Source organism: Burkholderia cenocepacia (assembly GCF_014211915.1).
Classification (GTDB): domain Bacteria; phylum Pseudomonadota; class Gammaproteobacteria; order Burkholderiales; family Burkholderiaceae; genus Burkholderia; species Burkholderia orbicola.
Genome location: NZ_CP060039.1, coordinates 57224 through 979969, shown reverse-complemented (window position 1 = coordinate 979969; position 922746 = coordinate 57224). Strand labels below are relative to the sequence as shown.

General features: G+C 66.6%; 832 protein-coding genes, 13 tRNA genes, 6 rRNA genes, 21 pseudogenes and 4 riboswitches (2 of these 876 only partly in view). Of the genes and pseudogenes, 398 read left to right on the top strand and 474 right to left on the bottom strand.

The features are described from left to right. The 3 genes from SY91_RS04610 to SY91_RS04600 all read right to left on the bottom strand — a co-directional run. A protein-coding gene (locus tag SY91_RS04610; protein WP_043887252.1) for a methyltransferase crosses the window boundary here: on the bottom strand, positions 1-878 show its 5' portion. It extends 256 nt beyond the left edge of the window; only the first 878 of its 1134 coding nucleotides appear in the window; the start codon lies at positions 876-878; the stop codon falls past the left edge of the window. Between the two features lie 136 nt (positions 879-1014). Continuing rightward, on the bottom strand, positions 1015-1347 hold the full coding sequence (locus SY91_RS04605) for a YegP family protein (protein WP_011546557.1): 333 nt from the start codon (positions 1345-1347) through the stop codon (positions 1015-1017). A gap of 157 nt (positions 1348-1504) precedes the next feature. Continuing rightward, on the bottom strand, positions 1505-1999 hold the full coding sequence (locus SY91_RS04600; protein ID WP_023475746.1) for an LEA type 2 family protein: 495 nt from the start codon (positions 1997-1999) through the stop codon (positions 1505-1507). A 642-nt stretch (positions 2000-2641) separates the two neighbouring features. Here SY91_RS04600 and SY91_RS04595 point away from each other — a divergent pair. Beyond that, positions 2642-4810: a M1 family metallopeptidase gene (locus SY91_RS04595; RefSeq protein ID WP_023475745.1), complete on the top strand. Its 2169-nt coding sequence runs from the start codon at positions 2642-2644 to the stop codon at positions 4808-4810. Positions 4811-4932: 122 nt separating this feature from the next. Here SY91_RS04595 and SY91_RS04590 read toward each other — a convergent pair whose 3' ends face one another. Then, on the bottom strand, positions 4933-5853 hold the full coding sequence (locus SY91_RS04590; RefSeq protein WP_023475744.1) for a LysR family transcriptional regulator: 921 nt from the start codon (positions 5851-5853) through the stop codon (positions 4933-4935). Positions 5854-6016: 163 nt separating this feature from the next. Between SY91_RS04590 and SY91_RS04585 the strand changes: the two genes are divergently transcribed. Next, a complete protein-coding gene (locus SY91_RS04585; protein WP_043887256.1) occupies positions 6017-6994 on the top strand; it encodes a zinc-binding alcohol dehydrogenase family protein in 978 nt (325 codons plus the stop codon). A 27-nt stretch (positions 6995-7021) separates the two neighbouring features. Continuing rightward, positions 7022-7168 (top strand): annotated as a pseudogene (locus SY91_RS04580) (DUF1427 family protein); the annotation flags it as partial. A 30-nt stretch (positions 7169-7198) separates the two neighbouring features. Here SY91_RS04580 and SY91_RS04575 read toward each other — a convergent pair. Both SY91_RS04575 and SY91_RS04570 read right to left on the bottom strand, forming a co-directional pair. Further along, positions 7199-8227 carry a transporter gene (locus tag SY91_RS04575; protein ID WP_043887255.1) on the bottom strand — a complete coding sequence of 343 codons (1029 nt, stop codon included), beginning with the start codon at positions 8225-8227 and terminating at the stop codon, positions 7199-7201. Between the two features lie 211 nt (positions 8228-8438). Next, positions 8439-9431, bottom strand: coding sequence for a phage tail protein (locus SY91_RS04570; RefSeq protein WP_185921095.1), 993 nt, complete (start codon positions 9429-9431; stop codon positions 8439-8441). A 121-nt stretch (positions 9432-9552) separates the two neighbouring features. Here SY91_RS04570 and SY91_RS04565 point away from each other — a divergent pair, with 121 nt between their 5' ends. The 4 genes from SY91_RS04565 to SY91_RS04550 all read left to right on the top strand — a co-directional run bounded on the left by SY91_RS04565 (position 9553) and on the right by SY91_RS04550 (position 16586). Continuing rightward, positions 9553-10398, top strand: a complete 846-nt coding sequence (locus SY91_RS04565; protein ID WP_011546566.1) for a M15 family metallopeptidase — start codon at positions 9553-9555, stop codon at positions 10396-10398. Positions 10399-10700: 302 nt separating this feature from the next. Then, entirely contained in the window at positions 10701-14645 is a 3945-nt protein-coding gene (gene tssM / locus SY91_RS04560; RefSeq protein WP_185921094.1) for a type VI secretion system membrane subunit TssM, read from the top strand. Beyond that, complete coding sequence (gene tagF / locus SY91_RS04555; protein WP_006477085.1) at positions 14642-15631, top strand: type VI secretion system-associated protein TagF; 990 nt, start codon at positions 14642-14644, stop codon at positions 15629-15631. The genes tssM and tagF overlap by 4 nt, the downstream gene beginning before the upstream one ends. A gap of 4 nt (positions 15632-15635) precedes the next feature. Further along, positions 15636-16586, top strand: coding sequence for an OmpA family protein (locus SY91_RS04550; RefSeq protein WP_023476226.1), 951 nt, complete (start codon positions 15636-15638; stop codon positions 16584-16586). A 226-nt stretch (positions 16587-16812) separates the two neighbouring features. On the opposite strand, the gene SY91_RS04545 is transcribed toward SY91_RS04550, so the two are convergent. From SY91_RS04545 to SY91_RS04485, 13 genes are all read right to left on the bottom strand, one after another. Continuing rightward, the gene (locus SY91_RS04545) at positions 16813-17511 is read right to left on the bottom strand and encodes a hypothetical protein (protein ID WP_260632417.1); all 699 of its coding nucleotides are present in this window, start codon (positions 17509-17511) and stop codon (positions 16813-16815) included. Positions 17512-17588: 77 nt separating this feature from the next. After that, a complete protein-coding gene (locus SY91_RS04540; RefSeq protein ID WP_023476225.1) occupies positions 17589-18365 on the bottom strand; it encodes a hypothetical protein in 777 nt (258 codons plus the stop codon). 879 nt (positions 18366-19244) lie between these two features. Further along, a complete protein-coding gene (locus SY91_RS04535) occupies positions 19245-20741 on the bottom strand; it encodes a hypothetical protein (RefSeq protein ID WP_023476224.1) in 1497 nt (498 codons plus the stop codon). Positions 20742-20743: 2 nt separating this feature from the next. After that, positions 20744-23425 (bottom strand): type VI secretion system Vgr family protein, encoded by a 2682-nt coding sequence (locus SY91_RS04530; RefSeq protein WP_023476223.1) that lies wholly within the window; start codon positions 23423-23425, stop codon positions 20744-20746. Between the two features lie 66 nt (positions 23426-23491). Next, positions 23492-24613, bottom strand: a complete 1122-nt coding sequence (gene tssA / locus SY91_RS04525) for a type VI secretion system protein TssA (RefSeq protein WP_023476222.1) — start codon at positions 24611-24613, stop codon at positions 23492-23494. A 44-nt stretch (positions 24614-24657) separates the two neighbouring features. Further along, positions 24658-27327: a type VI secretion system ATPase TssH gene (tssH, locus tag SY91_RS04520; RefSeq protein ID WP_023476221.1), complete on the bottom strand. Its 2670-nt coding sequence runs from the start codon at positions 27325-27327 to the stop codon at positions 24658-24660. Positions 27328-27368: 41 nt separating this feature from the next. Then, a complete protein-coding gene (tssG, locus tag SY91_RS04515; protein WP_011694123.1) occupies positions 27369-28469 on the bottom strand; it encodes a type VI secretion system baseplate subunit TssG in 1101 nt (366 codons plus the stop codon). Continuing rightward, entirely contained in the window at positions 28433-30268 is a 1836-nt protein-coding gene (gene tssF, locus SY91_RS04510; RefSeq protein ID WP_023476220.1) for a type VI secretion system baseplate subunit TssF, read from the bottom strand. The genes tssG and tssF overlap by 37 nt, the downstream gene beginning before the upstream one ends. Before the next feature lie 76 nt (positions 30269-30344). Next, positions 30345-30830, bottom strand: a complete 486-nt coding sequence (tssE, locus tag SY91_RS04505; protein ID WP_006477092.1) for a type VI secretion system baseplate subunit TssE — start codon at positions 30828-30830, stop codon at positions 30345-30347. Positions 30831-30892: 62 nt separating this feature from the next. Further along, complete coding sequence (locus SY91_RS04500) at positions 30893-31396, bottom strand: Hcp family type VI secretion system effector (RefSeq protein ID WP_006477093.1); 504 nt, start codon at positions 31394-31396, stop codon at positions 30893-30895. A gap of 70 nt (positions 31397-31466) precedes the next feature. Continuing rightward, entirely contained in the window at positions 31467-32957 is a 1491-nt protein-coding gene (gene tssC / locus SY91_RS04495; RefSeq protein WP_006477094.1) for a type VI secretion system contractile sheath large subunit, read from the bottom strand. A 15-nt stretch (positions 32958-32972) separates the two neighbouring features. Beyond that, positions 32973-33488: a type VI secretion system contractile sheath small subunit gene (tssB, locus tag SY91_RS04490; RefSeq protein ID WP_023476219.1), complete on the bottom strand. Its 516-nt coding sequence runs from the start codon at positions 33486-33488 to the stop codon at positions 32973-32975. Positions 33489-33534: 46 nt separating this feature from the next. Next, positions 33535-34170 (bottom strand): tetratricopeptide repeat protein, encoded by a 636-nt coding sequence (locus SY91_RS04485; RefSeq protein ID WP_011546581.1) that lies wholly within the window; start codon positions 34168-34170, stop codon positions 33535-33537. Positions 34171-34541: 371 nt separating this feature from the next. Here SY91_RS04485 and tssJ point away from each other — a divergent pair, with 371 nt between their 5' ends. The 3 genes from tssJ (at position 34542) to icmH (ending at position 37381) form a co-directional block, all read left to right on the top strand. Further along, positions 34542-35153, top strand: coding sequence for a type VI secretion system lipoprotein TssJ (gene tssJ / locus SY91_RS04480; protein ID WP_006477097.1), 612 nt, complete (start codon positions 34542-34544; stop codon positions 35151-35153). A gap of 102 nt (positions 35154-35255) precedes the next feature. Further along, complete coding sequence (tssK, locus tag SY91_RS04475; RefSeq protein WP_006477098.1) at positions 35256-36602, top strand: type VI secretion system baseplate subunit TssK; 1347 nt, start codon at positions 35256-35258, stop codon at positions 36600-36602. Then, on the top strand, positions 36599-37381 hold the full coding sequence (gene icmH, locus SY91_RS04470) for a type IVB secretion system protein IcmH/DotU (protein WP_023476215.1): 783 nt from the start codon (positions 36599-36601) through the stop codon (positions 37379-37381). Before tssK ends, icmH begins: the two co-directional genes overlap by 4 nt. Before the next feature lie 87 nt (positions 37382-37468). Here the strand turns inward: icmH and SY91_RS04465 are convergent, their stop codons facing one another. From SY91_RS04465 to tssI, 8 genes and pseudogenes are all read right to left on the bottom strand, one after another. Next, entirely contained in the window at positions 37469-37786 is a 318-nt protein-coding gene (locus SY91_RS04465) for a hypothetical protein (RefSeq protein ID WP_023476214.1), read from the bottom strand. A gap of 226 nt (positions 37787-38012) precedes the next feature. Further along, positions 38013-38255: pseudogene (locus tag SY91_RS34935) on the bottom strand (type IV secretion protein Rhs); the annotation flags it as partial. Between the two features lie 133 nt (positions 38256-38388). After that, complete coding sequence (locus tag SY91_RS04455; protein ID WP_143279879.1) at positions 38389-38757, bottom strand: hypothetical protein; 369 nt, start codon at positions 38755-38757, stop codon at positions 38389-38391. Between the two features lie 509 nt (positions 38758-39266). Further along, positions 39267-39394, bottom strand: a pseudogene (locus tag SY91_RS34930) (RHS repeat-associated core domain-containing protein); the annotation flags it as partial. A gap of 99 nt (positions 39395-39493) precedes the next feature. Next, complete coding sequence (locus tag SY91_RS04445) at positions 39494-39886, bottom strand: Imm50 family immunity protein (RefSeq protein WP_185921093.1); 393 nt, start codon at positions 39884-39886, stop codon at positions 39494-39496. Between the two features lie 210 nt (positions 39887-40096). Next, positions 40097-40432, bottom strand: a complete 336-nt coding sequence (locus SY91_RS04440; protein WP_185921092.1) for a hypothetical protein — start codon at positions 40430-40432, stop codon at positions 40097-40099. Next, positions 40422-45106 (bottom strand): annotated as a pseudogene (locus SY91_RS04430) (RHS repeat-associated core domain-containing protein). Before SY91_RS04430 ends, SY91_RS04440 begins: the two are co-directional and overlap by 11 nt. Positions 45107-45157: 51 nt before the next feature. Then, complete coding sequence (gene tssI / locus SY91_RS04425; protein WP_185921091.1) at positions 45158-48349, bottom strand: type VI secretion system Vgr family protein; 3192 nt, start codon at positions 48347-48349, stop codon at positions 45158-45160. A 363-nt stretch (positions 48350-48712) separates the two neighbouring features. On the opposite strand from tssI, the gene SY91_RS04420 reads away from it, so the two are divergent. Further along, positions 48713-49513, top strand: coding sequence for a transporter substrate-binding domain-containing protein (locus tag SY91_RS04420; protein ID WP_011546588.1), 801 nt, complete (start codon positions 48713-48715; stop codon positions 49511-49513). A gap of 109 nt (positions 49514-49622) precedes the next feature. On the opposite strand, the gene SY91_RS04415 is transcribed toward SY91_RS04420, so the two are convergent. Continuing rightward, on the bottom strand, positions 49623-49826 hold the full coding sequence (locus SY91_RS04415; RefSeq protein ID WP_006477106.1) for a hypothetical protein: 204 nt from the start codon (positions 49824-49826) through the stop codon (positions 49623-49625). A gap of 1107 nt (positions 49827-50933) precedes the next feature. Beyond that, positions 50934-51500, bottom strand: a complete 567-nt coding sequence (locus tag SY91_RS04410; RefSeq protein ID WP_185921090.1) for a hypothetical protein — start codon at positions 51498-51500, stop codon at positions 50934-50936. 158 nt (positions 51501-51658) lie between these two features. On the opposite strand from SY91_RS04410, the gene SY91_RS04405 reads away from it, so the two are divergent. The 12 genes from SY91_RS04405 to SY91_RS04350 all read left to right on the top strand — a co-directional run bounded on the left by SY91_RS04405 (position 51659) and on the right by SY91_RS04350 (position 61813). Further along, positions 51659-51976 (top strand): hypothetical protein, encoded by a 318-nt coding sequence (locus SY91_RS04405; protein ID WP_023476208.1) that lies wholly within the window; start codon positions 51659-51661, stop codon positions 51974-51976. A gap of 345 nt (positions 51977-52321) precedes the next feature. Beyond that, the gene (locus SY91_RS04400) at positions 52322-52555 is read left to right on the top strand and encodes a major capsid protein (RefSeq protein WP_023476207.1); all 234 of its coding nucleotides are present in this window, start codon (positions 52322-52324) and stop codon (positions 52553-52555) included. A gap of 152 nt (positions 52556-52707) precedes the next feature. Continuing rightward, a complete protein-coding gene (locus tag SY91_RS04395; RefSeq protein ID WP_023476206.1) occupies positions 52708-54261 on the top strand; it encodes a hypothetical protein in 1554 nt (517 codons plus the stop codon). Between the two features lie 9 nt (positions 54262-54270). Next, positions 54271-54564: a DUF2523 family protein gene (locus SY91_RS04390; protein ID WP_023476205.1), complete on the top strand. Its 294-nt coding sequence runs from the start codon at positions 54271-54273 to the stop codon at positions 54562-54564. Between the two features lie 4 nt (positions 54565-54568). Beyond that, positions 54569-55675: a zonular occludens toxin domain-containing protein gene (locus SY91_RS04385; protein ID WP_023476204.1), complete on the top strand. Its 1107-nt coding sequence runs from the start codon at positions 54569-54571 to the stop codon at positions 55673-55675. Beyond that, positions 55672-57024, top strand: coding sequence for a type II secretion system protein GspD (locus tag SY91_RS04380; RefSeq protein WP_043887538.1), 1353 nt, complete (start codon positions 55672-55674; stop codon positions 57022-57024). Before SY91_RS04385 ends, SY91_RS04380 begins: the two co-directional genes overlap by 4 nt. A 401-nt stretch (positions 57025-57425) precedes the next feature. Then, positions 57426-58205 carry a hypothetical protein gene (locus SY91_RS04375; protein WP_185921137.1) on the top strand — a complete coding sequence of 260 codons (780 nt, stop codon included), beginning with the start codon at positions 57426-57428 and terminating at the stop codon, positions 58203-58205. Continuing rightward, complete coding sequence (locus SY91_RS04370; RefSeq protein WP_313771508.1) at positions 58111-58431, top strand: DUF4224 domain-containing protein; 321 nt, start codon at positions 58111-58113, stop codon at positions 58429-58431. Before SY91_RS04375 ends, SY91_RS04370 begins: the two co-directional genes overlap by 95 nt. 3 nt (positions 58432-58434) lie before the next feature. Then, the gene (locus SY91_RS04365) at positions 58435-59454 is read left to right on the top strand and encodes a tyrosine-type recombinase/integrase (RefSeq protein WP_185921089.1); all 1020 of its coding nucleotides are present in this window, start codon (positions 58435-58437) and stop codon (positions 59452-59454) included. Positions 59455-59667: 213 nt separating this feature from the next. Then, positions 59668-60750, top strand: coding sequence for a hypothetical protein (locus SY91_RS04360; RefSeq protein WP_043887536.1), 1083 nt, complete (start codon positions 59668-59670; stop codon positions 60748-60750). Between the two features lie 5 nt (positions 60751-60755). Further along, complete coding sequence (locus SY91_RS04355) at positions 60756-61172, top strand: hypothetical protein (protein WP_185921088.1); 417 nt, start codon at positions 60756-60758, stop codon at positions 61170-61172. Beyond that, a complete protein-coding gene (locus SY91_RS04350; RefSeq protein WP_043887533.1) occupies positions 61169-61813 on the top strand; it encodes a hypothetical protein in 645 nt (214 codons plus the stop codon). The genes SY91_RS04355 and SY91_RS04350 overlap by 4 nt, the downstream gene beginning before the upstream one ends. Before the next feature lie 118 nt (positions 61814-61931). Here the strand turns inward: SY91_RS04350 and SY91_RS04345 are convergent. From SY91_RS04345 to SY91_RS04315, 7 genes are all read right to left on the bottom strand, one after another. Beyond that, positions 61932-62007 (bottom strand) — tRNA-Thr (locus SY91_RS04345). 18 nt (positions 62008-62025) lie between these two features. Continuing rightward, positions 62026-62547: a ClpXP protease specificity-enhancing factor gene (locus SY91_RS04340; protein ID WP_011546600.1), complete on the bottom strand. Its 522-nt coding sequence runs from the start codon at positions 62545-62547 to the stop codon at positions 62026-62028. Between the two features lie 71 nt (positions 62548-62618). Then, entirely contained in the window at positions 62619-63230 is a 612-nt protein-coding gene (locus SY91_RS04335; protein WP_006400565.1) for a glutathione S-transferase N-terminal domain-containing protein, read from the bottom strand. 94 nt (positions 63231-63324) lie between these two features. After that, positions 63325-64083, bottom strand: a complete 759-nt coding sequence (locus tag SY91_RS04330; protein WP_006477108.1) for a cytochrome c1 — start codon at positions 64081-64083, stop codon at positions 63325-63327. Between the two features lie 21 nt (positions 64084-64104). Then, entirely contained in the window at positions 64105-65487 is a 1383-nt protein-coding gene (locus SY91_RS04325; protein ID WP_012327783.1) for a cytochrome b, read from the bottom strand. Beyond that, a complete protein-coding gene (gene petA, locus SY91_RS04320; RefSeq protein WP_006491868.1) occupies positions 65487-66107 on the bottom strand; it encodes a ubiquinol-cytochrome c reductase iron-sulfur subunit in 621 nt (206 codons plus the stop codon). The genes SY91_RS04325 and petA overlap by 1 nt, the downstream gene beginning before the upstream one ends. Before the next feature lie 218 nt (positions 66108-66325). Next, positions 66326-67072, bottom strand: coding sequence for a Nif3-like dinuclear metal center hexameric protein (locus SY91_RS04315; protein WP_006477111.1), 747 nt, complete (start codon positions 67070-67072; stop codon positions 66326-66328). 21 nt (positions 67073-67093) lie between these two features. Between SY91_RS04315 and SY91_RS04310 the strand changes: the two genes are divergently transcribed. Then, positions 67094-68299, top strand: coding sequence for a Do family serine endopeptidase (locus SY91_RS04310; RefSeq protein ID WP_023476201.1), 1206 nt, complete (start codon positions 67094-67096; stop codon positions 68297-68299). A 202-nt stretch (positions 68300-68501) separates the two neighbouring features. On the opposite strand, the gene tatC is transcribed toward SY91_RS04310, so the two are convergent. The 29 genes from tatC to SY91_RS04165 form a co-directional block, all read right to left on the bottom strand. Beyond that, positions 68502-69290: a twin-arginine translocase subunit TatC gene (gene tatC / locus SY91_RS04305; RefSeq protein WP_023476200.1), complete on the bottom strand. Its 789-nt coding sequence runs from the start codon at positions 69288-69290 to the stop codon at positions 68502-68504. Between the two features lie 41 nt (positions 69291-69331). Then, on the bottom strand, positions 69332-69871 hold the full coding sequence (gene tatB / locus SY91_RS04300; RefSeq protein ID WP_023476199.1) for a Sec-independent protein translocase protein TatB: 540 nt from the start codon (positions 69869-69871) through the stop codon (positions 69332-69334). 26 nt (positions 69872-69897) lie between these two features. After that, positions 69898-70128, bottom strand: coding sequence for a Sec-independent protein translocase subunit TatA (tatA, locus tag SY91_RS04295; protein WP_006477115.1), 231 nt, complete (start codon positions 70126-70128; stop codon positions 69898-69900). Positions 70129-70221: 93 nt separating this feature from the next. After that, positions 70222-70587 (bottom strand): histidine triad nucleotide-binding protein, encoded by a 366-nt coding sequence (locus SY91_RS04290; protein WP_011546602.1) that lies wholly within the window; start codon positions 70585-70587, stop codon positions 70222-70224. A 31-nt stretch (positions 70588-70618) separates the two neighbouring features. After that, positions 70619-71011, bottom strand: a complete 393-nt coding sequence (locus SY91_RS04285) for a DUF4870 family protein (protein ID WP_023476198.1) — start codon at positions 71009-71011, stop codon at positions 70619-70621. 70 nt (positions 71012-71081) lie between these two features. Further along, on the bottom strand, positions 71082-71447 hold the full coding sequence (locus SY91_RS04280; protein WP_006485344.1) for a phosphoribosyl-ATP diphosphatase: 366 nt from the start codon (positions 71445-71447) through the stop codon (positions 71082-71084). Beyond that, on the bottom strand, positions 71444-71860 hold the full coding sequence (hisI, locus tag SY91_RS04275; protein ID WP_011546604.1) for a phosphoribosyl-AMP cyclohydrolase: 417 nt from the start codon (positions 71858-71860) through the stop codon (positions 71444-71446). Before hisI ends, SY91_RS04280 begins: the two co-directional genes overlap by 4 nt. Beyond that, the gene (gene hisF, locus SY91_RS04270) at positions 71860-72633 is read right to left on the bottom strand and encodes an imidazole glycerol phosphate synthase subunit HisF (RefSeq protein WP_006751800.1); all 774 of its coding nucleotides are present in this window, start codon (positions 72631-72633) and stop codon (positions 71860-71862) included. The genes hisI and hisF overlap by 1 nt, the downstream gene beginning before the upstream one ends. A 106-nt stretch (positions 72634-72739) precedes the next feature. After that, positions 72740-73495 (bottom strand): 1-(5-phosphoribosyl)-5-[(5-phosphoribosylamino)methylideneamino]imidazole-4-carboxamide isomerase, encoded by a 756-nt coding sequence (gene hisA / locus SY91_RS04265; RefSeq protein ID WP_006477123.1) that lies wholly within the window; start codon positions 73493-73495, stop codon positions 72740-72742. A gap of 163 nt (positions 73496-73658) precedes the next feature. After that, positions 73659-74300 (bottom strand): imidazole glycerol phosphate synthase subunit HisH, encoded by a 642-nt coding sequence (gene hisH, locus SY91_RS04260; protein ID WP_012327782.1) that lies wholly within the window; start codon positions 74298-74300, stop codon positions 73659-73661. Further along, positions 74297-74917, bottom strand: coding sequence for a YchE family NAAT transporter (locus tag SY91_RS04255; RefSeq protein WP_006485349.1), 621 nt, complete (start codon positions 74915-74917; stop codon positions 74297-74299). Before SY91_RS04255 ends, hisH begins: the two co-directional genes overlap by 4 nt. 60 nt (positions 74918-74977) lie before the next feature. Beyond that, positions 74978-75565: an imidazoleglycerol-phosphate dehydratase HisB gene (hisB, locus tag SY91_RS04250; RefSeq protein WP_011546606.1), complete on the bottom strand. Its 588-nt coding sequence runs from the start codon at positions 75563-75565 to the stop codon at positions 74978-74980. A gap of 65 nt (positions 75566-75630) precedes the next feature. Continuing rightward, positions 75631-76704 carry a histidinol-phosphate transaminase gene (gene hisC / locus SY91_RS04245; RefSeq protein WP_023476195.1) on the bottom strand — a complete coding sequence of 358 codons (1074 nt, stop codon included), beginning with the start codon at positions 76702-76704 and terminating at the stop codon, positions 75631-75633. Positions 76705-76847: 143 nt separating this feature from the next. Further along, positions 76848-78164 (bottom strand): histidinol dehydrogenase, encoded by a 1317-nt coding sequence (gene hisD / locus SY91_RS04240; protein ID WP_023476194.1) that lies wholly within the window; start codon positions 78162-78164, stop codon positions 76848-76850. A gap of 24 nt (positions 78165-78188) precedes the next feature. After that, on the bottom strand, positions 78189-78842 hold the full coding sequence (hisG, locus tag SY91_RS04235) for an ATP phosphoribosyltransferase (RefSeq protein ID WP_006477129.1): 654 nt from the start codon (positions 78840-78842) through the stop codon (positions 78189-78191). Further along, positions 78839-80188: a UDP-N-acetylglucosamine 1-carboxyvinyltransferase gene (gene murA / locus SY91_RS04230; RefSeq protein WP_006477130.1), complete on the bottom strand. Its 1350-nt coding sequence runs from the start codon at positions 80186-80188 to the stop codon at positions 78839-78841. The genes hisG and murA overlap by 4 nt, the downstream gene beginning before the upstream one ends. A 14-nt stretch (positions 80189-80202) precedes the next feature. Further along, a complete protein-coding gene (locus tag SY91_RS04225) occupies positions 80203-80442 on the bottom strand; it encodes a BolA family protein (RefSeq protein ID WP_006477131.1) in 240 nt (79 codons plus the stop codon). 55 nt (positions 80443-80497) lie between these two features. Beyond that, on the bottom strand, positions 80498-81319 hold the full coding sequence (locus SY91_RS04220; RefSeq protein WP_011546608.1) for an ABC transporter permease: 822 nt from the start codon (positions 81317-81319) through the stop codon (positions 80498-80500). Beyond that, on the bottom strand, positions 81316-82242 hold the full coding sequence (locus SY91_RS04215; protein ID WP_023476192.1) for an ABC transporter ATP-binding protein: 927 nt from the start codon (positions 82240-82242) through the stop codon (positions 81316-81318). The genes SY91_RS04220 and SY91_RS04215 overlap by 4 nt, the downstream gene beginning before the upstream one ends. A gap of 192 nt (positions 82243-82434) precedes the next feature. Beyond that, positions 82435-82710, bottom strand: a complete 276-nt coding sequence (locus tag SY91_RS04210) for a lipid asymmetry maintenance protein MlaB (protein WP_023476191.1) — start codon at positions 82708-82710, stop codon at positions 82435-82437. Further along, on the bottom strand, positions 82707-83336 hold the full coding sequence (locus SY91_RS04205; RefSeq protein WP_027809257.1) for a phospholipid-binding protein MlaC: 630 nt from the start codon (positions 83334-83336) through the stop codon (positions 82707-82709). Before SY91_RS04205 ends, SY91_RS04210 begins: the two co-directional genes overlap by 4 nt. 111 nt (positions 83337-83447) lie before the next feature. Then, on the bottom strand, positions 83448-84410 hold the full coding sequence (locus SY91_RS04200; RefSeq protein WP_185921136.1) for a VacJ family lipoprotein: 963 nt from the start codon (positions 84408-84410) through the stop codon (positions 83448-83450). Between the two features lie 31 nt (positions 84411-84441). Next, the gene (gene mlaD, locus SY91_RS04195; protein ID WP_006477136.1) at positions 84442-85011 is read right to left on the bottom strand and encodes an outer membrane lipid asymmetry maintenance protein MlaD; all 570 of its coding nucleotides are present in this window, start codon (positions 85009-85011) and stop codon (positions 84442-84444) included. 24 nt (positions 85012-85035) lie between these two features. Next, the gene (gene mlaE / locus SY91_RS04190; protein WP_023478119.1) at positions 85036-85803 is read right to left on the bottom strand and encodes a lipid asymmetry maintenance ABC transporter permease subunit MlaE; all 768 of its coding nucleotides are present in this window, start codon (positions 85801-85803) and stop codon (positions 85036-85038) included. Further along, positions 85800-86621 (bottom strand): ABC transporter ATP-binding protein, encoded by an 822-nt coding sequence (locus SY91_RS04185; protein WP_006477138.1) that lies wholly within the window; start codon positions 86619-86621, stop codon positions 85800-85802. Before SY91_RS04185 ends, mlaE begins: the two co-directional genes overlap by 4 nt. An 84-nt stretch (positions 86622-86705) precedes the next feature. Further along, entirely contained in the window at positions 86706-87833 is a 1128-nt protein-coding gene (gene thiE, locus SY91_RS04180) for a thiamine phosphate synthase (protein WP_185921087.1), read from the bottom strand. Beyond that, the gene (locus SY91_RS04175; RefSeq protein ID WP_011546614.1) at positions 87830-88645 is read right to left on the bottom strand and encodes a thiazole synthase; all 816 of its coding nucleotides are present in this window, start codon (positions 88643-88645) and stop codon (positions 87830-87832) included. The genes thiE and SY91_RS04175 overlap by 4 nt, the downstream gene beginning before the upstream one ends. A 38-nt stretch (positions 88646-88683) precedes the next feature. Next, entirely contained in the window at positions 88684-88881 is a 198-nt protein-coding gene (gene thiS, locus SY91_RS04170) for a sulfur carrier protein ThiS (RefSeq protein ID WP_023478158.1), read from the bottom strand. A 32-nt stretch (positions 88882-88913) separates the two neighbouring features. Continuing rightward, the gene (locus tag SY91_RS04165; protein ID WP_124478115.1) at positions 88914-90050 is read right to left on the bottom strand and encodes an FAD-dependent oxidoreductase; all 1137 of its coding nucleotides are present in this window, start codon (positions 90048-90050) and stop codon (positions 88914-88916) included. A gap of 225 nt (positions 90051-90275) precedes the next feature. After that, a riboswitch (TPP riboswitch) is annotated at positions 90276-90399 on the bottom strand. 270 nt (positions 90400-90669) lie between these two features. Here SY91_RS04165 and SY91_RS04160 point away from each other — a divergent pair. From SY91_RS04160 to SY91_RS04145, 4 genes are all read left to right on the top strand, one after another. Further along, positions 90670-92439 carry an ABC transporter ATP-binding protein/permease gene (locus SY91_RS04160; protein ID WP_124478117.1) on the top strand — a complete coding sequence of 590 codons (1770 nt, stop codon included), beginning with the start codon at positions 90670-90672 and terminating at the stop codon, positions 92437-92439. Further along, on the top strand, positions 92436-93212 hold the full coding sequence (locus SY91_RS04155; protein WP_124478118.1) for an SDR family NAD(P)-dependent oxidoreductase: 777 nt from the start codon (positions 92436-92438) through the stop codon (positions 93210-93212). Before SY91_RS04160 ends, SY91_RS04155 begins: the two co-directional genes overlap by 4 nt. A gap of 128 nt (positions 93213-93340) precedes the next feature. Continuing rightward, entirely contained in the window at positions 93341-94603 is a 1263-nt protein-coding gene (locus SY91_RS04150) for an MFS transporter (protein WP_011546618.1), read from the top strand. 25 nt (positions 94604-94628) lie between these two features. Next, on the top strand, positions 94629-95930 hold the full coding sequence (locus tag SY91_RS04145; protein ID WP_124478119.1) for a D-amino acid dehydrogenase: 1302 nt from the start codon (positions 94629-94631) through the stop codon (positions 95928-95930). A 73-nt stretch (positions 95931-96003) separates the two neighbouring features. Here the strand turns inward: SY91_RS04145 and thpR are convergent, their stop codons facing one another. From thpR to SY91_RS04120, 5 genes are all read right to left on the bottom strand, one after another. Further along, entirely contained in the window at positions 96004-96588 is a 585-nt protein-coding gene (gene thpR / locus SY91_RS04140) for an RNA 2',3'-cyclic phosphodiesterase (protein WP_027812631.1), read from the bottom strand. After that, positions 96585-98078, bottom strand: a complete 1494-nt coding sequence (locus tag SY91_RS04135) for an alanine/glycine:cation symporter family protein (protein ID WP_124592258.1) — start codon at positions 98076-98078, stop codon at positions 96585-96587. Before SY91_RS04135 ends, thpR begins: the two co-directional genes overlap by 4 nt. 351 nt (positions 98079-98429) lie before the next feature. After that, positions 98430-99896, bottom strand: a complete 1467-nt coding sequence (locus tag SY91_RS04130) for a glutamate synthase subunit beta (RefSeq protein WP_011546622.1) — start codon at positions 99894-99896, stop codon at positions 98430-98432. Between the two features lie 85 nt (positions 99897-99981). Beyond that, entirely contained in the window at positions 99982-104685 is a 4704-nt protein-coding gene (locus tag SY91_RS04125) for a glutamate synthase-related protein (RefSeq protein ID WP_124478122.1), read from the bottom strand. Positions 104686-104973: 288 nt separating this feature from the next. Next, on the bottom strand, positions 104974-105687 hold the full coding sequence (locus SY91_RS04120) for a transposase (RefSeq protein WP_027783329.1): 714 nt from the start codon (positions 105685-105687) through the stop codon (positions 104974-104976). 193 nt (positions 105688-105880) lie between these two features. On the opposite strand from SY91_RS04120, the gene SY91_RS04115 reads away from it, so the two are divergent. Beyond that, the gene (locus tag SY91_RS04115) at positions 105881-106612 is read left to right on the top strand and encodes an OmpW/AlkL family protein (protein ID WP_011546624.1); all 732 of its coding nucleotides are present in this window, start codon (positions 105881-105883) and stop codon (positions 106610-106612) included. Positions 106613-106790: 178 nt separating this feature from the next. Here the strand turns inward: SY91_RS04115 and ugpQ are convergent, their stop codons facing one another. The 12 genes and pseudogenes from ugpQ to SY91_RS04055 all read right to left on the bottom strand — a co-directional run bounded on the left by ugpQ (position 106791) and on the right by SY91_RS04055 (position 118928). After that, positions 106791-107561 (bottom strand): glycerophosphodiester phosphodiesterase, encoded by a 771-nt coding sequence (gene ugpQ / locus SY91_RS04110; RefSeq protein ID WP_006477153.1) that lies wholly within the window; start codon positions 107559-107561, stop codon positions 106791-106793. Between the two features lie 28 nt (positions 107562-107589). Then, positions 107590-108674: pseudogene (locus SY91_RS04105) on the bottom strand (sn-glycerol-3-phosphate import ATP-binding protein UgpC). 29 nt (positions 108675-108703) lie between these two features. Beyond that, positions 108704-109549: a sn-glycerol-3-phosphate ABC transporter permease UgpE gene (gene ugpE, locus SY91_RS04100; RefSeq protein ID WP_185921086.1), complete on the bottom strand. Its 846-nt coding sequence runs from the start codon at positions 109547-109549 to the stop codon at positions 108704-108706. Next, positions 109546-110430: a sn-glycerol-3-phosphate ABC transporter permease UgpA gene (ugpA, locus tag SY91_RS04095; protein WP_185921085.1), complete on the bottom strand. Its 885-nt coding sequence runs from the start codon at positions 110428-110430 to the stop codon at positions 109546-109548. The genes ugpE and ugpA overlap by 4 nt, the downstream gene beginning before the upstream one ends. 96 nt (positions 110431-110526) lie before the next feature. Further along, positions 110527-111861 (bottom strand): sn-glycerol-3-phosphate ABC transporter substrate-binding protein UgpB, encoded by a 1335-nt coding sequence (gene ugpB / locus SY91_RS04090; RefSeq protein ID WP_027809242.1) that lies wholly within the window; start codon positions 111859-111861, stop codon positions 110527-110529. A gap of 88 nt (positions 111862-111949) precedes the next feature. After that, positions 111950-113158 (bottom strand): deoxyguanosinetriphosphate triphosphohydrolase, encoded by a 1209-nt coding sequence (locus tag SY91_RS04085; RefSeq protein WP_124478125.1) that lies wholly within the window; start codon positions 113156-113158, stop codon positions 111950-111952. Positions 113159-113199: 41 nt separating this feature from the next. Then, positions 113200-114279: a 3-dehydroquinate synthase gene (gene aroB, locus SY91_RS04080; RefSeq protein WP_006477158.1), complete on the bottom strand. Its 1080-nt coding sequence runs from the start codon at positions 114277-114279 to the stop codon at positions 113200-113202. Next, on the bottom strand, positions 114276-114830 hold the full coding sequence (aroK, locus tag SY91_RS04075) for a shikimate kinase AroK (protein WP_027809241.1): 555 nt from the start codon (positions 114828-114830) through the stop codon (positions 114276-114278). Before aroK ends, aroB begins: the two co-directional genes overlap by 4 nt. 40 nt (positions 114831-114870) lie before the next feature. Further along, positions 114871-116501 (bottom strand): annotated as a pseudogene (locus tag SY91_RS04070) (type IV pilus secretin PilQ). Further along, the gene (locus SY91_RS04065; protein ID WP_185921084.1) at positions 116498-117364 is read right to left on the bottom strand and encodes a pilus assembly protein; all 867 of its coding nucleotides are present in this window, start codon (positions 117362-117364) and stop codon (positions 116498-116500) included. Before SY91_RS04065 ends, SY91_RS04070 begins: the two are co-directional and overlap by 4 nt. Further along, positions 117361-118005 carry a fimbrial protein gene (locus SY91_RS04060; RefSeq protein WP_124478128.1) on the bottom strand — a complete coding sequence of 215 codons (645 nt, stop codon included), beginning with the start codon at positions 118003-118005 and terminating at the stop codon, positions 117361-117363. Before SY91_RS04060 ends, SY91_RS04065 begins: the two co-directional genes overlap by 4 nt. After that, complete coding sequence (locus tag SY91_RS04055) at positions 118005-118928, bottom strand: competence protein ComA (protein WP_124478129.1); 924 nt, start codon at positions 118926-118928, stop codon at positions 118005-118007. The genes SY91_RS04060 and SY91_RS04055 overlap by 1 nt, the downstream gene beginning before the upstream one ends. Before the next feature lie 220 nt (positions 118929-119148). Here SY91_RS04055 and SY91_RS04050 point away from each other — a divergent pair, with 220 nt between their 5' ends. Then, positions 119149-121542: a penicillin-binding protein 1A gene (locus SY91_RS04050; protein ID WP_027809236.1), complete on the top strand. Its 2394-nt coding sequence runs from the start codon at positions 119149-119151 to the stop codon at positions 121540-121542. Positions 121543-121623: 81 nt separating this feature from the next. On the opposite strand, the gene cyaY is transcribed toward SY91_RS04050, so the two are convergent. Then, entirely contained in the window at positions 121624-121950 is a 327-nt protein-coding gene (gene cyaY / locus SY91_RS04045) for an iron donor protein CyaY (protein WP_006477165.1), read from the bottom strand. A gap of 36 nt (positions 121951-121986) precedes the next feature. On the opposite strand from cyaY, the gene lptM reads away from it, so the two are divergent. Beyond that, positions 121987-122265 (top strand): LPS translocon maturation chaperone LptM, encoded by a 279-nt coding sequence (gene lptM / locus SY91_RS04040; protein ID WP_185921083.1) that lies wholly within the window; start codon positions 121987-121989, stop codon positions 122263-122265. Positions 122266-122359: 94 nt separating this feature from the next. Here lptM and msrQ read toward each other — a convergent pair whose 3' ends face one another. The 5 genes from msrQ to SY91_RS04015 all read right to left on the bottom strand — a co-directional run bounded on the left by msrQ (position 122360) and on the right by SY91_RS04015 (position 128504). Beyond that, the gene (gene msrQ / locus SY91_RS04035) at positions 122360-123046 is read right to left on the bottom strand and encodes a protein-methionine-sulfoxide reductase heme-binding subunit MsrQ (protein WP_124478369.1); all 687 of its coding nucleotides are present in this window, start codon (positions 123044-123046) and stop codon (positions 122360-122362) included. A 20-nt stretch (positions 123047-123066) separates the two neighbouring features. Further along, positions 123067-124062, bottom strand: coding sequence for a protein-methionine-sulfoxide reductase catalytic subunit MsrP (msrP, locus tag SY91_RS04030; RefSeq protein ID WP_185921082.1), 996 nt, complete (start codon positions 124060-124062; stop codon positions 123067-123069). A gap of 159 nt (positions 124063-124221) precedes the next feature. After that, positions 124222-125412 (bottom strand): c-type cytochrome biogenesis protein CcsB, encoded by a 1191-nt coding sequence (gene ccsB / locus SY91_RS04025; RefSeq protein WP_124478371.1) that lies wholly within the window; start codon positions 125410-125412, stop codon positions 124222-124224. Between the two features lie 4 nt (positions 125413-125416). Then, entirely contained in the window at positions 125417-127630 is a 2214-nt protein-coding gene (locus tag SY91_RS04020) for a cytochrome c biogenesis protein ResB (protein WP_124478373.1), read from the bottom strand. A gap of 220 nt (positions 127631-127850) precedes the next feature. Continuing rightward, positions 127851-128504 carry a c-type cytochrome gene (locus tag SY91_RS04015; RefSeq protein WP_011546640.1) on the bottom strand — a complete coding sequence of 218 codons (654 nt, stop codon included), beginning with the start codon at positions 128502-128504 and terminating at the stop codon, positions 127851-127853. A 214-nt stretch (positions 128505-128718) separates the two neighbouring features. Between SY91_RS04015 and yihA the strand changes: the two genes are divergently transcribed. Continuing rightward, complete coding sequence (yihA, locus tag SY91_RS04010) at positions 128719-129378, top strand: ribosome biogenesis GTP-binding protein YihA/YsxC (RefSeq protein ID WP_006477171.1); 660 nt, start codon at positions 128719-128721, stop codon at positions 129376-129378. A 252-nt stretch (positions 129379-129630) separates the two neighbouring features. Continuing rightward, positions 129631-130629, top strand: coding sequence for a porphobilinogen synthase (hemB, locus tag SY91_RS04005; protein WP_185921081.1), 999 nt, complete (start codon positions 129631-129633; stop codon positions 130627-130629). A gap of 129 nt (positions 130630-130758) precedes the next feature. Here the strand turns inward: hemB and dsbD are convergent, their stop codons facing one another. From dsbD to SY91_RS03730, 55 genes are all read right to left on the bottom strand, one after another. Beyond that, positions 130759-132606: a protein-disulfide reductase DsbD gene (dsbD, locus tag SY91_RS04000; RefSeq protein ID WP_124478382.1), complete on the bottom strand. Its 1848-nt coding sequence runs from the start codon at positions 132604-132606 to the stop codon at positions 130759-130761. Beyond that, entirely contained in the window at positions 132599-132925 is a 327-nt protein-coding gene (gene cutA / locus SY91_RS03995) for a divalent-cation tolerance protein CutA (protein ID WP_027805216.1), read from the bottom strand. The genes dsbD and cutA overlap by 8 nt, the downstream gene beginning before the upstream one ends. Positions 132926-133127: 202 nt before the next feature. Continuing rightward, positions 133128-133523, bottom strand: coding sequence for a 50S ribosomal protein L17 (gene rplQ, locus SY91_RS03990; RefSeq protein ID WP_006477175.1), 396 nt, complete (start codon positions 133521-133523; stop codon positions 133128-133130). Positions 133524-133672: 149 nt separating this feature from the next. Further along, on the bottom strand, positions 133673-134650 hold the full coding sequence (locus tag SY91_RS03985; RefSeq protein WP_006477176.1) for a DNA-directed RNA polymerase subunit alpha: 978 nt from the start codon (positions 134648-134650) through the stop codon (positions 133673-133675). 124 nt (positions 134651-134774) lie between these two features. Then, positions 134775-135398 carry a 30S ribosomal protein S4 gene (gene rpsD, locus SY91_RS03980; RefSeq protein WP_006477177.1) on the bottom strand — a complete coding sequence of 208 codons (624 nt, stop codon included), beginning with the start codon at positions 135396-135398 and terminating at the stop codon, positions 134775-134777. Positions 135399-135552: 154 nt separating this feature from the next. After that, positions 135553-135954, bottom strand: coding sequence for a 30S ribosomal protein S11 (gene rpsK / locus SY91_RS03975; RefSeq protein WP_004197937.1), 402 nt, complete (start codon positions 135952-135954; stop codon positions 135553-135555). Between the two features lie 28 nt (positions 135955-135982). Next, complete coding sequence (gene rpsM, locus SY91_RS03970; protein WP_006477178.1) at positions 135983-136348, bottom strand: 30S ribosomal protein S13; 366 nt, start codon at positions 136346-136348, stop codon at positions 135983-135985. Between the two features lie 38 nt (positions 136349-136386). Further along, positions 136387-136503: a 50S ribosomal protein L36 gene (rpmJ, locus tag SY91_RS03965; protein WP_004199844.1), complete on the bottom strand. Its 117-nt coding sequence runs from the start codon at positions 136501-136503 to the stop codon at positions 136387-136389. 20 nt (positions 136504-136523) lie between these two features. Next, complete coding sequence (gene infA / locus SY91_RS03960) at positions 136524-136742, bottom strand: translation initiation factor IF-1 (RefSeq protein ID WP_004521905.1); 219 nt, start codon at positions 136740-136742, stop codon at positions 136524-136526. Between the two features lie 7 nt (positions 136743-136749). After that, complete coding sequence (secY, locus tag SY91_RS03955) at positions 136750-138099, bottom strand: preprotein translocase subunit SecY (protein ID WP_006482915.1); 1350 nt, start codon at positions 138097-138099, stop codon at positions 136750-136752. A 42-nt stretch (positions 138100-138141) separates the two neighbouring features. Continuing rightward, positions 138142-138576, bottom strand: a complete 435-nt coding sequence (gene rplO, locus SY91_RS03950) for a 50S ribosomal protein L15 (RefSeq protein WP_006477180.1) — start codon at positions 138574-138576, stop codon at positions 138142-138144. A gap of 26 nt (positions 138577-138602) precedes the next feature. Continuing rightward, entirely contained in the window at positions 138603-138785 is a 183-nt protein-coding gene (gene rpmD, locus SY91_RS03945) for a 50S ribosomal protein L30 (RefSeq protein WP_006400644.1), read from the bottom strand. 15 nt (positions 138786-138800) lie between these two features. After that, positions 138801-139319 carry a 30S ribosomal protein S5 gene (rpsE, locus tag SY91_RS03940; RefSeq protein ID WP_006752931.1) on the bottom strand — a complete coding sequence of 173 codons (519 nt, stop codon included), beginning with the start codon at positions 139317-139319 and terminating at the stop codon, positions 138801-138803. A gap of 14 nt (positions 139320-139333) precedes the next feature. Then, positions 139334-139699: a 50S ribosomal protein L18 gene (rplR, locus tag SY91_RS03935; RefSeq protein ID WP_006477183.1), complete on the bottom strand. Its 366-nt coding sequence runs from the start codon at positions 139697-139699 to the stop codon at positions 139334-139336. A gap of 12 nt (positions 139700-139711) precedes the next feature. Next, positions 139712-140242, bottom strand: coding sequence for a 50S ribosomal protein L6 (gene rplF / locus SY91_RS03930; RefSeq protein ID WP_006477184.1), 531 nt, complete (start codon positions 140240-140242; stop codon positions 139712-139714). 18 nt (positions 140243-140260) lie between these two features. After that, a complete protein-coding gene (rpsH, locus tag SY91_RS03925; RefSeq protein WP_006477185.1) occupies positions 140261-140656 on the bottom strand; it encodes a 30S ribosomal protein S8 in 396 nt (131 codons plus the stop codon). Between the two features lie 14 nt (positions 140657-140670). Then, positions 140671-140976 (bottom strand): 30S ribosomal protein S14, encoded by a 306-nt coding sequence (gene rpsN / locus SY91_RS03920; protein WP_006482884.1) that lies wholly within the window; start codon positions 140974-140976, stop codon positions 140671-140673. A gap of 7 nt (positions 140977-140983) precedes the next feature. Next, positions 140984-141523 (bottom strand): 50S ribosomal protein L5, encoded by a 540-nt coding sequence (gene rplE, locus SY91_RS03915; RefSeq protein ID WP_006477186.1) that lies wholly within the window; start codon positions 141521-141523, stop codon positions 140984-140986. 16 nt (positions 141524-141539) lie between these two features. Further along, complete coding sequence (rplX, locus tag SY91_RS03910) at positions 141540-141848, bottom strand: 50S ribosomal protein L24 (RefSeq protein ID WP_006477187.1); 309 nt, start codon at positions 141846-141848, stop codon at positions 141540-141542. A 9-nt stretch (positions 141849-141857) separates the two neighbouring features. Beyond that, the gene (gene rplN, locus SY91_RS03905; protein ID WP_006482918.1) at positions 141858-142226 is read right to left on the bottom strand and encodes a 50S ribosomal protein L14; all 369 of its coding nucleotides are present in this window, start codon (positions 142224-142226) and stop codon (positions 141858-141860) included. Between the two features lie 309 nt (positions 142227-142535). Further along, positions 142536-142808 carry a 30S ribosomal protein S17 gene (gene rpsQ / locus SY91_RS03900; protein ID WP_006477189.1) on the bottom strand — a complete coding sequence of 91 codons (273 nt, stop codon included), beginning with the start codon at positions 142806-142808 and terminating at the stop codon, positions 142536-142538. After that, positions 142805-142999, bottom strand: coding sequence for a 50S ribosomal protein L29 (gene rpmC / locus SY91_RS03895; RefSeq protein ID WP_006400652.1), 195 nt, complete (start codon positions 142997-142999; stop codon positions 142805-142807). Before rpmC ends, rpsQ begins: the two co-directional genes overlap by 4 nt. Before the next feature lie 9 nt (positions 143000-143008). Then, positions 143009-143425: a 50S ribosomal protein L16 gene (rplP, locus tag SY91_RS03890; RefSeq protein ID WP_006482873.1), complete on the bottom strand. Its 417-nt coding sequence runs from the start codon at positions 143423-143425 to the stop codon at positions 143009-143011. 2 nt (positions 143426-143427) lie between these two features. Continuing rightward, on the bottom strand, positions 143428-144228 hold the full coding sequence (gene rpsC / locus SY91_RS03885; RefSeq protein ID WP_006482899.1) for a 30S ribosomal protein S3: 801 nt from the start codon (positions 144226-144228) through the stop codon (positions 143428-143430). An 11-nt stretch (positions 144229-144239) separates the two neighbouring features. Beyond that, positions 144240-144569 carry a 50S ribosomal protein L22 gene (rplV, locus tag SY91_RS03880; protein ID WP_004199272.1) on the bottom strand — a complete coding sequence of 110 codons (330 nt, stop codon included), beginning with the start codon at positions 144567-144569 and terminating at the stop codon, positions 144240-144242. A gap of 12 nt (positions 144570-144581) precedes the next feature. Further along, on the bottom strand, positions 144582-144857 hold the full coding sequence (rpsS, locus tag SY91_RS03875) for a 30S ribosomal protein S19 (protein ID WP_004199273.1): 276 nt from the start codon (positions 144855-144857) through the stop codon (positions 144582-144584). Between the two features lie 10 nt (positions 144858-144867). After that, the gene (gene rplB / locus SY91_RS03870; protein WP_124478385.1) at positions 144868-145695 is read right to left on the bottom strand and encodes a 50S ribosomal protein L2; all 828 of its coding nucleotides are present in this window, start codon (positions 145693-145695) and stop codon (positions 144868-144870) included. A 2-nt stretch (positions 145696-145697) separates the two neighbouring features. Beyond that, positions 145698-146012 (bottom strand): 50S ribosomal protein L23, encoded by a 315-nt coding sequence (rplW, locus tag SY91_RS03865; RefSeq protein WP_004199275.1) that lies wholly within the window; start codon positions 146010-146012, stop codon positions 145698-145700. Next, positions 146009-146629: a 50S ribosomal protein L4 gene (rplD, locus tag SY91_RS03860; RefSeq protein WP_006477192.1), complete on the bottom strand. Its 621-nt coding sequence runs from the start codon at positions 146627-146629 to the stop codon at positions 146009-146011. The genes rplW and rplD overlap by 4 nt, the downstream gene beginning before the upstream one ends. Further along, the gene (rplC, locus tag SY91_RS03855; protein ID WP_006482922.1) at positions 146629-147279 is read right to left on the bottom strand and encodes a 50S ribosomal protein L3; all 651 of its coding nucleotides are present in this window, start codon (positions 147277-147279) and stop codon (positions 146629-146631) included. The genes rplD and rplC overlap by 1 nt, the downstream gene beginning before the upstream one ends. Positions 147280-147457: 178 nt before the next feature. Further along, complete coding sequence (rpsJ, locus tag SY91_RS03850) at positions 147458-147769, bottom strand: 30S ribosomal protein S10 (RefSeq protein ID WP_004199280.1); 312 nt, start codon at positions 147767-147769, stop codon at positions 147458-147460. A gap of 287 nt (positions 147770-148056) precedes the next feature. Continuing rightward, entirely contained in the window at positions 148057-149247 is a 1191-nt protein-coding gene (tuf, locus tag SY91_RS03845) for an elongation factor Tu (RefSeq protein WP_011350666.1), read from the bottom strand. A 41-nt stretch (positions 149248-149288) separates the two neighbouring features. Next, positions 149289-151391, bottom strand: a complete 2103-nt coding sequence (fusA, locus tag SY91_RS03840; RefSeq protein ID WP_006482929.1) for an elongation factor G — start codon at positions 151389-151391, stop codon at positions 149289-149291. A gap of 123 nt (positions 151392-151514) precedes the next feature. Then, positions 151515-151985, bottom strand: a complete 471-nt coding sequence (gene rpsG, locus SY91_RS03835) for a 30S ribosomal protein S7 (RefSeq protein ID WP_006477195.1) — start codon at positions 151983-151985, stop codon at positions 151515-151517. 172 nt (positions 151986-152157) lie between these two features. After that, positions 152158-152538, bottom strand: coding sequence for a 30S ribosomal protein S12 (gene rpsL, locus SY91_RS03830; RefSeq protein WP_006400662.1), 381 nt, complete (start codon positions 152536-152538; stop codon positions 152158-152160). A gap of 226 nt (positions 152539-152764) precedes the next feature. Continuing rightward, positions 152765-154612, bottom strand: a complete 1848-nt coding sequence (gene recQ, locus SY91_RS03825; RefSeq protein WP_006477197.1) for a DNA helicase RecQ — start codon at positions 154610-154612, stop codon at positions 152765-152767. A gap of 277 nt (positions 154613-154889) precedes the next feature. Beyond that, entirely contained in the window at positions 154890-159131 is a 4242-nt protein-coding gene (gene rpoC / locus SY91_RS03820; protein ID WP_011546645.1) for a DNA-directed RNA polymerase subunit beta', read from the bottom strand. Between the two features lie 21 nt (positions 159132-159152). Further along, the gene (gene rpoB / locus SY91_RS03815) at positions 159153-163259 is read right to left on the bottom strand and encodes a DNA-directed RNA polymerase subunit beta (protein ID WP_011546646.1); all 4107 of its coding nucleotides are present in this window, start codon (positions 163257-163259) and stop codon (positions 159153-159155) included. Between the two features lie 381 nt (positions 163260-163640). Further along, positions 163641-164015 (bottom strand): 50S ribosomal protein L7/L12, encoded by a 375-nt coding sequence (gene rplL, locus SY91_RS03810; RefSeq protein WP_006482911.1) that lies wholly within the window; start codon positions 164013-164015, stop codon positions 163641-163643. A gap of 63 nt (positions 164016-164078) precedes the next feature. Continuing rightward, positions 164079-164576 carry a 50S ribosomal protein L10 gene (rplJ, locus tag SY91_RS03805; RefSeq protein WP_124478495.1) on the bottom strand — a complete coding sequence of 166 codons (498 nt, stop codon included), beginning with the start codon at positions 164574-164576 and terminating at the stop codon, positions 164079-164081. 308 nt (positions 164577-164884) lie between these two features. After that, positions 164885-165583: a 50S ribosomal protein L1 gene (rplA, locus tag SY91_RS03800; protein ID WP_006482906.1), complete on the bottom strand. Its 699-nt coding sequence runs from the start codon at positions 165581-165583 to the stop codon at positions 164885-164887. Further along, positions 165584-166015, bottom strand: a complete 432-nt coding sequence (gene rplK / locus SY91_RS03795; RefSeq protein WP_006477201.1) for a 50S ribosomal protein L11 — start codon at positions 166013-166015, stop codon at positions 165584-165586. Positions 166016-166155: 140 nt separating this feature from the next. After that, on the bottom strand, positions 166156-166713 hold the full coding sequence (nusG, locus tag SY91_RS03790; RefSeq protein ID WP_006400672.1) for a transcription termination/antitermination protein NusG: 558 nt from the start codon (positions 166711-166713) through the stop codon (positions 166156-166158). Position 166714: 1 nt separating this feature from the next. Further along, positions 166715-167095: a preprotein translocase subunit SecE gene (gene secE / locus SY91_RS03785; RefSeq protein ID WP_006477202.1), complete on the bottom strand. Its 381-nt coding sequence runs from the start codon at positions 167093-167095 to the stop codon at positions 166715-166717. 42 nt (positions 167096-167137) lie between these two features. Then, positions 167138-167213, bottom strand: a tRNA-Trp gene (locus tag SY91_RS03780). Between the two features lie 59 nt (positions 167214-167272). After that, positions 167273-168463, bottom strand: coding sequence for an elongation factor Tu (tuf, locus tag SY91_RS03775; protein ID WP_011350666.1), 1191 nt, complete (start codon positions 168461-168463; stop codon positions 167273-167275). A gap of 66 nt (positions 168464-168529) precedes the next feature. Then, a tRNA-Thr gene (locus tag SY91_RS03770) sits at positions 168530-168604 on the bottom strand. Between the two features lie 22 nt (positions 168605-168626). After that, positions 168627-168700 (bottom strand) — tRNA-Gly (locus SY91_RS03765). Positions 168701-168743: 43 nt separating this feature from the next. Next, positions 168744-168829: transfer RNA gene (locus SY91_RS03760), tRNA-Tyr, on the bottom strand. A gap of 2093 nt (positions 168830-170922) precedes the next feature. Further along, positions 170923-171035: ribosomal RNA gene (gene rrf, locus SY91_RS03755) — 5S ribosomal RNA — on the bottom strand. A gap of 155 nt (positions 171036-171190) precedes the next feature. After that, positions 171191-174070, bottom strand: a 23S ribosomal RNA gene (locus SY91_RS03750). A 289-nt stretch (positions 174071-174359) separates the two neighbouring features. Beyond that, positions 174360-174435: transfer RNA gene (locus tag SY91_RS03745), tRNA-Ala, on the bottom strand. Positions 174436-174476: 41 nt separating this feature from the next. Continuing rightward, a tRNA-Ile gene (locus SY91_RS03740) sits at positions 174477-174553 on the bottom strand. 62 nt (positions 174554-174615) lie between these two features. Beyond that, positions 174616-176148 (bottom strand): 16S ribosomal RNA (locus SY91_RS03735). Positions 176149-176714: 566 nt separating this feature from the next. Beyond that, positions 176715-177980 (bottom strand): SGNH/GDSL hydrolase family protein, encoded by a 1266-nt coding sequence (locus SY91_RS03730; protein WP_023476809.1) that lies wholly within the window; start codon positions 177978-177980, stop codon positions 176715-176717. Between the two features lie 206 nt (positions 177981-178186). Here SY91_RS03730 and paaA point away from each other — a divergent pair, with 206 nt between their 5' ends. The 8 genes from paaA to SY91_RS03690 all read left to right on the top strand — a co-directional run bounded on the left by paaA (position 178187) and on the right by SY91_RS03690 (position 184454). Beyond that, entirely contained in the window at positions 178187-179185 is a 999-nt protein-coding gene (gene paaA / locus SY91_RS03725; RefSeq protein ID WP_006477414.1) for a 1,2-phenylacetyl-CoA epoxidase subunit PaaA, read from the top strand. A gap of 36 nt (positions 179186-179221) precedes the next feature. Next, entirely contained in the window at positions 179222-179506 is a 285-nt protein-coding gene (gene paaB, locus SY91_RS03720; protein WP_006482881.1) for a 1,2-phenylacetyl-CoA epoxidase subunit PaaB, read from the top strand. Between the two features lie 10 nt (positions 179507-179516). Next, positions 179517-180320, top strand: a complete 804-nt coding sequence (gene paaC / locus SY91_RS03715; protein ID WP_023476808.1) for a 1,2-phenylacetyl-CoA epoxidase subunit PaaC — start codon at positions 179517-179519, stop codon at positions 180318-180320. A 25-nt stretch (positions 180321-180345) separates the two neighbouring features. Further along, on the top strand, positions 180346-180909 hold the full coding sequence (paaD, locus tag SY91_RS03710; RefSeq protein WP_023476807.1) for a 1,2-phenylacetyl-CoA epoxidase subunit PaaD: 564 nt from the start codon (positions 180346-180348) through the stop codon (positions 180907-180909). 2 nt (positions 180910-180911) lie between these two features. Further along, positions 180912-182000 carry a 1,2-phenylacetyl-CoA epoxidase subunit PaaE gene (gene paaE, locus SY91_RS03705; RefSeq protein ID WP_023476806.1) on the top strand — a complete coding sequence of 363 codons (1089 nt, stop codon included), beginning with the start codon at positions 180912-180914 and terminating at the stop codon, positions 181998-182000. Positions 182001-182129: 129 nt separating this feature from the next. Then, the gene (locus SY91_RS03700) at positions 182130-182951 is read left to right on the top strand and encodes a DUF1835 domain-containing protein (RefSeq protein ID WP_043887835.1); all 822 of its coding nucleotides are present in this window, start codon (positions 182130-182132) and stop codon (positions 182949-182951) included. A gap of 16 nt (positions 182952-182967) precedes the next feature. Next, positions 182968-183573 carry a TetR/AcrR family transcriptional regulator gene (locus SY91_RS03695; RefSeq protein ID WP_006482923.1) on the top strand — a complete coding sequence of 202 codons (606 nt, stop codon included), beginning with the start codon at positions 182968-182970 and terminating at the stop codon, positions 183571-183573. 233 nt (positions 183574-183806) lie between these two features. Further along, positions 183807-184454 carry a GNAT family N-acetyltransferase gene (locus tag SY91_RS03690; protein WP_023476804.1) on the top strand — a complete coding sequence of 216 codons (648 nt, stop codon included), beginning with the start codon at positions 183807-183809 and terminating at the stop codon, positions 184452-184454. Positions 184455-184527: 73 nt separating this feature from the next. Here SY91_RS03690 and SY91_RS03685 read toward each other — a convergent pair whose 3' ends face one another. Further along, entirely contained in the window at positions 184528-185052 is a 525-nt protein-coding gene (locus SY91_RS03685; protein ID WP_011546655.1) for an Lrp/AsnC family transcriptional regulator, read from the bottom strand. A gap of 214 nt (positions 185053-185266) precedes the next feature. On the opposite strand from SY91_RS03685, the gene hppD reads away from it, so the two are divergent. Continuing rightward, positions 185267-186364 carry a 4-hydroxyphenylpyruvate dioxygenase gene (gene hppD, locus SY91_RS03680; protein ID WP_006477405.1) on the top strand — a complete coding sequence of 366 codons (1098 nt, stop codon included), beginning with the start codon at positions 185267-185269 and terminating at the stop codon, positions 186362-186364. 136 nt (positions 186365-186500) lie between these two features. Here the strand turns inward: hppD and SY91_RS03675 are convergent, their stop codons facing one another. After that, positions 186501-186695 (bottom strand): hypothetical protein, encoded by a 195-nt coding sequence (locus tag SY91_RS03675; protein WP_023476803.1) that lies wholly within the window; start codon positions 186693-186695, stop codon positions 186501-186503. 330 nt (positions 186696-187025) lie between these two features. On the opposite strand from SY91_RS03675, the gene SY91_RS03670 reads away from it, so the two are divergent. After that, positions 187026-190616, top strand: a complete 3591-nt coding sequence (locus SY91_RS03670) for an indolepyruvate ferredoxin oxidoreductase family protein (RefSeq protein ID WP_185921080.1) — start codon at positions 187026-187028, stop codon at positions 190614-190616. 149 nt (positions 190617-190765) lie between these two features. Here the strand turns inward: SY91_RS03670 and SY91_RS03665 are convergent, their stop codons facing one another. After that, positions 190766-193036, bottom strand: coding sequence for an NADP-dependent malic enzyme (locus SY91_RS03665; protein WP_185921079.1), 2271 nt, complete (start codon positions 193034-193036; stop codon positions 190766-190768). 459 nt (positions 193037-193495) lie between these two features. On the opposite strand from SY91_RS03665, the gene SY91_RS03660 reads away from it, so the two are divergent. The 7 genes and pseudogenes from SY91_RS03660 to SY91_RS03630 all read left to right on the top strand — a co-directional run bounded on the left by SY91_RS03660 (position 193496) and on the right by SY91_RS03630 (position 201040). Continuing rightward, entirely contained in the window at positions 193496-194182 is a 687-nt protein-coding gene (locus SY91_RS03660) for an orotate phosphoribosyltransferase (protein WP_011546659.1), read from the top strand. Positions 194183-194422: 240 nt separating this feature from the next. Further along, complete coding sequence (locus SY91_RS03655; RefSeq protein WP_124476690.1) at positions 194423-195019, top strand: YbhB/YbcL family Raf kinase inhibitor-like protein; 597 nt, start codon at positions 194423-194425, stop codon at positions 195017-195019. A gap of 211 nt (positions 195020-195230) precedes the next feature. After that, complete coding sequence (locus SY91_RS03650; RefSeq protein ID WP_012327743.1) at positions 195231-195803, top strand: flavodoxin family protein; 573 nt, start codon at positions 195231-195233, stop codon at positions 195801-195803. Positions 195804-195992: 189 nt separating this feature from the next. Beyond that, positions 195993-196943 (top strand): N-acetyl-gamma-glutamyl-phosphate reductase, encoded by a 951-nt coding sequence (gene argC / locus SY91_RS03645; protein WP_124592179.1) that lies wholly within the window; start codon positions 195993-195995, stop codon positions 196941-196943. A gap of 434 nt (positions 196944-197377) precedes the next feature. Continuing rightward, a pseudogene (locus tag SY91_RS03640) lies at positions 197378-198798 on the top strand (DUF2957 domain-containing protein). Positions 198799-198946: 148 nt separating this feature from the next. Beyond that, positions 198947-200188: a DUF2957 domain-containing protein gene (locus SY91_RS03635; protein ID WP_011694100.1), complete on the top strand. Its 1242-nt coding sequence runs from the start codon at positions 198947-198949 to the stop codon at positions 200186-200188. 18 nt (positions 200189-200206) lie between these two features. After that, positions 200207-201040 carry an OmpW/AlkL family protein gene (locus SY91_RS03630; RefSeq protein ID WP_027808338.1) on the top strand — a complete coding sequence of 278 codons (834 nt, stop codon included), beginning with the start codon at positions 200207-200209 and terminating at the stop codon, positions 201038-201040. Positions 201041-201223: 183 nt separating this feature from the next. Here SY91_RS03630 and SY91_RS03625 read toward each other — a convergent pair whose 3' ends face one another. Next, positions 201224-202153: a LysR family transcriptional regulator gene (locus tag SY91_RS03625; protein WP_069232074.1), complete on the bottom strand. Its 930-nt coding sequence runs from the start codon at positions 202151-202153 to the stop codon at positions 201224-201226. 94 nt (positions 202154-202247) lie between these two features. Between SY91_RS03625 and SY91_RS03620 the strand changes: the two genes are divergently transcribed. Further along, on the top strand, positions 202248-203531 hold the full coding sequence (locus SY91_RS03620; protein ID WP_185921077.1) for an MFS transporter: 1284 nt from the start codon (positions 202248-202250) through the stop codon (positions 203529-203531). 121 nt (positions 203532-203652) lie between these two features. Here SY91_RS03620 and SY91_RS03615 read toward each other — a convergent pair whose 3' ends face one another. Next, a complete protein-coding gene (locus SY91_RS03615; RefSeq protein ID WP_023477918.1) occupies positions 203653-204288 on the bottom strand; it encodes a LysE family translocator in 636 nt (211 codons plus the stop codon). A gap of 84 nt (positions 204289-204372) precedes the next feature. Next, a complete protein-coding gene (locus SY91_RS03610) occupies positions 204373-205242 on the bottom strand; it encodes an NAD(P)-dependent oxidoreductase (protein WP_011546669.1) in 870 nt (289 codons plus the stop codon). A 96-nt stretch (positions 205243-205338) separates the two neighbouring features. On the opposite strand from SY91_RS03610, the gene SY91_RS03605 reads away from it, so the two are divergent. Then, a complete protein-coding gene (locus tag SY91_RS03605) occupies positions 205339-206118 on the top strand; it encodes a Mut7-C RNAse domain-containing protein (RefSeq protein ID WP_023477919.1) in 780 nt (259 codons plus the stop codon). A gap of 80 nt (positions 206119-206198) precedes the next feature. Here the strand turns inward: SY91_RS03605 and SY91_RS03600 are convergent, their stop codons facing one another. Continuing rightward, on the bottom strand, positions 206199-206432 hold the full coding sequence (locus SY91_RS03600; RefSeq protein WP_023477920.1) for a hypothetical protein: 234 nt from the start codon (positions 206430-206432) through the stop codon (positions 206199-206201). A gap of 357 nt (positions 206433-206789) precedes the next feature. On the opposite strand from SY91_RS03600, the gene SY91_RS03595 reads away from it, so the two are divergent. Genes SY91_RS03595 through SY91_RS03580 form a run of 4 tightly spaced genes read left to right on the top strand, consistent with a single transcriptional unit; the run spans position 206790 to position 211054 of the window. After that, positions 206790-207995 carry an efflux RND transporter periplasmic adaptor subunit gene (locus SY91_RS03595; RefSeq protein WP_023477921.1) on the top strand — a complete coding sequence of 402 codons (1206 nt, stop codon included), beginning with the start codon at positions 206790-206792 and terminating at the stop codon, positions 207993-207995. Positions 207996-208000: 5 nt separating this feature from the next. Then, on the top strand, positions 208001-208699 hold the full coding sequence (locus SY91_RS03590; RefSeq protein WP_023477922.1) for an ABC transporter ATP-binding protein: 699 nt from the start codon (positions 208001-208003) through the stop codon (positions 208697-208699). A 21-nt stretch (positions 208700-208720) separates the two neighbouring features. Then, positions 208721-209875, top strand: a complete 1155-nt coding sequence (locus SY91_RS03585; RefSeq protein WP_023477923.1) for an ABC transporter permease — start codon at positions 208721-208723, stop codon at positions 209873-209875. Positions 209876-209887: 12 nt separating this feature from the next. After that, a complete protein-coding gene (locus tag SY91_RS03580) occupies positions 209888-211054 on the top strand; it encodes an ABC transporter permease (protein WP_023477924.1) in 1167 nt (388 codons plus the stop codon). Positions 211055-211067: 13 nt separating this feature from the next. On the opposite strand, the gene SY91_RS03575 is transcribed toward SY91_RS03580, so the two are convergent. The 3 genes from SY91_RS03575 to SY91_RS03565 form a co-directional block, all read right to left on the bottom strand. Next, positions 211068-212405, bottom strand: coding sequence for a carotenoid oxygenase family protein (locus tag SY91_RS03575; protein ID WP_023477925.1), 1338 nt, complete (start codon positions 212403-212405; stop codon positions 211068-211070). A 15-nt stretch (positions 212406-212420) separates the two neighbouring features. Further along, positions 212421-213053, bottom strand: a complete 633-nt coding sequence (locus SY91_RS03570; RefSeq protein ID WP_023477926.1) for a DUF2239 family protein — start codon at positions 213051-213053, stop codon at positions 212421-212423. Positions 213054-213178: 125 nt separating this feature from the next. After that, positions 213179-213910, bottom strand: coding sequence for a glutathione S-transferase family protein (locus SY91_RS03565; RefSeq protein WP_023477927.1), 732 nt, complete (start codon positions 213908-213910; stop codon positions 213179-213181). 40 nt (positions 213911-213950) lie between these two features. Between SY91_RS03565 and SY91_RS03560 the strand changes: the two genes are divergently transcribed. From SY91_RS03560 to SY91_RS03550, 3 genes are all read left to right on the top strand, one after another. After that, the gene (locus SY91_RS03560; protein ID WP_185921076.1) at positions 213951-214946 is read left to right on the top strand and encodes a LysR substrate-binding domain-containing protein; all 996 of its coding nucleotides are present in this window, start codon (positions 213951-213953) and stop codon (positions 214944-214946) included. A 209-nt stretch (positions 214947-215155) separates the two neighbouring features. After that, positions 215156-216496, top strand: a complete 1341-nt coding sequence (locus SY91_RS03555) for an MFS transporter (protein WP_124484482.1) — start codon at positions 215156-215158, stop codon at positions 216494-216496. Positions 216497-216558: 62 nt separating this feature from the next. Further along, positions 216559-217956, top strand: coding sequence for an enolase C-terminal domain-like protein (locus SY91_RS03550; protein ID WP_185921075.1), 1398 nt, complete (start codon positions 216559-216561; stop codon positions 217954-217956). 503 nt (positions 217957-218459) lie between these two features. On the opposite strand, the gene SY91_RS03545 is transcribed toward SY91_RS03550, so the two are convergent. From SY91_RS03545 to SY91_RS03525, 5 genes are all read right to left on the bottom strand, one after another. Then, positions 218460-218535 (bottom strand) — tRNA-Ala (locus tag SY91_RS03545). A gap of 67 nt (positions 218536-218602) precedes the next feature. Beyond that, complete coding sequence (locus SY91_RS03540; protein WP_124476703.1) at positions 218603-218956, bottom strand: c-type cytochrome; 354 nt, start codon at positions 218954-218956, stop codon at positions 218603-218605. Further along, the gene (locus SY91_RS03535) at positions 218953-219753 is read right to left on the bottom strand and encodes a BON domain-containing protein (RefSeq protein WP_012327725.1); all 801 of its coding nucleotides are present in this window, start codon (positions 219751-219753) and stop codon (positions 218953-218955) included. Before SY91_RS03535 ends, SY91_RS03540 begins: the two co-directional genes overlap by 4 nt. Before the next feature lie 17 nt (positions 219754-219770). Continuing rightward, positions 219771-220355, bottom strand: coding sequence for an SIS domain-containing protein (locus SY91_RS03530; RefSeq protein ID WP_027805499.1), 585 nt, complete (start codon positions 220353-220355; stop codon positions 219771-219773). A gap of 136 nt (positions 220356-220491) precedes the next feature. Further along, complete coding sequence (locus tag SY91_RS03525; protein WP_175769575.1) at positions 220492-220920, bottom strand: YraN family protein; 429 nt, start codon at positions 220918-220920, stop codon at positions 220492-220494. 46 nt (positions 220921-220966) lie between these two features. Between SY91_RS03525 and rsmI the strand changes: the two genes are divergently transcribed. Next, entirely contained in the window at positions 220967-221854 is an 888-nt protein-coding gene (rsmI, locus tag SY91_RS03520) for a 16S rRNA (cytidine(1402)-2'-O)-methyltransferase (RefSeq protein WP_185921074.1), read from the top strand. A gap of 90 nt (positions 221855-221944) precedes the next feature. Here the strand turns inward: rsmI and SY91_RS03515 are convergent, their stop codons facing one another. Further along, positions 221945-222556 carry a septal ring lytic transglycosylase RlpA family protein gene (locus SY91_RS03515; RefSeq protein WP_012327720.1) on the bottom strand — a complete coding sequence of 204 codons (612 nt, stop codon included), beginning with the start codon at positions 222554-222556 and terminating at the stop codon, positions 221945-221947. Positions 222557-223211: 655 nt separating this feature from the next. Here SY91_RS03515 and SY91_RS03510 point away from each other — a divergent pair. The 3 genes from SY91_RS03510 to SY91_RS03500 all read left to right on the top strand — a co-directional run bounded on the left by SY91_RS03510 (position 223212) and on the right by SY91_RS03500 (position 225062). Next, a complete protein-coding gene (locus tag SY91_RS03510; RefSeq protein WP_012327719.1) occupies positions 223212-223856 on the top strand; it encodes an MBL fold metallo-hydrolase in 645 nt (214 codons plus the stop codon). Beyond that, entirely contained in the window at positions 223853-224512 is a 660-nt protein-coding gene (locus tag SY91_RS03505) for an exonuclease (protein WP_069618683.1), read from the top strand. Before SY91_RS03510 ends, SY91_RS03505 begins: the two co-directional genes overlap by 4 nt. 79 nt (positions 224513-224591) lie before the next feature. Further along, on the top strand, positions 224592-225062 hold the full coding sequence (locus SY91_RS03500; protein ID WP_006477376.1) for an Lrp/AsnC family transcriptional regulator: 471 nt from the start codon (positions 224592-224594) through the stop codon (positions 225060-225062). A 70-nt stretch (positions 225063-225132) separates the two neighbouring features. On the opposite strand, the gene SY91_RS03495 is transcribed toward SY91_RS03500, so the two are convergent. The 3 genes from SY91_RS03495 to SY91_RS03485 form a co-directional block, all read right to left on the bottom strand. Beyond that, complete coding sequence (locus tag SY91_RS03495; protein WP_185921073.1) at positions 225133-226290, bottom strand: cation diffusion facilitator family transporter; 1158 nt, start codon at positions 226288-226290, stop codon at positions 225133-225135. 243 nt (positions 226291-226533) lie between these two features. Then, positions 226534-226827: an H-NS family nucleoid-associated regulatory protein gene (locus tag SY91_RS03490; protein WP_006491875.1), complete on the bottom strand. Its 294-nt coding sequence runs from the start codon at positions 226825-226827 to the stop codon at positions 226534-226536. A 357-nt stretch (positions 226828-227184) separates the two neighbouring features. Then, positions 227185-227844: a HugZ family protein gene (locus SY91_RS03485; RefSeq protein WP_124476709.1), complete on the bottom strand. Its 660-nt coding sequence runs from the start codon at positions 227842-227844 to the stop codon at positions 227185-227187. Between the two features lie 187 nt (positions 227845-228031). Between SY91_RS03485 and SY91_RS03480 the strand changes: the two genes are divergently transcribed. Beyond that, positions 228032-229249: an MFS transporter gene (locus SY91_RS03480; RefSeq protein ID WP_124476710.1), complete on the top strand. Its 1218-nt coding sequence runs from the start codon at positions 228032-228034 to the stop codon at positions 229247-229249. Between the two features lie 100 nt (positions 229250-229349). Here SY91_RS03480 and SY91_RS03475 read toward each other — a convergent pair whose 3' ends face one another. Together SY91_RS03475 and SY91_RS03470 are read right to left on the bottom strand one after the other, a co-directional pair. Next, positions 229350-230492, bottom strand: coding sequence for a branched-chain amino acid ABC transporter substrate-binding protein (locus tag SY91_RS03475; protein WP_012327715.1), 1143 nt, complete (start codon positions 230490-230492; stop codon positions 229350-229352). A gap of 436 nt (positions 230493-230928) precedes the next feature. Beyond that, on the bottom strand, positions 230929-232011 hold the full coding sequence (locus SY91_RS03470) for a nitronate monooxygenase family protein (protein ID WP_185921072.1): 1083 nt from the start codon (positions 232009-232011) through the stop codon (positions 230929-230931). Between the two features lie 222 nt (positions 232012-232233). On the opposite strand from SY91_RS03470, the gene SY91_RS03465 reads away from it, so the two are divergent. Together SY91_RS03465 and SY91_RS03460 are read left to right on the top strand one after the other, a co-directional pair. Continuing rightward, the gene (locus SY91_RS03465; RefSeq protein ID WP_011546698.1) at positions 232234-232926 is read left to right on the top strand and encodes a dienelactone hydrolase family protein; all 693 of its coding nucleotides are present in this window, start codon (positions 232234-232236) and stop codon (positions 232924-232926) included. Positions 232927-233007: 81 nt separating this feature from the next. Continuing rightward, positions 233008-234486 carry an amidase gene (locus SY91_RS03460; RefSeq protein ID WP_124476785.1) on the top strand — a complete coding sequence of 493 codons (1479 nt, stop codon included), beginning with the start codon at positions 233008-233010 and terminating at the stop codon, positions 234484-234486. A gap of 102 nt (positions 234487-234588) precedes the next feature. On the opposite strand, the gene metF is transcribed toward SY91_RS03460, so the two are convergent. From metF to flhD, 24 genes are all read right to left on the bottom strand, one after another. Next, positions 234589-235419: a methylenetetrahydrofolate reductase [NAD(P)H] gene (metF, locus tag SY91_RS03455; RefSeq protein ID WP_124476712.1), complete on the bottom strand. Its 831-nt coding sequence runs from the start codon at positions 235417-235419 to the stop codon at positions 234589-234591. A gap of 34 nt (positions 235420-235453) precedes the next feature. Continuing rightward, positions 235454-235807, bottom strand: coding sequence for a phage holin family protein (locus SY91_RS03450; RefSeq protein ID WP_006477367.1), 354 nt, complete (start codon positions 235805-235807; stop codon positions 235454-235456). A 99-nt stretch (positions 235808-235906) separates the two neighbouring features. After that, on the bottom strand, positions 235907-237325 hold the full coding sequence (gene ahcY / locus SY91_RS03445) for an adenosylhomocysteinase (protein WP_012327710.1): 1419 nt from the start codon (positions 237323-237325) through the stop codon (positions 235907-235909). 32 nt (positions 237326-237357) lie between these two features. Next, a riboswitch (S-adenosyl-L-homocysteine riboswitch) is annotated at positions 237358-237475 on the bottom strand. A 114-nt stretch (positions 237476-237589) separates the two neighbouring features. Beyond that, positions 237590-238321 (bottom strand): RNA polymerase sigma factor FliA, encoded by a 732-nt coding sequence (locus SY91_RS03440; RefSeq protein WP_011546702.1) that lies wholly within the window; start codon positions 238319-238321, stop codon positions 237590-237592. A 25-nt stretch (positions 238322-238346) separates the two neighbouring features. Then, on the bottom strand, positions 238347-239165 hold the full coding sequence (locus SY91_RS03435) for a flagellar biosynthesis protein FlhG (protein ID WP_011546703.1): 819 nt from the start codon (positions 239163-239165) through the stop codon (positions 238347-238349). Then, on the bottom strand, positions 239158-240906 hold the full coding sequence (flhF, locus tag SY91_RS03430; RefSeq protein WP_185921071.1) for a flagellar biosynthesis protein FlhF: 1749 nt from the start codon (positions 240904-240906) through the stop codon (positions 239158-239160). The genes SY91_RS03435 and flhF overlap by 8 nt, the downstream gene beginning before the upstream one ends. Then, positions 240903-243005: a flagellar biosynthesis protein FlhA gene (flhA, locus tag SY91_RS03425; protein ID WP_006477362.1), complete on the bottom strand. Its 2103-nt coding sequence runs from the start codon at positions 243003-243005 to the stop codon at positions 240903-240905. Before flhA ends, flhF begins: the two co-directional genes overlap by 4 nt. Then, positions 243002-244201: a flagellar biosynthesis protein FlhB gene (flhB, locus tag SY91_RS03420; protein WP_023477957.1), complete on the bottom strand. Its 1200-nt coding sequence runs from the start codon at positions 244199-244201 to the stop codon at positions 243002-243004. The genes flhA and flhB overlap by 4 nt, the downstream gene beginning before the upstream one ends. A gap of 395 nt (positions 244202-244596) precedes the next feature. After that, the gene (locus SY91_RS03415; protein ID WP_011546706.1) at positions 244597-245094 is read right to left on the bottom strand and encodes a VOC family protein; all 498 of its coding nucleotides are present in this window, start codon (positions 245092-245094) and stop codon (positions 244597-244599) included. A 163-nt stretch (positions 245095-245257) separates the two neighbouring features. Further along, positions 245258-246502 (bottom strand): DUF3443 family protein, encoded by a 1245-nt coding sequence (locus tag SY91_RS03410; RefSeq protein ID WP_023477956.1) that lies wholly within the window; start codon positions 246500-246502, stop codon positions 245258-245260. A gap of 16 nt (positions 246503-246518) precedes the next feature. Further along, positions 246519-247022, bottom strand: coding sequence for a DUF2844 domain-containing protein (locus SY91_RS03405; protein ID WP_011546708.1), 504 nt, complete (start codon positions 247020-247022; stop codon positions 246519-246521). Between the two features lie 272 nt (positions 247023-247294). Beyond that, entirely contained in the window at positions 247295-248026 is a 732-nt protein-coding gene (gene cheZ / locus SY91_RS03400; RefSeq protein WP_006477357.1) for a protein phosphatase CheZ, read from the bottom strand. Positions 248027-248028: 2 nt separating this feature from the next. Further along, entirely contained in the window at positions 248029-248424 is a 396-nt protein-coding gene (cheY, locus tag SY91_RS03395) for a chemotaxis response regulator CheY (protein ID WP_006754880.1), read from the bottom strand. A 67-nt stretch (positions 248425-248491) separates the two neighbouring features. Next, entirely contained in the window at positions 248492-249583 is a 1092-nt protein-coding gene (locus SY91_RS03390) for a chemotaxis response regulator protein-glutamate methylesterase (RefSeq protein WP_027810841.1), read from the bottom strand. Continuing rightward, a complete protein-coding gene (cheD, locus tag SY91_RS03385; RefSeq protein ID WP_023477954.1) occupies positions 249580-250323 on the bottom strand; it encodes a chemoreceptor glutamine deamidase CheD in 744 nt (247 codons plus the stop codon). The genes SY91_RS03390 and cheD overlap by 4 nt, the downstream gene beginning before the upstream one ends. Further along, a complete protein-coding gene (locus tag SY91_RS03380) occupies positions 250320-251264 on the bottom strand; it encodes a CheR family methyltransferase (protein ID WP_023477953.1) in 945 nt (314 codons plus the stop codon). The genes cheD and SY91_RS03380 overlap by 4 nt, the downstream gene beginning before the upstream one ends. 3 nt (positions 251265-251267) lie before the next feature. Then, positions 251268-253253 carry a methyl-accepting chemotaxis protein gene (locus tag SY91_RS03375; RefSeq protein WP_185921070.1) on the bottom strand — a complete coding sequence of 662 codons (1986 nt, stop codon included), beginning with the start codon at positions 253251-253253 and terminating at the stop codon, positions 251268-251270. Between the two features lie 37 nt (positions 253254-253290). Then, positions 253291-253806 carry a chemotaxis protein CheW gene (gene cheW / locus SY91_RS03370; RefSeq protein WP_012327702.1) on the bottom strand — a complete coding sequence of 172 codons (516 nt, stop codon included), beginning with the start codon at positions 253804-253806 and terminating at the stop codon, positions 253291-253293. A gap of 48 nt (positions 253807-253854) precedes the next feature. Beyond that, positions 253855-256119 carry a chemotaxis protein CheA gene (cheA, locus tag SY91_RS03365; RefSeq protein WP_185921069.1) on the bottom strand — a complete coding sequence of 755 codons (2265 nt, stop codon included), beginning with the start codon at positions 256117-256119 and terminating at the stop codon, positions 253855-253857. 33 nt (positions 256120-256152) lie between these two features. After that, entirely contained in the window at positions 256153-256530 is a 378-nt protein-coding gene (locus SY91_RS03360) for a response regulator (RefSeq protein ID WP_006477352.1), read from the bottom strand. A gap of 16 nt (positions 256531-256546) precedes the next feature. Continuing rightward, positions 256547-257566 (bottom strand): flagellar motor protein MotB, encoded by a 1020-nt coding sequence (motB, locus tag SY91_RS03355; RefSeq protein WP_011546714.1) that lies wholly within the window; start codon positions 257564-257566, stop codon positions 256547-256549. 13 nt (positions 257567-257579) lie between these two features. Next, entirely contained in the window at positions 257580-258440 is an 861-nt protein-coding gene (gene motA / locus SY91_RS03350; protein WP_006477350.1) for a flagellar motor stator protein MotA, read from the bottom strand. A gap of 192 nt (positions 258441-258632) precedes the next feature. After that, positions 258633-259187, bottom strand: a complete 555-nt coding sequence (gene flhC, locus SY91_RS03345; RefSeq protein WP_006493184.1) for a flagellar transcriptional regulator FlhC — start codon at positions 259185-259187, stop codon at positions 258633-258635. Positions 259188-259279: 92 nt separating this feature from the next. After that, the gene (gene flhD, locus SY91_RS03340; RefSeq protein WP_260632414.1) at positions 259280-259600 is read right to left on the bottom strand and encodes a flagellar transcriptional regulator FlhD; all 321 of its coding nucleotides are present in this window, start codon (positions 259598-259600) and stop codon (positions 259280-259282) included. A 661-nt stretch (positions 259601-260261) separates the two neighbouring features. On the opposite strand from flhD, the gene SY91_RS03335 reads away from it, so the two are divergent. After that, on the top strand, positions 260262-261326 hold the full coding sequence (locus SY91_RS03335; protein ID WP_011546717.1) for a glycosyltransferase family 4 protein: 1065 nt from the start codon (positions 260262-260264) through the stop codon (positions 261324-261326). A gap of 111 nt (positions 261327-261437) precedes the next feature. On the opposite strand, the gene SY91_RS03330 is transcribed toward SY91_RS03335, so the two are convergent. After that, a complete protein-coding gene (locus tag SY91_RS03330) occupies positions 261438-261734 on the bottom strand; it encodes an H-NS histone family protein (RefSeq protein WP_006489320.1) in 297 nt (98 codons plus the stop codon). Between the two features lie 298 nt (positions 261735-262032). On the opposite strand from SY91_RS03330, the gene aqpZ reads away from it, so the two are divergent. Next, positions 262033-262776 (top strand): aquaporin Z, encoded by a 744-nt coding sequence (gene aqpZ / locus SY91_RS03325; protein WP_006477345.1) that lies wholly within the window; start codon positions 262033-262035, stop codon positions 262774-262776. A gap of 131 nt (positions 262777-262907) precedes the next feature. Here aqpZ and SY91_RS03320 read toward each other — a convergent pair whose 3' ends face one another. Both SY91_RS03320 and SY91_RS03315 read right to left on the bottom strand, forming a co-directional pair. Continuing rightward, positions 262908-263732, bottom strand: coding sequence for a Cof-type HAD-IIB family hydrolase (locus SY91_RS03320; protein ID WP_011546718.1), 825 nt, complete (start codon positions 263730-263732; stop codon positions 262908-262910). Positions 263733-263887: 155 nt separating this feature from the next. Next, positions 263888-264769, bottom strand: coding sequence for a BadF/BadG/BcrA/BcrD ATPase family protein (locus tag SY91_RS03315; protein WP_185921067.1), 882 nt, complete (start codon positions 264767-264769; stop codon positions 263888-263890). 142 nt (positions 264770-264911) lie between these two features. On the opposite strand from SY91_RS03315, the gene SY91_RS03310 reads away from it, so the two are divergent. Continuing rightward, positions 264912-265514 (top strand): DNA-3-methyladenine glycosylase I, encoded by a 603-nt coding sequence (locus SY91_RS03310; RefSeq protein WP_006477342.1) that lies wholly within the window; start codon positions 264912-264914, stop codon positions 265512-265514. A gap of 133 nt (positions 265515-265647) precedes the next feature. Here SY91_RS03310 and SY91_RS03305 read toward each other — a convergent pair. Beyond that, positions 265648-266885 (bottom strand): annotated as a pseudogene (locus tag SY91_RS03305) (PepSY-associated TM helix domain-containing protein). 229 nt (positions 266886-267114) lie between these two features. Here SY91_RS03305 and SY91_RS03300 point away from each other — a divergent pair. Then, a complete protein-coding gene (locus SY91_RS03300; RefSeq protein ID WP_185921066.1) occupies positions 267115-269238 on the top strand; it encodes a TonB-dependent siderophore receptor in 2124 nt (707 codons plus the stop codon). Positions 269239-269402: 164 nt separating this feature from the next. Here the strand turns inward: SY91_RS03300 and rpsU are convergent, their stop codons facing one another. Further along, a complete protein-coding gene (gene rpsU, locus SY91_RS03295; protein WP_006401410.1) occupies positions 269403-269615 on the bottom strand; it encodes a 30S ribosomal protein S21 in 213 nt (70 codons plus the stop codon). Between the two features lie 530 nt (positions 269616-270145). Here rpsU and SY91_RS03290 point away from each other — a divergent pair. From SY91_RS03290 to SY91_RS03245, 10 genes are all read left to right on the top strand, one after another. Beyond that, a complete protein-coding gene (locus SY91_RS03290) occupies positions 270146-271303 on the top strand; it encodes a flagellin (protein WP_006496250.1) in 1158 nt (385 codons plus the stop codon). Between the two features lie 132 nt (positions 271304-271435). Beyond that, positions 271436-272944: a flagellar filament capping protein FliD gene (gene fliD / locus SY91_RS03285; RefSeq protein WP_124476724.1), complete on the top strand. Its 1509-nt coding sequence runs from the start codon at positions 271436-271438 to the stop codon at positions 272942-272944. A gap of 25 nt (positions 272945-272969) precedes the next feature. Further along, positions 272970-273269, top strand: a complete 300-nt coding sequence (locus SY91_RS03280) for a flagellar protein FliT (protein WP_124476725.1) — start codon at positions 272970-272972, stop codon at positions 273267-273269. A gap of 260 nt (positions 273270-273529) precedes the next feature. Then, positions 273530-275866, top strand: a complete 2337-nt coding sequence (locus SY91_RS03275; RefSeq protein WP_185921065.1) for a tetratricopeptide repeat protein — start codon at positions 273530-273532, stop codon at positions 275864-275866. A gap of 27 nt (positions 275867-275893) precedes the next feature. Next, positions 275894-277039: a dTDP-4-amino-4,6-dideoxy-D-glucose aminotransferase VioA gene (gene vioA / locus SY91_RS03270; protein ID WP_185921064.1), complete on the top strand. Its 1146-nt coding sequence runs from the start codon at positions 275894-275896 to the stop codon at positions 277037-277039. A 2-nt stretch (positions 277040-277041) separates the two neighbouring features. Then, positions 277042-277743 carry a WbqC family protein gene (locus SY91_RS03265; RefSeq protein WP_185921063.1) on the top strand — a complete coding sequence of 234 codons (702 nt, stop codon included), beginning with the start codon at positions 277042-277044 and terminating at the stop codon, positions 277741-277743. Beyond that, on the top strand, positions 277740-278711 hold the full coding sequence (locus SY91_RS03260) for a hypothetical protein (protein ID WP_185921062.1): 972 nt from the start codon (positions 277740-277742) through the stop codon (positions 278709-278711). Before SY91_RS03265 ends, SY91_RS03260 begins: the two co-directional genes overlap by 4 nt. Next, a complete protein-coding gene (locus SY91_RS03255; RefSeq protein ID WP_124678275.1) occupies positions 278708-279238 on the top strand; it encodes a GNAT family N-acetyltransferase in 531 nt (176 codons plus the stop codon). Before SY91_RS03260 ends, SY91_RS03255 begins: the two co-directional genes overlap by 4 nt. A 24-nt stretch (positions 279239-279262) precedes the next feature. Then, complete coding sequence (locus tag SY91_RS03250) at positions 279263-280048, top strand: phytanoyl-CoA dioxygenase family protein (protein ID WP_234620223.1); 786 nt, start codon at positions 279263-279265, stop codon at positions 280046-280048. 4 nt (positions 280049-280052) lie between these two features. After that, complete coding sequence (locus tag SY91_RS03245) at positions 280053-280784, top strand: class I SAM-dependent methyltransferase (RefSeq protein WP_124678276.1); 732 nt, start codon at positions 280053-280055, stop codon at positions 280782-280784. Positions 280785-280875: 91 nt separating this feature from the next. On the opposite strand, the gene SY91_RS03240 is transcribed toward SY91_RS03245, so the two are convergent. From SY91_RS03240 to SY91_RS03230, 3 genes and pseudogenes are all read right to left on the bottom strand, one after another. Beyond that, positions 280876-282822, bottom strand: coding sequence for a tetratricopeptide repeat protein (locus SY91_RS03240; RefSeq protein WP_185921061.1), 1947 nt, complete (start codon positions 282820-282822; stop codon positions 280876-280878). Positions 282823-283075: 253 nt separating this feature from the next. Further along, positions 283076-284677, bottom strand: a pseudogene (locus SY91_RS03235) (TIGR04222 domain-containing membrane protein); the annotation flags it as partial. 202 nt (positions 284678-284879) lie between these two features. After that, positions 284880-284955 (bottom strand) — tRNA-Arg (locus SY91_RS03230). Between the two features lie 251 nt (positions 284956-285206). On the opposite strand from SY91_RS03230, the pseudogene SY91_RS03225 reads away from it, so the two are divergent. After that, positions 285207-286093, top strand: a pseudogene (locus SY91_RS03225) (c-type cytochrome). A gap of 109 nt (positions 286094-286202) precedes the next feature. Here the strand turns inward: SY91_RS03225 and SY91_RS03220 are convergent. Next, positions 286203-288290 carry a UvrD-helicase domain-containing protein gene (locus SY91_RS03220; RefSeq protein ID WP_012327640.1) on the bottom strand — a complete coding sequence of 696 codons (2088 nt, stop codon included), beginning with the start codon at positions 288288-288290 and terminating at the stop codon, positions 286203-286205. Positions 288291-288602: 312 nt separating this feature from the next. On the opposite strand from SY91_RS03220, the gene SY91_RS03215 reads away from it, so the two are divergent. From SY91_RS03215 to SY91_RS03180, 8 genes are all read left to right on the top strand, one after another. Beyond that, positions 288603-289310 carry an SGNH/GDSL hydrolase family protein gene (locus SY91_RS03215; RefSeq protein ID WP_124476732.1) on the top strand — a complete coding sequence of 236 codons (708 nt, stop codon included), beginning with the start codon at positions 288603-288605 and terminating at the stop codon, positions 289308-289310. A gap of 380 nt (positions 289311-289690) precedes the next feature. Continuing rightward, the gene (locus SY91_RS03210) at positions 289691-290743 is read left to right on the top strand and encodes an oxidoreductase (RefSeq protein WP_185921060.1); all 1053 of its coding nucleotides are present in this window, start codon (positions 289691-289693) and stop codon (positions 290741-290743) included. Positions 290744-290956: 213 nt separating this feature from the next. After that, positions 290957-291322 carry a hypothetical protein gene (locus tag SY91_RS03205; RefSeq protein ID WP_012327637.1) on the top strand — a complete coding sequence of 122 codons (366 nt, stop codon included), beginning with the start codon at positions 290957-290959 and terminating at the stop codon, positions 291320-291322. Positions 291323-291440: 118 nt separating this feature from the next. Next, positions 291441-291544, top strand: a riboswitch (glycine riboswitch). A gap of 34 nt (positions 291545-291578) precedes the next feature. Continuing rightward, a riboswitch (glycine riboswitch) is annotated at positions 291579-291712 on the top strand. An 83-nt stretch (positions 291713-291795) separates the two neighbouring features. After that, positions 291796-292914 (top strand): glycine cleavage system aminomethyltransferase GcvT, encoded by a 1119-nt coding sequence (gene gcvT, locus SY91_RS03200; protein ID WP_175834294.1) that lies wholly within the window; start codon positions 291796-291798, stop codon positions 292912-292914. 127 nt (positions 292915-293041) lie between these two features. Next, positions 293042-293422 carry a glycine cleavage system protein GcvH gene (gcvH, locus tag SY91_RS03195; RefSeq protein WP_185921059.1) on the top strand — a complete coding sequence of 127 codons (381 nt, stop codon included), beginning with the start codon at positions 293042-293044 and terminating at the stop codon, positions 293420-293422. Positions 293423-293480: 58 nt separating this feature from the next. Beyond that, positions 293481-296408, top strand: a complete 2928-nt coding sequence (gene gcvP, locus SY91_RS03190; protein WP_027807899.1) for an aminomethyl-transferring glycine dehydrogenase — start codon at positions 293481-293483, stop codon at positions 296406-296408. A 154-nt stretch (positions 296409-296562) separates the two neighbouring features. Beyond that, on the top strand, positions 296563-297705 hold the full coding sequence (locus SY91_RS03185; RefSeq protein WP_027807898.1) for an alginate lyase family protein: 1143 nt from the start codon (positions 296563-296565) through the stop codon (positions 297703-297705). A gap of 30 nt (positions 297706-297735) precedes the next feature. Beyond that, positions 297736-299124 (top strand): L-serine ammonia-lyase, encoded by a 1389-nt coding sequence (locus tag SY91_RS03180; RefSeq protein ID WP_059503223.1) that lies wholly within the window; start codon positions 297736-297738, stop codon positions 299122-299124. 59 nt (positions 299125-299183) lie between these two features. Here SY91_RS03180 and SY91_RS03175 read toward each other — a convergent pair whose 3' ends face one another. The 3 genes from SY91_RS03175 to SY91_RS03165 all read right to left on the bottom strand — a co-directional run bounded on the left by SY91_RS03175 (position 299184) and on the right by SY91_RS03165 (position 300346). Continuing rightward, the gene (locus SY91_RS03175; protein ID WP_185921134.1) at positions 299184-299420 is read right to left on the bottom strand and encodes an antitoxin; all 237 of its coding nucleotides are present in this window, start codon (positions 299418-299420) and stop codon (positions 299184-299186) included. 183 nt (positions 299421-299603) lie between these two features. After that, positions 299604-299888, bottom strand: a complete 285-nt coding sequence (locus tag SY91_RS03170; protein ID WP_124476735.1) for a type II toxin-antitoxin system RelE/ParE family toxin — start codon at positions 299886-299888, stop codon at positions 299604-299606. Further along, a complete protein-coding gene (locus SY91_RS03165; protein ID WP_185921058.1) occupies positions 299885-300346 on the bottom strand; it encodes a hypothetical protein in 462 nt (153 codons plus the stop codon). The genes SY91_RS03170 and SY91_RS03165 overlap by 4 nt, the downstream gene beginning before the upstream one ends. Before the next feature lie 277 nt (positions 300347-300623). On the opposite strand from SY91_RS03165, the pseudogene SY91_RS03160 reads away from it, so the two are divergent. Further along, positions 300624-302326: pseudogene (locus SY91_RS03160) on the top strand (thiamine pyrophosphate-binding protein). Then, positions 302323-303417: an ADP-heptose--LPS heptosyltransferase gene (locus tag SY91_RS03155; protein ID WP_185921057.1), complete on the top strand. Its 1095-nt coding sequence runs from the start codon at positions 302323-302325 to the stop codon at positions 303415-303417. Before SY91_RS03160 ends, SY91_RS03155 begins: the two are co-directional and overlap by 4 nt. A gap of 234 nt (positions 303418-303651) precedes the next feature. Here the strand turns inward: SY91_RS03155 and SY91_RS03150 are convergent, their stop codons facing one another. The 3 genes from SY91_RS03150 to SY91_RS03140 form a co-directional block, all read right to left on the bottom strand. Continuing rightward, positions 303652-304668: a helix-turn-helix domain-containing protein gene (locus SY91_RS03150; protein ID WP_027807895.1), complete on the bottom strand. Its 1017-nt coding sequence runs from the start codon at positions 304666-304668 to the stop codon at positions 303652-303654. A 220-nt stretch (positions 304669-304888) separates the two neighbouring features. Further along, the gene (locus SY91_RS03145) at positions 304889-305437 is read right to left on the bottom strand and encodes a hypothetical protein (RefSeq protein ID WP_185921056.1); all 549 of its coding nucleotides are present in this window, start codon (positions 305435-305437) and stop codon (positions 304889-304891) included. Positions 305438-305616: 179 nt separating this feature from the next. Further along, entirely contained in the window at positions 305617-307143 is a 1527-nt protein-coding gene (locus tag SY91_RS03140) for an aldehyde dehydrogenase family protein (RefSeq protein WP_011694006.1), read from the bottom strand. 331 nt (positions 307144-307474) lie between these two features. Between SY91_RS03140 and SY91_RS03135 the strand changes: the two genes are divergently transcribed. After that, the gene (locus SY91_RS03135; protein WP_124476740.1) at positions 307475-307903 is read left to right on the top strand and encodes a pyridoxamine 5'-phosphate oxidase family protein; all 429 of its coding nucleotides are present in this window, start codon (positions 307475-307477) and stop codon (positions 307901-307903) included. Positions 307904-308093: 190 nt separating this feature from the next. On the opposite strand, the gene SY91_RS03130 is transcribed toward SY91_RS03135, so the two are convergent. Beyond that, positions 308094-309719 carry an MFS transporter gene (locus SY91_RS03130; RefSeq protein WP_185921054.1) on the bottom strand — a complete coding sequence of 542 codons (1626 nt, stop codon included), beginning with the start codon at positions 309717-309719 and terminating at the stop codon, positions 308094-308096. Positions 309720-309883: 164 nt separating this feature from the next. Here SY91_RS03130 and SY91_RS03125 point away from each other — a divergent pair, with 164 nt between their 5' ends. Further along, complete coding sequence (locus SY91_RS03125; RefSeq protein WP_023477992.1) at positions 309884-310768, top strand: LysR family transcriptional regulator; 885 nt, start codon at positions 309884-309886, stop codon at positions 310766-310768. Here the strand turns inward: SY91_RS03125 and eutC are convergent. The 4 genes from eutC to SY91_RS03105 all read right to left on the bottom strand — a co-directional run bounded on the left by eutC (position 310761) and on the right by SY91_RS03105 (position 316148). After that, positions 310761-311558, bottom strand: a complete 798-nt coding sequence (gene eutC, locus SY91_RS03120; RefSeq protein ID WP_023477993.1) for an ethanolamine ammonia-lyase subunit EutC — start codon at positions 311556-311558, stop codon at positions 310761-310763. The genes SY91_RS03125 and eutC overlap by 8 nt on opposite strands. Next, the gene (locus SY91_RS03115; RefSeq protein ID WP_023477994.1) at positions 311555-312952 is read right to left on the bottom strand and encodes an ethanolamine ammonia-lyase subunit EutB; all 1398 of its coding nucleotides are present in this window, start codon (positions 312950-312952) and stop codon (positions 311555-311557) included. Before SY91_RS03115 ends, eutC begins: the two co-directional genes overlap by 4 nt. A 100-nt stretch (positions 312953-313052) precedes the next feature. Then, the gene (gene eat, locus SY91_RS03110) at positions 313053-314465 is read right to left on the bottom strand and encodes an ethanolamine permease (RefSeq protein WP_023477995.1); all 1413 of its coding nucleotides are present in this window, start codon (positions 314463-314465) and stop codon (positions 313053-313055) included. A gap of 219 nt (positions 314466-314684) precedes the next feature. Then, positions 314685-316148 carry a mechanosensitive ion channel gene (locus SY91_RS03105; protein WP_043888647.1) on the bottom strand — a complete coding sequence of 488 codons (1464 nt, stop codon included), beginning with the start codon at positions 316146-316148 and terminating at the stop codon, positions 314685-314687. A gap of 275 nt (positions 316149-316423) precedes the next feature. On the opposite strand from SY91_RS03105, the gene SY91_RS03100 reads away from it, so the two are divergent. Continuing rightward, complete coding sequence (locus SY91_RS03100; protein ID WP_023477997.1) at positions 316424-317305, top strand: GyrI-like domain-containing protein; 882 nt, start codon at positions 316424-316426, stop codon at positions 317303-317305. A 158-nt stretch (positions 317306-317463) separates the two neighbouring features. Here SY91_RS03100 and SY91_RS03095 read toward each other — a convergent pair whose 3' ends face one another. Then, on the bottom strand, positions 317464-317871 hold the full coding sequence (locus SY91_RS03095) for a zinc ribbon domain-containing protein (protein WP_185921053.1): 408 nt from the start codon (positions 317869-317871) through the stop codon (positions 317464-317466). 10 nt (positions 317872-317881) lie between these two features. After that, positions 317882-320428: a heavy metal translocating P-type ATPase gene (locus tag SY91_RS03090; RefSeq protein ID WP_185921052.1), complete on the bottom strand. Its 2547-nt coding sequence runs from the start codon at positions 320426-320428 to the stop codon at positions 317882-317884. Between the two features lie 81 nt (positions 320429-320509). On the opposite strand from SY91_RS03090, the gene cadR reads away from it, so the two are divergent. Both cadR and SY91_RS03080 read left to right on the top strand, forming a co-directional pair. Further along, complete coding sequence (gene cadR / locus SY91_RS03085; RefSeq protein WP_006477300.1) at positions 320510-320941, top strand: Cd(II)/Pb(II)-responsive transcriptional regulator; 432 nt, start codon at positions 320510-320512, stop codon at positions 320939-320941. Between the two features lie 68 nt (positions 320942-321009). Beyond that, positions 321010-321582, top strand: a complete 573-nt coding sequence (locus SY91_RS03080; RefSeq protein ID WP_043888593.1) for a PadR family transcriptional regulator — start codon at positions 321010-321012, stop codon at positions 321580-321582. Positions 321583-321627: 45 nt separating this feature from the next. Here SY91_RS03080 and SY91_RS03075 read toward each other — a convergent pair whose 3' ends face one another. From SY91_RS03075 to SY91_RS03060, 4 genes are all read right to left on the bottom strand, one after another. After that, complete coding sequence (locus SY91_RS03075; protein WP_023477862.1) at positions 321628-323058, bottom strand: FAD-binding oxidoreductase; 1431 nt, start codon at positions 323056-323058, stop codon at positions 321628-321630. A gap of 15 nt (positions 323059-323073) precedes the next feature. Beyond that, on the bottom strand, positions 323074-323862 hold the full coding sequence (locus tag SY91_RS03070) for an ABC transporter substrate-binding protein (protein WP_006488477.1): 789 nt from the start codon (positions 323860-323862) through the stop codon (positions 323074-323076). Positions 323863-323910: 48 nt separating this feature from the next. After that, positions 323911-325065, bottom strand: a complete 1155-nt coding sequence (locus SY91_RS03065; protein ID WP_023477863.1) for a pyridoxal phosphate-dependent aminotransferase — start codon at positions 325063-325065, stop codon at positions 323911-323913. A 206-nt stretch (positions 325066-325271) separates the two neighbouring features. Then, the gene (locus SY91_RS03060; RefSeq protein ID WP_023477864.1) at positions 325272-325940 is read right to left on the bottom strand and encodes a TetR/AcrR family transcriptional regulator; all 669 of its coding nucleotides are present in this window, start codon (positions 325938-325940) and stop codon (positions 325272-325274) included. A 120-nt stretch (positions 325941-326060) separates the two neighbouring features. Here SY91_RS03060 and SY91_RS03055 point away from each other — a divergent pair, with 120 nt between their 5' ends. From SY91_RS03055 to SY91_RS03025, 7 genes and pseudogenes are all read left to right on the top strand, one after another. Continuing rightward, complete coding sequence (locus SY91_RS03055; protein ID WP_023477865.1) at positions 326061-327713, top strand: acyl-CoA dehydrogenase family protein; 1653 nt, start codon at positions 326061-326063, stop codon at positions 327711-327713. 50 nt (positions 327714-327763) lie between these two features. After that, a pseudogene (locus tag SY91_RS03050) lies at positions 327764-329272 on the top strand (class I adenylate-forming enzyme family protein); the annotation flags it as partial. A 171-nt stretch (positions 329273-329443) separates the two neighbouring features. After that, on the top strand, positions 329444-330103 hold the full coding sequence (locus tag SY91_RS03045) for a PAAR domain-containing protein (protein ID WP_023477867.1): 660 nt from the start codon (positions 329444-329446) through the stop codon (positions 330101-330103). 10 nt (positions 330104-330113) lie between these two features. After that, positions 330114-330659, top strand: coding sequence for a hypothetical protein (locus tag SY91_RS03040; protein WP_185921051.1), 546 nt, complete (start codon positions 330114-330116; stop codon positions 330657-330659). A 4-nt stretch (positions 330660-330663) separates the two neighbouring features. Further along, positions 330664-331389 carry a M35 family metallo-endopeptidase gene (locus SY91_RS03035; protein WP_185921050.1) on the top strand — a complete coding sequence of 242 codons (726 nt, stop codon included), beginning with the start codon at positions 330664-330666 and terminating at the stop codon, positions 331387-331389. Between the two features lie 4 nt (positions 331390-331393). After that, complete coding sequence (locus tag SY91_RS03030; protein ID WP_124592183.1) at positions 331394-331873, top strand: hypothetical protein; 480 nt, start codon at positions 331394-331396, stop codon at positions 331871-331873. Beyond that, the gene (locus SY91_RS03025) at positions 331870-332277 is read left to right on the top strand and encodes a hypothetical protein (RefSeq protein WP_124476755.1); all 408 of its coding nucleotides are present in this window, start codon (positions 331870-331872) and stop codon (positions 332275-332277) included. Before SY91_RS03030 ends, SY91_RS03025 begins: the two co-directional genes overlap by 4 nt. 228 nt (positions 332278-332505) lie before the next feature. On the opposite strand, the gene SY91_RS03020 is transcribed toward SY91_RS03025, so the two are convergent. The 4 genes from SY91_RS03020 to hemE all read right to left on the bottom strand — a co-directional run bounded on the left by SY91_RS03020 (position 332506) and on the right by hemE (position 341896). Beyond that, positions 332506-333645 carry a branched-chain amino acid ABC transporter substrate-binding protein gene (locus tag SY91_RS03020; RefSeq protein WP_011546793.1) on the bottom strand — a complete coding sequence of 380 codons (1140 nt, stop codon included), beginning with the start codon at positions 333643-333645 and terminating at the stop codon, positions 332506-332508. Between the two features lie 84 nt (positions 333646-333729). Continuing rightward, entirely contained in the window at positions 333730-337662 is a 3933-nt protein-coding gene (gene putA / locus SY91_RS03015) for a trifunctional transcriptional regulator/proline dehydrogenase/L-glutamate gamma-semialdehyde dehydrogenase (RefSeq protein ID WP_185921049.1), read from the bottom strand. A gap of 426 nt (positions 337663-338088) precedes the next feature. Next, a complete protein-coding gene (locus SY91_RS03010) occupies positions 338089-340350 on the bottom strand; it encodes a primosomal protein N' (RefSeq protein WP_185921048.1) in 2262 nt (753 codons plus the stop codon). A gap of 451 nt (positions 340351-340801) precedes the next feature. Continuing rightward, positions 340802-341896 (bottom strand): uroporphyrinogen decarboxylase, encoded by a 1095-nt coding sequence (gene hemE / locus SY91_RS03005; protein ID WP_310639149.1) that lies wholly within the window; start codon positions 341894-341896, stop codon positions 340802-340804. 145 nt (positions 341897-342041) lie between these two features. Here hemE and SY91_RS03000 point away from each other — a divergent pair, with 145 nt between their 5' ends. Beyond that, entirely contained in the window at positions 342042-342854 is an 813-nt protein-coding gene (locus tag SY91_RS03000; RefSeq protein WP_012327606.1) for a transporter substrate-binding domain-containing protein, read from the top strand. Positions 342855-342880: 26 nt separating this feature from the next. Then, entirely contained in the window at positions 342881-343258 is a 378-nt protein-coding gene (locus tag SY91_RS02995) for a hypothetical protein (RefSeq protein ID WP_185642875.1), read from the top strand. Positions 343259-343552: 294 nt separating this feature from the next. Here the strand turns inward: SY91_RS02995 and SY91_RS02990 are convergent, their stop codons facing one another. The 26 genes and pseudogenes from SY91_RS02990 to SY91_RS02865 form a co-directional block, all read right to left on the bottom strand. After that, entirely contained in the window at positions 343553-345280 is a 1728-nt protein-coding gene (locus tag SY91_RS02990; RefSeq protein WP_023476543.1) for an AMP-binding protein, read from the bottom strand. 263 nt (positions 345281-345543) lie between these two features. After that, a complete protein-coding gene (locus tag SY91_RS02985; RefSeq protein ID WP_006477288.1) occupies positions 345544-345969 on the bottom strand; it encodes a F0F1 ATP synthase subunit epsilon in 426 nt (141 codons plus the stop codon). Between the two features lie 120 nt (positions 345970-346089). Beyond that, complete coding sequence (atpD, locus tag SY91_RS02980; protein WP_006477287.1) at positions 346090-347484, bottom strand: F0F1 ATP synthase subunit beta; 1395 nt, start codon at positions 347482-347484, stop codon at positions 346090-346092. A gap of 66 nt (positions 347485-347550) precedes the next feature. Further along, positions 347551-348426, bottom strand: a complete 876-nt coding sequence (gene atpG / locus SY91_RS02975) for a F0F1 ATP synthase subunit gamma (RefSeq protein ID WP_006482709.1) — start codon at positions 348424-348426, stop codon at positions 347551-347553. Positions 348427-348545: 119 nt separating this feature from the next. Next, on the bottom strand, positions 348546-350087 hold the full coding sequence (atpA, locus tag SY91_RS02970; protein ID WP_006477285.1) for a F0F1 ATP synthase subunit alpha: 1542 nt from the start codon (positions 350085-350087) through the stop codon (positions 348546-348548). 44 nt (positions 350088-350131) lie between these two features. Next, on the bottom strand, positions 350132-350671 hold the full coding sequence (locus tag SY91_RS02965; RefSeq protein ID WP_006477284.1) for a F0F1 ATP synthase subunit delta: 540 nt from the start codon (positions 350669-350671) through the stop codon (positions 350132-350134). A 2-nt stretch (positions 350672-350673) separates the two neighbouring features. Then, entirely contained in the window at positions 350674-351144 is a 471-nt protein-coding gene (locus SY91_RS02960; RefSeq protein WP_006477283.1) for a F0F1 ATP synthase subunit B, read from the bottom strand. Between the two features lie 129 nt (positions 351145-351273). Continuing rightward, the gene (atpE, locus tag SY91_RS02955; RefSeq protein ID WP_006482730.1) at positions 351274-351543 is read right to left on the bottom strand and encodes a F0F1 ATP synthase subunit C; all 270 of its coding nucleotides are present in this window, start codon (positions 351541-351543) and stop codon (positions 351274-351276) included. Between the two features lie 75 nt (positions 351544-351618). Next, positions 351619-352470, bottom strand: a complete 852-nt coding sequence (atpB, locus tag SY91_RS02950; RefSeq protein ID WP_006477281.1) for a F0F1 ATP synthase subunit A — start codon at positions 352468-352470, stop codon at positions 351619-351621. A gap of 110 nt (positions 352471-352580) precedes the next feature. Then, on the bottom strand, positions 352581-353105 hold the full coding sequence (locus SY91_RS02945; protein WP_006477280.1) for an ATP synthase subunit I: 525 nt from the start codon (positions 353103-353105) through the stop codon (positions 352581-352583). A 566-nt stretch (positions 353106-353671) separates the two neighbouring features. Continuing rightward, a complete protein-coding gene (locus SY91_RS02940) occupies positions 353672-354802 on the bottom strand; it encodes an SLC13 family permease (RefSeq protein WP_023476545.1) in 1131 nt (376 codons plus the stop codon). A gap of 10 nt (positions 354803-354812) precedes the next feature. Continuing rightward, positions 354813-355706, bottom strand: coding sequence for a ParB/RepB/Spo0J family partition protein (locus SY91_RS02935; RefSeq protein ID WP_006482728.1), 894 nt, complete (start codon positions 355704-355706; stop codon positions 354813-354815). Between the two features lie 31 nt (positions 355707-355737). Further along, positions 355738-356517 (bottom strand): ParA family protein, encoded by a 780-nt coding sequence (locus tag SY91_RS02930; RefSeq protein WP_023476546.1) that lies wholly within the window; start codon positions 356515-356517, stop codon positions 355738-355740. Between the two features lie 51 nt (positions 356518-356568). After that, on the bottom strand, positions 356569-357255 hold the full coding sequence (gene rsmG, locus SY91_RS02925; RefSeq protein ID WP_027808854.1) for a 16S rRNA (guanine(527)-N(7))-methyltransferase RsmG: 687 nt from the start codon (positions 357253-357255) through the stop codon (positions 356569-356571). Beyond that, a complete protein-coding gene (mnmG, locus tag SY91_RS02920) occupies positions 357252-359222 on the bottom strand; it encodes a tRNA uridine-5-carboxymethylaminomethyl(34) synthesis enzyme MnmG (RefSeq protein ID WP_023476548.1) in 1971 nt (656 codons plus the stop codon). The genes rsmG and mnmG overlap by 4 nt, the downstream gene beginning before the upstream one ends. A gap of 534 nt (positions 359223-359756) precedes the next feature. Beyond that, a complete protein-coding gene (locus tag SY91_RS02915) occupies positions 359757-360512 on the bottom strand; it encodes an ABC transporter ATP-binding protein (RefSeq protein WP_012327602.1) in 756 nt (251 codons plus the stop codon). Beyond that, positions 360512-362296, bottom strand: coding sequence for an ABC transporter permease subunit (locus tag SY91_RS02910; RefSeq protein ID WP_023476549.1), 1785 nt, complete (start codon positions 362294-362296; stop codon positions 360512-360514). Before SY91_RS02910 ends, SY91_RS02915 begins: the two co-directional genes overlap by 1 nt. Before the next feature lie 4 nt (positions 362297-362300). After that, on the bottom strand, positions 362301-363356 hold the full coding sequence (locus SY91_RS02905; protein WP_023476550.1) for a branched-chain amino acid ABC transporter permease: 1056 nt from the start codon (positions 363354-363356) through the stop codon (positions 362301-362303). A 200-nt stretch (positions 363357-363556) separates the two neighbouring features. Continuing rightward, positions 363557-364714: an ABC transporter substrate-binding protein gene (locus SY91_RS02900; RefSeq protein ID WP_011546810.1), complete on the bottom strand. Its 1158-nt coding sequence runs from the start codon at positions 364712-364714 to the stop codon at positions 363557-363559. A gap of 155 nt (positions 364715-364869) precedes the next feature. Continuing rightward, complete coding sequence (locus SY91_RS02895) at positions 364870-365211, bottom strand: hypothetical protein (protein WP_185921047.1); 342 nt, start codon at positions 365209-365211, stop codon at positions 364870-364872. A 570-nt stretch (positions 365212-365781) separates the two neighbouring features. Then, positions 365782-366759 carry a branched-chain amino acid ABC transporter permease gene (locus tag SY91_RS02890; RefSeq protein ID WP_023476551.1) on the bottom strand — a complete coding sequence of 326 codons (978 nt, stop codon included), beginning with the start codon at positions 366757-366759 and terminating at the stop codon, positions 365782-365784. Further along, positions 366759-367643 (bottom strand): branched-chain amino acid ABC transporter permease, encoded by an 885-nt coding sequence (locus SY91_RS02885; protein WP_012327599.1) that lies wholly within the window; start codon positions 367641-367643, stop codon positions 366759-366761. Before SY91_RS02885 ends, SY91_RS02890 begins: the two co-directional genes overlap by 1 nt. Positions 367644-367771: 128 nt before the next feature. Then, on the bottom strand, positions 367772-368971 hold the full coding sequence (locus SY91_RS02880) for an ABC transporter substrate-binding protein (protein ID WP_023476552.1): 1200 nt from the start codon (positions 368969-368971) through the stop codon (positions 367772-367774). Between the two features lie 77 nt (positions 368972-369048). After that, a complete protein-coding gene (locus SY91_RS02875; RefSeq protein ID WP_006477267.1) occupies positions 369049-369804 on the bottom strand; it encodes an ABC transporter ATP-binding protein in 756 nt (251 codons plus the stop codon). Between the two features lie 7 nt (positions 369805-369811). Further along, positions 369812-370579, bottom strand: a pseudogene (locus SY91_RS02870) (ABC transporter ATP-binding protein); the annotation flags it as partial. A 432-nt stretch (positions 370580-371011) separates the two neighbouring features. Beyond that, a complete protein-coding gene (locus tag SY91_RS02865) occupies positions 371012-372697 on the bottom strand; it encodes a GMC family oxidoreductase (RefSeq protein WP_023476554.1) in 1686 nt (561 codons plus the stop codon). A gap of 282 nt (positions 372698-372979) precedes the next feature. Between SY91_RS02865 and SY91_RS02860 the strand changes: the two genes are divergently transcribed. Both SY91_RS02860 and SY91_RS02855 read left to right on the top strand, forming a co-directional pair. Beyond that, a complete protein-coding gene (locus SY91_RS02860) occupies positions 372980-373879 on the top strand; it encodes a LysR family transcriptional regulator (protein ID WP_043887667.1) in 900 nt (299 codons plus the stop codon). Between the two features lie 203 nt (positions 373880-374082). Further along, positions 374083-374616: a class IV adenylate cyclase gene (locus SY91_RS02855; RefSeq protein ID WP_011546816.1), complete on the top strand. Its 534-nt coding sequence runs from the start codon at positions 374083-374085 to the stop codon at positions 374614-374616. A 66-nt stretch (positions 374617-374682) separates the two neighbouring features. Here SY91_RS02855 and SY91_RS02850 read toward each other — a convergent pair whose 3' ends face one another. After that, complete coding sequence (locus SY91_RS02850) at positions 374683-375168, bottom strand: Lrp/AsnC family transcriptional regulator (protein ID WP_006408082.1); 486 nt, start codon at positions 375166-375168, stop codon at positions 374683-374685. A gap of 138 nt (positions 375169-375306) precedes the next feature. Here SY91_RS02850 and phhA point away from each other — a divergent pair, with 138 nt between their 5' ends. Both phhA and SY91_RS02840 read left to right on the top strand, forming a co-directional pair. After that, on the top strand, positions 375307-376200 hold the full coding sequence (gene phhA / locus SY91_RS02845) for a phenylalanine 4-monooxygenase (protein ID WP_043887694.1): 894 nt from the start codon (positions 375307-375309) through the stop codon (positions 376198-376200). Positions 376201-376262: 62 nt separating this feature from the next. Next, complete coding sequence (locus tag SY91_RS02840; protein WP_260432953.1) at positions 376263-376640, top strand: 4a-hydroxytetrahydrobiopterin dehydratase; 378 nt, start codon at positions 376263-376265, stop codon at positions 376638-376640. A 99-nt stretch (positions 376641-376739) separates the two neighbouring features. On the opposite strand, the gene SY91_RS02835 is transcribed toward SY91_RS02840, so the two are convergent. Continuing rightward, positions 376740-376970: a DUF3717 domain-containing protein gene (locus SY91_RS02835; RefSeq protein WP_006401493.1), complete on the bottom strand. Its 231-nt coding sequence runs from the start codon at positions 376968-376970 to the stop codon at positions 376740-376742. Positions 376971-377092: 122 nt separating this feature from the next. On the opposite strand from SY91_RS02835, the gene SY91_RS02830 reads away from it, so the two are divergent. Next, positions 377093-377785 carry a response regulator transcription factor gene (locus tag SY91_RS02830; RefSeq protein ID WP_006401494.1) on the top strand — a complete coding sequence of 231 codons (693 nt, stop codon included), beginning with the start codon at positions 377093-377095 and terminating at the stop codon, positions 377783-377785. A 121-nt stretch (positions 377786-377906) separates the two neighbouring features. After that, on the top strand, positions 377907-379391 hold the full coding sequence (locus SY91_RS02825) for a sensor histidine kinase (RefSeq protein ID WP_043887671.1): 1485 nt from the start codon (positions 377907-377909) through the stop codon (positions 379389-379391). Positions 379392-379544: 153 nt separating this feature from the next. Here the strand turns inward: SY91_RS02825 and SY91_RS02820 are convergent, their stop codons facing one another. From SY91_RS02820 to mnmC, 7 genes are all read right to left on the bottom strand, one after another. After that, on the bottom strand, positions 379545-380075 hold the full coding sequence (locus SY91_RS02820) for an SET domain-containing protein (protein WP_011546821.1): 531 nt from the start codon (positions 380073-380075) through the stop codon (positions 379545-379547). A 177-nt stretch (positions 380076-380252) separates the two neighbouring features. Then, the gene (locus SY91_RS02815) at positions 380253-381365 is read right to left on the bottom strand and encodes an NADH:flavin oxidoreductase/NADH oxidase (RefSeq protein ID WP_023476559.1); all 1113 of its coding nucleotides are present in this window, start codon (positions 381363-381365) and stop codon (positions 380253-380255) included. Between the two features lie 228 nt (positions 381366-381593). Continuing rightward, on the bottom strand, positions 381594-382304 hold the full coding sequence (locus SY91_RS02810) for a glutamine amidotransferase (RefSeq protein ID WP_043887696.1): 711 nt from the start codon (positions 382302-382304) through the stop codon (positions 381594-381596). 28 nt (positions 382305-382332) lie between these two features. After that, on the bottom strand, positions 382333-382971 hold the full coding sequence (locus SY91_RS02805; protein WP_043887672.1) for a MarR family winged helix-turn-helix transcriptional regulator: 639 nt from the start codon (positions 382969-382971) through the stop codon (positions 382333-382335). Positions 382972-383475: 504 nt separating this feature from the next. Next, positions 383476-384591, bottom strand: a complete 1116-nt coding sequence (locus SY91_RS02800) for a YbdK family carboxylate-amine ligase (protein WP_006490006.1) — start codon at positions 384589-384591, stop codon at positions 383476-383478. A 14-nt stretch (positions 384592-384605) separates the two neighbouring features. Beyond that, positions 384606-385820, bottom strand: a complete 1215-nt coding sequence (locus tag SY91_RS02795; protein WP_012327590.1) for a cation:proton antiporter — start codon at positions 385818-385820, stop codon at positions 384606-384608. A gap of 670 nt (positions 385821-386490) precedes the next feature. After that, positions 386491-388422: a bifunctional tRNA (5-methylaminomethyl-2-thiouridine)(34)-methyltransferase MnmD/FAD-dependent 5-carboxymethylaminomethyl-2-thiouridine(34) oxidoreductase MnmC gene (gene mnmC, locus SY91_RS02790; protein ID WP_023476563.1), complete on the bottom strand. Its 1932-nt coding sequence runs from the start codon at positions 388420-388422 to the stop codon at positions 386491-386493. 388 nt (positions 388423-388810) lie between these two features. Between mnmC and SY91_RS02785 the strand changes: the two genes are divergently transcribed. Further along, the gene (locus SY91_RS02785; RefSeq protein ID WP_006401505.1) at positions 388811-389089 is read left to right on the top strand and encodes an HU family DNA-binding protein; all 279 of its coding nucleotides are present in this window, start codon (positions 388811-388813) and stop codon (positions 389087-389089) included. A 128-nt stretch (positions 389090-389217) separates the two neighbouring features. Here SY91_RS02785 and SY91_RS02780 read toward each other — a convergent pair whose 3' ends face one another. Together SY91_RS02780 and SY91_RS02775 are read right to left on the bottom strand one after the other, a co-directional pair. Beyond that, a complete protein-coding gene (locus SY91_RS02780) occupies positions 389218-390528 on the bottom strand; it encodes a GTP-binding protein (RefSeq protein WP_043887677.1) in 1311 nt (436 codons plus the stop codon). Between the two features lie 153 nt (positions 390529-390681). Next, positions 390682-391167: a lytic transglycosylase domain-containing protein gene (locus tag SY91_RS02775; RefSeq protein WP_023476565.1), complete on the bottom strand. Its 486-nt coding sequence runs from the start codon at positions 391165-391167 to the stop codon at positions 390682-390684. Positions 391168-391535: 368 nt separating this feature from the next. Between SY91_RS02775 and gspD the strand changes: the two genes are divergently transcribed. Genes gspD through gspF form a run of 3 tightly spaced genes read left to right on the top strand, consistent with a single transcriptional unit; the run spans position 391536 to position 396578 of the window. Beyond that, the gene (gspD, locus tag SY91_RS02770; protein ID WP_124476769.1) at positions 391536-393860 is read left to right on the top strand and encodes a type II secretion system secretin GspD; all 2325 of its coding nucleotides are present in this window, start codon (positions 391536-391538) and stop codon (positions 393858-393860) included. Positions 393861-393865: 5 nt separating this feature from the next. After that, positions 393866-395356, top strand: coding sequence for a type II secretion system ATPase GspE (gspE, locus tag SY91_RS02765; protein ID WP_012492991.1), 1491 nt, complete (start codon positions 393866-393868; stop codon positions 395354-395356). Positions 395357-395360: 4 nt separating this feature from the next. Further along, entirely contained in the window at positions 395361-396578 is a 1218-nt protein-coding gene (gene gspF, locus SY91_RS02760; protein ID WP_006491634.1) for a type II secretion system inner membrane protein GspF, read from the top strand. 37 nt (positions 396579-396615) lie between these two features. Here gspF and SY91_RS02755 read toward each other — a convergent pair whose 3' ends face one another. Continuing rightward, positions 396616-397026 (bottom strand): type II secretion system protein N, encoded by a 411-nt coding sequence (locus tag SY91_RS02755; protein ID WP_011544450.1) that lies wholly within the window; start codon positions 397024-397026, stop codon positions 396616-396618. A gap of 175 nt (positions 397027-397201) precedes the next feature. On the opposite strand from SY91_RS02755, the gene gspG reads away from it, so the two are divergent. The 8 genes from gspG to SY91_RS02715 are packed head-to-tail and all read left to right on the top strand — an operon-like array spanning position 397202 to position 403180. After that, positions 397202-397654, top strand: coding sequence for a type II secretion system major pseudopilin GspG (gene gspG, locus SY91_RS02750; RefSeq protein ID WP_006477246.1), 453 nt, complete (start codon positions 397202-397204; stop codon positions 397652-397654). 39 nt (positions 397655-397693) lie between these two features. Further along, positions 397694-398263 (top strand): GspH/FimT family pseudopilin, encoded by a 570-nt coding sequence (locus SY91_RS02745; RefSeq protein ID WP_043887683.1) that lies wholly within the window; start codon positions 397694-397696, stop codon positions 398261-398263. Further along, a complete protein-coding gene (gene gspI / locus SY91_RS02740) occupies positions 398260-398667 on the top strand; it encodes a type II secretion system minor pseudopilin GspI (RefSeq protein WP_006477244.1) in 408 nt (135 codons plus the stop codon). The genes SY91_RS02745 and gspI overlap by 4 nt, the downstream gene beginning before the upstream one ends. Then, positions 398645-399343 carry a type II secretion system protein J gene (locus tag SY91_RS02735; protein ID WP_080289761.1) on the top strand — a complete coding sequence of 233 codons (699 nt, stop codon included), beginning with the start codon at positions 398645-398647 and terminating at the stop codon, positions 399341-399343. Before gspI ends, SY91_RS02735 begins: the two co-directional genes overlap by 23 nt. A gap of 2 nt (positions 399344-399345) precedes the next feature. Then, positions 399346-400455 (top strand): type II secretion system minor pseudopilin GspK, encoded by a 1110-nt coding sequence (gene gspK / locus SY91_RS02730; RefSeq protein WP_023476570.1) that lies wholly within the window; start codon positions 399346-399348, stop codon positions 400453-400455. Between the two features lie 26 nt (positions 400456-400481). Further along, complete coding sequence (gene gspL, locus SY91_RS02725; protein WP_185921045.1) at positions 400482-401852, top strand: type II secretion system protein GspL; 1371 nt, start codon at positions 400482-400484, stop codon at positions 401850-401852. Continuing rightward, a complete protein-coding gene (gene gspM, locus SY91_RS02720; RefSeq protein ID WP_023477383.1) occupies positions 401849-402355 on the top strand; it encodes a type II secretion system protein GspM in 507 nt (168 codons plus the stop codon). The genes gspL and gspM overlap by 4 nt, the downstream gene beginning before the upstream one ends. A gap of 36 nt (positions 402356-402391) precedes the next feature. After that, entirely contained in the window at positions 402392-403180 is a 789-nt protein-coding gene (locus SY91_RS02715) for a type II secretion system protein N (protein WP_023477384.1), read from the top strand. 31 nt (positions 403181-403211) lie between these two features. Here SY91_RS02715 and SY91_RS02710 read toward each other — a convergent pair whose 3' ends face one another. Beyond that, positions 403212-404783, bottom strand: a complete 1572-nt coding sequence (locus SY91_RS02710) for an efflux transporter outer membrane subunit (protein WP_023477385.1) — start codon at positions 404781-404783, stop codon at positions 403212-403214. 284 nt (positions 404784-405067) lie between these two features. After that, complete coding sequence (locus SY91_RS02705) at positions 405068-405355, bottom strand: multidrug ABC transporter ATPase (RefSeq protein ID WP_011544459.1); 288 nt, start codon at positions 405353-405355, stop codon at positions 405068-405070. 174 nt (positions 405356-405529) lie between these two features. Between SY91_RS02705 and SY91_RS02700 the strand changes: the two genes are divergently transcribed. From SY91_RS02700 to SY91_RS02685, 4 genes are all read left to right on the top strand, one after another. Then, positions 405530-406018 carry a MarR family winged helix-turn-helix transcriptional regulator gene (locus SY91_RS02700; protein WP_023477387.1) on the top strand — a complete coding sequence of 163 codons (489 nt, stop codon included), beginning with the start codon at positions 405530-405532 and terminating at the stop codon, positions 406016-406018. A 176-nt stretch (positions 406019-406194) separates the two neighbouring features. After that, positions 406195-407757 carry a DHA2 family efflux MFS transporter permease subunit gene (locus tag SY91_RS02695; RefSeq protein ID WP_185921044.1) on the top strand — a complete coding sequence of 521 codons (1563 nt, stop codon included), beginning with the start codon at positions 406195-406197 and terminating at the stop codon, positions 407755-407757. 109 nt (positions 407758-407866) lie between these two features. Further along, on the top strand, positions 407867-408115 hold the full coding sequence (locus tag SY91_RS02690; RefSeq protein WP_023477389.1) for a type II toxin-antitoxin system Phd/YefM family antitoxin: 249 nt from the start codon (positions 407867-407869) through the stop codon (positions 408113-408115). Next, positions 408112-408498: a type II toxin-antitoxin system VapC family toxin gene (locus SY91_RS02685; RefSeq protein WP_023477390.1), complete on the top strand. Its 387-nt coding sequence runs from the start codon at positions 408112-408114 to the stop codon at positions 408496-408498. The genes SY91_RS02690 and SY91_RS02685 overlap by 4 nt, the downstream gene beginning before the upstream one ends. Positions 408499-408524: 26 nt before the next feature. Here the strand turns inward: SY91_RS02685 and SY91_RS02680 are convergent, their stop codons facing one another. Beyond that, positions 408525-409451 (bottom strand): LysR family transcriptional regulator, encoded by a 927-nt coding sequence (locus SY91_RS02680; RefSeq protein ID WP_006477236.1) that lies wholly within the window; start codon positions 409449-409451, stop codon positions 408525-408527. A gap of 141 nt (positions 409452-409592) precedes the next feature. Between SY91_RS02680 and SY91_RS02675 the strand changes: the two genes are divergently transcribed. The 11 genes from SY91_RS02675 (at position 409593) to SY91_RS02625 (ending at position 420904) form a co-directional block, all read left to right on the top strand. Continuing rightward, positions 409593-410066, top strand: coding sequence for a CidA/LrgA family protein (locus tag SY91_RS02675; RefSeq protein WP_012327575.1), 474 nt, complete (start codon positions 409593-409595; stop codon positions 410064-410066). A 13-nt stretch (positions 410067-410079) separates the two neighbouring features. Further along, positions 410080-410802, top strand: a complete 723-nt coding sequence (locus SY91_RS02670) for an LrgB family protein (protein ID WP_006477234.1) — start codon at positions 410080-410082, stop codon at positions 410800-410802. Between the two features lie 234 nt (positions 410803-411036). Further along, positions 411037-411537, top strand: coding sequence for a flagellar basal body-associated protein FliL (gene fliL / locus SY91_RS02665; protein ID WP_023477391.1), 501 nt, complete (start codon positions 411037-411039; stop codon positions 411535-411537). A gap of 22 nt (positions 411538-411559) precedes the next feature. Continuing rightward, on the top strand, positions 411560-412558 hold the full coding sequence (fliM, locus tag SY91_RS02660) for a flagellar motor switch protein FliM (RefSeq protein ID WP_006477232.1): 999 nt from the start codon (positions 411560-411562) through the stop codon (positions 412556-412558). Beyond that, entirely contained in the window at positions 412551-413039 is a 489-nt protein-coding gene (gene fliN, locus SY91_RS02655) for a flagellar motor switch protein FliN (protein ID WP_011544466.1), read from the top strand. The genes fliM and fliN overlap by 8 nt, the downstream gene beginning before the upstream one ends. After that, a complete protein-coding gene (gene fliO / locus SY91_RS02650; protein WP_023477392.1) occupies positions 413036-413611 on the top strand; it encodes a flagellar biosynthetic protein FliO in 576 nt (191 codons plus the stop codon). The genes fliN and fliO overlap by 4 nt, the downstream gene beginning before the upstream one ends. 36 nt (positions 413612-413647) lie before the next feature. Continuing rightward, positions 413648-414409 (top strand): flagellar type III secretion system pore protein FliP, encoded by a 762-nt coding sequence (gene fliP / locus SY91_RS02645; protein WP_006491273.1) that lies wholly within the window; start codon positions 413648-413650, stop codon positions 414407-414409. A gap of 19 nt (positions 414410-414428) precedes the next feature. Continuing rightward, positions 414429-414701: a flagellar biosynthesis protein FliQ gene (fliQ, locus tag SY91_RS02640; protein WP_006401718.1), complete on the top strand. Its 273-nt coding sequence runs from the start codon at positions 414429-414431 to the stop codon at positions 414699-414701. A gap of 24 nt (positions 414702-414725) precedes the next feature. Beyond that, positions 414726-415508: a flagellar biosynthetic protein FliR gene (fliR, locus tag SY91_RS02635; protein ID WP_023477393.1), complete on the top strand. Its 783-nt coding sequence runs from the start codon at positions 414726-414728 to the stop codon at positions 415506-415508. A 351-nt stretch (positions 415509-415859) separates the two neighbouring features. Next, positions 415860-417878 (top strand): site-specific DNA-methyltransferase, encoded by a 2019-nt coding sequence (locus SY91_RS02630; protein WP_011544473.1) that lies wholly within the window; start codon positions 415860-415862, stop codon positions 417876-417878. Beyond that, positions 417878-420904 (top strand): type III restriction-modification system endonuclease, encoded by a 3027-nt coding sequence (locus tag SY91_RS02625; RefSeq protein WP_023477395.1) that lies wholly within the window; start codon positions 417878-417880, stop codon positions 420902-420904. Before SY91_RS02630 ends, SY91_RS02625 begins: the two co-directional genes overlap by 1 nt. 264 nt (positions 420905-421168) lie before the next feature. Here SY91_RS02625 and SY91_RS02620 read toward each other — a convergent pair whose 3' ends face one another. The 5 genes from SY91_RS02620 to egtB all read right to left on the bottom strand — a co-directional run bounded on the left by SY91_RS02620 (position 421169) and on the right by egtB (position 424852). Next, on the bottom strand, positions 421169-421537 hold the full coding sequence (locus tag SY91_RS02620; RefSeq protein ID WP_023477397.1) for a hypothetical protein: 369 nt from the start codon (positions 421535-421537) through the stop codon (positions 421169-421171). A 187-nt stretch (positions 421538-421724) separates the two neighbouring features. Then, complete coding sequence (locus SY91_RS02615; protein WP_023477399.1) at positions 421725-421979, bottom strand: hypothetical protein; 255 nt, start codon at positions 421977-421979, stop codon at positions 421725-421727. A gap of 53 nt (positions 421980-422032) precedes the next feature. Continuing rightward, a complete protein-coding gene (locus tag SY91_RS02610; RefSeq protein ID WP_006477218.1) occupies positions 422033-422335 on the bottom strand; it encodes a hypothetical protein in 303 nt (100 codons plus the stop codon). A gap of 293 nt (positions 422336-422628) precedes the next feature. Beyond that, positions 422629-423642, bottom strand: coding sequence for an L-histidine N(alpha)-methyltransferase (gene egtD / locus SY91_RS02605; protein ID WP_023477400.1), 1014 nt, complete (start codon positions 423640-423642; stop codon positions 422629-422631). Beyond that, positions 423626-424852: an ergothioneine biosynthesis protein EgtB gene (gene egtB, locus SY91_RS02600; RefSeq protein ID WP_043888415.1), complete on the bottom strand. Its 1227-nt coding sequence runs from the start codon at positions 424850-424852 to the stop codon at positions 423626-423628. The genes egtD and egtB overlap by 17 nt, the downstream gene beginning before the upstream one ends. A 578-nt stretch (positions 424853-425430) precedes the next feature. Between egtB and SY91_RS02595 the strand changes: the two genes are divergently transcribed. Both SY91_RS02595 and SY91_RS02590 read left to right on the top strand, forming a co-directional pair. Next, positions 425431-425907 (top strand): carboxymuconolactone decarboxylase family protein, encoded by a 477-nt coding sequence (locus SY91_RS02595; RefSeq protein WP_023477403.1) that lies wholly within the window; start codon positions 425431-425433, stop codon positions 425905-425907. Continuing rightward, the gene (locus SY91_RS02590; protein WP_023477404.1) at positions 425907-426788 is read left to right on the top strand and encodes a sigma-70 family RNA polymerase sigma factor; all 882 of its coding nucleotides are present in this window, start codon (positions 425907-425909) and stop codon (positions 426786-426788) included. The genes SY91_RS02595 and SY91_RS02590 overlap by 1 nt, the downstream gene beginning before the upstream one ends. A 90-nt stretch (positions 426789-426878) precedes the next feature. Here the strand turns inward: SY91_RS02590 and SY91_RS02585 are convergent, their stop codons facing one another. Then, a complete protein-coding gene (locus SY91_RS02585; protein ID WP_023477405.1) occupies positions 426879-427394 on the bottom strand; it encodes a DUF2628 domain-containing protein in 516 nt (171 codons plus the stop codon). Between the two features lie 320 nt (positions 427395-427714). Continuing rightward, a tRNA-Val gene (locus SY91_RS02580) sits at positions 427715-427791 on the bottom strand. 588 nt (positions 427792-428379) lie between these two features. Between SY91_RS02580 and SY91_RS02575 the strand changes: the two genes are divergently transcribed. The 3 genes from SY91_RS02575 to SY91_RS02565 all read left to right on the top strand — a co-directional run bounded on the left by SY91_RS02575 (position 428380) and on the right by SY91_RS02565 (position 429575). Beyond that, positions 428380-428640, top strand: a complete 261-nt coding sequence (locus SY91_RS02575) for a hypothetical protein (protein WP_023477406.1) — start codon at positions 428380-428382, stop codon at positions 428638-428640. 31 nt (positions 428641-428671) lie between these two features. Further along, the gene (locus SY91_RS02570; RefSeq protein ID WP_043888422.1) at positions 428672-428998 is read left to right on the top strand and encodes a hypothetical protein; all 327 of its coding nucleotides are present in this window, start codon (positions 428672-428674) and stop codon (positions 428996-428998) included. A 274-nt stretch (positions 428999-429272) separates the two neighbouring features. Further along, positions 429273-429575 carry a hypothetical protein gene (locus tag SY91_RS02565; protein ID WP_023477407.1) on the top strand — a complete coding sequence of 101 codons (303 nt, stop codon included), beginning with the start codon at positions 429273-429275 and terminating at the stop codon, positions 429573-429575. 502 nt (positions 429576-430077) lie between these two features. Here SY91_RS02565 and SY91_RS02560 read toward each other — a convergent pair. Together SY91_RS02560 and SY91_RS02555 are read right to left on the bottom strand one after the other, a co-directional pair. Next, a complete protein-coding gene (locus SY91_RS02560; protein WP_043888417.1) occupies positions 430078-430836 on the bottom strand; it encodes an anti-sigma factor family protein in 759 nt (252 codons plus the stop codon). After that, a complete protein-coding gene (locus tag SY91_RS02555) occupies positions 430833-431354 on the bottom strand; it encodes a sigma-70 family RNA polymerase sigma factor (protein ID WP_043888418.1) in 522 nt (173 codons plus the stop codon). Before SY91_RS02555 ends, SY91_RS02560 begins: the two co-directional genes overlap by 4 nt. A gap of 158 nt (positions 431355-431512) precedes the next feature. On the opposite strand from SY91_RS02555, the gene SY91_RS02550 reads away from it, so the two are divergent. The 9 genes from SY91_RS02550 to SY91_RS02510 all read left to right on the top strand — a co-directional run bounded on the left by SY91_RS02550 (position 431513) and on the right by SY91_RS02510 (position 444395). Continuing rightward, positions 431513-432598, top strand: coding sequence for a catalase family peroxidase (locus tag SY91_RS02550; RefSeq protein ID WP_027812172.1), 1086 nt, complete (start codon positions 431513-431515; stop codon positions 432596-432598). Next, positions 432598-433128, top strand: coding sequence for a cytochrome b (locus SY91_RS02545; RefSeq protein WP_023477409.1), 531 nt, complete (start codon positions 432598-432600; stop codon positions 433126-433128). The genes SY91_RS02550 and SY91_RS02545 overlap by 1 nt, the downstream gene beginning before the upstream one ends. 580 nt (positions 433129-433708) lie before the next feature. Then, positions 433709-435241: ribosomal RNA gene (locus SY91_RS02540) — 16S ribosomal RNA — on the top strand. Positions 435242-435644: 403 nt separating this feature from the next. Further along, positions 435645-438524, top strand: a 23S ribosomal RNA gene (locus tag SY91_RS02535). Between the two features lie 155 nt (positions 438525-438679). Then, positions 438680-438792 (top strand): 5S ribosomal RNA (rrf, locus tag SY91_RS02530). A 337-nt stretch (positions 438793-439129) separates the two neighbouring features. After that, entirely contained in the window at positions 439130-439480 is a 351-nt protein-coding gene (locus tag SY91_RS02525; protein WP_043888685.1) for a nucleotide pyrophosphohydrolase, read from the top strand. A gap of 4 nt (positions 439481-439484) precedes the next feature. Then, positions 439485-440135: an HNH endonuclease signature motif containing protein gene (locus SY91_RS02520; RefSeq protein WP_185921043.1), complete on the top strand. Its 651-nt coding sequence runs from the start codon at positions 439485-439487 to the stop codon at positions 440133-440135. A gap of 269 nt (positions 440136-440404) precedes the next feature. Then, positions 440405-443374, top strand: a complete 2970-nt coding sequence (locus SY91_RS02515) for a type I restriction endonuclease subunit R (RefSeq protein WP_043888687.1) — start codon at positions 440405-440407, stop codon at positions 443372-443374. Next, positions 443364-444395 (top strand): restriction endonuclease subunit S, encoded by a 1032-nt coding sequence (locus SY91_RS02510; protein WP_185921042.1) that lies wholly within the window; start codon positions 443364-443366, stop codon positions 444393-444395. Before SY91_RS02515 ends, SY91_RS02510 begins: the two co-directional genes overlap by 11 nt. Here SY91_RS02510 and tnpC read toward each other — a convergent pair. The 3 genes from tnpC to tnpA are packed head-to-tail and all read right to left on the bottom strand — an operon-like array spanning position 444350 to position 446750. Next, on the bottom strand, positions 444350-445906 hold the full coding sequence (gene tnpC / locus SY91_RS02505) for an IS66 family transposase (protein WP_011695107.1): 1557 nt from the start codon (positions 445904-445906) through the stop codon (positions 444350-444352). The genes SY91_RS02510 and tnpC overlap by 46 nt on opposite strands. 33 nt (positions 445907-445939) lie before the next feature. Next, complete coding sequence (gene tnpB, locus SY91_RS02500; RefSeq protein WP_011695106.1) at positions 445940-446290, bottom strand: IS66 family insertion sequence element accessory protein TnpB; 351 nt, start codon at positions 446288-446290, stop codon at positions 445940-445942. Next, positions 446271-446750, bottom strand: coding sequence for an IS66-like element accessory protein TnpA (gene tnpA / locus SY91_RS02495; protein WP_011695105.1), 480 nt, complete (start codon positions 446748-446750; stop codon positions 446271-446273). Before tnpA ends, tnpB begins: the two co-directional genes overlap by 20 nt. A 51-nt stretch (positions 446751-446801) precedes the next feature. Here tnpA and SY91_RS02490 point away from each other — a divergent pair, with 51 nt between their 5' ends. The 3 genes from SY91_RS02490 to SY91_RS02480 are packed head-to-tail and all read left to right on the top strand — an operon-like array spanning position 446802 to position 449883. Continuing rightward, the gene (locus SY91_RS02490; protein WP_260632413.1) at positions 446802-447176 is read left to right on the top strand and encodes a restriction endonuclease subunit S; all 375 of its coding nucleotides are present in this window, start codon (positions 446802-446804) and stop codon (positions 447174-447176) included. Then, the gene (locus SY91_RS02485) at positions 447173-448273 is read left to right on the top strand and encodes an AAA family ATPase (protein WP_023478000.1); all 1101 of its coding nucleotides are present in this window, start codon (positions 447173-447175) and stop codon (positions 448271-448273) included. The genes SY91_RS02490 and SY91_RS02485 overlap by 4 nt, the downstream gene beginning before the upstream one ends. Next, positions 448270-449883, top strand: a complete 1614-nt coding sequence (locus tag SY91_RS02480; RefSeq protein WP_023478001.1) for a type I restriction-modification system subunit M — start codon at positions 448270-448272, stop codon at positions 449881-449883. The genes SY91_RS02485 and SY91_RS02480 overlap by 4 nt, the downstream gene beginning before the upstream one ends. 172 nt (positions 449884-450055) lie before the next feature. Here the strand turns inward: SY91_RS02480 and gyrB are convergent, their stop codons facing one another. From gyrB to dnaA, 3 genes and pseudogenes are all read right to left on the bottom strand, one after another. After that, on the bottom strand, positions 450056-452530 hold the full coding sequence (gyrB, locus tag SY91_RS02475) for a DNA topoisomerase (ATP-hydrolyzing) subunit B (RefSeq protein WP_023478002.1): 2475 nt from the start codon (positions 452528-452530) through the stop codon (positions 450056-450058). Positions 452531-452723: 193 nt separating this feature from the next. Beyond that, complete coding sequence (dnaN, locus tag SY91_RS02470) at positions 452724-453830, bottom strand: DNA polymerase III subunit beta (protein ID WP_006490996.1); 1107 nt, start codon at positions 453828-453830, stop codon at positions 452724-452726. 170 nt (positions 453831-454000) lie between these two features. After that, positions 454001-455577, bottom strand: a pseudogene (gene dnaA / locus SY91_RS02465) (chromosomal replication initiator protein DnaA). A 421-nt stretch (positions 455578-455998) separates the two neighbouring features. Here dnaA and rpmH point away from each other — a divergent pair. From rpmH to yidC, 4 genes are all read left to right on the top strand, one after another. Further along, a complete protein-coding gene (gene rpmH / locus SY91_RS02460; protein ID WP_004198824.1) occupies positions 455999-456133 on the top strand; it encodes a 50S ribosomal protein L34 in 135 nt (44 codons plus the stop codon). A 15-nt stretch (positions 456134-456148) separates the two neighbouring features. After that, the gene (gene rnpA / locus SY91_RS02455; protein ID WP_006489941.1) at positions 456149-456610 is read left to right on the top strand and encodes a ribonuclease P protein component; all 462 of its coding nucleotides are present in this window, start codon (positions 456149-456151) and stop codon (positions 456608-456610) included. A 76-nt stretch (positions 456611-456686) separates the two neighbouring features. Continuing rightward, positions 456687-456953, top strand: coding sequence for a membrane protein insertion efficiency factor YidD (gene yidD / locus SY91_RS02450; RefSeq protein WP_006489939.1), 267 nt, complete (start codon positions 456687-456689; stop codon positions 456951-456953). An 8-nt stretch (positions 456954-456961) separates the two neighbouring features. Then, positions 456962-458620 (top strand): membrane protein insertase YidC, encoded by a 1659-nt coding sequence (gene yidC / locus SY91_RS02445; RefSeq protein WP_023476458.1) that lies wholly within the window; start codon positions 456962-456964, stop codon positions 458618-458620. A gap of 135 nt (positions 458621-458755) precedes the next feature. On the opposite strand, the gene SY91_RS02440 is transcribed toward yidC, so the two are convergent. After that, positions 458756-459190, bottom strand: a complete 435-nt coding sequence (locus SY91_RS02440) for a transcriptional regulator (RefSeq protein ID WP_006489946.1) — start codon at positions 459188-459190, stop codon at positions 458756-458758. Between the two features lie 336 nt (positions 459191-459526). Between SY91_RS02440 and mnmE the strand changes: the two genes are divergently transcribed. After that, a complete protein-coding gene (mnmE, locus tag SY91_RS02435; RefSeq protein ID WP_006489926.1) occupies positions 459527-460921 on the top strand; it encodes a tRNA uridine-5-carboxymethylaminomethyl(34) synthesis GTPase MnmE in 1395 nt (464 codons plus the stop codon). A gap of 101 nt (positions 460922-461022) precedes the next feature. On the opposite strand, the gene SY91_RS02430 is transcribed toward mnmE, so the two are convergent. The 6 genes from SY91_RS02430 to SY91_RS02410 form a co-directional block, all read right to left on the bottom strand. Then, positions 461023-461397 carry a hypothetical protein gene (locus tag SY91_RS02430; protein WP_124477151.1) on the bottom strand — a complete coding sequence of 125 codons (375 nt, stop codon included), beginning with the start codon at positions 461395-461397 and terminating at the stop codon, positions 461023-461025. A 19-nt stretch (positions 461398-461416) separates the two neighbouring features. Further along, positions 461417-462634: a DUF6402 family protein gene (locus tag SY91_RS02425; RefSeq protein ID WP_185921041.1), complete on the bottom strand. Its 1218-nt coding sequence runs from the start codon at positions 462632-462634 to the stop codon at positions 461417-461419. A gap of 646 nt (positions 462635-463280) precedes the next feature. Then, positions 463281-463406, bottom strand: a complete 126-nt coding sequence (locus SY91_RS34925; RefSeq protein ID WP_256097665.1) for a hypothetical protein — start codon at positions 463404-463406, stop codon at positions 463281-463283. 150 nt (positions 463407-463556) lie between these two features. Beyond that, positions 463557-464915, bottom strand: coding sequence for a GGDEF domain-containing protein (locus tag SY91_RS02420; RefSeq protein ID WP_023476457.1), 1359 nt, complete (start codon positions 464913-464915; stop codon positions 463557-463559). Between the two features lie 110 nt (positions 464916-465025). After that, positions 465026-465274, bottom strand: a complete 249-nt coding sequence (locus SY91_RS02415) for a DUF2795 domain-containing protein (RefSeq protein ID WP_006477421.1) — start codon at positions 465272-465274, stop codon at positions 465026-465028. Positions 465275-465389: 115 nt separating this feature from the next. Next, positions 465390-465560: a hypothetical protein gene (locus SY91_RS02410; protein WP_006489933.1), complete on the bottom strand. Its 171-nt coding sequence runs from the start codon at positions 465558-465560 to the stop codon at positions 465390-465392. A gap of 151 nt (positions 465561-465711) precedes the next feature. On the opposite strand from SY91_RS02410, the gene speG reads away from it, so the two are divergent. The 3 genes from speG (at position 465712) to SY91_RS02395 (ending at position 467849) form a co-directional block, all read left to right on the top strand. Next, the gene (speG, locus tag SY91_RS02405; RefSeq protein ID WP_011546509.1) at positions 465712-466254 is read left to right on the top strand and encodes a spermidine N1-acetyltransferase; all 543 of its coding nucleotides are present in this window, start codon (positions 465712-465714) and stop codon (positions 466252-466254) included. 503 nt (positions 466255-466757) lie between these two features. Then, the gene (sap1, locus tag SY91_RS02400; RefSeq protein ID WP_006477424.1) at positions 466758-467105 is read left to right on the top strand and encodes a surface attachment protein Sap1; all 348 of its coding nucleotides are present in this window, start codon (positions 466758-466760) and stop codon (positions 467103-467105) included. Positions 467106-467294: 189 nt separating this feature from the next. Then, on the top strand, positions 467295-467849 hold the full coding sequence (locus SY91_RS02395) for a YaeQ family protein (RefSeq protein WP_006477425.1): 555 nt from the start codon (positions 467295-467297) through the stop codon (positions 467847-467849). Positions 467850-467890: 41 nt separating this feature from the next. Here SY91_RS02395 and SY91_RS02390 read toward each other — a convergent pair whose 3' ends face one another. Beyond that, positions 467891-468304 (bottom strand): VOC family protein, encoded by a 414-nt coding sequence (locus SY91_RS02390; RefSeq protein WP_006498690.1) that lies wholly within the window; start codon positions 468302-468304, stop codon positions 467891-467893. Positions 468305-468734: 430 nt separating this feature from the next. Here SY91_RS02390 and ada point away from each other — a divergent pair, with 430 nt between their 5' ends. From ada to gshA (SY91_RS02375), 3 genes are all read left to right on the top strand, one after another. Then, a complete protein-coding gene (gene ada, locus SY91_RS02385) occupies positions 468735-469826 on the top strand; it encodes a bifunctional DNA-binding transcriptional regulator/O6-methylguanine-DNA methyltransferase Ada (RefSeq protein ID WP_023476455.1) in 1092 nt (363 codons plus the stop codon). After that, positions 469823-470782 (top strand): DNA-3-methyladenine glycosylase family protein, encoded by a 960-nt coding sequence (locus SY91_RS02380; RefSeq protein ID WP_023476454.1) that lies wholly within the window; start codon positions 469823-469825, stop codon positions 470780-470782. The genes ada and SY91_RS02380 overlap by 4 nt, the downstream gene beginning before the upstream one ends. Positions 470783-471248: 466 nt before the next feature. Then, positions 471249-472862 (top strand): glutamate--cysteine ligase, encoded by a 1614-nt coding sequence (gshA, locus tag SY91_RS02375; RefSeq protein ID WP_023476453.1) that lies wholly within the window; start codon positions 471249-471251, stop codon positions 472860-472862. A 75-nt stretch (positions 472863-472937) separates the two neighbouring features. On the opposite strand, the gene SY91_RS02370 is transcribed toward gshA (SY91_RS02375), so the two are convergent. Continuing rightward, a complete protein-coding gene (locus SY91_RS02370; RefSeq protein WP_023476452.1) occupies positions 472938-473255 on the bottom strand; it encodes a DUF4148 domain-containing protein in 318 nt (105 codons plus the stop codon). Positions 473256-473725: 470 nt separating this feature from the next. On the opposite strand from SY91_RS02370, the gene SY91_RS02365 reads away from it, so the two are divergent. Next, positions 473726-475366 (top strand): L-lactate permease, encoded by a 1641-nt coding sequence (locus SY91_RS02365; protein WP_023476451.1) that lies wholly within the window; start codon positions 473726-473728, stop codon positions 475364-475366. Between the two features lie 99 nt (positions 475367-475465). Here the strand turns inward: SY91_RS02365 and SY91_RS02360 are convergent, their stop codons facing one another. After that, positions 475466-476401, bottom strand: coding sequence for a LysR family transcriptional regulator (locus SY91_RS02360; RefSeq protein ID WP_023476450.1), 936 nt, complete (start codon positions 476399-476401; stop codon positions 475466-475468). Positions 476402-476627: 226 nt separating this feature from the next. On the opposite strand from SY91_RS02360, the gene SY91_RS02355 reads away from it, so the two are divergent. Both SY91_RS02355 and SY91_RS02350 read left to right on the top strand, forming a co-directional pair. Next, a complete protein-coding gene (locus tag SY91_RS02355) occupies positions 476628-478799 on the top strand; it encodes a phosphocholine-specific phospholipase C (protein ID WP_043887629.1) in 2172 nt (723 codons plus the stop codon). Between the two features lie 199 nt (positions 478800-478998). Next, positions 478999-479727, top strand: a complete 729-nt coding sequence (locus SY91_RS02350) for a phosphonate utilization associated transcriptional regulator (protein WP_023476448.1) — start codon at positions 478999-479001, stop codon at positions 479725-479727. Between the two features lie 92 nt (positions 479728-479819). Here the strand turns inward: SY91_RS02350 and SY91_RS02345 are convergent, their stop codons facing one another. The 5 genes from SY91_RS02345 to SY91_RS02325 form a co-directional block, all read right to left on the bottom strand. Then, positions 479820-481208 (bottom strand): FAD-dependent oxidoreductase, encoded by a 1389-nt coding sequence (locus SY91_RS02345; RefSeq protein WP_023476447.1) that lies wholly within the window; start codon positions 481206-481208, stop codon positions 479820-479822. A gap of 95 nt (positions 481209-481303) precedes the next feature. Beyond that, complete coding sequence (locus tag SY91_RS02340) at positions 481304-482434, bottom strand: 2-aminoethylphosphonate--pyruvate transaminase (protein WP_023476446.1); 1131 nt, start codon at positions 482432-482434, stop codon at positions 481304-481306. 47 nt (positions 482435-482481) lie between these two features. After that, entirely contained in the window at positions 482482-484209 is a 1728-nt protein-coding gene (locus SY91_RS02335) for a putative 2-aminoethylphosphonate ABC transporter permease subunit (protein WP_023476445.1), read from the bottom strand. After that, on the bottom strand, positions 484206-485297 hold the full coding sequence (locus tag SY91_RS02330; RefSeq protein ID WP_023476444.1) for a putative 2-aminoethylphosphonate ABC transporter ATP-binding protein: 1092 nt from the start codon (positions 485295-485297) through the stop codon (positions 484206-484208). The genes SY91_RS02335 and SY91_RS02330 overlap by 4 nt, the downstream gene beginning before the upstream one ends. Positions 485298-485394: 97 nt before the next feature. Continuing rightward, positions 485395-486450 (bottom strand): putative 2-aminoethylphosphonate ABC transporter substrate-binding protein, encoded by a 1056-nt coding sequence (locus tag SY91_RS02325; RefSeq protein WP_023476443.1) that lies wholly within the window; start codon positions 486448-486450, stop codon positions 485395-485397. 218 nt (positions 486451-486668) lie between these two features. Between SY91_RS02325 and phnA the strand changes: the two genes are divergently transcribed. The 5 genes from phnA to SY91_RS02300 all read left to right on the top strand — a co-directional run bounded on the left by phnA (position 486669) and on the right by SY91_RS02300 (position 491802). Next, positions 486669-487907: a phosphonoacetate hydrolase gene (gene phnA, locus SY91_RS02320; RefSeq protein ID WP_023476442.1), complete on the top strand. Its 1239-nt coding sequence runs from the start codon at positions 486669-486671 to the stop codon at positions 487905-487907. A gap of 27 nt (positions 487908-487934) precedes the next feature. Further along, the gene (phnY, locus tag SY91_RS02315) at positions 487935-489389 is read left to right on the top strand and encodes a phosphonoacetaldehyde dehydrogenase (RefSeq protein WP_023476441.1); all 1455 of its coding nucleotides are present in this window, start codon (positions 487935-487937) and stop codon (positions 489387-489389) included. A 180-nt stretch (positions 489390-489569) separates the two neighbouring features. Next, positions 489570-490352 (top strand): amino acid ABC transporter substrate-binding protein, encoded by a 783-nt coding sequence (locus tag SY91_RS02310; protein ID WP_023476440.1) that lies wholly within the window; start codon positions 489570-489572, stop codon positions 490350-490352. Between the two features lie 14 nt (positions 490353-490366). Then, positions 490367-491047 (top strand): amino acid ABC transporter permease, encoded by a 681-nt coding sequence (locus SY91_RS02305; protein WP_023476439.1) that lies wholly within the window; start codon positions 490367-490369, stop codon positions 491045-491047. Next, positions 491044-491802 (top strand): amino acid ABC transporter ATP-binding protein, encoded by a 759-nt coding sequence (locus tag SY91_RS02300; RefSeq protein WP_006485792.1) that lies wholly within the window; start codon positions 491044-491046, stop codon positions 491800-491802. The genes SY91_RS02305 and SY91_RS02300 overlap by 4 nt, the downstream gene beginning before the upstream one ends. Before the next feature lie 29 nt (positions 491803-491831). Here the strand turns inward: SY91_RS02300 and SY91_RS02295 are convergent, their stop codons facing one another. Continuing rightward, positions 491832-492647, bottom strand: a complete 816-nt coding sequence (locus tag SY91_RS02295; RefSeq protein ID WP_023476438.1) for an alpha/beta fold hydrolase — start codon at positions 492645-492647, stop codon at positions 491832-491834. An 81-nt stretch (positions 492648-492728) separates the two neighbouring features. Between SY91_RS02295 and SY91_RS02290 the strand changes: the two genes are divergently transcribed. Further along, on the top strand, positions 492729-493343 hold the full coding sequence (locus SY91_RS02290; RefSeq protein WP_023476437.1) for a CGNR zinc finger domain-containing protein: 615 nt from the start codon (positions 492729-492731) through the stop codon (positions 493341-493343). Between the two features lie 36 nt (positions 493344-493379). On the opposite strand, the gene SY91_RS02285 is transcribed toward SY91_RS02290, so the two are convergent. Together SY91_RS02285 and SY91_RS02280 are read right to left on the bottom strand one after the other, a co-directional pair. Further along, positions 493380-494426, bottom strand: coding sequence for a DUF3592 domain-containing protein (locus SY91_RS02285; RefSeq protein ID WP_043887628.1), 1047 nt, complete (start codon positions 494424-494426; stop codon positions 493380-493382). A gap of 190 nt (positions 494427-494616) precedes the next feature. Next, positions 494617-494692: transfer RNA gene (locus tag SY91_RS02280), tRNA-Lys, on the bottom strand. 189 nt (positions 494693-494881) lie between these two features. Between SY91_RS02280 and SY91_RS02275 the strand changes: the two genes are divergently transcribed. Then, positions 494882-495286 carry a PaaI family thioesterase gene (locus SY91_RS02275; protein WP_006477449.1) on the top strand — a complete coding sequence of 135 codons (405 nt, stop codon included), beginning with the start codon at positions 494882-494884 and terminating at the stop codon, positions 495284-495286. 8 nt (positions 495287-495294) lie between these two features. After that, the gene (locus SY91_RS02270; protein WP_023476435.1) at positions 495295-496161 is read left to right on the top strand and encodes a patatin-like phospholipase family protein; all 867 of its coding nucleotides are present in this window, start codon (positions 495295-495297) and stop codon (positions 496159-496161) included. A 46-nt stretch (positions 496162-496207) separates the two neighbouring features. On the opposite strand, the gene SY91_RS02265 is transcribed toward SY91_RS02270, so the two are convergent. Further along, positions 496208-497221: a D-2-hydroxyacid dehydrogenase family protein gene (locus tag SY91_RS02265; protein WP_011546490.1), complete on the bottom strand. Its 1014-nt coding sequence runs from the start codon at positions 497219-497221 to the stop codon at positions 496208-496210. A gap of 429 nt (positions 497222-497650) precedes the next feature. On the opposite strand from SY91_RS02265, the gene SY91_RS02260 reads away from it, so the two are divergent. Then, positions 497651-498700 carry a LysR family transcriptional regulator gene (locus tag SY91_RS02260; RefSeq protein WP_006485796.1) on the top strand — a complete coding sequence of 350 codons (1050 nt, stop codon included), beginning with the start codon at positions 497651-497653 and terminating at the stop codon, positions 498698-498700. A gap of 131 nt (positions 498701-498831) precedes the next feature. Here the strand turns inward: SY91_RS02260 and SY91_RS02255 are convergent, their stop codons facing one another. The 3 genes from SY91_RS02255 to dprA form a co-directional block, all read right to left on the bottom strand. Then, positions 498832-501429: a DNA topoisomerase III gene (locus SY91_RS02255; protein ID WP_011546488.1), complete on the bottom strand. Its 2598-nt coding sequence runs from the start codon at positions 501427-501429 to the stop codon at positions 498832-498834. Between the two features lie 193 nt (positions 501430-501622). Next, positions 501623-502003 (bottom strand): thioredoxin family protein, encoded by a 381-nt coding sequence (locus tag SY91_RS02250; protein WP_006477457.1) that lies wholly within the window; start codon positions 502001-502003, stop codon positions 501623-501625. A 36-nt stretch (positions 502004-502039) separates the two neighbouring features. Beyond that, on the bottom strand, positions 502040-503353 hold the full coding sequence (gene dprA / locus SY91_RS02245; RefSeq protein WP_185921040.1) for a DNA-processing protein DprA: 1314 nt from the start codon (positions 503351-503353) through the stop codon (positions 502040-502042). Positions 503354-503538: 185 nt separating this feature from the next. On the opposite strand from dprA, the gene def reads away from it, so the two are divergent. From def to SY91_RS02175, 14 genes and pseudogenes are all read left to right on the top strand, one after another. Beyond that, on the top strand, positions 503539-504042 hold the full coding sequence (gene def / locus SY91_RS02240; protein ID WP_006485794.1) for a peptide deformylase: 504 nt from the start codon (positions 503539-503541) through the stop codon (positions 504040-504042). 34 nt (positions 504043-504076) lie between these two features. After that, positions 504077-505069 (top strand): methionyl-tRNA formyltransferase, encoded by a 993-nt coding sequence (gene fmt, locus SY91_RS02235; RefSeq protein WP_023476432.1) that lies wholly within the window; start codon positions 504077-504079, stop codon positions 505067-505069. Between the two features lie 119 nt (positions 505070-505188). Continuing rightward, complete coding sequence (locus SY91_RS02230) at positions 505189-505830, top strand: LysE family translocator (RefSeq protein WP_023476431.1); 642 nt, start codon at positions 505189-505191, stop codon at positions 505828-505830. Positions 505831-505930: 100 nt separating this feature from the next. Beyond that, positions 505931-506788 (top strand): zinc metalloprotease HtpX, encoded by an 858-nt coding sequence (htpX, locus tag SY91_RS02225; RefSeq protein WP_023476430.1) that lies wholly within the window; start codon positions 505931-505933, stop codon positions 506786-506788. Positions 506789-507020: 232 nt separating this feature from the next. Beyond that, positions 507021-508411: pseudogene (gene rsmB / locus SY91_RS02220) on the top strand (16S rRNA (cytosine(967)-C(5))-methyltransferase RsmB). Then, positions 508408-508998, top strand: a complete 591-nt coding sequence (locus tag SY91_RS02215) for a DUF4390 domain-containing protein (RefSeq protein ID WP_006477467.1) — start codon at positions 508408-508410, stop codon at positions 508996-508998. The pseudogene rsmB and the gene SY91_RS02215 overlap by 4 nt, the downstream one beginning before the upstream one ends. Beyond that, on the top strand, positions 508988-511402 hold the full coding sequence (gene esaS, locus SY91_RS02210) for a sensor histidine kinase EsaS (protein WP_011546482.1): 2415 nt from the start codon (positions 508988-508990) through the stop codon (positions 511400-511402). The genes SY91_RS02215 and esaS overlap by 11 nt, the downstream gene beginning before the upstream one ends. Further along, on the top strand, positions 511403-512104 hold the full coding sequence (gene esaR, locus SY91_RS02205) for a response regulator transcription factor EsaR (RefSeq protein ID WP_012329434.1): 702 nt from the start codon (positions 511403-511405) through the stop codon (positions 512102-512104). A 60-nt stretch (positions 512105-512164) separates the two neighbouring features. After that, positions 512165-512240: transfer RNA gene (locus tag SY91_RS02200), tRNA-Phe, on the top strand. Between the two features lie 351 nt (positions 512241-512591). Next, the gene (gene queC / locus SY91_RS02195; protein WP_006482568.1) at positions 512592-513326 is read left to right on the top strand and encodes a 7-cyano-7-deazaguanine synthase QueC; all 735 of its coding nucleotides are present in this window, start codon (positions 512592-512594) and stop codon (positions 513324-513326) included. Between the two features lie 76 nt (positions 513327-513402). Then, positions 513403-514035, top strand: a complete 633-nt coding sequence (gene queE, locus SY91_RS02190; protein WP_011546480.1) for a 7-carboxy-7-deazaguanine synthase — start codon at positions 513403-513405, stop codon at positions 514033-514035. A gap of 18 nt (positions 514036-514053) precedes the next feature. After that, positions 514054-514506: a 6-carboxytetrahydropterin synthase QueD gene (gene queD / locus SY91_RS02185; RefSeq protein WP_006477472.1), complete on the top strand. Its 453-nt coding sequence runs from the start codon at positions 514054-514056 to the stop codon at positions 514504-514506. Positions 514507-514844: 338 nt separating this feature from the next. Then, positions 514845-515630 (top strand): HpcH/HpaI aldolase family protein, encoded by a 786-nt coding sequence (locus tag SY91_RS02180; protein ID WP_023476428.1) that lies wholly within the window; start codon positions 514845-514847, stop codon positions 515628-515630. Further along, entirely contained in the window at positions 515627-516379 is a 753-nt protein-coding gene (locus SY91_RS02175) for a tetratricopeptide repeat protein (protein WP_023476427.1), read from the top strand. The genes SY91_RS02180 and SY91_RS02175 overlap by 4 nt, the downstream gene beginning before the upstream one ends. Before the next feature lie 75 nt (positions 516380-516454). Here SY91_RS02175 and rodA read toward each other — a convergent pair whose 3' ends face one another. From rodA to SY91_RS02150, 5 genes are all read right to left on the bottom strand, one after another. After that, the gene (gene rodA, locus SY91_RS02170; RefSeq protein WP_011546477.1) at positions 516455-517603 is read right to left on the bottom strand and encodes a rod shape-determining protein RodA; all 1149 of its coding nucleotides are present in this window, start codon (positions 517601-517603) and stop codon (positions 516455-516457) included. An 11-nt stretch (positions 517604-517614) separates the two neighbouring features. Continuing rightward, positions 517615-519915 carry a penicillin-binding protein 2 gene (gene mrdA, locus SY91_RS02165; RefSeq protein WP_185921039.1) on the bottom strand — a complete coding sequence of 767 codons (2301 nt, stop codon included), beginning with the start codon at positions 519913-519915 and terminating at the stop codon, positions 517615-517617. Between the two features lie 101 nt (positions 519916-520016). After that, on the bottom strand, positions 520017-520529 hold the full coding sequence (gene mreD / locus SY91_RS02160) for a rod shape-determining protein MreD (RefSeq protein ID WP_006477476.1): 513 nt from the start codon (positions 520527-520529) through the stop codon (positions 520017-520019). Beyond that, on the bottom strand, positions 520526-521584 hold the full coding sequence (gene mreC, locus SY91_RS02155; RefSeq protein ID WP_023477663.1) for a rod shape-determining protein MreC: 1059 nt from the start codon (positions 521582-521584) through the stop codon (positions 520526-520528). The genes mreD and mreC overlap by 4 nt, the downstream gene beginning before the upstream one ends. Positions 521585-521722: 138 nt before the next feature. Next, positions 521723-522766: a rod shape-determining protein gene (locus SY91_RS02150; protein WP_004189550.1), complete on the bottom strand. Its 1044-nt coding sequence runs from the start codon at positions 522764-522766 to the stop codon at positions 521723-521725. 366 nt (positions 522767-523132) lie between these two features. On the opposite strand from SY91_RS02150, the gene gatC reads away from it, so the two are divergent. The 8 genes from gatC (at position 523133) to SY91_RS02110 (ending at position 530734) form a co-directional block, all read left to right on the top strand. Continuing rightward, entirely contained in the window at positions 523133-523432 is a 300-nt protein-coding gene (gene gatC, locus SY91_RS02145; protein WP_006477478.1) for an Asp-tRNA(Asn)/Glu-tRNA(Gln) amidotransferase subunit GatC, read from the top strand. A gap of 69 nt (positions 523433-523501) precedes the next feature. Beyond that, the gene (gatA, locus tag SY91_RS02140) at positions 523502-524992 is read left to right on the top strand and encodes an Asp-tRNA(Asn)/Glu-tRNA(Gln) amidotransferase subunit GatA (protein ID WP_023477664.1); all 1491 of its coding nucleotides are present in this window, start codon (positions 523502-523504) and stop codon (positions 524990-524992) included. Between the two features lie 4 nt (positions 524993-524996). Then, complete coding sequence (gene gatB / locus SY91_RS02135) at positions 524997-526472, top strand: Asp-tRNA(Asn)/Glu-tRNA(Gln) amidotransferase subunit GatB (protein ID WP_023477665.1); 1476 nt, start codon at positions 524997-524999, stop codon at positions 526470-526472. Between the two features lie 118 nt (positions 526473-526590). Then, positions 526591-527430, top strand: a complete 840-nt coding sequence (locus SY91_RS02130; RefSeq protein WP_023477666.1) for a polyphosphate kinase 2 family protein — start codon at positions 526591-526593, stop codon at positions 527428-527430. A gap of 41 nt (positions 527431-527471) precedes the next feature. Beyond that, on the top strand, positions 527472-528245 hold the full coding sequence (locus SY91_RS02125) for an exodeoxyribonuclease III (RefSeq protein WP_006477482.1): 774 nt from the start codon (positions 527472-527474) through the stop codon (positions 528243-528245). 481 nt (positions 528246-528726) lie between these two features. Beyond that, positions 528727-529404, top strand: a complete 678-nt coding sequence (locus SY91_RS02120) for a PAAR domain-containing protein (RefSeq protein ID WP_226241698.1) — start codon at positions 528727-528729, stop codon at positions 529402-529404. Beyond that, entirely contained in the window at positions 529401-530015 is a 615-nt protein-coding gene (locus tag SY91_RS02115) for a hypothetical protein (protein ID WP_124477173.1), read from the top strand. The genes SY91_RS02120 and SY91_RS02115 overlap by 4 nt, the downstream gene beginning before the upstream one ends. After that, a complete protein-coding gene (locus SY91_RS02110) occupies positions 530012-530734 on the top strand; it encodes a hypothetical protein (protein WP_043888532.1) in 723 nt (240 codons plus the stop codon). Before SY91_RS02115 ends, SY91_RS02110 begins: the two co-directional genes overlap by 4 nt. Positions 530735-530834: 100 nt before the next feature. Here SY91_RS02110 and SY91_RS02105 read toward each other — a convergent pair whose 3' ends face one another. After that, positions 530835-531887, bottom strand: coding sequence for an NAD(P)-dependent alcohol dehydrogenase (locus tag SY91_RS02105; RefSeq protein ID WP_023477668.1), 1053 nt, complete (start codon positions 531885-531887; stop codon positions 530835-530837). A 225-nt stretch (positions 531888-532112) separates the two neighbouring features. Between SY91_RS02105 and SY91_RS02100 the strand changes: the two genes are divergently transcribed. Beyond that, the gene (locus tag SY91_RS02100) at positions 532113-533057 is read left to right on the top strand and encodes an AraC family transcriptional regulator (protein ID WP_043888530.1); all 945 of its coding nucleotides are present in this window, start codon (positions 532113-532115) and stop codon (positions 533055-533057) included. A 23-nt stretch (positions 533058-533080) separates the two neighbouring features. Here the strand turns inward: SY91_RS02100 and SY91_RS02095 are convergent, their stop codons facing one another. The 7 genes from SY91_RS02095 to argB form a co-directional block, all read right to left on the bottom strand. Further along, the gene (locus SY91_RS02095; RefSeq protein ID WP_023477669.1) at positions 533081-534133 is read right to left on the bottom strand and encodes a M48 family metallopeptidase; all 1053 of its coding nucleotides are present in this window, start codon (positions 534131-534133) and stop codon (positions 533081-533083) included. Further along, entirely contained in the window at positions 534123-535544 is a 1422-nt protein-coding gene (locus tag SY91_RS02090; protein WP_023477670.1) for an AmpG family muropeptide MFS transporter, read from the bottom strand. Before SY91_RS02090 ends, SY91_RS02095 begins: the two co-directional genes overlap by 11 nt. 116 nt (positions 535545-535660) lie before the next feature. Then, positions 535661-536269: a methionine biosynthesis protein MetW gene (gene metW / locus SY91_RS02085; RefSeq protein ID WP_006755281.1), complete on the bottom strand. Its 609-nt coding sequence runs from the start codon at positions 536267-536269 to the stop codon at positions 535661-535663. Next, on the bottom strand, positions 536266-537411 hold the full coding sequence (locus SY91_RS02080; RefSeq protein WP_006477489.1) for a homoserine O-acetyltransferase: 1146 nt from the start codon (positions 537409-537411) through the stop codon (positions 536266-536268). The genes metW and SY91_RS02080 overlap by 4 nt, the downstream gene beginning before the upstream one ends. Before the next feature lie 266 nt (positions 537412-537677). After that, positions 537678-538343 carry a nucleoid occlusion factor SlmA gene (gene slmA, locus SY91_RS02075; RefSeq protein WP_043888531.1) on the bottom strand — a complete coding sequence of 222 codons (666 nt, stop codon included), beginning with the start codon at positions 538341-538343 and terminating at the stop codon, positions 537678-537680. Next, a complete protein-coding gene (locus SY91_RS02070; RefSeq protein WP_023477673.1) occupies positions 538310-539101 on the bottom strand; it encodes a pyrimidine 5'-nucleotidase in 792 nt (263 codons plus the stop codon). Before SY91_RS02070 ends, slmA begins: the two co-directional genes overlap by 34 nt. Beyond that, complete coding sequence (gene argB, locus SY91_RS02065) at positions 539098-539997, bottom strand: acetylglutamate kinase (protein WP_006490510.1); 900 nt, start codon at positions 539995-539997, stop codon at positions 539098-539100. Before argB ends, SY91_RS02070 begins: the two co-directional genes overlap by 4 nt. Before the next feature lie 293 nt (positions 539998-540290). Here argB and SY91_RS02060 point away from each other — a divergent pair, with 293 nt between their 5' ends. The 3 genes from SY91_RS02060 (at position 540291) to SY91_RS02050 (ending at position 542582) form a co-directional block, all read left to right on the top strand. Next, positions 540291-540515 (top strand): cysteine-rich CWC family protein, encoded by a 225-nt coding sequence (locus SY91_RS02060; RefSeq protein WP_023478191.1) that lies wholly within the window; start codon positions 540291-540293, stop codon positions 540513-540515. A gap of 80 nt (positions 540516-540595) precedes the next feature. Then, complete coding sequence (locus SY91_RS02055) at positions 540596-542026, top strand: ATP-binding protein (protein ID WP_124477178.1); 1431 nt, start codon at positions 540596-540598, stop codon at positions 542024-542026. 13 nt (positions 542027-542039) lie between these two features. After that, entirely contained in the window at positions 542040-542582 is a 543-nt protein-coding gene (locus SY91_RS02050; protein WP_011546464.1) for a response regulator transcription factor, read from the top strand. Positions 542583-542649: 67 nt separating this feature from the next. On the opposite strand, the gene hslU is transcribed toward SY91_RS02050, so the two are convergent. The 8 genes from hslU to dapF form a co-directional block, all read right to left on the bottom strand. Then, positions 542650-543993: an ATP-dependent protease ATPase subunit HslU gene (gene hslU / locus SY91_RS02045; RefSeq protein ID WP_006477496.1), complete on the bottom strand. Its 1344-nt coding sequence runs from the start codon at positions 543991-543993 to the stop codon at positions 542650-542652. A gap of 10 nt (positions 543994-544003) precedes the next feature. Continuing rightward, entirely contained in the window at positions 544004-544540 is a 537-nt protein-coding gene (hslV, locus tag SY91_RS02040; RefSeq protein WP_023477631.1) for an ATP-dependent protease subunit HslV, read from the bottom strand. A gap of 236 nt (positions 544541-544776) precedes the next feature. Further along, positions 544777-545193 carry an RNA polymerase-binding protein DksA gene (dksA, locus tag SY91_RS02035; RefSeq protein WP_006477498.1) on the bottom strand — a complete coding sequence of 139 codons (417 nt, stop codon included), beginning with the start codon at positions 545191-545193 and terminating at the stop codon, positions 544777-544779. A gap of 496 nt (positions 545194-545689) precedes the next feature. After that, positions 545690-546772 (bottom strand): CobW family GTP-binding protein, encoded by a 1083-nt coding sequence (locus SY91_RS02030; protein ID WP_023477633.1) that lies wholly within the window; start codon positions 546770-546772, stop codon positions 545690-545692. A gap of 191 nt (positions 546773-546963) precedes the next feature. Continuing rightward, positions 546964-548178, bottom strand: a complete 1215-nt coding sequence (locus SY91_RS02025; RefSeq protein WP_011546461.1) for a class I SAM-dependent rRNA methyltransferase — start codon at positions 548176-548178, stop codon at positions 546964-546966. 76 nt (positions 548179-548254) lie between these two features. Further along, on the bottom strand, positions 548255-549175 hold the full coding sequence (gene xerC / locus SY91_RS02020; protein WP_023477636.1) for a tyrosine recombinase XerC: 921 nt from the start codon (positions 549173-549175) through the stop codon (positions 548255-548257). 13 nt (positions 549176-549188) lie between these two features. Then, complete coding sequence (locus SY91_RS02015; RefSeq protein ID WP_023477637.1) at positions 549189-549914, bottom strand: DUF484 family protein; 726 nt, start codon at positions 549912-549914, stop codon at positions 549189-549191. 37 nt (positions 549915-549951) lie between these two features. Then, positions 549952-550821 (bottom strand): diaminopimelate epimerase, encoded by an 870-nt coding sequence (gene dapF, locus SY91_RS02010; protein WP_023477638.1) that lies wholly within the window; start codon positions 550819-550821, stop codon positions 549952-549954. Positions 550822-551232: 411 nt separating this feature from the next. Here dapF and SY91_RS02005 point away from each other — a divergent pair, with 411 nt between their 5' ends. Both SY91_RS02005 and SY91_RS02000 read left to right on the top strand, forming a co-directional pair. After that, a complete protein-coding gene (locus tag SY91_RS02005) occupies positions 551233-551511 on the top strand; it encodes a type II toxin-antitoxin system RelE/ParE family toxin (RefSeq protein ID WP_023477640.1) in 279 nt (92 codons plus the stop codon). 13 nt (positions 551512-551524) lie between these two features. Next, on the top strand, positions 551525-551827 hold the full coding sequence (locus SY91_RS02000) for a HigA family addiction module antitoxin (protein ID WP_012329419.1): 303 nt from the start codon (positions 551525-551527) through the stop codon (positions 551825-551827). Between the two features lie 28 nt (positions 551828-551855). On the opposite strand, the gene lpxL is transcribed toward SY91_RS02000, so the two are convergent. Then, positions 551856-552740 (bottom strand): lauroyl acyltransferase LpxL, encoded by an 885-nt coding sequence (gene lpxL, locus SY91_RS01995; protein WP_006477506.1) that lies wholly within the window; start codon positions 552738-552740, stop codon positions 551856-551858. A gap of 265 nt (positions 552741-553005) precedes the next feature. On the opposite strand from lpxL, the gene metK reads away from it, so the two are divergent. Beyond that, entirely contained in the window at positions 553006-554193 is a 1188-nt protein-coding gene (gene metK, locus SY91_RS01990) for a methionine adenosyltransferase (RefSeq protein ID WP_011546455.1), read from the top strand. 110 nt (positions 554194-554303) lie between these two features. Here the strand turns inward: metK and SY91_RS01985 are convergent, their stop codons facing one another. Next, a complete protein-coding gene (locus SY91_RS01985; protein WP_006477508.1) occupies positions 554304-554645 on the bottom strand; it encodes a hypothetical protein in 342 nt (113 codons plus the stop codon). A gap of 352 nt (positions 554646-554997) precedes the next feature. On the opposite strand from SY91_RS01985, the gene SY91_RS01980 reads away from it, so the two are divergent. Continuing rightward, the gene (locus SY91_RS01980) at positions 554998-555771 is read left to right on the top strand and encodes a phytanoyl-CoA dioxygenase family protein (protein ID WP_011694438.1); all 774 of its coding nucleotides are present in this window, start codon (positions 554998-555000) and stop codon (positions 555769-555771) included. A gap of 203 nt (positions 555772-555974) precedes the next feature. Here the strand turns inward: SY91_RS01980 and SY91_RS01975 are convergent, their stop codons facing one another. Beyond that, positions 555975-556181, bottom strand: a complete 207-nt coding sequence (locus SY91_RS01975; RefSeq protein ID WP_006477510.1) for a DUF3185 family protein — start codon at positions 556179-556181, stop codon at positions 555975-555977. Positions 556182-556374: 193 nt separating this feature from the next. Between SY91_RS01975 and mgrA the strand changes: the two genes are divergently transcribed. Further along, the gene (mgrA, locus tag SY91_RS01970; RefSeq protein WP_011546453.1) at positions 556375-557418 is read left to right on the top strand and encodes an L-glyceraldehyde 3-phosphate reductase; all 1044 of its coding nucleotides are present in this window, start codon (positions 556375-556377) and stop codon (positions 557416-557418) included. 106 nt (positions 557419-557524) lie between these two features. Here mgrA and SY91_RS01965 read toward each other — a convergent pair whose 3' ends face one another. Beyond that, positions 557525-557710 carry a hypothetical protein gene (locus SY91_RS01965; protein WP_006482800.1) on the bottom strand — a complete coding sequence of 62 codons (186 nt, stop codon included), beginning with the start codon at positions 557708-557710 and terminating at the stop codon, positions 557525-557527. Positions 557711-558064: 354 nt separating this feature from the next. Then, positions 558065-558952 carry a DMT family transporter gene (locus SY91_RS01960; RefSeq protein WP_043888522.1) on the bottom strand — a complete coding sequence of 296 codons (888 nt, stop codon included), beginning with the start codon at positions 558950-558952 and terminating at the stop codon, positions 558065-558067. 805 nt (positions 558953-559757) lie between these two features. On the opposite strand from SY91_RS01960, the gene SY91_RS01955 reads away from it, so the two are divergent. Beyond that, positions 559758-559970, top strand: coding sequence for a hypothetical protein (locus tag SY91_RS01955; RefSeq protein WP_006477514.1), 213 nt, complete (start codon positions 559758-559760; stop codon positions 559968-559970). A gap of 47 nt (positions 559971-560017) precedes the next feature. Continuing rightward, positions 560018-561040, top strand: a complete 1023-nt coding sequence (locus SY91_RS01950; protein WP_027812642.1) for a serine/threonine protein kinase — start codon at positions 560018-560020, stop codon at positions 561038-561040. 75 nt (positions 561041-561115) lie between these two features. Here SY91_RS01950 and SY91_RS01945 read toward each other — a convergent pair whose 3' ends face one another. Further along, complete coding sequence (locus tag SY91_RS01945) at positions 561116-562558, bottom strand: coniferyl aldehyde dehydrogenase (protein WP_006477516.1); 1443 nt, start codon at positions 562556-562558, stop codon at positions 561116-561118. Positions 562559-563283: 725 nt separating this feature from the next. On the opposite strand from SY91_RS01945, the gene SY91_RS01940 reads away from it, so the two are divergent. Continuing rightward, entirely contained in the window at positions 563284-564924 is a 1641-nt protein-coding gene (locus tag SY91_RS01940; protein ID WP_023477645.1) for a GMC family oxidoreductase, read from the top strand. A gap of 34 nt (positions 564925-564958) precedes the next feature. On the opposite strand, the gene SY91_RS01935 is transcribed toward SY91_RS01940, so the two are convergent. The 6 genes from SY91_RS01935 to fliF are packed head-to-tail and all read right to left on the bottom strand — an operon-like array spanning position 564959 to position 571787. Beyond that, entirely contained in the window at positions 564959-566329 is a 1371-nt protein-coding gene (locus SY91_RS01935; RefSeq protein WP_185921038.1) for a flagellar hook-length control protein FliK, read from the bottom strand. Between the two features lie 31 nt (positions 566330-566360). Beyond that, positions 566361-566819, bottom strand: coding sequence for a flagellar export protein FliJ (gene fliJ / locus SY91_RS01930; RefSeq protein ID WP_027806593.1), 459 nt, complete (start codon positions 566817-566819; stop codon positions 566361-566363). Positions 566820-566824: 5 nt separating this feature from the next. Further along, positions 566825-568330 carry a flagellar protein export ATPase FliI gene (fliI, locus tag SY91_RS01925; RefSeq protein ID WP_409557527.1) on the bottom strand — a complete coding sequence of 502 codons (1506 nt, stop codon included), beginning with the start codon at positions 568328-568330 and terminating at the stop codon, positions 566825-566827. Between the two features lie 32 nt (positions 568331-568362). Continuing rightward, a complete protein-coding gene (gene fliH / locus SY91_RS01920; RefSeq protein WP_027806595.1) occupies positions 568363-569046 on the bottom strand; it encodes a flagellar assembly protein FliH in 684 nt (227 codons plus the stop codon). Further along, positions 569039-570034 (bottom strand): flagellar motor switch protein FliG, encoded by a 996-nt coding sequence (gene fliG / locus SY91_RS01915; protein WP_011546444.1) that lies wholly within the window; start codon positions 570032-570034, stop codon positions 569039-569041. Before fliG ends, fliH begins: the two co-directional genes overlap by 8 nt. Further along, entirely contained in the window at positions 570024-571787 is a 1764-nt protein-coding gene (gene fliF / locus SY91_RS01910) for a flagellar basal-body MS-ring/collar protein FliF (RefSeq protein ID WP_124477188.1), read from the bottom strand. Before fliF ends, fliG begins: the two co-directional genes overlap by 11 nt. A gap of 248 nt (positions 571788-572035) precedes the next feature. Between fliF and fliE the strand changes: the two genes are divergently transcribed. From fliE to SY91_RS01880, 6 genes are all read left to right on the top strand, one after another. Continuing rightward, on the top strand, positions 572036-572380 hold the full coding sequence (gene fliE, locus SY91_RS01905; protein WP_006486991.1) for a flagellar hook-basal body complex protein FliE: 345 nt from the start codon (positions 572036-572038) through the stop codon (positions 572378-572380). 203 nt (positions 572381-572583) lie between these two features. Further along, positions 572584-573018: a flagellar export chaperone FliS gene (gene fliS / locus SY91_RS01900; RefSeq protein ID WP_006477524.1), complete on the top strand. Its 435-nt coding sequence runs from the start codon at positions 572584-572586 to the stop codon at positions 573016-573018. Further along, on the top strand, positions 573015-573347 hold the full coding sequence (locus tag SY91_RS01895; protein ID WP_011546441.1) for a flagellar protein FliT: 333 nt from the start codon (positions 573015-573017) through the stop codon (positions 573345-573347). Before fliS ends, SY91_RS01895 begins: the two co-directional genes overlap by 4 nt. Before the next feature lie 171 nt (positions 573348-573518). Then, positions 573519-574883, top strand: a complete 1365-nt coding sequence (locus SY91_RS01890) for a flagellar hook-length control protein FliK (RefSeq protein WP_185921036.1) — start codon at positions 573519-573521, stop codon at positions 574881-574883. Beyond that, positions 574880-575197 (top strand): EscU/YscU/HrcU family type III secretion system export apparatus switch protein, encoded by a 318-nt coding sequence (locus tag SY91_RS01885; protein ID WP_006477526.1) that lies wholly within the window; start codon positions 574880-574882, stop codon positions 575195-575197. Before SY91_RS01890 ends, SY91_RS01885 begins: the two co-directional genes overlap by 4 nt. A 268-nt stretch (positions 575198-575465) precedes the next feature. Then, positions 575466-576200 (top strand): PepSY-associated TM helix domain-containing protein, encoded by a 735-nt coding sequence (locus SY91_RS01880; RefSeq protein WP_023477939.1) that lies wholly within the window; start codon positions 575466-575468, stop codon positions 576198-576200. Positions 576201-576259: 59 nt separating this feature from the next. Here the strand turns inward: SY91_RS01880 and SY91_RS01875 are convergent, their stop codons facing one another. The 8 genes from SY91_RS01875 to SY91_RS01840 all read right to left on the bottom strand — a co-directional run bounded on the left by SY91_RS01875 (position 576260) and on the right by SY91_RS01840 (position 584335). Continuing rightward, positions 576260-577285 carry an XdhC family protein gene (locus tag SY91_RS01875; RefSeq protein ID WP_012329405.1) on the bottom strand — a complete coding sequence of 342 codons (1026 nt, stop codon included), beginning with the start codon at positions 577283-577285 and terminating at the stop codon, positions 576260-576262. A gap of 252 nt (positions 577286-577537) precedes the next feature. Beyond that, positions 577538-578944 carry an amino acid permease gene (locus tag SY91_RS01870; RefSeq protein ID WP_023477937.1) on the bottom strand — a complete coding sequence of 469 codons (1407 nt, stop codon included), beginning with the start codon at positions 578942-578944 and terminating at the stop codon, positions 577538-577540. Positions 578945-579176: 232 nt separating this feature from the next. Continuing rightward, positions 579177-579833, bottom strand: coding sequence for a response regulator transcription factor RqpR (gene rqpR, locus SY91_RS01865; protein WP_006477530.1), 657 nt, complete (start codon positions 579831-579833; stop codon positions 579177-579179). 7 nt (positions 579834-579840) lie between these two features. After that, a complete protein-coding gene (gene rqpS / locus SY91_RS01860) occupies positions 579841-580656 on the bottom strand; it encodes a quorum system sensor histidine kinase RqpS (protein WP_043888620.1) in 816 nt (271 codons plus the stop codon). Between the two features lie 415 nt (positions 580657-581071). Then, positions 581072-581842: a ferredoxin--NADP reductase gene (locus tag SY91_RS01855; RefSeq protein WP_006477532.1), complete on the bottom strand. Its 771-nt coding sequence runs from the start codon at positions 581840-581842 to the stop codon at positions 581072-581074. Between the two features lie 308 nt (positions 581843-582150). Further along, positions 582151-582966 (bottom strand): endonuclease/exonuclease/phosphatase family protein, encoded by an 816-nt coding sequence (locus SY91_RS01850; protein WP_006477533.1) that lies wholly within the window; start codon positions 582964-582966, stop codon positions 582151-582153. Between the two features lie 5 nt (positions 582967-582971). Further along, positions 582972-583460 (bottom strand): hypothetical protein, encoded by a 489-nt coding sequence (locus tag SY91_RS01845; protein ID WP_023477935.1) that lies wholly within the window; start codon positions 583458-583460, stop codon positions 582972-582974. A 146-nt stretch (positions 583461-583606) separates the two neighbouring features. Beyond that, positions 583607-584335, bottom strand: coding sequence for a nitroreductase (locus SY91_RS01840; protein ID WP_034174348.1), 729 nt, complete (start codon positions 584333-584335; stop codon positions 583607-583609). A 252-nt stretch (positions 584336-584587) separates the two neighbouring features. On the opposite strand from SY91_RS01840, the gene SY91_RS01835 reads away from it, so the two are divergent. The 10 genes from SY91_RS01835 to SY91_RS01790 all read left to right on the top strand — a co-directional run bounded on the left by SY91_RS01835 (position 584588) and on the right by SY91_RS01790 (position 596262). Next, complete coding sequence (locus SY91_RS01835; RefSeq protein ID WP_012329401.1) at positions 584588-585568, top strand: AAA family ATPase; 981 nt, start codon at positions 584588-584590, stop codon at positions 585566-585568. A gap of 179 nt (positions 585569-585747) precedes the next feature. Next, a complete protein-coding gene (locus SY91_RS01830; RefSeq protein WP_124477191.1) occupies positions 585748-586857 on the top strand; it encodes an NAD(P)/FAD-dependent oxidoreductase in 1110 nt (369 codons plus the stop codon). Between the two features lie 439 nt (positions 586858-587296). After that, positions 587297-587608 (top strand): high-potential iron-sulfur protein, encoded by a 312-nt coding sequence (locus SY91_RS01825; protein ID WP_006477538.1) that lies wholly within the window; start codon positions 587297-587299, stop codon positions 587606-587608. A gap of 190 nt (positions 587609-587798) precedes the next feature. Further along, positions 587799-589106, top strand: coding sequence for an MFS transporter (locus tag SY91_RS01820; RefSeq protein WP_023476352.1), 1308 nt, complete (start codon positions 587799-587801; stop codon positions 589104-589106). A 324-nt stretch (positions 589107-589430) separates the two neighbouring features. Then, a complete protein-coding gene (locus SY91_RS01815) occupies positions 589431-591059 on the top strand; it encodes an ABC transporter substrate-binding protein (protein WP_006477540.1) in 1629 nt (542 codons plus the stop codon). Positions 591060-591177: 118 nt separating this feature from the next. Further along, positions 591178-592188 carry an ABC transporter permease subunit gene (locus tag SY91_RS01810; protein ID WP_011546430.1) on the top strand — a complete coding sequence of 337 codons (1011 nt, stop codon included), beginning with the start codon at positions 591178-591180 and terminating at the stop codon, positions 592186-592188. Positions 592189-592192: 4 nt separating this feature from the next. Continuing rightward, a complete protein-coding gene (locus SY91_RS01805; RefSeq protein ID WP_006489141.1) occupies positions 592193-593110 on the top strand; it encodes an ABC transporter permease subunit in 918 nt (305 codons plus the stop codon). Positions 593111-593112: 2 nt separating this feature from the next. Then, a complete protein-coding gene (locus tag SY91_RS01800; RefSeq protein WP_023476351.1) occupies positions 593113-594111 on the top strand; it encodes an ABC transporter ATP-binding protein in 999 nt (332 codons plus the stop codon). Then, positions 594108-595124, top strand: coding sequence for a peptide ABC transporter ATP-binding protein (locus tag SY91_RS01795; RefSeq protein WP_006477544.1), 1017 nt, complete (start codon positions 594108-594110; stop codon positions 595122-595124). The genes SY91_RS01800 and SY91_RS01795 overlap by 4 nt, the downstream gene beginning before the upstream one ends. After that, entirely contained in the window at positions 595117-596262 is a 1146-nt protein-coding gene (locus tag SY91_RS01790) for a TraB/GumN family protein (protein WP_006477545.1), read from the top strand. Before SY91_RS01795 ends, SY91_RS01790 begins: the two co-directional genes overlap by 8 nt. A 558-nt stretch (positions 596263-596820) precedes the next feature. Here the strand turns inward: SY91_RS01790 and pxpA are convergent. Genes pxpA through pxpB form a run of 3 tightly spaced genes read right to left on the bottom strand, consistent with a single transcriptional unit; the run spans position 596821 to position 599362 of the window. Beyond that, positions 596821-597585, bottom strand: a complete 765-nt coding sequence (gene pxpA, locus SY91_RS01785; RefSeq protein WP_006483671.1) for a 5-oxoprolinase subunit PxpA — start codon at positions 597583-597585, stop codon at positions 596821-596823. A 56-nt stretch (positions 597586-597641) separates the two neighbouring features. Next, on the bottom strand, positions 597642-598709 hold the full coding sequence (locus SY91_RS01780; RefSeq protein WP_011546428.1) for a biotin-dependent carboxyltransferase family protein: 1068 nt from the start codon (positions 598707-598709) through the stop codon (positions 597642-597644). Then, on the bottom strand, positions 598706-599362 hold the full coding sequence (gene pxpB, locus SY91_RS01775; protein ID WP_006477548.1) for a 5-oxoprolinase subunit PxpB: 657 nt from the start codon (positions 599360-599362) through the stop codon (positions 598706-598708). The genes SY91_RS01780 and pxpB overlap by 4 nt, the downstream gene beginning before the upstream one ends. Before the next feature lie 149 nt (positions 599363-599511). On the opposite strand from pxpB, the gene SY91_RS01770 reads away from it, so the two are divergent. After that, complete coding sequence (locus SY91_RS01770; RefSeq protein WP_006483173.1) at positions 599512-600024, top strand: winged helix DNA-binding protein; 513 nt, start codon at positions 599512-599514, stop codon at positions 600022-600024. Positions 600025-600076: 52 nt separating this feature from the next. Here SY91_RS01770 and SY91_RS01765 read toward each other — a convergent pair whose 3' ends face one another. Next, positions 600077-600685, bottom strand: coding sequence for a 5-formyltetrahydrofolate cyclo-ligase (locus SY91_RS01765; protein WP_043887608.1), 609 nt, complete (start codon positions 600683-600685; stop codon positions 600077-600079). Positions 600686-600693: 8 nt separating this feature from the next. Between SY91_RS01765 and SY91_RS01760 the strand changes: the two genes are divergently transcribed. The 4 genes from SY91_RS01760 (at position 600694) to SY91_RS01745 (ending at position 605606) form a co-directional block, all read left to right on the top strand. After that, positions 600694-602646 carry a lytic transglycosylase domain-containing protein gene (locus SY91_RS01760; protein ID WP_023476348.1) on the top strand — a complete coding sequence of 651 codons (1953 nt, stop codon included), beginning with the start codon at positions 600694-600696 and terminating at the stop codon, positions 602644-602646. 50 nt (positions 602647-602696) lie between these two features. Then, positions 602697-603656 carry a complex I NDUFA9 subunit family protein gene (locus SY91_RS01755; RefSeq protein WP_043887607.1) on the top strand — a complete coding sequence of 320 codons (960 nt, stop codon included), beginning with the start codon at positions 602697-602699 and terminating at the stop codon, positions 603654-603656. A 64-nt stretch (positions 603657-603720) separates the two neighbouring features. After that, on the top strand, positions 603721-604368 hold the full coding sequence (locus tag SY91_RS01750; RefSeq protein ID WP_043887606.1) for a glutathione S-transferase family protein: 648 nt from the start codon (positions 603721-603723) through the stop codon (positions 604366-604368). Then, on the top strand, positions 604365-605606 hold the full coding sequence (locus SY91_RS01745; protein ID WP_023476347.1) for a multifunctional CCA addition/repair protein: 1242 nt from the start codon (positions 604365-604367) through the stop codon (positions 605604-605606). The genes SY91_RS01750 and SY91_RS01745 overlap by 4 nt, the downstream gene beginning before the upstream one ends. Positions 605607-605687: 81 nt before the next feature. On the opposite strand, the gene SY91_RS01740 is transcribed toward SY91_RS01745, so the two are convergent. Beyond that, a complete protein-coding gene (locus SY91_RS01740; RefSeq protein ID WP_043887605.1) occupies positions 605688-606467 on the bottom strand; it encodes a helix-turn-helix domain-containing protein in 780 nt (259 codons plus the stop codon). 376 nt (positions 606468-606843) lie between these two features. On the opposite strand from SY91_RS01740, the gene SY91_RS01735 reads away from it, so the two are divergent. After that, entirely contained in the window at positions 606844-608694 is a 1851-nt protein-coding gene (locus SY91_RS01735; protein ID WP_023476344.1) for a M24 family metallopeptidase, read from the top strand. A 58-nt stretch (positions 608695-608752) separates the two neighbouring features. On the opposite strand, the gene SY91_RS01730 is transcribed toward SY91_RS01735, so the two are convergent. From SY91_RS01730 to flgA, 3 genes are all read right to left on the bottom strand, one after another. After that, complete coding sequence (locus SY91_RS01730) at positions 608753-609193, bottom strand: flagella synthesis protein FlgN (RefSeq protein WP_006477557.1); 441 nt, start codon at positions 609191-609193, stop codon at positions 608753-608755. Between the two features lie 76 nt (positions 609194-609269). Next, positions 609270-609599 carry a flagellar biosynthesis anti-sigma factor FlgM gene (gene flgM / locus SY91_RS01725; RefSeq protein ID WP_023476342.1) on the bottom strand — a complete coding sequence of 110 codons (330 nt, stop codon included), beginning with the start codon at positions 609597-609599 and terminating at the stop codon, positions 609270-609272. Positions 609600-609716: 117 nt separating this feature from the next. After that, entirely contained in the window at positions 609717-610955 is a 1239-nt protein-coding gene (gene flgA / locus SY91_RS01720; protein ID WP_185921035.1) for a flagellar basal body P-ring formation chaperone FlgA, read from the bottom strand. 204 nt (positions 610956-611159) lie between these two features. On the opposite strand from flgA, the gene flgB reads away from it, so the two are divergent. The 13 genes from flgB (at position 611160) to SY91_RS01655 (ending at position 624612) form a co-directional block, all read left to right on the top strand. Continuing rightward, positions 611160-611648, top strand: a complete 489-nt coding sequence (gene flgB / locus SY91_RS01715) for a flagellar basal body rod protein FlgB (RefSeq protein WP_185921034.1) — start codon at positions 611160-611162, stop codon at positions 611646-611648. A 51-nt stretch (positions 611649-611699) separates the two neighbouring features. Continuing rightward, positions 611700-612125: a flagellar basal body rod protein FlgC gene (gene flgC, locus SY91_RS01710; protein ID WP_006485701.1), complete on the top strand. Its 426-nt coding sequence runs from the start codon at positions 611700-611702 to the stop codon at positions 612123-612125. Positions 612126-612184: 59 nt separating this feature from the next. Further along, positions 612185-612931 (top strand): flagellar hook assembly protein FlgD, encoded by a 747-nt coding sequence (gene flgD, locus SY91_RS01705; protein WP_006477561.1) that lies wholly within the window; start codon positions 612185-612187, stop codon positions 612929-612931. A 27-nt stretch (positions 612932-612958) separates the two neighbouring features. Further along, positions 612959-614200: a flagellar hook protein FlgE gene (gene flgE / locus SY91_RS01700; protein WP_124478198.1), complete on the top strand. Its 1242-nt coding sequence runs from the start codon at positions 612959-612961 to the stop codon at positions 614198-614200. A 19-nt stretch (positions 614201-614219) separates the two neighbouring features. Then, positions 614220-614978 carry a flagellar basal-body rod protein FlgF gene (gene flgF / locus SY91_RS01695; RefSeq protein ID WP_006477563.1) on the top strand — a complete coding sequence of 253 codons (759 nt, stop codon included), beginning with the start codon at positions 614220-614222 and terminating at the stop codon, positions 614976-614978. A 34-nt stretch (positions 614979-615012) separates the two neighbouring features. Further along, positions 615013-615801, top strand: a complete 789-nt coding sequence (flgG, locus tag SY91_RS01690) for a flagellar basal-body rod protein FlgG (protein WP_006477564.1) — start codon at positions 615013-615015, stop codon at positions 615799-615801. A 20-nt stretch (positions 615802-615821) separates the two neighbouring features. Beyond that, complete coding sequence (gene flgH / locus SY91_RS01685) at positions 615822-616511, top strand: flagellar basal body L-ring protein FlgH (protein ID WP_006495504.1); 690 nt, start codon at positions 615822-615824, stop codon at positions 616509-616511. 5 nt (positions 616512-616516) lie between these two features. Beyond that, positions 616517-617701, top strand: coding sequence for a flagellar basal body P-ring protein FlgI (locus SY91_RS01680; RefSeq protein WP_124478199.1), 1185 nt, complete (start codon positions 616517-616519; stop codon positions 617699-617701). Next, positions 617702-618685, top strand: coding sequence for a flagellar assembly peptidoglycan hydrolase FlgJ (flgJ, locus tag SY91_RS01675; protein ID WP_053524192.1), 984 nt, complete (start codon positions 617702-617704; stop codon positions 618683-618685). Positions 618686-618905: 220 nt separating this feature from the next. Further along, positions 618906-619661: a flagellar brake protein gene (locus SY91_RS01670; protein WP_006477567.1), complete on the top strand. Its 756-nt coding sequence runs from the start codon at positions 618906-618908 to the stop codon at positions 619659-619661. Positions 619662-619854: 193 nt separating this feature from the next. Continuing rightward, complete coding sequence (flgK, locus tag SY91_RS01665) at positions 619855-621786, top strand: flagellar hook-associated protein FlgK (protein WP_185921033.1); 1932 nt, start codon at positions 619855-619857, stop codon at positions 621784-621786. Positions 621787-621803: 17 nt separating this feature from the next. Then, positions 621804-623039, top strand: coding sequence for a flagellar hook-associated protein FlgL (gene flgL, locus SY91_RS01660; RefSeq protein ID WP_185921032.1), 1236 nt, complete (start codon positions 621804-621806; stop codon positions 623037-623039). Between the two features lie 265 nt (positions 623040-623304). Beyond that, positions 623305-624612 (top strand): solute carrier family 23 protein, encoded by a 1308-nt coding sequence (locus SY91_RS01655; protein ID WP_012329386.1) that lies wholly within the window; start codon positions 623305-623307, stop codon positions 624610-624612. 40 nt (positions 624613-624652) lie between these two features. Here the strand turns inward: SY91_RS01655 and SY91_RS01650 are convergent, their stop codons facing one another. Beyond that, positions 624653-625537 carry a transcriptional regulator GcvA gene (locus SY91_RS01650; RefSeq protein WP_185921031.1) on the bottom strand — a complete coding sequence of 295 codons (885 nt, stop codon included), beginning with the start codon at positions 625535-625537 and terminating at the stop codon, positions 624653-624655. A gap of 96 nt (positions 625538-625633) precedes the next feature. Between SY91_RS01650 and SY91_RS01645 the strand changes: the two genes are divergently transcribed. The 6 genes from SY91_RS01645 (at position 625634) to gor (ending at position 631323) form a co-directional block, all read left to right on the top strand. Further along, positions 625634-626305, top strand: coding sequence for a chromate transporter (locus SY91_RS01645; RefSeq protein WP_185921030.1), 672 nt, complete (start codon positions 625634-625636; stop codon positions 626303-626305). Beyond that, entirely contained in the window at positions 626302-626829 is a 528-nt protein-coding gene (locus tag SY91_RS01640) for a chromate transporter (RefSeq protein ID WP_006477572.1), read from the top strand. Before SY91_RS01645 ends, SY91_RS01640 begins: the two co-directional genes overlap by 4 nt. Positions 626830-626887: 58 nt before the next feature. Then, entirely contained in the window at positions 626888-627634 is a 747-nt protein-coding gene (locus SY91_RS01635) for a YoaK family protein (RefSeq protein ID WP_185921029.1), read from the top strand. A 361-nt stretch (positions 627635-627995) separates the two neighbouring features. After that, positions 627996-629117, top strand: coding sequence for a porin (locus SY91_RS01630; protein ID WP_011546404.1), 1122 nt, complete (start codon positions 627996-627998; stop codon positions 629115-629117). Positions 629118-629502: 385 nt separating this feature from the next. Beyond that, on the top strand, positions 629503-629727 hold the full coding sequence (locus SY91_RS01625; protein ID WP_124592304.1) for a hypothetical protein: 225 nt from the start codon (positions 629503-629505) through the stop codon (positions 629725-629727). Positions 629728-629967: 240 nt separating this feature from the next. After that, positions 629968-631323 carry a glutathione-disulfide reductase gene (gene gor, locus SY91_RS01620; protein WP_185921028.1) on the top strand — a complete coding sequence of 452 codons (1356 nt, stop codon included), beginning with the start codon at positions 629968-629970 and terminating at the stop codon, positions 631321-631323. Between the two features lie 333 nt (positions 631324-631656). Here gor and SY91_RS01615 read toward each other — a convergent pair whose 3' ends face one another. From SY91_RS01615 to SY91_RS34920, 11 genes are all read right to left on the bottom strand, one after another. Then, on the bottom strand, positions 631657-632958 hold the full coding sequence (locus SY91_RS01615) for an NAD(P)/FAD-dependent oxidoreductase (RefSeq protein ID WP_185921027.1): 1302 nt from the start codon (positions 632956-632958) through the stop codon (positions 631657-631659). Between the two features lie 25 nt (positions 632959-632983). After that, positions 632984-634288 carry an FAD-binding oxidoreductase gene (locus SY91_RS01610; protein ID WP_185921026.1) on the bottom strand — a complete coding sequence of 435 codons (1305 nt, stop codon included), beginning with the start codon at positions 634286-634288 and terminating at the stop codon, positions 632984-632986. A gap of 98 nt (positions 634289-634386) precedes the next feature. Then, positions 634387-635979 carry a DUF3138 family protein gene (locus tag SY91_RS01605; RefSeq protein ID WP_185921025.1) on the bottom strand — a complete coding sequence of 531 codons (1593 nt, stop codon included), beginning with the start codon at positions 635977-635979 and terminating at the stop codon, positions 634387-634389. A gap of 115 nt (positions 635980-636094) precedes the next feature. Continuing rightward, on the bottom strand, positions 636095-636934 hold the full coding sequence (locus tag SY91_RS01600) for an ABC transporter permease subunit (protein ID WP_054928132.1): 840 nt from the start codon (positions 636932-636934) through the stop codon (positions 636095-636097). Then, complete coding sequence (locus tag SY91_RS01595; protein ID WP_185921024.1) at positions 636931-637917, bottom strand: ABC transporter permease subunit; 987 nt, start codon at positions 637915-637917, stop codon at positions 636931-636933. The genes SY91_RS01600 and SY91_RS01595 overlap by 4 nt, the downstream gene beginning before the upstream one ends. A gap of 10 nt (positions 637918-637927) precedes the next feature. Continuing rightward, positions 637928-639082: an ABC transporter ATP-binding protein gene (locus SY91_RS01590; RefSeq protein WP_011546395.1), complete on the bottom strand. Its 1155-nt coding sequence runs from the start codon at positions 639080-639082 to the stop codon at positions 637928-637930. Between the two features lie 188 nt (positions 639083-639270). Next, complete coding sequence (locus tag SY91_RS01585) at positions 639271-640386, bottom strand: polyamine ABC transporter substrate-binding protein (RefSeq protein ID WP_124478218.1); 1116 nt, start codon at positions 640384-640386, stop codon at positions 639271-639273. A 62-nt stretch (positions 640387-640448) separates the two neighbouring features. Then, positions 640449-641891, bottom strand: coding sequence for an aspartate aminotransferase family protein (locus SY91_RS01580; protein ID WP_185921023.1), 1443 nt, complete (start codon positions 641889-641891; stop codon positions 640449-640451). A 34-nt stretch (positions 641892-641925) separates the two neighbouring features. After that, positions 641926-643263 carry a glutamine synthetase family protein gene (locus SY91_RS01575; protein ID WP_124592256.1) on the bottom strand — a complete coding sequence of 446 codons (1338 nt, stop codon included), beginning with the start codon at positions 643261-643263 and terminating at the stop codon, positions 641926-641928. 28 nt (positions 643264-643291) lie between these two features. After that, on the bottom strand, positions 643292-644077 hold the full coding sequence (locus SY91_RS01570; RefSeq protein WP_124478533.1) for a gamma-glutamyl-gamma-aminobutyrate hydrolase family protein: 786 nt from the start codon (positions 644075-644077) through the stop codon (positions 643292-643294). Positions 644078-644359: 282 nt separating this feature from the next. Then, complete coding sequence (locus SY91_RS34920; protein WP_006488040.1) at positions 644360-644542, bottom strand: hypothetical protein; 183 nt, start codon at positions 644540-644542, stop codon at positions 644360-644362. A 454-nt stretch (positions 644543-644996) separates the two neighbouring features. Here SY91_RS34920 and SY91_RS01565 point away from each other — a divergent pair, with 454 nt between their 5' ends. After that, the gene (locus SY91_RS01565; RefSeq protein WP_011546390.1) at positions 644997-645548 is read left to right on the top strand and encodes a cupin domain-containing protein; all 552 of its coding nucleotides are present in this window, start codon (positions 644997-644999) and stop codon (positions 645546-645548) included. Positions 645549-645636: 88 nt separating this feature from the next. Further along, a complete protein-coding gene (locus SY91_RS01560; RefSeq protein ID WP_185921022.1) occupies positions 645637-647127 on the top strand; it encodes an aldehyde dehydrogenase in 1491 nt (496 codons plus the stop codon). 69 nt (positions 647128-647196) lie between these two features. On the opposite strand, the gene SY91_RS01555 is transcribed toward SY91_RS01560, so the two are convergent. Continuing rightward, positions 647197-647397, bottom strand: a complete 201-nt coding sequence (locus SY91_RS01555) for a heavy-metal-associated domain-containing protein (protein ID WP_006477591.1) — start codon at positions 647395-647397, stop codon at positions 647197-647199. Between the two features lie 340 nt (positions 647398-647737). Here SY91_RS01555 and SY91_RS01550 point away from each other — a divergent pair, with 340 nt between their 5' ends. Both SY91_RS01550 and SY91_RS01545 read left to right on the top strand, forming a co-directional pair. Then, on the top strand, positions 647738-648070 hold the full coding sequence (locus SY91_RS01550) for a cupredoxin domain-containing protein (RefSeq protein ID WP_006477592.1): 333 nt from the start codon (positions 647738-647740) through the stop codon (positions 648068-648070). Between the two features lie 11 nt (positions 648071-648081). Next, positions 648082-648918 (top strand): FTR1 family protein, encoded by an 837-nt coding sequence (locus SY91_RS01545; protein WP_185921021.1) that lies wholly within the window; start codon positions 648082-648084, stop codon positions 648916-648918. Between the two features lie 89 nt (positions 648919-649007). Here SY91_RS01545 and SY91_RS01540 read toward each other — a convergent pair whose 3' ends face one another. The 9 genes from SY91_RS01540 to SY91_RS01500 all read right to left on the bottom strand — a co-directional run bounded on the left by SY91_RS01540 (position 649008) and on the right by SY91_RS01500 (position 656154). Next, positions 649008-649226 carry a hypothetical protein gene (locus tag SY91_RS01540; protein WP_006477594.1) on the bottom strand — a complete coding sequence of 73 codons (219 nt, stop codon included), beginning with the start codon at positions 649224-649226 and terminating at the stop codon, positions 649008-649010. Further along, the gene (locus tag SY91_RS01535; protein ID WP_034174361.1) at positions 649226-649693 is read right to left on the bottom strand and encodes a hypothetical protein; all 468 of its coding nucleotides are present in this window, start codon (positions 649691-649693) and stop codon (positions 649226-649228) included. The genes SY91_RS01540 and SY91_RS01535 overlap by 1 nt, the downstream gene beginning before the upstream one ends. A 68-nt stretch (positions 649694-649761) precedes the next feature. Further along, the gene (locus tag SY91_RS01530) at positions 649762-650082 is read right to left on the bottom strand and encodes a helix-turn-helix domain-containing protein (protein ID WP_006477596.1); all 321 of its coding nucleotides are present in this window, start codon (positions 650080-650082) and stop codon (positions 649762-649764) included. Further along, on the bottom strand, positions 650075-650440 hold the full coding sequence (locus SY91_RS01525) for a type II toxin-antitoxin system RelE/ParE family toxin (RefSeq protein WP_185921020.1): 366 nt from the start codon (positions 650438-650440) through the stop codon (positions 650075-650077). Before SY91_RS01525 ends, SY91_RS01530 begins: the two co-directional genes overlap by 8 nt. A 130-nt stretch (positions 650441-650570) precedes the next feature. Further along, positions 650571-652388 (bottom strand): glutamine--fructose-6-phosphate transaminase (isomerizing), encoded by a 1818-nt coding sequence (glmS, locus tag SY91_RS01520; RefSeq protein WP_185921019.1) that lies wholly within the window; start codon positions 652386-652388, stop codon positions 650571-650573. A 54-nt stretch (positions 652389-652442) separates the two neighbouring features. Then, positions 652443-653804, bottom strand: coding sequence for a bifunctional UDP-N-acetylglucosamine diphosphorylase/glucosamine-1-phosphate N-acetyltransferase GlmU (gene glmU / locus SY91_RS01515; protein ID WP_006477599.1), 1362 nt, complete (start codon positions 653802-653804; stop codon positions 652443-652445). 134 nt (positions 653805-653938) lie between these two features. After that, the gene (ttcA, locus tag SY91_RS01510; protein WP_006477600.1) at positions 653939-654934 is read right to left on the bottom strand and encodes a tRNA 2-thiocytidine(32) synthetase TtcA; all 996 of its coding nucleotides are present in this window, start codon (positions 654932-654934) and stop codon (positions 653939-653941) included. Further along, on the bottom strand, positions 654931-655335 hold the full coding sequence (locus tag SY91_RS01505) for a dihydroneopterin aldolase (RefSeq protein ID WP_012329363.1): 405 nt from the start codon (positions 655333-655335) through the stop codon (positions 654931-654933). Before SY91_RS01505 ends, ttcA begins: the two co-directional genes overlap by 4 nt. A 75-nt stretch (positions 655336-655410) precedes the next feature. Next, entirely contained in the window at positions 655411-656154 is a 744-nt protein-coding gene (locus SY91_RS01500) for an SDR family oxidoreductase (RefSeq protein WP_108725742.1), read from the bottom strand. A gap of 13 nt (positions 656155-656167) precedes the next feature. On the opposite strand from SY91_RS01500, the gene SY91_RS01495 reads away from it, so the two are divergent. Together SY91_RS01495 and SY91_RS01490 are read left to right on the top strand one after the other, a co-directional pair. Next, the gene (locus SY91_RS01495; RefSeq protein ID WP_043888636.1) at positions 656168-657358 is read left to right on the top strand and encodes a class I SAM-dependent methyltransferase; all 1191 of its coding nucleotides are present in this window, start codon (positions 656168-656170) and stop codon (positions 657356-657358) included. A gap of 32 nt (positions 657359-657390) precedes the next feature. After that, a complete protein-coding gene (locus tag SY91_RS01490) occupies positions 657391-657585 on the top strand; it encodes a DUF2905 domain-containing protein (RefSeq protein ID WP_011546377.1) in 195 nt (64 codons plus the stop codon). A gap of 49 nt (positions 657586-657634) precedes the next feature. Here SY91_RS01490 and SY91_RS01485 read toward each other — a convergent pair whose 3' ends face one another. The 6 genes from SY91_RS01485 to SY91_RS01460 all read right to left on the bottom strand — a co-directional run bounded on the left by SY91_RS01485 (position 657635) and on the right by SY91_RS01460 (position 664665). Then, positions 657635-657856 carry a hypothetical protein gene (locus tag SY91_RS01485; protein WP_006484657.1) on the bottom strand — a complete coding sequence of 74 codons (222 nt, stop codon included), beginning with the start codon at positions 657854-657856 and terminating at the stop codon, positions 657635-657637. A gap of 123 nt (positions 657857-657979) precedes the next feature. Continuing rightward, a complete protein-coding gene (locus tag SY91_RS01480) occupies positions 657980-658888 on the bottom strand; it encodes a carbohydrate kinase family protein (protein WP_023477976.1) in 909 nt (302 codons plus the stop codon). After that, positions 658885-660165, bottom strand: coding sequence for an AGE family epimerase/isomerase (locus tag SY91_RS01475; protein ID WP_027809428.1), 1281 nt, complete (start codon positions 660163-660165; stop codon positions 658885-658887). Before SY91_RS01475 ends, SY91_RS01480 begins: the two co-directional genes overlap by 4 nt. Next, positions 660162-661181, bottom strand: coding sequence for a LacI family DNA-binding transcriptional regulator (locus SY91_RS01470; RefSeq protein ID WP_011546374.1), 1020 nt, complete (start codon positions 661179-661181; stop codon positions 660162-660164). The genes SY91_RS01475 and SY91_RS01470 overlap by 4 nt, the downstream gene beginning before the upstream one ends. A gap of 388 nt (positions 661182-661569) precedes the next feature. Then, a complete protein-coding gene (locus SY91_RS01465) occupies positions 661570-663411 on the bottom strand; it encodes an EAL domain-containing protein (protein ID WP_023477979.1) in 1842 nt (613 codons plus the stop codon). A 222-nt stretch (positions 663412-663633) separates the two neighbouring features. Next, the gene (locus SY91_RS01460; RefSeq protein WP_023477980.1) at positions 663634-664665 is read right to left on the bottom strand and encodes a bile acid:sodium symporter family protein; all 1032 of its coding nucleotides are present in this window, start codon (positions 664663-664665) and stop codon (positions 663634-663636) included. A 346-nt stretch (positions 664666-665011) separates the two neighbouring features. Between SY91_RS01460 and SY91_RS01455 the strand changes: the two genes are divergently transcribed. The 3 genes from SY91_RS01455 to SY91_RS01445 all read left to right on the top strand — a co-directional run bounded on the left by SY91_RS01455 (position 665012) and on the right by SY91_RS01445 (position 668081). Beyond that, positions 665012-665503, top strand: a complete 492-nt coding sequence (locus tag SY91_RS01455; RefSeq protein WP_077220139.1) for a peptide-binding protein — start codon at positions 665012-665014, stop codon at positions 665501-665503. A 344-nt stretch (positions 665504-665847) separates the two neighbouring features. After that, on the top strand, positions 665848-666924 hold the full coding sequence (locus SY91_RS01450) for a porin (RefSeq protein ID WP_011546370.1): 1077 nt from the start codon (positions 665848-665850) through the stop codon (positions 666922-666924). A 194-nt stretch (positions 666925-667118) separates the two neighbouring features. Further along, positions 667119-668081 carry a LysR family transcriptional regulator gene (locus SY91_RS01445; protein WP_023477739.1) on the top strand — a complete coding sequence of 321 codons (963 nt, stop codon included), beginning with the start codon at positions 667119-667121 and terminating at the stop codon, positions 668079-668081. A gap of 123 nt (positions 668082-668204) precedes the next feature. Here the strand turns inward: SY91_RS01445 and SY91_RS01440 are convergent, their stop codons facing one another. Next, the gene (locus SY91_RS01440; protein ID WP_023477738.1) at positions 668205-669164 is read right to left on the bottom strand and encodes an NAD(P)H-dependent flavin oxidoreductase; all 960 of its coding nucleotides are present in this window, start codon (positions 669162-669164) and stop codon (positions 668205-668207) included. Positions 669165-669413: 249 nt separating this feature from the next. Here SY91_RS01440 and SY91_RS01435 point away from each other — a divergent pair, with 249 nt between their 5' ends. Further along, positions 669414-670310, top strand: coding sequence for an alpha/beta fold hydrolase (locus SY91_RS01435; RefSeq protein ID WP_011546367.1), 897 nt, complete (start codon positions 669414-669416; stop codon positions 670308-670310). 64 nt (positions 670311-670374) lie between these two features. On the opposite strand, the gene SY91_RS01430 is transcribed toward SY91_RS01435, so the two are convergent. Then, on the bottom strand, positions 670375-670866 hold the full coding sequence (locus tag SY91_RS01430; RefSeq protein ID WP_023477737.1) for an Lrp/AsnC family transcriptional regulator: 492 nt from the start codon (positions 670864-670866) through the stop codon (positions 670375-670377). Positions 670867-670978: 112 nt separating this feature from the next. On the opposite strand from SY91_RS01430, the gene SY91_RS01425 reads away from it, so the two are divergent. Beyond that, the gene (locus SY91_RS01425; protein WP_023477736.1) at positions 670979-671881 is read left to right on the top strand and encodes a DMT family transporter; all 903 of its coding nucleotides are present in this window, start codon (positions 670979-670981) and stop codon (positions 671879-671881) included. Positions 671882-672135: 254 nt separating this feature from the next. On the opposite strand, the gene SY91_RS01420 is transcribed toward SY91_RS01425, so the two are convergent. The 4 genes from SY91_RS01420 to SY91_RS01405 are packed head-to-tail and all read right to left on the bottom strand — an operon-like array spanning position 672136 to position 674775. Continuing rightward, entirely contained in the window at positions 672136-672342 is a 207-nt protein-coding gene (locus SY91_RS01420; RefSeq protein WP_023477735.1) for a DUF1289 domain-containing protein, read from the bottom strand. After that, positions 672339-672845, bottom strand: a complete 507-nt coding sequence (locus tag SY91_RS01415) for a YbaK/EbsC family protein (protein WP_023477734.1) — start codon at positions 672843-672845, stop codon at positions 672339-672341. Before SY91_RS01415 ends, SY91_RS01420 begins: the two co-directional genes overlap by 4 nt. A 26-nt stretch (positions 672846-672871) precedes the next feature. After that, positions 672872-673804 (bottom strand): hydroxymethylglutaryl-CoA lyase, encoded by a 933-nt coding sequence (locus tag SY91_RS01410; protein ID WP_006477623.1) that lies wholly within the window; start codon positions 673802-673804, stop codon positions 672872-672874. Between the two features lie 29 nt (positions 673805-673833). Continuing rightward, a complete protein-coding gene (locus tag SY91_RS01405) occupies positions 673834-674775 on the bottom strand; it encodes a 2-hydroxyacid dehydrogenase (RefSeq protein WP_023477733.1) in 942 nt (313 codons plus the stop codon). Between the two features lie 336 nt (positions 674776-675111). Between SY91_RS01405 and SY91_RS01400 the strand changes: the two genes are divergently transcribed. Further along, positions 675112-675735, top strand: coding sequence for an RBBP9/YdeN family alpha/beta hydrolase (locus SY91_RS01400; protein ID WP_012329348.1), 624 nt, complete (start codon positions 675112-675114; stop codon positions 675733-675735). A 273-nt stretch (positions 675736-676008) separates the two neighbouring features. Here SY91_RS01400 and SY91_RS01395 read toward each other — a convergent pair whose 3' ends face one another. Beyond that, positions 676009-676293 (bottom strand): hypothetical protein, encoded by a 285-nt coding sequence (locus SY91_RS01395; protein ID WP_043888551.1) that lies wholly within the window; start codon positions 676291-676293, stop codon positions 676009-676011. 553 nt (positions 676294-676846) lie between these two features. On the opposite strand from SY91_RS01395, the gene SY91_RS01390 reads away from it, so the two are divergent. Genes SY91_RS01390 through SY91_RS01380 form a run of 3 tightly spaced genes read left to right on the top strand, consistent with a single transcriptional unit; the run spans position 676847 to position 680847 of the window. Then, positions 676847-677605 (top strand): (2Fe-2S)-binding protein, encoded by a 759-nt coding sequence (locus SY91_RS01390; RefSeq protein WP_043888550.1) that lies wholly within the window; start codon positions 676847-676849, stop codon positions 677603-677605. Positions 677606-677623: 18 nt separating this feature from the next. After that, positions 677624-678625: an FAD binding domain-containing protein gene (locus tag SY91_RS01385; RefSeq protein ID WP_023477730.1), complete on the top strand. Its 1002-nt coding sequence runs from the start codon at positions 677624-677626 to the stop codon at positions 678623-678625. Next, positions 678622-680847 (top strand): xanthine dehydrogenase family protein molybdopterin-binding subunit, encoded by a 2226-nt coding sequence (locus SY91_RS01380; protein ID WP_023477729.1) that lies wholly within the window; start codon positions 678622-678624, stop codon positions 680845-680847. The genes SY91_RS01385 and SY91_RS01380 overlap by 4 nt, the downstream gene beginning before the upstream one ends. Before the next feature lie 21 nt (positions 680848-680868). Here the strand turns inward: SY91_RS01380 and SY91_RS01375 are convergent, their stop codons facing one another. Continuing rightward, complete coding sequence (locus SY91_RS01375; RefSeq protein ID WP_023477728.1) at positions 680869-681789, bottom strand: LysR substrate-binding domain-containing protein; 921 nt, start codon at positions 681787-681789, stop codon at positions 680869-680871. A 111-nt stretch (positions 681790-681900) separates the two neighbouring features. Here SY91_RS01375 and SY91_RS01370 point away from each other — a divergent pair, with 111 nt between their 5' ends. Continuing rightward, positions 681901-682539, top strand: a complete 639-nt coding sequence (locus SY91_RS01370) for a glutathione S-transferase family protein (protein ID WP_023477727.1) — start codon at positions 681901-681903, stop codon at positions 682537-682539. A 75-nt stretch (positions 682540-682614) separates the two neighbouring features. On the opposite strand, the gene SY91_RS01365 is transcribed toward SY91_RS01370, so the two are convergent. Beyond that, a complete protein-coding gene (locus SY91_RS01365) occupies positions 682615-683898 on the bottom strand; it encodes an MFS transporter (protein WP_185921018.1) in 1284 nt (427 codons plus the stop codon). A gap of 106 nt (positions 683899-684004) precedes the next feature. On the opposite strand from SY91_RS01365, the gene SY91_RS01360 reads away from it, so the two are divergent. From SY91_RS01360 to SY91_RS01350, 3 genes are all read left to right on the top strand, one after another. Then, positions 684005-685054: a LysR substrate-binding domain-containing protein gene (locus tag SY91_RS01360; RefSeq protein ID WP_043888609.1), complete on the top strand. Its 1050-nt coding sequence runs from the start codon at positions 684005-684007 to the stop codon at positions 685052-685054. Between the two features lie 93 nt (positions 685055-685147). Then, the gene (locus SY91_RS01355) at positions 685148-685387 is read left to right on the top strand and encodes a type II toxin-antitoxin system Phd/YefM family antitoxin (RefSeq protein ID WP_011546353.1); all 240 of its coding nucleotides are present in this window, start codon (positions 685148-685150) and stop codon (positions 685385-685387) included. After that, positions 685387-685767 (top strand): type II toxin-antitoxin system VapC family toxin, encoded by a 381-nt coding sequence (locus SY91_RS01350; RefSeq protein WP_023477905.1) that lies wholly within the window; start codon positions 685387-685389, stop codon positions 685765-685767. The genes SY91_RS01355 and SY91_RS01350 overlap by 1 nt, the downstream gene beginning before the upstream one ends. Before the next feature lie 21 nt (positions 685768-685788). Here the strand turns inward: SY91_RS01350 and dapA are convergent, their stop codons facing one another. Further along, the gene (dapA, locus tag SY91_RS01345) at positions 685789-686682 is read right to left on the bottom strand and encodes a 4-hydroxy-tetrahydrodipicolinate synthase (protein ID WP_023477904.1); all 894 of its coding nucleotides are present in this window, start codon (positions 686680-686682) and stop codon (positions 685789-685791) included. A gap of 451 nt (positions 686683-687133) precedes the next feature. Between dapA and SY91_RS01335 the strand changes: the two genes are divergently transcribed. Continuing rightward, entirely contained in the window at positions 687134-688153 is a 1020-nt protein-coding gene (locus SY91_RS01335) for a sulfate ABC transporter substrate-binding protein (protein WP_006484066.1), read from the top strand. 164 nt (positions 688154-688317) lie between these two features. Then, complete coding sequence (locus tag SY91_RS01330) at positions 688318-689286, top strand: ion channel (protein WP_011546349.1); 969 nt, start codon at positions 688318-688320, stop codon at positions 689284-689286. A 32-nt stretch (positions 689287-689318) separates the two neighbouring features. Here the strand turns inward: SY91_RS01330 and SY91_RS01325 are convergent, their stop codons facing one another. Beyond that, the gene (locus tag SY91_RS01325; protein ID WP_006477638.1) at positions 689319-689933 is read right to left on the bottom strand and encodes a glutathione S-transferase family protein; all 615 of its coding nucleotides are present in this window, start codon (positions 689931-689933) and stop codon (positions 689319-689321) included. 406 nt (positions 689934-690339) lie between these two features. Between SY91_RS01325 and SY91_RS01320 the strand changes: the two genes are divergently transcribed. Together SY91_RS01320 and SY91_RS01315 are read left to right on the top strand one after the other, a co-directional pair. Beyond that, entirely contained in the window at positions 690340-690897 is a 558-nt protein-coding gene (locus SY91_RS01320; RefSeq protein ID WP_023477903.1) for a DapH/DapD/GlmU-related protein, read from the top strand. A 1881-nt stretch (positions 690898-692778) separates the two neighbouring features. Further along, positions 692779-696351: an indolepyruvate ferredoxin oxidoreductase family protein gene (locus SY91_RS01315; RefSeq protein WP_185921017.1), complete on the top strand. Its 3573-nt coding sequence runs from the start codon at positions 692779-692781 to the stop codon at positions 696349-696351. Positions 696352-696447: 96 nt separating this feature from the next. Here the strand turns inward: SY91_RS01315 and SY91_RS01310 are convergent, their stop codons facing one another. Further along, on the bottom strand, positions 696448-698115 hold the full coding sequence (locus SY91_RS01310) for a Na+/H+ antiporter (RefSeq protein ID WP_011694427.1): 1668 nt from the start codon (positions 698113-698115) through the stop codon (positions 696448-696450). 306 nt (positions 698116-698421) lie between these two features. Here SY91_RS01310 and SY91_RS01305 point away from each other — a divergent pair, with 306 nt between their 5' ends. From SY91_RS01305 to SY91_RS01290, 4 genes are all read left to right on the top strand, one after another. After that, positions 698422-699708 (top strand): EAL domain-containing protein, encoded by a 1287-nt coding sequence (locus SY91_RS01305; protein ID WP_006477642.1) that lies wholly within the window; start codon positions 698422-698424, stop codon positions 699706-699708. Positions 699709-699864: 156 nt separating this feature from the next. Next, complete coding sequence (locus tag SY91_RS01300) at positions 699865-700251, top strand: hypothetical protein (protein WP_023476799.1); 387 nt, start codon at positions 699865-699867, stop codon at positions 700249-700251. Then, positions 700248-700652 carry a hypothetical protein gene (locus SY91_RS01295; protein WP_023476798.1) on the top strand — a complete coding sequence of 135 codons (405 nt, stop codon included), beginning with the start codon at positions 700248-700250 and terminating at the stop codon, positions 700650-700652. Before SY91_RS01300 ends, SY91_RS01295 begins: the two co-directional genes overlap by 4 nt. 109 nt (positions 700653-700761) lie before the next feature. Beyond that, positions 700762-701487, top strand: coding sequence for a copper homeostasis protein CutC (locus SY91_RS01290; RefSeq protein ID WP_023476797.1), 726 nt, complete (start codon positions 700762-700764; stop codon positions 701485-701487). A gap of 156 nt (positions 701488-701643) precedes the next feature. On the opposite strand, the gene bioB is transcribed toward SY91_RS01290, so the two are convergent. The 9 genes from bioB to aceK all read right to left on the bottom strand — a co-directional run bounded on the left by bioB (position 701644) and on the right by aceK (position 711782). Continuing rightward, positions 701644-702663: a biotin synthase BioB gene (gene bioB / locus SY91_RS01285; RefSeq protein ID WP_006477646.1), complete on the bottom strand. Its 1020-nt coding sequence runs from the start codon at positions 702661-702663 to the stop codon at positions 701644-701646. A 41-nt stretch (positions 702664-702704) separates the two neighbouring features. Then, a complete protein-coding gene (gene bioD / locus SY91_RS01280; protein WP_023476795.1) occupies positions 702705-703424 on the bottom strand; it encodes a dethiobiotin synthase in 720 nt (239 codons plus the stop codon). Further along, entirely contained in the window at positions 703421-704641 is a 1221-nt protein-coding gene (gene bioF, locus SY91_RS01275) for an 8-amino-7-oxononanoate synthase (protein WP_023476794.1), read from the bottom strand. Before bioF ends, bioD begins: the two co-directional genes overlap by 4 nt. Further along, positions 704638-705984, bottom strand: a complete 1347-nt coding sequence (bioA, locus tag SY91_RS01270) for an adenosylmethionine--8-amino-7-oxononanoate transaminase (protein WP_185921016.1) — start codon at positions 705982-705984, stop codon at positions 704638-704640. Before bioA ends, bioF begins: the two co-directional genes overlap by 4 nt. A gap of 512 nt (positions 705985-706496) precedes the next feature. After that, positions 706497-707768, bottom strand: coding sequence for a dienelactone hydrolase family protein (locus SY91_RS01265; RefSeq protein ID WP_023476792.1), 1272 nt, complete (start codon positions 707766-707768; stop codon positions 706497-706499). A gap of 106 nt (positions 707769-707874) precedes the next feature. Next, positions 707875-708309: a YchJ family protein gene (locus SY91_RS01260; RefSeq protein WP_023476791.1), complete on the bottom strand. Its 435-nt coding sequence runs from the start codon at positions 708307-708309 to the stop codon at positions 707875-707877. Between the two features lie 42 nt (positions 708310-708351). Further along, the gene (locus tag SY91_RS01255) at positions 708352-709029 is read right to left on the bottom strand and encodes an SDR family oxidoreductase (RefSeq protein WP_011546335.1); all 678 of its coding nucleotides are present in this window, start codon (positions 709027-709029) and stop codon (positions 708352-708354) included. A gap of 111 nt (positions 709030-709140) precedes the next feature. Next, positions 709141-709908 carry a carbonate dehydratase gene (gene can, locus SY91_RS01250; protein ID WP_006477653.1) on the bottom strand — a complete coding sequence of 256 codons (768 nt, stop codon included), beginning with the start codon at positions 709906-709908 and terminating at the stop codon, positions 709141-709143. 56 nt (positions 709909-709964) lie between these two features. Next, positions 709965-711782 (bottom strand): bifunctional isocitrate dehydrogenase kinase/phosphatase, encoded by a 1818-nt coding sequence (gene aceK, locus SY91_RS01245; protein WP_023476790.1) that lies wholly within the window; start codon positions 711780-711782, stop codon positions 709965-709967. Between the two features lie 302 nt (positions 711783-712084). On the opposite strand from aceK, the gene SY91_RS01240 reads away from it, so the two are divergent. Further along, positions 712085-713164 (top strand): MBL fold metallo-hydrolase, encoded by a 1080-nt coding sequence (locus SY91_RS01240; protein ID WP_006477655.1) that lies wholly within the window; start codon positions 712085-712087, stop codon positions 713162-713164. A 16-nt stretch (positions 713165-713180) separates the two neighbouring features. Here the strand turns inward: SY91_RS01240 and SY91_RS01235 are convergent, their stop codons facing one another. From SY91_RS01235 to argS, 7 genes are all read right to left on the bottom strand, one after another. Further along, positions 713181-714836: an ABC-F family ATP-binding cassette domain-containing protein gene (locus SY91_RS01235; RefSeq protein WP_023476788.1), complete on the bottom strand. Its 1656-nt coding sequence runs from the start codon at positions 714834-714836 to the stop codon at positions 713181-713183. Between the two features lie 192 nt (positions 714837-715028). Then, a complete protein-coding gene (locus SY91_RS01230) occupies positions 715029-716633 on the bottom strand; it encodes an ABC transporter substrate-binding protein (RefSeq protein ID WP_023476787.1) in 1605 nt (534 codons plus the stop codon). Positions 716634-716779: 146 nt separating this feature from the next. Continuing rightward, the gene (locus SY91_RS01225; protein WP_023476786.1) at positions 716780-717985 is read right to left on the bottom strand and encodes an RNA-guided endonuclease InsQ/TnpB family protein; all 1206 of its coding nucleotides are present in this window, start codon (positions 717983-717985) and stop codon (positions 716780-716782) included. A 239-nt stretch (positions 717986-718224) separates the two neighbouring features. Continuing rightward, a complete protein-coding gene (locus SY91_RS01220) occupies positions 718225-718998 on the bottom strand; it encodes an SDR family oxidoreductase (protein WP_011546330.1) in 774 nt (257 codons plus the stop codon). 19 nt (positions 718999-719017) lie between these two features. Beyond that, on the bottom strand, positions 719018-719656 hold the full coding sequence (locus tag SY91_RS01215; RefSeq protein ID WP_012329316.1) for a thiol:disulfide interchange protein DsbA/DsbL: 639 nt from the start codon (positions 719654-719656) through the stop codon (positions 719018-719020). Between the two features lie 70 nt (positions 719657-719726). Then, positions 719727-720623, bottom strand: coding sequence for an SPOR domain-containing protein (locus tag SY91_RS01210; RefSeq protein WP_027809035.1), 897 nt, complete (start codon positions 720621-720623; stop codon positions 719727-719729). A 135-nt stretch (positions 720624-720758) separates the two neighbouring features. Beyond that, positions 720759-722540: an arginine--tRNA ligase gene (argS, locus tag SY91_RS01205; protein WP_006477662.1), complete on the bottom strand. Its 1782-nt coding sequence runs from the start codon at positions 722538-722540 to the stop codon at positions 720759-720761. A gap of 200 nt (positions 722541-722740) precedes the next feature. Here argS and SY91_RS01200 point away from each other — a divergent pair, with 200 nt between their 5' ends. Then, positions 722741-723064 (top strand): DUF1840 domain-containing protein, encoded by a 324-nt coding sequence (locus SY91_RS01200; protein ID WP_006489103.1) that lies wholly within the window; start codon positions 722741-722743, stop codon positions 723062-723064. 314 nt (positions 723065-723378) lie between these two features. Here SY91_RS01200 and SY91_RS01195 read toward each other — a convergent pair whose 3' ends face one another. From SY91_RS01195 to SY91_RS01170, 6 genes are all read right to left on the bottom strand, one after another. Further along, positions 723379-723966, bottom strand: a complete 588-nt coding sequence (locus SY91_RS01195; RefSeq protein WP_023476784.1) for a hypothetical protein — start codon at positions 723964-723966, stop codon at positions 723379-723381. Positions 723967-724153: 187 nt separating this feature from the next. Then, positions 724154-726871: a methionine synthase gene (gene metH / locus SY91_RS01190; protein WP_006477665.1), complete on the bottom strand. Its 2718-nt coding sequence runs from the start codon at positions 726869-726871 to the stop codon at positions 724154-724156. A gap of 40 nt (positions 726872-726911) precedes the next feature. After that, entirely contained in the window at positions 726912-727979 is a 1068-nt protein-coding gene (locus SY91_RS01185; protein WP_006477666.1) for a homocysteine S-methyltransferase family protein, read from the bottom strand. 202 nt (positions 727980-728181) lie between these two features. After that, the gene (locus tag SY91_RS01180; RefSeq protein WP_006477667.1) at positions 728182-728439 is read right to left on the bottom strand and encodes a DUF3567 domain-containing protein; all 258 of its coding nucleotides are present in this window, start codon (positions 728437-728439) and stop codon (positions 728182-728184) included. Positions 728440-728696: 257 nt separating this feature from the next. After that, positions 728697-729944 (bottom strand): DUF3108 domain-containing protein, encoded by a 1248-nt coding sequence (locus SY91_RS01175; RefSeq protein ID WP_043887823.1) that lies wholly within the window; start codon positions 729942-729944, stop codon positions 728697-728699. A gap of 113 nt (positions 729945-730057) precedes the next feature. Then, positions 730058-730924: an IclR family transcriptional regulator gene (locus SY91_RS01170; RefSeq protein WP_011546324.1), complete on the bottom strand. Its 867-nt coding sequence runs from the start codon at positions 730922-730924 to the stop codon at positions 730058-730060. Between the two features lie 129 nt (positions 730925-731053). Between SY91_RS01170 and SY91_RS01165 the strand changes: the two genes are divergently transcribed. The 6 genes from SY91_RS01165 (at position 731054) to rfaE2 (ending at position 737056) form a co-directional block, all read left to right on the top strand. After that, a complete protein-coding gene (locus SY91_RS01165) occupies positions 731054-732046 on the top strand; it encodes a fumarylacetoacetate hydrolase family protein (protein ID WP_023476781.1) in 993 nt (330 codons plus the stop codon). 130 nt (positions 732047-732176) lie between these two features. Further along, positions 732177-733004, top strand: coding sequence for an enoyl-CoA hydratase/isomerase family protein (locus tag SY91_RS01160; protein WP_023476780.1), 828 nt, complete (start codon positions 732177-732179; stop codon positions 733002-733004). 81 nt (positions 733005-733085) lie between these two features. Further along, positions 733086-733811: a PhaM family polyhydroxyalkanoate granule multifunctional regulatory protein gene (locus SY91_RS01155; RefSeq protein WP_185921015.1), complete on the top strand. Its 726-nt coding sequence runs from the start codon at positions 733086-733088 to the stop codon at positions 733809-733811. A 24-nt stretch (positions 733812-733835) separates the two neighbouring features. Beyond that, complete coding sequence (locus SY91_RS01150) at positions 733836-735062, top strand: patatin-like phospholipase family protein (RefSeq protein ID WP_185921014.1); 1227 nt, start codon at positions 733836-733838, stop codon at positions 735060-735062. A gap of 466 nt (positions 735063-735528) precedes the next feature. Further along, entirely contained in the window at positions 735529-736407 is an 879-nt protein-coding gene (locus SY91_RS01145; protein ID WP_006477673.1) for a diiron oxygenase, read from the top strand. A 163-nt stretch (positions 736408-736570) separates the two neighbouring features. Beyond that, complete coding sequence (gene rfaE2, locus SY91_RS01140; RefSeq protein ID WP_006497810.1) at positions 736571-737056, top strand: D-glycero-beta-D-manno-heptose 1-phosphate adenylyltransferase; 486 nt, start codon at positions 736571-736573, stop codon at positions 737054-737056. Between the two features lie 16 nt (positions 737057-737072). Here rfaE2 and SY91_RS01135 read toward each other — a convergent pair whose 3' ends face one another. The 6 genes from SY91_RS01135 to SY91_RS01115 all read right to left on the bottom strand — a co-directional run bounded on the left by SY91_RS01135 (position 737073) and on the right by SY91_RS01115 (position 742442). Further along, a complete protein-coding gene (locus tag SY91_RS01135) occupies positions 737073-737315 on the bottom strand; it encodes a hypothetical protein (protein WP_023477829.1) in 243 nt (80 codons plus the stop codon). A gap of 206 nt (positions 737316-737521) precedes the next feature. Then, positions 737522-738322: a type III pantothenate kinase gene (locus tag SY91_RS01130; RefSeq protein ID WP_023477827.1), complete on the bottom strand. Its 801-nt coding sequence runs from the start codon at positions 738320-738322 to the stop codon at positions 737522-737524. Further along, a complete protein-coding gene (locus SY91_RS01125; RefSeq protein WP_006477677.1) occupies positions 738319-739239 on the bottom strand; it encodes a biotin--[acetyl-CoA-carboxylase] ligase in 921 nt (306 codons plus the stop codon). Before SY91_RS01125 ends, SY91_RS01130 begins: the two co-directional genes overlap by 4 nt. A 90-nt stretch (positions 739240-739329) precedes the next feature. After that, positions 739330-739464, bottom strand: coding sequence for a hypothetical protein (locus tag SY91_RS34915; protein WP_023477826.1), 135 nt, complete (start codon positions 739462-739464; stop codon positions 739330-739332). Positions 739465-739518: 54 nt separating this feature from the next. Further along, positions 739519-740364: a tetratricopeptide repeat protein gene (locus SY91_RS01120; protein ID WP_124592234.1), complete on the bottom strand. Its 846-nt coding sequence runs from the start codon at positions 740362-740364 to the stop codon at positions 739519-739521. 8 nt (positions 740365-740372) lie between these two features. Further along, positions 740373-742442, bottom strand: coding sequence for a bifunctional 2',3'-cyclic-nucleotide 2'-phosphodiesterase/3'-nucleotidase (locus SY91_RS01115; RefSeq protein ID WP_043888728.1), 2070 nt, complete (start codon positions 742440-742442; stop codon positions 740373-740375). Between the two features lie 301 nt (positions 742443-742743). Between SY91_RS01115 and SY91_RS01110 the strand changes: the two genes are divergently transcribed. The 10 genes from SY91_RS01110 to SY91_RS01065 all read left to right on the top strand — a co-directional run bounded on the left by SY91_RS01110 (position 742744) and on the right by SY91_RS01065 (position 751907). Continuing rightward, on the top strand, positions 742744-743868 hold the full coding sequence (locus tag SY91_RS01110) for an MlaE family ABC transporter permease (RefSeq protein ID WP_023478106.1): 1125 nt from the start codon (positions 742744-742746) through the stop codon (positions 743866-743868). Next, entirely contained in the window at positions 743865-744779 is a 915-nt protein-coding gene (locus SY91_RS01105; RefSeq protein WP_023478105.1) for an ABC transporter ATP-binding protein, read from the top strand. Before SY91_RS01110 ends, SY91_RS01105 begins: the two co-directional genes overlap by 4 nt. Positions 744780-744796: 17 nt before the next feature. Then, positions 744797-745726: an MlaD family protein gene (locus tag SY91_RS01100; protein ID WP_006477682.1), complete on the top strand. Its 930-nt coding sequence runs from the start codon at positions 744797-744799 to the stop codon at positions 745724-745726. Between the two features lie 105 nt (positions 745727-745831). Further along, positions 745832-746455 carry an ABC-type transport auxiliary lipoprotein family protein gene (locus SY91_RS01095; protein WP_023478104.1) on the top strand — a complete coding sequence of 208 codons (624 nt, stop codon included), beginning with the start codon at positions 745832-745834 and terminating at the stop codon, positions 746453-746455. A 31-nt stretch (positions 746456-746486) separates the two neighbouring features. After that, entirely contained in the window at positions 746487-747638 is a 1152-nt protein-coding gene (locus SY91_RS01090) for a VanZ family protein (RefSeq protein WP_011546310.1), read from the top strand. Positions 747639-747791: 153 nt separating this feature from the next. Beyond that, complete coding sequence (locus SY91_RS01085) at positions 747792-748109, top strand: (2Fe-2S) ferredoxin domain-containing protein (protein WP_011694422.1); 318 nt, start codon at positions 747792-747794, stop codon at positions 748107-748109. Positions 748110-748122: 13 nt separating this feature from the next. After that, positions 748123-748767 (top strand): alpha/beta hydrolase, encoded by a 645-nt coding sequence (locus SY91_RS01080; protein WP_006477686.1) that lies wholly within the window; start codon positions 748123-748125, stop codon positions 748765-748767. A gap of 546 nt (positions 748768-749313) precedes the next feature. Continuing rightward, entirely contained in the window at positions 749314-750624 is a 1311-nt protein-coding gene (locus SY91_RS01075; RefSeq protein WP_006477687.1) for a D-alanyl-D-alanine carboxypeptidase family protein, read from the top strand. A 48-nt stretch (positions 750625-750672) separates the two neighbouring features. Further along, positions 750673-751599, top strand: coding sequence for a D-amino acid aminotransferase (locus tag SY91_RS01070; RefSeq protein WP_011546306.1), 927 nt, complete (start codon positions 750673-750675; stop codon positions 751597-751599). Next, on the top strand, positions 751599-751907 hold the full coding sequence (locus tag SY91_RS01065) for a YbeD family protein (RefSeq protein WP_011546305.1): 309 nt from the start codon (positions 751599-751601) through the stop codon (positions 751905-751907). Before SY91_RS01070 ends, SY91_RS01065 begins: the two co-directional genes overlap by 1 nt. A gap of 22 nt (positions 751908-751929) precedes the next feature. On the opposite strand, the gene SY91_RS01060 is transcribed toward SY91_RS01065, so the two are convergent. Further along, complete coding sequence (locus SY91_RS01060) at positions 751930-752919, bottom strand: transcriptional regulator GcvA (RefSeq protein WP_006485238.1); 990 nt, start codon at positions 752917-752919, stop codon at positions 751930-751932. A gap of 102 nt (positions 752920-753021) precedes the next feature. Here SY91_RS01060 and SY91_RS01055 point away from each other — a divergent pair, with 102 nt between their 5' ends. The 6 genes from SY91_RS01055 to SY91_RS01030 all read left to right on the top strand — a co-directional run bounded on the left by SY91_RS01055 (position 753022) and on the right by SY91_RS01030 (position 758263). Further along, positions 753022-753348 (top strand): DUF2917 domain-containing protein, encoded by a 327-nt coding sequence (locus tag SY91_RS01055; protein ID WP_023477807.1) that lies wholly within the window; start codon positions 753022-753024, stop codon positions 753346-753348. Positions 753349-753432: 84 nt separating this feature from the next. After that, positions 753433-754197, top strand: coding sequence for a lipoyl(octanoyl) transferase LipB (gene lipB, locus SY91_RS01050; protein WP_006477692.1), 765 nt, complete (start codon positions 753433-753435; stop codon positions 754195-754197). Then, positions 754190-755182, top strand: coding sequence for a lipoyl synthase (gene lipA / locus SY91_RS01045; RefSeq protein ID WP_006477693.1), 993 nt, complete (start codon positions 754190-754192; stop codon positions 755180-755182). The genes lipB and lipA overlap by 8 nt, the downstream gene beginning before the upstream one ends. Positions 755183-755443: 261 nt before the next feature. Beyond that, on the top strand, positions 755444-756460 hold the full coding sequence (tauA, locus tag SY91_RS01040) for a taurine ABC transporter substrate-binding protein (RefSeq protein WP_043888574.1): 1017 nt from the start codon (positions 755444-755446) through the stop codon (positions 756458-756460). 40 nt (positions 756461-756500) lie between these two features. Continuing rightward, positions 756501-757298, top strand: coding sequence for a taurine ABC transporter ATP-binding protein (locus SY91_RS01035; protein WP_034174371.1), 798 nt, complete (start codon positions 756501-756503; stop codon positions 757296-757298). Then, the gene (locus SY91_RS01030) at positions 757298-758263 is read left to right on the top strand and encodes an ABC transporter permease subunit (RefSeq protein ID WP_023477806.1); all 966 of its coding nucleotides are present in this window, start codon (positions 757298-757300) and stop codon (positions 758261-758263) included. The genes SY91_RS01035 and SY91_RS01030 overlap by 1 nt, the downstream gene beginning before the upstream one ends. A 118-nt stretch (positions 758264-758381) precedes the next feature. Here SY91_RS01030 and SY91_RS01025 read toward each other — a convergent pair whose 3' ends face one another. From SY91_RS01025 to SY91_RS01015, 3 genes are all read right to left on the bottom strand, one after another. Beyond that, complete coding sequence (locus SY91_RS01025; RefSeq protein ID WP_260632412.1) at positions 758382-760286, bottom strand: YadA family autotransporter adhesin; 1905 nt, start codon at positions 760284-760286, stop codon at positions 758382-758384. A 286-nt stretch (positions 760287-760572) separates the two neighbouring features. Then, the gene (ggt, locus tag SY91_RS01020) at positions 760573-762447 is read right to left on the bottom strand and encodes a gamma-glutamyltransferase (RefSeq protein WP_023477803.1); all 1875 of its coding nucleotides are present in this window, start codon (positions 762445-762447) and stop codon (positions 760573-760575) included. Between the two features lie 95 nt (positions 762448-762542). Beyond that, positions 762543-763505 (bottom strand): LysR family transcriptional regulator, encoded by a 963-nt coding sequence (locus SY91_RS01015; RefSeq protein WP_023477802.1) that lies wholly within the window; start codon positions 763503-763505, stop codon positions 762543-762545. A 179-nt stretch (positions 763506-763684) separates the two neighbouring features. Between SY91_RS01015 and SY91_RS01010 the strand changes: the two genes are divergently transcribed. The 9 genes and pseudogenes from SY91_RS01010 (at position 763685) to SY91_RS00970 (ending at position 776742) form a co-directional block, all read left to right on the top strand. Continuing rightward, positions 763685-765811, top strand: coding sequence for a 3-hydroxyacyl-CoA dehydrogenase NAD-binding domain-containing protein (locus tag SY91_RS01010; RefSeq protein WP_185921013.1), 2127 nt, complete (start codon positions 763685-763687; stop codon positions 765809-765811). A 29-nt stretch (positions 765812-765840) separates the two neighbouring features. Continuing rightward, positions 765841-767049 carry an acyl-CoA dehydrogenase family protein gene (locus SY91_RS01005; RefSeq protein WP_006477700.1) on the top strand — a complete coding sequence of 403 codons (1209 nt, stop codon included), beginning with the start codon at positions 765841-765843 and terminating at the stop codon, positions 767047-767049. Positions 767050-767063: 14 nt separating this feature from the next. Beyond that, positions 767064-768209, top strand: a complete 1146-nt coding sequence (locus tag SY91_RS01000; RefSeq protein WP_185921012.1) for an acyl-CoA dehydrogenase family protein — start codon at positions 767064-767066, stop codon at positions 768207-768209. 30 nt (positions 768210-768239) lie between these two features. Beyond that, on the top strand, positions 768240-769445 hold the full coding sequence (locus SY91_RS00995) for a CaiB/BaiF CoA transferase family protein (protein ID WP_185921011.1): 1206 nt from the start codon (positions 768240-768242) through the stop codon (positions 769443-769445). 196 nt (positions 769446-769641) lie between these two features. Continuing rightward, the gene (locus tag SY91_RS00990; protein WP_185921010.1) at positions 769642-769947 is read left to right on the top strand and encodes a DUF485 domain-containing protein; all 306 of its coding nucleotides are present in this window, start codon (positions 769642-769644) and stop codon (positions 769945-769947) included. Between the two features lie 11 nt (positions 769948-769958). Then, a complete protein-coding gene (locus SY91_RS00985) occupies positions 769959-771644 on the top strand; it encodes a cation acetate symporter (protein WP_034174375.1) in 1686 nt (561 codons plus the stop codon). Positions 771645-771996: 352 nt separating this feature from the next. Beyond that, on the top strand, positions 771997-773289 hold the full coding sequence (locus SY91_RS00980) for a dicarboxylate/amino acid:cation symporter (protein ID WP_006477705.1): 1293 nt from the start codon (positions 771997-771999) through the stop codon (positions 773287-773289). 4 nt (positions 773290-773293) lie between these two features. Next, a pseudogene (locus tag SY91_RS00975) lies at positions 773294-775302 on the top strand (ATP-binding protein). An 87-nt stretch (positions 775303-775389) separates the two neighbouring features. Then, on the top strand, positions 775390-776742 hold the full coding sequence (locus SY91_RS00970; RefSeq protein WP_175809959.1) for a sigma-54-dependent transcriptional regulator: 1353 nt from the start codon (positions 775390-775392) through the stop codon (positions 776740-776742). A 98-nt stretch (positions 776743-776840) separates the two neighbouring features. Here SY91_RS00970 and SY91_RS00965 read toward each other — a convergent pair whose 3' ends face one another. Next, positions 776841-777377 (bottom strand): peroxiredoxin family protein, encoded by a 537-nt coding sequence (locus SY91_RS00965; protein WP_006477707.1) that lies wholly within the window; start codon positions 777375-777377, stop codon positions 776841-776843. Between the two features lie 157 nt (positions 777378-777534). Between SY91_RS00965 and SY91_RS00960 the strand changes: the two genes are divergently transcribed. Next, the gene (locus SY91_RS00960; protein WP_185921009.1) at positions 777535-778107 is read left to right on the top strand and encodes a hypothetical protein; all 573 of its coding nucleotides are present in this window, start codon (positions 777535-777537) and stop codon (positions 778105-778107) included. A 333-nt stretch (positions 778108-778440) separates the two neighbouring features. On the opposite strand, the gene SY91_RS00955 is transcribed toward SY91_RS00960, so the two are convergent. Both SY91_RS00955 and SY91_RS00950 read right to left on the bottom strand, forming a co-directional pair. After that, positions 778441-780045: a YifB family Mg chelatase-like AAA ATPase gene (locus SY91_RS00955; RefSeq protein ID WP_124477334.1), complete on the bottom strand. Its 1605-nt coding sequence runs from the start codon at positions 780043-780045 to the stop codon at positions 778441-778443. A 243-nt stretch (positions 780046-780288) separates the two neighbouring features. Next, entirely contained in the window at positions 780289-780540 is a 252-nt protein-coding gene (locus tag SY91_RS00950; protein WP_006489451.1) for an accessory factor UbiK family protein, read from the bottom strand. 355 nt (positions 780541-780895) lie between these two features. Between SY91_RS00950 and SY91_RS00945 the strand changes: the two genes are divergently transcribed. The 7 genes from SY91_RS00945 (at position 780896) to ptsP (SY91_RS00915) (ending at position 788317) form a co-directional block, all read left to right on the top strand. Further along, the gene (locus SY91_RS00945) at positions 780896-781234 is read left to right on the top strand and encodes a P-II family nitrogen regulator (RefSeq protein WP_006398175.1); all 339 of its coding nucleotides are present in this window, start codon (positions 780896-780898) and stop codon (positions 781232-781234) included. Between the two features lie 37 nt (positions 781235-781271). Beyond that, a complete protein-coding gene (locus SY91_RS00940; RefSeq protein ID WP_006477712.1) occupies positions 781272-782774 on the top strand; it encodes an ammonium transporter in 1503 nt (500 codons plus the stop codon). Positions 782775-783017: 243 nt separating this feature from the next. After that, complete coding sequence (gshA, locus tag SY91_RS00935) at positions 783018-784307, top strand: glutamate--cysteine ligase (protein WP_006477713.1); 1290 nt, start codon at positions 783018-783020, stop codon at positions 784305-784307. Between the two features lie 27 nt (positions 784308-784334). Beyond that, entirely contained in the window at positions 784335-785291 is a 957-nt protein-coding gene (gene gshB / locus SY91_RS00930; protein ID WP_006477714.1) for a glutathione synthase, read from the top strand. A gap of 237 nt (positions 785292-785528) precedes the next feature. Then, positions 785529-785999, top strand: a complete 471-nt coding sequence (locus SY91_RS00925) for a PTS sugar transporter subunit IIA (protein WP_006477715.1) — start codon at positions 785529-785531, stop codon at positions 785997-785999. 74 nt (positions 786000-786073) lie between these two features. After that, complete coding sequence (locus SY91_RS00920) at positions 786074-786343, top strand: HPr family phosphocarrier protein (protein ID WP_006477716.1); 270 nt, start codon at positions 786074-786076, stop codon at positions 786341-786343. Positions 786344-786544: 201 nt separating this feature from the next. Continuing rightward, positions 786545-788317, top strand: a complete 1773-nt coding sequence (ptsP, locus tag SY91_RS00915; RefSeq protein ID WP_027807186.1) for a phosphoenolpyruvate--protein phosphotransferase — start codon at positions 786545-786547, stop codon at positions 788315-788317. 67 nt (positions 788318-788384) lie between these two features. Here the strand turns inward: ptsP (SY91_RS00915) and SY91_RS00910 are convergent, their stop codons facing one another. From SY91_RS00910 to gpmA, 3 genes are all read right to left on the bottom strand, one after another. Next, entirely contained in the window at positions 788385-789137 is a 753-nt protein-coding gene (locus SY91_RS00910; protein WP_006487067.1) for a HesA/MoeB/ThiF family protein, read from the bottom strand. 103 nt (positions 789138-789240) lie between these two features. Next, complete coding sequence (locus SY91_RS00905; protein WP_011546283.1) at positions 789241-790788, bottom strand: S41 family peptidase; 1548 nt, start codon at positions 790786-790788, stop codon at positions 789241-789243. 232 nt (positions 790789-791020) lie between these two features. Continuing rightward, positions 791021-791767 carry a 2,3-diphosphoglycerate-dependent phosphoglycerate mutase gene (gene gpmA / locus SY91_RS00900; protein ID WP_012329275.1) on the bottom strand — a complete coding sequence of 249 codons (747 nt, stop codon included), beginning with the start codon at positions 791765-791767 and terminating at the stop codon, positions 791021-791023. A 135-nt stretch (positions 791768-791902) separates the two neighbouring features. Between gpmA and SY91_RS00895 the strand changes: the two genes are divergently transcribed. The 5 genes from SY91_RS00895 to SY91_RS00875 all read left to right on the top strand — a co-directional run bounded on the left by SY91_RS00895 (position 791903) and on the right by SY91_RS00875 (position 794826). Beyond that, positions 791903-792325 carry a rhodanese-like domain-containing protein gene (locus SY91_RS00895; protein WP_006481558.1) on the top strand — a complete coding sequence of 141 codons (423 nt, stop codon included), beginning with the start codon at positions 791903-791905 and terminating at the stop codon, positions 792323-792325. Further along, positions 792322-792582, top strand: a complete 261-nt coding sequence (gene grxC, locus SY91_RS00890) for a glutaredoxin 3 (RefSeq protein WP_006477722.1) — start codon at positions 792322-792324, stop codon at positions 792580-792582. Before SY91_RS00895 ends, grxC begins: the two co-directional genes overlap by 4 nt. Before the next feature lie 107 nt (positions 792583-792689). Further along, positions 792690-793184, top strand: coding sequence for a protein-export chaperone SecB (gene secB / locus SY91_RS00885; RefSeq protein ID WP_006477723.1), 495 nt, complete (start codon positions 792690-792692; stop codon positions 793182-793184). 26 nt (positions 793185-793210) lie between these two features. After that, entirely contained in the window at positions 793211-794209 is a 999-nt protein-coding gene (locus tag SY91_RS00880; RefSeq protein ID WP_034174378.1) for an NAD(P)H-dependent glycerol-3-phosphate dehydrogenase, read from the top strand. Between the two features lie 92 nt (positions 794210-794301). Next, positions 794302-794826 carry an O-acetyl-ADP-ribose deacetylase gene (locus tag SY91_RS00875; RefSeq protein WP_027807188.1) on the top strand — a complete coding sequence of 175 codons (525 nt, stop codon included), beginning with the start codon at positions 794302-794304 and terminating at the stop codon, positions 794824-794826. A gap of 31 nt (positions 794827-794857) precedes the next feature. Here the strand turns inward: SY91_RS00875 and trmL are convergent, their stop codons facing one another. After that, positions 794858-795328, bottom strand: coding sequence for a tRNA (uridine(34)/cytosine(34)/5-carboxymethylaminomethyluridine(34)-2'-O)-methyltransferase TrmL (gene trmL / locus SY91_RS00870; protein ID WP_006477726.1), 471 nt, complete (start codon positions 795326-795328; stop codon positions 794858-794860). A gap of 99 nt (positions 795329-795427) precedes the next feature. Continuing rightward, positions 795428-796225, bottom strand: a complete 798-nt coding sequence (locus tag SY91_RS00865; protein WP_185921008.1) for a ComF family protein — start codon at positions 796223-796225, stop codon at positions 795428-795430. Between the two features lie 81 nt (positions 796226-796306). Between SY91_RS00865 and SY91_RS00860 the strand changes: the two genes are divergently transcribed. The 8 genes from SY91_RS00860 to SY91_RS00825 all read left to right on the top strand — a co-directional run bounded on the left by SY91_RS00860 (position 796307) and on the right by SY91_RS00825 (position 803388). Then, positions 796307-797272: a methyltransferase domain-containing protein gene (locus tag SY91_RS00860; protein WP_034174379.1), complete on the top strand. Its 966-nt coding sequence runs from the start codon at positions 796307-796309 to the stop codon at positions 797270-797272. Between the two features lie 195 nt (positions 797273-797467). Beyond that, positions 797468-797992, top strand: coding sequence for a DUF2244 domain-containing protein (locus tag SY91_RS00855; protein ID WP_185921007.1), 525 nt, complete (start codon positions 797468-797470; stop codon positions 797990-797992). Positions 797993-798048: 56 nt separating this feature from the next. Beyond that, positions 798049-799647: a cytochrome c oxidase subunit II gene (coxB, locus tag SY91_RS00850; protein WP_006477730.1), complete on the top strand. Its 1599-nt coding sequence runs from the start codon at positions 798049-798051 to the stop codon at positions 799645-799647. A gap of 43 nt (positions 799648-799690) precedes the next feature. Continuing rightward, positions 799691-801298, top strand: coding sequence for a cytochrome c oxidase subunit I (gene ctaD / locus SY91_RS00845; RefSeq protein ID WP_006477731.1), 1608 nt, complete (start codon positions 799691-799693; stop codon positions 801296-801298). Between the two features lie 80 nt (positions 801299-801378). Then, the gene (locus SY91_RS00840) at positions 801379-801519 is read left to right on the top strand and encodes a cytochrome oxidase small assembly protein (RefSeq protein ID WP_034174380.1); all 141 of its coding nucleotides are present in this window, start codon (positions 801379-801381) and stop codon (positions 801517-801519) included. A 35-nt stretch (positions 801520-801554) separates the two neighbouring features. Next, a complete protein-coding gene (locus SY91_RS00835) occupies positions 801555-802163 on the top strand; it encodes a cytochrome c oxidase assembly protein (protein WP_006477732.1) in 609 nt (202 codons plus the stop codon). 16 nt (positions 802164-802179) lie between these two features. Then, entirely contained in the window at positions 802180-802380 is a 201-nt protein-coding gene (locus SY91_RS00830; RefSeq protein WP_006477733.1) for a DUF2970 domain-containing protein, read from the top strand. A gap of 150 nt (positions 802381-802530) precedes the next feature. After that, positions 802531-803388: a cytochrome c oxidase subunit 3 gene (locus SY91_RS00825; protein ID WP_006477734.1), complete on the top strand. Its 858-nt coding sequence runs from the start codon at positions 802531-802533 to the stop codon at positions 803386-803388. Between the two features lie 174 nt (positions 803389-803562). Here the strand turns inward: SY91_RS00825 and SY91_RS00820 are convergent, their stop codons facing one another. Beyond that, the gene (locus tag SY91_RS00820) at positions 803563-803772 is read right to left on the bottom strand and encodes a twin transmembrane helix small protein (RefSeq protein WP_006477735.1); all 210 of its coding nucleotides are present in this window, start codon (positions 803770-803772) and stop codon (positions 803563-803565) included. A gap of 84 nt (positions 803773-803856) precedes the next feature. On the opposite strand from SY91_RS00820, the gene SY91_RS00815 reads away from it, so the two are divergent. From SY91_RS00815 to SY91_RS00795, 5 genes are read left to right on the top strand one after another with little or no spacing between them, the layout of a single operon-like run. Beyond that, positions 803857-804567 carry an SURF1 family protein gene (locus SY91_RS00815; RefSeq protein ID WP_034174656.1) on the top strand — a complete coding sequence of 237 codons (711 nt, stop codon included), beginning with the start codon at positions 803857-803859 and terminating at the stop codon, positions 804565-804567. Positions 804568-804627: 60 nt separating this feature from the next. Then, entirely contained in the window at positions 804628-805254 is a 627-nt protein-coding gene (locus tag SY91_RS00810; protein ID WP_006477737.1) for an SCO family protein, read from the top strand. Positions 805255-805279: 25 nt separating this feature from the next. After that, positions 805280-806392 (top strand): COX15/CtaA family protein, encoded by a 1113-nt coding sequence (locus SY91_RS00805; RefSeq protein WP_105798384.1) that lies wholly within the window; start codon positions 805280-805282, stop codon positions 806390-806392. A gap of 8 nt (positions 806393-806400) precedes the next feature. After that, positions 806401-807303, top strand: a complete 903-nt coding sequence (gene cyoE / locus SY91_RS00800; RefSeq protein ID WP_006477738.1) for a heme o synthase — start codon at positions 806401-806403, stop codon at positions 807301-807303. Between the two features lie 18 nt (positions 807304-807321). Further along, the gene (locus SY91_RS00795; protein ID WP_050014818.1) at positions 807322-807939 is read left to right on the top strand and encodes an SCO family protein; all 618 of its coding nucleotides are present in this window, start codon (positions 807322-807324) and stop codon (positions 807937-807939) included. 164 nt (positions 807940-808103) lie between these two features. Here the strand turns inward: SY91_RS00795 and SY91_RS00790 are convergent, their stop codons facing one another. After that, positions 808104-808394, bottom strand: coding sequence for a YciI family protein (locus SY91_RS00790; RefSeq protein ID WP_006477740.1), 291 nt, complete (start codon positions 808392-808394; stop codon positions 808104-808106). Between the two features lie 227 nt (positions 808395-808621). Here SY91_RS00790 and SY91_RS00785 point away from each other — a divergent pair, with 227 nt between their 5' ends. Further along, complete coding sequence (locus SY91_RS00785; protein ID WP_124477327.1) at positions 808622-810259, top strand: methyl-accepting chemotaxis protein; 1638 nt, start codon at positions 808622-808624, stop codon at positions 810257-810259. Between the two features lie 211 nt (positions 810260-810470). Continuing rightward, the gene (locus SY91_RS00780) at positions 810471-811286 is read left to right on the top strand and encodes a MetQ/NlpA family ABC transporter substrate-binding protein (protein ID WP_006477742.1); all 816 of its coding nucleotides are present in this window, start codon (positions 810471-810473) and stop codon (positions 811284-811286) included. Between the two features lie 79 nt (positions 811287-811365). Here the strand turns inward: SY91_RS00780 and SY91_RS00775 are convergent, their stop codons facing one another. Then, positions 811366-811674, bottom strand: a complete 309-nt coding sequence (locus SY91_RS00775; RefSeq protein WP_124479370.1) for a VF_A0006 family four-cysteine protein — start codon at positions 811672-811674, stop codon at positions 811366-811368. A 333-nt stretch (positions 811675-812007) separates the two neighbouring features. Between SY91_RS00775 and SY91_RS00770 the strand changes: the two genes are divergently transcribed. From SY91_RS00770 to nagE, 11 genes and pseudogenes are all read left to right on the top strand, one after another. Beyond that, positions 812008-812973 (top strand): ABC transporter substrate-binding protein, encoded by a 966-nt coding sequence (locus SY91_RS00770; protein WP_124477326.1) that lies wholly within the window; start codon positions 812008-812010, stop codon positions 812971-812973. Positions 812974-813111: 138 nt separating this feature from the next. Beyond that, complete coding sequence (locus SY91_RS00765) at positions 813112-814008, top strand: ABC transporter permease (RefSeq protein ID WP_011546267.1); 897 nt, start codon at positions 813112-813114, stop codon at positions 814006-814008. 1 nt (position 814009) lies between these two features. Further along, positions 814010-814804, top strand: a complete 795-nt coding sequence (locus SY91_RS00760; protein ID WP_124477325.1) for an ABC transporter ATP-binding protein — start codon at positions 814010-814012, stop codon at positions 814802-814804. A gap of 148 nt (positions 814805-814952) precedes the next feature. Then, positions 814953-815660, top strand: a complete 708-nt coding sequence (gene imuA / locus SY91_RS00755) for a translesion DNA synthesis-associated protein ImuA (RefSeq protein WP_185921006.1) — start codon at positions 814953-814955, stop codon at positions 815658-815660. After that, positions 815593-817088: pseudogene (locus tag SY91_RS00750) on the top strand (Y-family DNA polymerase). Before imuA ends, SY91_RS00750 begins: the two are co-directional and overlap by 68 nt. 6 nt (positions 817089-817094) lie before the next feature. Next, a complete protein-coding gene (locus SY91_RS00745) occupies positions 817095-820310 on the top strand; it encodes an error-prone DNA polymerase (RefSeq protein WP_124477322.1) in 3216 nt (1071 codons plus the stop codon). A 333-nt stretch (positions 820311-820643) separates the two neighbouring features. Beyond that, positions 820644-821378 (top strand): GntR family transcriptional regulator, encoded by a 735-nt coding sequence (locus SY91_RS00740; protein ID WP_077180249.1) that lies wholly within the window; start codon positions 820644-820646, stop codon positions 821376-821378. A 122-nt stretch (positions 821379-821500) separates the two neighbouring features. Then, a complete protein-coding gene (gene nagA / locus SY91_RS00735; protein ID WP_023474814.1) occupies positions 821501-822604 on the top strand; it encodes an N-acetylglucosamine-6-phosphate deacetylase in 1104 nt (367 codons plus the stop codon). Beyond that, complete coding sequence (locus SY91_RS00730) at positions 822597-823628, top strand: SIS domain-containing protein (protein ID WP_043886517.1); 1032 nt, start codon at positions 822597-822599, stop codon at positions 823626-823628. The genes nagA and SY91_RS00730 overlap by 8 nt, the downstream gene beginning before the upstream one ends. Positions 823629-823643: 15 nt before the next feature. Next, positions 823644-826226: a phosphoenolpyruvate--protein phosphotransferase gene (gene ptsP, locus SY91_RS00725; protein WP_043886519.1), complete on the top strand. Its 2583-nt coding sequence runs from the start codon at positions 823644-823646 to the stop codon at positions 826224-826226. Between the two features lie 87 nt (positions 826227-826313). Beyond that, positions 826314-828082, top strand: a pseudogene (nagE, locus tag SY91_RS00720) (N-acetylglucosamine-specific PTS transporter subunit IIBC). Positions 828083-828264: 182 nt separating this feature from the next. Here nagE and SY91_RS00715 read toward each other — a convergent pair. From SY91_RS00715 to rpoH, 6 genes and pseudogenes are all read right to left on the bottom strand, one after another. Continuing rightward, positions 828265-830752: pseudogene (locus SY91_RS00715) on the bottom strand (family 20 glycosylhydrolase). Positions 830753-831333: 581 nt separating this feature from the next. Continuing rightward, the gene (cydX, locus tag SY91_RS00710) at positions 831334-831456 is read right to left on the bottom strand and encodes a cytochrome bd-I oxidase subunit CydX (RefSeq protein ID WP_006477761.1); all 123 of its coding nucleotides are present in this window, start codon (positions 831454-831456) and stop codon (positions 831334-831336) included. Positions 831457-831518: 62 nt separating this feature from the next. Further along, positions 831519-832655 (bottom strand): cytochrome d ubiquinol oxidase subunit II, encoded by a 1137-nt coding sequence (gene cydB / locus SY91_RS00705; protein ID WP_006477762.1) that lies wholly within the window; start codon positions 832653-832655, stop codon positions 831519-831521. A 31-nt stretch (positions 832656-832686) separates the two neighbouring features. Further along, positions 832687-834267 (bottom strand): cytochrome ubiquinol oxidase subunit I, encoded by a 1581-nt coding sequence (locus SY91_RS00700; protein ID WP_006477763.1) that lies wholly within the window; start codon positions 834265-834267, stop codon positions 832687-832689. After that, positions 834257-834538: a cytochrome oxidase putative small subunit CydP gene (gene cydP / locus SY91_RS00695; protein WP_027806881.1), complete on the bottom strand. Its 282-nt coding sequence runs from the start codon at positions 834536-834538 to the stop codon at positions 834257-834259. The genes SY91_RS00700 and cydP overlap by 11 nt, the downstream gene beginning before the upstream one ends. Positions 834539-834898: 360 nt before the next feature. Then, positions 834899-835834, bottom strand: coding sequence for an RNA polymerase sigma factor RpoH (gene rpoH / locus SY91_RS00690; protein ID WP_006477765.1), 936 nt, complete (start codon positions 835832-835834; stop codon positions 834899-834901). Positions 835835-836195: 361 nt separating this feature from the next. On the opposite strand from rpoH, the gene pagL reads away from it, so the two are divergent. Together pagL and SY91_RS00680 are read left to right on the top strand one after the other, a co-directional pair. After that, positions 836196-836765, top strand: a complete 570-nt coding sequence (pagL, locus tag SY91_RS00685) for a lipid A 3-O-deacylase PagL (RefSeq protein ID WP_006477766.1) — start codon at positions 836196-836198, stop codon at positions 836763-836765. A 45-nt stretch (positions 836766-836810) separates the two neighbouring features. Next, a complete protein-coding gene (locus SY91_RS00680; protein ID WP_006477767.1) occupies positions 836811-837194 on the top strand; it encodes a nuclear transport factor 2 family protein in 384 nt (127 codons plus the stop codon). A gap of 143 nt (positions 837195-837337) precedes the next feature. Here the strand turns inward: SY91_RS00680 and leuA are convergent, their stop codons facing one another. Both leuA and ybiB read right to left on the bottom strand, forming a co-directional pair. Further along, entirely contained in the window at positions 837338-838984 is a 1647-nt protein-coding gene (leuA, locus tag SY91_RS00675; protein ID WP_185921005.1) for a 2-isopropylmalate synthase, read from the bottom strand. A gap of 377 nt (positions 838985-839361) precedes the next feature. Beyond that, a complete protein-coding gene (gene ybiB, locus SY91_RS00670) occupies positions 839362-840336 on the bottom strand; it encodes a DNA-binding protein YbiB (protein ID WP_011546254.1) in 975 nt (324 codons plus the stop codon). 179 nt (positions 840337-840515) lie between these two features. On the opposite strand from ybiB, the gene maiA reads away from it, so the two are divergent. Then, positions 840516-841160: a maleylacetoacetate isomerase gene (gene maiA / locus SY91_RS00665; protein ID WP_124477318.1), complete on the top strand. Its 645-nt coding sequence runs from the start codon at positions 840516-840518 to the stop codon at positions 841158-841160. Positions 841161-841255: 95 nt separating this feature from the next. On the opposite strand, the gene ftsY is transcribed toward maiA, so the two are convergent. Next, positions 841256-842413 (bottom strand): signal recognition particle-docking protein FtsY, encoded by a 1158-nt coding sequence (gene ftsY / locus SY91_RS00660; protein WP_124477317.1) that lies wholly within the window; start codon positions 842411-842413, stop codon positions 841256-841258. Between the two features lie 216 nt (positions 842414-842629). On the opposite strand from ftsY, the gene rsmD reads away from it, so the two are divergent. The 3 genes from rsmD to SY91_RS00645 all read left to right on the top strand — a co-directional run bounded on the left by rsmD (position 842630) and on the right by SY91_RS00645 (position 844178). Continuing rightward, positions 842630-843244: a 16S rRNA (guanine(966)-N(2))-methyltransferase RsmD gene (rsmD, locus tag SY91_RS00655; RefSeq protein ID WP_012329248.1), complete on the top strand. Its 615-nt coding sequence runs from the start codon at positions 842630-842632 to the stop codon at positions 843242-843244. Between the two features lie 111 nt (positions 843245-843355). Continuing rightward, positions 843356-843853 (top strand): pantetheine-phosphate adenylyltransferase, encoded by a 498-nt coding sequence (gene coaD, locus SY91_RS00650; protein ID WP_006477773.1) that lies wholly within the window; start codon positions 843356-843358, stop codon positions 843851-843853. Between the two features lie 58 nt (positions 843854-843911). Beyond that, positions 843912-844178, top strand: a complete 267-nt coding sequence (locus SY91_RS00645; protein ID WP_006477774.1) for a YfhL family 4Fe-4S dicluster ferredoxin — start codon at positions 843912-843914, stop codon at positions 844176-844178. A gap of 90 nt (positions 844179-844268) precedes the next feature. Here the strand turns inward: SY91_RS00645 and hisC (SY91_RS00640) are convergent, their stop codons facing one another. The 8 genes from hisC (SY91_RS00640) to SY91_RS00605 form a co-directional block, all read right to left on the bottom strand. Continuing rightward, on the bottom strand, positions 844269-845336 hold the full coding sequence (hisC, locus tag SY91_RS00640) for a histidinol-phosphate transaminase (RefSeq protein WP_185921004.1): 1068 nt from the start codon (positions 845334-845336) through the stop codon (positions 844269-844271). Positions 845337-845452: 116 nt separating this feature from the next. Continuing rightward, positions 845453-846052 (bottom strand): aminoacyl-tRNA hydrolase, encoded by a 600-nt coding sequence (gene pth / locus SY91_RS00635; protein WP_185921003.1) that lies wholly within the window; start codon positions 846050-846052, stop codon positions 845453-845455. Positions 846053-846172: 120 nt separating this feature from the next. Continuing rightward, positions 846173-846778, bottom strand: coding sequence for a 50S ribosomal protein L25/general stress protein Ctc (locus tag SY91_RS00630; protein ID WP_011546248.1), 606 nt, complete (start codon positions 846776-846778; stop codon positions 846173-846175). Positions 846779-846936: 158 nt separating this feature from the next. After that, complete coding sequence (locus tag SY91_RS00625) at positions 846937-847899, bottom strand: ribose-phosphate pyrophosphokinase (protein WP_006477778.1); 963 nt, start codon at positions 847897-847899, stop codon at positions 846937-846939. A gap of 44 nt (positions 847900-847943) precedes the next feature. Then, positions 847944-848020, bottom strand: a tRNA-Gln gene (locus SY91_RS00620). Between the two features lie 55 nt (positions 848021-848075). Further along, entirely contained in the window at positions 848076-848957 is an 882-nt protein-coding gene (gene ispE, locus SY91_RS00615; protein WP_077218591.1) for a 4-(cytidine 5'-diphospho)-2-C-methyl-D-erythritol kinase, read from the bottom strand. Positions 848958-848984: 27 nt separating this feature from the next. Next, positions 848985-849605, bottom strand: a complete 621-nt coding sequence (lolB, locus tag SY91_RS00610) for a lipoprotein insertase outer membrane protein LolB (RefSeq protein WP_105798431.1) — start codon at positions 849603-849605, stop codon at positions 848985-848987. After that, positions 849605-851428, bottom strand: coding sequence for a tetratricopeptide repeat protein (locus SY91_RS00605; RefSeq protein WP_011546244.1), 1824 nt, complete (start codon positions 851426-851428; stop codon positions 849605-849607). Before SY91_RS00605 ends, lolB begins: the two co-directional genes overlap by 1 nt. A gap of 247 nt (positions 851429-851675) precedes the next feature. Between SY91_RS00605 and mutM the strand changes: the two genes are divergently transcribed. Next, positions 851676-852503 (top strand): bifunctional DNA-formamidopyrimidine glycosylase/DNA-(apurinic or apyrimidinic site) lyase, encoded by an 828-nt coding sequence (gene mutM, locus SY91_RS00600; RefSeq protein ID WP_034174398.1) that lies wholly within the window; start codon positions 851676-851678, stop codon positions 852501-852503. Between the two features lie 24 nt (positions 852504-852527). Further along, positions 852528-853634 carry an A/G-specific adenine glycosylase gene (mutY, locus tag SY91_RS00595; RefSeq protein ID WP_185921002.1) on the top strand — a complete coding sequence of 369 codons (1107 nt, stop codon included), beginning with the start codon at positions 852528-852530 and terminating at the stop codon, positions 853632-853634. A gap of 119 nt (positions 853635-853753) precedes the next feature. Here mutY and SY91_RS00590 read toward each other — a convergent pair whose 3' ends face one another. The 11 genes from SY91_RS00590 to kdsD all read right to left on the bottom strand — a co-directional run bounded on the left by SY91_RS00590 (position 853754) and on the right by kdsD (position 862994). After that, positions 853754-854389 carry an LON peptidase substrate-binding domain-containing protein gene (locus SY91_RS00590; RefSeq protein WP_011546241.1) on the bottom strand — a complete coding sequence of 212 codons (636 nt, stop codon included), beginning with the start codon at positions 854387-854389 and terminating at the stop codon, positions 853754-853756. A 27-nt stretch (positions 854390-854416) separates the two neighbouring features. Further along, positions 854417-855325, bottom strand: a complete 909-nt coding sequence (rapZ, locus tag SY91_RS00585) for an RNase adapter RapZ (protein ID WP_124477314.1) — start codon at positions 855323-855325, stop codon at positions 854417-854419. 74 nt (positions 855326-855399) lie between these two features. Beyond that, the gene (hprK, locus tag SY91_RS00580) at positions 855400-856368 is read right to left on the bottom strand and encodes an HPr(Ser) kinase/phosphatase (protein WP_006483133.1); all 969 of its coding nucleotides are present in this window, start codon (positions 856366-856368) and stop codon (positions 855400-855402) included. A gap of 129 nt (positions 856369-856497) precedes the next feature. After that, complete coding sequence (locus SY91_RS00575) at positions 856498-857010, bottom strand: PTS sugar transporter subunit IIA (RefSeq protein WP_027806888.1); 513 nt, start codon at positions 857008-857010, stop codon at positions 856498-856500. A 194-nt stretch (positions 857011-857204) separates the two neighbouring features. Then, complete coding sequence (gene hpf, locus SY91_RS00570; protein WP_006477786.1) at positions 857205-857564, bottom strand: ribosome hibernation-promoting factor, HPF/YfiA family; 360 nt, start codon at positions 857562-857564, stop codon at positions 857205-857207. A gap of 158 nt (positions 857565-857722) precedes the next feature. After that, on the bottom strand, positions 857723-859228 hold the full coding sequence (locus SY91_RS00565) for an RNA polymerase factor sigma-54 (RefSeq protein WP_034174400.1): 1506 nt from the start codon (positions 859226-859228) through the stop codon (positions 857723-857725). A gap of 172 nt (positions 859229-859400) precedes the next feature. Beyond that, positions 859401-860177: an LPS export ABC transporter ATP-binding protein gene (gene lptB / locus SY91_RS00560; RefSeq protein ID WP_006477788.1), complete on the bottom strand. Its 777-nt coding sequence runs from the start codon at positions 860175-860177 to the stop codon at positions 859401-859403. Beyond that, entirely contained in the window at positions 860174-860836 is a 663-nt protein-coding gene (gene lptA, locus SY91_RS00555) for a lipopolysaccharide transport periplasmic protein LptA (RefSeq protein WP_185921001.1), read from the bottom strand. Before lptA ends, lptB begins: the two co-directional genes overlap by 4 nt. A gap of 20 nt (positions 860837-860856) precedes the next feature. After that, positions 860857-861471: an LPS export ABC transporter periplasmic protein LptC gene (gene lptC, locus SY91_RS00550; RefSeq protein WP_006477790.1), complete on the bottom strand. Its 615-nt coding sequence runs from the start codon at positions 861469-861471 to the stop codon at positions 860857-860859. 3 nt (positions 861472-861474) lie between these two features. Further along, positions 861475-862011, bottom strand: coding sequence for a KdsC family phosphatase (locus SY91_RS00545; RefSeq protein ID WP_006477791.1), 537 nt, complete (start codon positions 862009-862011; stop codon positions 861475-861477). Next, on the bottom strand, positions 862011-862994 hold the full coding sequence (gene kdsD / locus SY91_RS00540) for an arabinose 5-phosphate isomerase KdsD (protein ID WP_006483136.1): 984 nt from the start codon (positions 862992-862994) through the stop codon (positions 862011-862013). Before kdsD ends, SY91_RS00545 begins: the two co-directional genes overlap by 1 nt. 125 nt (positions 862995-863119) lie before the next feature. Between kdsD and SY91_RS00535 the strand changes: the two genes are divergently transcribed. The 5 genes from SY91_RS00535 (at position 863120) to purU (ending at position 868301) form a co-directional block, all read left to right on the top strand. Beyond that, positions 863120-865126, top strand: coding sequence for a monovalent cation:proton antiporter family protein (locus SY91_RS00535; RefSeq protein WP_034174401.1), 2007 nt, complete (start codon positions 863120-863122; stop codon positions 865124-865126). A 77-nt stretch (positions 865127-865203) separates the two neighbouring features. After that, positions 865204-865770: an adenine phosphoribosyltransferase gene (locus tag SY91_RS00530; RefSeq protein WP_185921000.1), complete on the top strand. Its 567-nt coding sequence runs from the start codon at positions 865204-865206 to the stop codon at positions 865768-865770. A gap of 86 nt (positions 865771-865856) precedes the next feature. Beyond that, the gene (locus SY91_RS00525; RefSeq protein WP_006483140.1) at positions 865857-866471 is read left to right on the top strand and encodes a LysE family translocator; all 615 of its coding nucleotides are present in this window, start codon (positions 865857-865859) and stop codon (positions 866469-866471) included. Positions 866472-866476: 5 nt separating this feature from the next. Beyond that, a complete protein-coding gene (locus SY91_RS00520) occupies positions 866477-867343 on the top strand; it encodes an NUDIX hydrolase family protein (RefSeq protein WP_185920999.1) in 867 nt (288 codons plus the stop codon). A gap of 73 nt (positions 867344-867416) precedes the next feature. Next, positions 867417-868301, top strand: a complete 885-nt coding sequence (purU, locus tag SY91_RS00515) for a formyltetrahydrofolate deformylase (RefSeq protein WP_006483149.1) — start codon at positions 867417-867419, stop codon at positions 868299-868301. Positions 868302-868394: 93 nt separating this feature from the next. Here purU and SY91_RS00510 read toward each other — a convergent pair whose 3' ends face one another. Both SY91_RS00510 and uvrA read right to left on the bottom strand, forming a co-directional pair. Next, positions 868395-869477, bottom strand: coding sequence for an AI-2E family transporter (locus tag SY91_RS00510; RefSeq protein WP_006477797.1), 1083 nt, complete (start codon positions 869475-869477; stop codon positions 868395-868397). Positions 869478-869716: 239 nt separating this feature from the next. Further along, complete coding sequence (gene uvrA / locus SY91_RS00505; RefSeq protein ID WP_006477798.1) at positions 869717-872602, bottom strand: excinuclease ABC subunit UvrA; 2886 nt, start codon at positions 872600-872602, stop codon at positions 869717-869719. A 263-nt stretch (positions 872603-872865) separates the two neighbouring features. Here uvrA and SY91_RS00500 point away from each other — a divergent pair, with 263 nt between their 5' ends. The 9 genes from SY91_RS00500 to SY91_RS00460 all read left to right on the top strand — a co-directional run bounded on the left by SY91_RS00500 (position 872866) and on the right by SY91_RS00460 (position 880721). Beyond that, positions 872866-874053 (top strand): MFS transporter, encoded by a 1188-nt coding sequence (locus SY91_RS00500; protein ID WP_006477799.1) that lies wholly within the window; start codon positions 872866-872868, stop codon positions 874051-874053. A gap of 103 nt (positions 874054-874156) precedes the next feature. After that, complete coding sequence (locus tag SY91_RS00495) at positions 874157-874717, top strand: single-stranded DNA-binding protein (RefSeq protein WP_185920998.1); 561 nt, start codon at positions 874157-874159, stop codon at positions 874715-874717. Between the two features lie 122 nt (positions 874718-874839). After that, positions 874840-875370, top strand: coding sequence for a G/U mismatch-specific DNA glycosylase (gene mug / locus SY91_RS00490; RefSeq protein WP_023478109.1), 531 nt, complete (start codon positions 874840-874842; stop codon positions 875368-875370). Next, the gene (locus tag SY91_RS00485) at positions 875357-875980 is read left to right on the top strand and encodes a DNA-3-methyladenine glycosylase (protein WP_023478108.1); all 624 of its coding nucleotides are present in this window, start codon (positions 875357-875359) and stop codon (positions 875978-875980) included. The genes mug and SY91_RS00485 overlap by 14 nt, the downstream gene beginning before the upstream one ends. A 113-nt stretch (positions 875981-876093) precedes the next feature. After that, a complete protein-coding gene (locus SY91_RS00480; RefSeq protein ID WP_023478107.1) occupies positions 876094-876858 on the top strand; it encodes a ParA family protein in 765 nt (254 codons plus the stop codon). A gap of 500 nt (positions 876859-877358) precedes the next feature. Beyond that, positions 877359-877943 carry a TIGR01841 family phasin gene (gene phaP, locus SY91_RS00475; protein WP_011694404.1) on the top strand — a complete coding sequence of 195 codons (585 nt, stop codon included), beginning with the start codon at positions 877359-877361 and terminating at the stop codon, positions 877941-877943. A 319-nt stretch (positions 877944-878262) separates the two neighbouring features. Beyond that, positions 878263-879444: an acetyl-CoA C-acetyltransferase gene (locus tag SY91_RS00470; RefSeq protein WP_185920997.1), complete on the top strand. Its 1182-nt coding sequence runs from the start codon at positions 878263-878265 to the stop codon at positions 879442-879444. A gap of 218 nt (positions 879445-879662) precedes the next feature. After that, entirely contained in the window at positions 879663-880406 is a 744-nt protein-coding gene (gene phbB, locus SY91_RS00465; RefSeq protein ID WP_034174402.1) for an acetoacetyl-CoA reductase, read from the top strand. 108 nt (positions 880407-880514) lie between these two features. Next, positions 880515-880721, top strand: coding sequence for a hypothetical protein (locus SY91_RS00460; RefSeq protein WP_006477807.1), 207 nt, complete (start codon positions 880515-880517; stop codon positions 880719-880721). Between the two features lie 101 nt (positions 880722-880822). Here SY91_RS00460 and SY91_RS00455 read toward each other — a convergent pair whose 3' ends face one another. The 10 genes from SY91_RS00455 to SY91_RS00410 all read right to left on the bottom strand — a co-directional run bounded on the left by SY91_RS00455 (position 880823) and on the right by SY91_RS00410 (position 891225). Continuing rightward, positions 880823-881152, bottom strand: a complete 330-nt coding sequence (locus SY91_RS00455; protein WP_006477808.1) for a hypothetical protein — start codon at positions 881150-881152, stop codon at positions 880823-880825. Further along, on the bottom strand, positions 881149-881652 hold the full coding sequence (locus SY91_RS00450; protein WP_023478193.1) for a hotdog family protein: 504 nt from the start codon (positions 881650-881652) through the stop codon (positions 881149-881151). Before SY91_RS00450 ends, SY91_RS00455 begins: the two co-directional genes overlap by 4 nt. Then, positions 881649-882467 (bottom strand): beta-ketoacyl synthase chain length factor, encoded by an 819-nt coding sequence (locus SY91_RS00445; protein ID WP_185920996.1) that lies wholly within the window; start codon positions 882465-882467, stop codon positions 881649-881651. Before SY91_RS00445 ends, SY91_RS00450 begins: the two co-directional genes overlap by 4 nt. A gap of 8 nt (positions 882468-882475) precedes the next feature. Next, entirely contained in the window at positions 882476-883699 is a 1224-nt protein-coding gene (locus SY91_RS00440; protein WP_105797750.1) for a beta-ketoacyl-[acyl-carrier-protein] synthase family protein, read from the bottom strand. A gap of 63 nt (positions 883700-883762) precedes the next feature. Continuing rightward, on the bottom strand, positions 883763-884647 hold the full coding sequence (locus SY91_RS00435; RefSeq protein WP_185920995.1) for a polysaccharide deacetylase family protein: 885 nt from the start codon (positions 884645-884647) through the stop codon (positions 883763-883765). Further along, a complete protein-coding gene (locus tag SY91_RS00430; protein ID WP_185920994.1) occupies positions 884644-887121 on the bottom strand; it encodes an MMPL family transporter in 2478 nt (825 codons plus the stop codon). The genes SY91_RS00435 and SY91_RS00430 overlap by 4 nt, the downstream gene beginning before the upstream one ends. Next, the gene (locus SY91_RS00425) at positions 887121-887762 is read right to left on the bottom strand and encodes an outer membrane lipoprotein carrier protein LolA (protein ID WP_023478062.1); all 642 of its coding nucleotides are present in this window, start codon (positions 887760-887762) and stop codon (positions 887121-887123) included. Before SY91_RS00425 ends, SY91_RS00430 begins: the two co-directional genes overlap by 1 nt. Next, on the bottom strand, positions 887759-888742 hold the full coding sequence (locus SY91_RS00420) for a Lysophospholipid acyltransferase (RefSeq protein WP_023478063.1): 984 nt from the start codon (positions 888740-888742) through the stop codon (positions 887759-887761). Before SY91_RS00420 ends, SY91_RS00425 begins: the two co-directional genes overlap by 4 nt. Further along, positions 888739-890511 (bottom strand): acyl-CoA synthetase family protein, encoded by a 1773-nt coding sequence (locus SY91_RS00415; protein WP_023478064.1) that lies wholly within the window; start codon positions 890509-890511, stop codon positions 888739-888741. The genes SY91_RS00420 and SY91_RS00415 overlap by 4 nt, the downstream gene beginning before the upstream one ends. A gap of 60 nt (positions 890512-890571) precedes the next feature. After that, entirely contained in the window at positions 890572-891225 is a 654-nt protein-coding gene (locus tag SY91_RS00410) for a hypothetical protein (protein WP_124592172.1), read from the bottom strand. A gap of 546 nt (positions 891226-891771) precedes the next feature. Between SY91_RS00410 and SY91_RS00405 the strand changes: the two genes are divergently transcribed. The 8 genes and pseudogenes from SY91_RS00405 (at position 891772) to SY91_RS00365 (ending at position 899371) form a co-directional block, all read left to right on the top strand. After that, positions 891772-892056, top strand: a complete 285-nt coding sequence (locus SY91_RS00405) for a phosphopantetheine-binding protein (protein ID WP_011546210.1) — start codon at positions 891772-891774, stop codon at positions 892054-892056. Positions 892057-892125: 69 nt separating this feature from the next. Further along, entirely contained in the window at positions 892126-892842 is a 717-nt protein-coding gene (gene fabG, locus SY91_RS00400) for a 3-oxoacyl-ACP reductase FabG (protein ID WP_023477289.1), read from the top strand. An 88-nt stretch (positions 892843-892930) separates the two neighbouring features. Then, a complete protein-coding gene (locus SY91_RS00395; RefSeq protein ID WP_043888290.1) occupies positions 892931-894184 on the top strand; it encodes an endoribonuclease L-PSP in 1254 nt (417 codons plus the stop codon). 125 nt (positions 894185-894309) lie between these two features. Further along, a complete protein-coding gene (locus SY91_RS00390; protein ID WP_043888279.1) occupies positions 894310-895092 on the top strand; it encodes a glycosyltransferase family 2 protein in 783 nt (260 codons plus the stop codon). A 203-nt stretch (positions 895093-895295) separates the two neighbouring features. Then, the gene (locus tag SY91_RS00385) at positions 895296-896057 is read left to right on the top strand and encodes a M48 family metalloprotease (RefSeq protein ID WP_006477817.1); all 762 of its coding nucleotides are present in this window, start codon (positions 895296-895298) and stop codon (positions 896055-896057) included. Positions 896058-896173: 116 nt separating this feature from the next. After that, positions 896174-896479: pseudogene (locus SY91_RS34910) on the top strand (FCD domain-containing protein); the annotation flags it as partial. Positions 896480-896719: 240 nt separating this feature from the next. Further along, positions 896720-898342 carry a phospholipase D family protein gene (locus tag SY91_RS00370; protein ID WP_023477293.1) on the top strand — a complete coding sequence of 541 codons (1623 nt, stop codon included), beginning with the start codon at positions 896720-896722 and terminating at the stop codon, positions 898340-898342. 255 nt (positions 898343-898597) lie between these two features. Next, positions 898598-899371, top strand: coding sequence for a class II aldolase/adducin family protein (locus tag SY91_RS00365; protein WP_023477294.1), 774 nt, complete (start codon positions 898598-898600; stop codon positions 899369-899371). Positions 899372-899402: 31 nt separating this feature from the next. Here SY91_RS00365 and SY91_RS00360 read toward each other — a convergent pair whose 3' ends face one another. Further along, entirely contained in the window at positions 899403-900404 is a 1002-nt protein-coding gene (locus tag SY91_RS00360; RefSeq protein WP_023477295.1) for a hypothetical protein, read from the bottom strand. 498 nt (positions 900405-900902) lie between these two features. On the opposite strand from SY91_RS00360, the gene SY91_RS00355 reads away from it, so the two are divergent. Continuing rightward, positions 900903-901337, top strand: a complete 435-nt coding sequence (locus tag SY91_RS00355; RefSeq protein ID WP_006477821.1) for a CHRD domain-containing protein — start codon at positions 900903-900905, stop codon at positions 901335-901337. An 89-nt stretch (positions 901338-901426) separates the two neighbouring features. Further along, positions 901427-902388 (top strand): annotated as a pseudogene (locus SY91_RS00350) (alpha/beta hydrolase). On the opposite strand, the gene SY91_RS00345 reads toward SY91_RS00350, so the two are convergent. After that, on the bottom strand, positions 902358-903200 hold the full coding sequence (locus SY91_RS00345; protein ID WP_006477823.1) for an EcsC family protein: 843 nt from the start codon (positions 903198-903200) through the stop codon (positions 902358-902360). The pseudogene SY91_RS00350 and the gene SY91_RS00345 overlap by 31 nt on opposite strands. A gap of 107 nt (positions 903201-903307) precedes the next feature. Here SY91_RS00345 and SY91_RS00340 point away from each other — a divergent pair, with 107 nt between their 5' ends. Then, positions 903308-904903: an MDR family MFS transporter gene (locus SY91_RS00340; RefSeq protein WP_006477824.1), complete on the top strand. Its 1596-nt coding sequence runs from the start codon at positions 903308-903310 to the stop codon at positions 904901-904903. A gap of 54 nt (positions 904904-904957) precedes the next feature. Further along, positions 904958-905404 (top strand): MarR family winged helix-turn-helix transcriptional regulator, encoded by a 447-nt coding sequence (locus SY91_RS00335; protein WP_006477825.1) that lies wholly within the window; start codon positions 904958-904960, stop codon positions 905402-905404. Positions 905405-905472: 68 nt separating this feature from the next. Here the strand turns inward: SY91_RS00335 and SY91_RS00330 are convergent, their stop codons facing one another. Both SY91_RS00330 and SY91_RS00325 read right to left on the bottom strand, forming a co-directional pair. Next, positions 905473-906054, bottom strand: a complete 582-nt coding sequence (locus SY91_RS00330) for a DJ-1/PfpI family protein (protein WP_006477826.1) — start codon at positions 906052-906054, stop codon at positions 905473-905475. A gap of 164 nt (positions 906055-906218) precedes the next feature. After that, positions 906219-907499 carry an amino acid deaminase gene (locus SY91_RS00325; protein WP_023477298.1) on the bottom strand — a complete coding sequence of 427 codons (1281 nt, stop codon included), beginning with the start codon at positions 907497-907499 and terminating at the stop codon, positions 906219-906221. Between the two features lie 119 nt (positions 907500-907618). Between SY91_RS00325 and SY91_RS00320 the strand changes: the two genes are divergently transcribed. The 5 genes from SY91_RS00320 to SY91_RS00300 all read left to right on the top strand — a co-directional run bounded on the left by SY91_RS00320 (position 907619) and on the right by SY91_RS00300 (position 911546). Further along, positions 907619-908557 carry a MurR/RpiR family transcriptional regulator gene (locus SY91_RS00320; protein ID WP_023477299.1) on the top strand — a complete coding sequence of 313 codons (939 nt, stop codon included), beginning with the start codon at positions 907619-907621 and terminating at the stop codon, positions 908555-908557. Between the two features lie 2 nt (positions 908558-908559). Next, a complete protein-coding gene (locus SY91_RS00315) occupies positions 908560-910041 on the top strand; it encodes an N-acyl-D-amino-acid deacylase family protein (RefSeq protein ID WP_006477829.1) in 1482 nt (493 codons plus the stop codon). A gap of 78 nt (positions 910042-910119) precedes the next feature. Continuing rightward, positions 910120-910506: a RidA family protein gene (locus tag SY91_RS00310; RefSeq protein WP_006477830.1), complete on the top strand. Its 387-nt coding sequence runs from the start codon at positions 910120-910122 to the stop codon at positions 910504-910506. 252 nt (positions 910507-910758) lie between these two features. Beyond that, complete coding sequence (locus SY91_RS00305; RefSeq protein WP_043888283.1) at positions 910759-911193, top strand: STM2901 family protein; 435 nt, start codon at positions 910759-910761, stop codon at positions 911191-911193. After that, complete coding sequence (locus tag SY91_RS00300; RefSeq protein WP_043888285.1) at positions 911193-911546, top strand: DUF1493 family protein; 354 nt, start codon at positions 911193-911195, stop codon at positions 911544-911546. The genes SY91_RS00305 and SY91_RS00300 overlap by 1 nt, the downstream gene beginning before the upstream one ends. 65 nt (positions 911547-911611) lie before the next feature. Here SY91_RS00300 and queF read toward each other — a convergent pair whose 3' ends face one another. Then, the gene (gene queF / locus SY91_RS00295) at positions 911612-912442 is read right to left on the bottom strand and encodes an NADPH-dependent 7-cyano-7-deazaguanine reductase QueF (RefSeq protein ID WP_023477301.1); all 831 of its coding nucleotides are present in this window, start codon (positions 912440-912442) and stop codon (positions 911612-911614) included. 12 nt (positions 912443-912454) lie between these two features. Further along, positions 912455-913978 (bottom strand): threonine ammonia-lyase, biosynthetic, encoded by a 1524-nt coding sequence (ilvA, locus tag SY91_RS00290; RefSeq protein WP_006477833.1) that lies wholly within the window; start codon positions 913976-913978, stop codon positions 912455-912457. A 598-nt stretch (positions 913979-914576) separates the two neighbouring features. On the opposite strand from ilvA, the gene SY91_RS00285 reads away from it, so the two are divergent. The 7 genes from SY91_RS00285 to ubiB form a co-directional block, all read left to right on the top strand. Further along, positions 914577-918602, top strand: a complete 4026-nt coding sequence (locus tag SY91_RS00285) for a DUF3683 domain-containing protein (protein ID WP_006477834.1) — start codon at positions 914577-914579, stop codon at positions 918600-918602. An 84-nt stretch (positions 918603-918686) separates the two neighbouring features. Beyond that, complete coding sequence (locus SY91_RS00280) at positions 918687-919130, top strand: HIT family protein (RefSeq protein WP_023477302.1); 444 nt, start codon at positions 918687-918689, stop codon at positions 919128-919130. After that, the gene (locus SY91_RS00275) at positions 919127-919540 is read left to right on the top strand and encodes a gamma-butyrobetaine hydroxylase-like domain-containing protein (protein ID WP_006487879.1); all 414 of its coding nucleotides are present in this window, start codon (positions 919127-919129) and stop codon (positions 919538-919540) included. The genes SY91_RS00280 and SY91_RS00275 overlap by 4 nt, the downstream gene beginning before the upstream one ends. A gap of 52 nt (positions 919541-919592) precedes the next feature. Continuing rightward, positions 919593-920324, top strand: a complete 732-nt coding sequence (ubiE, locus tag SY91_RS00270; protein ID WP_006477837.1) for a bifunctional demethylmenaquinone methyltransferase/2-methoxy-6-polyprenyl-1,4-benzoquinol methylase UbiE — start codon at positions 919593-919595, stop codon at positions 920322-920324. Positions 920325-920365: 41 nt separating this feature from the next. Next, positions 920366-921397 (top strand): Tim44 domain-containing protein, encoded by a 1032-nt coding sequence (locus tag SY91_RS00265; protein WP_006477838.1) that lies wholly within the window; start codon positions 920366-920368, stop codon positions 921395-921397. Between the two features lie 164 nt (positions 921398-921561). Next, positions 921562-922188, top strand: a complete 627-nt coding sequence (locus SY91_RS00260; protein ID WP_006477839.1) for an SCP2 domain-containing protein — start codon at positions 921562-921564, stop codon at positions 922186-922188. Between the two features lie 12 nt (positions 922189-922200). Further along, a protein-coding gene (ubiB, locus tag SY91_RS00255; RefSeq protein WP_006487907.1) for a ubiquinone biosynthesis regulatory protein kinase UbiB crosses the window boundary here: on the top strand, positions 922201-922746 show its 5' end (the start). The gene runs 1032 nt beyond the window's last position; the window shows 546 of its 1578 coding nt (coding positions 1-546); its start codon is at positions 922201-922203; its stop codon lies off the right edge, out of view.

Sequence of the window (922746 nt, the reverse complement as noted above, 5' to 3'; positions counted from 1 at the left end):
CGCAGCATGCGGCTGTCGGGATCGTAGACCGCGTATTCGATCGGCGCGCTCGGCCGGGCCGGCACCCACGGCGGATTGCAGACCACGAGCGGCGCCCGGCCGGCCGGAAACAGATCGGCCTCGACGATCTCGACCTGGCCGGCATGACCGAGCCGCGCGACGTTCTCGCGCGCACAGGCGAGCGCACGCGGGTCCTGGTCGGTCGCGACGATGCGCTCGACGCCGCGCGACGCGAGCACCGCCGCGAGCACGCCGGTGCCCGTGCCGATATCGAACGCGAGCGACGTCGCCGGCAGCGGCGCACGCGCGACGAGCTCCACGTATTCGCCGCGCACCGGCGAGAACACGCCGTAGTGCGGATGGATCGGCGCGCCGCCGAGCGCAGGGATCGGCACGCCCTTCTTGCGCCACTCATGCGCGCCGACGAGACCGAGCAGTTCGCGCAGCGACACGACCGACGGCGCGCCGCCGGGGCCGTACGCCTCCTCGCAGGCCGCACGCACATCAGGCGCGCGGCGCAGCGGGATCGTGTAATCGGCGTCGAGCGGGATCAGCAGCATGCCGAGCGTGCGGGCGCGCTGCGATTGCGCGAGACGATGCAGGTTGAATGCTTCGACGCCGGCCGCGGCTTTCGCCTTCTTCGGCTTGCGTTCGACACGGCGCGCCATCGCCTGCACGAGCTGGCGCGCATTCTGGAAGTCGCCCTGCCAGACGAGCGCGGTGCCCTCGCACGCGAGGCGGTAGGCCGCGTCGGCGGTGAGGCGGTCGTCGGCGGGCACCGCGCGCTTCGGCGGTTGCACGCCGGCTTCGGAGCGCCAGCGCACGGCATGATCGACGCCGTCGGCGTCGGTCCAGTGGAAAACGGGGGAATCGGTCACGCGAACTCGGTTACGGTTGACTTCAGCGGCGGCGAGAATTCGCCGCGCGGACCACACCATACCGCGCTTTGCCCGACCCGGCAAAACGGGCGCCGCGACGGCCGCCCGAGAGCGTTCGCCGCGGCGCAATCGTCGATCAGCCGAGATCGACGGTTTCCGCGATGGGCGCATCGCGCTTGACGGCCGCGATGCCGTTCTCGCGGCCTTGCACGGTTTTGTACGTCTCGCTCGTGCCGATGATCTGGTGGTTGGCTGCCTTCAGATTGAACATCGGTTCACCGTTGTGCGCGAGCTTGCGCTCGTAGCGCTCGTCCAGCGGCGCGTTTTCCCGCACGGACGCGATCCCGTTCCTCGCGCCGCTTTTCTCCTCGTACCGCTCGCTCGCGAGAATGATCTCGCCGTTCGCCGACTTCAGGTGGAAGTAGTACTGGCCGTTCACGGCCTTCTTGAGCTCGAATTTTGCCGCCATGGATTTCCCCTAAAAGAACGTCCCACCCTCGGACATCGACAAGTGTATAAGGGCGCGCGCGGACCAAAATCGAGATTCCACAGAGATAAGCATTAAAGACTGTCAAATAGTGAATTTTCAGACACATTTGACCGACGTTGAATTCAGACCGAACGACCTACCCGCCCCACCCCGGCATGGTCGGCAGGCGCAGTGTGCCCGCATCGTTGAAGTGCACGGTGCCCAGCACGCTGCCGGCGAGCCGGCCGCGCAGCGCGTACGGCAGTTCGCCGTTCGCGGCCGCGCCGGGCAGGTTCCACGCCTGCCGCGCGGCCGCGAAGGCCGACACCGAAACCGGCACGTCGAGCACGGCTTCGCCAAACCGCGGCACGGTGCCCGCCCGATCGCTGACGCCGCTCGCGAACGGCGTGCCGTTCAGGTCGAGCGCGACCGAGATGCCGTCGTAGTCGATCGGCGCATCGTTCGGATTCTGCACGCGCAACTTCAGGCTGAAGCGCATCTCGAGGCCCTGCCCGACGAGCGGGTCGAGCCCGGCGACCGACACGCGCACCGGCTCGCGCGTGAACCCTGCACAACCGCCGAGCAGGAACACGGCCGCGAACAGCAGCAACACGGCGCGCAGCGGCGCGATATGGAACAGGGCTCGTGGCATGGGACAGTCTCCTCGCGGCAATCGGTGAACGGGTCGTCGATGCATTGTACCGACCATGCCAACCGCCACCGGGTTTCGTAGTTTTTGCAGCACCGCAAGATCGTTAATAGATTAAAACTACGAAATTACCGGCCAAACGGAAAGCGCATTAATGACTTTCAGCATTCAATGAAGCGCCCGGAATTCAATAGATGCTCTTTCTAAATTTTTCGTTTCCTTTACCCAAAACCATCAAGTATATTTACGCATCCTTGGAGCAAGCCGACAAACCTTGAAGCCGCATGACGGCGAATTTACGGGACGGCGACACGCTGTCCTTCCGTCCTGCGGACTGGCCCGGCCAGCCCCGTAGGTCGTCGGTTCAAAGGGATTGCGCGCCCGCGTCGGGCGTGCGGCCCCGTGTCGTGCGCGCGAAATCAATTCAGTACAACACGCGCCCGGCCATTTTGAACCGGCCAGTTAACCGACATCCGGAAATTCAGAGGGGGCAGTAAACCATGATTACCTTTACGTAGTCGGCCGCCGTCTTTTCGAATAATCCGTCATTGGCATTTTTTCGCTGTTGATTAAACGGCGAGGGGATTGCTTTTGCCGGCGCTTTCGCAGCACTGAACGATTCTTTCAACAATCGAGGTTTCAGTCATGTCGATTCATATTCGCAAGATGCGTTATCTGCCGCTCGTCGCCGCACTCGCGCTCGCCGGGTGCGGCGGCGACGACGGCGGTGCGGGCTCCGCTTCCGCGCTCAGCTCCGCCGGCGCGCCGCATACCAGCTCGTCGCCCGCCGTCACCGCGCCGCCGAGCGCATCGAACGTCGACAAGAGCGTCTCGCCTGTCGAATTGCCGGACACCGTGGTGCCCGTGAACTACCGGCTGTGGTTCCGCCCGAACGACGCGCTGAACGCGTTCGACGGCCGCGCCGACGTCGAAATCAAGGTGCTGAAGCCGGTCAACAACATCGTGATCGCCGGCCACCGGATCAAGTTCACCAACGGCCGCATCACGCTGCAGCCGGGCAACATCCAGCTGATCGCGACGCCGCAGGACAAGGGCGACTTCTATCAGCTGCGCCCCGTCGCCGGCACGATCGCGCCGGGCAACTATTCGCTGCACATGGAGTGGTCGGGCATCATCAACTTCAAGTCGTACGACGATCCGGCCACGCAGACGGGCGGCAGCTGCGGCGACGATCCGTATCCGGGCTGCTCGGCCGCGGAAGGCGTGTTCCGCGTCGACCTGAAGGGCACCGACGGCAAGACGAGCGGCGCGATCCTGACGCAGGGCGAAACCAACCTGTCGCGCCAGTGGTTCCCCGGCTGGGACGAGCCGGCGTTCCGCCCGACCTATGAAGTGACGGCCGAAGTGCCGCAAAGCTGGCGCGTCGTGTCGAACGCGGCCGAGAAGCCGTCGACCAACGTCGGCGGCGGCTACAAGCTCGTGCAGTTCGAGAAGACCCCGCCGATGCCGTCGTACCTGCTGTTCTTCGGCGGCGGCCTGTTCGACACCTACGAGGACGACTTCACGAGCCCGCTGCCGGGCGGCAAGGGCGGCCTGCACCTGCGCGTGTTCACGCCGCCGGGCATGAGCGAGTGGGCGAAGCCGGCGATGGACCGCACCAAGCAGGCGCTCGACTACTATTACCGCTACACGGGCATCCCGCTGCCGCTCACGAAGTTCGACACGGTGGCCGCGAACGATGCGTTCAAGGAGCAGAAGGACCTGAACTTCGGCGGGATGGAGAACTGGGGCTCGATCCTCGAGTTCGCCGACGACATCCTGCCGCAGCCGGGCCAGCCGATGTCGCACTACGGCAACGAAGTGCTGACGCACGAAGTGGCGCACCAGTGGTTCGGCGATCTCGTGACGACCGACTGGTGGGACAACGTGTGGCTCAACGAATCGTTCGCGACGTTCTTCGAGACGAAGACGACGATCCAGTTCTTCCCCAACGAGTTCAGCTGGCTCGACCAGGTGAAGAACAAGTATCGCGTGATCAATCGCGACATCGGCCCGAACGCGTTCCCGGTCGCGCCGAACTTCAACGACTGGGCGTCGAACGACTTCGTGCTGAGCGCCAGCGCGTTCACGTACGACAAGGGCGGCCACGTGCTGAAGACGCTCGAGAACTATCTCGGCGAGCAGACGCTGCGTAAGGGCCTGCAGCAGTACCTGGTCGACTACTCGTTCGGCAACGGGACGCCGAAGCGTCTGTGGGATGCGCTGTCGAAGGAAAGCGGCCAGGCGGTCGGCCCGATCGGCGACAGCTACGTGCGTCAGACCGGCGTGCCGCTGATCTCGCTCGACACGCAGTGCGACCTGACGAAGAACCAGACGGTCGTCACGCTGAAACAGCAGCCGTTCCCGAACAAGAACGCGTATCCGGGCCTGCAGTGGACGGTGCCGATCACGCTCGCGTACGGTCAGGGTCTCGCGAAACGCACGACGCTCGCGCTGAAGGATACGCAGGCGCAGACGCGGATCGAAGGCTGCACGGGCGTGGTCGCCGATCCGAGTGGTCTCGACTACTACGTCGTGAACTACAGCGACACGGCCTGGAGCGGGCTGCTCACGCAGGTGAACAACTCGACCGATCCGGTGCTGCTGGCGAACCTGAAGAGCGAAGCGGCGCTGCTCGTCGCGAACAACCTCGCGCCGGCCTCGCGCTCGACGTCGATCGGTTCGGTCGCTTCGCCGGCCGCGATGAAGCTGCGCCAGACGCCGACCTTCGGCGGCATCGAAGCGGTGACGAAGGAACGTCCGGCACGGCAATACCAGGGCCTCTTCAAGCCGCGCAAGGTAGTGACGCAGTAACGGTGCGCGTCCGGCCGGTACCGCGCGCCCCGCGGCGCCGGCCGGCGTACCGGTTTCTCCGACCTGTTGACGGGCCTCGCATGCGAGGCCCTTTTTTCATGGGGCGCGGCGTTCGTTCGCCGTCACGCCCACGCGGCGTCCCACGCCGGCTGCGCGAACCACGTGGCGAGGAACGCGACGAGCCGCGACGTGCGCGCACTGCCGCGCGCCTGCTGGCGCAGCACGTGAATCGTCGCCTGCTCGGGCGCCGCCGCGTACTGCGGCAGCAGCGCGCGCAACCGTCCGTCGCGCAGCGCGTCCGCCGCGAGCCAGGTCGGCAGGTGCGCGAGACCGAGCCCGTCGATGGCCGCCTCGAGCAACGCTTCCGAATGATTGCTGCGAAACCGCGGTTGCGCCGGCACGTGACGGCGCTCGCCGAAGCGCCACGCGCCGGGCGGCGGCGCGCCATGCCACGCGAGACAGTCGTGGCTGGCGAGCGCGTCGGGCGATGCGGGTTCGCCGCACCGTGTGAGATAGGCCGCGCTCGCACACAGCACGCGCCGCTGCGGCGCCAGCACCGTCGCGACGAAACGCGTGTCCTCGAGTGGGCCGATGCGCACCGCGAGATCGACGTCGGAGCCGAGCCGCGCGCCCTGCAGGTCGACCATGCTGTCGGTCAGCACGAGGTCGACCTGCAGCGCCGGATAGCGCTGCATGAACGCGGCCAGCGCGGCCATCAGGTGCCGCCTGCCGAAGGGCGCCGGACAGTCGACGCGCAGCAGCCCGCCCGGTTCGTCGTGCTGGCTGTGCAGGTCTTCCTGCAATCCGCGCAGCTCGGCCAGCATCCGGGTCGCGCGCCCGTACAGCAGTTGCCCGGCCTCGGTCGGCCGCAGCGCGTGCGTGGTGCGATGCAGGAGACGGATGCCGAGCTGCGTCTCGAGCCGGTCGATGCGCCGCGTGACCGACGACGCGGCGACGCCGAGCCGGCGCGCGGCCGCCGAGAAGCTCTGCTGGTCGACCACGTCGACGAACAGCGCGAGGTGCGGGGAAAGGAAGTCGTCCATTCGTGAGCCTGCGAATTTGGCTATGCGGAAAACGCAAAGCAATCATCCGCCTTTGCACGTTTCCGCGTCAAACCGGGCCCACTAGACTGCATTCACCGGTTTCATCCGCCGCACGCGCCGTGCCCGCCGGGCCGGGCGGCCGGCATCGTTCATGGAGATCATCATGCGCAGCATCCGCTTCGACACCCCCGCCGCCGACATCGAGTCGCTCGACGCGCGCGTCCGGGACATCGCCCCACCCGTACCGGCCGACGGCCAGATGCTGATCGAGGTGCGCGCGGCCGGCGTGAACCCGAGCGACGTGAAGGCCGCGCTCGGCCGCATGCCGCATGCGGTATGGCCGCGCACGCCGGGGCGCGACTGGGCCGGCATCGTGCGCAGCGGCCCCGACAACTGGATCGGCGCGCCGGTGTGGGGCTCGGGCGGCGATCTCGGCGTCGGGCGCGACGGTTCGCATGCGGAATGGCTCGTGCTGGACGCCGCGCACGTGCGCCGCAAGCCGGGCGTGCTGACGCTCGAGGAGGCGGCCGGCGTGGGCGTGCCGTTCGTCACCGCATACGAGGGCCTGCGCCGGGCCGGCATGCCGACGGCCGACGACGTCGTGCTCGTGTTCGGCGCGAACGGCAAGGTCGGCCAGGCCGCGATCCAGCTCGCCACCGCGCGCGGCGCGACCGTGATCGGCGTCGAGCGCGGGCCCGGCGACTATCGCGGCCATGCGTCGGGCGACGTCCCCATGATCGACGCACCGAGCCGGACGGTGGCCGACGCGGTACGCGAATTGACCGGCGGCCACGGCGCGGACATCGTCTACAACACGGTCGGCAGCCCGTATTTCGAAGCGGCGAACGCGTCGATGGCGATCGGCGCGCGGCAGATTTTCATCTCGACGATCGAGCGCAGCGCGCCATTCGACATCTTCGCGTTCTATCGCGGCCAGCACACGTTCGTGGGCATCGATTCGCTGCAGCTCGGCCCGGCCGCGGTCGCGCAGATCCTCGACACGCTCGCGCCCGGCTTCGGCAACGGGACGCTGCGCCCGTTCCCGATCGGCGACGACTACGTGTACCCGCTCGAGCGTGCGCACGACGCGTATCGCGCGGTGCTGGCCGGTGCGCGCGAGCGCGTCATCCTCAAGCCCTGACACCGAACCCCACGGGAGACCGCCATGATGGATTACGTGACCTCGCTCGCGGTGGGCGTCGGCGTCGGTGTGTTGTACGCGCTGCTGCACGTGCGCTCGCCGGCCCCGCCGCTCGTTGCGCTCGTCGGCCTGCTCGGGATGGTGATCGGGGAACGCGCGATCGCGCTGCTGCGTTGATGCGTTGATGCGTCGCCCGATGGCGCGCTAGCGATCGTCGCGGCGCCGGAACGCCCACCACGCGGCCAGCGCGGTGAAGCCGGCAACCAGCAGCACCATCAGCCAGAAGCCGTGCTTGTTCTCCGAGAACGGCACGCCGCCGACGTTCATCCCGAAGAAGCCGGCGACGATGTTGATCGGCAGCGCGATCACGGTGACGAGCGTCAGCGTGAACAGCGTCCGGTTGTTCTGCTCGTCGAGGCGCGAACCGATCTCTTCCTGCAGCAGCTTGATGCGCTCGTTGAGCCCCGCCAGATCGGCGAGCACCAGCGAGAACTCTTCGGTCGACTCGCGCAGCTCCTGCACGTCTTCCGTATGCAGCCACGCGGGCGGCTTCGCGAGCAGGCGGAAGATCGAACCGGGTTCGGGCGCGAGCATGCGCTGCAGGCGCGTCAGCGTGCGGCGCATCGCGCCGAGCTCGATGCGGCTCGACGTGAGCCGCTGCGACAGGAAGCGATCCTCGATGCGGTCGACGTCGACGCTCGTGCGCCGCATGATCTGGATCAGCAGGTCGGCCTGGTCGCGCAGCAGGTGCACGAGCAGCTCCGCGGGCGAGCGGAACTGCTCGCCGTCGCGCACGCACGCGCGCAGCGTGTCGACCGAGCGCAGCGGCTTGAGCCGCGCGGTCACCATGATGCGCCGCTCGACGTGGACGAACAGCGTCGCGATCTCCGACGGCGTGAGCTCGAGGTTGAACATCACGTCGTTGACGATCGCGCGCAACGCGCCGTCTTCCTGCTCGATGCGCGTCGAGCGCGAGCCTTCGTGCAGGAATTCGAAGAAGCTGTCGGGCAACCCGAGATGCGTGCGCATCCAGCGCTCGCTCGCGCCGTGCGCCAGATTGAAATGCAGCCAGACGAAATCGCCCGATGCGGCCGCGCCGTGCTCGCGGCAGGTGCGCAGCCATGCGGCGGCCGCGTCGGCATCGAGCATCGCGCCGGCGCTGCCCGGATCGAAGCGGAATCCGCACACCATGCCGGACGTGTCGGCGCCGTAAGTCTGTACGATCAGGTCCATCGTGTCGAAGGTGGTGCGGCGCGCGGCGCGCCGCACATCGCGGGTCGCGGGCCCGCGCCGGGAAAAGAAAGGAGACGTATGCCCGACGGGCGTGACGCGCTCGTGACAGTGTCACACGGCATCATACCGGCAGCTTCTCCTGCCCCAAAAACAACGCGCCGCCCACTGGGCGGCGCTGACCGGAAAGACCTCGTGACGCGCGCGGCATGCGTTACTGCCGCGTCTCCGACTGCGCGGCGCTCGGGCACGCAGGGTCCTTGCCCCAGTGACCGTCGCACACGCGCCAGCGGCACAGCTGATCCTCGAAGAAACCGCGCTCCGAACACGCCTTCACGCGCGACGCCAGCGAGCCGCCGGTCGTTGCCGACGCCTTGGTCGGCACGGCCTGCGCCTTCTCGGCGGCGAGTTTCTTGTCGGCCGGCTTCGTGCGCGCGACGAGCGCGGCAAGCAGATCGGCATCCGGATCGTCCTTCCCGGCCGCCTTCGCGGTTCGGGTCGGCGTCGCTTCGCGGCGCTTCTTCGCCTGCGCGAGCTCGGCCTGCTGTTCCTTGCGATGCTTGCGGGCTTCGGCCTTCGTATCGGCCTTCGCCTCGGTTTTCGTGTCGGTCTTGCCGTGAGCGGCGACCTTCGTGCTCTTCGACGCGTCGGCCTTCGCCGTCTTGGTCGTCGCCGCTGCGGCCGCCGCGGTTGCGGCGACGCCAGCCGCCGCCGCCGTGCCCGAGCCATCGTCGGCGCCGTTGGCGAGCGCGCGCGACAGCCGGCTGTTGTCCGCCGCGGAGGCGGCGGAAGCCGATGCGGATGCAACGGTCTGGGACGCCGAGTCGTCGTTGACGATCGTGGCCGGTTGCGCGGCCGATGCGGCGGACGCGCCGTTCTGCGCGACCTGCACGGCGGCGCCGCTGGCCGGCGCGGCCTTGTCCGGCGCAGCCGCCGCGGGTGCCGTCGCGGCCGCCACCGCGACGTGCGGTTCGCCCGACGACTGCTGCATGCGCCATGCGCCCCAGCCGCCGACGGCCACGACCAACGCCACCACGGCGGCGATCGGCGCCTTCAGCGAACGGCGCGGCGGCTCGGCGGGCGGCGTGACACGCCCTTCCAGATCCGCGAGAATGCGCGACTGCCGAGGTCCTCCCTCGCCTGCCGGTTTAGTATCGGACAGCAGGCTGGGCGGAGTTTTCGAATTTGAATTTTCCGGCGCACTCATTCAGCGTCTCATTGAATCCTGGTTTAATTCACCGCGATAATATAGCCCGGCCTCTCGAAGCAGCCTGATTCTAAGAGCAAGCATTGCAAAACACAATCAATTCCAATTTCCGGGGATTTCTTTGATTGCCGTCGCACTCGTCGCCTATTTCACCCTCGCCGTCGCCGTTGCGGCACTGTTGCTTTTACCGGGTATCCGCGCGACCGTTTTCGAATCCGTGGCCCAGTTTCACGGCCGTCTGACGCGCCGTGCGAACGAGCGCGCCGCACGCACGCGCAGTCAAATTGTTAAATCGGCAACCGTGACGCGCGGCGCATTAAGCGACGTGCAAAATTTACTGGTTCGGCGGCGCTTGATGATTATGGTGTCGGCAGGTATTCTTGCGACGCCGCCATTGGTGGCCATTGCGTTACGCGGTCGGCAATTATTTCAGTACGACGACACGGCGCGCGTGCCCGACGAGAAGATCGCCGCGCTGTTGCAGGGCGAACAACTCGTGCCGCCGCCGCCGTTGCCGCCGGAAGTCTTTGCCACGAAGGAAGTCGAACAGATCCGCCCGGCGCTCAAGGATGCAAGCCGCGACTGGAACCTGCTGGACCCGGATTTCCGTACGCGTTTGCTGCTGGTCTACAAGATCATGCACGAACAACATGGCTATGAAATGGCGCTGCTGGAAGGCTACCGGAGCCCGGAACGACAGAACCGGCTCGCGCAGATGGGCACGAACGTGACCAATGCGGCGGCCTTCCAGAGTTATCACCAGTTCGGGTTGGCGGCCGACAACGCATTCCTGCGCGACGGCAAACTGGTCATTTCCGAGAAAGATCCGTGGGCGATGCGCGGCTACCAGTTGTACGGCCAGGTCGCCGAGCAAGTCGGCCTGACCTGGGGCGGCCGATGGAAAATGATGGATCTCGGGCACGTGGAATACCATAAACCCGGTTTTAAACTGGGACGCGGCAGCTAGTCAGGGCTGCCGGACAAGAAATAATGAGGGCGGCATGGGGCTTTTTAATCACCCGGCAGGAAACGATTTGGGCGGCGCAAACAATCGGGCATTCCGGTGCGCGATTTTTTCCGGCCGCCGCTTCCGTTTTAAATCTCACAGCGTCCTTTCGTTAATGCGCGCGCCTTCTCCGATGCCGCGAGCGCATTGATGCCAGCCTCCTTCACCCCGTTTGACAGCATGGCGACACATCGCGGCGCCACCCTTGCCGCTCGACGCGCCTGCGTCGCCTCACCGAATCGCACCGGAACCCTGAACGTCCTATGCAACGCATCCTCAACGTGCTGACTCATCCGCGTACGCTCTCGATCGTCGGGATCGTCGCGCTAGCGGCCATTCTGTTCATCGTCGCCGACATGCTGCAACTGCCGCTCCTGTGGGCGGCGCTCGCGTTCGCGGCGGTCCTCGCGCTGTGGCTCGTGGTCGCGCTGTGGCGCCGCTGGCGCGTGAAGCGCGCGAACCAGCAGCTCGGCCAGGTGCTGGAAGAACAGGCGGAAACCGGCAAGATCGCCGCACCGGCCGCCGCCGCGCTCGCGCCGGACGCGAAGACGGCCGACCTCGACGTGCTGCGCACGCGCCTGTCGGATGCGGTGAAGACGATCAAGACGTCGAAGATCGGCCAGGTGTCGGGCGGCTCCGCGCTGTACGAACTGCCGTGGTACATCGTGATCGGCAACCCGGCAGCGGGCAAGAGCAGCGCCGTGCTCAATTCCGGCCTGCAGTTCCCGTTCGCGGACAAGAACAGCGCCGTGATCCACGGCATCGGCGGCACGCGTAACTGCGACTGGTTCTTCACGACCGAAGGGATCCTGCTCGACACGGCCGGCCGCTATTCGGTGCACGAGGAAGACCGCAGCGAGTGGCTCGGCTTCCTCGGGCTGCTCAAGCGCTACCGTCCGAAGGCGCCAATCAACGGCATCATCGTCACGGCCAGCATCGCCGAACTCACCGGCAATCGCCCCGAATTCGCGATCAACCTCGCGAAGAACCTCCGTCAGCGCGTTCAGGAGCTGACCGAAAAGCTGGAAGTGTTCGCGCCGGTCTACGTGATGTTCACGAAGGCCGACCTGATCACCGGCTTCACCGAATTCTTCAGCAGCAGCGACAAGCACGAGTACGACCGCGTGTGGGGCGCCACCCTGCCCTACGAGCCCGACGACAAGCGCGACGTCGTCGCGCAGTTCGACACGCACTTCGAGGAACTCTACGAAGGGCTGAAGGAAATCAGCGTCGCGCAGCTGTCGCTGTCGCGCGGCAACCAGCTGTCGCCGGGCCAGTTGAGCTTTCCGCTCGAATTCTCGACGATCAAGCCGTCGCTGCGCGCGTTCCTCGCGACGCTGTTCGAGAACAACCCGTTCCAGTACAAGCCGATCTTCCGCGGCTTCTACTTCACGAGCGCACTGCAGGAAGGCGAAACCAACAGCGCGGCCGCGCAGCGCATCGCGCACCGCTTCGGCCTCGACGGCAGCGCGCTGCCGAAACCGCACAGCGCGTTCTCGAAAAACGGCTTCTTCCTGCGCGACCTGTTCTCGAAGGTGATCTTCGCGGACCGCCAGACGGTGCGCCAGTTCGCGAGCCCGACCAAGACGCGGCTGCGCTACGCGACCTTCTTCGGCTTCGTCGCGGCGCTCGCGCTCGCGCTGGGCGGCTGGACCTGGTCGACCATCGGCAACCAGCAGCTCGTAGCGAACGTGCAGGCCGACCTCGACAACGTCACGCGCCTGCAGCAGGGCCGCAACGACCTGCAGTCGCGCCTGCAGGCGATGGACATCATCGAGGACCGGATCGAGCAGCTCGAACAGTTCCGCCGCGACAAGCCGCTGTCGGTGTCGCTCGGCCTGTACCAGGGCGACCGTCTCGAGCAGCACCTGCTGACCGAGTACTACAACGGCGTGCGCCAGATCCTGCTGGCCCCGGTGTCGCAGAACCTCGCGTCGTTCATGAAGGACGTGAACGCGCACCCCGAGCAGCTCGTGCCGATGACGCGCCCGCCCGAATCGGGCGCCGTGCAGGGCGGCACGCTGCCGGTCTCGACGAACGCGGCAGGCGCCGCGCCGCAAGCCGGCGCCGTGCTGGCCGCATCCGGCACCGCGCCGGCCGCCGCCCCGCAACAGGCGGCCGCGCCGCAGGGCGGCCTCTACAGCGACGCGTCGCCGACCAACGTGCAGGACGCATACAACGCGCTGAAGACCTACCTGATGCTGTCCGACAAGCGTCACGTCGAACAGGCGCACCTGACCGACCAGCTCGCCCGCTTCTGGCGCGGCTGGCTCGAGACGAATCGCGGCAACATGCCGCGCGACGAGATGATCCGGAGCGCCGAGCGCATGATCTCGTTCTACCTGTCGCGCGTGAACGACGACGACTGGCCGATGATCGACGCGAACCTCGCGCTCGTCGACCAGACCCGAGAGAACCTGCGCCGCGTCGTGCGCGGCATGCCGGCCCGCCAGCGCGTCTACGAGGAAATCAAGGCCCGCGCGTCGACCCGCTTCGCGCCGATGACCATCGCGCGCATCGTCGGCGACGGCAACCAGGGGCTCGTGGCAGGCAGCTACGCGATTCCGGGCACGTTCACGCGCGAAGCGTGGTTCGACTACGTGCAGCCGGCGATCCGCGATGCGGCGACCAAGGAGCTGCAGGCGAAGGACTGGGTGCTCAACACGTCGACGCAGGATGACCTGACGCTCGAGGGCAGCCCCGAGCAGATCCAGAAGACGCTCGTCGGCATGTACAAGACCGAGTACGCGCAGCACTGGCAGAAGTTCATGCAGGGCATCGCGGTACAGGGCTTCACCAGCTTCGGCCAGGCCGTCGACGGGATGAACCGTTTGGGCGACCCGCAGGATTCGCCGATCCGCAAGATCCTCGAGACCGCGTACGACCAGACGTCGTGGGACAACCCGTCGCTCGCGAACGTGACGATCAAGAAGGCGCAGACGGGCGTCGTGAACTGGGTCAAGCAACTGTTCACGCGCTCGCAGGCCGGCCAGATGGCGGCAGCCAACATCGACATCAACGGCAATCCGGCCGAGGTGCCGATGGGCCCGATCGGCCAGGAATTCGTCGGGCTCGCGCGGATCGTCGCGACGCATGACGGCACGTCGATGCTGAAGGGCTACATGGAGTCGCTGTCGAAGGTCCGCACCCGCTTCAACGTGATCAAGAACCAGGGCGACCCGGGGCCGGGCGCGCGCCAGCTGATGCAGCAGACGCTCGACGGCAACGGTTCGGAACTCGCCGATTCGCTCAAGCTCGTCGACGAGCAGATGCTGACGGGCCTGACCGATTCGCAACGCAAGTCGCTGCGCCCGCTGCTGGTGCGGCCGCTGATGCAGGCGTTCGCGGTCGTGATCCAGCCGGCCAGCGCCGAAGTCAACAAGGTGTGGAACGCGCAGGTCTACCAGCCGTTCCAGAGCTCGCTCGCGACCAAGTACCCGTTCGCGGCGAACGCGAAGGTCGAGGCCGGCGCCGGCGAGATCGCGCAGGTGTTCGGCCCGGACGGCTCGATCGCGAAGTTCGTCGGCACGACGCTCGGGCCGCTCGCGGTGCGCCGCGGCGACACGCTCGCCGCCCGCACGTGGGGCGACATGGGCATCGGGCTCACGCCGGACTTCACGAACGGCTTCGCACGCTGGGTCGCGCCGCTCGCGGGCGGCGCCGCCGGCAGCGCGGCCGCGTCGGCCGAACCGCAGACCGTGTTCCAGATCCTGCCGCAACCGAGCACGGGCACGACGGAATACACGATCGCGATCGACGGCCAGCAGTTGCGCTACCGCAACACGCCGCCGCAGTGGACCAACTTCGTGTGGCCGAACCCGCAGGGCGCGCCGGGCGCGACGCTGTCCGCGACGACCTTCGACGGCCGCACGGTGCAGCTCGTCAACGAGCCGGGCCGCTACGGTCTCGAGAAGCTGATCAACTCGGCGCAGCGCAAGCGCCGTCCGGACGGCACCTTCGACCTGACGTGGGCACAGGGCAGCGTGAACGTGTCGGTGACGATGCGCATCATCAGCACGTCGCAGCCGTCGGCCGGTGGCGGCGACCAGCCGCAGCAGCAGAGCCTGCGCGGCCTGCAGCTGCCGTCGTCGGTCGCCGACGCGAGCGCGGGCGCCGCGCAGAATGCGACGCAAGCCGGCGCCGGCACGCCGGGCGCCGCGCCGGCCGTCGCGGCCGCCAACGCAACGAATGCACAGAGGGCGCAATGACGCAAACCGTACAGGCGCAAATCGCCTACTTCGGCAAGATTCCGTCGCGCGGCGACTTCGTGAAGAGCGCGCACAATCCGCAACTGCTGCAGACGCTCGATCGCTGGATCGCGCAGGCGCTCGAGCTGCTCGCGGAAGATCCGCGCTGGAAGATCGTCTACGAGGATGCGAAGCCGATGCATTTCGCGTTCCTCGGCTCGCGCAGCAAGCTCGCGATTGCGGGCCACATGGTCGCGAGCCACGACGTGTCGATGCGCCGCTTCCCGTTCCTCGGCGCGACCGCGCTCGAGGTCGACCGGCCGCTCGCGTTCCTCGCGCGCAGCCCGCTCGCGTTCGCGCGGCTGTGGTCGCGCGTCGCCGCGCAGATCCCGCCGCTGCTCGGCAAGGACGAGCCGCCCGGCGCGCTGCAGGCGCTCGGCGACACGCAGGTGCCGATCGACATCGGCGGCCCCGGCACGTCGCATGACGGCACCTTCAACGATTTCGTCGAACACCAGACGCTGTACGGCCTGCAGGAGATGCTGCTCGAAAGCGGTCATCCGGTGCGGCTGCGCGGCGCGATGCTCGCGCTCGGCTCGCTGCTGCGCCCGGTGATGCAGAGCGGCTCGTCGCACATCGAACGCGGCCTCACGCTGCCGCTGCCGGTCGACCCGTTCTACCGCAGCCTCGTCGCCGCGTTCTGGCTCGAACTGATCGCGCCGTTCGTCGCGCAGGCCGACTTCGAGCTTGCGATCTTCATCGGCACGATCGCCGAACGCGAACGGCTCGTCATCGGCTTCAACGGCGCGTCGGCGAAGACGCTGCTGAGCGTCGTCGACCCGCAGACCTACGCCGCCCACAACATCGACATCGACGATCCCGAGTGGATCGACGCCCATGCGCAAAACGATCACCAGATCAGCAAGCTCGTCAGCTACCTCGAACAACCGCAACTCTCGCTGCGCGTCGCCATCGACGCGTTCCGCGAAGCGTTCATCGGAGGCTGACGGCATGCATCGCACGATTCAGGTCCGGCGCGCGCGCCTGTCGGCCGCCGTCTCGCCCGCCCTCGCCGCGCTGTTCGCGGCCGGCCTCGTCGCGAGCGGCGCGGCCTTCGCGCAGAACACGGGCGCGACCGTCACGCCGGTCGGCAACGGCACGGTCGCGACGACCGCGCTGCAGCAGGCGAACCCGAACGCCGGCGGCGCGTCCGGCACGGTGGTGCACGGCACCGCCGGCACGATCGCGCCGCCGCCCGCGAACGCGACGCCCGGCCAGGTGGTGGTCGGCGGCAAGGTGCCCGACGAGGCGACCAAGGCCGCCGTGCTGCAGAAGCTGCGCGACACCTACGGCGCGACGAACGTCGTCGACCAGGTCGAGGTGGGCGACGTCGCGACGCCGCCGAACTGGAGCGCGAACGTGCAGAAGCTGCTCGGCGCGCAGCTCAAGCAGATCAGCAAGGGGCAGTTGAAGATCAACGGCACGCAGATCGAGATGAAGGGCGAGGTGCACAACGAGGCGCAGCGCCAGCAGCTCGCGAGCGACATGGCGAACACGCTGAACCCGACGTACACGATCAAGAACGGGCTGCGCGTGTCGGCGTCCGAACAGGGCGTGCTCGACCAGACGCTCGCGAACCGGACGATCGAGTTCGAGACCGGCAGCGCGACGCTGACGCCGCAGGGCAAGCTGATCCTCGACCAGATGGCGGCCGCGCTGGCGAAGATGCAGAACCGCACGGTCGACATCATCGGCCACACCGACAACTCGGGGAACCGGACGTCGAACATCGCGCTGAGCCAGGCGCGCGCGGATGCGGTGAAGGGGTATCTGATCACGAAGAGCATTCCGCCGCAGCAGATGACGACGACGGGGGTGGGCCCGGATCAGCCTATTGCGCCGAATGATACGGCGGATGGGCGGGCCAGGAATCGGCGGATCGAGTTCCGGGTGGGGCAGTGACCGGGGCGACGGCCCTCTTACACGGGCCGTGCGCCGATTCCAGCGCGCCCGAGACGCGATCGATCCGATTCTCTGGCGAGAGGGCGGACACTTTGTGGCCAACCTCGCTCGTCGGAGACGATACGTTCGACGTCACGCGACATTCGTCCGCAAGAAAATGCGGCCTATCCGGTCACCAATACACGTTTGCCACGCTCCTTCTCGATCCGCGTGGGCAAAGCGACCATCAATACGTAGTTGCGCACGAGCAAGCTGACAACAACAACGCCAGCGGCATGCTCATTACGGCCAAAAACAGTAGCACGCCGTTTGCCCCGAAACTCGATGAAAGCAGGCGACTCAGTATCAGGTAAAGCGGCGCCAGTCCGAACACGATATGTCGGCCAAATTTCGGGATGGCGGAAGGCTCCTTGTGGTGCCGCTCGAACTCCGTTACTCCGCGCTGAACGTCATAAATGACGACCTCCCCGCGATCGTCTAATACGTTGCCGACAAAGGGCGTTGCCTCGATCGTATGACGCACGCTCCGGTACGCTATTGCCGCCCAGAAAATGTTAAGTACGATGCCGCCGATCAATCCCGGCCACCGCGCCAGGTCGGGTATAGGCGCAAAGATGAAGAAGCAGAAATATCCGAATATGCCGAAAAAGTAGTACGTCGCGAACGTGCCCAGCGACATGACGAGTCCGTAAGCGAACAACTCGTTCGTACCGCGATATCTCACATAGACGAGCAGGAGTCCCGTGCAGCAACCTAATGCAACCAGAACGCCGATCCTCCAGGGCCAGGTCGACATTGACAATTCGTCCGTATAGGCGGCATACGATATCCCTGCGCCCAGCAACGGTAACACCAAGCACAGCGGGACGGCTTTCCTCACCATCTCGAACACGTGATCAGGCCGGAGTCGATCAACACTCTTCATACATACGCCGCGACGTCACTGACCGCCCCGCGCTTTCGTATCACCTGGTTTGATTGCCGTTGCGGCGCTCACCCGCGCTAGAACGATGCGTCACGCGCCATCAGCACAGGCTTTCGGTATTTTCGCTCCATCGCGTGCGGCAACTGGATCATCGTCACCCCGACCCGGATCATGACGCCGATTAACCAGAGCGACGCGGGGAAAGTGATTGCTGCAACAAAGAACAGTACGCCGCCTGTCCCAAAGTACATCGACAGCAACCGACTGAGCACCAAAAAGAATGGCGCAAGCGCCATGACAATCCATGAGTGCCATTTGACGAACGGGCTACGCTCTGCATATGCGGCGTCGAGAGTCTCGAAGAAGTCCTTCCGGCAGACGATCGCTCCGTCATCGATGTCAAACGCCCTGCCCTCGAAATCTGAATGTGCGATATGACGCGTCAGTGCGAGGTAGGAATACACGGTCCAGTAGACGCTCAGCCCGCCTCCGATCGCCAATCCGGCAACCCGTGCAAAAACTGGCATCGGCGCGAAAATGAAGTAGTAGAAGTAAAAGGCGATCCCGATCAACGCATAGGCCGACAGCAAACTGACCAACCTGAGCCACCCATAGACGATGAATTTGTTTGTGCGTCGGCACACGAGCCAGCAAATCACCGGCGTCGCCACGCACGCCACGGCAATTGCTACGCTGATTTGGCCGGGAAGACTAGAAACGCCGTAATCGAATTTGTAAGCGGTAAACGCGAGCGCAATCGCTAACGCGTTCAGCAGAATCCCGGCCCATACGGTCTGCGCAATGACCGGTGACAGCGACTTCCCCGCGCCGCGGGCGACAGCCTCGTTCGTCATGGCACGGCTCCAAACATCGGCGAGTACGGGTTGTAGTCCTTGGGCATGTATTTTTCGTAGCCGACCATGACACTCACGAACTAATAACAACCTTCCTTCCCGTCTTTTTTTCGAGCTTCAATGGCAAGTACACCCGAAAAAAAATCGACCGCACACAGGCATTCCCCAAAATCCAGATAGACATCGGAAAGCCAATAATCGACAAAATTACGCACAATACATGAGGACCAACGCTTTCACCAAAAATATGATTTGCACTCAACCCAAATGCCGCAGCAAAGGGTGAGGCATAACCGATCATTGCAAGCAACGAGCCTTTAAGAGGATTTCTTGAAGTTAATTTGTCAATATACCCCCCAAGGAATTCCTAAATACAAAGCCCTCACTACTTTCGTAATAAATCGTGCCGACAATCGATTCACTCTTCACAGCCCGACTAAAATCCAACCAGACTTTGAGCGAGTGCCAACCAATAATTAAAAAACAAGCCACAATTACCAGAGACCTCAACATCACCGGCATCACATATGATACATAGAACAACCACACCAATGAGATCATCAACCACGGAACCATAGCAAATAGAGAAACAACACCCTCGACCCAAAGCCTACGAGATCGTCGATTTGCGATGTAATGGATGAACAAAACAGCCGACACACACAGCTGGACAATCACAACTGACTTCCATAACGACCCCGACATCACGCCCATTTGAGAAAACACATAATAGATTCCAGCCACAAGCAAACCAATAGCCAACTCTATTACGGCTAACTTCCCATGAAAATCTATCGGAGAACCGTCATCGACGGCCCCCTCATCAACATTTGACTCGATCATTGCCAGACCAAAACTCGCAAAAAATTCAATTAACGATTAGGGAAGCAACAGCCATTGCGACCCGGAATAATAATTGCCGTAGTCCTTTGGAAGCTTTTCCTCGAGCACTCTGCCCGCCCTGCGTACCATACCATCGATTTCGTCCACGATAGACTTCGGATTATGAAATAGCAGTTTTACGAATTTCTTCCCACTGGCATCGAACAAGTAATCGACAAGCAAGCCTACGCCCAAAATTAGAACAAAACCCCCGATTGCCAAAGCACCAACAGTGACGCCTGTTGCAGCGGCCATAGCGACTATACCGGCATTGATCAGGCTTATCGCAGCACCAACCAATGCTGACTTGAAAGCATCCACCAACAATATTGCCATTAAGTCTCGAAAGTCCTGATTCGAGTCCGAAAACCATACAAACGCATCGATTCCCGCCCCAATAAAGAATGCGATCAGTGCATTGCCGGAAAACGATTCCTTGGCCGCATTCCACGCCGCAGCCCCTACTGAGGACAACGATCCGGCCCCGCCGGCAATCATTGCCAACTTCGTGCCGGGCCGCACTTCCCGTGCATAGCCAACCAGAAGAAACCCCAGAGTCTTCCAATCTTCGGGAACGGTAGAGAACGCGAGCACCGTCTCACCGCCCCGCTTGATTAAAAAGAAGGATCTCTTGAAAAAATCTCTTGCCCATGGCTCGTTTCCGTACCATGCATCCCTCACATAGGCTCCAATACTCCCAGCCTGTGCCAGAATCCAATTCCTCGATATAACATCGTGAGGATTGCCCTTGAATTCGTAAGGTTTATCGCCTTCCTTGAAGAATTTGGTGGCCCAACCTGGCTCATCCACCCCAGCATTCCGCTTTATCGAGAATAGATGAACTGAATATTTTATTTCTCGCCCATCTGCGGAAACATTTAATGCCTCGCCTCGGACAACATTGCCAGCACCCGAGATCGTCGTTTTCGACCGGAACGGACTATCACTCAGCAGACTGGATACATCATCTTTGGGTTGCGCCCGGCGGGCCCGTTCGAGAGCGGACATCAGGGATGGCGCCGCGACCGCATTGCCGAGGACTCCGGCGTCCGAAATCCGAATCAAGTCCTTAGCCCACTCCTTGTCGTTGTGGAGCATGATCAGGACCGGCGCCGGCTTATCCTTTGGGTCATCGGTGCAGCCTTTTGTGCAGTCCATTTTGGCAATCGGATAGTGCCCAAGCACCTTATCGCCCTGCTTCAAAATTAGGCTCCCCTCGAACGTACGTCCGAGCCAGATGTGGCATAGCTGCCCATCGTTGAACGTGGTCTTGCCGACATTCGCCTTCTGCCTGGTGTCATAAAAGCGCCCAGTGGGTCGATCAGGATGCGTCGTCGTGACGGTGTACGTCGCACCCGACTGAAGCTTGACGTCGAACACCACGTCCCGGTGTTTGCGCAACAACACAGTCAACTCCGTCTCGGCCGCGCACTTGACCGGCTCCCCCGGCAGATCGATACAAACTTGATGTTGAACAAGCGCCTTGCCACCCATGTTCACTCTCCCATCCGCTTGACCTGACTGGCCACGAACTCGTCAAAATCGATGTTCTTCAATTCCGCCTTGCCTTCCGCGTCTAGCGCGACGCTATGCTCGGTCCCGTCCTCGGTCGTGAACTTGATCGGCTCCCCATGCGGCACGTTGCCATCGGCATCCACGTAGCGAATCCGCATATCCGCCTTCTTGCCTTCCGCCTTGAACGTCTTGTGCATGCTCGTCGGCCCGCTGAACGCGTGCTGCCCGCCCTTCACGTCGATCTTGCCCGGCGCATGAATCTCGATGTTGCCACCCTTGATTCGGACATACGCACCGCCCGACGTCAGCAGAATCTCCTCCTTCGCGACGCCTTCGATCGTTGCCGTCGCAGACAGGAGTTTCACCGTCTTCTGCGCGATCATTTCGACATTGTCGTTCTGCGCCTGGATCTCCACCGCCCCTTTACCGGCGAACAACTTCATCCCGGCGTTCTGCGCGAACAGGCTGATGCGATCCCGGATGCCGGCGATCAGCGATTTCCCACTGGTCACGAACGTGCTTTGCCCGCTGACGATATTGGTCTGCTGCTCGCTCGCCAGATGCACCGACTGCTGCGAAGCCATCCCGATCCCCGCCGGGCTCGCGAACAGCATCACGGGTTCCTTGAACGCATTGGCATTCCCCGTTCCGCCGCCGGCCGTCCTGCCGCCCCCCGAGGCCGCCCCTGCCACGCTGTTCTGCGTCGCATCGGCGAACTGCTTCAGCGCATCGCGACCGGTACCGAGGCTCTCCGCCTGATGCATCTCGCCGACCTGCGACATCGACTCGATCAACCCGCCCGCACTGCCAAGCTGCTGCTTTGCCTCGCTCGCGTCGAGCGGCTGGCTGTTCGCCTGCTGCGGATGCGTCGTCACGTACAAGCCCTGGCCCGCACGCAGCGCGCCGTACGCATCCGTGCGCAGATCGAAACCCGAGCCGAGATACGCACCGCGCGTGTTGCCGTTCTGCTCGATCAGATAGCCGAGATGAAGCAGCGAATTCGCGCTGCTGCTGAACAGGCGCGCGCGGTTCTGCCCAGTCGCGTCGTCGAGCACCATCTCGTTGTGCCCCGACCCCGCATACTCCTTCGACCGGAAGCCCGACAGGAGCCCGTCGCTATGCCATTGCGGCTTGGCCGCCCCGTTGTAGACACGATGCATGACGATCGGCCGATCGCAGTCGCCGCCGATGTAGCCGATCAGCACTTCCTCGCCGACGCGCGGAATATGCACCGCGCCGTAACCGCCGCCGGTATCCGACTGCACGACGCGCATCCAGCACGATGCCGTCTCGCGGCCTTCGCTCTGCCGGTCCCACACGAACATGACCTTGATCCGGTTCAGCGCGTCGGTATAGACCTCCTCCCCCTTCGGACCGACCACGACGGCCGTCTCGAGCGGCATCGCGGGCTTCCGGTGCTCGAACGGGCTGCGATACGGCACGCTCGCGCGCTGCGCCTCGACCTCGACGAGATAGAAGCCGGCGGAGCCGTCGTCATGCCCGACCTCGAACGCAACCCCTTTCCCGTGCCCGGCCTTCACCTGCGCCAGCGGGTCCTGCAGGCTATGCGGGAAACTTGCTTCGTGGTCGGAGGCCGGCAGATTGTTCTCGATGTAACGCGTGACGCCGATGGCCGCGAACTCGCGGTCGTTCGCCGCATCGCGATCGTGCTCCGGATGGTCGACGAGAGTGAAACGCCGGCCGGCGTCGATCGAACGCACGCCGCCCACGCCGAAGAAACGCTTCGCACGCGACTCCCATTCCTCGAGGCGAATCTTCGACAGGTGTTCGCCGCGGTCCTGCGCCGGATACGTGTAAGCGCCGGTGTATTCGTAAATTTCCGCCTGATCGGGCAGCTCGCCCTGCCCGCTTTTCGTCGGCAGCGACGTGCCGTTCGGATTGCCCGCCGACGACGGCGACTTGTAGTCGAAGGTGCGCGTCGTATGCAGCGTGCTTTGCAAGGTCCGCGACGCGGTCCATTGCGTGAAACCGGCGGTTTCGGTGCCGCTGCCCGAGCGATCGAATCTGACGGTATTCGGCGACAGCGCGTCGACGGTATGCAGGTCGTCGGTGATGACGAACGTGTGCGCCTTCCCGTCTTCACTGTGCCGCCAGAAACCGAACAGCCCTTCGTCCTCCATCAGCCGATGCACGAAGTTCCAGTCGGTTTCGCTCTGGCGGCAGTACGAACGGGACGGCAGCGGCTTCGACAGCGCGAACCGGTATTGGCCCCGGGCCTGCGGATGCCTGTCGAACACGTCGGCGAGGATCGCGTCGACCGGCTGGTCCTGCCAGTACCGCATGTCGCTACGGAACTTGAGGAAGTGCATCCACGACGCGAAGCGCAGCTGGTAACTCGACAGGCCGCCGTCGGCACCGAGCCGCCGCGCCGTGTGGATATAGCCGTTGATCGGCTGATACGACCTGTCCGCCTGCTGAATCCACAGCGTGATCGGCTGCGCGATCAGCGTCTTGAGCTCGACGTCGCTCGCGGTGGACACCAGATCGAGCGTTACGCTGAAATCACGGCCGAGCTCCGAGCGGGTTACGGCGCGACGCGGCACGAGCGCATTGTTCGGCAGCGACGGGATGTCCGTCTTCAGCAGCCGATCCTGCTGGATCAGGCCGCCACGAATCGCCTGGGCCAGTTCGGTCACGTTCATGCGTCACCTTCTTCTTGTTCATCGCGAGCCCGCCGGGCCCGCGCTCTCAGGTCAAAAAACGATCGTTCACGCCTGCTCGTCGGGCCTCACCCCCAGCAGCTCGCGAATGTGCGACAGCGAGCCGTCGTCCTTCACGACGCTCTCGAGCCACTTGTGCAGCGGCATGTCGGCCCACTCGGCCGCCTTGTCGGCGAGATACGCGACCGGGCTGTGCGGCTCGGTCTGACGGAAATAGCGCGCCACCGCGCGCAACTGGTCGACGGCCTGCGCGCGGTTCTGGATGCCGGCGATCATCTGCGTCACCGGCGGACGCGAAGCGGTCTGCTGCTGCACGTGAGTCTCCTCGGTCTGGATCGGCTGGCCGAACACCGGCTCGATGCGTTCGGGCTGGGCCTGCGGCGCCGCCTGCGCGTGCGGCGCGCTGCCCGTATAGCCCTGTTCGCGCGCAAAGCGCTCGGCGAGCCGGTACACGGTCTCGAACGCGTCACGCGCCTGCCGGAAGCTCGGCGCCGAATCGCCCGCGCGCTCGACGAGCCGCTCCTCGAACGCATCGAGCGCGAATTCGAACGCCTTCAGGTTCGCCAGCAGCGCCGTGTAGAACGCGATCGACGTCACGCGTCGCGACGCGTCGATCTGGTCGATCGACGGCTTGCCGTGCGCGATGTCGTCCGCGTGTTCGGGATCGCGCTTGATCGACTGCGCGACGTGCTGCGCGACTTCCCAATCGAGCGTGCTGAACGCATTCGATGCGCCGTCCGTCAGCGGCACCGCGCGCAGCAGCTCGGCCGTGCGGCCGGACAGCCACGCGACGTTGCCGAGCCGGTGCTCGATGTCGTCGTCCTCGGGCAGCGGGTGGAAGGTGTCCCAGAAGTCGCGGCACAGGCCTTCGAGCAGCGCATAGCCTTCGGTGAGGCCCGTGATGCCGTCCTCGAGCGCGAGCGCCTCGGTCAGCCACACGGCGAGCCGCAGGTCCTTGGTGCGCGTGCGCAGCAGCTCGCCCGCATGGTCAACGACGAAGCCCCAGTCGGCCTCCTTGATCTCGGTTACCCATTCGCCCTGGTCGAGCGTCGGGTCGTCGTAGCGCCGCGCGTCCTGGATCGCGTCGAATTCGTTCGAAAACAGCAGGTCGTCGCCGCTGGGCGACGCATCGCTGATCGGCGTCAGCAGCTCGGGGAGATTGATCGGCATGGTTCAGTGAATCCGTTGATGTATCAGATGTCGCGTGCGGGGGCTCATTCGACGGTGTACGCGAATTCGCCGGCCTCGTCCGCGCGCACCGCGATGCGCGCGATCGCCACGCCGTCGGCGATCCGGCCGAGCACGTGGCCCGCGATCTCCGGCAGCAGCGTGCCGTTCAGGATGTGGTCGACGTTGCGGGCGCCCGAGTCGACCTCGGTGCAGCGCGCGAGCACCGCATCGACGAGCGACTCGTCCCACTCGAACGCGGCCTTGTGGTTCGCCTCGATCCGGCGGCGGATGCGTTCGAGCTTCAGCTCGATGATCTCGGCCAGCACGTCGTCGGAAATCGGGTAATACGGCACGACTTTCATCCGGCCGAGGAACGCCGGCTTGAAGGTCTTGTACAGCTGCGGGCGCAACGCCTCGGCAAGCGCGTCCGGATCGGGCAGCTCCTCGGCCGGCTTGTTCAGGCAGGCCTGCATCACCGCGGCCGAGCCGACGTTCGACGTCAGGATGATCAGCGTGTTGCGGAAGTCGATCTCGCGCCCTTCCGCATCGTCCATCGTGCCCTTGTCGAACACCTGGAAGAACATCTCGAGCACGTCCGGGTGCGCCTTCTCGACCTCGTCGAGCAGCACGACGGAATACGGGTTGCGGCGCACGGCCTCGGTCAGCACGCCGCCTTCGCCGTAACCGACGTAGCCCGGCGGCGAACCCTTCAGGCCCGACACGCTGTGCGCTTCCTGGTACTCGCTCATGTTGATCGTGACCATCTTGCGCTCGCCGCCGTACAGGATGTCGGCCAGCGCCAGCGCCGTCTCGGTCTTGCCGACGCCCGACGGCCCGACGAACATGAACACGCCGCGCGGCTTGTTCGGGTCCTCGAGGTTCGCGGTCGCGGTGCGCACGCGCTGCGCGATCGCCTCCAGCGCATGGTCCTGGCCGATCACGCGCGCGGTCAGCAGCGGCTGCAGGTTCAGCACGGTGTCGATTTCGTCCTTCACCATCCGGCCGAGCGGAATGCCCGTCCACGCGGCGACGATCTCGGCGACGACGTGACCGTCGACCTGCAGCGGCACCATCGGCTCGCCGCCCTGCAGCGCGTGCAGCGCCGCGACGCGTTCGGCGAGCTTCTCGCGGGTGGCCTGCACGTCGACCGGCTGGCCGCCTTCCGACGGGCCGCGTGCCTTGTCAAGCGCGTCGCGCAGCTCGGTGATCTCGGCGACGATCACGCGCTCGGCCTCGTAGCGTTCCTCGTCCTTCGCCAGTTGTTCGAGCGCCGTGTCGCGCGCGCCGCGCAGCTCGCCGAGCCGCTCGTCGTGCGCCGCACCGCCCGCCGCCTCGCGCTCCAGCGACGCGATTTCCGCATCGATGCGCTCGATGCGCTTCTTCGTATCGTCGATCGCGGCCGGCGTCGCGCTGTGCGCGAGCGCGACTTTCGCGCACGCGGTGTCGAGCACGCTGATCGCCTTGTCCGGCAGCTGGCGGCCGCTGATGTAGCGATGCGACAGGCGCACGGCCTCGGTGATCGCATCGTCGAGAATCCGCACGTTGAAGTGCTTCTCCATCAGGCCCGACATCCCGCGCAGCATCGCGGCGGCCAGCGGCTCGCTCGGCTCCTCGACCTTCACGACCTGGAAGCGTCGCGCGAGCGCCGCATCCTTCTCGAAGTACTTCTTGTATTCGCTCCACGTCGTCGCGGCGATCGTGCGCAGTTCGCCGCGCGCGAGCGCCGGCTTCAGCAGGTTCGCCGCGTCGTTCTGGCCGGCCTGGCCGCCCGCGCCGATGATCGTGTGCGCCTCGTCGATGAACAGGATGATCGGGTGCGCGCTCTTCTTCACCTCGTCGATCACGCTCTTCAGCCGGTTCTCGAACTCGCCCTTGACGCTCGCGCCGGCCTGCAGCAGCCCCATGTCGAGCACGTGCAGCGCGACACCGCGCAACGGCGGCGGCACGTCGTCGGCCGCGATCCGCAGCGCGAGCCCTTCGACGACCGCCGTTTTGCCGACGCCGGCCTCGCCGGTCATGATCGGGTTGTTCTGGCGGCGGCGCATCAGGATGTCGATCGCCTGGCGGATCTCCGCCTCGCGGCCGATCACCGGGTCGATCTTGCCGTCGCGCGCACGCTGCGTGAGGTTGGTCGTATAGGTGTCGAGCGCGGGCGTCTTCGACGGGCCGGTCGCAGGCGCAAAGCCGTCGGCGGCCGGCGCGACGTCGCTGCCTTCGTCGTCCGCCTGGCGCGGCTCGGCTTCGCTCGAACCGGCCATGATTTCGTCGAACTTGTGCTTCAGGTCCGTCACGTTCATTTCCGCGAAGCGCGACGACATCCGTTGCGCGAACTGCGCGAGATCCGGCGCGGTCAGCAGCGCGAGCAGCAGGTGCCCGGAACGGATGCGGCCGAGCTGTGAATCGAGCGACGCGATCAGCCACGCCTGCTCGAACAGCGCGATCAGGTGCACGGAGAACACCGGCGTGCGCGTGTTGCCGGTCTTCAGGCGCGTGAGCTCGCGTTCGAGATCGGCGTGCAGCGCATGCGGATCGACGCGGCTCGCGCGCAAGGCGAGCGGCAGGTCGCCCGTCGCTTCGTCGAGCAACGCGAGGAACAGATGCTCCAGATCGACCTCGTAGTGGCCGCGCGCCAGGCACGCGCTCGCCGCACGCTCGGTCGCGTGGCGGCACAGCGGGTTCAGTTTCGTGATCAGGGTCTTCAGAGGCGTGCTCATGGCGTCGATCTCAGGTTCGATTGCGTGTTGTTGTTAGGGTCTCAGTGAATCACGTGCAGTTCGTAGCGGGCGTCCGAGCGATCCTCCAGTGCGTCGCGCGTGCACAGGAACGCATCCCAGCCGAGCCGCGAGCCCGCGCCGAGCACGCTCGCGCCGACCTCGGTGCGCTTGAGCACGAGCTTCACCTCGTACTCGAGCGTGACGCCGGCGAGCAGCGTCAGCATCCGCTCGAGCGCGACGGCGTGCGCGCCGCCCGGCAGGAACGCCTCGTAGTCGCGCTTGGACAGCGGGCCGACGACGATCCGCGCGCGCATGTCGCGCTGCCACACGCGCTCGCCGACGAGCGCCGTCGCGCCGAGCACCGCGTTGACTTCGCCGAGCACGCTCAGCTGATCGGGCGGCACGTCGTACCACTTGCCGACGAACTGGTCGATCTTCACCGGCACGCGGAAGTAATCGGACAGCGTGCGCTGCAGGTAGGCGGCCGACATCGGCCGGTGCCGCGCCGCGAGCGCGTAGCCGGCCACGGCTTCGTCGAGCACGCCGCCCGGGCCGGCCGCGAGGCTGTCGCGCACCTCGTCGCTCGGCACGCCCGCGATCGCGAGCAACAGCGGCAGGTAGCGCTCGTCGCGGTCGAGCTCGTAATGGAACGGCAGCCGGTATTTCTTCCACGCCGCATAGAACAGCGCGGTCGCGCGATTCGAGAACACGTCGAAAAACGCGCGCGCCGCATGGTCGCGCCGCAGGTGCTCGCGCGCGACGATCTGCTCGGTGTAGTGCAGCGGCAGCGCGCCCTGCCCGCCGAGCAGCCCGAAGAACGCGGGCGTCAGCTCGACGCGGCCGAGCTCACCGGCGGCCAGCGCGGTGCCGCGCTCGTCGTCCGAGTTCAGCGGCGCGCCGTCGTCGTCGAACGAACGCGCGCCTTCGATCTCGCTCGGCGGGAAGCCGAGCGACAGCGTGTTGCGGAATGCGATGTGCTGCGCGACCACGTCGCCCTGCCGCCACGCGCCGGGCGCATCCGACGCCTGCCGCGCGAACAGCCCTTCGAGCACCCGCACCGCCTGGAAGAACTCGAAGCGGTGCGGCTCGTCGAGCAGCGCGTCGACTACGCCAGGATCGATTCGCCGGTTCGGGGCTTGCATCGGATGATCTCCTCGCCGGTGCGCTTCGACACGACGACCAATTGAACGAAACTGTTGAGGTGGACGTACAGCCCGAAGAAGCTGTCGAGCACGCGCACGAACGACGCAAGGCTCGCGCCGACGAAGTGCTCCTCGTCGATCGTCAGCCGGATCTCGATGCCGCGCACGAAGGTCGCGAACGGCTTGCCGGGCAGCCACTGCACGGCGCCGCGCTGCTCGACGCCGGCCAGGCCGTCGATCTGGCGCATCGACACGGCCGTGCGCCGCAGGTCGTACAGCGTCAGCATCTCCTTCAGCGGCGCGAGGCCGTGCGCGACGAGCGACACGTGGTTGAGCGCGAGGTGCGACACGAGCCGCCAGTGCGCGGCGCGGCCGCGCTCGAAGCGCACGCTCTGCGTCGGGCGGCGCAGCAGCGAGATGCCGCTCGTCTGCGCCCCGCCTTCCTGGAACAGGTCGCCGCCGTCGAGGCCGAACGCCAGCATCGAAGGCAGGTCGCGGTTCGTGCAGGTGAGGTCGAGGCTCAGCGTGTCGGTCTGCGGCGACGTCGGCTCGAAGTCGATGTCGACGATCGAGATCTCGGTTTCATAGCCGGGGCTCTTCTGCGCGACCCAGTCGTTGCGGCGCGCGAACCAGTAATGGCCGATGCGCGCCGATTCGCCGTGATGCAGCGAATAGAACGGCCGGAATTCGATCACCGATTCCTCGTGCGCCTGCTGCCGGACGAGCTTCACCGAGTCGATCGAGTACACCTCGTACGCGAACGCACGCCGCGCCTCGGCGATCACCGGATACGACACCGCGCGGTGCGTGATGCGGATCGGCTCGCCGTGCTGGCGGAACAGGTTGACGATCGGCGTGCAGAACAGCCGGAAATGGCTCGCCGTCAGCAATTCGAGCAGGCGCGCGATATGCGAATCGCTGCGCACGTCCTGCAGCACCAGATGCAGCGTCGCGCGCTGGCAGCGGCCCGACGCGCGTGCGATCGCCGCGAGGTCGAAGTCGACGAAATCGAACTTGTCGGGAAACGCGAAGTATTCGGTGAGCAGCCGGTACGCGGGATGCGATTTCGCCGGATAGTCGATCAGCGCGTCGTCCTCGGCGAAGCCGGCCTGCGCGATCGGCAGCTTGCGCAGCGCTGTCCAGCGGCCGTTGCGTTCGGGCTCGACGTACGCGCCGAGCACGTTGACGAACAGGCAGTCGGTCAGCGCGGCGACGAACGACTGCTCGCCGTGCAGATGCGCGCGCAGCGTCGACAGCTTCAGCGCGCCGAGATCGAGCTGCGCGGCGAGCGATTCGAATGTGATCGAGATCACGCCCGTCGCGTTCGACGGCAGCACCGTCGCGCTCGGCGCGAGCGCGACCGGCGTATAGCGCGCCTCCGAGATGCGGATCGGCGCAAGCGTCACGTCGTAGGCGGTACGGAACCGGCATTGCACGCCGCGGATCGGACGGCTTTTCAGCTCGGTGCCGCGATCGATCACGACCGGTTCGGTCTGCTGGCCGGGCGAAGCCGGCGTGAACTGCGCGATCGAGCACGACGGGAACGGCCGCAGGTAGTGCGGATACAGCACTTCCAGCAGCGCTTCGGTGAATTCCGGGTAATCGTCGTCGAGCTTCTTGTTGATGCGCGCGCCGAGCAGCGCGAACGACTCGATCATCCGCTCGACGTGCGGATCCTCGCAATGCTCGCCGGACAGCGCGAGCCGCGCGGCGATCTTCGGATAGCGTTCGGCGAAATCTCGCGAATAGCGCCGCAAAAACGATAATTCGCGTTCGTAATACGGCAGCAATTCTTCCATCGACGACCCCGAACCTCAATATTTCCTGCCGGACCTGATTGACCACCGGGCGGTCCGGCCCGCTCGGCGGCTTGATTTACTGCATGCGTGCCGCGCGTGCGCGCGTGACCGAATACTGCAGCGTCGACGGTTGCAGCATCGCGTCGAAACTGACCGGCTCCTCGGCCGGGTGCACGACGAGCAGCGCCTGGATCGCGAAGTAGAGCGCGTTGGTGGCCTGCTCGTTCAGCTCGAACGTCACCTGCACCTGCTGCAGGCGCGGCTCGTGGCGCGCGATGGCCTGCTGGATCGACTTGCAGATGAATGCGCGGTCGTAGTGGCTCGCGAGGCTCAGCCCCGCGAAATCGTTCAGCCCGTAGGTCAGCACCGACTTCTGGCATTCCGGCAGCGCCGCCAGCTCGTTCTCGGTGTGCGCGATACGGGTGTTGAGGATCGCCTCGACGTCGCGGGCGACCGTGTTCTTGAGCTCGTCCAGCGACAATTGCCGCATCGCAGCCGAGGCCGGCAGATGCGGTTCGTCGTCGAACAGCTTGTCGAGAAAACTGGGTTCGAATCGTTTCATCGGCCGGTGTTGACAGCAAAAACGACAACGGGACGCGACGCGCCCCGTTGCCGCAACCGACCTTAGACCGCGTAGGTCTTGTCGTTCTTCGTCAGACTCCAGGCGCCTTGCGTGTTGCCGCCCTGGTTGCCGCCGATCTTCTGCTGGGTTTGCTTCCACTGCACGGCTGCGTACTTCAGCGAGAACGTCTCGAGCGGCAGACCTTCCTCGCGAACGCTCGGCGCGATGCTCGAGATGATCACGTACTTGAGCTTGACTTCCAGATACTGCACGCGCTTGCCTTCACCGTCCGCGCGCGAGAAATGGACCGTCACTTCGTCGAACGTGGTACCGCCCGAAGCGTGCTGATACAGCAGCGGGCTCGACGAATCGATTTCCTTCGTGAAGATCATGTCGCCGTGCTCGCAACGCGTCATCGTGTGACCGCCAGCGGTCGATGCGGTTGCCGAACGCGGCTGAACGATCGAGTGATCCCACGATTTCAGTTCGATCCAGCCTTGGTGGTCTTTATCCGCGGACTCGCCCTTCACCGCGGGACTACCAAACTGCAAGTGCATATGTAACATGGCCCTTCGACTCCCCAAAGAGGTGGTTTTAACGTCCTACCCAGGCGGCCCGCCCGGGCGATTTACTCGCTTATGAATTTGCCGGTTTGGGCAGATCAGCGACAAGTCGCAGAGAAATCGAGAGTTCGTCGAGCTGAAAGTGCGGGCGCAGGAACGCGACCGAACGATACGAGCCCGGCTTGCCCGGAATCTCCGACACTTGTATGGATGCCTCGCGCAGCGGAAATTGCGCTTTCTGTTCCTGCGAGGCGTTGTCGTCGAGCAGGACGTACTGCGAAATCCACCGGTTGAGGAAAGTCTCCACGTTCTGCGCCGATGCGAAGCTGCCGATCTTGTCCCGCATCATCGCCTTCAGGTAGTGCGCGACGCGCGATACCGAGAAGATGTACTGAAGCTGGGCGGACAGGACGGCGTTCGCGTTCGCGCTGTCGGTGCTGTATTTCTTGGGCTTCTGCACCGACTGCGCAGCGAAGAACGCGGCGTAATCTGAGTTCTTGCAATGGACGAGCGGGATGAAGCCGAGATCGCTCAGCTCCTTCTCGCGGCGATCGGTGATCGCGATTTCGGTCGGGCACTTCAGCGCGACTTCACCGTCGTCGGTCTTGAACGTGTGGGTCGGCAGATCCTCGACGAGGCCGCCGCCTTCGACGCCGCGGATCGCCGCGCACCAGCCGAAGTCGTCGAACGCGGCCGTCAGGCGGGCCGCGAAGGCCCATGCCGCGTTGCACCACAGGTACTTGTCGTGATCGGTGCCGTCGACGTCCTCGACGAAGTTGAAGTTCTCCGCGGTCTGGCCGTCCTTCGGATTGAACGGCAGGCGGCCGAGAAAGCGCGGCAGCGTCAGGCCGACGTAGCGCGAATCCTCGGCGTCGCGGAACGACTTCCACTTCGCGTATTCGACGGTGTCGAACACCTTGCCGAGATCGCGCGGCTTGCCGAGGTCGGAGAACGACTCGAGGCCGAGCAGCTCCGGCGACGCCGACGCGATGAATGGCGCATGTGCGGCCGCCGCAACGTGCGACATCTGCTCGATGAAGTACATGTCTTCCGGCTGGCGCGAGATCTCGTAATCGCCGATCAGCGCACCGAACGGCGAGCCGCCGAACGTGCCGAATTCCTCTTCGTAGACCTTCTTGAACAGCGCGCTCTGGTCGAACTCGCTCGCGCCCTTGAAATCACGCACGAGATCGCGCTTCGGCGCATGCAGCGCCTTGATCTTGATCGTCTGGCCCGTGTTGCTTTCCTTGACCAGATAATCCATCCCGCGCCACGTGCTTTCGAGGCGCTGGAATTCCGGCGCGTGCATCACGGCGGAAAGCTGCGTGGAAATCAGGCGGTCGAGCTCCGCGACGCGCGCGTCGATCGTGGCCGACAGGTTGTCCGACACGATCACCGTGCCGTCGAGCACCTGGTGCACGAGTTCGCCGATCAGGTCCTTCGCACGCGCATGCTCGGAATCGGATTTCGCGACCTTGCTCTTCTCGACGATGTCGTCGAGCAGCGAAGTCCCGGCGGCGTATTCCGCGCCGCTCGCTTGGGCCGCAGCCGTTTGCTGGTTCATCTCAACACTCCGTCGTCATTCGCCGTCTTTGTCGCCGCCGGTGCCCTTCGCGAGCTCCTGCAGCTGCTGCGTGTTCTTCAGCACCTCGGACAGCAGATCCTCGAGCTTGTCGTTGCCGGCGAGCTTGTTGCGCAGGTCGGCGAGCTTCGAGCGCGCCTCGAGCAGGCGGCGCAGCGGCTCGATCTGTTCGACGACTTCGTCCGGGCTGAAATCCGACAGCGAGCGGAACTTCAGGTCGACCGCGAACTTGCCGCCTTCCGGGCTCAGGCGGTTTTCCACCTGGAACGCGGCGCGCGGCTCGATCGCCTTCATCACGTCGTCGAAATTATCGCGGTCGATGTTGACGAATTTACGATCGCGCAGCTTCGGCTGCTCGATTTCGGACTGGCCCGCCAGATCGCCGACGACCCCGACGACGAACGGCAGCTCCTTCACCTCGATCGCATCGCCCTTCTCGACCTCGTAGGTCAGCTGGACGCGCGGCGGCCGTATTTTCTGCAAGCTTTTCTGAATGCTTTCTTTCTTGGCCATCTCGACGGCTCCCAGGTTAGTTGTGGTTATCGCGTCAGTTGCGGTTTCAGTTGCGCAGTGCGCCGAACGGGTCCGCGCTGCCCTTTTGCGCCACGGGCGGCGTCGGCGCGCTCGGTGCGGCCGGCGCAGCCGCATCGGCAGCCGGTGCGGCCCCGCCCTTCGGGCGATGGACGACGCGGCGCGGCGGACGCGGTTTCACGGTCTTGGTTTCCGGCGGAAACAGCGCCGATTCGCCGAGCGTATCGCGCAGTTGCTTCGCGAGCGCCTGCGCGTCGGACTTCGCATCGCCCGCGAGCGATGCGTCCTGGCGCAGCTCGCCGAGCGACTGCGTCGCGATCCGCAGGCCGGCGACGGCCAGCACGCTCTTCGCCTGACGATCGGTCGCGTCGCGCTGCAGCGCTTCCTGGGCGGCGACGATCGCCTGCCCGTAATGGTTTTGCGCGAACTGGATTTGCGCGATGCGCGACCACGGTTCCTCGCGCGTCGGATCCGACTTCGCGAGCTGCTGGTACAGGCCGAGCGCCTTGTCCTGGTCCCCCGCCTTCGCGACGGCGTCCGCATCGGCCAGCGACTTGTTGAACACTTCCGCAGTCGGCGGCGCGGGAGGCTGGCTCGCACAGCCGGCGATCACGCCGCAAGCCACCACTACCCCAGACAGTTTTGCGAACAGACGGTCTTTCATCGTTATATCCACCGGCGCGTGAGTTTTAAATCGTTGAGAATCTGGTTCTTTTGCTTTGCAAGAAGCGCGCGGGTATAGTACCGATCAATTTTTCATAATTCAATCGTCGTGTGAAGAGTAATTCCTTTTAAAACCGGGCGCTACCCCCTCGAATGGCCGATCGCTGCGGGCTCGCCGCGGTTTTTCCTCGGGTCGGATGCGCAAGTTTTACTGGTCGCACGACGCGCCGCCCGGACGGCGGAAAAAATTTCCGGGCGCTCGCCTGACGCGGGCGTGCTTAATAGTTGAACGGTGCAATGTCGGGGAGGCGCAGCGGACGCGGCAATACCCGGCAGTTTTGACAGGGATAAAGGCGGCACGCCGGAAAAACGATGAGATCGTCCATGATTCGCTACGCGCTGCCGCTGGTTGCCTGCGCCCTTCTGGCCGGATGCGCGGCCGCCCCGCTGCTCGGCTCGGCCGCGAGCGCCGTGATGTCCGCGGCCGGTATCGGCAAGCCCGAGGTGCCCGACGCGCAGAAGCCGCCGCGCAACATCGGGCTCACGCTGGCCGCCGCGCCGAACCTGAATGCCGCGACCGACCACAAGCCGCTCGCGCTCGTCGTCCGGCTTTATGCGCTGAAGGACCCGACCTCGTTCCAGCAGGCGCCGTTCGACGCATTTACCGATCCGACCAAGGAAAAAGCCGCACTCGGCGCCGATCTGCTGAATGTGCGCGAAATCACGCTGATTCCGGGCCAGCGCTATACGGCAACCGAGAAGGTATCGCGCGAGGCCCAGGCATTCGGCATCGTCGCGCTGTTCCGCGATCCCGCACTGCAACGATGGAAACTGACATTCGATCCGGCGAAATCGGAGAAATCCGGCATAATCATCGGCCTGCATAATTGCGCGATGACGGTCACCGACGGCACGGTCATCGCACCGCAACAAGGTGCGCCTTCGCAACCGCTGAATTTGCTGTCTTCGGTCTCTTGCGGTTAAACATGACGCACGGATGTCAATTAACAAGAGTTAACACTTGGCGATTTAATTCGGGCACGAACAAATCGATTACATCGCAACGCCACATTAACCGGATTTGACATGAGTTATTCGGCCAAGGTGCTGTGGGGGGAAGGGCTGTTCCTCCGGCCTCAACACTTTCAACGGCAGGACGCGTACCACGAGGCGCGCCTGTTCGAGTCCATCCAGGCGATCCAGCCGTACAACTGGGGCGTGCGCTCGGTGCGCATCGACCGCGACGCGCTCGGCAGCAACGTGCTGCGGGTCGCCGAGCTCGCGCTCGTGTTCCCGGACGGCGCGCTGTATGCCGCGCCGCAGGCAGACGATCTGCCGCCGCCGATCGCGCTGGATACGTTGCCCGACGGCATCAACGAATTCGTGTTCTATCTCGCGCTGCACCCGTTGCGCGAGAACGGCACCAACTACAGCGACGATCCGGCCGCCGGCTTCATGACGCGGTTCGTCAGCGAGCAGACGAGCGTCGCCGACAACTTCACCGACGCCGCCGAAGCCGACATCACGTTCCTGAAGACGCAGGTCAAGCTGATCGCGCACAGCGAGCCGCGCGACCAGCTGCTGTCGGTGCCGCTCGTACGCGTGCGCCGCACCGCGACGTCCGGCTTCGAGATCGACGACAGCTTCGTGCCACCGTGCCTCGCGATCGAAGCGTCGCCGATCCTGCACCAGCGGCTGCGCCAGCTGGTCGACGCGCTGCAGGCCAAGGTGAACGCGCTGTACGGCTTCCACCGCGAGCCGTCGAAGAACATCATCGAATTCCGCTCGGGCGACATCGCGTCGTTCTGGCTGCTGCATACGGCGAATGCCGCATTCGCGACGCTCGCGCACCTGCACCAGCACGCGGCGCTGCATCCGGAGCGGCTGTTCCAGGAACTGCTGCGCCTCGCGGGCCAGCTGATGACGTTCTCGAAGGGCTATACGCTCGCCGACCTGCCCGTGTACCGCCACGACGATCCGGGCCCGAGCTTCGCGCGCCTCGACCTGATGCTGCGCGAACTGCTCGACACCGTGATCTCGACGCGCTATTTCGCGATCACGCTCGACGAGGTGCGCCCGTCGTTCCACCTTGGCCGCCTCGATTCCGGCAAGATCGACGACAAGACCGAGTTTTACCTCGCGGTATCCGCGGACATGCCGAGCGTCGAGCTCGTCGATGCGGTGCCGGCCCGCTTCAAGGTCGGCGCGCCCGACGACGTCGACAAGCTTGTGCTGTCGGCGATGCCCGGCGTGCGGCTGTCGTACACGCCGCAGGTGCCGCCCGCGATTCCGGTGCGCCCCGGCGCGTGCTACTTCGCGCTCGATTCACGCAGCCCGCTGTACGAGCGCATGCTGCAGGCCCAGTCCGCGATGATCTACGCGCCGACTGGCATCAATGACCTGAAGTTCGAACTGATCGCGGTCACATCATGAGCTACGCGCCTTCCCTGTTCGGCGACAACGTGCCGCCGCCCCTGCATAGCCCGGCATCGACGGACTCCGCGTTCCAGGCCCGCTCGCTGCTCGATCTGCTGTACGACGGGTTCTTCATGCTGTTCCTGCTCAAGAACAAGCGGGAGCCGGACAGCGCCAGCGAGTTCAGCACGCGAATCCAGGAATTCCTGTCGGATTTCGAGCGCGGCGCGAAGAAGCTGAATATCGCCGCCGAGGATGTGTACGGCGCGAAGTTCGCGTTCTGCGCGGCCATCGACGAAATGGTGCTGTCGTCGCAGTTCAAGATCCGCGCGGATTGGGAACGCCGGCCGCTGCAGCTCGTGCTGTTCGGCGAGCAACTCGCGGGCGAGAAGTTCTTCCAGTATCTCGAGGAATGTCGTGCGCAGGGTGCGGCGCGATTGCAGTCGCTCGAGGTGTTTCATATGTGCCTGCTGCTCGGGTTCCAGGGCAAGTATCTGCTCGAGGGGCCGGAGAAGCTCGCGTATCTCACCGCGCGGCTTGGGGACGAGATCGCGCATATGAAGGGCAAGCGCGCGCCGTTCGCGCCGCATTGGCCGCTGCCGGATCAGATCGCGCACCGGTTGAAGCGGGAGGTGCCGGTTTGGGCGATCGGGACCGTGTTTGCGCTCGTTGCGTTGCTTGGGTATCTCGGGCTCAATACCTATCTCAAGGACAAGACGCTGCAGGCGTTGGCGCCGTATTCGCAGGTGATCAAGGTCGGGCCGGAATCGGCTAATTTGACGATTTCGTTGCCGTAAGAGGTGCGTGTTTTTTCGAATGCCGCTTCATGGAAAAAGGACCGCACTGGCGGTCCTTTTTCGCTGTGGCGTGGGGCGCGTGCCTCGTCAGAGCAGAATGAACTCGTCGTTGTCGACGTAGAACACGAACGCGTCGAACAATTGCGCGACGGTCGGTTCGTCGACCTGGTCATGCGCGTTGATCACGATGTCCTCGATCGTCGCGCTGTTCAGCGTGACGCGCCAGCCGGGTTGTGGGGCGGCGGCGGGCGGCGTGTCGACTTCGGTGTTGTCAGCGTCTTCGGTGAATACGCCCTCTGTATCTAGCGCCCACGGCGTTGGTGGCAGGCAAAGCCATCCGGAAAAGTCGCCAGGATGTTCAAGAATGTGCTGCAGCGACGCGGTGGTCGCGGGGGTGGTCGACATGGGTATTGCGGTTGAACGGGGTGAACGCGTTGCGGGGATAGGTCACGGTGGCAAGCCGTGATTATGCCGAATCCGGCCACCACCGGGCCTTATTGCTTTCCGCCGTCCGGACTCAGCAACACCCCGGCGATTTGTTGCCGGCACCCTTCTGTTCGGTGGCGATGCACAGAATTATTCCGGAAGCTGGCTCTGTCGTCTGACTGAGCACGTCATAGAAATATCGCTACTCGGCAAGCAGCGCAGGTGACGTCGATCGCTGAATCGTCTGCTGCAACACGCGTCCGGCCCGATCGTACTGCCCATCCTTGCTCGGCAGCACGCGCACCGTCTCGCGATGAAGATCGTCACGCTCGAACTGAACGTGCTCCTCGCCGTCGAGCAGCATCCCGTGCACATGCCCCGAGCCATACATCAACCAATCGACCGCATGCCCGTCCGGCCGAACGATACGCCGCCGATTGCCGAGTTCGTATTGATAAGCCGCCCCCCGCTCGGATCATAGATTACGACAGCTATATCGAGGCCGCGCCTTTGCTAAGCAAGTATGTCAACACCGTTTACTGCTTCAGCTGACTTAATCCGCAGCGCTCGCGCTCGCAAGTTTACTTTCTTAGAATAAAAAAGGTATCTACGACCTTTCCCGTCGATTTCAGGTTACTTAGCTGCACGAATTCCGGAATTGAAAAACTTCCTCTCAACCTCAACTCTTCCAATTTATGCCTAGCATACTCACGCGCTTCCGCGGACAGAACAATCTCCGCCCCATGTTTTTTATTTTTAAACCCATCATCCACCCCTTCTACAAACGTATAGCGCACAATCCCGCCGCTCGATCTATCATTCGCGACTATTTCAAATTTCTTACCGCCCCTAAGGTCACCGATGGCACCGAGAAACACCTCACCTTCTTTCGAATCGAAGATGAATGAGATTCCACCAAATTCTCGCAACACCTCCAGCATCATCGACACCCCTTATTCCCAATATCAAGCGGAACGTGCACGTTCTTTGTAACAACATGATTTTCATTACCTGTCGGCCGCAGGAACTCGAAGTGGGCATGAGGAGTATCCGGCGCGGTGGAACTACCCATTCCGTGACCGCCATTATAGGCTGATGGCGTCACTCGCATCTGACGCCTTCCCTCCAAACTCCGCCATTTTCCGGGCTCAACTTTCACCAAACCACCATCTAAAACTTCGTTCTCCCCTCCTTCAGCCCGCTCCTACAAATGATGCGCCGCCATTCGGACATTTTGTGTCAACTTATTAGATTTATCGTTTCCGAGCAGATCTGCGCCCCAAAAACCCGATACGTATTCGAGTCCGAGTGGATCATTCCAATCAATCGGGATAGAGGCATAAATCTGTAAATTCCCTCCACCTGCCAACCTGTTACCCGGTGCCAGATTCGGTTGGGGACTAAGGTTACCGTGTTGATCTGCGTCGTTGACGCAGTACCCACCAGGCCGGCGGCATGCCCAGCCAAGTGGGTCAATCCACCTTATCGGATTCGGAACGTATTGATAGGCGTTGATCCGCCAGCCAATCCGAGCGGATCCTTGGACACGAAGCGCCCCGAACTCGGATCGTAGTACCGATGCCGGTTTAGTGCAGGCCCGTCTAATTGCGTCGGTACTTGTGCCAGCTATAACACGTAGCCAAATCGCCGCCGCGAGTCGATCACACTTCCGTGTCCGACCGATCGCTACTCTTCATCGAAATATACAGTTGGCCCAATCAGTGAGACAAACTGACAACGAAAATCGATATTCACCGATTCACCGGAAATTTTTACTTCGTATCCATCAGAAAGCTTACCGATACCGAGGCTTGATATATTTCTCACCCCCCATCCAGACAAGCTCAGCCCATCGATTGATGCGCAATAAATTCCCACTCGACATTTATTGAAACCCTTCCACTTCTCGGGCGGCCGATCAGGAATTTGCCCTATTAAATCAAAATTTGCAACGAGCACCCTCCCATCTCTCTTCAGAGAAATATCAAATAAATCAATTTCCTCGGTCGTCGGGCTATAACTGAAAACTCGGCGCAACAACTCTGCACCGGCAAGATCCGTGAGATTTACGACGTTCACCTTCACCCTTCAAATGGATAATGTGCCTTCGCCTGACTCCGCCGGAGGTTTGAATTTGACCTATATTATTAGGCATTTTTACCTCTACCCATTCGATCTAAATTTTTAATATGCTCGATCACTGCTCGTTACAGTGTCGATGGCGTTTTTCCACAGTGCCAGATTGCCGTCGCCAAATTAACAAAGGGCTGCAACGCAACCCTTTTTCTGTTAACGCATATAGACCGTCTTCAAAAGCTCTTCTTTTTCAATCTCGTACACATATGTTACTCCACGCCCATTCTTATATACCCCCTGATCCGCAATCTCAAAGGGCACACCATTAACCTCATATGCCGGAAGAGGAACAAATGAGACAGCAACCAAACTCTCATTTTTTCCAAAGTCGATCGAAACTTTGTAAAAATTTAAAGACCATTGACCTTTTGATAATTTCTTAAATTCATCCAAAGCCAGACCAAATATCTTGAAGCAATTACCTTTGAACGAGTAGTCACTTGGATATTTATTCACCAACTCCATAACATCCTCTTGGCTATAGCTCACGCGCGCCTCCCATGACTGTATAAACCTTGATCTTGCCGCTTGGCGTACCTAAATATGAACGATGACACTTGTTCTTAAGTGTGGCAAGAGCAGTAATCTCCTTGTCTCTCCTTGAGAAATCATCGCTATTGAAACTATCCCTGCTTGGATCTGATGTCCTGACAATTTCTCCATTCGCCCCCAGCACCGAATAATCTCCATGCGTATGATAGTCGCCTACGATGGTTGCACCCTTCGGTATTTGTGGCAGCGCCAACGCAGGGATGAAAGTTCTGCCCGTGCCAGGTACAGGGATCGTCGCGAAGTACTGACCGCCTTTTTCATAGACTAATCCGCCGAATTCTTTGTTGGTACGGATCGACTTACCCATGACTGATTCAAGCGCGCTGCGTGCAGCAGCATCGGCACATCCCCCGCTATGAGGCGTTCGAGCTAGTCCGAGCGGATCAGTCCAATGAATAGGGTTATTGGCGTACTGGAATAGATTGATGCCACCCGTAAGGCCAATCGGATCGTTGCTTATGAACCGTCCGCTATCCGGATCGTAATGCCGATGCCGGTTGTAATGCAGCCCCGTTTCGTCATCAAAATGCTGCCCCTGGAATCGCAGCAAACTTCTCGCCACAATCCCTGCCGCCTTCGACGCCCGCGCAATCACCTCCCGCGCTTCGCCCCAAGCCTTGTACGACGCTTCCCAGACCACATCGCCATCATCGTCCGTTAGAAGCTGCGGCGTACCGATCTGATCACAGTGGTAATAGAACACCACCGCATCACCCCGCCGCTCCGGCACCTTCTGCAGCGGGTCTTCCTCGGGCACATAGCGGTCGGTACTCGTCCATACCGGCGTCTCGATCCCCTCAACCGGCCCCGCCACATACTGCGCCAGCGGCACGAACGTCCCCGGCTCGTAGAGATAATGCGTGCCGCGCTCGCCATCACTCTCATACGCCAGCGCGTCACCATCCCATCCGAACACCGTCCGCTCGCCGTTCACCTCCTTCGCAATACGACGACCGAACGCGTCATAGAAATACCGCGCCTGACTCTGCCGCGCCGTCTCGGCAACCCGCGCGGACAGCAAGCGATTGAATTCATCCCACTCGTATTCCTGCTCACCCGCCGGCGTACGCTTGCGCACCAGATTCCCGCGCGCGTCGTACTCGAAGTGCATCCCCGCATACGCCTTCAGCAGGTTCCCGAGCACCTTCGGCACCTCGACCGGCAACGTGCTTTCCGGCCGCACCGGGCTCGGACGCGATGCAGGCGTCTCGGCAGTTCGCACCGGCTCGATGATGTTGCTCGCCGGATCGAACGCGAACCGCTCCTTCGCGACGGGACTGATCGCCTCGATCAAACGCCCGACAGGATCGTATCGATAGTCGGTCCCGCCCTTGCGACTGTCCTCGATCCGCGACAACTGCCCCACCGCGTCATAGCGATAGCGCCGCTCGGCAAGCGGCGCGGGCGACGTTGACCGCTGGATCGTCTGCTGCAGCACGCGCCCTGCCGGATCGTAGTGCGTGCGCTGCCCGACCTTGCTCGACAGCACACGCACCGTCTCGCGATGCAAGTCATCGCGCTCGAACTGCACACGCTCCTCGCCGTCGAGCAGCATCCCGTGCACATGCCCCGAGCCATACATCAACCAGTCGACCGCATGCCCGTCCGGCCGAACGGTACGCCGCCGATTGCCGAGTTCGTCGTATTCGTGATGCCACACGTAGCTGCGCCGGTCGCCGAACAGAACGTAGGCGTGATGTTCACGCACCAGATTGCCGACCGGATCGAAGAAGAACTGCACGCGACTGTACCGATTCACCGCGTCGATCAACCTGCCGCTCGGATCGTAGGCAAACCGTTCCTCGCTGTCCCCGCGACGCGCTTCAGCAGCCGGCCGTTCGCGTCGACGTCGACCGACGTCACGCAACCCGCTTCATCGATCGAAACGAGACTGCCGCTGTCCGGATCGTACTGATAACGCGTCGACTTGCCGTCGAAGGCGATTTCCTCGATCAGCCGCCCTGCCGGATCGTAGCGGAACTGGTACGTCGCAAAGTTGGCATCGGTCAGCGCGGTCAGGCGCCCGAGACGATCGTAGCGATACGCGATCGTCTGCCCGAGCGCGTCCGCGCGGCTCGCGATACGGCCAACGGCATCGTAGCCATATCGCGTCGACCGATTGAGTTGATCCGTATGCCCGAGCAATCGACCTTCAGCGTCGTACTGCACGTGTTCGATGCCGGCCGGCGAACGAATCTCCGTCAACTGGCCGTTCGGGCCATATGCATAAGCAACGACGCCCCCGGACGCATCCTTTGTCTCGATCGCACGCCCGATATCGTCATAGCGCCACGCCGTCTTCTTTCCGGAACAGTCCGTGTAGCCGGTCAATTGCCCGGCGGCGTTGTATTCGAGCGCCTTCGATCCGCCCTTGGCATCGGTGATCTGTGTCGGCAGCCCCTTGTCGTTATACCTGTACTTCGTCGAGTGCTCGAGCGGATCGATTTCCTCGACGAGATTGCCCGCATCGTCGTACTTGCGCTGCCAGACATGCCCATTCGGATCGACGAGCCGGATCATCTGGTCCTTGTCGTCGTATGCCATCTCGACAATGCTGCCGTCAGCGCGCTCGTGCCATGTCCGGTTACCGCGCGCGTCGTAACGCATCTGCTCGACGCTGCCGTCCGGCAGAATGTGCAACGTCAGATTGTTGTGCTCGTCGCGGCGGAACCACTCCTCATTCCCATCCGGATAGGCGATCCGATAAACGTAGCCCTTGATGTTGAAGTAATAACGCGTCGTCTGACCGAGCGCATCGGTCACGTAGGTCAATCGGATGTTCGGATGCCACGCAAGACGGATATCGAGGCTGCCATCGTCCGCGTACTCGCGCACGCATTTCGCATTCGCGTTGTCGTCAGCGTCCACGCCGTCCCACTCAAGCGACATCCCGCGGCCGGTGCGATCGGTATAGCGCGTGACGAGATGTCGGTCGTACTGGTAGTTCCACGCGTTGCCGTGCCGATCGGTTGCGCGTATCAGATCGGCCGCTTCGTCATAGGCGTAGCTCGCGAGCGTGCGACGCTTACCGTCTTCGAGCACCTGTTCGATCAGTACGATCCGGCCGTGCTTGTCGTGCTCGAACGACAGCACGTTACCGCTCGCATCAATCAGGCGCGCCACGTGGTCGCGCGCATCGTAGTCGAGCGTGATCGTGTTACCCGCGCGATCTTTCTGCATCGCCAGCCTGAACGCGTTGCCACGCCGTTCATACACATGCAATTCGTCATGGCCGTACGCAATCGTCACCCACGTATCGTCGAGTCGCGACAGCGTCAGGTTTTCCGAGAGATCGTCATGCACGCTTCCGGCTGCGAGCGCGCGATATTCAATGCTGCGCCCGCTGGCATCACGGTAGAACCATGTGTCGCCTTCTATATCGATGCGCGTCGTGTACGGCGTAATCCATCGCGCGCCGAGTTCTCCGGTGTCGTATGCGGACAGACGTGACCGATAAGTACGCGCCCAGACAAGCGGCAATGCGCCGGGCAGTTCAAAGTCCGTATGCGTGAACGTCTCATCGCCGAAAGCAAAATCGATCGATCCGGTCGACGCGCCGACCCCGCAACCTTTGCAGGGGCTCTGGCCAGGCCCCTCCGGATGCGCATGCTGCTCGACCGCACCCACCGGCTCCTGCGGGCGATCATGATGTGCCCTTCCCTTGCCGCCGGTCGGCACGTCGGCGGTCTTTTCACGAAGCTTGCCGCCCGCCCGCACCCGTGCCACGGCCTCGATCACTTGCGCGATCAGCCAGAGCATCTTGCCTTCTTCGCTGCCATTCAGATCACGGATGGCCTTCGCGACTTTCGGCGCTTCAGTCTTCAGGAAGGCGACGATATCGCGAAACGGTTGGAGCCACGAATCCGGCGCCAGCTTCGCGGCGGTCCCGACCGTCGCGTTTCCGGCTTCCTTGCCCAACGCGATCGAACCTTCGTAACCGTACTCGAACGCATCGACCAAGAGCTTCGGGTTGTACCAGGATCGCTCGCCCATCTTCCGCGCGATCTGCTGCGTACGTCGCACGTTCGCACTACTGTCGAAAATCTGCCCTTTGAGGGCAAGCTCGAGTCCGCTGGCAATACCGACCATCAATTCCTGCGCCTTGGCCGCGCAGTCATTCAGCAGATCGACAAGGACTTCCTGCAACGTCTTCAGGAAGTTCTCGATTTCCGTCGCGGCCGCGGCGTTGACGTGTGCAACGAGCACGCCAATGATCGCCGCCCCGAGATTGCCGCGAGACACCAGCAACTGATTGCGCACAAGCGCCAACAGCGGCCGCGCCGACAGTCGGAACGACGCCAGCGGCGGCGGAACCGGAATGACCCCGATCAGGTTGATCGCGAGTCCAAGGTAATCGAGCAGGTCGGCATGACGCTTCTCGACGATCGTCACGATGTCGCACACGGCATCGTAGAACGCCATCAGGTTGCCGATGATCGGCACCGCACTCGCGACGGTTTTGAGGTCCTCGAACGAAATGTGATTGCCGCTGATCTTGAGCAACCACTTATTGAAACGGTCGCCCCCCGCCGCCACGTCTTTCGGTGAAATATCGCTGAGCCAGGAAACAGCCTGTTCCTTCTCTGCACCGGGTGGAAGTTGTTGTGCCATGTCGTTGTTCGTTCAATTCGTTTTTTTCAAGACGGCTGACGAGCCGCCCTCTCAGGATTTCAACGGTCCGCCAAACCCGCTTGTCGGCAGCTTCATGCCCGTCACGCCCGCGGCCGACGCCACGGTCGTGGCGCCCTTGCCCGCGATACCGGCCACGCCAGGCAATGCACCGGGCAACGCGCCCTGCAACGCCCCGGACGCCGCATTCGCAGCCGGCGCGGCCAGCGCGGCAAGCCCGCCCTGACGAGCGGCCTGGACCATCCCGGCCACCTGCTTCGCCGCACCGCTCAGGCTCGAGGCGGTCTGCAACGCGGACGCCACGCCGGCGCCACCCAACGCGGTCGCAGCAGCCGGCAATGCGGCGCTCGCGAGCCCGCCGAGGGCCGCACCTGCGCCGCCGCCGCTCACCAGCCCCATCGCCGCGGTCGTCGCGGCCGGCGCCATCCCTTGCAGCTGACTCGCGAGCTGTCCGCTCGCCGCGGCCTGCGCAGCCTCGGGCGACGGTTGCACGGGCTCCGCCGGCCACTTCGCCTGCTTGAAATAGTTCGCCGGCTGATCCGACTCGCGCGGGTCTTTCCCGAATTCGACGCGCACTGCCCCCGGCGGCAAGCCGCTCACGACCGTATAGCCGCTGTTGTCGAGTGCGCCTTTCTTCAGCACGGCGCCGTTCACGTCCTTCACCGTGAACAGGCCGCCCTTCACCGCCTCGCCGTTCACGTACTTGTGAAACAGTTCGAGCTGCCCCGGCTGATCCGGCCGCGGGCTCGGCAGCGGATACCCCATGCTCGCCGGCCCCGCGAACGTATGCGACGCCCCCTTCACATCGACCGCGCCCGGCGTATGAATCTCGATGTCGCCGTCCTTGATGCGGATATATCCGCCACCACTCGTCAGCAGAATCCCCTGATCGGCCGCGATCTCGATCCGGTCCGTCGCCGACACCACTCTCACCGCCTTCTGCGCGGTCACCTCGATGTTGTCCGACTGCGCCTGGATCTCGACCTTGCCCTTGCCCGCGAACAGCTTCATCCCCGCGTTCTGCACGAACAGGCTCAGCTTCTGCCCGATGCTGCCGATCAGCGACTTGCCCGCGGCCACGTGCACGCTCTGACCGCTCGCCACGTTCACGTGATCGTTCGCGACCATATGCACCGACTGCTGCGTCGACATCCCGATTCCCGACGGGCTGCCGAACAGCATCACCGGTTCCTTGAACGCGTTCGCGTTACCGGTGCCGCCGCCCGCCGTGCGGCCGCCCGCCGCGCTGCCCGACTGGCTGTCCTGCGTCGCGTCCGTGAACGCGCGCATCGTGTCCTGCGCGTCCTTCAGGCTCTCCGCCTGATGCTGCTCGCTCACGCCCGACATCGCCTCGACCAGGCTCTCGCCCGCCACGAGCTGCTGCTGCGCCTCCTTCACGTCGAGCGGCTGGCTGTTCGCCGCCTTCGGGTGCGTCGTCACGTACAGGCCCTGGCTCGCCCGCACCGCGCCATACGCATCCGAGCGCAGATCGAAACCGCTGCCCAGATACGACCCGCGCGCATTGCCGTTCTGGTCGATGATGTAGCCCAGATGCAGCAGGCTGTTCGCGCTGCTGCTCATCAGTTGCACGCGGTTCTGCCCAGTCGCGTCGTCCATCACGAGCTGGTTGTAGCCGCCGCCCGAATACTCCTTCGATCGATAGCCGGACAGAATCCCGTCGCTATGCCACTGCGGCTGGTTCGCGCCGTTGTACACGCGCCCCACGGCCAGCGGCCGGTCGCAGTCGCCGCCGACGTAGTCGATCAGCACTTCCTCGCCGATGCGCGGCACGTGCACACCGCCGTAGCCGCCGCCCGTATCCGACTGCACGACGCGCACCCAGCACGACGCGTTCTCGTTGCCCGGGTTCAGGCGATCCCACACGAACTGCACGCGAATCCGGTTCAGCTCGTCGGTATAAACCTCCTCGCCCTGCGGCCCGACGACGATCGCCGTCTCGAGGTGCATCTCCGGCTTGCGATGCTCGAACGGGCTGCGATACGGCACGTTCACGCGCTGCGCTTCGACCTCGACGAGATAGAAGCCGACCGAGCCGTCGTCGTGCGGCACGCGAAACGCGGGGTCGGCACCGTAGCCCTCCTGCGCTTGCGTCAACGCGTCGCGCAGGCTGTACGGAAAATCCGCGCTGCCGTTCGAAACGGGCAGGTTGTTCTCGATCCACCATTCGACGCCGATCGCCGCGAATTCGCGCTGGTCGGCCGGATCGCGATCGTGTTCGGGATGATCCGCCAGCGTGAAGCGCCGGCCGGCATCGATCGCACGCACGCCGCCCGCGCCGTGGAAGCGCTTCGCCTCCGACTCCCACTGCTCCATCCGGATCTTCGTCAGATGATCGCCGCGTGTCTGGTCCAGATACGTGTACGCACCGGTGTATTCGTAGACTTCGAGCTGATCGGGCAATTCGCCCTGACCGGCCATCGTCGGCAACGACGTGCCTTTCGGATTCGACGGCTGCGCGGGATTCTTGTAGTCGAACGTGCGCGTCGATCGCGTGACGCTCTGCAGCGTGCGCGTGCCCGACCATTGCGTGAACGCATCGGCTTCGCTCGCCGCCCCGCCACGATAGAAGCGCACGGTCTGCGGCGACAGCGGCGCGAACGTCTGCAGGTTGTCGGTCACCACGAGCGTGTGCGACTTGCCGTCGTCGGCCTGCTGCCACGCGCAGTAGAGCCCTTCGTCCTCCATCAGCCGATGCACGAAATGCCAGTCGATATCGTGCTGTCGCGTGTACGAGCGGTTCGGCAACGGCTTCGACAGCGCAAAGCGGAAATGGCCTTTCGCCTGCGGATGCTGGTTCAGCACGTCGCTGATGATCTGGTCGACGGTCGTATCGTTCCAGATCCGCTGGTCGCGACGGAACTTCAGGAAATGGGTGAAATCGGCGAACGTGAGCTGATAGGTCGTGAGCCCGCCGTCGGCGCCCAGACGACGCGCGGTGTGCACGTAGCCATTCACGGGCCGATAGCTGCGATCGCCTTGCTGAATCCACAACGTGACCGGCTGCGCGATCAGCTTTTTAAGCTCCAGATCGCTATCGGTCGACAGCACGTCGAGCGTGAACTCGTACGCGCGCCCGATCCGCGAACGGCCAACTGCCCGTTGCACGGTCAGGACGTTGCTCCCCAATGGCGTATCGAGCTTCAACAACCGGTCCTGCTGAAGCAACCCGCCGCGCAATGCGGCGATTGTGTTCTGCATGTTCATGGCTACGGCCTTTTCTTCTTTTGACGCGCCCTCGGATGGCGCAGCTTCATTTCGCTTGCGCGATTTTACAGGCAAAACTTTGCACGAATCCCTCCAAAGTAGCCTGATTCAAAAGCACATTTTCAAACGCGCCCGGAAGCTTGATGGACAGCCCTTACCGACTGACCGCTCGCCGAAGCAGGCCCGCGCCACGGCGATGCTCTGCTCCGGGCCATGAAATCGATTGCAATCAGGGCCAATTCGACTTCCGGCGCGGCGCGGTTGCGAGTAGTGTCTACGTGCCCGTATGCCGGTCCCCCCGGGTCCGACCGGGGCCCGGCGCTCACATCACGACATCACGACACTGAACCCTGGAGATCTGCGATGAAACGTTCGAAGTTCCTGCTGTCGGGCCTGCTGCTCGCGTCGGCCCTCGGCTTCACGGCCGTCGCCGCGCACGCGGACGACCTGCTCGATTCCGTGAAGAAGGCCGGCGTGCTGCGCGTCGGCCTCGAAGGCACCTATCCGCCGTTCAACTCGCGCGGCACGTCCGGCCAGCTCGAGGGCTTCGACGTCGACGTCGCGAACGCGGTCGCCGGCAAGCTCGGCGTGAAGACGCAGTTCATCCCGACCGAATGGAGCGGCATCATCGCCGGGCTGCAGGCCGGCAAGTTCGACGTGATCGTCAACCAGGTCACGATCACGCCGCAGCGCAAGGAGGCGCTCGACTTCAGCGAGCCGTACACGTACTCGGCCGCGCAGCTGATCCAGCGCAAGGACGACACGCGCAACTTCAAGTCGCTCGACGACTTCAAGGGCAAGAAGCTCGGCGTGACGCTCGGCACCAACTACGATCAGATGGCGCGCACCGTGCCGGGCATCGAGGTGCAGACGTATCCGGGCGCGCCGGAGAAGCTGCGCGACCTCGCCGCGGGCCGGATCGAGGCGACGCTCGACGACCGCCTGATGCTGCCGTACATGATCAAGACGTCGAACCTGCCGCTGCGCGCGGGGGCGGTGCTGAACGGCGGCAAGCAGGAAATGGCGATCCCGTTCCGCAAGGGCAATCCGAAGTTCGAGAAGGCGATCAACGACGCACTCGAGTCGCTGCGCAAGGACGGCACGCTGAAGAAGATCTCGACGCACTGGTTCGGCAGCGACGTGACGGTGCCGGTCGCGCAGTAAGCGGTTCGGCGCGTGTTCAATGCGTCACGTTTTCGCTGCGGCGAAGGCGTGACGCGCAGCTGCGGCGTTCTCCTCGCCTTCTTCCCTTCTTCCCCTTTTCCTTTTTCCGTCAGGCCGCCTCGTCGAAGCGGGAAAGCAGCATCTGGCCGATCGGTGTCAGCGCCGGGCGCGCCGCTACCTCATTCACGCGGACCTGCGTGTCGTCGACCAGCCGCTTTTCCACGAGCACGGCAAAGGCCGGGTTCGCGAGGTCGACACTGTCAGGCGCACGTGCAATGCGCAGCAGCATCGAGAATTCATGCGGGCTCAGCATGGTTCGTGTCTCCTGACCGTACGCGATGCAGTTTGATCGGCGTCGATCGCGTTTTCGAATGGAATGGATGCGAGGCAGCAGCCAATGCGCTGGCGGGAGCGAGATCCCGGGTGAGCCTGCGCGACGCGGACACGGCGTCGGACGCGGTCACGTACACCCCGATCGCGACAATGCTGCCGCGGCGGAAGCGTGCAACGTTAGCGGCGCAGCGTGACGCGGGTGTGACGAGAAAAGGGGGATGACGATGGTGCTCGCGCCATCGCGGCACGCGGCTCCATGAACGAAAAAAGGGTTACGGAAAACTCCGTAACCCTTTTTCGGATTTGGTGCCGGCTGCAGGACTCGAACCCGCCACCTGATGATTACAAAGCTCCACCAAATATACAATAAATCAGTCACTTATCTAATTTTTCGATCTACAAAGACGCTGCAACAACCGCCTGCGAAAGCGCGTCCTGGCCCGATCTAATTTTGGATTGTAGAACGCAAGGCCTAGTCCTCCCCCGTGGCCCATTTCCTGCACGCCTCGGCGTGACCGGCAAACTCATCTCCCCGCTCTGCCAAGGCGAGCGCCCATGCAGCCACTTCGTCCCGTGATGGGATCATGCTCGACGGGCACTCATACAAGAAGAACGCGAGCATCGCATCCACCGTCTTCGAGTCGCCTTCAGAAATAAAGCTCGGGAGAGGGACTGTACTCATGATGTAGTTCCTGCGTGTGGGTCAGGCATTACTACCGCACTGACGCGCATGCAGCAAGTGCGACTCGGCGCTTGGGGTTATTTGGTCGCGCGTCGCCTCTGATCGCCACCGTCAACGCCGCTGTTCCGTGAGGTTATTTGGTCGCGCCCCCGGGTAAGGCTTTTTGACTGTCGCCAATCGATGCGAGGTCTGGGGTTATTTGGTCGCCCAGGCACATGCCCCTGGCAGCGCTCACCGGTCTGTCACACGCGAGGTTATCTGGTCGCACGCCAGGCAGCGGGGTTAGATGCCCCGCCAATAGGTCATTGTGAGGTTATTTGGTCGCGCGGTAGCCGAAGCACCCTGGTTTGGCGTAGCGTCGGACCCGGTGAGGTTATTTGGTCGCGCTTCGGGCGACGCATTGGTTCAGATGTCGATGTCGGGCGGCATCGGATCGAATGCTTCCATCGAGGCAGCCTGCAACATCGCTTCAGCACGAATCTGCTCGGCATAGTCGAGCAGTGGCTGCAACATGTCCAACGCATAGCCCGCGCCGTTGTGCTTTCGGTGGAACTCAGCAAGAGCAAGCGCATGCTGCACGATCGAATCGCTCTGCTCGAAAATCGGATCGATGGTGAGCTGTGTATCCTCGATCGCGACGAGCCGGATCTTTCGCTGAAGTACCGACGCCATCTCCGCAGATAGCAATCCCGCTCGCACTGCAACTCGAATCTTCTGCTCGATGGTGGGCAGCGGCCATGCCCTGTCGCCTCGGCGATATGCGTTCCACGTTCTGCCCGTGGGTTCGGTGATACCGAGTAGACGCTCGATTTCCTTTGCGCTGACCTTCCCCATCCGCACGATTACCGGCTCGCGCTGAGAGTCCTTTGCGGCTGCTTGCGTGAGGCAATGCGCCTCGACTGCGCAGACGAACTGTTGGGTCAATTCGGCCTGTGCGCCAAGTGCTTCGGCTACTTTTTTCGGTCGTCCCATAGGTATCAAAAAACCTCTATTGAGTATTTTGCGACCCATTATAAGCCGTCACTTCTGCAATATGTGCGCACTCGCACTGTTCTACAAACATTAACCAACAGGCAATTTTTGCGAGTGAAAACCAACTGAATTGTTGAACCAAAATCGGGAGAAACACGATGACGTCGAAGCAAAAGCTGACCATCTTGGCTATCAACGAACGCAGCGGCACGTCTGCAAAAACCGGGCGTCCGTGGGTGATTCGCGAGGCGCAATCAATCCTCGAACAATCCTCGTCGGACGGAACCAACATCGTGGTCGGGGTTATCAACCTGCCCCAGAGCCTCGCAGACACCCAACCGGGTGATTACCTCGCCGAATTTGCGCTGGCCCAAGGGAACGGACAGGACGCCGGACGCCTTGTGCCGCGGATCGTGTCGCTGGTTCCGTACGGCCCGGCGCGAGCGCAGCCGAAGCCCGATGCGAAGTCGGCATAACGATTATGCCGGCCGGCTCGACCCAGGGCATTCTCGTTTGCATCCCGCTGTCGCCAGGTGATCAGTCAAGCGAGATAGATCAACAGCTATGCCCATCCGCTGGCGGGCAAGCGTTCCGAGTTCAACAACAGCAAGCTTACGTGCTCTCGCCGGATAGTGCGGGGTACATAAACTCGATAGCGCAGCCGTTCGATTACACCGTAGCGGCTGGCTTTTGGGGGGTGGCGTTCACGACCATTGTTGGTTTGTGGTTGGTAAGCCACGGAGCAGGCGCAATCGTCAATTTTCTTCGGCGCGCCTGAATTCAATATCGCGGGTGAGACCGCTCTTTTAAGGAAAGCAAACATGAAAGCAAAGTTCCAACGGCTGTTGAAATTCACCGCGTGCTCTGCTGCGGCGTGCGCCGGTGCGACACAAGCCCAAGCGGCCACGACCAGCCCCGACTTCTCGACCCTGACGAGCGGAATCGACTTCTCGACCGTCACGACCGGCGTGCTCGCGGTCGCGGCCACCCTGATCACGGTGTATATCGCCATCAAGGGCGCGAAGATCCTGATTGGCATGGTCCGAGGCGCATAAGTCTCAGGTTGCACGGCCACGTATCGCGGGGGCTGCGGCCCCCGTTTTCACTGAGGCGGTTTCATGGATACGAATAGTGCTTGGTATCTGGTCATGTTTGTGTTCGGAATGATCTGCGCATGGGCCGTAGTTGTAGGACTTAAGGAGTCTTGATGCGTGTCAGGGATGCGGTTCTATTCGTTACGCTGAGCTGCATGTTCGGCTCGCACGTTGTACATGCGCAGGCACTACTTGCGCCGGTCGAGAACCTTGTCATCAATCGAGCAGAGGCGGCCATCATCTCGCGCGTAGCGATTGCACGCGGGTTCGCGGCAAACGATCCGCGCATCGCGGCAACGCTGGCCGGCATGGGGCAGGTCTCGACGGCGCTTAATGTTGTGAGTACGGGGGCTGCTGTGGGTCTAGGGTTCGCGGGTGCACCGGTGTGGCTGACAATCGCGGCGGGGGTAGGCATCCTTGCTGCGGGATCGGCGTTGTATGCGGGCAGCGTGTCGCTGTCTCGCTCATTTGATGGTAAGACGATCACGGCCCAGCAGCCGCTCCCGCAAGGCGTGGGGACGGGGTACATGGGCACGCCTGCGCCCGCTCCCGGGGCGGGAAACATGGTGAATCCATGGACGTGGGCCGCGTCGATGGGCATTCCGGTGTATCACACGTCTTCGTGTATGCCCGGTAACCCATGTTCGGCGCTTCCGGCTGCACCGACGAGCGGGCAAAAGAACTTCGATTGGGTCGTCGGCGATATGGAGATGATCCCAAACACGCTCACCCAGGTTCAGCAATTCCAGCAGTATATGGCCACGTACGGCGCCCAAAGCGGGATGTCTACACCGCCGAATGGTGCGGATCAGATTATTAGTGTGAATGTGTTCTGGCAGCCAAACGTAGACGGCACGCAACAAACCCTGACGCAAACGACGACGTACAACCATTGTGGTTCATGGGATAGCAACGGCAATTGCATTTACTCGATGCAGTCCAGTACACAACCGCTGACGAACTGGACGATCGGGCCGGGCGTGAAGCCGATCAGCGGCAACGACCTGTCTCAGATCTACCCGAATCTGTCGCCGTCCTCGGTTGCCCAGCCACTCGATGCCAATACGCTCGCGCGGCTCACGAATCAGACGTGGCAGCAGGCTGCGAATCAGCCTGGTTATCAAGGTTTGCCGTACTCGGTGACGCAGCCGCTTACGGCGAACGATGTCCTGCCTTGGGCGGAGGCTAATCCAACCGCCGTGCCAAACATCGGCGACCTGTTCCGCCCTGCGACTGATCCGGGTGTTTCGACCGTGACTATTAGCCCGACCGTGCAGCCAGCAGATGCCTCTGCGCCCAATCCGGGGAGCAGTCCGAGCGTGGGTAACGGGACTAACGTCAATGTGGTCAACACACCGAACGTCAACGTGGTCAATAAGGTTTCCGTGGATCTTGGCGCTGATCCGGGCGCGCAATCGCCGACGCTGGAGTCCACACCGACCATTTCGATGATCCTTTCGCCGCTCTTGAACCTGCTGCCCGACCTGAAACAGTGGGCGGTGCCTGCGCACAATGCGGTCTGTCCAGAGCCGTCGTTTACGGTACTGGGACATTCGTTCACGCTGTCGGCGCAGTGCAATCTGGCGGAATCGAATCGCACGGCGATGTATACGGCGTTTGCCGCGATGTTCACGCTGGCTGCGCTGTTTATCGTGCTGCGCGCGTAAGGAGGCGGCATGTTTGCGATTCTGGTATCAGCGGCCAACGTCGCGCTCGGTTTCCTGCTGCGTTCGGTGATCGCGAAGTTCTTCCTGTATTTCGCGTTGTATTTCTTTGTGACCGAGACGGTGTCGCTGTTGCAGTCGGCGAATGTGCTGCCGTCAGCAGCGTCGCTTGCGGGCGCGTTCGGCTCGATCGGCAACGACGTTTGGTATTTCCTTGACCTGTGCGCGTTCAGCTACGGCGCACCTCTGATTGTGTCGGCATACGTGACGCGATTCATCATCCGCCGTTTGCCGATCATCGGGTGACACGATGGCGATCAATGCGTATTGCGGCGTGATGGGCTCGGGCAAGTCGTATGAGGTCGTGCAGGGTCCGCTGCTCGATGCGATCGCCAGCGGGCGTCGGGTCGTGACCAACGTGGACGGCATCAACGAGGAGCGCATTCATGAGTTCCTGGTCAACAAGGGGCGCGGTGATGGCTCGCATTTTGGTGCAGTGGTGCACGTGCGCACCGATGACATCAGCGAGCCAGCGTTTTTTCCGGTCGAGCAGGAGTCAGCGGAGGGGGCGACCGTCACGCCGGGTTTTGTGCAGCCTGGCGATCTGCTGGTGGTCGATGAGGCGTGGAAGCTGTGGGCGTCGGACAAGAAGATCTCCGAGGAGCACATGGCGTTCTTCCGCATGCACCGGCACTTCACGCATCCGGCTACCGGCGTTGCCTGTGACGTGGTGTTGATGGTGCAGGACATTGGCGACCTGCATCGCAAAGTAAAGCCGGTCGTGGAACTGTCGTTCCGCATGCACAAGCTCAAATCACTCGGGCTATCGTCCGGCTATCGCGTCGAGCAGTACGAGGGCTGGAAGCAGAACAGCAAGACGCGCGTCGGCACCTACGTGCGCAAGTACAGTAAGGAGATTTTCCCGCTGTACAAAAGTTATGCGGGCGTGGGCGGCAAGGAGGCAGTGGTCGACAAGCGGCAGAACGTACTGCGCAATAAGCGGTTGTGGCTAATCGTTGGCGTGATGCTGGTGATGCCGATTGTGTCGGTGCGGTTCCTGTGGTCGTTCTTCCATCGGGCCGCTCATGGCACGACGGCAGCAGTGCCCGTCTCGGCTTCGATAACCAGTGCTGCCGTGTCGCATGCGTCGTCTGGTGTCTCTGGCGGCGGCTCCAAGCCGTCGTTTTCGGATCACTGGCGAATCGTTGGCGGCTATACCGCACCGGGGCGGTCGTGGGTCGTGCTGGCTGATGGTGCGGGACGCCTGCGGATGGAAAGCCCATCAATGTTCCAAAACACCGGCGTGGTGCGGGTTGGCACGGTCGATGGCGAGCAGGTCTCGACATTTTCCGGGGCGAGGCCAACGGCTGGCGGGGGTGAAGCGGTGCCAAGCAGTCTTGGTGGAGTGACGAAATGAGGTGGGCTGCGGTTATTGCGCTGGTGTCGTGCGCAGCCGGGGCGGCTGAGTCGCCTGCGCCCTCCTCGACGCCGAATCTGCCGCCGCTTCCGCCGTCGCTGTCTGTGCCGTCGCCTGGCGGGGTGTCGTCGGATCTCCCGGCCGCGCCTCCGCTTGTGCCGCTGAAGATGGGCAACGCGAAGTCGGTGGATCTTCGCTTCGTGAACGTCGCGCAGGTAGTCGACCTGGTGTATGCGGACATGCTCCAGTCGCAGTACGTGATTGCTCCCGAGGTGCTGGCTGACACGCGAACGGTATCGTTCCGGTTCGACCGAACCAAGGGCGACATTCGCGAAGTGTTGGGCGATTTTCTGGCGTCCCTCGGGTTCGGGGTCGTGACGAAGAACGGTGTCGATTACGTATTCAAGCGCAAAGACGACGAGCAGAAGGAGCCGGATAAGCAAGTATACGTGTACGTGCCGAAGTACCGGACAGCGGACTATCTTGCGCGGCTCGTACAACCACTCTTTAACGGGCAGTTCACGATGAACCGGACGGTTGCCGCGAGTGCGGCTGCGCGCTCGCATTCGGACGCACCGCCTACGTCAGCGGCGGCGATGGTGGATCAGTCGTCGGACACGATGGTGTTCCTCGGTTCGGCCAAGGAGATCGCGACACTAAAGTCGGTACTGCCGCAGGTGGACACGAAGACGGGCGAAGTAGCGATCCGGGCATGGGTGTACGAGGTCTCGACGGAGAACGATCGCACGAACGGCTTTCAGCTTGCGGCGAGCATTCTGGGTGGACGGTTCGGCATCTCGCTCGGTGCGGGTACGGTGGACCAGAATGCGAACGCGCTGCGGCTGCATACGGGGTTCCTTGACGCGGCGATCGCGGCACTCGACTCGGACAGCCGCTTTCACGTGGTCACATCGCCGAACCTGCGAGTCGCGTCGGGCAAGCATGGACGGCTGAACGTCGGTCAGTCGGTACCGGTGATCGGCTCGGTGTCGTATCCGACTTCGAGCGGTGCGCCGGTGCAATCAGTGACGTACGAGGATGCTGGGGTGATCTTCGACGTGGTGCCGACCGTAAAGGACAGCGTCATTGACACCGATGTCACGCTCGAGATTTCGGACTTTCAGAAGACCAGTACCGGCGTCAACAATTCGCCGACGAAGAACACACGTAAGTCCGAAACCAGCATGACGCTTCAGGACGGCGAGGTCGTGGTGATGGGCGGACTAAGCCAGGGCAAGGACTCGACCGTGAGCAGCGGCATTCGCTGGCTGCCGTCGTTCATGGATGGGCGCATCGTGTCGGCTTCGCGCTCCGACATTGTGCTGGTGTTGCAGGTCTCGCGTATCTAAGCACGCCCGAGATCTGACATGCACGTATCGGAGCGGTGATGGCCTGCGCCTGTGTCAAGGCTCGGCGTAGCCGACCGCGTAGCGGCGCGGCCTTTACACGGGCTACACCACCCGACACTTCTGAATGGGTTGTGACGGCCAAGGGACGGCGCAACCCATGCAGAACAATGTGCGGCGTATAGCGGCAGACGGTGCTTCGTGCGGCCGCCTGCCCGCAGCGATAAGCGAGGACAGCCGGGCGCGCGAAGCGCGCCTAGATTTATATCAGGGACACTCAACGTACAAGGGACATAAGTAGCAGGGCGAAGAGAGATAGAGACACACGGACGTTGAAAAAGAAAAAGCCCCGGCCGCTGCAACGGTTCGGGGCTCGTACAACAGCATTACAAGGACAAGTTGCAATGCACGACGAGAGTATAGGAGATTTCTCGGCGTTTCGCCGGGAATGGGTGGTTCGTGGGCGCAATTTCGGCGATGGGCAGGTCGAGGTTACGGCAACACGGTTTGATCGATACATGGGCGCGCAACGGCTCAGCGCTCTCCCACGCGCCAAGCGCGGTGAATCTGAGAACACAGAACAAAACCTCATGGATGCCGCGAAGCGCGCAAAGCAGCAAGTGCGCCTTCGCTGCAAGGCGATTGGTGCGGATCGGATGATTACGCTGACCTACAGAGAGAACATGGTGGATAAGGCGAGACTGAAGAAGGATTTCGACGCACTGCGGAGACGACTTGGGAAGGTCCAGAATTTTCAGTACGTCGCGGTGGCCGAACGTCAGAAGCGCGGCGCGTGGCACCTGCATGTCGCAGTGAAAGGACGACAGAACTATCGAGTATTGCGATCGATATGGAGAAGCATCGTCGGAGAAAACAACGGAAACATCGACGTGCGGAATCCATTCAGAGAGAAAGGCCTCCGGCACAAGCTAGCGTCGTATCTCAGTAAATACATCACCAAGGACTTCGCGGAACACACACTTAACGAGAAGCGTTACTGGACGAGTCGTGGTGTGGAAGTACCGTCATTGCATCCGATTGCTCATCTGATTTGCAACGACGGCGTCGGAGCAATCAAGACTGCATTCGATGCAGCAAGCAAAGTTGGGGCAACGCTCGATCGATGCCAGACGTACTGGAACGAAGAACTTGGTTGCTTCTGGTTATCAACAAGGGAGGCTTAAAGTGACAGACATGTTCTTGTCTCCAATAGAATTAGCACTGCTTACTGGTAGAAAGGTCAAGTCCAAGCAAGTGGAAGCTCTTCGTCGAATGGGCGTACCTTTTTTCGTCAATGCTTGCGGACGCGCTGTTGTCGCTCGGTCAGCTATAGAGGGACGCGCGAGCGTGCCAGGCCGATCAGACGGTGGTACTCGCTCAGGTTGGCGTCCTGCGGTTCTCGGAGGATGATCAGTGGGACGCAAGCCAACAAAGAATCTGCATTTGCCACCGCGGATGCGGGTCAAGAAGACATCGCGCGGTAAGACGTACTATTACTACGATATGGGCGGCAAACCACGCCGATGGCAGGCGCTTGGTGGCGATTTCGTCGACGCACTACGTCTGTACGCCGACCTGGAGCAAGGTAACCGGACTGCACAGGCGCTGATCACGTTTCGGCATGCAGCTGATCGCTATCTGACCGACGTGCTACCGAACAAAGCGGCCGAAACACAACGAACCAATTTACTGCAGTTAGAGAAACTGTACTTGTTTTTCGACTCCCCTCCCGCGCCTCTGGACGAAATCAAACCAATTCATATTCGGAAATACCTTGACTGGCGAAAAGCGTCCCCTGTCTCAGCCAATCGCGAGATCGCATTGTTCTCGCACATCTTCAACAAGGCTAGAGAATGGGGTGCGACCGATCGTCCAAACCCGTGCGCCGGGGTTCGAAAACATCGTGAAACCGGTCGCGACGTCTATGTCGGCGATGGCTTGTACAAAGCAGTCTGGGAGAAGGCCGACTTACCGTTGCGCGAAGCAATGGATTTAGCATACCTGACGGGGCAGCGGCCCGCCGACGTTTTGAAAATGGACGAACGTGACATTCGCGATGGAGTTGTCTGGATTCGACAAAACAAGACAGGAGCTCGGTTACGTATTGAAGTGGTCGGCGAACTCGCAAAGTTACTTGGCGAGCTTTCCCTAAGAAAGACCGCGCACAATCCACGGTCAACTCGGTTGATCGTCGACGAACACGGCAAGCCTTTGGGGCGAGCGGCACTACGGTTCAGATTTGACCGCGCACGTGACGCCGCAGGAATCGAGAAAAATGATTTCCAGTTTCGCGACCTGCGAGCCAAAGCGGCAACCGACAAAGAATCATCTGACGATTTGAGGTCAGCTCAAGCTCTGCTGGGCCACGGCAATGTTTCAATGACGGAGCATTACGTTCGCAAGCGTGGAAAGAAGGTGACACCGACACGCTGATATTTTCTTTTTTGTCTCCTTGATTCAGCGCCAGTAAAACAGCTTTGCAAACACATATTTTTTTGCCGCCTGATACAATCGCGAGCACCTGGAACCAACGTTGCCTACTTGCTTGGGTTGTGCGTTGATACTGGCTTGGTTTCCAAAGCAACCGCACTCTTGCCTCTCAGAGTGCGTCAGAAATATTTCACACGCTGAACAACAATACAAAACATGAGCAAAGATACGGAAACAGTCGAGCTGCTTATCTCAAATTTGAGAAAGGCAACAAAGTTCGGGTATGTTAGGGCCGTTGTCGAGGGCGGCGGTGGGATCCCGAACCGTAGTTGGGATCTCTTCCGAAGAGACGTGCTTGCCGGCGTCGTCGGGTTGCCGTTGGCAAAACTCAATCCTCTGCTGAGTGGACTGTATGCGGATCAGTTGGTCGGTGGTGAACGCTACATTCGCGTTCACCAGCCAGCCAAAGCCGATCGCGAAGTACTTTGGAACTTGGTGAGCAAGGCGAAGCCTGCGAAAACCACAGCTTCGCAACGGTTCCCCTATTTCCTGTCCGATTCGGAGCTCGCAGACATCCCCACTCGACCTACTTTCACGGGACGGTCAGAGCTCGACGATGGGTCTATCGCGTTGACTTTTCTGTCCGGCCGGTACATCGATGAGCGTATCAAGTACAGGCAGGACGAAGTTTCGGAGGCCGTTCAAAAGGCGTTTGCCGGGTTCGACGAATTCATCGTCGTTCGCAAGATCTTCAAGCAGTGCGCAGATGCGGTCGTGGTCTCGCCGAATGGCAAGAGAGTGGAGCTTCGGCTCGATGTACCGAGCACAAACAACATCGAATTCGGCGAAATCTGCGCCCAACAGCTCACAAACGAGTTTAACGCCCTCGTTCATGGACCAGGCGGCGCTCCGTTGCTAGGCAATCGGGTCAATTTTTTTCCCGCGATCCATAGCCTATACTCCGATGCGAAGGCTGGCCGTGTTGTCGAGCTTGGCTTCGAGACCCCGACGAACTCGGTCAAGACCGAGCGTATGCGCGATCGAGATTCGGACTTGCGGAAAGAGCTGTTTCACAAGGGCGGCAAAGTTGCGGTCCCGAACATCACGCCGTTCAAGATATCTGTTAAGTTCGGCGACTCAACTAAGAAGTTCGGCGAGATCTTGCCTACGCTGTCGCTGCCCGGAAACTTCCGGGAGCTTTCAAAGCCGAAAGGTGAACTGTACCTTGCGGTCGTGGACGGTTGCCTGACAGAAGACTTGTTCCGACAAACCATCGACACACTGCTCAACCATTGCTGACCATCATGCGAATCGACGAGGCGCTAGATCGCGTTAAGGACGTCTGGCAGGACCGCCCTGAGGGCGTTCTGTGCGGCGCGCTCGTCGATTTTCTCGCGCATCGAGCTCGGGAGACGAATCGGATTTCGTTTGGGCTGATCCAACAGATGGCTGAGAAGCGTTCGATTGCAGACCAAACCGTTGTGGCTGGAGTTGTCCAGTATCTGATTGGTCACGATCTGCACCTGCTCGACCCGGTCTATGAGTACATAGACGAGGACGACCAGGTATTCGAACTACCCAACTCAGAAATTAAGTACACACTTAATAACGGAGAATTCTTCCATCCCATGACCGGTGAGCCAGACAAGGATTTCGAAACTCGAATTTTCCTTTCCTTTGCTCCGTCTGACCTTGCAAAGGAGCTCACGGCACCGGTATGAGCGACAACGAACTTGCAGGGGGGCAGCGCGTGGATGTGCGTACTGCCAGAGCACTCTTGCGCCTCGCGTCCTATGGAGATCGCGCTCTAGAGCGGGCGGCGGCGGATACTTACGCCGAGTTCGTTTCGGTGTTGCATGACGATCTCGATGAGATCTTCGGCCGGCTCGAAGACAATAAGAGCCACTATTGCGAGGCGAGCGAAGACGCGATCACCATTGCAATCGTGGGCCAACTCAAGACGGTTGGGTACATTGCGAACCACGATCCAGACAATGGCGGTCACTGCGACGTTGTAGTTGAAAGTCGCTGGAAACCGAACTTCAAGTGGTTGGGCGAAGCCAAGATCGACAATGGCCCTGCTTACCTTTGGGGAGGATGGTTACAACTCACTGAACGCTACAGCAACGCCCGCCCCGAAAATAATAAGGGCGGGATTTTGGTCTACGTCCAGTCGAAGAATGCAGTTGATCGCATGAATTCGTGGTCAGAGCACCTCCATCAGAACGGTATTGGTGCTGCATTCGAGTGGTCAGGAATACGTCAACGGTTGGCGTTCGCGACCGATATCCAACACGACTCAGGACAGAACTATGGCGTCCGACACATGGCTCTGAACGTCTACCACAAGCCCACAAAGTAAGGTTGGTGACCACGTAGCGTACGACTCCCCGTCCCCGTGACCGCCAACGTTTGTAGAACAGCGCGAACTTTGTAGAACAAAAAAAAGCGGGCCCCATCTCTGGGACCCGCTTCGGTATTGGTGCCGGCTGCAGGACTCGAACCCGCCACCTGATGATTACAAATCAACTGCTCTACCAGATGAGCTAAGCCGGCGTAGCGCGAGATTCTACCTCATTTCACGATCTTGAGGCGAGGTCTGCTGCCGCCTTTCGAGCCGTCGCCGTCGGTTTTCGGCGGTTCGTCGGCCCCTTCGGACGGCTCCTCGTTCGCGCCGCTGTCGGCGACCGGCGCCAACGGCGATACCGACTCGTCGCGCTGCGCGTCGTCGGCCGGCGCGGCGTCATCATCGAACGCGCCCGAATCCTCGCCTTCGCCCGCGACCGCATCGACCTGGAACGCCATGCCCTGCCCGTTCTCGCGCGCATAGATCGCGAGCACGTTGGCCACCGGAATCTCGATCTTGTGCGCCTTCCCGGAGAACCGGGCCGTGAACTCGATCCACTCGTTGCCCATCTGCAACTGGCTCGTCGCCTCGAAGCTGATGTTGAGCACGATCTCGCCGTCACGCACGAACTGACGCGGCACGCGCGTCGAGTTGTCGACCCTCACCGCGATATGCGGCGTGTAACCGTTATCGGTGCACCACTCGTACAACGCGCGCAGCAGATAAGGCTTCGTTGAAATCTCTTGCATCACAATCCTCGAACCCGGAGCGGGCGCGCGGCACGCCGCGCCACCCGCTCCGTCATGCCTTCATTGCAACATTAACGACGCATGACCTTTTCGGACGGCGTCAGTGCTTCGATGTAGGCCGGACGGCTGAAGATCCGTTCGGCGTACTTCATCAGCGGCGCGGCGTTCTTCGACAGCTCGATGCCGTAGTGATCCAGGCGCCACAGCAGCGGTGCGATCGCGACGTCGAGCATCGAGAACTCTTCGCCGAGCATGTACTTGTTCTTCACGAAGATCGGCGCGAGCTGCGTCAGGCGATCGCGGATCGCGAGGCGTGCCTTCTCGTGATTCTTCTCCGCCGCCTTGCCCTTCTCGTTCTCGAGGGTGCTGACGTGGACGAACAGTTCCTTCTCGAAGTTGAGCAGGAACAGGCGCGCACGGGCGCGCTGCACCGGGTCGGCCGGCATCAGTTGCGGATGCGGGAAGCGCTCGTCGATGTACTCGTTGATGATGTTCGATTCGTACAGGATCAGGTCGCGCTCGACCAGGATCGGCACCTGACCGTACGGGTTCATCACCGAAATGTCTTCCGGCTTGTTGAACAGGTCGACGTCGCGGATTTCGAAGTCCATGCCCTTCTCGAACAGCACCAGCCGGCAACGCTGGGAGAACGGGCAAGTTGTGCCGGAATACAGAACCATCATATTTGCGTTTCCTCAAAAAAGCCGAGGGCCGGCACGCGGCGAAACCCCTTTCACGGGTTCCGCCTTGCGCCGGCCCCACGCCGGTCAGGCGTGTTTACTTGATATCTTTCCAGTACGCGGCATTCAGCCGCCAGGCCAGGAAAGTCAGGACACCGAGAAAGATCAGCACCCACACGCCGAGGCGCTTGCGGGTCTGCTGGGCCGGCTCGGACATCCACGTCATATAGGCCACCAGGTCGGCCACCGCAGCATCGTAGTCGGGCGACGAAAGCGTGCCCGGCGTGACCTGCTGGAAGCCGACGAGCACGTGGGCCTTCTCGCCCGTCTCCTCGTCCGTCTTGTCTTCGAATTTGGCTACGCGCTGCCCCTGCAGCTGCCACAACACATGGGGCATGCCGACGTTCTCGAACACCGCGTTGTTCCAGCCGGTCGGCCGCGTATCGTCGCGGTAGAAGCTCCGCAGATACGTGTACAGCCAGTCACGGCCGCGCGCACGCTCCTCGACCGACAGGTCGGGCGGCGTGGTGCCGAGCCAGTTCTTCGCGTCGTCGGGCCGCATCGCGACGGACATCGTGTTCCCGACCTTGTCGGTCGTGAACAGGAGATTCGTTTCGATCTCCTTCTGGGATATGCCCAGATCCGTCAGACGGTTGTAGCGCATCAGGTTCGCGCTGTGGCAGTTCAGGCAATAGTTTACAAACAATTGCGCGCCGTGCTGAAGCGAAACGAGATTTTCCGTGTTATCGGGCGCCCGGTCGAGCGGAAAATTACCCTCCGCCCGCACGGCCGGCGCCGCCAGCAGCGCACAGGCGGTCGCCCCGATCAACGCGAGTGTCGAAAGCAGTTTCTTCATGTCGTTCTCTCCTCGCTCACATTAATGGGGCTTGAAGCGCACCCGTTCCGGCGGCTGCTTGAACGTGCCAAGCGGCGTCCAGACGGGCATGCCGAGGAAGAACGCGAAGTAGATCAGCGCGCAGGCCTGCGCGATCAGCGTCGCCGCCGGCGACGGCGGCCGCGTGCCGAGGAACGCGAGGGTCAGGAACGCCGCGACGAAGATCCCGAGGAACACCTTGTGGAACAGCGGCCGGTAGCGGATCGACTTCACCGGGCTGCGGTCGAGCCACGGCAGGAAGAACAGTGAGATCACCGCCGAGCCCATCACGACGACGCCCCAGAACTTCGACTCCGTCAGGTACATGAACACGACGATCGCGGCGGCCAGCACCGGCAGCCCGACCTTCCACTTGCCGCGCGCACGGATCAGCGCGAGCACGCCGAGCAGTGCAATCACGATCATCAGCACGATCTTGAACGGATCGGTGGTCGCCCGCAGCATCGCGTAGAACGCGGTGAAGTACCAGACCGGCGCAATCTCGGGCGGCGTCTGCAGCGGGTTCGCCGGGACGAAGTTGTTCGCCTCGAGGAAGTAGCCGCCCATCTCCGGCGAGAAGAACACGATCAGCGCGAACACCATCAGGAACACGCACACGCCGAGGAAATCGTGCACCGAGTAGTACGGGTGGAACGGGATGCCGTCGAGCGGGATGCCGTTCTCGTCCTTCTTCGCCTTGATCTCGATGCCGTCCGGGTTGTTCGACCCGACTTCGTGCAGGGCCACGAGGTGCGCGACGACGAGGCCGACCAGCACGAGCGGAATCGCGATCACGTGGAACGCGAAGAAGCGGTTCAGCGTGACGTCGGACACGACGTAGTCGCCGCGAATCCACAGCGACAGGTCCGGCCCGACGAACGGGATCGCCGAGAACAGGTTCACGATCACCTGCGCACCCCAGAACGACATCTGGCCCCACGGCAGCAGGTAGCCGAAGAATGCCTCGGCCATCAGGCACAGGAAGATCGCGCAGCCGAAGATCCAGACGAGCTCGCGCGGCTTGCGGTACGACCCGTACAGCAGCCCGCGGAACATGTGGAGGTACACGACCACGAAGAACATCGATGCACCGGTCGAGTGCATGTAGCGGATCAGCCAGCCCCACGGCACCTCGCGCATGATGTACTCGACCGACGCGAACGCGAGCGTCGAGTCGGGCTTGTAGTTCATCGTCAGGAAGATGCCCGTGACGATCTGGTTGACGAGCACCAGCAGCGCGAGGGAGCCGAAGAAGTACCAGAAGTTGAAGTTCTTCGGCGCGTAGTACTCGGATACGTGCTTCTTCCAGGTGGACGTGAGCGGGAAGCGCTGGTCGATCCAGCCGGTGAAACCTGTAGTGGAGACTTCCTTGTTGTCGGCGGCCATCACGCTTCTCCTTTCTCGTCCTTGCCGATCACGAGGGTCGTCGCCGACGTGAACATGTAGGGCGGGATGTCGAGATTCTGAGGCGCCGGCTTGTTCTTGAACACGCGGCCGGCGAGGTCGTAGGTCGAACCGTGGCACGGGCACAGGAAACCGCCCGGCCAGTCGTCCGGCAGGTTCGGCTGCGGACCCGGCGTGAAGCGTTGGCTAGGCGTGCAGCCGAGGTGCGTACACACGGCCATCACGACGAGAATGTTCTTGCGATCGGCCCGCGACCGATATTCGTTGGCGCAATACGCGGGCAACGGCATCGAATACGGGGATTTCGTGGCCGGATCGGCCACTTCCTTGTCGGCCTTGACCACGTCGGCCAGCATCGAATCGGTGCGATTCAGGATCCAGACGGGTTTGCCGCGCCACGGCACGGTGACCATTTCGCCGGGCTTCAGGCCGCTGATGTCGACCTCGACCGGTGCCCCGGCCGCTTTCGCTTTCGCGGACGGCGCAAGCGACGCCGCGAAAGGTATGACGGTGGCTACGCCTCCCACGCCACCTGCTACGGATGTCGCAATCAGCCAGGTACGGCGGCCGCTGTCGACGCGTTTCTCTTCCTTGTCTCGCATCACACGCCCCACTTCTGAGTTGGATTTTCCGTCACGACTTTCCATTCCGCCGCTAGTTTGCTCGAATGGAGTCGTCATTTACAAGGCCCGGAGATGAAAATCCCTTCGAAGTGTTTGATAGTTAAGGGTTATCCCCCACTACCGGAGCGATTAAATCATTTCGCTTTTAAGCGGATGCTACATTGTGAAATTTCGGTGCGCCGCCGCAAATCCGTCGCTCAGACCGGATTATGAATATCGATAAACAGGTGTTCGAGATCGAATTCTTCCGACAAGTGGCGCCCAAGTGCCTGGATTCCGTAACGCTCGGTCGCATGGTGCCCTGCCGCAACGAACGCGACACCGCTCTCCGCCGCCGCGTGCGTGGTCGACTCGGACACCTCGCCGGTCAGGAATACGTCCGCGCCGGCGTCGATCGCCGCGTCGAAATAGCTCTGCGCGGCGCCCGTGCACCATGCGATGCGGCGCAGTTGCGTGTCCGGCTCGCCGAGCACGAGCGGCGTGCGGCCGAGCGTGCGCTCGACCTTCGCGACGAAGTGCTCGAGCGTGACGGGCATCGGCAGCGTCGCCATCCAGCCGAGATCGCCTTCGCCGAACCGCTGGTCGCCGATCAGGCCGAGCTTTTCGCCGAGCTGCGCGTTGTTGCCGAACTCGGGATGCGCATCGAGCGGCAGGTGGAACGCGAACAGGTTCAGGTCGTTCGCGAGCAGCAGCTTCAGGCGCTGGTACTTGCGGCCGGTGATCTGCGGCGCCTCGTTGCGCCAGAAATAGCCGTGGTGGACGAGCACCGCATCCGCTCCCCATTCGAGCGCGGCTTCGAGGAACGCGACCGACGCCGTCACGCCGGTGGCGATCTTCTCGATCTTGCGGCGTCCTTCGACCTGGAGGCCGTTCGGGCAATAGTCCTTGAAGCGCGCGGTTTCAAGGGTATTGTTCAAGTACAATTCAAGTTCGATCCGATCCATATAAACCTCTAATCCATTCAGATGCTTAGACGCTTCTGGCTGTTCTTCGCGCAGGCGGTGACCGTACTGCTCGCGCTGATGTTCATCGTCGTGACGCTCAAGCCGCAATGGCTGCAACGGCAAGGACAGCTCGGCAAGCAGCTCGCCACGCCGATCGTCGCGCTGCGGGAAGTCGCGCCGGGCATCGGCGGCGCACCGGCGACCACGTCGTACGCCGAAGCCGCGCAGAAGGCGATGCCGGCCGTCGTCAACGTGTTCTCCAGCAAGGACGGCTCGTTGCCGCCCGATCCGCGCGCGAAAGATCCGCTGTTCCGCTACTTCTTCGGCGACCGCAACGCCCGCAAGCAGCAGGACGAGCCGGCCGCCAACCTCGGCTCGGGCGTTATCGTGAGCCCTGAAGGTTACATTCTAACGAACCAGCACGTCGTGGATGGCGCCGACCAGATCGAAGTCGCGCTCGCCGACGGCCGCACGGCCACCGCGAAGGTGATCGGCAGCGATCCCGAAACCGATCTCGCGGTGCTGAAGATCAACATGACGAACCTGCCGACGATCACGCTCGGCCGCTCCGACCAGTCGCGCGTCGGCGACGTCGTGCTCGCGATCGGCAATCCGTTCGGCGTCGGCCAAACGGTCACGATGGGCATCATCAGCGCGCTCGGCCGCAACCACCTCGGCATCAACACGTTCGAGAACTTCATCCAGACCGACGCGCCGATCAACCCCGGCAACTCCGGCGGCGCGCTGGTCGACGTGAACGGCAACCTGCTCGGCATCAACACGGCGATCTACTCGCGCTCGGGCGGCTCGCTCGGCATCGGTTTCGCGATTCCCGTCTCGACCGCCCGCACGGTGCTCGAAAGCATCATCACGACGGGCTCGGTCACGCGCGGCTGGATCGGCGTCGAGCCGCAGGACGTCACGCCGGAAATCGCCGAGTCGTTCGGGCTGCAGCAGAAATCGGGCGCGATCGTCGCGGGCGTGCTGCAGGGCGGCCCGGCCGACAAGGCCGGCATCAAGCCGGGCGACATCCTGGTGAGCGTGAACGGCGACGAAATCACCGACACGACGAAGCTGCTGAACACCGTCGCGCAGATCAAGCCGGGCACGCCGACCAAGGTGCACGTCGTACGCAAGGGCAAGCAGTTCGACGTGAACGTCGTGATCGGCAAGCGCCCGCCGCCGCCGAAGCAGGCGCTCGACGACCAGGACAACGATAGCGAATGAGGGTCGGCGGCCGGTGCGCCGCCTGCCGGTCGCGATGCGAGGCAACGCGACGCGGAAATGAAAAAGGGCAGCCATCGGCTGCCCTTTTGCTTTGCGTCTGACGATTCGTCGTTGGCGGGAAGGTGGTTTTCTCACGCGCCGGCTGATGGACAAAACCGGGCCACTGCAGCCGGGGCCGGAAAGCCGCCGGCGCCGCGAGCCGTCAGCTCGCCGCTTCGCCGTTCCCCGCCTCGCCCTCTTCGGCCGGCTTCTTCGGCACGAAGAACCGCGCGGCCAGCAGCCCGATCTCGAACAGCACGACGAGCGGCAGCGCCAGCATCAGTTGCGAGAACACGTCCGGCGGCGTGACGACCGCCGCGACCACGAATGCGCCGACGATCACGTACGGCCGCATCTCCTTCAGCTTCTTCAGGGACAGCACGCCCATCCGGACGAGCAGCACGACGACGATCGGCACCTCGAACGTGACCCCGAACGCAATGAACATCCCCAGCACGAAGCTCAGGTAGTTGTCGATGTCGGTCGTCATCTCGGCCCCGAGCGGCGCGTTGTAGTGCGCCATCACGCGGAAGATCGTCGGGAACACGAGGAAATACGCGAACGCCATCCCGCACAGGAACAGGAAGTAGCTGCTGCCGACGAGCGGCGCGACGAGCTTCTTCTCGTGCTGGTACAGTCCCGGCGCGACGAACGCCCAGATCTGGTACAGCACGATCGGCAGCGCGATCACGAGCGCGACGAGCATCGTCACCTTCATCGGCACGAAGAACGAGCCGGTGACGTCGGTGACGATCATCTTGCCGTCTTTCGGCAGGTTGTCCATCAGCGGCCGCGCGAGCAGCTTGAAGATGTCCGGCGCCCAGTAGACGAGCCCCAGGAACACGACGATCACGGCCAGCCCCGCGCGAATGATGCGATCGCGAAGCTCGACGAGATGGGAAATGAAGGTTTCTTCCGGGGCGTCGCCCGGGTTCTGCTGGGGGTCGCTCACACCGGCCCTCGGTAGGATTGACGAGCGAGCATGCGCTCGACTCAGAAGAAGCGCGTCGGCCGGCGCAGGCTGGCCGGCTGATGGCGCGCGACACGCGCGGCACCCGACTGCACGTGCGTGCGGCGGGTCGTCGCGCGCTTGTACCAGACAGGCGTCGCCGCCTGCTTGATGCGCCAGTTGCGACGCTTCGGCGCAAGCGCGGCCGAACTGCCGCGCCACGACGGCGCCGCGGGCGTATCGGAACCCGGGAAACCGACGGAACCGGCGTCGCCGGCAGCCCCGTCAAGACCGCCGACCGCGGAATGCCACGTGTCGTTCAGTTCCTTCTCGTGCTCGCGCAGGTTGTCGTGAATCGTCGTCTCGACATTGCGCGCGGCCGATTCGAAATCGGTCTTCATCGTCCGCAGCGCGTCGAGTTCGATTTCGCGCGAGACCTCGGCCTTCACGTCGTTGATGTACCGCTGCGCGCGGCCGAACAGCGCGCCTGCCGTGCGCGCGACGCGCGGCAGGCGCTCGGGGCCGAGCACCACGAGCGCGACGACGCCGATCAGCGCCATCTTCGAAAGACCGAGATCCAGCATCGCGAATGCCTGTCAGCGTGCCGGCGTTACGCCTTGTTCGAATCGGAACGCGTCGTTTCCTTCGCGTTGACGTCGACCGCGCCCGAACGCGGCAGTTGCTGCGCATCCGCCGGCGTTTCGCCTTCCTTCATGCCGTCCTTGAAACCCTTCACGGCGCTGCCGAGGTCGTTGCCGATGTTGCGCAGCTTCTTCGTACCGAAAACCAGCGCGACGATCAGCAGCACGATCAGCCAGTGCCAAATGCTCAATCCACCCATGATGAAACCTCTCCTCAACCACGCCGCGGAGCGGCGCAAATCGCCGGCGACGCGCCGGCTTCGACTATCGATGCGGGGAAACGCCCCGCTGCGTCAACCCATCCGCTGCCACGGGCGCGGGCCGGCCAGGATATGCGCGTGCAGGTGGTAGACCTCCTGCCCGCCGCCCGGGCCCGTGTTGATCACCGTGCGAAAACCGGTTTCGCCGCCCGTATACGCAACGCCGAGCTGGTCGGCCAGACGCGCGACGAGCAGCATCAGCCGGCCGAGCATCGGCGCATCGGCCTCGCTCGCCGCCGACAGCGTCGGCAGGTGCCGGCGCGGAATCACCAGCACGTGCGTGTCGGCCGCCGGGCGGATGTCGCGGAACGCGACGAATTCGTCGTCCTCGTGCACCTTCGTGCTCGGGATCTCGCCTGCCGCGATCTTGCAGAACAGGCAATTCGGATCGTGACTCATGTTGCTCCTGCGAAACGCCCGCGCGCGCCGGTCAGAACCACGCCTGCGGATCGAGCGTCTTGTTGTCGTTCAGGTACAGCCAACCCTTGATGATACGGTACAGCGTCCAAATCCACGTGACAAACATAACGACGAACCCGATCGCGACGAACATCAGCGCGAACCCGATCACATAAGCGATCAGCGCGCGCCAGAACGTGCGGATCTGCCACTCGAAGTGATCGGCGTACGGCGTGCCGGCCACGTCGCCGCGCTTCACGTAGTTGATGATGATCGCGATGATGCCCGTGACGCCGCCCGTCAGCCAGTGAATCGCATAGAGGCCGTACAGCACGTGGGTCAGCGTGCGCAGCCCGCTCAGGCGTTCGGCCTCCGCTGCCCCCGACACCGCCGGCGTCGGGAACTGGTTCGACGTATCGTTCATGATGCTACCCCCGTTGGATGACAATTCTTACAGCTTACCGCACTGTTGCCACCGCGGCGGGGCCTGCGTGTCACCCGCCGTTTTCCTCACGCTCGCGGCGCTTGCGCAGCGCTTTTTCCTCGATGCCCGACAAGCCTTCGCGACGCTCGAGTTCGGCGATCACGTCGGCCGGGCTCAGGTCGAAATGCGACAGCATCACGAGGCAGTGGAACCACAGGTCGGCCACCTCGCCGACCAGCGCGGTCGGCGCGCCGCCCTGGCGCACGTCCTTCGCGGCCAGCACGACTTCCGTCGCCTCTTCGCCGATCTTCTTCAGCACCGCGTCGTCGCCCTTGTGGAACAGGCGCGACACGTACGATTGATCGGGATCGCCGCCCTTGCGGCTGTCGATCACCGCCGCGAGGCGCAGCAGCGTGTCTTCGGTCGATTGCGTCATTTGTAGATGTGTTCGGGGTCTTTCAGCACCGGCTCGACCGCGACCCAGTCGCCGCCATCCACCGTACCTTCGAATTTCTGGAAGAAGCACGAATGCCGGCCGGTGTGGCATGCGATGCCCGACACCTGCTCGACCTTCAGCAGCACGACGTCCTCGTCGCAATCGAGCCGCACTTCGTGCACGTGCTGCACGTGGCCCGACTCCTCGCCCTTGAACCACAGGCGCTTGCGCGAACGCGAATAGTAGACCGCGCGCTGCGTCTCGATCGTCTTCGCGAGCGCCTCGCGGTTCATCCACGCGAACATCAGCACGTCGTTCGTCGACGCTTCCTGCGCGATCACCGGCACGAGGCCGTTGTCGTCCCAGCGGACCTTGTCGAGCCACGCGGGCAGGGATTTCGTTTCGGTATTCATCACAGTCTCACCGGGATGCCCTGGTCGGACATGAAGCGCTTCGCCTCGCCGACCGTGTGCTCGCCGTAGTGGAAGATGCTGGCGGCCAGCACCGCGTCGGCGCGGCCGTCCTTGATGCCGTCGGCCAGATGCTGCAGCGAACCGACGCCGCCCGACGCGATCACCGGCACCGGCACCGCGTCCGACACGCCGCGCGTGAGCGCGAGGTCGAAGCCCGACTTCGTGCCGTCGCGGTCCATGCTCGTGAGCAGGATCTCGCCGGCGCCGAGCTCGGCCATCTTGCGCGCCCACTCGATCGCGTCGAGGCCCGTGTTCTTGCGGCCGCCATGCGTGAAGACTTCCCAGCGCGGCGTCTCGCCGTCGGCCGACACGCGCTTCGCGTCGATCGCGACGACGATGCACTGCGAGCCGTACTTGTCGGCCGCGTCGCGGACGAGCTGCGGGTTCGCGACCGCCGACGAATTCATGCTGACCTTGTCCGCGCCCGCGTTCAGCAGGCGCCGCACGTCCTCGACGGCGCGCACGCCGCCGCCGACGGTCAGCGGAATGAACACCTGCGACGCGACGGCTTCGATGATCGGCAGGATCAGGTCGCGCTGGTCGGACGTCGCGGTGATGTCGAGGAAGGTCAGTTCGTCGGCACCCTGGTCGTCGTAGCGGCGGGCGATTTCGACGGGGTCGCCGGCATCGCGCAGCTCGACGAAATTGACGCCCTTGACGACACGCCCGGCGGTCACGTCCAGGCAGGGGATGATGCGTTTAGCTAGAGCCATGATGTTGCGCCAAATGCCGCGCTGGGACGGCCGGTTGCGGAAGCCTCGCGCGAGGCTTCCGAGCGGGGCCGCCTGCGGGCGGCCCCGGCGAACGGGACGACCGCGGTTACGCGTTGTCGAGTTCGCCGTTCAGTTCGTCCGCGCGCTTTTGCGCGGCCGCGAAATCGAGATCGCCGGAGTAGATCGCACGGCCGCAGATCACGCCCTCGACGCCGTGCTCTTCCACTTCGCACAGGCTCTCGATGTCCGTGAGGTTCGACAGGCCGCCGCTGGCGATCACCGGGATGCCGACCGCCTGCGCGAGTTTCACGGTCGCGTCGATGTTGATGCCCTGCAGCATCCCGTCGCGGCCGATGTCGGTGTAGACGATCGATTCGACGCCGTAGTCCTCGAACTTCTTCGCGAGATCGATCACCTCGTGGCCGGTCAGCTTGCTCCAGCCGTCGGTCGCGACCTTGCCGTCCTTCGCGTCCAGCCCGACGATGATGCTGCCGGAGAATGCGGTGCACGCGTCCTGCAGGAAGCCCGGGTTCTTCACGGCGGCGGTGCCGATGATCACGTAGGACAGGCCGGCGTCGAGATACTTCTCGATCGTCTCGAGGCTGCGGATGCCGCCGCCGAGCTGGACGGGAATTTCGTCGCCGACTTCGTCGAGGATCGCTTCGATCGCCTCGAGATTCTTCGGCTTGCCGGCGAATGCGCCGTTCAGGTCGACGAGATGGAGCCGCCGGGCGCCGAGATCGACCCACTTGCGGGCCATCGCCGCCGGGTCCTCGGAAAAAATCGTGGCCTGGTCCATATCGCCCTGTTTGAGGCGCACACACTGACCGTCTTTGAGGTCGATGGCCGGAATCAGCAACATAGCAATCGGGTGTCGTCGTGGAAAAAGAAAAGAATCCGGCGCGTACCGGCCAAACCGGTGCCGCGCCGTCTCGCTAGTTTAGTACAACTCTTTCGGCGCTTAAGCGCGAGAGCCCCGCACGACAGGCGCTTGCACGCCGTCGACTGTGGCTCCCGCACCACGTTTACGGTTTCCAGTGTACGAAGTTGCGATACAGACGCAACCCGACCTCCGCGCTTTTCTCGGGGTGGAATTGGGTCGCGAAGAGATTGTCCCGCGCGACCGCGGACGTAAACGGCGCGCCGTACGCCGTTTCGCCGACCGTGTGTGCCGGGTTGTCCGGGCTCACGTAATAGCTGTGCACGAAGTAGAAATACGCGTCGTCGGGCACGCCGTCCCACAGCGGGTGCGGCTGCGCCTGGCGCACGCGGTTCCAGCCCATCTGCGGCACCTTGAAGCGCGAGCCGTCGTCCTGCACGCGGCCGTCGAGCGCGAAGCGCACGACCTTGCCGGGCAGCAGGCCGAGGCCCTTCGTGTCGCCTTCCGCGCTCCAGTCGAACAGCATCTGCTCGCCGACGCACACGCCGAGCAGCGGCTTCGTGCGCGACGCCTCGATCACGGCCTCCTGCAGGCCCGATTCGCCGAGACAGCGCATGCAGTCGGGCATCGCGCCCTGGCCGGGCAGCACGACACGGTCGGCCGCGCGAATCGCGGCCGGCGTGTCGACAATCGCCACGTCGGCGGCCGGTTCGGCCTTCTTGAGCGCCTGCGCGACCGAGCGCAGGTTGCCCATCCCATAATCCACAATCGCAATCGAAGTTTTCATCTCAGTGCAGGCAGTAGCGCCCTCAGTCCATTGACGATGAATTCCACCGCCAGCGCCGACAGCATCAGACCCATCAGCCGCGTGGCGATGTTGATGCCGGTGCGGCCGATCCAGTTCGCGATCGGCTCGGCGAGCCGCATCGCGACGAAACACAGAAAAGCCAGGACCGCGCCGATCGCGACCAGCCCGGCCCGTTCATACCAGTGATGCGCGTTCGCCGCATAGATGATCACCGTGCTGATCGAGCCGGGGCCCGTGAGCAGCGGAATCGCCAGCGGCACGACCGCGATGTTGTCCTTCAGCTCGGCTTCGTGGCGCTCCTCCGGCGTCGATCGCGTGTTGCCGATCTGCGCATTCAGCATGTTGATCGCCATCAGCAGCATGATGATCCCGCCGCCCACTTCGAGCGACCCGACCGAAATGCCGAAGAAGTTGATGATCTGCTGTCCGAGCAGCGCGGTCACCGTCATCACGCAGAACACCGACACCGATGCGATCCGGATCGTGCGCCGCCGCTCGTCGTCCGTCTGCTGCGCCGTCAGGCTCAGGAAAAACGGCACCGCGCCGACCGGGTTGATCAGCGCGAGCAGCGAAATGAACGATTTGAGCAGATCCATCGCACGCCGGCGCGCCGCGCCGAAGCCGTGAGGTCGTCCTTGGCGTCGTCCGTTCGGAAGTTAGAGGCTGCCTTTGGTCGACGGAATCTGCCCCGCCGCCCGCTCGTCGAGCTCCACCGCCGCGCGCAGCGCCCGGCCGAAGGCCTTGAACACCGTCTCGAGCTGATGGTGCGCGTTGATCCCGCGCAGGTTGTCGATGTGCAGCGTGACGCCCGCGTGGTTCACGAACCCGCGGAAGAATTCGATCGACAGGTCGACGTCGAACGTGCCGATCCGCGCGCGCGTGAACGGCACGTGGAATTCGAGGCCCGGCCGGCCGGAGAAATCGATCACGACGCGCGACAGCGCCTCGTCGAGCGGCACGTACGAATGGCCGTAGCGGCGGATGCCCTTGCGGTCGCCGATCGCCTTCGCGACGGCCTGACCGAGCGTGATGCCGACATCCTCGACCGTGTGGTGATCGTCGATATGCGTGTCGCCATGCGCTTCGACCTCGAGATCGACCAGACCGTGTCGCGCGATCTGGTCGAGCATATGGTCGAGAAACGGCACGCCGGTGGCCAGCTTCTGCCGGCCGGTGCCGTCGAGATCGAGCTTCACACGGATCTGCGTTTCGCTGGTATTGCGAACGACTTCCGCCACACGCATGGCAATTCCTTGATTGAGTCTGATGTAAATGGGGATTGATCGTCGCGCGCCGCCGCGCCCTGGGCTCAACCGGGCAGCGCGAGTTTCAAGGCGGCCAGCAGGTGGGCGTTTTCGTCGGGAGAACCGACGGTCAGCCGCACGCATTCGGCCAGTAATGGATGCATTTTACTCACGTTTTTGACCAGCACCCGCTCGGTGAGCAGCGCATCGAACACGGCGGCCGCGTCCGGCACGCGCACCAGCAGGAAATTGCCGGCGCTCGGGAACACCGTCGCGCCCGGCAGCGCGGCCACCGCCTGCGCGAGGCGGGTACGTTCCGCGCGCAATTCGGCCGCCTGCGCGTCGAGCACGTCGAGGTGGTCGAGCAGGAAATCGGCGGTCGCCTGGGTCAGCACGTTGATGTTGTACGGCGGGCGCACCTTGTCGAACTCGTTCAGCCACGCCGGCAAGCCGACGAGGTAGCCGAGGCGGATACCCGCGAGGCCGAGCTTCGACACCGTGCGCATCACGACGACGTTGTCGAACTCGGCGGCGCGCGGCAACCACGAACGCTCGGCGAACGGCTGATACGCCTCGTCGATCACGATCAGGCTGTGCCGGGCGGCCGCGACGATCCGCTCGACGTCGGCATCGTCGTACAGCGTGCCGGTCGGGTTGTTCGGGTACGCGAGATAGACGATCGCCGGCCGGTGCTCGGCGATCGCCGCGAGCATCGCGTCGACGTCGAGCGTCAGGTCGGCCTTCAGCGGCACGCCGACGAATTCGAGCTGCGCGAACTTCGCCGAAAGTTCGTACATCACGAAGCCCGGCACCGGTGCGAGCACCTTCGCGCCCGGCTGCGCGCACGCGACCGAGATCATGCTGATGATTTCGTCGGAACCGTTGCCGAGCAGCACGTCGCAGCCGGCCGGCACGCGCATCGCGTGGCGCAGCTTGTCGAGCAGCGCGGCCGGGCGCGGCGCCGGGTAGCGGTTCAGCGCGACCTGCGCGAGCCGCTCGCCGAGCGCCGCGGCGAGCGGCGCGGGCAGCGGGTACGGGTTCTCCATCGCGTCGAGCTTCACGAACCCGCTCGCGTCCGGCACCGGATAGCTGGTCATCGCGAGCACGTCGCGGCGGATGATGTCTTGTGGCGTCGTCATGGTCTCAAGCCGGCGTGCGTCGCGCTGGCGTCAAATGGGTCGGCAAGGCGGCGGCTGCCGCCCTGCGCTCGTCTCCTGCCCCGCTCCGGGTGCCGCCGGCGCCGGCGCCTCGGCGCCTGCCCGGCCCCGCGCACGATGCGCGGTCAGCCCTTCATCCGGAACTCGGCACTCCTTGCGTGCGCCTGCAGCCCTTCGCCGTAGGCGAGCTCGGATGCGATCTCGCCGAGCGTCTGCGCGCCTTCCGCGCTGACCTCGATCAGGCTCGAGCGCTTGATGAAGTCGTACACGCCGAGCGGCGACGAGAAGCGCGCGGTGCGCGACGTCGGCAGCACGTGGTTCGGGCCCGCGCAGTAGTCGCCGAGGCTCTCGCTCGTGTAGCGGCCGAGGAAGATCGCGCCCGCGTGGCGGATCTGCTGGCCCCATTGCTGCGGCTCCAGCGCCGAGATTTCGAGGTGTTCCGGCGCGATGTCGTTCGCGATCCGGCATGCCTCGGCCATGTCGCGCACCTTGATCAGCGCGCCGCGGCCTTCGAGCGACGCGCGGATCACGTCCTGGCGCGGCATCGTCGGCAGCAGCTCGCCGATCGCCTTCTCGACGCGATCGAGGAATGCAGCGTCCGGGCACAGCAGGATCGACTGCGCGAGTTCGTCGTGCTCGGCCTGCGAGAACAGGTCCATCGCGACCCAGTTCGGATCGGTCGTCCCGTCGCACAGCACCAGGATTTCCGACGGCCCGGCGATCATGTCGATGCCGACCGTGCCGAACACGCGGCGCTTCGCCGACGCGACGTACGCGTTGCCGGGGCCGCAGATCTTGTCGACGGGCGGCACCGTCTCGGTGCCGTACGCGAGCGCGCCGACCGCCTGCGCGCCGCCGATCGTGAACACGCGATCGACGCCGCCGAGCAGCGCCGCCGCCAGCACGAGGTCGTTCTTCACGCCGTCCGGCGTCGGCACGACCATCACGATCTCGCCAACGCCCGCGACGCGCGCCGGAATCGCATTCATCAGCACCGACGACGGATACGCGGCCTTGCCGCCTGGCACGTACAGGCCGACGCGGTCGAGCGGCGTGACCTTCTGGCCGAGCACCGTGCCGTCGCTTTCCGTGTACTGCCAGCTATGCGTGCCGCATTCGATCTTCTGCTTCTCGTGGTATGCGCGCACCCGCGCCGCGGCCGCTTCCAGCGCTGCGCGCGCTTTCGGCGCGAGGCCGTCGAGCGCCGTCTGCAGCGCGTCCTGCGGCAGTTCGAGCGCGGCGACGCTGTTCGCGCTCAGCCGGTCGAAACGGTTCGTGTACTCGAGCACCGCGGCGTCGCCGCGCGACTTCACGTCGGCGAGGATCTTCGCGACCGATTGCTCGATCGCTTCGTCTTCGCTCGCCTCGAACGCGAGCACGGCGCGCAGCGCGGCGCCGAAGCCTTCGTTCGTCGAATCGAGCTTGCGGATGGTGATGGACATGAGAGTTCCGTTACGGTGATGCGCTCAACCGCCATTCTGCGACGCGCGTTCGAACGCGTCGAGGATCGGCTTGAGCGCCGCGCGCTTCAGTTTCAGCGCGGCCTGGTTCACGACGAGGCGCGACGAGATCGCCATGATCTCCTCGACCTCGACCAGATTGTTCGCCTTCAGCGTGCCGCCCGAGCTGACGAGGTCGACGATCGCGTCGGCCAGCCCGACCAGCGGCGCGAGCTCCATCGAGCCGTACAGCTTGATCAGGTCGACGTGCACGCCCTTCGCGGCAAAGTGTTCGCGCGCCGTTTCGACGTATTTCGTCGCGACCCGCAGGCGCGCGCCCTGGCGCACCGCATTCGCGTAGTCGAAACCGGCCGGCACGGCCACCGACATCCGGCAGCGCGCAATGTTCAGATCGATCGGCTGGTACAGGCCCGAGCCGCCGTGCTCGACCAGCACGTCCTTGCCGGCCACGCCGAAATCGGCCGCGCCGTATTCGACGTAGGTCGGCACGTCGCTCGCACGCACGATGATCACGCGCAGGTTCGGATCGGTCGTCGGCAGGATCAGCTTGCGCGACGTTTCCGGGTCCTCGGCCACCTGCACGCCGGCGGCGGCCAGCAGCGGCAGGGTTTCCTCGAAAATCCGGCCCTTCGACAGGGCGAGGGTCAGCGGCGCGGTCATGCTTGGCTCCCGGAAAGGCGGCGCACGTTCGCGCCGACGGCGGTCAGTTTGGCTTCCATGCGGTCGTAGCCGCGGTCCAGGTGATAGATGCGGTCGACGAGCGTTTCGCCGTCGGCGCGCAGCCCGGCGATCACGAGGCTCGCCGACGCACGCAGGTCGGTCGCCATCACGTTCGCGCCGGACAGCTTGTCGACGCCGGTCACGAGCGCCGTGTTGCCGTCGATCGTGATGTTCGCGCCGAGCCGGTTCAGCTCCTGCACATGCATGAAGCGGTTCTCGAAAATGGTTTCGACGACCTGCGCGGTGCCCGTCGCGACCGTATTGAGGGCCATGAACTGCGCCTGCATGTCGGTCGGGAACGCCGGATATTCCGACGTGCGGATCGTCACCGCCGACGGGCGGCGGTCCATCTTCACGCGCAGCCAGCTGTCGCCTTCCTCGATCGACACGCCCGCTTCGCGCAGCTTGTCGATCACCGCGTCGAGGATGTGCGGGCGCACGCCCGTCAGCATCACGTCGCCGCCGGCCGCCGCGACCGCGCACAGGAACGTGCCGGCTTCGATCCGGTCGGGGATCACCGAATGACGCGCGCCGTGCAGCCGCTCGACGCCCTGGATCACGAGGCGATCAGTGCCGATGCCGTCGATTTTCGCGCCCATCGCGACCAGCAAGTGTGCGAGATCGCTCACTTCCGGCTCGCGCGCGGCGTTTTCGATCACCGTCTCGCCGTCGGCGAGCGTCGCGGCCATCAGCAGGTTTTCGGTCCCCGTCACCGTGATCATGTCGGTCACGATGCGTGCGCCTTTCAGGCGCTTCGCGCGCGCTTCGATGAAGCCGTGCTCGATGCTGATCTCCGCGCCCATCGCCTGCAGGCCCTTGATGTGCTGGTCGACCGGCCGTGCGCCGATCGCGCAGCCGCCCGGCAGCGATACCTTCGCCTCGCCGAAGCGCGCGAGCAGCGGCCCGAGCACGAGGATCGACGCGCGCATCGTCTTCACGAGCTCGTACGGCGCGACGAGGTTGTCGACGCGCGACGCGTCGAGCTGCACGCGGCAGCCGTCGGTCTCGCTCTTCACGCCCATCTGGTTCAGCACCTTCAGCGTCGTGCGCACGTCCTTCAGGTTCGGCACGTTGTCGAGATCGACCGGATCGGCGGTGAGCAGCCCCGCGCACAGGATCGGCAGCGCGGCGTTCTTCGCGCCCGACACGACGATCTCGCCCGACAGGCGGTTGCCGCCTTCGATCGCGAGTTTGTCCATCCCCTGTCCCTGCGATTCCCCGTTGGCGGCCGGGTGTGCCGTGGCGACGCTCTGGACGGCGTCGCGCTCGTTGACGGTGACTTGCACTCAGTGATTTCCGTTTATGCGTTCTGCCATTCGGCGGGCGTCAGCGTCTTCATGCTGAGCGCGTGAATTTCCTGCTTCATGCGATCGCCGAGCGCCGCATAGACGAGCTGGTGCCGCTGGATCGGCCGCTTGCCTTCGAAGGCCGCCGACACGATCGTCGCGAAGAAATGCTGGCCGTCGCCTTCGACTTCCAGATGCGTGCAGGCGAGACCGCCGGCGATGTATTGCTTGACCTGTTCGGGAGTCGGCAACATGGTGTAAGGCTCCTGTCGGCGCGCGCCGCCCCGGGGCGGCCGCGGCCTGTCGATATCAATGACGCAGTTTGTAGCCGGTCGCGAGCAGCCGCATCGCGATCAGCGCGAGCAGCACGAAGAAACCGGTGACGATCGCGAGGCTCGCGAACGGGTTGATGTCGGACGCGCCGAAGAACCCGAAACGGAAGCCGTCGATCATGTAGAAAAACGGGTTGAGACGCGACACTTCGCGCCACACGGGCGGCAGCGAATGCGTCGAATAGAACACGCCGGACAGGAACGTCAGCGGCATGATCAGGAAGTTCTGGAACGCGGCGAGCTGGTCGAACTTCTCGGCCCAGATCCCGGCGATCAGGCCGAGCGTGCCGAGGATCGCCGAGCCGAGCAGCGCGAACGCAATGATGAACAGCGGCGCCGCGAAGTGCATCGGGATAAACCAGATCGTCACGACGAACACGCCGGTGCCGACCGCGAGCCCGCGCACGACGGATGCGAGCACGTACGCGCCGAAGATGTCGCGGTACGACAGCGGCGGCAGCAGCATGAACACGAGGTTACCGGTGATCTTCGACTGGATCAGCGACGACGAGCTGTTCGCGAACGCGTTCTGCAGCACGCTCATCATCACGAGGCCCGGCACGAGAAAGCTCACGTACTCGACGCCCGGATAGACCTCGACGCGGCCCGACAGCGCGTGGCCGAAGATCGTCAGATACAGCAGCGCCGTGACGATCGGCGCGAGCACCGTCTGGAACGACACCTTCCAGAAACGCAGCAGTTCCTTGTAGAACAGCGTGCGAAACCCGCTTCCCGGCACGGGCCGGGCCGTCCCCTCGGACGTCAGCGAACGCAGTTCGCGTGGGGAGTGTTGATTCATGCCAGACCCTCGATCACCTCGGCCCCGTTCATCACCTGGACGAACACATCCTCGAGGTCGGCCTTGCGGACCTCGATCTCGTCGAACGTGCAGCCGGCCGCGCGGCATTGCGCGAGGATGCGTTCGACCTCGTCGTAGCTCGCGAGGCGCAGCAGGTGTTCGCCCGGCGCGCGCGCGGCCGGGTCGGTTTCCAGCCCGCGCAGCTCGGCCGGCAGCGCGCCGGTCGCGAGCCGCAGGTACAGCTGCAGGCCCGCGAAGCGGCGCAGCAGCGCGTCGGTGCGGTCGAGCGCGACGACTTCACCGCGGCGCAGCATCGCGATGCGGTCGCACAGCGACTCGGCTTCCTCGAGGTAATGGGTGGTCAGCACGATCGTGTGACCCTCGCGGTTCAGGCGCGAGATGAATTTCCACAGCGTCTGGCGCAATTCGACGTCGACGCCGGCGGTCGGCTCGTCGAGCACGATCACGGGCGGCCGGTGCACGAGCGCCTGCGCGACGAGCACGCGGCGCTTCATCCCGCCCGACAGCGCGCGCATGTTCGCGTCGGCTTTCTCGGTGAGATCGAGATTGGCCATCACTTCATCGATCCAGTCGTCGTTGCGGTGCAGCCCGAAATAGCCGGACTGGATGCGCAGCGTCTCGCGCACGGTGAAGAACGGGTCGAAAACGAGTTCCTGCGGCACGACGCCGAGGGCGCGGCGCGCGTTGCGGAAGTCCTGGACGACGTCGTGACCGCGCACCGAGATGCTGCCTTCGTCGGCCCGGGCGAGCCCGGCGAGGATACTGATGAGCGTGGTCTTGCCTGCGCCGTTGGGGCCGAGTAGACCGAAAAACTCGCCTTCCTCGACCGACAGGCTGACGCCCTTGAGCGCCTGAAGCGACTTGTAGCGCTTCTTGACGTGACGGATTTCTATGGCTGACATGACTGTGCGCGACGCAAGGGCCGCGACGCCTATTCTGTGCTTGCTGCGAAAGAAAATGGGGGCCGGACGCCGATTGGCTGCCCCGCAAAACGCTTGATTATAGGGCAAACCGGCTGGTGGAGCCGGCGCCGACGGCGCGCGGCCTGAAGCGTGCGCGCGCCGGCTGGCGCGGCAGGCTTCGGTCGGACAGGGTCAATGTCGCCCGGTGCCTTCGATGAGTGCGTCGACGCCGTAGGCGCGCGCGAGGCTGGCGAGCTTCGGAGGGAGATTGAGGATGTCGAGGGCTGTGCCGCGCGCTTTGGCGGCACGTTGCCATGCGAGCAGCACGGCGAGCGCGGACGAGTCGAACTGCGTCAGCGCCGCGCAATCGACGGCGGTCGCGCCGGCGCCGATGCGCGCAAGACCGTCCGCGAGCACGGACTTCGCGCTCGCAACGGTCAGCGAGGAGCCGGCTTCGAAGCCGCTCACGACGCCTGCTTGCCCGCAGCAAGCTCCTGGTTGCGCTGCGTCAGGAACTTGATCAGGCCGTCCACGCCGCTTTGCTGGATCTTCTCGTTGAACTGCTGCTGGTACGTCTGGATCAGCCATGCGCCGAGCACGTTCAGGTCATACACCTTCCAGCCGTTCGCCGTCTTGTACAGGCGGTAGTCGATCTGGACCGGCTGACCGTTGTTCAGCGCAACCGTCTTCACGACGACGTCGGTATCGGCCGGATCGGCGCGGAACGGCGGGTACTGGATCTGCTGGTCCGGCTTCAGCTGCGCGAGCGCGCCCGAATACGTGCGGATCAGCAGCAGCTTGAACTGCTCCTGAACCTGCTGCTGCTGCTCGGCCGTCGCCGTGCGCCAATTGCGACCCATCGCGAGCTGCGTGGTGCGGCGGAAATCGGTGTACGGCAGGATGTCCTTGTTGACGATCGAGATGATGCGGTTGGTGTCGCCCTGCTTGATCGTCTGCTGCTTGACTTCGTCGAGCACCTGCTGGGTCGCCGTCTTGATCAGCGCTTGCGGGTTCGACTGGTCGACTTGCGCGTGAGCTGCGCTGCCGAACGAGAACAGCGCCGCGAAAACGGGGATCAGGAACAGTTTTTTCATCATAGTGGCCTGCATGAATGAGTCGATGCGAAGGTTGGAGCAGGTAGCTTACGCGCAAGTTCGCCTACGCTACTGACTGAATCGTTTCCGGCTGTAACGAATGTAAGTCCGTCAGTGCAGCCGGATGCTCGGGAACCGGAACCCGCCCGGCGACGGCGGCGCCACCTGCATCGCCGGCACGTTCGTTTCGCTGGCCGGGTTCGGCGCTTCGGCCGAGCCCGAGGCCGGCGCAGCCACCGCCGCGCCCGATGCGGGCGCCGGCGCCGCGCCGCCCACCGCTGCCGCGCCCGCCGTTCCGGCCGCGCCGGCTGCCGCCGGTGCCGCGCCGTCTTCCGGCAGATCGTACTTCGGCAGCGCGTCGTTGCTCGACGTCGCGGCGGCCTCGCCGCGCGCGTTGCTGATCAGCATCTGGCGACGCTGCAGGTACGCGTTGCGGACGAACGAATACTTGTCGAGCGCCGCGGCATCCAGCACGTCGCCCGCGCCGAGCAGGTTCGCGCGCGTGTTGACCAGGTTCACGCCGAACAGGCCCCAGCTCAGGCCGTCCGGCTTCACGTAGGTGAGCGGGTTGCCGACGTAGTCGACACCGAGGCCGGCCGTGTCGCGCAGCGTGCTCGGGCCGAGCAGCGGCAGCACGAGATACGGGCCCGACGGCACGCCGTAGCGGCCCATCGTGATCCCGAAGTCGGCCGTGTGCTTCGGCAGCTTCGCGATCGTCGCGACGTCGAACAGGCCGCCGACGCCGAACACCGTGTTGATCACGACGCGCATGATGTCGCCGACGCCGTCCGCGATCCGCAGCTGAACGATGTTGTTCGCCGCGATGTAGACGTCGCCGATGTTCGAGAAGAAGTTCGTCACGCTGTCGCGCACCGGCTGCGGCACCACGTACTGGTAACCCTTCGCGACCGGCTTCAGCGCGTACGTATCGACCGTGTCGTTGAACTTGTACATCGACCGGTTGAAGCCTTCGAGCGGATCGCCCTTGGTCGGCGTCTGCACGGTCGCGCAGCCGCTCAACGCGGCGACTGCCGCCATCGCCAGCGCGGCGTGCCTGATGCGGATCGTGTGCATGGTCATTACCCTCTTGTTTTCTCTCGTGTGGTTATTGAGCCGCCGAGCCGGACGCGCCGGACACCGCCGACGCCGGTACCGCCACCGGTGCCGGCGCGGCCGGAACGGCCGACGCCCCTGCTGCCGGCTTCGCGCCGCCCGCATCCGCGGCCTTGCTGTACAGGAACTGGCCGATCAGGTTCTCGAGCACGATCGCCGACTGCGTCATCGTGATCGTATCGCCGGACTTCAGCATTTCGGTGTCGCCGCCCGGATCGAGGCCGATATATTGCTCGCCGAGCAGGCCCGACGTCAGGATCTTCGCCGACGAATCCTTCGGGAACGGGTACTGGCCGTCGACGTCGATCGTGACGACCGCCTGGTACGTGTTCGGATCGAAGCCGATCGACTTCACGCGGCCGACCACGACGCCCGCGCTCTTCACGGCCGCGCGCGGCTTCAGCCCGCCGATATTGTCGAATTTCATCCTCACCGAGTAGGTCGGCTGAAACGACAGCGAGCTCATGTTGCCGACCTTCAGCGCCAGGAACAGCACCGCAAGGAAGCCCACCACCACGAACAGGCCGACCCAGAAGTCGAGAGCAGTCTTTTTCATCGTCATCCCAAAATTTGGCTTGGCTGAGGCTTAGCTGAACATCAGCGCGGTCAGCAGGAAATCGAGGCCGAGTACGGCGAGCGACGCGAATACGACCGTCTTGGTGGTCGCGCGCGACACGCCTTCGGGCGTGGGCTTCGCTTCATACCCCTGGTACAGCGCAATGAAGGTCACGGCGAAGCCGAACACGATGCTCTTGATCACGCCGTTGCCGACGTCGGCCCAGACCTGGACCCCGCCCTGCATCTGCGACCAGAACGCGCCCGGATCGACGCCGATCAGCACGACGCCGACGAAGTAACCGCCGAGCACGCCGACCGCGTTGAAGATCGCGGCCAGGAGCGGCATCGCGATGATGCCCGCCCACATGCGCGGCGCGATCACCGTCTTGATCGGGTCGACCGCCATCATCTCGAGCGCGGTGAGCTGCTCGCCGGCCTTCATCAGGCCGATCTCGGCCGTGAGCGACGTGCCCGCGCGGCCCGCGAACAGCAGCGCGGTGACGACCGGCCCGAGCTCGCGCACGAGCGACAGCGCGACCAGCAGGCCGAGCGCCTGCTCGGAACCGTAGCGATTCAGCGTGTAATAGCCCTGCAGGCCGAGCACGAAGCCGACGAACAGCCCCGACACCGCAATGATCACGAACGAATAGTTGCCGAGGAAGTGGATCTGCTTCGTGACCAGCCGCGGCCGGCGCAGCAGCGGAAAGAATTCCAGCACGAGGCGCACGAACAGGCGCGTGCCGTAGCCCGCGCGCTCGAGGCCGCCGATGACGTAACGTCCGATCGCGCTGATCATGCGCGCCCTCCGCCGAGCCCGAAATCCGCTGCGAGCGGCGGGCTCGTGTAATGAAATTTGAACGGGCCGTCCGGCGCGCCGTCGATGAACTGCCGCACGCTCGGATCGGTCGACGCGCGCAGCTCGTCGGGCGTGCCCTGCGCGAGCACGCCGCCATTGGCCAGAAAATACACGTAGTCGGCGATCGCGAACGATTCCGGCACGTCGTGCGTCACGAGGATCGACGTCGCGCCGAGCGCCTGGTTCAGCGTGCGGATCAGGTTCGCGGTGATGCCGAGCGAGATCGGATCGAGGCCCGCGAACGGCTCGTCGTACATGATGAGCTGCGGATCGAGCGCGATCGCGCGCGCCAGCGCGATGCGGCGCGCCATCCCGCCCGATACTTCGGACGGCATCAGGTCGCGCGCGCCGCGCAGCCCGACCGCGTTGAGCTTCATCAGCACGAGGTCGCGGATCAGGTCTTCGGGCAGGTCGGTATGCTCGCGCAGCGCGAACGCGACGTTCTCGAACACCGACATGTCGGTAAACAGCGCGCCGAACTGGAACAGCATGCCCATCTTGCGGCGCAGCGCGTACAGGCCGTCGCGCGTTTGCGCGCCGACATCGGCGCCGTCGAACAGCACCTGTCCGCGACGCGCACGCACGAGGCCGCCGATCAGGCGCAGCACGGTGGTCTTGCCGCAACCCGAGCCGCCCATGACCGCGACGACCTGCCCGCGCCCGAAGCGCAGGTTCAGGTTGGACAGGACGAGGCGGTCGCCGTAACCAAAGTCGACGTCGCGAAGTTCCAGCAGGGTCTCGGTAGGAGTGGGGCTCACGGAGCTGACAGTCCTTTTACGCAGAACGCCGAATTATAGGGCCTGCATTGGAATGATGTCGTGACGCCGTTCCGGGCCCTGCGGTCAATGATTGTCAAATTGTCCGGTAAAGCACTGCTGCAGTGCAATAAGCGCCGTCCGATAGTCGGCCGCGCCCGTGACCGCGCTGACCACCGCGACGCTGCCCACGCCCGTCGCCACCACCGCCGGCAGCGTGTCGAGCCCCACCCCGCCGATCGCGACGAGCGGCGCGCGCGCGCCGGCGAAGCGCGCGTAGCGGGCAATCCGCGCGAGCCCCTGTGGCGGCGCGGCAACGGCCTTGGTGGCGGTCGCGTACACGGGGCCGAGCGCGAGGTAGCTCGGCCGCTCGTGCAGCGCCCGCAACATCTCGTAATAGCCGTGACTCGAAAGTCCGAGCCGCAGGCCCGCGCGCGCGATCGCGGCCAGATCGGCCGTTTCGAGGTCTTCCTGACCGAGATGTACGCCGTACGCGCCTGCTTCTGCGGCGATCTCCCAGTGATCGTTGATGAACACGCGCGCATCGCGATAACGGTGCCCGGCCGCGACCGCACGCGCGATTTCCCGGCGCAGCGCGTCCGGCGTCGCCTCTTTCACGCGCAATTGCACGGTTCGCGCGCCGCCGTCGAGCACGCGCTCGACCCATTCGGCGCTCGGCACGACCGGATAGAGGCCGAGTTGCGCGGGGCACGGCGGGAACGCCGGCTCCGGCGCGGGCGGCAGCCCGGCGACACGCGGGAATCGCGCGGCATCGACCGGCCATGCGTCGGCGGCGCGCGTCTCGTCGCCGTCGCGCCACGCCAGCGCGAGCACCAGCGCGTCGACCGGCGCGAAGCCGCAATCGAGGAACGCGGCGAGCGCCGCGATCCAGTCGTCCGCGAGCGGATGCGCGGCGTCGAGCGCGTAACGCACGCCCGCCGCATGCAGCACGGCGCCCTGCTCGTCGAATTCGATCGCCACCGCATCGGGCGACGCAGGCCGCGACACGGCCGATGCGCGCGCCTGCGCGGCACGGTCGCCGGCCGACACGATCAGCACGTCGCCGTCGGCCGGCACGTCGGGCGCCGCCACGCAGAGCCGCCACGGCGCCGCGCCCTCAGGCCAGTCGCCGAGCCGCGCGCGAATCCGCTCGGCCGCTTCGGCCAGCTCGTCGGCCGGCGGCCAGAACGCATCGGCGAAGCGCGCCGCGCTCATGCGCCGCCTCCGTCCTGGTGCCAGAACGGCATCCCGACCACCGGCGTGCTCGCATGCGCGGTGTCGCGCGCGTCCATCGGACCGGCGAGATACGCGGCGCGGCCCGCCTCGACGCCCTGCGCGAACGCTCTTGCCATGATTTCCGGGTGCGTGGCCTGCGACACCGCCGTATTCAGCAGCACGCCGTCGAAGCCCCACTCCATCACCTGGCACGCGTGCGACGGCACGCCGAGCCCCGCGTCGACGATCAGCGGCACGTCCGGCAACCGTTCGCGCAGCACGCGCAGCCCGTACGGATTCACGACGCCCTTGCCGGTGCCGATCGGCGCGCCCCACGGCATCAGCGCCTCGCAGCCGACGTCGAGCAGGCGCCGGCCGATCACGAGATCCTCGGTGCAGTACGGCAGCACCTTGAAGCCGTCCTTGACCAGTTGCGCGGCCGCTTCGATCAGCCCGACCGGGTCGGGCTGCAGCGTGTAGTCGTCGCCGATCAGTTCGAGCTTGATCCAGTCGGTGTCGAAGACCTCGCGCGCCATGTGCGCGGTCGTCACGGCTTCGGCGACGGTCTGGCAACCGGCCGTATTCGGCAGCAGCGGCACCGCGTGGCGCTTGAGCAGGTCGAAGAAGCCGGCTTCGGCCGTGCCGCCCGTCATCTGCCGGCGCAGCGCGACCGTCACCATCCCGGGGCGCGACGCGGCGATCGAATCGGACAGCGATTGCAGCGACGGATAGCGTGACGTGCCGAGCAGCACGCGGCTTGCGAAGGTTTCACCGTACAGCGTCAGCGCGTCGGCGGAGGGGTGGGACGTCATGTCGTTTTCCTGGAAGAGCGGGGACGAACCGGCGGCGCTCAGCCGCCCGCGACGGGGTGCACGACGTCGAGCCGGTCGCCCGCCGCGAGCGAGCGCGCCGCATGCTGCGTGCGCGCGACGAAGTTGCCGTTCAGCGCCACCGCGTACGGCGGACGCGCGCCGTATGCGGCCAGCGCGTCGGCCACGGTCGCACCGTCGGGCAACGTCAGGGTCTGTTGATTGATCTGGATATCCATGAGGCTGGGTCGGATTCGGTCTGCGGCGCGCATCAGGCTGGCTGGCGCGCGTCGTTGCGGTGATGAAGCAGCGTCGGCCAGCGAGCGGCGTCGCGCCATGCGGCGAACGCGTCGGCATCGCCGAGTGCGCCGCCGAGCGCGGCCTGCGCGAACACGACGGCCGCCTGCGCGACTTCCGGCGCGATCATGAAGCCGTGCCGGTACAGGCCGTTGACGGCGAGCGTCGACGCGCCGTCCCAGATCACCGCCGGACGATGATCGGGCAGCGTCGGCCGGCACTGCGCGTTGAGTTCGAGGATGCGCGCCTCGCCGAACGCCGGATGCACGGAAAACGCCGCGCTCAGCAGTTCGAGCGCCGAACGCACGCTGACGGGCGACATGTCCTCGCCCTCCACCTCGGTCGCGCCGATCACATAGAGATCGTCCTGTTTCGGCGCGATGTACAGCGGGTAGCGCGGATGCAGCAGCCGCACGGGCCGGGTGAGCCCGATGCCGGGCGCATGCACGCGCGCGACTTCGCCGCGGATGCCGCGCAGCGCGGGCAGCGCGGATTTCGCGCCGAGCCCGCGGCAATCGATCGTGAAATGCGCGGCCGGCAGGTTCGCGTCGTCGACCGCCGCGTGCCAGTGCAGCGCGACGCCGCGTTCGGCCAGGCCCGCCGCGAGCGCGCGCAGCGCCTGGCGGTTGTCGAGCTGCCCTTCGCGCGGCAACATCAGCCCGCGCGCGAAGCGGCCCGCGAGCACGGGTTCCGCGGCGTCGACCTGCGCACCGGCGAGCGTCACGAAGCCGCCGTCGAGCAGCTCGGCCGGCGCGTTCGCGCGCACGCGCCGCTCGAACAGCGGCGCCTCCGCGCGGTCCGCGTGATGCCAGACGACGAGCGTGCCGAGATGCTGGAAGAAGACGGGTTCGGGCAATTCCGCGAGCCACTGCGGCCAGCGCGCGAGCGACGCGACGCCCAACTCGGTGATCAGCAGTTCCGCGGTCGCCGCTTCCGCGAGCGGCGCGAGCATCGCGGCCGCGATCCACGCGGCCGACTGCTCGCCGTCCGGGCCGCCGCGCTCGTAGAGCGCGACGCGATGCCCGTCGCCCGCGAGCCGCCATGCGATCAGGCGGCCAACGAGGCCGCCGCCGAGCACCGCGAAATCGGGTCGTGTATCCCGGACGTTCATCGCGCGCCCTCCGCGCGGTCACGCGCGACGAACGTCGACGCACACGCGCCGCCGCCTGCGAACACACGCGACGTCGGGGCGGAAGCCCTGCAAAAGACTGAAGATTGTGCGGCCATCATTCCTTCCGTAACGCGCAATGCGCGTACCCAAAAGGACGAAACCGGCAGCAAAGGCCGGCCGGGCGGGACTCGGGCGCTGACCATGTGGGATGGCGGCCAGCGCGGCCCGGCGGGATCAGAAACTTCCCTCGCCGGTATTACCCGGATCGGGTGCGAAGGGTCTTTCTCAGCCTCGCCGCGCTGCCCGGAACATCTGCCGGCCGCGCCACGAAGCACCCCTGTTTCGTCGTCGGCCATTAGACCATAAAAGCGGAAAGCGCCGCAAACTGTCCCCCTAGCGGCAAATTCGCCGGCGTGCCGCGCCGCTCTGGCACAATGCCCGCAGGCCGGCCGCGCGAGCGGCCGGTTGCCGCGTCACCGCCGGTTTTTAAGTGCCGTTTAAGACGCACGGGCGACCATCCGGACGCCCGCCGTCAGTCGGCGCCGCGCCCCGGCATGCCGTATCGCGGCGCACGCCCGGTTTCGCCCGGCCCGCGCGCCGGCTCATCATCAGGAAGCACATGACCCAATCGATCGATCCCGTCCGCTCCGCACCCGACGCGCCGCAGGACGAGCGCCCGGTATCCGCATGGAGCCTCATCAAGCCCTACTGGGTATCGTCCGAATGGAAAATCGCGTGGGGCCTGCTGGTCACGATCATCGCGATCAACCTCTGCGTGGTCTGGATCAACGTCCGGCTGAACAAGTGGAACGCGCAGTTCTACAACGCGCTGCAGTCGAAGGACGTTCACGACTTCCCGAACCTGCTGATGCAGTTCTCCGCGCTCGCCTTCGCGTTCATCATCCTCGCCGTGTACGGCCGCTACCTGCGGCAGATGCTCGGCTTCCGCTGGCGCCAGTGGCTCACCGACCGCTTCCTCGGTCAGTGGCTCGGCGATCGCGCGTTCTACCGGATCGAACGTGACCGCCTCGCCGACAACCCCGACCAGCGGATCACCGACGACCTCCAGTCGTTCGCGACCACGACGCTCGCGCTGTCGCTCGACCTGCTGTCGACGGTCGTCACGCTCGTGTCGTTCATCACGATCCTGTGGTCGCTCGCCGGCGCGCTGACGTTCACGCTCGGCGCGACGCCGATCGCGATTCCCGGCTACATGGTGTGGGCGGCCGCGCTGTACGCGGTGGTCGGCTCGCTGATCATCCAGAAGGTCGGCCATCCGCTCGTGTCGATCAACTACCAGCAGCAGCGCGTCGAGGCCGATTTCCGCTTCGGGCTGATCCGCGTGCGCGAGAACGCCGAGCAGATCGCGTTCTACGACGGCGAGAAGACCGAGGCCGGCAACGCGCAGACCCTCTTCACGCGCATCCGCGACAACTGGTGGCGCGTGATGAAGTACACGAAGCGGCTCACGTTCGTGCTGAGTTTCTACGGGCAGATCGCGATCATCTTCCCGCTCGTCGTCGCGGCGCCGCGCTACTTTGCCGGTGCGTTCTCGTTCGGCGTGCTGATGCAGATCTCGTCCGCGTTCGGCACCGTCAGCGACTCGTTCTCGTGGTTCATCAACAGCTACTCGACCCTCGTCGAATGGCGCGCCACCGTCAACCGTCTGCGCGAATTCAAGCGTGTGATGGGCACGTCGCACCTGAAGGAAAGCCTGTCGCCCGCGACCGAGCACGGCGGCATCAACCTGCACTACATCGACGCCGCGAAGCTGTCGACGTCGTCGCTCAAGCTCGCGCTGCCGAACGGCAACGCGCTCGCGAACATCGGCGACGTCACGATCGAGCCCGGCTCGCGCTGGCTCGTGATCGGCAAGTCGGGTTCCGGCAAGAGTACGTTCATGCGCGCGCTCGCGGGCCTGTGGCCGTTCGGCGACGGCGCGATCGACGCGCCGGTCGGCGCGCGGATGATGTTCGTGCCGCAAACCAGCTATTTGCCGATCGGCACGCTCAAGGCCGCGCTTACCTACCCGGCGACGCCCGACACGTTCAGCGACGAAGCGTGCCGCGATGCGCTGCGCGCGTGCCGCCTCGAGGATTACGTCGAGCGCCTCGACGAGACCGCGCACTGGACCCGCGTGCTGTCGCCGGGCGAGCAGCAGCGCCTGGCCGGCGCGCGCGTGCTGCTGCACAAGCCCGACTTCCTGTTCCTCGACGAAGCGACCAGCGCGCTCGACGCCGACAACGAAGCCCGCCTCTATCACCTGTTCGCCGAACGGCTGCCGAAGGCCGCGATCGTCAGCATCGCGCACCGCGAGTCGCTGGCCGCGTTCCACGTCGGCACGATCAACGTCGAGCGCGTGGGCAGCGACGACAAGGTCGCCGCGTGAACGCACGCGCCGCGCACCTCGAACGCGTCGCGCTGATCACCGGCGCAGGTTCGGGGATCGGCGCGGCGCTCGCGCGGCGGCTCGCGGCGCCCGGCGTCGCGCTGGCGCTGCATGCACGCGGCGCGGACGATGCGGCACGATCGCGGCTCGCCGACGTCGCTCATGCGTGCACGACGGCCGGCGCCGAGTGCATCACGCTGACCGGCGATCTCGGCGAACCGGGTATCGCCGCCGCACTGGTCGATAGCACCGCGACGCGCTTCGGCGGGCTCGACCAGCTCGTCGCGAACGCCGGCTTCGCCGCGCGGCAATCCTTTTCCGAGCTCTCCGCGAACGCACTCGCGTCCGCCTTCGCGACGATGCCCGAGGCGTTCTCCGCGCTCGCGGGCCGCGCGCGGCCGCTGCTCGAAACGTCGGCCACGCCGCGGATCGTCGCGGTCAGTTCGTTCGTCGCGCACCGCTACCGCGCCGATGCACCGTTCGCGGCGACCGCCGCCGCGAAGGCCGCGCTCGAATCGCTGGTGCGTAGCGCGGCCGCCGAATTCGCCGCGCACGGCATCACCGTCAATGCGGTTGCACCGGGCTTCACGCGCAAGGACCACGGGCCGAGCGCCGGCAACGCCGCCGCGTGGGCGCAGGCCGAACAGGCGACGCCGCTCGGCCGCATCGCGGAACCCGACGACGTCGCCGCGCTGATCGCGTTCCTGCTGTCGGACGCGGCACGGCAGATCACCGGCCAGGTCATCCACGTCGATGGCGGCCTGACGCTCTGACGCGTCTTCCCTCCTGCCTGCTTTTCAGCACGAACCTGCATCCGCCTTTTTGGCATGCCGGAGCGCGCCCGTAAAATAACCGCGACGCGGCAGCGCGGGACGAGACAAGACGAGAGGGGGCGGCAAGCATGCAGGCATTCCAGTGGTTCAACGAATTGTCGACGCGCGAGCGCCGGACGCTGTACGCCGGATTCGGCGGCTATGCGGTCGATGCGTTCGACTTCATGATCTATTCGTTCCTGATTCCGACGCTGATCGCCACCTGGGGCATGACGAAGAGCGAGGCCGGGATGATCGCGACCAGTTCGCTGATCTCGTCGGCGATCGGCGGCTGGGTCGCCGGCATCCTCGCTGATCGCTATGGCCGCGTGCGCGTGCTGCAGTGGACGATCGCGACGTTCGCGCTGTTCACGTGCCTGTCCGGTTTCACGCATTCGTTCTGGCAGCTCCTTGCGACGCGCACGCTGCAGGGTTTCGGCTTCGGCGGCGAATGGTCGGTCGTGACGATCATGATGGCCGAGACGATCCGCTCGCCCGAGCATCGCGCGAAGGCCGTGGGCACCGTGCAGAGCAGCTGGTCGTTCGGCTGGGGCGCGGCCGCGATCCTTTACTGGGCGTTCTTCGCGCTGCTGCCGGAGCAGGTCGCGTGGCGGGCGTGCTTCTGGATCGGCATCGTGCCCGCCCTGTGGATTCTCTATATCCGCCGCAACGTCAGCGATCCGGACATCTATACGGCCACGCGCCGCGCCCGCGACGAAGGCCGCGTGTCGGGCCACTTCCTCGAGATCTTCTCGCCGCCGCACCTGCGCGCGACGCTGTTCGGCAGCGCGCTGTGCACCGGCATGCTCGGCGGCTACTACGCGATCACGACGTGGCTGCCCACCTATCTCAAAACCGTGCGTCACCTGTCGGTGTTCAATACGAGCGGCTATCTCGTCGTGCTGATCGTTGGCTCGTTCGTCGGCTACGTGGTCGGTGCGATCCTGTCCGACCGGCTCGGCCGCCGCGCGTCGTTCATCCTGTTCGCGGTCGGCTCGTTTTCTCTCGGCATGGCATACACGATGCTGCCGATCACCGATACCGCGATGCTGCTGCTCGGCTTTCCGCTCGGCATCGTCGTGCAGGGCATCTTCGCCGGCGTCGGCGCGTATCTGTCGGAGCTGTATCCGGGCGCGATCCGCGGCTCGGGCCAGGGCTTCTGCTACAACCTCGGCCGCGGGCTCGGTTCGTTCTTTCCGATCCTCGTCGGTGCGCTGTCGCAATCGATGTCGCTCGTGAAGGCGATCGGCCTCGTCGCGGGCGGCGGCTATCTGCTGGTGATCGTCGCGGCGCTCGTGCTGCCGGAAACGCGCGGCAAGTCGCTCGTCGACGATCCGGCGGTCGCGTCGTGAGCCACCGCTTCGTTCCGGACACCGCATGCACGTGATCGTTCTCGGCGCCGGCGTGATCGGCGTCACCACCGCCTGGCACCTGCGCGAAGCAGGCTGCGACGTCACCGTGATCGAGCGCGAGGCCGATGTCGCGCAGGCGACGAGCCTCGGTAATGCGGGCGTGATTGCCCCCGGCTACGTAACGCCGTGGGCCGCGCCCGGGATGCCCGGCAAGATCCTGAAATACCTGTTCAAGCCCGCGTCGCCGCTGATCTTCCGGCCGACGCTCGACGCCGCGCAGTGGCGCTGGATCGCGCGCTGGCTGCGCGAATGCGAGTTCGAGCGGTTTCGCGTGAACAAGCAGCGGATGCAGCGCATCGCGTATTACAGCCGCGCGTGCCTGCATGCGTTTCGCGAGCGTTATCCCTTCGACTACGGCGCGAGCCGCGGCTATCTGCAACTGCTGCGCGGCGCGTTCGACGTCGACATGGTGCAGCCCGCGCTGAAGGTGCTGCGCGATGCCGGCGTCGCGTTTCGCGAACTCGACGCGGCCGGCTGCACCGCGATTGAACCGGGCCTGCGCTGGGCGCGGCAAGCGCCCGTCGGCGGCATCTACCTGCCCGACGACGAAGCCGGCGACTGCGCGCGCTTCACGCGCGAACTGCGGGCGCTGTGCGAAGCGAACGGCGTGGCATTCCGCTTCAACACCGAACTGCGCGCACTCGATGTCGCGGGCGGAAAAGCGCGCGGCGTCCACGTCGCCGCCGTGGGCGGAAACCACGAAGGCAACGGTAGCGGCGGCGCGCGACACCGCACGACACTCGCCGCCGACGCGATCGTCGTCGCGCTCGGCGTCGACAGCGCCGGCCTGCTGCGACCGCACGGCATTGACGTGCCGCTGTATCCGGTGAAAGGCTACTCGGCCACGCTCGCGGTCGTCGACGACGAAAAGGCGCCCTGCGCCGCGCTGATGGACGAATCGCTGAAGACCGCGATCACGCGCTTCGGCCCGACGCTGCGCGTCGCCGGCACCGCGGAGCTCGGCAATCGCCGCGCGGCGCTGCGGCAACAGGCGCTCGACACGCTGATGAAGGTGCTCGACGACTGGTTTCCGCACGCGGCCGATCGCGCGTCGGCGCGTTTCTGGGTCGGCCGCCGGCCGATGACGCCCGACGGGCCGCCGCTGCTCGGCGCGAGCGGGATCGACGGCCTCTGGCTCAACGTCGGCCACGGCTCGACGGGCTGGGCGATGTCGATGGGTTCGGGAAAAGTGGTCGCGGATCTCGTCACCGGACGCACGCCGGAGATCGATCTGGCGGGGTTGACGCTCGCGCGGTACGGCCGCTAGGCCTGTTCGCGCGAATAACGACGAACGACGCCGCCATGCGGGCGGGAAGGCACGTTCCCCTCTCTGGAAAAATTCATTCGTGGGGCCGCTCCTCAGCGCCGACGCTGTCGTCCGCGCGTGCGATCGGCGCCGACACGATCGGCCGATGCGACACGCCCTCCTGCGACAGCCGGCTTTCGAACAGCGTCAGCGCTTCGACGCGCACCTCGACGGGCCGCCCCGGCGCGCCACCGTGCGCGGGCTGGCCGATCGCATCGTGCGGCAGCCGCGCGAGCGTCACGTGCGGCCGGAACGGCCGCCGGTCGGCCGGCACGCCGAGTTCGCGCAGCAGCGCCGCCAGCCCTGCATTCAGCGCGACGCAAGCGGCATCGGCCGCGAGCTCCGCGACGATCAGCCGCGCACGCGGCAGGCTCGGCCACCACGCGATCCGCTCGACCGGCAACGACGGCAACGCATGCGCGGCCGCGAGCGCGGGCAGGTGCGCGGCCAGCGCGTCGCACCGCTCCCGCTCGATTGCGCCGATGAACGCGAGCGTCATGTGCAGTTGCGCGGACGGCGTGCGCCGCGCGCCACGGGTGACCGGCAACGCGTGCAGCGCGTCGCGCGATGCCGCATCGGGCATCAGTGCGACGAACGCACGGAGCCGGTCGCCGTTCATGATTCGCTCACGGCGGCCCGCGGCGCATTCGGCGCGGCGGCGGAAGCAACCGGACGCTGCGGCAGCGGGCCATGCTCGCCCCACACGTCGGCCGGCAGCACGCGCGCGAGTTCGGGGATCGTGTTGCGCGTGAACACCGGATCGGCGACGCCGGCCGCGCGCTGGCGGCGATAGTCGGCCCACGCGGCGTGCGCGTACTTGCCGAGCGCGAGGATCGCGATCAGGTTGATGATCGCCATCAGCCCCATGCTCGTATCGGCCATCGCCCACACGAGCGGCAGTTGCCCGACGCTGCCGAACATCACCATGCCGAGCACGGCGATGCGGAACAGCGGCAACACGCCGCGCCGCTTCGTGATGAATTCGACATTGCCTTCCGCATACGCGTAGTTGCCGATCACCGACGAGAACGCGAGGAAGAAGATCGCGACGGCCATGTAGATGCCGCCCCAGTCGCCGACGTGGCTCGAAATCGCGCGCTGCGTGAGCGCCGCGCCCTCCATCCCGGTGCCGAGTTCGTACTGGCCCGACAGCAGGATCACGAACGCGGTCGCGCTGCAGATCACGATCGTGTCGACGAACACGCCGAGCATCTGGATCAGCCCCTGCGTGACGGGGTGGCGCGTGCTGGCAGTCGCGGCCGCGTTCGGCGCGCTGCCCATCCCCGCCTCGTTCGAGAACAGTCCGCGCTTCACGCCGATCGCGATCGCCTGGCTGACCGCATAGCCGGTCAGGCCGCCGGCCGCCTGTTCGAGGCCGAACGCGCTCTTCACGATCAACGCGATCACGCCGGGCACCAGCGTGATGTGCGTCGCGACCGCGTAGACCGCGAGTGCGAGGTAGCCGATCGCCATCAGCGGCACGATCACCTGCGCGACCGTCGCGATGCGGCGGATGCCGCCGAAGATGATCGGCGCGGAAAGCAGCACGAGACCGAGGCCGACCGTCTCGCGACGCCAGCCGAACGACGTATGAAACGCATCGGCGATCGCGTTGGCCTGCACCGCGTTGAACACGAAGCCGAACGCGAGGATCAGCGACAGCGAGAACAGCACGCCGAAGCCGCGCGAGCACAGCCCCGTCTGGATGTAGTACGCGGGGCCGCCGCGATAGCTGCCGTCCGGGTGCGACACCTTGAAGATCTGCGCGAGCGTCGCTTCGACGAACGCGGACGACATCCCGACGAGCGCGGTCATCCACATCCAGAAGATCGCGCCCGGCCCGCCGACCGTCAGCGCCACCGCGACGCCGGCGATGTTGCCGGTGCCGACGCGGCTCGCGAGCCCGGTCGCGAACGCCTGGAACGACGAGATGCTGCCCGGCTCGCCCTTGCTGCCGACCAGCTTCATGCTGAGGAACAGCGCTTTCAGCTGGATCATCCGGAACCGCAACGTGAACCACGCGCCGGCGCCCAGCAGCAGCGCGATCAGCACGTAGTTCCACAGCACGCCGTTGACGGCTTCGATCAGCCCTTGCACGAATGCTTCCATCCAGAGTCCTTGTAAATAACGTCAGTCATGTGCGGCGACCGCGAATGCGGCCCGAGGGGCGACATGATATGACAGTTCTCAAGGATTATTACAAAACGAAAGGATTTGAGATGACGAAAAATCGGAGCCGGATGTCATCAGGTTAGACGACGCTTCGCGAAAATGCGGGAGCGATGATGGTGGCCCGGCCCACCGGCTCGCGCCGCGCGGCAGGAACGCCGGACGCCGCTCGGCTCATCCGGGCCGACGCCGACGCCGATGCAACGACATCGATCGCGCGCCCAGCCATAAAAAAACCGGGCGCCCTTTCGGACGCCCGGCTTCCATCGAAACCCGCTCGCGCTGTTCAGCTCAGCGCGGCAGTTCCGAATGCCCCATCAGGTACGCATCGACCGAGCGCGCGCACTGGCGGCCTTCGCGGATCGCCCACACCACGAGCGACTGGCCGCGACGCATATCGCCTGCCGCGAACACCTTGTCGACCGACGTGTAGTACGAACGATCGCCTTCGGTCGCCGCACGCGCATTGCCGCGCGCATCCTTCGCGACGCCGAACGCGTCGAGCACCGGCGCGGCCGGCTGCGTGAAGCCCATCGCGAGCAGCACGAGATCGGCCTTCATCTCGAACTCGGAACCCGGCACTTCCTGCATCTTGCCGTCCTTCCACTCGACGCGCACAGCGATCAGCTTCTCGACCTTGCCGTTCTTGCCTTCGAGACGCTTCGTCGCGACCGCCCAGTCACGCTCGCAGCCCTCGTCGTGCGACGACGACGTGCGCAGCTTGATCGGCCAGTACGGCCACACGAGCGGCTTGTTTTCCTCTTCCGGTGGCTGCGGCAACAGCTCGAACTGCGTGACGTGCTTCGCGCCGTGACGGTTCGACGTGCCGACGCAGTCCGAACCCGTATCGCCGCCGCCGATCACGATCACGTGCTTGCCCTTCGCGAGCAGCTGGTCAGCCAGCTTGTCGCCCGCGTTCACGCGGTTCTGCTGCGGCAGGAAGTCCATCGCGAAATGGACGCCCGCGAGTTCGCGGCCCGGCACCGGCAGGTCGCGCGGCGTTTCCGAACCACCGGCGATCACGACCGCGTCGAATTCTTCCTTCAGCGTGTCCGGCGAAATGGTTTCCTTCGCGAGGCTGCCGATCGACTCGGGCAGCGGGTCCTTGCCGATGAACACGCTGGTGCGGAACGTCACGCCTTCCGCTTCCATCTGACGCATGCGGCGGTCGATCAGCCACTTCTCGAGCTTGAAGTCGGGAATCCCGTAACGCAGCAGGCCGCCGATGCGGTCGTTCTTCTCGAACACCGTCACGTCGTGGCCCGCCCGCGCGAGCTGCTGCGCGGCGGCGAGGCCCGCGGGGCCCGAACCGACGACCGCGACCTTCTTGCCCGTCTTGTGTTCGGCCGGCAGCGGCTTGACCCAACCTTCCGCCCACGCCTTGTCGATGATCGCGTGCTCGATCGACTTGATGCCGACCGGGTCGTCGTTGATCCCGAGCGTGCACGCCGCTTCGCACGGCGCCGGGCAGATGCGGCCCGTGAATTCCGGGAAGTTGTTGGTCGAGTGCAGGACTTCGATCGCCTGCTGCCAGTCCTGGCGGTAAACGAGATCGTTGAAGTCCGGGATGATGTTGTTGACCGGGCAGCCGTTGTTGCAGAACGGGATGCCGCAATCCATGCAGCGCGCGCCCTGGATCTTCGCGTCCGCGTCGGTCAGTGCCGCGACGAATTCCTTGTAGTGCTTCACGCGCGTGAGCGGTGCTTCGTACGCCTCGTGGCGGCGTTCGAACTCCAGAAAACCGGTTGCCTTGCCCATAAGGTGCTCTTCTGTTCGGTGTATCGGGTGGGGGAGCCGCGCGCGGCCGTCAGGCGCGCGCGGCATTCGCTATGTCGTTCGTCGCTCAGGCGGCCAGCACTTCCTTCGCCGCCTTCTTCGCACCGATCTCGCCCAGCGCGCGCTTGTATTCGTGCGGGAACACCTTCACGAACTGGCGGCGCGCCGCGTCCCAGTTTTCCAGCAGCGACTTCGCGCGCGGCGAACCCGTGAACTGGAAATGACGCTCGACGAGCCCCTTGAGCAGCGCTTCGTCCGTCGTGCCTTCGTGCCAGAGCGCGCGGTCGACCGTGCGTTCCTGCTCGGCCTGCTGCAGCACCGGCTCGAGCGCGACCATCGACTTGTTGCACTTCGCCGCGAACGTGCCTTCCGGATCGTAGATGTACGCGAGGCCGCCCGACATGCCGGCCGCGAAGTTGCGCCCCGTCTCGCCGAGCACGACGACCGTGCCGCCCGTCATGTATTCGCAGCCGTGGTCGCCCGTGCCTTCGACGACCGCCGTCGCGCCCGAGTTGCGCACGCAGAAGCGCTCGCCGGCCACGCCGCGGAAGAACGCTTCGCCTTCGATCGCGCCGTACATCACCGTGTTGCCGCAGATGATGTTTTCCTCGGACTTGCCGCGGAAGTCGTTGGTCGGACGGATAATGATCCGGCCACCCGACAGGCCCTTGCCGACGTAGTCGTTGCCGTCGCCGACGAGGTCGAGCGTCACGCCCTTCGCGAGGAACGCGCCGAAGCTCTGGCCGGCCGTGCCCTTCAGCTGGATGTGCACCGCGTCGTCGGCCAGGCCGTCGTGGCCGTGCTTCTTCGCGATCACGCCCGACAGCATCGCGCCGACCGTCCGGTTCACGTTGCGCACCGGCTGGATGAACGACACATGCTCGCCGTTCTCGATCGCGGCCTTCGCCTTCTCGATCAGCACGTGGTCGAGCGCGCGCTCGAGGCCGTGATCCTGCACGTCGACGTGGCGCGGCGCGACGTCCTCGCACTCTTCCGGCTGGTAGAACACGCGCGAGAAGTCGAGGCCCTTCGCCTTCCAGTGCTCGATGCCCTTGCGCGTATCGAGCAGGTCGGCGCGGCCGATCAGGTCGTCGAACTTCGCGACGCCGAGCTGCGCCATGATCTCGCGCACTTCCTCGGCGACGAAGAAGAAGTAGTTCACGACGTGCTCGGGCTGGCCCTTGAACTTAGCACGCAGCACCGGGTCCTGCGTCGCGACGCCGACCGGGCACGTGTTCAGGTGGCACTTGCGCATCATGATGCAGCCCTCGACGACGAGCGGCGCCGTCGCGAAGCCGAATTCGTCCGCGCCGAGCAGCGCGCCGATCACGACGTCGCGGCCCGTCTTCATCTGGCCGTCGGCCTGCACGCGGATGCGGCCGCGCAGGCGGTTCAGCACCAGCGTCTGCTGCGTTTCGGCGAGGCCGAGCTCCCACGGCGTGCCCGCATGCTTGACCGACGACAGCGGCGACGCGCCCGTGCCGCCGTCATGGCCGGCGATCACGACGTGATCGGCCTTCGCCTTCGCGACACCGGCCGCAACCGTGCCCACGCCCACTTCCGACACGAGCTTCACGGAGATGCTCGCGCTCGGGTTCACGTTCTTCAGGTCGTGGATCAGCTGCGCCAGATCCTCGATCGAGTAGATGTCGTGGTGCGGCGGCGGCGAGATCAGGCCGACGCCCGGCACCGAGTAACGCAGCTTTCCGATGTATTCCGACACCTTGTGGCCCGGCAGCTGGCCGCCTTCGCCCGGCTTCGCGCCCTGCGCCATCTTGATCTGGATCTGGTCGGCCGACGCCAGGTACTCGGCGGTGACGCCGAAGCGGCCCGACGCGACCTGCTTGATCTTCGAGCGCAGCGAATCGCCGTCCTTCAGCGGAATGTCGCTGACGATCTCGTCGCCGATCACCGACTTCAGCGTCTCGCCCGCCTTGATCGGAATGCCGCGCAGTTCGTTGCGATAGCGCTTCTGGTCCTCGCCGCCTTCGCCGGTGTTGGACTTGCCGCCGATCCGGTTCATCGCGACCGCGAGCGTCGCGTGCGCTTCGGTGCTGATCGAACCGAGCGACATCGCGCCGGTCGCGAAGCGCTTGACGATCTCCTTCGCCGGCTCGACGTCGTCGATCGGGATCGCCTTGGTCGGCTCGACCTTGAACTCGAACAGGCCGCGGAACGTCATGTGACGCTTGGTCTGGTCGTTGATCAGGTGCGCGTATTCCTTGTACGTCTGGTACGAGTTGCTGCGCGTCGCGTGCTGCAGCTTCGCGATCGAATCCGGCGTCCACATGTGGTCTTCGCCGCGCACGCGGTACGCGTACTCGCCGCCCGCGTCGAGCATGTCGCGCAGGATCGGGCTGTCGCCGAACGCATCGCGGTGCAGACGAATCGCTTCTTCCGCGACTTCGAACAGGCCGATGCCGCCGACCTTCGATGCCGTGCCCTTGAAGTACTTCTCGACGAGGTCGCTCGACAGGCCGAGCGCTTCGAAGATCTGCGCGCCCGTGTACGACATGTACGTCGAGATGCCCATCTTCGACATCACCTTCTGCAGGCCCTTGCCGACCGCCTTCGTGAAGTTGTAGACGGCCTTCTCCGGCGACAGGTCGCCCGGCAGGCCTTCGGCCATCTTCGCGAGCGTTTCCATCGCGAGGTACGGGTGCACGGCTTCCGCGCCGTAGCCCGCGAGCAGCGCGAAGTGGTGCGTTTCACGCGCGGAACCCGTCTCGACGACGAGGCCCGTGCTCGTGCGCAGCCCTTGCTGGACGAGGTGCGTGTGGATCGCCGACGTGGCGAGCAGCGCGGGAATCGCGACGTGCTCGGCGTCGGTCTTGCGGTCCGACACGATCAGCATGTTGTAGCCCGACTTCACCGCGTCGACGGCTTCCGCGCACAGCGACGCGAGGCGCGCCTCGATGCCTTCCTTGCCCCACGCGACCGGATAGCAGATGTTCAGTTCGTATGCGCTGAACTTGCCGCCCGTGTACTGGTCGATCGCGCGGATCTTCGCGATGTCCTTGAAGTCGAGCACCGGCTGCGACACTTCGAGCCGCATCGGCGGGTTGATGTTGTTCGTGTCGAGCAGGTTCGGCTTCGGGCCGATGAACGACACGAGCGACATCACCATGTTTTCGCGGATCGGGTCGATCGGCGGGTTCGTGACCTGCGCGAACAGCTGCTTGAAGTAGTGATAGAGCGTCTTGTTCTTGTTCGACATCACCGCGAGCGGCGAGTCGTTGCCCATCGAACCGACGGCTTCCTCGCCCTGCTGCGCCATCGGCGCCATCAGGAACTTCAGGTCTTCCTGCGTGTAGCCGAACGCCTGCTGGCGGTCGAGCAGCGCGGCGCCCTGCGTGCGGCCGGCCGCGACTTCCTCGGCCTTCGGCTCGATCTCGTCGAGCTTGATGCGCACCGCGTCGATCCAGCTCTTGTACGGCTTCGCGTTCGCGAGGTTGTCCTTCAGTTCCTTGTCGTCGATGATGCGGCCGTGTTCCATGTCGATCAGGAACATCTTGCCCGGCTGCAGACGCCACTTCTTGACGATCTTCGATTCGGGGATCGGCAGCGTGCCGGCTTCCGACGCCATGATGACGAGGTCGTCGTCGGTCACGATGTAGCGCGCCGGACGCAGGCCGTTACGGTCGAGCGTCGCGCCGATCTGGCGGCCGTCGGTGAACGCGATCGCGGCCGGGCCGTCCCACGGTTCCATCATCGCGGCGTGGTATTCGTAGAACGCGCGGCGGTTCTCGTCCATCAGCGTGTGCTGTTCCCACGCTTCCGGGATCATCATCATCACCGCGTGCACGAGCGGGTAGCCGGCCATCACCAGCAGTTCGAGACAGTTGTCGAACGATGCGGTATCCGACTGGCCCGGATAGATCAGCGGCCACAGCTTCGGCAGGTCGTCGGCGAGCACGTGCGATGCGATCGCGCCGGTACGCGCGTTCAGCCAGTTCACGTTGCCCTTCACGGTGTTGATCTCGCCGTTGTGCGCGATCATCCGGTACGGGTGAGCCAGCTCCCACGCCGGGAACGTGTTGGTCGAGAAGCGCTGGTGCACGAGCGCGAGCGCCGACACGACGCGCGGGTCCTGCAGGTCGCGGTAGTACACGCCGACCTGGCCCGCCAGCAGCAGCCCCTTGTAGACGATCGTGCGCGCCGACATCGACGGCACGAAGTATTCCTTGCCGTGCTTGAGCTTCAGCGCCTGGATGCGGTGGCTCGCCGTCTTGCGGATCACGTACAGCTTCCGCTCGAGCGCGTCCGTCACCATGATGTCCTTGCCGCGGCCGATGAAGATCTGGCGGATCAGCGGCTCGCTCGCCTTAACCGTCGGCGAGATCGGCATCGCATGGTCGACCGGCACGTCGCGCCAGCCCAGCACGACCTGGCCCTCGGCCTTCACCGTACGCTCGAGTTCCTGCTCGCAGGCGAGACGCGATGCGTTTTCCTTCGGCAGGAAGATCATCCCGACCCCGTACTCGCCGGCCGGCGGCAGGTCCACGCCCTGCTTCGCCATTTCCTCGCGATAGAACGCATCCGGAATCTGGATCAGGATGCCCGCGCCATCGCCCATCAGCGGATCGGCGCCGACCGCGCCGCGGTGATCGAGGTTCTCGAGGATCTTCAGGCCTTGCTGAATGATCTCGTGGCTCTTCTTGCCCTTGATGTGAGCGACGAAGCCGACGCCGCAGGCGTCGTGTTCGTTTTGCGGGTCGTACAGACCTTGTGCGGCGGGCACCGCGGCGAGCGGCTGCTGGTGGTCGTTCATGGGGACACCGTCGTAAAGGGGGCCTGGAGGCCGTTGAACCGTTTTCTTGTTGCCGTCGAGCCCGCTCCCGACGGGAGACGGCACGGCCGACAGTGGTTGGGCAGGCTTCGCCCGGGCCACCGGAATTCGGAATATACGCGACGAATCAAGGGAATAGCAACAAAAACCGCATGATCGAACCCCAATTAACAAGATTCCTTGATCTGGTGCTGTTTTATTGGGGACGTATCATTTTGGTGCAAAAAGAAGCGACGCCCGCAGCGCCGCTTCTGGCCCGCCTTTCGGGTGTTACTGCTGGATCGGCGGCGTGTTTTCGCGCACCTTTCTGGGGCGTCCGCGCGGCAGCGGCGAGACGCGCCGATTCGCGGTGCGCGCCGCCCACTCGCGGTAATTCTCGCCGCCGAGCACCCAGCCCTTCAGCGTCGCCTGCTGCAGCTGGTCGGCCTGCCGCTCGTCGAGCGGCTGCTCGCACAGCTCCTTGTACGCACGCTGGCGGTCGAACGGCGTGTTGCCGAGCGCCCAGTAGAGCGGATGGTCGGTGATCAGGCTGTCGACGGTGAGCCCGACGTGATGCCGGTAGCTGGACCAGCGATAGGCCTCGGGCGTCGCGACGAGCTGCGAACGCACCGGGCTCATCTCGACCACGCGGCTCGCGAGCAGGAAATAGCGCTCGCCTTCGATCACCGTCGCGCGATAGCGGCCTTCCCACAGCGTGCCGCGGCGCGAATAGCGCCGGTTGAAATGCGCGACGTAGCGACGGCCGACGGCCTGCATCGCCTTCGGCAAGCTGGCCTCGTCGCTGGGCGTCACAAGCAGTTGCACCTGGCGCGGCAGCAGCACGTAGGCATGCACCGACAGGTGATGATCGCGTGCGGCGGCCTTCAGGCAATCGATGAAGAGTTCGTAGTCCTGGTCGTCGACGAACGCGGGTTGCTGATCCAGGCCGCGCAGTATCACGTGCTGCGGCTGGTCGGGAACGTAGAGTCGTGCTAACCGTGCCATGCTGAATGTCCGTTTGAACGCGTTAGGAAATACCCGGAGGTCCGAAAGTGCGCACCTGCGTAGAATGCCTGTCCCTGCGGCGCGCGTAAGCGTACGGTCGTGCGAATCCTAGGGAGAAAACTCTAACTTACGAGCTTGTTTGGTTTTAAACGCAGTCGTCATAATGAGCACGCCTTTGATCGGAGGAGACACAATGAAACGAAAACTGGCCATTACGGGGGCCGCAGCGCTCGCATTCACGTTCGCGGGCGGTACGGCACATGCACAATCCGCAGGTGATTTCTACGTCAGCACCGGCTGGCTGCACCTTTCGCCGCAGGACAGCAGTGACCCGCTGTTCGTCTACCGCGTAGGCGGCACGCCCATCAACCAATCGATTCCCAACACCGGCGCCGGCATCAATGACGCCGACACGCTGGGGCTCGCAGCAGGCTACTTCGTCACCGACCATATCTCCACCGAGCTCGTGATGGGGATCCCGCCGAAGTTCGACATCACCGGCAAGGGTCAGTTCGACAGATTCGGCGTACTCGGCCGTGCATACCAGTGGAGCCCTGCCGTCCTGCTTCGCTACCACTTCAACGACGCCAATGCGAAGTTCCGTCCGTATGTCGGCGTCGGCGCGACGTACGTCTGGTTCACCGGCGCCAAGATCACCAACAGCGCGTTCGAGAACGGCGTGCTCGGCGGCCCGACCAGCGCGACGACCAGCAACCAGTGGGCGCCCGTGCTCAACGCCGGCTTCACGTACAACTTCACGAAACACTGGTTCGCAGGCCTGTCGCTGTCGTACATCCCGGTCAGCGTGACCGCGACGTTCACGACGGCCCGCCGGACGCCGGTCGGGACGCTGACGGAAACGTCGAAGGCCCACATCTCGCTGAACCCGATCGTCACGTACCTGAACCTCGGCTACCGCTTCTAAGCGTAGTCGAATATTTGGGGAATGGTTAATCCTGCTGCAATTTGTAGCGGATTTTTCCTGGCGTAACGTCTCCACGATGCAAAACGCCCCGGCGCTCAGCGCGCCGGGGCGTCGTTTTTTCGCGTCAGGCACGGTCCGGGCGACGGTTTTTTACCGGACGCGGACGCGGCCATCGCCGCTAGACGACGTCGATGTCGTCCAGCGCATCGGGCGCGATCAGGTCGATGCGGTCCGTGCAGACGGCATCGACGCCCCAGCGCGCGAGTTCGCGTGCCCGTTCGAGGTCGTTCACCGTGTAAACCAGGATGCGCAACCCGGCCGCCTTGATCGCGCGCACCAGCGATTCGTCGAGCCGAGTGTGGTCCGCATGCAACGATACGCAGTCGAGTGCATCGATGACCTGCGCATGCCAGTCGTCCGGCACGACTTCGTAGAGCATCCCGCGCGGCAGCGCCGGCACCGTCGCACGCGCCTGTTGCAGCGCCTCGAACGAGAACGACGACAGCAACGGCGCAACAGCGGCATCGCGCCAGTACGCGGCCGCGTCGGCCGCCACGCGCTGCCCGGTTTCGCGCTCGCGGCCCGGGCACGGCTTGATCTCGACGTTCGCGGCCAGCCCGTGCGCGAGGCAGCGCGCCGCCGCCGCCTCGAGCGTCGGCATCCGTTCGCCCGCGAAGCGCGCATCGCGCCACGCGCCCGCGTCGAGCGCGGCCAGCGCCGCATAACGCATGCCCGCCGCCGCTCCGTGGCCGTTCGAGGTCCGGTCGACCGTGTCGTCGTGCAGCAGGAACGTCACGTCGTCGGCCGACAGCTTCGCGTCGAACTCGACCATCCGGTGCCCGCGCCGCGCGCCCTCGTCGAGCGCGGCCAGCGTGTTCTCCGGTGCGAGCGTGCCGCCGCCGCGATGGGCGACGACACGCGGATAGGGCCAGTCGATACGGGTGATCATCGTCGGTCTCTCGGCGAATGCAGCGGTTTCAGCCGGCGCGCTTGCCGGATTCAGGATCGAAGAAATGCAGCCGGTGCGCGGGCAGCGCGGCCGCCAGCGCCGTGCCGCGCGCGGGCGGTCCGCGTGCGGCAGGCGCACCGCGATGTCGTGATCGCCCCAGCGGCCGTGCGCGAGATTGTCCGCGCCGAGCAGCTCGCACGAATCGACCGGCAGCGTCGCCTGCGCGACGCCCGGCTGCGGCGTCATGTGTTCGGGACGCACGCCGAGCACCCAGTCGCGCCCGGTGGCGATCTCGCTGCCGATGCCCGGCGCGCCGGCCACCGGCAGCGCGGGGCCGCCGCCCGCGACCGTGAAGCTCGCGCCGTCTTCCGACAGCCGGCCGTGCATCAGGTTCATCGCCGGCGAGCCGATGAAGCCCGCGACGAACACCGTCGCCGGCTTCTCGTACACGTCGACCGGCGCACCGATCTGCTCCGCGTAGCCGCGATTCATCACGATCACCCGTTGCGCGAGCGTCATCGCCTCGATCTGGTCGTGCGTCACGTACACGCTGGTCGTCGCGAGCCGCGCATGCAGCCGCTGGATCTCGAGCCGCATCTGCACGCGCAGCTTCGCGTCGAGGTTCGACAGCGGTTCGTCGAACAGGAACACCGACGGCTCGCGCACGATCGCGCGCCCCATCGCGACGCGCTGCCGCTGCCCGCCCGACAGTTCACGCGGCCGCCGCGCGAGCAGCGGCTCGAGCTCGAGGATCTTCGCGGCCGCGGCCACCCTTGAATCGATCGTCGCGCGCTCGATCCCGCGGATCTTCAGCCCGTAACCCATGTTCTGCGCGACCGTCATGTGCGGGTACAGCGCATAGTTCTGGAACACCATCGCGATGTCGCGATCCTTCGGCTCCAGCGTGTTGACGACCCGGTCGCCGATCGCGATCTCGCCGTCCGTCACGCTCTCGAGCCCCGCGATCATCCGCAGCAACGTCGACTTGCCGCAGCCCGACGGGCCGACCAGCACGATGAATTCGCCGTCGGCGATCTCCACGTCGATGCCATGCAGCACGTGCTGCTTGCCGTCGTAGGATTTCCTGACGCCCTTCAAGCTCAGCGCAGCCATACCTGGTCCTTCTCCCGGTTACCGTGGGGTTATTTTTCGGAATCGACGAGGCCGCGCACGAACCAGCGCTGCATCGCCAGCACGACGACGAGCGGCGGAATCATCGCCAGCAGCGTCGCCGCCATCACGTATTGCCATTCGGTCGCGGCGTCGCCGCTCGCGATCATCGTCTTGATACCCACCACCGCCGTCGACAGCGACGCTTCCGTCGTGATCAGGATCGGCCACAGATACTGGTTCCAGCCGTAGATGAAGGTGATCACGAACAGCGCGGCGATGCTGGTCTTCGACAGCGGCAGCACGACGTCCCAGAAGAAACGCAGCGGCCCCGCGCCGTCGATGCGCGCGGCATCCATCAGTTCGTCGGGCAGTGTCATGAAGAACTGGCGGAACAGGAACGTCGCGGTGGCCGACGCGATCAGCGGCAGCGAGAGCCCGGCGTAGGTGTTCGTCAGGTGCAGCGTCGACACGACCTGCACGGTCGGGAAGATCCGCACTTCCACCGGCAGCATCAGCGTGATGAAGATCAGCCAGAACGCCGTGTTGCGAAACGGGAAGCGGAAATAGACGATCGCGTATGCGGACAGGATCGACACCGCGATCTTGCCGACCGCGATGCCGAGCGCCATCGCGAAGCTGTTCACGAGCAGGCGGCCGAACGGCGCCGCCGTGCCGCCGCTGCCGTGCCCCCAGATGTACGCGACGTTCTCGAACAGGTGCGTGCTCGGCACGAGCGACAGCGGCACCGTCAACACTTCCTGCGCGTTCATCGTCGCCGCGCAGAACGCGACGTAGACAGGGAACACGATCAGCACCACGCCCGCGATCAGCACCGCGTGGCAGAACAGGTCGAAGCCCTTGCGATTTTCGATCATGCGTATTGCACCTTGCGTTCGACGAAGCGGAACTGGATCACCGTGAGCGCGACGACGATGATCATCAGCACGACCGACTGCGCGCCCGAGCTGCCGATGTCGAGTCCCTGGAAGCCCTCCGCGAAGATCTTGTAGATCAGCGTCCTGGTGCTCTGCGCCGGGCCGCCGCCGGTGGCCGCGTCGATCACCGGGAACGTGTCGAAGAATGCGTAGACGAGGTTCACGACCAGCAGGAAAAAACTCGTCGGCGACAGCAGCGGCAGCACGATGTTGAAGAAGCGCCGCACCGGCCCCGCACCGTCGATCGCCGCCGCCTCGATCAGCGAGCGCGGAATCGCCTGCAGCCCCGCGTAGAAGAACAGGAAGTTGTAGCTCACCTGCTTCCACACCGACGCCAGCACGACGAGGAACATCGCCTGCTCGCCGTTCAGCGCATGGTTCCACACGATGCCGCCCTTCGCGAGCGCATATGTGATCAGGCCGATGCTCGGGTTGAACAGGAATGCCCACAGCACGGCCGCGATCGTCGGCGCGACCGCATACGGCCAGATCAGCAGCGTGCGGTACACGCGCGCGCCGCGGATCACGCGGTCGGCGCACGCGGCGAGCAGCAGCGACACGACGAGCCCGCTCACCGTGACCAGCGAACTGAACACGAGCGTCGTGCGCAACGAATCGAGATACAGCGGATCGGCGAACAGGTGCGTGAAGTTCGCGAGGCCGACGAATTCGCTCGACGTGCCGAACGCGTCCTGCGTCTGCGTGGACTGCCACAGCGCGACGCCGGCCGGCCACAGGAAGAACACGGCGGTGATCGCGAGCTGCGGCGCGATCAGCAGGTACGGCACCGGGCTCGTACCGAAACGGGAACGGGATTGCATCGCGGATATCCGGTCAGGCGAAACGGAAGGAAAACCGCGCCGCCGGACGGCATGCGCTGACGCGCGATACCGCCGGCGGCACGAAGCGATGCGTGCTCAGCCGCCCGACTTCTCGAAGCGGCGCAGCAGTTCGTCGCCGCGCGACGCAGCCGAATCGAGCGCGTCCTTCGGCGACTTCTTCTGCGCCCAGACCTGTTCGAACTCCTCGTCGACCACCGTGCGAATCTGCGGCATGTTGCCCAGGCGCAGCCCCTTCGTGTACGGCAGCGGCGGCTTGTTCAGCATCTGCTTGATCGCGGTTTCGGCGCTCGGGTTCTTCGCGTAGAAGCCCTGCTGGCGCGTCAGATCGTACGCGGCGGTCGTGACCGGCAGGTAGCCGGTGTCCTGGTGCCACTTCGCGGCGACCGCGGGCGAAGCCAGGTAAGAGAGGAATTTCGCGACGCCCTTGTAGGTCGCCGGGTCCTTGCCGGCCAGCACCCACAGGCTCGCGCCGCCGATGATCGCGTTCTGCGGCGCGCCCTTCACGTTCGCGTCGTACGGCAGCATGCCCGTGCCGTAGCTGAACTTCGCGAATTTCTGCACGTTCGCGAGCGCGCCCGACGACGTCGTGAGGATCCCGCAGTCGCCGCTGTAGAACTTCGCCGACGCTTCGTCCTTGCGGCCCGCGTACGTGAACGTGCCGTCCTTCGCCATCTGCTGGAGGAAGGAGATGTGTTCGATCTGCTGCGGCTTGTTGAACTCGAGCACGGCGTCGGTGCCGTCGAAGCCGTTGTTGCGGCTCGCGAACGGCAGCCCGTGCCACGCGCTGTAGTTTTCGAGCTGGATCCAGCCTTGCCAGCCGGTCGTGAAGCCGCACGCCATCCCCGACTTGCGCAGCTTCTCGGCATCCGCCTTCACGTCGGCCCACGTCTTCGGCGGCTGGTTCGGATCGAGGCCCGCCTTCTTGAACGCGTCCTTGTTGTAGTACAGCACCGGCGTCGAGCTGTTGAACGGCATCGATACGAGGTGGCCCGTCTTCGCGTCGCTGTAGTAGCTCGCGATGGTCGGCACGAACGCCTTTTCGTCGAGCGTCACGCCGGCCTGCTTGAACACGTCGTAGACCGGCACGACCGCCTTCTTCGCCTGCATCATCGTCGCCGTGCCGACTTCGTAGACCTGGAGGATCGCCGGCGCGTTGCCGCTGCGATAGGCCGCGATGCCGGCCGCGAGCGCCTGGTCGTAGGTGCCCTTGAAGACCGGCACGATCTTGTAATCGCTTTGCGACGCGTTGAACTGGTCGGCGATCGCATTGACCCGCTCGCCGAGCGCGGCCTCCATCGCATGCCAGAACTGGATTTCCGTCGCAGCGAGCGCCACGTGCTGTACCCCGAACATCAGCGCGCCGCCGAGCGCGATCGAACGAACCAGTGTCCCCGCAGGCTTCTTCTTCATCGACCTCTCCTATGAAAACGTTACCAACAGCGTGTGCAACATTCCCGTCGCCATTGAACCGGCGAAGTCTAGTGATCGTTTGTGACAGTCAGTTGTCGTTGATGACGAACAGGCGCTGATATTCCTTCAGCGCGAAGCGGTCGGTCATGCCGGCGATGTAGTGCGCGACGAGACGCGGCTGCTGCGCCGCGTCGTCGGACTGGTACGGCGGCGGCAGCAGGCGCGGATCGTCGATGAACGCGTCGAACAACCCGGTGACGACGCGTTGTGCCTTGCTCGCCATGCGCATCACCTTGTAGTGGCGATACAGGTTCTTGAAGAGGAAGCGCTTGAGGGCCGCCGCCTGCGCGGCGACCTCGGGGCTGTGCGACACGAGCGGCGGCGCGGCGCGCACGTCGTCGAGCGACGCGGGAGCGATGCGGGCGAGATTGCGCGTCGTCTCGTCGATCAGGTCGACGATCAGCGTGTTGATGATGCGGCGCACCGTCTCGTGCACGAGCCGGCGGCCTTCGAGGTGCGGGAATTCGGCGAGCGCCGCTTCGTAGTGACGCTGCCACAGCTCGACTTCGGCGAGCTGCTCGATCGTGATCAGGCCGGAGCGCAGGCCGTCGTCGACGTCGTGGTTGTTGTAGGCGATTTCATCGGCGATGTTCGCGAGCTGCGCTTCGAGCGACGGCTGGCGGCCCTGCAGGAAGCGCTCGCCGAGCGCGCCGAGCTTGCGCGCATTCTCGCGCGAGCAGTGCTTCAGGATGCCTTCGCGCGTCTCGAAACACAGGTTCAGCCCGTTGAACGCGCCGTAGTGCTCCTCGAGCTCGTCGACCACCGCGAGGCTCTGCAGGTTGTGCTCGAAGCCGCCGTGCTCGCGCATGCACGCATTCAGCGCGTCCTGCCCGGCATGGCCGAACGGCGTATGGCCGAGATCGTGCGCGAGCGAGATCGCTTCGACGAGGTCCTCGTTCAGGCGCAGGTTGCGTGCGACCGAGCGCGCGATCTGCGCGACTTCGAGGCTGTGCGTGAGGCGGGTGCGGAACAGGTCGCCTTCGTGATTGACGAAGACCTGCGTCTTGTATTCGAGCCGGCGAAACGCGGTCGAATGGACGATGCGGTCGCGATCGCGCTGGAATTCGGTGCGCGCCGCTGGCGGCGTTTCAGGATGGCGGCGGCCGCGCGACTGCGACGCGTGCGCGGCATACGGAGCGAGATGGGCTTCCAGCGCCGCCAGCGTCGGCGGCTCGGCCACCGGCGCAGCGGATGCGCGGCTGGCTTCGGGCAGTGTGCTGCTGGATGTCTCGCTCACGTCTCCTCCATGTCAGGGGCGCCGGCGAATCCGGGCCGCCGTTAGCGCGTCGTCTGCGCCAGTGTAGCGAATACCGCTTCGTCCGGCGCCTGCGTGATCAGCGTATCGCCGAATCGCTTCAGCAGGATGAACTTGATCGCGCCGGCCTCGGCCTTCTTGTCGACGCGCATCAGGTCCATGTAGCGCGCGTCGCCGAGCGCGGGCCCGCGGGTCGGCAGATGCGCGGCCGCGATCACCGCATCGAGGCGTTGCCGCGACGCTTCATCGAGGAGGCCGAGCCGCACCGACAGGTCGCCCGCCATCACCATCCCGCAGCCGACCGCCTCGCCGTGCAGCCATTCGCCATAGCCGAGCCCGGCCTCGATCGCATGGCCGAACGTGTGGCCGAAATTCAGGATCGCGCGCAGGCCGCCTTCGCGTTCGTCGGCCGCGACGACGCTCGCCTTGATCTCGCACGAACGCTTCACCGCGTGCGCGAGCGCTGCCGGCTCGCGACGGTTCAGCGCCTCGACGTTCGCCTCGATCCAGTCGAAGAACCCGGCATCGGCGATCGCGCCTGTCTTGATGACTTCGGCCACGCCCGCCGCCAGCTCGCGATCAGGCAGCGTCGTCAGCGCGCCGATGTCCGCGATCACGGCCTGCGGCTGGTAGAACGCGCCGATCATGTTCTTGCCGAGCGGGTGGTTGATACCCGTCTTGCCGCCGACCGACGAATCGACCTGCGACAGCAGCGTCGTCGGTACCTGGATGAACGGCACGCCGCGCATGTAGCACGCGGCGGCAAAGCCGGTCATGTCGCCGACCACGCCGCCGCCGAGCGCGACGAGCGTCGTCTTGCGATCGGCGTGATCCGTCAGCAGGCCGTCGAAGATCAGGTTCAGCGTTTCCCAGTTCTTGTACGCCTCGCCGTCAGGCAGCACGACCGTCGACACACGCTTGCCGAGCGGCGCGAGCGCCGCGCGCAGCGCGTCGCCATAGAGCGGATCGACCGTCGTGTTCGTGACGATCGTGACGGACGAACCCTTGATGTGGGGCGCGAACAGCTCGGTGCGGCCGATCAGGCCGGCGCCAATATGAATCGGATAGGCGCGGTCGCCCAGATCGACGTTGACAGTAATCATGCTTGTAGCGGCTTGGCGATGACGCCGGCCAGTTCGAGTTGCATCAGCACCATGTTGACGAGACCGTTGACCGACGGACGGCCGGTCTCGATGACGAAATCCGCGCATTCGCGGTACAGCGGGTCGCGCACTTCGTACAGCGCTTCGAGACGCCCCTTCGGATCTTCCGTCTGCAACAGCGGGCGGTTCTTGTCCTTGCGCGTGCGCAGCCACAGATCGTGCGGATTGGCGCGCAGGTAGACGACGATGCCGTTGGCTTTCAGGCTGTCGCGATTTTCCGGGCGCAGCACCGCGCCGCCGCCCGTCGCGAGCACGATGTTCTCGCGCTGCGCGAGATCGGCGATCACCTGCGTTTCGCGATCGCGAAACCCGGCCTCGCCCTCCAGCTCGAAGATCACCGGAATGCGCGCGCCCGTACGGGCCTCGATTTCGTGGTCGGAGTCGAAGAACGTCCTGTCGAGACGACGCGCGACCGCACGGCCCACGGTGGTCTTACCCGCTCCCATAAGGCCGACGAAAAATACGTTTGCATGTGGGTCCCGCGCTTGCAACGGCTTCCTCTGCTTCAATCTTGCTGGTGTGTGGCGCAGCTTACTGGCAAAGCGGCTGCCTTGTCGAGCCTGCGCCGGCGGCTTCCGGCCCCGTTTCCTCGGCATCCGCGTCGCCCGCGCCGGGTGCGCCGCAACGCGCATCGACGACGGTCGGCGTGATGAAAACGACCAGTTCGTTGCGCTGGTCGCGCTGCGCGCGGTGCCGGAAAAGCGCGCCCAGAAACGGTATTTTGCCCAAGAGCGGCACCCGCGTCACATCGTTCCGGTTCAGTTGTTCATAGATGCCGCCGATCGCGACCGTCCCGCCATTCTCGACCTCGACGCGCGTTTGCACATGCTTCGTATGGATGGCGGGGCCGGCCGCGGTCGGCTCGCCGACGCTGTCCTTCGTCACGTCGAGATCGAGCACCACGCGCCCGTCCGGCGTGATCTGCGGCTCGACTTCGAGCTTGAGCGTCGCGCGGCGGAACTGCACACCGCTCATGCCGTTGCCCACCTTCGCCTGGTACGGCAGCTCGGAACCCTGTTCGACGATGGCCTTGACGCGATCGGCCGTCACCACCCGCGGCCGCGAAACGATCTGGCCCCGCCCCTGCGCCTCGAGCGCGCTCAGCTCGATGTCGAGTACGCGGCTGAGTGGCGCGGCGAACAGCGTGAAACCGGCGGTCGCCGCGTCGAAGCCGCCGAGCGGCCGCGCGGCAAGGTCGAGCGCGTTGCGTGCGTTCGCCGTGAAGGACGTGCCCTCGGCCGACGGCGGTCGCCCCTGCGCACGCAGCGCGACGCGGGCGCCGAGGTTGCGCGAGAAACCCTGCTCGCCTTCGACGATGCGGGCCTCGATCCGGACCTGCCGCGACGGCCGGTCGATCGCATCGATCAGGCCCGCGATCTGCGTGATGCGCGGTGCGAGATCGGTGACGAACAGCAGGTTCGTGCGGGGATCGGCCGCAGCAGCGCCGCGCTTCGACAGCAGGCGCTGGCCGGTCGCGCCGGCCAGCAGCCGTTGCACGTCCTGCGCGCGGGATAGTGCAGCACGAACGTACGGCTCGCGAGCGGCTCCAGATCGGCGGCCCGCGCATGCATTTCGAAGCGCTCGCGTTCGCGCGCAGCCAGCTCGCTTGCCGATGTGACCCAGATCACGTTGCCGCGCCGGGCCATCGCGAGCCCGTGCGTATCGAGCAGCGTGTCGAACGCCTCGCGCCAGCGGACATTATTCAGACGTAACGTCACCGTGCCGCGCACCTGCTCGCCGACGACGATATTGAGCCCCGTGAACCGCGCGATCGCGTCGAATGCGGCCGCGAGCCCGACGCCCTGCAGATTCAGCGCGATCCGCCGCGCGTCGTCCGCATCGCCCGGTTGCCGGGCCGCAGCGTCGCTCATCCGGGCCGGCGGCGCCAACGGGATCGGCGGCCCCTCCAGTGTGGGGGTCGTTGCGGCGGTTTCCGTCGGCAGTGCCGTGTGCGCCGCCTGATCGAATGGCGGCGGGCCGGCGTCCTGCGCTACCGCACCGTCCACGCCGTCGGCCACGCGCAGCGACTGCGGCAAGCCCGGTACCGACACCTCCGTCGCCCCGGCGGGCCAGACCGCGGGCAGCGGCGGCAACGACGCGCTGGCGTCGGCCGCCGTCACGCCGGCCCAGATGGCAAATACCCAGCAGCCGTGTTTCGTCATGGCCGGCCTCCGTCGTCCAGGACGAGCCGCTGCGCTCCGTCCGCCGTCGCAAGCATCACGGCCGCGCGCTCGACGCGCACCACGCGCGCGGCCCCGAGCAGGTCGCCAGGCGCGACGGCGGTGAACACGCCATCGCCGTCATCGAACAACGCGAGACCGGCGCGCGCGTCGCGAATCGTGCCGGCAAGGCGCGCCGCGTGCCCCGCCGCTTCGGCCGGGCCAGCCTCGCCGAACGGATCGGCGTCGGGCGCCGCCGCGCGAACCGGCGTGTTGTCCGCCGCGACCGCTGTCGCCGGCAGTGCCGGAAACACGTCGACGGACATGTCCACCCGCGCCGCCGCCATGCCACGCTCGATACGCAGCGCCGTCGGTACCGCCAGCACCGGGAAGCGCGCGAGCCCGCCAACCATGTGCAGCAGCGCGCGAAAACCGCCATCCGCGGCGATGTGCACGGTGCGCCGGCCATCCAGTTCCGCGCCATCGGCGCGCTGCGGTTCGATCGATACGCCGCGCAGCCCGCTCGACGCGGCGAGATCGGCCAGTTCCAGCATCAGTGCCGCCCATTCCGGCGCATGCGGCGCGTGATCGTCGCGCGTCGACGCACGATGTCCGTCGCGTCGTCGTCCCACAGCAGTAAGCACACGTTGCGCGTCGGCCGCGCGCGTCTGCGCTGCGGCGAGCAACGCGCGACTATGGGCCAGCCCGCTCCAGTCGGCCGAATTCGCCAGATGAATGCCGCCGGCCAGCACGGCGGCGAATGCCAGCACGCACCCCGTGGCATGCACGGCCGCCGGCGACACGCGCGGCAGGCCGCCCGACCCGACACCTCCGCGCAGCGCCGGCCGATGCACGAGCACGGTCATGCTCCACCTCCCGACACCGTCCGCGACGACATCGCGTCGTGCCAGCGCAACTGCACCGAGAACCGGAACGGCATTCCGGCCGTGGCAGCCGGCGCGTCCGAGGCAGGCTTCAACATCTCTATATCGATCCGCCAGTCGCGCTGCTCGCGCGCCATCGCGGCGAGCCATCGCGCAGCCGCCCGGTAGCTCGCGGCACGGGCATCGAGCACGGCGCCGGTCGACGTCATGCGCAGCGCGTCGAGCCGGATATGATCGGCGCGCACCTGCGTGAGGGTCGCGAGCAACCCCGCCACGCGCCGGTAGGGCGCGGCCAGCGCAGCCGCTTGCGCGTCGCGCTGCGCGACGGCGGCAGCGGCATTGGCGGCGCGTGTCGCAGCCGCCACCTGCGGCTGCAACTGCCGCAGCCGCGTCTCCACACCGGCACGCTCGGCGTCCACCCGCCACCGCGACAACCCGGCAGCGCCCGTCCACAGGCCCGCGCCGAGCACGCCGAGCAGGACCGCGACACCGCACTGCGCGACCCGGCGACGCCGCAACGCCTGCGCCAATCGCTCGCGGTACGGCAGCAGGTTGAAGTCGCCGAGTACCGCCTGCCCGGGCGCAACCGCCGCGGCCCCGCTCGCCGCCACGTGACCGGCCATCACTCCCACACCCCGCGCAACGCCAGCCCGAATGCGACGGCAAACGCCGGGCCGCCCGGCATGCCGGCGCGCGCGCACGGCTGGCCGTCCCACCCCGTGCAGTCGAACGGCACCACCGCCGTGCCGAGCACATCGCCAATCTCGGCGACGGACGTGTCGAAGCGGGCGATACATCGCTCGTCCCCGGCGACGAATACGCAACCCACGGCTCCGAGCACGCGCCGACGCAATGCATCGGGAAGCGCTTCCGGCAACGTGCCGGACAGCGTGAGCACCGGGACAGCCGACCGGCCCTCGATGCGCCAGCCGCGCACGCCCGCGTCATAGAACCACAGCACGGCGTAGGCACCCTGCGCGTCGAGTTCGAACTGCGCGGCATAGCGCAGCGCGCGCAGCACGGCAACCGACTCGCCGTCGATCACCGTCAGGTCGATACCGGCCTGGGCGGCCACGTCGATCCGCCGTTCGAGCAGCGCCAGCGGCGCCACCGCCACCGCGATCTCGCCGGACCGTACGCCGCCGTAATGCCGCCAGTCGAACGCCAGACTATCCGGCGCCAGCCCCGAAATGCGTTCGGCCGCTTGCCGCGCGGCGTCCGGGATGTCGCCGCGCCCGGCCAGATCGAGCGTCGCGGTACGCATCTCGTCATCGTGCAGCGCCATCACGCCGCGCACGTCGCACTGCACATCGGACGCCGATAGCCGCGACACGGCGGCCGCCAGCGACCGCGCGACGGCTGCCCAACGCGCGTCTTCCGGCCCGCCCGCCAACCCGACCGGCTCCCGCTCGAGCCCCTCGACGCGCACATTCGCGCACTTGCCGCGCCGGCTCACCACGGCCACCCTCACCTCGTGCGCACCGACGTCGATTCCCGTCGACCGGTGCCTGCCCTGTGCAAACCGTGCCACCCATCGTCCTGCCATCCCAGCCTCCCGAGATCGTCGCGACCCACGCCGCGTTTCCGAGACCTGATTCTGCAAAGCGATGCGTGCGGCCGACAGTCGGCCAAACGGCCAGCATCTGCTCGCGGCGGCCGCGCACGGATTTATGCTGACGGCACGCCGACCGCGGCTTTCCGACGGGCGGCCCCCGCGTCAGGACCGGTCTTACCGGGCAGCTATAATCGCGGGACTGTTTTCCGGTATGCCTATGCAATCCACGACTCCTACGTCCCCGCCTCCCGCCCCGGAGCCGAAGAAGCGGCCCTGGTGGCAAAAAGTCCTGCTCGGCTTCGCCGCGATGTGCGTGGCCCTCGTCGTGGCCGGCGGCCTCGTGCTCGGCTACGCGCTCGTCGTGGCCTGGCCGAACATGCCGTCGCTCGACGCGCTGACCGACTACCGCCCGAAGGTGCCGCTGCGCATCTATACGTCCGATCACGTGCTGATCGGCGAATTCGGCGAGGAGCGCCGCGACGTCGTCCATTTCAAGGACGTGCCCGACTCGCTGAAGAAGGCGATTCTCGCGATCGAGGACGCGCGCTTCTACGATCACGGCGGCGTCGACCTCACCGGCATCATCCGCGCCGGCTTCGTCGCGCTGACGAACGGCCACGCGTCGCAGGGGGCGAGCACGATCACGATGCAGGTGGCGCGCAACTTCTTCCTGTCGAGCGAGAAGACCTACACGCGCAAGATCTACGAGATGCTGCTCGCGTACCGGATCGAGCGCGCGCTGACGAAGGATCAGATTCTCGAGGTCTACATGAATCAGATCTATCTCGGCCAGCGCGCGTACGGCTTCGCGAGCGCCGCGCGGGTCTATTTCGGCAAGGACCTGAAGGACATCACGCTCGCGGAAGCCGCGATGCTCGCGGGGCTGCCGAAGGCGCCGTCCGCGTATAACCCGGTCGTCAACCCGAAGCGCGCGAAGGTGCGCCAGGAATACATCCTCCAGCGGATGCTCGAGCTGAACTTCATCACGCGCGAACAGTACGACGAAGCCGCCGCGCAGCCGCTCGTCGTCAAGGGGCCGGGCCGCGATTTCAGCGTGCACGCCGAGTACGTCGCGGAAATGGTCAGACAGATGATGTACGCGCAGTATCGCGAGGAAACCTACACGCGCGGCTTCAACGTCGTCACGACGATCGATTCCGCGGACCAGCAGGTCGCGTACACCGCGCTGCGCAAGGGCATCATGGATTACGAGCGCCGCCACGGCTATCGCGGGCCGGAAGGCTTCATCGAGCTGCCGGCCGGCGCCGACGATCGCGAACAGGCGATCGACGACGCGCTGCTCGAGCATCCCGACAACGGCGAGCTGATCGCCGCGGTCGTGACGGCCGCGAGCCCGCGCCAGATCACGGTGGCGTTCATCGACGGCAGCACGGCGACGATCGAGGGCGACAACCTGCGCTTCGCGTCGGGCGCGCTGTCGGCCAACGCGCAGCCGAACCGCCGCATCCGCCCCGGCGCGATCGTCCGCGTCGTGAAGAACGACGCCGGCAAATGGTCGATCACGCAGTTGCCGCAGGTCGAAGGCGCGTTCCTGTCGATCGTCCCGCAGGACGGGGCGATCCGCTCGCTCGTCGGCGGCTTCGACTACAACAAGAACAAGTTCAACCACGTCACGCAGGCGTGGCGGCAACCGGGTTCGTCGTTCAAGCCGTTCATCTACTCGGCGTCGCTCGACAAGGGCCTCGGGCCGGCGACCGTGATCAACGACGGCCCGCTGTATTTCAGCGCCGCGGAAACGGGCGGCCAGCCGTGGGAGCCGAAGAACTACGGCGGCGGCTTCGAGGGCCCGATGTCGATGCGCACCGCGCTGCAGCGCTCGCGCAACCTCGTATCGATCCGGATTCTCAACAACATCGGCACGAAATACGCGCAGCAATACATCACGCGCTTCGGCTTCGACGCCGATCGCCATCCGGCCTACCTGCCGATGGCGCTCGGCGCCGGCCAGGTCACGCCGCTGCAGATGGCCGGCGCGTACTCGGTCTTCGCGAACGGCGGCTATCGCGTCAATCCGTACCTGATCGCCGAGGTCACCGATCCGAACGGCGCGATCGTCGCGCGCGCGCAGCCGCTCGTCGCGGAGCAGAATGCGCCGCGCGCGATCGACGCACGCAATGCCTATGTGATGAACAGCCTGCTGCAGAGTGTCGCGCAGCGCGGCACGGGTGCCCGGACCAACGTGCTCAAGCGCACCGACCTCGCGGGCAAGACCGGCACGACGAACGACTCGCACGACGCGTGGTTCGCCGGCTACCAGCACACGCTCGCCGCAATCGCGTGGATCGGCTACGACAATCCGCGCAGCCTCGGCGATCGCGAAACCGGCGGCGGCCTGTCGCTGCCGGTCTGGATCGAGTACATGGGTGCGGCGCTGAAGGGCGTGCCCGAGTTCAAGCCGACGGTGCCGGACGGTGTCGAATCGCTCGGCGGCGAACTGTACTTCACCGAATTCACGCCGGGGCACGGCTTCGTGTCGACGGTCGGCGTGCCGCAGGCGCCGGCCGCGCAGAACGTCGACGAGGCCGTGCCGCACGTCGACGAGCAGGAAAAGCAGGACATCATGAACCTGTTCCGCGGCCACTGACGCCCGGCCCGGCCATGAAAAAAGCGCCCCGCGGGGCGCTTTTTCTTTGGGCACGACGCGCGGAGCGCCGCGCCCCGGCCGTCACGCGCCGAACGTGATCGGCAGGCCAGCCTGCTGGGTCGCGTACTCGGTGAGCGCCGAGAAGAATTCGGTACCGGTGCGCGTATCGCGCCATTCGCCGTCGATGAAACGATAGTGGAATCCGCCTGCCTTCGCGGCGATCCACACTTCCTTCATCGGCGGCTGCAGGTTGACGATGATCTTCGAGCCGTTCTCGAACGTCAGCGTCAGCACGCTGCCGTTGCGCTCCAGATCGATGTCGTGATCGCCGTCGTTCGCGACGTCCACGGTACGCTCGACGGCCGCCAGCACGGCCTCGGCACGGGCCAGGTATTCAGTATCGGACATGCTAAACTCTATCGGTTAAATTGTTCAGGGACGATCATGCGAGTCGTTTTCCGGATGAGCGCGATTGTAGCGGCTTTGGCGATTCTTGCCGGCTGCGGTCAAAGCGGCGCGCTCTATCTGCCCACCGTGCCTCCGATGCCCAAGCCGATCCAGCCGCAGAACACGCCGCCATCGGATGTGAAACCGACCGACGAAAACGCGTCGTCCGACGAGACGCCCGATACGTCCGGCTCGCCGCTCATGCTGTCGCCCGAGCTGTCGAGCAGCGCCTCGACCCCGCCCGCTCCGGCATCGGGCCCGACCGCCACGAAGTAACGACGCGAAGCCGCCCGCGCGGCGCGCGAAACGAGGCGATGACTTCCCGGTCATCGCCTTTTGTTTTTCCAGGGCGTTTTTCCGGGCCGCGCCGTCACGCGCGCACGCGCCGCCATCCCCACGCAACCAGCCGCCAGCCGAGCAGCACGGCGACGATCGCCGCGTAGAACTTCGGCTGCGCGAGGTTGTGCTTGCCGGCGCGCATCCACCAGAAGTGCAGCACGCCGAATAGCGCGATCGCATAGATGGCGCTGTGCAGCGTCGCCCAGTGCCGACCGAGTCGGCGCACCATCGCGCGCGGCGACGTCGCGGCAAGCGGGATCAGCAGCACGAACGCAGCGAAGCCGACCGTGATGAACGGGCGCTTGCCGACGTCCTTCAGGATCGCGACGACGTCGAACCACTTGTCGAACCACAGGTAGGTCGTGAAATGCAGCGTCGCGTAAAAGAACGCGAACAGCCCGATCATCCGGCGAAAGCGCAACAGCGGCGCGAAACCCGTCATGCGCCTGACCGGCGTGACGGCAAGCGTGACGCACAACAGGACGAGCGTCCACAGGCCCGTCGAGCGCGTGATGAACTCGATCGGGTTTGCACCGAGCCGGTCGGTCAGCCCGAACAGCACGAGGCGCGCGAGCGGATAGAGGCCGGCCGCGAACACCAGCACCTTGGCCGGTGCGAGCCAGCGCGGCGCGGCGGGCCGGCTCCCTCCCGCGCGCGCCCCTCGCGCGGCCGGCCCGGTGCTGGCGGCACGCGCAGGCGTGAGCGTCGAAGGAGGCATGTCGTTTCTCACGGTCACGCTCAGAAATTCCTCTTCAGGTCCATGCCCTGATACATCGACGCGACCAGATCGCCGTAGCCGTTGAACATCAGCGTCTTGCGCTTCGGCGTGAAGAAGCCGTCCTCGCCGATGCGCCGCTCGGTGGCCTGGCTCCAGCGCGGATGATCGACGTTCGGGTTCACGTTCGAATAAAAACCGTACTCGTTCGCCGCATACGTGTTCCAGCTCGTCTTCGGCTGCTTGTCGACGAGGCGGATCTTCACGAGCGACTTCGCACTCTTGAAGCCGTACTTCCACGGCACGACGATCCGCACCGGCGCCCCATTCTGGTTCGGCAGCACCTGCCCGTAGACGCCCATCGTCAGCAGCGTCAGCGGATTCATCGCCTCGTCCATCCGCAGCCCTTCCGAATACGGCCAGTCGAGCACCGGCGTCGACAGGCCGGGCATCTGCGACGGATCGGCCAGCGTGATGAACTGCACGTATTTCGCGTTGCCGGTCGGCTGCACGCGCTTGATCAGCTCGGACAGCGGCACGCCGATCCACGGGATCACCATCGACCAACCCTCGACGCAGCGCAGCCGGTACACGCGCTCCTCGAGCGGCGCGAGCTTCAGCAGCTCGTCGAGATCGAACACCTTCGGGTGCTGGACCTCGCCCTCGACGCTCACCCGCCACGGGCGCGGCCGCAGCGTGCCGGCGCTCTGCGCCGGGTCGCTCTTGTCGGTGCCGAATTCGTAGAAGTTGTTGTAGGACGTGATGTCCTTGAACGGCGTCACCTTGTCGATGGCGACGAATTTCGGATTGGTCTTTGCCGCGAGCTTCGCCGCTCGCGAGTCGGGCGACGCATATGCGGCGAGCGCCGTGCCGCTGGTGCCGAACAGGCCGCCCGCGGCCGCGAGGCCGGCGGCCTGCAACACGCGCCGCCGGTTCTCGAATACCGCGCGCGGCGTGATCTCGCTCGACGCGATATCCGCGCCGGTCAGTACGTTACGCAAAGGGCGTTTGATCCACATCGTGCAGCTCCTCCCGCATGCGCGGCGCGCATGCTTCATCAGCGTTCGACCCGGCCCGTCACGCGCCGTTCGACGCCCGGCTCGCCCGCCCGTTACAAAACAAAACCGCCGGGCACGCAGTGCACCGGCGGTCTGATAGTCGGACGAGCAACGGAAATCTTACAGCTTGCCGTAGCTGTGCAGCCCGGACAGGAACATGTTGACGCCGAGGAACGCGAACGTCGTGACCAGCAGGCCGGTGAGCGCCCACCACGCGGCCACCGCGCCGCGCAGGCCCTTCATCAGCCGCATGTGCAGCCACGCCGCGTAGTTCAGCCACACGATCAGCGCCCAGGTTTCCTTCGGGTCCCAGCTCCAGTAGCCGCCCCACGCTTCGGCCGCCCACAGCGCGCCGAGGATCGTCGCGATCGTGAAGAACGCGAAACCGACCGCGATCGACTTGTACATCACGTCATCGAGCACTTCGAGCGTCGGCAGGCGATCGGCGAGGATGCCGCGTTCCTTCATCAGGTACGCGACCGACACCATCGCCGACAGCGCGAAGCTGCCGTAGCCGATGAAGTTCGCCGGCACGTGGATCTTCATCCACCAGCTTTGCAGCGCCGGCACGAGCGGCTGGATCTGCTGCGCATCGCGCGCGACCGAGTACCACATCAGAAAGCCGACCGCCGCGCTGATGACCAGCAGCACGAACGCGCCGAGCGAACGCGTGCCGTAGTGGCCCTCGTAATACAGATAAAGCAGCGCGGTGATCAGGCTGAACAGGACGAACACTTCATACAGGTTCGACACGGGGATATGCCCGACGTCCGCACCGATCAGGTAGGACTCGTACCAGCGCACCATCAGCCCCGTGAAGCCCATCAGCACGGCAACCCACGTGAGCTTCTGGCCGATCGCGGCGCCCGTTTCGGAGCGCGCGAGCAGGCCGATCCAATAGAAGATCGTCGCGAGCACGAACAACGCGCTCATCCACAGGATCGCCGACTGGCTCGACAGGAAGTACTTGAGGAAGAACGCCGAATCGGCGCGGGCGAGATCGCCCTGGTAGATCTGGATCGACAGCAGCGACAGCACGGCGATCGACGCCATCATCAGCCGCGCCGGCTTCCAGCGCCAGCCGAGCGCGACGAGCGCCGGCACGGTGCCGATCATCACCGCCTTGTCGTAATAATCCATGTGCGCGTTGTAGTGCACGAGCGCATAACCCGCGCCCGCCACCAGCGCCAGGGCAAACAGCCAGTCGAACAGCGACAGGCGTGCGAGGAACGGCCGCTCATCGAACAACGGCGACGACGCCGGCGCCGGAGCCGACGCCGTACGGGAAGAGGAAACTTGCGTGAGATCCATGATGTTACCGGGTGGAATTCTCGGAATCGGAACCGCCGCCGGCAGGCGGGCGGGCCGTCGAAGCCGCACCGGCGGGCGCGGCGTCGCGAGGTGCGGCGCGCAAGGCGGCGCCGGCCGCGTCGCGCGTCTGCACGAATTCTTTCTCGAAATCGAAGGTCTTGCGGGCCGTGGACATTGCCATCACCACATCGACGCCCGAACCGGCGTCCTTCAGCCAGAACCAGAGTCGCCGCTCGCGCACGTAGAACATCGAGAAGATGCCGGCGACCAGCAGCAGGCTGCCAAGATACACCAGATTCTTGCCGGGTGCGCGCGTCAACTGAAATACCGAAGCTTGCACCTGCTTGAATGAGTCAAGCTGCAAATAGACCGGCGATCCATACAAGAAGCTGTCGGATAGCGCGTTGATCGCGTTCTGCACGAAGCGGATCGTGTCGGTGCCCTGCTGCGCGGCCGGCTCGCCGGCACGCTCGCGCGCAATCTGCCAAACCTCCCACATCGAGCCCTCGAGCATTCGCAGCAGCAGGCTCGCGGCCTTCTCCTGCTCGCCCTTCGGCACCGAGCGGTCGATGAAGGTCGCCACCGCCTGGAAGCCGCCGACCGGCTGGCCGTCCGCCCCGCGACCGATGCTGTCGTCGCTCGCCGCAAAGAGGGTCAGCACCTTCGAGGCGCTGTCCTGCAGACGGCCGCGCAGCGACGCGTCGCCCGGCAGCGAGCGCTGCGCGAAGCGTGCGGCGGCTTCGGTACGCACCGCCGGGTCCTCGAGCGCGGCCCGCAGGCGCATCCATTCGCCGATCGAATCCTGGCTGTCGGCCGGGATCCGCATGTAGCGGAACGGATCGTTCGGGCTCGCGCGCACGCCGGCGAGGAACACGCGCTCGCCATTCATGTCGACAGGCAGCATGTAGTTGTTGAATTCGCGCGCCTGGCCATCCTTGCCGCGAATCTTGTACTGCACCGACGGGCCGATGTTGTGGAGCTGCGTCGGCTTCGACGTCTTCGCGCCCGAGCCGAGTCGCTCGTCGAACACTTCCTTCAGCGAGCTGGTCGTCGCGACGCCGCGTACGTCCGGCTTGCCTTTCGCGTCGGCCATGTTCTCGACGTTGATCGCACGGAAGTCGGAGAACTCGATCGTGTCGCCGTCGGCGCCCGGAACCTGCAGTGGCGCCGAGCTGCCGATCGTGCCCTTCACCGGGACGGTCGCCGCCTGGCTGCCGGTCATCGGATAGGCCGTCATCTGCATCTGCGAGCCGCCGTCCTGGAAGCTCGACTGGTAGATCGACACGCCCTTGTACGTGAACGGCTTGTTGACCTCGACTCGCGCCGGGATCTTCCGGCCGGTCTCGCGATCGATCACGACGATGTCGCTCGCGAACAGCTTCGGCATGCCCGTCGTGTAGTAATCGACGATGAACTTGTCGAGCTGGATCGAGAACGGCAGATCCTGGATCAGCGAGCCGCTCGGCTGGTTCAGGATCGCGGTCGACACGAACTGGCCCTCCGGCACCCACGCATAGCCGCGGAACGTCGGGTTCGACGCGGAGAGGCGATGGTCGGGCGAAATCTCGCTGATCGTCGCGCTCGTGTTGACCGGGCTCTTGCCGAATATCCACATCTGGAATTTGATCGGCAGGTTGCTGTCGAGCAGGCCGCCGATACAGATCACGACGATCGCGAGGTGCGCGGAAATGTAGCCCCACTTGGTCATCGCGCCGCGCTTCGCGGAAATCAGCGTCGCGCCGTCGGTTTCACGCACGACGTGCTTGTAGCCGGCCTTCGTGACGAACGTGGCGAGCGTCGCCGCGACGCTCGCGCGCGTGCCGGATGCCGTGTACTCGGCCTTGTGGTGGAATGCGCGCAGGCTGCCTTCGCGGACCTTGTCCTTCCAGCTCTTCGCATCGGCGAGCATCTTCGGCGCGTTGCGGATCACGCACAGCGAGATCGACACGACGAGGAAGATCAGGATCAGCATGAACCACCACGCGCTGTACACGGTGTACAGGCTGAGCGAGCGGAAGATGTCCGCCCAGAACGGCCCGAACTGGTTCACGTAGTTCGGATACGGATCGTCCTGGGTCAGGACCGTGCCGATGATGCTCGCGATCGACAGCACCACCAGCAACGCGATCGCGAAACGCATCGAGCTCAGCAGCTCCACCGCACGTTTCGACGCACCCTGACTCGACTTCGACTGCAACCCCGACGTGGTAACGCTCATTCAAACTCCGACTAAGGGGAAACAGCCCCCACGCTCACTATGTTCGGCTCGGGAGGCGCAGCCCCCAATCGCCCGCAAGCCGCGCCATCCCGGCTCGGCCCGGCGCGTGCCGACAAAAAAGAAGGGCGAGGCAACCGCGACGACGCGGCGCCCCACCCTTTTCTTGTTCTGACTCCGGCCGCCGTTCGGGCGCCCGGTCATTCCATTCGCGGCTGACCGCTCAACGCAGGCCCGCGATGTAATCCGCGACGGCCTTGATCTCGGTATCCGACAGCCGCGACGCGATCTGATGCATCGCCTCGTTGTTGTTGCGCGCGCCGGCACCCTGCTGGAACGCGGTCAACTGCGCGACCGTGTAATCGGCCCATTGCCCCGACAAGCGCGGATACTGGACCGGGATACCCTGCCCCGTCGGCCCGTGGCAGCTCGCGCAGGCAGGTACGCCCTTCTCCGCGATGCCGCCGCGATAGATCTTCTGGCCGACCGGCACGGTCGCCGCATCGCGAGCGGTACCGAGCTTCGTCGTCTGCGACCCGTAGTACGCGGCGACGTTGCGCATGTCGTCCGCGCTCAACGCGCTCGCGAATCCAACCATCACCGCGTTGTTACGCACCGGCCCCTTCGCGCCCGGCTGCGTCTTGAAGTCATTCAACTGCTTGACCAGATATTCGGGATGCTGGCCGGCGAGCTTCGGGAAACTGCCCGACGCGCTGTTGCCGTCGGCGCCGTGACACGACGCGCAGACCTGCCCGGCAATCGCCTTGCCGCGGTCCAGATCCGGCTTGGCCGCATCTGCCGCATTTGCCTCCGCTACGAAACCTACGAACCCTGCTGCAACCTGAAGCACCATCAGAGACTTGCACAGTCGATTCATTCGCACACCCTGTTTCGTCTTGTGGGAATTTGAGGTTCTGCAAAAAACGACGGCGTTCAGTCTACCGCAGAAGCCACATAAAAGCGCGAGGCAGGCGCCCGGTGGCCTTCGGTAAAACGGCCGTATTGTACAATATCGTGCTGAAAGCCCCCGCGCCTATCGGGGCTACCCCGCCTCCACCAAGCGGCTCGCGCCGCCCGTCCTTCCGGTTCCCATGGCCTTTCTGCTCCATCAAGCCCGCTTCTACACGACCGTCAACCATCTGCGCGACCTGCCGCCGACGGTTCAGCCGGAAATCGCGTTCGCGGGCCGCTCGAATGCCGGCAAGTCGACGGCGATCAACGTGCTGTGCAACCAGAAGCGGCTGGCCTTCGCGTCGAAGACGCCCGGCCGCACGCAGCATATCAACTACTTCTCCGTCGGCCCGGCCGCCGAGCCCGTCGCGAACCTCGTCGACCTGCCCGGTTACGGCTACGCGGAAGTGCCCGGTGCCGCCAAGGCGCACTGGGAAATGCTGCTGTCGTCCTATCTCGCGACGCGCTCGCAGCTCTGCGGCCTGATCCTGATGATGGATTCGCGCCGTCCGCTGACCGATCTCGATCGACGGATGATCGAGTGGTTCGCGCCGACCGGCAAGCCGATCCACACGCTGCTGACGAAGTGCGACAAATTGACGCGCCAGGAAAGCATCAATGCGCTGCGCAACACGCAGAAGGGGCTCGACGCGTATCGCGACCAGGGCGTGAAGGGCAAGCTGACGGTCCAGCTGTTCTCGGCGCTGAAGCGTACGGGGCTCGACGAGGCCCATGAACTGATCGAGAGCTGGCTGCGGCCGTCCGTCGCCGACGAAAAAAGCGAGCCTGTAGCACAATGAGCGGGCAACGCGCGGCTGGGATCGGCTGTGCGCACCTGACGGCACCTGCGGATTCGGCCGGCTCATAAAAAAACCCGCCGTTGAACGGCGGGTCAAACAGCCTAATCGAAAAACGACAGGCACCCGCTCAGGGAGGAGAAGCGGGGAGCTGCACGCAACGCGTGCCGCTCGATCGCTATCATATACCAACGATCTCGAAAATGACCTAAGGGTTCCGTAAGGTCTTCTTGCCCTGATTTCTGCCAAATCGCCATGAGCTTCCATCCGCTTCATCGTCCGCGCCGGATGCGCCGCGACGACTTCTCCCGCCGCCTGATGCGCGAAAACCGCCTGACCACCGACGACCTGATCTACCCGGTGTTCGTCGTCGAAGGCACTCAGCAACGCCAGCCCGTCCCGTCGATGCCCGGCGTCGAGCGCGTGTCGGTCGACCTGCTGATGCAGGTCGCCGAGCAGTGCGTCGAACTCGGCGTGCCCGTGCTATCGCTGTTCCCGGCTATCGATCCGTCGGTGAAAACGCCTGACGGCCGCGAGGCGGCCAATCCGGAAGGCCTGATTCCGCGCGCCGTGCGTGAGCTGAAAAAGCGCTTCCCCGAGCTCGGCGTGCTGACCGACGTCGCGCTCGATCCGTACACGAGCCACGGCCAGGACGGCGTGCTCGACGAGAATGGCTACGTGATCAACGATGACACGATCGAAATCCTGATCGAACAGGCGCGTGCGCAGGCCGAAGCCGGCGTCGACATCGTCGCGCCGTCGGACATGATGGACGGGCGCATCGGCGCGATCCGCGAGATGCTGGAAAGCGACGGTCATATCCATACGCGGATCATGGCCTATTCGGCGAAGTTCGCGTCGGCGTTCTACGGCCCGTTCCGCGATGCGGTCGGTTCGGCATCCAATCTGGGCAAGGGCAACAAGATGACTTACCAGATGGATCCGGCGAACAGCGACGAAGCGCTGCGTGAAGTGCGCCTCGACATCGACGAAGGCGCCGACATGGTGATGGTCAAGCCCGGCATGCCGTATCTCGACATCGTGCGCCGCGTGAAGGACGAGTTCCGCTTCCCGACCTACGTGTACCAGGTGAGCGGCGAATACGCGATGCTGAAGGCGGCCGCGATGAACGGCTGGCTCGACCACGACAAGGTCGTGCTCGAATCGCTGCTCGCGTTCAAGCGTGCAGGCGCCGACGGCGTGCTCACGTACTTCGCGCTCGATGCCGCGCGTCTGCTGAAAGCGCAGCGCTGATCGCGCGTCGGCACGCACCTGCAAAAACGGCGGGACACCTCGGTGTTCCGCCGTTTTTTGTTTACCGTCGATCGAAACTGTCAGCCAGCCCGAATCTTCCGTTCGCCGGTTCGCTCCCGGCGGCGACCGTCATACCGTCGGCACGGCGGCGCGATCGAGGCTGCGCAGGAACGTGTCGGCCGCCTGATAACCGACCACCCGGCCGATCTCGTTGCCGTTGCGATCGAAGAAGATGATGCCCGGCGGCCCGAACAGGTTGAAGCGTTTGAGCAGCGCCTGATCGTCCGGGTTGTTCGCGGTGACGTCCGCGCGCACCAGGTGGAGCTTCGCGAGCCGCGCCTGCACGCGCGCGTCGGTGAACGTCAGATGCTCCATCTCCTTGCAGCTCACGCACCAATCGGCGTAGAAGTCGAGCATCACGGGCTGGCCCGACGTCTTCAGCAGCGCGTCGAGTTCGCCGCTCGAGCGCACCGATGCGAACGCGGGCCCGTCCTGCGCGGCAGCTGCGCCGGCCGTCGCCGCGCCGCCGGACGCTACCGTACGCGCCGCCAGCACGGCCAGCGGCTTGACGGGATCGGTCGAGCCCGCAGCCAGGCCGACGAGCAGCGTCGCGGCCCAGATCGCGAGCGCGGCGCCCACGCCGCGGCCCAGGCGCCGCCAGATCGATGCGGCACCGGCATTCGGCGTGAACAGCCCGAGCGCCGCAGCCGCGATCAGCAGCCACAACGCCGCGAGCACCATCTTCAGCGCGCCCGCCAGCACCGGCCAGACGATCCACAACGCGGCCGCGAGCAGCACGATGCCGAAGAACACCTTGACGCCGTCCATCCACGCACCTGCGCGCGGCAGCACCGTCCCGGCCCCGACGCCGACGACCAGCAGCGGCACGCCGAGCCCGAGCCCCATCGCGAACAGCGCCGCGCCGCCGAGCAACGCATTGCCGGTGTGCGCGATGAAAGCGAGCACGGCGAACAGCGGCGCCGTCATGCACGCGCCGACGACCAGCGCCGACAACGCGCCCATCGCCGCAACCGCGACGAAGTGGCCGCCCTGGCGCGCGCTCGATGCCTCGGCCGCGCCGTTCTGCCAGCGCTCCGGCAATGCGATGTCCTTGCCCGAGATCAGCGACACCGCGAACGCGGTCAGCAGCACGCCGAACGCGCCAAGCACCCACGGGTTCTGCAACCACGCGCCGAGGCTCTGGCCGACCAGCGCGGCGGCGATCCCGAGTACCGTGTAGACCAGCGCCATGCCGACCACGTAGGTCAGCGACAGCGCGAAGCCGCGTGCATGCGTCGCACGCGTGCCCTGGCCGATGATGATCGCGGACACGATCGGTATCATCGGGTACGAACACGGCAGCAGGCTCAGCACGACACCCGCGACGAAATAGAGCGCGACGATCGTGAAGAAGCCGTGGCCTTCGAGCAGCGACTGCGCGAAATCGGCGCTCGTGACCTTGTCGAACCAGCTACCCGCGGCAGCCGTGTCACCGGACGACGAGGCGGCGCCGAGCGCTGCGCCATCGACCTTCATCACGTGTTCGGCCGGCGGATAGCAGATCCCTTCGTCCGCACACCCTTGCGACGTCACCGCGAGCTCGAACGGCCCGGCCGCCTGCTTTACCGGCACGTGAACGACGACTTCATCGCGATAGGTCTCGACGTTCTTCTGGAACGTCTGGTCGAACTTCACGTGACCGGCCGGGTATTGCGGCTCGCCGAGCGTGGCCTGACCGCTCTTCACCGCGAACGCGAACCGCTCGCGGTACATGTAATAGCCGTTGGCGATCTTGAAGCGGACGTCCACCTGTCCCGGCGATTCGCTCGCGCTGAACTTGAACGCAACCGACGGATCGAGGAAATCGTCGGCCGCGCGCGCGGCGGACAATCCGCCCAGCACGAACACGAACGACAACAGGACCGCAAGAAACCGCAGCGCGCGCACGCGCACCGAAAGCGCCATACCGTTAAACATGAAATAGACGTTGAGTTTCGCTGGTCACCCACTGGCCATACGCGGCCGATGCCGTCGTCTGCCACGAGACGATTTCGGGCGTCTCGTAAGGATGATGCGCGAGAATGAACCGCTCCAGTTCGAGTGCCCGGACCGGGCTCGTCTTGAACAGCAACTGGATCTCGTCGGCCGTTTCGACCTTGCCCTGCCAGTGATAGCGCGACTTGATCGTGCCGAGCTCGGACACGCACGCGGCCAGCCGCGCGTCGAGCGCGCCGTCCGCGAGCGCCGCGGCCGTCGCCGCATCGGGGACCGTCGTCAGCATCAGCACCACTATCATCCGCGCCCTCCTAACGAGTCTGCCGGCTTCTGTCGGCGCCGGTTACGCGTTCAGGGACCGCACCGGTTGCCCCGTATCGTAGCGCAGCCCGCGCGACGCTGCCGGCACCGGCCTGCGACAATCGATCGCAGCCGGCATCTCAAAAACAAAAAGGGCCAAGCAATTGCTCGGCCCCTTTCAGATCCTACTGCGTACCGGAAGCTTACTCGGCTTCTTGCACGTTTTCCGTTTCGTCGACTTCCGGACGATCGAGCAGTTCGACCAGTGCCATCGGTGCGTTGTCGCCCACGCGGAAGCCGAACTTCAGCACGCGCAGGTAGCCACCCGGACGGTTCGCGAAGCGCGGACCGAGCACGTCGAACAGCTTCGCCACCGAGTCACGATCGCGCAGGCGGTTGAACGCCAGGCGACGGTTTGCCAGCGACGGCTTCTTGCCGAGCGTGATCAGCGGCTCGACGACCTTACGGAGTTCCTTCGCCTTCGGCAGCGTCGTCTTGATGACTTCGTGCTCGATCAGCGAGTTGGACATGTTACGGAGCATAGCCAGACGGTGGCTGCTCGTGCGGTTCAGTTTCCGCAGACCATGACGATGGCGCATTTCAGTTTCCTTGATTCAAAGTTTTGGTCCAGCTCTTCTATCGCACCTCGGAGGGTGCACGGGCCGGTAACGAAAAAAAGCAAGATGCGGATTTTAAAGGAAAATCCGCATCTTTGCCAACTACAGCTATAGCCAGGCTACAACCGGGCTTACTTGTCGAGACCAGCCGGCGGCCAGTTCTCGAGCTTCATGCCCAGCGTGAGACCGCGCGAAGCGAGCACTTCCTTGATCTCGTTGAGCGACTTGCGACCGAGGTTCGGCGTCTTCAACAGCTCGTTTTCCGTGCGCTGGATCAGATCGCCGATGTAGTAGATGTTCTCGGCCTTCAGGCAGTTCGCCGAACGAACCGTCAGCTCGAGATCGTCCACCGGACGCAGCAGGATCGGATCGATCTGCGGTGCACGCGACGGCGCTTCGGCTGCCGTTTCCGTGCCTTCCAGCGCCGCGAACACGGACAACTGGTCGACCAGGATGCGGGCCGACTGGCGGATCGCTTCTTCCGGCGTGATCACGCCGCTCGTCTCGATGTTCATCACGAGCTTGTCGAGGTCGGTACGCTGCTCGACACGTGCGCTTTCAACCGCATAGCTCACGCGGCGAACCGGCGAGAACGATGCGTCGAGGACGATGCGGCCGATGATCTTGGCCGTGTCTTCGCCATAGCGACGGACGTTGCCGGGCACATAGCCGCGACCCTTTTCGATCTTGATCTGAACGTCGAGCTTGCCGCCCTTCGACAGGTGCGCAATCACGTGATTCGGATTGATGACTTCGCAATCGTGAGCCAGCTCGATATCGCCGGCGGTCACGACGCCTTCGCCTTCCTTGCGCAGCGTAACCGTCACTTCGTCACGGTTATGCAGCTTGAACACCACGCCCTTCAGGTTCAGCAGCAGGTTGACGACGTCTTCCTGCACGCCATCCAGCGTCGAGTACTCGTGCACCACGCCTGCGATCGTGACTTCGGTCGGCGCGTAGCCCACCATCGACGACAGCAGCACGCGGCGAAGCGCATTGCCCAAGGTGTGGCCGTAACCGCGTTCGAACGGTTCCATGACCACCCTCGCGTGGTTCTCGCCCAGCGATTCCACGGCGATGATCTTGGGTTTCAGCAAACTGGTTTGCATGGGCTTTCCTTTTCAATACCCTCGGCTCGTTACACCGATAAGGCTGACCGGTAACAACCAGAAAATAAACAGCCGAGGCCCCTCCTTGCGCAACGCAATCGGGGTACCTCGGCCGTCAATCGGATTAACGCGAATACAATTCGACGATCAGGCTTTCGTTGATGTCGCCTGCGATTTCAGCGCGTTCCGGCATTTGCTTGAACGTGCCTTCGAACTTCTTCGCATCGACTGCAACCCAGCTCGGCATGCCGCCTTGCTCGGCCAGCGACAGCGCTTCGACGATACGCGCCTGCTTCTTCGCCTTTTCGCGGATCGCGACGACGTCACCCGCCTTCACTTGCTGCGACGGGACGTTTGCGACGACGCCGTTCACGGTGATCGACTTGTGGCTCACCAGCTGACGCGCTTCAGCGCGGGTCGAGCCGAAGCCCATGCGATACACGACGTTGTCGAGGCGCGACTCGAGCAGTTGCAGCAGGTTTTCACCCGTGTTGCCCTTGCGACGATCGGCTTCAGCGAAGTAGCGACGGAACTGACGCTCCAGCACGCCGTAGATACGCTTGACCTTCTGCTTTTCGCGCAGCTGCGTACCGTAGTCGGACGTACGTGCGCCCGAGGTACGGCCGTGCTGACCCGGCTTGCTGTCGAGCTTGCACTTGTCGGCGAGCGAACGGCGTGCGCTCTTCAGGAACAGGTCGGTGCCTTCACGGCGGGACAGCTTGGCTTTGGGGCCGATATAACGTGCCACTTTGCATTCCTTTATCAATCAGTCACGCGGATCGAAATCCGCGCTAGTCCGCTCCCTTTGGGGCGAACGGTGGGCTTAGTCAATCAAAAAAGCAACGCCCGTCGACGCTGAGCGGCGACAGGCAATGCGCTAGCACGAACGTGCCAGCACATCCTTAGATACGACGACGCTTCGGCGGGCGGCAGCCGTTGTGCGGAATCGGAGTGACGTCCGAAATCGCGGTGATCTTGATGCCGAGGCCGTGCAGTGCACGCACTGCCGACTCGCGACCCGGGCCCGGGCCCTTGATCCGCACTTCCAGATTCTTCACGCCGTATTCCATCGCGACGCGGCCAGCCGACTCGGCTGCGACCTGAGCAGCGAACGGCGTCGATTTGCGCGAGCCCTTGAAGCCCTGACCGCCCGACGTCGCCCATGCCAGAGCGTTGCCTTGGCGATCGGTGATCGTGATGATCGTGTTGTTGAACGACGCGTGAACGTGAACCACGCCTTCAGCGACGTTCTTCTTAACCTTCTTGCGAACGCGTTGCGCCGCGGTGTTCGAAGCCTTAGCCATTACGTTTTCCTGTAACTGTCAGTTCCGCTTACTTCTTCAGCGCTTGCGCTGCACGACGCGGACCCTTGCGGGTACGTGCGTTCGTACGCGTACGCTGACCGCGCATCGGCAGGCCCTTGCGATGACGGACGCCGCGGTAGCAACCGAGGTCCATCAGGCGCTTGATGTTCATCGTCACTTCACGGCGCAGATCGCCTTCGACGACAAACTTGCCCACTTCTTCACGCAGCTTTTCCAGGTCTGCGTCGGTCAGATCCTTGACCTTCTTCGAAAAATCGACGCCAGCTGCCACGCAGATGCTGCGCGAACGGGTGCGGCCGACACCAAAGATAGCCGTCAGGCCGATCTCGGTGTGCTGGTGATTCGGGATGTTAACCCCTGCGATACGAGCCATTGTTTTTCCTCAAACAAAAAGCGCAAACAAACGCGCGGTCAGCCTTGGCGCTGCTTGTGGCGCGGATCCGAGCTGCAGATCACGCGAACGACGCCTTTGCGCTTGATGATCTTGCAATTGCGGCAAATGCGCTTAACCGATGCCATCACTTTCATGATAATACCCTTTTTTCAAATCACTTCGCCCGGAACACGATCCGCGCACGAGACAGATCGTAAGGCGTCAACTCAACCGTCACCTTGTCGCCGGGCAGAATGCGGATGTAGTGCATCCGCATCTTTCCGGAAATATGCCCCAACACGACATGGCCGTTTTCCAGCTTCACACGGAAGGTCGCATTCGGGAGGTTTTCAATCACCTCACCCTGCATCTGGATTACATCGTCTTTGGCCATAGTCCTTTCAACGCATCGGGATGTTGCCGCCCTTGAAGTTAGCCTTCTTGAGCAGTGACTCATACTGTTGCGACATAACGTACGACTGCACCTGCGCCATAAAGTCCATCGTGACGACGACAATGATCAGCAGCGACGTTCCACCAAAATAAAACGGCACGTTCCAGCGCAGCACCAGGAATTCCGGCAGCAGACACACGAAGACGATGTAGATCGCACCGGCCAGCGTCAGACGCGTGAGGATGCGGTCGATATATCGTGCGGTCTGATCGCCCGGACGAATGCCCGGAACAAACGCGCCGCTCTTCTTCAGGTTGTCCGCGGTCTCCCTGCTGTTGAACACCAGTGCGGTGTAGAAGAAGCAGAAAAACACGATTGCCAGCGTGTACAGCAGCACATAGACCGGCTGGCCCGGCTTCAGCGCTTCCGCAACGTTATGCAACGTATTGGAAATCCAGCTTCCCGTCGGCTGACCGGTACTGAACCAGCCGAGAATCGTTGCCGGGAACAGAATGATCGACGATGCAAAGATCGGCGGAATCACGCCCGACATGTTCAGCTTCAGCGGCAGATGCGACGACTGCCCACCGTAGATCTTGTTGCCGACCTGGCGCTTCGCGTAGTTCACGAGGATCTTGCGCTGACCGCGTTCGATGAACACGACCAGGTAAGTCACCGCGGCGATCAGGACGACGATGATGATCGCCGAAATGATGCTCATCGAACCCGTACGCACCAGTTCGAACAACCCACCCACGGCATTCGGGAACCCTGCTGCGATCCCGCCGAAGATGATGATCGAGATACCGTTGCCCAGACCACGCTCGGTAATCTGCTCGCCGAGCCACATCAGGAACATCGTGCCCGTCACCAGCGTCACGACCGTCGTCAGACGGAACAGCATGCCGGGATCGGTGACGAGGCCCGGCTGGTTTTCCAGCGCGGCCGCGATACCGAATGCCTGGAAGGTCGCGAGCACCACGGTGAAATACCGCGTGTACTGCGTGATCTTCCGTTGCCCTGCCTGCCCTTCCTTCTTCAGCGCCTCGAGCTGCGGCGAAACGATCGCCAGCAACTGCATGATGATCGACGCCGAGATGTACGGCATGATCCCCAGCGCAAAGATCGTGAAGCGGGACAGTGCGCCACCCGAGAACATGTTGAACATGCCCAGGATGCCGCCCGCCTGGCTCTGGAACAGCTTAGCCAGTTGATCCGGATCGATGCCCGGCACGGGAATGTGCGCGCCGATGCGATAGACGATCAGCGCCAGGAGCAGGAACATCGCTCGCCGGCGCAGATCGCCGAATTTCGCCGTGCTTCGACCGGGTTTTGCAAGACTCGGGCTGTTAGCCAAGTACCTTCTCCGATGAATGCAAGTGACGACGCGCTACGCGTGTCACTCGGCGAACGAACCGCCAGCCGCTTCGATCGCAGCGCGCGCACCCTTGGTGGCACCGAGACCCTTCACGACGATCTTGCGCTTCAGTTCGCCCGTCGCGATGATCTTTGCGCTCTTCGTCAGCTCGCCGACCAGGCCGGCTTGCTTCAGTGCGAGCAGATCGATCTCGTCGACCGGCAGCTTCTCGAGGTCGCTCAGGCGCACTTCACCGACGAATTCCTTCGTCAGCGACGTGAAGCCGCGCTTCGGCAGACGACGTTGCAGCGGCATCTGACCGCCTTCGAAACCGACTTTGTGGAAGCCGCCCGAACGCGATTTCTGACCCTTGTGACCACGGCCAGCCGTCTTGCCGAGGCCCGAACCGATGCCACGACCGACGCGACGCTTGGCGTGCTTTGCACCAGCGGCCGGCTTCAGGTTATTCAATTCCATATCAACTCCTTGATCCGTAGGGCCGCTTACGCGATGACCTTAACGAGGTACGAGACCTTGTTGATCATGCCGCGGACCGCCGGCGTGTCCTGCAGCTCGCTAACCGAATTGAGTCGGCGCAGGCCCAAGCCACGCACGGTCGCGCGGTGCGATTCGCGGGTCCCGATCAGGCTCTTGACGAGCTGAACCTTGACAGTTTTTTCAGACATGGTGACCACCCGGGCTTAGCCCAAAATATCTTCGACGGACTTGCCGCGCTTCGCCGCGATGTCTGCCGGGGTCGACTGCTTGCGCAGACCGTCCAGCGTGGCGCGAACGAGGTTGTACGGGTTCGTCGAACCGTGGCTCTTCGCCACGACGTTCTGAACGCCCATCACGTCGAACACTGCGCGCATCGGGCCGCCGGCGATCACGCCCGTACCTGCCTTCGCCGGAGCGAGGAGGACAGCGGATGCGCCATGCTTGCCGTGCACTTCGTGCTGCAGCGTGCCGTTCTTGAGCGGCACCTTGAACATGTTGCGGCGAGCTTGTTCCATTGCCTTCTGGACAGCGACCGGCACTTCCTTCGCCTTGCCCTTGCCCATACCGATGCGGCCATCACCATCGCCAACCACGGTCAGTGCGGCGAAGCCGAGAATACGGCCACCCTTCACGACCTTGGTCACGCGATTGACCGAAATCATCTTTTCGCGAAGGCCGTCGTCGCGCTCGTCAGCCTGAACTTTCGCTTGCATCTTTGCCATGACGAATTCCTTCCTTAGAACTTGAGCCCAGCTTCGCGAGCTGCCTCAGCCAGCGCCTTGACGCGGCCGTGGTAGCGGAAGCCCGAGCGGTCGAAGGCGACGGATTCGATGCCGGCAGCCTTTGCCTTTTCGGCAATACGCTTGCCGATCAGCGTCGCGGCATTGACGTTGCCGCCCTTGCCCGACTTGTCGGCCAGTTCTGCGCGCACTTCTGCCTCGAGCGTCGACGCGCTGGCGAGCACCTTGGTGCCGCAGGGCGAGAACACTTGAGCGTAGATGTGCGTGTTCGTGCGATGCACGGCGAGACGCGCGACCTGCAGCTCAGCGATCTTGATACGCGTCTGGCGAGCGCGGCGCAGGCGAGATTGAGTCTTATCCATGATTGCGCACCCTTACTTCTTCTTCGTTTCTTTGAGGATCACAACCTCGTCGGCATAACGCACGCCCTTGCCCTTGTAGGGCTCCGGCGGACGGTAACCGCGGACTTCCGCAGCCACTTGACCGACTTGTTGCTTGTTGATCCCCTTGATCACGATTTCGGTTTGCGTCGGGGTTTCGGCCTTGACGCCTTCCGGCATCTGGTGCACCACCGGGTGCGAGAAACCCAGCGACAGGTTCAGCTTGTCGCCTTGCGCTTGCGCACGGTAACCGACGCCAACCAGCGTCAGCTTGCGCTCGAAACCCTTGGTCACGCCGTGCACGGCATTCGCGATGATCGCGCGCATCGTGCCCGACAGTGCATTTGCTTCGCGGCTTTCGTCGACCGGCGACAGATTCAGCGTGCCGTCGTTGTTCGCCACGTTCACGAGCGGATTGATCGCTTGCGTGATGGTGCCCAGCGGGCCCTTGACGGTGATTGCACCGTCGGCCAGCTTGACTTCCGCGCCTTGCAGCGCGATCGGGCTCTTACCTACTCGAGACATGTTTCTCTCTCCTCGGCTTTAAGCGACGTAGCAGATGACTTCGCCGCCGACGCCGGTAGCGCGCGCCTTGCGGTCGGTCATCACGCCCTTCGGCGTCGACACGATTGCCACACCGAGGCCATTCATGACCTGCGGAATGTCGTTACGGCCGCGGTACACGCGCAGACCAGGCTTCGACACGCGCTCGAGGCGTTCGATGACCGGGCGACCTGCGTAGTACTTCAGCGCGATATTCAGTTCGGACTTCGCACCTTCCGCCTTCACGGCGAAATCGTCGATATAGCCTTCGTCCTTCAGGACTTGCGCGATTGCAACCTTGACCTTCGACGAGGGCATCGCGACCGATACCTTCTCGACCATCTGCGCGTTGCGGATGCGAGTCAGCATATCGGCGATAGGATCACTCATGCTCATTTACGTTTCTCCTATTACCAGCTCGCCTTGGTCAGGCCAGGAATCTCGCCACGGAATGCGATTTCACGAATCTTGTTACGCGCGAGGCCGAATTTACGGAACGTGCCACGCGGACGGCCCGTGATCGCGCAGCGGTTACGCTGGCGGGTCGGGTTTGCGTTGCGGGGCAGTTGCTGCAGCTCCAGGCGTGCTTCGTAGCGCTCTTCTTCCGACTTGCTTTGGTCTTCGACGATCGCCTTCAGCGCTTCGCGCTTTGCTGCGAACTTCGCGACCAGGCGGGCGCGCTTCTTTTCACGTTCGATCAGTGCCAGTTTAGCCACGGTAACCTCAGTTTCTGAACGGGAACTTGAAGCTGGCGAGCAGAGCCTTTGCTTCGTCGTCGGTCTTCGCAGTCGTCGTGATGCTGATGTTCAGCCCACGCAGTGCGTCGATCTTGTCGTAATCGATTTCGGGGAAAATGATCTGCTCTTTCACACCGATGTTGTAGTTGCCACGGCCATCGAAAGCACGACCCGACACACCGCGGAAGTCACGCACGCGGGGCAGGGCAACCGTCACGAAACGGTCGAGGAATTCGTACATCGCCTGGCCACGCAGCGTCACCATCGCGCCGATGGGGTAACCCTGGCGAATCTTGAAGCCTGCGATTGCCTTGCGAGCCTTCGTGACGACCGGCTTCTGGCCGGCGATCTTCGTGAGGTCGCCAACGGCGTTCTCGATGATCTTCTTGTCAGCGATCGCTTCGCCAAGACCCATGTTCAGCGTGATCTTGGTGATGCGCGGCACTTCCATGACCGACTTGTAACCGAACTTCTCGATCAGGCCGGGCACAACCTTTTCTTTGTAAAACTCTTGAAAACGAGCCATTTTTTACTCCGCTGCGTCAGGCGCTCAGTACGGCACCGGTCGTCTTCAGGAAGCGAACCTTCTTGCCTTCCTCGACCTTGATGCCAACACGCGACGCCTTGCCATTCGCGTCGACCAGTGCGACGTTCGAAATATGCAGGGGCATCGTCTTCGCTTCCACGCCGCCCGTCGTACCCTTCATCGGGTTCGGCTTCACATGCTTCTTGACGAGGTTGATACCTTCAACCGTCACATGTTCAGCACCGACAGCCAGCACGACGCCGCGCTTGCCCTTGTCCTTGCCAGTGACGACGATGACTTCGTCACCTTTGCGAATCTTGTTCATCGCGACTCCTTACAGCACTTCCGGCGCCAGCGAAACGATCTTCATGAATCGTTCGCTACGCAGCTCACGCGTCACCGGCCCGAAGATACGGGTGCCGATCGGCTCGAGCTTGTTATTCAAAAGCACAGCGGCGTTGCCGTCGAACTTGATCAGCGAGCCGTCTTGACGGCGCACGCCCTTGGCGGTGCGAACCACCACGGCGTTGTAAATTTCGCCTTTCTTCACGCGCCCGCGCGGCGTTGCCTCTTTGACGCTCACCTTGATGATGTCGCCAATGCCGGCATAACGACGCTTCGAGCCGCCGAGCACCTTGATGCACAGGACTTCACGTGCACCCGTGTTGTCGGCTACTTCGAGCCGAGATTCGGTCTGGATCATGGTTTGTCTTTCCCAACTTAATCCGGATGCACCACCATGATGCATTCGGTCAGTCTTGGTCCCGTCAGCCAATCGGCTGCTTGGGTTGGAACAGCAGCGACGGCAAACGAAACCCGCCATCGCAATTCGGTGAATCTTTCGGACAGGCTGGCGCCAGTCCGCTTCCCCCACCAACTTCGCCCGCGACGGGGCTCCCATAAAGAGGGAAGACCAGGATTATAACAAATAATCCTGGTCCCGCAAGCAAAAACTTTGCGATTTCAAGCACTTCGTGGAGAAGTGCCTGTTACTGCCTACTGCACTGCCCGCTTAGATGACGCGAGCGGCTTCGACGAGGCGCGACACCGTCCAGGCCTTCGTCTTCGAAACAGGACGCGTTTCCTGGATTTCGACGAGATCGCCTTCGTTGTAGGTGTTCGCTTCATCGTGCGCGTGGTACTTCTTCGAACGCACGACATACTTGCCGTAGATCGGGTGCTTGACGCGGTGCTCGATCAGCACGGTGACGGTCTTGTCCATCTTGTTGCTGACGACCCGACCGACCAGCGTCCGCTTCAGCGAGGTTTTCACGCTATCGTTCATTTCTGGTTCGCCTTCTGAGTCATGACGGTCCGCACACGTGCGATGTCGCGACGAACCTTCTTCAGCTGGCTCGTGTTCGTGAGCTGCTGGGTCGCGAGTTGCATGCGCAGGCCGAATTGCGCCTTCAGCAGGTCCGCCAGCTCCTTGTTGAGCGCGGCCTGGTCTTTCTGGAGAAGTTCGGAAGCCTTCATGTTTTCTCCTTAGGCGCCGAGCTGGCGCACGATGAATGCCGTCTTGAGCGGCAGCTTGGCTGCGGCCAGACGGAACGCTTCGCGTGCCAGTTCTTCGGTTACGCCGTCCATTTCATAGAGCATCTTGCCCGGCTGAATCTCGGCGACGTAGTACTCCGGGTTACCCTTACCGTTACCCATACGCACTTCGGCCGGCTTCTGCGAAATCGGCTTGTCCGGGAAGATCCGGATCCAGATGCGGCCGCCACGCTTGATGTGACGCGTCATTGCACGACGCGCCGCTTCAATCTGACGTGCGGTCAAACGACCGCGACCGATCGCCTTCAGGCCGAATTCACCGAATGACACTGCGTTGCCGCGCGTCGCCTTGCCGGTGTTACGACCCTTCTGCTCTTTACGATACTTTCTGCGTTTCGGTTGCAGCATCGTTATTCTCCAGTCTTGCCGTCTTCGGGCTTGCCGGCGCCGCGGCGCGGTGCGCCACGACGAGCACCCGGAGCGCCGCCTTCGCCATCACGGCGCGGACGACGGTCGCCCGGACGCGCATTGCGACGCGGACGCTTGTCTTCGGCTACTTCTTCCACCACCGGTGCGTCGTTGCGGCCGAGCGTATCGCCCTTGTAGACCCACACCTTGACGCCGATGATCCCGTAAGTCGTCTTCGCTTCCGAAGTCGCGTAGTCGATATCAGCACGCAGCGTGTGAAGCGGCACGCGACCTTCGCGATACCACTCCGTACGAGCGATTTCGATACCGTTCAGACGGCCTGCGCTCATGATCTTGATGCCTTGGGCACCCAGACGCATCGCGTTCTGCATCGCACGCTTCATCGCGCGACGGAACATGATCCGGCGCTCGAGCTGTTGCGTGATCGAGTCAGCGATCAGCTGAGCATCGGTTTCCGGCTTGCGGATTTCTTCGATGTTGACGTGAACCGGCACGCCCATGCGGCGTTGCAGTTCCGTCTTCAGCTGTTCGATATCCTCGCCCTTCTTGCCGATGACCACGCCCGGACGCGAGCTGTAAATCGTGATGCGCGCGTTCTTCGCCGGACGCTCGATGACGACCCGACCGACCGAAGCGTTCTTCAGCTTCTTCTTCAGGTATTCACGAACACCGATGTCTTCCTGCAGCATCGCCGCGAAATTGTTGTTGTTCGCGTACCAACGCGAAGCCCAATTGCGGCTGACAGCCAGGCGGAAGCCAGTCGGATGAATTTTCTGTCCCATCGTATGGCTCCTTAATTCCCGACCGTCACAGTGATGTGACAGGATTGCTTCTCGATGCGGTTACCGCGGCCCTTGGCGCGCGCGGTGAAACGCTTGAGCGATGCAGCCTTGTCGACGTAGATGCTCTTGATCTTGAGCTCGTCGATATCAGCGCCTTCGTTGTGCTCCGCATTCGCGATTGCCGACAGCACAACCTTCTTCACGATGCCAGCCGCCTTCTTCGGCGAGAACGTCAGAACGTTCAGCGCCTTGTCGACCGGCAAACCGCGGATCTGGTCAGCCACAAGGCGCGTTTTCTGCGCCGAGATGCGGGCACCGCGATGAATTGCTTTCACTTCCATCTTGATTGCCCCTTATTTCTTGGCCTTCTTGTCGGCTGCGTGACCCTTGAACGTACGGGTCAGTGCGAACTCGCCAAGCTTGTGGCCGACCATGTTTTCCGAGATGTACACCGGAACGTGTTGACGGCCGTTGTGAACAGCGATCGTCAGGCCGATGAAATCCGGCAGAATCGTCGAGCGACGCGACCAGGTCTTGATCGGCTTTTTGTCGCGCGAAGCTGCAGCCGCCTCAACTTTCTTCAGCAAATGGGCGTCGCAGAACGGACCTTTTTTAACAGAACGTGCCATTGCCTACTCCTTAACGCTTGTGACGGCGCTGGACGATCATCGTCGTCGTGCGCTTGTTGCTGCGGGTGCGGTAACCCTTAGCCGGCGTACCCCACGGGCTCACCGGGTCGCGACCTGCAGCCGTCTTGCCCTCACCACCACCGTGCGGGTGATCAACCGGGTTCATCGCAACGCCACGCACCGTCGGGCGGATACCGCGCCAGCGGTTCGCGCCAGCCTTGCCGATCTGGCGCAGGCTATGCTCTTCGTTGCCGACTTCACCGATCGTTGCACGGCACTCGATGTGCACGCGGCGGATTTCGCCCGAACGCAGACGAACCTGCGCGTAGACGCCTTCGCGCGCCAGCAGCATGGCCGACGTGCCAGCCGAACGCGCCATTTGCGCGCCCTTGCCCGGCAGCATCTCGATGCAGTGGATCGTCGTACCGACCGGAATGTTGCGGATCGGCAGCGTGTTGCCTGCACGGATCGGCGCTTCCGAACCCGACATCAGCTGTTGGCCGACGGTCAGGCCCTTCGGGGCGATGATGTAGCGACGTTCGCCGTCTGCGTAGAGCACCAGCGCGATGTTCGCGCTGCGGTTCGGGTCGTACTCGAGACGCTCGACCTTTGCCGGGATGCCGTCCTTCGTGCGACGGAAATCGACGATACGATAGTGTTGCTTGTGACCACCACCCTTGTGACGCGTGGTGATACGACCGTTGTTGTTACGGCCGGCGGTCGAGCTCTGCGAGTCGAGCAGTGCCGCGAACGGCTTGCCCTGGTGCAGGCTCTTGTTGACCACCTTGACCATCGCGCGGCGACCCGGCGATGTCGGCTTAACTTTAACGATTGCCATGATTACTTGGCCTCCGCTTCAAAGTTGATTTCCTGGCCGGGCTTCAGGCAAACGTACGCCTTCTTCACGTCCTTGCGGCGGCCCATCGAACGGCCGAAGCGCTTTTGCTTGCCCTTCTGAACCAGCACGTTGACCGAATCAACTTCAACCTTGAACAGCAGCTCGACAGCCGCCTTCACTTCCTGCTTCGTGGCATCCGGTGCGACTTCGAACACGACTTGCTCGTTCTTGTCGGCAACCAGCGTCGCCTTTTCCGAGATCACCGGTGCGAGCAGGACCTGCATCAAACGATGATCGTTCTTGCGAATCTCGCTCATGACAGCAACTCCTCGATCTGGGCGACCGCAGCCTTCGTGACCAGCACTTTCTTGAAGTAGATCAGCGACAGCGGGTCAGCGTAGCGCGGCTCGACAATCGCCACGTGCGGCAGGTTGCGCGAAGCCAGGTACAGGTTCTCGTCGACCGTGTCGGTGATGATCAGCACGGAGTCGAGACCCATGGTCTTGAATTTGTCGGCCAGCAGCTTGGTCTTCGGCGCTTCGAGGATGATGTCCTCGACGACCGACAGACGGCCTTCACGGGCCAGCTGCGAGAAGATCGAGCAGAGACCTGCGCGATGCATCTTCTTGTTGACCTTGTGCGAGAAGTTTTCTTCCGGCGAATTCGGGAAGATACGACCACCGCCACGCCACAGCGGGCTCGACGACATACCGGCACGAGCGCGGCCCGTACCCTTCTGGCGCCACGGCTTCTTGGTCGTGTGCTTGACTTGCTCACGGTCCTTCTGTGCGCGGTTACCCTGGCGAGCATTCGCCTGGTAAGCGACGACGACCTGGTGGATCAGCGCTTCGTTGTAGTCACGACCGAACACGACGTCCGATGCGTTGACCACTGCACCTTCCTGACCATTTTCGTTCAGGAGCTTGAGTTCCATTATTTCGCCCCCTTGGTCTTGACGGCCGGCGTCACGAAGACCTTGCCGCCCTTCGCGCCCGGAATCGCACCCTTCACGAGCAGCAGCTTGCGCTCTGCGTCGATACGAGCGATTTCGAGGTTCTGCACCGTCACCGTCACGTCACCCATGTGACCCGTCATGCGTTTACCCGGGAAAACACGACCCGGATCCTGCGCCATACCGATCGAGCCCGGCACGTTGTGCGAGCGCGAGTTACCGTGCGTGGCACGGCCGGAGGAGAAGTTGTAACGCTTGATCGTACCGGCGTAGCCCTTACCGATCGACACGCCTTGCACGTCGACCTTCTGGCCCACTTCGAAAAGATCTGCACCGACCACGGCGCCATTCGACAGCTCGGCTGCCTTGGCCGCGTCAATGCGGAATTCCTTGAGGATTTCACCGGCTTCGACACCGGCTTTGGCGAGATGACCTGCCAGCGGCTTCGTCACGCGCGATGCGCGGCGGGAGCCGAATGCAACCTGCACGGCCGTGTAGCCGTCGGTTTCAACAGTCTTGATCTGCGTCACGCGGTTGTCCGACACGTCCAGCACGGTGACGGGAATCGAATCCCCTTCAGCCGTGAAGATACGGGTCATGCCAACCTTGCGACCTACGAGTCCAAGGCTCATCATTTTCTCCATTCCCGACTGCGATTGGTCGGGGCTGATTTACAAAATGCCGGGCACGCAAGGCCCAACTTTTTTACGCGAATACGCGAAAAGCCAAGCAGTATAGCCCGACCTTCCGATTTCCGCAAGCAATACAAAGACTTAGCACCGCCCGGCGGACCGACCGGCGCCGGAAGCCTTACTGCAGCTTGATTTCCACGTCGACGCCAGCCGGCAGGTCGAGCTTCATCAGCGCGTCAACGGTCTTGTCCGTCGGGTCGACGATGTCCATCAGGCGCTGGTGGGTACGGATTTCGAGCTGATCGCGCGACGTCTTGTTGACGTGCGGCGAACGCAGGATGTCAAAACGCTGAATGCGCGTCGGCAGCGGCACCGGGCCACGGACGATTGCGCCAGTCCGCTTCGCGGTATCGACGATTTCGGCAGCCGATTGATCGATCAGACGATAGTCGAATGCCTTCAGGCGAATGCGGATTTTCTGTTGCTGCATGACAATTCCTTGAAAAGAGCGAGGCGATGTTGCATCGCCGGACACTAAAAGAACGTGAAACATGACGCCAGCGGGGAGCGAAGCATCAGGTTCCGGACAGTACTTCCACTGCTAAGCCCGCGATTCTACACGAAATTCTGAAGCAGTGTTGCGTGTTTCTCGGTACGCGCAACGCGCCGCAGGAAAAACAAAACCGGGCGCCAGCGCAAGCTGGGCACCCGGTTTCGACGGTACAACCGCGTACCGCGGGAATCGCGGACCCCGTCGGGATCCGCGGATCGTCGATATTACTCGATGATCTTGGCGACGACGCCGGCGCCGACGGTACGGCCGCCTTCGCGGATTGCGAAGCGCAGACCTTCTTCCATCGCGATCGGAGCGATCAGCTTCACCGTGATCGACACGTTGTCGCCCGGCATCACCATTTCCTTGTCCTTCGGCAGCTCGATCGAGCCCGTCACGTCCGTCGTACGGAAGTAGAACTGCGGACGGTAGTTGTTGAAGAACGGCGTGTGACGGCCGCCTTCGTCCTTGCTCAGCACGTACACTTCAGCCGTGAAGTGCGTGTGCGGCGTGATCGAACCCGGCTTCGCCAGAACCTGGCCACGCTCCACGTCTTCACGCTTCGTGCCGCGCAGCAGGATACCCACGTTGTCGCCTGCCTGACCTTGGTCCAGCAGCTTGCGGAACATTTCAACGCCCGTGCAGGTCGTCTTCACCGTCGGCTTGATACCGACGATTTCGATTTCCTCGCCGACCTTCACGATGCCGCGCTCGACACGACCCGTCACCACCGTACCGCGGCCCGAGATCGAGAACACGTCTTCCACCGGCATCAGGAACGCGCCGTCAACTGCACGCTCCGGCGTCGGGATGTACGTGTCCAGCGCGTCGGCCAGGCTCATGATCGCCACTTCGCCCAGCTCGCCCGTGTCGCCTTCCAGCGCCAGCTTCGCCGAACCCTTCACGATCGGCGTGTCGTCGCCCGGGAAGTCGTACTTCGACAGGAGTTCGCGAACTTCCATCTCGACCAGCTCGAGCAGTTCCGCGTCGTCAACCATGTCGCACTTGTTCAGGAACACGATGATGTACGGAACGCCAACCTGACGCGCCAGCAGGATGTGCTCACGCGTTTGCGGCATCGGGCCGTCTGCTGCCGAGCAAACCAGGATCGCGCCGTCCATCTGCGCTGCGCCCGTGATCATGTTCTTCACATAGTCAGCGTGGCCCGGGCAGTCGACGTGTGCGTAGTGGCGGTTAGCCGTTTCGTACTCGACGTGTGCCGTGTTGATCGTGATGCCGCGCGCCTTTTCTTCCGGTGCCGCGTCGATCTGGTCGTATGCCTTCGCTTCGCCGCCGAACTTCTTCGTCAGCACCGTCGTGATCGCTGCCGTCAGCGTCGTCTTGCCGTGGTCAACGTGACCAATCGTACCAACGTTCACGTGCGGCTTGGTCCGCTCAAATTTACCTTTTGCCATGATTCTCTTCTTTCAAAAATTATCGGTGGGTAGCTACAGATTTACTTCGACTTCGCGCTGATGATCGCTTCAGCAACGTTGCGCGGAGCTTCAGCGTAGTGCTTGAACTCCATCGTGTACGTTGCACGACCTTGCGTCAGCGAACGCAGCGACGTCGAGTAACCGAACATTTCCGACAGCGGCACTTCGGCGCGCACGATCTTGCCGCCGCCAACCATGTCTTCCATGCCCTGGACGATGCCGCGACGGCCCGACAGGTCGCCCATCACGTTGCCCATGTAGTCTTCCGGCGTCTCGACTTCGACAGCCATCATCGGCTCGAGGACGACCGGGTTCGCCTTGCGCATCGCTTCCTTGAACGCCATCGAACCGGCCATGCGGAACGCGTTTTCGTTCGAGTCAACGTCGTGGTACGAACCGAACGTCAGGTGAACCTTCACGTCGACGACCGGGAAGCCAGCCAGCACGCCCGACTTCAGCGTGTCCTGGATACCCTTGTCGACCGCCGGGATGTATTCACGCGGAATCACACCACCCTTGATCTCGTCGAAGAACTCGTAGCCCTTGCCTTGTTCGTTCGGCTCGAGCGTGATGACCGCGTGACCGTACTGGCCGCGACCACCCGACTGCTTGACGAACTTGCCGTCGACATCCTTCGCCGTCGAACGGATCGTTTCGCGGTACGCAACCTGCGGCTTGCCGACGGTCGCTTCCACGCCGAATTCACGCTTCATCCGGTCGACCAGAATTTCGAGGTGGAGCTCGCCCATGCCCGAAATGATGGTCTGGCCCGACTCTTCGTCGGTCTGCACGCGGAACGACGGGTCTTCCTGAGCCAGACGGTTCAGTGCGAGGCCCATCTTTTCCTGGTCGGCCTTGGTCTTCGGCTCGACGGCCTGCGAAATCACCGGTTCCGGGAACACCATGCGTTCGAGAACGATCGGGTTCGCCGGGTCGCACAGCGTGTCGCCCGTGGTTGCTTCCTTCAGGCCGACCGCTGCGGCGATGTCGCCCGCACGGACTTCCTTGATTTCTTCACGCTGGTTCGCATGCATCTGCAGAATACGGCCGAGGCGTTCCTTCTTGCCCTTGGTCGAGTTCAGCAGCGTGTCGCCCGAGTTGACGACGCCCGAGTACACACGGAAGAAGATCAGCTGGCCGACGAACGGGTCGGTCATGATCTTGAACGCGAGCGACGAGAACTTCTCTTCGTCCGACGCCTTGCGCTCTGCTTCTTCGCCGTTTTCGAGCTCGCCCTTGACCGGCGGGATGTCGACCGGCGACGGCAGGAAATCGATCACGGCGTCGAGCATGCGCTGCACGCCCTTGTTCTTGAACGCAGTACCGCACAGCATCGGCTGGATTTCGCACGCGATCGTACGATCACGCAGCGCCTTGACGATGTCGGCTTCCGGCAGATCGCCTTCTTCCAGGTACTTGTTCATCAGGTCTTCGCTGGCTTCGGCAGCCACTTCGACCATCTTTTCGCGCCATTCCTTGCAGGTCTCCGCGAGCTCGGCCGGGATGTCGACGTAGTCGAACTTCGTGCCTTGCGACGCTTCGTCCCAAATGATCGCCTTCATCTTGATCAGGTCGACGACGCCCTTGAAGTTTTCTTCCGCGCCGATCGGCACCACGACCGGAACCGGGTTCGCCTTCAGGCGCAGACGGAGCTGGTCGTAGACCTTGAAGAAGTTCGCGCCGGTACGGTCCATCTTGTTGACGAACGCGAGACGCGGCACCTTGTACTTGTTCGCCTGGCGCCACACCGTTTCCGACTGCGGCTGCACGCCGCCCACTGCGCAGTACACCATGCACGCGCCGTCGAGCACGCGCATCGAGCGTTCCACTTCGATCGTGAAGTCGACGTGGCCCGGGGTGTCGATGATGTTGATGCGGTGTTCCGGATAGTTGCCGCCCATGCCCTTCCAGAAGGCCGTGGTAGCAGCGGACGTGATCGTGATGCCACGCTCTTGTTCCTGCTCCATCCAGTCCATCGTGGCTGCGCCGTCGTGGACTTCACCGATCTTGTGGTTCACACCGGTGTAAAACAGAATGCGCTCGGTCGTCGTCGTTTTGCCGGCGTCGATGTGAGCGCTAATACCGATATTGCGGTAGCGCTCGATAGGAGTCTTGCGAGCCACTTTGATCCTCTACTGGGATGACGTGATGCAGCCCTGCTGCATCACGCCTCAACACAAACGGGCGAGGCGCCTGAAAAGCGCACCCGCCCGGAATTTATTTCCGCAAACAGCCCAGCCAGGCGCTTAGAAACGGAAATGCGAGAACGCGCGGTTGGCTTCTGCCATGCGGTGAACTTCGTCGCGCTTCTTCATCGCGCCGCCACGGCCTTCGGCCGCTTCGGAGAGTTCACCTGCCAGACGCAGGGCCATCGACTTCTCGCTGCGCTTCTTCGCAGCCTCACGCAGCCAGCGCATCGCCAATGCCATACGACGCGACGGGCGCACTTCGACCGGAACTTGATAGTTGGCACCACCAACGCGACGGCTCTTCACTTCGACCACCGGCTTCACGTTGTTGAGCGCAACCGTGAACACTTCCAGCGGGTCCTTGCCACCCTTGGTCTGGATTTGTTCGAATGCGCCATAAACGATGCGCTCTGCGACCGACTTCTTGCCGGACAGCATCAGCATGTTCATGAACTTGGCAACATCAACGTTACCGAACTTCGGATCCGGCAACACTTCCCGCTTGGGGACTTCGCGACGACGCGGCATGATTCTTCCTTTACTTGTTCAGTTGGAGCTGGATTCAGCTCCGCGGCCACCAACAAACCCGATCACATCTTCACGACTAACCAGCTTGGCCGGGTGACCACTTACTCGACAGCACCGGCAATCCGGCACTCCCGCCTTGACCGCCCTGCGGCGATCCCTGATCAAAAACTGCTTACTTGGCAGCCTTTGCACGCTTCGCGCCGTACTTCGAACGCGCTTGCTTACGGTCCTTGACGCCCTGGGTATCCAGCGAGCCGCGAACCATGTGGTAACGCACACCCGGCAAGTCCTTCACACGGCCGCCGCGGATCAGCACAACCGAGTGTTCCTGCAGGTTGTGGCCTTCACCGCCGATGTACGAAATCACTTCGAAGCCGTTCGTCAGACGAACCTTGGCAACCTTACGGAGTGCCGAGTTAGGCTTCTTCGGCGTCGTCGTGTACACACGGGTGCACACGCCGCGACGCTGGGGGCAGTCCTGCAGGGCCGGGCTCTTGCTCTTCGTCGTTTCCGACTGACGGCCTTTGCGAACCAGTTGGTTGATGGTTGGCATTGTTTATTCCTGAAATTGAACAAAATCTGCACGCCGATTTCGGGCAAAGCGAGAATCGACGCACAGTTGACTTCCGAACCGGCGAATCGGGTGCGAACTGTCGAACGCGACTCGGCCCACCGAATACCGGAACCCAGCATGATATTCCGGAAATACCAACTAAGTCAACGGCTTGCGTGATTTGCCGGCTGACCCCGTGGTTTACAGGAGGGGTCGGAACGCTGTGTCAGGCCGATTCGACGACGTCGATGATCTCGTCGCCGAAGCGTTCCAGCTTGCGCACGCCCATGCCGGGGATGTGACGCAGGTCGTCGATCGTCTCCGGCGCGTTGCGCGCGATTTCGGCGAGCGTCGCGTCGTGGAAGATCACGTAGGCCGGCACGCCGTCCGTCTTTGCAGTTTCCGCGCGCCATGCGCGCAGCGCGTCCCACCGTGCGCGCTCGCGTGCGCCCATGCCGGCCGTCGGGTCGACGCGCGTGCCGCTGCGGCTCGACGACTGGCGGGTGCGCTGCGGCTTCACGTAGCGGCGCAGCGTGACCTTTTCCTCGTTCTTCAGCACGGGCTTTGCGGCCTCGGTCAGCATCAGCGCGCCGAAGCCGCCATGGTCGACCGCCAGATAGCCGTACGCGACCAGTTGCCGGAAAATCGCGCGCCACTCGGGCTCGGACAGCGCCGCGCCGATGCCGAACGTGCTGAGCTGGTCGTGGCCGCGCTGCAATACCTTCTCGGTGCGCCCGCCGCGCAGGATCTCGATCAGGTGGCTCGAGCCGAAATTGAAGCCGCTCGCGCGCTGCGCGCGGAACACGCACGACAGCGCCATCTGCGCCTCGCGCGTCGCGTCCCACGAAGCGGGCGGCTCGAGGCACGTGTCGCAGTTACCGCACGGCTGGCTCGCCTCGCCGAAGTAGTTCAGCAGCCGCACGCGACGGCACGAGATCGTTTCGCACAACCCGAGCAGCGCGTCGAGCTTCGACGTCTGCACGCGCTTGTGCGCGTCGTCCGCATCGGATTCGTCGATCATCTTGCGCTGCTGGACGACGTCACCGAGGCCATACGCCATCCACGCGTTGGCGGGCATCCCGTCACGACCCGCGCGGCCGGTTTCCTGGTAATAGCCTTCGACGCTCTTCGGTAAATCGAGGTGCGCGACGAAGCGGACGTCGGGCTTGTCGATACCCATGCCGAACGCGATCGTCGCGCACATCACGATGCCTTCCTCGCGCTGGAACATTTCCTGGTGCTTCTGCCGCACCTCGAACTCCATCCCCGCGTGATACGGCAGCGCGCGCACGCCCTGCGCCTTCAGCCATTCGGCCGTTTCCTCGACCTTGCGGCGCGACAGGCAATAGACGACGCCCGCGTCCGTCGTGCCGTCGGCATTCGTGTGCTCGGCACGGATGAAGTCGAGCAGCTGCGAGCGCGCGTTGTCCTTTTCGACGATCCGGTAACGGATGTTCGGGCGGTCGAAGCTCGACACGAACACGCGCGCGTCGTCGAGCGCGAGACGATGGATGATCTCGTCGCGCGTAATCGCGTCGGCCGTGGCGGTCAGCGCGATGCGCGGCACCGACGGGAAGCGCTCGTGCAACACCGACAGCTGGATGTATTCCGGGCGGAAATCGTGCCCCCATTGCGACACGCAGTGCGCTTCGTCGATCGCGAACAGGCCGATCTTCGCGCGCTCGAGCAGCTCGAGGAAGCGCCCCGTCATCAAGCGCTCCGGCGCGACGTACAACAGGTCGATTTCGCCTTCGCGCAGCGCGCGCTCGGTGGCCGCGGCCTCGGCGCCCGACAGCGTCGAATTCAGGTAGGCCGCGCGCACGCCGACTTCGCTCAACGCGGCGACCTGGTCCTGCATCAGCGCGATCAGCGGCGACACGACGATGCCGGCGCCCTGCCCGGCCTCGCGGCGCAGCAGCGCGGGAATCTGGTAGCACAGCGACTTACCGCCGCCGGTCGGCATCAGCACGAGACAATCGCCGCCGCCGGCGACGTGCTCGACGATCTCGCCCTGCTGGCCGCGAAAGGCGGAATAACCAAAGACTTCGTCGAGTATTTCGAGGGCGCGGGACATGAATAGGAACAGGGACGGCTAAGCGATGAACGCAATTTTAACAACCCGCTCGCGCGACGCGTGGCGAATCGCGCGACGTTGGCCGTTCGGTCAGGGTTCGTTCGCGGGCATCACGGGCCTGCCGCGGCCATGCTGGACGCGATCGCGGGGCATGCCCCGAGGCGGCGCAGGCACGTCATGCGCGTGAACGAAGGATGAAAAAAAACCGCCCGGCAGAACCGGGCGGTTTCGGTGACAGCGATGATAGCAAGGCAACGCGGCTTGCGCCGCGCCGCGCTTACTCGGCTGCCGGGTGTTGCGGCTCTTCTGCCGGCGCGCTCGGCGTGCCGAAGTCGAATGCCTCTTCCGCTGCGATCTGGTCGAAACGCTCGCGATCCGACGATTCCTTCGCCTTGCGTGCCTTGTGGAACGCGAGACCCGTACCGGCCGGAATCAGACGGCCGACGATCACGTTTTCCTTCAGGCCGCGCAGATCGTCGCGCTTGCCCATGATCGCCGCTTCGGTCAGCACGCGGGTCGTTTCCTGGAACGATGCCGCGGAGATGAACGAGTCGGTCGACAGCGATGCCTTCGTGATACCGAGCAGCACGTTGTCGTACGAAGCCGGACGCTTGCCCTCGGCGATCATGCGATCGTTCTCGTCCAGCATGTCGGAACGCTCGACCTGTTCGCCCGGGATGAAGCGTGTATCGCCGTTGTCGGTGATCTGCACACGACGCAGCATCTGGCGAACGATCACCTCGATGTGCTTGTCGTTGATCTTCACGCCCTGCAGACGGTACACGTCCTGCACTTCGTCGACGATGTAGCGCGACAGCGCCTCGATACCCTGCAGACGCAGGATGTCGTGCGGATCGGCCGGACCGTCCACGATCATTTCGCCCTTGTTGACGACCTGGGCATCGTGAACCAGAACCTGCTTTTCCTTCGCGATCAGGAACTCGTGCTGGTTGCCCTCGAGGTCCGTGATGACGAGACGCTGCTTGCCCTTCGTGTCCTTGCCGAACGACGTCGTACCGGTGACTTCCGCGAGAATGCCGGCATCCTTCGGCGAACGCGCTTCGAACAGTTCCGCCACCCGCGGCAGACCGCCGGTAATGTCACGCGTCTTCTGCGCTTCCGTCGGGATACGTGCGAGCACTTCACCGACCTGCACCTGCTGGCCATCCTTCACGGTGATCAGTGCGCCGACCTGGAAGCCGATCTGCACTGCGTGCTCCGTGCCCGGAATCTTCACTTCCTCGCCGTTCGCGTCGAGCAGCTTCACCTGCGGACGCACACTCTTCGAAGCCTGCGAACCGCGGCGCTTCACGTCGATCACGACCAGCGTCGACAGGCCGGTCACGTCGTCGATCTGCTTCGCGACGGTCACGCCTTCCTCGACGTTCTCGAACTTCACCGTACCACCGTACTCGGTGATGATCGGACGCGTCAGCGGGTCCCACGTGGCGAGCTGCGTGCCGGCCTTGATGGTCGCGCCGTCGAGCTGCAGCAGCGTCGCGCCGTACGGCACTTTGTGACGTTCGCGCTCGCGACCGAAGTCGTCGGTGATCATCGCTTCGCCCGAACGGGAAATGACGATCTGCTCGCCCTTCGCGTTCGTGACGTAGCGCATCGTCGCCGTGAAGCGGACGATACCGTTGCTCTTCGCTTCGACCGACGAAGCCACTGCCGCACGCGATGCCGCACCACCGATGTGGAACGTACGCATCGTCAGCTGCGTGCCCGGTTCACCGATCGACTGCGCCGCGATCACGCCGACTGCTTCGCCGACGTTCACGAGCGAGCCGCGGCCGAGGTCGCGACCGTAGCAGGCTGCGCACAGGCCGTAACGCGTTTCGCAGGTCAGCGGCGTGCGCACGCGCACTTCGTCGATGCCGAGGCGTTCGATTTCCTCGACCGCCGTTTCGTCGAGCAGCGTGCCCGATTCGTACAGCGTTTCCTGCGTTTCCGGATTCACGACGTCCGCGACCGCGACGCGGCCGAGGATACGGTCGCGCAGCGCTTCGACGACTTCACCGCCTTCGACCAGCGCCTTCATCGCCACGCCGTTCGACGTGCCGCAATCGTCTTCCACCACGACCAGATCCTGCGTGACGTCGACCAGACGACGCGTCAGGTAACCCGAGTTCGCGGTCTTCAGTGCCGTATCAGCCAGACCCTTACGTGCACCGTGGGTCGAGATGAAGTACTGCAACACGTTCAGACCTTCGCGGAAGTTCGCGGTAATCGGCGTCTCGATAATCGAGCCGTCCGGCTTCGCCATCAGGCCACGCATACCGGCCAGCTGACGAATCTGAACCGCCGAACCCCGGGCGCCCGAGTCGGCCATCATGTAGATCGAGTTGAACGACTCCTGGCGCGTCTCGTTGCCGTCGCGGTCCGTCACCGGCTCCGTCGACAGCTGCTCCATCATCGCCTTGCCGACCGCTTCCGACGTTGCCGACCAGATGTCGACCACGTTGTTGTAGCGTTCCTGCGCGGTGACGAGACCCGACATGTACTGACGGTCGTACTCCTTCACCTTCTTCGCGGCGTCGCCGACGATCGTTTCCTTCTGCGGCGGCACGAGCATGTCGTCCACGCAGATCGAGATGCCGGCACGCGTCGCGAGACGGAAACCCGACTGCATCAGCTGGTCGGCGAACACCACCGTCGCACGCAGACCGCACTTGCGAAACGCCGTGTTGATCAGGCGCGAGATTTCCTTCTTCTTCAGCGGCTTGTTCAGCACCGAGAACGGCAGGCCGTGCGGCAGGATCTCCGACAGGATCGCGCGGCCGACGGTCGTCGCGTACAGCGTGATCTTCGGCACGAACGGCGGCGCGCCTTCCGACTTGTCTTCGTTGTGGACCATTTCGGTGATCCGCACATTGACGCGCGAGGCCAGCTCGACTTCCTTGTTCTCGTACGCGCGGATCACTTCCGACACGCCCGTGAACGACAGGCCTTCGCCCTTGCCGTTGACCGCTTCGCGGGTCGCGTAGTACAGACCCAGCACGATATCCTGCGACGGCACGATCGACGGATCGCCGTTGGCCGGGAACAGCACGTTGTTCGACGCGAGCATCAGCGTGCGCGCTTCCATCTGCGCTTCGAGCGACAGCGGCACGTGAACGGCCATCTGGTCACCGTCGAAGTCGGCGTTGAACGCCGCGCAGACGAGCGGGTGCAGCTGGATTGCCTTGCCTTCGATCAGCACCGGCTCGAACGCCTGGATACCGAGACGGTGCAGCGTCGGCGCACGGTTCAGCATCACCGGGTGCTCGCGGATCACCTCTTCGAGGATGTCCCACACCACCGGCGTCTGGTTCTCGACTTCCTTCTTCGCAGCCTTGATGGTCGTAGCTACGCCCATCACTTCCAGCTTGTTGAAGATGAACGGCTTGAACAGCTCGAGCGCCATCAGCTTCGGCAGACCGCACTGGTGCAGCTTCAGCGTCGGGCCGACCACGATGACCGAACGGCCCGAGTAGTCGACGCGCTTGCCCAGCAGGTTCTGACGGAAACGACCGCCCTTGCCCTTGATCATGTCGGCGAGCGACTTCAGCGGACGCTTGTTCGCGCCCGTCATCGCCTTGCCGCGACGACCGTTGTCGAGCAGCGAGTCGACGGCTTCCTGCAGCATCCGCTTTTCGTTGCGGACGATGATTTCAGGCGCCTTCAGCTCGAGCAGACGCTTCAACCGGTTGTTACGGTTGATCACGCGGCGATACAGGTCGTTCAGGTCCGACGTCGCGAAACGGCCGCCGTCCAGCGGCACGAGCGGACGCAGTTCCGGCGGCAGCACCGGCAGCACTTCGAGGATCATCCACTCGGGCTTGATGCCCGAGCGCTGGAATGCCTCGAGGACCTTCAGGCGCTTCGCGTACTTCTTGATCTTCGCTTCCGAGCCGGTGTTCTTCAGCTCGGTGCGCAGCGTCTCGACCTGCTCGTCGATGTTGATCGCGCGCAGCAGTTCACGCACGCCTTCCGCGCCCATTTCGGCACGGAATTCGTCGCCGTATTCCTCGACCTTGTTGTAGTAATCCTCTTCGGTCATGATCTGCCGCGCCTTCAGCGGCGTCATGCCCGGTTCGATCACCACGTACGCTTCGAAGTACAGCACGCGTTCGATGTCGCGCAGCGTCATGTCGAGCACCATGCCCAGACGCGACGGCAGCGACTTCAGGAACCAGATGTGCGCGACCGGCGAGGCCAGCTCGATGTGGCCCATCCGCTCGCGACGCACCTTCGCCAGCGTCACTTCGACGCCGCACTTCTCGCAGATCACGCCGCGGTGCTTCAGACGCTTGTACTTGCCGCACAGGCACTCGTAGTCCTTGATCGGCCCGAAGATCTTCGCGCAGAACAGACCATCGCGTTCCGGCTTGAACGTACGGTAGTTGATGGTCTCCGGCTTCTTCACTTCGCCGAACGACCACGAACGGATCTTGTCGGGCGAGGCCAGACCGATCTTGATCGCGTCGAAAACTTCTTCCTGTTGGACTTGCTTGAATAGATCGAGCAGAGCTTTCATTGCTTTCTCTCCGTAGTCCGATTAATTGCGGTCGAGATCGATATCGATACCGAGCGAGCGGATTTCCTTCACGAGCACGTTGAAGGATTCCGGCATGCCTGCATCGATCACGTGATCGCCCTTGACGAGGTTTTCGTACACCTTCGTCCGGCCGGTCACGTCGTCCGACTTCACCGTCAGCATTTCCTGCAGCACGTAGGACGCGCCGTACGCTTCGAGCGCCCACACTTCCATTTCACCGAAACGCTGACCACCGAACTGCGCCTTACCACCCAGCGGCTGCTGCGTGACGAGCGAGTACGGGCCGGTCGAACGCGCGTGCATCTTGTCGTCGACCAAGTGGTGCAGCTTCAGGTAGTGCATGTAGCCGAGCGTCACGCGACGTTCGAACATTTCACCCGTGCGGCCGTCGTACAGGCGGACCTGGTTCTTCGACGGGTTCATGCCGAGCTGTTCGGCGATGTCGTCCGGGAACGCGAGGTCGAGCATCTTGCCCATTTCTTCCTCGGTCGCACCGTCGAACACCGGCGTCGCGAACGGCACGCCTTCGCGCAGGTTCTTCGCGAGTTCGAGGATCTCGTCGTCGGTGAAGCTTTCCAGATCTTCCTGGCGGCCCGACTCGTTGTAGATCTTCGTCAGGAACGTGCGCAGTTCCTCGATCTTCGCCTGACGCTGCAGCATTTCGCCGATGCGCCAGCCGAGGCCCTTCGCGGCCCAGCCGAGGTGTACTTCCAGAACCTGACCCACGTTCATCCGCGACGGCACGCCGAGCGGGTTCAGCACGACGTCTGCCGGACGGCCGTCGGCCATGTACGGCATGTCTTCGATCGGGACGATCTTCGACACGACACCCTTGTTACCGTGACGGCCTGCCATCTTGTCGCCAGGCTGCAGACGGCGCTTCACCGCGAGGTACACCTTGACCATCTTCAGCACGCCCGGCGGCAGTTCGTCGCCTTGCGTGAGCTTCTTGCGCTTCTCTTCGAACGCCAGATCGAACTGGTGACGCTTCTCTTCGATCGAGTTCTTGATCGCTTCGAGCTGCGCCGCTGCTTCGTCGTCCGCGAGGCGGATGTCGAACCAGTGGTAGTGGTCGAGGTCTTCCAGGTAAGCCTGGTCGATCTTCGTGCCCTTCGCGAGCTTCTTCGGACCGCCGTTCGCGACCTTGCCCACGAGCATGCGTGCCAGACGCTGGAACGCGTCGCCTTCCACGATGCGCAGCTGGTCGTTCAGGTCGAGACGGTAGCGCTTCAGTTCGTCGTCGATGATCTGTTGCGCACGCTTGTCGCGCTGGATGCCTTCACGCGTGAACACCTGGACGTCGATCACGGTGCCGCTCATGCCCGACGGCACGCGCAGCGACGTGTCCTTCACGTCCGAAGCCTTCTCGCCGAAGATCGCGCGCAGCAGCTTCTCTTCCGGCGTCAGCTGGGTCTCGCCCTTCGGCGTGACCTTGCCGACCAGCACGTCGCCTGCTTCGACTTCAGCACCGATGTACACGATGCCCGATTCGTCGAGACGGCCGAGCTGGACTTCCGCCAGGTTCGAGATGTCGCGCGTGATTTCTTCCGGCCCGAGCTTCGTGTCGCGTGCAACGACGTTCAGCTCTTCGATGTGGATCGACGTGTAGCGATCGTCCGCGACCACCTTCTCCGAGATCAGGATCGAATCCTCGAAGTTGTAGCCGTTCCACGGCATGAACGCGATCAGCATGTTCTGGCCGAGCGCGAGCTCGCCCAGGTCCGTCGAGGCGCCGTCGGCCAGCACGTCGCCGCGCGAGACCTTGTCGCCCATCTTCACGATCGGACGCTGGTTGATGTTCGTGTTCTGGTTCGAACGCGTGTACTTGATCAGGTTGTAGATGTCGACACCGACTTCACCCGCGACCGCTTCGTCGTCGTTCACGCGAATCACGATACGGCCTGCGTCGACGTAGTCGACCACACCGCCGCGGAACGCCTGGACTGTCGTACCCGAGTCGACCGCGCAGGTGCGCTCGATGCCCGTACCGACGACCGGCTTTTCCGGACGCAGACACGGCACGGCCTGACGCTGCATGTTCGAACCCATCAATGCACGGTTCGCGTCATCGTGCTCGAGGAACGGGATCAGCGAGGCGGCCACCGACACGATCTGCGACGGCGCGACGTCCATATACTGGATCCGGTCCGGCGTGACCATCATCGTTTCGCCGGCTTCACGCGACGACACGAGTTCGTCGATCAGCTGGCCGTTCTCGTCGATCGCGGCGTTCGCCTGGGCGATCATGTAGCGGCCTTCCTCGATCGCCGACAGGTAGTCGATCTGGTCGGTCACCTTGCTGTCCACGACCTTGCGGTACGGCGTCTCGAGGAAGCCGTACTCGTTCAGGTGCGCGTACAGTGCGAGCGAGTTGATCAGGCCGATGTTCGGACCTTCCGGCGTTTCGATCGGGCACACGCGGCCGTAGTGGGTCGGGTGCACGTCGCGGACTTCGAAGCCTGCGCGCTCGCGCGTCAGACCGCCCGGGCCCAGTGCGGAAACACGGCGCTTGTGCGTGATTTCCGACAGCGGGTTGGTCTGGTCCATGAACTGCGACAGCTGCGACGAACCGAAGAACTCGCGGATCGCCGACGAAATCGGCTTCGAGTTGATCAGGTCGTGCGGCATCAGGTTTTCGCTTTCGGCCTGGCCGAGGCGTTCCTTGACCGCGCGCTCGACACGCACGAGACCCGCGCGGAACTGGTTTTCCGCCAGTTCGCCGACGCAACGCACGCGACGGTTGCCGAGGTGGTCGATGTCGTCCACTTCGCCCTTGCCGTTGCGCAGCTCGACGAGGATCTTGATCGTCGCGAGGATGTCGTCGTCCTGCAGCGTCATCGGGCCGACGATCTCGTCACGGCCGACGCGGCGGTTGAACTTCATGCGGCCGACCTTCGACAGGTCGTATGCTTCTTCGCTGTAGAACAGACGGTTGAACAGCGCCTCGACCGCTTCTTCGGTCGGCGGCTCGCCCGGACGCATCATGCGGTAGATCGCGATGCGCGCGGCCGTCTTGTCGGTCGTTTCGTCGACACGCAGCGTCGACGAGATGTACGGGCCCTGGTCCAGATCGTTCGTATAGAGCGTCTGGATGTCCTTGATGCCCGCTTCGCGCAGCTTCTCGAGCACGCTTTCCGTGACTTCGTCGTTCGCGCTCGCGATCACTTCGCCGGTATCGCCGTCGACGACGTTCTTCGCCAGCACGCGGCCGAGCAGATAGTCTTCCGGCACCGAGATGAACTTGGTCTTCGCGGCTTCGAGGTCGCGAATGTGCTTCGCGTTGATCCGCTTGTCCTTCTGGACGATGACCTTGCCGTCGCGATCCGTGATGTCGAAACGCGCGACTTCACCACGCAGGCGCTCGGGCACGAACTCGAGTTGCGCGCCTTCGTCCATCAGCGTGAAGTTGTCGAACACGAAGAAGTTCGCGAGAATCTGTTCCGGCGTCAGGCCGATGGCCTTCAGCAGGATCGTGACCGGCATCTTGCGGCGACGGTCGACGCGGAAGTACAGAATGTCCTTCGGATCGAATTCGAAGTCGAGCCACGAGCCGCGGTACGGAATGATCCGTGCCGAGAACAGCAGCTTGCCCGAGCTGTGCGTCTTGCCCTTGTCGTGTTCGAAGAACACGCCCGGCGAACGGTGCAGCTGCGAGACGATGACACGCTCGGTGCCGTTGATGACGAACGAGCCCGTCGGCGTCATGAGCGGAATTTCGCCCATGTACACTTCCTGCTCCTTCACTTCCTTGACGACCGGCTTGTTCGGCGATTCCTTGTCGAGGATGACGAGGCGGACCTTCGCGCGCAGCGCGGAGCAGTACGTCAGGCCCCGCTGCTGGCATTCCTTGATGTTGAATGCCGGCGAGGACAGCGCATAGCTCACGAACTCGAGGCGCGCGAAACCGTTGTGCGAAACAATGGGAAATACCGATGTGAACGCGGCCTGCAAACCCTCAGGCTTACGTTGCGTCGCGGGCACATCGGCTTGCAGAAACGTGCTGAATGATTCAAGCTGGGTAGCCAGCAAGAACGGAACTTGGTGAACGATGGGGCGCTTCGCGAAACTCTTGCGAATGCGCTTCTTCTCGGTGAAGGAATATTGCATACGATCTCCGAATCACGGCGGGTGCTATCGAGGCGGAATACCTGGACGTTTCAAACCCGAGTGTTCACCGACTGAGACCCGATGGCCGTTCGACGGCTTGAACGAGCCGAGAAGCTTGGTGGTTGGCCGCTACCAACCGCTGGCTGACGGCAGCGGATGCCTGTGTTGCCCGCTACCCGACCAAACTTGCCTTCTGCAGTCGCTTCAGAAGACAAAGAGAACCGCCAATCGTGCGTGATTCATCACAACGATCAGGCGGTTTTCTTTGGCTTCTGGGGCCGATTATTCGGGCTCCCGAATGAGTGCCAGAATAACGTCCCCACAAAGCACAAAAAGGCCGGCGGTGAAAATACCGCCAGCCTTCGCACAGCGCGCCGAAACTTACTTGACTTCGACCTTCGCGCCAGCTTCTTCCAGCTTCTTCTTGGCTTCTTCAGCAGCAGCCTTGTCGACGCCTTCCTTGATGGGCTTCGGTGCACCGTCAACCAGGTCCTTCGCTTCCTTCAGGCCCAGGCCCGTCAGTTCGCGAACGGCCTTGATGACCGAAACCTTGTTGGCGCCGGCTTCAGCCAGGACGACCGTGAACTCGGTCTTCTCTTCTGCTGCAGCAGCTGCGCCGCCGCCTGCCGGGCCAGCGACTGCCACTGCAGCTGCCGACACGCCAAACTTCTCTTCGAACGCCTTGACCAGTTCGTTCAGTTCCAGAACGGTCATCCCTTCGACTGCTGCCAGGATGTCTTCTTTTGCGATTGCCATTTGAAATACTCCTAAATTGAATTCGGATACAGCCAGCGATCAGTAACGCTGATGCACGTTCGCTTACGCAGCTTCCGCTTGCTTCTTCTCGGCCAGCGCGGCGAGAGCACGCGCGAAGCCCGAAACAGGCGATTGCATAACGAACAGCAGCTTCGAGAGCAGTTCTTCGCGGCTCGGGATGCTTGCCAGCGCTTGCACGCCAGCCTTGTCCATCACCTTGCCATCGAACGCACCAGCCTTGATGACCAACTTTTCATTGCTCTTGCTGAAGTCGTTGACGACCTTAGCAGCGGCAATGGCATCTTCCGAGATGCCGTAGATCAGGGGACCAGTCATCTGCTCTGCCAGCGGAGCAAAAGGCGTACCTTCGACGGCGCGACGCGCCAGCGTGTTCTTCAACACGCGCAGGTAAACCTGTTGCTCACGCGCTTTCGCGCGCAGCTTGGTCAGATCGCCAACCGCAATTCCACGATACTCAGCCAGCACAACGGTCTGGGCCTTCGCGACTTGCGCGGAAACCTCAGCGACGACGGCTTGCTTGTCTTCTCTATTAAGCGGCACGGTTAGCCTCCAGAAACGATACGTTCGGCATGGCCGGTATGGCCGAAACCTCACGTACCTCGTTCAACAACGGCGTCCGACCTCGTTAGGAGTATTTCCACCACACGCCGCGAATCGCTTCGCGGCCTGGGGCTTCACCACTGCAAAACTTTTTCGGGTTCGCCATCTGCGTTGGCTTGAATTAAGGGATCGCCTGCCTGCTGCGCCCCACCAACGGTCTTTGATAACCGGTTGTCCGCCCTACTGCACGAACAACCGCCCAAAGCCCATGTAGGTCGCTTCGCGAACGAAGCGGCCCGAATACTTGCTTACTGTGCTGCCAGCGTAGCCTGGTCGACACGCACGCCGACGCCCATCGTGCTCGACAGTGCGATCTTGCGCAGGTACACGCCCTTGCTCGTTGCCGGCTTTGCCTTCTGCAGCGCTTCGATCAGCGCCGACAGGTTCGAACGCAGCGCGGTCGGCTCGAACGATGCACGGCCGATGGTCGCGTGGATGATACCGGCCTTGTCGACACGGAATTGCACCTGACCAGCCTTCGCGTTCTTGACGGCGGTTGCGACGTCCGGCGTGACCGTACCGACCTTCGGGTTCGGCATCAGGCCGCGCGGGCCCAGGATCTGACCGAGCGTACCGACGATACGCATCGTATCCGGCGAAGCGATCACGATGTCGAAGTCCATCTGGCCCGCCTTGATCTGCTCAGCCAGGTCTTCCATACCGACGATTTCCGCGCCTGCTGCACGCGCCTGCTCGGCCTTTTCGCCTTGCGCGAACACGGCAACGCGAACCGACTTGCCCGTACCTGCCGGGAGAACGACCGAACCACGAACGACCTGATCCGACTTCTTCGCGTCGATGCCGAGCTGAACCGCGACATCGATCGACTCGTCGAACTTCGCGCTCGCGCATTCCTTCACGAGGCTCAGTGCGTCTTCGATCGCGTACAGCTTCTGACGATCGACCTTGGCGGCAAATGCCTGACGGCGCTTGGAGATCTTAGCCATTTACACGCCCTCCACAGTGATACCCATCGAGCGTGCGCTACCAGCGATGGTGCGAACGGCTGCGTCCAGATCAGCTGCCGTAAGGTCCGGCATCTTGGTCTTCGCGATTTCTTCGGCTTGAGCGCGCGTGATCGAACCGACCTTGTCGGTGTGCGGCTTGCTCGAACCCTTGTCCACCTTCGCCGCCTTCTTGATCAGGACGGTCGCCGGCGGCGTCTTCATCACGAACGTGAAGCTCTTGTCAGCGAATGCCGTGATGACCACCGGCACCGGCAGACCCGGCTCCATGCCTTGAGTCTGCGCGTTGAACGCCTTGCAGAACTCCATGATGTTCAGGCCGCGCTGGCCCAGTGCCGGACCGACCGGCGGCGACGGGTTGGCTTTACCTGCAGGGATCTGCAGCTTGATAAAGCCGATAATCTTCTTTGCCATTTGAAACCTCATTGGAACGCCGGGAAGGCGTTCGGTGAGTGATAACGCGCTTTCGCCGCTGGCTACTGACGCTCCTCAACGACCATGACGCGGGCCGTAAGCGCGAAGGTGGGCAGCCAAGGCTGCCCACCGAATCGGGATCAAACTTTTTCGACCTGGCCGAACTCGAGTTCGACCGGGGTGGAGCGGCCAAAGATGGTGACCGACACACGCACGCGCGATTTCTCGTAGTTGACTTCTTCGACGGTGCCGTTGAAGTCCGTGAACGGGCCTTCCTTGACACGCACCATCTCGCCGACTTCGAACAGGGTCTTCGGGCGCGGCTTTTCGACGCCTTCCTGCATCTGCGACATGATCTTCTCGACTTCCTTCGGGGAAATCGGGGTCGGGCGGTTACGCGCACCGCCGACGAAACCGGTGACCTTCGCGGTGTTCTTCACGAGGTGCCACGTTTCGTCCGTCATTTCCATTTCCACCAGCACGTAGCCGGGGAAGAAACGACGTTCGGTCACAGCCTTGTGGCCGCCTTTGACTTCGACCACTTCTTCGGTCGGAACCAGGATCTGACCGAATTTGTCCTGCATGCCAGCACGTTCGATGCGCTCTTGAAGCGCACGTTGCACGCTCTTCTCCATACCGGAGTAGGCGTGCACGACGTACCAACGCTTTCCGCTCGGGGATGCCGGAGTATCGCTCATATCATTTCCAACCCAGAATCGCCGAGAAAATCACCCATTCGATCGATTTGTCGCTCAACCAGAGGAAAATCGCCATCACAAGCACGAAACCGAACACGACGAGTGTGGTTTGCGTTGCTTCCTTGCGGGTGGGCCATACGACCTTCCGGACTTCCTTGTACGAATCCTTGGCAAACGCGATGAGGCTCTTGCCAGGGGCGGACATCAGCCCGACGGCCACGCCGGCGATGATACCTACCGCCAACGCGGCACCGCGGACATACCACTGCTGATTGGTCAGCCAGAAGAAGCCCACGAATCCGGCCAACACCAGCAATACGCCCAGGGCCAGCATCAGCTTATCGCCGGAGGTATTTACAGTTTCGACGGATGGATTCGCCATAACACCTTAAAACAAATGCCACGTGGGACACGTGGCGATTTTTGGCAGGGGCAGAGGGAATCGAACCCCCAACCTTCGGTTTTGGAGACCGACGCTCTGCCAGTTGAGCTATACCCCTAAACCATGTTGGGGCCGGCTGCTGCCAGCCCCAAAACTGTCGATCAACGAATAACTGGCTTACTCGATGATCTTGGCGACGACGCCGGCGCCGACGGTACGGCCGCCTTCGCGGATTGCGAAGCGCAGACCTTCTTCCATCGCGATCGGAGCGATCAGCTTCACCGTGATCGACACGTTGTCGCCCGGCATCACCATTTCCTTGTCCTTCGGCAGCTCGATCGAGCCCGTCACGTCCGTCGTACGGAAGTAGAACTGCGGACGGTAGTTGTTGAAGAACGGCGTGTGACGGCCGCCTTCGTCCTTGCTCAGCACGTACACTTCAGCCGTGAAGTGCGTGTGCGGCGTGATCGAACCCGGCTTCGCCAGAACCTGGCCACGCTCCACGTCTTCACGCTTCGTGCCGCGCAGCAGGATACCCACGTTGTCGCCTGCCTGACCTTGGTCCAGCAGCTTGCGGAACATTTCAACGCCCGTGCAGGTCGTCTTCACCGTCGGCTTGATACCGACGATTTCGATTTCCTCGCCGACCTTCACGATGCCGCGCTCGACACGACCCGTCACCACCGTACCGCGGCCCGAGATCGAGAACACGTCTTCCACCGGCATCAGGAACGCGCCGTCAACTGCACGCTCCGGCGTCGGGATGTACGTGTCCAGCGCGTCGGCCAGGCTCATGATCGCCACTTCGCCCAGCTCGCCCGTGTCGCCTTCCAGCGCCAGCTTCGCCGAACCCTTCACGATCGGCGTGTCGTCGCCCGGGAAGTCGTACTTCGACAGGAGTTCGCGAACTTCCATCTCGACCAGCTCGAGCAGTTCCGCGTCGTCAACCATGTCGCACTTGTTCAGGAACACGATGATGTACGGAACGCCAACCTGACGCGCCAGCAGGATGTGCTCACGCGTTTGCGGCATCGGGCCGTCTGCTGCCGAGCAAACCAGGATCGCGCCGTCCATCTGCGCTGCGCCCGTGATCATGTTCTTCACATAGTCAGCGTGGCCCGGGCAGTCGACGTGTGCGTAGTGGCGGTTAGCCGTTTCGTACTCGACGTGTGCCGTGTTGATCGTGATGCCGCGCGCCTTTTCTTCCGGTGCCGCGTCGATCTGGTCGTATGCCTTCGCTTCGCCGCCGAACTTCTTCGTCAGCACCGTCGTGATCGCTGCCGTCAGCGTCGTCTTGCCGTGGTCAACGTGACCAATCGTACCAACGTTCACGTGCGGCTTGGTCCGCTCAAATTTACCCTTGGCCATTTTCGACTCCCAAAAGGAATTTCACAGGTTGCGCCGCGCGCAAACAAGACACTGACTTTTTACTGCTGGTGCCCATGGGCAGGATCGAACTGCCGACCTCTCCCTTACCAAGGGAGTGCTCTACCACTGAGCCACATGGGCGCTACGCTTCAACTTAGCGGTCTGGAGCGGGTGAAGGGAATCGAACCCTCGTCGTAAGCTTGGAAGGCTTCTGCTCTACCATTGAGCTACACCCGCACGGGCCACTAACGATTCCTTACCGCTCACTGCGCTGATATCTTGGTGGAGGAGGTTGGATTCGAACCAACGTAGGCGTAAGCCAACAGATTTACAGTCTGCCCCCTTTAGCCACTCGGGCACCCCTCCGTAGAGAACTGACGATTATGGGGGTGCATCGCACTCCTGTCAAGCACATCCGGAAGATTATTTTCACTCTCTTCCCGACTTCTGCTTCCCGCCGATCCCGCCCTCGCCCGGCTAAGGCAAGCGCGAGATGTTGCCGATCGGCGCCACATCTTCGTCAGACTCCGCCCTCAACGCCGATCTGCATCTGCGCTGAAAACGAAAGACCGCCATCATACGGCCTCTTTCGCACAATGCCAAGCGGGTAGACACAAAATTTCGGCAAATTTCGTGCCGGGCGGGTTCGGCGAGCTCCGGTGTCGATGGTTCGCGGGAGGCTCGGTGGCGTTTCCGGCGGGAAATAACGATTTGCAGTGGGCGTCGCGGGCAGCCCGGTCTTGATCCGGGGCGCCCCGTGCCGGCAAGGCTTCCACCCATCCCGCCGAAGATGGCGCGGCCAGCTCCGTCACCGAATTCGATCGCTCCGCTGCGTTCGACGATTTCACCGGAAGGCACGATACCGTGTCGGCCATCCTCCCGTCTCCGTACAAGTCTCCCTGCGTCCGCGTTTTCTGCAATGGCATTCCTCGTGGTTGCAACGGCACATGCCGCGGCCCCGGGAAACGCCTATAGCGCATCTCGAGTCCAGTTGCTGACGATCCGACGCCCAAGACCGGCTTATGGCTTCACCGCGCAGCGCCAGAGGCATGCTTGGCGCTCGGCGAGTATCAATGGTTGAAGCAAACGATGCGGAACGCCCGGGTTGGGCGTACGTCGGCTCGGGCGGCACAACCGATGAATCGAGATGCAGTGGCCCGACCACGTCCCGCAGGATGAATTCGGCGATTCTGCACGTATGCGCTATAGCCAACGACGCGCGCCAAGTCCAGGCATCCCTATAACCCTGCTGCTGCCGCGTCGAATGTTCTGCTGCTTGGCACCGATGCATCTCGTCGTACAAGCCGGCTCACGCCGGTATGTGGTCGGCTTATCGCAGCGAATCTTCGGCGGACACGCGATATCGCAACCGCTCCTATGGGCCGCCTCGTCCGACTGAACACGATCCTCCGTGTCGGATTCGACATAGGCGCCCTTGCCACACCTCACGCCCCCGAATACGTTGGAGAGCCTATGCGTGTCGCCGGAGCACCGACATCCGACATACGTTGCGCGGCAATGCTCGAACTGGCCGGGAATCAAGACCGGGGCACCGTGCACCCGCCCCACCTGCAGGAGACTCTCCGTTAGGCGATCCAAATACGGCATGCACGGAACGCGCGTCAGGCGTCGACGCAGGCAACTCGCACCTCACGCCGACGGGGAGGCCGAGACCGTATATATGCGGCGCTGTCTATTCGCTGATCGAGGAACGCTACGTGCTACAGGAGGGTCAACGAGCGGCCGTCGAAGAGGACCGCGCCGATTTTACGCTCTCGCCCGACCCGCGATATGTCACGGTGCGGCCGGCCTGTTGGTCGAGTCGCTTCTTGCCGCGGCTCAAGCGCGTGTAGCACTCCTCGATGGGGCTCTTTCGAGACGAGATATGACCCGTTAGATCAAATGGTGCTTAATGGCAACGTCGCGCCTCGGCTGGCGTTCAGTCACGCGGATTCATGCGACAAGGGAGCCGGGAGCAGCGACATCCTGTCCGCTCGTGCCCACGACACTCGGGAAGCGGAGCGAATGCAAGACGCATCCCGCTACCACACTAGGTGTGAAAATTTTGGCAGGAGATGCCGTCATAAGCCGACGATCAGGAGCTGTTGACTGAGTATCGGACGACGAGGGCTAGGCACGGCTGATCACGGTCGACGTCGGGCAAGGCCGGACGGAGGATAGCCATGGAGACGTTGCCAACGCGATTTCCCGTTGCAGCTCCGATGGGCCACCAAAGCGAACAGGAGGTAGAAGGACGGTGGCTTTAGCAGCACCAATTGCTGGCGACAGCCCGCGCCCAATAAGCGAGATTCATTTGCGCCAATCTCGTGGGGAGCGATTCCGATTTGAGCCGGTACATTCGACACGCGGCCCATGTCATACGGCGCTTCAACGCATGCTTTTTGAGCGCTGAAATGCAAAAACCCCCGCCTTTCGGGCGGGGGTTTCTGGCTAAGGGAGCCTGACGATTACCTACTTTCACACGGGAATCCGCACTATCATCGGCGTAGAGTCGTTTCACGGTCCTGTTCGGGATGGGAAGGGGTGGGACCGACTCGCTATGGTCATCAGGCAAAGGGGGTTGTTCTGCTGGCGTGGCCAACAGAACCAATCTTGGAAGAAGTAGTAATTAGGTTGTGTGTATCACACACGAGAATCCAACATGTCGCTCTGGATCTTGCGGCCAGTGCTTTCACACGGCGCCGATCTACAAGGCAGACTTGTTATAGGATCAAGCCTTACGGGCAATTAGTATCAGTTAGCTGAACGCATTACTGCGCTTACACACCTGACCTATCAACGTCCTGGTCTCGAACGACCCTTCAAGGGGATCTAGTCCCCAGGGATATCTCATCTTAAGGCGAGTTTCCCGCTTAGATGCTTTCAGCGGTTATCTCTTCCGAACATAGCTACCCGGCGATGCCACTGGCGTGACAACCGGTACACCAGAGGTTCGTCCACTCCGGTCCTCTCGTACTAGGAGCAGCCCCCTTCAAATATCCAACGCCCACGGCAGATAGGGACCAAACTGTCTCACGACGTTTTAAACCCAGCTCACGTACCTCTTTAAATGGCGAACAGCCATACCCTTGGGACCGGCTACAGCCCCAGGATGAGATGAGCCGACATCGAGGTGCCAAACACCGCCGTCGATATGAACTCTTGGGCGGTATCAGCCTGTTATCCCCAGAGTACCTTTTATCCGTTGAGCGATGGCCCTTCCATACAGAACCACCGGATCACTATGACCTGCTTTCGCACCTGCTCGACTTGTCGGTCTCGCAGTTAAGCACGCTTATGCCATTGCACTATCAGCACGATTTCCGACCGTACCTAGCGTACCTTCGTACTCCTCCGTTACGCTTTGGGAGGAGACCGCCCCAGTCAAACTGCCTACCATGCACTGTCCCCGACCCGGATCACGGGCCAAGGTTAGAACCTCAAACAAACCAGGGTGGTATTTCAAGGACGGCTCCACCGAAACTAGCGTTCCGGTTTCATAGCCTCCCACCTATCCTACACAGATCGGTTCAAAGTCCAATGCAAAGCTACAGTAAAGGTTCATGGGGTCTTTCCGTCTAGCCGCGGGTAGATTGCATCATCACAAACACTTCAACTTCGCTGAGTCTCGGGAGGAGACAGTGTGGCCATCGTTACGCCATTCGTGCAGGTCGGAACTTACCCGACAAGGAATTTCGCTACCTTAGGACCGTTATAGTTACGGCCGCCGTTTACCGGGACTTCAATCAAGAGCTTGCACCCCATCATTTAATCTTCCGGCACCGGGCAGGCGTCACACCCTATACGTCCACTTTCGTGTTTGCAGAGTGCTGTGTTTTTATTAAACAGTCGCAGCCACCAGTTTATTGCAACCCCTTCACCCTCCTGGCGCAGGCCAGTCAAGCTACAAGGGCGTACCTTATCCCGAAGTTACGGTACCAATTTGCCGAGTTCCTTCTCCCGAGTTCTCTCAAGCGCCTTAGAATACTCATCTCGCCCACCTGTGTCGGTTTGCGGTACGGTCATCGTTAGACTGAAGCTTAGAGGCTTTTCTTGGAACCACTTCCAATTGCTTCGCTCCCGAAGGAGCTCGCGCCACACCCTTGAATTGCGCGCCCGGATTTGCCTAAGCGCCTTCTCCAATGCAGCGACCGGGACTTCCAACACCCGGACAACCTTCCGCGATCCGTCCCCCCATCGCATCTAACAATGGTGCAGGAATATTGACCTGCTTCCCATCAGCTACGCATTTCTGCCTCGCCTTAGGGGCCGACTCACCCTACGCCGATGAACGTTGCGTAGGAAACCTTGGGCTTACGGCGAGGGGGCCTTTCACCCCCTTTATCGCTACTCATGTCAGCATTCGCACTTCCGATACCTCCAGCACCCTTTACAAGGCACCTTCGCAGGCTTACGGAACGCTCTCCTACCATGCGAGCAAGCTCGCATCCGCAGCTTCGGTATATAGCTTAGCCCCGTTACATCTTCCGCGCAGGACGACTCGATCAGTGAGCTATTACGCTTTCTTTAAAGGGTGGCTGCTTCTAAGCCAACCTCCTGACTGTTTTAGCCTTCCCACTTCGTTTCCCACTTAGCTATATTTGGGGACCTTAGCTGGCGGTCTGGGTTGTTTCCCTCTTGACACCGGACGTTAGCACCCGATGTCTGTCTCCCGTGATTGCACTCTTCGGTATTCGGAGTTTGCTATGGCGGGGTAATCTGCAATAGACCCCCCAACCATGACAGTGCTCTACCCCGAAGGTGAGACACGAGGCACTACCTAAATAGTTTTCGGAGAGAACCAGCTATTTCCAGGTTTGTTTAGCCTTTCACCCCTATCCACAGCTCATCCCCTAACTTTTCAACGTTAGTGGGTTCGGACCTCCAGTACGTGTTACCGCACCTTCATCCTGGCCATGGATAGATCACCTGGTTTCGGGTCTACGCCCAGCAACTGAACGCCCTATTCGGACTCGCTTTCGCTACGCCTGCCCTATACGGTTAAGCTTGCTACTGAACGTAAGTCGCTGACCCATTATACAAAAGGTACGCCGTCACCCCTTGCGAGGCTCCGACTGTTTGTATGCATGCGGTTTCAGGATCTATTTCACTCCCCTCCCGGGGTTCTTTTCGCCTTTCCCTCACGGTACTGGTTCACTATCGGTCGATCACGAGTATTTAGCCTTGGAGGATGGTCCCCCCATCTTCAGACAGGATTTCACGTGTCCCGCCCTACTTGTCGCACACCTAGTTCTTTCATACTGTTTTCGCCTACAGGGCTATCACCTGCTATGGCCGCACTTTCCAGAGCGTTCGGCTAACAATACAAATAAAGAGTGCAAGGCTCATCCCATTTCGCTCGCCACTACTTTGGGAATCTCGGTTGATTTCTTTTCCTGCGGTTACTTAGATGTTTCAGTTCACCGCGTTCGCTTCACTAGACCTATGTATTCAGTCTAGGATGACCCAAAAGGGCCGGGTTTCCCCATTCGGACATCTACGGATCAAAGCTCGTTTGCCAGCTCCCCGTAGCTTTTCGCAGGCTACCGCGTCCTTCATCGCCTGTGATCGCCAAGGCATCCACCACATGCACTTGTTCGCTTGACCCTATAACGAGTCTGTCTCATCGACAGTCGCTACAGGTTGAGTTCTCGCGTTGTGCCGTATTCCAATTTAAGTCGAACATAGAGTTCGAATCATCTTGAGATACATCGATACAATCACAACCCGGATAACTTCCACGTCCATCTCGAGACGCTTCCGCTATCCAAATTACTTACTTCTTCCAGATTGTTAAAGAACGACAGCCGATATCTGTTGATATCCTCTGACTGGCTCAATCGCCAATGCAAAATTCTCGGTTCAGTGTCTGAACCAAGCCCTTAGCGTTGGTGATTGGTGGAGGCAGACGGGATCGAACCGACGACCCCCTGCTTGCAAAGCAGGTGCTCTCCCAGCTGAGCTATGCCCCCATGTACAGAATTTCTCAGGTGTGTACCGCCACACAAGACGGTGGTGGGTCTGGTTGGATTCGAACCAACGACCCCCGCCTTATCAAGACGGTGCTCTAACCGACTGAGCTACAGACCCCTGAGTCTGTCTTTAATTTACAGCCGATAAGCGTGAGCGCTCAACTTTGCGAGAAGCTCTGGAAAGGAGGTGATCCAGCCGCACCTTCCGATACGGCTACCTTGTTACGACTTCACCCCAGTCATGAATCCTACCGTGGTGACCGTCCTCCTTGCGGTTAGACTAGCCACTTCTGGTAAAACCCACTCCCATGGTGTGACGGGCGGTGTGTACAAGACCCGGGAACGTATTCACCGCGGCATGCTGATCCGCGATTACTAGCGATTCCAGCTTCATGCACTCGAGTTGCAGAGTGCAATCCGGACTACGATCGGTTTTCTGGGATTAGCTCCCCCTCGCGGGTTGGCAACCCTCTGTTCCGACCATTGTATGACGTGTGAAGCCCTACCCATAAGGGCCATGAGGACTTGACGTCATCCCCACCTTCCTCCGGTTTGTCACCGGCAGTCTCCTTAGAGTGCTCTTGCGTAGCAACTAAGGACAAGGGTTGCGCTCGTTGCGGGACTTAACCCAACATCTCACGACACGAGCTGACGACAGCCATGCAGCACCTGTGCGCCGGTTCTCTTTCGAGCACTCCCACCTCTCAGCAGGATTCCGACCATGTCAAGGGTAGGTAAGGTTTTTCGCGTTGCATCGAATTAATCCACATCATCCACCGCTTGTGCGGGTCCCCGTCAATTCCTTTGAGTTTTAATCTTGCGACCGTACTCCCCAGGCGGTCAACTTCACGCGTTAGCTACGTTACTAAGGAAATGAATCCCCAACAACTAGTTGACATCGTTTAGGGCGTGGACTACCAGGGTATCTAATCCTGTTTGCTCCCCACGCTTTCGTGCATGAGCGTCAGTATTGGCCCAGGGGGCTGCCTTCGCCATCGGTATTCCTCCACATCTCTACGCATTTCACTGCTACACGTGGAATTCTACCCCCCTCTGCCATACTCTAGCCTGCCAGTCACCAATGCAGTTCCCAGGTTGAGCCCGGGGATTTCACATCGGTCTTAGCAAACCGCCTGCGCACGCTTTACGCCCAGTAATTCCGATTAACGCTCGCACCCTACGTATTACCGCGGCTGCTGGCACGTAGTTAGCCGGTGCTTATTCTTCCGGTACCGTCATCCCCCGACTGTATTAGAGCCAAGGATTTCTTTCCGGACAAAAGTGCTTTACAACCCGAAGGCCTTCTTCACACACGCGGCATTGCTGGATCAGGCTTTCGCCCATTGTCCAAAATTCCCCACTGCTGCCTCCCGTAGGAGTCTGGGCCGTGTCTCAGTCCCAGTGTGGCTGGTCGTCCTCTCAGACCAGCTACTGATCGTCGCCTTGGTAGGCCTTTACCCCACCAACTAGCTAATCAGCCATCGGCCAACCCTATAGCGCGAGGCCCGAAGGTCCCCCGCTTTCATCCGTAGATCGTATGCGGTATTAATCCGGCTTTCGCCGGGCTATCCCCCACTACAGGACATGTTCCGATGTATTACTCACCCGTTCGCCACTCGCCACCAGGTGCAAGCACCCGTGCTGCCGTTCGACTTGCATGTGTAAGGCATGCCGCCAGCGTTCAATCTGAGCCAGGATCAAACTCTTCAGTTCAAACCTGTTACTGTTTTCGGTTCAGTTAAGAACCGGTCGCTCACTCAAAGCTGACAGGAATATGAATCACTTCATAAACCTGACTTACTTTAGTGTGAGACTCTTGATACTTTCGCTATCTGATCCGAGGATCAGCTCGCTGCCATCAAGCGCCCACACTTATCGGCTGTTAATTTTTAAAGAGCGTTTCTGCGAGGAATCTCGAACCCCTCAGCAGCGCTGCGTTTTCAGCAGCAGAGAAGCGAGATTATGAACCGTGTTTCGCAGCTCGTCAACAACTTTCTGAACGACTTCGTTGCGACTGCGGGGCTCAACTTCTGTACCGCCGAGGCTCGCTATCGCCGAACCTCAACAGCACTGCTTCCCTTCCTTCCGCGCTGCGTTTCCGTTGGCGCGAAAGAGGCGTGATTCTATGCACCCGTCCCCATCCATGCAAGCTCTTTGTGAAGAAAGTTTGAAAAGGCCTCCGTGCGCTCACGCGCACGGAGGCTTTGGGCTCGACGAACGATGTCGCGCCGTCGGCCCGCAGGCCGTCGGCAACCTTTCCCTCTATATATAGAAGCGCGTCACTTGCCGCCCACCGCGGCCTGCAGTCGCTCGACCGGCACCGCGCCGGCCATCGCCGTGTAGCCCGCATCGCTCGGATGGATACCGTCGCCGCTATCGTATCGGCGCTGCAGCACGCTCGGGCGCGCCGGGTCGCGCAGCACCGCGTCGAAGTCCACCACGCCGTCGAACCCGCCACCGCTGCGAATCCACCGGTTCACCTCGAGCCGGATCGCCTCACGTCCGGCCGGCAACGCCGCTGGCGTGAGCGTCGCGCCGAACACCTTCACGCCCTGCCGGTGCGCCGCCTCGATCAGGCGGCGATAGCCGTCGATCAGCGACGCGGCCGTCACCTGCGTATGCGGGTGATCGCAATCGAGCCCCGCGCGCGGCGGCATCGCCGCGAAGTTGATGTCGTTGATCCCGATCAGCACGATCGCCGCCTTCACGCCGGAGCGCGACAGCGCATCGCGCTCGAATCGCGACGCTAGCGACGTGCCGTAGCAAGCGGAATCGCTGAGCAGCCGGTTCCCGCTGATGCCGAGATTCACGACACCGATCGAATCGACGCCCGACGCCGTCAGCCGGCGCGCGAGCGCGTCCGGCCAGCGGCGGTTCCGGTTCACGCTGGAGCGCAGCCCGTCGGTGATCGAATCGCCGATCGCCGCCACGCTGGCGTACGCCGAGCCGGCTTCGACGGCCAACTCGGTCACCCATGCATATTGGGTAAAACGGGTCCGGAACGCGGCGGTGCCCGGATCGCCTACGTGATCACCCGGCGCGGACACGTAGTTGAACTGGTTCGATACGCGATGCCAGACCGTCATCCGCTGGTCCGGCCCCATCTGGAGACTGATCGCATACGGCTGCGCGGCCGTCACGCCGATCGCCACCGGGTCGCTTTCGAGTTCCTGGCCCGGTGCGAGCGTCACCGACGCCTTGCCGCCGAACCGAACCGGCACCGCCGCACCGCCGGCGAGCGCAGCCCCGTCGCCGGCGCGCGCGAGGCTCGCAGCCTCGATGACCAGCGGCGCGCGACCGTATGCATTACTCACGCGAATCCGCGCGGCGCGTCCCGACACGGTCGGGTAGACGATCTGGCGCACGGTCCGCCCGGCCACGTCGGGGGCGCGGTAAAGCGGCGGCGGCGCGGCGAGATCGGGAATCGGCTGCAGCGCGGTCGCCCACGCGGCGATCCACCCGGCCGGTGCGGCCGGCACCGCAAGCGGCGCCACGAGAACGGCCGCACCCAGCACGGCCGCGGCGAAACTGCTTCGAAATGACATCAGCAAAATCCTCATCGGAAAGCGGGCATTGTGCCGCAGAAGCCGAAGACGCGAGACCACGTGCGGAGCCGTAGCTGCGCCCACCTGACCGCACCCTGACTTCCCTCGTTTACCCGAATCCCACTGCAAATCCACAAGAAATTTATTAACCGACCGGTCGGTTGGTTTATACTTCGCACACATTCAACCGGACGAGAGCTTTCGCCATGTACACGCAATCCCTCGACATCCCCGGCAACGTCGCGCCGCTCGACGCCGCAGCCGAGTCGCCCGAGCAGGCGCGGTTCGATGCGGTGATGGCCGCGGACGGCAAGATCGAACCGCAGGACTGGATGCCCGACGCGTATCGCAAGACGCTGGTACGCCAGATCTCGCAGCACGCGCATTCCGAAGTCGTCGGCATGCTACCGGAAGGCAACTGGATCTCGCGCGCGCCGAGCCTGAAACGCAAGGCGATCCTGCTCGCGAAGGTGCAGGACGAAGCCGGCCACGGCCTCTATCTGTATAGCGCGGCCGAAACGCTCGGCGTATCGCGCGACTCGCTGATCGACGCGCTGCACGCCGGCAAGGCGAAATACTCGAGCATCTTCAACTACCCGACGCCGACCTGGGCCGACGTCGGCGTGATCGGCTGGCTGGTCGACGGCGCCGCGATCATGAACCAGATCCCGCTGTGCCGCTGCACGTACGGCCCGTACGCGCGCGCGATGATCCGCGTGTGCAAGGAAGAGTCGTTCCACCAGCGCCAGGGTTTCGACGCGCTGCTGTCGATGATGAAGGGCAGCGACGCGCAGCGCGCGATGGTCCAGCAGGCCGTCGATCGCTGGTGGTGGCCGGTGCTGATGATGTTCGGCCCGAGCGACGCCGATTCGGTCCATAGCAGCCAGTCCGCGAAATGGGGCATCAAGCGGATCTCGAACGACGATCTGCGCCAGAAATTCGTCGACGCGACGGTCGACCAGGCCAAGGTGCTCGGCGTGACGCTGCCCGATCCCGACCTGAAATGGAACGAAGCGCGCGGCCACCACGACTACGGCACGATCGACTGGGACGAATTCTGGCGCGTGGTCAACGGCGACGGCCCGTGCAACAAGGAACGCCTCGCGACGCGCGTGAAAGCACACGAGGACGGCGCCTGGGTGCGCGAAGCCGCGCTCGCGCACGAAGCGAAGCGCCGCGCCCGCGCCGAACAGCACGCCGCCTGAGCGGCACCCCTCGAATTCAGGAATGTGGAGAAAGTGATGAACAAGGAATGGCCGATCTGGGAAGTGTTCGTGCGCAGCAAGCAAGGCCTCGACCACAAGCATTGCGGCAGCCTGCACGCCGCCGACGCGACGATGGCGCTGCGCATGGCGCGCGACGTGTACACGCGTCGCCAGGAAGGCGTGAGCATCTGGGTGGTGCCGTCGTCGGCGATCACCGCATCGGACCCGAGCGAGAAGGCCGAACTGTTCGAGCCGGCGGGCGACAAGATCTATCGTCACCCGACGTTCTATACGCTGCCCGACGAAGTCAACCACATGTAACGCCCGCGCCATGACGATCACGCCCGAACACCTCTCCTACGTGCTGCGCCTCGCGGACAATGCGCTGATCCTCGGTCAGCGCAACGCCGAATGGTGCGGCCACGGCCCGATCCTCGAGGAAGACATCGCGCTCACCAACATGAGCCTCGACCTCATCGGCCAGGCGCGCATGCTGTATACGCACGCGGCCGAGCTCGAGCGCCAGCTCACCGGCGCGACGAAGACGGAAGACGATTACGCGTACTTCCGCACCGAGCGCGAGTTCGCGAATTTCACGCTCGCCGAGTTGCCGCACTATGGCCCCGTCTCCGGTACCGCGCACGCCGACAAGGACTACGCGGTGACGATCGTGCGCAACTTCCTGTACGCGGCGCTGATGCTGCACGTATGGAGCGCGCTGGAGACGTCGACCGACACGCAGCTGGCCGCGATCGCCGCGAAATCGGTGAAGGAAACCCGCTATCACGTCCAGCATGCGCGCGAGTGGCTCGTGCGCCTCGGCGACGGCACCGACGAATCGCACCGCCGCGCGCAGGCCGCGCTCGACTACCTGATGCCGTACACGCGCGAATTCTTCGCCGCCGATGAAATCGACGACGCGATCGTCGCGGCGGGCATCGGCCCCGCACCGGCCGCGATCGAGGCCGCGTGGCGCGCGGACGTGGACGACGCACTCGCCGAAGCCACGCTCACGCCGCCTGCGCCCGTGAAACATGTGACGACCGGCAAGCAGGGCGAGCATTCGGAACACATGGGCTACCTGCTCGCCGAAATGCAGAGCCTCGCGCGCCAGCACCCCGGCGCAAGCTGGTAACCGGCCCACGCCACGGAGCCCGACGATGTCCGCCCAGACCGCCGCCCCTGTCCACGCCGCGCCCGCCGCGCACCACGACGATCCGCTGCTCGCCCGCGCGTGGGACGTGCTCGAAGCCGTGCCCGATCCGGAGATCCCGGTCGTGTCGATCCGCGAGCTCGGCATCCTGCGCGACGTCCGCCGCGCGGACGACGGCCAGCTCGAAGTCGTGATCACGCCGACCTACTCGGGCTGCCCGGCGATGTCGCAGATCGCCGAGGACATCGCCGCCGCGCTGCAGGCCGCCGATCTGCCGCCGCACCGGATCGAGACGGTGCTCGCCCCCGCGTGGACGACCGACTGGATCACGCAGGAAGCGCGCGACAAGCTGCGGGCCTACGGCATCGCGCCGCCGGTCGGCCAGTGCGGCAGCGCCGCGCCGCGGGAGAACGTCGTGCGCTTCGTGCCGCGGCCGGTCGCGGCGCCCGCCTGCCCGCGCTGCGGCTCCGCGCGCACCGAACGTCTCGCGCAATTCGCGTCCACGGCGTGCAAGGCGCTGTATCGCTGCGTCGACTGCCGCGAACCCTTCGACTACTTCAAACCCTACTGAATATGGCGACCCCGCAATTTCACCCGCTGCGTATCCGCGACGTGCGGCCCGAGACCGCCGACGCCGTGACCGTCTCGTTCGACGTGCCGCCCGAGCTGCGCGACGCGTACCGTTTCACGCAGGGCCAGTTCGTCACGCTGAAGACCCACATCGACGGCGAGGAGACGCGCCGCTCGTATTCGATCTGCGTCGGCACGACGGACTATGACCGCGACGGCGAACTGCGCATCGGCATCAAGCGCGTGCGCGGCGGCCGCTTCTCGAACTTCGCGTTCGACACGCTGAAGCCCGGCCATACGATCGACGTGATGACGCCGGACGGCCGCTTCTTCACGCACCTGAACGCCGACCACGGCAAGCAGTACGTCGCGTTTTCCGGCGGCTCGGGGATCACGCCGGTGCTCGCGATCGTGAAGACGACGCTCGAGCTCGAGCCGCGCAGCACGTTCACGCTGATCTACGGCAACCGCAGCGTCGACGCGATCATGTTCGCGGAGGAGCTCGAGGACCTGAAGAACCGCTACATGAACCGCTTCGTCCTCTATCACGTGCTGTCGGACGACCTGCAGGACGTCGAGCTGTTCAACGGCGTGCTCGACCAGGCGAAATGCGCGGAATTCCTCGCGACGCTGACGCCGGCCGACGCGATCGACGAGGCGTTCATCTGCGGCCCGGCGCCGATGATGGACGCCGCCGAAGCCGCGCTGAAAGCGGCCGGCGTGCCGCCGGCGAAGGTGCACGTCGAGCGTTTCGGCACACCGCTGCCGCAGGCCGGCACACCGGTCGTCGAGATCACCGACCAGACGCCGGCCGCCGACCTCGAAATCGTGCTCGACGGCAAGAAGCGCAAGCTGCGTCTGCCGTACGAAGGCGTGAGCCTGCTCGACGTGGGCCTGCGCGCGGGCCTCGCGCTGCCGTATGCGTGCAAGGGCGGCGTGTGCTGCACGTGCCGCGCGAAGGTGGTCGAGGGCGAAGTGCGGATGGAGAAGAACTACACGCTCGAGGAGCACGAAGTCAGGGACGGTTTCGTGCTGACGTGCCAGTGCCACCCGATCAGCGACAAGGTCGTCGTGAGCTTCGACGAACGTTGAGCGGCGTCGGACCGTCGCGACGCACCGGTTTCTCGTCGTCACACATCTCGCTTACACTAGGGGCCGCCGGCCGGCTGGACATCGCAACGTCCGCCCGGCCGGCGGTTTTCTTTTGTTGACGACAGGCCGATGAGTACCATTCATGTGATTCAGGGCGGCACCGCCGCCGCGTCGCTGCGCGAGGCCCTTGCGCAAGCCGGACGCGACGAGCGCGTCGTCGGGTTGCTCGACGATCTCGGCGTCGGGCCACTGAAGGGCGTCGACGAGACGCCCGACACGCGCGCCGCCTTCTGGCAGCACGTGCTCGGCGACCAGATTCCCGACTGGAACGCGGAAATCGAGGCCGAATTCGCACGCCTCGACCAGCTCGCGACGGATGCCGGCCAGGTCGTCGTGTGGCACGCGCCGTGCGTCGGCGACAAGCTGCTGCTGCGCCGCGTCGCCTATCACCTGCGCAACGTGCCGCAACGCCTGAACGAGGTACGGTTGTCGGCTGCCGACCTCGACGCCGCGCCGCGCGCAGCGCTGTCGCGCACTGACCAGGCGTGCTCGACCGGGATGTTCTCGCCCGCGGAACTGGCGCGCAAGCGGCCGGCGGCCGCGCCGGTCTCGGTCCTGCGCATCGGCCGCCTCGCACTCGAATGGCAGGAGGCGAAGCATCTGAACGCCGAACTGCGTTATTGGGTCAGCAACACGATCAAGAGCGGCCACTACGCCGATCTCGACGCGTTGATCGTCGCGCGCACGGCAGCCGACTGGCAGCCCGCGCGGCGCCTCGTCGGCAGCATCATGGCCGCCGCCGACCGCGGCGGCCTGTTCGTCAGCGACGCGATCGCGTGGTGGCGCTGCCGCGAACTCGCGGCGGCCGGCCGGTTCGAGCTGCAGGACGACGCGCCCGACGCCCTCTCTTCCACGCAGGTGCGCGCGGCCCGCGCCGCCGCGCACCGCTAATCTTTCGCATTCGACCATGGCCCGAACCCGAGCGCCCGACCACGAATCCCAGCGCGAGCAGATCCTCGATCTGGCCGCCGAGAAATTCGCGCAGACGAGCTACCCGAGCACGTCGATGTCCGATCTCGCGACCGCGAGCGGCACGTCGAAGGCGCGGCTCTACCACTATTACGAGAGCAAGGAAGCGATCCTGTTCGACCTGCTCGACCGCTACACGAAACGGCTGATGCTGATCATCGCAGAGGTCGAGGGCGCGAGCCAGCGGCGCGGCCTCAGCGAGCGCGACGCGTTCGCCGAACTCGTGCGTGCGTTCCTCGCCGAGTACGAGACGTCGCACAGCCGCCACGTCGCGCTGCTCAACGACGTGAAATATCTGGAGGACGCGCAGCGCGAAATCGTGCTCGATCGCCAGCGCGACATCGTCGCGGCGTTCACGCGGCAGCTCGCGCGCGCCTACCCCGACCGCATCTCGAAGGAAAACCAGACCTCCGTCACGATGATGGTGTTCGGGATGATCAACTGGACTTTCACGTGGCTGAAGCCGGGTGGGCGCCTCGGCTACCGCGACTTCGCCGAACAGGTGATCGACCTGATCGAGCGCGGGCTGTCGACGGCGGCCTGATTGCCGCGCAGCAGCATGCGTTGCGCGACGGGCACAGTTCGACCGCCCGCCGCGCATTTCATATGATGAATTTTAAATCCTTTTAAAATCAAATAGATATAGAATGAACTAAGCGGATTTAGAATTCCTCCTCAGCACAAACAACGTCAAATACGGGTTTTCCCCAACCCCGCTCGGGTAAAATGCTGTTGCATTGCACAACCCGTTTGTGCGCCCACACTGAGGAACCCACGATGAACACGCAATTCAACGGCCGTGCCGATGCTGTCGGCAAGGTCGGTACTGCGCCGGTTCTCGTCAGGGAACTGGCTTCCAAAGACCGTGAGCAGATGCTCACCCACTTTCTCTCGCTCGACGAAGAGGACCGCCTGCTGCGCTTCGGCCAGATGGTGCCCGACCATGTGATCGAGAACTATGTCCGCACGATCGATTTCGGTCGCGATACCGTGTTCGGCGTGTTCGACCACGACCTCGAACTGATCGGCGTCGGTCATCTGGCCTATCTGCCGGCCGAGGGCGACAAGCGCACGGCCGAATTCGGCGTGTCGGTGCTCGAAAGCGCGCGCGGCCGCGGCGTCGGCTCGAAGCTGTTCGAGCGCGCGGCGATCCGCAGCCGCAACACGCACGTGACGATGCTGTACATGCATTGCCTGTCGCGCAACGCGACGATGATGCACATCGCGAAGAAGTCCGGGATGCGGATCGAGTATGCGTACGGCGAAGCCGATGCGTACCTGTCGCTGCCGCCGGCCGACCACTCGACGATCATCGCCGAAATGCTGCAGGAACAGGCCGCGGTGTTCGACTACGCGATGAAGCGCCAGGCGCGCCGCACGACGAAGTTCATCGAATCGCTGATGCCCTCCGCACTGACGGCCTGACGTCGGTGGGTCGGCCAGCCGGGTTGCGCCTGCGGCGCGCCCGGCGCCCCTCCTCCCTTTCCCGCCGCGCCAGCTAGCGCACCGAACGAATCGGCAACGCCGTCGTTTCCTTGAAGCAGTCGAGCGAGAAGCTCGTTTTCACGTCGATCACCGACGGGTGATGCAGCAGATGCTCCTGCACGAAGCGGGAGAAATGCGCCATGTCCTCGACCTGTACGCGCAACAGGTAATCCATGTCGCCCGTCATCGCATGACACGCGACGACTTCCGGCCAGGTCTGCACGGCCGCGCGAAACAGCTCCGCGTGGGTCGCGCCCGCGCGGGCCGACGTCTCGTCGGCCCGCATCGGCGCAAGGCCGCCGCGCTTTTCGAGCCGCACGCTCACGTACGCGAGCAGGTCGAGCCCGAGCTTCTGCGGATTCAGCAGCGCGACGTAGCCGGTGATCACGCCCATTTCCTCGAGCCGCCGGATTCGCCGCAGGCACGGGCTCGGCGACAGGTTCACGCGCTCGGCGATCTCCTGGTTCGACAGGCGCCCGTTCTCCTGAAGAATCGCGAGAATTCGCCGATCGATGGCATCCAATTCGGCTTGCGCCATCTTCTGCCCTCCATTGATTATTTTGAGACTGGAAATTGCGCCATCGTAGGCGTGGGCGATTAAGTTCGCAAGTTTCCGCTCGCGGCCGCCCGCTACACTCTGTCGCATGTCTCGACTCGCCGCACACGCGCCTTGCGGGCGCGGCCGTCGACATCGAACCCCGCCGGGCACGCGCACGCCGCCCCGGCCGATCGCCCCGCACAGGAGACACGACATGCAGATCCCCACCTGGGACAACCCCGTCGGCACCGACGGCTTCGAATTCATCGAATACACGGCACCGGACCCGAAAGCACTCGGACAACTGTTCGAACGGATGGGTTTCACCGCGATCGCGCGCCATCGCCACAAGGACGTGACGGTGTACCGCCAGGGCGACATCAACTTCATCATCAACGCCGAACCCGATTCGTTCGCGCAACGCTTCGCGCGGCTGCACGGCCCGTCGATCTGCGCGATCGCGTTCCGCGTGCAGGACGCGGCAAAGGCGTACCAGCGCGCGCTCGAACTCGGCGCATGGGGCTTCGACAACAAGACGGGCCCGATGGAGTTGAACATCCCGGCGATCAAGGGCATCGGCGATTCGCTGATCTATTTCGTCGACCGCTGGCGCGGCAAGAACGGCGCGCAGCCGGGCGCGATCGGCGACATCAGCATCTATGACGTCGACTTCGAGCCGATTGCCGGCGCGAACCCGAATCCGGTCGGCCACGGCCTCACCTACATCGACCACCTGACGCACAACGTGCATCGCGGCCGCATGCAGGAATGGGCCGAGTTCTACGAGCGCCTGTTCAACTTCCGCGAAGTGCGCTACTTCGACATCGAAGGCAAGGTGACGGGCGTGAAGTCGAAGGCGATGACGTCGCCGTGCGGCAAGATCCGCATCCCGATCAACGAGGAAGGCTCGGACACGGCCGGCCAGATCCAGGAGTACCTGGACGCGTATCACGGCGAAGGCATCCAGCACATCGCGCTCGGCGCGAGCGACATCTACCAGGCGGTCGACGGGCTGCGCAGCAAGGAAGTGAAGCTGCTCGACACGATCGACACGTATTACGAGCTGGTCGATCGCCGCGTGCCGAACCACGGCGAATCGCTGGACGAGCTGAAGAAGCGCAAGATCCTGATCGACGGCGCGCGCGACGACCTGCTGCTGCAGATCTTCACCGAGAACCAGATCGGCCCGATCTTCTTCGAGATCATCCAGCGCAAGGGCAACCAAGGCTTCGGCGAAGGCAACTTCAAGGCGCTGTTCGAATCGATCGAACTCGACCAGATCCGTCGCGGCGTCGTGCAGGACAAGGCCTGACGCTTTCCGCCGCGCGGCGGCGGCTCCGGCCGCCGGGGCGGCCGCGCCATCCGCGCAGCGCAAAGAAAAAGGGCGGGAATCCGAAGATTCCCGCCCTTTTCATATTCCGGCGCAGCCCGCGGGCCGCGCGATCGCATCAACGCACGCTCGCCTTCGATTCGGCGGCACGCTCGGCCGACGGCTGGGCCGCGGCGTCCTGGGCCGGCACGATCTGCTGCATCTGCGCGCCGGCTGCCGCCAGTGCGCTCGCGCCTCGCGCGTGCACCGGGCCGGTCATCGAGAAAAACGCGGCGGACACGATCAGGAAACTCTGGATATGACGTGTGTTCATTGCACCTCCTGTAAAACTGCCGGCGCCTCCCCGACTGCGTCGGAACGAACCCACGCGGCCGGGCACCTCCGGCAGGCCGACAAGATTAACGGCATTTGCCCGCAGATCAACGCGGCTTTACATGCTTTTACATGATGTAACGCATCATCTCGCCCTGTTTCTCAATGTGCGGCCGCCCGTCTCTCCGCGTTGCGACCGATGGGCGGCGGGTTTGCCCCAGTGCTACCATCCCTTAAAACCGGCGAACATGCCGGCCACTGCAGACGCGTCCAAAAGATGCCGACGCAACCGAAGTTTTGGTGATCCCAGACCGGGTGGAGGAGACAGTTAATGAATGCCCCGCTAGACGCAGACCAACGCGCGTCGCTAGAAGCCGCGCTGAAGTCCGTCACGCTTGACGACAAATACACACTGGAGCGCGGCCGCGCGTACATGAGCGGCATCCAGGCCCTCGTGCGCCTGCCGATGCTCCAGCAGGAACGCGACCGCGCCGCCGGTCTCAATACGGCCGGCTTCATCTCCGGCTACCGCGGCTCGCCGCTCGGCGGCCTCGATCTGTCGCTCTGGAAAGCCAAGCAGCACCTGGCCGCCCACCAGATCGTGTTCCAGCCCGGCCTCAACGAAGATCTCGCCGCCACCGCCGTGTGGGGCTCGCAGCAGGTGAACCTGTACCCCGGCGCGAAATACGACGGCGTGTTCGGCATGTGGTACGGCAAGGGCCCGGGCGTCGACCGCACCGGCGACGTCTTCAAGCATGCGAATTCGGCCGGCTCGTCGCAGCACGGCGGCGTGCTGGTGCTCGCCGGCGACGACCACGCGGCGAAATCGTCGACGCTCGCGCACCAGTCCGAGCACATCTTCAAGGCCTGCGGGCTGCCGGTGCTGTTCCCGTCGAACGTGCAGGAATATCTCGATTTCGGCCTGCACGGCTGGGCGATGAGCCGCTACTCGGGCCTGTGGGTCGCGCTCAAGTGCGTGACGGACGTCGTCGAATCGTCGGCGTCGGTCGATATCGACCCGCATCGCACCGAGATCGTGCTGCCGACCGATTTCATCCTGCCGGAAGGCGGGCTGAACATCCGCTGGCCCGATCCACCGCTCGTGCAGGAAGCACGGCTGCTCGACTACAAGTGGTACGCGGCGCTCGCCTACGTGCGGGCGAACAAGCTCGACCGGATCGAGATCGATTCGCCGCACGCGCGCTTCGGGATCATGACCGGCGGCAAGGCGTACCTGGACGTGCGCCAGGCGCTGACCGACCTCGGGCTCGACGACGAGACGTGTGCGCGGATCGGCATCCGCCTGTACAAGGTCGGCTGCGTGTGGCCGCTCGAAGCGCAGGGCGCGCAAGCATTCGCGCGCGGCCTCGACGAAATCCTGGTGGTCGAGGAAAAGCGCCAGATCCTCGAATACGCGATCAAGGAAGAGCTGTACAACTGGCCCGACGCGCAACGCCCGCGCGTGTTCGGCAAGTTCGACGAGAAGGATGGCGCCGGCGGCGAATGGTCGGTGCCGATGGGCAACTGGCTGCTGCCCGCGCACTACGAGCTGTCGCCGGCGATCATCGCGAAGGCGATCGCGACGCGGCTCGAGAAGTTCGAATTGCCGTCCGACGTGCGCGCGCGCATCGCCGCGCGGCTCGCGGTGATCAACGCGAAGGAAATGGCGCTCGCGAAGCCGCACGTGCAGACCGAGCGCAAACCGTGGTTCTGCTCGGGCTGCCCGCACAACACGTCGACCAACGTGCCGGAAGGCTCGCGCGCGATCGCCGGGATCGGCTGCCACTACATGACCGTCTGGATGGACCGCAGCACGAGCACCTTCAGCCAGATGGGCGGCGAAGGCGTGCCGTGGATCGGCCAGGCGCCGTTTACCGACGAAAAGCACGTGTTCGCGAACCTCGGCGACGGCACCTATTTCCACTCGGGCCTGCTGGCCGTGCGCGCGGCGATTTCGTCGAAGGCGAACATCACCTACAAGATCCTCTACAACGACGCGGTCGCGATGACGGGCGGCCAGCCGGTCGACGGCGTGCTGACGGTGCCGCAGATCACGCACCAGCTCGCGTCCGAAGGCGCGAAGAAGATCGTGATCGTCACCGACGAGCCGGAGAAGTACGACAGCCGGAAGGCGCTGCTCGCGCCCGGCGTGACGATCCATCACCGCGACCAGCTCGACGATGTGCAGCGCGAGCTGCGCGAGATCGAAGGCACGACGATCCTGATCTACGACCAGACCTGCGCGACCGAGAAGCGCCGCCGCCGCAAACGCGGCACGTATCCGGACCCGGCGAAACGCGTCGTGATCAACGACGCGGTGTGCGAAGGCTGCGGCGACTGCTCGGTGCAGTCGAACTGCCTGTCGGTCGAGCCGCTGGAAACCGAATTCGGCACGAAGCGCCAGATCAACCAGTCGAGCTGCAACAAGGACTTTTCGTGCGTGAAGGGGTTCTGCCCGAGCTTCGTCACGGTCGAGGGCGGCCAGTTGAAGAAGCCGAAGGCGGTGTCGGTCGACGGCAGCGCATTGCCGCCGATTCCGGAACCGACGCTGCCGGCGATCGATCGCGCGTACGGCGTGCTCGTCACCGGCGTGGGCGGCACGGGCGTCGTCACGATCGGCGCGCTGCTCGGGATGGCCGCGCATCTGGAAAACAAGGGCGTGACCGTGCTCGACGTCACCGGCCTCGCGCAGAAAGGCGGCGCCGTGATGAGCCACGTGCAGATCTCGCACGCGCCGACCGACATCCATGCGACGCGGATCGCGATGGGCGAAGCCGATCTCGTAATCGGTTGCGATGCGATCGTCACGGCCGGCGACGAGTGCACGTCGCGGATGCGCCACGACACGACGCGGGTGGTCGTCAACAGCGCGCAGACACCGACCGCCGAGTTCATCAAGAACCCGAACTGGGCGTTCCCGGGCCTGTCCGCCGAGAACGACATCCGCGCGGCGGCCGGTGTTGCGGTCGACTTCATCGACGCGAACCGCTTCGCGGTCGCGCTGCTCGGCGACGCGATCTACACGAACCCGTTCGTGCTCGGCTACGCGTGGCAGAAAGGCTGGCTGCCGCTGACGCTCGCGTCGCTCGAACGCGCGATCGAGCTGAACGCGGTGTCGGTCGAGAAGAACCGTGCGGCGTTCGACTGGGGCCGCCGCGCCGCGTACGACCTCGCCAGCGTGAAGCAGGCGGCGGCCGGCGACGCCCGCCCCGCGCAAGGCGCCACGGTGATCTCGCTGCACACGAAGAAGGCGGTCGACGCGCTGATCGCGAAGCGCGTGGAGTTCCTCACCGCGTACCAGAACGCCGCGTACGCGTCGCGTTATGCGGCGTTCGTCGACAAGGTGCGCGCCGCCGAGCGTGCGCTGGCGGACGGCGACACGGTGCAGGAGCCGCTGACCGAAGCGGTCGCGCGCAACCTGTTCAAGCTGATGGCGTACAAGGACGAGTACGAGGTCGCGCGGCTGCAGTCCGACCCCGCGTTCCTCGCGCGCCTGACCGCGCAGTTCGAAGGCGACTGGAAGCTGAAATTCCACCTCGCGCCGCCGCTGTTCGCGAAGACGGACGCCCACGGCCATCTCGTGAAGAAGGCGTACGGCCCGTGGATGATGTCGGCGTTCCGGCTGCTCGCGAAGGCGAAGTTCCTGCGCGGCACGGGGCTCGACCCGTTCGGCCGCACCGCGGAGCGCCGCACCGAACGCGCGCTGATCGGCGAGTACGAAACGCTGATCGACGAGGTGCTGACCCGGCTGAACGCGGCCAACCGCCCGCTCGCACTCGAACTCGCGGCGCTGCCGGACGGCATTCGCGGCTACGGCCACGTGAAGGAGAACAACCTGCGCGCGGTGCGGCAGAAGTGGGACACGCTGCTGGCGAAGTGGCGTTCGCCGGCAGGCGGGCAGTCGCACCAGCAGGTCGCGTAAGGGCGCGCGCGGCGGACGTTCGCGGTCTGGACGTCCTTTCCGCGCCACCGTCGCCCTTACGGTTCACGAAAAAAAAACGCCACGGAACGCAGGTTCCGTGGCGTTTTTCATTGCGCCGCGAGTAACGCGCGGCACACGCGGGCGTGGACTTACTTCGTGTTCACGTTCGCGGCGGCAACAGCCGTCATGTTGATGATCCGGCGCACGGTCGCGGCCGGCGTCAGGATGTGGACCGGCTTGGCCGCGCCGAGCAGGAACGGGCCGACCGTCACGCCTTCGCCGCCGACCATCTTCAGCAGGTTGTACGCGATGTTCGCCGCTTCGACGTTCGGCATGATCAGCAGGTTCGCTTCGCCCGACAGCGTCGTGCCCGGGAACGCCTGCTTGCGGATCAGTTCCGACAGTGCCGCGTCGCCGTGCATTTCGCCGTCGACTTCGAGGTTCGGCGCACGTTCGACGATCAGCTTGCGGGCCTCGGCCATCCGGCGCGACGACGCCGACGGCGCGCTGCCGAAGTTCGAGTTCGACAGCAGCGCGGCCTTCGGCGCGATGCCGAAGCGCTCGATCTCGGCCGCGGCCTGGATCGTCATGTCGGCGAGCTGGTCGGCGCTCGGCAGTTCGTTCACGTACGTGTCGCACACGAACAGGTTGCGGCCCGGCAGCATCAGCAGGTTCATCGCGGCGAAGTGCTCGGCGCCCTTCGCGCGGCCCAGCACCTGCTCGATGAACTTCAGGTGGCTGTGGAACGTGTCGATCATCCCGCAGATCATCCCGTCCGCATCGCCCAGATGGACGAGCATCGCGCCGATCAGCGTGTTGAACTTGCGCATCGCGGCCTTCGCGACTTCCGGCGTCACGCCGTCGCGCGCGCCGATCTCCTGATACGCCTGCCAGTAGCGGTGGTAGCGCGCATCGTCTTCCGGATCGACGATTTCGAAATCGACGCCGGCCTTCAGCTTCGAGCCGATCTTCTGCAAGCGCATGTCGACGACCGACGGACGGCCGACGATGATCGGCTTGGCGATCTTTTCCAGCAGCACGAACTGCGCGGCGCGCAGCACGCGCTCGTCCTCGCCTTCGGCGAACACGATGCGGGCCTCCTTCTGCTTCGCGGCCGCGAACACCGGGCGCATCACCATGCCGGTGCGGTAGACGGTCGCGCCGAGCTGCTCGCGGTACGCGTCCATGTCCTGGATCGGGCGCGTGGCGACGCCCGAATCCATCGCGGCTTGAGCCACGGCCGGCGCGATCTTGATGATCAGGCGCGGGTCGAACGGCTTCGGAATCAGGTAGTCCGGCCCGAATTCGAGCGAATGGCCTTCATACGCCTTCGCTACTTCCTCGCTCTGGTCGGTTTCCTCGGCCAGCTCGGCGATCGCGCGCACGCACGCGAGCTTCATTTCTTCCGTGATCGTCGTCGCGCCGACGTCGAGCGCGCCACGGAAGATGAACGGGAAGCACAGCACGTTGTTGACCTGGTTCGGGTAGTCCGAACGGCCGGTCGCGACGATCGCGTCCGGGCGCACGGCCTTCGCGTCTTCCGGGCGGATTTCCGGTTCCGGGTTCGCGAGCGCCAGGATCAGCGGGCGCTCGCCCATCGTCTTGACCATGTCCTGCTTCAGCACGCCCGCGCTCGAGCAGCCGAGGAACACGTCCGCGCCGACGATCGCGTCGGCGAGCGCGCGCGCGTCGGTGTTCGCCGCATAGCGCTGCTTCGACGGATCGAGGTTGCCGCGCCCTTCGTAGATCACGCCCTTCGAATCGGCGACGAGGATGTTCGACTTCGTGAGGCCGAGGTTCACCAGCAGGTCCAGGCACGCGATCGCCGCCGCGCCCGCGCCCGAACACACGAGCTTCACTTCCGACAGCTTCTTGCCGACGACCTTCAGGCCGTTCAGGATCGCGGCCGACGCGATGATCGCGGTGCCGTGCTGGTCGTCGTGGAAAACGGGAATCTTCATGCGCTCGCGCAGCTTCTGCTCGATGTAGAAGCACTCCGGCGCCTTGATGTCCTCGAGGTTGATGCCGCCGAGCGTCGGCTCGAGCATTGCGATCGCCTCGACGAGCTTGTCGGGGTCCGACTCCGACAGTTCGATGTCGAACACGTCGATGCCCGCGAATTTCTTGAAGAGGCAGCCCTTGCCTTCCATCACCGGCTTCGCGGCCAGCGGGCCGATGTTGCCGAGGCCGAGCACGGCGGTGCCGTTCGTGATGACGCCGACGAGGTTGCCGCGCGACGTGTACTTCTGCGCGTCGAGCGGATCGGCGTGGATCGCCTCGCACGCAGCGGCGACGCCGGGCGAATACGCGAGCGACAGATCGAGCTGGTTCGACAGCGGCTTGGTGGGGGTCACCGAAATCTTGCCGGGTTTCGGATTCAGGTGATAAGCGAGAGCGGCCTGCTTCAGTTGTTCGTCCATGATTGACCTGCGAGAGACATGCGAAATATTGACGACTCAGTACACAGCACCTTCGGCCGCGTCTGCTTGAACCGAGGGGATGGTCGACTGCGAGACGGCCCGCGACGCGCCGGATCGGCACGCCATCGAACCTTGGCGGATGGCAAGAGGAAGGTCCAAAGTACTGAACGATTTCTTAGGGCCGCCTAGTGTACACCCCCTAAATGACCTCCGTTGGTGCACTGCCGCATCCCCGGCATCAGCATCGGACGGTCGTGCCCCGTTTGTTTCGCCGGTGGTGAGCGGCATGGCGAACCCGCGCGAATTCCGCCGAAAACGGGCCTGAATCGGGTAAAATAGCGGGCTACGCGCGCAGCGATGCGATTGGTCCGCCGATCGCGCCCCGGCCCTTCGGGCAGGTTCCCCTTGCTGCGCCACCGGGCCCGCGCCCGCTCCTCGCTCATCACCCAAGGAATGCCCATGACAGGCTACGATCGTCAGTCGATCTCGGATACGACCGCCAAAATCCTGCTCGAAGTGCAGGCGGTGCACTTCAATGCCGAAAAACCGTTCATCTTCACGTCCGGCTGGGCAAGCCCCGTCTATATCGACTGCCGCAAGCTGATCTCGTATCCGCGCGTGCGCCGTGCGCTGATGGAAATGGCGGAAACGACGATCACGCGCGACATCGGCTTCGAGCAGATCGATGCGGTGGCGGGCGGCGAGACGGCCGGCATCCCGTTCGCGGCCTGGATCGCGGACCGGATGATGGTGCCGATGCAGTACGTGCGTAAAAAGCCGAAGGGTTTCGGCCGCAACGCGCAGATCGAAGGCCATCTGGAAGAAGGCTCGCGCGTGCTGCTGGTGGAAGACCTGACCACCGACAGCCGCAGCAAGATCAACTTCGTCAACGCGCTGCGCACCGCGGGCGCGACGGTGAACCACTGCTTCGTGCTGTTCCACTACGACATCTTCAAGGAAAGCGTGTCGGTCCTGAAGGACATCGACGTCGACCTGCACGCGCTCGCGACGTGGTGGGACGTGCTGCGCGTCGCGAAGGCGTCGGGCTACTTCGAGACGAAGACGCTCGACGAAGTCGAGAAATTCCTGCACGCACCGGCTGAGTGGTCGGCCGCGCACGGCGGCGCGACGGCCCCGAAGGAATGACGCCACGCCGGCACGCGTGCCGGCGCACTGGCCAAGAAAACCGCCTGCTTGATCGCAGGCGGTTTTTTTTCGTCCGTCGACCGGCGCGCTGACCGATCGCAATCGCGCGCGACGGCGGGCGTCGCTCATCGAACCCTAATGCTAGACTTGATCCATCGCCGCCCTCAGCGCTGCGGGCAACACACAACGCCAACAATGCCGGGCGGTTCGGCCCGGCCCACGTGACGGGAGAAGCGCCATATGCGTGTGGATCGCCGGATCACTCCGCCTGCGCCATCGGGTCGCCCTTCTCCGTTTCTCCTCTCCGCCCTCCTGTGCGCCGCCGTTTTCGCGGCGCTGCCCGCGCGTGCCGAAGGCCCGTTCACCGTGACGAGCGACGACCTGACGCCCGGCGCGCGCGTGCGGCTCGCGAACGTGTTCGACCGCGGCGACTGCAAGGGCGCGAACCGCTCGCCGCAACTCGCATGGCACAACCCGCCGCCCGGCACGCGCGGCTATGCGGTCACGATCTTCGATCCCGACGCGCCCGGGCACGGCTGGTGGCACTGGGCCGTCGCGGGCATCCCGGCGACCGTCACGAGCCTGCCGGCCGACGCCAGCGCCTCCGGCTTCCTGCGCCGCATCGGCGCGAGCGAGGCGCGCAACGACTACGGACTCGACGGTTACGGCGGCCCGTGCCCGCCGCCCGGCAAGCCGCATCGCTACGTGATCACCGTCTACGCGCTGAAAGGCACCGACCTGCGCGTCTCGCAGGGGCGCCCCGCGCCGATGTTCGAACACGAGATCGGCACGCTCGCGATCGGCACCGCGCAACTCACGGTCACTTACGGGCCGTAACCGCGTCCTGCCGCCCGTAGCGGGTCGCGATTGCCCGCGCCCGCGAATTTCTGTGCGCTGCCTGCGCACATTTTTCCCGTCATTTCGGCTTGCTAAACTCGGTTGCACCGGTCGCGGCATCCCGCCGCGCATCCGGCGCGCCGCCCGAGTACGGCGCGCGACGCGGCGAGCCTGCGGTCCGCCGTTCCCGTCCCTTTCCGGAGAACGCTTCATGTCGAACATCGTCATCGTCTATCACAGCGGCTACGGTCACACGCAGAAACTGGCCGAAGCCGTGCTCGCGGGTGCGCAGGATGCCGGCGCCACCGCACGCCTCATCGCCGTCGGCGAGCTCGACGACGCGGGCTGGGCCGCGCTCGACGCGGCGGACGCGATCGTCTTCGGCGCGCCGACCTACATGGGCGGACCGTCCGCGCAGTTCAAGCAGTTCGCCGATGCCACGTCGAAACCGTGGTTTACGCAGAAATGGAAGGACAAGATCGCCGCGGGCTTCACGAACTCCGCGACGATGAACGGCGACAAGTTCTCGACGATTCAGTATTTCGTCACGCTGGCGATGCAACATGGGATGGTGTGGGTCGGCACGGGCATGATGCCGGCCAACTCGAAGGCGGCCACGCGCAACGACATCAACTACGTCGGCGGCTTCACGGGCCTGCTCGCGCAGTCGCCGGCGGACGCCACGCCCGACGAAGGCCCGCTGCCCGGCGATCTCGACACCGCAAAGGCGTTCGGCCAACGCGTCGCCGCGGCGACGGCGCGCTGGGTGGCCGGCGGCCGCTGAAGCACCACCGGCCGGCCGTTCGTTCGCGCCGCCGTTCGCGCGGCAAACGGGTGCCGGCCGCGTCAAACGGACACCAGGACGGCCCGCGGGCCGTCTTTTTTCGCCCCGCGCGGTGCAGTGCCGCCGGATGACGTCTTAAAATGGCGGTTTCAGGGCGCCGCGGCTCCCGTTTCATTCAGTGAGAGCGAAATGAGCACCAAAGTTTTTGTCGACGGCCAGGAAGGCACGACCGGCCTCAAGATCTTCGAATACCTGTCGGCACGCAGCGACATCGAGATCCTGCGCATCGATGAAGCGAAGCGCAAGGACGTCGACGAGCGCCGCCGCCTGATCAACGCGTCGGACGTCACGTTCCTGTGCCTGCCGGACGTCGCGTCGCGCGAATCCGCATCGCTCGTCGAGAATCCGAACACCACGCTGATCGACGCGAGCACCGCGTTCCGCACGAATGCCGACTGGGCGTACGGCCTGCCGGAGCTGACCCGCGCGCAGCGCGAGAAGATTCGTACGTCGAAGCGCATCGCGGTGCCCGGCTGCCACGCATCGGCGTTCGTGCTCGCGATGCGTCCGCTCGTCGATGCGGGCATCGTCGCGCCGACGTTCGCCGCGCACAGCTACTCGATCACCGGCTACAGCGGCGGCGGCAAGTCGATGATCGCCGAGTACGAAAGCGCCGCGCCGGGCGGCAAGCTCGCGAGCCCGCGTCCGTACGCGCTCGGCCTCGCGCACAAGCACCTGCCGGAAATGGCCGCGCACACGGGCCTCGCGAACGCGCCGATCTTCACGCCGATCGTCGGCCCGTTCCTGAAGGGCCTCGCGGTGACGACCTACTTCACCCCCGAGCAGCTCGCGAAGCGCGCGACGCCGCAGGACGTGCAGCGCGTGTTCGCCGAGTACTACGCGGACGAGGCGTTCGTGCGCGTCGCACCGTTCGACGCGGAAGCCAACCTCGACGGCGGCTTCTTCGACGTGCAGGCGAACAACGACACGAACCGCGTCGACCTGTTCGTGTTCGGCAACGCGGAGCGCTTCGTCACCGTCGCGCGCCTCGACAACCTCGGCAAGGGCGCGTCGGGCGCCGCGATCCAGTGCATGAACCTCAACATCGGCGCGGCCGAGGACGCGGGCCTCAAACGCTGATTCAGCATCGCATGCCATGCAAAGCCGGCCACTGGCCGGCTTTTTATTTACCCGTATCAGGCAATATATAAAAACACCGGATCGCGCCTTTACAAATATTTACAAGCTTTCCATTGCGCGATTACAAATGAATTAATCCAGCCCCTCCTCATCCAGTCAATCCCGAATAGGGATAAACCGGATATCCGTCGATTTAAACACTGCCGTTATACGCAGGAAGGCGCTGCGAGAGCGTGCCTGGCGTCGCGCATCCCCCACTCCGGCAGCTTTCGGCAGCCTGTCTCGCGTTTAAATTCTTACTCATTTCCTTATCGGGCAAGGATTCAAATCACAGCTCCCGTTTCAATCGCCTTTTTTAGACGGGTTCATCAATTGACAGCAAAAACCCAGGCAGCGACATTAGCTCGCACAATTAAACGATTGGAGACAGCGGCATGTCGCACGCCTTATCGAAGGGGGTGGCAACGGCCTTTGCCATTGCCCCTTTCCTGGTTGCATGTGGTGGGGGGACTCCGGCGGCGCACTCGCGCCGATCAATGCGCCCCAATGTTCCGGCTCGAGTTGCGGCACGCAAGGGCAGCCGCCTTCGCAGCCCATCAACGGCGCACTGTGCCCGGCCAACGCGGATATCGTGAAGAGCACGTATCTCGGCGGCGCGGGGAGCGGCGAGATCGTCAGCGTCAACATCGACGCGGTCGCGATGACGTACACGCTCAAGTGGCTCGAATCGCCGATTCCGCTGAAGACCGGCACCGTCACGCCGAGCCGCGTCGGCACGACCATCACCGGCAAGGTCATCCACCCGCCGACCGGCACGCTGCCGACCGCCGAGCAGACGCGCTGCGCGTTCGTCCTCACACCGGGCACCGGCCCCGCGCCGGACGGCTCGACCTATTCGACGGCCGCCGACTTCAACCAGGCGAACCCGCCGATGCTGCTGGTCGGCATGGGCGTGGCGGGCGGCGGCATTCCCGGCGCGACGATCCAGTACGACGGGCTGACGATCATCCCGGGCGTCGTGCAGAACGTCGGCCAGGTGCCGAACCGTCACTTCGACTTCTATCCGTTCCTCGGCTTCGCGAACACGACGACCGACCTCTCGAAGCTGCCGGGCACGTACAACGCGCTGCTCTATCACCTCGTGCCGTCGGGCAACTACGCGACGAAGGGCTCGAACTCGAGCGAGACGTTCGACGCGAACGGCGCGTGCACGTCGAGCGGGTCGGGCGGCTGCCAGACCACCGGCGATCCGTGGAAGACGAGCGCGAACGGCGGCTACTTCGACAGCACCAAGGCGCCGCAGACGCTGCCGCAGACGCAACTGCCGATCGTCGGCGCGACCGGCAAGTCGGCGACCGCGCACATGGTGATCGGCCAGCTCAACGGCGCGACGGTGCCGGTGATCGTGCGCACGGGCAACGTGAACCTCGGCACGCCGCCGCTGCACCTCGACGCGCAGGTCGACGACGAATCGGGCATCGCGGTGCTCGGCGCGGCGACGGCCGTGACGTCGGGCACGATCGACGGCGGCTACGCGGGCGCGGACTCGAACTTCAAGTACACGGCCGCGCTGATCCGCGGCAGCAACGCGTCGTTCATCAACCCGTCCACGCAGGCCGAGGAAGACGGCTTCACGCTCGACTACGGCCAGACGACGCCGGGCCTGCTGAACGCGAAGACCACCCCGCCGAGCGGCGCGAGCTACCCGTCCGCATCGGGCGTGGTGATCGCGACGGGCGGCCTGTATGCGGCGCTGATCCAGGGCACGGTGAACGGCGGCGTCACGTCGACGTCGGCGAATTCGACGACGTCGTCGACCCCGTACTTCGGCGTGGGCGCGCAGATCAGCAAGTAGCGATCGAGGACGCGGCGGCCGGCCTGCCGCCGCGGATGGCAGGGAAGGCACGAAGGCGCTCGGCACGGCGCAGGCAGGACGAGTACGACCAACAGAAGCGGCCGACAGGGAGCTGGCCGCCGCACAAAGACAAATCTGGAGGAGCAACATGAAGCGCAACCTCATTCTGGCGGCGGCCCTTGCCGCCCCCCTTCTTTCCGCATGCGGCGGCGGTAGCGACAATCCGCCCCCGCTCGTCGAAGACCGGCTTTGCCCCGCCACGCTCGACTACAACACCGTGTTTACGGGCGGCGCGGGCAGCGGCGAACTCGCGAAGGTCCAGCTCGACACGACCAAGATGACCTGGCAGGTCACCTATGTCGAATCGGCGGTGCCGCAAAAGACCGGCACCGTCACGCCGACGCGCGCGGGCACCGTCGACAGCGGCACGCTCACGCAGGAAACGCTGCTGCCGACCAACAAGCTGAACCAGTGCGCGTTCCGCCTGAACGGCGCGAGCCTCGACGCGTCGCGTCCGGCGCGCATCTTCGTCGGCTTCGGCGTCGCCGGCGGCACGATTCCCGGCAAGGAGATCCAGTTCGACGGCGTGCTCGGCCAGGCCGCGGTGCCCGACACGAAATTCCCGTACTACCCGTTCATCGGCTTCTCGTCGATCGAAACCGACATCACGAAGGTCGCGGGCACGTACAGCCACATCGGCTTCGGCGAAGTGCCGTCGCAGAAATTCGGGCCGGCGTCGATCGACGCGAAGGTGACGATCAACGCGGACGGCACCTGGACCAAGTGCGACACGACCGGCCAGTTCGCCGGCGGCGCGTGCGCGCAGCAGGGCACGAACTTCGTGCAGTCGGCCGACGGCAGCGGCGCGTTCCAGTCGAACAACTACGCGAGCCAGTTGAAGCCGACGCTGTCGGCCACGCCGCAGGGCAAGGGCTTCATGATCGTCGGCAAGCTGCGTAACCAGCTCGTGCCGATCCTCGTGCGCACGGGGGTCGCGAACCCGAACCCGACGCCGGACAGCAACGGCGTGCCGGGCCTGACCGCCGACGACGAATCGAGCATCTCGATCCTCGCGCCGCAGACGGCCGTCGCGGCCGGCTCGCAGAACGGCGAGTACATCGGCGTCGACAGCCAGTTCGATTACCGGACCACCGCGCTGATCGACAAGCAGGCCACGCTGCTCGATCCGTTCCAGCCGTCGCAGGCGTCGCTCGCGACCGCGCTCGACCTCGACTACACGCAGAAGGTGCCGGGCACGGTCACGACGATCCACACGGGTTCGGGCAGCACGTCGCCGACCGGCAAGTTCATCTTCTCGGGTGGCGTGTTCGGTTTCCTCGACAACGCCGGATCGACGCCGTATTTCACGATCGGCGCATTCGTCCAGTAAGCGGAGGGGAAAGCCGTGATGAAGAAAACCCTTCTCTGCGCGGCGGCCGGCGCCGCCGCCGTGGCGCCGCTCGCGGCGCACGCGCAGAGCGCCGGCAGCAACGTCGTCACGCTGGGCTGGTTCCACATCATGCCGCAGCAGAGCAGCACGCCGATGACGACCAACGTCGCGCCGACGCCGATCAACACGCCGCTGCGGCTGCCGCCGTCGTTCACGTCGGCGGGCACCGGGCTGCACACGAGCGGCGCCGACACCGTCGGCCTGACGGTCAGCCACTTCCTGACCGACCATATCGCGGTGACGTCGGTGGCCGGCGTGCCGCCGGTGTTCAAGGTGTCGGGCCAGGGCACGATCAAGCCGCCGGGTCCTGCCGGCGCGCTCGGCACGCAGAACATCGGGCTGGGGTCGGTCAACCCGATCGTGAAGAGCGTGCGGCAGTGGAGCCCGGCGGTGATCCTGCAGTACTACTTCGGGCAGGCCACCGCGAAGTTCCGGCCGTTCCTCGGCCTCGGCGTGTCGTACAACTGGTTCAGCGACCTGCAGCTCAACACGAACTTCATCAAGCAGACGCAGGACAACCTCGGCGCGATCCTCGCGGCGGGCGCGGGCAAGCCGGGGACGACCTCGGTGGAAGCGAAGGCGTCGTCGTCGTGGCAGCCGGTGTTCAACGCGGGCCTGCAGTACAACCTGACGGAACACTTCGGGCTGGTCGCATCGGTGACCTACATCCCGCTGAAGACGACGTCGACGGTGACGATCAAGGCGGCGGACGGCTCGGTGCTCGCCGAGTCGAAATCGGACCTGAAGGCGGACCCGATCATCAGCTACGTCGGGATGACGTACAAGTTCTGAGCGCGGCGACAGCCGGCGAATGGATGGCCGCGACAAAATCGCAGGCAAAAAAAGCCCGCCTAAGTGGCGGGCTGAATCCATATCAGAGGAGACATGGAGGAGACAGTTCCAATCATATCGAATCGGTTTCCGCAATGCAACATTTCCGTAGAGAAAATAAGGATTTTCCCTCGAATGCGGCCTCTAGTTCGCCGTGACGGCACCTGACCCCTTTCCATTCTCCCGCTCGAGCACCTCGCCCAGCGCGTCGCGCAGCAGCGCGACGGGCCGCACCAGCCGGCCCGGCAACGTGCCGTGCACGAGCCACACGTTGATCCGCGTTTCCAGCCCCGCCGTTTCCACCACCCTCAGCGCCTCGCGATGCGCGCTGCGCGCCAGCGCGTTCGGCGGCGCGATGCCGATGCCGGCGCCGCGCGCGACGAGCGACAACTGCAACTCCGAGCCGAATGCCTCGACCGCCACGTCGAACGGCAGTCCGGCCGCGCCGAGCGCGCGGCTCAGCGCCGAACGCATTCCGCAGCCGTCCTGGCTCAGCACCCACGGATAACCCGACAGCGTATCGAGCGACAGCGGGCCGTCCGGCAGCGGGAAATCGCGCGCGGCGACGAGCACCGTCGGCTGCGTGGCGAGCAGCGTCGCCGTCAACGCGTCCGGCAGCGCCGCGCTTGCCGGCACCATCACGGTCGCGACGTCGAGCGCGCCGCGCTCGATGCCCTGCACCAGCGCCGGCGACCAGCCGGCCGTCACGCGCAGCGTGAGACGCGGAAACGCGTCGCGCAGCCGGTCGATCGGCCGCTCCAGCGCGAGTTCCGACAGGAACGGCGGCACGCCGATGCGCAACTCGCCCGACGGCTCGCTGTCCGGCGCGCCCGCCGCCATCAATTCGTCGACGGCACCGAGCACGTTGCGCGCGAGCGCGTAGACGTCGCGTCCGGCCGCGGTCGGCTTCAGCGGCTTGCTCTGCCGTTCGAGCAGCGGCACGCCGAGCAAGGTTTCGAGGTTCTGCACGCGCCGCGTCAGGCCCGGCTGCGTCAGGTGGAGCTTCGCGGCCGCGGCGACCATCGACCCGCTGTCGACGACCGCGACGAACGCCTGGAGATCACGCGTATTCAAAACAAACTCGCATAATCATGTTAGACATATTTCAATTGTCGCATAAACATCGGGCACCTACGATGGGAGTTCCTTCGATCTCCCCAGGCTTCCGATGAACTGCCCTGCCAACCGTTGCTCCGCCCCCGTTTCACCCGCCGTCGCCGCGCCGCCCGCACTGAGCACGGGCATGACGCTGTTCTTCGCCGCGACAGTCGGCGTGATCGTGATGGACCTGTTCGCCGCGCAGCCGCTGACCGGCCCGATCAGCGCGGACCTGCACCTGCCGCCCGGCCTCGCCGGCCTCGTCGCGATGCTGCCGCAGCTCGGCTACGCGGCCGGGCTCGCGTTGCTCGTGCCGCTGGTCGACCTGCTCGAGAACCGCCGCCTGATCGTCGCGACGCTCGCCGTCTGCGCGGCGGCGCTCGCGCTGCCCGCCTTCACGCAGTCGGGCGCCGTGTTCCTGCTTGCAACGCTCGCGGCCGGCGCCGCGTCGAGCGTGATCCAGATGCTGGTGCCGATGGCCGCGTCGATGGCGCCCGAAGCGCAGCGCGGCCGCGCGGTCGGCAACGTGATGAGCGGGCTGATGCTCGGCATCCTGCTGTCGCGGCCGCTCGCGAGCCTGATCGCGGGCTCGGCCGGCTGGCGGGCGTTCTATCTGCTGGCCGCGCTCGCGGACGCGGCGATCGCCGTCGTGCTCGCGCTGCGCCTGCCGGCGCGTACGCCGTCGATCACCGCCAGCTACCGCGCGTTGCTCGCGTCGATGGGACGCCTGCTCGCCGACGAGCCGGTGCTGCGCCGGCATGCGCTATCGGCCGCGCTCGCGATGGCCGCGTTCAGCGCGTTCTGGACCGCCGTCGGGCTGCGGCTCGCGCAACCGCCGTTCGCGCTCGACCTGCACGGCATTGCGCTGTTCGCGTTCGCCGGCGCGAGCGGCGCGATCGTCACGCCGCTCGCCGGCCGCGCGGGCGACCGCGGCCACGGCCCGGCCGCGCAACGGCTCGCGCACGGCACGATGCTCGCGGCACTCGTCGTGCTCGGCGCCGCCGGCGCCGGCTGGTTCGGCTTCGATGCGCACGCGCATCGCGACGTCGCGCTCGCGCTGCTGGCCGGCGGCGCGGCGCTGCTCGATGCGGGCGTCATCGTCGACCAGACGATCGGCCGCCGCGCGATCAACCTGCTGAACCCGGCCGCGCGCGGACGCCTGAACGGGCTGTTCGTCGGGCTGTTCTTCGTCGGCGGCGCGCTGGGTGCGGCGCTCGCGGGCAGTGCATGGGCCTGGGGCGGCTGGAGCGCGGTGTGTGGTGTCGGGTTCGCGTTCGCCGGTGCGGCGGCCGTGTTCGGGCTGATGGCCGGCCGCGGGGCCGGCGCGGCGGCGTGGGATCGGCCGGGTGCGTGAGCAAACATGAGCGGGCATGATGCCAGCGGCGGTGAAGCGACGATGAATCGGCACCAAAAAGCCGAACGCCCCGCCCTCTCGCGAGGGACGGGGCGTCCGGTACCGCGTGCTCGGTCCGGAATCAGTGCCGAACCAGCGCCATCATCGCGCCGAAGCCGACGAACAGCCCGCCCGTCAGCCGGTTGAACACCTTCGCCACGCTCTGGCTCTTCAGCGTGGCGCCGATGCGCGTGCCGAACGACGCGTACACGAGATACCAGCTCACCTCGATCACCGCGAACGTGACGACGAGGATGCCGAACTGCGGCAGCGTCGGCTCGGCCGCGTTGATGAACTGGGGCAGCAGCGCGGCCGCGAACAGGATCGCCTTCGGGTTGCTGCCCGCGACCAGGAAGCCATTGCGGAACAGCACCGCGCGCGAGGCCGATGCCCCTTGCGACACGGCGTCGACGTCGGCCGCCGGCGCGTCGTCCACGCGGGCGCGCCACGCCTTCACGCCGAGATAGACCAGGTAGGCCGCGCCCGCGAAGCGCAACGTATTGAACATCGCCGGCCATGCCTCGAGCACCGCGCCGAGCCCCGCCGCGGACACCGCGAGCATCAGCACCAGCGCGCTCAGGCAACCGGCCATCGTCGCGGACGAGCGCCGCAGCCCGTGCCGCGCGCCGTGCGTCATCACGAGCAGCATGTTCGGGCCCGGAATCGCCGATACGACGAACACCGTCGCCACGAAAAGCCACCACGTATGCAAGTTCATGACTGCCTCTGCCTCAAATGTAGGGGGAAACGAACCGCCGATTATGCCGTGCGGGTCGCGCTTTTGTCGCGCTGCTATGGCGTGTCAGCGGCCGGCGCGGCGCAGCGCGACCTCGCCGAGCACCGCGAAATCCTGGTCGCCGCCGCCGTGCGCGAGTGCGTCGAGCAGGCTGTCGCGCACGACGCTCGCCACCGGCAGCGGCACCGACGTCGCGTCGCCGGCCTCCAGCGCGAGCCGGACGTCCTTCAGCCCGAGCCGCGCCTTGAAGCGCGCGGGCTCGTAGCGCCGCTCGGCGATCATCGCGCCGTAGCCTTCGTAGACGGGCCCCGGAAACACGCTGCTGGTGATCACGTCGAGGAAATCGCGCATCGCGACGCCGTGCGCGCCGAGCAGCGCGGACGCCTCGCCGAGCGTCTCGATCGCCGACGCGAGCGTGAAGTTCGCGGCGATCTTCGCGACGTTCGCGTGCTGCGGCAGCGAGCCGAAGCGCCAGGTCTTCTGGCCGATCGCGTCGAACAGCGGCTGCACGCGGTCGATCGCCTCGGCCGGGCCGCCCGCCATGATCGTCAGGCGCGCGGCGGCCGCGACGTCGGGCCGCCCCATCACCGGCGCGGCGACATAGTCGATGCCGCGCGACGCATGCGCGTGCGCGAGCGATTCGGCGAGCGCGACCGACACCGTCGCCATGTTCACGTGGATCAGCCCGCGCGGCGCCTGGGCCAGCAGCGCGTCGTCGAACACCGCGCGCGCGGCCGCATCGTCGCCGAGCATCGAGAACACGGCGTCGCCGCGAAACGCGTCGGCCGGCGTGTCGACGATCTGCGCGCCGAATGCCGCGAGCGGCTCGGCCCGCTCGCGCGACCGGTTCCAGACCCGCACCGTGTGGCCCGCCTTCAGCAGGTTCGTCGCGATCGCCTGCCCCATTTCGCCCAGCCCGATAAACCCGAGATCCATGTCCCGCTCCTTCGCTTCGTGAAGCGGCGAGTTAAACACAGATGCCGGCGCGCTGCAGCGCCTGCCACCGGCCGGGCGCGGTGCGATACTGCACGGATGGCGACCGCGACCTTCCGCTTTCACGGCGAACTGAACGCCTTTCTCGCGCGTCAGCAGCGCGACCGGGCGTTCGAACACGCGTGTGCCCGCGATGCGACGGTGAAGCATGCGATCGAGGCGCTCGGCGTCCCGCATACCGAAATCGGCCGGCTGTACGTGAATGACGCGCCGGCCGCGCTCGACCGGCCGCTCGACGACCGCGACCGCGTCGAAGTCTTTCCCGAACGCGCACGGCCTGCGGCCGACGGGACAACCGGACTATCAGCGGCGTCATGGCGTTTCGTCGCCGACGCGCATCTCGGCGGCCTCGCGCAACTGCTGCGCCTCGCCGGCTTCGACACCTGCTACGACAACCACTACCGCGACGACGAACTCGCGGCGCTGGCCGAGCGGGAGCAGCGGATCGTGCTGACGCGCGACCGCGAGCTGCTCAAGCGGCGCGCGGTCGTGCGCGGCTGCTACCTGCATGCGCTGCAGCCGGCCGACCAGTTGCGCGAGCTGTTCGAGCGGCTCGATCTCGCGCCGCACATGCGGCCGTTCCGGCTGTGCCTGCGCTGCAACGCGCCGCTGCATCCGCTCGACGCGGCCGCCGCCGCGCCGCGCGTGCCGGCCGGCGTCCGGCTGCGCCACCGGCGCTTCGCCGCATGCGACGTGTGCCGGCGCGTGTTCTGGGAAGGTTCGCACTGGCGGCGCATGCGCGCGGTGGTCGACGCGATGCGTACGCCATCGCCCGTCCGGCGCGACGAAGCAGGCGGACCCGACGAACCCGGCGCCTGAAAAAAACAAAACCCCGCATGCCGGAGCATGCGGGGTTGGCCGACCGATGACCGGCAACGCCGGCCGTGGCGGCGAGCCGCTTAGTTCTGCGTGCCTGCGTCGTTGGTGCCGGCGGCCGATGCGGCTGCAGCCTTCGCCTGGCCCTTCTTCGAACCGTGGTGCTTCAGCTGGTGCTTAGGCTTGCTGTGATCCTTCTTGGCCGGTGCCGAAGCGGCGGCCGGCGTGTCGGCTGCCGGCGCGGACGCCTGTGCGAATGCCGAAACCGATGCGAGAGCGAATGCTGCGGCGATGATCGAAGCGAGCGTCTTCTTCATTGTTCTTCCTTTAGCGGAGAAAAAATCAAACGTACCGGTAATTAGAGATGCGAGGCATTCGCATCGGAGCCCCAGGCCGCGCGGCCGGCTTTCGCCGTTCCGTCGTGACAAAACCTGACGCACTGGTTCCATAACGCACCGCCTTCGCGGCAAGTTGACACGTTGCTTGCATCCTCGGGTTTCCCCGGGGGCGGGTGTGTCAGCCGGCCCCGCGCGGGCCGGCCGCGCCGCCACACGATGCCGCAAACCGGCTCGCGCGGCGCCGGGGCGACGCTTATACTGGCGTCCATCCGTCCCTTTCCCCGGAAACCGGATAGCGGCCGGTCACACGACCGCCGCCGTCTCGAGGCGCTCAAATTGCCCGATCACAATCTGGACAAACTGAAAATCGACCGGCGTCCGATCGCACCGGTGCCGCGCCGGCGCCGGTGGGCCAGCTACGCGGTCGCCGCCGCGCTGATCGTCATCGCGATCGGCGCCGGCCTCGCCCTCACCGGCCGGCCGACCGTCGACACCACCTCCGTCACGTCCGCCTACCCGTACCAGAACGACACGCAGCTCAATGCGACCGGCTACGTCGTGCCGCAGCGCAAGGCCGCAGTCGCGTCGAAGGGCCAGGGGCGCGTCGAATGGCTCGGCGTGCTCGAAGGCACGCGCGTGAAGCAGGACGAGATCATCGCGCGCCTCGAAAGCAACGACGTGCAGGCGTCGCTTGCGCAGGCGCGCGCGCAGGTGCAGGTCTCCCGCGCGAACCTCGGCGTCGCGCAGGCCGAGCTGAAGGACGCCGAGATCGCATTGCGCCGCACGTCCGCGCTCGCGCCGAAGGGCGCGGTGCCGGCCGCGCAGCTCGATATCGACACGGCGCGCGTGAACAAGGCGCGCGCGACGCTCGACAGCGACCAGGCCGCGATCGTGTCGGCCGAAGCGAACGCGCAGGCCGCGCAGGTGGCGGTCGACCAGACGGTGATCCGCGCGCCGTTCGACGGCATCGTGCTCGCCAAGCATGCGAACGTCGGCGACAACATCACGCCGTTCTCGTCCGCGTCGGACAGCAAGGGCGCGGTCGTGACGATCGCCGACATGGAGACGCTCGAGGTCGAGGCCGACGTCGCCGAATCGAACATCGCGAAGATCCGCGCCGAGCAGCCGTGCGAGATCCAGCTCGATGCGCTGCCCGACCTGCGCTTCGCGGGCCGCGTGTCGCGCATCGTGCCGACCGTCGACCGCTCGAAGGCTACCGTGCTCGTGAAGGTGCGCTTCGTCGACCGCGACGAACGCGTGCTGCCCGACATGAGCGCGAAGATCGCATTCCTGTCGAAGCCCGCGACGCCGCAGGACCGGCTGCCGGTGACCGCCGTGCAGGCGAGCGCGGTGGTCGAACGCGACGGCCGGCCGGTCGTGTTCGTCGTGAAGGACGACGCCGTGCAGGCGGTGGCCGTGACGAAGGGCGCGCGGATCGGCGAGCTCGTCGCGGTGCGCGGCGTGAAGCCCGGCGACACGGTCGTGCTCGCGCCGGGCGCGAAGCTGAAGGACGGCGCGAACGTGACCGTCGCGAAGAAGTAGCGCGCGTGAACGCCGCCCCGCCGCCCCTCGTCGAGCTCAGCCACGTCGCGAAGTCGTATCGGCGCGGCAACCAGATCGTGCCCGTGCTGACCGACATCTCGCTCGACATCGGCGAAGGCGACTTCGTCGCGCTGATGGGGCCGTCGGGTTCCGGCAAGAGCACGCTGCTGAACCTCGTGGCCGGCATCGACCGGCCCGACAGCGGCGAGCTGCGGGTCGGCGGCCTCGACATCTCGCAACTCGCCGAGGCGCAACTGGCCGAATGGCGCGCGGCGAACGTCGGCTTCATCTTCCAGTTCTACAACCTGATGCCCGTGCTGACCGCGTTCGAGAACGTCGAGCTGCCGCTGATGCTCACGCCGCTGTCGCGCCGCGAGCGGCGCGAACGCGTCGAGCTCGTGCTCGACATGGTGAATCTCGGCGACCGCACGAGCCATTACCCGTCCGAGCTGTCGGGCGGCCAGCAGCAACGCGTCGCGATCGCGCGTGCGCTGATCACCGATCCGGTGCTGATCGTCGCCGACGAGCCGACCGGCGACCTCGACCGCGCGTCGGCCACCGACGTGCTCGCGATGCTGCAGCGGATGAACGCCGAGCTCGGCAAGACGATCATCATGGTGACGCACGACGCGCATGCGGCCGGCGCCGCGCGCTCGCTCGTCCATCTGGAAAAAGGAGAGCTGATCGATGGGCACGCCGGCTGACCGGCGACGGGAGCGCGCGCGATGTTCGTGCTGAAGCTGATCGCGCGCAACGCGCTGCGGCACCGGCTGCGCACGCTCTTGACCGTGCTCGGGCTCACGATCGCCGTACTCGCGTTCGGGCTGCTGCACACCGTCGTCGACGCGTGGTACGCGGGCGCGGCGGCCGCGTCCAGCGGCCGGCTCGTCACGCGCAACGCGATCTCGCTGGTGTTTCCGCTGCCGGTCAGCTACGAGAACCGCATCCGCGGCGTGGACGGCGTGACGGCCGTGGTGCGCTCGAACTGGTTCGGCGGTATCTATCGCGACCCGAAGAACTTCTTCGCGAGCTTCGCGGTGTCGGACAACTATCTCGACCTGTATCCGGAATTCATCCTGCCGGCGCAGCAGCGCGCCGACTACGCCCGCGACCGCCGCGGCTGCCTCGTCGGCCGCCAGCTCGCGACGCAGTTCGGCTTCAAGGTCGGCGACGTGATCCCGCTGAAGGGCACGATCTATCCGGGCACGTGGGATTTCGTCGTGCGCGGCATTCTCGACGGTCGCGACGATTCGACGATCACGCGCCAGCTGGTGTTCCACTGGGACTACCTGAACGAGACGGTGCGCAAGCGCACGCCGAAGCAGGCCGACCAGGTCGGCGTGTTCGTGCTCGGTGTCGCGCACCCCGACGACGGCGCGTCGATCGCGCGCAACGTCGACGCGGTGTTCAAGAACTCGCTCGCCGAGACGCTGACCGAGACCGAGCAGGCGTTCCAGCTCGGCTTCGTCGCGATGTCGAACCAGATCATCGCGGCGATCCGCCTCGTGTCGTACGTGGTGATCCTGATCATCATGGCCGTGATGGCCAACGCGATGGCGATGAGCGCCCGCGAGCGCACGGCCGAATACGCGACGCTGAAGGCGCTCGGCTTCGGCCCCGGGTTCCTCGCGCTGATCGTGTTCGGCGAATCGGACGTGATCGCGGTGGCCGGCGGTGGGCTCGGCATCCTCGCGACGCCGCCCGCGGCCAGCCTGTTCAAGCAGGCGGCCGGCGGCATCTTCCCGGTGTTCAAGGTGTCGACCGAGACGGTCGTGCTGCAGGCCGCGTGTTCGGTCGCGGTGGGCCTCGCTGCGGCAATCGTGCCGGCATGGCAGGCGGCGCGCGTGCGCGTCGTCGAAGGCCTGCGGGCGATCGGGTAGAGAGAGGCGCGCATGGCGATCCCGCTCACCTACATCGCTCGCAACCTGTGGACCCGGCGGCTTACCACCGCGCTCACCGCCGGCGGGATGGCGCTCGTGATCTTCGTGTTCGCGACGGTGCAGATGCTCGATGCCGGCCTCACGAAAACGCTCGTGTCGACCGGCGAACCCGATAACGCGGTGGTGATCCGCAAGGGCGCCGAGACCGAAATCCAGAGTTCGATCGACCACCAGCAAGCCAACGCGCTCGAGATGCACCCGGCCGTCGCGCTCGGCCCCGACGGCCGGCCGCTCGTGTCGAAGGAAGCCGTCGTGCTGATCTCGCTCGTGAAGACGTCGACCGGCAAGCCGTCAAACGTCGTGATTCGCGGCGTGTCGCCGGCCGGCCTCGCGCTGCGTCCGCACGTGAAGCTCATGGCCGGCCGCCTGTTCGCGCCCGGCTCGTCGGAGATCGTCGTCGGCAGTGCGATCGCGAAAGGCTTCAGCAGCACCCAGCTCGGCGACCGCCTGCATTTCGCGCAGCGCGACTGGACCATCGTCGGCATCTTCGACGCGGGCGGCAGCGGCTTCGATTCGGAGATCTGGGGCGACGTCGACCAGCTGATGCAGTCGTTCCGGCGCACCAGCTATTCGTCGATGGTGCTGCGCATCCCGAGCGCCGACGGCTTCGCGCGCTTCAAGGCCGACATCGACGTCGACCCGCGACTGACCGACGAGGCGAAGCGCGAGCAGACCTTCTACGGCGACCAGTCGAAGGCGCTGTCGACCTTCATCAACATCCTCGGCATCACGCTGTCGACGATCTTCTCGATCGCCGCGATGATCGGCGCGATGATCACGATGTATGCGTCGGTCGCGAACCGCGTGGCCGAGATCGGCACGCTGCGCGCGCTCGGCTTCAAGCGCACCAGCGTGCTCGCCGCGTTCCTGCTGGAGGCGCTGCTGCTCGGCTTCGTCGGCGGCGTCGCGGGGCTCGCGTGCGCGTCGCTGATGCAGTTCGCGTCGTTCTCGACGACCAACTTCCAGACCTTCTCGGACCTGTCGTTCCGCTTCGTGCTGACGCCCGCGATCGTCGTGAAGACGCTGCTGTTCTCGCTCGTGATGGGGCTCGTCGGCGGATTCCTGCCGGCGATGCGCGCCGCGCGATTGAAGATCGTCGACGCGCTGCGCGCGCAGTGACGCGCGCCGCCGCTCACGCTCGACGTTCGCGCGGCACCCACGCGCCGTGGAACCCGGCCGGCACGCGGCGCGGCAGATGCACGGTCGCGACCGGCCCCGCGTCGATCGCGCGCGCATCGAGGATCACGACGTCGCTCGTATCCGTCGCCGCACGGTAGACCATCACCAGCAGCCAGCCGTCGTCCTCGTCGGCGCCACCCGGGCGCGGCACGAACACCGGCTCGCCGTTCTGGTCGCCGGCCGGCACCGCGTAGTGCATCGTCGTGCCGCGCGCGTGATCGAAACGCATCACGCCGCGCATTTCCGCGTTGTTCGGCTGCTCGACCGCATACAGGTAGCGGTAGCCGCGCCCGGTGCGGCTTTCGTTGATGCGCGGCAGCTCGATGCCGCCGTCGGCGAGCGGCCCTTCGTCGATCAGCCCGTTCGCCGTATCGATCACGTAGCGCCACAGCTCGCCGACCGGGTTGTCGGCGAAGCGGCCCGTGCGCGCGTCGAGCCGCAGGAACGATGGATAGCGCACCGCGTCGAGCACGATGCACGACGCGTCGCAGTCGTACGCGTTCACGACGTGCTGGATGAAGCACGGCTCGACGCCGAACCAGCGCACGTCGCCGCCGTGGCGCGGGATCACGCCGATGCGCGCGGGCCGGTCGTCGTGCCAGCGCAGCGGCATCCGGTGGCCCTGCTTCAGCAGCGAGAAGTCGTAGCCGACGTTCAGGTCGAGCAGCAGGCTGCGGGTTTCGGTGATCGCGAGGTCGTGCATCATCGACGGCGCGCCCAGTTCGATCTCGAGATCGACGCGCGGCACGCCCTGCGCATCCACGACGCCGTAGCGCAGCCACGGTGCGCGCCAGTCCGCGCGGAACAGGATCAGCTCGTCGGTTACCGGGTCGACCTTCGGATGGGCGGTCATCCCGCCGTCGAGGCCCGCGTGCCGCGCGGGCACGCCGAACGAATCGAGCGCGGCGGTGATCGCGAGCGGCGCGCCGCCCTCGGCCAGCGCGAGCAATTCGCCCGCATGCTGCAACACGTTCACGTTCGGATTGGTGTCGGGCAGTTGCGGCGCCTGCCCGGGCGCGTGGACGGCCGCCCAGCGCTGCGTGCGCGCCCAGCGGTTCCGGTAGCCGGCCGCGCGGCCGTCGTCGAACGAGATCGCATGCAGCATCGCGGCCTCCGGCCACCACGACAGCATATCGTTGCCTTCGAAGCGGCCGCCCGGCGGGTTCGGGCCGTTGCGCAGCAACGTGCCGTCGAGTTCGCGCGGAATGGCGCCCGTCACGCGCAGCTCGACGATGTCGACTTCGTCGGCGACCGGCGCGAGCGCGCCGCGGTTGAGGTCGAATACGGTCATCGCGTCGGCGCTCCGTCAGCAGTCTTCGGCAGACGGCGGCAGGTCGCCGCGCGCCAAGGCGAGCGCATGGTCGCGCACGTCGTCGGGCCAGCCGGCGATCAGCTCGGCCAGCCGCGGCGCACCGTTCGCATACAGCGCCCGCGCGGCTTCCTCGAAACCAGGCAGGTCGCCCGCCATCGCCGACATGAAGTGGTACGCGCGCGCCTGCGCGTCGCGCTGCCGGTCGGCCGCCGCGTGCGTGCGCCGCGCGTCCTCGACGAGCTTGCGCAGCGCCACCGACGCGCCGCCCGGCTGCGCGCCGAGCCATTCCCAGTGACGCGGCAGCAGCGTGACCTCGCGCGACACGACGCCGAGCTTCGGCCGGCCGCGGCCGCGCTGTTCGGCAACGCCAGCGCCTGCCGGCTCGCCGGCGCCGCCGGACGCGTCGGCCGATGGCGCCGCATAGCGCGCGCGGATGTCGTCCGCCGTGCCGCGCAGGTCGAGGTCGATCGAGCGGCCCGTCGCGTCGTCGAAGATCAGGATCGAACCGGGCATCGCGTCGCCGGCCGCCTGCCGGACCGCGAGCGCGACCGTCGCGAGCGGACCCGATGCGAGCCGCCGGTGGCCGTCGAAGGCCGTGTACGAAGGAAGGAGTGTGGAGGAGGTCATCGTGGTCGCCCGCAGGCTGGAATCGGAATGACGCTATTTTTATCCGGGTATTAATTGAATGTCAATATTATCCGGGTAAAAACATGGAGAGCCGATTCCGCCTTGGGGGCGACCGAAGTAGCCGATCACACCGCCCGCGCCGGCGCCACGACGCCGCGCGCGCTGGCCAGCGCGTCGTCGAGCGACACATGCCCTTCGAACGCCGACGACGCCAGCGGCGGCAGGTTCTCCTCGATCGCGTGCGCGAACTGCACGCTGGCATCGTCGGCAAGCCGCTCACGCAGCGCGGCGACGCGCGGGAAAGCATCGCGCTCGAACACCGCGTGATAGTCGGCCCAACGCGCGATTCCCGTGAAGTACGCATCGGCCAGCGTGCGCCGCACGCCCAGCAGCCACGGGCCTTCGACGCGTTCGAGCAGTGCTTCGAGTTGCCGGTGCGCCTTCAGCACCTTGCCGCGGCCGTACGCCTGCAACGCCGCTTTCTCCGCGCCTTCGGTGTCGTGTTCGTACACGTACCAGAGCGCGCCGAACGCGTTGAAGAACGTCGTGTTCAGCCACGCCAGCATTCGGTTCAGCCGGTCGAAATCCGCGCTGCCCTGCCGAAACGCGAGGCCGCGGTCGAGCGCCTGCGCGCCGATATGGCCGAGGATCGCGATGCTTTCGGTCAGCACGTCGCCGTTCGCCGTGACGAACGCCGGCGTCTCGGCGACCGGGTTCAGCGCGAGGAACGCGTCGCTCGTCACGGTGCCCGGCATCGTGATGCGCGACAGCCGGTACGGGTGGCCGGTCCATTCGAGCGCGACGATCGAGCCGAACGAGCAGCCGGCGGGAATACCGTAGAGAAGGATCGGTGACATCGGGGAATTCCACAGAAGTTGAACGAGCAGTCATGCTCCCATGGCGAACGATGGCGCAGTAGCCGCTAAAATTGAAACCCGTCGTTTCTCCATGTGGACGCTGGAAATGAATCTGAACGATCTCTACCTGTTCGTGCAGGCGGTGGAGGCCGGCAGCATGTCGGCGGCCGCGCGCCGGCTCGACCTGCCGAAATCGACGGTCAGCAAGCGCGTGGCCGAGCTGGAACGCACGCTCGGCGCGCGGCTCGTGCATCGCACGTCGCGCAGCTTCCGGCTCACGCCGGTCGGCGCCGAATTCTTCGAGCATGCGCGCGCCGCCGTGATCGAGGCCGACAGCGCGCGCGACGCGGTGCTGCGGCAGGCCGCCGAGCCGGCCGGCGTCGTGCGGATCACGAGCTCGGTGCCGGTCGCGCAGCATATCCTCGCGCCGTGCCTGCCGGCGCTGGCGATCGCGCACCCGAAGCTGCTGCTGCAGATTCATGCGAGCGACCGCCTCGTCGACATCGCGCAGGAAGGCTTCGACATCGCGGTGCGCAGCCATTTCGCGCCGCTGCCCGATTCCGCGCTCGTGCAACGGCCGCTCGCGGCGTCGCCGGTCGTCGTCGTGGCCGCGCCGGCCTATCTCGCGCGGGCCGGCGCGCCGGACACGCCGGCCGATCTCGCGCAGCACGACGGGCTCCACCCGGGCCCGCAGCCGTGGCGGCTGCAGCGCGGCGGCGATGCCGTCGACGTGACGCCGCGCCTGCGGCTGCAGGCCGACGAATCGACGCTGCTGCTACAGGCGGCGACGGCTGGCCTCGGCCTCGCGTGCCTGCCCGACTGGATCGCCGGCGCCGCGCTCGCGTCCGGCGCGCTCGTGCGCGTGCTGCCCGGCTGGTGCGCCGGCACCGTCACGACGACGCTGCTGATGCCGCACCGGCGCGGCCAGCTGCCCGGCGTACGCGCCGCCGTCGAGTTTCTCGTGCAGCACGTGGCGCGCCATCACGGCAGCGGCAGCGGCAACGGCAACGGCAGCACGATCGAGCCGCGCGCGTGACCTATCTCCCCGGATCGATTCAAATGCTGAATCGATCAAGTCAGCAATTGGCATGAAAGCGCAAATGTCGACATGACAGAATGGCCCGGACGCCCCGCCTGCCTCGGCGTCCGGTGCCCGGCCCCCGTCGACGGCATCAACACACACAACGCGCGCACCGACGCGCCAGCCGCACGACGGCGCCTTCCGCCCTTCGGAGGAGACAAGTCATGAATCCGCTTCACGCGCTGCCGGCGTCCGCGTCGGCAACGGCCCGGCGCACCCGCGTGCGCTGGCTGGTGCTGGCCGTCCTGTTCGCGGTCACGACGATCAACTACGCGGATCGCGCGGCGATCGCGATCGCCGGCCCGAGCCTCGCCCGCGCGCTGCACCTGAGCCACGTGCAGATGGGCTTCATCTTTTCCGCGTTCGGCTGGTCGTACGTGATCGCGCAACTGCCGGGCGGCTGGCTGCTCGACCGCTTCGGATCGCGCATCGTCTACGCATTCAGCATCTTCTTCTGGTCGCTGTTCACGCTGCTGCAAGGCGGGATCGGCTTCTTCGGCGGCGCGGCCGCGTTCGCGCTGCTGTTCGGGCTGCGCTTCCTGGTCGGCGCGGCCGAGGCGCCGTCGTTCCCGGCCAACAGCCGGATCGTGTCCGCGTGGTTCCCGGCGCCCGAGCGCGGCACCGCGTCGGCGATCTTCAACGCCGCGCAGTACGCGGCGACCGTCGTGTTCGCGCCGCTGATGGGCTGGCTCGTGCACGCGTTCGGCTGGCAGTCGGTGTTCGCGGTGATGGGCGTGCTCGGCTTCGCGTTCGTGCTGGTGTGGAACCGCACGATGTACGACCCGAAGGACCATCCGACCATCAACCGCGCGGAACTCGACTACCTCGCCGAAGGCGGTGCGCTCGTCAACATCGACCAGTCGACCGGTGGACGCGACGGCGGCCCGTCGATGCGTCACGTGAAGGCGCTGCTGAGAAACCGGATGCTGGTCGGCGTGTACGTCGCGCAGTACTGCATCAACGCGCTCACCTACTTCTTCATCACGTGGTTCCCCGTCTATCTGGTGCAGGCGCGCGGGATGTCGATCCTCAACGCGGGGCTCGTCGCGTCGATCCCCGCCGTGTGCGGATTTCTCGGCGGGATTCTCGGCGGCGTCGTGTCCGATGCACTGCTCAGGCAGGGCCGGTCGCTGTCGGTCGCGCGCAAGGTGCCGATCGTGATCGGCATGCTGCTGTCGATGTCGATGATCGTCTGCAACTACACCGATTCGCACGTGATCGTCGTGGTGTTCATGGCGCTGTCGTTCTTCGGCAAGGGGCTCGGCGCGCTCGGCTGGGCCGTCAACGCCGACACCGCGCCGCGCCAGATCGCCGGCCTGAGCGGCGCGCTGCTCAACACGTGCGGCAACCTTTCCAGCATCACGACGCCGATCGCGATCGGCTATATCGTCGACCGCAGCGGCTCGTTCAACGGCGCGCTCGTCTATGTCGTCGCGCACGCGCTCGTCGCCGTGATCTGCTACCTGTTCGTCGTCGGCGAAATTCGCCGCGTCGAGCTTCAATGAACGGCGCGGGCCGTGCCGGCGCGCCCGGCGGCCCGCACGCCAACGGAACCAGGAGCGAACCGATGTCCGAACCCAGCCGTGCCGGCACCCCGCGCGTCACGCGCATGCAGGTGATTCCCGTCGCCGGCCGCGACAGCATGCTGCTCAACCTGTGCGGCGCGCACGCGCCGTATTTCACGCGCAATCTCGTGATCCTCGACGACAGCAGCGGGCATACGGGCGTCGGCGAAGTGCCGGGCGGCGAAGGCATCCGCCACGCGCTCGAGCGCATGACGGATCTCGTCGTCGGCCAGTCGATCGGGCGCTACCAGGCGACGCTCAACGCGGTGCGCGCGGCGCTGTCCGGCGCGGGCACCGGTGCCGGCCGCACGATCCGCCACGAAGTGACGTCGGCCGGCGAGGCGGCGGTGCTGCGCCAGCCGCACGAGATCAACCTGCGGCTCGACAACGTGATCACCGCGATCGAAACCGCGTTGCTCGACCTGCTCGGCCAGCACCTCGACGTGCCGGTCGCGGCACTGCTCGGCGAAGGCCAGCAGCGCGATGCGGTGCCGATGCTCGCGTATTTGTTCTACATCGGCGACCGGCGCCGCACCGATCTGCCGTATCGCGACGAGGCGCAGGCGCGCGCCCCGTGGTTCCGGCTGCGCAACGAGGAGGCGCTCACGCCGGCCGCGATCGCGCGGCAGGCCGAAGCCGCGGTCGAGCGCTACGGTTTCGCCGATTTCAAGCTGAAGGGCGGCGTGATGGCCGGCGCCGACGAGATGGAAGCGATCGCGGCGATCAAGACGCGCTTTCCCGACGCGCGCACGACGCTCGACCCGAACGGCGCGTGGTCGCTCGACGAGGCCGTCGCACTGTGCCGCGGGCAAGGCCACCTGCTCGCGTATGCGGAAGATCCATGCGGGCCGGAAGCCGGCTATTCGGGCCGCGAGGTGATGGCCGAATTCCGCCGCGCGACGGGAATCCCGACCGCGACCAACATGATCGCGACCGACTGGCGGCAGATGGATCATGCGGTGCGGCTGCAGGCAGTCGACATCCCGCTCGCCGATCCGCATTTCTGGACGATGCAGGGCTCGGTGCGGCTCGCGCAGCTGTGCCGCGACTGGGGACTCACGTGGGGTTCGCACTCGAACAATCACTTCGACGTGTCGCTCGCGATGTTCACGCATGCGGCGGCGGCCGCGCCCGGCACGATCACCGCGATCGACACGCACTGGATCTGGCAGGAAGGCGACGCGCGGCTCACGCGCGAGCCGCTCGCGATCGTCGGCGGCAAGGTGGCCGTGCCGGAACGGCCGGGGCTCGGCATCGAGCTGGACATCGCGCAGGTCGAGGCCGCGCATGCGCTGTACAACGCGGTGGGCGGTACGGCGCGCGACGATGCCGTCGCGATGCGTTATCTGGTGCCGGGGTGGACGTATGATCCGAAGCGGCCGAGTTTGGGGCGGGTTTAGGGCGCGGGCGGCGGGACGGTGGCGGTTGCCAAACGCGGGAAACGGTCGCATCCTGCCGGCTGCCTTGATCGGCCCGCGTGGCGGACGGTCGGGCGCCCCCTCCATCCGCAACAGAACGCCCTCCATGACGTCATCCGATCCAACACCGCGGCAGATCATCGTCTTCGTGCTGTATTCGGTGCTGTGCCTGCCCGCGAGCATGACCGTTGCCGGTCTTGTCGCGACCCGGATCACGCAGAACGTATCGAATTTCGAAGGCGGCGCGGGCTATGCTGCGCTGTGGTGGATCATCATTCTGACCTGCGCGTTCTATGGGCTGTCGATCGCCATGCGCGCTGCTGCGGAAGAGGACCGCGGTGCTCGCGGTCATGACGGCGGGGTTCGCCGTGTTGGCGGTGCCGACGTTCAGGGTGATTTACGAATTGGCGACCTAGCCGCGTCGGCCAAGGTCCCCCGGAAAAACAAAAAGGCCCGATCTAGCGACCGAGCCTTTCGAATTCCGTTGGTGGAGCGGAGGAGGATCGAACTCCCGACCTTCGCATTGCGAACGCGACGCTCTCCCAGCTGAGCTACCGCCCCATCAGTCAACTATCATACACACGCATTTCTGCGCTTGGCAATAGGGGGTTGAATCGCCCCCGAAACCTTACTTCGACGGCGCGCCGGCCAGCACCCATTCGACCACCAACCGGACGTCGGCGTCGCTCATGCGCGGATGCGCCGGCATCGGAATCGCGCCCCACACACCCGAGCCGCCGTCCTTCACCTTCTTCGACAGCTTCGCGACGGCCTGCGGATCGGACTTGTAGCGCGCGGCGATATCCTTGAACGACGGGCCCACGAGCTTGCGATCGACCGCGTGGCAGCCCATGCACGCGTTGCTGCGCGCGACTTTCAGACCGTCGCCGACGTCCGCGTGCGCGGCGCCCAGCGTGCCGGCCACGAGCGCCGCGGCCGCGGCGCCCTGCACCATCCATCGTTTCATCTGCATGCCCGTCATTGCGCCTTCGCCTTCGGATTGCCCGGATGCACGTTCGACGAATTCGAGATCGGCGCGGGCGGCTGCAGCGGCGCGGACTGCACCGATGCGTCGGGCACCGCGCCGACCGTCGCGCTGTCCGCCGGTGCGGCAGCCGGCTGCGCGCCGGATGCGCCGCTCGCGGGCGACGCGTCCTGCAGCGCCTGCGCGTCCTGCGGCTTCACGTACTGGAACACCTTCACGACCTTCTCGACGCCCGGCACCTGGCTTGCGGCTTCCGCGCCGCGATTGCCTTCGTCCACCGTCACGAGGCCCATCAGGTAGAGATTGCCGCGCTCGCTGACGACCTTGTAGTAGTTCGCCGAGATGCCCTTCGTCGCGATCAGCTCCGACTTCACGCGCCCTTCGAGGTACGAGTCGTTCGCGCGCGACGACAGCGACGACGCCGGCTCGACCGACAGCTCGTTGACAATGCCGTTCACGTTGTTGATGCCGCGCACGAGTTCCTCGGCGCGCTGCTTCGACGCATCGTTCGGCACTTCGCCCGTCAGCAGCACGCGGCGGTTGAACACCGTCACGTTCACGTGCGACTGGTCCGGCAGCCCGTTGTTGATCTGCGTGAGCGACTTGACCTGGATTTCGCGATCCTCCGTCTGCGCGCCGAGCGTACGGCGATCGGTCGCGATCAGCGCGCCGCCGCCAGCCGCGGCACCCACGACCCCGAGCACACAACCCTGCAGCGACACGGCGAGGCCCGCCGTCAGCGCGGCGAGCAGCGTGGTTCTGACGAGCGTCTGTTTGACGCGGCTTTGATTCATCGACGGCTCTCCTTCGTTCAATCCTCACCCAGCAGCATCGCGTCGATGCCGTCGCACAGGCTGTGGATGGTCAGCAGATGGACTTCGTGGATGCGCGCCGCGCGAACGGCGGGCACGCTGATTGGAATATCGGTGTCGGACAGCGCGGCCGCGACCGTGTGGCCGTTGCCGCCCGTCAATGCGACGACGGTCATCTCGCGCTCGTGCGCCTCGTCGATCGCCGCGAGCACGCGCGGCGATGCGCCACCCGCGTCGAGCACCAGCAGGATGTCGCCCGTCTGGCCCAGCACGCGCACCTGCTGAGCGAACAACTGGTCGGCCGCCGCCGCGCCCGCGAGGCCGGCCTGCGACGCGTCGGTGGCCAGCGCGATCGCGGGCAGGCCCGGACGTTCGCGCTCGAAACCGCCGACCAGCGACGCGGCGAGGTACTGCGCGGCGGCGGCCGACGGGCCGTCACCGCACGCGACGATCTTGTTGCCGTTCGCCAGCGCGGCGAACATCGCATCGACCGCGGCTGCGATCGGCAGCGACAGCGCGTCGGCCGCTTCGGCGTGAAGCGCGGCGCTGTCGCGGAATTGTTGCTGAATACGTTCGACTGACATCGATTCCTGGTGAACTGGGCGCGTGGCACAACGTGGCACCACTCGCGCGACATCGTGGGTGCGGCGAGTTTACCGTACTCCGGCGCCCTCTCCGGGGGTCCGGCAAGAACTCTTTACATCTCGTCACAGCTCGCGGCTACGCATCGTCGGTACGAAATGCGTCGCGCAGCCACGCAAGCCGGCCGGCCTCGAACGCGACGACATCGAAACGGCACGCGGCGCCGGCGCCGTGCCGCGACCAGAACTGCAACGCGGCCGCGACCAGACGCCGCCGCTTGCGCCAGCCGACGCTCGCGGCCGCACCGCCGTGCCGGGTACTGCGCCGCGCGCGCACTTCGACGAACACGAGCATGCCGTCAGGCTCGCGCATCACGAGATCGAGCTCGCCGCCGCGCATCGTCACGTTCGCGGCGACGAACCCGAGGCCATGTCGCTCGAGAAACTGCCGCGCGCGTTGCTCGAACGCCGCGCCGACCGGTTTGGATCGCGCCGCGCCGGAAAAGTTGTCGCCCGAAGGCGGCCGACCGCGCGCGCCCTCCGGCCGCGCCGGCGCCGCGTGGCACAATGCCGTCCTTGTTCCGTTCGTGCCGCGACTGCGTGCATTGCCTGCCATGACTGCCCTCCTCGAACTCGCGCATACGCAGCACTACCCGGACGCCACGCTCTACGTGGTCGCCACGCCGATCGGCAATACGGCCGACATCACGCTGCGCGCGCTGCACGTGCTCGGCCTCGCCGACCGCATCGCCGCCGAAGACACCCGCAACACGGGCCAGCTGCTCGCCCGCTACGGGATCTCGAAACCGCTCGTCGCCGTGCACGAGCACAACGAACGCGAAGCCGCGCAGCGCGTGATCGAACTGCTGCGTGGCGGCGAACGCGTGGCCTACGTGTCGGACGCCGGCACGCCCGGCATCTCGGACCCCGGCGCGCGCCTCGTCGACGCCGTGCGCGCGGCCGGCTTCACGGTGGTTCCGCTGCCTGGCGCGAGCGCGACCGTGACCGCACTGAGCGTGGCCGGCGACTGGGCCGGCGCGTTCACGTTCGCGGGCTTCCTGCCGCCGAAGGCGAAACAGCGCGCGACCGCGCTGCAGGCGCTGGTGTCGCACCCGTACGCGCTGGTGTTCTACGAAGCGCCGCACCGGATCGCCGAAACCGTCGCCGCGCTCGCCGAAGCGTTCGGCCCCGCGCGCCGGCTGCTGATCGCGCGCGAGCTCACCAAGCTACACGAGCAGTTGTTCCAGGGCACCCTGGCCGAAGGACAGAGCTGGCTCGCCGGCGATGCGAACCGGCAGCGCGGCGAGTTCGTGCTGGTGGTCGAAGGCGCGCCGACGTCCAGCGGCGAAGCCGACGATACCGCGCACGACGCGCTGCTCAGGCTGCTGCTGGAAGAGGTGCCGGTGAAGAGCGCGGCGAAGCTCGCGGCCGCGCTGACGGGCGCATCGCGCAGCACGCTGTATGCGCGTGCGCTCGTGCTGAAGGAAGGCAAGGAGGACTGACGCGCGACGCCGCCGCGCGGAAACGACAAAGGGCTGCCGGAAGGCAGCCCTTTGCGCATGAGCGGACGATCCGCCGGGTTATTTCGCCGGTTACTTCGCCGAGATCGACGCGAACATTTCGTCGCGGGCCTCGCGCGCTTCCTGCGGCGACAGTCCTTCGATCTTCACGCGGCCCGTGCCGGCATGCACGAGGCCGATCACCTTGGCCGCCGCATACGACAGGTCGAGCACGCGGCCGCGCTTGAACGGCCCGCGATCGTTGACTTTCACGACGACCCACTTGCCGGTCGAGGCGTTCGTCACCTTGATGTACGACGACAGCGGCAGCGTGCGGTGCGCGGCGGTGAACGCGTTCATGTTGAAGCGTTCGCCGTTCGCGGTGCGGCGGCCGTGGAAATCCCGCCCGTACCACGATGCGCGACCGCTCTGGCGGAACTCGGACACATCCTTGCCGTCGATCGGCTCGGCGTCCGCCAGCGACGACTTCTTCGCGTCCTTGCTGTCGGCGGCCGGCATCGATGCCAGCGCGGAATCGAAACTGAGCGGCTGCTTGTCGTCGTCCGCCTTCGCGGCGGCGGCCGTCTTGTCGACGGCCTTCTTCTGGTTCACGCTGCCGGTGGTCTGGCTGGATGGCACCGCACAGCCCGTCAGCGCAAAAAACAATGCAATGGTTCCGAATCGGCTCGGAAAACGTAAATTCATCGACGTGTCGCCTTCTGGTTCGGGCCGCATCGATACAACGCTGCTTCACAACGCAGAGATGCGGCCCGGACGGCAAATGCGTGCACGCCCCGCTCGAATGCGAGCAGGCGGCTAGCATGGGCGCGGCCTTCGTCCTGGCCGCAACCGTCCTGATTAGCTTTCACGTCTGGCGCAACCTGTCCCCAACAGCCTGACCAGACCCCACATGCCGCCATCGAACATGGCTTCACGTTCGCGCGCGTCGCTACGACCAACGCACAGGAACGGCGGCACAGGCCTCATCCGGCGGTGCGGCAGCAAGGCCGCAGGCGGGCGCGCAGCACCCGGCCGGACAAGACGTGAGCACCGAATGTTCGGTGCTGGATACACCGCCGGACTCCCCGGCGGCCGATGCTTGACGGTGAATCGAACGCCTCGTTTAACGGGGCCGAAACACCAGCGAATTGCGTGAAATTCACGTGCAATGGGGCGCATTATACATAAATCAAAACCCTGTCTCGAAAAGCACCCCGGGCGCACCATTGATTCTCTCTATGACTGTAACAATCGGCATGCTCCGGGAATGCCCTGATCGGCACGCCGCCGCATGCATCGCACGCCCGGCAGCCCGTACGCGCGACCGGTACAATCGCTCCTTTTAGCCGCCGGTGCACCCATGAAAGTCACGCTCATTCCGGTCACGCCGTTCCAGCAGAACTGCTCGCTGCTCGTCTGCGAGAAGACGGGCCGCGCCGCCGTCGTCGATCCGGGCGGCGATCTCGACCGCATCGAACAGGAAGTCGCGCGGCAGAACGTGCAGGTCGAGAAGGTGCTGCTCACGCACGGGCACATCGATCACTGCGCGGGCGCGAAAACGCTCGCCACGCGCTACGGCGTGCCGATCGAGGGGCCGCAGGAAGAGGAACGCTTCTGGATCGAGAAGCTGCCGATGCAGAGCGAGCGCTTCGGCTTTCCGGCCGCCGACGTCTTCGAGCCCGACCAGTGGCTGAACGACGGCGACACCGTGCAGTTCGGCGACGAGACGCTCGAGGTCTATCACTGCCCGGGCCACACGCCCGGCCACGTCGTGTTCTTCAGCCGCGCGCATCGCGTCGCGATCGTCGGCGACGTGCTGTTCGCGGGCTCGATCGGCCGGACCGATTTCCCGCGCGGCAATCACGAGGATCTCGTCCGTTCGATCAAGGAAAAGCTGTGGCCGCTCGGCGACGACGTCACGTTCGTGCCCGGCCACGGCCCGGTGTCGACGTTCGGCGACGAGCGCCGCACGAATCCGTTCGTGTCCGACAAGGTATTCGGATGAACCAGACCGCCATCCCGGAAATTTACGTCAGCACCGACGTCGAGGCCGACGGCCCGATTCCCGGCCCGCACTCGATGCTGAGCTTCGCGTCGGCCGCCTATACCGAGGACAAGCAGCTGATCGCGACGTTCTCGGCGAACCTCGAGACGCTGCCCGGCGCACACGCGCACCCGGTGCAGGAAGCCTGGTGGAAGACCGAGCCGGAAGCCTGGGCCGCCTGCCGGCGCGATCTGCAGGCGCCCGACGCGGCGCTGGTCGCCTACGTCGAATGGGTCGAGGCGCTGCCCGGCAAGCCGGTGTTCGTCGCGATGCCGGCCGGCTTCGATTTCACGTTCATGTTCTGGTACATGATGCGTTTCGCGGGGCGCTGCCCGTTCTCGTGGTCGGCGCTCGACATCAAGACGCTCGCGTTCGCGATGACCGGCCTGCCGTACCGCAAGGCGATCAAGCCGCGCTTTCCGAAGCACTGGTTCGACGACCATCCGCACACGCACGTCGCGCTCGACGACGCGATCGAGCAAGGCGCGCTGTTCTGCAACATGCTCGCCGACCTGCGCCGGCAGCAAGCCGCGCTCGCGGGCCTGGCCGTGTCGGATACCGATCGGTCGGAAAGCGCGGGGGCGGGACAAAATCCCACGGATCCGCGAGCAAATTAGCGAATCTCGCTCAACGGCGTGTCGCCAGATTGCCTTTCCTTTCCCGGCCCTCTAACATTCAGCGTGTTGTAGCTGCCGCATGGAGGCGCAGGTGACGCTCGATTCCTTTTCGCAAAAAATCCTTCGCCTGTTGCAGCTCGACGCGCGCCGTTCCGTTCAGGAAATCTCCGACCAGGTCGGGCTGTCGAGCACGCCGTGCTGGCGCCGCATCAAGGACATGGAACAGTCGGGCGTGATCCAGCGCTACACGGCGCTGCTCGATCGCGAGAAGCTCGGCCTGCACGTCTGCGCGCTCGCGCACGTGCATCTGACGCGCCACAACGAAGGCGGCGTCGAGCAGTTCGAGCGCGAGATCGCCACCTGTCCGGAAGTCACCGAGTGCTACAGCACCACCGGCGAAGCCGATTACATCCTCAAGATCGTCGCGCCGGACATCAAGGCCTACGACGTGTTCCTGCACGAACGCATCTTCAAGATCCCGGCCGTGTCGCAAGTGCGCACGAGCGTCGTGCTGCGCGAAATCAAGTTCGACACGCAACTGCCGCTGTAACGCGCGGGCCGGCCCCTGCGGCGGGCCGCGTTCGCGGTTGCCGGCGGCGGTTGCCGGCTGGCGCTGCCGGTCAAGTCCGCGCGGACAACGTGCGCGTGAAGCTGATCCGGCGCGCGCCGAACTCGCGCTTCAGCGTATCGATGTCGAGCCGGCCGGTCAGCGCCGCATCGGTGTCGCGCGGATCGCTGTCGAGCGTCACGTCGACCTCGAGCCCCGTACTCAGGTAATGCAGGTTGATCGCCGCCGCGCGCAGCCCGCGCTGCGCGAGCGCGGCCTCGAGCCGCGCCGCGAGCTCGCCGCGCGGCGGCAACGCGAGCGCCGGACGGCGCGCCGCATCGTTCTCCGGGTCGACGTGGATCAACGCATCGAGCACGCGCGGGTCGGACAACACACGCGCCCGCGCGGTCTCGGCGATGTAATGCCCTTCGGAGACGGAGATCTTCGGATCGACGAGGATGTGCGCATCGACGAGCGCGGCATCGCCCATCTTGCGCGTGCGCAGGTCGTGCACGTCGCGCACGCCGGGCGTCGCGGCGAGCAGCGCGCGGATCTCGGCCGTGTCGGCCGTATCGAGCGCACGGTCGGAGAGGTCCTGCAACGCGTCATAGCCGAACGTCCAGCCCATGCGCGCGACCATGAAGCCGACGATGGCCGCCGCGATCGGGTCGAGCAATCGCACGCCGGCCAGGCTGCCGACGATGCCGATCGCAACGACGAGCGACGACGCGGCATCCGAACGCGCATGCCACGCGTTGGCGACCAGCATCGCCGAGCGCACGCGCCGTGCTTCGCGCAGCATGTAGCGAAACAGCGCTTCCTTCGACACGAGCACCGTCAGCGCAACGATCAGCGCGGAAAAATGCACGGCCGGAATATTTTCGAGATTAACGAGGCGGTCGCCGGCACGCCAGAGCATGCCGATACCGACCGCAATCAGGATCGCGCCGAGAAACAGCGACGCGACCGTCTCGTAGCGGCTATGGCCGTAATTGTGGTCGGCATCCGGCGATGCGCCGCTATGCCGATTCGCAACCAGCACGACAAAATCCGAGATCAAATCGGAAATCGAATGCACGCCGTCGGCAATCAATGCCTGCGAATGCGCAATCACGCCGACGGCAATCTGAAACGTCGCAAGCACGACATTCAGGACAATACTGACGAGCGTGCTCTTGCGCGCAACTGCGTGCTTATCTGCGCTCTGCGCGTCGCCGGAAAACGTGGACATGAAATATGAGATATCGGTGTGCGGTACGTAATTCTATCAAAGCCGCTGCGCACGCCCTGCCAATACCCACAAATTTCTCATTTAAATCAACCGCTTATACGAACGTGTCGCATTTTCATTCACACGGCATGCTTACATTTTCATGACGATGCCGACGAGCCTGCCGGTGACCGAAAAACAAAAAAGCCGCGCTCCTCGACGGACACGCGGCTCTTTTGAAGAGCGGGCAACCTAAACGAACGTTTAAATCGCGAACTGTTCGCGGTTCTTGCCGGCGATCCAGCGCGGCGGCTTGCCACGACCCGACCACGTCGCGCCCGTTTCCGGATCGCGGTACTTTGCCGCCACGCCTGCGCGCGGACGACCGACCTTGCCGGCCTTCGCGCGGCTGAGACCGAGTTCGGCGAGCGAAAAGCCGTAGTCGGCAATTTTCTGCTTCACGTCATTCAGTACTTCAGCGTATTCACGCGACTTCGCTTCTTCGATTTGCTTCTCCAGCTTCTCCCGCTGGGCCAGCAGGTCCTTGTAAGAAGACATAGTTTCCCTTTCTATCTGACCAATGGCGCCGGTCTGCAGCCAGCTCACCATTCCATGAAATATATGTGCCTCGGATTTTCGAAGGCAGAGATTAGCACAAAAAAGATTTGATAGAAGCGAGATTCACGAAAATCCCGAGACCCATTGTAATTCGCACATGTCATTTTGACCGGCCGCGGCCTTTTCTCAAATTTTCACGCTCCTACATAGAGATTAGGACATTAGCGATTGGCTATTAGGTCTATCAACATACGCAATTACCCTGCATTCGAAAAAATCAAAGCTTTCATCGGACGACAGTTTTGCGAAAACCACATGACGCGGTTTGCTAAACGGACAAATCGCTGACCCGCGACGTCACGTCACATCCTTCGCGCAGGCGATCAGCCGCTCGCGCAATGCACCGGTATCGGCCGACGGCGACTCGAACGGCGTGCGCACCCGGCGGCCGTCGCATCGCCAGTCGGCGCCATGGCAATCGACGCCGAGCAGGTCGAGCCCGGCGCGGTGTGCGTCGCCCGCCTCGTAGGCGTGCCACAGCGCCTGTTCGTCGTCGAACGCGAGCGGCGGCAGCGTATCGAGCTGCGTGCCGTCGACCCAGCCCATTCGCCCGAACCCGCCGATATAGCGCAGCCGCTCGATCTCGAGCGCCCAGAACGCGAAATCGCCGAGCGCGAGATAGCGCGCGGCGTCCGGCTCGTAGCGCAGGTAGCGCGCGGTGACGTGCGGATCGTCGCCGAGCGGCACGAACCGGCCCAGCAGCGTCGCGCGCTCGGCGTTCAGGACATCGCCGTCGCTCGCGTCGACGACGAGGAAACCCGCGCGCGGATCGGCGACGAGATTGCGTGTGTGCTCGGCCAGGCCGCTCACCAGGATCACCGGCCGATGGCTTGCATCGGGTGCAAACGGCACGACGGTCGGATACGGAAAGCCCTGCGGCTCGCGCGTATGGGTGGCGAGCGTGCCGAGCGCGCAGCGATGCAGCAGATGCAGGGCGAAGGCGGGATCGATGTTCAAGCGGACTCCTGCGGTCGAAAGGCGGCGCGTCGGGCATGCCGCATGCGCGTTGATGTTACCCGCTGGCGCCCCGCGCCGCGCATCGGCCGAACGGCCAGCGCGCGGCAGGAACGTAAGCGGTTCGATAGAATCGGACCCATCCGACGGGCGCCGCGTGCGCCCGTGCATTTTCCTGACGAGCCTTCCCGTGTCCCAATCCTCCTCCCCCGAATCGTCGTCCCCGTTCGCCACGCCGCCCGACGCGCATCGCGTCCTGCCGCTGCCGGCCCGTCAGCGTGCGCGCACCGCGTCGATGGCGCTGTTCTTCGTCGCCGGCATGATGTACGCGTCGTGGGGCGTGCACGTGCCGACCGTGCGCGACAAGTTCGCGCTGAGCCCCGGGCTGCTGTCGATCGCGCTGTTCGCGGTCGCCGGCGGGTCGATCGTCGCGATGCTGAGCATCGCGCGCTGGATCGCGCGCGTCGGCTCGCGCACCGCGTGCCTCGCCGGCGGGCTCGTGATGTCCGCGTGCGCGGCGCTGATCCTCGTCGTGCCCGACTACTGGATGCTGCTCGCGGTGCTCGCGCTGTTCGGCTTCTCGATGGCGACGCTCGACGTCGCGATGAATGCCGAGGCCAGCGCGGTCGAAATCGCGCTCGGCAAACCGATCATGTCGTCGCTGCACGGGATGTTCAGCATCGGCGGGATGGCCGGCGCTGCGGCCGGCGGCGCGCTGCTGTCGGCCGGCATGGCGCCGGCCGCGCATCTCGCGCTCGCGGCAGCGGTGGGGGCCGCGGTGCTCGTGGCCGCGAGCCCGGCCGTGCTGCCGCACGTGCCGCATCACGAACAGGCGCACGGCGGCGGCAACCGCTGGCGCTCGCCCGCGTTGTGGATGCTCGGCGGCATCGCGCTGATCGCGCTGATCGCCGAAGGCGCGATGTACGACTGGGCGACGGTCTACATGCGTGACGTGGTCGCGGCGAGCCCCGCGCTCGCGAGTGCCGCGTATGCGGCATTCTCGGGCGGGATGGCCATCGCGCGCTTCGCGGGCGACGCCGTGCGCGCCCGCTTCGGCGCGCCGCAGCTCGTGTTCGCGAGCGCGTCGCTCGCCTGCGCGGGGATGATCGGCGCGCTGCTGCTGCCGTATTCGGCCGCGGTGCTGACCGGTTTCACGCTGATGGGCCTCGGGCTGGCCAACATGATGCCCGTGCTGTTCGCGGCTGCCGCGCGCGTGAAAGGCATCCACGCGGCCGAAGGGCTCGCGCACGTGGCCGGGCTCGCGTATTTCGGACTGCTGTTCGGTCCGGTCGCGATCGGCGCAGTCGCGCAGGCGTCGAACCTGACGGTCGGCCTGTCGGTCGTCGCGCTGTGCGCGGCGCTCGTCGCACTCGTCGCGCCGAAGGTGCTCGCGCACCTGAAGATCTGACGGCGCGGCGGCGCGCGCCGGCGCACAAAAGAAAGCGCGCATGCGTTGCCGCATGCGCGCTTTCACCCTCCTGTCGACCGCTTGTCGATCGCGCGTCGCGTTACATCTTCACTTCGTCGAGCAGCGACTTCTTGCCGCTCTTGTAGTTGTACAGCGAGATCACGCCGTGCTGCAGGTCGCCCTTCGAGTCGAAGGTCGTCGTGCCGATCACGCCCGTGTACTTCGTCGCCGGCATCGCCGCGAGGATCTTGTCCGGGTCCGTCGAGTTCGCGCGCTTCATCGCGTCGGCGATGATGTACACGGCGTCATACGTGAACGGTGCATAGATCTGGATCGGCTGGCCGAAGCGCTTCTCGTACTTCGCCTTGAACGCGTTGCCGCCCGGCATCTTCTCGAGCGAAGCGCCGGCTTCCGAGCACACGATGTTGTCGGTCGCGTCGCCGGCCAGGTCGGCCAGCTTTTCCGTGCACACGCCGTCGCCCGCGAAGATCTTCGCGCGCAGGCCGAGCTGCTTCGCCTGTTTCGCGAACGGGCCGCCGGTGGCGTCCATGCCGCCGTACATGATCGCGTCCGGGTTTTCGCCCTTGATCTTGGTCAGAATCGCGCGGAAGTCGACCGCCTTGTCGTTCGTCGCGTCATGCGACATCACCTTCAGGCCGAGCGCCTTCGCCTTCTTCTCGAACTCGTTCGCGAGACCCTGGCCGTACGCGGTCGAATCGTCGACCACCGCCACGCTCTTGATGCCCTTCGAGTGCGCGTAGTTCGCCAGTGCCGGGCCCTGCTGCGCATCGGTCGCCACCACGCGGTACGTGGTCTTGAAGCCTTGCTGCGTGTACGCCGGGTTGGTGGCCGACGGCGAGATCTGCACGATGCCCGCATCGCTGTAGATCTTCGAGGCCGGGATCGACGTACCCGAGTTCAGGTGGCCGACCACCGCGACGACCTTGTCGTCGACGAGCTTCTGCGCAACCTGCGTCGCCTGCCGCGGGTCGGCGGCGTCATCCTGCGGGTCGAGCTGCAGCGTGATCTTCTGGCCGCCGATCGTGAGGCCCTTCGCGTTGATCTCCTCGACTGCGAGACGTGCACCGTTTTCGTTGTCCTTGCCCAGGTGTGCAATGCCGCCCGTCAACGGCGCGACGTGGCCGATCTTGACGACTTGATCGGCGGACGCGTTGCTTGCAGCTGCAGCGCACAGCATCGCTGCCGCGGTGATCGGCAACAGCTTTTGCATCTTGATATTCATGTAAGTCTCCAGTTCGGTCCCAAAAAACGCCATCGCCCGGTGCCCCGCTGCCATCCCCGTGTTTCAATCACTGGACGATTCGCCGGTTGCATCGTTCATGCACTTGGCCTCAAGCACGTGAAAACAGCCGCTTTTAGCGGCCGCCCGCTCGTACTTGCGCGCAAGTGTAGGTGATCAAATTAATTTGTGGGACTTTTTTAGGATAGTGGTAACACTACCGATATGCGCGCTTTGGAGGGATGACTCGAATGGCGCTGCAAGCCCCGACGGATAAGGGTTTCCGCTAGTTCCAGCACACTGCGGAAAGGTCGTTTCAATCGATTCGTGCGGGCATTTCGATTCGGTATTTTGTGCCCGCGATCATTGAATGAAACGCGCGTGACAGCACGCGCGTTTCGTCGTCCGATATCCATCGTTCCAGCGGTTGAAGCAGCGTTCAGGCAGCCGATGCGCGCCACTCCGCGTCGAGCGCGGCGACCAGTTGCGACGTCGTCAACGCATCGCCGCGCCGCCGCGCGAGCGGCGCGCCCTGCCCGGCCCACAGCGACAGGTAGTCGCCGTCGTTCGCGCGCGCGGCGGCCTGGCGCAACGGCTGGGTCAGCGCGTTCTGCACCGGATACGGCGGGACGTCGGCCACGTGCTCGCCGAGCCGCGCCATCAGCGTATTGCGCAGCCCGCGTGCATGACGGCCGGTGATCGCGCGCGTGACCTGCGTCGACGTATCGGCGCTCGCGAGCAGGCGTGCCTTCCAGTCCGCGGCGATCGCACTTTCCGCGCACGTGAGGAACGCGGTGCCGAGCTGTGCGCCCTGCGCGCCGAGCGCCAGTGCGGCCGCGATGCCGCGGCCGTCCATGATGCCGCCCGCGGCCAGCACGGGCAGGCCGGTCGCGTCGACGAGCTGCGGGACGAGCGCGAACGTGCCGATCAGCGCGTCCTCGGCGGAACCGATGAAGGTGCCGCGATGGCCGCCGGCCTCGGCGCCCTGCGCGGAGATCGCATCGGCGCCGGCCGCCTGCCACGCGAGCCCTTCGGCGACGTGCGTCGCGGTGCCGATCACATACGTGCCGGCGGCTTTCAGGCGGGCGACGTCGACCGCGTCGAGCACGCCGAACGTGAAGCTCGCGACCGGCACGCGCAGCGCGACGAGCGCATCGAGCTGCGCGCGGAAATCGGGCGCGTAGCGCGCGGGCGCCGTGCCCGGCGGCAGGCCGAGCGCGGCGTTCAGCGGGTCGATCGCCGCGAGTGCGCGCGCGACGGTCGCCGCGTCCGGCGCGGCGTCCTCGGGCAACACGAACAGGTTGATCGCGAACGGGCGATCGGTCGCCGCGCGGATCGCGGCGACTTCGGCTTCGATACGCTCAGGCGCGAGCGCGCCGGCGCCGAAGCTGCCGAGCGCACCGGCATTCGATGCGGCGGCGGCCATCGCGGTCGTGGTCGCGCCGACCATCGGCGCCTGCACGAGCGGCAGACGCAGGCCGAAGCGTTCGGAAAAGGGCGTGGAAAACGAGCGGGCGGACATGGCGAATCCTTCGATGACGATGCGCGAAAGCGCTTTGTAAAGGCCGACACATCGACTCTATCGAAGCGGCGCGGCGCCGAAAAATGAATAATCGAGATCGAAACGATCGCTGCGCGAGAAGCGCCCGCGTGCACTGCAGCACCGAACGATTGGTGGCACACTAGGCCGCCTTCTTTTCACCCCGGGGCGCCTCGCGCACCCCGCACGCCAGGAGTTCAGAACGTGACTGCCCAATGGATCGACATCCCGACCGGTAACGACAGCTTCGGCGGCTATCTCGCACTGCCCAAGCGCGGCAAGGGCCCTGCCGTCATCATCATCCAGGAGATCTTCGGCGTGAACGCGCACATCCGTGCGGTCGCCGACCAGTACGCGGCCGACGGCTTCGTCGCGCTCGCGCCCGACGTGTTCTGGCGCACGCAGCCGCGCGTCGAGCTGACCTACGAAGGCGCGGATCGCGACAAGGGCATCGAGCTGATGAAAAAGACCGACGTGGGTCTCGCGGTCGCGGACATCGGCGCGGCGGCCGACGCGTTGCGCGCCCGCCCCGAAGTAGCCGGCAAGCTCGCCGCGATCGGCTACTGCTTCGGCGGCCAGCTCGCGTACCGCGCGGCCGCGACCGGCAAGCTCGACGCGGCGGTGTCCTATTACGGCGGCGGCATCCAGAACGCGCTCGACCTCGCCGGCCAGGTCACGCAGCCGATCCTGTTCCACTACGCGGAAAACGACCACGGCATTCCGCTCACCGCCGTCGACCAGGTGAAGGCCGCGTTCGCCGGCCACGGCGATGCGTCGTTCCACGTGTACCCGGGCGCCGAGCACGGCTTCAACTGCACGGACCGCGCGTCGTACAACCAGCGCGCCGCAGCGCTCGCGCATGGCCGCACGCTGACCTTCCTCGCCGAGCATCTCTAAAAAGGCCCGGCCGCGGGCCCGCCACGCCGGGCTCGCGTTATGCTCGCACCATCGCCACGAGTCACAACGGGGGTGACCGCGATGCACTCGGACTATCTCGCGCATGACGCAATCGGCCTCGCCGCGCTCGTGCGCGACCGCCAGGCCAGCCCGCGCGAACTGCTCGACGCCGCGATCGGCCAGGCCGAAGCGGTCAACGGCGCGATCAACGCGATCGTGCTGCAGGATTACGAAGCCGCGCGGGAACGTGCGGCGGGCGTGCCCGAACCGGGCGCCGATGCGCCGTTCGCGGGCGTGCCGTATCTCGTCAAGGATCTCGGCGCGGCGGTCGCCGGGCTGCCGCTGTCGATGGGCAGCCGGCACTACCGCTACTTCGTGCCGGCCGACGATTCGCCGGTGATCGCGCGCAGCCGCGCGGCGGGCCTGAACGTATTCGGCAAGACCAACACGTCCGAGATCGGCCAGATGCCGTACACCGAACCGGCACTGTTCGGCGCGTGCCGCAACCCGTGGAATCTCGATCACACGCCCGGCGGTTCGAGCGGCGGCGCGGCGGCGGCCGTCGCGGCCGGCATCGTGCCGCTCGCGCATGCGTCCGACGGCGGCGGCTCGATCCGCATTCCGGCATCGTGCTGCGGGCTGTTCGGCCTGAAGCCGAGCCGCAACCCGGTGCTGGTCGACCTGCCGTCGAACGGCGAACTCGTCGTCCAGCACGCGGTGTCGCGCAGCGTGCGCGACAGTGCGCTGCTGCTCGACGTGACGACCGGCCAGACACTGCCGCCCGGCGCGCCCGGCACCTTTCTCGGCGCGCTCGATACGCCGCCCGGCCCGCTACGGATCGGCCTCGTCGTCGATCCGATGCTCGCGCCGGCGCTCGCCGACGACACGCGCGCGGCGCTCGACGACGCGGCCGCGCTGCTCGAATCGCTCGGCCATCACGTCGAACCGGCGACGCTGCAGATCGACTATGCGCGCGCGGCCGAAACCTTCCTCACGCTGTGGGCGACGATCGCCGAGGACATGGTGCTCGGCGCGCGCGAACTGACCGGCCGCACGCCGCGGCGCGGCGAATTCGAGGCCGCGACCTGGGCGATGGCCGTGGTCGGCCGGCGGCTCGCGCGCACGCGCCTGCCCGACGTGCTCGAATGGCAACGCCAGCTCACCGTGCAGGTCGCCGGTCTCGTGTCGCGTTACGACGCGATCCTGTGCGCCTCGCTCGCGGGGCCGCCGGTGAAGATCGGCGAACTGCAGCCGACGCCGTTCGAATCCGCGCAGATGAAGCTGGTCGCCGCGTTGCCGGTGAAGCCGCTGCTGAAGGAGATGCTCGCGAAGTCGTCGGAGAAGGCGTTCGCGTGGGCCGGCTGCACCGAGCTGTTCAACCTGACCGGCCAGCCGGCGATGTCGGTGCCGCTGTACTGGAACGCGCGCGGGCTGCCGATCGGCGTGCAGTTCGCCGCGCGCCACGCGGACGAAGCGTTGCTGCTTCGACTCGCGCGGCAGCTCGAACAGGCGCGGCCGTGGTTCGACCGCCGCCCGCCGCTGATGCAGGCGCAGCGCTGATTCAGCGGCTTTCGCCACGCGGCATGCGCGGCGCTTCACGATAAAAAAGCCCCGCCGGCGCAAACCGGCGGGGCTTTCACGCATGCAATTGCGTGACGACGCTTACATCGCGAGCCGTTCGCAGATCGTCCGCGTGGCGGTCGCCGCGTTCAGCGTGTAGAAATGCAGCCCCGGCACGCCCGCGTCGATCAGGCGCTGGCACAGGCTCGTGACGACGTCCGCGCCGAACGCGCGGATCGACTCGCGATCGTCGCCGAAGCTCTCGAGCCGGCGCGCGACCCAGCGCGGCACTTCGGCGCCGCACATCTCGGAGAAGCGCATCAGCTGCGAGAAGTTCGTGATCGGCATGATGCCCGGCACGATCGGCACGTCCACCCCCAGCTTGCGCGCATCGTCGACGAAGCGGAAATACGCGTCCGCGTTGAAGAAGTACTGCGTGATCGCGGAATTCGCGCCGGCTTTCACCTTGCGCGCGAAATTCTCGAGATCGGCCTTCGGCGAGCGCGATTGCGGGTGGTACTCCGGATAGCCGGCAACCTCGATGTGGAACCAGTCGCCATGCTCGGCGCGGATGAAGCTGACGAGCTCGGACGCGTAGCGCAGCTCGCCGACCTCGCCCATCCCAGACGGCAGGTCGCCGCGCAGCGCGACGATGTGCCGGATGCCGTGCGAGCGGTACTGGTCGAGGATCGCGCGCAGGCTGTCGCGCGACGAGCCGATGCATGACAGGTGCGGCGCGGCCTCGAGGCCGTCCTTCTGCATGTCGAGCACGGTATCGAGCGTGCCCTGCTGCGTCGAGCCGCCGGCGCCGAACGTCACGGAGACGAATTTCGGCTTCAGCGGCAGCAGCTGCGCGCGCGTGGCGCGCAGCTTTTCGACGCCGTCCGCCGTCTTCGGCGGGAAGAATTCAAACGAGAGTTCGATCGGTTTCATGATTCGATGGGGTTGGGCCTGCGCCCGCCGGCCCTCAGCCGATGTCGCGCTGGCCGAAGATCAGGGCGGACAGCAGCCACGACACGATGCTGTACAGGATCGAACCGAAGAACGCGGACCAGAACCCCGACACCTCGAAGCCCTTCAGCAGCGACGACGCGAACCAGAAGCACAGCGCGTTCACGACGAGGATGAACACCCCGAGCGTGACGATCGTGACGGGCAGCGTCAGCAGGATCAGCACCGGCCGGATCACCGTGTTGATCAGCCCGAGCACGACCGCGATGATCAGCGCGGTGCCGAAGCTCTTGATGTGGATCGACGGCACGAGGTACGTGATGATCAGCAGCGCCAGCGCGTTGATGACCCAGGTGAGGATGACGCTCATGGAGGGCTCCGGTTCGGTTGTCGATCGGTACGATCGGTGAGCGCCGCCGCGCCGTGCGCCCGCAACGGGCGCGCGGCGCGGCGGCAGCGCATCAGTACATCAGTAGCGGTAGTGGTTCGGCTTGAACGGGCCGTCCTTCTGCACGCCGATGTACGAAGCCTGCTCGTCCGACAGCACCGACAGGTTCGCGCCGATGCGCGCCAGGTGCAGGCGCGCGACCTTTTCATCGAGATGCTTCGGCAGCACGTACACCTTGTTCTCGTACTGCTCGCCGCGCGTGAACAGTTCGATCTGCGCGAGCGTCTGGTTCGCGAACGAGTTCGACATCACGAACGACGGGTGGCCGGTCGCGCAGCCGAGGTTCACGAGGCGGCCTTCGGCCAGCAGGATCACGCGCTTGCCGTCCGGGAAGATGATGTGGTCGACCTGCGGCTTGATGTTTTCCCACTGGTACTGGCGCGTCGACGCAACGTCGATTTCCGAGTCGAAGTGACCGATGTTGCAGACGATCGCGTTGTGGCGCATCGCCTTCATGTGATCGTGGTTGATCACGTGGTAGTTGCCGGTCGCCGTCACGAAGATGTCGGCCTTGTCGGCCGCGTATTCCATCGTCACGACGCGGTAGCCTTCCATCGCCGCCTGCAGCGCGCAGATCGGATCGATTTCGGTGACCCACACGGTCGCGCCCAGGCCGCGCAGCGACTGCGCGCAGCCCTTGCCCACGTCGCCGTAGCCCGCGACGACCGCGACCTTGCCCGCGATCATCACGTCGGTCGCGCGCTTGATGCCGTCGACGAGCGATTCACGGCAGCCGTACAGGTTGTCGAACTTCGACTTCGTGACCGAATCGTTCACGTTGAACGCCGGGAACGGCAGGCGGCCGTCCTTTTCCATCTGGTACAGGCGGTGCACGCCGGTCGTGGTCTCTTCGGTCACGCCCTTGATGTGCGCGAGGCGCTTCGAGTACCAGTTCGCGTCGACGTCGAGGTGCGCCGCGATCGACTTGTACAGCGCGACTTCTTCCTCGTTGGTCGGCTTCGCGATCACCGAACGGTCCTTCTCGGCCTTCGAGCCGAGGATCAGCAGCAGCGTTGCGTCGCCGCCGTCGTCCAGGATCATGTTCGCGAATTCGCCGTTCGGCCATTCGAAGATGCGGTGCGAGAACTCCCAGTACTCGTCGAGCGATTCGCCCTTGAACGCGAACACCGGCGTGCCGGCTTCGACGATCGCGGCGGCCGCGTGATCCTGGGTCGAGAAGATGTTGCACGATGCCCAGCGAACGTCCGCGCCGAGCGCCTTCAGCGTCTCGATCAGCACGCCCGTCTGGATCGTCATGTGCAGCGAACCGGCGATGCGCGCGCCCTTCAGCGGCTGCTGTGCCTTGTATTCGTCGCGGATCTGCACGAGGCCCGGCATTTCGGTCTCGGCGATGTTGAGTTCCTTGCGGCCCCAGCCGGCCAGCGCCATGTCGGCGACGACGTAATCGTGGGAAGCCTTGGAATCGATAATGGCGTTCATCACGCCCTCCTTTCTAAAAAGTTTCTAGATTGGTGACGTGAGCGCCGTTCAGGAAGCGGGGCCGGCGCGAAAAAATCGCCGCACGGCTGCTTGGTGAAGCTCTCCGAGCCTGGCGGACACGGATGGTCCGTCGCAACGCTCCTCGGAAAACGGAGGGGATTGTAGCAAATCGGCGCGCGAAATGCGCAAGGACGACGCGTAGGCGCGCGACGCGCGCGGCGCCGGCGCGCGCGGCCGTCGGCAAAGGGTCGGGACTTCTTCGGGTCAGGACTCCGCGCCGACCCACGCCTGCTCGCGCAGCCGCGCGCGCAGGCGTGCGACGGCCTGACTGTGCAGCTGGCACACGCGCGATTCGCTCACTTCGAGCACCGCGCCGATCTCGCGCAGATTCAGACCCCGTTCGTAGTACAGCGACATCAGCAGCTTCTCGCGCTCCGGCAGCCGCTCGATCGCCTCGACGAGCGCCTCGCGCAGGTGGTCGTCGAGCAGCGCCGACAACGGATCGGCGTGATCGACGCGATAGCGGTCGAGGAACGGCTCGTCATCGGCCGCGCGGTCGAAATCCTCGTAATAGATGAGCTGGCTGCCGTGCAGGTCCTGCAGCATCCCCTGGTATTCGTCGAGCGGCATGTTCAGGTGCTGCGCGATCTCGGTCTCGCTCGCCGAGCGGCCGAGGTGCTGCTCGACCTGGTGCACCGCGTGCTCGACCTCGCGCGACGTCTTGCGCAGGCTGCGCGGCAGCCAGTCGTTGCTGCGCAGCTCGTCGAGCATCGCGCCGCGGATGCGCTGCGTCGCGTAGGTCTCGAACTGCGCGCCCTGGTCTTCCTTGTAGCGGCCGGCCGCGTCCATCAGGCCGATCATGCCGGCCTGGATCAGGTCGTCGAGATCGACGCTCGCCGGCATCTTCGCGACGAGCTGCAGCCCGAGGCGGCGCACGAGCGGCGCGTATTGCGCGAGCACGTCGGCCTGGGACATCTTTCCTTGAGCGTTGTACATCGTGGCTCTCTCCTTCGGGTGGCGCTCACGCGGCGTGTGCCGCGCCCGCCTCATACGACGGCTTGCCGCCGGCGTGGACTGCGCGGCCCGCACCCGAACGCGGGCGCATCGGCCAGTACAACAGGTCGGCGGCAATCTGCCGGTAATCGCGCGCGGCGGGCGACGACGGGAACGCGTCGACCACCGCATGCATCAGTTCGCGGGCGTGCTCGACGAGCGGATCGGCGCTCACGCAGCCCGCATCGGCGATCGATACGGTCAGGTAGCGGCTCGCGACGCCCGCGAGGTTGTCGAAGGCCGTCTTCGCGTCCGCGTGGCTGCCGACCTGATTGGTCAGCACGCGGAACTGCGCGAACGCGTGCGCGAAATGCAGCCGCTTCATGCACGCGTACGCCTCGGTGATCGCCTGCGCGGCGACCCGCGTGACGACCAGCACGTCGTGCGCTTCGCGCGCGAGCGCCGAGAACGACCCGTCGGCGCCGAGCTGCGCGTCGACGAGGACGATGTCGGCCGGGCCGTCGATGAAGTCGCTCAGTTGCGCGTCGCTGTAGCCGGCGCGCGCGAGCCGCGCGGCGCCGCACAGGCCGAAGCCGGCCGCCACCCGCGTGCGTTCGCCGTCGCGCAGCCACGCGCCGGCGAGCGTCGCGCTGGCCGAATGCACGTCGGCGCGCTCGTCGACGACGAGCACGTCCTTGCCGAGCGACGCGAGCGCCGCCGCGAGATTCACCACGGTGGACGTGCAGCCGACGCCCGCCGGCCCACCCGTCACCGCGACGATGCGCGACGCGCGCCCGGCGAGCAGGCGCCGCAGCCCTTCGGCCTGATCGATGATCCGTTTATCCAAATCGCACCTCGTGCAGCTCGGCGGTGGAACGTGCGGTCAGTGCGGAAAGCAGCGTCGGCATGTCCTCGTCTTGCGGCACGAAGGGCGAGCCGTCGCGCGGCACACAGAACGCGCTCTTCAGCAGGAATTTGGTCGACGCGACGTACAGGTTCTCCGGCACCTTCTGGCCGGTCGACACGTAGTGGACCGGCAGCTTGTAGCGGATCACCGTGTCGAGCACGCCGCCGAGGTGGGTCGCCTCGTCGAGCTTCGTGAGGATGCAGCCGGCCAGGTCAGGATGCTCGCCCGCGCTGCGGTATGCCTGCACGACTTCGTTCAGCGTGTCGCCGTGGCTCGTCGCGTTGAGCAGCAGCAGGCGCTGCACCGGCGCGTTCGCGCCGTGCAGCATCGCGATCTGGTCGGACACCGCGCGGTCGCGCTGGCTCATGCCGATCGTGTCGATCAGCACGATGTGCTTGTTGCGCAGCTCGGACAGCGCGAGCGCGAGATCGCCCGCATCCTTCACCGCATGCACCGGCACGCCGAGGATCTTGCCGAAGATGCGCAGTTGCTCGTGGCCGCCGATCCGGTAGCTGTCGGTGGTCAGCAGCGCGACCTTGCTCGCGCCGAAGCGCATCACGCAGCGCGCGGCCAGCTTCGCGGTGGTGGTCGTCTTGCCGACGCCCGTCGGCCCCATCAGCGCGAACACGCCGCCGCGCTCCATCAGCGCGTCCTCGCTGTCGAGCACCGGCAGGTTCGACGCGAGCACCGACTGCGCCCATTCGGCGGCCTGCTCGAAGGTCTGCGCGTCGTCGCCGGACGGCAGGTTGTCGACCAGCATCCGCACCAGTTGCGCGGAGAAGCCGGCCGCGAACAGATGCTTCGTCAGCGCGCCGTGAACGGCGCTGCGACGCTGGCGGTCGTGCCACATCAGGCTGTCGAACTGCTCTTGCATCATCCCGCGCAGCTCGCCCAGCTCCTGCATCACGGTGTCGTTGACGATCCGCTCGATGCGCGACTTCACCGCGTCGGCCACCGCGGCGGCCGCGTCGGACGACAGGCGCGTGCGTTCGGCCGTCTTGGCGGCGTACGCGGCGCCCGTGTCGGGGGCGCGCCGCGCGGCGGCCGGCGCGCCGGCGGGCGGCATCCGGCGTTCTGCGTCGCGCACGATGTCGCGTGCCCAGTCGGGCGGCGTCGCGCTGGCTGCGGGCTGCGGCGCACTCGCCTGCGGCTCGGCAGGCGCCTGCGCTCGGGCGATCAGCGCGTCGCGCTGCTGCGTGAGGCGCTTCGCGTGCTCGACCAGCCACGGTGCGGGTTCGGAAGTGGCGGCCGGCGATCCGGCGGCCGGTGCTGCGATCGACGGCGCTGCCGCCGCGGGCGCATCGGCCTCGATCGACGAACGATGCGCATCCGCCTCTTGCGCGTCGGCGCTCGCGCCGAACACGGACGAGAACACGTCCGGCAGCCCGCCTTCGCCCGCCGCATACGGATTGACGGCCGGGCGCGGTGCGATGCCGGGGCGCGACACGATGCCCGGCACGGCGGCGGCCGGCACGGATTCCGGCACGCGCGACGGGGCGAGGCGCGGACGCGCGGCCGGCGGCGCCACCGCGGCGAGATCCGAATCGGCGAGTGCAACGATTTCGACACTGCCGTCATCGAGCGTGCGGTTCGACAGCACGACCGCGTCGGCGCCGAGCGCCTCGCGCACGAGACGAAGTGCGTCGCGGCTCGTTGCGCCGGTGAATTTGCGAATGTTCAAGCGGAACCCCCGATGACGTTAACGACTTTGATCGTGCGTGTGTCCGGCACTTCGGCATACGACAGCACTTTCAATTGCGGCAGGCTGCGGCGCAGGAAGCGCGCGAGCATCGCGCGCAGCGCGTGCTGCACCAGCAGCACCGGCGGCAGCCCGAGATTCTGTTGACGCAGCATCGCTTGCTGCGTGCCGGTCAGAAGGTTGTGCGCGAGGCCGGGCTCGAGGCCCGGGTTCGCGCCGGTGGCGAGTGCCTGCGACAGCACGCGCTCCAGGTTCGCGTCGAGGCCCATCACCTGCATTTCGCCGTTGCCCGGATACCACTGCTGCGTGATCGCGCGGCCGAGCGAGAGCCGCACCGCGGCCGTGATCTCGAACGCGTCGCCGCGGCCCGCATGCTCGGACACGGCCTCGAGGATCGTGCGCATGTCGCGGATCGGCACGCCTTCCTCGAGCAGGTTCTGCAGCACTTTCTGCAGCGTGGTGAGCGAGATCGTCTTCGGCACGAGGTCCTCGACGAGCGACGGCGCGTCCTTGCCGGTGCGCTCGACGAGCGCCTGCACTTCCTGGCGGCCGAGCAGCTCGGCCGCGTGCTGGACGACGAGATGGTTCAGGTGCGTCGCGACCACCGTGCTCGCGTCGACCACCGTGTAGCCGTACACCTGCGCCTGCTCGCGCAGCGCGACGTCGATCCACACGGCCGGCAGCCCGAACGCGGGGTCCTGCGTGACGGCGCCCGGCAGCGCGGCCGTCACCTGGCCCGGGTTGATCGCGAGCCACTGGCCCGGGAACACTTCGCCCGCGCCGATCTCGACGCCCTTCAGCGCGATCCGGTACGCGTTCGGCCGCAGTTCGAGGTTGTCGCGGATATGGATCACCGGCGGCAGGAAGCCGATTTCCTGCGCGAATTTCTTGCGGATGCTCTTGATGCGCTTGAGCAGCTCGCCGTCGCTGTTCTTGTCGACCAGCGGGATCAGCCGGTAGCCGACTTCGAGGCCGAGCGGGTCGATCAGCTGCACGTCGTCCCAGGTCGCTTCGTGGCTGTCGGCCGGCAGCACCGCGGGCGGTGCGATGTCGGTCACGTCGCCGGCCGCCTTGCGCGCCGCCGCACGCTTGGTCTGGGTGCGCGCCAGCCAGATCGCGCCGCCGCCGAGCGCGAGGAACGCGAAGTGCGGCATCCCCGGGATCAGCCCCATCAGCACGATGATCGCGCCGGTGATGTTCAGCACGCGCGGGTTCGTGAACAGCTGGCCGGTGATCTGCGTACCGATGTCCTCGTCGGTCGCGACGCGCGACACGATCACGCCGGCCGCGGTCGAGATCACGAGCGACGGGATCTGCGCGACGAGGCCGTCGCCGATCGTCAGCAGCGTGTAGTTGGTGCCGGCCGCGGCGAAGCTCATGTCGTGCTGCACCATCCCGACGATCAGCCCGCCGATCACGTTGATCGCCATGATGATCAGGCCGGCGATCGCGTCGCCGCGCACGAACTTCGACGCGCCGTCCATCGACCCGTAGAACTCGGCTTCCTGCGACACGGCGAGGCGGCGCTTGCGGGCCTGTTCCTCGTTGATGAGGCCGGCGTTCAGATCGGCGTCGATCGCCATCTGCTTGCCGGGCATCGCGTCGAGCGTGAAGCGCGCGGACACTTCGGCGATCCGCCCCGCCCCCTTCGTGATCACCATGAAGTTGATGATCATCAGGATCACGAACACGACGATGCCGACCGCGAAGTTGCCGCCCACGAGGAAGTGGCCGAACGCCTCGATCACCTGCCCGGCCGCGTCGGGCCCGGTGTGGCCTTCGAGCAGCACGACGCGGGTCGACGCGACGTTCAGCGACAGGCGCAGGAGCGTCGAGAACAGCAGCACGCTCGGGAACGCCGCGAAATCGAGCGGCTTCATCGTGTACATGCTGACGAGCAGCACCATCACGGACAGCGCGATGTTGAACGTGAACAGCAGATCCAGCAGCATCGGCGGCAGCGGCAGGATCATCATCCCCAGGATCATGCAGATGAGGATCGGGCCCGCGAGCGCGCGCAGGTTCGTGCCTGCCAGCACGTTCGGGCGCTTCGCGAACAGGCCGGTGGTCGGGGTGCTCATGCTGCGTTCCCTTGCTTGCCGAGGGTGTCTTCGGCTTCTTCACGCTCGTCGTCGGCGGCGACCGACGTGCCCTTGTCGAGTTCGGCCGGCACGTCGAGATCGACCGGCATCGCCGGGAACGCGCCGCCTTCCGAACGGAAGCGCTTGAGCTGGTAGACCCACGCGAGCACTTCCGCGACCGCCGAGTACAGCGAACCGGGGATCTCGCGCTCGAGTTCGACGTTGTGATATAGCGCACGCGCGAGCGGCGGCGCTTCGAGCAGCGGCACGTTGTGCTCGGCCGCGAGCTCGCGGATGCGCGCGGCGACGAGGTTCACGCCCTTCGCGACGACCTTCGGCGCACGCATCTCGCCATCCGTGTATTGCAGCGCGACCGCGAAGTGCGTCGGGTTCGTGACGACCACGTCGGCCTTCGGCACGGCCGCCATCATCCGGCGGCGGGCGATCGCGCGCTGCTGCTGGCGAATCCGCCCCTTCACGTGCGGATCGCCTTCGTTCTCGCGATGCTCGCGCTTCACTTCTTCCTTCGTCATGCGCAGCTTCTTGTTGTACTGCCAGAGTTGGTAAGGCACGTCGAGCCCGGCGACGACCAGCATCCCGGCGACCGTCGTGCCGCAGCACACGGCGACCAGATGCAGCGCATCGGGCAGCGCGACGCCGAGCGGCTGGGTCGCGAGGCCGAGCAGTTCGTCCTTGCTGCGCCAGATCGCGATGCCGCCGATCCCGCCGACGACCAGCGTCTTCGCGATCGACATCCCGAGCTGGATCGGCCCCTGGATCGAGAAGATCCGGCCGAGGCCCGAGATCGGGTTCAGGCGGTCGAACTTCAGCTCGAACGTCTTTTGCGAAATCAGCCAGCCGCCGAGCGCCATCGGCGCGAGCAGCGCGGCGACGCCGGTCAGCGCAAGAAGCGGCAGCAACGCGGCGAAGCCTTCGAGGCTCGCGCTGCCGGCCGCCGACAGCATCCGGCGGGTGTCGAACGCGGTCGCGCGATCGAACGTGAACGCGCCGCGCAGCATCGCCTGCAGATGCCCACCCGACGGGCCCGCGAGCAGCCATGCGCCGTAGAACCCCGCCGCGAGCAGTGCGAACGAAGCCAGTTCGCGCGAACGCGCGACCTGCCCCTCCTCGCGCGCCTTCTCGCGGCGCCTGGGAGTGGCGGCTTCGGTCTTGTCGAGATCGCTCTCGTCTGCCACGGGGCCTCCAGTCGGGTACGGCGGAATGCCGCTTTCCAGTGACACCGATTATTCATGGAGGCGTCAAATGCCGATCGGTCGAGCAAAGCCGGGAAAGGGGGTATTTCGGAGAATCGGGCGAGCCGCCGCGAACGCGGCCGGAGCGGGGGCGGAACGCCGCGCGGCGCGGCGGGAAAACGGGCCGGCCGGCGCGTCGGCGAAGCGGCGGCCGCCAGCGGAACGGCGTCGGCGCGATGCGGGGGAACGGTGCACCAACGGCCGGGAAAGGCGGGAAATCGGCCCCGACGCAACGATGTCGTGCGTCGGGACGAAACGGCCGGCTGACGGCCTTGGGCGGCCCGACCGACCGAAGCGGCCTCGGGCCTGTTCACGCCGACAACGGGCTTGCGCTGGCCCTAGCCGGCCGCCGCCCGCTGCAGCGCGCCGAGATCGAGCTTCTTCATCGTCATCACCTGCGCCATCACGCGCTCGGCGCGGGCCGGGTCGCCGGTCATCAGCTCGGCCATCTGCACGGGCACGACCTGCCACGACACGCCGAAGCGGTCGCGCAGCCAGCCGCATTGCTGCGCGCGCTCGTCGCCGCCTTCGGACAGGCGCGCCCAGTAATGGTCGATCTCGGCCTGGTCGCGGCAGTTGACGACGAACGACACGGCCGGCGTCATCTGGAACACGGGACCGCCGTTCAGCGCGACGAACGCCTGCCCGTCGAGCTCGAACGCCACCGTCATCACCGCGCCCTCGGCGTTGCCGGACGCGTGCGCGCCGGCCTTGCCGTAGCGCGCGACGTGCACGATGCGCGCGTTGTCGAACACCGATACGTAGAAACCGGCCGCCGCCTCGGCGTCGCGGTCGAACCACAGGAACGGCGTGATGCGCTGGATACGCGGGTTCATGGCGCTGTCTCCTCGATGTCGTGCCGGCACCGGTGCCGGTGCCGGTCTTACATCGTAGACGCTATGCCGGCGCGTGACAGCGCGCCGGTCCGTAGCCTCGCGCCCGCCGAGAGCGAAAAAAAGGGGGCGATCGCTCGCCCCTCGTTCCCGGCCGCGTGCCGCGTCAGAACGCGACGAACGGCTGCGGGCCGCCGCTCGCGGTCTTGTCCATCCCGAAGTAGATCGTCTTGCCGTAGAAGTGCGGCATGCCGATGTCGAGCCAGCTGGACGAGCCGAACGGGCCCGCGATGTCGTTGAACGCGAACGTGGACGAGTTCGAGAACAGCGCATCGGCGTTGGCGACCGGCATCGACACGGTACCCGACGCGCCGTTCTGGCCGCTCAGCGTGGCCGAATAGGTGGTCGTCGCCGATGGGCAGTAGAACTCCGTATTCCTCGAACAGACCGTCTGCGCCGAATCGTTGAAGAAATACGCGTTGGAGCCGGTATCGAAGAACGCGGTCACGCTGCGCCCCTGGAACGTCGCGCTGACGTCGCCGGTCGTGGTCGACGTCATCACCGTCTTGCCGCTCAGGTTCGGCAGGCCGAACGTCAGCGTGCCGGTCGCGCTTGCCTGCCCGTTGTCGGAGATGGCCGGCATCTGCACGCTCACCCCGTCGTTGTTCGCGAACCGATGCACCGGGTTCGCCACCTGCTGCGCCAGCGGCACGAGCGCGACCGTGCAGCGCGCGTTGTCGCCGTTCGGGCACGCGTAGTAGTTGTTGCTCGTCGACGTCGACGTGGCGCAGGTCGTGCCGCAGTCGTACGGCGCCGGCCCGATGCCGAGGATCCCGTTCGCGCCGAGCGCGCCGGTCGAGTTGGCCGACGCGCCGCCGTTCGTGCATGAACTCGGTACGTTGGCCGTGCCGAGGTCGCCGATGATCTGCACGGGCAGCGAGCTCGCCTGCTCGGTGCCGATCGACAGGTCGACGGTGCGCACCGAGCCCCACGTGTAGCTCGACACGAACTTGCCGCATTCGGCGACCGGCGCGCCGCCGCTCGTCACCTGCGGCAGGCTGTCGTGCACGCCCGCCACCGCGCTGCCTACGAGCCGCAGCCCGTAGGACGCGGTATCGACGAGCACGTTGTTGACGATCTGGCAGTTCGACGTGCCCGGCACGCAGATCTTCAGGCTGATGGTCGGGATGTTGATCACGTTCGCGGCGCCGGCGCCGACCGTGACGACGGCCGTGTTGCCGCTGTTGCCGTCGGACCCGCCCGAGCCGTTGCCGCCCGTATTGCCGGCATTGCCGCCGTTGCCCGAACCGCCGCCGCCATCGCCGCCGCCGCATGCCGTCACGAGCACGGCCGTCGCGGCCAGGAGGCCCAGCACGCCGAGCCAGCGCTTGAATGTACGAGGAATGCTCAAGATCGCTCTCCCGCTGTCACTGGATATCGGTGCCGGCCACGCCGGCGGGCAGCGCCGACGGCAGCCACGCCTGGCCGGAGAAGGCGCCCATGTGGCCGCCCGTCCGGATCACGAGGCCGCTCGTCTCGACCGCCACCGGCGCGCGCCAGCCGCGCGCCCGGTGCGCCGCCTGGACGCCGGCGGTGTACTGCGGGAAATAGCTGCCGAGCAGCGACGCGAGATCCGGCATCGTCGGCCCGCGCCACGCGAGGCCGAACACGCTGCCGGCGGCCGACGTGTATTCGTGGATGACGGTGCCCGATCCGAGCGTGATCTCGCGGACGGTATAGGCGGCCGTGCTGGCCTGCGCGCCGTCCGCCGAGCGCATGGCGCGCTGCAGCGCGCGCACGGTGGCGGCCTGATCGTCCGCCGGCGGCGACATCGGCGCGCCGCCCAGTTCCGCATGTGCGTGGACGGCCCACAGCACACCCATTGCAGCCGTCGCGTGCGCGACGGTCCAGCCCAAGCGTTTCAGCTTCACGTTCCCCCCAAGGGACTGGCTTCGTTGCCGACGGCGCCGCCGTCGGCACGCGCCGCCTGCCAACTTATGAATCTTACGAATGAGACGCTACGTTGCTGCTGACGCGTAGTATGCCTGCGGAGTGTGGCGAAGTGTCAATTCGACGCAGGATGACACCGCGCCGCGCAAGCGCGGCGGGCGGGAGAACGAGGCGGGAAAGGGGAATGCGCGCATCGGCGGCCCCGCGGGACGCGGCGCCCGGCAACCGGGCGCGCGGATGCGCCGCGGCAGGATCAGAAGCCGAGGCTCGCGAGCAGGTCGTCGACCTGCCCCTGGTCCTGAACGACGTCGGATTTGCCTTCCGGCGCGATCTGCGGGCCGTTCAGCAGCGATTCGGGGCTGCCGGTCGCGCTCATCTGCTCGGCCGCCAGCGCGGCCGCGGTGGCGGCGAACTGCTCGCGCCGCTCCGGCGCGATGTTCTCGACGAGCACGGTGAGGAGCTGCTGCTCGATCAGGTAGACCATGTCCATGATCTTCTTGATCACCTGCCCGGTCAGGTCCTGGAAATCCTGCGCGAGCATGATCTCGAGCAGTTGCGCGCGGGTCGCCGACGTCGACTCGGGCAGCGTGCGCAGGAACGTGCGCGTATCGTCCATCAGCTCGCGCACTTCCGCGTGCTCGATCGGCGCGGCATACCACTGCGCCCAGCGCGCGTCGAGCGCCTCGGCTTCGTTCTGGATGCGCTCCTGCACCGGCTTCGCGATCTCGATCGCATTCAGCACGCGCTCGGCGGCCTGTTCGGTCATCGTCGCGACGTAGCGCAGCCGGTCGCGCGCATCGGGCACGGCTTCCGCCGCGCGCTCGACATGCTTGTCGAGCCCGAGCTCGCGCATCGAATCGCGCAGCGTGCGCGTGACGTGGCCGATGCGCGCAAGGATCCGGTCGCTCGCGTAATCGGCGCCTTCGGCATGGCCGTCGGCGTTGATCGCCGCGCCGGCGAGCGCCGCATGGATCGGCTCGTTCACGTTCAGCTCCCGGCCTTGGCCATCTTGTCGATGATCTTGTTCAGCTTCTCGTCGAGCGTCGCGGCCGTGAACGGTTTCACGACGTAGCCGCTCGCGCCGGCCTGGGCGGCCGCGATGATGTTCTCCTTCTTCGACTCGGCCGTGACCATCAGCACCGGCAGGTGCGTGAGCGTCGCGTCCGCGCGGATTTCCTTCAGCATCGCGAGGCCGTCGAGGTTCGGCATGTTCCAGTCCGAGATCACGAAGTCGAAGCCGCCGCCGCGCAGCCGCGCGAGGCCCGCCGCGCCGTCTTCCGCCTCATCGACGTTCGTGTAGCCCAGTTCCTTGAGCAGGTTGCGGACGATCCGGCGCATCGTCGGGAAATCGTCCACCACCAGGATTTTCATGCTCTTGTCCATCGTCGTTCCTTTCCAGATTCGTTTCCGTCGAGGCGCGTATCGTGGCACGCGCCCCGTGACATTCCATTCACACGCGCTGCACGCGGTCGCCCATCGTCGCCAGGCGCGCCATCACGCGGCGGCTCATGTCGGCGAGCGGCGCGACCTCGTCCGCGCCGCCGAGCGCGATCGCCTCGCGCGGCATCCCGAACACGATACAGCTCGCTTCGTCCTGCGCGAACGTGTGAGCGCCCGCGCGTTTCATTTCCAGCAGGCCGGCCGCGCCGTCGCGGCCCATCCCGGTGAGGATCACGCCGATCGCGTTCTTGCCCGCGTGCGTCGCCGCCGAGCGGAACAGCACGTCGACCGACGGGCGGTGCCGGTTCACCGGCGGCTCGTCCGACAGTTGCGCAATATAGTTCGCGCCGCTTCTCGCGAGCAACAGGTGCGCATGGCCCGGCGCGATGTACGCATGGCCCGGCAGCACGCGTTCGCCGTGCTCGGCTTCCTTCACCGCGATCCGGCACAGGCCGTTCAGCCGCTGCGCGAACGATTTCGTGAAGCCGGGCGGCATGTGCTGCGCGATCAGCACGGCCGGCGCATCCGGCGGCAGCGGCGTCAGCACTTCGCGGATCGCCTCGGTGCCGCCCGTCGACGCGCCGATGATGATCAGCTTCTCGGTACTGACGAGCGGGTTGTTGATCATCGGCGCGGCCGCGGCGCTGTCCGCTGAGCGCGCGGCGGCCTGCGGCTGCGGCGCCTGGCGCACACGCGCGCGCGACGCCGCGCGGATCTTGTCGGCGAGCTTTTCCGCGTAGTCGAGCATCCCGTCGCGAATCCCGACGCGCGGCTTCGTGACGAAATCCACCGCGCCGAGTTCGAGCGCGCGCAGCGTGATTTCCGAGCCGCGCTCGGTCAGCGACGACACCATCACGACCGGCATCGGCCGCAGGCGCATCAGCTTCTCGAGGAAGTCGAGCCCGTCCATGCGCGGCATTTCGACGTCGAGCGTGAGCACGTCGGGATTGTGCTGCTTGATGAGCTCGCGCGCGACGAGCGGATCGGGCGCGGTCGCGACCACCGTCATGTCGGGCTGGCTGTTGATGATCTCGGTCATCAGGCTGCGGATCAGCGCCGAATCGTCGACGCACAACACTTTGATCTTCTGCACTGCGGTCAGGCCTCCTGCTTTCTGGATAGGTTCGCGGCGTACGGGCTCCCGGCCGAGGGGCTCCCGTTGCCCGGCGCCGTGCCGCGCCCGCCGAACAGCTCGATGCGCGGGCGCGCCGGTTGCGGCGCGGCAGGCCGCTTCGCGGCGAACAGCTCGACCTGCGCGCGGGTCCGTGCGGCGCGGAGGCGATCGGCCTCGCGCGCGAGCGCGGCTTCGCGCTCGGTCACGCCCGGCACCTGCAGCCGCAGCTTCTTCACCATCGCGCGCCCGCTGTGCGGCATGAACGCGACCTTGCGCGGATGCACGCCCTGCAGGTCTTCCGCGGTGATGCGGATGCGCTCCAGCGCGAGATAGCGGCGCACGAAATCCGCGTTGCGATCGCCGATGTTGATCGTCGTCATCCCGGCCAGCACGGCCGCGCCGCCGAACACCTTCGCCTCGAAGCGCTCGCGGCGCCCGCCGGCCTTGATCAGCTCGTTGATCAGCACTTCCATCGCATACGCGCCGTAGCGCATCGATTCCGACGCGGCCGCGCCCGGATCGGCACCGTCGTCCGGCAGCATGAAGTGATTCATCCCGCCGATGCCCGCATACGGGTCGTGCAGGCACGCGGCGACGCACGAGCCGAGCACGGTCATCAGCACCATGTCCTCGGCGGTCGTGTAGAACTCGTTCGGCAACAGCTTCACGCCGGGGCGCTCGAAGTGGTTGTCGAAGTAGCGATTGGTCGCGATCGGCAGGGCGCTCATCCGCGCTCTCCATAGGCCGGCGCGCTCGTCGGTGCGCCGCGCGGCCGCGCGCCCTGCGCGGCGTCGCGCGTCAGTTCATACACCGTCTGCCCGCGCAGCCGGAACGCCTGCGTCACGTACGTGAAGTTCTCCGAATGGCCGGCGAACAGCAGGCCGCCCGGCTTCACGAGCGGCTCGAAGCGCGACAGCACCTGCCCCTGCGTCGGCTTGTCGAAATAGATCATCACGTTGCGGCAGAAGATCGCGTCGAACGGCTTCGCGATCCCGTAGTCGGCATCGGTCAGGTTCAACTGCTCGAAACGGATCATCGCGCGCAGCTCGGGGCGCACCTTCACGCGGCCGGCCTGCGCGCCCGTGCCCTTCAGGAAGAAGCGCTTGAGCCGCTCCGGCGACAGGTGCTTGACCTGGTCGTACGTATAGATGCCGGCTTCGGCCTTCGCGAGCACCTGCGTGTCGAGATCGGTCGCGAGGATCGATGCGTTGCGCGCGGCCGTGTCGCCGAGCGCCTCGATCAGCGTGATCGCAATCGAGTAAGGCTCCTCGCCGGTCGACGCCGCCGAGCACCAGACCGACACCGGCGCCGGCCGCGATTTCACGAATTCCGACAGGATCGGGAAATGGTGCGACTCGCGGAAAAACGCGGTCAGGTTGGTCGTCAGCGCGTTGGTGAACGCTTCCCACTCGAGCGGATCGTCTTCCTGCTCGAGCAGGTCTAGGTAGTCGCGGAACGTGTCGAGGCCGCGCGCCCGCAGCCGTCGCGCGAGACGGCTGTAGGCCATGTCGCGCTTGTGCTCGGACAGCGAGATGCCCGCGCGTTGATGGATCAGCGCGCGGATGCGTGCGAAATCCGCGCCGGTGAACGCGAAGTCGCGCCCCGGCTCGCCCGCGCGAGGCGAGGCATCCGGTGCATCGGGTCGAAACGGCGCGCGCGCGTGCGACATGGCTTAGAAGGTCTCCCAGTCGTCGTCCGACGCGCCGGCGGCTGCCAGCGCCGGCTTCTCGCCGTTCAGCGCCGGGCGCACGAGCGCGGGCTTCGCGGCCGGCTTGTCCGCCGCGGCAGCCGTCTTCGCGAGACGCGGGCCGTAGCCGCCCGCGGCGGTACCGCCACGGGCAGCCGGTGCGTCCTTCTGCGTGCGCGCGGCCGCATCGGCCGCACGCTTCGGTTCGGCGGCCGCTGCCGCGGCGCCTGCGGCTGCGGCTGCGGCTGCGGGGGCAGCGGCACGCGATGCCGGCGCGCCGCGCCGTGCGGCCGGTTGAGCCGCGGCCGGCGCCGGCAGCGCGGCGAGCGGCGCGTCGTGGCGCGCTTCCGACGGCAGCGCCGCCGGTTCGTGGGCCACCGGCCGCACGACGCCGCGTGCCGGCGCGAGCGCGATGCCGCCCGCGACGCGCCAGCCCGACACGATCGCCTTCATCTGGCGCGTCTGCTCCTCGAGCGACGCGGCCGCGGCGGCGGCCTGCTCGACGAGCGCCGCGTTCTGCTGCGTGACCGCATCCATCTGGCCGACCGCACGGTTGACCTGCTCGATGCCGGTCGACTGCTCGTCGGAGGCCGCGCTGATCTCGCCCATGATGTCGGTCACGCGGCGCACCGCCTGCACGATCTCGTCCATCGTCGCGCCGGCGCGCGCGACGAGCGCCGACCCGCTGTCGACCTTCTCGGCCGAATCGCCGATCAGTTGCTTGATTTCCTTCGCGGCGCTCGCGCTGCGCTGCGCGAGCGAGCGCACCTCGCCCGCGACCACCGCGAAGCCGCGGCCCTGCTCGCCGGCCCGCGCCGCTTCGACGGCCGCGTTCAGCGCGAGGATGTTGGTCTGGAACGCGATGCCCTCGATCGTGCCGATGATGTCGACGACCTTGCCCGAGCTCGCCGCGATGTCCTGCATCGTCGACACGACCTGGCCGACCACGTCGCCGCCCTGCGTCGCGATGTCCGACGCGTTCACCGCGAGCTGGCTCGCCTGCCGCGCGTTTTCCGCGTTCTGCCGCACGGTGCCCGTCAGTTGCTCCATGCTCGACGCGGTTTCCTGCAGCGAGGCAGCCTGCTCCTCGGTGCGCTGCGACAGGTCGATGTTGCCGGTCGCGATCTCGCGCGCGCCGACGTCGATCGATTCGGTGCCGCGATGCACGGCCTGCACCATCGTCGTGACGGCGTCCTGCATCCGCTTGATGCCGCCGAACAGGCGGCCGATCTCGTTCGTGCTGAACACGCTCACCGGTTGCGTGAGATCGCCGCCGGCGATGCGCTCGAAGTGCGCGATCGCGTCCTCGATCGGCTGGACGATCAGCCCGCGCAGGACGAAGCGGATCGCGATCACGACGACGAACGCGAGCGCGATGCCGGCCGCGATCAGCGCGATCATCATCGAGATCTGCGACTGCGTCGCGGCCTGGCGTTCTTCCGCGCGCTTTTGCAGCGCGGCGATCACGGCCGCCGCCGTCTGGTCGAACGCGACGAACATCGGGCTGATCTTCGCGTCGGCGATCGCGTGGTACGCGGCCATGTCGCCCGCGCGCGCCGCGGCGAATTCCGGTTCGACGCCTTCCTTCATGATCGTCGTGTAACGCGCGGTGAGCTCGTCGACGAGCGCCTGCTCGACGCCGAGCTTCGGCGTCGACTGGAACGTCTGCCAGTTCTGGTTCGACTTCGCATACAGCTCCTGCGCGCGGTCGAGCACCTTCGCCGCGTCGGCCGCATTGCCGGCTTCGGTCAGCGTACGAAAGCGATCGAGCGCGACGCGCGAGCGCAACAGGTACGCGGCCGTGTCGTCCAGCGTGTGGATCGCCGGCAGGTCGACGTGCGCGATCTCGTCGAGCGAACGGCTCGCGTGATTCAGCGCGTAGAGGCCGAGCCCGCCGACCGCGGCGGCCAGGCACACGAGGATGAGTCCGACCGCCGTGAGCGTCGTGCGGATCGACCAGTTATGCAACATTGCAGATTCTCCCGAAATTGCTGCGCGCGCGGCGCGCTTACCCGCCGAGTGTCTCGATCAGCGCCATTTCACGGCTCGACATCAGCTTCTCGATGTCCATCAGAATCAGCATCCGGCCGTCGACCGTCCCGAGGCCCGTCAGGTACTCGGTCGTCAGCGTCGCGCCGAATTCCGGCGCCGGCATGATCTGGTCGGTCTGCAGCGTCAGCACGTCCGACACGCCGTCGACCACCATCCCGACCACGCGGTTCGACACGTTCAGGATGATCACGACGGTCTGGTGGTCGTACTCGACGCGGCCGAGGTGGAACTTGATCCGCATGTCGACGATCGGCACGATGATCCCGCGCAGGTTGATCACGCCCTTGATGAACTCGGGCGCGTTCGCGATGCGCGTGACGCTGTCGTAGCCGCGGATTTCCTGCACTTTCAGGATGTCGATCCCGTATTCCTCGTCGCCGAGCGTGAACACGAGGAATTCCTGGCCCGTCGCATCGCCGTGCGCCGCGTCGCGGCGGCTCGTCGCGGCATTCGCCGCGGCCGGATTGATCATTTGGACTTCAGCAGACACGTTTGCCCCCAATCGGTTGAATGGCGAGAGTCAGAAGACGGCGAGCTCGGCGCCGGCTCGGGCGCCGTGCGTCGCACGGGTTTCGCGGTTCAGCGCCGCGACGTCGACGATCAGCGCGACGCTGCCGTCGCCGAGGATGGTCGCCGCCGAGATGCCATGCACCTTGCGGTAGTTGGTTTCGAGGTTCTTCACGACCACCTGCTGCTGGCCGACCAGCTCGTCGATCAGCATCGCGAAGCGGCGCCCCTCGGTTTCCATGATCGTGACGATCCCCTGCGTCGGGTCGGTGCGCGCGTCCTCGACCGAGAACACCTCGTGCAGCGCGACCAGCGGCAGGTATTCGCCGCGCACGCGCACCACGCGCTCGCCGTTGCCGACCGTGTAGATGTCGTCGTTCGACGGCTGCAGCGACTCCATCACGAAGTTCAGCGGCAGGATGAAGATCTCGCTGCCCACCTTGACCGACATCCCGTCGAGGATCGCGAGCGTGAGCGGCAGCACGATCCGCGTGGTCGTGCCGCGGCCGGCCTGCGACGAGATTTCGACATGACCGCCCATCGACTGGATGTTGCGCTTCACGACGTCCATCCCGACGCCGCGGCCCGACACGTCGGTCACCGTCTCGGCGGTCGAGAAGCCCGGCGCGAAGATCAGTTGCCAGACTTCGTCGTCGCTGATGTTCTCGGAGATCTGCATGCCCTGCTTCGCGGCCTTCGCGAGGATTCGCTCGCGGTTCAGGCCCGCGCCGTCGTCGCTCACCTCGATCACGATGTTGCCGCCGTGATGCGCGGCCGACAGCACGAGCTGGCCGACCGCGTCCTTGCCGGCGGCGACGCGCTTGTCGACGGTCTCGATGCCGTGGTCGAGACTGTTGCGCACCAGGTGCGTGAGCGGATCGATGATCCGTTCGATCAGGCTCTTGTCGAGCTCGGTCGCCTGGCCGAACGTGACCAGTTCGACCTGCTTGCCGAGCTTGCCGGCGAGGTCGCGCACGAGCCGCGGGAAGCGGCTGAACACGTAGTCCATCGGCATCATGCGGATCGACATCACCGCTTCCTGCAGGTCGCGCGCGTTGCGCTCGAGCTGTGCCATCCCGTTGAACAGGCGGTCGTGCAGCGCCGGATCGAATGCGGTCGCCGTCTCGGCCAGCATCGCCTGCGTGATCACCAGTTCGCCGACGAGGTTGATCAGCTGGTCGACCTTCTCGACGCCGACGCGGATCGAACTGCCTTCGGCGCCCGCCGCGGCGGCAGCGGCCGGGCGCGCGCGCTTGTCGTCGTGATGCGCGGCAGCCGGCGTCGCGTGTTCGGCTGGCTGGGATTGAGCGTGTTGTTGCGGCTGCGGCTGCTGGGCGGCGGCGCCCGGCTCGGCCGGCGCCGGTGCCGGAGCAGCCGGTTGCGGCGCGGCCGGCGGCGGCGCGAACACCTCGACGCGTGCCGGCTGCGCGGCGGCGGCCGGTTCGGCAGCCTCGGCGGCGGCGCCCTGCGCGGCGGCCGGCGCCGCCTGCGCGGCCGGCGCGGTGCCGTGCGCGACGCGGATCTGGCTTTCGTCGATCACGAAGCAGCACACCGCGACGATGTCGTCGGACGGCACGTCCGATTCGACCCACAGCGACAGGTCCGCGCCCGTTTCCTCGCGGCCGACGATCCGGCCGAGGTTACCGAGTTCCTCGGTGAGCAGTTCGCGATCCTTCGCGTCGACGCCCACGAGCGTGATCTTCAGGTGCGGGCCGCCGGCATCGGCGTCGGCCGCCGGATGCGCGGCCGCGACGGCCTGTTCGACCACATGGTCGGGTGCGCGATCGCCGGCAGCGGCGGGTTCGACGACGGCGGGCGCCACGGCGGCGACCGGTGCAACCGGCGCGGCCGGCGCAGGCTCGGCGGCCGCAGCAGGCGCGCCCGCGCCGCTTTCGGCCTTCAGCCGTTCGAGCTTCGCGCAGATCGTCGCGGCGGCGGCCGCGTCCGGTTCGGCACTCGCGCGGTAGTCGACGAGCTGGTCGGACAACACGTCCTTGGTTTCCAGGAACGCGTCGATCATTTCCTTGGTCAGCGTCAGCTCATGGTTGCGCGCGCGGTCGAGCAGCGATTCGAGGATGTGCGTCGTATCGGTCAGCGCGGAAAAGCCGAACGTCGCCGCACCGCCCTTGATCGAATGCGCGGCGCGGAAGATCGCCGCCAGATCCTCGGGATCGGGCGCATCGACGTCGAGGTTCAGCAGCAGCTGCTCCATCTGCGCGAGCAGCTCGTCGGCTTCGTCGAAAAAGGTCTGGTAGAACTGAGTGATGTCGAGAGTCATGCCCGGTCACCGGTTGAATTCGTCGCGTTCATGTCAGGAGGCAGCCGGCTCGGACAGCGTCGCGACCAGCTCGACGAGCACGCCCGGGTCGATCGGCTTTTCGATCCAGCCGGTCGCGCCCGCGTCGCGTGCGGCGTCCTTGAACGCATCGCTGCCCTCGGTCGTCAGCACGAGGATCGGCGTGTCCGCGTACGCGGTCAGCTTGCGCAGCGCGGCGATCACCTCGAGCCCGCTCTTGCGCGGCATGTTCTGGTCGGTCAGGACCAGGTCGTACGGCGCCGTCGCCGCCATGTCGAAGCCGGCTTCGCCGTCCGGCGCCACCGTCACGTCGTAGCCCGCCTGCGCAAGCGTGGCCTGCAGCAGCGCACGCATGGTCGCGGAGTCGTCGATGGCGAGAATGGTTCGGATCATGTCTGTCTCGGAAACGTCAGGGTTTCGGCGCCACGGCGACGGCGCTCGCCACGACCGGCCGCACCGCCGGCGTCGGGCCACCGAGCTGCTGCGCGAGCAGCTTCGAGCCGGCCGCGTCGGCGGACAGCGTCGTCGTCGTCGCGTCGTCGCGCATCAGCGCTTCTTCGGATTTGCGATTCAGCACGATCACGCTGATCCGGCGGTTTTCCGGATCGAGCGGATCGGCCTTGTTCAGGTTCTGCGTCGACGCGAGGCCGAGCACGCGCAGCACTTTCGCCTCGTCCATGCCGCCGGAGATCAGCTCGCGGCGCGACGCGTTCGCGCGGTCGGCCGACAGCTCCCAGTTGCTGTAGCCGCCCTCGCCGCCCGCGTACGGCACGGCGTCGGTATGACCCTGGACGATGATCCGGTTCGGCACGTCGTTCAGCGTCTTGCCGATCTCGCGCAGGATGTCGCGCATGTACGGCTCGACGTGGTCGCTCGACATCGCGAACATCGGCCGCTTCTGGGAATCGACGATCTCGATGCGCAGCCCCATCAGCGTCGAATCGATGCGGATCTGCTGCTTGAACTGGCGCAGCGTCGGGTTGGCCTCGATCGCGGCCATCAGCTTGATCTGCAGGTCATGCAGGCGCGTCTGCTCGAGCCGGTCCTGCGCGCCCTGCGCCTGCGACCGGGAATTGTCGTCGCCCGCCTTCGCGAGGCGCTCGGCGAGCGACGTCGTGCCGTCGGTGCGGCGCAGCGTGCCGGCGTCGACGCTCGACAGGTCGCGGCCGCCGCCGTTGATGATGCTGGACTCCTGCGAGCTGCGGTCGCCGCTGCCGAGGATCGCGGCCTTCAGCGGCATGTTGAAGTATTCGGCGATCCCCTTCAGCTGCACCGGCGTGACCGAGCTCAGCAGCCACATCAGCAGGAAGAACGCCATCATCGCGGTCATGAAGTCCGCGTACGCGAGCTTCCATGCGCCGCCGTGGTGGCCCTTCTTCGCCGGGGCCACCCGCTTGACGACGATCGCGCGATCCTTGCTCTTGCTCATCGGTCGCTCCGCGTCACTTCGCCTTCACGCGGCGAACATGTTCCTCGAGCTCGGAGAACGACGGACGCTCGGTCGAGAACAGCACCTTGCGGCCGAACTCGACCGCGATCGCCGGCGCATAGCCGTTCAGCGTCGCGAGGATCGTCACCTTGATGCACTGGAACATCTTGGTCGACTCGGCGACGCGCTGCTCCGCGAGGCTCGCGAGCGGCCCGATCAGTCCGTACGACAGCAGGATCCCGAGGAACGTGCCGACCAGCGCCTGCGCGATCATCGCGCCGAGCACCGCGGGCGGCTTGTCGGCCGAGGCCATCGTGTGCACGACGCCCATCACGGCCGCGACGATGCCGAACGCCGGCATCGCGTCGCCGACGCGCATCAGCGCATGCGCCGGGCCTTCGCCTTCGGTGTGGTGCGTCTCGATCTCCTCGTCCATCAGGCTCTCGATCTCGAACGCGTTCATGTTGCCGCCCACCATCAGGCGCAGGTAGTCGGTCAGGAATTCGACGATGTGGCGATCGGCGAGGATCTTCGGGTATTGCGTGAAGATCGGGCTTTTTTCGGGATCGTCGATGTCGGCCTCGAGCGTCAGCGTGCCTTCCTTGCGTGCCTTCGCGAGCAGCACGTAAAGCAGCGCCATCAGCTCCATATAGACGTCCTTCGTGTATTTCGAACCCTTGAAGAGCGTCGGCAGCACGCGCAGCGTGGCCTTGATGGTCTTGCCGCCGTTGCCGAGGATGAACGCGCCGACGCCGGCGCCCACGATCATCAGGATCTCGACGGGCTGGATCAAGGCGCCCAGATGCCCGCCTGCCAGCGCATAACCGCCGAAGACGGACAACAGCGTCACGAGTGTTCCCACGATAATCAGCACTGCCTGTCCCTCACGAAAGACCGGCGGGGAGACCGCCGTTAAACAGGTTTACGGCAGTCGGCAGGAAAACTTTCGCGGCCGCGCGGCGGCGGCCCGACGGTGTTTACCAGCAATGCGCGGACGATTCGCGCGGCCCGCGGGGCGCCACTCGGGCCCCGCTTGCGCCCCGTCCGGCCTTGCCCGGCCCGGCGCTCAGGCCACGGCGGCAGCCAGTTCGGCGCGCGCGGCGGCGGCCTTGCGGGTCTTGCCGGCGCGCGACGGCGGCTGGCAGAGGCCACACACGAAACCTTGATGCGGATCATGCGCATGCGCGACGAAGTGGCCGCCGCAGCGCGTGCACGGGGTCATCTGCAGCATCCCCGAATCGAAGAAGCGCACCAGCGTCCACGCCCGCGTGAGGCTCAGCGCGGCCTCGTCGCCGGACAGGTTCACGTGCTCCAGATAGAGCCGGTACGCCTTCACGATCGACTGGATCGGCTCGCAGCGGCCGTGGTCCTGCATGAACCGGTAGATGTTGTAGAACAGCGACGAGTGGATGTTCGGCTGCCACGTCATGAACCAGTCGGTCGAGAACGGCAGCATCCCCTTCGGCGGCGACACGCCCTTCAGTTCCTTGTACAGCTTGATCAGACGGTCCCGCGACAGGCTCGTCTCCGCCTCCAGCAGCTGCAGCCGGGCGCCCAGTTCGATCAGTTCGATGGCGAGGGTGATTTCCTTCACCTCGATCACGACGCTTTTGCTTGCCATGGTGATAACCGTCCGCTTGACGTTGTGCGAATGAATGGCCAACACGCTGCCGGCCGGCGCGGCGCGCCGGGACAAACGCAAGGCGGGATGGATCAGCGGACGCCTTCGACCTGCTGCCCGGCCATCAGGATGGCCGAGTGGGCGTGCGCGACGACATCGCTGCGGCCCTTGTCGGCGAGCGACGACAGCACCGCGTGATCATCGAAGCGGAAGCGGCACAGCATCTGGTTCGACGCGGCCAGCTTCACGGTCTGCGCGAGCGTGAGGTTGGCGAGCACGTCGGCGAGTTCCTGGGAAATGCCCATGCGGAACATGCCCATCGCCTTGTCTTCCCGCAGCAGTCGCTGCGCGAGGAGGAGGTACGACAGGTTGACCTCTTTGATCTCACTGAGCATTTCGCTGGTAGCGCTCATGATTCCCCCGTTAAAAAGCTTTGCTTTGGCCATTCATGTTATGAAAACGTTTGCTCGATCAGCGCGCACCGGGCGCTCAGTCGGCTCGTTTATAGTCTTACAGGGCGAATTTTGGCCAAACGGGATTTATGTCGGTATCAGCGAAGTGGCGTATGCCGTGCAGGATTTGTCTGTAAACCGTGTAGGAATTTTTCCGACAAGGCGAATTGAAAGGAAGCGGAAAAACGGGTTGCAACGCGAATTCGGTTGCGAAGGGCTCCGATGGCCGCCACGCAAGAGGTGGAAGGCTTGCCGGCAAGGCTGCCGACAATCGGATCGGTAAAAATTATAGTGCTTTTTCACGATAGCGCAACAATAGTTATGGCTGTCGCGATTCACGATTCCGCGCCTTTTTCTCCGGGTTTTCGCGTATTTCATCGTGTAACAAGCCTTAAGTGTTTGAAAAAACACTCGAACCCCTCAGGGCGATATCGATAATGGACTCCAATGGGCGGCGGCGCGAGCCGTGCCGGCCCGCCCCGCAGCTTGCCGTCCGGCGCTCCGCGCACCCCGCCCAGGGCCCGGCCACGTACCGCCAACCGCGTGCGTCGGCAAGTTCCGCAACCTTGTACGGGATCCGCCTCGGCGTCATCGCGCCCCGGATCGACACAGGAGAACATCCATGCGAATTGCCCAGATCGCGCCGCTTTACGAAGCCGTCCCGCCGAAACTCTACGGCGGCACCGAGCGTGTCGTGTCCTACCTCACCGAGGCGCTCGTCGAACTCGGCCATGACGTGACGCTGTTCGCCAGCGGCGACTCCGTCACGTCGGCCCGTCTCGAGGCGGCGTGGCCGCGCGCGCTGCGGCTCGACCCGTCGGTACGCGATTCGATGGCGCCCCATATGCGGCTCCTCGAGCAGGTCGCCCGGGTCGCGCACGAATTCGACGTGCTGCACTTCCACCTCGACTACCTGCCGTTCCCGCTGATGTCGCGCCTCGACACGCCGTACGTGACGACGCTGCACGGCCGCCTCGACCTGCCGGAGCTGCAGCCGGTGTTCGACGCGTTCCCGGATTCGCCGGTCGTGTCGATCTCGAACAACCAGCGCAAGCCGCTGCCACAGGCCGCGTGGGCCGGCACCGTGTACCACGGGCTGCCCGACACGCTGCTCACGCCGCAGCCGGACGTGAAGCCCGAATACCTCGCGTTCCTCGGCCGGATCTGTCCCGAAAAGCGTGTCGACACCGCGATCCGCATCGCCGCGCAAAGCGGGCTGCCGCTGAAGATCGCGGCGAAGGTCGACAAGGCCGACGCCGACTACTTCAAGGAAGTGATCGAGCCGCTGCTCGGCCAGGCGCACGTCGAATTCATCGGCGAGATCAACGAAGCGCAAAAGCCGGCGTTCCTGTCCGGCGCGAAGGCGCTGCTGTTCCCGATCGACTGGCCGGAGCCGTTCGGCCTGGTGATGATCGAGGCGATGGCCTGCGGCACGCCGGTCGTCGCGTTCAACCGCGGCTCCGTGCCTGAAGTGATCGAGGACGGCGTGACCGGTTTCATCGTCGAGGACGTGCAGGGCGCGGTCGGCGCGCTGCACCGGATCGACAGCCTGTCGCGCACCGCGATCCGCGAGCGTTTCGACACGCGTTTCAGCTCGAAGGCAATGGCGCAGCGTTACGTCGAGACTTACGAATCGCTGTGCGCGGCAACCAAGCAACCGGCATTGCGCCGGGTCGCGGGCGCCTGACGCGAAAATCCGCGCGGAAATAGGCCGTAAATCCGCGCCGAAATCGGCGCGCAAAACCCGCAAAGCAAAAGAGCCGCATCGTCGATGCGGCTCTTTTGCTTTGGCCTTCGGTCACTCGATCAGGAAACGATCGCGGTTTTTGCCGACGATCCAATTCGGCGGCTTGCCGCGCCCACTCCAGGTGGCACCCGACTTCGGATCGCGGTATTTCGGCGGCAACGGCGCCTTCTTCGGCGGACGCCCGCGCCGCGCCCGTTCCGCGAAGCCCAGGTCCTGGGCCGTCAGGCCATATTCGGCAATCATTCGCTGGACATCGGCGATCACCGCTGCCACTTCCTGGCGGCGGACGTCGTCCGCCTGGGCCTGCAGATCGGCGATCTGCGCCTTGAGTTTCGCGTATTGAGACATTTTTCGACTCCCCTTTTCGATGATGCGGCCCCGGCGAATCCGGCCGGGACACCAACGTCCGTTACGTCATCCGCACTGCCGCCCTGCCCTTCGAAATTAATGCTGCCATCTTTAACCGAATCGTCTATATCGAGAATGCGGACTTATTCTAATAAAAGGCATTCGTCAGCCATTCAAATTTAACAATCGTTTACCCTCCCGGACCCGATTCATTTCCTATAATCCAGACCAATTCCGGACGACCAAATAAATCCGTTGCGTCGGCCGGGTCTTCAACCCACTTGGACGAGGTCCTTACATGAATCTTTCTCAGCGTCTCGCTGCAGAGGTATTCGGCACGTTCTGGCTGGTGCTCGGCGGGTGCGGAAGCGCCGTGCTGGCCGCCGCCTTTCCGGGCCTCGGCATCGGCTTTGCCGGCGTCGCACTCGCCTTCGGCCTGACCGTGCTGACGATGGCATTCGCAATCGGCCACATCTCGGGTTGCCACCTGAATCCGGCGGTGAGCGTCGGCCTGACGGTCGCCGGCCGCTTCCCGGCACGCGATCTCGCGCCGTACATCGTCGCGCAGGTCGTCGGCGCCACGCTCGGCGCCTTCGTGCTGTACCTGATCGCAACCGGCAAGCCGGGTTTCGACGTCGTCGGCAGCGGCTTTGCGACGAACGGCTTCGGCGATCGCTCGCCCGGCCACTACTCGCTCACCGCGTCGTTCATCTGCGAAGTCGTGATGACGGGCTTCTTCCTGTTCGTGATCCTCGGCGCGACCGACAAGCGCGGCGTGCCGGCCGGCTTCGCGCCGATCGCGATCGGGCTGTGCCTGACGCTGATTCACCTGATCTCGATTCCGGTCACCAACACGTCGGTGAACCCGGCGCGCTCGACCGGCCCGGCGCTGTTCGTGGGCGGCGACGCGATCGGCCAGCTGTGGCTGTTCTGGGTCGCGCCGCTGATCGGCGCGGTACTCGCGGGGATCATCTACCCGCTGGTCGCCGGGCGTGATGACGCCGTCGACCTGCTGCCGGCATCCGCTCGCACAAGCGAATAAAACACTACGGGGTCAAGCGAGCAGAGCAGCGAGCCTCACGCTGTCGAAGAACATCGAGGCAGGCAATTTCGACGGGCGCCCCTGGCGCCCGTTTTTCATTTCCGCGCGGGGCACGCGCCCGGGGCGGACGCTCAGGACGCGACGACGTCGTCTTCCAGCGAGAACAGCGTGCGCAGATGGCGGGCGACGCCCGCGTCGAAGTTGTTGCCGATCCGCGGGACGTGCGGCAGCCGCGCGATCAGGTCGGGGTTCGCGTTGTTCATCATGAACGCATGACCGGCGGTTTCGAGCAGATCGATGTCGTTCATGTTGTCGCCGAACGCGATGCAGTGGCCGGCATCGACGCCGAGCCGCGCGAGCACCGCGCGCAGCGCGCGCCCCTTCGACACGTTCGCGGTCATCACTTCGAGGCAGTCGGGCAGCGAGTACGTGACGTACAGCGCGTCGCCGAACTGCACGCGCATCTGCTCCGCGACGACCGCCAGGTCGGCCGGTTCGCCGATATACAGCACCTTCGCGATATCGGCGCCATCGTGCGCGGCCATGTCGATCACGTCGTACCGAAAGCCCGAATCCTGATGGAATTCGAGCAGGTGCGGCGCGTCGCGGTCGATCAGCCAGCCGTCGTTGGTGAACAGGTTGACGATCACGCGGCCGTGCGCGCCGACGACTGCCGGCTGCACGAGGCTGCGCACGATCGCTGCGTCGATGTCCTGCGCGTGGATCTTCGTGTCGTCCGGCGCATGCACGCGCGCGCCGTTCGACGTGATCAGGTACGGCCGGATGCCGAGCACGTCGCGAATGCCGGCGACGTCCGCATAGTGGCGCCCCGTGGCGATCACGAACTGCACGCCGTCGCGGTCGAGCCGGCGAACGGTGTCGATCGTGTACGGGTCGAGCTGGTGGTCGCTGTTCAGCAGCGTACCGTCGAGATCGGTGGCGATGACTTTGTACATGGGGCGGGAGCGTGGCGCTCGGGGCACGGAGGAAGCGTCATTTTAACGTCGGGCCCGCCAGCGCGCCGGGCGGTTGCCGGGCGGTTGCCGGCCAGGCGCCGCGCGCGATGCTGCTGCGACGCGGCATTCACCGTACGCACCCCGCTCGGCTTGGCTTAGCCCGCCTCCGCCGCCCGCAACGCCTGGAGCGCGAGCCGCAGCGCACCATGCGCCGAATCGTCGAGCGGCGCGCGCAACCGCGCGGCGTGCCGTGCCGGCACGGCCGGCGCGAGCGCGTCCGCCAGCCCGCCGCACAGCGCGACCGGCAACGCGTGCTGCGGATCGAGCGCGTCGATCATCTTGCCGATCTCGTCGCCGGCCTGCGCGATCAGCCCGCGCGCGACCGGATGGGTGCGGTGCGCGAACACGATCGGCGCGAGACGCGCATAGACCGTCTGGTTCGCGTCGCACGACCACTGGACGAGCGCATCGCGATCCTGCGCGCCCGTTTCCGCGAGCAGGGCCGTGGCGAACGCATCGCGCGGCACGCGGCCGTCGAGCGCCTGTTGCGCGTAGGCGAGCGCGCGCACGCCGAGCCACGCGCCGCTCGCCTCGTCGCCGGACGGAAAGCCGAAGCCGCCCGCGATCCGGCACGCGCCGGCCGCGTCGAGCGCCGCCGCGATGCTGCCGGTGCCGAGCGCGACGATGAGCCCCGGCGCGCCGCCATGCGCGCCGACGACGGTCGTATACGCGTCGCTCTCGATCGCGAGCGCGCCGAGCGGCGCCTGCGCGCGGAACGCGGCGAGCCACGCCGCGTTGTTGACGCCGGCGAGCCCGCAGCCGAGCGCGCACTGCGACCAGTCGAATGCGAGACCGGCCTGCGTGAATGCGTCCGCGCACGCCGCGCCGATCGATGCCCATGCCCGCTCGATGCCGAGACCGAGCCCCGACGGGCCGCCGCGCCCCTGCGCCAGCTCGCGCCCATGCCGGTCGGCCAGCACCGCACGCGTGCCCGTGCCGCCGCCGTCGATGCCGATCGCAAAAAGTAATGCCGCCATGCCTTCATCCCGCTGATTCGAACAGGCGCCAAGCTTAACCGGATCGGCGCCGCGCGCCCATCTGCCGTTCGGCCGGCTATCCCGCCAAAAGGGCTTCCGCTATGCTGGCGCGATCGAATCGATACTGAAAACGAGGCAGACGATGTCGCAGCGGTGCAACTGGGTGAAGACGGAAGCGGACGCTCACTATCACGATACCGAGTGGGGCGTGCCGTCGCACGACGATCGCCACCTGTTCGAAATGCTGATCCTGGAAGGCGCGCAGGCCGGGCTGTCGTGGTCGACGATCCTGAACAAGCGCGCGGGCTATCGCGAAGCGTTCGCCGATTTCGACGTCGATGCCGTCGCGCGCTTCACGCCCAAGCGCATCGAGAAACTGCTGGAGAACCCGGGCATCGTGCGCAATCGCGCGAAGGTCGAATCGGCGGTCACCAACGCGCGCGCGGTGCAGCGCATCCGCGAGGAGCATGGGTCGCTCGCCGCGTTCCTGTGGTCGTTCGTCGGTGACACGCCAGTCCAGAATGCGTGGCAGTCGTACCGCGACGCGCCCGCGTCGACCGAGCAGTCCGACGCGCTCAGCAAGGCGCTGAAGGCATACGGCTGCAAGTTCGTCGGCTCGACGATCTGCTATGCGCTGATGCAGGCGACCGGCATGGTCAACGATCACGAAGCCGGCTGCCCGTGCCACGCGCAATGCGCGGCGCTCGGCGGCAAACAGCCGGCCCGCCGGCGCAAGGCGGGCTGACGGCGCGGAGGCAAGTTCGGCGCCGGTGCCGCGCCGCCGACCTGCGACGATAGCACCGTCCGCTTGGTGCTTGGTACTCGGTACTCGGTACTCGGTACTCGGTACTCGGTACTCGGTGCTTGCCGCCCGGCCCTTACCGCGCGGCGCGCGACGACGACGCCGGCACGACCGGCCGCGCGCTCCGCGCAGCCCGCCCGCGTGCGCTGCGCTTCTTCACCCAGATGCAGACGCCCGTTACGCTCAGCATCGCGATCACGATGCCGAGCACGCTCACGGCGACACGTCCGGCGACACCGGCGATCCGCCCCGAGTGCAATGGAAACTGCGCCTGCATGAACAGGTCGCCGGCCGAACCGCGGCCCGGCACCTGCGCCGCGACGGGTTTGCCCGTCACCGCATTCCAGTACAGCCACGCATTGCCGAGCCCGACGTCGCCATGGTCGTTGCCCGGCGTGAAGAACCCGACCGCATAGGCGTTCATCGCCGGGGCGAACAGCAGCGCACCCGGCGGCGCGGTGATCCCCGCATCGCGGCCGGCCGAGCGGGCGATCTCGACGATCCGCTCGCGCGGGAGCACCTGGCTGCCCGCCGGGGCCGGCGGGAAATGCTCGGGATTGGTGTACGGCGTCTCCGCGAGCGGCGACACGAGCGAGACCAACGGGCGCACGACCGGAACGGCAAGGTTCATCGAGATCGACGTGACCGCGACGACGAGCAGCAGCCCCCACACCCACACGCCCCCGAGCGGTGCAGGTCGAACACGAGCGGATAGCCGCCGCGCCGCACACGGAACGCGAACGACTTGCGCCAGCTTTTCAGGTTCGGAAACGCGAGCACCAGCGCGATCAGGCTGTCGATCGCCCACACGATGCCGACGACGCCCATCACCCAGAACCCGAAGTTGATCCCGCCGTACACGGGCAGGAACAGCGAATAGTGCAGCCGGTAGATGAACGGCATCAGGTCGAGCCGCGCGAGCGACAGCGCGCCCCATTCGCGGCGACCCTGCACCGCACCGGTGGCGGGATCGACGGCGATCTGGCTGAAACCGAGTGCATACGGCTGGCCGGTCGCCGGATCGGTACGCGGCATCACGCCCGCCTGCAGCGTGTGCCCCGGTTCGACCGCGAGCGGCAGATAGGTCACCTGCACGCGCGGATCGGCCGCCTCGATGCGCGCCGCGAGTTCGAGCGGCGCCAGCGGCGCCGCGCCGCTGCGCGCGATATAGAAATCCGGGTTCAGCGCCGCGTCGAGCTCGTGGTCCCACGCAATCAATGCGCCGGTGAGCCCCGCGACGAACAGGAACAGCGCGATGGCGAGTCCGAACCAACGGTGCAGGCGGACGAGAGACGGTCGCAGGAACGCATTCATCGCGTGCGCAGCGAAAGGAAGGCGGGCCGGCACGAGCGGCGGCCCCGATTCGACGGGAGGTAGTTCATTCGATGTCGGGCGCCGCGCAACGGTCACCCGGCCGGGTCAGGCAAGGCCGGATGCCCTTGTACGCGGCATGGAATTGTTGCGCGGTGGGCGGGTTTTGATACGATGCGCGACATTTTAACGCAATGCGAATGATTCTTACTCGCATTTTTGCTCGCTCGCCATGACCGTCAGCCTTACCCGCCCTCCTGTCCGTCCACGCCGCGTGGCCGCCGCCCTCGCCTGCCTTGCCGCCTCGCTCGCGCATGCGGATGATTCGTCCGGCGACGCCGCGGTCCTGCCTGCCCTGAACATCACGGCCGCACACGATTCACCCCAACACTTGACCGACACGATCTCGACCGGTGCACTCGGCACCCGCCGCCAGCTGGACACGCCGTTCTCGACGACGATCGTCACGTCGGAAGAACTCGAGGCACGCCAACCGTACAAGCTCGGCGACGTGTTCGCGAACGACGCATCGGTGTCCGACAACAGCGGCGCGTACAGCGCGTGGGCCAGCTACATGACCGTGCGCGGCATGCAGCTCGACTGGCAGAACGGCTACAAGATCGACGGGCTGCCGTTCGTCACGTACGGCATCACGATGCCGTACGAGCAGCTCGAGCGCGTCGAACTGCTGAAGGGGCTCGGCGGCTTCCTGTATGGCTTCGTGACGCCAGGCGGCGTCGTCAACTACGTGACGAAGCAGCCGGGCGCCGAGCCGGTGCGCAGCGTCGACATCGGCTACCGCAGCACCAACGTATGGACCGAGCATGTCGATCTCGGCCAGCGCTTCGGGCCGAACGACATGTTCGGCGCGCGGCTGAATGCGACACACGAGGAAGGCAAGACGTACAACGACGGCAACATCCGCCGGGACAGCGTGTCGCTCGCGCTGCAGGCGAACCTGACGCGCGACCTCTCCGTGTCGTTCGGTGCGCTGTACCAGGATCGCCGCACGACCGGCCAGACGCCGTCGATCTTCACCGGCAGCTATCCGGGCGGCGCACTGCCCGCCACGATCAGCGGCGGGTCGACGAACCTGGGCGGCAAGGACCAGTACCTGAACACGAACCTGCAGCTCTATACGGCCGGGCTGCAATACCAGCTCGCGCCGGACTGGCAGCTCGACGTCGCGTACAGCTACAGCAAGGCGACACGCCGACGCAACGAAAGCACCCTGTACCTGCAGGACGCCGCAGGCAACTACACCGACAGCCGCTACGTCGGCATGGAGGATCACCGCTTCAGCCAATGGCGCGCGATGGTCGAGGGCAAGGTGCGCACCGGCCCGTTCAGCCATCAGATCGTGCTCGGCGCGTCGTGGCAGAAGCAGGCGAACGACTATTCGGCGAACAGCGTGTTCGTGCCGCTGGGCGCCGGCAACCTCTATGCGCCGAATCCGTACCGCTACGAGAGTCCGCACGGCTTCATCCAGTACCGCACGAGCGAGATCGTGCAGAAATCGCTGTTCGCAAGCGACACCGTGCAGTTGACCGAGCGCTGGTCGGTGCTGGCCGGCGTGCGCTACATGAACTACGAGCAGCGCGCATTCCAGGCAAGCGGCGCCGAGGACCCCGGTTACCGCCAGAACGGCGTGGTGACGCCGACTTTCGCGGTGATGTTCAAGCTCGCGCCGACGACCACCGCGTACGCGAGCTACGCCGAGTCGCTCGAGCCCGGCAGCCGCGTGAACGACGTCTACGCGAACGCGGGACAGGTGCTCAAGCCGCTGCGCAGCAAGCAGTACGAGCTGGGGATCAAGAGCGAGCACGCGCGCTGGAGTGCGACGGCCGCGCTGTTCCGCATCGAGCGCAGCGCCGAATATGCGAACGCCGCGAACGTCTACGTGCAGGACGGCGAATCGATCATTCAGGGGATCGAGGTCGGCGCGCGCGCGAAATTCGGCGCGCACTGGAACGCGGGCGTCGATGCGATGCTGCTCGACGCGTGGTACGCGAACGGGATCGGCAACAACGGCAACCGTGTCGCCGGCGCGCCGCGCTTCGTACTCGCGGGCGACCTCGGCTATGCGGTGCCGGGCGTGCCGGGGCTGACGCTCGGCGTCGACGCGAAATTCACCGGCGCGACGCCGCTGCGCGCGGCCGGCGGCCTCGACGCGCCGGGCTTTCTCGTCGTCAACGCCGGCGCGCGCTACCTGACGCGGGTCGGCCGCCACGACGTGACGCTGCGCGCATCGATCGACAACGTGCTGAACCGCCGTTACTGGGAATACCAGTACGCGGACTACGTGAAGCCGGGCGATCCGCGCACGGTGAGCCTGAGCGCGAAGATCGACTTCTGAACGCGGCGGCAGGCGGCTGCATACCGCAGGCGGCCGGCCGGCGCCGCCGCGCGGCCCGTCGGCCGCCGCAGCCTCGGGATTTTCCCGGCCTGCAAAAAGCAAAACGGCGGAGCGGCCTCTTTCGAGGCACACTCCGCCGTTTCGCGGCGAACCGTCAGACGCTCTTAGTGGAGCTTCTTCGGCAGCATCTGGCTGCGCAGGCGCTTGTGCAGGCGCTTGACGGCTGCTGCCTTCTTGCGCTTGCGGACTGCGGTCGGCTTTTCGTAAGACTGGCGCTCACGCAGTTCAGCGATCAGGCCATTTTTTTCGATAGCGCGACGAAAGCGGCGAATCGCCACTTCGAACGGCTCGTTTTCTTTCAGAAGAATCGTCGTCATGTCGTTCCTAAATTGCTTAAACGGTCAAAAACGTAGCGGCCAAGCGCCACGCACCGGCCATCCGAGCGTTCCCACAACAGGCGAAACGAGCGGAAATACGGCCTCGGAGGCCGGAAAAGAGAGGCGGAAAGCACCGCGAGTACGCTTCACAACCGCGTGCAGCGCCGCGTTTGACTGCCAGCAGACATGCCGAAACCGGCAAAGGCGTGACAGAAAATCTCAATTCAGCCCGCCATGATAGCAGGGAATCACAGACAAAACCACCCTTTTGTCGGTCGTGTGTGCACAGCGTCACGACTGCGTGCCGAAACCGCATCGGGCCGGTTTCTGCCCCCGTTTAATCCGGCACCGTGCCGGGCCGGTCCGAAATGACAAAGAAGGATAAAAAATCGGGCCGAATCTCCACGTGCCCCTCAAGTTTTGTTTTGGTGCGCCGAAATCCTGCTCTGAGGCGGCCAGCAATGAACGAGTGCTTCCGCCGACGCCAAAACGGCTTTCCAGGGCTTTCGGCTTACACAGGAGATTTTTCCATGCTCGGAATTAACAGCAACATCAACTCGCTGGTTGCACAGCAGAACCTCAACGGCTCGCAAAACGCCCTGTCCCAGGCCATCACGCGCCTGTCGTCGGGCAAGCGCATCAACAGCGCAGCGGACGACGCAGCCGGCCTCGCGATCTCGACCCGGATGCAGACCCAGATCAACGGTCTGAACCAGGGCGTGTCGAACGCCAACGACGGCGTGTCGATGATCCAGACGGCATCGAGCGCACTGTCGTCGCTGACGAACAGCCTGCAGCGTATCCGCCAGCTGGCCGTCCAGGCGTCGACGGGCACGATGTCCTCAACGGACCAGGCGGCACTGCAGCAGGAAGTTTCGCAGCAGATCCAGGAAGTGAACCGTATCGCGTCGCAAACGACGTACAACGGCACGAACATCCTGAACGGCAACGCCGGCATCGTGTCGTTCCAGGTTGGCGCGAACGTCGGCCAGACGATTTCGCTGGACCTGAGCCAGAGCATGTCGGCGGCGAAGATCGGCGGCGGCGTCGTGCAGAGCGGCCAGACGGTCGGCACGATCACCGGCCTGAGCCTCGATTCCACCGGCGCATACACGTCGTCGGGTGCGGCGATCACGGCCATCAACGTGACGTCGGACGGCAAGGGCGGCTTCACGTTTACCGACCAGAACGGCTCGGCCATCTCGGCTGCCGCGGTATCGGCAGTCTTCACGACGTCGACCGCCACCGCTTCGAACGGCGCGACCGTCACGCAGATTGCGATCAGCGCGGGCGCAACCAGCACCAGCATGTCGTCGGCGTCGCTCACTGCGATCTCGAACGCCGTTGCGCAAATCAACGCCGTCAACAAGCCGGCTACCGTGTCTAACCTCGACATCAGCACCGTCAGCGGCGCGAACGTCGCGATGGTGTCGATCGACAACGCGCTGCAGACGGTGAACAACGTGCAGGCGGCACTCGGCGCGGCGCAAAACCGCTTCACGGCAATCGCCACGGCGCAGCAGGCAGAATCGACCGACCTGTCGTCGGCACAGTCGCAGATCACCGACGCGAACTTCGCGCAGGAAACCGCGAACATGTCGAAGAACCAGGTGCTGCAACAAGCTGGCATCTCGGTGCTCGCACAGGCAAACTCGCTGCCGCAGCAGGTCCTGAAGCTCCTGCAGTAATCGCGTAGCAACCCACGGCCGGGCCCCGCGTAACGCGCGGCCCGGCCGCAGTCACTTGGCGCGCGGGGCATTGCCCCACCGCCAGGTCTTCACCCAGAATTCCACGGATCATCCGCCGCACGGAGCACTACGATGTCGACGATCAATTCCGCCGTCACAGCCGCCAACAATTCGGCCAACAGCCAGCTGCAGCAGGCTGCCCAATCGATCATCAGCGGTTCGACCGGCAACTCGTCGATGGACGTCAACTCGCTCGTGACGGCACTCGTCAATGCGAAAACCGCCGGTCAGGCCGCCGCGCTCAACGCGCAGCAAAGCAGCGACAACACCCAGATTTCCGCGTACGGCGCGCTGTCGGCCGCGCTGAGCGCACTGCAGGCCAGCCTCACGACGCTGTCGAACGGCTCGCTGCAGAACACCTTCACCGCGACCGCGAGCGGCACCGGCCTCACCGCGACCGCGGGTGCCGGCGCAGTGGCCGGCAGCTATTCGGTCGGCGTCACGCAGATCGCGACGTCGCAGTCGCTGTCGTCGGCCGCGTTCGGCGCGTCGACCGCGCTCGGCACCGGCACGATGACGTTGTCGCTCGGCAGCCAGTCGTTTACCGTCGACGTCAACAGCACCAACAACACACTGTCCGGCATCGCCGCCGCGATCAACACCGCGACCGGGAACCCGGGCATCGTCGCGTCGGTCGTCAACGGCAGCGACGGCGCGCACCTCGTGCTCAGCTCGACGCCGACCGGCGCGGCGAGCACGATCGGCGTCGCGCTCAGCAACGTCGCCGGCGACAACGGCCTGTCCAGCCTCGGCGTCACGTCGACGGCCAGCACGACGGGCGGCCAGTCGACGATCACGTCCGCGAATAGCGGCGCAGCGTGGAAACAAAGCACCGCCGCGCAGGACGCCGCGTTCACGATCAACGGAATCGCCGGCACCAGCGCGAGCAACACCGTGACGAGCGCGATCACCGGCGTCACGCTGAACCTGACCAGCGCCGCCGTCAGCGCCACGCAGCCGCAAACGTTGACGGTCGCGACCGACACGAAATCCCAGGCCGCCGCGATCAACAATTTCGCGACGCTCTACAACACGCTCGTCACGACGATGGGCTCGCTGTCGAGCTTCACGTCCGGCGCGTCATCGCAAGGCCCGCTGCTCGGCGACTCGACGTTGAACACGATCAAGAACGCACTCGCGTCGATTGTCGCGAGCGGCGTGACCAGCAACGGCTCGACGGTCAACCTCGCGTCGATCGGCGTCACGCTGCAGGCCGACGGCACGCTGAAGGTCGACAGCACGGCGCTCAACGGCGCGCTGCAGAACAATCCGACGGGTGTCGCATCGCTGTTCAACTCGACCAACGGGATCGGCGAGCAGTTGACGACGAACATCACGAACTACACGAAGACGAACGGGCTGATCGCCGCGCGCACGACCGCGCTCAGCAACGATCTGAAAAACGTCGCCCAGCAGCAGACGACGCTGTCGAACTACGCAGCCCAGCTCACGAGCCAGTATCAGGCGCAGTTCACCGCGCTCAACACGCTGATGGCGACGATGAACAGCAACTCGCAATACCTGACCCAGCTGTTCGGCGGCGCGAACAGCGGCGGCGCGCTGGCGAACAACAAGAGCTGACCGCTAGCCGGACAGGAGAGCCCAGATGGAACAGACCGAACTGATTGCGCAGATCGACGCGTTCACCGACGCGATCGAACACGCGGCCGCGATGGCCGACTGGGCCGAGGCCGTGCGCCTCGTCGATGCGCGCGGATCGCTCGTCGCGCTGCTCTCCACCGACCAGCCGCCCGTCGGCATCGCCGCGATCCGCCGCATGCAGGCCAGCAACGACCGGATCTTCGCCGACGCGCAACGCGCGCAGCAGGAGCTGACCGACGAATACCAGGCGGCAATGAACCGCGTGCAGGCCGTCGGCCAGTACCAGAGCATCGCGAACCGTTAAGACGCACCACGCGGCGTGCTCGACACGCATGCGCGGCCAACCCGACAACAAGAACTACGCGCTGATGTGAGGGCGTGCTCGTTCGCCTCCGCGCCCGCCTCGTGCGGGCGTTTTTTTTGGGGCGCCGTCAGCCGCACCGTCCCGGCCTCGGCTGACCGTTCAATCGGCCAAACTGACCGGGCTTTTCCCGTCACCTCGCGGCATCGGCGCGACGGCACGCTACCCATAATGGTATCGACCGACTTTCCGCAGATTTCATCATGTTCTCGACCGAACTGCCCGTCTCCGCCGCGTTCACGCCCGAACAGCAGCTTGCGCAGGACATTGCGCTCGTCATGGACAACGCGCTCGAATGCCAGCGCAGCGGCGCTTTCGACGACGCGCAAGCGCTGTACGAGGCGATCCTCGACGCGGTGCCCGCCCACGCGGACGCACACTACAACCTCGCGGTGCTGATGGTCGATACGGGCCGTCCGGCCGACGCGGTGCCACATTTCGAAGCCGCGATCGGCGCGAATCCGGCCAACGGCTACTACTGGGTCAGCTACATTCACGCGCTCCATCGCAGCGGCCAGACGCCGGCCGCATGGATCGCGGTCGAAATCGCGCAACAACGCGGCGTGCATGGTCCGGCGCTCGACGGCCTGATCGCACAGATGGCGGCACCCGATCTGGTGCTTGCAACCGCGGCCGCGGTCGACACAGCGAGTCGCATCGACGCGGCCATCGTCGCGGAAATCACCGCCGGTCGAGCAGGGCAAAACGAGAGCGGCCGGCCGATCAACCGCGCCAGCCAGAACCATTTGCAAAAGCACGCGGCGCTTTTCAGCAAGGGCAAGCATGCGGAGGCCGTCGCCTATGCTCGGCGACTCGTCGCCGAATTCCCGGACGACGGCGCATGCTGGCGTGCACTGTCCGCGTCACTGCACAGAGACGGCCGCTTTACGGAGATGATCGATGCAGGCATGCGCACGGTCGATCTGCTGCCGGAAGAAGTGCTCGTGCGCATTCTCCTCGTTGATACGCTGCGCCTGATGCAGCGTTTCTCGGAGGCGGACGAACAGTGTCGCCGTCTGTTCGAAGTTCATCCGGAGCATCCGGAAGGGCTGCGCATCCACGGCCTTGTGCTTTTCGCGCTGCGTCGCACGGACGAAGCGATCGCCACCTGCCGGCGTGCGGTCGAACTGGCGCCCAACAGTGCTGCATCAAACAGCACACTCGGCTTCGTCCTGCTCGAACAGGGTGCGACACAGGAAGCGCTAGGTTGGCTGCGGCGCGCACTCGAAATCGATCCGACCGATAGCGTGACGCACAGCAGCATGTTGTTCTGCCTCGTACATGGCAGTGACGTCTCTCCGCAAATGCTGTTCGACGAACACCGCAAATTCGGTCGGCTCCACGAGAATCACAAACGCAAACGCCCTCCAGTTTTCTCGAATTCGCGCAACCCGACGCGCCAGTTGCAGATCGGCTTCGTGTCAGGCGACCTGTTCAACCATGCGGTCGCTTCTTACGCGCTGCCCGTGATCGAGCATCTTGCGACGGATGCGAGCATCGCGATGCACTTTTATCACAACCACGTCGACGAAGACCATATATCCCAACGCTTCAAGGCTTGCACGAAGAACTGGCGCAATATCGCCGGCATGAGCGACCGAGCGTTCCTCGAGCGCGTCCGCAACGACCGAATCGACATCTTGATCGATCTGTCAGGCCATACCGGCCGCAACCGCCTCGTCGCACTGGCTCAGCGCGCTGCCCCTGTCCAAGCGTCGTGGATCGGCTATCCGGTCACGACAGGGATTGCCGCGATCGACTATTACCTGACGGATCGATTCGTCGCACCGCATGGCCAATTCGAGGACCATTTCATCGAGCAGATCGTGCGGCTACCGGCGAGTGCGCCATTTATGCCGCCGCCGCACTGCCCACCGGTCAACGTGCTTCCTGCACTGCGAAACGGCTACACGACCTACGGCAGTTTCAACCGGCTGAACAAGTTGAGCCGGCACGTAATTTCGGTCTGGGCGAATGTACTGCATGCGAATCCGACCGCTCGCATGGCGCTCGGCGCGATCGGTAATGACGGCGATCAGCATACGCTGACCGAGTGGTTTGCCGCCGCTGGCATCGATGTCGAACGGCTGTCGTTTCACCGCCGTTCGAACATCCCTGTGTACATGCAGCAGCACCATGGTGTCGATCTTTGTCTCGACACATTCCCGTACACGGGTTCAACCACTACGCTGAACGCACTGTGGATGGGCGTCCCGACCGTGACCTTCCCCGGCACGACGTTGGCCGGTCGCGGTAGTGCGACCTGGCTGCAGCACGTTGGTCTCGATAATTACATCGCGACGAACGAAGACGATTTCGTCGCAAAGGCGCTCGCGCTCGGCCGTGACACCGCCTCGATGCAGGCGTTGCGCACCGGCCTGCGCGCACGCTGTGCGGAATCCGCCGCGTTCCGGCCGGCCGTCGTTGCAGCCGGACTGTCGTCGGCGCTGCGCACCATGTGGACGCGCTGGTGTGCAGGAGAACCTGCTACTGCATTCGACACGCCGTTGTTCAACGACACAGGCACCGCACAGCCCTGAACGTCACGCCAATCGAGAGACACCATCATGACCGCAAGCCTGCCCGCAGCATCCGTCGCTCAATTGCCGCACGAACGCATTTACGTCACGCAACCGCATCTACCTCCACTCGAAGAATTTCTGCCCTACCTCGAGAAGATCTGGGAAAGCCGGACGCTGACCAACGGAGGCCCGTTCCACCAACAGTTCGAGCGCGCGCTGTGCGAGTATCTCGACGTCCCGTACCTGTCGCTATTCGCGAACGGCACGCTCGCGCTTGTCACCGCGCTGCAGGCGCTGCGCATCACCGGCGAAGTGATCACGACGCCTTACTCGTTCGTCGCGACGGCGCATTCGCTCCTGTGGAATGGCATCAAGCCGGTATTCGTCGATGTCGATCCGCGCACGCTCAATCTCGACCCGTCAAAAATCGAGGCGGCGATCACGCCTCAGACGACGGCAATCATGCCGGTGCATTGCTACGGACATCCGTGCGACGTCGACGCGATTCAGAAGATAGCCGACAACTACAACCTCCGCGTGATCTATGATGCCGCGCACGCCTTTGGTGTGCGAACCGGCGGCGGCAGTGTGCTCAAACATGGCGACCTGTCGATTCTCAGCTTCCATGCAACCAAGGTTTTCAACACGTTCGAAGGCGGCGCCATCATTTGCCCCGATGCGAAAACGAAACAGCGCATCGACCACCTGAAGAACTTTGGATTCGTCGACGAGGTCACGGTCGTCGCATCCGGCATTAATGGAAAGATGAGCGAGGTGAATGCGGCGTTCGGACTGCTGCAGCTTCAGCACATCGACGACGCGCTGTCCCGCCGTCGGGAAATCGACGCCCGCTACCGGGAGCTGCTGCGTGACATACCGGGCATCCGCTGCCTCCCGGACGCCGGCGAGATCGCTGCAAACTATGCCTACTTCCCGATCCTCGTCGAACCGGAATATTCGCTAAGCCGGGACGCGCTGTACACGCAATTCCGCAATCGCGATATCTATGTGCGCCGCTATTTCCACCCGCTGATCTCGGACTTTCCGATGTACCGCGGCCTGCCATCCGCCAGCCGTGCGAATCTGCCGGTCGCTGCCGAAGCGTCGATGAAGGTGCTGTGCTTGCCGATCTATCCAGCATTGACGGAATACGACCTGCGGCGCATCGTCGGTGTGATCGCGGAGCACTGATCGTGCGTCTGGCGATCATGCAGCCGTATCTGTTCCCGTACCTCGGCTATTTTCAGCTCGCGGCTGCGGTTGATCGCTTCGTGTTTTACGACGACGTTGCCTACATCAAGAACGGATGGATCAACCGGAATCGCATTCTGCTCGGCGGAGAGGCGCACTACCTCACGCTTCCGTTGAATGGCGCCAGCTCGTCGCGTCGCATTCTGGACGTACGCATCCAACCGCGGGATCGGTGGATGTCCAAGGTACTCGCGATGCTGCATCATGCCTATTCGCGTGCGCCGCAATATGCGCTCGCGATCCAGCTCGTCGAACGGGTACTGTCGACCGATACCGATGCGATCGGGAGAGTGGCATCGAACAGCGTCACGGAGACATGCGCCTATCTCGGCATCGAAACCCAATTCATCGCCACGTCGACCGGATACGACAACGATACGCTGCGTGGCCAGTCACGCGTGATCGACATCTGCTGCCAGGAGAAGGCTCGGCGCTACGTCAACGCACCCGGCGGTCGAGCCTTGTATGACAGCGCCGCATTTCTCGATGCCGGCATCGACCTCGAGTTCATCGCCCCCGAAACCAGTCCGTATGCACAATTCGGCATGCCATTTGTGCCAAACCTGTCGATTATCGATGTGCTTATGTTCAACCGCGTCGACACGATCCGCTCGATGCTCGCAATCAACACGGTGACCGCATGAGCGAGGACGCGATCGGGGGTTACCTGGCGCTGGAATGGCCGGATGGCAGACATGAGTGGCATCGCGACGCGATGCGTTTTCAATCCGCACGCGCCGGCTTGCTCGCACTGTTGCGTGCCCGCATGCCGTCGGCCGTATGGGCGCCGTGGTATCTATGCGACAGCATGATCGAACCGTTGCGGGCGGCCCGCATACCAGTTCGGCGTTACGCGCTTAATCGCGACCTTGGCTGTCCAACTATCACGCTCAGCGACGACGAGTGGCTCCTGTACGTGAATTATTTCGGCGTATGCGAGCGCCATGTCGATGACACACTCTCCCGGCATCCGCGGGAGCGAGTCGTGATCGACAACGCACACGCATTCTTCTCAGAACCGCGCGACTGCCTGGCAACCATCTATTCACCCCGCAAGTTTGTGGGTGTGCCCGACGGCGGCTACCTCGTCTCGCGGGTACACGTGCCCGTCCCCGAAGTTTCCGACGACCGCTCGCTAGCACGCTGCCGCCACCTGTTGGCGAGATTGGCCACGGGCGCGGAAGCCGGCTATGCCGACTTCGCCTCGGCCGAAGCAAGTCTTCAGCAGCAAGAGCCGCAGCGCATGTCGACACTGACACAACGATTGCTCGCAGGCATCGACTACGACACCGTGCGTGCGAGGCGGATCGCCAATTTCAATTACCTGAATGAAAATCTCGGCTCACGCAACCGCCTGCCGCTCGTAAGCGTGCCCGATTGCGCACCGCTTTGCTATCCATTCGTCGGCGCGCCGCGCGGATTGCGCGACCAATGGCGCCGGCAACGTATCTACAGCGCGACGTACTGGCCCGACCTGCCGCCCGACCCCGACATGCCGGACTTCGAGCGCAATCTGCCGCACGATACGCTATTCGTCCCATGCGACCAGCGCCTGTCACCTGAACAATTGAAGCCGCTCGTCAATCAGATTCTGGAGCAGTGCCGTCGATGAAAACCGTCATCACCTTGCGCGAGCTCGACCGTGCCGACCTGCCTGTACTAAATGCCTGGCGTGCCAATCGGACTCTCGTCGACATGCTCGGCAGTCCGTTCCGCTACGTGAATGCCGAAGTCGACGACAAATGGTTCGATGTCTATCTGTCGAATCGTCACCGAAATGTACGTCTCGCCATCTGTGGCTCGGAAACGCAACAGATAGTCGGCGTTGTTTACCTGCTCGATATCGACTGGATAAGTCGCAGCGCCGAATTCGCGATTCAAATCGGCGATTCCGCCGCGCGCGGCATCGGCATTGGGACCGAAGCGACCCGCCTTGCGCTCGACCATGCGTTCGACGACCTCAACCTGCATCGATTGCATCTGACCGTGCTGGCCTCCAATGCGCACGCGATCGCCCTCTATGAAAAGGTCGGCTTCCGAGCCGAAGGCCTGCAGCGGCAAGCCGCCTTCAAATCCGGGCGTCATGTCGACGTTGTGCCGATGGCGCTCCTGGCACACGAGCGGCCCGCGCGAAGCTGAATCGCACTTTTCCCGCCAACACGCATGTCTACTATCGATATCCACCACGAGGCCGAGTTGGCTTGCGCCGGCTGGACCGTCATTCCTCACGCGTTCGACACGGCACTGATCGACTCGCTGTGCAGCGCACTTGGTCCGTCGCTTGCATTGCGTGACGAGATTCGCCAACGCAACGGCGTCGCAACGGACGCGAGTGGCACGCTGCATCACTTGCTTGCCGACGATCCGTGCTACATCGCACTGCTGGCCGCGTTCGAATCCTTCACATCGCTGTTTCACACGTACTTCGGCGGCAAGTTCGTCCTCAACTCGTATGGTGGCGTCATCAACCAGCGCGACACGCATGCCTACGTCAAGAACGTGCATCGCGACATTCGCTTCGGTTCGGAGGACCGCCGCTTCATGTTGAATGCGCTCGTGATGCTCGACGACTTCACGCTGGATAATGGCGCGACATGGTTGCTGTCCCGCTCGCAGGCAATCACCGAGCAGCCGGACGACGAACGGTTTTACGCTCAGGCATCACGGGCGACCGGCAAGCGCAGCTCGCTGCTGTTATTCGATTCCCGCGTGTGGCACGCGGGCGGACACAATCTGACGAATGCACCGCGCCGCGCGCTGACACTCACGTTCACGAGCCCCTTCTTCAAACCTCAACTCGACTATCCGCGGCTACTCGGCTATCGCGATCTGGAGCGATACAGTCCGTGGCTGCGTCAGGTGATCGGCTTCAATGCGCGCGTGCCCGAATCGCTCGACGAATTTTACGTGCCAGTTGAACGGCGCTTCTATCAACGTGGACAGGACTGACCCCATGACCCGCGATTACGACTCCGAGGCAAAGGATCACCCCGAGCATCGCTACGCCTACGACTTCGACTACCGAATGCATGAATTCATGATTCGGACGTTTGCCCCGTTTTTTGCAAACGGCAACGCGCTGGAGCTTGGGTGCTTCGAAGGTAATTTCACGCGCCTGGCCGCGGGCCGTTTCGCAGATCTGGAGGTCGTGGAAGCATCTGCCGATTGCGTAGCGGCCGCTTCGCAAAAGACAGGCGACGCGGTGACCTATCATCATTCGACGTTCGAGACATTCGAACCTACACGGCGTTACGACAATATCTTCCTGATCCATACGCTCGAGCACCTCGATCATCCAGTGGACGTGCTGCGTCGTGTACGCGGGTGGCTATCGGAGAAAGGGCGACTGTTCGTTGCCGTTCCGAACGCCCGTGCGGCGTCACGTCAGATCGCCGTGCACATGGGGCTGATCGAGCATGCCGCGGCAGTGACGCCGGCGGAAGCCGCACACGGTCACCGCGTTACCTATTCGCTCGACACACTGCTCGCTGACCTGCGCGTCGCCGGGCTGCACGTCGAAACATCTGGCGGCGTAGCCTTCAAGGGGCTCGCGAATTTCCAGATCGATGCGGCGCTCGCGGCGGGAATCGTCTCGGACGCGTACCTGGAAGGGTGTTTTGAACTGGGGCGCACCTATCCGGATCTTTGCTCAAGCATCTACGGCGTGTGCCGACGGGAAAAGTAAGCCGGATGCGAGGCAATGCCACCCGCTCTCCAGTGAACAGGCCGTACACCTCCATCCGCCCGGCATACGGCGAATCCACGACGCGGCGACATCAAGGTATGTCGCCGCTCGGCGCCAGTGCGGGCGAGTCGAACCCCCTGAAATGCGCGGCAAACGCCACCCGCAATCGCTCGGCCATCTGAATCCAGCTTTCGGCACGCCCGCGCCGGAACAACCGCACCGTGCCCGGATACCACGGCGAATCCTCACGGTCGTGCATCCATCGCCAGTCCACGTCCTGATTCGGCAGCAGCACCCAGCAGGGCTTGCCGAGCGATGCGGCCAGATGCGCGGTCGACGTGTCGACGCACACCACGAGATCGAGTTGCGCGACGATCGCGGCCGTATCGGCGAAATCGTCGAGCTCCGAGCCCAGGTGCAGCAACGGCAACCCGCCCGGCGGCTGGAGCGCTTCGTCCTCGCCCTGCCCTTTCTGCAGGCTCACGAAATTCACGCCCGGCACGCTCCATAGCGGTGTCAGCAATGCCAGTGACGGCAGCGAACGGTGCGCGTCGTTGTGATGCTTCGGATTGCCTTTCCATACAAGACCGACGCGCGGGCCGGCCGGCAGCGCAGCGAGGCGCGCGCCCCAGTACGCCACGCGTGCCGGATCGGGTACGAACCGCACCGGCGGCGGAATCGTGTCGAGTGTCGTGCCCGCGTGCATCGGCGCGCTCAACAGGCTCGTCCAGTAATCGAACTGCGCGGCCTGTGCCGTGGCTGCCTCGTGATCGAGCACCGCGTCGACACCGTCCACTGTCTCCATCAGCCGATGCAGCGCCGGCTGGCACGCGAACACCACCCGCGCCGCCCGCCTCGCGCGAAATTCCGCGAAATAACGGCTGAACTGCAGCATGTCGCCGAGGCCGTCCTCCTGCCAGACGAGCAGCGTCTTGCCGCCCAGCGGCTCGCCTTGCCACTGCGCGCACCGCAGTACCTCGCGGGTTCGGCGGTGCACGAACGTCGACTGCTCGTAGCGCGATTCGTAGCGGCGCCAGCCTTCCTCGAATCGTCCACGGCCGAGCAGCAGCGTCGCCAGCCCGAAGCGCGCGTCGTCATAGTCGGCGCGCAGGTCGAGCGCGCGGCGGTATGCGCGTTCGGCTTCGTCGAGTTGGCCTGCATGCGTCAAGGTCGTGCCGAGGTTGTAGTGCACCTCGGCCATCTGCGGCGCGAGCGCCAGCGCGTCGGTGAACGCGACGGCCGCTTCGTCGTGGCGGCCCTGCGCACGCAGGACGCAGCCGAGATTGTTGTGTGGCTGGGGCAGGCCGGGCCGGCAGCGGATGGCGTCGCGATAGGCCGCTTCCGCTTCGGGCAGGCGATCGAGGTTCTGCAGCGCGACGCCGAGGTTGTAATGCGCTTCCGGATGATCGGGACACAGTGCGATGGTCTGTCGGCTGGCCGCCTCCGCTTCCGGCAACCGCTTCATGTCGACGAGGATCGCGCCGAGATTCGCGTGCGCGAGCACATGATCGGCGCGAACGGCGATCGCGAGCCGGTACGCGAGCTCCGCCTCCGCGGGCCGGACGAGGATGCGAAGCAGGTTGCCGAGATCGGTCAGCACGTCGGGCGACCGCGGCTCGATCGACAGGGCCTGCCCGAACGCCTGCTCGGCTTCGTCGAGCCGGCCGAGCGCTTCGAGCACCTTGCCGAACCGGTGATGGTGCGACGCGCGCAACGGCGCGACGCAGGCAAGCTGCCGGCGCAGGATCACTTCGGCTTCGGGCAAGCGCTCCTGCGACAGCAGCAGCGCGTGAAGGCCGTCGTATGGGGGCTCGAACGCCGGCATCGCGTCGATCGCGCGCCGCCACCACGCCTCGGCATCCGCCAGCCGGTTCAGGCCCAGCGCGCAGACGGCCGCGACGTGCAGCGCCGCGACGTCCACCGCGGGCGCATCGAGCAGCGGCGCGACGCGTGACAGTGCGTCGGCAAACTGTCCGTTCTGGCACAAGGTCGCGGCGTGTTGAACGCACGCGGAAACGTCGGAAGCTGGCGTCGTCATGGAGGGCTGGGCAAAGCGGCGGACATTCATCCCGTCCGGCCGTCACGGCGGCAGCCCGGCATGCGCGACGCGTGTCGCGCCCGGGCGACCGTTTCGGCACGGAGAGCGTCGATTGACAGGTTACCGAAGCACGCACGCACGCGATGCGACGATCTGAGCCCATTCCATGCGGTTGTTCGGGCGATGGCCCCGTCACCCCGTGCGTGGCGGGGCCTCGCTGAACGACACCAGCCGTCCGCTCAACTCGACGAACACCCCCGCAACTGCTCGAACTGCACGAGCTGGAACTGCACGAACTCGACGAACTGCAGCTCGAAGACGAGCAACTACTGTCCGACGAGTCGGACGAAGTGCCGCCGCCCGCTTTCGCCGCGGCGGCCGACGACACCTGCGAGGCCGCCAGCACCGGGCCTGCGTACGCCGACCATACGGTACCGGCCAGCGCGCCTGCACCGAACAGCGCTGCGGTCCACAGCAACGGGTCCGGATCGTCACGTTCGGCGTCGCGTATCCCGGACGCTCCCTGCGCGCTGCGTACGTGCCGCGCGTCGCGCGCAGCCCGCGGATCGTGCGCGTTCCGGCGCTCGAGCAGCGCGGCGCGCCCGGCCGCCGTGGCACCGCCGCGCCCGAAGCCGGTCAGCCTTCCAGCGACGATCCGGTACGCGATCGCGAACACCGCCATGCAGATGCACAGCAGCAGCACGGGCCGCCCGCGGCTCAAACCGACCGCAAGCTTCGCGGCGCCCGTGCCGAACACGAGCAGCGCGATCGCGCGCGCCGCCATCCGGGACGCGCGCAACTCGCCGGGCGCCCAGAACCAGCCCTGCGCACGCATCCCGTCGACGACCTCCTGCGCGTACCTCGCAAGCCGCTCCCGAAACACGCCGTAGCGCACGGTGCCGGACGGTTGTTCGTTGAGCCACGCGCAGTAGTCGTCGTACCGGCCCGCGCGTTCCAGATCCGCGATCTTCACGTAGCTGCCTTGCCGGTGAACGCTCCACAAGTCGACCGCGCCCGCGTGCGCGAGCGACATCGTCACGACCTGCGCGACCCGCGCTTCGCCGCCGGTGAGATAGGCGACTTCGTCGGCGCTCAGCCCGGACGAAGCCTTGCGCGTGCGCCGGCCCCAGCGCCGGATGCGAAATTCGATGGCCTGGAGCGCGACGATCAGCAACAACGCGAGAATGCAGGCCGGCACGTAGAACGAGAGAAACTGCGGTCCCGTGTAGTCCAGCACGTCGAGATCCTGCGCCGATGCGCAGGTCGCGGCGACGCTCGCGGCCGCCGCCGGCCATACGAGCTTCGGCAGACGGTCGAGCCATGCGCGGCGCGGCGCCACGGCGGCCATGCGCTCGGGCTGCTGCGCCTCTGCCGCCGCCGCCTCGGTCTGCCGGTCAACCGGACGCGGCCAGATCGATGCCGGCGGCTCGCAGCCGAACAGTCGACGATAGCTGTCGAGCGTGTCGCGGTAGCGCTGCGCGTACACGGCAGCCTCGTCGGGCGCGCCGGTACCGGGCATATGGTGCAACCGTGCGCGCAGCACGTCGGCGCAAAAGACATCCCAGTATTCGAGGGTGTATTGCAGATGGAAATGCCACGCGGCATCGACCGCGACCGACGGCGTGACCGGATGCCCGGCCGCCTGCGCGAGAAACGCGAAGCGCTTGTATTCGTCGATCACGGCCAGCGCGTGGTCGTGCGACCAGCCTTCGGCTTCGGCGAGGCGCCGGCTGTACGGCAGCGGCGCATGCGGATCGTCGGGCGAATACGCGTACAGACGCGCGAGCAGCGCCTGCTGCGCATCGGTCAGCGGGCACGCAGCGACTGCGGTCGAGGTAGACGGGATGGCAGCCATCGGGAGTGGGCGCGATGCGCGGACGGCCGCCGCGATCGACGCTTGGAGTTGTCGTTGCGGGCGATTCTCGCACAACGGAAAGGCGGCGGAATAGCGTGGGAACGGCCCGGCAGATGACGATGCGATTGCCGTGCGGTGACGCTACGCCTGGACGACTTCAGGAAAACGGATCGGGAAATTCGACGCCTGGAATCAGGCTATTTGGCGCGCCCGGCTGGGATCGAACCAGCAACCCCTGCCTTCGGAGGGCAGTACTCTATCCATTGAGCTACGGGCGCGTGAGACAGTGAAGCGACCCCATATACAGGCCGCCCACGATTGGCAAGACGGCAAGGATACCCGGTTTCCCAAGACGCGTCCACCTTGCCCGCCGAATCGCCGCCGGGCGCCGCTGCGTGCGGGTAAACACGCGCCATCGCGCCGCTCGCCGTGATGTAAACGTTCCGTCTATAATCGTCCGTGCTTCATTGGACTGCCATTTTGCCGTTGCACCGCGCTCACAATTCCTATTCATGGAGACGAGGCAAGCATGAGCGAAGCACCCCACGAATCTCCCGTCAAAACCCCGGGCAGCTGATTGCCGTCATCATCGCGTCGTTCGCGATTCCGATCATCCTGATCGTCCTGTTCGCCAATTACGCGAACCATGCGTTCCGTTCCGGCGCCGGCACGGACGCGCTATCCGACGAGCAGGTCGCCGCCCGTATCGCCCCGATCGCGAAGGTCGAGGTGAAGGACGCCAACGCACCCCGCACGTACAAAACCGGCGAGGAGGTCTACAAGGCCGTCTGCGTGACCTGCCACGGCACCGGCGCGGCCGGCGCGCCGAAGTTCGGCAACAAGGACGACTGGGCGCCGCGCATCTCGCAAGGCTTCGACACGCTGCTGAAGACGGCTCTCGCGGGCAAGGGCGCGATGCCGGCGCGCGGCGGCACGAGCCCCGACGACGTCAGCGACTATGAAATCGCCCGCGCGATCGTCTACATGGCGAACAACGACGGCGCGAACTTCCCCGAGCCGGCCGCACCGGCCGCCAACGCGGCGCAGCCCGCCAGCGGCGCGCCCGCGTCGGGCGCCGACGCGTCGAATGCGCAGGCCGCCGCGGCCATGGCCGCGATCGCCGCGATCCCGAAGGCCGGCGAAAAGCCCGCGGCCGCCCCGGCCGGCGCCGACGCGGCAACGGCAGGCAAGGCGCTGTACGCGTCGACCTGCCAGGCCTGCCACGCGGCCGGTGTGCTGGGCGCGCCGAAGTTCGGCAGCAAGGAAGACTGGGCACCGCGCCTGAAGGACTCGATGGATACGGTCTACAACTACGCGCTGCACGGCAAGGGCGCGATGCCGCCGAAGGGCGGGTCGAACGCGTCCGATGCCGACGTGAAGGCGGCCGTCGACTACATGGTCAACTCGGCGAAGTAACGACTCACCCAGCCATCCGTAAAAAACCCCCGCGACGCCCTTGCATCGCGGGGGTTTCGTTTTTGTGTCGCCGGTTGGCCGCGCCAGCATGCGCGGCACCGCCGCTGCGTCACTTCTGCAGCAATGCCTTCAGGCTCGCGAGCCGGTCCTTCGGCGACATCGGCGCTTCTTCCGGCGTCGGCGGCGGCGCTTCGTCGAGCCCCATCTCCGGGATGAAGCGCGACGGTTCGCACACGACCGTCTCGCGCGCCCGCTTGCGCTTCTTGCACCAGTTCAGGTGCAGGCTGCGCTGCGCGCGCGTGATCGCGACGTACATCAGCCGACGCTCCTCCTCGATCCGTTCGTTGTCGATCGGGCCGTCGTCCTCGCTGCCGCCGCGGTGCGGCATGATGCCTTCCTCGACGCCGACCAGGAACACGTGCGGATACTCGAGCCCCTTCGACGCATGGACGGTCGACAGCCGCACGGCGTCCGGGTCCTCGTCCTTGCCCTCGAGCATCGACATCAGCGCGACGGTCTGGATCAGGCCGAGCAGGTTCTTGCCCGTATCGGCGAGGCCGTCCGCGTTGTGGAAACCTTCAGCCTCGCCGTCGACGGCGTCCGTCTCGGGCTTCGTGCCCTTGCGCTTCAGCCATTCGAGGAATTCGAGCACGTTCTGCCACTTCGACTGCGCCTGCCGCTCGTCGAATGCGTCGTACAGGTACGCCTCGTAGTGGATCGCCTCCATCATGTCGTCGAGCACGACGGTCGCGGGCTCCTTGTCCGCGCGCTCGGTCAGGCGCTGGATGAAGTCGCAGAACATCCGCAGCGGCTCGACCTGGCGCGCCGACAGCCGCGCCTCGATCCCGCCCATGTAGACGGCCTCGAACAGCGACACCTTCGCCTGCCCCGCGAACGAGCCGAGCGCTTCCAGCGTCGTGTTGCCGATGCCGCGGCGCGGCGTCGTGACCGCGCGGATGAACGCGGGATCGTCGTCGGCGTTCGCGATCAGCCGCAGGTACGCGCACAGATCCTTGATCTCGGCCTTGTCGAAGAACGACTGGCCGCCCGACAGCACGTACGGAATCCGCTCGCGCCGCAGCACCTGCTCGAAGATGCGCGCCTGGAAGTTGCCGCGGTACAGGATCGCATAGTCGCGGAACTGCGCACGCCGCTCGAACTTGTGCGCGGACAGCCGGAACACGACCGATTCGGCCTCGTGTTCCTCGTCGTTGCACGCCGTGACGGTGATCGAATCGCCCATCCCGTGCTCGGACCACAGCTTCTTCTCGAACAGCTTCGGATTGTTCGCGATCACGTTGTTCGCGGCGGTCAGGATTCGCACCGTCGACCGGTAGTTCTGCTCGAGCTTGATCACGTGCAGCTTCGGAAAATCCTTGCCGAGCTGCGCGAGGTTCTCCAGCGTCGCGCCGCGCCAGCCGTAGATCGCCTGGTCGTCGTCGCCGACCGCCGTGAACGCGGCGCGCGGGCCCGCGAGCTGCTTCAGCAGTTCGTACTGGCACGCATTGGTGTCCTGGTACTCGTCGATCAGCAGGTAGCGCAGCTTGTTCTGCCAGCGGTCGCGCACCTGCTCGTTCTTCGCGAACAGCTCGGCCGGCAGGCGGATCAGGTCGTCGAAGTCGACCGCCTGGTACGCGTGCAGCGTCGCCACGTAGTTGCGGTAGACCAGCGCGGCCTGGTGCTCGTCCTCGTTGGCCGCGATCGCCATCGCCTCGTCGGGCATGATCAGGCCGTTCTTCCACAGCGAGATGATGCTCTGGATCTTGCGGATCAGCCCTTTGTCGGTGGTGCCGAGCTGCTCCTGGATCATCCCGAAGCAGTCGTCCGAATCCATGATCGAGAACTGCGGCTTCAGGCCGACGTGCTCGGCCTCCTGGCGCAGGATCTGCACGCCCAGCGAGTGGAACGTGCAGACGGTGAGCTGGTTGACCGGCACCTTGCGGCCTTCCTTGCCCGGCGTGGTGAGGGTCTTGCCTTCCAGCAGCTTCGACACGCGCTCGCGCATTTCGGCGGCCGCCTTGTTCGTGAACGTGACGGCGGCGATATGGCGCGGCTCGAAGCCCTTCGCTTCGATCAGGTGCGCGATCTTCTGCGTGATCACGCGTGTCTTGCCGCTGCCCGCGCCGGCGAGCACGAGACAGGGACCGTCGAGATAGCGCACCGCTTCGTTCTGAGCGGGATTGAGGCCTGCGGACATGATGGCGGATGGTGTTGCTGGTTGACGGCGGACGCCGGGAGGATGCCGTGCGCGGCAGGCTGGCGAAGCAGGCGGACACGCGGGGCAGGACGCGCATGTTAACACGTCGGCGGCGCGTATTTCGGGCACGCCGCCGGACGGGGGCGCGCGGGCTTGCCGGGCGGGCGCCCCCCTGTCCGTTCGGCGTGGTCGTGGCTGTCCGCTCGGCCAATCTGGCCCTGTTCGCGCTGCGATCGGACACAATATGCACTCCCCCGGCGGCACCCGCGCCGGCCCGCTTCAATGCGTTTCAACCACCGCAGGATCGACCTCATGGGATACCCGTTCGCCACCGCTGCCCTCGGCCCGCTGCTGTTCGCGCAAGGGCGCTACGTGCGCCGCGTCACGCCGCGGTTGCCCGAGGCAGCCGGCCCGCGCGACGGCGTGGCCGGCGACGGCCCACCGCTGCGCGTGCTGGTGGTCGGCGATTCGGCCGCCGCGGGTGTCGGCGTCGCGACGCAGCACGATGCGCTCGCCGGGCAACTGGCGAACGCGCTGGCGGCCACACACCGCGTGCGCTGGAAACTGCTCGCACGCACCGGCCTGACCACGCGGGAGCTGGTCGACTGGCTCGCCGCGGAGCCGGCCGAGCCGTTCGACGTGGCCGTGACGTCGCTCGGCGTCAACGACGTGACGGGCGGCGTGCCGCCCGCACGCTGGCTCGCGCAGCAGGCCGAGCTGGTGCGGCTGCTCGCCACGCGTTTCCAGGTCGGGCACGCGATCCTGTCGGCGGTGCCGCCGATGGAGCGCTTCCCGGCGCTGCCGCAGCCGCTCGCGTGGTATCTGGGGCGGCGCGCGAAGCGGCTCAACGCGGCGCTCGCCGGCTGGGCTGGCGGGCAACCGCACTGCACGTTCCTGCGGGTCGACCTGCCGCTCGAACGCCACTTGATGGCCGCCGACGGCTTCCATCCCGGCGCAGCCGCGTGCGCGGTGTGGGCCGCGCAGGTCGCGGCCGCCGTGCGGCAGCGGCCGGGCGGATGATGGGCCGCGTTCGGGGGCTGACTGCCGCCACGGCTTGCCGGGGGCGAGAGGCGGGAGCCGGCCGGGTACCAGGAGCCGGGGGCTTGGGCTTGGGCTTGGGCTTGGGCTTGGGCTTGGGCTTGGGCTTGGGCTTGGGCTTGGGCTTGGGCTTGGGCCAGAGCCGCGAGCCGCGAGCCGCGAGCCGCGAGCCAGTCAACCATACCGCGGCACGGCGCACGACCGCGCGCAAAATGCCAGCCTCCTCCGCGCAAGCGCCGCCTCACTCCGTGCATTTCGCCCGGCGCGTCTGTGCAAGCGGCGGCGCCATGCCAAAATAGCCGGTCGTCCTCGCGCCGCTCCGGCGCGCCATCCTTTAGTTTCCTTCGCAGCCAGGAATTGCCATGTCGTCATTGCTCAGGATTGGTTTGATGGGTTTCGGTTTCGCCGGCGCGACGTTCCACGCGCCCGTGATCGCCACGAGCGGCCGCACCGAAGTCGCCGCGATCGCGACGAGTCAGCCCGATCGCGCGCAGGCCGCGTACCCGGGCGCGCGCATCGTCCCCGATCTCGACACGCTGCTCGGCCTCGATGACATCGAATGCGTGGTGATCGCCACGCCGAACGACACCCACTTCACGCTCGCGCGTCAGGTGCTCGAAGCCGGCCGCCACGTGGTCGTCGACAAGCCCGTCACGCTCACCGCCGACGAGGCGCTCGCCCTCGCGCGGCTCGCGAACGCGCGCAGCCGGCTGTTCGCGCCGTTCCACAACCGCCGCTGGGACGGCGATTTCCTCACCGTACGCCGGATCGTCGAATCGGGCGAGTTGGGCCGCCTCACCTACTTCGCGTCGCACTTCGACCGCTTCCGGCCGACGCCGCGCACGCGCTGGCGCGAGGAGCCGGCCCGCGGCGGCGGCCTGCTGCTCGACCTCGGCCCGCACCTGATCGACCAGGCGCTCGCGCTGTTCGGCACACCGGAAACAGTGAGCGCCACCGTCAAGACGCGCCGCGACAACGGCACGGCGCCCGATTTCGTGCACCTGCTGCTCGGCTATCCGGACAAGGACATCGCGCTGCATGCGAGCGCGCTGTCGGCGATCGAGCCCGCGCGCTTCACGCTGCACGGCACGCGCGGCAGCTACCAGAAGTTCGGGCTCGACACGCAGGAAGACCAGCTCAAGGCCGGCCTCACCGCGGACGACGTCGAATTCGGCGGCGGCAATCCGCCCGGCCTGCTGCGCGTGCTCGACGGCGACCTCGAGGTCGAACGGCCGGTGCCGACGCTCGACGGCCAGTACGCGGAGTTCTACCGCGCGCTCGCCGCGTCGATCCGCGACGGCGCGCCGTTTCCCGTCACCGCGCAGGACGCGGTCGACGTGATGACGATCATCGAGCTCGCCGCGCAGAGCGAACACGACGGCCGCCGGGTGCCGTTCGTGCGCCGCTGGGTCTGACGGCCGCCGGCCGGGTCCGTGCCGACCCGGCCACCCTCCGCGCCACGCCGCCAGGCATCGGCACCGGCGGCGCTTGTGTCTACCGCCACGCCGCCCCGCGGCCACGGCCCCGAACATTCCGTTACAAATGGTGCGGGAACGAAAGTCGGCGGTCGTCCGGTCTGACGCGTTTCTCAAAAAGTCGATTCGACACTTATCCGTCAGGAGAATGTGATGCAACGGTTGATTCGCGCAGCGGCATGCTGCGTCCTGGTTTCCTCGCTCGCGGCCTGTATCGTGCAGCCGCAGCGGCCGGCCCGGCAGGCGCCTCCGCCGTCGCGACCGAACCCGCAGGTCGTCGCGAACGACCGCATGCAGGAGGTCCAGGGCCGGATCGACAACCTGCATCGCCGCATCGACGCCCGTGTGAACGGCGGCTACTACCCGCCGCCGTACGGTGCGCAGCTGCACCACCGTCTCGACGTGATCCGCCAGGAGGCGAACGACATGTCGGCCCAGCACAACGGCGGCCTGTCCGGCGACGAGCAGCGCGTGCTGAACCAGGAACTCGACACGGCCGCGCGCGCGATCGGCGAGTAACGCGCCCGGCGCCCGCCGGCGCGAAGCAAAGCGGCGGCGCCGGCCGCCGCCGCCGCTTGTCGCGAAGCGACATTCTTTTGCTCAAATTGACAACGCCCACCCGCTCGCGTACAGTCGCCCGCACGCGTCGGGAGAGCGTGTGACCGGGTCGTTTCGACACCGGTTGCGCCGCCGAAGGGGCACACCCGCAAACTCTCAGGCAAAAGGACCGACCGCGTCGGGGAACCGCGTCCGCGCATTGCGCGGGCACCTACTCTCCCCGCACTCTGGAGAGCGGCAGTAGCCCGCAGCGCATTGGCTGCGCGGGCAAGCTGCCCACCGAAGGGGCGCGCGTTCGCCGGGCTTTGCCCGCAGCGCAATCTCTCAGGTATCGAGGACAGAGGGGCATGTACCGGATCGCTCGAGGCTATCAGCCGCGGCGGTCGGCACATGGCCGTTCTGATCCGCGCGCAAGCGCCTTGCCTGAGGCCTCGATGACTGCACTGAATCACACCCCGCTCAACGCCGCGCATCGCGCGCTCAATGCCCGCATGGTCGACTTCGGCGGCTGGGACATGCCCGTCAACTACGGCTCGCAGATCGAAGAACACGCTGCCGTGCGCACCGACGCCGGCATGTTCGACGTGTCGCACATGTGCGTCGTCGATTTCACCGGCAGCCGCGTGCGCGCGTTCTTCGAGCATGCGATCGCGAACCACGTCGGCAAGCTCAAGACACCCGGCAAGGCGCTCTACTCGTGCCTGCTCAATCCGCAGGGCGGCGTCATCGACGATCTGATCGTCTACTACTTCACCGAAGAATTCTTCCGCGTGGTCGTCAACGCCGGCACCGCCGAGAAAGACATCGCGTGGTTCAACCAGCTGAACGAGCAAGGCGGCTACGGCCTGACGATCGCGCCGCGCCGCGATTTCGCGATCGTCGCCGTCCAGGGCCCGAACGCCCGTGAAAAGGTCTGGGCGACGGTGCCGTCCGCCCGCGCCGCCACCAGCGAACTCAAGCCGTTCAACGCCGCGCAGGTCGCCGGCACGCCGTTCGGCGATCTCACCATCGCGCGCACCGGCTACACCGGCGAAGACGGCTTCGAAGTGATCGTCCCGGCCGTACACGTCGAAGTGCTGTGGAATGCGCTGCAGCAACACGGCGTGCGTCCGTGCGGGCTCGGCGCGCGCGACACGCTGCGTCTCGAGGCCGGCATGAACCTGTACGGCCAGGACATGGACGACACCGTCTCCCCGCTTGACGCGGGCCTCGCGTGGACGGTCGACCTCACCGCACCGCGCGACTTCGTCGGCCGCGCCGCACTCGAAGCCAACGGCACGCGTGCCGCATTCGTCGGCCTGATCCTGCAGAAGGAAAACGGCAAGGCGGGCGGCGTGCTGCGCGCGCACCAGAAGGTCGTCACACCGCACGGCGACGGCGAGATCACGAGCGGCACGTTCTCGCCGTCGATGCAGGAATCGATCGCGTTCGCGCGCGTGCCGACGGCCGTCCAGGTCGGCGACATCGTCCAGGTGCAAATTCGAGACAAGAATCTTCCCGCGCGCGTGGTAAAACTGCCGTTCGTGCGCAACGGCAAGGTCCTCGCTGCGTAACGACCGGGAAGCGGCCGCGGGGCCGCCTTCCGGCCAAGCCGGGAGATGGCGCCCGGCGCAACCCTATTCGGCGTGCCATGGCGGCGCGCCAGCAGAACGAACACACCCTTTTATCCAGGAGCATCCGATGAGCAACGTCCCGGCCGATCTGAAGTACACCGACGAACACGAGTGGATCCGCACCGAGGCGGACGGCACGCTGACGGTCGGCATCACCGATCACGCGCAAAGCACGCTCGGCGACATCGTCTTCCTCGAGCTGCCCGAAGTCGGCAAGTCGGTGAACGCGGGCGACGCCGTCGGCGTCGTCGAATCGGTGAAAGCGGCATCCGACATCTACTCGCCGGTGTCCGGCGAGGTCGTCGCCATCAACGAAGCAGCCACCGATGCGCCGGAAGACGTGAACGGCGACGCATACGGCGTGTGGCTCTTCAAGATCAAGCTCGCGGCCGGCGCATCGACCGACAAGCTGATCGACGCCGACGCCTACAGCAAGCTGATCGACTAATTTCCCTACCCGAACCGCGCGGCGCCGGCCTCGGCGCGCGCGGGACCAGAGTCACGCCATGAAGCTCGAACACCCGGACCGCCTGATGAACCGCACGCCCCTCTCGCTCGCCGCGCTCGAAACGCATGACGCGTTCGCCGAACGCCACATCGGCCCCGACGCCGCCAGCCAGCAGGCCATGCTCGACACGCTCGGCTTCGCGTCGCGCGCCGCCCTGATCGACGCCGTGATCCCGGCCTCGATCCGCCGCGCCGAAACGCTGCCGCTCGGCCCGTTCGCGCAGCCGAAGAGCGAGGCCGAAGCCCTCGCCGCGCTGCGTGCGCTCGCGGACAAGAACCAGGTGTTCCGCTCGTATATCGGCCAGGGTTATCACGACACGCATACGCCGGCCGTGATCCTGCGCAACGTGCTCGAAAACCCGGCGTGGTACACGGCCTACACGCCGTACCAGCCCGAAATTTCCCAGGGCCGCCTCGAGGCGCTCCTGAACTTCCAGCAGATGGTGGCCGACCTCACGGGCCTCGCGATCTCGAACGCCTCGCTGCTGGATGAAGCGACGGCCGCGGCCGAAGCGATGACGCTGCTGCAACGCACCGGCAAGCCGAAGTCGAACGTGTTCTACGTGGCCGACGACGTGCTGCCGCAAACGCTCGAAGTGATCCGCACGCGCGCGCTGCCGATCGGCATCGAGGTCAAGACGGGCCCGGCCGCCGACGCCGCGCAGGCGAACGCGTTCGGCGTGCTGCTGCAGTACCCGGGCGTGAACGGCGACGTGCGCGACTACCGCGCGCTCACCGACGCGATCCACGCGGCCGGCGGCCACGTGGTCGTCGCGGCCGACCTGCTCGCACTCACCGTGCTGACGCCGCCGGGCGAATGGGGCGCGGACGTCGCGATCGGCAACACGCAGCGCTTCGGCGTGCCGATGGGCTTCGGCGGCCCGCACGCCGCCTACCTGGCCGTGCGCGACGAATTCAAGCGCCAGATGCCGGGCCGCCTCGTCGGCGTGACGGTCGACGCGCAGGGCAAGCCCGCACTGCGCCTCGCGCTGCAGACGCGCGAACAGCACATCCGCCGCGAGAAGGCCACGTCGAACGTGTGTACCGCGCAGGCGCTGCTCGCGATCATGGCCAGCATGTACGCGGTCTACCACGGCCCGCACGGCCTGAAGACGATCGCGCTGCGCGTGAACCGCATCGCGGCGCTGCTCGCCGCCGGCGTGAAACAGCTCGGCTTCGCGACCGTCAACGACACGTTCTTCGACACGCTGACGATCGACACCGGCGCGCGCACCGCACAGGTCCACGAATTCGCGAAGGCGAAGCGCATCAACCTGCGCCGCGTGAGCGACACGCAAGTCGGCGTATCGGTCGACGAAACGACGACACGCGACGACCTCGCCGATCTGCTCGACGTGTTCGCGCAAGCCGCGGGCGGCACCGCGCCGGCCGTCGATGCGCTGGACGCGGGTCTCGCCGGCGTCGCCGCGCTGCCGGCCGGCCTCGAGCGCACGAGCGCATACCTGACGCACCACGTGTTCAACCGTCACCATTCCGAAACCGAAATGCTGCGCTACCTGCGCAGCCTGTCGGACAAGGATCTCGCGCTCGACCGCTCGATGATCCCGCTCGGCTCGTGCACGATGAAGCTCAACGCGACCTCGGAAATGCTGCCGGTCACGTGGCCCGAGTTCGGCGGCATCCATCCGTTCGCGCCGGCCGAGCAGACCGTCGGCTACCGCGAGATGATCGATCAGCTCGAGCAGATGCTCGTCGCGGCCACCGGCTACGCGGCCGTGTCGCTGCAGCCGAACGCGGGCTCGCAGGGCGAGTACGCGGGCCTGTTGATCATCCACGCGTACCACGCATCGCGCGGCGAAGGCCATCGCGACGTGTGCCTGATCCCGGCGTCCGCGCACGGCACGAACCCGGCGTCCGCACACATGGCCGGCATGAAGGTCGTGGTCGTCGCCTGCGACGCGCAGGGCAACGTCGACATCGCCGACCTGAAGGCGAAGGCCGAGCAGCATTCGGCGAACCTCGCGGCGATCATGATCACGTATCCGTCGACGCACGGCGTGTTCGAGCAGAACGTCCGCGAGATCTGCGAGATCGTCCATGCGCACGGCGGCCAGGTATACGTCGACGGCGCGAACATGAACGCGATGGTCGGCCTGACCGCGCCGGGCCAGTTCGGCGGCGACGTGTCCCACCTGAACCTGCACAAGACCTTCTGCATCCCGCACGGCGGCGGCGGCCCGGGCGTCGGCCCGGTCGCGGTCGGCGCGCACCTCGCGAAGTTCCTGCCGAACCAGCGCTCGACCGGCTACGCCCGCGCGGAAGACGGCATCGGCGCGGTGTCGGCCGCGCCGTACGGCTCCGCGTCGATCCTGCCGATCTCGTGGATGTACATCGCGATGATGGGCGCGAAGAACCTGACCGCCGCGACCGAAACCGCGATCCTCAACGCGAACTACATCGCGAAGCGCCTCGCGCCGCACTACCCGGTGCTGTATTCGGGCCCGGGCGGGCTGGTCGCGCACGAGTGCATTCTCGACCTGCGTCCGATCAAGGAAACGAGCGGCATCAGCGTCGACGACGTCGCGAAGCGCCTGATGGACTACGGCTTCCACGCGCCGACGATGAGCTTCCCGGTGCCGGGCACGCTGATGGTCGAGCCGACCGAATCGGAATCGCAGGAAGAACTCGACCGCTTCATCGCCGCGATGATCGCGATCCGCGAGGAAATCCGCGCGGTCGAGGAAGGCCGCGCCGATCGCGAGGACAACCCGCTGCGTCATGCGCCGCACACAGCGGCCGTCGTCACCGCGAACGAATGGCCGCACGCGTACTCGCGCGAGCAGGCCGCGTACCCGGTCGCGTCGCTCGGCACGAACAAGTACTGGCCGCCGGTCGGCCGCGCGGACAACGCGTACGGCGACCGCAACTTGTTCTGCTCGTGCGTGCCGATGTCGGACTACGCATAACGCCCGTCTCGCACCGGAGCGTCCGACCGTGAACCCACCGCACGCAGCCACCGGTTGCGTGCGGTTTTTACGTTCGCCGCCCGGCCAACCGTTTCACGCTCGCCCGCCAATCCGGCTAACATCACACGCGATCCAGCCAATGAAGGAGTTCCGCATGGTGCGTCCGATGTTTCCGGGCCATGGTGCAACAGCGCGGCGGCCGCGCACCCGCGCGGGCCGCTACGTGCCGATGCTCGTCGCAGCGCTGTCGCTGGCCGCCGCCGGCCTCGGCGTGTCCGGCAGTGCGCGCGCGGCGATGAATTTCTGCGCGGCGCCGGCGCTGCAGGCGAGCGAGACGACGCAGGCCGAGCCGGGCGTGCAGGCGCTGATACGCAGCGTCGACGCGCGCATCGGCGAGCAGCCGAAGGCGATGGCGCGCGTGCACACCGAGGGCACGCTGCCGCACGAAGGCATCTATGACCAGAGTGCGGCCGCGCTCAAGGACATGGACCTGATGCGCGATGCGGCGCTCGCGTGGCGCGTGACGAACGCGCCGCGCTACCTGCAGCTCGTCGACCGCTTCCTGTCCGCGTGGGTCTCGACCTACCAGCCGAGCTTCAACCCGATCGACGAGACGCGCTTCGAGAGCCTGATCGTCGCGTACGACATGACCGCGAGCGCGCTGCCGGTGAAAACGCGCAACGCGACGGCCGCGTTCATCGCGAAGCTCGGCGCCGGCTATGTCGCGCAGGTCGACGCGCAGAAGCGCCCGCTCACCGGCACCTGGCGCAACAACTGGCAGAGCCACCGGATCAAGCTGATCGCGCTGTCCGCGTTCACGCTCGGCGACCGCAAGATGATGAACGCCGCACAGCGGCTCTTCGTCGAGCATCTCGCCGACAACATCGGCCCGGACGGCAAGACCTGGGATTTCGAGGAACGCGATGCGCTGCATTACGCGGTCTACGATCTGCAGCCGCTGGTGACGGCCGCGCTCGCCGCGCGCCGCTTCAACCGCAACTGGCTGCGCGAGCGCGGCGCGAACGGCGCGACGCTCGCGGCCGCGCTCGACTGGCTCGTGCCGTACGCGCTCGGCGAGAAGACGCACGAGGAATTCGTGAATTCGCCGGTGCCGTTCGACGCGAAGCGCCGCGAAGCCGGCTTGCCGGGCTACACGGGGCAGTGGGACCCGAAAAACGCCACCGAACTCTTTCATCTGGCCGCGCGGCTCGACGGGCGCTATGCCCGCGTCGCGCAGCAGCTTTCCCCAACGCCGCCCGCATGGCTCGCCGCGTGCCTGCCATTGCAGGCGCGCTAGCATCATTCTTATCGCAAGGCAGGTATCGAAATGGCAGTCAGCGTGTTTGACCTCTTCAAGATCGGCATCGGTCCGTCCAGTTCGCACACGGTCGGACCGATGCGCGCCGCGCTGATGTTCGTTCAGGGCCTCGAGCGCGACGGGTTGCTCGACGCGACGGCCCACGTGAAGGTCGAGCTGTACGGCTCGCTCGGCGCCACCGGCAAGGGCCACGGCACCGACCGCGGCGTGATGCTCGGCCTGCTCGGCGACGCGCCCGACACCGTCGATCCCGACACGATCGACGCGCGGCTGGAAGACATCCGCAAGACGAAGCAGCTCGCGCTGCTCGGCACGCATCCGGTGCCGTTCGTGTTGAAGGAGAACATCGCGTTCTACCGCCAGGCGCTGCCCGAACATCCGAACGGGATGAAGCTGCGCGCGAGCGACGCGAACGGCGCGGTGCTGGTCGAGCGCACTTATCTGTCGGTCGGCGGCGGCTTCGTCGTGACGGCCGGCGCGCCGAACACCAAGGTGCTGAGCGCGGCCGAGCAGATGACGCATCCGTTCCGCACCGGCGCGGAGCTGCTGGCGCTGACCGCGTCGACCGGCAAGTCGATCGCGCAGCTGATGTGGGAAAACGAACGCGCGTGGCACACCGAGGAAGAAACGCGTGACGGGCTGCTGAAGATCTGGGCCGTGATGCAGTCGTGCGTATCGCGCGGCTGCGGGATCGGCAATCCCGATGCCGACGGCAACCTGCCCGGCCCGTTCCAGGTCAAGCGCCGCGCGCCGCAGCTGTACCGCACGCTGACGGGCAGCCCGGAGCGCGCGCTGCAGGACCCGCTGTCGATGATCGACTGGATCAACCTGTACGCGATCGCGGTCAACGAGGAAAACGCGGCCGGCGGCCGTGTCGTCACCGCGCCGACCAACGGCGCGGCAGGCATCATCCCGGCGGTGCTGCATTACTACACGCGCTTCACGCCCGGCGCGAACGAACAGGGCGTGATCGACTTCCTGCTGACGGCCGCCGCGATCGGCATCCTGTACAAGCTCAACGCGTCGATCTCGGGCGCGGAAGTCGGCTGCCAGGGTGAAGTAGGCGTCGCGTGCTCGATGGCGGCCGGCGCGCTCGCGGCCGTGCTCGGCGGCACGCCGCAGCAGGTCGAGAACGCGGCCGAGATCGGGATGGAACACAACCTCGGCCTGACCTGCGACCCGGTGGGCGGGATGGTGCAGATCCCGTGCATCGAGCGCAACGCGATGGCGTCGGTGAAGGCCGTCAACGCGGCCCGCATGGCGCTGCGCGGCGACGGCTCGCACTACGTGTCGCTCGACTCCGTGATCAAGACGATGCGCGAGACGGGCGCCGACATGAAGACCAAATACAAGGAAACGTCGCGCGGCGGGCTGGCGGTGAATATCGTCGAGTGCTGATGCGGGATCCGGCGGTCATGGAAGACGCTCCGCGTCTCGCATGGCCGTCGGGTGCACAATCACCCGTCCGTGCGTTCGGCCTGCTCCTGGGCGCCATGCCCTTCGGCCATGAAATTCGGCCCGAATTTCGCGAACTTCTCGAGCACGTGGGTCAAAGGCCGTCGCACCGGCCGAATACGGATCTCGTCGCCGACGCGCTTGATTTCCAGCTCGATATCGCTGCATTCATAGGCGAGATCGGCAGGAATTTGCACGGCCTGCGCGCTGCCATTCCAAAATACCCTTGTGGTGCGCATGTCGTTCTCCCACGTCTGGATGTACCGGAGATATACGTAAATCATGCAGTCGATGATGCGCGCCCTGGCGCGCGCATGGTCATCCACCCGGCATCAATTCGAAAACACACGCGGCCCCGGCAGTCTTTTCCGTTCCGGACTTGGCCCGCCGCACCCGGTGAATCAGCCGGCGCAAATATCGCATCACGGCCATTGCCGTCGCGCATGCAGCACGCGGAGGATCTCCACGATGCCCTCGGCCGGCCGGAGGCGATACACAAGCACATAGTTCGGCGCGACCACCAGCTCACGCGTGCCGGCCACCCGCCCTTGCCGATACGACTCGGCATGGGCCGGTAGCGCCGCCGCCCTTTCTTCCAGCAGTTCGTCGAGTTCGAGCGCGGCCGGCGGGTCGTCCTCGCCGATGTATTCCATGATCGCGGCGCGATCCTCGTACGCCTTCGGATTCCAGTGCAACGCGAGGGTCAAGAAGCATCCCCGCGCTTGCCTGCAAGCCGCTCACGCAACGCCGCACGGCGCGACGCGAAGTTGGCGCTGACTTCGGCGTCCGGAATCGATGCACGCGGGTCGTCCAGCGCCTGCTGCACCTGCTCGCGAAACCAGCGATCGTGCGCCGCCGCCTCGTGTGCCGCCTTCAACGCCGCCGCGCGATCGGGCCGGGTCGCCCGGCCGGCCGCGTCCGGGTCGAATGCCGACGCATCCACATCGAACCGGTTGATGCCGATGTCGCGCAGAAAGCCGACCAGCGTTTCAAAACGGCGAAACACCCGTACGTCGCCGCGCTTGGCCGACAAGAAGCGCTCGTGCGCGCCGCAACGGACCGACAGCGCCCAGCCGTTGCCGCAACCGACCACGCGGGCCGCACGGACCGCGCCGGCTTCGACCAGCTCCGTCAGCGTCTTTTGATCAATCGTTTCGGTCGTCATGGCTCTCACCCCTTCTCCCACTCGTTCTCTGAAATTTTACTATTAAACGGCATCCCACTTTATTGTTATTTGGAAGACCCACTTTCCTGATCTAGACACGCGTCGGGCCGTCATCCGTAGCGCCCACTTTCCGCCGTCACGCAAGCGGGCACAAGCTGGCCGGATGGCCAATCGAAGCCAGCACGCAATCCCCGAACCGCCCAGCGTTCCGACACTTTTCAGCGCCCGGCCAACCGGCGTAAGCTGTACGTCCCGCTACCCAGGGAGACGGCAGCCCATGTCGCATTCCAAGGATCTCGAGCCGCGCGGCACCACCGGTGCGCGACTGCTCGTCGATGCGTTGCTCGCCAATCACGTCGAACGCGTGTTCTGCGTGCCGGGCGAGAGCTTCCTCGCCGTGCTCGATGCGCTGGCGGACGACACCGCCCGCATCCAGACGGTCGTCTGTCGTCACGAGGCGGCCGCCGCGAACATGGCCGAAGCGGTCGGCAAGCTGACCGGCCGCCCCGGCATCGCATTCGTCACGCGCGGGCCCGGCGCGACCCATGCGTCGATCGGCGTGCACACCGCGTTCCAGGATTCGACGCCGATGATCCTGTTCGTCGGCCAGTGCGCACGCGAACACCTCGACCGCGAAGCTTTCCAGGAAATCGACTACCGCCGGATGTTCGGCCAGATGGCCAAATGGGTCGCGCAGATCGACGACCCGCGCCGCATCCCGAATACCTGAGCCACGCGTTCCACGTCGCGACGTCCGGCCGGCCCGGCCCGGTCGTGCTCGCGCTGCCGGAGGACGTGCTGTCCGACGCGTGCGCGCCGCAGCCCGTCGTGCCGGCCGCGAAACGCATCGCGGCCGCGCCGTCGCCCGCGCAGATCGACGAGCTGCGCGGGCGGCTCGCGCGCGCGGAACGGCCGTTCGCGATCGTCGGCGGCAGCGGCTGGACGCCGGACGCCTGCGCGAATCTGCGCACCTTCGTCGAACGCTGGCAATTGCCGGTCGCGTGCGCGTTCCGCTTCCAGGACACGATCGACAACGCGCACCCGAACTACGCGGGCGACGTCGGGCTCGGGATCAACCCCGCGCTCGCGAAACGCATCCGCGACGCCGACCTGCTGCTCGTGATCGGGCCGCGCCTCGGCGAAGCGACGACCGGCGGCTACACGCTGCTCGACATCCCGAAAACGCGCCAGACGCTGATCCATGTACATCAGGGCGCGGACGAGCTCGGCCGCGTGTACGCGGCCGACCTGCCGATCGTGTCGGGCATGCCCGAGATCGCCGCGCCGCTGGCCGCGCTCGAACCGCCCGAGCGGCCTGCGTGGGCCGGCGCGGCCGCCGACGCGCACCGCGCGTACCGCGAATGGCATGCGCCGCTGCCGATGCCCGGCGACGTGCAGCTCGGCGACGTGATGGTGCAGTTGCGCGAACGCCTGCCGCACGACGCGATCCTGACCAACGGCGCGGGCAATTATGCGATCTGGCTGCATCGCCACTTCGCGTACCGGCACTTCCGTTCGCAGCTTGCGCCGACGAGCGGCGCGATGGGCTACGGGCTGCCGGCCGCGCTCGCCGCGAAGTCGCTGTATCCGCAGCGCGCGGTGGTCGCGCTCTCGGGCGACGGCTGCTTCATGATGGCCGGCAACGAGCTTGCGACCGCGATGCAATACGGGCTGAACATCGTCGCGATCGTCGTCAACAACGGCCATTTCGGCACGATCCGCATGCATCAGGAGCGCAACTACCCGGGCCGCGTGCACGGCACGGGGCTCACGAATCCCGATTTCGCCGCGTATGCGCGTGCGTTCGGCGCGCATGGCGAGACGGTCGAGCGCACTGCCGATTTCGCGCCGGCGCTCGAACGCGCGCTGACCTGCGGATTGCCCGCGGTGATCGAGATCCGCATCCCGCAGGACGCCAGCACGCCGGCCGCGACGCTCGAACAGATCCGCGAGCAGGGCCGCCGCGCGCGCGGCGCATGACGGTGGCCAGGCATATCGCACCGCCCGTCGCCGCGCTGTCGCACGACGACGCGCTGGCGTACCCCGGCACGCTGCTCGCGCCCGACGGCACGCTCGTCGCGCCGTACGACCTCGAGCATGGCGACGAGCGGGCCGAAAGCCATGCGGCGGCCGCGCCCGCGCTCGGCCTGCTGCATGCCGCGCACCGGCCGTTCCGGCTCGATTACAGTGAGGCGCGACACGTACACGTGATCAACGGGATGGGGGTCACGCTCGGCGATTCGGTGATCGGGCTGACGGCCCTCGCCGCGCTGCGAGCGGCCCATGCGGACGTACGCTTCACGCTGTACCGGCCGGCGCGCGCGCCGCGCTATGTCGACGCGCTGTATGCGCTCGCGACCGACGTGGTCGCGCCGTCGCGCGCGCTGCCGTGCCCCGCCGACGCGCTGCCCGCCGATGCGCACTGCATCGACGTCGGCAATCACCTGTACTGGCCCGCGTTCGCGCGGCTGCCGATGATCGATTTCTTCCTCGACGCGCTCGGCGTCGATCCGGCCGCCGTGCCGGCCGCCGCGAAGCGCAATCGCTGGCTCGCGCGGCTGCCGCTGCCCGCACTGCCGGCTGAATGGCAGCGGCCCTACGTGCTGTTCTGCCCGAATGCGAGCACCGCGGTGCGCAGCGTGCCGCCCGCGTTGCGGGTCGTGTTCGTGGAACGGCTCGCGCAGCGGTATGGGTTGCCGGTGGTGGGATTCGGCCCGCTCGCGCATCCCGCTTACGTGGATGTGAGCGGCGACGCGACCGACACCGCGCGCTTCATCGCGTGGATCAAGGGCGCGAGCGTGCTGTTCGCGCCCGACACGGCGGCCCTGCATCTCGCCGACGGTTTCGACGTGCCGACGCTCGCGTGCTTCACGACGATCGGGCCGGCGCTGCGCGTGCGCGACTATCCGCATTGCGTGCCGGTCGCGCTCGACGTGCCGGCCGAATTGCACGGGCTGCATCGCAGCGAGCGGCCGGAGGATCTGGCGGCGGTCGAGGCCGCTTACCGCGCCATCGACTGGGACGCGCTGGCGTGGCCCGCGGCGCGCGACGTGGCAGCGCCGGCCATCTGAGCGAAGCGGGCGCAGCGGCGAGCGGAACAACCGAACCGGCAGCCGTACGCGCACGGCATGAGCACCGCGCGGGGGCTGCTTCGGCGGCCCGACTGACCCCGCCAAGCTCGCCTAGCCACCTGGGAGAAACCGACGCGACGGCGAGCGGAAGGGTCGAACCGTCAGCAGCGCGCCCCCGACGCCGGCACCACCGCAAACGCCGCGCCACCCGCCCGGCTTACCCCGCCAAGCCCCTCACGCGCGATCGCGCAGCGTCTCCGACGGCCGCTTGCCGAACAGGCGCCGGTAATCGGTCGCGAACTGGCTCAGATGCCAGAAGCCCCACGCCTCCGCGACGTCCTGCACCGAACCGGCTGCGCGCCCGCACAGGTCGCGCCGCGCGCCGTTCAGTCGCAGCGTGCGCAGGTAGGTCGCGGGCGCCATCCCGAGCACGTCCTGGAAGCAGTACTGCAGCGTGCGCCGACTCACGTGCAACTGCTCGCACAGCTCGGGCACGCCGACCGGGCGCGTGCGGTGCGCGAGCACGTAGTCGCGCGCCTGGTCGACGATCCAGCGGCGCGTCGACGGCGCGGCGCCGCTGCCGTCGTCGGCCGGTTGCGCGCACGCATCGAACAGCGCGGCCAGCACTTCGGCCTGCAGGTCGTCGCGCTGCGCATCGGGCAGCGGGCCGGCCATCGCCACCGCGCCGTCGAGCCGGCGCCCGAGCAGCGCGCACAGGCGCGCGAGCCGCGCGTCGCCGACCTGCATCACGCGCTGGGTGAACAGCCGCTCGTCGAGCGCGCGCCGTTCGACTTCCTCCGCATAGCGGCGCAGCACGTCGCCGCGCACGACGACGCCGTAGATCGAGAACTGCGCAGGCGTCACCAGTTCGAATTCGACGTTGCCGGGCCGGAACGCGAGCGCGCCGGGGCCGATGCGGCACGCATCGACGCGCGCCGAGCCGTCGCACACGAGCGGGATGCCGAACCAGTACGCATCGCCGCGCACCTCGCACGCCTGGCGCAGCAGGTGGCTGGTCGATTCGCGAAACAGCTTCATCGTGTCGAGCGGCAGCTCGGTGAGCGTGCCGACGAAGCGACCGGCCGCGAGCTGGTCGTAGGTCTGCCGCCAGCCGATCAGGTTGCGCGCCTGCTCGTCCGCATCGTGCGCAACGCTGACGACGGCCTGCCCGGCGAATGCGTCGTCGCCCTGCGCGCTGCGCCGCGTGTCTTCGGCGGTCGGCTCCGCCGTACACGCCACATGTTGATTCATCGTGTCCTCCCTCACCTGCGCGGAACCGTGCGTATCCATCACGCAAGTCCCGTGCCGAACCGCATGGCCCGGCGAGCAGCCCGCCATTGCACGCTGTCCGGCCGATGCGCGCCATGCGGGCGCACCCGAAGGCGGCATGACGCGCACGCCGCCGGTGCGATCCGCGCGGCGACCGCGCATGCGCGCCGCCCGGGCGCGGTCACCGGCTATCGGCTACCGACTACCAGGCCGGTTTCAGCCGCACGACCCGCGTCCCGCAATTGCCGTATGCCTGCACGATCGTCAGCTCGACGATCGCGCTGCCCACCGCCCACGGCGCCGCGTCCGCTTCCGGCAGATCGGCGCGCAGCGTGGCGCGACCGTTGATCCGGTAGCGCAGGCCGCGCACGAAATCGACGAACAGCAATCCGACCCCGCTGCCGTCGCAGGCGGCCGCGTCGATCCGGCCGCCGTCGCCGTCATGCGCAGCGGGCAGCGCGAACCGCAGCGTCTTCGTATCGATCACGCGCACGACCGGCAGCAGATCGCCGTTCGCGTCGCGCCGGCTCTGCACGATGTCGCAGGTCATCGACGCACCGGCGCCGCATGCCATGCCGACGAACATGAACGGTTGCGATTCGACGAACTGCCGTACGCCGAGGCTCAGCCGCGTCGTCACGGCATCGCTCATCCGCTCGGCTTCGTCGGCGACGCCGAAGCGGTGTTGCGCGTCGAGTTCGCCCGGATGGAAGACCGGGTGGCGGGGAAAGGATCGGGTCGGTTCTGCCATGCTGGTGGTCGTCGCACGCATCGGCGCACCGCGCCGTCGCGCATGCGCGACGGCCGGCAGCGTTGCCGGCGCCGACCGCGCAACGAAGCGCAACCGGCGCAGACTGTCGAAACAAGGAAATCGAACCGGGCGACGTGCCGCCCCCAACCGGCCCCGACACGTCGCCCCGGCTTCGGCGATCAGAAGAACCCGAGCGCCTCGGCCTGGTAGCTGACCAGCAGGCACTTCGTCTGCTGATAGTTCGACAGCGCCATCTTGTGCGTCTCGCGCCCGATGCCCGACTGCTTGTAGCCGCCGAACGCCGCATGCGCGGGGTACAGGTGGTAGCAGTTGGTCCACACGCGGCCGGCCTCGACCTCGCGGCCCATCCGGTACGCACGCGTGCCGTTGCGGGTCCACACGCCGGCGCCGAGCCCGTAGAACGTGTCGTTCGCGAGTTCGATCGCTTCCTGCTCGTCCTTGAACGTCATCACCGACGCGACCGGCCCGAAGATTTCCTCCTGGAACACGCGCATCTTGTTGTTGCCGAGCAGCATCGTCGGCTTCACGTAGTAGCCCGTGCCGAGGTCGGCGGCCGGCGCCGCACGCTCGCCGCCCGTCAGGCATTGCGCGCCTTCGCCGCGGCCGATGTCGATGTACGACAGGATCTTGTCGAGCTGCTGCTGCGACGCCTGCGCGCCGATCATCGTCTGCAGGTCGAGCGGGTGGCCGGACTTGATGCGCTCGACGCGCGCGACGGCCTTCTCGATGAAGCGTTCGTAGATCGATTCCTGGATCAGGATGCGCGACGGGCACGTGCACACTTCGCCCTGGTTCAGCGCGAACATCGCGAGCCCTTCGAGCGCCTTGTCGAGGAATGCGTCGTCCTGGTCGAGCACGTCGGCGAAGAAGATGTTCGGGCTCTTGCCGCCCAGTTCGACCGTCGACGGGATCAGGCTGTCGGCCGCCGCACGCAGGATGTGCTTGCCGACCGGCGTCGAGCCCGTGAACGCGATCTTCGCGATCCGCTTGCTGGTCGCGAGCGCTTCGCCCGCTTCCTTGCCGAAGCCGTTCACGATGTTGATCGTGCCGGCCGGGAACAGGTCGCCGATCAGTTCCATCAGCACGAGCACCGACGCGGGCGTCTGCTCGGCCGGCTTCATCACCACGCAGCAGCCGGCCGCGAGCGCCGGCGCGAGCTTCCACGCGGCCATCAGCAGCGGGAAGTTCCACGGGATGATCTGGCCGACCACGCCGAGCGGCTCGTGGAAGTGATACGCGACGGTGTTGTCGTCGATTTCGGAGATGCCGCCTTCCTGCGCGCGGATGCAGCCCGCGAAGTAGCGGAAGTGGTCGATCGCGAGCGGCAGGTCGGCCGCCATCGTCTCGCGCAGCGGCTTGCCGTTGTCGATCGTCTCGGCCACGGCCAGCAGCTTCAGGTTCTTTTCCATCCGGTCGGCGGCGGCGAGCAGCAGGTTCGCGCGCTCGGCCACGGACGTCTTGCCCCACTGGCGGCGCACGGCATGCGCGGCGTCGAGCGCCAGCTCGATGTCGTCGGCGCCGGAGCGCGGGATGCGGCAGAACGGCTGGCCGTTGATCGGCGACACGTTCTCGAAATACTCGCCCTTTACCGGCGGAACCCACTTGCCGCCGATGTAGTTGTCGTATTGCTGACGGTACGGGTATTCGACGTCGAGGCCCAGTTGTTTCAGGTCAAACGGGTTCATACATGTCTCCTGTTCATCGTGCTTGTGTGAGTACAGCGCCGGTTGGAATGCGCTGGTGCGGTTTACGCAACATGCGTGCCAAACGGAGCGGGAGAGAACGAGAGCACGTCGAGCACGGCCGGCGCGGGGCCGCACCGTGCGGTGTTCACGCACGCAACACGGCGGGTGTACCGATTCTGAACACCGCGATTGCGCAGCGACGCGGCCGGTGTTCGGAATTTCCACAGTGTGCGGCGGTGTGCGGCCCGCGGACGCGCGCCGCGCCGCGTGGCATGTCGCTTGCATGCGGATCACCGGTCCACACGCCACGGCGCACGCGCCGACCAACACCATGAACGATCGCGGCCCCCTGACCGACGACGCCATCGCGTTCATCCGCGAGCAGGCTTTCCTGATCGTCGCGACCGCCGACGCGGCCGGCAACGCCGACTGTTCATACCGCGGCCGTCAGCCGCGCACCGACGGCTCGTTCACGCCGCTCGTCGACATCCCGGACCGCCGCACGCTGGTGCTGCCCGACTTCGCGGGCAACCACCTGCTCAACACGATCGGCAACCTGCTGGTGAACCCGGCCATCGCGCTGCTGTTCGTCGATTTCGTGCGGCAGACGACCTGGCTCGTGCAGGGTCGCGCGACGCTCGACGAGGATGCGCAAGGGCGCGCGCATCTGTGGCCGGATGCGCTGCGCTATCTGGTGATCGACGTGGAACGTGCGGAGGCGCGCGCGGATGCAGGGCTGCCGCCGCTCGTGCTGGCGTGACGCGCGGCGGGTGAGGCTTTAACGAGCGGACGAGGTGGGCACGGCCGCTGCATTGACCAAAAGACCGAGGCACCCGGGAACCGGGAACCAAGAACCGAAACATCGAAGCACCGGGCACCGGGCACCGGGCACCGGGCACCGGGCACCGGGCACCGAAACATCGAAACACCCGCGCGCCACGGTGCAACGCTCAACGCCCTTGCGTCTCCACACACGCCGGCTCACCTCGACTGCGCGCCGCCGACGCATCGGCCTGCGCGTGGCCATCCGCCGCGTCGCCCGTTTCGTCGGCCGCCGGCCGCCCGCCGAGAAACCCGAACACCACCACCGCGCACAGCACCGTGACGATGGCCAGCCCGATCAGCAGCCGGTCGAACGCATGCGTGTAGCTCGCCAGCAATGCCGCACGACCGACGCCCGGCAACGCGGCAGCCGCACCTGTGAGATCGCCGGTCGCGAGCCGCGCGGCCGCACGCAGCGTTGCATCGGGCGTGGCCGCGGCACCGGCCGCGTGCGCGAGCCCCGCTTGCGCGAGCGCGGCCAGCACCGCGCCGACGATCGCCAGCGCAATCCCCTCGCCGGCCACGCGCGTCGTACTGAAAATGCCCGTCGCCATCCCCGCGCGCTCCTTCGGCACCACGCTCACCGACAGCCCGTCCATCAGCCCCCACGGCATGCCGGCGCCGACGCCGATCGCGAGCATCGGCGCGATCGCCGCCGGCCCCGCGCCGCCGCGCAGCGCGATGCCGAGCCACACGAGCCCGGCCGCCGCGACCAGCAGCCCGAGCCCGGAAATCACGCCGGCCGACAGCCAGCGCGTGAGCGTCGCCGCGACGAGCGGCACGACCAGCATCGGCGCGGAGATCGCGAGCATCAGCCAGCCGGCGTCGATCTCGCTGAAGCCGTCGATGCCGATGAAGCGCAGCGGCAGCACGACGAGCAGCACGATGTAGCAGCAACAGGTCGACACCGGCAGCACCTGCACGCCGACGAAGCGCGCGATGCGGAACAGCGACAGGTCGAGCATCGGCCGCGCGACGCGCGTCTCGATCGTCACGAATGCGCACGCGCCGAGCGCCGCGCCGGCCAGCAGCGCGATCACGAGCGGGCTCGACCAGCCGCGCGCGGGCGCCTCGATCACGCCGAACGTGAACAGCGTCAGCGCGGCCGTGAACGCCGCCGTGCCGGGCCAGTCGAGCCCGGTCGCGTGCGGATCGCGCGACTCGTGCATGCGCGGCAGCCCGAACGCGAGCGACAGCACGCCGGCCACCGCGCTCGTCACGAAGATCGCGCGCCAGCCGTAATGCCCGATCAGGCCGCCGGCGATCACCGGCCCGAACGCGAGCCCGATGCCGAACGTCGTGCCGAGCAGGCTGAATGCACGCGTGCGCGCCGCGCCGTCGAATTCCTGCGCGAGCGCGGCCGTGCCGCCGGCCAGCGCCGCGGCCGCCGCGAGCCCTTGCGCGGCGCGCAGCAAGTCAACGGCAAGCATCGACGGCGCGAACGCGAGTGCGATCGACATCAGCGTGAAGCCGCCGACGCCGATCGCGAACAGGCGCTTGCGGCCGAACTGGTCGGCCAGCGCGCCCGACGCCATCAGGAAGCTGCCGAACGCGAGCATGAACGCGTTGGTGATCCAGTTCATCGCGACCGGGCTGCCGTGCAGGTCGCGGCCGATCGCCGGCGTCGCGACCGCGCCGCCCGAAAACGACAGCGGCAGCGCGACGGCGGCCATGCAGACGGCGGCCAGCACCCATGCGCGCCGGCGCGCCGCGTGGGCCACGTGGGCCGGGGCGGCTGAAACAGGGTGATCCATCATCGCTCCTCGAAAAAGCCGGCGCGGATGCGCCATCAGAGCGACAGAAGATAAATCCGATTCAATCCGCGAAAAACCACGCGAAGCTCCGCATATAACGGACTAAAATTCCGCAATACACCTGCCAGCGTGCGTCGCCGCACGTCCTTCGATTCGATGGAAAGATGGAAAACCTCACCGGCATCGTCGCGTTCGTCCGCACCGCCGAAGCGCTGAGCTTCGTCGCGGCCGGCCGCGCGCTCGGCATCTCGGCGTCGGCGGTCGGCAAGACGATCGCGAAACTGGAACAGTCGCTCGGCGTGCGGCTGTTCAACCGCACGACGCGGCGCGTGACGCTCACCGACGAGGGGCGGCATTTCTACGAGCGCTGCCAGCGCATTCTCGAGGATTTCCGCGACGCGGAGGCGACCGTGACGGCGTCCGCGCAGCGCCCGCGCGGCAAGCTGCGCGTGAGCCTGCCGGTGATCGGCTACCGCTTCCTGCTGCCGGTACTGCCCGAATTCCGGCAGCGCTATCCGGACGTCGAGCTCGATCTCGATTTCAACGACCGGATGGTCGACGTGGTCGAAGGCGGCTTCGACGCGGTGATCCGCAGCGGCCCGCTGTCCGATTCGAGCCTGATGTCGCGGCGGCTCGGCCCGTTCGCGTTCGTGCTGTGCGCGACGCCCGCGTATCTCGCGCAGGCCGGCACGCCACGCACGCCGCGCGAGCTCGAAGCGCACGACTGCGTGCGCTACTGCTTCCCGACCACCGGCAAGCTGCAGGACTGGGCGCTCGCGGCCGACGACGGCAAGCCGCTCACGTTGCGCACCGCGATGACCTGCAACAACATGGAAGCGCTGCGCGGCGCCGTGCTCGCGGGGCTCGGCATCGGCTACATGCCCGACTTCCTCGCGCGCGACGCGCTCGAACACGGCGCGCTCGTCACCGTGCTCGACGACTACCGGATCGCACCGGGGCAGTTCTCGATCGTATGGCCGTCGAGCCGGCAGTTGTCGCCGAAGCTGCGCGTGTTCGTCGATTTCCTGTGCGAGCGGCTGTTCAGGTAGCCGCGCCGATCCGCTCCGCTTCCGCCGCCGGCAGCAGCGCGTCGCTGTCGTCCTTCAGCCCGACGCCCGTCAACTGGAGCCGGCGCGCGTGCGTCATCAGGTAATGCAGCTTGTGCGCGGCGGCCGCGTGCGGCAGCCCTTCGGGCCGCACGTTCGAGATGCAGTTGCGCAGCGCGTCGTGACAGCCGACCTTCGGCGCCCACGTCAGGTACACGCCGAGGCTGTCCGGCGAACTGAGGCCGGGCCGTTCGCCGATCAGCATCGCGACCACCTTCGCGCGCAGCAGCTCGCCGATCTCGTCGCCGAGCGCGACGCGCGCCTGCGTCGCGACCACCACCGGGCCGATCCGCCAGCCGTCCGCGTCGAGCCGCGGCCGCACGGCCTGCAACAGCGGCAGCGCCTGCTTCGCGGCCGCGAACGCCGACAGCCCGTCGCCGACCACGAACACGACATCGGGGGCGTCGTCGAGCGCCGCCCCGTAGCCGGCCAGCAGCCCGCGGCTGTCGTCCGACAGCTTGCGGCCGAGATCGGGCCGGCGCAGGTAGTGGTCGCGGTCGGGCGCGGCGCTCTGCACGCGCAGCGTCGGCAGCAGGCCGGCCGCCTCGATCTCGCGCCGCAACGCGTCCGCGTCGAGCGGCTGGTGCACCGCGTCGCGCGCCTGCGCATGCGACAGGTTGAAGGCCAGGAGCGGCGCGGTCGGCAGGCTGTTGCCCGCGCGGCCGAGCGCGATCCGCGCGTTCGTGAACGACTTCAGCTGCGCCCAAGGGTTCTTTTCGACGGCGTCGCTCATGCGGAAATCCCCATCCAGTCGTTCGCGCCCGCGAGCAGCGGCACGCGTGCCGTCGCCGCGCGCAGCGCGCCGTGCGCGTCGGCGATCTCCATCGTCTCCAGCCATTCCTCGAACTCGGGCGCGCGGCGCAGGCCGAGCACCTCGCGCACGTAGAGCTGGTCGTGGAACGACGTGCTCTGGTAGTTCAGCATCACGTCGTCCGCGCCCGGAATTCCCATGATGAAGTTGATGCCGGCCGCCCCCAGCAGCGTCAGCAGCGTGTCCATGTCGTCCTGGTCGGCTTCCGCGTGGTTCGTGTAACAGATGTCGCAGCCCATCGGCACGCCGAGCAGCTTGCCGCAGAAGTGATCCTCCAGCCCCGCGCGGATGATCTGCTTGCCGTCGTACAGGTATTCGGGCCCGATGAAGCCCACCACCGTATTCACGAGGAACGGTTCGAACTTGCGCGCGACCGCATACGCGCGCACTTCGCAGGTCTGCTGGTCGACGCCGAAATGCGCATTCGCCGACAGCGCGCTGCCCTGCCCCGTCTCGAAATACATCAGGTTGTTGCCGACCGTGCCGCGCTTCAGCGCCAGCGCGGCCTCGCGCGCTTCGGCGAGCAGCGCGAGCGAGATCCCGAAGCTGGCATTGGCCTTCTCGGTGCCCGCGATCGACTGGAACACGAGGTCGACCGGCGCGCCCTTCTCGATCGCCGCGATCGTGTTGGTCACGTGCGTGAGCACGCACGACTGGGTCGGCACGCCGTAGCGTTCGCGAAAGCCGTCGATCATCGCGAGCAGCTTCACGATCGCCGCGAGGCTGTCGGTGGCCGGATTGATGCCGATCATCGCGTCGCCGCAGCCGTACATCAGCCCGTCCAGCATCGACGCGGCGATGCCCTTCACGTCGTCGGTCGGGTGGTTCGGCTGCAGCCGCACCGACATCCGGCCGGCCAGCCCGACCGTGTTGCGAAAGCGCGTGACCACGCGGCGCTTCCTCGCGGCCGCGATCAGGTCCTGGTTGCGCATCAGCTTCGACACGGCCGCGACCATCTCGGGCGTGAGGCCGGGCGCGATCCGTTCGAGCGCCGCGCCGTCGGCCGCGGGCGACAGCAGCCAGTTGCGGAAATCGCCGACGGTGAGGTGCGAGATTTCCGCGAACGCCTGCGCATCGTGATCGTCGATGATGAGGCGCGTGACCTCGTCGTCTTCATACGGGATCACCGCTTCGTTCAGGAACGCCTTCAGCGGCACGCCCGCGAGCGCGATCTTCGCGGCGACGCGCTCCTCCTCGCTCGCCGCCGCGACGCCGGCGAGCTGGTCGCCGGAACGCAGCGGGCTCGCCTTGGCGAGCAGCGTCTTCAGGTCCGCGAAGCGGTACGTGCGCGGACCGATCGTCTCCGTATAGGACATCGTTCGAATCTCCTTGCCAAAAGCCGACGGCGCGCCCGTTCGACGGGGCGCGCCGGATGCCGTCAGGAACGGCCTTTCACGTTCACCGTCGTCACGGCGCTCACTCCTCCAGCAGCGCGTCGCCGGGCGCGCTCGCGCGCTGCGAACGGGTCGCGAGGAAGTACGCGTAACCGACCGCGAGGAAGCCGACGAACACCAGCGCGACCAGCCCGTTGAAATACACCATCGTACCGAGGCAGACGAGCGCCGCCAGGATCGCGAATGCCGGGAAGATCGGGTACAGCGGCGCGCGGAACGGCCGCTCCAGGTTCGGCTGCGAGCGGCGCAGCTTGAACAGCGCCGCCATGCTCACGATATACATCACGATCGCGCCGAACACCGACATCGTCACGATATTCGCGGTGAGCGTCTGGCCGCCGAACTGGATCAGCTCGTCGCTGTAGATCGCGGCAATCCCGACCACGCCGCCCGCGAGGATCGCGCGATGCGGCGTCTTGAAGCGCGGATGCACCTTCCCGAGCCACTCCGGCAGGTAGCCTTCGCGGGCCAGCGCGAAGATCTGGCGCGAATAGCCGAGGATGATCCCGTGGAACGACGCGACGAGCCCGAACAGCCCGAGCCACACGAGCATGTGCATCCAGCCGCTGTTCGCGCCGACGATGTACTTCATCGCCTGCGGCAGCGGGTCGTTGATATTCGCGAGCTTGGTCCAGTCGCCCGCGCCGCCGGCGAACACCATCACGCCGATCGCGAGCGCCACGAGGGTCAGGATGCCGGCCACGTACGCGATCGGAATCGAGCGCTTCGGGTTCTTCGCTTCCTCGGCGGCCATCGCGACGCCTTCGATCGCGAGGAAGAACCAGATCGCGAACGGAATCGCCGCGAACATCCCGTGGAATGCGCCCACGCTGAAGTGATCGGCGCCCGACCAGCCGCCCTTCGCGAAATTGCTCCACGCGAAACCCGGCGACACGACGCCCATGAACACCAGCAGCTCGAAGATCGCGAGCAGCGTGACGACGAGCTCGAAGGTCGCCGCGATCTGCACGCCGACGATGTTCAGCGCCATGAACACGAGATACGCGCCCATCGCCGCGTGTTTCGGTTCGAGCCCCGGAAACTGCACGTGCAGGTACGCGCCGATCGCGAGCGCGATCGCGGGCGGCGCGAACACGAACTCGACCAGCGTCGCCGCGCCGGCCAGATAGCCGCCGGTCGGGCCGAATGCGCGGCGCGCATACGCGAACGGGCCGCCCGCGTGCGGGATCGACGTCGTCAGTTCGGTGAAACTGAAGATGAAGGTGGTGTACATCGCCGCGACGAACAGCGCGGTGATCACGAAACCCAGCGTGCCCGCGCTCGCCCAGCCGTAGCTCCAGCCGAAGTATTCGCCGGAAATCACGAGGCCGACCGCGATGCCCCACAGTTGCCAGGTCCCGAGCGTCTGCTGCAGCGCGGGCTGGCCGGAGGACTTGGCGCCGGCGGCGGGCCGGCCATTCGACTCTGCTTTCATCGGACTCTCCTCAAAGGCGCCGGGCCTGCGGGCCCGCGCGACTGAGAATCGATGCTAGAGAGTCATTAAACGACGTGTTATCGAAATTCGGCAAAGATCGCGGCTGACATTTCGCTTGCGGAAACGCTTGCGGTACCGCTCGCGGCAACGCCCGCCGCGCCCGTTGCCACGCCTATCCGGCCCGCGCGGTGCGAGCCGGATCTGCCGTGCCGACGGGCCTTACTGGCCGCCGCCGCGCTGGTTGAACCAGCGGTCGAGCAGCTTGCCGGCCGCTTCCCGGCCGCCGAGGCCGAACGACAGCGCAACGGCCACCGCGATCGCGCCGAGCACGAGGCCGAACGCGAGCTGCACGATTTCGTTCGCGATGCCCATCGCGCGCAGCCCCATCGCGAACACGAGGCCGAGGATCGCGAACTGGGCGATCCGCGCGAACAGCACGCTGTGCTCGCGGTCGGCCTGCTCGATCACGCGGCGCGCGAGGCCCGCGAGCCACACGCCGATCACGAGGATCACGCCGCCCATCAGCACGTGGCCGCCGAATTCGATGAACAGCGTGACGACGTCGCGCACCTGCGTGAAGCCGAGCCGGTTCGCGGCTTCGACCGACGCGAACAGCATCGCGAAGAACACGATCAACCGCGCGACCAGCACCGACGGCTGCAGGATGCCCGAGAACACGCGCTCGACGCCGAGCACGGCCGGCAGCCCGTCGACGCCGGCGGCTTCCAGCAGCTTCTGCGCGAGCGACGCGACGAAGCGCGCGAAGTAGAACGTGACCAGCACGATCACGATCGCCGCGACGATGTCCGGCACCGCGCCGAGGAACTGGTTCAGCATGTTGGTCGCGGGGATCGAGATCGCGTCGATCTTCAGCGCGTCGAGCGCGGAGATCAGCGTCGGCACGAACACGAACACGTAGACGATGGTGCCGACCAGGCTCGACACGCGCACCGGCGTCGGGCTGTCGATCCCTTGCGTGAGGCGGTCGGCGCCGGCGGCGACCAGCAGGTTCGTCACGAGGCCGCGCAGCACGCGCGCGACGACCCAGCCGACGAAGCCGATCACCGCGGCCGCGAAGAGGTTCGGCACGATCGCGAGCAGCTTGTCGACCATCCCCTGCACCGGCGACAGCAGGCCCGACAGCGCGAACGAGCCGAGGATCGCCGGCAGGAACATCAGGATCACGAGCCAGAACAGCACGTCGCCGAGATAGCCGCTCATCGGCTGCATGCCGGCGCTTTCGGACAACGTGGCGTCGACCTTGCTCGCCTTCAGCGCGCGGTTCGCGAGGCTGCGCAGCAGCGACGCGATCAGCCACGCGATCAGCGTCAGCGCCGCGCCGCCGATCAGGTTCGGCAGGTAGTTGACGATGTGCGTGACGAGCAGCGAGAACGGATTGGACACCGCGTACAGGTTGAGCACGTTGAAGATGCCCACCGCGGTGACGAGCAGCACGAGCCAGAACAGGCCGCCGGCGATGATGCGTTCGACGCAGGCGCCCTGGCCGGTGCTGTCGGTGATCCGCTGATCGACCTTCAGCGCGTTGAGCAGGCGCAGCGCACCGGCCCGCACCGCGACGGCGATCAGCCAGCCGATCACCAGGATGCCGATCGCGCCGGCTATCTTGGGCAGGTATCCACCTAGTGTGGCCTGCAGCGACGTGATGAAGCTGGAAGCATCCATTTCTTCTTCTCCCGAAAACGTGGTGTGGCGATTGAACATCGACGAACGACCTGCGTAATTCGAAAAGCGTGCTGCTCCGTCCGGGCAACTTACCCGAGAAAAATGACGCGTTCACCCGATTTCACCGTCTTTAACTTTAGTCATAGATCCCGGAGGGGCAAGACCCCATTTCGTTGGAATCAAAAAGGGGGCGATCGCTGGGTGTCCGGCATTTCCGCAAGATTTGTCCATTCGGCCCGTGCTACCGTGGCGTCGGTTCCAGCCCGGACACGCCGATGACTCCAGCCGAAACGAAAACCGACCCGCCCGCGTGGGTGCGCTACGCGGCAAGCGTGGCGCGGGTCCATGCGTACATCAGCGCACATCTCGACGGCCCGCTCGACCTGAACCGGCTCGCCGAAGTCGCGTGTCTGTCGCCGTATCACTGGCAGCGCGTCTACCGCGCGCTGTACGGCGAGTCGATCGTGCTGACCGTGCGGCGGATGCGGATCGTGCGGGCGTCCGAGGATCTGGTCTGCACCGCGCGGCCGCTCGACGAGATCGCGCGGCGCGCGGGCTACGGGTCGACGCACGCGTTCGCGCGGGCGTTTCGCGACGCGTACGGCGTGCTGCCCGCGCAGCACCGGCGCACCGGCATCCACCGGCCGATTTATCCATTACAGCGAGGAGAGGCAGACATGTTCAAGCACGAGGTCGAGATCCGGCGCCTGCCGGAACTGCGCGGCTACGCGGTAACGCACACCGGTGCGTACATGAAGGTGGGGGACGCGTTCGGGCGGATCGGCGCGTGGGTCGGACAGCACGGGCTGATCGGGCCGGGCGCGAAGATGATCGGGATTTTCTACGACGATCCGGACACGACGCCCGAAGCGCAGTTGCGCGCGAAAGCGTGCTTCATGCCGGCCGACGGCGCGCCGGACGTCGCGCCCGTGCCGCCGGTCGAGCGTGCGACGATCGCAGCCGGCGAATACGCGGTGCTGCTGCATACGGGGCCGTATGCGGACCTGAAGACGGCCTACCAGTGGCTGTACGGCGACTGGCTGCGCCACTCGGGCCGCGAAGCCGCCCACGCGCCGCCGTTCGAGCTATACCTCAATACGCCGATGGATACGGCGCCGGCCGACCTGCGCACCGAAATTCACCTGCCGTTGCGCTGAGCGACGGGTGTGCCGTGGCGCCGTGTATCTGGACGGCCCGCGGCGATATTGCGGGTGCGGGCATGCTCGGGACGACATCGGGCATGCCGGTGCGCCGGCCTCGAACGAAGCGCGCCGGCTCGTGCGTATGCGCAGCCGGCGCGAATTCGCGAAGATCCTCAAGCAGCCTGCGTCCCGCAGCCGGGACAGAACCGCGCGTCGGCCGCCAGCGCCGCATGGCAGCGGCTGCACGCCTTGCCGCGTTGCGCCGCGCCGCACTGCGCGCAGAAGCGTGCCTCCGTCCCATTGAGCGCGCCGCAGCCCGCGCAGGCGAGCTGGCTCAGCGGCACGTTGCCACGCGGGCCGCCTTGCCCGCCACTGGCGTCGGCCGGCGCCTGCCAGCCCCAGCCGTGGCGATCGCGGCCGCGCGCATCGTGGCCGCCGTGCCCGCCCTGGCGCGACCCGCCGTGATGCCCGCCACCGTGGCCGCCGTTTCCGCTATTGCCGTGCCCGCTGCCATGGCCGCCGCCGTGGCCGCCGCCGTGGCCGCCGCCGTGGCCGCCGAGTATCCGTTTCAGAAAGCTCATCGTCCGCTCCTCAACGCTTGGCCGGTGCGCCGCCGAACGCCCCGGAGGACGACAGCAGCCGCAAGCCGTTGGCCACGACGATCAGGCTCGCGCCCGCGTCGGCGAAGACCGCCATCCACATCGTGCCGAGCCCCGCGACCGTGAGGCCGAGGAATACGACCTTCACGCCAAGCGCGAAACCGATGTTCTGCACCAGCACGCGGTGCGTCGCGCGCGACAGCCGCACGAATGCGGGAATCTTGCGCAGGTCGTCGTCCATCAGCGCGACGTCGGCCGTCTCGATCGCCGTGTCGGTGCCCATCGCGCCCATCGCGAAGCCGATGTCGGCGCGCGCGAGCGCCGGCGCATCGTTGATCCCGTCGCCGACCATCCCGACCGCGCCCGCGCCGCCCGCCGACAGCTCCTCGACCGCCGCGAGCTTCTCCTCCGGCAACTGGTTGCCGCGCGCGTCGTCGATGCCCGCTTGCCTGGCGATCGCCTGCGCGGTATGCGGGTTGTCACCGGTCAGCATCGCGGTGCGGATGCCGAGCGCGTGCAGATCGGCGATCGCGTCGCGGCTCGTGTCCTTGATCGTGTCGGCCACCGCGAAGATGCCGAGGACGCGCGTGGCGTCGACCAGCACGACGACGCTCTTGCCCTGCCGCTCCAGCGCGTCGAGCTTCGCCTCGAGCGCCGTCGAGCAGCGCTCGAGTTCCTCGACGAGGCGGTGGTTGCCGAGCCAGTAGCGCGTGCCGTCGATCGTGCCGCGCACGCCGCGCCCCACGATCGCTTCGAAGTCCTGCACGTCCGCGAAGACCGTCGTGCCGGCGTCGCGGGCCGCAGCCGCAATCGCCTGCGACACCGGATGATCGGAGCGCGCCGCGAGGCTCGCGCCGAGGTGCCGCACGCGCACTGCATCGGCGCCGTCCGCATGCACGTCGAAGTCGGTCTGTACCGGCTTGCCGTGCGTGATCGTGCCGGTCTTGTCGAGCGCGAGCCACGCGAGCTTGCGCCCTTCTTCCAGATAGATGCCGCCCTTCACGAGAATCCCGCGCCGCGCCGCGGCCGCGAGGCCCGACACGATCGTCACCGGCGTCGAGATCACCAGCGCGCACGGGCACGCGATCACGAGCAGCACGAGCGCGCGGTAGATCCAGTCGTGCCACGCGCCGCCCATCACGAGCGGCGGCACCACCGCGACCAGCAGCGCGACCGCGAACACGATCGGTGTGTAGACGCGCGCGAACTGGTCGACGAAACGCTGCGTCGGCGCCTTCGCGCCCTGCGCTTCCTCGACCGCGTGGATGATCCGCGCGAGCGTCGAATTGGCCGCGACGGCCGTCACGCGGTAGTCGAACGAACCCGATTCGTTGATCGTGCCCGCGTAGACGGCGTCGCCGCTCGCCTTTTCGACGGGCAGGCTTTCACCGGTGATCGGCGCCTGGTTGACCGTCGAGCGGCCCGCGACGACTTCGCCGTCCAGCCCGATCCGCTCGCCCGGCTTCACGCGCACGACCGCGCCGAGCGCGACCTGCGCGGCCTCGATCGTGCGCCACGCGCCGTCGGCCTGCTGCACGGTCGCGGTATCCGGAGCGAGTTGCATCAGCCCCTGGATCGCATGGCGCGCGCGGTCGAGCGACTTCGCCTCGATCAGCTCGGCGATCGTGAACAGCACCATCACCATCGCGGCTTCCGGCCACTGGCCGATCGCCATCGCGCCCGTCACCGCGATGCTCATCAGCGCGTTGATGTTCAGGTTGCCGTTGCGGATCGCGATCCAGCCCTTCTTGTACGTGGTGAGCCCGCACGCGAGCACCGCGGCGAGCGCGAGCGCCGCCGACAGCCACACCGGCAGCCCGGCCCAGGTCGCGCCTTCGGACGCGATCGCGGCGACGCCGGCGAGCGCGAGCGGCCACCACGGCTTCGCGGGTGGCGGCGCGGTGGGCGCGGCCGGTGCGTCGGCTGACGCGGCCTCCGGCGTCATCCCGAGCGTGCGGATCGCGCTTTCGATCGCCGGCTGCGCGCCGGCCACGTGCTCGACGGTCAGCATCCGCTGCATCAGGTTGAATTCGAGCGCCGACACTTCGCCCATCCCGCCGAGCTTCTTGCGGATCAGCGTTTCCTCGGTCGGGCAGTCCATCTGCATGATGCGGAACGCGGAGCGCACGTGGCCCGACGCGGTTGCCTGCGCGACCGGCAGCGGCGCGAGCGTCAGCGCGGCCGGCGCGCAGCAGTCGCCGGCCGCGTGGTCGTGGTCGTGGTCGTGGTCGTGGTCGTGGTCGTGGTCGTGGTCGGCATGGTCATGCGCGGCGTGGTCGTGCGAATACGTCGCAGCGTGCACATGCTGGTCGTCGCCCGCATGGCCGTGACCGTGGTCATGACCCGCCTCGCCGTGCGCGGCGTGATCGTGCCCGTGCCCGTGCCCGTGATCGTGGTCATGGCCGTGCGCGTGCTCGCCGGCCGCCGACGCCGCGTCGGCAATGGTCGCCGTCTGCGTGTCGCGCGCATCGGCGCAGCAGGCATCGGCGCCGCCGGCATGACGGTGTCGTGGGTCGGGGGTACGCTTGGCGTCGGTCATGACAACCTCCTTTGTGGCTTGACGGTGTAGAGTTAACACCCTGAAGCCACTACAAGGTCAACCCTTACACGGGAGAAAGGCATGAAGATTGGCGAACTGGCCAAAGCGGCCCGCTGCACGCCCGAGACGATCCGTTTCTACGAGAAAGAGGGTCTGATGCCGGACGCGGAGCGCACCGATTCGAACTACCGCAACTACACCGACGTGCACGTCGAGCGGCTGCGCTTCATCCGCAACTGCCGCGCGCTCGACATGGCGCACGACGAAATCCGCGCGCTGCTGCGGCTCACCGACACGCCGGCCGACCGCTGCGATTCGATCAATTCGCTGCTCGACGATCACATCGGACACGTCGACGCGCGCCTCGCGGAACTCACGCATCTGCGCGACCAGCTCACCGAATTGCGCCGCCAGTGCGTCGGCGAGCATTCGGTCGAGGATTGCGGAATCGTGCATGGCCTTGCCACGATGGAAACCGTCGCGCCGGCCGCGAAGCGCTCGCATCTCGGCTGAAACCCTTGCCAAACAAGATAATCAGATTGAGAATAGTTATATTCTTACTAGATATACTTTAACTATTCATGTCTATGAGTCGCCCGTCTCCGCTCGCGCTGGCCGTCCTTGCGACGCTCACCGAAACGCCGATGCATCCGTACGGGATGCTGCAGCAACTGAAGGCCCGCGGCTACGACGAAGTCGTCAACGTGCGGCAGCGCACGAGCCTGTACCAGACGATCGACCGGCTGCTGCGCGACGGGCTGATCGCCGTGCACGACACCGAACGCGACGGCGCGTTTCCGGAGCGCACGGTGTATGCGCTGACGGAAGCCGGGCACACGGCCGGGCAGGCATGGCTGCATGCGCTGCTCGCGGAGCCCGCCCGTGAATTTCCGGCATTCGGCGCCGGCCTCGCGTTCCTGCCGCTGCTCGATGCGGAAGATGCGCGTCACCAGCTCGAGCTGCGCATCGCGCGGCTCGACGCCGAGCGCGAGCGGCTGGAAGCGTTGCGCGCCACCGCGCAGGCCGACCAGGTGCCGCGCCTGTTCCTGCTGCAGAACGAGCATGCGCTCGTGCTGCTCAATGCGGAGCTGAACTGGGTGCGCAGCGTCGTCGAACACCTGAAGATCGGCGCGCTGCGCTGGGTGGACGCCTGACGCGCGGCGCCGGCCGATGCCCGGCGGCAGCGGCCGTCGGCCGCATCAAAGTACCTTGCCGGGATTCAGGATGCCGCGCGGGTCCAGCGCGGCCTTCAGGCGCCGCATCAGCCCGATTTCCGCGTCGCTGCGCGTGTGCGCCAGATAAGGGCGCTTGAGCACGCCGATCCCGTGCTCGGCCGACACCGAGCCGCCCATGTCGCGCACCACCGCATACACGCAGTGATCGAGCGCATCGGCATCCGCGTCGGTCATCGCGGCCAGCGACACGCCGATATGCACGTTGCCGTCGCCGACATGGCCGAAGAACAGGCACGTGAGCGCCGGCCAGCGCGCCCGCAACGCCGCCTCGCAGCGTTCGGCGAACGTGCCGAGTTCGCCCGTCGGCAGACTCACGTCGAAGTTGACGAGCTGGGGCAGCGCATCGATCGCGAGACCTTCGCGCAACGCCCACAAATCGCGCGCCTGCCGCTCGGAAGTCGCGAGCACCGCATCGTCGACGAGCCCGGCATCGAACCCCGCGGCCAGCCCCGTTTCGAGCGCCTGGTGCGCATCGCCGCCCGGCGCGCTCGTCGCGCATTCGATCAACACCACGAAACCGCCGTCGCCGACGAACGGTGCCGATACCCCGGGCGTATGCCGCGCGACGTAGTCGTAGAACGCCGGCCACATCGCCTCGAAGCTGACGACTTCCGGCAGCGTGCGCACGCGGTTCCACAGCGCGACCACCGCGTCGTAGTCGCGCACGCGGCAGAGCGCCGTGGCCGGCGCCGCGAGCAACGGATGCAGCCGCAGCACCGCGCGCGTGACGACGCCGAGCGTCCCTTCGCTGCCGATGAACAGCTGCTTCAGGTCGTAGCCCGCGTTGTTCTTCAGCATCCGGTTCATCGACGACACGACCGTGCCGTCCGCGAGCACCGCCTCGAGCCCGAGCACCTGCTCGCGCATCATCCCGTAGCGGATCGCGCGCGTGCCGCCCGCATTGGTCGCGAGCATGCCGCCGATCTGGCACGAGCCGCGCGCGCCGAGATCGACGCCGAACGTGAAGCCCGCCGCTTCGGCGGCCTCCTGCACCGTCTGCAGCGGCGTGCCCGCGCGCACGGTGATCGTGCCGGCCGCCGCGTCGAGCGCTTCGATGCCCGCGAAGCGCTCCATCGACAGCACGACCTCGCCGCCCAGCGCGACCGCCCCGCGCGCGAGCCCGGTCAGCCCGCCTTGCGGCACGACCGGCTGGCCGAGCCGCGAGCACAGCGCGAGCGTGCGCGACACGTCGTCGACGCTGCACGGGCGCACCAGCGCGCACGGCCGCACGCCGGCCGGCTCGTTGTACGCGGTGAAGTAACGCGGATCGATATCGGCCGCGCGCGTGACGAGCGCGTCGCCCAGTTCGGCGGCGAGCACGGCATCGACGGCATCGTCCGGCAGCGGCCTGCCGTCCGGTGCGCTGCCCGCGGCGGTCCGATTCGGGGTCGGCATCGTGCGCGGCCCCGCTTACTTCGTCGAGATGTCGATATCGCCGAAATACTTCAGGCCGAGCGACTTCACCGTGCCGTCTGCCTTCAGCTTGTCGATCGCCGCGTCGAGCTTTGCCTTCAGCGCGTCGTCGCCCTTGCGCAGGCCGAACGCGATGCCGCTGCCGAGGATCTTGTCGTCGTGCACCGGCTGGCCGACGAACGAAAAGCCCTTGCCGTCCGGGCGCGACAGGAAGCCGCGCTGGCCCGACGGCGCGAGCACGAGCGTCGCGTCGAGGCGGCCCGCGACCAGATCCGCATACGCCTGGTTCTGGTCCTGGTACGCGACGATCGCGACGCCGGCCGGCTCCCAGTGCGCCTTCGCGAAGGTTTCCTGGATCGACGCCTGCAGCACGCCCACGCGCTTGCCCTTCAGCGATTCGGGCGTCGGCAGCAGCCCGCTGCCGGTGCGCGCGATCAGCTGGGTCGGCACGCGATAGATGATCGTCGTGAAGTCGATTGCCTGGCGCCGTTGCTCGGTCGCGTTCATCGCCGAGTTGATCGCGTCGAACTTGCGGCCCTTCAGCGCCGGAATCAGCCCGTCGAACGACGTCTCGACCCATTTGCACGACAGCTTCGCCGTCTGGCAGACGGCATTGCCGACGTCGATGTCGAAGCCCTGCAGGTCGCCGTTCGGCGCCTTCGATTCGAACGGCGGGTATTGCGCTTCGAGGCCGAAGCGCAGCGTCGGCGCATCGGCGAGCGCCGCGCCGGAGCCGATGGCGCACGCGAGTGCGAACGCGAGTTTCAAGGTAGCCGTGTGTTTCATCGTGATCTCCTGGGTCTGGTCGATGCGACGTCTCCGTCGCCGGTTGTCCTACAGCGAACGCAGCCGCCGCGCGCCTTCGACCAGCGTCGCGTCGTCCTTCGAAAAACTGAGCCGGATCACGCCGGCGTCGGTGCCGTCGGTATAGAACGCCGACAGCGGAATCGTCGCGACACGCGCGTCGCGGATCAGGCGCAGCACGAAATCGCTGTCGCTTTCGTCCGAGAAGTGGCGAAAGCGCGCGAGCATGAAGAACGAGCCTTCGCTCGGCAGCAGCTCGAAACGCGAATCGGCCAGTTCGCGCGCGAGCAGGTCGCGCTTGGCCTGGTAGAACGCCGACAGGCCGAGATAGCTGTCCGGCCGCGCGAGGATCTCCGCGAACGCGACCTGCATCGGCGTATCGGCCGAGAACACCATGAACTGGTGCACCTTGCGGATCTCGTCCGTCAGTTCGGCCGGTGCGAGGCAATGGCCGACGCGCCAGCCGGTCACGTGGAACGACTTGCCGAACGACGACACGATCACGCTGCGCTCGGCCAGCTCGCGATGGCGCGCGACGCTCTGGTGCTGCGCGCCGTCGAACACGACGTGCTCGTAGACTTCGTCGGACAGCACCACGATGCCCGTGTCGCGCGTAAGCTGCGCGAGGCGTTCGAGATCGTCGGCGGAGAACACCGTCGCGGTCGGGTTGTGCGGCGTGTTGACGATGATCATCCGCGTGCGCGGCGTGATGGCCGCGGCCACCTCGTCCCAGTTCACGCGGAAATGCTCGGGCGACAGCTTGATCGCGACCGGCGTCGCGCCCTGCAGCCGCACGATCGGCGCATAGCTGTCGAACGACGGCTCGAAATAGATCACCTCGTCGCCCGGATGCACGAGCGCGCTGATCGCCGCATAGAGCCCTTCGCTCGCGCTCGCGATCACCGTGATTTCGGTCGCCGGGTCGTAGCGCGCGCCGTACAGCGCCTCGGTCTTCTCGGCGAGCCGCTCGCGCAGCGCGATCACGCCGGCCATCGGCGCGTACTGGTTGTGACCGTCGCGCATCGCACGCGCGACGCCTTCGACGAGCGCCGGATCGGGCGCGAAATTGGGCGCGCCCTGCGACAGGTTCAACGCGTCGTGTTGAGCAGCCAGTTGGCCGATCACCGTGAAGATCGTCGTCCCGACGTCGGGCAGTTTCGAACGGGGCGCGGTGGCGCTTCGCATGACTCCTCCTCCTGATGTCCTTCGGGCGGGCCGCGCCGTGCGCGGCCTGCATCTGCCGCATGATTTAGCCCGAGCCAATATCGGCGGACAATCGAAAGTTCGTCATGGCGGCCATGCATTTTTCTCATGGCTCGCCCGGAGAATGGCCTGGCGGCAAGGCCGGCCTGCGCGCCTGATATGCGAATCAGGCATTTCCCCGACGAAGGCTACGCGTCCGCTGCCGCGAGGTACGCGAGCAGCACGGCCCGCAGTTCACGGCGCTGCGCGGCAAAATCGAGCGCCGGCCCGAGCGTCAGCAGCGCCTGCGACAGGCCGCCGTAGCAGATCGTGTGGGCCATCCGCGCGAGCCCGTCGAGCCGCGCGGCCGCAGGCGGATCGGCCGCGTGGCCCAGCGCGTCGCGCCACAGCGCGACATAGGCGTCGTAATGCCGACGATAGGCGGCGAGCGGCGACACCTGCCGCTCCAGCGCGAACAGCGCGCCCCACAGCGCCGCGTCGGCGGCGATCGTATCGACCTGGAGGTCGACCAGCGCGACGGCGAGGTCGGCCCGGGGCGCGCCGCGCAGCCGCTGCACCGTGTCGCGCAGCCGGTCGGCCAGCGCCAGCACGCGGCGGTGGATGCAGAGCGCCGCGAGGCTCTGCTTGTCGCCGAAATACTCGTAGAAGGTGCCGATGCTGACGCCCGCGACGGCCGCGATCTCGCGGATCGTCGCCTTCGCGTAGCCGCGTTCGAGCAAAAGCTGAACGAACGCCTGTTGCAGCGCGTCGGAGCTCGCCTGCGCGCGCGACTGGCGCGGCCGGCGGCGCAATGCGGGCGCGGGTTGCGCCGCCGGCGAGCCGGGCGGCGCCGGAACCTGAACATGTCGCGGCGGCATATTTGCTACTCTGAATTCAGCAGGGAATACGTTTTACCGGAAGCCGGAATCCGCGCCGAAGCGCGTTGCGCGCGGCACGACGCCGGCTGACCGCGCAGCATGAGACCGGAGACAACCGCGATGACCGACTCGACTCACGCCGTCACGAACCAGTTCGACGAACTCGTCGACTATAACCTCTTCGCGACGGATCTCGCGCTGCGCGACGCGCTCGCCCGGGCGGGTGCCGACTGGGCCGTGCCGCAGCTCGACGCGTACGGCGCGCGGCTCGGCAGCGCCGACACCGCGCAACTCGCCGACGAAGCGAACCAGCACACGCCGGAACTGCACGCGTTCGACCGGCGCGGCCGGCGCATCGACCGCGTCGACTTCCATCCCGCCTGGCACACGCTGCTCGGCCAGTATCGTCACGAAGGCTTCGTGTCGCTCGCGTTCCGCGATGCGCGCCGCGGCCGCTGGGCCGCGACGGCCGCCGGCTTCTACCTGCATGGCCAGATCGAGGCCGGCACGCTGTGCCCGGCCACGATGACGCAGGCCGCGATCCCCGTGCTGCAGAAGGAGCCGGCGCTGTGGGACCTGCTGCGCGACAAGCTCTACAGCGACGACTACGATCCGCGCGACGTGCCGGTCGCCGACAAGCGCTCGATCTGGTTCGGCATGGGCATGACCGAGAAACAGGGCGGCTCCGACGTGCGTGCGAACACGACGCTCGCCACGCCGGTCGGCGCGGGCGGGCGCGGCGGCGAATACCGGCTGCGCGGCCACAAGTGGTTCTTCTCCGCGCCGATGTGCGACGCGCACCTGGTCGTCGCGCGCACCGAGGCCGGCAGCCCGTCGTGCTTCTACGTGCCGCGCTGGCGGCCAGACGGCACGAAGAACGCGGTCGAGATCCAGCGGCTGAAGAACAAGGTCGGCAACCGCAGCAACTCGAGCAGCGAGATCGAGCTGAACGACGCGTGGGGCATCATGCTCGGCGACGAAGGCCGCGGCATTCCGACCATCATCGAGATGGCCACCACCACGCGGCTGAACTGCGTGCTCGGCAGCGCGGCGATGCTGCGCCAGGGCGTCGTGCAGGCGATCGCGTACACGCGTCAGCGCCATGCGTTCGGTCGCGCGCTCGCCGAGCAGCCGCTGATGCGCACCGTGCTCGCCGATCTCGCGCTGGAGAGCGAAGCCGCGCTCTCGCTCGCGATGCGGCTCGCCGATGCGTTCGAGCGCGACGACTCGCCGCGCGAACGCGCGTGGAAACGGATCGTCACGCCCGCCGCGAAATTCTGGGTCTGCAAGCGCGCGGTCGAGCTGACCGGCGAGGTAATGGAAGTGTTCGGCGGCAACGGTTACGTCGACGACGGCCCGATCGCGCGCCTGTTCCGCGAGGCGCCCGTCAACTCGATCTGGGAAGGCTCGGGCAACGTGATGTGCCTCGACGTGCTGCGTGCCGTATCGCGCGAGCCCGACGCGGCCGCCGCGCTGTTCGACGAACTGGCCGACCTCGGCGCGGGCGAACCGCGCATTCGTGCCGCGCGCGACGGATTGCGCGCGATGCTCGCCGCCCCGGCCGACACGCTCGAAGCGTCGGGCCGCGTGTTCGCGCAGCGGCTCGCGGTCGTCGCGCAGGCGTGCCTGCTGCGCCGCGATGCGCCGGCGGCCGTCGCCGACGCGTTCGTCGCGACGCGGCTCGGCGCGCCCGACTGGGGCCGCATCGCGGGCGGCTTCGATCCGCACGCGATCGACGTCGCCGCGCTGCTGCAGCGCGCGTACCCGGCCTGACGCCGGCCCGTTCACCCGATTTCGCGTTCGTTCGCCCGCCCGGAGCCTCGATGAACCTCGTCGCCGCCCTCGACCGCGCCGCCCGTGCGACGCCCGACAAGCCGTTCCTCGTCAATGAATCCGCGACGATCACGTATGCGGCCGCGCGCGAGCGTTCGCACCGCGCGGCGGCCGTGCTGAGCGCGCTCGGCGTCGCGGCCGGCGATCGTGTCGCCGCGATGTGCTTCAACACGCCGGCTTTCGTCGACCTGATGTTCGGCGCATGGCGGCTCGGCGCGGCGTTCGTGCCCATCAACCACAAGCTGCAGGCGCCGGAAGTCGACTACGTGCTCGAACACAGCGGCAGCACCGCGCTGCTGTTCGACGTGGCGCTCGCGCCGGTGGTCGAGCGGATCGTGCATCCGGCGCGGCGGCTCGTGACCGAGGGCGAACTCGATGGCGTGCCGAACTTCGACACGATGTGCGCGACGATGGACGGCCTCCCGGGCATCGAGCCGGCCGACGACGACGTCGCGCAGATCCTCTACACGTCCGGCACGACCGGCCGCCCGAAGGGTTGCGTGCACAGTCATCGCACGGTGACGCTCGCCGCGATGCAGGCGGCGCTCGCGACCGGGATCGGCCGCAACGAGCGCACGCTGATGGCGATGCCGATCTGGCATTCGTCGCCGCTGAACAACTGGTTCGGTGGCACGCTGGTCGCGGGCGGCACCGTCGTGCTGCTGCGCGAATACCATCCGCTGCGCTTCCTGCAGACCGTCGAGCGCGAGCGCGTGACGCTGTATTTCGGTGCGCCGGTGTCGTACACGCTGCCGCTCGACACGATCGACGGCTTCGCGGCATTCGACCTGTCGAGCGTGCGCGCGTGGTTGTACGGCGGCGGCCCAATCGGCGCCGCGCAGGCCGAACGGCTCGCGCAAGCGTATCGCAGCCACGCGTTCTTCCAGGTGTACGGGATGACGGAAGCCGGCCCGGCCGGCACGACGCTGTATCCGGACGAGCAGATCGCGAAGGCCGGCTCGATCGGCCGCCAGGGCGGCCCGGGCGTCGACCTGCGGATCGTGCGGATGGACGGCGTCGAGGCGCAGCCGGGCGAGACCGGCGAGATCTGGCTGAAGACCGATTGCATGATGCTCGGCTATCTCGACGACGCGGCCGCGACGCGCGCCGCGTTCGCGCCGGACGGCTGGTATCGCACCGGCGACCTCGCGCGGATCGATCAGGACGGCTACCTGTTCATCGTCGACCGGCTGAAGGACATGATCGTCACCGGCGGCGAGAACGTCTATTCGAAGGAAGTGGAGGACGTGCTCGGCGCACACCCGGACATCGCCGAGGCGGCCGTCGTCGGCGTGCCGCATCCGGACTGGGGCGAGACGGTCGTCGCGCACGTCGTGATGCGGGCGAACGCGGCGCGCGATGCGGATGCGCTGCGCACGTTCTGCGGCGAGCGACTCGCCGCGTACAAGATTCCGCGCGAGTTCACATTCGCGCAGGCGCTGCCGCGCACGCCGACCGGCAAGTTGCAGAAGTTTCTGCTGCGGGTGCGGGGGGCTGAGCATCCGCGATTGAGCCGGCGCATTCGCACACGCGCGGTCAGTGCAAAAGGCAGAACGGAACAAGTAATAGAAGTTGCCAGCGCTGAATCATATTCGTCCGATTGATCGACGTTTCTTATCTGGAATAGCGTCTCAAGGTAGCCATTCCATTTACTGAGACAGGGAAGCCGGATGAAAAACCAACTCGAAGCACCGGCCCATCTTTTTGCCACCGTTGGCGCACTCACGGAACGCGGTGGACGCGTCACCACCGCAACCAGCGGCCTGACCTTGGCGGGATTGGAAGTCGCCTGCGTCGGCGACGTAGTGACTTATAACGACGGCAGCGAGGCCGCGATAATCGACGGCGCGGGAAACAACCATAGCGGCGGCAAGCCGTTCGCGTTGGTCGGCAGCCGGTTGAGCAACGGTGATCGCATTACCGAAACGCTGCGCACCTCATGCGGCATTCATGTGCGAGACGGGCAAAGCGTTGCGGGCCTGTTCGATCCGACCTATGTGCCGCCGCCCGCGCCGCCCGCCTACAGATTGGCGGTATGTGGCGCGACAACAGCGCGCGGCGGTGCATTGCGCGAGCCGTCCGGCACGCGGGAAGTGGCGCCGCACTTGGGCAAGGCTGCCACGGTGGGCGACCTAATCCACTATCCGGACGGTTCAACCGCGCGCGTTACGAGCGGCCTGGGTTTGACCGACGCGCCCGACTTCGCGCCGCTCGCATTCGTGGGCAGCCAACTCGATAACGGCGACACGATCACCGATAGTCCCGAGCGACAAGGCGTAGCGTCGTCCGTCGTATTTAGCGTCGTCACCCGCTCGCCCATGCCCCGCTGAGGTAGCGCCCATGATCCGCTACTTTCTTGCCAAAGGCGACCGCGCCGGGGAAGCGGTGATTGTCGAAGGCCTCGACACCGTGACCTGTTCCAATCCGCCGCCGAGGGTTCATATCGCCACGCTGGATATGAAGACCTACTGTGCGGCCTGCAAGCGTGAAGGGTACATCGCACCACAAGGGCCGCGCTGGCCAGGTACCGGTCCGAACGGCAAACAGTGGGCATTGAGCGGCGATATCAATGTCTGCGGATGCAACCCACCACCGGTCTTCCACGCTGAGCGTGGCATGCGGATGATTTTTACTGCGGGCGAAATTTCGACGCTGGATGGGCGCAAACTTGGTGCAGCCCATTTGCCGTTTGCCTTATCGGATGCCGTACATGACGAGCAATTTACCTTGCTCGATGATGCACACCGTCCGCTCGCCAACGTTCGCTATCGAATCGTCACCGACACCGGGCGGATCTTCGCAGGCACCACGGACGTGGCCGGGCAAACAGATCGAATTGTCACCGACGCCGCAGCATCTCTGAAAATCTATACGAAGGGGTATTGACGCGATGAGCGGTTTTTCGGGAAATAAATACAACTTCGAAGTTCAGGAAAACGAAGAATTGGTCCTCGTCCATTCGGGGGCCGTCACCAATACCAATCCGGGGTCCATGGTCTATATATCAATCAACACGATGCCAATTTGCCCCAACATGAGTAACAAGGCATTCAGATCCCTAATAATGCGACTACGGGACACCGCGGTGATATTAATTGAGGAGCGCATATCGGATCTGGCGCGATGGGATAAAATTACCCGAGATAGAGTGCAATTCTGGTTTGGCCGAAGCGACGAAGCGATACGTCAAAAACTAAGTTTCGGCCTCCCCAGGCTCGCTGCGGCTATGTGCGAACTACAGCCCGAGAAGATCATCAGATGGGACGAACAAAGCCAGCGGCAACTTACATGCTCAGTGGTCCCTGATACTGGCACAAATGACGCGGCTGTATGCAAGCCCGATTCGGCACGTCGAATAATCGCGATCTACCCGCATTTCTGCACTGTCGAGGATGTTTACGTTGCTGGAAACTGCAAATTGAAAATTCTCATTCACGAATGTTCCCATTACATTGACACATTCGATGCGGACGACGTCAACTATGGGTTTGCTCGAGGGATCGGGTATTGGGCACAAGCCAATCCAGAAGGTGCACATAGAAATGCAGACAGCATTGCATGCTACATCGCGCACTTTGATGACATAAGTGAATTCTTAAGAAAGAATATTTGGTGATTGAATGATAAAATTTTTGATTTCCGTTGCTGCACTTGCCGGTGCCGTTTTTATTCAACACGCAAGCGCTTGTACGATATCGGAAAACATGCTCGAAAGCGTGCCTCTGAATTATCCCGGCATTCCAAATGCATATCGAATAAAGATAATGGATATGGTTTTGGCTGCACGTCAATGGCCCGATGTTGAAGTGCAGGCGCAAATCATCGCCAGCGCATATGTCGGCGAACGCAACCCCTTGAATCTGGCAAAATCAAGAGGTGACCAGCTGAAAGACTTCCTGATACAGCTTGGCATCAAGCCTCAATATATCTATGTTGATACGCACGTCAATCGAATTACATATCCAATCGATAGCACCGGCCATGGAGGATACTTGCAGATCGGCGTGAGTCTTCTGCCTTTCTGCAAAAATGGATGTGGAAATTTATGCGACGCTCCGGCGTCTCTCCGACAACAAAACTCACCAAATAATAAACTATGAAATTAATTGCTGGCCTATGCGTCGTCACGTCTAGTCATGCATCTGCGTGTGTCGCAAGCGAAAATTTCGACATCCATTTTCCGAAAGAAAGTTCATATGTATCGAATTCTGAAATCGTCCGCACTGCAAACTGGGCAGCAGACCAGAAAATCGCCTACGCGCGTCACGTAACCAAGGAAACAACGCTGATTAGCGGCCATACCGAGGAAAGCGAACAGAGCGCACTGCCCCTTGCACAATCGCGAATGCAAACCGCGTATGCGCTGCTGAAGCAAGTCGGTTTTCTACGCGGAACCATTAAGACGAGCGCCCGCGTCTATTCGCATGGGGACGTGGATAATGGGCGGCGTGTGGAAATTTCCTTCCTGCCCGATTGCCCCAACAAGTGCTGTGCAGATAAGTAACCTCGCACTGCCGCCAGTCGCATCGATGAGGCATTGACGTACACACGCGACGCCCCCGTCGGAACATACCCAAACCGTTGAATCATCGCCGGCAAGAGCCGTATGTACTACCTGGCCGTGCACCGCCAAAGAAAAAGCCACCCGGCCCGACGGCCCGGTGGCTTTTTCGCATAATCGACGGGGCAGCAACTTTCGCCGCCGCCAGCGCCTCACATCACATCAAGCTGCTTACTTGCCGCCGATGCTCTTCAGCGGCTTCCAGTCGCCCTTCTCGACCTTGTACATCGTGATGCCGCCGTTCTTCAGGTCGCCCTTCGCGTCGTACGCGACGTGCGTCGACGTCACACCAGCCATGTCGGTCTTCGCGAGCACCGGCAGGTACTTCGCCGGATCGGTCGAATCGGCCTTCTTCATCGCGTTCAGCATCGCCATCGCGCCGTCGTACGCGTACGGCGAGTACGTCTGCACGTCTTCGCCGAAACGCTTCTTGTACTTGTCGGCGTAAGCCTTGCCGCCCGGCATTTCTTCCAGCGGCAGGCCGGCCAGCGACGCGATCGTGCCTTCGGCCGCGTTGCCCGCGATCTTCAGGAACGTCGGCGTCTTCACCATTTCGCCGCTCATCAGCGGGGCGGTGATGCCGAGCGTCTTCATCTGCTTGACCATCGGCGCTGCCTGCGAATCCGCGCCGCCGTAGTAGACGAGGTCCGGCTTCGCTGCCTTCAGCTTCGTGAGAATCGCCTTGAAGTCGACGGCCTTGTCGTTCGTGAATTCGCGGTCGACGATCGTCGCGCCGCCGGCCTTCGCGGCCTTCTCGAACTGGTCGGCGAGACCCTGGCCGTAGGCCGTGCGGTCGTCGACGATCGCGATCTTCTTCATGCCGAGATCCTTCGACGCGAACGTGCCGGCCACCGAGCCCTGCTGCGTGTCGGACGTCATCATGCGGAAGGTCGTCTTGTAACCCTGCTGCGTGTATTCCGGTGCCGTCGCCATCGCGATTTCCGGAATGCCCGCGTTCGCGTAGATGCGCGAAGCCGGAATCGTCGTGCCCGAGTTGAAGTGGCCGAGCATGCCCTTGATGCCGTCGTCGACCAGCTTCTGGGCGACCGTCGTACCCGTGCGCGGGTCAGCCTGGTCGTCCTGCGTGTCGAGCACGAACTTCACGGCCTTGCCGCCGATCTTCGGGTTCGTCGCGTTGAAGTCTTCCAGCGCGAGCACGATCCCGTTCTGCATATCCTTGCCGTAGTGCGCCTGCGCGCCCGTCATCGGCCCTGCGTAACCAATCTTCACGTCATCCGCATGAGCCGTCCCCGCCAGCGACATGACCGCGACGAACGTCGCGCCTGCCACCTTTTTCATCGTGTGTTGCATAGCATCTCCTTGGTACCAGGGTAAATGGAGCGGCTTCGGGATCGCCTGGCCGCTTCCTTTGTTTGATCCGAACGGCAAGGATGATCAGCCGATCGTCATCAAATTCGCATTGCCGCCCGCCGCGGCCGTGTTCACGCTCACCGAGCGTTCCGTCAAGAGCCGCTCGAGCGCGTAGTCTTCCGCATCGCCGTTCTCGAACGCGCCCGCCGACACGCCCTGCACCGACACGATCGGGCCCGGCCGCTGCGCGACGTCCTTCACGAGCGTCTGCAGTTCGTCGCTGTCGCCTTCGAACAGCACCGCGTCGAACGGCGCGTCGGCCTGCTTGCGCACGGCCGCGTGCGCCTTCAGCGACGCCGGCAGCGCGGCGACCAGCGCCTCGCCCGCCGCGCCGGCGAACAACGCACGGTTGCCCGTCGCCAGCACCGCCGCGAACTGCGCACGCGCGCCGCCGGGCGTCGCCGCGACACACAGCACCGTGCCGCGCGGGCCGAGTGTATACGTGTTTCGCTCGCCCGTCGGGCCGCTCAGCACCGCGGTCGCACCGGCCGGCACCTGCGCGAGGTAGCCGTCGCAACGCGCGGCCAGCGCCGGCTCGCGCTGCTCGATCAGCCAGTCGCGCAGCGTCGTGAGCGCCGCCGCCGGGTTGCCGCGCGCATCGCTTTCGGTCGCGCCGTCCGCCACCAGCGACTGCGCGAGCGAGCGCGGCAGGCCCGACGGACGCGTCGCGAGCAGGCGCTGCAGGTACAGCGCGCCGCCGGCCTTCGGGCCCGTGCCCGACAGCCCTTCGCCGCCGAACGGCTGCACGCCGACCACCGCGCCGATCACGTTGCGGTTCACGTAGATGTTGCCCACGTGCGCATTCGAGATCACGTGCGCGATCGTCTCGTCGATCCGCGTGTGAATGCCGAGTGTCAGCCCGTAGCCGGTCGCGCGGATCTGCTCGAGCAGCTTGTCGAGCTGGCTGCGGCGGTAGCGCACCACGTGCAGCACGGGGCCGAACACTTCACGCTTGAGCTCGTCGATGCTGCCGATCTCGATCAGCGTCGGCGGCACGAACGTGCCGTGCGCGCACGCGTCGGGCATCGGCAGTTGCGTGACCGCGTGGCCCTTGTCCTTCATCGCCGCGACGTGCGTGTCGATCGTCTGCTTCGCGTCGGCATCGATCACCGGGCCGACGTCGGTCGACAGCCGGTCCGGGTTGCCGAGCGCCAGCTCGTGCATCGCGCCCTTGAGCATCGTCAGCGTGCGGTCCGCGACGTCGTCCTGCAGACACAGAACGCGCAGCGCCGAACACCGTTGACCGGCCGAGTCGAATGACGACTGCATCACGTCCGCGACGACCTGCTCCGCGAGCGCCGACGAGTCGACGATCATCGCGTTCTGGCCGCCCGTTTCGGCGATCAGCGGAATCGGCTTGCCGTCCGGATCGAGGCGTGCGGACAGCGTCTTGTTGATCAGGCGCGCGACTTCGGTCGAACCGGTGAACATCACCGCCCGGGTGCGCGGATCGGCGACCAGCGCCGCGCCGACGGTCTCGCCCGTGCCCGGCAGCAGTTGCACCGCGCCGGCCGGCACGCCGGCCTCGCGCAAGAGGCGCACCGCTTGCGCGGCGATCAGCGGCGTCTGTTCGGCCGGCTTCGCGAGCACCGTGTTGCCGGCGGCGAGCGCCGCGGCCACCTGGCCCATGAAGATCGCGAGCGGGAAGTTCCACGGGCTGATACAGACCACGGGGCCGAGCGGGCGGTGCGTGTCGTTCGAGAATTCGCCGCGGATCTGCGCCGCGTAGTAGCGCAGGAAGTCGACCGCTTCGCGGATTTCGGCGATCGCGTTCGGCAGCGACTTGCCGGCTTCGCGCACGATCAGGCCCATCAGCGTGTGCATCTGCGCTTCGAGGAGGTCAGCGGCGCGCACCAGGCAATCGGCGCGTGCGTCGACCGGCGTCGCCTGCCAGATCGGCGCGGCGGCCACTGCATGCGCGAGCGCCGCGCTCACGTGCTCGGACGTCGCTTCGCTGACCGTGCCGACGACGTCGCGCTGGTCGGCCGGGTTACGCACGTCGCGCGCCGGCGCGTCGGCAAGCGCGTCATCGGCGAGCATCGGCGCCGCGCGCCACGGGTGGTGCGCGCTCGCGAGCAGCGCGGACGACAGCGACGCGAGACGATGTTCGTTCGACAGGTCGAGGCCCATCGAGTTGGGACGCTCGTCGCCGTACAGGTTGCGCGGCAGCGGGATCTTCGCGTGCGGCGCGCCGAGCGGCACGATCTTCGACGCCTCGTCGACCGGATCGGCGACCAGTTCCTTCACGGACACGGTCTTGTCCGCAATGCGGTTCACGAACGACGTGTTCGCGCCGTTTTCCAGCAGACGGCGCACGAGGTACGCGAGCAGCGTCTCGTGCGTGCCGACCGGTGCGTACACGCGGCACGGACGATTCAGCTTGTCGCGGCCCGTGACTTCCTCGTACAGCGGCTCGCCCATCCCGTGCAGGCACTGGAATTCGTACTGGCCCGGGTAGTAGTTCTGGCCCGCGAGCTGGTAGATCGCGGCCAGCGTGTACGCGTTGTGCGTCGCGAACTGCGGGTACACGGCGTCCGGCGCCGCGAGCAGCTTCTTCGCGCACGCGAGGTACGACACGTCGGTGTAGATCTTGCGCGTATAGACCGGATAGCCTTCGAGGCCGTCGACCTGCGCCCGCTTGATCTCGGTATCCCAGTACGCGCCCTTCACGAGGCGGATCATCAGACGGTGACGGCTGCGGCGCGCGAGATCGATCAGGTAGTCGATCACGAACGGGCAGCGCTTCTGGTAGCCCTGCACGACGAAGCCGATGCCGTTCCAGCCCGCGAGCTCCGGATCGAAGCACAGCGCCTCGAGCAGGTCGAGCGACAGTTCGAGACGGTCGGCCTCTTCCGCGTCGATGTTCAGGCCAATGTCGTAGCGGCGCGCGAGCAGCGCCAGCGCACGCACGCGCGGCAGCAGCTCGCTCATCGTGCGGTCCTGCTGCGAACGCGAGTAGCGCGCATGCAGCGCCGACAGCTTGATCGAGATGCCCGGGCCTTCGTAGATGCCGCGGCCGCCGGCCGCCTTGCCGATCGCGTGGATCGCCTGTTCGTACGACGCGTAGTAGCGCTGCGCGTCCTCTTCGGTCGTCGCCGCTTCGCCGAGCATGTCGTACGAGTAGCGGAAGCCGCGCGCTTCGTACTTGCGGCTGTTCGCGAGCGCCTCGGAAATCGTTTCGCCGGTGACGAACTGCTCGCCCATCAGGCGCATCGCCATGTCGACGCCCTTGCGGATCAGCGGCTCGCCGCCGCGGCCGATCAGACGCGTGAGCGCCGACGACAGGCCCGCTTCGCTGTTGGTCGTCACGAGCTTGCCGGTGATCATCAGCCCCCAGGTCGCCGCGTTCACGAACAGCGACGGCGCGTGGCCGACGTGCGAGCGCCAGTCGCCCTTGCTGATCTTGTCGCGGATCAGCGCATCGCGCGTCGCGCGATCGGGAATGCGCAGCAGCGCTTCGGCGAGGCACATCAGCGCGACGCCTTCCTGGCTCGACAGCGAGAACTCGTGGATCAGCCCTTCGACGCCGCCGCCCGAGCTCTTCTCGCGCAGCGCCTCGACCAGCTTCGTCGCGAGCGCCTGCACGTCCGCCTGCAGGTTCGCGGGCAGGCGCGCCTGGCCGAGCAGGAACGGCACGCACTCCGGCTCCGGACGGCGGTACGCGGCCGTGATCGCCGCGCGCAGCACCGATTGCGGCTGCACGTTCTGCGCGAACTCGAGGAACGGATGCGGCGAGTTGTCGTCGTCGCCGTCCGCGGCCTGACCGTCGGCGAGCTCCGTCACGCCGCTGTGGCCCGACAGCTCGGGCGGCAGCTGGCCGTGCTCGATCCGCTCGAGATACGCGAAGATCGCCTGCTTGATCAGCCAGTGGGGAGTGCGCTCGAGACGCGCCGCCGCGTCTTTCAGGCGCGAGCGGAGAAGGTCGTCGACTTTGACGCCGAGAGTCGTGCTTGCCATGGTGGGTTCGTGCGCCGGTGCGAGCCCGGCAATGTGGTGTAAGAGGATGCGCGAAATCCTACGGCACGCAATAAAAAGGTGCAACCAAATTGAGAGATAGGTTGCACCCGCAAGTTAGTCAATATAATCAGCCACTTATGCGGTTGCAACCTAGGGGTTGCCCGTGGTTTGAGGATCGGTGTTTTCCCTGATCGGGACGATTCGGCACGCGTGTGCAACCTTCCGTCTGCGCGGACACGGCCGGAAACGGGTTGCACTGGGGTGGGACGCGGCGCGGTGCCGGTGTCGGGTAGGCGACGGAGGGGATTGGGCACTGGCGCCCAGGTGTTCGGGTCGGGCAATGCGGCGGACAAGGGTTCGGGTAGCCGGCGGCAACCCGAGTGCCGAATATCCCGCAACGCCGCGCGACGGCCGCGCCGGCGCCGCTCAGATATCCAGCGGATCGACCTCGACGCTCCACCGCAGCACGCCCTTCAGCGCGCGCAGTTCCGGCTGCCATGCGCGCAGCGCGTGCTGCAGCGCCGCCCGCGACGCGCTTTCGAGCAGCAGCTGAGCGCGATGGACGTTCGCGACCTTGACGATCGTCATCGGCACCGCGTCGTACACGGTCACGCGATCGGCGCCTGGCAGCCCGGGCAACGCGGCCGCGGCCTGCAGCAGGAACGCGAGCGCCGCGTCGAGCGTGCGCCCTTCGGCGCGCAGCAGCGCCTGGTAGACGAACGGCGGCAGGTGCGCGTCGCGGCGCTCGGCGAGCGTCGAATTCGCGAAGCCCACGTAGTCCTGCCGCCCGAGCGCGTGGTACAGCGCGTGACGCGGGTAGCGCGTCTGCACCATCACCTCGCCCGGCAGTCCGGCGCGCCCCGCGCGGCCGCTCACCTGCATCAGCTGCGCGAACAGCCGCTCGCTCGCGCGGAAGTCGTGCGAGAACAGCGCGGTATCGGCATTGAGCACGCCGACGAGCGACACGCGCTGGAAGTCGTGCCCTTTCGCGATCATCTGCGTGCCGACCAGGATGTCCACTTCGCCCGCGTGCACGTCGGAAAAAAGCGCCTGCGCGCTGCCCTTGCGGCGCGTGCTGTCGGCATCGATCCGCAGAATCCGCGCGCCCGGCACGGCCTCGGCGAGCGCCTCCTCGATGCGCTGCGTGCCGCGCCCGAGCGGCGCGATGTCGACGTTCCCGCACTCGGGGCACGAGCGCGGAATCCGCGCTTCCCAGCCGCAATGATGGCAGCGCAGCGCATGCTCGGGCTTGTGCAGCACGACGTACGCGCTGCAACGCGGGCAGCCGGCCACCCAGCCGCATGCGTCGCACGCGAGCTGGGGCGCGTAACCGCGCCGGTTCAGGAACACGAGGCTCTGTTCGCCGCGTTCGAGCCGCGCCTTCAGCGCCGCGACGAGCGGCCCCGACAGCCCGCCCATCGACGCGCGCCCGCGCCGCCGCTCCTCTTCGAGATCGATCAGCCGCACGGTCGGCAGCGTCGCGTCGGCCACCGCGCGGCGCGACAGCGTGAGCCGCGTGTAACGCCCTTGCTCGGCCTGCCACCAGCTTTCGAGCGACGGCGTGGCCGAGCCGAGCACGACGGTGATGCCGAGCTGCTTCGCGCGCCACACGGCCAGGTCGCGGGCCGAATAGCGCAACCCTTCCTGCTGCTTGTACGCAGGTTCGTGCTCCTCGTCGACGACGATCAGCGCGAGCGTCGGCATCGACGCGAGCACCGCGAGGCGCGTGCCGAGCACGATTCGCGCGCGGCCCGTGTGCGCGGCGAGCCAGTTGCGCGCCCGTTCGCCTTCGGCGAGCCCGCTGTGCAGCGTGACGATCGCGTCGTCGGCAAGCGCTCCCGCGAAACGTGCGCGAAACGCGGCCTCGAACTGCGGCGTCAGGTTGATTTCGGGCACGAGCACGAGCGCCTGCGCGTCCGGCCGCGCGTCGAGCAGCGACGCAAGCGCATGCAGATAGACCTCGGTCTTGCCGCTGCCCGTCACGCCGTGCAGCAGGAACGGCGCGAAGCCTTGCGCCGCGCGAATCGCGTCGAGCGCCTCGGCCTGCTGGTCCGTCAACGCCGGCGGCACAGCGCGTCCACTGCTTGTCGACAGGTTATCCACAGGGTTGGCCACAGGCGCATCGGCCCAGCCGATCTCCTCGACGTCCACCCAGCCGCGCGCCGCCCAGTCGTCGAGCGTCGCGGCCGCCTTCGGATGCAGCGCGCGCGCGTCCGGCAGCGTCAGCGAGCCGGTATCGACCAGCGCCTGCGCGAGCCGGCGCAGCGCGGCGCCGCGCGCGGGCAACGCATCGGGCAGCGCCACGCGGCCGGCTTCGGTCGGCCGGTAGCGCACTTCCGGCGCGAGCAGCCGCCCCCAGCGCCCGGCGTCCCGCAGCGCCTGCGGCAGCGCCGGCAACGCGACTTCGCCGCGCCCGCGCTGATAATAGTCGGCGGCGAACGACACGAGCGCGAGCCAGTCCGCCGACAGCGGCGGCAGCTCCGTGCAGATCGCGTCGACCGCACGCAGTCGCGACGGCGGGAGATCGGTGTGAGTGGTGACTTCGCAAACGAGCCCGACGGCCTGCCGCTTGCCGAACGGCACTTGCACGAGCGTGCCGGGCACGGGCGCCGGCTGCACGTCGCAGCGGTAGTCGAACAGGGTCGCGAGCGGATGGTCGAGCGCCACGCGCAGGTAGGTACCGCTCATCCACACGCTCCGGCAACAGCGGCACGCAGGCGACGGACGGCCAGCATCCGCGCCCGGATTGTGACGGCGAACTTAAAGTAAAACTTCAGATTCGGCGCTAAGTTTTGGATTCGCATTAGGAATCGCCGTATACCCTGCCCAGCCTGTGGATAACTTTGTTGAGAACTCGCCCCTCAACGGCCGCAACGCGCGCGGGGCCGCGCTTTCCGCTGTTTTTCGCCGCTTGCCGAGGTGTCCCGCGAAGCCTTATTCCATAAGGCTGCTATTCAAATTACCGAACCATAGCGAGACAAATTGACCGATACGGGGCTCTACCGCGCTGCAACGTGGAAAATGTGTATAAGTCAAGTCTTGACAAGCACCGAATCGGCAACGGGAGCGGGGTTGCGTCCTGTTTAGTTTCAGAAACGAAACATCGTCATGCCGCAGCGCAGCATGACGGCGCTTGCGTTCAGCCCGCCGCTCCGCTACGGATCGCGCGGCTGTGGGTATGCACTTCGTCGACGAGTTCGGCGACGTGGTCGGGCGACGTGAATTGCGAGATGCCGTGCCCGAGGTTGAACACGTGGCCCGGATGGTTGCCGTAGCTGTCGAGCACCGCGCGCGCCTGTTCGCGCACCGCGGCCGGTGGCGCAAACAGGATCGTCGGGTCGAGGTTGCCCTGCAGCGCCACGCGCCCCGCGACGCGCTCGCGCGCGGCGCCGAGGTTGACCGTCCAGTCGAGCCCGACCGCATCGACGCCGGTCGCCGCGATCTCCTCGAGCCACAGCCCGCCGCCCTTCGTGAACGTGATCACCGGCACGCGCTCGCCGTCGTGCTCGCGCTTGAGCTGCGACACCACGCGGCGGATATAGTCGAGCGAGAAGCGCTGGTACGCGCCGTCGGCCAGCGCGCCGCCCCACGTGTCGAAGATCATCACGGCCTGCGCGCCCGCTTCGATCTGCGCGTTCAGGTACGCGGCCACAGCCTGCGCGTTCACGTCGAGGATCCGGTGCATCAGGTCGGGGCGCGAATACGCCATCGACTTCACCGTGCGGAAATCGTCCGAGCCGCCGCCTTCGACCATGTAGCACGCGAGCGTCCACGGGCTGCCCGAGAAGCCGATCAGCGGCACGCGCTGACGGCCCTGGCCGTCGATGAGCGCGCGGCGGATCTCGCGCACGGCGCCCGTCACGTAGCCGAGCGTCTCGTCGATGTCCGGCACCGCGAGCTTCGCGACGTCGGCCTCGGTGCGCACCGGATGCGCGAACTTCGGCCCTTCGCCGACCTGGAAGTCGAGGCCGAGCCCCATCGCGTCGGGAATCGTCAGGATGTCCGAGAACAGGATCGCGGCGTCGAGCGGAAAGCGCTCGAGCGGCTGCAACGTCACCTCGGTCGCGTAGTCGGGATTCTTCGCGAGGCCGAGGAAGCTGCCGGCGCGCGCGCGCGTCGCGTTGTATTCGGGCAGGTAGCGGCCGGCCTGGCGCATCAGCCAGATCGGCGTGTAGTCGGTCGGCTCGCGCAGAAGCGCACGCAGGAAGGTGTCGTTGAGCAGGTTATGGGCCACGGTAGGAGCGACGATGCGAAGGCAAAGCGGCATTTTACCGGACAGCCGCGATCGGGCTGCGCATACCGATGCGATGGCGGCCATATGACGCGCGCGATGGCTCCGTTATGATCGGACGCTCATATCCAACCGAAGGAGGAGACCGATGAAGACATTCGCCACGCTTGCCACGCTCGCTGCTGCCGCCGCGTTTTGCTGCGCCGCCGCGCACGCGCAGGGCACGACCACGGCGGCGCCCGCGAGCGCCGCTGCCGCCGGCTCGCGGCTCGACGACGTGCTCGCGCGCGGCGCGCTGCGCGTGTGCACGACGGGCGACTACAAGCCGTATTCGTACTATCGCGCGGACGGTCGCTTCGAGGGCATCGACATCGACATGGCGGAATCGCTCGCGAAATCGCTCGGCGTGAAGACCGACTACGTGAAGACGAGCTGGTCGAACCTCACCAACGACTTCGTCGCGAAATGCGACATCGCGGTAGGCGGCGTATCGACGACGCTCGAGCGCCAGAAGCGCGTGTTCTTCACGCAGCCGTACGTGGTCGACGGCAAGACGCCGATCGTGCGTTGCGCGGATGCCGACAAGTACCAGACCGTCGCGCAGATCGACCGCCCCGAGACGCGCGTGATCGTGAATCCGGGCGGCACCAACGAGCGCTTCGCGAAGCAGTTCTTCACGCACGCGAACCTGACCGTCTTCCCGGACAACGTGACGATCTTCAAGCAGATCCTCGCGGGCAAGGCCGACGTGATGGTGACGGATGCCTCCGAGACACTGCTGCAGCAAAAGCTGAATCCGGGCCTTTGCTCGGTGCATCCGGACAAGCCGTTCCAGTTCGGCGAGAAGGCGTACATGGTGCCGCGCGGCGACGTCGCGTTCCAGCAGTACGTCGACCAGTGGCTGCATCTCGCGCTGTCCACCGGTGAATATCAGGCGATTTCGGACAAGTGGCTGAAGTAAGCTGACCCGCGCCGCGGCGGCCGATCATGGGCACCGACCCCGCGGCCGCCGCGCGCGCCGTTACACATTGCCGTCGCTGCGCCGGACCTTCCCGCGGCGCAAAACCCGACGAATTGGCCGAATGGCCGACTTCCCCGCATTCCGATCACGTTTCAAAATCTTTCCGACGAATGAATCGTCATGCGCGGTATCGATCGCGCCGTGCACTTTCTCGCGTGAAAATCGGCAATTCATCGCGCCCGATACGCATGAAAAACGCATCGTGCGCATGCCTTGAAAACGCGGCGGAAAATATGGGTAAAAATGACCTTTTTCAGGACCCCGAAAACAGCAAAAAATCCCGGAAAGCCTTATCTGGCGGGCGTTACAACCTGAAACACTTTGTTACCGCGACGGGTCATTAATTCGCCCACAATGGCCTCAACGGTTTCAACACGGATGCGGTCTCGTGTGCCAAGTGTGAGCGGACGCGAAGCGCTGCGAGCCAGTCGGTCACGTACCGAAGCCCTTCCGAGGGGCATCCCTGTTGGAGTCGTTTCCGGCCCCCGCCGGACTCGGTTTCATCTTTGGTCTCCTCGCGCTAACCCCGTAGCGTGTGGTTTTTAGCGGGCTAATAAGCCCGCTTTTTTTCGTCCATCGAAAACGTAGCGACCCGCAGGCCGCCACGTTTTTCCGGCATTTTCGCGCACCGTCCCGCTTCACGCAGTCTTCTGCACGTCGAGCTTCAGTTCCTCGATCATCCGCTCACGCATCACGAACTTCTGCACCTTGCCCGTCACCGTCATCGGCAGTTCGTCGACGAAGCGGATATAGCGCGGAATCTTGTAGTGCGCGATCTGCCCGGTGCAGAACGCGCGCACGTCGTCCTCGGTCATCTGCTCGTCGGCGCGCAGCACGATCCACGCGCACAGCTCCTCGCCGTACTTCGCATCGGGCACGCCGAATACCTGCGCGCTCTGGATCTTCGGATGGCGGAACAGGAATTCCTCGATCTCGCGCGGATAGACGTTCTCGCCGCCGCGAATCACCATGTCCTTCAGGCGGCCGACGATGTTGCAGTAGCCGTCCGCGTCGAGCGTCGCGAGGTCGCCCGTATGCATCCAGCCGTCGACCAGCACCTCGCGCGTCTTCGCGTCGTCGTCCCAGTAGCCGAGCATCACCGAATAGCCCTTCGTGCACAGCTCGCCCGTCGCGCCGACCGGCACGATGTCGCCGCTCGGATCGACGATCTTCACTTCGAGATGCGGCTGGACGCGGCCGACCGTCGTCGTGCGCTTCTCCAGCGGATCGTCGGTCGAGCTCTGGAACGACACGGGGCTCGTCTCCGTCATCCCATACGCGATCGTGATTTCGGAAAGATGCATCTGCGACACGACACGCTTCATCGTCTCGATCGGGCACGGCGAGCCGGCCATGATCCCGGTGCGCAGCGTCGACAGGTCGAATGTCGGGAATGCCGGATGATCGAGCTCGGCGATGAACATCGTCGGCACGCCATGCAGCGCGGTGCAGTGCTCCTCGGCCACCGCCGCGAGCGTCGCCACCGGGTCGAACGCTTCGCCGGGGAACACCATCGCGGCGCCCGTCGACACGCAGGCGAGCACGGCCAGCACCATCCCGAAGCAGTGATAGAGCGGCACCGGGATGCAGAGCGAATCCTGTTCGGTGAAACGCATCGCCATCGCGATCGAGCGCGCGTTGTTGACGACGTTGCGGTGCGTAAGCGTCGCGCCCTTCGGGCTGCCGGTCGTGCCGCTCGTGAACTGGATGTTGATCGGATCGTTGGCCGTGAGCGCCGCGCCGATCGCATCGAGCAGCGCCGGATCGACGGCCTGGCGGCCGCGCGCCATCACGTCCGCGAAGCGGAACATACCGGCAGGCGCCGCCTCGCCCATCGACACGATCGTGCGCAGTTTCGGCACGCGCGCCGCATGCAGGTCGCCCGGCGTCGCGGTCGCGAGCTCCGGCGCGAGGGTCTGCAACATCTCGACGTACGCGGAACTCTTGAAGCGCTCGGCCGCGATCACGGCCTTGCAGCCGACCTTGTTCAGCGCGTATTCGAGTTCCGACAGCCGGTAGGCCGGGTTGATGTTGACGAGCACCGCGCCGATCCGCGCGGTCGCGAACTGCGTGAGCAGCCATTCGCTGCGGTTCGGCGACCAGATGCCGACGCAGTCGCCCTTCACGATCCCGAGCGCGGCGAGGCCCGCGGCCAGCACATCGACCTCGTTCGCGAACTCGCGCCAGGTCCAGCGCACCTGCTGCTCGCGGAACACGACCGCCGGGCGGTCGGGGAAGCGGCCGGCCGTGTCGAGCAGGAACCGGCCGATCGTCGCGTCGGATAGCGGCACGTCGGTCGCGCCGCGCACGTACGACAGTCCGTTTTCGGGCGCGATCAGCGCCCCCTTGCCAAGGTCTGCTGCCATCGATGTCTCCGTCCGTTTTTGTCTGATCGGCCCGCGCGCGCCTGCTGCGCGCCTCCGCCGCACGATCGCGACGGACGGCCTCACCGCGGATGATGCCGCGCTCCGCTGACGATACTCTGACATCGAATCGCGGCGGACGGGTGAAATAGCACGACCGGCCGATACGATCCGGCCCGCAAAAAGACGGACGAAATGCAGGCGAAACGCGGGCGAAAAAAAAGCAGCCCGAAGGCTGCTTTCTTTCGCGGGATACGCGGCGCGGCTCAGTGCCGGCTGCGGATCTTCGCCAGACGCTGGATCGCCTCGAGCTGCGCCATCGCGGTCGCGAGCTCGGATTGCGCTTTCGCGAGGTCGAGATCCGACTTCGCGTTCTGCAACGTTTCCTCGGCACGCTTGCGCGCTTCCTCGGCTTTCGCCGCGTCGAGGTCCTTGCCGCGGATCGCGGTATCGGCGAGCACCGTCACGGCGCCCGGCTGCACTTCGAGAATGCCGCCTGCGACGAACACGAATTCGTCGTTGCCGCCCTCGACCTCGATGCGCACCGCACCCGGACGAATCCGGGTAATGAGCGGCGTGTGACCCGGCAGAATGCCCAGCTCACCCGTTTCGCCCGGCAGCGCGACGAATTTCGCCTCGCCCGAGAAGATCTGCTCTTCCGCGCTGACGACGTCTACTTTGATGGTTGCCATATCGACTCCAATCTCATCCACGGGTTGAGCGTATTGCGGCCGGCGCAGGCGGCCGGAATACAAGTCATCACTGACTTATTGTTCCGGCCGGCGCTCGCCGGCTTGCGACTCACTCAGCCCTTACTGGATCTTCTTGGCCTTTTCGAAGGCTTCGTCGATCGTGCCGACCATGTAGAACGCCTGTTCCGGCAGGTGGTCGCACTCGCCGTCGACGATCATCTTGAAGCCACGGATCGTTTCCTTCAGCGGCACGTACTTGCCCGGCGAGCCCGTGAACACTTCAGCGACGTGGAACGGCTGCGACAGGAAACGCTGGATCTTACGCGCACGTGCGACCGACAGCTTGTCTTCCGGCGACAGTTCGTCCATGCCCAGAATCGCGATGATGTCGCGCAGTTCCTTGTAGCGCTGCAGCGTCTGCTGAACGCGACGGGTGATCGAGTAGTGCTCTTCACCGATCACGTTCGGGTCGATCTGGCGCGACGTCGAGTCGAGCGGGTCGACCGCCGGGTAGATACCCAGCGAAGCGATGTCACGCGACAGAACGACGGTTGCGTCCAGGTGGCCGAAGGTGGTTGCCGGCGACGGGTCGGTCAAGTCGTCCGCAGGGACGTACACGGCCTGAACCGACGTAATCGAGCCCTTCTTGGTCGACGTGATGCGCTCTTGCAGCTTGCCCATTTCTTCAGCCAGCGTCGGCTGATAGCCCACTGCCGACGGCATACGGCCGAGCAGTGCCGACACTTCGGTACCGGCCAGCGTGAAACGGTAGATGTTGTCGACGAAGAACAGCACGTCGAGGCCTTCGTCACGGAAGTGCTCGGCCATCGTCAGGCCGGTCAGCGCGACGCGCAGACGGTTGCCCGGCGGCTCGTTCATCTGGCCGTACACCAGCGCGACCTTGTCGAGAACGTTCGAGTCCTTCATTTCGTGGTAGAAGTCGTTCCCTTCACGGGTACGCTCGCCCACGCCCGCGAACACGGAGTAACCGCCGTGTTCCTTCGCGATGTTGTTGATGAGCTCCATCATGTTGACGGTCTTGCCCACGCCTGCACCACCGAACAGGCCAACCTTGCCGCCCTTTGCGAACGGGCAGATCAGGTCGATGACCTTGATACCCGTTTCGAGCAGTTCGGTCGACGGCGACAGTTCGTCGAACGCCGGTGCCTTCTGGTGGATCGAACGCGTCACGTCGCTCTCGATCGGGCCGGCTTCGTCGATCGGACGGCCGAGCACGTCCATGATTCGGCCGAGGGTCGGCTTGCCGACCGGCACCGAGATCGGCTTCGCCGTGTTCTTCACGGTCAGGCCGCGGCGCAGGCCGTCGGATGCACCCAGACAAATGGTACGGACCACGCCGTCACCCAGCTGCTGCTGGACTTCGAGCGTCAGTTCCGAGCCATCGAGAATGAGCGCGTCGTAGATCTTCGGCATGCTGTCGCGCGGGAATTCCACGTCGATAACGGCGCCGATGCACTGTACGATCTTGCCTTCTACCAAAGCAGCAGTACTCATCGCTTTTCCTTTAAATACCTGATTCTTTACTCGCGCAAAGGCGCAGTTGTCGTCCCGGGCGCGCGCTTAAACAGCGGCTGCGCCGCCGACGATCTCCGACAGTTCTTTCGTGATCGCGGCCTGACGGCTCTTGTTGTATACGAGCTGCAGTTCGCTGATCACCGTCTTCGCGTTGTCGGACGCGGCCTTCATCGCGACCATGCGCGCCGATTGCTCGGACGCCATGTTTTCCGCGACGGCCTGGTACACCAGCGCCTCGACGTAACGCACGAGCAGTTCGTCGACGACTGCCTGCGCGTCCGGCTCGTAGATGTAGTCCCACGACGTCGCCGGCGTACCGTCATCGGCTTCGAAGTGGTCCGACGACAGCGGCAGCAGCTGCTCGATCACGGCTTCCTGCTTCATCGTGTTGACGAAGCGCGTGTAAGCGATATAAACCGCCGACAGCTTGCCTTCCGAGTACAGATCGAGCTGCGTCTTCACGGCGCCGATCAGCTTGTCCAGGTGCGGGGTGTCGCCGAGGTGCACGACCTGCGACATCACCTTCGCGCCGAAGCGGTTCAGGAACCCGAGGCCCTTGCCGCCGATCGCGGTGGCTTCGACCTTCTGGCCCTTCTCTTCCAGCTCCTTGAACTTCTGCACCGTCGCACGCAGCACGTTGGTGTTCAGACCACCGCACAGACCCTTGTCCGTCGTGACGAGGATGATGCCGGCCGTCTGCGCGCCGTCGTTCGCCACCATGAACGGGTGACGGTACTCGGGGTTCGCACGGCTCATGTGCGCGGCGATGGCACGGACCTTGTCTGCATACGGACGAGCGGCGCGCATGCGTTCCTGCGCGCGACGCATCTTCGATGCAGCCACCATCTCCATCGCCTTCGTGATCTTGCGCGTGTTCTGCACGCTCTTGATCTTGCCGCGAATTTCCTTCATTCCAGCCATAGCTTGCTCCTTTGCGCCCCGAGTTAGCGCTTTAGCGCTTTACTCGGGGCTCATGCATCGCTCACCGAAGCGGCGCGGGCGCATCAGCACCCGCGCGGCCTCAGTGTGTCACTCGCGGATCAATAGGCACCGGACTTCTTGAAGGCTTCGATCGCCGAGCGCAGCGCGCCTTCGTCGTCCTTCGAGAGATCCTTGGTGTCTTCGATGCGCTTGATGAGGTCAGCGTGGCTGGTCTTCAGGTTGTCGCGCAGGCCCTTCTCGAACGGCAGCACTTGCTTGACGTCGAGGTCGTCGAGGTAGCCGTTGTTCGCGGCGTACAGCGACACGGCCAGTTCCCAGACCTGCAGCGGCTGGTACTGCGGCTGCTTCAGCAGTTCCGTCACGCGGCGGCCGCGCTCGAGCTGCTTGCGGGTCGCTTCGTCGAGGTCCGATGCGAACTGCGCGAATGCGGCCAGTTCACGGTACTGCGCGAGGTCGGTACGGATACCGCCCGACAGCTTCTTCACGACCTTCGTCTGCGCGGCGCCACCGACGCGCGACACCGACACGCCGGCGTTGATTGCCGGGCGGATGCCTGCGTTGAACAGGTCGGTTTCCAGGAAGATCTGGCCGTCGGTAATCGAGATCACGTTCGTCGGAACGAACGCGGTCACGTCGCCAGCCTGCGTTTCGATGACCGGCAGTGCCGTCAGCGAGCCGCTCTTGCCCTTCACTTCGCCGTTCGTGAACTTCTCGACGTACTCTTCCGACACGCGAGCCGCACGCTCCAGCAGACGCGAGTGCAGATAGAACACGTCGCCCGGGTACGCTTCACGGCCCGGCGGACGGCGCAGCAGCAGCGAGATCTGACGGTATGCCCAGGCCTGCTTGGTCAAGTCGTCATAGATGATCAGCGCGTCTTGGCCGCGGTCGCGGAAGTATTCGCCCATCGTGCAGCCGGCGTACGGTGCCAGGTACTGCATCGCAGCCGAATCCGATGCCGAAGCGGCGACGACGATCGTGTATTCCATCGCGCCCGTTTCTTCGAGCTTGCGAACCACGTTCATGATCGACGAAGCCTTCTGGCCGATCGCGACGTAGATACAGATCAGGTCCTTGCCCTTCTGGTTGATGATCGCGTCGAGCGCCACCGCGGTCTTGCCGCACTGACGGTCGCCGATGATCAGCTCACGCTGGCCACGGCCGATCGGCACCATCGCGTCGATCGACTTGATGCCCGTCTGCACCGGCTGCGACACCGACTTACGCCAGATCACGCCCGGGGCGATCTTTTCGATCGCGTCGGTCAGCTTCGCGTTGACCGGGCCCTTGCCGTCGATCGGGTTGCCGAGCGCGTCGACCACGCGGCCGACGAGTTCCGGGCCGACCGGGACTTCGAGAATGCGGCCCGTCGTCTTGACGATGTCGCCTTCCGAGATGTGTTCGTATTCGCCGAGAATCACCGCGCCGACCGAGTCGCGCTCGAGGTTCAGCGCGAGACCGAACGTGTTGCCCGGAAACTCGAGCATTTCGCCCTGCATCACGTCCGACAGGCCGTGGATACGCACGATACCGTCGGTCACGGAGATCACGGTGCCCTGGTTGCGAACGTCTGCGCTCGCTTCAAGGCCCTGGATCCGGCTCTTGATCAGCTCGCTGATCTCAGAGGGATTGAGTTGCATTATTCGCTCCTGATAGTCAATTCTGTTGCGTGCCGGCGTGGCGCTCAGGCGGTCAAGGCAGCCTGCATCGATGCGAGGCGCGCGCGAACCGAGGTGTCGAGCACTTCGTCGCCGACCGTCACGCGCACGCCGCCGATCAGCGACGAATCGACTTCGACCGTCGGTTTCAGCTTGCGCTTGAACTTGCGTTCGAGGCCCGAGACGAGACTGTCGAGATCCGCGCCGTTCAGCGGGAACGCGCTCACGATCTCGGCGTCGGCTGCGCCTTCACGTTCGTTCTTGAGCGCCTCGAACTGCTCGGCAATTTCCGGCAGCAGCGCGATGCGATGATTGTCGACCAGCATCTGCACGAAGTTCTTCGCTTCGGCGCCGGCCGCGACGGGCGACTTCACCGCAGCAAGCAGCAACTCGGCTACTTGCGTGCGCGTCACCTTCGGGCTCGACGCGACCGACAGTACTTCCGGCAGACGCGCAACCTGGGCCAGCTCTTGCACGAGCGTGGACCAGGCGGCGATGTCACCGCCCTCGGCCACGCGGAACAGCGCTTCTGCGTAAGGGCGGGCGATGGTTGCAAGTTCGGCCATGATCAGAGCTCGGCTTTCAGTTGATTCAGCAGTTGGGCGTGGGCCGTTTGATCGACTTCGCGCTTCAGGATCTGCTCGGCGCCCTTCACGGCCAGCGCGGCGACTTCGCCACGCAGCGCTTCGCGCGCCTTCACGATTTGCTGTTCTGCTTCCGCCTTCGCCTGGGCGACGATGCGGGCGGCTTCAGCCTGGGCGTTGGCCTTGATTTCCTCGGCGACCGCCTGGGCACGCTTTTCAGCGTCGGCGATGCGCTGCTGGCCGTCGTTGCGGGCCTGCGCGAGTTCCTGGTCCACGCGCTTGTGCGCTGCGTCGAGTTCCGCCTTGCCCTTCTCCGCGGCGGCGAGGCCGTCGGCGATCTTCTTCGAACGTTCGTCGAGGGCGTTGATCAACGGCGGCCACACGAATTTCATCGTGAACCACGCGAGGACCAGGAACACGACCATTTGCGCAAACAGAGTTGCGTTGAGATTCACGGTGTTTCCTTATCTGCTATTCCGGAAAAATGAAACGGTAAGGCGCTCATCGAGTTGCATTCGATCAGCGCCCCAAGTCTCCGTTCCGCCCTGCGCCGGCTCACGCCGGACGCATATTTCCGAGGAACCTTAGCCTGCGAGCTTCGACAGGAGCGGGTTCGCGAACGCGAACAGCATTGCGACACCAACGCCGATCAGGAATGCAGCGTCGATCAGACCAGCCAGCAGGAACATCTTCGTTTGCAGCGGGTTGATGAGTTCCGGCTGACGTGCGCAGGCTTCGATGTACTTGCCACCCATCAGCGCGATACCGATACAGGCGCCGATTGCACCCAGGCCGATGATGATGCCGATACCGATGGCGGTCAGACCCTGGATGTTGGCGATGTAAGCTTGCATGATCACTCCTTTGTGAAAAGACTTGGAACTGAGATTTAAAAAACTAAAACGAAGACTCTTTGTTGCACGCCACGCTTAGTGCGTGTCGTGCGCCTGGCCGAGATACACCAGCGTCAGCATCATGAAAATGAATGCCTGCAACAGAACAATCAGAATGTGGAAGATTGCCCAGACGCTACCCGCGATCACATGACCAACGAAGCCGAGGAACGTTGCGTCGCCACCGAAGCTCCACATGCTGCCGAGCAGGGCGATCAACAGGAACAACAGCTCACCCGCGTACATGTTGCCGAACAGCCGCATGCCGAGCGAAACGGTCTTTGCAACGTATTCGACGATGTTGAGCGCGAGGTTCGGGATCCACAGCGCCGGGTGGCCGCCGAACGGCGCCGACAGCAGCTCATGCGCAAAGCCGCCCGCGCCCTTGATCTTGATGCTGTAGTAGATCATCAGGACGAACACGCCGAGCGCGATGCCGAGCGTGCCGTTCAGGTCGGCCGTCGGGACGATGCGATGGTGGGAAATCACGTCCGACAGACCGAGCAGGCCGATCACGCGGCCCGGCAGGTCGACCGGGAGGAAGTCGAGCGAGTTCATCAGCGCGACCCACACGAACACCGTGAGGGCGAGCGGCGCGATGAAGGTACGATTGCCGTGGACGATGGCCTTCGACTGGTCCTCGACCATTTCGACGAGCATCTCGATCGCGCACTGGAAACGGCCCGGCACGCCCGACGTCGCCTTGCGGGCGGCCAGACGCAGCAGGACGATCGTCACGATGCCGCAAACGATCGACCAGAACAGCGTGTCGAGATTCCAGACGTGAATGTCGAAAATCGACGTCTGATGCGAGGTGGAGAAATTCTGCAAGTGGTGCGCAATGTACTCGGACGGATCCGGACCGCGCGTGCCTTCGCTAGCTGCCATATCGTTAATGCCACCCAAATTGTCGAAAATCGTTTTGCCCCGTTCCGCAACACGCTATTGCGGGAACGGGCCGGTGCGGTTCGTTGTCGAAACCGCACGCTGCTTGTTCCTTACCGCCAGGCCAGCGCGATCCAGTACGTCTTCAGCACGACGAGGTACGTGACGAGGAACGGCACCCAGTGCACGCCGGCCCAGCCGAACGCCACCGCGGTGAACATCCCGATCGTCAGAGCCAGTTTCAGGGCTTCGCCCATCACCCAGCTCATCACGGTGGCCGAGCCACCTGCCTTCAGTCGTGCCACGAATACCGCACTGGGCACCCAGCCGATCGCTCCGCCCAGAAACGCGGATTGCGCAGCGGCGCCCGGCGACTTCGAAAACAGCCACCACGCCAGCGTTGCAACCAGGGACAGGACCACTTGCGCGAACACCACCTTGTAGGGGGTCACGCGCGAGGGCTTGCTCACGTTCGGGCCGAACAGCCTTTCAGCCTCGGCCCGCGTCAGCGGAACGATGTTGTTATCTTGCTGCTCGACATCCCAGTCATCGTCGGATTCACGCCGCGCGCCAACCGCCGAAGCGGTGCGTTGCGTGCGCTGATCATCGTGCCTGTCGTCCGGCGCCTGACCCGCCATCGCAATCTTCCGCAGAATCCTTCAAACCGACCCCAAGCTTTCTGAAAGCTTTCAGGGGTGCCTAGCTAACAAATCCGGGCGATTGTAAGCGATAGTTGCAAGTGATTCAAGGCTTTAGACGCGACAAAAACCTGCATAAAACGACGCCTCATGATGTGAAAAAACGCCCGATTCGACGACGTACGATGACAGTTGTAAGGTCGGTTTTTCGCACCGGTATTTCTTGCGCGAAAAAGTCCGGTGACGGGGTAAATGGCGGGGAAACGATGCCCGATGCGGGCCAGGCGGAAGCGGTGCGATCGCCGCGGGGGAACGGGCTGCAAGCGAGCCATTTCGAATGGCTCGGCGCAACGCGGCGGAACAAGCCACGCGCGGTGACCGAGCCATCGCGCGCGACGCGCGAAATTCGCCGGATGTTCGCGCATCGATTCATCCAATCAGTTGTCGCGCCGCCACAGATGTTCGACTGTGAGTTGCAGCACTTATCAACAATCCTGATCACTGCGCACGCTGTGCGCCCTGCCCGTCACCCGAGCGGCATGCCTGTGCCGCACGCACCGGCTCGCTCAACCGTGCATGAGCAACCACGCACCGAGCGCCGCGCTCGCCAGCGCGAACGGAATCGAAACGAGGTGGAACGGCAGCCACATGCGCGGCTCCTTCGCGAGGCGCACCGCGATCAGGTTCGCGAGCGAGCCGATCGCGAAACCGAAGCCGCCGACCGATACGCCGAACGCAAGCGCGCGCCAGTCGTGCGTGAACTCCGACAGCAGGATCGCGGCCGGCACGTTGCTGATCACCTGTGACAGCACGGCGCCGGCGGCATAGACGCGCAGCGGCGAATCGAGTTGCGCGTGCGCGATCGCGTCGTGCACGACGGGCAGCGCAGCCGCGCTGCGCAGCACGACGAACATCAGCACGAAGATCAGCAACAGCAGCCAGTCGATCTTCAGGACTGCGTCACGTTTGACGGCGAACAGCACGATGGCGACACCGACGAGGCCCGGCAGCGGATGATGCGCATCGGCGAGCAGCACGAACGCGGCGAACAGCACGGCCGCGATCAGCGCGTGCATGCGTTGTACGGGCAACGCGGCGGCGTCGCCCGACAAGTCGAGCGGCTTCGCGCGAAACATCAACGCGGTCAGCACGAGCAGCAGCGCCATCAGCGCGAGGGCGAGCGGTCCGAGCGTGACCACGAAACGACCGAACGACACGCCGCTCAACTGCCACAGGAAAAGATTCTGCGGATTGCCGAGCGGTGTCGCGACGGACCCCGCGTTGACGGCCAGCGCGACGACGATCACGAGCCGCCGGAACGGCAGCGGTGTCAGCGCGCGCAGCGACACCATCAACGGCACGACGACGAACAAGGCGACGTCGTTGGTGAGCCACATCGACAGCACGGCGGCGAAGCCGACGAGCAGCATCGCCAGCCCGCGTTCGGAATGCACGTGATGCACGATGCGATGCGCGAGCCACATCAGGCAGCCGGACAGCTCGAGCGCCTTGGTCAGCATCAGCAGGCCCGCGAGCGTCGCGACCGTCTGCCAGTCGACGCGATCGGCCAGTACCGAAAATGGTTGCGGACGCACCCATTGCAGCACGATCAGCCCAAGCGCGAGCACCGACAGCACCGGTTCCTGCGCAAGCCAGCCGAGCCACCGGCGCGGTGCCGGTGCCCCCGTTTCCTCCATACCTGCCCCGTTATTCTTCCGTTGCGACGTTGCCGCGCAGTCGCGCGAGAATGCCCTCGAGCGCATCGAGGTTGCCGAAGTCGATCAGCACCTGCCCTCGCCCGCGGCGGCCGAGCTTGATCTTCACCGTCGACGCGAGCAGGTCGGACAACTCCTCTTCGAGGCGACGCGTATCGCGGCCGCCATCGTCCTTCGCACGCGCCTTCACGGCCGGCGCTTCCTTCGTCGTGTGCGCGACGAGCTTCTCGGTCTCGCGCACCGACATGCGCTTGTTGACCACCTGATGCGCGAGGGTGATCTGCGTGGCCGCGTCGACCGCGAGCAGCGCGCGTGCGTGCCCCATGTCGAGATCGCCGGCCAGCAGCATCGTCTGCACCGGCGATGCGAGGTTCAGCAGGCGCAGCAGGTTCGATACCGCGCTGCGCGAACGGCCGACCGATTCGGCCGCCTGTTCGTGCGTGAAACCGAACTCGTCGAGCAGGCGCTGGATACCGTGCGCCTCTTCGAGCGGATTCAGATCCTCGCGCTGGATGTTCTCGATCAGCGCCATCGCGGCGGCGGCCTGATCGGATACGTCCTTCACGAGCACCGGCACTTCATCGAGGCCGGCCAGGCGCGCCGCACGGAAACGCCGCTCGCCCGCGATGATCTCGTATTTGTCTGACGAAATGGGTCGTACCAGGATCGGCTGCATCACGCCCTGCGCGCGAATGCTGGCCGCGAGCTCCTGCAGGCTGCCTTCGTCCATCCGCGTGCGCGGCTGGTACTTGCCGGCTTGCAGCTTGCCGAGCGCGAGCGTGTTCGGTGCGCCTTCGATCTTCACCGCTTCGGTGATATCGGCGCTGCCGCCGAGCAGCGCTTCGAGGCCACGTCCCAAGCCCTTCTTCTTTGGTACCGCGTTCATGTCTTTCTTCCTCGCTTCGCTCATGTCCGGATCACGACACCTCGAACGCGCGCACGCGCTCGATCATCTCGGCCCCGAACTGGATATACGCTTGCGCACCGCGCGAGCTGCGGTCGAACACGACGCCCGGCAGCCCGTAACTCGGCGCTTCCGCCAGGCGCACGTTGCGCGGAATCACCGCGTCGAAGACCTTGTCGCCGAAGTGCGCTTTCAGTTGATCGGAGACTTGCTGCTGCAGCGTGATGCGCGGATCGAACATCACGCGCAGCAGGCCGATGATCTTCAAGTCGCGGTTCATGTTCGCGTGAACCTGCTTGATCGTATTGACGAGGTCCGACAACCCTTCCAGTGCGAAGTACTCGCACTGCATCGGGATCACGACGCCATGCGCCGCGCACAGGCCGTTCAGCGTCAGCAGCGACAGCGTCGGCGGGCAATCGATCAGCACGAAATCGTAGTCGTCGGCCACGCGCTCGAGCGCGGCCTTCAGGCGGCGCTCGCGGTTGTCGATGCTGATCAGTTCGATCTCCGCGCCGGACAGCTCGCGGTTCGCGGGAAGCACGTCGTAGGTGACGCCTTCCGGACGCACGCGCGCATCGGCCACCGACACGCCGTCGACCAGCACTTCGTACACGGTCGCTTCGCAGGCGGCCTTGTCGATCCCGCTGCCCATCGTCGCGTTGCCCTGCGGGTCGAGATCGGTCAACAGGACTCGTTGCTCCTGCGCTGCAAGGCTTGCGGCGAGATTGACCGATGTCGTCGTCTTGCCGACGCCCCCCTTCTGGTTCGCAACGCAGAAGATCTTTGCCATCGTTGGTGTGTTCCCTTTACCTTCAAACAAACGGCGCGCTACCGCGCGCCTTCAATTCGCGTCGTCGACGGCCACTTCGAACAGATGCCGCTCCGCATCGAGCATCGGCACCGCCAGCCGGATCGTCTGCGTGACACGGCTGCCTTCCGGCAACCGCGCAATCTCGTCGTCCGGGTGAACGCCCTTCATCGCCCAGATCGAACCGCCCGGCGCGACCAGATGTCGAGCAAGTTTAACGAAGTCGGATAGATCCGCGAAAGCGCGGGATACGATCATGTCGAATTTTTCCGGCACTTCGACACCCGGCTGCAGCGATTCGACCCGCCCGGTGACGACCGACAGGTTCGCGAGCTTCAGCTCCGCGCGCATCTGCGTCTGGAACGCAGACTTCTTCTGCACGATATCGTTCAGCGTGACCTGCCAGCCCGGCTCGACGATCGCGAGCACGATACCGGGCAGCCCGCCGCCCGAGCCGACGTCGAGCACGCGCGCCGACGTACGGCCGCGCAGATGCGGGACGATGGAAAGCGAATCGAGGATGTGCTGGATCAGCATCTGCTTCGGGTCGCGGATCGCGGTCAGGTTGTAGACCGCGTTCCACTTGCCGAGCAGCGCGACATAGTCGAGCAACTGGTTGCGTTGTGTATCCGTCAGCGTGAGGTCGAGCGCCGCCGTACCTTCAACGAGCATCCCTTCCAGTACGTCCCGATTAACCGCCGGCGCGCGACGCGCCGTCATTGTTGCGTCGGGACGGCGCCGTCCCCCTGCTCCGCGGCCTCTGCAGCCGTGCCGTTACGGCGGCCCAGACCGCGACGCTTCAGGTGCACCATCAGCAGCGAGATTGCCGCCGGCGTGACGCCCGAGATACGCGACGCCTGCCCGATCGTTTCCGGCCGGAATTCGTTGAGCTTCTGGCTCACCTCGAACGACAGACCGCGGACTTCGCGGTAGTCGATACCGTCCGGCAGGCGCGTGTTCTCGTTCGCGTCGTTGCGCTCGATTTCGGACGCCTGGCGCTCGATATAGCCCTGATACTTGATGCCGATCTCGACCTGCTCCTTGATCTGCTCGAGCAGCACCGAATCGTCCGCCAGCGGCTCTGCGGGGCCGCACTCGCCGCCCTTCAGTCCGCACACGCCGTCGTAGCTCACGCCAGGCCGACGCAGCAGTTCGGCGAGGCTGTACTCATGATCGATCGCCTTGCCGAGCAACGCCGTCGCCTCTTCCGCCGGCAGCGTCTTCGGCGTGACCCAGGTCGACTTCAGGCGTTCGGTTTCACGTGAAACAGCGTCGCGCTTCCGGCTGAATGCGTCCCAACGCGCGTCGTCGACGAGCCCCAGCTCGCGGCCGATTTCGGTCAAGCGCATGTCGGCATTGTCTTCGCGCAGGCTCAGGCGATACTCGGCGCGGCTCGTGAACATCCGGTACGGCTCTGCTACCCCGCGCGTGACGAGATCGTCGACCAGCACGCCCAGATAGGCCTGGTCGCGACGCGGGCACCACGCATCCTTCTCCTGCACGTAGCGGCCCGCATTGAGGCCGGCCAACAGTCCCTGCGCCGCCGCTTCTTCGTAGCCGGTCGTGCCGTTGATCTGGCCCGCAAAGAACAGCCCGTTGATCGCCTTCGTCTCGAGCGATGCCTTCAGCGCACGTGGGTCGAAGTAGTCGTACTCGATCGCGTAGCCGGGGCGCAGGATGTGCGCGTTCTCGAGGCCGCGCATCGAATGCACGAGCTCGAGTTGGACATCGAATGGCAGGCTGGTCGAAATCCCGTTCGGGTAGAACTCGTGGGTCGTCAGCCCTTCCGGCTCGAGGAAGATCTGGTGCGATTCCTTCGAGGCGAACCGGTGGATCTTGTCCTCGATCGACGGACAATAGCGCGGCCCGACGCCTTCGATCACGCCTGTATACATAGGCGAACGGTCGAGACCGCCGCGAATGATGTCGTGCGTGCGCTCGTTCGTATGCGTGACCCAGCACGGCAGTTGCTGCGGATGCTGCTCCGCGCGGCCCAGGAACGAGAACACGGGGATCGGATCGAGGTCGCCCGGCTGCTCGTCCAGCTTCGAGAAGTCGATCGTGCGGCCGTCGATACGCGGTGGCGTACCGGTCTTCAGCCGGCCCTGCGGCAGCTTCAGCTCCTTCAGGCGCGACGACAGCGATACGGCCGCCGGATCGCCCGCGCGACCGCCCGTGTAGTTGTTCAGGCCGACGTGGATCTTGCCGTCGAGGAATGTCCCGGCCGTCAGCACGACCGCGCGAGCGCGGAAGCGGATGCCGATCTGCGTGACGGCGCCGACCACGCGGTCGCCTTCGACCATCAGATCGTCGACCGCCTGCTGGAATAGCCACAGGTTCGGCTGATTTTCGAGCCGATGGCGGATCGCCGCCTTGTACAGGATGCGATCGGCCTGTGCACGTGTCGCGCGCACGGCCGGGCCTTTCGACGAATTGAGGATTCGGAACTGAATACCGCTTTCGTCCGTCGCGGCGGCCATTGCGCCGCCGAGCGCGTCGACTTCCTTGACCAGATGGCCCTTGCCAATACCGCCGATCGACGGATTGCAGCTCATCTGCCCAAGCGTTTCGATGTTGTGGGTCAGCAGCAGTGTCTTCGCGCCCATACGGGCCGACGCCAGCGCGGCTTCCGTGCCGGCATGGCCGCCACCGACGACGATGACGTCAAATTCTGTGGGAAAAAGCATGGTGGATTCCGTACGCGGAGCTGCGCACGAACCTATCAGAGAAATGTATGGGCCGAATTATAGCGGGTTCGCTTTTCACCCGAAGGCCATCCGAATGGTAGGGCCTGTGCATTTGGGCGTTTTTTTCGCTGTGGGCGAACGGATTTGTCGTTCCGAGCCGCCGTGGCAATGCTTCGCGCGGTTCAATGCACATCTTCGCGCCTGTGCAAAAACCGGGGTACTAGCCACCCAGCAGGTGTGGAACGCCTGACTCGACCCGGCGCCTGTGCCCGGCACAACAGGCGAACGCGATGCCCTGTGCCCCCCATCCACACCGCATTTCTGTCGATTGTCCGGGCACTTATCCACCGAGATGCGGTGCATCGCCCAGCGTGCGGGGGCCCAACAGCCGGCACCGCACAGCGCTTCCGATTGTTCCCGCACGACTTATCCCCGGCCTTGAACCGTCGAAGCCTCGACACTCGTGGTTCACAAACAAAAACGGCGTGTTTCACGTGAAACACGCCGCCCGTTTCCCACCCACCGCGTCACCAATCAAGCCGTCTTCTTCGCCAACCCGAGATACGTCTCGATCACCTGCGGATTCTGCGCAAGCTCGGCTGCCGGCCCTTCCAGCGCAAACTCGCCCGTCTCCAGCACATAGCCGTAGTCGGAGATCTGCAGCGCCGCCCGTGCGTTCTGCTCGATCAGCAGCGTCGCAACGCCGGTGCCGCGCAACGCGCTGATGATATGAAAGATCTCCTTCACGATCAGCGGCGCCAGCCCGAGGCTCGGCTCGTCGAGCATCAGCAGGTCGGGCTTGCCCATCAGCGCACGTCCGACCGCCAGCATCTGCCGCTCGCCGCCGGACAGCGTGCCGGCCGCCTGCCTGCGGCGTTCCTTCAGCCGCGGAAACAGCGCGAACACGTGATCGAGCTGATCGAGGAAGTTCGATTCCCCCGCCTGCTTGCGCCGATACGCGCCCAGCACAAGGTTGTCTTCGACCGTCATCGTGCTGAACAGCTCGCGCTTCTCCGGTACGAGGCACATGCCGCGGGCGACACGCTGCTCGACCGGCAACGCGCCGACTTCGTTGCCGCGATACACGACCGCGCCCGACGCATGCCCCGTTACCGGCAGCGCCCCCATGATCGCGTTCAGCAGCGTCGATTTACCGGCGCCATTCGGGCCGATCACGCTGACGATCTGCCCCGCCCCGACCTTGATGGCAGCCCCGTGCAGCGCCTCGACCTTCCCGTACCGCACCGCCAGCCCGCGCACTTCGAGAATCGGCATCGTCGTGTCCGTCATCACTCCACCCCGCCCAGATACGCTTCCAGCACGGCCGGGTCCTGCTGCACATCCTGCGGCAGCCCTTCCGCGATCCGCGTGCCGAATTCCATCACCACCAGCCGGTCGGTGAGATTCATCACGAAATCCATGTCGTGTTCCACGAGCAACACGCTCATGCCTTCGGCCTTCAGCCGCCGCAGCAGGTCGGCGAGTTGCTGCTTCTCCTGGTAACGCAGCCCCGCGGCCGGTTCGTCGAGCAGCAGCAGCGTCGGATCGCAGCACAGCGCCCGCGCGATTTCGAGAATCCGCTGCTGGCCGAGCGCGAGACTGCCTGCTTCGTCGTACATGTGCTTCTCGAGCCCGACGCGGCGGATCTGGCGCGCGGCTTCGGCCAGCAACTGCGCTTCCTCGTGCGCATTGAGCCGCGCGATGCTGCGCCACACGCCGGTATGGCCGCGCAGGTGGGCGCCGATCGCGACGTTCTCGAGCACCGTCATCGCCGGCAACAGCTTCACGTGCTGGAACGTGCGACCGATGCCGCGGCGCACGATCTGACGCGACGTCAGCCCGTCGATGCGCTCGCCACGGAACGTGATCGCACCGCCAGTGGGCCTCAGCACGCCGGTCACGAGGTTGAACGTGGTCGACTTGCCCGCGCCGTTCGGGCCGATCAGCCCGATGATCTGCCCCGCTTTCACGTCGAAGCTGACGTCGTTGACGGCCACCAGCCCGCCGAACTGCTTGCGCGCGTTGTCGACGACGAGCAGCGGCTCGGCGGCCACGGGCTTCGCGCGTTGCGGCAGCGGGTCGGCCTGCTCCGGCACATGCGCGCGCGGCCCGCGCGGGAACAGCCTCGCGACGAACGGCCATACGCCCTGGCGCGCGTACTGCAGCAGCAGCACCATCAGCACGCCGAACACGATGATCTCGAAGTTGCCTTCCGAACCGAGCAGCTTCGGCAGCAGCGTCTGCAGGTAGTCCTGCAGCACGGTCAGGATCGCGGCGCCGAGCACCGCGCCCCACACGTGCGACACGCCGCCCACCACGGCCATGAACAGGAATTCGATCCCGTGGTTCAGGCCGAACGGCGTCGGGTTCACCGCGCGTTGCAGGTGCGCGTACAGGAAGCCCGATACCGCCGCGAGCACGGCCGCGTAGACGAAGATCACGACGCGCATCCACGCGGTATTCACGCCCATCGCCTCGGCCATCACGCCGCCGCCGCGCAGCGCGCGGATCGCGCGGCCCGGGCGGCTGTTCAGCAGATTCTGTACCGACACGATCGCGGCCAGCACCACGGCCCAGATCAGGAAATACAGGCTGCGGCCGCTCTCGAGCACGATGCCGAACAGGTTCAGCGCCGGAATCCCGTTGATCCCGTCGTACTTGCCGAGCAGTTCGAGGTTGCCGAACAGGTAGAACAGCGCGAGGCCCCACGCGATCGTACCGAGCGGCAGGAAGTGCCCGGACAGCCGCATCGTCACGGCGCCAAGCACGAGCGCGACGAGCGCCGTCAGCACGACGCCGACGATCAGCGCGAGCCACGGCGACACGCCGTAGCGTGTCGTCAGGAACGCGGTCGCATACGCGCCGATGCCGACGAACGCGGCCTGCCCGAAACTCGTCATCCCGCCGACGCCCGTCAACAGCACGAGCCCGATCGCGACGATCGCATACAGGCCGATGTAGTTCAGCAGCGTGATCCAGTACTCCGGTACCTGGAGCGCGCCGGGCAGCACCGGCAGCGCGAACAGCACCACGAGAAACAGCCAGAAGGTCTTGTTGCGTACCATCGTCTTCATCGCGTCACTCCTCTTCCTCTTCCGCATGCGGCGTCACGAAGCTCCGCCACAGCAGCACCGGAATGATCAGCGTGAACACGATCACCTCCTTGTAGGCGCTCGCCCAGAACGACGAATACGATTCGAGCACGCCGACCAGCAGCGAACCGGCGGCCGCGAGCGGATAGCTGACGAGCCCGCCGATGATCGCGCCGACGAAGCCCTTCAGCCCGATCAGGAAGCCCGAGTCGTAGTAGATCGTCGTCAGCGGGCCGACGAGGATTCCTGACAGTACGCCGAGCCCCGCCGCGAACGTGAACGCGAGCCGCCCGGCTTCGGTCGTGCCGATGCCGACGAGCCGCGCACCGAGCCGGTTCACCGAGGTCGCGCGCAGCGCCTTGCCGGCGATCGTGCGGCCAAAGTACACGTAGAGCGCGCCGATCAGCACGAGCGCCGTGACGACGACCAGGATGCTCTGCACCGACACCGTCATGCTGCCGATCGCGAGCGACGCGTCCGAGAACGCGTTGGTGCGCGAACCTTCCGCGCCGAACATCACGAGGCCGAGGCCGACCATCGCGAAATGGACGGCCACCGACACGATCAGCAGCAGCAGCGTCGTGCCTTCGGCGATCGGCTGGTACACGAGCCGGTAGACGAACGGCCCCATCGGCACGACGATCGCGAGCGTCAGCGCGATCTGCGCGAGCATCGGCATCGGCTGCGCGGCGAAGCTGCGCGTGATCGCGAACACCGCGAGCGGCAGCAGGATGTAGCGGCTGCCGAGCGTCGCGAGCGTGCGGCCGAGCTGATGGCGTCGTTCGCGATGCCGGATCAGGCCGCCGACTTCGAGCAGGAAGCACGCGATGCCCATCACGAACAGCAGCCAGCAGGTAGCGGGGAATTTCTGCGCCTGCAACGCGGCGAGCGTCAGCGCACCGTAGGCGACGAACTCGCCCTGGGGAATGAAGATCACCCGCGTGACGGAAAACACCAGTACGAGCGCCAGCGACAACAATGCATAAATGGCGCCGGTCGTGATGCCGTCTTGCGCGAGGATCGCCGCAATCGAGAGATCCATACGTTTCGTGTATCGAGAGAAGGCTGCGGAGAAACGAAAGGCGGAAACGGCCGGGGCGCGCGCGACGCGATCGGCACGTCGCGCGTCATGCGGCGGGCCCCGGTGGTTCCAGGCGGCACGGCGGTGGCCATGAGGCGCGCCACCCTGCCGACGGCACACGCGGCGCCGTTCGCGCCGCGTGTGCCGGTTTCACGTGATGCTTACTCGGCCTGCAGCTTCCACTTGCCGTCGACGATCTGCACCATCACGCGCGCACGCGTGTCGAAGCCATTGTGATCGGTCGCCGTCATGTTGATTACGCCATGCGAGACCGGCAGATCCTTCACGCTTTCGAGCGAGGCGCGCAGCGCTTCGCGGAACGCCTCGGTGCCCGGCTGGCCCTTCTTCAGCGCCTCCGGGATCGCCCGCTGCAGCAGCAGGCCCGCATCCCACGCATGGCCGCCGAACGTCGACAACGAACCCGCGCCGTAGGCCTTCTCGTACGCGGCCTTATAGCCAAGCGCCGGCTTCTTCACCGGATTCGAGTCGGGCAGCTGGTCGGTCACGAGCACGGGGCCGGCCGGCAGGATCTCGCCTTCGCAATCCTTGCCGCACACGCGCAGGAAATCGTTGTTCGCGACGCCGTGCGTCTGGTACACCTTGCCCTTGTAGCCGCGCTCCTTCAGCGTCTTGGCCGGCAGCGCCGCCGGCGTGCCGGAGCCGGCGATCAGCACCGCATCCGGGTTCGCGCCCAACAGCTTCAGCACCTGCCCCATCACCGATGCGTCGGTCCGGTTGTAGCGCTCGTTCGACACGAGCTTCAGCCCGTTCTTCGCGGCCGCCGCGTCGAACGTCTTGTACCAGCTGTCGCCGTACGCATCGGCGAAGCCGATGAAGCCGACCGTCTTCACGCCGTGCTTGGCCATGTAGCCGGCGATCGCGTCGGCCATCAACTGGTCGTTCTGCGGCACCTTGAACATCCATGCGCGCTTCGCGTCCATCGGCGCGATGATCTGCGCGCTCGCCGCGAGCGAGATCGCCGGCGTCTTGCCCTGCGACACGGGATCGAGCATCGCGAGCGAATTCGGCGTGACGGACGAGCCGATGATCGCGTCGACGTGGTCCTCGTCGATCAGCTTGCGCACGTTCTGCACCGCGCGGCTCGTGTCGGACGCGTCGTCCAGCACGATGTACTGCACGCTCTTGCCCGCGATTTCCTTCGGCAGCAGCGCGATCGTGTTCTTTTCCGGAATCCCGAGCGAGGCGGCCGGGCCGGTGGCCGACAGCGTCACGCCGATCTTCACCTGCGCCGACGCCGTGGCCGCCGCACATACGAGACCCGCGGCAAGCAGGGCCTCCATCCATCGATTCATCTTCATTTACGTTGTCTCCAAACGCTGCTCGAAAAAACCACGGTCGCTCGGGCGGCTCCCCGTTCCCAAACAAGTTAATATATTAATTATCACGTTCATCCGCGCCATGCTCGTTTTCCCGTGAAACGCCGCACCCATGCGCCGCACGCCGGCCGCGACGGTCATTCGGCCATCACGATGCGCAGCAGCAATGTCGTCAGGATGAAGCAGGCAGAAAAATGCGGAACCGCGAGGAAAATCGGTGCGTGCGCAACGATGGCGGGAACGCCCGCCGTGCCGGCCCGAGGGGCCGGGCACGCGTGCGATGAAACGTCGGAAAACCGGCGGCTCATGAGAATGCGGATACGGATGCGAACGCAACGACATTCAATGGCATCGGAGCACGCATACAGGCCGCAAAACGGCTCGGTAAAGCCGCGCCGACCATCGCCCCACCCCGCGATGAGCGAACGGCGCCAGCCGCCCTTCCTGCCCCTAACCATCGTCCCGCGCTGCTCATCCAACCGTACTCCCTCTTCTGCATTCTGCTTGTAGGAGAACTGCCGACCGTTTTCCCGACCGCTCGGTCGGCGAAAGCTGAGTGTAACGGACGCGTTTCGCGCACGCCAACCGGGTAAGCCCGGACAGCAGGTGCGTAATGGCGCGCGCGCTCTGCAAACGAATCACGGGAACGGAAAAGCGGAGGACGCGGCGAAGCGCGGAAAGACGCGGTGCGAACGCAAACGCGAAAGATTGCCGTCACGCGGGCCGATGCACCATCGAGGGAATCCGTGCACGCAAATGAAAAAGCGCTGTTGGATTCCGTCCAACAGCGCTTTGGGGTCCGGGCACTTTGTGCCTCGATTGTCTCCTCGTTCTCCACCTGCAAATTCGTTTCGCGGTGCATCAGAACTAAGGTGAATCTTAAAGAGGCTTAAGCACCACGACAACTTAGCATTTACCCCTATGGTGCATCGCCGCACGAAAATGGGGCACCAATCTGCCGCGCGGTGACGGCCCGAGCCCGCCGCAGCGCCCTTCCAGCGCGTGCGGGATGGTGCTTCGCGTCAACGCGCGGGCGCCACGCCGCAGGTTCACGACGAGGCCCTGAGCGGCTTGATCCGCGCGACCATCTCGCCGACGATGCCGCGCCGGAACGCCAGCACGCATGCGATGAAGATCAGCCCGGTGACGATCGTCGCCGATTCGCCGAGCGAATGGAACCACGCGACGCCCGTCGTCGACGCGAGCCATTCGCCGATGTCGCCGAGCCGGTCTTCCAGCGCCACGATCAGCGCGGCGCCAAGCAGCGGCCCGAACAGCGTGCCCATCCCGCCGACGAGCGTCATCAGTACGACGAGGCCCGACATCGTCCAGTACGCGTCCGATAGCGTCTCGAAGCCGAGCACCAGCACCTTCAGCGAGCCGGCCAGCCCCGCGAGCCCGGCCGACAGGATGAACGCGAGCAGCTTGAAGCGGTCGGTGTCGTAGCCGAGCGAGATCGCGCGCGCCTCGTTCTCCTTGATCGCGACGAGCACCTGGCCGAACGGCGAATGGACGATCCGCACGATGAACGCGCACGCGGCCACGACCACCGTCAGTACGACGTAGTACAGCGCGACGTCGTTCGACAGGTCGAGCAGCCCGAACAGGCGACCGCGGGGCACGCCCTGGAGGCCGTCCTCGCCGTGCGTGAACGGCGCCTGCAGATAGATGAAGTAGACCATCTGCGCGAACGCGAGCGTGATCATCGCGAAGTAGATGCCCTGCCGGCGGATCGCGAACAGCCCGACGACAAGCCCGAGCACCGTCGCGGCGACGGTGCCGGCCAGCACGCCGAGCTCGGGCGTGAAACCGAGCGTCTGCATCGAATAGCCGGTCGCATAGCCGGCCGTCGCGAGGAACATCGCATGGCCGAACGACAGCAGCCCCGTATAGCCGATCAGCAGGTTGAACGCCGCCGCGAACAGCGCGAACGCGAGCACCTTCATCACGAACACCGGATACGCGCCGATGAACGGCGCGGCGAGCAGTGCGGCGAGCAGCACGCCGTAGAGCACTTTTCTCTGCATCATTTTTCCTTGCCGAAGAGGCCCGCCGGGCGGAACAGCAGCACGATCGCCATGATCACGAACACGACGGTGGCCGACGCTTCGGGATAGAACACGCGCGTGAAGCCCTCGATCACGCCGAGCAGCAGGCCCGTGACGATCGAGCCGAGGATCGAGCCCATCCCGCCGATCACGACCACCGCGAACACGGTGATGATCATCGGCTGGCCCATCAGCGGCGACACCTGGATCACCGGCGCGGCCAGCACGCCCGCGAACGCGGCGAGCGCGACGCCGAAGCCGTAGGTGAGCGTGATCATCATCGGCACGTTCACGCCGAACGCCTCGACCAGCTTCGGGTTCTCGGTGCCGGCACGCAGATACGCGCCGAGCCGTGTCTTCTCGATCACGAACCAGGTGGCGAGGCACACCGCGAGCGATGCGACGACGACCCACGCGCGATAGTTCGGCAGGAACATGAAGCCGAGGTTGGTCGCGCCGGACAACTGCGACGGCACGTCGTACGGCTGGCCCGACGACCCGTAGATCGACCGGAACACGCCTTCGACGACCAGCGTGAGGCCGAACGTGAGCAGCAGCCCGTACAGGTGATCGAGCTTGTACAGCCAGCGCAGCATCGAGCGCTCGATCGCGATCCCGAACGCGCCGACGAGCACGGGCGCGAGCACGAGCATCGCCCAGTACGGCAGCCCGAAATACGACAGGCCCATCCACGCGAGCATCGCACCCAGCATGAACAGCGCGCCGTGCGCGAAGTTGATCACGTTGAGCAGCCCGAAGATCACCGCGAGCCCGAGGCTCAGGATCGCGTAGAACGAGCCGTTGACGAGCCCGAGCAGCAACTGGCTCAGCATCGCCGGCAACGGAATGCCAAAGATGTCCATCGACTTAGCCGTCAGAATGAGTTTCGTTGCGTGCGCAACTTCCCTGCATCGCGCACGCGGGCGGCGCAGCGGGCACATCGCTGCAGCCGCCACCATGCGGCGCGCCCGTGCGCGCCGCTAAGCGATGCCTACTTCCACAGCGCGCAGCGCGTTTCCTGCTTGGTGCCGAACGCCTGTTCGCCCGGAATCGTCGCGAGCACCTTGTAGTAGTCCCACGGCTCCTTCGATTCGGACGGCTTCTTCACTTCCATCAGGTACATGTCGTGGATCATGCTGCCGTCCTGACGGATGTAGCCCTTCGCGTAGAAGTCGCTGATCTTGATCTTCTTCAGCTCGGCCATCACCTTGTCGGAGTCGGTCGTCCCGGCGGCCTGCACGGCCTTCAGGTAGGTCGTCACCGACGAGTAGTCGGCCGCCTGCAGGCTCGACGGCATCTTCTTCATCTTGCCGAAGTAGCGCTGCGCCCACTGGCGCGACGCCGCGTCGCGGTTCCAGTACCAGCTGTCCGTCAGCACGAGGCCCTGCGTCGTTTCGAGGCCGAGGCTGTGCACGTCGTCGATGAACATCAGCAGCGCGGCGAGCTTCATCGTCTTCGTGATGCCGAACTCCTTCGCGGCCTTGATCGAGTTGATCGTGTCGCCGCCCGCGTTCGCGAGGCCGAGGATCTGCGCCTTCGACGATTGCGCCTGCAACAGGAACGACGAGAAATCCGACGCGGACAGCGGATGACGCACCGCGCCGAGCACCTGGCCGCCGTTCGCCTTCACGACGTCCGACGTGTTCTTCTCGAGCGCCTTGCCGAACGCGTAGTCGGCCGTCAGGAAGAACCAGTTCTTGCCGCCCTGCTTCACCACCGCCGACCCGGTGCCCTTCGCGAGCGCCATCGTGTCGTACGCGTAGTGGACCGTGTACGGCGTGCACTGCTCGTTGGTCAGCGTGTCGGCGCCGGCGCCAATGTTGATGTAGACCTTCTTCTTCTCGGCCGCGACCTGGTTCATCGACAGCGCGGTGGCCGAGTTCGTGCCGCCGACCAGCAGATCGAGGCCGCCGCGGTCCATCCATTCGCGCGCCTTCGACGCGGCGATGTCGGCCTTGTTCTGGTGGTCGGCATAGACGACCTCGATCGGCTTGCCGAGCACCTTGCCGCCGAAGTCCGCGACCGCCATGCGGATCGCCTCGAGACCGCCCTGCCCGTCGATATCCGCGTAAAGCCCCGACATGTCGGTGATGAAGCCGATCTTCACGGTATCCGCCGCGTGGGCGGCGCCGGCGGTGAGCGCGGCGCTCGCGAGCGCGAGACAGGCCTGTGCGAGGGTCTTCATTTTCATTGACGTCTCCTGTTGTTCTGATGCGTTGTGGTTGTTCGAGGGCCGCCACGGCTAGCGGCAAGGGAAACGGAGCGGCGTCACACCCCGAGCAGGTCGTGCAGCGTCGGCATCTTGCCTTCCAGTTCGGAGGCGCGGAAATGCTCGACGATGCTGCCGTGCTCCATCACGTAGAAGCGGTCGGCGAGCGGCGCGGCGAAGCGGAAATTCTGTTCGACCATCACGATCGTGTAGCCGCGCGCCTTCAGCGCGACGATCATCCGTGCGAGCGCCTGGACGATCACCGGCGCGAGGCCTTCGGAGATCTCGTCGAGCAGCAGCAGGTTCGCGCCGGTGCGCAAGATCCGCGCGACCGCGAGCATCTGCTGCTCGCCGCCGGACAGCCGCGTGCCCTGGCTCTGCCGGCGCGACGCAAGGTTCGGGAACATCGCGTAGATCTCGTCGAGCGACATCGCGTGCTCGCGCGGCCCGATCAGCGGCGGCAGCATCAGGTTCTCCTCGCACGACAGGCTCGAGAAGATCCCGCGCTCCTCCGGGCAGTAGCCGATGCCGAAATGCGCGATGCGATGCGTCGCGAGGCCGATCGTCTCGTGGCCCGCGACCTTGATCGACCCGCTGCGGCGGCCCGTAAGGCCCATGATCGCGCGCAGCGTCGTCGTGCGGCCCGCGCCGTTGCGCCCGAGCAGCGTGACGACCTCGCCGCGATGCACGGTCAGGTCGACACCGTGCAAGATGTGGGATTCCCCGTACCAGGCCTCCAGGCCCGTGATCTCCAGCGCAGGCGTGCCGCTCTCGACGCCGCTCAATTCGCGTTCCTCCCGTTCGCTGTGCTTCATGCGTGCGCCCCGCGAGCGCCGCGTCGGCGCTGCCCATGTAGGCCTCGATGACGAGCGGATTCTTCGACACTTCCGCATACGAGCCTTCGGCCAGCACCTCGCCGCGTTGCAGGACGGTGATCGTGTCGGAGATCCCCGCGATCACGTTCATGTTGTGTTCCACCATCAGGATCGTGCGGCCGCTCGCGACCTTCTTAATCAGCGCGGTCACGCGGTCGACGTCCTCGTGGCCCATCCCCTGCGTGGGCTCGTCGAGCAGCATCAGCTCGGGCTCCATCGCCAGCGTCGTCGCGATCTCGAGCGCGCGCTTGCGGCCGTAGGCCAGCTCGACGGTCGGCACGTGCGCGAAATCGGTGAGGCCGACCTGCGTGAGCAGGTCCATCGCGCGATCGTCGAGCCGTTTCAGCGTGCGTTCGCTGCGCCAGAAATGGAATTCGGTGCCGAGCGCGCGCTGCAGGCCGATGCGCACGTTCTGCAGCGCGGTCAGGTGCGGGAACACGGCCGAGATCTGGAACGAGCGGATGATGCCGCGCCGCGCGACCTGCGCGGGCCGTTCGTCGGTGATGTCGATGCCGTTGAAGACGATCTGGCCGGCCGTCGGCGTCAGAAATTTGGTGAGGAGGTTGAAACAGGTGGTCTTGCCCGCGCCGTTCGGCCCGATCAATGCGTGGATCGCACCGCGCCGCACACGCAGGTTGACACCGTTCACGGCGGTGAAGCCCCTGAATTCCTTCGTCAGTCCGCGTGTTTCCAGAATCGTGTCGCCGAGAATCATGTTCCCTTCCGTACGAAGTCAGGCGAAGCACCGGGAAGCCTGGCGCAAGCGGCCGCGAACAGGTCAGCGGATCAGCGGGCTGCCCCCGGGCGCCGTGGTACGCCTCGAGGGTGGTCTCCCGCGCCGACGCGTATGCACATTACAGAACATTGTCGCGCCGTTGGTGCAGTGCAATCATCGGGATTTGCACTTATAGGGCTGGCCGCCATATCGGCCGAGACTGCGCGCGGTTATTCACCGCGCTTTTTTGACACGTGCATCATCACGCGTTGACCTGCCGCAGGAACCGGCACGCACGCGATGAAAAAAGCCGCGCGACGGCGCGGCTTGCACGGATCTTGCCGTTCGAGCGGATGCGACGGCAGCTTGTTTCGCATAGCGAATCAGCGGGCGTTCGCATGACCGCCCGCTGGCGTGCGTGTCAGCGGGTCGTCACGCCGCCGTCACAGCGGCTTCGGTGCGCACCGCCATCGCTTCGCGCGCCGCACGGCGGTCGGCACGAATCATGTCGCTCGCGCGCTCGGCGATCATCAGCGTCGGCGAATTGGTGTTGCCCGACGTGATGAACGGCATCACCGACGCATCGACGATCCGCAACCCGGCGATGCCGCGCACGCGCAGCCGGCTGTCGACCACCGCGCGCGCGTCGTCGGCGCGCCCCATCCGGCACGTGCCGACCGGGTGGAAGATCGTCGTGCCGACGACGCCGGCTGCGTCGATCAGTTCGGCCTCGGTCCGGTACTGCGGGCCGGGCAGGATTTCCTCGGGGCGATAGCGTGCGAGCGCCGGTGCGGAGGCGATCCGGCGCGTGAGGCGCAGCGCATTCGCGGCGACGTGGCGATCGTGGTCGGTCGACAGATAGTTCGGCGCGATCGCCGGTGCGCTGGCCGGATCGGCGCTCGTGACGTGCACGCTGCCGCGCGAGCTCGGCCGCAAATGGCAGACCGACGCCGTAAAGGCGTTGAAGCCGTGCAACGGCTCGCCGAAGCGTTCGAGCGACAGCGGCTGCACGTGGTACTGGAGATCGGGGCGCGTGAGTGCGGGATCGTCCGGATCGGATTTCGCGAACGCGCCCAACTGCGATGGCGCCATCGACATCGGCCCGCGCTGCAGCAGCGCATATTCGGCGCCGATCATCAGCTTGCCCCACCAGCGCGCGGACAGCGTGTTGAGCGTGCGCACGCCGTCGACACGAAACGCCATCCGCAATTGCAGGTGATCCTGCAGGTTTTCGCCGACGCCCGGCAGATCCTGCACGACGTCGATGCCAAGCGCCTGCAGCCGCCGGCCATCGCCGATACCCGACAGTTCGAGCAGTTGCGGCGAATTCACCGCGCCCGATGTCAGCAGCACTTCCGCCCGCGCCCGCGCGACGTAGTCGGTGCCGCCGCCGTGGTACTCGACACCCACCGCGCGCCGCCCGTCGAAAATCACGCGTTGCGCATGCGCGCCGGTGATCACGGTCAGGTTCGGGCGCGCCATCGCGGGCCGCAGGAACGCCTTCGACGTATTCCAGCGCACGCCGCGCTTCTGGTTCACTTCGAAGTAGCCGACCCCGGCATTGTCGCCGCGGTTGAAATCGTCGGTGGCGGGGATGCCCGTCTGCTGCGCGGCCTGCGCGAACGATTCGAGGATCTCCCAGCGCAGCCGCTGCTTCTCGACACGCCAGTAGCCGCCCGCGCCGTGCGCATCGCTCGCGCCCGCATGATGATCCTCGCTGCGCTTGAAGATCGGCAGCACGCTGTCCCACGACCAGCCGGCGTCGCCGGTTTCCTGCGCCCAGTTGTCGTAGTCCTCGCGCTGGCCGCGCATGTAGATCATTCCGTTGATCGACGAGCAGCCGCCGAGCACGCGGCCGCGCGGATACGACAGCGCGCGACCGTTGAGCGCCGCTTCGGGCTGCGTCTTGTACAGCCAGTCGGTGCGCGGGTTGCCGATGCAGTACAGATAGCCGACCGGGATATGAATCCAGTGGTAGTCGTCCTTGCCGCCCGCTTCGAGCAGCAGCACGCTGATGTCGGGATCCTCGGTCAGGCGGTTCGCGAGCACGCAGCCCGCGGTGCCCGCGCCGACGATCACGTAGTCGAATTCGCCCTCGAGCGTGCGTTGAGTACTCACGGCGTGTCTCCTGTCGACCCGAGTGAGTGCTTTGGCACTGACTCGGGTCCCATGCTTCGCGGTCGAGCCGGACGAGCGCTCCAGCGCTGACTCCGGCCCCTGCGAGCGCGTTGTTGTGTACCGCGCGGCGCGATACCGCGCGTCATTTTCAGCATAGTGCGTCGCGAGCCGCGCCTGCAGCCCCGCGCGCCATGACGACCCGATGAAGCGTACTCCCGCGCCCGGCCGCCGATCCAATGAGTTATGCTGAACTGCGTTATAAGCCACGCTCATATCACGACGATGGATCTCACCTTGCTCCGCGCGTTCGCGACGGTCGCGCGCGAAGGCAACCTGACGCGCGCGGCCGCGCAATTGCACGTCACGCAGCCGGCCGTCAGCCTGCAGATCAAGCATCTGCAGGAAACGCTCGGCGTCGCGCTGTTCACGCGCACGTCGCGCGGGCTCGCGCTCACGCGCGACGGGCAGACGCTGCTGCCGCATGCGGAACGCGCGCTCGCCGCGGCCGCCGACGTGCAGCGCGCCGCTGCCGCGCTGCGGCACGAAGTACGCGGCCGGCTGCGGATCGGCACGATCCTCGATCCGGGCTTCCTGCGGCTCGGCGGCTTCCTGCGCGCGCTGGTCGAGACCCATCCGCAGATCGAGACCGCGCTGCGGCACGGGATGTCGGGCTGGGTAATCGAACAGGTGCGCGCGCAGGCGCTCGACGTCGGCTACTACATCGGCCGCCCCGAAGAGGACTCGCCGCGCGACGACGCGCTGTTCCACACCGTCACGCTCACGCGCTTCGAATATCGCGTCCTGGCGCCGGCCGGCTGGAAGGAGCGCGTGCAGCGCGCGCAAGACTGGCGCGCGCTCGCCGCGCTGCCGTGGATCTGGACGCCGCCGGCGTCCGCGCACCACCGGCTGCTGTCGCGGCGTTTCGCGGCGGCCGGCGCGCAGCCGGTGAAGGTCGCCGAGGTCGACCAGGAGCAGTCGATGCTCGACCTGGTCAAATCGGGGATCGGCTTGACGCTCGCGCGGGATTCGACCGCGCTGGCCGAAGCGCACGCGCATGCGCTGACGATCGTCGAACCCGTGACGGTGCCGACCGAACTGACGTTCGTGACGCTCGCCGCGCGGCGCGACGAGCCGGCGATCGCGGCCGCGCTGCGGCTGATCGAAGCGCAGTGGGCGATATGAGCGTGGCTGATGTCGAGGTGACCGGTTGCGCATCGGCTTTCGGTGCCTGATGCATGCCGCGGATCGCCATCGCGGGCGAAATCGCCGCCGAGCCCGTCCCGCGTCGCGTCGCCGCGCCCCGTCCGCTCGTCACGCCACCATCGCAGGCTTTTTGCTAGATTGTGCGTTCGCACACCGCGAGACCCCGATTGAAGGAGACCCGCATGGCCCGCAACATCGAGATCAAAGCCCGCGCCCGCGAATTCGACCGGCTGCGCGAACAGGCGGCCCAGCTCGCGACCGAAGCACCGTTGTTCTACCGCCAGCAGGATTTCTTCTATGACGTGCCGCGCGGCCGGCTCAAGCTGCGCCGCTTCGAGGACGGCACGCCCGCCGAGCTGATCTTCTACCAGCGCGACGACCGCGACGGCCCGAAGGCGTCGTACTACACGCGCAGCCCGGTCACGAACCCCGACGCGATGCATTCGCTGCTCGCGACCGCGCTGACCACGCGCGGGATCGTGACGAAGGAGCGACATGTGTACCTCGCGGGCCGCACGCGCATCCACCTCGACCGCGTCGACGGCCTCGGCGATTTCATCGAGCTCGAGGTCGTGCTCGGCCCCGACGACGACGAAGCGGGCGGCGAAGCGGAAGCGCACGAGGTGTTCGCGAAGCTCGGCGTGGCGCAGGACGATCTCGTCGCGGTCGCGTACGTCGATCTGCTGAACGCCGACACCGAGCCTGAAACGGCCTGATCCGGCCCCACAGAAGGCGGCGCCGCGCGTACCGCCTTCAGCGCCCCTGCCGCTGCCGCCTCCCGGTCACGCAGCGCCGGGCGCCAGATGCGCGAGCGGCAGCGCACCGTTGCGCTTGAAGGTCGTCAGCACGATGTTCGAGCGCACGCTGTCGACGCCCGGCACCCGCATCAGCTTCTTCATCACGAACTGCGACAGCGCGTTGAGATCCGGCGCGACGATCCGCAGCAGGTAGTCGGCATCGCCCACCACCGCATGGCATTCGAGCACTTCGGGCAGCACGTCGATCTGCTGCTGGAACTGCTCGATGATCGAATCGCCGTGATGCTTGAGCTTCAGGCTCGTGAACGCGGTCACGCCGAGCCCGAGTTTTTCGGGGCGCAGCATCACGCGGTAGCCTTCGATCACGCCGGCCGCCTCGAGCCGCTGCAGCCGCCGGCCGATCTGCGACGGCGACAGCGGCACCTCCTCGCCCAGTTGCTGATGCGTCGCGCGCCCGAAGCGCTGCAGCACGTCCAGCAGCGCGAGATCGAAGTGATCGAGTTCCAGCATGAGCATTCTCCGCATTGATTCGTGATTTGATGCGCGATTATCGCATCAGTCAGCAAATCAACGCCAACTATGCGCCCAATCCGCGCGCAGCCCGCTCTACACTTGCATGGTTCCAACCCCAGCGTGCAGAGCCTGATCATGTCCACCGTCGTCACCGCGAAACTGCAGGAGCAGTTCGATGCGGGCCTCGAAACCCGCGCCGATTTCACCATCGACCAGCCGCTGCAGCGCTACGGCCAGGTCGATCACGCGGTGTGGCACCAGCTCTATGCGCGCCAGTCGGCCCTGCTGCGCGGCCGCGCGTGCGATGCGTTCGTCGCCGGGCTCGGCAAGATTGCGCTGCCGGCCGATCGCGTACCGTCGTTCGCGGACGTGAACCGCCAGTTGAAGCCCGCGACCGGTTGGGAAATCGTCGCGGTGCCGGGCCTCGTGCCCGACCGCGTGTTCTTCGAGCACCTCGCGAACCGGCGTTTCCCCGTTACCTGGTGGATGCGCCGTCCCGACCAGCTCGACTACCTGCAGGAACCCGACTGCTTTCACGACCTGTTCGGCCACGTGCCGCTGCTGATCGACCCGGTGTTCGCCGACTACATGCAGGCGTATGGCCGCACCGCGCTCGCGGTCGCCGACGACGAAGCGGCACTGGCGCGGCTCGCGCGCCTCTATTGGTATACGGTGGAATTCGGGCTGATCCGCGACCCGCGCGGGACGAATGGGCTGTCGATCTACGGCGCGGGGATCGTGTCGAGCAAAGGCGAAAGCCTGTACAGCCTCGAAAGCGCGGCGCCGAACCGGCTCGCGTTCGACCTCGAGCGCGTGATGCGCACGAAGTACCGGATCGACACGTTCCAGAAGACCTACTTCGTGATCGACGATTTCGCGCAGTTGTTCGCGCTCGCCGACGTCGACGGCCGCGCACTGGCCGATCGGCTCGCGGCGCTGCCCGAATTCGCGGCCGGCGCGGTGCTCGACACCGACCGCGTGCTGCATCGCGGCACGGGCGAAGGCTGGCCCGACGACGCCGACGCGTGACGTACCGCGGCGCCGACCGCCGTCGGCCGGCCGCCCGTCACCCTTTGCGCAACTATGAAACAATGAACGATGCCGGCCTCGCCGCGCGGTGCAGCCGCGCGTGGGCGCCGTTACCGAACGAGAGGTGCAAGATGATCCACAAGCTCACATCCGAAGAACGCAAGACCCGGCTCGAAGACCTGCCGCACTGGACGGCCGTGCCGGGCCGCGACGCGATCCAGCGCCGCCTGCGCTTCGCCGATTTCAACGAAGCGTTCGGCTTCATGACGCGCGTCGCGATCAAGGCGCAGGAGATGAACCACCATCCGGAATGGTTCAACGTGTACAACCGTGTCGACGTCACGCTGTCGACCCACGACGCCGACGGCCTGACCGAACGCGACATCGAACTCGCGCGGTTCATCGACGGCGCCGCCGCGCACGCGCAACCGGGCGCCTGAATCCCGAGTCCCGCCGCTACCGCCGCGCATCTTTCCGTGCGCGGCGCGTCAACTTTTCATTTCGCTGAACGTTTTCTAGGATGTACTCAGCGAAAGCCTTCAGCTTTCCAAGCCATCCTTAAGGCGCACGTAAGTCTCGTACGCTTTCCGCGCCTTGGGGTCCAATCCTTCCAGTTGCAGCGCGCTTTCGCGCTGTACAATCAGCAGCGCATACGGCTTGGAGAGCGCGCTGGCCTCTTCGCAGAGTTTGAGTTCGTCGCCGCTCGACGGCGAGCGGGCGCGCCAGAAATTGATCGCGGCTTCGAGGTCGTGGATCGAAATATCGGACATGATTGGATTTAATCGTTCGCTGGCCGCCATGCTTGATGTCAGGCGATGCGGCGTCCCTGTGGAAACGGCTTCGTGCTGTCCGCGTGCCTGAACCGCCAACCCATTGTACTTGAGCGAACTTCATGCGACTCCTTCTGATCGAAGACGACCGCCCCATCGCACGCGGTATCCAGAGCAGCCTCGAACAGGCTGGCTTCACCGTCGACATGGTGCATGACGGCATTTTTGCCGAACAGGCGCTGGCACAGAACCGCCACGAACTCGTGATCCTCGACCTCGGCCTGCCGGGCATCGACGGGATGACGCTGCTCACGCGCTTTCGCCAGACCAACCGCCACACGCCCGTGATCGTGCTGACCGCGCGCGACGAACTGAACGACCGGATCCAGGGCCTGAACTCCGGCGCCGACGACTACATGCTCAAGCCGTTCGAGCCGGCCGAACTCGAAGCGCGCATCCGCGCGGTGATGCGTCGCAGCGGCCCGCACAGCGACATGCCGCGTCCGGAAGTGTCGCTCGGCGGCGTCCGCCTGTCGGGCGTCGACCGCCGCATCTTCAACGACGACAAGCCGCTCGAACTGTCGCCGCGCGAATTCGCGGTGCTCGAGATGCTGCTGCTGCGTCACGGCCGCGTCGTCAGCAAGGCCCAGTTGCAGGATCACCTCACTCACTTCGGCGGCGATCTTGGCGACACCGCGATCGAAGTCTACGTGCACCGCGTGCGCAAGAAACTCGAGCAATGCCGGGTCGAAATCGTCACGGTGCGCGGCTTCGGCTACCTGCTGCAGGAAATCCGCCAGACGGCGAGCGTCTGAGCGACACCGCGTGCCGGCCGGCCGCGTGCCGCCGACGCGCATGCATACGGCTTCCGCGTCGCCGCCCGGCGCACGACCGCGCCGCTCCCCGTGAGCGGCGCTTATCCATTTGCCCGTCGAAATGTCTCCTGATCCGGCTGTGACCACCAGCCTGCGCCGTTCGCTGCTCCGGCGCCTCGCCGCCCCGCTGTCGATGCTCGCGCTGATGAGCGGCCTGATCGCCTACTGGCTCGCGTGGCAATACACGCAGCACGTGATCGACCGCTCGCTCGCGGATCTCGCGACCGCCATCTCCAAACAGATCCAGATCGCCGGCCCCGACGCGCCGTTCACGGTGCCGCCGCTCGCGCAGGCGATGTTCTCCGACCCCGCCGAAGCGCTGATCTACCGGATCAGCGACGGCGAGCAGGAACTCGCCGGCGACCCGAAGCTGCCGCTGCAGGGCATCAACGTGCGGCGCATGCATCATGCGTACGTGTTCGAGGCCGAGTACGACAACCGCGCGGTACGGGTCGCGCAGGTGCGCGTCGACGACGTCGAGGGCGGCAAGCCGATGGTCGTCGAAGTCGCGCAGCCGGTGCGGCACCGCTACCGGATCGCGGCCGAATTCCTCGTCGCGATCATGATGCCGCTGCTCCTGCTGCTGCTCGCCGGCTGGGGCATCGTGTGGCGCGTGGTGAACCAGCAGTTGGGCCCGCTCACGCATCTCGCCGATTCACTGAACCGGCAGACCCACACGTCGCTGGAGCCGGTCGACGAAACCGACGTGCCGCTGGAGATCCGGCCGCTGACGAGCGCGATGAACGCGCTGCTCGGCCGCCTCAAGACCGCGCTCGACGCGCAGCGCAAGTTCATCGCCGATGCCGCGCACCAGTTGCGCACGCCGCTCACCGCGGTGAAGCTGCATGCCGAGCAGGCGGCCGTCGCGCGCGACCCGCACCAGACCTTCGCCGCGGTGCGTGAGCTGCGCGCAGCGGCCGACCGGGCGGTACGGCTGTCCAACCAGTTGCTGTCGCTCGCGCGTGCCGAGCCGGGCGAACAGGCCGCGCGCTTCGTCGACGTCGATCTCGCGGCGATGGCGTTCGAGACGGGCGCCGAATGGGTGCCGCGCGCGCTCGCGTCGCATGTCGACCTCGGCTTCCAGCGCAGCGACGATCCGGGCGGCGACGAGAAGCTGATCGTACGCGGCAACCCCGTGCTGCTGCGCGAGGTGATCGCGAACCTGCTCGACAATGCGCTGAAGTACGTGCCGCTCGCGCGGCCGGACGGCGCGCGAATCACGGTGAACGTCGCGCGCGCCTCGCTCGAGGGCAGCCAGCCGGCCGCCGAGATCGTCGTCGAGGACAACGGCCCCGGCGTGCCCGCGAACCAGCAGGCCGACCTGTTCAAGCGCTTCTTCCGCGGCGACGCGCAAAGCGGCAATGGCGTCGAGACGGGCGCCGGGCTCGGGCTCGCGATCGTGCACGACATCATCGCGATGCATGGCGGCACCGTGTCGTACGAGGATGCATCGGAAGGCGGCTCGCGCTTCGTGGTGAGGGTGCCGCTCGCCGCGCATACGGCGCAGCCGGCCAGCGAAACGCCGGCTGTGGCGCCGACGCACTGAGCAGCGCGATTGTCGGCGGGCAACCGCTGGCCCGTCGACCGGGCCGCCCGCCGGAACAGGAACGGAAAGACGGCAAGCGGATGACGCGCCGCGACGACGCGCCAACCGTCGACTGAAACGACAGCGGCAGCGCGCGATGCGCTGCCGCCTGCCTCACTTCTTGTTCTTCTTGTCCTTCGAACCGGACGCCGGCTTGCCGTCCTTCTTGTCCTTCTTCTTTTTCTTCTTCCCGCCTTCGTCGGATGTCGCGAGCAACGTGCCGCGGCACGACTCCGCCCCGCAGTGGCACGCGTATTCGCGCTTGAGCTTCTTCGTCAGCTTCGCGTCGATCACGAGGCCGTAGTCGTAGAACAGCTCCTCTTCCGGCCCGATGTCACGCAGCGCGTGGATGTACACGCGGCCTTTGACTTCCTCGGCTTCGCAGTTCGGCGCGCACGAATGGTTGATCCAGCGCGCGCTGTTGCCGTCGATCTTGCCGTCGATCACGCCGCCTTCGTCCAGTGCGAAGTAGAACGTATGGTTCGGCTCGCTCGGGTCGTGCGGATGGCGGCGCAGCGCTTCCTTCCACGAGATTCGTTCGCCCTTGTATTCCACTACGCGCTCGCCGGCCTTGATCGGCGCCACGGCGAACACGCCCTTGCCGTGTACTCCCGAGCGGCGCACCGCGATCCTGCGTGAACTCATCGAACCAATCCTTGTGAAGACGACTTGAATGGAAGCGGCCGCAATCGCGGCCGGGCGCCGCGCAAAACGAAAACGCGGCACCGGTCGGTGCCGCGTCGGGGCATGCGGCGAATCATCCGCATCCTACACGTTCAAGATTGCTTCGTTCAACATCGCGCGCAATATTGCGCGATGTGCTCAGCGCTGGCCGAATGCGACGTCGCCGAACAGCGCCTTGTGCTCGCGCGGTTGCGAGCGCCAGTACTGTGGCGGCGCCGTCACCTGCGCGCCGAGTTCGGCCGCCGCGTGCCACGGCCAGCGCGGGTCGTACAGCATCGCGCGCGCCATCGCGACGAGATCGGCGTCGCCGGCCTCGATCAGCCGGTTCGCGTGCGCGGGTTCGTTGATCAGGCCGACCGCGATCGTCGGCATGCCGACCGCCCGCTTCACGGCCTGCGCGAACGGCACCTGGTAGCCGGGCGACAGCGGAATCTTCTGCAGCGGCGACACGCCGCCGGACGACACGTCGATCCAGTCGCAGCCGCGGCGCTTCAGTTCGTGCGCGAACGCGATCGTATCGTCGAGCTCCCAGCCGCCTTCGACCCAGTCGGTCGCGGACACGCGCACGCCGACCGGCCGGTCTTCCGGAAACGCGGCGCGCACGATCTCGAAGATCTCGAGCGGAAACCGCATCCGGTTTTCGCGCGAGCCGCCGTATTCGTCGGTGCGCCGGTTCGCGAGCGGCGACAGGAACTGATGCAGCAGGTAGCCGTGCGCCGCGTGCACTTCGATCGCATCGATGCCGAGCCGTGCGGCACGCCTGGCCGATGCGGCGAAGGCTTCGCGGATGCGGTTCAGGCCCGCCGCATCGAGCGCGAGCGGCGGCGTCTCGCCCTCCTTGTGCGGCACGGCCGACGGCCCGTGCGGCAGCCAGCCGCCGTCGGCGACCGGCACGAGCTGGCCGCCCTCCCACGGCGCCGCGCTCGACGCCTTGCGGCCCGCGTGCGACAGCTGCATCGCGACGCGGATCGGCGAATGCTTGCGGATCGCGGCCAGCACCGGCTTCAGCGCGGCTTCGGTCACGTCGTCCCACAGACCGAGGTCGCCATGCGTGATGCGCCCGTCGGGTTCCACCGCGGTCGCTTCGATGCACAGCAGCCCCGCGCCCGACAGCGCGAGATGGCCGAGGTGAATCATGTGCCAGTCGGTCGCTTCGCCGCGTTCGGCCGAGTACTGGCACATCGGGGAAATCACGATCCGGTTCGGAAGGGTCACGCCGCGCAGCGTGAACGGGGAAAACAGCGCAGTCATGGAAGCCGCTCGCCAGGAAAGGGAAAGAGCGGACGAGCGTAGCACGCAGGCTGGAAGCGTGCAGACGGCGCCATCGGCAGTAAGCGGATGGTCAGGTACGACGCGGGCTGGATGCCGGCGAGGCGCGGAATGAGCGGAATGCGCGACGTACGGCGACGGCGAGGCGTCGGCCCGTAACGGACGCAGGCCGGGCCAGACCTTTGCAGCGGGCGGTCGCAGCCCGCGACGTCAGAGCCCGACGCTGCCGAGCCACTCCGCGAACATGTGCCGGGCGGCCGTCTCGAGCGCGGGGCCGTGCTGCGCGGTATCGGCCCGCAACTGGCGCGCGTCGATGCCTGGCGTCGCCGCGATTCCGCCGGCATTCGCGATCAGCCACGGTTCGAAGCGATCGGTACGGATCTCGGGATGACATTGCAGCGCCAGCACGTGCTGCCCCCACGCGAAGGCCTGGTGACGGCAGGCAGGCGTCGATGCGAGATGGATCGCACCGCCCGGCAGGTCGAACGTATCGCCGTGCCAGTGCAGCATCGACGTCGTCGCGCCGTCGAGATGACGCAGCGGCGACGCGCGGCCGGCGTCGGTGAGCGTCAGCGGCGCCCAGCCGAGTTCGTGCTGCGCGGCCGGATAGACGCGCGCCCCGAGCGCCCGTGCGATGAACTGCGCGCCGAGGCAGATGCCGAGGATCGGCAGCCCCGCGTCGATGCGCTGGCGCACGAGCGCCAGGAGCGGCGCGATCGTCGGATACTGCGCGTCGTCGTACACGCTGAGCGGCCCGCCGAGCACGACGAGCAGCGACGGCTCAAGCACGTCGAGCACCTCGACCCGCGACGATCCGACATCGACATAGCGCACCCGCCGACCGCGTTCGCCGAGCACCTGCTCGAAGCTCCCGAGATCCTCGAAATGCACGTGGCGGATCGCCACGACTTCAGCGTTCATCATCGGCCTCCCGGTCGATCGACGGACGTCAGCCTGCGAAAATCTTCCAGGTCTTCTTCTGCGTCGCCGCGTCGGCTTCTTCCTGCACCGAGCAGTCGAGACGCAGATCGCTGTCCGACATCGCGATGTCGAGCACCGCGCAGTGATGCACGGTCTTTTTCGACGGCTTGCCCGGCTGGAAATGCGTGCACGTGAGACACATGCGTTGCGGCGGCGTCGCACCGGCCACCTGCAGCTCGCGCAGCGTCTTCAGCAGCGCGCGATACAGCGTGCCCTGCTCGTCCGCGCCGAGCTTGCCGACCGCTTTCGTCAGGAATTCAGGCCATTGCAGCGCCTTCTTCGCGGCCGTGCGGCCACGTGCCGACAGGCGTACGGCCAGTGCCCGGCCGTCGTCCAGCGCACGGCGCTTCTCGACGAGCCCCTTCGTCTCGAGCGTGCTGACCGCATCGCTCGTGGTGGCCGCGGTGAGCTGCGTCTCGCGCGCGATTTCGCCGAGCCGCATCGGGCCCTTGCGCTGCAGCAGCAGCACGAGAATCTCGCCCTGCGTCGGCGTGAGGCCAGCGCCTTCCGCCCAATCCCATGCCTCGCTCCGCATGGCCGTGCTCAACCGCAGCAGGCTGTGGGTCACACGTCCCGCAGCCTGGTTCCCGTAAACGCCTTCGCTCATAGTCTTTTCGCTTTGCCGCCGCCCGGATGGCCGAGCAGCCGTAGTGTGGAGATCGAATCTATCTCAAAACAGACGCACCCACTCGAGTGCGTCAGCACGGCCGTCGCGAGGCACACGCGGCGGTCGCGTTCGCGGCGACCGGAGAGACACACGTCGTTCCGGTGTCCGCAAAGCCGACATTCTAAGCGAGAGCGGAAAATCGCACAGCTAAGTTATCCCCTGCATTCTGTGGAAAATCGCTGGATAACCGCAAATTCTTGTTGTGCGTGCAATGTCGCGCGCCCGCGAAACGGGGCGCGCCAGCATTGTCCTGTTCGAATCGGCCATTGGCCGCATGAGAATGATCCACCGGTTATCCCGCCTGCAGAGCGTTGACTTTGCAGTGGAATATCGGGTTATCCACAGATTTTTAGGACGCCTCGCATCGATTTCGGCGGGACACGGCGCCGATTACCGCTCAGCGAATCGCCATGCGGTCGATCCTGCTATCTGCAAAACATATTTTCACTCGCGCCAACGTAAGCACTGCTGCCGGACCGTCTCGTTCAGCGATTTTTCCTGTTTGAAAACGGTTCTCAACCACGATGCGTCGTTCACGCGCGCCTTCGCGAGCGCGCCGATCTCGTCGAGCGCCGCGCGCGAACCGAGCGCGGCCGCGTGCGGCGCGATCCGGTCGAGCGTGTCGAGGATGTCCTCCGCGATCGTGCGGCGCTCGCCCGTCTGAGGATTCACGCAGGTGCCTTCCAGCCCGAAGCGGCACGCTTCGAAACGGTTGAACGTGTAGACGAGGTAATCGTCCTCCGACAGCTTCAGCGGCCGGTCGGTCAGCAGGTAGCGTGCGAGCGTCTGGATGTAGCAGGCGATCGCCGCCGCGCGATCGACGGACAGCGGCGTGTCCATCACGCGCACCTCGATCGTGCCGTAACCGGGCTTCGGCCGGATGTCCCAGTAGAAATCCTTCATCGAGTTGACGACGCCCGTGTTCACCATCTTCGTGAAGTATTCCTCGAAGCTGTCCCAGGTGAGCACGAACGGCGCGCGGCCCGACAGCGGGAACGCGAACACCGAATTCAGGCGTGCCGAATGGAAGCCCGTGTCGACGTTCTGCACGAACGGCGACGACGCCGACAGCGCGATGAAGTGCGGAATGAAGCGCGACATCGAGTGCAGCAGGAACAGCGCGCTGTCGGGATCGGGACAGCCGATGTGCACGTGCTGGCCGAACACGGTGAACTGCTTGGCGAGATAGCCGTACAGCTCGGAGATGTACTGGAAGCGCGGCGCATCGTAGATCTGCCGGTCGCTCCATTGCTGGAACGCATGCGTGCCGCCGCCCGCCAGCCCGACGTTGAGCTGGTCGGCCGCCTTCACGAGCACGTCGCGGATCGCATGCAGCTCGCTGACGGCCTGCTCGTGCGAATGGCAGATGCCGGTCGACAGTTCGATCATGCTTTCGGTGATTTCCGGCGTGATGTTGCCCGGAAAGGTCTCGCCCTGGATCAGGCGCATCAGGTCGGATGCCGCTTTGGTCAGGTCGTAGTTGTGCGTGTTGACGACCTGGATCTCCAGTTCGACGCCGAACGTGAACGGTTCGGAATTGACGAAGGTTTCGAGTGCCATGGCAGGTTCCGGAATCAGTTGCCGTCGCTGCGTTCGCCGACCGCCGACAGGCAGCGATAGACGACGAACGGGCTGACGAGCTGCAGGATCACGATCGAGCACATCACGATCGCGCGCAGGTGCGGGTCGAAATTGGGATAGAGCTGGTAGGTATCGTCGACGAGCAGGTACGACAGCGCGGACATCGGCGTGAGCGCGATGCCGAGCGCGACGCCCTGCTTCATCCCGAGGCCGCTCGGCTTCGCGAACGCGACGACGCCGGCCAGCTTCGCGACGAGCCGCGTGACGATCAGCACGATCGCGAGCAGCCCGCCGAGCGCGATGTCGCCCCACGTGAACGACGTGAGCGTCAGCACGAACAGCACCACCGTCAGCAGCCAGCCGGCCGTACCGAAGTGCTCGGGCCACAGCTGCGGCCGCGCTTCGAGGTTCTTCACGATGATGCCGGCGAGCAGCAGCGTGAGCAGCGTCGACAGCTTCAACGCCTGCGCGACGGCGATCGCGAGCATCACGAGCCCGAACAGCGCGACGAACGAATGCTCGTCGCGCATCGTCGCGGTCATGTGACGGAACAGGTAATTGCACGAACGCGCGACCAGATACGCGACGATGAACGAACCGGCGAGCAGGTAGAGCGGTTGCAGGATCGTCGCGAAAACGTTGCCGTACGCTTCCTGGTGCAGCCAGCTCGTCACGAGCTTGGTCAGTACGATCGCATACACGCTGTTGAGCGCGGTGAGCGTGATGAGGCGCTGCGACACCTGCCCTTCCGCACGCAGTTCGGTCTTGAGCTGGATCACCATCGACGGCGACGTCGCGATCGCGATCGCCGACAGCACGAGGGCGACCATCCCCGATACGCCGAGCGCGAGCATCACGAACAGCACGAGCACGAAGGTGAGCGTGGCTTCCGCGAGGCTCGACGCGACGAGCCACGGATTGCGCCGGATCCAGCGCAGGTCGAGGCGGCTGCCGAGCTCGAACAGCAGCAGGCCGAGCGCGACGTCCATCAACAGTCGCGAGGTTTCGTCGGTGCTCGTGTCGATCACGCCGAATCCGAACGAACCGGCGATCAGGCCGATCACCGCATAGCCGGTGATGCGCGGCAGGCGCCACGCGCGATAGCACAGCTCGCCGCACAGGCCGGCTGCGAACAGCGCGAGCCCGGCCCAGAACACGGCATCTGGCGCGAGCGGCCAGTTGGGCAGGAATGAGAACGCCGACTTCATCGTGGTGACTTCTCCTTTGGAAGCAACCGCCAGCGACGCGGGGTCAAGCGACAGGAATGGATGCGCGCCGGCTGGGTATCGCCCCGAATGTGATTGTTGTGCTCGACGATGGCGGTACATGGGGTCCGCCTGTTCCGCCACAGGGCGGAACGTCGTTCAGGTTGCCGATCTGGATTGTCGGCCTGGTGTGTGAACGGACTGCGCAGTCTCGAAGATTCAGATTCGAAATCGTGCCGACCGTTCCGTTGAAGCATGTCCGGCGCTTGGCCGAACGAACGCGAAGGAAACCGATTGTGCCACAGCTTTTTCGTTCCGGAACCGACTGAATCGACTCGCGGCGCTGTGCGGCACCACAGGTCTTTGGTTTCAAAGGTTTACCTGTATATATACGTAGTAGAAGTTAACAAAGGACGCACAGTTCTGTGGATAACTCCGGTTTACGCTGGAAGATCAAGGTGTTGGCGAAACCATAACCGGTTGCACAGGCTGTTCGCTCACAGACGTTTGAGTTGAGCAACTTTCGGGCCGCTTCACAGCCGTGCAGAGTTACCCAGTTTACGTCCACTGTGATTGCACACGAAGTGCGCGCGGATTCCGCGCGGTTATCCACAGCATCGCGTGGATAACCTTGCGCGGAAAAATCGGGAAACTGTGAGGGGCGCGCGCGAGGTCAGCCAGCCGAGCCGACGCGGCGGGCGCGCAGTGCGCGGATCAGGAAGCGGGCAGGATCGACGGCGTCGGCGAGTTCGCGCTCGAGCGGCCAGGGCTCGCCTTCGAGTTGCGATGCGATGAGTTCGGCGCCGAGCGCGGCCCATACGAGGCCGCGCGAACCGAAGCCGAAGGCGCCGTAGAGGCCCGGCATGCGCGGCAGGTCGCGCGCCTGCGCACCGCCCAGCGCGCGTGCGTTCGCGGTGGCCTGCGTTTCGTCGGCGAGCGGGCCGATGAGCGGCAGGCGGTCGCCGACGACCCAGCGGAATGCGACGCGGCCGCGCAGCGTGGCGGGATCCGGCAGCGCGCCGATCAGGCCCGGCAGCAGGTGCCGCACGCGATCGAGGTTTTCGGCGTGGCCGGCCGCGCGCATCGCGGGATCGGTGTCGTCCGGTTCGAAGGTGGCGCCGATCAGCAGCGTGCCGTCGTCGAGCGGGACCGCGTAACCGTCGCCGATCGCCGGGCACGGCAGCGGCGCCGTCGTGCCCGGCGGCAACAGCGTGAGCTGGCCGCGCACCGGTTGCAGCGCGACGTGCCGCAGCCCGGCAAGACGCGCGGCGTCGCCCGCGTTCGCGAGCACGACGACGGGCGCATCGGCCAGCGTGGCGCCCGTATCGTCGAGCGCATGCCAGGTGTCGTCCCGCCGTTCGAGCCGTGCGACGCAGGTGGACGCCAGCAGGCGCACGCGCTCGCCGGCCGCCGCATACTGCGCGGCGCACAGCCCGGCCGGCCATACGGCGCCGCCGTGCGGAAACAGCAGGCCGCCCTGCGCGACCGGCAGATTCAGGTGCGCCCGCGCGGCATCGGCATCGAGCAGCGTTGCATAGTCGGACGGCGCCCCGAATGCGTCGAACGCGTCGCGCATCCGCGCGAAATCGTCGGCCGATTCGGCGAGATGGAGCATCCCGTGCGTGCTGCGTGAGAATGCATGCCCCGCGCGTTCGAGCGCACGCCAGCGGGCGAGCGCGTGCAGGAAGCCGCCGCGCGTGAGCCGGCTCGCGACGTTGTCGTCGCGCGTCATCAATGGATGGAACACACCGGCCGGATTGCCCGACGCTTCGCTCGCGATCCGTTCGTGCCGTTCGATCAGCGTGACGTCCCAGCCGCGCGCGGCCAGACGTTCGACCACCGCGCAGCCGGCGAGACCCGCGCCGATCACGATCGCGCGGCGCGCGGCAACGGGCAGCGCACGTGGCGGCTCGTGCCGGCGCGCGCGCCAGCGCGGCGCATAGTCGCCGACGAGGTGATCGTCGACTTCGCGGACCGTGAAACCTGTTTCGCCGAGCGCGTGTTTCACGTCGTCGGACCTTGCATGTGTCGCAAACGTCGCGTGTTCGCCGGCGAGTTTCGCGAGTGCGCGAATCCCGTCGCCCGATGCCGCGGCGCCGTCGACAAAAAACGCATCGGCACGCGCGACGAGCTTCTTCAACAAGTCGATCGTATCGCCGAACGCGAGCGTGAGCACCACGCGCCCTTCGTCGAATTCGAGCCGATGCAGGCCCGGTACCCGCATCGGCCATGCATCGATCAACGCGCCGACGTCTGCCGATATGGTTGTGTCCGCAACCATGTGCGAAACCGCGCGGTGCAGGTCGTCGCGCGAGAACGGATGCGGTTCGATCGCGACGACGTGCAGCCGTTCGCAGCGCGCCGGATCGTCGCGCCACGCGGCCCAGGCCGCGAGGAAGCCGGCGCCCGCGCCGAACGCGGTCGTGACGATCGTGAACGTTCGGCGGCGCTGCCAGCGCGCGGGCAGCCCGTTGCCCGCGACGAACGTGCGATGCGCGCGAGCGAGCGTGCCGGATGCGCCGCGATGAAGCTCGCCGAACTCGGGCGAGACGAGCGTGCCGTCGTCGCGAAGCGCGAGCGTGGCGGAAACAAGTCGGTCGGGCATGCGAAACAAAAAACGTGGCAGCCAAGCCTGGCAAGGGATTGCGGGAGGCCGTCCAACCGGCCGTTGGAAAGGGGCAACGGCGCGACGATCGGGCGGACCACGCCGCGGACCCTGTCCGGTTGGCGCAGGTCAAAAAACGGGCAGTCGACGATTCATTCGGCGAAATACCGATGAAAATCTTTGAAACCCTTGTCGTTATTGGGTTTGCGCTGCGCTATCATAGCAACGCCGTACCGCGGGGTGGCCGCCGGCAAGCCGGAGGGCGCGTCGCGCGGGCCAGGATTCGGCGCTGTGTCGTCGGAGTCTGACTCTCGACGGCACGGTTCGCGCACGTATAATCGGCGCGTTCGCGCTGTTCGTGTCAACCTAACCTGATAAAGGAACCTTAATGAACAAACAGGAACTGATCGACGCCGTCGCCGCCCAAACGGGCGCCAGCAAGGCTCAAACCGGCGAAACGCTGGACACGCTGCTCGAAGTCATCAAGAAGGCCGTGTCGAAGGGTGATGCGGTTCAGCTGATCGGCTTCGGCAGCTTCGGTTCGGGCAAGCGCGCAGCACGTACGGGCCGCAACCCGAAGACGGGCGAAACCATCAAGATCCCGGCAGCCAAGACGGTCAAGTTCACGGCTGGCAAGGCGTTCAAGGACGCCGTCAACAAGCGTTAAACCCGCGCCTGTTCCATGAAAAACCCGCCTCTCGGCGGGTTTTTTGTTGGGCGCGCGCGGCATTTTCGCCACAGTTCGCGCCGCTCTTGCAAAAGTTAACGGTTATTTTACAAGCCGTTACCACGCGATCATGCGTGCACGATCTGCGTGTCGCCGTGATCGTCGTCGTGCGAATCGACGTCCCACGCCGGGAACGGATCGTCGAACGCCGCCCATCCCGCCGCGCCGAGTGCGAACTCCGCATCGGTCAGCAGGCATCCATCGAGTTTCGCGCGCCACGCATCGGCGTCGAGCGCGATGCCGATCAGCACGAGTTCCTGGCGGCGATCGCCGACCGTGCGATCGTCGAGATCGCCGAGCCATTCGGTGCGGATTTCAGCGAGCAGCTCGTCGTCGTCCGGCCATTCCGCGCGATCCTGCGCCGCCCACCACAAACCTGCGGGGCCATGCCGGCATACGCCGCCCGCCTGCGACAGCGAACCCGCGATGTCGTTGCGCGTTGCGAGCCAGAAGAAACCCTTGCTGCGCAGTACGCCCGGCCACTCCTGATGCAGCAGCGCCCAGAGCCGTGCCGGGTGAAACGGCCGGCGCGCGCGGTAAACAAAATTACCGATGCCGAATTCGTCGGCTTCGCCGTGTACGTGCGCATGATGGTCGTCATGGCAGTCCGGGTCGTCGCAATGCGTGTGATCGTGATCGAGCGACGCGAGCCAGCCCGGCGCGTTCGCGGCTTCGTCGAAATCGAAGCGGCCGGTGTTCAGCACTTCGTCGAGCGGCACGTTGCCGAACGTCGAGACGACCTGATGCGCGCGCGGATTGAGGCGCGCGAGGATGTGCTGCAGGCGCGCGAGATCGTCCGCGCCGACGAGGTCGGCCTTGTTGATCACCAGCACGTCGCAGAATTCGATCTGCTCGATCAGCAGCTCGACGAGCGTGCGGTCGTCGTCTTCCGACGCGGCGATGCCGCGCGTCGCGAGCGCGTCGTCGGAGCCGTAGTCGCGCAGGAAGTTGTACGCGTCGACCACGGTGACGAGCGTGTCGAGCCGCGCGATGGCCGACAACGACGTGCCGTCGTCGTCGACGAACGTGAAGGTTTCGGCGATCGGCATCGGCTCCGCGATACCGGTCGATTCGATCATGATCGCGTCGAAGCGGCCTTCGGACGCAAGGTTGCGGATCTCGACGAGCAGATCGTCGCGCAGCGTGCAGCAGATGCAGCCGTTCGACATTTCGACGAGGCGTTCCTCGACGTGCGACAGCGCCTGCGCATCGCGCACGAGCGACGCGTCGATGTTGACCGCCGCGAGATCGTTGACGATCACCGCGACTTTCAGGCCCGCGCGGTTCGCGAGGACGTGGTTGAGCAGCGTGGTCTTGCCGGCGCCGAGGAAGCCGGACAGCACGGTGACGGGCAACGGCTGTTTCATTGCCGGATTCATGATGATATGCACCAACGGAAAAGATGAAAAAGCGGCCGCGGCGCCCTGCCGGGGCGCGATCGGCCCGCGCACGGGCGAAACGGCGGCGTCAGCCCGCATTGTGCATCAAACGCGCGCGGCCGGCCCGGCGTCAGCCGGCGACGCGGCGCGGAATCACTGAGCGGCTTGAGGCGCTTGAGCGGCCTGGGTGGTCTGCGCGGGCGGCAGCAGCTTCCATTGCGTCAGGATGCCGGCGATCTGCCGGGCGTACTTGTCGCGCAGCGACGGCGTTTCCGAATGATAGGCGCCGACCGCCTGCCACGTGTTGCCGTAGCGGTTCATCTTCTGTTTGAGATGCCACGCGGCGATGTACACGTTCTTGCACGGCTCCATCAGCGTGTCGCGGCCGATCCCGTAGCGCGACAGCGTCGGCAGGTGGATCGAATTGATCTGCATCAGGCCGTAGTCGACCGAGCCGTTCGTGTTCTTGTTCAGCGCCTCGGGCCGGTTGCGCGACTCCTGCCACGCGATCGCGCGCAGGATCAGCGGATTGACCTGCTGATATTTGGCCGCTTCGTCGAAACAGTCGGCGCGCGCGTTGCCGCTGGCGAACCACGCGCCGGCGGCGATCAACGCGATCGAAGCGAACCGTCTGTTCATCGTGCGGAAACGAAAGGAAATTGCGCGAAGCTCGGGGAAAACCCGTGCCTGTTATTAGTGCGACGAGAAACGCGCCGCCCGTATCATACCGGCAGACCGTCAGATTGCGACAGGCAGGAATACGGCAGCCGGTTATACCGCATTTCCGTGTCGGTTCATCGCGAAAACAAGGGAGAGGGCCGGCATGCGGAGGGTTGCACCGATCCTTACATCTTGCATACGATTGGTCGGATACCTGTCGTATGTGAGACAGTCTTCGGATCAATGTGATATTTCGGACATGAAAAACTGCTAATGTCGCCTCTTTCGGACTTGGATCCCAGCACTACCGCCGGAAGTGGCCTGAGCCGGCATCGACCCATTCATCCATGACAAGAAATCGCTTCGTTATGCGGCGTATCGCCACGACCCTGCTCGTGGCAGGCATCATCGTCTCGCAGGCCGCCTACGCTCAGGTCACGCTCAACTTCGTGAATGCGGATATCGACCAGGTCGCGAAAGCGATCGGCGCCGCGACCGGCAAGACCATCATCGTCGACCCCCGCGTGAAGGGGCAGCTCAATCTCGTGGCCGAACGGCCGGTGCCGGAAGACCAGGCGCTGAAGACGCTGCAGTCGGCGCTGCGCATGCAGGGCTTCGCGCTCGTGCAGGATCACGGCGTGCTGAAGGTCGTGCCGGAAGCCGACGCGAAGCTGCAGGGCGTGCCGACCTACATCGGCAATGCGCCGCAGGCGCGCGGCGACCAGGTGATCACGCAGGTGTTCGAACTGCACAACGAATCGGCGAACAACCTGCTGCCGGTGCTGCGGCCGCTGATCTCGCCGAACAACACGGTGACGGCCTACCCGGCGAACAACACGATCGTCGTGACCGACTATGCGGACAACGTGCGCCGCATCGCGCAGATCATCTCGGGCGTCGACAGCGCCGCGGGCGCGCAGGTGCAGGTCGTGCCGCTGCGCAACGCGAACGCGATCGACCTCGCCGCGCAACTGCAGAAAATGCTCGACCCGGGCGCGATCGGCAACAGCGACGCGACGCTGAAAGTATCGGTCACGGCCGACCCGCGCACCAACGCGCTGCTGCTGCGTGCGTCGAACGCGTCGCGCCTCGCGGCCGCGAAGCGCCTCGTGCAGCAGCTCGACGCGCCGAGCGCGGTGCCCGGCAACATGCACGTCGTGCCGCTGCGCAACGCCGATGCGGTGAAGCTCGCGAAGACGCTGCGCGGGATGCTCGGCAAGGGCGGCAACGACAGCGGCTCGTCGGCGTCGTCCAACGATGCGAACAGCTTCAATCAAAACGGCGGCTCGTCGGCGAGCGGCAACTTCTCGACCGGCACGTCGGGCACCCCGCCGCTGCCGTCGGGCGGGCTGGGCGGTTCGTCGTCGTCGTCCGGGTATGGCGGCGGCTCGTCCGGCGGTGGCCTCGGTACCGGCGGCCTGCTCGGCGGTGACAAGGACAAGAGCGGCGACGACAACCAGCCGGGCGGGATGATCCAGGCCGACTCGGCCACCAACTCGCTGATCATCACCGCGTCCGATCCGGTGTACCGGAACCTGCGCTCGGTGATCGACCAGCTCGACGCACGGCGTGCGCAGGTCTATATCGAAGCGCTGATCGTCGAGCTCAACTCGAATACGTCCGGCAACCTCGGCATCCAGTGGCAGGTGGCGAGCGGCCAGTTCCTCGGCGGTACGAACCTGAATCCCACGGGCGGTTTGGGCAACAGCATCATCAACCTGACGACGGGCGGCACGGCGGCCACCGCCGGGTTGGCCGCCAATCTCGCGAACCTGAACCAGGGCCTCAACATCGGCTGGTTGCACAACATGTTCGGCGTGCAGGGGCTCGGCGCGCTGCTGCAGTATTTTGCGGGCGTGAGCGACGCGAACGTGCTGTCGACGCCGAACCTGATCACGCTCGACAACGAGGAAGCGAAGATCGTCGTCGGCCAGAACGTGCCGATCGCGACCGGTTCGTATTCGAACCTGACGAGCGGCACGACGAGCAACGCGTTCAACACCTACGACCGTCGCGACGTCGGCCTGACGCTGCACGTGAAGCCGCAGATCACCGACGGCGGGATCCTGAAGCTGCAGCTCTATACCGAGGATTCGGCGGTCGTCGCTGGCACGACGAACGCGCAGACCGGCCCGACCTTCACGAAACGCTCGATCCAGTCGACGATCCTGGCCGACAACGGCGAGATCATCGTGCTCGGCGGCTTGATGCAGGACAACTACCAGGTGTCGAACAGCAAGGTGCCGCTGCTCGGCGACATCCCGTGGATTGGCCAGTTGTTCCGCTCCGAAACGAAGCAGCGCGCGAAAACCAACCTAATGGTGTTCCTGCGCCCGGTGATCATTTCCGATCGCAGCACCGCGCAGGCAGTCACCGCGAACCGCTACGACTACATCCAGGGCGTGACGGGCGCCTACAAGTCGGACAACAACGTGATGCGCGACAAGGACGACCCGGTCGTCCCGCCGATGCCGCTGGGTCCGAGCCAGGGCGGCACGCCGGCCGGCAACCTGTTCGATCTCGACAAGATGCGTCGCCAGCAGTTGCAGCGCCAGGTGGCGCCGGTGCCGGCCCAGCCGCTGCCGGAGGCGACGCCCGCGCAGCCGCAGAGTGTGCCGCAGCAGGCGGTGCCGCAACAGCCGCTGACCACCGCGCCGGGAGCCTCGCAGTGAGCGACGTGCTCGCGTCCTCCGCCCACGACGGCGCGCCGGGCGAACGCCAGCCGCCGTCGCCGCTCGCCGCGCGCCTGCTGCCGTACGGCTTCGCGAAGAGCGGCCAGGTGCTGATCGCGCATCAGCTCGACGACACGCTGGAGGTATGGATCAGCGAACGCACGAGCGACGCCGCGCTCGCGGAGATCGCGCGCAACTTCGGCTCGATCGCCGTGCATCGCGTGCCGGCCGACGAGCTCGCGCAGGCGATCAACCAGGCCTACGCGCGCCAGGACGGCAGCGCCGCGCAGGTGGTCGGCGAGGTCGAAGGCGAAGTCGACTTGTCGCGGCTGATGCAGGACATCCCCGAAGTCGAGGATCTGCTCGAATCGGAAGACGATGCGCCGATCATCCGGATGATCAACGCGCTGCTCACGCAAGCGGCGCGCGAACAGGCATCGGACATTCACATCGAGCCATTCGAGAATGCGTCGGTCGTGCGCTTTCGCGTCGACGGCACGCTGCGCGACGTCGTGCGCCCGAAGAAGGCGCTGCACGGCGCGCTGATCTCGCGGATCAAGATCATGGCGCAGCTCGACATCGCGGAGAAGCGTCTGCCGCAGGACGGCCGCATCACGCTGCGCGTCGGCGGCCGGCCGGTCGACGTGCGGGTGTCGACGCTGCCGACCGGGCACGGCGAGCGCGCGGTGCTGCGTCTGCTCGAAAAGGATGCGCAGCGCCTGAACCTCGAAGCGCTCGGGATGGGCCGCGACACGCTCGTCCAGTTCGACAAGCTGATCGGCCGCCCGCACGGCATCGTGCTCGTCACCGGCCCGACCGGTTCGGGCAAGACGACCACGCTGTACGCGTCGATGTCGCGGCTCGAAACCGCGACGACCAACATCATGACCGTCGAGGACCCGATCGAATACGACCTGTCCGGCATCGGCCAGACGCAGGTGAACGAGCGGATCGGGATGACCTTTGCCCGCGCGCTGCGCTCGATCCTGCGCCAGGACCCGGACGTGATCATGATCGGCGAAATCCGCGACCTCGAAACCGCGCAGATCGCGGTGCAGGCGTCGCTGACGGGCCACCTCGTGCTCGCGACGCTGCACACGAACGACGCGGCGTCCGCCGTCACGCGCCTGACCGACATGGGCGTCGAGCCGTACCTGCTTGCGTCGTCGCTGCTTGGCGTGCTCGCGCAGCGCCTGGTGCGCCAGCTCTGCCCGGTCTGCAAGGAAGAGCGCCACGAGGACGGCCGCACCGTGTGGCATCCGGTCGGCTGCGCGAAGTGCGGACATTCCGGTTATGCGGGCCGGCGCGGTGTGTACGAGCTGCTGGTGATCGACGATTCGATCCGCTCGCTGATTCACCGCAACGCGGCCGATGCCGAGATCCTGGCCGCCGGCCGCGCGGAAGGCATGCGCACGCTGCGCGACGACGCCGAGCGCTGGCTCGCGTCCGGCGCGACGTCGCTCGAGGAAGTGCTGCGCGTGACGGGAGGCGCATAGCGCGATGCCGGCATTCCGTTTCGAAGCAATCGATGCGGCGGGACGCGCGCAGAAAGGCGTGATCGATGCCGACAGTGCGCGCGCCGCGCGTGGCCAGCTGCGCACGCAGGGGCTCACGCCGCTCGTCGTCGAGCCGGCCGCCAGCGCGACGCGCGGCGCGCGTTCGCAGCGGCTCGCGTTCGGCCGCAAGCTGTCGCAGCGCGAACAGGCGATCCTCACGCGCCAGCTCGCGAGCCTGCTGATCGCCGGGCTGCCGCTCGACGAGGCGCTCGGCGTGCTGACCGAGCAGGCCGAGCGCGACTACATCCGCGAACTGATGGCCGCGATCCGCGCGGAAGTGCTCGGCGGCCATTCGCTCGCGAATGCGCTCGGCCAGCATCCGCGCGATTTTCCGGAGATCTACCGCGCACTCGTTGCTGCGGGCGAGCACACCGGCAAGCTCGGCATCGTGCTGTCGCGCCTGGCCGACTACATCGAGCAGAGCAATGCGCTGAAGCAGAAGATCCTGCTGGCGTTCACGTATCCGGGCATCGTCACGCTGATCGCATTCGGCATCGTCACGTTCCTGCTGAGCTACGTCGTGCCGCAGGTCGTCAACGTGTTCGCGAGCACGAAGCAGCAACTGCCGATCCTCACGGTCGTGATGATGGCGCTGTCGGAATTCGTGCGGCACTGGTGGTGGGCGATCCTGATCGCGGTCGTGGTGGTCGTGTGGTTCGTGAAGGCGACGCTGTCGCGCGCCGGGCCCAGGCTCGCGTTCGATCGCTGGGTGCTGACCGCGCCGCTCGCGGGCAAGCTCGTGCGCGGCTACAACACGGTGCGCTTCGCGAGCACGCTCGGCATTCTTACCGCGGCCGGCGTGCCGATCCTGCGCGCGTTGCAGGCGGCCGGCGAGACGTTGTCGAACCGCGCGATGCGCGCGAACATCGACGACGCGATCGTGCGCGTGCGCGAAGGCTCCGCGCTGTCGCGCGCGCTGAACAACGTGAAGACGTTTCCGCCGGTGCTCGTGCACCTGATTCGTTCGGGCGAGGCGACGGGCGACGTGACGACGATGCTGGATCGCGCGGCCGAAGGCGAAGCGCGCGAGCTGGAGCGCCGCACGATGTTCCTGACGAGCCTGCTGGAGCCGCTGCTGATCCTCGCGATGGGCGGCATCGTGCTCGTGATCGTGCTGGCCGTGATGCTGCCGATCATCGAGCTGAACAACATGGTGCAGTGACGGAGCGGCCCGATTCCGCTTGCCGGGCCGCCGCCGTTCAGCGCATGTAGATCGCGGGGGACGGTGTGTTCGCCGGGAGCTGGATTTCGGCGCGGGCGCCGTTGCGGTCGACGATGATCGAGCGCGGGCGGACTTCGGCGAGCTTCGCGCCGGACGTGACGTCCGCGCCGAGCGACACGGCGCGCGGCGGTTCGCCGCCGACGCTGACGATCGCGGCGCCGCCGTGGTCGAGCGCGAGAATGCCGAACAGGTGGATGTCCTGGACGGGATTCTTGTCGAGCTGGCCGCCGAAGAGCGCCGCGGCGTCCTCGGTGCGGATCGGCAGCCGCGCGGCGGCGGCGGGCAGCGGCGCTTCGCGAGCGGACAGCGTGACGACCCAATAGGTGGCCGTCGCGCACAAACCCGCGAAGAGGGCGAGGGAAAGGATCCGGATCGAGAGCGCGTTCATGCGCGCTATTGTACGGATGTATATGAAATTTGCGTTGGGTGAAAGCCCTCGGCGATGCGCGCCTTACAATGCGTGCTCCGCGCCCGCCGGTCCGGAAGGTTGCCGTCAGGCAATCGTCCGGTGCGCCGGGTGCGTCACTCAATCGACGACATTTTTTGGAAAGAGGTAGTCAGTCATGCAAACGTGGATCACTCGCCGCAACGCGGCCGTGCGTCGTCAGCGCGGTTTCACGCTGATCGAGATCATGGTGGTGGTCGCGATCCTCGGGATCCTGGCAGCGCTGATCGTGCCGAAGATCATGAGCCGCCCGGACGAGGCGCGCCGCATCGCCGCGAAGCAGGACATCGGCACGATCATGCAGGCGCTCAAGCTGTACCGTCTGGACAACGGCCGCTATCCGACCCAGGAGCAGGGCCTGAATTCGCTGATCCAGAAGCCGACCACCGATCCGATCCCGAACAACTGGAAGGACGGCGGCTATCTCGAGCGCCTGCCGAATGACCCGTGGGGCAACGGGTACAAGTACCTGAACCCGGGCGTGCACGGCGAGATCGACGTGTTCAGCTACGGCGCCGACGGCAAGGAAGGTGGCGACGGCAACGATACCGACATCGGTTCGTGGCAATAGGCCGGCGCTGATCGGCCCGACGTTTCATTCCCGTTCTTCATGCTCGCCATTCGCACGACCTCCCGCTGCGGCCGCGATTGCCGTGTGCGTCGCGGTGCGGTGCCGTTCGTACCGGCACGTGCCGATGGCGGGCTGATGAAGCACGGCGCGGCACGACGTCGCACGCGCGGCTTCACGCTGCTCGAAATGCTGGTCGTGCTGGTGATCGCGGGGCTGCTCGTGTCGCTCGCGTCGCTGTCGCTGACGCGCAATCCGCGCACCGACCTGCGCGAGGAAGCGCAGCGTATCGCGCTGCTGTTCGAGACGGCCGGCGACGAAGCGCAGGTGCGCGCGCGGCCGATCGCGTGGCAGCCGACCGCGCACGGTTTCCAGTTCGACGTGAGCTCGCCCGACGGCTGGCGCACGCTGCGCGACGACCTGCTGCGTCCGCGCGACTGGGACGGCGGCGTCACCGGCGCCGACATCGATTATCCGGGGTCGGACACGCGCGCGAGCCGCGTCGTGTTCGGCACCGAGAGCATCGACACGCCGGTGCGCGTGACGCTGCATTCGGCCGCCGGCAGCGCGACGATCGTCGGCACCGGCAACGGCCGCTACGAGGTGCAATGACGATGCGTCGTCGCCTGCCCTTCCCCGTTTCTTCCGCCCGCGGCTTCACGATGATCGAAGTGCTGGTCGCGCTCGCGATCATCGCGGTCGCGCTCGCCGCGTCGATCCGCGCGGTCGGCACGATGGCGACCAACGCGTCCGAGCTGCATCGCCGGCTGCTCGCCGGCTGGAGCGCCGACAATGCGCTCGCGCAGCTGCGGCTCACGCATGCGTGGCCGGAGGTCGGCGAACAAAGCTTCGACTGCTCGCAAGGCAACGTGCAGCTCGTCTGCACGCAGCGCGTGAGCACCACGCCGAATCCGGTGTTCCGGCGCGTGCGGATCTCGGTGAGCATGCCCGGCCGCGCCGGCGTGCTCGCGCAGATGGTGACGGTGGTCGCGAATGAAACCAGCCGTCCGCTCTGACGCGCCGATGCGCCGCCCGTCCGCCCCCTCGTCCCGCGCTGCCCGCGGCTTCACGCTGATCGAGCTGATGATCGCGATCGCGATCCTCGCGGTGGTGGCGATCCTCGCGTGGCGCGGGCTCGACCAGATCATGCGCGGTCGCGACAAGGTCGCGTCCGCGATGGAAGACGAGCGCGTGTTCGCGCAGATGTTCGACCAGATGCGCATCGACGCGCGGCTCGCCGCGACCGACGACGAGGCCGGCCAGCCGGCGATCGGCGTCGCCGGCAATACGCTGCAGATCGTGCGCGAGCTCGACGTGCCGGGCGTCGCGCCGCGGCTGCAGGTGGTCCGCTACCGGATCGCCGGCGGGCGCGTCGTGCGCTACGCATCGCCGCCGATCGACGACACGAACCGGTTGCGCACCGTGCTGAAGGACAGCAGCGTCGAAGGTTGGAGCTGGGTCGCGCTGATGGGCGGCGTCGGCGCGATCGACGCGAAGCTGTACGTGCCGCGCGTGGGCTGGACCACCAACCTGCAGACGGCCGACGATGCACTCGCGCAGAACAACGACGCGCTCAAGGTGCCGCAGATCGGCAACGCGCCGCCGGCGCGCGCGGTGACCGGGCTGCAGGTCAGCATCGGCGCGACGTCGCTGCGCGTGCCGATCACGCGCATCTTCCTCGTCGGGGAATGACGATGCGCGCGCGCCCTTTCCGTCGAATGCCTGCCCGCCGCCAGCGCGGCGCCGCGATCATCACCGCGCTGCTCGTGGTCGCGCTGTCGGCGATCCTCGTGTCGGGGATGCTGTGGCGCCAGCAGGTTCAGATCCGCCGCATCGAGAACCAGCGCGTGATCGCGCAGGCGCAGTGGGTCGCGCGCGGCGCGCTCGACTGGACCCGGATGATCCTGCGCTCCGAAGGCGACACGGCGCCCGGCATCACCTATCTCGGCGGGATCTGGGGCGTGCCGATCGCGAAGACGAAGCTGTCGGATTTCCTCGGCCGGATCGGCGCGCCGAACGACACGGACGCCGAAGACACCTATCTGTCCGGCTCGATCGAGGACGCGCAGGCGAAGTTCAACCTGCGCAACCTCGTGTCGTCGCCGGCGCCCGGCGTGCTGCAACTGAACGTCACGCAGATGCAGGCGTTCCAGCGCCTGCTGACGACGCTTGGCTACGACAGCGCGTTCGCGAAGCGCATCGCGCTGCAGGTGCGCGCGGGGCTGCTGCATTCGGCCACGCGGTTCCAGATGCCGAACCTGCCCGGCGGCGGCGGGACCGCCGGGAACGCCGCGACCGCGCCGGTGACGAGCGGCGACCTGCAGGGCAGCGGCTTCACCGACGATCCCGGCATGGCCGGCGGCGACCGCGGGCCCGCGCCGCTGATGATGACGCGCGTCGACAGCCTGCTCGACGTCGACGGCGTGACGCCCGAGATGGTCGCGCGGCTGCGCCCGTTCGTCACGGTGCTGCCGACCACGACGCCCGTGAACATGAACACCGCGCCGGCCGAAGTAATCGCCGCGCTGATACCGGGGATGAGCGTGTCGTCCGCGCAGGCGCTCGTGTCGCGCCGCGAGACCGTGTTTTTCCGCAACGTGGGCGACGTGCAGCTCGCGCTGCGCGGCGCCGGCGCGCCGCCGAACGTGACGATCGACTCGAGCCTCGTCGACGTCAATTCGAGCTATTTCATCGTGCATGGCCGGATTCAGCACGAACGCGCGGAGGTCGACCGCACCTCGCTCGTGTATCGTGATCCGACCACGCACTCGACGCGGGTCGTGCGCATCCGCGACCAGCTATAACGACGCCAATCGGGAGAGGAGCTCTTGTGAGCACGTTGATTGTTTCTTTGCCGCCGCGCGAGCCTGCCGTGCCGTTGCAGGAATGGCAGTGGCCCGAGCTGCCGTTCACGCTCGTCGACAAGGCCGGCCAGGTGCAGCGCGCGGGCCGCGCCGCGCTCGCGCTGCTGCCGCGCGCGAATGCGACGGTGCTGATCGTCGCCGCGCGCGACGTGCTGCTGCTGGCCGCGACCGTGCCGCCGCTGAAGGGGCCGAAGCTGCGCCAGGCGCTGCCCAACATCGTCGAGGATCAGCTGATCCAGGACCCGCTCGGCTGCCACATCGCGCTCGATCCGGCCGCGCTGCCCGACGGGCGCCGCGTACTGGCCGTCGTCGACCGCGCGTGGTTCCGCACGATCTGCGACGCGTTCACCGCGGCCGGCCACCGGCACCTGAGCGCGGTGCCCGCGACCCGCTGCCTGCCGGCGCCGCGCGCGTCGGCCGACGCGGGCTCCGCCGTGCCGGCCGACGGCGAGCCCACCGACGCCGCGCTCGTCGCGGACGTCACCGAGCCGCCTGCCCGCCCGCCGACGGTCGCCGCGGTGCTCGGACTCGCGACGGCGGTCGAACCGGTGCTCGTCGAAGCCGGCGCGCTGCCGGCCGCGGCCGGGGCGCCGCGCCTCGAGCTGGCGGTCGCGCGCGGCGCGCTCGGCGAAGGCTTCGCGGCGCCCGCGTCGCGCGCGGCCGGCACGCTGGCCGCGCTCGCGGGCGGCGGCGACGTCGAACTGTACGAACTCGGCGAACCGGGCGCGGAGCCGCGGCTCGCGTCGGTCGGCCGCACCGACGCGCCGCTGTTGCCGGGCGCCGCGCCGCTATCGTTCGACACGTTCGCGCGCCGGGCGCTGACCGAGCCATTCGATCTGTGCCAGTTCGAATTCGAATCGCAGCCGTGGCGCTTCGACCGCGCGACGGTGAAGCGCCTGCGCGTGCCGATCGCGCTGGCCGCGGCGACGCTCGGCGTCGCGGTGATCGGGATGAACCTGCACTGGTGGAAGCTGTCGCGCGAGCGCGATGCGCTGTCCGCGCAGATCACCGAGACGCTGCTGTCTGCCTTCCCGAAGACGACCACCGTGCTCGACCCGCCCGCGCAGATGCAGCGCCAGCTCGACCAACTTCGGCTCGCGGCCGGCGAGCTGTCGCCGAACGATTTCCTCGCGCTGTCGAGCGGCTTGTCGCGCTCGATGGGTGCGCTGCCGCTGAACGGCATCGCGTCGCTCGACTATCACGACCGGCGGCTCGACGTCGGCTTCAAGCCGGAGGTCAAGGTCGATCCCGATTTCACGCAGCGCCTCGCGCGTAACGGACTGTCCGGCGAAGTCGACAGCAACACGGGCAAATGGACGATCCGGAGCCGCTCATGAAAACCGAACAACTGAACCAGACGCTGGCCCAGTTCTGGGGCGAGCGCACGCCGCGCGAGAAGACGCTGCTCGGCTGGGGCGGCGCCGTGCTGGCGATCGCGATCGCGTATTCGGTGCTGTGGTCGCCCGCGCAGGAAGGCCGCGCGAGGATTCAGCGCGAGCTGCCGGCGATGCGTCACGAACTCGCGCAGATGACCGCGCAGGCGAACGAGGCGAAGTCGCTGGCCGCCGCCGCGCAGGGTGTCGCGCCGACCGGCCTCGCGCTGAAGGATGCGCTCACTGCATCGCTGTCCGATCACGGGCTGCAGGGCGCGCAGGTGCAGATCGTCGGCAACGGCGTGCAGATCCAGATGAAGAACGTGTCGTTCCCGGCATGGACCCAGTGGCTCGACGATGCGCGCCGGCAGTTCAAGGTGCAGGTCGGCGAGGCGCATGCCACGGCGCTGAAGGAAGACGGCCAGGTGGACTTGACGGCCGTGATGCAACCTTCCGTCCAGAAATAGATGACGGCTGTGGATGACGCAAACGAAGGCCGGCCGATGCGGCCGTGGGCGAGACGGCTCGGCACCGTGTTGCCGTGGGTGCTGGCAGGCGGCCTGGCGACGGCGGTGACGCTCGTCGCGCTCGCGCCGGCCGCGTGGATCGCGCCGCAGTTCGCGCGTGCGACCGGCGGCCACGTGAATCTCGCCGATCCGGACGGGTCGCTGTGGCACGGCTCCGGCACGCTGATGCTCGCGCCGGGCGCCGACCAGAGCGCGGCGACGCTGCTGCCGGGCCGGGTCGAATGGACCACGCGCTTCTGGCCGCTGCTGACCGGGCGTGTGCAGATGCGCATGCGGCAGACCGAAGCGATGCCCGATGCGGTCACGCTCGATGCGACGTGGCGCGGCGCGGTGCTGTCGGCGGGCACGATGGCCGTGCCTGCGTCGCTGCTCACCGGGCTCGGCACGCCGTTCAACACGCTCGACCTGCAGGGCGACGTGCGGCTCGGCTGGAGCGACTGGCGGCTGATCGGCAACAACGCGTTCGGCCAGCTGACGGTGACGATCGATTCGATGAGTTCGCGCGTGTCGCGCGTGAAGCCGCTCGGTTCGTACCGCGCGATATTGCAGGCGAAGGGGATGGGCGCCGATCTCGACCTGTCCACGACGCAGGGCCCGCTGTTCCTCGACGGGCACGGCAGCTTCGGCCCCGGCCAGGGATCGTTCCGCGGCACCGCGCATGCGGCGCCCGAACAGCAGGCGAACCTCGCCGGACTGCTGAACCTGCTCGGCCACCCGATCGGCAACAACCAGGTGTCGCTGATCTTCGGCGACGCGCAGCGCTGATTCTGATTGCGCGCGTCGCCCGCTTCCCTTTCTACTTCTGCGCGAGCGGTGCGGCGACCGACGGTGCGATGGCCGCGGGCGCGGCCGCACCGGACGCCGGCAAGGGCGCCGGCGCCGCCATGTCGCCGTTCTCGCGCGCCATCTCCGATACGTTCCAGCCGCCGCCGAGCGCCTTCACGAGCCCGACCGACGACACCATCCGCTGCCCGGCGATCGTTGCGAGCTTTTGCTGCGCGGTGAACGCGGTGGTTTGCGCGGTCAGCACGTTCAGGTACGCGACCGTGCCGGCCTTGTACTGGTTCGTGACGATCGCGAGCGCGTGCTCGGCGCTGTCGACCGCCTGCCGCTGCACGTCGATTTCCTGCGCGAGAATGCGCTGCGACGCGAGGTTGTCCTCGACGTCCTGGAACGCGGTGAGCACCGCGAGGCGATAGGCGGCGACGTCCTGGTCGTAGGTCGCGCGCGCGGCGTCGGTCTGCGCGGCGCGCAGACCCGCGTCGAACAGCGTGGCCGCGAGTTGCGGGCCGACCGTCCAGAAGCGCGCCGGCAGCGTGAACAGCTGCGACCACACCGAGCTCTGGAAGCCGCCGGTGGCCGACAGCGTGAGCGTGGGGAAGAACGCCGAGATCGCGACGCCGATCTGCTCGTTCGCGGCCGCCGCGCGGCGCTCGGCCGCCGCGATGTCGGGCCGGCGCTCGAGGATCGCGGACGGCACGTCGACCGGCGTGACCGGCGGCTCGGCCGCGAGCGGATTCGGCGCCAGCGAGAAGGTCGACGCGGGCTCGCCGATCAGCGTCGCGATCGCATGCTCGTACTGCGCGCGGGCGACGCCGTTGTCGATCTGCGCGGCCTGCGCGCTCTGCAGCTGCGTTTGCGCCTGGATCACGTCGGCACGCGCGGCGACGCCCTGCGCGTACTGGTTCTGCGTGAGCTGCAGCGAGCGTTCATACGACTTCACGGTGTCGTCGAGCAGCTTTTGCAGCGCATCGGACGTACGCAACTGGAAATAGGTCTGCGCGAGCAGCGCCTGCTGCGACAGCCGCGCGTTCGCGAGGTCGGCCGCGGCGGCCGCTTCGCCGGCACGCTGCGCGCTGACGGTGCGGCTCACCTTGCCCCACAGGTCGGGTTCCCAGCTGGCGTCGAGGCCGACGCTGTAGCTGTTGTTGATCGATCCGGTCGACCCGCTGCCGAAATTCGACGACGAACCCGACGACAGCGACGTGCGCGGCGTCCGTGCGCGCGAGCCCGAGGCGGTCAGCCCGACGGTCGGGAAATACGCGGCGCGTGCCTCGGTGACGAGCGCGCGCGCCTGCCGGTAGGCGGCCGCCGATTGCGCGATGGTCTGGTTCGACGCGTTGAGCCTGCCGATCAGCGCATCGAGCTGCGGATCGTTGTAGACCGTCCACCACGCGCCGCGGTCGGCGCGATCGGCGGGCTGCGCGACTTTCCAGCCGGCCGGCGCTTCCTTGAACGCGGCGGGGATCGACGTGTCGGGGCGGTGATAGTCGGGCCCGACGGCGCAGCCGGCGAGCAGCACGGCCGTCGCAATGGCGACGGCGGCGCTCAGCGGGCGAACGGCGCGCGGGAGGGAGGCGTACGGCATGGTGGTTTTCCTGTCTGGGCGTGACGGCCGGCGAGCGGCGCCGCGCGATGCGGTCGTCATGCCGCTGGCGGACAAATGGTAACTGACGGCGGGAAAGCTGCGCAGCCCTAAGGGTACGGTGCGCGGCAGCCGGAATGTGTTACCGGCGCGGCCGGCAGGTTTACCGGCCATTACGGCCAGCTTGCGGGAAAACGGGCGGGCGAATCGGCGTACGGCACCGGCCGCGCGTGACGCGGCCGGCGATCAGGCGGGATCGTGCGGAGAGCGGCGGGAGTGCGGCGGCGTCAGTGGCAGCGCACGGGCACCGGGACGGGTTCGGCGGCGGCGGCCCGCCATGTCGACGGCTCCGTCGCGGCCGGCTGGCTCGTGCGGCGGGCGGCATTTTTCGCGTTGCGCTGCCGGCGATGATCGAACCATGCGAACCCGAGCGCCGCGAGCGAGCCGCCAGGCACGACCAGCATCGTCACGTACAGCGCGATCTTCCAGCCGCGGTGCGGGCCGGAGAACACATGATGAGCGGTATCGGTCAGGTTGCGGCGCAGCGCGCCGGCGGCATTTTTCAGGAACAGCATCGCGAACATCCTCGGGTGCCCGGCAGCGCGGGCCAATCGGTCAGAACATAGTCTCCGGCAGTGCAACATGCACGTCGTAACTGGTTGACTCAAATAATATTGACTAAGCAATCATTTTTCAAGATACTGGGCGCGTTTTAACCCGAAACGCACTATTGCTGCGCGCGCAATCGTATGACCGGCGGCCTCTACGATCCCGAGAACATCGCGCTGGAAACGAGCCTCGGCTATTACCTGTCGAAGGCGAAGCAGGCGCTCGTCGAGCGGATGGATCGCGCGCTCGAGCCGTTCGACCTCACCGCGCAGCAGATCGGCGTGATCCTGCTGCTGTCGCGCGGCTACGCGCGCACGCCGTTCGAACTGTCGCGCAAGATGTCGTACGACAGCGGCTCGATGACGCGCATGCTCGACCGGCTCGAACGCAAGGGGCTGATCGCACGGGCGCGCAGCGAGCAGGACCGCCGGATGATCGAGCTGACGCTGACCGAGCGCGGCATCGAAGCCGCCCGCGCGCTGCCGTCGCTGGTCGCGACCGTGCTCAACGCGCAGCTCGAAGGCTTCTCGGCCGACGAACTCGCGACGCTCACCGGCCTGCTGCAACGCTTCATCGCCAACGGGCCCGGTTCGAGCAGCTGCCCGAAGCCCGACGAACCCGACTGCTGACGCGCGCGGAGCCCCATGTCTAGATTAAACACTCGCTTATTTCTCTGTCTGGGCAGAAGATGACAAGGCACCCGCTCCGCTTTTCCCCTTTTTCATTCCACCCGGCCGGGCCGCGCTGCGTCGCGTGTCCGTGCGTTGTGCCGGCGCGTCGCGCGCGCCGCGTCTAGGAGATTCCGATGTCCGCCACCACGGCATCCGCCCCCTCCCCCGCTGCCGAACCGGCGCCGCTGACCGGCGGCGCGCTCGCGCTGCTGACCGTCGGGCTCGCGCTCGGCACCTTCATGGAAGTGCTCGACACGTCGATCGCGAACGTCGCGGTGCCGACCATCTCGGGCAGCCTCGGCGTCGCGACGAGCGAGGGCACGTGGGTGATCTCGTCGTACTCGGTCGCGTCCGCGATCGCGGTGCCGCTGACCGGCTGGCTCGCGCGCCGGGTCGGCGAGGTGCGCCTCTTCACGCTGTCGGTGCTCGCGTTCACGATCGCGTCGGCGCTGTGCGGCTTCGCGACCAACTTCGAGACGCTGATCGCGTTCCGGCTGCTGCAGGGCCTCGTGTCCGGGCCGATGGTGCCGCTGTCGCAGACGATCCTGATGCGCAGCTACCCGCCGGCGAAACGCGGGCTCGCGCTCGGGCTCTGGGCGATGACGGTGATCGTCGCGCCGATCTTCGGCCCGCTGCTGGGCGGCTGGATCAGCGACAACTACACGTGGCCGTGGATCTTCTACATCAACCTGCCGATCGGCGTGTTCTCGGCGACCTGCGCGTATTTCCTGCTGCGCGGCCGCGAGACCAAGACGTCGAAGCAGCGGATCGACGCGATCGGCCTCGCGCTGCTCGTGATCGGCGTGTCGTGCCTGCAGATGATGCTCGACCTCGGCAAGGACCGCGACTGGTTCAACTCGACCTTCATCGTCGCGCTCGCGCTGATCGCGGTCGTGTCGCTCGCGTTCATGCTCGTGTGGGAGGCGACCGAGAAGGAACCGGTGGTCGACCTGTCGCTCTTCAAGGACCGCAACTTCGCGCTCGGCGCGCTGATCATCTCGTTCGGCTTCATGGCGTTCTTCGGTTCGGTCGTGATCTTCCCGCTATGGTTGCAGACGGTGATGGGCTACACGGCGGGCAAGGCCGGCCTCGCGACCGCGCCGGTCGGGCTGCTTGCGCTGGTGCTGTCGCCGCTGATCGGCCGCAACATGCACCGGCTCGACCTGCGGATGGTCGCGAGCTTCGCGTTCATCGTGTTCGCGGGCGTGTCGCTGTGGAACGCGACGTTTACGCTCGACGTGCCGTTCAACCACGTGATCCTGCCGCGGCTCGTGCAGGGCATCGGTGTCGCGTGCTTCTTCGTGCCGATGACGACGATCACGCTGTCGAGCATCTCCGACGAGCGGCTCGCGAGCGCGTCGGGGCTGTCGAACTTCCTGCGCACGCTGTCCGGCGCGATCGGCACCGCGGCCAGCTCGACGTTCTGGGAGAACGACGCGATCTACCATCATGCGCGGCTGTCGGAATCGGTGAGCGTCTACGCGCAGAACACGACCGACTACCAGGGTGCGCTCGCGCAGCTCGGCATCGTCGGGCAGACGGCCAATGCGCAACTCAACCAGCTCGTCACGCAGCAGGGCTTCATGATGGCGACCAACGACTTCTTCCATCTGTCGGCGGGCGTGTTCATCGCGCTCGCGGCGCTCGTGTGGATCACGAAGCCGAAGAAGGGCGCGGGGCCCGCGATGGGGCATTGAGGGGAACGGCGCCGCTTTCCGGCACGCAGCCGACGACGGGCCTTGCGGCCATTCGTGGTATAAACTAAGCTAAATAATTGATTGAACTTAGTTTATTTGAGAGGATGCCATGCAGACCTACAACATGCATGACGCGAAGACGAACCTGTCTCGGTTGATCGACGAGGCTGTCCACGCGGGCGAGCCGTTCGTGATCGCGAAGGCCGGCAAGCCGCTCGTCAAGGTCGTGCCGATCGATGCGCCCGAGGCGACGCGGCCGGCGCGGATCGGCTTCATGAAGGGGCAGATCGTGGTGCCGGACGACTTCGACACGATGGGTGACGATGCCATCCGGAAGCTGTTCGAGGGCGGCGCGTGAAACTGTTGCTCGACACGCATCTGATTCTTTGGACAGCGGCGGATGCGACCGAATTGCCGGATCGCGCCCGTACCCTCATCGAGGATCCCGCCCATACCCTGTTGTTCAGCGTCGCGAGCCTCTGGGAAATCGTGATCAAGCGCGGGCTCGATCGCGCCGACTTTCAGGTCGAGCCGCACGTGCTGCGTCGCAATCTGCTCGACGCCGGCTACGTGGAATTGCCGATCACGAGCGCCCATGTCCTGGCAGTCGAGCAACTGCCTCCGGTGCATCGCGATCCGTTCGACCGGCTGCTGATTGCCCAGGCGATTTCGGAAGGTGTCACGTTGCTCACGCACGATCACACCGTTGCCCGCTATCCAGGCCCGATTCTGCACGTCTGACCGCGCCGAGCTCGGCGGCCCGGCCTTCACTCCCTCGCCCGCAATCCGCCGAACGCGAGATCGTCGGCCGGCGCGAGCGGCAGCGTCGCCCGCGCGACGTCGAGCCATGCGCGCGCCGCGTGCGACAGGTAGCCCTTCTTCAGCCAGCCGAGCGCGATCGCCCACGTGATTTCCGGCTCGACGATCGGCCGGCACGTGAACTGGCTTGCATCGAGCCGCCGGCAATACGGCTCGGGCAGCAGCGCGATGCCGACGCCCGCATGCACGAGCGCGGCCATGAAATCCCAGTGGCCGCTGCGGCTCACGATCGACGGCGTGAAGCCGGCCTGCCGGCACGCATCGAGCACCGCATCGTGCAGCGCGAGGCTTTCCGCATAGAACACGAACGATTCGCGCGCGAGATCCGCGAGCGGCACGGCCGCGTGGTCTTCCCAGCGCGACTCGCGCGGCGCGACGAGCCACAGCGGCGCGCGCACCATCGGCAGCCGCTCGAACGTGCCCGGATCGACCGGCTCCAGCAGCCCGCCGAGTTCCAGCTCGCCCGACATCAGCGCGGCCTCGATCATCCGCGCGCCCTGCTCGAACAGCTTCAGCTCGATGTTCGGGTAGCGCTGCTTGTACGCGGCGATGATCGGCGTGAACAGCGAACCGCCTAGCGGCGGGATGCCGATCGTCAGCTCGCCGCGTCCGAGCGTGCCGAGATCGTTCAGCTCCGACTGCAGCTGCGCCTGCGCGGCGAGCACGTCCTGGCCGCGCTGGAACACGATCCGCCCGGCGTCGGTCAGCACCATCTGCCGGCCGTCGCGCAGCAGCAGCGGCGAACCGATCTCATCTTCCAGCGCCTTCACCATCTTGCTGATGGTCGGCTGCGTGACGAACAGCCTGTCGGCCGCCGCGGTGAAGCTCTGCTGACGAACCACCTCGACGAAGTACCGCAACGCGCGCAATTCCATCGATCACTCCCCAGATTGGTGCAGCCGAATGCAAGCGAATTCCGAATTGGAATGACAAGTATGGAGACAAGTCATTTTATTTATGGTTAGGGGAAACCCTATACTTGCTCCATTGACAGAAACATCTGTATGGAGCCCGCCATGAACAAGCCGACCGCCACTGCCGCCGCCCGCCCCGCCGCTTCGGGCAGCCTCGCGCATACGGGCCGGATCGTGCTGCAGGCCACCGCGCTCGGCGTGCTGTGGATGGCGGTCGACTGGGCCGTGCGCACGGTCGGGCTGCCGATTCCGTCCGGCGTGATCGGCCTCGCGGTGCTCCTCGTGCTGCTGTTCTCGGGCCGCGTCGCCCCGGCATGGGTGAAGGACGGCGCGAACTGGCTCTTGTCCGACATGCTGCTGTTCTTCGTGCCGGCCGCCGTCGCGGCCGTGCAGTACGGCGGGCTGTTCCGCGAGGACGGCTGGCGCATCGCGCTGGTGATGCTCGCCGGCACCGCGTTCGTGATGGTCGCGGTGGCCGTCGCGGTCGATCTCGCCGCGAAGCTCGAACGCCGGCTCGCCGCGCAGCGCGTGTTCGCCGAGCGCCGCCGCGCGCGCCTGAGCGCCGTCGCGCACTGAGCGGGAGCCTGCCATGCTCGTCGCGCTATCGAACCTGCCCGCCGACCGGGTGAATACCGCGATCTCCGTCGGCTGCTTCGTGCTGACGATCGTGCTGTATTTCGCGTCGAAGCGGCTCTACGCGTACAAGAAGACGCTGCTGTTCTCGCCGCTGGTGTTCGTGCCGGGCGTGCTGGTGCTGCTCGTGCTGCTGACCGGCATCCCGTATTCGGTCTATTTCCGCGATACGCGCTGGCTGATGTGGCTGCTCGGCCCGGCGACGATCGCGTTCGCGGTGCCGATCTACGACTATCGTGACCTGATCCGCCGCCACTGGCTGTCGTTGTCGGTCGGCGTCGCGGTCGGGATCGCCGCGGGCGTATGCGGGTCGCTGCTGCTCGCGAAGCTGCTGCACCTGTCGCCCGAGCTGCAGCGCTCGCTGATGACGCGCTCCGTGTCGACACCGTTCGCGCTCGCCGTGTCGGACAAGATCCACGCGCCGAAGGATCTCACCGCCCTGTTCGTGATCGCGACCGGCATCTGCGGGATGCTGCTCGGCGAGCTCGTGCTGGCGCTCGTGCCGATGCGCACGCGGCTCGCGCGGGGCGCGCTGTTCGGCGCGGCCGCCCACGGCGTGGGCACCGCGAAGGCGCGCGAGATCGGCAACGAGGAAGGCGTCGTGTCGAGCCTGACGATGATGATCGCGGGCGTCGCGATGGTGCTGATCGCGCCGTTGCTCACGCTGCTGCCGATCTGACAGAAGTGCGGGCGGGCGCCGCTGGCCGCCCTGCCGCGCCTTCCGCCAGACGGCCCGGTTCCCGCCGGCCGCGCCCCCGCCTGATCGTTTCCCCCTCTGCATTCATGCGCGACATCGCGCCGGCACCCGGGCGACCATCGGCTGAGATAGCCGCAATTCCCCCTCTTTTCCGCCCATCGGCCTCGGCCCGGATGCCGAACAATGCATGCTACGAGACATCACGCACGCATTCACATGGCCACGACTGCAACCCCGACCGCCGACAAGCCGGCTTCGTCCGGCAAGTTCAAGCGCATCGCGCTCATCGCCGTCATCGCGCTGGGCGCGGCTGCCGCCGCCGCCGGCGGCATGTACGTGTTCCTGAACAAGGCGGGCGTCGGCCATCCGAGCGCGCCCGCCGAGCCGGCGCCGCTTGCCGCGCCGGTGTTCTTCCCGCTCGACCCGCTGACCGTGAACCTGCAGTCCGACGACGGCGCGCAGCACTACCTGCGCGTCGGCCTGTCGCTGAAGCTCACCGATCCGAAGGCGCAGGAGCAACTGACCGCGCGGATGCCGGAAATCCGCAGCCGGATCCTGCTCGCGCTGTCGAACAAGCATCCCGAGGAGCTCGCGACGCCGGAGGGCAAGCGTTCGCTCGCGACGGAGCTGCGGGAGCTGATCGAACAGCCGACGCAGCCGGGCAACCAGCGCGCGAAGGTCGACGACGTCCTGTTCACCGAGTTCGTCGTCCAGTAACGCGGCCGCGAAAGGAGCGCGTATGGGTCACCAGGAGTTCATGTCCCAGGAGGAGGTCGATGCCCTCCTCAAGGGCGTCACGGGCGAAACCGATGCAGTCGACGAGCAGCGCGACACATCGGGCGTCCGCCCCTACAACATCGCGACGCAGGAGCGAATCGTCCGCGGCCGGATGCCCGGCCTCGAGATCATCAACGACCGCTTCGCGCGCCTGTTGCGGATCGGCATCTTCAACTTCATGCGGCGCACGGCGGAAATTTCCGTCAGCCAGGTGAAGGTGCAGAAGTACAGCGAATTCACCCGCAACCTGCCGATCCCGACCAACCTGAACCTGGTGCACGTGAAGCCGCTGCGCGGCACGTCGCTGTTCGTGTTCGACCCGAACCTCGTGTTCTTCGTCGTCGACAACCTGTTCGGCGGCGACGGGCGCTTTCACACGCGCGTCGAGGGCCGCGACTTCACGGCCACCGAGCAGCGGATCATCGGCAAGCTGCTGAACCTCGTGTTCGAGCACTACACGACCGCGTGGAAGAGCGTGCGGCCGCTGCAGTTCGAATTCGTGCGCTCGGAGATGCACACGCAGTTCGCGAACGTCGCGACGCCGAACGAGATCGTGATCGTCACGCAGTTCTCGATCGAGTTCGGGCCGACGGGCGGCACGCTGCACATCTGCATGCCGTACTCGATGATCGAGCCGATCCGCGACGTGCTCAGCTCGCCGATCCAGGGCGAGGCGCTCGAAGTCGACCGCCGCTGGGTGCGCGTGCTGTCGCAGCAGGTGCAGGCCGCGGAAGTCGAGCTGACCGCGAATCTCGCCGAGATCTCGTCGACGTTCGAGAAGATCCTGAACCTGCGCGCGGGCGACGTGCTGCCGCTGGAGATCGAGGACACGATCACCGCGAAGGTCGATGGCGTGCCGGTAATGGAATGCGGCTACGGAATTTTCAATGGTCAATATGCGTTGCGCGTGCAGAAGATGATCGGCGCGAGCGATTCGATGAAGGAAGGTGGATATGAGTGAGCTGAACCAGACGCCCGACGACGACATCCAGGCGATGGCCGATGCGGCCCTCGCGGCGTCGGCCGCCGACGCGAAGGCGCCGGCCGCGGCCGAGGAAGATCCGGGCATGGACGACTGGGCGGCCGCGCTCGCCGAGCAGAACGAGCAGCCGGTGCAGGCGGGCGCGACGGGCGCCGGCGTGTTCCAGCCGTTGTCGAAGGCAGCGGCGAGCTCGACGCACAACGACATCGAGATGATCCTCGACATCCCGGTCAAGATGACCGTGGAGCTCGGCCGCACGAAGATCGCGATCCGCAACCTGCTGCAACTCGCGCAGGGGTCGGTCGTCGAGCTCGACGGCATGGCCGGCGAGCCGATGGACGTGCTCGTGAACGGCTGCCTGATCGCGCAGGGCGAAGTCGTGGTGGTCAACGACAAGTTCGGTATTCGTCTCACCGACATCATCACGCCGGCTGAACGCATCCGGAAGCTGAATCGATGAACGTCGTGATGTCCGGCCGGCGCGCGTGCCGCGCGATTGCGGCGGCGGCACTGGCCGTCGCCGCGTCGCTCGCGTGCGCACCGGCCGGCGCCGCCGACATGAACGCGGTCAACCACCCCGGTTCGATCGCGTCGAGCGTGATGGTCGGTTCGGCCGCGCCGTCGCTTGGCATCGGCGCGGTGCTGCAGACGCTCGTCGGGCTCGCGGTCGTGATCGGCCTCGTGTTCGCGTGCGCATGGCTCGCCCGCCGCTTCGGGTTCCAGCCCGCGCGGCGCGGCGGCCCGCTGAAGGTCGTGTCGAGCGTCGGGCTCGGCGCGAAGGAAAGCGCGACGATCGTCGAGATCGGCGATACCTGGCTCGTGCTCGGCGTCGCGCCGGGCAACGTGCGATTGCTGCATACGCTGCCGGCCGGTTCGGTGGCCACCACCGCGGCCGCGGGTCCTGCCGCGGCCGACGCATCCGCCGGCGGCAATCCGTCCGACGGTACCCTGCCCGGCACGTTCGGCTCGCGGTTTCGCGACGCGCTCGCGGGCGAAGCCGCGAAACGCCTCGGTCGCGGCAAGGACCGCTGACATGGCGCCGCGCCCTCTTTCCGTCCCCGCATTCCGATGAAACACGCATTCCTGCGTCACGCGGCGCGCGTCGCGCCCGTGCTGATCCTCTGTCTCGCCCCGGCGCTCGCGTATGCGCAGGCGAACGGCCTGCCCGCGTTCAACGCGAGCCCGGGCCCGCACGGCGGCACCACCTATTCGCTGAGCGTGCAGACGATGCTGCTGCTCACGATGCTGTCGTTCCTGCCGGCGATGCTGCTGATGATGACGAGCTTCACGCGCATCATCATCGTGCTGTCGCTGCTGCGCCAGGCGCTCGGCACCGCGACGACGCCGCCGAACCAGGTGCTCGTCGGCCTCGCGATGTTCCTCACCTTCTTCGTGATGTCGCCGGTGCTCGACCGTGCGTACAACGACGGCTACAAGCCGTTCTCCGACGGCTCGATGCCGATGGAGCAGGCCGTGCAGCGCGGCGTCGCGCCGTTCAAGACCTTCATGCTGAAGCAGACCCGCGAGACCGATCTCGCGCTGTTCGCGAAGATCTCGAAGGCCGCGCCGATGCAGGGCCCCGACGACGTGCCGCTGTCGCTGCTGGTGCCCGCGTTCGTCACGAGCGAGCTGAAGACCGGTTTCCAGATCGGCTTCACCGTCTTCATCCCGTTCCTGATCATCGACATGGTCGTCGCGAGCGTGCTGATGTCGATGGGGATGATGATGGTGTCGCCGTCCACAGTGTCGCTGCCATTCAAGCTGATGCTGTTCGTGCTGGTCGACGGCTGGCAGCTGCTGATCGGCTCGCTCGCGCAGAGCTTCACGTAAGCTGCGGAGGAATCACACGATGACGCCCGAACAAGTAATGACGCTGGCGCACCAGGCGATGATGGTCGGCCTGCTGCTCGCGGCGCCGCTGCTGCTGGTCGCGCTCGCGGTCGGCCTCGTCGTGAGCCTGTTCCAGGCCGCGACGCAGATCAACGAAGCGACGCTGTCGTTCATCCCGAAGCTGCTCGCGGTCGCCGCGACGCTCGTGATCGCCGGCCCGTGGATGCTGACGACGATGCTCGACTACCTGCGGCAGACGCTGCTGCACGTCGCGACGCTCGGCGCCGGCTGAGCCGCGCTCGGCCCCCTTTCCCGCATGTTCTCCGTCACCTACGCGCAGCTCAACGGCTGGCTCACGGCGTTCCTGTGGCCGTTCGTGCGGATGCTCGCGCTCGTCGCGACGGCGCCCATGGTCGGCCACGCGGCCGTGCCGGTGCGCGTGAAGATCGGCGTCGCCGCATTCATGGCGCTCGTCGTCGCGCCGACGCTCGGTGCGATGCCGGACGTCACCGTATTCTCAGCGCAGGGCATCTGGATCCTCGTCAATCAATTCCTGATCGGCGTCGCGATGGGTTTCACGATGCAGCTCGTGTTCGCGGCCGTCGAAGCGGCCGGCGACTTCATCGGGCTGTCGATGGGGCTCGGCTTCGCGACGTTCTTCGATCCGCATTCGAGCGGCGCGACGCCCGCGATGGGCCGGTTCCTGAACGCGGTCGCGATGCTCGCGTTCCTCGCGGTGGACGGCCACCTGCAAATGTTCGCGGCGCTCGCCGCGTCGTTCCAGTCGCTGCCGGTGTCGGCCGACCTGCTGCACGCGCCGGGCTGGCGCACGCTCGCCGCATTCGGCGCGACCGTGTTCGAGATGGGGCTGCTGCTGTCGCTGCCGGTGGTCGTGGCGCTGCTGATCGCGAACCTCGCGCTCGGCATCCTGAACCGCGCGGCGCCGCAGATCGGCATGTACCAGATCGGCTTTCCCGTCACGCTGATCGTCGGGCTGTTGCTCGTGCAACTGATGATCCCGAACCTCGTGCCGTTCGTGTCGCACCTGTTCGACATGGGGCTCGATGCGATCGGGCGGGTGTTGATCGGGTGGCGCTAGACGCCCCGCCGACGCACATAGATCTTCTTCCGCCTCATTCGGGCCGCACTCGTCGGCCCGTGCCGCACTTTCCTTGCGCGATTCTCCCTACGGACACCCCGGCATTTGATTCCGACCGTGCCCTTTTTTCGTCCTTTCCGCAGCCGCGACGCGCCCGGCCCGTGCGACAACCGGCCCGAACCCGCTGGCGGCCCGTCCGGCGGGCGATCGCGGCCGATACACGCCCGCCCGGCTCACATCGGCGCTTGACCTGCGCCGACCGACTCGCTAGCGTTTCGGGTTTGCCCGGGCGGCCATTGCCGCCGGTGCCGTGAGCGCGCCCGACGTCCTGGCGCGCGCGGCCGGGCTCCGATGGAAAAGACGATGCAGAAACTCGATGCGGCCAGCCCGCAGGCGATGTCGACGGATTTCACCGCCGACAACGTCGCGCGCCTGAAGGCGCTGTTCCCCGAACTCGTGACCGAAGGCCCGGACGGCGCGTCGGTCGACGTCGACGTGCTGAAGGCGCTGGTCGGCGAGCGCACGGTCGGCGACGCCGACGAGCGCTACGGCTTCCACTGGCACGGCAAGCGCGCCGCGCGCCAGGCCGCGCTCACACCGTCAACGGGCACGCTGCGTCCCTGCCCCGACGACAGCGTCGCGTGGGACGACACGCGTCATCTCGTGATCGAGGGCGACAACCTCGACGTGATGAAGCTGCTGCACAAGAGCTACGCCGGCAAGGTGAAGCTCGTCTACATCGACCCGCCGTACAACACCGGCAGCGATTTCGTCTATCCGGACGACTTCAGCGACAGCATCCGCCACTACCTGGCGATGACGGGCCAGACCGAAGCCGGCGTGAAGCGCAGCACCAACACCGAGGCGAACGGCCGGTTCCACACCGACTGGCTGAACATGATGTATCCGCGCCTGAAGCTCGCGCACGCGCTGCTGTCCGACGAGGGGCTGATCGCGGTGCACATCGACGAGCACGAAGTGCATGCGCTGGTGCTGATGCTGCGCGAGATCTTCGGCGAGGAAAACGAGCTCGGCGTGGCCGTGTGGGACAAGCGCAACCCGAAGGGCGACGCGCGCGGCGTTGCGTACCAGCACGAATCGCTGGTGCTGTTCGCGCGCAACGCCGAGACGCTGCTCGAACGGGCGCCGCTCAAGCGTCCGAAGCGCAACGCGCAGCGCATGCTCGACGCCGCGCACGACGCGGTGTATCGCAGCGGCAACCCGAAGGACGCGCAGAAGGCGTATCGCGCGTGGATGAAGGCGCAGACCAACCTGTCCGGCGGCGAAGTGATGTACGACCGGCTGTCGCCGGAGGGCCGCGTGTACCGCCTCGTGTCGATGGCGTGGCCGAACAAGAAGAAGGCGCCGGACGAATATTTCACGCCGCTGATCCACCCGGTCACCGGCAAGCCGTGCGCGATGCCGGCGCGCGGCTGGCGCAACCCGCCCGCGACGATGCAGGCGCTGCTCGAGCGCGGCCAGATCGAATTCGGCCCGGATGAAACCACGCAGCCGCAGCGGATCTACTACCTCGACGAGAACATGTACGAGAACGTGCCGTCGGTGCTGCCGTTCGCGGGCTCCGACGACGCGCTGCTGAAGACGCTCGGCATCCCGTTCGACCTGCCGAAGCCGGTCGACTTCGCGGCGGCCGTGATCGGCTGGTGCACGCGCGGCGACGACATCGTGCTCGACTGCTTCGCCGGTTCCGGTTCGACCGGCCACGCGGTGATGCAGGTGAACGCGACCGACGGCGGCGCGCGCCGCTATATCCTCGTGCAGCTGCCCGAGGCGCTCGACCGCCGCGACAAGACGCAAACCGCGGCCGCCGATTTCTGCGCGAAGCTGAAAAAACCGCTGACGCTCGCGGAAATCACGAAGGAGCGCCTGCGCCGCGCCGCGCAGCAGGTCGCGCGCGACTATCCGGAAAGCTATGGCGACCTCGGCTTTCGCGTGTACCGGCTCGACACGACCAACGTGATCGAGTGGGACCCGCGCCGCGACGACTTCGACCACGCCCTCTTCGCGTCCGTCGAGCACGTGAAGACCGGCCGCACCGAAGACGACCTGCTTGCCGAGCTGACGCTCAAGCTCGGCCTCGACCTGTGCACGCCGGTCGAGCATCACCAGGTGGCCGGCAAGACGGTGCACCTGATCGGCCGCGCGATCGTCGCGTGCTTCGATGCCCGCATTTCGCGCGACGACGCGGGCCCGCTCGCCGACGGCATCGTCGATCTGCTCGACGCGAGCGGCGCGTCGCGCGACGTCACCTGCCTGTTCCGCGACAGCGGCTTCGTCGACGACGTCGCGAAGCTCAATCTCGCCGCGCTGCTCGAACAGCACGGCGTGAAGCGCGTGCGGAGCCTGTGATGCGGCTGCATTTCGAAGCGGATCTCGACTACCAGCGCGAGGCGATCGACGCCGTCTGCGACCTGTTTCGCGGCCAGGAATCGTATCGCGGCGACTTCAGCGTGCTCGCGAACGCCGCGCCCGGCACGACGGCCGCCGCGCAAGGCTCGCTCGGCTTCGCGGTATCGGAGCAAGGCGTCGGCAACCGGCTGTCGCTGACCGACGACGCGCTCGCGCGCAATCTCGCCGACGTGCAGTTGCGCGGCGGGCTGCCGCCATCCGGCCTGCCCGGCTCGCGCGACTTCACCGTCGAGATGGAAACCGGCACCGGCAAGACCTACGTGTACCTGCGCACGATCTTCGAGCTGAACCGCCGCTACGGCTTCACGAAATTCGTGATCGTCGTGCCGTCGATCGCGATCAAGGAAGGCGTGCACAAGACGCTCGCGATCACCGAGGATCACTTCCGCGCGCTGTACGCGGGCGTGCCGTACGACTATTTCCTGTACGACTCCGCGAAGCTCGGCCAGGTGCGCCACTTCGCGGCGAGCGCGGCGATCCAGATCATGGTGATGACGGTCGCCGCGATCAACAAGAAAGAGATCAACAACCTCTACAAGGACAGCGAGAAGACCGGCGGCGAGAAGCCGATCGACCTGATCCGCGCGACGCGGCCGATCGTGATCGTCGACGAGCCGCAAAGCGTCGACGGCGGCCTCGAAGGGCGCGGGCGCGAAGCGCTCGCCGCGATGGCGCCGCTCTGCACGCTGCGCTATTCGGCCACGCACGTCGACCGCCATCACATGGTGTACCGGCTCGACGCGGTCGACGCGTACGAGCGCAAGCTCGTCAAGCAGATCGAGATCGCGTCGGCGATCGTCGAGGATGCGCACAACAAGCCGTACGTGCGGCTCGTCGGCGTGTCGAACCGGCGCGGCGCGATCAGCGCGCGCGTCGAGCTCGACGTCGCGACGGCGGCCGGCGTGAAGCGCCAGATCGTGTCGGCCACCGACGGCGACGATCTCGAGCGGCTGACCAAGCGCGCGCTGTACGCGGGGCTGCGGATCGGCGAGGTGCATGCGGTCAAGGGCGCCGAGTACGTCGAGCTGCGCCATCCGGAAGGCGAGGCGTTCCTGTCGCTCGGCGAGGCGTTCGGCGACATCGACACGCTCGCCGTGCAGCGCGAGATGATCCGCCGCACGATCCGCGAGCATCTCGACAAGGAATTGCGCCTGGCCGAGCGCGGCGTGAAGGTGCTGTCGCTGTTCTTCGTCGATTCTGTCGAACGCTATCGCCGCTACGACGAGAACGGCATGCCGGTGAAGGGCGACTACGCGCTGATCTTCGAAGAGGAATATGCGCGCGCGGCCCGTGTGCCGGCCTACCGTGCGCTGTTCGACGGCGTCGACGTCGCGCTCGAGGTCGAGCGCGCGCACAACGGCTACTTCTCGATCGACCGCAAGGGCGGCTGGACCGACACGAGCGAGAGCAGCGCGGCGGCCCGCGAAAACGCGGAACGCGCGTACGGCCTGATCATGCGCGAGAAGGAAGCGCTGCTGTCGTTCGACACGCCGCTGAAGTTCATCTTCTCGCACTCGGCGCTGAAGGAAGGCTGGGACAACCCGAACGTGTTCCAGATCTGCACGCTGCGCGACATCCAGACCGAACGCGAGCGCCGCCAGACGCTCGGCCGCGGGCTGCGCCTCGCGGTCGACCAGGACGGCGAACGCGTGCGCGACCCGGGCGTGAACACGCTCACCGTGATCGCGACCGAGCGCTACGAATCGTTCGCGGAAAACCTGCAGAAGGAAATCGAGGCCGATACGGGCATCCGTTTCGGGATCGTCGAGGAACACCAGTTCGCGGCGCTGCCGGTGCAGGAAGACGGCGGCCCTGCGCACGCGCTCGGCATCGAGCTGTCGCGCGTGCTGTGGAATCATCTGCACGAGCAGGGCTACGTCGACGCGCAGGGCAAGGTGCTCGACCGGCTGAAGGATGCGCTGCGCCAGAGCGCGCTCGTGCTGCCGGATGCATTCGAGCGGCTGCGTGCGCCGATCGTCGCGACGCTGCGCAAGCTGTCGGGCCGCTTCGCGGTGCGCAATGCCGACGAGCGCCGCGCGATCGCGTTGCGGCGCGATGCATCGGGCAAGGCCGTCGTGTTCGGCGAGGATTTCCGCGCGCTGTGGGATCGCATCCGCCATCGCACTGTGTACCGCGTCGAGTTCGACAACGCGAAGCTGGTACGCGACTGCACGGCCGCGCTGCGCGACGCGCCGGACATCGCACGGGCGCGGCTGCAGTGGCGCAAGGCCGAGATCGACATCGGCAAGGCCGGCATCGAGGCGATCGAGGTTGCCGGCGCCGGCACCGTGCTGCTCGACGAAGGCGAATTGCCGCTGCCCGACCTGCTCACCGAGCTGCAGGACCGCACACAGCTCACGCGCCGTTCGCTTGCGACGATCCTCGCCGACAGCGGCCGGCTCGACGATTTCCGCGTGAATCCGCAGCAGTTCATCGCGGTCGCGGCCGACGCGATCAACCGCTGCAAGCGGCTCGCGCTCGTCGCGGGCATCGCGTACCGCAAGCTCGGCGAGCGCCACGTGCATGCGCTCGAATCGTTCGAGAGCGAGGCGCTGACCGGCTACTTGCGCAACCTGCGGCCGGACGCGCGCAAGTCGATCCACGAAGCGGTCGTGTGCGAGACGGACGCCGAGCGCGCGTTCGCCGATGCGCTCGAAGCGCACGACGGCGTGAAGCTTTACGCGAAGCTGCCGGCGTGGTTCCGCGTGCAGACGCCGCTCGGCAGCTATCACCCGGACTGGGCCGTGCTCGCGGAACAGGACGGCGGCGAGCGGCTGTACTTCGTCGTCGATACGCCGAATGCCGACGGCCACGTGCCGAGCGAGCACGAGCGCGCGAAGCTCGCGTGCGGCGAAGCGCATTTCCGTGCGCTGGTCGACGGCGACGGCGCGGCGCGCTTCGTGCGGGTCACGCAGGCCGATGCGTTGTTCGAACCTGCGGCGCCGACGGCGGGCGCGGGGCGGTGAGACGAAGGGCGGCGACGAGCCGCCCTTTTTTATCGGCGTGGCCGGGCCTTTACCGATCGTGCCGAGTGCCCGCGGCGCCTGTTGCTCCGGCCGGTTTTCATCCTGTCATTCGCATGAAAGCCATCCGTATTCTCGCGGGCGGGCGACGCAGTTACGGCTGGTTGCAAATCGGGTCGGCATGAGGTTTCCGGTCGACAGCCTCGTGCGTTTTCACCATGAAAAAAGGGCGCCGAAGCGCCCTTCTCCTGCATTCGCCGGCCGTGCTTACAGCGTGCGGCCGAATGCATTCCGATGCGAATGATGCGTGGACGTCGACGCATGCGCGGTATGGCCATGCGCGTGTGTGTGACCCCGGCCCGGCTGCGTGCCGGTGCGATCGGCGATCGTGTCGGAACGGTCGGCCGCGCGCGCGAGGCCCTTGTCGCGGTCGCCCGCGTGCATGCCGTTCGAGTTGCTCAGTGCCTGGCCGCTCATGTGACCGGCGGACATGCCGCCCGCGTTGCCGCCCGAGCCGCCAGCGCCATGACCGCCGCCGTTGCCCCCGCCATTGCCGCCGGCCGCCGCATGGGCGGACACCGAGCCGAGCGCGAGCAGCGCGGCCGTGAGGACGGACAGATATCGTTGCTGTTTCATCCTGTGCTCCCTGGAGCGCGTTTGTGTGACTGCATTTTATGAACGCGCGAAACTCGCGCCGCACGACGTTGTAAATGATCGTAACGACGCGTGCGGCACGCATTCGTCGGATCAATTCGGTGCGTGCATGAACGCGGGAACGAAGCACCGGAGCGACGCGACGGCATCGCCCCGGTGACGAGGTTGCTTACTGCGCCGCCTGCATGCCCTGCGCGGCGGCCTTGTGCTGCGCGGCCTGCTCTTGCGCGTGCTTCTTCGCCATGTGATGGCCGACGATACAGCCGCCGACCGCGCCGACCACCGCGTGGTGCCCCGCGTAGTGGCCGGCCACACCGCCGACCACCGCGCCCTTCATGCAGCCCGCCGCGTGCGCGCTGCCGATCGTTGCGAGCGCAACGAGTGCGGCGGCTGCATACCGTCCGATGTGCCGGATGGGATTCATGTGATCACTCTCCTCAGGTCGTCGTGATCAGTGCGCTCGTGTGCCGGTCGCGCTCAGTCCCAACGGCCGCGCCAGCCGCCGCCGTCACGCCACGCGCGTTCGCGCCACTCGTGCTCGCGCCATTCACGGCGGCGCCACTCGTGTTCACGCCACTGGCGCGCACGCCAGTCGTCATCGCGATAGCCGACCGGCGCGTACATCACCGGCGGAGGCGGCGCCACATAGACGGGCGCCGGCGCCGTGTAGACGCCCGGCACGCCGATGCCGACCGACAGGTCGACGTGGGCCGACGCGACGCCCGAAGCTGCCAGCGCCGCTACACCGAGAACTGCACCGAGAATAAGTTTCTTGCTCATTTCGCGACTCCCTGCACGTGTCGTGCGTCATGTGACTACGGTTCGGAGTCTAGGCACCAGGCGCTGACACAGGTGAAACGGGTATGCGAGACAGGTAACGGACGTTTACGGGTGCCCGCAAAGCCTGATGGAGCAAGGCAAAGGCGGTATTCCACACACCGTTGCAGCGATGCATCGGGTCGGTAAAAAGGGGATTTTCGGCACGAAACCGGCGATCGGATCGCACCCGCCGGTGTGCATGGCGAGCGAACCGCCCTCGCCTTCGCGGCGCGGGCGGTTCGCGGCAACGCGCGTTACGCGCGGATATCGTCGACGCTGCGCAGCCAGTGCACGCTGAACAGGTTGTCCGCGTCGGTCCACACGGTATCGGGTTCGAATCCGGCGCGGCGCGCCATCGCACGAAAGCCGTCGATCGTGAACTTGTGCGAATTCTCCGTATGGATGCGTTCGCCGGCTTCGAAACGAAACACGTGGCCGCGCACGTGCACGGTCTGCGCGACGTCGCTGACCAGATGCATCTCGATGCGCTGCCGCCCGCGATCGTAGAACGCGCAGTGCGAGAAGGCGTCGACGTCGAAGTCCGCGCCGAGCTCCGCGTTCGCGCGCACCAGCAGGTTCAGGTTGAACTGCGCGGTCACGCCCTGCGCGTCGTTGTACGCGTGATGCAGCGTGCGCTCGTCCTTCACGAGATCCGCGCCGACCAGCAGGCCGCCGCCGCGCAGCAGCCGCGCCGCGTCGCGCAGGAACGTGTCGGCTTCTTCCGGCGAGAAGTTGCCGATCGTCGAACCGGGAAAGAAACCGATGCGCCGCCGCGGCGTTTCGGTCAACGGCGCCAGTTGCTCGGCCTTCGTGTAGTCGGCCGCGAGCGGCGCGACGTCGAGCCACGGATAGGCCGCACGCAGCCGCGCGGCCGCGCCGTGCAGGTAATCGGCGGAGATGTCGACCGGTACGTAGCGCGCCGGTGCGTTCGCATAGTTGTCCGCGAATGCGTCGAGCAGCACGCGGATCTTCTCGAGCGAACCCGCGCCGAATTCGACGATGTCCGCGTGCGGGCCGACGCGCCGCACGATCTCCGCCGCGCGATCGCGCAGGATGCCGAGCTCGGTGCGCGTCGGGTAGTACTCCGGCAGTTCGCAGATGCGGTCGAACAGCGCGGAGCCAGCCGCATCGTAGAAGTATTTCGGCGGGATGCTGCGCGGCGTGCGCGACAGTCCGTCGATCAGATCGCGCTCGAACGCGCTCGGCCGCGAATCGCGGGCGGGTTGCAGGCCACCGCTCGTGGCCGTCAGGTCAGACGTCTCGCGCAAGTCGCACTCCCGTGAATTGCCAGCGTGCCGCCGGCGGAAAGAAATTGCGGTACGTCGGCCGTTCGTGTCCGGGCGGCGTCGCGATGCTGCTGCCGCGCAGGACCTGCTGGCCGACCATGAACTTGCCGTTGTATTCGGCCGCGACCCCGGCGAGCGGCCGAAAGCCCGGATACGGCTCGTAGGACGAACGCGTCCATTGCCACACGTGCCCGAGCATCTGCCGGATGCCGTCGGCCGCGAACGCGGTTTCCCATTCGAATTCGGTCGGCAGCCGCGCGCCGGCCCATTCCGCATACGCGGCCGCTTCGTAAAAGCTCACGTGGCACACCGGCGCGTCGGGCGCGAGCGGCTCGACGCCATGCAGGCCGAACGTGCGCCGCACGCGCGTGGCGGCTGCATCGTCGTCGTCCGGCATCCAGTACGCGGGCCCTTGCCACCCTTCCCGCTGCACCGTGGCCCAGCCGTCGGACAGCCAGAACTCGGGCCGCGTATAGCCGCCGTCGGCGATGAACGCGGCGAATTCCGCATTCGTCACCAGGCGGTTGGCGATCTCGTACGGCCGCACGAGCGCGGTGTGACGCGGCCGTTCGTTGTCGAACGAGAACGCGTCGCCATTGTGGCCGATCTCGACGAGCCCGCCCGGCTGCGGCAGCCAGCGCAACGGGCCGGCGTCGCCCGCGGCGAGCGCGCATCCGGCTTCGTCGCCCGTGCGCGGCCGGAATGCCGGCCGCAGCGGGTTGCACGAGAACGCATGCAGCATGTCGGTGACGATCAGTTCCTGATGCTGCTGCTCGTGATGCAGGCCGAGCACCAGCTCGGGCGCGATCGCGTCGAGCAGCGCCGCGTCGGCGCCGGCCAGCGCGCGCAGCATCGCGTCGTCGACGTATTGCCGGTACGCATGCACCTCGTCGAGCGACGGACGCGTGAGCAGCCCGCGCTGCGGTCGCGGATGGCGCGGCCCGAGCGCTTCGTAATAGGAATTGAAGAGGAACTGGAATGCGTCGTCGAACGGCGCGTAGCCCGGCACGCGGCGCATCAGCACGACGGTTTCGAAGAACCAGGTCGTATGCGCGAGATGCCATTTGGTCGGACTCGCGTCGGGCATCGACTGCACGGCCTGGTCTTCGGCGGACAGCGTCGCGGTCAGCGCGACGCTATGGGCGCGCACGTCCTGATAACGGCGCTGAAGCTGGGAGGCAAAAAGGCTCATCGGTTTACCGTTCACGTCGCGATTCGCTGCGTTGCGTTGCCGGAAAAGGGAAAGCCTTGCGCTGAGATGCGCGCGGCTGACGGGCGAATTGCTGCTGCGTCGTCGGGCAGCCGGCGCGCGCGCCGGGTCGCTCATGCGGCTTCACTTCATCTGCCCGTGCAGAACAGTATGGTCCAGAAATGTGAACGTCGCGAATCGGATTTCGGATGAAACGAAAGCGAAAGAAAAATGAAAGCATTCATGACGTCGGCATCGCGTGCGTAATGAACCGTCGGCGCCCTCGTAGCAGGGGTCGGCCGACAGGCGCAATGCGCGTGCCCGCGGCCGCGCCCTACTGACGTCCGGTGACAGCCGCTCGGCATGCGTGAAAGGTCGATGGCGCGCGTGCGTCCGAGGCGCGGCGTCGGGCAGCCGATTCGTCAGTCGATATCGCGACCTTCTTGGTGCCCCGCTCAACGGCTCCGCCCTTCGCTTGCCGCTGCCCGCTTCGACGGCGCCAAAAAATTTTTTGCATCGATGTCACACGCGCGGGGGCTCGCTCGTCATATCGGCGGAACCCACACGAAAGGAGAAGCAACATGACTGCGAAACTCAATCCGTTTGCCGCCGCCCCCGCGCTGATGAAGAGCTGGATGACCGTGTCGGTCGCCGCGGCCGGGAGCCTCGAGCCGACGCTGATCGAGCTGGTCAAGATCCGCGCGTCGCAGATCAACGCGTGCGCGAACTGCCTTAACATGCACACCGTCGAGGCGCGCGAGGAAGGCGAGACCGAGCAGCGCATCTACCTGCTGTCCGCATGGCGCGACGCGCCCTGCTACACCGACCGCGAACGCGCGGCGCTCGGCTGGACCGAGGCGCTCACGCGGCTGTCGGAGGGCCATGCGGCGCACGAAGCGGCCTACGCGGCGCTGAACGACCATTTCAGCGAGGAAGAACAGGTGAAACTCACGGTGATGATCAACGTGATCAACGGCTGGAACCGGCTCGCCGTCGGCTTCGGGCTGTGGGTCGACCCGGCCGACGCGAAGGCCGCCGCCGCGAAGATGGTGGCCTGATGCCGAGCCTCGACCCGGCCAGCGGCAACGCCGACGAACGGGCCGACGCGGCGGCGAGCTTCGATCCGCTGCGTCGCACGCTGATCCGCGTCGCGTACCGGATGCTCGGTTCCGTCGCGGATGCCGAGGACATGGTGCAGGACGCGTTCATCCGCTGGATGGACGTCGACCGTACCGAGGTGCGCGTGCCCGAGGCGTTCCTGCGCCGCATGGTGATGCGCATGTGCCTCGACCAGCTGAAGTCCGCGCGGCACCAGCGCGAGACCTATATCGGCCCGTGGCTGCCCGAGCCGGTCGTCGAGGAAGACGAACAGGACGACGTCACGCTGCCGCTGCTGCTCGCGCTCGAACGGCTGTCGCCGCTCGAACGCGCGGCGTTCCTGCTGCACGATGTGTTCGGCCTCGAATTCGACGAAGTGGCCACGACGATCCAGCGCGACCCGGCCGCATGCCGGCAGCTCGCCGCGCGGGCCCGCACGCACGTGCGCGAGGCGCGGCCGCGTTTTCATGTCGAGAAGCAGCGCGGGATCGAACTGGCCGAAGCGTTCTTCGCGGCGTCACGCAGCGGCGACATGCGCGCGCTCGGCGCGATGCTCGCCGAGGACGTGAGCCTGCATTCGGACGGCGGCGGCAAGCGTACGGCGGCCGGCAAGCCGGTGTTCGGCTTCGAACGCGTGATGCGGGTGCATGCGTACCTGGCCGAGCTGTTCGCGACGCATGCGTCGAAGCTCGTGCGGGCCGGGTTCATCAACGGGCTGCCGGGTTTCGTCACGCTGGAAGCCGACGGCGAGCTGCAGACGACGGCACTCGAGATCGACGACGGCAAGATCGTCGCGATCTATGTCGTGCGGAATCCTGACAAATTGAAGCATCTGCATTGAGCGCGGCGCGAGCATGCGCCGTATGCGATGTGCCCGCCGGTGCCGCCCTCTTCTTTCTGCCCTGCGTTTTCCAATCGCCGGCTATCGCGATCAGTACATCGCGCCTCCGGCGTTGCCGATCATGTACAGCAGCACGCCGAGCAGCGGCGTCGCGACGGCGAAACCGGCCGCCGCCAGCCAGTTCGTGCCGCCTTGCGCCTCGAGCAGCGCGAGAAACGATTCGCGAGACGTCGCGTGCGGGCGCAGTTTTTCGATCTGGCGTTCGACGTATCGCTTGTAGAGGCTGTTCCCGCACCAGCCGATCGAGACCGCGATCCCGATGGTAATCGGGTCGAGCGTGCTCGATTCGAAGTATGTCGGGAAGTACAGCAATTCGACCAGCGTGATGCCGAGCGTGACGGCGAGCACGGCGGCCGCCTGCCAGTACATGCATCGATACGCCAACCAGACCGGGCCGAGAAAGCACGCGGCCCAGTTCCACGACTGCCGGCTCTTGCGCGAGTCGGCGATCGCCCATTTTCGTTCGAACCAGGCGGCGTTCTTGCCGACGTAAGCGGAGATTTCGTCGTTGCTTGCCGATGATGCGGCGGTCGTGGCCTCGGACATGATCGTGTGCTCTCAGTCGCGCGGATCGCGCGTCGTTGTTTTGATGTGGTGGAAGTCGGATGACGGGCGAAGCCGCCGCGTCGATGCGCACACGATTCTACGCGCCGTGCAGCGGCAGTTGTGTGGCGGATCCGACAGTCGATGACGACGCGATGCCGGGCTGTGTATCGCGCAACGCATCGGGGCTTCATGCGTTGTTTTGCGTTGTTTCGGACCGGAAAAGAAAAACGCCACGCGAGGTTGCCGCGTGGCGTTTGTATGTTGGCGAGCCGCGTTGCCTGTAGGCAAGTTGTGCTGCCGGACCCCTTCATTTTGTTCGTTGGTAGGCTCGATTGGATTCGAACCAACGACCCCCACCATGTCAAGGTGGTGCTCTAACCAACTGAGCTACGAGCCTAAGAAGCCGCGAATTATAGAGAGGGTTTTGGGGCAGCACAACCCCCTTCGTGAAAATTTTTTGAATCGGGCCGCGCACGGGCTGACGATCGATGTGGCCTGACGATGCGGGAACGCTGACGCTTCATCTGTTCGCATCACAGCAAAACGCGTCGATGTGCTGTGGTGTTATCCACATTGCCCTCTGGATAACTGCCCAGGAAGCCTCTGGATTCACAGTGGAACGATTGAGGATATGTCGGCGCGGCTGTGAATCGACGAAAAGTTGTTCTGTGCTGCCGGACGCTGTTCACGTCGCGCACCCAGGGTTATGCATTTCGCTTCGCGTTGAAAATTCAGTGCGTTACGGAGGTTATCCACTGTGGGGCACAGCGCTTGTTAACTATCACTACGTATATATACGAACCCTGTTAACACCTTTGGATAAGCACAGTCCGTCGACTGTGATCCGCTCAGGATATGCACTGCGTGCAGCGAGAGGACAAACGAAACGGAACGCTGTGAAGCGCTCGCGCGATGCGTGAGCCGTCATGTCTGTAGAATCGCCGGCATCCAGCATGCAAAGGCCCGGCGAACGGGTTCGCGACAAATGATCGATGCTTCATCGCCCCATCTCCAGGCGCTCGATATCGACACCGTCGTACGCCGGATGCAGCACCATCCGGGCGACATCGTGTTCAAGCAACGCGTGTCGATACCGGAAGCGGAAGTCCTGTGTTGCCGCTACAAGGGCGAGCGATTCAACGTGAAGTTCGATCTCGGCTACGGGGTGTCTGTTGATCGCGTCGGCATGCTGTCCGGCGAGGACGTCGCGAAGATCGTTGGATGGCTCACGGAGGAGACAAGGTGATCACAGCAAATGACACTGGACGATGCGCGCGATGAAGGCGCCCGTCGACGAGATGCTGGTGACGGACATTGCCGGCCACATTGCGGTCGTCGTGACCGACATGGCGGCGGCCGAGGGGCTGATCCGGTTGGGCTTCGCCCGGAAAGCCGATTGCTGCGAGCGTGCGATCGCGGACGACAACGACCGTCAGGCGCTCGTCGCCGCGCTTATCGATCTCGATGCGTTGTTTCCCGCAGGCCGCGACTGGAGCCCGCAGGCACTCGTCGAGTATTACCGGGAGTTCGGCGTCGTTCGAAGCGGGTACCGTTCGGTTGCATGGCGCGGGCCGACGCAATACGTCATCGAACGACATGACTGAATCACTCGAGACAATGCGATGACGTACAAGGTCCTGATGGTGTCGCGCGGCGAGATCACGCTGTCGGCGATCCCGGCGTATTTCTCGTCGCGACGCATGACGGTCGATTTCGAACCCTGAGCTATCGATGACGGCGAACGACATGACGAAACCGAAGCAGGACCCGGACGATACCCGTACTTCAGGAGCCATGACACGGGACGGAACATCCGCGTGTGCGGGCGATTGCGCGCGATTGTTATCGGAAGACAGGCGGTGAAATTCGGAGAAGACGATGAGCACATTGAATTTCGGCACGATCGACCGGTGTTCGGTCACGCTCCACACCGCGACGCTGCTGGGCCTGAATGCTGCCGACGAAGACTTTGCAGCGACCGGGCAGGATCTGCGCAACTTCGAGATCTGCATCACAGACAAAAGGGCGTCCACGGTGGACCTCAGGCCAGACGACGATGTCATCACCATCACGTTCGTGGCGATGCTGATTCCGGGCATGCGCGGGCTGGGCAACGCAAATCGGCTCGGGAAGTCGATCCACTACGTCGTTGCGCCGGAAACCGCGAGATTCTCGGGATAGTCGGGACGAAGTAACCGAAGCGCGAGCGGCGGTGTGTGGATAACCGGCGCACGATCCAGTTGAAACCCTGTGCATCCGATCGGTGAGCATCCCGGGTTGACGGACTCGTTGGCCTGAATGTCTTGCCCGACAAGGCTTTGCCGACAATGAAAGAGGGCAGCGAACAAATCGCGTGCGACGTCAGAAAGTCGAATGCCTTGTGGATATCGACGCCCAAAACAACCCGAAACACTGTGCGCGCCAAAGGTGAGCGAACCGACCGAAGGCGACCTGCGGTACCAGAGGAGAGATGTGGATATCCGGTTCCGCGGCGACTCGAAACCCTGTGATTTTAAAGGTGAGGGCGCCGGCGAGGTGTCGATGTGAATAACAGCGGAGGAAAGTCAGTCGAAACGCTGTGCATTCGAGCGGTGAGCATGCGCCCGCTCAAGTCCGCCCAGCCGCTCCGCAAAAGGCGCTGACGGCCACGACCAACCGCCGGCCGGGCACGCCTCCGACCACTTCAAGTCTGCTGATCGAGCGCCTGCACGACTGCTTTCTCGCCAAGACTCCCCGCCGGCCCGACCACCGCATAGTTGAGCCCATTCACCGAGCCATACCGCGCGAGCAGCGCGCCATCCACGCGTTGCCCGTTCGGCAGCAGCCGATGTCCCGATTCCGCCGGCCGGAGATAGAAGCTCAGCGTCCGTCCCGCATCATCCTCATAGAGCACCATTGCAGCAGTCGCCCCGCTGTCCGTCGTGAACAGCCGCCCACCAACCGGCCTGAACCCCGCCGCGCTCAAATCCGGCAGCTTCGCCGATGCGCCCACGCCTTTGGTGAGCCACCCTTGCAAATCGCCCGCACCGGTCGGCCGGTAATCGACCTTGGCCGTCCGATCGACCACCATCATCTGGTAAGCCTTGACCGCATCGCTCATCGGCGCGATCGGCGGCGCCGCGTTCCACCCGCGCGCCTGCCATCCGCCGAACGTCCCGAGCCCGACGCAGAACACGAACGAAGCCGCCATCGCGAACCGCATCCGCGCGCGCTCGGCCCGTCGGCCACGAATCGCCGCCGGATCCAGCGCGGGGTTGTCCGCCGGCATCCGCACGCTCTCCAGCGCGGCCCGCAACCGCTGCGCGTCCTGCTGCCATTGCTTCACCTGTTCCGCGCGTTCAGGATGCAGCGCGAGATAGCGCTCGACCGCGGCGCGCGCATCGTCGTCGAGCTGGCCGTCGACATAGGCCTGAAGGTCATGTTCGTTCGGAGGCGTGTTCATTTCTTCATCAATCGGAGAGAAGGAGCGGGAAGTTCGCCGTCGCTGAGCTGGCGCAGGGCCTGGCGCGCGCGGGAGAGCCGCGACATCACGGTGCCGATCGGCACCTCGAGCAGGTCGGCCGCTTCCTGATAGGTGAAGCCCTCGACCGCGACGAGCAGCAGCAGGCTGCGCTGTTCGTCCGAGAGCCGCCCGAACGCTTCAAGCGTCGCGCGCGCCGCGAATTCGCGTTCGGCGGACGGCCAGTGCGCTTCGTCGTCGTCGCCGATGCGGCCGAGCAGCCACGCGTAGCGCTTCGCGCTGCGTTTGCCATCGAGAAATTGCCGGTACAGGATCGTGAAGAGCCAGCTGCGCAGCGACGCGTCGTCGCGACGGCTCGTCCAGCGCGACAGCGCGCGCTCGAGCGTCGACTGGACGAGATCGTCGGCTGCATGGACGTCGCGCGCCAGCCAGAGCGCGAAGCGTCGCAGCCTGGGGATGAGTTCGCGCAATGCTTCGTCGTCGAGGGCGGTGGAGGGCATGGCTGGGCCGGTTGCCGAAAGGGTCGTAGATGCCGCGTAGGACGCCGCCCGGCATCGGTTATTCCCTCCAGCATACGAAAAAATTCTTCGTGGAATAAAGCGGCGTGAGCGGCGTCCTACACGCGTTCGACAATGATCTGACGATCGGGAGTGCATTCATGAAGCAATCTTCTTCTTCGCCGCAGCGCGAGCCCGGGCGCGGGTGGTGGCGCTGGGCCGTGATCGGCGGCGCGGTGGCCGGCGTGGCCGCGGCGTTCGGGTATGCCGGCGGATGGCTCGCGCCGGCGCGTCTGACCCCGCACCGGCTCGTCGACGCGCTGCAGACCAACAGCGGCATCCATCCCGGTTACCGGCGCAATCACGCGAAGGGCGTGTGCGTGACCGGCTACTTCGAAGGCAACGGCGCTGCGAGCGCGTATTCGGTCGCGCCGTTCTTCAAGGCGGTGCGCACGCCGGTGGTCGGGCGCTTCGCGTTGCCGGGCGGGAATCCTTATGCGCCGGACAGCAGCGTGCCGATCCGCAGCCTCGCATTGAAGCTCACCGCACCGGACGGCGAGCAATGGCGGACCGGGATGAACGCGATGCCGGTGTTTCCAGTGGCGACGCCGCAGGCGTTCTACGAGCAGACGCTCGCGACCCGGCCCGATCCGAAGACGGGCAAGCCGGACCCGGCAAAGGTGAAGGCGTTTTTCGGCGCGCATCCGGAAGCGGGCGCGTTCCTGCAATGGGTGAAGGGTGCGAAGCCGAGCGCGAGCTACGTCACCGAAAGCTATTACGGGCTGAACGCGTTCTACTTCGTCGACGCGGCCGGCAAGCGCCAGGCAGTGCGGTGGCGCGTCGTGCCGGAGCAGACGGCGGGCGCCGGCGATGTCGCGACGGCCGCGGACCCGAACGTGCTGCAACAGGACGTGACGCAGCGCATCGCGGCCGGCCCGCAGAAGTGGAAGCTGCTGGTCACGCTGGCGGAGCCCGGCGACCCGGTGGACGACGCGACGAAGATCTGGCCCGCGCAGCGCACGACGATCGATGCGGGCACGCTCGTGCTCGACCGCGTGGAGGCGCAGGACAGCGGCCCGTGCCGCGACGTGAATTACGACCCGACGGTGCTGCCGCAGGGGATTCAGGTGTCGGGCGATCCGTTGCTGGCGGCGCGTTCGGCCGCGTATGCGGATTCGTATCTGCGGCGCACGAGTGAAGAGGCCGGCGTGGCAGGCGTGGCGCGAGTGAGTGGGGAGGGACGGTGATGAAGGCTTCGACGACGTTTGGTTTGCCGGCGCGGGTGCTGCACTGGGTGATGGCCGCGATGATCCTCGCGATGCTGTTCATCGGGGTGGGGATGGTGGCGTCGGTTTCCGGGCGGCACGAGATCCTGGTGGCGATTCACAAGCCGCTGGGTGTGGCCGTGCTGGTGCTGGTGTGCGTGCGGATCGTGGTGCGGATGCTGTCGAAGCCGCCGGCGTTGCCCGGGGATCTGCCGTGGTGGCAGAAGGTGGCTGCGCACGGTTCGCATCTCGTGCTGTATGCGCTGATGGTCGCGATGCCGCTGATCGGCTGGGCGATGCTGTCGGCGGGCGGATATCCGGTGACGCTGGGCGGCGGCGTGCAACTGCCGGCGCTGGTGTCGGCTGATCCGGTGGCGTTCGCGTGGCTTCGGGTCGCGCATCGCGTGCTGGCCTATCTCTTCTTCCTGACGTTCCTCGTGCACTTTGCCGCGGCGCTGTATCACGGGCTGATTCGGCGGGACGGCGTGGTGAGGGCGATGGTGGGGCGGTAATCGACGGAAGGTTGCGTTCGATACGGCGGGGCTGTTCAAGGGCGGCCGAGGCTGCGCCTGCCGTGTCGCCTTATATATGAGCACTGGGAAGTGCTCGGCGGTCCTCGCCATAGCACGTCAAAAATATTTCACAAAAGGGGTTGCGGAGACCGGGGCGGATGCATAGAATCACGCCTCTTTCGCGCTAACGGAAACACGGCGCGGAAGAAGAAGAGGGAAGCGGGTGCTGTTGAAGTCGGTTTTATCGATTCCAGTGCACGCGAAATTAAACCGCGGTCGTCGCAACGAAGTAGTTAAAAAAGTTGTTGACGAGTCTCAAAAAACGGTTGATAATCTCGCTTCTCTGCTGCTGAAAACGCAGCGCTGCTGAGGGGTTCAAGATTCCTCGCAGAAACGCTCTTTAAAAATTAACAGCCGATAAGTGTGGGCGCTTGATGGCAGCGAGCTGATCCTCGGATCAGATGGCGAAAGTATCAAGAGTCTCACACTAAAGTAAGTCAGGTTTATGAAGTGATTCATATTCCTGTCAGCTTTGAGTGAGCGACCGGTTCTTAACTGAACCGAAAACAGTAACAGGTTTGAACTGAAGAGTTTGATCCTGGCTCAGATTGAACGCTGGCGGCATGCCTTACACATGCAAGTCGAACGGCAGCACGGGTGCTTGCACCTGGTGGCGAGTGGCGAACGGGTGAGTAATACATCGGAACATGTCCTGTAGTGGGGGATAGCCCGGCGAAAGCCGGATTAATACCGCATACGATCCACGGATGAAAGCGGGGGACCTTCGGGCCTCGCGCTATAGGGTTGGCCGATGGCTGATTAGCTAGTTGGTGGGGTAAAGGCCTACCAAGGCGACGATCAGTAGCTGGTCTGAGAGGACGACCAGCCACACTGGGACTGAGACACGGCCCAGACTCCTACGGGAGGCAGCAGTGGGGAATTTTGGACAATGGGCGAAAGCCTGATCCAGCAATGCCGCGTGTGTGAAGAAGGCCTTCGGGTTGTAAAGCACTTTTGTCCGGAAAGAAATCCTTGGCTCTAATACAGTCGGGGGATGACGGTACCGGAAGAATAAGCACCGGCTAACTACGTGCCAGCAGCCGCGGTAATACGTAGGGTGCGAGCGTTAATCGGAATTACTGGGCGTAAAGCGTGCGCAGGCGGTTTGCTAAGACCGATGTGAAATCCCCGGGCTCAACCTGGGAACTGCATTGGTGACTGGCAGGCTAGAGTATGGCAGAGGGGGGTAGAATTCCACGTGTAGCAGTGAAATGCGTAGAGATGTGGAGGAATACCGATGGCGAAGGCAGCCCCCTGGGCCAATACTGACGCTCATGCACGAAAGCGTGGGGAGCAAACAGGATTAGATACCCTGGTAGTCCACGCCCTAAACGATGTCAACTAGTTGTTGGGGATTCATTTCCTTAGTAACGTAGCTAACGCGTGAAGTTGACCGCCTGGGGAGTACGGTCGCAAGATTAAAACTCAAAGGAATTGACGGGGACCCGCACAAGCGGTGGATGATGTGGATTAATTCGATGCAACGCGAAAAACCTTACCTACCCTTGACATGGTCGGAATCCCGCTGAGAGGTGGGCGTGCTCGAAAGAGAACCGGCGCACAGGTGCTGCATGGCTGTCGTCAGCTCGTGTCGTGAGATGTTGGGTTAAGTCCCGCAACGAGCGCAACCCTTGTCCTTAGTTGCTACGCAAGAGCACTCTAAGGAGACTGCCGGTGACAAACCGGAGGAAGGTGGGGATGACGTCAAGTCCTCATGGCCCTTATGGGTAGGGCTTCACACGTCATACAATGGTCGGAACAGAGGGTTGCCAACCCGCGAGGGGGAGCTAATCCCAGAAAACCGATCGTAGTCCGGATTGCACTCTGCAACTCGAGTGCATGAAGCTGGAATCGCTAGTAATCGCGGATCAGCATGCCGCGGTGAATACGTTCCCGGGTCTTGTACACACCGCCCGTCACACCATGGGAGTGGGTTTTACCAGAAGTGGCTAGTCTAACCGCAAGGAGGACGGTCACCACGGTAGGATTCATGACTGGGGTGAAGTCGTAACAAGGTAGCCGTATCGGAAGGTGCGGCTGGATCACCTCCTTTCCAGAGCTTCTCGCACAAGTTGAGCGCTCACGCTTATCGGCTGTTGATTAAGACAGAAAGACTGTCTGTTAGCGGTTTAAACGGTTATAATACCGGCCGCTTTCGATAATCCTCAATGACAAACATTCGAATGAAGTTTGGTTCGAGTTTTTCTCATTGGCGATTGAGTCAGTCAGAGCGGTACGAAAGTATCGGCTGTCGTTCTTTAACAATCTGGAAGAAGTAAGTAATTTGGATAGCGGAAGCGTCTCGAGATGGACGTGAAAACTATCCGGGTTGTGATTGTATCGATGTATCTCAAGATGATTCGAACTCTATGTTTGACTCAATTGGAATACGGCACAACGCGAGAACTCAACCTGTAGCGACTGTCGCGTCGAAAGATGAGACAGACTCGTTATAGGGTCAAGCGAACAAGTGCATGTGGTGGATGCCTTGGCGATCACAGGCGATGAAGGACGCGGTAGCCTGCGAAAAGCTACGGGGAGCTGGCAAACGAGCTTTGATCCGTAGATGTCCGAATGGGGAAACCCGGCCCTTTTGGGTCATCCTAGACTGAATACATAGGTCTAGTGAAGCGAACGCGGTGAACTGAAACATCTAAGTAACCGCAGGAAAAGAAATCAACCGAGATTCCCAAAGTAGTGGCGAGCGAAATGGGATGAGCCTTGCACTCTTTATTTGTATTGTTAGCCGAACGCTCTGGAAAGTGCGGCCATAGCAGGTGATAGCCCTGTAGGCGAAAACAGTATGAAAGAACTAGGTGTGCGACAAGTAGGGCGGGACACGTGAAATCCTGTCTGAAGATGGGGGACCATCCTCCAAGGCTAAATACTCGTGATCGACCGATAGTGAACCAGTACCGTGAGGGAAAGGCGAAAAGAACCCCGGGAGGGGAGTGAAATAGATCCTGAAACCGCATGCATACAAACAGTCGGAGCCTCGTAAGGGGTGACGGCGTACCTTTTGTATAATGGGTCAGCGACTTACGTTCAGTAGCAAGCTTAACCGTATAGGGCAGGCGTAGCGAAAGCGAGTCCGAATAGGGCGTTCAGTTGCTGGGCGTAGACCCGAAACCAGGTGATCTATCCATGGCCAGGATGAAGGTGCGGTAACACGTACTGGAGGTCCGAACCCACTAACGTTGAAAAGTTAGGGGATGAGCTGTGGATAGGGGTGAAAGGCTAAACAAACCTGGAAATAGCTGGTTCTCTCCGAAAACTATTTAGGTAGTGCCTCGTGTCTCACCTTCGGGGGTAGAGCACTGTCATGGTTGGGGGGTCTATTGCAGATTACCCCGCCATAGCAAACTCCGAATACCGAAGAGTGCAATCACGGGAGACAGACATCGGGTGCTAACGTCCGGTGTCAAGAGGGAAACAACCCAGACCGCCAGCTAAGGTCCCCAAATATAGCTAAGTGGGAAACGAAGTGGGAAGGCTAAAACAGTCAGGAGGTTGGCTTAGAAGCAGCCACCCTTTAAAGAAAGCGTAATAGCTCACTGATCGAGTCGTCCTGCGCGGAAGATGTAACGGGGCTAAGCTATATACCGAAGCTGCGGATGCGAGCTTGCTCGCATGGTAGGAGAGCGTTCCGTAAGCCTGCGAAGGTGCCTTGTAAAGGGTGCTGGAGGTATCGGAAGTGCGAATGCTGACATGAGTAGCGATAAAGGGGGTGAAAGGCCCCCTCGCCGTAAGCCCAAGGTTTCCTACGCAACGTTCATCGGCGTAGGGTGAGTCGGCCCCTAAGGCGAGGCAGAAATGCGTAGCTGATGGGAAGCAGGTCAATATTCCTGCACCATTGTTAGATGCGATGGGGGGACGGATCGCGGAAGGTTGTCCGGGTGTTGGAAGTCCCGGTCGCTGCATTGGAGAAGGCGCTTAGGCAAATCCGGGCGCGCAATTCAAGGGTGTGGCGCGAGCTCCTTCGGGAGCGAAGCAATTGGAAGTGGTTCCAAGAAAAGCCTCTAAGCTTCAGTCTAACGATGACCGTACCGCAAACCGACACAGGTGGGCGAGATGAGTATTCTAAGGCGCTTGAGAGAACTCGGGAGAAGGAACTCGGCAAATTGGTACCGTAACTTCGGGATAAGGTACGCCCTTGTAGCTTGACTGGCCTGCGCCAGGAGGGTGAAGGGGTTGCAATAAACTGGTGGCTGCGACTGTTTAATAAAAACACAGCACTCTGCAAACACGAAAGTGGACGTATAGGGTGTGACGCCTGCCCGGTGCCGGAAGATTAAATGATGGGGTGCAAGCTCTTGATTGAAGTCCCGGTAAACGGCGGCCGTAACTATAACGGTCCTAAGGTAGCGAAATTCCTTGTCGGGTAAGTTCCGACCTGCACGAATGGCGTAACGATGGCCACACTGTCTCCTCCCGAGACTCAGCGAAGTTGAAGTGTTTGTGATGATGCAATCTACCCGCGGCTAGACGGAAAGACCCCATGAACCTTTACTGTAGCTTTGCATTGGACTTTGAACCGATCTGTGTAGGATAGGTGGGAGGCTATGAAACCGGAACGCTAGTTTCGGTGGAGCCGTCCTTGAAATACCACCCTGGTTTGTTTGAGGTTCTAACCTTGGCCCGTGATCCGGGTCGGGGACAGTGCATGGTAGGCAGTTTGACTGGGGCGGTCTCCTCCCAAAGCGTAACGGAGGAGTACGAAGGTACGCTAGGTACGGTCGGAAATCGTGCTGATAGTGCAATGGCATAAGCGTGCTTAACTGCGAGACCGACAAGTCGAGCAGGTGCGAAAGCAGGTCATAGTGATCCGGTGGTTCTGTATGGAAGGGCCATCGCTCAACGGATAAAAGGTACTCTGGGGATAACAGGCTGATACCGCCCAAGAGTTCATATCGACGGCGGTGTTTGGCACCTCGATGTCGGCTCATCTCATCCTGGGGCTGTAGCCGGTCCCAAGGGTATGGCTGTTCGCCATTTAAAGAGGTACGTGAGCTGGGTTTAAAACGTCGTGAGACAGTTTGGTCCCTATCTGCCGTGGGCGTTGGATATTTGAAGGGGGCTGCTCCTAGTACGAGAGGACCGGAGTGGACGAACCTCTGGTGTACCGGTTGTCACGCCAGTGGCATCGCCGGGTAGCTATGTTCGGAAGAGATAACCGCTGAAAGCATCTAAGCGGGAAACTCGCCTTAAGATGAGATATCCCTGGGGACTAGATCCCCTTGAAGGGTCGTTCGAGACCAGGACGTTGATAGGTCAGGTGTGTAAGCGCAGTAATGCGTTCAGCTAACTGATACTAATTGCCCGTAAGGCTTGATCCTATAACAAGTCTGCCTTGTAGATCGGCGCCGTGCGACAGCACCGGCCGCGATCCAAAGCGACATGTTGGATTCTCGTGTGTGATACACACAACTCAAAATTACTGCTTCTTCCCAGATTGGTTCTGTTGGCCACGCCAGCAGAACAACCCCCTTTGCCTGATGACCATAGCGAGTCGGTCCCACCCCTTCCCATCCCGAACAGGACCGTGAAACGACTCTACGCCGATGATAGTGCGGATTCCCGTGTGAAAGTAGGTAATCGTCAGGCTCCCCTAAGCCAGAAACCCCCGCCCGACCAGGCGGGGGTTTTTGCATTTGAGGTGCCGGAAATATGTGCGGGACATCTGGCATGGGCCCCACTCGTGCTCAATGCGTTGTTGGTCGTGATGTCGCTGAACGGCCGGCGATGCTTTCCGGTGGGGTATCAGACGACGTGGGGCACTGGTGAGGAGTTAGGGTGAGTGAGAGGGCTCTTATCTCGAAATTGTGATATTTTCCAAACTCCTATAACGATCCTGCTGTTTCCATAGGCTGAAGGTGCTAATTCCCTGGCGACCTGGGACCTTTCTATTGGAACTTCGTATGCAGGCGCAGCGGAGAAAAAAATGGAATTGGAAGAGCTTCGCGATGTACTCCGTCAGTTTACAGCGGAGCGCGGTTGGCAGAGGTTCCATACGCCCAAGAATTTGGCTGCGGCGTTGAGCGTCGAAGCTAGCGAGCTGCTGGAGCCGTTTCAATGGCTTGATTCCGGAGAGAAAGCAGAGCTTTCCGCTGACCAGCTGATAGCGATCCGTCACGAGATGGCCGACGTTCTGACGTACCTAGTGCTGCTAGCTGACAGGTTAGAGATTGATCTCCACAAGGCGGCGCTGGAAAAAATTGAAATCAATAAAAAGAAATATCCGCCGGCTAAGGTGTACGGAAAATCACAAAAATACTCTGAATACGGGGATTGAGTAAATGCCGCAGTACAGCGTGAAAGTTGGCGACATTGAGAATGTGGTGCGAAAACTGGGTGGAAGAGCGCCGTACAAGAAGATCTATGAAGCGCTGCTGGTCGAATTCTCGTCAGGGGAGTTGCCAGACAACTATCAAGACATGGCGACGTTTCAGGCGACAGTGCGTCGCAAGGTGGAGGACCATTGTCCTCAGTGCGTCGATTTCGATCCGTCGAAACGCGAGGCGAAGTTCATACGGGTAGAGCGCGGTACGTTCGAACTCGCACAACATGAGGGGCCGGTCGCGGTTTTCCAGACTCTTCAGGCACGCCGAGCAGCTTTCGACGAAGACGTGGATCGAGCGCTTGCAGACACATCGACGGCACGCCGGAAGCGACTCTCACGGGCCAACAAAAAGCCCGCAAAGATCAAGGCCGTCACGGAGATCTACGTTCGAAGCGCTGACGTTGTTGCGGAAGTTTTGCTTCGAGCGAATGGCGCTTGTGAGCGTTGCAAATTGCGTGCTCCGTTTCTCCGGAAAAAGGATCGCACACCATACCTCGAGGTGCACCACAAGCAACGCCTTGCAGACGACGGTGAGGATACGGTCGAAAATGCGATCGCGTTGTGCCCAAATTGTCACAGAGAGCTTCATTTCGGCGCCGAGTCTTGAGCCAGATCGCAATAGTGAACGGCGTCGCAGTCGAGAGACAGCTTTCCTTTGCGATGTTCCTTTGCGATGTTCCTTGCGTACTTTGCGGCTGCGCTTTATCGCGTGTTGATTCGGTGGGGTGGATGGCCGATCGCTGTCAAAGCCTTGAGGCTAGCCGAGAATTCAAGCGCGGTCATGGCGGATCGAGCGATTCATATCCAGAAGCCTGTTGGCATAGCGGGGAGCATGGCAATATACAGCCTGCCCCTGCCTACAGTACCGTAATCAAAATGACAGCCGAAAATCGGGTAGAGCAAGATCTTATCTCCAAGCTCCGCGACCTAAAATACACTTATCGGCCAGAAATTAGGGACCGCGCCGCACTGGAAGCGAACTTCCGCGAAAAGTTCGAGGCTCTCAACCGGGTACACCTGACCGATAGCGAGTTCCAGCGCCTTCTGGACAGCGTGATCACGTCCGATGTCTACAACGCTGCCCAGACGCTGCGGAACATCAACAGCTTCGAGCGCGACGACGGCACGCCGCTCAACTTCGCGCTCGTCAACATCCGCGACTGGTGCAAGAACGACTTCGAGGTAGTCAACCAGTTGCGCATCAACACCGACAACAGCCATCACCGCTACGACGTGATGTTGCTGATCAACGGTGTGCCGGTAGTGCAGATCGAATTGAAGACACTGGCTGTTAGCCCACGTCGGGCTATGCAGCAGATTGTCGATTACAAGAGCGATCCCGGCAACGGTTACGGCAAGACATTGCTCTGTTTTATCCAGCTCTTTATCGTCAGCAATCGCGCCGACACTTGGTACTTCGCCAACAATAACGCGCGTCACTTCAGCTTCAACGCTGACGAACGCTTCCTGCCCGTCTACCAGTTTGCGAGCGAAGACAACAGGAAGATCACGCAACTGGATAGCTTCGCTGAGAAGTTCCTCGCCAAGTGCACCTTGGGTCAGATGGTCAGCCGATACATGGTGCTGGTGGCCAGCGAGCAGAAGCTGCTGATGATGCGGCCGTACCAAATATATGCCGTCAAAGCCATCGTTGATTGTATCCACCAAAACTGCGGTAACGGCTACATCTGGCACACCACTGGCAGCGGCAAGACGCTCACGTCGTTCAAGGCCTCCACGTTGCTCAAGGACAACCCGGACATCGAAAAATGCCTGTTCGTGGTGGACCGCAAAGACCTGGATCGCCAGACCCGCGAGGAATTCAATCGCTTCCAGGAAGGCTGTGTCGAAGAGAACACTAACACCGAAGCGCTGGTGCGTCGCCTGCTGTCCGACGACTATGCCGACAAGGTGATCGTCACCACCATCCAGAAGCTGGGCTTGGCGCTCGACGGCACCAACAAGCGCAACTACAAGGAACGCCTGGAACCTCTGCGCAACCAGCGCATGGTTTTCATATTTGACGAATGCCACCGTTCGCAATTCGGCGAGAACCACAAGGCTATCAAGGAGTTCTTCCCCAACGCCCAATTGTTTGGTTTTACTGGCACGCCGATCTTCGAGCAGAACGCCAGCTACCAACAGATCGAGGGGCAACAGGCCAGCTATCGCACCACGGACGACCTATTCCAACGCTGCCTGCACCAGTACACCATTACCCACGCCATCGAAGACCGCAACGTTTTGCGCTTCCACGTGGACTACTTCAAGCCCGAGGGCAAGAACCCGCCCAAGCCTGGCGAAGGCTTGGCCAAGGCCAAGGTCATCGAGACCATCCTCGCCAAGCATGATGCCGCCACCAACGAGCGGAAATTCAACGCCGTGCTGGCCACTGCCAGCATCAACGACGCTATCGAGTATTTCGAGGCGCTCAAAGCCCTCCAAGCCAAAAAGCAGGGCGAAGATGAAACCTTTCAGCCCCTGAACGTAGCTTGCGTGTTCTCTCCGCCTGCCGAAGGCAACAAGGATGTGCAGCAGATTCAGGAAGACCTGCCGCAGGAAAAGGAAGACAACCAGCAGGACCCGGAGGGCAAGAAGGCCGCGCTCACTCGCATCATTGCCGACTACAACGCTCGCTTTGGTACCAGCCACCGGATCGGCGAGTTCGATCTGTATTACCAGGACGTGCAAAAGCGCATCAAAGATCAGCAATACCCCAATGCCGATCTTCCCCACGCCGAGAAGATCGATATCACTATCGTCGTTGACATGCTGCTCACTGGTTTCGACTCCAAGTACCTGAACACCCTGTACGTGGACAAAAACCTTAAGCATCACGGCTTGATCCAGGCTTTTTCGCGCACCAATCGCGTGTTGAACGACAGCAAGCCCTACGGCAACATCCTCGACTTCCGCCAACAGCAGAAGCCTGTGGAAGAAGCCATCACACTCTTCTCAGGCGAGAAGATCGACAACCCGCGCGAAATCTGGCTGGTGGACCCAGCACCCAAGGTCATCGATAGCCTGCAAACCGCCACCCAAAAGCTGGCCGACTTCATGCAAACACAGGGGCTGGCTAACGCTCCCGAAGAGGTGGCCAACCTCAAGGGAGACGCTGCGCGTAGCCAGTTCGTCAACCTGTTCAAAGAAGTGCAACGTCTTAAGACCCAGCTAGATCAATACACCGATCTGAGCGAGGAGCAGAAAACGCAGATCACGCAGATCGCATCGCCCGACCAGCTGCAAGGTTTCAAAGGCGTGTATTTGGAGACGGCCAAGCGGCTCAAGGAACAGCAGGACAAGCAAGGCGACCAGGCTCCGCCCGAAATACAACAGCTTGACTTCGAGTTCGTGCTTTTTGCCTCGGCGGTGATCGACTACGACTACATCATGGGGCTGATTGCCCGCATGACGCAGCAAAAGCCCGGCAAGCTTACTCTCAACCGTGAGCAACTCATCGGTCTGATTCAGTCAGACGCTAAGTTCATCGAGGAGCGCGAGGACATCGCCGAATACATCCGTGGCCTGCCTGTGGGTGAGGCGTTGGACGAAAAGCAAATCCGCGCAGGTTACGAGCGCTTCAAGGCCGAGAAGAAGACCCGCGAACTGACCGATATCGCCACCAAGCATGGGTTGGCCGCCGAGGCGCTACAAGCCTTCGTGGATGACGTATTGCGCCGCCGCGTCTTCGATGGCGAAGCGCTGAGCGAGTTGATGGCTCCGCTTGGTTTGGGCTGGAAAGCGCGCACGCAAAAAGAACTGGCATTGGTGGAAGACATGACGCCACTGCTGCACAAGCTCGCCCAGGGGCGCGAGATTTCGGGGCTGAGTGCATATGAACAATAAGGACGTCGCCGCAATGTGCGAACAGAACAACGAGAAAACCGCGCTGGTGCCGCGACTCCGGTTTCCTGAGTTTAGGGGGGCGGGGGAGTGGGCGACTGAACCGCTGTCGAAGATTGCACGTATTACTCAAGGAGGAACTCCGAGCACCAGTGTTCCGGAATACTGGAACGGTGAAATTCAATGGATTACACCAGCGGAAATGGGAAAGGACGTAAGCCCATACGTTTCCAGAACGATCCGCACTCTGACGCAGAACGGCCTCCAAAATTGCTCGTCGGAACTATTGCCTGAAGGAAGCATTATCCTCTCTACGCGTGCCCCCATCGGGCATTTGGCAATAAACACCCAACCAATGGCAATCAACCAAGGTTGCCGTGGCATTGTCGCGGGGGCCGGCTATGAATCCAAGTTCATTTACTACTATCTTGGAAATAACAGATCACGCCTAGAAGATATCGGTGCAGGCAATACATTCAAGGAGCTTTCCGGCAGCGCTTTGAGGGAATTTGCAATCTCGATTCCCAAGAGCGACGAGCAAAAAAAAATCGCCGAATTTCTGTCTTCCCTCGACGATGTGATTACGGCCGAGAGCCGGAAACTTGACGCGCTCAAGATCCACAAGAATGGCTTGCTGCAGCAGCTGTTCCCCTGCGAAGGCGAAACGGTTCCACGTCTGCGCTTTCCTGAGTTTCGGGACGCCGAGGCGTGGAAGGAAGTCGAACTTTCGACGCGGATCGACCTCATTTCAGGGCTTCATCTCGCACCAGACGAGTATGCGGATGCTGGTGATGTTCCATACTTCACAGGGCCGTCAGATTACGCAAATGATTTGGCTTTAGTTGGAAAATGGACCTCGCACAGCGCAAATTCAGGGCGTGCGGGAGATATCCTCATAACTGTCAAGGGGAGTGGCGTGGGTGAGTTACGTAAGCGCGCAATAAGCCACGTGGCTTGCTCTCAGCGACCGGCTGTGCGTCAGTCTGCGGAGGGGATGAGGCGCCAAGGCAATAGCGCCTCGTAGTCGTCGCCGGTGTTTGCGAGAGGCAGTGCCTTGAACAGCGCGACGAGATAGCCGTACGGTTCGACGCCGTTCGCCTTGCACGTTTCGATTAGCGAATACAGGTTGGCAGCAGCATTCGCTCCAGCGACAGTGTCGTAGAAGAGCCAGTTTTTTCGCCCGACGGTGAATGGCCGGATCGCGTTCTCGCAGGCGTTGTTCGAGAGCGGCCAAGCGCCGTTCTCGACATAGCGAATGAGCTTCGGCCATTGACCCTGCATGTAGTGAAGCGCTTTGCCAAAGGCGCTTTGCGGCAACACTGCATGCAACTGACGCAGAAGCAGTTCCTCGATTTGCCCAAGGATCGCACGACTGTCGCGTTGCCTCGTCAGCAACCGTTTCTCTGGCGTCAGCCCTTCGCAGCGCGATTCGATCGCAAACAATTGCCCGATCAGTCGAATGAATTCGCTGACGGGATGGTCGCGACCACGTTGCGCCTTTGGGAGATTCTCCTCGGCCTCGATCATGTAGCGACGTGCGTGCGCCCAACAGCCAAGATGCACCAGTTGGTTAGTGTCGGCGACATCGTTGTACGGCTCATAGCCGTCCGTCATCAACACCGCGCCGGGCTTGATGCCAGCATAGAGCGCCGCGGCTTGTGCCGCGCTGCGCGTCGAGCTGTAACTGAACAATCGAACCGGTGGGCCGGTGCCGCTCATCTGTGCCCACATGTAGCTCTTGCGTTGTGCGGCACGGCCTGGCTCTTTCAGCACCTGCACCGTTGTCTCATCGCCGTAGACGATGTCGGCCTCAAGCAAGTGATCGCGCATCAAGTTGATGAGCGGCTGCACTGCGGTACCGACGCGCACCACGCTGGCTGCCAGCGTGCCACGCGAGAGATCGCCGCCGAAACGGTGTAGCAACGCGGCGATTCGATACAGCGGCAGAGCGTCAGCGAACTTGCTCACGACTACCCATGCAAGCGCCGATTCAGTGAGTAACCCCTTCGGAATGATGCGAGCCGGCGCCGGCGTCACCTTGATGCCGAGGTCGCAGCAAGGACACGCGTATTTGATTCGTTGGTGCTGAATGACGCGAACCTGCTGCGGCACGATATCGAGCTGCTCACTGATCTCGGCGCCGATCTCGACGAGCGCATGCCCGTCGTGTGCACAAACGCGTTCTGATTCCGGCAATTCATGACGCACAACCTCGCGAGGCAGCATCGGATCTAGCGGTTTGCGTCCACGCTTCTTGCGCTCGTGTGCGCCAACCTCGATGCTCTGTTCCGTTTGCGCCTCTTGCGCCGGTTCAGATCCCGTTGCGCCCGCCTCTGCTTCGTTCAGGAAGAGGTCGCGTTGCTCGGCGCCGCGCACTTCGCTCTTGGCGGCAAACAACTGCCGCTGAAAGGCCTTGAGCTTCTCGCGCAGCAAGTCGCGTTCGACCGTCACCACACGCAACTCGCTCTTCATGGCAGCGAGTTCTGCGCGCAGCGCCTGCAGTTCGTCGGTGGGAGATGAGGATGATGGCAGCATCGCCGGATTAGACCAGCGATGCTGGCTCGCGTTTCACGTCACGCGCTGATAATAGCGTGTCGGGTGCGCCCGCATCGCTTCAATATCGATGCCGTCGAGCAGCCAATGCAGTTGCTCGGTTCTGAGCTTGAGCACCGCTTCCTTACGCGGCCAAACGAAACGATCCTGCTCGAGCCGCTTCATCAACAGCCAGAAGCCGTTACGGTCCCACAGCAGCATCTTGATGCGATCGCGGCGCTGATTGCTGAATACGTACACGGCCTGCTCGAATGGATCGAGCTTCATCGACTGCTCGACTATGGCTGCAAGACCGTTGATGCTCTTACGGAAGTCAACGGCGTCCCGGTGCACATAGACCTTCAGCTCATCGCTTAGCCGGAACATCACACCGTCCCAGTGTTTCGATCATCACTGATAGAAGCGCTGCGTCGTTCTTGCCGCATTCGAGCTTAAGCGTGATGCCGTTGGGCATCTGCGCCGTCAGCGTCGACGCGGCCGCTGCATTTGCTGGCGAACTAGCGGTCGCGGCCAACGATGAAGACCTGACGGAATTGTGCTCGACGAGCGCCTGTTCACTGCTAACCATAACGACCGGCACGAATGCCGACTCTGCGGTCGACGACTGCGTCGAATCCTCAGAGAGCCGTTGCTGATGCAGCTTGATCCATTTGCGCAGGAGATTCGCATTAACGCCGTGCTGCAGTGCGAGTCCTGCGACTGATGCTCCCGGCTCCAGGCAAGCCTCGACGAGTCGGCGTTTGGTATGCCGATCGAATCGACGCTTACCGTCTATGCCAACGCTGACGACCTTCAGGCCCGACGTTTCTGAATGTTGTTCTGTCATAAGGTGTCCACTGAAAATCAGTGGACATAGCCTGCACGCTCAGATCGCTGAGTGCTAGACGCCCATTTCTGCGCGCTTACTGAGTTACTTTACCTAGAACTTGATGAAGTAGCTATGGGGCGTCAGTTGATGGCGGTCAGGCCACGCGGTGTACATGGTGAGTTTGTATTTCATTTTCTGGCGACGCAGCGGCAACGGTTGATCGCGTTGGCTTCTGGCAATCTCATCCCGGGGCTTTCACGGGGTGATATTTTGAGTCTGACGGTGTCGGTTCCAGAACGAGAGGAACAACAAGCAATTGCCGATTGTTTGTCAGCCCTTGATGATGTAATTGCCGTCCAAAGTCAAAAGATCGATGGCCTTCAAGCCCACAAGAAGGGCTTGATGCAGCGGTTATTCCCGGCGCTGAGTGAGGTGCAGGAATGAAGCCGGGCCAAGCCTTCGCCGATCTGCCCGCGCTGGCCGTGCAATTGCGCCAGGAATTGGAGAGCAAAAAAACCATCCTGCTCTATGCCTACAACGGTACCGGCAAGACGCGGCTATCGATGGCGTTCAAAGACATCGGCAAGCAGGGTGATGCCCGCGACACGCTCTACTTCAATGCCTTTACCGAGGACCTGTTCCACTGGGACAACGATTTGGATGGTGACAGCGACCGCCGCCTTACGCTCAACGCGGCCTCGCGCTTTTTTGTCGGCCTAGCCGAGCTGGAGATGGACAACCGCATTCGTCCGCTGCTGCAACGCTATGCGGATTTTGATTTTCGCATCGATACGCAGGAATGGGTGGTGCGCTTCTCGCGCACGGTGGACGGGCCGCCCATCGACAATATCAAAGTGTCGCGCGGCGAGGAAAACATCTTTGTCTGGTGCTTCTTCCTTGCCATCGTCCAGTTGGTGCTGGATGGTGCCGAGGCTTACCAGTGGGTGAAATACATCTACATTGACGACCCAATTTCGTCGTTGGATGAGCACAACGCCATTGCCGTGGCTAACCATTTAGCGCAACTGCTCAAGCGACCCGAAAGCAAGCTCAAGACCGTGATCTCGACGCACCACACGCTGTTCTTCAATGTGTTGTGCAACGAGCTGGGCAAAGCCCGCAAGTATTTCGTCAATAAGAACTCAACCGGTAGCGGGTACATGTTGCGAGAGGAAGCAGGCGACACGCCGTTCTTCCACCATGTCGCCGCCTTGGCTGAGTTGTATCAGGCTGCGCAGGAAGACCGGCTTTTCACCCATCACTTCAACATGCTGCGCACCATTCTGGAGAAGACAGCGAGCTTCCACGGCCACAGGAACTTCTCAGCTTGCATCAAGCAGGAAGACGATGACCCAGATGGCATCTTGCACGCACGCCTGATCAACATCCTGAGCCACGGCAGCTATTCACTGTTCGAGCCTCAGCAGATGCTGGACGAGAACAAGGCTTACTTTAGGAAGATCCTGCATGACTTCCTAAATCGCTATCCCTTTAATCCCGATTTATTTCCTCAAGCCGTTGAGGAAGCAGACCCCCAATGACTGATCTCGAAAAACAAAAACTGGGCAAGACCCTCTGGGCCATTGCCGACCAACTGCGCGGCGCCATGAACGCGGACGATTTCCGCGACTACATGCTGGCATTCCTGTTCCTGCGCTACCTGTCCGACAACTACGAGGCTGCTGCAAAAAAAGAGTTGGGGCCGGACTATCCGCAGCAGATCGACGGCTCGGTATCCACCCCTCTGCAACTCTGGTACGAGGGCAACCTAAACGATGTGCCTGAGTTCGAGAAGCAAATGCGCCGCAAGGTGCACTACGTGATCGAGCCGCAGTTCCTGTGGGGCAACATTGCCGAGATGGCACGGACGCAAGATGCGGCGCTCCTGAAAACCTTGCAGAGCGGCTTCAGTTACATCGAGAACGAATCCTTCGCCAGCACCTTTCGGGGGCTATTCTCGGAGATCAACCTTGCATCCGACAAGCTTGGTAAAACCTATGTCGAGCGCAATACCCGCCTGTGCAAGATCATCAAGGAAATTGCTGACGGACTGAAGCAGTTCTCTACCGACAGCGACACGTTGGGTGATGCCTATGAGTATCTGATTGGTCAGTTTGCGGCTGGCTCGGGCAAGAAGGCAGGCGAGTTCTACACCCCGCAGCGCATTTCGGACATCCTATCGGCCATCGTGACGCTCGATAGCCAGGAGCCTGCTACGGGTAAGCGTTCCCATCTCGACAGCGTGATGGATCTGGCCTGCGGTTCAGGTTCCCTGTTGTTGAATGTGCGCCACCGTATGAAGGAAGCAAAGGGCACGATTGGGAAGATTTACGGCCAGGAAAAGAACATCACCACCTATAACCTGGCGCGCATGAACATGCTGCTGCACGGGGTGAAGGATTCTGAGTTCGAGATTTTCCATGGCGACACCCTGCTCAACGAGTGGGACATGCTGCGTGAAACCAACCCGGCCAAGATGCCGAAGTTCGACGCGGTGGTAGCCAATCCCCCCTTCAGCTACCGGTGGGAGCCTACTGAGGCACTGAGTGAGGACGTGCGGTTCAAGAATTACGGCTTGGCACCCAAGTCGGCTGCGGACTTTGCTTTCCTGCTGCACGGCTTCCATTTCCTGAAGCAAGACGGGGTAATGGCCATCATCCTGCCCCACGGCGTGCTGTTCCGTGGCGGTGCCGAAGCACGCATTCGCACCAAGCTGCTCAAGGATGGCCACATCGATACGGTGATCGGCTTGCCCGCCAACCTGTTCTTTTCCACCGGCATTCCTGTGTGCATCCTGGTGCTCAAGAAATGCAAGAAGCCCGATGACGTGCTGTTCATCAACGCGGCAGAGCATTTCGAGAAGGGGAAGCGGCAGAACCAGATCCTACCTGAGCACATCGACAAGATTATCGACACCTACCGGTTCCGAAAGGAGGAGGTTCGCTATTCGCGGCGCGTGGGCATGGAGGAAATCGAGAAGAACGATTTCAATCTGAATATCTCGCGCTACGTGAGCACGGCGGAAGCCGAGGAGCAGATCGATCTCGCGGCAGTGCATGCGGAACTGGTTTCGTTGGATAAGCAAATCAAACTGGCCACCGAGCGCCACAACGCATTCCTCAAGGAGCTGGGACTGCCTATGCTGCCATGATGCGCATCGCCAAGGCCAAGACAGGTCTTGGCTGCCAACCGAGATGAAGAAAGGCAAGCTCACGCGCTTGCCTCAATCTCGAGACGTAGGCCAGTCGCGCCAACTCTGTCACCCAGTCGCACAACTGTGGCGCCAGTCGCACATACTCTGGCGCCCTACGGCTGCAACGCCTTCAGACGTCAATATTCCCCGCCCGCAACGCATTACTCTCGATAAACGCCCGCCGCGGCTCGACGTCATCCCCCATCAGGGTAGTAAAGATCCCATCCGCCGCAATCGCGTCTTCGATCTGCACACGCAGCAGGCGCCGCACTGCCGGATCCATCGTCGTTTCCCACAGCTGCTCGGGGTTCATCTCGCCGAGGCCCTTATAGCGTTGCTTCGACACGTTCCGTTCAGCATCCGCCAGCAGCCACTTCATCGCGCTCTTGAAGTCGGCCACGGCCATGCTGCGCTCACCGCGCTTGATGACCGCCCCTTCCCCAATAAGCCCCTTGAACGTATTCGCCGTCGTCACGAGCTGCTGATAATCCGCCGTATGCTGGAATTCCTGGTCGATGACCGAAACCCGCACGTTGCCGTGATGCGTGCGCTCGACATGCAGCGCCCGCTGTTCGCGAACCGCGTCATACGAAGGCACCACGCGCACTTCGTTCTTCAGCGCTTCATCATGCAACGCAGCGTGCAGCGCCTTAGCCGAAGCCTCGGTCGACTCCTCGTTGGAAAGATCGATCACCACCCCATCCATGACGGCTTCCAGCGCGGCCGGGTCATACAACCGGCTCAACCGATCGATCACGCTCTGCGACAGCAGATACGACCGTGCCAACTCCCCAAGCGCATCGCCCGAAATCGCCGCCGCATTCTCACCCGGCACCAGCTCCGACCCTTGCAGCGCCAACCGCAGCATGTGCGCGTTGAGCTCCACGTCATCCTTCAGATACCGCTCGTCCTTGCCCGCCTTGATCTTGTAAAGCGGCGGCTGCGCGATATACACGTACCCGCGTTCGATCATGTCCGGCATCTGGCGATACAGGAACGTGAGCAGCAGCGTCCGGATGTGCGCACCGTCGACGTCCGCGTCGGTCATGATGATGATGCGGTGATAGCGCAGCTTCTCGAGGTTGTAATCGTCCTTGCCGATCCCACACCCGAGCGCAGTCACGAGCGTGACGATCTGCTCCGACGACAGCAGCTTGTCGTAGCGCGCCTTCTCGACGTTCAGCACCTTGCCGCGCAGCGGCAGGATCGCCTGGAACTTCCGGTCACGCCCTTGCTTGGCCGACCCACCTGCCGAGTCACCCTCGACGATGTAGATTTCGCACTTCGCCGGGTCTTTCTCCTGGCAGTCCGCGAGCTTGCCCGGCAGGCCGACGCCGTCGAGCACGCCCTTGCGGCGCGTCATTTCACGCGCCTTCCGCGCAGCATCACGCGCCCGAGCCGCTTCGACGATCTTCCCGCAGATGATCTTCGCGTCGATCGGCGTTTCGAGCAGGAACTCTTCCAGCGCCTTCGCCACAACTTCCTCAACCGGTGCACGAACCTCGGAAGAAACCAGCTTGTCCTTCGTCTGCGAGCTGAACTTCGGCTCCGGCACCTTCACCGACAGCACGCACGACAGCCCTTCGCGCATGTCGTCGCCGGTCGTCTCGACCTTCGCCTTCTTCGCGATTTCGTTGTCGGTGATGTACTTGTTGATGACGCGCGTCATCGCGGCCCGCAGGCCGGTCAGGTGCGTGCCGCCGTCGCGCTGCGGAATGTTGTTCGTGAAGCACAGCACGTTCTCGTTGTAGCTGTCGTTCCACTGCATCGCGACTTCGACGCCCACGCCGTCCTTCTCGCCGTTGGCGAAGAACACGGTCGGGTGCAGGTTGGTCTTCGTCTTGTTGATGTACTCGACGAAGCCCTTCACACCGCCGGCGAACGCGAAATCGTCTTCCTTGCCCGAGCGCAGGTCGGTCAGACGAATCCGCACGCCGTTGTTCAGGAACGAAAGCTCGCGCATCCGCTTCGCGAGGATGTCGTAGTGATACTCGACCGTGCCGAAAATGGTCGGGTCGGCCATGAAGTGCACTTCGGTGCCGCGGTTCTCGGTGTCGCCGGTCACGAGCATCGGAGACACTTCCACGCCGTCCACCACCTCGATCACGCGATCCTGCGCGACGCCACGGTGGAATTCCATGAAGCGCTTCTTGCCGTCGCGGCGCACGGTGAGGCGCAGCCAGCTCGACAGCGCGTTCACGCACGACACGCCCACGCCGTGCAGGCCGCCCGACACCTTGTAGCTGTTCTGGTCGAACTTGCCGCCGGCGTGCAGCTCGGTCATCACGATCTCGGCGGCGCTGCGCTTCGGTTCGTGCTTGTCGTTCATCTTCACGTCGGTCGGAATCCCGCGGCCGTTGTCGGTCACGGAAATCGAGTTGTCGGCGTGAATCGTCACGTGGATGTCGTTGCAGTACCCGGCCAGCGCTTCGTCGATCGAGTTGTCGAGCACCTCGAACACGAGGTGGTGCAGACCGGTGCCGTCCGACGTGTCGCCGATGTACATCCCGGGGCGCTTGCGCACCGCTTCCAGACCTTCGAGGATCTGGATCGACGAAGCGCCGTAGCTGCTGTTATCGGGTTGCGAATTGTGCTGTTCACTCATGGATATCTTCCGGTTCTGCGGGGCCACTCTCGTGGCGGCGCGGTGCGTTTCAGCGAGAGAAATCGCCGGGCCGCTCCAGTTTCCTGGCCCGCCCCAGGTGCCGAAAAGGCACTAAAAGGGCGGGTTGTCGGTTCGCCATAAAAACGCCAAAGGGGCTTGCCGCCCCCTGGTGTGTGTCGCGATGTCGAGCGCGTCAGATGCGCATCGGCATCACGACATACTTGAACTCGTCGTTCTCGGGCACGGTAATCAGCGCGCTCGAGCTGGCGTCTCCGAGGCTCACCTGCACGGTGTCGACCTTCAGGTTCGCGAGCACGTCGAGCAGATACGTGACGTTGAAGCCGATGTCGACGGTATCGCCCTGGTAGGCGATTTCGAGTTCTTCCTGCGCCTCTTCCTGATCGGCGTTGGTCGACATGATCTTCAGCTGGCCCGGCGCGATGATGCAGCGCACGCCCTTGAACTTGTCCGAGGTCAGGATTGCCGCACGCTGCAGCGAACGCTGCAGTTCTTCACGGCCGATCTCGAACGTGTTCTTGTGCGCCTTCGGGATCACGCGCTGGAAGTCGGGGAACTTGCCCTCGACGAGTTTCGACACGAGCTCGACCTGGCCGAAGGTGAACTTGGCCTGGGTTTGCGCGATGTCGATGGTGACGGTGTCGTCGATGTCCTCGAGCAGGCGCTGCAGCTCGAGAATCGTCTTGCGCGGCACGATGACTTCCTGGCGGCCGAACGTGCCGCCTTCGAGCTTCATCGACGAGAACGCGAGGCGGTGGCCGTCGGTGGCCACGGCCATCAGCTGGTCGCCGTCGACGACGAGCAGCATGCCGTTCAGGTAGTAGCGGATGTCCTGCTGCGCCATCGCGAAGTGCACCATGCCGAGCAGCTGGCGGAACGACTTCTGCGGGACGGTGAGCGTGGCGCCGAAATCCTTCGCCTGCGCGACGGTCGGGAACTCGTCGGCCGCCAGCGTCTGCAGCGCGAAGCGGCTCTTGCCCGATTGAACGGTGAGGCGCTTGTCCGCGAGCGACAGCGTGACCTGGCCGTCAGGCATCGCGCGCAGGATGTCGAGCAGCTTGCGGGCCGCGACGGTGGTCGCGATCTGGTCGCCGCCGACGCCGAAATCGGCGCGCGTGGTGATCTGCAGCTCCAGGTCGGTCGACAGGAATGAAACGTCCGGGCCGTTCTTGGTGATCAGCAGGTTGGCGAGGATCGGCAACGTATGGCGGCGTTCGACGATGCCGCTGACCGTTTGCAGCGGCCTGAGGAGGGTGTCTCGTTCGGTCTTGACCAGTTGCATAGAGTTCCTTCGTTGAGTAACGGCCTGCAGCGCAGCAGCCTCGCAGCGCCCCGCCGGCCGGGCTCTTGGCCCGCCACCACCGGGGCGGTCAAACCAGTATTGTGCCTCAAAACCGAACCGCCCCCCTTAAATTGGGGCGGAGGCCGAATTATCAAGCGCGGTGCGCGCGCTCAGCCCTTCAGCGTCTGTTCCAGTACGTGCAGCTCGTGGTTGAGCTGCGCGTCCTTGCTGCGCTCGTCGGCGATCTTGCGCACCGCGTGCAGCACGGTGGTGTGATCGCGCCCGCCGAACAGCTCGCCGATTTCCGGCAGGCTCTTCTGCGTGAGTTCCTTCGCCAGGTACATCGCAATCTGCCGCGGCCGCGCGATGTTCGCGGGGCGCTTCTTCGAGTACATGTCGGCGACCTTGATGTTGTAGAAGTCGGCGACGGTCTTCTGGATGTTCTCGACCGAAATCTGCCGGTTCTGCACGGTCAGCAGGTCCTTCAGCGCTTCCTTGGTCAGCTCGATCGAGATCTCGCGGCCGTGGAACTTCGAATACGCGAGGATCTTGCGCAGCGCGCCTTCGAGCTCACGCACGTTCGAGCGCAGGTGCTTCGCGACGAAGAACGCGACGTCTTCCGACAAATTCACGCCTTCCGACTGCGCCTTGCGCATCAGGATCGCGACGCGCATTTCCAGTTCGGGCGGCTCGATCGCGACGGTGAGGCCCGAGTCGAAGCGCGAGATCAGGCGATCGTCGATGCCCGAGATTTCCTTCGGATACGTGTCGCTGGTGATGATCACCTGCGCCTTGTTCGCGACCAGCGCCTCGAACGCGTAGAAGAATTCCTCTTGCGTGCGCGACTTGCCGGAGAAGAACTGGATATCGTCGATCAGCAGCAGGTCGAGCGAATGGTAGTAGCGCTTGAAGTCGTCGAACGCCTTGCGCTGGTACGCCTTCACCACGTCCGACACGTATTGCTCGGCGTGGATGTAGCGGATGCGCGCGCCGGCCTTGTCGAGCAGCAGCTGGTTGCCGATCGCGTGGATCAGGTGGGTCTTGCCGAGGCCGACGCCGCCGTACAGGAACAGCGGGTTGTACGAGATGCCGGGGTTGTCCGCGACCTGGATCGCGGCGGCGCGCGCGAGCTGGTTGGCCTTACCGGTCACGAAGTTGTCGAACGTGAGCACGGGGTTCAGCTTCGAACGTTCGTACATCGAATCGGCTTCGCCGCCGTTCGCGGGGCGGCGCCGGGGCCCGGGCGCCACGTGCGGCGGCCGGCTGCGGCTTCGTGCGCGGGCAGGCTCGGCAGGTCGATGTCGGCGTCGTCGGCGTTCAGGTGGTGCGCGGCGGCCGCCGACGGCGTCATCGGCACGTCGGCCGGCGCGGCAGGCGCAGCGGAAGCATTCGCGGTCAGGTTGGCGGCGATCGCGGCGACCGTCGCGGCCGGGCCGTTCGGGGTCAGCGGTGCACGTGGCGCGGCCGGCGCGGTGCCTGCCGCGGCGCTGCGCATGCCGGCCTTCGGATCGAGGACGAACTGGACTTCGATCGGCGTGTTCCAGAATTCACGGGCCAGATCGGAGATCCGGCCCGAAAACTGGCTCTTGACCCAGTCCAGCTTGAAGCGGTTCGGCGCGGCGATGGACAGCGTGTTCGCCGACGCATCGAAGGCCACCGGGGCCAAGGGTTTGATCCACGTCACGTACTGCTGGGGCGTCAGCTCGCGCTCCAGCAGTGCGGAACAGTGTTGCCAGAAATCGTTCATCAAGTAACTGTCGTTTTTTGCGTGCACAGCGCGGCTCGCCGGCGCCCTTGTCGCAGTCGCGCAACAAGGCCCGAAGCGGTCGTGCGAGCGTGCCTCGGACGCCTGCGTCACAGTGTTGGAGGGGCAGGCGCGAGCCGAGGCGGCGTGCGGGATTCTTGGAGATAAGGCGAGATTCTAACGCCAAACGCGGCCACAGCGGGACTTATCCACAGGCTGGGTTTGTGGGTCGCGGGGCCGGATCGGCGTGGCCCGGCACAGGCGAGCGACTCGTAAAGTATTGACCGTCAACGGAAAAACGGTTTAAATAGCGGGTTCCGCGAAAACCAATCCTGTATTCCCGGCGATTGCGTTCGCCCGAATGCCTCCGGTTAAGGGCACGCGGTCCCCTGAATTTCGACATTCTCGAACAAGTGAGAACATCATGAAACGTACTTACCAACCGTCCGTGACGCGCCGCAAGCGCACCCATGGCTTCCGTGTCCGCATGAAGACGGCAGGTGGCCGCAAGGTCATCAACGCTCGCCGCGCGAAGGGCCGCAAGCGCCTCGCCATCTAAGGCAGGTTGCGCGCTGTGTCCGCCGTCCGCAGTCCTGCGGAAGGTGCCGTCGAGCCGGGTGCGAATCCGTCGCAGACGAAAGCCGCCTTCCCGAAAGCTGCGCGACTTCTGAAAACGGATGAATTTTCATCCGTTTTTCGTTTGCGCCCGTGGCGGCGTTCCGCGCACTTCGTGATCTACGGCAAGCCGACCGGTCAGCCTGCACGCCTGGGGCTCGTCATCGGCAAGAAGTATGCGCCGCGTGCAGTAACACGTAACCTCGTGAAGCGGCTGGCGCGCGATCAGTTTCGCCTGCGCCGCGCCGAATTCGCCGGTTACGACCTGCTGCTGCGGCAGCACACGCGCTTCGACAAGAAAGCGCTGCCGAGCGCGGCTTCCGCCCCGCTCGCGGCGATGTGCGCGGCCGAGATCCGCGAACTGCTCGACAGGGCAGTCCGGGAAATCGCCCGCCGGGCGTCGAAGCCCGCGTCCGAGTGACGCATCCGTGCCCCGGTGCGGCGTTCGCGCCCGCCCGGCCGGTTTTGACGCGGCGTCGTACGGCGCCGCCCAAGGTATGAAAACGGTATTGATCGCCTTGCTGCGCTTCTACAAGGTTGCCGTGAGCCCGATGCTCGGCAACCGTTGCCGTTTTTATCCTTCCTGTTCGGATTACGCGCGCGAGGCAATCCAGTATCATGGCGCCGCGCGCGGCACGTATCTCGCCGTCAGGCGCGTGTGCCGATGCCACCCGTTTTCCGCGGGCGGCATCGACCTCGTCCCGCCGCCCAACTCCGACACTCGCGCTCGCGGCGAAGCCGACGCGCGGTCCCATCGACTCTGAGACAACGCATGGATATCAAACGCACCGTCCTATGGGTGATCTTCTTCATGTCAGCTGTCATGCTGTACGACAACTGGCAGCGGGACCATGGACGCCCGTCGATGTTCTTCCCGAGTGCCACGCACACGGCCCCGGCCGCTGCCGGCGGCGCATCGGGCACGAGCGCGACGACCGCAGGTGACGTGCCTGCCGCTGCAGCCGGCGCCGCACCGTCGACGACGGCCCCGGCCGCGCAGGCGCAGCTCGTGAAGTTCTCGACCGACGTGTACGACGGCGAAATCGACACGCGCGGCGGCACGCTCGCGAAGCTGACGCTGAAGAAGCAGGGCGACGGCAAGCAGCCCGACTTGTACATCACGCTGTTCGACCACACGGCCGGCCATACGTATCTCGCACGCACGGGCCTGCTCGGCGGCGATTTCCCGAACCACAACGACGTCTACACGCAGCTGAACCCCGGCTCGACGTCGCTGACGGGCGACCAGAACACGCTGAAGCTGTCGTTCGAATCGCCGGTGAAGGGCGGCGTGAAGGTCGTGAAGACCTACACGTTCACGCGCGGCAGCTACGTGATCGGCGTCGACACCAAGATCGACAACGTCGGCACGGCACCGGTCACGCCGACGGTCTACATGGAACTGGTGCGCGACAACACGGCCGTCGAAACGCCGATGTTCTCGCACACGTTCCTCGGGCCGGCGGTCTATACGGACGCGAAGCACTTCCAGAAGATCGACTTCAGCGACCTCGACAAGAACAAGGCGAACTTCGAGAAGTCCGCGGACAACGGCTGGGTCGCGATGGTGCAGCACTACTTCGCGTCGGCCTGGATTCCGCAGCAGGGCGCGAAGCGCGACATCTACGCTGAAAAGATCGACCCGACGCTGTACCGCGTCGGCGTGAAGCAGCCGGTCGCGGCGATCGCCCCGGGCCAGTCGGCCGATGTGCAGGCGCGCCTGTTCGCCGGTCCGGAAGAAGAGCGCATGCTCGAAGGCATCGCGCCGGGCCTGGAGCTCGTGAAGGACTACGGCTGGGTGACGATCATCGCGAAGCCGCTGTTCTGGCTGCTCGAGAAGATCCACGGCTATGTCGGCAACTGGGGCTGGGCGATCGTGCTGCTGACGGTGCTGATCAAGGCCGTGTTCTTCCCGCTGTCGGCCGCGAGCTACAAGTCGATGGCGCGCATGAAGGAAATCACGCCGCGCATGCAGGCGCTGCGTGAACGCTTCAAGAGCGATCCGCAGAAGATGAACGCCGCGCTGATGGAGCTGTACAAGACCGAGAAGGTCAATCCGTTCGGCGGCTGCCTGCCGGTCGTGATCCAGATCCCGGTGTTCATCTCGCTGTACTGGGTGCTGCTCGCATCGGTCGAAATGCGCGGCGCGCCGTGGATTCTGTGGATTCACGACCTGTCGCAGCGCGATCCGTTCTTCATCCTGCCGGTGCTGATGGCCGTGTCGATGTTCGTGCAGACGAGCCTGAACCCGACGCCGCCGGACCCGGTCCAGGCGAAGATGATGAAGTTCATGCCGATCGCGTTCTCGGTGATGTTCTTCTTCTTCCCGGCAGGTCTCGTGCTGTACTACGTGGTGAACAACGTGCTGTCGATCGCGCAGCAGTACTACATCACGCGCAAGCTCGGCGGCGTCAAGAAGAAGCCGGCCTGACGTTCGTTGCATTCGCGGGTGGCCAGCCATCCGCGATGCGCGCAAAAAAAGCCGCATGGTTCGTGACCATGCGGCTTTTTGTTTGCCCGGTGTTTTCCCGGCGACGACGGCGGCGGCGCGTGCGGTTGCTGCCGCTCAGGCCTTCTTCGCTTCGAGCTTCGGATCGCCGTAGAACTGCTCGACCAGTTCCTGCACGAGGTAACGCTGATGCGGCGACAAGGCCTCGATTTTCGATGCGAGTTCGATCGTCTCAGGTGTCGGCGGATAACGTTCGTCGCGCGGCAGCGGTTGCGGCGTCGGATGTTCGATCACGCTCGGCGACGGCCCGTAATGCAGCCAGTGCACTTCGACGCGCAACCATTCAGCGAGCGTTTCGAGTTTGTCCGACGTCGGGATCGTGCGGCCCGTCAGCCATTTGTGCGCGGTTTGCGGCGAAACGGGGTGCGTTCCGCGGTGGCGCAGATTGAATCGGTTCGCCAGCTCCGTCGCGCCGGTGACCTTCTCCGGGCTGCGCCGCAGGGCGAATTTCAGGCGTTCCGAGAACGCGGCTTTTTCTTCGGATGTCGGCATGAGGGAGATTGTGCAATTTCATCGCCGCGTCCCAGACAACCATATGGGATAAACGTATCCTATTCAGACGAATCCCCCTTGGTCAGGATGGGGAATGAAATTGAGGGACGCGGTGCCAAGCCCCTCCGGCACGCATACTCGTCCGAAATGGCCGCACCGTCATGACGCCGGACTGATACTCTGCTTATCCCCGGTGGGATAAATTCGGGCGAGTCCGAATCCGGCGTCGCGGCCGGTGGCATGTGAGCCGGCACGCTACAATGCCGGCGTTCCGATGCCCGAACTGTTGCGCGGGCGCACCATTGACCCGCTGATTGCCCGATTTCTCGAATTCCCATGCTCGCTACTGATTCCGATCCGATCGTCGCCATTGCCACTGCTGCCGGCCGGGGCGGCATCGGGGTCGTCCGCGTGTCGTTCGGGCGTGGCGGCGAGGCGGCCGCGCTGCCGTTGATCGACGCGTTGTGCGGGCAAAAGCTCGCGCCGCGCCATGCGAGCTACGTGCCGTTCCTCGACGCGCATGGGGCGCCGCTCGACCGCGGGATCGCGCTGTATTTCCCGGCGCCGCATTCGTACACCGGCGAGCACGTGCTCGAGTTGCAGGGGCATGGCGGGCCGATCGTGATGCAACTGCTGCTGCAGCGCTGCCTGGATGCGGGGCGCGGCTTCGGGCTACGGCTGGCGGAGCCGGGCGAGTTCACGCGGCGCGCGTTCCTGAACGACAAGCTCGACCTCGCGCAGGCCGAGGCCGTCGCCGACCTGATCGAGGCGAGCACCGAGGCGGCCGCGCGCTCGGCCGGGCGTTCGCTCGACGGCGCGTTCTCGCGGCAGATTCATGCGCTCGTCGACGACGTGATCACGCTGCGGATGCTGGTGGAGGCGACGCTCGATTTTCCGGAGGAGGAAATCGACTTCCTCGAAGCGGCCGACGCGCGCGGCAAGCTCGCGAAGATCCGCGCGCAACTCGCGCACGTGCTCGGCGATGCGCGGCAGGGCGCGCTGTTGCGCGAAGGGCTGTCGGTCGTGCTCGCGGGGCAGCCGAACGTCGGCAAGTCGTCGCTGCTGAATGCGCTGGCGGGCGCCGAGCTGGCGATCGTCACGCCGATCGCCGGCACGACGCGCGACAAGGTCGCGCAGACGATCCAGGTCGAGGGGATTCCGCTGCATATCATCGATACGGCCGGGCTGCGCGAGACGGAGGACGAAGTCGAACGGATCGGCATTGCGCGCACGTGGAGCGAGATCGAGCGCGCGGACGTCGTGCTGCATCTGCTCGATTCGCGCACGGGGATGACGGCGGACGACGAAACGATCGCCGCGCGGTTTCCGGCCGGCGTGCCGGTGGTGCGCGTGCTGAACAAGACGGATCTGACCGGTGTGCCGGCGTGCGTCGAGCATCCGGCGGCGGAAGGCGATCTGACCGAGGTGCACCTGTCGGCGAAGCGCGGCGACGGGATCGACATGCTGCGCGCGGAACTGCTGCGGATTGCGGGGTGGCAGGCGGGGGCCGAGGGGGTGTATCTGGCGCGCGAGCGGCATCTGATCGCGCTGCGAGCCGCGCAGGAACATCTCGCGCAGGCGGCGGATCACGCGGAGCAGCGCGCGCAGTCGCTCGATCTGTTTGCCGAAGAGCTGAGGCTCGCGCAGGAGCAGCTCAATGCGATTACCGGGGAGTTCACGTCGGATGATCTGCTGGGGGTGATTTTCAGCAGGTTTTGTATCGGGAAATAGAAACGAAAAGGATTGCTGGCCGGGAATGGCACGGCCATTACCCGGTTATAGAGCATGTCTGCATCCGCGTGACGACTTCCACCCAGGTTGCAACAGTGGTTTTACAGCCGCGGACGTGCCGCTAGCAGCCGATCGATGAATGCTGGCGGCAACGGTATATATACAGAATCATCTCCGCCGTCGCCTTTTGAAAAGGCCACGTAGGCATCACTATAGCTATTCCAGGAAATTTCCGGAGTAGGTGTGTTAAATGTGTGCTGAGCAAGCAGTCTCCCGGTTTGCGCGCGGTATACGCGGCCAACGTACCGAGAATCTCCGCCCGGAACCCAGGCTAAAAGGCACAGGTCGGCAATATATATTCCATCTGGAGATGTCGATTTTCTACACTCTTTCCCTTGAGGTGTTCTGTCAAAGGCAAAGATGCCGATCACTGCGGCAAAGAGCAGTGTGCAGATAATTTTTGAAGAATTCGTCATGATTTGTTGTTGAGTTTGATCATAGCCGAATCTTTATGAATGGGGAGATTGGAATGTATCTTTTGTCGGAGTAGATGATAAAGTCCCCACCTCTGCCATGCATCTCAGACCATCTTCTAAAATCGATGTTCTCCACAGGATAGTAAACATTTCCTTTGATGAATGGATTGCCCCTGGCGACGGCGTATTTGACATATGGGAAATGCTCGGAGTTCAAGAATGCTGCGGCTGCACTGTATGGGACGACGATGACGCCGTCGCTACTCCAGTGCCCTAAATATTGAGATCGCTCGCCAGGTTTGTCGGTAAATGTATAGTTGTCTTTCACATATACCCACAGCCCCGTCACTTCCGCTGTCGTTCGGCGCGAATCCACATCCCATGAGAAGCGCGCACTTCCGAGCGCGGCATATATATTGAAGGAACCGAGCGCCCCGGATAAGTCATCGGGCACACCATTGTTGCGAAGCTGTGCATCTAGTTGAGTTCCAATTTTTTGCCCGAACGTGCTGTCTATTCTTGCGTATTGAAATTGAAATCGTCGGTGCATGCTGCGAAGATCGTTCCTGCAAATGTCGTCGGTATAGAGTCGCGTTGCACAGTCTTTATACGGGAGAAGCAGCTTGTATAGTTCGTTTATGGATTTTTGTGAGCGAATTGCTTCATTGATCAGGTGGTCGAATTGCTGCTTCGCCCGGGGGAAACGAAGAACCCAATCCAATTTAATGGTAGACATGTCGTACATGTCGGACGGGTATGAGAGTCCGTCTTGATTGATTTCCGCCTCTTCGTCCGAAGAGGTACGCGAGTAATTTAATTTCCCAGAAAACCATCGCTCCATCAGTGCGGCGGATGTCGGGAGGTATATCTTGCGCATTGCTGCGGGAATTTCCTGGATATCGAACGCTGGTACGGAATCATCCCTTTTTAGTTTCACGATGGCGGGTTTGGGAGCACCGGGAGCATTGAGCCATACTTGAAAGCGTGCCAGTGCCTTGCCGACCCTCTCCAAATCATCAACCATTTTGTCAAGCGAGTCGCGCTTTGGCTCGGTGGATGCATGCTTGGGTTCGGCCACTTTCGGTTTTTGTTGTATCGGAAGCAGTGGTGCAGGCTTATCCATGGAAAGCGCGATGTTTGGAACGACCTTGCACCCATCTGCACCCTCATGAAGTTTCCATTTCCAAATGAACTTATTTATTGTGAAGTAGGGAATTTTATCCAGATCCGATGGCATTTCTGCTTTAGCTCCGTTGATGTTGGGCGGTATGCGTAATGGCTGTTACGCTAACGTGCTCATTCCCCAGAAATCAATCAGACTAATTTGAAATGGTTATCCAGATGGTTGGGTTTAAAACGAAATATTATTTGAACTTTCCTGGCCATCTAAGTGCGCTGGGAGCATGAGATCGCCGATGGGCAAGTCGATACCCACAGGAACTGCGCTCTTAAAATTCTTCTTGGCAAGGCAGTCGGGGCGAGCGTTAACCCACATCTAAACCACGAACTCGACGGGGAAAGTGCCCGTTAGATTGTGAGCGAGTGATCCGAGGCGATCTGCTTCACGCAAACGAGGCCTAACGTATTGTGGAATGGGCGTCCGCAGGTCGGCACGACGCTCGTGCCGCTGATGTCCACCGGGGAGGTGCCGACACGTCGGGTTCTTTCGAACTTCTCGATGTCAATTTCGCCGCAGCGAGGGCGATCTGCTGGACGATGGTCGAGGCATGACTGATCGAAGATCAGCCCACAAAGATGCGCGCCTTGAGCATCTCCACTACGAACGCTTGCTGCGCTACAGGTCTTTCCGATGCATGCCGAGCTGACTACGCCGGCCTGATTGAGCTAAGGTCCGGATCGATGCGTCCAGACCCTCACCCGCCTCAATCCCAATGACGATGATGATGGTAATACCCACCCCCACCGTAATACCCGCCACCATCAGGCACCACGATACAGCCGCTCAACAACACGGCGACGCCGGCAATCAGCAAAAGGGCCTTCTTCATCGCGTTCACCTGCTTGGGTTCAATATGAAACCCAGCATAGCGAGCGGCCCCAGCCCGGGCTGTAAGCGATCGTATCCCCGCGCCGCAATCCGTAACGGCGGATTATTCCGGTCACAATGACCGTAACAATTGGCCAAACAGCAGACGTTTTCAGGCGACGACGACCCGGTTTCGCCCCGCATCCTTCGCGCGATACAGCGCGGCATCCGCAGCTTCGATCAACGCGTCGGGCGTCGACAGATCGTCGGCCGACACGGTCGCGCAGCCGACGCTGACGCTCACGCGCCCGGCCGGCGAGTCGGGCATCGCGAGGTCGAGCCGCAGCACGGCGTCGCGCACTTCGTCAGCCACCACCCGCGCACCGCGCGCGCCGGTGTTCGGCAGCACGATCGCGAATTCCTCGCCGCCGTAGCGCGCGACGATATCGGCCGGCCGCCGCACCGCGCCGGCCAGTGCATTCGCGACGGCGATCAGGCACGCATCGCCCTTCACGTGACCGAACGCGTCGTTGTACGCCTTGAAGCGGTCGACGTCGACCATCAGCAGCGACAGCGGTTCGCCCTGCCGCCGCGCCTGCAGGAACAGCGTGTGGAAATGATCGTTGAAGTGGCTGCGATTGAACGCGCCGGTGAGTCCATCGCGCGCGGAAGAACGGATCAGCGTCGCGTGTGCTTCGAACAGCTGCTGATACAGCATCGTCACTTCCCACGCGAGCACGCACACGAGCACGCCGGGCGTGAACATGCTGAACACGCGCGCGACATACCAGCCGACCGTGAAGCGGTTGGTGGACAGCAGGTTCAGCGTCGTATCGGTGAGGCAGGCGAGCACCGCGATCGCGAGCCACAGGTCGAGCGTCGTGCGCAGCCGGCCCGTGACCAGCACGGCCGCGAGCGCGAGCACGTTGAGGACCCACACGACGAGCGCGATGCCGCTGACGGGCAGCACGGCTGTGTCGCGGGGCGGGTGGAATGCCGGTGGCAGCGACACGTTCAGCGCGAGCGCACACAGGAGCGCCGCCGCGATGGCCGGCCCGCCGACGAGCGCGACGGTCCAGCGGCGCGTCTCTTTCGCGCCGACCGGGGCGCGCGTCAGCCGCTCGCGTGCGACCAGCGCGGCCATCACGAAGCACGGAAAGCCGGCATGCCAGAAGACCCACATCCACGCGGCGCTTTGCGGGCGCGCGCCGAGCAGGCCGTGCGGGGCGAACACGCCGGGGAAGGTAAGCAGTTGCAGCGCGACGGCGAGCGCGGTGAACGCATAGGCGCCGCCGAGCGCACCGAGCACGGGCTGGCGCGTGACGGTGAACTGCGCGCCGAGGAAGAACGCGGCGATGCTCGCGGTCGTGAATACGGTGAGCGCGCACATCGGCATGAACGGCTCGACGGCCGGCAGCGCGACGTTCGCGTGCGGCGCGGCGATCCCGAGCGTGAGCAGGATGACGAGCGCAGTCAGCGCGCCGAACCACAGCTGACGTTGCGTCGTGTGCTGGATCAGGATGCCTTCCATGGAGTCCCCCGGACACGCGTGCTCGAACACCCGATCTTGCGCCGGGCGGCACGCCTGCCGATCGCGGCGCGACCGGTGCGGCCCGATCCTATCGCGTTATTGGTCGGCGCTCAAATGCCGAGCCCCGGGCCGAAGTTGCCGGCGACCCAGTGCGTGACGGCGTCGACGTCCGCGTAGTCCTGTTCGGGCAGGCCGTCGAGCATCGACAGGACTTCGTTGCTGGCGCCGGCGTCGCGCGCGGCATCGACGATCGCATCCTTGTTCGCCGGATAGCGGACGGCCGCCAGCACATCGGCGATCTGCAGGTCGATCGTTTCGTTCGGGATATCGTGCGGAGGAGTGGTGGGCTTGTCGTTCACGTCGGCGTCTCGCGGGTTGGGCGGGAATCGGATCGAAGCGCAAGGGGCATGCCCGGCAGGTTACGCGGCCCGGGTCTCCCCGGCCGGCGCTTGTCGCGGATGGCGATGATCGACGTCAATGTCCGCGTCGCACGCGGCGCCACGGATGCTTCCAGTCGATGTGCGGTGCGTTCTCGTCGCGCGGATGCTGGCGGCGGTGCTCCTGCCACAGTTCGTCGGAAAACAGCGCAGCCACGATGACGAGCGGCAGCACGAGGAAAATTCCGAGGATGACTTGCTCGATCACGATAGCCTCCTTGCGGTGGCAGGAACCCTTGCTCCCATTCTAGGCTCTGAACTCCGCCCGCGTTCAATTTCTTACAGTGCGAAACGGGCCCGAACGCGGCCGCGCCGCGGGGGCGTTCCGCACGTGCGCCGGCCTCAAAAAGGACATGAACATGCAACTCCAGAACGATACCAACACGCTCGCGCTGCGGCCGCTGGAGCGCCAGGACCTGCGCTTCGTCCACGAGCTGAACAACGACGCGAAGATCATGCGTTACTGGTTCGAGGAGCCGTACGAAACCTTCTCGGAACTGTCGCAGCTGTACGACCGCCACGTACACGACCAGCGCGAGCGCCGTTTCGTCGCGGTCGATGCGCAGGACGAACTGGTCGGCCTCGTCGAGCTGATCGAGCTCGACTACATCCACCGCCGCGGCGAGTTCCAGATCATCATCGCGCCGCAGCGCCAGGGGCGCGGCTATGCGGGCCAGGCGACGCGCCTCGCGATCGAGTACGCGTTCAAGGTGTTGAACATGCGCAAGCTGTACCTGATCGTCGATACGTCGAACGCGGCGGCGATCCACGTGTACGAGAAATGCGGATTCCAGCACGAGGCCGAATTGAAGGAAGAATTTTTCGGGAATGGCGCGTATCACAACGCTTATCGGATGTGCATCTTCCAGCGCGATTATTTCGAACGGCAGCAAACCGCCTGAATAAAGCAGGGTAAACGCCACACCGGTAAAAGCGCTTGCGAGGAGGCTTCGCGAGCGCCCGAATACATGCGGGGAACTACGGATAAATACGGATACGCTTATACCTGGCATTTTTCTTGTATCAGGTATTTGCGATTCCGCGCTGCGGTAAAGTCGAATCGTTTCGGATGACTTTATGTGCATCGCATCAAAATGATCCGGATAGCGAAATGGATTATCCAAACCGTTCAATCGCCGCATTGTAACTTTGCTGAAAGCCTTGCCTGGTAACGCTCTCCGCCCGGCCACGCGGGCCGATGCGCAGTTTGGACACACTTGCCGGGGGCGCCCATTGCGCGAAAAGCAGCCTGCGCACGGGGTGCGACAATCCGCCGCTATTGCGGTCGCACAACAAATGTGCTTGCTATCGTTTACCGGTCTTCTAAAGTGAAAAACGCGGGTTCACGATCACCTTTAAACACATAGCTAACCCAGCCTGGTGCCCGCAAGCCTGGAGACAGAACATGATCAAGCGTACCGGTGTCCTTTTTGCCCTTGTCGGCGCATTTTGCGCTGTGTCGATTGCCCAGGCCGGCGGCGATTCGGCCGTCAAGCCGAAGCAGGAAATCCAGCTGACGAAGAATGCATGGGGCTGCCTGTCGAAAGACAATCTGGATTCCGTACTGAATCACGAACGTGACGGCAAGTCGCAGGCGAAGCAGCAGTACTTCGACGACTTCCGCTGCCTGTCGGTGCCGGAAGGCCAGCGTTTCCGCGTGGTGTCGGTCGACCAGGGCGACGTGCAGTTCGTCAGCGCCGACAACAGCGACCAGCAAGGCCTCTGGACCGATTCGCGCTTCGTCAAGCAATAAACGTCCCTTCATCGCGCCGTCGCACGACGCGCGAGCGCGCCGGCCCGACCAGCCGGCGGCGCGAACCGATCACGGCCCGGCGCCTGCCGGGCCGTTGCGCTGTGGATCGCGCATCACGCACGCCGGACGGCGCGCATTCGGTATCATCACGGCCCGACCGAACCGAATGCCCGCCCGGGCCGCATCCGCATGGCGCTGAAATCCACGATCTACAAAGCCGAACTGCAAATCGCCGACATGGATCGGCATTACTACGCCGATCACGCGCTGACGGTGGCGCGCCATCCGTCGGAAACCGACGACCGGATGATGGTGCGCATCGTCGCGTTCGCGCTGTTCGCGCACGAGCGGCTCGAATTCTGCAAGGGGCTGTCGGACGTCGACGAGCCCGACCTGTGGCAGAAGGATCTGACGGGCGCGATCGACGTGTGGATCGAGGCCGGCCAGCCCGACGAACGGCGCATCTCGAAGGCGGCCGGCCGCGCCGGGCAGGTCACGGTGATCGCCTATGGCGGCAAGACGTCGGATATCTGGTGGCAGGGCGTGCGCAGCAAGGTCGAACGGCTGCGCAACGTGCAGGTGCTGTCGCTCGCCGACGGCGTCGCGGCCGCGCTCGGGCGGCTCGCGGCGCGCACGATGCGCCTGCAGTGCACGGTGCAGGACGGCACCGCGTGGATCTCGAGCGCCGACCACGATCCGGTCGCGGTCGAGTGGACGGTGCTGAAGGCGCGCGAGGGCGCATAAGGGTCCGTACGGGCCCGTCAGGGCCCGCGCGCCGGCCGCGTTCAGCCGAGCGCGGCCGGCGGCCCCTTGAATTCGACCATGTTGCCTTCGGGATCGAACAGGTAGATCGACGGCCCGTAGCCGCCGGCGCCGTAGCGTTCGGCCGGCGCGCCGGGCCGCGCGCCATGCGCGGCGAAATGGGCGATCAGTGCGTCGGGATCGAACGGCTCGACGCGCAGGCACAGATGATCGAGGTTGCGCCCGGTGCCGGGCGGGCCGCTGTCGGGCCGGTCGATCGGGCCGCCGACCGTCAGCAGGTCGATCAGCGCGTCGCCGGCGCGCAGTTGTACGAGGCCCAGGTCGGGCTGTTCCTTCTCCACATGGCAACCGACGGCGTCGCAGTAAAAGCGCGTCATCGCCGCCATGTCGGTCACGCGCAGCACGATGTGATCGATTCCGCGGATGGTGGGCTTCATGGGCGGGACTCCTTCGCAGTCGACGAGCATCGAGTGTAGACGCATCGCGCCTGCGCTGCCGGCCGGAACGCGGCACAATCGACGGACGAAAAAAAGCCCGTTCACGCAGAGCGGAACGGGCTTAATCCATATCAGGAGGAGACATGGAGGAGACAGTTCCAACTATACACACGGCGATGGTGCGACGCAATATTCCGATTGCAAAAAAACGTCAGGACGGCGATTTGTCGCATCCGCACTGCAACAAAAGGGTGACGGGACGATGACGAAAACGGCGCTGGAGCAGCCGCCGCGCGCGTTTCGTCGGATTTATCTTTAACGATGCGACCCCCGGCTCGCCGGCACGAATCACAGAGCAAGATTCAGGGCGCGACGGCATGTGCCGATGGCTAGAGTAGGCACCATCTACACTAGAGAGTGCGAGGTTCAGATGAAAACCGCCTATCCGACCGACGATGCCCGCTGGGGCGCCGTGACCGAGCGCGATCCGCATGCGGACGGCGCGTTCTTCTATGCCGTCAGCACGACCGGCGTGTTCTGCCGCCCGACCTGCGCGTCGCGGCAGCCGCGCCGGGAGAACGTATCCTTTTTTGCCGATCCGGCGGCCGCGCGCGCGGCCGGCTTCCGGCCCTGCAAGCGTTGCCAGCCGGAAGGGCTGCCGCGCGAACTGGAAATCGTCAATCGCGCATGCGCGGTGCTCGATGCGCACGCCGAGCGGCTCACGCTGCAGCAGTTGAGCGACGCCGTACACGTGAGCCCGTTTCACCTGCAGCGGCTCTTCAAGCGTGTGGTCGGCGTGTCGCCGCGGCAGTACCAGGCCGCGCAGCGCGGCGCTGCGTTGCGGCAGGCGCTGCAACGCGGGCGGCCGGTCACGCAGGCGGCCGTCGACGCGGGGTTCAACTCGCCGTCGCGGCTCTATGCGTCGGTGCCGCGCGAGTTGGGGATGGCGCCGTCCGCATTCCGCCGCCAGGGCGCCGGCCTGCGAATCCACTATGCGACTGCGTCGACGTCGCTCGGCACGGTGCTCGTTGCCGCCACCGAACAGGGCATCTGCCGGATCGCATTCGGCGACGACGCGGCGTCGCTCGTCGGCGAGCTGAACGACACGTTCGCACGCGCCGAACTGGTCGAAGCGTCGGCCCGGCTCGCGCCGTTCGTCACGCAGATCCGCGCGTACCTCGACGGCACGCGGCAGGCGTTCGACCTGCCGCTCGACATCGCGCCGACCGCGTTCCAGCAGCGCGTGTGGGAAGCGCTGACGCATATCCCGTACGGTGAAACGCGCAGCTATTCGGAGATCGCCGAGGCGCTGGGTGCGCCGCGCGCGGTGCGGGCGGTCGCGTCCGCGTGCGCGTCGAATCCGGTCGCGCTCGCGATTCCGTGCCACCGCGTCGTGCAGAAGGGCGGCGCGCTCGCCGGCTATCGCTGGGGCGTGCGCCGCAAGGCGACGCTGCTCGCGGCCGAGGCGCGCCATGTTCACAACGATGAAGCCGAAGCCGAGACGGAGGGCAGTGCGGTTTGAGCATCGACACGACAACGATTACCTCCCTCGCGAACGGCGGCCCTGTGCCGCCGTCCGCGCAGATGGAGCTGCGCTACAAGGCGCCGTACGACTGGGCGCGCGTGCTGCGCTTCTTCAGCGGGCGCGCGATTCCCGGTGTCGAGCAGGTCGCGGACGGCGTGTATCGCCGCATCGTCGATCTGCACGGCGATGCGGGCCGGCTCACCGTCACGAAACATCCGCGCAAGCATTGCCTGCTCGCGACCGTCGAAGGGGCGGTCGCGCGGCACGTCGACGATGCGTTCGCCGCACGCGTCGCGACGATGTTCGACCTCGGCGCCGATCCGGCCGCGATCGGCGGCGGCCTCGCGCGCGATCCGTGGTTCGCGCCGCTCGTCGAGGCCGCGCCGGGGCTGCGCGTGCCGGGTGCGTGGTCGGGGTTCGAGCTGGCCGTGCGCGCGATCGTCGGCCAGCAGGTGAGCGTGAAGGCCGCGACGACGATCGTCGGCCGGCTCGTCGAACGGGCCGGCGAACGCGTGATTCATGATGACGACGGCGCGCCCGCGTGGCGGTTCCCGACACCCGACGCGCTGGCCGCGTGCGATCTCGACAAGATCGGGATGCCCGGCAAGCGCGTGGCCGCGCTGACCGGCGTGGCGCGCGCGGTGGCGGCCGGCGACGTGCCGGTCGATCATGCGCATGCCGATCTCGCGACGCTGCGCAGCGCGTGGCTCGAGCTGCCTGGCATCGGCCCGTGGACGGTCGAATACATCGCGATGCGCGCATGGCGCGACCCGGACGCGTGGCCGGCATCCGACCTCGTGCTGATGCAGTCGATCGCCGCGCGCGACCCGGCGCTCGACCGGCTCGCCAGCCAGAAGCACCGCACCGAAGGCTGGCGGCCGTGGCGTGCGTATGCGGCGCTGCATCTGTGGAACGAAGTGGCCGACCGGGCAGGCGGCGCGCGCGGCGGGTAAGCACGCCGCGGCCGGGTGCGACCGCAAGGAGGCGGCGCCGCAACCCGTCGCGCACGCGGTGCCGGCATGCGGCAAGCGCCGGGGCGTGACGCGGCGCCGTCACGGCGCTTCTACACTACCTGCGGCGCCGGCCGAATGTAGCGCGTGCGATGCCTGCGCCCGCGTCGTTTCCCGATCGATTCAGCGGTACGGTTGCACCTGCCGCCACCCGTTCGCCATTCACATTCCGTCCGACGAATTGCGGTGGCCGCCGTGCCGATCGGCTTCGTCGGGAACCGGTGATACGGGCCGGGACTGCCCCGCCCGCCCCGCCCGATCACCCGCTCAGGCCCGCGCGCCGTGCCCGCGGCCACCTCAAGCGCGGCTTCCGGCGAGATGTTAAAGTGCCCGCTACCAACGAAGCGACCAACAATCCAGCCGGCCGCGCGCGGCGTTCTGCGCGCGGCCGTCACGCACTTGCGTCTCCATGTCGAACACCATGACTCACCGCCAGTCCGAACTGCTGCTGAAACGCCTCGACGCGCTGAGCTCGGGCCCGACGCGGCAGCATCTGCCCGACGGCCTGCGCGGCATCGAGAAGGAAAGCCTGCGCGTGACGCGCGACGGGATGATCGCGTTCACGCCGCATCCGCGCGCGCTCGGTTCGGCGCTCACGCATCCGGCGCTGACCACCGACTATTCCGAAGCGCTGATCGAACTGATCACGCCCGCGGAGCGCGACGCCGCGCTCACGCTCGAACGCCTCGACGATCTGCATCGCTACGTCTATGCATCGCTCGGCGACGAGATCCTGTGGAACGATTCGATGCCCGGCCTGCTGCCGGCCGACGACCAGATCCCGATCGCCAACTACGGCACGTCGAACATCGGCCGCCTGAAGACGGTGTACCGCCGCGGCCTCGCGTATCGCTATGGCCGCACGATGCAGTGCATCGCCGGCATCCACTACAACTACTCGCTGCACGAGGAAGTGTGGCGGCGCCTGCATGAGGAAGAAGAGTCGACGGCGACGCTCGTCGATTACCAGTCGGAACGCTATCTCGCGCAGATCCGCAACTTCCGCCGCCGCAGCTGGCTGCTGATGTACCTGTTCGGCGCGTCGCCGGTGCTCGACACGAAGTTCCTGCGCGGCAAGCCGCACAAGCTCGACACGTTCGACGCCGATACGCTGTACCGGCCGTATGCGACCAGCCTGCGGATGAGCGATCTCGGCTACTCGAACACGACGGCCCAGGCCGCGCTGCACGTCGACTACAACACGCTGCCGGGCTATCTCGACGCGCTGTCGAAGGCCGTGAGCGAGCCGTATCCGGCGTACGAGGCGATCGGCACGCATCGCGACGGCGAGTGGATCCAGATCAACACGAACGTGCTGCAGATCGAGAACGAGTTCTACTCGACGATCCGGCCGAAGCGCGTCACGTATTCGGGCGAGCGGCCGCTGCATGCGCTCGCGTCGCGCGGCGTGCAGTACATCGAAGTGCGCTGTCTCGACATCGACCCGTTCGAGCCGACCGGCATCGCGCTGGAGACCGCGCGCTTCATCGACGCGTTCCTGCTCGCCTGCGCACTCGACGACAGCGCGCCGCTCGACTGCGATGCGTACAAGGAAGCGAACGCGAACTTCGGCAGCGTGACGCTGGACGGCCGCAAGCCGGGGCTCGCGCTGACGCGCGACGGTCAATCGGTCACGCTGCAGCAGTGGGCCGATGAACTGATGGCCGATATCGAAATCGTCGGTCGCCGGCTCGACGAAATCCGCGGCGGCGACGAACATGCGCGCGCGATCGCCGCGCAGCGCGAGAAGCTCGCCGATCCGGAGCGCACGCCGTCGGCGCGCGTGCTGCGCACGATGCGCGAGAACGGCCAGTCGTTCCTCGCGTTCGGGCTCGCGCAGAGCGAAGCGCATGCCGCGCATTTCCGCGCGCATCCGCCGTCGGCCGAGACGCTGCACACCGAACAGGCGCTCGCCGCGAAGTCGCTGGCCGAGCAGGCCGAGCTCGAAGCGAAGGAGGCCGGATCGTTCGACGCATTCGTCGCCGCCTATCGCGCCTATACGCTGAACCGCTTCAGCGTGTGACTATCGCGCACGCGGCCGGCGCAGGGTGTGCCGCGCCGCTGCCGTGCGATCCATCCGGTTCCGTCGGTGAGCCGGTCAGTGGTGCGCATACGTGCCGCGATCGACCGCGTGCGGCAGCGCCGGCTTGCCTGATTCTCCGGTCGCCCGGCCGTCGCTGCCGTAACCGGCAACGTCCCCTTCACCGCGCGCCTGCTCGGCACGTTGCATGACCGCCTGCATGTTCCGGGGAAAATCGGGACTGCTTGCGAGGCTCGTCCGGTAGCCGGCGGCCTGCAGTTCCACGAGTTCCTGGCGGACCTGCGCGCGCGTGAGCGTCGACGCGGCTTGCGCGTGAGCGGCGAACGCCGCGCCGATCAGCACGAATGCGCATGCCGCGTGTTTCATCGTCTTCATCGTGTGTGCTCCGTGAGGTTCCGGTGCCGCGCCATCGCGGGCACGGCCGGAAACGATGCAGCCAGTCTAGGCTTCGGAGGCCAAACGAAACATCGTCGTGGCTGGCAGTCACCTTTTCCGGCCGCGCAACATTGCGGGCGCCGGTGGGCCGGTCGCGACGGGTTTCCTGTCGAACGCGCCAGCCGCGCGCCATCTGCCGGCCAGCGTGCGGCGGCCGGTTCGCACCGGCTCGCCCGCATCGGGCTTCTCCCCTTGTACAAGCGCGTCGCGCCTCCTAACCTCTTTTAAGCGACCGATCGGTTGGCCGCGCAACGTCGTTGCGTACGCAAGCGCCTGATCGTGGCCGTGACTGCAGGACATCGCCTTGACCCGAACCCGGCGCATCGAGATGCGAACCCGGGTCGGCCGCACGATGCATGGGACCCGAGTAGACGCTGAAGCGCCAACTCGGGTCGACATCTGGAGCCACGATGAATCCCACCGACGCCCTACCGCCCGGCATCGTCTTCGCGCAACCGTTGGCGCCCGTCGCCAATTCGCTGCTCCTGTCGTTCCTCGTCGCGGTGATCCCGATCGCGGTCGCGCTGATCGCGCTCGGCGTGCTGCGCCGCCCCGCATGGCAGGCATCGCTCGCCGGGCTCGTCGCGGGCCTCGCGGTGGCGATCGGCGCGTGGGGCATGCCGGCCGGGCTCGCATTCAACGCGGTCGGCGCCGGCATGGCGCTCGCGGTCGTGCCGGTGATGTGGATCGTCTTCAACGCGCTGCTGCTGTACAACATCGCGGTGAAGTCGGGCCGTTTCGACCAGTTCCGGCAGTGGATGCTCGACAACCTGCCCGACGATCGCCGCCTCGTGCTGCTCGTCGTCGCGTTCTCGTTCGGCTGTCTGCTCGAAGGGATCTCCGGATTCGGCACGCCGGTCGCGATCACGAGCGCGCTGCTGATCGCGCTCGGCTTTCCCGCGCTCGAAGCGCTCACCTATACGCTGCTGTTCAACACGGCACCGGTCGCGTTCGGCGCGCTCGGCGTGCCGATCACCGTGCTCGGCGCGGTCACGTCGCTGCCGCCTGTGACGCTCGCGCAGATGGTCGGCCGCCAGTTGCCGTTCTTCGCGTTGCTGCTGCCGTTCTACGTGGTCGGCGCGTATGGCGGGCTGCGCTCGATCGCGAAGCTGTGGCCGGCGCTGCTCGTGTCGGGCGGCAGCTTCGCGCTCGCGCAGTTCGTCACGTCGAACTTCCTCGGCTACCAGCTCACCGACGTGCTGTCGTCGCTCACGTCGCTGATCGTGACGATCGGCTTCCTGCAGCTGTGGAAGCCGCAGCCCGATCCGCAATACGCGCTCGCGCGCAGCGTGCCGGCCGCCGCCGGCGCCGCGCGCGCGGGCTTCGGCGGCTGGCTGCCGTGGCTCGTCGTGTCGGTGGTCGTGATCGTGTGGGTGCACGCGAACATCGCGGCGATCGGCGACGTGAAGATCAAGTGGCCGGGCCTGCACAACGCCGTGTACGTGTCGCTGTACCACAAGCCGTATGCGGCGATCTGGGATTTCCAGCCGCTCGGCACGGGCACCGCGATCCTCGTGTCGGCAATCATCACGGCCGCGCTGACGCGCACCGGCCCCGGCGCGTTCGTCGAATGCGTGGTGAAGACGTGGCGGCAGACGTGGATCGCGATCGTCACGGTGATGATGATCGTCGGGCTCGCGTACCTGCTGAACTACTCGGGCATCAGCTATACGCTCGGCACCGGCGTCGCGTCCACCGGTGCGCTGTTCCCGCTGGTGTCGGCATCGCTCGGCTGGATCGCCGTGTTCCTGTCCGGCAGCGACACGTCGGGCAACGCGCTGTTCGGCAACCTCCAGGTCGTCGCCGCCCGGCAGCTCGGCCTCGATCCGGTGCTGATGGCCGCGACCAATTCGTCGGGCGGCGTGATGGGCAAGATGATCTCGCCGCAGAACATCGCGACGGGCGTGTCGACGACTGACCTGAAAGGGCAGGAGGGTGTCGTGTTCGCACGCACCTTCTGGCACAGCGTGATCCTCACGCTGTTGCTCGGCGTGCTGGTGTTCCTGCAGCAGCACGTGCTGACGTGGATGATTCCGGCGCTACCGAAGTGACGCACGGCGCCGCGACAGAAGGAAGGCACGAGGAAGGCAACGAGGGAAGGCGCGGCAAAAGCGCCACGCAATGTGCGGAACCGGCGAACGCGCGGCGGCTCAGCGCGCGTTCGCCCGCCGCATCGTTCGTCCGGTTTCGATCGCGTCGGCAGCATCGACCACGCCGGCCGCTTCGCCGCCGCCCGGCAGGATGCACGCAAGGAACGCATCGATCGCGGGGCTCTGGCGGCGCGCTTTCAGGTAGTACACGTATTCGTCGATCGTCGTGTCGACGCCGCGCAGCGCGATCACGCGCAGGTCCGGATGGCGTTCGGCTTCGCCGAGCGGAAACAGGCTGCCGCCCACCCCATGCAGGATCGCCTCGCGAATCGCTTCGCGGCTGCCGATCTCGGCGACCGACGTCGCCGCGACGCCGGCCGCGGCGAGGATCGTCTCCGTGCAGCGGCGCGTGACCGACCCTTCCTCGCGCATCAGCAGCCGCACGTCGGCGAGCCGCGCCGCGTCGATCGACTCGAACCGCGCGAGCGGATGATGGCGGTGCACGACGAGCACGAGCGGATCGGTCGAGATCACCTTGCGTTCGAGGCCGTCGGCGTCATTGCGCTGAGACGAGACCGCAAGATCGATGCGGGATTCCTGCAGCGCCTGTAGGATTTCCTCGGAGTTGCCGATCCGGCACGTGAGCGCGATCGACGGGTGCGCGTTCGAGAAGCGGCCGACCGCATCCATGATGTAGTACGGGCCCGTCGCGCCGATCCGCAGATGGCCCTCGAACAGGCCGCCGACGTTGCGCAGCATGATGTCGGCCTGCGCCTCGAGCGCGATCATCTTCTCGACGAGCGGCAGCAGCTCGATGCCCGTCTCGGTCACCTCGAGCTTGCGGCCGCTGCGGTAGAACAGTTCGACGCCGTACACCTGCTCGACCTGCCGGATCTGCGCGGCGATCGTCGGCTGGCTCACGCCCAGGTGGCGCGCGGCGCGCGTGATGCTGCCCTGCCGGACGGTCGCGTGGAACGCCTTCAGCTGATCGAACACGACTCGGCTTCTCCCCTCTTCATCGCGCGTCAGCGTAGCGCACGCATATGTCGGCCGGATGAAAGACGGGCCGTGCGAGACTTCGAAAAAAAGCTGGGGGTGACCGCAAGAAACCTGCGGGAACCGGTCACGGCCGGGACATGCCGGTGCGGGGTAATAACGGCGACGCAAGATCGCCGGCCCGCTCGCCCGGCGCCCCCACTCCCACCGACCACAGGTGCTCTTCATGTCTTCGAACAATCGACGCGATTTCCTGCGCCTCGCCGCGCAGTCGGCCGGCGCGATGGCCGCCTACGCGGGCTTCCCGCCCGCGATCCGCACTGCGCTGGCGATGCCGGCCGCCTATCGCACCGGGACGATCCGCGACGTGGAGCACGTCGTGATCTTCATGCAGGAAAACCGTTCGTTCGACCATTACTTCGGCGGGCTGCGCGGCGTGCGCGGTTTCAACGACCCGCGCCCGCACCTGCTGCCGAACGGCGCACCGGTGTGGCAACAGCCACCGGCGTCGGTGTTCACGAAGAACTACCATTCGCGCGGGCTCGATCCGTCGGCGCCGTACGTGCTGCCGTTCTATCTCGACCCGAAGCAGACGACCGAATTCCAGCCGGGCACCAACCATGGCTGGAGCAGCGGCCACCTGTCCTGGAACAACGGCCAGTGGGACCAGTGGGTGAACCAGAAGCAGGACGTGCTGACGATGGGCTATCTGAAGCGCCAGGATCTCACGTACCACTACGCGCTCGCCGACGCGTTCACGATCTGCGATGCGTACTTCTGCTCCGCGCATGCCGACACGGCGCCGAACCGCATCTACCTGTGGACCGGCACGGTCGACTCGCGCAACGTCTACGGCAGCGCGCCGAACGGCCCGGGCATCGGCGAGCGCAACGACGTGAACGGCTACACGTGGACGACCTACGCCGAACGGCTCGAGAACGCGAAGATCAGCTGGAAGGTGTACCAGGGCGGCACCGGCATTCCGGGCGACCCGACCGACAACTACACCGACAACTCGCTGATGTTCTTCAAGCGCTTCCAGGTGAAGGAAGGCGCGAGCGGCCCGCTGGTCGACAAGGGCGCGTCGGACCACACGCTCGCAGAGCTGAAGGCCGACGTGCAGGCGAACCGGCTGCCGCAGGTGTCGTGGATCGTGTCGCCGTACAAGTACAGCGAGCACCCGCAGGCGTCGCCGACCGACGGCGCGTTCTACATCAACATGGTGCTCGAGGCGCTGACGTCGAACCCCGAAGTGTGGGCGAAGACGGTGTTCATCCTGAACTACGACGAGAACGACGGGCTGTTCGACCACGTCGTGCCGCCGGTGCCGCCGGTCACGAGCGGCGTGGGCGGGCAGGGCATCGTGTCGTCGAACCTGCTGTCGACCCTCGGCGACGAGCTGCTCGATCTGAACAAGTACCCGGGCGAAATGAGCCCGCTCGTGCCGGGCGCCGACCCGGGCGGCATCCAGCCGATCGGCCTCGGGCCGCGCGTGCCGCTGATCATCATCTCGCCGTGGACGAAGGGCGGCTGGGTCTGCTCGGAGACGTTCGACCATACGTCGGTGCTGCGTTTCCTCGAAGCGCGCTTCGGCGTGAAGGAGCCGAACATCAGCGCGTGGCGCCGGTCGATCTGCGGCGATCTCACGTCGGCGTTCGACTTCTCCGCGCGTCCCGACACGCGCACGGTCAGCTTCACGGTGCCGCAGCACATCGCGACCGCCGGCCAGGCGTACCAGGTGCCCGCGCAGCAATCGATGCCGGCGCAGGAGCCCGGCACGCGTCCGGCGCGTGCGCTGCCGTACGAGCTGTTCGTGCACAGCCGGGTGGGCGCGCATGACGACACGGTGTCGCTCGACTTCGCGAACACCGGCGACGCGGGCGCCGCGTTCTACGTGTACGACCGCCGCAACCCGGCGACGCCGCCGCGCCGCTACGCGGTGTCCGCGCGCGACCGCTTCGTCGATACGTGGAGCACGTCGGCCGCGCGTGGCGAGTACCATCTGGCCGCCTACGGCCCGAACGGCTATCTGTGCGAGTTCCAGGGCAACACGCGGCTCGCCGCGGACGGCCGCCACGCGAACCCCGAAGCGAAGATCGGCTACGACGTGCGCAATCGCCACGTGTACCTGCAACTGCGCAACAGCGGCCGCGCGACGTGCCGCGTGACGGTCGACAACGCGTACAGCCATGCGCATGCGCGCACCTACACGCTGGAGCCGGGCGAGCGCGTCAAGGGGCACTTCGAGCTGTCGTCGAGCCACGGCTGGTACGATCTGACGATCACCGCGACGACGCTGCGCGGCGGCGACGACAAGGTCGTGCGCCGCTTCGCGGGCCACGTCGAGACGGGCCGGCCGAGCCACAGCGATCCGGGGCCGGTGAAGCAGACGGCCTGACGGCGCGGCGCGGCGGTCGTGCGAAGCGGGGCAGTTCGCCCGTAGCGCGCGACCACCGCGTGCCGGTCCCGTTCCGGCACGCTGGATTGGCTTTTGGAAACTGAAAACTGTTGACAATATTTGGAGCCGAGGGTATACAAGGATCATTCGCCGATATGGCGCCCTCGTTTTCATCCACAGCCCCGCTGCCTGCCCGACCATGACTGCCCCGAACGCGCTCAGCGCCATCGAACTCCTGCAAAGCCAGTCGCTCGCGATGATCGTCCAGGACATGCTCGAGCGCGCGATCGTCTCCGGCGAATACGCGCCCGGCGAAAAGCTCAACGAAGTCGAGATTGCGACGAAGCTGAACGTGTCGCGCGGCCCGGTGCGCGAGGCGTTTCGCGCGCTGGAGCAGGCCGGCCTGCTGCGCAACGAGAAGAATCGCGGCGTGACCGTGCGGGTCGTGCCGCTGCGCGAGGCCGAGGAGATCTACGAAGTGCGCGCGATGCTCGACGAATCGGTCGCGCGCGCGCTCGCGAAACGCATCTCGCCCGATACGCTGAAGGTGCTGAAGGGCATCATCCAGTCGATGAAGGACGCCGCAAAGACGCACGACGTCACGCGCTATACCGAGCTGAACGTGCAGTTCCACGACGCGATGGTCGTCGGCGTCGGCAATACCCATCTCACCGATACCTACCGTCGGCTCGTGCGCCAGCTCGGCCTGCTGCGCCAGGCGGCGATCGAGGCCGAGGAGGATGCGATCGCCGTGTCGGCGGCCGAGCACGACAAGATCGTGCAGGCGCTCGCGGCCGGCGACGAGGACAAGGCCGTCGCGCTCGTGCGCGAGCACGTCGCGCACGGCCTCGCGCGGATGCGCCGTACGCACGACGAGCAGGGGCTGCCCGCGACGGGCAAGGCGGCGCGGGAGAAGGCCGGCGCGTAAGCGTCGGTCAATGCCCGCGCGGGCTGCCGCGCACCGGCAAAGGGACGCGTTGCCGCGTCCCTTTTTCGTTGCGGGTTCCGCTCAACGCATCGTCACGCCTTGTCGGCCTTCCCCGCCGCGCTCGCGAATTTCGCGAGCCACGTATCGATAGCCGACGGCTGCCGGCTCTCGTCCTCCGCGCGCTCCTTGCGGCGGATCGCGTTGCGCACGACGTGCGCGCCGACATAGCGGATCGGCTCCGGCGGGAAATGGCCGAGCGGGCCGCGCACGATCGGGCTGCGCGTCCACGCGTTGTCGAGGCCGAGCACCAGCGACGACAGAATCTGCCCGCCCATGTAGGTCGGCCCGACGCCGTTGCCCGAATAGCCGAAGCCGTAGAACACGTTCGGCGCATCGTCGAGGCGGCCGAAGAACGGGAAGCCCGTCACCGAACGATCCGACGGCCCGTTCCAGCTCGCGGTGATCGGCACGCCGGCGAGCGACGGGAAGAATTCGCGCAGGCTGCGCGTGAGCTGCGCCTCGTACGGCGAGCGGCGATCGAACACGGGCGCGATGCGGCTGCGCCACGAGAACGTGTTGCCGCCCTTGCCGAGCATCAGCCGGCCGTCGGCGGTCGTGCGGTAGTAGTACACGAAGATCCGCGAATCGAGCACCGATACGCCGTCCACGAGCCCGGTCCGCTCGAGCAGCTCGGGGCATTTCTCGGTGATCACCATGTCGCTCGACACCACCGCGATCGTCCGTTCGAACTGCGGGAAGCGGCTCGCCATCCATGCGTTGATCGCGAACACGAGCTTGCCCGCGCTCACGCTGCCGGACGGCGTGCGCACGACGGCCGGCTGGCCGGGCGTGAAGTCGAGCATCGGCGTGCGCTCGTAGATCCGGATGCCCATCGCAAGCGCGACGCGGCGCAGCCCGCGCACGAGCTTGCCGGGATGCACGGTCGCGGCGATCGGCGAGTAGACGCCGTCGAGATTGCGCGCGGAGCCCGAGCGGCGCGCGACTTCGGCGGGCGGCAGCGGCTCGTAGCTGTGGATGCCGCACGCGGCGAGCGCGTCGAGCACCGGCGCGAGCGTGCCGACCTGCGCGCGCGACGTCGCGGTGTACAGCGTGCCGTCGAGCCGCAATTCGGCATCGATGTGGTGCGCGCGGCAGAAATCGGCGATGTGCTGCACGGCCGCTTCCGACGCCTTCACGAGCCGGATCGCCTCGGCTTCGCCGAACAGGCGCCGCAGCGTCAGGAATTTCGCGGACCACGTGAGCAGGCAGCCGCCGTTGCGGCCGCTCGCGCCGGCGCCGCACAGGTCGGCCTCGAGGATCGCGATGTCGAGCGCGGGGTCGTGCTGCTTCGCCTGGATCGCGGTCCAGAGGCCCGTGAAGCCGCCGCCGACGATGCACACGTCGGCCTGCGTCGCGCCTTGCAGCGCGGGGGCGAGATCGCCGTCGTTGAACAGCGCTTGTTCGATCCAGAAAGGTCGCATCGGAGGTTCGTCGATAAGGGGCCGTGCGGCGCACGGCCGGGAAAACGGGCGGCCGCCTGCGCCTGCGCACGCGGCCGGGGCATCGCGTCACATCGTCAGGCCGCCGCTTCGGCCGATACGCGGCGCACGCCCATCGCGCGCAGCGTGTCGGCGATCGCGGCGACGGCGCCTGGTATGCCGGCTTCGCCGAAATGGCCGATGCAGCCGACGCGGAACGTCTCCACTTCGGTCAGCTTGCCCGGATACAGAATGTAGCCGCGCTTTTTGACCTCCTGATAAAACCGCTTGAAGTCGTAGTTCGGATCGTCCGGCGCATGAAACGTGACGATGATCGGCGCCTGGATCGCGGGATCGAGGAACGGCCGGAAGCCGAGTGCGCGCATCCCGTCGATCAGCGCGTGGGTGTTGCGCTGGTAGCGGCCGCCGCGCGCGGCGAGCCCGCCTTCGTCGACGTATTGCGCGACGGCCGCGTCGAGCGCGGCGACCACGTGCGTCGGCGGCGTGAAGCGCCACTGCGTCGTGCGCTGCATGTAGACCCATTGGTCGTACAGGTCCATCGCGAGCGAATGGCTGTTGCCTTCGCAGCGTTCGAGCGCGCTGCGCTTCGCGATCACGAAGCCGAGCCCGGGCACGCCTTCGAGGCATTTGCCGGACGCGGCGATCACTGCGTCGAACGGCGTCGTGCGTGCGTCGATGTCGATCGCGCCGAACGAGCTCATCGCATCGACGATCAGCGCGCGCCCGTGCTTGGCGACGACCAGCGCGATGTCGTGCAGCGGATTCAGCACGCCGGCGCCGGTTTCGCAGTGCACGAGCGCGACGTGCGTGATCGACGGATCGGCGGCGAGCGCGCGCTCGACGTCGGCCGGATCGACGCGGCGATCCTCGCGGTAGTCGATCGTCGTGAGCCGCCGGCCGAGCACGCGGCAGATCTTCGCGAGGCGCTGGCAGTATGCGCCGTTGTTCGGCACCAGCACGTGGCCGTCGCGCGCCACCAGCGTGCCGATCGCCGCCTCGACCGAGAACGTGCCGCTGCCTTGCAGCGGTACGCATTCGTGCGTGCCTTCGCCGTGCACGATCCGCAGCAGGCGCTCGCGCAGCCGCGCGGTGATCGCGTTGAAGTCGCCGTCCCACGAGCCCCAGTCGCGCAGCATCGCGTCGCGCGTGCGCTCGGAGGTCGTCAGGGGGCCGGGGGTGAGCAGGATGGGCGGGGCGGCGAGCGTCATGGTGTCTCCTTGATGAAGTCGGGACGTCACGTGGATACGGCAGGGAATCAACGGCGATGCGGATGGCGCCACGCCTGCGTACGACGCAGCAGGCGGTGCGAGATGCAGGCGAACAGCACGCACGCGAACGACGAGGTCGCGAGCACGAGCGTGGCCATCGCGGCGGCCGGGCCCATCTGGCCCGCGTCGTCGAGGTTCAGGATCGCGACCGATGCGGGCTGCGTGTCCGGCGAGTACAGGAACGCGACGGCCGACACCGTCGTCATCCCGTTGACGAACAGGTAGCGCGCGATCAGCAGGATCGCGGGCAGGCACACGGGTACCGTGACGCGCAGGAAGGTCTTGTAGAACGGCACCTTCAGCGACGCGGACACGGCCTCGAACTCGCCGTCGATCTGCCTGAGCGCGGTCACCGCGGTGAGATGGCTCGACGCGTAGTAGTGGACGACCGTGACGATCGCGAGCAGCCACAGCGATCCGTACAGCCCGTTCAGCGGATTGCCGGGCGCGTTGAACAGGAAGATGTAGCTGATGCCGAGCACGAGCCCCGGCACGCCCATCGGCAAGATCGCGCACAGGCTGATGAAGCCGCGCAGCCAGCGTGCGCCGCGGGTCTTCTCGATCAGGTAGGCGCCGCCGAACACGACGATCGTGCCGCCGATCGCCACCGTCGCGGCCATCCGCAGGCTGTTCTTGTAAGCGTCGAAGATGCCGGCGCCGATCAGTCCCATCTCGTAATGCTGCAGCCCGAGGGTCATCCGGTACGGCCAGAACTTCACGAACGACGCGAACACCGAGATGCCGACCACCGCGATGAAGAACGCGCACACCAGCGCGCAGTACGCGAGCATCGCGGCGTCGAAGCCGCGCGACGGCTTCGGCTGGTACGGCGTCGAGCGCGCGCCGAGTTGCGACTGCTGGCGACGGCGGATGAAGTAGTCGACGCCGAACGCGACGAGCGCCGGGCACAGCAGCATCAGGCTCACGACCGCGCTGCGGTTGAAATCCTGCAGCCCGATGATCAGCTTGTAGATGTCGGTCGACAGCACGTTGTACGAGCCGCCGATCACGACCGGCACGCCGAAGTCGTTGATGCACATCGTGAACGCGACCATCGTCGCGCTGATCAGCCCGTACTTCGCGCCGGGCAGCGTGATCGTGAAGAACTTGCGGATGCGGCGCGTGCCCATCGCGTCGGCAGCCTCGTAGAGCCGGCCGTCCGCGAGCGACAGCGCGGTGACGAGGATCATCAGTACGTGCGGGAACGACGCGTACACCATGCTCAGCACGATGCCCGGCAGCCCGTAGATCGAATGGCCGTGCAGCAGCGGCTTCAGGAGCCCCGCATTGCCGAACCAGTAGATGAACGACACGGCCGACAGCAGCGTCGGCGCGAGCAGCGGCAGCAGCGCGATCGTGCGCGCGGCGTTCTTCAGCGGCATGCACGAGCGCGTCAGCGCATACGCGAACGTGAACGCCATCGGCACGACGATCATCGTGACGAGCGCGCCGACCGTCAGCGAATGCAGCATCGAGCGCAGCACGCCGCTGTCCTCCAGATACTCGACGAAGTTGTGCGCGCCGACGAAGCGCCCGTCCGCGTCGACGAAGCATTTCTGCACGACGAGCGCGAGCGGCAGCAGCAGGAACAGCGACATCAACGCGGCCATCGCGACGAGCGCGAATTGCGCGAGGCGGTCGTGCCAGTGCGTGATCTGCCGCACGTCGGCGGGGGCGGACGCGCCGCGGCGGCGCTCGGTCAGGACGGTGCTCATTGCAGTCGCTCCTTCGCGCACGGGAACACGCGGACATGCTCGCGATCGAGCGCGAGGTCGATGCGCGCGCCGGCCTGCACGCCGGTGCGGTCGACGTCGTGATACGACAGGTCGGCGACGATCTCCTGGCCGTCGAGCCCGTCGATCCGGAAGCTCACGCGGCAGAACGCGCCGAGGAATTCGAGCTTCTCGACGCGGCCGGCCAGCACGTTGTCGGCCGTCTCGCCCGGCACGCGGATGCGCAGGTCCTCGGGCCGCACGTAGACCGATACCGCCGCGCCCTGCGCGGGGCGGGACGCGCCATGGCGGCAGTCGAAGCCGACGCCGCCCGCGCGCAGCGTGCCGTCCCGCGCGACTTCGGCGGGAATCGTGTTGACGCGGCCGATGAAGTCCGCGACGAACGGCGACGCGGGCTGCCGGTAGATTTCGAGCGGGGTGCCGATCTGCTCGATCACGCCGTGGTTCATCACGACGATGCGATCGGCCATCGACAATGCTTCTTCCTGGTCATGCGTGACCATGATCGTCGTCACGCCGAGCCGTTGCTGCAGCGCGCGGATTTCCTGGCGCAGCCGCACGCGCACGCGCGCGTCGAGCGCCGAAAGCGGTTCGTCGAGCAGCAGTAGGCCGGGGGACGTGGCGAGCGCACGCGCCAGCGCGATGCGCTGCTGCTGGCCGCCGGACAGCTGGCCCGGATGCTTGCGATGGCTGTCGGGCAAACCGACCAGCGCGAGCAGCGTGTGCACGCGCTCGCGGATCGCGTCGCGCTTCATCTTGCGGTTCACGAGCCCGTACGCGACGTTGTCGTACACGGTGAGGTTCGGGAACAGCGCATACGACTGGAACACGATGCCGTAATCGCGCAGTTGCGGCGGCAGCCGCGAGATGTCGCGGCCATCCTGCATGATGTGGCCGGCGTTCTGCGTCTCGAGCCCCGCGATGATCCGCAGCAGCGTCGTCTTCCCGCAGCCGGACGGCCCGAGGAAACAGATCATCTCGCCCTTCATCACGCTCAGGTTGATGTCGGTGAGGACCTGCGTGTCGTTGTACCGCTTCTCGATGCGTTCTACGCTCAGATAAGGTGCCATGCGCGCCTCCAGAGAGGGGCGGCCCGGGGGCCGGATTCGACGACGGAAAGGGTGGCGCGGGGCGGCGCGCGGCGCGGCCCCGCTGCCGGTCGCGGCGTTACTGCCGGGCTTTCGCGCCGTAGCGCTTCTGCCACGTATCGAGGATCGACTGGCGGTTCTTCGCCGACCACACGAAGTCGTTCTTCACGAGCAGGTCCGAGTAGTTGTCGGGGATGCCGGCCAGCTTCCGCGCGACGCCCGGATACGCGACGATCGCCCACCAGCGCGCGGTGATCTGGTTCGCTTCCTTGCTCGCCATGAAGTCGGCGAGCTTCTTCGCGGCGTCCGGCTGTTTCGTCGTCTTCATGATCGCCGTGCCTTCCATGTCCCAGCCGAGCCCTTCCTTCGGGAACACGAGGTCGATCGGCGCGCCCTGCGACTGCAGTTCGTGGCCGCGGAACTCGAACGAGATGCCGATCGGGAATTCGCCGGTGCCGGCGAGTGTGCACGGCTTCGAGCCCGAGTGCACGTACTGCGCGACGTTCTTGTCGAGCGCATCCATGAATTTCCAGCCTTTATCGTCGCCGAAGGTCTGCAGCCACGCGGTGACGTCGAGGTAGCCGGTGCCCGACGACACGGGGCTCGGCATCACGATCGCGCCTTTGTAGACCGGCTTCGTCAGGTCTTCCCACGACGTCGGCTTCGGGAGGTTCTTCGCCTGCGCGGCGACGCGGTTGTAGCAGATCGTCGCGCCCCACACGTCCATGCCGACCCAGTGCGGCGGCGTGTTCGCGTCGCTGTACTTGCGCGTGAGCTGGTCGAAGCCCTTCGGCGTGTACGGCATCAGCATGCCCTGCAGGTCGAGCAGCGTGAGGCTCGACGCGGCGAGGCCGAGCACGACGTCCGCGCGCGGGTTGTTCTTCTCCGCGAGCAGCTTCGCGGTGACCGAGCCGGTCGAGTCGCGCACCCAGCGGATCTCGATATCGGGGTTCGCTTTCTCGAACGCGTCCTTGTAGGGCTTCATCGCCTCGTCTTCCAGCGCGGTGTAGACCAGCAGCGACGTCTTCGCGTGCGCTGCCTGCGCGGCGCCGAGCGCCACTGCCGCAGCCAGCGCGACGCGGGCCGCGCCCGCCGCCCATGCGTCCAAACGCTTGTTTACCGGCACTTCGTTCATCTTCAGACCCCTTGACTGTGGCGCCGCGGCACACGGCGGATGAGTGGAGACCAGCCCTCTTATGCTTCCTCGTGCTTTCGTATTTTGCTTTCTGTTCTCTGCATGTTGTTGACAATCTACAAATCATCAATTTTAATGTCAAGCATGGAAAACACCTCTGTTCGGCGCGGCGCGGGCGCCGACGGCTCACACCCTTCGACCTGAAAGGAATGAACGTCATGACTGAAACGCCTGTATCCGTGGAAGTGAACGGCCGCCGCTACAACTGGATGAGCCGGCCCGTGGTGGTCGTCTGCGTCGATGGCTGCGCATACGAATATCTGGAGGAAGCCGCCGAGGCCGGCGTCGCGCCGTTCCTGCGCACGCTGCTGAAGCCCGGCACGGCGCTCAAGGGCGAGTGCGTGGTGCCGAGCTTCACGAATCCGAACAACCTGTCGATTGTCACCGGCGTGCCGCCGGCGATCCACGGGATAAGCGGCAACTACTTCTACGATCGCGACACCGGCGCCGAGGTGCTGATGAACGATCCGAAGTACCTCGTCGCGCCCACCGTGCTCGCGACCTTCGCCGATCAGGGCGCGCGCGTCGCGGTCGTCACCGCGAAGGACAAGCTGCGCCGCCTGCTCGGCAAGGGGCTCAAGGGCATCTGCTTCTCGTCGGAAAAGGCCGATGAAGCGAGCGTCGAGGAAAACGGCATCGACCACGTGCTCGAGCTGGTCGGCAAGCCGGTGCCGAGCGTGTATAGCGCGGACCTGTCGGAATTCGTGTTCGCGGCCGGCGTGCGCCTGCTCGAGACGCGCCCGATCGACCTGATGTACCTGTCGACGACCGACTACGTGCAGCACAAGTGCGCACCGGGCACGCCCGGCGCGAACGCGTTCTACGCGATGATGGACACCTACCTGCAGCGCCTCGACGCACTCGGCGCGATCGTCGCGATCACCGCCGATCACGGGATGAACGCGAAGCACGACGACGCGACCGGCGAGCCGAACGTGATCTACCTGCAGGAGCTGTTCGACGAATGGCTCGGCCACGACGCGGCGCGCGTGATCCTGCCGATCACCGATCCGTACGTCGTGCACCACGGCGCGCTCGGTTCGTTCGCGACCGTCTACGTCCCGGCGTCCGCCGACACCGACGCGCTGCGCGCGCGGCTCGCGGCGGTCGACGGCATCGAGGTCGTGCTGACGGGCGCCGAAGGCTGCGCGCGTTTCGAGCTGCCGCCCGCGCGGATGGGCGACCTGATCGTGATCTCGAAGCAGGACGTCGTGCTCGGCACGCGCCGCATCAAGCACGACCTGTCGGGCCTCGACGTGCCGCTGCGCTCGCACGGCGGGATCTCCGAGCAGATCGTGCCGCTGATCTTCAGCAAGCCGGTCGCGACCGACGTCACGGGCCGCGCGCGGCTGCGCAACTTCGACATCATCGACATCGCGCTCAACCATCTGCAGTGACGCGGCCGCATCCGCCAGGAGACACTCATGAACGCCATTGCAGCATCGACGGATGTCCGCACGCCTCATCGTGAAGCACTGCGAATCGACGGTGAAAAGATCTACCGCGACGCGGTGATCGAAGTACGCAACCCGTACGACGGCACGCTGGTCGGCACCGTGCCGAAGGCGACGCTCGACGACGTGCGCCGCGCCTTCGCGGTCGCGCGTGCGTACCGGCCGACGCTCACGCGCCACGATCGCGCGGCGATCCTGCGTCGCGCGGCCGACATCGTGCGGGCGCGCACCGCCGAGATCGCGGCGCTGATCACGGCCGAGGCCGGGTTGTGCCTCAAGGATTCGACGTACGAAGCCGGCCGTGTGGCCGACGTGCTGACCTTCGGCGCCGGCGAAGTGCTGAAGGACGACGGGCAGATCTTCTCGTGCGATCTGACGCCGCACGGCAAGAAGCGCCGCGTGTACACGCAGCGCGACCCGCTGCTCGGCGTGATTTCGGCGATCACGCCGTTCAACCACCCGATGAACCAGGTCGCGCACAAGATCGTGCCGTCGGTCGCGACCAATAACCGGATCGTCGTGAAGCCGTCGGAGAAGGTGCCGCTGTCGTGTTATCGCTTCGCGGACATCCTGTACGAAGCCGGCCTGCCGCCGCAGATGCTGCAGGTGATCACCGGCGACCCGAAGGAGATTGCCGACGAGCTGATCACGAACCCGGCGATCGACATGATCACGTTCACCGGCGGCGTGTCGATCGGCAAGTCGATCGCCGCGCGAATGGGCTACCGGCGCGCGGTGCTCGAACTCGGCGGCAACGATCCGATCATCGTGATGGAAGACGCCGATCTCGACGAAGCGAGCACGCTCGCGGTGTCGGGCTCGTACAAGAATTCCGGGCAGCGCTGCACGGCGATCAAGCGGATGCTCGTGCACGAGGCGGTGGCCGATCGCTTCACGGAACTCGTCGTCGAGAAGACGCGCGCCTGGTCGTACGGCAATCCGTCCGATCCGTCGGTCGACATGGGCACCGTGATCGACGAAGCGGCCGCGAAATTCTGCGAGCAGCAGGTGAACGACGCGATCGCGCGCGGGGCGCGGCTGCTGGTCGGCAACGTGCGCGACGGCGCGCTGTATTCGCCGACGGTGGTCGATCGCGTGACCCCCGACATGCCGCTGGTCAAGCATGAAACCTTCGGGCCGGTGTCGCCGATCATGCGCTTTCGCGACATCGACGAAGCGATCCGGATGTCGAACAGCACCGACTACGCGCTGTCGTCGTCGGTGTGCACGAACCGCTTCGACCACATCACGCGCTTCATCACCGAGCTGGAAGTCGGCAGCGTGAACGTGCGTGAGGTGCCCGGCTACCGGCTCGAACTGACGCCGTTCGGCGGCGTGAAGGATTCGGGGCTCGGGTACAAGGAGGGCGTGCAGGAAGCGATGAAGAGCTTCACGAATACCAAGACGTATTCGCTGCCGTGGTAAGCGACGTGTAAGGCGCCCGCGCCGGCATCGTGGCCGGTGCGGGCGTTATTCGATCGGCTCATATCGTTAGCCGATTTGCGTTTTTGCCGGCCCTCCACGCATCGGTAGAATTCGCGGACCTCTCGAACGGCGCAGGCGCGCCGGCGGGATGATCCTCTCCAATCATTCGGGGTCCGCACCATGAAATTCCTCCGCTCGCTCCTGGTCGTCGCGCTGCTGCAGGCCGTCGCGGCCACCAGTGCGCTGGCTGCCGACGACCTGTCGCAGATCAAGTCGGCCGGCGTGTTCCGCGTCGGCACCGAAGGCACCTACGCACCGTTCACGTACCACGACGAGACCGGCAAGCTGACGGGCTTCGACGTCGACATCGCGACCGCGATCGCGCAGCGTCTCGGCGTGAAGCCGCAGTTCGTCGAAGGCAAATGGGACGGGCTGATCGCGGGGCTCGACGTGAACCGCTACGACGCGGTCGTCAACGAAGTGTCGATCACCGACGCGCGCAAGGCGAAATACGATTTCTCGACGCCGTACATCACGTCGCACGCGGTGCTGATCGTGCGCGCGGACAACACGACGATCCGCTCGTTCGACGACCTGAAGGGCAAGAAATCCGCGAACACGCTGACCAGCAATTTCGGCAAGCTGGCCGCCGCGCACGGCGCCGACGTGGTGCCCGTGCAGGGCTTCAACGAATCGATCGACCTGCTGACGTCCGGCCGCGTCGATGCGACGATCAACGACTCGCTGTCGTACCTCGATTTCCGCAAGCACAAGCCCGACGCGAAACTGAAGATCGCGGCGACCGACACGAGCGGCGCGGGCGACGCGTCCGGCGTGCTGCTGCGCAAGGGCAGCCCCGCGCTGGTGGCCGCGATCGACAAGGCGCTCGCGGACATCAAGGCGGACGGTACCTACGCGAAGATCTCGCAGAAGTACTTCGGCCGCGACGTGTCGCAGCCGTGACGCGAGGCTGAACGATGCCGGCCTGGCTGCACCTGATGGCGGAATCGCTGCGGCCCCTGCTTTACGCGGGGCTCGTGTTCACGGTTCCGCTCACGCTCGCGTCGTTCGCGATCGGTTTATTGCTTGCGTTCGGCACGGCGCTCACGCGGCTGTTCGGGCCGCGCTGGGCGCAGGCTGTCGTGCGGTTCTATATCTGGCTGTTTCGCGGCTCGCCGCTGCTCGTGCAACTGTTCGTGATCTTCTACGGATTGCCGAACGTCGGCATCGTGCTCGATCCGCTGACGGCCGCCGTGATCGGTTTTTCGCTGAACGTCGGCGCATACAACGCGGAAGTGATACGCGGCGTGATCGAGTCGATGCCCAAGGGGCAGTGGGAGGCCGCGTACTCGATGTCGATGACGCGCGCGCAGGCGCTGCGCCGCGCGATCCTGCCGCAGGCCGCGCGCGTCGCGCTGCCCGCGCTGTCGAACTCGTTCATCTCGCTCGTGAAGGACACGTCGCTCGCGGCCGTGCTGACGGTGCCCGAGATCTTCCAGGCCGCGCAACGCATCGCGGCCGTGACCTACGAGCCGCTGATTCTCTATACCGAAGCCGCGCTGATCTACCTGCTGTTCAGCTCGGTGCTGTCGTCGCTGCAACGCCGGCTGGAGCTTCGCTTCGGCCGCCACGCGCTGTTCCAGGCGGAGTTGCGATGATCCGCCTCGAACGCATCGACAAGTCGTTCGGCGCGCATCGCGTGCTGAGCGGGATCGACCTCGCGCTGCAGCCGGGCAGCGTGACCGCGCTGATCGGGCCGTCCGGCAGCGGCAAGAGCACGCTGCTGCGCTGCGTGAACCTGCTCGAAGTGCCGGAGGCGGGTGCGCTGGTCGTCGGCGATGCGCGCATCGACTTCGTGCCGGCGCGCCGGCCGTCGCGCGACGCGGTGTTCGCGGTGCGCAAGCAGACCGGCATGGTGTTCCAGAACTTCCAGTTGTTTCCGCATCTGAGCGTCGTGCAGAACGTGATGGAGGGGCTCGTGACCGTGCAGCGCTGGCCGCGCGAGCGGGCCCGGGAGCGCGCGCTCGCGCTGCTCGACAAGGTCGGCATCGCGGACAAGGCCGACGCATGGCCGGCCACCCTGTCGGGCGGACAGCAGCAGCGCGTGGCGATCGCGCGGGCGCTCGCGCCGTCTCCGCAGGTGCTGCTGTGCGACGAGCCGACGTCGGCGCTCGATCCGGAGCTGTCCGTCGAAGTGGTCGAGGTGCTGCGCCAGCTCGCGCGCGAAGGCACGACGATGCTGATGGCCACGCACGACCTGCGCCTGGCCGCGTCGATCGCGCATGATGCGGTGTTCCTCGCCGATGGCCGCATCGTCGAAGCGGGCGCCTCGCGCGACCTGTTCGGCCGGCCGCGCGACCCGCGCACCGCGAAGTTCGTCGCGACGCTCGCGCAAGGCGTGCCGGCGTTCTGACGCGGCACGCGATACGCGTGCGGCGATGCTCAGCCGGGCGTGTACCCGTCGAGCACGGCGGCGACGATCGCTTCCGGCGCATCCTCCTGAACCAGATGGCCCGCGTGCGGGACCCGGATCAACTGGCCGTTCGCGATGCGATCGGCGAGCGTCTGCCCTTGTTCGAGCGGAATCCACACGTCGTCCTCGCCCCACACGATGCGCACCGGAAAGTCCGGCGGCGCGTAGCGGGCCTCCGCTTCCTCGATGTAGCGCTGGCGCATCTGCGCGATCTGGCGATAGAACGCGGCCTGGCCGGCCGGCGTGAGCCACGGCTCGCGGTAGATCGACAGCACGTCGTCGCTCAACGGCCGTGCGACTGCCTGGCCGATATACGCCGACACGAGCGCATGGTGTGCGTATGCGGGCAAGCCGGTGAACGCGGCTTCGTGCTGCGCGACGTGACGCACGAACGGCGAGCCTTGCGGCGCGATCGCGACCGGGTTCACGAGCGTGAGATCCGCATACGCGATGCCGCCGAGAAAGTGCGCGCGCAGCACGGTTGCGCCGCCGTAGTCGTGCGCGAGCACACGCGGCCGCGCCAGTTTCCATTCATTCAGCAGCGCGCCGAACAGCACGTTCTGGCGGCCCAGCGACACGTCCGCGTCCGGCATGTCGGACTGGCCGTAGCCGAGCAGGTCATAGAAATACACGCGATGGCGTCGCGCGAGCCACGGCGCGATCCGGCGCCAGACCTGCGACGAAAACGGCGTGCCGTGCACCAGCACGAGCGGCGGCCCTTCGCCGAGCGTGCCCCATGCAATCCGGTGGCCTTCGAAATTGAAGCGGTTCGGGAGTTCGAGCATCGGCTTCTCCGTGATAACCTGTTTTCGTTGTTAACAGGTTACGCCGGATTCTCCGGATGTGAAACTGATAGGCGAAAATAAATGGTTACTCGATCCGACCCGGCGCGACCCGGGTACGAATGGCGTGCGGCCGATTTCATCGGCGGCCATCCGGCGCTCGACTTCCTCAATACGGTGGCCGACACGGGCAAGACGCGCGACGAGGAGAAGCTCGTCGACTGGCCGGCTGTGCGGGCGTGGGCCGGGAAAGCGGGATTGCTGGCGCCCGACGATCTGACGCGGCTGCTGCGTCATCCGCGCCAGGACGGCCCGGATGAACTGGCGGCGCTGCGCCGCTTTCGCGACGACGCATACATCGCGATCGCGCATCTGACGGCCGAAGGCGGCGGCAGCGCGGGCGCGCGCGCGGCGGAGCGGCTCGCGGTGGCGATCCGCGACGCGATCGGGCGCAGCGCATTCGACGCGGTCGGCGGCCGCTTTGCATGGCGGCCCGATGCACGGGCCGCGTCGCGCTGGGTCGATGCGGTCGCGCTCGGTTTCGAGCATCTGATGCGCAGCGACGATTTCGCGCGCGTGCGGCAATGTGGCCGGTGTACGTGGTTCTTCGTCGATCGCGGCCGCGGCGTCGGGCGGCGGTGGTGCGACATGCGCACGTGCGGCAATCGCGCGAAGGTGGAGGCGTTCAGGGAGCGGTGATGCGCGCGTCGCGGCGATTGCCGCGCCGCGCGTGCGTCATTGAGCGGCTTCGTGCGGCCGATGATCGGGCCATAACGTCGCGGCGACGAACAGCCCCGCTGCCAGGAATGGCGCACCGATCGCGAACAGGATGGCCGTGAGGCCCCAGCGATCCCAGAAGCGGTCGACGAGCGCGCGCTCGGGCGTGACGGGGTCGTACAGCACGTTGACCGCGTCGCCTTCGTGCAGCCCGGGGTGCGACGATGCCGAGCCCTGGGCGAACGTGATGAGTCGCCCGCTGTCGGTCGTGAACGCGACGACGGCCGAATACAGCGCCGTGCGCGACCGCGACGACCGCCCGTTTTTCGCGATCTCGACGACGTGGCCGGTCGAACGCGCATAGTGGTGGACGATTTGCCACTGACGCAGGCCGGCCGCGCCGGCGCCGGCGAGGAAGCCCGTGCCGATCGCGATCGGAATCAGCACGATCGCGACATCCCAGCGGCGCTGTGCCGGCTTGCGTGCGGCGCGGCGTGGTGCCGGGTCCGATTGCCGTCGGCGGCGCTCGCTGGCGATCAGCAGCCCGCCGATCGCGAACGACGCGACGGCGAGCAGCGTCGGCACGGCCACCGGAAACCAGCGTTGCGTGAAATCGTCGATCAGCGCGGGGCGCTCGGGATGATCGGGGTCGAGCAGGATGTCGACGTTTTCGCCGATGTCGTATGCGGGGACCGTCGACGCGGTATTGCCGGCGACTTCGCGGCGCTGGCCGTCGTTCGCGAGGTAGGCGACGATCGGCCGGTACGCGCGCATCGCATCGCTGTCCTGGACGATCCGCACGACCGTGCCCGGCGCGCGGACCAGGTGGCCGGGTTCCCGGCCGGCCGTGACGGCGAGTACGCCGGCCAGCACGAACAGGACGACACCGATCATCAGCGCGATCAGCGCGTCCTTACCCGGCATGACGCGATCCGGTTCGTGCGTCGCGCGGATTCGGGTGTGCCCCGGTGAACGGCCCATCGCGACGGACGGGCCGATATTGACGCAACCATGCCCTCTGAATGGTCGCGTCTCGTTCACATGCTTCCATGTCTGACGTCCCATGTTCTCTCAGTGCCGGCGGGCAAACGACGATGCCTGGCGCCGGTCGTGTGATATTTGTCGGACGATTCTAGCGGAAACGATGCGCGACAGGCGTGCGGTTGCATACCGCCGCGAAGGGTCCGTGTCGCGAGTGCGGCGCGCCAAAACGGAAAAGGCCGGTCAGCTTTCGCTGACCGGCCTTTGAAATTCCTGGTGGGGCGTGAGTGACTCGAACACTCGACCTACGGATTAAGAGTCCGCTGCTCTACCAACTGAGCTAACGCCCCCAACAGAAGAAAGATTATGCCGGGGTTTTCAGGGCATGGCAAGCCCTTTGTGCAAATTTCCTGAAAATATTTCGTCAAGACAACGACGGCTGTCGGCGCGGTAACGAGCGATCGCAGTTCGCGCGCTCCCGGTATGATGACGCCACACGCGTTACGCGGCGGTCGCGCAACGCTTTCTGGACATCGAAGATGGACGAAAACGCAGTCCGCGAATTGCTGGATCGCCTGCTGGCCCCGTGGGTCCGCTCGCTGGGTCTGGTCCCCGTGTCGATCGGCGATGACAGCGTCACGCTGCGCCTGCCGTTTTCCGGCGAGTTCCGTCATTCGGGCGGCATCATCTGCGGCCAGGTGTTCACGGCGGCCGCCGACACCGCGATGGTGGTCGCGATCTCGGCCGCGCTCGGCGAATTCCGGCCGATGACGACGGTGTCGCTGAACACCAACTTCATGCGTCCCGTGCGCAAGGGCGACGTGCTCGTCACCGCGCGCGTGCTGCGAATGGGCCGCAACCTCGTGTTCGGCGAAGTCGAGCTGTTCGACGAGGACGGCAAGATGGCCGTTCACGCGACGTCGACCTACGCGCTCGTCAGCTGAGCGGCGCGATGTTCGACCAGATCGTCTTTGCGGGCGGCGGCAATCGCTGCTGGTGGCAGGCCGGCTTCTGGGATGTCGCCCAGCCGGCCCTCGCCCTGCGCCCGCGCGTGATCACCGGCATCTCGGCCGGCGCGGCCACCGCCTGCATGCTGTATACGCGCGACGCCGCATGGGTGATGCGCTATTACGAAGAGGCGCTGCGCCACAACCGGAAGAATGCCTACTGGGGCAACCTGTTCGGGCGCGAGCCCGTGTTTCCGCATTACCGGATCTATCGTCAGGCGCTGCTCGACATCTACGGCGAGCCGTTCGCGCAGCTCGCCGCGGCGCCGGAGATCCGCATCGGCGTGTCGCACGTGCCGCGCTGGCTCGGCGCGCGCAGCGCGGTCGCGGCCGGCCTCATCGCCTACAACATCGAGAAGTACGTGCGCAAGACGCTGCACCCGACGCTCGGGCGCACGCTCGGTTTTCGCCCCGAATTCGTGCGGGCGCAGGCCTGCACGCACGTCGACGAACTCGCCGACCTGATCCTGCAGTCGTCCTGCACGCCGCCGTTCACGCCGGTGCTGCGGCGCGGCGGCCGGCCGGTGCTCGACGGCGGGATGGTCGACAACGTGCCGGTCGATGCGCTCGATCCGTCGCCGGGCGACGTGCTGGTGCTGGTCACGCGGCTGTATCCGCGTCCACAGATGTTCACGGTCGCGCATGGCGAGCAGCGGCGGCTGTACGTGCAGCCGTCGAGCAAGGTGCCGATTTCGAGCTGGGATTACACGAGCCCGTCGCAGATGCGGCATGCGTACGATCTCGGGCGGCGCGACGGCGAGCACTTCCTCACGCGCGTCGGCGCGATGACGGGCGGCCGCGTGGCCGCCTGAAGAGCGGGAATGAAAGGGGGCCGCGCGATGCGCGCAGCCCGTGCGATCAGCGCTTGCGGATCGGCGTGAGCGCTTCCGGGTTGGCGACGCTCGACATGTCGCCGTCGTCGAACGCGAGAATGTTGCGGAATGCGGCACTGAAATACAGCTCGTAGCTTTCGCGCTCGACGTAGCCGATGTGCGGCGTGCAGATCACGTTTTCCATCCGCAGCAGGCTGTAGCCCTGCAGGATCGGCTCGCTTTCGAACACGTCGATCGCGACCATGCCCGGCCGGTTGTGCGACAGCGCGTTGACGAGCGCGTTTTCCTCGAGCAGCTCGGCGCGGCTCGTGTTGACGAGCAGCGACGTCGGCTTCATCCGCATCAGGTCTTCCTGCTTCACGATGCCGCGCGTGTCGTCGTGCAGGCGCAGGTGCAGCGACAGCACGTCGCTTTGCTCGAACAGCGCTTCGCGGCTCTCGGCGGCCGTGTAGCCGTCGGCGCGCGCGGCTTCGAGCGAATGCTCGCGGCCCCAGATCAGCACGTTCATCCCGAATGCCTTGCCGTAGCCGGCGACGAGCCGGCCGATCTTGCCGTAGCCCCAGATGCCGAGCGTCTGGCCGCGCAGCACCTGGCCGAGGCCGAAGTTCGGCGGCAGCGCCGACGTCTTCAGGCCCGACTGCTGCCACGCACCCTGCTTCAGGTTCGCGACGTATTGCGGAATGCGGCGCTGGGCGGCCATCACGAGCGCCCAGGTCAGCTCGGCCGGCGCGACCGGCGAACCGGTGCCTTCGAGCACCGCGACGCCGCGGTCGGTACACGCGTCGAGATCGATATGGCTCGACACGCGGCCGGTCTGGCTGATCATGCGCAGGTTCGGCAGCTTGGCGAGCAACTGGGACGTAATCGGGGTCCGTTCACGAATCAGCACGAGCGCCTCGACTTCCGCCAGACGGCTGGCGAGCTGTCCGAGGCCGCGCACCGTGTTGTTGAAGACCTTTACGTCGTGGCCGGCGAGCATCTCGAAGCAGTTCAGCTTGCGGACGGCGTCCTGGTAGTCGTCGAGGATGGCAATTTTCATGGTGAACGGGGTGTCGCGCGTTGAAAGCGGGGCCGTGGCGGCGGCGCACCTTGCGCACCCGTCCCGCCCGGCCGGGGCCGACATGATGCTACGTCGGCCGCCTCCATGGTGTCTTTTTAACAGGTTGTTACGCTCCGCCGCAATCAGCGCCAGCCACACCCGGCGCCGCTCCCGCGCGGTGCAACAGGGTGCGCTGTTGTGTCGCATCAAATATGTCCTTCCTGATTCGGCCATTTACTCGACGAGGTTCACCCAATTGTTGCTCTTGGCAGAATAATTGGATCAACTATCCGCAGAAGCCGAGGATTTTTGACTATTTTTATCGTCAACCGGCCCCTTGTTGAGCAACTCTGCATCATTTCCGCTGTCGTAGGAGAATTACGCATTTGCTTCATCTTTTTGAAGTTGTAACAGCGGCAGGAGTCGTTTATGGATCATTTGCAGTCGATGCGCGTGTTCGTCAAGGTTGCAGATCTCGGCAGTTTCGCGCGGGCCGCGAGCGCAATGGATATCTCCAACGCGGTCGCGACGCGCCACGTCGCCGATCTGGAAGGCCGGCTCGGCACGCGTTTGCTTAACCGCACCACGCGCAGCCTTTCCCTGACGGAGTCGGGTCAGGTCTATCTGGAGCGTGCCCGCCAGATCCTCGACGAGCTCGAGGACGTCGAGCAGATGGTCGTCGCACGCAATCACGAGCCGGTCGGCACGCTGCGCATCGTCGCGCCGGTGGTGTTCGGCCTGCACAACCTCGCCCCCGTGCTGCAGTCGTACACGGAGAATTTCCCGAAGGTGGTGCCCGATCTCACGCTGGTCGACCGGCAGGTCGATCTGGTCGAGGAAGGTTTCGACGTCGGCATCGTCGTCACGCGCCAGATGCGTAGCGCGAGCATCGTCACGCGGCGCCTGACCACCGGTTGCATGACCGTGTGCGCGACGCCGAGCTATCTGGAGAAGCACGGCGTGCCGACGCATCCGGAACAACTCGCCGAGCACCCGGCCCTGAGCCTGCCGACCGAATACTGGGGCGACGAGCGCGTGTTCACGGGGCCGGACGGCGAAGTGCGCGTGCGCCCGACCAACGTGATCGTCGCGAACAACACCGCGATGCTGCGCCAGTTCGCGTTGCTCGGGATGGGGGTCGCGATCCTGCCGAGCTACCTGATCGGCAGCGATATCGCGCGCGGCGCGCTCGTGCGGCTGCTGCCGGATTTCCGGCTGCCGCAGGTCGAGATCAACATCGCCTACCCGAGCCGGCGCCATCTACCGGCGAAGGTGCGTACGTTCATCGACCATCTCGTCGAGCATTTCAGCCACTCGACCGACGCGATGATGGGCGAACAGTGGGCCGCGCAGGGCGCGACGCTGCCGCCGATCGGCGTCGAGATGCGTGCCGAGCAGCCCGAATCGACCGATCCGAACCTGCAGCCGCGTCTGGCGCGCTCGCCGCGCACGCGCGTGGCGGTGCCGTCGCCGCTGTAACGACGCAGCGGCCCGGGCCGGCAGCGCTACAGCCGGCACAAAGAAAAAACGCGGATCGTTCGATCCGCGTTTTTTTTATGGCTGCGTGCCGGAGCCGGGCGCGCCGCAAGCGGCGCCCGGCGGCCGGGCCGTCACGAACCCGTCTTGCGCGCCGTCGTCTTGCGGGCGGCGGTCTTGCGGGCCGGTGCCGGTTTCTCTTCGGCGCCTTCCGTCACGGTTTCGGCATCCTTCGTCGCCGATTTGGCCGTCTTCTTCGCGGCAGCGGCTTTCGGTTCCTTCTTCTCGAACTCGAAACCGATCTTGCCGTCCGGCTGCTTCACGAGGAACGCCTTGAAGTTGCGGCCGGTACGCGACGACTTGAAGTTCGGCAGCAGATCCGTGCGGCCGTCGGCGAGCAGTTTGCCCATCTGCTCGCGCGTGATTTCCTGCTGCAGGATCACCTTGCCCGAGCGGAAGTCGCAGGTCTTCGGGTTTGCCACCGAGTGTTCGCACACGTAGCTCATCCCGTGCTCGAACACGCGGCCCTTGCACTTCGGGCACGCGCCGACCGGCTCCTGCGCGGAGAAGTCGGGCGCTTCGCCTTCCTCGCCGCCCTGGTCCTGACCGAAATCGAACTCGAGCTTGTAGTTCTTCGTCTCGTCATCGAAGGACAGCTTGAGGATCGCCGAGAACGGGCGGCCCATTTTGCTTCGGAAGCCGGACAGCGGCCCGATTTCCTTCTTCTGCAGCAGCTCCTCGACTTCCGGGATCTCGAACTGCCGGCTGCCCGGGATTTTCGAGATTGAGAAGTCGCATTTCGTGCACGCGAAGCGGCGGTAGTTTTCCTTCACCTGGCCGCCGCAATTCGGGCACGGTGTCTCGAGCGTCGCGTAGTCGCCGGGGATCGTGTCGGAATCGTATTCCTTCGCGCGCTTGACGATCTGTTGCGTCATGCGGGCGATTTCCTGCATGAACGCGTCGCGGCCGAGATTGCCGCGCTCCATCTGCGACAGCTTGTATTCCCATTCGCCGGTGAGCTCGGGCGCCGTGAGTTCCTTCACGCCGAGGCCGCGCAGCAGCGTCATCAGCTGGAATGCCTTCGCGGTCGGGATCAGTTCGCGGCCTTCGCGCAGCAGGTACTTTTCGCCGAGCAGGCCTTCGATGATCGCCGCACGCGTGGCCGGCGTGCCGAGGCCCTTCGCGGCCATCGCCTCGCGCAGCTCGTCGTCCTCGACCAGCTTGCCCGCGCCTTCCATCGCGGACAGCAGCGTCGCTTCCGAGTAGCGTGCGGGCGGCTTGGTCACGAGCGCGACGGCGGCGATCTCGTCGGTCTTCACCTTCTCGTCCTTCTGCACCGGCACGAGGTTCGCGTCCGCGCCTTCGGCGTCGCGGCCGTACACCTGCAGCCAGCCCGGCTCGACCAGCACCTTGCCTTCCGTCTTGAAGTGATGGCCGGCGACTTCGGTGATCCGGGTCGTGACGCGGAATTCGGCCGCCGGGAAGAACACGGCGAGGAAGCGCTTCACGACCAGGTCGTACAGCTTCTGCTCGGGCTCGGAGAGTGCCTTCGGCGCCTGGAGCGTCGGGATGATTGCAAAGTGGTCGCTGATCTTCGAGTTGTCGAAGATCCGCTTGTTCGGCTTCACCCAACCCTTGTCGAGCACCTGCTTCGCGTGCGGCAGGTAGTTGTTGCTCTCCTTGAGCATCTCGAGCGTGGACTGCACGGTCGACAGGTAGTCTTCCGGCAGCGCGCGCGCGTCGGTACGCGGGTACGTCAGCACCTTGTGCTTTTCATACAGCGCCTGCGCGAGACCGAGCGTGTTCTTCGCGGAGAAGCCGAAACGGCCGTTCGCTTCGCGCTGCAGGCTCGTCAGGTCGAACAGCAGCGGCGACAGTTGCGTCGACGGCTTCGATTCCTCGGACACCGTGCCGATCTGGTCGCGGCAGGCGGCGACGATCGTCTCGGCAGCCGGCAGGCTCCACAGGCGGGAGTCGCGCTTTTCCGGATCGAATTCGTCGCGCTTGAATTTCGGGTCGTACCACTTCCCTTCGTAGAAGCCGCTCGCGCACGCGAATTCGGCCTTCACTTCCCAGTAGTCGCGCGGGATGAAGCGGCGGATTTTCTCTTCACGTTCGACGACGATCGACAACGTTGGCGTCTGAACCCGGCCGACGGTGGTCAGGAAGAAGCCGCCGCCCTTGCTGTTGAACGCGGTCATCGCGCGGGTGCCGTTGATCCCGACGAGCCAGTCGGCTTCCGAGCGGCAGCGTGCGGCGTCGGCGAGCGGCTGCATGTCCGTGTCGCTGCGCAGGTTCGCGAAACCGTCGCGAATCGCCTGCGGCGTCATCGATTGCAGCCACAGGCGCTGGACCGGCTGTTTCGCCTTCGCGTGCTGCGCGATCAGGCGGAAAATCAGCTCGCCCTCGCGCCCCGCGTCACATGCGTTGATCAGGCGGTCGACGTCCTTGCGCTTCATCAGCTTCGTGAGCACCTTGAGGCGCGACTCGCTTTTTGCGATCGGGTTCAGGTCGAAATGCGGGGGAATGACGGGCAGATGCGCGAAGCTCCATTTCCCGCGCTTGACCTCGTACTCCTCCGGGGCGGCGATTTCCAGCAGGTGGCCGACAGCGGACGAAAGGACGAAATCGTCGCTCTCGTAATACTCGTCATGCTTGGTAAAGCCGCCCAAAGCGCGTGCGATGTCGTTCGCGACAGAAGGCTTTTCCGCAATGATCAGTGCTTTGGACATGACAGGTGTGTGTTGGTAGACCGGGTTCGCCGGTTGTGGGTCCCTTTTACGACCGCTTTATAGCACACGCCGCAGCGACGGCGGCTCGGCGTGTAAAAAGCGGCTCATCATAGAGGGGGGCTGCAATGGCGGCAAGCGCCCGGCGCGGCGGGCCGCGCCAACCTGCGCAAAACCGCCGGGCGGGCCCGCGAATTCAGGCTTCGACGTTCAGGATGTCGCGCAATTTCGGTGCGTGCGGCGCACCGGGCACCGCACTCAGGTCGGACAGCATGCGCTCGACGATCGCCGCGTGCGGCAGCACCGTGCCGAAGAAGCGGGCGGTGTGGGCATCCTCGATCAGGATGGTCGGGAAATTCTCGACGTCGAGATCGTCGAGGCGGTCGGCATGGGTTTCGATGTCGATCCAGGCGAAGCAGGCGTCCGGATGCGCATCGGCGAGCTGGTCGAAGGCGCTCCGGTAGTCGCGGCACGTGCCGCACCATTCGGCGCACAGGCAGGCGACCAGCAACGTGCCGGGATCGGCGAGGCGCTCGGCGATCCGATCTGCATCGGTGTCGAGATTCAGCGCGGGCATGGAATTCCTTGGGTAGCGTCGGCGGTCGGGCCGCCCCTATGCCGGGGAATGTAGCACGCCCCGCGCAGAGGGGGTGGGCGCGGCGTCAAGCCGCGCGAAGCGTCCGCCGGCGACGCTCGCGACGCGGCCGGTCAGTTCCAGCGAGAGCAGCGCGCCATGCAGCACGTCGTCGGACAGGCCGCTGTGCTCGGCCAGCCATTCGTACGTCACGGGGCCGTATCCCAGCGCGGCGAGCACCGCCTGTTCCGACGGGGTGCCTGGCGGAGCGGCTTCGATGGAGGCCGGCGCGGTGGTCGCGGCAGGGCGATCCGCTTGCGCGATGCCGGCAGCTTCGGGTTCGCGGATTTCGTCGACATTCGGGCCCTGATTACCGGCTCGCATTGCGCCGCTCGTTGCGCGCGCCGCCGGTTCGCCCAGCCCGTATTCCTCGAGCACGTCGAGCGGCGCCGCGGTGAGCTTCGCGCCGTCGCGGATCAGCGCGTGGCAGCCCTGCGCGAGCGGCGCGTGGATCGAACCGGGCATCGCGAACACGTCGCGCCCCAATTCGTTCGCGAGCCGCGCGGTGATCAGCGAACCCGAGCGCGGGGCGGCCTCGACGACGAGCGCGCCGATCGCGAGCGCGGCGATCAGCCGGTTGCGCTGCGGGAAATGCGCGGCGCGGGCCGGCGTGCCGAGCGGCCATTCCGACACGATCGCGCCGTGTGCGGCGATTTCGTGCGCGAGCGCCCGGTGTCGCGCCGGGTAGACGAGATCGGCGCCCGTCGCGATCACCGCGACGGTGCCCGAGCGGCCGTCGAGCCCGCCACGATGCGCGGCGCCGTCGATGCCGAGTGCGAGGCCCGAGACGATCGTGAGGCCCGCGTCGGACAACACGTGGGCGAAATGCGTGGCGTCGGCGAGCCCCTGCGGCGTCGCATGGCGGCTGCCGACCACCGCGAGGCCGCGTGCGTGCAGCAGGTCGAGCTGCCCCTTTACATATAGCAGCGGCGGCGGATCGTGCAGATCGCGCAGCCGCGGCGGGTAGGCCGGATCGCTCAGCGTGACGAGCACGTTGCCCGGTCCGTCGAGCCACGCGAGCGCGGCGTCGGTGCGCGTATCGAGACCGTCGCGCTCGCTCGCGCGCACGGCCTGCGCGGCGGCGGGGCTGACCACGGCGGCGATTGCCTCGTCGGGCGCGCGCAGCAGCGCGTCCGGCGAGCCGAAAGCCGCGAGCAGCACCTGCAGCACGGCGGGCGAGAGACCGGGCGCATGCGCGAGCTGCAGCCAGGCGCGCAGCGCGGCGGGCATCAACGCTTGCGGGGACATGAGGCGGCCCTCGAATGCGGCGGCCAGCGGAGCGCGTGGCGCCATGATAAAATTTTCATCATCCGAAATACTCGACAGGGCCGTGCGCGCAGGCACGCGGCCGATTGCAGGAGGCGCGATCCGCGGCATTGATATGCCACGCATCCGCCTCATCTTCATTGCATCCCGGCGGCGGCGCCAGCCGGCCGGATGGCCGATGCGGCACGCCGCTCCACCGAATACCGAACACCATGGCATTGCTCAATATTCTTCATTACCCCGACAAGCGGCTGCACAAGGTCGCGAAGCCCGTCGACAAGGTCGACGACCGGATCCGCAAGCTCGTCGCCGACATGGCCGAGACCATGTACGCGGCGCCCGGCATCGGCCTGGCGGCCACGCAGGTCGACGTGCACGAGCGCGTGATCGTGATCGACGTCTCCGAAGAGAAGAACGAGCTGCGCGCGTTCATCAACCCGGAGATCGTGTGGTCGAGCGACGCGAAGCAGACCTATGAAGAAGGCTGCCTGTCGGTGCCCGGCATCTATGACGAAGTCGAACGCCCCGACCACGTGCGCGTGCGTGCGCTCAACGAGCAGGGCGAGACGTTCGAGCTCGACTGCGAAGGCCTGCTCGCCGTGTGCGTCCAGCACGAGATGGATCACCTGATGGGCCGCGTGTTCGTCGAATATCTGTCGCCGCTCAAGCAGACGCGTATCAAGACGAAGATGAAGAAACTCGAACGCGCGATGTAATGCGCGTGCGCCCAGCCCGACCCCGAACGCTGTCATGACCCATACGTTGCGCGTGATTTTTGCCGGCACGCCGGAATTCGCCGCGGCTGCCCTTGCCGCGATCCACGAGGCCGGTTTCCCGGTGCCGCTCGTGCTCACCCAGCCCGATCGCCCGGCCGGGCGCGGGATGAAGCTCCAGGCGAGCGCCGTGAAGCGCTACGCGGTCGAGCACGGGATGGCCGTCGCGCAGCCGCCGTCGCTGCGTCGCGCGGGCAAGTACCCGGCGGAGGCGGCCGACGCGATCGAACTGCTGCGCACGACGCCGCACGACGTGATGGTGGTGGCCGCGTACGGCCTGCTGCTGCCGCAGGAAGTGCTCGATATCCCGCGCGCCGGCTGCATCAACATTCACGCATCGCTGCTGCCGCGCTGGCGCGGCGCGGCGCCGATCCATCGTGCGATCGAGGCAGGCGACGCCGAGACGGGCGTCACGCTGATGCAGATGGACGTCGGCCTCGACACCGGTGCGATGATCGAGGAGGCGCGCATCGCGATCGCGCCCGACGATACGACCGCGACGCTGCACGACCGCCTCGCCGCCGACGGCGCGCGGCTGATCGTCGACGCGCTCGTGCGGCTCGAGCGCGACGGGACGCTGCCGGCGACGCCGCAGCCGGCCGACGGCGTGACCTACGCCGAAAAGATCGGCAAGCACGAAGCGGCGCTTGACTGGCGCAAGCCTGCCGACGTACTCGCGCGCCAGGTGCGTGCGTTCGACCCGTTCCCGGGCGGCGTCGCGACGCTCGACGGCGCGGCCATCAAGCTGTGGGCGGCCGAGCCCGTGGCGGCGCATGGCACGATTGCCAGCGCGGCGCCCGGCACGATCGTCGAAGCCGCGCCGGAAGGCGTGGTGGTCGCATGCGGCAGCGGCGCGCTGCGCGTCACCCAGCTGCAGAAGCCCGGCGGCAAGCGGCTGCCTGCACGCGAATTCCTCGCCGGTTCGCCGCTCGCCGCCGGCCAGCGTTTCGCGCTGCCCGACGTCGACTGACAGGCCTGAGCACCATTCGACCCGGTCTGCCGGCCCGGCGCAACTGGCCGGACGGCCGAGTCGCGCGGGGCGGCAGGCACGCGTAGAATTTCCCTGCGCTCCCCGGTTTCGAGGTTTTCATGTTCGGCATCACCCATTTCGGCTTCTTCGTGTTCGCGGTCTTCCTGCTGAACATCACGCCCGGCCCCGATACGGCCTACATCGTCGGCCGCAGCGTCGCGCAGGGGCGCGGCGCGGGGCTGATGTCGGCGTTCGGCATTTCGGCCGGCTGCTGTGTCCACGCGCTCGCCTGCGCATTCGGCCTCACCGCGCTGCTGGCGGCGTCGGCCACCGCGTTCACGGTGATCAAGCTGGTCGGCGCCGCGTACCTGATCTATCTCGGCGTGCGGATGATCATCGCGAAGCAGGCCACCGCGCCGTCGGGCGCCGCGGCCGCACAGGCCGCGGCCGCCAAGCCGCTGCGCCAGCTGTTCATGCAGGGTTTCTGGACCAACGTGCTGAATCCGAAGGTCGTGCTGTTCTTCGTGTCGTTCTTCCCGCAGTTCGTGTCGGCCGACAGTCCGCACAAGGCCTGGGCGTTCCTGACCCTCGGCGCGGTGTTCGTCGCGATGAGCACGGTCTGGACGAGCCTGGTTGCGTGGGTGGCGGGCAGTGTCACACAGCGATTTTCCGGCAAGCCGGGCGTCAGGAAGTGGCTCGATCGCACGGTTGGCAGCGCTTTCGTCGGCCTCGGTCTTCGTCTGGCCGCTTCGCAACACTGACATTGAATTTTTCCGGCAAGACCTTATCTAACAAATCGCTTACAATTTTCCGCCGTGCCCTGTGAGGTGCGGCGGGTCCCCTGACGGATAAGGAGTGGGTATGTTCAATTGGGTCAAAACGGCGATGCTGATGGCCGCGATCACGGCCCTGTTCATCGTGATCGGCGGGATGATCGGCGGCTCGCGCGGCATGACGATCGCGCTGCTGTTCGCGCTCGGCATGAATTTCTTCTCGTACTGGTTCTCGGACAAGATGGTGCTGCGCATGTACAACGCGCAGGAAGTCGACGAGAGCACGGCACCGCAGTTCTACCGGATGGTGCGCGAGCTGGCCACGCGCGCGAACCTGCCGATGCCGCGCGTCTACCTGATCAACGAGGATGCGCCGAACGCGTTCGCGACGGGCCGCAACCCCGAACATGCGGCGGTCGCCGCGACGACGGGCATCCTGCGCGTGCTGTCGGAGCGCGAGATGCGCGGCGTGATGGCGCACGAACTCGCGCACGTGAAGCACCGCGACATCCTGATCTCGACGATCACCGCGACGATGGCGGGCGCGATCTCGGCACTCGCGAACTTCGCGATGTTCTTTGGCGGGCGCGACGAGAACGGCCGGCCGGCCAACCCGATCGCGGGGATCGCGGTCGCGCTGCTCGCCCCGATCGCAGGCGCGCTGATCCAGATGGCGATTTCGCGAGCCCGCGAGTTCGAAGCCGACCGCGGCGGCGCGCAGATTTCCGGCGATCCGCAGTCGCTCGCCACCGCGCTCGACAAGATCCACCGCTATGCGGCGGGCATCCCGTTCCAGGCGGCCGAGGCGCATCCGGCCACCGCGCAGATGATGATCATGAACCCGCTGCACGGCGGCGGCCTGCAGAACCTGTTCTCGACGCACCCGGCCACCGAGGAGCGCATCGCCCGCCTGATGGAGATGGCGCGCACCGGCCGCTTCGAGTGACCCCCGGCGACCCGCGCGGCTGCTGCCGCGCGGGGCCGCCCCGCCACCCCGCATGCTTCGCGCTGCGGGGTGTTTCATTTGTGCGCGCCGTAAAGGGGCCAAAGGGGCGGCATGGCCGCACGCTACAATGCGCGGTTTGGAATCGCCGGGTCATCTGGCCGCCGCGATCCCGCCGTTTGCCGTATTTGTTTGCCGCACCTGATTGCCGCGCCTGCTTGCCGATTCCGCACCGATGACACGACCCCGTTCTTCCGCTCCGACTTCTTCCGGCCGCCCGGCGCGCCTGGCTGCGCTGCACCTGGCGCCCGATTCGCTCGGCTTCGCGCTCGACGCGGCCGCGCAGGCGGTCGACGCGGTGCGACGCGGTACCGCGTTGCCGGCGGCGCTGTCGACCGTATTCGCGCAGATGCCGTCCGGTGCGCAGGCGCTCGCGCGCGGCGCGACGCAGGACGTCGCCTACCGGACGATGCGTCGCCTCGGCAGCGCGGACTGGCTGATCGGCCAGTTCGTCAGCAAGGCGCCGCCCGCGCACGTGCACGCGGTGCTCGCCGGCGCGTTCGCGCTGCTGCTCGACCCGCCTGACGAGGCAGCGTACCCGGCGTTCACGGTGGTCGACCAGGCCGTCACCGTCATCGGTGCGCGCCGCGAATTCGCGTTCGCGAAGGGGATGATCAACGCGGTGCTGCGCCGTTTCCTGCGCGAGCGCGACGCACTCGTCGCCGCGATGCAGGACGACCCGGTCGCACGCTGGAACTACCGCGCGTGGTGGGTCGATGCGGTGAAGCGCGCATGGCCCGACGCATGGCAGGCGATCCTCGCGGCCGGCGAGCGTCAGGGGCCGCTGACGCTGCGCGTGAATGCGCGCCGCGCGAGCGTCGATGCGTATCTCGACACGCTGCGTGCGAGCGGAATCGACGCGACCGCGATCGGCCGGCACGCGGTGAGGCTCGCGTCGGCGCTGCCGGTGGAGCGCATTCCGGGCTTCGCCGACGGCGTGGTGTCGGTGCAGGACGCCGGCGCGCAGCTCGCGGCGGAATGGCTCGGCGCGCGCGACGGCATGCGCGTGCTCGACGCGTGCGCTGCGCCCGGCGGCAAGACGGGCCATATTCTCGAACTCGCCAATGCGGAAGTCGTGGCGCTCGAAAGCGACGCGACGCGCGCGGCGCGCATCGGCGAGAATCTCGTGCGCCTGTCGCTCGCGGCGAACGTGTGCGTCGGCGACGCGGGTGCGCCGGACACCTGGTACGACGGGCGTCCGTTCGATCGCATCCTGGCCGACGTGCCGTGCTCGGCGTCCGGCATCGTGCGGCGGCACCCCGACATCCGCTGGCTGCGCCGCGAGGCCGACATCCCGGCGCTGGTCGCGGAGCAGCGTCGCATCCTGTCGGCGCTGTGGCCGCTCGTGAAGCCGGGCGGCGAACTGCTTTACGTGACCTGTTCGATCTTCCCGGAAGAAGGCGAATTGCAGGCCCGCTGGTTTGAAGCGGCCTGTGAAGATGCGGTACGATTGGACGCCCCGGCCAACTGCTGCCGGGCAGCGTGCAGGGACGGGCGGCCGCCGGCGCACTCGACCAGAACACCGATCACGACGGATTTTTCTACGCGCGGTTTCAGAAACGGTGACGATCAAACACCTTTTTCCCTTTCGGCTCGCGGCCGTCCTGCTGGTCGCGTTGACGCTGTGCCTGGCCGTCGTCCGGCCGGCGCATGCCGAATCGATCGCCGTGCAGCGCGCATCGCTCCAGTCCGACGGCAGCGGCTGGAGCCTGGACGCGCGGTTCGACTTCGAGCTGAATCCGAACCTCGAGGATGCCGTCAACAAGGGCATCCCGCTTTACTTCACGACCGACTTCGAGCTGAGCCGCGCGCGCTGGTACTGGTTCGACGAGCAGCCGGTGGCGGTCACGCAGACGATCCGCCTGTCGTTCCAGCCGCTCACGCGCGAGTACCGCGTGTCGACGGGCGGCCTGCAGCTCGGCTTCCCGTCGCTGAAGGATGCGCTCGCGGTGGTCCGCCACATCACGTCGTGGCACGTGATCGACCGTAACCAGGTACGGGCAGGCGAAACCTACACGGCGTCGGTGCGGATGCAGCTCGACACGGCGCTGATGCCGAAGCCGTTCCAGGTCGATGCCGTGAACAACCGCGACTGGACGCTCGGGTCGGACTGGAAGCGCTTCAACTTCACGGTGACCGAACGTGCTAAATAAAGTACGCCGCGCGGCCAGCGGGAAGAGCCTCCTCATCCGCGTGATCGTCTCGACGGTCGCGATCACCGCACTGCTGCTGCTCGTGCTGCTCGCGGCCGCGAGCGCGAACACCGAATTCTTCGACCGCTACTACTCGTGGCTGTACGCGACGAACATCATCGTCGCGCTCGTGTTCCTGCTCGTGGTGCTCGGGCTGATCGGGATGATCGTCGTGCGCCTGAGGAAGGGCAAGTTCGGCACGCGGCTGCTCGCGAAGCTCGCGGTGTTCTTCGCGCTCGTCGGCGTGGTGCCGGGCGGGATCATCTACATCGTGTCGTACCAGTTCGTGTCGCGCAGTATCGAGTCGTGGTTCGACGTGAACGTCGAGACGGCGCTGACGGCCGGGCTGAACCTCGGCCGCGGAATGCTCGATGCGTCGCTGTCCGATCTGCAGACCAAGGCGCGGCTGATGTCCGACCAGCTCGCGAGCGTCGATGCGAACACGAACGGCACGACGCTCACGCTGCTGCGGCTGCGCGACCAGTTCGGCGTGCAGGACGCGACGATCGTCGAGCCGAGCCGCGGCGGCTCGGGCGCCGCGCCCGACCTGCACATCGTCGCGCAGGCGTCGGGCAATTTCGCGGCGCTGATTCCGGACGACCTGCCGACGCCGCTGATGCTGAGCCAGGCGCGCGAACACGGCGCGTATGCGGCGATCGAGGGCGAGGTCGACGGCGACCCGCGCGCGCATGGCGCGAAGGGCGCGCTGCGGTTGCGCGTCGTGCGGCCGATTCCCGATGCGACGACGTCGCTGCTGCAGCCGGCGGAGCGGTTCCTGCAGCTCACGCAGCCGGTGCCGCCCGGGCTCGCGCACAACGCGGACGCCGTGCAGCGCGCGTACCGCGAGTACCAGGAAAAGTCGCTCGGCCGCACGGGCCTGCGCAAGATGTACATCGGCACGCTGACACTCGCGCTGTTCCTCGCGACCTTCATCGCGATGATGCTCGCGCTCGCGCTCGGCCAACAGCTCGCGCGGCCGCTGTTCCTGCTCGCGCAGGGCACGAAGGAGATCACGGAAGGCGACTACACGCCGAAGCGCGAGATCAAGACGCGCGACGAGCTCGGCTTCCTCACGCAGTCGTTCAACGCGATGACGCGCCAGTTGTCCGAGGCGCGGCTCGCGGTCGAGAAGAACCGCATCGCGCTCGAGCATTCGAAGACGTATCTCGAGAGCATCCTCGCGAACCTGACGGCCGGCGTGTTCGTGCTCGACCGCCAGTTCCGGCTGACGACGGCCAATCGCGGCGCCGAGCGGATCTTCCGGCAGCCGTTCAACTCGCTGATCGGCACGACGCTCGACCGGATCGGCGTGGCCGCCGGGTTCGGCGCGATGGTGCGCAAGGCATTCGCCGATCGCGAGGCGGCGTCCGACGGCGGCAGCGGCGATCGCGGCCACTGGCAGCAGCAGTTCGCGATCGAGGTGCCGGGCGAAACCGATCCGCTGACGCTGCTCGTGCGCGGCACGCGGCTCGTGTCGACGGTCGAGGGGCAGGCCGACGATCCGCAGACGTCCGGTTACGTCGTCGTGTTCGACGACATCTCCGACGTGATTTCCGCGCAGCGTTCGGTCGCGTGGGGCGAGGTCGCGCGGCGGCTCGCGCACGAGATCAAGAATCCGCTGACGCCGATCCAGCTGTCGGCCGAGCGGCTGCAGATGAAGCTGTCGGACAAGCTCGCGCCGCCCGACGCGGACGTGCTCAAGCGCGGCGCGACGATGATCGTGAACCAGGTGGCCGCGATGAAGCGGATGGTCGACGATTTCCGCGAATACGCGCGCACGCCGCCGGCGGTGCTCGCGAACCTGCAGTTGAACGAACTGGCGAGCGAGGTGCTCGGGCTGTACGGCGTCGGCGAAGGCAAGAGCCCGATCGTCGCCGAGCTCGCGCCGTCGCTGCCGGTGATTCGCGGCGACGCGACGCAATTGCGCCAGGTGATTCACAACCTGCTGCAGAATGCGCAGGATTCGGTCGCGGAGTCCGCGCATCCGCGTGTGTTGATCGAAACCAAGACAGTAGAATATGGCGACCCCGACGCCGAGGGCAAAACGCGCGTCGCGGTACGGCTTACCGTGTCCGACAACGGGCCCGGTTTTCCGGCACGCATCCTGACCCGCGCGTTCGAGCCTTACGTGACGACGAAGGCGAAGGGCACGGGGCTCGGGTTGGCCACGGTCAAGAAAATCGTTGACGAGCACGGCGCGCGGATCGATCTGCGCAATCGCATGCACGGCGAGACCGTCGAGGGTGCGCAGGTATCGATCCTGTTCCTGCAGATGGCGAGCGATACGCCAGGCGCCGAACCGGGTGCACAGGACGGGACGACTCCCGCCAAGACAAAAGCAAGTGAGCAGACAAAGGCAGCGTAAATGGCAACCATCCTGGTGGTAGATGATGAAATGGGCATCCGGGAATTGCTCTCGGAGATCCTCAGCGATGAAGGACATGTCGTCGAGGCGGCGGAGAACGCGCAGGCCGCGCGGGAATACCGGCTGAATCAGGCGCCCGATCTCGTGCTGCTCGATATCTGGATGCCCGATACCGACGGCGTCACGCTGCTCAAGGAATGGGCGGCGCAGGGGCTGCTGACGATGCCCGTGATCATGATGTCCGGGCACGCGACGATCGATACCGCCGTCGAGGCGACCAAGATCGGCGCGCTCGATTTCCTCGAAAAGCCGATCGCGCTGCAGAAGCTGCTGAAGTCGGTCGAGCACGGTCTCGCCCGCGGCGCGGCGCCGGTGTCCGCGAACGCGGCGGCGAAGGCGGGCGGCGGGCAGGCCGCGGGGCCGGCGACGGTCGCGTCCGCGGCGGCGCTGCCGACGCTCGGCGACGACATGGCGTCGGCGCTCGGCCTCGCGGGCCAGACGGCGGCGATCCCGTTCGACATCCCGTTGCGCGAAGCGCGCGATGCGTTCGAGCGCGCGTACTTCGAGTATCACCTCGCGCGCGAGAACGGCAGCATGACGCGCGTCGCGGAGAAGACGGGCCTCGAGCGCACGCACCTGTATCGCAAGCTCAAGCAGCTCGGCGTCGAGCTCGGCAAGAAGCCGTCCGAAGGTGCGCTGTAAAATATTTTGCGAAAGCACTTGCCCGGGGGCGAATAGCTCGATATACTTTCATTCTTCGTTGGCCCGGTAGCTCAGTTGGTAGAGCAGCGGATTGAAAATCCGCGTGTCGATGGTTCGATTCCGTCCCAGGCCACCAGCATTTAAAACCCCAAGAATCGGAAGGTTCTTGGGGTTTTTCGTTTGTGATGGGTATCGCGTGTCGTGGGCGGCGGGCCCGGCAGCATTCGCCGGGGCATGATAAAATCCGTGCCCGCTCAATGACTTAGCGCATCGCTTCATGCACATGGCAGGCTGCCCGCGGCGCGCCTGTCGTGGCGCGCGGCAACGATGCCGCGCGATGAGCGGTATAAGCGCGCCGCCGCATTCGCGGCCGACCGCGCTGCCTATACTGGTCGAGCCGGCGCAGGCCGGTCGCGTCGGGCCGTCCGGCGGCAGCCGGCCTCGGGGCGCAGTGCGACGCGAGCCTACACATTCACGGAGTATCACGGTGATTCGGACAGACGCTAAAGACGGCGCGCTCGTGTTGTTTTCCGGCGGGCAGGACTCCGCCACGTGCGTGGCATGGGCCCTCGAACGCTACCAGACGGTCGAGACGCTCGGCTTCGATTACGGCCAGCGTCATCGCGTCGAACTCGAGTGCCGCGAAGGCGTGCGCGAAGCACTGAAGCACAGGTTTCCGGCGTGGTCGGACCGGCTCGGCGACGATCACATGATCGACCTGTCGGTGCTCGGCGCGATCAGCGATACCGCGATGACGCGCACGATCGAGATCGAGACGACGGCCAACGGCCTGCCGAACACGTTCGTGCCGGGCCGCAACCTGATGTTCATGACGATCGCCGCGGCGATCGCCTATCGCCGCGGGCTGCGCGTGCTGGTCGGCGGGATGTGCGAGACCGATTTCTCGGGCTATCCCGATTGCCGCGACGACACGATGAAGGCGCTGCAGGTCGCGCTGAATCTCGGGATGGATACGCGCATGGTGCTCGAGACGCCGCTGATGTGGCTCGACAAGGCGCAGACCTGGCAGCTCGCCGAACAGCTCGGCGGCGACGCGCTCGTCGAACTGATCCGCGTCGAGACGCACACGTGCTACGTGGGCGAGCGCGCGGAACTGCACGACTGGGGCTTCGGCTGCGGCGAATGCCCGGCCTGCAAGCTGCGCAAGCGTGGCTACGAGGCTTACCTGAAGGGCGAGCGGGTGACCGAAGCGCCGCTGTGATGCGGCTCGCGCGGGCAGCGCTTGATGGACAACGGATTCTGATCGACAACGAGCGGCGCGAGCCGGACGAAGCACGATGACTTACGCGGTCAAGGAAATTTTCTACACGTTGCAGGGCGAGGGCGCGAATGCGGGCCGGCCGGCCGTGTTCTGCCGGTTCGCCGGCTGCAACCTGTGGTCGGGCCGCGAAGAGGATCGTGCGGAGGCCGTGTGCCGCTTCTGCGATACGGATTTCGTCGGCACCGACGGCGAGAACGGCGGCAAGTTCAAGGACGCCGCCGCGCTCGTCGCGACGATCGCCGGCCTGTGGCCGGAGGGCGAAGCGAATCGCTTCGTCGTCTGCACGGGCGGTGAGCCGATGCTGCAGCTCGACCAGCCGCTCGTCGACGCGCTGCACGCGGCCGGCTTCGAGATCGCGATCGAGACCAACGGTTCGCTGCCGGTGCTCGAATCGATCGACTGGATCTGCGTGAGCCCGAAGGCCGATGCGCCGCTCGTCGTCACGAAGGGCAACGAACTGAAGGTCGTCGTGCCGCAGGACAACCAGCGGCTGGCCGACTACGCGAAGCTCGACTTCGAGTATTTTCTCGTGCAGCCGATGGACGGCCCGTCGCGCGACCTCAACACGAAGCTCGCGATCGACTGGTGCAAGCGTCATCCGCAGTGGCGGCTGTCGATGCAGACCCACAAATATCTGAACATTCCCTGAGCCACGGCTTTTGACATCGTGCTGATTACCCGAAAACTCGAATTCGACGCGGGCCACCGCATTCCCGATCACCGCAGCCAGTGCCGGAACCTGCACGGCCATCGCTACGTGCTCGAAATCACGCTGCGCGGCGATCTCGTCGATACCGAGGGGGCGCCCGACCGCGGCATGGTGATGGATTTCGCCGACGTGAAGGCGCTCGCGATGGAGCACCTCGTCAGCAAGTGGGACCACGCGTTCCTGGTCTATGCGCGCGACGACGTCGTGCGCTCGTTCCTCGAGCAGATGGCCGACCACAAGACGGTCGTGATCGACCGGATCCCGACCGTCGAGAACCTCGCGGCGATCGCGTTCGACCTCCTCGCGAACGTGTACGACGCGCACTACGGCGTGAACCTGCGCCTCGAGCGCGTGCGGTTGTACGAAACGCCGAACTGCTGGGCCGACGTCGAGCGCCAGCCCGGCCGCTGATCCTGCCTGCCCCCGCAGCCCCGCTGTCCGGCGCGGGCTGCCCGTCGCCGCGCACCGTGGCCTCGACTCCCTCCTTCCCGCGTCGGTAGGGCTTCCCCTGTCTGTTCCCGCATCGAGCGCCCGCCGCGCTATGATCGACGTGCCGCACCGAAAAACGCTCGCGTGAGCCATTGCGCGGCCCGCGCTGTCAGATCGGCCGTCCCGGGCCGACTCACGTTCTCCGGCGCGCGATCCGTCGTCGCCGCCGTGCTTCGGTTGCCCGGCGGTATGCATTCCGCTTTCCGCTGCGCCTGTTGCTTGTCCCGTTCGATTGCCGTTCCGTTCCGGAGGCCGTATCGATGAGCACGCTCACCAATTCCCTCAAACAACGCCTGCGCGACGGTGACGAGCCGCTGTACGGCCTGTGGCTGTCGCTCGGCAGCGACTCGGCCGCGGAAGCGCTCGCGCACGCCGGTTACGACTGGCTCTGCATCGACATGGAGCATGCGCCGAACGACAGTCGCGACGTGGCGTCGCAACTGCGTGCGATCGCCGCGGCGCACCTGCCGAGCGAGCCGGTCGTGCGCGTGCCGGCTCGCGAGCCGTGGCTTGTGAAGCGCGCGCTCGACGCCGGCGCGCGCACGCTGATGTTCCCGTGTATCGAGACGCCCGACGACGCCGCGCACGCAGTGCGGCTCACGCGCTTCCCGTCGCCCGACACACCCGACGGGCTGCGCGGCGTCGCGGGCATGGTGCGCGCGGCGGCGTTCGGCATGCGCCGCGACTACCTGCAGACGGCGAATGCGCAAGTGGCGGTGGTCGTGCAGGTCGAATCGGCGCGCGGCGTCGACGAAGTCGAGCGGATCGCGGCGACACCCGGCATCGATTGCCTGTTCGTCGGCCCGGCCGACCTCGCGGCGAGCCTCGGGCATCTCGGCGACATCCGCCACCCGGACGTCGAAACCGCGATGGCGCGCGTGCTCGCGGCCGGCAAGCAGGCAGGCGTCGCGGTCGGCATCTTCGCGGGCGACACGGCGGCCGCGCGCCAGTATCGCGACGCCGGTTACCGGATGATCACGGTGTCGGCCGACGTGAGCTGGCTATTGCGCGCGACGCGGCAGGCGTTGCAGGAGGTACGGTCATGAACGGCGCAGACGCTGCGTGCCGCAGGCGCGCGCGGATCGGGACGATGGTCGGCCTGTGGGCCGTGTGTGCGGTGGCTGCCGCGCAGGGCGCGCCGCAAGCGAAGCCCGATCCGTCGCGCGAGACGCAATCGGCGGTTGCCGACTACAACGCCGGAGACTATCGCGCGGCGCTGGTGCAATTCCACGATGCGGCCGAGCGCGGCGATCGCCTCGCGCAGTTCAACTACGCGATGATGCTGCTGACGGGCGAAGGCGTGACGGCGAACGTCGACGAAGGGCTGCGCTGGCTCAGGCGTGCGGCGGACGCGAACATGTCGCATGCGCAGTACGTGTACGGCCGGATGTTCGACGATGGCGAGTTCGTCGCGCGCAATCCGGCGGAAGCGCATCGCTGGTTCCTGCGCGCCGCGAAGCAGGGGCACGTGCAGGCCGAGCTGTCGCTCGCGAACCAGTTCCTCGACGGGCGCGGCACGCCGCGCGACAACCGGCAGGCGTTCGCATGGTACAAGCAGGCCGCCGACGCGGGCGAGCCGACCGCGCAGTACGTGACCGCGTCGTTCTACGAGCGCGGCGGCGACGGCGTCGCGCAGAACCTGAACATCGCGCGCGCGTATTACGCGGCGGCAGCCGCGCAGGGTGACGAGACGGCCGGGATGAAATTCAAGGAGCTGAGCGCGCGGCTGAAGGCGCCGGGGCCGGCATCGGGCGCCGGTGCGGAGCAGGGCAAGCCGCACGCGCCGCCGCAGTAGGCGGCCGCATTCGGCGCATCCAATGAAAAACGGCGCCGGGGCGCCGTTTTCGTGTGCCGCAGTGCGGGGCCGCGATCAGCTCTTCATCAGCCGCCGCTGCCGCCCGACGCTCATGATCATCCCGATCGCGATGCCGAGCGTCGTGAGCGCGGTGCCGCCGTAGCTCATGAACGGCAGCGGCACGCCGACGACCGGCAGCACGCCGCTGACCATCCCGATGTTGACGAACGCGTAGACGAAGAACGCGAGCGTGAGCGAGCCCGCCAGCAGCCGGCCGAACAGCGTCGCGCCCTGCGCGGCGATGTAGAGCCCGCGCGCGATCAGCGCCATGTACAGCGTCAGCAGCACGAGCCCGCCGGCGAGCCCCCATTCTTCCGAGAACACCGCGAAGATGAAGTCGGTGTGCTTTTCCGGAATGAATTCGAGGTGCGCCTGCGTGCCTTTCAGGTAGCCCTTGCCGAGCACGCCGCCCGAGCCGATCGCGATCACGGCCTGGATCGTGTGGAAGCCCTTGCCGAGCGGGTCCGAGGTCGGGTCGAGCAGCGTGCACACCCGGTGTTTCTGGTAGTCGTGCATCAGCGGCCACTGTACTTCGGGCTGGCAGATGCGTTCCTCGAACACGGCGATCGAGCCGACCGCGAGCACGCCCGCGACGAGCACCGGCACGATCAGCTTGAACGACAGGCCGGCGAGGTAGATCACGAAGAAGCCGGCCGCGAACACGAGCAGGCCCGTGCCGAGGTCGGGCTGCTTCGCGATCAGCCCGACCGGCACCAGCAGGATTCCGAACGCGGCGATGAAGTCGTACCAGCGCAGCCCGCCTTCGCGGCGCTGGTAGTACCACGCGAGCATCAGCGGCGTCGCGATCTTGAGGATTTCGGACGGCTGGATCACGACGCCGACGTTCAGCCAGCGCTTCGCGCCCTTCTTGGTCATCCCGAACAGCGCGACCGCAATCAGCAGCGTCACCCCGAACGTGTAGAGCGGGACCGCGAAGCGCATCAGCGTGGTCGGCGGGATGTTGGCGATCACCCACATCAGCACGAACGTCAGCAGGATGTTGCGCAACTGGTCCTCGACGCGGCCCGGCATGTCGATCGACGCGCTGTACAGCGTGACGATGCCGACGCACAGCAGCAGGAACACGATGAGGGCGAGCGGGCGATCGAAGCCCGCGAACATCTGCTTGATCTTGTCGAGCCAGGCGCGCTTGTCGAATTGCATGCCTTTCTCCGTTAATGAGCGGTGCCGGCGTCCGCCGCTTTCGCGGGGGCCGTCGCACGATGGTTGTCGTCCCGCGGCGCGGCGGCGACCGGCTGCGCGTCGCTCGCGGGCCGGCGCGGCCGGTGCGGACGCCGGATCGGCGGCAGGCTCGCGGCCATCGGCACCGCGGCGCTCGCGTCGGCCGGCGCGGTGGCGCTGGCCGCACCTGAGGCACCCGAGGCACCCAAGGCACCCAAGGCACCCGACGCGGCCGATGCCGCCTCGGCCGCGCTGGCCGCCGACGGCACGACCGGCTGCGGCAGCGCGGTGAAGCCGGCCGCGATCGTGGCGGGCTTCGACGTGTCGCCGACCACCGGTGCGCTCACCGGCTCGGTCGCCGACGCCGCGGCGGCCACGGCCGCGGCCTCGTTCTTCGGGTTCTGGCGCTCGACCAGGTAGTAGTCGAGCACGCGACGCGCGATCGGGCCGGCGGCCTGCGCGCCCCAGCCGCCGTTCTCGACGACCAGTGCGACGGCGATCTGCGGATGGTCGACCGGCGCGTACGCGATGAACAGCGCGTGGTCGCGCAGGTGTTCGGCGAGCAGGTGGCCCTTGTAGTTCGAACCCTGCAGCGAGAACACCTGCGCGGTACCGGTCTTGCCGGCGGCGAGGTACTGCGCGCCGCGGAACACCTTGTACGCGGTCCCGGACGGGTTCTCGATCACGTTCTCCATCCCGCGCTTCACGACGTCGATGTCGGCCGCCTTCAGCGGGATCACCTCGCTTTCCTTCGGCACGGTCAGGTGGCGCGCCCGCGAGATCGGGTCCTCGACTTCCTTCACGAGGTGAGGCTTCATCACGACGCCGTTGTTCGCGAGCGTTGCCGTGGCGTGCGCGAGCTGCAGGATCGTGAACGAGTTGTAGCCCTGGCCGATCCCGAGGCTGATCGTCTCGCCGTCGAACCACTTCTGCTGCGCGGCCTTCTTGAACGCCTTCTTCTTCCAGTCGGTCGACGGCAGGATCCCGCGCGCCTCGCCCTGGATGTCGATCCCGGTGATCTGGCCGAAGCCGAACGGCTTCATGAAGTTCGCGATCGCGTTCACGCCGAGGTCGCGCGCGAGCATGTAGAAGTAGGTGTCGTTCGACACCATGATCGCCTTGTTCATGTCGACCCAGCCCTGGCCGGAGCGCACGTCGTTGCGGAACGTGTGGCCGCCGAACGTGAAGTAGCCCGGGTCCTGGAAGCCCCAGCCCGGCGTGCGCTTGCCGAGCGTGAGGCCCGCGAGCGCCATGAACGGCTTGTACGTCGAGCCGGGCGGGTAGGTGCCGTGCAACGGGCGGTTCAGGAGCGGCTTGTCGGGCGAGTTGTTCAGCTCGTCCCAGGTCTGCTGGTCGATGCCGTCGACGAACGAGTTCGGGTCGAAGCTCGGCGACGATACGAACGCGAGCACGTCGCCCGTCTTCGGCTCGATCGCGACGAGCGCGCCGCGCTTGCCGGCGAACGCCTGCTCGGCGACCTGCTGCAGCCCGATGTCGAGCGACAGCACGAGGTTGTTGCCGGGCGTCGCCTGGGTGCGCGACAGCGTGCGCACCGGCCGGCCGCCAGCCGTCACCTCGACTTCCTCGAAGCCCGTCAGCCCGTGCAGCTCGGTCTCGTAGCTCTGCTCGACGCCGATCTTGCCGATGTAGTCGGTGCCCTTGTAGTTGTTCGCGTCGCGGCGCGGATCGTAGTGCTCCTGGTCGCTGTCGTTGTCGTCGCTCATCGCGTCGATGCGATCCTGGTCGCGCTTCGAGATCCGGCCGATATAGCCGATCACGTGCGCGGCCGTCATGCCGAGCGGGTACTGGCGGAACAGCCGCGCGCGCACGTCGACGCCGGGGAAGCGGAAACGCTGCGCGGTGAAGCGCGCGACTTCGGCGTCGGTGAGCCGCGTGCGGATCGGCAGGCTCTCGAAGTTCTTCGAGTCTTCCTGCAGCTTCTTGAAGCGGCGGCGGTCGCGGGCGTCGATCGGGATGATCTCGGACAGCTTGTCGATCGTGTTGTCGAGCGTGTCGTCGAGCTTCGACGGCGTGATCTCGAGCGTGTACGCCGAGTAGTTCTTCGCGAGGATCACGCCGTTGCGGTCGGTGATGATCCCGCGGTTCGGCACGATCGGCGCGACCGAGATGCGGTTTTCCTCGGCCTGCAGCGCGTATTTGCCGTGCTGCATCAGCTGCAGGTAGAAGAAGCGGCTCGCGAGCAGCCCGAAGCAGACGAACACGAACACGCCCGCCGCCGCGACGCGCAGGCGGAACCTCGAGAGCTGCTGTTGGGTGTCGTTGAATTCGGTCATTTAAGGGCAATCTGGCCCGCGCGCGGACGCGGGCGAGGTGCCGCCCCGGAGCGCGGCGCGCGGCGGGCGTGGGGGCGGCGGGTATTCAAGGTCGGTCCGGCTCAGATCGGGCGCGTATCGTCCGGGTCGACCGGGCGGCGTTGCGGCATCAGCAGCAGGTGGCTCGCGATCGGCCACAGCGCGGCTTCGACGAAACCGTCGACGAGATAGCGCCAGCCGGGGAACGCGGCGCCCATCAGCAGGCGGATCACGAACGGCACGAGCTGCGCGGCGACCAGCAGCGGCGTGACGTACAGCACCTGCACGCCGATCGGCATCCACAGCACGCGGCGGTGGATCGTGATCGCGCCGTACGACAGCAGCGTATAGGCGAGCGCGTGCTCGCCGAGCAACCCCGCGTCGTGCACGTCCATCAGGATGCCGAGCGCGAACGCGACGCCCATCCCGACCTTGCGCGGCTGGTGGATGTTCCAGAACAGCAGCACGAGCGCGACGAAATCGGGCACGCCGGGCAGGCGGCCCCATGGCATCAGGTTCAGCAGGAACGCGGCGGCGAGGCTGAAGACGATGAAGTACGGATTGACCGGCTGCAGGATGTATTGCGGGCGGTTCATCGCTGGGCTCCTGATTGCCCGGCGGCGGGCTTCGCGGGCGCGGCGGCGGGCTGGGCCGGCGCCGGTTTCGCGCCGGGCTGGGCCGCGGCGGCCGGCTTCGCGTTCGCGTCGGCCTTGTCGGTTTTCTCGGCCTTTTCGCCCTTCGCGGCGGCTTTCGCGCCCTTCTTGCCCTTCGCGTTCTTCTCGGCGGCGGGATCGGGCTCGGCCGGGCGCGGCGGGATGTCGTTGCGGTAATGCAGCACGAGCATCTGGCGCGCGCCGCGCACGGCCGCGACCGGTGCGCAGGTCACCCGGGCGAACGCGGTATCGGCGAGCTTGTCGACGCGCACGACCTTCGCGACCGGCAGGCCGGGCGGATAGACGCCATCGAGGCCGCTCGTGATCAGCTCGTCGCCGGCGACGAGATCCGCGCTCGTCGGCACGAAGCGCAGGTCGAGCGAATCGCCCTTCGGCGTGCCGTAGATCACGCTGCGCAGGCCGGTGCGCAGCACCTGCACGGGAATCGCGAGATCGCGGTCGGTGACCAGCGTGACTTCGGATTGCAGCGGGAACACGCGCGTGACCTGGCCGATCACGCCGTCCTCGCTGACGACGGGCGAGCCGTCCTGGATACCTTGCTGCGAGCCTTGCCCGACCACGATCTTCTGCGTGAACGGATCGCTCGTGTCGTACTGGATCTCGACCGGGGTCGATTGCGTCGCGATGTGCTGGCGCAGTTCGAGCACCGCGCGCAGGTGCGCGTTCTCCTGCGTGAGCACGGCGGCCTGGTTGGCCTGCGTGGACAATTGCAGGTTGCGCTTGCGGAGATCGTCGTTCTCGTGGCGCAGCGCCGCGCCGGTGACGGCGAGGTCGGCCGCGCCCATGAACAGGTCGCGCGGCACGAGCGCCGCGCGTTGCAGCGGGTAGAGCACGGTGCCGAGCACGCCGCGCACGATTTCGAGCGTGCTGAAGCGCGCGTCCGACACGAGGAGCGCGATGGCGAGGGCGACGAAGAAGATGAGCCGCGCGAGCGCGGGCGGACCTTGCTTGAAGAGGGGCGGCGGACTGTATTCCATGGTCGGCGCCGGGCGCGTGTGATCGGTTAAATAATGCTCAGACGCGCAAACGGCGCGGCGGTTCGTTCTGAACGAGCGATCCGGCCACGCCGCGGGTGCGTCATATCAAACGGGACTGCCTAGGCGATCACTGGGCGATCACTCGTACGAGAAGATGCTGCCCAGCTTGTCCATGCGCTCGAGCGCCATGCCCGAACCGCGCACGACGCAGGTCAGCGGATCTTCCGCGACGAGCACCGGCAGGCCGGTTTCTTCCGCGAGCAGGCGATCGAGGTCGCGCAGCAGCGCGCCGCCGCCCGTCAGCATCATCCCGCGTTCGGCGATGTCGGCGCCGAGTTCCGGCGGCGTCTGTTCGAGCGCGATCTTCACCGACGACACGATCTGATTCAGCGGATCGGTCAGTGCTTCGAGGATTTCGTTGCTGGAGATCGTGAAGCTGCGCGGGATGCCTTCCGACAGGTTGCGGCCCTTCACTTCCATTTCCTTGACTTCGGAGCCCGGGAACGCGGAGCCGATTTCCTTCTTGATTGCCTCGGCGGTCTGCTCGCCGATCAGCATCCCGTAGTTGCGGCGGATGTAGTTGACGATCGCCTCGTCGAACTTGTCGCCGCCGACGCGCACCGAGCCTTTGTAGACGATGCCGCCGAGCGAGATCACGCCGACTTCGGTCGTGCCGCCGCCGATGTCGACGACCATCGAGCCGGTGGCTTCCGAAACCGGCAGGCCCGCGCCGATCGCGGCCGCCATCGGCTCCTCGATCAGGTAGACCTGCGACGCGCCGGCGCCGTGCGCCGCTTCCTTGATCGCGCGGCGCTCGACCTGGGTCGAGCCGCACGGCACGCAGATGATGATGCGCGGCGACGGCGAGAACATGCGCGACTCGTGGGCCGTCTTGATGAACTGCTTGATCATCTGCTCGGTGACGGTGAAGTCGGCGATCACGCCGTCCTTCATCGGGCGGATCGCCTCGATGTTGCCCGGCACCTTGCCGAGCATCTGCTTGGCTTCCTTGCCGACCGCCTGGATCGTCTTCTTGCCGTTGGGGCCGCCTTCCTGGCGGATCGACACGACGGACGGTTCATCGAGCACGATGCCCTTGCCGCGCATGTAGATCAGGGTGTTTGCGGTGCCGAGGTCGATCGCGAGATCGTTGGAGAAGTAGCTGCGCAAAAAACCGAACATTCAGAATCCTGTTTCGCTCTGGGCCGGCCCTGCATAGCGAGCGCTGAGGGCGGCAGCGGAAAAAATAACAGCCTCGGGAAGCGTGGCGGAAGCGGCCGCCGCGGCGCACGAAGCTGCGAGTGATGTCTACCGGGGATCGCACGAAGCACGCACGGCTTGCCGAAGCAGGGCGAAACGGTGCGGGAAAAGGCTGCCGGGTTTGGGTCGAACGCGTAATGATACCTTATAATTTCACGGTATTTGAATCGAAACGGGCGGTATTTTTGCCGCTTCGGCCCCGATTTTTGAGGGTGGGATCGCACCCTCCAACCCCCGCCGCAGTGCTGCTTTCGATGCACTGCGCAGCCTTGTTTTTCCGGTGATCGCATGGCCCTGACCCTGACCGATGTGAAACGCATCGCGCACCTGGCGCGACTCGAAATGGCCGACGCCGACGCCGAGCACATGCTCGGCCAGCTCAATGAATTCTTCGGCCTCGTCGAGCAGATGCAGGCGGTCGACACCGCCGGCATCGCGCCGCTCGCCCACCCGATCGAACAGATCCAGGAAGTCGCGCAGCGCCTGCGCGACGACGCCGTGACGGAAGTCGTCAATCGCGACGACAACCAGCGTCCGGCGCCGGCCGTCCAGGACGGCCTCTATCTCGTGCCGAAGGTGATCGAGTAAGCATTCGATGACAAGCGCGCCGGCCGTCCAGCGCCGCGCGCGACCCAGAATTCCCAGGAAAACCACTCAATGCACGCAAAAAGCCTGACCGAACTGCGCGCCGCGCTCGCCGCCAAGGAATGCTCGGCCGTCGAGCTCGCGCAGCACTATCTGAAACGGATCGACGCCGCGCGCGACCTGAACGCATTCGTTCAAGTCGACGCCGACCTCACCCTCGCGCAGGCGAAAGCCGCCGACGCCGAACTCGCGCGCGGCGCGGGCGGCGCGCTGACCGGCCTGCCGATCGCGCACAAGGACGTATTCGTCACGCGCGGCTGGCGCTCGACCGCCGGCTCGAAAATGCTCGCGAACTACGAGAGCCCGTTCGACGCGACCGTCGTCGCCCGCCTGCAGGCGGCCGGCATGGTCACGCTCGGCAAGACCAACATGGACGAGTTCGCGATGGGCTCGTCGAACGAGAACTCGGCGTTCGGCGCGGTGAAGAACCCGTGGGACACGAACGCGGTGCCGGGCGGCAGCTCGGGCGGCAGCTCGGCCGCCGTCGCCGCGCGCCTCGCGCCGGCCGCGACCGGCACCGACACCGGCGGTTCGATCCGCCAGCCCGCGTCGTTCGCCGGCGTGACGGGCATCAAGCCGACCTACGGCCGCGTGTCGCGCTACGGGATGATCGCGTTCGCGTCGTCGCTCGACCAGGGCGGCCCGATGGCGCAGAGCGCGTCCGACTGCGCGCTGCTGCTGAACGCGATGGCCGGCTTCGACGAGCGCGACTCGACGAGCCTCGAGCGCGACGACGAAGACTTCACGCGTCACCTCGGCCAGCCGTGGGCCGCCGGCAACGACGCGGGCAAGCCGCTCGCGGGCCTGCGCATCGGCTTGCCGAACGAGTATTTCGGCGCCGGTCTCGCCGACGACGTGCGCGCGACGATCGACGCGGCGCTCAAGCAATACGAGGCGCTCGGCGCGACGCTCGTGCCGGTGTCGCTGCCGAAGACGGAACTGTCGATCCCCGTGTACTACGTGATCGCCCCGGCGGAAGCGTCGTCGAACCTGTCGCGTTTCGACGGCGTGCGCTTCGGCCACCGCGCCGCGCAGTACGGTGATCTGCTCGACATGTACAAGAAGTCGCGCGCGGAAGGCTTCGGGCCTGAAGTGAAGCGCCGGATTCTGGTCGGCACCTACGTGCTGTCGCACGGCTACTACGACGCGTACTACCTGCAGGCGCAGAAGATCCGCCGCATCATCGCGAACGATTTCCAGGAAGCGTTCAAGTCCTGCGACGTGATCATGGGCCCGGCGTCGCCGACGGTCGCATGGGATCTCGGCGCGAAGGGCGACGATCCGGTGCAGATGTATCTCGCGGATATCTACACGCTGTCGGTGAGCCTCGCGGGCCTCCCGGGCATGAGCGTGCCGTGCGGCTTCGGCGCGGGCGCGAACGCGAAGCGCCCGGTCGGCCTGCAGATCATCGGCAACTATTTCAACGAAGCCCGGATGCTGCAGGTCGCCGACGCGTTCCAGCGCGCGACCGACTGGCACAAGCAAGTTCCGGCAGGGGTGTAAGCATATGGCTACTCAGTGGGAAGTCGTTATCGGTCTCGAGACGCACGCGCAACTGTCGACCGTCTCGAAGATTTTCTCGGGCGCATCGACGCAGTTCGGCGCGGAGCCGAATACGCAGGCGTGCCCGGTCGACCTGGCGTTGCCGGGCGTGCTGCCGGTGCTGAACCGTGGCGCGGTCGAGCGGGCGATCCGCTTCGGCCTCGCGATCGGCTCGACCATCGCGCCGCGCAGCATCTTCGCGCGCAAGAATTATTTCTACCCCGATCTGCCGAAGGGCTATCAGATCAGCCAGTACGAGATTCCGGTCGTGCAGGGCGGCCAGATCACGATCCAGGTGCCGGCCAACGAGAAGGCCGGCAAGCCGGCGTACGAGAAGACGGTCAACCTGACCCGCGCGCACCTCGAGGAAGACGCGGGCAAGTCGCTGCATGAAGACTTCGCCGGCATGACCGGGATCGACCTGAACCGCGCGGGCACGCCGCTGCTCGAGATCGTCACCGAGCCGGAAATGCGCAGCGCGGCCGAGGCCGTTGCCTATGCGAAGGCGCTGCATGCGCTCGTCGTGTGGCTCGGCATCTGTGACGGCAACATGCAGGAAGGCTCGTTCCGCTGCGACGCGAACGTGTCGGTGCGACCGGTCGGCCAGGAGAAATTCGGCACGCGTGCGGAAATCAAGAACCTGAACTCGTTCCGATTCCTGGAGGAAGCGATCAACTACGAAGTGCGTCGCCAGATCGAGCTGATCGAGGACGGCGGCGAAGTCGTGCAGGAAACCCGCCTGTACGACCCGGACAAGCGCGAGACGCGCTCGATGCGCAGCAAGGAAGACGCGCACGATTACCGCTACTTCCCCGATCCCGACCTGATGCCGCTCGTGATCGGCCAGGACTGGGTCGAGCGCGTGCAGTCCGGCATGCCGGAGCTGCCGGCCGCGATGCAGCAGCGTTTCGTCGACGAGTACGGCGTGTCCGCGTACGACGCGGGCGTGCTGACGTCGAGCAAGGCGATGGCCGCATACTTCGAGTCGGTGGTCGCGAAGGCCGGCGCGGCGAATGCGAAGATCGTCGCGAACTGGCTGATGGGCGACGTGTCGTCGCAGCTGAACCGCGACGGCATCGAGATCGACGCGATTCCGGTGTCGGCCGCGCAGCTCGCGCTGTTGCTGCAGCGCATCGCCGACGGCACGATCTCGAACAAGATCGCGAAGGAAATCTTCGCGACGATCTGGGACGAGAAGGCGACCGACGAAGGCGCGGCCGACCGCATCATCGACGCGAAGGGGCTCAAGCAGATCTCCGACACCGGCGCGCTGGAAGCGATCATCGACGAAGTGCTCGCGGCGAACGCGAAGTCGGTCGAGGAATTCCGCGCCGGCAAGGAAAAGGCGTTCAACGCGCTGATCGGCCAGGCGATGAAGGCGACCAAGGGCAAGGCCAATCCGCAGCAGGTCAACGAACTGCTGAAGAAGAAGCTCGGCTGAGCATGCGCGCGCGTCTGAACCGCGCTTGACGACGGGCCGCTCCGAACCAGTTCGGGGCGGCCCGTCGCGTTTGGTGGATGCGTTATCGTATGCACCACACCGTCCAACGGAGGAACGAATGGCGAAACAACCGTCGCTCGACGATTTCCGCGTGCCCTACAGCACACGCGAGAAGGAAGCCGCCGCATTCAAGCTCGACGCGTTCGACCCTGGCGCGAAGCCGTTTTCGTCCGGCTCGAAGGAGGCCGACCGCGAACGGCTGTCGGTCGTGTCGACCGAGCTCGACGTGCAGCAGGAGCGCTTGCACACGCAGCAGAAGAAGCGCGTGCTGCTCGTGCTGCAGGGCATGGATACCAGCGGCAAGGACGGCACCGTGCGCGCGGTGTTTCGCGAAGTCGACCCGCTCGGCCTGCGCATCGTGCCGTTCAAGGCGCCGACGCCGATCGAGGCCGCGCACGACTTCCTGTGGCGCGTGCATGCGCAGGTGCCGGCGGCGGGCGAGCTCGCGATCTTCAACCGCAGCCACTACGAGGACGTGCTGGTGCCGCGCGTGCTCGGCGCGATCGGCGACAAGGAGTGCGAGCGCCGCTACCGGCAGATCCGCGATTTCGAGACGATGCTGGTCGAGAACGGCACGACGATCATCAAGTGCTTCCTGCACATCTCGAAGGACGAGCAGCGCGCGCGGCTGCAGGCGCGCATCGACGACCCGACCAAGCACTGGAAATTCGACATCTCCGATCTCGACGCGCGCAAGCACTGGGACGCGTACCAGTCCGCATACCGCGACGCGCTCGCCGCGACGTCGGCCGAGCATGCGCCGTGGTACGTGATCCCGGCGAATTCGAAGACGCACCGCAACGTGATGATCGCCGAGCTGCTGCTGCGCACGATGACCGACATGAAGCTGGAATTCCCGCCGCCGAAGCCCGAGCTCGAAGGCGTGAAGATCCGTTAAGCTGCCCCCCTGTAAAAACATCGAACTGAACGGAACCCGACATGATGCGAGTGATTACCGCCAACCTGAACGGCATCCGCTCCGCCGCGAAGAAGGGCTTCTTCGACTGGCTCGGCGAACAGAACGCCGATTGCGTATGCGTGCAGGAAATCAAGGTGTCGGCCGACGACCTGCCGGCCGAATTCGTCGAGCCGCACGGCTTCAAGAGCTATTTCCACCACGCCGAGAAGAAGGGCTACAGCGGCGCGGGCGTGTACAGCCGCCGCGAGCCCGATGACGTGATCATCGGTTTCGGCAGCAGCGAGTTCGATCCCGAAGGGCGCTACGTCGAGGCACGCTACGGCAAGCTGTCGGTCGTATCGGTGTACGTGCCGTCCGGTTCGAGCGGCGAGGAGCGCCAGCAGGCGAAGTACCGCTTCATGGCCGAATTCATGCCGCACCTCGCGGCGCTGAAGAAGAAGCGCGAGGTGATCCTGTGCGGCGACGTGAACATCGTCCACAAGGAAATCGACATCAAGAACTGGAAGAGCAACCAGAAGAACTCGGGCTGCCTGCCGGAAGAGCGCGAGTGGCTCACGAAGCTGTTCGACGACGTCGGCTACGTCGACGTGTTCCGCACGCTCGATCAGCGCCCCGAGCAGTACACGTGGTGGAGCAACCGCGGCCAGGCGTACGCGAAGAACGTCGGGTGGCGGATCGATTACCAGATCGCGACCCCGGGCGTGGCCGGGACCGCGAAAAGCACATCGATCTTCAAGGACATCAAGTTCAGCGACCATGCGCCGCTGACGATCGACTACGACTACCAGAAGTGATGGCCGGCGCTGCGCCGCGCGCGCAGCCGCCGGATGCGAAACGGGCCGCCTGTCGACAGGCGGCCCGTTTCGTTTGGTGGCGTCGCTCATCCAAGGATGACTCACATTTTCGAACACATCCCATATTCACGCCCCCTTGATTTGTGGAGACTGCTCGACGGATGTACGCGTGCTTTCCGGGCGCGGGAAGCACGCGTCGTGGTCATTCGCAGGCCGCGACGATCCATTCAGAAAGGAGAACTCGGCATGTCGAAGCAAGCAGTTAACGAAACAACGCATCTATTCGCAAGGATCGGCGCTCGTACCGAGCGTGGTGGGAGCGTTGCGCGGGTGTCCACCAATGCGACGGATCCGAGGCTTGCAGCAGTTAGCGATATCGTTGCATACGAGGATGGTACCGAGTCCACGATCATGGACGGAGCCGGTGGTGTTGTTACGAGGGAGGACCGACCGGTTGCACTCGTCGGGTCGCATTTGAGTAATGGTGATCGTATCGTTACGGCCGCGCAGAACGCGTTCGGCATTACCGTTCGCGATGGCGACGCGGTCCCGGGACTATTTGATTCGGCATATTCGCCAATATCGGCAGATGCGGTTCGTACGGGAGGGCACCGTGCGTAAGGCGGCGATTCGACACGGCGACCCGACAACGACGAGCGGAATCGTCTTCGCATATTCGTCGACGATTTACGACGATGGAAAGCATGTGGCGCTGAGTGGTGACGAAGCGACGTGCGGCAACTGCGACGGGACATTCAAAATATTCGGAACCGGCGCAGGGATGTCGGAAAAGGGGCGGAACGTTGTCGTTGACGGTGACTTGGTGCTCTGTCCGTGCAAAGCGAATCGGGTCCTCGCCGGCTCAAATCCAGGAATATTCCTGACCACATATAGCAACGAAGAATTGTCTGTTGCGAATGTGGTTGCGCCGAATGTGGCCAGGACATCCGCTGATTCGGAGGAAGAGGTCGAGCACTTTTTCGAGATCGTTGATGCAGTCTCTGGAAGACCTGTCGACGGAATGAACTACAAGGTGCAGAGCAATGGACGTACGCTCATCGATAACGCGCCTCTCGCACACGGTAGAACGCGGTCGTTCTCAATGCAAGCGCACCCTGATCTTGCCGTCGTCGTCTGGCGCACCGGGGCCGTGCGATGAGTGACGAAATCAGTGAGGATCTGCGTTTGCTTGCTGCAATCGCATACGGTGAAGCGTCCGTTGCAAATGATTCGAACGAAATCGGTGGCATCGCCTTTGCCGTCGCAAACAGGTGCAGGGCATGGAGTGGGATGAGCGTATCGCAACTGCGTGCAGCAGACCCAAACTATGCCTATGCCTGGAATGGTGACAATCAGCGCTTCAACAAGCTGATGTCGACGCAGGGCGACCAGCTCGATGCTGACGCCGGGATGCGATTGGCCGTCGAATGGGCACGCAAAGCCTTGGCAAATGAAGGTCCGGATCCATCGAATGGTGCGTTTTGGTGGGACGGCCGTGACTTTATGACGAGGTATGCATCACACCCTAAGGTCAAAAACACATTCAAGTGGGGGACGCCTTCGCACAACATTTTCGACGTGCAGGAGAATCCGGGATTGTTTATCAAACGATGGAGGGTGGTGAACAAGAGGACCGGAAAGACAGTCGACGGCGCTGAACGAGGCCGCTATGACTCGGTATGGGTATCGACCGCGGCCCATGGGAGTACGATTTTCTGGAAATACAATCCAGACTATCTTCGGGCGACGGGAGCCAAGGCTCATCGATGAAAATCGTAACGATATTGGCCGTAGCATTGCTCGTCTTGGCGCGCGACGCCACGGCCGCGTCGTATGACGGCTACGATGCATTCTATGCAGCACGGCCAAACCCGGTATTTCGCACGTCGGTTGAGCGGGAAGGTGACCCGAATATACCCGGTGCTCACGTGCTCTATGCGTACCCCGGAAAGCCAGGCGAGTTCGCGGCGCTGCACGCCGAGCTGGGGAAAAAGGCACTCGCACTCGAACTCTGGCAGGACCGTATCGTGGTCAACGGTCGAACGTATCGGTTTGCGCGTGCGAAGGCATTTCCGGGTGAGTACGCGTCAGACATTTTTCCGGACTCGGCTGACGTATACATCGCCGAACGAGCCAATGTCCATCCGCCGCTGATCTGTGTGGAAGGTAATGGCAGTGCGTCGGGTGAAGCGGCCAGCCGATACCGGCAAGTATTCATGGTGGTGAATCCGTTGTCGCGCAAGCCTGCGTTTCTGCAATTGCCCGGACTGCTTTCGTCCTGCCGGGCCGTCGTGGTGACGAGCGATGGGAAACTTGCCTTTCCGAAGAATCGCTATCTGTTCGACGATGCGAATGCGGTGCGGACCGGATTGCTGGCCAATTACTACACGTTCGAGGGGCACCGCTTTGCTCGAACCCGCGAATCGTTCCGGCTTAAATTCACCACCCCGGAGAATCCGTTTCAATTCTCGCTGCAGGATCGCGACTGACGGTGCCGTCGGGATCGCGGGCACTATCGACGCGTCGTGCCGCGACGTCATTCGACGTGCTTGCAGGCCCGCTCAAGGCCAAGCAAGCACGCCTCCGGTCTTACTGCTTGATCGACGCCATGTCGATCACGAACCGGTACTTCACGTCGCTCTTCAGCATCCGCTCGTAGGCGGCGTTGATCTGCTGCATCGGAATCGTCTCGATATCGGACGTGATCCCGTGCTCCGCGCAGAAGTCGAGCATTTCCTGCGTTTCCGCGATCCCGCCGATCAGCGAGCCCGCGAGGCGGCGGCGCTTGAAGATCAGGTTGAACACCTGCGGCGACGGATGGTCGTGCTCAGGCGCACCGACGAGCGTCATCGTGCCGTCGCGCTTGAGCAGGTGCAGGAACGGGTTCAGGTCGTGCTGCGCGGCGACCGTGTTCAGGATGAAGTCGAAGCTGTTCAGGTGCGCGTTCATCTGCGCTTCGTCCTTCGAGATCACCACTTCATGCGCGCCGAGCCGCTTGCCGTCCTCGATCTTCGACGGCGACGTCGTGAACAGCACGACGTGCGCGCCCATCGCGCGCGCCAGCTTCACGCCCATGTGGCCGAGGCCGCCGAGACCGACGATCCCGACCTTCTTGCCGGGGCCGACGTTCCACTGCCGCAGCGGCGAGTAGGTCGTGATTCCCGCGCACAGCAGCGGCGCCGCGCCGGCCGGGTCGAGCGTGTCCGGCACGCGCAGCACGAACGCCTCGTCGACGACGAGCTGCGTCGAATAGCCGCCGTACGTGATGTCGCCCGTCACGCGGTCCTGGCCGTTGTAGGTGCCGACGAAGCCGTTCTCGCAATACTGCTCGAGGCCTTCTTCGCAGCTCGCGCAAGTGCGGCACGAATCGACGAGACAGCCGACGCCGACCAGCTCGCCGACCTTGAAGCGCGACACCTGCGGGCCGGTCGCGGTCACGCGGCCGACGATTTCATGGCCGGGCACGACCGGGTAGATCGTGTTGCGCCATTCGTTGCGCGCCTGGTGAAGGTCGGAGTGGCAGACGCCGCAGTAGAGGACGTCGATCTGGACGTCGAGGTCGCGCAGCGCGCGACGCTGGAATTCGAACGGGGCGAGCGGCGATTGCGAATCGGTCGCCGCGTAGGCATAGGTCGTGCTCATGCAAAGGCTCCTTGTCCGGAAACATCCGGCGAAACAGACTGCCGTCGCATCATGTGGCGATGCGGCGAGACAGGCGCCTATCGTAAGGAGCGCACCGCCGCGGCGAAATACATGAAGGTCTGGAAGATTTGCCTATTCCTCTTGAATTACGCGCGAACGCCCGTCAAAACGCGTTCAAGGTGCTAAATTGCGAGCCAGATTCTCTTGCCGGACAGGACCACGCAGATGAGCTTCCAGCCCCTTTTTGCCGACTCGGGCGACCGCGTGCAGCGCCGGATGATCGAGCTGCACACGCGCCTCGCGCCGAACGAGGGCGACACGCTCGCGGCGCTCGACGGCGTGCGCTTGTTCCGCGTGAGCCGTCCCGCGCCGCGCATGCCCGTACTGTACGAGCCGAGCATCATCGTCGTGTGCCAGGGGCGCAAGCTCGGCTATCTCGGCGACCGCTCGTTCGTGTACGACGCGCAGCAGTACCTGGTGCTGTCGGTGCCGCTGCCGTTCGAATGCGAAACCTTCGCGAGCATGGACGAGCCGTTTCTCGCGATCTCGATCCGCGTCGATCTCGCCGTGATCGCCGAGCTCGCGATCCTGCTCGACGAGACGCTCGGCGCGGCGATCAGCGAGCCGCTCGGCGTCTATTCGACGCCGCTCGATGCACCGCTGGCCGATGCGGTCGTGCGGTTGCTCGAAGCACTCGCGTCGCCGCACGACACGCGCGTGCTGGGGCCGGCGATCATGCGCGAGATCGCGTATCGCGTGCTGACCGGCGAGCAGGGCGACGCGATGCGCGCGGCGCTCGTGCAGCAGCATCATTTCGGCCGCATCGCGAAGGCGCTGCGGCGCATCCATGCGGAGCTGAGGGCCGATCTCGACGTCGAGACGCTTGCCCGCGAAGCGGGGATGAGCCTCGCGGTGTTTCACGCGCAGTTCAAGCACGTGACGGCGACGTCGCCGATGCAGTACGTGAAGACGGCGCGGCTGCACCAGGCGCGGCTGATGATGGTGCGCGACGGACTGGGCGCCGGCGCGGCAGCCGCGCGGGTCGGCTATGCGAGCGCGTCGCAGTTCAGTCGCGAGTTCAAGCGGCTGTTCGGCCGCAGCCCCGCGGATGACGTGCGCTGGATGCGTGACAGCGGGGTGCGCCCGGCGATGGCCGATGCGCACGCATAGTGTCCCGGGTCTCGCGCGGTGGCTCAGCGCCGCACGATCTTGCGCCGCTGCGCGCTGATGCCCGCATAGTCGGGCAGCGATTCGACGCGTTTGCCCGTCGCCTTCGCGTACAGCGGCATCAGGTCCGGCAGCCGGTTCAGCAGATCCTGGCGGCGCGCGGCGCTGTACGGGTGCGTGTAGATGAAGCCCGACGCCTTGTTCGCGCGCGTCGCGACCGCGAGCTTGTCCCACAGCGTGATTGCCGCGCGCGGATCGAAGCCCGCGCGTGCGGCGATGTCGCCGCCGATCACGTCGGCTTCGGTTTCGTCGGTCGGATCGTAGTGGAGCGACTGCAGACGCTCGCCGAGATTCAGCGCCTGCGGCAGCGGATCGCCGACGCCGAACAGCGGCGGCAGCGCGGCCGCGCGCAGCGACGTCTGCGAGGTCACGCTGAAGTTGCTGCGCGCGTGTTCGCGCAGCGCATGCGCGATGCCGTGCGCGAGCAGCACGCCGAGTTCGTCGTCGTTCAGGCGCACGCGGTCGAGCATGCCGCCGTACACCAGCACCTTGCCGCCCGGCAGGCAGGTCAGGCGGATATCGCGCGAGCGGATCGCGTTGACGTCCCACGCCCAGCTTTTCACGCGGTCGTTCCACTTCACCGAATACGGCGCGAGCTTCGCGACGATCGCGCGCAGGCGTTTCACGCGCGGCTGGTTCGCGCTCAGCAGGCGGTTGCTGTCGGCGGCCGTCTGTACGATCTGCGCGTATTCGTTCGCGGTGAGCTGCTCGAGCAGCGGCGACGGGATCAGCGTGCGGAACGCGATCGCGTTGCCGTAGCGGACCTGCTGCGGCGTCGGCGTATAGGCCTTCGCCGGCACCGCGGCGCCGGTCGGCTGCGCGCCTTCGGCGGCAGACGGCGGGACGGGCGCGGCAGACGTGGCGGGGGTGGGCGGCGTCGCCTGCGCGGCGGCCGGTGCGGAGCCCGCAGCCGTCGCGCCGATGTCGGTCGCGTGCGCACTCGTCGCGGTGAATGCCGCGGCGCCGACGCTCAACGCAGCTGTCACGCGCGCGAGACGATGCAGGCGGTTACCGCGCACGGCTCGCCTCGCCGTCGCGCGCGGCACCGTTCCATGGCGCGATCCTGAACAGCAGCAGCATGCCGGGAACCGCGAGCGCGGTGCACACGATGAAATAGTCGTACCAGCCGATCTTCGCGACGACGAAGCCGCTCGCGGCCGATGCGAGCGTACGCGGCACCGACGCGAGGCTCGTGAACAGCGCGAACTGCGTGGCCGTGTAGCGCGGGTCGGTCGTGCTCGCGATATATGCGACGAACGCGGCCATCGTCAGGCCGGTCGTGAAGGTTTCGAAGCCGTAGACGAGCGCGAGCGCGACCGTCATCGGGCTCAGCTTCGGCGTGATCTCGATACCGAACACCGACATGAACGACGCGAGCGCGTGGCTGGCCGCAACCGTGAAGTCGTACAGCACCGCGAGCACCGGCGAGCCGGGGCCGAGCTGCGCGAGCCACGCGAAGCCGAGCGTCGACACCATCTGCAGCGCGCCGAAGATCCACAGCCCGCGGCCGATGCCGATCTTCACGAGCCAGATGCCGCCGATGATGCCGCCGGCGACGCTCGCGACGAGCGCGGTGGTTTTCGCGACGATGCCGATCTCGGTGCGCGAGAAGCCGATGTCGAGGAAGAACGATGTCGACAGCGTGGTCGCCATCGTGTCGCCGATCTTGAACAGGAAGATGAACGCGATGACGAGCAGCGCGCCGGCCCAGCCGTCGCGCTGGATGAATTCGCGGAACGGCAGCACGATCGCGTCGCGCAGGTTGCGCGGCGGCGTGCCGACCACTTCCGGCTCGCGCACGACGAGCGTCATCAGGATGCCCGGCAGCATGAACGCGCCGGTGATCGCGAATACCGCGTCCCACGGCAGGTGGTCGGACAGGATCAGCGCGAGCGAGCCGGGGATCAGCGCGGCGAGCTTGTACGCGTTCACGTGCACCGCGTTGCCGAGGCCCTGCTCGGTGTCGCGCAGCAACTCGCGGCGATACGCGTCGATCACGATGTCGGCGCTCGCGCCGAAGAACGCGACGAGCGTGGTGAGTGCGGCGACCGTCCAGATCGAGTCGCGCGGCGACACGAAGCCGAGCGCGGCGATCGCGCCGGCGACCAGCAGCTGCGTGAGCAGCAGCCAGCCGCGCCGGCGGCCCGGCCGCCAGCCGGGCAGGCGCGGGATGTAGCGGTCCATCAGCGGCGCCCACAGGAACTTCCACGTATACGGGAACTGGATCAGCGCGAACAGGCCGATTTCCTTCAGGTTCACGCCCTCGGAGCGCAGCCATGCCTGCACGAGGTAGACGAGCGTGAAGAGGGGCAGCCCCGACGTGAAGCCCAGGAACACGCAGATCAGCATGTGCGTGTTCAGATAGGCGCGCCAGCCGGGGTGATCCTCGTGAGCGGTGAGTGCGGGCGCCTCGTGTGGCGTTTTCGACATGGACAGGAACTGGGTAGCGTTGACTGACGGCGGCGGCAGCGCAGGCGGCGCGCACGGCGCAGGAGGGGCGGCCGCGCGCGTGGGCGGGCCGGATCTTCCGTCAACGGCTCCCCGGCTCAGCTGCGCTTGACGCGATAGACAGCAAGACTACCACGCCAGTTCGCTCCCCATCGAATCGGCTGGCCTTCGTGCAGCACGACGCGGTCGAGAATCGTCACGCCCACTTCGGGCGCCAGCGCCTCGAAATCCTCGATCGTCAGCACCCGCACGTTCGGCGTGTTGTGCCACTGGTAAGGCAGCGACTTCGACACCGGCATCCGGCCGTTCAGCACCGACAGCCGGTGCGGCCAGTAGCCGAAGTTCGGGAACGACACGATGCACTCGCGGCCGACGCGCGCCGTTTCGCGCAGGATCGCGGCCGTCTGGTGGATCGTTTGCAGCGTTTGCGACAGGATCGCGATGTCGAAGCTGTGGTCCTCGAACAGGCGCAGGCCATCCTCGAGGTTCTGCTGGATCACGTTGATGCCGTTCTTCGCGCTCGCGAGCACGCCCGCGTCGTTCAGCTCGATTCCGTAGCCGGTGACGTCCAGCTCCTCCATCAGCAGCGCGAGCAGCGAGCCGTCGCCGCAGCCGAGGTCGAGCACGGTCGAGCGCGGCTCGACCCAGCGCGCGATCGTGCGGAAGTCCGCGCGCGCGGACAGGGAATTCAACGCTTGCTGGTTCATGCGCCCACCTCGTTGGCGATTCGTTCGTAATACGCGCGGAGCAAGTTGTGATAGCGCGCGTCGTCGAGCAGGAATGCGTCGTGACCGTGCGGCGCATCGATTTCCGCGTAGCTGACCGTGCGCTTGTTGTCGAGCAGCGCCTTCACGATCTCGCGCGAGCGGGCGGGCGCGAAGCGCCAGTCGGTCGAGAAGCTCGCGATCAGGTACTTCGCCTGCGTGTGCGCGAGCGCGGCCGTCAGGTTGCCGTCGAATGCCTTCGCCGGATCGAAGTAGTCGAGCGCGCGCGTGATCAGCAGGTACGTGTTCGCGTCGAAGTAGTCGGCGAACTTGTCGCCCTGGTAGCGCAGGTACGACTCGACCTCGAATTCGACGTCGAAGCTGAAGTTGTACGCGTCGAGCGCGCCGTCGGCGCGCCGCAGCGCGCGGCCGAATTTCTCGGCCATGTCGTCGTCGGACAGGTACGTGATGTGGCCGATCATCCGCGCGACGCGCAGGCCGCGCTTCGGCTTCACGCCGTGCGCGTAGTAGTCGCCGCCATGGAAGTCGGGATCGGACAGGATCGCCGAGCGCGCGACCTCGTTGAACGCGATGTTCTGCGCGGACAGCTTCGGCGTCGATGCGATGTCGATGCAGTGCGCGACGCGCTCCGGATACATCAGGCTCCACGCGAGCGCCTGCATGCCGCCGAGGCTGCCGCCCATCACCGCGGCGAAGCGCTCGATGCCGAATGCGTCGGCGACGCGCGCCTGCGCATGCACCCAGTCCTCGACGGTCACCACCGGGAACTTGGCGCCGTACGGCTTGCCGGTCGACGGGTCGATGCTCATCGGGCCGGTCGAGCCGAAACACGAGCCGAGGTTGTTCACGCCGATCACGAAGAAGCGGTTGGTGTCGAGCGGCTTGCCCGGGCCGACCATGTTGTCCCACCAGCCGGTGCTGCGCGGATCGTCCGCGTAGACGCCGGCGACGTGGTGCGACGCGTTGAGCGCGTGGCAGACGAGCACCGCGTTCGAGCGCGCGGCGTTGAGCTCGCCGTACGTCTCGACGACGAGCTGATAGTTGCCGAGCACGCTGCCGCTTTGCAAGCGCAGCGGTTCGGCGAAGTGCATGGTCTGTGGAGCGACGATGCCGATCGATTCCATTCGTTCCGCCTTATGACTGGGCGGCTAAATGGTGTCGGCGATGCGCGGAGGCGAAGGTGCGCGGCTGACGACCTCTTTAGCCGCATTTGTAGTGAACCGCCGGGGCAAACGCACAGCCACGCCCTGGCCGGTTCGCGCGCCCGCAATCGAGTCAGCAAATCGGCGCGCTTCCGACCTGCCGCCCGTGGGGCGACAGTCGGCAAAGTATAGCGGAAATTGCGAGGCCCGGATTCGGGCGCATGGCGGGGCGCGCCGTCATGCGTCGGTCACTGCAGGATCAGCCGCAGGTGCGCATCGGCCTGCTCGCCCGGCGGCTTCTGGAACCCGCCCTTCGCGAAGCGGTGCCACCGGCCGATCACATAGCTGACGAGCAGGCTCGCACGGGCGCCGGGATCGTAGTCGGCGGGCAGCACGAACGGCGCCGCGCCGTCCTGCGGCGTATTCGCCTCGGTGCGCGCGACGCGCAGGCATTGCTTGACGGTCGCCTCGATGCGGTCGAGCAGCTGGTTCACCCGCTCGGTGAGCCGCTCGTCCTCGCCGACCAGCGCCTCGCCGGTCAGCACGCGCGTCATGCCCGGGTTCTTCGCGGCGAAATTGAGCATCGTCAGCGCAATGGTGCGGGCCTGCAGCACGCCGTTCGGCTCCTTCGCGACGATCTGGTTGACGAGCCCGAACAGCGCCTGCTCGATGAACTCGATCAACCCTTCGTACATCTTCGCCTTGCTGGCGAAGTGCCGGTACAGCGCGGCTTCCGACACGTCGAGCCGGGCCGCGAGCGCGGCGGTCGTGATTTTCTCGGGTTTCGGGGCCTCGAGCATCGCCGCGAGCGTCTGCAGGATCATGACGCGGCGCTCGCCCGGCTTCGGGCGCGGGCGGGAGGGTGTGGCCTGGCTTTCCGTTACGGCTTGGTCCTGCGGGTAAGTCGGCTGCATTTTTGTCGCCCCGATCGTGTGCCCAGTCGCAGCGATTTTAACGAACGAATGCGCTGGTCGACATAATGCGGGCGTCCGGTCGCCGGCAGATGGCCGGGCAGGTGGCCGGTGATCCATATCGTGCCGATGCCCAGACGCTTGTAGCGCTTCAGGTGGCTGCGCGTATCCTCGACGAGGATCGCGTCGGCGAGCCGTGCGTGCGCGGCGCGCAGCGTCCGGCGCAGCATCGCATGGTCGGGCTTCGCGCGCCACGTGCGGCGGTCGCGCATGTGCTCGATCGCAATCACGCGCTCGAACAGCCGCTCGATGCCCAGCTCGCGCAGCACCGCGCGCGCATAGTTTTCCGGCGCGTTGGTCAGGATCAGCTTGCGGCCCGGCAGCGCGGCGACGATGCGCGCGAGGCCGCGCTCGGCGCGCACCATCGCGGGCAGGTCGGAAAACGTGTGGACCACGCGCAGGAAATCGTGCGGGTCGATCGGGTGGTGGCGCGTGAGGCCGAGCAGCGCGGCGCCGTAGCGCTCGGTGTAGCCGTTGCGCAGGCGGTCGGCTTCGGCGCGCCCGACCTGCAGCGCGTCGATGATGTATTGCGTCATCGCACGGTTGATCTCCGGAAAGATCGCGTGCGACGCGTGGTGCAGCGTGTTGTCGAGATCGAACAGCCAGACGGGCGCGCCGGCGCGCGGCCGGCTGCGCGAGATGCGCCGGCGCCGCAGTGGGACCGGCAGGTCGGGGCTGGCAGGTGGGCGGCGCGCGCTCAATGCGAGCGGATCATCGTGCCGAACGGCTGCTCGGTCAGGATTTCCAGCAGCACCGAATGCTCGATCCGGCCGTCGACGATGTGCACCGACTTCACGCCGCTCTTCGCGGCGTCGAGTGCCGACGAGATCTTCGGCAGCATGCCGCCGGAGATCGTGCCGTCCTCGAACAGCGCGTCGATCTCGCGGGCGGACAGGTCGGTCAGCAGGTTGCCGTCCTTGTCCATCACGCCCGGGATGTTGGTCATCATCAGCAGCTTCTCGGCATTCAGCACCGTGGCCAGCTTGCCCGCGACGAGGTCGGCGTTGATGTTGTACGACAGGCCGTCTTCACCGAAGCCGATCGGCGAGATCACCGGGATGAACGCGTCGTCCTGCAGCGCCTTCACGACCGCCGGGTTGATCGCCTCGACTTCGCCGACCTGGCCGATGTCGATGTACTGGCCCGGGTTGTCGCGGTCCGGCATCAGCAGCTTGCGCGCGTGGATCAGGCCGCCGTCCTTGCCCGTCAGGCCTACCGCGTGGCCGCCGAAGTGATTGATCAGCATCACGATGTCCTGCTGCACTTCGCCGCCCAGCACCCATTCGACGACTTCCATCGTCTCTTCGTCGGTGACGCGCATGCCCTGGATGAAAGTGCCGGCCTTGCCGATCTTCTTCAGCGCGTGATCGATCTGCGGACCGCCGCCGTGGACGATCACCGGGTTGATGCCGACCAGTTTCAGCAGGATCACGTCGCGCGCGAAGCCCTGCTTGAGCCGCTCTTCCGTCATCGCGTTGCCGCCGTATTTGATGACCACGGTCTTGCCGTGGTAACGACGGATGTACGGCAGCGCCTCCGCGAGGATTTCTGCTTTCAGCGTGGGGGCGATCTGCGAGAGGTCGATGGGCTCGGACATGGCGGCGGCTCTGGCTGGGAACGGTTGAAACAGGGCGAATTGTACAGGAGTGGCGCAGCGCAGCATCGGGTTTTTGGGCCGGCCGGCGCCCCGGCGGCGCGGCGCGACATCGCACGCGGCGGCCCGCCGGCTATGGCGCGGCGCGATTCGGGCGGCGTCGCGCGGGTGGCGTCGGCGGGCTGGCGGGCGCGCGTTTGCGATGGACCCCGGCCAAGCGGCCGGCGTGCAAAATCCAGCCGCCGCGCTATGCTTGTCGCGTGGGGCGATGTCCCGCCCGCTTCCGCGATTGCGCCATGACCGATTCCGCCGCCGACGCCCGTTCCGTCCCGCACCGTGCGCGCTGCCCGCACTGCGGGCGCGGCTTCGACTGCGGCGCGCATACGCAGCCGTTCGACTGCTGGTGCGCGGCGATGCCGGTGCCGCCCGGCGGCACGCCGCCCGCGGCCGGCGCGCGGTGCCGATGCCCCGAGTGCCTGGCCGACGAGATCGCGCAGCGCATGGCCGGCGCGGCCGGTTGACGGCGCCTCGCCGCGCCCGTTCGCGCGCATCGATCCGGCCCCGCTAGAGGCGCCGGGCGCTAAACGGGTAAACTGCCCGGATGCAACGAATCACCACCACCGGGCGCGTCAACCTCGGTCACCTGTTCTGGCTCCGCAATCTCGCGATCATCGGCCAGCTCGTGACGATCGGCGTCGTGCAGACCTATTTCGGCGTGCATCTGCCGCTGCCGGCAATGCTGATGGTCATCGCGCTCGAAATCGTTTTTAACGCGCTGACCTGGGTGCGCGTGCTGCGTGCGCGGCCCGAGACCAATTTCGAGCTACTCGGCCAGCTGTGGGTCGACCTCGGTGCGCTGTCCGCGCTGCTGTTCCTGTCGGGCGGGACGACCAACCCGTTCGTGTCGCTGTACCTGCCGTCGCTCGCGATCGCGGCGGCCGTGCTGCCGTGGCACCTGATGATCTGGCTCGCGGCGTTCGCGGTCGCCTGCTACGCAGCGCTCGGCTTCGATTCGGTGCCGCTCAACATGGACAACCCGGCGAACCTGTTCGATTACTACCGTACCGGCATGTGGGTGAACTTCATGGTCAGCGTCGGGCTGATCGCGTGGTTCGTCGCGCGCATGTCGAACGCGCTGCGCCAGCGCGACGCGGCGCTCGGCGAGGCGCAGGCGCATCTGCTGCGCGACGAGCGGGCCGTCGCGCTCGGCGTGCAGGCCGCCACGGTCGCGCATGAAATGGGCACGCCGCTGTCGACCATCGCGATGCTCGCCGAGGAATTGCGCGACGCGGCGCGCGCCGATCCGGGGCTCGCGCGCTACGACGCCGACCTGAAGGTGCTCGAGGAACAGATGTCGCTGTGCACGTCGGCGCTCGCGCGCCTGCGCAGCCGCGCGAGCACGTCGGCGAGCCGCCAGCCGGTGGACGACTGGCTCGACACGTTCGTCGAGCACTGGCGCCTGCGGCATCCGCACGTGCAGTTCGAGCTGCTCGGCGCGCGCCCGGCCGGCGTCGCGCTCGACGATACGGTCGCGGCCGGCCAGATTCTGACGATCCTGCTCGACAACGCCGCGCGCGCGAGCCCGCAGCGCGTGACGCTCGCCGCGAAGGTCGCGCATGGCGGCACGGCCGACGAAATCGAATTCGAGGTATGCGACGACGGGCCCGGCATTCCGGCCGCGCTGCGCGAATCGCTCGGCGCGATGCCGGTCGACAGCACGCAGGGCGGGCACGGCGTCGGCCTGTATCTCGCGTTCAGTGCGGCCGCGCGGCTCGGCGGCGAGATCGAACTGTCCGACGTCACGCCGCGCGCGGCGGGCGGCAACGGGCGGGCCGGCGGTGCGGCAAATGGCCACGCGGCGGCCGCATCGGGACAACGCGCGGGATCGCGCACGGGTGCACGTGCAGCCGAACGGCCGGCCGGCGCGCCGGACAGCCGCCCGGCCGTCGCCGCGGCCGGGCGCGGCACGCGGGCCGTGCTGCGCCTGCCGGCCGTGCGCGTCGCGATGCCGGCGGCCTCAACCAACACGTAGACGGAGAAACCACATGAGCGAGAACAATTTCCTGGTGATCGACGACAACGAGGTGTTCGCGGGCACGCTCGCGCGCGGCCTCGAGCGCCGCGGTTACGCGGTCCAGCAGGCGCACGACAAGGAGACGGCGCTGCGGCTCGCCGCAGGCGGCAAGTTCCAGTTCATCACCGTCGACCTGCATCTCGGCGAGGATTCCGGGCTGAGCCTGATCGCGCCGCTGTGCGACCTGCAGCCCGATGCGCGCATTCTGGTGCTGACCGGCTACGCGAGCATCGCGACCGCCGTGCAGGCCGTGAAGGAGGGCGCCGACAACTATCTCGCGAAGCCGGCGAACGTCGAGTCGATCCTGGCCGCGCTGCAGACCAACGCGACCGAAGTGCAGGCCGACGAGGCGCTCGAGAATCCGGTCGTGCTGTCGGTGGACCGGCTCGAATGGGAGCACATCCAGCGCGTGCTGGCGGAGAACAACAACAACATTTCGGCCACCGCGCGGGCGCTGAACATGCACCGCCGCACGCTGCAGCGCAAGCTCGCGAAGAAGCCGGTTCGGCAGTAAGCGGCGCACCAACGAAAACGGGCGGCCCCCGCAGGCGCCGCCCGTCTCTCGTCAAGCACCGCGCGCGTTACAGCACGTAGCGCGACAGGTCCTCGTCCTGCGCCACTTCGCCGAGCGCACGGTCGACATACTTCGCGTCGATCGTCACGCGCTCGCCGGCGTGGTTGCCGGCCGAGAACGACACTTCCTCGAGCAGCTTCTCGATCACCGTGTACAGCCGGCGCGCGCCGATGTTCTCGGTTTTCTCGTTGACCGCGAACGCGATCTCGGCGAGGCGCCGGATGCCGTCCGCGGCGAATTCGAGCTGCACGTCTTCGGTCGCGAGCAGCGCCTGGTACTGCTTGACGAGGCTCGCGTCGGTCGCATCGAGGATCGCCTCGAAATCTTCGACCGACAGCGAATCGAGCTCGACGCGGATCGGGAAGCGGCCTTGCAGCTCCGGAATCAGGTCGCTCGGCTTCGCGAGGTGGAACGCGCCGCTCGCGATGAACAGGATGTGATCGGTCTTCACCATCCCGTACTTCGTGTTGACCGTCGTGCCTTCGACGAGCGGCAGCAGGTCGCGCTGCACGCCCTGGCGCGACACTTCGCCGCCGCTGCCTTCGTTGTTGCGCGACGTGATCTTGTCGATCTCGTCGAGGAACACGATGCCGTTCTGCTCGACGTTCTGCACGGCCTTCGTCTTCACTTCCTCTTCGTTGAGCATCTTCGCCGCTTCCTCGTCGGTCAGCAGCTTCAGCGCTTCCTTGATCTTCACCTTGCGGCGCTGCTTCTTGCCGCTGCCGAGGTTCGAGAACATCGAGCGGATCTGCTCGGTCATCTCTTCCATCCCCGGCGGCGCCATGATGTCCATGCCGACCGACGGCTGCTCGAGGTCGAGCTCGACTTCCTTGTCGTCGAGCTGGCCTTCGCGCAGGCGCTTGCGGAAGGTCTGGCGCGTCGCGTTGTTGTCGTCGTTCGCGTGCTCGGCATTGCCGCCGAAGCCCACCGCGCGCGGTTGCGGCAGCAGGATGTCGAGGATGCGGTCTTCGGCCTGGTCGGTCGCCTTGCTGCGCACCTTGCGCATTTCGGCTTCGCGCGTCTGCTTGACCGAGATCTCGATCAGGTCGCGCACGATGCTGTCGACGTCGCGGCCGACGTAGCCGACTTCGGTGAACTTGGTCGCTTCGATCTTGATGAACGGCGCGTCGGCGAGCTTCGCGAGGCGGCGCGCGATTTCGGTCTTGCCGACGCCCGTCGGCCCGATCATCAGGATGTTCTTCGGCGTGATTTCCTGGCGCAGCGGCTCGGCGACCTGCTGGCGGCGCCAGCGGTTGCGCAGCGCGACGGCGACGGCCTTCTTCGCCTTCGCCTGGCCGATGATGTGCTTGTCGAGTTCCGAGACGATCTCGGCAGGGGTCATGGTGCTCATGGGGCTGTCCTTACTCGATCGTTTCGATGATGCGGTTGTGGTTCGTGTAGATGCACATGTCGCCCGCGATCCCGAGCGACTTCTCGACGATGTCGCGCGGCGACAGCTCGGTGTTCTCGACGAGCGCGCGGGCCGCGGCCTGTGCGTACGCGCCGCCCGAGCCGATCGCGCAGATGCCGCCTTCCGGGTCGAGCACGTCGCCGTTGCCGGTGATGACGAGCGTGGTGGTCGCGTCGGCCGTGATCAGCATCGCCTCGAGGCGGCGCAGCATCCGGTCGGTGCGCCAGTCCTTCGCGAGCTCGACGGCCGCGCGGGTCAGGTTGCCCTGGTGCTTCTCGAGCTTCGCCTCGAAGCGGTCGAGGAGCGAGAACGCATCGGCGGTGCCGCCCGCGAATCCGACCAGAACCTGGTTGTTGTAGATCCGCCGCACTTTCCGCGCGCCACCCTTCATGACGATGTTGCCGAGGGTTACCTGGCCGTCGCCGCCGAGCGCGACCTTGTCGCCGCGCCGGACCGAAACGATGGTCGTGCCGTGAAATTGCTCCATCTGCGTTCCTTGAGAAAAACGGGGAAGAGTCGGGCGGCGCGACGCGCCGCCGCGTGAATCCGCAGTGCGCCGGGGAGCGGCCCGGCGCGCGTCCGTTTCATTTTAGGGCGGGCGCCGGGATATCAAGAGGGGAAAGCAAATCGGCCGGCGGCCGGGAGCCGGTGCCGGAAAACAAAAAGCGCGCGGCAGGCCGCGCGCTTTCGGGAAGCAGCGTGTTTGAGCGGAATACCGCTCGATCAGTCGCCGAACAGCTTCTGGCGCAGCTCGCGGCGCTCCTGCGCCTCGAGCGACAGCGTGGCGGTCGGACGCGCGAGCAGGCGCGGAATGCCGATCGGCTCGCCGGTTTCCTCACACCAGCCGTAATCGCCGGAATCGATGCGGGCGAGCGACTGCTGAACCTTCTTGAGGAGCTTGCGTTCGCGATCGCGCGTACGCAGCTCGAGCGCGTGCTCTTCCTCGATCGTCGCGCGGTCGGCGGGATCGGGGACGATCACCGTCTCGCGCAGGTTCTCGGTCGTCTGGCCTGCATTCTTGAGGATGTCCGCCTGCAACTGTTCGAGCCGATTTTTGAAGAAGGCGAGCTGATCCTCATTCATGTAATCCTTGTCGCTCATCTTCAGGATTTCGGCTTCGGTCAAGAGTTTCTTCGTCATCTGCTTGCTTCTTCAATGTGCGGCAAATCGAGAGATATTGCCTGCACTTTGGGATTACCCGCAACCGCGCTTGCAATCATTTGCGATTTGCCGCCGCGGGGCCGAAAGCCTCTGGAAAACCGGTTCTCAAATACCAGGATAGGCCTGGCGCGGATTTGCGCGCGCTGCGAACCGGTGTGCTGCGCGGCACATCGCATCGGCCGCGGCCGGGAGGCGGATTGGCGATCCGGCGCGGTTGCGATGCCCGGAAAACTGGTTCAGCAAGAACCGGGCCTGTTTGTTGCCGTACTCCAGCGGGCACGTATTGTAACTGAATCGCAAGCGGGCGCCGTATCGGGTCGATCCCCGTCGGCTGCGCCAATATCTAGAAAATATAACGCGCAAATCGCGAAAAAGCGATGACGGCGAAACCCTGCCCGGAAAAGGCGCCGCGCGACCGCCGCGGCCGCCGGTGCGGGCGGCCGGGCAGCGGGCGCACGGCGGGCGCCCGCGCGGATCAGGCGAGGCAGGCGTCGAGGCCGTCGGTGATCAGGTCCTGCGGCAGGTCGACGCCGATGAACACCATCTTGTTGGTCTTCTTCTCGACCGGCAGCCACTTCGCCGCGAGGTCGCTGCCCATCATCTGGTGCACGCCCTGGAACACGACCTTGCGGTCGACGCCCTTCATGTACAGCACGCCCTTGTAGCGCAGCATCCGCTCGCCGTAGATCTGCAGGATGCCGCCGAGGAAGTCTTCCAGCTTGTTCGGGTCGAACGGGCGGTCGTTGCGGTACACGAACGACTTGATCTTGTCGTCGTGGTGCGCGTGGTGATGATTGTGGTGGTGGCCGTGGTCGTGATCGTGCGCGCATTGGCCGTGATCGTGGTCGCAATTCGCGTGATCGTGATCATGGTCGTGATCGTGATGATCGTGCGCGTGATCGTCCTCGGCGAGGAAATCGGGATCGATCTCGAGCTTCGCGTTCAGGTTGAAGCCGCGCAGGTCGAAGATTTCCTTGATGTCCGCTTCGCCGAAATTCACGACCTTGATCGCGGCCTTCGGGTTCATGTGCATCAGGCGGTGCTTGAGGCCCGCGACGGTCTGGTCGTCGACGAGGTCCGACTTCGTGATGAACAGGCGGTCGGCGAAACCGACCTGGCGCTGCACCACCTCGTGTTCGTCGAGCTGCGCGTTCGCGTGCTTCGCGTCGACCAGCGTGATGACCGCGTCGAGCAGGAAATCGTCGGCGATTTCGCTGTCGATGAAGAACGTTTGTGCGACGGGGCCCGGGTTCGCGAGGCCGGTCGTCTCGATCACGATGCGGTCGAAGTCGAGCTTGCCTTCGCGCTTCTTTGCGGCCAGATCGCCGAGCGCGCGGGCGAGGTCGCCGCGGATCGTGCAGCAGATGCAGCCGTTGCTCATCTGGATGATCTGCTCGTTCGAATCCTGCACGAGGATTTCGTTGTCGATGTTCTCTTCGCCGAACTCGTTCTCGATCACGGCGATCTTCATGCCGTGCTGTTCGTTCAGGATGCGCTTGAGCAGCGTCGTCTTGCCGCTGCCGAGGAAGCCGGTGAGGATGGTGACGGGAGTGGCCATGTCGGTCGCCTGTGGTTCGTGAATCGGGGTCAAAACCAGGATGTGCGTCGCGCCCTCGCGCTGCGAGCCGGGGCGCACAACCATCCATTGAAACATACCTGTCAAGCCCCCGCCCGTCGTCCGAACGACAGGCTGGGGCGCTGCGCCGCCAACGGAGGGCGGGCGCGGTAGTCCGCGCTAGATCGGGGCGATCAGACGATTTGCAACAGCAGGCCCTTCAGATATTCGCCTTCCGGGAACGCGGCGAGCAGCGGATGATCGACGCCCGCGCCGAGCCGCTTCAGGATGCGTGCGTCGACCTTTGCGTCGGCCGCGGCGCCCGCGACGATCTTCTGGAACAGGTCCATGTCGATCGCGCCCGAGCACGAGTACGTGAACAGCAGGCCGCCCGGACGCAGCAGCCTGAAACCGCTCAGGTTGATGTCCTTGTACGCGCGCGCCGCGCGATCGACGCTGTCGCGGGTCGGCGCGAACTTCGGCGGATCGAGCACGATCAGGTCGAATCGCTCGCCTTCGTCGACGAGGCGGCGCAGCGTCTTGAACGCATCGGCGTCGAGCCAGGTCGCGCGTGCCGCGTCGAAGCCGTTGGCCACGACGTTCTGCTGCGCGAGCGCGAGCGCGTCGCCCGACGAATCGATCGACACGACGCGTTTCGCGCCGCCCTTGAGCGCCGCGAGCGAGAAGCCGCCCGTGTAGCAGAAGCAGTTCAGCACGTCGCGGTCGGCCGCGTACTGCGCGACGAGCGCGCGGTTATCGCGCTGGTCGACGTAGAAGCCCGTCTTGTGGCCGTTCGGCACGTCGACGTGATAGCGCACGCCGTTTTCGTTCGCGATCAGCGTCGCGGGCGGCGCGTCGCCGGCCAGCACGCCGGTCGTCTGTTCGAGCCCTTCCTTGTCGCGGATCGACACGTCCGAGCGCTCGTACACGTTCGGGCAGCCGGTCGCGCCGGTGAGCGCCGCGACGATCGCGTCCTTCCACGCTTCGACGCCTGCGGCCATGAACTGGCAGACCAGCTGGCCGCGCGGCGCCGCGCCGGCTTCGGCGGTATCCGCGACGTAGTAGTCGACGATCAGCCCCGGCAGCCCGTCGGCTTCGCCGAACACGAGCCGCACCGCGCCGGTGCCCGACACCATCGTCGTGCGGTGCGCGACCGCGCGCTGCACGCGGCGCTTGAAGAACGCGTGATCGATCGGCTCGTGCTCGTCGAAGCTCCATACCCGCACGCGGATCTGCGACTGCGGGCTGTACGCGCCGCGCGCGAGGAAGCGGCCGTCGTGCGCGCGCACGAGCACGGTCGCGCCGGGCGCGGGCTTGCCGTCGACGCGGTCGATCGCATTGGCGTAGATCCACGGATGGCGGCGCAGCAGCGATTTTTCCTTGGACGGCTTGAGGGTGACGGTTTGCATGATGAGATCGAAATGGGCCGCGCGCGACGCCGGCCGGTGCCGGCCGCCGCGCGTGGCGGGTAACACGGGATGCGCGTCAGTCGCGCTTCTTCGCGCGCGGATGCGCGCTGTCGTAAATCTTCGCGAGATGCTGGAAGTCGAGCGACGTATAGATCTGCGTCGCGGCGACGCTCGCATGGCCGAGCAGTTCCTGCACCGCGCGCAGGTCGCCGCTCGACTGCAGCACGTGCGTCGCGAACGAGTGGCGCAACACGTGCGGGTGGACGTTGGCGGGGATGCCGGCGGCGAGCGCCGCGCGCTTCACGCGCTCGCGCACGACGCCCGGCGACATCCGGTTGCCGCGCACCGACACGAACAGCGGATGCGGATCGTGCTTCACGAATTCGCCGCGCACCGCGAGCCACGCGTTCAGCGCGTCGATCGCCTTGCTGCCGACCGGCACCTTGCGCTCCTTGTTGCCCTTGCCGCGCACGGTGACTTCGGCTTCGGCGAGATCGAGCCAGCCGGCCGAGCGGTAGCCGTCGGCCTGCGTGTACCGGACGTCGAGCCCGACCAGTTCGGCGAGGCGCAGCCCCGACGAATAGAACAGCTCGAGGATCGCGTGGTCGCGGATGCTTTCGGTCGTGCCGGCGAGCGGCGCGTCCATCAGTGCGACCGCATCGTCGACCGACAGCGCCTTGGGCAGCGATTTCTCGCGTTTGGGCGCGCGTACCCCGGCGACGGGATTCGCGGGCATCTCGACGCGTTGCGCGAACCAGCGATAGAACGCACGCCATGCGGAAAGGCGGTGCGAGATCGAGCGCGCGGACAGTCCGGCCGCGTGCCCGCGCACGACCGCGCCGCGCATGTCGGCGGCGGTCAATGCTTCGAGCGGCCGGCCGGCCGCGAGCTTCTTCAGTTCGTCGAGTTCGTGCGTGTACGCGCGCAGCGTGTGTTCCGACAGCTGCCTGACGTGCTTCAGGTTCGACAGGTAGGCGGCGATCGGATCGTCGGTCATCGCGTGCGGCGGATCAGTGCGGCAGCAGGCGCGTGAGCGCGGCGCTCGCGAGCGTCGCGATCTGCGCGAGGAAGTCGGTGGCCATCCCGTCGTGGAAGCGGCGCGGATCGGGCGAACCGAGGACCAGCAGGCCGAACGCGGGTGCATCGCTGCCGGCGAGCGGCGCGCGCAGCGCGAGCAGCGCGACCGACGCGGCCGAGCCGTCGCCGGCCGGCGCGGCTTCGACGCCTTCCGCTGCGTTCGCGGCCGGGGCAGCGAGTGCGGGCGCGAGCCACTGGGCGGCTTCGAAGCCGGTGTTCGCGCCGCAGTACGGCGTCGACAGGCCGTTCGTGAACAGGCGCACTTCCTCGCCGACCTGGCGCGCGAAGTCGGCTTGCGCGTAGGTGTCGGCGACGTCCCACACGCGCAACGCCGTCTGCGGCACGTCGAACACGTCGGCGATGCCGTCGGCGATCGTGCGCGGCAGCGCGTACGGATCGCGTTCCGCGATCACGCGCGCGGTCCAGCGGCTGAACTTCGCGGACAGGCTGTCGTTCTCGTGGCCGTAGCGCACGAGCTCGGCGAGCCGGCGCTCGAGATGCTTGTTCTTGTCGCGCAGCATCTCCATCTGCCGCTCCTGCAGCGAGATCGCGGCCTTGCCGTGCGGGTTCGCGAGACGGATCGTCGCGAGCAGCTCGGCGTGCTGCGCGAAGAATTCGGGATTGGCGAGCAGGTAGTCGGCGACTTCGCGATCGTTCATGTGGCGGGAGCGTTCAGTTATCAGGGACGTTGCAGGGTCAGGCGTTCAGGTCGATCTCGCCTTCGAACACGGTCGTGGCGGGGCCGGCCATCATCAGCGCGGCGGCTTCGTCGCGCGCGCCGTCCCAGCCGATCGTCAGCGTGCCGCCGTGCGTGTGCACGGTCACGGGCGAATCGAGCAGGCCGCGCCGGATGCCGGCCGCGACCGCCGCGCACGCGCCGGTGCCGCACGCGAGCGTCTCGCCCGCGCCGCGTTCGTACACGCGCAGCTTCACTTCACGGCGCGACACGATCTGCATGAAGCCGGCGTTCACGCGCTGCGGGAAGCGCGCATGGCGCTCGATCAGCGGGCCTTCTTCCAGCACCGGATACGCTTCGACGTCGTCGACGACCTGCACCGCGTGCGGATTGCCCATCGACACCGTCGAAATCCAGCGCGTCGCGCCGCCCACGTCGAGCGGCCACAGCGTGTCGCGGCCTTCCTGGCGGCCGTCGAGCCCCGCTGCGTCGAACGGCACTTGCACCGGCGCGAACACGGGCGCGCCCATGTCGACGACGACTTCGCCGTTGTCCTGCAGCGTCAGCGTGATCAGGCCCTTCATCACCTGCACGCGCACGCTGCGCTTGTCGGTCAGGCCGCGGTCGCTGACGAACTTCACGAAACAGCGCGCGCCGTTGCCGCAGTGTTCGACCTCGCCGCCGTCGCAATTGAAGATCCGGTACTTGAAATCCGCCCCGTCGACGGTCGGTTTCTCGACCAGCAGCAACTGGTCGGCGCCGATGCCGAAGTGGCGGTTGGCGAGTGCGCGCACCTGCGCTTCGGTGAGCGGCGGCAGCGCGCGCGAGTAGCCGTCGAGCACGACGAAGTCGTTGCCCGCGCCGTGCATCTTGGTGAACGAGAGTTTCACTGGGTCCGGAATTCCATGGCGAACAAGGCGGTCGGCACGACACGGGCGGCCGGCGGCCATGCCGGGGCAGCGTCGTTCGTCGTGCTGATCTCAACCGCAAATGATACATGCAGGCGACGGGGGCGTCCTGCGCGGGAACGGTGCTTCAGGTTGCTCCTGCGGGCCGGGCAGGCGGCATCTGTCGACTGGTCGACTGGTCGGGTACGTGGCGAGCGGACAAATTGGCAGGGTGTGGCGGGCGTAGCGGAGGCGGCACTGGCGGTGCGTGCCCGAATACACGACGAAGGCATGGGCGACCCGGACGAGCGTTTTCGTACGGGTCAAATTGACGAGGAAATCAAGTGATTCGTATAGTCTGGCTACACACATCCGGGCCATGCTGTCGACGTCGCGCTCGAGTGTGGGAGGTCCATGATCAAGTCGTGGGTACACAAGGGACTGGAAGCGTTTTTCGTCACCGGGAGCAAGGCGGGCATTCGGCCGGATCATGCGCCCCGGCTGCGGCGCATGCTGGCGCGTCTCGATGTCGCTGGCGCGCCGCAGGACATGAATGTGCCTGGCTGGCGTTTTCACGGCCTCGCTGGCGGGCTGGACGGATATTACGCCGTCGGCGTCAACGGCAACTGGCGGCTGACATTCGGATTCGAGGGCCGCGACGTCGTTCTGGTCGATTACCAGGACTACCACTAAGGTGATTCAAGCCATGACCCGCATCTTCAATCCACCCCATCCGGGCGAAACGCTGCGCGACGACGTGCTGCCGGCGCTCGGTCTGACCGTCACCGAGGCCGCGTCGCAACTTGGCGTGACCCGTGCCGCACTGTCGCGGGTCCTGCACGGCCATGCCGGCATCTCGCCGGAAATGGCGTTGCGGCTCGAAGCGTGGCTCGGCGAGGAAAACGGGGGAAGGGCCGATCTGTGGCTCGCGCAGCAGTCGGCTTACGATCTGTGGCAGGCGCGCGCTAAGGGTGCGCCTAAGGTGGCAAGAGCACAGGCGCGCACATGACGGCGCGCCCGCATGTCTCGCGGCAGGGTCAGTACAGGCTCGGCTCGCCCGGCGGGCGCGTCTTGAAACGCTTGTGCACCCAGTAATACTGCTCGGGCATCAGCGGAATCTGCTCCTCGAGGAATGCGTTCATCCGCCGCGCATCGAGATCGTCGTCGCCGGTCGGGTAGTGATCCCACGGCTTGAATACCTTCAGACGGTAGCCCTTGTAGTTCGGCAGCACTTCGCCGATGAACGGCACGACCTGCGCGCGGCCCGTCTTCGCGAGCCGGCCGACGGCCGTCAGCGTGCAGGCCGGCACGCCGAAGAACGGGACGAACGTCGAGTTGCGCAGCCCGTAGTCCATGTCCGCGCCGAGCATCACCGGCTTGCGGTCGCGCAGCCAGCGCAGCACGACGCGCGCGCTGTCCGCGCGGCCGACCATCTCGGCGTCGAAGCGCCCGCGCGCCTTCTTTGCCTCTTCCTCGAGCACCGCGTTCGAGAACGGCTGGTACAGCGATCCGCAGCGACGCTGCAGCGAACGGTTCAGCCAGATCGAACCGGCCTCGATGCCGACGAAGTGCAGGCCGAGGAACAGCGTCGGCGGCAGGTCGGGATCGGTGAGATCGACCGCGCTGTCGACCTGGATCAACTTCGCGAGCTTCTTCTCCGAGCCGAACCATTGCACGCTGCGCTCGACGTAGCTGCGGATCGCATGACGGAAATGCCGGCCCGCCACTTCCTCGCGCCGTTCGTCGCTCCAGTCCGGGAAGCAGAGTTTCAGATTCGTATGTACGATGCGCTTTCGCCGGCTGGGGATCTGATACAGCAGCCAGCCGAGGCCATCGCCGAACCGTGCGGTCAGACCGTACGGCAGCAGGGCGAGCAGCTTCAGCAAGCCGATGGCGAGGTGCGTGCCGAGGCGGCCTAGCATGCGGAATCTCCGTAGGGCCGGCTGGCCGGTACGTTGCGAACAGGGTGGTAAGACAGCGGACGATGCAGCACGGGTGGCGCTCTGTGACAATTCAGGAAAGCCGCTATAATACGGGCTTCGCCGAGTTAACTGACAACTTGCGGGGCGAAGCCGGCTGGCGCGACACACGCTGCCCGGTCCTGGTAATCCGCTAAAGCGTCGCCGCTTCAGGCCCAACGAAGCTGGCTACGTGAAACCAACCGTAACCACACAGGAGCCTGAAAAAGTGGCAAACGATTATCTCTTCACGTCCGAATCCGTCTCCGAAGGCCATCCGGACAAAGTCGCGGACCAAATCTCGGACGCGATTCTCGACGCCATCCTCGAGCAGGACAAATACTCCCGCGTTGCGGCGGAGACGCTGTGCAACACGGGTCTCGTCGTGCTGGCCGGTGAAATCACCACGACGGCCAACATCGATTACATCCAGATCGCGCGCGATACGATCAAGCGCATCGGCTACGACAACACCGACTACGGCATCGACTACAAGGGTTGCGCGGTGCTCGTCGCGTACGACAAGCAGTCGCCGGACATCGCGCAGGGCGTCGATCGTGCACACGACGACAACCTCGACCAAGGCGCGGGCGACCAGGGCCTGATGTTCGGCTATGCGTGCGACGAAACGCCGGAACTGATGCCGCTGCCGATCTACCTGTCGCACCGCCTCGTCGAGCGCCAGGCCAGCCTGCGCCGCGACGGTCGCCTGCAATGGCTGCGTCCGGACGCGAAGTCGCAGGTCACCGTCCGCTACGTCGACGGCAAGCCCGATTCGATTGACACCGTCGTGCTGTCGACGCAGCACGCACCGGACATCGAGCTGCCCGCGCTGCGCGAAGCGGTGATCGAGGAAATCATCAAGCCGACGCTGCCGGCCGAGCTGATCAAGGGCGACATCAAGTTTCTCGTGAACCCGACCGGCCGGTTCGTGATCGGCGGCCCGCAGGGCGATTGCGGCCTGACCGGCCGCAAGATCATCGTCGATACCTACGGCGGTGCCGCACCGCACGGCGGCGGCGCATTCTCGGGCAAGGATCCGTCGAAGGTCGACCGTTCGGCTGCGTATGCCGGCCGTTACGTCGCGAAGAACATCGTCGCCGCCGGCCTCGCGTCGCGCGCGCTGATCCAGGTGTCGTACGCGATCGGCGTGGCCGAGCCGACCTCGGTGATGGTCAACACGTTCGGCACGGGCCGCGTGTCGGATGCGGTGATCACGAAGCTCGTGCGCGAGCATTTCGACCTGCGTCCGAAGGGCATCATCAAGATGCTCGACCTGCTGCGTCCGATCTACGAGAAGACCGCGGCTTACGGCCACTTCGGCCGCGAAGAGCCGGAATTCTCGTGGGAAGCAACCGACAAGGCGCTCGCGCTGGCCGAAGCGGCCGGCGTGGAGCCGACGGCACGCGTCGCGTAAGCGTCGTTCGCCTGAAATGAAAAACCCCGGCCTAGCCGGGGTTTTTTTATGGGTGTCGATCGTCGCGGCAACGGCGGCGATCGATGCGGGCCATGCCCGCCGGTACCTGATCAGCGTGCGCCGAACCCGAACCAGCCGTTGCTCGCCGCGAGGCGGCGCGGACGGTTGACGCGGCGCTGCGGGCCGAGCTTGCGGCGCAGCGCGAGCGCGCGCAGCGACGACGGTTTCTGCAGCAGCGAACGCAGGCCGGCGCGGCGGGCGAACGCCTGTGCGCTCATCATCGAGAAAAATGCGTGGAACCACGCACGGATGCCGTCCAGCCGGCTGTGCGTGTGCGTACGTTCGGCCAGCGCCTGCGTGCGGGCGCGGTGATGGCGCAGCGAACGGGCAGGAGCGGACGGCACGACGCGCTTCGCAGCGCGGTTGAAACGGGAAGTCAGACGGAATGGCATGTGAACGATGCTTCGCTTGTATGGGTGGCGCCCTGAAGAGCGCACTGGTATCAACGGCCTCGGATGGCACAACGGATCTTACCTAAACCCGTCGCGCGCCGCGCCCGCCAGAATTGACAGGCCGCGTCAGGCTACAGGGGTTTCGTGACCGGCAAAAGTCGCGATAAACCCTTGTGCAGCAAGGGGTGTGCCGCATACCGCCTGTCGCTCAGGCAGGTGCCGCGCCGCACAGTTCCCTTGCGCTGGATCAAATCCGCGATTGGCATGCCCCTGCGCACGACAATGGTGCTGTTCGCGGTATCCGGCGCCGATTTACAATCGTCACATTCACACAATAAACGTCTGGCATCCCATGTCGTCTCCATTGCAGTCGGAATCGATCCGCGCGCAAGTCGCGGAATTGCGCGAGCGCGGCTTCGTCGTCGCGCGCGGCCTCGTCGGCGAAGCGCAGTGCGCGGCGCTCCGGCAGATCGCGGAGCGCCAGTTGCGGGAGGCCGCCGAGCCGATCGAGTTCGAGGCCGACCTCCGCTACCCGGGCGCACCCGAATCGAAGCATGCGCCGGGCGGGCATACGGTGCGACGACTGCTCGATGCGTATTCGCGCGATCCGGCGTTTGCCGAGCGCGCGATCGCGCCCGAAATCGGCGCGTGGATGCGCGAGTATTTCGGCGAGGAGCCCGTGCTGTCGCGTGCGCATCACAACTGCATGATGACGAAGCACCCGGCGTACGGCAGCCTGACCGGCTGGCATCGCGATTTCCGCTACTGGGCGTTCGAGCGGCCGGACATGGTGTCGGTGTGGCTCGCGCTCGGGCCGGAAACCAACGAGAACGGCGCGCTGTGGCTCGTGCCGGGTTCGCATACGGCCGAATTCGGACCGGAAGCGTTCGATGACGCGAAATTCTTCCGCAGTGATCTGCCGGAGAACCGCAGGATGATCGACGCGGCGACGTGCCCGTCGCTGCAGACGGGCGACGTCGTGTTCTTCCACAGCAACACGCTGCATTCGGCCGGGCAGAACCGTTCCGACCAGGTGAAGTTCTCGCTCGTGTACACGTACCACGGCGCAAGCAACCGGCCGGTGCCCGGCACGCGCTCGGCGTCGAAGCCGGAAGTGCAGTTCTAGGCCGATCGGCGGCCGGCGAAACTGCGGCGATCACGCGATGCGGTGCATCGCGGGCAAGTGAAACGACGGGCGGCCTGGCCGCCCGTTTCGTTTGGCGCGGCTCGCGCGCGTGATGTCGGCACGACGAGCCGGTTGCCATAGGCCGGATAGTCGACCGAGCCGCTCTCGATGCGATCGCTAGCCGTGCGCGCGTCGCGCTGCGATCAGCGCTTGCCGCCCGGCATCGCGAGGCCGATCAGGCCGACGAACGATGCGACGGCGCCGCCGACGATCAGCAGGATCGTCTTCGTCGCCGGCGAGCCGGTGAAGAAGCGCGACACGTTGTCGTTGATCGAATGGAACGACTGGCCGCCGAAATACAGCAGCACGACGCCGCCGACGAGCAGTGCAACCGAGATGACCCGGGACATACCAACCTCGCTGAAACGGTGATTCGAGACGCCGCAGTGTAGGCGAGCGCCGCGGTCGCGTCCATCGTCGCGCCGCCGTGCGTGATCCGGCCGCTTTCGCTACCATAGTCGTCGTATGACTCCTTCGCCGCCGTCGCGTCATTGGCGCGGCCGGCGCGCGTCCCTTTCCCCGATGTCCTGACGGAACAGACTCATGGCCTACGAAGCAGCTTCCGAACGTTATGCCGGCATGCAATACCGCACCTGCGGCAAATCCGGGCTCAAACTGCCCGCCCTGTCGCTCGGCCTGTGGCACAACTTCGGCGATTCGACGCCGATCTCGACGCAACGCGAGATCCTGCGCACCGCATTCGACCTCGGCATCAACCACTTCGACCTCGCGAACAACTACGGGCCGCCGTACGGTAGCGCCGAGATCAACTTCGGCCGGCTGCTGAAGGAGGATTTCCGCCCGTATCGCGACGAACTGCTGATCTCGACGAAGGCCGGCTGGGACATGTGGCCGGGGCCATACGGCAGCGGCGGCGGGTCGCGCAAGTATGTGCTCGCGAGCCTCGACCAGAGCCTGCAGCGGATGGGGCTCGACTACGTCGACATCTTCTATTCGCACCGTTTCGACGCGCATACGCCGCTCGAGGAAACGGCGGGTGCGCTGGCGTCGGCCGTGCAGCAGGGCAAGGCGCTCTACATCGGCATTTCGTCGTATTCGGCCGCGAAGACGCGCGAGATGGCCGCGCTGCTCGCGCAATACAAGGTGCCGCTGCTGATTCACCAGCCGTCGTACAACATGCTGAACCGCTGGATCGAAGAGGATCTGCTCGGCACGCTCGACGACGTCGGCGCGGGCAGCATCGCGTTCACGCCGCTCGCGCAGGGTTTGCTCACGTCGAAGTACCTGAACGGCGTGCCGGCCGACGCGCGCGTGAACAAGCCGGGCGGCGGCTCGCTGAAGGAGGATCACCTGAGCGCGGACAACCTCGAGCATGTGCGCAAGCTCAACGCGATCGCCGAACGGCGCGGGCAGAGCCTGGCGCAGATGGCGCTGGCGTGGGTGCTGCGTAACGGCCGCGTGACGTCCGCGCTGATCGGCGCGAGCCGGGCGGAGCAGGTGCGCGAGAACGTCGGCGCGTTGCAGAACCTCGAATTCTCGGCGGAGGAACTCGCGGAGATCGATCGTTACGCGACGGAAGGCGGCATCAATCTGTGGGAAAAGCCGTCCACCGATCAGGCGATCTGAGCGGAAGTCGATACGGCATGCGAAACATCGCGTGCCGGGTCCGACGTGCACGCGGTACGTCGCATCGCTGCGGTGCAGCGATGCGCGTCGCGCACGGCCTGCGGCGCTAGATCAGCGCAGGCAGGCCTTCAACGAGCAATACCGCGACGCCGACGCCGAGAATGACGCCGAGTACGCGCAGCAGGTTGTGACGGAATTGAGTGGCGCACGGCACCGCGCCGAGAAATAGCGCTCCGGCCAGCGCCATCGGAATCAACAGGATGAAGTCGCCGATCGTGAAGTAGGTCGTCATGCGTGTCTCCAGTGTCGACCGAAGTGGGCGCTTCAGTGCTTGCGTTGGCGGCTCCATCCCTGCGGGATATCGGCCTGAAACGGCACGCATGCGCTCACCCCGGCCCCATGCCGGGTGTTTCTAGTTGGGTCCGGCCCGTTACGCGCAGGCCGGTCAATTCGAGTATAGGCAACCGGCGGCGTTTTTCGCTATCCGAACCATTAAAAATCAGCGGAAAGCCCGAGAATTCCGCGTTTTTCGGGCAAACAAGACGAACGCCTTGCACGCATCTTTCCCGTTCCTTTCGATTTGCGCGGAATCGTCGTATGTGTCCGATACGGGCCGCCGCACCCGCGGGCGCGGCGGCCCGTCTACTCACGCGCGGTCGGGTTGCGGACGGGCGGCCGGCGCGCGGAACACCAGCGCGAGCCCCGCGATGATCGCGCCCATGCCGGCGAGTGCGAGCGGTTCGGGCCGGTTGCCGAGCCACACGGCATCCATCAACGTGGTGACGACGGGCACGAGATAGAACAGGCTCGTCACGTTGACGAGATCGCCGCGCTGCATCAACCGGTAGAACAGCAGTTGCGCGATCACCGAAATCACGATGCCGAGCCACAGCAGCGGCACGACGAACGCCCAGCTCATGTCGAACGACACCGGCCGGAACGGCACGATCGCGACGCACAGCGCGAGGCCGATCGCGTTCTGCAGCGGCAGCACGTCGGCGGGCGCCGCGCGTACGCGCTTTTGCAGCAGCGAGCCGACGGTCAGCGCGACGAGCGCCGTCAGCGCGCACGCGATGCCGGCCGCCGACAGGCCGCCGGTTCCGCCGCTCACACCACGGCCCACGACGAGCGCGAGGCCGGTGAGCGACAGCGCGAGCCCGGCGATACGCACGGGTTGCCAGCGACGCTCGACGATCGCGAGCGTGAGGATCGGCTGCACGCCGAGTATCGTCGCGAGCACGCCGGGCGCGATGCCGCGCTCGAGCGCGAGCAGGTAGAAGATCGAATAGCCGCCCATCATCAGCAAGCCGGTCAGCGCGGCCATGCGCCGCTCGCCGCGCGTCGGCAGCCAGCGTTTGCGCATGAACGCCAGCGCGAGCAGCACGAGCGATGCGAGCGCGAAACGGGCAGTGAGAAAGGCGAACGCGGACGCGTGACGCAGACCGAGTTCAGCGAAGATCGCGCCGCTGCTCCACAGCAGCACGAAGAGCGACGTCGCGCCATGCGCGGCGAGCGCGCGTTTGAACGAAACCATATGAATCCACCTGTCGAACGGATCGAAACGTTCCATTCGCGCGCGGCAACGTGCCGTGCGTCACGACGCACGCACCTACAGCCAGCGGGGCGAATGGAAGACGAAAACGAAAAGCCGGCGAGTCAGCCGGCGCGTGCCGCCGGAGGGGCGGCGCGGCGCAGACGAGCGGCGGTGCGACAGGAGGAGGAAGGACCGACGGATGCACGCACGCCTGCGGCCGCGCGTCGAACTGCGGCCGGGATTTTGCGAGGGCGGACGTGAGCGGATACATCGTGCCGGGGTGCGGTTGAACGCGAATGAAAGCTTAAGGTACCGCAAGGCAGCCATCGAGCGCAACTCTTGTCGGCGGCTGCATATCGCGAGCGACGTCGTGCGTCGATGCAAGCCGATGCCGGTACGCACGCAAGCGTTCGACGAACGGTGGAAGGCGATCGACATGCGACGCACGCGACGTGATTCTGGTCGGTCGCGTGCAGTGTTCCGATGATTCGGCAGCGGCGAAGCGAAGCGGCACGCGCGTTGCGTCAATCATGTGCGTGCGGCGCCGCCGGGCGGTTTCGGCGGGCAGTCACATTCGACAGGGTATGATGGGGGTAACCGGGTGGGCAAGTACATGCCCGGCGCAGTGGTTGATTGGAGACATTCGACGAATTCGCGGCACTTCGCCTGCTTCTTCTTCTTTTCGCGCTTCGATAAACCGTGAACAATGGGATCACGCGCAACGCTCCGCCGAGAGCGGCGCGGATCGCGCATTTGCCGGCTCGCCAGCGGGCCGGGTTTCAAGATTCAAGAGTGGGGAACCATCATGCATATCGGGTCGATCGTCTGCACTACCCATATCGCGGTGCCGAAAGGCGCGCGCGGCATCGTCCAGCGCATCCTGGGCGACATGGCCATGGTGACCTGGTACGCGGGCGTGCCGGGTGAGTCGAAAGAACTCAACACCGAACCGTTCTTTCTCGAGGACCTGATCGACACCGGCGAATCCGTTCTGCCGGCCGGCGCGGCGCTTCACTAAGCACCGGACGCTCGTCTTTCGGTCCGGCAGGCGGCACAATGCGGGGCATGACAGACGCCACTTCCGCTCCCGCTTCTCCCGCCAGCCCGCCGTTCGCCGGCCTCACGCCCGAGTGCGTGCTCGACGCGCTCGACAGCGTGCTGATGCCGGCCGGCCTGCGCACCGACGGGCGCCTGCTCGCCCTCAACAGCTACGAAAACCGCGTCTACCAGGTCGGTATCGAAGACGGCCCGCCGGTCGTCGCGAAGTTCTATCGTCCGGCGCGCTGGTCGGACGACGCGATTCTCGAAGAGCATGCGTTCGTCGCCGAACTCGCCGCGCGCGAGATTCCGGCGGTACCCGCGCGAGCCTTCGACGGCCGCACGCTGCACGCGTTCGACGGTTTCCGCTTCTCGATCTTCGAGCGGCGCGGCGGCCGCGCCCCCGATCTCGACCGCAGCGACACGCTCGAATGGCTCGGCCGCTTCATCGGCCGCATTCATGCGGTTGGCGCGACGCAGCCGTATGTCGCGCGTCCGGTGCTCGACATCAATACGTTCGGCTACGAGCCGCGCGACTATCTGCTCGCGCACGATTTCATTCCGGATGACGTAAGACCGGCGTACGCGACCGCGGTTGCGCTCGCGCTCGAAGGCGTCGAGGCTGCGTTCGAGCGCGCGGGCGAGATTCGCCTGCTGCGCACGCACGGCGACTGCCATCCGAGCAACGTGTTGTGGACCGATGCCGGCCCGCATTTCGTCGACTTCGACGACAGCCGGATGGCACCGGCCGTGCAGGATCTGTGGCTGCTGCTGCCGGGCGATCGCGAAGGCGCGTCGCGCGCGCTGGCCGACCTGCTCGCGGGCTACGAGGATTTCTGCGAATTCGAGCCGCGCGAGCTGCATCTGGTCGAAGCGCTGCGCACGCTGCGGCTGATCCACTACGCGGCGTGGCTCGCGCGGCGCTGGGACGATCCGGCGTTTCCGGCCGCGTTCCCGTGGTTCAACACGCATCGTTACTGGGAAGCGCGCGTGCTCGAACTGCGCGAGCAGATCGGCGCGATGCAGGAAGGGCCGCTCTGGCCCGTGTGACGGCTGCGTGCGCGGCATCCATGCCGCGTGGCAGGTTGGACAGGGCCGCGACGCGACGCGTGTGGCCCGCCGGGCTCAGAACTTCAGCATCAGCTTGATCAGCGCGGCGAAGCGCTTGCCGTACGGCGGCGCGAGCAGGTTGCGCGCGTTCAGCCGTGCCTGCGTGAGCACCGGCTTCATCTTCGAGAATGTCACGAAGCCGTCGTAGCCGTGATACGCGCCCATGCCGCTCGCACCGACTCCGCCGAACGGCAAGCTGCCGCATGCGATGTGCATCAGCGTTTCGTTGATCGAGACGCCGCCCGAGATCGTTTCGCGCATCACGCGGTCGATCGTGCCGCCATCCTCGTCGAACAGGTACAGCGCAAGCGGACGCGGGCGTGCATTGACGTACGCGATCGCTTCGTCGAGCCGTTCGTACGGCACGAGCGGCAGCAGCGGCCCGAAGATTTCCTCCTGCATCAGTTGCGACGCGGCCGGCACCTGCGTCACCGCGCACGGCACGAAGCGACGCGACGCGGGATCGGACTGCGCGTCGGACAGCGGATGCAGCTGCGCGCCGGCCGCCTGCGCGTCGCTCGCGAGTTGCTGCAGGCGTGCGTAGTGGCGCGGCGACACGATCGTCGTGTAGTCGCCGTTGGCCGACAGGTCCGGATACAGCTTCGCGAAGCGGGTTCGCGCGCGCTCGATGAACGCGCCTTCCATCCCGCGCGGCAGCAGCACGTAGTCGGGCGCGATGCAGGTCTGGCCGGCGTTCAGCGTCTTGCCGGCGACGATCGCGTCGACGGCCGCGTCGAAGCGCGCATTCGGGCCGACAATCGCCGGCGACTTGCCGCCGAGCTCGAGCGTGACGGGCGTGAGGTTGTCGGCGGCCGCGCGCATCACGTGGCGGCCGACCTGCGTCGAGCCGGTGAACAGCAGATGGTCGAACGGTAGCGCGCTGAACGCGGCGCCGACTTCCGCATCGCCGTTCACGACCGCGACGTGGTCGCGCGTGAAGGTCTTGCCGATGAGCTGCTCGAACAGCGCCGACGTGCGCGGCGTCAGTTCGGACATCTTGATGATCGCGCGATTGCCGGCGGCGAGCGCGCAGATCAGCGGGCCGGCCGCGAGCAGCACCGGGTAGTTCCACGGCACGACGATGCCGACCACGCCGAGCGGTTGCGGAATCACCTTCGCGCGCGCCGGGCGCAGCCACTTGTTCATCGGCTTGCGGATCGGCTTCATCCAGCGCTTGCCGTGCTTCAGCGCGTCGTCGATCTCTTCCTTGGCCATCCAGATTTCCGACAGCAGCACTTCCTGCTTCGCGCGATGGCCGAAATCGGCGCTGATCGCGTCGGCGAGCGCATCCGCGTGATCGATCAGCATCGTGCGCAGCGCGCGCAGGTGCTGCGCTCGCGTGTCCCATGCCGGGTACGGCGCGCGCAGGTACGCCGCACGCTGGTCGTGCAGCAGCGACGTCAGCGCGTCGACCGACGGCAATGCTTGCGGGGCCAGTTCGGGCAGGTCGTTCTTCATGTCGTCTCCTCCAGTTGGGCCTGGCTGATCGGCCGGCCGTCACGCCGCACGCGCACGCTCGGCGAGCGCGGCGACGCGGATCGGGTGATGCATGTCGCCCGGCACGGGGCCGGATGCGACGGGTGTTCGAAAACCGGTTGCCGCGCGCGGCAGGCGTCGTATCCGCGCGACGGTGTCCGGGTCCGAAAGTCATGCCGCACGGCAGGCGCGCACGATCCGATATGGTGACGAGCAGGCACGCGATGCCGTCTTGCGCACGCCGGTCGGCGCACCGCGGCAGCGCAGCGCGACGTAGCCACGACGGCGGGTCGCCGCGCATCGTGCCACGGCGCCGACACACCGTCCAAACGGTCGGCGATGACACGTGCCGTTCGATTTCGACCGACTGCGCGCATCGCGCCGTGGATCGTCGCGCGGGCCGCCGTTTGAAATGAAATGCGGGCCGCGCGCGTGACTTTCGGATCACTTGGTCGACACGCGGCCTGCAGGATCTTGCGCTGCATCGTCGTTCCTCCCGTTTCGCGACGAATCGGCTTCTCGTGGCCGGCGCATCGCGCGAAGCGCATCGATACATCTTAAATTTAGTTCACGCGGGCGTTTAGAGGAATCGCTCTCGAATCGGCGCGCCGCGCACGGCGCGGCCATTCCTACAATGCCCGAACACAAGAGGGGACGCGGTCGCGCGGCGGTGCCGGGCGCCTTCCATGACACGACGGAGACGTGACATGCAATACGACTACATCATCGTCGGCGGCGGTTCGGGCGGCTCGAGCCTGGCCGGCCGTCTCGCCGATGCCTGCCCCGATGCGACGATCGCGCTGATCGAGGCCGGCTCGCATACGGAGCGCAACCTGCTCGTCAACATGCCGGTCGGCATCGCGGCGCTGGTGCCGTACAAGCTCGGCACCAACTACGGCTACGAGACGGTGCCGCAGCCGGGCTTGGGCGGCCGGCGCGGTTACCAGCCGCGCGGGCGCGGGATGGGCGGCTCGAGCGCGATCAACGCGATGATCTACACGCGCGGCCACCCGGGCGATTACGACGAGTGGGCGCAGCTCGGCGCGACGGGCTGGGGCTGGCAGGAGGTGCTGCCGTATTTCCGCCGCGCGGAAGGCAACGAGCGCGGCGCCGACGCGTGGCACGGCGCGGACGGCCCGTTGACCGTTTCCGATCTGCGCTTTCGCAATCCGTTCTCCGAACGATTCATCCAGGCCGCGCATGCCGCCGGCTATCCGCTGAACGACGACTTCAACGGCGCGACGCAGGAAGGCGTCGGTTTCTATCAGGTCACGCATCGCGACGGGGCGCGCTGCAGCGTGGCGCGCGCGTATATCTACGGTCGCAACCGGCCGAACCTGCACGTGATCACCGATGCGACGGTGCTGCGCGTGGGCTTCGACGGCAAGCGCGCGGTCGGTGTCGTGGTGTCGCGCAACGGGCGGGTCGAGACGTTCGGCGCGCGCGCGGAAGTGGTCCTGTCGGCCGGCGCGTTCAATTCGCCGCAACTGCTGATGTGTTCGGGGATCGGCCCGGCCGAGCAACTGCGCCGGCACGGGATCGCGGTCGTGCAGGATGCGCCGGACGTCGGCACGAACCTGATCGACCACATCGACTTCATCATCAACACGCGCGTGAATTCGTCGGAGCTGGTCGGCGTGTGCCTGCGCGGCATCGCGAAGATGACGCCGGCGCTCGCGCGCTATTTCTCGAGCCGCACGGGGATGATGACGAGCAACGTCGCGGAGGCCGGCGGCTTCATCAAGAGCGATCCGTCGCTCGAGCGTCCCGACTTGCAGCTGCATTTCTGCACGGCGCTCGTCGACGACCACAACCGCAAGATGCACTGGGGCTTCGGTTATTCGCTGCACGTGTGCGCGCTGCGGCCGTTCAGCCGCGGCACGGTCGCGCTCGCGAGCGGCGATGCGCGCGACGCGCCGCTGATCGATCCGCGCTTCTTCAGCGATTCACGCGACCTCGACCTGCTGGTGCGCGGCACGCAGGCGATGCGCCGCATCCTGTCGCAGGCGCCGCTCGCATCGCAGGGCGGGCGCGAGTTGTACACGCGGCCGGATCAGAGCGAAGCGGAGCTGCGCGCGACGATCGTCGCGCATGCGGACACGATCTATCACCCGGTCGGCACCTGCCGGATGGGCTCGGATGCGCGCGCGGTCGTCGATCCGCAACTGCGCGTGCGCGGCGTCGACGGGTTGCGCGTGGTGGATGCGTCGGTGATGCCGACGCTGGTCGGCGGCAACACGAATGCGCCGTCGGTGATGATCGGCGAGCGCGCGGCGGACTTCATCGTCGCCACGCGCAAGGGTGGCGTGCCGCGCGGCGAGGCGGCGGCCGCCGTGCACGGCCGCTAGGCGCGGCGCGCACACGGCACGGCGGCGCCCATGCTCAGGCAAACGTATCGACGAGGCCGGCGCGGCTCGCGCGTGCGGCGACCGGTGCGGATTGCGCGGCGTCGACGGGTGCATCGACGGCTGACGGTCCGCCGTTCCCGCGCCGCGACGGCTGGCCGTAGGCGTTGGTCTGCTGCGGGTTTTGCTGCTGTTGCTGCGAAGCGAGGCCGCCGTCGCTGACGGTCGCGCTGCCGAGTCCGAGCCCGCCCGCTTCCATCGCCTCGCGCAGCTTCGGCAGCGCGGCTTCGACCGCGTCGCGCACCTGCGCGTGCTGCGACACGAACAGCGCGTGCGCATGGTTGTCCGCGACGCGCAGCACCACTTGCAGCGGCCCGAGATCGGGCGGGTTGAGCGTCAGCTCCGCGCTCTGCTGGTGCGCATTCGACAGGAACACCACTTTCTGGCTCAGTGCGTCCGTCCAGTCGGCCGTGCCGACGTGCGGCGCGAGCGCGTGTGCGTTGGCGGCGGCAATCGCGCCGGCGGCCGGCGACAGTTGCAGGTTCGCCTGTGCCGCGGCGGCGGCCGTGGCGCCGGCTGCGAGCGTCGCGCTGGCGGCCGGGTCCGTCGCATTGCCGGCCGCCGCGAGCGCGTGCTGGGCGCCGGACTGCGCGTTCGCGTCGGCCTGCAGCGTCTGCGGCGTGACCTGGGTCGGCGTCTGCTGGGTGGCGAGCGTGCCTTTCGCGTCGGCGAGCGTGCGGTCGAACGTCGGCACTTTCGGCGTCAGCGGCGCGGCGGCGTTCGACGCGGTCGCTGCCGGCGCCGTCGGCGTGGCGGCGGCGCTCGTGCCGGTCGCCGGCATCGTGATCGCGCCCGCGCCGCCCGTCAGCTTGGCGAGCGCCGCTTGCAGCGCGTCGCGGCTCGATGCCGGGTCGGTCGGCTGGGCGGTCGCATCCTTGGCCGCATGATCGGCGAGCGTCGCCGTGGCGTCCGGCTGGCCGGATACGGCCGTCTTTTGCGCAGTGACGGCGGCGGCAGCCGCGGCAGCGGTCGCCGCGTCGGCCGGCGTCGCGGGGTCCGGGCGCGCCTGCAGTTGCGCCTGCACGGCCGCGGCGGCCGCGAGGGCGGCGCCATCGGGATTGGCGGTGGCGTTCGCGGTCGTGTCGTCGGTCGTCTTGTCGTCGTCGGTGCCGGACGGTTTCGTGCCGGCGGCCGGCTTCGACGCAGCCGGTTTGGTCGACACGTCCGGCGTACCGGCGTTGGCCGTATCGCCGCGCGTGGCGACGCTTTGCTTGAGCGTCTGCGCGAACGGCACGGCGCTCGTGGCGGCCGACGCGTCGTTGGCGGCGGACGCACCCGAGCCGCGGGCGGCCTTGAGTGCGGCGCCGGCGGTGTCGAGCAGCGCGCCGAGCAGGGGCAGGGGAGGCATGACGGTTCTCTCGTTCGAAGGCGGTGGTCGGTTACGACGAACGGGCCGCGTCGGCCCGCATGCGCAGGATCTTCGCGGCATGTTCGTCGGCGTCGCGCTGTTCGCGCCGGGCGTCGCGCTGCGCTTCCTGCGCGACGCCGCGCGCCTGCAGGATTTCATACGAGCCGACGGTACGTTTCTTCTGCTGCCAGTTCGGGCGCGCCTCGTCGATGCGGACTTCGGCCGCGGCGAGCACGCTGCGCTGCTGCGCGATCGCGGCATCGAGCGTGTCGATGAACGCCTGGAAATTGCGCCAGTTGCCGGCCGGCATGCCGCTCTGCGCGGATTGCGCGAAGCGCGCGTGATATTCGTCGCGATAGCGCAGCAGTGCGTCGAGCTGTTCGGCCGCCGCGGTGCGGTCGCGCTGCGCGGTGCCGAGCTGCTTCGCGGCCGAATCGAGGTCTTCCTGCGCGCGGTCGAGCAGCAACTGAAGGGGAAAGCCGTGGGCCATCGGGATCAGCCTCCGTAAGCGTCGAACAGCGCATCGAGCGCGGTGAGGCTCGATGCGAACGGCGCGCATTCGCGAAAGCCCTGCTGCAGGAACGCTTCGATGCGCGGGTAGAGCGCGATCGCGCGGTCGAGCTGCGCGTCGCGGCCCGGTGCGTAGGCGCCGACCGCGATCAGGTCGCGATTGCGCTGGTAGCGCGACAGCATCTGCTTGAACTGCCGTACGTGGTCGAGATGCGTTTCGTCGATCAGCGCGGTCATCGCACGGCTGATCGACGCCTCGATGTCGATCGCGGGATAGTGGCCGGCCTCGGCGAGCGCGCGCGACAGCACGATGTGGCCGTCGAGGATCGCGCGCGCCGAATCGGCGATCGGGTCCTGCTGGTCGTCGCCTTCGGTCAGCACCGTGTAGAACGCGGTGATCGAGCCGCCGCCTTCGGGCCCGTTGCCGGTGCGCTCGACGAGCGCGGGGAGCTTCGCGAACACCGACGGCGGATAGCCTTTCGTCGCGGGCGGCTCGCCGATCGCCAGCGCGATCTCGCGCTGCGCCATCGCATAGCGCGTCAGCGAATCCATCAGCAGCAGCACGTGCTTGCCCTGGTCGCGGAAATACTCGGCGAGCGACGTCGCGTACGCGGCGCCCTGCATCCGCAGCAGCGGCGACACGTCGGCCGGCGCCGCGACGACGACCGAGCGCGCGAGCCCGTCCTCGCCGAGGATCTGTTCGATGAATTCCTTCACTTCGCGGCCGCGTTCGCCGATCAGGCCGATCACGATCACTTCCGCGCTCGTGTAGCGCGCCATCGTGCCGAGCAGCACCGACTTGCCGACGCCGGAGCCGGCGAACAGGCCCATCCGCTGGCCGCGGCCGACGGTGAGCAGCGCGTTGATCGCACGCACGCCGACGTCGAGCACGTGGTGGATCGGCTCGCGATCGAGCGGGTTGATCGACGGCGCTGACAGCGGCGCGTCGACTTTCGACGCGAGCGGGCCGAGGCCGTCGAGCGGGCGGCCCGACGCGTCGACGACGCGCCCGAGCATCTCCCAGCCGACCGGCAGCCGCTTCGCGCCGGCGAGCGGATCGGTGACGGGCGCGCTCTCGCGCGGCCATACGCGTGCGCCGGGCAACACGCCTGCGACGTCGGTGGTCGGCATCAGGAACAGTCGGTCGCCGGCGAAGCCGACGACTTCGGCTTCCGCGTGCGGCAGCGTGCTGCCGGGCGGCAGCTCGATCGTGCATTCGGCGCCGACCGACAGGCGCAGCCCGATCGCCTCGAGCACGAGGCCGGCCGCGCGCGTGAGGCGTCCGCACGGCCGCAGCGGCAGCGCGCGGTGGCTGCGCGCGGCGAGCCCGTTCAGGTGCGTGTGCCAGTGCGCGAGATGCGGATTGTGCGGCGCGCGCGGGGCGGCGTCGGCGGCTTCGGATGCTGCGTGCGGCGTGGCGTCGTCCGCGGCATCGTGCGCGGCCGCCGGCCCGAACGACGCGAGCGCGAGCTCGCGTTCGAGCGGCGTCATGCCGTCGTGCGCGAACGCGTCGGGCGAGCGCGTCACCACGTGCTCACCTTGCCGATCGCGGCGGCGACGCGCTGCCAGCGGGTGGGCAGCGTCGCGTCGACCTCGCCGGTCGCGGCGTGCGCGCGGCAGCCGCCGCGCTCGATCGACGCGTCGGTGCGCACGTTCCAGCCGAGCGTGTCGAGGTCGTCCTGCAGATAGGCCTCGACGACGGGCAGGTCGGCCGGATTCACCGCGAGATGCGGCGCGCCGGACAGCGCGGGCTCGGCCGCGAGCACGTCGCGCACGGCGGCGACCAGCGCGGCCGGGTCGTGCTTCACGTGCTGGCGCACGACCTGCTGCGCGATGTCGAGCGCGAGCTGCGCGAGGTCGGACGCGAGATCGTGTTCGACGCTCGAGACGGCTTCGCGGAACGACGCGGCGAGCGCCGCGAGCTGCGCGGCCTGTTCGCGTGCTTCGGCCTGGCCGGCCTCGAAACCCTGTTCGCGGCCCTGCTCGAAACCGGCCTGGTAGCCGAGCGCCTGGCCTTCGACGTGGCCGGCCGCATGGCCTTCGGCGTGCGCGGCGTCGCGCACCCGCTGCAACTCTTCGGCGAGCGCGGCGGCAGCGGCCGCCGCGTCGTCGGGCGGCGGCGGGGGCGGCGGCGGGTCGAACGACGCCATCTCCCACCGCTGGTACGCGGTGAGGGTGCCCACGCGATCGCTCGCCGAATCAGACATACGCGTCTTCCGCCTTGCCGCCGATCGCGATCTGGCCGCTCTCGGCGAGGTTGCGCACGATCTGCAGGATGCGGCGCTGCTGCGTCTCGACTTCGGACACGCGCACCGGGCCGCGCGCGTCGAGATCCTCGGCGAGCAGTTCGGCCGCGCGCTGCGACATGTTCGCGAGGAACTTCTGGCGCAGCGCGGGCGGCGCGCCCTTGAGCGCGACGATCAGCGTTTCCGACTCGACTTCCTTGAGCACCATCTGGATCGCGCGATCCTCGAGGTCGAGCAGGTTCTCGAACACGAACATCTGGTCGATGATCTTCTGCGCGAGATCGGCGTCGTACTGGCGCACGCTTTCGAGCACGCCTTCCTCGTGCACGCTCGTCATGAAGTTCAGGATTTCGGCCGCGGTGCGGATGCCGCCCATCGGGCTGCGCTTCAGGTTGTCGCTGCCGGACAGCAGGCCCGTGAGCACGTCGTCGAGCTCGCGCAGCGCGGCCGGCTGGATGCCGTCGAGCGTCGCGATCCGCAGCAGCACGTCGTTACGCAGCCGCTCGGTGAAGCACGACGCGATTTCGGAGGCCTGGTCGCGATCGAGGTGCACGAGGATCGTCGCGATGATCTGCGGATGCTCGTTCTTGATCAGTTCGGCCACCGCGCCCGAATCCATCCATTTCAGGCCCTCGATGCCGCTCGTGTCGCTGCCTTGCAGGATGCGGTCGATCAGCACGCCGGCCTTGTCCTCGCCGAGCGCCTTCGTCAGCACCGAGCGGATGTACTCGTTCGAATCGAGCGACAGCGCGGTGTGCTGCTCGGCTTCCTTCACGAAGTCCTGCAGCACCTCCTCGACCTGCTCGCGCGTGACATTCTTCAGCGCGGCCATCGCCACGCCGATCTTCTGGACCTCGCGCGGCGCGAGGAACTTGAATACCTGCGCGGCCTCTTCCTCGCCGATCGACATCAGCAGCAGCGCGCTCTTGGTCAAGCCTTCAGCGTTCATCGGACACCCAGTTCTTCACGACGGTGGCGACGATCTTCGGATCCTGGCGGGCGATCGTGCGCGCGTAGTCGAGGTTGCGTTCGTAGCGGTTCTTCTCGTTCTCGAAGCCGAGCAGCAGCGGATCGGCTTCTTCCGCGGCCTTTTCCGGCGCGGGCAGGCCGTCGAGCGCGACCGTGTCTTCCGGCGCCGCGAGCGCCGGCGCGGCCGGCTCGGGCGGCGGGAACGCGCGGCGCATCGCCGGGCGCACGAACATGAAGTAGAGCGCCGCCGCGGCCGCCGCGATGCCGAGCCACTTCGCGGCTTCCTTCGCCATCGCGATCATGTCGGGCTGGCGCCACCACGGCAGGTCGGCGTACGGGTCGCTCGCGGTCGAGAACGCGCTGTTCACGACGTTTACCGAGTCGCCGCGCTTCTCGTCGTAGCCCATCGCGTCCTTCACGAGCTGTTCGACCTGAGCGAGCTTCGCGGGCGGCAGCGGCTGCATCGTCACGTGGCCCTTCGCGTCGGCGACCGGCTGGTAGTTGACGACGACCGCGACCGACAGCCGCTTCACGCTGCCCATCGGCTGTTCGGTATGGCGGATCGTCTTGTCGAGCTCGTAGTTGGTCGTCTGGTCCTTGCGGTCGCTGACCGGCGTGGTCTGCGGTGCGTTCTGGCCGTTGCCGGCGACGATCGGCGCGGAGGCCGGCTGCGGCGGCGTGTTCGACAGCGCGCCCGGCACGCCCGACGCGCCGCCCTGCGCGAGTTCGGTCGCGCTGCTGGTCTGCTGGCTGCGGATCGCGGCCTGCTGCGGCGTGCCGTTCGGGCCGTAGCTTTCCGACGTCTGCTCGATCTTCGAGAAATCGAGATCCGCGCTGACCTGCGAGCGCGCGTTGCCGGCGCCGAAGATCGGCGCGAGGATCGCGTCGATGCGCTTCTGGGTGTTGTGCTCGACCTGCTGCACGTACTTGAGCTGGCTCGCGTCGAGGCCGGACGCGGACGCGGTCTGGGTCAGCAGGTTGCCGTCCTGGTCGACGATCGTCACGTTCTTGGCCGGCATGTCGGGCACGCCGGACGACACCATCCGCGTGATCGCCTGCACCTGGCCCTCGTCGAGCACGCGGCCCGGGTAGAGGTCGACGAACACCGACGCGCTCGGCGCTTCCTTGTCGCGCACGAACACCGACGGCTTCGGGATCGCGAGATGCACGCGCGCGCCGCGCACGGCGTTGATCGATTCGATGGTGCGCTGCAGTTCGCCTTCGAGCGCGCGCTGGTAGTTGATCTGCTCGGCGAACTGGCTGATGCCGAATTTCTGGTTGTCCATCAGCTCGAAGCCGACCGAGCCGCCCTTCGGCAGCCCCATCGCGGCGAGCTTCAGGCGTGTTTCGTGCACCTGGCCCGACGGCACCAGGATCGCGCCGCCGGCATCGGCGAACTTGTAGGGAACGTTTGCCTGCTGGAGCGCGGCGATGATCGCGCCGCCGTCGCGGTCCGACAGGTTGCTGTACAGCACGCGGTAGTCGGGCGCCCGGCTCCACAGCACGAGCGCGGTGATCGCGGCGATCGCGAACGCGACGGCGATCACGAACGGCAGCTTCGGGTTGCCCTTCATTCGCGAGATGCCGGGAATGCGTTCGGCGAAGCCGCCCAGCCCGAAGTCCGCGCCTGCGCCGCCCGCGCCCGGCAACGCGGCGGCCGCGGCGGCGCCGGGCGCCGGGCTGAGGCCCGCGCGGGCGTCTGGGTTGATCAGCGAGTTGGCCTGCGAATCCATGCGTCGAGTTTCTCCGGAGCGGGACGACTGAGCTCGCTCGGACGAGCGGGCGGACAATGACACGATGCGATTATCGTGACCGGCGGCGTACTCCGATCGACCGAAAAGAGCGGGGTTTCCCCCGTACTTTCGCGGCTTTGACGCGCGCCGCGCTGCTATCCTTTTTCGCGATCCGGCATGGTGCGCGTGGTGCGGCGCCGGCGGATCGCCCGGTGCGTCCGGGTCTTTTCTCTATGTCTGGGGACAGCATGACTGCGAACGTCAGCGGAATCGGTTCGGTGTTGCAACAGATGCAGTCGATGGCCGCGCAGGCGTCCGGCGGCGTCGCGAGCCCGACGGCGGCGCTGGCCGGCTCGGGCGCGGCGACGGCCGGCACGTTCGCGAGCGCGATGAAGGCATCGCTCGACAAGATCAGCGGCGACCAGCAGCACGCGCTCGGCGAGGCGAAGGCGTTCGAGGTCGGCGCGCCGAACATCTCGCTGAACGACGTGATGGTCGACATGCAGAAAGCCAATATCGGCTTCCAGTTCGGGCTCCAGGTCCGCAACAAGTTGGTGAGCGCTTACAACGACATCATGCAGATGTCGGTGTAAAGGGGCGGCCATTCGACGACGGGCGTCCGGGCACGGCCCGGGGCTTGCAGAACGAGACCGGCGCGCCGGCATCGGCCGCCCGGCGGCAGCCCCTGCTCACCTAAAGCTTTCCAAATCCCTTCCGATAACTCCGATGAAGGCCGCGCCGTGCGACGCACGGCGGCGGCTCCCGCATACCCAAGGCACATAACAAGGAGAAGCGCATGTTTTCCCCAGGACACGCTGGAGCCAGTGCGTACGCGCGTGTCGGCGTCGAGACCGGGGTGATGGGCGCCTCCCCGCACCGGTTGATCGCGATGCTGTACCAGGGCGCCCGGCAGGCGATCGCGCTGGCGCGCATGCATTTGCAGCAGGACAACGTGTCCGGGCGCGGCGAAGCGATCGGCAAGGCGATCCGGATCGTCGAGAGCGGCCTGCAGGCGTCGCTGAACCGCGACGCGGGCGGCGAGATCGCCGAGCGCCTCAATGCGCTGTATGCGTATATCGGCCGGCGCCTGCTGGAAGCGAACGCGCAGGCGAGCGATGCGATGCTGGTCGAGGTCGACGGCCTGCTCGCGACGCTCGAGGAAGCATGGACGGGCATCGCCCCGGAAGTCGCGCGGATGGCCGCGCAACAGGTAGCGGAAGCATCACGATGAATCTCAAGGCCGAATACTTCGCGCGTTACGAGGCGCTCGCCGCCGTGTCGGGCCGGATGCTGTGCGCCGCGCGCGGCGCCGACTGGAGCGCGTTGCCGGGGTTGCAGGCCGAATTCATGCAGCTCGTCGACGGGTTGAAGGAGGCCGATCCGGGCGTCGCGCTCGACGAATCGGATCTCGGCCGCAAGCTCGACCTGATCCGCCGCATCCTGGCCGACGACGCCGCGATCCGCGATCTCGCGAGCCCGGACGTCGCGCGGCTGTCCGCGCTGTTCGAGGCGCGGCGCTCGACCCAGGTATTGACCGACCTCTACCGCGCGCGCGGGTAGGGCCGTGTTCCGGGAGACGGGCGCGCGGCGCCCGGGCCCGGCGCCGCACGCGGCGCGCGCTGTTCCCGCGGGCGGCACCGGCGTGCCGCGCCCCGGATTCGCAACGATGTGTAGGGTCTGTTTGCATATGCAACGCGCATGCGAATGCCCCAAGGTGAGCAGGCTCCGATCATGACCGGTATCGACTCCGTTGCGGCCGCGCTGCTGGCGAGCCGCCTCGACAGCCTGCTGACCGGCACCGTGTCGGCGCCCGCCGGCGGCGGCGCGACCGCGCAGGTCGGCACGCCGGGCGCCGGCGCGTCGTCCGCGCCGCCGGCCGGCAGCCCGCCCGCCGCGCCGCCAGCTTCCACGCAGACCGCGCTGTCCGAGGTCGGGCGCGTGCTCGACGCGATCTCGCGCTCGGGCGGCGATGCGACGCCGGCGATCGTCGGTCGGCTGCCGCTGCTGGCCGATCCGGCCGTGCTGCTCACCGATACGCCCGTGCCGGCGCGTGCGCCGGCTGCGTCCGGTCCCGCTGGGTCCGCCACGCCGGTTTCCGGTCAAGCGTCGTCCGCCGCGGCGACGCGGGCCGCGGCTACGCCGTCGGTGGCCCCGCCGGTCGCGGCGCTGCGTGCGGCGCTCGCGCAGGCCGTGAGCGAAAGCGGCCTCTTCTACGAATCCCATCTCGCGCAGTGGCTGGCCGGCCAACGTCCGCTCGCGGCGCTGCTGCGCGAGCCGCAGGCGCGCCTCGCGACCGCGCTCGCGCCGGCCGACCCGGACGCCGTCCCGCACGAATCGACCGACTTGCTCGACGAACTGCTCGCGCAGCGCCCATCGCTGCCGGCCGCCGCGCGGGGCACCGCGCAACCGCCCGCACCGGGCAGCGCGCCTGCGCGCGACCCTGCGCAGGCCGCCCCGGAGGCGGCCCGGCCGGGCGCGTCGTTGCCGCCCGATCCGTCCGATCCGCTGGCTACGCCCGCCGATACGCGCTGGACGCCCGCGCGTGCCGAACTGGCCGCCGCATCGTCCGATCCGCAGCCGCAACCGCTCGCGACCGTCCACCCGGCCGCGGTGCCGCTCGTGCGGCAGCAGCTCGATGCGCTCGCGACGGACCAGTTTCGCTGGACGGGCGAGGCATGGCCCGGCGCGCGGCTCGACTGGACGATCGAACCCGACGAGCCGGGCCACCGTGCGCCGCGCGGCGGCGGTGGCGATGACGCGGGCGACGGCATCGCGTGGCGCACGCGCCTGACGCTGACCCTGCCGTCGCTCGGCACGGTCGATGCCGAGCTGGTGCTGAACGGCGCGCAGCTCGTCGCGCGGCTGCGCGCGAACCAGACGGGCGCCGACCGTCTGACGCGCCACGAAGCCGCGCTGCGGCAGCGGCTCGAAGGCTCGGGACTCAAGGTGGGCGGGCTGTCGATCCGCGCGGTCGACGACGGGCCGGACGGCTTCGACCTGTTCGCCGCCCAGGCCGCCGCGGCCGCGTATGCGCGCGGCGCGGCGGGCGGCCCCGAGGCGCGGGTGCCGGGCGACGATGACGAGGCGCTGCCATGAGCATGACGTCCCGCAAGCGCGCGGCCGCGCTCGTCTACGACCCGAAAGGCGGCGATGCGGCGCCGCGCGTGGTGGCGAAGGGCTACGGCGTGCTCGCCGAGATGATCGTCGCGCGGGCGCACGATGCCGGGCTATACGTGCACACGGCGCCGGAGATGGTGTCGCTGCTGATGCAGGTCGATCTCGACGACCGGATTCCGCCGCAGCTCTATCAGGCGGTCGCGGACCTGCTCGCGTGGCTGTACGCGCTCGACCGCACCGAGCCCGCGCCGGATGACGCCGCGCCGCGTTTCCCGTTGCCGCCGTTGCGCTGAACGGCCTGCCGTCGGGCGCCTGCTTACGAAATCCTGTCCGGGCTCGCGTGACCGCTCTGCCGGCATGTGCCGCTCATCAAGCGTCATCGCATCGCAACGCGTGCCTTTCTCCCTGATTCGCGCGTACGCCCAACCTGCCGCTCCGGATGCATACGGATTGAGCCGGCTTTCGATTTATGTAATGATATCCATTCTCATTTTCATGCTGACCGGGCGGTGCGCACTCCCTGCGCGCCGCCCGTTGTTTTGAACGAATGGATACTTTCGCGTGAACGCGCCCGAAACGATCGACCCGCCCAAGACGGGCATGCCGCGCGCCGGCGTCACCGTGCTGCATCCGGCGGGCCGCCCGCTGAACGACGACGAACTGGCCGCGCGCCGCCAGCGCTCGCGCCGCGCGACCTTCATCAAGTGGCTGCGCAAGGTGCACGGCTGGGTCGGCCTGTGGGGCGCGGTGCTCGGGCTGCTGTTCGGCGTGACCGGCGTGCTGCTGAACCACCGCGCGCCGCCGCTGAAGATTTCGACCGGCGAGCCGCAGGTCGAGGAGTTGCAGATCGCGCTGCCGGACCCGGTGCCGAAAACGCCCGCCGCGATGACGAAGTGGCTGCAGCAGGAACTGCATTTCGACGGCAAGCCGGGCCGCATGCGCAAGGAGCCCGCGCAGGCCGTCGCGTGGGGCGACAAGCGCGTGATGCAGCCCGAGCACTGGCAATTCGGCGTGTTCGGGCCGCACCAGAACCTGCAGGCCGAATACTGGGTCGGCAACGGCTACGTGTCGGTGAAGCGCACCGGCAACACGTTCCTGACGACGCTGAACAACCTGCATCGCGGCGTCGGGATGAATCTCGGCTGGGTGCTGCTGATGGATACGATCGCGGGTTCGCTGATCCTGCTGTCGCTGACGGGCGTGCTGCTGTGGACCGAGCTGAACAAGCGCCGCACGGTCGGCGTCGTGCTGGTGGTCGGTTCGGTTGCCGCGGCGCTGGCTGCCGGTCTGAGCTGACCGACGTTCGCGCCGGGTAACGGCCGGCGTCCGGCGAGCGAGGTCGCCCGCCGCCGCAGTCACAGCCCGCAGGCCGCGCCGCTGTTCGCCGCGATTTCGCGTGCGGCCTTCGCGCCTTCGACCTGCAGGATCGTCGGCAGCGACACGTTGTTCTTCGCGGCGGTGATCTCCGCGAGGATCGAGATCGCGATTTCCGGCGGCGTCCGGCTGCCGATGTAGATGCCGGCCGGCCCGTGCAGCCGGGCCAGTTCCACTTCGTTCAGATCGAATTCGCGCAGCCGCTCGCGCCGCGCGGCGTTGTTGCGCCGCGAGCCGAGCGCGCCCACGTAGAACGCGGGCGTCTTCAGCGCCTCCATCAGCGCGAGATCGTCGAGCTTCGGGTCGTGGGTGAGCGCGATCACGGCCGAACGCGCATCGAGCTTCATGTCGAGCACCGTATCGTCGGGCATCGTGCGGACGACCCGCGTGCCCGGCACGTCCCACGCATCCGTGTATTCCTCGCGCGGATCGCATACCGTTACCTGGTAGTCGAGCCCGACCGCGATCTGGCACAGATAGCGCGACAACTGGCCGGCGCCGATCACGAGCATCCGGTAGCGCGGCCCGTGGATCGTCACGAGCCGTTCGCCGTCGAACGCGAGCCCGTCGGTCGCCTGCGCGGGTGACAGCGATGCGCGCCCGGTCGCGAGCGTCATCGTGCGCGTGACGAGGCGGCCGGCCTCGACTTCCGCGCATAGCGCGGCGATCCCGCTGTCGCGCGTGAGCGGTTCGAGCACCAGCTGGATCGTGCCGCCGCACGGCAGCCCGAAGCGGTGCGCTTCCTCGGCCGTCACGCCGTACTTGAGCGCTTCCGGGCGTGCATCGGCCGCGATGCCGCTCGCATGCACGCGGGCGATCAGGTCGTCTTCGATGCATCCGCCGGACACGGAGCCGACCACCAGGCCGTCCTCGCGCACCGCGAGCATCGCGCCTTCGGGGCGCGGCGACGAGCCCCACGTCTTCACGACCGTCACGAGCAGCACGCGGCGCCCTTCTTCGAGCCAGCGCGCGCTGGATTTCAGTACATCGAGATCGACGCTTTCCATCGTTTTTTCCTGTTGCCGGACGGCCCGCCGCGCGGCGCCGTCGTTCGATGGCGGGATTATGAACCGCCCGGCGCGCGCGTGCAGGCGGCGCGCAGCGGGTGAGGGCGAATCTGGACGATCAGGCAAGAGATCGCGACGATCGGACACTGATCGCGCGGCGGCCGGGGGGCGGGAGAGGGGGCATGCGGAGCCGGGGCCGGCTCCGCGTGGGGTTCGTCATGGCATGCCGCGAAAGGCGCGCCATGGCGGCGCTCAATGCGTGTCGGAGTGGCCGTGCGCGAGCTTCGAGTGGTGCCGCGAGTACAGGGAGTAGATCACGAGGCCGATCACGAGCCAGATGCCGAACGCGGCCCACGTGACGGGCTGCAGGTTCAGCATCAGGAACAGGCACGCCGCGACCGCGAGGATCGGCACCACGGGCACGCCCGGGCAGCGGAACGCGCGCGGCAGCTCGGGATGGGTGCGGCGCAGCACGAGCACGGCGATCGACACCATCGAGAACGCCGCGAGCGTGCCGATGTTGATCAGTTCGGCGAGCACGTTGAGCGGCACGAGCGCGGCGATCAGCCCGAAGAACAGGCCGACCAGCCAGGTGGTCAGGAACGGCGTCGCATAACGCGGATGCACGCGCGACAGCGCGGCCGGCAGCAGCCCGTCGCGCGACATCGCGAAGATCACGCGCGTCTGGCCGTAGCTCATCACGAGGATCACGGTCAGCATGCCGAGCACCGCGCCGAGATCGATGAAGCCCGCGACCCACTTCTCGCCGGCGACCTGCAGCGCGTACGAGATCGGGTGCGAGATGTTCGCGTACTGGGCCGACGGCACGATGCCGGTCGCAACCGCGGCGACCGTCACGTACAGCACCGCGCACACCGCGAGCGACGCGATGATGCCGATCGGCAAATCGCGCTTCGGATTCTTCACTTCCTCGGCCGCCGACGACACCGCATCGAAGCCGATGAACGCGAAGAACATCACGGCGGCCGCGCCGAACACGCCGTTCCAGCCGTGCGGCATGAACGGCTTCCAGTTCGCGGGCGTCACGTGGAACAGGCCGACCGCGATCACCAGCAGCACGACCGACACCTTGATGAACACCATGATGTTGTTGATGCGGGTCGATTCGCGGATGCCGATCGACAGCAGCGTCGTGATCACGATCATCACGAGGAACGCGGGCAGGTTGAACCACGTGGTGACGCCCGGCACCGCGCCGGGCGCGGCCGTCAGCACGGTCGGCAGCGTGAGCCCGAAGCCCTGCAGCAGCGACTGCAAGTAGCCCGACCAGCCGACCGACACGGCCGACGACGCGAGGCCGTACTCGAGCATCAGGTCCCAGCCGATGATCCACGCGACCAGTTCGCCGAGCGTCGCGTACGAATACGTGTAGATCGAGCCGGCGACGGGGATCGACGACGCGAACTCCGCGTACGACAGCGCGGCCAGGCCGCACGCGATCGCGGCGATCACGAACGACAGCATCAGCGCGGGGCCGGCCTGGACGGCGCCGGTGCCGGTCAGCACGAAGATGCCGGTGCCGATGATCGCACCGATGCCGAGGAAGGTGAGGTCGATCGCGCCGAGCGCTTTCTTGAGCCCGGCGGCTTGCGCGCCGGCGATCATGCGATCGACGTTTTTCTTGCGGAAGAGAGACATTGCGGATGGATCGCCGGCACGCGCAGGCACGGCGCGCCGACTGAGTGAAAACCGGTAATTTTAGCTGATTTGGCGTGCAAGTCCCGCGGTGGCGCAGCGACGTGCGGCGAAATCGGCCGATAAAACAAGCGCTTGCGCGCGAAACGGGAGTAAACCGGGCGCGAAGGGGCACGGTCGAGCGCGGCGCGGCGGCCGCCGCACCCGGGATCGGACGAGTTCGATTCGGCCGGAATCAGGCGCCGGCCGTGGGCGCCATGTCGACGAGCCGGTTGCTCATCACGTAGAACGTCAGTTCCGCGTTGTTCGACAGCCGCATCTTCTCCAGCAGCCGCGAGCGGTACACGCTCACCGTCTTCACCGACAGCGACAGCGTGTTCGCGATGTCGGTGAGCCGCTTGCCCGACGCGAGCATGCAGAGCGTCTGGTATTCGCGATCGGACAGCTTCTCGTGCGGCAGCGGTTCGTTCTCGAACGACACGTATTCGGCGAGCGCCTCGGCCATCGCGGGGCTCACGTACTTGCGCCCGGCCGCGACCTGCTGGATCGCGCCGATCATCTGCGCGGCGTTCACCGTCTTCGACAGGTAGCCGGCCGCGCCGGCCTTCAGCGCGCGCACCGCGTACTGATCCTCGCGATACATCGAGAACATCAGCACCGGCGTGCGCGTCAGCTTGCGCTTGAGGCGCTTGAGCACCTCGATGCCGTTCGTGTCGGGCAGCGAGATGTCGAGCAGGATCACGTCGAATTCCTGCTTGTCGACGGCGGCCATCGCATCGCCGCCGTTCTCGGCCTCGGTCACGTCGCGGGCGACGCCGCGGTCGATCAGCAACTGGCGGATCCCTTGCCGGACGATCGCGTGATCGTCCACGAGCAGGATGTTCAGGCTCATCGCGACCTCACGAAAGCGACGTGCGGCGTGCCGCGACGGGCGCCGCCAGCAGCGAAGCCCACGCGAAGCGCGCGGTGACGCGCGTGCCGCGGCCGGTTGCCGGCGTGGCTGTCTCGAAGCTGCCGCCGAACGCCTCGCAGCGCGCGCGCATGCCGGCGAGGCCGTAGCCGCTGCGGCGATTGCGCGCGAAACCGGTCCCATCGTCGGTAACGCTCAGCGACAGGTGCGTGCCGTCGGTGACGATCCGCACGTCGACCGACGTCGCGCGGGCGTGCTTCGCGACGTTCGACAGCGCTTCCTGCGCGACGCGGAACACCGCGAGCGCACTGGCGCCGGCGAGCTGCGTCAGGCGGGCGTCGGCCGCGCACACGAAGCTCGTGCGCAGGCCGGTGCGGGTCGCATGCGTGTCGATCCACGACGACAGCGCGCCGACCACGCCCGCGTCGAGCGCCGGCGTGTCGCGCTCGTCGATGAGCCGGCGATTCGCGTCGGTCGCGGCGTCGAGCGCCTGCTGCGCCAGCGCCAGCGCGCGCAGGCAACCTTCCGGCGCATCGGCCGGCAGCCACGTTTGAACGTTTGCGAGCGCGAATCGGGCAGCGGTCAGTTCGGCGCCGAGCCCGTCGTGCAGCTCGCCGGCCAGATGGCGGCGGGCCGCTTCGTCGGCGGCGAGAAGCTGGGCGGAAAGTGCCGCGATCCGCGCGGCGGACGCGTCGCGTTTCGACGCGGCGTCGGCCATGGGCGGAGTAGCAGCGCAGCCAGGCATGCGCTGCCGCGACGGGAACGGGGCGTGGGCGCCCAAGGGCGCGTTAAGCGACGTATCCATGACTCTCCCTGCTGTCAGAAAGCGGTTCAGACACCGGCTGGCTGCGTGGACCGGCTGCCGTTTCGATGACGGTCGCCGCCAGAGAATCGCTCCATGCCGAGGTAACAAAAGTTACGTCTTGTAACACTTTCATCCGACCCTTCCACTGTCATCCGAACGGCAACCACGCGGGCCGAATAATATCTCAAAATTTCTGAAAAGGTCATGTCGGACGGACATTTAAGGGTAAATGTGAATAATCGGAATGAACGTGTTGTAGGAAAAACACTGACACCCGAGCACCGGGCGACGACGTATCCAAATGTAACTATTTGAGATGGAATGGTCCCAGTTTGTTACGAATTCGCCAAGTCCGGACGAAAAAAAACCGGAGCTTCCGCTCCGGTTCTTGATGATGCGCAAATATGGGGATCGATCAGTCCACGAACGCGCGCTCGATCACGTAGTGGCCCGGCGCGCTGTTCTTGCCTTCGACGAGGCCGGCCTGCTTCAGCAGTTCGGTCGTGTCCTTCAGCATCGCGGTGCTGCCGCACAGCATCACGCGGTCGTTTTCCGGCGAGAACGCCGGCACGCCGAGATCCGTGAACAGCTTGCCCGTCGCGATCAGGTCGGTGATCCGGCCTTCGTTGTCGAACGCTTCGCGCGTGACCGTCGGGTAGTAGACGAGCTTTTCCTTGATGATGTCGCCCAGGTACTCGTGGCCCGGCAGGTCGTGCTTGATGTAGTCCATGTACGCGAGCTCGCCCTTCAGGCGGCACGTGTGGGTCAGGATCACCTTGTCGAAGCGGTCGTAGATGTCCGGATCGCGGATGATCGACATGAACGGCGCGAGGCCCGTGCCCGTCGACAGCATCCACAGCGTCTTGCCCGGCAGAAGGTTGTCGGCGATCAGCGTGCCCGTCGGCTTCTTGCCGATCAGCACCGTGTCGCCCACCTTCAGGTGCTGCAGGCGCGACGTCAGCGGGCCGTCCTGCACCTTGATGCTGAAGAATTCGAGATGCTCTTCGTAGTTCGGGCTGACGATCGAATAGGCGCGCGCGAGCGGCTTGCCGTCGACTTCGAGGCCGACCATCGTGAATTCGCCGTTGTTGAAGCGCAGGCTCGCCTCGCGGGTGCAGGTGAAGCTGAAAAGCGTGTCGGTCCAGTGATGGACGGATTGGACGGTGGCGGTGTCGTATTTGCTCATGGCTTTGAAAACGGACGCGCGTAGCGGACGCGTGTAACGGGCCCAAAAACGGGCAAAAAACCGAGTGCGACGGCCCGATCGCGGATCGGCCGGCCGGCGCGTCGGACACGCGCCCTCTCGATGACAGACGTTTGAGTAACTCGTTATTTTACCCTGCTTGGGGCAGATGCGGGCTTGACCCGGGCGGCTGCGCGGATTTGGCGCAACGCATTCTTTCAATGGGCTTTCGGTGATCGGCCGCGTGTTGTCGCGACGGCGCCGACGCGTTTCGGCGGCGGCGTGACCGGAGGCGGCGCCGGCCGGCGGCGTTACTGCGGATCGAGGCGCAGGCGCGCGATGTACGGCAGGTGGTCCGACAGCCACGCGGCTTCGCCGGACGGCGCGCGCCACTCGAGCGGCGTCAGCCCGCGCACGAACATCTTGTCGAGCGCGAGCGCCGGCGAGAACGCGGGGAACGTGCGGCCCGACTCGCCGAGCAGCGTCGCGACCTCGGACAGCCCGATCTCGCCGAACAGCGCCACCGAGTCGTTGCGCCAGTCGTTGAAGTCGCCGGCCAGCATCAGCGGGCCGTCGCCCGCATTGCGGACGATCCAGTGCGCGATCCAGTGCATCTGGCGCAGGCGAGCGGCGCGCGTGAGCGCGAGGTGCGCGCACAGCAGCGTGACCGGGCGTGCGCCCGCGAGCGTCGCACGCGCGACCAGCAGCCCGCGCCGCTCGAAGCGGTGCGCGGAGATGTCCCAGCGGCCGCCGAGGTCGAGCGGATGCGGCGACAGGATCGCATTGCCGTGCCGCCACGACGGCTTGAACACGTTCGGCCCGAGCGCGATCTGCCAGTCGAGCGCCTGCGCGATCTCGGTGGCCTGGCAATGCCACACGTCGTCGACCGTATCGTCCATCGGCGCGCCGAAGCCCGGGGCGAGCATCGGGCGCGGCATGCGGCGCGCCATCGCTTCCTGCAGGAAATACACGTCCGCGTGGGTCGACTGCATCCAGTCGCGCATCGCGTTCCACGCGGTGAAGCCGAGCGGCGAGCGGCCCTTGTGCAGGTTCCAGCTGACCGCGGTGATTTCGTCGGGCGCGGCGTGCGGCTCGGCGAACGGCAGGGACAGGGCGTCGGCGGACATGACGCTCAGTCCTTCGCGACGTGCGCGCGCACGCGGTACACGAGATGCGGATGCTGCTCGACGAGCGTCCAGTCGGTCCAGGCGTCGCCGCCGACCGCCAGGCCGGGGTGGCTCGCGACGATCTGCCGCGGCGACGCGGGCACGCACGGATCGCTGCGCGTCGCGTTTTCGTCGTCGAGCGTTTCCTGCACGTCGAGCCCGAGCGACACGGTGTTCGCGTTGGCGTCGACGGCGAGCGGGGCGACCGTCACCGAGCGCGAGCGCTCGGTCGGCACGACGCGCGCGGCATTGCCGCAGCCCACCGGCACGGATGACGGATAGCGATGGGTATCGGTGCGGGACTGGCCCACGGTGGTGTTTTGCTGGAACGTGTCGATCGTCTGACCGTCGCGCACCACGTGGATTTCCCATGCGACGACGGCCGGCGCGGGGCTCTGCGCATGGGCGGCGAGCACGACGCTCGCAAGCAGGACGGCCAGGCCGTGTTTCAGCATGAAACGTCTCCGGAAACGCGGGATAGCGGGGAACGGACGCACATCTTACGCCCGATCGATTTCGGTCGTGATGTGACAGGACGCGCCGCGACGGGTTCGCAGCACGATGCGGTCCTGCTCGACAGGTAAGGCCGCGTCGTGCGTTTTCAAGCGAAAAAGCGCGTGAACTCGGCGACGCTCGCGCGCTCGGTGACGAGGCGGTTCTCGATCGCGTCGGGGTCCGCGTGGCCGAGCGACATGCCGCAGACGAGCTGCTCGTTGGCGGGAATGTCGAGGTGTTCGGCGACGATCCGGTGAAACGGCACGAACGCGGCCTGCGGGCAAGTGTCGAGGCCGCGGGCGCGCGCGGCAGTCATCACGCCTTGCAGGAACATCCCGCAGTCGAGCCAGGCCCCTAACGTCATCACGCGGTCGAGCGTGAAGAACAATGCGACCGGCGCATCGAAGAAACGGAAATTGCGCGCGTGCTGCGCATGCATGCGCGCCTTCTCGTCGCGGCCGATGTTCAACAGGCCGTACAGGTCCCAGCCGACCTTGCGGCGCCGGTCGACATACGGCGACACCCATTCGCGCGGGTAGTAGTCGTATTCGGCGACGTATTTCTCGTCGCGCGCGGGATCGTCGTAGGCCGCGGTGAGCGCGGCGGCGAGCGCGTCGCGCGTGGCGCCCGTGGCGACGTACACGCGCCACGGCTGGATGTTGGTGCCCGACGGCGCGCGGCTCGCGGCTTCGAGGATCGCCTCGATCGTGGCGCGCGGCACGGGCGTCGGCAGGAACGCCCGGACTGAATGGCGTGACTTGAGCGCGGCGTCGACGGCATCGACGGAACGGACCGCGTCGGAGTCGACGCGCGGGGAAGCAGCGGGGACGGACATCGGCAACCCTTCGGGAGGCGTCAGGCGAAGTGCGGGACAGCAGCGTGTGCGCGCGGCGCGCGGGCGCGATCGGGAAGCCCCGCGCGAGCATCGTGAACTTTCGATCATACGCCGCGGCGCGCGGCCGTGCAGCGTGCGCGCGCTGTTAGCAGCAGACCCGCCCGGCTGCTTGCTTGCACGGCGATACGGGATCGCTACACTGAAATCGTAAGGGTCTGATGAGTGTGTGACGGCAAGTGGAGCGAGGTGGGTATGACGACGGCGATGGTGAAGCAGGAACTGGCGGTGGCGTCCTTCAGCACGGTGTACGACCTCGAGCAGGTCGAGACGGCGCTGGGCGACCTGAACGAGAGCGCAAGCGATGCGCTGCGCTCGACCTACGAGAAGATGCTCAAGACGGGGAATCTGCGCTTCTGCGTGAAGCCGACCCGGATGCCGTCGTTCGACGCGCTCGGCGAAGCATTGCCGAATTTCGGCGAGCCGCTCGCCGACGTGCGCAAGCAGATCGCGCTGTGTCTCGAAACGGAGGACCGGCTCGAACTGATGCCGATCCTGCTGCTCGGGCCGCCCGGGATCGGCAAGACGCATTTCGCGAAGGCGCTCGCGCAACTGCTCGGCACCGCGTACCACTACGTGCCGATGAGCTCGCTGACGGCCGGCTGGATCCTGTCCGGCGCGTCGTCGCAGTGGAAGAACGCGAAGCCCGGCAAGGTGTTCGATGCGCTCGTGAACGGCAGCTACGCGAACCCGGTGATCGCGGTCGACGAGATCGACAAGGCCGGCAGCGATGCGCAATACGATCCGCTCGGCGCGCTGTATGCGTTGCTCGAGCACGACACCGCGCGCGCGTTCGTCGACGAATTCGCGGAAGTGCCGATCGACGCGGGCAACGTGATCTGGATCGCGACCGCGAACGACGCGCACGCGATTCCGGAGCCGCTGCTCAACCGGATGAACGTGTACGAGATCGCGGCGCCCGATGCGGCCGGCGCGCGACGCATCGCGCAGACGATCTACGACGAGATCCGCACGTCGCATGCGTGGGGGCGGCGCTTCCCCGAGACGCTCGGCGACGATGCGCTCGACGTGCTGGCCGCGACGCCGCCGCGCACGATGCGCCGCGCGCTGCTGCACGCGTTCGGCGCCGCCCGGCTCGACGGCCGCGACGCGATCGGGCCGGCCGACATCCGCGCCGACGAAGGCGCGGCGAAGCGCCGGCCGATCGGCTTCTGACGCGGCCACGCGCGCACGGCCGCGGCGCGCGCGCGTGCGTTCGTCGCGCTTGCGGCCGCATCGTTGCATGCACCACCGTCCGTATCGCCGCGACGCGGTGCGCACGCGTTCGGCAAACGGGCGAACCGGGACGTACAATTCTTCTCTCCCCCATCGACGCGCGAGCAGCGCAAAAAGCCATGGAGCAGACGGATTGTGTCGTGATCGGCGCGGGTGTCGTCGGTTTGGCGATTGCGCGCGAACTGGCTGCGCGCGGGCGTGAAACGATCGTGCTCGAAGCGGCCGACGCGATCGGCACGGGCACGAGTTCGCGCAACAGCGAGGTGATTCACGCGGGGCTCTACTATCCGCGCGGGTCGTTGAAGGCGACGTCGTGCGTGCACGGGCGCGACCTGCTGTACGAATTCTGCGACACGCACCACGTGCCGCACCGGCGCACGGGCAAGCTGCTGGTCGCGACGAGCGCCGCGCAGCTGAAGCAGTTGAAGGCGATTGCCGCGCGTGCGGCCGAGAACGGCGTGCTCGACCTGCTGCCGCTCACGCGCGCGGAGGCGCAGACGCTCGAGCCCGCGCTCGAATGCGTGGAGGCCCTGTTCTCGCCGTCGACCGGCATCGTCGACAGCCACCAGCTGATGCTCGCGCTGCTCGGCGATGCGGAACGCAACGGCGCCGTGTGCGCGCTGCAATCTCCGGTCGAATCGATCGACGTGCTGGGCGGCGGGCGCTTCATCGTGCGCACCGGTGGCGCCGCGCCGACCGAGATCGACGCCGCGTGCGTGGTCAACAGCGCGGGGCTCGGCGCGCAGGCGCTTGCGCGCCGCACCCGCGGCCTCGATCCGCGCTGGGTGCCGCCGCTTTATCTCGCGCGCGGCAATTATTTCAGCCTGTCGGGCCGTGCGCCGTTCTCGCACCTGATCTACCCGATGCCCGAGCGCGCGGGGCTCGGCGTGCACCTGACGTTCGATCTCGGCGGGCAGGCGCGCTTCGGGCCGGACGTCGAGTGGTGCGATTCGCTGCGCTACGAAGTCGATCCGGCGCGCGCGGGTGCGTTCTACACGTCGATCCGCGCGTTCTGGCCGGGCCTGCCCGACGATGCGCTGCAGCCGGCGTATGCGGGCATCCGGCCGAAGCTCGCGGGGCCCGGCGAGCCGCCGGCCGACTTCATCGTGCAGGGCGCCGCGCAGCATGGCGTGCGCGGGCTCGTGAACCTGTTCGGCATCGAGTCGCCGGGGCTCACCGCGTCGCTCGCGCTCGCGCAGCGGGTAGGCGACATGGTGTCGCGCGCCTGACGCACGGCCCGCCGCCGTGCGGGCCGGCCGCGCGAAACCCGTGTGGAATCCCTTATCTCCGGCATTTCGGCGCGCACATTTATTCGCTTGAGCGGTATTCTGTCGAACGGTCGTCCAGGGTCTGTCTACCGATGGAACGCACATGCGTTGCCCCGAGAAGGGCCGCTCGCGAGGCGCGCGCCGCCGCGAATACTGACGTATTCGCAAGGTGCGCAACGTGGCGAGCGGCCCTTCTCGGGGCAACCCCTAATTTGTAGCGTGTTCACGGGAAGGCCCGAAATCGCCCGCATGGCGGCGTCGGTCGTCGCTTGTTTGGCTCGGCCAAACGGCGCTCCTCCCTCCTTGCCCTGCGAGCGATTTCGGGCCTTCGCATGTGCGTTCCATCGGTAGACAGACCCTAGAACGGCTTTCAAACCGATAACGTTGGAGCGAGTCCCCCATGAAAACATCCCGTCGGAGTTTCCTGATCACGAGCATTGGTGCGGTGTCCGCGCTGGCGCTGTCGCGCGAAGCGCTGGCCGATGCGCCGATGCTGCCGGAAACGGACCCGACCGCGGTGGCGCTCGGCTACAAGGCCGATGCCACGAAGGTCGACAAGACGAAGTACCCGAAATACGCAGCGGGCCAGGATTGCGCGGCCTGCATGCTGTACCAGGGCAAGAAGGGCTCGGCTTCGGGCCCGTGCGGCGCGTTCCCCGGCAAGCAGGTGTCGGCGAAGGGCTGGTGCAGCGCTTTCTCGAAGATGGGTTGAGGCCCGTGCGGCATCGTGCGATGCCGCAATGTGGCGAAAACCGCAACACGCTCGCCGTCGTTCGATGGCGGGCGTTTTTTATTGCTTGAAAACGGTTCCGTCGCTTTCTACACTCGCTGCACACCAGCGCGCCGCGGCACCCCGCGCGCCGCACCGCCCGACACGGCGAATTCACGAGGACGAGGCACGCATGGCGACGATTGCGAGTTCAACGAAAACGACCCGGCCCGAGCGTGCGCTGAACCGGCGTGCGGTGGTGGCCGCCGTGATCGGCAATGCGCTCGAGTGGTACGACTTCACGGTATTCGGCTTCATGACGGTCGTGATCGCCGAGCTGTTCTTCCCCACCTCCAGCGAATACTCGTCGCTGCTGCTCACCACCGCGACGTTCGGCGTCGCGTTCTTCATGCGCCCGATCGGCGGCATCGTGTTCGGGCTGTACGCGGACCGCGCGGGCCGCAAGGCCGCGCTGTCGCTCGTGATCCTGCTGATGACGGCCGGCATCTTCCTGCTCGCGATCGCGCCGCCCTATGCGGCGATCGGCATCGGCGGCCCGATCCTGATCGTGCTCGGCCGCCTGCTGCAGGGCTTCTCCGCGGGCGGCGAATTCGGCAGCGCGACCGCGCTGCTGATCGAAGCGGCGCCGTTCTCGAAACGCGGTTTCTACGGCAGCTGGCAGATGGCGAGCCAGGCGGCCGCGCTGCTGATCGGCGCGCTCGTCGGCGCGGCCGTCACGCGCGGGCTGTCGCACGACGCGCTGCGCAGCTGGGGCTGGCGCGTGCCGTTCATCCTCGGGCTCGTGATCGGCCCGATCGGCTTCTACATCCGCCGCCATCTCGCCGATTCCGAAGCGTTCCTGCATGCGCAGCAGAGCGCGCGCCGCGCGACGCTCGGCGAAGTGTTCACGCGCCACCCGCGCGAGGTGCTGTGCGGGCTCGGCTCGGTGATCGCGCTCACCGTGACGATCTACGTGCTGATCAGCTATCTGCCGACCTTCGCGGTGAAGCAGCTGAAGCTGCCGTATGCGGAATCGTTCTACGCGGTGATCGTCGGCAACCTGCTGCTGATGGTGCTGTCGCCGGTCGCGGGCGCGTGGTCGGACCGCATCGGGCGCAAGGGGCTGTCGCTGTGGTCGCTGGTGCTGACGCTCGCGCTGATGTATCCGCTGTTCGCGTGGCTCGACGCCGCGCCGAGCATCGGGCGGCTGATCGCGGTACAGGCCGTGCTGTCGGTGACGCTGGCAGGCTACTACGGGCCGTTCGGCGCGATGATCGCCGAACTGTTCCCGGCCAACGTGCGCTCGACCGGGCTGTCGATAGCGTACAACGTCGCGGTGATGCTGTTCGGCGGCTTCGGCCAGTTCATCGTCACGTGGCTGATCAAGGTGACCGGCACGCCGCTCGCGCCGACCTACTACGTGATGGCGGGGATCGCGCTGTCGATCGTGGCGGTCGCGTTCGTACCCGCGCGCAACGCCGACCTCGATGCGCCGGCGTGACGACATGACGATGTGAAGACGGTCATCGAATCGATCGTTTCGCGAAACGCAATGATGTGCTGCGCAACGCGGGCAAACGGTGCGTCGCCCCTTCGTGTTCGCGCCCGAATTGTTTAGTCGTCGAACGAAACATGCCGCAAAATGAACGGAATGGTCGCTCGCGCGCGTCGTTGCATTTTTTACCCCCACTAAAAATCGGCAAAAACCCGGCGGGCATATAGAAGAGTTTTTTCTCCAGCTTGTTGCAGGATCGCTAGCTCAAGTAATATCCGCGTACGCCGGACCCTGGCGGGGCCGGTTCCGATCTGGAGACCTGGAGGAAACATGGAATACAACCGTCTGTTGCACACCCTGCGTGTTACCGCCATGGCAGGCGTGGCAGCGGCATCGCTCGGCGTCGCGGGCTCTGCATTCGCACAGATCCCGAACAAAACGCTCGTCTACTGCTCAGAAGGCAGCCCGGCGGGTTTCGATTCCGCGCAATTTACGACCGGCGTCGATTTCACCGCCGCCACGTTCACCGTCTACAACCGCCTCGTCGAATTCGAGCGCGGCGGCACGAAGGTCGAGCCCGGCCTCGCCGAGAAGTGGGACGTGTCGTCCGACGGCAAGGTGTACACGTTCCACCTGCGCCACGGCGTGAAGTTCCACACGACCGACTTCTTCAAGCCGACGCGTGAATTCAACGCGGACGACGTCGTGTTCTCGTTCGAGCGCATGCTCGACCCGAACAATGCGTTCCGCAAGGCGTACCCGGTGTCGTTCCCGTACTTCACCGACATGGGCCTCGACAAGCTGATCACGAAGATCGAGAAGGTCGATCCGTACACCGTGAAGTTCACGCTGGCCGAGCCGAACGCGCCGTTCATCCAGAACATGGCGATGGAATTCGCGTCGATCCTGTCGGCCGAATACGGCGACCAGCTGATGAAGGCCGGCAAGGCCGCCGACATCAACCAGAAGCCGGTCGGCACGGGCCCGTTCATCTTCCGCAGCTACACGAAGGACGCGACGATCCGCTTCGATGGCAATCCTGATTACTGGAAGAAGGGTGCGGTGAAGCTGTCGAAGCTGATCTTCTCGATCACGCCGGACCCGGGCGTGCGCGTGCAGAAGATCAAGCGCAACGAATGCCAGGTGATGAGCTATCCGCGTCCGGCCGACATCGCGACGCTGAAGGCCGATTCGAACGTCGACATGCCGTCGCAGGCCGGCTTCAACCTCGGCTACCTCGCGTACAACGTCGAGCACAAGCCGGTCGACAAGCTTGAAGTGCGTCAGGCGCTCGACATGGCGATCAACAAGAAGGCGATTCTCGAGTCGGTCTACCAGGGCGCCGGCCAGGCCGCGACCGCACCGATGCCGCCGACCCAATGGTCGTACGACAAGAACCTGAAGATGGCGGCCTACGACACCGCGAAGGCGAAGGCGCTGCTCGCGAAGGCCGGCTTCCCGAACGGGTTCGAGATCACGCTGTGGGCGATGCCGGTGCAGCGCGCGTACAACCCGAACGCCCGCCTGATGGCCGAGATGATCCAGGCCGACTGGGCGAAGATCGGCGTGAAGGCGAAGATCGTCACGTACGAGTGGGGTGAGTACATCAAGCGCGCGCACTCGGGCGAGCAGGACACGATGCTGATCGGCTGGACGGGCGACAACGGCGATCCGGACAACTGGCTCGGCACGCTGCTCGGCTGCGAGGCGATCAAGGGCAACAACTTCTCGCACTGGTGCTACAAGCCGTTCGACGAGCTGGTGCAGAAGGGCCGCACGACGACGGGCCAGGACGCACGCACGAAGCTCTACACGCAGGCGCAGCAGATCTTCGCGCAACAGCTGCCGTTCTCGCCGATCGCGAACTCGACGGTCTACCAGCCGGTGCGCAAGAACGTGGTCGACATGCGTATCGAGCCGCTCGGCTATGCGCGTTTCGACGGTGTCAGCGTGAAGTAACCCGGCTGGCGTAAGCTGTCGTCATTGAGAAAACCGGCTTGAAATCATCCGGCGACGAGGGGTCAAAAGCCCCTCGTCGCCGGTCGCACATTTCCCACAAGAAAATACGAGACGCATCATGCTCAGATTCGTGTTGCGCCGCGTGGGGATGGTGATCCCGACTTTCATCGGCATCACCATCCTGGCGTTTGCGCTGATTCACCTGATACCGGGCGACCCCATCGAAGTGATGATGGGCGAGCGCGGCGTCGATCCCGCGATGCACGCGGAGGCGATGAAACGCCTCGGGCTCGACGAGCCGCTGCCGCTGCAGTATCTGCACTACATCGGCCGGGCGCTGCATGGCGACCTCGGCATGTCGATCATCACCAACACGAGCGTCGCGGGCGAATTCTTCGCGCGCTTCCCGGCGACCGTCGAACTGTCGCTGTGCGCGCTCGTGTTCGCGCTCGCGGTCGGCCTGCCGGCCGGGGTGATCGCCGCGCTGCGGCGCGGCTCGGTCATCGACCACGGCGTGATGGGCACCGCGCTCACCGGCTACTCGATGCCGATCTTCTGGTGGGGGCTGATCCTCATCATGGTGTTTTCGTCGACCCTCGGCTGGACGCCCGTGTCGGGGCGCATCGCGGTCGAATACGATTTCCCGCACCCGACCGGCTTCATGCTGATCGACGCGCTGCTCGCGCCGGACGAAGGTTCGTTCAAGTCGGCGGTGAGCCACCTGATTCTGCCCGCGATCGTGCTCGGCACGATCCCGCTCGCGGTGATCGCACGGATGACGCGCTCGTCGATGCTCGAAGTGCTGCGCGAGGACTACATCCGCACCGCCCGCGCGAAAGGGCTGTCGCCCGTGCGCGTGGTCGTCGTGCATGCGCTGCGCAATGCGCTGATCCCGGTCGTCACGGTGATCGGCCTGCAGATCGGCACGCTGCTTGCTGGCGCGGTGCTGACCGAGACGCTCTTTTCGTGGCCCGGCGTCGGCAAGTGGCTGATCGATGCGATCGGCCGCCGCGACTATCCGGTCGTCCAGGGCGGCATCCTGCTGATCGCGACGCTCGTGATCGTCGTGAACCTGGTCGTCGACCTGCTGTACGGCGTGCTGAATCCGCGCATCCGCCACACGAGGTAATCCCATGAGCAATCTGCAAAATACCCTGCCGACCGAATCCGCGCCGGCCGGCGGCCGTGCGCTCGCGCTGCGCGAGTTCTGGGCCAACTTCTCGCGCAACCGCGGCGCCGTCGGCGCGGGCATCGTCGTGATCGTGCTGATCGCAGTCGCGTTGCTCGCGCCGCTGATCGCGCCGCACAGCCCGGTCGAGCAATACCGCGACTACGTGAAGATTCCGCCCGCGTGGCTCGCCGGCGGCAACTGGCAATTCATCCTCGGCACCGACGAAGCGGGCCGCGACATCCTTTCGCGGCTGATGTTCGGCGCGCGGATGTCGTTCTGGATCGGCTTCGTGTCGGTCGTGCTCGCGCTGATCCCCGGCATCGTGCTCGGGCTGGTCGCCGCGTTCTTCCAGAAGTGGGCGGACACGCCGGTGATGCGCATCATGGACGTGCTGCTCGCGCTGCCGTCGCTGCTGCTCGCGGTCGCGGTCGTCGCGATCATCGGCCCGGGCCTCACCAACACGATGTTCGCGATCGCGATCGTCGCGCTGCCGGCCTACGTGCGCCTCACGCGTGCGTCGGCGCTCGGCGAGCTGCAGAAGGAATACGTGACCGCGTCGCGCGTGGCCGGCGCCGGCACGCTGCGCCTGATGTTCTCGCAGGTGCTGCCGAACTGCACGGCGCCGCTGATCGTGCAGGCGACGCTCGGCTTCTCGTCGGCGATCCTGGACGCGGCCGCGCTCGGCTTCCTCGGCCTCGGCGTGCAACCGCCGACCGCCGAGTGGGGCGCGATGCTCGCTTCCGCACGCGACTACATCGACAACGCGTGGTGGATCGTGACGATGCCCGGCCTGTCGATCCTGATTTCGGTGCTCGCGATCAACCTGCTCGGCGACGGGCTGCGTGACGCGCTGGATCCCAAGCTGAAACGGATGGCATGACCATGACCCAGAACCTACTGACCATCCGCAATCTCGCGGTGAACTTCAACGGCCTGCCCGCGGTCGACCGGATCAACCTGTCGGTCGCGCCGGGCGAGGTGGTGGGCGTCGTCGGCGAATCGGGCTCGGGCAAGAGCGTGACGATGATGGCGCTGATGGGCCTGATCGACGCGCCCGGCAAGGTGACGGCCGATGAAGTCACGTTCAACGGCGTGGATCTCTTGAAGGCGTCGCCGAAGGCGCGCCGCAAGATCGTCGGCAAGGACATCGCGATGGTGTTCCAGGACGCGCTGACGAGCCTGAACCCGAGCTACACGGTCGGCTACCAGATCAAGGAAGTGCTGAAGCTGCACGAAGGCCTGCGCGGCGACGCGCTGCACCGGCGCGCGCTCGAACTGCTCGACCAGGTCGGCATCCCCGATGCGAAGAACCGCATCGCGTCGTTCCCGCACCAGATGTCGGGCGGGATGAACCAGCGCGTGATGATCGCGATGGCCGTCGCGTGCAACCCGAAGCTGCTGATCGCCGACGAGCCGACCACCGCGCTCGACGTGACGATCCAGGCGCAGATCATGGATCTGCTCGTGAAGCTGCAGAAGGAGCGCGGGATGGCGCTCGTGCTGATCTCGCACGATCTGGCCGTGGTGTCGGAGGTCGCGCATCGCGTCGCGGTGATGTACGCGGGCGAGATCATCGAGACCAACCGCGTGCCCGACATCTTCCGCGCGCCGCATCATCCGTACACCGAAGCGCTGCTCGCGGCGATTCCCGAGCACAATCAGGGGGCGCGTCGCCTTGCCGCATTGCCGGGCATGGTGCCGGGCCGCGATGATCGCCCGTCCGGGTGCCTGTTCGCGCCGCGCTGCAAGTACGTCGTCGACGATTGCCGCAAGGCGCGGCCGGCGCTCGACACGTTGGTGCCGGCCAACGATGCGATGCGCGCGCGCTGCATCAAGCCGCTCAATGTTTCCAACCTCGACCTGACGGGAGGCGCACGATGAATGCAGTCAATGAAACGCCTCGCGCTTCGCACGACGAGGAAGCGGTACTGGTGGCCGACGGCCTCGCGAAGCACTATTCGGTGAAGCGCGGGATGTTCGGGCAGGGCACGGTGAAGGCGCTGAACGGCGTGTCGTTCTCGCTGAAGCGCGGCAAGACGCTCGCCGTCGTCGGCGAGTCGGGCTGCGGGAAATCGACGCTCGCGCGCCAGCTCACGATGATCGAGACGCCCACCGCGGGCAGCCTGACGATCGACGGCAAGAACGTGGCCGGCGCGAGCCGCGACACGGTCGCCGACCTGCGCCGCCGCGTGCAGATGGTGTTCCAGAATCCGTTCGCATCGCTCAACCCGCGCAAGACCGTCGAGCAGACGCTTTCCGAGCCGCTCGAAATCAACGCGAACCTGACGGCCGCCGAGCGCGCCGCGCGCATCGCGCAGATCATGCGCACGGTCGGCCTGCGCCCCGAGCACGCGAAGCGCTATCCGCACATGTTCTCGGGCGGCCAGCGCCAGCGGGTCGCGATCGCGCGCGCGATGATTCTCGATCCGCGCATCGTCGTCGCGGACGAGCCGGTGTCCGCGCTCGACGTGTCGATCCAGGCGCAGATCCTGAACCTGTTCATGGATCTGCAGGAGCAGTTCAAGACGAGCTACGTGTTCATCTCGCACAACCTGTCGGTGGTCGAACACGTTGCCGACGACGTGATGGTGATGTACTTCGGCAGCGTCGCCGAGCTCGGCGACAAGGCGACGATTTACGCACGGCCGCGCCATCCGTACACGCGGGCGCTGATGTCGGCGACGCCGGCGATCTTCGAGGAAGATCGCCGCGTGCAGATCAAGTTGCAGGGCGAACTGCCGTCGCCGCTCAATCCGCCGTCGGGCTGCGCGTTCCACCAGCGCTGCCCGTACGCGGTCGAGCGGTGCCGCGTCGAGGAGCCGCAATTGCGCGAAGTGGACGGCCGGCGCGTAGCCTGCCATCGCGCCGAGGAGGTCGGGGAGGAGAATGCCTGAAGCGTTGGCGGCGCGCGTGTCCGGCGTGCGCCGTGCGGGGGCAGGCGGCGCGCGCGTGATGCGCGCGTACCGCTACGCGCGGCGCTGGAGCGTGCGTACCGTCACGGGCGCGGCGCTGGCCGGCGCGTGCGCGGCGGCCAGCGTCGTGGTCCCCGTTGAGCCGGTGCGCGCCGAGGGGCGTGCGCCGGCGACTTCGCCGATTCGTCCGTCGCAGGTTCCGCCGCCCGGCATGAGCCTGCCGGGCTTCCATACGCCGGCCGTGTCCGACGGCACCGTGTCGCGCGGCACCGTGCGCGTGCAGCCGGCGCGCATGCCGTTCTACGTCGCGACCAAGGGCAAGGTCACGCTCTACGTGCTCGGCACGCTGCACACGGGCGACCCGTCCGATTACCCGAGCGCGCAGCCGTTCCGGCCGCGCATCCTCGCGGCGCTCGCCGCGTCGCCGACGCTCGCGCTCGAGCTGTCGCCCGATGATCTGCTCGAATCGCAGGACGATGTGTCGAAGTACGGCGTGTGCCGCTACCCGTGCCTGCAGCGCCTGCTGCCCGAGCCGCTGTGGCAGCGGCTCGCGGCGCGCCTGCGCGGCAACCCGGCCGCGCTCGCCGAGATCCGCAAGATGCGGCCGTGGCTCGCGGCGCTCGTCGTCGAGACCTACGATTCGCTGTCCGCGGGCCTGCAGACCGAATACGGCACCGAGGCGCAACTGCAGAACGTGTTCCTGAAGAAGAAGGGCGGCCGCGTGATCGGACTCGAGACGCTCGCCGAACAGATGCGCGCGTTCACCGGGCTGACGCTGGCCGAGCAGCGCGAGATGCTCGCGCAGGACATGGTGCAGACGCCCGCGCAGAACGCCGACGACATCAAGGCGCTGCACCGGCTGTGGCGAATTGGCGACGCCGATGCGATCTCGGCGTGGGCCGTCGCGAAGAGCGAACGGCTCGCCCGTTCGAAGGCGTTGTCGGCGTCGCTCGACAACAAGATCGTGTACGAGCGCAACCGGCGCTTCGTTGCACGGATGACTGCAATCGCCGCGCCGAACCGGCCGCTGTTCGTCGCGATCGGCGCGCTGCATCTGGGTGGCCCGCGCGGCGTGCTCGAATTGTTGCGCCAGCAAGGATACCGGGTCGACGCGAACTGATCGCGACCGGCTGCCCGCACTGATCGTCCCCCTGTTTGATCGACGTCGCGCGTACCGTGCGACGTGCCTGCGCGGTAGTGCCGCTCGATAAGGAAAACCCTTGAATCGTCGGAAAATAGCGTTTAAAACGATTGACATCCCGTTCGGCCAATATCTATTCTTCACCCCACAAGTTGAAAAAATGAAAAGAATAGATAAGTTCTACGGGGTAGCAGAAATAAAGCGCGGGGTGAGCGTCGCCGGCACGTGAAGCACGTGCCGGCCGCGGAGAGTCTGCATGCACGGCGGGGCCAATCATCGTCGAACAACACATGCATGCGGGCCGACTTGCACATAAGCGACGTTCCGTCGTCTGACCGGGGAAGGCAGTGATCGGGCGGCGGCGGACGTTTTTTAATCCGGAATATTTTTCCGGTCACCGTCGAAAGACGGTTTCGGGGGTGAATCGACAGACGGCGAAGCCGCACCGATTGCACCAACGGAAAAGCGCCACGAGGGCGCTTTTTTCTTTGGTGCGACGAAAACGTGCGGCGCGCGGGCCCTGCGCCGAATGCTGCGTTACGCGCCTTCGTCGGCCTGCAGCGCGCCGGGCGCCACGACGTCGACGCCGGCGGCCTCGAGCGCCGCGCGGATTCGCTTCGCGAACGCCAGCGCATGCGGCCCGTCGCCATGCAGGCAGACGGTCTGCGCATTGAGCGGCACCCATTCGCCGCTCAGCGCGCGCACCTGCCGGTTGCGCACCATGTCGAGCGTGCGCGCGAGCACCGCATCTTCATCGTCGATCAACGCGCCGGGCAGGCTGCGCGGCACCAGCGAGCCGTCCGCGCGGTAGCCGCGATCGGCGAACACTTCCTCCACCGCCGCGAGCCCCGCCTGCCGCGCGGCCGCGATGAACACGCTGTTCGCGAGCCCGAACACCGCGAGCGACGGATCGAAATCGTGGATCGCGGACACCACCGCGTCGGCGATCAGCGGGTCGCGCGCGGCCTGGTTGTACAGCGCGCCGTGCGGTTTCACGTGCGCGATGCGGCCGCCTTCGGCCTGCGCGATCGCCGACAGCGCGCCGAGCTGGTACAGCACGCCCGCATAGATGTCGCCGGCCGGCAGCTGCATTTCCTTGCGGCCGAAATTCTCCGGATCGTGGAAGCTCGGATGCGCGCCGATCGACACGCCTTTCTGCACGGCCCAGCGCACGCAGTCGCGCATCGCATTCGCGCCGCCTGCATGCCATCCGCATGCGATGTTCGCCGACGTGACGAGGTCGAGCAGCGCCTCGTCCGATCCGCATCCTTCGCCGAGATCGGCATTCAGATCGATTTCCATATGTTCCTCGTCCACTGGTTGCGTGGCGCGTCCTTCGCTACCGCTTTCCGCCATTGTCACGCAGCGCGCGATTGGGCGCGGCGGCGCGCTTCCTCGCGCATCTCGATCGCGACGTCGATCTGCCGCAGGTACGCCCGTTCCGCGACGAGGGCGGCGCGCGCGGCGTCGAGTGTCGTGCGCACGAAGCGGATCGGCAGGTTGAGCCGCGCCTGCGCGAGCTTCCACAGGTCGGCGCGGATCACCGTGCCGATCTTCGGGTAGCCGCCGGTGGTCTGCGCGTCGTGCATCAGCACGATCGGCTGGCCGTTCGGCGGCACCTGGATCGTGCCGGGCAGCACCGCGTGCGACAGCAGTTCGACCGGCCGCTCGCGCACGAGCTCGGCGCCGGCGAGCCGATAGCCCATCCGGTTGCTGTTCGCGGTGACGAGCCATTCCTCATCCCAGAACGCCTGCTGCGAATCGGCCGCGAACGACGCGTAATCGGGGCCCGGCAGCACGCGCACGGGCATCGCCCACGGCGCATGCACGGGGCGGTGACGGCGCGGCGGCTCGTCGACGCGCACGAACGCGCACCACGCCGGCGCCTTCACGCCGAATTCCGGCGCATCGGCCGAAAGGCAGCCCGCGCCGGCCGGCGGCACGCCGACCGGGAGCCGGTCGCCGTCGCGCAGCGTGCGGCCGCCGAGGCCGCCGAAGCGCGACGCGAGATCGGTGCTGCGCGAGCCGAGCATCGGCAGCACGTCGATGCCGCCCGCGATGCACAGGTAGCCGCGCATGCCGCGTTTCGCGGCCGGCAGCACGAGCGTCTGCCCGGCGTCGACCGGCAGGCTCCACCACGAATGCACGGGCTTGCCGTCGAGCGTCGCGCCGAACTCGGTGCCGGTGATCGCGATGCGCGTGGCGCGCGTGAAGCGGAACGTGGCGGGGCCGATCGTGATTTCGACGGCCGCCGCGTCGGGGCGGTTGCCGACCAGCCGGTTGCCGACTTCGAGCGCGAGGCCGTCGAGCGCGCCGCCCTGCGCGACGCCGAGATGGCGCGTGCCGCGGCGGCCGAGATCCTGCACGGTCGACAGCGGGCCGGCCCGCACGACCTCGATGGTGCCCGGTGCGTTGCTCTGGGTCATCGTGCGTCGACTCCCGCAATGGTGAAGCGCACGCGGTCGCCGGGCAGCAGCAGCGTCGGCTGCGGCCGCGCCGGGTCGAACAGCACCTGCGACGTGCGGCCGATCAGTTGCCAGCCGCCGGGCGACGTGGCCGGGTAGATACCCGTCTGCGCGCCGCCGATGCCGACCGAGCCGGCCGGCACCTCGAGGCGCGGCGCCGCGCGGCGCGGCATGTGCAGCGCGGCGTCGAGGCCGCCCAGATACGCGAAGCCCGGCTGGAAGCCGACGAAGAACACGACGTAGGCGCCGGCCGCGTGGCGTGCGACGACCTCGTCGGCCGACAGCCCCGTGTGGGCGGCGACGGCCGCCAGGTCGGGCCCGGCGGCCCCGCCGTACTCGACCGGGATCTCGACCTCGCGGCCGTCCGCGTGCTCGACGTCGGCGGTTTCCCACGCGTCGCGCAGCGCGGGCGTGAGCGAGTCGGCCGTCGCGGCGAGCGCGTCGAACACGATGGTCAGGTTGTTCATGCCGGGGACGACGTCGATCACGTCGGGCCATGCGCGCGCGGCCTCGGCCACGGCCCAGACGCGGCGCTGGCAATCGAGCGTGGCGGGCGGCGGCACCTCGCAGACGAGGGCGGCATCGCCGAGCGGATAAATGCGGGGTTGCGTCATCGGACTGGCACGGTTCGGACGGCAATGTTAGCGCACATTGTCAATAAAATATCGACAACTTCTCAATAAGCGTTTTCGCCTAGCTCGTAGGCCGGGGCTTCTGGCGTACACTCGGGCACATCCTGTCATCCGGCTTGCGCCGCCTTTCCATGAAGCGTCCTGCGACCAAGATCGTGTCATCCGAACACCTCGTTTCCGATTCGAGCGCGGAGCTGTCGGAGCTCGAATACGGGCTCATCATGGCCGGCAACGCGTTCAACCGCTGGATGGTGCGCTGCATGTCGGCGGCGGGCGCGAAGGACATGACGGCGGTCGAGGTCTCGCTGCTGCATCACGTCAGCCATCGCGAACGCAAGAAGAAACTCGCCGACATCTGCTTCGTGCTCAATATCGAGGATACGCACGTCGCGACCTATGCGCTGAAAAAACTGATCGCCCGCGGCTATGTGAAGAGCGAGAAGAACGGCAAGGAAGTGTTCTTCTTCGCGACCGACGCGGGACGCGACCTGTGCCTGAAGTACCGCGAGGTCCGCGAGCATTGCCTGATCGAGACGCTGAAGGACAGCGGCCTCACCAACGAGCAGATCGGCGACGCGGCGCAGTTGCTGCGCCACGCATCGGGCCTCTACGACACGGCCGCGCGGGCGGCGGCGTCACTGTAAACGATCGCGGAAACGGTCGGTCGCCGCGACACGCTCGCGGCACCACGCGCCATCATTCGGCGGCCGGGTAAAGCGCGGCGTCGGTGACGATCCAGCGCAACGCGAGATCGTGCGCTTCGGCCGGCAGCGCATCGACGCGGCATGCTTCGTACGCGATGCCGACCGTCACGGGCAGCGTTTCGCCCGGCCAGGCGGCGAGCGTGCGGTCGTAGTAGCCGCCGCCGTAGCCGAGCCGGTAGCGCTGCGCATCGAATCCTACACAGGGAATCAGCAAAAGATCGGGCACGACGACGATTCCCGACGCCGGTTCGGGAATCCGGTGATGACCTTCGCGCATCGGCGTGTGCGGATCCCATGCGTGGAAGGCGAGCGGCGTGTGACGCTCGCCGATCACCGGCAGCGCGGCGCACCGGCCGGTGCCCGCCGCGCACCATGCGAGCACCGCGTCGCGCGCATCGAATTCGCCCGGCAGCGGCCAGTAGAACCCGACCGTGCGCGGCGCCAGACGGTCGAGCAGCATGCGCAGCCGCGCGTCGAGCGCGGCGTTCGCGGCAGGTTGCGACGCGGCGTCGCGACGGGTGCCGGACAGCGTTTTGCGCAGCGCAACCTTCGGGTTCGGCACAGGGTTGCGTGCTATGCTTTCGCTCACTTCGTGCTCCATTCAAAACGATGTCGAACAGCCTTTTCCGAGTATATCGCGCGGTCGCGCTGGCGCTTTCCGCCGCCGCGCTCGTCGCGGGCACGGCCGCATGTGCCGCACCGAACGACGACACGCTCGCCGGGGATGACCAGATCTTCGTGCAGCTTCGCGAAGCCGCACGCCGCAACGACGCCGCGAAGGCCGCGCAGCTCGCGTCGATGATCCCGAACTATCCGGTGCCGTCCTACGTCGAGTATTTCCAGATCAAGCCGCAGCTGTTCGATTCGACGGGCCGTGCGCGCGTCGATGCGCCGGACGCGCCCGTGCAGTCGTTCCTGCAGCGCTACGATGGCCAGGCGATCGCCGATCGCCTGCGCAACGACTACCTGCTCGTGCTCGGCGCGCGCCACGACTGGCGCAATTTCGACGACCAGTACAAGCGCTTCGTGCTCGACGACGACACGCAGGTCAAGTGCTATGCGCTCGAATCGCGCGCGGCGCGCAACGAGAACGTCGCCGATGCGGCGCGCGCGCTGCTCGTCGAGCCGAAGAACTACGGCGATGCGTGCGTCGACCTGATCACCGCGCTCACCGTCAACCAGCAGTTCACGAGCGACGACGTGTGGCAGCAGGCGCGCCTCGCGTACGAGCAGAACTACACGACGCTCGGCGGCAAGATCGTCGACGCGCTCGGCCCGCGCCCCGTCGGCTTCGACCAGGCGACGAGCGCGCCGCCGCTGTACCTCGCACGCGGCGTCGGGGCTGACGCCGCATCGCATCAGCTCGCGCTGATCGCGCTCGGCCGCATGGCGCGCAACGATCCGGACGCGGCCGCCGGGATGCTCACGACGGTCGCGCCGTCGCTGACCAGGCAGGAACAGGCGATCGCGTGGGGCGCGATCGGCTACCAGGGCGCGATCAAGCGCTCGCCGATGGCGTCGGTCTGGTACGCGAAATCGGCGAACGCGCCGCTGTCGAACCCGGGCTACGAATGGCGCACGCGCGCCGCGCTGCTCGCCGGCAACTGGCCGATGGTGCGCTGGTCGATCGAGCAGATGCCGCCGTCGCTGCGCAACGACCCGGCGTGGATCTACTGGCATGCGCGCGCGCTCAAGCAGAGCGGCGACACGCTGCAGGCGAACCAGGAATTCGAGCAGGTCGCGGGCCAGTTCAACTTCTACGGGCAGTTGGCCGGCGAAGAGCTCGGCCAGCGCACGACGATCCCGCCGCGCACGAAGGTGAGCGACGCCGAGATCGACGCGATGGGCAAGATCCCGGGCTTCGCGCTCGCGCAGCGCTTCTACGCGCTGAACCTGCGCCTCGAAGGCAATCGCGAATGGAACTGGCCGCTGCGCGGGATGACCGATCGCCAGCTGCTCGCGGCCGCCGAATACGGCAAGCGCGTCGAGCTGCTCGACCGCACGGTCAACACGGCCGACCGCACGAAGGCCGAGCACGACTTCACGCTGCGCTATCCGTCGCCGTACCGCACGACCGTCGAGCGCTATGCGCAGTCGACGGGCCTCGACGTCGAGTGGGCGTACGGGCTGATCCGCCAGGAATCGCGCTTCATCATCAGCGCGCGTTCGTCGGTGGGCGCGGGCGGCCTGATGCAGCTGATGCCGGCGACGGCCCAGATGGTCGCGAAGAAGCTCGGCATGGGCACGATCTCGCGGGCGCAGATGCACGACATCGACACCAACATCCAGCTCGGCACCTGGTATCTGGCGGACATCTACAACAACTTCGACAGCTCGCCGGTGCTCGCCACCGCCGGCTACAACGCGGGCCCGGGCCGGCCGCGCCAGTGGCGCCAGGTGTTGACGCAGCCGGTCGAAGGCGCGATCTTCGCGGAGACGATTCCGTTCAACGAGACGCGCGACTACGTGAAGAACGTGCTGTCGAACACCGTCTACTACGCGGCGCTCTTCGAGGGCAAACCGCAGTCGTTGAAGAAACGTCTAGGCATGATCTCGCCCTGATACACGAACTGCCGCGCGAGACGCGGCAGTGTTCTTTTGAGGCCCACATCATGGATCGCCAGACCGTCGCGCTGCTGGGCGGCACCGGCTTCATCGGCAGCCGGCTCGTCAATGCGCTGATCGACGCCGGCAAGCACGTACGGATCGGCACGCGGCGGCGCGACCACGCGCGCCACCTGCAGATGCTGCCGGTCGACATCGTCGAACTCGACGCGCTCGATACGCGCACGCTCGCACGCTTCGTCGCCGGCGCGCACGCGGCGATCAACCTGGTCGGCGTGCTGCACGGCGGCCGCGGCACGCCGTACGGGCCGGGCTTCGAGCGCGCGCACGTCGCGCTGCCGGCCGCGCTGGCGACCGCCTGCTGCGAGGTCGGCGTGCGGCGCCTGCTGCACATGAGCGCGCTCGGCGCCGATTCGCACGGCGCGAGCATGTACCAGCGCTCGAAGGGCGACGGCGAAGCCGCGCTGCATGCGGTCGCGGCCACCGATTCGCTCGCGCTGACGATCTTCCGGCCGTCGGTCGTGTTCGGCCCCGGCGACGCCTTCCTCAATACGTTCGCGAACCTGCAGCGCTCGGTCCCCGTGCTGCCGCTCGCGATGCCCGACGCGCGCTTCCAGCCGGTATTCGTCGGCGACGTCGTGCGCGCGTTCGTCAACACCCTCGATCTCGCGGGCGCGCACGGCAAGACCTACGAGCTCGGCGGCCCGACCGTCTACACGCTCGAGCAACTGGTGCGCTACTGCGGCACGCTGGTCGGCCGGCAGGCACGCATCGTGCGGCTGCCCGACGCGCTTGCGCGGCTGCAGGCGAGCGTGTTCGAATGCCTGCCGGGCGAGCCGGTGCTCACGCGTGACAATCTCGCGACGATGTCGGTGCCGAACGTGCTGTCGGGGCCGCTCGCGCCGGAACTCGGGCTCTCGCCCGCGAGTCTCGAAAGCATTGCGCCCGCGTATCTCGGCGAAGCGACGACGCGCTCGCGGTTCGACTGGTTCCGCTCGCGTCGCTAATACCCGCGGGGTGCCGCCGGTCGGCGCCTTTCTTTTCCTTTTTCGCATTTTCCGGAACCCCGTCATGAAGCTCGTCATTGGAGACAAGAACTACTCGTCGTGGTCGATGCGGCCGTGGCTGCTGCTCGCGCATTTCGGCATCCCGTTCGACGAGATCGTGGTCGAGCTGCGCCGCGACGACACGGCCGCGCGCATCCGCGAATACTCGCCGACCGGCAAGGTGCCGTGCCTCGTCGACGATCACGGCTTGGCGATCTGGGATTCGCTCGCGATCGCCGAGACGCTCGCCGAGCGCTATCCGCAATTCCCGATGTGGCCGGCCGACCCGCTCGCGCGTGCGCATGCGCGCTGCGTGTCCGCCGAGATGCATTCGGGCTTCATGGCGCTGCGCACGCAGATGGGCATGAGCATCCGCGCGTCGATGCCGGGGCGCGGCGCGACGCCCGAGGCGCTCGCCGACGTCGCGCGCATCGACGCGCTGTGGAGCGAATGCATCGAGGCATCGGGCGGGCCGTTCCTGTTCGGCGAATTCGGGATCGCCGATGCGATGTATGCGCCGGTCGTGATGCGCTTCAACACGTATGCGCCGGCGCTGTCGCCGGAGGCGGCCGGCTACGCCGCGCGCGTGACCGCGCTGCCGGCCGTGCAGCAGTGGATCGATGCCGCGCGCCGCGAAACCAACGTGATCGCCGAATACGAGCCGCAGCCATGAACATCTACGCAGTAGGCGGCGCGATCCGCGACGAATTGCTCGGCGTGCCGGTGCAGGACCGCGACTACGTGGTGGTCGGCGCGACGCCCGAGCAGATGACCGCGCAGGGTTTCCGGCCGGTCGGCAAGGATTTCCCGGTGTTCCTGCATCCGCAGACGCAGGAGGAGTACGCGCTGGCGCGCACCGAGCGCAAGACGGCGGCCGGCTATCACGGCTTCCAGTTCCACTACGCGCCGGACGTGACGCTCGACGAGGATCTCGCGCGGCGCGACCTGACGATCAACGCGATGGCGCGCGAGGTGAGCCCGGAAGGCGCGCTGGTCGGCCCGGTGATCGATCCGTTCGACGGGCAGGCCGACCTGCGTGCGCGCGTGTTCCGGCACGTGAGCGACGCATTCGTCGAGGACCCGGTGCGAATCCTGCGCACCGCGCGCTTTGCCGCGCGGTTCGCGGATTTCACGGTGGCGGACGAAACGCTCGCGCTGATGCGACGGATGGTCGATGCGGGCGAGGTCGACGCGCTCGTGCCCGAACGCGTATGGCAGGAAATCGCGCGCGGGTTGATGGAAGCGAAGCCGTCGCGGATGTTCGCCGTGCTGCGCGACTGCGGCGCGCTCGCGCGCATCCTGCCCGAGGTCGACGCGCTGTGGGGCGTACCGCAGCGCGCCGATTACCACCCGGAAGTCGATACCGGCGTGCACGTGATGATGGTCGTCGACTACGCGGCGAAGCAGGGCTATTCGCTGGCGGTGCGCTTCGCGGCGCTCACGCACGATCTCGGCAAGGGGACGACGCCCGCGGACGTGCTGCCGCGCCACGTCGGCCACGAAAGCCGCAGCGTCGAGCTGCTCAAACCGTTGTGCGAGCGGCTGCGCGTGCCGAACGAATGCCGCGACCTCGCGCTGGTGGTCGCGCGCGAGCACGGCAACCTGCATCGCGTGATGGAGATGGGCGCGGCCGCGCTGGTGCGGCTCTTCGAGCGCAGCGACGCGCTGCGCAAGCCGGCGCGCTTCGCCGAGTTGCTGCAGGCCTGCGAATCGGATGCGCGCGGCCGGCTCGGGCTCGATGCGCAGCCGTATCCGCAGGCCGAGCGGCTGCGCGTCGCGCTCGCGGCGGCGCGCAGTGTCGATGCCGGCGCGATCGCGCGCGGCATCGGCAACGATACGGAGAAGATCAAGGAAGCCGTGCATCGCGCGCGGGTTCAGGCCGTCGCGCAGGCGCTCGCGATCGGCGAGTAGTCGGCAAGTAGCAGGCAAGTAGCAGGCAAGTAGCAGGCAAGTAGCAGGCGCGGAACAGGCGCGGCCTGCGCCGGCCAGCCGTCACGATTTCTTCTTGCGCGCCGGAGTCGCGGCCGCCGCGCGTTTGCCGGCGGCGGCGCGCGGCTTCGCCGCCCCCTTCTTTTCGGCTGCGCCGGCCCTGGACGGCCGTGGCGCGGCGGCGTCGCGGTCATCCCGCTTGGACGCCGGCGCGCGCCGGCTCACGCGCGGCTCGCCGGGCTTCGACTGCCTGATTTCCGTCGTTGCGGATACGAATTCCGCACCACTGTCGTCGAACAGCGGCAGCGTGCTGACGGTGATCAGCTCGGCCGGCCCGTCGCCGACATTGGCCACGCGATGCCGCTTGCGCGCGTCGAAGTGCAGCGAGTCGCCGGGCGTCAGCGGGTAATTCTTCTTGCCGACCGTGTAGCAGATGCGGCCCGCCAGCACGTACACGAATTCGTCGCCGCCGTGCGCGACCCATTCCGACCGGTAGCCCTCCATCATCTGCACCTTCAGTGCGTTGATCTGGCTGCCGTCGAACGTGGTGGACAGCCGCTCGTACCACTGCGACGCGGCGTCGAGCGCGTACGGCTTGCGGCTGCCCTCGTGCGAATCGGGCTGCGCCTGGCGCGGCTGCTCGATCAGCGTGCCGAGCGGCACGCCCAGCGCCTTCGCGACGTTGACGAGCGACGACAGCGAGATGCCCGTCAGATGGCGCTCGACCTGCGACAGGAACCCGACCGACAGGTTCGCTTCGGTCGCCACTTCCAGCAGCGTCTTCTTCGCTTCCCGGCGCAGGCGGCGAATGCGCTGGCCGATACGCATGAGGTCTGAATCCATGAATCTCTTTCGTGGCAACGAGTCGGGGCGCGGGCAAAGGGGCCGTGCGGCCGCCCGGGGCGGCGAGGCCGGCGCATTGTACCGCGCAGCGTCGCGGGGCGAATCGGCGTTGTGCCGGAATCCGCAGGCGGCACGCCGATTTTAGTCCTACGAAAATCTTGGCTTGACCTCGATTTCGACGTGCTCTAGATTCTGTCGCGCATCAAACAAAGTTAAGTGAGACAAAAATTTTACCGAAGGCCTGCCTCTCGGCCGGCGGCGCGGCCCGGCCGCGCGTCGTGCCGCGCGTGACCTGCGCCGCAACGACGTGCCGTGCCCGGCGCGCGATGCCGCGGCACGCCGCCGGCCGCCGACAACAATGAATAACGGGCATCCGATGATCGATCGACTGAAATACAGCTTCTCCGGCCTTCCCCCGTACGACGCGTCCGTCGCCGACACGCAGGCCGGCCTGTCGCGCCTGCTCGATGCCGCGCGACTCGACGCGGTGCTGATCACGTCGCAGGACGAATACGTGACCGAGTACCTGCCGCGCGGCAACAACCCGCGCTACGCGGTGTCCGGCTTCGACGGCTCGGCCGGCTGCGGGATCTTCCTGAGCGCGGCGACCGCGCAGGCGCTCGATCTGCCGCCGTTCGTGCTGTTCGTCGACGGCCGTTATCACTTCCAGGCCGACGAGCAGTGCGATCCGGCGCGCGTGCGCGTCGAGAAGCTCGGCATGAACGTGACGATCTGGCAGGCGATGGCCGACTGGCTGCTCGCGCACGCGAGCCGGCTCGCGCGGGTCGGCTACGACGCGCGGCGGATCAGCGTCGCGCAGCGCAACCGGCTGTTCGAGCAGACGCAGGCCGCGTCGCTCGACTGGACGAGCCTCGCCGAGCGCGAGATCGACCGGGCGATCGCGCTGCCGGGCTGGAACGTCGAGCGGCCGATCTTCGAGATCCCGGCAGCGATGACCGGCCTGAGCGTCGTGCAGAACCTCGACGCGCTGAACCGCCGGCTCGCCGCGCATACCGGCGCGGCCGACGGCAAGACCGCGTTCTTCACCTGCGCGTCGGACGATCTCGCGTATCTGCTGAACAGCCGCGGCTATCACATCCCGAATGCGTCGTCGCACCTCGGCTTCCTGTTCGCGGTCGGCGGGCGGGTGGCGCTGTTCCTCCCGGAAGGCTGCGACCGCTGCGAGGTCGCGCTCGATTCGTATCCGGCGCTGCAGGTGATCCGGCGCGACGTCGCGGCGCTCGAGCGCTTCCTCGCGCAGTTCGCCGTCGAGCACGTGTGCTACGGCTTCGAATCGGTGAACTGCGCGCTCGTCGACGCGGTGAAGCGGGTGTGGCCGCACGCGCGGCATGCCGATTTCAACCCGGTCGAGGCGATGCGGGCGAGCAAGACGCCGGCGGTGCTCGGCCAGTTCCGCGACGCGTTCGCGCGCAGCTGCGCGGCGATCGCCGAGACGATGCGCTGGGCGAAGACCGGCGAGCCGGGCGTACGCCACACCGAGTACGACCTTGCGCGCAGGATCAACGACGCGTACGGCGCACGTTCGGCGGTCGCGCTGTCGTTTCCGTCGATCGCGGCGAACGGCGCGAACAGCGCGTTCGCGCATTACACGGCGGCGAGCGCCGACGTCGAGCTGACCGAAGGCGAACTCGTGCTGCTCGACAGCGGCGCGTACTACGAAGCCGGCTTCGCGACGGACTGCACGCGCGTCGTGCTGCGCCGCACGCGGCCGGACACGGTCGCGCAGCCGTGGCAGCGCGAGATCTACACGGTCGCGCTGAAGGCCTGCATCAAGGGGCTCGTCACGCGTTTTCCGGCCACCGCGACGGGCGGCGACGTCGATGCGCTGGTGCGGCAGGTGTGCCGCGACCATGGCCACGATTTCGGCCACGGCACCGGGCACGGCGTCGGGATTCACGTGCACGAGGGTGGCGTGCGGTTCGCGCCGGGCGCGACGTACGGGCTGGTGCCGAATGCGGTGATTTCGGTCGAGCCGGGCATCTACCTGCCGGGCAAGGGCGGCGTGCGGATCGAGAACATCGTGATCGTGCGGGCGGACGACGCGCAGCCCGGCACCGTGACGTTCGAGAACATCGTGACGGTGGGCTACGACTGGGACCTGATCGATCTGGATCTGCTGGACGACGCCGAGCGCGCGTACCTGCGCGACTACGAGCGGCTGTGCGTGGAACGCGGCACGCAGGTCACCGCGTGTCCGCTGTTGTAACGAAGGAGGGAAGCAGCGACGCGGCCGCCGGTCGGCCGCGCGGCGCGCCGTCAGCCGGTCAGCGCGTGAGTGCCGACACGCGTCCGTCGGGGCCGTACACGCCGGCCGGCGCGGGCGCCGAGCGCAGCACCGCGAGCGCGCGCTCGTTGTAGTCCATCCGGATCCGGATCAGCATCCCGTTGTTCGCGTTGGCCTGGCGCGCGCGTTCGGCGGCCTGTTGCAGCAGTTGCCAGCGGCTCGCGAGGCGCGCGTCGCGCTCGGCCGCCTGGTCCATGCCTTTCTTGCCGGCCGGAAAGCCGAGCGCGGAAAGCTGCGTGTCGCGCGTGCGTTCGAGCTGCGCGAGCCGGTCGATCAGTGCGCTTTTCTTCTCGACGATCCCGGGCAGCATCTCGAGCGGCTCGGCCGTCGTCAGCGCCTTTTCCTCGTAGACGAGCAGGGACGCGAACGCTTCGACCGTCGCGTGTTCGTCGTTGACCGTGGCCAGCAGCTCTTCTCTCATCGCGTCATGCTCGTCACGCCGGTGCGCGGGATGGCCGCACGCCGGCAAACCGGGTGAACCGGCCACGAGGCCGGGATTAGCTGCCCTGCGGGCGCTGCTGCTGCAGCAGTTCGCGGGCGGTGTTCAATACGCCGTCGGCAATCTTGTTCGCGTCGACCGTCAGCGTGCCGTTGTTCAGTGCGTCCTTGATCGACTGGACCAGGCCCGTGTCGATATCGGCGTCGCCCGACGCGGCTACCGAACGCAGCTGGCCGGACAGACCCGACAGGTTCACGGTCGTGTCGCCGCCGCTCGATCCTGCATCGGCTGCCTGCGCGGACGACTGGGCCGTGCCGGACGGCGCACGGGCCGCGCCGTTGCCGGTCGGCGCGAGGGGGCTCGGTTTCGGAGTGGAATCGATCTTCACGATTGGTTTCCTGTACGGTTTGACCCAGATAACGGCCGGGTCGGCCCGAACTTTAGCATCGCGAGCCCGAAATGCTCCGAATAAACAATTCTTTACATTCTTGCGGCAGATCCGTCCCTACAGCGGAATTTCCACGGTGCCGGCGTCCTTGACGATCGCTGTGACGATCTGCCCGGCCGCCATCCGCACCCGCACCGACTGGCCCGGCGCCGCATTCGCGAGCACGCTGCCTTCGGCCGAAATCGTGAAGCCGGGGCCGGCCGCGACGACCCGTACCGTCTGGCCGGCCGACACCGACGCCGCGCTCTTCAGCATGTCCTGCCGCAGCGGCAGCCCGGCCGAGATGCGCGCGAGCGCGGTCGCGCCGATCGCCTGCGCCGGATCGGTGATCACCGCGAGCGGCATGACCGTCAGGTCGCCGTCGCGCGCGACCAGGTCGGCCGCGGAGAGCGGCTCGCCGGGCGCGATCTGGCGCGCGGCGACGTAATAGGTGGCCTGCACGGCGACCTTCGCCTGCAGGTAGACGGTCCACGGCCGCTCGCCCGCGCAGCGCACGCCGACCGTCGTGCGGCCCCACAGGCGCGCGCCGGTCGGCAGGAACGGTTCGAGCGTCGTGCACGCGGCGAGCCCGCGCGGAAAGGCGGTCGTGACCGTCGCGGTGGTCTTGCCGGGCAGGCCGGCGATCTGCTGCTGCAGGAACGCGAGCGCCGCGCGCCGGATCGTTTCGGGGTCTTGCTGGCCGGGCGGCGTCGCGGGTTGGGCCGTGGGCTGGGCCGCGACGGTAGCCGGAGCCGGGCGGGCCGAAGCGGCCGCCGTGCGCGGCGCCGTTGCGGCTGATGCGGCACGAGCCGCCGCCAGGCGGGCGGCTGCGGCCGCTTGCGGCGCCGGCCGCGCGAGATTCGATGCAGGCTCGGCGGTGCCGGCGACGACCATCGCGATCGCGGCCGGGTCGGCCGCGCGCGGCGTCGCGCCGTACCCGGCGTTCGCGCGGGCGGCTGCGTAGACGGGGATCGTTGCGGGAGCCGGCGCAGCGGCCGGCGGCGGAACGCTCGTCACGACCATCTGGCTGGCCGGTTGCGCCGCGTAGTTGCTGCCGGTCGCCGCGCTCGCTGCGCCGGCCGCGCGTTGCGCGCCCGAAGCCGAAGCGACGCCCGCATTCCCGCCGAACTGCCCGCCGCTCGCCGCATTGGCGTGCGCGAGCGCGGTTTCGGCCGTCTCGCCGCGCCCCGGAATCACGATCATCCCGTCGTCCGCATGGGCGGCAGGCGCGGCGATCCACAGCGCCGCGGCGAGCGCGAACGCGCGCCGGACGTGCGTGAGCCGCCCGTTCCTGTCGCGAAGTGCGTCGCCCGTCATCGCCGTGTCCTCGATCCGTTGATCCGCTTCGCATTCTAGGGAGCCGGGGCGTCGCGCAAACGATGAATAGAGGGGGCCTTTGCCGCGTTATTCGTCCGATTGCCGGTTGCGTCCCGCGCCTACCATCGCTGTCATGGAAAAAAGCCTCTCGGGTCGCCATCCGGCGCGAGGGGCGTGCAGCGCTTCATACGGAGAGACGCACACATGCTGGACAAACTCGATGCGGAATTCGCGTTCGGCCGACAGGCGCTCGACGTGCGCGCCTACCGGCAGGAACTGCTGTCGTCGAACATCGCGAACGCCGACACGCCCGGCTACCAGGCCCGCGACGTCGATTTCGCGTCGACGCTCGCGCGCTCGCTGAAGCAGACGAGCGGCGGCCTGGCGCCGAACAACGCCGCGCAACTGCCGATGACGCAGCCGGCCGGCGTGACGAGCGGCATGTCGATGGTGTCGACGGCGCCGGGCCACATGGCCGGCACCGCGAAGCTGATCCCGACCGGCGGCCCGGCGGACGACTACGGCCGCGCGCAATACCGGATGCCGCTGCAGCCGTCGCTCGACGGCAACACGGTCGATCTCGACGTCGAGCGCGTGCAGTTCGCGAACAACGCGCTGCACTACGAAACCGGGATGACCGTGATGACCCAGCAGATCAAGGCGATGATCGCCGCGATCACGACGAACTCGTAACGAACTCGTAAGCGCCGCTTCCGAATCCGGACTCGAACACAAGGAGCCCTCATGCCTTCGTTGATGAACATCTTCGGCGTCGCCGGTTCGGCGCTGTCCGCGCAATCGCAGCGCCTGAACGTCACCGCGTCGAATCTCGCGAACGCCGACAGCGCGACCGGTCCCGACGGCAAGCCGTACAAGGCCAAGCAGGTCGTGTTCGCGACCGACCCGATGGGCGGCGCGCGCACCGCGTCCGGCCAGGGCGTGGGCGGCGTGCGCGTGACCAAGGTGATGGACGACCCGTCGCCGATGAAATCGACCTACGACCCGGCGAACCCGGCCGCCGACGCGAACGGCTACGTGCAGATGCCGAACGTCGATCCGGTGCAGGAGATGGTGAACATGATCTCGGCATCGCGCTCGTACCAGGCCAACGTCGAGACGCTGAACACCGCGAAGACGCTGATGCTCAAGACGCTGACGATCGGCTCGTAAGCCGCGCGCCGCCGACCTGACCGACCCGACACCGACAGTTCCGACAGAAGGCCAACAGGATGACTTCCTCCAACACGACGATCGGCAGCAACGGCACCAGCGTGTCGACGCTGCCGACCGACACGATGAACACCAACAACGTGTCGTCGACCAACGGCACGTCGGCGAGCGACCTGCAGGCGACGTTCCTGAAGCTGCTCGTCACGCAGCTGCAGAACCAGGACCCGACCAGCCCGGTCGACAGCTCGCAGATGACGTCGCAGCTCGCGCAGATCAACACGGTGAGCGGCATCGCGCAACTGAACACGTCGCTCACGTCGCTGTCGACGCAGCTCGCGGCCGGCCAGCAGACGCAGGCCGCGCTGCTGATCGGCACGAACGTGCTCGCGCCGGGCAACTCGGTCGCGGTGAAGAGCGGCGCGGCGTCGCCGTTCGGCGTGTCGCTCGCGAGCTCGGTGTCGAACCTGACGATCACCGTGAAGAACTCGGCGGGCGCCGTCGTGAACACGATCAACGCGGGCGCGCAGTCGGCCGGCACCGTGCCGTTCAACTGGACCCCGACCGACGCGGCCGGCAACGCGCTGCCGGACGGCACGTATACGGTCAGCGCGTCGTACACCAACAGCGCCGGCACGCCGCAGGCGGCCACGACGCTCGCGGCCGCGCAGGTGCAGAGCGTGGTCAAGCAGGCGGACGGCACCGCGGGGCTCGTGCTGTCGAACGGCACGACGGTGGGGCTCACCCAGGTTGCGTCGATCTTCCCGAACACGAAGTCGTCCTCGTCCGGCGACACCACCACCAACTGATCGAGCTTTCCCGTAACGGAGAACGAAATGGGTTATCAACAGGGTCTGAGCGGCCTCTCGGGCGCATCGAACGCGCTCGACGTGATCGGCAACAACATCGCGAACGCGAACACGGTCGGCTTCAAGTCGAGCACCGCGCAGTTCGCCGACATGTACGCGAACTCGGTCGCGACGTCGGTCAACACGCAGATCGGCATCGGCACGACGCTGAACTCGGTACAGCAGCAGTTCGGCCAGGGCACGATCAACACGACGAACTCGTCGCTCGACGTCGCGATCAACGGCAACGGCTTCTTCCAGATGTCGAACAACGGCGTGACGACGTACTCGCGCGACGGCACGTTCCAGCGCGACAAGAACGGCTACATCGTCAACGCGCAGGGCATGAACCTGATGGGTTACATGGCCGACAAGAACGGCGTGATCAACACCGCGCAGACCGTGCCGCTGCAGGCGCCGACCACCAACATCGCGCCGACCGCGACGACCAAGATCACCGGCCAGTTCAACCTGAACTCGCAGGACACGGTGCCGACCAAGACGCCGTTCAACGCGACCGACACCACGACGTACAACTACTCGACGTCGATCCAGGTGTACGACTCGCTCGGCGGTTCGCAGGCGGTCAACATGTACTTCGTGAAGTCGTCGGCCGGCACGTGGGAAGCGTACGCGGGCGTGCAGGGCGGCGCGACGAGCGATCTCGGCACGATCACGTTCGATACGTCGGGCGCGATCAAGAGCACGACGACCGGCACGCCGGCCACGCCGACCGCGTCGCTCGGCCAGTTCCAGTTCACCGTGCCGAACACCGACGGCTCGGCGACGCCGCAGAATCTCACGCTCGACCTGACCGGCACGACGCAGTACGGCGGCAAGGACGGCGTGAACAACCTCGCGCAGGACGGCTACGCGAGCGGCACGCTCACCACCTATTCGATCGGCACCGACGGCAAGCTGACCGGCAACTACTCGAACGGCCAGACCGCCGTGCTCGGCCAGATCGCGCTCGCGAACTTCAACAACCCGAACGGGCTGGTGAACCTCGGCGGCAACCAGTACGCGGAATCGGCCGCGTCGGGCGTGCCGCAGGTGTCGGCGCCGGGCAGCACGAACCACGGCACGCTGCAGGGCAGCGCGCTCGAGAACTCGAACGTCGACCTGACGTCGCAGCTCGTCAACCTGATCACCGCGCAGCGCAACTACCAGGCGAACGCGCAGACGATCAAGACGCAGCAGACCGTCGACCAGACGCTCATCAACCTGTAAGCGCGGATAACCGGCAGCCATGGACCGACTGATCTATACGGCGATGACGGGCGCGTCGCAGTCGCTCGACCAGCAGGCGATCGTCGCGAACAACCTCGCGAATGCGTCGACGACCGGCTTTCGCGCGCAGCTCGCGACGTATCGCGCGGTGCCGATGAATTTCGGCGACGGCAGCAACATCGACCCGACGACGACGCGTACCTACGTGCTCGCGTCGACGCCCGGCGCCGATTACGCGCCGGGTCCGATCACGCGCACCGGCAATCCGCTGGACGTCGCCGTGCAGGGCCCGGGCTGGCTGTCGGTGCAGACGGCCGACGGCAGCGAGGCGTACACGCGCGCCGGCAACCTGCACGTCGACGAGAACGGTCAGCTCGTCAACGCGAGCAACCTGCCGGTGATCGGCAACGGCGGCCCGATCTCGGTGCCGCCGAACGCGGAAGTGACGATCGGCAAGGACGGCACGGTGTCCGCGCTGATGCCGGGCGACCCGCCGACCGCGGTCGCGATCGTCGACCAGATGAAGCTCGTCAATCCCGATGCGGCCACGCTCACGCGCGGCAACGACGGGTTGTTCCGCACCGCCGACGGCAATCCGGCCGACGTCGACCCGAACGTGGTCGTCACGCCGAATTCGCTCGAAGGCAGCAACGTGAACCCGGTGACCGCGATGGTCGCGATGATCGACAACGCGCGCGCATTCCAGCTGCAGTCGAAGCTGATCCAGACGGCCGACCAGAACGAGCAGACGGCGAACCAGTTGCTCAATTTCAGCTGAGCGCCCGCGCCAGCTTACGCAGGAGAATCGACAAATGAATCGTTCGCTCTACATCGCCGCCACCGGCATGAATGCGCAGCAGGCGCAGATGGACGTGATTTCGAACAACCTCGCGAACACCAGCACGAACGGCTTCAAGGCGTCGCGCGCGGTGTTCGAGGATCTGCTGTACCAGACCATCCGCCAGCCCGGCGCGAACTCGACGCAGCAGACCGAGCTGCCGTCGGGCCTGCAGCTCGGCACCGGCGTGCAGCAGGTCGCGACCGAGCGTCTGTACACGCAGGGCGGCCTCACGCAGACCGGCAACTCGAAGGACGTCGCGATCAACGGCGCGGGCTTCTTCCAGGTGCTGATGCCGGACGGCACCAACGCGTACACCCGCGACGGCTCGTTCCAGACCAACGCGCAGGGCCAGCTCGTCACGTCGAGCGGCTACCAGGTGCTGCCGGCGATCACCGTGCCGCAGAACGCGCAGTCGCTGACGATCGGCAAGGATGGCGTCGTGTCGGTCACGCAGCCGGGCTCGAGCAACGCGGTGCAGATCGGCTCGCTGCAGATCGCGACCTTCATCAACCCGACCGGCCTCGAGGCGAAGGGCGAGAACCTGTTCGCGGAAACGACGTCGTCGGGCGCGCCGAACGTGTCGCAGCCGGGGCTGAACGGCGCGGGCGTGCTCAACCAGGGCTACGTCGAGGCGTCGAACGTGAACGTCGTGCAGGAACTCGTCAATATGATCCAGACGCAGCGTGCCTACGAGATCAACAGCAAGGCCGTGACGACGTCCGACCAGATGCTGCAGACCGTCACGCAGATGAAGAGCTAACCGGAAGTCCCGTCGCAGCCATGAAGCAGGTTCGCCTCCCCTCGTCAGCCACCGTCCGCGCCGCGTGCGCGGTCGCGGTGGCGGCGCTCGCCGGTTGCGCGCAGATCCCGCGCGATCCGATCATCCAGCAGCCGATGACGGCGCAGCCGCCGATGCCGATGTCGATGCAGGCGCCCGGCTCGATCTACAACCCCGGCTTCGCGGGGCGGCCGCTGTTCGAGGATCAGCGGCCGCGCAACATCGGCGACATCCTGACGATCATGATCGCGGAGAACATCAACGCGACCAAGTCGTCCGGCGCGAACACCAACCGGCAGGGCAACACCGACTTCAACGTGCCGACCGCCGGCTTCCTCGGCGGGCTGTTCGCGAAGGCGAACCTGTCGGCGACCGGCGCGAACAAGTTCGCGGCCACCGGCGGCGCGAGCGCGGCGAACACGTTCAACGGCACGATCACGGTGACCGTCACCAACGTGCTGCCGAACGGCAACCTCGTGGTCAGCGGCGAGAAGCAGATGCTGATCAACCAGGGCAACGAATTCGTGCGCTTCTCGGGGGTCGTCAACCCGAACACGATCTCGGGTGCGAACTCGGTCTACTCGACGCAGGTCGCCGACGCGAAGATCGAATACTCGTCGAAGGGCTACATCAACGAAGCCGAGACGATGGGCTGGCTGCAGCGCTTCTTCCTCAACATCGCGCCGTGGTGATGACGATGCAGACGACCCTGTTCCACCGCCTGTCGGCCCGCGCGCATGCGGCCGCGCGGCTCGCCGTCGCGTTCGCGGCGGTGGCCGCCGCCTGCGTGCTCGGCGCCGCGCCGGCACACGCCGAACGCCTGAAGGATCTCGCGCAGATCCAGGGCGTGCGCGACAACCCGCTGATCGGCTATGGCCTCGTCGTCGGCCTCGACGGCACGGGCGACCAGACGATGCAGACGCCGTTCACGACGCAGACGCTCGCGAACATGCTCGCGAACCTCGGCATCTCGATCAACAACGGTTCGGCCAACGGCGGCCCGTCGTCGCTGAACAACATGCAGCTGAAGAACGTCGCGGCCGTGATGGTGACGGCCACGCTGCCGCCGTTCGCCCGGCCCGGCGAGGCGCTCGATGTGACCGTGTCGTCGCTCGGCAACGCGAAGAGCCTGCGCGGCGGCACGCTGCTGCTCACGCCGCTGAAGGGCGCGGACGGGCAGGTGTACGCGCTCGCGCAGGGCAACATGGCGGTCGGCGGCGCGGGCGCCAGCGCGAACGGCAGCCGCGTGCAGGTGAACCAGCTCGCGGCCGGCCGGATCGTCGGCGGCGCGATCGTCGAGCGCGCGGTGCCGAACGCGATCGCGCAGATGAACGGCGTGCTGCAACTGCAACTGAACGACATGGACTACGGCACCGCGCAGCGCATCGTGTCCGCGGTCAACTCGAGCTTCGGCCCGGGCACCGCGACGGCGCTCGACGGCCGCACGATCCAGCTCGCGGCGCCGGCCGATTCGGCGCAGCAGGTCGCGTTCATGGCGCGGCTGCAGAACCTCGACGTGAGCCCGGACAAGGCCGCCGCGAAGGTGATCCTGAACGCGCGCACCGGCTCGATCGTGATGAACCAGATGGTCACGCTGCAGAGCTGCGCGGTCGCGCACGGCAACCTGTCGGTCGTCGTCAACACGCAGCCGGTGGTGTCGCAGCCGGGGCCGTTCTCGAACGGGCAGACGGTGGTCGCGCAGCAGTCGCAGATCCAGTTGAAGCAGGACAACGGCGCGCTGAAGATGGTGACGGCCGGCGCGAATCTCGCCGACGTCGTGAAAGCGCTGAACACGCTCGGCGCGACGCCCGCGGACCTGATGTCGATCCTGCAGGCGATGAAGGCGGCCGGCGCGCTGCGCGCCGACCTGGAGGTGATCTAAATGGCGGCGAACCTTCCGAACGCAAACGACCTCACGCAGCGCTTCGCGCTCGACGTGCAGGGTTTCGACGCGCTGCGCGCGCAGGCGAAGCAGTCGCCGCAGGCCGGCGCGAAGGCGGTGGCCGGCCAGTTCGACGCGATGTTCACGCAGATGATGCTCAAGAGCATGCGCGACGCGTCGCCCGACGGCGGGCTGTTCGATTCGCATACGTCGAAGATGTACACGTCGATGCTCGACCAGCAGCTCGCGCAGCAGATGTCGACGCGCGGGATCGGCGTCGCCGACGCGCTGATGAAGCAGTTGCTGCGCAATGCGGGCGCCGGCGCGGGCAGCGATACGGCAGCGGATGTGGGCGCGGGCGGCATGGGTGCCGGCGGCCTCGGCACGGCCGGCAACGAAGGCAGCCTCGCCGCGATGAACGCGATGGCGAAGGCCTATGCGAACGCGGCGAACAACGGCGGGCTCGCCGGCGCGCGCGGCTATTCGGCCGGCAGCGCGCTGACGCCGCCGGTCAAGGGCGCGAGCGGCGTGCAGGACGCGGACGCGTTCGTCGACCGGCTCGCGGCCCCCGCGCAGGCGGCCAGCGCGACGACCGGCATCCCGGCGCGCTTCATCGTCGGCCAGGCCGCGCTCGAGTCGGGCTGGGGCAAGCGCGAGATCCGCGCGGCGGACGGCTCGACCAGCTACAACGTGTTCGGCATCAAGGCGAACAAGGGCTGGACCGGCCGCACCGTGTCGGCGCTGACCACCGAATACGTGAACGGCACGCCGCGCCGCGTGGTCGCGAAGTTCCGCGCGTACGACTCGTACGAGCACGCGATGACCGATTACGCGAACCTGCTGAAGAACAACCCGCGCTACGCGGGCGTGCTGAGCGCGAGCCGCAGCGTCGAGGGCTTCGCGCACGGCATGCAGAAGGCCGGTTACGCAACCGACCCGAATTACGCGAAGAAGCTGATCTCGATCATGCAGCAGATCGGCTGACGGGCCCGCCCGTCATCGGTTCGTCCCCCTTTCGGACCGCGCCCGGCACCTTGCCGCGCGCGGTTTCAACGTTTGCGCGAAATAAATCGCCGTTTCGATCTAAACTTTCGGTCAGCACTGCCGCTAAGTGTGAGAGACCTGCGACCGGGCCCCCGTTCTGGCCCGGTTTTATTGCGCACCGGTTGCCCCGGGCGCCCATGACAAGAAAGACCGGCTAGCCATGAATATCGAAACGTCGACGGACCCCAGCCTGGATGCAGGCCACTCCGGGCCCGACTATGCCCGCCGCAATCCGCTGGAAATCGGCGTGCAGTTGCGCAACCTGGTGAATCGCGGCGATTTCCTGACCGTGCAGTACCCGGGCGGCCAGCTCGTCACGCGTCTGCTCGAGGTCGACGTCGGCGCGCGGACGTTCACGTTCGACTGGGGCGCGCTGTCCGAGCAGAACGCCGGCATCCTCGGCGCGTCGCACTGCACGTTCGCGGCCTCGCCGGAGGGCGTGCGCGTCGAATTCACCACGGGCACGCCGCGCGAGACGCGCTACGAGGGGCTGCCCGCGTTCGTCGCCGATTTCCCCGACGTGCTGGTCTGCATCCAGCGCCGCGAATATTTCCGCGTGGACGCGCCGATCGTCGATCCGTTCCTGTGCCGCGGCAAGCTGCCGGACGGCGAAAGCTTCCTGTTCGAGGTGCACAACCTGTCGCTCGGCGGCGTGGGGCTGCGCACGGCCGACGAGCGTGTCGAGGCGCTCGAGGTCGGCACGCTGTTGCCGGACGTCGAGCTCGAGCTGACCGGCCACGGCAAGCTGTCGCTCGACCTGCAACTGGTGTCGCAACGTTCGACGCAGATGCCGAACGGGTCGCGCCGCTACCAGCTCGGCTTCCGCTACATGTCGCTGCCGGGCAGCGCGGAGAACACGCTGCAGCGGCTGATCACCCAACTCGAAATGAAGCGCCGCTCGCTCGCGCGGGCCTGACGCGCACCCGGCGCGGGCCCCGTCCGGGCCGCCCGCGCAGCGCCGCCGGCGTTCCTCGCCGGCCGCTTCGAACGGCGACGCACACCCGTGCGCCGCGCGTGCATTTTTTCCTCAATTTTTTCGATCCGCGGCCGTTATACCGGGAGTCACGCAACCCGGCGGCCGCAGCGCGGCCGGCTCATCAGGATCGCGCATGTCCAACTCACTCATGAACCTCGGTGTCAGCGGCCTGAATGCCGCGCTCTGGGGCCTCACGACGACCGGCCAGAACATCAGCAACGCCGCGACGCCCGGCTATTCGGTCGAACGCCCCGTCTATGCCGAGGCAAGCGGGCAGTACACCAGCAGCGGCTACATGCCGCAGGGCGTGAACACCGTCACCGTGCAGCGGCAGTACAGCCAGTACCTGAGCGACCAGCTGAACGGCGCGCAGACGCAGGGCGGCGCGCTGTCGACGTGGTACTCGCTCGTCACGCAGCTGAACAACTACATCGGCAGCCCGACGGCCGGCATCTCGACCGCGATCACGAGCTACTTCACCGGGATGCAGAACGTCGCGAACAGCGCGTCCGACTCGTCGGTGCGGCAGACCGCGATGAGCAATGCGCAGACGCTCGCGAACCAGATCACGGCGGCCGGCCAGCAGTACGACGCGCTGCGCCAGAGCGTGAACACGCAGCTCACCAGCACCGTCACGCAGATCAACGCGTACACCGCGCAGATCGCGCAACTGAACCAGCAGATCGCGGCGGCGAGCAGCCAGGGCCAGCCGCCGAACCAGCTGATGGACCAGCGCGACCTCGCGGTGTCGAACCTGTCGAATCTCGCGGGCGTGCAGGTGGTGCGCAACAGCGACGGCTACAGCGTGTTCATGTCGGGCGGCACGCCGCTCGTCGTCGCGGACAAGAGCTACCAGCTCGCGACCGTCACGTCGCCGTCCGATCCGAGCGAGCTGACCGTCGTGTCGCAGGGCATCGCCGGCGCGACCCCGCAGGGGCCGAACCAGTTCCTGTCCGACGCGTCGCTGTCGGGCGGCACGCTGGGCGGCCTGCTCGCGTTCCGCAGCCAGACGCTCGACCCGGCCGAAGCGCAGCTCGGCGCGATCGCGACCAGCTTCGCCGCGCAGGTCAACGCGCAGAACGCGCTCGGCATCGACCTGTCGGGCAAGGTCGGCGGCAACCTGTTTTCGACCGGCACGCCGATCACCTACGCGAACCAGGGCAATACCGGCAATGCGGCGCTGTCCGTGTCGTTCGCGAACGCGGCGCAGCCGACCACCAGCGACTACACGCTCGCGTACGACGGCACGAACTACACGCTGACCGATCGTGCGACCGGCACGGTGGTCGGTACGTCGACGTCGATGCCGGCCTCGATCGGCGGGCTGAACTTCTCGTTCTCGTCCGGCTCGATGAGCGCCGGCGACAAGTTCACCGTGCAGCCGACGCGCGGCGCGCTGAACGGCTTCGGCCTCACGACGTCGAACGGCTCCGCGATCGCGGCGGCCGCGCCGTACGTGCCGTCGGCCACGACGACCAACACCGGCAACGGCACGATCGGCGGGCTGTCGGTCACGAGCGCGACGGCCGCGGCCAACCCGCACAACTACACGATCACGATGGGCGGCACGGCGGCTGCGCCGACCTACACGGTCACCGACAACACGGCCGTGCCGCCGACGACCAGCGCCGCGCAGCCGTACCAGTCCGGCTCGCCGATCACGCTGACGGCGGGCGTCACGGTGACGGTGTCGGGCACGCCGGCGGTGGGCGACACGTTCAAGGTCGCGCCGAACACGGGCGGCACGAACGACGGCAGCAACGCGCTCGCGCTGTCGAAGCTCGTCAACGCGAAATCGTTCGGCAACGGCTCGGCCACGCTGACGGGCGCGTACGCGAACTACGTGAACGGCATCGGCAACACGGCGAGCCAGCTGAAGTCGTCGAGCGCCGCGCAGACCGCGCTGGTCGGCCAGATCACGCAGGCGCAGCAGTCGGTGTCGGGCGTGAACCAGAACGAGGAAGCGGCCAACCTGATGCAGTACCAGCAGCTCTACCAGGCGAACGCGAAGGTGATCCAGACCGCGTCGACGCTGTTCCAGACCGTGCTCGGCCTGTTCAACTGATTTCGGGGATCGAAGCGATGCGGATTTCCACTGCGCAGTTCTACCAGATGAACGTCGCCCAGATGAGCGACCAGCAGGCGCAGCTCTCGCAGCTGTACCAGCAGATCTCGAGCGGCGTGAGCCTCGCGACGCCGGCCGACAACCCGCTCGGCGCGGCGCAGGCCGTGCAGCTGTCGATGACGTCGGCGACGCTGTCGCAGTACGCGTCGAACCAGAACGCCGCGCTGTCGTCGCTGCAGAAGGAAGACCAGACGCTCATCAGCGTCAACAACCTGCTCAACAGCATTCACACGGTCGTGATCCAGGCCGGCGACGGTTCGCTGTCGGACAGCGATCGCTCGGCACTGTCGACGCAGCTGCAGGGTTATCGCGACCAGTTGCTGACGCTCGCGAATTCGACGGACGGCTCGGGCAACTACCTGTTCGCGGGCTTCCAGTCGGCCACCGCGCCGTTCTCGAACGCGCCGGGCGGCGGCGTGACCTACAGCGGCGACACCGGCTCGCGCCAGGTGCAGATCGCCGACACGCGCTCGATCGCGCAGGGCGACAACGGCGCGAACGTGTTCCTGTCGGTGCCGATGCTCGGCAGCCAGCCGGTGCCGCTCGCCGGCGCGGCCAACACCGGCACGGGCACGATCGGCGGCGTGACGATCACGAGCCCGTCGGCCGCGTCCAACGCGCACCAGTTCACGATCGCGTTCGGCGGCACGGCCGCCGCGCCGACCTACACGGTGACCGACAACACCGTCGTGCCGCCGACCACGACGACCGCGCAACCGTATTCGGACGGCGCCGGGATCGCGCTCGGCAACGGCCTGTCGGTGCCCGTGTCGGGCAAGCCGGCGCCGGGCGACACGTTCACGGTCACGCCCGCGCCGCAGGCCGGCACCGACGTGTTCGCGGCGCTCGACACGATGATCGCCGCGCTGAAGGTGCCGATCAGCAGCAACACGAGCGCCGCGACCGCGCTCGCGAACGCGATGACCACCGGCACGACCAAGCTGAACAACATGATGACGAACGTCCTCACGGTGCAGGCGTCGGTCGGCGGCCGCGAGCAGGAAATCAAGGCGATGCAGGCCGTGAACCAGACCAACACGCTGCAGGTCAGCAGCAACCTGGCCGACCTGACGAGCACCAACATGGTCGCGACGATCAGCCAGTTCCTGCAGATGCAGAACGCGCTGACGGGGTCGCAGAAGGCTTACGCGCAGTTGCAGAACCTTTCGCTGTTCCAGTACATCAATCCGTGATGCACGACGCGCCGGCGGCGAGGTGAGCGCACGCTTACTTCGCTGTCGGCGCCCGCCGCCGCCCGTGCATCGCGTGCGGACGGGCTTCACCGGGCCGCGCGGTCGCGCACCGGTTCTCTCATGCGGGCTGCCGCGTCCTCGTTTGGCCGGCCGCGCATACCGGCTCGCTTGCCAGCCCCCATTCCGCTCCGTAAACTCGCGCCAGATTCCAGACCGGCGCATCCCTGGCAGCCGGCGACCGACGACCGACAGGAGCGCTTTCCCCATGTCCGATTCCTACTTCCCGCGCTGGCGGGTCCAGCCGACCGGCGCGGCCTCGCGCGTCGTCGGCCCCGACGAGCGCCTCGCGTGGCCGCAGATGATCGCGATGGGCGTGCAGCACGTCGTCGCGATGTTCGGTTCGACCGTGCTCGCGCCGCTGCTGATGGGCTTCGACCCGAACCTGTGCATTTTCATGTCGGGTATCGGCACGCTGCTGTTCTTCGTGCTGGTCGGCGGCCGCGTGCCGAGCTACCTCGGCTCCAGCTTCGCGTTCATCGGCCTGGTGATCGCTGTGACGGGCTATGGCGGCAGCGGCCCGAACCCGAACATTCCGGTCGCGCTCGGCGGGATCGTCGCGTGCGGCGTCGTGTACGTCGCGCTCGGCGCGCTGGTGCAGGCGATCGGCACGCGCTGGATCGAGACGCTGATGCCGCCCGTCGTGACCGGCGCGGTGGTCGCGGTGATCGGGCTGAACCTCGCGCCGATCGCGGTCAAGGGCGTGTCGGGCTCGACCTTCGAATCGGTGATGGCGCTCGTCACGGTGCTGTGCGTCGGCGGCGTCGCGGTGTTCGCGCGCGGGATGATGCAGCGCCTCTTGATCCTCGTCGGGCTCGTGATCGCGTACGTGATCTACGCGATCGCGACCAACGGGATGGGCCTCGGCAAGCCGATCGATTTCGCGATCGTCGCGCAGGCCGCGTGGTTCGGCGTGCCGAGCTTCCGCGCGCCGGTGTTCGATCCGCACGCGATGCTGATGCTCGCGCCGATCGCGGTGATCCTGGTCGCGGAGAACCTCGGCCACATCAAGGCCGTCAGCGCGATGACGGGCAGCAACCTCGACCGCTACGTCGGTCGCGCGTTCATCGGCGACGGGCTCGCGACGATCGTCTCGGGCAGCGTCGGCGGCACGGGCGTGACCACCTACGCGGAGAACATCGGCGTGATGGCCGTCACGCGGATCTATTCGACGCTGGTGTTTGCGGTCGCTGCGCTGATCGCGATCGGGCTGGGCTTCTCGCCGAAGTTCGGCGCGGTGATCCAGACGATTCCGGGCCCGGTGCTCGGCGGCGTGTCGATCGTGGTGTTCGGGCTGATCGCGGTGACGGGCGCGCGGATCTGGGTCGTCAACAAGGTCGACTTCTCCGACAACCGCAACCTGATCGTCGCGGCCGTCACGCTGGTGCTCGGCGCCGGCGACTTCTCGCTGAAGATCGGCGGCTTCGGGCTCGGTGGGATCGGCACCGCGACGTTCGGCGCGATCATCCTGTACGCGATCCTGCGCAAGGAGAAGGAACCGGGGCCGGTGGTCTGATTCGGGAGCGGGCGGTGCAATGCCGCCTGCGGGCGCGCCTTCATGCGCCGGTATTCGACTGCCCCTGCAGCCACGCGCAGAACTGCGCGACGAGCGGATCGTCGCCCGGCGCGCCCGGCGCGATCCACCAGTAGCTGCGCGTCGCGATGCGCGGCCCGTCGAGCGGCATCACCAGGCGCCCGCTCGCGAGCTCGTCGTCGATCAGCGGCAGCGGGCCGAGCGCGACGCCGAGCCCGTCGACGGCCGCCTGCAGCGCCAGGTAGAAGTGATCGAACGACTGCCGCTTGCGCCCCTTCATCGTCACGCCGGCCGCCGCGAACCAGTCGCGCCAGCCTTCCGGCCGCGTATCCGAATGCAGCAGCACGTGCCGCGCGAGATCGTCCGCGCGCGTGATCGGCGCCCGCTTGAGCAGCGCCGGGCTGCACACCGGAATCACGCTTTCGTCGAGGAAGTGACCGCTCGTGCAGTTCGGCCAGTGGCCGGGGCCGCGGCGGATCGCGACGTCGAAGCCGTTCAGCGTGTCGAGCGGCGCGTTCGACGTCGACAGCTTCAGCTCGACGTTCGGCACGTCGCGCTGGAACCGCGACAGCCGCGGCAGCAGCCATTTCATCGCGAAGGTCGGCAGCGCGTTGATGCGCAGCACGCGCGCCGCGCCGGTGTTGCGCAACTGCTCGGTGGCGTGCGCGATGCTGTCGAAGGCCGCGCGCACGGTGTCCAGGTAGCGGCGGCCTTCGTCGGTGAGCTTCACGCGCTTGCCGTAGCGGTGAAACACCGGCTTGCCGAGCCACGCCTCGAACCCGGCGATCTGCCGGCTGATGGCACCGTGAGTCACATGCAGCTCGTCGCCGGCGGCGCTGAAGCTTTCATGTCGTGCCGCGGCTTCAAAGGCCCGAAGCGCGGAAAAGGGTGGGAGATCGCGTGCCATGCTTGTGATTCTAGATCACAAGGGCGCGCCGATAAAATCGTTTTGCCGGAATCCTGAACGGCGGTAACCTCGGTTCACCGTTTGATGAGGAGCCCCATGCAATCCGCTTTTCAGCCTGACTCGCCGCCCGCCTCCCCGCCGCCTGGCGCGTCCCCTCGCAGCGTCGGTCTCGCCGAGCTGTTCACCGGTTTCCTGTCGCTCGGCCTGATGTCGTTCGGCGGCGCGTTGCCGTTCGCGCGGCGCACGATCGTCGACGAGCGCAAATGGCTCTCCGCCGACGAATTCACCGATCTGCTCGGCCTGTGCCAGTTCCTGCCGGGCGGCAACGTGATCAACCTGTCGGTCGCCGTCGGCATGCGCTTTCGCGGCGTCGCCGGTGCGTTCGCCGGCATTCTCGGGTTGATCGCCGGCCCGACGCTGGTCGTCGTCGCGCTCGGCGTGCTGTACGCGAAGACGCAGAACGATCCGCGCGTGCAGCACCTGTTCGCGGGGCTTGCCGCGGCGGCGGCCGGCCTGCTCGTCGCGATGGCCGTAAAGGTCGCGAAGCCGCTGCTTCGGGCGCCGCGCACGGCGGCGGCGATCGCGGCGCTCGCGTTCGTCGCGATCGCGGTGCTGCGCATGCCGCTGTTGACCACGATGCTCGTGCTGACGCCCGTCAGCATCTGGCTCGCGTCGCGCCGTCGCGATGGGAGCACGCCGCGGCCGGCGCCGGCCGCCGCGCATCGCGCGCACGGTACGTCCGACACGCAACAGGACGGCCGGCCATGAGCGACACGCTGATCGCCATCGCGACGATCTTCAGTCAGTTGTCGCTGCTCGCGTTCGGCGGCGGCAACACGATCCTGCCGGAGATGCAGCGGCAGGTCGTCGACGTGCACCACTGGATGAGCGCGCACGAGTTCACCGCGCTGTTCGCGCTGGCCCAGGCGGCGCCGGGGCCGAACATGATGATCGTGTCGCTGGTCGGCTGGCACGTGGCCGGCTGGGCCGGGCTGCTGGTCGCGTCGCTCGCGAAGTTCGGGCCGTCGTCGATCGTCACCGTGCTCGCGCTGCATGCGTGGGAGCGCTTTCGCGACCGGCCGTGGCGCCGCTACGTGCAGCAGGGAATGATGCCGGTGACGGCCGGGCTCGTCGCGGCAAGCGCGGTGCTGATTTCCGAGGCGTCGAACCGCACCGCGATCCAGTGGGGCATCACGGCCGCGTGCGCGGTGCTGGCGTGGCGCACGCGCATCCATCCGCTGTGGCTGCTCGCGGGCGGCGCGCTGATCGGGCTCACGGGCATCGGGCAGTGAGCTGCGCACAACCGCTCTCCCGTGCGCGATACTGGCGCGACTTTTCACGGGAGGATCGATGGATCTCGACGGCGCCAGCCGCAATCTCACTGTCGCCGCGTTGCTGACGCTGTCCGGCGGCTATCTCGACGCGTACACGTACGTCGGCCACGGCCACGTGTTCGCGAACACGATGACCGGCAACGTCGCGCTGCTCGGCATCAACCTGTCGGCCGGCGAATGGGCCGCGGCGCTGCATCACGTACCGCCGCTCGGCGGCTTCGTGCTCGCGGTGTTCGTCGCGCACCTGCTCGGTCTCGCCGCGGGGCGCGGCTGGATGCGGCATACGGCGTTCGTGAGCCTGATCGTCGAAATCGCGTTTCTCGGCGTCGCCGCGAGCGGTCTCGTCGGCGCGTCGAGCGCATGGCTGATTCCGGGCATCTCGTTCGTCGCGACGCTGCAGACGCTGTCGTTCACCCATCTCGAGGAACTGTCGTACACGTCGGTGATGACGACCGGCAACCTGCGGCGTGCCGCGCAGAAGCTGTTCGTCGGGCTGATCCCGCGCTACGACGCGGGGGCGCTGCACGACTCGGCGCTGCTCGCGACGATCAGTTTCTGTTTCCTGGCCGGCGCGGTGGTCGGCGGCCTCGTGACCCGGCTCGTGCCGGGCATCGCGCTGTGGGGCGCCGTGCTGCTGCTCGTCGGCGCGTTCGCGGAGATCGTGCGGCGGGCGTGGCGTCGCGCCGGGAACGGCGGTGCGGACGGCGCGGGCGGTAACGGCGACGCGGGCGCCGGCAGCGACGGGGCGGCACAGACGGCCTGACGGCAGGCGGCAATCGGACAACCCCAAGTCGCAAGCGGCAAGCCGATCGCAACGATCGCACCGACCATTTCACTGCGCCGCGCCGCGCCGCGCCGCACTGCACCATCACCGAACCTTACAGCGCCGCACGTGCCCGCCAGCGCCGTCGCGCACCCTCCCGCCCTCGCGCGAGACAGGCCCGGCACGGGAAACGTTGTTCCCGGACGACAATCGCGCGATTGCCGCGTATTTCAATTTCTTTCAGCGTTCGCACTGGTCTTATGATTCAGCCCACATCGCGCACGCCATGAACGTGTGCGATCGCCACCCGGCTGCGCACGCGGCCGGCCATGAATGGAGACACCTACAAAAGGGAAAGCTCATGAAGCAGACCACCCGACTCGCAGTCATCGCAGGGGGCGCGGCGCTGGCCTTCGCCAGCCAGTACGCAGCAGCACAAAGCTCGGTCACGCTCTGGGGCGTCGCCGACGCCAGCATTCGTTACCTGACCAACGCCAACGCCAAGAACGACGGTCTGCTGTCGATGACCAACGGCGCGATCACGAACAGCCGCTTCGGCATCTACGGCACGGAAGACCTGGGCGGCGGCCTGAAGGCCGTGTTCAACCTCGAGAGCGGCGTGAACCTGCAGAACGGCGCGTTCGCCGACAGCGGCCGCCTGTTCAACCGCGCGGCGTACGTCGGCCTGCAGAGTCCGTACGGCACGGTGACCCTCGGCCGCCAGAAGACGCCGCTGTTCGACCTGCTGTCGGACACCTACGATCCTCTGACGGTCGGCAACTACCTCGAAAACGCGTGGCTGCCGGTCGCACTCGGCGGCGGCCTGTATGCGGACAACCAGATCAAGTACACGGGCAAGTTCGAGGGCCTGACGGCGAAGGCGATGTACTCGACCGGCACCAACTACGAATCGACCGGCGCCGGCGGCTTCTCGGGCCAGATTCCGGGCTCGCTCGGCAAGGGCAATGCGTGGGGCGTGTCGCTGTCGTACGTGATGGGCCCGCTCAGCATCGCGGCCGGTGCGCAGCAGAACAGCGACAACTCGGCGCGCAAGCAGACGATCTACCACGCGAACGTCGTGTACGCGTTCAGCAAGGCGAAGATCTACGCGGGCTACCTGCGCTCGAAGGACGACACGGGCTTCGTCGACAGCCTGCTCGCGCAGCAGTCGATTCCGGTCGCGAAGGGCACGGGCCGCATCGACGACGGTCCGTTCGCGGGCGTGAGCTGGCAGGTCAGCGCGCCGTTGACGCTGACGGGCGCGTTCTACTACGACCACATGCGCAATGCGATGACCACGAACGGCACGCTCGCGAGCGGCAACCGCTACGCGATCGTCGGCATCGCCGAGTACGCGCTGAGCAAGCGCACCGAAATCTACGGCACCGTCGACTTCAACAAGACGAACGGCGCGGCGAACGTCGAGCTGCCCGGCCGCAGCAACCAGACGGGCATCGCGATCGGCCTGCGCAATATCTTCTGACGAACGTCGGAACGCACGCGCCGGCTTCGTCCGGCACGCACCGAAGAGGCTCCGCGAGGGGCCTCTTTTTTTTGTCACGCGAGCTTCAATGCGAGCTTCATACGCACGCACGACTATTCGGCGGGCGCTCCATTGCGGAAGTCCCGCGCCGTAAGCGATCCGTCGGCAATCCAGAACATACTTTTACAGTCCGCGCGAGGGCTTTCCGCTACGCTGCGTGCATCGCGCGTGGCATGCCGCCCGGCGTGCGCGTGCGTCGTTCCGGTGGCGCTTCGCGAGCGCGGCCGGCCTGGTGCGTAACTTGTGTATCCGGCGATGACAAACACGGTCCGCCGGTTTCTTTCGTGGGACGATGCGCTCACGATTTTCTTGAAAGGGGATGACGATGGGTATCCTGAACGTCGTGGGTGAAATCGCCGGCGCAGTCGCCGCCGTCGAAGGCGCGGAAAAGCTGGATCCGGATGCGGGCCTCCTGACCAAGGCGGCCGCGGCTGTCGCCGGCTTCAAGGGCGCCGAGGCGATCGAAGACATGCTCGAGAAGAAGGACGAGCAGCCGCAGCAGGCGGACGATACGCAGGCGACGGACGGCAGCGACACGTCGCAGGCATGAGCATGGCGGCCGGTCGGGCCGCGGGCGCGCCCTTCGCGCGCCGGGCCGGCCGGTGCCGCGCAATCGGCAGGTCGGGCATGCGGTCGATCGGTGACGCATGGCACAACCGCCAGCCGGTTTGACCGGCGAGAGGCCTCGTCTCTCGCCGTTTTTTATTGGGCGCGCGGCACGCACCACGCGTCGCACGAATCCCCGAATCTTGCTATCGTCCCTCCATCCGAACTGCGATGAGGGAATGCGATGGATTTCGACTACGACCTGTTCGTCATCGGCGCCGGCTCGGGCGGCGTGCGGCTCGCGCGCATGTCCGCGTCATACGGCGCACGCGTCGGCATAGCGGAAGAGGAGCAGATCGGCGGCACCTGCGTGCTGCGCGGCTGCATCCCGAAGAAACTGCTGGTCTACGCGTCGCACTACCCGCACGAAGTCGACGACGCGAAGGGCTTCGGCTGGACCTTCGGCGCCGGCACGCTCGACTGGCCCGCGCTGATCGCCGCGAAGGATCGCGAGATCAACCGGCTGAGCGACATCTACATCAACCTGCTGCGGCAATCGGGCGTCGACATGCACGCCGGCCGCGCGACGCTCGTCGATGCGCATACCGTCGCGATCGGCGAGCGCACGATCCGCGCGCGCCACATCGCGATCGCGACCGGCTCGCGGCCGTCGCTGCCGCCGCGGCCCGGCATCGAGCATGCGATCACGTCGCGCGAGGCGCTGTCGCTCGCGGCGCTGCCCAAACGTATCGCGGTGGTCGGCGGCGGCTATATCGCGGTCGAGTTCGCGGGCATCTTCAACGGTTTCGGCAGCCACGTCGAGCTGTTCTATCGCGGCGAACAAATCCTGCGCGGCTTCGACGACGACGTGCGTCAATTCCTGACCGACGAGATGACGAAGCAGGGCGTCACGATTCATGCACGCGCGGTGATCGAATCGATCGAGCGCGCAGATGACGGCACGCTGTTCGTGCAGGTCGGCGACGCGCGGCACGGGCCGTACGATCAGGTGCTCTATGCGACCGGCCGCGTGCCGAACGTCGACGGGATCGGGCTCGAGCAGGCGGGCATCCTCCTCGATGCGCGCGGCGCGATTGCCGTCGATGCGTATTCGGCGACGTCGGTGCCGTCGATTCACGCGATCGGCGACGTCACGTCGCGGCCGCAGCTCACGCCGGTCGCGACGCGCGACGCCGGGTTGCTCGCGCGCACGCTGTTCGGCGGGTCGCGCGTGGCGGTCGACCACGCGTACGTGCCATCGGCCGTGTTCAGCCAGCCGGAGGTCGCGACGGTCGGCCTGACCGAAGCCGATGCGCGTCGTACGCTGGGCGACGTCGTCATCTACCGCACGTCGTTCAAGGCGCTGCGCCACACGCTGTCGGGCCGCGACGAGCGCACGCTGATGAAGCTCGTCGTCGCGCGCGACAGCCAGCGCGTGGTCGGCGCGCACATGGTCGGCCGCGAGGCGGGCGAGATCATCCAGGGCATCGCGATCGCGATTCGCGCGGGCGCGACGAAGGCGCAGTTCGACGACACGATCGGCATTCATCCGACCGCGGCCGAGGAATTCGTGACGATGCGGCAGAAGGTGGCCGACTAGCGGAATGACACGCGCGTTTGCATCGATGCACGCGCGTGTGCGACCGGAAAGCCGAACGGCGTATTTTGGAGATATCGATCGTTCGGATCGAAGACAGGGATTAACGTGTGTCGATATCGGCGGATTGACCGCTAATCCGCCGATATCGACACGGAAGGCTGGCGAGTATCGAGCGCATGTCGCGCGAGCCCGTGCCTGCAGGGCTTTAGGCGCGAATGAGTCGCCGATTAAAAGTAAGCGTGAAAGGCGCCGGACCTCGCGATCCTGCCGCCGGACCGAACGTCCGCTCGAACGAGCGGCCGTTCTGCTTTTGCGCGGTGACGCTGCGCGCGCTCAATGCACGCCGAACGCATCCAGCAGCCGGTACCAGCTCATCGCGAGCACCAGCGCCGGCGTGCGCAGCGCCTCGCCGCCGGGGAAGTCGCGATGCCGGATCTTGTCGAACAGGTCGAAGCGGCTCGCCTGCCCGTCGATCGCCTCGGCGATCAGCTTGCCCGCGAGCGCGGTCGTGTTCACGCCGTGCCCCGAGAACCCTTGCGCGAAGTACGTGGTCGGCGTGATGCGGCCGAAGTGCGGCGCGCGGTTCATCGTGATGTCGACGAAACCGCCCCACGCATAGTCGACCTTCACGTCCGCGAGCTGCGGGAACGTCTTCAGCATGTCCGCGCGCATCGCCGCGGCGAGATCGCGCGGCTCGCGCGTCGAATAGCTGACCTTGCCGCCCCACACGAGCCGCGTGTCGGGCGCCGGCCGGAAATAGTCGAGCACGAAGCGGCTGTCGCAGATCGCCGCGCGGGCGGGCATCAGCGCGGCGGCGCGCGCTTCGCCGAGCGGCTCGGTCGCGATCACGTAGGTGCCGACCGGCATGATCTTCCTCGACAGCGCGGGCGCGAGCGTGCCGACGTAGGTGTTGCAGGCGAGCACGACGAAGCGCGCACGCACGTTGCCGCCGCCCGTCTCGACGACGTGGCCGCCCGCCACGTCGCGCACGCGCGTCACGCAGCTGTCCTCGTGGATGCGCACGCCCGCGTCGGTGGCCGCCCGCGCGAGGCCGAGTGTGTAATTGAGCGGATGAAGGTGTCCGCTGTCGGGGTCGTACAGGCCGCCGCAATAGCGGGCCGACTGCACGTAGTCGCCGAGTTCGTCGGCTTCGACGAAGTGGAAGCGGTCGTAGCCGAAGCGCTTCGCGGCTTCGTCGCGCCAGCGTTTCAGCGCATCGGCGTCGCGCTCGGTGTTGGCCGCGGTCAGGTAGCCGGGCACCAGCGCGCAGTCGATGTCGTGTCGAGCGATGCGCGACTTCACGAGCGACAGCGTTTCGAGCCCCATGTCCCAGATCCGCTTCACGTCGCCTTCCGGCATGAACTGCGCGAACGTGTCGATGTCGCACGCGAAGCCGCCGATCAACTGGCCGCCGTTGCGGCCGCTCGCCGCCCATCCGACCCGCGACGCTTCGAGCACGGTCACCGAATGGCCGCGCTCGGCGAGGTTGAGCGCGGCGGACAGGCCCGTGAGGCCCGCGCCGATCACGCACACGTCGGCGTCGGTCGTGCCGGCAAGCGGCGCGTGGCGGGTCGTGTCGTTGGCGGTCGCCGCGTAGTACGACGCGACGTGCGGCTGGTTGGCGAATGTCTGCATGATCAGGAAAGCGGAGTGAAAGGGCTCAGAACAGCTCGCGCACGCGGTGGTACAGCATCCCGAGTTCGAGCGCGGGTTGCCGCCATGCATCGCCGCCGGGAAAGCGCCGGTGACGCAGGCGGGCGAACAGGTCGAACGTGCGCGTGTCGCCCGCGATCGCGCCGGCGATCGCGCGTCCGGCGATGCCGGTGAGCGCGACGCCGTGGCCGCTGAAGCCCTGGACGTAGAAGAAGTTCGGATCGATCGCGCCGAAATCCGGCGCGCGGTTGCGCGTGACGTCGACGAAGCCGCCCCACGCGTGGTCGACGCGCACGTCGCCGAGCTGCGGGAACACGCCGACCATGCGCTGCCGGATCGCTTCGGCGAGCGCCGCGGGCGACGCGCCGGCCGAATTCGCGCGGCCGCCGAACAGCATCCGGTGGTCGGCCGACAGCCGGAAGTAGTCGAGGAAGAAGTTGTTGTCGCACACGGCTTCGCGTCGGGCGATCAGCGCGTCGGCGCGCGCCCGGCCGAGCGGCTCGGTCGCGATGATGTAGGACGCGATCGGCGCGATGCGGGCGGCGGTCGCGGCTGGCAGCACGCCGCCGGGGCCCGCGTTGCAGCACGACACGACGAAGCGGCAGCGCACCTGGCCCGACGGCGTGCGCACGAGGGGCCGCGCACCGCGCACGACGTCGAGCGCCGGCGTGTGTGCGTACAGCGCGACGCCTTCGCGGCGTGCGGCATCGGCAAGGCCGAGGCAGTACTTGAGCGGATGCAGATGGCCCGACAGCGGATCGTGCACGCCGGCCAGATAGCGCGTCGATGCAATGCGCGCGTGGATCTCGCCGGTATCGAGCCACGCGAGCGACGGATGGCCCCAGCGCGACGTCGCGGCGTTCATCCACGCGCGCAGGTCGTCGATGCGGCGCGGCTTCGTCGCGACCGTCAGGTAGCCGCGCGTGAAGTCGCAGTCGATCCCGTAGCGCGCGATGCGCTCGGCGATCAGCGCGACGCCGTCGAGCGACAGCGACCACGCGGCGCGCGCGCCGTCGGCGCCGAGTTGCTGCTCGATCACCTCGTCTTTCGCGAAACCGGTGATCGCCTGGCCGCCGTTGCGGCCCGACGCGCCCCAGCCGGGCCGCTGCGCATCGATCACGGCGACGGACAGTCCGCGCGCGCGGCAGTCGAGCGCCGTCGACAGGCCCGCGAACCCGGCGCCGATCACGCAGACGTCGACGTCGATCGCCTCCTCGAGGACCGGATCGTCGGCCAACGGCCGCGTGGCCGTTGCTTCGTAGTACGAGTCGCGCGCGAGCGCATCGGCGCGGCGGGTGAAAGACTGCGTCATGAAACCGACTCCCTCGACAAGGCTGCACCCTGCGCGCAGCCACCCTGAAAACGGCGCGGGACGCCGTGCGTGCGGCACGGCGCCCCGCGCGTGCCGCATCAGAACGAATAGATGAACTGCGTCGCGAGCAGGTCGTTGGACTTGCCGTACGACCCGTCGTTGCGCAGGAACACCTTGTTGTTCGCCCAGTCGTGCCGGTATTCGACCTTCACGGTGATCTGCTGGGTCGGATAGAACAGCAGGTCGAGCGCGACGTCCTGGCGCACCGCGCCCTTGCACTCGAAGCCCAGGCCGCCGCCGGCCTTCGACTGCGCGAGGCAGTCCGCGTCGACGCCGAAACCGTTGCTCGGGTCCATCCCGTTGCCGTTCAGCGCGATGCCGCCGCCGCCGCCGCCGTTCTTCGAGTTCGCGAGCAGGTCGTAGCGCAGCGTCACGCCCATGCGGCCGACCACCGGCGCGTTGAACTTGCGGTGCGCGAGCAGCGACAGCCCGTACCACTGCGCGAGGCCGCCGTTGAACGCCGCATGCTGCTGCCGGCCGTAGTCGACTTCGGCGTTGTACTGAATGTCGGCGAGCGTGTAGGTCGCGTCGAGTTCGCCGAAGAAGAACGAACCGTACGCGCTCGGCGCCGCGCCGCCCGGACCGTAGCTGACGGCGCCAGTGGTCGGGTCGATCGCGCTCGCCAGCGTCTGGCGCCCGATGTTGAACGACCCGCCGAGATCGAGTGCGCTCGACCACGTGTAGTCGGCGCGCGCGGTGAAGGTCGGCACCTTGTTGCTGGTGGTGATCGGGTCGCCGAGCGCATTGGTGCCCGTCTGCGTGACCGAACCGTAGGTGCGGTACTGCTCGTTGCCGAGGAAGAACTTCCACGCCCATGCGCCCTTCGTGTAGTTCGCGCCGATACCGACGTAGCTGCCCGGATCGGAGAAATCGTACAGCAGGTTGTGCGTGAGCGTGAGCATCTGGTTCGACTGCTGCACTTCGTAGCCGCCGAAGCTCGGGATCAGGCCGGCGACCAGCGTCGTCTCGGCGGTGATCGGCACGTTGATGACCGCCGTGTTCAGCAGGTTGTCGGTGATCGAGCCGCGCGAGTTCTGCAGCAGCGTGATGCCGTTGCCGCGGTTCGGCATCAACGTGATCTCGGCCGACGGCGCCATCGGGCCGACGCCGAAGGTCTTCTTGATGTCGAGGTAGAGATCGCCGAACGTGCTGTTGAAGTAGTTGTACGCGTTCTCGTGGTTCGCGAACAGGAACGACGACGTGCCGGCCGCGCGGTTGTAGATGTAGGTCGGATCGATGTAGCCGGTGACCGACAGGCCGGCGAGCGGGCCGGTGTTGGCCGCGTCGGTCAGCGAATCGACCTTCAGCTGCTGGTTCGCGATCTGCTGCTTCATCTCGCTGACCTCGTCGTTGGTCAGCGTCGCGCGTGCGCGGCCGTAATCCGGCGAACCCGGGTCGGCGGAGACCGCGACGGCGTTGCCGCCGCCGGCCGCACCGCCGCTCGCGCCGGACGTCGCGACGACACCCGCGCCGCCCGGCTTCGCGGCGAGCTGCGCCTGCATCGCCTTCATCTGTTTCTGCAGCGCCGCGACCTGCGCCTGCAGCGCCTTGATTTCGGCGGATGTCGAACCGGCCAGCGCGATGCCCGGCAACGCGCCGGCCACCAGCAGGCAGATCAGTTTCTTCTTCATTGCGGATTCTCCTAGTCGTGCGCCTGTCAAATCGGGATCGAATCGCGCGCCCCCCTGGGGCGACGCGTGTTGCTTGTCTGCAGTGCTTGTTATCCTCGGAGCGGGTGGCGAGCGGTCAAGCCGCCGCGAACGCGGCCTTCAAGTCGGCCATCCGGCGACGCTCGCGCGCGATCATCATCCGGTTCACGACGATCACGCCGATCGTCACGGCGGTGATGAACAGCGTCGCCAGCGCATTCATCTCCGGGTTCAGCCCCAGCCGCACGCGCGAGAACACCACCAGCGGCAGCGTCGTCGACCCCGGCCCGGACAGGAACGCCGACAGCACCAGATCGTCGATCGACAGCGTGAACGACAGCAGCCATCCCGACAGCAGCGCCTGCGAGATCAGCGGCAGCGTCACCACGAAGAACACCTTCAGCGGCGTGGCGCCGAGGTCGAGCGCGGCTTCCTCGAGCGACTTGTTCATCTCCTTCACGCGCGACTGCACGATGATCGCCACGTACGACACGCACAGCATCACGTGGCCGATCCAGATCGTCAGCATCCCGCGGCCCTTCGGCCAGCCGAACATCTGCTCGAGCGCGACGAACAGCAACAGCAGCGAGATCCCCTGGATCACCTCCGGAATCACCAGCGGCGCGTTGATCATCCCCGTGTACAGCGTGAAGCCCCTGAAGCGGCCGAAGCGCGCGAGCACGAAGCCGGCCCACGTGCCGATCACGACCGACGCGGTGGCCGTCAGCAGGCCGATCTTCAGCGACAGCCACGCGGCCGTCAGCAGCTCGTCGTCGTCCAGCAGCGCCGCGTACCACTTCAGCGAGAAGCCCGACCACACCGTGACCAGCTTCGACTCGTTGAACGAGTACACGACGAGGCTGATGATCGGGATGTACAGGAACAGGAAGCCGAAGGCGAGAACGCCCGTCGACAGCGGTTTGCTCGGCTTGATCATTTCGCGTCTCCCAGTTCCTTGACCTGGTAGTACTGGAACAGCGCCATCGGCACCAGCAACAGCAGCACCATCGCGACCGTCACCGCGGACGCCATCGGCCAGTCCATGTTGTTGAAGAATTCATCCCACATCACGCGGCCGATCATCAGCGTGTCGGCGCCGCCGAGCAGCTCCGGGATCACGTACTCGCCCACCGCCGGGATGAACACCAGCAGGCTGCCGGCGATGATCCCGTTCTTCGACAGCGGCAGCGTGATGCGCGTGAACGCGACCCACGGTTTCGCGCCGAGGTCGTACGCGGCTTCGAGCAGCGTCAGGTCCATCTTCACGAGGTGCGCATAGAGCGGCATCACCATGAACGGCAGGTACGAATAGACCATGCCGATATAGACGCCCGCATCGCTGTGATAGAGCCGCAGCGGCGTGTGGATGATGCCGAGCGCGATCAGCGTGTGGTTCAGCAGGCCGTCGTCCTTCAGGATGCCGATCCATGCGTACACGCGGATCAGGAACGACGTCCAGAACGGCAGCATCACGGCCATCATCAGCACGTTGCGGCGGTTCGGCTCCGAGCGCGCGATGTAGTACGCCATCGGATAACCGATCAGCAAACACAGCACCGTCGACACGGCGGCCATCTTCAGCGAGCTGAGATAGGTGGCGATGTACAGGTCGTCCTGCAGCAGGAACGCGTAGTGCGACATCTGCAGCGCGAAGTGCACGACGCCGTCCTTGATCTCGACGAGCGACGTGTACGGCGGGATGCCCATCACCTGGTCGGCGAAGCTGATCTTCAGCACCAGCACGAACGGCAGCGCGAAGAACACGGCCAGCCACAGGAACGGCACGCCGATCGCGACGCTGCGGCCCGACGGCAGGAAGCGCGACAGTGCGGCGAAGTGGCCGCGGCGGGCATGACCCGCGCCGGTGCGCGCGGCGCCGGTCGACACCGGCGCGGAAGGGGTGGAAGCGGAGGTTCTCATCGTGGCGTCCTCACTGCGTCAGCACGACGCCGCTGGCCGGCGACCACGACACGAACACGTCGTCGTTCCACGCCGGTGCGCCGTCGTTCATCAGGTGCGAGCTCGACAGGTTCGACACCACCGTCTTGCCGCTCGGCAGACGCACGTGGTACAGCGAATAGCTGCCCATGTACGCGATGTCGGTGACGACGCCGCGCGCCCAGTTGTGCTTCGAGCCCGGCTTCTCGCGCGATACGTGGATACGCTCCGGGCGCACCGAGATGCCGACCGGCATCCCGAGCGGGCCGGTCACGCCGTGGCTCACGTACATGCGCGTTTCGAGGTCGTCGCTTTCGACGAAGATGTGATCGGGCTCGTCCTCGACCACGCGCCCCTCGAACAGGTTGGTCGAGCCGATGAATTCGGCGGAGAAGCGGCTGTTCGGATATTCGTAGACTTCGCCGGGCGAGCCGATCTGTACGATCTTGCCCTCGCTCATCACCGCGAGGCGACTCGCCATCGTCATCGCCTCTTCCTGGTCGTGGGTGACCATCACGCAGGTCACGTCGACCTTCTCGATGATGTTCACGAGTTCGAGCTGGGTCTTCTGGCGGATCTTCTTGTCGAGCGCGGACATCGGCTCGTCGAGCAGCAGCAGCTTCGGGCGCTTCACCAGCGAGCGGGCCAGCGCGACGCGCTGCTGCTGGCCGCCGGAGAGCTGGTGCGGCTTGCGCTTCGCATACTTGCTCATCTGCACGAGCGCGAGCGCGTCGGCCACGCGTTCCTTGATCTCGTTTTTCGGCGTGCCTTCCTGCTTCAGGCCGAACGCGACGTTCGATTCGACCGTCATGTGCGGGAACAGCGCGTACGACTGGAACATCATGTTGACCGGGCGGCGGTACGGCGGCAGCGACGCGAGGTCCTCGCCGTCGACGAAGATCTTGCCGGAGGTGGCCGTTTCCAGCCCGGCGAGCATGCGCAGCAGCGTGGACTTGCCGCAGCCCGAGCTGCCGAGCAGCGCGAACAGCTCGTTCTTCGCGATCGTCAGGTTCACGTTGTCGACGGCCGTGCTGTCGCCGAATTTCTTCACGACGTTTTCGATGCGCACGAATGCGTCGTTTTGCGTACGCGGCGCGGCGGCCGGTTGGGTCTGGCGTGCAGCAGCGGAAGAGGGTATCGATTGCATGGGAGTCACCATTCGTTCTTCACGGATTGCAGGCGTGAGCGTCCCCGCGCGAGGCGCGCAACGCGACTCGCGAGCAACGGCTCGTGCCGGATGGAACAGGGCGCGCGGTGCGCGCGAGCGGACGCAGGTCCGCGAATTTCAGGCGGGCAGGCGTACCGCGATGCCTGCGCCGCCGTGATGCATGGCGATCAGTGGCCCGTCTTCAACTGGGCCCACAGACGGTTCTCGAGGCGCAGGATGTCGGCCGGCATCGGCTTCATCAGCACCATCTTCTTCAGCACGTCTTCGGGCGGATAGACGGTCGGGTCCTGCGCGACGGCCGGCGTGACGAACGGGTGCGCGGCCTTGTTCGCGGTCGGGTAGAACACCGTGTTGGTGATCGCCGCGTTGACCTTCGGATCGGAAATGTAGTTGATCCACTTCAGCGCGCTCTCGGGATGCGGCGCATCCTTCGGGATCACCATCACGTCGAACCACAGCAGGCCGCCTTCCTTCGGATTCGAGAACTTGATGTCGTACGAACGCTTCGCTTCCGCCGAGCGACGGTGCGCGATGCCGACGTCGCCCGACCAGCCGAGCACGACGCACACGTCGTTGTTCGCGAGGTCGTTGATGTAGCCGGACGAGTTGAACTGGGTAATGTACGGGCGGACTTTCTTCAGGACTTCGAATGCGGCCTGGTAGTCGCCGGGGTTCTTGCTGTTCGGGTCCTTGCCCATGTATTGCAGCGTGGCGGCGAACACGTCGACGGCCTGGTCGAGGAACGACACGCCGCAGCTCTTCAGCTTCTCCATGTTGGCAGGGTCGAACACCAGCGCCCAGCTGTCGACCGGCGCCTTGTCGCCGAGTGCCTTCTTCACCGCCTGTGCGTTGTAGCCGATGCCGTCGGTGCCGTAGGCCCAGGGCACGCCGTACTGGTTGCCCGGGTCGGCGTCCGAGATCATCTTCATCAGCAGCGGGTCGAGGTTCGCGAGGTTCGGAATCTTCGACTTGTCGAGCTTCTGGTACACGCCGGCCTGGATCTGCTTGGCCATGTAGTTCGAGGTCGGCACGACGATGTCGTAGCCCGAACTGCCGGCGAGCAGCTTCGCCTGGAGCGTGTCGTCGCTGTCGTAGTTGTCGTACTTGACGTGAATACCCGTCTGCTTCTGGAAGTTCGGGATCGTGTCCGGCGCGATGTAGTCGGACCAGTTGTAGACGTTCAGCTCGTCGGCATGCGCCGACGGGCTGGCGACCGACGTGAGCGCGGCCGCGACGGCGAGGGCGGCGACGGAACAGGCTTGGCGAAGAATGCAGGCACGCATGGTGGAATTCCCTTGAGTGATGGCGGCGTGCGGCGCCCGCCGCACGCCTGTAGGCAAAACCGTTACGAAACGCCCAGTTGCCGGGCGGTGGCATCGACGGCCTTCTTCGCCTTCGACACGAGTTCATCGATTTCCTGGCGCGAGATCACGAGCGGCGGCGACAGCAGCATCCGGTCGCCGGTCGCGCGCATGATCAGGTTGCCGTTGAAGCAGAAGTCGCGGCAGATCGTGCCGACGTCGCCGCCGTTCGCGAAGCGGCGGCGTTCGGCCGGCGCTTCGGCGAGTTGCAGGCTCGCGACCATCCCGTGGCCGTGCACTTCGCCGACGATCGGATGACGCGCGAAGGTTTCGCGCATCAGCGCCTGGAAGTACGGGCCGGTGTCGGTCTTCACCCGCTCGACGATCCCCTCGTCGCGCAGCAGCTTCAGGTTCGCGACCGCGACGGCCGCCGCCACCGGGTGACCCGAGTACGTGAGGCCGTGATTGAATTCGCCGTTGTCGATGATCGGGCGCGCGATGCGCTCGTGAATGCCCACGGCGCCCATCGGCACGTAGCCCGACGTGAGGCCCTTCGCCATCGTGATCAGGTCCGGCTCGAAGCCGAAGTGCTGGTGCGCGAACCATTCGCCGGTGCGCCCGAAGCCGCCGATCACTTCGTCGGCGACCAGCAGGATGTCGTACTTGCGGCAGATCCGCTGGATTTCCGGCCAGTACGTCGACGGCGGGAAGATCACGCCGCCCGCGCCCTGGAACGGTTCGCCGATGAACGCCGCGACGTTCTCCGCGCCGAGTTCGAGAATCTTCGCTTCGAGCTGCTGCGCGCGGGCGAGGCCGAATGCTTCGGGCGTCTCGCCGGCTGCCGCTTCGCCGAAGAAATACGGCTGGTCGATGTGCACGATGTGCTCGACCTTCGACGGCATCTGCTCGTGCATGTAGCCCATCCCGCCGAGCGTGCCGCCCGCGATCGTCGAGCCGTGGTAACCGTTCTTGCGCGAGATCACGTACTTCTTCTGCGGCTTGCCCTGCACGCGCCAGTATTGATGCACGAGTCGCAGCACGGTGTCGTTGCCTTCCGAGCCGCTGTTGCAATAGAAGAAGTGGTTGAAGCCGGCGGGCGTCACTTCCGCGAGCATCGCGGAAAGCTCGATCACCGGCGGATGCGTGGTCTTGAAGAACGTGTTGTAGAACGGCAGCTCCTGGATCTGGCGATACGCGGCGTCGGCGAGCTCCTTGCGGCCGTAGCCGACGTTCACGCACCACAGGCCAGCCATCCCGTCGATCACCTTGTTGCCGTCCGAGTCCCACAGGTAGACGCCGTCGGCCTTCACGATCACGCGGCTGCCGGCGCGGTTGAGCGCGCCCATGTCGGAGAACGGGTGAATGTGGTGCGCGGCGTCGAGCGCGCGGTATTCGGCGGTCGTGCGCGCCTGCGTCGCGCGCGGCGCGGCCGCCGCGGCGCTCGGCGCGGCCGGCTGGACCCAGGCAGATTCGTTGCGGTAAGTCATGTTTCCTCCGTGATTCCGTATGCGGTTGGCACGCTTACACGTGCAGCAGCAGATGGCGGCGTTCCCACGAGCTGATCACGCGGAAGAACGCTTCGTATTCGGTTTCCTTCAGCGCGAAATACGCCTTGAGGAACTTGGGCCCGAGGATCTCGCCGAGCGGCTCGCACGCGGCCATCAGCGTCAGCCCTTCCTCGAGGTTGCGCGGCAGCTGGTACGGCAGGCTGTAGCCGTCGCTCACCAGCGGCTCGGTCGGCTCCAGGCGCTGCGTCATGCCGAGATAGCCGGCCGCGAGCGTCGCCGCGAGCGCGAGGTACGGGTTGCAGTCGACACCCGGGATGCGGTTTTCGATACGGCGCGCGGCTGGGCCCGAATGCGGAATGCGGAACCCCACCGTGCGGTTGTCGTAGCCCCACTGCACGTTGATCGGCGCGGCCATGAAGCGCGACAGGCGGCGGTACGAATTGATGTACGGCGCGAAGATCGGCATCAGCGCCGGCGTGTACTTCTGCAGCCCCGCGAGGTAGTTGTAGAACATCGAGGTCGCGCCGCCGGTCTCCGGCGACGTGAACAGGTTCTGGCCCGTTTCCTCGTCGACGATGCTCTGGTGCACGTGCATCGCCGAGCCCGGTTCATCTTCCATCGGCTTGGCCATGAACGTCGCGTACATGTTGTGACGCAGCGCGGCCTCGCGCACCGTGCGCTTGAACAGGAACACCTGGTCGGCCAGCGACAGCGCGTCGCCGTGCATGAAGTTGATCTCCATCTGCGCGGCGCCGACTTCGTGGATCAGCGTGTCGATGTCGAGGTTCTGCGCTTCGCAGTACTCGTAGATGTCCTCGAACAGCGGATCGAATTCGTTGACGGCCTCGATCGAATACGACTGGCGGCCCGTTTCGGGGCGGCCCGTGCGGCCGACCGGCGGGCGCAGCGGCAGGTCGGGGTCCTTGTTCATGTCGACCAGGTAGAACTCGAGCTCCGGCGCCACGACCGGTTTCCAGCCCTTCGCCTTGTACAGGTCGAGCACGCGGCGCAGCACGTAGCGCGGCGAGATCTCGACCGGCGAGCCGTCGAAATGCACGCAATCGTGGATCACCTGCGCGGTCGGGTCCACGGCCCACGGGATCAGGCGGATCGTCGACGTGTCGGGCACGCACACCATGTCGGGGTCGGTCACGCCGGTGAGCGAGCCGTCTTCCGGATAGTCGCCGGTGACGGTCTGCACCATCACGGCCTGCGGCAGGCGCATCGATTCGCCGGACGTGAACTTGTTGCGCGGCGTGATCTTGCCGCGCGCGATGCCGGCCATGTCGGGAATGATCGCTTCGATCTCGGTGATCCGGTGCTGCTTCAGAAAGCCTTCGATGTCTTGCATGTCTGTTCTCGTTGTCTGGTGGGCGCGCTCAGGCGAGCGCGACGGCGGCCATGGCGCGCGTGCGGGCGGCGCGGCGGGCGCGGCAGGCATCGCCGAACGCGCGGAAGATCGCGCTCGACAGCGGGTCCTGCGCATGCCGCCATTCCGGATGCCACTGCACGGCCAACGCGAAAGCCGGTGCGTCGACGACGCTCACGGCCTCGATCAGGCCATCCGGCGCGACGGCCTCGACGGCGAGGCCTGAGCCGAGCTGCGCGATGCCCTGCTTGTGCAGCGAGTTCACGTGCACTTCGTCGCGGCCGCCGGCGAGCGCATGCAGCTTGCCGCCGGGCGTCAGGCGCACGACGTGCGCGGGGCCGTATTGCGTGTCCATCGGCGCGTCGTCGTCCTCGCGGTGATCGGCGAAGCCGGACACTTCATGCACGCGCTGGTGCAGCGTGCCGCCGCAGACGACGTTCAACTCCTGGAAGCCGCGGCACACGGCGAGCACGGGCACGCCGGCGACGATGGCCGCGCGCAGCAGCGGCAGCGTCGTCGCGTCGCGCGCCGGGTCGTGCTTCGTGCCCGGTGCGCTCGGTTCGCCGCCATAGAGATGCGGCTCGACGTTCGAGTAGCTGCCGGTAAACAGCAGCCCGTCGACCGCGTCGAGCACGTCAGCGCTCGACTGGCGCTCGCCGAGGGCCGGCAGCACCATCGCGAGCGCCTGCGCGCCGTCGACGATCGCGGCGACGTACTTGTCGCCGACCGTATGCGACGCGTGCGCGCCGATCTGGGTGAGGTCGGCGGTGATGCCGACGAGAGGTTTCCTTTCCATGACGTCTTCAGTAATCCGTAGGGACGTGACGTGCACCGAGCCGGATGCGGCAAAACGCGGGCGCGACACGACCCCGCAGCCGGGCGCAAGGCGCACGGCCGCTGGTGAATGGGCGCAACGGGATGGCGTGGCGATCCGCGCTGCGCGCGACGGTCAGGCCGTCGTTCGTTTCATTGCGATACGCGACGCGGCAACGCATGCGCGAACGCGTGCCGTCACCGCATGGACGATGCGGTTGGCGAATCGACAGAAAAAACGAACGACGTGAAGAAAGGAGAGGCGCTACGGCAGCAGCGACGCCACTTCGTCGGTATCGACGGCGACGAATGCGCGTGCGGAAACGGCGTTGTGGCGCCGAACGGAACGACGGGACAGGATGGTGTAGATCGACAGGTGAAGCAGGCGAGGACTATGCCAGCCGCAACTGCCGTCGGAAGCGGGAACGGCGCTGCGCAAACTTCGCACATCGCCTCGATCCCACCTCACCAGAGGGCCACGGACTCTCACGATTACACTCGACTGGTTTGTTGAAAGTATTGAACACCCGATCGTTTCGACGCGCTGGGCGTTTAAAATAATCAAGGTGCCGGCCCCGCATCATTTACATTCGCGGGCATCGAATTGTTGCGTTGCGATAACGCTTTTCGATGCCTGTGAAAGCCTGATGACGCTGACCTGAGAGCCAGCATATACGAGCCAATAACGGCGTCAAATGTTTTTTTAAGGTCCTGCATCAGGGCTTTCCCGAGCGCGAAAACAAAAGATTCATAAAAGGAATAATCGACACGGCGTCCATTATTTCGAACGCCTTTCAGGGTTTTCCCCGCTGATGTGCGGCATAAAGTGATTAGAATATTCAACGGCAGTCCACCGCGTCGTTTCACTTGTCATCGCACTTATCGTGTCCGAAACCGAATCGATGTCCACCGAAGTCGCCGAGCGCCTGCGTTTCGTGCGCAACAAGCATGGCCTGTCGCAGCGCGAACTCGCGAAGCGCGCCGGCGTCACCAACGGCACGATCTCGCTGATCGAACAGGGCCGCGTGAGCCCGTCGGTCGGCTCGCTGAAGAAGCTGCTCGAATGCATCCCGATGAGTCTCGCGGAATTCTTCACGTTCGAGCTCGTCGAATCGCGCGCGGTCGTGTCGCGTCGCGACGAGATGCCGAACCTCGGCAACGAGTCGCTCGCGTTTCATCTGGTCGGTGCGAACGTGAAGGATCGCAACATGTGCATCCTGCGCGAGATCTACCAGCCGCTGGCCGACACGGGGCCCGAGATGCTGGTGCACGCGGGGCACGAGGGCGGCGTCGTCGTGTCGGGCCGGCTCGAGCTGACCGTCGATAGTGCGACGTGGCTGCTCGACCCCGGAGACGGCTACTACTTCGAGAGCCGTTTGCCGCATCGTTTTCGCAATCCCAGCGCGGAACTGATCTGCGAGGTCGTCTCGGCCAATTCGCCGGCGACCTTCTGACCGCGCGTCACCGCATTCGCTGCAGGCCGGCAGCGTGCCACGCGCACGGCGTGCCGCATCGCGAATGCCACAACATTGAGGCATCCTGATGAACAAGTTGACTTTGGCTGACTGGCAACACAAGGCGGCGTCGCTCGAGATCGAAGGGCGCGCATTCATCGACGGCGCGTCGCGCGACGCGCACGGCGGCAGGACGTTCGACTGCGTGAGCCCGATCGACGGCCGCGTGCTGGCGAAGGTCGCCGACTGCGGCGAAGCGGACGTGAACGCGGCCGTCGCGGCGGCCCGCCGCGCATTCGATTCGGGTGTGTGGGCCGGCTTGAATCCGCGCGAGCGAAAGGCCGTGCTGCTGCGCTGGGCCGCGCTGATGCGCGCGCATCTCGACGAACTGTCGCTGCTCGAGACGCTCGACGCGGGCAAACCGATCGGCGACACGACGACGGTCGACGTGCCGGGTGCCGCGTACTGCGTCGAATGGTTTGCGGAAGCGATCGACAAGGTCGGCGGCGAGGTCGCGCCGGCCGATCACCATCTCGTCGGTCTCGTCACGCGCGAGCCGGTCGGCGTGGTGGCCGCCGTCGTGCCGTGGAACTTCCCGATCCTGATGGCCGCATGGAAATTCGGCCCCGCGCTCGCGGCGGGCAACAGCGTCGTGCTGAAGCCGTCGGAGAAATCGCCGCTGACCGCGATCCGCGTCGCGCAGCTCGCGTTCGAAGCCGGCATCCCGGCCGGCGTATTCAACGTCGTGCCGGGCGCGGGCGAACCGGGCAAGCTGCTCGCGCTGCATCGCGACGTCGACTGCATCGCGTTCACGGGCTCGACGGCGGTCGGCAAGCTGATCATGCAGTATGCGGCGCAGTCGAACCTGAAGCGCGCGTGGCTCGAGCTCGGCGGCAAGTCGCCGAACATCGTGCTGCCCGATTGCCCCGATCTCGACCGCGCGGCGCAGACGGCGGCCGGCGCGATCTTCTACAACATGGGCGAGATGTGCACGGCCGGCTCGCGGCTGCTCGTGCATCGCGACATCAAGGACGCGTTCATCGAGAGGCTCGTCGCGGCCGCCCGCGCGTACGTGCCGGGCAATCCGCTCGATCCGTCGGTATCGATGGGCGCGATCGTCGACGGCATCCAGCTCGAGCGCGTGCTGGGTTACATCGAAGCGGGGCGCGACGAAGGCCGGCTCGTCACGGGCGGTGCGCGCGTGAACGCGGAAACGGGCGGCTTCTACGTGGAGCCGACGGTGTTCGAGGTGAAGCCCGATGCGAAGATCGCGCGCGAGGAAATCTTCGGACCCGTGCTGTCGGTGATCGTGTTCGACGACGTCGACGAGGCCGTGCGGATCGCGAACGACACCGAATACGGGCTGGCCGCGGCCGTGTGGACGTCGAACCTGACGACCGCGCACGACGTGTCGCGCCGGCTGCGTGCGGGCACCGTGTGGGTGAACTGCTATGACGAGGGCGGCGACATGAACTTCCCGTTCGGCGGCTACAAGCAGTCGGGCAACGGCCGCGACAAGTCGCTGCATGCGCTCGAGAAGTACACCGAACTGAAGTCGACGCTGATCCGGCTGCGCTGACGCGCTACCGGGGCGGGGGCGGGCGCGTCGCCGTGCGGGCGGCGCTGCGCCCGCGGCCTTCGGCGCGCGTTACGCGGTGCGCAGCGCGGGATGGAAGCCGGCGGCCTCGATGATCGACTGCACGCGCTCGGCGCCTTGCGCCGAGTCGACCTTGACGATCTTCGCCGCGACGTCGATGTCGAGCTTCGCGGCGGGGTCCGCGGCCGTCACCGCGCGCGTGATGGCGTTGGCGCAGCCGCCGCAGGTCATGTCCTGGACTTCGAATTCCATCGTGTTCTCCCGGGTTGATGGTTGACGAGTGGGTTCAGCATGAAGCTTGCCATGGTGGGAAGGTCAAGCGCCGCATGCGGCGACGTGCATCGCATCAGCCATTTGTAATGCTGAGGTCTGACGAATCGTCATTCGCGTGCGCGCGTCAGTCCGAATTTTTCCCGATTGACGACCGCCCATTATCGGCGAAATCCGGCGGAGCCTTGCGCGGCAACGGGCGTGCGGGATCGAGTGCCCACGATCTCCCTGGGCCGAGTAAGGGTACTCCGAGGTGAAAATGCGAATCGATCTTAGTATCGATTCCCTTCGATATTTCAAACCATTTCAAACCATTACGCACATGACCCGTTTCGCTCTCGGTTTCGCACTGGCCCTGCTGGGCGCCTCGGCAACGTCCGCCTTCGCTGCCGACGACGTCGTCAACCTGACGTTGAAGGACCACAAGTTTTCGCCCGATGGCGTGACGATTCCCGCCGGCAAGAAGGTGAAATTCGTCGTGAAGAACCTCGACGCGACGCCCGCGGAATTCGAAAGCGACGACTTCAAGGCCGAGAAGGTCGTGCCGGCCGGCAAGTCGGTCGAGATCCTGGTCGGGCCGCTGAAGGCCGGGACCTACGAGTTCCACGACGAGTATCACGAAGCGCAGTCGAAGACGCACCTGACCGTCAAGTAAGCGATACCGACATGCTGTCTACCGCCCTGATCGTCTTTCGTGAAGTGCTCGAGGCCGCGCTGGTGGTCTCGATCGTGATGGCCGCCACGAAGGGCGTGCCGCGGCGCGGCTGGTGGGTGGGCGGCGGGCTGGTCGGCGGCGTGGTCGGCGCCGGCCTGATCGCGGCGTTCGCCGACGTGATCTCGCAATGGGCTTCGGGCATGGGCCAGGAAGTCTTCAACGCGGGCGTGATGTTCGTCGCGACGCTGATGCTCGCGTGGCATTGCATCTGGATGAGCCGGCACGGCCGCGAAATGGCACTGCACATGGGCGAGGTCGGCCGGGCGGTCGCCGCCGGCAGCCGGCCGCTGACCGGGCTCGCGATCGTGGTCGGCGTCGCGGTATTGCGCGAGGGCTCCGAGGCCGTGCTGTTCCTGTACGGGATCGCGGCGGGCGATCCGGGCCAGACGCCGCAGATGATCGTCGGCGGGCTGCTCGGCGTGCTCGGCGGTGCGGGGCTCGGCTACGCGATGTACGCGGGCCTGCTGCAGATTCCGTTGAAGCGCCTGTTCTCCGTCACCAACGGGCTGATCGTGCTGCTCGCCGCGGGCATGGCGAGCCAGTGCGTCGGCTTCCTGCTGGCGGCCGGCCTCGTGCCGTCGTGGGGCGATGCGGTCTGGGACACGTCGTGGCTGCTCAAGGAATCGAGCATCGTCGGCAAGGCGCTGCATACGCTGATCGGCTATACCGCGCGGCCGGCGGGCATCCAGATCGCCGCGTACGTCGTGACGCTGGTCGCGATCGTCGTGCTGACACGGCTCGTCGGCCGGCCGCAGCAGACGGTGAGGCCGCCGCACGCCGCTGCGTGAGTGTTGCCGGGTTTCCGGGTTCGAATGAAAGAAGGGGCGTCATGGACGCCCCTTCTTTCATTTGCGGTGCGTGACGCGCCTGCGCTCGGTCAGCTGTGGTTGTCGATCCACGCGCGCGCCCATTCGAGCCCGGCATCGCGCGCGTCGTCTTCGGTGTCGAACACGCCGAGCACGCCCGACGCCTCGACGAGCCGGTTGTTCTGCGTGATCGTGCCGCTCGCCGCGAAGCGCTCGGGCTGCATGATCTCGTCCTGCTGCAGGATCGCGTGGCCCCAGATCTGGTAGCCGTGGTAGGTCTGCGCTTCCATTATCGAGTCACCTCCGCGGAGCGGCCGTGCGTGCCGACCTGCAGCACGTTGCCGTCCGGCGTGTATTGACGCGGGATGTCGGAGAAGGTGAGCGCGTGCGTCGCGTCCGGTGCGGCCGGCTGCATCACCGTGAGACGCCCGGGCGCGGGTTGCGCGACGGGGCGCGGGGCGGCACGGGTTTCGGTCGCGGTGGCGGCCGGGCGGTGCGAGCCCGCTTTCACGGCCTGCGCGACGCGGCGCTTGGGCGGTTGTTTCGCGGCGGCTTTCGGCGTGGCGCTCGCGTGCTTCTCCGCGCTCTTGCCGGTGCGCGCGTCGGCGGGGCGTGCGGTCGGCATACGGGCATCCGGCGTACGGGCTGCCGGCTGCCGCGCCTCGGGCGGGTTCCAGACCTCGACATAGTGCTCGGCGGCCCAGCCCGTCGACGCGAACGTCAGCGCCAGCAATCCGCATCCAAACAGTCTTACCATTGTCTCTCCGTCATATTCGTTGCGGCGCGTCCGGTCGGGGCCGTGCAGGGGCATTCGGGGAAGCCGGCTCAGGAGAACACCTCGAGCCCGTGTTTCTCGACGATCTGGAGCATGCGCGCGGCGATGCCGCTCGGCCGCTTGTCGCCCTGTTCCCATTGGCGGATCGTCGACGTCGTCGTGTTCAGGTAGAGTGCGAACACGCTCTGGCTGACGTTGACCGACTTGCGGATGCGGGCGATCGCTTCCGGATCGAACTGCGGCGCGGCTTCGATGCAGAGATCGTCGTATTCCCGCATCGTCTTCTTGTCGATCAGTTGCGCACGATACAGGCCGGACGCGGCGCTGTGGATCGCCTCCGTCGCATCGCTCTTGAATCGACTCTTAGCCATTGCAAATCTCCACAAGCTCTTTCAGTGCGACCAGCGTCGCGATGTCGCTGTCGGTGTGTCGACCCACGTCCGCGGCGAGCTTTCTGAACACGCGCAGTTCGCATGCGTCGATGTTGTCGCGGTCGCATTTCGCGAACAGGAACACGAACACCCACGTGTGCCCGACCTTGGCCAGCACGATCCCGCGCTGCCGATTGCCGTCGAGGCGCTTTTTCCACACGTTGCCGCCGAGATCGACGCCCTGGCCGCGGGCCAGTTCCCGCACCGCGCGGCAGAGTTCGCCATCGGCGATTCCCGCTTTCCCGGCTGCCTTGTGAAACCACTTCGTCTTGAAGACGCGTCGTACGGAAGCAGACATGTCGAGCCGGTCGAGTTAGCACAGGATTATATACCACTACGTGGTACATATTTCGACTTGGCCAAACGGCCTGCCTCACACCCGCAAGCGGTCGGGAGAGCCTGGCGAGGGGCCCTCCCGTCGCCGCGTATTACTCCACCGTCACCGATTTCGCGAGGTTGCGCGGCTTGTCGACGTCGGTGCCGCGCGCACACGCGGTGTGATACGCGAGCAGTTGCAGCGGCACGACGTGCAGGATCGGCGACAGTTGCCCGTAGTGCTCCGGCATCCGGATCACGTGCAGGCCGTCGTCGTTGACGATCTGCGTGTCGGCATCGGCGAACACGTACAACTCGCCGCCGCGCGCACGCACTTCCTGCATGTTCGACTTCAGCTTCTCGAGCAGCGTGTCGTTCGGCGCGACCGTGACGACCGGCATCGCTTCCGTGACGAGCGCGAGCGGCCCGTGCTTCAGTTCGCCGGCCGGATAGGCCTCGGCGTGGATGTACGAGATTTCCTTCAGCTTCAACGCGCCTTCGAGCGCGATCGGGTAATGCAGCCCGCGGCCGAGGAACAGCGCGTTTTCCTTGCGCGCGAATTCCTCCGACCACGCGATGATCTGCGGTTCGAGCGCGAGCACGCTGTTCAGCGCGGCCGGCAGGTGGCGCAGCTCCTTCAGGAACTGCGCTTCCTGCGCGGCATCGACGTGCCCGCGCAGCTTGCCGAGCGTCGCGGCCAGCACGAACAGCGCGACGAGCTGGGTCGTGAACGCCTTCGTCGATGCGACGCCGATCTCGGTGCCCGCGTGCGTCAGGAACTGCATTTCGGTCAGGCGCACCATCGCGCTCGTCGCGACGTTGCAGACGGCGAGCGTGTGCGTGTGGCCGAGCGACTGCGCATGCTTGAGCGCGGCCAGCGTATCGGCCGTCTCGCCCGACTGCGAGATCACCAGCACGAGCTGGCGCGGGTTCGGCACCGACTCGCGATAGCGGTATTCGCTGGCGATCTCGACCTGGGTCGGGATCTTCGCGATCGATTCGAGCCAGTACTTCGCGGTGAGGCCCGAGTAGTAGCTCGTGCCGCACGCGAGGATCAGCAGGCTGTCGATGTCCGTGAACGCGGCGGGCGCGGCGTCGCCGAACAGCGTCGCGTCGAAGGCTTCCGTCTGCGGCACCGTGTCGCCGATCGCGCGCGGCTGCTCGAAGATTTCCTTCTGCATGAAGTGGCGATAGGGGCCGAGCTCGACCGCGCCGCCGTATGCGCTGACCACGCGGATTTCGCGCTGCGCGGTGGCGCCGTGGCGATCGACGATCGTCACGCCGTCGAGCGACAGCTCGCACACGTCGCCTTCCTCGAGGAACGTGAAGCGGTCGGTGCTGCCCGCGAGCGCGAGCGCATCGGATGCGAGGAAGTTCTCGCCGTCGCCGTGACCGACGACGAGCGGCGAACCCTGGCGCGCGCCGACGACGGTGTGCGGCTGGTCCTTGTGGATCACGGCGATCGCATACGCGCCGTGCAGCTGCTGCACGGCTTCGCGCACCGCGTCGAACAGGTTGCCGCGGTACAGGCTGTGCACGAGGTGCGCGATCACTTCGGTGTCGGTCTGCGACACGAATTCGTAGCCCTTCGCGCGCAGCGATTCACGCAGCGGCTCGAAGTTCTCGATGATGCCGTTGTGCACGAGCGCGAGCGCGTTCGACGAGAAGATCGGGTGCGCGTTGTGCGTGACGGGCGCGCCGTGGGTGGCCCAGCGCGTGTGCGCGACGCCCGTCGTGCCTTCGAGGTGCGTGTCGCGCACCTGCGTGTCGAGATCGGCGACGCGCGCGACGCTGCGCGCGCGCTTCGGGGCGCCCGGCTCGAGCACGGCGACGCCGCACGAGTCGTAGCCACGGTATTCGAGGCGCCGCAATCCTTCGATCAGCACCGGAACGATATTACGTTGCGCAACTGCGCCGACAATGCCGCACATGAATGGTCAATCCTGTCAGTCGAAGCGGGCACCGCGTGGGCGCCCGCAAAAGGTTCAGCTCTTCTTCTTGACCGGGCGGACGTAGCCGCTCTTCGCGGTCTGCGTCTTCTCGTTCAACGCGAGGACGCCCTCGGCCACGTCCTTCCAGATCGTCGTGCCGGCGGCGATCGTCACGCCGCGGCCGACGCGCACGGGCGCGACGAGCTGCGTGTCGGAGCCGACGAACACGTCGTCCTCGATCACGGTGCGGAACTTGTTCGCGCCGTCGTAGTTGCAGGTGATCGTGCCCGCGCCGATGTTCACGCGCGCGCCGATGTCGGCGTCGCCGATGTACGTGAGGTGGTTCGCCTTCGAGCCGTGGCCGATCACCGCGTTCTTCACCTCGACGAAGTTGCCGACGTGCGCTTCGTCCGCGAGCTGCGCGCCGGGGCGCAGCCGCGCGTACGGGCCGATCACGGTGTGCGCGCCGAGTTCGGCGCCGTCGATGTGCGTGAACGCGTCGATGCGCGTGCCGGCGCCGACCGACGCGTTGCGGATCACGCAGTTCGCGCCGATCGTCACGTTGTCGGCGAGCGTCACGTTGCCTTCGAACACGCAGTTCACGTCGATCGACACGTCGCGGCCGCAGCGCAGCGTGCCGCGCACGTCGACGCGCGCCGGATCGGCGAGCGTGACGCCGTCGACGAGCAGCGCGTCGGCGACGTTGCGCTGGTGAATGCGTTCGAGCTCCGCGAGCTGCGCCTTGCTGTTCACGCCGAGCGTTTCCCATTCGTCGTCGGGCTGCGACGTGACGACCTCGAAGCCGGCCTCGATCGCGAGTTCGACGACGTCGGTCAGGTAGTACTCGCCCTGCGCGTTTTCGTTCTTCAGCGCGCCGAGCCACATCGACAGCTGCGCCGTGGGCGTGACGATGATGCCGGTGTTGATCTCGGCGATCTTCAGCTCTTCCGGCGACGCATCCTTCTGCTCGACGATGCGTGTGACGAAGCCGGACGCGTCGCGCACGATGCGGCCGTAGCCGGTCGGGTCGTCGAGCGTGACGGTGAGGATGCCGTAGCGGCCGTCGCGCGCGGCATCGACGAGACGCTGCAGCGTCGACGCACGGGTGAGCGGCACGTCGCCGTACAGCACGAGCGTCGGTTGCGCGGGATCGAGGAGCGGCAGCGCCTGGCGCACCGCGTGGCCGGTGCCGAGCTGCTCGGCCTGCACCGCGAACTGGACGTCGGGGGCGGCGACCGCAGCCTGGACCTGCTCGGCGCCGTGGCCGACGACGACGACGAGCCGGGACGGCTGCAGCGTGCGCGCGGTGTCGATGACGTGGGAGAGGAGCGGCCTGCCGGCCAGCGGGTGAAGCACTTTCGGCAGCGCGGAACGCATGCGCTTGCCGGTGCCTGCCGCCAAAATCACGATATTCATGGCGCGCGCGTGGGTCAGAGTTCGAAGCCGTCCATTTTAGCATGCGGCCCTTGTCGCTCCAGGCCTGTCGCGGCGGGGCGACAACGCCGGAACGAGGCCGCCGGCCCCGGTTTCGGCGGGTGTTCCGTTCCTGCTTACAGGTCGTCGAACTGGACGATCGAGATCGGTCGGGCGGCGCCCGGCGCCGCCGAGTCGTCACCCGATGCGCACGGTTCCTCGTCGAACGCGATGTCGCCTTGCGGATCGGCTTCACCCGTCGCGCGCAGCGACTGGAACGGGTACAGCGTCGTGTCCATCAGGTGCGACGGCACGACCTTCGCGAGCGCGTTGAACATGTTGTCGACGCGGCCCGGGAAGCGTTTGTCCCATTCGCGGATCAGCGCCTTCATTTCCGCTCGCTTCAGGTTCGGCTGGCTGCCGCACAGGTTGCACGGGATGATCGGGAATTCGCGCAGCTCCGCGTATTTCTCGAGATCGGTTTCCTTCACGTACGCGAGCGGGCGGATCACGATGTTCTTGCCGTCGTCCGACTGCAGCTTCGGCGGCATTCCCTTCAGCTTGCCGCCGTAGAACATGTTCAGCAGCAGCGTCTGCACGATGTCGTCGCGGTGATGGCCGAGCGCGATCTTGGTCGCGCCGAGCTCGCCGGCCACGCGGTACAGGATGCCGCGGCGCAGCCGCGAGCACAGCGAGCAGGTCGTCTTGCCTTCCGGCACGAGCCGCTTGACGATGCTGTAGGTGTCCTGGTTCTCGATGTGGAACGGCACGCCGACCTGCTTCAGGTATTCGGGCAGCACGTGCTCGGGGAAGCCCGGCTGCTTCTGGTCGAGGTTCACCGCGACGATGTCGAAGTCGATCGGCGCGCGCTCGCGCAGGCGCAGCAGCACGTCGAGCATCGCGTAACTGTCCTTGCCGCCCGACAGGCACACCATCACCTTGTCGCCCTGCTCGATCATGTTGTAGTCGCCGATCGCCTGGCCGACCTGGCGCACGATCCGCTTGAACAGCTTGTTGTTCTCGTACGCTTCCTTCTGCTCGCGGCGCGTCAGCGCGGGGCGGCCGGCCGGCGCGGCGGCGTCGTCCAGCGTGGCGGCGTCGGCCGCAGTGTCGTTCATGTGGGGGGCGTTCATGCGCGCTCCTCGTCCTTGATGCGAAAGACTTCGACGCCGACGGCGTCGCAGTCCGGATAGGCGTCCGGTTTCTCGGTACGGACACGTACCGCGCGCACGGTGTCGTGCGCCAGCAGGTGCGCGGCGATCGAATCGCACAGCGTTTCCTGCAGGTGGATGTGGCCGCGCGCCAGGCTCTGCGCGACGCTCTGCTTCATCAGGTCGTAGTCGACGACTTCATGCAGCCGGTCGTCGACCGGGGTGGACAGCGCAAGCGGCACGAACAGGTCGATGTTGATGACGACGCGTTGCTCGCCGCGCTTCTCGTGTTCGAAGGCCCCGATGTTGATGTGCACCTCGTAGTCGCGCAGGTAGAGCCTGCGGCAATCCGCGAGGCGGGGGTGCAGGAGAGCGGAAAACATGGTCGTCCCAGTCAAATTGGCGTGCGCGCACGCAAAGCGGCGCGGGCGGCGGCGCTCAGGCCGCACCCGCGCGGTTCATTCATTCGGGCCGGCGGCGGGCGGCACCAGGTGCTCGCCGCCGTCGACGGTCAGCGTCGCGCCCGTCACGCCGGGCGCGCTCGCGAGATAGCAGGCGGCCGCCGCGATGTCGTCCGCGTGCGGCGCGTGGCCGCGCACGAGCGCCGCGACCCGCACCTTCGGCGCGAGCGCCAGCGCGAGCGCCGACGTCGCGCGGTTCAACGCGGCCTGCATCAGCGCGTGCGACAGCTGCGCCGGTGCCGGGTGAAACAGGGCCTGATCCAGCACGTGGATCGCGCACGCGCGCAGCGTTTCGTCGTCGCGCGCGGCGTCAGGCGTCGCATCGGCGAGCGCGCGGGCCAGCGTGAGCGGCGCCGTCACGTTGCGGGCGAGCGCGGCGGCGAGCGACGCGCCGTCCACCGTGTGCGCGTCGTCGGCGCCGGCGCTGGCGCTGACGAACACCGCGCACGCGGGTCGGCCGAGCGCTTCGCCGCACGCGGCGACGAGGGCCGCCGCATCGGCTTCCAGGGCCGGATCGGCGTCGAGCACGGCCGCGCGGCGGCCCAGCGCCGCGACTTCGGCGACCAGCGCGTCGGCGGCCGCGCGCGGCGCGCCGTGGCTGCGCTGCAGCGCGACGTCCCAGCCGCGGCGGGCGAAGCCCGTCGCGAGCGCACGGCCGATCGACGCGGCGTCGGCCGCGCTGCCCAGGGCGCCCGTGACGAGCACCACGCGTGGGGTCGACGTATCGGCTGAAACGGTCATTTACAATGCCGGGATGAACCCGAAAGCTCACGAACCCGCTAGTTTACCTGCTCCCGGCCCTGACGCGCTCGCGCAGTCCGAAACCCTCGCCGCGCAACTGCGCGACGAGATCGCGGCGGCCGGCGGCTGGCTGTCGTTCGACCGCTTCATGGAACGCGCGCTGTATGCGCCGGGCCTTGGCTATTACAGCGGCGGCGCGCGCAAGTTCGGCCGCCGCGCCGACGACGGCAGCGACTTCGTCACCGCGCCCGAGCTGTCGCCGCTGTTCGCGCAGACGCTCGCGCAACCGGTGACCGAGGCGCTCGCTGCGAGCGGCACGCGCCGCGCGATGGAATTCGGCGCCGGCACCGGCAAGCTCGCGGCCGGGCTGCTCGCGGCGCTCGACGCGCTCGGCGCCGAACTCGACGAATACCTGATCGTCGACCTGTCCGGCGAGTTGCGCGAACGGCAGCGCGACACGATCGAAGCCGCGGTGCCGGCGCTGGCCGCGAAGGTGCGCTGGCTCGACGCGCTGCCCGAGCGGTTCGACGGCGTCGTGGTCGGCAACGAAGTGCTCGATGCGATGCCGGTGCGCCTCTTCGCGAAGGCGGATGGCGCATGGCGCGAGCGCGGCGTCGCGCTCGACGCGCGGCACGCGTTCGTGTTCGACGACCGACCGGTCGGCGCGGCCGGCCTGCCGGCGGTGCTCGCGGCGCTGGACGTCGGCGACGGCTACGTGACCGAAACGCACGAGGCCGCGCTCGCGTTCACGCGCACCGTCTGCACGATGCTCGGCCGCGGCGCGGTGCTGCTCATCGACTACGGGTTTCCCGCGCACGAGTACTACCATCCGCAGCGCGACCGCGGCACGCTGATGTGCCACTACCGTCACCACGCGCACGACGATCCGTTCGTCTACCCGGGCCTGCAGGACCTCACCGCGCACGTCGAATTCACCGGCATCTACGAGGCGGCGATCGCCACCGGCGTCGACTTGCTCGGCTACACGTCGCAGGCGCGCTTCCTGTTGAACGCGGGCATCACCGACGCGCTGGCCGCGATCGATCCGTCCGACGTCCGCGCGTTCCTGCCGGCCGCGAACGCGGTGCAGAAGCTGATCTCGGAAGCCGAGATGGGCGAATTGTTCAAGGTGATCGCGTTTTCGCGCGGGATCGACGGCACGCTCGATGCGTTCGCGCGCGGCGACCGCTCGCACGCGCTGTGACGGGCCAGGGCCTGTATCCATATGGAACGCACATGCTCCGCTGGCTATTGACGACGTTCATCGCGGTGATGATCCTGACGCGCTGCTGGCCGTGGCTCGGCAAGCTCGGCATCGGGCGGATGCCGGGCGACGTCACGCTGACGCTGGGCGGGCGGCGCTACCCGTTCCCGTTCATGTCGACGCTGGTGCTGACGATGCTGGTCTCGATGGTGGCGCGGCTGCTCTGAGCCGAAGACGGCGCGGCCGGGCCGCGGCGCGCGCATGACAGTTCGCGCGTTACAGCTCGATTTCGCCGAGGATCCGGTGCGCAAGCGCCTTCGCCTCCTCGAACGCTTCTTCCTCGCTCGAACTCGTCGTGTGAACGTCGTAGCGCATGTTCTCCGTCTCGTCGCCGTCGTCCCGCGCGAGGATCACGTAGCCCTGAAACTCGCCGTTGTCCGCGCGGTGCGTATGCGCCTTGGCCGTATAGATGCCTTTGGTGAACGTGTTCGTGTCCATCGTGCTCTCCCGCGAAAAGGACACTTCATCGTAGCACTGCGGCGCAACATGTACAGCGCCGCTTATCGGTGACCGATCGGCGATCGGCCACCGTACTACCGGCGTCGTTCCTTCAACGCCCCTTCATCCTTCGAGCAGCGCGACGACCTCGTCGAGCGTCGGCGCGTGCGCGCCCGTGTGCCGGCACGCGGCGGCGCCGGCCGCCAGCGCGAACGCGAGATGCTCGCGCCAGCCGCGCTGCGGCGCGGCCATCAGGCTGAACAGCAGGCCGCCGATCGACGCGTCGCCCGCGCCGACGGTGTCGGCCACCTCCACGCGCGGCGGGCTGGCTTCGTGCACGTCGCCGTCGGCGTAGAGCGTGGCGGCTTGCGCGCCGCGCGTGACGAACACGGCCGCCCGCGGGTTCAGCGCGCGCACCGCCGCGATCGCGTCGGGGCCGTCGTCGCCGAACAGGTGCCGCAGGTCTTCGTCGGACACCTTGATCAGGTCGGCGAGGGCGGCCATCTTCTCCAGCGTCGGCCGGTACGCGGCCGTCATCAGGTTCCGCACGTTCGGATCGAAGCTGATCTTCACGCTGCGCGCGTGCAGGTCGGCCGCGAGCGCGGCCAGCGTGCCCGCGAGCGGTTCGCGCACGAGGCTGATGCAGCCGAAATGCGCCCATTGCACGTGCTCGGTCCAGCCGGCCGGCAGCCGCGCCGGATCGAACGCGAGATCGGCGCTCGCTTCGCCGATGAAGAAGTACGCGGGCGGGCGCGTCTCGTGGACGATCGCGAGCAGCGGCGGCCGCGCGACGCGCTGCAGGAAGCGCAGGTCGAGGCCGGCCGCTTCGCTCGTGTGCCACAGCACGTCGGAGAAACAGTCTTCGCCGATCGAGCCGGCGAGCGCGCTCGGCACGCCGAGCCGGGCGACCGCGCGCGCGACGTTCCAGCCGGCGCCGCCCGGCACCGACGTCCACTGCGCGTCGCCCGCGCGCACCATGTCGGTCAGGATGTCGCCCGCCGACACGAAAGCCGGAAACGTGCCGCCGCTCATTGCGTCGGCTCGCTGCGTTGCATGCGAGCGAGGGTCGCGAGCACGTCGTAGCAGGCGCCCATCGTGTGATAGTCGGTCTTGCCGGCCGGGCTCTTCTCGTCGCTGTACTTGCGGTTGTCGCAGGTGAGGATCCGGTACCACGCACCGTAGCGGTGATCGACGAAATGCGCCCAGCTGTAGCGCCAGATCTCGTCGTACCAGTCCCAGAAGCGTTCGCTGCCGGTGCGCGCGCCGAGCATCGCGGCCGCCGCGAAGGTTTCCGCCTGCACCCAGAAATACTTGTTGTGGTCGCAGATCGTGAAGTCGGGGCCGAAGCCGTAGCAGAGGCCGCCGTGATCGGCGTCCCACGCGTGCGTGAGCGCCGCGTCGAACAGCTCGGCCGCGCGCGGCGCGAGCCAGTCGAGCGGGCGGTGCCGCTCGAGGATCAGCAGCAGCTTCGCCCATTCGGTCTGGTGCCCGGGCTGGAAGCCCCACGGCCGGAAGATGTTCGAGCTGTCTTCCTTGTTGTAGTCCCAGTCGACCGACCAGTCCGCATGGTAGTGCTCCCACACGAGGCCGCCCGACAGCGCGGCCTGGCGCTGCGTGATGTGCGAGGCGAGCTTTTCCGCGCGGTCGAGGTACGTGAGGTGGCCGGTCGCCTCGTAGGCGGCGAGCAGCGCTTCCGTCATGTGCATGTTCGCGTTCTGGCCGCGATACGACGACACGATCCAGTTCGGCGTCGCGTCGTCCGCATACAGGCCCGCGGCCGCATCCCAGAAGCGATGCTCGGCGAGCTCGTAGGTGGCCGCGATCAGCGGGCGCGCTTCGTCGATGCCGGCCATCGTCGCGTGCGCGGCCGCGAGCAGCACGAACGCGAGCCCGTAGCAGTGGCGCGTACCGTCGAGCGTCGCGCGCTTGCCGCCGTCGCGCCAGTCGAGTTCCCAGTCGTAGCCCTGCAGCGCGTCGTCCCAGTGCGCGTCGCGCAGGAAGCGCAGCCCGTGGCGCGCGTAGTCCAGGTGACGCGGATCGCCGAAATGGCGGTACGCCATCGCGTAGTTGAAGACGAACCGGCAGGTGCTGACGAGGTGGCGCGACGTGCGGTTGTAGATGCTGCCGTCGTCGCGGAAGTAATGGTAGAAGCCGCCGGTCGGGTCGAATGCGTTGGTCGCGTAGAAGCGCAGCGTGTCTTCGATGTGCGACAGCAGGAACGACGGATCGCGGAAGCTCGCGACGAACGGTACGGCGGGCGTGTGGGCGGCCGGCGCGGCCGTGCAGGGTTGGACCGGGGGCATGTTCATGATTCGGTGGCCGTTACGGTATCGAGTGCCGGGGAGCCGGCGGGCTGGCTGCTGGCCCGCACGATCAGCTCGACGGGCAGGGAAATCTCGGTGCGCTCGGGCGCGTCGGCGAGCAGCAGCTCGACGCCGCGGCGGCCGAGCGCTTCCTTGTCGACGGCGAGCGTCGTGAGCGGCGGGTTCGCGTGCGCGGCGGCCGGGATGTCGTCGAAGCCGACGATCGCGATGTCGTCCGGAATCCGCAGGCCGCGCGCGATGCACACGCGCTGCGCGGCCAGCGCGGCCGCGTCGTTGTATGCGAACACGGCTTCGGGCCGCGGGCCGGGCGCGTCGAGCAGTTGCTCCATCGCACGCGCGGCGCCCGTGTCCGGGTCGAGCCCCGCATCGATCGTCACTTCGTACGCGGGATCGAACAGCCGCCCGGCTTCGAAGAACGCGCGCCGGTAGCCGATCGCGCGCTGCGCGATGCTGTAGTGCGCGGCCGAGCCGCCGATGAAGGCGATCCGCGAGCGGCCGGTGGCGAGCAGGTGGCGCATCGCGAGCGCCGCGCCCGTCGCGTTGTCGATGTTGACCGAGCGCAGCCCGGGCGCCCACAGGTCGATCAGCACGAGCGGCCGGCCGGTGGCGGCGAGCGCCTCGATCGTCTCGGGCTCGATGAAGCCGGCGACCGCGATCGCGTCGGGCGCGTGCGGGCGCATCTGGCGCAGCACGTCGTCGTTCGGGCCGACCGTGAGCAGCGTCGGCACGATGCCGCGTTCGCGGCACGCGTCCTCCACGCCGTGCAGCACGTGCGAAAAGAACGGGCTCGCGGGAAAGCGGTTGTGCTGGCGGTGCAGCAGGAAGGTGAGCCGGCGGATGCGCGGCCGCAACTGGGCGGGATCGTAGCCGAGCTGCTGGGCGATCCCGACGATGCGCGCACGCGTGGCTTCGGACAGGCCGGGCTGGTTTTTCAGCGCGCGGGAGACGGTGCCGATCGAGACCTCTGCCGCCCGCGCCACATCGCGAATGGTCGTACCCATCGTTCGGGGTCCGGTTTGTTTAGGTTGAAAGCGATTGTATAGTAAAACGCATGGCGGAATTCGGGCCGGATAACCGGGGAATACCCGAGAATAACGGGTTTTTAAGCGCTAATCTGCGAAAACGCCGTTACTAAAAATACTAAACAAAACGCGAAAAAGGCAAGGTGGGCGTGCGGGTGTCTGGCGGGGCGGATGGCGCCCGCCGGAAAGGGCAACAGCTCGGCTGCGGGGCAGGGGCGAGCATGAGGGCGCGGCGCCCTTGGCCTGCGCGCGTGACGACGACGTGCCGTTGCGCAACGGCCGAACCTTGCGCCGCCCGCGCATCGGCCCGTCGCACGATGCGCAGGTGCTTCCGTGTTCCGTGCATCCCCGGCGACTAGCGCGCCGTTCAGCCCGCCACCGCCACGGCCGGCGGTTCGCCGCGATCGCGCAGCGCGGCGCGGCCGGCATCGAGATCGACCACCGCGAGCCCGTCCGGCTGCTGCTTTGCCCGCCGCTTCGCGAGCGCCGCGACCGACGCGATCTCGTCGCTGCCGTAGCGTTTCGCGCCGTGCGCGCCGGCCGGCACGCCGACCGCGCCGATCGCCATCGTCACGAAGCCGAAGAACGCCGGATTGCCGTGGCGGTCCTCTCCGCGCAGCCCGCCCGCCTGCCGGTCGACCTGCGTGTAGAAGAGTTGCGCGCCGTCGTTGAAGCGCGCGATCGCGTCGGCGGCGCGCGCGCGCCAGTCGTCGCGCTGGAACAGCACGAGGAAATCGTCGCCGCCGACGTGGCCGAGAAAGTCGCGTTGCGGATCGCACACGCCGGCCAGCACCGTCGCGGCGAACTTCAGCACTTCGTCGCCCTGCCAGTAGCCGTACTGGTCGTTGAACGGCTTGAACTGGTTCAGGTCGACGTAGCACGCGTGAAAGCCGGCGTCGCGCTGGAGCAGGCGGTCGATGTGCGCGCTGATCGGGATGTTGCCGGGCAGGAAGGTCAGCGGATTCGCGTAGCGCGCGGCCTCGATGCGCATCTCGGTCACCGCGCGCACCAGGCTCTCGCCGGTGCCGAGCCCGACATAGCGGCCGTGCTCGGTGATCACGAAGCCGTCGGCGAGATAGCGCTGGTCGTGGCTCGCGAGCAGCATCGCGAGTTGCTCGAAGGTGGTCGCGTTGTCGATCATCAGCGGCGCGTCGTTCGCGAACTGCAGGCACGGTTTCTTGCCGAACACCTCGCGGTGATACGGCAGCGCGAAGCGGTCGATGAAGCCGCGCCGATTCACGAGCGCGACCGGCCGCCCGCGCTCGACGAGCGCGACCGCGTGCAGGTCGGGCATCCGGTTGAACAGCTCGAGCACGTCGTTGCTGGTCGCGTCGCGCGGCAGCGCCGGGGCGGGCACGAGCATCTTCCCGGCGATCGTGCCGGCCGGCCGCACCGCGCGCGTCACGCCGGGAAACACCGCGATGTGCGGCGCGCGGATCGCGTCGCGCGCGGCCGGCGCGACCACCCGCGACGGCTGCGCGTTCGGCCGGCCGAGCAGGAAGCCCTGCACGCAGCAGATGCCCATGTCGCGCACGACGATCAGGTCGCATTCGTTCTCGATGCCTTCCGCGATCAGCTTCGCGCCGCTCGCCTGCGCGAAGTGCTGCATCGCCTTCACGGCTTCGAACTTGAGCGGATCGCGCGCGATGTCGTGGATGAAGAAGCGGTCGATCTTCACGACGTCCGGATGCAGGCGCAGCCACAGGTTCATGCTGGCGTTCGCGGTGCCGTAGTCGTCGAGCGCGAACTGGATGCCGGCGTCGCGCAACGATGCGACCGCCGGCCCGATGTCCGCGAGATCGGGAATCGCGTTCTGCTCGGTGAGCTCGATCACGATGCGCTCGGCGCCGATCCGCGCGCGGCCGAGGAATTGACGCGCGCGCTCGCGTTCGCTGGCGAGCGTGAGGATGGTGCCCGCGCTGAAGTTGAGGAACAGCTTGCCGTCGCAGCCGAGCGCCGCGAACGCGTCGAGGCAGGTGAGCGCGGCGGCCCGTTCGAGCGCGATGGTTTCGCCGTCGCGCGCGGCCTGCGCGAACAGCGCGGCGGGCGGCTCGAGCTCGGTGCCGCGCGGGCCGCGGATCAGCCCTTCGTAACCGATGACCGTCCCCGATCCGAGGTCGACGATCGGCTGGAACACGGCGGCGAGCGCGCGCTCCGCGATCAGGCGCGTAGTGCGGGCGACAGCGGAATCGGAGGGGAGCGCGGGCATGGGCGAGGGCAGCCGAATCGACGGGACGCCCGGCTTAACGGCACCGCTCGCGGAGAGTTGAATGAAGATTTCGTGACACGAGGGGGCGTTGCCGGTGCATCGCGCCGGGCCCGCGCGGGCGCGTGGTGCGAAGGGGGCGGACGGGAGGCTGCGTGTGAAAGGCGGAGGGCCGGGTGCGGAAAGCGAAAGGCCACCACCGGCGGCCCTCCCGCCCCCGACGCGTCAGCGCTTGCCCGTGCTCAGCGCACCCGACGCGCCTGCCGTGTCGCCCTCGTCGTGCTCGCCGCTCGTGTCGCGTGCGCCCCAGCGCTGCGCGAGCGCCGCGCACGCCATCAGCTGGATCTGGTGGAACAGCATCAGCGGCAGCACGATCGCGCCGACCGCGTTCGCCGAGAAGATCACCTTCGCCATCGGCACGCCGGCCGCGAGGCTCTTCTTCGAGCCGCAGAAGATGATCGTGATCTGGTCCGCGCGGTTGAAGCCGAGCCGCTTGCTGACGAACGCGGTCAGCAGCAGCGCGATCGCCAGCAGCACGAGGTTGACGACCAGCAGGCCGGCGAGCGCGCGCGGCGGAATCTGGTGCCACAGCCCTTCGTTGACGGCCTCGCTGAACGCGACGTAGACGACCAGCAGGATCGAGCCCTGGTCGACGAAGCGCAGCACGCCGCGATTGCGGTCGATCCAGCCGCCGATCACGGGCCGCAGCAACTGGCCGGCGATGAACGGCACGAGCAGCTGCATCACGATGCTGCCGACGGTGCTCCACGGCGACGCCGCGGCGGCCGACTGCGACGTGATCATCAGCCCGACGAGCGCCGGCGTGACGAAGATCCCGAGCAGGCTCGACGCGGAGGCCGCGCACACGGCGGCCGGCACGTTGCCCTTGGCGATCGACGTGAACGCGATCGATGACTGGACCGTCGACGGCAGCGTGCACAGGAACAGCACGCCCGCATACAGCGTCGGCGTGACGAGCGGCTGCAGCACGGGTTTCAGCGCGAGGCCGAGCAGCGGAAACAGCGCGAACGTGCTGAGCAGCACGACCGCGTGCAGCCGCCAGTGCGTCGCGCCGGCAACGACGGCTTCGCGCGACAGTTTCGCGCCGTGCAGGAAAAACAGCAGGCCGACGGCGACGTTGGTCGCCCAGTTGAACGCATGGGCGGCCGGGCCGCGGCAGGGCAGCAGGCTCGCGAGCACGACGGTGCCGACGAGCGCGAGCGTGAAGTTGTCGGGCAGAAAACGGGGACGGGCCATCGGGAACTCGATTCGGAAATGGCGAAGGCGCGCGTCGCGCGCGCGGATGGCGTTATTGTCCCGGTTGGCGATTCACTACACAAATTCATTGTGCGAATCGATTGATGAACCGATCGCATGAGGTGGCGGCCACCACAGTTGCCCGGCCGCGCCCAAAACCGCAGAAGAATGTTCTGTCGCGACCGCCCGTCGAAGCGAAAAAACCTAGCAGTAACATGGTGTTACACCGATGCCGGCGACATAACACTTTTTGGCTCGACACACTTTCCACCGGCCCATAAATTACTGCTGAAAGCCTTGGGTCGGCCGAAAGGAACCGACGGCGGGCGTCGATGGGCACGGAACGATGACGGAACGGGTGAAACGGAAGATCGGACGATGGGTGGCAGGCGTGCTCGGCGCGCTGCTGATGCCGCTCGCGCTCGCCCAGCCGCCCCATGGCGGTCACGGGTTCGGCGGCCACGGCTTCGGCGGCGGCGACATGCGCGCGTACGGCCAGCCGGCCGGCGGCCCCGGCGCGGGCCCCATCTGGCGCCGCGCTGCGCCGCCCGCCGGCGTGCGTCCCGGCGGCGTGAGCGGCTCGGGCTCCCGTTGGGGGCTGCGCCCCACGCCGTCGTACGGCCATTACGCCGCGCAAAGCCCGTATCGGCCGATCAGCGCCGAAGTCCGCCAGATGCCGCGCCCGCCGGGCGGCGGCAACGTCCCGCTGCGGGCCGGTTCGATCCGCGCCGACGTCGCCCGCTACAACGAGGAGCGCGGCGGTCGCCCGATGCCGCCACCCCGCTCGCAGGAAGAGCCCGCGCACTCGCCTTCTTTCTCCCCGTTCTACCGAAACTGAGCGCCTCGGCGCTCGTCCCCTGGCCGGCTGATGCGAATTCGCCACAGTCGCGCGCAGATTTCCGCTGATTTTCCCCCGCATTGCGCTATCTTTCGCGCCCGGCACGCGTATGCCACGCCGCCGCCCGCCCGTGCGACCGCGCTCGCGCCGGGTCGCCGCGGTGCATCCGGCCATGGATACATTCCGCGAAGTTAATGCCGGCGCTATACCCGCAATAAGTGTGCGCAATTTTGACCGGACGAATGATCCGTAAAGATGGCTGCGCCCCATACGACGCAAGCACTCGGCTCCAAACAACAACGCTCGCGCCACTTATCGACTATCCGACAAAACCTGGAGATCCCATGAAAGCATTCGCTCGCCGTGCGTCGCGCACGTCCGTCAAGCTGATCGCCGCGGCCGCCTGCGTGGCGGCCGCCGCACCCGTCCATGCGCAATCGAGCGTCTCGCTCTACGGGCAGGTTGACGAATGGGTCGGCGCCACCAAGTTCCCCGGCGGCGATCGTGCGTGGAACGTGTCGGGCGGCGGCATGTCGACGTCGTACTGGGGCCTGCACGGCGCAGAGGATCTCGGCGACGGCTACAAGGCGATCTTCACGCTGGAGAGCTTCTTCCGTGCGCAGAACGGCCAGTACGGCCGCTTCCAGGGCGACACGTTCTTCGCGCGCAACGCGTACGTCGGCATCAGCTCGCCGTACGGCACGGTGACGGCGGGCCGCCTGACGACGCACCTGTTCCTGTCGACGATCCTGTTCAACCCGTTCTACGACTCGTACACCTTCTCGCCGATGGTGTATCACGTGTTCCTCGGCCTCGGCACGTTCCCGACCTATCCGAGCGACCAGGGCGCGGTCGGCGATTCGGGCTGGAACAACGCGGTGGGTTACACGTCGCCTTCGTTCGGGGGCCTGAATTTCGGCGCGATGTACGCCCTCGGCAACCAGGCCGGCGACAACCGTTCGAAGAAGTGGAGCGCGCAGTTCAACTACGCGAACGGCCCGTTCGCGGCGACCGCGGTGTATCAGTACGTGAACTTCAACAACGGCCCGCAGGATCTGAGCGCGCTCGTGACCGGCATGAAGAGCCAGGGCATCGCGCTGGTCGGCGCGACCTACGACCTGAAGCTCGTGAAGCTGTTCGGCCAGTACATGTATACGAAGAACGACCAGGTCGCGGGCAGCTGGCACGTCAACACCGCGCAGGGCGGCGTGTCGGTGCCGATCGGCGTGGGCAACGCGATGGCGTCGTATGCGTATTCGCGCGACGCGGGCGGCCTCGACCAGACGCGCCAGACCTGGGCCGTCGGCTACGACTATCCGCTGTCCAAGCGCACCGACGTCTACGCGGCCTACATGAACGACCACATCAGCGGCCTGTCGACCGGCAACACGTTCGGCGCAGGCATCCGCGCGAAGTTCTGACGCGCACGCGCGATCGGTGCGCCGGACGCGTGCGTCAATCGCGCGTTTTGGCTGCATGTTTTCCGTCCGTCATTGCTACCCAAAACGGCGCCGTCACCCGCGGCGCCGTTTTGCCTTTCTTGACCTTTCTGTTTCCTCGCCTTTGTTACCCTATCTCGTAATTGGTTGATTCCCCGGGATTGCGAGCTAGTTCGATGGATACCCTCGTCAGCATGAATGTGTTTCGCTACGTCGTCGAAGTGGGCAGCTTCGTCGGCGCGGCGGAGCGCATGCAGATGTCGGCGGCGATGGCGAGCAAGCACGTGATGCACCTCGAGCAGCAGCTCGGCGCGCGGCTGCTGCATCGCACGACACGACGCGTCGCGCCGACCGAGGCGGGACGCGAATACTATGAGCGCCTCGTGCAGGCGCTGTCCGAACTCGACGAAGCCGGCCAGGCCGTCGGCGCCGCGAGCGTGGTGCCGCAGGGCCGGTTGCGCGTGACGTCGCTGTCCGCGTTCGGGCTGCGGCACGTGATGCAGGCTGTCACCGATTACGCGGGCCGGTTCCCGGACGTGACCGTCGACATGACGCTGTCCGATCGCGTGGTCGACCTGATCGAGGAAGGCTACGACGTCGCGGTGCGCGCGGCGCCGAACGGATTGAAATCGTCGTCGCTGGTCGCGCGCCAGATCGCGACCGCGCACATCCTGCTGGTCGCGTCGCCCGAGTATCTCGAGAAGCACGGCACGCCGCAGACGATCGTCGATCTCGCGAACCACAACTACCTGCGGCGCGATTCGAATTCGACGATGCTCGATTCGCTCGTGATCGACGCGGCCGCCGCGTCGCGCGTGAGCCTGAACGGCAACCTGATCGTGAACCATCTCGAAGGGCTGCGCGCGGCCGTGCTCGCCGGCGCAGGCATTGCGCTGCTCGGCACCGAAGTGGTCGGCGACGACATCGAATCGGGCCGGCTCGTGCCGGTGCTGCTCGATTCCGTGCCGCCGCACGAGGCGCCGATCTATGCGGTCTACGCGAGCCGCCGCCACGTGTCCGCGAAGGTGCGCTCGTTCGTCGATTTCCTGGCCGCGCGTTTCGAAGGGCAGTCGCTGTGCCCGTCGATCGAATCGCGGCTGCGCGTGCTGCCGATCACGCGGATGAAGCGCGCGGTCTGAGCCAGATCGTCAGCCCGTCCGCCGCGACGGGGCAATAAAAAAGCGCGAACCGCAACGGTTCGCGCTTTTTCGTTTGGTTCGACGATCTCGCATCGATGGCGGCCGCGCCGGCCGCCGCTTCCGTCAGCGCGGGATGCCGAGCCGCGCCTTCGCGTCGTCGTACTCGCGCTTGAGCCGCTCGACGAGCGTACCCACGCTCGGCAGGTCGTCCATCAGGCCGACGCCCTGGCCGGCGCCCCAGATGTCCTTCCATGCCTTGGTCTTGTCGCTGCCGAAATTCATCTTGGTCTTGTCGGATTCCGGCAGCGCGTCCGGATCGAGGCCGGCCTTCTCGATGCTCTCGCGGATGTAGTTGCCGTGCACGCCCGTGAAGAGGTTCGTGTAGATGATGTCCGACGATTTCGCGTTCAGGATCGCGTGCTTGTAGTCGTCGATCGCATGCGCTTCCTGCGTCGCGATGAAGCGCGTGCCCATGTACGCGAAGTCGGCGCCCATCGCCTGCGCGGCGAGGATCGAGCCGCCGTTCGCGATCGAGCCGGACAGCACGATCGGGCCGTCGAAGATCTTGCGGACTTCGCCGACCAGCGCGAACGGCGACGTCGTGCCCGCGTGGCCGCCGGCGCCGGCCGCGACGAGGATCAGCCCGTCGACGCCCGCTTCGAGCGCCTTCTGCGCGTGCCGCAGGTTGATCACGTCGTGCAGCACGATGCCGCCGTAGCTGTGCACCGCGTCGACGATCTCGCGCGCCGGTGCGCGCAGGCTCGTGATGAAGATCGGCACCTTGTGCTCGACGCACACGCGCACGTCGTGCTCGAGCCGCGCGTTCGACTGGTGGACGATCTGGTTGACCGCGATCGGGCCGATCACCGCCTCGGGATGTTTTGCCTTGTGGTCGGCGAGTTCCGACTGGATCTGCGTGAGCCACGCGTCGAGCAGTTCGGCCGGGCGCGCGTTGAGCGCGGGGAACGAACCGACGATGCCCGCCTTGCATTGCGCGAGCACGAGTTCGGGGTAGCTGACGATGAACATCGGCGACGCGATGACGGGCAGCGTCAGGTTCTGCAGGACGGTGGGCAATGCCATGTGATGTCTCCAGTCTCCGGGGGGCGTTGCGGTCGGACGGTGATTCGAGTGTATTGAGTGTAGCTGCGCAACGCGTTCGTTCATATTAATACGAACGGTCGTGCGATTCTACGCGAGCTTAACAAACTGCGCGGTGTGCCGGCAATCGAGTGAGTGTTCTCTTTCTACGGTTTCGCGTGCTTGCGCCGCTGTGAAGACGCGTCGTCGCTCCTAAAATAGCCGCCATAACAAACCAACGAGAAACAAACCATGTCGTTTGAGGCGTTTGCACCGTTTCGCGTGACGGTGCAGGACACCGACATTTTCGGTGTCAAAGGAGGCACGGGTCCGCCGTTGCTGTTGCTGCACGGCCATCCGCAGACCCACATGATCTGGCATCGCGTTGCGGCGACGCTCGCGAATCACTTCACGGTGATCGCCACCGACCTGCGCGGCTACGGCGCATCGGGCCGGCCGCCGAGCGACGCGCGGCACACGCCGTATTCGAAACGGGCGATGGCGGCGGACCAGGTCGCCGTGATGCGGCATTTCGGCTTCGAGCAGTTCCACGTGTGCGCGCACGATCGCGGCGCGCGGGTCGCGCACCGGCTCGCGCTCGATCACGCGGACGCCGTCGAGAGGATGATGCTGCTCGATATCGCGCCGACACTCGCGATGTACGAGAAAACCGATCGCGCGTTCGCGACCGCGTATTTCCACTGGTTCTTCCTGATCCAGCCCGAGCCGCTGCCCGAGACGCTGGTGGGCGCGCACACCGATGCGTACATCGAGCGCGTGATGGGCAACCGGTCGGCCGGGCTGGCGCCGTTCGCGCCCGAGGCGCTCGACGCGTACCGGGCGGCGCTCGCGCAACCGGGCGCCGTGCATGCGATGTGCGAGGACTACCGCGCGTCCGCGACGATCGATCTCGAGCACGACCGTGCGGATCTCGAACGCGGCAACAAGGTCGCGTGCCCGCTGCGCGTGCTGTGGGGCGAGCACGGCGTCGTCGGCCGCTGCTTCGATCCGCTCGACGAATGGCGGCGCGTCGCGCGCGACGTCAGCGGCCGTGCGCTCGATTGCGGGCACTACATTCCGGAAGAGGCGCCCGCCGCGCTGATCGACGAACTGCTCGCGTTCTTCGAGGCGCGCGACGCGGCGGCATGACGGTGCGGGCGCGCGGGCGGCGCGTGCCGCCCGCGGCTCAGGGATGTACGCTTGCCGTCGCGGCTCAGCGGTGTGCGTGGTCGTCCTCGACGAGCGGCGGCAGGCGGCGCGGCACGGGCGTCGATTTCACGATCGCGGTGCTCGTCTCCGCGCGCTCCGTCACCTTCGACAGGATGTCGTCGAGATGCTCGATCGTGCGCAGGTAGAGCCGGCAGATGAAGCAGTCGTCGCCGGTGACCTTGTCGCATTCGACGAACTCGGGAATCCGCCGCAGCAACTCCTCCACCAGATGCAACTGGCCCGGCAGCGGCTTCACGCGGACGATCGCCTGCAGCGTGTAGCCGAGCGCGCGCGGATCGAGCTCGACGGTGAATGCGGCGATCACGCCTTGCGCCTCGAGCCGCCGCACGCGGTCGGCGGTCGCGGGCGCCGACAGTCCGATCTGCCGGGCGAGTTCGCTGGTCGCGAGGCGCGCGTCGTCGGCCAGCGCGGCGACGATCGCGCGGTCGGTCGCGTCGAGCGACGCGACGGCGGGCGGGGAAAGGCGTTTCGGCATGATCGCTTTGCTTTCGAAGGTGAATTGGCGGATTCACTTCAGTTTAGTCATGGTTATGGCGAAAGCAAGTTTCTAGAATCGAACTCATCCCCGCTTTTCAACGGAGTTCATGATGGCCTCGAATGAAATTCGCCGCGGCGCCGCCGAGATGATCGTCGCGATGCTGATGTCCGGCACGATCGGCTGGCTCGTGATGTCGTCGCAGCAGCCGCTGACCAATGTCGTGTTCTTCCGCTGCATATTTGGCGCCGCGACGCTCGCGATCGTCTGCGCGGCGTTCGGCTTCCTGCGCCGCTCGCTGTTCTCGCCGCGGATGCTCGCGCTCGTGGCGCTCGGCAGCCTCGCGATCGTCGCGAACTGGCTGCTGCTGTTCGCCGCCTATTCGCGCGCGTCGATCTCGATGGCGACCGCCGTCTACAACACCCAGCCGTTCATGCTCGTCGCGCTCGGGGCCATCGTGTTCCGCGAGCGGATCACCGCGTCGACGCTCGCGTGGCTCGCGCTCGCGTTCGCCGGGCTGGTGTTCGTGGTGCGCGTCGAGCCGGCCGTGCTCGCGGTGCCCGGCGAATATCTGGAAGGCGTCGCGCTGTCGCTCGGCGCGGCATTCCTGTATGCGATCTCGTCGATCATCACGAAGCACCTGAAGGGCACGCCGCCGCATCTGCTCGCACTGCTGCAGGTCGGCCTCGGTATCGTGCTGCTCGCACCGTTCGCGCACTTCGACACGTTGCCGGCGACGGCCGGGCAATGGCTCGACCTGATCGTGCTCGGCATCGTCAACACCGGGCTGATGTACGTGCTGCTGTACGGCGCGATCCAGAAGCTGCCGACCGCGATGACGGGCGCGCTGTCGTTCGTCTATCCGGTCGTCGCGATCGTCGTCGATCGCGTCGCGTTCGGGCAGACGCTCGCGTGGACGCAGGTATTCGGCGCGCTGCTGATCCTGCTCGCGGCGGCCGGTGTGAACCTCGGCTGGAGGATCGTGCCCACGCGTCGCGCGGCGGTCGGCAACTGAAACGGTCAGACGATTCGACGCGGCCGCGCGGTGACGCGACGGCCCGTCGAGGGCGCGTATCGGGAACGACGGTTGCGCACGAAATGACATCACGCGGCTGTCGCGCGCAGCCGTGAAAAGCGCTGTAAGAAGTTGTAGGGAAACACCCGATGCGATGCGGTCGCGTCGCTCGTATGATGCGGGCTGTGACGTTGATCACGTTCACAGGATTCCGATCTCGATGCCGTTCGCCCGTGAGGTTGAACGGCTTTTTTTTATGTCTCGCTGCCCGCGATCAGGCGCCGCCGCGCGTCGAGCCGCGCGAGCAGCGCGCGCCTCTCGTCGTCGTCCGACTCACGCCATCCCTTGATCTCGCCGCGCGTGCGCAGGCAGCCCGCGCACCAGTCGGTGCGCGGATCGATCCGGCAGACGTCCGTGCACGGCGACGCGACCGTGGCGACCGGCATCGTCACGTCGCTCATGCGGACTCCCGCAACGCGACGTCCGCGACCGGCGCGCCCGTCAGCGACACGAGCTCGTGCGGCGACAGGTTGAACACCGCGTGCGGATGGCCGGCGGCGGCCCACAGGCTGTCGAGCGCGAGCAGGTCGGCGTCGATCAGCGTGACCGGTTCGACCAGATGGCCGATCGGACAGACGCCGCCGATCGCATAGCCGGTGTTGTCGCGCACGAACTTCGCGTCCGCGCGGCCGACCGGGCCGACCTGCGCGGCGACCTTCTTTTCATCCACGCGGTTGACGCCGCTCGCGATCACCAGCACGGGTGCGCCGTCGGCCTGCCGGCGAAACAGGATCGACTTCGCGATCTGCGCGACCGAGCAGCCGAGCCCGGCCGCGGCCTCGGCCGACGTCTTGCCGGTTTCGGCGAGCATCACGATGCCTTTCGCATGGCCGCGCTCGCGCAGCAGCAGCGCGACGCGTCGCGCGGAATCGGGGAGGGAATCGAATGAAGCGGGTGTCGTCATGTCGGGGAATCCGTGGAACGAGATGATCAGACGCAGTTCGCGGCGTCGGCCGCGCTCTGCGCCTTGGCAAGCAGTGCACGCCCGGCGCGCGACACGTTCGCGCGGCCGATCGCGTTCGAGATGAAATCGCCTGCGGCGACGACCTGCGCGAGATCGATGCCGGTCTCGATGCCGAGGCCCTGCATCAGGTACAGCACGTCCTCGGTCGCGACGTTGCCGGTCGCGCCCTTCGCGTACGGGCAGCCGCCGAGGCCCGCGACCGACGCGTGGAAGATCTCGATCCCTTCGAACAGCGCCGCGTAGATGTTCGCGAGCGCCTGGCCGTAGGTGTCGTGGAAGTGGCCCGACAGGCGTTCGCGCGGGAACACGCGCGTGACGGCCGCGAGCACTTCGCGCGTGCGCTTCGGCGTGCCGACGCCGATCGTGTCGGCGATGTCGATCTCGTCGCAGCCGAGCGCCGCGAACCGTTCGACGACGTCGACGACCGACGCGACCGGCACCTCGCCCTGGTACGGGCAGCCGAGCGTGCACGACACGCTGCCGCGCAGCCGCAGGCCCGCGTCCTTCGCGGCCTTCGCGACGGGCTCGAAGCGCGCGATGCTCTCGGCGATGCTGCAGTTGATGTTCCGCTGCGAGAACGCCTCGCTCGCCGCGCCGAAGATCACGACTTCGTCGGCACGCGCGGCGAGGGCATGCTCGAAGCCCTTCAGGTTCGGCGTGAGCACCGAGTACACGGTGCCCGCGCGGCGCTCGATGCCGGCCATCACGTCGGCGCCGTCGGCCATCTGCGGCACCCATTTCGGCGAGACGAACGACGCGGCCTCGACGTTGCGAAAGCCGGCGCGCGACAGCCGGTCGACGAGCGCGATCTTCACGTCGGTCGGCACGAAGGTCTTCTCGTTCTGCAGCCCGTCGCGCGGGCCGACTTCGACGATCTTGACGGCGGTGGGGAACGTCATGGTTGTCTCCGGTTTTGTGTAGGCGGAATTCAGTAGCCGCGCGCGTAGTCGACGATGCCGCTGACGGGCGCGCCGCGCTCGAACGCGCGGATCTTGCCGGCGATCTGCTCGACGGCTTCCGTGCGCAGCGTCTCGGCCGAGCTGTGCGGCGTGATCGTGATGCGCGGCGCGCGCCAGAACGGATGGTCGTCCGGCAGCGGTTCGTGCTGGAACACGTCGAGCGTGGCCGCGGCGACCTGGCCGCTTGCAAGTGCGTCGAGCAGGTCGGCTTCGACGAGATGCGCGCCGCGCGCGACGTTGACGACGTACGCGCCGGGCGCGAGCCGCGCGAACGCGCGCGCCGACAGGATGCCGTCGGTATCGCGCGTGCTCGGCAGCAGGTTGACGAGCACCTTCGCGCCGTCGATGCACGCGTCGAACGCGCCGTCGCCGGCGAAGGTCGTGACGCCGTCGAGCTGCTTCGCGCTGCGGCTGTAGCCGCGCACCGGCAGGCCGAGCGCGGCGAGCGCGCGGGCGACCTCGGCGCCGAGCACGCCAAGGCCGAGGACGGCGACGGTGAAGTTCGCGCGCGCATGCGGTTCGAGCGGCTGCCAGCGGCGTTCGCGCTGTTGCAGGTCGTATTCGTCGAAACGGCGCAGGTAGCGCAGCACCGCGTGCGTCACGTATTCGACCATCTGCTGCGCCATGCCGGAATCTTCGAGCCGCACCAGCGGCACGTGCGCGGGCAGCGTGCCCGGATGCGCGTGCTCGAGCGCGAGCAGCGCATCGACGCCCGCGCCGAGGTTGAAGATCGCGCGCAGGCCGTCGCGCGGCGCGAACAACTCGCGCGGCGGGCGCCACACGAGCGCGTAGTCGGCGGCGGCCGTATCGCCCGGCTGCCAGGCGCGCAGTTCGGCTTCCGGCAGCGCACGCGCGATCTCGTCGCGCCATGCGCTGGCGTCCTGATGCGGTGAATGGAACAGGATCTTCATTGCGTGACGGCGCGCGCGCCGGCGAGGTGCGTCGCGGGAACGACGAGTAGAGCCGGGCGCGGCGCGCCGGCGGACGTAGCGGACATCGGGCGACTCCTGACGACCGGCCCGGCGCGTCGGCGCGGGGACGGTTCCGTGTGAAGCAGACGGGAAGCCCACATTCTACGGTTTCGCCGCGCATTGCGCCGTCGTGCGGGCCGGGCGTTCGACCCGGGCCGCGTTTCGCACGGTCGCCGGGCCGTCGGCCGAGCAAAAGCAAAGCACAAAATATTGGTTCGGTCGCCGCGTACCCGACGCCACAATCGAACCTCGTCTTCAAGCAAGCGGAGGGCAATCATGCGCGCATGCAGCAAATCGGCGTGGCCGCCGCGGCTCGTCACCGTTCCGGGCCTGCACGGCAGCGAAGGCGCCCACTGGCAGACCTGGCTCGAGCGGCAGTTCCCGCGCTCGTTGCGCGTCGAGCAGCACGACTGGGACGCGCCCGATCTCGCGGGCTGGGCGCAATCGGTGCGCGCGCTGCTCGATCGCGAGCGCGGCCCGTTCGTGCTCGCCGCGCACAGCTTCGGCTGCCTCGCGGCCGCGCATGCGCTCGCGCAGTGGCCGCATGTGGGCGACGTCGCGGGCGTGCTGTTCGTCGCGCCGGCCAGCCCGAAGAAATTCACCTTTGCCGGGCCGTTCGACGCGCGCCGGCTCGCGGTGCCGTCGATCGTGATCGGCAGCGAGACCGATCCGTGGATGCCGCTCGCCGATGCGCGCGCGCTCGCGCAGCGACTGGGCAGCGCATTCGTGAACCTCGGCGACGCCGGGCACATCAACACGGCGGCCGGCTTCGGGCCGTGGCCGCGCGCGAAATATTTCATCGACACGCTGGTGCATTGCGCGGCGCCGCTGCGCTTTCGCGACGCGGACGACGGCTTCGAGGCCGCGCTCGTCGATCGCGCGCTCGCGCACGCGGTCTGACGGGCGGGTTGCGCGGCGCATGCCGCGCGGCGGCGGTCGCGGCATCGCGCGCCGTCGCGCTTGCGGCGCTTGTTGCGCTTGTGGCGCGCGCACAGGCCTGACGGCGGCCGGGTCCGAATCGCTTGGCCGGCCGGGCTCGGCATCGCCCGTGAGGTGGTGCGACACCGTGCCGTTCGTGCCGTCGCCGACCGTTACGTCATGCCAGCGCTGGCTCGACGTGAGCGCCCGCCGCTCTCCCCGAGCGGTACCGACTTCTATCACGTGGCGACGGAATCAGCCCGGCGACGACGCGGCCGTGCTGGAGGCTGCTGCATTCGCGGCGGGCTTCGCATCGTCGTCGTCATCGGGCGGGTAGTGCACGACGGGCAGCGCGAGCGGCGCGGCATCGGACGCGGCCGTATTCGCGGTCGCGTCGCTGTTGAACGCGCTGGCGGCGCCGCTCGAGGCGCCGGCCTGCGGCGCGGCGTCGGTCGCGTTGGCGTCGTGCGGTGCGTCGTCGCTGCACGCGGCGACGAACACGGCGGTACACAGAACGACGGCGACGGAAACGCGACGCATGACTTTTCTCCTGGCAGGCTGATCGGGAAACGTTTTCGAGTATGCCGCCGCGATGCGACGTTTCGGTGAATCGTCTGCGTTCGGGGCGTGATCGCGACAGGTTTTCGTCAGGCTGACCGAAGGCCGTCGCGGCGATCCGCCGGCACGCATGGCGGAATTTTCCAGCAGACGCGGATGCTGCGCACATTTACACGGCGCGCCACGCCGCGACCCGGCCGCGGCGACGCGCGCGCCATGCGCGGCATGGCCAATGCGCCCGGCAACTTGCGACCGATGCGCGGCCCGTCACGCCCAAAAACCGGGCGTTATTGCCGCTTCGTCAGCGAACGGCCAGCCGCGCGCCAGCGTGGCGTCATGGAGCCGCTATCACCGGCAACGCGGCCAGCTGTTGCCCGGTATGCGCCACGCACAGGCGGCCGGCACCGCACCGGCACGCTGTCCCCACAATTTCGCGGCACCCGAATTGCTCTTTGCCGATGCGCGTGCCAACCGTGCTGCCATTCGGGCACGGGCGGCACATCCGCGTCCATCCACCATGGAGCGAGCAGAAGTCATGTCCAGCGATCGATCCGATTCTCCGTCCGCCGAACCGGCGCGCGATGCCGCCCCGTCGCCGCTCGGGACCAGCCATTCAGCGGGGGCGCCGCCGCTGTCGCACGATACGCCGTCCAGCGCCGCGCGGCGCCGCTTCCTGCAATCCGCGGCGGCTGCCGCGACCGTCAGCGCCGCATCGCACGTTCATCCGCAGCCGCCGCACGCGGCATCCACGCCGGCTGCGCCCCGCCGCGATACGGTGCCGGCGCGGCCCGTGCGTCTCGACATCAACGGACGCGCGTACACGCTGCAACTCGAACCGCGCGTCACGCTGCTCGACGCACTGCGCGAATACGCGGGACTCACGGGCACGAAGAAGGGTTGCGATCGCGGGCAGTGCGGCGCGTGCACGGTGCTCGTCGACGGGCGACGCATCAACGCCTGCCTGACGCTCGCGGTGATGCACGAAGGCGCGCGGATCACGACCGTCGAAGGGCTGGCGCGCGGCGGCGAGCTGAGCCCGGTGCAGCGCGCATTCGTCGAATGCGATGCGTTCCAGTGCGGCTACTGCACGTCCGGCCAGCTCTGCTCGGCGACCGCGCTGCTCGACGAGTTCGCGGCAGGTGCGGGGAGCGCGGCCACCGACGACGTGCGGCGCCGTCCCGAGCACCTGTCGGACGACGAGATCCGCGAGCGCATGAGCGGCAACCTGTGCCGCTGCGGCGCGTATCCGAACATCGTCGCCGCCGTGCGCGCCGCGCATGCGGCGCACGGCTAGCCGACGGAGGGCACCGCAATGGAAGCGATCTCCTACGAACGCGCGACGGACGTCGCCGGCGCCGTGCGCGCGGCGCAGCGGCCCGGCGCGGCCTTCATCGGCGGCGGCACGAACCTGCTCGACCTGATGAAGGGCGGCGTCGCGCGGCCCGTCACGCTCATCGACATCACGCGCATCGCGGGTCTGGATTCGGTCGACGCGCTGCCTGGCGGCGGCGTGCGCATCGGTGCGCTCGTGCGCAACAGCGACGCAGCCGACCATCCGCGCCTGCGCGCCGACTATCCGCTGCTGTCGCAGGCGCTGCTCGCCGGCGCGTCCGCGCAATTGCGCAACATGGCGACCGTCGGCGGCAACCTGATGCAGCGCACGCGCTGCCCGTATTTTTACGATCCCGCGTTCGCACAGTGCAACAAGCGCGACCCGGGCAGCGGCTGCGCGGCGATCGGCGGCCACAACCGGATGCACGCGATCCTCGGCGCGAGCCCGCAGTGCGTGGCGGTGAACCCGTCGGACATGAGCGTCGCGCTCGCCGCGCTCGACGCCGTCGTGCAGGTGAGCGGCCCGCGCGGCGCACGGCAGATTCCGATCGCGTCGTTTCACCGCTTGCCGGGCGACCGTCCCGATCTCGACACGACACTCGAACCGGGCGAACTGATCACCGCGGTGGACTTGCCGCCGCCGCGCTTTGCCGACCATGCGCACTATCTGAAAGTGCGCGATCGCGCGAGCTACGCGTTCGCGCTGGTGTCGGTCGCGGCCGCGCTGCGGATGGACGGCCCGCGCGTCGCCGACGCGCGGATCGCGCTCGGCGGCGTCGCGCACAAGCCGCTGCGCGCGAGAGAGGCGGAAGCGCATCTCGCGGGCCGTACCCCGACCGACGCGACACTGCGCGAGGCGGCCGCGCTGGCGTTGCACGATGCGCGGCCGCTCGACGGCAATGGCTTCAAGGTCGCGCTCGCGCAGCGGGCGATCGTCCGTGCGGTCGGAACGGCAGCCGCCGCCACGGGAGGTGCCGCATGAACACGTTGACGGGACAACCGCTCGACCGGGTCGACGGCGTGCTGAAGGTGACGGGCGGCGCGCACTACGCGGCCGAATTCTCCGATGCGCGGCTCGCGCATGCGGTGCTCGTGACGAGCACGATCGCGTCCGGCCGCATCGAATCGATCGATGCGGCGCGCGCCCGCGCGATGCCGGGCGTGCTGATCGTGATCACGCACGAGAACGCGATGCGGCTGCCCAACGGCGGCCGGCCGCCGCTGTCGCCGCCCGCCGGGCGCCGGCTCACGTTGCTGCAGGACGACACGGTGCGCTACAGCAACGAACCCGTCGCGGTCGTCGTCGCCGAAACGCTCGAGCAGGCGACCGACGCCGCGCATGCGGTGCAGGTGCGTTATCGCGCGAGCGAGGCGGTGGTGGATTTCGCGCAGGCGAAGCGCGGCGCGCGCGTGCCGCCGAAGCAGCAGGGCCGCGCGATGGATACGCAGCGCGGCGACGTCGAGGCCGGCCTGCGCGAAGGCGCGGTGCGTGTCGACGCAACCTATACGACGCCGATGCAGCACCACAACCCGATCGAGCCGCACGCGACGATGGCGCGCTGGGACGGCCCGACACTCACGCTGCACGACGCGACGCAGGGCGTGTCGGGCGCGAGCACGGCGGTGGCCGCCGTGTTCGGCATCGCGCCGGAGCACGTGCGCGTGATTTCGCCGTTCCTCGGCGGCGGCTTCGGTTGCAAGGGTTCGTCGTGGTCGCACGTGTCGTTGTGCGCGATGGCCGCGAAGCAGGTCGGGCGCCCGGTTCGTCTCGCGCTGACGCGGCCTCAGATGTTCGGTCCGGTCGGCGGGCGGCCGTTCACCGAGCAGCGCATCGTGCTGGCCGCACGCCAAGATGGAGCGTTGACCGCGATGCGCCACGACACGATCGCCACTACGTCGACGTTCGAGGACTGGATGGAGATGTGCGGGATGCCGTCGCGCATCATGTACGCGGTGCCGAACCAGGCAACCACGCACCGGATCGTGTCGCTGAACGTCGGCACGCCGACGTTCATGCGCGCGCCCGGCGAGGCGTCGGGCTCGTTCGCGCTGGAATCGGCGATGGACGAGCTCGCGTGGCGGCTCGGCATGGACCCGGTCGCGCTGCGGCTCGCGAATTACGCGGAGGTCGATCCGCAGGACGGCAAGCCGTGGTCGAGCAACAAGCTGCGCGAATGCTACGAGGCCGGCGCGCGGCGCTTCGGGTGGTCGCGCCGCACCGGTGCGCCGCGCACGATGCGCGATGGCGACACGCTGATCGGCCTCGGGATGGCGGCCGCCACGTATCCGGCGAACCGCAGCGAAGCGTCGGCGCGGGCGCGCATCCTGCCGGACGGCACGGCCGAAGTCGCGTCGGGCACGCAGGACATCGGCACCGGCACCTACACGGTGATGACGCAGGTCGCGGCCGATGCGCTCGGTTTCGCGCCGCAGAACGTGCGCTTCGCGCTCGGCGATTCCAGTCTGCCGCGCGCGCCGGTATCGGGCGGCTCGCAATCGGCGGCTAGCGTGGCGCCCGCCGTGCGCGAGGCCGCGCTGCAGGCGCGCGCGAAGCTGATCGCGCTGGCGATCGCCGACTCCGGATCGCCGCTGCATGGCACCGCGGCCGACGACGTGACGGTCGACAACGGCTGGGTCGTGCATCGCGGCGACCCGTCGCGGCGCGATCCGGCCGCGGCGGTGATCGCGCGTGCGGGCGGCCAGCCGATCGACGCGCAGGCGACGGCGAAGCCCGGCGACGAGAAGTCGCGCTATGCGTCCCATTCGTTCGGCGCGGTGTTTGCCGAAGTGCACGTCGACGCCGAGCTCGGTACGATTCGCGTGCCGCGCATCGTCGGCGTCTACAGCGTCGGCCGCCTGCTCAACGCGAAGACGGCGCGCAGCCAGTTGATCGGCGGGATGGTGTGGGGGCTCGGCACCGCGCTCGAGGAAGGCTCGCATCTCGACGTGCGCCACGGCCGCTTCACGAACGCGAATCTCGCCGAATATCACGTGCCCGTGAACGCGGACATCGGCGAACTCGACGTGAGTTTCGTCGACGAAAACGACACGCATTTCAATCCGCTCGGCATTCGCGGCATCGGCGAGATCGGCATCACCGGCGTGCCGGCCGCGATCGCCAATGCGGTCTATCACGCGACCGGCGTGCGGGTGCGCGATCTGCCGATCACGCTCGACAAGGTGGCGATGCCGATGCGCGCGTGAGCGTCGGCATCGGCATTGGCGTCAGCGCCGCGGCGTCCTGCGCCGCACTTCGCTGCGCAGCCAGTCGAGCCAGGTACGGATCGCGGCTTCGTGCGGATGGCCGGGGCGCCACACGACGTAGTGCGCGTACACGTCGGTGATGCGTACCGTCGACACGCGCACGAGCGTGCCGTCGGCGAGTTCCGGCTCGATCAGCGAGCGGCGCGCGAGCGCGACGCCGCGGCCTTTCAGTGCCGCGTCGATCAGCGCGTTCGTGTCGGTGAAGCGCGGCGCGCGCGCGGATTCGGTGAGGTCGAGCCGCGCGGCCTGGCACCACGGTTCCCACGGCTGCGCGGGATGACGCAGCAACGTCGCGCGCACGAGGTCGGCCGGCGTGCGCGGCGCGACGCCGTCGCGATTGCGGTATGCAGGGCTCGCGACCGGGAAGATCGTCTCGTTCATCAGCTTCTCGGCGATGACCCCGGGCCACGTGCCGGGCCCGTAGCGCAACGCGACGTCGATGCGATCGCGCTTGCGCAGCGGCGCGAGCGCCACGTCCGGATGCAGCACGATCGAGATGTGCGGATGCGCGGCGGAGAAGCGCGGCAGGCGCGGCACGAGCCAGCGCTCGGCGACGCTCGGCAGCACGCTCACGTTCAGCGTCACGTCGCAGGTGCGCGGGCGGCGGCGCACCGCCAGCGTCGGCTCGAACGCGCGTTCGAGCACGCTCAGGCCCTGGCGAACCTGCAGTGCGAGGGCATGCGCGGCGTGCGTCGGCGTCGCGCCGTTGCGTTCGCGCGTGAACAGCGGATAGCCGAGCTGCGCCTCGAGCGCGCGGATGTGCTGGCTGACCGCGCCTTGCGTGAGTGCGAGTTCGTCGGCCGCGCGCGTGAAGCTCTGCAGCCGCACGGCGGCTTCGAACGCGCGCAGCGTCTGCAGCGGAGGGAGGTGGATGCGTCGCATACGGGTATTAGTAACACTAATGTCCGAGCACGACAATTCATCGTTTGCCGCGCGGCGGCGTGCGTTCCTACACTCGGTTCCGTCTTCCACAGCCCGTCGGGCCACACCGCCATGAACGCCTATCGTCTCTATCTTTCGCCGGGCGCCTGCTCGCTCGCCGCCCACATCGCGCTGGAGGAAACCGGCGCGCCGTTCGACGTCGAGATCGTGTCCGTGCGCGAGCAGCAGAACCTCGAAGCGCGCTATCTCGCGATCAACCCGAAAGCGCGCGTGCCCGTGCTCGCGATTCCGGGCGAGCCGCGCGCGCTGACCGAAACGCCGGCGATCCTCACGTATCTCGCGCGCCGCTATCCGGATGCGCAATTGCTGCCGCTCGACGATCCGCTGCGCGAGGCGCGGTGCCACGAATGGCTCGCCTGGCTGGTCGGCTGGGTGCATGGCGTCGGCTACGGCGCGCTGTGGCGGCCGGGCCGCTTCATCGACGATCCGGCGCTGCACGGCGCGGTCAGCGCGCACGGGCGCGGCACGATCGACGCCGCGAACGCGTCGATCGAAGCCCTGCTGGCCGACGGCCGCACGTGGGCCGAGCCGGGCGCGCATTCGATCGTCGGTCCGTTCCTGCTCGTGCTGTATCGCTGGGGCGTCGCGATCGGGCTCGACATGACGCGGCATCCTGCATGGACCGCTCATGCGCAGCGCGAGGCCGAACGGCCGGCCGCGCGGCGCGCGCTGGCGCGCGAGGCGGCCTGACGGGGGGAGCGGGCGTCGCGGGTCTTTGCCGCGATGCCCGCGTCGCCCGAGTCGCCCGAGTGAAACGGTCGGCGGCTATTTCGCCGCGAACAGCGGATAGGTCGCGCTCGCGACCAGCGCCGCCGCGAGCCACACCACGCTCCACGAACTCGCGGCGAGCAGCGGCGGAATCGCGAGCGGCGTCGCGAACAGCCCGAGGTAGACGACCGTGTTCGCCATCCCGAGCGCGGTGCCCGCGTGGTTCGCGCCGGCGAGCGTCGCGAGCTCCGTGTACGCGACGCCGTGCCAGGCCGACACGCAGATGCCGGCGAACACGAGAATCGCGACGATCGCGGCGAGCGGCACATGCGGGCTGCCGGCCGTGGCCGCCGCAAGCAGCGTGAACGACCCGGCCGCGACGAACACGGAGCCGCGCAGGTACGCGCGGCGGTTACCGTGCCGGTCGGTGTGGCGGCCGCTCCAGACCCGCATCACCATCGCGCCGAGTTGCAGCGCGACCATCGCCGCGCTGATGCCGGCGAGGCCGAGCCGGCCGAAGTCGTGCAGGAACACCGTCGCGAACGTGAGCACCGCGAACTGCGGCGCGCACAACAGGCCAATGCCGAGCACGATCCGCCACACCGGGCGGCTCGCCAGCGGGTTGCGCGCGTGGCTGGCGGCCTGCGGCCGTTGGGCCGTGCGAGGCGTGGCGACGTGTGGAGCGAGGCGCGCCGCGGCCGGCTCGGCGGGCGGCTCGTGCAGCCAGCGCCACGTGAGCGCGGCCGATCCCGCGCACAGCAGCATCAGCGCACCGAACACCGCGGCGAAGCCGGCATGCGACGCGAGCGACGGCAGCAGCGCCGCGCCGAGGCCGCCGCCGAGCGGGACGGCCGTCTGGCGGATGCTCATCGCGAGCCCGCGTTCGCGCTCGCCGAACCAGCGCATCACCGCGCGCCCGCTCGAGCCGTTCACGCTGCCGCCGAGCAGGCCGACGCAGCACATCGCCGCGACGACGCGCATCAGCGGCGGCACCGCGTGCGCGGTCGGGACGATCGTGCACACCATCAGCGCGAGCATCGCGGCCGTCGCGACGAGCCCGGTCAGCAGCACGCGGCGGTCGCCGAAGCGGTCGGCGGCGATTCCCCACGGCAACTCGGACAGCGCGACGCCGAAGCCGAGCGCGCCGAGCACGAGGCCGAGCGCGCCGTTGTCGAGGTGATAGGCCGAGCGCATCCACACGGCCGTGGTCGGAATACCGGCCGCGGCGGCCGAAAAGCTCAGGTTCGCGGCGACGCCGGTCGCCAGCACGCGCCAGCGATGGGCGGGCCCGCGCACGTCGCGGGCAGGCGAGGAGGGAGAAGCGATGCACGACGTATCCATGACGGTAGACCCGGTTCGAAGTTGACGTCCACAGTCTGGCGGCCTACATTCATCCTGAAAATCGGAAAGTTTTTGACGAATCGTTCGATGAAACAGGATGATTGAAATGACTGGACAAGACATTCCGCGCGACGGCGGCGAGCCGCTCGCGGGGGCCGATGCCGCGCTGGCGCGGCCCAACTTCGACGTCGCGGCGTTGCGCAGCCTCGTCGCGGGCGTGGATCTCGGCAGTTTCGCGAAGGCGGCCGACCGCGTCGCGCGCTCGTCGTCGGCGGTGAGCGCGCAGATTCGCAAGCTCGAGGAGCAGGCCGGCACGCCGCTGTTCGTGAAAGCCGGGCGCGGGCTCGCGCTGACCGACGCCGGCGACGCGATGGTGCGCTACGCGCGGCGGATGATCGAGCTGAACGACGAGGCGGCCGCGGCCGTGCGCGGCGTGAAGCTCGACGGCTGGGTCCGGGTCGGGCTGCAGGAGGATTTCGGCGAGGCGATCCTGCCGGACGTGCTCGGGCGGTTCGCGCGTGCGCATCCGAAGGTGAAGATCGAGGCGCGCGTCGCGCGCAACGCCGATCTGCTCGACCGGCTCGATGCGAACCAGCTCGATCTGGCGCTCGTGTGGGGCGATCCGGCGTCGGCGGCGCTCGTGTCGCGGTCGGGCGTCGACAGCGAGGCGATCGCGCACGTGCCGATGCAATGGATCGGCGCGGTGGCGGGCGGGCGTGTCGCGATGATGGACGGCGGCGGGGATGCGGGTGGGGAGGGCGGTGTGCGCGGTGAGGGCGAGGGCGGCCGTGCCGTGCGTGCGACGGGCGAGCCGTTGCCGCTCGTCGTGTTCGACCGGCCGTGCCGGTTCTTCGGCGCGGCGACCGATGCGCTCGACCGCGCGGGTATGCCGTGGCGCGTCGCGTTCACGACGCCGAGCCTGGCCGGCTTATGGGCGGCCGCGGCGGCCGGTCTCGGGCTGACGGTGCGCTCGCATTACGGGCTGCCCGCGTCGGTGCGCGTGCTCGATGCGGCGTCGTGCGGGCTGCCGGCGCTGCCGAGCCTGCCGCTGATCCTGCTGCGGCGCACGTCGTCGGCGACGCCGACGGTCGACCGGCTCGCGCGGATCGTGACGCAGGCGGTGGGGGCGGCGACGGAGGGAGCGCTTGCGGCGTGATTCCGGACGCGACGACCAGCCAGTGTCCGAGCGGCTGGACGTTCGGCCTATTGGAGCAATGACGCGAATGTCGCAACAATGGTGGGTCACTCAATGGAGCTCATCATGCAAGTTGCCACTGTCCCCGAAGCCACGCTCGATCTGCAGCGGCTTCTCGATGCCGCGATTGCCGGCGAACGTGTCGTGATCACGCAGGCCGGCAAGCAGGCGGTCCGGCTCGTGCCGCTCAGGCCGATTCATCCATTCGGTGCCCTCGAGGGGCAGATGTGGATTGCGGATGATTTCGATGCACCGCTTTCCGTCGAAGAACTGGCCGCATTCATGGGGAAGTAATGCGGCTGCTGTTCGATACGCACATCTTTCTCTGGGCAGTGGCGAACGATCCGAAACTGAGCGTTCGCGCGCGCAGTTTGATCACCGCTGCCGATGAAGTGTTCGTTAGCAGCGTGAGTATCTGGGAAGTTGCGATCAAGGCCGGGACGGGAAAGCTGGATGTCGATGTGGATCGTCTGGTCGACAAGATCAACACGAGCGAGTACCGCGAACTGCCGGTTCGAATGGCGCACGGCGCGGCCGTGCGTCATCTACCCCACTACCATCTCGATCCATTCGACCGCCTGCTCGTCGCGCAGGCGTGGTACGAACCGCTGTTGCTCGTGACCGCGGACGGCCATCTTTCGCAGTATGGCGCGTCACGGATTTTGACGGTTTGAAACAGTTTTCGGCGCGAAATCCTACGCTGCCGCGGTAATTTGCGCGGACGCCTCGAGCGTCGCGCAAATCGCCGCCAACCGCTCCCGCAACCCCTCGCTCGCCGGCACGAACGGCAGCCGCAACCCGTCCTCGCACCACCCTTGCGCGGCGAGCACGGCCTTTACCGGCGCCGGGTTGGGTTCCGCGAACAGCGCCGCGACGAGCGGCTGCAGCGCGACCGACAGGCGCCGCGCATCGGCGAGCCGCCCGTCGCGCAGTAGCGCGTGGATGCGCACATGCCATTCGGGCAGCACGTGCGCGCTGCTCGCGATCGCGCCGTGCGCCCCCGCGCACATCGCCGCGAAATTCTGGTTGTCGTCGCCGGACAGGATCGCGAGCGGCGTGTCGTGCACGAGCCGGCTCATCCGGTCGAGCGTACCGCCGCATTCCTTGATGCCGGCGACGCGCGAGTCGCACGCGAGCGCCTGCAGCGTGTCCAGTTCGACGTTCACGCCGGTGCGGTACGGGATGTTGTAGACGAGCACCGGCAGGTCGGCCGCGTCGACGATCGCTTCGACATGGCGACGGATGCCGTCCTGCGTCGGCCGCACGTAGACGGGTGGCGTGACGAGCAGCCCGTCGGGGCGCAGCGCCGCGAGTTCGCGCGCGCGGGCGGCCGCGAAGTGCGTCGCGCTCGCGGTCAGCCCGACGACGATAGGCAGCCCGGGCGCCGCGTCGCGCAGCGTCGCGAACACCGCGTCCTGTTCGCGCGCGTCGAGCAGCACGCCTTCACCGGTCGTCGCACCCGCGACGAAGCCTGCGATGCCCGCGGCCGCATAGCGGCGCGCGAGCCGCGCGAGCGCCGCATGGTCGACCTCGCCATGATGAAACGGCGTGATGATCGGCAGCCAGATACCTTCGAAACGTGTGTTCATGCAAAGCCTCATGGTGGAAACGGAGTGGGAAGGAACCGTTCCGCCGGCAGCGTGCCGGAGCGAGGCGTGCGTGCAAGGAGAATGAAACGACCTGCGGGCATCCCGTCCGGCATTCGCCTGACGGGACGCGACGTCCCCGTCAGTCGAGGAGTCGTTTTTTCAGTTTCAGCCCGGCCGCGCGCGCACCTGCCGCGACGGCGGCGAGGATCGAGGGCGAGCGCAGGGTAGCGGACATGGATGAACCGTGAGTGGGCTGAGCGGCGATCTTAACACCGGGGCGGCGGCGCGCGCGAGCCCCGGCCGCCGTTTAGCAGAATTCGAGATTTGCTTTCCACGACTGATTGGAAGGCGCGCCGCGGCCGGCCGCTAGAATGCCCGCTTACGTTTCGATGACAGCGCGTACGCGTGCGGTCACGCACATTCACCACCACTGGAAACGGGGCATATCACGATGGCAAGCATCAAGGGGATCGGCCGCTGGCTGCACACGGGCGCGGCGGCGGCGCTGGTCGTGGCGGCGACGGCCGCGCACGCGGATACGTCGATCCTGAACGTGTCGTACGACGTGACGCGCGAGCTGTACAAGGACATCAACGCGAGCTTTGCCGCCGCCTACAAGCAGAAGACCGGCGAGACGGTCACGATCAAGCAGTCGCACGGCGCATCGAGCGCGCAGGCGCTGTCGGTGCTGCAGGGGTTGCAGGCCGACGTCGTGACGATGAACCAGCCGAACGACATCGACCTGCTCGCCGAGCGCGGGCAGCTTCTGCCCAAGGACTGGCGCGCGCGCTTCCCGGACAACAGCTCGCCGTACTCGACGACGATGGTGTTCCTCGTGCGCAAGGGCAACCCGAAGGCGATCAAGGACTGGAGCGATCTCGCGAAGCCGGGCGTCCAGGTGATCATCGCGAACCCGAAGACGTCGGGCAACGGCCGCTATGCGTATCTCGCCGCATGGGGCTTCCAGAAGCAGAAGGGCGCGACCGACCAGCAGGCGCTCGACTTCGAGAAGGCGATCTTCCGCAACGTGCCGGTGCTCGATTCGGGCGGCCGCGGCGCGACGACGACGTTCACGCAGCGCGGCATCGGCGACGTGCTCGTCACGTTCGAGAACGAAGTCGCGCTGATGGACACGGGCGCATCGGGCGCGCAGTTCGACGCCGTATATCCGTCGGCGAGCATCCTCGCGGAGCCGCCGGTCGCCGTCGTCGACAAGGTGGTCGACAAGAAGGGCACGCGCAAGGTCGCGCAGGCGTATCTCGATTACCTGTACACGCCGGAAGCGCAGGAGATCATCGCGCAGCACCATTTGCGCCCGCGCGACGCGGCCGTGCTGAAGAAGCATGCGGCCGAGTTCAAGGCGCTGAAGACGTTCAGCGTCGAGCAGGTCTTCGGCAGCTGGGCGAACGCGCAGAAGACCCATTTCGCCGACGGCGGCACGTTCGACCAGGTGATCGTCGACCGGAAGTGAATGCGGTGCGCGCGACGCGCGAGCCCGCATGACGACGCAGCCGGCCGCTCGTGCGGCCGGCTTTTTTACGCCTGCGCGGCGCGTTGCCGTTCCAAACCGGCCCGCATTCCCGCCCGCCGCCGCGCGTGCTACGCTCATCGCCTCCCTGCAACCGGCGCCGCGCGATGAACGTCGATTCGTCCTCCCCAGCCTCCCGCGGCCGTGGCCGCAAGATCTGGTCGGGCACCCGCCCGGTGATCGCGTACGGGATGCCGCCGCTCGGCTGGCGCGACTTCTACCATCGCGCGCTGACGGTCAGCTGGCCCGTGTTCTTCCTGTCGCTCGCGGTGCTGTTCCTGCTGCTCAACGGCGGCTTCGCGACGCTCTACCTGCTCGGCCATGCGCCGATCGCGAACCAGTCGCCGGCCGGCTTCGGCGGCGCGTTCTTCTTCAGCGTCGAGACGCTTGCGACCGTCGGCTACGGCGACATGCATCCGCAGACGGTCTATGCGCACCTCGTCGCGACGTTGGAGATCTTCGTCGGGATGTCGGGCATCGCACTGGCCACGGGGCTCGTGTTCGCGCGGTTTTCGCGGCCGCAGGCGAAGATCCTGTTCGCGCGCTACGCGATCGTGCGGCCGCTCAACGGCCGGATGACGCTGATGGTGCGCGCCGCGAATGCCCGCCAGAACGTGATTGCCGAGGCGCAGGCGAAACTGCGGCTGATGCGCGTCGAAGGCACGCACGAGGGCTACTCGCTGCGCAAGATTCACGACCTGCCGCTCGTGCGCAACGAGCATCCGATCTTCCTGCTCGGCTGGAACCTGATGCACGTGATCGACGAGTCGAGCGCGCTGTTCGGCGAGACGCCCGAGTCGCTCGCCGCGCGCGAAGCGTCGCTGTTGATCACGATCGAGGGCTCGGACGAGACCACCGCGCAGGTCATGCAGGCGCGTCACGAGTGGGCACATGACGCGATCCGCTGGGGCCACCGCTATGTCGACCTGATGCACGATGAGGACGGCATCACGCATATCGATTACACGCATTTTCATGAAGTCGTGCCGATCGACGTCGATACCGACGAGCGCGGTTCGCCGGGCGTGGTGATTGACGCGGGTGCGTCGGCGCCGGGGCCGGCCGCGCAGGCGTGATCAAGGGCGGCGGGGCGCCGCCCCGTCGCGCGTCATGCGTGCAGCAGACGCGCCGCTTCGCGCTGTTCGATCGCGACCGCGCGGCGGAACGCGTCGCGGTCCTCGGCGCGTGCGACGTAGTCGCCGAGCACGCCTTCGTGCGGCAGCAGATGCGCGTCGAACGCGATCTTCAGCGTGCTGGCGAGCAGCAGGTCGGCGGCGGTGAAGCGTTCGCCGACGAGCCAGCGGCTATGGGCGAGCGCTTGCGCGAGGGCGCGCTGCACACGCGTGATATTGCCCCAGCCGAACGCGACCGGGTTGCCCGATGCGCCGGTGAATTTCTCGGCCATCGCCGGTTCGAGGCAGGTCGGCGTGAAGAACATCCACTGGAGGAAGCGGCCGCGCAGCGGATCGTCGGGCGCGACGCCGAGCCCGGCGCCCGGGCAACGGTCGGCAAGATAGAGCAGCACGGCGCCCGATTCGGCGAACGGGGCGCTGCCGTCGTCGAGCGCGGGCAGCTTCGCCATCGGGTTGACCTGCACGAACGCGTCGCTGCCCTGTTCGTGCGAGCGCAGGTCGATCGGCACGAGTTCGTACACCACGCCGATTTCCTCGAGCATCCACAGCGCCCGGAATGCCCGGGTCTTCGGCCAGTAGTAGAGCTTCATCGCGCCTCCGCGTTTGGGTGCTGCTGTCGATCCGGTCGATGCTCAAGCGTACCCGAGCGCGGGAGGTTGGGACAGGGGCGCCCGGCTAGGGGCGCCCGGCTAGGGGCACAGGGCCAAGGGCGTCCGGCAACGGGTACCAGATTCGGTTGCACGCAGTTGATTCGATGCGTTGGGGCAGCGGTGAATCGCGGGAGATGACCCGCAGAGCCTTGCGGGACTGAAATTCGTAATATAACTAGTTATAGAAAAACTAGTTATGAAAATTCAGAGAAATCCTTGGCGCGAACCAGCATTGCTACATTGCGCCCGGCTCATGGCCCAGTACCCGCGCATACGGTAACGCAATCGCCCGGCCGCGGTCGCCGACGCATCACGCACCGTCGCACTCACCGGAGACAAGTCACGCATGACAACCGACGATCGCACCACGATCATTCCGCGCAGAACGCCCGAATCGGCGGCCATGGTGGCCGAGGTCAAGCGGGCGATGGCGATCACCGCGCGGCTCAACCGCCTGACGTTCGACGATGCGGCGGACGTACGCGCATTGTTCGGTGAACTGATCGGCTCGCAGGTGGACGACGGCTTCATGCTGATCCCGCCATTCCATGCGACGGGCGGCGCCGGTATGAAGCTCGGACGCAACGTGTTCGTCAATCAGAACTGCACGTTCTACGACCTGGGCGGACTCGAGATCGGCGACGACGTGATGATCGGCCCGAACGTCAGCCTGATCACGTCCGGTCATCCGGTCGAGCCTTCGCGGCGGCGCGACGGCGTGATCGCGAAGCCGATCGTGATCGAGCGGAACGTGTGGATCGGCGCGGGCGCGACGATCATCGGCGGCGTGACGATCGGCGAGAATGCGGTCGTCGCAGCCGCGGCCGTCGTCACCCGGGACGTCCCGCCGAATACGCTGGTCGGCGGCAATCCGGCGAAGATCATCCGGTCGATTGCCGAATAACGTCGCCCGGTGTGCGCGCCGGTGCGATGAGGCATCGGCGGAGGGATGTGGACAACCGCTCACCACGATCACTCGAAACGCTGTGCATTTGAACGGTGAGCGTGCCGCCGAGGCCGGCCCGACAAGCCTTTCCAGCCTTTCCAGCTTTTCCCGATTGTTGCGTGCCGAGTCGTCCGTCGATCGGCAGAGGAAGATCCGGGCGTGCGCCGGTTGTGGATATCTGCGGCCCGAAACGACTCGGCGCGCTGTGGTTTTCACAGGTGAGGGTGACCGGACGCTGCGCGATACATGAAGCGGGTTGTGGACAACTCGCGGCAAATCGAAGCGAAATGCTGTGAAAGCCAACGGTGAGTGTCGCGCCCGATCTGGCGGTGTGCCTGCATTGGCGCGGGTTTCCGGTCGTTGCCGAGGTTCGGAGCGCCGCGCATTCTAGCCGACTGGCGCAGAGTGCGTGATCGCAACCTGCCGGCGCCAACACGTCGATATCCGGCTCCGGCCCCCAATCGAAGGGCTGTGCATTCTAACGGTGAGCGCCGGCGCGTGGTTCGCAATATGCAGATTTCGACGTGCCTATCCGCGTTCTCCAGCGACTCGGCGCGCTGTGCAATTCAATGGTGAGCGTGAGCCGGCGATCGGCGCGAGGGCCGTCGGAATGCTGCCGTTCGACTGCCGATGCCGCACGAGCGCTGTTCCTGTCCGACCGGAGCGCAAGGTGGGAGCAACGACGACGCGCGTGCCCGTGTGGATATCCGTCGGCAGAAACGACTCGCGGCACTGTGTATTTCGACGGTGAGCATCCGTGCCCGACCGCATGACGAGCCGCTTCCGGTATGGATTGCCCCTTGGCGGTACGCTTCGAAACGTGCGTCAGCTATTGATCGGAGAATGCACCTCCATGTGAATATCCGTCCGTCGAAACGACTCGCGGCACTGTGTATTTCGACGGTGAGCATCCGTGCCCGACCGCATGACGAGCCGCTTCCGATATGGATTGCCCCTTGGCGGTACGCTTCGAAACGTGCGTCAGTCATCGATCGGAGAACGTACGTCCATGTGGATATCCGGCCTGCTCAATCACTCGAAGCGCTGTGGTTTTCAACGGTGAGGGTGCGCGTATGGCCGGGAGGCAACGCAGTACCGCACGTGGACAACTACCCCGCCAGCCAGTCGAAGCCCTGTGTATTTCAACGGTGAGAGCGAGCCAACAATCGCTCGACCAGCGTGTTCAGGCGAGATGTCCGGCCGGCAAACTCACGCTCGCCCCTGTGTATTCGAACGGTGAGCGCAGACGGAGGACCGCCGAAACGCGCGGTTTCCGATGTGGATATCCGCCGCCGAAATCCACTCGCCGATCTGTGAATTTCAACGGTGAGCGCCCCGCATGCCGATTCCTGATGTGGATATCCCGGCCCCGACGCCACTCGAAACGCTGTGCAATCGAACGGTGAGTGCGCGAGCCGATCGACGGAGTGGCGCGGCATTGTGGACATCCGACGTCGCCAACCAATCGGAATGCTGTGCATTCCAATGGTGAGGACGACGGCCCGATGCCCCGAAACCCTTGTCGCACGGGGCTCGAGCGCCATCCACCCTGCTGACGGTGAGCCCCGCGGCACGCCCCGCCTTTTCCGCCGGACCATCCGACCGCCGCGACCCGCCTCCCCATCACACTCCGGCCGCCCCGCGCGAGAACTCTCTCAAATCCCGTCAAAAAGCTGCGCAGTTTTTCTCACGGCAGGCCGGTCCGAGCAAGATGAGAAAAAACATTCTCGGCCGCGCGCGAAAAAATAGAGCCATTCGCTGCCGGCACCCTGCGTCATCCGACGCTCCGCCGCGCACGGCCCAGAACAGCACGACAGCACAATCCGGAGACATCCCCTCATGACCGCCCGCCTGCCCGTCGACGGCACGCCTGCCCTGTCCGACTACCGCCTGACCGACAACCTGACCGCGACGCGCGGCCGGATCTTCCTGACCGGCACGCAGGCACTGATCCGCCTGCTGCTGATGCAGCGCGCGGTCGATACCGAACAGGGGCTCAACACGGCCGGCTTCGTCAGCGGCTATCGCGGTTCGCCGCTCGGCATGGTCGACCAGCAGCTGTGGAAGGCGAAGAAACTGCTCGACGCCAGCAGCGTGCGCTTCCTGCCCGCGATCAACGAGGAACTTGGCGGCACGGCCGTGCTCGGCACGCAGCGGGTCGAGGCCGACCCGGAGCGTACGGTCGAGGGCGTGTATGCGATGTGGTACGGCAAGGGACCGGGCGTCGATCGCGCGGGCGATGCGCTGAAGCACGGCAACGCGTACGGGTCGTCGCCGCACGGCGGCGTGCTGGTCGTCGCGGGCGACGACCATGGCTGCGTGTCGTCGTCGATGCCGCACCAGAGCGATTTCGCGATGATGGCGTGGCACATGCCGGTCGTGAACCCGTCGAACATCGCCGACATGCTCGAATTCGGCCTGTACGGCTGGGCGCTGTCGCGCTACTCGGGCGCGTGGGTCGGCTTCAAGGCGATCTCGGAAACGGTCGAGTCGGGCTCGACCGTCGACCTCGATGCATTGCAGACGCGCTGGCCGGCGCCGGAAGGCTTCACGCCGCCGGCGGGCGGCCTGCACAATCGTTGGCCCGACCTGCCGAGCCTCACGATCGAGGCGCGTCTCGCGGCGAAGCTCGACGCGGTGCGCCATTTCGCGCGTGCCAACAGCATCGACAAGTGGATCGCGCCGAGCGCGCAGGCGAACGTCGGCATCGTCACCTGCGGCAAGGCGCACCTCGACCTGATGGAAGCGCTGCGCCGCCTCGACCTGACGGTCGCCGATCTCGACGCGGCCGGCGTGCGGATCTACAAGGTCGGCCTGTCGTATCCGCTCGAAATGACGCGCATCGAAACCTTCGTCGACGGGCTCGCCGAAGTGCTGGTGATCGAGGAGAAGGGCCCGGTCATCGAGCAGCAGATCAAGGACTACCTGTACAACCGCACCGAAGGCGCCCGCCCGCGCGTGCTCGGCAAGCACGACGCGGCCGGTGCGTGCCTGCTGTCCGAGCTCGGCGAGCTGCGTCCGTCGCGCATCCTGCCGGTGTTCGCGGCATGGCTCGCGCGGCACAAGCCGGCGCTCGACCGGCGCGAGCGCGTGGTCGATCTCGTCGCGCCGCAGATCCTGTCGAACGAGGCCGACGCGGTGAAGCGCACGCCGTATTTCTGCTCGGGCTGCCCGCACAACACGTCGACGAAGGTGCCGGAAGGCTCGATCGCGCAGGCCGGCATCGGTTGCCATTTCATGGCGTCGTGGATGGAGCGCGACACGACGGGGCTGATCCAGATGGGCGGCGAGGGCGTCGACTGGGCCGCGCACGCGATGTTCACCAACACGAAGCACGTGTTCCAGAACCTCGGCGACGGCACCTACTTCCACTCGGGCATCCTCGCGATCCGCCAGGCGGTCGCCGCGAAAGCGAACATCACGTACAAGATCCTCTACAACGACGCGGTCGCGATGACGGGCGGCCAGCCGGTCGACGGCAGCATCTCGGTGCCGCAGATCGCGCGGCAGGTCGAGGCGGAAGGCGTGTCGCGCTTCGTCGTCGTGTCGGACGAACCGGAGAAGTACGACGGCCATCACGGGCAGTTCCCGACCGGCACGACGTTCCATCACCGCAGCGAACTCGACGCGGTGCAGCGCGAATTGCGCGAAACGCCCGGCGTCACCGTGCTGATCTACGACCAGACCTGCGCGGCCGAGAAGCGTCGCCGCCGCAAGAAAGGCGAATTCCCCGACCCGGACAAGCGTCTGTTCATCAACGATGCGGTGTGCGAAGGCTGCGGCGACTGCGGCGTGCAGTCGAACTGCCTGTCGGTCGAGCCGCTCGAGACGCCGCTCGGCCGCAAGCGCCGCATCGACCAGTCGTCGTGCAACAAGGACTATTCGTGCGTGAACGGCTTCTGTCCGAGCTTCGTGACGGTCGAAGGTGCGGCGCTGAAGAAGGCGGCCGGCGCCGCGTTCGACGAAGCGGCGCTCGCCGCGCGCGTCGACGCGCTGCCGGTGCCGGCGACGCACCTCGACGCGGCGCCGTTCGACATGCTCGTGACGGGCGTGGGCGGCACCGGCGTCGTGACGGTCGGCGCGCTGATCAGCATGGCCGCGCACCTCGAAGGCAAGAGCGCGTCGGTGCTCGACTTCATGGGCTTCGCGCAGAAGGGCGGCTCGGTGCTGTCGTTCGTGCGGATCGCGTCGAGCGACCGCTGGCTGAACCAGGTGCGCATCGACACGCAGCAGGCCGACGTGCTGCTCGCGTGCGACATGGTCGTCGGCGCGAGCGCCGAGGCGCTGCAGACGGTGCGTCACGTGCGCACGCGGATCGTCGTCAACACGCACCGGATTCCGAACGCGTCGTTCGTGCAGAACCCCGACGCGAACCTGCATGCGGACGCATTGCTTGAAAAAATGCACCATGCGGCCGGCGACGGCTACCTGTCGAGCTGCGACGCGCAGGCGCTCGCCGCGAAATTCCTCGGCGATTCGATCGGCGCGAACATCCTGATGCTCGGCTACGCGTGGCAGCTCGGCCTCGTGCCGGTGTCGCACGCCGCGATGATGCGCGCGATCGAGCTGAACAACGTCGCGGTGCCGATGAACAAGCTCGCGTTCTCGATCGGCCGGATGGCGGCCGGCGACGCGGCGGGTCTCGACGCGTTGTGGAACGCGCGTCATGCGGTGGCCGTCCACGCCGCGCCGGAGACGCTTGCCGAGCTGATCGCCGATCGCGAGGCGCGCCTCGATGCCTACGGCGGCGCGCGCTACGTCGAACGCTACCGTGCGCTGGTGAACGCGGCGCGCGCGAAGGGCGACGATGCGCTGACGCGCGCGGTCGCGACGACGTTCTACCGGCTGCTTGCGGTGAAGGACGAATACGAAGTCGCGCGGCTGTACACGGACGACGCGTTCCGCACCGCGCTCGAAGCGCAGTTCGAAGGCGTGCCGGGGCAGACGTACCGCGTGAAGTTCAACCTGGCGCCGCCGACGGTCGCGAAGGCCGGCAGCGACGGCAGCACGCCGAAGAAGCGCGTGTTCGGCCAGTGGATATGGCCGGTGCTCGGCATGCTGGCGCGCGTGCGCAGCCTGCGCGGTACGTGGCTCGATCCGTTCGGCCGCACGGTCGAGCGCAAGATGGAGCGCGCGCTGGCCGACGACTACGAAACGACGCTCACGCGTGCGTTCGCCGCGATGACCCCCGGCAATGCGGCGCAGGTCGTGCAACTGGCCGACCTGCACACGCGCGTGCGCGGCTTCGGTCACGTGAAGGTGCGCAACCTGGCCGGCGTGAAGCGTGCGGAACGCGAGCTCGCGCTGCAGCTCGGCATCGACGCGGCGACGAGCGCGGCCGTGCAGCATGCGCTCGACGAGATGAAGGGCGCGGGGATGCTGAAGGGGATTCCAGTCGTCGTCGCGAAGTAACGCGAGCGTGAGTGGATGCGAAAACGGCGATGCTCGTGCGAGCATCGCCGTTTTTTTATGATCTTCGGTGGCTGCGCGCAGGCCGCAGCCGGCCCGTCAAACAATGCCTTTCTTGCGCGTCGACAGCGCGGTTTCAGACAGGTCGATCTCGCGAAGCAGCTTCGTCAGCGTCTCGTCGGAAATCTTGCTGTCGCTGCGCAACCGGTACAGCGCCGAGCGTTCCGCGCGCACGGCCGCGATCCGCATCTGCAGCTCCATCGTTTCGGCCTGCTGCGCTTGCGCGCGCGGTGTGGGGCCGTCGTCGGCCAGCGCGGCGAGCCGGCGGCGATATTGATCCATCACGCGCGCGGAGATGTCCGCGCAGCGCGCCGCGCCCGATTCGTCGAGATCGGCCGAGATCGCGTCGTGCGACGAATCGATCGCGCGGATCGCGGCCTGCGCGGCGGCCGAGCGTGCGATGCGCTCCTCGTTGCCGAGCGGGTTGCGCGTCGAGCGCACGCCGCGCAGCAGCAGCGGCAGGCCGATCACCCCGACGATCAGCGAGCCGAGGATCACGGCCGACGCGATGAAGATCGCGGTGTCGCGGCCCGGCAGCGGCGCGCCGTCGGACAGCGCGACCGGAATCGACAGCACGCCGGCGAGCGTGACCGCGCCGCGCACGCCGCCGACCGTCATCACCGCGATCGTGCGTACGCCGGCCATCGTGCCGGCGAGGCCATGGCGCGCGGCGCGGCGGCTCGCGAACCAGCGCAGCAGCCACACCCACAGGAAGCGGATCGCATACAGCGCGAGCATCATCGCGCAGACGTTGAAGATCATGCGGCCGACCAGCGCGTCGCTCGTATGGTGCGCGTCGACGAGCGCGCGGCCGATGATGTGCGGCAACTGCAGCCCGAGCATGATGAACACCATGCCGTTGAACACGAATTCGATCATCGCCCACGTGCTTTCGGCGCGCACGCGCGACGCGACGGTGCTTTTGCGCGAGAAGCTTGTGTAATTCATCATCATCCCGGCCGACACGGCCGCGAGCACGCCCGACAGGTCGAGGTGCTCGGCGAACAGGTAGGCCGCGAACGGCACCAGCAGCGTCATCACGATGCCCGGGGCCGGATCGCCTTCCTGCTCGGCATTCAGGAAGCGCGTCGACAGCGCGCTGAACACCCACGACACGATCGCGCCCGTCGCGAGCCCGCCGGCGGCGACGATCACGAATGTGACCGACGCGGCGCGCAGCGAGAACACGCCCGTCAGCGCGGCCGCGATCGCGAACTTCAGCGCGACGAGGCCTGACGCGTCGTTCATCAGCGCCTCGCCTTCGAGGATGTGCATCAGTTGCGGCGGAATGCGACCCTTGCCGGCGATGCCGGACAGCGCGACCGCGTCGGTCGGCGACAGCACCGCAGCGAGCGCGAACGCGATCGGCAGCGGCAACTCGGGAATCAGCCAGTGTGCGAAGTAGCCCACTGCGAGTACCGTCATGAACACGAGCCCGAACGCGAGCATCAGGATCGCGCGGCGCTGCAGGTAAAGCTCGCGTTTCGGAATTCGCCAGCCGTCCGCGAACAGCAGCGGCGGAATGAACAGCAGCATGAAGATCTCGGGATCGAACGTGACGTGCAGGTTCAGCTTCGGCCACGCGAGCATCGCGCCGAACGCGATCTGCATCAGCGGCAGCGGCAGTTGCAACGGCAGGAGGCGCGTGACGGCGCCGGACAGTGCGACGGTCAGCAGCAGAATGAGGACTGTGAAAACGATTTCCATCGATACGGCGAATGACGTGAAATGAAACGATCGTACGGAGTGTAGCGTGCCGACGTGACGGACGCGTTCAAGCGGTCGGTGCGTGCGCACGGAAATGGTGCGCGAGTAGCGCGCCACGGTGGTGCGGTGGCCTCGTGCGGCCGCGCGGCGCATGGGTTCTGCGCGCCTTGCACGGAGCTTGCTTGAAGGTGGGCAGCCACCCGGCCCGCGCCGGGCAACCGAGGGTCCAACCATGACATTGCGCGCCGTCCCGTTCGTCGTCCGTTTCGCCGGACGTCGCGTTCGATTGCATCACCAGGAGGAAGCATGACGATCGTGCAACAGGAGCGTCCGGCCGCCGCGTCGCCGTACCGGTTCGAGCGGGAGATGAGCTCCGGCCTCGAACGGCTGGCGACGCAGCACCGCGACCTGACGCTGACGACCGTGTTCCAGCCGATATTCAGCCTGTCGCATCAGCGCGCGGTGGGCTACGAGGCGCTGCTGCGCGCGCACGATGCGCTCGACCGCGCCGTGTCGCCGCTCGACGTGTTCGGCGAAGCCGCGCGCCGCGACGAACTGCTGCAGCTCGACCGGCTCGCGCAGGCGCTGCATCTGGAGAATTTCGCGCTGCTCGGCGCGGAGCGCGAGTGGCTGTTTCTCAACGTCCATCCCGGCGTGCTCACCGACCCGTTCCAGGCGGCCGCGCTGCTTGCGAACCTGAAGCGGCTCGGCATGCCGCCCCGCCGCATCGTGCTCGAGGTGCTCGAACAGCGCGCGGACGACGTCGAGCGGCTCGCGGAGGCCGTGCGCGAATTCCGCACGCACGGCTTCCTGATCGCGCTCGACGATTTCGGCGCGGGCCACTCGAACATCGAACGGATCTGGCAACTGAACCCGGACATCGTGAAGCTCGACCGCATCATGCTGTCGCACGCGGCGCACCGCACCGGGCTCACCGCGATCCTGCACGGGCTCGTGACGCTGCTGCACGAGGCCGGCAAGCTGGTGCTCGTCGAAGGGATCGAGACCGAGCACGAAGCGCAGATCGCGCTGTCGTGCGAGGCCGATTTCGTGCAGGGCTACTACTTCGGCCGCCCGGCACCGGGGCTGCCCGACAGCGCGGCCGCGACCGGCTGCATCGGCGAGCTGACCGAGCGCTTTCGTCAGCAGACCGAAGCGCGCGAGCGGCGCGACACGCAGCGGCTCGCACCGTACCTGCGCGCGTTCGAACGCGCGGCCGAGCGCCTCGAGGCCGGCGAGCCGCTCGACGAGGTGTGCTGGAATTTCCTCGCGCTCGACGCCGCCGCGCGCTGCTTCCTGCTCGACGCGCAGGGCCGGCAGTCGGGCCGCAACGTCGTGCTGCGCGCCGATCGCGCGCTGGCCGAGGCGCGCTTTTCGCCGCTGGCGGACGCGCAGGGCGCGAACTGGCTGCGCCGGCCGTATTTCCGCTCGGCGATCGCCGAGCCGGGGCGCGTGCAGGTCACGCGGCCGTACCTGTCGATCAATGAGGCGCAGCCGTGCGTGACGCTGTCGGTGGCCGTGCGCGTCGGCGATGCGCAGCGCGTGCTGTGCGGCGATATCGACTGGCTCGACGACGACGCGCAGGTCGCGTAGCGACGCACGGCTCGCATGCGGCGAGGGCGTGCGGGGCCGCGGGGCGGCCGTTGCGTTCACCGCGTGCTTCCCCGACAATGGCGCGAGCGCGGCCGTCGTGACCGCGCGCGCCGTCCCGGGGGCCACCATGGCGGCGAATATAAAAAGGAAAACACCATGAAAAGACCGATTTCGCTGACCATCCTCGCGTGGATCATCATCGTGACCAACGCGATCACCTGCGTCTATACGCCGTTCTCGATCGGCATGCCGACCACCCAGGCGCTGCTGTCGCACTACCTGCTGCCCGTCTGGGCGACGCTCGGCATCAGCGTGATCATCGAAGCCGCGAACGTCGTGATCGGCATCGCGATCCTCAAGGGGCGCGAGTGGTCGCGCAAGGCCTACCTCGCGACGTCCGCGTGCGGCTTCGCGTTTTCGTTCGTCAACATGCCGAAGTCGATGTTCATGGTGTTGATTCCCGGCTTCCTGCTGTTCGCGGTGTTCGTCTATCTGCTGTTCCGGCGCCCGGCGACCGCGTATTTCCGGCACGCCTTCGCGTGAGCGTCGTGCGCAACGCGCTGGCGATCGCGCTGTTCTCGATCGCCGGCTTCTGCGTGATGGCCGCGCAGATGGCCGCGTTCTTGAAAGTCGGCCACGCGGGCGCGACGGCCGTATTCGTCGGCGTGCTGTTCGCGGTGTCGGCCGTGCTGCTGGCCGCGGGTGCGTTTGCCGGCGTATTCCGGCCGCGTGCGCGCGGAGCGGGCATCACGTTGCTCGTCGCGGCCGCGACCACGGCGCTCGGGATGCTCGGCTGGGGGATGCTCGTGCTCACGCCGGCGATCGTCGACGTGATGCAGCAGCAGGGCGCGTACTTCGATGCGCGCATGTTCCGGTTCGTGTCCGGCACCGCGGTGACGGCGTTGTCCGCGCTCGTCGGCGTCTGGCTCGTGCGGCGCGGCTGACGTACTGGGCTGAAGTCCTCGGCTGAAGTCCGCGGCGGCCGCGACGCTGGCGTCCGTCACGCGGCTCGGCTAGGATGCGCGAATTGTCCAGACGATTCGCGGGCCGCCCATGAACCGACACGCCGCTTCCTCCGTTCTCCTCGAAGTGATCGCCACGACCGTCGGCGATGCGAAGGCTGCCGCCCGCGCGGGCGCCGACCGCCTCGAACTCGTGACCGCGATCACCGAAGGCGGGCTGACGCCGAGCGTCGGCCTGATCGAGGCCGTCGTGGCCGCCGTGCCGATTCCCGTCAACGTGATCGTGCGTCCGCACAGCCGCTCGTTCGTCTATGACGCCGACGACCTGCGCGTGATCGAGCGCGACGTGCGCGCGGCGGTCGCGGCCGGCGCGAACGGCGTCGTGTTCGGCGCGCTCGACGCGCATGGCGACGTCGATCTCGGTGCGCTGGCCCGGATCGCGGCCGCCGCCGACGGGCGCGCGCTCACGTTTCACCGCGCATTCGACGTCGCGCGCGATCTGAACGCCGCGTTCGACGCGTTGCTGCGCGTGCCGGCCGTCACGTCCGTGCTGACGTCGGGCGGCCATCCGTCGGTGCTCGATGCGGTCGCGACGATCACGCGGCTCGTGCGGCAGGCGGCGGGCACGACCTGCACGGTGCTGGCCGGCTCGGGGCTCACGATCGACGCGGTCGGCGATTTCGTCCGCGCCACCGGCGTGCGCGCGGTGCATTTCGGCTCGGGCGTGCGGCCGCGCGGCGAGGTGCTGGCGCCCGTCGACGGGCAACGCGTCGAGCGCGTGCGCGCGGCGCTCGACGGCGCGGCGTCGCACGTGTGACGCGCATGCTGAAGCTGCGCGTGGACGCGTCGAGAAGACTCTTGATTCGCGACGCGTAGGATGACCCGATGCAGACGATCGGATGAAAAAAGCCGGGGCATGCCCCGGCTTTTTCGTTGGCGGGCGCGGCGGGCGCGGCGCGCCGGCCGTTGCCGCTTACGCGTTGTCCGACAGCGCGTCGGCCTGGCTCGCGCGGATGCCGAGGCGCTCGAACAGCGCGCGGTCGCGCTGCGTCTGCGGGTTGCTGGTCGTCAGCAGCTGGTCGCCGTAGAACATCGAGTTCGCACCGGCGAGGAAGCACATCGCCTGCATCGCGTCGTCGAGCTGTTCGCGCCCGGCCGACAGGCGCACGACGGCCTTCGGCATCGTGATGCGCGCGACCGCGATGGTGCGCACGAACTCGAACGGATCGAGCGGCGCGGTGCCTTCGAGCGGCGTGCCTTCGATCGCGACGAGGTTGTTGATCGGCACCGATTCCGGATACGGGTTCAGGTTCGCGAGCTGCGAGATCAGGCCCGCGCGTTCGCGGCGCGACTCGCCCATCCCGATGATGCCGCCGCAGCACACGTTGATGCCCGCGTCGCGCACGCGGTCGAGCGTGTCGAGGCGATCCTGGTACGTGCGCGTCGAGATCACCTGGCCGTAGAACTCCGGCGACGTGTCGAGGTTGTGGTTGTAGTAGTCGAGGCCCGCATCGGCGAGCTGTTGCGCCTGTTCGTCCTCGAGCATGCCGAGCGTCATGCAGGTCTCGAGACCGAGCTCCTTCACGCCGCGCACCATCTCGGTCAGCGCCGGCATGTGGCGCTCCTTCGGGTTGCGCCACGCGGCGCCCATGCAGAAGCGGCTCGCGCCGTTCGCCTTCGCCGCGCGCGCGGCGTCGAGCACCGTGTCGACGTCCATCAGCTTCTCGGCCTTCAGGCCCGTGTCGTGATGCGACGACTGCGAGCAGTAGCCGCAATCTTCCTCGCAGCCGCCCGTCTTGATCGACAGCAGCGTCGACAGCTGCACCGCGTTCGCGTCGAAGTGCTCGCGATGCACCTGCTGCGCGCGGAACATCAGGTCGTTGAACGGCAGCTCGAACAGCGCGACGACGTCGGCGACGCGCCAGCGCTGCGACGCCGGGGCGGCCACGGGGATCGCGGCGGGTTGCACGGCGGCGGTCTGGGCTTGGGTCATTTCGTTTTCCTGTCCTGGGCGGGATTGGGGGATCGGTTGGGTCAATGCCGCGCGGTGCGCAGCGACTCGACGAGCGCGGCGATGTCGAGCATCGCCGCGGCGGATTCGGGGGCGGCCGGCGTCATGTGCGCGATGCGGCCGATGAGTGGCGCGCGGTGCTCGCGCGCAAGCCAGTCGCGAATCGTCGCGACGTTCTCGTCGGCGAACGACATGGCCGGGTCGACGTGGTTCGCGACCCAGCCCGCGAGCGTGAGGCCGCGCTGGCGAATCGCATCGGCCGTCAGCAACGCGTGGTTGATGCAGCCGAGCCGGACGCCGACCACGAGCACGACGGGCAGGCCCAGCGCGACCGCGAGATCGGCGGTGTCCTGCGTATCGTTCAGCGGCACGCGAAAGCCGCCTACGCCTTCGACGACGACGACGTCCGCGCGCGTCTGCGCTTCGCGATGGCACGCGACGATCGTGTCGAGGTCGAGCGTCACGCCTTCCTGCGCGGCGACGATATGCGGTGCGGCCGGCGCTTTCAGCAGGAACGGCGTGCGCAGCTCGGGCGGCAGCACGACGTTCGCGGCGGCGTCGAGCTGGTCGGCGTCCTCGTTGCGCCACACGCCGTCGCGTTCGTACGCGCCGGCCGCGACCGGCTTCAGCGCGGCCGCGCGCAGCCCGTGCCGCGCGAAGCCGTGCAGCATCGCGGCCGACACGAAGGTCTTGCCGATCTCGGTGTCGGTGCCGGTGACGAAGACGGAGAGCGGGGCGCTCATGCTGCCGCCTCCTGCCGGGCCGCTCCAACGGAGGCCGCGGCCGCCTCGCTGGCCTCGATCAACGCGGCTTCGAGCCTGGCGAGATCGTCGAACGAATGTGCGGCCGACAGCGACACGCGCAGCCGCGACGTGCCGGCCGGCACCGTCGGCGGCCGGATCGCGGGCACCCACAGGCCGTGCGCGTCGAGCGCGCGCATCGCCGCGAGCGTCGCGTCGTTGCTGCCGATCACGAGCGGCTGCACGGCCGTGTGCGAATCGACCGGCTGCCAGCGCGTGTTGCGCAGCAGCGCGCGCGTGCGTTCGATCAGCGCGGCGAGGTGCGCGCGGCGCGCGTCACCTTCGTCGCCCGCGATCACCTTGAGGCTCGCCGACACCGCGTGCGCGACGGCCGGCGGCGCGGCGGTCGTGAAGATGTAGCTGCGCGCGCGCTGGATCAGCCATTCGATCACGGTTTCATGCGCGATCACGAACGCGCCCGCGACGCCGGCCGCCTTGCCGAGCGTGCCGACGTACACCAGATGCGGCGAACGCAGCGCGGCGGCCGCGAGCGCGCCGCGACCCTGCGGGCCGAGCACGCCGAAGCCGTGCGCGTCGTCGACGACGAGCCACGCGCCGTGGCGTTCGGCCAGCGCGACGAGCTCGGCGAGCGGCGCGATGTCGCCGTCCATGCTGAACACGGTGTCGCTGACGATCAGCTTCGTTTCGGCCGCCGATGCGTCGAGCAGCGCGGCGAGCGCGGCCGTATCGGCGTGCGGATAGACCTGCACGTTCGCGCGCGACAGCCGCATGCCGTCGATCAGCGACGCATGGTTCAGCGCATCGGAGAAGATCGTCGCGCCCTTGCCGGCGAGCGCCGTCATCGCGGCGAGGTTCGCCATGTAGCCGGTGCTGAAGTACAGCGCGCGCGGCGCGTCGGAGAAGCCGCCCGCGAAGCCCGCGAGTTCGTCTTCCAGTCTGGCGTGCGCGCGCGAATGGCCGCCGAGCAGGTGCGAGCCGCCGCTGCCGGAGCCGTAGCGCTGCGCGCCCTCGGCGAACGCGGCGACGAGCGCCGGATGCGCGGCGAGGCCGAGGTAGTCGTTGCTCGCGAAGCCGACGATTTCGCGGCCGTTCACGATCATGCGCGCGTCGCACGCGGTGTCGGCGATGCGGCGCACGCGGCGCAGCCCTTGCGCGTCGAGGTCGGCGAGGCCGCGTTGCAGGGTGTCGAGCAGGCTCATCGGCCGAGATCCTCCAGCGTCGCGTCGAGCGTGTCGCGCGTGCGCCGCGCGAGCCACGCGATGTCGTCGTCGCTCATCACGTATGGCGGCATCAGGTACACGGTCGTGCCGATCGGGCGCAGCAGCAGTTCGCGCGCCAGCGCATGTTCGAAGAAGCGCCGCGAGAAGCCGCGCGCCGCGTCGCCGTCGAGCGTGACGTCGAACGCGAACAGCGTGCCGCGCTCGCGCAGGTGGCGCACCTGGCGGTGCGCGTCGAGCGGCGCGAGCGCCGCGCGCAGCGTCGCCGATTTGCGGGCGTTGCTCGCGAGCACGTCGTCGCGCGCGAACAGGTCGAGCGTCGCAACGGCCGCGCGGCACGCGAGCGGGTTGCCGGTGTACGAATGCGAATGCAGGAAGCCGCGCGTCGTGTCGTCGTCGTAGAACGCCGCGAACACGTCGTCGCGCGTGAGCACCAGCGACAGCGGCAGGTAGCCGCCGCTGATCCCTTTCGACAGGCACATGAAATCGGGCCAGACGCCGGCCTGCTCGCACGCGAAGAAGGTGCCGGTGCGCCCACACCCGACCGCGATCTCGTCGGCGATCAGGTGCACGCCGAATTCGTCGCACAGCGCGCGCAGCCCGCGCACGTACGACGGATCGTGCATCGCCATGCCGGCCGCGCATTGCACGAGCGGCTCGACGATCAGCGCGGCGATCCGGTCGGCGCGTTCGACGAACAGGCGCCGCACGTCCGCGAGCGCGCGGCCCGCGACGTCGGCGGCCGTCTCGCCCGGCAGCGCGCCGCGCGCATCGGGTGACGCGACCACGTGCGCGTGGCGGATCAGCGGGTCGTACGCATCCTTGAACAGCGCGACGTCGGTCACGCCGAGCGCGCCGATCGTCTCGCCGTGATAGCTGTTCGCGACGCAGACGAATTCCTGCTTGTTCGCGCGGCCGCGGTTGCGCCACGCGTGGAAGCTCATCTTCAGCGCGATCTCGACGGCCGACGCGCCGTCGGATGCGAAGAACGCATGGCCGAGCGTGCGCGCGGTGAGCGCGTGCAGCCGTTCGGCGAGCTCGATCGCGGGTTCGTGCGTGCAGCCGGCGAGCATCGCGTGCTCGAGCGTGTCGAGCTGGTCCTTCAGCGCCGCGTTGATGTCCGGGTTCGCATGGCCGAACAGGTTGACCCACCAGGAGCTGATCGCATCGAAGTAGCGGCGGCCGTCACGGTCGTACAGCCACAGGCCCGCGCCGCGCGCGACCGGGACGAGCGGCAGGCGCTCGTGATGCTTCATCTGGGTGCAGGGGTGCCAGACCGCGCGCAGGCTGCGCGCGACCCAGTCGTCGGTGGCTGGCGTACTCAAGGCGACTCCGGGGGTAAAACGACCGCGCGGCATCGAGGGATGCCGCGCGGCGGGACACGAAACGCGCAGAGATTAGCGTGTTCCGCCGGAGGTTGCACTAGCGGTTACAAACGCCGCACAGCCTTGCTGGGCGGGAGTTCGGCGCAGTTCGGGGGTGCTCGGGACGGAACGCGGCGGATCGGGCGAAATGCGCGCAGATGACGACGTTCGAGTGACACCCCCGGACAGAAAAAATCGTGGGCCGGGGCGCGATGGAGCGGCGAAATAGGGGAGCGATGAGGGTGAGAGGCTGACGGCGACAAGGGGGCGAACTTGTTGTGCGCGGGGTCGATCGACGCAGGGCGGCGCAACGCCGGACGACCGGACGAAATCTGGCGCGAATTCAGGTCGATTGCTCGTAAAAGCGAGCATTACGCGGCGTGTGCTCGATTTGACGAACAGGCGGCGGAGTGCCGCGGTGACGTTGAATCGACGGCGCGCGAAGGGGAAGCGGGAGAAACGACAACCGCGCGTTAGCGCGACGCCAGTGCGCGCGTATCGGTGGCGCGGGTGTTGTCGTCGCCGTTGTCGGCCGTCTGCGTCGTGCTGTCGTTCCACACGACGCGGTCGTTGACCGCATACAACCGGCAGGCGCCCGCGCCTTGCTTCGCGCAGTTGTCGAGCGCGAGCGCCATCGGATCGTCGCCGCCTTCGGCCCACGACCACGCGCCTTCCGACGACACCGCGAACGCGCGGCTCGGATGCTGGTTCAGGAAGCGGCGATAGCCTTCGCGGCCGGCTTCGTCGACGTAGGGCACCGCGTTGACCGCATCGATCGACGCATAGCCGGTGGCCTTCGGTTCGTGCGGGTTCGCGACCGCATAGCGCACCGCAGTCGGCAGGTTCAGTTCGGCGAGGAACGCGTGCACGGCCGGCCACCAGACGGGCACGCCGTCGCGATCGACGATCAGCCGGTGCGCATCGTCCTTGTAGCGGCCGAAATCGATGAACTGCGCCTGCGTGCCATGCGACACGTACGCATCGTGCATCTGCGCGACGAGCGCGGGCGTCCACACCGAATCATTGTCGCCGTACAGCCACAGCGACCGCACGGCCGTGTGCGCACCGTATTGGTCGAACGCGTCGACGAGGTTGCGCTGCCAGCCGTCGCACAGGTCCTGGCGCAGCCCGCCGGAGAAGTTGATGATGCCGCGCACGCCCGCTGCGGCTTCGGTGCCGTAGGCGACCGACACGAGCCCGCCGTGCGACGTGCCGGCGACGACGATGCGCGACGCATCGACGTACGGCTGGCGCGCCATGTAGCGTACCGTCGCATCGACGTCCGCGGCCTGCGCGAGGCCGTTCTTGCCGACGTTGCAGCCTTCCTGCCGGTACGTGCCGTCCGAACCGGCGAAGCCCTGGCGATTCGGCGCGATCACCGCATAGCCGCGGCGCACGAATTCGCGCGCGAACGCGAGCGGCCGGCTGCGCGGCTGCTGATGCAGATCGCCGGTATTTTTGCCGTGATTGAAGACGACGAGCGGGAACGGGCCGGGGCCGTTCGGCTTGAAGAGCGTCGCCTCGAGCGTGACGGCGCCCGACGCGTCGGCCGGAATGCGGAGGATCTGTTCGTTGAGGTCGGCGGCGACCTGCGGCAGGTTCGCGTCGGCGTAGTCGAAGTGCTCGGCGTGGGCGAGCGAGCCGCTGGCGCCTGCACCCGTGTTCGCGCTCGGCAGCGTACCGGCCTGAGCGGCCGACAGCGCACAGGCCGCCATCCATCCCACCAATACCTTGCTGAACGCCATCCGTAAGCCCTGCCATGCAACATGACCAATTCGAGCCCATCGTAGCCCGACAAAATCAGGTTGTGCAATGCGGGAATAACCCGGCGTCTGACACGGCAACTATTTGTCAGCGTTCACTTACATCGCCGTCGACATAGCGCCAGAATCCCTGCTCGTCGCGCTCGAAACGGCTCGTCTCGTGCAGCCGGTAGGCGCGGCCGCCGACCTTGTAGCGGGCCACGAATTCGACCTCCGCGTGCCGGTCGTCGAGCGGCGCGTGGCGTTTGACCGCGAGGCCCAGCCAGCGCGGCGCGTCCGGCGCGTCGGGGTCGGTGTCGAGATCGGGCGGGCAGGTGCGCGCGGCCCACGTCGCGCGCAGGTAATCGGTCGCGCCGAGGACGTACGCGCTGTACCGCGAACGCATCAATTCGAGTGCGGTCGGGGCGGCTTCGCCGCCGTCGATGAAGCGGCCGCAGCAGGCCGCGTAGCGCGGCGCCGGCGCCTTGGCGGGCGCAGGAGACGCGCCGCCGCACGGGCACGCGTCAGGTCGGGTCAAAATCATGCGAAATGTGAATTAACAACGCTGGGTTGCCGGCCGGCGCACTCACCAGCTCAGCTCGACGCCGTCGTACTGGAAGAACCGGCCGTTCGCCTGGGACACGTCCGAAGCGGATTCGGCGATCACGCGACGCATGCCGGTCACGCTCGTTTCCGGATCGATCGCGGCCTGCGCGCCGCCCATGTCGGTGCGCACCCAGCCGGGATGCAGCGAAATGCATGCGGCATGGCGCGTCTGCAGCGACGCGATGCGCAGCGCGTCGTTCAGCGCGGCCTTGCTCGCGCGGTACAGCCAGCCGGTCGTGCCGGTTGCCTCGGCGATGCTGCCCATCCGGCTCGACACGACGGCCAGCACGCCGCGTGCGTCCTCGACCAGCGGCAGCAGGATCGGCAGCAACTGCATCGGCCCGCGCACGTTGGTATGCATCACCGCGTCGAAATCCTCGGCGGTGATCGTCTCGACGCCTTCGGTGCGCGGCCCGTACACGCCCGACACCAGCACGGCCGCGTCGAGCCGTTCGCCGTCGAGCTTCCAGCCGAGCGCCGCGATCTGCTCGGGCCGCGCGATGTCGAGCGCATGCGGCTGCGCACCGAGCGCGCGCAGCGCGTCGAGCGATGCAGCGTCGCGTGCGGTGGCGATCACGTTCCAGCCGTCGCGCCGGTATTGCCGGACGAATTCGCGGCCGAGGCCGCGCGATGCGCCGACGATCAATACGGTTTTCATGCCCGTCGCTCCTTGGGTGGGCGCCGCTGTGGCGGTGCCGGTGTCAGATTCGTTCGACGCGCGCCGCGCCCGCGCGGCAGTCGCCGCCGGGCGGCCGGCGCGCACCGCACGTTACTGCGCGTCGTCGCACGGTTTCAGCGTGGCGGCGACCGCCTGCGCGACGCCGTCGAGCTGCGCGGCGTCCGCCGCGACCATGTCGTTGTCGGGCGCATGCTGGCCGCGCGCGGTCAGCGCCGCCACGCAGCGCTTGTAGGTTGCGTCGAGCGCATCGAAGTTCGACACGGACATCCCGAGGTTACGCATCCGGCCGTCGTGCACGCCGTACACGAGCCCGTGCACGGTGAGCGACTGGCCGCGTGCCCACGCGTCGTTGACGATCGTCGTGCGGCACACGTTGACGACCTGTTCGATCGAATTCAGCTCGATCAGGCGACGGTAACGCGCTTCGCCGACCGGCCATTCGTCGAGCAGGGCCGCATGGCGCTCGCGCACGTCCTGCACGTGATGCAGCCAGTTGTCCGCGAGGCCGACGCGGCGGTTGTGCAGCGCCGCGTTCACGCCCGAGCAGCCGTAGTGGCCGACGACCATGATGTGCTTCACGCGCAGGATGTCGACCGCGAACTGGATCACCGACAGGCAGTTCAGGTCGCTGTGCACGACCACGTTCGCGATGTTGCGGTGCACGAACACTTCACCCGGCGGCAGGCCGATGATCTGGTTCGCCGGCACGCGCGAATCCGAGCAGCCGATCCACAGATATTCCGGCGCCTGCTGGTCGGCGAGCCGGGCGAAGAAATCGGGATCGTCGGCGAGCTGGCGCCTGACCCAGGCATCGTTGTTGTCGAACAGATGTGAAAGCGGATTGTCTTGGGTAGTCATCGGTGTGGATTCCGTTGGCGGAAATCAAGTCGATATCGGATCGGGTGTTACCGGCGTCAGGCGGCGCGCTGCGCGTCGCCTGCGCCGTCGTTCTCGCCCGTCGCGCCGAAGCGCGCGGGGTAGCGCACGCTAAAGCGCAGGGTCGCGTCGTACGGATAAAAATCGGGCAGTTCGCCCTGCATCAGCTTGTCCTTGCTCGCCTGCCACAGCGCGGGGTCGAAAAAGTCCGCGTGATGCTTCATGAAGACGCTGCGCACGCGCGGGTCGCCGAGCAGGAACGGCCCGTAGGTCTCCGGAAAGATGTCGTGCGGGCCGACGGTATACCACGGTTCGCCGGACAGCTCGTCTTCCTCGTTGCGCGGCGGCGGCACGCGCCGCACGTTGCAGTCGGTCAGGTATTCGATCTCGTCGTAGTCGTAGAACACGACGCGGCCGTGGCGCGTGACGCCGAAGTTCTTGTACAGCATGTCGCCGGGGAAGATGTTCGCCTTCATCAGCTCCTTCACCGCGTTGCCGTATTCCTTCACGCCGTGCTCGACGTCCGCGTCGCTGCCGTTCTGCAGGTACAGGTTCAGCGGCGTCATCCGGCGCTCGATGTACAGGTGCTTGATCACGAGCTTGTCGTCCTCGTATTCGAGCAGCGACGGCACTTCCTTCTCGAGTTCGCGCACGAGCGCGTGATCGAGCCGCGCGAGCGGCAGCGCGACGCTCGAATACTCGAGCGTGTCGGCCATCCGCCCGAGCCGGTCGTGGCGCTTCACGAGCTGGTACTTCTCCATGATCTGCGCGCGCGTCGTTTCCTTCGGCGGCGGGAAGTGGTCCTTGATGATCTTGAACACGTACGGGAACGACGGCAGCGTGAACACGAGCATCACGAGGCCCTTGATCCCGGGCGCGATGATGAAGCGGTCGCTCGAATGCGACAGATGGTGCAGCAGGTCGCGGTAGAACAGGTTCTTGCCCTGCTTCTGCAGCCCGACCGACGTGTAGATCTCGGCCTTCGGCTTGCCCGGCATGATCGTGCAGAGGAAATCCACGTACGCGGACGGCACGCCCATGTCGACGAGGAAGTACGAATGCGAGAAGCTGAAGATGATCTGCAGCAGGTCGCGGCGCAGCAGCACGGTGTCGAGCGCGAGCACGCCGGGGCGCACGTGGCGGATCGGCACCGCGAACGGCAGCACGCGGTCGGCGTTGATGATGCGGCCGACGATGTACGCGCTCTTGTTGCGGAAAAACAGCGACGACAGCACGTGGATCTGGAAATTCGGCGCTTCGTCGAAGTGGCCGAATTCGTCGTCGATCGCCTGCATCACGCAGCCGATGTCGCGCGCGAGATCCTCGAACGGCGGGTCGAGCTGGAAGTTCGTGACGATGCGCTCGAGCGTGACCGCGAGCCCGTCGGTGCCCGGATAGTACGCGCGGTAGGTCGGTTTCGCGGCGGGCTCGTCGTTCTCCAGATACTCGGTCGAGATCGCCGGGCGCACGAAGATGAAATCGTTGCTGAAATACGAGCGGTGCAGGATCTTGCAGCACACCGAATTGAAGAAGGTTTCCGCGCACTCGGGCTGGCGGTGCGACGTGAGCAGGCCGATGTAGTGCAGCTTGATCTGCTGCCACACTTCGTCGTCGATGTTCTCCGCGTCGTATTCGTCTTCCAGCACCTCGACGCATTCCTTCACGCGTTCGTCGTACGACGTGATCCGCTCGCGCGCGAGCCGCTGCAGCCCGTGCCAGTCGCCGCGCTCGAACAGCGTCTTCGCATCGACCGCCGCTTCGCGGAAGATCCGGTAATGGCGATCGAAGTATTCGAGCATCGACTGCGCGACGTCGAAACCGATCTGCGACGACAGCAGTTTGGGGAAGTGATTCATCGCGTGCAGGCTCGTTCAAGGGGCTGTAAGCACCCGCCATTTTAGCGCCCAAGTCGGCGTTTCAATGACTTTCGGCGAGGCGTGCGAGCGGTCGTCAATCGGCGTGTTGCTCGCCGTTAGGGGCCGTTCGGTGCATCTTCGCGTAAAGATACGGGTACGGAACCGATTCTGACACGAACTTTTTTTGACGCGCCGCAGGGCGCCGGGCACGTCTTTCCCGCGACGGCGATAGAATCGACGCACCGCCCGCCGCGCGTGCCGCCGGCGCGCATTCGCACCGATAACGACGAGACGCCCCACCGATGAACGCCCTGGAACACCAGCTCGACTACCCCTTCGCCGATACGCTGCCCGCCGCGGGCGACACGTTCGAGGTCGCGCCCGGCGTGCGCTGGCTGCGCATGCCGCTGCCGTTCTCGCTCGATCACATCAATCTCTGGCTGTTGCGCGACGAGATCGACGGGCAGGCCGGCTGGACGGTGGTCGATTGCGGTATCGCGTCGGACGCGATCCGCACGCACTGGGAGCAGATCTTCGACACGCAGCTCGACGGCCTGCCCGTGCTGCGCGTGCTCGTCACGCACTGCCACCCCGATCACTTCGGCCTCGCGAACTGGCTGTGCGAAGGCGGTGACAAGGGCCGCTGGAACGTGCGGCTGTGGATGACGCTCGGCGAATATATGTTCGGCTGCCTGATGGCGGCCGGCAACGGGTCGAACGCGGGCGGCGCGGCCGCCGCCGATCACTTCGCGCGCCACGGGCTGACCGATCCGGCCGCGCTCGACAAGCTGCGCAACCGCCGCAGCTACTACGCGGACCTCGTGCCGGCCGTGCCGCCGCGCTACCGGCGCCTGCGCGAAGGCGACGCGGTGACGATCGGCGCGCGCACGTGGCGCGTCGTCACCGGCTTCGGTCATTCGCCTGAACATTGCGCGCTCTACAGCGAAGCGGACGGCGTGCTGATTTCCGGCGACATGGTGCTGCCGCGCATCTCGACGAACGTGTCGGTGTTCGACCTCGAGCCGGAAGCAAATCCGCTCGCGCTGTACCTCGAATCGCTCGGCCGCTACGAGACGATGGCGCCCGACACGCTCGTGCTGCCGTCGCACGGCAAGCCGTTCCGCGGCGTGCGCACGCGCATCGCGCAACTGCGCGAACACCACGATGCGCGCCTGGCCGAGGTGCGCGTCGCGTGCGCGGAGCAGCCGATGAGCGCGGCCGATATCGTGCCGATCATGTTCCGCCGCCGCGAGCTCGATATCCACCAGATGACGTTCGCGCTCGGCGAGGCGCTCGCGCACCTGAACCTGCTGTGGCTCGCGGGCGAACTCGTGCGCGAGCAGGGCGACGACGGGGTGCTGCGGTTCCGTACCGCCGGCTGAGCACGCTGCGTCGCCGTCACGCGACGGGTTCGTAGCGCCACCCGTCGCGCTGCCACTGCATCGTATGCGTCGGTTCGAGCGCCGCGAGAAACGCGGCGTCGTGCGACGCGACCACGATCGCGCCCGGGAAGCCGGCCAGCGCCGCTTCGATCGCCCGCACCGATTCGAGATCGAGGTGATTGGTCGGCTCGTCGAGCAGCAGCAGTTGCGCGGGCGTGCCGCGCCACAATGCGCAGGCGAGCGCGGCCTTCAGCCGTTCGCCGCCGCTCAGTTGCCACGCGGGTTGCGTCGCACGCGTCGCGTCGAGCTGCAGCAGCGCGAGACGGCTGCGCAGGTCGCCTTCGGCGAGCGGCGTATCGAGCAGGCCCAGTTGCTCGACGATCGAGCGCTCGGGGTCGAGCAACGCGAGCCGCTGGTCGAGATACGCGGCGCTCACGTGCGTCGTGCAGGTACCCGAACGCGGCGCGAGCTCGCCCGCGAGCATCCTCAGCAACGTCGATTTGCCGCAGCCGTTCGGGCCCGTCAGCGCGATGCGCACGGGGCCGCTTGCCGACCACGTGATCGCGTCGGCGTCGCCCGCGACCCGCCACGGCAGTTGCGCGCGTTCGAGCGTGAACAACTGGCGGCGCGCGCTGACCTCGGTGCCCGGCAGCGATACCAGCACCGGTGCGTCGGCTTCGACGCGCGCGGCCGCTTCCTGCACGCGCGCGTCGAGCGTCGCCTTGAAGTCGCTCTGATGACGCCGGACCGTTCCCATGATGCCGCGTGCGGCGCCCTTGCGGCTCTGGCGCGCCATCGACGACAGGTTGGCCGTCTTCGCGTCGCGCAGCGACGCGGCCGCGTGGCGCTGGATCGTGTCGTGCTCCTGTTCGAGCCGGCGCCGTACGCGCCCGCGCTCGGTACGCGCATGGTCGAGCGCCGCGTGCGCGGCGTCCTGTTCCGCGTCGCGCTGCGCGCGATAGAGCGCGTAGTTGCCGCCATATGAACGCGCGCCGTGCGGTGTCAGCTCGACGATGCGTTGCACGCCGGCGAGCAGCGCACGGTCGTGGCTGACGATGACGACGCCGCCGCGCCAGCCGTCGAGCGCCGTGCGCAGCCACGCGCGGCCCGGTGCATCGAGATGGTTGGTCGGTTCGTCGAGCACGAGCAGGCCGGCGCCGGACAGCAGCGCGCCGATCAGCGCCACGCGTGCGACCTGGCCGTCGCTCAGCGCGTGCGCGGGCGTGTCGGCGTGGACGTCGTGCAGGCCGGCCGCGTCGAGCGCCACGCGCAGGCGTTCCGCGAGATCCCAGCGATCGCCGATCAGGTCGAAGTCGTTCGGTGTTGCGTGGCCTTCCGCGAGACGCGCGAGCGCGCCGAGCGGTGCATCGAGCGCGGCGATCTGCGCGACGGTTCGCGGGGCGGCGGCGGCCGCGTCGTCGCGGTCATGATCGTGCTGCTGTGCGACGTAGACGACGTGCGCATGCCGCTCGATCGTCCCCGCGCTCGGCATGCGGCAGCCGGCGATCAGTTGCGCGAGCAGGCTCTTGCCGACGCCGTTGCGGCCGACGATGCCGGTGGGCGTGCGGTCGATGGACAGGTCGAGCGAATCGAACAGCGTGACGCCGTCGTCGAAGCGGAAGGAAACGTGATGAAGCGCGACGAGCGCGCCGGTGGGCGTGGCTGCAGCCATGAGCACCTCCAAAAATGCGTGAAGACCTTCGCGCGCGGCGTGCGTGGCACGGGCGGCGAAAACATTTCGGGAAGGCTTAGTGGTTCACTTTGGCTGGCGTCCGGTATGAGGAACAGGCGCGCAGTGTAGCAAGCGCGGCGCGCGGGCCGCAAGCGAGCGGCGTGCACGCCGTCGCTTGCGCGCCACGCACGGTTACTGCACGGCGACCGTCGTGAAGTTCTGCCGTCCGAACGGACTCACGTGATAGCCGCTCACGTTCGTGCGCGTCAACGCGGCCGCGGTCGGGTAGCCGAGCGGAATCCACAGCGCCTGGTCGTGGATGATCTTCTGCGCGCTTTCGTACAGCTTCGCGCGCTTGGCCTGGTCGGCGGTCGACTTGCCGTCGGCGATCAGCTTGTCGAGCTGCGCATCGCAGAAGCGCGCGAAGTTGATGCCCGACTTCACCGCATTACAGCTGAACAGCGGCGACAGGTAGTTGTCCGGATCGCCGTTGTCGCCGGCCCAGCCCATGAACAGCATGTCATGCTGGCCGAGCTTCGCCTGCTTGATCAGCTCGCCCCATTCGATCACCTTGACCTCGGCCTTCACGCCGATCTTCGCGAGGTCGGCCTGCAGCAGTTCCGCGCCGACCTTCGGGTTCGGATTCAGCACGCTGCCGGTCGGGCGCGTCCAGATGGTGGTCGAGAAGCCGTTCGGGAAGCCGGCCTGCGCGAGCAGCTGCTTTGCCTTCGCGGGATCGTACGCATACGGCGCGACGTCCTTCGCATAGCTCCACGTATTCGGCGGATACGGGTTGTTCGCGGCCGTCGCGGTGTTGTCGAACACGACCTTCAGGTAGGTCGCACGGTCGAACGCGAGGTTCAGCGCCTCGCGCACCTTGTCGTTGTCGAGCGGCTTCTTCTGCGTGTTCAGCGCGACGAACGCGGTCATGAACGCGGGCGTCTGCACGACCTTCAGCGCGCTTTCGCCTTTCGCGGCGAGCACGTCCTGCGGCTTCGGCGACAGCGCGATCTGGCATTCGCCGGCCTTCACCTTCTGCAGGCGCACCGACGGGTCGGGCGTGATCGCGTAGATCAGCCGGTCGACCTTCGGCTTCGTGCCCCAGTACGTCGGATTCGCGTCGTAGCGGATCAGCGCGTCCTTCGTATAGCTCTTCAGCACGAACGGGCCGGTGCCGACCGGCTTCGCGTTCAGGTCGGCCTGCTTGCCGGCCTTCAGCAGCTGGTCCGCGTATTCGGCCGAGTAGATCGACGCGAAGCCCATCGTCAGGATCGGCACGAACGTCGCGTTCGGTTCGTTCAGCACGAACTTCACCGTGCTGTCGTCGACCTTCGTGACCGATTTCACGAGCTTCACGAGACCCATCGACTGCGCGTGCGGAAAGCCGCTCGCGCCGGCCACCTTGTGCCACGGATTCGCATCGTCGAGCATCCGCGTGAACGTGAACACGACATCGTCCGCGTTCAGCGTGCGGCCCGGCTTGAAGTAGTCGGTGGTCTGGAACGCGACGTTCGGGCGCAGGTGGAACGTATACGTGAGGCCGTCGGCGCTCGCTTCCCATTTGTCCGCGAGCGCGGGCACGACCTTCTTCGCGGCTTCGTCGTAGGACACGAGCGTGTTGAAGATCACGTCGGCCGATGCGTTGGTCGTGACGAGCGAGTTGTACTGCACGACGTCGAAGCCGTCCGGGCTCGATTCCGTGCAGACGGTGAGCGGCTTGGCGGCGGCGAGGCCGGGGGCGGCAAGGGCGGCGAGGGCCGTGGCCACGGCGGCCGCGGCGAACAGCTTGACGTGCATAGGATCTCCCACGTGGCGTGTGTTTTTCGCTGAATGACGGAGGCAGGCGCGGCCCGGAAGCGGGCAGGGCCGACGCGGCTGGCGAATAGCATACCTTGACATCCTCGCTCAGTAAAAACTGCGCGACTCCTGCTGCGTTTGGCTGCTTACGCAGCCAGTTCGCTTCGGTGGGTTCCTGCTGCTGGCGATCTTGTTGCATCGCTCACTTCACAGGCGCAACGGGCGTGTCCCGCCCTGAGGACATTGATCGCGCCGACGAGATCGGCGTTTTCCTCGAAACTGCAATTCACGCACTCGAAACGGGCTTGAGTGAGCCGGTTTTCCGCCGACACGTACCCGCAACACGGGCAGGTTCGGCTCGTGTTCCGCGGCGATACTGCGATTAGATGCCCGCCGCTCCACGCCAGCTTGTAATCCAGCTGGCGCCGAAACTCGAACCAGCCCTGATCGAGGATGGATTTGTTCAGGCCAGACTTGACCCGAACATTCCTTCCCGGTTGCTCCGCGCAGCCTGCCGCCGATCTGGACATGTTCCGCACCTGCAAATCCTCGATACACACCATCGCGTGGTTTTGGCTGATCGTGGTCGTGGCTTTGTGCAGAAAGTCCCGGCGAGCGTTGCCGATTCGGGAGTGGATGCGCTGGACGCGGGTTTTTGCCTTCTTCCAGTTGTTGCTGAATTTCAATTTGCGACTCATCGCCTGCTGCGCACGGCGCAGCGCAACCTCATGCCGCCTGAAACTGTTCAGCGGCGCGTAGAACGTACCGTCCGAGAGCGTGGCGAAGCGAACGATGCCCAAATCGATGCCGATTGCGCCGCCATTGGGAACAGGTCGCTCGGCAACTCGTTCAGTCTGGATGCTCACATGCCACTTGCCACCGCTGACCAGTACCGTGACTTGCTTCACGTCGCCCAGCACAGCGCGGCTGTTGCGATAGCGCAGCCAGCCGAGCTTGGGCAGAAAGATGCGACTGGTTCGCTGATCGACCTCGATCTGCTTCGGATCGGGATAACGGAAGCTGTCCGACCGACCCTTCTTCTTGAAGCGCGGAAAGCCGGCACGTTTGGCGAAGAAGTTCGTGTAAGCGCGTTCCAAGTCTTTGAGCGACTGTTGCAGCGGATGAGTCGGCGCCGCCTTGAGCCATGGCGTCTCCGGAGCGTTGCGCCACGCCGTGATCAATCGGCACAACTCCGAGTATCCGAGCTTCTTTTCACCGCGCTCGAAGCGCTCCTTTTGCAATGCCAACGCCTTGTTGAAGACGAACCGACACGCTCCGGCGAAACTGCGCATCTGGCGCTGTTGTTCACCGGTCGGCATCAGTTCGTACTTGAAGGCTTGGAAGCGTTGCATGATTTGAGCATATCAACTCGCGAAAGCACGCTGTCAAGGATGTCTGCGACGTCAGCGCTATGCCCCGAAGGACATACCCTTGGGGATACTTCTCGCCCCGAGCCCTGAATGCCATGGGCTGTCGTGCGCAAGGGCAAAGCGTGCAGTGCTTGCACAAAGGCGCCAAAACGGAAGGAACAGCCGAAAAAGCCCGCGTTTGAGCAGAAACGGGGCACGGGTGACATCGCTCAAGGCAGCTTTCAGTGCGCGCCGGCCTTCGGCTTGCGCGGCGCCTTTTCGAACAGGCGGTCGTACAGCCAGCGCGGCAGCACGTGCAGCACCTTCGCGACGACACCCATCTGCCACGGAATCACGCGGAATGCGTGCTGCCGGGCGATCGCGCGTGCCGCGCGCGCGGCGAAGCGATCGGCGTCCATCAGGAACGGCATCCGGTACGGGTTGTGCGCGGTCATCGGCGTGCGGATGTAGCCGGGCGCGATCGTCACGACGCCGACGCCGGCCGGGCGCAGCTCGACGCGCAGCGCTTCCAGATACTTGATCGCGGCCGATTTCGACGCGCTGTACGCACCGGAGCCGGGCAGGCCGCGCACGCCGGCGACGCTCGCGACGCCGACCAGCGTGCCGTGGCGCGCGGCCGTCATCGGGCCGACGAATGGCTCGAACGTCGCGACCATCCCGTAGTAGTTGATGTCCATTACGTCGCGGAACGCCGCGAGGTCGCCCTGACCAGTGACGGCGCCCTGGCTGATACCCGCGTTCGCGATCACGACGTCGGGGCAGCCGTGCGCGGCGATGAACGACGCGGCGGCCGTCGCGAGCGCATCGGCGTCGCGCACGTCGGCGGAATAGACGGAGATGGACAGCTTCGGGAACCGCCGCGCGAACGCATCGAGTGCATCGGTGCGGCGCGCGACGAGGGCGAGCGTGGCGCCCTGGCGGGCGTATTCCTCGGCCATCGCAAGGCCGAGGCCGCTCGACGCGCCGGTGATGAAGACTTTCAGCGGAGTAGTCATGCCGGCGCGCGGACGGGGATCAGAGCTTCTTGTCCTGAACCTGCTTCACGAGGAAGTCGAGCACCTGCGCGGTACCCGGGATGCTGTTCGTGTAAGCCGGGCCCGTCTTGTACTTGCCCTGGACGACGACCGTCGGCACGCCGTCGATCGCGTAGTCCTTCAGCAGCTTGGCCGACTGGTTCACCTCGCCCTGCACGCTGAACGAGTTGTACGCGTCCATGAACTTCTTCTTGTCGACGCCCTGCGTGGCCAGGAAGTCGGCCTGCGCCTGCGGCGTCAGCAGGTAGTTCTTCTGCTTGTGGATCGCGTTGAAGATCGCCGGCGTGACCTTCTCGGAGATGCCGAGCGCGGATACCGCGTAGAACAGCTTCGAGTGCGGGAGGAAATCGTCACGGAATGCGACCGGCACGCGCTTGAAGTCGATGTTGTTGCCCTGCTTCTTCACCCAGGCCTCGATCGTCGGCTCGAATTCGTAGCAGTGCGGGCAGCCGTACCAGAAGAACTCGATCACCTCGACCTTGCCGGCCGGCGCGGACACCGGCTGCGGCGACTTCATCACCTCGAAGTCCTTGCCGGAGGCCGGCGCGGCGGGCGAAGCCTGGGCGAGGCCGGCGGCCAGGCCGAGGGACAGAAGGAGCGTGCTAAGCAGTTTTTTCATGTTGTGAACGTCGAATCAGTTGCTCGGGTTACGGAACGTAACGGGTTCTGCGTGGGCTCGGCCGGTTGGCTTACTGCTTCGTGAAGCGGATCACCGCCGTGTCGACACCTGCATCGGACAGGCGCTGGCGGGCCGAGTTCATATCCTCGAACTTCGAGAACGGGCCGACCCGCACGCGGAAATAGGTCACGCCGCTGACGTCGCGCTTCGACACCTTCGATTCGAAGCCCTGGAAGCCGAGGCGCGCACGCTGCTGCTCGGCATCGCCTTCCGTCTTGTACGCACCCACCTGCAGGAAGTAGCCGGTGTTCGCGTCGTTCGCGGTCGGCGGCTTCGCCGCTGCTGCCGCCGCGGCCCCGGCCGACGACGTCGGCTTCGGCGTGTTCGCGGCCTGCTGCTGTTGCTGCTGCTTTTGCGCGGCGGCCTGCTGCGCCTGCTTCTGCGCGGCGAAGCGGGCGAGGTCGTCCTCGCCGCCTTGCTGCTGTTGCTGCGCCTGTTGCGTCTTCTTCGGCGGCGGCGTGGTGTCGGCCGGCTTCGGCGCGACGGCGACGCCGTTGCCCGACGACGGCGTGTTCGACGCGGTGGTGTTGCTCGAGCCGGTGGCGCCGTTCGTGTTACCCGACGGCGGCACTTCGACGATCTGCGGCTCGGGCAGCAGGCCGCCCTGGGTCTGGTTCGCGGCCTGGCCGGGCGCGGTGTTCGGCGGCGCCGATTGCGCGGCCTGCGGCACCGGCTGGCCGGGCGTCTTGCCCTGCAGCGCGCGGTTCGGGTCGAACTGCTGCGGCTGGCTCGCGCCGTTGTCGGCCGGCGGCGGCGCGACCTTCGAGACGAACGGCGACGGCGAACGCGTGATGTAGAGCGCCACCACCACGGCGATTGCGAGGCCGACGATCAGGCCCAGCACGATTCCAAGAAATGTCCCTCCGGCTTGTTTCGACTGCTTCGAAGTTCGGCGTGGTTGTGCCATTGCTTGAGTCACCTGCAAAAAGAATCGTGAAAAGGCTGCGACGGGCATCCGACGACGGGCGCCCGGCGACGGGCAACCTGACGGTGGCCGCTGCCGCAGCCATTCGCGGCCCGGTTCGGGGCCGCGCTGACATCCTTACATCTTGGCGGGCGCGGATACGCCGAGCACCGCCAGGCCGTTCTCGAGCACCTGCCGGGTCGCGGCGAGCAGCGCGGCGCGCGCATTGCGCGGCGCCTCGTCGTCGACCAGCACGCGCTCCGCATTGTAGAACGAGTGGAATTCGCCAGCGAGATCGCGCAGGTAGAACGCGACCGCGTGCGGCGCCAGCTCGTTCGCCGCGTGCGTGAGCATGTCCGGATACTCGGCCAGCTTCTGCATCAGCGACGCCGCTTGCGCGCTCGTCAACTGCGACAGGTCGGCGCCCGGCAGTTGCGCGACGTCGACGTTGTAGCGCGACTTCAGTTCGTTGAGCACCGAGCAGATCCGCGCATGCGCGTACTGGACGTAATAGACCGGGTTTTCGTCGTTCTGTTTCAGCGCGAGGTCGATGTCGAACACGAACTCGGTATCGGCCTTGCGCGAGATCAGGAAGAAACGCACCGCGTCGCGGCCGCGCGTGATGGTCGCCTCGTCGATCAGGTCGGGGGCCGCTTCCTGGCCCGCGGCCGCGCCGCCCGACCATTCGATCAGGTCGCGCACCGTCACGTAGCTGCCCGCGCGCTTCGAGATCTTCACTTCCTGGCCGTCGCGCATCACGGTGACCATCTTGTGCAGCACGTAGTCGGGATAGCCCTTCGGAATACCGATATGCAGCCCCTGCAGGCCGGCGCGCACGCGCGCGATCGTGCCGTGGTGGTCCGAACCCTGGATGTTGATCACCTTCGTGAAGCCGCGCTCCCACTTCGTCACGTGGTACGCGACGTCCGGCACGAAGTACGTGTACGTGCCGTCCGACTTGCGCATCACGCGATCCTTGTCGTCGCCTTCGTCGGTCGTGCGCAGCCACAGCGCGCCGTCCTGCTCGTAGGTCATGCCGGCCTTGACCAGCGCGTCGACCGTCTTCTCGACGCGGCCTTCGCTGTACAGCGACGACTCGAGGTAGTACTGGTCGAACTTCACGCCGAACGCCTGCAGATCCATGTCCTGCTCGCGACGCAGGTAGGTCACCGCGAACTTGCGGATCGCGTCGAGATCCTCGACGTCGCCCGTGCCCTTGACCGGCTCGCCGTCCGACGCGGCGACCGTTTCACCGTTCAGGTAGTCGCGCGCGATGTCGGCGATGTACTCGCCGTTGTACGCGGCTTCCGGCCAGCCCGCGTCGCCCGGCTTCAGGCCGCGCGCGCGCGCCTGCGTCGAGATCGCCAGGTTGCCGATCTGCACGCCCGCGTCGTTGTAGTAGAACTCGCGGTGCACCGCGTAGCCCTGGCTCGCGATCACGTTCGCGAGCACGTCGCCGAGCGCGGCCTGGCGGCCGTGGCCGACGTGCAGCGGGCCGGTCGGGTTGGCCGACACGAATTCCAGCAACACTTGCTTGCCTTTCTCGCGATCCGACGTGCCGAACGCGCGGCCCTGCTCGAACACGGCGGCGATCACCGCCTGTTTGGCGGCGGCCGACAGGCGCAGGTTGATGAAGCCGGGGCCGGCGATCTCGGCGGCTTCGACGAGGCCTTGCGCGGCCGGCTGCGCGGTGAGGGCGGCGACGATCTGCTCGGCGAGCTGGCGCGGATTCGTGCCGAGCGGCTTCGCGAGCTGCATCGCGACGTTGCACGCGACGTCGCCGTGCGCGGCGACCTTCGGGCGCTCCAGCGTGATGGCGGGGGCGACGAATGCTGCGTCGGCGCCTTTCAGCGCGTGTGCGACCTGCTTGACGCTATCCGCGAGCAGGGCTTCGAGGGTCTGTTTGTGTGCTGGCAGCATGCTGGTAGAAGGCTTCGTTGGTGGCGGCCGGAAACGCCGGCCCGCCGGCACGCTTTTTAAGCGCGCGTTTCAGGGATCGCAGAATTTTAACAGGTGCTAATATGCCGCTCAGGCGGCCCGCGTCCGCGAGGCCGGACGCCGGTCTGCCGGCGTTCCCCAACCGCGCCGCGCAGGCACAACAAGATGAAAAGGGAATTGTCATGATTACGTTCAAGAGCAAGGCGGCACAGGATCTCGACGTGCTGAAGGATTTCGCCGTGTATGTGCTGGGTCTCGTCGGCAAGCAGCTGGGCGAGCGCGGTGTGATCACGCACGACGAACTGGACCACGCGATCGCCAAGCTGGAAGGCGCGGTCGCGCAGGCGAAGCAGGAGCGCGCCGAGCACGCCGGCCATTTCCACGAGGACGAAGCCGACCACGCGCACCACGAAGTGCCGCCGAGCCTGGCGCAGCGCGTCGCGCCGTTCCTGACGATGCTGCGCGAAGCGAAGGCCGGCCAGGCCGACGTGCACTGGGGCTTCTGAGCTTCCTTCTTCCTTGCTTGGCAGATCGAAAGGTTCGCCAGACAGGAAAAAGCCCGCTTTCGAGCGGGCTTTTTCTTTTGTCTGATGAAAATTTATGTCGAGCGGATGGCGGGCGCGAAATCGGGGCGGTAGCGCGGCGCCTGCCTTGACCGAAGGATGAAATCCCTTATAATTCAACGCAAGACTATGTGAAAGCGGGTGCGAAAACATAGCGCCGCCCGGGCAACCGGGTCCCACCTGGAGTGGGTATTTCGTCGAACGACGGAAAGAGAATCCCGCATGCGACGGCTGCCGACAGGCGGCCGTTGGTTTTTCTACGCCCGGATCTTGTGGCCTTCGAGGCTGGCTCGCAGCAACGTGCGCAGCGCGACTTTCCGGGCTTCCCGCTGGCGCCGGTTCAGGCCGCCATCCAGCATGTAGGCCGACTGTACGCGCAGGATGAGCCGGCGTTTCCTGATCCGGTCCTTCGAAACCTCGAAGAACACCGCATACACGCGTTGCGTGCCGTCCGATGCGACCGCTTCCACCGTCACGAAATTGGGTTGCCGTCCATCGGCGACGACGATCCGGCGCGTCGCCAGCCCGACGATCACGCCGCGCAGCAACTCCCGTGACGCGCGGTACCGGTCTGCGCAGAGCACGCGTGTTTCGCGGCCGTCGTCGTAGATCTCGTCATCCGGAATGGTGTCGCGGGTGCGTCCGTCCCATTTGAGGCTGCGTGTGAAGCAGTGACAGGAGAACAGCACCAGAACCGTCACGTCGAAGCCGGTTTCCAGATCGCAGGTGAATGCCAACGGACGCAGATGGCTCAGATCCCAGCGCTCGCCGCGGTAGATCGTCGGCGGGAACGGGCTCGCGCTGTCCGATGGCGTTTCGGTGATCCGGATCTCGAAGGTCGACATGGCGGGAAGGATTTAGGGAGAAGGGCGCGCTATGTCGCCCACGCACGTTGGCCCGAAAGCCCGGCGTTGCAGGACTTCGATCTCGATTATTGAGATTAGTTATCCTGATAAATCAAGCCATTGTGCGACGCGCCCCTGGATCGGGGCGCGTGGCGATGGAAGCGGCGGGTCGCCGCAGTCGACGCGGTTACAGTTGCGGCGCGAGCGCGCGGCGCGCGTCGTCCAGCGACAGCGCCATGCGTTGCGCGTAGTCCTCGAGCTGATCCTGCCCGATTTTGCCGACCGAGAAGTAGCGGCTGTCCGGGTGCGCGAGATAGAAACCCGACACGCTCGCCGCCGGCAGCATCGCGAGCGAATCCGTCACGCTCATGCCGATCTCGTCCGCGTGCAGCACGTCGAACATGTCGCGCTTCACGAGGTGGTCGGGGCAGGCCGGGTAGCCGGGCGCCGGGCGGATGCCCGCGTACTTCTCGGCGATCAGCGCGTCGTTGTCGAGCGTCTCGCCGCTCGCATAGCCCCACAGTTCGCGCCGCACGCGCGCGTGCATCGCTTCGGCGAACGCTTCCGCGAAACGATCGGCGAGCGCCTTCAGCATGATCGCGCTGTAGTCGTCGTGGTCGGCTTCGAACTGCTTTTCCTTCACGTCGACGCCGAGGCCGGCCGTCACCGCGAACATCCCGATGTAGTCGGCCACCCCCGACTCCTTCGGCGCGATGAAGTCGGCGAGCGAACGGTTCGGCCGCATCACGCCGTCGACCACTGGGCGCACGCTCTGCTGGCGCAGGTTGCGCCACGTGAGCAGCACTTCCGAGCGCGACTCGTCGCTGTAGATCTCGATGTCGTCGTCGTTGACCGTATTGGCCGGCAGCAGCGCGATCACGCCGTTCGCGGTCAGCCAGCGGCCCTGGATCAGGCGCGCGAGCATCGACTTCGCGTCGGAGAACACGCGTCGCGCCGATTCGCCGACGATCTCGTCGTTCAGGATCGCCGGGTACGGGCCCGCGAGGTCCCAGGTCTGGAAGAACGGGCCCCAGTCGATGTAGTTCGCGAGCTCGTTCAGGTCGTAGTTCTTGAACACGCGACGGCCGATGAACTTCGGCTTCACCGGCTGGTAGCCGGCCCAGTCGATCCTGGTCTTGTTCGCGCGTGCTTCGGCGAGCGTGACCATCGGCTGCGCCTTGCGGTTCGCGTGCTGGTCGCGGATGCGTTCGTAGTCGGACTTCAGCTCGTCGAGATACTTGGCCGCGCCTTCGTCCGACAGCAGGTTCGACGCGACCGACACCGAGCGCGACGCATCAGGCACGTAGACGACCGGGCCTTCGTAGTGCGGCGCGATCTTCACGGCCGTGTGCACGCGCGACGTCGTGGCGCCGCCGATTAGCAGCGGAATCTTCTTCACGCGGAAGTAGTCGTCGCGCTGCATTTCGGACGCGACGTACGCCATTTCCTCGAGGCTCGGCGTGATGAGGCCAGACAGCCCGATGATGTCCGCGCCCTCGACCTTCGCCTTCGCGAGGATCTCGTTGCACGGGACCATCACGCCCATGTTGACCACTTCGAAGTTGTTGCACTGGAGTACGACCGACACGATGTTCTTGCCGATGTCGTGCACGTCGCCCTTCACGGTCGCGATGACGATCTTGCCCTTCGCGCGCACGTCGCCGCCCGCTTCCGCGAGCAGGCGCTTTTCTTCCTCGATGAACGGGATCAGGTGCGCGACCGCCTGCTTCATCACGCGCGCCGACTTCACCACCTGCGGCAGGAACATCTTGCCCTGGCCGAACAGGTCGCCGACGATGTTCATCCCGTCCATCAGCGGCCCCTCGATCACGTTGATCGGACGGCCGCCGGCCGCGGCGATCTTCGCGCGCACTTCCTCGGTATCCTCGACGATGAAGGTCGTGATGCCGTGCACGAGCGCATGCGAGAGCCGCTTCTCGACCGGCTGGTTGCGCCACTCGAGGTTCTCTTCCTTCTTCGCGCCGCCTGCCTTGAACTTGTCGGCGATCTCCAGCAGGCGATCGGTGGAATCGTCGCGGCGGTTCAGGATCACGTCCTCGACGCGCTCGCGCAGCTCGGGGTCGAGATCGGCGTACACGCCCAGCTGGCCGGCGTTCACGATGCCCATGTCCATCCCGGCCTGGATCGCGTGATACAGGAACACGGTGTGGATCGCCTCGCGCACCGGGTCGTTGCCGCGGAACGAGAACGACACGTTCGACACGCCGCCGCTCACCTTCGCGTGCGGCAGGTTCTGCTTGATCCAGCGGGTCGCCTCGATGAAGTCGACCGCGTAGTTGTTGTGCTCCTCGATGCCGGTCGCGACCGCGAAGATGTTCGGGTCGAAGATGATGTCTTCCGGCGGGAAGCCGACTTCGTTCACGAGGAAGTCGTACGAGCGCTTGCAGATCTCGGTCTTGCGCGCGTAGGTATCGGCCTGGCCGGTTTCGTCGAACGCCATCACGACCGCGGCCGCGCCGTAGCGGCGGATCAGGTTCGCGTGGTGGCGGAACGCGTCCTCGCCTTCCTTCAGCGAGATCGAGTTCACGATCGCCTTGCCCTGCACGCACTTGAGGCCGGCTTCGATCACCTCCCACTTCGACGAGTCGATCATGATCGGCACGCGCGCGATGTCCGGCTCCGACGCGATCAGGTTCAGGAAGCGCACCATCGCCGCCTTCGAATCGAGCATCGCCTCGTCCATGTTGATGTCGATCACCTGCGCGCCGTTCTCGACCTGCTGGCGCGCGACGGCGAGCGCCTCGTCGAACTGGCCGTTGAGGATCATCCGTGCGAACGCCTTCGAGCCGGTGACGTTGGTGCGTTCGCCGACGTTGATGAAGAGCGTCCCGGGCGTGACGTTGAACGGCTCGAGGCCGGCAAGGCGCATCATGTGATCGGTCATGGCGGTGCGAATTCTTTTGATGAAGGACGGGGGCGGTCGGTCAGGCGTTGTCGCTGTACTGGTTCGGCCAGCGGCGCGGCTTCACGTCGGCGAGCGCCTTCGCGATCTCGGCGATGTGTTCGGGCGTCGTGCCGCAGCAGCCGCCCGCGAGGTTCACGAGCCCGGCCTGCGCGAATTCCTTCAGCAGGCCCGACGTGACGTCGGGCGTTTCGTCGAAGCCGGTGTCGCTCATCGGGTTCGGCAGGCCCGCGTTCGGGTAGCACGACACGTAGGTGTCGCACAGCTTCGCGAGCTCGGCGATGTACGGGCGCATCAGCGCCGCGCCGAGCGCGCAGTTCAGGCCGAACGTGAGCGGCTTCGCATGACGCAGCGAATTCCAGAACGCCTCGACGGTCTGGCCCGACAGAATGCGGCCCGACGCATCGGTGACGGTGCCCGAGATCATGATCGGCAGGCGCTCGCCGGTGTCCTCGAACAGCTCGTCGAGCGCGAACAGCGCGGCCTTGGCGTTCAGCGTGTCGAAGATCGTCTCGACGAGGAACAGGTCGACGCCGCCGTCGAGCAGCGCCTTCGCCTGCTGGTAGTACGACGTGCGCAGCTCGTCGAACGTGACGTTGCGCGCACCCGGATCGTTGACGTCCGGCGAGATGCTGGCCGTCTTCGGCGTCGGCCCGATCGCGCCCGCGACGAAGCGCGGCTTGTCCGGCGTCGCGTATTTCGCGGCCGATTCGCGTGCGAGCTTCGCCGATGCGACGTTCATCTCGACGACGAGATCTTCCATCCCGTAGTCGGCCTGCGCGACGGTCGTCGCGCCGAACGTGTTGGTCTCGACGATGTCGGCGCCGGCCGCGAAGTACTGGTCGTGGATCTCGCGGATGATCTGCGGCTGCGTGAGCGACAGCAGCTCGTTGTTGCCCTTGATGTCGCGCGGGAAATCCTTGAAGCGCTCGCCGCGATACGCGGCCTCGTCGAGCTTGTAGCGCTGGATCATCGTGCCCATCGCGCCGTCGAGGATCAGGATGCGCGATTTCAGCAGCGCGGGCAGGGCGGCGCCGCGCGTGTAGCGCGCGTCGAGCGGGACGGAAGCGGCGAGAGGAGTCGCAGACATGGGCGGAAGACCGGCGAAGACGGAAAACCGTCATTGTAGCCGGTGCGTCAAGGGGGCGCGGGCCTTCGCCGTGCCGGCCTGGCGGCCTGCCAAACGAAAGCCCCCGCCGGCGAGCCGGACGGGGGCAGGATCGGAGTGCACGCGGCGCCGCGTCGATGCGCGGCGAAATGGCCCGGCCGCATGACGCGCCGGGCTGCGCTCGTCAGTGGAGCACGACGGGCATCATCATCAGGCTGTCGAATTGTCCGAGGAATTCGTCGACCTCGTCGAGCGACGGTTCATCCTCGATCAGCTGCTTCACGTGCGCGCGGAATCGTTCGGCAAGTTCGCCGTCGATGAAGATTTCGCGCTGCGCGTTCTTGTCGACGATTTCGTATCCGCCGGCATTCATCAGGTGATGGCCGGCCTGCGGCGCAAATTCGACGACGCAGTAGTTGGGGCTGTTGTAGATCATTTGCATGGCGGCACTCCTCTTCGCAGTGGCATCTGGCCTTGTTGTCCCCTAGGTGGGGCAAGCCTTGCCGGTTTCAAGGGGCTTGCGCTGCACACCCCGTTCTCCCGTTGCGTGGGGTGTATCGGTTAGAAGCCGATGTCTATCAAACGTTTCTCATTGTGAGCCGGTGGACTGAAATAGTTGTTAAAGAGTGTCATCGGCCATTTCCGGGAAATCTGTAATCGGTCGAAATTGCCGATTGGCGCGGATTCACGCGCGTTCACTCACTGTGTGACAGTCGACGAGGCAGGGGGTTGCATCGTCGCGGGCGGTGCCGATGGCGCCGCTTGCGCCGGTTCCGCTGGCTGCGCGGGCGATGCATCGGGTGTCGGAGCGGCGGCAGGCGCGTTCGTTGCGCCGGCGGGCGGGGCGACATCGGCAGGCACGCTCGGTGCGGCGAGGCGGCCGTGCCACAGCAGCTCGATCTGCGCCCCGTTCGGCTCGCTCTGCACGAGTCGCGCGGGCAGCCAGCCGAGCGACGGCGCGAGCCACATGTCGATGCGACGCGTGTCGCCGTCGCGCCGCGGCAGGCGCATGAAGTGCCGCGCCGCGATGATGCCGGCCTGCGTCTGCACCTGCTCGTCGCCGATCACGGTGATCGGCCAGGTCTCGCCGCTGTTGTTGTCGATCACGAAGAACTGCTGCGTGACGCCCGGCTTGTAGGCGGCGGGATTGCCGCGCACGAGCCCCGACAACTGCATCAGCATGCTGAAGCGGTCCTGCACGCCGTCGGGCAGCGGCGCGTTGTTCGGCGTGCGCGTGAACACGACTTGCCGGATCTCGCGGTTGAAGATCGCGATGTCTTCCGGCCGCTTGCCGCGCTTCTCGACGTAACGGTCGGGCGCGACGCCGAACGCATCGATGCGGCCTTCGCTGCGATAGGTGAACGGGCCGACGAACGGCACGGGCATCGACACCGACAGGTCGTACGTGTGCCCGTCGGTGCGCCAGTGGATCGTGCCGATCATGTTCTGCATGCCGTTGTAGAACGTGTCGTACTGCAGGTCGCCGGACGGCGGCGCGGCGAACTTCACGCCGCTCGTCGCGGGGCCGGGTGTCGCGGCGCTGGCGCCCGCGGCCGACGCGGCGTGCGCGGCCGAAGCCCCCGGTGTGTCGCTCGCAGCGGACGCGGCCGCCGCCGGCGGTTCGCCGTGCTCGGCCGTCTGCGTCGACGTGAGGACCGGCTCGCGCGATGGCGCGGGTTTCGGTGGGGCCGCCGTCGGTGCGGCCGGACGTTCGACCGGCTTCGGCGCCGGCGGGGCTGGCTGGCGCTCGATCGGCTGCGGTTTCAGCAACTCGATCTGCACGGGGATGTCGGCGGGCGGCGGCGGCGTGAACGATTCGCGGTTGCGCATCAGCCAGAACCCGGCGAGCGCGTGCAGCACCAGCACGGCGACGAGCGCGACGCCCACGCGCAGCCAGCGGCGGGGCCGGGCGTGACTCGGGCGAAGGTCGGCAGGCTGCATGGGCATCGGAACAGGATCGGGCGCGTGGGTGACGTCGGGCGCGCGGCGCGCGCTACAGGAATCGGACCGCCGGATGCGCGGCGCGTTCGCGATGCGTGACGTGGCGTGAACCGGACGCGTCAGGCGTCGCGTGCGTCGGGACTATAGCCGAGTTCGTAAGACAGTTTCTGCGCGCAGGCGCGCAGCGCGGTGTCGATCTCGCCGCCCCACGCGATGTCGAACGAGCCTTCCTGGCCGAGCGCGACGATCGCGAGCGCGAGTTCGCCGACCGCGTCGAACACCGGCATGCAGAACGCGTGGATCGTCGGCAGCAGCATCCCCTCGACGCGCGCGGCCTGGTGTCGGCGCACGTCGGCGAGCACCGCATCGACTTCGTCGAGCGTGCGCGGGCCGCCGTGGTGCGGCGAGCGGCGCGTATCGGCCAGTTCGCGCTCCAGCATCGCGGCGGTTTTGCTGCGCGGCAGGTACGCGGCGAACAGCAGGCCCGTCGCGGAACCGAGCAGCGGCATCACGTCGCCGAGCTTCAGCGACGCCTTCGCCGGATGGCTCGACTCCATCCAGTGCACGATCGTCGGCCCCTGGTTGCCCCACACCGCGATGCCGACCGTCTGGTCGAGACGGTCGCGGAATTCGGTCAGCGCGATCCGCGCGAGCTTCACGCCGTCGACGCGCGCGAGCCGCGCGAGGCCCATCTGCAGCGCGAAGCCGCCGAGCTCGTAGCGGCCCGAGACGGGGTCCTGCGACACGACGCCGAGCCGCGAGAAGCTGACCAGGTAGCGGTGCGCCTTCGCCGGGCTCATGCCCGCGCGCTGCGCGAGATCGCGCAGCATCATCGCGCGCGGCTCGCTCGTCAGCACGTCGAGCAGGCGGAAGCCGACCTCGATCGACTGGATGCCGGAACGGACCTTCTCGCCGTGTTCGCCGGAAGCAGCGTCGTCGGTATCGGAGTCGGCGAGATCGTCGTCGGGAAGCGGGCTGGCGGGCATGGGCAACGGGGGCGCGAAAATGCGACAGGAAACGGGGTGAAAACGGCGTGCACGATCGTGGCGCGCCGCATGGATTCACCATCGTAAAATAGATTCCCTCCATCGTCACTACAACGGCAGATCCTCCCTATGAAACTTGCTTCGCTGAAGGACGGCACGCGCGACGGCCAACTGATCGTCGTGTCGCGCGACCTGCACACCGCGGCGATTGCCGATGCGATCGCGCCGACGCTGCAGCGCGTCCTCGACGACTGGGCGTTCTACGCGCCGCAACTGCGCGACCTGTACGACGCGCTGAACCACGGCCGCGCGCGCAACGCGTTCGCGTTCGATCCGGCCAACTGCATGGCGCCGCTGCCGCGCGCGTTCCAGTGGGCCGACGGCTCCGCGTACGTGAACCACGTCGAGCTCGTGCGCCGTGCGCGCGGCGCCGAGATGCCGCCCGAGTTCTGGACCGATCCGCTGATGTACCAGGGCGGCAGCGACGATTTCCTGGGGCCGCGCGACGACGTCGTGTGCCCGTCCGAGGAATGGGGCATCGACTTCGAGGCGGAGGTCGCGGTGATCACCGGCGACGTGCCGATGAGCGCGTCGCCCGACGACGCGCTGAAGGCCGTGCGGCTCGTCACGCTCGTGAACGACGTATCGCTGCGCAACCTGATTCCGGCCGAACTCGCGAAGGGCTTCGGCTTCTTCCAGAGCAAGCCGGCCACCGCGTTCGCACCGGTCGCCGTCACGCCCGACGAGCTGGGCGACGAATGGCGCGAAGGCCGCGTGCACCGCCCGATGATCGTTCACTGGAACGGCAAGAAGGTCGGCCAGCCCGATGCGGGCACCGACATGGTGTTCCACTTCGGCCAGTTGATCGCGCACGCGGCGAAGACGCGCAACCTGCGTGCCGGCTCGATCGTCGGCTCGGGCACGGTGTCGAACAAGGACGCGAAGCGCGGCTACTGCTGCATCGCCGAGAAGCGCTGCCTGGAGACGATCGAGCACGGCGCGCCGCAGACCGAATTCATGCGCTACGGCGATACGGTGCGCATCGAGATGTTCGACGCGGCCGGCAAGTCCATCTTCGGCGCGATCGAGCAGTCGGTCGCCCCGCCCGACGGCGCGGCATAAGCGGCGCGGTACGCAACGCGCCGGCGACACCCGACTTCGGCCCGCGCGCCGGGTTTCGCCCGATGTTTGACCGCGCGGGCTTGGCTACACTCGATTCAAGCGTTCGAGCGCCTCGAACAAGGAGCAGCAGATGGCCGATCTTGCCGCGTACGGCGGTTACGAAGCACTGAAGGTGACGCGCCGCGACCATGGCGTGCTCGACATCGTGATGAGCGGCGAGGGCGCGAACCGCAGCGGCCTCGCGACCGCGACCGCGCGCATGCATCGCGAGCTCGCTGACATCTGGCGCGACGTCGATCGCGATCCCGACACGCGCGTCGCGGTGATCCGCGGCGAAGGCAAGGGCTTTTCGGCGGGCGGCGATCTCGCGCTCGTCGAGGACATGGCGAACGATTTCGACGTGCGCGCCCGCGTGTGGCGCGAGGCGCGCGACCTCGTCTACAACGTGATCAACTGCAGCAAGCCGATCGTGTCGGCGATGCATGGTCCGGCCGTCGGCGCGGGGCTCGTCGCCGGGCTGCTCGCCGACATCTCGATCGCGGCGAAGGATGCGCGCATCATCGACGGCCACACGCGGCTCGGTGTCGCGGCCGGCGACCACGCGGCGATCGTGTGGCCGCTCCTGTGCGGGATGGCGAAGGCGAAGTACTACCTGATGCTGTGCGAGCCCGTGAGCGGCGAGGAGGCCGAGCGGATCGGGCTGGTCTCGCTCGCGGTCGAGCCGGCCGACCTGCTGCCGAAGGCATACGAAGTGGCCGAGCGGCTCGCGCACGGTTCGCAGTCGGCGATCCGCTGGACCAAGTACGCGCTGAACAACTGGCTGCGCACGGCTGGCCCGACCTTCGATACGTCGCTCGCGCTCGAATTCATGGGTTTTTCGGGGCCCGACGTGCAGGAAGGCATCCGTTCGCTGCGCGAGCGGCGCCCGCCCGCGTTCCCCGGCGACGCGCCGTTCTGACGTGCGCGCTATGATCGAACCACGCGCGGCTGCGCGACGCACGGCGGCCGCCTCGCTCCCCCAGTCAACCAGGATGCCCGTATGACGACCGATGCCTCCGGCGCCAACCCTTTCGCCGGCTTTGCCGGGTTCCAGCCCGCCGACATGATGGACCGGATGTGGGACATGATGCGGATGTCGCCGTTCGGCGGGATGGCGCCGTTTCCGGGCGCCACGCACGGGCTGCCGCCGTCGCTGTCGAGCATGTCCGACATGATGTCGCCGCTCACGAACGTCGAGGAGCTCGACAAGCGGATCACCGATCTGCGCGCGGTCGAGCAATGGCTGAAGCTCAATCTCGGGATGCTGCAGTCCGCGATCCAGGCGCTCGAGGTGCAGCGCGCGACGCTCGCGACGCTGCGCGCGTTCGGCGCGTTCGCGCAAAGTTCGATGTCGGCGGCCGAGGAAGCGGCCGTGGCCGCCGCGCAGGCCGCGAAACCCGCGTCGGCGGGCGAGGCTGCGCCCGATGCCGCGGCGTCCGCGGCGGAGGCGCCGGCGGGCGACCCCGCGCAGCAGTTCGACCCGGCCGGCTGGTGGAACCTGCTGCAGACGCAATTCAATCAGCTCGCGAGCCTCGCGATGGCGCAGCCGGGCATGCAGCCTGCCGCGCCGCCGGAGGCCGCCACCGCGCCGGAGCCCGCCGCGAAATCCGCCGCGGCCGCACCGCGCAAGCCCGCCGCGAAGCGTGCGAAGCCGTCCGGTTCGGCCGCGGAGCGCGCGGCGGCCGCTTCGTCGCCCGAAACGCGTCCGCCGAAGCGCTCGACGTGATGCGGGCCGGGTAGCAGGTCGATCATGCGACTCGCGCTCGTTCTGATGGGAGGCGGCGCGCGCGCCGCATACCAGGTCGGTGTGCTGAAGGCGCTGGCCGAGATCGCGCGCGAGGCCGATCCGCAGCGGCATACGCTGCCGTTCACGGTCGTGTGCGGTTCGTCGGCCGGCGCGATCAACGCGACGTCGGTCGCGAGCCACGCGGACGACTTTTCCCATGGCGTGCGGCGCCTGCTCGAATTCTGGGAGCCGTTGCGCACCGACTACGTGTATCGCACCGACTGGCTCGGCATCGCGGCCGCCGGCGCGCGCTGGCTCGCGACGATGACGTTCGGCTGGGCGGCGCGCCGCTCGCCGCGCGGGCTGCTCGACAACACGCCGCTCGCGCATCTGCTGCAGCGCGAGCTGAGTTTCCACCGGATCGAGCAGATGCTCGAGGCGCGCCTGCTGCATGCGCTCGCGATCACCGCGCTCAGCTATTCGAGCGGCCGGCACCTCACGTTCTACCAGGCGGCCGAGCCGATCCAGGCGTGGCGGCGCGCGCAGCGCACCGCGCGGCTCGTCGACCTGTCGGCGTCGCACCTGCTCGCGTCGTCGGCCATTCCGTTCGTGTTCCCCGCCGTGCCGCTCGTGCTCGACGGGCAGATCGAGTACTTCGGCGACGGCTCGATCCGGCAGATCGCGCCGCTGTCGCCGGCGATCCACTTCGGCGCGGACCGGATCGTCGTCGTCGGTGCAGCCGATCCGCGGCCCGAGATTCCGGCCGCGAACGGCGCGGGACGGGCCCGTGGCTATCCGAGCCTCGCGCAGATCGGCCAGCAGGTGCTCGCGAGCGTGTTCCTCGACTCGATCGGCTCGGACATCGAACGGATCGAGCACATCAACCGGATGATCGAGCACCTGCCGCACCAGGTCGAGCTCGACAGCGGCTGGCGGCACGTCGACGTGCTCGCGATCGCGCCGTCCGAGCGCATCGAGCTGATTGCCGCGAAGCACCTGAAGCAGATGCCGGCGACGATGCGCGGGCTGCTCGGCGCGATCGGCGGCAGCCAGCCGGCCGGCGCGTCATTCGCGAGCTACCTGCTGTTCGAGGAGGCCTTCACGCGCGAGCTGATCGAGCTCGGCTACCGCGACGGCCGGGCGCAGCGCGAGACGCTCGCCGGGTGGATCGCTCAGGCGGACGGCAGCAGCGCACCGGCGGCCGGCACGCCGCCGGAAGGCGGCCTCGCGGCCGGCGAAATACGGGTCTGACACGCGCAGGCGCAATGTAAGGTTGCGTTTTCGCGACGGTCGGGCGCGACCGATCGCCGCGCCGCGGTTGGCGGCGCGCGACCGGGCAGGCGTCTCGGAACCGTCATGCACGCGTGCTATCATGGCCGCCGCCGTATACACCATATCGAGCAGCCCGCCGATCCGGCATCCGCACGGGACCTTTCGAGGAACCCGCCTGGGGCAGGGGACGGGCGCGCCAACGAGCCGGCCAGCGCCGGCCCCCACTCAGGCAAGCGCGACCGGCCTCCGTCGGAACGGAGCGGGTTGCGGCATGCCCAACGGCGGCAACGCGGCCGCCCGGCCGCCGGACGAGGAATCAGCGTCCGGCGGGCCGGTTTCCCGCGTAAAATTAGAGTCTTGGCTGCAAAAAGCGCGCGCGGCGCGCTGGCGCGGCAACAGTCACGTTTAGAGAAGTCGCATTGCGCAGAACAGGGGTGGGACCATCATGAACACCATGCTTTATCCGGAACTTTACAGGTCGCTCGAAGCTGTCCGCTGGGACATGGAGAAGGACATTCCGTGGGACAAGTTCGACGCTTCGCTGCTCACCGACGAGCAGGCGAAGACGATCAAGATGAACGCGATCACCGAATGGTCGGCGCTGCCCGCGACGGAAATGTTCCTGCGCGACAACCAGCACGACAGCGACTTTTCCGCGTTCATGAGCGTGTGGTTCTTCGAGGAGCAGAAGCATTCGCTCGTGCTGATGGAATACCTGCGCCGCTTCAAGCCCGAGATGGTGCCGACCGAAGAGGAGCTGCACGCGGTGCGCTTCCAGTTCGATCCGGCGCCGCCGCTCGAGACGCTGATGCTGCACTTCTGCGGCGAGATCCGTTTGAACCACTGGTACCGCTGCGCGGCCGACTGGCACACCGAGCCCGTCATCAAGCAGATCTACGAAACGATTTCGCGCGATGAAGCGCGTCACGGCGGCGCGTACCTACGCTACATGAAGAAAGCGCTGAACAACTGCGGCGACGTCGCGCGTGCCGCCTTCGCGAAGATCGGCGTGCTGATGGCGTCGGCGCGCCGCACCGAGAAGCCGCTGCACCCGACCAACCTGCACGTGAACCAGGCGCTGTTCCCGCGCGACACCGTGCAGTCGCGCCTGCCCGATCCGGAATGGCTCGAGCGCTGGCTCGACGAGCAGATCCGTTTCGACGGCGAGTGGGAGAAGAAGGTCGTCGAGCGGATCCTGCACAACCTGTCGATCCTGTTCGAGCGCACGTTCGCGACCGCGCAGGAACTGAACCGCTACCGCAAGGAAGTCACCGGCCGCCTGCAGGCCGAAAACGGCCCGTCGTCGGCCGCGCAGCCGGCCTGAAGCCGGCACAGGGGCCGCCGTCGGCGCGAGTCGTGTCCGGTTCGCGCCCGGCTCGCGGCACCGTGTCGCGCTCGTCGCATGAAGCCCGCCCGGCCGGTCCGGCGGGCTTTTTATCGGGTGCCGCCGTCGCGCGCGCCGTCGTTCATCCCGTCCAATCTCCATCATGTCCGCCACTTTCGAACGCAAGCTGATCACCCGTGATGCCCTCGTCGCGCTGCGCGCATCGCTGCCGTCGCCCGTCGTGTTCACCAACGGCGTGTTCGACATCCTGCATCGTGGTCACGTCACGTATCTCGCCGATGCGAAAGCGCTCGGCGCCTGCCTGATCGTCGGCGTGAACAGCGATGCGTCGGTGCGCATGCTCGGCAAGGGCGACGACCGGCCGATCAACCGCGAAGAGGATCGCGCGGCGCTGCTCGCGGCGCTGGAAAGCGTCGACTGGGTCGTGACGTTCGCGGAAAAGACGCCCGTGTCGCTGATCGAAGCCGTCCGTCCGGACATCCTCGTGAAGGGCGGCGATTACGACATGGACGCGCTGCCGGAATCGGCGCTCGTGCGCGGCTGGGGTGGCCGAGCGCTGGCGATTCCGTTCGAGCACGATCGCTCGACCACTGCACTGCTGAAGAAGGTGCGCGCGCAACAGCCGTGAGCGCGACGCAGCGCCGTCACGGGGCGGACGCCGCGAGCGGTGCGGTCGTGACGGCCGGCGCCGCGATCGGGCCGCCGACGATGGGCTGGTCGGTCGCCCGCACGAGCGGTGTCACGCGCAATGCGTCGGGCCGCACTTGCCGCGACAGCACGCCCGGTTCGCGCGGGCCGGCCGCGGGCAGCGGCCCGAACATGCCGCGCGCCACCACGAACGCGAGCATGTTGGCGAGAAAGAGAACAGCGATCAGCCAGCGCAGCATCGTCGAAACTCCTTGTCGTCATTGACGTGATTCACGTCGTTCAGTCGAGCCGGCCGCATGGCCGGCTTTTTTCATGGCTTTCGTTGACCGTTCGTGCGGGCCGCTGGCACGGTACCGCGCGTATTGCCTCGTCGGCGTGACGTGGGCCGGCCGGGCTCACTTTGGCCTGCGTCGCGACGCGCCGGCGCGATGCCGACGCTTTTGCGTCAATCCTGCGCCGTTGCCGGGGCGGCCGCGTCCGCTGCGATCAGCGCGAGCCCGGACAGGATCAGCGCGTCATGCCGCGTATGCGCGACCGTCAGCGCACGCGCGACGTCGTCCGCCGCCCCGCCTGCCAACACGAGCCGCACGGGCGCCTGCCACGCCGCGACGAGATCGCGCCACGCGCGTTCGATCAGGCCGGCCTGCGCGTACAGGCAGCCGGCCGACAGCGAGCGTGGCGTATCGATCTGGAACGGTTCGGCCTGCGCGCCCGCGAGCAGGCCGCTGGCGATATCCGTGGTCAGCGTCGGTAACTGCGCGGTGTGCGTGCCGAGCGCGCGCATCATCAGCGCCCAGCCCGGCGCGATCAACCCGCCCGTGAAGCGGCCGTCCGCGCGCAATGCCTCGAGCGTCGTCGCGGTGCCGAACGTCGCGATCAGCAGATGCTCGCCGGGAAACGCCGCATGCGCGCCGATCAGGCCGGCCCATCGGTCGCTGCCGAGCTGTTCGGGCGTCGTATAGCCGTTCGTCACGCCGCATTGCGCGGGCCGCGCGCGGATCGTCGTGCGCGGCAAGCCAGGCCAGCGTGCGTCGAGCAGCGCGTCGAGCCGTGCGGCCACGTCGGCGCCCGCGACGTTCGAGATCCACGCGCCGCGCGGCCGCGGCAGGTGCGACCAGTCGGGATCGGCGCCGCCGTCGCGCGTATGGCCGAACGCGCCCGTGTCGACGAGCGAGCGCCGCGCGTCGGCGAGCGCCCACTTGATCCGGCTGTTGCCGGCATCGATCAGCAGGTGCGGTTCGCTCATTGCGCTTCGCGCAGCGACACGTCGCCGGCCGCGATCGTCTGCACGCCGGTCGGCGTGTCGAGCAGCAACTGACCGGTCGCGTCGATACCCGTCGCGATGCCGCGCGCGCGCTCGACGCCCTGTTCGAGCAGCACGACTTCGCGGCCCGCGTACGCGTGCAGCGCGTGCCAGCGCGGCAGGAACGGCGCGAGGCCGTCGGTGCCGAACTGCGCTAGGGCGGGCGTGAGCGCGTTCAGCGACGCGGCGAGCGTATCGGTGAGGTTCGCCGACGCGCACACGATCGACAGCGCGGCGGGCGGCAGGCCGCTCGCGAGCGTCGCTTCGCGCGCGCGCAGCGCGTCGACCTGCGCGGCCACGGCTTCCGCGCCGCGCACGTTGATGCCGAAGCCGATCACGACGGCGGTGGCGTCGGCGGTGGTCCAGACGGTTTCGATCAGGATCCCGGCGAGCTTGCCGACGATGCGCGGCGTGCCGTCGTCGTCGGCCGTCAGCAGCAGGTCGTTCGGCCATTTGAGCGCGACGCGCGTGCGGGCGTCGAGCGGCAGCGTGGCCAGCCCTTCGGCGAGCGCGACGCCGATCGCGATGCTGAGGCCGCCGAGCGCATCGACGGCGCGCGGCACGATGCAGCCGACCGAGCACAGCAGCGCATTGCCGGGCTGCGCGAACCACGGGCGGCCCTGCCGGCCGCGGCCGGCCGTCTGCTCGAACGCGACGCGCACGAGCGGCGCGGGCAACGCGTTCGCGCTGCGCGGCAGCGCCTTGAGCCGGGTCGCGACGTCGGCGTTGGTCGAGCCGGTGGCGGCGACGATGTCGAGCGGCCACGCGCGCGGCGCGGCGTCCAGGTGCGCCTCGAGCCGGTTGCGCGCGATGTGCGCGTCGCCGGATTCGGGCGTGTCGGAGGAGGTGGGGGCGTTCATGGCGCCTATTGTAGCGACAGGGGGCGTTGGCGCGCGCCGGACGGCGCGCCTAACCTGCAGGACGACACGGCGTGGCTTGGCGCTGCATCTCTATCCGCGCTCCAGCGCCTTGATGTCCTCTTCCGACGTCATCTTGCACGCGAGCGGCGTCCTGCCCTTCAGCGCCGGGCCTTGGCGGGTCGAAACGAGGATTGGTGCGCCGCCGACGGCTCGCAGATGACGCATGTGACGCAACCGTTCGGCCAGGTCACGCCCACGCGTTCCCCAGCCGAACGGCCGTCACGGCGCGACGACCGGGTGCTTCAGCGCGTGCGCGGTCTCGATCCACTGCGCGTGGAACTCGTCCGCGTCGGGCCGAAGCCCGAGTTCGCCGTTGCGATAGGCCATCGCGAGCGTCTGCACGGCTTCCGGCAGCTCGTGCTCGGCGGCGCGGCGATACAGCGCGAGCGCGCGCACCTCGTCGCGCGGCACGCCGCTGCCGTCGCGGAACGCGTTCGCGAGCATGAAGTCGGCGGCCGGGATGTCCGCGCGCGACGCGATGTCGAACCAGTGCGCGGCCTGCACCGGGTCGGCCGCGATGCCGTAGCCGCTGCGGTAGATCAGCCCGAGGTAGTACGCGGCGGCCGGGTCGCCCTGTTCGGCCGCTGCACCGAGCAGCGCGCGGGCGCGCACATAGTCCTTCGGAATGTCGCCGCTGCCGAGCAGCAACGCCTTGCCGAGCGCAAGCTGCGCGCGCCGCGCGGCCGGCGCGTCGGCCTTGCCCTCCGCCGCCGCGGCCGTTTCCAGCCAGCCGCGCCCCTCGTCGCGCAGCCCTGGCTCGTGCGCATCGACGAGCGCGATGCCGAGCGCCGCCTGCGCGGCGCCCGAGCCGCGGCGCGCGAGCGTGCGCAACTGGGCCAGCGCATGCGGCTCGGTCGCCTGCGTGACCATCGCCTGCCATTCGTCGAGCTGCGCGGCGCTCGGCGCGGGGCCGGCGCCGCGCAGGCCGGTCGCCACGACGACGGCCGCGACGGTCACGGCCGCCGCCGCGAGCAGCGCGGCCGGCGGGAGTTTCGCGCGCAGCACGCGCCGCGCGGCGGCGGCGACGCCGGTTTCGGCGGGCCGCATCGTCCGGATCGGTTGCATCGCGTGTCTCATTGCGTGAGGTCGATTTCGTAGGTCGCGAGGTTCTTGCCCGAGCCGTCGTCGGCCGCGACCTGCGTGATGCCGGTCAGGCCGGCCGCCGCCGCGTCGCCGAGGCGGTTCGGCGCGGACGCGAACCGCACGTGCGCGACCGAGCTCGCGAGCTTCGTGAAGCGCCAGCTGCGCTGCGCGCCGTCGGCCGCGCGCGTGATCGCGCCGCGCTTCTTGATGAACGCGATCAGCACGTCGCGGTTCGCATCGGGCGACGCGAAGATCGTCTTGCTGCCGTCGAGGCCCGGGAAGTTGCCGCCGCCGCTCGCACGGTAGTTGTTGGTCGCGACGATGAACTGCGCGTTCGGGTCGATCGCCGCGCCCTTGTACGTCAGGTTCCTGATCCGGCTGCCGACCGGCTGCGTGACGTCGATTTCATACGCGAGATCGGCCGACGTGAACATGTCGAAGTTGTAGCCGGGGAAGGTGCTGACGAGCGGCTGTACGGTGGCCTTGGTCGGGTCGATCGTGTTGAAGCGCTTGGCGGCCGTCTCGAGCCAGTTCTTCACGTCGGCGCCGCTCACCTTCACCGCGTACACGGTGTTCGGATACAGGTACAGGTCGGCCGCGTTGTTGATCGCGAGCGCGCCCGGCGCGACGTCGGTGTAGTCGGTGCCGCCGCCGAAGCCGCTCTTGAACGGCGCGCTGACCGACAGCACCGGCAGCGATGCGTACTGCGGCAGGTTCGCCTGCACGTAGGTCTTCACGTAGTCGGCCTGCGCCTCGTTGACGATCTGGATCGCGCCCGGATCGCCGACGTCCGCGAAGTACGAGTTCATCCGGTAGTCGGTGGAGCCGATCGGCGTCTTCACGTAATCGATCGTCGCCTGGTGCTCGGCCGCGATCGCGGCGGACACCGACGGGTCGGCCGCGACGTAGCTCTTGTCGGCGTTCTGGATCGGCCGTGCCTCGACGGTCGTCTGCGACTTGTCGACGGCCCAGGTCTTGCCGTCGAACTTCAGGCCGAGCTTGATCACGCCGAGATGCTTGCCCCAGTAGTTGGCCATCACGGTCGGCACGCCGTTGACGGTGCCCTTGACCTTGTCGACGCCCGGCAGGTTGAACTGCGCCACGGTGCTGTTCGCGTCCGGGAACACCTGGTGCGAGTGGCCGATCAGCATCGCGTCGATGCCGGACACCTTCGACAGCCACCAGCTGCCGTTTTCCATCGTCGGCGAGTACGCGGAATTGTCGAGGCCGCCGTGCGAGATCGCGACGACGAGATCGGCGCCTTTCGCGCGCATTTCCGGAATGTACTTCTCGGCCGCTTCCTTCAGCCCGGTCGTATAGACCTTGCCGTCGAGCCAGCGCTTGTCCCAGTTCATGATCGCGGGCGGCGTGAAGCCGATGATGCCGATCTTCACGGGCGCGCTGACCGTCTTGCCGTCCGGCGTCGTGGCCGTCACCGTGCGCGTCAGGATCGTGTACGGCGTGAACAGCGGCGCGTTGGTCTTCGCGCTGATCACGTTCGCGAGTACCTGCGGGAAGTTCGGGCCCGCGCACTTCTTCTGCTGGGCCGGCGCCGGCAGGCCGTCGACCTCGAACGTGTTGCCGGTCACCTGCGACAGGTACGGCAGCCCGTAGTTGAATTCATGGTTGCCGATCCCGCCGCCGTCGAACTTCGCGGCGTTCATCACCTTGTAGATCGCGAGCGTCTGGTCGCAGCCGACCGGCTTCACGAGCGCCTGGTAGTCCGATAGCGCGGTGCCCTGGATCGTGTCGCCGTTGTCGAGCAGCAGCGTGTTCGGGTACTGCTTGCGCGCCTGCGCGATCAGCGTCGACACGCGCTCGAAGCCGAGTGAATTGTCGGCGGCGAGCTTGAAATAGTCGTACGACAGCACGTTGGTGTGCAGGTCGGTCGTCTCGAGCAGCGCGAGCGTGGCCGTCGTGCCGACGGGCGCCTGGGCCTCCGGCTGAGCCGGCGGCGTGGCGGTGACGTCGTCGCCGCCGCAGCCGGCGAGGACGAAGGCGAGGCTGGCGAGCGCGGCGGCGGCCGGCACGTGACGGCGGGAAAGCGGGGGGAGACGCATCGGTTGTCCTGTTCGGTGTTCTGTTTTATGAAACGCGAGGTACGCACGAATGGCGGCGCGGCGCGCCGTCGGCCTGAGGTGCGGCGCGTGAGAGTATCGAAAGGAAACGTGACGGAACAATGAAAGGTCGCGACGCGGGCAGCGGGCCGTGGCCCGCGGCGGCGTTGGGCCGGTCCGGCCGGCACCCCGGGGCCGGGCGCGTCCGGCCGCACGCCGCCGCCCGGCCCCGGAAATCCTCACGTCGCGGCATCGGGCGGTTCGCTACAATGGCCGCTGTCATCCTTTTGCAAACAACCCGCCCTTGGACTTCGAGACTCCTCCCGGCCTGTCGGTCGACGCCGGCGGCCAGGGCCAGACGGTGCGCCTGACCGGCCAGTGGACCGCGCTCTCGCTCGCGCGTAATCGCGGCGCCGTGGCGCGCCGCATCGCGAGCATCGCCGCCGGGCGCGTGAGCGAATGGGATCTGTCCGGCATCGAGCGGCTCGACCACGTCGGCGGCCAGGCGCTGTGGCGCGTATGGGGCCGCAAGCTGCCGGCCGGCGTCGCGCTGAGCGCCACGCAGCGCACGATCTTCGAGCGCATCGAGCGGCTCGACAGCGAACGCGAGGCGCCGGAGCGCATCGTGCGCTTCGATCCCGTCACGCGGCTCGGCCTGGCGATCTTCGCGTTCGGCGAACACCTGCAGGGCGGCATCGCGATGTTCGGCCGCGTGATCCTCGATGCGCTGTCGGTGCTGCGCCGCCCGAAGACGATGCCGTGGAAGGAAATCTCCGCGAACATCTACAGCGCCGGCGCGCAGGCGCTGCCGATCACCGCGCTCGTCGCGTTCCTGATCGGCATCGTGCTCAGCTACCTGTCCGCGCAGCAGTTGCAGATGTTCGGCGCGAACCGCTACATCGTGAACATCCTCGGGCTGTCGGTGATCCGCGAGCTCGGCCCCGTGCTGTCGGCGATCCTCGTCGCGGGCCGCTCCGGCTCGGCGATCACCGCGCAGATCGGCGTGATGCGGGTGACCGAGGAGCTCGACGCGATGCGCGTGATGGGCATTCCGCACGGGCTGCGGCTGATCCTGCCGCGCGTGCTCGCGCTCGGCGTCGCGATGCCGCTGCTCGTGATGTGGACCAACATCATCGCGCTCACGGGCGGCGCGCTCGCCGCGAAGCTGGTGCTCGGCATCGACATCAACTATTTCGTGCGCTCGCTGCCGGGCGTCGTGCCGATCGCGAACCTGTACATCGGCGTCGGCAAGGGCGTCGTGTTCGGCATGCTGATCGCGCTGGTCGCGTGCCATTTCGGCTTCCGGATCAAGGCGAACTCGCAGAGCCTCGGCGAAGGCACGACCACGTCGGTGGTGTCGTCGATCACGGTCGTGATCCTCGCCGACGCGGTGTTCGCGATCCTGTTCCAGAACGTGGGGCTGGGATGAACGCATCGAACGAAACGACCGCGCATGCCGCGGCCATCGGCGCCGGGTCGGTCGGCTCCCGGCCGGACGCGGCCGCCGACGCCGGCGATCTCGTGATCGAGGTGCGCAACCTGACCAAGCGCTACGGGCGCAACATCGTTCACCAGAAGCTCGACTTCGACGTGCGGCGCGGCGAGATCGTGTCGATCGTCGGCGGGTCGGGCTCCGGCAAGACGACGCTCGTGCGCCAGATCCTGGGCCTCGAACGGCCGACGTCGGGCACGATCAAGGTGTTCGGCGAGGATACGTCGACGATCGACGATGCAAGCGCGCGGATGATGCGCACGCGTTCGGGGATGCTGTTCCAGCAGGGTGCGCTGTTCTCGTCGATGACGGTGTTCGACAACGTCGCGCAGCCGCTGCGCGAGCTCGGCCGCGTGCCGCCGGATCTCCTGCACGACATCGTGATGCTGAAGCTCGAGATGGTCGGGCTGCCGTGCAAGCACGCGTCGAAGATGCCGGCCGCGCTGTCGGGCGGGATGGTGAAACGGGTCGGCATCGCGCGCGCGATCGCGCTGGAGCCCGAACTGCTGTTCCTCGACGAGCCGACGGCCGGCCTCGATCCGCAGGCGTCCGACGAATTCGTCGAGCTGATCGCGACGCTGCATCGCACGCTCGGGCTGACCGTCGTGATGGTGACGCACGACCTCGACACGATGGTCGCGCTGTCGACGCGCGTCGCGGTGCTGGCCGACCGCAAGGTGCTGGTCGCCGCGCCCGTCGAGGAGGCCGCGAACGTCGACCATCCGTTCATCCACGAATATTTCCTGGGGCTGCGCGGGCGCCGCGCATTGCAGGCGCTGCCGCCCGAGCGGCGTGCGAAGCTGCCGAAGGCGGCCCTCGAACCGGCGCTCTCGAGCGTCGAGCTGTAGAAGCAAGGAACCCGCGAATGGAAAACAAATCACATGCGTTCTGGGCCGGCCTGTTCACGATCGCGCTGACGCTCGCGATCGCGGGCACCGTGTTCTGGTTCAACGTCGACCGCACCGTGCGCGTGCCGTACGACCTGCTCGCGCGCACCAACGTGACGGGGCTGTTCCCGGACGCGGCGGTGCGCTTTCGCGGCCTCGACGTCGGCAAGGTGCAGTCGATCGGCTTCGATCGCACGCATCCGGGCCAGATCCGCATCCGTATCCTCGTCGATCACGATGCGCCGATCACGCAGTCGACCTACGGCAGCCTCGGCTTCCAGGGCGTGACGGGCATCGCGTTCGTGCAACTGGAGGATACGGGGCGCGATCTGTCGCCGCTGCCGTCGTCGCCGAAGGCGATCGCGCAGATCCCGATGCGGCCGAGCCTGTTCGACCAGATCCAGGAGCGCGGCGACGTGCTGCTGCGGCAGCTCGAGCTCGCTGCGAAGAGCGCGAACGCGCTGATGTCGCCCGAGATGCGCGAGCAGTTGCGCGCGACCGCCGAAAGCCTGCAGCACGCGGCCGACGGCGCCGCGACGCTGACGAAGCAGCTCGGCCCGGCGGTCACCGCGCTGCCGGAAACGATGCACGAGGTGAACCGCGCGATGGCGTCGGCGAACACGCTGCTGCAGCCGAACGGGCCGCTCGTGTCGAACCTGAACAAGGCCGGCACGGCCGCCGAGCAGGTCGGCGTCGCGCTGAACGGTCTCAACGCGCGCGTGCAGTACGACACGCTGCCGCGCTTCAATGCGCTGGCCGACAGCGTCGGCGACGCGTCGCGGCAATTGAAGGACGTCGCCGGTGAACTTGGTCGCAACCCGCGCAGTCTGTTGTTCGGTTCGCCCGGCGCGGCGCCGGGACCCGGCGAGGCGGGCTTCGTCTGGCCGGGTGCGACGGCCGGGAAGTGATACACGGGACATACGGAACACACGGCAGCAGTTGATCGATCGTCCGGCCGGGAGCGGCCGGACAGGACGCCCATCGAAACCGGACACATCATGCAGGAATACGCCATGCCACGAATCCTTGACCGCGCGCTGCGCCCGGCCGCAGCCGCGCTCGCCGTGCTGACGCTCGCGCTGGCGGCCGGTTGCGCCGGCAACGACGCGGTACTGTCGAACATCCGCTACGACCTCGGGCCTGCATCGTCGGTGACGACCACCGGTTCGGGCCCCGCGCTGAAGGTGCTCGACGTCGCCGCGCCCGACGCGCTCGATTCGGACAAGTTCGCGTACCGCCTCGCGTACGCGGATGCGCAGCACGTGGCCGTCTATCGCGACAGTCGCTGGACCGCGCCGCCCGCGCAACTGCTCACGCAGCGGCTGCGCGGCGCGCTATCGTCGCGCGGCACGGTGCTCGAAGGCGCCGACGGCGTGCGCGCGCCGACCCTCAAGGTCGACCTCAGCGAATTCGAACAGGTCTTCGACGGGCAGTCGCAAAGCCACGGCGCGGTGACCGCGCGCGCGACGCTGATGCAGGACGGCAAGGTGCTCGGTCAGCGCACGTTCGTCGCGCGCGCGCCGTCGAGCACGCCCGACGCCGCCGGCGGCGCGCGTGCGCTCGCGGCGGCCAGCGACGAACTCGTGTCGCAGATCGCCGCATGGGTCGGCGTGCAGGCGTACGCGGGCACGCCGTGACGCCCGACGTGCCGCCGCGATTGCATCCGCGATGAACGTGCCCGGCACGCATCGCGCGTCGCCGCTCGCGCGGCAGGCGTTTGCCGCCTACGCGGCGCTGATCGTCTATGCGTCGCTGTATCCGTTCGAAGGCTGGGTGTCGCTCGGCATCGGCCCGTTCGATTACCTGTTCGCGCCGATGCAGCGCTACGTGACCGCATTCGACGTGGTCACGAACGTACTCGGCTATCTGCCGTTCGGCGCGCTCGGCGTGCTCGCGCTGCATCCGCGCTGGCGCGGCGTGGCCGCGACGCTGATCGCGGGCGCGCTCGGCGTGCTGCTGTCGGGCACGATGGAAGCGCTGCAGACCTACCTGCCGACGCGCGTTGCGTCGAATCTCGATCTCGGCGCCAACGCGCTCGGCGCGCTGCTGGGCGCGGCGCTCGCGGCGCCGGCCACCGGCGCGCTGCTCGACCGCGGCGCGCTGCGCCGGCTGCGCTTCGCGTGGCTGGAGCCCGACGGTTCGACGCCGCTGCTGCTCGCTGCACTGTGGCCGTTCGCGATCGTGTTTCCGTCGCCGTTCCTGTTCGGCATCGGCGACTGGCCGGCCGCGCTGTGGGAGCGCGCCGACGCGTCGATGCAGGACGCGCTGCTCGCGTGGCTGCCGGCCGCATGGCGCGTCAGCGAATGGCCCGAGCGGGTCGACGGCTGGCTGTCCGATTCCGCGTGGGAAGCCGTGCTCGGCGGGCTGATGCTGTTCGCCGCGCTGGCGATCGCGTCGCTCGCGATGCGCGCGCGCGCGCCGCGCATCCGGCTGCTGATCGCGCTGGTGGTTGCCACGCTCGTGCTGAAGGCGGCCGCGACGTTCATGCAGTCGGCCACCGGCCTCGTCGTCGTGTGGGCGACGCCCGGCGCGCGGCTCGGCATCGAGCTCGGTTTCGCGGCGGCGCTCGTCGCGTTGCGCGTGCCGGCGACGTGGCGCGCGCTGCTCGCGGCGCTCGCGCTGCTGGCCGGCGTCGCGCTCGTGAACCTGCTGCCGGTCAACCCGTTCTTCGACTTCACGCTGTCGGGGTGGCGACAGGGCCGCTACGTGCACTTCAACAGCATCGCGCGCTGGCTCGCATGGATCTGGCCCTACGCGGCGCTGATCTGGCTCGGCCAGCGCGTCGAACACGCGTGGCTGCCGGCCGCGCTGCGCCGCTGACGCGACGCCGGGGCCGTGCGGCGGCGGCCGTGCCGCGGGCAGCCGCGTGCGCCGGTCGCTATAATCGTCCGCATCCTCCGTTGCCGCCTCGCGCAACGGCAATCCATCGCCCCTCTTTCCGCACGGCTTCGTGCCGGGCCGCTCGTCACCATCATGGATTCCTACTACCAGCACCACGTCTTCTTCTGCCTGAATCAACGCGAACCGGGCGCCGAACGCCCGAGCTGCGCGCAATGCGATGCACAGACCATGCAGGAATACGCGAAAAAGCGTGTGAAGGAACTCGGTCTCGCGGGTCCCGGCAAGGTCCGCATCAACAAGGCCGGCTGTCTCGACCGCTGCGAGGAAGGGCCGGTGATGGTCGTGTATCCGGAAGGCACGTGGTACACGTACGTCGACCAGGCCGACATCGACGAGATCGTCGAGTCGCACCTGCGCGACGGCAAGGTCGTCGACCGCCTGAAGATCTGAGCGGGCCGGCCGAATGAACGTTCATACGCAGAAATCGCTGATCGCGGGCCCGATCGGGCAGATCGAAATCGCGGTCGACCTGCCCGACGCGGTGCGCGAAGGCGACGCCGCGCCGCGCGGCATCGCGCTCGTCGCGCATCCGCATCCGCTGTTCGGCGGCACGATGGACAACAAGGTCGCGCAAACGCTCGCGCGCACGCTCGTGCAGTTGAACTACGTCGTCTACCGGTCGAACTTCCGTGGCGTCGGCGCGACCGAAGGCGTGCACGACAACGGCACGGGCGAGGCCGACGACCTGCTCGCGGTGCTCGCGCACATGCGCGCGCAGCCCGCGTATGCGGACCTGCCGCTCGTGCTCGCGGGCTTCTCGTTCGGCACCTTCGTGCTGTCGCACGTCGCGAAGCGCTTGCGCGACGCGGGCGAGACGATCGAGCGGATGGTGTTCGTCGGCACGGCCGCGAGCCGCTGGCAGGTGGCCGACGTGCCCGAGAACACGCTCGTGATCCACGGCGAAACCGACGACACGGTGCCGATCGCGTCGGTGTACGACTGGGCGCGGCCGCAGGAGCTGCCGGTCGTCGTGATTCCCGGCGCCGAGCATTTTCTCCATCGCAAGCTGCACGTGCTGAAGCGCATCATCGTCGACGCGTGGCGCTAGGGCCGGCGCAAGCCCGTCACAGTGTGAACAGGCCCTGGCCTGCATGCGATGGCCGGCGTGAGCGCCGGCGACCGTACCGCGCACCGGCGCCCGGGCGGCTGAGGCGCGCCCCTTCCCGAAACTTCACGCAACATCGCGCCGCCCCGCACGGCGCGCCGCCGGCCGCATGGCGGCGCAACCCGACTTGCACGCCGCCTGCGCACGCCTTTCGCGCGGCTTCGAGCGCGTGTGTCCGTTGCATGCCCGTGCGATGCTCTCGCAACCGGTATGCGGGTGTCCGCCGCCAGGTTCGCGAAAACGCCGTTCGCGGCCACGTATAATGGCCGCATTTCGCGTTGCCCGCGGCCCGGCTGGGCCCATGCGGCGCTCGTTTCGCCGCCTGTCCGCCCGCTCGCGACGGCCGCGAACCGAACGCGCCCGCACGAGTCCAACCGGCGCGTTTCGCGTCGCCCGACGGTGTCGGGCGAGTGCCCGAGACGCCCGCCGCCTTGCCGTTCAACCCTGCGCGTCTCGCACCGCACTTTCTGCCATCAGCCTGAATCGATCATGCGTCTGTCTTCCCAAGGCCTCAAGTCCCTCGCTTCCTCCATCGCCTTCGGCACCGCCGCGCGCAACGTCGCGCTCGGCGTGATGCTGCCCGTCGCGCTCGCCTCGACGATCGTCGTCGCCGAGGCGAAGCCGGCCGCCAAGGCCAAGGCCGCGCATGCGGCGCCGGCCGCCGAGCAGTTCACCGGCGCGCCCGCGACCTACATGCCGGGCGCGGTGCCGCCGCCGGGCGTGAACGCGCGCTCGTGGGTGCTCGTCGACGCGACGAGCAACACGGTGCTCGCATCGGGCAATGCGGACGAGCGCGTCGAGCCGGCGTCGCTGACGAAGCTGATGACGGCCTACCTCGTGTTCGAGGCGCTCGACAAGAAGAAGATCTCGATGGAGCAGATCGTCACGCCGAGCGACGCGGTGCGCCGCGTCGGCCGCGACGAGTCGCGCATGTTCATCGAGGCGAACAAGCCGGTGTCCGTGCACGACCTCGTGTACGGGATGATCATCCAGTCGGGCAACGATGCCGCGATCGCGCTGGCCGAGCTCGTCGGCGGCAGCGAAGGGCAGTTCGTCACGATGATGAACGACGAGGCAGGGCGCCTCGGCATGAAGGGCACGCACTTCGCCGACGTGAACGGCATGCCCGACCCGAACCACTACACGACGGCCGGCGACCTCGCGAAGCTGTCGGCCCACCTGATCCGCGATTTTCCGCAGTACTACAGCATCTTCTCGGAGAAGGAATTCAAGTACAACAACATCCGCCAGGGCAACCGCAACCGGCTGCTGTGGCTCGACCCGACGGTCGACGGCCTGAAGACCGGCCATACGCAGGCGGCCGGTTACTGCCTGATCGCGTCGGCGAAGCGCGCGATCCCGGGCGTCGACGGCCAGCGCCGCCTGGTGTCGGTGATGATGGGCGAGCAGAAGGAAAGCGAGCGTACGCAGGACAGCATGAAGATGCTGAACTACGGCTACAGCGCGTTCGATTCGGTACGCCTGTTCAAGGGCGGCCAGGCGATCTCGACGCCGCGCATCTACAAGGGCAAGGACAACACCGTGCAGGTCGGCGTGAAGGGCGACCAGTGGGCGACCGTGCCGCGCGGCCTCGGCGACAAGGTCAAGACCGAGGTCGACGTCAACGCGCCGCTGATCGCGCCGCTCACTGAAGGCCAGCAGGTCGGCACCGTGAAGATCGTCGCCGATGGCAAGACGCTGTCCGAATTCCCGGTCGTCGCGCTGCAAGCCGTGCCGGAAGCGGGTATCTTCGGACGTATCTGGGACTCGATCCTGCTGATGTTCAGCAAGAAGAAGTAAGCACGACGGGCCTTTGTTTTCACGACTTCATCCCCATCTGTCATAGCCATGAGCCAAGCCGAATTCGAACCGATCGTCTACCTCAGCGTCTCGGCGCAGGAGGAACTGGTGCCGCTGTCCGAAGCCCGTGTCCCGGTGCTCGACCGCGGGTTCATCTTCGGCGACGGCGTGTATGAAGTCGTGCCCGTCTATGCGCACGACGGCGCGCACGTGCCGTTCCGGATCGAACAGCATCTGGACCGGCTCGCGCGCAGCCTGAAGAAGATCGGCATCGACAACCCGCACGATGCGGCGGGCTGGCGCGCGCTGATCGAGCGGGTGGTCGCGGCGAATGCCGAAGGCCTCGGCGACGGCAACGCGCTCGTCTACCTGCAGGTGACGCGCGGCGTCGCGAAGCGCGGTCACGCGTTCCCGGCGAACGCGGTGCCGACCGTGTTCGCGATGACGAGCCCGCTGCGCCTGCCGTCGGAAGCGGAGCGCGCGAAGGGCGTGCGCTGCGTGACGGCTGAGGATCGCCGCTGGCTGCATTGCGACATCAAGTCGATCTCGCTGCTCGGCAACGTGTTGATGGCGCAGCATGCGGCCGAACGCGACGCGTTCGAGACGATCCAGCTGCGCGACGACAACGTGACCGAAGGCTCGTCGTCGAACGTATGGATCGTGAAGAACGGCGAACTGTTCGCACCGCCGCGCAGCAACAAGATCCTCGAAGGGATCCGCTACGCGCTGGTCGAGCAGCTGGCCGAAGAGTGCGGGATCCGGTTCGTCGCGCGCGAGATCAGCGAGGTCGAGCTGCGCTCGGCCGACGAGATCATGCTGACGTCGGCCACCAAGGAAATCCTGCCTGTGACGTCGCTCGACGATCTGCCCGTGCAGGGCGGCAAGCCGGGCCCCGTGTTCGCGGCGCTGTATGACGCGTACCAGCGTGCGAAGGCACGCGAATTTGAACAGTTTGACCTGACCCGGAGAAAATGATGAGCGAACCGACCAAAACCGTCGAGGTGACCGGCGCGATCGAGACCCGGAAGGAGTCGCTGCTGGAGTTTCCGTGCGATTTCCCGATCAAGATCATGGGCAAGGCGCACCCCGAATTCAAGGACACGATCTTCAAGGTCGTGGCCGTTCACGACAACGAGATCGACGTCGAGAAGATCGAGGAGCGTGCGTCGAGCGGCGGCAATTACACGGGCCTCACGATCACCGTGCGCGCGACGAGCCAGGAACAGCTCGACAACATCTACCGTGCGCTGACCGGCCATCCGATGGTCAAGGTCGTCCTTTAAGCGCTCGTTCCGGCGTCCGGGATCAGCGCAATCGGCCGCTGATCCCTTTCCATCCTCCCTCCAGCGCGCACTCGGCGGGGCATTTCCCCGCCGCGCGCCGCGCGTCCAGCTCGTCGCACAGCCGCTTGTATTCGGCCACTTCCTCGAACAGCCAGGTCCGGAACGCTTGCACGCGCGGCGTGTTCAGCAGCGGCGGCGGGCACACGAAAAAATAGTGCCACGGGCTCGGCCCGTCGATGTCGAACAGGCGCACGATGCGCCCGTCGAGCAGGTCGTGCACCGCGAGCGAGCGGCGCACCAGCGCGATGCCCTGGCCCTCGATCGCGGCCAGCAGCAGGTTCGACGAATCCTGGTACAGAATTCCCCGTTTCGGCTCGGTCAGCGTATCGAGCCCGGCCGCGTCGAACCACGGCCGCCACAGCTCGTCGTCCGAGCGCAGCAGCGGGTAGTGCACGAGATCGGCGGGCGTCTGCGGCAGCTTGCCGCCGTTCAGCGTCGGCGCGCACGCCGGAAAGAACACCTCCTCGAACAGCGGCTCCACGTGCAGCCCCGGATAGCTGCCGAAGCCGAAGCGGATCGCCAGATCGACGTCGTCGCGCGCGAAATCGGTGAGCGAGTTGGTCGACTGCAGCTCGACGTCGATTTCCGGATGCCGCTCGATGAACGTGCCGATGCGCGGCGTGATGAAGCGCGCGGCGAACGACGACAGCATCGACACCACCAGCCGCCGGTCGCGGTCGCTCGCGCGCACGTCGCGTGTCGCGTCGGCGATCACCATCAGCGCGGTGCGGATCTGCTGCGCGTAGCGCATGCCGGCGTCGGTCAGGCACAGCCGCTTGCCGTTGCGCGTGAACAGCTGCACGCCGAGCTCTTCCTCGAGCGCGCGCACCTGATGGCTGACCGCGCCGTGCGTGACGAACAGCTCGTCGGCGGCGCGCGAGAAGTTCTCGTGGCGGGCGGCGGCTTCGAATGCGCGAATCGCGTTCAGCGCCGGGAGCTGGCGGAGGTCCATTTGCTAATTTTCCTCACATCGACGTGAAAATTGGTCGTTTGGTCGGGCGCCTTTGAATGACTACGATTGTAGCCATCGAAGCACTTATTGGCGGAGTCGATCATGCAAGAAATTTCTTCAAGCATCACCTTTGAAATTCCCGCGGGCGAGACCGTGCCGATGAAGGTGCAGCGCAGCACGCGGCTGACCGTCCAGTGCGGGCCGATCTGGGCGACGCGCAGCAACGACGTGGACGACTACTTCCTGGTCGACGGCGAGACGCTCAAGCTGCGTCGCGGCGAACGGCTGTGGCTCAGCGCGGAAGGGCGCGAGGGCGCACGCGTCGCGTTCTCGGTGTCGCGGCCGCCGCGGGAAGTCGCGCTGGGCGGCCTGACCCGGCTGCGCGAACGCGTGAGCGCGCTGTTCCACGACGGCTGGCGCACGGTCTGACCGTCATTTCATCCGACGGATACCGGCGATCCGTCCCCCTCCCCAGGCCGGCGAGACCCACGGGTTTTCGGTAAACTACCGCCCATGTCCGTTTCGCCGGTTTCCATCGTGTCCACGCCTGTCGCCGTTTCCGCATCGCCCGCCGGCGCCCCGGCCCAGCCGGATCAGCCGGCCCAGCCGGTCACCGTGAGGTGGCGAGGCCGCGAGGCGTACGACGCGAGCTTCGACGCGATGCGCGCGTTCACCGACACGCGCACGGCCGACACCGGCGACGAGATCTGGGTGGTCGAGCATCCGCCCGTCTACACGCTCGGCCAGGCCGGCGACCCGGCGCACCTGCTGGTGGCCGACAGCGGCGTGCCGCTCGTCAAGGTCGACCGCGGCGGACAAATCACCTACCACGGCCCCGGCCAGATCGTCGTCTATCTGCTGCTGGACCTGCGCCGGCGCAAGCTGATGGTGCGCACGCTCGTGACGAAGATCGAGGAGGCCGTGATCGAAACCCTCGCGGCGTATAATCTCGCTTCGGTCCGCAAGGCGGGCGCGCCCGGGATCTACGTGGCATCCGGCGTGCACGAGGGCGCGAAAATCGCGGCCCTCGGCCTGAAGATCCGCAACGGCTGCAGCTATCACGGGCTGAGCCTGAACGTGAAGATGGATCTGCGCCCGTTTCTCGCGATCAACCCGTGCGGCTATGCCGGACTGGAAACCGTCGACATGGCGAGCCTCGCGGTTGCCGCCGACTGGAACGACGTCGCCCACACGCTGGTGGGCCGTCTGATCGCCAACCTCGACGGCGCATCCGCGGCCGCCGACAAGCCGCACGCACTGGAACAATCGAATGACTGACGTTACCGCTTCTCCCGCACCGGCCGATACGGCCGCGACCCCGGCCTACGATCCGACCGCCAAGCAGAAGGCGCAGGCGAAGACGGCACGCATCCCGATCAAGGTCATTCCGATCGAAAAGCTGAAGAAGCCCGAGTGGATCCGCGTGAAGGCGGCTACCGGCAGCTCGCGTTTCAACGAGATCAAGACGATCCTGCGCGAGCACAACCTGCACACGGTGTGCGAGGAAGCGAGCTGCCCGAACATCGGCGAATGCTTCGGCAAGGGCACCGCGACGTTCATGATCATGGGCGACAAGTGCACGCGCCGCTGCCCGTTCTGCGACGTCGGCCACGGCCGTCCCGATCCGCTCGACGCCGATGAACCGAAGAACCTTGCGCGCACGATCGCCGCGCTGAAGCTCAAGTACGTGGTGATCACGAGCGTCGACCGCGACGACCTGCGCGACGGCGGCGCCGCCCACTTCGTCGAGTGCATTCGCGAAACGCGTGCGCAGTCGCCGGACACGCGCATCGAGATCCTGACGCCGGACTTCCGCGGCCGTCTCGACCGCGCGATCTCGATCCTGAACGCCGCGCCGCCCGACGTGATGAACCACAACCTCGAAACGGTGCCGCGCCTGTACAAGGAAGCGCGCCCGGGTTCGGACTACGCGCACTCGCTGAAGCTCTTGAAGGACTTCAAGGCGCTGCATCCGGACGTCGCGACGAAGTCGGGCCTGATGGTGGGCCTCGGCGAGACCGAAGAGGAAATCCTGCAGGTGATGCGCGACCTGCGCGCGCACGACGTCGACATGCTGACGATCGGCCAGTACCTGCAGCCGTCCGAACACCACCTGCCGGTGCGTGCGTACGTGCATCCGGATACGTTCAAGATGTACGAGGAAGAGGCGTACAAGATGGGCTTCACGCACGCGGCCGTCGGCGCGATGGTGCGCTCGAGCTATCACGCCGATCTGCAGGCGCACGGGGCCGGGGTGGTCTGAGCGTCGCGCCCGCTTCCATCTGCAAACAGTCTCGAGCAGTCGAAAAAAGCCCGCAGCGATGCGGGCTTTTTCGTTGGCGCGGCGGTTATCCGCGCATGCGCGCGGCAATCGTCATCCGACCGGATGCGCAATCCGGTCTAGCATGGAAAGCAAAGCTGAAACGGCATCGATAGCTTCGCAGGATAAGTTCGCTCCCGCTGCGCGCAAAGCTCGTAAAGTCGGCTCTCCCGCAGCAATGCCCGCATTCCGAAGGAGAGCCGCATGTCCCGTTTCAGCTTCATTCGCCGCGCCGTCGTCGCGCTGACCGCCTTTGCCGCGCTTGGCGCGGCGCACGCCGAATCGCGCGAAGTCGTGATCGCGTACCAGGACATGGTCGTGCCGTGGCGCTACGCGCAGGCAAGCGGTGAAGTCGAAAAGGCGACCGGCTACAAGGTCACGTTCCGCAAGCTCGACAGCGGCGCCGACGTGATCCGCGCGCTCGCGTCGGGCTCCGTGCAGCTCGGCGAAGCCGGGTCGAGCCCGATCGCGGCCGGCCTGTCGCAGGGGCTCGACATCTCGCTGTTCTGGGTGCTCGACAACATCAACGACGCCGAGGCGCTCGTCGCGCGCAACGGCTCGGGCGTCACGAACGTCGCCGGGCTGAAGGGCAAGAAGATCGGCGTGCCGTTCGTGTCGACGTCGCACTTCCATACGCTCGTCGCGCTGCAGGCCGCGGGCGTCAATCCGAACGACGTGAAGATCGTCAACCTGCGTCCGCCCGAAGTCGCGGCCGCGTGGACGCGCGGCGACATCGACGCGACCTACATCTGGGATCCGGTGCTCGCGAAGGTCAAGCAGTCGGGCACCGTGCTCACGACGTCGGGCCAGGTTGCAACGGAAAGCGGCAAGTCGACCTTTGACGGCTTCGTCGTGAGCCGCAAGTTCGCGCGCGAGAACCCCGAGTTCGTCACGCGCTTCGTGAAGGTGCTCGCGGCGGCGGACGCCGACTACCGCGCGCATGCGGCGGCGTGGAAGGTCGGCTCGCCGCAGGTCGCGGCGGTCGCGAAGGTGTCGGGCGCGAACGCGCAGGACGTGCCGGCCAGCCTCGCGCTCTACGCATTCCCGACGGCGGCCGAACAGGCATCGCCGACGTGGCTCGGCGGCGGCGCGCAATCGGGCGCCGCGAAGTCGCTCGCGGCCACGGCCACGTTCCTCAAATCGCAAGGCACGATCCAGACGGTGCTGTCCGACTATTCGGCCGGCGTCGATCCGCAGTTCGTGCAGAAGGCCGCGCGCTGAGCGCGGCCACTCAGCCCACTCATCGCGGAGGCCTTCGATCATGAGCACGCTGGAAGTCCGCCAGGTATCGGTAGCCTATCCGGGCGAGCGCGGCAGGCCGACGACGCAGGCGCTCGCGCAGGTCGACCTGCGCATCGATGCCGGTGAATTCGTCGTCGCGCTCGGGGCGTCCGGATGCGGCAAGACCACGCTGCTGAACTGCATGGCCGGCTTCGTCGCGCCGACGACGGGCGACGTGCGCGTCGACGGCGTGCCGATCACAGGCCCCGGCGCCGATCGCGGCGTCGTGTTCCAGAAATACGCGTTGCTGCCGTGGCTCGACGTGCTCGACAACGTCGCGCTCGGGCTGCGCTTCGCGCGTGTGTCGAAGGCCGAACGCGAAGCGCGGGCGCGCGAGATGCTCACGCTCGTCGGTCTCGAGCGCCACGCGCACGCACGCGTGTATGAACTGTCGGGCGGGATGCAGCAGCGGGTCGGTATCGCGCGTGCGCTCGCCAGCGACCCGCGCGTGCTGCTGATGGACGAACCGATGGGCGCGCTCGATGCGATGACGCGCGGCACGATGCAGGCGCTCGTGCTCGACGTGTGGGCGCGCACCGGCAAGACGGTGTTCTTCATCACGCACGACGTCGAGGAGGCGTTGTTCCTCGCGACGCGTCTCGTCGTGATGACGCCGGGCCCCGGTTGCATCGCCGAAACCTTCGAGTTGCCGTTCGCGCGCCGCTACGTCGAATCGCGCGATGCGCGTGCGGTGAAGTCGTCGCCGGATTTCATCGGGTGGCGCGAGCGGCTGATCGCGTACCTGCATCGCGACGAGGCGGTCGCGGAGCCCGCGTGATGCACGAGTTCGCGCGGCAGGGTGCGTCCGTCGGGCGCGGCCGGATCAGTACATTGCACAGGCAGGACGACATGAGCACGCAGGATTCCTGGGCGGCCGATCGCGCGGCCGCCGACTCCGAACGGGATGCGAGCGCGGCGCAACAGCGGCATGCGGTGCGTCCCGCCCGGACATCACATCGTTACCGGTTGCCGGGGCAAGGAAAGACGGCCGGGTTGAGCGCTGCGACGATCGCGGCATTGGCTGCGCTCTGGTGGGTCGCGACGCATTTCCAGTGGCTGCCGCCGCTGTTCCTGCCCGCGCCGGAAGCAGTGTGGACCGCGTTCGTCGACGCATGGCACGGTCGCATCCAGGGCGGCCTGCCGTTGTCCGAACATTTGCTGTGGAGCGCCGCGCGCGTGTTCGGTGCGTTCCTGCTCGCGACCGCGATCGGCGTGCCGGCCGGCATTCTGATGGGCGTGAGCCGCATCGCGCGCGGCGTGCTCGATCCGCTGCTGGAGTTCTATCGGCCGCTGCCGCCGCTCGCGTATCTGCCGCTCGTCGTGATCTGGTTCGGCATTGACGAAACGGCGAAGCTGGTCGTGATCTTTCTCGCGTGCTTCGCGCCGATCGCGATGGCCGCGCGCGCCGGCGTGCGTGCGGCAACCGTCGAGCAGATCAACGCCGCGTATTCGCTCGGCGGCAGCTTCGCGCAGATCGTGCGGCATGTCGTGCTGCCGGCCGCGCTGCCGGAGATCCTCACCGGCCTGCGGATCGCGATCGGGTTCGGCTGGACGACGCTCGTCGCGGCCGAGATGGTCGCCGCGACGGCCGGGCTCGGGCAGATGGTGCTCAACGCATCGAGTTTCCTGCGCACCGACATCGTCGTGATGGGCATCCTGATCATCGGCGCGATCGCGTGGCTGTTCGATCTGGCGATGCGCTGGGTCGAGCGGCGGGTGGTGCCGTGGAAGGGGCGAGGGTAGGCCGTACAGGCGGAACGGACTTACGGTGGGTGCCCGTGTCGAGAAGAGCGAGGGGCCAGGTTCGTATCGAACGAACCCGGCCCCTGTTGTTTGATGCGGCTAATGTCGCCGTGATGCGTTACCAGCGATAGCCGGCGCCGGCGCCGACCGCGACCGTGCCGCGGGTATTGGTCGACCCGGATGCCTTGACCACCCAGCGCCCGTTGCGGGTGGCGGTCGACAAGCCGAACGCGACGGCCGACTGGCCGCTGTAGGTGCCGCCGGCGATCGCCACCATGCTTTCGCCCGCCAGCGACGCTTGCGGCAAGTTCGCGATCGCCACCGCCGACGCAATACCGCCGCTCGCGTCGCGCCGATAATGATCGATGTCGGAACGCACGCTGCCGATGTGGTCGTTCAGTTGCTGCACGTTCACCGCATCGGTCGGCGCGGTGCCGGCCTTGACGTGGGTGATCTGCCGCTCCTGCCCCGGTGCACCGACGGACACCGTGTTGTCGCGATCGGCGACGGAGCCGTTACCGAGCGCCACCGAATTGTTGCCCGACGCCGTCGTGTTGTTGCCGATCGCGACGCTGCCGTTGCCGGATGCGCTCGAGTTCTGGCCGAGCGCCATCGAATTCGAGCCGGTCGCCCCGGAGCCGTCGCCCAGCTGCGTCAGTTGGCTGCCCTGTCCGCCGGTCGGCGGCCGGGTGTTGGAGCCGATCTGCTCGATGTTGTTGATGCGCGTGTCGAGCGATTTCAGGTGCGTCTCGAATTGCTGCTGCATCGAGAACAACTGCGCGCCGTTGACCGCCTGCATGCTGTTCGCGGCGATCGCGCCCGCCTTGACGTTGTCGAGCAAGGTGCCGCCGACGCCGCCGAGCGTGGCGCGATCCAGCTTCAGGTCGTCGTACACGATCGCGCCGAGCGCCTTGCCGTTCGGATCGATCAGCCCCGTCGCCTTGAGCTGCGCGACCGTCACGGCATCGGTGTCGGCAGTGCCGTTCGACAGGCCGGTCAGCGTGCGCGTGCCGGCCGTGCCGGCGACGCTGACCGAGCTGCCGCCCTTGTCGGCGCCGATCGAGATCGCGAGACTCGCCGGGTCCTGCCGGACGAGGCCGGTCGCGCCGTTGTCGAGCCGCGTGCCGAGATCGGTGACGTCGTTGCGGATCGTCGTGACGTTGTTTTCGACGGCGGCGACCCGCCCGTCGATCGTCGTGACGCGTCCGTCGAGTCGGGTCAGCGCGCCGCCGACGGTGTTGAACGATTGTCCGTCCACCGTGTAGTTCGGGCCGCGCACGGTGCCGTCCGCGTTGACCGTTGCATCGCCGCCGAGCGCGGCGACGACGGGCTTCAACTGCGACAGGTTGGTTGCGTCGGTGTCGCGGGTGCCGGCGCCGAGATTGACGAGCTGGCGCTGGGTGTCCGCCGTGCCGATCGACACGGTGTTCGTGCGGTCGGCGACGCTGCCCTGACCGAGCGCGACCGCACCGTGCGCGGTGACCTTCGCGTCCGCGCCGAGCGCCAGCGCGCGATTCGCGTTGACGCTTGACGACACGCCGAAGGCGCTTGAGCGATCGCCGTGGACGTTCGCCATTTCGCCGACGGCGATGGTCGAGCGTCCATTGGCGACGGCTCTGCCACCGATCGCGATCGCGGAATAGTCGCCACCGGTTTCGCCCGTCGCCTTCGCGCCCGGCCCGATTGCGATCGAGCCGGCGCCCGAGGCGATCGGGTCGCCGCTGTCGCCGCCCTTGACGATCAGGTTGGTCTCGACGAGATCGATGCCGGACGCGTGGCCGTAGCTCGGCGCGAGTGCGGCGATGGCGAGGGCGAGCGCCGACAGGCGGGCGGAGGACGTGCGTCGGCGTGTGGGCGAAGCACGCGAGCGGGCACGCGTCATACGGGAAGGTGCAGCGGAGATATGTGGCATATTAATCGGAGTCCTGATCAATGTTATGCGTGACGCAGCCGGATGACGGCTGGGCGTCTTCGTCGAAAGACGCGGGGCGAGGAGGGATGGCGCGTGAGCGGCGAACCGCAATCACGTCGCCCCGACGTAAGGGGAGCGACTATACGGACGCACGCAGGCGCCGTCGATCAGACAGTTTCGAAAGTGATTGGGGGGATATAGGACGCGCTACGAGCGCATGATCGCGTGCCGGCGGTGTCGCCGGGATGGATCGGGTACAGGCGGGCGTCGAGACAGCGCGCGGCCAGGCCAGCCGGGCGCAGCGAAGGAGGAGGCGCAGGGCGCATGAACGCCAGGGCCTCCTGGGCGGTGCGCACCGATTCACGCACACCGCCACCGACGGACGGGCATCGTCCGCTCAATCGCCCATCGCTATCCCTTCGCGCCGCGGGTCCGCGCCGCCGAACCACACCGTCTGCCCCTGCACGTTCAGCCGCTGGATGCCCTGCAGCCCCGAGTTCATCTCGACGATCTGCACGTCGTGCCCGCGGCCCTTCAGCCCGTCGGCGAGCGCGTCCGACACGCGGCCGCGTTCGAGCTGCGTCGGCCCGTTCATCGACCCGAAGTTCGGCAGCGCGATCGCCTGCTGCATCGTCATGCCCCAGTCGAGCACGCCGACCAGCGTCTTCGCAACGTGATTGATGATCGCGGGGCCGCCGGCCGAGCCGACGATCATCGTCACCTGCTTCGTCTTCTTGTCGAACACGAGCTCCGGCGACATCGCCGAACGCGGCCGCTTGCCCGGCTGCACGCGGTTCGCGACCGGCCGGCCGTCGTCGTTCGACACGAACGAGAAATCGGTGAGCTGGTTGTTCAGCATGAACCCGCGCACCATCAGCCGCGAGCCGAACGCGTCCTCGATGCTGGTCGTCATCGACAGCGCCTGGCCGTAGCGGTCGACGATCGCGATGTCGGAGGTCGACGGCCATTCGGGGCTGCGGTCGTCGGCCATCGCGAGCGTCGCGCCCTGCGGCGTGCCGGCCTGCGCGACGCCCATGCTGGTGTCGCCGATCAGCCGCGCGCGCTGTGCGAGATAGGTCTTGTCGGTGAGGCTCGCCCAGGTGCCGCCCGGCAGCGGCACGAAATCGGGATCGGCCACGTAGCGTGCACGGTCCGCATACGCGAGGCGCCCGGCTTCGCTGAACAGGTGCGCGGCGAACGGCGTCGGCTCGTAGCCGACCTCGTTGCGCACCGGCTTCTGCGCGCCGATCTGCTGCCAGTCGGGCATCGCTTCGAGGATGCCGAGCATCTGCGCGATCGCGAGGCCGCCCGAAGACGGCGGCGGCATCCCGCACACGACCGAGCGCCGGTAGTCGGCGCACAGCGGCGCGCGCACCTTCGCCTTGTAGTGTGCGAGATCCTGCAGCGACAGCAACCCCGGGTTGGTCGGGTGCTTGCGCACCTTCGTGACGATGTCGCGCGCGATCGCGCCGCTGTAGAACGCGTTCGCGCCGCGGTCGGCGACCTGGCGCAGCACGGTCGCGAGCGCCGGGTTCTTCAGCACCGTGCCGGCGGCCTTCGGCGTGCCGTCCGCGTTGTAGAAGTACGCGCGGGCCGCCGGGTCGTTCTTCAGGTACTTGTCGTTCGCGATCAGCATCGCGAGCCGCGGGCTGATCGTGAAGCCGCGCTCGGCGAGCCGGATGGCCGGCTGGAACAGCCGGCGCCACGGCAGCTTGCCGTGCGCGCGGTGCGCGGCGTCGAGCATGCGCAGCACGCCCGGCGTGCCGACCGAGCGCCCGCCGACGACACCTTCGTAGAAGCTCATCGGCTGGCCGGTCGGCCCGTAGAAGAGGCGCTCGGTCGCGGCGGCCGGCGCGGTTTCGCGGCCGTCGTACGCCTGCGTCGTCTTGCCGTCGAAGTACAGCATGAACGCGCCGCCGCCGATGCCCGACGATTGCGGCTCGACCAGCGCGAGCACCACCTGCGTCGCGATGGCCGCGTCGATCGCGGTGCCGCCCGCCTTCAGCATGTCGTAGCCGGCTTGCGTCGCGAGCGGGTTCGCGGCCGCGATCATGAAGTGCTGCGAGGTCCAGCCCGACTTGTCGGTCCAGCCGGACGACAGTTCGGGCGCGTGAACGCCGGGCAGCGGGACGGCCGCGCCCGATGCGGCGGCGACCGGGACGACGGCGCCCGACGGCGCGGACGGGGACGTGCAGCCGGCGTTCAACGCGACGAACGCGACGGCGGCGAGCAGCGTCCAGGGACGCGAATGCGGACGAATCCGGTCGAACATTGAACCCTCGGCAGCAGTGAATTCGAAGGAGACGGCGGCGTTGATGTTGACGTTGACGTCGGCGCGGGCGCAACGGTGCGGCCCGCCCCGGCGCGCTATTGTCGCCGCGTGCCCGGCGGCTTGTCATCCGTCAGGAAACCCTGACGCATCCCGCCGGGCCCGCCCCGGCCGGTCTTTCCGGCCTGTTCGAGGATGAACTCTATGAACGTGGAAGTCGCGCGCGTGTGGTGGCGGTTCGGCATGTACAGCATGTACATGTGGGTACCGAAGATGCTGAGCCGATACGCATCGAGCGACGTGACGACGGTGCCGTGCCGCAGGTCGTCCTGCATCACGTAGTCGGGCACGATGCCGACGCCGATGCCCGCGAGGATCGCCTGGCGCAGGAACAGGAAGTTCTCCGAAATCAGCGTCGGTTCGAGCAGCACCTCGTGGCGTTCGTCGCCGAGATAGGCGGCGATGCGGAGCTGCCGGCCCATCACCGTCGCGGTGACGACCGGCGCGGCGGCGAGCGCGCCGAGGCTCGCCGGCATCCCGTGCGCGGCCGCGAACGCGGGCGACGCGCAGGCGACGTAGCGCACCGCGCCCATGTCGCGGGCGACCAGATTCTGCGGCGGCTCGGTCATCACACGGATCGCGATGTCGACTTCGTCGCGCATCAGGTCTTCCACGCGATTCTCGAACACCACGTCGAGCACGATGCCCGGATGCCGCCGCTTGAACGCGAGCAGCCATTCGGACATCACGATCTGCCCGTAGCCGCTCGGCACCGACAGCCGCACGCGGCCCTGCAGGTCCTGGCCGAGCGTCGTCACCGATTCCTGCGCGGCGAGCAGCTCGTTGCGGATGCGCCGGCCGTGCTCGTACAGCTTCAGCCCGATCTCGGTCGGCTCCATGCGCCGCGTCGTGCGCCGCACGAGCTGCTGGCCGATCGAGCGCTCGAGCTGGTTCAGCCGGTAGCTGACGTTCGCCCGGCTCATCTTCAGCCGCTGCGCGGCCTTGCTGAGATTGCCGGCGTCGAGGATCTCGACGAGCAGCGTCAGCGCGTTCAGGTCCATGCGGGGTATCTCCTGATCCGGCCCGTTAATCGGATCGAAGCGGTCCGACACGGTCCGAAAACATTCAGTGTCAAGTCAGATTTGACAGCTTGTAAAGGCGTGCGGGAATTGTCAATGAATCTCGATCAATCGAGAATCAGCCCATGCCTGCTGCCTCGACAGCTTCGACAGGAGACGCCATGAATTCCCCCGCCATCCCCCCAACCGGCACGGTCACGCGCGAACGGCGCGACAAGGTGCTCGTCGTCACGATCGACCATCCGCCGGTCAACGCGCTGTCCGCCGACGTGCGGCGCGGCCTCGCCGATGCGATCGACGCCGCGCAGGCCGACGACGCGATCCGCGCGGTGCTGATCGTCGGCGCCGGCCGCAACTTCATCGCGGGCGCCGACATTCGCGAATTCGGCAAGCCGCCCGTGCCGCCGTCGCTGCCCGACGTGTGCGAGCAGATCGAATCGGGTACCAAGCCGGTCGTGGTCGCGCTGCACGGCGCGACGCTCGGCGGCGGCCTCGAAGTCGCGCTGGCCGCGCATTACCGGCTCGCGGTGCCCGGTGCGAAGCTCGGGCTGCCCGAAGTGACGCTCGGCCTGCTGCCCGGCGCGGGCGGCACGCAGCGTGCGCCGCGCCTGATCGGCGCGAAGGCCGCGCTCGACCTGATGCTGACGGGCCGCCATGCGAGCGCCGACGAAGCGCTCGCGCTCGGCCTCGTCGATCGCATCGCGCACAGCGACGACACGCTCGCCGAAGGGCTCGCGTATGCGCAGGAACTCGTGTCGCTCGGCGCGCCGGTGCGCCGCACGCGGGACGCGCAGGGGCTGGCCGACCGCGCGGCCGCGGAGGCCGCGATCGACGCGGCGCGCGCGGAATTGCCGAAGAAGTCGCGGGGCCTGTTCTCGCCGGCGAAGATCGTCGACGCGGTCGAGGCCGCGCTCACGCAGTCGTTCGACGCGGGGATGAAGTTCGAACGCAGCCTGTTCCTGCAATGCCTCGACAGCCCGCAGCGCGCGGGCCTCGTGCATGCGTTCTTCGCGGAACGCGAAGCGGCGAAGGCGCCCGAGGCGCGGCGCGCGAGCCCGCGGCCGGTCGAGCGGATCGGCGTGGTCGGCGGCGGCACGATGGGCGCGGGCATCGCGGTCGCGGCGCTCGACGCCGGGCTGCCGGTGACGATGATCGAGCGCGACGAAGCATCGCTCGCGCGCGGCCGGGCGCACGTCGAGAAGGTGTACGACGGCCTCGTCGCGAAAGGGCGGATGACGCCGGCCGCGCACGCGGCGCGTCTCGCGCGCTTCAAGGGCAGCACGTCGTACGACGCGCTCGCGCAGGCCGACGTCGTGATCGAAGCCGTGTTCGAGGACATGGCCGTGAAGCAGGCCGTGTTCGCCGAACTCGCGCGCGTGTGCAAGCCGGGCGCGGTGCTCGCGACCAACACGTCGTATCTCGACATCGACGCGCTCGCCGCGAGCATCGACCGGCCGGCCGACGTGATCGGCCTGCATTTCTTCTCGCCGGCCAACGTGATGAAGCTGCTGGAGATCGTCGTGCCGGCGCGCGTGAGCGCGGACGTCGTCGCGACCGCGTTCGCGCTGGCCAAGCAGCTGAAGAAGACGCCGGTGCGCGCGGGCGTATGCGACGGCTTCATCGGCAACCGGGTCCTCGCCGTCTATCGGACGGCTGCCGACTACCTGATGGAAGACGGCGCGTCGCCGTACCAGATCGATCGCGCGGTGCGCGGGTTCGGCTTCCCGATGGGCCCGTTCCAGGTGGTCGATCTCGCGGGCGGCGACATCGGCTGGGCGACCCGCAAGCGCCGCGCGGCGACGCGCGATCCGAACGCGCGCTACGTGGAGATTTCCGACCGGCTGTGCGAGCGCGGCTGGTTCGGTCAGAAGACCGGGCGCGGCTACTACCTGTATCCGGACGGCGCGCGCGTCGGCACGCCCGACCCGGAAGTGGAGGCGATCGTCGCGGAAGAACGCGCGAAGAAGGGCGTCACGCCGCGCACCTTCACCGACGACGAGATCCTGCGCCGCTACCTCGCCGCGATGATCAACGAAGGCGCGAACGTCGTGCACGAGAAGATCGCGCTGCGCCCGCTCGACGTCGACGCGGTGTTCCTGTACGGCTACGGCTTCCCGCGCTATCGCGGCGGCCCGATGCACTACGCGGACACGGTCGGCCTCGCGAACGTGCTCGCCGATATCCGCGCGTTCGCGAAGGAAGATCCGCTGTTCTGGAAGCCGTCGCCGCTGCTCGTCGATCTCGTCGCGCGCGGCGCGGATTTCGCGAGCCTGAACCGCATCGACTGAACACCCACCGCATTTGCCACGGACCGAAGATGGACCTGAATTTCACTCCCGAAGAGGAAGCCTTCCGAACGGAAGTGCAGCGCTTCCTCGCCGCCGAACTGCCGGCGCGCACTGCGCGCAAGGTGAAGGGCGGCCTGCACCTGACGCGCGACGACATGCGCGAATGGCACGCGATCCTCAATGCGCGCGGCTGGCTCGCGAGCCACTGGCCGCGCGAATACGGCGGCCCCGGCTGGAGCGTCGCGCAGAAATTCCTGTTCGACAACGAATGCGCGCTCGCCGGTGCGCCGCGCATCGTGCCGTTCGGCGTGAACATGCTCGGCCCGGTGCTGATCAAGTACGGCAACGAAGCGCAGAAGCGTCACTGGCTGCCGCGGATTCTCGACGGCACCGACTGGTGGTGCCAGGGTTATTCGGAACCGGGCGCCGGTTCCGATCTCGCTGCGGTGAAGACGAGCGCGGTGCGGCGTGTGGATGCGCAGGGCGCTCACTACGTCGTGAACGGCCAGAAGACGTGGACCACGCTCGGCCACTACGCGAACATGATCTTCTGTCTCGTGCGCACCGCGACCGACGTGCGCAAGCAGGAGGGCATCAGCTTCCTGCTGATCGACATGAATACGCCGGGCGTCGAAGTGCGCCCGATCATCACGCTCGACGGCGAGCATGAGGTGAACGAGGTGTTCTTCACCGACGTGCGCGTGCCGGTCGAGAACCTCGTCGGCGAAGAGAACCGCGGCTGGACTTACGCGAAATACCTGCTCACGTACGAGCGCACCAACATCGCGGGGATCGGCTTCTCGACCGCCGCCCTCGACCGGCTGCGCGCGGTGGCCGCGAAGGTCACGAAGAACGGCCGGCCACTGGCCGACGATCCGTTCTTCGCGGCGCGGCTCGCCCGCGTCGAGATCGAACTGGAAAACATGCGCACGACCAACCTGCGCGTGCTGGCCGCGGTCGCGGGCGGCGGCGTGCCGGGCGCGGAAAGCTCGATGCTGAAGATTCGCGGCACGCAGATCCGCCAGGAGATCACCGCGCTGATGCGGCGCGCGATGGGGCCGTACGCGCAGCCGTTCGTCGACGACGCGCTCGACGCCGATTACGACGGCGAACCGGTCGGCCCGGAAGAAGCCGCGAGCGCCGCACAGCAGTACTTCAACAACCGCAAGCTGTCGATCTTCGGCGGCTCGAACGAGATCCAGAAGAACATCATCGCGAAGATGATGCTCGGGCTGTAACGAGGGACGCGACGATGGATTTCCAGCACACAGAAGACCGCCGGATGCTGGCGGACACGTTGAACCGCTTCATCGCCGAACAGTACGCGTTCCCGGTGCGCGACCGCATCGCGCAGTCGGCCGAAGGCTTCGACCGCGCGATGTGGCAGCGCTTCGCCGAACTCGGCACGGTCGGCGCGCTGTTCGCCGAAGCCGACGGCGGCTTCGGCGGCGCGGGCTTCGACATCGCCGTGGTGTTCGAATGCCTCGGGCGCGGGCTCGTCGTCGAGCCGTTCTTCGGCGCGCTGCTCGCGGGCCGTGCGCTCGCGCACGCCGGCGGCGCCGCGCATCGCGACCGGCTCGCCGCGCTGATCGACGGCAGCGCGAGCGCCGCGTTCGCGCACGACGAGCCGGGCTCGCACTACGAACTGACGACGGTGCGTACGCGCGCCGAACGTTCGGGCGACGGCTGGGTGCTGACCGGCGCGAAGGGCGTCGTCGACCAGGCCGCGCAGGCGGCGTTCTTCGTCGTCAGCGCGCGGGTGTCCGGCAACGACGACGACGCGGCCGGCATCGGCCTGTTCGTCGTGCCGGCCGATGCGCCGGGCGTGTCGTTGCGCGATTACAAGAAGATCGACGGCGGCCGCGCGGCCGAAGTGCGCTTCGAGCGCGTCGCGCTGCCGGCCGACGCCGCGCTCGGCGCGCCGGATGCGCTCGACGGCGAAGCGGGCGCCGAGCTGCTCGAACGCGTGCTCGGCTACGGGCTGCTCGCGCTGTCGGCGGAAGCGCTCGGCGCGATGGACGTCGCGAAGGAGCACACGCTCGACTACCTGCGTACACGCAAGCAATTCGGGCTGCCGATCGGCAGCTTCCAGGCGCTGCAGCACCGGATGGCCGACCTGCTGCTCGAAGTCGAGCAGGCGCGTTCGGCCGTGATCAACGCGGCCGCGCAGCTCGATGCGCCGCGCGCGGTGCGCGAGCGCGCGCTCGCCGCGGCGAAATACAGCATCGGCCGGATCGGCACGCTCGTCGCCGAGGAAAGCATCCAGCTGCACGGCGGAATCGGGATGACGTGGGAGCTGCCGCTGTCGCACTACGCGAAGCGGCTCGTGATGCTCGATCACCAGCTCGGCGACGAGGATCACCATCTCGCGCGCTACATCGCGCTGTCGAAACAGTAAGGGCGCACGGCGCGAATGGAGGAGACAACGATGACGAACGAACGGTGCGCGCTGCCGCTGGCCGGCGTGAAGGTGCTCGATTTCTCGCGCGTGCTCGCGGGCCCGTGGTGCGCGATGGTGCTCGCCGATTTCGGTGCGGAAGTGATCAAGGTCGAGCATCCGGCGCGCGGCGACGATACGCGCGACTGGGGGCTGCGGATCGGCGACACCGAAACCACGTATTTCAACAGCGTGAACCGCAGCAAGCGGTCGATCTGCGTCGACCTGCAGACGGAAGCCGGCCAGCGCATCGCGCGCGAGCTGGCCGCGCAGGCCGACGTGCTGATCCACAACTTCAAGTTCGGCGGCGCGGAGAAACTCGGGCTCGGCTACGACGCGCTGGCCGAACTGAATCCGCGCCTCGTGCACTGTGCGATCTCGGGCTACGACCGGTCGGGCGCCGAGGCCGCGCGGCCCGGCTACGACCTCGTCGTGCAGGGCGAGGCGGGGCTGATGGCGCTGAACGGCGAGGCCGGCCAGCCGCCGCTGAAGTTCGGCGTCGCGGCGGTCGACCTGTTCACCGGCATGTATTCGGCGCAGGCGATCCTCGCCGCGTTGTACGAACGCCATGCGACCGGGCGCGGGCGGCGCATCGAGATGGCGCTGTTCGATTGCGGGCTGATGATCACCGCGTACTACGGGCTCGACGCGCTGCTGATGGGCGAGGACCCGCCGCGCTACGGCAACGCGCATCCGTCGATCGTGCCGTACGGCGTGTTCGACGCGGCCGACGGTCCGCTCGTGATCACGGTCGGCAACAACATGCAGTTCGCGCGCTTCTGCGACGCGATCGAGCGGCCCGATCTCGCGGCCGACGAACGCTACAAGACCAACCTCGGCCGCTCGCAGAATCGTGCCGACCTGCTGCCCGAGATTCGCCGCGAACTCGCGCGGCGGGCGCGCGCGACGCTGCTGGCGGCGCTCGCCGACGCGGGCATTCCGTGCGGCGAAGTGCTCGGATTGCACGAAGCGCTGACGTCCGAACGTGCCACCCGCGCCGGGCTCGTCACGCGGCAGCCGCATCCGGCCGCGGGCGGCGTCGACGTGCTCGCGCCGCCGTACCGCTTCGACGGCGCGCGGCTGCCGGTGCGCGGTGCGCCGCCGGTGCTCGGCGCCGATACCGATGCGGTGCTCGGCGGCTGGCTCGGGATGTCGGCGGAGGACGTCGCGCGGCTGCGGGCGGGTCGCGTCGTGTAACGCGTTTCAGGGGTTGCCGCCGCGGCGCGGGCGGTTTCGGATCACGCGCCGGCCATCCAACGACAGCGCTCGCGACGACGAGACGCTCGCCCTGCGGGGACTGGAGCAAGCGCCAAAGCGCCAACGCCGGTCGACCGCGAAGCATGGGACCAGAGTCAGTGCTGAAGCGCCGACTTCGGTTCATCCAGGAGACACCATGGAGCTTTCCGTCATCGAATCGGTCACGGCGCGCCGCGACTACCAGCAACTCGTGCGGGCCCGGCGCCGCTTCAGCTTCACGCTCACCGCGTTGATGATCGCCACGTACTACGGCTTCATCCTGCTCGTCGCGCTCGCGCCGCACGTGCTCGCCGCGCCGCTGTACCACGGCGCGACGACGACGGTCGGGATCGCCGCGGGCGTCGCGATCATCCTGATCGCGATCGGCCTGACCGCGTGCTACGTGCTGCGCGCGAACCGTGCGTTCGACCGCCGCGTCGACGCGATCCTGCAACGTTCGTGACGGAGGCCCGCATGCGACGCATTTCGCGCGCGCTCGGCGCGCTGACCGTTCTCGTTTCCTCCACCGCCCATGCCACCGGCATCGCCGGCCCGATGCCCGACAAGGTCGAGCTGAACCCGGTCGCGATCGGGATGTTCTTCGCGTTCGTGTTCGCGACGCTCGCGCTCACGCGCTGGGCCGCGCGCCGCACGCGCTCGACGCGCGACTTCTATACGGCCGGCGGCGGCATCACCGGGCTGCAGAACGGGCTCGCGATCGCGGGCGACTACATGTCGGCCGCATCGTTCCTCGGGCTGTCCGGGATGGTGTTCATGTTCGGCTTCGACGGGCTGATCTACTCGATCGGCTTCCTGGTCGGCTGGCCGTTCGTGATGTTCCTGATCGCCGAACCGCTGCGCAACCTCGGCAAGTTCACGTTCGTCGACGTCGTCGCGTACCGTTTCGCGCAGCGGCCGATCCGGCTGCTGACCTCGGCGAACGCGCTGACCATCGTCGTGCTGTACCTCGTCGTGCAGATGGTCGGCGCGGGCAAGCTGATCCAGTTGCTGTTCGGGCTGTCGTACGGCACGGCCGAGCTGATCGTCGGCGTGCTGATGGTCGTCTACGTGTTCTTCGGCGGGATGACCGCGACCACCTGGGTGCAGGTGATCAAGGCCGTGCTGCTGCTGTGCGGCGCGACGCTGCTCGCGTGGCTCGCGCTCGGCGAATTCGGCTTCAGCATCGATGCGATGTTCCGCCGCGCGGTGGCCGTGCATCCGGGCGCGCTGTCGATCATGGGGCCCGGCAAGCTGATCCGCGACCCGGCCAACGCGCTGTCGCTCGGCATCGCGCTGATGTTCGGCACGGCCGGCTTCCCGCACATCCTGATGCGCTTCTTCACGGTGCCGAACGCGAAGGAGGCGCGCAAGTCGGTGCTCTACGCGACGGGCTTCATCGGCTACTTCTACCTGCTGACCTTCGTGATCGGCTTCTCGGCGATCGTGCTGCTCGCGCAGCATCCGGAATTCTTCCGGCTCGGCGCGAACGGCACGTTCAACCTGACGCACGACCTGCTCGGCGGCTCCAACATGGTCGCGGTGAAGCTCGCGCAGGCAGTGGGCGGCAACTGGTTCTACGGGTTCATCGCGGCCGTCACGTTCGCGACGATCCTTGCGGTGGTCGCGGGCCTGACGCTCGCCGGCGCGACGACGATCTCGCACGACCTGTATGCGCAGATGTGGGCGCGCGGCAAGCCCGACGAACGGCTCGAGATGCGCATCTCGCGCGCGGCGACGATCGGGCTGTCGGCCGTCGCGATCGCGCTGTCGATCCTGTTCGAGCACGTGAACGTCGCGTTCATGGTCGGGCTCGTCGCGGCGGTGGCCGCGAGCGCCAATTTCCCGGTGCTCGCGATGTCGATCTTCTGGCGCGGGATGACGACGCGCGGCGCGGTGCTCGGCGGCGGCCTCGGCCTCGTGTCGGCGGTCGCGCTCACGGTGTTGTCGAAGTCGGTGTGGGTCGACGTGCTGCACCACGCGCACGCGGCAGTGTTCCTCGACAACCCGGCGCTCGTGTCGGTGCCACTCGCGTTCGTCGGGATCGTGGTCGGTTCGCTCGCGGATCGTGGCGAGCGCGCACGCCGCGAGCGCGACGCGTTCGCGCAGCAGGAGTTCTACGCGCAGACCGGCCTGCTGGCCGGCGAGGCCGTGCAGCACTGATTCCTCTGACAAAATCGGCCAACCGTCCGGATCGCCGGACGGATATTTTCCGGAAATCCGGAATCCCGGATTTCCTTGCCTGCCGCATTATGGGAAATACAATGAAAACAACGGCTTGAGGGGTTCCGGAAACCTGGCATCGACCTTGCAATATAAAGCGCATGGCCGGCCTCCGGCCTGACTATTAAACCAAGGAGACAACCGATGACCAATGCCTTCCTCCCCCTCCGGATGTCCTGAGGCATCGCTTGTTGCGGCACGGCAGCCGCGCGGGCGAATGCCTTTCCCCTGAGACATTCGCCTGCGCGCGTGACGCCGTTTCCACGGCTCATCTACTTCAGCAGGAACCATCGTGAAGAAGAAACCCTTCTACAAAGTGCTCTATGTGCAGGTGATTTTCGCCATCATCGTCGGCGTGATCCTCGGCCACTTCTACCCATCGATCGCCACCGACATGAAGCCGCTCGGCGACGGGTTCATCAAGCTGATCAAGATGGTGATCGGCCCGATCATCTTCTGTACGGTCGTCACCGGCATCGCCGGCATGGAGGACATGAAGAAGGTCGGCCGCGTCGGCGGCAAGGCGCTGCTGTACTTCGAGATCGTGTCGACCTTCGCGCTGCTGCTCGGCCTCGCGGCCACGCACCTGCTGCGTCCGGGCGTCGGCTTCAACATCGATCCGGCGACGCTCGACGGCAAGGCCGTCGCGTCGTACGCGGCGAAGGCGCACGGGCAGTCGACGGTCGACTTCCTGATGCACATCATCCCGAACACGATGGTCGACGCGTTCGCGCAGGGTGAAATCCTGCAGATCCTGCTGATCGCGCTGCTGTTCGGCAGCGTGCTCGCGCACCTCGGCGAGCGCGGTCGCGTGGTCACCGACTTCATCGACGGCCTGACGCGCGTGCTGTTCGGCATCGTGCACATCGTCACGAAGCTGGCCCCGATCGGCGCGTTCGGCGCGATGGCGTTCACGATCGGCAAGTACGGCGTTGGCTCGCTGGTGCCGCTGCTCAAGCTGATCGGCACGTTCTACCTGACGTCGGTCGTGTTCGTGCTGGTCGTGCTCGGCGCGATCGCGCGCTTCACCGGCTTCTCGATCATCCGCTTCGTGTCGTACATCAAGGAAGAGCTGCTGATCGTGCTCGGCACGAGCTCGTCGGAAGCCGCGCTGCCGCAGCTGATGGAAAAGCTCGAGAAGGCCGGCTGCTCGCGTTCGGTCGTCGGCCTCGTCGTGCCGACCGGCTACTCGTTCAACCTCGACGGCACCAACATCTACATGACGATGGCCGTGCTGTTCATCGCGCAGGCGACCAACATCGAGCTGACGTGGATGCAGCAGCTCACGCTGCTGGCCGTCGCGATGCTGACGTCGAAGGGCGCGAGCGGCGTGACCGGCGCGGGCTTCATCACGCTGGCCGCAACGCTGGCCGTCGTGCCGACGATCCCGCTGTCGGGCATGGTGCTGATCCTCGGCATCGACCGCTTCATGAGCGAATGCCGTGCGCTGACCAACATCGTCGGCAACGGCGTGGCCACCGTCGTCGTGTCGGCGTGGGAGAAGGAGCTCGACCGCAACAAGCTGCGCCAGGCGCTGAAGGGCGGCGGCGAAGTCGCGCCGACCGAGACGACGGCCGGCGTCTGACGCGATGAAGGAGCAGGCGGCGGCACCCCCGCCGGCCGTGCGGCCCGCGGCGGCCGGGGTATCGAGGCGGAGGCCTATGACACAATAGGCGATCCGCATCGTCAGGAAGCCTCGACCGTGACGCGCCGCCTGCTCATCCTCGTCGTGCTCGCCGCCGCGCTCGTCGCGGCGTGCGCGCTGACGTGGACGATCACCTGGCAGCGCGGCGTCGCCGAGCTGCAGCGCAATGCCGCGGTGCGGGTCGACCGCACCACCAGCGCGCTCAAGAGCACGCTCGACCGCTACGAATCGCTGCCTTATCTGCTCGGCAGCCATCCGTACGTGCAGGATCTGCTCGCCGACCCGAAGCGCGGCGACTACACCGCCCGCGTCAACCGCTATCTCGAAGACCTCAACGAACACGCGCACGCGACCGTCACCTACGTGATCGGCGCGGACGGCCTGTGCGTCGCCGCCAGCAACTGGCGCGCGCCCGACAGCTTCGTCGGGATCGAATACCGTTTCCGCCCGTATTTCCTCGATGCGATGAACGGCCAGGTCGGCCGCTTCTTCGGGATCGGCACGATCTCGCGCGATCCCGGTTACTACATCTCGCAGCCCGTGTGGCGCGACGGCAAGATCGCGGGCGTCGTCGTCGTGAAGCTCAATCTCGAATGGTTCCAGGGCGCCGACGCGTCCGAGCCGCTCGTCGTCGTGGACGATCACGGCGTCGTGTTCCTGTCGTCGGTGCCCGCGTGGAAGTACCACACGCTGCGCCCGCTCACGGGGCCGGTCGCCGCGTCGATCTACGAAACGCGCCAGTACGCGCAGCAACCGGTCACGCCGCTGCCGCTGCGCGTCGAGCAGACGCTCGGCGCCGACGCGGAAATCGTGCGCCTCGGCGCCGGCCGGCGCGCGCCGCGCTTCCTCGCCAGCAAGCGCCGGATCGGCGAGCCCGACTGGCTGCTCGTCACGCTCGCGCCGCTCGCGCCGATCGATGCCGATGCGCGCAATGCGACGATCGTCACTGGTTTCGGCTTCGTGTCGGTCGCGCTCCTGGCGTTCTACTGGCGGATGCGCCGCGCCCGCGTGCGCGAGATGATCCGCGGCCGCGCGCTGCTGCAGCAGGCGTACGCGGAGCTGAACCGGCGCGTCGAGGAGCGTACGGCCGATTTGTCCGAGGCGAACGAGCAGTTGCAGAAGGAGGTCGGCGACCGGATTCGCGCGGAGCAGGAGCTGCGCGCCGCGCACGACGAACTGATTCAGGCGAGCAAGCTCGCCGCGCTCGGCCAGATGGCGGCCGGCATCACGCATGAGCTGAACCAGCCGCTCGCGGCGCTGCGCAGCTTCTCGGACAACACGCGCGTGCTGCTCGATCGCGGTGAGCTGGCCGCCGCGCGCGAGAATCTCGAGGCGATCGCCGCGCTCACCGAGCGGATGGGCAAGATCACCAACCAGTTGAAGCTGTTCGTCGGCCGAGCGAAGCCGCGCAACGAGCGGGCACTCGTCGTGCGCGCGCTGCGCAGCGTGCTGTCGCTGCTCGGCGAGCGCCTGCGCGGCGTCGCGCTCACGCTGACGCTGCAGGACGCGACCGTGTCGCCCGCGCACGACGCGCCGCTCGACCTTGCGCGCGACTATCCCGAACTCGTCGCGCGCTGCGAGGACCTGCGCCTCGAACAGGTGCTGATCAACCTGCTCGGCAACGCGCTCGACGCGGTGGCCGGCGTCGCGGCGCCGGCCATCGAGGTGACGATCGCGGTGTCGGCCGCGACGCTCGCACTCGAGGTGCGCGACAACGGCTCCGGCATTGCGCCCGATCTGCTGCCGCGCCTGTTCGAGCCGTTCTTCACGACCAAGGAAATGGGGCGCGGGCTCGGGCTCGGCCTCGCGATCTCGTCGTCGATCGCGAGCGACGCGGGCGGCGCGCTGACCGCACGCAACGCACCGTCGGGCGGCGCGCTGTTCGTCTTGACGCTGCGGCGCGCCCGCACGCATCATCCGGACTCCGTGTCCGAGCCGGCGGGCTCGCATTAGCGTGAACAGGCCGGTCGACGAACGATCGGAATCAACGAGAGCCGCACGCACCAGCGCCGCGCGGCCTGTCAGGAGCAAGTGACCAAGATGGCCAACCGGCTGCAAGTGATCTATATCGAAGACGATGCGCTCGTGCGCCGGGCGAGCGTGCAGAGCCTTCAACTGGCGGGCTTCGACGTCGCCGGCTTCGAGTCGGCCGAGGCGGCCGAGAAGGCGATCGTCGCGGATACCGCCGGCGTGATCGTCAGCGACATCCGGCTGCCCGGCGCGAGCGGGCTCGACGTGCTCGCGCAGTGCCGCGAGCGCGTGCCCGACGTGCCGGTGATTCTCGTCACCGGGCACGGCGACATCTCGATGGCCGTCCAGGCGATGCGCGACGGCGCGTACGACTTCATCGAAAAGCCGTTCGCGGCCGAGCGCCTGATCGAGACGGTGCGCCGCGCGCTCGAGCGCCGCGAGCTCGTGCTCGAGAACCACGCGCTGCGGCGCGAGCTGGCCGGGCAGAACGTGGTCGCGCCGCGCATCATCGGCCGCAGCCCTGCGATCGAGCAGGTGCGCAAGCTGATCGCGAACGTCGCGCCCACCGACGCGTCGGTGCTGATCAACGGCGACACGGGCGCCGGCAAGGAACTGATCGCGCGCAGCCTGCACGAGCTGTCGCCGCGCCGCGACAAGCCGTTCATCGCGGTCAATTGCGGCGCGCTGCCCGAGCCGATGTTCGAGTCGGAGATGTTCGGCTACGAGCCCGGCGCGTTCACCGGTGCGGCGAAGCGGCGCGTCGGCAAGCTCGAATACGCGTCCGGCGGCACGTTGTTCCTCGACGAAATCGAAAGCATGCCGCTCGCGCTGCAGGTGAAGCTGTTGCGCGTGCTGCAGGACGGCGTGCTGGAACGGCTCGGCTCGAACCAGCCGATCCGCGTGAACTGCCGCGTGGTCGCGGCCGCGAAGGGCGACATGAGCGAACTGGTCGCGGCCGGCACGTTCCGGCGCGACCTGCTGTACCGGCTCAACGTCGTGACGATCGCGCTGCCGCCGCTCGCCGAGCGCCGCGAGGACATCGTGCCGCTGTTCGAGCACTTCATGCTCGATGCGGCCGTGCGCTACGGGCGGCCGGCGCCGGTGCTGACCGACCGGCAGCGCGCGAGCCTGATGCAGCGCGACTGGCCGGGCAACGTGCGCGAGCTGCGCAATGCGGCCGACCGCTTCGTGCTCGGCGTGGCCGACATGCCGCCGGAAACGGGTACGGGCGACGACGCCGACAACGACCAGACGCTGAAGGAGCGCATCGAGCAGTTCGAGCGCGCGGTGATCGCCGAGGCGCTGAACCAGACGGGCGGCGCGGTCGCCGCGACGGCCGACCGGCTGCATGTCGGCAAGGCGACGCTGTACGAGAAGATGAAGCGCTACGGGCTGTCGGCGAAAGGCGACACCGAGCGCTGAAAAGCAAACGGACCGCGGAACCGGGGTGCCCGGTCATGCGGTCCGTGGTTTTACCGAAAGAGGCGGTGCGCGCCCCTTCGAATCCGATTCGGCGGCGCTCAGGCCGCGTTGCCGTCGAGCGCCTTCTTGAGCAGCGCGTCGAGTTCCGCGAATTGCGGCGCGCCGACGTAGCGCTTCAGGATCTTGCCGTCCTTGTCGACGACGAAGGTCGTCGGCGTGAGTTGCACGTTGCCGAACTGCTTCGCGACGCTGCCGTCGTCGAGCGCGACCTTGAACGGCAACTGGCGCGTCTGCGCATAGTTCGCGACGTACATCGGCGGATCGTAGTTCATCGCGACCGCGACGAATTCCAGCCCCTGGCCCTTGAAGCGATTGTAGGTGTCGACCATCTGCGGCATTTCCTGCATGCAGGTCGCGCAACTGGTCGCCCAGAAATTCACGAGATAGACCTTGCCCTTCAGGTCGCCGCCGGTCGAGACCTTCTGGCCCGACAGCAGCGTGAAGGTCGCGTCCGGCACGCTGGACTTGCCGTTGAACGCGAAGAAGCCGGCGACGGCGATCGCCGCGACGACGGCGGCCGCGACGATATAGCGGACGGGGCCGGTACTGCGGCGGGCGGGAGGCGTGGTGTTCATCTGGTGCTCTCGGAGTCGATGACGCGGATCGATGCAAAGGACGTCGAAATTCGGCGCTCATTTTAGCGCGAATGCGGCGCGCGCACCGGCGGCGACCCCGCATCCCGGTTTTCAGGTTCGGCGGATAATGGCCGTTTTGCCTGCCGCGATCCACGCCATGCCGAAGGAAGTCCCCGATTCGTTGCGCCCCCTTTTTCGCCCGCTGCGACACTTCGCCGCGCTGGCCTGCATGAGCGCTGCGCTGGCCGCATGCTCGCCGTCGTACGACTGGCGCACGCTGCACAACGATGCCGGCTACACGATCGACCTGCCGGCGAAGCCGACCGTCGAGGAGCAGCCGGTGGCGCTCGGCGGCACGTCGATGCCGATGCGGATGCAGGCCGCACACGTTGACGGCGCGGTGTTCGCGGTCGGCACGCTGACGCTGCCCGATGACCGCGACGACACGCGTCGCACGGCGCTCGACTTCCTGCGCGCGGGGCTGTCGCGCAACCTCGACGGCGCGCCGCAGACGGCCTCGGTGCCCGTGCCGCTCGCGGCCGGCGGCGCGGTGAACGGGCTCGAACTGCGTATCGCGGGGGCTGCCGCCGGCGGCGATCGTGCACGCAAGACGATCGTCGCGCGGCTCGCCGCGCGCGGCCGGCACGCATACCAGGCCGTCGTGATCGCTGACGGGCCGCTTGCGCAGGAGCAGCTGGACCAGTTTTTCGGCTCGTTCAAACTTGATTGACGGCGGCCGGCGAGGGCGTTCCGACAGGCAGCGGCAACTGAAAGTTCATTCGCAGCTTTCGACGCTAATCGCCGGATTTTGCGAGGGTTTTTCGGCTATCCACAGCGCATGTGGATAACTTTGTTGAAAAGTCGCACGGATTTCCCGCAAAGCCGCGCCGGACGGCCTTCCGGCTCGTTTGGTCGCCCGTTCGCCCTTTGAGAAAAATCAATCAAAACAACGGGATACGCATTCCGTCCGGCAAAGGCCGCGGCGAGCCGCGATCCGGGGCCGGATTAGGGGAATTGTGCATAAGTCAAGTCTTGACAGCCTGATTTTGTCCTCCCAACGCGCTCACAGCGCCGTCAGCGCACGCCTGTAGCGGATCGCCTCGGCGATCTGCGCGGCCGTCGGCAGCGGGTCGCCGGCCAGGTCGGCGATCGTCCGCGCGACTTTCAGCACGCGGAAATACGCGCGCGCCGACCACCCGAAGCGCTCGCCGGCCTCGCGCAGCAATCGCTCGCCTTCGTCGGTGGGCCGGCACAGGTCGTCGGTTTCGCGGCCGCTCAGCATGTGATTCGTCTTGCCCTGCCGAGCGAGCTGCAGCGCACGCGCCTGTGCGACCCGGGCGGCCACCGCCGCGCTCGGCTCGCCGGGCGCCGTCGCGCGCGTCGCGAGTTCCGCCGGCGACAGCGCGGGCAGGTCGATCTGGATGTCGATGCGATCGAGCAGCGGCCCCGACAGTTTGCGCAGATAGCGGGCGGCCACGTCCGGCGAGCAGCGGCAGCGCCCGGACGGATCGCCGTGCCAGCCGCACGGGCACGGATTCATCGCGGCGATCAACTGGCATGCGGCGGGGAAGTCGGCCTGCTGGGCCGCGCGCGAGATCGTGATGCGGCCGGCTTCGAGCGGCTCGCGCAGCATTTCCAGTACGTGCCGGTCGAATTCCGGCAGTTCGTCGAGAAACAGCACGCCAAGGTGCGCGAGCGTGATTTCGCCCGGCTGCGGCGGATTGCGGCCGCCCACCAGCGCGGTGGCGCTCGACGAGTGGTGCGGTGCGCGGAACGGCCGGCGGCGCCACTGCGCGGGCGAGAAGCCGAGCCGGCTCGCGGACAGCAGCGCGGCCGAGATCAGCGCCTCGTCGTCGGTCAGCGGCGGCAGCAGCCCGGCGAGGCGCGCGGCCAGCATGGACTTGCCGGCGCCGGGCGGGCCGACCATCAGCATGTGATGGCCGCCTGCAGCCGCGACTTCCAGCGCGCGCCGGGCGCCGCGCTGGCCGACGACGTCCGCGAGGTCGGGCGCGGCGGGTGCCGGCAGGCCGTCGAGGCAGGGCGCCGCGACCGGCGCGAGCCGCCCGTCCGGCGCATCGGCGAGGTGCGCGCACAGCGCGGGCAGGTCGCGTGCACCGAATACGGTCACGCCCGGCACGAGCGCGGCCTCGGCGGCGCTGTCGAGCGGCAGGTACAACTCGGGCGAGCGCGACGTCGCGGTGCAAGCGCGCGTCTCGCCGCCATCCAGGCCCGGGCCGCCGGCGAGGCCCGCGCCGGACGCCTCCGTGCGCCAATCCCGCGCGGCGCCGCACGCCATCGCGAACGCGCCGCGCATCGGCCGCAGTGCGCCCGTCAGCGACAGCTCACCGGCGAATTCGCGGCCGGCCAGCGCGTCGGCCGGGATCTGGCCGTTCGCGGCGAGGATGCCGAGCGCGATCGGCAAATCGAAGCGGCCCGATTCCTTTGGCAGATCGGCCGGCGCGAGATTGACGGTGATGCGGCGCACCGGGAATTCGAACCCGCAGTTCTGCAGCGCGGCGCGCACGCGCTCGCGGCTTTCGCGGACTTCGAGATCGGGCAGGCCGACGATCGAGAACGACGGCAACCCGTTGGCGAGATGGACTTCGACGGTGACGTCCGGCGCGCGGCCGGAGGCGGGCGCGCGACTGCGCACCACGGCGAGCGACATGGCGAGGCTCCTGTAAAAGCAGGCGGACGACGGCCGTTGGGGGCCGCATGCCGCGGGAATCGGAGGAATCGGGTGCGCGCTTGCCGGCGTGGCGCGGGGAAAGAACGAGGTGTTGCGGAACGACGAACTGCGAAGAGCGATGGACAGCGAAGAGCGAGGTGCAGCGAAGAACGACGGACGACGAAGCGTGGCGGAAGGTGGCGGGTGCGGGCCGCACGACGCGGCCCGCACCCGGGTGGAGCGTCAGGCCTGCGGGGCCGCGAGCTTCTGCTCGAGTTCGGCGACGCGCTTTTCGAGTTCCTCGAGGCGCACGCGGGTGCGGGCGAGCACCTGCGCCTGGGTGTCGAATTCCTCGCGCGTGACGAGATCGAGCTTCGAGAAGCCTTGCGACAGCATGGCTTTCACGTTGCGCTCGACGTCCTTGGCCGGCGAGTTTTTCAGCAAATCGCTGACGCGCGACTGCAGATCGTTGAAAACGTCGCTGGGTTGCTTCATGTGATTCCCCTTCCTTGCACAAAAAATGTGCATCTTCAGTTGCGTACGTGCCCATGATGCACGCATGACCGGAAATGGTGCGCGCGGGGCGCGAATTCCGGGCATGGCGCCCGCATGGGTGAATGGCCCGGCGATCCGGGACGTGCGTGCACTCTAGCAACGATCCTTTCGCCGCGCCAGCAAACCGGGCCATGTTGGCCATTCGGCCGGGCTTTTGCGCCTTACACCGCGGGATGTGACCCCGTTCCGGAGCCGTTCGAGACGGTGTTCGGGCCAACATGGCATGCGAGTTGCTGAGAAGAGTCCGTTACAACATTCCAACTCATTCGACGGGACAACCCAGCGAGAGGACTTCATGAAACTCATTACCGCAATCATCAAGCCGTTCAAGCTCGATGAGACGCGCGAGGCGCTGTCGGCGCTTGGCGTCTCCGGCATCACGGTGACGGAGGTGAAAGGGTTCGGGCGCCAGAAGGGGCACACCGAGCTGTACCGCGGCGCCGAATACGTGGTCGATTTCCTGCCGAAGATGAAGATCGAGGCGGCCGTGTCCGACGATCTCGTCGACCAGGCGGTGGAAGCGATCGAGCGGGCCGCGCGCACCGGCAAGATCGGCGACGGCAAGATCTTCGTCACGCCGATCGAACAGGTGATCCGGATTCGCACCGGGGAGACAGGCGCGGACGCGCTGTAACAGAACAGACAAGACAAGCGACAAGAGGAAACCCAAGATGCGAAAACTTCTGATGTCCCTGCTGATGGCCGGTTCGCTGATCGCGACCGGCGTCGGCTCCGCGCTCGCCGACGACGCGGCGTCCGCCGCGGCAGCTTCCGCGCCCGCCGCCACCGCTTCCGACGCATCGGCCGCCGCTGCACCGGCCGCTTCGGCGCCGGCCGCCGACGCATCCGCCGCTGCCGCACCGGCTTCGGGCACGGCCGACGCATCGGCTGCCGCCGCCGCGTCCGCGCCGGCCGCCCCGGCCGCGCCCACCGCCCCGTTCTCGGTCGATTCGTCGAAGATCAGCGCGGGCGATACCGCGTGGATGCTGACGTCCACCGCGCTCGTGCTGTTCATGACGATCCCCGGCCTCGCGCTGTTCTACGCGGGCATGGTCCGCAAGAAGAACGTGCTCGCGACCGTGATGCAGAGCTTCGCGATCACCGCGGTGATCACGGTGCTGTGGACGGTGGTCGGCTACAGCCTCGCGTTCACGCCGGGCAACGGCTTCATCGGCGGGCTGTCGCGTGCATTCCTGCACGGCATGAACTACATCAAGGGCGACAAGGCGACGACGCTGACCGTCAGCCATCTCGCGTCGACGATTCCGGAATCGGTCTACTTCGTCTACCAGATGACGTTCGCGATCATCACGCCGGCGCTGATCTGCGGCGCGTTCGCCGACCGGATGAAGTTCTCGGCGATGCTCGTGTTCATGACGCTCTGGTCGCTGATCGTCTATGTGCCGATCGCACACATGGTGTGGGAGCCGACCGGCTGGCTGTCGGCCGACGGCGTGCTCGACTTCGCGGGCGGCACGGTGGTGCACATCAACGCCGGTATCGCGGGCCTCGTGTCGTGCCTCGTGCTCGGCAAGCGCGTCGGCTACGGCCGTGAATCGATGGCGCCGCACAACCTGGTGCTGACGATGATCGGCGGCTCGATGCTGTGGGTCGGCTGGTTCGGCTTCAACGCGGGCTCCGCGGTCGCGGCCGACGGCCGTGCCGGCTTCGCGATGCTGACCACGCAAGTGGCGACCGCCTGCGCGGCGCTCGGCTGGATGTTTGCCGAGTGGATCGCGAAGGGCAAGCCGTCGGTGCTCGGCATCGTGTCGGGCGCGGTCGCGGGTCTCGTGGCGATCACGCCGGCCGCCGGTTTCGTCGGCGTGGCGGGCGCACTGGTGATCGGTATCGCGGCGGGCGTCGTCTGCTTCTGGTCGGCAACCTGGCTCAAATCCAAGCTCGGCTACGACGATTCGCTCGACGCGTTCGGCGTGCACGGCATCGGCGGGATTCTCGGCGCACTGCTGACGGGCGTATTCGCGGTCAAGGACATCGGCGGCTTCGACGGCAGCCTGCTGCTGCAGGCCAAGGGCGTGCTGATCACGCTGGTCTACAGCGGCGTGCTGAGCTTCGTGCTGCTGAAGCTGATCGACCTGACGATCGGCCTGCGCGTGACCGAAGAGGAAGAGCGCGAAGGTCTCGACGTGATCCTGCACGGCGAGCACGTGGAATAAGTCACACGAATCAACGGCGGGCCGCCGCGATGACGGCGCCCGCTCCGAATGAGCGCAGCGACTTCGGCCCGCCTACCCGGCGGGCTTTTTTTCTCCTGTCACCCGCTGCCGTAGCGGATAACCCTTCACTCTATCGGGTCAATAGCCGAAAAGTTCCTCGATATCCTTGCGAAGCCGGGAACAATCCCCAAATGGGCAAGGCAATTGCTCTACAATCTTCATTCTCCCGCTCGCGAGTGATTCATGGTTCCCCACCTCGTTACCGCGTTGAACGGTCCGCTGCTCGAACTCGAGCAGAAGATCCTCGACGCGACGCCTGCGATCGAACGCTGGTTCAGGCTCGAATGGCAGGAACACACCCCGCCGTTCTATTGTTCGGTGGACCTGCGCAATGCCGGCTTCAAGCTGGCGCCCGTCGACGCGAACCTGTTTCCCGGCGCGTTCAACAATCTGCCGTCCGAAGTGCTGCCGCTCGCCGTGCAGGCCGCGATGGCCGCAATCGAGAAGATCTGCCCGGACGCGAAGAATCTGCTCGTGATTCCCGAGCTGCCGACCCGCAACGCGTTCTACCTGGAAAACGTCGCGCGCCTCGCGACGATCATGCGCCAGGCCGGCCTGAACGTGCGCTTCGGCTCGCTCGACCCGAGCATCACCGACATGACGCCGATCACGCTGGCCGACGGCCAGAAGATCGTGCTCGAACCGCTCGAGCGTTCGCAGCGCCGCCTCGGCCTGAAGAATTTCGATCCGTGCTCGATCCTGCTGAACAACGACCTGTCGGCCGGCATTCCGGCCGTGCTGGAAAACCTGCACGAGCAGTACCTGCTGCCGCCGCTGCACGCGGGCTGGGCCGTGCGCCGCAAGTCGACGCATTTCTCGTGCTACGACGACGTCGCGAAGAAGTTCGCGAAGATGGTCGGCGTCGATCCGTGGATGGTGAATCCGTATTTCGCGCACGTGGAAGGCGTCGACTGGCAGGCGCATGAGGGCGAGCAGGCGCTCGCCGACGCGATCGACGGCGTGCTGAAGAAGATCGCGCGCAAGTATCGCGAATACGGGATCAGCGAGAAGCCGTACGTCGTCGTGAAGGCCGACGCGGGCACCGCAGGCCGTGGCGTGATGACCGTGCACGACGCGGCCGAGATCGGCCGCATGACGAAGGCCGAGCGCGCGCAGATGGCCGAATCGAAGGCCGGCCTCGCGGTGCGCGACGTGATCGTGCAGGAAGGCGTCTACACGTTCGAGCGCGTCGGCGACGAAGTGGCCGAGCCGGTCGTGTACATGATCGACCGCTACGTGGTCGGCGGCTTCTACCGCACGCACGGCGGCCGCGAGCGCGACCAGAACCTGAACGCGCCCGGCATGCACTACGTGCCGCTCGGCTTCGAGCACACCGCGCTGCCGGATGCGGGCGCGAAGCCGGGCGCCGCGCCGCCGAACCGTTTCTACATGTACGGCGTCGTCGCGCGGCTGTCGCTGATCGCGTCGTCGATCGAACTGGAAAAGACCGATCCCGAAGCCATCCAGGTGTAACGGACCTTCGCTACGTACAGGACCCGCATGGACATTCTTTTTATCGCCGACCCGCTCGAGCATTTCAAGATCTACAAGGATTCGACCTACGCGATGATGGCGGAGGCCGCCCGGCGCGGGCATGCGGTGTACGCGTGCGAACCGCGCCATCTCGCGTGGACGGGCTCGGCCGTCGAGGCCGACGTGCGGCGCATCACGTTCGTCGGCGAGCTGGACGACCTGCATCGCGACACCTGGTTCGAAGCGGGCCCGGTCGACGCGCGCCGTCTCGAATCGTTCGGCGCGGTGCTGATGCGCAAGGACCCGCCGTTCGACATGGAGTACGTGACGTCGACGTGGCTGCTCGAGCTGGCCGAGCGTGCGGGTGCGCGCGTGTTCAACAAGGCGCAGTCGATCCGCGACCATTCGGAGAAGCTCGCGATCGGCGAGTTTCCGCAGTTCGTCGCACCGACGCTCGTCACGCGCGACGCGAAACGGCTGCGCGCGTTCCACGCCGAGCATGGCGACGTGATCCTGAAGCCGCTCGACGGGATGGGCGGGATGGGCGTGTTCCGCGTGAAGCCGGACGGCATGAACCTCGGCTCGATCGTCGAGATGCTGAGCCACGACGGCACGCGCTCGGTGATGGCGCAGAAGTTCATTCCCGAGATCAAGGCCGGCGACAAGCGCATCCTGCTGATCGGCGGCGAGCCGGTGCCGTATTCGCTCGCGCGGATTCCGCAGGGCAGCGAGGTGCGCGGCAATCTCGCCGCGGGCGGGCTCGGCGTCGCGCAGCCGCTGACGGCCCGCGACCGCGAGATCGCCGACACGCTCGGGCCCGTGCTGGCGTCGCGCGGGCTGCTGCTGGTCGGGCTCGACGCGATCGGCGACTGGCTGACCGAGGTGAACGTCACGAGCCCGACGTGCTTCCGCGAGATCATGGAGCAGACGGGCTTCGACGTCGCCGCGATGTTCATCGACGCGCTGGAGCGTGCCGCCGCGTAGGCCCGACCCGTTTCCCGCGCAACCCCGGCGGCGGCCGCGCAGGTCCCCCGTCGCCGGAGCAGCTTGACCGGCCTGCTACAATGCCCGCTTGCCCGGTGCCGTGATCGGCGCACCGAAGGCCCGGCGGTCGGGCCGACACTGTTGCAAGGCTGAACATGAAACGTTCCCCACACTCGCTACGCTCATTGCCCCGCCGCGGGGTATCGGCCCGCCAGGGGCGGCCGGGAGCGATCTGACATGGCCGGAATCCTGATCATCGCGCACGCTCCGCTCGCCACCGCGCTGCGGGACTGCATCGCGCACATCTACGGCGGCGTGCCCGCCCGCATCGGCTGCATCGACGTGACGGCGGACAGCGATCCGGCCCAGGTGATGGCCTTTGCGCACGCGGAACTCGCGCGGCTCAAGGAAGAGAACGGCGTGGTCGTGCTGACCGACATGTACGGCGCGACGCCCGCGAACATCGCAGGCCAGCTCGCGAAGCTCGACAACGTGCGCGTGCTGGCCGGCGTGAACCTGCCGATGCTCGTGCGGGCCGTCTGCTACCGCACGGTGCCGCTCGACAAGCTGGTCGACAAGGCGCTGTCCGGCGGCGCGAAGGGTGTCCACGAGGTGTCGGCCGGCACGCCGCCGCCGCCGTCGGAAACCGGCTGCGGCCAGTGCGCGCCGATTCCGCCCGAACCGCAGCCGCGCACCGAATCGCACTGACCGCCCCGTTTTCCGTTTTAGACTGACCCGCCGACGCCCGTCGCCGGCGGCCTCGACCGACCCGACCGAGAATCATGCTTCAACAAGAAACCACCATCGTCAATAAATTGGGGCTCCATGCACGCGCATCGGCCAAGCTTACGCAACTGGCCGGCAACTTCCAGTCGGAAGTCTGGATGACACGCAACGGGCGCAAGATCAATGCGAAGAGCATCATGGGCGTGATGATGCTGGCGGCCGGTATCGGCAGCACCGTGACGATCGAGACGGAAGGGCCCGACGAGCGGGAAGCGATGGATGCGCTGCTGAAGCTGATCGCCGACAAGTTCGGCGAAGGCCAGTGATCGCCACGCGGAATCATTGCCGTTTCCAGTCAGAATGCCGCGGATGTCGCGGCATTTTTTTCGTCGGAAGCATTGATGCGGAATGCGCAATGCTGCGCTGCATGCAGTCAGCAGGGAGTCGCGGAATTTATAATCGCTAACCGGGGTCATAAGCGCATCGCAGCAGTGTGCCGCGGCTTTACTTGTACAGAGGAGGTGCGCGTGTCCTTCACGCTGCATGGCATTCCCGTCTCACGAGGTATCGCGATCGGGCGAGCGTATCTGATCGCGCCGGCGGCGCTCGACGTCGCCCATTACCTGATCGAGGCCAACAGGACCGACGCCGAAGTGGAGCGATTCCGCACGGCGCTCGACGTCGTGCGTCGCGAGCTCGAAGCGCTGCGCGCCGACCTGACCGACGACACCCCGAGCGAAGTCGGTGCATTCATCGACGTCCACACGATGATCCTGAGCGACGAGATGCTCGTGCAGGAAACCATCGACCTGATCCGCACGCGCCGCTACAACGTCGAATGGGCGCTGACCGAGCAGCTCGAACTGCTGACGCGCCATTTCGACGACATCGAGGACGAATACCTGCGCGAGCGCAAGGCCGACATCGAGCAGGTGGTCGAGCGTGTGCTGAAGGCGCTCGCCGGTGCGCCGTCCGCGTCGCAGGCGCTCGACGGCGCGGCCAGGAACGGCACGAACGACATGATCGTCGTCGCGCACGACATCGCGCCGGCCGACATGATGCAGTTCAAGACGCAGTCGTTCCAGGCGTTCGTCACCGATCTCGGCGGGCGCACGTCGCATACGGCGATCGTTGCGCGCAGCCTCGGCATTCCGGCCGCGGTTGGCGTGCAGCATGCGAGTTCGCTGATCCGCCAGGACGACCTGATCATCGTCGACGGCGACCAGGGCATCGTGATCGTCGATCCGGCGCCGATCGTCCTCGAGGAATATTCGTACCGCCAGTCCGAGAAGCTGCTGGAGCAACGCAAGCTGCAGCGCCTGAAGTTCTCGCCGACGCAAACGCTGTGCGGCACGAAGATCGACCTGTACGCGAACATCGAGCTGCCCGACGACGCGAAGGCGGCCGTCGAGGCCGGCGCGGTCGGCGTCGGCCTGTTCCGCTCCGAGTTCCTGTTCATGCACGAGAAGGAGATGCCGGAAGAGGAGGAGCAGTTCGCCGCGTACAAGCGGGCCGTCGAGTGGATGAAGGGTATGCCGGTGACGATCCGCACGATCGACGTCGGCGCCGATAAACCGCTCGAGGCGCTCGACGAAGGCTACGAAACGGCGCCGAACCCGGCGCTCGGGCTGCGCGCGATCCGCTGGAGCCTGTCCGAGCCGCAGATGTTCCTCACGCAGTTGCGCGCGATCCTGCGCGCGTCCGCGTTCGGCCAGGTGAAGATCCTGATCCCGATGCTCGCGCACGCGCAGGAGATCGACCAGACGCTCGACCTGATCCGCGAGGCGAAGCGGCAGCTCGACGACGCGGGGCTCGCGTACGATCCGAACGTGCGCCTTGGCGCGATGATCGAGATCCCGGCCGCGGCGATCGCGTTGCCGCTGTTCCTGAAGCGCTTCGATTTCCTGTCGATCGGCACGAACGACCTGATCCAGTACACGCTCGCGATCGATCGCGCCGACAACGCGGTCGCGCACCTGTACGACCCGCTGCATCCGGCCGTGCTGCATCTGATCGCGTACACCTTGCGCGAAGCGAAGCGCGCGGGCGTGTCGGTGTCGGTGTGCGGGGAGATGGCGGGCGACCCGGCGCTCACGCGCCTGTTGCTCGGGATGGGGCTCACCGAGTTCTCGATGCACCCGAGCCAGTTGCTCGTCGTGAAGCAGGAGATCCTGCGCGCGCACCTGAAGGCGCTCGAGAAGCCGACGGCCGACGTGCTGGCCGCGTTCGAGCCGGAGGAAGTGCAGGCGGCGCTGCAGCGGCTGGCGGTCGCCGAGCCGCGGGCGGACGCGGCCGCGTAGGCGTTTTCGGCGCCGCTGACTGTAGCGAAGTGTCACGCATGCGCGTTCGGCGCATGCCCGTCGCGCGTCAGTGCCGGCCCCCGCATACGGGGCAGTCGGCCTGGCGCGCGATTTTCATCGTCGTCCATTCCATCCGCAGCGAATCGAGCATCATCAGCCGTCCGTTGAGCGTCTTGCCGATGCCGCCGATCACGCGCAGCGCCTCGGCCGCCTGCATCGCGCCGATGATCCCGACGGTGGGCGCGAACACGCCCATCGTCGAGCACGCGACTTCCTCGAACGGCTGGTCTTCCGGGAACACGCACGCATAGCAGGGCGCGGCCGCATCGCGGAAGTCGAACGTGCTGATCTGGCCGTCGAAGCGCAGCGCGGCGCCCGACACGAGCGGCACGCCGTGCGCGACGCACGCGCGGTTGATCGCATGCCGCGTCGCGAAGTTGTCGGTGCAATCGAGCACGACGCTCGCGTGCGGCACGTGTGCGTCGAGCCACGCGTCGTCGACGCGTTCCGCGACCGCGTTCACCGTCACCTCGGGATTCAGTTGCGCGAGCGCGTCGCGCCCCGATTCGACCTTGCTGCGGCCGACCGATGCCGTCACGTGCAGGATCTGCCGCTGCAGGTTCGTGAGATCGACCGTATCGGCGTCGACGAGCGTGAGCGTGCCGACCCCCGACGCCGCGAGATACATCGCGGCCGGCGAGCCGAGGCCGCCCGCGCCGACGACGATCGCATGCGCGTCGAGAAAGCGCTGCTGCGCTTCGATGCCGATCTCGTCGACGAGGATGTGGCGGGAGTAGCGAAGGAGTTGATCGTCGTTCATGGGGAGCGTGAGCGAGGCGGGCGGACGTTCGTTATTTTAGGCGCGCATGAAAAACGGGCCATCGCGGTCTTCCCGCGATGGCCCGTTGGATGCCGGCTGGCGCTTACTTCGGCGCGGATGCCGGCTTCGGTGCGGAAGCCGGCTTCGCGGCGCTGGCGCCCGACGCCTTCGCGGCCGCCTTGGCGGCCGGGCTCTTCGCCGTGCTCTCGGCGAGCAGCGACTTCGATTCCTGGACCGGCTTGCCTTCGAGCTTGTTGAGCGCCTGCTGCATCATGAAGTCGTCGGCGCTGCCGAACTCGATCGGCTTGCGATCGCGATCCTTCTGGCGCTGCTCCGGCGTCTTCTTGTCGTTCTGCTCTTCGAGAACGCGCAACTGATCCATCCGGCGCTGCTCGCGCTCTTCCTGTTCCTTCTTCTCGTTCGGATCCTGCGTGTTCGCGAGGTGGTTCGTGTAGTCGACCTCGCGCGTCACGAGCACGTCGTCCGGATCGCCGTCCGCGTACTGATCGACCGGCACGTCCGGCGTGATGCCCTTGTTCTGGATCGAACGGCCGCTCGGCGTGTAGTAGTACGCGGTGGTCAGGCGCAGCGCGGTGTCGGCCGTCATCGGGCGGACCGTCTGCACCGAACCCTTGCCGAACGTCGTCTTGCCCATGATCTGCGCGCGCTTCGAATCCTGCAGCGCACCGGCGACGATTTCCGACGCGGACGCCGAATACGCGTTCGTCAACACGATCATCGGCACGGTCTTGAAGACCGGCGGCAGGTTCTTCAGCGGATCGCCGTCGAAGGACGGCAGGCGATAGTTGTCGTACGTATCGCGGTAGACCTGCTTCGAATCGGGGATCTGGCCGTTGGTCGACACGACGACCGAGTCGGGCGGCAGGAACGCGCCGGCCACGCCGACCGCGCTCTGCAGCAGGCCGCCGCCGTTGTTGCGCAGGTCGAGGATGAGGCCCTTCAGGTTCGGCTGCTGGCGCGCGATGTCCTGCAGCTTCTGCGCGAGATCGGGCGTCGTGCGCTCCTGGAAGCTCGTGATGCGGACATACGCATAGCCCGGATCGAGCATCTTCATCTTCACGCTCTGGACCTTGATGATCGCGCGCGTGACCGTGACCGGGAACGTGCGGTCGTCGCTCTTGCGGAAGATCGTCAGCGTGACCTTGGTGCCCGGCTCGCCGCGCATCTGCTTGACGGCCTTGTCGAGCGTCATGCCGCGCACCGGCTTGTCGTTGATGCGCGTGATCAGGTCGCCCGGACGGATGCCGGCGCGGAACGCGGGGGTATCCTCGATCGGCGAGATCACCTTGACGAGGCCGTCTTCCTGCGAGATCTCGATGCCGAGGCCCGCGAAGCGGCCCTTCGTCTGCTCCTGCAGCTCGTCATAGTCGGTCTTGTCGAGGAACGACGAGTGCGGATCGAGGCTCGACACCATGCCCTTGATCGCCGCCGTCAGCAGCTTCTTGTCGTCGACCGGTTCGACGTACTCGCGCTTGATCTGCCCGAATACTTCCGCGAACAGGCGGAGCTGGTCGAGGGGAAGCGGCGCCGTGGCGGTCTGCTCGGCCGATGCGGAAACCTGCAGCGTGGCGAACACGCCCGTGGCGAGGCCCGCGGCAATCAGGCCGATGTTCTTCAAATTCATTCGCATAGAGAGTCTGGTGCGGTCGGGAAGCGCGTGGCGGTAGCGGGGATGTAGCGGACAAGTATAACTGTTCGTCCGATAACTCAGTGGAACGGCGCGAAAAGCGTCGAAAAGGCCGCAGAGGCCCCGGCGGGGCACCGCCAGGCGCGCTGCGGGGTTCGAAAGCGGGTTCGACCGCAGCGGGGCCGGGAAGGTTCGCGCGGCGTGCGGGCCGGGGCCCGGCACGCCGCGCCGGGCGTCAGCCCGCCTTGCCTTGCTTCGCGACGGCGGCCTGCGCCTGCGCGATCGCGTCCTGGTCGCCGAGGTAATAGTGCTTGATCGGCTTCAGGTTCTCGTCGAGTTCGTACACGAGCGGCACGCCGTTCGGGATGTTCAGGCCGACGATGTCGCTGTCCGAGATGCCGTCGAGGTACTTGATCAGCGCGCGCAGCGAGTTGCCGTGCGCGGCGATCAGCACCTGCTTGCCGGCGCGCACCGCCGGCGCGATCGACTCGTTCCACAGCGGCAGCACGCGCGCGACCGTGTCCTTCAGGCACTCGGTGAGCGGCAGCTGCTCGCGCGGCACCTTCGCATAGCGCGGGTCGTTGAACGGCGCGCGCTCGTCGGTCGGCTCGAGCGCGGGCGGCGGCGTGTCGTAGCTGCGGCGCCACACGAGCACCTGCTCGTCGCCGAACTTCGCGGCCGTTTCCGCCTTGTTCAGGCCCGACAGCGCGCCGTAGTGGCGCTCGTTCAGGCGCCACGAGTGGACGACCGGCAGGTACATCAGGTCCATCTTGTCCTGCACGTGCCACAGCGTGCGGATCGCGCGCTTGAGCACCGACGTGTACGCGATGTCGAACGTGTAGCCGGCCTCCTTGAGCAGTTCGCCGGCCTGGTAGGCCTCGTTGCGACCCTGTTCGGTCAGGTCGACGTCGACCCAGCCGGTGAAGCGGTTTTCCTTGTTCCACGTCGATTCGCCGTGGCGGATGAGAACGAGTTTGTACATGGATCTTGCGGTCGGTAGTGATGGGAAGCGGGGCGCGCCGCACGGGACCGAACCGGGGCCCGACATCGCGCAAGACGGTTATTTTATAATGGTCGGATTGTCCTCATCCGATTTCTCTTTTTCCGGCGGCATTCCGTGACGTTCTTTACCAATTACACGAACCTGGCCCTTATCGCGATCCTGCTGGTTTCCGGCGGCCTGCTGGCATGGCCGGCCCTGCGCCGCGGCCGCGGCGGGCTGTCGGCTGCGGAAGCGACGCAGCTCATCAATCGCCGCAACGCGGTCGTGATCGACCTGCGTGCCGCCTCCGATTTCGCCGCCGGCCACCTGCCGTCGGCGCGCCAGGTCGCGGCGGGCGAGATCGGCGCGAAAATTGCGCAGGTCGCGAAGAACAAGAGCACCCCGGTGCTGCTCGTCTGCCAGAATGGCCAGCAGTCGCAGAAGGCGGCACGCGAGGTCGAGGCGGCGGGCTACGCCGAGGTGCACGTGCTCGAAGGCGGCGTGGCCGCCTGGCAGCAGGCCGGGATGCCGGTCGTCAAACAAGGAGTGGCGAAGTGAACAAGGTTTTGATGTACAGCACGCAGGTGTGTCCGTATTGCATGCAGGCCGAGCGCCTGCTGAAGCTGCGCGGCGTCGAGCAGATCGAAAAGGTGCTGATCGATCGCGATCCGGCCCGCCGCGAGGAAATGATGACGCGCACGGGGCGCCGCACGGTGCCGCAGATCTATATCGGCGACACGCACGTCGGCGGCTACGACGATCTGTCGAAGCTCGACCGCGAAGGCGGCCTCGTGCCGCTTCTGCAAGCGGCCTGATTAGGGCAGAATGGCCGCCGGCCGCGCCGCGGGTCGGGCGCGCAGGATTCATCCGTGGCGGCCGGCGAACAGCCGGGCCGCCCCGTCACCACTTTTAGGGAAACACCATGTCCGACGTCGAAAACCAACCGTTCTTCAACATCCAGCGCGTCTACCTGAAGGATATGTCGCTCGAGCAGCCGAATTCGCCGGCGATCTTCCTCGAGCAGGACATGCCGTCGGTTGAAGTCGAAGTCGACGTCAAGGCCGACCGTCTCGCGGAAAGCGTGTTCGAAGTCGTCGTGTCGGGTACCGTCACCGCGAAGGTGAAGGACAAGGTCGCATTCCTGATCGAAGCGAAGCAGGCCGGCATTTTCGACATCCGCAACATTCCGGACGAACAGCTCGACCCGCTCGTCGGCATCGCATGCCCGACGATCCTGTTCCCGTACCTGCGCTCGAACATCGCCGACGCGATCACGCGCGCCGGCTTCCCGCCGATCCACCTTGCGGAAATCAACTTCCAGGCGCTGTACGAGCAGCGTCTCGCGCAGCTTCAGCAGCAAGCCGGCGCCGCAGCAGGCGCACCGAACGGCGCGCCGAATGGCACGACGCTGAACTGACGTTTCACTCCGGACCGGTGCTGGGTATGAAAGTAGCCGTTCTCGGCGCCGGTGCCTGGGGCACCGCGCTCGCGGGCCATCTGGCCGCGCGGCACGATACGCTTCTGTGGGCGCGCGACGCCGCGCTCATTGCCGGGCTGCAGGCCCGGCACGAAAATTCCCGCTATCTGGACGGCATCGCGCTGCCTGACGCGCTGCGCTACGACGCCGATCTCGGCGCCGCGCTCGCGCATGGCGCCGCGGACGATGCGCTGTGCGTGATCGCCGCGCCGGTGGCCGGGCTGCGCACGCTGTGTCACGCGATGCGTGACGCCGGCTGCGTGCCTGCGCACGTCGTCTGGGTCTGCAAGGGCTTCGAGGCCGACACGCATCTGCTGCCGCATCAGGTGATCGTGGCCGAACTGCCCGAACAGCAGAGCAACGGCGTGCTGTCGGGCCCGAGCTTCGCGCGCGAGGTCGGACAGTCGCTGCCCGTCGCGTTGACGGTGGCCAGCGTGTCGGCCGAATGCCGCGAGCGCACGCTCGCCGCGTTCCACCACGGCGCGATGCGGATCTATACGGGCGACGACGTGGTCGGCGTCGAGGTCGGCGGCGCGGTGAAGAACGTGCTGGCGATCGCGACCGGCATTTCCGACGGCCTCGGCCTCGGGCTGAACGCGCGTGCCGCGCTGATCACGCGCGGCCTCGCCGAAATGTCGCGGCTCGGCGTGGCGCTCGGCGGCCGCGCGGAAACCTTCACGGGCCTCACGGGCCTCGGCGACCTGATCCTCACCGCGACGGGCGACCTGTCGCGCAATCGCACGGTCGGGCTGCAACTGGCGGCCGGCCGCACGCTGAACGACATCCTCGGCGCGCTCGGCCACGTGGCCGAAGGCGTGCGCTGCGCGCAGGCCGTGCTGGCGCTCGCGCGCGCGCAATCGATCGACATGCCGATCACGCAAGCCGTGTGCGGCGTGCTGTTCGATGGCATCGCACCGCGCGACGCCGTCAGCGGCCTGCTGCGCCGCGACGCACGCGCCGAGTAGCACGGGCCGGGTTCGCCCGGCACGGTCGCGCCGGGCGCGCGGCGCCAAAGCGGACTACGCTTGAACGGTCTTCGGCGGTTCGCGAGGTTGTCATGCTGCAGATCCATTCCACCACGCTCGATGCGCAGGTCGTCGACATCACGACGCTCGATGTCGATGCGATCGTCAACGCCGCGAACGGTTCGCTGCTTGGCGGGGGCGGCGTCGACGGCGCGATTCACCGCGCGGCCGGCCCCGGCCTGCTCGCCGAATGCCGCACGCTCGGCGGGTGCGACACCGGCGACGCGAAGCTCACGCGCGGCCACGGGTTGCCGGCGCGCTACGTGATCCACGCGGTCGGGCCGGTCTGGTACGGCGGCGCGCGCGGCGAGGCCGAGCTGCTCGCGTCGTGCTACCGGCGCGCGATCGAGCTGGCCGAGGAGGTTGCCGCGACGTCGATCGCGTTCCCGGCGATCAGTTGCGGCGTCTACCGCTATCCGGCCGAAGCCGCCGTCGACATCGCGGTCGGCACCGTCGTCGAGATGCTCGCGCAGGCGCCGAACCTCGCACGCGTGGTGTTCGCGTGCTTTTCCCCCGACATCTACGACCTGTACCGCGCGCGGCTCGCACGAACCTGACGCCTTCGCCGCGGGCTACGCCCGGCGCGTGTCAGGCGCCGCCTTCGAAGCCGGCCTGGCGCCACGCCTCGAACACGACCACCGCGACCGTGTTCGACAGGTTCAGGCTGCGGTTGTCCGGCCGCATCGGCAGGCGCACGCGCTGCTCGTTCGGGAAGCGTTCGAGCAGCTCGGCCGGCAGGCCGCGCGTTTCCGAGCCGAACACGAACCAGTCGCCGGGCAGGAACGCATGATCGTGGAAGCGGCCCGAGCCGCGCGTCGTGAACGCGAACATCCGCGCGGGATCGGGCGTTTCGGCGGCGACGAACGCGTCCCAGTCGCGGTGCACGCGCATCTGCGCATACTCGTGATAGTCGAGGCCGGCGCGGCGCATCCGCGCGTCGTCGAGCGGAAAGCCGAGCGGCTCGATCAGGTGCAGATGCGCGCCGGTGTTCGCACACAGGCGGATCACGTTGCCGGTGTTCGGCGGAATTTCGGGGGCGACGAGGACGACGTTGAACATGTTTCGGTTTGGCTGGGGCGGCCGGAGCGGCGCAACGCGCGTGTATCCGGCTGGCCGGTTCGTGACGGCCGCATGCGGGCGGCCGGCCTCTCTATCTAATTAATCCTTGGCGGTGCGCAGCGCAACCAGATTCGTCACGCGCGCGGCGCCCGCCGCCTTCAGCGCCTGCGCGGCCGCCGCGAGCGTCGCGCCGGACGTCATCACGTCGTCGACGAGCGCGATGTGGCGGCCGGCGACGCCGCCTGCCACCGCGAAAGCCGCCATCACGTTGTCGCGTCGTGCGTGCCGGTCGAGCCGCGACTGCGGCGCGGTGTCGGCGACGCGCGTGAGCAAGGCTGCCTCCGCTGGCACGCCGAGCCGGCGCGCGAGCGGACGCGCGATCGCCCACGCCTGGTTGTAGCCGCGCGCGACGAGCCGCCGGTGCGACAGCGGCACCGGCGCGACGAGGTCGAAGCCCCCCGCGTCGCGCGTATCGTCGACCAGCCGTGCGAGCCGGGCTGCGAATTCACCACCGAGCGCGAGCCGTGCGTGAAACTTCAGGCCGCGCGCGAGCCCGTCGAGCGGCGCGCGGTAATCGGCAAGCGCGAGCGTCGCGTCGAACGGCGGCGGCGCGGTGCGGCACGTTTCGCACCGGTATGCGGCCGCGCGGGCGGTGCCGCTGCGACTGCCACCGCGTGACCGCGCGTGCCCGACACCGAGCGGCAGCGCGCAGACCTCGCAGCGCAGCTGCGCTTCATTCCAGTACGCGGCATCGCAGGCGCCGCAAATCACGGCGTGTGACAAATTGCCGCACAACGCGCAGCGATTCGGCAACATGACCGCGGCGACGCGCACGGCCAGCGTTCGAACCTGCGACAAAACGACGCGCAACGTGCGCTCGGCGGAACCGCGGACCATCGCAACACTCCTGGCACGCCGCCTCAATGAAGCTTGCGAGGCGAGCGAGTATACTTCGGGCTCTTCGCCAGTGTGCCCGACATGTCCCCAGCTTCGACTTCAACCGGCCGTCCGGCCAATGACACCAGGCGCCTGCGGCGGATCTTCGATCGCCGTGCCGCCACGTTCGATGCGGTTGCGTTCCTGCCGCGCGAGATCGCGCAGCGGATGAACGAGCGCCTCGAATACATCAAGGTGAGTCCCGCGGCCGTGCTCGATGCGGGCTGCGGCCCGGGCGACGACCTGCCGGCGCTGCGCGCGCGCTTTCCGGAAGCGCCGGTGTTCGGCGTGGACCTGTCCGGCGCGATGCTCGCGCGGGCCGGTCAGCGGGAAGTCGAGCAGACCACCTGGCGCCGCTGGCTGCCGGCGTCGCTCGGCCGGGCGCTGGGCCAGCGCGGCCCGCGCGTCGCGCAGGCCGACTTTGCCGCGCTGCCGTTCCCGGGCGGCGCGTTCGACCTGATCTGGTCGAATCTCGCGCTTCACTGGCATTCGCGTCCCGATACCGTCTTCCCCGAATGGCAGCGCGTGCTGCGCGTGAACGGGCTGCTGATGTTCAGCACGCTCGGCCCCGACACGCTGCGCGAACTGCGCGCGGCCTGCGCGGACGCCGAAGCGGCGCTCGGCATCGCCCCGCCCGCCGTGCGCGTGATCGATTTCGTCGACATGCACGACCTCGGCGACATGCTGGTCGAGAGCGGCTTCGAGATTCCCGTGATGGACCAGGAAGTGCTGACCGTCACCTACAAGTCCCCCGATTCCCTGCTGGCCGACGTGCGCCGCTGGGGCGCCTATCCGTTCGAGCGGGTGACGCCGCAACACGCGACGCGGCGCTTTCGCGTGGCGCTCGGCGACGCGCTGGACGCGCGCCGGCGCGAGGACGGCACGATTCCGCTGACGTTCGAGGTGATCTACGGCCACGCGTGGAAGGCCGTGCCGCGCACGACCGCCGAAGGGCACGGCATCGTGCGCATCGAGGACATCGGCAAGGGGCGTCCGAAGAATCGGTAAAGCGGTAAAGAGGGGTTTTGTTATGTCTGAAATTAGCGGCGCAAAGCGGGGTCGAATTGGCGGCCAAAACGGCCGGAAAGCTTGTCGCGCTTGGCTTGGCGGGCGATAGGCGCTTGCTTGTGGATGCCATTGAACCCGCCTATAATGCGTCAGCTTGTCGTCCCGGGGTCCCCGCAATACGGGGCGACGAGTCCGATGCAGGCATGCATCGCATGCCATTCGCGTGAGGCGGCGATGGAAGTAGCGAGGGTTTTGGCGGAGACGGCGGACAGCGAACCGGTCCTCGAAGACTGGCTCATGAAACGCAACTGTTCGGTGTCGCCACGCCAGTTCGTGCTGTTTTACGCGTCGCTGGCGGGCTTCTCGCTGGCGATCGCGGCGTTGCTGTTGTGGAGAGGGGTCTGGCTCGTCATGCCCTTTACCGGAATCGAGTTGCTGGCGGTGGGTGTCGCATTTGCGATCTATGCTCGCCACGCGGTCGATTACGAGCGCATCAGGCTGTTTCCGCACCGGCTCGTGATCGAGCGGATGGATGCGGAGCGGCTCACGCAGATCGAATTCAACCCGCGCTGGGTGCGGGTCGAGCCGGGTGCGACGCCACGCGATCCGATTCGGCTGGTATCGCGCGGGCAGACCGTCGTAATCGGGCAGCATCTCGCGCAGTACAAGCGTGCGCAGTTCGCCGACGAGCTGCGCGTGTCGCTCAGGCGCTGCGGCTGACGAGGCGCGGTCATTGGCCGGACGAGGCTGGTGGCTTGCGACGGGGGAGGGTTTGAATGGAAATTTTGGGTAAGGATGCTATGAAAACAATCAAGCGAGCCCTCACGGGCGTGCTGGCATGCAGCGGATTGCTCTTTGCCGGTGCGGCCCTGGCGGTCGGTGATAGCCCGGGCGGCCCCCGTGTCAACGAGATCAACTTTCAGCCGCCTGTCACGAAGATCGCCGAGGAGCTCTACGATCTCCACACGATGATGCTGATCCTGTGTACGGTGATCTTCGTCGGCGTGTTCGGCGTGATGTTCTATTCGATCTTTGCGCACCGCAAATCCAAGGGCCACAAGGCCGCCAATTTCCATGAAAGCACGACCGTCGAGATCATCTGGACGATCGTGCCGTTCGTGATCGTCGTGCTGATGGCGCTGCCGGCGACGAAGGCCGTCGTCGCGATGAAGGACACGACGAACGCCGATCTCACGATCAAGGTCACCGGTTACCAGTGGAAGTGGGGCTACGACTACGTGAAGGGCCCGGGCGAGGGCATCGGCTTCCTGTCGACGCTGACCACCCCGCGCGACGAAGTGATGGGCAAGAAGCCGATCACCGACACCTATCTGCAGGAAGTCGACAACCCGCTCGTCGTGCCGGTCAACAAGAAGATTCGCATCATCACGACCGCGAACGACGTCGTCCACTCGTGGTACGTGCCCGCGTTCGGCGTGAAGCAGGATGCGATTCCCGGCTTCGTGCGCGACACGTGGTTCAAGGCCGACAAGGTCGGCACGTTCCGCGGTTTCTGTACCGAGTTGTGCGGCAAGGAGCATGCGTACATGCCGGTCGTCGTCGAAGTCCTGTCGGACGACGACTACGCGAAGTGGGTCACCGCGCAGAAGGCGAAGCTGGCCAGCGCGGCGGTCGACCCGAACAAGGTCTACACGATGGCCGAACTCGTCGCGCACGGCGAGGAAGTCTACAAGGCGAACTGCGCGGCCTGCCACCAGGTGAACGGCAAGGGCCTCGGCGCGTTCCCGGCGATGGACGGCAGCCCGATCGTGAACGGCCCGATCGCCGCGCACGTCGAGCGCGTGCTGCACGGCAAGGGCGCGATGCCGTCGTGGGCGTCGCTGTCGGACCTCGACATCGCTTCGGTCGTCACGTACGAACGCAACTCGTGGGGCAACCACAAGAACGACCTGCTGCAGCCGAAGCAAGTGGCTGACGCACGCAACGGCAAGCTGCCGGAAGACACGGCGGGCGCGGCAACGGCAGCGGCCCCGGCAGAAGCGGCTTCGGCACCGGCGCAAGCCGCGTCGGGCGCCGAGCAGCCGGCGGCAGCGGCATCGGCCGCGCTGTCGACGATCTACTTCGAGACGGGCAAGAGCGTGCTGCCGGCCGACGCGAAGGCGGCGATCGCCGCCGCGGCCGACTATGCGAAGGCACATCCGGACGCGAAGCTCGCGCTGTCGGGCTTCACCGACAAGACGGGCTCGGCCGACGCGAACGCCGAACTGGCGAAGCATCGCGCGCAGGCCGTGCGCGATGCGCTGAAGGCAGCAGGCGTGGCGGAAGACCACATTATTCTCAAAAAGCCGGAAACGATCACGGGCGGGGCTGACGCGAAGGAAGCCCGGCGTGTCGAGATCGGCCCGGCGGCTTGACGTGTCGCTGAGTTAGTCGACGTATTCGCATTAGGAGATTCTCATGTCTAGCATCGGGCACGACGTAGCCGCGGACCACGCGCACGACGACCACGCGCACGAAGCCCCGCACGGCTGGCGTCGCTGGCTGTTCGCCACCAACCACAAGGACATCGGTACGCTGTACCTGCTGTTCTCGTTCATCATGTTCCTGTCGGGCGGCGTGATGGCGCTCGGCATCCGTGCCGAGCTGTTCGAGCCGGGCCTGCAGATCATGCGTCCGGAGTTCTTCAACGAACTCACGACGATGCACGGCCTGATCATGGTGTTCGGCGCGATCATGCCGGCGTTCGTCGGCTTCGCGAACTGGATGATTCCGCTGCAGATCGGCGCATCCGACATGGCGTTCGCGCGGATGAACAACTTCAGCTTCTGGCTGCTGCCGGTCGCGGCCGTGCTGCTGGTCGGTTCGTTCTTCGCGCCGGGCGGCGCGACGGCTGCCGGCTGGACGCTGTACGCACCGCTGTCGACGCAGATGGGCCCGGGCATGGACTTCGCGATCTTCGCGGTCCACATCATGGGCGCATCGTCGATCATGGGCGGGATCAACATCGTCGTGACGATCCTGAACATGCGCGCACCGGGCATGACGCTGATGAAGATGCCGATGTTCGCGTGGACGTGGCTGATCACCGCGTACCTGCTGATCGCCGTGATGCCGGTTCTGGCGGGCGCGATCACGATGGTGCTGTTCGATCGCCACTTCGGCACGTCGTTCTTCAACGCGGCAGGCGGCGGCGACCCGGTGATGTACCAGCACATCTTCTGGTTCTTCGGCCACCCCGAGGTGTACATCATGATTCTGCCGGCGTTCGGGATCGTGTCGCAGGTGATCCCGGCGTTCGCACGCAAGACGCTGTTCGGCTACAGCTCGATGGTGTACGCGACGGCATCGATCGCGATCCTGTCGTTCATGGTCTGGGCGCACCACATGTTCGCCACGGGCATGCCGGTCACCGGCCAGCTGTTCTTCATGTACGCGACGATGCTGATCGCGGTGCCGACGGGCGTGAAGGTGTTCAACTGGCTCGCGACGATGTGGCGCGGCTCGATGACGTTCGAAACCCCGATGCTGTTCGCGATCGGCTTCCTGTTCGTGTTCACGTTCGGCGGCCTGACGGGCCTGATGCTCGCGATGGCGCCGCTCGACATCCAGTATCACGGCACCTACTTCGTGGTCGCGCACTTCCACTACGTGCTGGTGGCCGGCTCGCTGTTCGCGCTGTTCTCGGGCTGGTACTACTGGGCGCCGAAGTGGACGGGCTGGATGTACAACGAGACGCGCGGCAAGATCCACTTCTGGGCGTCGATGATCTTCTTCAACCTGACGTTCTTCCCGATGCACTTCGTCGGTCTCGCGGGCATGCCGCGCCGCTATGCGGATTACCCGGCGCAGTTCACGGACTTCAACCAGGTGGCGACGATCGGCGCATTCGGCTTCGGCCTCGCGCAGGTGTACTTCCTGTTCGCGGTCGCGCTGCCGGCCTACCGTGGCGGCGGCGAGCTGGAAAAGGCGTCGGACAAGCCGTGGGATGGCGCGACGGGCCTCGAGTGGACGGTACCGAGCCCGGCTCCGTTCCACACGTTCGAGCAACCGCCGCACGTCGAATAAGTTTCACCGAGCGTTCCGCCGCTGCCTGCCGCGCAGGCAGGCGCGGCGGGCGCGGAACGGAAGTTTCAGCGAAGTTTCAGATGACCCGGAATCCACGAGAAAGACGAACGCCCGAGCAGATCCGCGCGGGCAACAAGCGGCTCGGCCTCACCCTGCTCGTCATCGCCGCCGTTTTTTTCGTGGGTGTCGTGATCAAGCAGTGGTGGCTGTCCACCCACTGATGCAGTAACTGACGCAGTAGCGAGGAAGTCGTCGTATGTCGAAGCCGGAAGAGGGCGCCGTGGATCGTGCGTTCAATCGTTCGATGCTGGTGAAGCTCTTCGTCGTGGCCGGGCTGATGTTCGGTTTCGGCTTCGCGCTGATCCCGATGTATCGGGCGATCTGCCAGATCACCGGCATCAACAACCTGGTGCAGCGCGATGTCAGCGAGCGCGAGGTGAAGAACTCGCAGGTCGACACCAGCCGCACGGTGTCGGTCGAGTTCGATGCGAACGCACGCGGGCCGCTCGGGTTCAAGCCGGAGCACAACAGCCTCGACGTGCATCCGGGCGAACTGACGACGATCGTGTACGACGTGACGAACGGGCAGGGCCGGCCGGTCGTCGCGCAGGCGATCCCGAGCTACGCGCCGAAGCAGGCGACGGAGTTCTTCAAGAAGATCGAGTGCTTTTGCTTCACGCAGCAGACGCTGACCGCGAACGAGTCGCGCAAGATGCCGGTGGTGTTCGTGATCGACCCGAAATTGCCGAAGGACGTGAAGACGATCACGCTGTCGTACACGTTCTTCGAGCTGAATACCCCGGCCACGCCGGCCCCGGCGCAGCGCAGTACGGCGGCGCAGGGTGCGGCGAAGCCGGACGCATGACGAAGGAGACGGGGCGATGACGGAAATCAAGCGGAGCGGAACGTTCGGTCAGGCGCTGAAAGCGGTGCTGTGGTCGTTCTTCGGGGTGCGCAAGCGGCGCGACCTGGAGGCCGACGCGACGCAGCTCAATCCGCTGCACGTGCTGATCGTCGCGTTGCTCGCGGCCGGCGTGTTCATCGGCGTGCTGATCCTGATCGTGCGTGCCGTCGTGGGTTGACCGCGTGCTGGCGGCGCGCGGCGACGAAAGAATGCAGCGCGCGGCGCCACGGCGCGGCGTGCAGGAAAGCGCGGCGGCGGTCTCGCCGCGCAAGAAATAAAGCCGGAGCGGTTTCCGGTACACAAATTGGACTGAAGTGGAGAATCAAGCATGAGCGGTCAAAACCAGACCCCGTACTATTTCGTGCCGCATCCGTCGCAGCATCCGATCAGCGCGGCCATCGGCCTGCTGGTCATGCTCGGGTCGGCCGCGCTGTGGATCAACGGTCACGACTGGGCGCCGTTTACGGCGCTGCTCGGCCTGCTGTGGTTGCTCTTCACGCTGTATCACTGGTTCGGCGACGCGATCGCCGAATCGGAAGGCGGTCATTACGGCAAGAACGTCGACAAGTCGTACCGCTGGAGCATGAGCTGGTTCATCTTCTCGGAAGTGATGTTCTTCGGCGCATTCTTCGGGGCGCTGTTCTATGCGCGTGAAATCGCGCTGCACCAGCTCGGCAGCCTCGACTACAAGCTGATCTGGCCGGACTTCTCCGCCGTGTGGCCGAACGAAGGCCCCGCCGCGCTCGCCGGTCACTTCAAGACGATGGGCCCGTGGCCGATCCCGACGCTGAACACCGCGTTCCTGCTGTCGTCGGGCGTGACGCTGACGATCTCGCACCACGCGCTGCGCGACGACCATCGCAAGAAGGCGATCGCGTGGCTGGCCGCGACGCTCGTGTTCGGTATCTGCTTCCTGTTCCTGCAGGGCTTCGAGTACTACCACGCGTACAACGAACTGAACCTGACGCTGAACTCGGGCGTGTACGGTTCGACGTTCTTCCTGCTGACCGGCTTCCACGGCTTCCACGTGTTCCTCGGCGGCACGATGCTCGCGGTGGTGCTGGTGCGGATGATCCGCGGCCACTTCAAGCCCGATCATCACTTCGCCTTCGAAGGCGCCGCGTGGTACTGGCACTTCGTCGACGTCGTCTGGCTCGGCCTGTACGTCGTCGTCTACTGGCTGTAAATGGAACGACGGCCCGCGCAGCGATGCGCGGGCCGTTTTCATTGGTGTCGTGGGCGCGGCGGCGAAGCCGCGAGCGATACCACCCTGGCGCCGCCGCGACTCAGTCAGGCGGCGCTTTTGCTTGGTGGCGCGGCCGTGCGGCTAAATGTCACAGCGGCCGGCGCGGCAACGGCATCAACGCCCGATCGGCAGGCCGGTCGAATGGATCCAGCCCATCCAGTTCGCGAACAGGATGAGCAGGAACAGCGACACCGACAGCCCGACGCGGGTGGCGAGCGACCAGACCATGCGCTTCGTATGGCCGCGGTCGTGCATCATGAAGTAGAGCGCCGAGCCCATGCTGGCAATGATGAGGACGAAGGCGATGGGAACGAGTATGTGCATGACACGAACCGGACGACGGCAATTCGAAAGGAAGAGGATAATTATCGCACTTCGCTTTCGCGCAGGTGCCGGGCGGGCCGCATGATGAAGATCCGCTGGCTGCCCGCGCTGCTGATCCTCGTCGTCGTCGCCGTCACGATCCGTCTCGGCTTCTGGCAGCGCGACCGCGCGCACCAGAAGGAAACGCTGCAGGCGAGCATCGCGCGCTACGAACGGGCGGTGCCGGTCGACATCGGCGCGCAGCCGGTGCCGCTCGCGTCGATCGAGTTTCATCGCGTGCGGGCAAAGGGCCGTTTCATGCCCGAGCAGGCGGTGTTCCTCGACAATCGGCCGTATAACGACCAGCCGGGTTTTTACGTCGTGATGCCGTTTAAACTCACGGGCGGCGGCGTCGTGCTCGTGAACCGCGGCTGGCTGCCGCGCAACATCGCCGATCGCACGGCGATCGAGCCGTTCGCGACGCCGGCGGGCGACATCGAGATCGTCGGCATCGCGCGTGCCGACGCGTCGCGCGCGTTCGAGCTCGGCGAAGGCGGGTCGGCCGCGCATCAGAAGATCCGGCAGAACCTCGACGTCGCCGCGTATGCGAAGGAAACCGGGCTGCCGCTGCAGCCGTTCGTGATCCAGCAGACGAGCGACGACGGCGACAAGCTCGTGCGCGACTGGCCCGCGGCGACGACCGGCGTCGAGCGCAATTACGGTTACATGTTTCAGTGGTGGGCGATGGCGGCGGCCGCGCTCGGCTTCGGCCTGTACGCCGCGCGGCGTGCGGCGAAGAAGTCGGCCGGCGCGTGAGCGTCATGCCAGGACGCGGCGCCGGCGCCGCGGGTTCGTTTCGAGAGGTCTGATTTGTCCATGCAATCTCCCCGTCAGGGTCCGGCCGCTGCGCCGATGTCGCCCGCGGCCCGCAAGCGCGGCCGCTGGATGCTCGTGCTGCTGGGTCTCGTGTGCGCCGCGCCGATGATCGCGTCGTACTTCACCTATTACGTGATCAAGCCGAAGGGCGGGTCGACGAACTACGGCACGCTGATCGAGCCGCAGCGCCCGATCCCGGCGGATCTGCAGGTCACCGACGAAACCGGCAAGACGGTGCCGCTGTCGTCGCTGCGCGGCGTCTGGCTGTTCGTGATGACCGACCGCAGCGCGTGCGACGACGCCTGCGCGCAGAAGCTCTATTTCATGCGCCAGATCCGCGTCACGCAGGCGGGCGAACGGCACCGGATCACGATGGTGTGGCTGCGCAGCGATGCGGGCGCGGTGCCGCAGAAGGTGCTGGACGCGTATCCGGACACGCGCCGGCTCGTCGCCGATCCGGCCGCGGTGGCCGCGTGGCTGCCGGCCGATGCCGGCACGAAGGACAGCGACCACATCTACATGGTCGACCCGAACGGCAACCTGATGATGCGTTTCCCGAAAGACCCGAATCCCAGCAAGATCAAGTCGGACGTGACGAAGCTGCTGAAGTGGTCGAGCATCGGTTAAGGCGAGAGAACGAGGCACCATTCCGATGTCGTATCTACTGCAACTCGGCCTGATCGGCTTGTGCATCGCGCTGCTGCCGCTGTCGTACGTGTGGGTGAAGGCCGACGACGACAAGTTCCGCAAGCTCGTGTGGATCACCACGTTCCTGACGCTCGACCTCGTGATGTTCGGCGGCTTCACGCGGCTGACCGACTCGGGCCTCGGCTGCCCCGACTGGCCCGGCTGCTACGGCACGTCGTCGCCGTTCATCGCGCACGCGGCGATCACGGCCGCGCACCAGGCGATGCCGACCGGGCCGGTCAGCATGACGAAGGCGTGGATCGAGATGATCCACCGCTATTTCGCGATGGCGATCGGCGTGCTGATCATCGCGCAGACGGTGATCGCATGGGCCGCGCGGCTGCGCCGCCGCCCGCTGCACGTGTCGCCGTGGTGGCCGACGAGCCTGCTGCTGCTGATCCTCGTGCAGGGCGCGTTCGGCGCATGGACGGTCACGATGAAGCTGCAACCGGTGATCGTCACGATCCACCTGCTGCTCGGCCTCACGCTGCTCGGCACGCTGGGCTGGCTCGCGGCGCGGCAGACGCCGCTGCCGTCGTATGACCCCGAGGCCGGGCGCTACCGTGCGGCCGCGCTCGCGGCGCTCGTGCTGCTGGTCGTGCAGATCGCGCTCGGCGGCTGGGTGAGCACCAACTACGCGGTGCTCGCGTGCACCGACTTCCCGACCTGCAACGGCCAGTGGATTCCGCCGATGGACTTCCAGCACGGCTTCCACCTGTGGCGCGCGCTCGGAATGACGAAGGACGGCGACGCGATCACGCAGGACGCGCTGGTCGCGATCCACTGGACGCACCGCACGTTCGCGTTCGTCGTGGTCGCGTACCTGGTCGCGTTCGCGCTGAAGATGCGCCGCTTCGACTCGCTGCGGCGGCCCGCGAACGGCGTGCTGCTGGTCGTCCTGCTGCAGTTCGTGACGGGCCTGACCAACATCGTGCTGCAGTGGCCGCTGCCCGTCGCCGTCGCGCACAACGGCGGGGCCGCGGTCCTGCTGCTGCTCGTCGTCATGTTAAACTTTCGCATCCTTTCAAGCCGCCCCGGCCGTGTCGCGCAGCCTGCGCGCGACGCCGCCCCGGCGTGACCGTCCCCATGCAAAGCACCCTCTCCCAATCGCCCGGTAGCCGCTTTTCCCAGTACATGGCGCTGACGAAGCCGCGTGTCACGCAGCTCGCGGTGTTCTGCGCGGTGATCGGCATGTTCCTCGCGACGCCGGGCATGGTGCCGTGGCATGTGCTGATCGGCGGCACCGTCGGCATCTGGCTGCTGGCCGGCGCCGCGTTCGCGATCAACTGTCTCGTCGAACAGAAGATCGACGCGATGATGCGCCGCACCGCGTGGCGTCCGTCCGCGCGCGGCGAGATCACGACGCCGCAGATCCTGCTGTTCTCGGCCGTGCTCGGCAGCGTTGGCGCATGGACGCTCTATACGTTCACGAACCCGCTGACGATGTGGCTGACGATCGCGACGTTCGTCGGCTACGCGGTGATCTACACGCTGCTGCTCAAGCCGATGACGCCGCAGAACATCGTGATCGGCGGCGCGTCGGGCGCGATGCCGCCGGCGCTCGGCTGGGCCGCCGTCACCGGCGCGGTGCCGGGCGACGCGTGGATCCTCGTGCTGATCATCTTCGTCTGGACGCCGCCGCATTTCTGGGTGCTCGCGCTGTATCGCCGCAAGGATTACGAGAACGCCGGGCTGCCGATGCTGCCCGTCACGCACGGCGAGAAGTTCACGCGGCTGCACATCCTGCTGTACACGGTGATCCTGTTCGCGGTCACGCTGATGCCGTTCATTTCCGGGATGAGCGGGGCCGTCTACCTGACGAGCGCGGTGCTGCTCGGCGCGGTGTTCCTCGCGTATGCGTGGAAGATCCATCGCGACTATTCGGACGAACTCGCCCGCAAGGCCTTCCGCTACTCGATCGTCTATCTGTCGCTGCTGTTTGCCGCGCTGCTCGTCGATCACTATGCACGCCCGCTGCTCGGCGTGTAACCGCACGGTTTGAACGCAATGCTCCCATCACGGTTCGGGCGCCGCGCGCGCCAAGGCTGGATGCTCGCGTGCGCATTCACGGCAGCGCTGCTGCTCGCCGGATGCGACAACGCGCCGAAATTCCAGAATCTCGACATCACCGGCAACACGCAGTTCGGCTCCGATTTCTCGCTGCCCGATACGACCGGCAAGGTGCGCACGCTCGCCGACTTCAAGGGTAAGGCCGTCGTGATGTTCTTCGGCTATACGCACTGCCCGGACGTGTGCCCGACGACGATGGCCGAATTGTCCGAAGCGCTGAAGCAGCTCGGCCCCGACGCCGCGAAGCGCGTGCAGGTGCTGTTCGTCACCGTCGATCCGGAACGCGACACGCCGGCGCTGCTCGGCCAGTACGTGCCCGCGTTCGATCCGTCGTTCATCGGGCTGCGGCCGGCCGACGAAGCGGCGCTGAAGAAGGTCACGAAGGATTTCCGCGTGTACTACGCGAAGGTGCCCGGCAAGACGCCCGGCAGCTACACGATGGATCACACGGCCGCGAGCTACGTGTTCGACCGCGACGGCAAGCTGCGCCTGTTCGTACGCGACGGCCAGGGCCCGGCCCCGTGGGTCCACGACCTGAAGCTGCTGGTCGACTGACCGGCAACCGCCGGGCGCCCGGCCCGGCGTTTCGCGTGACGGCCGCTTTCGCGCCGTCGCGTTTTCCCGCTCTCGTTGTCGTGCGCATGCGCTGCCCGCCGGGCGGCGCGTCGGCATGCGCGCGTATTGCGTGCGTATTGCGCACGTATTGCGCCGACGCCGCGTTACGGCAGCGCCGGCACGTTGAAGCCCGACGCGGCGCGCGTGATCCGGAACTCCGTCACGCGATAGGTGGCGAGCCCCTCGGTGACGAACGGGTCGGTTTCGAGGATCGCGTCGAGTTCGTCGCGATCGATGCGGGCCGCGAGGATCACGCCGCCTTCGCGCGGCACCTTCGGCCCCGCCGCGATAAAGATGCCCTTGTCGAACTGCGGCTGCAGGTACGCGCGGTGGCGTTCGAGCGCGTCGTCGATGCGCTCGAGCGACGCGGTGTAGTGGATGTCGATGACGTACATGGATGGCCCTGGAATGATGCCGGCGCCTTGCGCGCCGGTCAGCCGGTCTTTTTAGCACAGCGGATGCGGGCTGTCGCGCCGGCGGGCGGTGCGTTTGTCGATCTCCGGTTCGCCGTGTTCGCGTGTATTCAAGATGTAAGCCTCGTTGCCGTAAATAAAAGAGCAACCGTTTGCGCACGGCAGGCCGTTCGCGCGCCGGATGCATCGATATCGACAGAGGCACGCAGATGAGCAGAATGAGTTTGAACCGCAAGCTGTGGCTCGCGCTTGCGCTGGTATGGATCGGTCTTCTGGGCGTCGGCGCATGGAGCGCCTACGAGACGCGCGCGACGATGCTCGCCGAACGCAAGGCCGGCATCGCGAATCTCGTCGACTCGGCGGCGGGCATCGTGAAGGCCTATCACGCGCTCGCGCAGAACGGCACGCTGCCCGAGGCCGACGCGAAGCGCGACGCGCTCGCGAGCCTCGCCGCGATGCGCTACGGCGATTCGGGCTATGTGTTCGTGATGGATTCGAAGCCGGTCGTGCTGATGCATCCGACGCTGCCGAAGCTCGTCGACACGCAGGTCGGCGACTATCTCGATCCGGACGGCAAGCCGCTGTTCGTGACGATCCTGAACGCCGCGAAGGCAACCGGCAGCGGATTCGCCGAATATCGCGGGCGCTTGCCGCACAGCGAGACGGCCGTGCCGAAGATCAGCTACGTCACGCGGTTCGCGCCATGGGACTGGAACATCTCGAGCGGCGTGTTCCTGAAGGACATCGACACCGTCTACTACCGGACGCTGTTCGGCCACCTGGCCGTGGTGTTCGTGATCGGCTTCGTGATCAGCGCGGCGATGCTGGTGATCATCCGCAACGTGCGCGGCAGCCTCGGCGGCGAGCCGGACGAAGCGGCCGCGCTCGCGGCGCGCATCGCGCAGGGCGACCTCACGCTGCCGGTGCCGGTGCGCGCGGGCGACCGCACGAGCATGATGGCCGCGATGCACGACATGCAGGCGCGGCTGCAGGCGACGATCGGCGGGATTCGCCAGTCGGCCGAAGCGATCGCGTCGGCGAGCCGCCAGATCTCGGCCGGCAACGACGACCTGTCGCAGCGCACCGAGGAGCAGGCCGCGTCGCTCGAGGAAACGGCCGCGAGCATGGAGCAGCTGACCGCGACAGTGAAGCAGAACGCCGACAACGCGCGGCAGGCGAGCGGGCTCGCGAACAACGCGTCGGACATCGCGCGCACCGGCAGCGACGTCGTGAACCGCGTGATTGGCACGATGGGCGAGATCGACGACAGTTCGCGCAAGATCGCCGACATCATCGGCGTGATCGAGGGCATCGCATTCCAGACCAACATCCTCGCGCTGAACGCGGCGGTCGAGGCCGCCCGTGCGGGCGAGCAGGGACGCGGCTTCGCGGTGGTCGCGGGCGAGGTGCGTTCGCTCGCGCAGCGCAGCGCGACGGCCGCGAAGGAGATTCGCGAGCTGATCGTCGATTCGGTCGAGCGCGTGCGCAACGGCTCGACGCTGGTCGGCCAGGCCGGCACGACGATGGGCGAGATCCTGCAGGCGGTCGCGCGCGTGACCGACATCATGGGCGAGATCGCGGCCGCGTCCGAGGAGCAGGCGAGCGGCATCACGCAGGTCGGGCGCGCGGTCACGCAGATGGACCAGGTGACGCAGCAGAACGCGGCGCTGGTCGAGGAAGCCGCGGCGGCGGCCGCGTCGCTGCAGGAACAGGCCGCGCGGCTGCGCGACGCGGTCGGCGCGTTCCGGGTCGGCAATGCCGGCGGCGCGTCGCCGCGCGGGGCCGGCGCACGGGCAGCCGAGCCGGCCTTCGACAAGCAGGCGGCCGACGAGGCGGTGGCGGCGTGACGCGGTCGGTCGACGGGCCGATGCGTTGAGTGAGAAATGCAACTAACGGCCGAGTCGACACGTCGACCGCCAGCACTGCGCTGGTGCATACCCATATGAGCGGGATGTATTTCACTTCCCGCCGATCCTGTGACACCATTTGCCCCTTCCTGCGAGTCCGGGCATACCCGTATCGCGCCCCATTTCAAGTAAGCAAGCAAGCGAGAAACAGATGAAGCGTCGCAGTCTCCTGAAGGTATTTTCCGTGTTGGCCACCGGTGCCGCGCTGACGCTGTCGGCAGGCGCGCACGCCGAAGACAAGGTGATCAAGGTCGGCACGGTCGCCGGCCCGGATTCGGAAGTGTGGCAAGTCGTGCAGAAGGTCGCGAAAGAGAAGGAAGGCCTGAACGTGAAGGTCATCGAGTTCAACGACTACGTGCAGCCGAACGCGGCGCTCGATTCGGGCGACCTTGACGCGAACAGCTTCCAGCACCAGCCCTACCTCGACAGCCAGGTGAAGCAGCGCGGCTACAAGATCGTCAGCGCGGGCCTGACCTACATCTCGCCGATCGGCGTGTACTCGAAGAAGTTCAAGTCGCTGAAGGATCTGCCGCAGGGCGCGAAGCTCGCGGTGCCGAACGATCCGTCGAATGAAAACCGCGCGCTGCTGCTGCTGCAGACGCAAGGCGTGATCAAGCTGAAGGCGGGCGCCGGCACGGGCGGCAACAACGCGACGGTGCTCGACATCGCCGAGAACCCGAAGAAGCTGAAGATCTCCGAACTCGACGCCGCGCAACTGCCGCGCGTGCTGTCGGACGTCGATGCGGCCGTGATCAACACCAACTACGCGCTGGCCGCGAACCTGCAGCCGACCAAGGATGCGATCGCGCTCGAGGCGCTGACGAGCCCGTACGCGAACCTGATCGCCGTGCGCGCGAAGGACAAGGATCAGCCGTGGGTGAAGAAGCTGGTCAAGGCGTACCAGTCGCCGGAAGTGAAGGAATTCATCAAGAAGCAGTTCAAGGGCTCGATGGTCGCGTCGTTCTGAACGCCGCCCACCGGTCGGACCGCTGAACGAACAGGGCCTGCATCGCGCAGGCCCTTTTTCATTGGCGCGGCAGGTGCGCCTACATCTCGCCGCGCCGCGAGCAGATCGACATGATCTGCTGGATCGCGTAGTTGTCGCGCACGCCGGGCAGCGACTGCACGACGCACTCGTGAAAGCGCCGCTCGCGCGGCAGCAGCATCGCGTTGTTGCGGTACAGCGCGTCGCACGAGCGCTGGATCAACTGGGCCGCCGCGCCGTTGCGGCTTTCGCGTAGCGCATTGAGCATGCAGTCGTCGTATGGCGCGCTGCCGTCGGTCAGCGCGAACGCCGCGCCCGGCAGCGCCAGCGCGACGGCGGCGAACGCGACGGCTCGGATACCCCGTTTCATCTGCCCTCCGATGGAGTGGATTGGGTCGGCCGACAGCATAGCGTAAAGCCATGAGCACGGCTGACGCGTTGGCCGCCGCGCGCCGGAGCCGCCACCGGCGGGGCTTTGGACGCCTTCGCCAGACCCCGGCGAGGGTTGCGTCCGGCGCGCTGCGTGAAAGCGCGGAGTCAGGCGGTGGTCTGCGGAAATGGTATCCTCGTGCGTTCGCCGCTGCATGCTTTCCCGGAGCATGCGCGGGCCGATCGCCCGCGTTTCGTAAGCACGGGCGGCGCCCGCCCGACGGCGGCGGGAATCCATCATCCAGAACCGACACAATACGGGGGAGACATACCCATGAAGCGATTCAAGACTTTCGCGATCCGTTCGATCACGGCCGGCGTCGCCGCACTCGCGCTGGCCGGCGCTGTGCATGCACAGACCGTCAAGGTGCTGTCGATCGTCGACCATCCGGCGCTCGATGCGATCCGCGACGGCGTGCGCGCCGAATTGAAGGCGGAAGGTTACGGCGACGACAAGCTCAAGTGGGAATACCAGAGCGCGCAGGGCAACACGGGCACGGCCGCGCAGATCGCGCGCAAGTTCGTCGGCGACAAGCCCGACGTGATCGTCGCGATCGCGACGCCGGCCGCGCAGTCGGTCGTCGCCGCGACGAAGAGCGTGCCGGTCGTCTACTCTGGCGTCACCGACCCGGTCGCCGCGCAGCTCGTGAAGGGCTGGGGCCCGTCGGGCACCAACGTGACGGGCGTGTCCGACAAGCTGCCGCTCGATCGCCAGGTCGCGCTGATCAAGCGCGTCGTGCCGAATGCGAAGACGGTCGGCATGGTCTACAACCCGGGCGAGGCGAATTCGGTCGTCGTCGTGAAGGAGCTCAAGGAGATCCTCGCGAAGCAGGGGATGACGCTGAAGGAAGCGGCCGCGCCGCGTACCGTCGACATCGGCCCGGCCGCGAAGAGCCTGATCGGCAAGGTCGACGTGATCTACACGAACACCGACAACAACGTCGTGTCCGCGTACGAAGCGCTCGTGAAGGTCGCGAACGAAGCGAAGATCCCGCTCGTCGCGGGCGATACCGACAGCGTGAAGCGCGGCGGCATCGCGGCGCTCGGCATCAACTACGGCGACCTCGGCCGCCAGACGGGCAAGGTCGTCGCGCGCATCCTGAAGGGCGAGAAGCCGGGCGCGATCGCGTCGGAGACGAGCAGCAACCTCGAGCTGTTCGTCAATACGGGCGCGGCCGCGAAGCAGGGCGTCACGCTGTCGCCGGATCTCGTGAAGGAAGCGAAGACGGTCATCAAGTAAGCCGCGGCCCGACCGCCGCGCTGGCAGGCCCGATCCGGGCCTCGACGACATCGCCGGACGGGCGGCCTCTACCCGGGCCGCCCGTCCGCTTCGCCCGGCCGTACACGTCCGGCCGGGAAGCAACAGGATTTCCCCATCATGTCTCTGTTCTCGTTTCTGGGCGCACTGGAGATCGGCCTGATCTTCAGCCTCGTCGCCCTCGGGGTGCTGATCTCGTTTCGCATCCTCAACTTCCCCGACCTCACCGTCGACGGCAGCTTTCCGCTCGGCGGCGCCGTCGCCGCGACGCTGATCTCGGCCGGCCATGACCCGTTCACGTCGACCGTGATCGCGATCGTCGCGGGCGCGCTGGCCGGCTTCGTCACCGGCTGGCTGAACGTGCGCCTGAAGATCATGGATCTGCTCGCCAGTATCCTGATGATGATCGCGCTCTACTCGGTGAACCTGCGGATCATGGGCCGGCCGAACGTGCCGCTGATCACCGAGCCGACCCTCTTCACCGTGCTGCAGCCCGACTGGATGCCCGATTACGTGCTGCGCCCGGCGCTGCTCGCGATCGTCGTCGTGGTCGCGAAGCTCGGCCTCGACTGGTTCTTCTCGTCGCAGCTCGGCCTCGCGATGCGCGCGACCGGCGCGAACCCGCGGATGGCGCGTGCGCAAGGCATCGCGACCGGCCGTGCGACGCTCGCCGGGATGGCGCTGTCGAACGCGCTCGTCGCGCTCGCGGGCGCCCTGTTCGCGCAGACGCAGGGCGGCTCGGACATCTCGATGGGGATCGGCACGATCGTGATCGGGCTGGCCGCCGTGATCATCGGCGAGACGCTGCTGCCGGCGCGCCGGCTGGTGCTGACGACGCTTGCCGTCGTGCTCGGCGCGATCGTCTACCGCTTCTTCATCGCGCTCGCGCTGAACAGCGAATTCATCGGCCTGAAGGCGCAGGACCTGAACCTCGTGACGGCCGCGCTCGTCACGATCGCGCTGGTGCTGCCGGCGACGCGCAAGAAGCTGTTCGCGCGCAAGAACGGAGGGGCATGACATGCTGTCCGCACACGATCTCAAACTCACGTTCAATCCCGGCACGCCGATCGAGACGCGCGCGCTGCGCGGGCTGTCGCTCGAGATTCCCGACGGCCAGTTCGTCGCGGTGATCGGCTCGAACGGCGCCGGCAAGTCGACCTTCCTCAATGCGGTCAGCGGCGACCAGCGCGTCGATGCGGGGCGCATCGCGATCGACGGCACGGACGTCACGCGCAAGGCCGCGTGGGATCGCGCGCACCTCGTCGCGCGCGTGTTCCAGGACCCGATGGCCGGCACCTGCGAGGCGCTGACGATCGAGGAGAACATGGCGCTCGCGATGGCGCGCGGCACGAGGCGCGGTTTTCGCGCGGCGCTCGACCGGCCGTCGCGCGAGCTGTTCCGCGACAAGCTGCGGCTGCTGAACCTCGGGCTGGAAAACCGGTTGACCGACCGGATCGGGCTGCTGTCGGGCGGCCAGCGGCAGGCGGTGAGCCTGCTGATGGCGTCGCTGCGGCCGTCGCGAATCCTGCTGCTCGACGAGCACACGGCCGCGCTCGACCCGAAGACGGCCGCGTTCGTGCTGGAGCTGACCGCGCGCATCGTCGCCGAGAGCAAGCTGACGACGATGATGGTCACGCACAGCATGCGGCAGGCGCTCGACTACGGCGACCGCACGGTGATGCTGCACCAAGGGCAGGTCGTGCTCGATGTGTCGGGCGACGCGCGCAAGGGGCTCGATGTGCCGGATCTGCTGCAGATGTTCGAGAAAGTGCGCCACGAACAGCTCGACGACGACGCGTTGTTGCTCGGCTGACGGGCCTCTGACCGGCCGACGCGCCGTGACATGACGGGCGCGCCGGCTTTTCCCTGATTTCTTCCGACGAAAACCGGTTTTACACCGGTGCTGTGCGGCGCGGACGCATTGCCATATACTGTATATCCATACAGTTGTGGGTGGCGTCATGCTCGCATCCTCCATTGCTCCTGAATCCCTTCATCCGTCCCTTTGGCGTGGCTCGCAGCTCGCGCGCGGCGGTCCGCGCACGATCGACACGGGCTTCGCGCCGCTGTCGGCCGAGCTGCCGGGTGGCGGCTGGCCGGTCGGCGGCCTCGTCGAACTGCTGGCCGCGCAGCCGGGCTGCGGAGAGATGCGGCTGCTCGCGCCCGCGCTCTCCCGCAGCGTCAGCGCGCGGCGGCCGCTCGCGCTCGTCGCGCCGCCGCAGTCGCCGCATGCCACCGCGCTCGCCAGTCTCGGCGTGCCGGCCGATACGCTGCTGTGGCTGCGCGCCGGTAGCCGCACCGATGCGCTGTGGGCCGCCGAGCAGGCGCTCAAGACCGGCTGTTGCGGCGCGCTGCTGCTCTGGCAGGACGCGCGGCCCGATGCGCTGCGGCGCCTGCATCTCGCGGCCGCGCGCACGGGCGACACGCTGTTCGTGATGCTGCGTCCGCTGTCGGCCGCGCGGCAGCCGTCGCCGGCCGTGCTGCGTGTCGTGCTGTATCCGGTGCCGGGCGGCGTGTCGCTCGACATCGTCAAGCGCCGCGGGCCCGCGCGCAGCGAGCCGCTCGTGCTCGATTTGCCGTCGCCCATCGTGGAGAGCCGCTATGCGCGTCTTGCTCGGCATCCATCTGCCGCGCCTGCCGCTCGACGTGTGCGCCCCGCCGCCGTTTGACGCGGCGGCCGGCGAGGCCAGCGAGGCAGGCTGCGCGGTGCTCGAGCAGGGGGTCGTGCTGATCGCCGACGCGGCCGCGCGCCGGCAGGGCGTGCGCGCGGGCATGAAGCGCGGCGGCGTGCTCACGCTCGCGCCGGATACGCTGCTCGTCGAACGCGATCCCGCCCGCGAAGCCGATGCGCTGCGCGCGGTCGCGCTCGCGTTGCTGCGCTTCTCGCCGTGCGTCGCGCTCGACGACGAAGCCACGCTGATCGTCGACGTCGGCCCGAGCCTGCGGCTGTTCGGCGGGCTGCCGTCGCTGTGCCGCCAGGTGCGCGCGACGCTCGCGGCGCTCGGCTACGCGGCGCGCCTGTCCGCCGCGCCGACCGGGTGCGGCGCGTGGCTGCTCGCGCGTACGTCGGCGCGGGCACGCATCCGGCGCCGCGTCGCGCGCCAGGGCTCGCTCGTCCGCACGCTCGATCGGTTGCCGTGCGTGCTGCTGCCCGATGCGCGTCCGTATGCGGGCTGGTTCGACGGCCTCGGCTGCCGCACGCTCGCCGATCTGCGCCGCCTGCCGCGCGCGGGACTGCAGCGGCGCTGCGGTCCCGCGCTGCTGGCCGCGCTCGATCGGGCGTACGGCGAAGCGGTCGAGCCGCTCGCGTGGATGGCGGTGCCGCCCGTGTTCGACGTGCGGCTCGAATTGCCGGAGCGCGTCGAATACGCGGAAGCCGTGCTGTTCGCCGCGCGGCGGCTCGTCGTGCAGCTGTGCGGCTGGCTGGCCGCGCGGCAACTGTCGCTGGCCGCGATGACCTTCGATCTCGAGCACGAGCGCGGCCGTCAGGCCGTGCCGCCGACCCGCTCGAGCTCGCGTTCGCCGCCCCCGTGCGCGACGAAGCGCATTTCATGCGGCTGCTCGGCGAGCGGCTCGCGCGCGTCGAGTTGCCGGCCGCGGTGATCGCGGTGCGGCTGAAGGCCACGCGCGTCGAATCGGTCGCGCCGCCGGCCGACGATCTTTTTCCCGAGCCGGGCGGTACGCGGGAAACCCGCGAGCGGCTGTTCGAACTGCTGGTCGCGCGGCTGGGCGCGGACAACGTGCTGCGCGCGGCGCCTGTCGCGGATTACCGGCCCGAAGTAGCGAACCGTTGGCTACCGCTCGATGCGCAGGCCGGCAAGCCCGCTGCTGTTTCACCCGCCGCGCCGCCGCGTCCCGCGTGGCTGCTCGCCGAGCCGCTGCCGTTGCTGATGCGCGGCGAGCGGCCGGTATTTCATACGCCGCTCCGGATGATGTCGTCGGCCGAGCGGATCGAAGCCGGGTGGTTCGACGGGCAACTCGCTGCACGCGATTACCACGTCGCGCAGGACGAAGAGGGCGCGTGCTATTGGGTGTTCAAGGAGCGGACGAGCAGTCAGGCTGCGCCGCGCTGGTTCCTGCACGGCCTGTTCGGGTGAACGAAGATGGTTGCGGAATTCAGCTTGCTGCCCGATTACGCGGAGTTGTTCTGCCGCTCGAATTTTTCGTTCCTGCATGGCGCATCGCATGCGGAGGAACTGGTCGAGCGTGCGGTGAAACTCGGCTATCGCGGGATCGCGATCACCGACGAATGCTCGCTCGCTGGCGCGCCGCGCATGCATGTCGCCGCTAAAGAGAAAGGGCTGCCGCTCGTCATCGGTTCGTATTTCGACGTCACGCCGGATGAAGTCGCACCCGGCCACGACCCGGGCCCCGGTGCGTTCGGGCTCGTGTTGCTCGCGCAGAACCGCGAAGGGTACGGCAATCTGTCCGAGCTGATTTCATGGCGGCGGATGGAGGCTCCGAAGGGGACGTACAAGCTGACGTCGCGGATGCTGTCGGCGCCGCCAGCGAAGTTTGCACACCTGCGCGGGATGCCCGACTGCTTCGCGATTCTCGTGCCGACGTATCCGGTGCGGGCGGACGTGCTCGATGCGCAGGTCGCGTGGTTTCGCGCGACGTTCGGCGAGCGTGCGCGGCTCGGGCTCGTGCAGTTGCAGCGCGCGCTCGACGGCGTGCAGCGCGACGAGATTCGTGCGGCCGGCAAACGGCGCGGCGTGCGACTCGTCGCGCTCGGCGACGTGACGATGCACCGGCGTTCGTGCAAGGCGTTGCAGGACGTGATGACGGCGATCCGTGTCGGGATGCCGGTGGCCGAGTGCGGCTATGCGCTCGCGCCGAATGCGGAGCAGCATCTGCGTTCGCGCGGGCGGATCGCGAAGTTGTTTTCGTCCGAAGAGATTGGCGAAACCTGCGCGATGCTCGATGCGTGCGATTTCGATCTCGACGATTTGAAGTATGAATATCCACTCGAACTCGTGCCGCGCGGACACACGCCGACCAGTTACTTGAAGCAGGAGACGTGGGCAGGTGTTGCTCGACGCTATTGGAATGGTGTGCCGGAGAAGGTGGCAAAGCAGATCCGGTATGAACTTGCCCTGATCGCGAAACTGGAATACGAGCCGTTTTTCCTGACCGTCTACGACATCGTCAAATACGCGCGCAGTCAGAACATCTTGTGCCAAGGGCGGGGTTCGGCCGCGAACTCGGTGGTCTGTTACTGCCTCGGCATCACCGAAGTGAATCCCGATCAGAGCACGATGCTGTTCGAGCGTTTCATCAGCGAGGAACGCGGCGAGCCGCCGGATATCGACGTCGACTTCGAGCATCAGCGTCGTGAGGAAGTGATCCAGCATATCTACGCGAAATACGGACATGATCGCGCGGCGCTTGCCGCCGCCGTCTCGACGTATCGCCCGCGCGGCGTGCTGCGTGAAACCGGCAAGGCGCTCGGCGTCGATCCGATGCTGGTCGACCGCGTCGCGAAGGGCCATCGCTGGTTCGACGGCAGCCGCGACCTGCTGCAGCAATTCGCGTCGACCGGGCTCGATCCGGCGACGCCGATCATTCAGACATGGGCCGAACTGGCGGGGCGCCTGCTCAACTTTCCGCGCCACCTGTCGCAGCATTCGGGCGGCTTCGTGATCAGCCGCGGCAAGCTCACGCGGCTCGTGCCGGTCGAGAACGCGGCGATGGACGGGCGGCGCGTGATCCAGTGGGACAAGGACGATCTCGAAGCGCTCGGGCTGATGAAGGTCGACGTGCTCGCGCTCGGCATGCTGTCGGCACTGCATCGCGCGTTCGACCTGCGCACTGCGTGGCGCGGGCCAGCGAAGGACGGCAAGCCATTCACGCTGAAACACATTCCGCAGGATGACAAGGCAACCTACGACATGATCTGCCGTGCCGATACCGTCGGCGTGTTCCAGATCGAATCGCGCGCGCAGATGTCGATGCTGCCGCGGTTGAGGCCGCAGAACTACTACGATCTCGTCGTCCAGGTGTCGATCGTGCGGCCCGGTCCGATTCAAGGCGGCGCGGTGCATCCGTATTTGAAGCGGCGCAGGATCGTGGCCGGCGAAGAGAAGGGGGAGGTCACGTATCCGAGCGACGCGCTCAAGGAAGTGCTCGTTCGCACGCTGGGTGTGCCGATCTTCCAGGAGCAGGTGATGCAGATCGCGATCGTTGCGGCCGGTTTTACACCCGGCGAAGCGGATGACTTGCGCCGCGCGATGGCCGCGTGGAAGCGCAAGGGCAATCTCGAGAAATATCAGGACAAGATCATCAGCGGGATGCTCGAACGCAACTACACGCGCGAATTCGCCGAACAGATCTTCGAGCAGATCAAGGGCTTCGGCGAATACGGTTTCCCGGAAAGCCACGCCGCCAGCTTCGCGAAACTCGCGTACGCGAGCAGCTGGCTCAAATGCCACGAACCCGCGATCTTCCTCGCCGCGCTGTTGAACAGCCAGCCTATGGGGTTCTACCCGCCGTCGCAGCTCGTGCAGGACGCGAAGCGTCATCGCGTGAAGGTGCTGCCGATCGACGTCACGCAAAGCGGTTGGGAAGCGTCGCTCGAAGCACTGCCCGACCAGCCGCCCCCACATGGTCAACCGGCCGTGCGGCTCGGCCTGTCGCTCGTGCGCGGCCTGAGCGAAGCCGCCGCGCGGCGCATCGAGGCCGCTCGCACCACCGGCCGGTTCGACAACGTCGACAGCCTCGCCCGCCGCGCGCAGCTCGAACGCCGCGATCTCGAGGCGCTCGCCGCGGCGAACGCGCTCGCGACGCTCGCCGGCCATCGCCGCGATGCGCTGTGGCAGGCCGTCGCCGCGGCGCCGGAGCGCGACCTGCTCGCCGCCGCGCCGATCGACGAGGCGGAGCAGCCCGCACTCGGCGCGCCGTCGGAGGCCGACGACATCCTCGCCGACTATCACGCCACCGGCCTCACGCTGAACCGCCATCCGGTCGCGCTGTTGCGCCCCGCGCTGCGCGCGCGGCGGCTGTCGTCCGCCGCCGAGCTGCGCGATCGCCCCGACGGCCGGCTTGCGCGTGCCTGCGGGCTCGTGACCGCGCGGCAGATGCCGGGCACCGCGAAAGGCGTGATCTTCATGACGCTCGAGGACGAAACGGGCTGCGTGAACGTGATCGTCCGCCCCGAGCTGCTTGCGCGGCAGCGCCGCGAAGCGCTCGATTCGCGGCTGCTCGCGGCGTCGGGCGTGTGGCAGGTCGTGAGCGACGTGAGGCACCTGGTCGCGCAGCATTTCGAGGACCTGACGCCGCTGCTCGGCGGCCTGCGCACGTCGAGCCGCGAGTTCCATTGATGGTTCCACCGAAGCGCGCATCGCCCGGCGCGGCATGCATCGCGTCGACCCATGCATACCAGTCGGTCGAATTGGTCCTATTCTGGTCTCGTTTACATCGCCGAAAACCCGCCAAACGTCTATCTGGACCTATCCCTTTGCATACCACCTCGGGTAAATCCCTATCCCGCATCGCATTGTAAACAAAGGCTTTGCCGGCACTAAAACGCTTGCCGGGCAAGGCTCCCGACGATTTCCGCGACGCTAATACCAGTTCGTTGACTGGTATTATGGTGGTTATATAATGCGTTCACTTTCGACGGTCGCGGATCGTCGTCCGACACCCGGAGGCACATGGAAACCGGCTGGTCCGAACTGGCGCCCGACCCCCTCGACGACACGCCGCTCTATCTGCAGCTCGCCCGCAATCTGGCGAGCGCGATCCACGCCGGCGCGTGGCGGGCCGGCGAGGCGCTGCCGTCGGAGCGGCTGCTGTCGGGGTCGGTCGGCGTGTCACGAATCACCGCGCGCCGTGCGCTCGCGCTGCTGGTCGAGCAGGGCTTGATCAAGCGGGCGCGCGGCGCGGGCAGCTTCATCACGCCGCGCGTCGCCGATCCGCTGTCGCGGCTCGTCGGCTTCACCGCGAAGATGCAGCAGCGCGGCTTCGTACCCGATTCGGTGTGGCTGTCGCGCACGCTGCGCGCCGCGAGCCGCGACGAGCTCACGCATCTCGGCCTCGCGCCCGGCGCGACGGTGGCGCGGCTCGAACGGCTGCGTCGCGCGGACGGCATCGTGATGGCCGTCGAGCACTCGACGCTGCCGGCCGCGGTGGTGCCCGATCCGCAGGCGCTCGGCGCGTCGCTGTACGAATACCTTGAGGCGCGCGGCATGACGGTCGTGCGCGCGCTGCAGCACTTTCGCGCGGCGAATGCCACGCACGCGATCGCGAAATGGATGGCGGTGAAGCCGGGCTCGGCATTGCTGGTGATCACGCGCGTCGGCTACGGCGCCGACCAGCGTGCGATCGAAGTGACCGAAACGTATTGCCGCGACGACTACTACGACTTCGTCGCCGAACTGAAACGCTGACGCGCGAGACTGCCCGCGCATCCCGCGCGATCGCGATGGAACGCAATCGCGCGCAATGAATCGCAACGGATTGGCACATCACGACGCGGACGCTCGCGTCACCCGATCATCAAGAGAACGTCATGCTGACTGGCAATATCCTCACCCCCGACGGCTGGATTCACGGTTCGCTCGATAGCGAGAACGGCCGCATCACCACGCTCGACGGCACGCCCGTCGATCCCGCGACGAACGACGCGCCGTACATCCTGCCCGGCTTCATCGACCTGCACGTGCATGGCGGCGGCGGCGCCGACGTGATGGAAGGCGGCGACGCGATCGAGACGATCGTCCGCACGCATGCGCAATTCGGCACGACGAGCCTGCTCGCGACGACGATGACCGCGCCGCGCGACGATCTGATGGAAGTCGTCGCGAACCTCGGCACCGTCGCGCGGAACCGCACGCCGGGCGGCGCGCGCGTGCTCGGCGTGCATCTCGAAGGCCCGTACATCAACCCGGGCAAGCTCGGCGCGCAGCCCGACGCGGCCGTGTCGGCCGTGCTCGACGAGGTGCTGAAGTACCTGTCGATCGCGCCGATTCGCGTCGTCACGCTCGCGCCGGAAATCGCGGGACACATCGAGATCATCGGCGAGATGGCCGCGCGCGGCGTACGGGTGCAGCTCGGCCACTCGCTCGCGACCTACGACGATGCGGTCGCCGCGCTCAAGCACGGCGCATGCGGTTTCACGCACCTGTTCAACGCGATGTCGCCGCTGCATCACCGCAATCCGGGCCTCGTCGGCGCGGCGCTCGCGCACGCCGAATACGCGGAAATCATCCCCGATCTGCTGCACGTCCACCCGGGTGCGATCCGGGCGGCGCTGCGCGCGATTCCGCGCCTGTACGTCGTGACCGACAGCACGTCCGCCACCGGCATGCCCGACGGCGAATACCGGCTCGGCAGCCAGCACGTGACGAAGTGCCTCGGCGGCGTGCGGCTCGCCGACGGCACGCTCGCCGGCAGCACGCTGACGATGGACCAGGCGTTGCGCAACCTCGTGTCGCTCGGTCTGCCGATCGCCGACGTGTCGAACCGGATGTCGCGCTACGCGGCCGACTACCTCGGCGTCGCTGATCGCGGCCGCCTCGAGCGCGGCGCCTGGGCCGACCTCGCGGTGTTCGATCGCGACCTGAACCTCACCGCGACCTACGTCGAAGGAGAATCGATTGTCGAATATGCTTAAGGAAGCGCGCGAGTCCGCCCAGGTCGTCGCCGCGCAACTCGCCGACACCGCGCGCGTCGAAGCGCTCGCCGGCCAATTGCTCGATCACGCGCCGGCCGTCGCGTTGACGGTCGCGCGCGGCAGCTCGGATCACGCCGCCAGCTATTTCGCGAGCCTGACGATGAGCCGCCTCGGCGTGCCGGTCGCGTCGCTGCCGATGTCGGTCGCGACGCTGCAGCAGGCGCCGCTGAAGGTGCAGGACCAGCTCGCGCTCGCGTTCTCCCAGTCGGGCAAGAGCCCCGATCTCGTCAACACGATGGCCGCGCTGCGCGAAGCCGGCGCGCGTACCGTCGCCGCCGTGAACGTGCTGCCGTCGCCGCTCGCCGATGCGTGCGAACACCAGTTGCCGCTGCTGGCCGGCCCCGAACTGTCGGTTGCCGCGACCAAGAGCTATATCGCGATGCTGTCGCTGTCCGCGCAGATCGTCGCGTACTGGCAGCGCGACGCCGCGCTGATCACCGCATTGCGCGGCCTGCCCGACGTGCTCGCGCAGGCCGGCCGGCTCGACTGGTCGCCGGCCGTCGCGGCGCTCGCGGGCGTCGAACGGATGATCGTCATCGGCCGCGGCCTGGGCCTCGCGATCGCGCAGGAAGCCGCGCTGAAGCTGAAGGAAACGTCCGGCATCCAGGCCGAGGCGTTCTCGAGCGCCGAAGTCCGTCACGGCCCGATGGAACTCATCGACCGCGACTATCCGCTGCTCGTGTTCGCGCCGCCCGGGCCCGAGCAGGCCGGCCTGCTGCAGCTCGCCGCCGACATGCGCGCACGCGGCGCCGCCGTGCTGCTCGCGGCGCCCGCCGGCACGCCCGGCGTATCGACGCCCGGCGTATCGGGCACCGTGCTGCCGCTCGCGCAGTCCGCCCATTCGGCGCTCGACCCGATCGCCGCCATTCTTTCGTTCTACGTGATGGCGGCGGATCTCGCCGTCGCACGCGGGCGCAATCCCGACACGCCGCGCCACCTGAACAAAGTCACCGAAACGCATTGATAGCCGAGAAAGCCGATGAGACGCGCCGAGGAATCCCAGTTGAAGAGCCCCAACCACGATCAGATCGTTCTGCTTAGCCCGTTGACGGGGCCGATCGTCGCACTGGCCGACGTGCCCGATCCGGTGTTCTCCGGCGGGATGTTCGGCGACGGCATCGGCATCGACCCGCTCGCGGGCAAGCTCGTCGCGCCGTGCGCGGGCGTCGTGTCGCATCTCGCGCGCACCGGTCACGCGGTGACGATCACGACACCGCAAGGCGCGGAAGTGCTGTTGCACATCGGCATCGACACCGTCGAGCTGAACGGGCAGGGCTTCATCGCGCACGTCGAAGCCGGCGCCCGCGTCGAAGCGGGCGCGCTGTTGATCGAGTTCGACCAGGACGCGGTGGCGCGAAACGCGCATTCGCTCGTGTCGGTGATCGCGATCGCGAATTCCGACGCGTTCGAAGTGGTCGAGCGCGCGAGCGGTTTCGCGACCGCCGGCGAGACGCCGCTGCTCGCGCTGCGCGGCAAGGGCGAAGCCGCCGCGCAGGCAGCGCAGGCCGGTGCGGCCGCGCACAACGAAGTGCGTCGCGAGATCGTGCTCGCGCAGCCGGGTGGCCTGCATGCGCGGCCGGCCGCGCGGGCGCGTGAAGCCGCGCGCGGCTTCGACGCGACCGTCGACGTGCTGTTCGACGGCCGCAAGGCGTCGATCGCGAGCGTCGTCGGCCTGCTCGGCCTCGGCGCCGGCGAAGGCGCGACGGTCGAGCTGGTCGGCCGCGGCGCGCATGCGCAACAGGCCGTCGATGCGGTCGAGCGCGAGTTGCTGCGCGAAGCGCACGGCGAAGTGGAAGAAAAGCCGGCGCGGCTGAAATCGCCCGCGCCGCAGGCGGTCGCACGCCATGCCGGCGCGCCGATTGATCCGAACACGCTCGCCGGCGTGTGCGCGGCGCCCGGCATCGCGGTCGGCACGCTGGTGCGTCTCGACGATGCGGACATCGTGCCGCCCGAGCAGGCGACCGGCACACCGGCCACGGAAAGCCGCCGGCTCGATCAGGCGCTGAAGACGGTCGACGCCGAACTTACCGAAACGGTTCGCAGCGCGTCGGCGCGCGGCGCGGTCGGCGAAGCGGGCATCTTCGCGGTGCATCGCGTGCTGCTGGAAGACCCGACGCTGGTCGACGCGGCGCGCGACCTGATCAGCCTCGGCAAGGGCGCGGGCTTCGCATGGCGCGCGACGATCCGTACGCAGATCGACACGCTGTCGAAGCTCGACGACGCGCTGCTCGCCGAACGCGCGGCCGATCTGCGCGACATCGAGAAGCGCGTGCTGCGCGCGCTCGGCCACACGAGCGGCGCCGCGCGTGTGCTGCCCGACGAAGCCGTGCTCGCGGCCGAGGAATTCACGCCGTCCGACCTGTCGTCGCTCGATCGCGAACGCGTGACCGCGCTCGTGATGGCGCGCGGCGGCGCGACGTCGCACGCGGCGATCATCGCGCGGCAGCTGGGCATCCCGGCGCTGGTGGCGGTCGGCGATGCGCTGTACGCGATTCCGGACGGCACGCAGGTGGTCGTCGATGCGAGCGCGGGCCGGCTCGAACACGCGCCGACCGCGCTCGACGTCGAGCGCGCGCGGCACGAGCGTCAGCGCCTGGACGGCGTACGCGAGGCGAACCGGCAACAGGCCGGCGAGGCGGCCGCGACGGTCGACGGCCGCGCGATCGAGGTCGCCGCGAACATCGCGACGCTCGACGATGCGAACACCGCGGTCGACAACGGCGCGGACGCGGTCGGCCTGCTGCGCACCGAACTGATGTTCATCCATCGCCAGGCCGCGCCGACGGCGGTCGAGCACCAGCAGAGCTACCAGTCGATCGTCGACGCGCTGCAGGGCCGCACGGCGATCATCCGCACGCTCGACGTCGGCGCGGACAAGGAAGTCGACTACCTGACGCTGCCGCCCGAACCGAACCCGGCGCTCGGCCTGCGCGGCATCCGTCTCGCGCAGGTGCGCCCCGATCTGCTCGACGATCAGTTGCAGGGCCTGCTCGCGGTGAAGCCGTTCGGCGCGGTGCGCATCCTGCTGCCGATGGTGACCGATGCGGGCGAACTCGTGCGGCTGCGCAAGCGCATCGACGAATTCGCGCGCGCGCAGGGCCGCACCGAGCCGATCGAGGTCGGCGTGATGATCGAGGTGCCGTCGGCCGCGCTGCTGGCCGACCAGCTCGCGCAGCACGCGGATTTCCTGTCGATCGGCACCAACGACCTCACGCAATACACGCTCGCGATGGACCGCTGCCAGGCCGACCTGGCCGCGCAGTCCGACGGCCTGCATCCGGCCGTGCTGCGCCTGATCGACATCGCGGTGCGCGGCGCCGCGAAGCACGGCAAGTGGGTGGGCGTCTGCGGCGCGCTCGGCGGCGATCCGCTCGCGGTGCCGGTCCTGGTGGGCCTCGGCGTGACCGAGCTGTCGGTCGACCCTGTGTCGGTGCCCGGCATCAAGGCGCGTGTGCGCCGTCTCGATTACCAGTTGTGCCGTCAGCGCACGCAGGATCTGCTCGCGCTCGATTCGGCACAGGCGGTAAGGGCAGCAAGCCGCGAGGTCTGGCCGCTCGACTGAGCGTCGACGGCAGGTTCGCGGCGCGTTTCACGACGAAGGCAAGTAGGTCAACGACGATTAACGACGAGACAAGGATTGGAGGACTGAATGAACGGGAATCCGTTTCTGAAAATACAGGGCCTGGGCCGGGCGCTGATGCTGCCGATCGCGGTATTGCCGGTCGCCGGCATCCTGCTGCGGCTCGGCCAGCCGGACGTGTTCAACATCAAGATGATCGCCGACGCCGGCGGCGCGATCTTCGACAACCTGCCGCTCCTGTTCGCGATCGGCGTGGCGGTCGGCTTCGCGAAGGACAACAACGGCGTGGCGGCGCTCGCGGGCGCGATCGGTTACCTGATCGAAACCGCGATCATGAAGGACATCGATCCCAAGCTGAACATGGGCGTGCTGTCGGGGATCATCGCGGGTGTCGTCGCGGGCCTGCTGTACAACCGCTACAAGGACATCAAGCTGCCGGACTACCTCGCGTTCTTCGGCGGCAAGCGCTTCGTGCCGATCATCACGGGGCTGGTCTGCGTGATATTGGGCATCGCGTTCGGGTACGTGTGGCAGCCGATCCAGCATGCGATCGACGCGGCCGGCCAGTGGCTGACGACGGCGGGCGCGATCGGTGCGTTCGTGTTCGGCTTCCTGAACCGCCTGCTGCTCGTCACCGGCCTGCACCACATCATCAACTCGCTCGCGTGGTTCGTGTTCGGCAACTTCACGCCGCCCGCCGGCGGCGAGATCGTGCACGGCGACCTGCACCGCTTCTTCGCGGGCGACCCGACCGCGGGCACCTTCATGGCCGGCTTCTTCCCGATCATGATGTTCGGCCTGCCGGCCGCGTGTCTCGCGATGCTGCACGAGGCGCCGAAGGAGCGCCGCGCGATGGTCGGCGGCCTGCTGTTCTCGATGGCGCTGACGTCGTTCCTGACCGGCGTGACCGAGCCGATCGAGTTCAGCTTCATGTTCCTCGCGCCGGTGCTGTACGTGATCCATGCGGTGCTGACGGGCTTGTCGCTCGCGATCTGCCAGATTCTCGGCGTGAAGCTCGGCTTCACGTTCTCCGCCGGCGCGATCGACTACGTGCTGAACTACGGGCTGTCGACGAAGGGCTGGATCGCGATCCCGCTCGGCATCGCGTACGGCGTCGCGTACTACGGGCTGTTCCGCTTCTTCATCCGCAAGTTCAACATGGCCACGCCGGGCCGTGAGCCGGCCTCGGCCGACGCGGCCACGGAGTCGTACGCATCGGGCGGCTTCGTCGCACCGGCCGCGGGCGCGGCCGCAACGGCTGCCGCACCGCGCGCGCAACGCTACATCGCCGCACTCGGGGCGCCGGCAACCTGTCGGTCGTCGACGCGTGCACGACGCGCCTGCGCCTGACCGTCGTCGATCCGGAAAAGGTATCGGAGCCGGAACTGAAGTCGATCGGCGCACGCGGCGTGCTCAAGCGCGGCGGCAACAGCGTGCAGGTGATCATCGGGCCCGAGGCCGACATCATTGCCGACGAGATGCGTGCCGCGATCGGCGGCGGCGCGACCGGTGCCGCATCGACCGCGCCGGCCGCGGCCGCGCAGCCCGTCACGGGCGCGGCCGCTGGCCCGCTCGATCCGGAGCCGACCCGCTGGCTCGCGGTGTTCGGCGGGGCGACCAACGTCGCGTCGCTCGATGCGGTGGCCACCACGCGCCTGCGCGTGGTCGTGCGCGACCCGTCGGCGGTCGATCGCGAGCGTCTCGGCGCGCTCGACGTCGCATGGGTGTCGCTCGATACGTTCCACATCGTCTGCGGCAACGCGGCGGCACGCTATGCCGAACAGCTCGGCGCGCGCCTGCCGCCGTCGGGCGGCGGGGCGGCGGCACAACCGGCGTGATGCGGTGAGGCCGGCCTGATCGATCCGCGCGGCGGATGCGGGCCGGCGGTCAACAGAGGTCAAAGGAAAACGGCTTGCGACGTGTGCGTCGCAAGCCGTTTTTGCTTTGGCGAAGGCCGTGTGCGATAAGCGATGCGTGGGTCCGCATCGCCTGCCGCTCAACTGCGTGGCCGTTCACCCGTTCACGGATTCGTCAGCGTGAAGGTAGGCTTCCGGTAGCCGACCCCGGCGCGCTCCAGCTTCGGCAATTCGCGTTGCGTGAGCAGCGTCGCGAAGCCGGCCCAGTCGCGCTGCAGCGCGGCGATGTCGACATGATGCGTGTCGCCGCGCTTGAAGCGCACGCCGGCCGCATACGGCAGCTCCCAGTCGGCCCGGTGCCACGCGCGCTCGGCCAGTGCGAGCAGCCGCGGATAGGTCATGTATTCGAGGAAGGTGTCGTTGCGCATCACCTCGCCCCATGCCTGGCCCTGCATGCCCTCGATGCGCGGCGCGGGGCCCGTGCCCGTCACCTCGAACGGGTTGCCGTCGCGGTCGCCCATCACTTCGGCGTTCTGCGGCAGGTTCTCCGGCGCGAGCGAGAACACCTTGTACTCGTCGGTCGCGTGCGAGCCCCAGTAGTAGCCGCGCTCGCGCGGATTGAGTGTGTACGGGAAGTCGAAGTACAGGTAGTCGGGCAGCGCGAGCACCGTCTGGTAGCCCTTGCCGCTCAGGTCGCGCGCGCTGTCCGACGCGCCCCAGAAGATCGTGTCCCACAGCGACACCATCACGTGGCGCGTGCTGAAATCCTGCGGCCCGTTCGCATGCTTGATGCCGTCCTGCCACGCGGCCATCGTGCCGATCCCGTTCGCGTTGACCGCCGCGCTCACCTGTTTCGCGAAACGCGTCGGCAGCTCGTCGATCGACTTGATCTCGCCGCGCTGGAGCAGCGCCGTGCAAGCCGGCGACCGTGCCCACGGCTTGTCCTGCGCGGCGAGATCGATGCGCCCCTTGTTCGGATCGGTGCCGTTGAGCGCCTGGAAGCCGCCGCCGAGGAAGATGTTCTTCGCTTCGTCGCCGCCGTAGTGCCAGGTCTGCAGCGGCGCCTGCGCGTCCGCGTGCATCGCCGCGATCTCGCGGATCACCTTCGACGCGAAGTTGAGCGCGCCCGGCACGCACGGGTTCAGGTCGCTGCGCCGGTCGTAGAACTGCACCGTCGTCAGGTTCGTCGTGTCCTGCGGGTCGAGCAGCCGGTACGCGTTCGCTTCCTGCTCGCGGCCCGCCGCATGCAGCCGCCGGTAGCGCGCCTCCATCGTCACGACGGCCGCGCGCGCATGCGCGGGCATGTCGATCTCGGGGATGATCTGCACGAAACGCGCGGCCGCATAGCGCACGAGCGCCACGTAGTCGTCGCGCGTCAGGTAGCCGCCGCCCGAGCGATTGTCGGGGCCGGAGCCGAGCTGCGGCAGCAGGCAGCGCGTCTCGCTCGGGTCGTGGCAGCGGCGCGAGCCGATCTCGGTCAGCTCGGGCAGGCCGGGAATCTCGATGCGCCAGCCTTCGTCGTCGGACAGATGCAGGTGCAGGCGATTGAGCTTGTACGCGCTCATCTGGTCGATCAGGCGGCGCAGCGTCGCCGGCTGCTTGAAGTTGCGCGCGAGGTCGACGTGCATGCCGCGATGCGTGAAGCGCGGCGCATCCTCGACGAGCATCGCCGGGATCGGGCCGCCGCCGGCCGGCGCGAGCGAGTAGAGCGTCTGCACGCCGTAGTAGAGGCCCGCGCGATCGTAGCCTTCGATCAGCACGCCGCGCGGCCCGATCGCGAGCCGATAGCCGCCCGGTGTCGCGATGTCGGCCGGCAGCCGGCGCGGCGCGACGAAGCCGCGCACCGGCACGCCTGCGCCATCGAGCCCGAGGATCGTCGCGCGCTCGCGCAGCGCCGCGACCTGTGCGTCCGACAGGTCCGGCAGCGCGAGTTCGACGCCGCGCAGCTCGAGCGTGCCGGGCAGCGGCAGTTCGCGCTTCACCGCTCGGCAGCGCGCGGCCCGGATCGGGTCGTGCGGCCACCGGCGGCGCGTTGCCGGTCGAGTTGTTCTGCGCGTCGGCCGGCAGCGATTCGACGTAGCGCAGCTCGTTGTCGGTGTCGTTGTAGCGCAGCACGGCGGGCGGCGCGCCGTCGACGACGACGTACGGACGCGGAATCACGTCGCTGTAGCGCAGCAGCCAGTATTCGGCGACGAACGGCAGCTCGATGCGCTCGCCGGGCGCGAGTCGCACCGAGCCCGGCTGCGGCGTCAGTTCGTACAGGTCGCCGGTGAGCCGCCGCAGCGCGAAACCTGGACGGTCGATCCGCAGCAGGCGGCGGATGCTGTGCAGGTAGAGCTTCCAGCCGCCGTCGGCGATCGCCTGGTGGCCGCGGTTCTGCAGGATCAGGCGGCCGGTCGCGCAGGCAGCGCCGTCGGCGCCGAGATCGGCGCACGGCACGCCGGCCGCGGCCGCATGGTTGTTGTCGACGGCGACGCGCAACGCGAGGCCGTTCGACAGCTGCGTCGCGAGGCTGGCTGCTTGTGCGGCGGCCGCTTGCGCGCTGCCGGCGGTCGCGCCAGTGGCGGCCGACGCCGGTGCCGCGGCGATCGCAGCCGGCGACAGCACCGCGATCAACAGGCCGGCAATGAGGGATGGCAAGGTACGCTTCATTCGAACTCCTGAGAAAAAGAGGGCGTGGCGGCGTCGTGACGCGACGTCGCTGCGATCGGGTCTTTCAGTGGAGCTGCGGGAGATACCGGCACGCTGGGCGATGCGGCTGCCCCGCGCACATTCGGCACGCGGACGCGTGCGTTACGGAACGGGCGGCGGGCATGCGTGCCGATCGGATCGGCGCGGCGGCGTGCGCGGATTCATCGGCGGTCCATGGCGTTCGCCGCGGCGACGAGGCGGCCACGGCCGGCGGCGCTCGGTTGGCCGCGCACGAGCGCGACGACGGCGCGCGCCGTGGCGCACGGACGTCGAGATGGCGCGCAGGCGCACGCCACACACGGGATTCGCATGTCTCCCCCACCCAGAAGGATTCGGCCTGTCAGCGGCCGTGTCCAACGATCTTATGAAACCTTTTATTGGTATTCAAGTGGTATCAATCTGGCGCTAAATTGGCATCGCCGGGCGACGCCTGCCAGCGCGGACAGGACGAAAAAACCTCGCACGAAGCGAGGTTCTTTTCCCTTCCGGGCGGCGACGGCGCGCGATCGGCCGCGCGCGTATCCCGTGTCAGCGCCGGTGCGTCAGTCGCGCCGCGCACGCACGGGCGCTTCCTGCGTCTTCTGCCGCGCTTCGAGCCACATCGCGTTGACGATACCGAACGACAGCGCGACACCGATACCGAGAATCCAGCTGAAATACCACATGATCCGACTCCTTGCGAAACGGTGGGCGAGGGCGCCCGCGCACCCCGGCCCGGTTCAATGCATCAATACATCGAGTGCGTGTTCTCTTCGAGCGTCTGGTGCGTGACCTTGCCGCGCATCACGCGATACACCCAGCTCGTGTAGAGCAGCACGATCGGCAGGAACACGATCACCGCGAACAGCATCACCTGCAGCGTCATGTGGCTCGACGTCGAATCCCATACGGTCAGGCTGCTGCGCGGGTCCAGCGACGACGGCATGATGAACGGGAACATCGAGAAGCCCGCGGTCAGGATCACGCCGGTGATCATCAGGCCCGTGCAGAAGAACGCCGTCTTCTCCTGCTTCGAGCCGGCGAGCAGCAGCGCCAGCACGCCGCCCGCGATCCCGACGACGGGCGCCGCGATCATCCACGGATAGTCGCCGTAGTTCGCGAGCCACAGGCCCGAACCGGCGGCGACGTCCTTGAGCAGCGGGTTCGCGACGGTGTCGGTCGGCGCCGCATGGGTGATGTGGAAGCCGCCGATATAGGAGGCCACCAGCACACCGGCCAGCACGAACAGCACGACCGCGAGGAACGACGCGACGCGCAGCGCGATCGACGCACGGCGCGCGATCACGCCGTCGGTCTTCATCTTGATGAACGCGGCGCCGTGCGCGACGAGCATCGTGAGGCTGACGAGCCCGCACAGCAGCGCGAACGGGTTCAAGAGCGCCCAGAAGCCGCCGTAGTAGGTCACGCGCAGGTCGCTGTCGAACTTGAACGGCACGCCCTGCAGCAGGTTGCCGAACGCGACGCCGAACACCAGCGCCGGCACGAAGCCGCCGGCGAACAGGCCCCAGTCCCAGCCCGCGCGCCAGCGCGGGTCCGGCCGCTTGCTGCGGTAGTCGAAGCCCACCGGCCGGAAGAACAGCGCGAACAGCACGAGCAGCATCGCGAAGTAGAAGCCGGAGAACGACGCCGCATAGACGAGCGGCCAGGCCGCGAACATCGCGCCGCCGGCCGTGATCAGCCACACCTGGTTGCCTTCCCAGGTCGCGCCGACCGTGTTGACGATGATGCGGCGCTCCTCGTCGGTCTTGCCGAGGAACGGCAGCAGCGCGGTCGCGCCCATGTCGAAGCCGTCGGTGACGGCGAAGCCGATCAGCAGCACGCCGACGAGCAGCCACCAGATCAGCTTGAGAGTTGCATAGTCCATAGCGATTCCTTGTTCGGTTGCGAGGGCGTGCTCAGACCGCGGCCCGCTCGCCGGCAGCGGCGAGTTCGTGGTGATAGCGGCCGGTATGCAGCGACGACGGGCCGAGGCGTGCGTACTTGAACATCAGCTTGATCTCGATGACGAACAGCGCGGTGTAGAACAGGATGAAGCCGGCGAGGCTCAGGTACAGGTCGCTCGGCTGCAGGCTCGACGCGGACAGGTGCGTCGGCAGCACGCCGGCGATCGTCCACGGCTGGCGGCCGAGCTCGGCGACGATCCAGCCGAATTCGATCGCGATCCACGGCAGCGGGATCGCCCACACCGCGTAGCGCAGGAACCAGCGGCGGTTGTCCTGCAGCAGTTGCCGCCGCGCGCAGAACCAGAACGCGGCAACGAACGTCGCGACGAACAGGAAGCCGAGGAACACCATGATCCGGAACGAGAAGAACACCGGCGCGACGGGCGGGATCGTCTTCTTCGCGGCGGCCTTGATCTGCTCGGGCGTCGCGTCGGTCACGTTCGGCGTGAACTGCTTGAGCATCAGCCCGTAGCCGAGATACTGCTTGTGCTGGTCGAACAGCGCGCGGGTCGCGTCGCTCGTGTCGCCCTGCTTGAGCTTCTGCAGCGCGCCGTACGCGATCATCCCGCTCTGGATGTGCTCCTCGCTGTGCTTCGCGAGATCGCGCAGGCCGATCACCGGTTCGTCGATCGAGCGCGTCGCGATCAGGCCGAGCGCGTACGGGATCTTGATCGCGTAGTCGGTGCGCTGTTCCTCCTGGTTCGGGATGCCGATCAGCGTGAACGACGCGGGCGCCGGCTGGGTTTCCCATTCGGATTCGATCGCGGCGAGCTTCATCTTCTGCACTTCGCCGGTCGTATAGCCAGATTCGTCGCCGAGCACGATCACGCAGAGCGTCGCCGCGAGGCCGAAGCCGGCCGCGACCGCGAACGAGCGCAGCGCGAAGTCGACGTCGCGTTTCTTCAGCAGGTACCACGACGACACGCCGAGCACGAACATCGCCGCCGACACGTAGCCGGCCGACACCGTGTGCACGAACTTCACCTGCGCGACCGGGTTGAACAGCACGTCGAACAGACTCGTCATCTCCATGCGCATCGTCTGGTAGTTGAACTCGGCGCCGACCGGGTTGTTCATCCAGCCGTTCGCGACGAGAATCCACAGCGCCGACAGGTTCGAGCCCAGCGCGACGAGGAACGTGACGATCAGGTGCTTGACCTTCGACAGGCGGTTCCAGCCGAAGAAGAACAGGCCGACGAACGTCGATTCGAGGAAGAACGCCATCAGGCCTTCGACCGCGAGCGGCACGCCGAAGATGTCGCCGACGTAGTGCGAGTAGTACGACCAGTTCGTGCCGAACTGGAATTCGAGCGTGATGCCGGTCGTCACGCCCATCGCGAAGTTGATCCCGAACAGCTTGCCCCAGAACTGGGTCATGTCCTTGTAGACCTGCTTGCCGGTCATCACGTAGACGGCTTCCATGATGACGAGCAGCCAGGACAGGCCGAGCGTCAGCGGCACGAACAGGAAGTGGTAGAGCGCCGTGATGCCGAACTGTAGGCGTGACAGATCGACGACTTCACTACTTATCATGGTGGTCTCCCTCGGTAGAGGCGGGCGCCGGCACCGAGAGCAGCTTCTCGGCGACGGCGGCAGGCGGCAACGACATGTGCTCGGCCTGCGGATGATTGAAGAATGCGTATTTGAGCGACATCAGGAGGATCAGCTTGACGATCAGCACCAGGGTGATGTCGCGGGCGAGGGTCGGTCCGCGTGCCCACGCGGCGATGCGCGCACGCCAGCCAATCGTGCCGGCCGGCCGCGAAGGCGGCGCAGGCTCTTTATTGATCGAGATCAAGGCGATTATCCTGAATCGATTTACGTCGGATTGGGGGCGACTTTACGTCGGATTTATGACGGCCGTGAAGCTGTTTTAATCCTTTTGCGCCTGACATGCCAATTTTAAAAGGACTGCTTTCCGATGCCGAGTGCTGCGCTGCGGCAGACCGTCGCGAAACGTGGGGTAAAAATTGAGGTGGATCAAGGTTATGCGGAAGGGCACCGCAAATGGCGTAATACCCGATGAATCAGGTCAATTAATCGGCGAAGAAACGGAGCGTGAAGCGCGTTGAAAAGCGGGGGAAAAGCAGCGGAAAAACGGACGAAAAAAAACCGCTGCCGGGCAGGCAGCGGTTTTCGATGAAGCGCTCTAAATCGCCGGGATTTACGCGTATTCGGCGAGGGCCGTGCGCATCTTCTTCATCGCGCTCGCTTCGATCTGGCGGATGCGTTCCGCCGACACACCGAACTCGGCGGCGAGATCGTGCAGCGTCGAGCCGCCCGAGCCATCGTCGTCGACGTGCAGCCAGCGCGCCTCGATGATGCGGCGGCTGCGCGCGTCGAGCGCGTCGAGCGCCTGCGCGATGCCGTCCGTCTGCAGCATGTCGCGTTGACGTGCGGCCAGCACGGCGGTCGGCTCGTTGTGCGAGTCGGCCAGGTAGGCGATCGGCGCGTACGACTCCTCGCCGTCTTCCACCTGGCCTTCGAGCGCGATGTCGCCGCCCGACAGGCGCGTTTCCATCTCGGTGACTTCCTCGCGCTTGACGTTGAGCTCCTGCGCGAGGCCGTCGATTTCCTCGGGCGTCATCGCCTGCATGCTCTTCTTGTGGCTGCGCAGGTTGAAGAACAGCTTGCGCTGCGCCTTCGTGGTCGCGACCTTCACCATGCGCCAGTTGCGCAGGATGTACTCGTGGATCTCGGCCTTGATCCAGTGAATCGCATACGACACCAGGCGCACGTTTTGCGCCGGGTCGAACCGCTTCACGGCTTTCATCAGGCCGATGTTGCCTTCCTGGATCAGGTCGCCGTGCGGCAGGCCGTAGCCGAGATAGTTGCGCGCGATCGACACGACGAGACGCAGGTGCGACAGCACGAGGCGGCGCGCCGCGTCGAGGTTGTTGTCCTCGCGGAATTCGGTTGCGTAGCGGCGTTCCTCTTCGGCGGTCAGCAGCGGAATGCGATTGACGGCCTGGATGTACGCGTCGATGTTGCCGAGCTGGCCGGGCAACATCGATTGGGCTGCGAGCGCCAGCGAGCCTGCCGATTCGGCCTTGGCCGGCGTCGGGCTCAGCGTGTTCGGGAGGGTCAGGGCGTGGCTCACTAAAAAACTCCTTTGGAATCAGGGACAAGCCCCCGGTCTCGAATGAGATTCCGTGGGTCATCTTAGCACTCCCGCAATACGAGTGCTAATTCCTTAGAGCGGGCGGGGGCATCGGAGTTCCCCGTTTTTCTATCGAACCGGTTGAGTCGATAGTCTATTCTGCGACAGGGGCGGGGCCACGAAGTTCCGTAACCCGTTGTTTCTGATGGGAATCAGTAGACGATTTCGATTTTTGTCGTTTTGGAAGCAAACAATTTCGCTTCGTGATGCCGATCCGAAAAGTCCTTTACCATACCATTCAGTTCGCTCGGGCCCGGCCGTTGCGGCAGGCTCCATTCAACCCACAAAGTTGGAGTGTCAGATGAACAATAAGAAGAATCGCCGGCCCGGCAGCCGGCTGGTGCTGCATGCGATGCTGGCAGCGTCTCTTCTGGGCGGATCCGCTGCGGCTTTCGCGGATCGATGGGGGATCCAGGCGGGCGGCGGGTTTTCGGATCGTCGCGGGATCGACAAGGCCGATATCGGCGTGGTGTGGGACCCGGGCTGGAACTGGTGGGAAATCGGCGGCTGGCACTTCGCGTTCGTCGTCGAAGGGCACGCCGGCTACTGGCACACGGGCGGCAACGTCCATGGCAACATCGGCGAGTTCGGCGTCACGCCGATGTTCCGTTTCATCAAGAGCAGCGGGCAGATTCGCCCGTTCATCGAGGCGGGCGGCGGCGTCCGGCTTCTGACGCACCCGACGATCTCGGACAATTTCTCGCTGTCGACGGCGTTCCAGTTCGCGCCGACGGGCGGCGTGGGCGTGCAGTTCGGCCAACGGCAACAGTATCAGGTCGGCTATCGGTTCGAACATGTGTCTAACGCGGGTATCAAAGAGCCGAATCCTGGTATAAATTTCCACCAGTTCTACCTGCAGTACAACTTCTGATCCGTACGCCCGTGCAAGGCGGGCGCGTTGCCGAGGAGTCAGGCGATGGCGAAGGTGGTCGATGCGATCCGCGCGCTCGAGCGCGACCGGTTCCGGGCGATGGTGGACGGCGACGGGGAGGCGCTCGCCGCGCTGCTGTCGGACAAGGTGTTTTTCGTCCACACCAACGGCAAGCGCGAAACCAAGCAGCAGTTCATCGACGCCATCGTCGCCGGCCGCCGCCGCTATCGCCAGATCGAAATCCAGTCGCAGGACGTGCTGCCGGTCGGCGACGAGACCTGCGTCGTCACCGGCCGCGCGTTGATCGAGATGGAAACGAACAACGGCGGCCTCGTCTTCCCGATTGCCTATACGTCCGTCCACACGCACGACCAGGGCCGCTGGTGCCTGTTCGCGTGGCAGGCGACGCGGTGCGCGACCGAGACGTGAGCGCGGGTGCCGCGCCTTTTCATGTCCCGACCGAAGCGGCCTTCTGAGCCGCTTTTTGCTGCCTCGTGCGGCGCGGATCGCGCGGCGCACGGGCGGTCACGCACCGCTCGCTGACCTTTCAACCCTGCATCGAAGCCCGGCGCTCAGGCCGCCGCGCGTCGATCGGCGCAGTGCCATGCCGAGCGGTTGATCGCGCTGACGACCGCATCGAGTGCCGCGCTCGCCGCATCGGCGTGCACGCCGACCCCGTGCCGCAGCGGCGCGTCGCCGACCCGGCAGCCGACCGATACCGCGATCCGGCCGTCCGCGGTGCGCGTGTGTTCACACGACGCGACGTCGATCGCGGCGCCGGCGGCCGCCGCAAATGCCGCGGCGAAACGTCGCACGGCGTCGTCGGGCGTCGCGTCGGCGGCGGGCGCCACCGCGATCTCGCGGTTTTGCCAGCGCGCGCTGCTGCCGTGGCGTGCGGCCGGGCCGTCGGTCTCGAAGAATTCGCGGGAGAACAGCGCGCAGATCGCGTCGCCCGTCACTTCCTCGCCCGACGCGTCGGCGAGCGTCTGCACCGCATGACTGAACTCGATCTGGACGCGACGCGTCGGCGTGAAGCCCATCCCGCGCTCGAGCAGGAACGTCGCGCCGCCCTTGCCGGACTGGCTGTTCACGCGGATCACCGCGTCATAGCTGCGGCCGAGGTCGGCCGGGTCGATCGGCAGGTACGGGACCTCCCAGATCGCATCGGGACGCTGCTGCGCAAAACCCTTGCGGATCGCGTCCTGGTGCGAGCCCGAGAACGCGGTGAACACGAGATCGCCCGCGTACGGGTGGCGCGGATGCACGGGAATCTGGTTGCAGCGCTCGACGACGCGGCGCACCGCGTCGATGTCGGAGAAATCGAGGCCCGGGTCGATGCCTTGCGTGTAGAGGTTCAACGCGAGCGTGACGAGATCGACATTGCCGGTGCGCTCGCCGTTGCCGAACAGGCAGCCCTCGATGCGGTCGGCGCCCGCGAGCAGCGCGAGTTCGGCCGCCGCGACCGCGGTGCCGCGATCGTTGTGCGGATGCACGGACAGCACGATGCTGTCGCGATACGCGAGGTTGCGGTCCATCCATTCGATCTGGTCGGCGAACACGTTCGGGGTCGCGGCCTCGACGGTGGCCGGCAGGTTGACGATCATCTTGTGGTCGCGAGTCGGGCGCCACGTCTGCGCGACCGCGTCGCAGATCTCGCGCGCGAACGTCAGCTCGGTCATGCTGAAGGTTTCCGGCGAGTACTGGAAGGTCCAGCGGGTATCGGGGCGCGCGGCCGCGTGTGCCTTGATGATGCGCGTGCCGTCGATCGCGAGCGCCTTCACGTCGTTCTTCGACATCCCGAACACGATGCGGCGGAACGACGGGCAGACCGCGTTGTACAGGTGCACGATCGCGCGCGGCACGCCTTCGAGCGCATCGAACGTACGGGCGATCAGGTCTTCGCGCGACTGCACGAGCACCTCGATCGTCACGTCGTCGGGAATCCGCTTGTCGTCGATCAGCTTGCGCACGAAATCGAAGTCGGTTTGCGACGCCGACGGAAAACCGACTTCGATCTCCTTGAATCCGATGGCGACCAGCATTTCGAAGAACTCGAGCTTCTGCTCGATGCTCATCGGCTCGATCAGCGACTGGTTGCCGTCGCGCAGGTCGGTGCTCATCCACACCGGCGCACGCTCGATGGTGCGGGCTGGCCAGCGGCGGCCATTGAGGCGGACGGGCTCGAACGGACGGTACTTGTCTTGCGGATTGCGCATCATCTTCTGGACCTCGGGTCTCAAGTCGCGAGCGAAGACGGGCGGCATGGGCGACGGTTGGCGCTGCCTCGCACCCGGCGCGCGATGGCGCCGCGGATGCGGATGATCTTCGCGAATCGGCCGACGGATGGACGGACGAATGCTGACGACTTCGGGTTGTAAAAACTGCGAGAGGGGTACGGCGAGGAACTGCTGGGAGGACCGTGCGGACGGCACACGGCGCTACGACAGCCTTAGGCTAGTCGTAGCGATAGCGGCCGCGCTAGGCGGCCGGAGGTAATTCGGAGGGAGTTCGGAAAGGAACGCATGACGGTCACTCTATGCCAGGATGCGCCCGCGTGTCAAATGTCGGGATAAAGGGGCGGGTCGTCGTCGCGCCGTCAGCGCGCGATGCGGGCGATCTGCACGATCGTCGCGACCTGCCGCGCCACGGTGTCGGGCACCGGCACCTCGCCGCGCAGCACGGCGTCCGTCCACGCGGCCGTGGTCGCCGCATCGCGCGACTCGGGCAGCGCGACCGGCGGCGCGTCGGTCGACGAACGCTCGGCGTCGATCAGCGTGTCGCACACGCCGTCGTGCAGCCAGTCGACCTGCACCTGGCGCCGCGTGTCGGCCACCGCTTCGCCTTCGGTGCCGCGCGCGAGCAGCGCGCCGCCGAGCGCGGCGTCCGGATGATCGCGGAACAACTGCGCGAGGCTGTCGCGGTACGGCGGATGCGTGTAGTTGACGAGCCGCAGCCCGGCCGGCGCGAACGGCTGCAGGATCTTCACGAGCGTATGCGTGGAGTTGCGTACGCCCAGCACGCCGCGCATCGACAGCAGGCGCGCGATGCGCGGCGCCAGCACGTCGATCGGTGCGAATGCGACACGACGTTCGGCGAGCGTATCCTCGATCGCATCGTGCGACGTCGACGGCGCGAGCGACAGCGCCGAGAAGATCTCGGCGCTCGTCACGCGGCCCGGGTCTTGCTCCACCCCGTGCACGAGCACCGGCACGCCTTCGCGCGCGAGCAGCAGCGCGAGCAGCGGCACGAGGTTCGGTTGCTTGCGCGCACCGTTGTAGCTCGGGATCGACACCGGGCGGAACGCGGCATCCTGTACGTGCACGGGCTCGAACGACGCCTGCGCGGCGGCGAGCATCGCGGCCAGTTCGTCGGCGGATTCGCCCTTCAGCCGATAGGCGATCAGGATCGCGCCGAGTTCGACGTCCGACACGCGCGCATCGAGCATCGCGCGATAGAGCGCGAACGTGTCCTCGGCGGACAGGGCGCGCGCGCCGTTCGGGCCGCGGCCGATTTCCTTGATGAAGCGGGCGCAAGGGAACGGAGCGGCGGCGGGATCGTGGGAAGCGGTCATCGGAACGTGGGGCGGGCGGCCGGCATCGGGCCGCGCGGTGAGCGGTAAGGAATGCCCCGAGTATCGCACGGGCGCGGCCGCGCATCGTGCCGCGCTACACTCTGGTTCCCGGCGGCACGCGCGCCGCTGCGCCGCGCCCATGCCGCCGCCGGCCGAATACGACCAAAGAGAGACATCCCATGAAGCTCTACAGCTATTTCCGCAGTTCCGCGTCGTACCGCGTGCGGATTGCCCTGAACCTCAAGCAGCTGCCGTTCGACTATGCTCCCGTGCACATGCTGCGCGACGGCGGCGAGCAACTGAAGGACGCGTACCGCGCGCTGAATCCGGATGCGGTCGTGCCGACGCTGATCGATGGCGACGCGACGCTGCAGCAGTCGCTCGCGATCATCGAATATCTCGACGAAACCCATCCCGAGCCCCCGTTGCTGCCGAAGCAGCCGGTCGATCGTGCCTATGTGCGGGCGGTCGCGCTGCAGATCGCCTGCGAAATCCACCCGCTCAACAACCTGCGCGTGCTGAAGTACCTGAAGCACACGCTGAAGGTGCCCGAGGACGCAAAGAACGCGTGGTACCGGCACTGGATCGAGGCGGGCTTCGACACGCTCGAGACCCGTCTCGCGAGCGATCCGCGCACCGGCAAGCTATGCTTCGGCGACACGCCGACGCTCGCCGACGTGTGCCTCGTGCCGCAGGTGTTCAACGCGAACCGCTTCTCGATCGACACGACGCGTTTCCCGACGATCCAGCGGATCGTCGACCATGCGGCGACGATCGATGCGTTCAAGGCCGCCGAGCCGGGCGTGCAGCCGGACGCGGAATGAGCGCGGAATGCGCGCCGCGGCCCGTGGCGGGCAGGATCGGGCGCGCATGAAAAAGGGCGCCCGAAGGCGCCCCGTGCGATGCGAGCCGGCGGCGTTCAGCCGAGCAGCGCGTCCGCGAATTCCACCGCGCTGAACGGCTGCAGGTCCTCGACCTTCTCGCCGACGCCGATGAAGTAGACGGGCACCGGCCGTTGCCGCGCGATCGCGGCGAGAATCCCGCCCTTCGCGGTGCCGTCGAGCTTCGTGACGATCAGGCCGGTCAGGCCCAGCGCGTCGTCGAAGGCCTTCACCTGCGTGAGCGCGTTCTGGCCGGTGTTCGCGTCGATCACCAGCAGCACCTCGTGCGGCGCGCCGTCGTGCGCCTTCGCGATCACGCGCTTCACCTTCTTCAATTCTTCCATCAGATGAAGCTGCGTCGGCAGGCGGCCAGCCGTGTCGGCCATCATCACGTCGATCTTGCGCGCCCGCGCGGCGCTGACCGCGTCGAAGATCACCGCGGCCGGATCGCCGCTTTCCTGCTGCACGACCGTCACGTTGTTGCGCTCGCCCCAGACCGCCAGCTGTTCGCGCGCGGCCGCGCGGAACGTGTCGCCGGCGGCCAGCAGCACCGACTGGTCGAAGCTCTGCAGATGCTTCGCGAGCTTGCCGATGCTGGTCGTCTTGCCCGCGCCGTTCACGCCGGTGATCATCATCACGAGCGGCTGCGCGCGGCCGAGCATCAGCGATTTCTCGAGCGGCGTCAGCAGCTCGACGAGCAGGTCGTGCAGCGCATCCTTCACCTGTTGCGGATCGGTCAGCCGGCCCGCGCGCACCTTCTCGCGCAGCGCGTCGAGCAGGTATTCGGTCGCGTCGACGCCCGCGTCGGACATCAGCAGCGCGGTTTCGAGCTCCTCGTACAGATCCTCGTCGATCTTCGTGTTGACGAACACGCCGGTGATGCTCGAACCCGTCTTCGCGAGCCCCGTTTTCAGGCGCGCGAGCCACGACTTCTTCGCGGACGCGTCCTGCAGCGGCGGCGGGACGATCTCGACCGTCTCGACGACTTCGTCGCGGCCGTCGTTGGTCGGCGTGACCGTCATCACGACGGCCGGCGCGGCCGGTTGCGCGCTCGCCTGCGGCACGTCGGCCGCGGGCGGCGCGTCGAGCACGGGCGCCGCTTCGGCCGCTTCGTCCGTTTGCTGCGCGTCGGCCGATTGCGATTCCGCCGGATCGGGCTCCTGCGTTTTCTTGAATCGTTTGAAGAAACTGAACATGGTCTGACGTCGGGAAGAGGGCGGGCCGCCGCCGGGAGCGGGGCGCCGGACGGGCCGTTCTGCGTTCGCGCGGGCGCGGCGCACGGCGGCCGAAACCGTGCATTTTATCAGTGCGGCGTGGCCCTCGCGTCAGCGCGCGTCGCCGCTGTGGTAACGTGCGCCTGTTTGGCGGCGCGCCCCTGCGCGCGCCCGGTTCCTCCGTCGTCGATATCCCGTATGTCCCGTTCCTCTTCCGGCCGCCCCGCGGCCCCGTCCAGTCGCGGCAAGCCGCACACGATCCGCATCATCGGCGGCGACTGGAAACGCACGCCGCTCGCAGTGCTCGATCTCGACGGCCTGCGCCCGACCCCCGATCGCGTGCGCGAGACGCTGTTCAACTGGCTCGGCCAGGATCTCGAAGGCTGGCGCTGCCTCGACCTGTTCGCGGGCACCGGCGCGCTCGGCTTCGAAGCCGCGTCGCGCGGCGCGGCGAGCGTCGTGATGGTCGAGCGCCATCCGCGCGCCGCGCAGCAGCTGCGTGCGATCAAGGACAAGCTCGGCGCCCGTTCGGTCGAGGTTGCCGAAGCCGATGCGCTGCGGCTCGCGGCCGGGCTCACGCCGGGCGCGTTCGACGTCGTGTTCCTCGATCCGCCGTTCGACGACCTGGCCGCGCTCGAGCGCGCGATCGCGCTGTCGGCGCCGCTCGTCGCGGCGGGCGGCGCGCTCTACGTCGAAACGGGGGCGGAACTCGACCCGGCCGCGCACGACGCGCTGGCGGGCTGGCAGGTGGTGAAGCACGGCAAGGCCGGTGCGGTTCACTATCATTTGCTGCGCCGCGAAAATGATGAATAATGCGCGTTCCATACGAGGCGGCGCGCCGCAAAGGCGACGCATGCCCATCTCGGCAGCGGCGCGTGCATCGCACGGCTGCCATCCCGTTTGCGTGATGACAGGAGGAGCGACATGGTAGTCGCCGTGTATCCCGGTACGTTCGATCCGCTGACGCGCGGGCACGAAGACCTCGTGCGGCGTGCGTCGAGCATTTTTGATACGCTGGTGGTGGGCGTTGCCGACAGCCGCGCGAAAAAGCCGTTTTTCTCGCTCGAAGAACGTCTGACGATTGCGAACGAGGTGCTCGGCCATTACCCGAACGTGAAGGTGATGAGTTTCACCGGCCTCCTGAAGGATTTCGTCCGCGTCAACAATGCGCGCGTGATCGTGCGCGGGCTGCGCGCCGTGTCCGATTTCGAATACGAGTTCCAGATGGCGGGGATGAACCGCTATCTGTTGCCCGACGTCGAGACGATGTTCATGACGCCGTCCGACCAGTACCAGTTCATCTCGGGGACGATCGTGCGCGAAATCGCGCAGTTGGGCGGCGATGTCAGCAAATTCGTGTTTCCGTCCGTCGAGAAGTGGCTGACCGAGAAAGTCACCGCGATGGGAGGCCCGGCCGCGTGATGCGGCGCGGCCGGTTTCGTCGCGAAGCCGGCCGCCGGCCTGAAGAAGTGAGATCAGTATGGCTTTGATGATTACCGACGAGTGCATCAATTGCGACGTGTGCGAGCCCGAGTGCCCGAACGGCGCGATTTCGATGGGCCCGGATATCTACGTGATCGACCCGAACAAGTGCACCGAGTGCGTCGGCCATTTCGACGAACCGCAGTGCCAGCAGGTGTGTCCGGTCGAGTGCATTCCGCGCGATCCGCAGCATGACGAATCGCACGCGCAATTGATGGAGAAGTACCACGCGTTGATCGCCGTGAAGGGCGACGACGCGTCGTGATCCTGCGCTGACGCGCGCGCGCTTCGATTGAGGGGCGCGCGCGTCGCGCTTTCTTTCAGATCGGCGCCGCCCGGCGCCGGTTCTTCCGTGTCAGGCCAGCAACTCGCGCAACGCCGCGACGAGTGCATCGCATTCGGCATCGGTGCCGACGGTGATGCGCAGATGCTGGTCGATCCGCGGCAGCCGGAAGTGCCGCACGAAAATTTCCCGTTCCTTCAGCTTGGCCGCGATCGCGCCCGCATCGTGCGCGGGATGGCGCGCGAACACGAAATTCGCGGCCGACGGCACGATCTCGAAGCCGAGTGCGTCGAGCGCATGCGTGAGCCGCGCCCGGCTGTCGATCACGCGTCGGCAGGTGGCGTTGAAATAGTCGGTGTCTTCGTACGCGGCCTGAGCGGCAACCTGTGCGAGCCGGTCGAGCGGGTACGAGTTGAAGCTGTCCTTCACGCGGTTCAGCGCGTCGATCAGCGCCACGTCGCCGAACGCGAAGCCGACACGCATGCCCGCGAGCGAGCGCGCCTTCGACGTCGTATGCACGACGAGCAGGTTCGGATGACGGTCGATCAGCGTAATGGCCGACTGCGCGCCGAAATCGACGTACGCTTCGTCGATCACGACCACCGACGACGGATTCGCGGCCGCGATCCGCTCGACGTCAGCAAGCGGCAGCGCGCGCCCGGTCGGCGCATTCGGGTTCGGAAACAGCACGCCGCCGACGTCGTCGAGATAGTCGTCGACGCGGATCGAGAAATCGTCCGCGAGCGGCACGACCGTGGTGTCGACGCCGTACAGGCGCGCGTAGGTCGGGTAGAAGCTGTACGTGATGTCGGGAAAGCGCAGCGGCCGGTCGTGCTTGAGCAGCGCCTGGAACGCGTGCGCGAGCACCTCGTCGGAGCCGTTGCCGACGAACACCTGTTCGGGCTGGATGCGGTGATGGGCCGCGACCGTCTCGCGCAGTGCGCGCGCGACCGGGTCCGGATAGCGGCGCAGCGTGTCGCCGGTCTCGCCGAGTTCGCGTGCGATTGCCGCGACGACACGCGGCGACGGCGGATAGGGATTCTCGTTGGTGTTCAGCTTGACGGGGTGCGCGAGCGCGGGCTGTTCGCCCGGCACGTAAGGCACGAGTTGCTGAACGACGTCGCTCCAGTAACGGCTCACCGCTTGGCTCCTGTCGGGCAAAGCGTCCAGATTACCGCATGTGCGCGTCGCGGTGGGGCGGGCGAGGCCGCCCGGTTGCGCCGGCCGGCCGACGCGCCAGGCCGGTGCGCGTGCGGTCAGTTGCGATGCAGCTGCATCGTCGCGCGGTCGAGTTCGCCCTTGACGACCATCGGCATCACGGCAAGCGCGCGTTCGATCGATGCGTCGATCACGTCCTGTTCCTCGCGGCGCGGCGGTTTCAGCACGAAGTTCGCGACGTCGGGCTTCGCGCCGGCGCGCGCGCTTTCCGGGATCAGGTCGCGCGGGTGGCCGATGCCGATCCGCAGCCGCCAGTATTGCTGCGACGACAGGTGCGCGGTGATGTCCTTCAGCCCGTTGTGGCCACCGCTGCCGCCGCCGAGCTTCAGCTTCACGGTGCCGGGCGGCAGGTCGAGCTCGTCGTGCGCGACGAGGATCTGGTCGGGCAGGATCTTGAAGAATTGCGCGAGCGCGACGACCGACTGGCCGGAGCGGTTCATGTAGGTCTGCGGCTCGAGCAGATGAACTTCCTCACCATGCAGGCGTGCTTTCGCATAGAAGCCGTGAAAGCGGCGTTCGTCGCGCAGCGTCGTGCCGGCTTCGCGGGCGAGCTGGTCGATCAGCCAGAAGCCGGCGTTGTGGCGCGTCGTGGTGTATTCCGCCCCGGGATTGCCGAGGCCGACGATCAGTTTGATCATGACGTTTCGAAGGCGGCGGCAGCCGCCTGGGCGCAGAAAAAGAAAAACCCGCCGGGCAAGCCGCGGCGGGTTGCGTCGACCGTTTCGTGAAACGGATCGATGGCGCGCGTACGCAGCCGCTTAAGCAGCCGGCGTTTCGCCTTCTGCTGCGTCCGACACGGCGCCAGCCGGGACCGTCGCCGAAGCGATGACCGGGTTTTCCGCGTCGACGTGCGCGACCAGCGCGACGCCCTTCGGCAGCGCGATGTCCTTCGCGTGCAGCGACTGACCGGCTTCGATCTTCGACAGGTCGACTTCGAGGAACTCCGGCAGGTCGGCCGGCAGGCACTCGATTTCGATTTCCGTCGCGACGTGCGAAACGATCGCGCTCGACAGCTTCACGGCCGGGCTGACTTCTGCGTTCAGGAAGTGCAGCGGTGCCTTCGTGTGCAGCTTCTTCTTCGCGTCGACGCGCTGGAAGTCAACGTGCAGCACGAGTTGCTTGAACGGGTGGTATTGCACGTCGCGCAGCAGAACCTGTTGCGACTGGCCAGCCACTTCCAGGTCGAGGATCGACGAGTGGAAGGCTTCCTTCTTCAGTGCATGCCACAGCGCGTTGTGATCCAGTTCGATCTTTTGCGGGGCTGCTTCGCCACCGTAGACGATACCCGTGGTCTTACCGGCGTTGCGCAGGCGGCGGCTCGCACCCGTACCTTGCTGTTGGCGCTCGAAAGCGACGACTTTCATGTGATTCTCCATTTGCTGCCCGCGACCAGGCAGTAAAACGGGGCCATCAAGCGGCCCCCGATGAAACGGCCGGGGTTTCGTCTATCCCGTCCGATTGTGCAAAAAGCGAAGCGTTGCCGCTTCGCTTTCTGCGCATGCTTCGTTCCGTCGATTCGCGATCAGGATTCCGCGAACAGCGACATCACCGAATCGCCTCGGCGAATCCGCGAGAACGTCTCGGCCAGCAGGCTCGCGCTCGTCAGCGAGCGGATCTTCGAGCACGCCAGCGATTCGGCCGACAGCGGAATCGTATCGGTGACGACCAGCTCGTCGAGTTCCGACGCGGCGATGCGATCCGCGGCGCCGCCCGACAGCACGGGGTGCGTCGCGTACGCGAACACCTGCTTCGCGCCGCGATCCTTCAGGACTTGCGCGGCCTTGCAGAGCGTGCCGGCCGTATCGACCATGTCGTCCATGATCACGCAGGTGCGGCCTTCGACTTCACCGATGATGTTCATCACTTCGGCGACGTTCGCCTTCGGGCGACGCTTGTCGATGATCGCGAGATCGCAGTTGAGCTGCTTCGCGAGTGCCCGGGCGCGCACCACGCCGCCGACGTCCGGCGACACGACGAGCAGATCCGAGTAGTTCTGCTTGCGCAGATCGCCCAGCAGGATCGGCGTCGCGTAGATGTTGTCGACCGGGATGTCGAAGAAGCCCTGAATCTGGTCGGCGTGCAGATCCATCGTGATGATCCGCTCGACGCCGGCGATTTCCAGCATGTTCGCGACGACCTTCGCCGAGATCGCGACACGCGCCGAACGCGGGCGACGATCCTGACGGGCATAGCCGAAGTAGGGGATGGCAGCAGTGATCCGGCCGGCGGATGCGCGCTTGAGCGCATCGACCATGATCATCAGTTCCATCAGGTTGTCGTTCGCCGGTGCGCACGTGGATTGCAGGACGAAGACGTCCTTGCCGCGCACGTTTTCCTGGATCTCGACCTGGATCTCGCCGTCGGAGAAACGGCTGACCATTGCTTTGCCGAGGGGGATACCAAGGATATTGACGACTTCCTGGGCGAGCGCGGGATTCGCGTTGCCAGTAAAGACCATCAGGCCATCATGGCTGTGGCTGCTCATCGTGCACCTGCTTCAGGCTTGGGCGGGAAATGCGGGAAAATTTTTGGCAGGGGAGGAAGGACTCGAACCCTCGCATGCCGGAATCAAAATCCGGTGCCTTGACCAACTTGGCGACTCCCCTACACTTAACTGATAACTTCACCGAACTTGTGTAGGCCGTTCGGCAAAGTAAAACTTCATGACGCGAAAGCGAAGAGCGGATGCTCGTTCAGACTCTCGGCAACTGCGCCATTCCAACTGGCGGGCAGCTTGGCTTTCGCCGCTTCTGCCTCGTGCTTGCTGTGAAACGCTGCAAACACGCTTGCTCCGGAGCCGGTCATCCTCGCGGGGGTCACATCATACAACCATTTGACCACCTGCGCAACTTCCGCGTACTTCCTTGTTACAACTTCCTGCATATCGTTCCGGCCGAAGCTATCTGGCCATTCCGCATCGCTGGTTTGCTGTGCAAGAAAGTCAGCAATTGTGACGGGCTTCGTATCTCTTGTCAACAACTCATCTGAAAATATTTCAGCGGTCGGGACATGAACGCGTGGCGTCACAACCAAGAACCAGCGAGTCGGCAATTCTACCTCAGCTAATTCTTCTCCGATACCCTCTGCGAACGCATTTTTTCCAAAAATAAAAAACGGGACGTCGGCGCCGAGTTTGACCGCGAGCGACTGAAGCTCGGCGCGCGGCAAATCGAGTTGCCACAGGCGGTTCAGCGCGAGCAGCGTCGTCGCCGCGTCGGAGCTGCCGCCGCCGAGGCCGGCGCCCATCGGCAAGATCTTGTCGATCTCGATGTCGACGCCGTGCGCGGTACCCGTATGCGCTTTCAGCAGGTTGGCCGCGCGGACGACGAGATCGCTTTCCTCGGGCACGCCGGGCACGTCGGTGACGCGTGCGACGCGGCCGTCGTCGCGCAGCGTGAAGTGCAGCGTGTCGCCCCAGTTCAGCAGCTGGAATACGCTCTGCAGATCGTGATAGCCGTTCGGACGACGGCCGGTGATGTGCAGGAACAGGTTGAGTTTCGCGGGCGCCAGGCAGTTGCGCAGCGAGCGGGTCGAATCGGTCATGCGGGTATCGGGGCTAGGCGCGCGTGCTCACTGATCGAGCACGAGCTTGATGTCGAGCGGCGGCGTCGCGCGCACGAGGTTGACGCGTTTGACGCCCGTGGCCGGGGCATCCGCGTAGGCAAGGTAGTCGATCGTCCAGCCGTCCTGGCGCAACTGCTTGATGCGCGTGCCGTCGGCCGGGTCGCGCACGGTTTCGGCGGGCGTCGCGGGCGCGGCGGTCGGCAGCAGCCAGTAGCGCAGGCCCGCGAGCGGCAGCTCGAAGCCGAGCGTCTTCTGCATCAGGTCGCCGACGTCAGGCGCATATTGGGTCGGCCGGTTCGGCAATTCGAGCGACGCCGCGCGCGGCGTCGACTTCACGACCGCGAGCGTCTGGCCGAGCGGGCTGCGCAGTTCGAGCGACACGTCGTCGCCGTGCTCCTGCCAGTCGAAGTTGCCGTACACGTTCTGCGGGTTGCCGAGACGATCGTCGTAGCGCACCGCGAAGCGGCCATGGTAGGCATGCGTTGCGGCCGTTTGCAGTACGGCGCCAGTCGGTGCATTGGCCGACGGCGGCGTGCTCGCGCAGCCGGCGAGCGCGAGCGCCGCGCCGGCCGCGGCCAGCGTGCGCTGCGCGCGGCAGGACAGGGAAAACATCGGGAACATCTGCATCAGAGGCCGTTGATCTGCAGGCGTTTCAGCGTCTGCACGAGCGTTTCGTTGTCGGGCTCGAGCTTCTGCGCGGCACGCCACGCGTTGCGCGCGTCGTCCTGCGCGCCGCTCTTCCACAGCACTTCGCCGAGATGCGCGCCGATTTCGGCGTTCGGCTGCAGCTCGTATGCACGCTGCAGCACCTTCGTCGCGCCGGCCGTGTCGCCCATCCGGTACTTCACCCAGCCGAGGCTGTCCATGATGTACGCGTCGTTCGGCGCGAGCGCCATCGCCTTGTCGATCAGCTTGCTGGCCTCGGGCAGGCGCTGGTTGCGATCGGCGAGCGAATAGCCGAGCGCATTGTAGGCCTGCGGGTTGTCGGGCTGCGTACGGATCAGCTCGCGCAACTGCTTTTCCATCGTCGCGTAGTGGCCGGTCTTTTCGGCCGCCATCGCGTAGTCGTAGCGCAGGTCGGGGTCGTCCGGGAAGTCCTGGACGGCCTGCCCGAGGCGCGCCTCCGCTTCCGGATAGCGCTTCGCGGTGAACAGGATCGACGCATCGGTGCGCGCCACCACGGCCGCGTCGCGCGGATCCGAGATCGGCAGGTTGTCGAGCACCTTGCGCGCCTCGTCGGTCTTGCCCTGTTTCTGCAGCAGCTGCGCGCGCGTGATCTGCGCGGGCAGGTAGTGCTGGCTCGTCTGGTCGACCTTGTCGAGCCATTGCGACGCCTGCGCGTCGTTGTTCTGGTCGATCGCGATCTGCGCGAGGTAGATGTAGCCCTGGCCGACGTCGAGGTTCGGCTGCTTGTCGCCGAGCTGCACGTACTGCTTCAGGTAGCCGGTCGCCTCGTCGAGTTTCTTCTGCTGGATCTTGATCAGCGCGAGCGCCATCAGCGGCGTCGGGTCCTTCGCGTCGAGCTTGCGCATCGTCTCGAACTGCTTCTGCGCGTCGTCGAGGCGATCGTCGGCGAGATAGAGCTGCGACAGCGCCAGCCGCGCGTCGCGCGACTTCGGATTCTGCTGAACATACTTCTCGAACGACGCGATGCCCGCCGCACGTTCCGCCGGCCCCATCTGCGACAGCATCAGCGCTGCCGGCAGGTAGTCGGGGCGGAGCTGCAGCGCCTGCTTCAGCGACTGCGCGGCGCCGTCCTTGTCGTCGACCGCGAGCTGCTGCCGCGCGATCGCGAGCTGCGCCTCGGGGCGATTCATGTCGTTCTTCAGCATGTCCTTTAGCACCGCGAGGCCGCCGACGCGGTCGGGGCCGCGCACCAGCAGCGCCTGCAGCGCGAGGATCGCGGGGCCGCGCGTGTCGCCGCTCGCGCGGGCCAGCTCGCGCGCGAGCATCGGCTGCGCGTCGGCCGGCTTGCCGGCGAGCACCAGCAGCGCGGCGTCGACCTGCGACGCCCGGTTCGAATCCGGTGCGTACTGACGCCACAGGTTCGCGGCGGAAAGCGCGTCGGCCGGGCTCTGCGCGCCGAGCGCGATTTCGGTCGCGCGCTGCGCCATGCGCGGATCGCGCGTGTCGCGGGCCAGCGCGAGGTAGGTCTGGTAGGCCGGCGCCGGCTGGTTGCGCTGGAGCGCGACCTCGGCGGCGAGCACCTGGTAGACGATCTGGCTCGTCAGCGGCACGCCGGGGAGATTCTTCTGCTCGTCCGGCATCACATGCTCGAACGCACCCTGCGGCTCCGCGTCGTCCGATGCCGGATCCTGCGCGTGGGCCGGAAAGGCGGTGAGGGTCCAGACGGCAAACAGCGCGGCACCGAGTGCACGGCGGACCGGGAAGGCGCGCGCGCCGCGCACGGCGGCGGGGCGCTCCTGAAGCAGCTTCGAGGGCAGGGTCATGGAAATCCGTTCGATGTTTCAACCGATTGTAACGCGCTCGCTACAATACACGCACGATCGTGATAGGGTCCGCTTACCTGTGGAACCCCCATGCGAATGCCCGAAATCGCCCGCCTCGCGTGCCGCCAGGCGGGCGATTTCGGGCATTCCCGTGTTTCATTTCGGGGTCGCCGCGAGAACGGCCGTTCTCGTGGCGACGCATGCGCGTTCACCCTGTAAACAGACCGTAGCCTCAGACCCGCAAAACATGCCAGAGTTGCCAGAAGTCGAAGTCACGCGCCGGGGCATCGAGCCCTTTGTCGCGGGCCGCCGCGTCGAGCGTGTCGACGTCCGTACCGCGATGCTGCGCTGGCCCGTGCCGGCGGGGCTCGCCGAGCAGTTGCGCGCGCGCGAGGTGCTCGCCGTCGAGCGCCGCGGCAAGTACCTGCTGTTCGAAGTCGATGCGGGCTGGTTCATCGTCCATCTCGGGATGACGGGCACGCTGCGCGTGCTGCCCGCGGCCGGCGTGCCGGTCGCCGCGAAGCACGACCACGTCGACTGGATCTTCGACGAATTCGTGCTGCGCTTCCGCGATCCGCGCCGCTTCGGCGCCGTGCTGTGGCACCCGCGCGAAGCAGGCGACGTGCATGCGCATCCGCTCCTCGCGAGCCTCGGCGTCGAGCCGTTCTCGCCGGCGTTCACCGGCGCGCTGCTGCATGCGCGTACGCGCGGCCGTACGGTGTCGGTCAAGCAGGCGCTGCTCGCGGGCGACATGGTCGTCGGTGTCGGCAACATCTATGCGTCGGAGAGCCTGTTTCGCGCCGGCATCCGGCCGACGACGGCCGCCGGCAAGGTTTCGCTGCCGCGCTACGAGCGGCTGGCCGACGCGGTGCGCGCGACGCTCGCCGACGCGATCGAGCGCGGCGGCAGCACATTGCGCGATTTCGTCGGCAGCAACGGCGAAAGCGGCTACTTCCAGCTCGATTGCTTCGTCTACGATCGTGCCGGCCAGCCGTGCCGCGTTTGCGGCACGCCGGTTCGCCAGATCGTGCAGGGTCAGCGGTCGACCTATTTCTGCCCGACGTGCCAGCGTTGAAACCCTTTTCCACAATTCGATAACTTGAAGCCGCCCCGCATCGCCCCCGCTCCGTTCCCCGTCACGCCGCTGCACCGCACGTTCGCCACACGTCTCGTCGCGTGGCAACGCGCGCATGGCCGCCATGACCTGCCATGGCAGAACACCCGCGATCCGTACCGGATCTGGCTGTCGGAAATCATGCTGCAGCAGACGCAGGTATCGACCGTCATTCCGTATTACACGCGCTTTCTCGACCGCTTCTCGGACGTCGCCGCGCTCGCGGCCGCGCCGAGCGACGACGTGATGGCGTTGTGGGCGGGCCTCGGCTACTACTCGCGCGCGCGCAACCTGCACCGCTGCGCGCAGGTCGTCGTCGCCGAGCACGGCGGTGTGTTTCCGGCGACGCCCGACGCGCTGGCCGAACTGCCGGGCATCGGCCGTTCGACGGCCGCCGCGATCGCGTCGTTTGCGTACGGTGCGCGCGCGACGATCCTCGACGGCAACGTGAAGCGCGTGCTTGCGCGGGTATTCGGCGTCGAGGGCTTTCCGGGCGAGAAGCGTGTCGAGAACGACATGTGGGCACTCGCCGAATCGCTGCTGCCCGATGCCGCGAACCCGGCCGACGTGAGCGCGTATACGCAGGGGCTGATGGATCTGGGCGCGACGCTGTGCGTGCGCGGCAAGCCCGACTGCGCGCGCTGCCCGTTCGCGGGCGACTGCGTCGCGCAATCGACCGGCCGCCAGCGCGAACTGCCGGCCGCGCGGCCCAAGAAGGCCGTGCCGACACGCAAGACCTGGATGCTCGTGCTGCGCGACGGCGACGCCGTGCTGCTCGAGCGAAGGCCGCCGACCGGCATCTGGGGCGGACTGTGGAGCCTGCCGCAAGCGGACGGCGATGCCGCGCTCGCGGAGCTTGCGCGCGGTTTCGGCGGCGGCGGCACGGTGCCGCTCGCGCCGCTCACGCATACGTTCACGCATTTCCGGCTCGAGATCGAGCCGCGGCTGAGCGATCTGGCGGACGGCGGTGGCCTGCCGTCGCAGGCGCGCGACGCAGACACCGCATGGGTGCTGCTGAGCCGGCTCGACGCGTACGGCGTGCCGGCGCCCGTGCGCAAGCTGCTCGATGCGCTGAGCGGGCCGCTGCTGTAACGAACGGGAAGGGCGCGGCGCTGGCCGCGTTTGGAAAGGTGCCGTGTGGCCGCGCGCAGGAGAGGTCGTCGGGCGGGCGCGGCACGCGATGCGCGGCGGCTCGGGCGCGGCAGCGGCAGTTACAGCCAGCCGTGCCGGTCGAGTACGTGGTGCACGGCGTCGATGCGCGCGCCCACGTCCGGAAACTCCATCAGCTTCTGCCGCGCGCGCAGGTCGAGCGGCAGCAGCTCGGCGAGGCGATTCGACACCCAGCTCGGATCGTCGAGGCGGAACGGTTCGCCGAACGGCATTTTCTCCGGATCGGACTTCTTCAGCGCGTCGATGATGCGCTCGAGCACCTCGGCGCACGAGCCGAACTGGGCGAGCGCCTGTTCGCCTTCGAGCGGGATGTCGTCGGGCAGCGGCTCCGCGATGCCGACCAGCAGCCCGTTGCCTTCGACGCGATACGACAGCAGCTCGAAACGCTGCGTGCCGACCGCCTGCAGATACAGCATCCCGAATTCGCCGGTATCGCACTCGGTGATGCGCGCCATGCAGCCGATGGTTTCGGGCACCGACACCGCGCCGTCCTGCGCGACTTCGGGCCCGCTCTTCAGCAGGCACACGCCGAACGGTGCGTCGTCGCGCAGGCATGCGCGCGACATGTCGAGATAGCGCGCCTCGAACACCTTGAGCGGGAGCAGCCCTCCGGGAAACAGCACCGTGTGCAGCGGAAACAGCGGCAGGTCGATCAGGGTGGTCGATAGGGAGGACATGGCGCGCGGGCGTGGGGGCGGGTGTCGCTAGGGTCGGTCGACCTCGGAGACGAGCCGCGACGACGCGTCGACATCCACTGGCGCGTCACGATGCCGCACGATCACGTTCGCGTCGCGCGCGAGGCGCGCGGCGAGCGTTTCCGCGATGAACACCGAGCGATGCTGGCCGCCCGTGCAGCCGATGGCGACGGTCAGGTAGCTGCGGTTGTCATCGCGGAAGTGCGGCAGCCATTTCATCAGGAACGCATGGATGTCGTCGATCATCTGATGGACGATCGGCAGTGCGTCGAGAAAGGCGATGACCGGCTGGTCGAGCCCGGTGAGCGGGCGCAACTGGTGGTCGTAGTACGGATTCGGCAGCACGCGCACGTCGAACATCAGATCGGCGTCGAGCGGCACGCCGCGCTTGAAGCCGAACGATTCGAACATCACCATCAGGTCGTTGTTCTTTTGCTCGATGAAGCGCTTGACCCAGGTGCGCAGCGCGTTCGCGCGCAGCGTGCTGGTGTCGATCTGGTGGCCGAATTCGGCGAGCGGCGCGACGAGTTCGCGCTCGCGCTCGATCGCTTCCTCGAGCGACGACAGCAGGCCGACGTCCGCATCGTGCGACCGCGAGCCGGACAACGGATGGCGGCGGCGCGTTTCGGAGAAGCGCTGGATCAGCGCCTGGGTGCTCGCATTGAGGAACAGCACGCGCACGTCGTGCTCGCGGGACAGCTCGCGGATCAGCCCGGGCATTTCGTCGAGCGACGCGCTCGAGCGCGCGTCGATCGCGACCGCGAGCCGGCGCTGGCCGTCCTGCGCGAGGTAGCGGGCGAGTTCGGGGAGCACGTGCGGCGGCAGGTTGTCGACGCAGTAATAGCCTGCGTCTTCGAGCGCGTTCAGCGCGACGGACTTGCCTGAGCCGGAGATGCCGGTGATGAGGACGATGCGCATGGGAACAGAGAATCCTGACGTTTCATCATAGCACCGGCTCGACGCGTCGGCGTTGCGCGGCCGGCGCGTGCGGGTTACACCAGTTTGCCGGGGAACTGACTGTCGGGATCTTGCATCGCGAGTCGTTGCCGATCCATGAAATCGCGCAACGTGTCGATTCCGCGCAACTGCAGGATCGTGTTCCGGACGGCCGCCTCGACGAGCACCGCGAGGTTGCGGCCGGCCGCAACCTGGATCGTGACCTTGCTGATCGGCAACCCGAGCACGTCGACGGTCTGGCTTTCGAGCGGCAGGCGCTGGAATTCGCCGTCGGGGCGCCGCACGAGCTGAACGATCAGCTTCAGCTTCATTTTCCGCCGCACCGCCGTTTCGCCGAAGATCGTCTTGATGTCGAGCAGGCCGAGGCCGCGCACTTCGAGCAGGTTCTGCAGCAGCGGCGGGCAGCGCCCTTCGACGAAATCGGGGCCAAGACGGACGAAATCGACCGCGTCGTCGGCGACGAGGCCGTGCCCGCGGCTGATCAGCTCGAGGCCGAGCTCGCTCTTGCCGAGGCCCGAATCGCCGGTCAGCAGCACGCCCATCCCGAGGATGTCGAGGAACACGCCGTGCAGCGTCGCGCGCGGCGCGAGGATGCGCGACATATAGAGCCGCAGGCTGTCGATCACGGCGGCGGCGGACATCGGCGTCGTGAACAGCGGGGTGGACGAGCGCGTGCAGCGCAGCACCAGTTCGGGTGGCGCCGCGGCGCCACCGGCGACGACGAGGAACGGCGGTTCGAGCGCGATCAGCTCGGCCATGTGGCGCGAACGGTCTTCGTCGGTCTGGCGCTGGTAGTAGTCGATTTCGGCTTCGCCGAGCACCTGGATCCGGTTCGGGTGGATCAGGTTCAGGTGGCCGACGAGGTCGGCGCTCGACGTTGCGTTGCCGACCGTGTCGGCCGAAAAGCCGCGTTCCCAGCCTTCATGCCCCGTCAGCCAGCTCAGTTTCAGCGTGGCTGCGTTGTCGTCGAAGATGCTCTGGGCGTTGATGCTGGACGTATCCATGACTCTCGTCACTCCAATGGGCCGGTGCGGGCGCGCGGCGACGGACGTCGCCATGCCGGGCCGGCGCCGGGCGGCCCTGGACGGCGGCGTGGGCCGCCTCGTACGGGGAAATATTCCGCCCGGAACAACTCAAGGTTGCCACTGAGTGAGCAGGCGATGCAACTCGGCGATATCCGTTTCGTTGTGCAGACGCTCGCGTGCGTCGCGATCGGACAGCAGTTGCGCGATTTCCGACAGGATCTCGAGGTGCTGCTGGGTGGCTTGCTCGGGGACGAGCAGGAAGATCAGGAGGCCGACCGGCTGGCCGTCGGGCGCTTCGAACGGGATCGCATCGGCGAGGCGGACGAACGCGGCGAGCGGGTGCTTGAGGCCCTTGATGCGGCCGTGCGGAATCGCGACACCTTCGCCGAGCCCGGTCGAACCGAGGCGCTCGCGCGCGAACAGGTTGTCCGTGACGGTGCTGCGGCCGATGCCGTTCTGATTCTCGAACATCAGCCCGGCTTGTTCGAAGACGCGTTTCTTGCTGGTGACCGAGAGGTCGATGACGACGTTCTCTATGGGCAGGATTTTGGCTAGGCGATTCATGTTGGCAGGCGATTGGGCGGCCTGGGGTCTCCTTGCGGCGGCGGACTGATTTTCCATGTTCTGCGATATCACGGCATGTGGCATGGCAACCTGCAACGCAGCTACCGCATCCAACACCCCCCGGCGATAACCGGAACATTATAGAGCACAGCCGCGTGCGTGGCGCAGCACGGACGGACCGGTTGCACCTCCGCGCGGAGTGGCAAAAAAAACGCCCGGCGAACCGGGCGGCGTGCGTGTTGCGGTGACGGTTATTGCGGCGGCAGCTCGATCTGGTCGATCGACGGCTGCAGCTTGATCGGGTCGTGCGCGTGCGTTTGCAGGCGCTCCATGTGCTTGACGACCTGGCGATCCAGCTTGTCGATCAGCAGATCGATCGCGGCGTACAGGTTGCCGTTCGCGCTTTCGACGAAGATGTCCTTGCCCTTCAGGTGCAGGTTGATTTCCGCGCGCTGCTGCTTGTCCTTTTCCTTGTGGTTGTCGACCGAGAGGATCACAGTGCCATCGATCACCTGATCGCTATGCCGTAGCACCCGGTCCAGCTTGGTGATCACGTATTCGCGAATTGCAGGCGTGACTTCGAGATGATGTCCACTGATCTTCAGGTTCATAGTGCTTCTCCAAGCGAGTGGCCACCCGGCCGCATCGAGGCGGCGCTCCGGTCGACTTGCCCGTGCCGCACGAAGCGGCGTATCGCGGACAGATCGTCCGGCCTGTTCCCCGTGTGCGCGGTGGCCGGGACACGCCTGCCGCCGGGCAGGCAGCAGGCTTAAAGAGACTTGCGCAGATTCACTGCCGGGATCTTGAGGGCTTCGCGATATTTCGCAACCGTGCGGCGCGCGACCACGAAACCCTGTTCTGCCAGCAGCTCGGCAATGCGGCTGTCCGAAAGTGGCGATTTTGGGTCTTCAGCTCCTATCAGTTGCTTGATGAGGGCTCGGATGGCGGTCGACGAGGCGGCGCCACCGGTGTCGGTCGAGACGTGAGATCCGAAGAAGTACTTAAATTCAAGCGTCCCGAACGGGGTCAGCATGTACTTCCCGGTTGTCACACGGCTGACAGTCGACTCGTGTAGGCCCAGCGTATCAGCTATTTCCCGCAAAACCAAGGGGCGCATGGCAATTTCACCGTGCGCAAAGAAATTCTTCTGACGCTCGACAATAGCCTGCGCGACACGCAGGATCGTGTCGAAACGCTGCTGGATGTTCTTGATCAACCAGCGCGCTTCCTGCAGCTGCTGTTTCAACGATCCGGCCGACGGATCGCCGCGGCTGTTGCGCAGGATGTTCGCGTACAGGTTGTTGATCCGCAGGCGCGGGACGACCTCCGGATTGAGCTCCGCGAGCCATCCCTGGCCGGCCTTCTTCACGATGATGTCGGGCACGACGTAGTCGGCCTCGGCCTTGCCGTAGGCGGCGCCGGGGAACGGCTCCAGCGAGCGGATCAGCGCGTGCGCGTCGCGCAGCGCGTCGTCGCTCGCCTTCAGGTGCTTGCGCAACCGGGTGAAGTCGCGTGCGGCGAGCAATTCGAGATGCTGCGACACGATCTCGAGCGCGAGCGTGCGCGTGGGGGACGGATCGAGACGCAGCAGCTGCAGCTTCAGGCATTCCGAGGCCGAGCGCGCGCCGACGCCGGCCGGGTCGAAGCTGTGCAGCAGCGCGAGCGCCGCGTTCAGTTCGTCGCAGTCGATTTCCAGTTCGGGCGGCAGGTCGGCGAGCACTTCGTCGAGCGTGGCGGTCAGGTAGCCGTCGTCGTCGAGCGATTCGATCAGGAACATCACGAGCGCGCGATCGCGCGGGCCGGCCTGCGTGACGCGCAACTGCGCCGAGAGATGATCGCGCAGCGACGTCGCGGCTTCCTGCACCTGCAGCGGCGGCAGGTCGTCGTCGTCGGACGCACCGCTCGAGCGGCCGTATTCGTCGAGATTCCACTGCGGGCCGTCGTTGCCGTCACCGGACCCGTAACCGTCGTATTCGTCGGCGCCGGCCGGCTCGTCGCGCTCGGCGCGATCGCTGGACGTGCTGCTGCCGTTGGTCGCGGTGGGCTCGGTGTTCTGTGCGGGCGGCGTCTGCGCGATCAGCGATCCGTCCGCCGCGACGCGCAGCGGGCTGGCGATCCATTCGTCGTCGTTCTCGAGCAGCGGGTTCTGCGCGACGGCCATCGCGACTTCCTGCTGCAATTCGAGCGTCGACAACTGCAGGAGCCGGATCGACTGCTGCAGCTGAGGCGTCAGCGCAAGATGTTGCGACAGGCGGAGTTGAAGGCTGGCTTTCATGGCAAGGAGGGAGTCATACCGGCAGTTTGCCACGACCCAGGCGCATTGAGCCATCCGCGATTACGCGCGGCGCGCCGCCCGGCCGCGGGCAGGGCCGCGGGCGTGGATGCAAAGCGGGGCGCAGCCCCGCGCGGCGATGCCGGGCGGGGTGCAGCCAGCCACGAGGAGGACGTTACATGCGGAAGTGTTCGCCGAGGTACACGCGGCGCACGCTTTCGTTTTCGATGATTTCGCTCGGCGCGCCGGCGGCCAGCACCGAACCGTCGCTGATGATGTACGCGTGGTCGCAGATGCCGAGCGTTTCGCGGACGTTGTGGTCCGTGATCAGCACGCCGATGTTGCGCTGTTTCAGGAACTTGACGATCTTCTGGATCTCGAGCACCGCGATCGGATCGACACCGGCGAACGGTTCGTCGAGCAGGATGAAGCTCGGGTTGGTCGCGAGCGCGCGCGCGATTTCGACGCGGCGCCGTTCGCCGCCCGACAGCGACAGCGCGGGGTTCTCGCGCAGATGGCCGATCTGCAGCTCGTCGAGCAGCGCTTCGGTACGCGACGAGATCGCGTCCTTCGACAGCCGCTTGCCGTCCTCGCCGTGCTGCAGCTCGAGCACCGCGCGGATGTTTTCCTCGACGGTCAGCTTGCGGAACACGGACGCTTCCTGCGGCAGGTACGACAGGCCGAGCGACGCGCGCTTGTGGATCGGCAGCAGGCTGATCGAGCTGCCGTTCAGCGAGATTTCGCCCGCGTCCGTCGGCACGAGGCCGACGATCATGTAGAACGACGTGGTCTTGCCGGCGCCGTTCGGGCCGAGCAGACCGACGACTTCGCCGCTCTTCACGTCGAGCGACACGTCCTTGACGACCGTGCGCGAGCCGTAGCGCTTCTTCAGGTTGCGGACGACGAGCGAACTCGTGGTGCCGGCCGGCTGGCGGTTCGGGAGCGCGTTCATTGGCCCGGCGCCCCCTGGATCGTGGTCGACGGCGACAGCTTGGCCGGCGCCCCGTTCAGCGGCGCGGGGCCGCCGTTCTTCGGCGACAGCATCGCGCGCACGCGGCCGTTCGGGTTGCCCGGCGCCGCGACGTCCTTGCCGCCCTTCGCGGTGTAGAAGTCGCGCTGGCCGTCGTACGTGATCACGCTGCCGTGCACGGTGTCGGCGATCGTCGTGCCCTGCAGGCGGCGCACGGTCGCGGCGGTGGTCAGCGTGGTGAGATCCTGCTTGCCGTCGTAGTCGATGCGCTCGGCGTCGCCGTCGATGTATTCGTCGAGGCCTTCGCGCTTCTGGCGGAACGTCGCGTGCTTCTTGCCGCTGCCGAACGACGTCGCGTACTGATAGCCTTCCGGGTCCTGGCGCACTTCGACGCGGTCGCCCTTGATGATGATCGTGCCCTTCGTGATCACGACGTTGCCGGTCGCGACCGTCACCTGCTTCAGATCGTCATAGGTCAGGTTGTCGGCCTCGACGTTGATCGGCTTGTTCTGGTCGGCCTTCTCGGCATGGGCGAGCGGCGCCAGCCCGACGAGCGGGAGCGCCACGAGCGTCGCGGCGAGCGCGGCGCGGACGGCGCGCGCAGCGCCGCCGGAAATCTGTCGAGGGAACGGTTCGTTCATGCAGTCACGTGAGGGATGCGTCACTTGGGTTGACCTTTCGAGCCGCCGGACGTGTCCGCCGCGGCGATCGTGCCGCGCACGTTGCCGTAAAGCTCGATGACCCGGGTGACGTTGTTGTACTTCATGCCGTCGGTCGCGTTGACGAGCGACAGGCCGCGCTGAAGTTTAACCGGCTTTTCGGTCTGGATCACATCGTCATTGACGAAGATCCGGAAATGCTGGGAATCGGCCTGCATCTGCGGATCGCCGCCGCCGGCCGCGCGCAGGATGCGCGCATCGTCATACAAATCGACGATCGACACGTCGCCGTTGACGGTGCCGCGCTTCGCGGTGGTCGTCACGACCGGCTTGCCGGGCTGGAACGCGCGCATGGCCGGATCGGTCAGGTCGCTGCCTTCGGTGTCTTCGTAATGGACCAGCTTCGCGGCCGTCAGCCGGTACTGGGTCGTGCCGGTCTGGTCGAGCTCGGTGACCGAGAAGTTGTCCGCGAAATAGTCGGGCGTGTGGCGCTTCGGCTGCGCGATGCCCTCGCCGGGCGGCGGCAGCGTGGCCTGCAGCAGCCACCACGTGACGCCCGCGAGCGCGGCGACCGCGGCGAGCGGCAGCATCTGGGTCCAGCGGAAATGCGTGCTCATCGATCAGGCTCCGCAGGCGGCGGCGAGCAGCGCGTCGTAGCGGTGCTGCGCGCGCAGGAGCGTATCGCAGACCTCGCGCACGGCGCCGTGGCCGCCGCGGGCCTCGGCGACCCAGTGGGCGCGGGCGATCACCTCGGGGTGCGCGTTCGCGGGGGCCGTCGCGAAGCCGCAGCGCAGCATCACCGGCAGGTCGGGCCAGTCGTCGCCCATGTAGCCGCAGGCGTCGGCCGTCAGGCCGAGCGACGCGATCAGCTCGGCGAACACGGTGAGCTTGTTCTCGACGCCCTGGAACAGGTGCGCGATCTTCATTTCCTTCGCGCGCGCCGCGACGATGTCCGAGCGGCGGCCCGTGATGATCGCGGTCGCGATGCCGGCTTCGCCGAGCAGCTTCACGCCGTGGCCGTCGAGCGAATTGAACGACTTCATCGCGTCGCCGGCCGCGGTAAACAGCAGGCCGCCGTCGGTCAGCACGCCGTCGACGTCGAAAATCATCAGCTTCACGCGGCTCGCGCGTTCGGCCGCAGTCAGCGCTGCGCTCATCAGATCACCTTCTTCGAAAACAGGTCGTGCATGTTCAGCGCGCCGATCAGCGCGCCGTCGGCATCGACGACCAGCATCTGGTTGATCCGGTGGCGCTCCATCAGTTCCACGGCCTCGACGGCCAGGTGATCCGGCGCGATCGTGCGCGGGTCGCGCGTCATGACTTCGGTGATCGGCAGCGTGCGGAAGTCGCCGTCGCGCGCGAGTACGCGGCGCAGGTCGCCGTCGGTGAAGATGCCGGCGACCTTGCCGTCGGCGTCGACGACGGCCGTCATGCCGAGGCGCTTCGCGGTAATCTGGAACAGCGCGTCCGACAGCGTCGCATTCAGCCCGACGGACGGGACGTCGTCGCCCGAGCGCATCACGTCGCGCACGTAGGTGAGCAGGCGCCGGCCGAGCGCGCCGCCCGGATGCGAGCGCGCGAAATCCTCCGAGCCGAAGCCGCGCGCGTCGAGCACGGCGACGGCGAGCGCGTCGCCGAGCGCGAGCGCGGCGGTCGTGCTCGCGGTGGGTGCGAGGTTCAGCGGGCACGCTTCCTTCGACACCGCGGCGTTCAGGTTCACGTCGGCGAGCGTGCCGAGACTCGACCCCGCACGGCCCGTGATCGCGATCAGCTTCGCGCCGATCCGCTTCACGAGCGGGAGGATCGCGACGAGTTCTTCCGATTCGCCGGAATAGGAGATGCCGATGAAGACGTCGTCGGAGGTGACCATCCCGAGGTCGCCGTGGCTGGCCTCGGCAGGGTGGACGAAGAAGGCCGGCGTACCGGTGCTGGCCAGCGTGGCTGCGATCTTGCGGGCGATATGCCCCGATTTGCCGATCCCGGAGACCACGACGCGGCCGCGGCAGCCGAGCAGCAGCGCCACGGCCTGGACGAAGCCGCCGTCGAGCTGGTCGCGCAGCGCGCGCACGGCGTCCGCCTCGATGTCGAGCACGTCGCGGGCGAGCGCGAGCGCCCGATCATCATTGATTTTCGCTATCATGCGCGGAGTATAGCAAAGGCGTTTGTTCGCCGCGCCGGGCCTTCGGACTCGTCCGAGGTCGCCTGTCCACCGCCACCACCCGCGCCCGCATTGCCGTGGCCCCGACGAACGAGGATGCTTCGCCTGTGATTTCCCCGCTCGAAATGACCCTGCTGCTGCTGCTGGCCTCAGTGGTGGGCGTCGTCGTATTCCGCTCGTTGAACCTGCCGCCGATGCTTGGCTACCTGACCGTCGGCATCCTGGTCGGCCCGCACGCATTCGGCGTCGCGGCGGATCTCGAACGGGCCGAGCACCTCGCGGAATTCGGCGTGGTGTTCCTGATGTTTTCGATCGGCCTCGAATTCTCGCTGGCGAAGCTGAGGTCGATGCAGCGGCTCGTGTTCGGGCTCGGCCTGTTGCAGGTCGTCGCGACCCTCGCGCTCGCGCTCGTGCTCGGCGCGCTGTTCGAGCACTGGGTGCACATCACGTGGCAGGGCAGCATCGCGCTCGGCGGCGCGCTCGCGATGTCGTCGACGGCGATCGTGTCGAAGATGCTCGCCGAGCGGCTCGAGATCGAGACCGAGCACGGCCGCAACATCTTCGGCGTGCTGCTGTTCCAGGATCTCGCGGTCGTGCCGCTCTTGATCGTGATCGCCGCGTTCGGCGCGGAATCGTCGAAGGATCTCGCGCTCACGCTCGGCTTCGCGGCGGTCAAGATCGTGATCGCGCTCGCGCTGCTGCTCGTCATCGGCCAGCGCTTCATGACGCGCTGGCTCAACGTCGTCGCGCGGCGCCGCTCGCAGGAGCTGTTCGTGCTGAACCTGCTGCTCGTCACGCTCGGCGCGGCGTTCATCACCGACCGCTTCGGCCTGTCGCTCGCGCTCGGCGCGTTCATCGCCGGGATGCTCATTTCCGAGACGCCGTTCCGCCATCAGGTGGAGGAAGACATCAAGCCGTTCCGCGACGTGCTGCTCGGCCTGTTCTTCGTGACGACGGGGATGCTGCTCGACCCGCGCGTGATCTGGGAGCATCCGTTGATCGTGCTCGGCTTCTTCGTCGGACAGATCCTGTTCAAGGCGACGATGATCGCGGGGCTCGCGCGACTGTTCGGCGCGACGCCGGGCGTCGCGATGCGCACCGGCATCGGCCTCGCGCAGGCCGGCGAATTCGGCTTCGTGCTGCTGAACCTGATCCTCGACCGGCATCTCGTCGATTCGACGCTGCTGCAGGCGATCCTCGCGTCGATGCTGCTGTCGATGCTCGCCGCGCCGTTCCTGATCCAGAACGCCGACCGCATCGTGATGCGGCTGTCGTCGACGGAATGGATGCAGCAGTCGCTGCAGATGACGCGGATCGCGACGCAAAGCCTCAAGCAGCGCGGCCACGTGATCATCTGCGGCTACGGCCGTGCGGGCCAGAACCTGGCGCGCATGCTCGAACAGGAAGGTATTTCGTACGTCGCGCTCGACCTCGACCCCGATCGCGTGAGCGCGGCGGCGACCGCCGGCGAATCGGTCGTGTTCGGCGACGCGGCGCGCCGCGAGTCGCTGCTCGCGGCCGGTATCCACCGGGCGGCGGCCGTCGCGATCACCTACGCGAACACGCCGTCCGCGCTGCGCGTGCTGCATCACGTGCACGAGCTCGAGCCGACGCTGCCCGCGATCGTGCGTACCGTCGACGATGCCGATCTCGAGAAGCTGCTCGCGGCCGGCGCGACCGAGGTGATTCCGGAGATCGTCGAGGGCAGCCTGATGCTCGCGTCGCACACGCTGGTGCTGGTCGGCGTGCCGATGCGCAAGGTCGTGCGGCGCGTCGAGGAGATGCGCGACGAGCGCTACAGCCTGCTGCGCGGCTATTTCCGCGGCGCGGACGATGCGGACGACGACGATCACGAGCAGGTGCGGCTACAATCGGTGCCGGTCGACGCGCGCGCGGACGCGGTCGGGCGTTCGCTGGAAGAACTCGGGTTGTACGCGCTCGGGCTGGAAGTCACGGCGATCCGCCGGCACGGCATTCGCGGCGTCGAACCCGATCCGCAGACCAAGCTGCGCGCGAGCGACATCGTGGTGCTGCGCGGGCTGCCCGAGGCGCTCGCGCTCGCGGAGGAGCGGTTGTCGCGCCATCGGCGCGATCCGCCGGCCGCGGCTGCGTGAGCCGCGATTCACAACCCGACCCGTATTGATCAAAAACGGTGCCCGATCTTCGCGCACCGTTTTTTTCGGAGAATTTCATGCCGCATTCGTCGCCGGGCGCACCGCTCGATCCGGTCGCCTTCATCCACAGCCAGATCCGCACGGTGCCCGACTGGCCGCAGCCCGGCGTGCAGTTCCGCGACATTACGACGCTGCTGCAGAGCCCGAAGGCGCTGCGCATCCTCGTCGACCTGTTCGTCGAACGCTATGTCGAAGCGAAGCTCGACTACGTCGCGGGGCTCGACGCGCGCGGCTTCATCATCGCGCCGATCGTCGCGTACGAGCTGAGCGTCGGCTTCGTGCCGATCCGCAAGGTCGGCAAGCTGCCGTACAAGACGCGTTCGGAGTCGTACGACCTCGAATACGGCAGCGCGACGGTCGAGATCCACGAAGATGCGTGCAAGCCCGGCGACCGCGTGATCATCATGGACGACCTGATCGCGACCGGCGGCACGATGATGGCGGGGCGCAACCTGCTGCAGCGGCTCGGCGCGGAGGTCGTCGAAGGCGCGGCGATCATCGACCTGCCGGACCTCGGCGGCTCGACGCTGCTGCACAACGCCGGACTGCCCGTCTATACCGTTACCGAATTCGCCGGCCACTGAACGCCGGTCGTCGGGGTTTGCCGTCCCGGCTGGCCTCGGTTCACGCTTGGTTCACCGCTTGGTTCACCTTCCGCAGCGAGGTCACGATGCCCAACTTCATGCTGTTTCTCGCCACGTCGATCGCGATCACGTTCGCGCCGGGTCCCGACAACCTGCAGGTGCTCGCCCGCGGCATCTCGCAGGGCCGCGCGGCCGGTTTCGTCGCGGCGCTCGGCTTCACGGCGGGAATCCTGTTCCACACGACGCTCGCGGCGCTCGGCGTGGCGGCCGTGCTGCGTTCGTCGCCGGTCGCGTTCCAGATCCTGAAGCTCGCGGGCGCCGCGTACCTCGTGTGGATCGGCATCAAGGCGCTGCGCAGCCAGGGCCTCGCTAACGCGCATGCGCGGCCGCCGCAGCCGCTCGGCACGATCTTCCGGCAGAGCGTGATCGGCAACCTGATGAACCCGAAGGTCACGCTGTTCTTCGTCGTGTTCCTGCCGCAGTTCGTCGATCCGCACGGCGCGCAGAGCGTGACGCTGCAGATGTTCGAGCTCGGCGCGCTGTTCATGCTGCAGACGGCCGCGGTCTTCTCGCTGTTCGGCGTCGGCGCGGGCATGATCGGCACGTGGCTGAAGCGGCGCCCGAAGGCCGGCGTGTGGCTCGACCGGATCGCGGGCGCCACGTTCATCGCGATCGGCATTCGCGTTGCGCTGAAGGATTGATGACGATGACGTTTCCGTGCATCGCAGCCGCGCGCCGCTTCGATCCGGCCGCGCACCTGCGTTTCGAGATTGCCGGCCAGGCGGTCGGCTGGGTGCGCCGCCAGGACGTCGCGAAGCTCGTGCGCTGGCCCGACGTGTTCGAGCTGACCGGCGAGCGGGTCGTGCTGTCGGCGCGCTACGATTCGGTCGATGCGCGCAGCATGGCGCTGGCCAGCGCGATCGGCGCGCTCGCGGCCGAGGGCGCGATTCCCGGCTGGCGCGACGAGATCTATGCGATCCGCAACCGCTTCGACGATCCGCCGCTCGCGTACATCGAGCGCGCCGCGTCGCGCTTCTTCGGCACGCAGACCTATGCGGTGCACGTGAACGGCATCGTAGAATATGCGGTTACGCCGGGCGAGCCGCCCGTCGCGGCCGCGCCGAAGATGTGGCTCGGCCGCCGCAGCGCGACCAAGGCGACCGACCCCGGCATGCTTGACAACGTCGTCGCGGGCGGGATCGGCTGGGGGCTGGGCGTTCACGAGACGCTCGCGAAGGAATGCTGGGAAGAAGCCGGCATTCCGGCCGGCCTGGCGGCGCGCGCGATCGCGGGCCGCACGGTGCAGGTGCTGAACTCGCTGCCGGAAGGCACGCAGTCCGAACTGATCTTCGTGTACGACCTGCCGCTGCCGCACGATTTCGCGCCGCGCAACCAGGACGGCGAAGTGGCCGAGCACCTGCTGGCCGGCGTGCCCGAGGTGATCGGCTGGCTGCGCGAAGGCCGCGCGACGATGGATGCGAGCCTCGCGACGCTCGACACGCTGCTGCGCCACCGCTGGATCGCGGCGGCCGACGCGGCCGGCATCGACGCGCTGTTCGTGCCGGCTGCATGACGTGCACCGCGACGCGCGCCGCGCGGCGCGAACGGGCAATTTGACGAATACGGAAACAATGGGAGTAGCGGTCATGCCGACCGATCACAGCTTTATCTTGAAACTGTCGTGCCCTGACCGGCACGGCATCGTCCATGCGGTCTCGGGCTTCCTGTTCGAGCGCAGCAACAACATCCTCGATTCCGCGCAGTTCGGCGACAGCCGCACCAGCGAGTTCTTCATGCGCGTGCACTTCGAACAGGATGGCGGCGGCGTGGATGCCGCGTCGGCGCTCGACACGCTTCGCAAGGAATTCGCGCCGCTCGCCGAACAGTTCTCGATGCGCTGGGAGTTGCACGATGCGGCCGTGAAGCCGCGCGTCGTGATCATGGTGTCGAAGATCGGCCACTGCCTGAACGATCTGCTGTTCCGCTATCGCACCGGCCAGCTGCCGATCGAGATTCCGGCGATCGTGTCGAACCACAAGGAGTTCTACCAGCTCGCGGCGAGCTACAACATTCCGTTCCATCACTTCCCGCTGATCGGCGGCTCGTCCGATGCCGCGAAGGCCGCGCAGGAAGCGCGCGTGCTGGAAGTGATCGACGAGCACCAGGCCGATCTCGTCGTGCTCGCGCGCTACATGCAGATCCTGTCGCCGAACATGTGCGAGCAGCTCGCCGGGCGCGCGATCAACATCCACCATTCGTTCCTGCCGAGCTTCAAGGGCGCGAAGCCGTACTACCAGGCGTTCGACCGCGGCGTGAAGCTGATCGGCGCGACCGCGCACTACGTGACGACCGATCTCGACGAAGGCCCGATCATCGAGCAGGAAGTCGAGCGCGTCGACCACAGCATGACGCCTGACCAGCTGACCGCGATCGGCCGCGACGTCGAGTGCGTGACGCTCGCGAGGGCGGTGAAGTGGCACGTCGAGCACCGGATCGTGCTGAACGGGACGAAGACGGTCGTGTTCCGCTGATCCGTCGGCCCCGAAACGCTGGCTCCACGAGCGAAAACGCCGCGCCCTTCACGGGGCGCGGCGTTTTTGTTTGCCGGTGGCGAGCGGGCGGCTTCAGATCAGCCGCAGCAGGTACAACTCGCGTTTCAGGTACGCATAGAAGATCGGCGCGGCGATCACGCCCGGCAGCCCGAACGCGGCTTCCATGATCAGCATCGCGAGCAGCAGCTCCCACGCGCGCGACTCGATCTGGCCGCCGATGATCTTCGCGTTCAGGAAGTATTCGAGCTTGTGAATGACGACGAGGAACGCGAGCGACGCGATCGCGGTGCCCATGCTGACCGACAGCGACACCGCGACGATCAGCGTGTTCGAGATCAGGTTGCCGATCACCGGCAGCAGGCCGACGATGAACGTGACCAGCACGAGCGTTTTCGACAGCGGCAGCCGCTGATGGAAGATCGGCAGCGCGACGAGCAGGTAGATGCCGGTGAAGGCCGCGTTGATCGCCGAGATCTTGATCTGCGCGAACACGATGCGGCGGAACGCGTCGGCGAAGCGCGACACGCGTGTGACGAGCGCGGTCGACAGCGGCCGGCGCACCTTGCCCTGCTCGACGCCGATCGCGATCATCGCGCCGATGATCATCCCGAACAGCACGTGGCCGAAGCCGCGCGCGACGCTCTTGCCGCTTTGCTGGAGCTGGTCCATGTGCGAGTGCATCAGCACGGCCGCCTTCGTCTTCATCTGTTCGACGTCGACGGGCAGCAGGTTGGCGATCCAGGCTGGCGTGCGTGCGCGGGTCTGCTCGACGATCTGCATCAACTGGCCGAGCAGGCTCTGCAGGTTCGGCACCGTGTGTTCGAAATGCTCGATGATGGCGAGCGTCAGGCCGGTGAGCGCGCCGACGATCGCGATTGACAGCAGCACGACGGCGACCCAGCGCGCGCGCATGCTGGTGGTATGGCGTTCGATCACGGGCGCGATCGTGTGGATCAACTGGTAGACCAGCAGGCCGGCCAGCATCCCGCCGAGCAGCTTGAGCTCGAGGACGAGCCACATCATGACGAGCGCGAAGAGATAGCTGCCGATCTCGAGTGCCGACAGCTTCGGCAGGCTCAAGTCGCTCGTCAGCCGCACGCTGCGCAGGTGCGGCTCGCGGTTCTGCGTGTCGCGCGACTCTTGTTGCTTCTCCATCGTGGATTCCTGTCGTCCGTATGTCGTGCCGCGCCGCGCGCGGTAGCGCGCGGGTCGCCCGGCGCCGCACCGGATTGGTGCGGATGGCGAACCTTACGACCGTAAAGTATAGCTGCCATTATGGTCCGCAAACGGGCCGTTTGGCGCGTGGTGTAAACGCAGAAGGGAAAACGAGGGGGCGCGGCGGCTACGACGAGCGAGCGGCCGGGCGGCCGCGCGCGGGCAGGGTGGAACGGGCGTCAGCCGGCCGCGACTTTGCGGGTCGGACGCTTGAGCAGCGGTGCGAGGTACTTGCCGGTGAAGCTCGCCTTCGTCTTCGCGACCTGCTCGGGTGTGCCCTGCGCGATGATCTGGCCACCGCCGGCACCGCCTTCGGGGCCGAGGTCGATCACCCAGTCGGCCGTCTTGATCACGTCGAGGTTGTGCTCGATGATCACGACCGTGTTGCCCTGGTCGCGCAGCCGGTGGATCACTTCCAGCAGCAGCGCGATGTCGTGGAAGTGCAGGCCGGTGGTCGGCTCGTCGAGGATGTACAGCGTGCGGCCGGTGTCGCGCTTCGACAGTTCCAGCGACAGCTTCACGCGCTGCGCCTCGCCGCCCGACAGCGTCGTGGCCGACTGGCCGAGGCGGATGTAGCCGAGGCCGACGTCGAGCAGCGTCTTCAGCTTGCGCGCGATGACCGGCACCGCGCTGAAGAACTCGTACGCATGCTCGACCGTCATGTCGAGCACTTCGCTGATGTTCTTGCCCTTGTACTGCACTTCGAGCGTTTCGCGGTTGTAGCGCTTGCCGTGGCACACGTCGCACGGCACGTAGACGTCCGGCAAAAAGTGCATCTCGACCTTCAGCACGCCGTCGCCCTGGCACGATTCGCAGCGGCCGCCCTTCACGTTGAACGAGAAGCGGCCCGGATCGTAGCCGCGCTCCTTCGACGTCGGCACGCCCGAGAACAGCTCGCGGATCGGCGTGAACAGGCCCGTGTACGTGGCCGGGTTCGAGCGCGGCGTGCGGCCGATCGGCGACTGGTCGACGTTGATCACCTTGTCGAAGTGCTCGAGGCCCTCGATCGCCTCGTGCGGCGCCGGTTCGGCCGCCGAGCCGTACAGGTGGCGCGCGACCGCGTGATACAGCGTGTCGTTGATCAGCGTCGACTTGCCGGAGCCCGACACGCCGGTGATGCAGGTCAGGAGGCCGACCGGCAGTTCGAGATCGACGTGCTTCAGGTTATTGCCGTGCGCGTCGATGATGCGCAGCATCCGCTCCGGATCGGGCGCGAGCCGCTCGTCCGGGTACTCGATCACGCGCTTGCCGAGCAGGTACTGGCCCGTCAGCGACTGCGGATTCGACTGCACCTGCTTCGGCGTGCCTTCGGCGACCACGACGCCGCCGTGCTCGCCCGCGCCGGGGCCCATGTCGACGACGTAGTCTGCCGTGCGGATCATGTCCTCGTCGTGCTCGACGACGATCACCGAGTTGCCGAGGTCGCGCAGGTGCTTGAGCGTTGCGATCAGGCGGTCGTTGTCGCGCTGGTGCAGGCCGATCGACGGCTCGTCGAGCACGTACATCACGCCCGTGAGCCCCGAGCCGATCTGCGACGCGAGCCGGATGCGCTGCGCCTCGCCGCCCGACAGGGTTTCTGCGCTGCGCTCGAGCGACAGGTAGTCGAGGCCGACGTTGTTCAGGAACGTCAGGCGCGCGACGATTTCCTTGATCACCTTGTCGGCGATCTCGCGCTTCGCGCCTTCGAGCGTCAGCCCGTCGAAATAGCCGAGCGCGTCGCGCAGCGGCCAGCCGCTGATCTCATAGATGCCGCGCGCGTGGTCGCCGGTGCCGATCCGCACGTGGCGCGCCTCGCGGCGCAGGCGCGTGCCGTCGCACGACGGGCACGGCTGGTTGTTCTGGTACTTCGACAGCTCTTCGCGCACCGCGACCGAATCGGTCTCGCGATAGCGGCGCTCGAGGTTCGGGATGATCCCTTCGAATACGTGCTCGCGGATCGTCGTGCGGCCGCGCTCGTTGATGTACGAGAACGGGATCGTCTGCTTGCCCGACCCGAACAGCAGCACCTTGCGGATCTTTTCGGGCAGATCCTCGAATGCGGCGTCGATGTCGAATTCGTAGAACGCCGCGAGGCTCTGCAGCATCTGGAAGTAGAACTGGTTGCGACGGTCCCAGCCCTTCACCGCGCCGGCGGCAAGCGACAGCGACGGGTGCGCGACGACCCGCTTCGGGTCGAAGAACGTGATCTGGCCGAGGCCGTCGCATTCCGGGCACGCGCCCATCGGGTTGTTGAACGAGAACAGGCGCGGCTCGAGCTCCTGCAGCGAGTACGAGCAGATCGGGCACGCGAACTTCGAGCTGAACAGGTGCTCGCGATCGGTATCCATCTCGAGCGCGATCGCGCGGCCGTCGGCGAGGCGCAGCGCGGTTTCGAACGATTCGGCGAGCCGCTGCTTCATGTCCGGGCGCACCTTCAGGCGATCGACGACGACGTCGATCGTGTGCTTGTCGTTCTTCTTCAGCTTCGGCAGCGACTCGACCTCGTAGATCTTCGCGGCGCCTTCGTTCGCGGCGCCGCCGCCCGAGCGCACGCGAAAGCGCACGAAGCCCTGCGCCTGCATGTCCTCGAACAGCTCGGCATGCTCGCCCTTGCGATCCGCGACGACGGGCGCGAGGATCATCAGCTTGGTTTCCTCGGGCAGCGCGAGCGCCGCGTCGACCATTTGCGACACGCTCTGCGCCTCGAGCGGGATGTCGTGATCGGGACAGTACGGCGTGCCGACCCGTGCGTACAAAAGTCGCAGGTAGTCGTGGATTTCCGTGACCGTGCCGACGGTCGAACGCGGGTTGTGGGACGTGGCCTTCTGCTCGATCGAGATCGCCGGCGACAGCCCCTCGATCAGGTCGACGTCGGGCTTCTCCATCAGCTGCAGGAACTGGCGGGCGTACGCGGACAGGCTCTCCACGTAGCGGCGCTGGCCTTCGGCATAAAGGGTGTCGAACGCGAGCGACGACTTGCCCGACCCGGACAACCCGGTAATCACGACCAGCTTGTGGCGCGGCAGGTCGAGATTGACGTTTTTCAGGTTGTGGGTGCGTGCCCCACGGATACGGATCTGTTCCATGAACCTGGCGAAAATGGAGGGAACCAAACCTGCTACTATAACGGCTTTTCGAGACCGTCGTTTACGGCCCCAGCCTTTACAGCAGGTGGCAGCAAGGCGACACCTGCGCCGGGGAAAGCGGTCGCGCCGCACGGTTCCGGGCGGCCCGCAGGCCGTCTGCATCCGGCCCCGACGTGTCGTCCGAAAGGCCGCCAGGCCGCCGGTCCTGATCTTCCGCCGCCCGCTGCCGGGCGGACATTCCGATCATTCGAAATTCATTCCCGATGTCCAATCCGTCTGCCACGTCTTCCCGCATGACTGCGCCCGAACTGCGCGCGACCACGTCGCTCGCGGCGATCTTCGCGTTGCGCATGCTCGGCCTGTTCATGATCATGCCGGTGTTCTCGGTCTATGCGAAAACCATCCCGGGCGGCGACAACGTGCTGCTCGTCGGGATCGCGCTCGGGGCCTACGGCGTCACGCAGTCGCTGTTCTATATCTTCTACGGCTGGGCGTCCGACAAGTTCGGCCGCAAGCCGGTGATCGCCACGGGGCTCGTGATCTTCGCGCTCGGCAGCTTCGTCGCCGCGTTCGCGCACGACATCACGTGGATCATCGTCGGCCGCGTGATCCAGGGGATGGGCGCCGTGTCGTCGGCGGTGCTCGCGTTCATCGCCGACCTGACCTCCGAGCAGAACCGCACGAAGGCGATGGCGATGGTCGGCGGCTCGATCGGCGTGTCGTTCGCGGTCGCGATCGTCGGTGCGCCGATCGTGTTCCACTGGGTCGGGATGAGCGGGCTGTTCACGATCGTCGGCGTGCTGTCGATCCTCGCGATCGGCGTCGTGCTGTGGATCGTGCCCGACGCGGCGAAGCCCGTGCACGTGCGCGCGCCGTTCGCCGAGGTGCTGCACAACGTCGAGTTGCTGCGCCTGAACTTTGGCGTGCTGGTGCTGCATGCGACGCAGACGGCGCTGTTCCTGGTCGTGCCGCGCCTCTTGGTCGACGGCGGACTGCCGGTCGCCGCGCACTGGAAGGTTTACCTGCCGGTGATGGGGCTCGCGTTCGTGATGATGGTGCCGGCGATCATCGTCGCGGAAAAACGGGGCAAGATGAAGCCGGTGCTGCTCGGCGGCATTCTGGCTATCCTGATCGGCCAATTGTTGCTCGGCAGCGCACCGCATACCATTCTGATTGTGGCGGCGATCCTCTTCGTCTACTTCCTCGGCTTCAACATCCTGGAAGCGTCGCAGCCGTCGCTCGTGTCGAAGCTCGCGCCGGGTTCGCGCAAGGGCGCGGCCACGGGCGTCTACAACACCACGCAGTCGATCGGGCTCGCGCTCGGCGGCATCGTGGGCGGCTGGCTGCTGAAGCACGGCGGCGCGAACACGGTGTTTTATACCTGTTCGGGGCTCGTTGCTGCCTGGCTTATAATCGCGGCCAGCATGAAAGCGCCGCCGCGCAAGGCCTGAACCTTTTATTTCGGGCAGGCATCGGCAGCGCGCCGGCTTGCCCCGGCGGGCCCCTGCGGCGATACACGCGGCGGGCCCCGCATCGAATTTACTGGAGAAACACATGGCATCCGTCAACAAGGTCATCCTCGTCGGCAACCTCGGCGCCGATCCTGAAGTCCGTTACCTGCCGAGCGGCGACGCGGTTGCGAACATCCGTCTCGCGACGACCGATCGCTACAAGGACAAGGCAAGCGGCGATTTCAAGGAAATGACCGAGTGGCATCGCGTCGCGTTCTTCGGCCGTCTGGCGGAGATCGTCAGCGAATACCTGAAGAAGGGGTCGTCGGTCTATATCGAAGGCCGCATCCGCACGCGCAAGTGGCAGGGCCAGGACGGCCAGGACCGTTACTCGACCGAAATCGTCGCCGAACAGATGCAGATGCTCGGCGGCCGCGGCGGTTCGGGCGGCGGTGGTGGTGGCGGTGACGAAGGCGGTTATGGCGGCGGCTACGGTGGTGGCGGCGGCGGTCGCGGCGAGCAGGCGGAGCGCGGCGGTGGCGGCGGCGGCGGCGGCCGTGCCAGCGGCGCGGCGCGTGGCGGTGCGGGTGGCGGCGGCCAGAGCCGTCCGAGCGCACCGGCAGGCGGCGGCTTCGACGAGATGGACGACGATATTCCGTTCTGATCGCCAGTCGGCATCCTGCATCACGATGGGCCCGAATGTCCGAGTCAAGCCAGTCGCTTGGCCCGGGTTTTCGGGCCTCGTTTCGTTTACGTGGTTCCTGCACGCCGCACCTTGGGTGAACCGTGGTTGACGCACTCCCCGACCTCATCGCGCCCCATCTCGACGTCCTGTTCTGCGGGATCAATCCCGGCCTGATCGCGGCCGCGACCGGTCATCACTTCGCGGGGAGAAACAACCGCTTCTGGCGCGTGATCCATCTCGCGGGCTTCACGCCGACGGAAATTTCGCCGAAGGATGATCGCGAGATCCTCCGTTACGGCTGCGGGCTGACGGCCGTGGTGCCGCGGCCGACCGCCAGCGCCGATCAGCTGTCGCGCGCGGAATTCGTGGCCGCGGCCGCCGGGTTCGAGCAGAAGATCGCGCATCATGCGCCGCGCTTCGTCGCGTTTCTCGGCAAGGCGGCGTATTCGGCGTTGTCGGGGCAACGGGAAGTCGCGTGGGGATTGCAGCCGTCCCCTATCCACCAGGCGCGGGTGTGGGTGCTCCCCAACCCCAGCGGCAGAAACCTTGCGTTCGGGCTCGACGATCTGGTCGATGCGTATCATGAGCTTCATCTCGCCGCGATGAAGGACCGGCATGATGCGACGCAGTAAGACGGCGGCGCCGTGGCCGGGCACCATCGTGCCGCGCGCATTCTTCAACCGCACGGCCACCGAGGTGGCGCCGCAACTCCTGAACAAGATCCTCGCGGCAGCGGACGGCCGGGCCGGCCGCATCGTCGAAGTGGAAGCGTATGCGGGCGCGCTCGATCCGGCGGCGCACACCTATCGCGGCAAGACGCCGCGCAACGCGACGATGTTCGGGCCGCCCGGGCACTTCTACGTTTATTTCACGTACGGCATGCACTGGTGCTGCAACTGCGTGTGCGGCCCGGCCGGCGCGGGAACGGGCGTGCTGATCCGTGCGCTGGAGCCGCTGCACGGGCTCGAGCAGATGCGCGCGGCGCGGCCGCCGCGCACGCGCGATCGCGACCTGTGCCGCGGCCCGGCTCGATTGACGCAGGCGATGGGGATCGGCGGCGCGCAGGATGGCGTCGATCTGGTCGGCGCGCGCGAAGGATTCGCGATCGTCGACGACGGGATGGCGCCACCCGCCGATCTGGCGGGCGGGCCGCGCATCGGCATTCGCGTCGGCCAGGATCTGCCGTGGCGGTGGAGCGTGCCCGGCAATCGATACGTATCGGGCGCGGCGCCGCGCGTCTGACGCGTGCCGCGCCCAAGTCACATACCCGTCGCGCCCGATTCGACCTGCGTCACGCGGTCGCCATTATTGATCGGCTAAGCTGGCCGTTTCGACGTTTCGATCGAGGGGACACCATGCGGCGGGTCGTATTCAACCAGAAGGGCGGCGTGGGCAAGTCGACGATCGTCTGCAACCTGGCGGCGATCAGCGCGAGCGAAGGATTGCGCACGCTCGTCATCGATCTCGATGCGCAGGCGAACTCGACGCGCTACCTGCTGGGCGACGCGGCGGCCGACGCGCAACCGGGCGTCGCCGGTTTCTTCGAAACCGCGCTGACCTTCAACTTCCGTCCGGTCGACGTTGCGTCGTTCATCCACGCGACCCCGTTCGACGGGCTCGACGTGATGCCCGCGCATCCGGATCTCGATACGCTGCACGGCAAGCTCGAGTCGCGCTACAAGATCTACAAGCTGCGCGACGCGCTGAACGAGCTCGACATGTACGACGCCGTGTACATCGACACGCCGCCCGCGCTGAATTTCTATACGCGCTCCGCCCTGATCGCGGTCGAGCGCTGCCTGATCCCGTTCGACTGCGACGATTTCTCGCGGCGCGCGCTGTACACGCTGCTCGAGAACGTGAAGGAAATCCAGCAGGACCACAACGCGGCGCTCGAGGTGGAAGGGATCGTCATCAACCAGTTCCAGCCGCGCGCGAGCCTGCCGCAGCGGCTGGTGGACGAGCTCGTCGACGAAGGGCTGCCGGTGCTCGCGTCGCGATTGTCCGCGTCGGTGAAGATCCGCGAATCACATCAGCAGTCGACGCCGGTGATCCATCTCGAGCCGTCGCACAAGCTCGCGCAGGAGTTCCGCGCGCTGCATCGCGAACTGACGGGCTGAGCCCGCGCCTGACCGGATTGACCAAGGCCGCTTCGAGCGGCCTTTTTTATCGCGACTCGTCATTCCTCCGATTATTGAATTCGTCATTTATAATCCGGAAAACGATTTCATAATAAATTCAGAAAAACGATTACATAGACTGCGGCTCCATTTTCAATGAAGGCCGGTTTTCTAATAAACAGAATAATGAATGGGTAAATATTGCGCGATGTCACGATGCGCTATGCTGCAAAAAGGTAAAAAGGCATTGCGGGTCGGAGCCGCTCGGGTTGGTCATTCGCGATATCGGCGTGCAGCGGGCCTCGGCGGTCGCCGTATAGGGTAATAAGGGTTTATACCTATCATTAATGCCACTTAATTGACAATTAATCGCTCTAGAATGACTTCCTTCAACTGCCCGTGCTTAAACAGGTGACGGGTTGTCAATAAGGAAGCGTCTGTCGATCCAGCTTCCATTTTTCTTTACGTCGTCTCTCGCATTGCTAACAGGAGCGTGCCCGATGTCCGTATTTGCCCCCGAAAAACTCGCCGCCGATTATCAATCCGGTATCGCCGCCTGGTTCGCGATCGCCCGTCCGGCGATCCACGGCTTCGAGGCCGTCGTCGAACTCAACCTGCAAGCGGCCCGGACGGCGCTCGAGGAATACGAGGACAAGCTGAAGAACGCGTTCAACGCCAACAACCCGGCCGCGGGCTTTGCGCAGCAGGTCGCCGCGCCGCAGGAAGCGGCCGGCAAGGCCGTGTCGTATGGCCGCCATTTGTTCGACATCGCGGTGTCGACGCAGTCCGAATGGGCGAAGGTCGCGCAGGCGCAGTACGAACAGAACGACAAGCGCCTGAAGGACGTGCTCGGCGAACTGTCGAAGCACGCGCCGGCCGGCTCGGCGCCGGTGGTGGCCGCGCTGAATTCGGCGCTGTCCGCGGCGAGCGCCGCGGCCGACTCCGTGCGTGCGGCGACGGGCCAGGCGATCGAAGCGGCGCAGAGCGGCTTCGATGCGGTCAGCGAAACGGCCACGCGCGGCGCCAAGCAGACGGCGGCCGCCGCCCGCAAGGACGCAGCGGCTGCGCGCGAATCGGCTGCGTAATCGCGCAAATGCGCGCATGAAGGCGCGCGTGAATGCGTGTTGCGCGTCGGCGCGACACGATTGATCGGCGCCGGACGGCGCCGGCGCCGCGTGTGCCACGCGGAGGCCGGCAAGCGTCCGGTGCGCCGCAAGACGTCCGTGCATGGTGCCCGTGCGGCGGTGTGCCGTGCCGCCGGTGCGAATTGGCGCCGCCCGTCCGGACGGCGGCGTGCGACCCCGACCGCGATTGCGCCGGTTGGCGCGGCGCGTGCCATCGCCACGTGTGATCGCCTCGTGCCGGCGTCACGACGACAAACTGATTTCGATGCAGGGATTGAACATGACGGATGTAGTGATCGTATCGGCCGCGCGGACCGCGGTCGGCAAATTCGGCGGCTCGCTCGCGAAGATTGCGGCGCCCGAACTGGGCGCGACGGTGATCCGCGCGGTGCTGGAGCGTGCGGGCGTGAAGCCCGAGCAGGTCAGCGAAGTGATCATGGGCCAGGTGCTGACGGCCGGCTCCGGGCAGAACCCGGCGCGGCAGTCGTTGATCAAGGCGGGGCTGCCGACGGCCGTGCCGGGGATGACGATCAACAAGGTGTGCGGCTCGGGCCTGAAGGCCGTGATGCTGGCGGCGAACGCGATCATCGCGGGCGACGCGGAGATCGTGGTCGCAGGCGGCCAGGAGAACATGAGCGGGTCGCCGCACGTGCTGCCGGGCTCGCGCGACGGCTTCCGGATGGGCGACGCGAAGCTGGTCGACACGATGATCGTCGACGGCCTGTGGGACGTGTACAACCAGTACCACATGGGTATCACGGCGGAGAACGTCGCGAAGGAATACGGGATCACGCGCGAAGAGCAGGACGCGTTCGCGGCGCTGTCGCAGAACAAGGCGGAAGCCGCGCAGAAGGCCGGCCGTTTCAATGACGAGATCGTGCCGGTGTCGATCCCGCAACGCAAGGGCGAGCCGCTGCAGTTCGCGACCGACGAGTTCGTGCGTCACGGCGTGACGGCGGAGTCGCTCGCCGGGCTGAAGCCGGCGTTCTCGAAGGACGGCTCGGTGACGGCGGCGAACGCGTCGGGGCTGAACGACGGCGCGGCGGCGGTGCTGGTGATGTCGGCGCAGAAGGCGGCGGCCTTGGGCCTGACGCCGCTGGCGCGGATCAAGGCGTACGCGAACGCGGGCGTGGACCCGAGCGTGATGGGCATGGGCCCGGTGCCGGCGTCGCGCCGTGCGCTGGAGCGCGCGGGCTGGACGCCGGGCGACCTGGACCTGATGGAGATCAACGAGGCGTTCGCGGCGCAGGCGCTGGCGGTGCACAAGCAGATGGGCTGGGACACGTCGAAGGTGAACGTGAACGGCGGGGCGATCGCGATCGGCCATCCGATCGGTGCGTCGGGCTGCCGGATTCTGGTAACGCTGCTGCACGAGATGGCCAGGCGCGACGCGAAGCGCGGGCTGGCGTCGCTGTGCATCGGCGGCGGGATGGGCGTCGCGCTTGCGGTCGAGCGCGTCTGAGCGGCGGCTGACGACACGGTTCGCTCGCGGCGTGGGCCAGCGCCGCGGGCGAGCCAGGCGGTTTTCGCGCAAGACAGGCAGTCAATAACGCGCGCGAGGTTCCGGTGCGTGCCGCGCCCGCGACGCGGGCGGCTGCGCATCGAAGCGGTGGGGCGGCAGCAGGTGCGATGCCGTCGCCCCGCCTTTCATCGATTACTTTTTTGTCGGTAATTCATAGTATGACTAAGCGAATCGCAGTTGTGACAGGTGGGATGGGCGGCCTCGGCGAAGCGGTCAGCATCCGGTTGAACGACGCGGGTCACCGGGTAGTCGTCACGTATTCGCCGAACAATGCCGGCGCGGATCGCTGGCTGACCGAGATGCATGCGGCCGGCCGCGAATTCCATGCGTATCCGGTGGACGTGGCCGATCACGACTCGTGCCAGCAATGCATCGAGAAGATCGTCCGCGACGTCGGCCCGGTCGACATTCTCGTGAACAATGCGGGGATCACGCGCGACATGACGCTGCGCAAGCTCGACAAGGTCAACTGGGATGCGGTGATCCGCACCAACCTCGATTCCGTGTTCAACATGACGAAGCCGGTCTGCGACGGCATGGTCGAGCGCGGCTGGGGCCGCATCGTCAACATCTCGTCGGTGAACGGTTCGAAGGGCGCGGTCGGCCAGACCAACTACGCGGCCGCGAAAGCCGGCATGCACGGGTTCACGAAATCGCTCGCGCTCGAGGTCGCGCGCAAGGGCGTGACGGTGAACACGGTGTCGCCGGGCTATCTCGCGACGAAGATGGTCACCGCGATTCCGCAGGACATCCTCGATACGAAGATCCTCCCGCAGATTCCGGCGGGCCGGCTCGGCAAGCCCGAGGAAGTCGCGGCGCTGGTGGCCTACCTGTGCTCGGAGGAGGCCGGCTTCGTGACGGGCTCCAACATCGCGATCAACGGCGGTCAGCACATGCACTGACGCGCGGCGGCCCGCACGGCGTCCGCGCCCGGGCGGGCCGCGTTCCCCACCATCCCGTGCCGGAGCGGCGGCAGGCGCGCCGCTCCGGCCTCGCATTCCGGAGAACGCATGGGCGACACCTGGCTGGGACTCGTGATCGGCGGCTCGGCACTGGCCGTCGCGCTGACGATGGCGACCTCGCTCTACCGGCTCGAGCGGCGCCGCGCGCGGCTGCTGCGCAACTTCGATCATCGCGATTGCTGGCTCGCCGCGTACGGCAAGTGCTTCGCGCGCAAGCCGGCGAGGTCGCTGCGCCGCATGCGCGGTGCACGCTGAGCGCGGCGCCGGCGCGTCGCGATCGGTGAACGCTCGATGACCGATCGATGAGCGGTCACGCCCCGCGCGCATGCCGTCGGCCCCTCGCGCGGGATGCATGATCAGTCGTTCTTTTCGCCCTTTCCAGCCGACTCGCCGGAGTCGTTCTTATGGAAGATCCGCTTCGTCGTGCGCTTGGTGGCTTCCCAGCCTTCGCGCGACGCATGCGCGACGCCGTGCCCGACCGCCTTCGCGGCGCTCGCGGTCGCGTGGCCGAAGCTGCGCGCCGCGTCGCCGGTCTTGTGCGCGGCTTCCTTCGAATCGCGCTTGATGTCCTGCTTCACTTCCGACATGTCCGCGTGGGCGAGCGGGCCGAGCAGCGCCAGAACGAGCGTGGCGCCAATGAACTGACGAACTTTCACGACCGGGTTCCTTGAGGTGAGCCTCTTCATCGAGGATTCGTGTTGCCGGCAGGCGCCGGTTGAAACGCGCCGGCGGCCGATGCGTCGAGCATCACCGCCGCGCGGCCGGACAGCAGCACGCGCTCGCCGCAGCGCAGCGTGAATTCGTACAGCACCGAGCGGCCGTCGCCGCTCACGCGTTGCGCGTCGATGGTGAGCGGGTGCTCGAACATGTCGAGGCGGTCGACGAATGCGTCGACGTTGCGCACGCTCGCGAGATAGCCGACGCGCGGGCGGGCTTCGTGCGTGCCGAGCAGCGCGCCGTGCACGGCCATCGCCTGCGCCGCGTACTCGATGCCGCAGACCGACGCGAGCCGCCCATGCGCGCGCAGCGGGTTGTCTGGATCGCGGTGGCTCGTCGCGGTGCAGCGGATTCGTTCGGTATCCCACGCATCGACCGAATCGAGCACGCACATCGTGCCGGCGTGCGGAATGTGCGTGGCAATCCACGCATGGTCGAGCGGTGGGGTCAATACGACCGTGGCTGTCATCGCTCGCGCTCCGCGAAGGGTTCGGACATTGCGACGTCGACCTGCACGCGCGTATCGGCCAGGTAGTCGAGCACGACGCGCGTCGATTGCCGTGCGGCGAGCGCTTCGAGCAGCGGCAGCACGCGGGCGGCCGGGTTGCCGGCGCGCAGTGCATCGAGTTCGGCATGCACGAGCGTCGTGGCGGGCGCATCGGTGAGTTGCACGTCGATGCGGGCGAGCGTGCGCGCGCTCGCTTCCGGCGCGAACACGAGCGCGACGCCGAACGCATCGCCGATCGGCCGCACCGCGCGCAGCGGTTCCGGATAGTCGGTGTCGTACGCGATCAGCAGGCTCGGCGCGCGATCGACGACGACCTGGCAGAGACTTTCGAGCAGGCCGGCGGCAAAGCTGCCGTCGTGCGCGCACAGCACGTTCGACGTCGCCGTCGCGCGGGTCGCGATGCTCCAGTAGCCGGCCGGCGCGTTGTGCACCGAGTTGTGGAAGCGGGTCGGCGACAGCTGACGATCGTCGCCGGCCAGCGTTTCGCAGATCGCGTGGCAGTTCTGGCCGTCGCCGCCGGATGCGCTGAACACGGTCGCGAGCGTCGCGGCGTCGCGGTCGCTCGCGGCCACCGCTTCGTGGCCGACCGCGAGCGCCGTGCGCACGACCGGGCCCGTGCGGCGCCGTTCGGCAGACGGTAGCCCGGCCGGCGGCGGCAGCTCGGTGCGGGCGGGCACGTAGGGCGCGCGGCCCGCGAGCACGTCGGCCGCGTGCGTCCAGTCTTTCAATCCCGGCCCGATGAGGCCGATGCTTTCGATGAAGGCGGTGAGTGTCATGGCAAGCCTCAACGGCGGGCGCGACCGGCTACGCGCTGGGCGCGGCCGAGGATCAGGCTGCAATTCGTGCCGCCGAAGCCGAACGAATTGGAGAGGACGGCGCGCACGCGCGTGTCGCGGCTCGCGAGCACGTAATCGGCGACGAGCGCGGGGTCGGGCTGCGTCGTGTTGACGCCGGCCGGCACGAACTGCTCGCGCAGCGCGAGCGCGGCGACGATCGCCTCCAGCGCGCCGGCCGCGCCGAGCGTGTGGCCGGTCGCGCCCTTCGTCGAGCTGCACGGCGTGCGGGCGAACAGCGCACCGAGCGCGCGGCTTTCCGCTGCGTCGTTGCTCGGCGTCGCGGTGCCGTGCAGGTTCACGTAGTCGATGTCGTGCGCGTCGAGGCCGGCGGATGCGAGCGCCTGCTCGATCGCGGCGCGCGCGCCGAGCCCTTCCGGATGCGGCGACGACATGTGATGCGCGTCGCTCGATTCGCCGATGCCGAGCAGCAGGATCGCGTCGGCGTCGAGCGTGGCGGGCGCGGCAGGGACGCGCTCGACGAGCGCGAACGCGGCGGCCTCGCCGATCGAGATGCCGTCGCGCGCGACGTCGAATGGCCGGCACGGCTGGCGCGACAGCAGTTCGAGCGAATTGAAGCCGTACAGCGTGGTCAGGCACAGCGAATCGACGCCGCCGACGACGGCCGCGTCGATCAGCCCGGCCTCGATCATGCGGCGCGCGGAGCCGAACACCTTCGCGCCCGACGAGCACGCGGACGAGATCGCCATCGCCGGCCCGCGCAGCGCGAAATACGCGCGCACGAACGCGGCCGGCGAATACGGGTTGTGCGTGTGCGCGTAGCGGAAGTCGGCGGGCAGCGCGCCGCTTGCCGGATCGCGGCACTGGTACGCGCGTTCGGTTTCGAGGATGCCGGCCGTGCTCGTGCCGACGAACACGCCAACGCGTGCGGCGCCGTAGCGCGCGACCGCCGCCGCGACGCGCGCGTCGAAGCCGTCCTGCGTCAGGCCAAGTTGCGCAAGGCGGTTGTTGCGGCAGTCGAAGTCGGCGAGATCGGCGCGCACCGGGTGCGCATCGACGCCGTCCACCGCACCGATCCACGTGTCGAGATCCGCACGCTCGAAGTTGCACGGCACGAGGCCGCCGCGGGCGTGGCGCAGCGCATCGAGGGTCGCGTCGAGGCCGCGGCCGATGCAGCTGGTGGCGGTGAAGTGCGAGAGCAGGAGAGGGTTCACGAGGGTCGCATCCGGTGGCCGGAGCGGGCGCCGCAGCAGGGCTGGCACGCGCGCCGTTCGAGGTCAGATTTTATCAAACGGGGGTGCCGGAACGCCCGGCCGGCCGGGCGGTTCGGGCGCCAGCGCCGCGCGCAGGGTGGTCCAGGGCAACTGCGCGTCGGCGGCCGCGCGCAGCACCGCGGGCAGCACGTCGAGCACGACCGGTTCGCCGCGCGTGTCGCGCGCCGCGTGACCGTCGTGCACGAGCAGGATGTCGCGCGCATCGAGCCCATGCAGCAGGCGGCGCGTGACGGTCGCGGCGTCGCGCGCACGCGTGTCGAAGCCGCGCCGCGTCCAGCTCGCGAGTTGCAGCCCGAATTCGCACAGCACCGGTTCGAGAAACGGATTGCGCAGGCCGGCCGGCGCGCGGAAGAACAGCGGGCGCGTGCCGGCGATGTCGGTCAGCGTCTGCTGCGCGGCCGCAATTTCGCGCCGCAGTGCGGCCGGCCCCGACAGCGAGAACGTATGGCGGTGCCGCTGGCTGTGGTTCTCGACCGCATGGCCGCGCGCGACGATCGCCTCGATCCACAGTGGGTGGCGGCGCGCGAGATCGCCGATGCAGAAGAACGTCGCGCGCGCGTCGTAACGGTCGAGCAGGTCGAGCACGCGCGGCGTCACGTCCGGGTCCGGACCGTCGTCGATCGTCAGTGCGATGCGGCGGCCCGCGCCGGCCGGCAGGCGCGTCCAGTTCGGGCCGAGCAGCGTGCTGCGCGGCCACAACCCGGCCGCGGTCAGCGCGAGATGCGACGCGACCACGCCGCCGACGGCCCACGGCCACGTGGCCGGTTGCGCGATCACCGCGGCGGCCGCGCCCGCGTGCAGCGCGGCGGCGCCGGCGATCAGCGGCGTCGGCTTCCAGCGGCGCGCGTCGCCGGCATCGCGTGGTGGAACGCAAGGCGGCACGTTCATGCGCGGCCTCCTCGTTCACGATTGCCGCCCGCCGCCGCCGTCTCTGCGGCGCGCGGCGCGAGAATCGCCGCGAACGCGAGCGCGAGCATCGCGCCGGGGCCCACGGTCAGCCCGAAGGTTTCGAGCAGCGGCACGCGCGACAGCGCGAGCAGCCCGAAGCCGGCGACCGTCGCGAGGTTCGCGATCAGCAGCGACACGAGCGTATGCGGCGTGACGGGCTGCGCGTCGTCGCGCCGGCAGAAGAACAACGCATAGTTCGAGCCGACCGCGACGATCAGCAGCATCCCGATGAGGTGCAGGATCGTCAGTTGCACGCCGGCGAGCGCGAAACCGGCCGTCACGACCAGCACGGCGGCGACGAGCGGCGCAAGGGCGCGCGCGGCGCGGCGCAGCGAGCGCAGCGCGATCAGCAGCAGCACGGCGATCGCGGCGAATCCTGCGAGCGACAGCCGGATGTCCTCATGCACGTAGCTCACGTACAACCGATCGGCTTCGGCCTTCATGTCGACGAACAGCGCATCGGGCACGCCCGCGCGTGCGACGGCGGCGCGAATCGGCGTGGCGTCGAGGCTCGACGCCGGCTGCCCGGCGCGCGCGGCGTCCGGCGCACGCAGCGGCAGCATCGCGCTCCAGCGGCCGTCGCGTTCGGTCAGCAGCGCATCGACGGCGAGCGCCATCGACGTGCCGCGCAGGTCCGCACGCGTCAGCAGCGGCACGTGGCGCGCGGCGTCGACGTCGGCGAGGAACGGTGCGAACAGATCGGGCTTCACCGTGATCGGCTGATGCGCGACGGCATCGCGCATCCGTTCGGCGAGTGCGTCCGCAGCCGGCAGGCTCGCCTGACGCGCGCGCTGCGCGGCGTCGCTCGGCAGATAGCGGGCGGGGTTCTCGAAACCGCCGAGCGCACCCCGGTCGACGAGCGGCTGCAATTGCGCGGCGACTTTTTCCGCGCCTTCGAGTGCGGCCTGTTCGGTTGGTGCGGCAATGACGACGAGGTAGCGCACGTCGGGCGCACCGACATCGGCGCGCAGCCGTGCGTCGAGCGCCTGCGCCTGTGCCGGCACGGGGCTAAGCGCGGCGAGCTCACGGCTCCACAGGGCGTCGCGATGCAGCGCGAGCGTCGCGCAGGCGGCGACCACGAGCACCGCGAGCGGCCAGCGCAGCCGCGGCGCGGCGTCGGCCGCGCGCGCGAGCACGGCGCCGACGCGGGATACGTCGCGGATCGCGACATGCTCGCCACGCAGATGCGGCAGCACGAAGCGCGTGACGAGCGCGGCGGCCGTCAGCCCGACGATCGAATAGAGCCCGAGCTGCACGAGGCCGGGGAACCCGGAGAACAGCATCGATGCGAATCCGCACACCGACGTCAGCACGCCGAGCCGGATCGTCGGCCAGTACGCGGCGACCCACGCGCGCGTCGCGTCGGCCGGGCGTGGGTCGCCGCGCGTACCGGCCTGCGCCGATTGCACGAACAGGTAGATCGAATAGTCGACGGCTTCGCCGATCAGCGTGGTGCCGAACCCGAGCGTCAGCCCGTGAACCGTGCCGAACGCGACGCTGACCGCCGCGATCCCGGCCGCGATACCCGTCAGCACCGGCAGCAGGCCGAGCGCGAGCGTGCGCGGCGAACGGTACAGCGTGAGCAGCAGCGCGACGATCAGCACGACGCTCGCCGTCGACAGCCGTTCGACGTCGTGCCGGATCGTGTCGCGCGTGTCGACCGAGAACACGCCGGGGCCCGTCATCGCGAGCGAGGTGCCGGCCGCGTTCGGCACGGCTTGCGTCGCGGCCGCGAACGCGCGGCGCACGGCGTCGATCGCGCGGGCCTGCGCGTCGGTATCGGAGCCGGCGGCGGCCGTCTGCATGACCAGCACCGCGCGCGTGCCGTCGCGCGACGCCCACACGCCGTCGCGGCTCGCCGGTTCGGCCGCGCGGTCGAGCTCGTCGACGAGCGCGGCGACTTCGCCGGTCGGGTCGCGCGGCAGCATTGCCTTCGCGACGAGGCCGGCTGACGAACTCAGCAGGTCGAGACTGTCGCCGAGCGCCTGGTGCAGGCCGTCGGCGCTGAAGCGCTGCGGCGTGACGGCCGGGCTCAGCAGATAGCGGTGAGCGAAGATGAATTGCCGGTCGCGCGCGTCGTTCGCGGCTTCGCCGTTGTGCACGGCCGCGAACTGCGGATCGGCGCGTAGCGTGCCGGCGACGCGCCGCGACAGCGCGGCGCGCGTGCCCGCGTCGCCGCCGTCGATCGCGACGAGGATCAGGCGCGACACGATGCCGTCGCGCAACTGGTCGACGAGCACGCGCTGCCCGGCGCTCGGCGCGTTCGGCAGGAACGCGGACAGGTCGGCCGTGAAGTGCGCGCGTCCGATCGCGATGCCGCACGCGACCAGCGCGAGCAGCCACACGAGCACCGCGCGCTGCCGCCACGCGGGCACGCGGCGGGCGACGGGTGAGGATCGGGTGCGCTCGTCCATCAGTTCGCGTTCGCCGCCACGGGTTGCAGGCGCATCACCGAACGATCGCCGTCGGCCTGCCGGACCGCGACGCTGCGCAGCACGTCGCGCGTGCCGTCGAGCGTGATCGTGCTGACGACCTTCAGCATCCGCGAGTCGAGCGGCGTGAGCGTCAGCGTCCAGTCGTCGCCGCGTCCGGACAGGGCGACCTTGTACACCCGTTCAAGCGCGAAGCGGTTGCCGGCGAGCGTCGCGCGGATGCTGTCGATGAACGCGCCGAGCTCCGGATAGCGCGCGAGCGCGAGCGTGTACTTGCGGTTGTTGCGCTCGACGGTGAGCATGTCGCCGTCGACGACCAGATGTTCGGGCTTCGGGCTCAGCGTGTGCTTTTCCAGATGGTCGGGCGCGACGAACATCAGTTCGCCCGACGATTCGACCGGCTGCGTGGCAATCGACAGGGTCTTCGTCTCGGTGAAGGTCGCCCGGCCCGACTTGTGCTGCGCGAGCGTCGACATCAGCCGGTCGAGGGTCCAGGTCGAGCCGGTATCGGCCGCGTGCGCCGGCACGGCCAGCACGATCGCGGCGGTGGCGGCGAGCACGCGGGCCGCGCGGTGGAGGCGGCCCGACGAAAACGGGAACGGGCGGCGGCGAACGGCGGTCATGCGTCGGAATCCCTCGTGGCGGGCAGGTCGGCGCCGGCGTGCGCCGTCTCGCGGCGCGCGGTTGCGGCCGCGGCATCGCCGCCTTGCCAGAAATCGAAATAGTTGAACCAGTTGTACGGCGCCGCGCGGCAGTACTTGTCGAGCAGCGCGACGTAGCGCGCGAGCGCCGCATCGACCGCCGCCGCGCGCGCGTCGCGCCGCACGTCGGAGAAATCGGCGAGCGTCTCGAAGTGCACGTCGTAGCGGTTGCCGTCGCGATAGAGGCCCGTCATGAAGATCACCGGGCGCTTCAGCATCGCGGCCATGTAAAGCGGGCCGAGCGGGAACGCGGCCGGCGCGCCGAGCAGCGGCACGCGCCGCAGCGACGCGGCGGCATCGTCGAGCAGCGTGCGGTCGGCGAGCATGCCGACCATGCAGTTCGCGTCGAGGCGCTCGCGCACCTTCAGCATCGAGTCGACCTGGCCGAGCGGAATCACTTCCGGCTGCGCGGCCGGGTTCACCGCGGCGAGCGTCGCGTTGATCTTGCGTGCGTTCTTCTCGTACATCGTGACGACCACGCGCAGGTCCGGATGCGTGCGGCCGATCGCGCGCACGACCTCGAAGCTGCCGAGGTGCGCGCCCATCAGGAACGCGCCGCGCCCGCCCGCGAGCGCGTCGTCGACGAGCGTTTCGCCGTGCAGCCGGATGTCGAACAGGTCGAAGCGCCCGTTCATCAGGTAGATGCGGTCGTGGATCGTCGCCGCGAACGTGAACACGTGCCGGTACACGTCGCGCCAGCGCGCGGGGCGACCGAGCACGCGGCGCAGGTAGTCGCGGGACGCCGCGCACGCGATCGGCGAGAACAGCACGAAATACGTCGCGATCAGGTGCAGCACGATGCGCGCGCGCTGCCGGCCGAAGCGCAGCGAGATCCACGTCATGACGCGCAGCAAACCCGCGTTGCTGCGTTCCTGGCGTTCGGCCCATGCGGTGCGCTTCATGGCTGCGCGCCATCCTGCGCGGCGGGCGGTGGGGCGGACAGCACGCCGGTCGCGACCTCGCGCGACCCGGCGCGCACCGTGAAGCGGATCGCGCCGCTGGCTGCCGCGTCGTACGCGAGATCGAGCGGTTCGCCGGGCGCGACCGGGCTCAGGAATTTCGCGGATCCGAGCCGCCACGCATGCAGCGGACGGTTCAGCGTCGCGCCGAGCGTATGGATCGCGTGATCGAGCAGCACGACGCCGGGCACGACCGGATGGCCGGGGAAGTGGCCGGGCAGCGCGGGATGGTCGACGGCAATCGTGAACGCGAGCGCGGGCGGGCCGGCCGGGTCGCGTTCGGCCGGCGGCGCGGGCGGCATGGCCGTCGTGGCCGTCGCCGCCGCGCTACGCGTATGTTGCGCAACGAGTGCGGCCAGCACGTCGCGCGGCAGCTTGCCCGTTTCGTTGCGCGGCAACGCATCGACGAACACGAGCGGGCGCGGCATGAACGCGGGATCGATCCGCTCGCGCAGCGCGCGCTGCAGATCGGCGACCGAGAGCGTCGGCGCGACGACCAGCGCGACGAGCCGCGTGACCGGTTCGCGGGCGGTGTCGCCGTGCGTCGGCGCGGCTTCGTCGGGCATGAAGAACACGCCGTCGACCACTTCGGCAATCGCGTTGAGCTGATGGTTCAGGTAAGCGAGCGACGTGCGCTTGCCCGCGATGTTGACGAGGTCGGCCTTGCGGCCGTGCAGCAGGAACCGGCCGTCGCCGAGCAGTTCGAGCGCGTCGCCCATCGGCACCGGCGCTTCGACGTGCCCGCCCGATACCCACACGGTCGGCCCGCTGTCGTCGCCATCCGGTTCGGCGCGCGCGTCGAGCCGGATGTCCGGGAACAGTTCCCACGCCGCGCCTTGCGACGTCCGACGGGTCGCGATCTGGCCGGTCTCGGTGCTGCCGTAGATCTCGACGAGCGGCGCGTCGAGCGCGGCCTCGGCTTCGCACGCGAGCTTCTCCGACAGCGGCGCGGTGGCCGACAGCACGAGCGCCGCGCGCGGCAGCGCATGGCCGGCCGACAGCAGCGCACGCAGGTGGATCGGCGACGTGACGAGCACCCGCGGCTGCGGGATCGTGTCGAGTTCGTCGCGGATGTCGCTCGGGTAGAACGGCTGGCGGTTGCTGAACGCGAGGCCGCCGATCAGCGCGAGCAGCACCGTCGACTCGAAGCCGTACATGTGCTGCGCGGGCACCGTGCCGATCAGCGTGGCCGCGCGGCCGTCGAGCAGCCCGAGGCGGTCGGCCGCCGCGCGCACGCAGCCGACCAGGAAGCCCCAGGTCTTGCGGTGCGGCACCGGCGCGCCGGTCGAGCCGGACGTGAACACGTAGGCCATGATCCGCGCCGCGTCGATCCGCGGGACGGCGAACGGCGTATCGCTCGGCGCCTCGCCCGGCGCGGCATCGGGGTACGCGAAGCGCGGCAGGTCGATCGCGCAGTCGGGCGCATCGTGCAGGCAGAACGCATCGGGCGCGAACGACGCGAGCTGGCGCACCATTTCCGGCGTGTGCGTCGACGGCAGCAGGCTGACCTTGCCGGCGACGAGCGCCGCGCACAGGCTGACCGCGAAGCGATAGCGGTCGCGGCACACGTTGAACACGTGGCTGCCGGCGGGCAGCGCGGCGGCCACGCGCGCGACGTCGGAGACGAACGCGCGCACGGTGACGGGCGAGCCGTCGCGCCAGGCGATCGTCTGGTCGGGCGAGGCATGGAATACCAGCGGGTGAGTCGGCATAAATCGGTCAAGACGGGAACGAAGGCCCGCGCGGCCCTTGGGGCCGCGCCGGTCATGAATTCATCGCGCGGCCTGCGATGCGTGGGTCGTCGCGCGATACGCGCGCACCGCATCGACCATCCGCGGCCGCGGCTCGTGCGGCAGCGCGACACGCCGGCACGCATGCTCGGCGGCGAACATCACGGCGACGAGCGGCAGCGACAGGTAGTTCGCGAAGGTCGACCACGTGACGATCGGCGCGGTCGCGAACAGCAGCGTCGACACGGCGGCGATCGCGACGAAGAACAGCGTCCACGCGAGCGTGATCCGCCGCGTGTAGCGCGCGACGGCCGGCGTGACCGTGCCGTGGATCATCGCCGCGAAGCGCGTGCACAGCGGCACGTCGCCGGCCACGAGCGTGCGGCCGAACAGCAGCGCCATCGCGACGTTGAAGCTCGCGTGTTCCAGATACAGGCCCCATTCGAAGTGCCGCGCGAGCGGCGCGCGTGCCGCCCACAGCGCGGCGGCGGCCAGCAGCCACGCCGGCACGAGCCACGCGCGCCGCGGCGAGCGCAGCGCCACGCCCAGCGCGAGCAGCAGCGGCGGCACGAGCGCCATCGCGAGGCCGAGGCCGTGCGCGCCGGGTGTCGCGCTCGCGTAGTGCGCGCCAACCTGGTAGGCGGCCACGGCGCCCACTGCCGCGACGCCGCGCACGACGGGCAGCAGCCGGCTCATCGGCGGCCTCCGGGCGCGCGGCGCGCGCACCGGCCGGCGGCCGGGCTGCGACGGCTGACGGGCGGGCGAACCGGAACGGAGCGCAAGGGCGGATACGGCATGACTGGAGACATCGGGCGGATCGTGGCCGGACACGATGGTCGGGCCGTCAAACATCATATGAATGGCGGCCGGGACGCGGGTCCGGGCCGGTGGTCGGGCACGCACATTTTAGGGCGGCGGCAGTGCGGTTCGGGGGCGTCGTGACCGGGTTTTGTAACCGATTGTATGGCGCCGGCCGAACGGTTTCGCGGGGTCGGTCCATTTCCATCCGAAGCGGCTCAAGCGTCTCGTGTCTTCGCGTCCGAAACGGGCTGCTGCGGCGGCTCGCCAGTCTTGTAACCATTCGCGGTATACGCCCCGATACCCTTCGTCTAGAATCCGCGTAACTTTTACAAACAATCCCCCAACGACGCAGGCGGGGAAGCCGGCAGAGGCCGGAGGGACGGAGATTTGCACGCGCCGGGCGTGCACGACGGTTGCCGTTTCCGGGCGCCTCCCGCTGTCATGGGCCGCCTGCACGCACGCATGATGAACGCACTGGAACAAGAGCTCGCCACGCTGATCATCGGCGAACTGAATCTCGAAGACGTCCCGCTCGATACAGTGACGGCCGACACCCCGCTGTATGGCGAAGGTTTCGGGCTCGACTCCATCGACATCCTGGAAATCGCGCTGCTGATTTCGAAGAAATACGGCTTCGAACTGCGCTCGGACAATCCGGACAACCAGACAATCTTTGCGACGCTCGGTGCGCTGGCTGCCTACGTCGCCGCGCATCGCACGAAGTGACGGCGGCGCTCGGCGGACGATGCGCGGCGGCAGCGATCGAGGGGAACACGCGATGAACGGAGCAAGGCGATGCGGGCGCTCGTGACGGGCGGCAGCGGCGCACTCGGGCAGGCGATCTGCACGACGCTCGCGCAGGCCGGCCATGAAGTGTGGGTGCATGCGAACCGCCATCTCGAGCAGGCGCAGGCCGTCGCGCAACGGATCGTCGCGGCCGGCGGCGCCGCGCACGCGATCGCGTTCGACGTGACCGACGCCGACGCGACGCTCGTCGCGCTGAAGCCGTTCATCGACGAGGCGCCGGTGCAGATCCTCGTCAACAACGCGGGCATTCACGACGACGCGCCGATGGCCGGCATGTCGCGCCAGCAATGGCACAGCGTGATCGACGTGACGCTCAACGGCTTTTTCAACGTCACGCAGCCGCTGCTGCTGCCGATGATCCGCACGCGGCGCGGACGGATCGTCAACATCGCGTCGGTGGCCGGCGTGACCGGCAATCGCGGGCAGGCCAATTACGCGGCCGCGAAGGCGGGGCTGATCGGCGCGACGAAGTCGCTGTCGCTGGAGCTCGCGTCGCGCGGCATTACCGTGAACGCGGTGGCGCCCGGCATCATCGCGTCGCCGATGGCCGACCAGGCGTTTCCCGCGGAACGCATCAAGCAGCTCGTGCCCGCGCAGCGCGCGGGCCGGCCCGACGAAGTCGCGGCGATGGTCGCGTACCTGGTATCCGACGCCGCGGCCTATGTGACGGGGCAGGTGTTGTCCGTCAACGGCGGGCTCGCATGACGAAGCGCGCCGCATTCGCCTGACGTAACGCAACGCGGCGCAGGGCCGCGTGGTCGCGCGGCCTGCGCCGCATAGTGAGGAAATCGAAGTGTCCGTGCATCCAGTCGACGCCGAACGGCGCCCGTGTTCGATGTTGCCCGCCGCCGCGCCTGCGGCCGCGCCGTTCGCGCACGGCGGCGACCGCGCGTTGCGGCTCGTCCAGATGAGCGATGCGCGGCTCGTCGCGCTGCTGCACGATGCGCGCGGCCGGGGCGACGGACTCGATCGCGTGTTTCCCGGCGCGCTGGGCGCGGTGTGCATCGGCGCGGCGGGAACCCCGGATGCGTCGCGCGCGGCGGCCATGGCGCGGATGCTGACCGATGCCGCGCCCGGCCTGCCGGTCGCGCCGGTGCAGATGGCGCTGCTCGGCGCCGAAGTCGCACCGGGCGAGGCCGTCTGCGAACTGTGGCAGTGCGATGCGCACGACCTGCGCGGCGAACGGCGCGGTCCACTGCATTACCGCTACAGCGAAGCGGCGGGGCTCGTGTTCGGCAGTCTCGTCGTGCACGAGACGGACGCGGCGTACGACGCGTCGCGCGACGGCGGCACGCCGCTCGAACGCGCGACGTTCGATGCATACCGCGCGCTGTTCGACCTGCTCGATACGCTCGGCATGCCGCATCCGCTGCGGATCTGGAACACCGTGCCGGCGATCAATGCGGTGCAGTTCGGCGTCGAGCGCTATCGTCAATTCAATATCGGCCGTCAGCGCGCATTCGACGCGTGCCGCCGCGCATTGACGGGCGGCGTGCCGGCCGCGTGCGCGCTCGGCTCGGTCGAGGCGGTCGCGGGCGATGCGTCGCCGGCCGCGCCGCTCGCGATTCATTTCCTCGCGAGCCGCACGCCGGCCGACTCGATCGAGAATCCGCGCCAGGTCAGCGCGTATCACTATCCGGCGCAGTACGGCCCGCGTGCGCCGACGTTCGCGCGCGCCGCCGCGTGGGCCGACGGTGAAGCGACGCCGGTGCTGTTCGTCTCGGGCACCGCGAGCATCGTCGGGCACCGCACCGTGCATCGCGGCGACGTCGTCGCGCAGACGCGCGAGACGGTCGCGAACCTCGCGGCCGTGCTCGAGCAGGCCGCGCGGCAGGGGCACGGGCCGTTCTCGCTCGCCGACCTCGGCTACCGCGTTTACGTGCGCGACGCAGGCGACACCGCGGCGCTGGCCGCGATCGGCCGCGTGCTGCGCGAGGCCGCCGGTCCTCACGTGCGGCCGCTGTTCGTTCATGCGGACGTGTGTCGCGACGACCTGCTGGTCGAGATCGAGGCCAGCGCCGGTCATGCGATGGAGTGGCTGTCATGAAGCGCGAGAGCCTCACGATCCGGCAACCGGTCCGGCCCGCGGCCGGTGTCGACGAAGCGTGCCGGCGTTCGTCGGCGAGTCATACACTTTTGTCAGGATCTCCGTCTTCGTCATCGGCTGTTCTCATGTCCAAGCTGCACGCGTCGTCCACCCATCTCGTCCTGATTCCGAGCTACAACCCGGGCGCCAAGGTCGACACGACCGTGAGCAATGCCCGTGCGCAGTGGAACCCGGTGTGGGTCGTCGTCGACGGCAGCACCGACGGCAGCGCCGAACGGCTGCAGGCGATGGCCGAGCGCGATCCCGGCCTGCGCGTGATCGTGCTGCCGGAGAATCGCGGCAAGGGCGCCGCGGTGCTCGCGGGGCTCGACGCGGCGGCCGCGAGCGGCTTCACGCACGTACTGACGATGGATTCCGACGGCCAGCATCCGGCCGACCTGATTCCCGCCTTCATGGCGGCATCACAGGCCGCGCCCGACGCGATGGTGCTCGGCGTGCCGAAGTTCGACGCGAGCGCGCCGCAGTTGCGCGTGCAGGGGCGCCGGTTGTCGAACGCGTGGGCCGACCTCGAGACGCTGTGGGCCGGGATCGGCGATTCGCTGTACGGTTTTCGCGTCTATCCGGTCGCGCCGCTGACGGCGATCATGCGGCGCCAGCCGTGGATGCGCGGCTTCGACTTCGATCCCGAAGCGGCCGTGCGCCTGTGCTGGGCCGGTGTGCGCCCGATCCGCATCGACGCGCCGGTGCGCTATTTCGGCCGGCACGAAGGCGGTGTGTCGCACTTTCACTACGGCCGCGACAACGCACTGCTCGCGTGGATGCACCTGCGCCTGTTCACCGGCTTCGCGATACGGCTGCCGATGCTGGTCGCACGCCGCCTGACGCGTCGCCGCGACCAGACGGCCTGAGCGACGGTCCGCCCGCTTTCCTTCCCGGCCGCCGCGCCGGGCGCGGCGATTACCGCGCTTTTCGTCGTCAATCCGGGGCGAGATCGCCGCGTCATGTCAATCCGCTGAGTAATGAACGTGTCATCCGATGTAAACATCTGGTAATTTTCTGCCGGATTATGCAAAATCGCCGCTCCCAAATACAACTATCGAGGGATTCCGGGATGCAACTCAAGAAAGCGGTGGCGGCGTGTGGCGTGGCGTTTCTGCTGAGCGCGTGCGGCGGGGTGCAGAGCCTTGACGCGAACAGCCTGACGTCGGCGGGGACCAACCTGTACAAGGCAGCGACGCTGTCGGACAGCGACATCGCCGCGCTGTCGAACGAATCGTGCAAGTCGAGCGACGCCGAATCGAAGATCGCGCCGGCCAACAGCGCCTACGCGAAGCGCCTGACGAAGGTGATGAAGGGCTTCGGCGACATGACGCTGAACGGCCAGAAGATCAACTACAAGGTCTACCTGACCAAGGACGTCAACGCGTGGGCGATGGGCAACGGCTGCGTGCGCGTGTACAGCGGCCTGATGGACATGATGAACGACGACGAACTGCGCGGCGTGATCGGCCATGAAATGGGCCACGTCGCACTCGGCCACTCGAAGAAGGCGATGCAGACGGCATACGCGGTGAGCGCGGCGCGCAGCGCGGCCGGCGCGGCATCGCCGGGCGTGGCGGCGCTGTCGAGCTCGCAGCTCGGCGACATCACCGAGAAGTTCATCAACGCGCAGTTCTCGCAGTCGCAGGAAAGCGCGGCCGACGACTACTCGTTCGACCTGATGAAGCAGAAGGGCATGAGCCAGAAGGGCCTCGTCACCGGCTTCCAGAAGCTCGCGCAGATGGATGGCGGCCAGAGCTCGATGATGAGCTCGCACCCGTCGTCGGCGAGCCGCGCGCAGCACATCCAGGATCGCATCGCGAAGGGCAGCTGATCCCGCGGCCGATCGCCGGCCGTCAGCGCCGGCGATCGGCAAGCGACATGAAGCAACCCACGCTCGCTCGGGCGTGGGTTTTTTGTTTTTTCGGCATGCACGTCGCCGCTTACTAGCTCGAAACCGCGCACGCGAAGGGCGACGCGGCCGTCGAAGCCGCGACCCAGGCGAAGCTGCACGAGGCGATCGCGTTGGCGTCGGACAATACGATGTTCCTGCATCTACATACGAGCGTGATCGGCATGCTGCGCGAGCACATCTCCATCGACGTGACCGGATGACGATGGAGGACGAGCAGGCATCCGAGTTGCTGTCATTGCAGCACACGGGTCGTGTACGAGGCGATTTGCGCGCACCGGCCCGAAGAGGCGCGCACCGCGATGCAGACGCATATCGGCTGCGTGCGCAGCCATTTCGAACGGGAAGCGGCGCACCGCGAGATTGGTTGGACCTGCGCCGGTGCCCGCAGGAGCGGCGACCGGTCGCGCATCACGCATCACGAGCCGCCGTGCATGACGCACGTGGCGGCGGCGCGGCGCGGCATGCGGGGGCCGCTCGATTGACCCGCTCGTCGGGCGCCCACTAGAATCGTCCGGAACCGCCTGTCAGCCGCGCGCCGCGGCCATGATGTGCCCATTGATCCGACTGTCGAGGAAGCTTCCGTGCTCACATCCTTGATCCGGCGCGCGCCGGCCGCGCTGTCGTGGCGCGCAGCATGCCGCCAGGCCCGCGCGCTGGTCGTCTGCGCGCTGCTGCCGCTCGCCGCGTGCGCGACGCATCCGCCTGCCACCTCGCTCGATCGCCCCGTCTCCCATGCGTTGTCGGCGGAAACCGCCACGCCGCTGCGCGATGCGCTGGCCGCGCCGGAAGCCGCGCATCCCGGGCAGTCGGGCTTCCGGCTGCTGGCTGACGGCGCCACCGCATTGCAGATGCGCATCGCGCTTGCGCGTGCGGCGACGAAGACGCTCGACATGCAGTACTACATCGCGACCGAGGACACGACCGGCAAGCTGCTGCTGGGCGCGGCGCTGTACGCGGCCGATCGCGGCGTGCGCGTGCGGATGCTGGTCGACGACCTGAACTTCCACGATATCGACCGCGTGATGGCCGCGCTGAATACGCACCAGAACATCGAGATCCGCGTGTTCAACCCGTTCGGCGCGTCGCAGCGCGGCATGATGGAGCGCACGGCCAACTTCTTCACGCGGATCGACAGCTTCACGCGCCGGATGCACAACAAGGCGATGATCGCGGACAACCAGCTCGCGATCGTCGGCGGCCGCAATCTCGGCGACGAATACTTCAGTGCGAGCCCGACGCTGCAGTTCCGCGATCTCGACGTGCTGGCGGCCGGTCCCGTGACGAGCGACATCTCGAAGAGCTTCGACGACTACTGGGCGAGCGCGAGCAGCTACCCGTTGCGCGTGCTGAATCATCAGACGTTCGATCCGAAGGATCTCGACGCGATGCGCGACGAGCTGCGCGATCACTGGCGCAAGAATGCCGATCCGTACAACGCGAAACCGCTGAACGCGACGCCGCTCGCCCGGCAGATCGCGCGCGACGAACTCGAACTCGTGTGGGCGCCGGCCGAATTCAAGGTCGATGCGCCGGACAAGGTCGCGCGGCCGACCGGCACGTACGTGAGCCCGCCGATGCAGCGCCTGGCCGAGCTGACGCGCGGCGCGCAGAAGGAATTCCTGGCGTTTTCGCCGTACTTCGTGCCGCATGACGCCGGCGTGAAGATCCTCGGCGACACGGTCGCGCGCGGCGTGCGCGTCGCGATCGTGACGAACTCGCTCGCGGCGACCGACGCGGTCGCGGTGCAGTCCGGCTATGCGCCGTATCGCGTGCCGCTGCTGCAGCGCGGCGTCGAGCTGTACGAATTCAAGTCGCAGCCCGACCAGCAGCCCGCGCGGCTGTTCGGTTCGCGCTCGCGTGCGAGCCTGCATGCGAAGGCGTACGTGATCGACCGGCAAATCCTCGTGATCGGCTCGCTGAACCTCGACCCGCGCTCCGCGCACCTGAACACCGAGCTTGCGCTCGTGATCCACAGCCCGGTGCTTGCGCAGCAGGCCGCGGCGATCTTCGCGCGCGTGACGCAGCCGGACGAAAGCTACCGCGTCACGCTCGCGAAGCGGACCGATGGCGGCCCGCCGGCGCTCGAATGGACGGGCACCGAAGGCGGCCAGACCACTACCTATCACGTCGACCCGCATGCGGGGTTGCTGCGCAACGTGATGACGGGCATCTTCACGCTGCTGCCGGTCGACGACCAGCTGTAAGGGCACGAACGGCTCCGGCAAAACCCGCGATACCGGTGCGCGGGGAAAGGTGATATGGTTGTGCGCGCAACTATAAGTGAATCGAGAAGAGGCGCTGCCGAGCCGCTCGCACAATGCGGGCCGGAACGGCGCCGACCGACGCGCCGCCACACGTGCGTGATACGCACCTCGCACCGCGCCCCGGCGCCTGCACACGATGGACGATGCGCGCCGCCATTCGCCCGGGGCCGCGCGCCCCCGCAACCGGAGTTTCCCATGCAACGTGTACCGAACCAGCCGTTCACGCGTCCCGCGCGCTTCTCCGAAGCTGAATGGCAGGCGCGGGTGCAGCTCGCGGCCGCCTACCGCATCTTCGATCATCTCGGCTGGACCGAACTGATCTACAACCATATCTCGCTGCGCGTGCCGGGCGAGGACGGACATTTCCTGATCAACCCGTTCGGGCTCCATTACCGCGAGGTGTGCGCGTCGAATCTCGTGAAGATCGACATCGACGGCAATGTGATCGGTCACTCCGACTGGCCGATCAATCCGGCCGGCTTCACGTTCCACGGCGCGATCCATGCGGCGCTGCCCGACGCGCACTGCGTGATGCACGTGCACACGACGCCGACGATGGCCGTGTGCTGTTCGCGCGACGGGCTGTCGTTCTCGAATTTCTATTCGGCGCAGCTGTACGGGAAGATCGCGTATCACGACTTCGAAGGCATCACCGTGCATCTCGAGGAAGGCCGGCGCATCGTCGAGAGCGCGGGCGGGCGGCCGGTGCTGCTGCTGCGCAACCACGGCCCCGTGACGATCGGCGCGACGCTCGCGCAGACGTTTTCGCTGATGTGGCTGCTCAACCGCGCGTGCGAGGTGCAGATCGCGACGCATGCGATCGGCGTGGCGCTGCCGATTGCGCCGCCCGTGCTCGAAGGGTGCGTGCGCGATTCGCTGAATTTCGATCCGAAGCATGGCGCGGGACAGGACGCGTTCGACGCGCTGCAGCGCATCGTCGACCGGATCGATCCGGGCTACCGCGCGTGATGCGGACAGCACGCCCGGTGAGGGCGCCGGACTAGAAGCGGTAGCCGACGCCGGCCTGGATCACGTCGGTATCGCGGTCGTAGCGCGTGACCACGCGGTTCCACGTGATACGCGTGAGCCAGCGCTCGGAAATCCGGTAACTGGCCGAGATCGACACGATGCCGGAGAGGCGGCCGTCACCTGGGCCCGGCTGGCCGTCGCGGTTGCGCTGGTTGACGGTGAAGTACGCGCCGGCGCCGGCCGACAGCGTGACCTTGTCGTTCAGGAACGCGCGCGTGAGCCACAGCTGGGACGCGATGCCGTTGCGGCGGACCGCCTGCTTCGCGCCTTCGTACATCCACGTCGCGGTCCAGTCGATCGAACGCGTGAGGCCGCGCCGGTATTCGAGGCTGCCGCCGAGCGTCGACGGCGACGAGCGGCTGTTCAGAATCGTCTCGCCGAGCATCGCGGTGACTTCGTTGTGCGTGACCTTGCGGGTGCGCGGCAGCGCGGTGTCGCGCGGGCCCGGCGTGTCGGGCGCATCGAGCTGGTAGCCGACACCGAACATCACCGACGTCGTGTCGGGCCCGCTGAACACGTGCGCGCGGTTGACCTGAAGCTGCGCGATCCAGCGGTGCGACGTGTAGTACGCGGCGCGCACGCTCATCAGCACGCCCCAGCCGTGCGTATTCGAATACCCGCGACCTTCGGTGGCCGGCACCGTGTCGAAGTAGCGATACGGGCCCGCGCCGGCCGACAGCACCAGGCGGCGGTTCTCGAGCGGCACGCGGCCCCAGAACTGCACCGCCTGGCCATCGCGGTGGTGATTCGGAATATGCCCTTCGTTGTACCACGTGAAGCCGAGCGCGGTATGCGGGCTCAAGCCTTCCTGGTAATCGAACGCCCACGAATACGTGCGTTGCCCGCCGCCCCACAGCGGGCCGGTGAGCAGCGAGAACTCCTGCGCGTCGGCGGGCGCGCCGTAAAGGGCGGCGACGGAGCAGAGACCCGCCAGCAGCGGGCGGACACGGACGGGGCGGGTCGGGCAGGGCATCGGGGACGGGCCGGCACGGTTCACTTTCCAGTCACGACAACACGCGAACATTTTCCTGCGCAGGAAAACACGTGTCGACCCGGCTTGGCGCAATAACCTATTACACGTATCGCGACAACATGCGGGGTACGCTGTCTCGTCCTGGTGGCCGGCGGCACGAGCGTCGATCGCGGCGTGTGCGGGAAGAGAGATGCTTCGTGCTGCTTGGTAATGGATGGAGCGGAACAGCGGAATCCGCGTGCGGCATGCCGCGTGTCGTTCGGGACACGCAAAAAAAACGCGGCCGGGGTGGCCGCGTGAATACTCGCAGACTCCTTCGGACGAAGGAAACAAGCAACTGTGAAACGAAGTGTAGCGAAAGGCCGCGCACGGATTCAGAGGCCATGCTGCAAAGGTCTCTTCCAGGTTCCGGCAGTCTGCCGGAGCGGGCGCCGATCGACTACCATCAGGGGTGACGCCGCCGCTCGCGCGGCGTACCACGTCGTACAAGGAGAATCCATGCTCAAGCTGCGTTTGCTCCAGGTCGCGTTATTGGCGGGCGTGCTGGCCGCCGGCAGCGCCGCCGCCGAAACGGTGCGCCTGTCCGCCAGTCTGCAGCCGTCGAGCGAAGTGCCGCCGACGGCGACCAAGGGCTCCGGCACCGTCGCCGCCACCTACGACACGGCCACCCACATGCTGCAGTGGACGGTCACTTACGAACACCTCTCGGGCCCGGCCACCGCCGCGCATTTCCACGGGCCCGCGCCGGTCGGCCAGAACGCCGGCGTGCAGGTGCCGATTCCGAAGGACGAACTGGCGAGCCCGATCAAGGGTTCGAAGGCGCTCACCGACGAGCAGGTCACCGACCTGATGGGCGGCAAGTGGTACTTCAACATCCATACGAAGGAGCACCCGTCCGGCGAGATTCGCGGCCAGGTGATGCCGGCGAACTGAGCGCGGGCGTTTGATGTAGAGGCACCTGTCGAGCGACGCGGGAACGTTTGAACGTACCATCGTCACACTGTGATGACGGAGTGCGTCCGATGAGTTGGCAAAGCAAGTTCGCCTGCTGGCTGCTGCGCTGGCAGTTTCGTCCGGAGACCACGCGCGAGGTGCTCGACCCGCGCGTGCCCGGCGCTTTACCGACCTGCGGATGTTCGTGCCGCGCCGCCCGCCGTCGGGCTACCGGCTGCGGCAGTGCTATGGCGTCGGCGACGCGCCGCTGCGCGGCGAATGGCTCGAACGCACCGATGCGGCCGCAGGGCGCGGGCCGGGCCGCACGCTGCTGTATTTCCACGGCGGCGGTTACTACTTCTGTTCGACGAAGACTCACCGGCCGCTGGTGTTCGGGCTGACGAAGCGCGCGGGCGTGCGTTCGTTCTCGCTCGACTACCGGCTCGCGCCCGAAAACCGCTTCCCGGCCGCGCTCGACGATGCGCTCGCCGCGTACCGGCAACTGCTGGCGCTCGGCACGCCGCCCGAGTCGATCGTGTTCGGCGGCGATTCGGCGGGCGGCGGCCTCGCGCTGGCGACGCTCGTCGCGCTGCGTGACCGCGGCGAGCCGCTGCCCGCCGGCGCGATCCTGTTCTCGCCGTGGACGGACCTGGCCGGCACCGGCGGCACGATGCGCAACAACGACGGCGTCGACCCGATGTTCGCGGCCGCGGCGCTGCCGAAGGCGGCGAAGCTGTATCTCGGCGACGCGCCGGCGACGCATCCGTACGCGTCGCCGTTCTACGCCGATTTCACGGGCCTGCCGCCGCTGTATATCCAGGCCGGCAGCACCGAGGTGCTGCTCGACGATTCGCGCCGCGTCGCCGAGAAGGCGAAGGCGGCCGGCGTTCAGGTGGAAATCGAGGTGTGGCCCGACATGCCGCACGTGTGGCAGCTGTACGCGCCGATGGTGCCGGAAGCGCGCGACGCGCTCGACCGCGCGGCCGCGTTCCTGCGCCGCGTCGCGGTCGAGCGTGCGGTTCAGCGCGCGGGCGAGGCGTCGATCGCCTGATAGGCGGCCTGGACGGCCACCGAGCCGTACTTGCGTTCGAGCCGGCGCACGGTGAAGTGGCCGTGCGCCATCTGCTGGAAGTGGTCGATGAACAGCGTGTTGACGGTCGCGCCGAGCACGGCGCCGATCGCCGGGATCGACTTCGCGGCCATCTGCTCGGTCACCTGCACCGAGAAGCGCGACGCCACCGTCTGCACGAGCTTGAAGACAGCCGCCGAGCTGTGCGCGGCGATGCCTTTCGCGGTGATGTCCGACGACGCCTTCGAGATCGCCTGCGCGAGCGCGCCGCGCAGCACGAAATAGCCGAGATCGGCGTCTTCCTCCTGCTTGTCCGGGTTGCCGCCCATGCCGAGCACGGCCAGGCATTGCAGCTGCGTATCGACCGAGGTCAGATCCTCGCCCTCGCTGCGCGCGATGTCGCACACCGAGCGGAAGATCAGCGTGGTCGTCACCGGCAGCTCGACCGGCAGCGCGAGAAAGCCGAACGCCCCGCCTGCCGCGCCGGTCGTCGCGACCGCGAGCTTGTGCAGCAGGTTGCTGGGCTTTTCAGGCTCGGCGTCCGGCGCCTGTGGCTTGCCGAGCGTGCGCAGCGCGATGTTCAGGCACTTGCGCAGCGCGAGCTGCGTCGCGTCGTTGATCTTGCCGGTCGCGAAGTCCGGCAGTCGCGCGATCATTTTCTCGACCGGCGCGCCGAGCACGCCCGTCAGCTTCATCGTCAGCGACGGGCTTTCCAGCACCTGCTTCGCGCGCCGCAGCGCGTCCCGATCCTCCGGCGAAAGCGTCGTCGCGGGGGTGATTGAAATCGGTTCCATCTTTCTCCTTGGCCTGAACAGGCCCTGAACCTATCGCCAGCCTAGATTACTCCGGCATGCTAGAATTTTGAGATTCTTTGACTCGGCAAAAGTTGCATCGACAAAAAATGGCCGTTCATACTGCCGCCCACCATTCGAGCGGGCAAGTCCTGCCGTTCCGCGAATCGCTGCTCGCGATGATCGGAATCTCGTTCGTCACCATGCTGGTCGCGCTGGACCAGACGGTCGTCGGCACCGCGCTGCCGACCATCGTCGCCGAACTTCGCGGCTTCGACCTGTACGCGTGGGTCGCGACCTCGTACCTGCTCAGTTCCGTGATCACGGTGCCGATCTTCGGCCGGCTCGGCGACTATTACGGCCGCAAGCCGTTCGTGATCGCGTCGATCGTCGTGTTCACCGGCGCGTCGGTGCTGTGCGGGATGGCCAACGACATGCTGTATCTCGTGCTGGCGCGCGGGCTGCAGGGTATCGGCGGCGGGATGCTGGTCGGCACCGCGTTCGCGTGCATTCCCGATCTGTTCCCCGATTCGGTCGTGCGGCTGCGCTGGCAGGTGCTGATGAGCTCGGCGTTCGGCATCGCGAACGCGGTCGGCCCGTCGCTCGGCGGCGTGCTGACCCAGTCGTTCGGCTGGCGCTCGGTGTTCTATGTGAACCTGCCGATCGGCATCCTGTCGCTGTTCTTCGTGTGGCGCTACCTGCCGCACCTGCGCCACGTCGAGCACGACCGCAAGATGCGGCTCGACTGGCCGGGCGCGCTGTTGATCGCGCTGTCGCTCGGTGCGCTGCAACTGTTCGTCGAATGGCTGCCGAAGTACGGCGTCGCGAGCTGGGCGTCGCTGCTGCTCGTCGTCGCGGTCGCGGCGGGCATCGGCCTGTGGCACTGGGAAAAGCGCTGCGCGCAGCCGATTCTGCCGTTCGACATGTTCGGCAATCGCGCGCTGTCGGCCCTCTTTGTGCTCGCGATCCTCGCCGGTTTCTCGATGTTCTCGCTGCTCTTCTACGCGCCGCTGCTGTTCCAGGGCGGTTTCGGGATGTCGCCGAGGGAGGCCGGGCTCGTGATCACGCCGCTCGTCGTGTTCATCACGATCGGCAGCATCATGAACGGCCGTGTCGTCACGCGCATCCGCCATCCGAACACGATGCTGCACGTCGGCTTCGTGCTGTTCGCCATCGCGTGCGCGGGCGTCGTCGTGTCGACCCACACGACGCCGACCTGGATGTTGATGGCGCTGATGGTCGCAGGCGGCATCGGGCTCGGCTTCGTGCTGCCGAACCTCACCGTGTTCGCGCAGCAGACGGCCGGCCGCGAGCATCTCGGAATCGCGACGGCGCTGCTGCAGTCGCTGCGGATGGTCGGCGGGATGCTCGGCACCGCGCTCACCGGCACGCTCGTCAACCAGATGTATTCGGGCGGCGTGCGCGACGCGCTGTCGGCCGACCACGCGATGCAGTGGCACGCGCGGCTCGCCGATCCGCAGATCCTGATCGATCGCGCGGCGCAGGGCGGTCTCGTCGCGGAGTTGACGCGTGCCGGGCATAATGGCGCGCTGCTGCTGGAAGCGGCCCGCGAATCGCTGGTCGGCGCGATTCACCTGGGTGTCGCGATGGCGGCCGTCGTCGCCGTGGTGTCGGTGTGGCAGTGCCGTCGGGTGCCGCCGATCGCGCTGCGGCGCAAGATCGAACCGCACGTCGCGGCCGATTGACCGATCGGGCGAGCGATTCGACGACTCAACGATTCACCGGAACGAAATCAGCGCATGGAAGAACAGGACCGCGTCGCGATCTTGCAGCAATTCGGACGCACGTATCGCGCCTTCATGACCGCGTTCGAAGCGCACGTCGGGCAGCCGATGCCGCGCTGGCGCATCATGGTCGCGCTGCACACGATGGACGGGCATTCGTCGCAGAAGAAGCTCGTCGAAGTGCTGCGCATCGATCCGGGCGCGCTCACGCGCCAGTTGAAGTCGCTCGACGCGCTCGGCTGGATCGAGCGCGAGTCGGACGCGCGCGACAACCGCGTGACCAACGTCACGCTGACGGACGCAGGCCGTGCGGCGTTCGACGCGTGCCTGCCGCGCCGCAAGGCGTTTCTCGAGCAGACGATGGCGCAGTTGCCGGACGACGTGCTGAATGCGCTGTCGGGTGCGCTCGCGATGCTGGAATCGCGGATCGCGGACGTCGGATCGACGCCAGCCGCGCGTTGACGTGCGGAGCCGGGCGGCACGTGAGCGCCGCCGGCCGCCGCTTCATTTCATTCTGATCAGGTGAAGGTTTACAGCTCGATGCGCGTGCCGAGCAGCGCGAGGAACTGCGCGAGCCAGGCCGGATGCGCGGGCCATGCGGGCGCGGTGACGAACGGCGCGTCGGTCACGGCCGCGTCGACCGGGATGTCCGCGTATTCGCCGCCCGCAAGCTTCACCTCCGGCGCGCAGGCCGGGTAGGCCGAAATGCGCTTGCCGCGGATCACGTCGGCGGCCGCGAGCAGTTGCGCCGCGTGGCAGATCGCCGCGATCGGCTTGCCGGCTTCGGCGAACTCGCGCACGAGCGAAATCACCTTCGGATCGAGTCGCAGATATTCGGGCGCACGGCCGCCCGCGATCGCGAGCGCGTCGTAGCGCGCCGCATCGACGTCGTCGAACGCCGCGTTCAGCGTGAAATTGTGGCCGGGCTTCTCGGTGTAGGTCTGGTCGCCTTCGAAATCGTGGATCGCGGTCTTGATCTTGTCGCCCGCGCGCTTGCCCGGGCAGACTGCGTCGACGTGGTGGCCGACGGCCTGCAGCGCCTGGAACGGCACCATCGTTTCGTAGTCTTCGGCGAAATCGCCGGTCAGGAACAGGATCTTCTTCGCGGCCATGGCTTTCTCCAGTGAAGCAGCGTTGAAGGCCCGGTCGCGCCGTGCATGACGGCCGCGACGGGCCCCGAGGACGAAAGCGCAGTGTACTCCGGCAGATTGAAGCGCGCGTGACGGCCGCCCCGCGCGAGCGGCAGGGCGGCGCGGCGCGCCGCGCGCGACGTGCGTCAGAAGAAGGTTTCGACGACTTCCGTCACGCGGAACTGCGGATCGAGCACGAGCACCTGGCGCCACTTGTCGAACGTCAGGCACGGGTGCGAGATGTCGAACGCGACCATGTCGCCGACCTTCACGTCCGCACCGGGCGGGATCTGCAGGTACGCGTGCTGGTCCATCATCCCGGTGACGGCCCAGCCTTCGGTGGCGGCGACGTCGCGCGGCGCGGTGTCGCGGCCCGGGCGGAAGTGGCGCGCCGGCTCGGGCAGGCCCGCGTCGAACGCCGCGTCGCGCTTGCCGAGCGCGACGATCGCACGGTCGGCTTCCGGCACCGACTGCACGTACGCCCACAGCTGCAGCGCCGGCAGCAGCCCTTCGCCCATCGAGCGGGCGATCGGGTTGCGCGCGAACACGTCGGTCTGCGCCTTCTTGTAGATGCCGACGTCGTGCGTCAGGTAGCAGCCCGGACGCAGCACGACTTCCGCGAAGCCCGCGTCGGACGCCTTCCTGAATTCTTCCGCGACCACGTCGTACCACGCCGAACCGGCGCCGGACAGGATCGCCGGCGTGCGCGCGAAGCGCCCGGCTTCGGCCAGTTCGCGCGTGAGCGCGACCGCTTGCTGCAGGAACGCGCGGATCTCGCCTTCCTCCTTCAGCACGCCTTCATAGAGCTCGATGCCGGCCAGCTTCAGCGTGTCCGGATAGCGCGCGATCGCGGCCAGCACGGCCTCGCGCTGCGCGGCATCGCGCACGCCCGCGCGGCCGCCCGGCACGCCGAGCTCGATCAGCACGTTCAGCGATTTCTTCGCGGCGCCGAAGAAGCGGCCGAGCTGGTCGACGCTCTCCGCGGAATCGACGAGACAGAAGAATTCGAAATCGGGATCGGACAGCAGCCCCGCGATGATCGTCATGTTCTGGCGGCCGACCAGCTGGTTCGCGAGCAGCACGCGGCGCACGCCGCCGTGATACGCGGCCTGCGTCTGGTGCGCGGTGGCGAGCGTGATGCCCCACGCGCCGGCGTCGAGCTGGCGGCGGAACAGTTGCGGCGCCATCGTCGTCTTGCCGTGCGGCGCGAACTTGACACCGTATTTCTGCACGAACGCCTGCATCCAGTTCAGGTTGTGCTCGACGCGATCCTCGTAAAGCACGGCGGCCGGCAGGCTGACGTCTTCCGCGAGCAGATTCCATTCGAGCCGGCTCGCGTCGCCGAGCGGCACGCTCGCGCTCGGCAGATTGCCCAGGCCCTTGCCGAACGGATCGATCGTCGCTTCCTGATAGTTTGTAACTTTCATGTCATCCCGCTCCATCATCACTATGCATTGCACTGAAGTTGACATGCAGATGGTACAGAAAGTAGCATCGGCGCGGTGATGTTATTTAATAACATTCCACTTCATACCCTTTTCCGCCGATGAATACGCCCGCTTCCCCGTCCGCTCCGCCTGCCGCCGAGCCGCATCCGGCTCAGGCCGCTCCGCCGGTCCTCGACATCGTCGCGCGGATCGCCGAATGCGCGCCCGAGCTGCGCGAAGCCGAGCGCAAGGTCGCCGCGTTCATCCTCGCCGATCTGGCGCGCGCCGCGCATGCGAGCATCGGCGCACTGGCGCGCGACGCGGAGGTCAGCGTCGCGACGGTCACGCGCTTCGCGAAGGCCGTCGGCTGCCGCGACGTGCGCGAACTGAAGGTGCTCGTCGCGCAGGCGGCGGCCGTCGGCCAGCGTTTCCTGGTGCCGGCCGACGACGCGCCGGCCGACGATGCGAGCCCCGCATCGATGGTCTACGACGAGATTCGCGTGGCGCTCGCGCACAACCATCAGTTGCTGCGCAACACGTCGTTCGACGCGGCGGCCGACCTGCTCGCCGGCGCGAAGATGACGTACGTGTACGGGCAGGGCGGCGGCTCGACCGCGCTGGCCGACGAGCTGCGCTTCCGGCTCGTGCGTTTCGGCCGGCCGGTCGCGAGCTACCAGGACAGCTTGCTGCAGCGGATGGTGGCCGCGACGCTGTCGGCCGACACCGTCGTCGTCGCGTTGTCGGTGAGCGGGCGCGTGCCCGAGCTGCTCGAGAGCTGCCGGCTCGCGAAGCGCTACGGCGCGAAGCTGATCGCGATCACCGCACCGGCGTCGCCGCTCGCGAAGCTCGCCGACCACCTGATCCCGGTCGTCGCGTTCGAAACCGATTTCATTTACAAGCCGTCGACCTCGCGCTACGCGATGATGATGGCGATCGACGTGCTCGTCACCGGCGTCGCATTGCGGCTCGGCGATGCGGGCCGGGAATCGCTGCGCCGCATCAAACACGCGCTCGACGCGCACCGCGGCGGCGGCGACCGTCAACCGGTAGGAGACTGACCATGCATTCGCATCCCGAAGCGGCCGATACGCTGATCGTCGGCGCGCAGTTGTACGACGGCACCGGCGCGCCGCCCGTCACGCGCGACGTCGCGATCCGCAACGGCCTGATCGCGGCGATCGGCAATCTGTCGAACTGGCTCGCGGAGCACGTCGTCGACGCGAACGGCCGGGCGCTCGCGCCGGGCTTCGTCGACGTGCACACGCACGACGACACGCACGTGATCCGTGCGCCGGAGATGATCCCGAAGATCTCGCAGGGCGTGACGACCGTGATCGTCGGCAACTGCGGAATCAGCGCATCGCCGGTGACCCTCGCGGGCGATCCGCCCGACCCGATGAACCTGCTCGGCGAGCGCGGCGCGTTCCAGTACCCGACCTTCGCCGCTTACGTCGCGGCCGTCAACGAGGCGCGCCCGGCCGTGAACGTCGCGGCGCTCGTCGGCCACACGGCGCTGCGCAACAACCAGATGGACCGCCTCGACCGCGCGGCGACCGACGACGAGATCGCCGGCATGCGCGCGCAGCTCGAGGAGGCGCTCGCGAACGGCGCGCTCGGCCTGTCGTCGGGCCTCGCGTACGGCTCCGCGTTCGCGGCGCCGGCCGAGGAAGTGATGGTGCTCGCCGAGCCGCTCGCCCAAGCCGGCGCGCTGTACACGACGCACATGCGCACCGAGTTCGACGCGATCCTCGACGCGATGGACGAGGCTTACCGCGTCGGCCGCCACGCGCAGGTGCCGGTCGTGATCTCGCACCTGAAGTGCGCGGGCCCGTCGAACTGGGGGCGCAGCACCGAGGTGCTCGCGTCGCTCGAAGGCGCACGCCGCTACCAGCCGGTCGGCTGCGACTGCTATCCGTACAGCCGCAGTTCGTCGACGCTCGACCTGAAGCAGGTGACGGGCGACATCGACATCACGATCACGTGGTCGGAGCCGCACCCGGAAGTCGCGGGCAAGCTGCTGAAGGCGATCGCGGCCGACTGGGGCATGACCGAGCAAGAAGCCGCGCAGCGCATTCGCCCCGCGGGCGCCGTGTACCACAACATGTCGGAGGACGACGTGCGCCGGATCCTGTCGCATCCGGCGACGATGGTCGGCTCCGACGGCCTGCCGAACGATCCGCTGCCGCACCCACGGCTGTGGGGCGCGTTCCCGCGCGTGCTCGGCCATTACGTGCGCGACACCAACCTGCTGCCGCTCGAGGAGGCGATCCGCAAGATGACGTCGCTGTCCGCGCGTCGCTATGGCATCCCGAAGCGAGGCGAAGTGCATGTCGGTTACCACGCGGATCTCGTGCTGTTCGATCCGGCGAGCGTGATCGACGCCGCGACGTTCGAGAAGCCGCAACAGCCCGCGCACGGGATCGACGCGGTGTGGGTGAACGGCGTGCTGACATACGAAAACGGCCAGCCGACCGGCGAGCGTGCCGGCGGTTTCGTCGCGCGCGGCGAGCGCGTGCCGGCGAGTGCCGATGCGGCGTTCTGAACGCGGCAGGTGTTCCGATCTTCCGCGCGTGCCCAGGCCGGCGCGCGCATCCGTGACCGAAATGTGAGGAGTGAAACGATGAAGCGATATGGCGTAGGCGAAGCGAAGGGCACGGGCGGCCAGGTGATGCCGTTCGCGCGGGCGGTCGAGGCGGACGGCTGGCTGTACGTGTCGGGCCAGACGCCGATGGTGAACGGCGAGGTCGTCGAAGGCGGGATCGTCACGCAGTCGAAGCAGACGATCGAGAACGTGATCGCGATCCTGAAGGAAGCCGGCTACGGACTCGAGCACGTCGTGCGCTGCGGCGTGTGGCTCGACGACGCGCGCGATTTCGCGTCGTTCAACAAGGTGTTCGTGTCGTATTTCGGCGAGCATCCGCCGGCACGCGCGTGCGTGCAGTCGAGCATGGTCATCGACTGCAAGGTCGAGGTCGATTGCATCGCTTACAAGCCGCCGGTGAAGTAACGCGGCGAGGGCGATTTATTGTGTGACGAGGCCGGCGTAGTGGTGTGCGCCGGCCTCGTTGCGTTGGCACTCGATTTTTACACTTCGAATAAGATCGTGTCGACGAGAGCGCGACACGATACGTACGTCTGGCGGGTGGTGGAAGTGATTGGCGCGTAATTCGCGACGGGCATCGTGAAATTCGAACGAGCAGATTAAGTGGATTGCTGGGTATGGTCGTCTTCCCGAACAACGATTTCGTGAAGTCGCACTATGACGAGCAATACATACCACTACGGCGTTCATTCGGATCTCACGCCCGCCGAGCTTTTCTTTTTCGTTGCCGTAGAGGAGACGTGCGCACGGGTCGGGATCGACGATGTCGAAGCTGTGATCCTGATTCTGGCGGGCTGGCCCATTTTGCCGACACGGCAGAAATTCGGTGGCGCGACGAAAGGAACGTCCGTTGCATCTGTGATGGCGCGATCGATTTTCCGCTACCAGTTGAACAGGAATGTTTTACCCACCGTGACGCTGCAGAGTATCAAGTCGTTCCGGATTATCCTGACCCGGAAGCTCAGCGTGTTCGTCGGACGTGCCGTTCCTGGCGTGGGTTGGGCGCTGCTTGCGCGTGACGTGTTCGCGATCGTTCACGGCACGGTCTCCAGGTACAACAGCCTAGTCAAACGCGAGGATAGAGTGTTCTGATGGAAAACGTGAGTTGGGACAAAATCGAGGCGTTTGTCAGGTCGGAGGTAGGGCTCGGTCCATCGAAGCCGCTCGCCGCTGACACTCGGCTCTGGGAAGACTTGGGTCAAACCGGCGACGAAGCCAACGATTTCATCGGGCATTTTTTCGAACGGTTTGCCGTCGACACGGGTGATTTCGATTTCCACAGATATTTTCTGATGGAAGGCGAAGGGTTGCTCTATTCGTTATTCCGGCGATGGGTGCTTCGGAAGCCACATGACCTCAAGCGTGAACCGATTACGCTCGGGATGTTGCATCGTGCGGCCGTAGAAGGGAAATGGGACGCCGCGCTATTAGCCGCGCTGCCGTGAAAGATTGCGCCACGGTGCGCATCGATCTACTGGCGGGCTTCAACATGCCCGCCAGCATCGCTTCATTACTGCCGCGCGGTCCGCGCGTTGTCCGGCATCGGCTGGTTGTAATTCGTGCGGAACGGGTTGATGTCGAGCCCGCCGCGGCGCGTATAGCGCGCGTACACCGCGAGCTTCACCGGTTTGCACGCATGCATGATGTCGAGGAAGATCCGCTCGACGCACTGCTCGTGAAAGCCCGTGTGATTGCGGAACGAGATGATGTAGCGCAGCAGGCCTGCGTGGTCGATCTGCGGCCCGACGTAGTGGATCTGCACGCTGCCCCAGTCGGGCTGGCCCGTGACCGGGCAGTTCGAGCGCAGCAGGTCGGACACGAGCGTCTCCTCGACCGGTGCTTCGTTCTCGCCGTCGGCCGCCGACAGCAGCGACGGATCGGGTTCGTACACGTCGGTGTCGAGGTCGAGCCGGTCGAGCGACAGCCCGTCGAGCTCGTCCATCTCGAGCTTGGCGAAATCGTGCGGCGACACCAGCTGGACCGACACGCTTGCGCCGCACGCGGCCGACACGTCGCGCTTCAGCACGTCGCGCACCGCATCGACCGAGTCGAACTTCGACTGCGCGAACGAGCCGAGATACAGCTTGAACGACTTCGATTCGACGATGTTCGGCGATTCGGCCGGCACGTAGAACGTCGCGATCGCGACCTGCGGCTTGCCGCGCGCGTTGAGCCACGACAGCTCGTACGCGTTCCAGATGTCGGTGCCGAAGAACGGCAGCGCCGACGTGATGCCGAGCTGCTCGCGCGCGCCGGCGCGCGGGATCGGGAACAGCAGCGACGCGTCGTACTGCGCCGCGTAGACGGTGGCCTTGCCGAGCGGGGAATGTTCGGGATTCATTGCACGAAGCCTTTACGACAGGAAGAGGCGGTAAGCCGGGTTGGCGCTCTCTTCGACATACGGGTAGCCGAGCGCCGCGAGGAAGCGTTCGAATTCGGCGCGATCGGCCTGCGGCACCTGCAGCCCGACGAGGATCGAGCTGTAGTCCGCGCCCTGGTTACGGTAGTGGAACAGGCTGATGTTCCAGTCCGGCGCCATCGACGACAGGAACTTCATCAGCGCGCCCGGCCGTTCCGGGAATTCGAAGCGGAACAGGCGCTCGTCGAGCGCGAGCGGCGAGCGGCCGCCGACCATGTAGCGGATGTGTTCCTTCGACAGCTCGTCGTGCGTCAGGTCGACGCTCTTGAAGCCATGCGACTCGAAGTTCGCGGCGATCTCCGCCGATTCGCCGCGGCGCTTGATCTGCACGCCGACGAAGATGTGCGCGGACTTCTCGTCGGCGATCCGGTAGTTGAACTCGGTGACGTTGCGATCGCCGACGAGCGAGCAGAAGCGCTTGAAGCTGCCGCGTTCCTCGGGGATCGTGACCGCGAACACGGCTTCGCGCGCTTCGCCGACCTCGGCGCGCTCGGCGACGAAGCGCATCCGGTCGAAGTTCATGTTCGCGCCGGACGTGACCGCGACGAGCGTCTGGTTCTCGATGCCTTCGCGTTCCGCATACAGCTTCGCGCCCGCGACCGCGAGCGCGCCGGACGGCTCGAGCACGCTGCGCGTGTCCTGGAACACGTCCTTGATCGCCGCGCACAGCGCGTCGGTGTTGACCGTCACGACGCCGTCCAGGAATTCGCGGCACAGCCGGAAGGTTTCCTCGCCGACGAGTTTCACTGCGGTGCCGTCCGCGAACAGGCCGACTTCGCTCAGCTCGATGCGCTCGCCCGCGTCCAGCGACTGCGCCATCGCGCACGAATCCTCGGCCTGCACGCCGATCACCTTGATCTCCGGGCGCACCGCCTTCACGTATGCGGCGACGCCGGACGCGAGCCCGCCGCCGCCGATCGGCACGAAGATCGCGTGGATCGGGCCCTGGTGCTGGCGCAGGATTTCCATCGCGATCGTGCCCTGGCCGGCGATCACGTACGGATCGTCGAACGGGTGGACGAACGTGAGGTCGCGCTCCTGCTGGACCTTGACCGCGTGCGCGTACGCATCGCTGTACGATTCGCCCGCCTGGATCACCTCGACGCTCGGGCCGCCGTGCGCGCGCACCGCGTCGACCTTCACCTGCGGCGTCGTGACCGGCACGACGATCACGGCCTTGATACCCATCCGGGCCGCCGAGAACGCGACGCCCTGCGCGTGGTTGCCGGCCGACGCGGTAATCACGCCGCGCGCGAGCGCGTCCGCCGGAATGTGCGCCATCTTGTTGTACGCGCCGCGCAGCTTGAACGAGAACACCGGCTGGTTGTCCTCGCGCTTCAGGTAAACGGCGTTGCGCAGCCGGGCCGACAGGTTGCGGGCCGGTTCGAGTTCCGTCTCGATCGCGACGTCGTAGACGCGCGCGGTGAGGATTTTCTTCAGGTAATCGTGGGATGCCATGGGCGCTCGCGGGCAGTGCGGATGCAGACGGTAAAGGGTCAATGATAGCGCCAAGGGTCCGCCCGCACGCAAGCGGCATGCCGGGCGGGCGGCCGTGAGCGCTCGCGTGCGCGGGCGGACAGGGCATTCGCGCCGCCGGGCGCCGCCTTTTACCGGCGCACTTTACCGGTTTAACCGCATGGTTACCGACCGGACGGACGGCGAATGATCACATGAAATCGCGCCGAGCCCCGCCCGGCGCGGCTCGCGGCGATAGCCCCACGACCTGTCCGGCGTGTCACGGGCGGCCCGATCATGGGTTAGAATTCCGTTTTGAATCAAGGATTCGGAAGATGCAGAGGCACCCTCGGATCGCACCGTTGAAGCCGACGCCGCGCGCAGCCAGCCCCGCGGCCGAACGGCATGCGCGCCGCGCGCGATCGTGCTGATGATTCCGAGTGCCGCCAGGCCCTGTCGCCGGCCAGGAGGGGCGAGTCGCCCGCTCCGGCCCCATGAAGGACAGCCGCGCGCCTGGTAACAGAACAGATTTCCCCAAGATTGCGCCTACGCGCTTGCCGACGCCCGTGCACGGTGTATCGGCCCTCCGAGTCGTCCGAACATGAACGCACCACAAGTTTTCGATCCGCATGGCGCGGCCGCCGCCGTCGCCGCCGACCCCGCGCCCCGCTTGCGCGAGATTCCCTACAACTACACGTCCTTCTCGGATCGCGAGATCGTGATCCGCCTGCTCGGCGAAGAGGCGTGGTCGGTGCTCGACGAACTGCGTGCCGAGCGCCGCACGGGCCGCTCGGCACGGATGCTGTACGAAGTGCTCGGTGACATCTGGGTCGTGCGTCGCAACCCGTATCTGCAGGACGACCTGCTCGACAACCCGAAGCGCCGCGCGCTGCTGATCGAGGCGCTGAACCACCGCCTGACCGAGATCGGCAAGCGCCGCAGCGCGGATCTCACCGAGCACCGCGACGACGCGGGCCGCGAGCGCGCGTCGCGCGTCGAGATGCTCGAAACCGCCGCGCAGCGCGCGGTCAACGAGTTCGCGGACGAATTCGACAAGATGGCCGACCTGCGCCGCCGCGCGACCAAGGCGCTCGGCCGCTGCACGCAGAAGGACAACATCCGCTTCGACGGACTGTCGCGCGTGTCGCACGTGACCGACGCGACCGACTGGCGCGTCGAATACCCGTTCGTCGTGCTGACGCCCGACACCGAAGCCGAGATCGCCGGCCTGATCAAGGCGTGCTTCGAGCTCGGCCTGACCGTGATCCCGCGCGGCGGCGGCACCGGCTACACGGGCGGCGCGGTGCCGCTCACGCCGTTCTCCGCGGTGATCAACACCGAAAAGCTCGAACAGCTCGGCGCGGTCGAACTGACCGAGTTGCCGGGCGTCGCGCACAAGGTGCCGACGATCTTCTCCGGCGCGGGCGTCGTCACGCGCCGCGTGACCGAGGCGGCGGAAGCGGCCGGCTACGTGTTCGCGGTCGATCCGACCTCGCTCGACGCCTCGTGCATCGGCGGCAACGTCGCGATGAACGCGGGCGGCAAGAAGGCCGTGCTGTGGGGCACCGCGCTCGACAACCTCGCCTGGTGGCGGATGGTCGACCCGGACGGCAACTGGCTCGAAGTCACGCGCCACGAGCACAACCAGGGCAAGATCCACGACATCGCGGTCGCGCGCTTCGAGTTGAAGTGGTTCGACGGCGCGTATGCGCCCGGCGAGAAGCTGCTGCGCACTGAAATGCTCGAGATCGAAGGCCGCCGGTTCCGCAAGGAAGGGCTCGGCAAGGACGTCACCGACAAGTTCCTCGCCGGCCTGCCGGGCGTGCAGAAGGAAGGCTGCGACGGGCTTATCACGTCCGCGCGCTGGGTGCTGCACAAGATGCCCGCGCACACGCGCACCGTCTGCCTCGAATTCTTCGGCCAGGCGCGCGAGGCGATCCCGAGCATCGTCGAGATCAAGGATTACCTGTTCGAGACGTCGAAGCAGGGCGGCGCGATCCTCGCCGGCCTCGAGCACCTCGACGAGCGCTACCTGCGCGCGGTCGGCTACGCGACCAAGAGCAAGCGCAATGCGTTTCCGAAGATGGTGCTGATCGGCGACATCGTCGGCGACGACGCCGACGCGGTCGCACAGGCGACGTCCGAAGTGATCCGGATGGCGAACGGCAAGAGCGGCGAAGGCTTCGTCGCGGTCAGCGCGGAGGCGCGCAAGCGCTTCTGGCTCGACCGCAGCCGCACGGCCGCGATCGCGAAGCACACGAACGCGTTCAAGATCAACGAGGACGTCGTCATCCCGCTGAACCGGATGGGCGAGTACACCGACGGCATCGAGCGGATCAACATCGAGCTGTCGCTGAAGAACAAGCTGCAACTGGTGGACGCGCTCGAAGCGTTCTTCCGCGGCGGCAACCTGCCGCTCGGCAAGACCGACGACGCGAACGAGATCCCGAGCGCGGAACTGCTGGAAGACCGTGTGCAGCAGGCGCTGGAACTGCTCAAGCGCGTGCGCGCGCGCTGGGAATTCGTGCGCGACCGGCTCGACCAGCCGCTGCGCGAGGCGCAGCACTACCTGGTGCAGCTCGGCTACGAGGCGCTCGCCGAGAAGTTCGCGGATCGCGCGGACGAGCAGCCGGGCGCGACCGTGTTCCACATCACGCAGGACCGCACGGTCCGCATCTCGTGGAAGCAGGAGATCCGCGCGGAACTGCGCGCGATCTTCAACGGCGGCGCGTTCAAGCAGATCCTCGACGAGGCGCAGGCGATCCACAAGCGCGTGCTGCGCGGCCGCGTGTTCGTCGCGCTGCACATGCACGCGGGCGACGGCAACGTCCACACCAACATCCCGGTCAACTCCGACAACTACGAGATGCTGCAGGACGCGCACGCGTCGGTCGCCCGCATCATGACGCTCGCGCGCTCGCTCGACGGCGTGATTTCCGGCGAACACGGGATCGGCATCACGAAGCTCGAATTCCTGACCGACGACGAGATCGCCGAATTCCGCGCGTACAAGCAGCGCGTCGACCCGAACGGCCGCTTCAACAAGGGCAAGCTGCTCGACGGCGCCGACCTGCGCAACGCGTACACGCCCAGCTTCGGGCTGATGGGCTATGAATCGCTGATCATGCAGCAGTCCGACATCGGCGCGATCGCCGATTCGGTGAAGGACTGCCTGCGCTGCGGCAAGTGCAAGCCGGTGTGCGCGACCCACGTGCCGCGCGCGAACCTGCTGTACAGCCCGCGCAACAAGATTCTCGCGACGTCGCTCTTGGTCGAGGCGTTCCTGTACGAAGAGCAGACGCGCCGCGGCGTGTCGATCAAGCACTGGGACGAGTTCAACGACGTGGCCGACCACTGCACGGTGTGCCACAAGTGCGCGACGCCGTGCCCGGTAAAGATCGACTTCGGCGACGTCACGATGAACATGCGCAACCTGTTGCGCAAGATGGGCAAGAAGAAATTCAACGCCGGCAATGCGGCGGGCATGTTCTTCCTGAACGCGACCAATCCGCAGACGATCAACCTCGCGCGCGGCGTGATGATGGGCGTCGGCTACAAGGTGCAGCGCTTCGCGAACGACATGCTGAAGAAGGTCGTGACGAAGCAGACGCAGCACCCGCCCGCGACGACCGGCAAGCCGCCGGCGGTCGAGCAGGTGATCCACTTCGTCAACAAGAAGATGCCGGGCAACCTGCCGAAGAAGACGGCGCGCGCGCTGCTGGACATCGAGGACAACAAGATCGTGCCGATCATCCGCAACCCGAAGTCGACGACCGTCGATTCGGAAGCGGTGTTCTACTTCCCGGGCTGCGGCTCCGAGCGGCTGTTCTCGCAGGTCGGGCTGGCCACGCAGGCGATGCTGTGGGAGGCCGGCGTGCAGACGGTGCTGCCGCCGGGCTACCTGTGCTGCGGCTATCCGCAGCGCGGCTCGGGCCAGTACGACAAGGCCGAGAAGATCGTCACGGACAACCGCGTGCTGTTCCACCGTGTCGCGAATACGCTGAACTACCTCGACATCAAGACGGTGGTCGTGTCGTGCGGCACCTGCTACGACCAGCTCGCGGGCTACGAATTCGACAAGATCTTCCCGGGCTGCCGGATCATCGACATCCACGAGTTCCTGCTCGAGAAGGGGATGAAGCTCGATGGCGTGACGGGCACGCGCTACATGTATCACGACCCGTGCCACACGCCGATCAAGACGATCGACCCGGTGAAGCTGGTCAACGAACTGATGGGTTCGGAGAAGGACGGCTACAAGATCGAGAAGAACGATCGCTGCTGCGGCGAATCGGGCACGCTCGCGGTCACGCGGCCGGACATCTCCACGCAGGTCCGCTTCCGCAAGGAAGAGGAGATCCGCAAGGGCGCCGCGAAGCTGCGCGCGATTCCCGTGGTGGCGGGCGACGCGCCGGCGCCGGCCGCCGCGGCCGCGAACGGCCCGGACGTGAAGATCCTGACGAGCTGCCCGTCGTGCCTGCAGGGCCTGTCGCGCTACAGCGAGGACGCGAACCTCGAAGCCGACTACATCGTGGTCGAAATCGCGCGCCAGGTGCTCGGCGAGAACTGGATGGCCGATTATGTCGCACGGGCGAACCATGGCGGGATCGAGCGCGTGCTGGTCTAATGCGGGCATGACGACCGCCCGACCGGGCCGGGAATGAGCGGGCGCCGGCATGCCATGCCGGCGCCCGTCCACATGGGAGCGACGATGGAATGCGTGTTTTGCCGTGAAGACGGCGGCGAGGTGCTCTGGCAGGACGATGCGCTGCGCGTCGTGCTCGCCACGGGCGAGCACGACTACCCGGGCTTCTGCCGGGTGATCTGGGGCGCGCACGTGGCCGAGTTTTCCGATCTCGGCGAGTCCGAGCGGGCATATCTGATGCGCGTGGTCTACGCGGTCGAGCGGGCCGTGCGCCGCGTGATGCAGCCGAACAAGGTGAATCTCGCGAGCCTCGGCAACATGGTGCCGCACGTGCACTGGCACGTGATTCCGCGTTTTTCCAACGATGCCCATTTTCCGCAGCCCGTGTGGGCGCCGCGCCAGCGCAGCGTGTCCGAGGCGCTGCTGCGCTCGCGCGCGGCGCAGGCCTCGCTGCTGCACAATGCGGTGCGCGAGGAAATTCAACGCATGACCGATTCGAGGCAAGCATGAGCGGTTTGACTTCCACGACGCCGATTCCGTCCGGCGTCGTCGTGCACGCGGTGTCGCGCGTGCTCGAATTGCAGTATCCGAACGGCGAGAGTTACCGGATTCCGTTCGAGCTGATGCGCGTCTATTCGCCGTCGGCCGAGGTGCGCGGCCATGGGCCCGGCCAGGAGACGTTGCAGACCGGCAAGCGCGAAGTGACGATCACCGCGCTCGAGGGCGTCGGCAACTATGCGCTGCAGCCGACGTTCTCCGACGGCCATTCGACCGGCATCTACTCGTGGGACCTGCTGTACGAGCTGGCGACGCAGCAGGACGCGCTGTGGCGCGACTATTTCGACAAACTGAAGGCGGCGGGCGTCGAGCGCGACGCGCCGATGCAGGCGGCCGGCGCGCCGCACGGCCACTGCCACTGAAATCGACGGCGCCCGCTCGGCGCCGTCTTGCCATTTACTGAGGATCAACGCGATGAGCAAAACCCACTTCGGCTTCGAGAGCGTCGAGGAAAACGAAAAAGCGAAGAAAGTGGCGGGCGTGTTTCATTCGGTCGCGAGCAACTACGATCTGATGAACGACCTGATGTCGGCGGGCATGCACCGCGCGTGGAAGGCGTTCACGATCGCACAGGCGAACGTGCGCCCCGGCTTCAAGGTGCTCGACATCGCGGCCGGCACCGGCGACCTGACCAAGTCGTTCGCGAAGGCGGCCGGGCCGACGGGCGAGGTCTGGCATACCGACATCAACGAATCGATGCTGCGCGTCGGCCGCGACCGGCTGCTCGACAAGGGCGTCGTGACGCCGTCGCTCTTGTGCGACGCCGAGAAAATTCCGTTTCCGGACAACTACTTCGACGTGGTCACGGTCGCGTTCGGGCTGCGCAACATGACGCACAAGGATGCCGCGCTCGCCGAGATGCGCCGCGTGACGAAGCCCGGCGGCCGCGTGATGGTGCTGGAATTCTCGAAAGTCTGGGATCCGCTGAAAAAGGCGTACGATCTGTATTCTTTCAAAGTATTACCGTGGCTTGGCGACAAGTTCGCGAAAGATGCTGAAAGTTATCGGTATCTTGCTGAATCTATCCGGATGCACCCCGATCAGGACACGCTGAAGACGATGATGGAACAAGCGGGCCTCGACGCCGTCAAATATTACAATTTGTCAGGTGGCGTGGTAGCTTTACACCTAGGGACCAAGTACTAAGGGGTTCTTTCCCTACATTCGTCTTACATTCGGAGAAGCTGATGTCTGAATCGCGTTCGTTGTTCAACCGTAGCAAACCGTCGAAGCCGTGGGCTCGACGGGTCGGCACGCTGCTGATGGTCGGCCTGCTCACGGCCGGCACGTTCGCATCGCTCGACGCCGAAGCCCGGCGCATGGGCGGCGGGCGCAGCATCGGCCGCCAGAACTCCACCGTCACGCAGCGCCAGGCCACGCCGCCCGCGCAGCAGCCGATGCAGCAAGCCGCGCCGTCGCAGGCGCAGCGTGCGAACCCGGCTGCGCCCACGCCGGCCGCGCAGCCCAACCGCTCGCGCTGGCTCGGGCCGATCGCCGGCCTCGCGGCCGGTCTCGGCATCGCGGCGCTGCTGTCGCACTTCGGTCTCGGCGGCGCATTCGCGAGCATGATGGCGAACGTCATCGTGATCGCGTTGCTCGCGATGGTCGGCATCTGGCTGATCCGCAAGTTCATGAACCGCCGTCGCCCGCAGGAGCCGGCGTATTCGGTCGGCGGCGCGGCTTCGTCGTCGGGCGGCTACTCGCAAAGCCCGTCGTTCCAGCAGGGCAACACCGGCAGCAACTACGCGGGCAGCGGCAGCAGCTATGCGAACGAAGCGCAGGGCGTGTTCGGCGGCGGTGCAGCGGCCGCCGGCGCGGCTGCGGCGGCAGCGGCGCCGCTGCAGGTGCCGGCCGGCTTCGACACCGAAGCGTTCCTGCGCAGCGCGAAAGTCTATTTCGTGCGCCTGCAGGCGGCGTGGGACCAGGGCAACCTGGCCGACATCCGCGAGTTCACGACGCCCGAAATGTTCGCCGAGATCAAGATCGACCTCGATTCGCGCGGCAACGACGCGAACCAGACCGACGTCGTGCAGCTCGACGCGGAACTGGTCGCGATCGAGGATCGCGGCATCGAGCAGTCGGCGAGCGTGCGCTTCCACGGCCTGATCCGCGAATCGGCGAATACGTCGGCCGCGCCGTTCGACGAGGTGTGGAACCTGTCGAAGTCGGGCAGTCAGGGCTGGCTGCTCGCGGGTATCCAGCAGATCAACACGCACTGAGCGTGGCCGGCGGCCCGCGCCGCCGGGCACCCGGGCGACGGCCGCCGCACTGCGACCGCTTGCCGCCCGGGTGTACGGTCAGGCACGGTCTGCCGCCGATCCGACGTTACAATAGAAACCCGCGTGGGCGCCCGGCCTGCGCGGGTTTTTTCTTTCCCAGCCCGATGACCTTTGCCGCCAAGCCTTTTGCTGCTGCCGTCAACCACTTGCTCGCGCGCGAATCGTGGGCGCGCGACCGCCTGATTCCCTATGCGGGCAAGACTGCCCGGATCGACGTGCCTCCCGTCACGCTCACGCTGCTGGTGCAGCCCGACGGCTATCTGTCGGCCGTCGACGCGCACGATGCGCAACAGGTCGACGTGTCGATCGCGCTTGCCGGCGACACGGTCGCCGCGTTCCTGCAGGGTGGCCAGGCGGCCGTGATGAAGCATGTGAAGATCGAAGGCGACGCGGAATTCGCGACGCAGATCGCGAAGCTGGCCGAGCACCTGCGCTGGGAGCCGGAAGAAGATCTCGCGAAGCTGCTCGGCGACGCGGCGGCGTACCGGATCGCGACGGTCGTGCGCGACGCCGGCGCGCGCGCGCGCCGCACCGGCCGCAATGTGCTCGATTCCGTCGCCGAATACTGGCTCGACGAGAACCCGCAGGTCGTCCGGCGCGCGTCGCTCGGCGGCTTCGACGCCGAACTGGCGCGCGCACGCGATGCGCTCGCGCGGGTCGAAAAGCGGGTCGAGCGACTCGAACAAAAAATCGGCGCGCGCACGGGTTCCGGCCCGCGCGGCGCGCACTGAGGGCCGCAGGGCATGCGCATTTTCCGTTTCATCAAGATTGTCTACACCGTCATCCGCTTTGGTCTCGACGAAGTGATGCTGTCCCGGATCGACGACCGGCGCGTGAAGCTGCTGTTGCGGATCACGACGATCGGCCGCCGCTTCTCCGATCCGCCCGCCGTGCGGTTGCGTCACGCGCTCGAAAGCCTCGGCCCGATCTTCGTGAAGTTCGGCCAGGTGCTGTCGACGCGCCGCGACCTGCTGTCGGTCGATTTCGCGAACGAACTCGCGAAGCTGCAGGACCAGGTGCCTCCGTTCGATTCGGCCGTCGCGATCGCGATCATCGAGAAGTCGCTCGGCGCGCCGGTCGATGAGCTGTTCGACGAATTCGAGCGCGAGCCGATCGCCAGCGCGTCGATCGCGCAGGTGCACTTCGCGAAGCTGAAGCAGGGCGTGCACGCGGGCAAGGCCGTCGCCGTCAAGGTGCTGCGGCCGAACATGCTGCCGGTGATCGATTCCGACCTCGCGCTGATGCGCGACATCGCGACGTGGACCGAGCGCATGTGGGCCGACGGCCGG

Coding starts and splice junctions, on each gene's coding strand:
- SY91_RS01150 (WP_185921014.1), top strand. CDS start 733,836: ATGCGACTCGCGCTCGTTCTGATGGGAGGCGGCGCGCGCGCCGCATAC.
- SY91_RS03020 (WP_011546793.1), bottom strand. CDS start 333,645: ATGCAACACACGATGAAAAAGGTGGCAGGCGCGACGTTCGTCGCGGTC.
- SY91_RS04290 (WP_011546602.1), bottom strand. CDS start 70,587: ATGAGTCACGATCCGAATTGCCTGTTCTGCAAGATCGCGGCAGGCGAG.
- SY91_RS00330 (WP_006477826.1), bottom strand. CDS start 906,054: ATGGCCGCGAAGAAGATCCTGTTCCTGACCGGCGATTTCGCCGAAGAC.
- SY91_RS01300 (WP_023476799.1), top strand. CDS start 699,865: ATGAAAAGACCGATTTCGCTGACCATCCTCGCGTGGATCATCATCGTG.
- ada (WP_023476455.1), top strand. CDS start 468,735: ATGAAAACCGCCTATCCGACCGACGATGCCCGCTGGGGCGCCGTGACC.
- msrQ (WP_124478369.1), bottom strand. CDS start 123,046: ATGCCTCCTTCGACGCTCACGCCTGCGCGTGCCGCCAGCACCGGGCCG.
- SY91_RS02995 (WP_185642875.1), top strand. CDS start 342,881: ATGGGCACCGACCCCGCGGCCGCCGCGCGCGCCGTTACACATTGCCGT.
- SY91_RS02875 (WP_006477267.1), bottom strand. CDS start 369,804: ATGAAGCACAGCGAACGGGAGGAACGCGAATTGAGCGGCGTCGAGAGC.
- SY91_RS00455 (WP_006477808.1), bottom strand. CDS start 881,152: ATGAAGAGGCTCACCTCAAGGAACCCGGTCGTGAAAGTTCGTCAGTTC.
- maiA (WP_124477318.1), top strand. CDS start 840,516: ATGAAGCTCTACAGCTATTTCCGCAGTTCCGCGTCGTACCGCGTGCGG.
- SY91_RS01330 (WP_011546349.1), top strand. CDS start 688,318: ATGAACGTCGATTCGTCCTCCCCAGCCTCCCGCGGCCGTGGCCGCAAG.
- hppD (WP_006477405.1), top strand. CDS start 185,267: ATGCAGATCCCCACCTGGGACAACCCCGTCGGCACCGACGGCTTCGAA.
- SY91_RS02005 (WP_023477640.1), top strand. CDS start 551,233: ATGATCAAGTCGTGGGTACACAAGGGACTGGAAGCGTTTTTCGTCACC.
- tssF (WP_023476220.1), bottom strand. CDS start 30,268: ATGGAAGAATTGCTGCCGTATTACGAACGCGAATTATCGTTTTTGCGG.
- SY91_RS03585 (WP_023477923.1), top strand. CDS start 208,721: ATGTTCGTGCTGAAGCTGATCGCGCGCAACGCGCTGCGGCACCGGCTG.
- bioB (WP_006477646.1), bottom strand. CDS start 702,663: ATGACCCAAGCCCAGACCGCCGCCGTGCAACCCGCCGCGATCCCCGTG.
- SY91_RS00445 (WP_185920996.1), bottom strand. CDS start 882,467: ATGACACTCACCGCCTTCATCGAAAGCATCGGCCTCATCGGGCCGGGA.
- SY91_RS02060 (WP_023478191.1), top strand. CDS start 540,291: ATGACCGATTCCGCCGCCGACGCCCGTTCCGTCCCGCACCGTGCGCGC.
- SY91_RS03555 (WP_124484482.1), top strand. CDS start 215,156: ATGAATCCGCTTCACGCGCTGCCGGCGTCCGCGTCGGCAACGGCCCGG.
- SY91_RS02305 (WP_023476439.1), top strand. CDS start 490,367: ATGCCGGCCTGGCTGCACCTGATGGCGGAATCGCTGCGGCCCCTGCTT.
- tnpA (WP_011695105.1), bottom strand. CDS start 446,750: ATGACAGAACAACATTCAGAAACGTCGGGCCTGAAGGTCGTCAGCGTT.
- SY91_RS01130 (WP_023477827.1), bottom strand. CDS start 738,322: ATGAGCGAACCGCACCTGCTGATCGATGCCGGCAACAGCCGGATCAAG.
- rqpR (WP_006477530.1), bottom strand. CDS start 579,833: ATGAGCCTGAACATCCTGCTCGTGGACGATCACGCGATCGTCCGGCAA.
- esaR (WP_012329434.1), top strand. CDS start 511,403: ATGGCAACCATCCTGGTGGTAGATGATGAAATGGGCATCCGGGAATTG.
- fliG (WP_011546444.1), bottom strand. CDS start 570,034: ATGAACGCTGAAGGCTTGACCAAGAGCGCGCTGCTGCTGATGTCGATC.
- phbB (WP_034174402.1), top strand. CDS start 879,663: ATGACTAAGCGAATCGCAGTTGTGACAGGTGGGATGGGCGGCCTCGGC.
- cheW (WP_012327702.1), bottom strand. CDS start 253,806: ATGATCAATCCGGCCGCGGCGAATGCCGCGACGAGCCGCCGCGACGCG.
- rplP (WP_006482873.1), bottom strand. CDS start 143,425: ATGCTGCAACCGAAACGCAGAAAGTATCGTAAAGAGCAGAAGGGTCGT.
- SY91_RS03515 (WP_012327720.1), bottom strand. CDS start 222,556: ATGAATTTACGTTTTCCGAGCCGATTCGGAACCATTGCATTGTTTTTT.
- SY91_RS04390 (WP_023476205.1), top strand. CDS start 54,271: ATGTTTGCGATTCTGGTATCAGCGGCCAACGTCGCGCTCGGTTTCCTG.
- fliE (WP_006486991.1), top strand. CDS start 572,036: ATGACTGCGAACGTCAGCGGAATCGGTTCGGTGTTGCAACAGATGCAG.
- tssE (WP_006477092.1), bottom strand. CDS start 30,830: ATGAAACGATTCGAACCCAGTTTTCTCGACAAGCTGTTCGACGACGAA.
- dsbD (WP_124478382.1), bottom strand. CDS start 132,606: ATGTTTAACGGTATGGCGCTTTCGGTGCGCGTGCGCGCGCTGCGGTTT.
- SY91_RS03280 (WP_124476725.1), top strand. CDS start 272,970: ATGGAACAGACCGAACTGATTGCGCAGATCGACGCGTTCACCGACGCG.
- SY91_RS02180 (WP_023476428.1), top strand. CDS start 514,845: ATGAGCACGCTCACCAATTCCCTCAAACAACGCCTGCGCGACGGTGAC.
- SY91_RS03985 (WP_006477176.1), bottom strand. CDS start 134,650: ATGCAAACCAGTTTGCTGAAACCCAAGATCATCGCCGTGGAATCGCTG.
- SY91_RS03220 (WP_012327640.1), bottom strand. CDS start 288,290: ATGTCCGCAGGCCTCAATCCCGCTCAGAACGAAGCGGTGCGCTATCTC.
- SY91_RS02150 (WP_004189550.1), bottom strand. CDS start 522,766: ATGTTCGGTTTTTTGCGCAGCTACTTCTCCAACGATCTCGCGATCGAC.
- gatA (WP_023477664.1), top strand. CDS start 523,502: ATGCACGCAAAAAGCCTGACCGAACTGCGCGCCGCGCTCGCCGCCAAG.
- SY91_RS02905 (WP_023476550.1), bottom strand. CDS start 363,356: ATGGATCTCTCGATTGCGGCGATCCTCGCGCAAGACGGCATCACGACC.
- SY91_RS00335 (WP_006477825.1), top strand. CDS start 904,958: ATGGAAGAACAGGACCGCGTCGCGATCTTGCAGCAATTCGGACGCACG.
- SY91_RS01260 (WP_023476791.1), bottom strand. CDS start 708,309: ATGATTTTGACCCGACCTGACGCGTGCCCGTGCGGCGGCGCGTCTCCT.
- SY91_RS01630 (WP_011546404.1), top strand. CDS start 627,996: ATGAAGCAGACCACCCGACTCGCAGTCATCGCAGGGGGCGCGGCGCTG.
- SY91_RS00360 (WP_023477295.1), bottom strand. CDS start 900,404: ATGCCCTGCCCGACCCGCCCCGTCCGTGTCCGCCCGCTGCTGGCGGGT.
- SY91_RS02015 (WP_023477637.1), bottom strand. CDS start 549,914: ATGAACGATCGCGAAGTCGCCGACTACCTGCTCGCCAATCCCGAATTC.
- ubiE (WP_006477837.1), top strand. CDS start 919,593: ATGAGCAAAACCCACTTCGGCTTCGAGAGCGTCGAGGAAAACGAAAAA.
- SY91_RS02840 (WP_260432953.1), top strand. CDS start 376,263: ATGAACGATGCCGGCCTCGCCGCGCGGTGCAGCCGCGCGTGGGCGCCG.
- queE (WP_011546480.1), top strand. CDS start 513,403: ATGACTTACGCGGTCAAGGAAATTTTCTACACGTTGCAGGGCGAGGGC.
- SY91_RS01955 (WP_006477514.1), top strand. CDS start 559,758: ATGCATATCGGGTCGATCGTCTGCACTACCCATATCGCGGTGCCGAAA.
- tuf (WP_011350666.1), bottom strand. CDS start 168,463: ATGGCCAAGGGTAAATTTGAGCGGACCAAGCCGCACGTGAACGTTGGT.
- SY91_RS01475 (WP_027809428.1), bottom strand. CDS start 660,165: ATGAACATGCCCCCGGTCCAACCCTGCACGGCCGCGCCGGCCGCCCAC.
- SY91_RS00605 (WP_011546244.1), bottom strand. CDS start 851,428: ATGACCCTGCCCTCGAAGCTGCTTCAGGAGCGCCCCGCCGCCGTGCGC.
- rplB (WP_124478385.1), bottom strand. CDS start 145,695: ATGGCAATCGTTAAAGTTAAGCCGACATCGCCGGGTCGCCGCGCGATG.
- tssB (WP_023476219.1), bottom strand. CDS start 33,488: ATGGCCAAGAAAGAAAGCATTCAGAAAAGCTTGCAGAAAATACGGCCG.
- SY91_RS01760 (WP_023476348.1), top strand. CDS start 600,694: ATGTCGAACAGCCTTTTCCGAGTATATCGCGCGGTCGCGCTGGCGCTT.
- SY91_RS00940 (WP_006477712.1), top strand. CDS start 781,272: ATGCGAAAACTTCTGATGTCCCTGCTGATGGCCGGTTCGCTGATCGCG.
- SY91_RS03300 (WP_185921066.1), top strand. CDS start 267,115: ATGACCGTCAGCCTTACCCGCCCTCCTGTCCGTCCACGCCGCGTGGCC.
- SY91_RS03510 (WP_012327719.1), top strand. CDS start 223,212: ATGAAAGTCACGCTCATTCCGGTCACGCCGTTCCAGCAGAACTGCTCG.
- SY91_RS04595 (WP_023475745.1), top strand. CDS start 2,642: ATGTCGATTCATATTCGCAAGATGCGTTATCTGCCGCTCGTCGCCGCA.
- SY91_RS02105 (WP_023477668.1), bottom strand. CDS start 531,887: ATGAGCACGACCTATGCCTACGCGGCGACCGATTCGCAATCGCCGCTC.
- SY91_RS00305 (WP_043888283.1), top strand. CDS start 910,759: ATGACGAGCAATACATACCACTACGGCGTTCATTCGGATCTCACGCCC.
- SY91_RS00520 (WP_185920999.1), top strand. CDS start 866,477: ATGACGTTTCCGTGCATCGCAGCCGCGCGCCGCTTCGATCCGGCCGCG.
- SY91_RS00995 (WP_185921011.1), top strand. CDS start 768,240: ATGACGAACGAACGGTGCGCGCTGCCGCTGGCCGGCGTGAAGGTGCTC.
- SY91_RS04485 (WP_011546581.1), bottom strand. CDS start 34,170: ATGAAAGACCGTCTGTTCGCAAAACTGTCTGGGGTAGTGGTGGCTTGC.
- vioA (WP_185921064.1), top strand. CDS start 275,894: ATGACCGCAAGCCTGCCCGCAGCATCCGTCGCTCAATTGCCGCACGAA.
- SY91_RS01625 (WP_124592304.1), top strand. CDS start 629,503: ATGGGTATCCTGAACGTCGTGGGTGAAATCGCCGGCGCAGTCGCCGCC.
- SY91_RS03605 (WP_023477919.1), top strand. CDS start 205,339: ATGGCGACCGCGACCTTCCGCTTTCACGGCGAACTGAACGCCTTTCTC.
- phaP (WP_011694404.1), top strand. CDS start 877,359: ATGTCCGTATTTGCCCCCGAAAAACTCGCCGCCGATTATCAATCCGGT.
- SY91_RS02510 (WP_185921042.1), top strand. CDS start 443,364: ATGAACAATAAGGACGTCGCCGCAATGTGCGAACAGAACAACGAGAAA.
- coxB (WP_006477730.1), top strand. CDS start 798,049: ATGGAAATTTTGGGTAAGGATGCTATGAAAACAATCAAGCGAGCCCTC.
- rodA (WP_011546477.1), bottom strand. CDS start 517,603: ATGCAATTCGACAAGCGCGCCTGGCTCGACAAGATCAAGCAGATGTTC.
- SY91_RS00545 (WP_006477791.1), bottom strand. CDS start 862,011: ATGAGCGCAGCGCTGACTGCGGCCGAACGCGCGAGCCGCGTGAAGCTG.
- SY91_RS03655 (WP_124476690.1), top strand. CDS start 194,423: ATGCGTGTGGATCGCCGGATCACTCCGCCTGCGCCATCGGGTCGCCCT.
- SY91_RS02255 (WP_011546488.1), bottom strand. CDS start 501,429: ATGTCCAAAGCACTGATCATTGCGGAAAAGCCTTCTGTCGCGAACGAC.
- SY91_RS01265 (WP_023476792.1), bottom strand. CDS start 707,768: ATGGCGTTCAGCAAGGTATTGGTGGGATGGATGGCGGCCTGTGCGCTG.
- SY91_RS03495 (WP_185921073.1), bottom strand. CDS start 226,290: ATGTCCACGTTTTCCGGCGACGCGCAGAGCGCAGATAAGCACGCAGTT.
- fliI (WP_409557527.1), bottom strand. CDS start 568,330: ATGACGCCGCTCGAACGCGAGCTCGCGCTCGCGTCGTTCGGGCCGGCG.
- SY91_RS01445 (WP_023477739.1), top strand. CDS start 667,119: ATGGATACCCTCGTCAGCATGAATGTGTTTCGCTACGTCGTCGAAGTG.
- SY91_RS03090 (WP_185921052.1), bottom strand. CDS start 320,428: ATGACCGACGCCAAGCGTACCCCCGACCCACGACACCGTCATGCCGGC.
- SY91_RS02300 (WP_006485792.1), top strand. CDS start 491,044: ATGATCCGCCTCGAACGCATCGACAAGTCGTTCGGCGCGCATCGCGTG.
- gor (WP_185921028.1), top strand. CDS start 629,968: ATGGATTTCGACTACGACCTGTTCGTCATCGGCGCCGGCTCGGGCGGC.
- rpsM (WP_006477178.1), bottom strand. CDS start 136,348: ATGGCTCGTATCGCAGGGGTTAACATCCCGAATCACCAGCACACCGAG.
- SY91_RS03730 (WP_023476809.1), bottom strand. CDS start 177,980: ATGTCATTTCGAAGCAGTTTCGCCGCGGCCGTGCTGGGTGCGGCCGTT.
- SY91_RS02080 (WP_006477489.1), bottom strand. CDS start 537,411: ATGGAATCGATCGGCATCGTCGCTCCACAGACCATGCACTTCGCCGAA.
- SY91_RS03685 (WP_011546655.1), bottom strand. CDS start 185,052: ATGGCGCAAGCCGAATTGGATGCCATCGATCGGCGAATTCTCGCGATT.
- SY91_RS02625 (WP_023477395.1), top strand. CDS start 417,878: ATGCGGCTGCATTTCGAAGCGGATCTCGACTACCAGCGCGAGGCGATC.
- SY91_RS01220 (WP_011546330.1), bottom strand. CDS start 718,998: ATGACTACTCCGCTGAAAGTCTTCATCACCGGCGCGTCGAGCGGCCTC.
- SY91_RS04410 (WP_185921090.1), bottom strand. CDS start 51,500: ATGGGACGACCGAAAAAAGTAGCCGAAGCACTTGGCGCACAGGCCGAA.
- SY91_RS02115 (WP_124477173.1), top strand. CDS start 529,401: ATGAGTGACGAAATCAGTGAGGATCTGCGTTTGCTTGCTGCAATCGCA.
- SY91_RS00415 (WP_023478064.1), bottom strand. CDS start 890,511: ATGCCGACTCACCCGCTGGTATTCCATGCCTCGCCCGACCAGACGATC.
- rpsK (WP_004197937.1), bottom strand. CDS start 135,954: ATGGCTAAGGCTTCGAACACCGCGGCGCAACGCGTTCGCAAGAAGGTT.
- SY91_RS01030 (WP_023477806.1), top strand. CDS start 757,298: ATGCACGAGTTCGCGCGGCAGGGTGCGTCCGTCGGGCGCGGCCGGATC.
- mrdA (WP_185921039.1), bottom strand. CDS start 519,915: ATGACCGAATTCAACGACACCCAACAGCAGCTCTCGAGGTTCCGCCTG.
- SY91_RS01600 (WP_054928132.1), bottom strand. CDS start 636,934: ATGATCAAGCCGAGCAAACCGCTGTCGACGGGCGTTCTCGCCTTCGGC.
- SY91_RS02610 (WP_006477218.1), bottom strand. CDS start 422,335: ATGAGCAAGAAACTTATTCTCGGTGCAGTTCTCGGTGTAGCGGCGCTG.
- def (WP_006485794.1), top strand. CDS start 503,539: ATGGCATTGCTCAATATTCTTCATTACCCCGACAAGCGGCTGCACAAG.
- dapA (WP_023477904.1), bottom strand. CDS start 686,682: ATGAACACACGTTTCGAAGGTATCTGGCTGCCGATCATCACGCCGTTT.
- SY91_RS02345 (WP_023476447.1), bottom strand. CDS start 481,208: ATGCGACCTTTCTGGATCGAACAAGCGCTGTTCAACGACGGCGATCTC.
- SY91_RS01555 (WP_006477591.1), bottom strand. CDS start 647,397: ATGGAATTCGAAGTCCAGGACATGACCTGCGGCGGCTGCGCCAACGCC.
- SY91_RS03130 (WP_185921054.1), bottom strand. CDS start 309,719: ATGGATCACCCTGTTTCAGCCGCCCCGGCCCACGTGGCCCACGCGGCG.
- SY91_RS01175 (WP_043887823.1), bottom strand. CDS start 729,944: ATGCCCATGCAGCCTGCCGACCTTCGCCCGAGTCACGCCCGGCCCCGC.
- SY91_RS03065 (WP_023477863.1), bottom strand. CDS start 325,065: ATGCGAAGCGCCACCGCGCCCCGTTCGAAACTGCCCGACGTCGGGACG.
- SY91_RS01415 (WP_023477734.1), bottom strand. CDS start 672,845: ATGACGACACCCGCTTCATTCGATTCCCTCCCCGATTCCGCGCGACGC.
- lptC (WP_006477790.1), bottom strand. CDS start 861,471: ATGAGCACGCATTTCCGCTGGACCCAGATGCTGCCGCTCGCCGCGGTC.
- SY91_RS00340 (WP_006477824.1), top strand. CDS start 903,308: ATGGCCGTTCATACTGCCGCCCACCATTCGAGCGGGCAAGTCCTGCCG.
- thiE (WP_185921087.1), bottom strand. CDS start 87,833: ATGAGCGCGGCGCGCTTCGCCGATGCGTTCTGGCCGCCGGCCGACGAG.
- SY91_RS02310 (WP_023476440.1), top strand. CDS start 489,570: ATGAAATTCCTCCGCTCGCTCCTGGTCGTCGCGCTGCTGCAGGCCGTC.
- SY91_RS04225 (WP_006477131.1), bottom strand. CDS start 80,442: ATGTTGCCGACTCCCGAACAGGTCAAGCAATACATCGCCGGCGGTCTC.
- SY91_RS01935 (WP_185921038.1), bottom strand. CDS start 566,329: ATGCCTCCCCTGCCCCTGCTCGGCGCGCTGCTCGACACCGCCGGCGCC.
- SY91_RS03310 (WP_006477342.1), top strand. CDS start 264,912: ATGTCGCAGCGGTGCAACTGGGTGAAGACGGAAGCGGACGCTCACTAT.
- SY91_RS00285 (WP_006477834.1), top strand. CDS start 914,577: ATGAACGCACCACAAGTTTTCGATCCGCATGGCGCGGCCGCCGCCGTC.
- SY91_RS03275 (WP_185921065.1), top strand. CDS start 273,530: ATGTTCTCGACCGAACTGCCCGTCTCCGCCGCGTTCACGCCCGAACAG.
- SY91_RS03630 (WP_027808338.1), top strand. CDS start 200,207: ATGAAGAAAACCCTTCTCTGCGCGGCGGCCGGCGCCGCCGCCGTGGCG.
- SY91_RS01405 (WP_023477733.1), bottom strand. CDS start 674,775: ATGAAGATCCTGTTCCATTCACCGCATCAGGACGCCAGCGCATGGCGC.
- SY91_RS00780 (WP_006477742.1), top strand. CDS start 810,471: ATGAAGCGTCGCAGTCTCCTGAAGGTATTTTCCGTGTTGGCCACCGGT.
- atpD (WP_006477287.1), bottom strand. CDS start 347,484: ATGAGTACTGCTGCTTTGGTAGAAGGCAAGATCGTACAGTGCATCGGC.
- SY91_RS04340 (WP_011546600.1), bottom strand. CDS start 62,547: ATGCAAGAGATTTCAACGAAGCCTTATCTGCTGCGCGCGTTGTACGAG.
- SY91_RS00805 (WP_105798384.1), top strand. CDS start 805,280: ATGTCGTATCTACTGCAACTCGGCCTGATCGGCTTGTGCATCGCGCTG.
- flgC (WP_006485701.1), top strand. CDS start 611,700: ATGCCTTCGTTGATGAACATCTTCGGCGTCGCCGGTTCGGCGCTGTCC.
- cyaY (WP_006477165.1), bottom strand. CDS start 121,950: ATGTCCGATACTGAATACCTGGCCCGTGCCGAGGCCGTGCTGGCGGCC.
- SY91_RS01610 (WP_185921026.1), bottom strand. CDS start 634,288: ATGACGCAGTCTTTCACCCGCCGCGCCGATGCGCTCGCGCGCGACTCG.
- SY91_RS01370 (WP_023477727.1), top strand. CDS start 681,901: ATGAACGCCTATCGTCTCTATCTTTCGCCGGGCGCCTGCTCGCTCGCC.
- SY91_RS02940 (WP_023476545.1), bottom strand. CDS start 354,802: ATGGAGGAAACGGGGGCACCGGCACCGCGCCGGTGGCTCGGCTGGCTT.
- SY91_RS01120 (WP_124592234.1), bottom strand. CDS start 740,364: ATGCAACCGATCCGGACGATGCGGCCCGCCGAAACCGGCGTCGCCGCC.
- SY91_RS01165 (WP_023476781.1), top strand. CDS start 731,054: ATGAAACTTGCTTCGCTGAAGGACGGCACGCGCGACGGCCAACTGATC.
- SY91_RS04590 (WP_023475744.1), bottom strand. CDS start 5,853: ATGGACGACTTCCTTTCCCCGCACCTCGCGCTGTTCGTCGACGTGGTC.
- SY91_RS02515 (WP_043888687.1), top strand. CDS start 440,405: ATGACAGCCGAAAATCGGGTAGAGCAAGATCTTATCTCCAAGCTCCGC.
- queF (WP_023477301.1), bottom strand. CDS start 912,442: ATGAATCCCGAACATTCCCCGCTCGGCAAGGCCACCGTCTACGCGGCG.
- SY91_RS34915 (WP_023477826.1), bottom strand. CDS start 739,464: ATGCGTCATCTGCGAGCCGTCGGCGGCGCACCAATCCTCGTTTCGACC.
- tssI (WP_185921091.1), bottom strand. CDS start 48,349: ATGAACATGCAGAACACAATCGCCGCATTGCGCGGCGGGTTGCTTCAG.
- rpsU (WP_006401410.1), bottom strand. CDS start 269,615: ATGACGACGATTCTTCTGAAAGAAAACGAGCCGTTCGAAGTGGCGATT.
- SY91_RS00385 (WP_006477817.1), top strand. CDS start 895,296: ATGCAACTCAAGAAAGCGGTGGCGGCGTGTGGCGTGGCGTTTCTGCTG.
- SY91_RS01195 (WP_023476784.1), bottom strand. CDS start 723,966: ATGTCGACCTTCGAGATCCGGATCACCGAAACGCCATCGGACAGCGCG.
- SY91_RS01490 (WP_011546377.1), top strand. CDS start 657,391: ATGCTCCGCTGGCTATTGACGACGTTCATCGCGGTGATGATCCTGACG.
- SY91_RS03700 (WP_043887835.1), top strand. CDS start 182,130: ATGAGTACCATTCATGTGATTCAGGGCGGCACCGCCGCCGCGTCGCTG.
- lolB (WP_105798431.1), bottom strand. CDS start 849,605: ATGCAGATGTTCCCGATGTTTTCCCTGTCCTGCCGCGCGCAGCGCACG.
- SY91_RS01530 (WP_006477596.1), bottom strand. CDS start 650,082: ATGGCTAAGAGTCGATTCAAGAGCGATGCGACGGAGGCGATCCACAGC.
- rplN (WP_006482918.1), bottom strand. CDS start 142,226: ATGATCCAGACCGAATCTCGGCTCGAAGTAGCCGACAACACGGGTGCA.
- SY91_RS04375 (WP_185921137.1), top strand. CDS start 57,426: ATGCACGACGAGAGTATAGGAGATTTCTCGGCGTTTCGCCGGGAATGG.
- gcvH (WP_185921059.1), top strand. CDS start 293,042: ATGAGCAACGTCCCGGCCGATCTGAAGTACACCGACGAACACGAGTGG.
- SY91_RS01505 (WP_012329363.1), bottom strand. CDS start 655,335: ATGTTTTCCGCTCTCCTGCACCCCCGCCTCGCGGATTGCCGCAGGCTC.
- SY91_RS03560 (WP_185921076.1), top strand. CDS start 213,951: ATGGCGAACGATGGCGCAGTAGCCGCTAAAATTGAAACCCGTCGTTTC.
- SY91_RS00315 (WP_006477829.1), top strand. CDS start 908,560: ATGCATTCGCATCCCGAAGCGGCCGATACGCTGATCGTCGGCGCGCAG.
- SY91_RS01290 (WP_023476797.1), top strand. CDS start 700,762: ATGAACCGACACGCCGCTTCCTCCGTTCTCCTCGAAGTGATCGCCACG.
- SY91_RS03175 (WP_185921134.1), bottom strand. CDS start 299,420: ATGCGCACCACAAGGGTATTTTGGAATGGCAGCGCGCAGGCCGTGCAA.
- paaE (WP_023476806.1), top strand. CDS start 180,912: ATGGCGACCCCGCAATTTCACCCGCTGCGTATCCGCGACGTGCGGCCC.
- fliQ (WP_006401718.1), top strand. CDS start 414,429: ATGACGCCCGAACAAGTAATGACGCTGGCGCACCAGGCGATGATGGTC.
- hisI (WP_011546604.1), bottom strand. CDS start 71,860: ATGAATACCGAAACGAAATCCCTGCCCGCGTGGCTCGACAAGGTCCGC.
- ptsP (WP_043886519.1), top strand. CDS start 823,644: ATGAGACGCGCCGAGGAATCCCAGTTGAAGAGCCCCAACCACGATCAG.
- gpmA (WP_012329275.1), bottom strand. CDS start 791,767: ATGTACAAACTCGTTCTCATCCGCCACGGCGAATCGACGTGGAACAAG.
- SY91_RS01645 (WP_185921030.1), top strand. CDS start 625,634: ATGCAATCCGCTTTTCAGCCTGACTCGCCGCCCGCCTCCCCGCCGCCT.
- SY91_RS02485 (WP_023478000.1), top strand. CDS start 447,173: ATGAAGCCGGGCCAAGCCTTCGCCGATCTGCCCGCGCTGGCCGTGCAA.
- SY91_RS01655 (WP_012329386.1), top strand. CDS start 623,305: ATGTCCGATTCCTACTTCCCGCGCTGGCGGGTCCAGCCGACCGGCGCG.
- metH (WP_006477665.1), bottom strand. CDS start 726,871: ATGACCGATCACATGATGCGCCTTGCCGGCCTCGAGCCGTTCAACGTC.
- SY91_RS01100 (WP_006477682.1), top strand. CDS start 744,797: ATGGAAAACAAATCACATGCGTTCTGGGCCGGCCTGTTCACGATCGCG.
- ugpA (WP_185921085.1), bottom strand. CDS start 110,430: ATGCAATCCCGTTCCCGTTTCGGTACGAGCCCGGTGCCGTACCTGCTG.
- SY91_RS01060 (WP_006485238.1), bottom strand. CDS start 752,919: ATGGACCTCCGCCAGCTCCCGGCGCTGAACGCGATTCGCGCATTCGAA.
- rsmD (WP_012329248.1), top strand. CDS start 842,630: ATGTCCCGTTCCTCTTCCGGCCGCCCCGCGGCCCCGTCCAGTCGCGGC.
- SY91_RS02785 (WP_006401505.1), top strand. CDS start 388,811: ATGAACAAACAGGAACTGATCGACGCCGTCGCCGCCCAAACGGGCGCC.
- aceK (WP_023476790.1), bottom strand. CDS start 711,782: ATGAATCACTTCCCCAAACTGCTGTCGTCGCAGATCGGTTTCGACGTC.
- SY91_RS01375 (WP_023477728.1), bottom strand. CDS start 681,789: ATGCGACGCATCCACCTCCCTCCGCTGCAGACGCTGCGCGCGTTCGAA.
- pth (WP_185921003.1), bottom strand. CDS start 846,052: ATGATCAAACTGATCGTCGGCCTCGGCAATCCCGGGGCGGAATACACC.
- SY91_RS01055 (WP_023477807.1), top strand. CDS start 753,022: ATGCAAGAAATTTCTTCAAGCATCACCTTTGAAATTCCCGCGGGCGAG.
- mlaD (WP_006477136.1), bottom strand. CDS start 85,011: ATGACGATGAAAAAGACTGCTCTCGACTTCTGGGTCGGCCTGTTCGTG.
- tssK (WP_006477098.1), top strand. CDS start 35,256: ATGAGTTATTCGGCCAAGGTGCTGTGGGGGGAAGGGCTGTTCCTCCGG.
- SY91_RS00495 (WP_185920998.1), top strand. CDS start 874,157: ATGGCATCCGTCAACAAGGTCATCCTCGTCGGCAACCTCGGCGCCGAT.
- putA (WP_185921049.1), bottom strand. CDS start 337,662: ATGGCAAGCACGACTCTCGGCGTCAAAGTCGACGACCTTCTCCGCTCG.
- SY91_RS02110 (WP_043888532.1), top strand. CDS start 530,012: ATGAAAATCGTAACGATATTGGCCGTAGCATTGCTCGTCTTGGCGCGC.
- SY91_RS03140 (WP_011694006.1), bottom strand. CDS start 307,143: ATGAACCCGTTTGACCTGAAACAACTGGGCCTCGACGTCGAATACCCG.
- SY91_RS01440 (WP_023477738.1), bottom strand. CDS start 669,164: ATGGCATTGCCCACCGTCCTGCAGAACCTGACGCTGCCCGTCATCGCG.
- SY91_RS01210 (WP_027809035.1), bottom strand. CDS start 720,623: ATGGCACAACCACGCCGAACTTCGAAGCAGTCGAAACAAGCCGGAGGG.
- lptB (WP_006477788.1), bottom strand. CDS start 860,177: ATGAACGCGCTCCCGAACCGCCAGCCGGCCGGCACCACGAGTTCGCTC.
- ispE (WP_077218591.1), bottom strand. CDS start 848,957: ATGACCGATTCGACCCGCTCGCTGCGCAACTGCCTGGCGCCCGCGAAA.
- rplQ (WP_006477175.1), bottom strand. CDS start 133,523: ATGCGCCATCGTCATGGTCTGCGGAAACTGAACCGCACGAGCAGCCAC.
- SY91_RS02000 (WP_012329419.1), top strand. CDS start 551,525: ATGACCCGCATCTTCAATCCACCCCATCCGGGCGAAACGCTGCGCGAC.
- SY91_RS01590 (WP_011546395.1), bottom strand. CDS start 639,082: ATGCAATCGATACCCTCTTCCGCTGCTGCACGCCAGACCCAACCGGCC.
- gspD (WP_124476769.1), top strand. CDS start 391,536: ATGACAAGAAATCGCTTCGTTATGCGGCGTATCGCCACGACCCTGCTC.
- SY91_RS01850 (WP_006477533.1), bottom strand. CDS start 582,966: ATGTCCGCCGACGCCCTGTCCCTGCCGTTCGCCGAGCCGCACGCCGCG.
- mutM (WP_034174398.1), top strand. CDS start 851,676: ATGCCAGAGTTGCCAGAAGTCGAAGTCACGCGCCGGGGCATCGAGCCC.
- mnmC (WP_023476563.1), bottom strand. CDS start 388,422: ATGCCCGACCGACTTGTTTCCGCCACGCTCGCGCTTCGCGACGACGGC.
- SY91_RS02805 (WP_043887672.1), bottom strand. CDS start 382,971: ATGAGCGAAGGCGTTTACGGGAACCAGGCTGCGGGACGTGTGACCCAC.
- SY91_RS02250 (WP_006477457.1), bottom strand. CDS start 502,003: ATGCCCGCGCTGAATCTCGACACCGATGCAGATCGGATCGCCGAGCGC.
- SY91_RS03125 (WP_023477992.1), top strand. CDS start 309,884: ATGGAAAACCTCACCGGCATCGTCGCGTTCGTCCGCACCGCCGAAGCG.
- SY91_RS01945 (WP_006477516.1), bottom strand. CDS start 562,558: ATGAAGAACGACCTGCCCGAACTGGCCCCGCAAGCATTGCCGTCGGTC.
- SY91_RS03205 (WP_012327637.1), top strand. CDS start 290,957: ATGCAACGGTTGATTCGCGCAGCGGCATGCTGCGTCCTGGTTTCCTCG.
- gatC (WP_006477478.1), top strand. CDS start 523,133: ATGGCCCTGACCCTGACCGATGTGAAACGCATCGCGCACCTGGCGCGA.
- SY91_RS03315 (WP_185921067.1), bottom strand. CDS start 264,769: ATGGCGGCATTACTTTTTGCGATCGGCATCGACGGCGGCGGCACGGGC.
- SY91_RS02350 (WP_023476448.1), top strand. CDS start 478,999: ATGACTGCCCCGAACGCGCTCAGCGCCATCGAACTCCTGCAAAGCCAG.
- secB (WP_006477723.1), top strand. CDS start 792,690: ATGTCCGACGTCGAAAACCAACCGTTCTTCAACATCCAGCGCGTCTAC.
- SY91_RS03100 (WP_023477997.1), top strand. CDS start 316,424: ATGACTCCAGCCGAAACGAAAACCGACCCGCCCGCGTGGGTGCGCTAC.
- SY91_RS04350 (WP_043887533.1), top strand. CDS start 61,169: ATGAGCGACAACGAACTTGCAGGGGGGCAGCGCGTGGATGTGCGTACT.
- SY91_RS02935 (WP_006482728.1), bottom strand. CDS start 355,706: ATGAACGCGGTACCAAAGAAGAAGGGCTTGGGACGTGGCCTCGAAGCG.
- SY91_RS01985 (WP_006477508.1), bottom strand. CDS start 554,645: ATGCCATTCCGTCTGACTTCCCGTTTCAACCGCGCTGCGAAGCGCGTC.
- fliJ (WP_027806593.1), bottom strand. CDS start 566,819: ATGGCCCACGGCTTTCCCCTTCAGTTGCTGCTCGACCGCGCGCAGGAA.
- yihA (WP_006477171.1), top strand. CDS start 128,719: ATGGCCTTTCTGCTCCATCAAGCCCGCTTCTACACGACCGTCAACCAT.
- tssG (WP_011694123.1), bottom strand. CDS start 28,469: ATGCAAGCCCCGAACCGGCGAATCGATCCTGGCGTAGTCGACGCGCTG.
- SY91_RS04285 (WP_023476198.1), bottom strand. CDS start 71,011: ATGAACGATACGTCGAACCAGTTCCCGACGCCGGCGGTGTCGGGGGCA.
- SY91_RS03620 (WP_185921077.1), top strand. CDS start 202,248: ATGAACTGCCCTGCCAACCGTTGCTCCGCCCCCGTTTCACCCGCCGTC.
- rqpS (WP_043888620.1), bottom strand. CDS start 580,656: ATGGATACGTCGCTTAACGCGCCCTTGGGCGCCCACGCCCCGTTCCCG.
- SY91_RS01730 (WP_006477557.1), bottom strand. CDS start 609,193: ATGAGAGAAGAGCTGCTGGCCACGGTCAACGACGAACACGCGACGGTC.
- SY91_RS00925 (WP_006477715.1), top strand. CDS start 785,529: ATGGCCGGAATCCTGATCATCGCGCACGCTCCGCTCGCCACCGCGCTG.
- SY91_RS00645 (WP_006477774.1), top strand. CDS start 843,912: ATGGCTTTGATGATTACCGACGAGTGCATCAATTGCGACGTGTGCGAG.
- SY91_RS01360 (WP_043888609.1), top strand. CDS start 684,005: ATGACTGGACAAGACATTCCGCGCGACGGCGGCGAGCCGCTCGCGGGG.
- SY91_RS02830 (WP_006401494.1), top strand. CDS start 377,093: ATGCGACTCCTTCTGATCGAAGACGACCGCCCCATCGCACGCGGTATC.
- SY91_RS00345 (WP_006477823.1), bottom strand. CDS start 903,200: ATGGAACCGATTTCAATCACCCCCGCGACGACGCTTTCGCCGGAGGAT.
- rpmJ (WP_004199844.1), bottom strand. CDS start 136,503: ATGAAAGTGATGGCATCGGTTAAGCGCATTTGCCGCAATTGCAAGATC.
- petA (WP_006491868.1), bottom strand. CDS start 66,107: ATGCGAGACAAGGAAGAGAAACGCGTCGACAGCGGCCGCCGTACCTGG.
- paaC (WP_023476808.1), top strand. CDS start 179,517: ATGACGATCACGCCCGAACACCTCTCCTACGTGCTGCGCCTCGCGGAC.
- SY91_RS00760 (WP_124477325.1), top strand. CDS start 814,010: ATGCTGTCCGCACACGATCTCAAACTCACGTTCAATCCCGGCACGCCG.
- SY91_RS02570 (WP_043888422.1), top strand. CDS start 428,672: ATGAAGGCGCCCGTCGACGAGATGCTGGTGACGGACATTGCCGGCCAC.
- rplL (WP_006482911.1), bottom strand. CDS start 164,015: ATGGCAATCGCAAAAGAAGACATCCTGGCAGCAGTCGAAGGGATGACC.
- SY91_RS00740 (WP_077180249.1), top strand. CDS start 820,644: ATGGAAACCGGCTGGTCCGAACTGGCGCCCGACCCCCTCGACGACACG.
- SY91_RS02810 (WP_043887696.1), bottom strand. CDS start 382,304: ATGAACGCTGAAGTCGTGGCGATCCGCCACGTGCATTTCGAGGATCTC.
- rpsQ (WP_006477189.1), bottom strand. CDS start 142,808: ATGAACGATAGCGTGAAAACCTCGCTGAAGCGGACGCTGGTCGGTCGG.
- SY91_RS00300 (WP_043888285.1), top strand. CDS start 911,193: ATGGAAAACGTGAGTTGGGACAAAATCGAGGCGTTTGTCAGGTCGGAG.
- SY91_RS01305 (WP_006477642.1), top strand. CDS start 698,422: ATGACGATCGTGCAACAGGAGCGTCCGGCCGCCGCGTCGCCGTACCGG.
- SY91_RS03615 (WP_023477918.1), bottom strand. CDS start 204,288: ATGAACTTGCATACGTGGTGGCTTTTCGTGGCGACGGTGTTCGTCGTA.
- SY91_RS01145 (WP_006477673.1), top strand. CDS start 735,529: ATGAACACCATGCTTTATCCGGAACTTTACAGGTCGCTCGAAGCTGTC.
- SY91_RS01740 (WP_043887605.1), bottom strand. CDS start 606,467: ATGGATTCAGACCTCATGCGTATCGGCCAGCGCATTCGCCGCCTGCGC.
- SY91_RS00510 (WP_006477797.1), bottom strand. CDS start 869,477: ATGGAGAAGCAACAAGAGTCGCGCGACACGCAGAACCGCGAGCCGCAC.
- dnaN (WP_006490996.1), bottom strand. CDS start 453,830: ATGCAACTGGTCAAGACCGAACGAGACACCCTCCTCAGGCCGCTGCAA.
- SY91_RS01325 (WP_006477638.1), bottom strand. CDS start 689,933: ATGAAGCTCTACTACTGGCCGAAGACCCGGGCATTCCGGGCGCTGTGG.
- gcvP (WP_027807899.1), top strand. CDS start 293,481: ATGAAGCTCGAACACCCGGACCGCCTGATGAACCGCACGCCCCTCTCG.
- gcvT (WP_175834294.1), top strand. CDS start 291,796: ATGACTGCACTGAATCACACCCCGCTCAACGCCGCGCATCGCGCGCTC.
- rpsL (WP_006400662.1), bottom strand. CDS start 152,538: ATGCCAACCATCAACCAACTGGTTCGCAAAGGCCGTCAGTCGGAAACG.
- gshA (WP_023476453.1), top strand. CDS start 471,249: ATGTCGAACACCATGACTCACCGCCAGTCCGAACTGCTGCTGAAACGC.
- SY91_RS02130 (WP_023477666.1), top strand. CDS start 526,591: ATGGCGAAACAACCGTCGCTCGACGATTTCCGCGTGCCCTACAGCACA.
- SY91_RS04135 (WP_124592258.1), bottom strand. CDS start 98,078: ATGGAAGCATTCGTGCAAGGGCTGATCGAAGCCGTCAACGGCGTGCTG.
- gshB (WP_006477714.1), top strand. CDS start 784,335: ATGGACATTCTTTTTATCGCCGACCCGCTCGAGCATTTCAAGATCTAC.
- SY91_RS01435 (WP_011546367.1), top strand. CDS start 669,414: ATGTCGTTTGAGGCGTTTGCACCGTTTCGCGTGACGGTGCAGGACACC.
- SY91_RS02990 (WP_023476543.1), bottom strand. CDS start 345,280: ATGGCAGCAGACCTTGGCAAGGGGGCGCTGATCGCGCCCGAAAACGGA.
- SY91_RS04165 (WP_124478115.1), bottom strand. CDS start 90,050: ATGAACGTCCGGGATACACGACCCGATTTCGCGGTGCTCGGCGGCGGC.
- SY91_RS01595 (WP_185921024.1), bottom strand. CDS start 637,917: ATGAGAACCTCCGCTTCCACCCCTTCCGCGCCGGTGTCGACCGGCGCC.
- SY91_RS00480 (WP_023478107.1), top strand. CDS start 876,094: ATGCGGCGGGTCGTATTCAACCAGAAGGGCGGCGTGGGCAAGTCGACG.
- SY91_RS03025 (WP_124476755.1), top strand. CDS start 331,870: ATGAAATTAATTGCTGGCCTATGCGTCGTCACGTCTAGTCATGCATCT.
- SY91_RS01835 (WP_012329401.1), top strand. CDS start 584,588: ATGACGACGGCGATGGTGAAGCAGGAACTGGCGGTGGCGTCCTTCAGC.
- SY91_RS02090 (WP_023477670.1), bottom strand. CDS start 535,544: ATGTCGAAAACGCCACACGAGGCGCCCGCACTCACCGCTCACGAGGAT.
- SY91_RS01790 (WP_006477545.1), top strand. CDS start 595,117: ATGCCTGAAGCGTTGGCGGCGCGCGTGTCCGGCGTGCGCCGTGCGGGG.
- tuf (WP_011350666.1), bottom strand. CDS start 149,247: ATGGCAAAAGGTAAATTTGAGCGGACCAAGCCGCACGTGAACGTTGGT.
- SY91_RS04575 (WP_043887255.1), bottom strand. CDS start 8,227: ATGGACCTGATCGTACAGACTTACGGCGCCGACACGTCCGGCATGGTG.
- SY91_RS04530 (WP_023476223.1), bottom strand. CDS start 23,425: ATGAACGTGACCGAACTGGCCCAGGCGATTCGTGGCGGCCTGATCCAG.
- SY91_RS02930 (WP_023476546.1), bottom strand. CDS start 356,517: ATGGCAAAGATCTTCTGCGTTGCGAACCAGAAGGGGGGCGTCGGCAAG.
- SY91_RS02620 (WP_023477397.1), bottom strand. CDS start 421,537: ATGAAACAGCAACGATATCTGTCCGTCCTCACGGCCGCGCTGCTCGCG.
- SY91_RS01820 (WP_023476352.1), top strand. CDS start 587,799: ATGGCGACGATTGCGAGTTCAACGAAAACGACCCGGCCCGAGCGTGCG.
- SY91_RS01980 (WP_011694438.1), top strand. CDS start 554,998: ATGTCGTCTCCATTGCAGTCGGAATCGATCCGCGCGCAAGTCGCGGAA.
- SY91_RS00880 (WP_034174378.1), top strand. CDS start 793,211: ATGAAAGTAGCCGTTCTCGGCGCCGGTGCCTGGGGCACCGCGCTCGCG.
- phhA (WP_043887694.1), top strand. CDS start 375,307: ATGTCCACCGTCGTCACCGCGAAACTGCAGGAGCAGTTCGATGCGGGC.
- SY91_RS01795 (WP_006477544.1), top strand. CDS start 594,108: ATGAATGCAGTCAATGAAACGCCTCGCGCTTCGCACGACGAGGAAGCG.
- SY91_RS02260 (WP_006485796.1), top strand. CDS start 497,651: ATGGATCATTTGCAGTCGATGCGCGTGTTCGTCAAGGTTGCAGATCTC.
- SY91_RS01805 (WP_006489141.1), top strand. CDS start 592,193: ATGAGCAATCTGCAAAATACCCTGCCGACCGAATCCGCGCCGGCCGGC.
- rpoC (WP_011546645.1), bottom strand. CDS start 159,131: ATGAAAGCTCTGCTCGATCTATTCAAGCAAGTCCAACAGGAAGAAGTT.
- imuA (WP_185921006.1), top strand. CDS start 814,953: ATGCTCGCATCCTCCATTGCTCCTGAATCCCTTCATCCGTCCCTTTGG.
- rpsG (WP_006477195.1), bottom strand. CDS start 151,985: ATGCCGCGTCGTCGCGAAGTCCCCAAGCGGGAAGTGTTGCCGGATCCG.
- SY91_RS03580 (WP_023477924.1), top strand. CDS start 209,888: ATGGCGATCCCGCTCACCTACATCGCTCGCAACCTGTGGACCCGGCGG.
- yidD (WP_006489939.1), top strand. CDS start 456,687: ATGAAAACGGTATTGATCGCCTTGCTGCGCTTCTACAAGGTTGCCGTG.
- SY91_RS04220 (WP_011546608.1), bottom strand. CDS start 81,319: ATGAATCAACACTCCCCACGCGAACTGCGTTCGCTGACGTCCGAGGGG.
- SY91_RS04115 (WP_011546624.1), top strand. CDS start 105,881: ATGAAACGAAAACTGGCCATTACGGGGGCCGCAGCGCTCGCATTCACG.
- tnpC (WP_011695107.1), bottom strand. CDS start 445,906: ATGCTGCCATCATCCTCATCTCCCACCGACGAACTGCAGGCGCTGCGC.
- trmL (WP_006477726.1), bottom strand. CDS start 795,328: ATGTTCAACGTCGTCCTCGTCGCCCCCGAAATTCCGCCGAACACCGGC.
- paaB (WP_006482881.1), top strand. CDS start 179,222: ATGAACAAGGAATGGCCGATCTGGGAAGTGTTCGTGCGCAGCAAGCAA.
- yidC (WP_023476458.1), top strand. CDS start 456,962: ATGGATATCAAACGCACCGTCCTATGGGTGATCTTCTTCATGTCAGCT.
- SY91_RS02715 (WP_023477384.1), top strand. CDS start 402,392: ATGCGGCCGTGGGCGAGACGGCTCGGCACCGTGTTGCCGTGGGTGCTG.
- ugpQ (WP_006477153.1), bottom strand. CDS start 107,561: ATGATCACCCGTATCGACTGGCCCTATCCGCGTGTCGTCGCCCATCGC.
- SY91_RS02670 (WP_006477234.1), top strand. CDS start 410,080: ATGCTCGTCGCGCTATCGAACCTGCCCGCCGACCGGGTGAATACCGCG.
- SY91_RS03665 (WP_185921079.1), bottom strand. CDS start 193,036: ATGGACGAACAACTGAAGCAGGCCGCTCTCGCTTATCACCTGAATCCG.
- SY91_RS02705 (WP_011544459.1), bottom strand. CDS start 405,355: ATGCTGTTCCTGAAAAATGCCGCCGGCGCGCTGCGCCGCAACCTGACC.
- SY91_RS01365 (WP_185921018.1), bottom strand. CDS start 683,898: ATGGATACGTCGTGCATCGCTTCTCCCTCCTCGCCTGCCCGCGACGTG.
- rpoB (WP_011546646.1), bottom strand. CDS start 163,259: ATGCAATATTCCTTCACCGAGAAGAAGCGCATTCGCAAGAGTTTCGCG.
- gspF (WP_006491634.1), top strand. CDS start 395,361: ATGCCGGCATTCCGTTTCGAAGCAATCGATGCGGCGGGACGCGCGCAG.
- SY91_RS00865 (WP_185921008.1), bottom strand. CDS start 796,225: ATGGTCCGCGGTTCCGCCGAGCGCACGTTGCGCGTCGTTTTGTCGCAG.
- atpE (WP_006482730.1), bottom strand. CDS start 351,543: ATGCAAGCTTACATCGCCAACATCCAGGGTCTGACCGCCATCGGTATC.
- SY91_RS01755 (WP_043887607.1), top strand. CDS start 602,697: ATGGATCGCCAGACCGTCGCGCTGCTGGGCGGCACCGGCTTCATCGGC.
- metW (WP_006755281.1), bottom strand. CDS start 536,269: ATGAACCAGCAAGCGTTGAATTCCCTGTCCGCGCGCGCGGACTTCCGC.
- SY91_RS02550 (WP_027812172.1), top strand. CDS start 431,513: ATGAAGCAATCTTCTTCTTCGCCGCAGCGCGAGCCCGGGCGCGGGTGG.
- SY91_RS04060 (WP_124478128.1), bottom strand. CDS start 118,005: ATGGCCGGTCACGTGGCGGCGAGCGGGGCCGCGGCGGTTGCGCCCGGG.
- SY91_RS01115 (WP_043888728.1), bottom strand. CDS start 742,442: ATGCGTCTCCCCCCGCTTTCCCGCCGTCACGTGCCGGCCGCCGCCGCG.
- SY91_RS03335 (WP_011546717.1), top strand. CDS start 260,262: ATGCGAATTGCCCAGATCGCGCCGCTTTACGAAGCCGTCCCGCCGAAA.
- SY91_RS02545 (WP_023477409.1), top strand. CDS start 432,598: ATGAAGGCTTCGACGACGTTTGGTTTGCCGGCGCGGGTGCTGCACTGG.
- SY91_RS01570 (WP_124478533.1), bottom strand. CDS start 644,077: ATGGAAAGGAAACCTCTCGTCGGCATCACCGCCGACCTCACCCAGATC.
- glmU (WP_006477599.1), bottom strand. CDS start 653,804: ATGAATATCGTGATTTTGGCGGCAGGCACCGGCAAGCGCATGCGTTCC.
- SY91_RS02985 (WP_006477288.1), bottom strand. CDS start 345,969: ATGGCAACCATCAAAGTAGACGTCGTCAGCGCGGAAGAGCAGATCTTC.
- SY91_RS02890 (WP_023476551.1), bottom strand. CDS start 366,759: ATGCAGAGAAAAGTGCTCTACGGCGTGCTGCTCGCCGCACTGCTCGCC.
- SY91_RS01310 (WP_011694427.1), bottom strand. CDS start 698,115: ATGGAAATCGTTTTCACAGTCCTCATTCTGCTGCTGACCGTCGCACTG.
- aroB (WP_006477158.1), bottom strand. CDS start 114,279: ATGATTACTGTCAACGTCGATCTGGGCGACCGCGCCTATCCGATTCAT.
- SY91_RS04370 (WP_313771508.1), top strand. CDS start 58,111: ATGCAGCAAGCAAAGTTGGGGCAACGCTCGATCGATGCCAGACGTACT.
- SY91_RS02030 (WP_023477633.1), bottom strand. CDS start 546,772: ATGGCCACTCCCGTCACCATCCTCACCGGCTTCCTCGGCAGCGGCAAG.
- SY91_RS02520 (WP_185921043.1), top strand. CDS start 439,485: ATGCCGCAGTACAGCGTGAAAGTTGGCGACATTGAGAATGTGGTGCGA.
- SY91_RS02735 (WP_080289761.1), top strand. CDS start 398,645: ATGAAACCAGCCGTCCGCTCTGACGCGCCGATGCGCCGCCCGTCCGCC.
- argS (WP_006477662.1), bottom strand. CDS start 722,540: ATGCTGCCAGCACACAAACAGACCCTCGAAGCCCTGCTCGCGGATAGC.
- SY91_RS01105 (WP_023478105.1), top strand. CDS start 743,865: ATGAACGCATCGAACGAAACGACCGCGCATGCCGCGGCCATCGGCGCC.
- SY91_RS01845 (WP_023477935.1), bottom strand. CDS start 583,460: ATGCTGAAACACGGCCTGGCCGTCCTGCTTGCGAGCGTCGTGCTCGCC.
- hslU (WP_006477496.1), bottom strand. CDS start 543,993: ATGAGCACCATGACCCCTGCCGAGATCGTCTCGGAACTCGACAAGCAC.
- SY91_RS02815 (WP_023476559.1), bottom strand. CDS start 381,365: ATGACTGCGCTGTTTTCCCCGTTCACGCTGCGCGGCGTGACCCTTCCG.
- SY91_RS02390 (WP_006498690.1), bottom strand. CDS start 468,304: ATGAAGCCCACCATCCGCGGAATCGATCACATCGTGCTGCGCGTGACC.
- mnmG (WP_023476548.1), bottom strand. CDS start 359,222: ATGCTTTTTCCCACAGAATTTGACGTCATCGTCGTCGGTGGCGGCCAT.
- SY91_RS02780 (WP_043887677.1), bottom strand. CDS start 390,528: ATGAATCCGGCAATGAAACAGCCGTTGCCCGTCACCGTGCTGTCCGGC.
- tssC (WP_006477094.1), bottom strand. CDS start 32,957: ATGAACCAGCAAACGGCTGCGGCCCAAGCGAGCGGCGCGGAATACGCC.
- SY91_RS02910 (WP_023476549.1), bottom strand. CDS start 362,296: ATGAAGACGATGGTACGCAACAAGACCTTCTGGCTGTTTCTCGTGGTG.
- gspM (WP_023477383.1), top strand. CDS start 401,849: ATGAAAACCGAACAACTGAACCAGACGCTGGCCCAGTTCTGGGGCGAG.
- SY91_RS00955 (WP_124477334.1), bottom strand. CDS start 780,045: ATGTCGCTCGCCGTGGTGCGCAGTCGCGCGCCCGCCTCCGGCCGCGCG.
- SY91_RS01855 (WP_006477532.1), bottom strand. CDS start 581,842: ATGAGCAAATACGACACCGCCACCGTCCAATCCGTCCATCACTGGACC.
- argB (WP_006490510.1), bottom strand. CDS start 539,997: ATGTCCGAGCCCATCGACCTCTCGCAGATCGCCCCCACGCTGAAAGCA.
- SY91_RS04395 (WP_023476206.1), top strand. CDS start 52,708: ATGCGTGTCAGGGATGCGGTTCTATTCGTTACGCTGAGCTGCATGTTC.
- SY91_RS01975 (WP_006477510.1), bottom strand. CDS start 556,181: ATGTCCCGGGTCATCTCGGTTGCACTGCTCGTCGGCGGCGTCGTGCTG.
- tssM (WP_185921094.1), top strand. CDS start 10,701: ATGCAACGCATCCTCAACGTGCTGACTCATCCGCGTACGCTCTCGATC.
- flgL (WP_185921032.1), top strand. CDS start 621,804: ATGCGGATTTCCACTGCGCAGTTCTACCAGATGAACGTCGCCCAGATG.
- cyoE (WP_006477738.1), top strand. CDS start 806,401: ATGCAAAGCACCCTCTCCCAATCGCCCGGTAGCCGCTTTTCCCAGTAC.
- flgD (WP_006477561.1), top strand. CDS start 612,185: ATGACTTCCTCCAACACGACGATCGGCAGCAACGGCACCAGCGTGTCG.
- SY91_RS00920 (WP_006477716.1), top strand. CDS start 786,074: ATGCTTCAACAAGAAACCACCATCGTCAATAAATTGGGGCTCCATGCA.
- SY91_RS00460 (WP_006477807.1), top strand. CDS start 880,515: ATGGGCGACACCTGGCTGGGACTCGTGATCGGCGGCTCGGCACTGGCC.
- fliR (WP_023477393.1), top strand. CDS start 414,726: ATGTTCTCCGTCACCTACGCGCAGCTCAACGGCTGGCTCACGGCGTTC.
- SY91_RS03675 (WP_023476803.1), bottom strand. CDS start 186,695: ATGAACACACGTCATATCCAGAGTTTCCTGATCGTGTCCGCCGCGTTT.
- SY91_RS01125 (WP_006477677.1), bottom strand. CDS start 739,239: ATGAACGCCCCCACCTCCTCCGACACGCCCGAATCCGGCGACGCGCAC.
- fmt (WP_023476432.1), top strand. CDS start 504,077: ATGACCCATACGTTGCGCGTGATTTTTGCCGGCACGCCGGAATTCGCC.
- SY91_RS02340 (WP_023476446.1), bottom strand. CDS start 482,434: ATGACGCTCGCCGCCCCGCCCATCCTGCTCACCCCCGGCCCCCTGACG.
- SY91_RS01455 (WP_077220139.1), top strand. CDS start 665,012: ATGACGGAACGGGTGAAACGGAAGATCGGACGATGGGTGGCAGGCGTG.
- SY91_RS01565 (WP_011546390.1), top strand. CDS start 644,997: ATGTCCACCGAAGTCGCCGAGCGCCTGCGTTTCGTGCGCAACAAGCAT.
- SY91_RS00960 (WP_185921009.1), top strand. CDS start 777,535: ATGCCGAAGGAAGTCCCCGATTCGTTGCGCCCCCTTTTTCGCCCGCTG.
- motB (WP_011546714.1), bottom strand. CDS start 257,566: ATGAGCAAGAGCAAGGATCGCGCGATCGTCGTCAAGCGGGTGGCCCCG.
- paaA (WP_006477414.1), top strand. CDS start 178,187: ATGTACACGCAATCCCTCGACATCCCCGGCAACGTCGCGCCGCTCGAC.
- SY91_RS02560 (WP_043888417.1), bottom strand. CDS start 430,836: ATGAACACGCCTCCGAACGAACATGACCTTCAGGCCTATGTCGACGGC.
- SY91_RS04400 (WP_023476207.1), top strand. CDS start 52,322: ATGAAAGCAAAGTTCCAACGGCTGTTGAAATTCACCGCGTGCTCTGCT.
- SY91_RS03415 (WP_011546706.1), bottom strand. CDS start 245,094: ATGAACCCGCGTATCCAGCGCATCACGCCGTTCCTGTGGTTCGACCGC.
- mgrA (WP_011546453.1), top strand. CDS start 556,375: ATGGCCTACGAAGCAGCTTCCGAACGTTATGCCGGCATGCAATACCGC.
- fliP (WP_006491273.1), top strand. CDS start 413,648: ATGAAACACGCATTCCTGCGTCACGCGGCGCGCGTCGCGCCCGTGCTG.
- argC (WP_124592179.1), top strand. CDS start 195,993: ATGAGCACCAAAGTTTTTGTCGACGGCCAGGAAGGCACGACCGGCCTC.
- SY91_RS04215 (WP_023476192.1), bottom strand. CDS start 82,242: ATGTCAGCCATAGAAATCCGTCACGTCAAGAAGCGCTACAAGTCGCTT.
- SY91_RS04055 (WP_124478129.1), bottom strand. CDS start 118,928: ATGGCAGGACGATGGGTGGCACGGTTTGCACAGGGCAGGCACCGGTCG.
- SY91_RS01035 (WP_034174371.1), top strand. CDS start 756,501: ATGAGCACGCTGGAAGTCCGCCAGGTATCGGTAGCCTATCCGGGCGAG.
- SY91_RS03095 (WP_185921053.1), bottom strand. CDS start 317,871: ATGAGCTTTCTGAAACGGATACTCGGCGGCCACGGCGGCGGCCACGGC.
- SY91_RS00325 (WP_023477298.1), bottom strand. CDS start 907,499: ATGAAAGTTACAAACTATCAGGAAGCGACGATCGATCCGTTCGGCAAG.
- SY91_RS01085 (WP_011694422.1), top strand. CDS start 747,792: ATGGATTCCTACTACCAGCACCACGTCTTCTTCTGCCTGAATCAACGC.
- SY91_RS03650 (WP_012327743.1), top strand. CDS start 195,231: ATGTCGAACATCGTCATCGTCTATCACAGCGGCTACGGTCACACGCAG.
- ahcY (WP_012327710.1), bottom strand. CDS start 237,325: ATGAACGCCATTATCGATTCCAAGGCTTCCCACGATTACGTCGTCGCC.
- lipA (WP_006477693.1), top strand. CDS start 754,190: ATGACTGACGTTACCGCTTCTCCCGCACCGGCCGATACGGCCGCGACC.
- cheD (WP_023477954.1), bottom strand. CDS start 250,323: ATGAGCGCCCTGCCGATCGCGACCAATCGCTACTTCGACAACCACTTC.
- SY91_RS01200 (WP_006489103.1), top strand. CDS start 722,741: ATGATTACGTTCAAGAGCAAGGCGGCACAGGATCTCGACGTGCTGAAG.
- SY91_RS04420 (WP_011546588.1), top strand. CDS start 48,713: ATGAAACGTTCGAAGTTCCTGCTGTCGGGCCTGCTGCTCGCGTCGGCC.
- SY91_RS04605 (WP_011546557.1), bottom strand. CDS start 1,347: ATGGCGGCAAAATTCGAGCTCAAGAAGGCCGTGAACGGCCAGTACTAC.
- xerC (WP_023477636.1), bottom strand. CDS start 549,175: ATGACCGACGATCCGATCGCCGCCTACCTGTCGAACCTGAAGCACGTC.
- SY91_RS00420 (WP_023478063.1), bottom strand. CDS start 888,742: ATGAAGCGCACCGCATGGGCCGAACGCCAGGAACGCAGCAACGCGGGT.
- SY91_RS00450 (WP_023478193.1), bottom strand. CDS start 881,652: ATGACAGCCACGGTCGTATTGACCCCACCGCTCGACCATGCGTGGATT.
- nagA (WP_023474814.1), top strand. CDS start 821,501: ATGCTGACTGGCAATATCCTCACCCCCGACGGCTGGATTCACGGTTCG.
- SY91_RS04160 (WP_124478117.1), top strand. CDS start 90,670: ATGACCCAATCGATCGATCCCGTCCGCTCCGCACCCGACGCGCCGCAG.
- SY91_RS01450 (WP_011546370.1), top strand. CDS start 665,848: ATGAAAGCATTCGCTCGCCGTGCGTCGCGCACGTCCGTCAAGCTGATC.
- SY91_RS00970 (WP_175809959.1), top strand. CDS start 775,390: ATGGCCAACCGGCTGCAAGTGATCTATATCGAAGACGATGCGCTCGTG.
- SY91_RS02365 (WP_023476451.1), top strand. CDS start 473,726: ATGAATCCCACCGACGCCCTACCGCCCGGCATCGTCTTCGCGCAACCG.
- SY91_RS02270 (WP_023476435.1), top strand. CDS start 495,295: ATGTTCGACCAGATCGTCTTTGCGGGCGGCGGCAATCGCTGCTGGTGG.
- SY91_RS01670 (WP_006477567.1), top strand. CDS start 618,906: ATGAATATCGAAACGTCGACGGACCCCAGCCTGGATGCAGGCCACTCC.
- SY91_RS03080 (WP_043888593.1), top strand. CDS start 321,010: ATGTCTATGAGTCGCCCGTCTCCGCTCGCGCTGGCCGTCCTTGCGACG.
- speG (WP_011546509.1), top strand. CDS start 465,712: ATGCAACTCCAGAACGATACCAACACGCTCGCGCTGCGGCCGCTGGAG.
- SY91_RS02395 (WP_006477425.1), top strand. CDS start 467,295: ATGGCGCTGAAATCCACGATCTACAAAGCCGAACTGCAAATCGCCGAC.
- SY91_RS00945 (WP_006398175.1), top strand. CDS start 780,896: ATGAAACTCATTACCGCAATCATCAAGCCGTTCAAGCTCGATGAGACG.
- SY91_RS02745 (WP_043887683.1), top strand. CDS start 397,694: ATGCTCGCCATTCGCACGACCTCCCGCTGCGGCCGCGATTGCCGTGTG.
- SY91_RS01065 (WP_011546305.1), top strand. CDS start 751,599: ATGAGCGAACCGACCAAAACCGTCGAGGTGACCGGCGCGATCGAGACC.
- SY91_RS02295 (WP_023476438.1), bottom strand. CDS start 492,647: ATGCTCGAACTCCCGAACCGCTTCAATTTCGAAGGCCACCGGATTGCA.
- SY91_RS04355 (WP_185921088.1), top strand. CDS start 60,756: ATGCGAATCGACGAGGCGCTAGATCGCGTTAAGGACGTCTGGCAGGAC.
- SY91_RS00485 (WP_023478108.1), top strand. CDS start 875,357: ATGCGACGCAGTAAGACGGCGGCGCCGTGGCCGGGCACCATCGTGCCG.
- SY91_RS03475 (WP_012327715.1), bottom strand. CDS start 230,492: ATGAATATCAAGATGCAAAAGCTGTTGCCGATCACCGCGGCAGCGATG.
- SY91_RS04585 (WP_043887256.1), top strand. CDS start 6,017: ATGCGCAGCATCCGCTTCGACACCCCCGCCGCCGACATCGAGTCGCTC.
- SY91_RS03690 (WP_023476804.1), top strand. CDS start 183,807: ATGAACACGCAATTCAACGGCCGTGCCGATGCTGTCGGCAAGGTCGGT.
- SY91_RS02120 (WP_226241698.1), top strand. CDS start 528,727: ATGGTGATCGTATCGTTACGGCCGCGCAGAACGCGTTCGGCATTACCG.
- rpsE (WP_006752931.1), bottom strand. CDS start 139,319: ATGGCAAAGATGCAAGCGAAAGTTCAGGCTGACGAGCGCGACGACGGC.
- atpB (WP_006477281.1), bottom strand. CDS start 352,470: ATGGCAGCTAGCGAAGGCACGCGCGGTCCGGATCCGTCCGAGTACATT.
- SY91_RS00730 (WP_043886517.1), top strand. CDS start 822,597: ATGCTTAAGGAAGCGCGCGAGTCCGCCCAGGTCGTCGCCGCGCAACTC.
- gatB (WP_023477665.1), top strand. CDS start 524,997: ATGGCTACTCAGTGGGAAGTCGTTATCGGTCTCGAGACGCACGCGCAA.
- cadR (WP_006477300.1), top strand. CDS start 320,510: ATGAAGATTGGCGAACTGGCCAAAGCGGCCCGCTGCACGCCCGAGACG.
- SY91_RS04385 (WP_023476204.1), top strand. CDS start 54,569: ATGGCGATCAATGCGTATTGCGGCGTGATGGGCTCGGGCAAGTCGTAT.
- SY91_RS01095 (WP_023478104.1), top strand. CDS start 745,832: ATGCCACGAATCCTTGACCGCGCGCTGCGCCCGGCCGCAGCCGCGCTC.
- SY91_RS04600 (WP_023475746.1), bottom strand. CDS start 1,999: ATGCCACGAGCCCTGTTCCATATCGCGCCGCTGCGCGCCGTGTTGCTG.
- SY91_RS01170 (WP_011546324.1), bottom strand. CDS start 730,924: ATGCCCGCCAGCCCGCTTCCCGACGACGATCTCGCCGACTCCGATACC.
- SY91_RS03000 (WP_012327606.1), top strand. CDS start 342,042: ATGAAGACATTCGCCACGCTTGCCACGCTCGCTGCTGCCGCCGCGTTT.
- SY91_RS01495 (WP_043888636.1), top strand. CDS start 656,168: ATGAACCCGAAAGCTCACGAACCCGCTAGTTTACCTGCTCCCGGCCCT.
- SY91_RS02430 (WP_124477151.1), bottom strand. CDS start 461,397: ATGACGAATTCTTCAAAAATTATCTGCACACTGCTCTTTGCCGCAGTG.
- SY91_RS01460 (WP_023477980.1), bottom strand. CDS start 664,665: ATGGCCCGTCCCCGTTTTCTGCCCGACAACTTCACGCTCGCGCTCGTC.
- SY91_RS00575 (WP_027806888.1), bottom strand. CDS start 857,010: ATGGAAAATCAGTCCGCCGCCGCAAGGAGACCCCAGGCCGCCCAATCG.
- SY91_RS02675 (WP_012327575.1), top strand. CDS start 409,593: ATGAACAAGCCGACCGCCACTGCCGCCGCCCGCCCCGCCGCTTCGGGC.
- SY91_RS04325 (WP_012327783.1), bottom strand. CDS start 65,487: ATGGCCGCCGACAACAAGGAAGTCTCCACTACAGGTTTCACCGGCTGG.
- can (WP_006477653.1), bottom strand. CDS start 709,908: ATGACTACCCAAGACAATCCGCTTTCACATCTGTTCGACAACAACGAT.
- tnpB (WP_011695106.1), bottom strand. CDS start 446,290: ATGTTCCGGCTAAGCGATGAGCTGAAGGTCTATGTGCACCGGGACGCC.
- flgJ (WP_053524192.1), top strand. CDS start 617,702: ATGGCGGCGAACCTTCCGAACGCAAACGACCTCACGCAGCGCTTCGCG.
- purU (WP_006483149.1), top strand. CDS start 867,417: ATGCCGACCGATCACAGCTTTATCTTGAAACTGTCGTGCCCTGACCGG.
- SY91_RS00320 (WP_023477299.1), top strand. CDS start 907,619: ATGAATACGCCCGCTTCCCCGTCCGCTCCGCCTGCCGCCGAGCCGCAT.
- SY91_RS00855 (WP_185921007.1), top strand. CDS start 797,468: ATGCAGGCATGCATCGCATGCCATTCGCGTGAGGCGGCGATGGAAGTA.
- rsmI (WP_185921074.1), top strand. CDS start 220,967: ATGACTGCCCTCCTCGAACTCGCGCATACGCAGCACTACCCGGACGCC.
- recQ (WP_006477197.1), bottom strand. CDS start 154,612: ATGTCCCGCGCCCTCGAAATACTCGACGAAGTCTTTGGTTATTCCGCC.
- flgG (WP_006477564.1), top strand. CDS start 615,013: ATGAATCGTTCGCTCTACATCGCCGCCACCGGCATGAATGCGCAGCAG.
- SY91_RS00275 (WP_006487879.1), top strand. CDS start 919,127: ATGAGCGGTTTGACTTCCACGACGCCGATTCCGTCCGGCGTCGTCGTG.
- SY91_RS01070 (WP_011546306.1), top strand. CDS start 750,673: ATGAGCCAAGCCGAATTCGAACCGATCGTCTACCTCAGCGTCTCGGCG.
- SY91_RS04550 (WP_023476226.1), top strand. CDS start 15,636: ATGCATCGCACGATTCAGGTCCGGCGCGCGCGCCTGTCGGCCGCCGTC.
- hisB (WP_011546606.1), bottom strand. CDS start 75,565: ATGCGTGTGGCGGAAGTCGTTCGCAATACCAGCGAAACGCAGATCCGT.
- SY91_RS03575 (WP_023477925.1), bottom strand. CDS start 212,405: ATGACCGTATTCGACCTCAACCGCGGCGCGCTCGCGCCGGTCGCCGAC.
- SY91_RS01550 (WP_006477592.1), top strand. CDS start 647,738: ATGACCCGTTTCGCTCTCGGTTTCGCACTGGCCCTGCTGGGCGCCTCG.
- SY91_RS03460 (WP_124476785.1), top strand. CDS start 233,008: ATGCACTCGGACTATCTCGCGCATGACGCAATCGGCCTCGCCGCGCTC.
- ilvA (WP_006477833.1), bottom strand. CDS start 913,978: ATGGCATCCCACGATTACCTGAAGAAAATCCTCACCGCGCGCGTCTAC.
- SY91_RS00815 (WP_034174656.1), top strand. CDS start 803,857: ATGAAGATCCGCTGGCTGCCCGCGCTGCTGATCCTCGTCGTCGTCGCC.
- SY91_RS01240 (WP_006477655.1), top strand. CDS start 712,085: ATGAACGCCCTGGAACACCAGCTCGACTACCCCTTCGCCGATACGCTG.
- SY91_RS01545 (WP_185921021.1), top strand. CDS start 648,082: ATGCTGTCTACCGCCCTGATCGTCTTTCGTGAAGTGCTCGAGGCCGCG.
- eutC (WP_023477993.1), bottom strand. CDS start 311,558: ATGAGCGACGCCGTCGAAAAGAACCCTTGGGCGCAGCTGAAGTCGTTC.
- tatA (WP_006477115.1), bottom strand. CDS start 70,128: ATGGGTGGATTGAGCATTTGGCACTGGCTGATCGTGCTGCTGATCGTC.
- flhD (WP_260632414.1), bottom strand. CDS start 259,600: ATGAGCGCTACCAGCGAAATGCTCAGTGAGATCAAAGAGGTCAACCTG.
- SY91_RS00405 (WP_011546210.1), top strand. CDS start 891,772: ATGGGCCGCCTGCACGCACGCATGATGAACGCACTGGAACAAGAGCTC.
- mreC (WP_023477663.1), bottom strand. CDS start 521,584: ATGGAATACAGTCCGCCGCCCCTCTTCAAGCAAGGTCCGCCCGCGCTC.
- SY91_RS00820 (WP_006477735.1), bottom strand. CDS start 803,772: ATGCACATACTCGTTCCCATCGCCTTCGTCCTCATCATTGCCAGCATG.
- SY91_RS01355 (WP_011546353.1), top strand. CDS start 685,148: ATGGAGCTCATCATGCAAGTTGCCACTGTCCCCGAAGCCACGCTCGAT.
- metF (WP_124476712.1), bottom strand. CDS start 235,419: ATGAAACCGATCGAACTCTCGTTTGAATTCTTCCCGCCGAAGACGGCG.
- SY91_RS00630 (WP_011546248.1), bottom strand. CDS start 846,778: ATGAAAGTCGTCGCTTTCGAGCGCCAACAGCAAGGTACGGGTGCGAGC.
- SY91_RS01585 (WP_124478218.1), bottom strand. CDS start 640,386: ATGCGTGCCTGCATTCTTCGCCAAGCCTGTTCCGTCGCCGCCCTCGCC.
- SY91_RS00355 (WP_006477821.1), top strand. CDS start 900,903: ATGCTCAAGCTGCGTTTGCTCCAGGTCGCGTTATTGGCGGGCGTGCTG.
- SY91_RS03540 (WP_124476703.1), bottom strand. CDS start 218,956: ATGACGGGCATGCAGATGAAACGATGGATGGTGCAGGGCGCCGCGGCC.
- SY91_RS03210 (WP_185921060.1), top strand. CDS start 289,691: ATGTCGTCATTGCTCAGGATTGGTTTGATGGGTTTCGGTTTCGCCGGC.
- SY91_RS00795 (WP_050014818.1), top strand. CDS start 807,322: ATGCTCCCATCACGGTTCGGGCGCCGCGCGCGCCAAGGCTGGATGCTC.
- rplF (WP_006477184.1), bottom strand. CDS start 140,242: ATGTCTCGAGTAGGTAAGAGCCCGATCGCGCTGCAAGGCGCGGAAGTC.
- SY91_RS02680 (WP_006477236.1), bottom strand. CDS start 409,451: ATGGAATTGCGCGCGTTGCGGTACTTCGTCGAGGTGGTTCGTCAGCAG.
- lpxL (WP_006477506.1), bottom strand. CDS start 552,740: ATGCTAGGCCGCCTCGGCACGCACCTCGCCATCGGCTTGCTGAAGCTG.
- SY91_RS03185 (WP_027807898.1), top strand. CDS start 296,563: ATGGTGCGTCCGATGTTTCCGGGCCATGGTGCAACAGCGCGGCGGCCG.
- SY91_RS01335 (WP_006484066.1), top strand. CDS start 687,134: ATGGCAAGCATCAAGGGGATCGGCCGCTGGCTGCACACGGGCGCGGCG.
- fliO (WP_023477392.1), top strand. CDS start 413,036: ATGAACGTCGTGATGTCCGGCCGGCGCGCGTGCCGCGCGATTGCGGCG.
- atpA (WP_006477285.1), bottom strand. CDS start 350,087: ATGCAACTCAATCCCTCTGAGATCAGCGAGCTGATCAAGAGCCGGATC.
- SY91_RS03070 (WP_006488477.1), bottom strand. CDS start 323,862: ATGAAACACACGGCTACCTTGAAACTCGCGTTCGCACTCGCGTGCGCC.
- SY91_RS01800 (WP_023476351.1), top strand. CDS start 593,113: ATGACCCAGAACCTACTGACCATCCGCAATCTCGCGGTGAACTTCAAC.
- SY91_RS04175 (WP_011546614.1), bottom strand. CDS start 88,645: ATGACGTCCCACCCCTCCGCCGACGCGCTGACGCTGTACGGTGAAACC.
- bioD (WP_023476795.1), bottom strand. CDS start 703,424: ATGAGCGCCCCGCTCTCCGTCTTCGTCACCGGCACCGACACCGAGATC.
- cydB (WP_006477762.1), bottom strand. CDS start 832,655: ATGGACTATGCAACTCTCAAGCTGATCTGGTGGCTGCTCGTCGGCGTG.
- SY91_RS01010 (WP_185921013.1), top strand. CDS start 763,685: ATGAATTCCCCCGCCATCCCCCCAACCGGCACGGTCACGCGCGAACGG.
- SY91_RS04255 (WP_006485349.1), bottom strand. CDS start 74,917: ATGGATCTGCTCAAATCGTTCATTTCGCTGCTCGCGCTGATCAACCCG.
- SY91_RS01640 (WP_006477572.1), top strand. CDS start 626,302: ATGAGCGACACGCTGATCGCCATCGCGACGATCTTCAGTCAGTTGTCG.
- SY91_RS04020 (WP_124478373.1), bottom strand. CDS start 127,630: ATGAGCGTTACCACGTCGGGGTTGCAGTCGAAGTCGAGTCAGGGTGCG.
- tagF (WP_006477085.1), top strand. CDS start 14,642: ATGACGCAAACCGTACAGGCGCAAATCGCCTACTTCGGCAAGATTCCG.
- gspI (WP_006477244.1), top strand. CDS start 398,260: ATGACGATGCGTCGTCGCCTGCCCTTCCCCGTTTCTTCCGCCCGCGGC.
- SY91_RS03695 (WP_006482923.1), top strand. CDS start 182,968: ATGGCCCGAACCCGAGCGCCCGACCACGAATCCCAGCGCGAGCAGATC.
- hisC (WP_023476195.1), bottom strand. CDS start 76,704: ATGACGACGCCACAAGACATCATCCGCCGCGACGTGCTCGCGATGACC.
- SY91_RS01680 (WP_124478199.1), top strand. CDS start 616,517: ATGCAGACGACCCTGTTCCACCGCCTGTCGGCCCGCGCGCATGCGGCC.
- tssA (WP_023476222.1), bottom strand. CDS start 24,613: ATGCCGATCAATCTCCCCGAGCTGCTGACGCCGATCAGCGATGCGTCG.
- SY91_RS01410 (WP_006477623.1), bottom strand. CDS start 673,804: ATGACGTTCCCCACCGCCGTCAAGATCGTCGAAGTCGGCCCGCGCGAC.
- SY91_RS01535 (WP_034174361.1), bottom strand. CDS start 649,693: ATGGTAAGACTGTTTGGATGCGGATTGCTGGCGCTGACGTTCGCGTCG.
- SY91_RS03450 (WP_006477367.1), bottom strand. CDS start 235,807: ATGAGCGTCATCCTCACCTGGGTCATCAACGCGCTGGCGCTGCTGATC.
- uvrA (WP_006477798.1), bottom strand. CDS start 872,602: ATGGAACAGATCCGTATCCGTGGGGCACGCACCCACAACCTGAAAAAC.
- SY91_RS01870 (WP_023477937.1), bottom strand. CDS start 578,944: ATGTCTCTCTTCCGCAAGAAAAACGTCGATCGCATGATCGCCGGCGCG.
- SY91_RS00500 (WP_006477799.1), top strand. CDS start 872,866: ATGTCCAATCCGTCTGCCACGTCTTCCCGCATGACTGCGCCCGAACTG.
- slmA (WP_043888531.1), bottom strand. CDS start 538,343: ATGCAGCCGACTTACCCGCAGGACCAAGCCGTAACGGAAAGCCAGGCC.
- SY91_RS01750 (WP_043887606.1), top strand. CDS start 603,721: ATGAAGCTCGTCATTGGAGACAAGAACTACTCGTCGTGGTCGATGCGG.
- kdsD (WP_006483136.1), bottom strand. CDS start 862,994: ATGATAGCGAAAATCAATGATGATCGGGCGCTCGCGCTCGCCCGCGAC.
- SY91_RS04205 (WP_027809257.1), bottom strand. CDS start 83,336: ATGAAAAAACTGTTCCTGATCCCCGTTTTCGCGGCGCTGTTCTCGTTC.
- rplW (WP_004199275.1), bottom strand. CDS start 146,012: ATGAGCGAGATTCGCAAGAACGATCATCGTTTGATGCAGGTCCTGCTC.
- SY91_RS03145 (WP_185921056.1), bottom strand. CDS start 305,437: ATGGCAGAACCGACCCGATCCTTTCCCCGCCACCCGGTCTTCCATCCG.
- SY91_RS03360 (WP_006477352.1), bottom strand. CDS start 256,530: ATGATCCGAACCATTCTCGCCATCGACGACTCCGCGACCATGCGTGCG.
- paaD (WP_023476807.1), top strand. CDS start 180,346: ATGTCCGCCCAGACCGCCGCCCCTGTCCACGCCGCGCCCGCCGCGCAC.
- ugpB (WP_027809242.1), bottom strand. CDS start 111,861: ATGAAGAAGAAGCCTGCGGGGACACTGGTTCGTTCGATCGCGCTCGGC.
- SY91_RS03330 (WP_006489320.1), bottom strand. CDS start 261,734: ATGTCTCAATACGCGAAACTCAAGGCGCAGATCGCCGATCTGCAGGCC.
- SY91_RS04545 (WP_260632417.1), bottom strand. CDS start 17,511: ATGAAGAGTGTTGATCGACTCCGGCCTGATCACGTGTTCGAGATGGTG.
- ybiB (WP_011546254.1), bottom strand. CDS start 840,336: ATGACCGCTTCCCACGATCCCGCCGCCGCTCCGTTCCCTTGCGCCCGC.
- SY91_RS01320 (WP_023477903.1), top strand. CDS start 690,340: ATGACAACCGACGATCGCACCACGATCATTCCGCGCAGAACGCCCGAA.
- SY91_RS00785 (WP_124477327.1), top strand. CDS start 808,622: ATGAGCAGAATGAGTTTGAACCGCAAGCTGTGGCTCGCGCTTGCGCTG.
- lptM (WP_185921083.1), top strand. CDS start 121,987: ATGCGAGTCGTTTTCCGGATGAGCGCGATTGTAGCGGCTTTGGCGATT.
- SY91_RS02590 (WP_023477404.1), top strand. CDS start 425,907: ATGCCGAGCCTCGACCCGGCCAGCGGCAACGCCGACGAACGGGCCGAC.
- SY91_RS01735 (WP_023476344.1), top strand. CDS start 606,844: ATGATCGATCGACTGAAATACAGCTTCTCCGGCCTTCCCCCGTACGAC.
- glmS (WP_185921019.1), bottom strand. CDS start 652,388: ATGTGCGGCATTGTCGGCGCAGTTGCGCAACGTAATATCGTTCCGGTG.
- lptA (WP_185921001.1), bottom strand. CDS start 860,836: ATGAACGAACCGTTCCCTCGACAGATTTCCGGCGGCGCTGCGCGCGCC.
- rsmG (WP_027808854.1), bottom strand. CDS start 357,255: ATGACGGCGCGTCGCGCGCCGGCGGTTAATCGGGACGTACTGGAAGGG.
- rpmC (WP_006400652.1), bottom strand. CDS start 142,999: ATGAAGGCTTCCGAACTTCTCCAGAAAGACCAGGCCGCGCTCAACAAG.
- SY91_RS01895 (WP_011546441.1), top strand. CDS start 573,015: ATGAATCTCAAGGCCGAATACTTCGCGCGTTACGAGGCGCTCGCCGCC.
- flhA (WP_006477362.1), bottom strand. CDS start 243,005: ATGAGCACCCCGACCACCGGCCTGTTCGCGAAGCGCCCGAACGTGCTG.
- SY91_RS01385 (WP_023477730.1), top strand. CDS start 677,624: ATGGAAGCGATCTCCTACGAACGCGCGACGGACGTCGCCGGCGCCGTG.
- SY91_RS02630 (WP_011544473.1), top strand. CDS start 415,860: ATGGAAAAGACGATGCAGAAACTCGATGCGGCCAGCCCGCAGGCGATG.
- SY91_RS00625 (WP_006477778.1), bottom strand. CDS start 847,899: ATGAGCAGCCACAGCCATGATGGCCTGATGGTCTTTACTGGCAACGCG.
- SY91_RS01005 (WP_006477700.1), top strand. CDS start 765,841: ATGGACCTGAATTTCACTCCCGAAGAGGAAGCCTTCCGAACGGAAGTG.
- SY91_RS02420 (WP_023476457.1), bottom strand. CDS start 464,915: ATGGAAGGCATCCTGATCCAGCACACGACGCAACGTCAGCTGTGGTTC.
- SY91_RS01430 (WP_023477737.1), bottom strand. CDS start 670,866: ATGCCGAAACGCCTTTCCCCGCCCGCCGTCGCGTCGCTCGACGCGACC.
- SY91_RS00430 (WP_185920994.1), bottom strand. CDS start 887,121: ATGGACGAGCGCACCCGATCCTCACCCGTCGCCCGCCGCGTGCCCGCG.
- flgB (WP_185921034.1), top strand. CDS start 611,160: ATGCTGGACAAACTCGATGCGGAATTCGCGTTCGGCCGACAGGCGCTC.
- SY91_RS02820 (WP_011546821.1), bottom strand. CDS start 380,075: ATGAGTTCACGCAGGATCGCGGTGCGCCGCTCGGGAGTACACGGCAAG.
- SY91_RS01080 (WP_006477686.1), top strand. CDS start 748,123: ATGAACGTTCATACGCAGAAATCGCTGATCGCGGGCCCGATCGGGCAG.
- SY91_RS00775 (WP_124479370.1), bottom strand. CDS start 811,674: ATGAAACGGGGTATCCGAGCCGTCGCGTTCGCCGCCGTCGCGCTGGCG.
- SY91_RS01380 (WP_023477729.1), top strand. CDS start 678,622: ATGAACACGTTGACGGGACAACCGCTCGACCGGGTCGACGGCGTGCTG.
- SY91_RS04500 (WP_006477093.1), bottom strand. CDS start 31,396: ATGTTACATATGCACTTGCAGTTTGGTAGTCCCGCGGTGAAGGGCGAG.
- SY91_RS01965 (WP_006482800.1), bottom strand. CDS start 557,710: ATGACGACCTACTTCACGATCGGCGACTTCATCCTGTTGATTCCGATG.
- SY91_RS04335 (WP_006400565.1), bottom strand. CDS start 63,230: ATGATGGTTCTGTATTCCGGCACAACTTGCCCGTTCTCCCAGCGTTGC.
- rplD (WP_006477192.1), bottom strand. CDS start 146,629: ATGGAACTCAAGCTCCTGAACGAAAATGGTCAGGAAGGTGCAGTGGTC.
- sap1 (WP_006477424.1), top strand. CDS start 466,758: ATGATCAAGCGTACCGGTGTCCTTTTTGCCCTTGTCGGCGCATTTTGC.
- SY91_RS00700 (WP_006477763.1), bottom strand. CDS start 834,267: ATGATAAGTAGTGAAGTCGTCGATCTGTCACGCCTACAGTTCGGCATC.
- SY91_RS04050 (WP_027809236.1), top strand. CDS start 119,149: ATGCCTATGCAATCCACGACTCCTACGTCCCCGCCTCCCGCCCCGGAG.
- SY91_RS03135 (WP_124476740.1), top strand. CDS start 307,475: ATGAACGATCGCGGCCCCCTGACCGACGACGCCATCGCGTTCATCCGC.
- SY91_RS00260 (WP_006477839.1), top strand. CDS start 921,562: ATGACCTTTGCCGCCAAGCCTTTTGCTGCTGCCGTCAACCACTTGCTC.
- SY91_RS01235 (WP_023476788.1), bottom strand. CDS start 714,836: ATGGCTGCAGCCACGCCCACCGGCGCGCTCGTCGCGCTTCATCACGTT.
- SY91_RS02230 (WP_023476431.1), top strand. CDS start 505,189: ATGTTCGGCATCACCCATTTCGGCTTCTTCGTGTTCGCGGTCTTCCTG.
- SY91_RS02100 (WP_043888530.1), top strand. CDS start 532,113: ATGAGCTTCCAGCCCCTTTTTGCCGACTCGGGCGACCGCGTGCAGCGC.
- SY91_RS02710 (WP_023477385.1), bottom strand. CDS start 404,783: ATGCCGTACGCCTCCCTCCCGCGCGCCGTTCGCCCGCTGAGCGCCGCC.
- cydX (WP_006477761.1), bottom strand. CDS start 831,456: ATGTGGTATTTCAGCTGGATTCTCGGTATCGGTGTCGCGCTGTCGTTC.
- SY91_RS34925 (WP_256097665.1), bottom strand. CDS start 463,406: ATGAAGAAGGCCCTTTTGCTGATTGCCGGCGTCGCCGTGTTGTTGAGC.
- SY91_RS01810 (WP_011546430.1), top strand. CDS start 591,178: ATGCTCAGATTCGTGTTGCGCCGCGTGGGGATGGTGATCCCGACTTTC.
- SY91_RS01180 (WP_006477667.1), bottom strand. CDS start 728,439: ATGCAAATGATCTACAACAGCCCCAACTACTGCGTCGTCGAATTTGCG.
- flgK (WP_185921033.1), top strand. CDS start 619,855: ATGTCCAACTCACTCATGAACCTCGGTGTCAGCGGCCTGAATGCCGCG.
- SY91_RS04120 (WP_027783329.1), bottom strand. CDS start 105,687: ATGGCACGGTTAGCACGACTCTACGTTCCCGACCAGCCGCAGCACGTG.
- SY91_RS02440 (WP_006489946.1), bottom strand. CDS start 459,190: ATGCCGACATCCGAAGAAAAAGCCGCGTTCTCGGAACGCCTGAAATTC.
- SY91_RS03250 (WP_234620223.1), top strand. CDS start 279,263: ATGTCTACTATCGATATCCACCACGAGGCCGAGTTGGCTTGCGCCGGC.
- SY91_RS00410 (WP_124592172.1), bottom strand. CDS start 891,225: ATGAGCCGGCTGCTGCCCGTCGTGCGCGGCGTCGCGGCAGTGGGCGCC.
- tssH (WP_023476221.1), bottom strand. CDS start 27,327: ATGAGCACGCCTCTGAAGACCCTGATCACGAAACTGAACCCGCTGTGC.
- hisF (WP_006751800.1), bottom strand. CDS start 72,633: ATGGCTCTAGCTAAACGCATCATCCCCTGCCTGGACGTGACCGCCGGG.
- flgH (WP_006495504.1), top strand. CDS start 615,822: ATGAAGCAGGTTCGCCTCCCCTCGTCAGCCACCGTCCGCGCCGCGTGC.
- rpmH (WP_004198824.1), top strand. CDS start 455,999: ATGAAACGTACTTACCAACCGTCCGTGACGCGCCGCAAGCGCACCCAT.
- SY91_RS03490 (WP_006491875.1), bottom strand. CDS start 226,827: ATGTCTTCTTACAAGGACCTGCTGGCCCAGCGGGAGAAGCTGGAGAAG.
- SY91_RS01650 (WP_185921031.1), bottom strand. CDS start 625,537: ATGGCACGCGATCTCCCACCCTTTTCCGCGCTTCGGGCCTTTGAAGCC.
- SY91_RS01765 (WP_043887608.1), bottom strand. CDS start 600,685: ATGGAGCACGAAGTGAGCGAAAGCATAGCACGCAACCCTGTGCCGAAC.
- SY91_RS02285 (WP_043887628.1), bottom strand. CDS start 494,426: ATGGGACGTCAGACATGGAAGCATGTGAACGAGACGCGACCATTCAGA.
- SY91_RS03260 (WP_185921062.1), top strand. CDS start 277,740: ATGAGCGAGGACGCGATCGGGGGTTACCTGGCGCTGGAATGGCCGGAT.
- phnA (WP_023476442.1), top strand. CDS start 486,669: ATGACTGAAACGCCTGTATCCGTGGAAGTGAACGGCCGCCGCTACAAC.
- rplO (WP_006477180.1), bottom strand. CDS start 138,576: ATGGAATTGAATAACCTGAAGCCGGCCGCTGGTGCAAAGCACGCCAAG.
- SY91_RS01000 (WP_185921012.1), top strand. CDS start 767,064: ATGGATTTCCAGCACACAGAAGACCGCCGGATGCTGGCGGACACGTTG.
- rpsH (WP_006477185.1), bottom strand. CDS start 140,656: ATGAGCATGAGTGATCCTATCGCCGATATGCTGACTCGCATCCGCAAC.
- SY91_RS01135 (WP_023477829.1), bottom strand. CDS start 737,315: ATGCTGCGCTGGCTGATCGCTGTTCTCTTTCTCGCCAACATGCTCGCG.
- SY91_RS04310 (WP_023476201.1), top strand. CDS start 67,094: ATGCTTAGACGCTTCTGGCTGTTCTTCGCGCAGGCGGTGACCGTACTG.
- rfaE2 (WP_006497810.1), top strand. CDS start 736,571: ATGTCCGCCACTTTCGAACGCAAGCTGATCACCCGTGATGCCCTCGTC.
- SY91_RS04130 (WP_011546622.1), bottom strand. CDS start 99,896: ATGGGCAAGGCAACCGGTTTTCTGGAGTTCGAACGCCGCCACGAGGCG.
- SY91_RS01525 (WP_185921020.1), bottom strand. CDS start 650,440: ATGTCTGCTTCCGTACGACGCGTCTTCAAGACGAAGTGGTTTCACAAG.
- msrP (WP_185921082.1), bottom strand. CDS start 124,062: ATGTGGATCAAACGCCCTTTGCGTAACGTACTGACCGGCGCGGATATC.
- rplA (WP_006482906.1), bottom strand. CDS start 165,583: ATGGCTAAGATCTCCAAGCGCCGTCAGGCATTTGCCGCCAAGGTCGAT.
- SY91_RS03380 (WP_023477953.1), bottom strand. CDS start 251,264: ATGTCGCACGCGCGCGCGCCGTTTCGACCCGATGCACCGGATGCCTCG.
- SY91_RS03610 (WP_011546669.1), bottom strand. CDS start 205,242: ATGGATCTCGGGTTTATCGGGCTGGGCGAAATGGGGCAGGCGATCGCG.
- SY91_RS00425 (WP_023478062.1), bottom strand. CDS start 887,762: ATGACCGCCGTTCGCCGCCGCCCGTTCCCGTTTTCGTCGGGCCGCCTC.
- atpG (WP_006482709.1), bottom strand. CDS start 348,426: ATGGCTGGAATGAAGGAAATTCGCGGCAAGATCAAGAGCGTGCAGAAC.
- flgE (WP_124478198.1), top strand. CDS start 612,959: ATGGGTTATCAACAGGGTCTGAGCGGCCTCTCGGGCGCATCGAACGCG.
- SY91_RS00790 (WP_006477740.1), bottom strand. CDS start 808,394: ATGTACGTCATCGACATCCACTACACCGCGTCGCTCGAGCGCATCGAC.
- SY91_RS00765 (WP_011546267.1), top strand. CDS start 813,112: ATGTCTCTGTTCTCGTTTCTGGGCGCACTGGAGATCGGCCTGATCTTC.
- rpsJ (WP_004199280.1), bottom strand. CDS start 147,769: ATGCAGCAACAGAAAATCCGCATTCGCCTGAAGGCATTCGACTATCGT.
- SY91_RS01185 (WP_006477666.1), bottom strand. CDS start 727,979: ATGTCTGCGACTCCTCTCGCCGCTTCCGTCCCGCTCGACGCGCGCTAC.
- mlaE (WP_023478119.1), bottom strand. CDS start 85,803: ATGATCAGCGCGATCGGACGTTACGTCATCGGCGGCCTCGAGCGCGCG.
- hisA (WP_006477123.1), bottom strand. CDS start 73,495: ATGTTGCTGATTCCGGCCATCGACCTCAAAGACGGTCAGTGTGTGCGC.
- hprK (WP_006483133.1), bottom strand. CDS start 856,368: ATGGATACGTCCAGCATCAACGCCCAGAGCATCTTCGACGACAACGCA.
- infA (WP_004521905.1), bottom strand. CDS start 136,742: ATGGCCAAAGACGATGTAATCCAGATGCAGGGTGAGGTGATTGAAAAC.
- SY91_RS03550 (WP_185921075.1), top strand. CDS start 216,559: ATGTCCGAACCCAGCCGTGCCGGCACCCCGCGCGTCACGCGCATGCAG.
- SY91_RS04465 (WP_023476214.1), bottom strand. CDS start 37,786: ATGTCGACCACCCCCGCGACCACCGCGTCGCTGCAGCACATTCTTGAA.
- SY91_RS01215 (WP_012329316.1), bottom strand. CDS start 719,656: ATGAAAAAACTGCTTAGCACGCTCCTTCTGTCCCTCGGCCTGGCCGCC.
- SY91_RS01315 (WP_185921017.1), top strand. CDS start 692,779: ATGACCGCCCGCCTGCCCGTCGACGGCACGCCTGCCCTGTCCGACTAC.
- SY91_RS01420 (WP_023477735.1), bottom strand. CDS start 672,342: ATGAGCGACGTGACGATGCCGGTCGCCACGGTCGCGTCGCCGTGCACG.
- SY91_RS03635 (WP_011694100.1), top strand. CDS start 198,947: ATGAAGCGCAACCTCATTCTGGCGGCGGCCCTTGCCGCCCCCCTTCTT.
- SY91_RS02915 (WP_012327602.1), bottom strand. CDS start 360,512: ATGACGGACACGACGATGCCGATTCTCGAAGTGCGCGGGCTGGCGGTG.
- SY91_RS00840 (WP_034174380.1), top strand. CDS start 801,379: ATGACCCGGAATCCACGAGAAAGACGAACGCCCGAGCAGATCCGCGCG.
- egtB (WP_043888415.1), bottom strand. CDS start 424,852: ATGAGCCTTTTTGCCTCCCAGCTTCAGCGCCGTTATCAGGACGTGCGC.
- SY91_RS00825 (WP_006477734.1), top strand. CDS start 802,531: ATGAGCGGTCAAAACCAGACCCCGTACTATTTCGTGCCGCATCCGTCG.
- SY91_RS04200 (WP_185921136.1), bottom strand. CDS start 84,410: ATGCACACGATCCGCATCAGGCACGCCGCGCTGGCGATGGCGGCAGTC.
- SY91_RS03440 (WP_011546702.1), bottom strand. CDS start 238,321: ATGTACAACGCTCAAGGAAAGATGTCCCAGGCCGACGTGCTCGCGCAA.
- SY91_RS01500 (WP_108725742.1), bottom strand. CDS start 656,154: ATGACCGTTTCAGCCGATACGTCGACCCCACGCGTGGTGCTCGTCACG.
- SY91_RS02265 (WP_011546490.1), bottom strand. CDS start 497,221: ATGAAAATTGCCATCCTCGACGACTACCAGGACGCCGTCCGCAAGCTG.
- fabG (WP_023477289.1), top strand. CDS start 892,126: ATGCGGGCGCTCGTGACGGGCGGCAGCGGCGCACTCGGGCAGGCGATC.
- SY91_RS03530 (WP_027805499.1), bottom strand. CDS start 220,355: ATGTCAGTCGAACGTATTCAGCAACAATTCCGCGACAGCGCCGCGCTT.
- SY91_RS03240 (WP_185921061.1), bottom strand. CDS start 282,822: ATGACGACGCCAGCTTCCGACGTTTCCGCGTGCGTTCAACACGCCGCG.
- SY91_RS00985 (WP_034174375.1), top strand. CDS start 769,959: ATGCGACGCATTTCGCGCGCGCTCGGCGCGCTGACCGTTCTCGTTTCC.
- thiS (WP_023478158.1), bottom strand. CDS start 88,881: ATGGATATCCAGATCAATCAACAGACCCTGACGTTGCCCGACGGTGCG.
- SY91_RS01160 (WP_023476780.1), top strand. CDS start 732,177: ATGGCCGATCTTGCCGCGTACGGCGGTTACGAAGCACTGAAGGTGACG.
- SY91_RS02575 (WP_023477406.1), top strand. CDS start 428,380: ATGATCGATGCTTCATCGCCCCATCTCCAGGCGCTCGATATCGACACC.
- SY91_RS02965 (WP_006477284.1), bottom strand. CDS start 350,671: ATGGCCGAACTTGCAACCATCGCCCGCCCTTACGCAGAAGCGCTGTTC.
- SY91_RS01075 (WP_006477687.1), top strand. CDS start 749,314: ATGCGTCTGTCTTCCCAAGGCCTCAAGTCCCTCGCTTCCTCCATCGCC.
- gshA (WP_006477713.1), top strand. CDS start 783,018: ATGGTTCCCCACCTCGTTACCGCGTTGAACGGTCCGCTGCTCGAACTC.
- SY91_RS03470 (WP_185921072.1), bottom strand. CDS start 232,011: ATGTCCGCCCGCTCGTTTTCCACGCCCTTTTCCGAACGCTTCGGCCTG.
- hisD (WP_023476194.1), bottom strand. CDS start 78,164: ATGTCCATCACCATCCGCAAGCTCGATTCGACGAACGAAGGCTTCGGC.
- SY91_RS02945 (WP_006477280.1), bottom strand. CDS start 353,105: ATGGCGGGTCAGGCGCCGGACGACAGGCACGATGATCAGCGCACGCAA.
- SY91_RS01230 (WP_023476787.1), bottom strand. CDS start 716,633: ATGCACGTCAAGCTGTTCGCCGCGGCCGCCGTGGCCACGGCCCTCGCC.
- pxpB (WP_006477548.1), bottom strand. CDS start 599,362: ATGACGCAACCCCGCATTTATCCGCTCGGCGATGCCGCCCTCGTCTGC.
- SY91_RS03670 (WP_185921080.1), top strand. CDS start 187,026: ATGAATGCCCCGCTAGACGCAGACCAACGCGCGTCGCTAGAAGCCGCG.
- SY91_RS00310 (WP_006477830.1), top strand. CDS start 910,120: ATGAAGCGATATGGCGTAGGCGAAGCGAAGGGCACGGGCGGCCAGGTG.
- SY91_RS01400 (WP_012329348.1), top strand. CDS start 675,112: ATGCGCGCATGCAGCAAATCGGCGTGGCCGCCGCGGCTCGTCACCGTT.
- SY91_RS02755 (WP_011544450.1), bottom strand. CDS start 397,026: ATGAACGCGCTCTCGATCCGGATCCTTTCCCTCGCCCTCTTCGCGGGT.
- SY91_RS04330 (WP_006477108.1), bottom strand. CDS start 64,083: ATGAAGAAACTGCTTTCGACACTCGCGTTGATCGGGGCGACCGCCTGT.
- SY91_RS01950 (WP_027812642.1), top strand. CDS start 560,018: ATGACAGACGCCACTTCCGCTCCCGCTTCTCCCGCCAGCCCGCCGTTC.
- hemB (WP_185921081.1), top strand. CDS start 129,631: ATGAGCTTCCATCCGCTTCATCGTCCGCGCCGGATGCGCCGCGACGAC.
- SY91_RS01470 (WP_011546374.1), bottom strand. CDS start 661,181: ATGGGTACGACCATTCGCGATGTGGCGCGGGCGGCAGAGGTCTCGATC.
- mnmE (WP_006489926.1), top strand. CDS start 459,527: ATGCTCGCTACTGATTCCGATCCGATCGTCGCCATTGCCACTGCTGCC.
- rplK (WP_006477201.1), bottom strand. CDS start 166,015: ATGGCAAAGAAGATTATCGGCTTTATCAAGCTGCAGATCCCTGCAGGT.
- pxpA (WP_006483671.1), bottom strand. CDS start 597,585: ATGGAAATCGATCTGAATGCCGATCTCGGCGAAGGATGCGGATCGGAC.
- SY91_RS02825 (WP_043887671.1), top strand. CDS start 377,907: ATGTCTCCTGATCCGGCTGTGACCACCAGCCTGCGCCGTTCGCTGCTC.
- SY91_RS03105 (WP_043888647.1), bottom strand. CDS start 316,148: ATGGATGCTTCCAGCTTCATCACGTCGCTGCAGGCCACACTAGGTGGA.
- SY91_RS00905 (WP_011546283.1), bottom strand. CDS start 790,788: ATGCGAATGAATTTGAAGAACATCGGCCTGATTGCCGCGGGCCTCGCC.
- rplR (WP_006477183.1), bottom strand. CDS start 139,699: ATGGATAAGACTCAATCTCGCCTGCGCCGCGCTCGCCAGACGCGTATC.
- SY91_RS01615 (WP_185921027.1), bottom strand. CDS start 632,958: ATGCAGACATTCGCCAACCAGCCGCACGTCGCGTCGTACTACGCGGCG.
- SY91_RS03060 (WP_023477864.1), bottom strand. CDS start 325,940: ATGCCGCCGCGACATGTTCAGGTTCCGGCGCCGCCCGGCTCGCCGGCG.
- SY91_RS04125 (WP_124478122.1), bottom strand. CDS start 104,685: ATGAACGACCACCAGCAGCCGCTCGCCGCGGTGCCCGCCGCACAAGGT.
- SY91_RS04405 (WP_023476208.1), top strand. CDS start 51,659: ATGACGTCGAAGCAAAAGCTGACCATCTTGGCTATCAACGAACGCAGC.
- gspK (WP_023476570.1), top strand. CDS start 399,346: ATGCGCGCGCGCCCTTTCCGTCGAATGCCTGCCCGCCGCCAGCGCGGC.
- SY91_RS00770 (WP_124477326.1), top strand. CDS start 812,008: ATGAAGCGATTCAAGACTTTCGCGATCCGTTCGATCACGGCCGGCGTC.
- SY91_RS01485 (WP_006484657.1), bottom strand. CDS start 657,856: ATGGACACGAACACGTTCACCAAAGGCATCTATACGGCCAAGGCGCAT.
- hslV (WP_023477631.1), bottom strand. CDS start 544,540: ATGGAGCAATTTCACGGCACGACCATCGTTTCGGTCCGGCGCGGCGAC.
- SY91_RS01425 (WP_023477736.1), top strand. CDS start 670,979: ATGGCCTCGAATGAAATTCGCCGCGGCGCCGCCGAGATGATCGTCGCG.
- SY91_RS00830 (WP_006477733.1), top strand. CDS start 802,180: ATGACGGAAATCAAGCGGAGCGGAACGTTCGGTCAGGCGCTGAAAGCG.
- SY91_RS00530 (WP_185921000.1), top strand. CDS start 865,204: ATGCCGCATTCGTCGCCGGGCGCACCGCTCGATCCGGTCGCCTTCATC.
- ggt (WP_023477803.1), bottom strand. CDS start 762,447: ATGTTCGACCGGATTCGTCCGCATTCGCGTCCCTGGACGCTGCTCGCC.
- ccsB (WP_124478371.1), bottom strand. CDS start 125,412: ATGGATCTCACGCAAGTTTCCTCTTCCCGTACGGCGTCGGCTCCGGCG.
- gspG (WP_006477246.1), top strand. CDS start 397,202: ATGCAAACGTGGATCACTCGCCGCAACGCGGCCGTGCGTCGTCAGCGC.
- SY91_RS00680 (WP_006477767.1), top strand. CDS start 836,811: ATGGCGAAGGTGGTCGATGCGATCCGCGCGCTCGAGCGCGACCGGTTC.
- SY91_RS00525 (WP_006483140.1), top strand. CDS start 865,857: ATGCCCAACTTCATGCTGTTTCTCGCCACGTCGATCGCGATCACGTTC.
- leuA (WP_185921005.1), bottom strand. CDS start 838,984: ATGATGCGCAATCCGCAAGACAAGTACCGTCCGTTCGAGCCCGTCCGC.
- icmH (WP_023476215.1), top strand. CDS start 36,599: ATGAGCTACGCGCCTTCCCTGTTCGGCGACAACGTGCCGCCGCCCCTG.
- SY91_RS03055 (WP_023477865.1), top strand. CDS start 326,061: ATGACCGACTCGACTCACGCCGTCACGAACCAGTTCGACGAACTCGTC.
- SY91_RS01575 (WP_124592256.1), bottom strand. CDS start 643,263: ATGCAAGACATCGAAGGCTTTCTGAAGCAGCACCGGATCACCGAGATC.
- SY91_RS01885 (WP_006477526.1), top strand. CDS start 574,880: ATGAGCATGACGTCCCGCAAGCGCGCGGCCGCGCTCGTCTACGACCCG.
- SY91_RS01960 (WP_043888522.1), bottom strand. CDS start 558,952: ATGGTTTCGTTCAAACGCGCGCTCGCCGCGCATGGCGCGACGTCGCTC.
- SY91_RS02125 (WP_006477482.1), top strand. CDS start 527,472: ATGATGCGAGTGATTACCGCCAACCTGAACGGCATCCGCTCCGCCGCG.
- rplX (WP_006477187.1), bottom strand. CDS start 141,848: ATGAACAAGATTCGCAAAGGTGACGAAGTCATCGTCGTCACTGGCAAG.
- SY91_RS00280 (WP_023477302.1), top strand. CDS start 918,687: ATGGAATGCGTGTTTTGCCGTGAAGACGGCGGCGAGGTGCTCTGGCAG.
- SY91_RS00565 (WP_034174400.1), bottom strand. CDS start 859,228: ATGAAAGCCAGCCTTCAACTCCGCCTGTCGCAACATCTTGCGCTGACG.
- eat (WP_023477995.1), bottom strand. CDS start 314,465: ATGAAAGCAGAGTCGAATGGCCGGCCCGCCGCCGGCGCCAAGTCCTCC.
- fliF (WP_124477188.1), bottom strand. CDS start 571,787: ATGGATTCGCAGGCCAACTCGCTGATCAACCCAGACGCCCGCGCGGGC.
- cheA (WP_185921069.1), bottom strand. CDS start 256,119: ATGACTCTCGACATCACTCAGTTCTACCAGACCTTTTTCGACGAAGCC.
- SY91_RS03320 (WP_011546718.1), bottom strand. CDS start 263,732: ATGTACAAAGTCATCGCCACCGATCTCGACGGTACGCTGCTGAACAGC.
- SY91_RS02775 (WP_023476565.1), bottom strand. CDS start 391,167: ATGAACAGACGGTTCGCTTCGATCGCGTTGATCGCCGCCGGCGCGTGG.
- SY91_RS02850 (WP_006408082.1), bottom strand. CDS start 375,168: ATGCTGGAACTCGATCACTTCGATCTCGCGCTGCTGGACGTGCTGCAG.
- SY91_RS01395 (WP_043888551.1), bottom strand. CDS start 676,293: ATGCGTCGCGTTTCCGTCGCCGTCGTTCTGTGTACCGCCGTGTTCGTC.
- coaD (WP_006477773.1), top strand. CDS start 843,356: ATGGTAGTCGCCGTGTATCCCGGTACGTTCGATCCGCTGACGCGCGGG.
- SY91_RS01540 (WP_006477594.1), bottom strand. CDS start 649,226: ATGGAAGCGCAGACCTACCACGGCTACCAGATCTGGGGCCACGCGATC.
- SY91_RS04540 (WP_023476225.1), bottom strand. CDS start 18,365: ATGACGAACGAGGCTGTCGCCCGCGGCGCGGGGAAGTCGCTGTCACCG.
- SY91_RS02370 (WP_023476452.1), bottom strand. CDS start 473,255: ATGAAGACGATGAAACACGCGGCATGCGCATTCGTGCTGATCGGCGCG.
- SY91_RS02900 (WP_011546810.1), bottom strand. CDS start 364,714: ATGAAGATGAATCGATGGATGGAGGCCCTGCTTGCCGCGGGTCTCGTA.
- SY91_RS04015 (WP_011546640.1), bottom strand. CDS start 128,504: ATGAATCGACTGTGCAAGTCTCTGATGGTGCTTCAGGTTGCAGCAGGG.
- hisG (WP_006477129.1), bottom strand. CDS start 78,842: ATGACCGCGCCGCTGACCCTCGCCCTGTCGAAGGGCCGGATTTTCGAG.
- SY91_RS04360 (WP_043887536.1), top strand. CDS start 59,668: ATGAGCAAAGATACGGAAACAGTCGAGCTGCTTATCTCAAATTTGAGA.
- SY91_RS03245 (WP_124678276.1), top strand. CDS start 280,053: ATGACCCGCGATTACGACTCCGAGGCAAAGGATCACCCCGAGCATCGC.
- SY91_RS01780 (WP_011546428.1), bottom strand. CDS start 598,709: ATGACCCAGAGCAACGCACCGGGCACCATCGAGGTCGTGCGGGCCGGC.
- SY91_RS03040 (WP_185921051.1), top strand. CDS start 330,114: ATGATCCGCTACTTTCTTGCCAAAGGCGACCGCGCCGGGGAAGCGGTG.
- rpsC (WP_006482899.1), bottom strand. CDS start 144,228: ATGGGACAGAAAATTCATCCGACTGGCTTCCGCCTGGCTGTCAGCCGC.
- SY91_RS02525 (WP_043888685.1), top strand. CDS start 439,130: ATGGAATTGGAAGAGCTTCGCGATGTACTCCGTCAGTTTACAGCGGAG.
- fliS (WP_006477524.1), top strand. CDS start 572,584: ATGTTTTCCCCAGGACACGCTGGAGCCAGTGCGTACGCGCGTGTCGGC.
- SY91_RS03375 (WP_185921070.1), bottom strand. CDS start 253,253: ATGTTGCATAACTGGTCGATCCGCACGACGCTCACGGCGGTCGGACTC.
- SY91_RS01745 (WP_023476347.1), top strand. CDS start 604,365: ATGAACATCTACGCAGTAGGCGGCGCGATCCGCGACGAATTGCTCGGC.
- SY91_RS02055 (WP_124477178.1), top strand. CDS start 540,596: ATGCAACGAATCACCACCACCGGGCGCGTCAACCTCGGTCACCTGTTC.
- SY91_RS00810 (WP_006477737.1), top strand. CDS start 804,628: ATGCAATCTCCCCGTCAGGGTCCGGCCGCTGCGCCGATGTCGCCCGCG.
- SY91_RS01580 (WP_185921023.1), bottom strand. CDS start 641,891: ATGACTTACCGCAACGAATCTGCCTGGGTCCAGCCGGCCGCGCCGAGC.
- SY91_RS04535 (WP_023476224.1), bottom strand. CDS start 20,741: ATGGGTGGCAAGGCGCTTGTTCAACATCAAGTTTGTATCGATCTGCCG.
- SY91_RS02795 (WP_012327590.1), bottom strand. CDS start 385,820: ATGAAGTCGGCGTTCTCATTCCTGCCCAACTGGCCGCTCGCGCCAGAT.
- SY91_RS00875 (WP_027807188.1), top strand. CDS start 794,302: ATGCTGCAGATCCATTCCACCACGCTCGATGCGCAGGTCGTCGACATC.
- SY91_RS00365 (WP_023477294.1), top strand. CDS start 898,598: ATGCAACGTGTACCGAACCAGCCGTTCACGCGTCCCGCGCGCTTCTCC.
- SY91_RS02330 (WP_023476444.1), bottom strand. CDS start 485,297: ATGGCACCTTATCTGAGCGTAGAACGCATCGAGAAGCGGTACAACGAC.
- rpsS (WP_004199273.1), bottom strand. CDS start 144,857: ATGGCACGTTCTGTTAAAAAAGGTCCGTTCTGCGACGCCCATTTGCTG.
- SY91_RS02025 (WP_011546461.1), bottom strand. CDS start 548,178: ATGCAAACCGTCACCCTCAAGCCGTCCAAGGAAAAATCGCTGCTGCGC.
- SY91_RS04570 (WP_185921095.1), bottom strand. CDS start 9,431: ATGAGTGCGCCGGAAAATTCAAATTCGAAAACTCCGCCCAGCCTGCTG.
- SY91_RS04415 (WP_006477106.1), bottom strand. CDS start 49,826: ATGCTGAGCCCGCATGAATTCTCGATGCTGCTGCGCATTGCACGTGCG.
- SY91_RS04380 (WP_043887538.1), top strand. CDS start 55,672: ATGAGGTGGGCTGCGGTTATTGCGCTGGTGTCGTGCGCAGCCGGGGCG.
- SY91_RS00265 (WP_006477838.1), top strand. CDS start 920,366: ATGTCTGAATCGCGTTCGTTGTTCAACCGTAGCAAACCGTCGAAGCCG.
- htpX (WP_023476430.1), top strand. CDS start 505,931: ATGTTCAATTGGGTCAAAACGGCGATGCTGATGGCCGCGATCACGGCC.
- SY91_RS00860 (WP_034174379.1), top strand. CDS start 796,307: ATGTCCCCAGCTTCGACTTCAACCGGCCGTCCGGCCAATGACACCAGG.
- SY91_RS04315 (WP_006477111.1), bottom strand. CDS start 67,072: ATGGATCGGATCGAACTTGAATTGTACTTGAACAATACCCTTGAAACC.
- tauA (WP_043888574.1), top strand. CDS start 755,444: ATGTCCCGTTTCAGCTTCATTCGCCGCGCCGTCGTCGCGCTGACCGCC.
- SY91_RS02880 (WP_023476552.1), bottom strand. CDS start 368,971: ATGAAAATGAAGACCCTCGCACAGGCCTGTCTCGCGCTCGCGAGCGCC.
- SY91_RS03255 (WP_124678275.1), top strand. CDS start 278,708: ATGAAAACCGTCATCACCTTGCGCGAGCTCGACCGTGCCGACCTGCCT.
- ctaD (WP_006477731.1), top strand. CDS start 799,691: ATGTCTAGCATCGGGCACGACGTAGCCGCGGACCACGCGCACGACGAC.
- SY91_RS02690 (WP_023477389.1), top strand. CDS start 407,867: ATGCAGACCTACAACATGCATGACGCGAAGACGAACCTGTCTCGGTTG.
- SY91_RS01840 (WP_034174348.1), bottom strand. CDS start 584,335: ATGTCCGTCCCCGCTGCTTCCCCGCGCGTCGACTCCGACGCGGTCCGT.
- SY91_RS02615 (WP_023477399.1), bottom strand. CDS start 421,979: ATGAATCCCATCCGGCACATCGGACGGTATGCAGCCGCCGCACTCGTT.
- SY91_RS02885 (WP_012327599.1), bottom strand. CDS start 367,643: ATGGACATCTTTGGCATTCCGTTGCCGGCGATGCTGAGCCAGTTGCTG.
- SY91_RS01155 (WP_185921015.1), top strand. CDS start 733,086: ATGACGACCGATGCCTCCGGCGCCAACCCTTTCGCCGGCTTTGCCGGG.
- flgA (WP_185921035.1), bottom strand. CDS start 610,955: ATGACGGGCGACGCACTTCGCGACAGGAACGGGCGGCTCACGCACGTC.
- fliM (WP_006477232.1), top strand. CDS start 411,560: ATGGGTCACCAGGAGTTCATGTCCCAGGAGGAGGTCGATGCCCTCCTC.
- hisH (WP_012327782.1), bottom strand. CDS start 74,300: ATGAAAACTTCGATTGCGATTGTGGATTATGGGATGGGCAACCTGCGC.
- ugpE (WP_185921086.1), bottom strand. CDS start 109,549: ATGATCGAAAATCGCAAGGGCTTCGACCTGTTCTGCCACGCGGTGCTG.
- SY91_RS02695 (WP_185921044.1), top strand. CDS start 406,195: ATGTCCGCCACCACGGCATCCGCCCCCTCCCCCGCTGCCGAACCGGCG.
- SY91_RS01225 (WP_023476786.1), bottom strand. CDS start 717,985: ATGCAACGCTTCCAAGCCTTCAAGTACGAACTGATGCCGACCGGTGAA.
- thpR (WP_027812631.1), bottom strand. CDS start 96,588: ATGAACGGCGACCGGCTCCGTGCGTTCGTCGCACTGATGCCCGATGCG.
- SY91_RS04145 (WP_124478119.1), top strand. CDS start 94,629: ATGCACGTGATCGTTCTCGGCGCCGGCGTGATCGGCGTCACCACCGCC.
- SY91_RS00590 (WP_011546241.1), bottom strand. CDS start 854,389: ATGTCCTCCCTATCGACCACCCTGATCGACCTGCCGCTGTTTCCGCTG.
- SY91_RS00910 (WP_006487067.1), bottom strand. CDS start 789,137: ATGAACGACGATCAACTCCTTCGCTACTCCCGCCACATCCTCGTCGAC.
- SY91_RS03035 (WP_185921050.1), top strand. CDS start 330,664: ATGAGCGGTTTTTCGGGAAATAAATACAACTTCGAAGTTCAGGAAAAC.
- SY91_RS01015 (WP_023477802.1), bottom strand. CDS start 763,505: ATGGACCTGAACGCGCTGACGCTGCTCGTCGAGATCCTCGACGCCGGC.
- SY91_RS01465 (WP_023477979.1), bottom strand. CDS start 663,411: ATGCCCGCGCTCCCCTCCGATTCCGCTGTCGCCCGCACTACGCGCCTG.
- rplV (WP_004199272.1), bottom strand. CDS start 144,569: ATGGAAGTGAAAGCAATTCATCGCGGTGCCCGCATCTCGGCGCAGAAA.
- SY91_RS02325 (WP_023476443.1), bottom strand. CDS start 486,450: ATGAACGAAGTGCCGGTAAACAAGCGTTTGGACGCATGGGCGGCGGGC.
- SY91_RS03180 (WP_059503223.1), top strand. CDS start 297,736: ATGGCAGTCAGCGTGTTTGACCTCTTCAAGATCGGCATCGGTCCGTCC.
- SY91_RS00435 (WP_185920995.1), bottom strand. CDS start 884,647: ATGAACGTGCCGCCTTGCGTTCCACCACGCGATGCCGGCGACGCGCGC.
- SY91_RS01255 (WP_011546335.1), bottom strand. CDS start 709,029: ATGAAAACCGTATTGATCGTCGGCGCATCGCGCGGCCTCGGCCGCGAA.
- SY91_RS03565 (WP_023477927.1), bottom strand. CDS start 213,910: ATGTCACCGATCCTTCTCTACGGTATTCCCGCCGGCTGCTCGTTCGGC.
- rplC (WP_006482922.1), bottom strand. CDS start 147,279: ATGAGCCTTGGACTCGTAGGTCGCAAGGTTGGCATGACCCGTATCTTC.
- flgF (WP_006477563.1), top strand. CDS start 614,220: ATGGACCGACTGATCTATACGGCGATGACGGGCGCGTCGCAGTCGCTC.
- SY91_RS03535 (WP_012327725.1), bottom strand. CDS start 219,753: ATGAATCAAAGCCGCGTCAAACAGACGCTCGTCAGAACCACGCTGCTC.
- SY91_RS03505 (WP_069618683.1), top strand. CDS start 223,853: ATGAACCAGACCGCCATCCCGGAAATTTACGTCAGCACCGACGTCGAG.
- SY91_RS02175 (WP_023476427.1), top strand. CDS start 515,627: ATGAACGGCGCAGACGCTGCGTGCCGCAGGCGCGCGCGGATCGGGACG.
- SY91_RS01875 (WP_012329405.1), bottom strand. CDS start 577,285: ATGGAAAGCGTCGATCTCGATGTACTGAAATCCAGCGCGCGCTGGCTC.
- mreD (WP_006477476.1), bottom strand. CDS start 520,529: ATGAACCGCCCGCAATACATCCTGCAGCCGGTCAATCCGTACTTCATC.
- SY91_RS02835 (WP_006401493.1), bottom strand. CDS start 376,970: ATGTCCGATATTTCGATCCACGACCTCGAAGCCGCGATCAATTTCTGG.
- SY91_RS03150 (WP_027807895.1), bottom strand. CDS start 304,668: ATGAATCAACATGTGGCGTGTACGGCGGAGCCGACCGCCGAAGACACG.
- flhC (WP_006493184.1), bottom strand. CDS start 259,187: ATGGCAAGCAAAAGCGTCGTGATCGAGGTGAAGGAAATCACCCTCGCC.
- SY91_RS01830 (WP_124477191.1), top strand. CDS start 585,748: ATGGAGCAGACGGATTGTGTCGTGATCGGCGCGGGTGTCGTCGGTTTG.
- SY91_RS03030 (WP_124592183.1), top strand. CDS start 331,394: ATGATAAAATTTTTGATTTCCGTTGCTGCACTTGCCGGTGCCGTTTTT.
- SY91_RS02585 (WP_023477405.1), bottom strand. CDS start 427,394: ATGTCCGAGGCCACGACCGCCGCATCATCGGCAAGCAACGACGAAATC.
- SY91_RS03075 (WP_023477862.1), bottom strand. CDS start 323,058: ATGCCGACCCCGAATCGGACCGCCGCGGGCAGCGCACCGGACGGCAGG.
- SY91_RS03045 (WP_023477867.1), top strand. CDS start 329,444: ATGAAAAACCAACTCGAAGCACCGGCCCATCTTTTTGCCACCGTTGGC.
- fliN (WP_011544466.1), top strand. CDS start 412,551: ATGAGTGAGCTGAACCAGACGCCCGACGACGACATCCAGGCGATGGCC.
- aqpZ (WP_006477345.1), top strand. CDS start 262,033: ATGAATCTTTCTCAGCGTCTCGCTGCAGAGGTATTCGGCACGTTCTGG.
- SY91_RS04150 (WP_011546618.1), top strand. CDS start 93,341: ATGCAGGCATTCCAGTGGTTCAACGAATTGTCGACGCGCGAGCGCCGG.
- SY91_RS02860 (WP_043887667.1), top strand. CDS start 372,980: ATGGATCTCACCTTGCTCCGCGCGTTCGCGACGGTCGCGCGCGAAGGC.
- lipB (WP_006477692.1), top strand. CDS start 753,433: ATGTCCGTTTCGCCGGTTTCCATCGTGTCCACGCCTGTCGCCGTTTCC.
- SY91_RS00965 (WP_006477707.1), bottom strand. CDS start 777,377: ATGAACACCACGCCTCCCGCCCGCCGCAGTACCGGCCCCGTCCGCTAT.
- SY91_RS02355 (WP_043887629.1), top strand. CDS start 476,628: ATGTCTTCGAACAATCGACGCGATTTCCTGCGCCTCGCCGCGCAGTCG.
- SY91_RS02335 (WP_023476445.1), bottom strand. CDS start 484,209: ATGAGCACCGTCCTGACCGAGCGCCGCCGCGGCGCGTCCGCCCCCGCC.
- SY91_RS03290 (WP_006496250.1), top strand. CDS start 270,146: ATGCTCGGAATTAACAGCAACATCAACTCGCTGGTTGCACAGCAGAAC.
- SY91_RS01825 (WP_006477538.1), top strand. CDS start 587,297: ATGAAAACATCCCGTCGGAGTTTCCTGATCACGAGCATTGGTGCGGTG.
- pagL (WP_006477766.1), top strand. CDS start 836,196: ATGAACAATAAGAAGAATCGCCGGCCCGGCAGCCGGCTGGTGCTGCAT.
- dksA (WP_006477498.1), bottom strand. CDS start 545,193: ATGACGAAGAAACTCTTGACCGAAGCCGAAATCCTGAAGATGAGCGAC.
- cutA (WP_027805216.1), bottom strand. CDS start 132,925: ATGATAGTGGTGCTGATGCTGACGACGGTCCCCGATGCGGCGACGGCC.
- secE (WP_006477202.1), bottom strand. CDS start 167,095: ATGGCGAATCCATCCGTCGAAACTGTAAATACCTCCGGCGATAAGCTG.
- tatB (WP_023476199.1), bottom strand. CDS start 69,871: ATGCTGGATCTCGGTCTTTCGAAGATGGCGCTGATCGGCGTCGTCGCG.
- nusG (WP_006400672.1), bottom strand. CDS start 166,713: ATGAGCGATACTCCGGCATCCCCGAGCGGAAAGCGTTGGTACGTCGTG.
- SY91_RS01560 (WP_185921022.1), top strand. CDS start 645,637: ATGAACAAGTTGACTTTGGCTGACTGGCAACACAAGGCGGCGTCGCTC.
- rpmD (WP_006400644.1), bottom strand. CDS start 138,785: ATGTCTGAAAAAACTGTCAAGGTTCAGCTCGTCAAGAGCCTGATCGGG.
- SY91_RS02480 (WP_023478001.1), top strand. CDS start 448,270: ATGACTGATCTCGAAAAACAAAAACTGGGCAAGACCCTCTGGGCCATT.
- fliD (WP_124476724.1), top strand. CDS start 271,436: ATGTCGACGATCAATTCCGCCGTCACAGCCGCCAACAATTCGGCCAAC.
- SY91_RS02800 (WP_006490006.1), bottom strand. CDS start 384,591: ATGGCACTCGAAACCTTCGTCAATTCCGAACCGTTCACGTTCGGCGTC.
- tssJ (WP_006477097.1), top strand. CDS start 34,542: ATGAGATCGTCCATGATTCGCTACGCGCTGCCGCTGGTTGCCTGCGCC.
- SY91_RS03500 (WP_006477376.1), top strand. CDS start 224,592: ATGGAGGCGCAGGTGACGCTCGATTCCTTTTCGCAAAAAATCCTTCGC.
- ttcA (WP_006477600.1), bottom strand. CDS start 654,934: ATGAACGCCCCCCACATGAACGACACTGCGGCCGACGCCGCCACGCTG.
- SY91_RS01940 (WP_023477645.1), top strand. CDS start 563,284: ATGCAATACGACTACATCATCGTCGGCGGCGGTTCGGGCGGCTCGAGC.
- SY91_RS01390 (WP_043888550.1), top strand. CDS start 676,847: ATGTCCAGCGATCGATCCGATTCTCCGTCCGCCGAACCGGCGCGCGAT.
- SY91_RS03660 (WP_011546659.1), top strand. CDS start 193,496: ATGACAGGCTACGATCGTCAGTCGATCTCGGATACGACCGCCAAAATC.
- SY91_RS00745 (WP_124477322.1), top strand. CDS start 817,095: ATGGTTGCGGAATTCAGCTTGCTGCCCGATTACGCGGAGTTGTTCTGC.
- SY91_RS02700 (WP_023477387.1), top strand. CDS start 405,530: ATGACCGGCGGCCTCTACGATCCCGAGAACATCGCGCTGGAAACGAGC.
- rapZ (WP_124477314.1), bottom strand. CDS start 855,325: ATGCGCATCGTCCTCATCACCGGCATCTCCGGCTCAGGCAAGTCCGTC.
- SY91_RS02565 (WP_023477407.1), top strand. CDS start 429,273: ATGAGCACATTGAATTTCGGCACGATCGACCGGTGTTCGGTCACGCTC.
- SY91_RS01815 (WP_006477540.1), top strand. CDS start 589,431: ATGGAATACAACCGTCTGTTGCACACCCTGCGTGTTACCGCCATGGCA.
- fliH (WP_027806595.1), bottom strand. CDS start 569,046: ATGTCTGATTCGGCGAGCGATCGCGTGGGCACCCTCACCGCGTACCAG.
- SY91_RS03010 (WP_185921048.1), bottom strand. CDS start 340,350: ATGAGCGGTACCTACCTGCGCGTGGCGCTCGACCATCCGCTCGCGACC.
- SY91_RS02425 (WP_185921041.1), bottom strand. CDS start 462,634: ATGCCATCGGATCTGGATAAAATTCCCTACTTCACAATAAATAAGTTC.
- SY91_RS01090 (WP_011546310.1), top strand. CDS start 746,487: ATGAACGTGCCCGGCACGCATCGCGCGTCGCCGCTCGCGCGGCAGGCG.
- rplE (WP_006477186.1), bottom strand. CDS start 141,523: ATGGCTCGTTTTCAAGAGTTTTACAAAGAAAAGGTTGTGCCCGGCCTG.
- SY91_RS02855 (WP_011546816.1), top strand. CDS start 374,083: ATGGCCCGCAACATCGAGATCAAAGCCCGCGCCCGCGAATTCGACCGG.
- SY91_RS03570 (WP_023477926.1), bottom strand. CDS start 213,053: ATGACCTCCTCCACACTCCTTCCTTCGTACACGGCCTTCGACGGCCAC.
- ftsY (WP_124477317.1), bottom strand. CDS start 842,413: ATGTTCAGTTTCTTCAAACGATTCAAGAAAACGCAGGAGCCCGATCCG.
- SY91_RS01350 (WP_023477905.1), top strand. CDS start 685,387: ATGCGGCTGCTGTTCGATACGCACATCTTTCTCTGGGCAGTGGCGAAC.
- SY91_RS01605 (WP_185921025.1), bottom strand. CDS start 635,979: ATGAAGAAGAAACTGATCTGCCTGCTGGTGGCCGGCGCGTTGCCGGGC.
- SY91_RS03155 (WP_185921057.1), top strand. CDS start 302,323: ATGACGGTGGCCAGGCATATCGCACCGCCCGTCGCCGCGCTGTCGCAC.
- SY91_RS00390 (WP_043888279.1), top strand. CDS start 894,310: ATGTCCAAGCTGCACGCGTCGTCCACCCATCTCGTCCTGATTCCGAGC.
- SY91_RS03600 (WP_023477920.1), bottom strand. CDS start 206,432: ATGAAGAAGACGCTCGCTTCGATCATCGCCGCAGCATTCGCTCTCGCA.
- cheY (WP_006754880.1), bottom strand. CDS start 248,424: ATGGACAAGAGCATGAAAATCCTGGTGGTGGACGATTTCCCGACGATG.
- SY91_RS02595 (WP_023477403.1), top strand. CDS start 425,431: ATGACTGCGAAACTCAATCCGTTTGCCGCCGCCCCCGCGCTGATGAAG.
- SY91_RS02050 (WP_011546464.1), top strand. CDS start 542,040: ATGAGCGAGAACAATTTCCTGGTGATCGACGACAACGAGGTGTTCGCG.
- SY91_RS03115 (WP_023477994.1), bottom strand. CDS start 312,952: ATGTCCTATACGGAGACGATCGGTCCGCGCACGTACCGCTTCGCGGAC.
- SY91_RS03215 (WP_124476732.1), top strand. CDS start 288,603: ATGGGATACCCGTTCGCCACCGCTGCCCTCGGCCCGCTGCTGTTCGCG.
- SY91_RS01480 (WP_023477976.1), bottom strand. CDS start 658,888: ATGAGCGGCGGCACGTTTCCGGCTTTCGTGTCGGCGGGCGACATCCTG.
- SY91_RS00835 (WP_006477732.1), top strand. CDS start 801,555: ATGTCGAAGCCGGAAGAGGGCGCCGTGGATCGTGCGTTCAATCGTTCG.
- SY91_RS04065 (WP_185921084.1), bottom strand. CDS start 117,364: ATGACCGTGCTCGTGCATCGGCCGGCGCTGCGCGGAGGTGTCGGGTCG.
- SY91_RS02275 (WP_006477449.1), top strand. CDS start 494,882: ATGGACGAAAACGCAGTCCGCGAATTGCTGGATCGCCTGCTGGCCCCG.
- SY91_RS00990 (WP_185921010.1), top strand. CDS start 769,642: ATGGAGCTTTCCGTCATCGAATCGGTCACGGCGCGCCGCGACTACCAG.
- bioF (WP_023476794.1), bottom strand. CDS start 704,641: ATGAGCCTGCTCGACACCCTGCAACGCGGCCTCGCCGACCTCGACGCG.
- fliL (WP_023477391.1), top strand. CDS start 411,037: ATGGCCACGACTGCAACCCCGACCGCCGACAAGCCGGCTTCGTCCGGC.
- SY91_RS02290 (WP_023476437.1), top strand. CDS start 492,729: ATGGTTACTCGATCCGACCCGGCGCGACCCGGGTACGAATGGCGTGCG.
- SY91_RS04280 (WP_006485344.1), bottom strand. CDS start 71,447: ATGACGCAATCGACCGAAGACACGCTGCTGCGCCTCGCGGCGGTGATC.
- hpf (WP_006477786.1), bottom strand. CDS start 857,564: ATGAACCTGAAGATCAGTGGACATCATCTCGAAGTCACGCCTGCAATT.
- SY91_RS00470 (WP_185920997.1), top strand. CDS start 878,263: ATGACGGATGTAGTGATCGTATCGGCCGCGCGGACCGCGGTCGGCAAA.
- SY91_RS00950 (WP_006489451.1), bottom strand. CDS start 780,540: ATGAAGCAACCCAGCGACGTTTTCAACGATCTGCAGTCGCGCGTCAGC.
- SY91_RS01635 (WP_185921029.1), top strand. CDS start 626,888: ATGGATCTCGACGGCGCCAGCCGCAATCTCACTGTCGCCGCGTTGCTG.
- dprA (WP_185921040.1), bottom strand. CDS start 503,353: ATGGCGCCACGCGCTCCGCTGGCCGCCGCATTCGAGGGCCGCCTCATG.
- SY91_RS03165 (WP_185921058.1), bottom strand. CDS start 300,346: ATGACGACCGAAACGATTGATCAAAAGACGCTGACGGAGCTGGTCGAA.
- SY91_RS01890 (WP_185921036.1), top strand. CDS start 573,519: ATGACCGGTATCGACTCCGTTGCGGCCGCGCTGCTGGCGAGCCGCCTC.
- phnY (WP_023476441.1), top strand. CDS start 487,935: ATGAACGCCATTGCAGCATCGACGGATGTCCGCACGCCTCATCGTGAA.
- gyrB (WP_023478002.1), bottom strand. CDS start 452,530: ATGAGTGAACAGCACAATTCGCAACCCGATAACAGCAGCTACGGCGCT.
- SY91_RS02555 (WP_043888418.1), bottom strand. CDS start 431,354: ATGCCCTCCACCGCCCTCGACGACGAAGCATTGCGCGAACTCATCCCC.
- SY91_RS01770 (WP_006483173.1), top strand. CDS start 599,512: ATGAAGCGTCCTGCGACCAAGATCGTGTCATCCGAACACCTCGTTTCC.